Raw genomic sequence first — 922,746 nt, 5'->3', positions numbered from 1 at the left:
GAATGAACGCGTGGTGGTTGTCGAGGATGTCACGACCAGCGGTGGCTCGGCGATGAAGGCGATCAACGCCCTGCGCGAGGCGGGCTGTCAGGTCGTGCAAGTCCTGACGGTCCTCGACCGAAACGCCGGCGCCACGGAACTCTTCGAAAAGGAGGGGATTGCCTTCCGCTCGTTGCTAACGCTCACGGATCTCGGCCTCGCCCCCTGATGGGCCGCCGGACGATACGATGCGCCCGTGACGAGTGGGTAGAATCGAAGGACTTTGCTGGAATCGATCGCGTTTTGAACGACCTCTCCCGAGCCCTGGTCCGTAGTACTCATGTGGGGATCGTGGATGGGAACGACCCGCTCGCTTGCACTTTGGTCTCCCGCTGGCTACGCTGAAATTCGATGAACAGCGAGTGGGAGGTTCCGAACATCGGCTGCTAGAGCCAGGGAGGATATGCGATGGCGCTCTTCGAGGTGGAAACGGACGCACATATCATGATCGTCTGGGCCGACGACAAGGACCAGGCGAAGGAGTTCTGTCACAGCAACTACCCTGAGGAAGAGGTACTTCGCGTCGGCGTTCGTCCGCGCGATGCCTGGGTGATTTCCAAGCGTTTGCTGGGGATCGAGGACAACGTCGACCCGTGCGCGACCGCTCGCGAGTGCCTCGCCAAGGCCCGCGGCGACAAACTTCACGCGATTCGCCTCTACATGCACGAGACGGGAACCGATCTCGAGCAGGCACGTAAAGCGATCGAGTCGAACATGGCGATCGGCTGGTAAGCACGCATCGCTACCAGTCCGACATCTTCACTTCCTCAAGCCGCCCCGAACTCTTTCGGGGCGGCACCGTTGGATCTCCAACATCGTCGTCGGCGTCTTCTCCGGGAACCATGCCCCAGAGTTCTGGGTTCCGGGTGCCATGCCCTCGTTTTCGTGGGCATGCCGGGACGATGTCGTTCTCGGGAGGATGATCGCTCTCAAGGACACGTGGCGGAACTCATCTGTCCGCCCTCGGTCGCGTCGCCGGAGACTTCTTGCGGCTGCGCCGCCCCGGTAGCACAGCAACCGGGGCTACCCAGGTAACTGGGTGCCATGCCCTCGTTTTCGTGGGCATGCCGGGACGATGTCGTTCTCGGGAGGATGATCGCTCTCAAGGACACGTGGCGGAACTCATCTGTCCGCCCTCGGTCGCGTCCCCGGAGACTTCTTGCGGCTGCGCCGCCCCGGTAGCACAGCAACCGGGGCTACCCAGGGAACTGGGTGCCATGCCCTCGTTTTCGTGGGCATGCCGGGACGATGTCGTTCTCGGGAGGATGATCGCTCTCAAGGACACGTGGCGGAACTCATTTGTCCGCCCTCGGTCGCGTCGCCGGAGACGCCCTTACGGAGCGGGAGCGGCCTCCTTGGCCGGCTCCGCCTTGGCTTCGTTTCCATCCTTCTCCGCAATCGAGCCGAGGAACGATTTCAGCGCGGCCTCGTCGAACTTCTCCTCGGGACCGAACGCGGCCATGATCACCCCCGCCCGTAGCGGGAAGAAGTACTGCACCATTGGCTTGCCGTCGCCCTTGCCCTGGCTCACGGCTCGTTCGCCGCGGAACGTCTCGCCGCCCGCCTCGATCTCGACGGGAGCTTCGTCTTTCACCTGGACGTTCTCTCCGTCCCCGATCCCTTGCTGCTTGAGTTGGACCTGCAATTGTTCCTTAGTCGCGCCGGGGAAATGAGCGACGAAGAAGACGGTGAAGTCGAAGGCCTTCTCGTCACTGCCGGCGAACGCGACTCCCTTGGGAGCGATGACGACGAAGCTTCCGTCGACAATCGGGATCCTCATGGCCATCCGCGGCTCATAGCCTTCGGGAACTCTACAGGGGACGATCTCCTGAAGCATCTTGCCGGCCTGAACGGGATCCTCGACAAACAGGCTCTTCATGTACCAAACGAGGATGATGGCCGCGATGACGAAGACGACGAGCACGCCGCCGCAGCCAATCAGGGACCAGCCGAGACAGCCGAGCCCTTGCCCCTTCGGGCGGCTCGGACGCTTTTCCTCGGAGTCGAACGTTTCGGAACTCGTGAATCCCTCGGACATGGATACCTCTCGTGTTGTTTCGATCGGTCGGTTGCGCTTCGATGGGGACGCCGTCTCTTGTTCATGTTCGCCGCCCGGAGTCATTTCTCGACCGCGAGGGACGATGCCGGGGCTGTCGTACTCGACGGTCTCCCCTCGGCGACGGTGACCGTGATGATTGGTTCTAACGACCCCAGCGATGGTACGCAAGGGGCTGTCCCTCCGGGTTCCTTCCCGCGACGATCTCCACGCCCTATACTGACCTGTTCGATCGCGTTGGATCCAGAGCGACGCGGTGGCACCGACGCGCGATCGGAGCGAATCAATGGGCAGCTCGAAGTGGTCGTCCTCGGCCTGAGTGCCCAGGCGAATCGAGCGAGAACAAGGCGGGAAGACGGTCATGCGGTTCACGAAGATGCACGGGGCGGGGAACGACTATGTCTACGTCAATTGTTTTGACGAGCCGGTCCCGAAAGATCCCGCGGCGGTGAGCCGGCTGGTCGCCGATCGACACTTCGGCATCGGTGGCGACGGACTGATTCTCATCTGCCCGCCGACCGACTCCGGCAACGACGCCCGCATGCGCATGTTCAACGCCGATGGCAGCGAGTCGGAGATGTGCGGCAACGGCATCCGGTGCGTGGCGAAGTATCTCTACGATCACGCCGTTGTCCCGAAGACTGACTTGCTCATCGAAACAGGTCGAGGCACGCTGCGTCTGGAGCTTGAAACGTCCGGCGGTTTGACCGAGCGCGTTCGCGTCAACATGGAGTCGCCGGTGCTCAAGGCCGCGGAGATTCCGACAACCCTCCCTGGCGATCCGCCGATCGAGGTTCCCCTCGAGGTCGATGGCAGAACCTTCAAGATCACGGCGGTCTCGATGGGAAATCCGCACGCGATCACCTTCGTCGACTCGCTCGAGGACGAGTTGGTCTTCGGCTTCGGCCCAAAGATCGAGAACCATCCCGCCTTTCCCAAGCGTGTCAACGTCGAGTTCGTGAAGGTGCTCTCGCCGACGGAGATGAGGATGCGGGTCTGGGAACGAGGCTCGGGCGAGACGCTTGCTTGCGGAACGGGAGCCTGCGCCGTCGCCGTCGCGGGCGTCCTGACGGACCGGACCGAACGCCGGGCGCTGATTCATCTCTTGGGGGGGGACTTGGAACTGGAGTGGTCGGAGGCCGACGACGTCGTCACCATGACCGGTCCCGCCGCCGAGGTCTTCAGCGGCGAGATCGCGATCCCGCAGTAACATCTCTTCAAGCGGGCCGCTTGTCAGCGCGGGGGCAGTTTGCCGCCGGGAAGACGAAGGGCGGTTCCGATCGGCACGTCGAACTCGTTGGGAAGTTGGTCGCGGTTGAGGTCGTAGATCTCGCGCCAGCGGTCTCCGTCACCAAGCGTGCGACGGGCGATCGCGTAGAGGGTCTCGCGGTCCTTCTCCACGACGTAGACGTTCTTGTTTTCTTTCGCCGTTGGCTCTTCCGGCTCGCCGGGCATGGTGGTCGGTAGCGCCGGCGACGCTTCCTTCCGCGTCGTCTGAGCGAGACGGGCGGGCTCGGCTTGCAGCGTCGGTTCCTTCTCCGCAGGTTCCCCAGCCGCCTCGAGATCGCTATCGGCACGCGCGATGACGGGCGTCCCCGACTGAACGACCTTCTGGAACGACTCCTTGTTCCGCTTGTTGACTTCCTGATACTCGCGTCTGAGGATCGCGGCGGGTGGCACCAGGACGCGCGATCCGGTCGTCAAACTGTCGTCGTTGCGCAGTCGCGAGCGGTTGTAGCGGGCGAGAGCGGACCCGTAGTCCGCGCTGCCATACATCGACTTCGCGACGGTGTCGAACGTGTCGCCTTGGAGGACGACGTAGGTTTCGACGTCGTAGGAGAGCAAGTCGACTTGTTTCTTCCCATCGCGGCCGCCGCCGGTGAGTTGAACGCCTCCGTCGGATCCGGGTTCCTGCTTGCCGGGACGAACGTATTCGACGCCGCTGGCGGGCACCACGCGCCGCTTGACCGGGACGAAGACTTCGCGAGGCGGCGTGGCCGCCAACTCCGTCGTCTGGGCTTGCTGTTCCTCTTCCGTCATCGCGACCGACGGCTGGAGGTCGAGCGTTCGCGGCTCCGGCTTTTCTGCCTCTTCCGCTTTCGCGGTGATGGGAACGGCCTTGGCGATCACCTTGCGATCGGGAAGCTGCGTCCCCGCGGCGGTGGTCGCGACGGTATTCTTCGGTTCCGCTTGAACCTTGGCCGACGCCTCGTTGGGGATTCGCTTGAGCGTCTTGCGCGGGATCGACAGGCGTTGGGGAGTCGGTGGTGACGCGACCGGTTCCTTGGCGGAAATAGTGACGGCGGGACGATCTTCGGTCGGTGGAATCGTGGCCGGCGCGACCAACGTTTCGGCACGCTCCGGCTCGGTCCGTCGATCGGCGACCAGTCGTGTTTGGGGACCGACTTGCTCGATGGCGGAAATCGACACCGCTGGGACCGTGTCCACCGTCGGTTTGGGCTCGGGCCGTGAATTCGCCGAGAAGACCCGCGTTCCCGGAATCGTCTCCATTGCCGGCGGCTTCGACGGGTCATAGTCGAAGATGACCGACGGGACGTTGCGAACCGGGGTTCGTCGCTTCGTGATCATGGAATTGCCCGGCGGACGGTTCAGCGGAGCGGGCACGGTCCGTTGGGTGACGATCGGTTCGCTCGAGGAGGGAATCGACTCCATCGCTTTCGGAGAGGCCGCGGGCGCGTTGGAAGTCACCTCGGAGACCAAGGGCTTGTCGCTATTGATGACCGCCTTCGGTTGCGAAATAATGTCGCTGGCCTTTGGCGCCGAGCTGACTTTTGCCGGGGTCGGCATCGCGGCCAACTCGCTCGGCGCGGGAGGGGCACTCGGCACGGACGGTTCGCTTTTCACGGACATCGCGGGCGCCGGCGGGATCGCCGCGGGAGAAGCGGGCGCGGGGACCGACTCTTGGGCGGCTACGAACCCCTCATCCTTCTCCTTGGCCAGTTCGGACGTCGCTGTCTCCCGTTGCTTGACCGAAGGGATCGAACTCTCACGTTCCACGATATCGATCGGCAATGGCGCCGGGGCGCTCGGTTCGGACCGGATCGCGGATGCTTCGGGCGGCGCGGCTGGCATCTCCTCGACGGTCACGTTTGGTATTTCCTTCTGACTTGCGTCGGCGCCGGGTAATGTCGACCAGAGGTCGGCGATCGCCGGGCCCACGGCCGAGATCGTCTCCTTCAGCGCGCTGGATTTCTTGCTGGGTGTCGGCTTCGGCTCCTCGGCGACCACGTTGGTCGCGGCCGGGGGAACGCTGGGAAGCGGCGGCGGGGCGGGCACGTCGAGGCGTTCGGTGCGAACCTCGGTTGGCTCGGTCGCGGCACTCTCGGAGGAATCGCCTGCGCCGGATTCCGAGGCGTCGATGAATCCCGGCTGGATCCGCGGACCGTTCCCCGGTCCCTGATTCCCGGTGACCGCGGGGCCGGTTCCCAACGCGTGGTCGACTTTAGCCAAGATCCGTCCGGCATCGAGTTGACCCTTGTAGGCCAACACGCCTCCGACGACGGTCACGAAGATGGCCGCGGTTGCCGCGACGATTTTCAGATCGCGCGTCATGGAATCCGGTCCTCCCTCAAACCGGTCGGGCCAAACAGCAATTTGCGACGACATCCGATGTTCCTCGTTCTGGCACCACAAGCGTCCTTGCTCGCGGCGTCGGATTCGATGGTTGTTACCGGCGCTGCGCCGCCCGCAACTTCGCACTGCGGGCACGCGGGTTGGAGTCGGTCTCTTCGTCGGTCGGGCGAAGCGGCTTCTTCGTCAGCACGTCCCAAACCTCCCGCTCGCGGAAGGCCACCTTCACTTGGCGATCCTCCAGCGAGTGAAAGCTGATCACCACGGCCCGACCGCCAGCTCTTAGGACGCTCGGCAGCGATTTCAGCAGCCGCCCGAGCGTTCCCATCTCGTCATTGACCGCGATCCGCAATGCCTGAAAGACGCGCGTGGCCGGGTCGATCTCCGGCGTCCGCCGCTTCCAATGCGGTTGGGGCCGGGGACGCGGCACTGTCCTGCGGATCATCTCGGCCAACTGGCCGGTCGTCGCAAAGGGCCGCTTGCGTCGATCCTCCGCGATCCGCTGGGCGATCCTCCGACTGAAGCGTTCCTCGCCGTATTCGCGAAAGATTTTCGTCAACTCCTCGACCGAAAGCCGGGCGACGAGCTGGCTCGCCGGTTCCCCGCTTGTCGGATCCATCCTCATGTCGAGGGGGCCATCGTGCCGAAAACTAAAACCCCGTTCCGCGATATCCAACTGGGGCGACGCGACGCCAAGATCGGCGATCACCCCATCAATGCTCTCGATCTTGAGCTTCGACAGGACCCACTGTAGGTCCGCGAAGTTCGCGTGAATCATCTCGATCGGGCAGCCGTACTCGCGCCGTTCGGCCGCCTCGAGGCTCGCCGGGTCCTGGTCGAGAGCGATCAGCCGGCCGTTTGGCCCCAGGATCTCCGAAATCGCCTGCGAATGACCGCCCAGTCCGAGCGTCGCGTCGACGATCGTCTGCCCCGGCTCAAGAGCGAGGTGCTCGATCACCTCTCTCGGCATGACCGAGAGATGCCGCGAGCCCGCTTCATTCTCGCCGTCATCGACTGTCTCATCTGTCGGACGATCCTGCTCGTCGTCCGCTGGGTTCGATTCGTTCATGATGTTCCATCGGGGCACGTTCGACTCGCGGAAAAGGCGCCGTCAATCGGCGTCCGGGTCCACGTTCGTGCCAAGGTCTGGGGTGTCGCGTCAAAAGGAGAATGCGAGCGCACCATACCCGGCGATTGGATCAGGTCAAGGTGAAACGCGAAGGGAGGTGCGAAAATGGGGGAAACGATGGGTTCTGGGTGCTCACGTTTCTTCCTTGGCTACCCCCGGTTGAATCAACCGGGGGTAGCCATGCAAGGATGCGATGATCACGCTCTTGGGTAGCCCCGGTTGCTGTGCTACCGGGGCGGCGCAGCCGCAGGAAGTCGCGGGTGGAGGTTGAATGCCGGGGACGGACGATTTGTCGGCGGTAGAGGGTCTTGCTTTGAGACTTCTAGCCGACTTCGTCGGCCCCGGTTGATTCAACCGGGGGTAGCCTTGCGATGATGCGATTGTCACACTCTTGGCTAGCCCCGGTTGCTGTGCTACCGGGGCGGAGTCAGGATCGCCATGCTCCTTTCGGGCATGGCTCGCCCGCAAGGAAGTCGCGGGTGGAGGTTGAATGCCGGGGACGGACGATTTGTCGGCGGTAGAGGGTCTTGCTTTGAGACTTCTAGCCGACTTCGTCGGCCCCGGTTGAATCAACCGGGGGTAGCCTTGCGATGATGCGATTGTCACACTCTTGGCTAGCCCCGGTTGCTGTGCTACCGGGGCGGAGTCAGGATCGCCATGCTCCTTTCGGGCATGGCTCGCCCGCAAGGAAGTCGCGGGTGGAGGTTGAATGCCGGGGACGGACGATTTGTCGGCGGTAGAGGGTCTTGCTTTGAGACTTCTAGCCGACTTCGTCGGCCCCGGTTGAATCAACCGGGGGTAGCCTTGCGATGATGCGACTGTCACACTCTTGGCTAGCCCCGGTTGCTGTGCTACCGGGGCGGCGCAGCCGCAAGAGGTCGCGGGTGGAGGTTGAATGCCGGGGACGGACGGTTTGTCGGCGGTTGAGGGTCTTGCTTTGAGACTTCTAGCCGACTCCGTCGGCCCCGGTTGAATCAACCGGGGGTAGCCTTGCGATGATGCGATTGTCACACTCTTGGCTAGCCCCGGTTGCTGTGCTACCGGGGCGGCGCAGCCGCAGGAAGTCGCGGGTGGAGGTTGAACGCCGGGGACGGACAGTTTGTCGGCGGTTGAGGGTCTCGTTTTGAGACTTCTAGCCGACTTCGTCGGCCCCGGTTGAATCAACCGGGGGTAGCCTTGCGATGATGCGATTGTCACACTCTTGGCTAGCCCCGGTTGCTGTGCTACCGGGGCGGAGTCAGGATCGCCATGCTCCTTTCGGGCATGGCTCGCCCGCAGGAGGTCGCGGGTGGAGGTCCAGTTTGGCGAAGTGAGTGTGTCGAGAGAGGGTGCGTCGTTCGAGACTTCGTGCCGACTCTGTCGTGCGAGAATGGGGGACAATCGGGAGTCTGGTATGCTGGAAAGATGCGGATGTTGAGCGAGTGTTCGTCTAGGAGAATTTAACATGACGCAATATGAGCTTCGTTGGGATCCCGAGGATCGCCGCAAGGACTTCGACCAAGACGGTCTTCCACTCGATTCAGAGACGGTGCGATACGAACTTGAACAGCTAGTTGGCTTGACGATTGAGCATGCAAAGCGAAACGGTGATTTCGGAAGTGACGATGTGAACAATGCGTGTGTTGAAGCGTTCGCAATCCACTACCGAGCCTTGTTTGACTTCTTCTTTGGGCATTTGCGTAAGAGAACGAGTTCTCCAACACCAGACAATTCACGGAAGACAGACGTTTTCGCGTGGGACTTCGCCAACGATTGGGAAGAACGATACCTCTCTCCACGTCCAGAATTCTTGGTTGCATACAAGGAGGAAGCAAACAAGAAGGTTGCGCACATCACGACGGATCGTCGGGGCGTGAATCAGCTTGACAGCGACAAGATATCTGAATGGCCGATGGTCGACATCACGAGAGAAATCTGCGACGTGATGGGCAAGTTTTTGAGTCTCGTGCCGGCCGACAAGTTCGCTGACGCGGAACTTGATCGGATGAAAGCCATCATTGACGAGTTCAGGCAAGCAGATCCAGCAACCGAATCCGTCAATACATCATCGGACACCGGTCAACCCAACACCGCCAAGCTTCATCCACCTAGCGGAGTCACTTCCAGTGACAACTCCGACACTACTCAGCTGCGTTCAAGTCTTCACGGCAAAACCAAAGGCAGCTCAGAAGGGTAGTTCCGATTCTGAGCTGCCTCATTGTACGTGAATGATACTGCGCATCGCGCGATCGTGACCGCCCTACGCCAAGTTGACGGTGACGGTCTTGTCCTCGAGGTAGCTATCGAGCGCCTTTTCGCCCAGTTCGCGGCCTTGCCCAGACATCTTGAAGCCGCCGAACGAAGCACCGGCGTCGAAGACGTCGTAGCAGTTGACCCAGACGGTGCCGGCACGGACGCGATTGGCGATCGCGTGGGCCTTGCCGATGTCGCGGGTCCAGACCGCCGCGGCCAAGCCGAAGGCCGACTTGTTGGCCCGCTGAACGACCTCGTCCATGTCCTTGAACTTGATGACCGAGAGGACCGGGCCGAAGATCTCGTCGGTCGCGATCGCCATGTCGTCGTTGACGTTGGTGAAGACAGTCGGTTCGATGTAGTAGCCCTTGTCGCCGACGCGATTGCCGCCCGCGACGCACTCGGCCCCTTCCGACTTGCCCTTGTCGATGTAGCTCATGATCTTGTCGAACTGAGCCTGGTCGATCTGCGGGCCTTGCTCGGTGCTGGGATCGAAGGGATCGCCGACCTTGCGGGCCTTGGTGCGCGACGCCATCTTGTCGATGAAGGCGTCGTAAGCCTTCTCCTCGACGAAGAGCCGGCTACCCGCACAGCAGCACTGTCCCTGGTTGAGGAAGATGCCGACGTAGGAGCCCTCGACCGCCGCGTCCATGTCGGCGTCGGCGAAGACGATGTTGGGGCTCTTACCACCCAGTTCGAACGTCAGCCGCTTCAGGGTCTCGGCGGCGTTGCGCATGATGATCTGAGCGGTCTTGTATTCGCCGGTGAAGGCGATCTTGTCGACGCCGGGATGATCGACGAGAGCGGCGCCCGTCTCACCGAAGCCGGTGACGATGTTGAGGACACCATCGGGGATGCCAGCCTCTTGACACAGCTCGCCGAGCCGCAGCGCCGAAAGGGGAGTTTGCTCGGCGGGCTTCAGGACGCTGGTGCAGCCCGCGGCGAGGGCCGGAGCCCACTTCCACGCGACCATGCAGAGTGGGAAGTTCCACGGGATGATCTGGCCGGCGACGCCGACCGGCTCCCGCTTGGTGTAGCAGAAGTGGTTGCCGCGAATCGGCACCGTGTTGCCGTGAATCTTGTCGGCCCAGCCCGCGAAGTAGCGGAAGACGTCGATGACAAAGGGGAGGTCGCCGTGGCGGCTCTCGGCGATCGGCTTTCCGTTGTCGAGGGTTTCGAGGGCGGCGAGCTCGTCGATGTTCTCTTCGATCAAGTCGGCGATCTTGTACATGATGCGGCCGCGGTCGCGGGCATCCATCTTCGGCCAGTCGCCGGTCTCGAAGGCGCGACGCGCCGCTTCGACGGCGAGATCGACGTCTTCCTTGCCGGCGAGAGGAACTTCGGCGATCGGCTCTTCGTTGGTGGGGTTGAGCGTTTCGAACGTCTTGCCGCTGCAACTGTCGAGCCATTTGCCGTCGATGAACATCTTCGTCTGCTTGACCTTCGGCGGTCGCGTCGCGGTCGTCATGGTGGCCATCGGTATCGGTCCCTTTACAAGGTGGGTGATCTCTGTTCGAAGCTCTTCCCGGCGTCGCTCAAAGGAGGCAACGTGATGGTTGATCCGGTGGCGACTCGGGGTGCTTCGTCTGCGCTTGCCCTCACGGTAACGTGCCGTCTTGGGAGAATGCAACCGCTACCTTCGATTCTACGAACCGATTGGTCCTCAATTGAGGGAGAGCAGCGCCAGAGTTCCTATTCGCCCAGCATCGACCACTGGGTTTCTTCCGATGGTCGACTCGGTTTGACGGGAAAATCCGCGAGCGGGGCCTCTTGGCGATCTTGTTCGACGACCCTCCCAGGAGAGAGGTTCACGCCGCCGACCGAGAGGAGGAGCGAACGGCCCGCGAGTTTCGCGTTCGCCAGGGTCGCGGCGGTGGTGGGAACGGGCGTCTTCGGGACCGGATAGCCGGAAGGATCGAGGATCCACCGGAGATCCCACTCGGCTTTTTCGTGCAATCGGTCGGTTCCGATCAGCGCGGCGAGAACGCCGAGGTCGGTGACATTGCGAAGGTCCGCCAAGACGGGGATCGCGGCCTCCATCTCGGGAAAGTGTTCGGTGAACTGTTTGGCGAACGCCTCGGCGCTCGGCCCGGAGCTGTTGGAACGTCCGGTGGGCGAATCGCTCGCGAGGACCCGCAAGCCTTGACCACGCAGCTCGTACGCATCCCCCTCGGGCGCGACGATGAGCGAGTCGTAATCGGGCGTGAACCAGACGCGACTGTAGAGGCTCTCGCCACGACGGAGCAGGGCGAAGCGGCTCTTCACTTTGGAGACCGGCGAACGCATGAGCCCGAGGTTGAGTTGCTTGAGGATGTAGTCGGCCTCGATCATGGTGAAAGCGGTAGGGGTATCGGCGTCGATGCCGAAGAAGCGAACTTCCTGCGGGCCACAGGCTTGGGCGATCGCTTGCATCACCCGCCCGTAGCCACGGCCTCGGCGCACGGCTCCGATCCGGCCGGCGGCCTGTTGGATACGCGGGATGGCGTTGGGCGGCAGGTCGAGCGAGCAGCCGTAGTTGGTGTTCTCCTTCCCAGGGCCGACGGTGCGAAGGGCGGTGACAAGATCGTCGAGCCGGAGGGTGGGACGGCCCGACTGCTCGCCGATGGCTCGTCCGCTCTCGGGCGAATCGAGGGGCTCGCGCGGGCCGGCGATGACGAGGTCTTTTTCCTCAGGGAAGACGAAGACGTATTGGAGCCGCGTCATGCCATCGAGGAACGCCATCTCCTCGGGAATCGCTTCGCCGGCATCGACGCGGCCTTTTACTTCGCGAAAGAGTCTGGGAAGGGAGACAAAGGCAATCACCTCCGCATCGCGTCCCCGGCGTTTGCGGAGGGCGGCCAGCTTGCGGCTGCGCGCCTTGTCGGCGGTCTGGCGAGCCCGCAGCACCCCTTGGGCATCGACAAAGACGCCCCCGGCGCCCGTCGTCGCCACTTGGGCCATCGTGGGTTCGCTGAAGAGGCTAAGGAGGGCCAAGACAATGGCGCCTGCCCAAGTCCATTTGGAGAACCGAGAAGCCATGAAAATGATCTCCCCTCACACGTGCGGACGCTTCCCCAAGCCTCTCTAGCCTACTCGTTGCGGCGGGGCGGCGGAAGAACGGGCGGTGTGGCCTTGTCAATTTGGGCGTGGGTTGCACGCAAGAGGCCGTTGGAAGTTCATCACGTTTCGGGCGTTTGAACGCGTCATCCGAGACTTCTTTCGGCTGCGCCGCCCCGGTAGCGAAGCAACCGGGGCTAGCCATAAGGATTGGTAGCGAAGCAACCGGGGCTAGCCATAAGGATTGGTAGCGAAGCAACCGGGGCTAGCCGGAAGGTTTGGTGGCGAAGCAAGCGGGGCTAGCCGGAAGAGGAGGTTGTTGAGTTATGGGGTCTTGAGCCGCGGAGCGGCAGCGGTTAGTAGCCAGGGGTGGCAACCCCTGGAAACCGTCATCCCCGATTTCAAAGCCCCGCAAGGGGCGGCGGAAGAACGGGCGGTGTGGCCTTGTCAATTTGGGCGTGGGTTGCACGCAAGAGGCCGTTGAAAGTTCATCACGATTCGGGCGTTTGAACGCGTCATCCGAGACTTCTTTCGGCTGCGCCGCCCCGGTAGCGAAGCAACCGGGGCTGGCCGGAAGGATTGGTGGCGAAGCAAGCGGGGCTAGCCGGAAGAGGAGGTTGTTGAGTTATGGGGTCTTGAGCCGCGGAGCGGCAGCGGTTAGTAGCCAGGGGTGGCAACCCCTGGAAACCGTCATCCCCGATCTCAAAGCCCCGCAAGGGGCGGCGGAAGAACGGGCGGTGTGGCCTTGTCAATTTGGGCGTGGGTTGCACGCAAGAGGCCGTTGAAAGTTCATCACGTTTCGGGCGTTTGAACGCGTCATCCGAGACTTCTTTCGGCTGCGCCGCCCCGGTAGCGAAGCAACCGGGGCTAGCCATAAGGATTGGTAGCGAAGCAACCGGGGCTAGCCGGAAGGTTTGGTAGCGAAGCAACCGGGGCTGGCCGGGATTTCTGGGGACATGCCCACGCTTCGTGGGCATGGCACCCCTGAGATTGTTTGGCAACGAACATGCCAATCGGGAGGACGATCGGTCCGACTACCCCAGACGGCTGGCGATGATCTTGGCGGCCTTCTGCTGAGGCTTGAGCGCCCTCTTGTCGGCGGTGATCGCTTGGCAGACCTTCTTGGCTGCTTCCTTGTTGCCGGCGTCGGCGAGCGTGCCGGCGAGGCGGACGCGATACATCTGCAGCGCGAGCAGATCGCGACCCTGGGCCTTGGCGATCGCTTGGGCGAAGGCCTGATCGGCGGAGGGGTCGGTCTGGTTCGCGAGCGAGTTGAACGCCGCTTGGCGAACGCCCGCGTTCTTGTCGTTGGTCAGCGACGTGAGGGCGCCGACGACCTCTTTGCCCTGGCGGAAGCCGAGGGCGTTGATGCAGCCGATCCGGAAGTCCGGGCCGAGTCCGTTCTTGGCGAACTCGATCAGGCTGGCCGTTGACTTCTCGTCGGTCATCCGGTCGAGCGCGAACCGCTCGGCCTCGCGAGCGTCGATCTCGTTCATCGCCTTGCTGATCGCCTCGACGTTCTGCTGGCCGCCGATCAAGCTGACCAAGCGGGCGAGTTCGCCACGAACCTTCTCGTTGTAGCGAGGTACCTGCTTCTCCCCGCGACGTTCCTTGACCGTCTTGGTCGCGTTGAGGGCGCCCGCCAGAACCTTGGCAAGACGCTCGCGCTCGGCCTCTTTCCCCGGATCACCGGCGGAGGTCACTTTTTCGGTCAGAGCATGGTAGGCCTGGTAGGCCTTGCCCGGATCGCTGTTGGCGAGTTGGTCGATCAGTTTCTGCTCTTGGCTCGGAGGAGCTTCTTTCTCTTTGGTTTCCGGCATCGTGAGTCATTCCTTCGTGTCTTGATGATGTTCGGTTCTTGTTTTTGGCTCCGCGTCGGACTACATGGTCCAGGGAGAACGCATCGGCCGACGCAGCAGGAGGTTAGCCTGGGCGTCGTTCTCGAACTCTTCCTTCTCGGGATTCCACGTCAGTTCGCGGCCAAGGATCATCGCGATGTTGCCGAGATGGCAGACGGTGCAGGAGCGATGACCGACCTCCACGTCGCAGATCGCGCGTTCGCGCGAGGCGATGCAGTCGAGCCAGTTATTGTGATGGTGGTTGGAGAGGTAGAGGCGTTCGTCGCCACTGCTGAACTCGGTCTTGAGCAGCTCGGGGTTCGAGGCCTCGATCTTGCCGCGTTTGACGAAGACCCAGCCGTCGCTGCCGGTGAACATGACGCCATTGTCGATCTTGACGCCGTTGAGTTCGATCGGGCCGGAGTGACAGAACATCTTCACGCCGTCAGGATAGTCGTACTCGACGTCGAAGTTGAAGAAGACGTCGTGCGGACCGTTGGGATGACGCTCGCCCTTGCCCTTGACCTTGAGCGGGCCGGAGCCGTCGGCGCCGATTCCCCACTGGGCGATGTCGTTGTGATGGGCCCCCCAGTCGGTCATCTTGCCGCCCGAGTAGGAGCTGAACCAGCGGAACTGGTAGTGAACGCGGTTGGGGGCATAGTCGACGTAGGGTGCCGGGCCGAGCCAGAAGTCCCAGTTGAGTGCCGAAGGGGGCGTCGCCGGTTTCTGCCAGGAGCCGGGATTGATGCCGCCGATGATGGTGTCGACTTGCTTGAGCTTGCCGATCTTGCCGTTGCGGACCAGTTCGCACGCGAGGCGGAACCGCTTGTCGGAGCGCTGTTGGCTACCGGTCTGGAAGACCGAGCCGTAGCGGCGCGCGGTTTGGACGAGCTTTTTGCCCTCGTCGATGGTGTAGGTGAGTGGTTTCTCGCAGAAGACGTCCTTGCCGCACTGCATCGCGTAGTTGGCGATCAGGGCGTGCCAGTGGTCGGGCGTCGCGATCAGGACCGCATCGATGTCGTCTCGCTCGCAGACCTCGCGAAAGTCCTCGTAGACGCCGACCTTTTTCTTTTTCGTTTCCCAGACGTCGCGAGCGGCGAGGTCGCGGTGATCGCGATCGACGTCGCAGACGGCCGCGACTTCGATGCGCGGGTTCTTGAGCAGCATGTTCTTGAGGTGGTGGCGACGTCCCAAGTCGCCGACGCCGATCGACCCGACAATGACCTTGTCACTGGGAGCGGGCTGACCTTCCTTGGAAAAGACGCTTGAGGGAACGATGGCCGGCGCGGCCATCAATGCTGCCGACGACTTGATGAAACGCCGTCTGGTCTGATTCTTCACCGGTGACTCCTCGCATAGTGTGATTCGGCGGGCGCGAAGAATGGCGCGCGATCCATCGGCCTCGTCGAATGAACCACGACGAACCTCCCCATCGCTAGCCTCGGCCCCGCCCTATGATCGAGCAGAGCGATCGGCGGATGCAAGATTTTTTTCAGTCCCCGAGGGCGAGGCGGCGGCACGTTGCGGGAGCTTGGGGACGGGCGAGGCCGCGAATCGCCCATTTTGCCAAGATGACCAGGCTGTGGTCGTGTCCCCAATTACGATTGCAGCGAGCGGCGTGCTAGGAGATAGTGCGGCACGAGAGAGTTGAGGAGTGCCTCCGCTTCGCGGGTGATTCCCGTTGGACATCACCCTAGTGCACGAAGCCGTCCATGTTTCAGGGTGCCACTGGCTGCTTGTCAGCCGGTGAGAATGGGTTGTGTAGTCATCAACCCGAATTTGGACGTTTGGCAGTGCAGTCGTGTCCTGCTTGGCAAGTTGGCTACCTGAAGGCTCGTTCATCGTTCGTGCGGGAACTTGCCGAATCAAAGGCGATTCCCGCATGCCCACGGCGAGCGTGGGCATGGCACCCAAGAGTTCTTGGGCGAAAGAGTGACCCATCAACACCCTCGCTTCCCGGGTGTCGCGGGCGCCACGACGGCGGAACATTCGAAGGATCGAACGACATGGAACCTGTACCCGTTCTCGACAAACGCCGTGCTGAACGCCTTGGGCCCGAAGAGAGGGCGGTCTTCGATCGCGTTCTGGTCGAGGAGATGGCTCGTCGGCAGTGGTACCACATCATCGACTTCGGCAACGGCGTCTTGTCGCCAGGCCGCGACGTGTTGAAGCCGACTTGGGAGATGATTCGGCAAGTCCGCCGAGACATGAGTTATCTCGGGAAGAGCGTGGTCGACATCGGAAGCTGGGACGGGATGTGGTGTTTCGAGGCTGAGGCGCTCGGGGCATCGCTGGTCGTCGCGACCGACTGCATGCACCACTGTCATGGACTCTTCTCGCGGGGGTTCGACAACTTCCTGCTGGCGCGCGAGCATCTCTTCAGCGCGGTGATTCCCTTCTGGAACGTCGCTCCCAGCAATCTGCGCGAACGGCTCAACGCGCTTCTCTTCGCCGATCCGCGACTGACCCAGGGCTTCGACATCGTGCAGCATCTCGGGGTGCTTTATCACCTTCGTGATCCGATGCTGAGTCTCGCCCAGGCACGTTCCGTGCTGCGGACCGGGGGGACGCTTCTGCTCGAGACCGCGTTTCATCAGACCGAGGACCGGGCCTCAATGTGGTTCAACGCGGGGCGCAGCGAGATCTATCCCGACTACTCGACCTGGTGGGCGCCGAGTTTGCGGTGTTTGAAGGAGATGCTCGAGACCTCGCTCTTCGAGGTCGACGATTCGTCGATTCGGTTTGTCGATGTCGATGGGCCGGCCGGTCGCGTCGCCCTTCGTGCGAAAGCCCGGGCGCCAGAGCGTTCCGTCGCGGAACATTACACGATCGATCCGGCGTTCAATCATGGCTTTGGCGACGAGGTGGCTCGTTTGATCCCACCGCCGACCAAGGAGATGTACCGAAAGAACAACGAGGAACTCTTCGGGAAGGAAGAGTGAGGCAAGAAAAAGCCCAGGTCGGCTCCTGGTGATCACGGTACCAAGAGCCGACCTGTATTTTGGCTATCGAAATCTTATGCGCTCACTTTAGTTACCGACTGGCGCCTCTGGCATGGTTGAGGGTAACCGCCGGACCTCCGTGAGGCTGAACGACCCAATGAAGGTGAACGTTCAAACTTGACATCACCATCGTTGCCGATTTGCGGACAGAATGCCCGTCATTTCTCCCCTTTTTTCCGATAATTCGGCGTAATCGGTAACCTTTTCGACCATTTGCTGCGCGATTCCGACGACTTCTGCCCCGAAACGTTCACGATGCGACACGACACTCCCTCCCGCTCGTCGATCAGGGCAAGTCCCTCCTCCTCTCCCAAGACGCTCACCGCGGACGCCAGCGCGTCGGCTTCGGTACCACTCGGGGCGATCACGGTGACCTGTAGTCGGCTAGTGAGGGCATGTCCCGTCCGCGGGTCGATGATGTGCGAGTAGCGTTTGCCCTCGAGTTCCACGAATCGGGAGGTATCCCCCGAGGTGGCGATCGCGAGGTTGTGGCAAACGATACTCTCGCTGGGCTCGCCGGGAACCTCTTGCAGGGCGATGGTCCATCCGGGGCGTCCGGGGGGCGGGTCGCCAACGACGATATCGCCGCCGGCATCGATCATGGCCTTGGTGATTCCCTTCTCCCGGAGGACCTTGAGGACTTCATCGCCGGTGTAGCCCTTGGCGATCCCTCCGACGTCGAGTCGCATCCCTTCCATGGGTAGCCGAATGGCTCGCCGCACCTGGTCGAGCTGGATCTTCGCGCACCCGACGAGGCGTTGGGCTTCCTGGAGTCGCCGGGGATCGGGCAACCGGTGGCGCGTTCGGGCACGGCGCCATTCTCGGATCAGCGGGGCCGCGCTGATGTCGAACGCACCGTCGGAAAGGCGGGCGAAGTCGTTGGATCGCTGGACGACGGCGAAGAGGTCGGCGGAGACTTTGCGCGGAGGGCCGCCGGCCGCGCGGTTGAGTTGGCTGATGTCGCTCTCGAGTTCATAGTCGCTCAGCAGCGCATTGAGTTCGGTGACCCGGGCGAACGCGGCGGAAGCGGCGTCGTCGGCCTCCCGCTCGGTCTTGGCGTAGAGGACGAGGCGAAACTCGGTCCCCATGTGGGGCTCTTGGTAGGCGAACCGCTTCAAAAGAGGAGCTTGCTGATCGTGCCGGTGATCGTTTGGCGAGCTTCCAAGAAGGAGCGCTCCCGCGAGGAGCAGGAGGGAGGGGCTGATCATCGAGTGATTTCCGAGTTGGGGACGTTCGAGCGCGGATCGTAGCTGCTTTGGCAACTCCATTGTACGCCGTTGGTCGCCATGACGTCACCTCGTCGGGGGGGCGAGACGGCAACTCGCGCAAGGTGGGGCGACGTTGACGCAAGTATTTGGCTCTTCGGGGACTATCGCGGCGGACGAAGGTTGCGATTCCGAAAATGGTCGTTTACCATTCCGGTTGGTTCCGGCTCGGCCGGTGTTGGTTCGTTTCCGTCGTCGGCGCTGCAATGGCGTCGAGTTCTCGGGATGAGCAATCGCCGGCCAACATGCCGCCTGGGGACTTCTGCTAGGAACGGAAGTCGTCTCGAAGACTGTTCAAAGGTTTGTTTTCCATGCCAACGATGGGTCGGCGGTGGGCCAACCGCGCTCGCCTCCTCGCTTTTGTCTCTCCTCTGCTGATTGCAATCGGTTTCGTGTCGTATTCCCATGCCGGGCTCCCTTCCGACGTGAAGAAGTGGGAGAAGTCGGAAAAGGATCTCGACGAACGTTCACCCCGGGTTCCCGACGCGGACCCCTCACTGCGCCGGGTCGCTGACTCTCCGGAGAAGCCGATCACGCCCGGACCCGACTTCAAGACCTACGTCCAGAAGATCCCTGGGACGGAGTTCACCATCAAGATGATCCCGGTGAAGGGGGGACGCTTCACCATGGGAGCCCGCCCGGAGCTGATCGAAGAGCTGGGCGTCGACAACGAAGGTCCGATGACCGAGGTCGAGGTGAGTCCCTTCTGGATTCAAGAGACCGAGATGTCATGGGAGATCTACGACGTCTTCTCGTTCGCCTACGACGTCAAAGCGGGGGAAGAGTTGAAGAAGAAGGGTGGCAAGCTCACCCCGGCCGATCTCGCCGCCGATGCGGTTTCCCGGCCGACGCCACCTTATGAAGACATGACTTTTGGTTACGGTCACGACGGCAATCCCGCGCTCTGCATGACGCACTTCGCCGCGATGCAGTTCTGCGAGTGGCTCTCCGCGAAGACGGGCAAGCATTACCGGCTGCCGACCGAGGCGGAATGGGAGTTGGCCGCCCGAGGGGGAACCAAGACCGACTTCCACTTCGGCAATGATGCGAAGATGCTCGGGGAGTACGATTGGTACTTCGAGAACGCCAACGACAAGCCGCAGAAGCTGAAGCTGAAGAAGCCGAACCCGCTCGGGCTCTTCGACATGCACGGCAACGTCTCGGAGTGGTGCTTGGACAAGTACGTCGATGACTACTTCGCGCGATTCCCCAAGGACAAGGTCATTCGCGATCCGCTGATTATCACCGATGAGAACGAATACCACACCGCTCGCGGTGGTTCCTGGATCGACGATGCCGAGCTGTCGCGTTCCTCCTCGCGCCAAGGGGCGACCGAGGATTGGAGCTCACAGGATCCCCAAATTCCCAAGAGCGTCTGGTACCATACCGATGCGACGAATATTGGCTTTCGAGTAGTGCGACCTTATCGACCTGGAGAGGAGACGAAGTAATGGATCATGCGAACACGCCGAAAAGCGCGTCGGAGAGCCGGCGCGACTTCATGAAGGCCACGACGTCCGCGGCGGCGATCGCCGGGATGGGACTGGCCGGAAGGGCTCACGCCGAGGGCAAGGACGTCATCAACGTCGGCTTGGTCGGCTGTGGTGGACGTGGCACGGGCGCCGCTTTCAACTCGCTCCAGGCGGATCCGGCCACGAAGATCGTCGCGATGGCTGACGTCTTCGAGGACCGCATGGACAGTTCCTTGAAGCGTCTGCAAAAGAAGTGGGGCGATCGCATCGCCGTCAGCGACGACAGCAAGCATCTCGGCTTCGACTCCTACAAGAAGGTGGTCGACGCCGGCTGCGACTACGTTATCTTCGCGACGCCTCCCTATTTCCGTCCCGAGCACATCGCTTACGCGGTCGAGAAGGGGATCAACATCTTCAGCGAGAAGCCCGTCGCGGTCGATCCGGTCGGAGCTCGCTCGGTGATGAACTCCGGTGAGGTCGCCAAACAGAAGGGATTGTCGTTCGTCGCGGGAACGCAGCGTCGTCACCAGAAAGAGTACCTCGACGTCTACGGCAAGGTCCAGGACGGTTCGATCGGCAAGGTCTTGGCCGCTCGCTGCTACTGGATGATGAATCAGCTCTGGTTCCGCAAGCGCGATCCGAAGTGGAACGACATGGAGTGGATGATCCGCGACTGGGTCAACTGGGCTTGGCTCTCGGGCGACCACATCGTCGAGCAGCACGTCCACAACCTCGACGTCTGCAACTGGTACCTCAGCAAGGACGGTACCGTCATCAACCCGGTCAAGGCGGTCGGCATGGGTGGTCGGGCTCGTCGTGTCACCGGCGACCAGTACGACTTCTTCGCCGTCGACTACACCTACCCGGGTGATGTTCACGTCGCGAGCTACTGCCGTCAGATCAACGGTTGTGCCCGCAACGTCGGCGAGGAAGTGGTCGGCGAGAAGGGCATGGCCCGCCGCGAGGGGATCGTCGGTCCGAACCCGTTCAGCACGCGGACCAAACGCGGTCAGAAGAACACCAACCCCTACGATCAGGAGCACATCGACCTGATCGATTCGATTCGCAACAACAAGGGGCTCAACGAGGCTCACAACGTCGCGACCTCGACGCTCACCGCGATTATGGGACGTCAGGCCGCATACACCGGCCTCGAGGTCACTTGGGAAGACATGATGAGCTCCGACCTGAAGCTCGGCCCGGAGAAGATCGACTGGGACGTCAAGCTTCCCACGACCGGCGTTCCGGTTCCCGGCAAGGCGTAAGCCCTCCTCATGGCCGATCGGTCATGCGGACAGTTTGAAAAACGCGAAAGAGCAGGTCCCCAATGGGCCTGCTCTTTTTGCGTTGGACGGTGCGGTCTCGCAACGAGTCGGGGCGCGGACGCACACTGGCGATGTCGCTAACGATCGGTCGTCTCTTTCACCTCAGCGGTCGTTTTTTCGACCGATTTCTCCTCTTTTTGAACCGTTTTGGACGATTTCTTCGCCGTATTGGCTCGCCAAGAGTCCGATTTCGTCTCGTCCTTCTCCGTCCGGTCGCTCTTCGCGATCGCCACGGGAATGGCCCGATGACGCGTCGGCTGCGGGAAGAGGTGGCTGACGGCCGTTCCGGAGTCGTTGAGCCGATGCTCGTGGCCGATCAACTCCATCTGCCGCAAGAGCGAGGAGGCCCATTGGCCTTCCCCGGTGCTGGCTCCGTAGTCGATGACGACGCGATTGAGCTTCTCGACGAGCTGCTGACATTCGCGGAAGGTGACGCCGCTCGCCCCCAAGAGGAGTTCGCCCTGGACGACGGCGAGATTGGCTTGGGCACACGGTTCTTTCGACGCCGCGGCGGCCTGCCAGTCGGCCATCGCCTCGACCCGATTGCCGGCGGCCCAATGGATCCTGCCGCGGTTGAAGCGGAACCGGGGGTTGGGAGATAGGGCGACGACCTGATCGGCGTACGCGAGCGCGGCCTGGTGCTCGCCGAACTCGCTGCTGACGACCGCCAGGTCGTTAAGCACTTCCGAAACGTTCGGCTCAAGCATCAGCGAGGCGAGCAGGTAGACGCGAGCGAGCCGCTTGTCGGCATCGCTCATCTCCGCGTCGCCGAGGTGGCACTTCGCCAGTCCGTAGAGGGCCGACGAAGCTTCCCTGCGAAGTCCGCACGAGGCGGCGATCATCCGAGCGGCGTTCTCCGGGGAGATGGTCCCCTTCTCGAGAGCGACTCGACCCTTCTCGGTGCCAACGAGGATCTCCTTGGCGGTCACCGGCTGAGAGCTACCGAGGATGGACGGCCCTTGCCATCCGCCGAAGGCGAGCCCGTCACTCCACTGCGTCAGACTCGAAAGAAACTCCTTCCGAGCTTCGCCCGTCTTGTTTCGCATCAGGAGGGTCCAACCCTGGTTGGTGCGTCGATCGAGCTGCGAGAGCTTTGACCGCAGCGCGAACCCCTCCTTCGGTCGCTGCGAAACCTCGTGACACAAGGTGAAGGTCACGGGCGTCGACGTGTCGGCGGCGCGGCGGACGGGAAGATCGCGAATCAACGCCGGCGTGGTGCCATAGGCGACGAGGATCGAGCGATGAGGGCGCTTCTTGCCGGTCTTGACGAGATCGGGCCAATCGGGCGTTCCGTCCTCGTTCCACGCGATCGGTTCGCGGAGATAGTAGACGTTGTAGCGGCCTTCCGGGAGTTCGTGGAACGCGGTCGACGCCTTCTCGACTTCACGCCAGCGGACCAAGCCTCGCTTCGGTTCGTCCATTTTCCAGATCAGCACCGACTTGACCCAGGTCTTGGGCTTCTCGGCGCTTCGCTCGACGATCGGACCTCCGCGGCGGTCGCTTGGGCGATAGGCCTTGGTCTTGGTGGGGACCGCGATCACGACGTCGGAGCTCTCGTGGATGATCGTCGGAAAGTCGACCGCACGCGCCTCGTCGAGGCGAGCCGACAGGACTGCCGACTCCACGGCCGATCCCTCGATCGTCGCCACGGGCTGGTCGAAGGAGACGAGCTTGACCGGGGAGGGCGTCTGGCTGCTCGGCTTCTTCGCTTCGCGGATCGTGGTCGATTTCCGGCTCGACGCGAGGTGGCGGAAGGGGCCCGCATTGTTGTTCGAGACCATCGACGACGTCGACGAACAACCGACCGTGAGGAAACCGGCAGCGACCACGAGGCAAAGGGCCAGCGAACGCTTCATCGGGACGAGCAGCCGCGAGGCAAGGTGGCGAACGACGTGATCCATGCTCTCGACGCCGGTCGGTTCGATGGTCATTCCGTCATTCATGCTATTCGTGTCACTTTCCATCACTTGCCCTTCTCCTGGCCGACGAACTGGCGGACCACGGGCGTTGTTCCCGGCGCACGGCAACGGAAACATCGCCATCTGAAGGTGGGATCGGATCGGTTGTGTCGGCTACTCCAGCGGGAACGGCACGAAGATTGAGGGATGGTGGGAGTCTGGGAAGGAAGTGACGGTTAGGAGTTCCGCGAATGTCGTGAGAGGTGTTGGAGCCTGGTCGCCGTTGGGCAGGTTGGATGACCGAGGACGGCACGGTACCAGCATGTCCACGCGAGCGTGGGCATGGCATCCAGGTCGTCACCCAGGTCGTTTCTGACTCCCGAGGGAGATTGGCCGAGGGCGACGCGGTACCAGCATGCCCACGGCGAGCGTGGGCATGGCACCCAAGATCTGGGTATGCAACACCAAGTGCGCAACACATGACAGGCCACTCATGGGGATGTGGGAGCAAATGCACGAGCAGTCTACGACGATGACGGTCGCGTCTTGCGGAGATAGGTGGCGGTTTCGTTCGCGATCAGCTCGGCGTTGTGGGTGCAATCGTTGAGGGCGACGCCGCGGTAGCAGTTCCCGGTAAGAAAGAGCCCCGGATGCTCCGCACGACGGGCCTCGATGCGCTCCAGCCGTTCGAGATGGCCGAGCGGGTACTGGGGAATCGCTTGGGGCCAGCGATGGATCCACGAGAAGGTCGGTTCCCCGCGCAGTCCCACGCTCTCCTTGAGCTCCGCGGCGACCGTTTCGATGATCGCTTGGTCGTTCCAGCCGACGACATCGCGCCGGTGAGCCCCTCCCAGGATCGCTCGGAATTGAAACATGCGATCGGGAGCCTGGTTGTTGAAGATCGAGCTGATCCACTGGACGCCGAGGACCGGGCGCCCCTGACCCTGGGGGGAGAGATAGCCGAAACCGCTGAGCCCTGGCGGAAGAGCCTCGACGGAATAGCCGAGCGAGGCGACGACGCAGGCGGCGTAGGGGATCTCCGAAATCTCGCGGGAGAGCTCTTCGTCGACGAGTTGAAGAAGCGTCGCTTGGTGAAACGCGGGACACGCGAGGACGACCGCGTCGGCATCCCACTGGCGTCCGTCCTGGGCGTGTACTCGCCACGATCCTTCGGCGGTCCGTTCGACTGAGTTAACGGCGACGTCACCGAGGAGCGACTCGCCCAATTCCTCCGCGAGCCGCTGCGAGAGCCTGCCCATGCCGGCCTTGGGCGCCACGAGCTGGCTTCCGCGGCTTCCTTTGGGCTTGGGGGGCAAGCCTTGGAGCTGACGTTCGGCCCGTTTCTTTCGAGCGATCTGAATTTGGGCGGAGAGGAGGCTGCCGTACTCTCGCTCCATCTCGGCAAGCCTGGGGAAACAGGCGGGAAGGCTAAGTTGTTCGGTGTCGCCCGCCATGATGCCGGTGACGAAGGCGTCAAGGAAGACGTCGGTCGCTTGCTTGCCAAGTCGTCGTCGTCCGAAGCTCGCGATCGACTCGTCGGCCCCCACCTGGCCCTTGGGCATGAAGGGTTCGAGAAGAAGTCGTGTTTTGCCGAGCAAGCTCAAGAGGGGCGTGCTCAAGAGGCCACTCAGCGACGCGGGAACTTTCTGAAGCTTGCCGTTGAGAAAGAGGAAGCGATCGGCCGCGGCCGAGCTTGCCGTCGTCAATTCGTCGCTCAACCCGAGCGATTCACAGAGTGCCAGCGTGCTCGGTTTGTTGTCAAGGAAACCATTGGGGCCGAGTTCGAGCCGGTAGCCGTCGACCTCCTGGGTCCAGCATGTCCCTCCCGGATGATGCTTTCGCTCCAGCACGACCAAGGCCGCGTCGGGAGCAATACTCTTGAGGTGCCAGGCGGTGGTCAATCCGGAGATCCCACCCCCCACGACGACGATGGACTGTTGCACGTGTCATCCGGCCTGAGTACGGCTTTGGGCGTCAATGGTGTTCGAGCGTGCCTCGCCGAGATCCGGCATTGACTTGCCGATCGGAAGAGGGGAGGTGTCGAAACACTCTCCTTAGTGGTATCTTGCCCACTCTCATGCTAGCGAGATGACGGCGATCGGCACGGAAATCGCATGGAGATGGCGAAGGATTTCGTTTGATGGGCAGCAACTCTGATGCCATTGTGGAAAAACCCACTTGCTGAGTTCCCCGATCGTATCTATCAAGAGAGGGGGGGCCCGAATTGGATGATCATCGGGACGCAACCCATCGGACGAGGGATCGTGTGTGAGTCTGACGCCTAGTGTCGAACGACTGACGGAAGAGTTGACCCGATTGCCGGGGATCGGGCCCAAGTCGGCCGAGAGAATCACCCACTACCTGATGCAAGCTCGGGCTGAGGACGCGCTGAAGCTCGCCCGCGCGATCGAGGACGTCAAAACCAACGTTCGCCTCTGTCGGGAGTGTTTTAACCTGTCGGAGGGAACGGACATTTGCCAGGTGTGCCAGGATGCGCGCCGCGACCAGAGTCTGCTCTGTGTGGTCGAGCAGCCCCGAGACTTGATGTCCCTCGAGAAGACCGGCAGCTTCCAAGGCGTCTATCACGTGCTCCATGGGCGGATCGCCCCCTTGGAGGGAATCACCCCGGACAAGCTGACGATCGGGCCTCTCGTCGACCGCGTACGACGGGGGACGATCAAAGAGGTGATCATGGCGACCAATCCCACCCTTGAAGGGGATGGAACGGCGCTTTATCTGTCGAATGTCTTGGCCGACTACGACGTCAACGTGACGCGGCTGGCTCGCGGGTTGGCCAGCGGTACGGTTCTGGAGTTCGCCAATCGCGAGATGCTCGCGGACGCGCTCTCGGGACGGCAGAAGTTCTGAGCGACGGTGGAACGACCGATGACCATCGGAACGTTCCGACCACATGGATGGACGCCGGCATGTGACCGGTGAAGTAGTCACCCTTTTGGGTAGCGGAAGATGCGGCTCGACGTTTCTCAACAGATGCGAATGCTCCAGCAAATGAAGCTGGCGCCGCGCATGATCCAGTCGATGGAGATCCTCCAACTCCCGATCATGGCGCTCGAGGAGCGAATTCAGCAAGAGTTCGAGCAGAACATCACCTTGGAGCTGGGAACTTCCGCCAACGAGACACCGACAACCGACTTCGAAGCCGAACATGGGGCGACGACCGACGGCAGCCTGAGCGATCAAGAGAAGAGCGACGGGCCCTCCGACCAGGAGATCGACGCTTTCGAGCAACTGGTGGATGAGTGGAACGAGAACTTCACCCCGACGCACCAGCCCTCGCGACTTGCCGGCATCGAGCTCTCCGACAAGAAACAGGACGCGATGCAGAACATGGTCGGCCGGCCTTCGTCGCTGGAGGACCATCTGCTCGATCAGATCAACTTGGCCGACGCGGAACCACACATCATCGAGTTCGCCCGGCACATCGTCGCGAATCTCGATCACCGCGGATTTCTCACTTCGCCATTGAGCGAGATCCGGCTAACCTTCACCCATCCGATCAGTGACGAGGACTCCGAGGAAGCGCTCTTCCTGGTTCAGCAACTCGAACCGGCGGGCGTCGGCGCTCGCGATTTGCGGGAATGCTTGCTCCTCCAGTTGGAGAACCCGGAACTCGACATCGAGCACGCCGACGTCTTGCGGACGCTCGTCGCCAATCACCTCGAGGATTTGGAGCACAACCGGCTCCCGCAGGTCGAACGCAAGACCGGTTATTCCCTCGAACTGATTCGCGAAGCGATGGAGCAACTCCGCCACCTCGACTTGAATCCGGGCGGATCGTACGTCCCGACCTCGGTCCAGTACGTCGTCCCCGACGTGGTGATCGAACCCGACAGCAATGGCGACTTCGTCATCAAGATGAATGACGACAACACGCCGCGCGTCCGTATCAGCAAACAGTACGCCAACATGCTGCGTGAGAAGCGCGGCGACCCCAAGACGCTTGAGTATGTCAAGCGCAAGCTCACCGCCGCCCGTTGGTTGCTCGATTCGATCGAACAGCGGCGCAACACGCTCGAGAAGGTGACGCGCGCCATCGTCGAGCATCAAAAGTCATTCTTGGAGAAGGGCCCCGACGCGATCGAACCGCTGAAGATGCAGCAAATCGCGGACAAAGTCGGGGTTCACGTCACGACCGTCAGTCGGGCCGTCGACGACAAGTGGGTGCAGACCCCTCGCGGAATCTTCCCCCTCAAGCGCTTCTTCGGCGGCGGGACGACCACCGCCGATGGGCAAGAGGTTGCTTGGGATACCATCAAACGCAAGCTGACCGAGATCATCGATCAAGAGGACAAACGCAGTCCCTACAGCGACGACGAACTCGTCAATCGCTTGAAGGATCTCGGGTATCCTCTCGCCAGGCGAACCGTCACGAAGTACCGCAAGATGCTGGCAATCCCTTCGTCACGCCAACGCAAACAGCACGTCTAAGTTCGTCGGCTGCCTCTTGTTCCCCTCTCCCATGGGGAGAGTGAGCCTCTTGTTCCCCTCTCCCATGGGGAGAGTGGTTAGGGGTGAGGGGGCTTCCGTTCGACGAGGCGCTTTTGCCGTTTCGGGGCCTTCAATCCTTTCATCCGTCTCGCGTTGCTCGCCGACCTCTCCCCGTTGGAGAGGTGAAGTCCCTTCGCACTCGTTCTCGCGCAGTTAGTAGACGTACTGATAGACCGGCGGGTTGAAGGAGTAGATGAACCCGTTCGGACCCACGTAGTACGGGTAGACCGGCGCGACGCCGTAGGGATAGGGCTGCGTCCAGTAGATGTACGACGGGGGAGCGACGATCGGCGGCGTGTAGTAGCCGACGACCGGAGCGGCGCCGTAGGGGTAGGTCGGAACGTAGAACGAACGGCGCTTGTTGCCCCAAGCTTGCGCTTCGCTCGTGGCGAACGTGATGCTCAGAAGCAGCGCGGCGGCCATCAAAACACATCGGCGCATGATGATTCTCCCATCGTGACCCATTCGGGAAGTTGCCGCGTTCCTACGACAATGCCCAGGACGTCAAGCGAGCGGAGTCGTTCCCGCTCCGGCTCTGCCATTCTGCAAGAGGCGACGATCTGGGGCAATGGGTTAAATGGGATGTTTGCGTTGAGGGGGGCGAGCCATTTGTCGCCGTAGCACCCCACGTCGCGGGAAGACGGGCCGGGTGAGTGCCCGGCGATGTCTTCCCACGAACAGTCTCTTACTGGCTAGTTGGCCGCGAACGGAGCGACGCGAAGCAAGCGTCCCCCTTGCTCGATGTTCGCCAACGGCGGACGGGCGACCACGTTGATGTCGCCGACGTTGCCGGCTTCGTCGCGAGCCTCGATCCGGAAATGTTGTGAACCGTTCTTCGTGTTCGATTCGGGCAACTCCCAGACGAATCGGCCAGTTCCTTCCAAGGATTCGCCGATCTGTTTCCAGGGCCCTTCGGGATTCGTCGCGTAGAAGATGTTCGTCGATTCCGACGAAAGGTTCTGATCGGCGGCGGACCAAGTCAGCTCCACCATGCCGTCGCTGATCACCGGGTTCTTCGCGAGCACCACGGGGCTGGTCGTGTCGATCTCGACATACAATTCCGGCGTCGATCCGGGCGTCGGACGCGACATCGGGAGATCGGCATCAACGACAATGCGCAGCCCCCAGGTTCCATCGTGACCCAGTTCGGCCTCAATGGGAGAGGTCTTGTCGGTGTCGCGCGAGAGGACCGTCCAGTTCTCCCCGCCATCGGTACTGCCCCAGAGTTCGACGGGGCCGACTTCCTTGCCGCTCTTATCGACTTCGTAGTGGACGACCAGTCGCCGCGAGGCGCAGAAGCTGCGACCCTCGGGACGCAACTGCGCGTCGGCCGTTGCGCTCGGCATCTTCGGCGGCTCGGGAGCCTTTGCGGGTTCGGGCATTTTCGAAGGAGCCATCGGCGCGGCCGACTTCTCGGTGACCGCCGCGCTCGCCATTGCCGGCTTCGGCTCGGGCGTGTGGCTCGCCTGTTGGACGGGAGGCGACTTCTTCGCGAAGGCCCGAGGAATCCGGGTCGCGACGGTCTTCTCCTCCGCCTGATCGAGCGCGAAGGTGTCGACCTGACGCTTGGCGAACTGATTCTCCTCGATCATCACTTCCATGACGGTCGCGCGACCGGCCCGGTCGGTGATCTGGGCCTGGATCTTCTGGAACGACTCGTCCTGCTTGAACCAAACGAGATTCTTCTCGGGCGTCTCGATCGGGTAGGACTTCCACGCCGAGGTCTTGTCATCCCACACCGCGAGCCGCAACGCGTTGGCCTTGGGGTTGGCGTCGGTGACTTCCCAGCGGACTCCTCGGTGGCCACTTCGGCTTCGGATCGGCCGAAGCACGAGGTCGGGATCCTGGGAATCGACGAGTACCTTGAGTCCCGGTTCGACGGCACTGATGTCGCCAGGCGTTTGCCGCCCATCGCGATCGATCAGGGCGACGCTGAACCAGTATTCGCCGTCTCTCTTGGCCTGGAAGGTCACCGTCTTGGTATCGGGCTTACCATCCTCGAGACGTGTCCAGGAGTTTCCGTGGCTCCCCGAAACGAAGACGCGCACGAGCTTGATCCGCTCGCGCTCGGCTTCGTTGAGGTCCAACGGGATACGAAAGACCCGCTCGGGGCTGTAAATGAGATCACTTTCCGTGTCGCCGGCACCGAAGGCTAGAGTCGCCATCGCCGCCGCCATGGGCATCAATCCAAACATGGCTTCATCCTTTCTGGTCCTCGGTCGCCCGAATACTCCGTTGGGCGATCGTCGACGCCGGGGCAATCGAAAAGGCCAGCGTCCGCTCTCCCATCGAGTCGGTTTTCAGATCCTTCACTTTCAGCCGAAGCAAGTAGTTCCCAGCGGGAAGGTGGCTGGGAAGGATGAACGTGTAGTGACAATAGAAGTCGTGTCGCTTGGTTTGGCATCGGTCGTGGATGTTGTCGAACTCCATCGGATGCAAGACGGTGCCGTCGGCTGTTTCAATCGTGATCTTGCTCGCCAGGGAAGTCTCAAAGCCGCTCCCCGCGGGAGACGACGCGAAATTCTTGACCTCCGTGTAGACGAGAAGCTGTTGGCCCGGACGGAGCTGGTCGCTCGTCGTCGGGACCACGCTGCCAAAGCCCTTGATTTGCTTGCAGAGCTTGGTGTTGTCGAGCACCAGGTCCGCGTCGTCGGATCCATCTTTCGGGGACGCGGGCATCTCGCCCGGCGAGTTCATCGTCAACCCCGGAGAGGGCTCGGTCGGAGCGGTGAGCGGTCGGGTCTCGTCAGCGAGGCAAGCGGGCGGAGGCGGCACCATCCGCTTCATCGCGATCACTTCCTCGGGTCCTTCCTCCTTGGCAGGCGCGGCGGGAACCACACTCGTGGGTGGCAGCTTCGGCACGAGCGACGCCGAGAGATCGGCGATCACCGGCTCTTCGGTGTCGGTCGGATCGGCGACGTTCGCCAGTTTGTCGAGGTTCGGTCCCTCGACATCGGCGGTTGGCTCGGTCGCGGGAGTCGTTGCATCGGAAGTTTCCTCGGGAAGAGCGGCGACCACCGTCGCGGGCATCTTGGGATCGCTGGGCGTCGGTGCCTCGGCGGTCGTCTCGTCGGCATCGCTAGTCGGTTTGGATTCGTTCCCGTCGGTCTCCGAGAGGAGCGGAGCCGGCGGTGGAGGCATCAGCGTTCCGCTCGCACTCGCGGCGTCTAGCTTCGGAGGTTCCACTTCCTTGGCAAGCTTCGCGGAAGCCGAGCCAAAGAGCGGAGCGGGTGGCGGAGGAGCGACGTCCGCTGAGTCCGAATCGTCGGCAACCCCGTCCATCGCCGCCACGGCTCTTCCGAGGGAAACCTCCAGTTGGTCGTCGGTGGCTTCCGTTTCCGGGACGGTTGTGGTCGATGCCTTCTTTGCCGGGTCGGCCGCCACTGTCATCAACGCGGAAGCGGGACGGACCGAGGCCTTGAGTTCGGGAATGGTCGGTTCGCTCGCCGTCGCCTTCTTGGTCGGTCGATTCGGGCGCAGGGAGACTGTCAGCAGAGTCGGTTCCGAGACCGTCTGGGATGGGGCGCTGGTCGGCTTCGGCTGACGGATCTGTTGGGGAACTTCCCTCGGCGGGCTCGGTTTCTGGGCGAGCGCTTCGGAAGGAACCTTCTTGGGAGGCAACGTCGCCGGACGATTCGCTTCGGCGCTTTGCTCGGCGGTGTCCTTGGGCGACCAACGGTTCATCGTGTCTTCGGAAACTTCCCGATTGGCGCCGAGGCTCTGACAGCCGGCGAGCAGGGCGATGCCCACCAAGCAGCATCGACCCCAGCGGCGCTGGGAGCTCCGCGAGCCAAGCGATGGTCCGTTCAAAGAGTCGCGTTGAGCCAACATGCCTCGTCTCATTGGTCGTGGGCCCCTCGGTACGCGAAACAATCTCGGCTTCCAAAGGAAGTCGAAGCGAATCCTCAACGACGTTTTGTCAGACGACCGGTTGGCGGGAAACGTCTTCCCGACGGGAAGGCGTCTTCGCCAAGTTGTCTCTTCTTGCATGGCCGTCGACACCGCAATGTGTCACCATTGGGGCAGCCGGTCGTCGCTACGCCCGCCGATGACGATCCCTATGAATGTTCATTGGGTCGACGGATGGTCCATTCGTCGGTGCTGGTGTCAAGGAAGTTGGATTTCGCGGCAGGATATAGACCCGACTCGGGGACGAATCAAGAGGAACTCGGAAGACCCGATTACCAAGCCCGTTGTCGATTGGCGAGACGTCAAGGATTGGACATGCCCGAGGAAGCGCTGATTACCTCAACTCAAGAGTTCAAAAAGCTTTGTGACGCCCTGCGCACGGAGCCCATCATCGGCCTCGATACCGAGTTCGTTCCGGAATACACCTACTCGCCGCAGCTCTGTCTGATTCAAGTCTCCACCAAGGACGAGCAACGCGCGATCGATCCCCTGGCGGTCAAGGATGTCTCGGAGTTTTGGGAGATCCTCGTCGAGCCGGGGCACGAGGTGATCGCTCACGCCGCCAAGGAAGAGATGAACTTTTGCCGGGCGAGCTCTGGAGCGACCCCCGAAAAACTCTTCGACGTTCAGCTCGCGGCCGGATTGGTCGGCTTCGGCTTTCCCCTCTCCTACGCCAATCTCCTCTACCGGAGCCTCGGGGTCGAAATTGCCTCGACCGAGGCGCGAACCGATTGGCGGGCACGCCCTCTCTCTTCAAGACAGGTCGATTACGCCCTCGGGGATGTGAAGCACCTTCACCGTCTCCGGGAGGCGATTCTCGAACGGCTCGATCGGATGGGACGGCAGCACTGGCTCGAGGAAGAGAATGCGGAGGTGCTCCGGCAGCAGGAGAAGCCGCCGGTGGCGAACTATCGGCGCGTCAACGGTTCCGGCTCGATGACCTCGCGGAACCTCGCGATCTTGAGGGAATTGGCGGAGCTGCGCGACAAACGAGCCCGGCATCTCGACAAGCCTCCACGCTGGGTAATGCGGGACGATTTGCTCGTCGAACTGGCCAAGCGCAAGCCGAAGAGCCTCGCCGATCTGAAGAAGACGCGCGGGTTGGGGAACATCAAGGATGGTCGCTGGGCCGACGAACTCCTGGAAGGGATTCGCCGAGCATTGGCGTTGCCGGACAAGGATCTTCCCAAGCGGCCGCCGCGTCGCGCCGCGACCGATGATCAGATGCCGCTAAAGATTCTCTCGGCAGCGATGTACCACATCGCTCACCGCGAGCAGGTGGCGCCGAGTCTGCTGGGGACCAACGACGATCTGCAGAAATTGATCGACTGGCATCTCAAGCGTCCGGGAGCAACCGAGCTTCCCCGGCTGGCGCGCGGATGGCGCAAGGAGGTCTGCGGCGAGGAACTGACCGACATGCTGGAAGGCAAAGTGTCGATGCATCTGGTGACGAAGGATCGCGAAGTCAGCCTCGTCTTCGACTCCGCCCGTGGCGCCACCAGCGAAACCGCATCGAATTGAGGAATGTGTTGTGACCGAGGAATCATTGCCACTGGGGTATCAGTTCGCCGGCGTCGCTTGCGGCATCAAGGACGATCCGACGACGAAGGATCTCGCTCTGATCGTCTCCGATCGCGACAGCGCCGCCGTCGGCGTCTTCACCACCAATCGCGTCAAGGCGGCGCCTGTCCTCTGGTGCCAGGATCGACTCCCCGCGACCGACGTTCGTGGCATCGTCGTCAACAGTGGCAACGCGAACGCCTGTACCGGTGAACGCGGACGGCGCGACGCCCAGCGGATGGCTCAGCGGTTGGCCACGGCGCTAGGTGCCAACGATTCCCAGGTACTCGTCGGCTCCACCGGCGTCATCGGTCATCCGCTCCCGATCGAGATCATCGAGTCCGGAATCGATTCCGCGGCCAAGCGGCTCGAACGGAGTTCGGCCTCGCTCGAGTTGGCCGCTCGGGCGATCATGACGACCGACACGCGCCCGAAGCTCTCCCGACGGACACTCACGTTGGCCGGGGGAGCGGTGACGGTCCTCGGCATCGCCAAGGGTGCCGCGATGATCGGCCCGAACATGGCGACGATGCTGTCGTACATCATGACCGATGCCGTCGCCGGCCCGGACCTGTTGGAGCCGGTCCTGCGGCAAGCGGTCGATCGGAGCTTTCACTGCATCAGTGTTGAAGGGCATACCTCGACCAACGACACGGTTCTCTTATTGGCCAACGGCGCCACCGGGGTCGCGGTCGACAATGAGGAGCAAGGCCTCTTCGAAGCGGCGGTGACCGAGGTCGCTTGCGAACTCTCTCGGGCGATCATCGACGACGCCGAGGGAGCCAGTCATGTCATTACCCTCGACGTGAGAGGCTGTCGAACCGAAGCCGAGGCGCGAACGATCGCCAAGGAGATCGCCGACAGTGCGTTGGTGAAGACGGCGGTCTTCGGCAACGACCCGAACTGGGGACGGATCGTCAGCGCCGCTGGCTATGCCGGGGTCGCGTTCGAAGAGACGGAAGTCTCCCTACGAGTCAATGGGACGCTCCTCTACGATCACGGCGTCCCGACACCCTTCGACGCCGACGCCGAGTCGAAGCGAATGAAGGACTCGCGCGAGACGCACCTGGAACTCGATCTCGAGTCGGGCGACGCTCGCTGCCGTTTTTGGACCTCCGATCTCACGCACGACTATGTGCATCTCAACGCCGACTACACCACGTGAGCGAATCTCTGTGGCAACTCGGCGTTCGTAGTTGACGACTAGACATTCCTTGAGTAGGATCTGACCTGGCATCTGGGGCTTACGATGTCATCAATTTGAACTAGTTACATGCGCGGCCGAGCAGAGAAGAGATGGCGGTTGGCCGTCCGTTGATCTAAGCGGGCCAAGTCGAGAACGAGCCTTGGTGGCCAAGATCAAGGAGGAGAAACGCAGGCGAATCCGTCGATTCGTCGCGTTTCTTGGACGCCGAGATTGGTCAAGAGGGCCGCTCGTAGCCGGCAGCGAATAGGTCAACGGGCTGTTAGACGTTGTCTTTGTCGCTGACGGATCGAATTCGTCGCTTCTCCACTTGGCATGAACCTCTCTTCCGGAGGCGGTCCTGGCACGCTTCACGACGCGTCGTCTCTTCTTCGCGCTGGAGTGAATCGGGGTTCGCTTGCGCAGGGCATCAGGTGGTACTGAGCATGATGCGAGAACGGTCCCCCTACATCATCGCTTTCTTCGTCATGCACGCCCTGGGTTGCGGGGGAAGCCATGATGGTCCCAGGCGCTATGAGCTTTCCGGAAGTGTTACCTACGAGGGAATGTCCGTCTCGATCGGTGAGATCCATTTTGAGCCCGATGCCAGCAAGGGAAGCATGGGACCTGGGACCGTCGCGCAGATCCGCGAAGGAAAGTACGTGACGCCACGCGGCAAGGGGACGGTGGGTGGTCCTTACATCGCGCGACTCTTCGTCTACGATGGTCGTCCCAAAGATGAGTCGCACGCGCCGCTTGGGAATCTCGTCGCAGGTCCTTTTAATGTCACGCTCGATGTTCCCGATCGAGATGCCACGCACGACTTCGAGCTTCCGCCCAACTGATCAGTTGCTTGAGTGTCCTGGGATCAACCCATTGAGTGCCGGAGCCATGGAGAAATTGGGGAGACAACAATGAGATCGCTAACGCGTCGCGGGTTCACACTCGTCGAACTGTTGGTCGTCATCGCGATCATCGGTGTACTGGTCGGCCTTCTCTTGCCGGCGGTTCAGCGCGCTCGAGAAGCGGCTCGGCGCGTTCAGTGCCAGAATCAGTTGCGCCAGATCGGGTTGGCGCTGCACAATTATCACGATGGCCACGGAGTCTTTCCTCCGGCGGGGGTCGCGAGGCGACCGACCAATGCGAACGACTGTCACGGAGGTGGCGCCGTGGTCGGAGACGCCGGCGCTCCGTGGACCGTGCTGATCCTTCCATACCTGGATGAGCAAGCGCGTTACGACCGTTTCAATTTCAACGCGCCGTTCGATTGGGGCTTCACGGACTCGTACGCCGCGAGCGGAAACTCGGCCAATTCTCCCAACCAATCCGAGCAGATTCAGCGTCTGGAGAAGTACGTCTGTCCTTCGAACCCGGTCGCGGCCAACTACCCCACGTTGAGCTACTTCGCCGTGATGGGTGGAGGGACGCTACCAAGTGGTGGCACCCAGTATCCTTGCGAACATGGCGGCGGGCGCGTCTACTTCAACAACGGCATGATGTGGCGCAACTCCTCCGTCCGCGAGGCCGCCGTCACCGACGGTCTTTCCAAGACCTTCCTCATTGGCGAGACCATCTTTTCCTACATTCCTCCTTGGTGTTGTGAAACCCTCACCTGGGCGTCGGCCCTGCGCCTCAACGGCGGCGATTCGCTGATGACCAACGCGGCCGCTTGCGTGCATCAGCCCAACTCGGGGGACGATCCGGCGGCCGGCATCAACATGTGGGGCGAACTCACGACCACCTTCCGCAGCTTCCACGATGGAGGCGTTCACTTCCTGATGGGGGACGGATCGGTGGAATTTGTCGGCGAGAGTATTGATCTGAATACCTACCGGTCGCTCGGAATTCGCGATGACGGCCAGCCACTTGGCGGCTTCTAGACTCTGGCCAGTGCAATTTTTCAGCTAAACTCTAGGGTGCCACTGGCTGTTTGTCAGCCAGTGCCAAAGGGCTGCACCAACACTACCTTCAGGTTGGATCAGATCGCTCGTTGCGTGAGCTACCATCACCCGGACGACTCATGTCGGTTATCTTGTTGTTCTCGCCTTGCCCTGCGATGAGAACCGTATCCACCACGTTGCCCCCAGTTCGAATGGACCCGCCATGTTCTTCCCAAACTCTCAGCAGGGCCGACTTCGCCGTCGGCGACTTCCGTCGCTAGGACGACTCTTTCTCGTCGTGCTGACTTTCGTCGGGGCCGCCGTTGCCGACTCCGTGGCTCGAGCCGATGAGGCCAACGAGCGTCCCAACTTCGTCGTCTTTCTCGCGGACGATCTTGGCTGGGGGGATCTCGGCTGCTACGGGCACGAGAAGATCCAGACGCCGAACCTTGACAAGTTCGCCAAGCAAGGCCTGCGGATGACGCAGTGCTACTCGGCGTGCTCAGTCTGCTCGCCTTCACGCTCGTCGATCCTGACTGGTCGGACGCCTTATCGCAACGGGGTCTGGCGCTGGATCCCCGATGGCTCGAAATACCACCTCCGCCCCAGCGAGATCACCGTCGCCAAACTGCTCAAGGATCAAGGCTACGCGACCTGTCACGTCGGGAAGTGGCATCTCAACGGCAAGTTCAACTCCTCCGAGCAACCGCAGCCGGGCGATCATGGCTATGACTGGTGGATGGCGACGCAGAACAACGCCGCGCCGACCCACAAGAATCCGACCAACTTCGTTCGCAATGGCGAGCCGGTTGGTCCCCTGGAGGGCTTCAGCGCCGAGTTGGTAGCCGACGAGGCGATCGACTGGCTCCAGCATCACCGCGACAAGGAGAAGCCCTTCTTCTTGACGGTCTGGACGCACGAACCTCACCTGCCGATCGAATCGAATCCGAAGTTCATGGAACTCTACAAGGACGCTGACGATCCCGGCATCAGGCAACACCACGGCAACGTCACCCAACTCGATCACGCCTTCGGCAAACTGATGAAGGAGCTCGAGGAGCAGGGCCTCGACGAGAGCACCTTCGTCATCTTCACCTCGGACAACGGCCCCGAGGGTAGCGGCGAGCCTTTTCCCAAGAACCCCCAATCGCAACGCAACCGTACCCGCGGCTCGACCGGCGGACTACGCGGCCGCAAGCGCAGTACCTTCGATGGGGGAATTCGCGTTCCGGGCATCGTTCGCTGGCCGGGCAAGGTCAAACCGGGGACCGAGACCAAGGAACCGGTCATCGGATCGGACATCTTCACGACGATCTGCGACATCGTCGGCGTTCCGGTTCCGAGCGACCGAACGATCGATGGGGCGAGCATGCTCCCGCTCTTCGAGGGAAACCAGATCGAACGCGAGCAACCGCTCTACTGGCGCAACCATCTCTCGGATGACAAACACATGGTCGCTCTTCGCGACGGCGACTGGAAGGTCATCGGCTCCAGCGACATGACGCACTTCGAGCTTTACAACCTCGCCGACGACTGGCAGGAGACGGCCGACGTTGCGAAGAAGTTTCCCGTCAAGTTCGCCGAAATGAAGCGGAAGCTCATCGACCACGATGCCGCCGTTCTCGCCGACGGCCCCGACTGGTGGAAGAACGATCCCCACGCCCGCAAGAGAAAGCAGCCGAAGCCGAAAAAGAAAGCTAAGCCGACGACGTGAGACGCAAGCTTTGGCAACGGGACGAAGCGTGCCTACTTCGTCTCGCGGACCTGCTGGACTAATCGACCAACGGTCGTTCCGATTCGATCCTCGATGTTGCCGGACCAGCGGAAGGCGGGACGGCCGTACTCGTAGAGAAACGATCCGCCCTCGTAGCCGCCTTCTTCCCAAACACGCCGCGAGGGAATGTAGGCGATCATGTCGTCTGAATAGCCGCAGACCCATGTACCGGGACCGAACTCGCGCTTGAAACGCAGAGCGTAGTCGACGACCGTTTCGGCTCCCATCCCGATGAGCAGCATCTCGCCGCCGAGTTGCCAGACGTGGATCGGGTAGGGATAAGCGGCCTCGAACTCTTCCCCCGCTTCCCGTTTCGCAAGCATCCGGTCGGCCCAGCGGGCTCGGATCGGGCTGTTGTCGCGCAGAAGTCCAACGAGCTCTTCCCGCGACACGACCTTCTGATAGGGAAGCTCCACCATCGCGAAGGCGGTCCGCAATCCAGGAGAGACCTGCTTGAGGGACGATCGCCGTGCCAAGACCTCCTCGACGGCGCTGGCGAGCATGTGGCCGTACTTTTCGCATAGCTCGACCCGTCGTCGGGGGAGCGGATTCTGATCGCCGCCGCACGTGTTGACGAACATCGCGGTCGCGCCGGGATGACGTTTCTCCAACTCAAGCTGGGCGAAGCCGGGATAGTCGCCGCACCACTTGCGAAAACTGAGCGTGGTCGGATGGCACGCGTAGCCGAAGAGAATCGCTTCCAACTTTCCGTTCGGTCGGGTCACCGTCAGGACGGGGACGGCGTGGTCGACGGGGCCTTTGAGGGGAACGCTTCCGGCGAGGAGCCGGGGGATTTCCGCTTCGGGGTTGTTGCGTCGGTTGACCGCGAAGGTGGCCTTGCCTTCACCCATCCCCAGCGTGGCGGGCTCGAGTCGTTCGAACGCCTCGCCGACCATTCTGACGCAAGCATCGACCATCCGGTCGGTGTACTCCTTGACGAGTTTGACCTGGTCGACCTCGACGGGATAGTAGTCGACGAGGTCATCGCCGAGTCGCGGCCCGCAGTGGTTGTGGGAGAAGGTGAAAAGGACGTCCTGGCGCTCGAGGCCCAACTCAGTCTGTAGTCGTTCGAAGACGCGATCGCTCATCGACTTGGGAACGCCCTGGAAGTCGCTGGTGATCAGGACCGCGCGATGACCGCCGGTGTCCTGAAGGGCGAGTGCCTTCATCCAGAGATCGTGGAGCTTGCCTTCGGGTGGGCGTTTGGTGCCGTACCCCGCGAGCCAAACCGGCGTCTTGGGCGTGATGTTCGCCCTGGCGACGCCGGCCTTCCACGTCGGCTTGTCGGCGTAACTTTCGGGCGCGAATAGCGAGATCGACCCGAGTAGCGCCAGCGACCAGAGAAGGCTTCGTCGAACCATTCAAGACTACCTTTCAGGATCGCGGTCAGCGAATAGCGTTGCGCCGATGAATGTGAGTCATCGTTCGGATGGCGTGTCGGAGAAGCCCCGACTCGTTGGCACTGGTTGGCGAGCAGCCAGTGGCGCCCGATGGCTTGAGAGGACCGAGGCATCGGCGTCGATGGAGGACACGACGAACCGATCGCTACGAGAGCATCGACTGACAGCCACCAGACATCATCTCGTCGATGGTTGGCTCGCAGAAGGCGACGCTGACCTCGTAGCCACCGAGGGGGTACTCGGCCGCGATCGGCAAGTACCAGGGGCCGCCGTCACCGTAAGCCGCCGTGGCGAGGAACTGGTCCTTGGCCATCTCCTGGGCCTTGAGTTGGTACTCGATGAAGGACTCCGCCGGCAGGTGCAGGAGCGTCGTCTTGCCCAGCGAGAGCGAACTTAAGACGAGCGGCTCCTGACGCTCGCAGCGCCGCAGCCATTCGAGTCGATAGGCGGCGATGTTCCGTCGCGAGGTCGGACGTTTGGTGTCCTTCATCATTTCATCGAGGACCTCGGCCGTGAACTCCTTCTTTGGCGTCGGTAGCAGGTCGGCCGTCTTCCAGGTAACGGTTTCGATCGGTTGTTCCTTCAGGTTCTTTTCGGAGTCGACCATCGCTCGATAGATGCGATCGCGAAGGATCGGACGCATCTCCTTGGAACCGTCGTTGTACTTGCCGGCGGCGACGTTGCCCGAGGCGCCGGTGAAGTAGAGGTGCAGTGTGTCGGGCTCTTCCTTTTGCCGCATCTTGCGGGCCAGCCCTGGGAAGTCGCTGCTGACGCGACCGTCGCCGTAGTAGCTCATCGGGTGCGTGGCGTAGTAGTGGCACGCGGCGAGCTTCGTCGGACCATCGTAGAAAGCGACCGTCTTGAGCCACGGGTCGATGGTGCCTTCGGGGAGGGCACGGAGTTCCTTGTCGGCGCAGCGGCTGCCTCGCATCTTGACAATATTCCCGTCCGCGTCACGCATCACGCGGCGGTTGGCGGCGACCTTGTCGACCTTCGCTTGGCCGACGGCGATGTGCGTTAGGGGACGAGCGTTGGCCACCGCTTCGGTCACCGCTTTGTGTCCTCGGTCGAGGCACTGGTTGTAGAAGCCGACGTCGACCATGCTCGGCAGATCGGCATGCTTCTCGACGAGCTTCTGGCTCTCGAGGCATACGAATGGGGCATTGTGTTGATGGACGCACTGCACCGCGACGCGATCGGGCGTCGTTCCGGCCGCATCGGCCAAGGCCTCGCGCCACTTGGTGTTGGCACTGTTGAGAAGACCAGTCCAGTCGACCGCGCACAGGACGACCGGCTTGCCGGCTCCCGATATGACCAAGCCAACGGCCTCGAGCGGATCATCATAGCCGACGACCGGCTTGATCCAGCCGCCACAGCAACCATGCCCGAGGGGAGGGGTGACGTCGAAGCGGAAGGTCGACAATTGAAGGTCGCCGGGCGAAGCGTTGGCGGCGGTCGCTAGCCCCGACGCGAGCAGGGTCGAGAGAGCCCCGCCCATGGACTGATGCAGGAAACGTCGGCGATTGAGGAGGAGCGCATCGGATGACATAGAGAGTCTCCTTGATCTGGAAGGGAGGACGGCTGCGGGGCTACTGGGTGGCGGCTTGCTGCAAGTACGCGATGAGGTCGGCCATCGCCTGATGATCGATCTCCTTCTCGAGCCCTTCGGGCATCAAAGACATGCCGGTGCCTCGGAATTCATCGATGTCGATTCGCAGGACGGTGTCGGACTCGCCCTTGCCACGTTGGAGCGTGACGCTGGTGGCGGTTTCCCCGCCGATCATGCCGGTGATTACTTCGCCGTCCTCGGTCGAGAGGACGTAGCTGAGGAACTGCGGGTTCACCTCTCGATTCGGATCGAGGACGTTCATGAGAATCGCCTCGGGACCGCGCGAGACCATTGCCGCAAGGCTCGGGCCGACGACGTGACCCTTGCCGGCGACACGATGACACGATTGGCAATGCTTGGTGAAGACCGCTTCGCCCTTCGTGGCGTCACCCTGAAGGTTGAGCGTGGCGCGATAGGCATCGACGACCTCCTTGCGTTTGTGGGAGACCCCTTCCAGCAGCTTGCTTGCCTGTTCGCGGACGTCGGCGTCGGTGTGCTGAGCGAGGATTCGCAGATGGGCGGTCGGGAGATTGCCGCGACCGATGTCGCCGTTGGTGACCGCCGCGAGAAGCTGCTTGACCCAAGTGGTGCGCGAGACGAGCACGTTGGCGGCGCTGGCGCGAAGGCTCGGGCTCAAGCTCGACCAGCGTTCGACCAAGAGGGAGCCGACGTCGGGATCATTGAACGTCGCGAGCGTCTCGAGTGCCGCTTGTTGGATCGCGCCGGGTTGACGCGGATCGAGCAGTTCGAGCAACAAGTCCCGCGTCTCGGCGAGGGAGCCGAGGGACAACTCGTGAATCGCGGCAACTCGCGCCTTCAAGCCGAGTGAGGTGTCCCTGGCCGCCTTGGTCGCCTTGGCGAGCACGTCCCGTCGCCACGCCTCGGCATTGCCGCCGGTGACGCTGGCGATCCGGCTGGCGAAGGGGCTGTTGGGTTTGAGGGAGAGACTCCGCACCAGGTGGCGAGCCGTCTCGGTGTCGCCTTGCTTGCTCAGGTCTCCGAGCAACGTGAGGACCGCGGCGACATCCTCCGGCCGCTGTTGACGACCGATCTGGGAGGCGAGGGCCTTGATCCAATACTTCGTGTTCGGCGAGTCGTCGCGGCGTGCCAGGATCGCCAGGACGGGCCCGGCGCCGCGCGTCAACGAACTCGCCAGAGCGATACGCATCCAGCGTTCCTCGCCGTCGTTGGCGATGAGCTTGGCCAGGGCGGCGTCGCGCCGAGGTCCGCCGAGGTCCCCCAGCGTGTAGGCGAGCTGATAGCGAACGTGGGGATCGGAGTCCTCGATCATCGAGTAGAGCTTCTGGGCGATCGCGGGATCGTCGAGTAGCGGCGTGCGCCGCGGGCTGTCGGAAACGCTTTGGCCGAGGCGTTTCGACTTCGGCTCGCAAAGTCGGATGGCGTGCTGCCGCACACGGGGATGCTCGTCGTCGAGGCCTTTGAGGATCTGGTCGGGGGTGAGGGCGTTGAGTTGATCGAGGGCATAAAGGGCGTGGAGACGACCTTGGGGACTACCCTTGGCGAGCAGTTCGCGAAGCTGCGGGATCGCCTTCGCGTCGGCGCGTTCGAAGAGCAGCCGCGAGGCGGTGTCGCGGGTCCAGCCGTTGGGATCGTCGAGCGCGGCGACGAGCTGCGTGGTCGAGGAAGCCGACATCTTGGGAACGTCCAATCGCTTGTAGTCTTCGTCGACCAAGCGATAGATCCGGCCCCGATCGCGTCCACTGGTCAAGTCGAGGTGCTTTTTGAGCATGCTCGGAATCGACTTTGGGTGTTCGATCGTTTCGCGGTGCATGTCGGCGATGTAGAGGGCGCCGTCGGGGCCGTTGGCGAACTGCACCGGGCGGAACCAGATGTCGTTCGAGGCGAATAGCTCGGACTTCTCGTCGACGCGCTGCCCGTGGAAGAGGAGTCCGTCGGGGACGAGCTTCTTGCGATGGACGAGGTTGCCCCCCGCGTCGCCGACGATCGCCATCGACCGCGAGTTGCCTAGCGCGTCGCCGCGATAGATGGTGGAACCGGTGGCGCCGGTGAAGTAACCCGCCGCCTTGCCGCCACGTTCGACTGCGCCGGGAACCGCTCCCGAGACGCGAAGCCGCGTCCGCACGATGCGCCATGGTTCGACGGGACTGGCGCGGAAGACGTCGGCTTGCGGGCCATCGGCAGCGATACTGACGCGCGGGGAGGAGACCGCCAAGTACGGATTGCGGGCGATGTAGCGTTCCTCGAACATCGTCATTTGCAGGTGGTCACTGTTGGAGCAGACGAACTTGTCTCCCCAATCGTTGAAGCTCATGCCGTGTTGGGCACCGCCACTCTCGGCGGTCATCTCGAGGGTCTTCGGGTCGAAGGCGAAGTCGCGGCCACGAAGGTTCAGGGGAGGGGACTTGTCGTCGCCCACCCGCTTGATGGTGCCCCCGCTGGAACTGGTCGCCCCGTGGATGCGATTGTCGAGCCCCCAGTTGAACGAGTTGAGAAGGCCCTGAACGTTGGTCTTACCGAAGCCGGTGAAGATTTTGTCCTTGTCGTCGGCCTGGCCGTCGCCGTCGGTGTCCTTGAAGTACCAGATGTCGGGGGCGGCGCCGACAAAGACCCCGCCGTCGTAATAGATGATCGCGGTCGGCCAGGAGAGACCATCGGCGTAGACGGTGCTCGTTTCGTAGACGCCGTCGCCGTCGGTATCGACCAGACGGCGGACGCGGCCGAGCATATCGCCGGCTTGTTCGGAATACCCCCTCATCTCGATGACGAAGAGATTGCCATCCTCGTCGAAGGCCATCGCGACGGGGTCGACGACGGTCGGCTCATGGGCGGCGAGTTCGGCGTGAACGCCAGGGGCGATGCTGAAGGTGTCGAGCGCTTTGTCCAGGGGGACCGGCTTGATGCGAGGCAATTCCTTGCTGTAGTCCTTCGTCGTGACGTCCTCGGCCTCGGCGGTCGTGGCGTATTGGACGCAGGGGGTCGCGACGACGATCGCCGCCAAGAGCAAGAGCCGCGTCATACGGGGCAATCGAGAGTTGGTCATTGCCGAGGTTCCGTGTCGTCGGGGGTGGTGGGGCAGGCCGTGGATTGGGGGAAGATCGTCGCGTCGAGCCAAGTGGAGAGTCCTTAACGTGGGGCGCGGGCGGGAGTTTTGTTCTTGATTCCACGAGACATCATAGGCTAATCTTCTGAGGTCCGTTGGTCAAGAGAATCCCGCCGTCATCCTGTCCCTCGACCCCTGTGGGAGTGGTCCGATGTCCCTCGCTCGTCCTCGAATTCCTTGCTCGCCCGCCACTTCCGTACGATTCGCTCCGCGGTGCTCAAACCTCGCGATCGCGGCCCTTGTCGCGATCTGGGCCGTCGCGGCTCTCGCCCATGCGGAGGAAAGGAGGCCTCCGCGCCTCGATCGAGATAACCTCCTCGTCTATCGCGATGACGCCGGGGAGGTTCAGCCGGTCGAGGAGACCAAGGACTGGCTCGAGCGGCGCTCGGCGGTTGTTGACGGCATGAGGGAACTCATGGGGCCGCTGCCGGGCGACGAGAAACGCTGTCCCCTGCACGTCAAGGTGCTTGAGGAGAAGGACGTTGGTCCCTACGTCCGTCGGTTGATCACCTACGCCTCGGAACCGGGCGGACGCGTGCCGGCATACTTGCTCGTTCCGAAGAAAGTGCTCGAGGGGAAGGTGAAAGCGCCCGCCGTGCTCTGTTTGCATCCGACCGATCACACCAACGGACATAAAGTCGTGGTCGGATTGGGCGGACGGGCCAATCGGCAATACGCGCAGGAGTTGGCCCAGCGCGGTTACGTCACGCTGTCGCCCTCCTATCCCATTCTCGCGAACTATGAGCCCGACATCGACGCCCTGGGCTACGAGAGCGGAACGATGAAGGCGATCTGGGACAACGTTCGCGGGATCGACTTGCTCGAGTCCTTGTCTTACGTCAAGCCGGGCGGGGTCGGCGTGATCGGCCACTCGCTGGGAGGCCACAACGCGGTCTACACCGCCGTTTTTGATGACCGGATCAAGGCGGTTGTCAGTAGTTGCGGGCTCGACTCCTACCTCGACTACTATGGCGGCAAGGAGGACCACTGGAAGGCCGGACGCGGCTGGACCCAGAAGCGGTACATTCCGAAACTCGCCGACTACCGCGGACGTCTCGAGGAGATTCCGTTCGATTTCCACGAAATGATAGGCGCTCTGGCCCCGAGACCATGCTTGATCAGCGCGCCGCTGCACGATTCCAACTTCCGAGCCGAGAGTGTCGATCGCATCGCGGACGCCGCGCGGCCGGTCTATGCTCTCTATGGAGCCTCCGAGTCCCTTCGGGTCATGCACCCCGACTGCGACCACGACTTTCCCCCCGAGACGCGCGAAGAAGCGTATCGCCTCTTCGACGATGTCCTGCGCTAGAACGTTTCCGAGGACGAAGAGCAACGAAGGCCAATGGAGAGAGCAACGATGCTGCGCCGTGATTGGATGATGACTTGCGCGCTTGCGCTGATGACCGCGCTGGGGTCCGCCCAGGCGGACGAGGAAAAGGGACTGCGGATCGCGACGTTCGAGGCCGACGCGACTCCTCCGCTGGGGGCGCCGTTGAGTGGTGGGGCCCGCAAGCCGGCGGTCGACATCACGACACCGCTCGCGGCCAAGGGGAACGTCCTTCTCGGCGCCGGCGAACCGATCGTCCTGTGCGCCGTCGACTGGATCGGGATTGGCAACGAGAGCTACGACCAGATGCGAAAGGCGATCGCCGAGGCGGTTGGTACGTCTCCGGACCGGGTGGCACTGCACACGCTGCATCAGCACGATGCTCCCGGGAGCGACTTCGCGGCCGAACGGCTTCTCGAGGAGCGGGGACTGGGGGGCAAGTACTCGCATCCCGAGTTCGACACGATCCTCATGAAACGGCTGGCGTCCGCCGCGAAGGGGGCGCTCGCAAGAGCCAAGCCGGTGACACACATGGGCTTGGGCAAGGGGAAAGTCGAGAAGGTCGCGTCGAATCGGCGCGTTCTCGGCCCCGATGGGAAGGTCGCGATCGTTCGCTGGAGCGCCTCGAAGAGCCCCGCGGCTCAGTCGGCTCCCGAGGGTTTGATCGACCCCTACGTCCACTTGATTTCGTTTTGGAATGACGAGGAACCGCTGGCGGTGCTCACCTACTACGCGACGCATCCGCAGAGTTACTATGGGCAGGGGAACGTCAACTGGGACTTCGTCGGCATCGCTCGCGAGCAGCGCGAAGAGGCGCTCGGTGGGCTCCCCCATCTCCACTTCGACGGGGCGGGTGGCAACGTGACCGCGGGCAAGTACAACGACGGCTCGCCCGAGCGACGGCCCATTCTCGCCGATCGGCTCGCCAAAGGGATGAAGGCGGCGTGGGATTCTCAGAAGAAACAGCCGCTAAAGGCGTCGGAGGTCGGTTGGAAGGTCGAGCCCGTCCGGCTACCACCGCGGGCGACGTTGAGTGAGGAATCCCTCCTTGAGAGTTTGGATGATCCCAAGATGGCGCTCAGTCGGCGGATACGCGCGGCCCGCGACCTGTCCTTTCTCCGTCGGATGCAAGGCGGTCATCGCATTCCGATCCAGTGCCTGCGGCTGGATGACGCGTATGTTCTACACCTTCCGGGAGAACTCTTCGTCGAGTATCAACTCGCCGCCCAACAGCGGCGCCCCGATGACTTTGTCGCGATGGCCGCATACGGTGACTACGGGCCGGGCTATATCGGAACCGAAGTTGCCTATACCCAAGGCGGATACGAGACCGGCATCGTCTCGCGCGTCGACCCCGGTGTCGAGGCGGTCTTGATGAAGGCCATCAAGAGCCTGCTCGATTCGAAGGGCGGCGACAAGATGAAGGACTGATCAACGGCTACTTGTCGGTCAGTTCAAAGTCGAAAACGTTCGTACCTTCCACCACGGTGGCGCTCAGGCCCGACGTCGACTCGCTCGAGTAGCGCGATGGGATCTTTGGGCCGGTCGCTTTCGCGGGCTTACCTGCCAAGTCCTCCGGCAAGAGATCGGCCGGTAGTTCGTCCGAGGCTTCGGTGATCATGATCCGGTGCTTGCCCAGCACGGCGCCGCTACCGAGAGACTGAGTCGTGAGGAAGTAGGTTCCCTCTGCGTTGGTTTCGGCGCTGGCGAAGGGTCCACCGTCCTCGGGAAGAAAGACGACGCTCGCGTTGGGAACGGGAGCGCCCTTGTAGACGATGCGTCCCTGGGTCTTGGCGATTTCCGGTCCGCTGCTGCCACAGCCGCTTGCGACGAGAACCATCGAAAGAGACGAGAGCGTGGTGGCGAGATAACGTTTCATCACATCCTCTGATTGCTTGAAACTCACTTGGTGCCTTGAAAGGCATGACGACCGCTGGGTAGGCGTCTTGTTCTCCCTGGCTGACAAGCAGCCAGTGGCACCCCTAAACTTAGTTGGACCAGTACATTAGTACCCTCCGGTGATCTCGTTGTTGGCCCGCGTCGCCATTCCCTTGAGAACCGTCAGGTCGGTGGAACTGCTGAGGTAGATGACCGAGCCGTCGCCCATGACGAACTGAGCTCCGTTGGAGTGCGGGCTACGGAAGGGTGTATTGTTGTACTCGAAGTTGCCGGTGTAACCGATGGGGAACTGGATGTACTTGTGATCAATCTGAAGCCATTCGGTTGGCGAGTAGTAGTAGCTGCCCCAGGTCCACGGCTGGATCCCGCCCCAACTCGTTCGGTCGGTGTTATTCCATCCCTCGTCGTTCGAGACTTCGCCAACCATCAGCGTCTTGGTCAAGCCGTCGGTGACGTCGCTTGCCCCGACATTGCCGATGGGAATCATGATCCCGGAGGTGGAGTGGTGTCGGGTCGCGTTGGACGAGCTTGAGTCGAAGCCGACATCGTTGGTGCCGGCAACGCCTCGGTAGTGCAAGACCGAGTGCTGATTGGCGTAGGTTGGACTGGTCAGCTTGGTGTTAATCGGTCCGACGGACGAGCTTGGGCAAATGTAGGGGGCGATGGGCCTGCTCCAAGTTTCGGTCGACCCGACCGCGGTGCGAATGGGGCCCAGTTGGGTGAAGGGGCTGGGAGAGAGTTCGTGAAGTTCATCGAAGAGGGCGCCGCGATCGAGGTAGGCGAGGACACGGCCTGGCCAACCAATGAGGTAGCTGGTGGAGACGGGGACGCCACCGGGGCCGCCGAGGGGGAACATGTTGTTGGCGTCATGGTAGTTGTGGAACGCGAGCCCGATCTGCTTGAGGTTGTTGGAGCACTGCATCCGGCGGGCCGCTTCCCGGGCCTGTTGCACGGCGGGGAGAAGCAGGCCGACCAAGACGCCAATGATGGCGATGACGACCAGAAGTTCGACGAGGGTGAAGGCTCGCGAGCGGCGACGTGCGGAAACGAACATTTCGGGCTCCTGAGGAAATTGGACGCGGAACGGAGAAAGCGAACAACGTGCCAAAGAGGGGCGACGGCGTCGATGTGTGCGCAAGTCCAATCGCGACACAGGCGCCAGCCCAAAATCATGTCACGTGACATCGTTCTGGGCGAGAAAAGGCGTGCGCGATTACTGGGCATCTCTGCTCGTCCTGGCGGATGCGGAAGCGATTCGTGGAACGATGAAGCCGCCGCGATGCCGTCTCGCTCGCGCTAGGTCATCCCTAGTAGGAATTGACGATCTCATTGTTGGCACGTGTTGCCATCGCCTTGAGCGTCGTTAGGTCGGTCGAGCTGCTCAGGTAGACCACCGAACCATCCCCCATCACAAACTGAGCGCCGTTGGCGTGCGAGCTTCGGAACGGTGTGTTGTTGGTCTCGAAGTTCCCCGTGTATCCGATCGGGAACTGGACGTACTTGTGGTCGACCTGGAGCCAGCCGTCGGAGTAGTAGTAGTGCCCCCAGGTCCAGGGCTCAATGCCACCCCAGCCGGTTTGGTCGGTCGAGTTCCATCCCTCGTCAGTCGACGTCTCTCCCAGCATCAGTGTTTTCGTGAGTCCGTCGGCGACGTCGCTGGCGCGAACGTTGCCCGTGGGGATCAGCATGCCCGCCGTCGAGTAGGAACGACTCGCTCCGCCAGTGCTGACGAAGTCAACGTCGTTGGTGCCGGCAACCCCGCGATAATGGAGCGTCGCGTGGAGATCGGCGTTCTGCAGCGTCAACTTCGAATTGACCGGCGAAATGGTCGAGCTGGGGCAGATGAATGTCGAAATCGGCCGGCTCCACATGCTGTCGGTGCCGTGGTGAGGCGCGGTGTCCAGGCGGATCGGATTGAGTTCCATGAAGGGGTTCGCCGAGAGTTCGTGCAATTGGTCGAACAGGGCGCCGCGATCGATCTCGGGGAGGATGCGGCCGGGCCAGCCGATGAGGTAGTGGCCGCTGGGAGGGTCGCCGCCAGGGCCACCCAGGGGGAACATTGTGTGCATGTCGTGATAGTTGTGAAATGCGAGTCCCAACTGTTTGAGGTTGTTGGAGCACTGGGCTCGTCGGGCGGCTTCGCGCGCTTGTTGTACCGCGGGCAGGAGCAAGCTGACCAGGACGCCGATGATGGCGATCACGACCAGGAGTTCGACGAGCGTGAAGGCCCGCGAGCGCGGGGAAGTCGAAACGACCATGGGAGGCTCCTCGGAAGAAAGACATGCGACAGAGCGCGTTTGGATGCGAACCATCTGTCGGAGAAGGGCCGTCGCGAGTGGCATGTGGTTGAATCCCATCGCGACACCGACGACTCTCGAAATGATGTCACGTGACATCGGTTTGTGCAAGAAGATTTCGCGCGATCGTTGATTTCGCCCGGCGATCGAACCCTCGCTCACCATCAGTAGCCCTCGACGATCTCGTTGTTGGCTCGCGTCGCCATCGCCTTGAGCGTCGCCAGGTCGGTTGAACTGCTCAAGTAGACCACCGAGCCGTCCCCCATCACGAACTGCGCGCCATTGGAGTGGGGGCTTCGGAAGGGGGTGTTGCTGTAGGCGAAGTCGCCCGTGTAGCCGATGGGGTACTGGATGTACTTGTGGTCGACTTGCAGCCAGCCAGTGGAGTAGTAGTAGCTTCCCCAGGTCCAGGGCTGGATGCCGCCCCAGCCATTCTGGTCGCCACTGTTCCACCCCTCGTCGGTCGAGGTCTCTCCCAGCATCAGGGTCTTGGTCAAGCCGTCGGAGACGTCGCTGGAGCGAACGCTGCCTTCGGGGATCATGATTCCGGCGGTGGAGAAGGCCCGCGTCGAGCCGCCGGCATCGTCGAAATCGACGTCGTTGGTGCCCGCGACACCTCGATAGTGGAGCGAGGAGTGTTGGTTGGCGTACGTGGGCGAGGTCAGCTTGGTGTTGATCGGAGCGATGGTGGAACTCGGACAGAGGAAGGTGGCGATGGGCCGGCTCCACATGCTGTCGGTCCCATTGCTGGGCGAGGTGTCATAGCGGATCGGGTTGATCTCGTTGAATGGATTGGGCGTCAGCTTGTGGAGCTCGTCGTAGAGGGCGCCGCGATCGATTTCGGGGAGGATGCGACCGGTCCAGCCGATGACGTAGTGGTTGGGGGCACCGGGAGGGGGGCCGCCGGGGCCTCCCAAGGGAAACATCGTGTGCATGTCGTGATAGTTGTGGAACGCCAATCCCAACTGCTTGAGATTGTTGGAGCACTGGGTACGTCGGGCGGCTTCGCGTGCTTGTTGCACCGCGGGCAGAAGCAAGCTGACCAGGACGCCGATAATGGCGATGACGACCAGGAGTTCGACGAGGGTGAAGGCTCGAACTGCGGGGCGTGACGAGGTGGCCATGTTGGGGACTCCTAGAAGATCGACGTGCGACGAAATCGAGAGGGTGCGAATCGCGTGCCAGAGTCGAGGGCCGATGTCCGGTCGTGGACGTAAGTCCAATAGGGGTACTGGCGAGCAATCAAGTGATTTCACGTGACATCATGTCGGTTGAGGGAAATGTGCGCCCCTGTTGTGCAGGCTTGCACGTTCCCGGACACGATCGCCGACGCCCCGTAGCGTGCGCTCCGGCGCCGAGCGTTCGGCCGGTTCGGCATGCGGCGCCGGGCGGATCGCGTTCGCTCATTCGCAGCGTCGGCGCGACCCCGTTCGGCTCGCGCCGCCCCGAACAATCGTTTGTGGACGCACGGAAGCCGGCGTTCGGTCGATAGACTCTTGTCCTAGGAACGAAAGCACTTGTGTCGGCGCGCCGCGAAGGGTAGCCTGTGGTCCTGCGTAATCGATCCCACATGAACCGATGTTTACCGAGAGCGAAGAGAACGCCGATGACTAGCGGAGCCGACCCGGCTGCGACGGACAACACCCCCGTATCGAACCTGGAATTGGAGCGCGCGTATCTGCGCGACTTGGAAGGCAAGCCGACGGGCCAACGGCTCTGGGGCTACGTCAAGCTTTCCGGCCCCGGGTGGCTCCAGAGCGCCCTGACCCTGGGTGGTGGTTCGCTCGCCTCGGGCCTCTATCTGGGAGTCATCGGCGGGACGTCGCTTCTTTGGGTTCAGCCAGTCGCGATGATTCTCGGCATCATCATGCTCTGCGCGATCGGCTACGTGACGCTCTCGACCGGCGAGCGCCCCTTCCGCGCGATCTGCCATCACATCAATCCGGTGCTCGGTTGGGGATGGCTCCTCGCGTCCTTGGCCGCCAACATGGTTTGGTGCTTGCCCCAGTATTCCTTGGCCACCGGCGTTTTGCAGCAGAACCTCTTCCCCGGCTTGCTCGGGGACGATGGCCCGCTGTCGCCCGTCGGCAGCAAGCTCGTCATCGTTTTCTGCGTTTTCATCATCACGACGGTGATCACCTGGAGCTACGGCAGCGGCCACTGGGGCGTGCGACTCTACGAATTGCTCCTAAAAATCCTCGTGGCGATGATCGTCGCGTGCTTCATCGGGGTCGTGGTGACGCTCGCGGTCTACAGCAGCGAGTTCAGTTGGGGGGCGGTCTTCGCCGGGTTCATTCCGAACCTCGGGTTGATCTCGAAGCCATCGCCCGAACTGGCCGCGATGCTCCAGTCGCTCTCGCCGCCGTCGCAGGCTTACTGGACCGGTCAGATCGTCAGCGCGCAGCGAGACATCATGATCTCGGCCGCCGCGACCGCCGTCGGCATCAACATGACCTTCCTGCTTCCCTACTCGATGCTCAGTCGGGGTTGGGGCCGCGAGCACCGCGGGCTGCAGATCTTCGACCTGAGCACCGGGATGTTCATCCCCTACATGCTGGCGACGAGCTGCGTGGTGATCGCCGCGGCGTCGAGTTTCCACAACCAGCCGCACGCGAGCGTCGCGGAGCTGATCGATAAGGCTCCTTCCGAGTGGCCCAAGTCCTACCTCTCGATGATGGAGAGCCGGGTCTACAGCGAGATGGGCGTGACCCCTTCCGCGATTCCCGAGGGAGAGGCGGAGAAGGTGCAAGCCGAGGTGGCTCAGCGCTTGGAGGCGATGCCTCTGGAGGAAAAGCAGTTGGCGGCGGCGCTGATGAAGCGCGACGCGGGCAATCTCTCGAAGTCGCTCGAACCCCTGATGGGCAAGTTTTGGGCCGACATCGTCTTTGGCGTCGGCGTGCTTGGGATGAGTCTCTCGACGATCTCGCTGCTGATGCTCATCTCCGGATTCGTCGTCTGTGAGGTACTCAATATTCCCTCGAGTGGATGGCCCTTCCGATTGGGGACACTGCTCGCGACGACCGGGGCGCTGGGACCGTTCGTCTGGGGAGACGCCAAGTTCTGGCTCGCGGTGCCGACGTCGGTCTTCGGCATGGTCCTGTTGCCGATCGCGTACATCACGTTCGTCTTGATGATGAACCAGCCTAGCTTGCTGGGCGATCAGATGCCGCGTGGGATGAAGCGGCTTTGGATCAACGCCGCGCTCTTCATTGCCGCGGGAATCGCGACCGCGACGAGCATCCCGACGATCTACGGCAAAGCGGGTTGGGTTGGCATCGGTGGGCTAGGGCTCTTCGTCTTGGCGATGATCGTGACGCATGTCATGCGAAAGCCGGTCGATTCCCCTCCGCAATCGGCGTGATTGGGGTCGAATGTAGGGCGATTTTAGCCTGATTTGAGTCCAAACGGGGGCGAATTCACTTGCTGGTGCCCCCGCGCGCATTGACAATAAATGTACGGGAGCGGGTCGACCGCTAATCGTCCAAGGCCGACCTGGCCTCCCTGGGGCGGAGCCTCCAGACAGACTAATCTTGCTCCTAGTTGGTGCTCCGCTCCGAAGTCTCTTGCTTCGAGGGGAGGGCACCACCATGTCACGTCAACCACACCAACCCATCGAAGTCGTGCAGAACGTCATCCAATTGCGGGAGAGACGTCAGCACGATGCCGAACGGCAACCAAGGCCGACCATCGCCATCAGCCGTGAATGCTACGCGCTCGGGGGCACGACGGGACGGCTCTTGGCCAACCAACTCGACTGGCCGATGTACGGCTACGAGATCATCGACGAAGTCGCCCGCGACATGGACGTCAATCGGCCGCTGGTCGACGGTCTCGACGAGGTCGGCTTCCGATGGGTCCGCTCCATCATGATGAGCCTGATGGGGGCACCCGATCAGACGAGCTTCGCGATCCATCTGCGTCGGGTCATCGCCGCGATCGCCCTGGAAGGCTATGCGGTCTTCCTCGGCCGCGGGGCGGCGGTGCTGTTGCCGCCGGAGCATTGCTTCCGGGTTCGCATTGTCGCCGACAAGCGCGTCCGGGTCCGCCGCTGCATGGAACGACTCGGACTCAGTCGCGGAGACGCCACTCGACATGTCGAGATAACCGACGACCAGCGTCGGGCGTTCGTGCGCGACTTCTTCAATGCCGATGTCACCGATCCTCATCGCTATGATCTGGTGATCAACACCGACAAGGTCGCCCCCGCGTCGGCCGCGGAGATGATCCTGGCGTTGGCGAAGGAACGTTGGCCGGTGATGGCCGAGGTCAAGGAGTTGGTCTCGCACACGTAGCCACGATGGCCGCTGGGGCGGGAATGACCGAACGCGGCACTCCGGCTTGATCGTCAACCCACGCCCATGGGGCTGCTCTGTCGGGGCAGTCCCACGAGGGCGAGGTCCAAGATCGGTCGTCCCTCTCCACCGGGCGGGCCCTCCTTCCTCCGGCCGCCCTCCCAGGAGAGGAGGAGGGCCACCAATTCCCGGTCCTCGCCTCGACGATGTCGTTTCGCGGACCGCGTCGGGCTAGATGTCCGCTGATTTAAAGGGGCCGTTCGTAGCCAGCATCGCATAGATCAACGGGATGCGCTAGTGTCCCGATGGGTCAATTCGTCGCCTAAAAGACTCTTGGGTGCCATGCCCAGGCTCGCCGTGGGCATGCGGAAAACGCCTATGATTGGGCAAACTTCCGCACGATCCGAGGGCCGAGATTCAATGTAGGGAACTTGCCAATCAGGACTCTAGATGTCCTCGTCGATGTAAACCTCGGTCCTGACACGCTTTTCTTTCGCTCCCCACCTGATCAGGTCGGCGGCGCCATTGATTTCCTTGAATCTCTTTTTGATGTAGCCGAGCTGCTTGGTGTTCAAGCCATCGACATCGGTCGCCTTGGCACTAAATCCGACCATTCGAAGCATATGGACGGTGACATTCTCCGAGACGAAGGCTTTAAGCAGTTCCCTTTCGAAGCCCATCGTCAGGGCGTCGGTCGCCAGACGCTTCGTCATGATCGGGAAGTACCTTCCCTCGCGGTAGAGTCCCGCCATCGCGGACTGGTAGAGTCCTGACTCGCCCTTCGCGTAGCGTTCGATGATGTCGCTGAGACGCGCCACGCGTCGCGAAAGAACCAGATCCGCCCCGTTCTGCAACCGCTGACCGATCTTGACGAGCGATGTTCGCAAGTTGGTCGTTCGCTTGGCCCCCGATGACTTCTCCACGCCGGCAACGGCCGATCCCGCCGACTGTCCCGGGCCGGCCATCGACGCCCCCAACAGAACTCGCTCGGCCTTCTTTTGGTTCTTCAGAGCCAGGTTCTTCCAATACGCCGACATTGCCAAGCCGCCGGGCAACGCGGTGAGTGCGAGCATGAACGCCTGCTCGGCCGCCACCTGAAAGAATGTCTTCTCCGCCTTCTCGGTCATCAGGGAAAGGACGCTCGTCCCGGCGGTGTTGGCCGCGAAGGCCATACTGTTTAGCCGATTGACCTCGCCATCGAAAAAACTGTTGATGAGAAGTTTCGCCCGCTCCAGGTCGGCCGTCGCCTGGCGAATCTTCTGTACCTCGGTTCCCACACCCATCTTGCCCTCTCCTCCTCAACGATTGCATTTTGTGAGTTGACTTGCGGGGCAGGCCAACGAACCCCGGTGACAAAAACGAGGTTGCCCTTCCGAGAGCTTCGCCTCGCATGGAGTGCTATCAGGAACGGGAACCCGATACGGACAAATGAACCAATCGCGGGGGCTTCTCGCTTCCCCAAGTTGCGCGATGTCCGAGTCCTATTGTCGCGAACGACCCTTTCTGGTATCTCCCCGCCACTCGCGTACCGATGGACGTTTTTCGGAGAGATCACCAATGCGTGAAATCTTTTGGCGCCTTGTTCGCTTCGGGGAGTTTGGAGTCTCGGTGTGCCTCACCGCTCTGCTCGTCGTGCTCTGCTTCGCGGTGCCTCTGACGTTCTGCGTCGAGCCCAGCGCCGAGTCGCAGATGGCGTCCAACGAGTCGAAAGAGGATCTCGATCCCGCCGAGAAGTTGCATCACGAGCATCGCAAGAAGGCCGAGGAGGCGATCCACTGGGTCGCCAATCTGCTGGCTCCGACCAAACAGACGACTCCCACGACGGATGAGTCCAAGGAGTCACTGGCGTCAACCGAGGAACCGACCGACGCGGGGGAGGACCCGTCGGGCGAGACTCACCCGGTTCACCGACTGGCGACGACGCTGACCGACCTTCTCTCACGCTAACGACGCCGTGCGGAGAGAAGACGGCTATCGGGTGATGAGGGATCGGTACAACGCGTCGTAGCGCTCGATCATCGCTTCGATGCGATAGCGACCTTCGACGACATCGCGGCCCGCTTCCCCAAACCGGATGGCCCGTTCGGGATCGGTGAGCCAATCTTCGATCGCGCGAGCAAGCGCCTCGGACGACTCGGTGGGCACCACCCATCCGGTCCGGCCCGCTTCGACGAGACGACGTATCCCCTCGACAGAGGTCGTGATGATGGGACGCCGGCAAGCCATCGCTTCCAGAACGACGTTCGGCATCCCCTCCCAACGCGACGCGAGCACAAAACAGTCTCCCGCGGCCATCCAATCGAGCGGGTTGGGTTGCCAGCCGACGAAGCGGACATCGTCGCCCAAGTCGTCGGCGTCCGCGACATAGCGTTCGCGATCGGGGCCATCTCCGACGATCACGGTCAGTGGCATCGGGATGGCCGCTCGCAAACGCAGCTTCCGCAACGCGTCGAGCAAGAGGTCGATGCCCTTCTGGTGATCGAGTCGGCCCACCGTGACCAACACGGGACGGCCCGAGGCGCCGAACGGCTCCAGGTCGACCGGCGTACGTCGATCGATCATGTTCAAGTCGACGCCGTTGGGAATGGTGAGCAACCGATTTCGCGGGATGCCGACGACCCGATGGGTGTGCTCGAGCACGTCGTCGCTAACGCAGACATGGGCCGAGGCCAGTCGGTGGGTCAAGCGGTCGAGCCACATGGGGGCCCGCTTGCGTTGTTCGGCGACGCGCACCCCGCTGACGATGACCGGAACCTTGGCCCACGTGCCGGCAAGTCGACCGAGGATGTTGGCGTGGACCAGGAAGGTTTGCAGCAACGCCGGCGGGCGCTCGCGTAGGAGCGTCGTCCAACGGCGAAGGGCGGCGGGAAGATCCCGGGTTCCACCCATTTCCAACGACTCGACCGGGATGTCGTGCCGGATCAGCTTACTGGCAAGCGGTCCGCATGGCTGCAAGGAGACAACCGACGGGGACCAGCGGCGCCGGTCCAATCGCGTCACCAATTCGGCGAGCATGCGTTCGGCGCCGCCGACATCGAGATCCGTGATGCCGAAGGCGATGGGAACAGAATCGGTCATGATGCTGTCCTCTTATACGTAAGAAGAGAGGGGAGGGCTCTCGAAACCTCTGGTCCGTCGGACCATTGCCCGACACGAGCTAGTTCTTCGTAGGTCAGGCCATTGCCTGACACGAGCCGCGGTGGACGTCGCTCATCGCGGCGAAGGAAACAACCATTCGGGCGGCCGGAGCGGTCCCCTCTAGTGAGTCTCCATGAAAGTCAGCGATTTCGACTACCATTTGCCTCCCGGGCTGATCGCGCAAAAGCCCGTCATCCCGCGCGATTCGTCGCGGCTTTTGGTCTTTCATCGAGAAACGGGGAAGATCGAGCATCGCCACTTCCGCGACCTCGGTGACTACCTCGACCCGGGCGATTGCCTGGTCATGAACGATACCCGCGTCGTCCCGGCCCGATTGCTGGGGGAGCGAACGAGCACCTCGGGCAGGTGCGAGGTCTTCTTCCTCCGCGAGGAGGGGGATGACTGGATCGTCCTGACCGGAACACGAGGCCGGTTGCAGCTTGGCGAAACGATCACCATTCCCGGCGAGCCGTCGTTGGTAATCCGCCTTGTCGAACGAGGCGAGGAGAAGACTTGGCGTGCGAAACCCGAGTCGGAGGAACGGACCTTCACGCTCTTGGAGCGATACGGCCACGTGCCCATTCCCCCCTATATCCGGGGTGGAGAGGACGAGCCGAGTGACCGGGAGACCTATCAGACGATCTTCGCCGCCCGCGCGGGTGCGGTCGCGGCCCCGACGGCGGGCTTGCACTTCACGAGCGAATTGGTGGAGGCCCTTCGGGATCGGGGAGTCCAGCAAGCCAACGTGACGCTCCACGTCGGACTGGGGACTTTCCTGCCCGTGAAGGTGGAGGAGACGAGCGAACACCAGATGCACGCGGAGTGGTGCGAACTTTCGTCGGCAACGGTGGAACGGCTTCGGCGAACGCGGGAAGAGGGCCGACGCGTCGTCGCGGTTGGAACAACGTCGGTCCGTGTCTTGGAGTCCTCTTGCCAGGAGGAGGGGACATGGAAATCATTTACGGGGGAGACGCGTCTATTCTTAACGCCGCCCCATGAGTTCGCCGGCGTCGACGCGATGATCACGAACTTTCATCTGCCGAAGAGCACGCTTCTCATGCTCGTGTCGGCGTTTGCGGGAATGGAATCGATCCAGAAAGTGTACCGAGAGGCCGTTCGCGAACGTTATCGATTCTACAGCTACGGCGACGCGATGCTGCTACTCTGAAGAGAGTGCCTCGCGCCTTGGTCGCTGACCAGCCAGGGCGAGCCAATCGCGACATCGTCGGCCGAGTGTTGGGGGATCGACAGCTTTGGGGTGTCGACTGAGCATGGCACTCGTCGAACCCGTTTCCGGGAGTGAAGGATTCGCCCATGAGCGCATCGACGACGCCGAGCGCCGGACCGTCGCCGGCTCCGCCCAAATCACCAGCTCGGCCCAAGTCCGCCGCGCGGAAACCCGCTTCGTCGACCTCGCGGAAGGAGGAGAAGACGTCTCCCTTTCTGGCGTGGCTTGCACGGCAGTTCAGCGAATCGCCCTTGCCGCTCGCCTTCTCAGCGCTGGTTCACGTCGCGATTCTCGCGCTGTTGGTCTGTTTCACGGTCGATATGGGACCGGGACGCAAGGCCGAGGAACGGCGCATGATGGTCCTCGATCCCTTGCTCGAGCTTCACAAGGACGTTGTCGAGGAGACGACTTGGACGATTGAGGAGATGAAGCCGTTGCGCGACGCCGGGGGCGGTCCGCTCAGTGCAACCACCGATCCCGTCGACGATCCGCTCGGAGCCGAGGATGGGGCGCTCGAATCGCTGACCGGATTGACCGCCGCGACCCAGGCCGACAGCGGAAGTCTGCTCGACTCGGCGGCCCAGGGAAAAGCCGACGGCGGTGCGATGTTCGAGGGCCTCGGTGGCGGCGGCAAGGGGAACGGCGCCGCCGACTTCTTCGGCACTCGCGTCAAAGCCAAACGTGTCATCTACGTCATCGATCGCTCCGCGAGCATGGTGACCGGCATGGGCGAAGTGACCGCGATGGATTGGGCCAAGAAGGAGCTCAAGAGCAGTCTCGACGAACTCGATCCCTCGATGGAGTTCCAAGTCATTTTCTACAATCAGGACCCCTCCCGGCTGACGCGCATCAAGCAGCATGGCCTGATCCCCGCGACCGACGTCATGATCGAACGCGCCAAGGAGGAGATCGACCGCGTCCCCGCCGAGGGGGGAACCGATCACGAGAAGGCGTTGCTCGATGCCCTCTCGCTCCGCCCCGACGCCATCTTCTTCCTCACCGACGCGGACCGTTCGGGGACGGGAACGCCGCTGGAGCGAATCATTACCTCCATCACGCGAAAGAACGCCCGCAACACTCGCGGGGGAAAGGTGCAGCCCGCGTCGATCCACGTCATTCAATTCCACGCCGACACCTTCGGCCGCCGGCCGAGCCGCGTGATCGAACGGCTCGCGCAGCGAAACAACGGCAAGTACCGCTTCATCGACCTGACGAAGGGAGTTCCCCATTGAGGTGGTGTCTGCTCCTTGTCCCGCTCGCCTTGTTCACCATCGCCTCTCCCGCCGACGCGCAAGACGTCGATCGAGCCGAGTTGGAGTCTCGCTTCATCGGAGCCCTTCAGCAACGGGGGCTCGACGATCTTCTCGGGGTTCACGCCACCCGGTTGCTCGCGTTGCCTTCGAATGATTCGTCCCTGGTTGGTCTCGAAACCGTTCTCGCCGAGGTCCTGACCCGACAGGGGACCCGGACGACCGATCCCAATCGGCGTAAGAGACTGTGGGAGCGCTCGGACAAGCTCTACGAGCAAGCGATCGGTCGGGACTCGGCGAAAGGGGACCAGGCGCTCAAGCTCTACGAGTGGTCGGGATTGGCTCTGCGCCGATCGGGTCTGATGTGGGATCTCTCGAAGGTCCTCGTTGACGACCCCGCCCCAGTGACCGCGGCGCGGGAGCAGGCCGAGCAAGCATTGAGACTCTTGCAGCAAGCCGGCGAGACGACCGAGTCGAGTTTGCTGGCGGGGGCGAAGGCCAGCGGGGAGCTCGATCGCGGCAAACTCCAAAGTCTCTCGGCGGCGATCCGGTTCCGACGAGGAGCGGCAAATCTCGCGCTCGCTCGCGCCACCGACGACGTGGCGGCGAAGCGGGCTGCCCTCGATGAGGTCGACAAGCAGCTCACGCCCTACGCGAAAGCTTTTGGGACCGAGCCGATCACGATGGAGAGCTTCCTCACGCTCGCCGAGGCGGCTTGGTTGCGTCATGACGCCGCGAGGGCTCTCGAGCTGCTCAAGCCTTTCGAGGGAAAGGCCGTTCCCGAGCCGATGCAGCAACGGGCGCGGCGCATGCGGGCCAAGCTTCTGCTCGAGGCGAGCCGACCGGCCGAGGCGATCGCGCTGCTGCGATCTTCCTCCGCGTCGAAGCTGGCCGGACCGGAAGAGGGACTCGTCCTCTTCGAGGCGCTTCTGGCCCAAGCGGCCCGAGTGCGAGCGTCCAACCCGAACGTCGCGGCCGAACTTCAGGACGAATCGCTCGCGATCCTCGACGATCTGGAGGTGTCGTACGGTGGATACTGGGCCCGGCGCGGCGAGCAGATCCTCGCGCGGCTCGGTACGCTCGATGAGGACGAGACCAACTTGACCCTCTTGCGACGCGTCGCTCGAATCCTCGAACGCCAGAAAGAGTACGAGAAGGCCCTCGCGACCTACGACCGGGCGGCACGTCAAGCGGCCACCACCGACAATCAAGTCCTCGCGGTGGAGATGGCGCAGCGCGCCGGCGCCCTACGCTTCGAACTGGGTGAGTACGCGGACGCCGCCAAGCGGCTCCGGCGACTGGCCGCGAGTCACCCGAGTCACGCCCAGGCTCCCAAGTCGCTTCTGACGGCGGCCTACTCCTTGGCACGGCTCTACGGCAAGGAAAGTGACGATCGCATCCTCGAGCAATACGAGAGCGTTCTCCGCGAGCATCAGCGGCGCTATCCCAACGACGAGACCGCTTCGGAGGTTCGGTGGTTGCTCGGGGAACTCGCCGAACGTCGGAAGAACTGGCCGGACGCGATCGCGCAGTATCGCGGCGTTTCCGCTTCCCATACACGGTTTCCCAAGGCAGTGACGGCGTTGGCGTCGATCTATCACGATCAACTGCTCGGCGCGAATAGCGATGCGTCCCAAGCCACCGCGAGACGCGAGGCGGCCGCGGTGCTCGAAGGGTTGCTCGATCAGCCCCCGGCGGGAAGTGGCTCCTCGGCGATCGCTCGCTATGTGCTGGCGCGGCTTTGGAGCAGTCCGGGACTCGATCGCGACGCCGATGCCATCGCACTGCTCGGTGTACTGACGCGAGACCCGAAGCTGCCTGACGCGATCAAGGGGCGAACCTGGGACGCGCTCTTGCGGCTCCATCTCCGCCGGGGGGAGACCGAGCAAGCGATCGCGCTGGTGGAGAAGGGCTTTCCCGACGGCGACGCCGTGCTGCTTCGGACGGTCTCGCGGATCGACCCGCTGGAGGTTTCGTTGTCGACGCGAGAACGGGCGGCGCAAGCGGGACTCGTCAAGGCGGTCGCGAAGCGGATGCTGGCTCGGCCGGAGGAGCTCTCGCGGAACAACCTCTTCAACCTGCGGCTTCTGCTCGCCCGGGCCTACGTCGCCGACGGTTCCCAGGAGCAAGCTCGGCGGTTGCTCAAGCGGCTCGCGGCCGACTCGCCCAACGATCCCCGGATCGCGATGACGATGGCTCGCAACGAACTCGCCGCCAGCGACCCCACCGAGGCGCTAAAGCTGCTCTCCGCGCTTCGCGATCGGCTCAAGCGTGGCGGCGACGCTTGGTTCGAAGCGGTCTATTTTACGATCGAGTGCTATCGCGCTCTCGGCCAGACCGAGAAAGCCGCCAAGTGGCTCGCGATCATCCAGCAGCTCTACCCCGGCTTCGGCGGCGGTAAGTGGAAAGAGCCCTACGAACGGCTTATCAAGGAACTCGCCCCGTAGGGTAGCCCGTTGCGTGCCGATCCGTTCTAAGCGTACAGCCGGGCAAGACCCGTGTCAGGCAATGGCCGGACCTACGGGAGAGGGAGCATCTGGACGGGCGAAGACTATGCGTCGCCGGGCAAGGGGGCGTCGGGATGTACCAGGCCCTGGGAGCGAAGCTCTTGCCAGAAGGCGGCCGGGGGTACGGCTTGAAGGGCTTCGAGATCCTCGGCGATCCGGCTCGGCTTGCTGGCACCGGGGATGACCGCGACCACCACCGGACTTGCGAGCACGAAGTGCAGGCCGGCCGACTTCATGCTCACCCCATGACGATCGGCGATCGCTTTGATGTCGGCGACCTTCCGCAAGATCTCCGGCGGGGCGGGAGCGTACTCGAAGTTGGGGCCGCCGACAAGGGCTCCGGAGCTGTAGGCCCCGCCCACGACGACGCTCAAGCCTTGCTTGGTGACCTCGGGCATGACTCGCTGCAGGGCCTTGTCGTGGTCCAGCAGCGTATAGCGACCGGCAAGCAGGAATCCATCGGGACGCGGGGCGTCGAGGTCCAGGATCAGCTCGATCGGTTCGACGCGATTGACCCCCAGTCCCCACGCCTTGATGACCCCTTCGTCGCGCAGGCGATCGAGTGCCTTGAAGGCTCCCTTGCGGGCATTCTCGAAGACGCCGAGCCATTCGTCGCCATAGGCGTCCTGGGCGACATCGTGAACCCAAATGATGTCGATCCGATCGGTTTCGAGCCGCTTGAGGCTCTCCTCGATCGACCGCAGCGTGGCGCTTTCGGAGTAGTCGTTGGCGATCTTGTTGGGGCGGCCATGTTCGTACAAGCCGGTCTTCTCGCCCAGGTCGCGGGTGGTGGGATCCTCGACTTCATCGAGGATGATCTTGCCGACCTTGGTGCTGATGACGAACTCCTCGCGGGGGTACCGCGAGAGGACTTCCCCGAGCCGAATCTCGGCCAAGCCGGCCCCGTAGAGCGGGGCGACATCGAAGTAACGGATCCCGCTCTTCCAAGCCGCTTCGATGGTCGCGACCGCCTCCTCGTCGGGGATATTCCGGTAGAGATTGCCAAGCGGCGCCGATCCAAACCCCAGGTTTCCGGAAAGAACGTCGCCGAGATGCACGGTGCTCTCCTTCGCGTCGGTGGTGTTGAGTTCGTTGGGGTGATTCGTTCTCCAACAATCTTCCTACGGCGCTTCCTCGTACGCTTCCCGTTCAAAGGGGTTGTCGAAGTAGGCGTGGCCGCCGCGGAAGTAGATGATCACCGAGAGCAATAGGTAGACGGGGATGAAGAACGGACCCCAACGTTCGTACTGGCGGACGTGGACGAGTTCGTGTTCGCGGCAGAAATCGAGGGCTTCGGGAGAGCGGCCGATGACGACATGTCCGAGGGTCATCCCGGAAACACCTCCGGGAAGTGGCGTGCAGTGTTTGAGCATCCACGTCACGGCGCCGCCCCAGAACTCGAGGATGATCGACCGACGCCGGCAGCCCCCACCGGTCGCGAGCGCCAACAGCCCGAAGGTCAGCCCGACCAAGGTGCCGGGCAGGACCCAGAGGATCAAGAGACAGCGTCTGAGAGCCGCGGCGATCACGACAGTGCGGAGCTTGCGGCCGAGAGGTACTCGCGAAACTGCTCCTTGAAATCCTTCCTGCCCGACGCGTCCGCCTTCTCGATGCCAAGCTCGGCCAAGTCGTGGGCCGCCTGGTTGGCGCCCCGGCTCAGCAGATGTTCGATCTCGCTGGAGAGACGATCGAAGTTGTCCGGCTCCGCGTCGACGACTTGCTTGAGCAGTTCGCTGGCTTCCTTCTCGTTGTCGTTGGCGACCGCAATCCGGGCCCGCAGGGCGAGGAAATCGACCTTGTTGTTTCCGCCGTGATGCTCCTCGTCGGCCTCCTGCCCCCTAAGGGCGAACGCGGCCGCCTCGTCGGGGCGCGACCGTTCGAGGCGATCGGTGATCAACCGACGAAAGAGAGGGACGGTCTCCGCCTTGGCGGCGAGGCTCTCGCGGGCGACCATCTCCTCGGCGAAGATGAGGGCCATTTGCGGCGAATCGAGCGAGTTGGCGGTGCGGTAGGCGCCCTGGAGATCCTCGTCGGAGAGCTCTGCCGGAACGAGGTCGGCTAGTTGCTTCGCCGAGAGGGCCGAGACATCTTCGGGGTTCTCTTCGTCGAGCGTGATGTCCGACGGGAGCCCCAGCTTGTTGCGAAGCCGGTCGAAGGAGTACCCGACTTCGTAACGTTCGTAGTTGCGTTCGCGGAAGCGGATGACGCCTTCGAGCTTCGCGTGAAGCTTCTCGCTCGCGGCGGCGTCGATGGGGCTGAGCCCGCCGAGCGCCTTGAGCGGACGGTGAATCCAGTCCACTTCGAAGTAGTGCTTCACCGACTCGAAAGCCCGCTTGCGCTGCTCCTCGGGACTCGAACTGGTCTCGTGGAAGATGAGAAACGGCTCGGCGTCGAGGGTTTGCAAACTGCCGGGGCGGGTCAATTCCTCCGCGTAGTGGACCGTGTCGAAAAGGGCTTCCTCGAACTGGTCGCGAACGCGGCGCAGGTTCGACTCGGTGGTGGCGACGATATGGACTTCGCCGGGGATGATGAAGACCTGGGCGAGTTGCTTGGGCGGGCCGCCGACAAGCGGAACATCGGACGGTTCCTGATCGACCTCGCGGTCCATCCAGTGCAGGGAGTGATGCCCCTCGGGGGACTTGACGACCACCGTGCACTTGACCTTCTGGAGCAACTCGAAGAAGGCTTCCGGTTCGGGCACGCGGTAAGTCACCACGTGATGGATGTTGTCGGAGACCTCCTCGGCGCCGGCCCCGACGCGGAGGATTTCGCCCAAGTGCCAGGCATCCGCGGCGAGTTCGCGATCGGTTTCCAGGCTTGCGTAGTGATCGAGAGCTTCAATCGCCTCGAGGTTCCGGCCGAGCCAAGCGCGGACGAGGGCGAGGTTGTACCACGCCGCGCGGTCGAACTTGTCGTCCTCGGCCAAGAACGCGTAGGTCGTCGCCAACTCGTCGAGGTTGGCGTCGCGATCGAGCTTGAGGGCCGCGTCCCACTTTTCGCGCCGCTCCTCGTTGAAGACCGAGAGTTCATCGGGGGAGCGTAACATCAGCCCCGTTCGCGCCGCCTTGGGTAGGAGGTTGTTCGAGCGAATGAACTTCTCGATGAACTCGAGCGCCCCCTCGTTGTCGGGCTGGATCTTCAGGGCTTGCTGCCAACTCGCCCATGCGGCGAGCGGACGGCCTTGGAAGTTGTGACAGGTCCCGATCTTCAAGTGACAACGAAGCAGATGATCGGTCGCTTCCGGCGGATAGTGTCCCAGGGCGTCGCGAAAACCATCCAGCGCTTCGTCGAAGACGTCGCCGGAGAGAAAAATCTCCGCGCGCGTCTCGTAGGGGAGACCATACTCGGGGTAGGTCGCGATCGTCTGGTCGGCGATCTCGATCGCCGGATCGATCTTCTCGAAGCTTGCTTCGACCTGGGAATGAAGGCACGAGGCGTACATGTGGACGCATTCGGGACGCCCGTCGTTATCGCAAGCGAGCTTCTCGACATCGCGTAAGGCTTGGTCTTCCTGGCGTCCGCGCACATGGTTGACCAGGCGTTCGACCTCCTGATCGACTTTCGCGAAACACCATTTGACCTTCTTGCCGGTCCCGCAGGGACACTGGGCATACGGATCGAGCCCCATGGACGTCCTTTCCTTTCGGCGCTGTCGGTCCTCGCGTGCTTCCCGGGCTGGCGGCTAGGGAAGAGTGGAGGAATCGGCCCGAACGAGTCGGGTGAACGTTGCTGACTGTCAGCCGGTGAACAAGCCCCGTGGGTCGCATCCCGCGGGATCGTGACTAGGTGAATTCCTGCTGCCCCGCCCGACAGCGACTTCTCGCTCGAGAGAAACGCTGGTTTCGCTCGTGAATGCCTCTTCATGGTCGCGACGGCAAGTGCCAGGTCGAAAGCCTGGCTCGTTGGACCATCCGCCAAGCGACCACCTTCGCGAGATAGCCTAGTTTAGTCAGCCGAGGGCAGACCGGACAGATGATCGGCAACGTTCATGGTACGAACCTTGAAGCCGTCGCCACGCCATTCGATGACGTTGTAGCCGGCGTTGTTTTGGGTAAGCTTGCGGGCGAAGCGTAGCGGAATCTTCATCCACTCGGCCAGGAGGACGCGATTGACCACGTTGTGGCCGACAACGACGATCGTTTGCTCCGGGTGGGACTGGGCGATGCTGGCGAGCGCCGGCAAGGTGCGATCGCAGACGTTTCGCATGTTCTCCCCACCCAGGTAGCTATTGTTCTCGGCGTCGGCGAGGAACGCCTCGTGCTCCTTGGGCCACCGCTTCGAAATCTCGACCCACGAGAGCCCCTCCCAGTCGCCCAAGTCGGCCTCCCGAAAGTCGGGGATAGGCGTCACCTCGTGCCCGTGCGGTTTCGCGACCGCCTCGGCGGTTTCGCGCGCACGGCGAAGCGGACTCGCGTAGACCGCGGCGATCGACCGGTCCGCGAGGGCGTTGCCGAGGGCTTCGGCCTGGAGGCGTCCCTCGTCGCTGATGGGAGCATCGATGCCGCTGCCCTGGAGCGTGGGCGGTTGCCGCATGTTGTTGTCCGTCGCGGCATGACGGGCGAGAAGAATGACAGTGCGCATCAGCCGAGCGACTCTCCTGTTTCGGACCGTTGGGATCGATGGCGGGCCAGCGAGACGGCGACACTCATCGCTTCGAAGAAACTTGCCGTATCGGGGGCACCGCGCCCGACGAGGTCGTACGCCGTTCCGTGAGCGACACTCGTTCGAACGATGGGCAGACCGACCGTGATATTGACCGCCTCGCGCCAGCCCAACACTTTTAGGGCGATATGGCCCTGGTCGTGGTACATCGCGACGACGCCGTCGTAGTAGCCTTCCGAGGCGGCGGCCATCAAGGTGTCGGCGGGGAGGGGGCCGACGACGTTGATCTCCTCCGCGCGGGCCGCGTCGACCGCGGGCTTGATGATCGTCGTCTCCTCATCGCCGAAGATCCCACCGTCACCGGCGTGGGGATTGAGGGCGACGACACCTAATCGGGGTTGGGCGATGTCGAGGGAGCGCATCATCCGGTCGAGCAACCGGATCTTTTCGAGGACCGCCGGGGTGCTTAGTCGGGCGAAGACGTCCCGCAGCGCGGTATGGAGCGTGACATGAACGACCCCGAGGCCGAGGCGGTAGAGCATCATCGCGAAGTGCTCGGTCCCGGTCCGCTCCGCCAAGATCTCCGTATGGCCCGGGTAGTTCAGCCCCGCCGCGTGGAGCCCTTCCTTGTTGAGCGGCATCGTCAGGATCGCGTCGATCTTCCCGGCGAGCGCCAAGTCGGTGGCGGCGATGAGATAGTCGTGGGCCGCTTGGCCGGCGGCGGCATGGACGCGTCCCCGCTCCAGATCCGCGACCGGGACCGTTTCCGGCTCGAGGCAGGGGATCGTCGTCGCCGAGGCGATCGCGCTTTCGACGTTACCGATCGCCACGACGTTGAGGCCGAAGGGGGCCGCGAGCTGGCGCAGCATTGCCACGCTCCCGACGACGAAGGGACGGCAAGGGCAACGGTCTTGAATTTCGGGCCAGGTCGCGACGATCAAGTCGGGACCGATTCCGGCTGCATCCCCCATGGTGATCGCGATGGTTGGCGTCATGCTGTTCATGCCGAGATTGTACGAATCCCGCCAGGCGTGGAGATCGAGTCGCGGTGGCGTGTGATCGTCTCGTTGGGTGGTCCCGTATAGGTCAGGCTATTGCCTGACGGGAGTTGACTTGACATCGGAGAAGCCTCCCATCGCTTGTCCGGGGGGCCTCGGTTGCTTGTCCACCGAGGTGGCGCCTAAGTTTCCCCTCCCCCCGTGGGATAGACTGCCAACTGTTCCCCTCTCCCACTGGGAGAGACAGCCAACTGTTCCCCCTCTCCCTTTGGGAGAGGGGATAGGGGTGAGGGGGTTCGTCTTCGCGAATCACCCTTAACTGTCCGAGCCGGAATCTCCCTCACCCGGCTCACGACGTTCGCCGACCTCTCCCCAAGGAGAGGTGAGGAGAACCTGGCATCTAGAGATAGACGCACGACTACGGTCCGCCGAGATTTCCCGTAAGGGAATCACCCTGGGCTGGTCAGGAGCGAAAGGCTACAACACGAAGATGCGATTCCGAAAGCTCCACGATTGGGACCTGACACCCAAGGAGGCGGTGGCGTTGCAGCGACAGCTCGTCTCCCAGGTCGTGCTCAATCGCCCCGACAAAAGGCCGCCACAACTGATCGCGGGGGTCGACGCTTCCTACCCTCGGTTCTCGAACCGCATCACCGCCGGCGTCGTCGTTTGCCACCGCGACGACTGGTCGATTGTCGAGTCATCGTACGCGGTGCTCGATTCGCCCTTTCCTTACGTGCCAGGGTTGCTCTCTTTCCGGGAGCTGCCGGGGTTGCTCGAAGCCTTCAAGGGGCTGAAGACGCGTCCCGACGCGATCATCGTCGACGGTCAGGGCAGGGCCCATCCGCGCCGTTTTGGCATCGGCTGCCATCTCGGGCTCTGGCTCGACATCCCGACCATCGGCTGCGGCAAGACCCGACTTTGCGGCGAGTTCGCCGAGCCTTCCAACGAACGCGGCGGGCGTTCCGACCTGATCGACAAGGAGGAAGTGATCGGCGAGGTCCTCCGCACCCGTACCGGCGTCAAGCCGGTCTATGCCTCGATCGGCCACAAGTTCGACCTCGTCTCCGCCGTCGATCTCCTCCTCGACTGTGCCCCCCGCTACCGCCTCCCCGAACCAATTCGGCTCGCGCATCATTTCGTCAACGAATCACGACTTGCTTCGACGGAAGACGCGTAGGGCAGGCCATTGCCTGCCATCTCTCGTCTGAACCGTCCATCCGCGTCGGCTGACCTTCCTCAGTCGCGAAGCGACGACATCACGTAGCCTGGCACGTGAGTGCCAGGTAGGTGGCGTCTCAGCAATTCCGAGCCGCGAAGCGGCGGCAACGTCGTCGAAACGGAATCCAATGCCGTCCCTTAAGGACTCGGCGATGGTTGTTGGGCATCGTACCTGGGACTGCCATCCCAGGCTACGTGCTGCCGCCGCTTTGCGGCTTGGTGGAAAACCTCTCCTCCTCCCCTCACTCCTCCTTCGCCAACCTCATGAACGTCGCTCGGGGATTGGACCAGTCGAGGCCGGACATCGGGGCGATGTTGAGGCCAAAGCCGACCTCGTGGGGCGGTTGGCCGTGGGCGATGTTCCACTTGGCGTTATAGATCAAATCATTCATCGAACCCAAGATCGAACGATTGAGCGACTTGGCGAAACGCACCGGTTCGCTCGAGGCGGCGGCGAACGTCCGATGGGCGGACTCGTGACCATCGGCGAGCATGAACTCACCGATGGTGGCGATGCCCCGTTCGAGGAAGCGACGCTCGTCGGTGACACCCTTGCCGAGCATCACGCAGGAATAGAGCGACCGCGTGTGGGTAAGGATCACGTACTGGACGAGATCCACCCGAAAGAAGTTGGCCGACCAGTCCGCGAACGGACGCTCCTCCAGCGGCAGCGTTTGCAGAGGACCCACTTTGATCTTGGAACGCAGCTTCTCGGTCAGTCGAACGATCATCCAGGGATCCGTGAACCATCAACTCGGTCGGGTTATTCTCCGTCACATGAGTGATCACTCTACCATTCGACCGCTTGTTTGCCGAATCACGTCGGCGTTTCGACATCATCCCAGCCGGCGGGCTCAGGGAAGTTGACGAGCCAATTCAAGGTATGGTGGCGCTGCTCGACGACCCCGACGCCGTGGCACATGCTCACGGGAAGCATTTCGGCGTCTTTTGACCAGTCGAGGTTCGCGGGGATCTCTTGGTCCCGACTCAGATAGGCCTCCCGAATGGCCCAATGGATCCGCACGATCAGATCTTGCGCATCGAGGATCTCCGCCTTGTCGCGTAGCTCGGCCTCGGTGATGAACTCCGCACTCGATTCGCAGACTTCGAGAATGTTGACCAACTTCGGGACATTGCACATGTCGCTCGGCCAGTCCAATTCCTCGAGGTAGCCGAGAGCCCACAACAACACCCAGATGCTTTCGAGACGCCAGACGAGAGCCTGGCATTCGTGAGCTCTGGGTTTCGGGTCTTCGAGAAAACGCTTCTCCTCGGGACTGACGCTGTCCCCCAAGTCGAGGGTGTCGATCAGCTCGATCGCTTCTTCCTGAGGCGTGCCTTCCGCCCGCAATTCGACCGCCCACAAGACGAGCGTCCTACGGGCCACCTCTTGAGCGTCTTGGAGCGTCGCGTCTTTGTCATCGTCGACGACCAATGGGCCGTCGTAGACCGGCACTTTTCGCTTCTTGAGCTGTTTGAACGATCGCTGGGCACGGTTCCGCTGTCGCTTGCTGGCGCCGCGCCAGGTGTCAGGTGATGGATAACGCCGCATACCGGTTCTCCTGGGAATTGACTGAACATGGCCCGCGGCGTGATGAAGTCTCGAACGACAGATCGTCGTCTGACGTCGAATCCGAATCGTCGCAGCCCCAGTATTGGGGGCTGCACGATAGAGTGTAGTCGTCCTCGCTCTCGGTTTCACGTCCTACTCCGCGCGAATTGGCGGTTTGGCTTGATGTTTCCGGGGAGAGCGACGCGTTATGGGTCTGGTGATCGTCTCCCCGCGGCGAAACCGTGTCGACCGGCGGTTCTCTCTGGCGGGAGATGGAGTAGACTTTAGGAGAGACTGACGCGACCGGCGTTCGGTCTCGGAGATCATGCCCGTTCCCGCCCCCGCGTTACTCGAGACGTCGGGGCGGCTCGCGTGGACCGTTCCTCGAGGAGTCGTTGTTGATGAGTTCCGCTCACGATTCGCTGAAGGGACAACTGCTCGTCTCGTCGCCCAAGCTCCTGGACCCGAACTTCGAGAAGACCGTGGTCCTCATGATTCACCACGATGACGAGGGGGCGTTCGGGCTGGTGCTCAATCGTCCGATGATGACCACGATCCGCGAAGTGTGGGCCCAAGTCAGTGAGTCGTTTTGCCTGCGCGAGGACGCGCTGCATCGTGGGGGCCCGGTCGAGGGACCGCTGATGGCGATCCACAACAACGAGGAGTATTCCGAAATGGAGATCCTGCCCGGCGTCTACTTCAGTGCCGGGGCGGACGAGCTTTCAGGACTGGTCGCGGCGCCGGAACATGACACGAAGTTCTTCGTGGGACATTCCGGGTGGGGCCCCGGTCAGCTCGAATCGGAACTCGAAGAGGGGGCGTGGTTGACAACGTCGGCCGAATCGCTGCATGTCTTTCGCGATGGAGAAGAGTTCTGGAGCGACGTGATGGACGAGATCGCCGGGACGACGATTCCTCCCGCCCTCAAGGTCAAGCACGTCCCCAAAGACCCATCCATGAATTGATCCGGGTTGGGTCGGGCATCAGCCCGTAGGGTGGGCCTTGTCCCACCACTATTGGCGGGGGGGCGACGAACCGGTCAGGACGAGACCGCTTCGGCGCCGACGGGTGTTTGCTGCTCCTTGGAGAGCTTGTACTCGACGCTGTCGACGAGGGCCCGCCAACTCGCTTCGATGATGTTCTCGTGAACGCCGACAGTTCCCCAGACATCGTGGGAATCGCTCGACTCGATGGTGACGCGGACACGGGCCGCGGTGCCGGCGCGGGCGTTGACGACCCGCACCTTGTAGTCGACGAGCTTCATCTCCTTGAGGATCGGGTAGGAGGGCTCGAGCGCCTTTCGGATGGCGGCGTCGAGGGCGTTGACCGGCCCATCCCCCTCGGCGACGACATGCTCGATCTGATCGTGGACGCGAATCTTGAGGGTCGCCTCGGTGATCGGCTCGTCCTGATGACAGTCGGTCTCGCTGTTGACGCGGTAGCTGATGCGGTTGAAGAAGGGTTTATACTCGCCGAGCTCGCGTCGGATGAGCAAGTCGAAGGAGGCTTCGGAGGCCTCGAACTGATAACCCTCGTGCTCGAGTTCCTGGACGCGGTTGAGAACCTTGACCGCTTGCTCGCGAGTCAGCTCGAACTTTCCCCCTTCGAAGGCCAGGACATTCGATTGGCCGGAGAGCTCGCTGATCAGGAAGCGGCGTTCGTTGCCGACCAGGGAGGGTTCGATGTGTTCGTAGGAGTTGGCGGCGCGAGCCATCGCGTGGACGTGCATCCCGCCCTTGTGGGCGAAGGCGCTGGCGCCGACGAAGGGCTGACCGGTTCGGAAGTTCATGTTCGCCGATTCGTACACGAAACGGGAGACTTCCGTCAGTTTTCCGAGCGATTCGGGCTCGAGAACCTCGAAACCGGGCATTTTTAGGCCCAAATTGGCCACCACGGCGCACAAATCGGTATTGCCGCAGCGCTCGCCGATGCCGTTGATCGTTCCCTGGATCTGGGTCGCTCCGTGCTCGACGGCGGCGAGACTGTTCGCGGTCGCCAAGTCGCTATCGTTATGACAGTGGATGCCAAGGGGGGCGGAGACGCTCGAGCGGGCCAGATCCATCGCCTCGGCGATCCACTCCGGCAGGCTTCCGCCGTTGGTATCGCAAGCGATGATCACGTTGGCGCCGGCTTCCTCGGCGGCCCGGATCGTCTTGAGCGCGTACTCGCGGTTGTTCTTGAGTCCGTCAAAAAAGTGCTCGGCGTCGTAAAAGACTTCGCGGCCCTGCGATCGGCAGTAAGCCACCGAGTCGCGGATCATCGCAAGGTTTTCTTCCAGGTCGACCCGAAGGACGTCGGTCACGTGCATGTCCCAGGTCTTTCCGACGATCGTCACGACCGGGGCCTCGGACTCGATCAGCGACTTCATGCCGACGTCTTGGTCGGCGGTGATGCCGCGGCGACGCGTCATGCCGAAGGCGCAAACCTTGGCGTGGCGGAGGGTCTCCTTGCGGATTTCGTTGAAGAAGGCACTGTCCTTGGGGTTGGAGAGTGGGTAGCCCCCTTCGATGTAGTCGATGCCCAACTCGTCGAATCGACGAGTAATCAGAAGCTTGTCCTGCAGCGAGAAGTCAACACCTTCACCTTGGCTCCCATCGCGGAGCGTGGTGTCATAGATCGAGATTCTTGTCATCGCGGCATTCTCGTGTTGCTGATTTTGGGCGACGTAAGTTCGCGGCTCGGAAGACGTTCGGCCGCCGCATCCATGAGAGGGAACTTCGCGTCGAGTTCCCCGGGTCGTGGACGGCCTCTGGTCGATTGGGCCAGGTTGGCTTGGCGACCGTCTCCCCGACGAAGGGCGACGAGTCGCTGCCTTCTCCGAAGGAGTCGCTCGAGCCCCGAGAGGTTCGCGCACCTCCAAGTCGGATATGGCTTTGCGACGAGACCGTTGCCTTGGAGTTCACCGTAGGTAAGATCAAAGGAAGCGTCAAACGGAATTCGTTTGTCCACACTCGACCGAGGGCGACCCGCCGTGAGTTCACCAAAAGACTCCTATTCCTGCAGCATCGACGTCACCCCCGCGATGAGCGGCGAATCCCCACTGCTCCCGGCCCCCTCCCAGGAAATGACCGACTTGCTGCGTGAGTTGGTCAGTGGGCAGCGCGAACTGATCAAGCTCAACCGCGAACAGGTCCAGCACGCCCGCCGCACCGAGGAACGCTATCAGCAGCAAGTGAAGTCGCAGCGCCAAGAGTTCGAACGCTGGGTCGGCGACAATCATACCTTGGTCGGACGCTGCCACGAGGCCCGCGATACGGTCTGCCGACTCTTGGGCGACACACTGGGCGAATTGGTCGAGTTCGTCGACGAACACGACGAAAACCTTTTCGATTCCGACTACGTTCGCACCGATCTGGTCGATCGCTTCGGCGCCTTGCTCAATCATCTCTCGTCGATGTACGGCCTGCTCAAGAAGATGGCGGTCGTCGATCAGCCCCCCATCGAAGCCGAAGAACCCCACGAGCGCTCCTAGTGTCCCGATTGGTCAATTCATTGTCTAAATGACTCTAGGGTGCCATGCCCTCGCTCGCCGTGGGCATGCTGGAAACACCTGTCATCGGTCAATTTGCCGCACGAAGACAGGGCCGAGACTTCATGAACGAACTTGCCCATCAGGACGCTAGCTCCTCAGTCCTCCCAGCATTCGGGGGCCACCGCTTGTCAGCCAGTGACGGTGAGACGCTCTCTCGTCACTGAAGTCCGGGCGGGGCCCATTTGCGGCGACGAATACCCTCGTCAAACCATCCCAAATCCAAGTTTTCGCCCTCCGGAGCGAATGCTTCCGTAGAGTGTCCCCGATCGCACTCCAAGAGTCGCCTTGGAGACCTTGGTACTCCGAGGTTGCCTTGATTCTTTCGATTCTCTTTATTCAAATCGCCTGGGTGGCTGGTGCCGACGGCGTGTCGGCCTGGGGTATTGTGGGATGAGTCGCTCGTCGTCGAACCGGTGTCGACCACGAGCATTCCCAACTCGGCAACGTGGTGGAAGGAAGCACGCATGGCGGAACAGCAGGTCATTGAGAAGCTGATCATTCGCCCCTGGCCTAAGATGTTTTTTCTTTGGCCATCGGCGATCTTTGCCCTCTTCATGTCCTTGGCCCAGAAACTGGCGCCGATCAGTTGGCAGGAGGTCTGGGGTTGCAGCTTCTTGGTCGTCTTGGCCATCAACCTGATGGTGCTGACCTTCGAATTCCCCCGTGCGACCTCGCTGACCGTCGCGGTCGCGGTCGTCGCGATCGTGCTGGGGCTCTTGCTGCTCAATCACCAATTCACGATCATCGAACCGCTGAAGCTCTTCATTCAGGCCCGAGACGTCTACGCCTCCTACGAGTTCTACCTCTTCTACTTCTACTTAAACGGGTTACTCTTCGCGGGGATGTTCTGCGTCACCCGCTTCGACTACTGGGAGTTGACGCCCAACTCGCTGGTCCATCACCAAGGCATCCTGGGCGACCAGAAGCGCTATCCCACCACCGGCTTGAAGCTCAACAAGGAGATCTCGGACGTCTTCGAGTATCTGCTCGCGGGTGCCGGTCGCGTGGTGATGGATGTTCCGGGCGAATCCCGTCCGGTCGTGCTCGAGAATGTCTTGAACATCGGACGTGTCGAACGGCTGTCCGACCAGATCCTCGACGCTCGCATGGTCCGCATCGAAGGGACCGGGGGATCGTCCGGATCCAACGATCCGAACGTGCACCACACCGGCGAGTAGGTCGACACTTCACGTCGTTGGGTGGGCCTGTGGCCCACTCTCAAGACGGACGTTCCGCCAATGGCTAGGAGAGGTCGTGTGCACGGCGAGCTGGCGTCGGGGTCTGGCGCGACCAACGGCATGTTGCAAAGAGACTGGCTCGCACGACCATGACGACGACCTTTGATGCCTATGCGCACCTCCTTGGACTGCAAAGCAACTCGGCGCGGATCGCCATCTTCTCTCCTGTCGGGATGATCAAACAAGGCATCCTCTCCGGCCCGACGTGCGCCTACGCCCGGACGCTCCCGGCCGACTTTCGGTTGACGGTCCGCACCGACGACGCCGATGGCACCGCGGTTCATGAGGTCCAGGTTCTCGACCCCAACTTTTGGGAACCCGCCCATCCCTTCCTCTATTCGCTTCGAGAACGGGAGTCGGGTGGGGCAACGTCGGTCGAGTTGACACTCGGGCTCCGCGTGCTCTCGATTCGTGAGAACAAGCTCCTGGTCAACGGCGAACCGACCTTCATTCGTGGCTTTCGGACCGGGACCCTCGACGAGGAGTCACTCAGACGTTGGCACGAGTGGAAGATCACGCTCCTCCTTCCCGAAACGGAATTCGATCACGACTCGATCGCCCAGACCGATCGGCTTGGACCTTTCGTTGCCGGGAGGTTGGGGGAAGAGAAGGAGGGGGCCCTTGCCCAGATGCTCCCGCTGCGAACGTCGGCCCCATCGGTCGGCATTTGGATGGGGGAGCAAGAGTGGTCGAGCGACGATTGGGAGGAGCTGAAACGCTTCGACCGGTCGACGCTTCTGGCTCGCCGCGTCGAGGTCGACCAGCTCCCCGTCGGGACCGAGGCCCATCTGCTCGTCGTCACGGGTGACCAAGCATCGCTGGTCACGGCGGCGAAGTCGGAAAAGATCGGCACGCCCTGGATCGCCGATATGGTAGGGTCTTTTGGTGTCTCTGGGTTCGACGCGGATTCGTATCATTCCCTCGCGAACCGCCTCGATGGCATTTTCGAAGACTTGCCGGGCTGTCTCGGTTGGGTGGTCGGAGGACCCCGCTAGCGATGTCCGTCGTCGAACTTTTACCGCGCCTCGCCGACGGCGAGACTCTCACCCGCGAACAAACGCGCTCTGCCGTGACCGAGATCATGGGGGGCAGCGTCGACGCGGTGATCGTCGCTTCCTTCCTCACCGCACTGCGGGTTCGAGGCGAAACGGTCGAGGAATTGGCCGGCGTCGCCTCGCTGATGCGCGAGGAAGCCGAACAGATCGACCACGGCATCAAGGGGCTGCTGGATACCTGTGGCACGGGAGGCGACGGCTCCAGCACCTTCAATATCAGCACCGCCACCGCCATCGTCGTCTCGGCTTGCGACGTGCCCATCGCCAAGCATGGCAACCGGGCCGTCTCGAGCAGCACCGGCAGCGCCGATGTCCTCCGAGTCCTCGGCGTCAACATCGAAGTCGAACCGAAAATCAACGTCGAGTGCCTCCGCGAGATCGGATTGGCCTTCTTCTTCGCTCCCCGCTGGCACCCGGCGATGGCACGCGTCATGCCGGTACGGCGAACACTGCGGTTCCGCACCATTTTCAACCTGGCCGGTCCTCTCACCAATCCGGCGGGCGCCGACTACCAACTTGTCGGGGTCGGACGTCGCGAGTGGAGCGACAAAGTCGCCCGGGCGTTGGCGGAACTGGGAGTCGAGGCGGCGACGGTCGTCCGCGGCGTCGATGGGCTCGATGAGGTGACGTTGGCCGACAACACCGAGGCGATCTTGATCCGAGGCGGCGAACTCGAATCTCGCGTCTGGTCGCCGGAGTCCTTTGGATTGCCTCAAAACCCCAATCGGGCGCTTCGGGTCGCTTCGCCGGAGGAGAGCGCGGTGGTCATTTCGTCCGTTCTCAAAGGCAACAAGGGGCCCGCCCGCAACGTCGTCTTGGCCAACGCGGCGGCCGCGTTGCTGACGGTTGGACGGACCGACGATTTACGCGAAGGAGTGGCGTTCGCGGAAAAGGCCATTGACGATGGGCGTGCGTTGTCCCAACTTGAAGAGTTGGTACGTCGTACGAATCGCGAGCAATTTTCGGCCCCATGACTCAGACAGCCGCCACCAATCCATTGGCGATCCTATCGACCGAGCAGACCAGACGCCTCGAACCGATCGAGCGGCGTCCGGTCGGCACGCTCATGGTTCACGAGATCTACACCAGCATCCAGGGCGAAGGGCTCGACGCCGGCTTGCCGTGCATTTTCGTGCGGTTGGCGGGCTGTCCGCTGCGTTGCCGATGGTGCGACACGACTCACGCATTCCGCGACGGTCAAGCCATGACGATCGACCAGCTTCTCGACGCGGTCGACGCTCTTCCGACCGATATCGTTGAGCTGACCGGTGGCGAACCGCTCGCCCAGCCGGAGTGCTACGAGCTGCTTGCGGCGCTGGCGGACCGAAAGCGTGTGCTGATTGAGACTTCCGGCGCCATGCCGATTGACCGCGTCGATTCGCGGGTCACGATCATCATGGATATCAAGTGTCCCGGAAGCGGCGAGGTGGCGAGCAACTTGCTGTCGAACTTGGCGTATCTCAAGGCCAACGACCAGCTTAAGTTCGTTCTCGCCGATCGAGCCGACTTCGATTGGGCCGTCGATTTCATCGACCGCCATCACCTTCGCGAGCACGAACTCCTGTTTTCGCCCGTCTTTGGCGAACTCAACCCGGCCGACCTCTCCGCTTGGGTGATCGACGCCGCGTTGCCGGTGCGAGTGCAACTTCAGATCCACAAGTACGTTTGGCATCCCGAGACGCGCGGCGTCTGAGACGACTCCCTCTCGGGATCCCTCGTGCGCTTGTCCATTTAAGTCTTGGAGCCACTGGCTGCTTGTCAGCCAGTGCCAAAGGGTTAGGGTTGCAGTAACACTAACTTCAAGTTGGCACAGAGCACTAGCGTCGCTCGCAGCCCGTGTGGCGAAGCGCCAGACTTTCCCTGGCGGAGCCCTCTTCTCTCACGCCAATGCGTCATCAGGCCCTCATTCGGTTCGACTCGCCTTGAACCGTCACCGGCGACATGAGATAAATCGCGCAACGCCGTCCGAAATGCCCCTCGCCATTCGTCGGCCTGGGCGCTCTCGGCGGAGTGTCCGCTCGACGCCGTGTTCGGCATTGCCTACTTCGCCAACTCGGTCCAACTTGTCGCCATGGAGGGCTTCACTGATGATTCGTCCGACCACCGAAGGTGTCCTTCAGCGGATCCGCAAGTTGTTCGATCGCGACCCCGACCGTTTCCTCGAGTCGTGCAAGGGCGTGATTCACGTCGGCGCCAACGCCGGCCAGGAACGAGAAGCCTACCAGGCCCTCGGTTTGCGGGTCCTCTGGGTGGAGCCGATTCCCTTCGTGTTCGAGCAGCTCACGGCGAACATCGAGACCTTCAGCCGCCAACAAGCCGTCCAAGCGCTGATCACCGATCTTGACGGCGAGAGCTACCAGTTCAATATCGCCAACAACAACGGCGCATCGTCGTCGATCCTCGACTTCAAGGACCACAAGGACATCTGGCCCGAGGTCACGTACACCGACGCGATCACGCTCACGAGCAGAACGCTGCCCACGGTTCTTTCGGAACATCACATCGACCCGTCCGGGTACGACGCGTTGATCATGGACACCCAGGGTTCGGAACTCCTGGTCCTTGAGGGCGCGGCCCCCATTCTCCGAAATTTCAAGTACATCAAGACCGAGGTCGCGGACTTCGAGTCCTACGCGGAATGTTGCCAGCTGACCGACATCGACCGCTTCCTGCGGCAGCACCGATTCAAGCCCTTCTCCCGCCATGAGTTCGCCCGTCATCAGGACGGCGGGATCTACTGGGACGTCACCTACAAGAGACGTTGGTGATCTCAAGTGGATGCCACGGTTCCCCTCTCCCGGTGGAAGAGGGATTCGTGCACTGGTCCATTTAAGTTTTGTGGGACCACCGGCTGCTTGTCAGCCAGTGCTAACAGCCCGTTGATCGCTCTCGCCTTGGCCCTTCACTTAGAGACGTGAAAGGCCCCAAGCGTTCAGCACCTCCTCCCCCGACGCCTGCCTTCTGGTTCATAGGAATGGCTGCGAAAGTCGCCATCTGTTCGAGGAGGGTGTTGGATGCTCGCCGACATCGCGCAACAATCCGGTCCGCTCGAGGCGATCGTATTCGACACGATGCTAGGGCCCATGGGATTGATCGAGAGAGAGGGTGTCCTTGTCGGGGTCCGGGTCGGGTATCCCAGCAAAGAGAATCTGAAGCGGAGTCTTCAGCAGTATTGGCATCCACGGCGCTGGAGCGAGACCTCGGCGATCGCGGAACGTTTGGTCGCCTTCTGCGAGGGCGTGCCCGACGACTTTCGCGATGTCCCCGTGGATGACACCGGCCTGACACCCTTTCGCCAGCGCGTCCTGGCCGAGTGTCGCCAGATCGCTCCCGGTCGGACGATGAGCTATGCGGGACTTGCCCGAGCCGCGGGCAAGCCACGAGCCTACCGGGCCGTCGGCAGCACGATGGCGCTCAACCAGTGGCCGATCGTCGTGCCGTGCCATCGCGTCCTAAGGTCTGACGGCAAGATCGGCGGCTACTCCGTTCCCAACGGCCTCGCCTTCAAGCGAAGTCTTTTGCAGCTTGAAGCTCGGATGACGTGACCCGATCGCGCGATCGGGAGAAATGGGCGTGCCGCTAGTGGTCCTTCGGCATGCCCACGCAAGCGTGGAGTCCTTCGGCATGCCCACGCAAGCGTGGAGCATGGCACCCAGTGCGAAGTCGATGCTCGGTCCGCTAGGATCCGGTGGCGCCCCTCGGTTCGCCTTGGCGAGTCATCTCGAAGAGCTGGGTCGCTTGCGGCCCGAGAAACCCTTCAAATCGTACCGTTTGGCCCGTCGTCGGGTCGGCGACATCACCCCGTTCGGCGATCTCGAAGTAGGCGTATGGCCAGGGCATCGTTCCCTTCTTGCCCCCGACGCGCGCGGGTACTTCGATCGTCACCGCCTCCGTCGCCGTTTGTCGCAGTCGCGAGCCGGGATCGCCCTCGATCTCCGTCTTCATCGGCACGCCCGCTTCCCGCAATGCCTCGACCGTCTTGTCAATCGAGTCGATGGAAGCGACACCGTGCGAGTTGACCAACGCGGTGAAGTGATTGACTTGAAAGCCGTGGACCATCACCCAGGCGGCGAACTGACTCACTTCGTTGACGGCGATCACGTCCTTCTTTCGAGGCGGACTCCAGGGCAACGAGCCGATGTACCGGTGCGTCCGTTTGGCGAGTCGAGTCGGCGACTCTTCCTTGGACTGATCGAGGTCCCACACGCGCGCGAAGAAGCCCGTCGGCAGCGTGTCGGTGGAACGGCCGATCGTCCGCAAGACCAATCGCCGAATGTCCGAGGGCAGTTCCCAAACGCGCAGCTCGGAAATAAATAGCTTCGGCAGGTCTGGGTTGCGGTGTTGGTAGTGGATCGAGCCGAGATGCTTCTCCGGGAATTGGTAGCACCCGGCGGCGCGGTAGCCGGCGGCCTCGAAGATCCGCGCGAGCGACGCGATGCCATCGGCACCGCCGCGCCCGGTGGCGATCGTTCGAAACGCGATGTGGTCGTTGACGAAGCTCGCGCCCGCCAGGCCGATGATCTGTTCGTAGACCTGCACGTAGGGGACGCGTTTGCGGTACTGCTTCCACAGACGATCGAACAGTTCCGCCGCGAAGAGCTCGCGCCGGCCATCAAGGCGCAAGTCGCGATGAGGCGTCTGTTCCTTCGGGGTGGTCTCGCGGCTTTTCTTGGATGGACGCGTCTTCGCCTTGGGCGGCATGGGACCCCCTCGCGGTATGTTGCCCACTCCTTGCTCAACCAGCGGGCCCAGGTTGTCACCTCCATGTCAATCTAGCTGTGATTCAAGACGTTTTCCACATCTCGGAGGCTTCAAATCGGAAACTGAATGACTCGGCCAGATCCGCGTCAGACTCCTTGGTTGGTTGTTTTGGATCACTCGGTTTCGACGCTTGGACACTTTCGTGGCGGTAGAATTTCCTGGGGAATTGCCCCTCCGGGCGACGATGTTGAGGGCCGTTGGCGGCGGCGCCTCGTCCCATTCGCGGCCACTAACGATCCCTTCGCGAACCATTTCCAACGTTCGACCAAGGTCCCACCGAGTCGTCGCCGGGCGCCGCGGATCGCGTTGGCGATCCCGTCTTATTGCCAGGAGAACACGTCCAGACGTCAGCAACCTAGGAGAATCACCGATGCTCAACTCGTTGGAACGGATGCGCCGCCCGGCCCTTCGCACCGAAGTTCCAGGGCCCAAAGCCCAGCGGATCATCGCGGCCGAGGACCCGGTCATCTCTCCTTCCTATACGCGGGACGTTCCCCTGGTGGTTCAACGCGGCCAAGGGCTTTGGCTGGAAGACGTCGACGGCAACGAGTTTCTCGATTTCACCGCGGGCATCGCCGTTTGCGCCGCGGGGCATTGTCATCCACATGTGGTGGCCGCGATTAAGAAACAGTCGTCGGAACTTCTCCACATGTGCGGGGCCGACTATCGCTATCCGGTGATGAGCGAACTCGCCCAGGCTCTCGCCCGAATCGCCCCCGGAGCGACGCCAAAACGGGTCTTTTTCGCCAATTCCGGCGCCGAATCGATCGAAGCAGCGATCAAATTGGCCCGATTTCATACCAAACGCCCCCACATCATCGCCTTTTGGGGCGCCTTTCACGGCCGGACGATGGGGGCGCTTTCCCTCACCGGCAGCAAGGTGCGCCAACGCGAAGGCTTCGGACCAATGCTCGGCGAGGTGAGCCACGTTCCCTATCCATCCGCCTCAACTCCGACGGACAATGTCGATCCCATTCGCTGGATCGAGGAGAACCTCTTCAAGCGAACGCTTCCCGCTGACCGTGTCGCGGCAATTGTGGTGGAACCGATTCAGGGCGAGGGGGGCTACATCGTGCCCCCGGAGGACTTTCACCAGCGCCTTCGCTCCCTTTGCGATCGGCACGGCATCCTGCTGGTGATGGACGAGATTCAAAGTGGCATGGGGCGGACCGGACGGATGTTCGCGATCGAGCATTGGGACGTCGAGCCCGACATCGTCTGTCTGGCCAAGGGGATCGCCTCGGGTATGCCGCTCGGGGCGATCGTCGCGAAGCGCGATGTCATGGACTGGCCGCCGGGCGCCCATGCGAGCACCTTCGGCGGCAACCCCGTCGCGTGCGCCGCGGCTCTCGCCACCATCGAGCTACTCGAGGCGGACCTCGTCGAGCATGCCCGCGAGATGGGCGAGGAGTTGCGGCGATCCCTCGATGGACTCGCGCTTCGTCGATCGCTGATTCGCGAAGTTCGGGGCAAGGGTCTCATGCTCGCGCTCGACCTTTTCGGCGATCCCGAGACAGGCCGAAACGCGGCCGAAGTTCGCGATCAACTCGTGCGGCGGGCCTTCGAACGGGGGCTAGTCATCCTCGGCTGTGGCGAAAGCGCGATCCGCTTTTGCCCGCCGCTGACGGTCTCCCGAGACGAGATCACCGTTGCGATGGCAATTCTCGAAGACGCGATGATCGAGGTGGAGAAGGGAGAATAAGTGAGTCGCGAGTGCTCGCTGTCAAAGGATGCTGAAAACGATCCCAAGAAAGACGAGAGCGGGTCGCGTTCGTTGGCTAGCGGGGGACTAGCTCAACGGACGCGACCCGTGGGGACGGGGAGAACGAGGTGCTGAATGCAGAATCAAGCGGGGGTGCTCACGAGCGTCTCAGGTTTCCGACGAGTTCGGGGGTTCCCATCAGTCCTGCGGGGCGACGCCCGTGTTACGCCAGAATGTAATTGCGAAGAGCGTGCCAGAACCGGATTGGAATAGCCTCTGGGGATGCGTAAGCCTTTTGCGTGTAATGGGTTAAAGGTTTTTGGAAAAGTTTGGATGCTAGCTCCGCCGGCACGATTGATCCAACTCTTACAATCGGACCGGTGTAGATTCTTCCTGTCGACGCCCTGGCGACTTCACCTTGGGCAAGATGCCTGGTTCGGGTCAGCCGTGAAAGCAGACCATGCGCTTGTTCTTCTTCCCTTTGCGGATCTGAAGCACCCGGCGACTCCCCAGCAGCTGGGACGTGATCCGGTAGTCGAAGCTTTCCACGGGCTTGCCATCGATCCGGAAGCCGCTGTTGCTGCCGACTTCCCGGCGAACCTCGCCCTTCGACTTGAACAGGCCGCACGCGATCGCCAGATCGGCCGCGAGCAAGCCCTCGCCCTGTAATTCCGACAGCGGCCGATGAACGACGGGCAAGTCGGTTGACGACTCTTCCGAACCGATGCTCGACGGGTCGAGTAGTCCCAGCGTCTCGGCATGTTTCTCAAACGCCTCGACGTCGTCGTGGTGCATCGCCGGCTCGAGCCCGGCACACGCTTCGGCAGTCTCGGCGCCGTGGACCATCCCGGTCACCTGGCGCGCGAGGGCCTTCTGGGTCGCCCGCAGATGGGGCTCGGTCTCCATACTCGTCGCCAGACCACCGATCTCCTCAAGGGGCACGAACGTGAAGCACTTCAGGAATCGAACGACATCCGCATCGTCGGTGTCGAAGAAGTACTTGTACATGAAGTAGGGGTGTGTCCGCTTGCGATCGAGCCAGATGTTCCCCTTCTCCGACTTGCCGAATTTTTTCCCGCTCGAGGTCGTGATCAGCGGGAAGGTGATTCCTTCGATCTCTTCGCCGTGATGCTTGCGGTGGATCAAGTCGATGCCGGCGGTGATGTTCCCCCACTGGTCGCTACCGCCGACTTGCAGTCGGCAGCCGTGCGTCTCGAAGAGGTGAAGGAAGTCGTACGCCTGGAGCAGCATGTAGCTGAACTCGGTGTAGCTGATGCCGTGGTCGCGGTCCTCGAGGCGGGCGCGGACCGATTCCTTGGCGACCATCATGTTGACGGAGAAGTGCTTGCCGACATCGCGGAGAAAGTCGACGAAGCGAATGTCGCCGAACCAGTCGTAGTTGTTGACCATGAGGAAGTCTTGCCCGGCGGTTCCCTCAAGCAGCGTCTCGAGCTGGCCGCCGATTCCTTTGACGTTCGCATCGAGGGCGTCGGCATCGAGGAGCGTTCGCTCAGTCGTCTTGCCGCTGGGGTCACCAATCATCCCGGTGGCGCCGCCGACGAGGGCGATCGGCTTGAGGCCCGCGTTCTTGAGCCGGCGCAGGCCGACGACGGGGAGCAAGCTACCGATATGCAGACTGTCCGCGGTGGGATCGAAGCCGCAGTAGCAAGTCAGCTCGTCGTTGCTTCCCAGTTGGGAGGCGATCCAGTCGCCCATCGTCTCGTTGGTCGTCTGTTGGACCATGCCCCGGTCGGTCAGGTCGCTCCAAAAGGCCGCTTCGGTCACGCTGCCATACTCCTCGGCTTCGCTATCGCGCTTGGTTTCCCATCGGACAAACCGCCATTCTACGGCGATCCTTTCCTCAAAGGAGTCGGGAGGGGCGGTCTATCTGTGTTCGGGTGGCAGCGCGAACAAGCGCCCCCAGAGCAGGTTTGCCCTCAATCGTCAAACGATCGCGTCATCCGAGGGCTCTTATGGCTTCGCCACCTCGGTTGGCAAGCAACCGAGGGCATCCAGGACAGGGGAAGAAGAGACCTCCACCAACTCCCCCTTGGACAAGGGGGAGCGGTCGGAATCCCCTTGGACAAGGGGGAGCGGTCGGAGAGTTCGACTCAAACGAGAGAGTCGAGAAGGCTGCCGCTGGATGAGGACGCAGTGAGCTGGCTGGCGAGCTGCTGGGTCTGCTGAGCGGACGCGGCCGATGGAGCGTCGGGAGCTTCGTCGGCTTGGATTTCCGAAGCGGATGCCACCTCGCGGGGACTGTCGGCCTCGGAGATTCCCTCGGATTCCGACGTCTCCTCCTCGGATGGCGCTTGCTGCTCTTCAAGAAGGTCCGCGCGAGCTTGCTGCTCCTGGCGCGAAGCGGCCGCCGCGACCGAGCGATCTTGAGCCGAGGGCTCGGCGGGAGCGAGGGCGGCACGTCTGACTTGCTGCATCTTGCGAATCGTCGCGTCGGGCTCACGCTCCGGGGCGGTGTCGATCTGGACTTCACCGCCGACCGCGTAGCGCTGCCCGTCGGGGCCTTGCTGGTAGCTGTAGCTCGGTCCACCCACGACGTATTGGCCACCGGCCGCGACATGGGCTTGTTCGTGCTGCCTGACCTCGCGGTCTCGCTGCTCGAGTTGTTCGACCTCGTCGACTTCCTCGGCGGTCAGTTCCTCTCCCGACACCGACCGCTCCGACGATGATTCGGTGGACTCCGCTTCGGTCGCATCCTCCTCGGTTCCGTTAGTGTCGGTTTCCGTGGTGGTCGCATCGGGGGCTTCGTCCGAGAAGGAGGCGATGACGGCCGGGTCGTCGGTGGGCACATCGGGGGAAGTCGTCTCCTGCGCGGCAGCGACCGACTCCTCTTCCGCGAAGCGGGAGAAGACGAACGGATTCACAGTTGTCCGCGGCGAGATCGTGCCCAACCTTGGCTCCCGATGGACCTCACGCCCTCTTCACGGAGCGAGCGAGAGGACGGCGCACCCGTCCTTCTCTCACTATACCTTCCGATCCCCCCAAGCAACCCGCCAATCGAGGCGATCTCGGACGCGAATGGCTCTCGGGGACCAATCGCGGCATGGAGTGACGCGACTCGACGAGGGATCCGCGCGAGATTGTTGGACGTGGTGTGAAGCCTCGGTCCACGACGACAGTGCACGGGCCCGTATCCCCTCGGCACTGGCTGACGAGCAGCCAGCGGCACCCGAGAGCCTAAATGGATCACGGCTCACGCGTGCCCTGATTGGCAAGTTCGTCGCTTGAACGCTCGTCCATCGTTCGGGCGGGATCTGGTCGAATTCAACGTGCTCCCCGCATGCCCACGACGAGCGTGGGTCTGATTGGCATGCCCACGACGAGCGTGGGTCTGATTGGCATGCCCACGACGAGCGTGGGTCTGATTGGGCGCCCAATTCACCCAGGAGGGCGTTTGGACGCTGAATTCGACCATCGGGACCCACCAGACCGATGACTACGCCGGGGCGTTGGAGGGCTCGAGGTTGTCGCCGGAGGCATCGGCGATGTCGGTCTCCTCGGGAGCATCGGTTTTCTGGGTGGCTCGAGCCGACTTGCTCCGCAGAGCCGCGTAGTAGCAGGCCCCCACGTAGGCGAGGTTGGCACCGACCGCGGTCGAGACGTAGCCAACTCCTCCTTCGCCGAAGGCGTAGGCATGGAGCCCCGCCCCGAGGACGAAGTTGACGCCGTACCACGACATGACGATGAGCATGAACATCAGCACGGAGCCGGCGAGCATGCCAAAGGTTTTGAAGAGGCCGATGAAACGACCGTGCAAGACCACGAGGTAGCCGATCAGCGCGATCAGCGCCCAGACTTCCTTCGGATCCCATCCCCAGAAGCGGCCCCACGAGTCGGCGGCCCAAACACCGCCCAGGATCGTCCCGATCGTCAGCAGCAAGACGCCGACCTGGATCGCGCGGTAGGCGAAGAGCGCCATCGGCTTGGTGTCCTCGGGACGGTCGACGCCCGCGAGGTAGAACCCGAGCCCGATGTTGCCGAGGGCCCAGGCGAGCATGAACGCCCCGTAGCTCGCGACGATCGTGAGCACGTGGACGATGAGCCAATAGTTGCTGCGAAGGACCGGTTCCAGGGGGCTGATCGAGGCGCCGAACTGAATCGGAATCGACTCGGCCAGGAGTGTCGAGAGACAGAAGGTGACCGCCGCCGCGGTGGCGATGATGCGGTGCTTGTAGATCGCGCTGAGCGAGACCGCGAGGACCGCGAGGACAAAGGCCGCCCAGAGGAGCGTTTCGTAGAGGTTGGTCACCGGAGGGCGTCCGGCGATCATGATTCGTAGGTAGACGCCGTAGACCATCGACGCCATCGAAGCGATGAGGGTCGCCATGCCGACGTAGTAGGGGTAGGGGCTCTTGACGCCCAGGCTGATCGCGAGGACCGCCGATGCGAGAAACGCGAGCACCCAGGTGATGCGGAAGGGCTTGCTGCGGTTGTACGTCAGCTCGCGAGCGATCTCGGCCTCGGTCGGATAGATGTGCGACTTCTCGCCGAGTTGTTGCAGCCCATCGGCGAAGCGGCGCGACGCGTCGTTGAACTTGGCGGCGTTGTTACCGAAGAGACCCTCGCGAGCATCCTGGAAGGACTTTCTCAGACTCGCGATGGTCGCGGTGTCGTAACCTTCGTTGGCCAACCCCGTGTCGGAACTGAACATCACCGCGATCGGCTGCCAGTCATTGCTGTCGGTCGATTGATTCGGCAGGATATGCAGCTCGTTGCCGATTCGCTGATGAACGAGACTGGCGTAACCGTTGTGGGCGCCGCTCACTTTTTCCTCGAGCGGCCCGAGCTTGGCGTCGGAGTTGACGCGCTGCTTCATCTCGATCTCGCGTGCCTTCGCGACAAAGGCTTTGTTCTCCCCGATAGTGCGGGGCGAGACCGCCTTGAGCGTCTCCGGTTTGAGCAGGGGCGTCATCGGCTCGAAGCGAGCATTGATCAGCGGGGTCTGGTCCCACGCGTCGGCCTTGTGGGGCTTCCAGTAGACCTCTTCAAAGCTTGAACTGGTCCCGAGCAGATCGCCGAACTGTTCCGGTTGATCCCAACCCTGCCAAGAGAGCAGTAGCGTCATGTAGAGCTCGACGGGATCGTACTTTCGTCCCTCGACGACGACGGGGCCGAACTTGGTTTCGCCGGGGACGTAGGGGGCGATGACCTCGGGGAGGGCCGCGGCGACGAGCGCCCGATTGAGCAAGCCGGTCTCTCGCGGCGAGAGCTCCACGGAAGTCTTTTGGACGAGTGCCTGTGTCGCCTCATCGAGTTCGACATCCTTCCAAGCCGTCGCGTCGTAAAGCTTCTGCCAGCCGACCAAGTCGTTGAGTTCGTGAACGAGTCTGGCCCGGAGGGCGTCGCGATCGTTGAGCTCCGCTTCGACCTTGTCGCGTTGGGCGAACATCTTGGCGACTTCCGGACGATTGGCGATCGCGAACTGACGCAGTTGCTGAAGCGATTGGATCGTCGGCTGGTCATAGGAAACGACGTCGAGTTCGGTCTTGAGCTGGGAATTGAGCGATTTGAGTTCCGCCCGGAGTTTCTCGGTGTCGAGGTCGGCCTTGGCGAGTTTGCCGCGGAGGTCTCCGGAGAGTTCGTTGGCGATGCGGGCGACGGCCGTCGGCTTGCCCGACTCGGCGGCGGCGAGCAGCGCCTTGGACAAGCCGTTCCAATCCTTCACGTCGGCGATACTGATCGCGGCGAAGGCTTCCGGCTTGAAGTTGCTGCGGCCGGTCAAGCGGGTGATGAACTCCCGAGCGTGCGTGTCGAGAGGCTTGTGCCTGCCGCCCGATTGAACGGCGATCGCCCGCCAGGTATCCCAATCGAAGTCTTCGGAGGGCGTCGCCTGTCCCGCTTGCGCGGAGGTGACCAGGAGCAAGGCGAGGAGCCCGGCCGTGAATCCTCGAGTGCGCATGATTTCCATTCCTTTCAAGTTCCCCGGGTCGCGCCTCTTAGGCGAGACTCAGTTCTTCGGCTTCTTGCGTGTACGCGGAGGTGGGCTGGGTGGGCTTCTTCTTGCCCCCCTTGAAGTAGCCGCCCATGTAGAACATCAGAAAGATCCCGCTACAGAGCACGATGGCTCCGATGTATTTGACGATCAGTCCCGGGTCGCTCGCGACGGTGTAGGTGGAGATCCACTCGTCGCCAAAGCGTGAGATCGAGGTCTGGTAGAAGGTGTACGTCGGTCCCGAGATACCCTTGTAGTGCAAGGGGGCGTTCATCGTGATGACCGCGTCCTCTTCCTTGTCCTGGGCCTCGTCGACGACGGTCACCATGCTGGTGTACATCGCCGCTTTGCGCGTTCCCGGATCGCTCGGTTGTTCGAAGTCATCCAAGCGAATCCCGAACGGGAGCGTCTCCTTGAAGTTGTCGTACTGGATGGTGATTTGGTCGTCGCCGACGAGCAAGTTGCGTGGGTTGCCTCGCCGGACCAGGGCGATCTCCTCGGTCTTGCCGTCGGAGGTGACATCGACCACGATGCCGGGGACCGACTGCATGCTCGGCGGCTTGGGCGAGAGACGCAGATCCTGGCGGGCGCTGGGGAGGGCCTTCAGCGCCATGAACTTCTGGCCCGCCCACGACGGGTACTCCTTCCCGAGTTCGACGATCTCGCTGGCGATCAGGCCTTGCGAGCCGAACGCGCGATAGCCGAGTTTGCCCGAGGGAGCGACGATCAACTGGACGACGATCGGCGTGTCCTCCCGGTGGTAGGAGAAGAGCCGTTCGGTCCCCTGACGGCGGGCGAGCATGCCTTGGAACTCGGGGTGAAACGCGAAGGTCAAGTACTCGCGCTCCTCGTCACCCTTCTTCACGGTGATGCGAAGGGCGGGGTTGCCGGCGAAGTCCCCCTTGTCGACGAGTTTGCCGCCGGCTCCGACGGTCGCGTTGGCGAGGTAGTCGGCGCTGAGGGTCTCGCCCGTTTCCGGAACGGTGATTGGTCCGTCGTTGACGAGCTTGTCGACGTCGAAGTATTGATGGGTGCCGTCGTGGGTGTAGGTGAGCGTGCCGAGGTCGCCCTTGGGGCTCTCCTTCGGGAAGCCATTGATGACGTGGTCGAGGACTTTGTCGGAGGAGACTTCCCACAGAACGATGTCGGCGGGGCCGAGTCGTTTCGTCGCCATCCCGAGTCGGGGCTCGACGGCGAGCCATTCCTTCATGTCGGCCCGTTCGGGGTGAAAGAGCCGAAACCAGACCGCGGGCATCCCCTGCTCGGTGGTGGTGTAGCCCGGCGTGTAGTCGGAGTTGGCGTAGTATCGCTTGACGCGCACGGAGGTATCGCCGTCGAGTTCGAAGGTTTCGGTGTGATCGACACCCCACGGCAAGAGGCCGCCCAGGAACCGCTCCCCCCAGCTAAAGGGTCCGAAGTTGACCGGGACGGTGAAGCGTTTCTCCTTTCCTTGGGGCGACTTGATCGTGACGCGCAGCTCTTCGCGGTTGGGATCGAAGATGTTCCGTTCGACCTCCCCCTGGGGGACGATCATGAGGGTATCCTTGTACCACTTCCAACTCACGAGTGTGCCGAAGAGGAGGGTTAAGAGCCCCAGGTGCGTCACGACGAAGCCGGTTTGGTAGCGTTTCCACGGAAAGCGAATGAGGGCCGCGCAGAGGATGTTCAGCGCGAGCAGTCCGAGCAACAAGTAGAAGTGCCACGATTGGTAGACGAAGTACCGCGCCGCCGAGGCGTTGACGCGCGCTTCGAAGACGGTGCCGACGGCGCACTCGATCATCAACCAGACCATCAGGGTGATCGCCAGTTTGATCGACGCCATGAACTCGAAGATCCGCAGAAGACCGCGTTCGAACGGGTTGAGCGCGGCGAGTTGCTCGGCGGAGGTCGGCTTGCGGATAACGGGACTACGCGAATCTTTCTTCGACATCAATCGTGATTCCTGTGGAGCGACGCTAGGGGAGGGACGGCACCCATGCCGGCCGCTGGGCTAACGAGGTAGGGCCGAGAAGCTCGGCTGAATCAGATCCCCCAATGCCGACTGATGGCATGCGACGCATTGACTCAAGTTGGCCGAGGCCGCTTCGGCCAGGGCGGGCGTCCGTTTCGCCGACTGGGCCAACAGCGCGAACATCTGTTCCCGCTGCCGCGGTGTGTACGAACACGCGACTTCCTTCCCTCCGGTCGCGGGAAGCCAACGGTCGCCCTGGGTTGGCGAAACGCCGTGCCCCATCGATTGGCCGATCGCGATTCCTCCGATCAGCAGCGAGGCGGCCACGGCGACGCGGGTCAACCATCGCGGCGGGTTCCAACGTCGCTTGGGGGGAGTCGACGCGGCAGGATCCTCGGCGAGCAACCGATCCCAGGCGGGGACCAGGTTGATGCCGTTGGTCGGGCCCGCCTCGCGAAGGAGCTCGAGCGCCGGTTCCCACTCGGTGGCGAGTTCCCATTCCCGACGATCGCTGGGAAGTGCGTCGCGGTTCGGGTCGGTCAGATGTTCGAAAAAATCGTCGCTCATGGCGTCGACTTCTCCTCGGCTTGACGCAGTAGCGTCGACAAATTGGTCAGGCCGTAGCGGACGCGGCTCTTCACGGTCGCGGTCGGACATCCCATCACCTCGGCGATTTCCTCGAAGGCCAGTTCGCCAAAAAATCGCATTCGGATGGCGTCGGCCTGAGCTTCCGGGATTGCTCCGAGACGCGAGGCGAGCAGTTCACGTTGCTCCGCTCGTTCCAGCTCGGCGGTCGCGTCGGCGGCCGAACCGGCGATGGCTTGGCCTTCGACCAGCGGGATCCGCGTCCGATCGTGGCGTTGGTCGAGTCGGCCCAACCGACGGCAGCTGTTCACCATGATCGTCCAAAGCCAGCCGCGAAAGTTCCCCGCGAGGTCGAACGCATGTCGGCTCGCGTAGGCGGCAAGGAAGGTCTCCTGGACCGCGTCCTCGGCGAGCGATCGTCCCCCGAGTTTGCTCTGCGCGTAGCGAAAGAGCGCGGACTGATGTCGCGCGACGAGGTGCTTGAAGCACTCGCGGTTGCCCCGTTGCACTTGGGCCATGTCGAGAGCGTCTTGATCGGGCAAGACCGATCTCCATCCGAAGGCGAGAACTCTGGGGAGGACACGTTCGCTCGGCAAACTCCTCAATCGTCGTTGGTTCGAGGAAACGCCGCACCGGTGGCGGATAATTCCCCTCTCACCGACTACTAGTCGGAGTTCCAGCCGAAAGATCTATCGCGGCGGGAGGTTTTTCGAAAAAGTCTGATCCCCACTCTCCCTCATTGTACGTGTTTGCCTTCCTTTGTTGCCAGATCGCTTGGCCAACATTCGTCTCTTCCGGAAGCTGAGTCGTTGCCACCACTTGGTTGACGGCCGCCCGACGCCGTGCGATCATCAGTAGTCGAGGTGTCGGGAATCCTCCCGCAGGCAACTCCCTGGCGACGGAACTCGCAAGTCCGCGATGCGAGCTCGACTCGTTCAATTTTTTTCTGGTCTCGATCGACGACTCATTAGGATCGACGACGTGTCTTTTGCCCTATGCTTCCTCTTTCTGTCCACCCCATTCCTAGCCGACGAGCCGGACGGCGGGACGAAAGTTCACACGAGCAAGCATTTTCGGATCAACACCGACTTGCCCGACGAGGATGCCAAGTCGCTGCTGAACGATCTCGAAAAAATGTACGGACAGCTCGTACGCTACTTTGGCCGGGGGGTGATCAAGCCGATTCCCGGCCACGTCGTCGTTCGGCACGGCAATTTCCCGGATCTGACGCCCGATGTTCGCGAACGCGTGGCCAACGGGGGCGGTATCTGCAAGGGGAGCTTCATCGGCGAACGCCGCGGATCGCGATTCATCCCGCGCGACGGCGACGCCACCTTCTACGCCGCGGGGAAGAAGCAAGTCGCGCTGCACGAGGCGGTCCACGCCTTTTGCTACCTCTCCTTCGGCCGGGCCGGGCCCGTTTGGTACGCGGAGGGCATGGCCGAGTTGGGGCAGTATTGGCGAGGGACGACCGACGAGGTCAACGCCGATCCGCACGTCATCAGGTATCTGAAACTGGAGCCACCGCGGACCCTCCTGCAAGTCGCCAACGACGCGGATCCCGATCCGGGAGGCTGGCAAGAGTACGCGTGGCGGTGGTCCCTGTGCCACTTCCTGGCTCATCACCCCGAGTACACGCGCCGCTTCCACCGCTTGGGGCTCGGCTACCTCAACGGCGAGAACGTCTCGTTCGTCCAAGCTTTCGGTAGCGACGCCGACAAGATCACCTTCGAGTGGCGACAATTCATCGCCGACATGGAGCCGGGCTATCGCGTCGACCTGTGCGCTTGGGATTGGGAGTGGGGGACAAAACTCCGGCAAGGGGCCTATCGGCGGGCTCGCATCGAGGCCAAGCGAGGTTGGCAATCGGCGATGGTCCAAGTCGAGGAGGGCGTCACCTACTCCCTGAAGGCGTCCGGCAAGTGGCGGATCGAGAAAAAGGGAGCCTCGCTCGGGCCGGAAGGTCTACCCGAGAGCGACGGTCGCGGCGCCCTTGAAGGAATCGTCATGACCGAGGACTGGGAGCTTTCGGAACCCTTTATCCTTGGCGACACGGAGGACTGGACGGCGCCGTCGTCGGGACACCTCTATCTTCGGTGCCACGAGCCCTGGAGTAAGCTGAACGACAATTTCGGGAAGCTGAACATCGGTATTCGGAGACCAAGAGATCGGTCGTGAGGCCGTGGCGCCTCGTGGGAATCGTCCCGTCTCTTCCCACTTGGTTGGCGGTCAGGAATCCTTGCGGCGCCGGTACGAGCGAATGATCCAACGGACCGCGAGGAAAATGATCGCGACCACGATGTACGCGATCACGAGTCCGGAAGCGAGTTTGAAGAGGAAGAGCAGCAGGAGGGGGAAACTGACAATGAGCAGCGTGAAGATGATCCCGAACTTCCGCTCTTCGTGAAGTCGTTCCTCGTCCCTCCATTCTTCAAGGGTCATCGCGTCATCCCCATCACCCGTGATATTCACCTCAATAGCCCGCTAGCTCAGCCTATCGAGCCAAACGTCCGGGTCAAACCTTACTCAATGCGGCGCCTTGACTTCCCATGGCGGCCCGCTTAGAGATTCGTGAATTGGGATAGACGTTCGTTCGAACCAAAACAAGCGAAGGAGTCGACGGATGATGCGATGGGTCAGCGCGGCGGCACTGTTGGTATTGGGATGTTCGCAGATCTCGGCGGAGCCGCTGGAACTCGGGGCGAAGGCCCCGACCTTCTCGAATCTGCAAACGGCGCAGGGCAAGACGATCTCGTCGAGTGACTTCGACAAGGACGCGCTGGTGGTTTGCATTACCTGCAACCACTGTCCGGTCGCCAAAGCCTACCAGGATCGCCTCAAGCAGTTCGAAGACAAGTACGGGGACAAGGCCGATCTGGTGGCGATCAACGTCAACTTGGGCGAGTCCGACGGTCTCGAGGCGATGAAAAAGCGGGCGAGCGAGGAAGAGTTCAACTTCGACTACGCCATCGATCCCTCGCAGAAGGTCGGCGAGCAGCTCGGCGCGCGGGTCACTCCCGAGTTCTTCGTCTTCGACAAGGACCGAAAGCTCGTCTACACGGGAGCGTTCGACGACAACATGAACGCGGAGAAGGTGAGCAAGGGCTACGTCGAGGAGGCGGTCAATGCCGTGCTTTCCGGCGGCAAAGCCCCCGCGTCGACCAAGCCGGTTGGCTGCGGGATCCGCTACGAAAAGTAGTCCCGGCGGCGCCCGCCGGGCCGCCAAATGAACCCAAGAGATTCGCTGGGAGTCCGTGGCTCCCGGCGTTTCGCTTTTCCGAGTGGGGCTCCGTACCGCCGGCCCATAGATGGTACACTGCCATGGTGGCGCGGAAGTTGTTGGAGGAGGTGTCCATGCCGATCTACGAATACGACTGCGACGACTGCAAGGAGAAGGTCGAAGTCTTGGTCCGTGGGAGTGAGACGCCCGCATGTCCCACGTGCGGAAGCGAATCGTTGACGCGTCGACTGAGTGTCGTGCATGCGGGCAATGCAAGCCCCGATCCGCAACCTGCTCCCTGTCGGCCAGGTTGTTGTCGAATTCCGAGCTGATCCGCCAGGGAAGCCGATTGGACCAAACGCGATGTCGCCCATCCGCATGGGCCTGCCGATGGGGTGTCGCCAAGGCAAGTCATTGGTGATTTGAGGGACCGCTGCCTTTTCCTTTCTTGATACGGCCAAACGAGCCTGAGAGTCGATCCGAGACGTGAGGGACGAGAGAACGATGGCGTGCGCCGTCGCCAGCCTCTCTTCATGTCTTTCACGCGGAAGTGGTCGCGCGGCCGGCACGCGAGGTGCCGGCTGGGATTCTTCGGTACCGATCGTTCGTCGCGGCGACGTGATTATTCGCGAGTTACCAGGGATCGTCCATGTCTTCTCGTCCGCCCGTACCTGACTCACTCGAAGGGGGACGCTCCGTCCCGGTCGACTTCGACCAACTCGACAAGCTGGTCTTGCCGAGCCTTCCCCAGACCGCCGCGGCACTCCTTCATTGCGCTCAAGATCCGACCACGGGTATTGAGGATCTCGGCAAAGCCCTTGAACTCGAGCCCGCCATCGCCACGCGCATCGTGTGGTTGGCCAATAGCGCGATCTTCGGTTCCTCGGGAGAGGTGTCGAGTGTCGAGCAGGCGGTGACACTCCTTGGGGTCAACACCGTGCGTCTGGCGATCCTCGGCGCCACCACGACAATGGTCTTTCCCAAGCGGGCGAAAGATCCACTGATCGGGCGATGTTGGCGGCGAATTTTCCTCACGGCGATCGGCTGTCGACTGCATGCGGGCATTTTTGGAGTCGATTCCCAGAAAGCGTTCCTGGCGGGTTTGACGCAGGACATCGCGATTCTGCTGTTGGCCGACAGGTACGACGAGCAGTACGCGTCGATTCTGGAGGAGGCGCGACGCCCCGAGCAACGTCAGTCGCTGATCGAGCTCGAACGAGCGACGCTCGGGATCGATCATGCGACGATTGGGGCCCGTCTCTTGGAGCACTGGCGGTTTCCCTCCGACCTCGTCGACGCGGTGCGGACACACCACGAAGTCAATGTGCTGTCGGCCCTCGCGGCGGGGGAGCGGACGCTTCCCGTCTTGATGGCATACGCGGAAGAGTTCGCGGAGTGCTTCCTGATGCAGTCCGAGGAGGGGTTGGTTCGGATCGAGAAGTTCGCGATTGTCCTCGAGGAAGCGGACCTGATCAGCCGCGACCAGTTTGACCGGGTCGTTCAGAAACTCGAGGCGCGAGCGTTGGACCTCGCGGATCTTCTCGACGTGGAGATGCCCGTTACCGGTGGGTTTCACGAGATGCTCAGTCGCGCCCGGCTGCTCGCGGCGCCGTTGGCCGATCATTCGCAGTTGGTTGATGCCCAGACGGGACTGCTCCATCGCGATGGCCTCATCCGTCGCATCGAGCAAGAGATGGCCCTCGCCAAACGCAAGCATTGGCCTTTCTCGCTCCTGCTCATTCGGCTCTCGAGTCTCAACGCCTATGACGAAAAGGGACGCATCGACGAATCGCTCGAACTCGTCCAACGCACCGCGCACCACTTGGTTCATCTGCTTCGCACCAGCGACTCGGTCTTTCGCCATAGCGCCGACACGTTCTGCGTCGTCGCGGGCAACACGGGGCTCGAGGGAGCGATGCGGCTGATCGAGCGAATTCGGCCCCCGCTGCGGGAGATCGACAGCGCGGGCATGGGAGCGGCGTTCGGACTGCTCACGGTTTGTCCGACCAGTGCCGTGTCGAATGCCGTGCAACTTCTCCGTCGTACCTTTGAACTGGTCGATGGAGCCCAACAAGGCGACGGGCTCGCCTTCGAGGAGTGCTAGGCTCCGTCTGGACCCAATGTTTGGGGGGCCACTGGCTGCTTGTCAGCCAGTGCCAACGGGTTGGGGCAATACCAACATCAACGTTAGGTTGGAACAGATTACTCGCTAATCCAGACGCGCGCAGTCGACTTCGCCGTTGCCGCTTCCGGCGGGTTATGCGAGACTAAACCCATCTCGCTGCTCTCTCCTCCTGGAGTCTTCTCGGAGCGCACCTCATGTCGTTGTTTCCGCAAAATCTCGCCTCGATTGCTTGTGTTCTCTTCCTCGTGACGGCCGGTCGGCTCTCGGCCGACGCCACCACCGCCGCGGAACTGAGATTGCATCGCGAGCCGACGGGGGAGGCGACGTTTGCCCTTCTGTTGCGAGACCCGTTTGCCGCTTCCGATGAATTGGGGGCGCTCGATCTGGCCGTGTTGCTCGATCTTTCGGCGTCCCGGACCGGGGCCGCGCGAGAGGAGACGGTCGCTCGGGTCCGCTCGCTCGTCGACGGGTTGACGGGCGGAAGCCGGGTGACGCTTTACCTGACGCAGCGCCCCGAGGCTCCTCTCCCCAAGAGACCCGCGGCGGTCGGTTCGCCGGCTCTCGGCGACGCGCTGGCCGGCTTGGAGGAGGTCGCTCCGCTCGGGGCGACGAATCTCTCGGCGGCGCTCGAGGCGGTGACGCGTTGGATCGGCGACCGCGACGGGGAACTACCCAAAGCGATTGCCGTCGTGGGCAACCCCTCCGGGACACTTGGCGAGTTGGATTCCCAGGAGGTAACCCAACTTTGCGGCGTGTTGATTCGGGCTCGTACGCCGCTCTATGTCGTGACGCTCGCGGGTGAGCCGGAGACCTCGATGCTCGCGGCATTGGCGGTGGCGACGGGAGGCAATGTCCTCCCGGCGGGTGAGTCGGTAGCGGACGGCACGCGGACGTTGCTCAGAGCGTTGGCGTGCGCTCCCTTTTATCCGTCAGAACTGACGCTTGCCCCCGAGGTCGCCGGAGTCGTGCCCCAGCAGTTGCCGCCCCTTCGTCGAGACCGGCGGACGCTGTTGATGGGACGCTGGAAGACGAGCGATCGCATGTCGCTGCATCTGAAGGGCTTTCGTGGGAGCAAACCACTGAGCATGGCGCTCGAGGTGACGCCGGTCGAGGAAAAGGATGGTGCTCATCTCAAGGACCTTCACTATCGCTGGCTGTCGCAGTCCAAGAAGCCGGCCCTACGCGATGCCGAGGTCAACCTTGCGATCGCCAAGGCCCAGACCGGCGTCCGCCTGCAAACGGTCCTTGCCGGCGCCAAAGCCGCGCTGGCGACACGCGATTTGGACGTCGCGAAGAAGCTCTACCAGCAAGCGTTGCATTTCGAGCCGGACAACATGGAGGCGGGAGCGGGATTGCGGGCGGTCCAGCGACTCGAGCAAGGCAAGGATCCGCGCGAGACGACGCCTCCCGTCGACTCGCGGACGAGTTCCGATCGCGATTTGATCGAGGAGGCTCGCGCCAAGGAGGCTATCGAAGTTCAACGACTCAATCGCCTCGTGTCGGAGAACATCAGCGAGGCGAACCGAATCGCCGATGAGGAACCCAACCGCGCCATCGAAATCCTCAAGACGACCTTGGCGACCCTCGACGCGAGCCCGATCGACGCGAGTCGCTTGGCCTCGCTCCGGCGCCGCTTGGAACGAAAGCTTCGGACGACGTGGCGACAGAACCAGCGGATGCAAGCCGACGCCGTGGCCCGTGACCGTGCCGCCGCGGTCATCTCCCGAAAAGAGTCTCGCCAGCGGGAGGAACTGGTACGGCAACTGACGACGAAAGAGTTGATGTCCCGCTATCGCGCTCTCTTTTCCGAGGCCAAGTGGGACCAAGCCGTTCGCGTCGCCGACGAGATCGTCGAGCAGAATCCCGACGAGGTCGCCGCCCACGCGGCCAAGTGGCGCGGGGAGCTGGCTGGGCGCTACGCCCGTATCAACGAGGTCGAGGTCCAGAAACAGCGAGGCTACTGGGACGCCCTCTACTCCGTCGAACGCGCGGCGATCCCGATGTCGGACGCCAGCCCGATTCACTTTCCACCCGCCCGCGTCTGGGAGGAACTGAGCGCTCGCCGGAAGAAGTACGAATCAGTCGATCTGACGCCGGTCTCTCCGGCCGAGGCGAAGATCCGCCGGGCGTTGACCCAGCCGGTCTCGGTCGATTTTCAGGACACCCCGCTGCGGGACGTGATCGAGTTTCTCCGCGACCTGACGGGCGCGAACATCGTCATCGACCAGAACGGCCTGGATGAATTGGGACTCGACCCCGATGTGCCGACGACGCTGCATCTGGAGTCGGTCTCGCTCAAGTCGGCGCTACGATTGATCCTGCGGCCGATGGAGCTGACCTACCTCATCGAGGACGAGGTGCTCCTCATCACCAGCGAGCAAGTCGCCGCCGACGAGTTAATCACCAAGGTCTATCCCGTGGCCGACCTGGTCATCCCGATCATCGACTTCAACAGCGGCAACGTCGGCCTCTCCGGAGCCCTCGGGGGCGGCAACGCCGGTCAAGGCGCCCTCGGGAGTGGAGGAGGCAACAACGCCGGCCAGGGGATCGGCAACTTCGGGGCGTTCGGAGTCCAAGGGATCAACAACAACCGGCCGGCGAACAACAATACCGGCGGCGACATCTCGGAAGATCTCATCGAACTGATCAAGCGAGTGATCGCTCCGGAGACCTGGGACTCGGTCGGGGGACGCGGCTCGATTCGGCCCTTCCGGTTGAACGTCGTCGCGACGGCGACCGATCAGGTGCAGGGGCAGCTCAACGCCGCGATGCGGCAACTTCGCGACAATGGTGGTGGCGCCGTGCCCGAGGCGGAGCGTCAGCCGCCCGCTCGCCAGGAAGAGCCGCCGCGTGCCGACGATTGGCAGTCTCACTTCAAATCGCACCGCGAGTCCTCGGCCGCCATCCAGTGGGCGGTTCACCTCCTAACGACGCACGGCTACCACGATCATGCCGCGCGGTTGCTCGAAGGCGTTCTCCAGCAAGGGCCACCCGCGACCTGGATGTACGAGGCGTTGGGCTATTCCCTCTTCCTGGCCGGCGAGGATCCCGAACGGGTCGAGGAGGCTCTCCTCTCCCTCGTCGACTTGCGGCCCGATCAACTTCCGACGCGTCTGCGGGTTGCCAGTCGACTGGCGCAGCTCGGGCGAACGGTCGCCGCGAAGGAGCTGCTACGTGACAGCATGGAGCGGTTTCCCGGAGCGCTCGCCGTTCATGAACTCGCCTTTGAACTAGCGGCCCACACCGATGACTTGGACTTGCTCGCGTCGTCGGCCAATCACGTCCTGGGGAACGAGTGGCCCGGGCATCGCCAGGACGTCCACGAGCGGATGCGGCAGCGGTTGGCTTCCTACCAGGGGCAGCTCCGGCGTCGTCAGGAACGAGGACAAGCCCAGCGGCTGAGCGAGATCGCCCAGCGAGTTCGCGAGCGCGATCTCGAGATCATGCTTCGTTGGGCGGGCGAGGCCGACTTGGATCTGAATGTGGTCGAACCGACGCAGTCACTCTGTTCGCCGCTCTGGCCTCAAGGGGAGGGTGGGGGAGTGCTCGCCGGCGACCATCGTCCCAACGAGGAACGTTACGTCGCGGTCGAAGGCTTTCCGGGCGACTACGACGTTTTCGTCCGACGGGTTTGGGGGAAGCCGACTGGCGGACGGGTCACCCTCGACGTGGTGCGTCATAGAGGCACCGATCGGGAAGTGCGCGAGCGGCACACGATTGCGATGGAGGACCTGGACAAGCCGGTGACGGTGAACCTCGCCGACGGCCGGCGGACGGAGCCCTTGCGGGTCGATCCCCAAGCCGACCACCCGCTCGTGGCCGCCGAGGAGCGTGGTGATGGTATCTCGCCACGGATGCGGCTTCGGCAACTCGTCGAACAAGGGGCGTTCGCCCAGATCGCGCCGATTCGCCCCTCGCCACCGCTGGCGCAAAGCGCGTTTCTCGGTGGCGTGACGAGCAACGTCTCGGCCGGCGCGGTCGCGTTCGATCCGGTGGTGACCGTCGTCAACGATGGAACGACCCTACAAGTTCAATCGGCCGTCTCGGCCGATCGGCGCTTCGTTCGGATGCAACTGTCACCTATCATTCAGTCGATCGAGGGATTTCGGACGACCACGGTCTCGGGCGTCGCTCGGTAGCAGCGTGTCGAACGAAGCCGCCGGTATCGAGTGGTTCAGCGAGTTGTGTGGGATCGCCGCCGCCGGTGGTCGCGAAAGTCAGCCGGGGCTCTTGTGGCGACGGAATCGTCGTTGTGTATAACACCTTCCTTTCGCGGATGCCCCAACCTTACCGCACGGGACGCCATGCTGGAGACCATCGACCTTTCCGCTAAACTGGACGCGGAAACCTATTCGAAGTGCAAAGCCGAGGCGCGTGTCGAGCTCTCCCGCGTCCAACAGCAAGCTCGGGAAGTGGGGCTTCCGGTGGTCGCGGTCTTTGAAGGCTGGGACTTCTCGGGCAAGTCGCGCTGCATCCAGTTCCTTGCCGATCCTCTCGATCCACGGGGGATGAAGGTTCACGCGATGTATCCTCCGACCGCGGAGGAGAAGCACTTCCCGTTCACGCGCCGCTACTTCTTGAGACTGCCGGCACGGGGGCAGATCGTCCTCTTCCTGCGATCCTGGTACTACCACGTCCTCGACGAGCGGGTGCACGGCGGTCCCGACGCCCTCCTGCCGGAGATCGCGTTCGAAGAGATCCGGCAACTCGAGAAGATGCTCGCCGACGACGGCATGCTGATCGTCAAATTCTGGCTCCACATCGATCAGAAGGAGCAGCGGCGCCGGCGCAAACAGTTCAAACGAGGCGACTATCCGCGCTGGCGGGTCGGACCCGATGACCCCAAGCAGCTGAAGTTCCACGAGGAGTACGAGCGGGCGGCGGAGGAGATGCTCGCCTCGACGAGCACCGACTTTGCTCGCTGGTACCCGATCGCGGCCAACGATCTGCGCTACGCCCGGATCGCCATCGCCAATCGGATCATCAACCGCGTCCAGGACGAGATCGTGTTGCGCGAGCGACGCAAGGAGATGCTCGAGGGGCAGCCACCTCTCGAGAACAACCGCCTTCCCGAACTCGACGACATGACCTCGGCCCTGAACCGGGTCGACCTGACGCTCTCGCTGACGGAGAAGGACTACGACCGGCGTTTGCGGCGAGCCCAAGACCGCCTCGTCGATTTGCAGTATCAGTGCGTGGAACAGAAACGAGCGGTCGTGATTTGTTTCGAGGGCTGGGACGCCGCCGGCAAGGGTGGGGTGATTCGCCGGATGACGCGGGTGCTGGATCCGCGTTTCTACAACGTCCATCCAGTCGCCGCTCCGCGTGGGGAAGAGGCCGATCACCACTACCTCTGGCGGTTCTGGCGCTGGATTCCCAAGGCGGGGAATTGGGCGATCTTCGATCGGTCGTGGTACGGACGCGTGCTTGTCGAGCGGATCGAGGGGTTCGCCACCATTCCCGAGTGGCGGCGAGCGTTCCAGGAGATTCGCGACTTTGAAGCCGCCCTCACCGACAGTGGCGCCATCGTCATGAAGTTCTGGCTCCACATCGATCCCGAGACGCAGCTCAAGCGCTTCCAGGAACGCGAGAAGATCGAGTACAAACGCTACAAAATCACCGATGAGGACTGGCGCAACCGCGAGAAGTGGGACCAGTACCATCGCGCCGCCGAGGACATGTTCCGCCGGACCAGCACCACGACCGCTCCCTGGGTCTTGGTCCCTTCCGTCGACAAGCGCTACGCGCGCGTCCACGCCCTGGAGAGGTTGGTCGAGTTCATCGAAGCGGGGCTCTCGCAGCACGAAACCCGACTACGTCCCAACGTCTAACGCCGACAAGTTGTTGACGGGGAGTCGACCGTTTCCCGCGACTCGGGGGCGACCGACTTCCGAAGCATGCACGCGACGAGTTGCACCATCGTGACGACGTCGAGCGCGTTGTGCTTCAGGATGAGCTTCATTTCTCGACGTCGGCCCGTCCGCACGTAGTCGTGGTAGGCCTGGGCGACCTCGCGTCCGCCAATGTCGCCGACACGCCGCCGCCCGCAGACGTAGAGTTCCAACGTCTGAAGGCGATAGTTCGGAAAGCGTCCCTTCCAGAACCGTCTTCCCAAGTGCAGCAAGTCGACGTGCTCCAGTTCCGGCGGATGACGGAGCCGATGCCGCGACATGCGATCGCGAAGGAAGGGCCAGTCGAAGCTTTTCCCATTGAACGTCACCAGCAGCGGGTGGGACTCGATCATCCGGGCGAATTCGCGGAGCACGGCGCCTTCTTCCGCGTAGGTCCGCGCGAGTAGTTGGCGTAGCACCATCCCGCGTTCGCTCGGGTGGGCGACGCCAATGAGAAAGAGAGGCGAACCGCTGAAGCCGCAGGTCTCAATATCGACAAAGAGGGTGTTCTCTGGAAACCGTCCGATGAGCGTTTCGAGATCGCGGTCGCCACTCTCGATCGCTCCATGCGGTCGCAGTCGTCGATCGCAATCAGACCAATAGGCGTGAAGGGGTTCCTCGATCAGCCAGTAGGAACTCCCGTCGATCGTGGCTTCCTCGCCGACGAGTGTCTCCGCAACCGCCGATGTCCTCGACAACGGCCGGCGCAGAGGAGTCTCCAGAGACGGCTTCGAAAGCAATCGGCCCATGATCCTCTCCCTCCAGCGGTCCGTTGACCCACGTGCTACCGACGAAAACAACGGACTGCGTGGCTCCGACATCCTCGCGCCGAGCTTCGTTTGGGTCAAGATTGCCTTGGATTGGTCGCCGTTGGAGTCGCTTACAGCCGGCGCCCCGTTGTCACTGGCTGACAAGCAGCTTGTCGTACTCGAGAAAGCAGGTGATCAATTCAATCGCGATCGTGGTTCTCAGTTGGCAAGGGTCGGCGGCGGGGACGACGAAGGGGAGCGGTCGGGTTGGCTCTCGCCAAGGTGGTCGAGGATGAACTTGCCGATGGCGGTACCGAGGATCTCGGTCCCGGTCTGGTTGAAGTGACAGCAACTGTCGATGTAGATCGTGTCGCCGCGGTCCTCGAAGATCGTCGTCAGGTCGGCGAATGCGATCCCCTCGGCGGCGAGTTCCCGCCCCCTGGTCGCGAGGAGGGGATAGCCCTTGGTGACGGCATCGGCGTAGGCCTTGTCAGTCAGGGCTCGGCGCCGCTCCTGCGTCGTCATTTCCTTCGAGCCATCGACGTACTGGTTGGGCTGAAGGAAGTGAAAATAGGTGGCGTTGTTTGCTTGGCAAAGATGGTGGAGCTGTGTCGAGCATCGCTTCCACAAGTCGGCTTGGTCTTCGAACTGGGCCATCTCGCTCTTGGGGGGATTGCCGGGACCAACAGCGGCGTAGGGGAGCGCTTCCTCGGGTCGGTGGGCGGCGAGTCGCTGTTGCGCCGACACGAGGCTTCGCTCGAGAAAACCGTCGCGAGCACGCCAGAGCAGGTTCAACATGATCGAATGGCGAAAGGAGGCCTTCGAGAAGAGGCGGGCCCAGCTCTTACGTTCCTCCCGCCGATGGGCGATTTCGCAGATGAGCGTTCGACTGATCGGGTCGGGAATCTTCTCGACCATGAGGGCCCAACTGCGTGGATAGATCATGGCGACGTCACGCGACTGGTTCTCGACCCGGTGCAGTGCGATCTCGTTGAAGCCGTCGATGTTGATCAGAAGGTCGATCTTGGCCCCGAGGGCGAGCAAGTAGTTGAGCGTCATCAGTTGCTGGGGCTGTTTGTAGCCTCCCATCGCGGCGCGGACGTAGACGAACTGTTTTTCCGCGAAATGGGGCGACTTTCTCAGTTCGCGTTCCATCGCCGGCAGTCCACCGATCGAGAAGCCCATTGCGACCGAACCTCCGACAACGCCGATGATGACGCGATCGTCACCTCGCTCGTGAAATGGATCCCCCGCGTCGGAGAAGCCAAAGCGATTCACGGCGAAGGGAAAGCGACCATCCTGGGCCGCGAGGTGGGGATCGGTGACGTAGCCGAGATAGGGGTGCAGCGCGACGGTGCGACAGTTGGCCCGCGTCATGACCGGATCGCCGGCATTGTCGACGTCGGTGACTTCAAAGCGCAGCAGGTCTTGGCGACGGTGCAGGCGAGCAAATGAGAACGGGCGAGCGTCGACGACGAGGAAGGCCGTCCACGCGGCAAGTTCGCCGATGCCGTAGAGTCCCAAGAGCACCAGCGTGACGAAGAGGGCTCGCTTGCGGATCGTCAATTGTGCCGGCGCGCGGCCGGGGACAGGATCGGTCATCGGATGGTGATGGTCGTGGTTGTCTCGAGACGCGCCTCACCGCCGAGGGATATCGACCGTGAGGCAGGCAACAGGGGCATGGGCGCAGGCCCGGCGACTGCGCGCTTCGATGCCGATGGGCATGCTTGCTGGAGAGGAGAATTGTGTCAACCGCGATCGTGGGGGGGCCCCGAACCTGGTTGGGTTTCTGATCGTTCATGGGTAGCCCCGGTTGCTGTGCTACCGGGGCGGCGCAGCCGCAAGAGGTCCCGGGCGAAGGTTTTCACTCGACAAGGGAGTGCGTTCTCAGCGGGAGTCCTCCGAGCATGCCCGCGCAAGCGTGGAGCATGGCACCCAAGGTGGAGAGACTCGTGTGTGCGCGTTCACGGGGTTTGATCGGCGACTCGTGTCAACCGTGATCATGGGGGGGGCCCCGAACCTGGTTGGGTTTCTGATCGTTCATGGGTAGCCCCGGTTGCTGTGCTACCGGGGCGGCGCAGCCGCAAGAGGTCACGGGCGGAGGTTTTCACTCGACAAGGGAGTGCGTTCTCAGCGGGAGTCCTCCGAGCATGCCCGCGCAAGCGTGGAGCATGGCACCCAAGATGGAGAGACTCGTGTCAACCGCGATCGTGGGGGTCGTTACGAAAGGGCGCCGGGGAGTCGTTCCTTCTTGTCGACGGCGGAGGTGTTGGGTTCGGATGCTTCCTGGCCACCAGACGACTGAAACGGCAGCACGCCGGAGGTAACCTCGGCTTCCCACTCGTTCAGGAGTGGCCACGAGACCGCGCAGGTTCCGAAGTCGGCGAGGTACTGGTATTCGGTTAGCCGGTCGATCGTCTTCTGGATCAAGGCGTTGTCGCGACGGAAGACTGGACCGTGGCTCGGGAGAAGGAACTCGCTGTCGTCGGCCAGAATCCGCTGGAGCGAGGTGATGAAGTCGGGAATGCTCGACCCGTGATGAGCGTCGATGACGCCCACGCTGCCGTCGCGGTAGATGTTGTCGCCGACAAAGAGGATGTTGCCCATCTTGAAGGCGAGTTGGCCGGCCGTGTGTCCGGGTGTGCTCCAGACGTGGAGTTCGCGCTCGCCGACCTTGATCGTGTCTCCCTCCTCGATCGTCTTGGCGACCTTGACTGGAGGCATCGGCAAGTCGATCCCCTGGGCTTTGATTCTCGAGAAGGTCGTCTCGGCGTCGCCGCTCTCGAGGGCTTCGACCGCGTCGGGATGAGCGACGATGGGGGCCTTGAAGACGTCAGCGGCCCTTTTGAGGCCCTGGGTGTGATCGCAGTCGGCGTGAGTCGCGATCAGCATCTTGCACGAGGAGAGACTGAAATCCATCCGGCGCACTAGATCGATGATTTCGTCGACCGTGTCCTCGTAGCCGATATCGATCAGCACGTACTCGTCGCCATTGGCGATCAAGTAGACGTTGACCCCAAGTCGGTGACCGGCCTGGTAGTTCATCTCGATGACATCGGGAAACAGAAAGCGACGTTTGATCATGAAGGCGTTCCTTGCCTCGAAAAGGCACTGAATGGTGTTGGCGTCGCCCGTCGATGCAACCGTTTGAGGCCCATCTTGCCGATTCTTGCATCGGCGAAATCTGGATGGAGCTGGCTTGTGGATTCGCTCACGCCGATTCCCGCGGTTGCATCCCCTGGCTATCTCATCCGAAGGGAACGGGATTCCGCCCCTTCTACTCCCGTTGTACGATTTCGGGGCGATTCGATCACGTGTTGGCGCGTTTCCCTTCGACAATATGGATTCCCACCCCCGCCGAGTGGACTTGCTCAAGCCGAAGACCGGCTTTCTGGAAGATATCCGCATACTCCTCCACGGTCCGCTCGTACCCACCCGGAATCACCAGCATCTCCAGATCGAGCAGTTTCCCGAACGAGGGCTCGCCGCCCGTCGGCAAGACGTACTCGACCAGGATGACGCGCGAGTCCTCTCTCATCGCCTCTCGGCACGCACGCAGAATGGCGATCGAGTCGTCGTCGTTCCAGTCGTGAATGATGTGACGCATGTGGTAGACGTCGGCCCCCGCGGGAACGCCGTCGAAGAAGCTTCCGCCAACTACCTGGCAGCGATCGAGAAGTCCGCGCTCGGCCAAGAGGACCTTGCCTCGTTCCACCACCGTCGGCAGGTCGAAGAGAATGCCCTTCATGTCGGGATGGCGCGACAAGGTCGCCGCGAGGTTGCTGCCGTTGCCGCCGCCGAGATCGGCGAAAGTGGAGACGCCCGAGAGATCGTAGGCGTCGAGAACCGCCATCGTCTCGCGACCGTGGATCGATTCCATCGCGGCATCAAGGACCGGCGCCAGATGGGGCTCGACTTCGAGCAAGTGTTTCCAGATGTCGACTCCGTGATGCTTGACGAATCCCGACTCGCCGGTTCGGACCGAATGAAGGAGATGGCCCCAGGGATGGTAGCAGATCTCGCCGATCATCATCGACATTGGCGCGAGCGATCGCGGATCGTCCCGGCAGAGGCACTTTCCCAGCGGCGTCAGATGAAAGCGGCGCTCGTCGTCCTCGGTATAGATGCCGAGCGTCGAGGCGGCGCGGAGAAGCCGGTAGAGCGAACGCGCGTGAGTGCCCGTCTCGGCGGCGAGATCGACCGCGGTCTTGCCGCCCGAGTGTAGGCGATCGGAAATCTCCAGCTTGGACAAGACGTAGGTGATCTGTGCCTTCCAGTTGCCGGTGATCAGGTCGCGCATCTGGTCGAAGGGCAGAGGTTCGTCGCTCATGGTTTGGACTCGTCCTTCTCTTGGGATTGATTGCCACTCTTGCGAAAGATCACGATGTGTTGTCGGGGCAGAATGTCAAGGGTGCCGACCCACTCGAGCGGCTGGACCGACATCTCCTTGAGGACCTGTTTTTCACTCATCTTGTGGACCAGCTTGATCGGAACGTCGGGGTCTTCGAGCCGAAACTCGACAAAGACGAGCCGTCCGCCTGGCTTGAGCGCGCGGACCATGGCATTGGCCATCTCCCAAGGCTCGGAGAACTCGTGGTAGACGTCGACCATCAGGATGAGGTCGACCGAGTTGGGCTCGAGCTTCGGGTCGCTGGCGGTTCCCTGCACGAGCTCGATGTTTTCGATCCCGCGGCGTTTCATCCGGCGGCGGATGATCTCGAGCATCTCGGGTTGGATATCGACGGCGAGGACCTTCCCCTTCGGTCCGACCAGGGGGGCGATGCGAAAGGAGTAGAAGCCCGAACCCGCCCCGATGTCGGCGACGACGTCACCGTTTTCTAGTTTGAGGGCGTTGAGCAGTTTCGAGGGGGCTTCCTCCTTGTCGCGTTCGGGCCGATCGAGCCAGCCGGCGCCGCGGTGGCCCATGACGTGGGCGATCTCGCGGCCCATGTAGAACTTGCCGATGCCGTTGGGGTCGTGGCGATCGCGGAACTCGTATCGCGGCGACGTCTCCTTCGTGGTCGGCTCGCTTGCGATCGCAGGCGGGGAGTGCATCGCGAAGAGGATGGCGAGGATGCCACCGGTCAGGATCGCGCGACGGGGATGGCCCATGGAAAGAGTCCTTTCGAGGATCGCGGGAAGTTGTCGATCCGATGGTATCCGACGAGCGGCTCGATCGCGACCAACTCGTCGGACGACTTCGTGGTTGACCGGGGGCGAGTGGTTCTGGCGACAGCCGGAGGTCGTGACTGTCGATCCTATGTCACTCGTTGATGTCTCGTTGGCGAGTGGTTGTCGCGGGCGACGGTTGAGAGGAACGAAGTAGAGAGAAACTGTGAAACTCTCGGGGTGAGGGACTTGCCTTTTTCGCGAGTGGTGTGATATGATTCAGGTAGTGAGAGACATCGACGATCACGTCACTTCTTCAGAGGAGGGGCTGCCTATGCTTGAACCACCGGGCTGTTTGCTGGGTTGGGGGGTAAGTAAGGTACCTTCCAAGCGACTCAAACTGCACCGCTAGCCAAGCCACTCCGACAGAGGTCTTCATGTGAGGACTCAGGTTCGCGCCTAAGTTCTTCGTGTAAGATCCAAGCGGAGGTTCGTTGGCCCGCCAATCTCATCGAGCATTGCTTTGAATCGGGCGGAGCGACGGGTATCTGGTCCTGGCGACCGGCTCCTCAACCCTAGTTGGCAAACACAGGGTCAAGACATTACCCGCACCTTGGGGGAAAAAATGAGGTGCGGGTGTTTTTATGCGCTCTCGGTTTCCCAAGCCGGCGGTGGCCGCGATCGATCAACGGACTGCTACCCGTGGGACTCGTCGCCGCGCCGTTCGCCGTGGACGTGCTTGAGGTACTCCGTCTGTACGTCCGAACGACGAACGATGCCCACGACCCGTTCGACGCCCCGATCGCTCTTCACGATGGGAAGTGCTCTCAACTCATTGCGCCCGAAGAGTTCCATCGCTCGATACAACGTGTCCCCTGGGTAGAGCGGGATCACGTCGGTCCGCATCAGGTCGGCGGCGAGAATCATTTGCTGCGACGCCAGCGAGTGAAGCGCGAGATGGACCTCTTCCAAGCAGACCATCCCGAGAAAAACATCATCTTCATTCACGACCGGCAGGACGAGGGAGTGTGACCCGTCGAGTTCGTGGACGACCGACGAGAGGGGCGAGTGCAACCGAATCGTCAGCGGCTTCTGGTCCGGCTTGAGAAAACGATCGACCGTCACGTTGGCGAGCACCGTCTTGACGTACTCCCCACGGTGGGCCGGGCTGCGCAAGTGACTGGTCACTTGGGCGGCGTAGAGCGAAAGATCCTCCGGACTGAGCAGGTACGCGACCAGACAGACCAAGAGCGCGGGGGGAAGCAATCCGTAGTTCCCCGTCACTTCGCTGACCATGATCAGGGTGGAGAAAGGGGTCTTCGCGGCGGCCGTGAAGAATCCCGCCATGCCGACCACCATGTAGCTTGCCGGTTCGGTGACGAGGCCGGGGAACCAGCGATTCATCAGGATGCCGAAGGCCCCACCCGCACAGCCACCGATTACCATCGCCGGCCCGAAGACACCACCGGAGCCACCGCTGCCGATGGTGAAGGAGGTTGTCAGCACCTTCCCGATCGCGACGGTCAAGAAGAGGGCCGCCAACGTGTAGGCTTCCTGATCGCGAAAGTTCTCCTCGACCAGGAAGTCCTGGAGAATGCCGTACCCGTAGGACATGACCGAAAGGGACTCGAGGGCATGCTCGGGAATGAAGTTCACCGCCAAGGTGTAGATGCCGAGTCCGATGACGCCGGTGATGAAGGCGCCCACCATCGGCTTGGCCAAGGGATGCATCTTGTGCTTGGTGAACGCGTCGTGAACCATGTAGAAAAAGCGGACGTAAAAGGTGGCAAGAAGCGTCATGAAGACCGCGAGCGCCAAGTAGGGAAGGAGCTCGAGCGGATCGAAGAAACCGACGTCGGGAGGATCGAAAAGGGGTCGCAACCCGAAGAAGTAGCCAAAGACCGCGTAGGCGATGGTGCTGCCGACGCCGGCGGGGACGATAACTTCGGCCTCGAACTCCGGATCCCGGTAGAGGACTTCGGCGGCGAAGAGGGCCCCGGCGAGGGGAGCGCGAAAGATCGCCCCGATGCCCGCCCCCATGCCGGCGATCATGAGAACACGGCATTCCTTGCGGGTTAGATGCAGCGTTCGCGCGAAGAGGGAACCGAAGCCGGCACCGATTTGGGCGATCGGCCCTTCGCGTCCGCCGGAGCCTCCCGTCCCCATGGTGATGACGCTGGCGAAGAGTTTGACGATGGGAACCTGCGGGCGGATGTAGCCATCCTTGCGATGATAGGCTTCGATCGCGGCGTCGGTCCCGTGTCCGGCCGCTTCCGGGGCGAAGAGGTAGACGAGCAGTCCACTGAGAAAGCCTCCGGCGACGGGAAGGAGAATCAGCAGCCAAGGATGCAAAACGTTGCTGCCGTGGCGGAAGAGTTCGGTCTCTCCGCCCGGCTTGCTGGGGTGATAGCCGACGAGGAAGTCGAGCACGAAGTGCTTGACCGTTTGGCTCATGATCTCAAAGACGACGGCTCCGAGTCCGGCCACGACGCCGATAAGCCCGGCAAGATAGAGGAGCTTCAGCGTGATGCCGAGCTTGCCGCTGCTAGCTTCCCAGAGGTAGGCGGTCCAGTTCGATCGTGAATTGTTGTTGTTTGACAACTCGCTTGACACCCACGGCTCGCGGTTTGGGTTCTACTCTTGGAGGGCGCTCGATCGACCCTGGACAATGACAAGATGAGGACGGTCCGTGGCTCCAAAGAGGGTTTTATGTCATCCGCCCTCGCTCGCGGCAACTCGACTCTTGTCCAGAATACGGGGTTCGGTGAGGGAGACGCTTCTCCTTGACGCTTGGGAAATCGGAAGACCCCTGGGTATAATCCTGGGACAATGCCATGCACGGGGCCCGTCGCGCTCGTCGCTCGAACGCCTCGGGTTCTTCAAAGGAGTACATAGTTAATGCAACGATTTCGTTGGTTCTTGGTTCTCGTTTCGGCGGCGGTGATTCCGGTCGCGGGAGCCCGCGGCGCGGAAGCCGACAACGCGATGGGGACGATCCACGTCGCTCACATCAATTTGACCAAGGCGATTCCCGAAACGCCCCAGCCGACTGGATTCTTCGGCGAACAGGACGACAACCTCCGCGCCGTCGCCGAGCGCATCGCCAAGGCGGCCAAGGACGATCAAGTTAAAGCCCTCTACTTGAAGGTCGGGGGCATGGGGGTCGGTTTCGGCCAGATCTACGAGTTTCGCGAGTCGATCGCGAACTTCAAAAAGAGCGGCAAGAAGGTCTACGCCGACCTCGGCGACGGGCTTAGCGGCGCCTATCTGCTCGCGTGTTCGGCCGACGAGATCATTGTTCCTCCCGCCGGCGCGGTGCTGCTGACCGGTATCCGCATGCAGGTCCTTTTTCTGAAGGACCTCCTCGGCAAGATCGGCGTCGAAGCCGATTTCGTGCAGGTCGGCGACTACAAGGGCGCGGCCGAACCGCTGACGCGCAGCTCCATGAGCAAGGCCTTCCGCAAGCAGCTCACGTCGGTGCTCGACGACTACTTCGAGCAGATGGTCGGCTTGATCGCCGAGAGCCGTGGTCTCGAGGTGGAGAAGGTTCGCAAGCTGATCGACGAAGGGCCCTTTTCGCCCGAGGACGCCAAGAAGGCGGGTCTCATCGATCGTGTCACGTACATGAGCGACTTGCGAAGCGACCTGGCCAAGGAGTTCAACGCCAAGAAGGTCGTCTTCAAGATGAACTACGGTCGGCGGAACATCGAGAAGGAGTTCGAGGGCATCGCCGGTCTGATGAAACTCCTCTCGTCGATGTCGGGGCAGAACAAGAAGCCGGAAGGGTTCAGCCTCAAGCCGCGCATCGCGTTGATCTACGCGACCGGGCCGATCATGACCGGCGCCAGCGATCAGGGTTTCGGCGACGGTACCACCGGATCGTCGACGCTGATCAAGGCGATTCGCGCAGCTCGCGACGATGGCAAGGTTTCGGCGATCGTGTTGCGCATCGACAGCCCTGGAGGTTCGGCCCTCGCCAGCGACTTGATCTGGCATGAGTTGAAGAAGTCGGGCAAACCGGTGGTCGCCAGCATGGGCAACACCGCGGCGAGCGGCGGCTACTACATCGCCCTGGGGGCCGAGAAGATCTACGCCGAGCCGGGCACGTTGACCGGTTCGATCGGCGTCGTGGGAGGCAAGTTCGCGCTCAAGGGATTGATGGACAAAGTCGGCCTCAATGCCGAGGTGATCAGCCGAGGCAAGAACGCGAACCTCTTCTCGCTCGAGACGAAGTTCAGCGCGTCGGAGCGGACCGCCATCACCGGGTTGATGGAGTCGATCTACGAACGCTTCACGTCGATCACGTCCGAGAGCCGCGACATTCCGAGCAAGGAATTGACCGAGTACGCCGAGGGTCGTGTCTGGACTGGGCGGCAGGCCAAGAAGATCGGGCTCGTCGATGAGCTCGGAACGCTCAATGACGCGATCGATGCCGCCAAGGAGTTGGCGAAACTTTCGAAGGAGACGAAAGTCGACGTAAAGGTCTTCCCCAAGCCGCCGACAGCGCTCGAGGCCATTCTCGGTCCGATCGACGAAGGGCTTCCCCGCGACGCACGGATTTGGCACGGCCTGCTCGCGGAGCTTGGGATTCCGATCGATACGATCGATTGGCTTCGGCCGATGGTCAAGGAGCGGATTCTGCTTCTTCCCCCCGCGATCCTGCGGGTGTGGTAAACCGCCGTTGCGGTGACAACACGACAAACGACGATCGCGTCATCCGTTGGGTGGCGCGATTTTTTTGTGGGAAGCAATAAGTTCCATGGGCGGACATCATTAGCGAGGTGTCTTGAGCCAGCCTCGCTCATCGAGCACTTGCCATGCTTGACGGATGTGATCGGCGGAGAACGCTTGCTTGCGCTTGTTCCAACCATGGACGCTAGCGATAGCATCGTCGGGCGACGAGACGCCTTCTCTCGACTGAACCCAATGGACGGAGGAGAGAACCTCTATCCCATAGGAGGATTCGAATCCCTCGATCAAGTGGACAACTCGATCGAATCGTCGTTGACTTTCCTCGTGACGTGACAGCGATTGCTCGGCGTGAGCGACGGCATTGTCCAAGAGCTGAATCTGACGCGTCGGATCATCCTCGGCATCGCCGTAGCCGGAAATGAAGTGCCCCTCGATCCTGTTCAAGACGTGTCTCAAGTTCTTCGAGTAGGGGCCATAGTGGCCTTTCGAGTAGTTGAGACGAAGCGGTTCTCCCGATTCCTGCATGAAATACATGAGCTTGTGAATTTCCAGCAGGGAGATCCAAGGATCCATGACGGCGGAAAGGTACCGGCGCATCAGCCCGATCAAGCAAGCTCTGCCGTGGGTCATTGATGGCTTCGTGGAGGAGTTCACCATCTCATTCGCTGGCGGGGAACCCACTGGTTCGAAGAGGAGCACGTGAACCCTTGGCAGTGTTTGAAACGCTTGCTCAATTCTTGGACGGACGACACTCCATTCGAGCCCCCCGAGACCACACCCCAAGGGTGGAATCGCGATGCTACTGATTTCTCGTTCTCTCACTTCCGAAACAAGGGCGACGAGTCCGCTGTCAATGTCCTCGAGTTGGCTCTTGCCTCTCCAGTGTCGTTTTGTTGGGAAGTTGATGATGTACTTGGGGGATGAACTCTCGGCAAGGGAGACGACGAGGACTCTGCCGGGATCCAGTTCACGATTTTGACATGCGGTCTTGTAGGCGGCGAAGTTTTCTGGGAACGCCTTCTTGAACTGAAGTGCGATCCCTCGTCCCATGACACCGACACAGTTGACCGTGTTTACGAGAGCCTCCACCCGAGCCTTCAGAATGTCTCCCGATGTGGATTCAATCATCAATGATTCCTTGAAGTCAGTAATACCAACTTCGCTCGACGTCAATTGCTGGCTTGTGCTCGTGGGTCCTCAGGTGACTCTCCACTTGTGAAGCAATCTGCGCGTCGAAGACACCGATCTTCCGGATCAATCTCCAGGGAAGGTACCCGTCGATGAGGAACTCGGCTTGTTTGCCTTCCTTGACCTGACTTTCTCGGAAGTCGGTCGAGACGACGGCCTTCCAATCAATTTTATCGAGTTCCTCCCGACCACGGACGAATCTTGCGAATGTGCTACCGGCATTCCGGTCGCTGAATGCCTAAGGGAATCGGTGTCGACTCGCCCAAGTGATCGTCTTCGAGATCGGGGTGATTGCCCATGTGAAGGATGTAGAGCATGATCGACCGAGGACAGAAGGAGAAGGGTGTATATTCGCCTACCATCGTACCTGGATGGCACGTCACTTCGATGCTCGTCAATCGCCGCTGCTTGATATCCGACATGCCGACGATCCGGCTCTCCAGTGTCAACTCGATTCGCTTCGCGTCCGACCAGAGACATCCTGATGACGCGATGTGAGGAACGTTGCTCAAATGAGTGATGTGGTAGATCTTTGGATGCGACGGTACAGTCATCCCTGAATCTACTTCCCATCATCCCTCAATACATCTGCTTGGCCAACTCGTCGGGAACGGGCTCGTAGGTGAGGGGCTCCATCGAGTAGGTGGCGCGGCCTTGGCTGTGGCTGCGGAGCGTGGTGCTGTAGCCGAACATCTCTCGCAGCGGTGCGTGCGCGACGACGATGCGGAGCGGGCCACGTTGGCCGAGCTCGTGAATCATCACCCGTCGCGAGGCGAAGTCGGCGGTGATGTCGCCGACGTAATCCTCGGGCGTGGAGACTTCGACCTTCATGATCGGTTCGAGGATGTCGACGCCCGCGTCGGAAAGCGCTTGGCGTACTGCCGCCGCGGTCGCGAAACGGTAAGCCTGCTCGTTCGACTCCCCTTCGCGGTAGCCCACCGACAATAGCGTCGCTTGGATCCCGGTGAGCGGATAGCCCGCCAAGCCGCCGGAGAGGCACTCCTCCTTCAACTCCTCCGCCACCACCGCGAGAAGCTCGGGCGGGACGTTCTCGGACCTCGACTGGTCCACGAAGCGGAAGGTCTCGAGCGTTTCGTCCTCCTTGGCCACTCGCGGCAAGGGCGACAACTCGACCTCCACCTCGCCGAACATCGCGCCGGCGGCGGTCTGGCGATCGCAAGTCCCCTTGGCTCTGGCGGTGCCGCGAACGGTCTCGCGGTAGCTCACCCGCGGCTTGCCGGTGCGAAGATTCACCTTGAAGTCCCGACGAATGCGTTCGACGACGACCTCGAGGTGCAGTTCCCCCATGCCGCTGATCAGCGTTTCGCCCGTCTCCTCGCTCGTGCGGGCGCGGAAGGTCGGGTCCTCCTTCTCCATGAGGGCGAGGATGTGCTCGAGCTTCTGCCGATCTCCGGAGGATTCCGGTTCGATCGACATGCTGATGACGGTGTCGGGAAAGACGATGTGCTCGAGGATGACCGGCGAACGTTGATCGGTGAGGGTGTCGCCGGTGATCGAGTCCTTTAGGCCAACAACCCCGACGATGTCGCCGGCGTGGGCGAGATCCACCTTCTGGCGTTCATCGGCGCGAATGCGCCACAGCCGGGTGATATTCTCCTTGCGGTTTCGCGTCGCATTGAGGACGCGGGTCGAGGGCTTGAGCGTTCCGGAGTAGATGCGCAAGAATCCGAGCTCGTCGTGTTGGTCGGCTTGGATCTTGAAGAGCAGGGCACAGAACGGCTCCTCGTCCTTCGGGTGGCGCAGGAGCTTCTTCTCCGTCTTGGGATCGTCTCCCTCGACGGGCGGCACTTCCAGCGGACTGGGTAGGTAGTCGGCGATCGCGTCGAGCAGGGGCTGGACCCCGATGAACTTGAGCGAGCTGCCGCACAGGACAGGCGTCATGCGATGCTCGATGGTCGCGGTCCGCACGCCGGCACGAATCCGCTCCTCGGAGAGTTCCTCGCCTTCGAGGTAGAGCTCGGCGAGTTCGTCGTCGGCCTCGGCGATCGTCTCGAGCATCTTCTCCCGCCAGAGCTCGGCCTCGTCGACCATCTCCTCGGGGATGGGCTCCTTGGTCATCTTTTTGCCGAGTTCGCCCGGCTCGAAGTAGTAGGCTTGCCGGGTGATCAAATCGATTACGCCGATGAAGTCCTTTTCCTTGCCGATCGGGAGTTGAAGCGGGATCGTCTTGGCGCCGAGTCGTTCGACGACCTCGTCGTGGACGCGGAAGAAGTCGGCGCCGATGCGGTCGAGCTTGTTGATGAAGCAGATGCGCGGCACGCGATAGTGGTCGGCTTGGTGCCAAACGGTCTCGCTCTGGGCCTCGACGCCTTCCATCCCGCTGAAGATGACGACCCCGCCGTCGAGCACGCGAAGGCTTCGTTCGACCTCGGCGGTGAAGTCGACGTGACCGGGCGTGTCGATCAGGTTGATCCACATCTCCTTCGGCTTCCACTGAAAGGTGATCGCCGCGGCCCGGATCGTGATGCCCTTCTCTTGCTCCTGCGGGTCGAAGTCGGTGATGGTGGTGCCGTCGTCGACTTCGCCCATCTTGTGGCTCTCGCCGGCGTAGAAGAGGACGCGCTCGGTCGTGGTCGTCTTGCCGGCATCGATGTGGGCGATGATACCGATGTTACGCAGCTTGTTGATGTCCATCGCGGGAGGCATGGCGATCCGTCCTAGTCAATCGTTCGAGGGGAGGGCGTGTTGTCGCGAGCCCTCGGGAACCTATTCGGGGGCACCTCCCGGAGTCGCGGGACGTCGCCGGCGGGGCCAGCGATCGGCACGGTCACGTTCGTCGGGAGGGACGACCTCTTCCATCGGACACTCAATGGAGGGGATTCGTTCAAACCTTCTTTACAAAAAGAAACGGAGGAGATCTCCCAAGAGAGGTCTCCTCCGTCCACGGATATCGTATTGCCCAGGGGTCGAGCCGGGGCGAACCCTGGCCGCGCCGTCCTAGTGGGCGAAGTGGGCGAACGCCTTGTTGGCGTCGGCCATGCGGTGAACGTTCTCCCGCTTGGTCATCGCTTCACCCTCGCGACGGTAGGCGGCGAGCAACTCGTCGGCGAGCTTCAGGTGCATCGGGCGACCCTTCTTGCCGCGGGCGGCCTGGATGATCCAGCGGATCGCCAGAGCCTGCTGACGCTCGGTGGAGACCCGAACCGGAACTTGGTAGGTGGCACCACCAACACGCTTCGATTGGATCTCGACGGCGGGCTTGACGTTGTCGACCGCCTGGAGGAAGACCTCAAGAATGCCCCCCTCGCCGGGGCCGCCGCGAGTGGAGAGTCGACGCTCCATCTCATCCATGGCGCGGTAGAAGATCCGGATCGCGGTGGTCTTCTTCCCGTCCCACATCATGCAGTTGACGAACTTGCTGACCAGCCGGCTGTTGAACCGGGCGTCGGGTCGCAGTTGTGAACGGCTTGCCGTCGGTTTTCTCATCGTCATGACGAACTAATTCCCATGCTTGAAGGCCGTCGGAACTCCCGAGCAACGCTCGTCGCGGGGACGGACCTTGGTCGAGGACCTGTCCCGGAGCCGAACGGATGGTCTTATTTGGGGCGTTTGTTGCCGTACTTCGAGCGGGCCTGCTTCCGATCGCCGACACCTTGGGTGTCGAGCACGCCCCGGACAATGTGGTAGCGAACACCCGGGAGGTCACGAACACGACCGCCGCGAATTAGCACGATCGAGTGTTCTTGGAGGTTATGACCCTCACCGGGAATGTAAGCGGTGACTTCCTTGCCGTTGGAGAGCCGCACACGAGCGATCTTCCGCAACGCGGAGTTCGGCTTCTTGGGGGTCATCGTCTTCACCTGAAGACAGACACCCCGCTTTTGCGGGCAGGCCTCCAGCACGGGAGACTTGGTCCGCTTGACCTGTTTTACGCGGCCTTTACGGCACAATTGGTTGATCGTCGGCATCGAGCTAAGCGCATCCCTTGGGCTATCATCTGCCAGATCGGTCAGTATAAGAGTTGCATGGGGGATCGGCAAGGCGCTGCCGCGAATGTGCTGATCTCGTGATACCTAGGGATGGGCACGGAAGGGGGAAACGATCACGACCGGGGCCGAGGCCCATGGTTCGTTCGCTCCCCGCGACGGCCCCTCTATCCGCACTGGTTCACAGAACCGCACTCCTTGGCGAAGTTCCCCAACATTCGCCGGTCACCGGAGATCGGACTAGTTGCCGTGGCGGCCCCATTCCTTGCAGCCGATACCATCGGAACTAAAATCGAGGCAAGCCGCGTCTGGGCAACCATTTGCAGGTGCAGATGCGTTGACACCCCGTGGGAGACGACCTAATTTGTTTATCACTTGGTCAGGGGAGACGACTTGATCGCTTCCCGAGGTGAAGCCAAGTAGCGGTGGTCCGGTTAGAATCAATTACGGCGTCAGGTCCCGGGAGAGATCGCGGATGCTTGAGCGAGCACCAACCATCTTCGAAGAGGGGGTCTACCACCGTCGACTCGAAGAAGAGAATGACCGTCGCCCTGTGGCGCTCTTCCTTCCTCAAGCCTACGAGCCACGTTATCCCTATCCCCTGGTGGTCTTCCTTCATGGCCACGGCGAGACGGAAACGCAGTGGACCAACTCGATCGCCTCACTGAGTCGGCGAAACTACATCGGCATCAGCCTGCGGGGCCCTCACGCCGTCAACCGGCAGGACGGTCGCCGTGGCTACAGTTGGGGACGTCACCGGCGTTCCGACGGATTGATCGAGGACTACGTTCTCGCCGCGATCCGTCAAACGATGCAGTCGTACAACATCCACTCCGAACGCATCTTCCTCGCGGGATTCTGTGAGGGAGCGACGGTCGCGTACCGTCTCGGCGTCATGTTCCCGGAAAAGTTCGCCGGGATGGTCGCTCTCAATGGCTGGCTCCCCTCGGGACGTCTTCCATTGGGTCGGGTTCGGGCCGCGGGCAATCCGCGCGTCTTTATTGGGCATGCCCAGGAGAACGCGCACGTTCCGGTTCAGCACGCCGCCGACGCCTACCGGCTCCTCTACACCGCCGGGCTCGACGTGACGCTGCGAACCTATGGGGCGGGGCACCGCTTACAGCCCTCGATGCTTCGGGACGTCGATCACTGGCTGATCGAGTCTTGCCACTCCTCCACGCTCTGAGACCATTCGGCTCTTCTCTGCGTGGTAAGATCTTTTGCTGTCTTGGTTTAGGGCTATTCGGCGGGCTGTCCAATGGGCGGCCCACTTCGGATCATGCCGCTCTCTGGCCTCTCCCTCACGGTTCGGCCCTTCTGGCGCGACCATCTCCCTAAAAGCTTCTCGCCGTGAGACGTTCGCGTTGGGGGCCACTGGCTGCTTGTCAGCCAGTGCCAAAAGGTTAAGACGATACCCGCACCAGGCTTCGTCTCAAGATTGGGTCGTCCGCCCGAGAATCAGCCATTCGGCGCAGCCCGACAAAGTCCCGTGCCGATGTAGCGAGTCGAAGCCAGTGCCAAGAATTGAGACGGAGTCTAGTTTCCAGTTGGAACAGAGCACGGTGGCCAATCTTGAGCCGCGAAGCGACAGGGGTGACTCGCCAGGGGGCAACGACTCGGCTGGTCTCGCGCACCATCTGAGCCCCGAAGGGGCGCCGGATTGAGGGACGTCTCCGACCCGGAGGTAGCCTCAGAAGGCTTGACCCATCTCTGGGCGCGTGTTTGAATGACAAGAAGGGCGAGATTTCTCGCCTAGCCATCAAACGATCAGCCTGGAAGTTTGGGAGGCTTCGGAAGAGTGGGTGGCGACGAGGGACTGCTAGACCAGTCGGAGATCGAACAGCTCTTCGGCTCGATGGGAGGCGACGCCCAGCCCGATCAAGGGGCTGCCGGGGCTCCGGCACCTCCGTCGGATGCGGCTCCCGCTCCCAATATTGGGCAACTCGACGTCCAGCCCTTTCAGACTCCCGAACTCGGCTCCGCGGAACAAGCGGGCGGCCTTGATGATGACTTGAGCTTGATCGCCGACGTCGACTTGAACGTCCGCGTCGAACTCGGACGCACCCGGATGTACATCGAGGATGTCCTCAAGCTCCGCGACGGGTCGATCGTGCCACTCGAAAAGCTCGCCGGGGACCCGGTCGACGTCTACGTCAACGGTCAGCTGTTGGCGCGCGGCGAGGTTCTCGTGCTCAACGACAATTTTTGCGTCCGCATTTCCGAGATCATCGGCCGTGACAAGCCGGAAGCGGGCAGCTAGTGCTTTGGTCTACTGAAATGTTAGGGTGCCACGGGCTGCTTGTCAGCTAGTGCCAAAGGGTTAGGGCAAGACCGAAACCAACTTTAAGTTGGACCGGCGCGCTAGGGTTCGGGCAAGCATCGTCGGTCGGACGGTGCTTCGTTCGACATCGCATCTCGCATTCGAGGGCTTTCAGGCCGCCTCTTGCGATGGGATCCATCGAAGGGGGCTGGGAGTCGAACCCGGAACCAAGGATCGGTTTCGGGGCCAGTGACGCGCCCGCGACGGTGCGATCACGCCGTCCCCTCCGTTGGGGAGTAGGCAAGGGAGTGCCGCACCATGACCATCACCTCGGCGTTTGTCGCCCTCCTCATTCTTGGGGCGGGCGAGACCAAAGCCAGCGCCAACGTTCCCACCGCAGTCGCCAACGAGCCGCCCGCACCCTATGCGGTTGACTCGGGCTCGGCGACAAGGCGAATTCCGCGAGCGGATGCCGCTACCCCTCAACCACCCGCGGCCCGCATTGAGCGGGTCGACCCGATGGTCCGCCCAGCGGCCTCCGTCGCGGTCACTCCCGAGGTTCGGAAAGCCGCCGACAACGCAACCGAGCAGGGAACTTCCTTGGCCGTGTCGCCCCGTCGCCAGCCGACGCGCCTGCGACCCCGAGAGAAGGACGCGACGAGTTCTCCTCAAGGCGAGAAGGGTTTCGCCGCTCGGCAGTGGGCCTGGTGGGTCACGACTGGCGCGGGCCTGGTGATTGTCCTTTGCCTGATCTTCGGAAGCAGCCGGGCTCTCAAGCGGATCGTCCCTGGCATGAGTAGCCTTCCGGACGATGGCGGCCCGGTTCACGTACTCCATCGTTCCTTGCTCTCGCCGAAGCACGCCGTCTGTCTCGTCCGCTGTGGCGGACGCATCCTGCTCGTTGGCTATTCGGGCGATCGCATGCAGACGCTCACGGAGATCACCGATCCCGAGGAGATCGACGTCCTCAAGGGCCAGTGCATGCAAGCGCAGCCAAAGTCGACGACCAAGGCCTTTCGCGACATGTTCGCCGGCGGGCGGCAGTCCTTCTCGAGCGACATCGAGCCCGAGAACGATATCGTCGAGCCGCCGAACGCCGAGGAGGCTGGAAAGCCAGCCTCGAGCAGCTTCTCCGAGCAACTTCAGGACGTACGCAAGACCATCCTCGACTGGAAAGCGAGGGCCAATTCCTGATGGCGGGCAACCGGGACCGAACGTCGCGTTGGCTTTCGATCGCCTCGCTGGCTCTCCTTGTGGTGCTCGCGGCGCCGATGCCGGCCTTCGCACAGCAGCAGGGGGCGGCGGTCGCCGATCCGGCGCAGATTCTGGGACAACTCCAGCCCCCGGAACTCGAGGAGTGGTTTGGTCCGCGGCGGCTGACCAACACCATGATCCTCTTCCTGTTGCTGACGGTGCTCACGTTGGCGCCGGCGATCATCATCATGACGACCTCGTTCGTCCGGATCATCATCGTCTTGTCGATCACGCGACAGGCTCTGGGGACGCAGCAACTACCGCCGAGTAGCGTCCTGACCACGATCGCGCTCTTCATGACGTTTCACATCATGATGCCGATCGGCGAGAACATGTACGAGAATGCCGTCGTTCCCTATTCAGAAGGGCGCATCGACGCGGATCAGTTGATGGCGGGACTGATCGACCCGCTACGCGACTTCATGGCCCAGCAGATCGAAAATACCAGCAACCAGGACGATGTCTGGCTCTTCGTCGACTACAACCCGACGATCGACGCCGATTCGATCCAGACTTACGACGACGTACCGCTAAGCGTCCTACTGCCGGCGTACTTGCTGAGCGAACTGCGGACCGCGTTCCTGATCGGCTTTCAGCTCTTTCTCCCGTTCCTGATCATCGACATGGCCATTTCGTCGATCTTGGTCAGCATGGGCATGATGATGTTGCCGCCGGTGCTGATTTCGCTCCCCTTCAAGCTCCTTTTGTTCGTTCTCGTCGATGGTTGGCGGCTGATCGCCGAGACCCTGCTGATTAGCTTCTCGCCGTTGACCGACTACGTGTCGACGACGGGTGGGTGAGGGTGATGACTCGCGCCGACTGGGATGAGACCGACTCAGGGATGGAGATGTTGTCGTGACCATTGAGACCGCGACCGATTTGGGCCGTTCGGCCCTCTACGTGACCCTACTGGTCGCGATGCCGGCGATGGTGACGGGCATGATCGTGGGACTGACAGTGAGTCTCTTTCAGTCGATCACGTCGATTCAGGAACAGACCCTCTCGTTTGTTCCGAAGATCCTCGTGACGCTCGCGGTGGTGATTCTCGCGCTGCCCTGGATCATGACGCACGTGACGGAGTTCACGACCGACCTCTACTTGACGATTCCGAGTCGCTTTTAGCAGTCCGTTGATTTAAGCGGGCCAAGGCGAGAACGAGCCATGTTGGCCAAGATCAAGGAGGAGAATCGCAGGCGAATCCGTAGATTCGTCGAGTTTTTCGAACGCCGAGATTGGTCAATAGAGCCGTTCGCAGCCGGCAGCGAATAGATCAACGGGCTGTTAGCGTTCCGATCGTTCATGTCGTCATCCGGAGTCTCTTGGGTGCCATGCCCACGCTTGCGTGGGCATGCGGGAGTCGCAAGTCATTCGAGAACGGACATCCACGGGTGAATGCGGGGAGCCGGGTGAGGGAGAGATGATTCGGTGAAACAGAGTCAATCGTTGATGATGAACCCCCTCACCCCTAACCCCTCTCCCACGGGGAGAGGGGAACACATGACGACCTCTCCCACGGGGAGAGGGGAACACATGACGACCTCTCCCACGGGGAGAGGGGAACACATGACGACCTCTCCCACGGGGAGAGGGGAACACATGACGACCTCTCCCACGGGGAGAGGGGAACACATGACGACCTCTCCCACGGGGAGAGGGGAACACATGACGACCTCTCCCACGGGGAGAGGGGAACACATGACGACCTCTCCCACGGGGAGAGGGGAACACATGACGACCTCTCCCACGGGGAGAGGGGAACACATGACGACCTCTCCCACGGGGAGAGGGGAACACATGACGACCTCTCCCACGGGGAGAGGGGAACACATGACGACCTCTCCCACGGGGAGAGGGGAACACATGACGACCTCTCCCACGGGGAGAGGGGAACACATGACGACCTCTCCCACGGGGAGAGGTCGGGCAGTGGACCAATACATGGACGAAGAGGCGACGCCTCCCTTTCGCCATCGACCGAATGGGCCATCATGAACGCTCCTCTCTCGTTGATCGACTTTCTTCAACTGGAGATCACGACGTTCGTGCTGGTCATGACCCGGGTCGCGGGGATCGTCCTCTTCGGCCCGCTCATCTCGGGCAACTCCTTTCCCACGTCGCTGCGCATCTACCTCGTGTTGGCGATTTCGTTCATGGTGACCGGCGCGACCCAGGCCCCCTCGTTGACGCCGCAAAACATGGTCGACATCATCTTCATGATGGCCGGGGAACTCCTCGTTGGGTTCACGGTCGGCAACATGCTCCGAATGATGATCCAGGCTTTGCAGTTGGCGGGACAAGTCGTCGGTCAGCAGATGGGTTTGGCGCTAGCGAACATCTTCAATCCGCAACTCGATGAGCAAGCCTCGACGCTCGCGGCGGTCTACGTCACGGTCGCGACCTACATCTTTCTCGGCATGGGGGGGGACCGCGAGATGTTCGCCGCGCTGCTCGACAGCTTTCGGCTCATTCCGGTCGGCGAGGTCACGTTGCACGCGTCGGTGTTCGAGTTGGTGATGAGTTTCTTCCAGCAAACGATGCAGTTCGCCGTCCGCGTCGCCGCTCCGGGGACGATCGCGCTGGTGATGACCGAGATCGCGATGGGATTTGTGGGCCGGACGGTGCCCCAGCTCAACTTCCTCTCGATCGGGTTCGCGGTTCGGATTCTGCTGGGCACCTTCATCGTGATGACGACGATTCGAGCGGCGGGCGTCGTCTTCGCCGATCAAATGGCCGACGCGTTCGGCTCGGCGTACCTGGCGATCGACAACCTGACTTCCGAGTGAGCGGAGAACGATGGCGGAGGACGTAGGCGAGAGGACCGAGTCAGCGACGCCACGGCGGCGGGAGCAAGCCCGCAATCGTGGTCAAGTCGCGACCAGTCGCGATCTCAACGGCGCCGCGATCCTGCTCGCCGCGGTCGTCAGCTTTCACGTCTTCGGGTTGATGATGCTCGGCGAGGCGATTCGCGTGCTCCGCTACTGCCTGGGAACGCCCTGGCTCGACTTGAGCATCGAACGGGTGCGGATCGAGATCGCGAAACTCGCGATCCTCGCGTTTTTGGCACTGCTGCCGATCCTCTCGATCCTGGTGGCAACGGCGTTGGGGGTTAACATCTTCCAAACCCGCGGCTTGTTGCTCGCTTACGACAAAAACTACTTCAACCTCAACGCGATCAATCCGATCAACGGCTTTCAGCGGATCTTCTCGACGCGGACTCTGGTGCGGGTCGCGACCGATTTGGCCAAGGTCGCGGTGGTCGGCACCGTCGCGTATCTCTTCATCTCCGGCGAGCTGTTGCCGCTGAGCGCGCTGCTCGGGATGCCCTTTCCGGTGATGGGGGGCTACGCGTTCAATCGGTTTCTCACGCTCGGCTACTCGCTGGTCGCGGTCCTGTTGACGCTTGGGGCGGCGGACTACGCCTTTCAGATCTACCAGAACGAACGCGACATGAAGATGACGCGCCAGGAGGTGAAGGAGGAGGGCAAGGACGTCGAGGGTGACCCGCAGATCAAGTCGCGTCGGCGGCAGATCCAGGCGGAATTGGCCCGTCAGCGGATGATGCAGGCCGTCCCCGAGGCCGAAGTCGTCATCACCAACCCGACCGAGATCGCCGTCGCCCTCAAGTACAACGTCGACGAGATGGACGCTCCCATGGTCGTGGCGCTTGGCGCGGGAAACATCGCTCAGCGCATCCGCGAACTGGCGAACGAAAACGGCATCCCGATCATCGAAAACAAGCCGTTGGCACGCTACTTGTTCAAGAGCGCGACGCTCGACCGAATGATCCCGGAGGATACCTTCCAGGCGGTCGCCGAAATCCTCGCGTACGTTTACCAGATCTCCGGCCGCCGCTCCTCGGACATGCGTCACGGACGGGGGGACGCCTGAACCTGGGCGGACGGTGGCGTGTCCCTTCTCTCGGGAGATTGTGCCTGGGGTTGCCCGGCGGGGCTGGGTTGTGAAAATGGTAGGATGCGCGACCGCATGGCCCGCCGCGAGTGCGTGCGGCTCGATGATCATGAAGGAACCGACGCGAGATGAGCCCAGAAGCCGTTCGGGAGAAGGCCCCGAAAGTCAAGGACGACCTCTACAAGATCCGCCATTCGCTGGCGCATGTCCTCGCCCAGGCCGTGCTGCAGATGCGCCCCAACGCCAAGCTCGCGTTCGGTCCGCCGATCGACAACGGCTTCTACTACGACTTCGACTTCGGCGACGAGGAAGCCCTCGGCGAGGAGGATCTCCCCGAGATTCAAAAGCGGATGCGGGCGATTCTCAAAGAGAATCAACAGTTCGAGAAACGCGTCCTGCCCGTCGACGAGGCCCTCGAGTACCTGACCGGACGCGGCGAGGTCTACAAGGTCGAGCACTGCCAGCGGCTCAAGGAAGCTGGCAACGCGGAAGTGAGCTTCTACACCAACGGACCCTTCGACGACTTGTGCGAGGGTCCCCACGTTGAGAAGACCCGCGACCTCAAACCCAACATTTTCAAGATTGACCGCACCTCCGGGGCCTACTGGCTCGGCGACTCGAGTCGCCCCTCGCTCACCCGGATCTACGGCGTCGCGTTCGCCACCAAGGAAGAACTCAACGACTATCTCTTCTGGCGTGCCGAGGCCGAAAAACGCGATCACCGCGTCGTCGGCAAGCAGATGGGCCTCTTCAGCTTCCACGACGAAGCCCGCGGCAATCCCTTCTATTTGCCCCACGGCGTCGCGGTCAAAGACGCGTTGCTCGACTTCTGGAAGCGGTTGCACCGGATGCGCGGCTACGTCTTCATCGAGACCCCCACCATCCTCGATCGCAAGCTGTGGGAAACCTCCGGCCACTGGTTCAACTACCGCGAGAACATGTACACCCTCCAGATCGACGAGGAGGACTGCGCGGTCAAGCCGATGAATTGTCCCGGCGGCATGCTCGTTTACAACGAGTCGCCCAAGAGCTTCCGCGAACTCCCTCTGCGCGTCGGCGAACTGGGCCACGTTCATCGTCACGAGATGTCGGGGGCGCTCGACGGACTGCGCCGCGTTCGGGCCTTCACCCAGGACGATGCCCACATCTTCATGACCCCCGAACAGATCACCGACGAGATCGTCGGCGTCATCGACTTGGCCGACACCATCTACTCGGTCTTCGGGCTCGAGTACGAACTTTGTCTTTCGACCAAGCCCGAGGAAAAGACGATCGGCTCGGACGAAATGTGGGAGAAAGCGACCGACGGTCTGCGCGGCGCCCTCGATCGTTGGGGCAAACCCTACGAGGTCGACGAGGGAGCGGGGGCCTTCTACGGGCCGAAGATCGACTTCATGCTCCGCGACGCCCTCAATCGCAAGCACCAGTGCGGCACCATCCAGCTCGACATGGCGCTGCCCGAACGCTTCGACCTCACCTACATCGGCCCCGACAACGCGTCCCATCGAGCGGTCATGGTCCATCGCGCCCTGTACGGGTCGATCGATCGCTTCCTCGGGATTCTCATCGAGCACTTCGCGGGCGCGTTCCCCGTCTGGCTGGCGCCGATCCAAGCCCGAGTGTTGCCAATCACCGACGAGCTCAACGACTACGCCCAGGAGGTTGCGACCAAGCTGCTCGAGGCCGGCTTCCGCGTCGACCTCAACACCAAGAGCGACAAGATCAACCGCAAGATCCGCGATGCGGCTCCCATGCACATTCCCTACTTGCTCGTCGTCGGCAAGCGGGAGGCGGAGGAGGGAAAGGTCGCCCCACGACTTCGCGGCAACGAGCAACTCGACCCGCTCTCGGTCGAGGACCTCATCGAGCGGATGCGTCCCGAGAACGACCCCTTCCACGGCACGACCCCACGCTGGTTCCCGCCGAAGATTGACTAAGGACCCGTCACGTCAACGACCTCGACAAGCGGGCCGTCCGGATCGTCACCCCGGCGGCCCCGGTTCGTGGTACGATCGTTTGACCCAATCTTCTTCCCCTTGCCGCGAACAACATCGTGTGGAGAACCGTTCGGGCGACCGTCCGTCTTGGAGGAATCGATGCTAGAGGAGATCAACGAGCAGCTAGTCAAGGCGAAGGAACGCCGGCTCGCCAAGCTGCGTCTCGTCGATCTGTTGGCGTGCGCTCGCGAGGACATTCGCGAACAACGGGAACGCTGCGACGAGTTGCGAGTAGAACTCGATGACGAGAAGGAGGATGTCGAGATTCTCGAGGGCATGACCCTCACCTCCCTCTTCCAGTACCTCGCCGGCACCCGTGACGAGCAACTCGAGAAGGAACGCCGCGAATACGTCGCCGCGAAAATCAAGCACGAAGAGGCCCTCGAGGCGATCAAGGAATCCGAAGCCGACCGGGCCCGCTACGAGTCGGAGCTCGAGTCCTTCGACGGAGCCGACGAGGAGTACGACGCGGCCCTCGCGGCCAAGGCCGCCACGCTCGACAACGCGAACGGGGCCGCCAACCGCCTTGAGGCAATCGGCCAGCGATCGGAAGAACTCGAAGCCAAGAAGCAGGAACTCGTCGAGGCCGCGCAAGCCGGCCGGGTGGCGCTCCAATCGCTCGAGCAGGTGCGAGAGTCGCTCGACTCGGCTCGCGGCTGGGGCCACTTCGACATGCTCGGCGGCGGCATGCTGGCGACGATGGCCAAGCACTCGCATCTCGATCAGGCCCGCGATCATGTCCGCACCGCTCAACTGCATCTGCGACGCTTTCGTCGGGAACTCGCCCACACCGATCACAGCCTACAAATCTCGATCGAGTTCAGCGGCCTGCTCCAGTTCTCGGACTATTTCTTCGACGGATTGATCGCTGACTGGATGGTGCAGAGCGAGATCAGCAATGCCGCCAGTTCGTGCGAGGACGCGGTGCGGGGCGTTCGCGAATTGCTCGACGAATGCCGGCAGCGATTGAACCAATGCGACCGTGAACTGACCGACCAAGAGATGAAACGCCAGCGATTGATTGAAGAGGCGTGACACCGCAGGTGAATCTACTGGTCCATCGAGCTCTAGGCGTCAGCCTTTCCTAGCCTCTCCAAGCCAGGAGCGCCAAGCTACCCTGGTGGGCTTGGCTCGGGAGAGGTCGGCGAACGCAGTAAGCTGGGTGAGGGGACGAAATGTGTTGTGCAACGAAGCGGTTCGTTGGAAGAGAACCCCCTCACCCCTAACCCCTCTCCCATCGGGAGAGGGGACAAGAGGCTTGCTCTCCCATCGGGAGAGGGGAACGAAGCTTCGCTACGTGGACTCGTCGACGATCGGATCGGTATCCATCGCGCCGTCGCGAAGCTTGAGCGCCCGCACGGGAACCAGTTCGCCCGACAACTCGGGGATCGTCGCGAGCCGCAAGGGAACGTAACGACATGCCGTGCCGCGCATCATCCCTGGCTCGTGCTCGTCGGGCTGCTCGATCAGCATCTCGAGTTGGCGGCCTTCCAGTCGCTTGCAATAGTCGACCTTGAGCTCTTCCTCCACCTCGGCCAGACGTTGACGGCGAGCGTTGATGCGATCCTTCGGGATCATGTCGGTCATCGACGCGGCAACCGTCCCCTCGCGAGCGCTGAAGGGGAAAAGATGCATCTTGACGAACCCGGCCGAACGGCAGGCGGTAATTGTCTCCTCGAACTCCTCCTCCGTTTCCCCGGGAAAGCCGACGATCACGTCGGTTGAAAAAGCGGGTTCGTCGAGACGATCGCGGAGCAAGTCGCAGCGATCGAGAAACCGTTCGATGCGGTAGCGCCGCTTCATGCGTTTGAGGACGCCGTTGGAGCCGCTTTGCATGGAGAGATGCAGGTGCGGACAGATCCGGTCGGAATAGTCGGCAAGCACGCGGGTGAAGTCGTCGGTGACCTCGGTCGCTTCGAGGCTCGAGAGGCGCAAGCGGAACTCGCCGTCGAGATTGGCGAGTCGCTCGAGCAGATGCCAGAGCCGACACCACTGGTCGCGTTTCTGTCCCTGGCTCAGATCGATCCCGTAGTGCCCGAGATGAATCCCCGCGAGGACGATCTCGCGGTAGCCGGCATCGATGAGCCCGCGAACCTCCTCCACGATGTCGTCGGCCGATCGACTGAGGAAGCCGGGGCGAACCTTGGGGATGATGCAGAAGGTGCAATCGAGTAGGCAGCCGTCAGCGACCTTCACGAACGCGCGATGCCGACCGACGAAGCGGCGGATGCCCTTGACCTGTTTGGTGACGCCGAACGGACGTAGCGAGTGGCCGAGATCCTTCTTGTCGGTGATGACCGCGGCCACGCCCGGCATGCGGCGCAGGCGTTCGGGATCGTTGGCCGCGTAGCAGCCCATGACGACGATCTTGGCTTCGGGGTTTCGGCGGGCGAATTGCCGGACGAGTTGGCGCGACTTGCGATCGCTCTCGGCGGTGACGGTGCAGGTGTTGATCACGGCGATGTTGGCGGCTTCTTCCTTGGCCGCCTCGCGATAGCCGTTCTCGAGCAGCAATGCCCGGACGTACTCGGTCTCGTACTGGTTGACTTTGCATCCCAGGGTGGCGAGGCGAAACGACCCCGACACGGGGCCGGTCGGCTCGGTCGGCATTGGCCGCTCCTCGGGGGGAGTCGCGTCGCTGCCGGGCAGGGAGATCTGGACGAGTTCTCCGGCGGGGATGGTGAATGTTTCGCTCACGAAGAATCCTTCTCCAAGGACAGCACGTGGCCCAGTGTCATGCCCCATATCGAGGCGCCAACGTTCCTGGACCCCACAGATTCTGAATTGGGTACCCCCGGTTGCTGTGCTACCGGGGCGGAGTCAGGACCACCCCGCTCCTGACGGGCGTGGGTCGCCGCAAGAGGTCTTGGGCGGAGGTTGGACAACGGGCGCAGCGGCGACGATCAAACGGAGGATCTTCCCGAGATCTCCTGCCGACTACGTCGGCCCCGATTGAAGCAACCGGGGTTACCCGCTAGTGAACAGACACACAACCTCACACCCTGGCCAGACCCGGCGGCCCGGCTCGACGGACGCTCCATCCCCTCTATAATACGGCGCCGCTTGCTGCCCGCCCTCTCAAAGGGCAACCTCTCTCGTAGGGAATTTATCCTCTTCAAGTGGGCGTGATTTCGGGACGAGGTGGCTCGACGATTGACCGAGGGTCCACGATAGGTGGTGTTGTGACCATGTTGAATTGGCGCGAACTTGATCGGCTCATCGAGAAGGCGGAGCGGGTACTACTGACCTGTCACGTTCGCCCCGACGGCGACTCGCTCGGCTCGGAACTGGCCCTTGCGGATCTGCTTGTCCAGCGCGGCAAGGAGGTCGCGATCTACAACCCGAGCCCGACGCCCGACCGCTACCGGTTTCTCGATCCGGATGGCTCGCGCGTCGACTCGCAAGTCGACGGGGTCGGCACGCCGCCGATGGATCCCGATCTCTTCATCGTCCTCGACACCGGCACCTGGTCGCAGTTGGCCGGGCTTGGAACCTACATCCGCCAGCTCGAGGCCGACAAAGTGGTGATCGACCATCATCGCTCCCAAGACGAGGATCTCGAGGCGCTCCGGCTGGTCGACGTCTCCGCTCCAGCTTGCGGAATGCTCATCTACGATGCCTTCGAGCACCTCCATGCCGAGTTCACGCCTCAGTCGGCCCAGGCGCTCTTCGTCGCCATTTCGACCGACACGGGTTGGATGCGTCATCCGACGACCTCTCCCGAGGTCTTTCGCGCGTTGGGAAGCCTAGTCGAGCACGGCGCCGAGCCGCACGTGATCCATCGGGAGCTTTACAGTAGCAACCGCATCGAACGTTTTCGGCTCCTCAGCCGGATGATCGCCTCGCTCCGGGTCGAGCTCGAGGGTCGTCTTGCCGTCGGTTTGGTGCGGCAAAGCGATATTACCGAGGTCTGCGCGCATCCGATGGACACCGAGGATTTCATCGATTACCTGATGAGCATCAAGGGGGTGGAGACGGGGCTGCTCTTCATCGAACAGCAGGGGGGCGGTACCAAGGTGAGTTTCCGGACTCGGGGAGAGCTCGACTGCAGCAAGTTGGCCGAGACCTTCGGCGGAGGCGGCCACCGTCCCGCCGCCGGCGCCACCGTCGCCCTTTCGCTCGACGACGCGGTCTCCCAGATCGTCGCCCGAACAGAGGAACGCATGAAGGCCCTGGCGACGTAGGGGCGCCTTTCGTTGGTGGAGTGGGTCTCGAGCCAGGGCGATTGCCGACGATTAGACAACCCCTGCGGGGTTGGTGTTTCGATCGGTTTGACACCCAGGGTGCGCGAAGCGCGACCCTGGGCTTCATCAGAGAACGGCGTTGCCGTTCGGAATGAGCCAGCGTTGCCGTTCGGAATATGACAGCGTCGTCGTTTGGAATATGAACAGCGTCGTCGTTCGGAATGTGAAGAGCGTTGTCGTTTGGAATGAGCCAGCGCTGTCGTTTGGAATGGGAACAGCGTTGTCGTTTGGAATGTGAACAGCGTCGTCGTTCGGAATGAGCCAGCGTTGCCGTTCGGAATGTGAAGAGCGTTGTCGTTCGGAATGGGAACAGCGTTGTCGTTCGGAATATGAACAGCGTTGTCGACTGGAAATGAATGACGTTGTTGTTCCGACGGCGAGCGTCGTCGCCGTTTGGCATGTGCTGTCGGACGGTCCCTATGCCGAAGGCATTGACTAATGAAGCCCAGGGTCGCGTAGCGCACCCTGGGTGGGGAGATCCCGCGAATCGCCAAAACCCCGGAGGGGTTTTCTAGACTCTGTTGTTCGAACCACGTCGCGGGAATCTGGCTCTGTTGTTCGAACCACGTTGTGGGAATCTGGCTCTGTTGTTCGAACCACGTCGCGGGATTTGTGTCCCTATGCCGAAGGCATTGATTAATGAAGCCCAGGGTCGCGTAGCGCACCCTGGGTGGGGAGATCCCGCGAATTGCCAAAACCCCGGAGGGGTTTTCTAGACTCTGTTGTTCGAACCACGTCGTGGGAATCTGGCATTGTTGTTCGAACAACGTCGTGGGATTTATGTCCCTATGCCGAAGGCATTGATTAATGAAACGCAGGGTCGCGCAGCGCACCCTGGGTGGGGAGATCCCGCGAATCGCCAAAACCCCGGAGGGGTTTTCTAGACTCTGTTGTTCGAACCACGTCGTGGGAATCTGGCATTGTTGTTCGAACAGCGTCGTGGGATTTGTGACCCTATGCCGAAGGCATTGATTAATGAAGCCCAGGGTCGCGTAGCGCACCCTGGGTGGGGAGATCCCGCGAATTGCCAAAACCCCGGAGGGGTTTTCTAGACTCGGTGAGGCGTCATGGTTCGCGTGCTCGTGCTTGGAGCGACCGGCTTCCTGGGACGCCACGTGGTGCGACACGCGAGGCGTTTGGGCTGCGAACTTTCGCTCGCCTCCCGTCGACTCGGTCACGATCTCGCCAACGCCGATGGGTGTTCCCGACTTCTCGACCAGGTTCGCCCCGAGGTGATTGTCAACTGCGCCGCCGACATGGGGGGCGTTGTCGATGCCGCCCGGCGGCCCGCGGCGATGCTGACGACCAACGCCCGGCTGCTCGTGAACCTCTACGAGGCGGTCGGGGCGGTCTGCCCCCAAACGACGATCGTCCAGCCGGTCTCCAACAGTGCCTACCCCGGCGACGCCGCTCTTCAGCGAGAGCCCGACTGGCGCGACGGGCCCGTCCACGATTCGGTCCTTCCCTTCGCGCCGACGCGTCGGCTTCTCTACGCGCTGGCCGCGTGCTACCGCGACCAGTACGGCGTCCGCAGCGTCAACTGGCTCGTTCCCAACGCCTACGGTCCGGGGGATGACATCGATCCGACCCGCGTCCACGCCCTCAACGGCATGATCATTCGGATGCTAAAGACGCGACGTCGAGGGGAGCGGCGCTTCACGATCTGGGGATCCGGTCGGCCGGTGCGCGAGTGGTGCTACGTGGGTGACATCGCGAAGATCCTCCTGACCTCGTGGGATCGCGATGACCAGATCGATCCGGTCAACATCGCCCAACGCCAGGGGCACTCGATCAACGTCATCGCGCGGTTGATCGTGGAGGAACTTGGGGGCGGGGTCGAGTTGAGCCACGACCTTGGCTATCCCGACGGTGCTCCGACCAAGATCCTCGACGACGAGCTCTTTCGCGAGCGGTTTCCCGACTTTAGGTTCACGTCCCTCGCGGACGGGATCCGAAGGACGATTCGTTACTACCGGCAAGTATTGTTTCGGTGAGGTTGGTCGAGGAGTGGACGCGTCGGGAACCGAGTCACGGTGTTGGTCCCGAACGACCGTTGGCAAAGCATGCCCACGCAAGCGTGAGTCTTTGAAGCATGCCCACGCAAGCGTGAGCATGGCGCCCCGGCGACAGATCTTCGTCAAGCAAGGGACCGCAGGATCTCAATGATTCGCTTGAGATGCTCGTCGGGCATCGCGTCGTAGAGAGGCAGAGAGAGGACGTCGTTGGCGGCTCGTTCGGTTTCGGGAAGGCTCCCGGGGCCATCTCCAAAAGACCGGTAAGCGTCCATCAGATGAATTGGGACGGGATAGTGGATCGCCCAGCCGATGCCCGCCGAGTCGAGGGCCTCGATGACCCGCGAGCGATCGTGGCAACGGAGCACGAAGAGGTGGTAGGCGTGCTGGGCGAACTCGGTTTCGAGTGGTAGATCCCAAGGCCCTCCCGCGAGTGCGTCGCGGTAGTGCTTCGCGCGGCGTTCGCGCTGGGACAGTGCCTCTGGGAACGCCCGCAACTTGACGCGAAGCACCGCCGCTTGGAGCTCGTCGAGCCGACTGTTGATACCCTCGCAACGGGCGTGGCGGGTTGCGTCGAGTCCGTACTGTCGTCGTGACCGAATCGACTCCGCGAGGACCGTGTCGTTGGTGACACAGGCGCCGCCATCGCCAAGGGCTCCGAGGTTCTTGGTCGGGTAGAAGGAGAAGCAGCCGACATCGCCGAACGTGCCGACGGGGGTTCCCTTCCAGCGGGCGCCGAAGGCCTGGGCACAGTCTTCGACCACCGCGAGACGATGGCGTCGAGCGATCTGGAGTAGTTCGTCCATCGGTACCGCTTGGCCGTAGAGGTGGACGGGGACGATCGCGCGGGTGTTGGGCGTGATCGCTTCTTCAAGTCGGTTCAAGTCGAGCAAGCAGGTCCTCGGATCGATGTCGAGGAACTTGGGAAGAGCGCCGGCCAAGCGGATCGCGGCGACGGTCGCGACCGCGGTGTGGGCGGTGGTGATCACTTCGGCGTCGGGGCCGAGGTCGAGACTCGTGAGAGCGAGCTGGAGCGCATCGGTCCCCGAATGGACGCCGATTGCGTTTGAAACGCCGACGTTTTGCGCAAATTCGGACTCGAATTGGGTCAATTCCTGACCAAAGAGCAGCGTTTTTGATCCCAAAACGCGCAAAACGGCGCCGTTGATCGCTTGTCGGTGCCGCTCGTGGGAGGGTCGCGGATCAAAGAATGGGATCATCCGCGTCGTCCTACAGGTACTCGTCGGGGAAGCGCCGAAAGTACGCGATCGTATCTTGGAGGCCCTCGTCGAGGTCGTGTCGCGGTTCCCAGCCGGTGGCGGCGTGGAAGCGTTCGTAGGAGCCGTAGTAGTCGCCGATGTCGATCGCCTGTCGCTCGGAGGGGAAGGGGACGAGTTCGAAGTCGACGTTGGTGTACCGCCGCAGCGTTTCGACGAATTCCAGCAAACGGTAGGGGCGAGCATGGCCTAGGTTGAAGCACTCGCCCGAGACCCGCTCGTCGGCGCCCGCGAGGAGCATCGCGTCGACGACGTCGTCGACATGGTTGAAGTCGCGGCGCTGATGCCCGTCGCCGAAGATCTGAATCTTCTCTCCGAGCAGAGCCCGGCGAATGAAGATCCCCGCGAACCCCTTGCTATCACTTCTGAGATCCATGCGCGGTCCGTAGGTGTTGGTCAGTCGCAACCGCACCGAACGAATGCCGTAGGTCTCGTGGTAGAGGCCGTAGTACATCTCCCCCGCGAGTTTGTTGATGCCGTTGACGTCGATCGGCACGAGCGGATGATCTTCATCGACCGGCAAGTATTGCGGACGGCCGTACATCTGCCGGGTGCTGGCGAAGATGATCCGCACGTCGCGGTTACGTCGGCGGCACGCTTCCAAGAGCGAGAGCTGACTGCGACAGTTGATCTCCAGGTCGGGCATCGGGTCGTTCATGCTGTCGAGATGGCTCACCTGGCCGGCGAGACTAAAGAGCACGTCCTGATCGCGAACGAGGTAGTCGAGACTGTACGCGTCGCGGATATCGGAGAAGTTGACCCGAATCCGATCGCGCGCCGGTTCGATGTTGAAGAGATTGCCACCGTAGGCGGGGATCATCGAGTCGACGATCAGCACGTCGGCCCCCAAGTCGACCAAACGCAGGGCGAGCGTGCTGCCGATGAACCCCAGGCCTCCGGTCACGAGGACGCGTTTGCCCTTGTAGAAGTCGTTCATCTCCACTTCCGTGCGGATTCCTTTCGCCCAGGTGCCTCTTCCGGTGTAGCAACTTTCGCCGTCCGAGGGAAAGAGACGTTCGAGGAACGCCGGACTGGCGAAAATTGCCCGATGAGCCCGTTGTGATCGGGATCGGCTTCGGTTAGCTTACAGGGGACCACAGTGTCTTCATACCGCATTGCTCCTTCCACATCTGACAAGGCAATGCTCTTCCGACGGAGTTCGACTTGGGGCTTCATCCTTCGGAAGCGAGGACGCACGTCACTACGTAGCGCAGGGGGAAAACGATGATAGTCCGATTGTTCAGACGCGGAGCGTTCACGCTCGTCGAATTGTTGGTGGTGATCGCGATCATTGGTGTTCTGGTCGCGCTGCTTTTGCCCGCGATTCAGCAGGCGCGCGAGGCCGCTCGGCGGATGCAGTGTTCGAGCAACCTCAAGCAGATGGGGGAAGCTCTCCACAATTACCATGACGCTCACGCGGCGTTTCCTTTCGGACATGGAGTGCGGCACGCCGACCCGGGCAACGAAGGGACGTCCGCGAACTGGGGCTGGGGCTCGCTACTGTTGCCCTACCTCGACAAAGTCGCCCTTTGGGAACGGCTCAACGTCGGTAACCAACCGCTCGACGCGGCCGTCGCCGATACGGATCTCCTGCCGCTGATGCGTCAACCCATCGAGGTCTTCCGCTGTCCGTCGGACAGTGGCCCGGCGACGAACACCTTCCGGCTCATGCCGATGGGAGCGTCGTCCGCTCCCAACGACTGCGACACCACCAACTGCCGGGACGTCGCGATCTCCAACTACGTCGGCGGCAACGACAGTCGAGGACTGGTCCGCACCGACTGGAACGGCTTCATGGGTCGCGTCGATCCGACCGGCGGCTGCACCAACTGCACCGCGCGGGCGACGAGGTTGACCGACATCAGCGATGGGACCAGCAAGACGATCGCGCTCGGCGAACGGACCTGGGAACTCGCCGGCAAACGTCTGGGCGCCGCGGTCATTTTCGGCACCAACGGCGACACCGACAGCAGCGCCAAACAAGGGCAGTCCTACGTGATGGCCGGCGCCGAGTGGCCGATGAACTGCATCGGCACCAACTGCGAGCGAGGGTTTAGTAGCGCTCATCCCGGCGGAGCTCACTTCCTGTTCCTCGACGGGGCGGTGACCTTCGTCAGCGAGAATGTCGACCATGATCCCGACAACACCATCAACAGCACGTATGAGCGTCTGATCGCGATCGCCGATGGTCAACTCATCGACGGATTCTGAGCGAACGGGCTGTCGACAATCCGAGGACCGATCCGTCCCGTGGCGAAGGGAAGGATCGGTCCGTTTCCACTCTTGTCTTCCGGGGCGCACCGATCGAGAGCCAGGCTGCTCGGCTTTCGTTTGACTCACCACTTCCTTTGAACCATGATGGGCCGAGCGGACGGCGGCCTATCGATCGTGGACTACCCACCGATTGCGCGTGTGCTCAGGAGCACCGCTTCGGCCTCCGCGTCCCGCCCGATGAATTCCCGAAAGCAGCAGTGAGGAACCGTACTTCCATGTCGACGTTTCACGGAAAGAGCCCGACGACAATCGCGCTGACGCTGGCGATGCTCGCGTCCCTGGCGTTCGCGCCTAGTGCGAATGCCGATCAGAAGACCGAACGTCCGAATATCCTTTGGATCACCAGCGAGGACAACGGGCCGCACTTGGGATGCTACGGCGACGACTATGCCGACACGCCGAACATCGATGGCTTGGCGTCGGAAGGGTTGATCTATCTCAACTGCTGGTCGACCGCTCCGGTCTGCGCGCCGGCTCGCACGACGCTCATCTCCGGGCTCTATCCGCCGAGCACGGGATCGGAGCACATGCGGAGCATGACCCAACTCCCCAAGAGTTTCAAGATGTACCCCGTCTATCTTCGCGAAGCCGGGTACTACTGCACTAACAACCGCAAGGAAGATTACAACCTCGCCAAAGATGGCAAAGTCTGGGATGAGTCGGGCAAGAACGCCCACTGGAAAAACCGCAAGTCCGGCCAGCCCTTCTTCGCGATCTTCAACTACACCGTCAGCCACGAGAGCCAACTCCGCAAGCGTCCCCACAAGGCCATCCACGACCCGGCCAAGGTTCGCGTTCCCGCCTACCATCCCGACACGCCGGAAGTTCGCCAGGATTGGGCGCAGTACTACGACAAACTGACCGAAATGGACGCCCTAGTCGGCAAAACACTCAACGAACTCGACAAAGACGGGCTCAAGGACGACACGATTGTCTTCTATTACGGCGATCATGGCTCGGGCATGCCGCGGAGCAAACGCTGGCCGTACAACTCCGGATTGCAGGTGCCGCTCGTCGTTCACGTTCCCGAGAAGTTCAAGGATCTCGCACCCAAGGGCTACAAGCCGGGAGGGACGACCGATCAACTGGTCGGCTTTGTCGATTTCGCCCCGACGCTCTTGAGCATCGCCGGGATCAAGCCGCCCAAGCAGTTGCAGGGCCACGCCTTCATGGGCAAGTACCCCGCGCCGGAGCAGGACTTCCTCTTCGGCTTCCGCGGCCGGATGGACGAACGCTACGACTTGGTGCGGACCGCTCGCGACAAACGCTACGTCTATATCCGCAACTACATGCCGCACAAGATCTACGGTCAGCACGTTTCGTACATGTTTCAGACGCCGACGACGCAGGTCTGGAAGAAGCTTCACGACGAAGGGAAACTGAACGCCGCTCAGTCCCATTTCTGGAACACCAAGCCGCCCGAGGAACTCTACGATCTCAAGACCGACCCCGACGAGGTCAACAATCTCGCCTCATCCCCGGAGCATCAACGGATCCTCGCTCGTCTTCGCAAGGCGCAGCGGGACAAGGCGCTTGAAATCCGGGACGTCGGCTTTCTTCCCGAGGGAGAGATTCACGAGCGCTCGCAAGGCTCGACTCCCTACGAGATGGGACACGATAGCGATCAGTATCCGCTCGATCGCATCTTGGCGATGGCCGAGAAAGCCTCGATGCTCAAGGAGGAGTCGACTCCCGACTTGATCGCGGCGCTGGATGACGCCGATAGCGCCGTCCGCTACTGGGGTGCCCTCGGGCTTCTGATGCGGGGTTCGGCAGGCGTGGAGAAGGGGCACGAGCAGCTCGAGGCGTCCCTCAAGGACAAGTCCCCCTACGTGCGGATTGTCGCGGCCGACGCTCTTGGGCAATACGGCGACAAGGCCGACGTGAAGCAAGCAATGACGACGCTGCTGAAGGAGGCCGACCAACGCAACAGCGGCGTCTATGCGGCAATCCTCGCCTTCAACGCGATCGATCAGTTGGGCGACAAGGCGAAGCCCTTCAAGAAGCAGATCGCGGCGCTGCCCGAGAAGATCCCTTCGGTCAAAGGACGCCCCAGCGGCTACGTCGGCCGCCTCAAGGAGAAGACGCTCGCCGACCTGAACTAATCACGGGGTCGACTCCACCGCTCGCTGGAGGTCGGGATACTGCTCGTCGGTATCGCCGACCTCTTTTTTGATGCTCGCCAGTTTCTTCTTTAGCCGCGCGACGACCTCGGCGTATTCGGGAGCGTCGTAGACGTTATTCATCTCGTGCGGGTCTTTCGCTAGGTCATAGAGCTCCCAGTAGGGCTCGGTCACCTCCCGCACGGCGCCCGGAGCGTCCAGCGGCATGCCGTAGAAGAAGATCAGTTTGTGATCCTTCGTCCGGATGCCGTAGTGGGCCGGGTTGTCGTGGTGGGCCATGTGCATCCAGTAGCGATAGTAGGTCGCGTCGCGCCAGTCCTCCGCCTTCTCGCCCTTGAGTTGCCCGACGAAGCTCCTCCCCTGAAAGTCGCTTGGCATCTCCTCCTTGGCGACGCCCGCGAGTTCGAGGAGCGTCGGTGCGAAGTCGACATTGTTGATCAAGTCATCGGATGTCGTTCCCGCCTTGATTGCCTTGGGATAGCGGACGACGAAGGGCATCCGCTGTGATTCCTCGTACATCCAGCGTTTGTCAATGTAGTCGTGCTCGCCGAGCATGAAACCTTGGTCGGCGGTGTAGACGATCACGGTGTTGTCGAGTTCGCCCGTCGCTTCGAGATGATCGAGGAGCCGACCGATGTTGTCGTCGACCCCCTTCACGCAGCGAAGGAATTTCTTCAAGTAGCGCTGATAGGCGGATCGCTTGTACTCCTCCGGCGAGAGGTTCTCGTCGACGAACATGTGATGTCCCATGTTGCGGCGGGTGTTGCGGGGACCGACCGAGGTGCCGAACTGGGGATGACCTTTCGGTCCGTGGTTCTCGCGTTTCCACAGACTCTCCGGCTCGGGAATGTCGACGTCGCCGTAGAGCCAGTCGTAGCGTTCGGCGTTCTCGAAGTTGTCGTGCGGGGCTTTGAAGTGGTGCATCAGGAAGAAGGGTTTGTCCTTCTGTTCGCGGTTCTTCAGCCACTTGAGCGAGAGGTCGGTGATGGCATCGGAAGAGTGGGTGGAATCGTACTTCGAGGCGCGGATGGTGCTGCCGGGCCAGGGGGCTTTGCCACGTACGCGGAAGATCGGGTTGAAGTACGAACCTTGGCCAGGCAGCACGGCATAGTAGTCGAAGGCAGCCGGTTCTTTCTTAAGGTGCCACTTGCCGATCATGGCGGTTTCGTAGCCGGCGCTCTTCATCATCTTCGCGAGGGTTTGTCGTTCGGGAGGAATCGACCCGTTCAAGGTCGTGACCCCATTGCGGTGGCTGTACTGGCCGGTCATGATCGTCGCGCGGCTCGGCGTGCAGATCGAGTTGGTGCAGAAACAGTTCGTCAGTCGCGCCCCTTCCTCCGCGAGCCGATCGATGTTCGGTGTCGGATCGAGCGTGGCGAGTCGTCCGCCGTAGGCGCCGATCGCGTGCGCGGCGTGATCGTCCGACATGATGTACAGGATGTTTGGTTGTTCCGCCGATTTATCGGCCGAGGCGAGTCCCGCCGCAAGCAGGAGAGCGATGATGTTGAGTGTCATGTTGAGTTCCGTTGACTAGCGTTTCGTGGTTTCGGTCGATGGCGATGAGCTGGTGTCTCGTCGATTGCTCAAGTGCCTCCTGTTCCCCTCTCCCCGTGGGAGAGCGAGCCTCTTGTTCCCCTCTCCCTGTGGGAGAGCGAGCCTCTTGTTCCCCTCTCCCCGTGGGAGAGCGAGCCTCTTGTTCCCCTCTCCCCGTGGGAGAGTGAGCCTCTTGTTCCCCTCTCCCTGTGGGAGAGGGGTTAGGGGTGAGGGGGTTCTCTTCGCGTCACGTGTTCCTCTTAGGGCGAGTAGGAACTCTTCCAACAAACCGGATTGGTTGACGGCGCAATCAATCCCCTCACCCGTCTCGCTGCGCTCGCCGACCTCTCCCCATGGGAGAGGTGTCAAAGGCATGGCGCTTGATCGGTGCCATCCCCTCTCCCTGCGGGAGAGTGAGCCTCTTGTTCCCCTCTCCCCGTGGGAGAGCGAGCCTCTTGTTCCCCTCTCCCCGTGGGAGAGCGAGCCTCTTGTTCCCCTCTCCCTGTGGGAGAGCGAGCCTCTTGTTCCCCTCTCCCTGTGGGAGAGCGAGCCTCTTGTTCCCCTCTCCCTGTGGGAGAGCGAGCCTCTTGTTCCCCTCTCCCTGTGGGAGAGGGGTTAGGGGTGAGGGGGTTCTCTTCGCGTCACGTGTTCCTCTTAGGGCGAGTAGGAACTCTTCCAACAAACCGGATTGGTTGACCGCGCAATCAATCCCCTCACCCGTCTCGCTGCGCTCGCCGACCTCTCCCCATGGGAGAGGTGTCAAAGGCATGGCGCTTGATCGGTGCCATCCCCTCTCCCTGCGGGAGAGCGAGCCTCTTGTTCCCCTCTCCCTGTGGGAGAGGGGTTAGGGGTGAGGGGGTTCTCTTCGCGTCACGTGTTCCTCTTAGGGCGAGTAGGAACTCTTCCAGCAAACCGGATTGGTTGACGGCGCAATCAATCCCCTCACCCGTCTCGCTGCGCTCGCCGACCTCTCCCCATGGGAGAGGTGTCAAAGGCATGGCGCTTGATCGGTGCCATCCCCTCTCCCTGTGGGAGAGCGAGCCTCTTGTTCCCCTCTCCCTGTGGGAGAGTGAGCCTCTTGTTCCCCTCTCCCTGCGGGAGAGGGGTTAGGGGTGAGGGGGGTCTCTTCGCGTCACGTGTTCCTCTTAGGGCGAGTAGGAACTCTTCCAACAAACCGGATTGGTTGACGGCGCAATCAATCCCCTCACCCGTCTCGCTGCGCTCGCCGACCTCTCCCCATGGGAGAGGTGTCAAAGGCATGGCGCTTGATCGGTGCCATCCCCTCTCCCCGTGGGAGAGTGAGCCTCTTGTTCCCCTCTCCCTGTGGGAGAGTGAGCCTCTTGTTCCCCTCTCCTCGCGAGAGATGTGTCATGAACATGGCACTTGATCGCGTGCCGCGCCCAAGCTCGCCGCGGGGATGCTGGAAACACTTCTCCGCCGATACCGCTTCCGCGAGCAACGTCGCCTATTCCGAGATGTCGATCCCGTAGAACTCGGCGGCGGTGCGTCCGAGGATTTGTTCCTTCTCGGTGTCGCTCAGGGCGTCGATGGTCTCGGTGAGGGCCGCGTAGACCTCTTCATAAGTGCCCGCGAGTTCGCAGACGGGCCAGTCGGTGCCGAAGAGGCAACGCTCGGGGCCAAAACCCTCCAGCGCGATCTCGATGTACGGCTTGAGGTCGCTCGGCTTCCAATCGGACCGGTCGGCTTCGGTCACCATGCCGGAGAGCTTGCAGTAGATGTTGGGGAACTTCGCGGCTTGCCGAAAGTCCTCCTCCCAGTCGTCGAAGACGCGATCCTTGATCCGAGGCTTCGCGAGGTGATCGATGACCATCGGCAACTCGGGTAGTGTCCGCGCCAAGAGCGAGGTGTGCCGGAGATGCTTCACGTAGAAGAGCAGGTCGAACGGAACGCGATACTTCTCGAGCACCTTGAGTCCCCGCAGGACGTCGGGGCGGATGATGAAGTCATCGTCCGGCTCGTCATGAGTCACGTGGCGAATGCCGACGAACTTGGGGTGATTCTTGAACTCGAGCAGTTGCTCCTCGCAAGTCTCACTCGCCAGATCGACCCAACCGACGACCCCTACCATCCAGTCGAGGTTCTCCGCGAGCCCCAAGACCCAACGGTTCTCCTCGAGGTTGTGCTGGGTCTGGACGAAGATCGTCCGATCGACGCCAGTCCGCTCGAGATGCGGCTCGAGATCGGCCGGCAAGTAGTCGCGGTTGATCGCCGCCAGTTCGGGAGCTTGGAGCCATTCGTAGTTGAACGGCAACGACTGTCGCCAGAAGTGCTGATGCGCATCGATGACAAGACCCATGGATGTGTCCCCCCTCTTTTGTCGAGTTGGTGTCAGTCCATACGGACGCCGATGGAGAGAAGGATGTTCGCGTAACGCTGTTGGTCGGCGGTCTGCACCGTTAGGATATGATCGGGTGTCGCGACCGCGTCGTAGAAGGCCCACTTCTCGATCGGCTCGAGCTTGAGATCGAGTCCGGCGCCCGCGAGCGTCTTGCGATACTCGTCCCAGACCGGAGGATCCTCGCTCAGCGCGTAGGGGCCGGTCGTCTCGTACATCATCGTGTTGATCTCTTCGATCGGGATGGCCGAGAGAATTGCCTCGAGGACTTGATCGCACGTGACCAGTCCCGGCATCAGGTTCAAATGCACGAGTTCCGCGTTTGGCCCCAGCTTCGAAGAGACCGGGTAGTTGCCGTCGGCGATCAGGATCTTGCCGTGATGGCCGGCCCGACCGAGGATTCCGTTGATGGTCGGATGAATCAGTTTGTGCTTGAGCATCGTCGTTCCCCAACGCTTGTGATCAAAGCCCAGCGTTCAACGCTTCCAAGTGCTTGCTGAAGTGAATCGCCAGCACCTCGGTGTAGGTGTCGAGGTGGCTTTCGAGTAGCGACCGCAGCAGCGGGCCGAACTCGGCGTGCGTCAGCACCGAGCCGAAGGTGCAGTGGAGGATCTGCCGGCCGGGGGCGGTGAAGCCCTTGCCCGCGGGGACGTCTTCCCACTTCTCGAGGTAGTGACGCTCCAGTTCGGTGACGTCAGCGACCTCTTTGGTCGTCGGTGCCGAGTCGAGCTTCGCGGAGACATGGTAGGTCGCTTTATCGGTGTCGTAGCGTTCGCGGCTGAAGTCGATGATCGCCCGGAAGAGGGATTCATCGTGTCGCGCGGCGACGCGCAGGGCTTCGAGGTAGCTGGTCCCGGCGGTCTTGACGTGCAAGCGACCCTTGGTGGCCCGCGAGAGGGCGGCGTACATCGAGAGCTTGTCCGAGCCGGAGTGAAGGCTCAGCTTGTAAGGGCCGAGCAATTCCGCGATCGCGGCGTGATCGTGGAGGGACTTTTCGAGCAGCGCCGCGTCTCCCTTGAAGTCGACGCCCTTCTCGAAGTCGCCGATGAACCGCGGGGCGAGACTGACGAGTTTCATCCCGCTGGAGAGGCACTGGTCGGCGATGATGTAGTGCTCGGCGAGCGTCGTCGGTTGGTCGGTTTCGTCGACGCTCAGCTCGATCTCGTAGTCGCTTCCCGAGGCTTCGTGGACCGACTTGATGTGGTCGGCCAGCGCGACGGCGCTGTTGATCGCGAGGCCGTATTTGACGGCGCACCGCAGGCAGGCCTCTTCGTCGAGCGTGACCGTCGTGCCGTTGGGCAGTTCATGCTGGCGGCCCTTGTAGGCATCGACCCAGCCGATGCGATCGCGGATCGAGGCGAACCGGTCGCGAAGGGTGGGCTCGTCGTAGTTGTCGGCCGAGGCGTCGACATCGCCGGAGGGGTCAATGGTGAAGAAGGTGAAGCCGACGGCGGCGGTCCGGTTGACGTCCTCCTCGGTCTTCAGGTGGTCGGCGTCGGCGCCGGTTGGTCCGCTCCAGCCAGCCTGAGTCATCCCCTCGAGGGCGTCCTTCATGACCTGCTCGGGGCCGCGGCTGGTGCGAGCCATCTCCCGGATCGACTGCTGCGGGAAGATCGGCGCGAAGGTTTTGCCCGAGCGCTTCATCGCCTCGACGTGGCCGGGGGTCGCTAGTCCGATGCGATCGCCGAACCCGAAACTTGGGGTCAGGCCGAGGACCGTTGGTTTACTTGCCATGGTGATCTCCAAGAGGTTGTCTTCGTTGAGTTGTCCGGTGCCGAGAGGCGCTTCACGCGCCAAACCATTGGCGGAACGCGTTGATGGTCTGTTGAGCGGCCTCGTCGGACGAGGGGATCGCGAAGGCTTCGGCCGAGGCGTAGCCGTCGTAGCCGATCTCCTTGAGGGCCGCGGCGATCGGTGCGTAGTCCATATGCCCGCGTCCGGCAGCTTGACGGTTGGAGTCGACGAAGTGCAAATGTCCCACGTGCTTCCCGCCCGTCTTGAGGGCCGCGGCGATGTCGGCCTCCTCAATGTTCATGTGGAAGAGATCGGTCAGCAGACGGACGTTGTCAGTCGAGATCGACTCGAGCAGCGTGACGCCGTCGGCGACCGTCGTGATGAGATTGGTCTCGTAGCGATTGAGGGGCTCGTAAATGAGAGGGGTCTCGTACTGGCGGGCGTGGTTGCCGAGTTCGTCGAGAGCCTCGCCGAGCATGCCGAGGGCGGCGTCGCGATCGACCGCCCCGGCGGCGCGACCTTGCATCGAGCCAATGATCGCGGGGGCTCCGAAGGGACCGCCGTAGTCGATCATCGACCGGATGAAGTCGATCGCCTTGGCGCGAGTGGCCTTGTCGGGATCGCAGAGCTGAAGTCGTTGGATCACCCAACCGGCGCCGGTACCGACGGCGGCGAGCTTGAGATCGTGCGTCTCGAGGACGCGCCGGAGTTGCTCAGCGGGGACCGCGTTCGGTTTCGGGGCGAAGAGTTCGACGGCGTCGAAGCCGAGTGCTTTCGCCTTTTGGCAACTCGCCTCGAAGTCGTCCCAATAGACGAAGGGGCCGCCGCGGGCTTCGTTGACCAGGCTGATCGTGACGCTCGAACGAATCATGGTGCTTTCCTGTTTCCATGGCCAAGGTGTTTCGCGTGCGAGAAGTCCGAGCGACGCTCCTTGGTCCTTCGTCGCGGTCGGCAACTCGCCGACGGTCGGGGAGTCTACGAGACGCCGCTGACGTCGATCATCGCTTTGATGACTCCGGTCTCGCGGCGGGTGAACGAGTCGAACGACGCGATCATCTTGTCGATCGGCGTTCGATGGGTGATCCAGGGGTCGGTGTCGATGACGCCCCGCTCGATGAGGTCGATGATGCGCGGAAAGTCGGCCGGCAGCGCGTTGCGCGACCCCTTGACACTGACCTCGCGACGATGCAGCAGCGGATGCGGCAGCGAGATCTCCTGCGTGGTGATGCCGACATAGACGAGGGAGCCGGTCGGCGCGACATAGTTGAGAGCGTTGCTCATTGACTTGACGTTTCCGGTCGCGTCGGTGACGACTGCGTAGAGGTCGCCACCGGTGATTTCCTCGAGACGCGCCAATTCGGAACCGTCCCCTTTGAACTGGACGGTCCGTTCGATCCCGTAGGTCTCGCGGCAGAAGTCGAGTCGTCCCTGATCCATGTCCATGACGGTGATTGTCGCCCCGGTCAGTCGGGTGAACTCGAGCGTCGCCAGCCCGATGGGACCGGCCCCGATGATCAGGGCGTGATCCCCATCGGTCGGGGCGCCGCGATCGGTCGCGTGACATCCGATGGCGAGGGTCTCGACGAGGGCGAGCTGCTCAAACGAGAGTTTTTCCGAAGGATGGAGCTTGTCGGCTCGGACGATGAATCGTTCGCGCAGTCCGCCGTCGACCATGACGCCGATCACTTCGAGGGTCGCGCAGCAGTTGGAGTTCCCCTTGCGGCAGGGGTAGCACGTGCCGCAGTTCATGTAGGGTTCGATGCTGCAACGATCGCCCGCTTTGACGTTCGCGACGCCGGGTCCGACGTCGAGCACCTCGACGCCGAGCTCGTGGCCGGGGATGCGGGGGTAGCGGAAGAAAGGCATATGCCCGAGGTAGCCGCTGATGTCCGATCCGCAGACCCCCATGCGGTGGGTCCGAACGAGCGCTTCGCCGGGGCCGGGACGTTCCGGTTCCGGGATGGCGATCTGGCGGAACTGCTTTGGTTCATCGAGTCGAATCGCAAGCATGCGGATACTCACTGGGGCAAGGCGTTGTTGATCGCGGACTCTCCGCCGCGCGGCGTTCGCGGGTTGACCGAGCACGGTTCTCTTGTCACTGGCTGGCGAGCAGCCTGTGGCACCCGATGTCGGAGGATGGACAGACCGCTAGACATCGCAGGTCTTGACGGCTTGACGAAGGCTCGCGAGGGGATCGCGGGTCGGGATGAACTCTTGGCCGACATAGCCGACGTAACCGATGTCGAGAAGTTTGTGCATGATCGGGGCGTACTGAACTTCCTGGGTGTCGTCGAGTTCGCCCCTTCCGGGACAGCCGGCGGTGTGGACATGGCCGATGATGTCCTTGTTTTCGTCGAGGCGGCGCTGGATGTCGCCGTGCATGACTTGGACGTGGTAGATGTCGAAGAGTAGCTTCAGGTTGGGCGAGTCGACCCGCCGGATGATCTCGGCGACCTCGTCGAGGTTGTCGCCGTGATAGCCGGGATGCCCCTTCATCGGATGAGTGTTGTCGCGCGTGTTGAGATGTTCGAGGCAGACGTTGACGCCTTTTTTCTCCGCGTGGCCGACCACCCGCTTGAGGCCCTCGACGCAGTGATCGGCCGCTTCCTCGCGGGACATGCTGCCGAGGTTGGGGTTGTCGGTGTCGCGGTAGAGGTAACCGGTGAAGGCGATGACGCTGGGGAAGCCCGCCTCGGAGCTGTCGTCGATCGCCTTCTTCGTGAGGGTGACGACTTGGTCGTGATAGCGCGGGTTGTTGAAGGCCTTGATGAACGGCGCGGTCGGCATCCCGTTGGGAGAGAGCGCGCAGACGAGGCCGTATTTCTTGAGCAGGTCCCAGTGCTCCGGGCCGATCAGTTCGACCGAGCGACAACCGAGTTGCTTGGCGACCTGGCAGGTCTTCTCGGCGCTCCACTTGTCGCCGGCGGCGTTGAAGCACCAGAAGGCGACCGACTGGTTGATGTTCCCGTTGGTGGCCCCGGCGGTAATGGCTTGCTCGGCGCTCGCCCGAGAGACGGCAAAGCCGACCCCCGCCGCGGCGGCCGCGGTGTGCTTAAAGAGACGGCGTCGCTCGAGACGTCGTTGTTGGGAGGTATCGCTATCGGCCATGTCGCTCTCCTTGCCAAAGGCTCGGTCTCAGACTCAATTGGTTGTGAGCCTCTTGTTCCCCTCTCCCTGCGGGAGAGGGGTTAGGGGTGAGGGGGCTCTTCCAACAAACCGTTTTGATTCACCAAGTAAGCAATCCCCTCACCCGGCTCGCTTCGCTCGCCGACCTCTCCCCGTGGGAGAGGTGAGAAAGCTTGGCACTTAGGCCTGGACGAACCACTAGGCCATCGTCGTGACGGGCTCGTCGTTGTTCTCGGGTCTTCCCTCAATGTAAAACCAGTTGTGGATCGGCTGAAGGATCTCGTTGACCTCGGCGAGCAGTTCCTCGTCGAGCGGCTCTTCGGCCCAGTCGACCCACTGCGACACCCGGCTGGGGTTGGCCGATCCGGAGATACAAGTCGTGAAGTCGGGATTCGCGATCGAGAACTGCAGCGCCAGCTTCGCGATGTCGACGCCCTTGGACGCGCAGTGCTCCGCGGCTCTCTTCGCGGTCGCGCGAACCTCGGGAGTCGCTTTGTGCCAGGGGGGAAGCGTCGCGTTGGTCAGCAGTCTGGCGGAAAAGGGGGCCGCGTTCATCAGACCGACCCCCTGGGCTTGGCAGATCGGAACCAGTTCCAGCGCCATGTCGTTTTGGAGTGTGTAGTGGTTGTAGGTCAGCATGACGTCGATCGTGGCGTGGCTCAGGATGTACTTGAACATCTTCATCGGGTAGCCGCTGACGCCGATGTAGCGGACCTTCCCCTTGTCGACTTGACGACGCAGGGCGGGGAGGGTCTCCTCGACGATCTGGGACATCTCGACGAACTCCAGATCGTGGCAGAGGACGATGTCGAGGTGATCGACCTTCATCCGTTCGAGCGAGATGTCGACGCTCTCCTCGACGCGACGGGCGCTGAAGTCGAAATGGGCGCCGGCATAGCGCCCGAGCTTCGTGCTCAGGTAGTAGCTCTCTCGGGGAATCTCCGGGAGAACCCGGCCGAGCAGCATTTCGCTCATCCCCCTGCCGTAGAAGGGCGAGGTGTCGATAAAGTTCATGCCCCGCTCAATGGCGACACGAACGCTGCCGAGCGCCTCACCCAGATCGACGGATCGAAACTCCTGACCGAGTGAGGAGGCTCCGAAACCGAGGGTGGTCAGTTCCAGATCGGTCTTGCCGAGACGTCGTCGCTCGAGCATCGATTCTCCCTGGTGTCGACAGTTAGGTCGTTGTGGTCGAAGGTCGGTCGCGGATGGCCCCATCGTGACCGAGTCGGTGGCACACGCTTACTAGGTTCGCGTACGTCCCCTCCGCGAGCAATCCCCGTTCGCGCAAATCGTTCTTCATTTTGCGCAAGCCGAGTGGCGCGACAGAAGGCATTGACGATTCACGACCGTCGTCGCGAGTGGTCCCTCGACCCAAAATCTCCACAACCACGGATCTCACCAGGAAACGTTGGAGATCGCCGGCGTGATCATTTCGCATGACGATGGACTTCCGGTAGGATGAAGGGCCCAACCGCTCGCGAGCAGTAAATCGTCGATCATCTCCTTTGCGCAAGAGGTGACCATGGCGCGGAAGCGCCGACACGTGGCCTTGATCGTGGAAACGTCGATCACCTTCGGGCGTGGTGTGCTGCGCGGGATCGCCAAGTTTCTCAAGGAACAGCGCGGTTGGTCGGTCTTTCTCGAACAGCGCGAACTCGGGGCGGCGCTTCCGGACTGGATCGATCGCTGGGACGGCGACGGCATCATCACCCGCAGCGACGATCCCCGCATCCTGCGACACGACCTACCCATCGTCTGCCTCTTCGATCGCCGGGAGAGCGAACCTGGGTTTCCGATGATCCTCAACGACAGTCGCGAAGTCGGGCGATTGGCCGCCCGGCACCTACTCGAACGGGGCTTCGATCACCTCGGCTACTATGGCGTTTGCGAGGACTATTGGTCGACCGAACGCTGGGCGGGGGTTCGCGAAGTTCTCGACGGGGTCGGGCTCGAGGGCGAGTCCTTCCTCGCGGAGAGCGACGAAGTGCGAACGTCAGGGTGGGAGGCCCATCAGGAACGCCTCGCCGACTGGATCGCCGGACGTCCGCTTCCCTTTGGGCTGGTCGCCGGCAACGACATCCATGGCCTGCGCGCTCTGGACGCGTGTCGTCGGCGTGGGCTCGCGGTTCCCGAGGAAGTGGCGGTGATCGGGGCCGACAACGACGAGGAGCTTTGTGATCTTTCCGAACCGCCGCTTTCAAGCGTCGCGTTTCACCCGGAGCGAGTCGGGTACGAGGCGGCGAAGCTCCTCGACCGGATGATGGCGGGACGTCGGCCTCCGAAACGGCCCCTGTTGATCGAGCCGGTCGGGGTCGTGCCGCGTCTCTCGACCGACATCATCGCGATTGACGATCGTGACGTTGCGCGAGCCCTGCGACTGATTCGGCGGCACGCGTGTGACGGTATCTCGGTCGCCTCGATCCTGCGCGACGTGCCGATCTCGCGCCGATCGCTGGAGATGAAATTCGAACGGCTTTTGGGACGGTCGCCGAAACGAGAGATCTTGCGGGTGCGGATCGAACGGGCTCGGACACTGTTGCTAGAGACCGACTTGTCGATCACCGCGATCAGTCAGCAGACCGGCTTTCACCATCCCTCGCGTTTTGGCGTCGTCTTCCGCGAGCAGACGGGACTGAGTCCGTCGGCGTTCCGAGGAAGCAGGAGGGGCTAGAACTTGGGGGAACGTTGAGTTGGGGGCACCCGCGCATGCCCACGACGAGCGTTGGTATGACACCCGAGAGACTCTTGGGACAGTGAACGAACTAGTCAGGACTGCTCGCGGCGTGCCTCTTCCCTGGTCTCGTAGACCACGGCGCGGAAGATGCGAACGAAGTCGTTGAGAGGGACGGAGAACTTACCTCCCTCGGTGGGGAAGCCATTCTCGATGCCGGGCATTCCTTGAGTGGAGACGCGGTTCCCCCAGGGGTTCCACAGGTGCACCAGGCGGCGTTCGGCGTCGTAGCCGATGATCGCGTAGTCGTGATTGGTCGGCACGTGGTTGGCCCGCCGAGTTCGGTCGGTGCCGGTGCCGACAAGTCGACCCTCGCGCAGGGACTGGGAGATCAGCTCCCCGATTCGTTCCGGTTCGCGGGTCTTCATCAGGTCGACGCGACCGAAGGACCGTCCGGTGAGGAGGCGATAGGTTTCCCGCGCCGATCCGCCGTGGTCGACGGCATCCTCGCCGGACTCGTCGGAGCGTTCGAATCCCGATCGCACCTCGGTGAGACCGACTCCCGTCTCGAGGACCTTGAGCCACATTCCCTGGCTTCCCGCGGAGGAGGTCAGGGCGATTTCCGCGTCGGAGAGTCGCGGGACCCGAACGCGACGCTGGGGGAAGACGAGTTCGCAACCGCCGTCGGGCAAGGGGTGAAACCAGCGCCGAACCTCCTCGGGATTGCGGGCGACCGCCGACCCGATCGGGGCGATGACGAAGCAGTCGCCGACGGCGCCTTGGTGGATGCCGTCGAGACTCGGTGCGTCGCCGACGAAGAGCTGACGAGGCGTTTGTTCGATTTGGTTGAAGTAGTGCCAATAGCGCGTTCGCAGGAAGAGGCGGAGCTTCCGATCGGTCTCCTGGGTGGCGTTCTCGTTGTTGACGCTGAGCAGGAATTGTTCGGAGAAGCGCACGAGGTTCTTGCGATGGATCCGCTCGTAGTGGTGGAGGGTCGCGATGACGGCCGCGGCCGGTCCCGTGACCGAGAGATTTCTGACCAGGTGGTGAACCTCCTCGGCGGTGAGGTAACCTCGACCGGTCTGATCCCAGGTCTTGAAGTGCTCGCGGACGACGTCGCTGAAGGGAGGGGCCTTCTCGGGGCGAGCGTCGGGAAGCCGCATCGGGGCGGGGGCGAGCACCGTCGTGAGGCAGAGCTCGCAAACGATGGACAGGACGGCGTTCATCGGACTCCTCGTGTCAAAGGGGCTGGGGGGAACGAGGTCAGCTCTGGGCTGGACCTTGGATCACCAGGGAGCACCGAGGTAGATGCTTACGAAGGGAGGTCCGCTCGCTCCAGTTGTCGATTACCTTAGTCTTCGGTTCTCCGTAAAAAGAAGGGCGAGCAACATCCGGCGAGCATCAGGTGAAGATTGATGACCAAAAAGGCGCTGATCACGGGCATTACGGGCCAAGACGGATCGTACTTGGCCGAGTTTCTCTTGGAGAAGGGGTACGAGGTTCACGGCGTGATTCGCCGATCGAGCACCGACCGCTTCGATCGCATCGACCACTTTCGCGATCGGATCACGATCCACCAGGCCGACTTGCTCGACCAGTACTCCCTGATCCGCTCGGTCGAGGAGTCGGAACCGGATGAGGTTTACAATCTCGCCGCCCAGAGTTTCGTGCCCGCGAGTTGGTCGCAGCCGATGCTCACCGCCGAGTTCACCGCGGCGGGAGTGACGCGGATGCTCGAGGCGATCCGCTCCGTTGGCGCCGACCGGATTCGCTTCTACCAAGCCTCCTCCAGTGAGATGTTCGGCCGCACGCGCGAGACTCCGCAACGGGAGTCGACGCCCTTCTATCCGCGGAGTCCCTACGGCGTCGCCAAGGTCTACGGGCATTGGATCACGGTGAACTACCGCGAGAGCTACGACATGTTTTGCGTCAGCGGCATTCTCTTCAATCACGAGTCGCCGCGTCGAGGACGCGAGTTCGTGACCCGGAAGATCTCCAACGCCGTCGCTCGGATCAAGCTGGGACTCCAGGATGAACTACGGCTCGGTAACCTCGAGGCCCATCGGGATTGGGGCTTCGCCGGGGACTACGTGCGAGCGATGTGGATGATGCTACAGCGGGACGAGCCGGAGGATTTCGTCATCGGGACGGGGGTGAGCCATTCGGTCAAGGAGTTCGTCGATCTCGCGTTCGCCCGCGCCGAACTCGATCCGGCAAAGCATCTGGTGATCGATCCTGAGTTGCTGCGGCCGGCGGAAGTCGACACCTTGATCGCCGATCCGACGAGGGCTCGCGAGGTGCTTGGCTGGAACGCGGAGGTCGGTTTTCCCGGCCTGGTCAACATGATGGTCGACGCCGATCTGGAACTCTACCGTCGCCAACTCACCAATGCCGTCTCGCCCGGCTGAGGAGGGGAACCATGCGGTCCCCCCGGCTTCAGGTGCTCCCCACGAGTGGTTGTGGTAGGGTAGGGGATCGCACGGCGTCATTCTCATGCTGGGAGCGGATCGTTGGAGACGAGGATCGAACGACACGAAGGCGCGGTGGTGATCGAAGTCCCGGAAGATGGACTCAAGATCGCCGCGTTCGATGAGTTTCGTCTGATTGTCTTCGACGAGATCAAGCGTTGTCCCAATCTTGTCCTCGACATGATGCGGATTTCGTTCTTCGCCAGTTCGGGCATCGGCGGGGTGCTGCTCTTCATGAAGCGATGTCGCGAGTTGGGCGGCGACGTCAAGCTCTGCAACGCGTCCGATAGCATTCGTCTCGTCTTGAAAACCATGCGACTGGATTCGACATTGGAAGTCCTTCCAACGCGGGAAGCGGCGGTACGCGCCTTCCAGACGGCTCCCACGTCCCCCAGCGACGATTCGGGAACGCAAGGTTCCGTCAATTGACGTTCGAGTGCCAATCCCGGTCTAAACTTCCTTGGGACCGTTGGAAGAACGGTCTGTGTGCCGAAAGGCGCATCGGGTTGAGGTTGTCGGCGATTTCCGCTCAAGAAGTGGCGGGAAGTTGACCTAGACACGCGATCGCGATGGTGCTATGGCCCCGCCCGACACTTAGCGACAACTTGGGACGAGAGGACGACCATGTCGGCCGGTTCGCAACTGCGAACGGGATTGATCGGCTTTGTCGAGGCGAATCAGGGACTCGTGTTTCCCCTGACGCTGCTCGGCTCGCTGGCGATTCTGTTCATACCCCTGCCGCCGGCGTTCATGGACGTCCTGCTTTCGATCAGCATCACGGTGTCGGTGTTGATTTTGATGGCGACGGTGACGGTGAAGTCCCCGACGGAGTTCACGGTCTTTCCGACGGTCCTGTTGGCGACGACGCTCTTTCGGCTCGTGCTGAACATCGCGACAACGCGGTTGATCATGAGCAACGCCGCCGCCGATGGAAGTCTCGCGGCCGGGAGCGTGATTCAGGCCTTCGGGAACTTTGTTGCCGGCGGCAACATCATCCTGGGGATTGTCATCTTCACCATCGTGGTGGTGGTGCAGTTCGTCGTCATCAACCGCGGTTCGGTGCGGACTTCGGAAGTGGCGGCGCGATTCGCGCTTGATGGAATGCCCGGTCGCCAGATGGCGATCGACGCCGACCTCAACGCCGGGATCATTGACGAACGGGAGGCGAAACGACGACGCGACGAGATCACGCAGCAGGCGGACTTCTACGGCTCGATGGATGGTGCCGGCAAGTTCGTCCGCGGCGACGCGGTGGCGTCGATCATCATCACGATCATCAACATCATCGGCGGCCTGTTGATCGGAACGCTGCAGTACGGCATGCCGGTCGCCGACGCGGCGCAGATCTTCACGATCTTGACGATCGGTGACGGTCTGGTCAGCCAAGTCCCCGCGACGCTGCTTTCGATCGCGGCGGGCATGCTGGTGACGCGCCAATCGACCGAGGTCGATCTGGGCAAGTTGATTGGCCGGCAGGTCTTGCTGTCGAACAACCTGGCGCTGATCGCCGCGGGGTTGTTCTTGGCGGCGATGGCCGCGTCGGGACCGATTTTGGGAACGGGATTGCCTTGGCTTCCCTTGGGAGCGCTTTCCGCGGCCTGCTTCTTCGCGGCGAACTTTCTCAAGGAGGAAAAACGGCGTGAAGACACCAAAAAGGCCGAAGAGGATGATCGCAAGAAAGAGGCGCCAGCGCCGCGCAAGCAAGAGCGTCCTGAAGACGCCCTCCGCCTAGACATCCTCGAACTCGAGGTCGGCTACGCGTTGATCCCGCTGGCGGACAAACGCAAGGGCGGTGATTTGGAGGAGAGAATCGTGCTCATTCGCAAGCAACTCGCGAGTGAGTTGGGCATCATTCTCCCCGGGGTGCGGCTGCGGGATAACCCGAACTTGCCGCCCAACGACTATCAGGTGAAGCTGAAAGGAAGCGTGATCTCGCGTGCGACCGCCTATCCGGGACACTTCATGGCGATCGACACCGGCATCACCACCGGCAAGCTCCAAGGAATCAAGACGACCGATCCGATCTTCGAGCAGACCGCTTATTGGATCGATCCGAGTCAACGCGAACGGGCCGAGATGCTCGGCTACACGGTGATCGAGGCGTCCAACGTCGTGACGACCCACTTGACCGACACAATCAAGCGCACCGCCGCGGAATTGCTCAACCGTGATCGCGTCGCGTCGCTGGTCGAGGTGGTCAAGGAGACTTCTCCCGCGGTGGTGGCGGAAGTCATCCCCGACATGCTCAAGATGGGCGATGTTCAGCGGGTGCTGCAGAACTTGCTTCGGGAAGGGATCAGCATTCGCGACATGGAGACGATTCTCGAGACGCTCGGCGACTACGCGGCCCGGACGAAGGATCCGGAGATTCTGACCGAATACGTGAGGCATCGGCTCTCGCGATGGATCTGCCAGCAGTATCGCGACCAGGATCGCGTCCTGCGGGTGGTTTCGCTCGAGCCGGCCCTGGAGGACATGATTGCCGCCGGGATCGACCAGACCGACCGCACCACGGTGCGACTCTCGCCGGTGGCGATGGAGGGGATTGGTCGCGCGATCTTCGAGCAGGTGCGCAAGCTGCTCGAACAGAATCGCCCCGCGGTCCTGCTCGTGGTCCCGCAGATCCGAACGGCGCTGAAACAGATGACGTTGCAGATGATCCCGAACTTGATCGTGCTCAGTTACAACGAAGTGACGCGCGATACGAAGATCGAGGTCGTCGGCGTGGCGAGCTACCAAACGGGCAATCGCAAGATGGCGTCCGCCACCGCGGGGGCGGCAAGGTAGCTCCGACGCCTGGCGCGTCAAAGAGGGAACAACGGGTTCCACCGGCCGCTTGTCGGCGGTTGGGAACAGACTGGCCGCTTGTCGGCGGTTGGGAACAGACTGGCCGCTTGTCGGCCGGTGCAATTGGGCTGGATGCCGATCGGGCGAACGCAAGCGTTTGACGAAGCTCCAGTCACTTGAATCATCCACCTTGAGAGAATGCATCCTGGCGACGGGGGAGTCGGTTTCGGCCGACTCACGTCGGGACTGCGCCATCACCTAGGACGAGAACGGATCGTTGAAGGGAGACTCTCGGTCCCCGGTGGGCCGATCGTCACCGAACGACGGGGGTGCGCGCCCAGGGCGTGCGTGGTGTTGACAGGGTTCGCGTATGAGTGGCGCGTCGCCAAAAACGTTTCATGCCGAAACGATGCAGCAAGCACTGGCCAAGGTCCGGCGAGAGCTCGGTCCGGACGCCGTGATCCTGCGGACTCGGCAACTTCCCGGGCAAGGCGTCGTTGGTCGCAAAGGGGGCGCAGTGGAGATCACGGCCGTGATGGAGACGCAGATCGCTCCACGACTGGTGCCCGCCTCCGATCCGCGCGGAGCCGAGCCGCAAGTCGTCTCGTCGCTCCAGGAACGCCTCGACGCGATGACCCAGATGCTCGATCAGCTCCAACGCTTCACGCCGACCGAGTTTCCCAAGCCCTGGTTCTCCCTCGTGTCTCACCTTCGACGGGTCGAGACGCCCGACGACATCATCCGATCCCTGATCACCTTCCTCGACCAAGAACACATCGACCCCGGTCCCATTGACGACATCCTCGTCCGCGAAGCGACGACGCGGTTTTTCACGGACCGGTTCGAGGTCGCTCCGTCGCTCGAGGGGGCGTTCCATTCGCCGGTGGTGGCGCTGGTGGGGCCAACCGGAAGTGGCAAGACGACCTCGATCGCGAAGCTCGCGGCTCGCGCCTGTGTCGGCCAAGGCCGGAGCGCCGCGTTGGTCACGATCGACTCGTATCGCATTGCGGCCACCGAGCAGTTGCGAACCTACGCGGAGATTCTCGGCATCGAGTTTCGTTCCGCCAGTTCGCCCAAGCAACTTCGAACGGTGCTCGAGGAGTTGGTCTCGGTCGACTTGGTGCTGATCGACACGGCGGGGCGAAGCGCTTCGGATCATCAGCGGGCCCACGAACTCGCGACGTACCTCAAGGGGGGGATCGAGACCCACTTGGTGCTTCCCGCGAATACCCGTGACAGCAGCTTGAAAGCGATCGTCGAGAGCTTTTCGGTCCTGAGTTGCGATCGTGTGCTTCTAACCAAGCTCGACGAGTTGCCGGGCAAAGGAGCGCTCGCGGGGATCGCGGGCATCTTACCTTGCCCGATCAGTTACATGACCTCCGGCCAGGATGTCCCCGACGACATCGAGCCCGCCGATGCCGCGCGGCTCGCGGAGTTGGCGATGGGCATCGATGCGATCGGGCGGCCGGGAGAGAAGGGAACGCATCGCCCAGGTGTTGGAGCTGCGAAGACAGTACGACAGGCCATAGCCTGACGGGATCGGTCCGGCTTCGGAGTGTCAGGGATTCATCACCTCTCCCTGGGGGGAGAGGTCGGCGAACGAATTGAGCCGGGTGAGGGGATTGCGGTTCAGAGCATCGAGGGTGATTCGCGAAGACGAACCCCCTCACCCCTAACCCCTCTCCCACGGGGAGAGGGGGACAAGAACGGGGAGATGGGGGCAAGAGGCGGACGCTCGGGCTTGGGACGAAGGGCAAACGCAAGGGGTGGGTCAAGACCCACCCTACGTAGGTCAGGCCATTGCCTGACGAGGGGAGAGTGGCGATCTCCCGTGGTGGGATCGAGATCCACCGCACGACGAGACAAGACACAAGAGGCTCCCACGGGAGCGAAGGAAACTCGAGTCGACGGCACCCGCCGGCGGCTTGGGCAACGAGAGCTGGCAGCAGGAAAATGGCCGCGATCACGTGTGGTCGCGGGTGGGACGGACAGTTGATCGACGAGTCCGCTTCGATGCGTGACACGGGGGTAATGATGTCACGGGTCAGAGGAAGCGATTCGTGGAGAAAGCTGTCGGAAAACGCTGATGGAGTGGGCATCGAGTCGTCGATAATGTCGAAGGACGAGGTGTCTACCCATCAGGGACGGGGGTAGAGGAGTCGAAAGGAGGCGTACGGGTAGCAGTCATCGAAAGGTGCCAACGCAGTGTCGCTACGATTGGCCGCCATTTGGGCGCTGATCGGATTTGCCACGATCTGCTTCCAAGGGATCTACGAGGGACGGGACTTCGCGTCCTGCATGCGTCAGGCTCTTCTGGCGTATGTGATCGCGGGGGGCCTCGGCTTCATCGTCGGCCTTGTGGTTAAGCAGGTGGTGGAAGAGACGTTCGTTCCCCGAACACCGTTGCCCCAACCGGAAGGTGAGGAGCGGGTAGGTGGAGCGGATCAAACGTCCTCTTCCGCGAGCGAAACTGCCGCCTAGGCGGGTACCTGATCGAACCGCCGGCAATCCCTCGGGGGATGGATTGACCGATGGCCCTTGGAACGCGGAACGTCGAGTGTTGACGTTCGCTTTCCGCTGCTGCGACCCGGACGCGACCCTTCGGCTTCGCTGGAATCACGGAGGATCAATGGCAACGAAGCTGGATGCAGAGTCCGTCGAACGACTTTGGCGGGACCACCGCAGTGAACCGACGGTCGAGCTTCGCAACCGACTGATGGAGAACTATCTACCTCTGGTCAAATACAACGCGGAACGGATTTGGTCGCGATTACCCGAAGGGGTCGAGCTCGACGATTTGATGTCGGCGGGAGTCTTTGGACTCATGGACGCGATCGATGCCTTCGACACCGAGCGAGGGGTCAAGTTCGAGACCTACTGCGTGCCGCGAATTCGTGGCGCGATGCTCGACGAGCTGCGTTGCATGGACTGGGTACCGCGTCTGGTCCGCAACCGCGCCAGCAAACTCGAGGCGGTCCGCAAGGAGCTCGAAGTCGCTCTGGGGCGCCCGCCCCACGATCACGAGATGGCGGAGAAGCTCGAGATCTCCATCAAGGAGTACGAGAAGCTCACCGCCGACGCCAACGCGGTCGGTCTGGTCAGTCTCAACAAGAAGTGGTACGAGACCGACGGTTACAAGGATGTTCGTGAAATCGACATCCTCGAGGACAAGAAGGGCGAGGACCCGACCGAACGCATGCAGCGTCGGGACCTCATGCGGTTGGTCACCAAGGGGCTCAATCGCAACGAGCGCCTCATCATCATCCTCTACTACTACGAAGAGATGACGATGAAGGAGATCGGCATCACCCTCGATCTATCCGAGTCGCGCGTCAGCCAGATGCACTCCAGCATCGTTTCCCGGCTAAAGGCGCACCTTCAGAAACGGCGTCGGGAATTCAGCGTCGAGTAACCCGAGAGCAACCGCGGCCTGGGACGTCGTTGTTCCCAGGTCGCTCAAGACAGACAGGACCTGGGCTGGGTCGTCGGACCTCGAGCCAACAAGATTTCGCACCTAGGATGAGATCGCCGAACGGCCCCTCCAGACGGAGGCCGCTCCATGATTCCCCCTCTGCAACGTTGGGCCTGGTGCCTCGTTCCGCCCTCCTCGGGTCGGTCGGCGCGCGGACGGCGCCGCCAACGCGATCGCTATCGCCGCTTCACGCGCGCCTTGGTCAACGTCTGTCTCGGATGTGTCCTCGTCGGCTGCTCGTCAGGCCAGAATCGTGGCATCGTCACGAAGATTCCGAGCTTTTCGTTTAGCCTTCCCAGCTTTCACGAGAAGAAGGAACCGATCGAGGTCCTTCGCGACGGCGACGATCCGCGGGAGCGTCTTGAGGCGATCCGCGATCTCGCGGAGACCAAGGGAATGACCCCGACGCAGCAAGAGCTCTCGATGCTTCTGCTGATCAAGGTCGCCCGGACCGAAACCGCGGCCCTCGCCCGCGCCGAAGCGGTCACCTCTCTCGGCAGCTACGATCATGCCGACGCTCGCGCCGCGATCATGGAGGCGGCGTACGACGTCGACGCGGAAGTTCGTCGCTCCGCCTGCCACGCGCTGGTGAAGAATCACGGGACCGGAACGGTCGACTTGCTCGGTCGGGTCGCCGCCAGCGACGATAATCTCGATGTCCGGATCACCGCCACCGAGTGCCTTACCGAAGTCGAGGAGCCTGGGACCGATCGCTACCTGGTCGAGTGCTTGCGGGATCGCGACATCACGATCACCAAGTGCGCGGCCGAGGCACTGACCGACCGGCACTCGGTCGATCACGGCGTCGACTACGCCGCTTGGAGCGAGCATCTCGCGGGGGCGCCGGAAGCGGAGAGCACCGCGTCGGCGACGACGCAGGTGGCTCAGAAGTCGCGACGAATTCCCTTCGCCGCGCGCACCAAGAAGAGCCCTGCCGCGACAAGTCGCCAGAACGTCGCAGACGCCTCGCCGGGAGCGCCGCCTCCACCGGCGGCCTTCGGGGGCATGCCCCGGTCCGCGCAAGCGGTTCAGCCCGCCGACGGTACCGCGCCCGCGTCCGACGCGTCGGCTGTCTCATCGGGCGAAGAGTCCACGCTCCGCCGCTAGCCCGGTTCACCGTCACCTTCTCTGGGATGATCCTCCCGATGGTCTGACGACGCTGAGCGTCAGGCCATCCGCAGATCAGGCTATCGCCTAATGGCGGCACAGGAGGGGAGCCGCGATTCCCAGCCCATCGACGTCGACGGACCACTCGATCAGATGACGACCTGCCGGCGGCAGACTCGTATTCACCCCTTTCCAACCGCCCAAATGGGCACCTCACCAGGACCAACCGCTACAACCTCTCCAGTCTCCTCAGAATGCCCCTGCCCGCGTTCAACTTCGCTTGCCGGCCTTTCAGGGGTCGGGTATAGTCCCAATGAGGGCAATGGACGGACGCTATGATGGCGCAATTGCGGTCTGTTGCTCGCACCGTTGGCTCACCAAAGAGGTTGTGACCTCACGTGTTCGAGGTGGGCGCCGTCAGGGACGATGGGCATGTTGGAATGGATTCGACCATGAAACAGACGAAATGGGCGCTGGTTGGGGCGTTGCTGTCGGGGGTACTCATCGGCAGCGTCGGTTGGTGGATCGCTCAGCCTGGTGACGCTTACGCACAGGCTTCGAGTGTTCTCCCCGCGGAGCAGAAGGGAATCGTCGCCCTTCTATCGCCGAACCAGTCAGGTTCGCAACTGTTATACCTGATTGATCAGCCGCGGCAGTCCCTTTGCGTCTATTCGTTCGACTCGAAAACCAAGAAGTTGAAATTGGCGGCGGTCCGTCACTTCGGCGCCGATCAGCAGTTAGCTGAATTCAACAACGAACCACCGACTGTTGCCGAGATCGAGAGACTCGTGCGACCGCGCTGACGCGGAGCTGTCGGGGTGGTTCGGTCATCATTGGCCAGTGGAAGGAGAGCCACCCCATGGCGGAATTTCTCACCCTCGAAGAAGCGGCGCGTGCACTCGGCATCTCTGTCAGCGATCTCGAAGGACTCGTGGCCCGAGGCGAGATCGCGAGCGTCAGCGATGAGGGTGGATTGAAGTTCCGTCAATCCGACCTCGATGCCTACTCCGTCTCCCTCGACGCCCATGGCGGTCTTCCCGACGACGCCGACAGCAGCATTTTCGCCGACATCAGCGACGACGGTTCCAGCGGCGACGACTTGCTCTTCGCCACCGACGAAGAACTCGCCGGTGGGAGCAACGGTGGTTTCCTTGCCGGCGAGACCGAGGAGACGCCGCTCGGTGGGGAAGGCCCCGATCAAGTCGACAGCGTCGAACTGGCCGCCGGCGCGATCGACGACGAGGGCGACGTTCTCTCCGGTGACGCCGCCGGTTCCGAGAACCAAGCCGGGGACACCGACGTCGGGTCGGGCTCCAACTCGGGCGATTCCTCGACGGACAATCTCGACTTTACGCTCTCCGACGACGACGAGATGGATCTGCACGATGCCGCGAACAAAGCGGGCGCGCCGATGCCCGGCGACACCGCGGTCGGCTCCACCTCCCGGGGGGGCGACTCCTCCAGCAAGATCGACTTCGCCGTCGACGATGACTTGCACGGCGACGCCGCCCATCCGACCACCGACATCCCGATGGGCGACACGGCCATCGGGATGGACAAGCCCGCCGGTGACTCGTCGGGCAATCTCGACTTCTCGCTCAACGACGAGGTCGACCTTCGCGACGTGAGCGGTTCGGAGCCCCCGATGGATGTCCCCGCCGACACCGCCGTCAGCCAGGGCCCCGGCATTCCCTCCAATGACGACCTCGACTTCGTCGTCGATGCCGACGCGACCGCGGGAGGCGACACCGATAAGCCGCCGGTTGGCGAGACCACGTTCGACACCCCGGGCGACTCGCGCATCGACGTGGGTGGTCCGCTCGACAGCGAAGGCGATTCAAAGATCGACCTGGGCGCCCAGCCCGTCCCCGGCGAGTCGAGCATCGACTTGGCCGGGATGCCGTCGGACCGGCTCGCCGAAATGGAGACGCAGATCACCCGCGGCTCGTCCAAGAAGATGAAGAGGGACGACAGCGCGATCGACCTCGGGGCCGCCGGCGGCACGCTCGACGAGATGCCGACGATGATCGCCAAGAAGGGCGACGAACAGGGTGTCGGCGACGACGATTTCGAGCTCACGGATGTCGATTCGGGCTTCCGGTTGTCCGGCAAGGGCGATTCCGCGACGACCGATCTCTCCGATTCGGACCTCAGCGACCTCTCCGACGACGATCACACGCAAGCGGTCGACGTCAATCCCGACGCCAGTCACACCGACGCTCTCGATCTCGACGAGGATGACGACATCTTCGGGGATGACGACGACGAGATCACCGCCCGCGGCCCGGAAAGCGGGATCAACCTCTCCTCGCCGATCGATAGCGGAGTGGGACTGGGTGACGAGAGTGTCAGCGACAGCGAGTTCGACTTGAACCTCGAGGACTCGGGAGAAGAGTCATTCTCCTCCGACGAATTCGAAGTTGGGTTCAAGGAGGACGATTCCTCCCCCGCGCTGGCCGGCGACAGTGACGTCGACCTCGAGGCGGAGGAAGAAGAGGAAGAGGAGATCGCCGCGGGAGAAGAGGGCGACTTCGAACTTGCCATCGACGAGTCGGCCGACGAGGAGGACGAGGAGTCGGGGAGCGAAGTCGTCGCGATCGACGAGGACGAGGACGACTTCGCGGCGGTCGAGGAAGACGTCGACGAGGACGAGGAAGAGGAGGAGTACGAGGACGAAGAGGACTACGAGGAAGAGGACGAAGTGATGGTCGCTCCGGCGGCCGCGAGTGCTCCCTGGCCTTCGTGGACCGTCTTTCTTCTCGCCTTTACCATCGTTCCCATGTGCATCGCCGGCATAATGTCCTTCGAATTGATGCGGAGCGCCTGGTCTTATCAGGAGCCATACGCTATTGACGGCTCGGTGATCGAGATGGTGGGCAGCGTCTTCGGCAAGTCGTAACGCCGTCGATTATCATGCTGGACGACGGAACGTCCGGTTGTCGTGGGGCGTCCCTTCCGCGGACGCCCTTTCGCTCATGTGTCGCCGAGCGATGTTGGCCAGGCAGAGGGAACGTTCGATGGATCGGATCGTGACCCGGAGAACCGCTCAACCCGAGAAACTGGCGTTCGCGAAGCGGCGTTCTTGGGTTATCCTCCTCGGGGCCGGTCTAGCTCTCTCCACGCTCGGCTGTTCCAGTGCCCAGAAACCCAATCGCTCGACCTTCGCCCACACCGATCTCGAGCGTCGTCTCGATGCCGCTGGCCGGGAAATCGATCGCCTCGAAAGCGAATCGCTCGCCGACGCCCAACTCAAGCAGAAGCTCGAACGCCGACTTGAGGCCCAGCGCGACGTCCAGGACATCCTCGAACGGCGCGTCGCCAACCTCACCGACCAGAACAAGCGCCTACAAAATGAGATGACCGGCGTCGTGATGCGCAGTGCCGGCGACCCGAGTGTCCGTCCGGTCAGCCATTCGCAGGCCGTCCCCTTCGAAATCCCGCCGGAAGTAGAGAACGCGCTCAACAAGTTCGGGAAGAAGTATCGCGACGTGACCTTCGACCCGAAGGAACGGGTCTGCCGAATTCCCAGCCGGGCGGCGTTTCATAAGGAAGGGGATCGGCTCACCAACGAGGCCCAAGCCTCGCTCGGGGAGTTGGTGGCGATCTTGAACCTGCCAGCCGCGAAGGAGTTGACGCTCTTGGTCGTCGCCCACACCGCGACCGAGCAAGATGCCCACGGTGACGTCGCCAGTCAACATCCGACCGACTGGCACTTGGCCGCTCACCAGGCGATTGCGATCCAACAGTACATGGAAGAGGTCGGGATGGCTCCCGATCGGCTCGGCATCGTCAGCTACGGCAGTCAACAACCGCTCGTCGATCGCGAATCGAAAAAGGGAGACGCGACCAACGCCCGCGTCGAGGTCTACATCATGCCCCCCGATCCCCCGGCCGAGAAACGCAAGTAGACGACCGAGCGACTTTCTTCACGCTCCCCGTCGTCCAAGCGATACTCCGATCGCTCCCCCTTGTCCAAGGGGGGACACGAAGATTCAATGACAAGGGGGACAAGAGCGGCGTCCATTGACGAGGAGAGACTCGCCTAGCTCGTCGGCTTCTTCGCGATCTTCAGGTGCTTGATCGGAATGTCGTACCAGGGGCCGTCCCGAAAGTCGACGAGGGCCATTCGGTTCTCATTGACGGTGACGATCCGCCCGACGCGATTGCCGAACCGCGCCAGATCCACGATTGACGTGTCGACCACCACGTACTGATCGGTCAGGTCCTGCTTGAGTTCCTCGGTCGATTTCTCATCCCAAAGCTCTTCATCGAGCAAGTAATCCATGATCCCCCGTCTCCCCTATCCGTGTCCTCACCGATCGACACCGTTGCTTTAGGACTCGTTGAACGCGTCGTCGAACTTTCGCCCCGAGGAGGGGAAGTCGATCCGCGCGACGAACTCGGCCGCGTCGGCGGCGCCATACTCGCGGTCCATGCCGCAATCTTCCCACTCGACCGACAACGGCCCTTCGTAGCCGATGTCGTTGAGCGCCCGAATGATCGCTTCGAAGTCGACGCCGCCGTGCCCGGGACTGCGGAAATCCCAACCGCGCCTGGGGTCGCCGAAGTCGAGATGCGAGGAGAGAATCCCCGAGGCCCCATCGAGCGTGATCGCCGCGTCCTTGATGTGGACGTGGTAGATCCGGTCGGGAAACTCGCGGATGAACCGCACCGGGTCGATGCCCTGCCAATGAAGGTGGCTCGGGTCGAAGTTGAAGCCAAACTCCTCGCGGTGCTCGATCGCGGCCAGGGCGCGGCGGGCGGTCGGAATGTCGAACGCGATCTCCGTCGGATGGACCTCGAGGGCGAAGCGAACTTCGCATTCGCCGAAGACGTCGAGGATCGGGTTCCAGCGCTCCGCGAAGAGGGCGAAGCCCGCGTCGATCATCTCCGGAGTCACCGGGGGAAAAGAATAGAGCAGCGGCCAGATCGACGAGCCGGTGAAGCCGTTGACGACTGGGACGCCAAGTTTCTTCGCCGCCTGCGCGGTTCGCTTCATCTCCTCGATCGCCCAGGCGTTCTTCTTCTCGCTGTCGCCCCGGCAGTCCTCGGGGACCCAGCCGTCGGTTCGCTCGTCATTGCGGTCGAGGACCATTTGGCCGACGAGATGACTGCTGATGGCCTGGCAGTCGAGCCCGTGCTTTTCGAGCAGGTCCAGCTTCTTCTGGCAATACTCCGGTTCGTCGAGCGCTCGGGAGACCTCGAAGTGATCGCCCCAACAAGCGAGTTCGAGCCCGTCGTAGCCCCAGTTGGCCGCTTTCTCCGCCAACTCTTCGAGGGGCATGTCGCCCCACTGTCCCGTAAAGAGGGTCTTCAGTCGTCCCATGGAGTTGTTGGCTTTCGTCCTCGAGAGATGAGTGGAAGTTGGAGTCGACTCGTTCCCTGCCGCCGTGTCCCTTGGGCTGCTAGGTGCCCGGCGTCGCCGGCTCCTTCTTCGGAGCGTCCTTGAGCTTCTTCTGGATGTACCCCGCGACTTGTTTGCCGAGCACCTTCGAGCCGGCGGGCGTGAAGTGGACGTTTACCGGGATCTGAATCTTCTCGAGCTTCGGCTTGGCGAACGAGTAGAGATCGTCGGTTGCGATGTTCTTCTTCTTCATGATCTCGGCGGCGGCCGCGTTGTAGGCCTTCACATCCGAATCGTGACGGATTGGTTTGAGGTTACCCTCGGGAACGGGAGTCGTCGACGCCCAGACCAGGATGGCTCCCGTCTTGCCGAGCCGATCGGTCAGTTCGTTCAGGTTCTTCTTGTAGTCCTCGAGCGAGACCTGCTTCTTGCCGTCATCCATGAACTTGAGGTCGTGAAGGCCCCAGTTGAAGTGGATGAGATCCCAGTCCCCTTTGCCGATCCAGGAGTCAAGTTGCTCGACCCCTCGCGTCGTCGGGCCACCATTGGTCATGATGCGGTGGACGTTGGCCTTCCCCTTGAGCATGTCGCGAACGGGGACCGTGTAGCCAATCGAAATCGAATCCCCGATGAGAAGGACTCGGGGGAGGGAGGGATCATCGACAACTTCGGCGAAGGCGGGATTCTTCTGAAGACGTTTGGAGACGCCGGTGACGCGCGACGTTGCCTTCTTGGCGGGCTTTGTATCCTTGGCGCTGACCAGGGAGACGACAAGGCAACTGGCCACCAAAGAAATCGCGAATCGGTTCATGCTCGGAATCCTCGTTCGGGGGAATTACCACGGGGCCTATCGTAGTGGTTCGGCGCTCAAGTGGCACGCCGGAGGAGGACGACCGGAGCGAGCCGCGGACACCTGGGCCGAGGGTCGGTTCCGCTCTTCGATCGAGAGTGGGGGGGAGTCCCTCGTTGCCGATAGTCACGGCCGACTATTTCTTCCGGGCTTCCTTCAACGTCTTTTCGATGTGGTTGGCCACTTGCTCGCCAAGCACCTTCGATCCCTCCGGCGTGAAGTGGACGTTGGCTTTCCGTTGGATCTTCTCCAACTGCGGTTTGGCGAAGCTGTAGAGGTCGTCGGTCGCGATGTTCTTCTTCATCATGATCTTCGCGGCGGCCGCATTGTAGGCCTGGACATCGGAGTCGAGGATGACGACCGGTTCGACGACGCCGTCGGGAATGGGGGTCGTCGTCGCCCAAACCAGCGTGGCTCCGGTCTCCTTGAGCCGATCGGTCAGCGACTCCAAGTTCTTCGTGTACTCCTTGAGTGGCACGCGGTTGGGGCCGCCCTTTTCGCGTTTGACGACGTCATGGATCCCCCAGTTGAAGTGGATGAGGTCCCAATTCCCGTCGCCGAGCCAGGAGTCGATGCTCGCGACGCCCCGCGTTGTTGGACCACCGTTGGTTTTGATGCGGTGGATGTTGGCTTTGCCCATGAGCTTCTCCCGAACGGGCAGGGTGTAGCCAATCGAAATCGAGTCGCCGATGAGAAGGACTCTCGGGAGCGAGGGATCGTCAACGACCTCGGCGTAGGCGGGATTCTTCCTGGCTTGCTTGGAAGCGGTAGTGGTGTTCGACTTCGCTTTCTTCGCGGGAGCAGCATCGTTGGCACTCACCAACGAAGCCAACAGAAAGCCGGCAAGCAATGACATCGCGAACCGATTCATGGCGGGAATCCTCATTCAGGAGGGAGTGACACGGTGGGAAAGCTCACGCGGAGTATGGTAGTGGTTTCGCGGAAAAATGGCAGTTCGAAGCAGGCCGATGAGATGAAGTGTGCGCCCGGAATTCTGATGGTGAATCTGTTCACCAGTGGGTAGCCCCGGTTGCTGTGCTCCCGGGGCGGCGAAGCCGCAAGAGGTCTCGGGCGGAGGTTGAATCTCGGGAAGGGTGAGTGTTCTTCGAGGGAGTCGGAACCGAGACTTATAGCCGACTCCGTCGTCGAGGGCGAGATCAACGTTCCTCAAGGTGGCGTCGACTCACCAAGAGCGAATCTCTTTGGCCAGTGAGCCGAACCCGATAGGGAAGTCGTTCTCGAGGCGATCAAGGATGGAGGCGACGCGAGTCGCTTCCTCGACACCACGGTCACGCTGGACGTCGCCAGCCGGTCTGTCGGTACCGTAGACGAACTGTTTCAGTTGCTGTCCAGGATAGGGAGCGGAGCGATTGTTCCTCTTCGCCTCGATCCAGGCGCGTTCGGAGACACCGTGGTCTTTTCCGCAAAGCAACCACGCTTCCAAGCAAGGGATGGCGATTCCGAAAGCGACCTTGAGTTCGCCTCCGATACGTCCAGGGTTGAGTTTCTTTCTCGCTGACGCGACTATTTGTCGCATCTGCTCCAGTCGATCGGACACCCCTTGGTTGATATCGGTCCATCTGACTTTTGACGTGTCCGCATCACAAATGACAGCCATTCCATTGCAGTCGGAGCGAAAGTGCACGGATAGAAATATCGCTTCGAGTTGGGCTAGCAGGGAGCCCACTCCACCAGCACGTCGCCGAACCGGTGACTCTTTGAACTCGACGTCGTCCGCAATCAGACCATCTATGATCCGTTTGAGGATAGGTTCGTCTGTCGCTGACTCGCAAACGACGGCGACTCGCTTCATGCGCCAGAGGGGACTCCACCAAGGACGCCGCTGAACCAGACCTCACCAAGAGACCCGACCTCCAAGATCTCTTCGATGTTGCTCATGTCCGAAAGGCGAGCGAAGGTTGTGTTGCTGGTTTGTTTGCGTGCGATCACAACTTCTTCCGGGTGCTCCCGAAATAGGTCTAGGAAATAGGGCGAGTGCGTCGTTGCAATGTGAGCGTAGCAACGGTGGCGTCTTGTCGGTTGCGGTAGGCTTGGGTTGGTTGGCCCTGGTTTGTCGCGAGGCGGAAGATGCGAGATCGTTGTGCGGAGAAGGAAGCGTATTGGCGGGAGGTCGTTCGTCGGCAAGAGGAGAGCGGGCGGGGCGTTCGGAGGTTCTGCCGGGAAGAAGGGATTTCGGAGGCGTCGTTCTACGGCTGGCGGCGTGAGCTACAGCGACGCGATCGAAAAGAGAAACGGTCGACTGCGGTCGATGGCGGTGGGGCGTGTCCGTCGCCGTTCGTCGCGTTGCGGGTGGTTCCCGAATCGACGAGCGTGATCGAGATCGTTCATCCCCGAGGCTACATCGTGCGGGCGCCGGCCCACGTCGACAGCGACGCGTTGCGCAAAGTGCTTGCCGCCCTCGATAGCGTGGAGGAGGGCTGAGCATGTGGTCGATCCCTCACCAGGTGCGGATCTTCCTGGCCCGGGAACCGGTCGATATGCGTAAGAGCTTTCACGGGCTCATCGCCTTGGCGGAATCGGTGCTCGAGCAAGATCCGCTTTCGGGCCATTTGTTCGTCTTCATCAATCGCCGCCGGGATCGCCTCAAGGTGCTCTATTGGGGCGGCGTCGGCTATTGCATTTGGTATCAGCAGCTGGAAGAAGGGAGCTATCAGCTTCCCGACGCCCAGGCGGCCGACGACGAGGCTGGCCTCGAGATCACTGCCGGACAATTGTCACTCATTCTCGAGGGCATCGACCTTTCCTCGGTCCGGCATCGCAAGCGCTTTCAAGTCTCCGATCGGCACCGTGACGCGACGTCATCGTCCCGTCGTTCGTGACTTCCCCTCGCTCTTTCCCGAATGATGCGTGCCGCTCCGCGGAGCCAGGACGCGCCGCTGCTCCTTCGAGACGCCAGTCCCCCGTCGCGGCGGCGAGAGCCTGGAAGCCATGGGACGGCACGCGACCAAAACCGAGTTTTGTCTTCGGTTGTCCTCGGACCCAGGGTTCTTCGCTTGCCAATCTCGTTGGACGATCGACCCTGGCGTTCTCTTCGCGAGCGACAACGATGTCATGGTGATGGCAGCGATGAGGCGGACTCGCAGGTTTTCTCGTCATTCCGACGAAAATGCTGAAACTGCTCTGGCGCCTTCGGCGTCGAGGTGCTAGGGTGTCCCCGCGACAACTGAGATCGGTTTGATGGACGCCTTCGACGTGAACCTCCCTCGCGACATCGACGCCTGCCACGAGTTGATCCTCGAACTCGATCGGGAGCGCCGACGGCAAGCCGCCGTCATCGCCCAGCAGCAAGAGACCATCGCTCAGCAGCAGGAGACGATCGATCGCTTGCAGAGCGACGTCGACTTGCTCAAGCGGACCTTGTACGGCCGGCGGCGGGAACGCTTCGTCGACGATTCCCAGCAGGGGCTTTTGTTCGACTCGACAATCGTCGGGGCGGACGACGATTCAGGCTCCGGCGACGACGACGAGAGCGATGACGACGAACCGTCACCAGAACGCCGCTCGAGCAAGGGACGCGGCCGGCGTCTCTTCCCCGACCTGCTGCCGCGCAAGACGGTCCGTCACGAACTCGACGAGCAAGAGATTCCCGAGGAGCTGAGGAACGACCCGACCGCCCGGCGGTTCTTCAAGAAGACCAGCGAGCAACTGGAGTTCACGCCCGCTTCGATCCATGTGATCGAACATTACCAAGAGGTGATCGTTCGCGACGAAGCATCGGGCGAGACGACGATCGCCACGGCGAAGAAACCGCCGCAGTTGATCGACGCTTACACCGGTCCCGGCTTCTGGGCTCATCTGACCGCCAGTCGCTTCGCCGACCATCTACCCTACTACCGACAAGAGGACATCCTCGCTCGCCACGGCTGCCGCATCGGCCGCGGCACCCAACAGCGTTGGCTCTTCGCCCTGGCCTTGGCGGTCGCGCCGTTGGTCGAACTGATGCGTCGGCTGGCGTTGCAGTCCGAGGTGCTGGGCTGCGATGAAACGCCGGTCAAGATGTTGGCGGGCGAGCCGCCTGGCTGCACCAAGACCTATCTCTGGAGCACCGTCGGCGACAATGCCCATCCCTACGACTGCTTCCACTTCACGCCCGACCGCAGCCGCGATGGTCCCGACGAGTTCCTCGCCGGTTTCCAGGGTTACTTGCAGTCGGACGCCTACACCTGCTACGAGCGAATCGCCGCGGCGGAGGACCGGATCGTCCCCGTCGGTTGCTGGGCTCATGCGCGCCGCAAGTTCGAGGAGATCCACTTCAGCGCGCCGAGCGTTCGGACGCACACCGCCCTCGGCTACTTCCAGCGGCTCTACGACATCGAAGATCGCGCCCGTGACAGTAGTGTGTCACAACGCGGCGCCCTGCGGCAACGCGACGCCAAGCCGATCGTGACCGAGTTCCATCAGTGGCTGCTCGAGCAAAGCGAACGGGAACTTCCGAAATCGAAGCTGCGCGCCGCCATCGCTTACATGACCAACCGGTGGCAGTCCTTCGCGTGCTATCTCGACCATGGGGCGATTCCCATCGACAACAACCGCACCGAAGCGGCGCTGAAGTACGCCGTCCTCGGCCGCAAGGCGTGGCTCTTCTTCGGCAACAGCCAAGGAGGAGAGACCGCCGCCACCTTCTTCACCCTGACCAAGAGTTGCAACCGCCATCACGTCGATCCATTCGCCTACCTCCGCGATGTCTACACCCGCCTGCCGAACACTCCGGCTTCGGATCTCCCTCCGTTGCTACCCGACCGTTGGATCGACGAGCACCCCCAGCATCGTCTCCAAGAGCGCGCCGACGAAGCTCGCCAACGAGCCGACCGCAAACGCGCCCGCCGTGCCCAACGCCGCGCCCATGCAGCCACTCCTCGTTGACCGGTGACCGGTCCCCCATCGTCATCGGCTCCTGCTTCCCCCACACGCCACCGTTGCAACGCTCACGTTGCAATCACTTGGACTGGCTTTCGATCGAGGCCGAGGGCATCCGGGTACGCAAGCCGGTAGAGGGAATCGCGGACGTAGCCCAAGAGTCGCGGATGAATTCCACGATCGGGCTCCTCGAGACCGATGATCTCCGGTGGGTTCGGGAGGTACGAAAGGGTCACGAGGGCGAGCGCGAGAAGTGTTCCCTCCGACAGATCGCGGGCTGGCACGACATGGCCGCCGTTCTTCATCCGCAACTGGAACTCACGGTTTCCCTTCGTTGGCGTCCGAAAAAGGATTCGATCAAACTCCGGAAACAGCCGGGCGACTTCTTGGTTGAGCGCTTCGAACGATTCGGGCCCATCGTCTCGCAACTGGTCCAACACTGTGCTGAAGTGCTGACCGGTTGGCCCGAGTTTCAACAACGGATCGAGTGGCGACGACGTCGAAAGGGAATCCGGAAGAAAGTGGTAGACTTGCACCGCGAGGTGAATGTTCTTCCAAAGCTCTTGGCGAGTCCCAAGCTCCGAAGCGGTGAAGTCTCTCGCCGTCGGCTTGACCGGCCAATCCAGCGTCCGGGGTTCTGTTTCACCCTCAACTTGAAACTCGATGCTGAGTTCCTTCTCCTCGCTCCCAAAGCTCAGGCAAGTCTCGTTGATGAAGGCTCGGCTTTCGGGACTCTTGAGCGCCTTGAGTCCCGCCAATGCCGTGCTCTTGCCGCTGGCGTTGGGGCCGACGATGAGCGTGAAGGGTTCCAGGGGAAGCGTCGCGTCCCGGAGAGACTTGAAGTTCTTGAATTTCAGGTACTTGATCATCGCTTCGCCTTTCCCCTGCATCATACCCCCGAGGGCCGGAAAAGACCAAGAGACGCCCCTCAAGCCGCCGTGTCGATGGTGGTAATCGCTCCGGTCGTGACGGGAAAGCGGGTGGTCACCTGGGTACGAATCCGAGCGTGGCCTTGCCGGAGAGCGTACGATATCCGTAGGAGTACAGCCTGACGCGGTTTGACGGGATGCTAACTCGTCGCGAACACCGCGTTGGAAGTGGTCGTCAGATGGACGCCACGACGACGAACGATCTGGAGAAGGTGTCAGGATGGACGAGACGAAGGCGAAGCGGGTGGTGATCACGGGAGTCACCCGAGGGTTGGGCTTGGCGATGGCGCGCGAGTTCGCCCGTCTCGGTCACACGATTTTCGGTTGTGGCCGCTCCGCCGAACAACTCGCCGATCTCTGGTCGATGCTCGGGCCGCCGCACGTCATCGATCAAGTCGACGTCACTAGCGACACCCGCGTCGGGCAGTGGGCCGAATCGGTCATCTCCGAGCACGGCCCGCCCGATCTCCTGATCAACAACGCGGCGGTGATCAACAACTCCGCGCCCCTCTGGCAGATCCCCAACGCCGAGTTCGACCGCACGATCGACACGAATCTCAAGGGAACCTACTACGTCTTGCGCCATTTTTTGCCCGAGATGGTCAACCAACGACGCGGTATTGTCGTCAATTTCAGCTCCGGCTGGGGGCGGACGACCGGGGCAGGCGTCGCTCCCTACTGCGCCTCGAAGTTCGCGGTGGAGGGACTGACCGCCTCGCTCGCGGAGGAGCTTCCCGAGGGAATGGCCGCGGTCGCGCTCAACCCCGGCATCATCAACACCGAAATGCTCCGTACTAATTTCGGCGACAGCGCCGCGCACTTCCACAAGCCCGAGGAATGGGTACGCGCCGCGGTTCCCTACTTGCTGTCCTTGGGGCCCGACGACAGTGGCAAGCCGCTGACGATCGAGTAATCGAGGGGAGTCGCCCGCGACAGCGAGTTGTCGTGCGTCGAAGAATGGGTCGCGTCGTTCGGTTGGAGTGGGGGAGAGCTTCGGCGTCAAGAAACGCTACCAACCGAAGGAATGGCCAAACCCCTTCGGTTGATGCGCGCAGATGAAGATGACGAGATCGACGGAGGGCATCCCTTGACTCTTTAACGCAAGTTGCGGGGATTGCGAGACGCCGACGGATCAGCTAAGCCGCCGGATGCCACTTCCGCCGTCTCGACCATTGGGCTTCCACACCCACCCCGGTAGCAGAATTCGTTCTTGGAACCGGACACGGTTTTGTCGAAAATTTGTTTTTCGCCGACTGCCGCCGACGAGAAGCGACAGGTGCCCCGACTCGATGTGAAGGTTCACCGCCTTGGTCCACGAGTTTCTGAAATACAGCGACCGCATCGACGTCCTCCCCGTCCTGCACGGCAGCGGCGACGTCGCGGTCCGCGTTCGTGAGGAGCTTTTCCGCGGGGACTACGACTGCCTCGCGGTTCCCCTGCCGGCGACACTCGCTCCGCTGGTGATGGAGGCGATCGACTACCTGCCGGCGGTCACGGCGGTGATCCAGCCCGAGCCCTCGGGAAATGGCGCTTCCTACGTGCCGATCGACCCGTGCCAGCCGGTCATCGCGGGGCTGCGCTTCGCCCAGCGCGAGCGGATGGCCGTCGAGTTCATCGACCTGGAAACCTCGCAGTTCGAGCCCTCGTCGGCCTATCTTCCCGATCCCTATGCCTTGAAAGAGGTTCCCGTCGAGAAATTCTCCGCGGCGATCCTGCCGGCGTTGCCGCGTCCCCCAGCCGACTCCCAGCTCGATCAGCGCGTCCGCCGGATGGCGTTCGAACTGCACCGACTCGAGCTCGACTACGAGCGGATTCTCTTTCTCCCGAGCCTGTTGGACTGGCCGTGGATTCGAGAGGCCTACCAGGAGCGACGCGACTACCCGGACCATGAAACCTTCTTCACGCCCTCGCAGATCGCTACGGTCGCGGAAGAGACGCTCGCTTTTTTCCTCGGCGAGCTCCCCTTCGTCACCGCTCTTTACGAACGAGCGCGCTCCACGCTCGATCCCGACGAGAATCTCTCGATTGACGGGGTCAAGGAGCTGATTTTGGTCGCCCGCGACCGCTGGCAATCCGCTCGAAAAGGGAATCGGAACTGGCTCTCGCCGAAGCTCTTGGGGATCTACTTTCAGTACGTCCGCAACCTGACGCTCCTGGGCAAGCGGATGACGCCCGATTTGTACACGCTGGTCATGGCCGCGAAGCAGGTCGGGGGCGACACCTTCGCCCTGAACGTTCTGGAAACGGCGAGAGACTTTCCGGTCGAGTTCGAGCCCGCTCCCTTCGAGAAGATGAAGATGGGGATCGACCAGGCCGATTTGCCGGGCGAAGGGGTCCTGCCGGTGGTTAGTCGACTCCCGGGGCCGAGTTCATCCTGGCGTCCCCTGGAACTGAAGCCGGAACCGCCTCCGCGGACCTCGCAGCGCTGGGAGCAGATGTGGGATCCCTATCGGCAGTGCTCCTGGCCCGCCGAGGACGCGCGGATCGAGAGCTTCCACACTCACGTCCGCGAACAGGCCCAAGCGCTGCTCGGGGCCGACTTGGCCCGGAGCGAGAAGTTCACCACGTCGGTCAAGGACGGCATCGACATCCGCGAGACGCTGCGCAACTGGCACTCGGGCGATCTGTACGTCAAGGAGATCCCTCCCACCCGAGGCGGGATCGAGGTCGTCGTCTTCCTCTTCGATGTCCCCGCCGACCCGGACAAGTACGCCTGGCGGACGACGTGGCACGCCGAACACGCCGAGGAGTCGACCATCGGTTTGTTCGCGACCGATTTTCGTCACGATTTGGTCGGTCCGGGCATCGGACGGGCCAATTACGGCGGCGTTTTCTTCCTCTATCCGCCAAGAATGATTCCGGACATTTGGTCTGACCCTAGAATTCCCCGGACACAGACATTGGAAGAGCGTTTGCTCGCGGCGGCTCTGCTCCATTCTGGGGAGAGGCACGTGGCGGTGATCGCGCCGTGTCCGCTCAAGGCCTCGTGGCGACGCTTGGCCCGTCGGCTGGGGAAGCGGCTCTTGCATATTCCCCTCTCGCGGTTCTCCGGGCGGATGATCGATCGGCTTCGGATCGTCCATGTCCTTAACGGCAAAGAGGTTCGGTCATACGCGGCGGCGTTCATCCGAGGCGAGTAGGGCGTCCTCTCCGGGAGTGACGATCATTCCGTTCGCAGCGACGCTGGCGCGTGGGTTGACGGCGAGGGACGGCGAGCGAATGGTTTTTCTTGTCGGCCCTCTCGGCGACGTGCTAGCATCGAATGACCACGAGTAGAAAGAAAGGAAGGCGGCGATGAAGCGGCGCGCGGGACGCAAGAAGAAGGCTACTCGACGATACTTCTATCTCGAGCAGATCCTCCCCATGCGACCCTACGTGCAGCGATTGATGGGAGATCTTCGCGCCCAACGGGTTCGCGTCGACCTCTTGCGTCGCCGACTTTCCGGTATCCTTCCCCGGGCCGGAGCCGAGACCTACGAGCACCGTCGCCGACGTCACGAAATGTTGGCGGACATCGAGCGAACGGAGTTGGCCGAGAAGGAACTCTATCGCGAGTTTCGCAGCCTCGGCATTCGTGTCGGAGACGTGATTCGCGGCGAAATGCTCTTTCCTTGCCTCGTGGACGAGCGGGATGCCTACTTCATTTGGTATGATGGGCAACATCGGCCTTCCCATTGGCGGTTCCGAGGCGATGCGAGCCTGCATGGGATTCCTGACCGGTGGTTTGCCAACGGCGCCCTAGACAGCGAGGCCCAAAGTAGCCATGATAAGTCCCTGACGGACGAAGAGTGGGTCTAACAATGTATGAATTAGTCCGCATAGGAGCGGGATCTGATCCTTTTTCACTCCTTTTCCGGCCGAACGGAGTTCATTGCCGTCCGCTTTCGTCCTGATTTTCCGTTTCCGAGTACGTGTAAGTCGATTGAAGTTGTCCTCAGGTTGTATGGCGACACAGGAAACTAGTGTCGTCAGTTAAACTTTGGGGGTATACTTGCCAAGAAGCAGAGGCACCTGGCGAAGAGACAAGTAGGCCATTTGACCTGCTTGCAAGGATGCGAAAACGGTTGGTCTCCCCTGGGAGTTGTTTGAATTGTCGACCCTTTCGGATGAATGCAAATCGCCGGCCAAGAGCCAGGAGACGCCGCAAGAGTTCGCGCGGCGGGTCATCCGTCTACAGCTCCTCGAGTCCCATCAAGTCGAGGATGCTTTCGTCGCGGGTGTCGACTCGACGCCGAAGTTGATTCAGTACCTGACCAACAAGTCGCTGCTCTCGAACTTCCAAGTCGCCAAACTGCTGCGCGGCGACACGACCGGGTTCTTCGCCGGCCGTTTCAAGATTCTCTACTTGCTCGCCTCGGGGACATTCGGCCATGTCTTTCGGGGCGTCGATCCCCAGACCGGGGACGCGGTCGCGATCAAGATCCTGCGCGAGAATCTCGCGGGGGAATCCGAGGCGGTCGAGAGTTTCTACCGCGAAGCGAAACTCCAAGAGAAACTCAAGCACCCCAATATCTGCCAGGTCATCTGCTACGCCCTCGATGAGCGCAGCGGCCAACACTACATCGCGCTCGACTTCATTGAGGGCAGCAGCTTGCGCGATCTGCTCACGATTCGCAAGAAGTTCGATCACGTCGAGGTCGCCCGTTGGGGCGCCCAACTCGTCGACGGCTTGCGCTACGCCTTCGAGGAGCAGCACATCACCCATCGCGACGTCAAGCCGAGCAACGTCTTGATCTCGACGTGTGGGCTCGCCAAGTGGATCGACTTCGGCCTCGGAGGTACCGTCGATCGTGACGGCAGCGACCTGAATTACGACGTCAAACGCCGCACCGTCGAGTACGCGGCTCTCGAGAAAGCGACCAACGCTCCCAAGGGAGATCATTGCTCCGACATCTATTTTCTCGGGATGATCTTCTACGAGATGTTGCGTGGGAAGCGGCCGGTTCCCGAAGCCAAGGATCACGATCCCCGCTTCCGCTTCCGCTTCGATGACGTCGAGCCCCTACGGAGCAAGACGAAGGTCCCGCGCGGGATCGCCGACATCGTCGACCGGATGATGTCGTTCGATCCGTCCGAGCGCTACAGCGACTACTCGCAGATCCTCAAGGACTTCCAAACCTACCAGCTCTCGATCGGCGAGGACCCGACCGGAACCCAAGTGCTCGCGTCGCGCGAAAAGCCGCGATTGATGGTCGTGCATCAGAAACGCCGCACGCGCGAGAAGCTTCGCGACATGCTCAACGATCGTGGCTACCAGGTCGCGGTCTTCGAGGACATGGATCGCGCCGTTTCCATCTTCAAGCTCAAGCCGGTCGACGCGATGATTCTCGACCTGGACACCGTCGGTCGCGGCGGCGTCTCGTCGTTCGCTCGCTTGGTCGATGACGCTCCTTGGCCCGCGTGTGACTGTGCGGGTGTCTTCTTGGCCACCGATTCCCAGAAACTTTGGATCAAAAGGCTCAGGAGTGAACGGGTCAACACGGTTCAGAAGCCGTTGACGTTCGGGCCGCTCTACATCGCCCTCAAAGATCTCGTCCCCGTCGGCTGATCTCGCATCAATCCTCGATTCCGGTTGCCGCGGGCTGACCTTGGGCCGGCGCTTGCAAGACGGGCCCCTGGCTACACCCGCCATATCACGGCGCCCCACCGTGAGAGGGCCGCTTGGCTCTCCTCGCCCCTCCTCGAGTCCTCCACTTCGCGTGAGTTGGTATACATGAGAAGAAGGTCGAGGAGGACGAGTCGCTCGCTCCTCGGGTGCCTGCCACGCTGGTGCTCGCCTTGGCAATCACGCCTGAGACCATGAGGGGGAGAGGTTGACTGACCGACTTCGAGAGATTTTCTCGGCCGAGCAAATCGCGCAGCGGGTTCGCGAACTCGCCGAGCAGATCTCCCGTGACTACCACGACAAACCCCTCGTTATCGTCGGCGTGCTCAAGGGAGCCTTCATCTTCCTGGCGGACTTGGTCCGCGAACTTAGCATCGAACCGACGATCGAGTTCGTGCGCCTCTCGAGCTACGGCCTCAAGAAGGAGTCCAACGGCGAGGTCGAGATGATCCTCGACGTGAAGAACTCCCTCGAGGGCAAGCACGTGCTCGTGGTGGAGGATATCGTCGACACCGGGCTCTCGATCAAGTCGCTCAGTCATCGCTGGGCCGAGGTGGGGCTCGCGTCGCTGCGGGTCTGCACGCTCCTGGACAAGCCGGCCCGGCGAAAGACCGATATCGAGGCCGACTACGTCGGGTTCTCGATCGATGATCTGTTCGTCGTCGGATTCGGCCTCGATTGGGCCGAGAAGTACCGACACCTTCATGGGATTTACGTGGTCGAGTTCGACGCCGATGAGTAGTGAATCGCTCGATGACACGCACGTCGATTTGGAGGTGCGCAAAGCCGCCGTCGAGGGGAAGCGTCTCGACCAGTACGTCGTGTCCCGGCTTCCCGAACTCAGTCGTTCCCTGGTGCAGCGACTGATCGACGACGGCGCTCTCCTGGTCAACGAGGGGCGGGTCAAAGCCAGCCACAAGGTTCGACCCGGCGATCGGATCTCGATCGACCTGCCGCGTCGGTTCAGCAGCAAGCCGGTGCCGCAGGAAATCCCACTGAATATTCTCTACGAGGACGACGACATCGTCTTGCTCGACAAGCAAGCCGACTTCATCGTCCATCCCGGGCGCGGCCGAGAGAATTGGTCGGGCACGCTCACCAACGCGCTGCAGCACCACTTCGACCGTCTTAGCACCATCGGCGGCGAGGCAAGGCCCGGCATCATTCACCGCCTTGATCGCGACACCACCGGCATCATGGTCGTCGCCAAAAATGACGAGGCGCACAAAGAAATCGCGATGCAGTTCGAGCTGCGCAAGGTTCACAAGGAGTACCGTGCTCTCTGCTACGGGGCGCCCGAACTCGACAACGACATCATCGATCGCCCGATTGGCGTTCATCCCCAGGTTCGCGAGAAGATGGCGATTCGCAACGATCCGGCGATCTCCCGATCCGCCGTCACCTTCTACGAGGTGCTCGAGCGCTTTGACGGTTTCAGTTTCGTTCGCTTGGTGCCGAAGACGGGGCGGACGCATCAGCTTCGGGTCCATCTTTCGAGCATCGGGGTCCCGATCATCGCCGACAAGCCTTACGCGGGGCGTAGTCGTCTCTGTCTGTCGGAGCTGAGCGGACAGGACGCCGAGGATCCGGAGGCCGAGACACCCTTGATCGAGCGGCAGGCCCTCCACGCGTTTCGCTTGCGTTTCTGGCATCCGGGCAAGAAGAGTTTCATGGACCTTTCGGTGCCACTTCCGCAAGACATGAGTCAGACACTCGAGATGTTGCGGGAGCACCGATCGCTCGCGAAGTAGGGTGGTCGCGGAAGAGGTTGGCGACGAGTTCCGATCGCTCCCCCTTGTCGAAGGGGGAGAAGGAGGGGGGACATCGAAAGGCTACCCCGTGGCGGCGAGCTCCTGGCGGTTTCGAGCGCCAGTCCCCGTACAATAAGAAGACAAGAGAACCTCAAGGGGAACGATTCGCATGAACAACGGGAAGACTCTATTCCCGATCACACGTGGCCAGCAGAAGCCGATCGATGTCCTCTTGCTACAGTTGGGGACTCCCGACGAGCCGACGGCGAAAGGATTGCGGCCCTATCTTCGCGAGTTTCTTTCCGATCCGCGGGTCGTCGAAGTCTCGCCCTGGCTGCGATGGCTGCTGGTCAACTTGATCATCGTTCCCTTCCGCTCGCCACGCTCCGCCGAGAAATACCGTCGGATTTGGGACGACGAGACCGGCTCGCCACTGCTCGACATCACCCGTCGGCAGACGGCCGCGCTCGGCGAACTCCTGGGCGAGCACTATCGGGTCCAGTTCGGCATGCGCTACGGGAAGCCTTCTATTCGGGAGGCGATTCGAAATATCGCCGAGTGGGGTGGGCAACGAATCATCGTCGTGCCGATGTACCCGCAGTACTCCGCGACGACGACCGCCAGCGGGCTCGATGGGCTCTTCGACGCGCTGCGTGAGGAACGGATCGTGCCCGCGATGCGCATCGTGCAAGACTACTACGAGGATCCCGCTTACATCGACGCCGTGGTGTGGCGGATTCGCAAGACTTGGGAAGAGGCCGAACAACTGGGACAGCGTCCCGAGGTCTCCCTCTTGAGTTTTCACGGCATCCCGCACTCCTATGTCCTCGCGGGAGATCCCTACCAGTGCCAGTCGACCAAGACCGCTCATTTGGTCGCGCGGCGGCTGGGCTGGAGCGACGAGCAGTGGCGGTTGACCTTTCAGTCGCGACTGGGGCCTTCGGAATGGTTGCAGCCCTACACCGACAAGACGCTCATCGCGTTGGGAGAGCAGGGGGTCAAGACGGTCCTCGTGGCTCAACCCGGATTCACGGCGGACTGCCTCGAGACGATCGACGAGATCGGCTACGAAGGGCTCGAGGAGTTTCGGAGCGGCGGCGGGGAAACGCTGGTGCGGGTCCCCTGCGTCAATGACGATCCGCCCTTCATCGAGGCACTCAAGGGAATCGTCGAACGGGAGGCCCAAGGATGGCTGTAGAGTCAGGCGATCGCGAACACCTGCTGACGCGGGCCCTTCGTGGCGAGAAGGTCGAGCGAACTCCCGTGTGGGCGATGCGGCAAGCGGGACGTTGGGATCCCGAATTTCGCCGTCTTCGCGGGGATCTCTCCTTCTACGAGTTCAACGATAACGTCGAACTCTCGGCTCAAGCGACGCTCTGTCCGCGCCGCTTCGGGGTCGATGGGATCATTCTCTTCTACGACATCACCACCCTGGCGATCGCGATGGGACAGCGATTCAAACTCGTGCCCAAACGCGGCCCGGTGCCGGACCACCCCATTCGTTCGATGGCCGATGTCCAGAAACTCGACCCAACGCCCGACCCTTCGCGTTACGCCAACGTGCTGGAGATCCTGCGAACGGTAAAGCGGGAACTCGACGGTGAGCTACCGATCCTCAGTTTCGCGGGAGCCCCCTTCACGCTGGCGACGTACATGATCGGAACCGGGAAGGATCTCGTGGCGACGAGGCGGTTCATCGCGGAGCAGGGGGCGACGTGGCGCGAGCTGCTCGAACGGATTTCGCGGGCGACTTCTCACTTTCTTGGCGACGTGTTGGGGGAGGGAGCGGTCGCGTATCAGCTTTTCGACTCTTGGGCCGGCGGATTGGCGCGCGAGGAGTATCTCGAGCACGCCCAGCGCTATCACCAACGTGTCTTCTCGGAGGTGGCGGGGACTTCGATCTTGTTTGTGAAGGATCTTCCCTACGTCGACTTGGCGGTGGAATCTGGGGTAAAGGTGCTGAGTTTAGGCAAAAATCACGATTTGGCGGCGATCAAGCAGCGGCATCCGGACCTCGTCGTTCAAGGAAATGTCGACCACGAACTCTTGATCGACGGGAGTCAGGAGGAGGTTCGCGAGGCGACGCGAACGTGCCTGGAGCACGGCGGCGGAGAGCGTCACGTTCTCAACCTCGACCATGGAATGGACCGACTGGCGAAGCCGGAGAATTTCGAGGCGTTTGTCGGAGTGGCACGAGAGCGATAATATGGCCTAGACAGATCGGTGAGACGTATCTGAATAAGCGATGCTCATTCGTGGTCACTCCACTCGCCGATAGGGGTCTCCCGGAAGGCGCCTGGCTGTCGACTGGGGGAGGCCGTATAACCCCTCAGCCGGCGAGAGCCGAATCGTTGGCGTCTAGAATGCCTCCCGTCGAGGAAACGATCAACGGGAACAAGCTCCATGTCGCCAACGCGGCGATGCCGACGCTCTCAGGAGAAGGATGACAGCACCGACCATGTCCCGAACGCGTACCCGAACCATGGATGGAGCATCGCGGCGCATCGGGCGAACAACCTCGCTCACCGGATTTCAGATCATCGGGACAGGGAGCTACGTCCCCGATCAAGTCGTGACCAACGAGGAACTGGAGCAGCGGCTCGGGTTCGATTCGGACTGGATCGTCCAGCGTACCGGGATTCGCGAACGCCGCCACGCGCCGGAGGGAATCGCGACCAGCGACCTCTGTTACGAGGCCTCGCGACGCTGCATCGAGTCCGCGGGCGTCGATCCGGGCGACATCGATCTGCTCGTCGTCGGCACCTTCACGCCCGACATGAGCTTTCCCTCGACAGGCTGCTTGCTGCAGGATCGGCTCGGGCTCTACTGCGGAGCGTTCGATGTCCAGGCCGCGTGCGCGGGTTTCCTCTACGCGCTGGTCGTCGGGGCGCAGTTCGTCAAATCGGGCAATTCGAAGCTGTGTCTGGTCGTCGGCGGGGACACCAACAGTCGGGTGATCAACCCGGACGACATGAAGACCTATCCGCTCTTCGGGGACGGTGCCGGAGCGGTGTTGCTTTCGGCCGGGGGCGATGATCAGGGTTTTCTTTCGTACCACATCGCCGCCGATGGATCGGGAAGCGACTTGTTGAGTCGTCCGGCATGTGGCAGCAGGATGCCGCCGACGCCCGAAGCGTTGGAACAGGCGAAGCATTTCTTGCAGATGGATGGTCGGGCCGTCTTCAAATGGGCGTGCAACACCGTCACCGAGTCGACGCAAGAGGTGCTCGAACATGCTGGGCTGACGGCGGACGACGTCAATCTCTTCGTACCCCATCAGGCCAATGTCCGCATCATCAACGCGGTCGGCGACGTCATTGGGTTCCCACGGGAGCGGGTCTTCAACAACCTCTGGCGTTACGGCAACACCTCCGCGGGTTCGATTCCCATCGCGCTCGACGAGGCGCGTCGCCAAGCGTTGATCAGCCACGGCGACTCAATTCTCGTCAGCGGTTTCGGGGCGGGCCTGACGTGGGCCAGCGCCGTGATTCGCTGGTGAATTCCCGCCTATCGGCGAGCGTTCTTCCTCCGATTGACGAGCACCGCGAAGCGGCCCGTTCCGACGTGCCTGTTGGCTTGACGCGTTTGGCCGGACACGTCGTGGCCGGTGGTTTCGCTAAGAGCGAAATGCGATCGGTGAATTGCGAACATGCTCTAAAAAACTCTTCGCATTGATTTGACAACGATGAACCCTGAACTACTTTTCTGTTGTGCGGATGAACAGTCACATGTTCTTCCCACGAAAGGGCAAACCAGCCGTGAGGCTGGGGCGCAAAGCCATGGGCCACGAACTGGATTTGAGGGGGTTCGGTTTGTGGTCGCCAGGCTGCCGAAGGGATGGACGGGACCCTGAGGGTCGCTTGGGCCCGGGCTAGTCGCAAGACTGCCCGGGCGTGGCGTTTCTTGACATCCTTTTTCGCTTCATCCCTTTCTCGCTCCTCTTCCTCCCCACCTGGGATTCCTCCCCAAGTCACGACGGTTCCCTTAAACGACCTTCGCCTCACTCCCCAAACTCGACACGATGTTGCGGAATATCTTCCGAGCACTCTTCCCCTCGACCGCGAGTCTCTATACTCACCCGCGACAGGCAACGAGACATTCCTCGCGAGGTGAACGTGGAGAGGCACCGTGTAGTCGTGGTCGGAGGAGGTTTCGGAGGGCTCTACGCGACGACATCGTTGCGCCACGCTCCTGTCCAAGTCACTCTTCTGGATCGTCGCAACTTCCATCTCTTCCAGCCGCTGCTCTATCAAGTCGCCACCGGGGCACTCTCCCCCGCCAACATCGCCGCGCCGCTGCGCTCGATTCTTCGATCGCAACAGAACGCTCGCGTCTTGCTGGGAAATGTCGATACCGTCGATGTCGAGGCCAAGGAGGTTCGGCTCGCCGAGGGACGTGCGATCCCCTACGACTCGTTGATCGTCGCCGCGGGAGCACGGCATAGCTACTTCGGCCACGACGAATGGGAAGGCGTCGCTCCGGGGCTCAAGACGATCGAGGACGCGACCGAGATTCGCCGACGGATCTTGCTCGCGTTCGAGACCGCCGAGCGACTCACCGACCCCGCCCCACGCGCCGCGTGGCTGACCTTCGTGGTCGTGGGAGCCGGGCCGACCGGGCTGGAGATGGCTGGCGCGATCGCCGAGATCGCTTTTCATACCTTGCGCCACGATTTTCGTTCGATCGACTCATCGAAGGCTCGGGTGGTTCTTCTCGATGGTAGTGATCGGGTCTTGCCGCCCTACCCGGAGGATTTGTCCGGCCATGCCCTACGCCTCCTCGAGGATCTCGGCATTGAGATCCGAACCAAGACGCTCGTCACGGACATCACCCCTGATCGAGTCGTCATGCGGACTCCGGCCGGGACCGAGGAACTGGCGACGCACACCGTCATCTGGGCGGCGGGGGTGCAGGCTTCGTCGCTGGCGAGCCGGATCGCCAAGGCGACCGGGGCCCCGCGGGACCGCGCGGGCAGGTTGCATGTCGACCCGTTTCTCTGTCTGCCTGAGCATCCGGAGATCTTCGTGATTGGTGACATGGCCCACTGCGTCGACGATGAGGGCAAGCCCCTTCCGGGGATCGCGCCGGTCGCGATGCAGCAGGGAAGTTACGTGGCGGACCTGATCAAGGCGCGTCTCGACGACGATCCGCGGGAGCCATTCGAATACCACGATCGCGGTAGCATGGCGACGATCGGTCGCCGGGCGGCCGTCGCCAACTTGGGGTGGGCCCACGTCCATGGCAGTCTCGCCTGGATGCTCTGGCTCTTCGTGCACCTAATGTACATCGTTCAGTTTCAGAGCCGGATGCTCGTGCTGGTGCAATGGGCCTGGAACTATGTCACCCGCAATCGTTCCGCGCGATTGATCACCGGAACGTCGAAGACCCCTCTCCAACCCAACGAGCCCGACGTCCCCGAGGACGCCGCGGCCTCCTTGAACTGACCCGTGTCCTGATGGGTAAGTTCGCTCCATGAAGTCTCGTCCATCGTTCGTGCGAGATCTTGCCGAATCGAAGGCGTGCTCCGCATGCCGACAGCCAGCGTGGGCATGGCACCCAAGCTGGTGTTGGGGGCCACTGGCTTCTTGTCAGCCAGTGAGAACGAGCTACACAACCGGCACGAAATTAGACGTTTGACCGTTCATTAGGGGAAGATGCCGCGAAGGGAGTAGACGCTGCCGATGTACTCGAGCGCTGAGCAGTAGGCGGCGGTTCGCATGTCGCACCCGAGTTCCTCGGCCATTTGCTTGACCCGCCGAGCGGTCTCGACCATCAGCTTCTGCAGTTGGTGATCGACCACTTCCAGTTCCCAGGTCTCGGCTTGACGGTTCTGTTTCCACTCAAAGTAGCTGACGGTGACGCCGCCCGAATTGCACAAGATCGCGGGTAGGACCTCAACGCCCTGTTCCGTGAGGTGGCGATCGGCCGCCGGCGTGACGGGAGCGTTGGCCGCCTCGATCAGCACCTTGCACTTGAGTAATCTCGCCACCCGGGCATCGATCATCTGCTCAAGCGCCGCGGGGATGAAGAGGTCGACCTCGGTCTGGTAGAACTCGTCGGGGCTCAGCGCCGAGGTACCGGCGAAGCCGGCGACGCCTCCGGTCTCCTCGACGTGCATGGCGAGGGCGACCGGATCGATGCCCTCGGGATTACCGATGGCGCCGGTGTGATCGAGGACCGCTCGCATCGTCGCGCCGCGTTCGGCGAGAAGTCGGCCGGTCCAGGAGCCGACATTGCCGTAGCCGACCAGGCTGAAGCTGCTTTCGCTCAGGCGGTAGCCCATCTCCGGAAGCAGTTCCGCGACGACGAAGACCAGGCCCTGGCCCGTCGCCTTGCCGCGCCCGTGCGAGCCGCCAAAGGCGAGTGGCTTGCCGGTGACGACACTCCCTCCCAAGCGGAAGGCCGGTTCCTTCAGATTGATGTAGGTGTCGGCCATCCACGCCATCGTCTGGGCGTCGGTGCCGACGTCGGGGGCGGGGATATCGTAGTCGGGACCGATGTTCGCGCGCAGCTCGCTGGTGAAGCGCCGCGTGACCCGCATCAATTCCGTGCGGGTGTGCTTGCGTGGAGTGATTTTGACACCCCCCTTGGCGCCACCGAAGGGGAGTCGAACCAAGGCGCACTTCATCGTCATCAGGGCCGCCAGCGCCTTGATGTGATCGAGGCTCACCTCGGAGTGATAGCGAATACCGCCCTTATAGGGTCCCACGACGTTGTTGTGCTGAACGCGGTATCCCTTGAAGAGCTCATAGCGGCCATCTTCCATCTGTACCGGGAAGTGGACCATGACCTCCTTCTTCGGTTGCGCGAGGATCAATTGAAGCCGGCGAGGCACCTTTACCCGGTCGGCGGCGAGCAGGATCTCGGACATCGTTTGGATGTAGATGTTGTCCGATTGGGGGCTCATGTCCAGCTCCTGGAAAATACGCTCGGCGTTGGTCATTCACGGGCCCTCGTTCACGCCTGGTTCGGCTTGGGTGTCAATGAATGCGATAGGTTCTCGTCGCGGCCGCGGTCGGCCGATGGAGGGGTCATGCACGTCGACTACGACGACGCACAACGCTTGATGATGATCGCGGTCAAGTCGTCGCGCTGCTCGGTCCCGCCCGTGAAGGCCAGGACCCGTTCGTAGAGTCGCTCGATGAGCTTCGACGAGGGCTCCTCGGCGTGGTCGCGAAGACAGTCCTCGATGCGTTCAGTGCCGAAGGGGTTGCCCTCGGCGTCGGACCACTCGTCGAAGCCGTCGGTGGCGATGAGAAGCATGTCGCCCTCCTCCATCGCGAACTCCTCGGGCGGATCGTAGGGAAGGTCGGCCAGGACCGAGAGCGGCAGTCCGCTGGCCTTGCAGATCCGGCACTCCTTGGTCGCGGCGCGGTAGAGGATGATCGGCCCGTGGCCCGCCGAGACGAACGCGATCTTGTCGCTGTCGGGGGAGAGGGTCGCGACGAACGCGGTCAGAAAGCGGTCGTCGGGGAGATCCTCTTCGAGGATACGATTGACGCCGTTGAGCGCCTGGTCGATGTCGCTGCCGGCGAGGAAGGTCGCTCGCAGGAGCGAACGGCACTCCGACGCGACCAGCGCCGCCCCGATACCGTGACCGGTGGCGTCGGCCAGCATCACCACGACCCGGCCGTCATCGAGCGGTTGGTAGTCGAAGAAGTCGCCTCCGGTTTCGTCGGCGGGCTTGTTCCAGCCGGCGAGGTCGAAGCCGGGAATGGTCGGGGCCGCTTCGGGAAGGAGGGCTTGTTGGACCTCGCGCGCGACTTGCAGGTCCCGTTCGATCTTCTGTTTCTGGGCGAATTCGTCGAGCAGTCGTTGTCGCTGGACCGCGACCCCGGCCTGGGCGCCGTAGGCGCGACCGAGTTCTTCGTCCCATTCGGTGAAGGTCCCCTCGCGTTTGTTGAGGACTTGCAGCACGCCGACCGCGCCTCCGTCGAAACCGCGAAGCGGGAAGGTGAGGATGCTGCGAGTGCGGTAGCCGGTCTTGCGGTCGATCTCGGGATTGAACCGCTTGTCGGCGTACGCGTCGGGCACGCGAACGACGGCGGCGGAGCGGAACGCCTCGCCGGCGATCCCGAGGCTGGCGCCAAAGCGGATCTCGCCGACGCCGGTGGCGACTTCACTGTAGAGTTCGTCGGTCGCGGCGTCGTGGAGGAAGATCGTGGCCCGTTCGCAATCGAGCACCTGCAGCGCCGACTCCTCAATCGCCTTGAGGAGCGTGTCCAATTCGGTCGACGCGGCCAACTTGCGCGTGACGTCGAGGACCGCCATCAAGTCACTTACCTGCTGCTCGCGTGGCTGCTCGGTCCACGACGTTGTCTCGGTCATGCCTCTACGCTCCGGTTGATGCTGCGACGGAAATTCGTTCTCAGGAGTCATACTGTAGCCCGACCGGTCGGGGAACAATGATCCAAAAGAAGTTGTTTCCCCCCCCCAACGCGAAAATGATTCCGGGGACTAGGCTCCGTCTCAAAAGTCGGCTCTGGCTTCGGCTGGCTACGTTGCCGCGGGACTTTGTCGGTCTGCATCGACGAATCCAACGGATTCGCCTGTTTCGACCTCCTCGTCCCCCACCAACTCGCTGTGCCTCGGGCCGACGATCAACTTTTGAGACGAAGCCTAGTGCTCGGTCAAACGCTCGATTCCCGGTTGTGAACCCACGATCGCTTCTCACTGGCTGTTGGTCAGCCAGTGGCAAACGGTTGGGGGGCACAAACACCAAATTCGAATTGGAACAGAGCACGCGTCCGACGGGGGCGCTTCCAGCGTACCCCGAATCTGACCCGAGGCACGAGATGAAGCCTGGTGGAATCCGCGAGACGAGATTCCTACTGATCAACGGGTGGAGAGACGCCGAGGCGGAGAGGCGCCGACGAGAGGCGTGCCGTCGAGGTGTCACTTGATCGTTTGGTGGTTTGGGCGCGGTCGCGTTCCCCAACGGCGAACCGGAGTGGTCCGAGGCCGGGGGAAGCCTTGTTTCGCGGTGGAATGCACTACCTCCCGAGGCGGCCATTGTGGCGTCCGGCCAAAAACCGTAAGCTAGGCGAGTGTTCGCCGTCAAGGAGCCGAAGTCTTGCGGGTCCGAATAGTCCCGTCCGTTGCGGAAGGATCGAGGGAATTCCAGTACCTCGCGTCCTATGTCATCAACGACTCGATCGCGATCGATGCGGGAAGTCTTGGATTCCACGGTACGCCGGAATCGCAAGAGCGCGTCAAGCACATCTTTATTTCCCACACCCATTGTGACCATGTCGCGTCGTTGCCGACCTTCCTGGAGAACGTCTTCGCGCCCGACGTCCGCAACGTGTCACTCTATGCCAGCGAGGTGACGCTCGATGGTCTGCGCCGTCACCTTTTCAACAATTCGATCTGGCCGGACTTTTTCGCGTTCGAGACGTGCGACGGCACGCCTCTGGTCGAGACCAACGTCGTCGAGTCGGAGACGCCCGTCACCATCGATGGCGTCCGCATCACACCCATCGATCTCGATCACCCCGTCCCGACCCATGGATACATCCTGGAGGATGAGACCGGCGCGGTGTTGCTCTGTTCCGACACGGCGCCGACCGAGCGGATCTGGGAGGTTGCCAATCAAACGCCGAACCTCCAAGCGGTGTTGCTCGAGGCCTCGTTCCCCAACGAATTGACGTGGCTGGCGGAGCAGTCGATGCACCTGACGCCGGCGATGTTCGCGCGGGAACTGGAGAAGCTCGATCGTCAGATTCCGGTGGTCGCGATCCACATCAAGGCTCGTTTTCACCGCCAAGTCGTCGACGAGCTGCGAGCCCTCGGGGTGCCCCATTTACGGATTGGAGTGCCGGGCGAGGAGCTGCGATTCTCGTAGTCCGACGCGGTTGGCGTTCGGCGGGCGACGTCCCCTCCCCTTTTTCGCACAATAGATGCCATGACCCTTGGTCCCCTGATCCTCCCTCGTCCTCAGCGGAGTCCCAAGGTGGTGGCGTCGAGCCGAAGCGGTCTCCCGTCCGGTTTCACCCTTCGGACGCGGCGTCGCCAAATGGTACATGGTGACCAGCGACGGTCTCCATAGAAATGGAGAACGTCGATGGCGCTCTCGTCCCCGGTGGACTGTTGAAGGAAGCGGGGCCAAGGCGAGCATCGTTCACGCTCGGCTTCGAATCGTTCAACGGACCGCGAGACCGATGCGTCCGGCCCGACTCGAGATGAGGACCCTGTCGATGGACTCCGGTGCTTCGACCCCGCCCGACTTGTTGACGACCGAGAAGCCCGCGGCGAGGCTCGCGTCATCGCTCACTCGCTCGGTGGAGTGATTTGATGACCAAGATTCTTCTCGTGGAAGACAACGAAATGAACCGCGACATGCTTTCGCGGCGTCTGATGCGGCGGGGTTACGAGGTCGACATCGCCCTCGACGGCGAGCAGGGAGTCTCGATGGCCAAGTCGACGGCGCCCGATCTCGTGCTGATGGACATGAGTCTGCCTATCATCGATGGTTGGGAGGCGACGCGACTGCTGAAGGCCGACGAGGCGACGCGCGCGATTCCCATCATCGCCCTGACCGCCCACGCGATGGCGGGCGACCGGGAGCGGGCGATGGAGTCGGGATGCGACGACTACGACACCAAGCCGGTCGACTTCAAACGACTTCTCGTGAAGATTGAGCAGCTAGCCGGTGGGCAAGAGCCATCATGAACGATGAAACGTCCCATCCTGAGTCCAGCGATCCGGTCGATCGAGTTCCGCTCGACGACGCGGGAACGACGTCGGTTCCCCAAGCCGGTCTGGTGCGGGAGAACGGCGCGCGCGACGATCTGGAAGTCGATCGTTGCCGTAGCGCCGTGCTCGCCAATCTCCGTCATGAGCTCCGTACGCCGATCAACGCGATCATTGGCTACAGCGAGATGCTGATCGAGGACGCCGAGAGTGCCTCGGACGAGAGTTTCTCCGGCGATGTGCGGAAAATTCACAACTCGGGCCTCATGCTGCTCGACATGGTCAACGCCCTACTCGATCCAAAGCGATTGGAGGAGGGACGCCTTGATGCCGAAGCGTTTGGCGCCCGCGTCCGACACGAACTGCGCACGCCGCTGAATCACATTATCGGCTACGCGGAGATGTTGATCGAGGATGCTCGAGGGGCGGTCAACACGGGAGTCGTCTCGGATCTCGAGCGGATTCATCTATCGGGGATTCGCCTCTTAAGCCTCATCGACCAGATCGTTGGCTTGACGCGTGCCCCGCGCGAGGCCGAGGAGATCGCCCTGGAGGACTCGGCGGTCTCCGGGATGCTTCGCGACGTTCTCGAGACGATTCATACCATCGAGTCGCCGGCCGCCTACCCGCACGACAGCGACCGCGGCCGCCTCCTGCTCGTCGACGACAACGAGATCAATCGCGAGATGCTCTCGCGGCAACTGCGTCGCCAGGGGCACCAGGTCGAAGTGGTCGGCAACGGCCGCGAAGCCCTCGGCATGATCGAGAAGGAAGCCTTCGATCTGGTTCTGCTCGACATCATGATGCCGGAGATCAACGGCATTCAGGTGCTCGAGCACATCAAGCGCGACCCGCAGCATCGTGACTTGCCGGTGATCATGATTTCCGCGCTCGACGAGATCGACAGCGTGGTGCGCTGTATCGAGGCGGGGGCAGAGGACTATCTTCCCAAGCCCTTCAATCCGACCGTCCTACGGGCGCGCATCGGCGCGTGTCTGGAAAAGAAGCGTCTGCGCGATCGCGAGGTGGTCTACCTCAAGCAGATCGAGACCGAGAAGAAGCGTGCCGACGATCTGCTGCATGTGATCTTGCCGGCGGAGATCGTCGACGAGCTGATCGCGACCGACGACGTCAAGCCGCGCCGCTACGAGAATGTCGCGGTCCTCTTCTCCGACATCGTCGGCTTCACGCCCTACTGCGAGGATCGCGATCCCGAGGAGATTGTCTCGAATTTGCAGGAACTGGTGATCGCGTTCGAGGAACACGCCATCCAGTACAACATGCAGAAGATCAAGACGATCGGCGATTCGTTCATGGCGGCGGCGGGGCTCTTCAAGCCGGTGGCCAACCCGGTTCTCGACGCGGTTCACTGCGGGCTGAAGATCATTCGGTCGGCGCACGCGGTTCGTCCCCACTGGGACGTGCGGGTCGGCATTCATGTCGGGCCGGTGGTGGGGGGGCTGCTCGGTCGCCGGCAGTATCTCTTCGATTTGTGGGGGGATACCGTGAACACCGCCGCGCGGATGGAGAGTAACGGCCGTCCCGGTCACCTCGCGCTGAGCGTGCCCGCTTGGCGGCAAGTCGAGCAACACTTCGACTGCGACTCGTGCGCGACGATCCCCGTCAAGGGCAAGGGGAACCTGCAATTCAAGTTCATTGACGCCACCAAACGGACCTGCGTCGATTAGTGCATTGGTCCATCTAAGATTCGGGTGCCATTGTCTGCTTGTCAGCCAGTGCCAAAGGGCTAGGGTTGCACCAACACAAACTTCAAGTTGGAACAGAGCGCTAGCCGTCGGCATCGAACGCAGTCGGCATCGAATAGATCAACGGGCTGCTAGGCGCTACTCCTACCTGTTCTCGGGGGGCGCGGAGGGCCAACGTCGGCCTTCCCGATCAGACGCTATCTCCCCCACTGCTCGATGATCGTCGGCAAGAGCGGCGCGAGGATCGTCACCGCGATCAGCGCGATCGGATAGACCGTCGCGTACGCGAGCGCCGGACTTTCCGAGTCGGCGGCCTCGCAGACCGCGCCGAGGCCGGGGGTGCTCGTCATCGCGCCGCAGATGCCGCCCAACGCCGTCAGAATGTCGAGCCGAAACACGTAGTGGGCTAGCGGAAACGCGATCAGCAGTGGCACGACGGTCATGACCGCGCCCGCGAGAAAGAGGGTGATCCCCTCCCGAGCCACGACCGAGACAAAGTCCTGACCCGCGCTGGTGCCGGCGCCGGCAAGGAACATCATCAGACCCGCCTCGCGGATGAAAAACTTCGCGGCGAAGGGAACGCGAAACGACATCGAGCCGAGGTGCCCCAGATGACCGAGCACCAACCCCGCGAAGAGAGGCCCCCCCGCCATGCCGAGCTTGGCGGTCGTGCCACCGGGAAGTGTCATGGGGATGGCACCGATGATCACTCCCAGGACGATGCCGAGGGAGAAGGGCAGGAAGCGCGTCTCCTGGATGCGCCGCTCGGAGTGTCCGACCAGGGGACCGATGCGCTCGCAATCGTGGACGTCGCCGACGATGCGGATGATGTCGCCGTACTCGAGCCGGGTGTTCTTGTCGGGAACGACTTCGAACTCGTCCCGCCACAGCCGCGAGATGTTGACGCCGTAGCGTTGGTTGAAGCGCATCTCGTGGAGGGTTTGGCCGGTCACCGCTTGTTCGGTGACGACGAGGTCGCGTGAGGTGATCGTCGAGCGTGGCTCCTCGTAGTCGTCGGAGCGCGGGCCGAGGAGGAACTCGAGTCGCCGCAACTGGTCGACGGTTCCCGTCGCCCGCACGAGTGTGTTGGAGTCGAGATTGACGTCGTGCAGGGCGGCGCGAATCGTTCCCTCGTTCGAGATACGGCAAAGGACCACGCCCTGGGGAAGGGCGTCGCCGATCTCGCGGACGGTCAGACCCGCGAGCTGGGCGTTGATCACCCGAAACCAGGCGCTGGTCACGCGGGGCGGCTTCTGCGAGGCCTCCAGCTCCGCGGCCGAGGCCTTGAGGTCGAGGTCGAGCCAACGAGGAAGGAGTTGGGCGAAGACGACGATCCCGAGTATTCCGAAGGGGTACGCGATGCCGTAGCCGACCGAGACGTCCGGCGTCTGCAGGGTCTCGAGACTCGCGGCGAGCCCCGGCGTGCTCGTCAAGGCTCCGGCGAAAAGTCCGGAGACGAGAGCCGGTTTGATGCCCAGTGGGTAGGCGACCAGGACCGCCGCCAGCGCGGTTCCGATCAGCGTGATCAGGGTGATCGACGCGAGGGTAATCCCCCGGCGGCGAAACGCCGAGACGAAGCGGGGGCCCGCTTGCAGCCCGACGGCATAGACGAACAGGACCGTTCCCAAGCCCGTGAGCACCTGCGGCAAGATGATCTGAAAGTGCCCAAATGCCAGGGCGACGAAGAGAACCCCCGATGGGCCCAACGAGAAGCCGGCCAACTTGATGTGGCCAACGAGTAGCCCAACCGCCATGATCACGAAGAGGGTCACGGCGGGCTGGGACGCCAAGTACTGCTGAATGCTGTCCAAGTCTCTTCCTTCGACCGGTGGGGACGGACGATGAAGCGTCGGGTGTCGTTGCGAATCGCGATCGCCCACTTTTCGCGCCGTGATTCCTTCCGCGCGTCGATATGCCTACTCATTGAAAAAGCCGAGGCGAGCGTTCGTGGGAGAGATTCTAGGCGAACCGAGGCTCGATCGGACGTCTCTGTGACTCCGTTGACGGATGGGATTTGGTGGGAGGCTGTTTCATGCGATGGATTTGCGTCTACTGTGGTTCCAAGGAGGGCGTGAAGCCCGAGTACCGACAAGCGGCTCAGCAGCTTGGGAAAACCATGGTCGAGCAGGGGCTTGGGTTGGTCTACGGAGGGGGAAGCGTCGGGCTGATGGGCGCGGTCAGCGATGCCGTGCTCGAGGCCGGGGGGAAGGTTCGCGGCGTCATCCCACGAGGGCTCGCGACCAAGGAAGCGATGCACCCGGGGGTCGAGGACATGCACGTCGTGACCGATATGCACGCGCGCAAGGCGTTGCTACAAGACCTCGCCGACGTCTTCGTCACGCTGCCGGGCGGTTTCGGAACATTGGAGGAGATCGCCGAAGTCCTCTCCTGGTCCCAACTGGGGCTCCACGGCAAGCCGATCGGGTTGCTCAACATCGCTGGCTATTTCGACGCCCTCGTCACCTTCATCGGTCACGCGGTCGGTGAGGGATTCATCAAGAGCCAATACGCCGAACTTCTGCTCGTCAACGACCGTCCGGAGAAGCTGCTCACGGATCTGCTGAACTACGAACTCCCTGCCCACCACAAGTTTCACGCAAACTCTCCCGCGTAGCACGCGAGTTTCGCGAGCGGTGGTCGCCGAGCCGTCAATTCGGCGCGGACTCGCTCGGTAGCAGTCCGTTGATTCAAGCGGACGGGACAAGGCGAGAACGAGCCATGTTGGCCAAGATCAAGGAGGAAAAGCGCGGGCAAATCCGTAGATTCGTCGAGGTTTTTCAACGCCGAGATTGGTCAACAGAGCCGTTCGTAGCCGGCAGCGAATAGATCAACGGGCTGCTAGGACGACATGCTTGGCCGGTTGGGGGAGATCGGCCAAGCCTCGGCGAATGCGGGCGAGCACCTCCGGATGACTCGACGCGACGCTCTTCGTCTCGCCGATCCCACCTCCACCGCCGGTCCCCGCGACGAGCTCAAAGAGCAGGGGGGCGCGGCCCGGATCCTTGAAGATGACCGCTTTCCACCTTCCCATCCGCACGAAATGGGTGACGTCTTCGTCGGTCGGCAGCGCCGCTTGGAGTCGACTCTTCACCGACTGTTGGATCGGGTCGCTGGCGACGTTGGTCCACTCGTTGGGGTCGACCCGGAGATCGTACAACTCCTCGGAACCGTCGAAGTAGCGGACATAGCGATGCGTCTGATCGCGAACGCTGTAGGTTCCCCGGCCAACGGTCGTGACCACCGGATGATTCCATGCTCGCTGGGGATCCTCGAGCAACGGCAGCAGCGAACGACCATCGAGGTCGTGTGGCTCGGGAAGGTCGCACAACGCAAGGAGCGTCGGGTATAGATCGACGAGGCTGACCGGGCGATCGCACGTCGCTCCCCGCGCGAAGCCGGTTCCCCCGTCCTCCTTCGGCGGCACGATGATCAACGGCACGCGCGTCGACTCGCGCCACGGCGTGTACTTGCCCCAATGCCGCTTCTGCCCCAGATGGTAGCCATGGTCCGACCAGAGGACGATCGCGGTGTCGGACGCGTCGGGGGATGCGTCGAGCGCATCGACGACCCGGCCGACGAGTTCGTCGACGAAACGGACGCTCGCCAGATAGCTCGACACGGCCGCGGGCCATTGGCCGTACTTGACGACGGTATCGTGCCGTCCCGCTGTCAGCGGCAGGACCGCGAGCCGACGCGCGTAGGGCGAGAGGTCGTCGAGGTCATCCGTTCGGAAAGGGGGAAGCGTCATCTCGGCCGGGGGAAACATCTCGTGATAGCGGCGCGGAGCGAAGAGCGGTTGGTGCGGACGGTAGAAGCCGACGCCCAGGAAGAAGGGTCGCTCGTGCCGGCGCTCGAGTTGCTTGACTCCCCAGGCGGCGACTTGGCCATCGGGCATCTCGTCGTCGCTCACGTCGACTGGCCCCCAGTCGAAGGTGTTGTTGCGGGACTTGCCGGTCCGGCGATCATCGGGCATCCCGTTGAGAGGGAGGGTCGCCTTGAGATTGCCCGGGCCGCGATCGACCTGATGGACGGGGTCTTGTTTGAGGGTATCGAGCTCCGCGCGGGTGAAGGGGCCTCCCTGGTTGCCGGACGCCGGCCCGTAGGACTCGAAGAACTTGGCGTAGAGGCCGGCGCTGTGAAAGAGTTTGCCCGCCCCGAGGGTTTCGTAGCCGTTGGCCGCGAACTGTTCGGGTAGGGTCGTGTACTTGCCCTTGAGTTGAAAGAGCGTGTCGCCGTTGGTGTGGACGCCGGTGCGGTAGGGCTGCATCCCCGTCATGAGGCTCGTCCGCGAGGGCGAGCAGACCGGGACGTTGCAATGGGCGTTGGTGAAGAGGACGCCGCGTTTGGCCAAGCGGTCGATGTTGGGCGTCAGCGCCTCGGGATGGCCTTCCAAGCAGCCGAGCCAGTCGTTCAGATCGTCGATCGAGATGAACAGGACGTTCGGATGTCGCTCCGAGTCAGGCTTTTCGGCGGCTTGGCCCGTCGTGGACCAAAAGCTCGAGCCGTCCACGAGCGCGGCAAGAACGAACGGGAGGAGTTTGGTTGACATCGATATCGGTTCCTTGGGGCGAGTCGTCGTGACCAGGGTTCGTCACTCGGGGGTGCCCGGTGCGCGTTCCTTGAGGTAACGCACGATCGCGCGACCGAGCTGTTGGCCGACACGCTGGTAGCCCTCGGTCGTGCTCCCTGGTGTGTTCCAAGCCGTCTCCAGGGTGACCGGGACGACACGATCGCCTCCGTGGGTCGCGACCCAGTTCTTGCTGATCGCTTGCCACTTCGGATCGTACTTGCTGCCCGAGGGAATCGTTCGTCCCTCGAAGGGAATCGGCCCGCTGATCTCTTGACGGGCGGCGGCGAGAAATCGCGCCAAGTTCTTCGCGGCCGCTTCCGATAGGAGCTCCGGCGGCGGCAGGTAGAAGTACGCGTCTTTGTCTTGGGGGCCGGGATTGTGCAAGTCGATGAAGAAGTCGAGGTTGCCCCGCGCTTTGATCTCCATCAGCCCCTCTTGAGCCGCGGCGACCGCGTTCCAATGTGGCTCGTCGGTCCAGTCGCGATTGTGATCCTGCGGTTTCTGGTTCTTTCCGCCCGCGCCGCGCTGGGTGTTGTCGATGTCCATGATCGGGATGAAGGTGATATCGGCGTGCCGCCTGAGCCACGTCGCGCCGGGATCGTCGGAGGTCAACCAGTCGAGCAGGCCCTTGGCGACCCAGCTTGATCCGCTTTCCCAGGCATGCTGGCGAGCCTGAATCCAGAGGCCGAAACGGGGCGTCGCCTCGGCGGAGGCGGTGAGGCGCAGGGCCGGCGTCTCGCGTCCCTCGCGGGTCGTGGCGAGGTTGAAGACTTCGGCCTCGGGGAGTCGCGCCGCCGCTTCGCGCACCATGCGGGCGGCGTCATCGGGAACCAGGGGCGGTCCCCACGCGAACCAAGCCTCGGGTCCATCGACCTGCTGGCGATAGACGATGCGTTTCCCCTCGCGCTTGCCGGGAGCGGTCTGTTGCCAGGTTTTGTGGTCGAGGCTGAAGGTCGCGCGATCGGGCGTCGCCCAGGGAGCGGGGCCGACATCGAGGGTCAGGATTTCGCCGGGACGTAGTCCCTTGATGTGGACGTACCACCAACAGATCCAGCCGCGGTCGCGATGTGGCGAGGGGGAGAGCCGGATGAGCCGACGTTCCTGGTCGATGGTCTCGACCTTCGCCGACCCCCCCGGGAAGTTGGTGTCAATGGTGAGGGGTTGCGAATCAGCCGCACCATTGGGAAGGAGGAGCATAAGAGTGACGAAAGCGGCGGCGTGTTGCATGCTGGAACCAACGATAGTGGGAGCGATCTCCGGAGGGCGGCGTTAACCAATGGCGCCGCGCGAGCGTCAATCGTGACTCTCGAGATTGAAGTCAAACGTTTGCGAACCGTTGGTGGCGACGTCAACGGTCAGGCGGCTTTCGCTGTTGAACTGCGCAGGGATGAATTCCTCTTCCGCAGCCCTTTTCTTGCCTGGATTGGCACCATCTTCAACGAGTTTCCCGGGAATCTCACGGATCGCGCGGATTTCGACTCGTTTGGCGCCCGCGGTCGCTTCGAGATGATAAGTACCGCCCCGGATCGACCCCGCGTCGGTGGCGGCGTCGGCATCTTCCGGGACGAAGAGGATATCCCCCATCTCGATGGGTTCACCATCGAACGTCACCTCCCCGGAAATTGGAAATCGCTTCGGGCCATGGTCTCCCGAACCGCATCCGAGGGAGGTTGTTGCCACGACGACGGCAAGGAGAAACAGTGGGTTTCGCGGGTTGAACATAGCGGTCCTTCAGGGTGAAAGCGCCAATGGTGATCGCCGTGCCGCAGCAGGGGACGCCGCGGCGCGGGAGACCTCGGCGAAGTATTCGCGTTGGCTAGCGCCGACACTCGAGCAGCCGGACGTTCCGCCCGCGCGGTGAGTCGAGTTCCAACCGATCGCCCTAAAATTCGTGAACGATCTCGTTCCCCGCTCGCGAGCCGAGGCCACGAAAAAGGAGCGTCGAGATGTTCTCGGAGACGAAACGAGCGTTGCCATCGGCAAGCAAGATGTTGACCCCGCCAGGATGTTGGCTGCGCGCGTACATGACAAAGTCCCCGGTGATCGTGCAGGGGGTGGCGGGAGCGGCGATGCAAAAACTCTGTCGATCACCCACGGAGGTGTTGGGTGGGTTGTAGGTGCTCACGAGCGTGTTGCCCTCGTAGGAGTTGAAGTAGCGGCCGCGGAGGTCGTGAGCGGTCGTGTCGGGGACGACCAAGTTCTCGCTTCCCATCATGGTTTTCGAGGTGCCATCGACAACGTCGCGTAGGCGCGTGCTGGAGAGAACATAGAACATGCCGTCGAGCGGATTGGCGGAACCGGAGGCGCCGAAGGGGGTTGAACCGACACTCAACGCGTAGTTTCCGTGAAAGCCCTGTGTTTGAGACGCGGCGCCGGCGGTGGTGTTCTTTCCCCCATTCGGATCGGTCGGGCAAATCAGTGTGGGCACGCGCGTTTCCCTACCTGGGTACGAGAACGCGCCCAGACTGACGTCGAGCGTGCCATCCATCGCCGGGGCGAACTGCTCGAAGAGAGCCGATTGGTCCAGATAGGGAAGCAACTGCTGCATCCAGCATGATCGATTCGTTTGATGGTCCGCCAGGACAAAGGGACTATCGGAGCCGATGCTGTTGAACTGCCCAGGAGGAAACACCAAGTGCGACTCGTGATACTCGTGTAGCGCGATCCCGACTTGGCGGAGGTTGTTGACGCATTGCGTACGCCGGGCGGCCTCTCGCGCTTGTTGAACGGCGGGCAGCAGGAGTGAGACGAGGATACCGATGATCGCAACGACCACCAGTAGCTCGACCAGGGTGAAGGCGTTGACTCCGCGGGGACGTCTGAACATGACACGCTCCTCTTGCAGGGAAGTGTAATGATGAGCGAACAACCGTGGCGCGCATCGAGCGCCGCGCAATGATCTTCACCCCGCCCCAAGAGAACGCCATCCTAGACCGACAGGGGCGCGGGTTGCAACTTCATTCAGAGAGGGGGCACAAGTCGTCCACGTCGGGACAAGGCGCCGTCGCCAGAGATCTACCAAACTCCACGTCACGGGTGCGATGGCCTCTCGCTGGTCGGAAACGGGCCTGCCCGACACTCGACTTGACCGACGTGGACGCGCGGACGACTCGTTGTGGCCGGGAGGGAAGCCCGTCGCCATCATGGCGGCCGAGTGCTCAAATGGGAGGTTCCGATGAAGCGGCGAAAAGAAGAGTGTCCTCGGCACGTCGCGTCGCGGAGGCCGATTCAAAACGGTACGTGCTACTGGCGTTCTTCTTCGATAGAACGGAGAACGAGATAACTTCGAACGGAGCGACCGATGGAACGTTTTTGGATCGTGGCGGGGGCCCTGTTGGGTGGTTTTGGGGTGATGGCCGGCGCGTTCGGTGCCCACTTGCTCAAGGACCAGTTGACGCCGGAACGGCTCGACGTCTTCGAAGTGGCGGTGCGTTACCAGATGTATCACGCGTTGGCTCTGGTCGGCGTCGGGATCGCGACGGCGATCTGGTCCTCGTCGGCGCTGCAAGTCGCTGGGTGGTCGTTTCTCGGGGGGACGGTGATTTTTTCGGGAACGCTCTATCTGTTGGTGCTCAGCGGGATGAAGTGGCTCGGCGCGATCACGCCCCTCGGAGGCCTCGGCCTCATGGTGGGTTGGGGAGCGTTGGTGGTCGCGGCCCTGACGATGACCGCGCGAACACCTTGACGTTCTAGCGGGTGGTTCCTCGAGCACGCCTCTGTTCCAACACCCCGTCTTGTTTTACCGAGTATGGAATCCCCTCACCCGTCTCGCTGCGCTCGCCGACCTCTCCCCGCGGGAGAGGTCAGTAATTCCCCTCTTCCCGGTGGGAGAGGGGTTAGGGGTGAGGGGGTTCTCTTCCAGCCAGCCGTCTTGTTTGACCGAGCATTGAATCCCCTCACCCGTCTCGCTGCGCTCGCCGACCTCTCCCCGCGGGAGAGGTCAGTAATTCCCCTCTCCCCGTGGGAGAGTGAGTCCCTTGTTCCCCTCTCCCTGTCGGAGAGTGAGCCTCTTGTTCCCCTCTCCCTGTGGGAGAGTGAGTCTCTTGTTCCCCTCTCCCTGTGGGAGAGGGGTTAGGGGTGAGGGGATTCTCGATTGCCGAAACGCCCTGTTCCAAAGTGACTCAACTCCGAGTGAGGCATCCTCTCGGTATGCCCGCGCAGGCGTGAGCAGGGGGCACCAAGCATGGCACCCAGAACAGGGGACCGCTAGGTGCGCATCTTCTTCGTGTCGGTGAGGTCGTCGAAGGAGCGGGGGGTGAGTTGCAGGATCCGATCGACCGTCGCGTCCCAAAGCTCTCGGCGAGCCGCCACCGCGCGACACGCGGCGACCATCGTGCGGGTCTTCATCGACGGATCGGACTCGCAAAGCCGCTCAAGTAAGCGATTGGCGAGGGGACCATGCTTGTCCGAATCAATCGCGACGTGCCTTTCAAGATACTGCACCAACGTATCGCAAGGCAGATGCTTGTCGGCGAGTCGTTTGACGATCGAGGGAAACATCCGGGGAATCAAGTCTTCCCGCGAGTGATAGAAGACCGCCGCGCGCACCGGAAGCGGCTCGCTCAAAAACGACCAGGTCGCCTGGGTGAACCGAATCGCCTCGTGGGGCAACGAGGAGTTCTCGATCGCCGCCTCGAACGGAGCTCCCACCGAGAGACTCGCCAGGAGCCGGTCGATCGGGTTCGTGTCGGCGCGGACCTCGAGCATCGCCTCGCGGTACCATTCGAAGTGGCTCGTCGGACGGCCGCCGGGACCGCGATCGGATTCCTCGGCGAGAACGATCTCGTTGACGAAGCGGGCGGCTTCCGAGTCGGCGGGCGGTATCCAAGGGATCCGAGTACTGGCAATGTCGTTCTGAATGCTCTTCAAGAGATTCATGAAGTCCCAAACACAGACGACATGGCGCTCCATGAAGATGCGCAGAGCCACGGGGGTGGTTACCATTCGGTAGAGACGGTGTTCCCGTAGCTCATCCTTGAGTTGTGTCACTCGGTCAATCACTCTGGTGGCGCTCCTCCCGCGTGCGGAACGAATTTGGATTGATGTCGGCCATTCTATGCCAAAAGGCGGGGCGATGTTACACACAAAGTGGGAGTGATTCCGCTGTTTCGGCGCATCGCTTGCGTGATCTGACCGATCGGCGCGGTTGGGAGTCGGCTGCCATGGAGTGCGGCGACGATCACGGTTCCTGTTGAGCGAACATGAGGGCACCGGCGCTCCGTCGGAGGCCGGGGCAACGGCTCTTGACGCGTCGGTGAGATCGGTTCGAGGTCTGGAGCGGCTCATTCCAGCGTTGAACGAACCGATGTGTCCGCCAGGACGGCGGCGGTGGCAATGAGTGGTGGCGGGTCGTAACAACCACGCCGGGACGCGCCCCGTTCCTCCCCTTTTAGACGGTTCACGCCCCAGCGCGGATTCGGACGCGTCGTCGTTAGTGCGGCATCATGACCGAATCGACGACGTGGATGATCCCATTGCTGGCGTGGATGTCGGCCTTGATCACCTTGGCACCACCGACCGCCACGCGCTGGATGGTCCCTTGACAGTCCTTGCTCACCTGGACCGGAGCCGACTCGCCGAGCAGGGTGGCGACGGCGTGTTTGGTGACGAGCTCCGCCGAGGAGACATCGCCGGGCACGACGTGGTAGGTCAAGACCCGCGTCAGCGCTTCCTTATCCTTGAGCAGCGAGTCGAGCGTCCCCGCCGGCAACTTCGCGAACGCATCGTCGGTGGGCGCGAAGACAGTGATCGGACCATCGGCTCGCAATGCCTCGACGATCCCCGCCTCTTTGGCGGCCGTCAGGAGCGTGTTGAACGAGCCAGCACTCTGCGCAACGCCGACGATGTCGTCGGACGAGTTCGCGGGAACTTTCGCGGCGCCCTTCTTTTCCGCCGTGGGAAGCAGCACCTCGTCGATCACGTGGATGACGCCATTGGAGCACTCGATGTCGGCTTTGGCCACCTTCGCGTTGTCGATAGTCACCCCATCGCCACTGACCTTGACGGTGAGCGGTTGGCCGAGGGCCGATTCGAGTTGCTTCTCCTTGACAACGGCGCTCGCGGGAAAGTCGCCGGCGACGACGTGATAGAGCAGGATGCTCTTGAGCTTCTCCTTGTCCTTGAGGAGTTTCTCAACGGTCCCTTCGGGGAGCTTGGCGAACGCCGCGTCCGTGGGAGCGAAGACGGTGAAGGGGCCGTCGCTCTTGAGAGTCTCGACCAGTCCGGCCGTCTTGACGGCGGTCACGAGTGTTTGGAAATCACCCGCGCCGACGGCGGTGTCGACGATGTCTTTCTTCTCCGCGTTCGCGCTCGCTAGAGCGCACGTCGTCGCGACGAGCGTGGCCGCGATCGCTCGGTTCAGTGGCGAAACCAACATACTTCCTCCGCATCCCTTGAGTCTCGTCTCGGTGACAGTTCGGCCGAACCACTCGGCGTCCGCGTTTCCCGATCCGAAAACACCATAGCGCGGCGCGGTCGGCTCGCAATCGAGAAAAACGTTCAAAACGGCCATATTTGGTGGCGCGGTGCAAGTCCGTTTTTCCAAGGTTTTCTGTGGGGTTGGAGCGATTCGGCGTCGAGACACGTGCGGCGACGGTTGTTTTTGGGTCCGGAGGAAAACGCCCGGCATCTATCATTTGATATCGTTTGCGATCGCGTGCCTCTCGCGGGAATACGGTCGCGTAACTCTCGGAAAGGTGATGGCGGTGTCCCTCGCGGAGAGGCTCATCGCGTTACCACACATCGTTGTTGGGAGAGATTGACATGGCGGAGCAGCATGTTCCAAAGACGTGGCCGGAGCTGGCGGAAGGTCTGTACGAGAAACTCACCGGTCGAGGAGCGGAGATCGTCTACGAGTTTCGCGATCTGCACGTCGGAGTTCCCAGTCATGTCGGTGCCGATGCCGAGCAAGCGCGTTGGGAGCTCAACGGGACGCTGGCGATTCGCACTCGCGACGAAGCCAGTTGACGACACGTGTCGCGATCGTGCCTCGGTCGAGGAGGAAATTCGATGCCTAGGGTCATGGAAGTCGACGGGCTGGTCACGCTCGTGGGACCAGCGGGCAAGATCCTCGTCCGGGGCGAACGGGAACGCTTGATCCTCGAGTTCGATGGGGTGGCCTCCCTTCTCGCGGGTGGGCGACTGTTTTGGCCCAAGCGATCGTGGCTTCGGAGGGGGCTGACGTCGATGCTGAATCGCCAAGGCATGGCCCTGCGGATCCTCGTCGCCGGCAGACGCGTCGCCGAACTGGGCCCGGGAGTGCGGTCAAACCTGCTCGGTCGGTTGCTCCTAGGGAGGTCAGCGTACCTGGCTCTCTCGTCGGTGAGGTTGCTGGGAGGGGCTCTGTTTCGTGGCGGAGGGTGAGCGAGCGGTGGCCGCGGTCGGCGGTCAGCTCGTCACGCTCCCCCGCATCGTGCCTTGAAACCCATCACCGCCCGCGGAGGTAGTTCAGGGCGTACGTGAGGGGTCTCTTGGGGGGAAAGCCGATGATGCGACGCGGGGTGGTGGCACTCTTGCTGGTTGGTCTACTCGTGCCAGGGGCGCTTACCTTCGCAGCGGGTGACGAGGGCCATGCGAAGGCCCGGCAAGAGATTCCGCTCGACCGGAGCAAGCGTGCCATTCATCTCTGGGGACGGACCTATCAGGACCAAGGCACGCTGGTGATTGTCTGGGCGCCCTGGCTGGTGCCGGTGCCAAACCGTGGGATGATCTCGCTGAAAGACGCCGCGATCAATCCCAAGCGAAGCACCATCAAGGGCTTCGATGGGACGTCGAAGGAGTTCTGTCGGGTCAACCGCCAGGGCAACGCGATCCAGTTCCATACCTCCGGCTACAGTTCGCTCGAACTGCACCTCGACGTCAAAGGGAGCGCCGAAGTCCTCATCGCCGTCGAGTCGACGGTCGGCAAGGGAATCTATCGCTACAAGATCACCGAGCACGGACTCGTCGCCGTCTCGAGTCGCGAGGACGATAAACGCCGCCGCTCGCGTCGCTAGTGTCCCGATTGGTGAATTCATTGGCTAAACGTCTCTTGGGTGCCATGCCCACTCCGGCCGTGGGCATGCGGAGAACGCCTTTGATTCGGCGAGATACCGCATAAACGATGGACAAGAGTTCGTGCAAGGATGTTGCCGACCAGGACGCTAAGCCAATCGCGCGGTCCATGCCACGCAGTGGTAGGGGACGTCGATCGTCTCCCGCGCGGCCGTATCTTTTCGTACCCAGTCGGACAATTCCCGCATGCGCTCCGGTCCCGCGATGACCGTGAGCATGTTCTGACTGCGCCACAGCTCGAGGAACGATTCGCGAGTCATTCGGATCACGTGCCGGGCTTCGTGGAAGACCACGTCGCGAAAGAGCCCGCCAGCGGTGAGGATCGTTTCCCAATCCTTCGTGCGGTAGTCGAAGTCGAACTCGGGGACGAGCCGTTCGATCTGCCCACGCAGTCGGGCGAGATGCGGATCGTTTTCCTCGTCGCGGTTGTTCCAAATAACGGTGAGTCCTCCCCCCGGCCGTAGGACGCGGGCCAGCTCGGGAAGGGCGCGGGCGGGCTCGGCCCAGTGAAAGGACTGGGCCGCGCAGATCCAGTCGGTGCTCGCGTTGTCGAGTCCCGTTTCCTCGAACGTCCCCTTGGTCCAGCGGACGCCTGAGACTTCTTCGGCTTGGCGCCGCATCGCATCATTGGGCTCGACCGCGACCACGCGCAGTCCGGCGTCGATCAGTTGCCTGGAAAAGATCCCCGTGCCCGCGCCGAGATCGACGACCTCGTCACCGCGCGCGACGCCGAGGTGATCGCGGATCGTTTCGATCAGTTCGGGCGGATAGGTCGGCCGCGCCTTCGAGTAGGCCGCCGCCTGCGCGGTGAAGTTGCCTAGCTGTCGTTCCGATCCGGTCTCGCTCATCGTCAATTCGATCCTCGGGAGAACTCGCGGCCGCCCCGCCGACCCGCTTTTGTAGAATGCCCATCCTGGGTCGTTTCGCCAAGAGATCTTGAGGTGGTTGGGTGCGAACGCACGATTTAGGCTTCGTCTCGAAAGTCGGGTCAGCACGTCCCCGCGCGGGGATCGTGGGCTGGATCGCGCTGGGGTGGCTCGTGGCCGCTTCCCCGCTCGCGACCTTCGCCCAGGAACACTCAGGCGACGGCGGGGAAGTGATCGACGATGTCACCCAGTGGGAGTATCGTTGGGGCGACTCCCCCATGGACGCGGATGGCCGGCCGCTTTGGGCCCTCGCTGGGAACGACGCCAGCGAGTGGAAACCGATCGCCCAGCCCTACAACCCGCCCGATCGTGGGTTCGAGAATGTCGTCTGGTTCCGCGCCCGCTTGCCCAAGGGCGATTGGATTCACCCGGAACTCTGTCTCGGGCGCGTCTACGACGGGGGCAGCGCCTTTATCGACGGGCGACTGGTCCAGGAGTTCGAGGACCTCTCTCCTCGCGGCGCGAACGTCGCGATCGGCGTGATGGCCTTCATCCCCATCCAGTCGGACTGGCTGGGCGGCTGGATCTACTTTCGCGTCTTCTCCACCCACCAGAACATCGGCATTCGCGACGAGGTGACGATCGGCAACGGCGTGGGGCAAGTGCGCCGGGTCGTCGCCAGCGGGCTGCACGACGTCGTCGTTGGCAGCGTCTTTCTCGCGGTCGGGCTTCTCTTTCTTCCCATCGCGATCCACCAACGGGCGACGCGCATCTACCAGGCCTTCGCCGTCTTCGCCTTCTCCACGGGCCTGCTCAATCTCGGCCTCTCCCCGATCACGTGGCTCCTGACCGAACGTCCGCGTTTGACGTTTTTCATGTGGTATCCCTTCGTCTGGACGGCCGTCTTCGCGATGTGCATTGTCTTGGGCGAGATCGTCCGCGGTCGTATGGGGCGCCTCTGCGAACGGATCGGCTTCGTCCACTTGTTCGCCGCGGTCCTGACGACGATCCTGGTCTCGCTGCACCTGATCAACGCGATCTGGGCGGTCGATGTCCTCTTCGCGGCGGTGATGCCGACCCTGGTGATGCTGCTGGTCATCGCCCTTCGCGCGGCGGCCCGTGGGTCGCGCGAGGCCCGCATCATCGCGATCGGGTTCTTCGCGCTGACGCTCACCACCCTGGTCGAGATCGTGTTGCTGATTTTCTCCATCGGAGGCTGGCTCCGCTTCACGCCCTTCGGCGACTTGATCTTCGGATTGACGATCGGCATCGTCCTGGCCAACCGGCTTCGCGAGTCCGAACGCGCCCTGGCTCGCTCCGAGTCGATCAGCCTCAGTAAGAGCGCCTTTCTCGCGAACATGAGCCACGAACTGCGAACCCCGCTCACCGCGATCCTGGGCTACGCCGAACTGCTCGGCGAGCGCGAGGGGGAGACGAGCGAGGAACGCCAATGGGCCGAGACCATCACCCGCAACGGCCAACACTTGCTCCGCGTCATCAACGACATCCTCGATCTCTCGAAGATCGAGGCGGGGCGATTGACGATCGAGTACCGGCCGACCGATCCCGTGCGGATCGTGCGCGAGGTCGTCTCGCTACTCCGACTGCGCGCCCACGAAAAGACGATCACGCTCGAAGCGCAGTTCGCCGAACCGCTGCCCCAAAGCATCGCCAGCGATCCGACGCGGTTGCGGCAAGTCCTTCTCAATCTCGTCGGCAATGCGATCAAGTTCACCGACGCCGGGGGCGTTCGCATCGACGTTCGGCTCGAGGACTCGGACGCCGCCAATCTCGTGCTCCTGTTCGAGGTCGTGGATACCGGCATCGGCATCCCCCCCGAGCAGCGCAAGGGCCTGTTCACGCCCTTTGTCCAGGGCGACTCGTGGACGGAGGTTCGCTACGGCGGGACGGGGCTCGGCCTGGCGATCAGCGCCAACCTGGTGCGGATGCTCGGCGGAACCATCGACGTCGCCAGCGAGCCGTCCAAAGGGAGCACCTTCACCGTGCGGCTCCCGATCGGACCGGCCGGGAAGCTGGTGCTCCTCGCGTCGGGCGAGCAGCCTCATGAGGGGAAGGAGGAGGTGTGGACGTCGTCGGAGACTCCTCATCTCGCTGGTCGCGTGTTGCTCGTCGACGACAGCGCCGACAACCGGCGGTTGATCGAGTACTTGCTGACAAAAGCCGGTCTCGAGGTCGAAACCGCCGAGGATGGGCTTCTCGCCATGGAACGGATTCGCGACTCCGAGCGGGAGAAACGGCCCTTCGACGTGGTGCTGATGGATCTTCGCATGCCGCAGTTGGGAGGGTTCGACGCGCTCGCGAGGCTTCGTCACGAGGGGTACACGCGTCCGATCGTCGCGCTCACCGCCCACGCGATGCAAGGCGTCCGCGAGGAATGTCTCCGTCTCGGGTTCGACGATTACGTCGTCAAGCCCGTCGATCGCCAGGACCTCATGACGACCGTCAGTCGATTTGTCGCCGGCGGATAGGCTCTTGTTCCCCTCTCCCCGTGGGAGAGGTCAGTAATTCCCCTCACCCTGTGGGAGAGTGAGTCTCTTGTTCCCCTCTCCCTGTGGGAGAGGGGTCAGGGGTGAGGGGGTTCTCTTCCAGCCAGCCATCTTGTTTGACCGAGCATTGAATCCCCTCACCCGTCTCGCTGCGCTCGCCGACCTCTCCCCGCGGGAGAGGTCAGTAATTCCCCTCTCCCTGTGGGAGAGTGAGTCTCTTGTTCCCCTCTCCCTGTGGGAGAGGCCGGCTCTTGTTCCCCTCTCCCTGTGGGAGAGGGGTTAGGGGTGAGGGGGTTCTCTTCGCGGAACCGGGTCGCCCCATCTCTTGGCAAGCACCGGTTGCTTCGCTACCAGTGCGGCGGCGCCGTGGGAATTCTTGGGAAGGCGATCGTCGGCCGATCATTTGCCGATCTTCCCGAGTCTATTTGGTGGGTCCAAACCCACCCTACTTGACTACGCGAAGAGTTCGCGGATCGGCTTGCCGTTGCGAACGATCATGACGGGACGGCCGGTGGAGGTGTGATACTCCTTCTCGATGTCGATCCCGAGCGTCTTGTAGAAGGTCGCGGCCAAATCGTCGGGTGTGATCGGTTCGCCCTTGGGGCCCTTGCCCTCGGCATCCGATTCCCCCACCGTGAGACCACCCTTCAAGCCGCCGCCGGCCATGAGGGCGAACATCGCTCGCGGGTAGTGATCGCGACCGCCACGCTCGTTGATCTTCGGCGTCCGGCCGAACTCGCCGACCATGAAGACCGTCGTCGTTTCGAGCAGTCCCTTCAGGTCGAGCGCTTTGAGCAACCCGGCGACGCCGTCGTCGAGCATGGGAAGTTGCCTGTCCTTGAGTCTGCCGAAGTTGTCCTGGTGCGTGTCCCAGCCGCCGGTGCTGAGCGTGACGAAGCGGACCCCCGACTCGACCAGCCGAGAGGCTAAGAGGCAGCTCTGCGAGAAGCTCGACCGGTCGAACATTCTGGTGATCGCCGGCGACTCCTTGGCGATGTCGAACGCTTCCCGAGCCCGCGAGGAGCTGATAATCGAGTAGGCGCGGTCGCTGAAACCGCCGAGTCCCTGAAGCAGATCGCTGTGGGCCTCGTGCGATGCCATCGCGGTGTCGACCTCCTTGAGGAGATTGCGACGCCGTTCGAGGTCGGTGAGCGTCAGTCCCTTGTTGAGGCTGATCCCCCGCACGTTGAACGTGCGGCCCGACTGCGGGGCGGCGTTGGTTTGAAACGGGGCGTGGCGGATGCCGAGGTACCCGGACGTTTCGGGCGTTCGCGGCACCGCGACGAAGTCGGGCAGATCGACCGGGCCGGGCATCTCCTTGCTGACCACCGCGCCGTAGCCGGGGAACTGTAGCGAGGGCAAGGGACGATTGCCGGTCGAGAGATACTCGACGCCAAAGCGATGGGCGCCGAGGTTGTGCGAGACGCCTCGCATGACCGCGAACTTATCGGCGCACGTGGCGAGCTTGGGCAAGTGTTCGCTGATCTCGACGCCGGGAACGTTGGTTTGAATCGGCGAGAACTCCCCGCGTAGTTCCGAGGAGGCGTTCGGCTTGAGGTCGAAGGTGTCCATGTGCGAGGGACCACCTTGGAGGAAGATGAAGATCGCCGAGCGGGCGCGGGGATTCTTCAGTTCGCCCGCCTCGGCCATGCGGAGATAGCTCGAGAGGGAGAGCCCCGTTGTCCCGAGGAGTCCGACCCGCAGAAAATCACGTCGACGGACCCCGTCGCAAAAAAGATGGCTCGCCATGGATTCCCTATCTCCTGATCGTTTCGTTCAACTTCGACACGGGGTTCAACAACATCGCTCAAGTGGTTTGCCGTAGTTCGGATCGTCTCGTTCCGACAACCTCTGGTTGGGGAGAGGTCAGTAATTCCCCTCACCCCGCGGGAGAGTGAGTCCCTTGTTCCCCTCTCCCTGTGGGAGAGTGAGCCTCTTTTTCCCCTCTCCCTGTGGGAGAGGGGTTAGGGGTGAGGGGGTTCTCTTCCAGCCAGCCGTCTTGTTTGACCGAGCATTGAATCCCCTCACCCGTCTCGCTGCGCTCGCCGACCTCTCCCCGCGGGAGAGGTCAGTAATTCCCCTCACCCCGCGGGAGAGTGAGCCTCTTGTTCCCCTCTCCCTGTGGGAGAGGGGTTAGGGGTGAGGGGGTTCTCTTCCAGCCAGCCGACTTGTTTGACCGAGCAATGAATCCCCTCACCCGTCTCGCTGCGCTCGCCGACCTCTCCCCGCGGGAGAGGTCAGTAATTCCCCTCTCCCCGCGGGAGAGTGAGTCCCTTGTTCCCCTCTCCCTTTGGGAGAGTGAGCCTCTTGTTCCCCTCTCCCTGTGGGAGAGGGGTTAGGGGAGAGGGGGTTCTCTTCCAGCCAGCCGTCTTGTTTGACCGAGCATTGAATCCCCTCACCCGTCTCGCTGCGCTCGCCGACCTCTCCCCGCGGGAGAGGTCAGTAATTCCCCTCTCCCTGTGGGAGAGTGAGTCCCTTGTTCCCCTCTCCCTGTGGGAGAGTGAGCCTCTTGTTCCCCTCTCCCTGTGGGAGAGGGGTTAGGGGTGAGGGGGTTCTCTTCCAGCCAGCCGTCTTGTTTGACCGAGCATTGAATCCCCTCACCCGTCTCGCTGCGCTCGCCGACCTCTCCCCGCGGGAGAGGTCAGTAATTCCCCTCACCCCGCGGGAGAGTGAGTCCCTTGTTCCCCTCTCCCTGTGGGAGAGTGAGTCCCTTGTTCCCCTCTCCCTGTGGGAGAGGGGTTAGGGGTGAGGGGGTTCTCTTCCAGCCAGCCGTCTTGTTTGACCGAGCATTGAATCCCCTCACCCGTCTCGCTGCGCTCGCCGACCTCTCCCCGCGGGAGAGGTCAGTAATTCCCCTCTCCCCACGGGGAGAGGGGCATAAAAGCCTCACTCTCTCAATGGTTCACGATGAACTCTTTCGTGTTGAGCATCGCCCATAGCAAGTCGCGAAGCCCCTCGCCGGGATCGGCGGAGGTCTGGACGTGGGCGCGGGCCCGGCTCGCTTCCTCCATCGTGGGCGGACGACTCACCGTTCGCAGGTAGACGTCGCGGATCAGGGCGTCGAGGTTCGCAAGCGCCGACTTGCCATTGGTCGCGGCGACTCGATTCGGAGAACTCGGACGCTTGGACTCCTTGTCCAACTGGGCGAGACGCTCGTTGGCTTGCTTGAGGCGCTGGCGAAGCTTGTCGGCCTTGCCACGCAAGCGTTCGGCTTCCTTCTTGTCGCCTTGCTTGACGCGCTGGGTGACGAGCCTGTTGATCGTCTTGAGGTTCTCGCGAGCCTTGCGAAGCCGGGCCTCGAGCGCGTCCCGGTCCTTCGCGCTCTCCACGGAAGCGTTCTTCCGGGAGATGCCGGCGACATCGTCGAGCCACCCCCCCGAGCGGGTCATCAGAGTTTCGATGTCGTCGTCGTTGAACATGTAAAGGGCCTGCGTCAGGTTCGGCTCGACCGACCGTTCGCAGTCGCAATTAGTCTCCCGCGCCGGGATGCCGAAGGTGGTCAACGCGTAGTCACCCTGTCCACGACGGTTGCGGCCCACCCGCCCGGAGATCGCGCGGTTCTCAATCGTCTCGTGCCACGAGGCCAGCTCCCGATCGGAGGCGGTCGCTTGCTTGATCGCGTCGACGACCACCTCGGCGGGAAGTCGTCTCACGACCGCCCGGCTGAAATTCCGCTCGTCGCCGACGTTGGTCGCGTTCGGCTTGGAGCTGAGCTGGTAGGTGCGGCTGTTGGCGATCTCGCGGTGAAGCCACTTCATGTCGTAGCCGCTTTCGACGAACCGCTTGGTCAGGTCGTCGAGCAGTGCCGGGTTGCTCGGCGGATTGGCGAGATTCAAGTCGTCCGGCGGATCGACGATGCCGACGTTGAAGTAGTTCGCCCAGACGCGATTGACGAAGGCTCGGGCGAAGTAGGGATTGTTCTGGCCCCGCATCCACTCCATCAGGGCCGAGCGGGGATCGGCGAACTCCTGGAGAATGACTTCCTCGCCGCCGAGCAGCTTCGGCGTGATGACGCGTGAAGAGCTGGTCTTGTTGTTCTTCTTGGAGCGGCGTCCCTTCGCGGCCCGATCGTTGACGAAGACCTCGCTGAAGGGAACGACCTTTCCCTCGCGGACCAAGCGTCGGTAGTCGTTCATGCGGAGCTTCTTCTCGCCACCGGAAAGCTCCTTGATCATCGCGGTCCGTTCACCGCGGGCGTCCTTGGCGTAGCCGTAGGAGACGCCGTTGAAGAAGGCCGTGAACTGATTGAAGTCGTCCTGGGTCCACTGGTCGAACGGATGTTTGTGGCACTGGGCGCACTGGAGCCGAACCCCGAGAAAGGCATAGCTGAACGCGAGGGCCTTCTCCTCCGGCTTGCGGAGACTGCGGCGGAACCAGAAATAGGGCATCGAGTCGTGCTCGACGATCGCCTCGGGATCGTCCTCCTTGATCCGCTTGGACATCTCCGCGCAGTAGTCTTGATAGCTCTGGCCCGGACGGCGGCTGACCGCCTCGACCATGCCGGCGATCAATTCGTCATAGGGCTCGTTCTTCTCGATCCGCTCCTCGACCCAACGCTGCCACTGCTTGGACATCGTTGGTCCGAAGGTCTGCATGTCGCGCGGGTTGTTGCCGGTCAAGTCGCTCAGTTTCGTCGCCCACCAGGAGGAATAGCTGGGGCGCTCGAGCAACTCGTCGATCTTGCGCGCCCGCTTGTCGGACGACTGGTCCGCGACAAAGGCCTCGATCTCCTGGGGCGTGGGGAGCGTTCCGGTCATGTCGATGCTGACCCGACGAAGGAACTCGGTGTCGGAGCAGAGTTCCGATGGCACCAGCCCCAGCTTGCGAAGCTTCTCGACCACCAGGCGGTCGACCTTGGTTGGGGTCGGCACGTCGGGATAGTGATCGCCGACGCGATCGGAGACCGCCATCATCGTCGGAACGGTAAAGACGCCGTTGTCGTAGAACGCGACGACCGCGGTGTCGCCCTTGCCGATCGACTTGACGATCCCCTCTTCGGAGACGTCGGTGATCGACTCGTCATTGGTTCGGAAGCGGCTCAGGCAAGTGACGTCCTCAACGGTTCCATCCGACCAGTGGGCGATGACGCGTAGCGGTTCGGTCTGCCCCTTCTGATTGAAGACGATCTCGTCGGGAATGACCTCGAGGCGGTCGAAGGCGATGTCGCTCGAAGCGGCCTTGGCGCCGTTCTTGATCCAGTTGGTCAGCAGTCGGTACTGCCAGGTTCCCTCTTCGAGCCGCTGGCCCCCTTCGTGGGGTTCTTCCATTGTTGGCTTGAGCAGCATCAGGCTCGCGTCGGGGAACTCGAGGTCGATCCGTGGATCGTCTCCCTTGGTCAGGGCGTCGTGGTCCATCGTGAAGTCGTAACCGAAGAGCGAGAGCCGCAAGCCGCCGCGTCCCTGGAACGATCCATGGCAGGCGCGGCCGTTGCAGCCTTGCCGTCCCAAGAGGGGAAGGACATGCCGCTGGAAGTCGGGCGTCTCGTCCCAGGACCTTTCGGCGAATCGCTCGCTCGCCGGCCGGAGCATCTCGGCTCCCTCGCTCGAGGGGACGCCGCAAATCAGTCCCGCGACCGCCAGGATCAGAAAAGATCGCTTCATCGGTTCTCGTTGTCCTTCTTGTTCTTCGTGGAGGACGCTTTTCTCAAGCCCTTGGTCGGCTCGCTCGCCTTCGGATTCTTCGACGGTTTCTTCTCCGTGGCGAACGCGCGGCGGACCTCTTCCTCGGCCCGCTTGTCCCGGTCACGTCGGAGTCGCTCGACCCGTTGACGCATCAGCTCCGCCCGGCGACGGAGACGATCGCTCTCGTACTCGAGGATCGCGATCTCCAAGTCGATGCGTCGTCGCGCCAGTTCCTCGAGTTCCTTCCGTTGGTCCTCGTCGGGGGTGACCATGATGCGGGCGCGGAGCAGTTCGATGCGCGACTTCACTTTCCAGGTGTCGAGTTCCAGCTGGTAGCGAGTCTCGTCGGAGGAGCGGCGTTTTTCGAGTCGGCGAAATTGCTTGTTGAGGCTTCGCAGCGCCTTGCGGTACTGATCGTCGCTGTGCTGGCGGAGTCGTTTAAGCAACAGGGCGAGTTCGGCGTGATGCTCGTCGACGAAGGCGATGACCGCCTTCTCGTCGATCTCGGAGGCGCTGTCGCGCTGCCTGGCCACGGGCCGCTTGGCGGCGTCCTTCCGAGTGGCGTCTTCCTCGGCGAAGAGGCCGGAATTCCCGCAGAGAGCCAACGCCAACACCGCGAGGAGCAGTCCTCGGGTGGCGCCGCCTTTCGTCACCATTCGAGTCAGTCCGATCACGGCAACCCTCGCGCCGAAGACTCGTTGGAATGAATCGAGATCGCTACCACCAGCCAGTCGGGGGGCAGTTCGTTGTCAAGGTCGGTGCTCGCACCGGGGTCGAGGCCGTCGACCTCGCTATCGGGATCCGCGAAGACGTCCGCGTCGGCCAAGTCGCTGCCCCCGGCCGCATGCACCTCGTTCCACGCCAGTGCCAACGCGTCGCCACCAGGGAGTCCCTGCGAGACGAAGGTTCCGTCCCCAGTCTTGGAAGGCGCAGGCTCACTGGTTCGGTCGACGAGCGAAATCATGACCACGAGCGAGGCGGCGATCGCCGCGATTCCCGCGCCGGTCCAACCGAGTCGGCCGGTGCGCCCGGTGCGGAGACCTCCTTCGCGCGGGGTCGCCGGTGACGCGTCTTGCCGGGAGGCTCCGTCCAGCTCGAAGCCGGCGACAACCAGATCGGAGAGTTCGACCGCTTCGGCGACCGCATCGCGTGCCGCTTGGTCGATATCGAGTCGTTTTTCGAAGGCGTCGATCTCCTCCGCGGAGAGTTCCCCGGAGATGTAGCGGAAGGCTAGCCATCCCAGTTCGGGGCTGGGGGCCTCGCTCATCTCATCGTCGAGGCCTTGGTTCGACTTTTCGTCGAGGCCTTGGTTCGACTCATCGTCGAACGGTGGATTCAACTTGTTGTTGAAGTCGGCGTTCATGGGACTCTACTCTTCGGTCCTCGAGATGGGGGCTAGTTGTTGTCTTGGAGCATCTCTCGCAGCTTGTTCATCGCGAGCCTCATGCGGGTCAACACGGTACCCAAGGGAAGCTGGTCCGCCTCGGCGATCTCGGCGAAGGTCTTGCCCTCGTAGAGCCGGGCATGGACCACGCGTCGCTGCTCCTCGGGCAGTCGGTCGAGGGCGTCGCGAACTTGGACGACTCGCTCGGCCCGCAGGAAGTTCTCCTCGGGCGTCTCGCTCTCCTGATGCGAAACATGGTGCAGGAGTTGCTCGTGATGACGCTCGCGTGTCTTGTTCTTGCGTCGCCACGCGAGGGCCTCGTGGTAGGCGACTCGAAAGAGCCAGGCCCGAACCGAATCGAGTTCCGCGAGGTCGACGCTGCTGATGGCTTTGACGAACGCTGCTTGGACAATGTCCTCGGCCACGCTCCCATCGCGGAGGACACCCGTGATGAAGCGTCTCAGAGCGGGAGCGTGTTCCGTGAAAACATCTTCGAGTTCGGCGGTGGGAGAACCGGCCTTTTTTGACGCCGCCAATGCGTTCGCGTCCGTTGCCTACTAGCTACGTAAGGGAGATGCCTCGCAACGCGCGATTATTTCTTGGAAACGGCGCCCTTGCCAAGGAAATGTCGCGAAAGCGGCTCCCGATTGGCCCCAAACGGGTGGTTTCTCGACCGAATGGAGCCGTTTCCCAACCAAAACGGGCCGCTTTTCGACCAAAACGGGCCGAAATCGAACCAAAGTCATTCAATTTCGCGCCCAAATGACACCGATCAGCGCCGCAAGTGCTCCGAAATCCATCCGAGCAAGTCGTCCACGAACCGATCCGGATCGGGTTCGAACTCCAGCGTGTGATGCGCCTCGGGGTAGTGGATCACTTGCTTGTCGCGCGACGCGAAGGCTTCAAAGAACGTCCGCGTGCGTTCGTTCTTGATGATCCGGTCCTCGCCGCCGAGCATCAAGAGCGCCGGGATCGTGATCGCCGAGCCCGCGTCGCGAATTTCCCCGTCCCAGAACCAGCTCGTCATCAGGAACTTGGCGCTCGCGAGCCGAAGGCTCAGCGGGTCCTCGCGGATGAACCGCTGCCATTGGTCGCTGCCGGTGAATAGCGCGGGGTCGCCGAGCGGAATCGGCAGACGTCGATGCGGCCAGAAAAGGTACGACCAGCCGATCGCGAGCTTTTCCCGCATTGACGGCCAAACCTTCGCGAACCAGCCGGGACAGAGAAACATCACCCCATCGACGAGGTCGGGGTTCTTCTTGAGCGTCATCAGCGCCAGTTTTCCGCCCCAGGAGATACTGAGCAGAAAGACCGGAACGTCGCCGACCTCACGTCGCACGTGCTTGACGGCGCGGACGACATCGTCGATCAGTTGGTTGCCGCCTGGACAGTGGCCGCGATCGACCTGATTGAGCCCGCTGCCGCGCCGATCGAAGAAGTAGACGTCGTGGCCTGCCTGCGCCAGTCGTTCGCAGCTCCGACCGTACCAACCGGCATGGCTCTGGGCGCCGTGGATCGCCACGATGGCCGAGCGTCTTCGGTTCGCGGCGGGCAGGTGCGTGTAGTGGAGTTCGTATCCGTCGGCCGCTTCGATGGAGAGTTCCGCCGCCGCGGCAGCCAACTGATCGACCTCACCCATGCAGTTGCTCCTTTGCGATCGTGACGCGCGAAAGACTCTCCGGATCGATGGTGACGCCGAGGCCCGGTTTTTTCAAGCGGTACCCGACACCTCCTAGCCCGAAGGTGAGATCTTCTCGCGTCAGTCGCTCCTTGACCAAGTGTTTGTCGTACGATCCTTCCAGGTAGCGGATCTTGTCGACGGTGCAGCCGAAGTGTCTGCCCGCCGCCGAGAGAATGCCCGTTTCGCCGACTTGGCACCCCAACTGGTACCCGAGCCCGTGTCGCTGGGCCAACGCCGCCAACTCCAACGACGGGATCAACCCGCCACATTTGGAGAGTCTGATATTGAATAGGTCGCACGTCCTGTCGGCAATCGCCCGTTCCGCGTCGATCGCGCCACAGAGCGATTCGTCGAGCATGATCGGAACGTCGACTTGTTGCCGAACCTCGCGCAGACAGTCGACTTGCTCATGGGCGACCGGCTGTTCCACCGACGTGATCTTGAACGGCTCGAGTTCCTTGATCCGTTCGACGACCTCTTCGGGCGTCCACGCTTCGTTCGCGTCGATGCGGATGTTCATCCAGGGCCCGAGGAATCGGCGCAACCGGCGTAACCGCGCCACATCGTCCTGGCCGCGCGTCCCGACCTTGATCTTGCATTGAAAGAACCACCCCGCGCGGAATTTCAGCGCCGTCAGCACTTCCCGCTTCGGCGATTTCGAGGTGATCGCCCCACTGTAACGGCAGCGGCGACGCTTCTTGAGGATCGACTGGCAGCCGGGCAGGAGCGAGCAGAGTTCGTACAGCGACGTGCCGAAGGCCTGACCGTAGGCGTCCAAGAGCGCGATTTCCGCGGCGCACCGGGCGGCATTGCCCACGCAACCGCGATCGTCACCCTCGACGGGCGGAAGCGAAAAGGAGCGGATCATCTCGATCGCCTCTCCGAACGATCCGACGGGGGAAAGCTGTCCCGACCAGTCGGCCCGTCGCAGCAAATCGAGACTGGTCTCGATCGTCTCGCCGGTCACGTAGTCGCGAGGAAGTCCCTCGCCGTAGCCGATGGTGCCATCGCTGAGCGTGCAGCGCACCACGGCGTTCTCACTGGAATCGCGCGCGTGCGATGCATGGCGGACGGTCCGCTTGAAGGGAATCCGAACGTGATAAAGCTCGACATTGGCGACCTGAAGTGCGGGCTTCCCGGTCGTGGCATGGTGTAAAGTGGTCATGGACACTATTATCTGTCTTGTCCGGTCATCCGCCACCCCCATCGGCCAGGTCTGGCCACGGTCCAGGTCGCGAAGCTTCCTGTTCTCGGGGTAAACGCGACGGCACCGGAAGGAGGGACACTCCAAGGTCATGGCCATTACTTGCAGCGTGAATTGGCTTTCCACGAGCGAATCGCAGATCGTCTCCAAGACGCCCGTCGAGTTGGGCGCTGTCGGGCGAACGGTGACCACGATCGCCGCCCATCCCATGACCGATGCCCTCTTGCTCGGGACCGTCGACGGGGAGATCGTCGTTTGGGATCCGACTCACGGCTGCCAAACCAACCTCATGCAAGCCCATGCCGGCGATGTCTCCTGCGTCTCGATCACCCTTGATGGCAAGTACATCCTCTCCGGCTCGATCGATGGCTCGATCGTGCTTTGGAACCGCCAATTGACCCAAGTCGTCCGCTTCGAGACCGAGTCGCGCATCAAGGGCGTGAGCCTTTCGCCCGACCGGGGCTACATCGCGGCGGGCGGAAGCGATGGCTCCCTGCGGGTCTGGCACACCGATTCGGGTGAGGAGATCTGCAACCTCAAGGCCTACGACGACGAGATCACCGGCTGCGCCTGGGTCGCGAGCAATCAAGTCGTCACCGTTGACGTCAAGGGCCACCTCGTCGCGTGGGACATCGAGAACAAACGAACGATCCGCAAGCTCAGCGCCCACGAGGGCACGATCTCCCAGATCCTCGTCGCTCCCAAGTCCGGCTGGTACGTCACCGCGTCGAGCGACTCGACCATCCGCTTTTGGAGTACCTTCCATCGCGAACGCTTCTCGCTGCCCGAGTCGCGGCAACCGATCACCGGGATTGACCTAACCCCGGACGAAAAACTGCTCGCGGCCGCCTACCGAGACGGCATGATTCGTCTCTACGACGTCGACCGCGGCAAGCTCTACGACGAGTTCGCCGCCCACGAAAGTCGCCTCGTCGGCTGCGCGCTGCTGACCGGTTCGCGAGATCTCATCACCGTCGACCAAGAGGGGTGCCTACGCGGATGGGACCTCGGCGAGATGGGGATGACTCGCTTCGTCAACCAGCATGGCGGCGAGGTGTATCGCGTGCAGTACACGCCCGATAACATTCATCTGCTCTCCGTCGGCGAAGACGGCCACTTAAAACTGTGGGACCGCAACGAACTCGTCGAAACCGGCTACATCGATAGTCACGACCAACCGATCACCTCGTGCGCCGTCTCGCCCGATAATCGCCTCTGGGCGCTCGGCACCGCCGACGGCGTGATCAAGATCTGGGACGTCGAACTCGAATCGTTCGAGGTCACGATCCGGGCCCACGAGGAAATGGTGTCGGACCTGAAGTTTCTCCCGGACGGCGATTGGCTCATCTCCTCGTCTTGGGACATGAAGCTGAAGCTCTGGAACCTCCAGACGAAGCAGAAACACTGCGTCTACTCGGGCCACACCAAGGCGGTTGCGGCCTGTGATATCTCGCTCGACGCCCGGCACTTGGTGTCGGTTGCCTGGGATGGTCAGCTTCGCGTTTGGGACTTGAACGAACGGTTGCGCGAGACCCTCAACGAGCGTTTGTTGCTCGAGGGACACGACGATCGCGTCCTCTGTTGCACGATCAGTCCCGATGGCTCGATCGTGGCGACCGGCTCCGCGGATCGCACGATTCGTCTCTGGCGCACCGATCGCGTCACCGAGCCGAGCGTCCTGGTCGGCCACACCGATCAAGTGACGTGTTGTCGCTTCACCCCGGACGGTCAGCTCCTGATCAGCGCCGACCGCGACGGGGTCGTCTACGTCTGGGAGCCGACGATGAAGCAGGCGATCGGCTCGATCTCGCACACGTCGGCGATCCTGACGCTCGACGTCGCTCCCGATGGCGCCCAAGTGGCGGTCGGTGACGAGGAGGGCTTGGTTCACTTCATCGAGTTGAGCTACGAGTTCGGGCCGAACTGGATCGCCGGCCGCACGCAGTTCAAGGCACAGAAGATGTGGCGTCGCGGTTCGGCCCCCGAGGAGGTGATCGAGGTCATCTGTCTCTACTGCGGTCACGCCGAGGTGATCAAGAAGAAGGGGCTCGGTCTACCCTGGAAGTGCGGCAAGTGTTCGCTCACGATGATGGTCTGTCCCAATCCCTTACCCCCGTTGCCCAAAGAGTGACCGGTGGGACTTCGAGGTGGGATGGGGATGAAAAGTTGGCCTTGAGTGAGAGATATTCCTGTAGCGGAAGAGCCGCCCATTCACGTTCCCCGTTTGGGCAAACGGAAGAGCCCCCTTGAAGCGGAAGAGACCCCCCTGTAGTCCCCCCTTGGACAAGTGGGGACGTTGAGATGCTTCCCTTCTTCTGCTCCCCCTTGTCCAAGGGGGAAGTTAGAGGGGGTCTCCCAGAGGGGGGCTCCTTTCCGACAGGAACCTACTTGTCGCCCGCACTTGAGGGAGCTTGCCCAATCACATGCTTGTCCCGCATGCCCAGGGCAAGCGTCGGCATGGCACCCAAAAACGACTTGGCAAATCGCGAATCGCTAAAGCCGTAGCGCCTTGATCCGTTTGAGCAACAGCCGTTGGCGGTCGTAGTGCTCGCGGTAGTCGCGTAGCATCTCCTCGAGATCGATGGTGACCGGGCCGCGATGGAGGGTCTTGCCGTTGGCGACGATCCGAAAACCGGGGTCGTCGAGCTGGGTGAGGTTAGGGTAGAGAAGGACGTGCAGTGCCCGCAGGCCGGTGGCGGAAATCTGCATCGCGTTGCCGTCGGTGATGCGGGCGCGGACCTTGGCGGGCCGGCCGCGCGAACGTTGGTAGAGTTCTGGAGGGATCAGGGCCTTGGGAATGAAGGCCTCCATCTCGATCCAGTGAAAACGCCGATCCGACTGGCGGGCCGAGACCGCGGTGAATTCGCTCGGCGGCGGACCGCGACGCTTGCGGCTCATCCACTCGAAGGCGTCGGGCAGGGCGTCGGAAACGACGCCTCCCAGTCGGCCGCGGTAGAACCGAAGCAGCACGTCATAGCCGTTCTGAAAGAAACGCCGCAGCGCGTGATTGAGCTCTCCCGCGTTGCCGCCGTTGTGGGTTCCCTCGATCGCCAGCACGGGGAGCGTTTCCAGGTTCGGCCAGTAGTGCTCGGCGTAGAACTTCGGAATGCCCGAAAAGGTGATCAGCCCGGCCAGCTCGCTCGGGTGGCTGATCGCCAAATCCCACGCCGCGTATCCCCCCAAGTCGTGCCCCGCCAGGAAGACCCGGTCGGGATCGGCCGCGAACTGACGGCGAACGTCCGCCAACCGCTTCAGGAACGATACGTGCTCGGCGACGCTGTAGGCGTAGGCCTGGGTCGGGTCGTCGCGGAACGGAGCGATCAGGATGGTCCCGTGCTTGGCCGCCAGTTCACGCCAGTAATCGAGCGCCTTTTCGGGGGTCTCGTCGACGCCGTGCATGACGAAGAGGACCGGGTACCGACGAAAGCGGTCGTATTCCGGAGGGAGGACGACCAGGTACGGCAGGTCCCCGAGTTGGTCGACGGTGAGCGCGACCTCGGTCGGCGTCGCCGGGACGATGTCGGTTTCGGGGGCGGGAAGGTGCTGGATGATCCGCGGCACCAGATCGGTGGCGGTCTTCGCCTTGAGGAGCTCGAGAAACTGTTCCTGGAACGCGACCTCATCGGGGGCGGCCAGCGAATCGCGAAGTGTCTCGTACATCGTCCACTCGGCGCGGGCCTGATCGAGGTCTTCGTGTGCGAGCAATGGCCCGAGGACCCAGCCGGAGAGGGCAAGCGCGAGCTGTTTGTCGGGCGTGGAGCCCGGTTGGTTGGCGAGTTGCCGCACCGGTTCGAGTCGGGAGAGCGTGGCGGGCGAGAGGGCGGCGCTGATCGCCTCGCGGGCGCGATCGTCGTCGGGCGTCACGGTCGAAGGGGACTTCGTCGCCGCCAGCAATTGCTTGGTCGTCTCCATTTGCTCGTCGAGGCGCTCGAGTTCCCTCGCGACGAGATCGACGCTTGGCTCGACGTCGCGCGGGATCGAATGATCCTTCAGGGTCGCGAAGAGTCGGTTGGCCTCTTGCCGTTGACCCGACCCGAGGGCGAGCCGGACGTCGCGGAGAACGTCGTTGACCCAGCGGGCCTCGAGTGTGTCGGAGAGGCTTCGCAGTTCGCTTTCTCGCTCGGGGAAGTCGATTCGCGCTTGAGCGATCTCCGCCTGGGCTTCGGGGTAGAGACCGGCTTGGAGTAGGAAGACGATCATCTTGAGACGGCCGGGGGCGTTCGACTCATCGCCAGCACGGCGCAGAAGTGTTCGGAGCGTCGGGTAGGGGAGTTGCGACAGGGAGAGAGCGCCCCACCAGAGCCGATTGATCCCTTCGATGCGGACGTGGGTCGGGGTCAACTCGGTGATGGCCTGATGGATGGAAAGCTCGCGGTTGGCGCTGTCGCGCAGCCGGACGGTTCGCCGCCCGAACTCGTCGAAGGGAGTCGCTTCGATGATGTCCTTAATGCGTTCGAGGGGACGGCCGCGGTCGGACGCGACCGGCTGGTCGAGGGAATAGCGTTCCAAGACCGACTTGCCGTCGACCTCCTCGGGGCGGAGGAGTTGCTGGGCGCTGACAATGTGCAGGCAGCGACCATCGTCGACTTGGATCTTCTGCTCTTCGGTGCGGATGTCGCCCGTGAGGGTGGTCCCGTCCTTGAGGATCACCCGGCCAACGGCGTGGGCCTCTCGCGGGGAAGCCGCCAGGAGACCAACGGCCAAGGTGAGGGCGAGGACCGATTTCAGCGGTAAGTGGCGGAAGATGGCATCCATGCCGCCATTGTATCGGATGAGTCGGGCCCACGCGCGGTCAGGCCGCGCGCGGGAGGAAACGCGACTGTTGCGTACCGACGTCCGCGTCCGTTAGGAGACCCAGGTCGCCTCGCCGCCGGAGAGGTAGGCGCGGTTGCCCAAGTGGGGGGCGAGGACGGCGTAGACGCCGGCTTCGACTGGGGCGATCGGTTGGGAGCGGCTCCGCATGCACTCGACCCAGTTCTCCAAGTGGGGCAGGGCGCCGTTGTTGTCCTTGTAGAAATCGCCGCCGCGGGTGCCGGAGCCGAGGACGAGTTCGTCGGTCTTCTCGTTGTCCTGCTTCATGAAGACCTCCATGCGACCGCGATCCATGTAGATCGTTCCCTCGGTGCCCATCAGTTCGATCATCGAGCGATTGCGGGCGTTGGCGAAAGTCCCCTCGAAGTAGACTTGCAGCTCGCGGTCGGGATAGTCGACGAGCGTCTGGATGGTGTCGGGAGTCTGCCAAACGTCCTTGGTCTCGTAGTTGCCGCCGATGGTGACCGCTTTCGTCGGTTCGCCGAGGTCGAGGCACCAGTTGACGATGTCCATGTGGTGGGTCATCAGGTCGGTGAGGATGCCGCCGCCGAAGTCCCAGAACCAGCGAAAGTTCTGACAGCGAAACGCGTTGAAGGGTTGTCGCGGCGCCGGACCGAGCCACTGATTCCAATCGACTTGGTTCTCCTGCAAGTTCGAGGTGAGTCGCGGCTTGCGATTGCGATTCCAAGTGAGATGGGCCTTGTGGATTTTCCCGAGCTTTCCCGAGCGGATGATCGCGCGGGCCTTTTGGATCTGCTCCATGCTTCGCTGCTGCATGCCGACTTGGACGATCTGGCCGGTGCGGTGTTGCGCGGCAATGAGCCCCGGGCCCTCGGAACGATCGTGCGTCAGCGGTTTTTCGACATAGACGTCCTTGCCCGCTTCGCACGCGTCGACGGTCATTCGCGCGTGCCAGTGATCGGGAGTGGCGATGATGACGCCGTCGATCTCCTTGTCGTCGAGAACCTTGCGGTAGTCGTCGACGGTCTTGGCCTTTTCGACCATCTTCTTGGCGCGGTCGAGGTTCGGCTCCATCACGTCGCAGAGGGTGGTGATCCGCAGGGCGGGGATCTTCATCGCCTCGTTCATGAGGAAGCGGCCGCGTCCGCCGAGTCCGATGCAGCCGATATTGATCGTGTCGGAGGCCGCGTGGGCGACGGTCGATCCGAGGAGCTGGGTGGCGAGCCCCGCAGTGGAGGCGGCGAGGAAGGTACGTCTTGGCAAACCGATTGGCATCGAGAAACTCCTGTGCTGGCGGAAGGTCGTCCGGGCCGAGGGTGGCTGGTCTTCGTTGGTGGGAATCGTCGCGGTCATCCTTCGCGGTGACGCACGCCGGCTAGGCCCCGATGGACCACGGCTCGTCGCGTCGACCGACATCGGGCGAAACGTATGGAATCCCAATTATTGCTCACGTGCGTGGCTGACCGGAGCGCGTCGCGATGAGCGCTGCGATGTAGCCGCCGCAAAACCCCGCGTCGATGTTAACGACCGCCACGTTGGCGACACAACTATTAATCATCGAGAGCAGTGCGGCGACCCCTCCGAGGTTCGCCCCGTAGCCCCGGCTAGTCGGAACCGCAATGACTGGACAGGGAACGAGCCCTCCGACGACGCTCGGCAACGCCCCCTCCATGCCGGCGACGACAACGACCGCGTCGGCCTCGGCGACGTAGGGCTCGATCGCGCGCAGTCGGTGAATCCCCGCCACGCCGACATCGGCGACGAGGTCGACCTTGGCCCCCATCACACGGGCGGTCGTTTCGGCTTCCCGAGCGATGGGCAAGTCGCTGGTCCCGGCGGTGACGACCAAGACGTGCCCCGTCGTCATCTCCGGCACAAGACCGAGGTAGGCGGTTCCGGCAAGCGGATCGACCTCGGCCGAGGGGAACGTTCGCCGGACGAGGCTCCTCTGTTCGTCGTCCAACCGCGTGATCAGGCAGCGGCCGGAGCGCTGCTCGAGGCGACCGGCGATCGCGACAACTTGTTCGGGAGTCTTGCCCTCGGCGAGTATCACTTCAGGGAAGCCGCAGCGCTCTTCGCGATTGGTGTCGATGCGCGCGAAGCCGAGATCGTCGAAGCCGTCGCGTTGGAGCTGCCCGGCGGCGTCGTCCACCGAGAGCTTCTCGTCGCGGACCGCTTGGAGCAGTTCGTGGAGTTGCTGGTCATTCATGTCGGCATTCTATCACTTGGACGCTTCGCGGTGCCGTGAACTCATCCGCCACGCTCCTATGTTGGGGGATGAACGGAGAGAGGCGAGTCTTGCCGAACGAGGAGTTCATCTTGGAGAGTCAAGGAGACATCGGGTCCGCGCGCGCCTGGCTGGTCTGGGGCGTTGCGGCGTCGATGAACGTGACGTGGTATCTCGCTCAGTTCGAACTCGACGCGATCGGAGACGATGTCGTCGCGTCTCTCTCCCTCTCCGTCGCCGAGTTGGGGGCCATCGGGGGAGCGATCTTTCTCGTCTACGGGAGCTTGCAACTCGTCGTCGGCGTCTTGCTCGATCGGCTCAGCACGCGTTGGCTACTGACGACAGCGGCGGGATTGGCCGCGATCGGCAATCTCCTATTCGCGATGGCACCCTCGTTCGAGGTCGCGCTCGCGGGACGGGTCTTGATGGGGGCGGGCAACGCCTTCGCCTTTCTCGGGCCCTGCGTCCTTGCGGTTCGCTGGTTTCCCGCCTCGCGTTTCGCCTTTCTCGCGGGGATGACCAGCAGCGTCGCGGCCATCGTGGGCAGCGTGGGCACCATCGTGATGCAGGAGATCCTCGCGTTCACCTCGTGGCGGGGGCTCGTTCTCGGGATGGGAGCGATCAATCTGCTTCAGGCCTTGCTGATCGGGATCATCGTTCGCGATTTTCCCCGCGGTCGTCGTGAGGAGACGACGGGCGGAAGTTCGCTCAAGGCGAGTCTCGCGGCGATCGGGGCCAACCCGCAGGTCTGGTTGGCGGCGGTGTGCGCGGCGAGTCTCGTTGGCAATTTCGTCGCGTGGTCCTCCCTTTGGAACGAACAGTGGCAGCGGGCGCTAGGGTTTACCCAGGGGGAGGCCGCGACGATGACCGCGGTGCTGATCGTCGGGGTCGGTTTGGGGAATGTCGGGTCGGGCTGGATTTCGGATCGGCTCCGCCGTCGTCGTCTCCCAATGCTCGTAGGGATCGTGGTCTCACTAGGGTTGATGATCAATCTTCTCTTCGGTCCGGAGCCCTCGTTCGCGATCGGTACGGCTCTGTTGTTCGTGCTCGGGCTCTTCTTGGGCACGTTGACGCTCACGTACGCCGTCGTTCGCGACAGCGTTCCCGGTCGGGCCAGCGGGACGGCTCTTGGGCTGATGAATATCTTCGCGTACGCGAGCGGGGCGGTGCTTCAGTTCATCCCGTCGCTGATGCTGCCGAGCAAAGGCCCCTATAGTCCCGCCGAACTCGTCGGGCCGTTGTCGATTCTTCCCGCCATCCAGGGGATCGCGCTTCTGGTCGCGTTGTTCTGGCTCCGCGAGTCGTATCCAATCGAAACGTCGACTTTGGCGGGACGGAATCGTGATGCCAGCGAGTAACGGACGACCGGCGCGTCCGGTACTCGTGGCGAGAGTTGATGAGAGGCCGTAACCTGGCTCGCAATCAGTCACGTCCCTTCGTCGTCTTGGCTGACTCTCCTTGCAGAGCGGGTTCGGCCAACCGCGTGGCATGATCGCGGAGATCGGACGGCCACGACGCCGTCTGAGCACGAAAGCCGGGCTCGTTGCCGGCGAACAGTGCCCGCGTCGCTTCTTCGAAGCCCGGGAGATCGCCCGCCATCGCCGACATGAACCGATACGCCGACTCCCGCGAACTTCGTACCCGGTCGGCGCCGGCATTCGCTTTCTTCGCCGCTTCGACGAGTTTGCGAAGCGCCACCGAGGCCCCGCCTGGTTGCCGGCTTAGCCAATCCCAGTGTCGCGGCAGCAGCGTCACCTCGCGTCCGACCACGCCGAGTTTGGGACGACCCGGCCCTTGTCGTGGCGGCGGTTCGTCCGGTGCTTTCGGCAACCGATCGAGGACCTCCGCGAGCGTACCGCGAAAGTCGATCTCGAGCACCTCGCTGTTCGCATCATCGAAGATCAGGATGGACGCTTGCTCGCCCCGATCGATGAGTTGTTTAACCTCTTGGGCCACCTGTTCGAGGGTTCCTGTCGCGACGCGGGTCGATCCGCGAAACGCCGTACAGGAAACCGGTCGGGGCTGGACCATCGATTCCTCCTTCTATTCGCTAGACTCCTGGCTGATATTATCCGGGTATAAATGGATCGGCAATATTACCAAGGTAAAATAAGGCGAAGTTTCGCGAAATCTTGGGGAGTCGGGAGTAGGGAGTTCGGGTTGAGACGGAGCCGAGCGATTGCGATCGTTCGCCTCCAACCCGATGTCGTGAACTTCCCTGGCGACTTTTGCTGTTGTGTGCAATGACGAATGCAGCTGTTACGATACAAGAGGTGGGAGCGAAAGTGAGTCTTCTCATGGGAACGACCGACAGTGCGTAGGTTTCATGCCGGCCGAATGTTTGCCAAAGGAATGGGGTCGATCATTGATGTCGGTCCAACCATGGCACGCATTTCTCGGTCAGGGAAGAGGGCTCGTATCGGCAAGGGCGAGCGTTCGGCGTACGCGGGCAATGTGGTGGGGCTGCTGCGAGATCGCCGTAAGCTCGAACTAGATCTTGGTATCGCTGTAGAGAAGACACCTCTGTCGCGTGGTGAAGAGTCATTGCGGAGACCCCATGTCCGACGATCAGGCAATTCCTGACGAGAATCCGGCCGACGCTCATCCATCAACTAGGGACACTCCTCCTTCGGTTGATCCGACTCCTCTCAACGACCTCGGTCACGTCGAACATCTAATCAGGGACTACGTCGAAGAGAGTCTTCGCGTCGTCGTTCGCCAGTCGATTGTCCGCACCGGTCCACTACCATCGCCTGATGAGTTGAAAGAGTACGAGAAGATTTGTCCGGGATTCACCGACCGCATCCTCACCACCTACGAAAAGGAGATGGAGCATCGACATTCCATCGAGAACAGGGTTGAGGATCGCGAAGATCTGCTTGTTCAGAATGACAAGTGGGCACATCGCTATGGGCAGATCTTTGGTCTTGTGGTCACGCTAGTATTTGGTTGGGGGCATCGCAGCGATCGTCATCCTCTACGGACACGATTGGGCTGGTGTGACGTTGGTTGGCACCGTGCTATTGGCGATTGTCATCGCCTTCCTCACCGACCACTGGACCAATTCCGCTCCATCGGACGTTGGCGAAGACGAAGCGAGTGCTGAACAAGAACTGCCCGAGACCGATGGCTCTGGTGAGAACCGATCGTCCTAACTAGCAGATCTGGCACAGTCGTCGAACGGCAGAAGGATGTTTGAGTACCGCACGACTGTTGTCCACCGATGGTCCTCGACTGATTCCCTATCCCAGCATTGACAGTGGATGCTTGCGGTTCTTTAGCGGAAGATCCACCGGGCGGCCTCGGCGCTGGGACTCGAAGACGGCGACGATCATCTCGGTCGCGCCGCGTGCCTCTTCCATGCCGCCGATCGGCTCGCGTTCCTCCTCGATTGCCGCGAGCAAGTCGCGGATCGCCAAGCCGTGCCGCGAGCGGTAGAGCGGGTCGGTGAGTGGTTCCTCCTCGCCGATCCCAGCCGACGAGACATTCTGCCACTCTGCTCCGCTGCGGCCCGGCGACCAACTCGGATCGCCGAGATATTTGACCGGCGGCAGCGGCCCTTCCAAGAGTTCGAGAATTCCCTTCGAACCCACGATTTGCAGGCCGTAGCGACTCGGGTTCCCGCCCGCCTTGCGATGGGTGGCGAAGTAGGCGGTGGAGCCGTCGGGCATGCCGTACATCGCTTGGATGGCGTCGCCCGCCAGCGGTCCGAGTCCCTCGTTGCCATCGACGACGTTCTTGGCGGTGACCGGGTCGCCCTCTTCGGAGACGATGGCGAAGCACCACTGGGGATGGCCGCCGATCGCCCGGATCATGTCCATGACGTGCGTGCCGAGCACCCAGAGGTCCTCGCCGCCGCCGCGATGATCTTCCTTGCCCCGGCCGCGATATTCGAGCACCTCGCCGATCGCGCCATCGGCGATCAGTTTCTTGATCGTGGCGATCTTCGGGCTGTAGCGGGTCGGATGAGCGATGGCGAGTTTCGCGTGGGTCTGCTGGCAGGCCGCGACGATCTCGTCGGCTTGGTCGAGCGACGGGCAGAAGGGCTTCTCCATGTAGATGTGAATGCCGCGTTCGGCGGCGGCCAACGCCATGTCGCGATGTTGGTCGACCCATCGAGGACAGATCGCGACGATGTCCGGGTTCGTCTCCTCGATCATCTTGCGGTAGTCGGTATAGCCCCGGTCGACGCCGAGCCGCTTTGTCGCATGGGCGAGGCCCGCCTTGTTGTCATCCGCGACGGCGACGATCTCGGTTCGGGGTTCGGCGAGCCAACAGTCATCGAGTCGGTGGCCGTAGCCTCCGCGACCGGTGCTACCGATGACGCCAACGCGATAGGGACGAGTCATGAGGGAAGTCTCCGGAGGGATGTTTTGGGTGGTCGCGTCGCACGCTGGCGTCGTTGTCGGAAAGAGGCATCGAAAAAGGCCAATCTTAGCCTCCCCGCTGGAGTACCTCGGGTCAACCAAAACCCGAGGCGGGAAAGGGGCTAGACAACCCCTGCGGGGTTGATTTGTTCATTCGATCGGCACCCAGGGTGCGCGAAGCGCGACCCTGGGCTTCGCCAGAGAACGGCGTTGCCGTTCGGACATCGGAGATCGGCGTTGCGGTTCGGACATCGAGAAGCGGTGTTGCGGTTCGGACATCGAGAAGCGGTGTTGCGGTTCGGACATCGAGAAGCGGTGTTGCGGTTCGGACATCGAGAAGCGGTGTTGCGGTTCGGACATCGAGAAGCGGTGTTGCGGTTCGGACATCGAGAAGCGGTGTTGCGGTTCGGACATCGAGAAGCGGTGTTGCGGTTCGGACATCGAGAAGCGGTGTTGCGGTTCGGACATCGAGAAGCGGTGTTGCGGTTCGGACATCGAGAAGCGGCGTTGCGGTTCGGACATCGAGAAGCGGCGTTGCGGTTCGGACATCGGAGATCGGCGTTGCGGTTCGGACATCGAGAAGCGGTGTTGCGGTTCGGACATCGGAGATCGGCGTTGCGGTTCGGACATTGGGAATCTTCCAATGCAACCTTCGCTCGAGTCAGAGATTGAAAGGTATGGTCGGTGAAGCGCCGCAGTGTCGACAACGTCATCGCCACGCGACCTATCGAGGGGTAGCTCTCGCATGGTGAGTCAAGACTCATCCCGCTGCCTTGCACGTGTCATCGACGGACAGATAGACGCCTAGCTCGACGGTTGGGCGGAGGCGTCGCCGATACAGAAGAGTTGGCCGTGCGTGCGAAGAAAAAGCTGGCCCTTCGACGCGACCGGCGTGGCGTAGCAGTCTTCGCCCAACTCGTTGGTCGTGATGATCTCCAAGCTGGGGTCGGCCTTGACGACGTAGACGGTTCCCTTCTCGTTGGGCACATAGAGCCGATCGCCGATCAGCGTTGGGGAGGCGGTGAAGGCTCCGGGGAGTCGCCGCTTGCCGAGTTCCTCGCCCGTCGTCGCGTCGAGGCAACTGGCGACACCGCGATCGTTGACAAGGAAGAGCTTGCCTTCGAGGTGGATGGGAGAAGGGACGTAGGTGATGTTCTTGGTTGTCTTCCATTTGACGTGGGTGTCGGTTACGTCACCGCTGCCATCGGCGCCGATCGCGAGCAGGTTCTTCTCGGGATAGCCACCACTGGCGAAGACGGTATCGTCGTTGAACGCGACCGAGCAAGCGGCGACCTCCGCGGGGCCGTCGCAGCGCCAGAGAAGTTTGCCGGTAGTGGGGTCGTAACTGCTGGTTTGCCCCATGCCCATCAGGACGACCTGCGGTTTGCCGGCCAGTTCGGCGACAATCGGCGTGGCGTAGCCGCCGTGGTTTCCGGTCGTCGGCCGCTTGGTGCGCCAGACGATCTTGCCGGTCTCGCGATCGACCGCGGCGATGAAGCAGTCGTTGAGGTTGTCGCCATTGACGATGATCAACGATTCGTGCAGGACCGGGGAGGGGCCGTAGCCGTGCTCGGAGCGGAAGGGACCGACGTCGCTTTGCCAGAGAACCTTCCCCTCGGTGTCGACCGCGCTAACCCAAACCCGGCCGTCGTTGACCATCGCGGTGTAGATCGTCTCGCCGTCGGAGGCGGGCGTTTCCGACGCGTGGGAGTTCTTGTGGTGTTTCTTGGGCAGGGCGCCTTTGTGGAGGACGCGTCGCCAGCGTTCGGTGCCGGTTTTGCGGTCGAGGGCGATGAGGGACTGTTGGCTCGAGTCCTCCTCGGCGGTCGTCAGGTAAAGGTTGTCGCCAAGGACGATGGGCGAGGACCAACCCTGGCCGGGGAGGTCGATGCGCCACTGGACGTTCTCGGACTCGCTCCACGAGTCGGGGATCTTTTGGCCGGGAGCATGGTTGTCGCGGGATTGGCCACGCCACCAGGGCCAGTCCTGCTCCGCGAGGGAGACGGGAGCTTTCGTGACGGGAGAGTCGGAAGTCTTCGCGCGGATTTCCTCGACCGGTTCTCGCCGAGCGCATCCCGCGAGCGTGAGGAGGGTGGTGATTAGGAACAGCCGATGGATGGTCGCTTGGTTCATGGGGTTGGCGATGCCTCTCGAGAAGGCGATCGCGCCTGGTCGCCGTCATCCCAAAACGACACAAGAGACAGACGTGGCGCGGTCGCGTACCACCCCTATCGTGTCCGATTCGCGGGCAATTTCCTACTCCGCTTCGGAAAGTTCGTAGGCTTCGGAAAGGGTGATGCCGTCGGCATCTCGATCCTGGAAGAGCTTGGAGAGCTGCTCGACGCCCATGTCGATCTTTTGCATCAGAGGACCGTAGGGGATGTCCGGGGCGATCTCCTTGACTTGGGCGAATGCCCGTCGCCAGATCCGCACGTCGCGGACTCTCGCCGAAGGGATCAACGCCGTGACCTTGGTCCAAAAGGCGATGATCGCATCGTCATCGGAGGTGGAGGGTTTACCCACTTTGTCATGGTGCCCACAGATGGCGCCGACAATGCTTGGGGGAAACTGCCACTTGTCGGCGATCCAGCCACCGAGCTGGGCGTGATTCCACCCGTACTGTTCCGTCTCCAGGAAGTAGAGCGGCGTGCCTTCGTCTCGGTGACGTTCGAGAAGTCGGCAATAGTCCGCTCCTCGTACATGTAGCAGGAGTGGAATGGCCATGTTCTGAAGCATGGCGGAGCTGAAGACTTCATCGGAGACGTAGGTCTTTGCCAAATGAGCCATTCCCTTGCCGAAGAGTGCCCGGGTGATGTTGTCCCTCCAGAAGAGGTCTCCATCGAAGGGTTCGATTGAGGGTTTGGGGAGTGAACCCGCGACAGCAAGTCCCAATGCGAGGCAGCGAAACGTTTTCTGGCCAAGCATCTGGGCGGCTCGATCGACCGAGGAGATACTCCGCCGCAAGCCGTAATAGGAAGAATTGACCAATTTGAGCAGCTTCGCGGAGAGTCCGGCATCGCTCGCGAAGAGCTTGATGCACCCATCCCAGTCGAACGGCTCGCGGCTGGTGTACTGGATGATCTGACTCGCCACCCCCGATAGGGCTGGAAGCTCACGAATCTCCGGCCAATTCTGAAAGTGGTCGGGCAGTTCGGCGACGTCCGTTTGACTGTTCATTTCGAGCGATCCGCTCATCCGTTGTCTCTTTAATGAGGGCTTCCCGATCCTGTCGCAAGAAGAGTTCCTCTCCCTAAGCATAGGGTGTGATTCCGCTCTTGGTGTAAACAACTCGCGATGAAATTGGTTCTTTGCTAAATCTCCGCAAATCTCGGTATGGAGCGTATGGACAACAAAAAACTCTCGTGACAATGGCTTTGCCCACAAGGAGTTGCACCAAAAGGGGACGACTGTTTGGGCCTCCGCGCATGTTTTTCTTGCCAATCGTGATTCCTCGGGTAAACTCCGTGTCTTGAGCCGCATGGACGCGGTGATGGCAGCCAACTTGGCTCATGGTACAGGGAGGTACGCATGGCCCCCGTTCTCAATCTCGCCCAGGAGCTTCTCGACCTGGGGCGCTCGCACCTCGATGACTTTCGCACCACGGAAGGCCTTCGCATGCTCCGGCGTTTGGTCGGACTGCCTGCTGTCGATCCCGACCTCTTGGCCCACGCCCATTTGCTGATCGGGGAGACCTACTTTCAGCGTGCCGACTACGACCTGGCCCGCGAGGCTCTTCGCGAGGTCCTGGCCCACGATCCGGATAACGCCGATGGGCACTACCTCTTCGCTCGTTGCAATGAACTCGACGAGGAGGAGGGCTCCGATCACGACGCGTTCGACCACTACGAGCACGCCTCGCGTCTCGATCCGAGCGACGCCCGCAAGTCGAGCGCCTACGCCCTGCAACTGGCTCGAGCCGGCGATGTTGCCTCGGGGCTGGTTCTCTTGCAGAAGGCTTATGCCCAGAAGGTCGACGATCCGATCGTCGTGCAAAACTTCGTCGAGGGGCTCTTGCTCGATCGTCGCTTCGACGATGTGGAGCTCGTGCTGGCCCAAATCAAGTACCGCTGCGGGGACGATGAGGCGTTTGTCACCCTGAGGCGTCGTATTCGCGATCGGCTCAAGGAGGCCAAGCTCTTCGATCGGGAGATCGAGGAGGATGAGCCGGCCGTCCTACCGTTCCGAAACTTCGCGACCGTTGTCGCTGACGAGGAGGCCGTCGAACTGTCAGATCACGAGCGATTCATGGACGAGATGGATGCCATCACGATCGAGCCGATGGCGACGCTGTCGATGGTCATCGACGAGGAAATGACCCTGGCGCAGATCCTGAAACGCGCCGGCGGCAAGTACACACATCGGCTCTACGACGAGCTCGGCTTGTTGGGCAAGACCCGCGCGGACTACCAGCGGGCGGAGATCGCTCGGGTGCTCCTGCAGAAGTCCTTCCTCAGCCGGCTTCTGAAGAGCCTGACACCGACATGCGTTCGTCTGCTCAAGACCATCATCCAGTGTGGTGGCTACGTGCCGGCTTCGGTCCTCTCCCAGAACGTCGGCCCCAAGGCCCCGACGTCGGAGACGGTTCAGGAGCTACTTCGAGCCGGTGTCATGTATCTCGGTCGCCAGAAGGACGACGAGGTCGCCGCCGACGATGCGGCGCTGGTCGCGGTCGTGCCGGCCGACGTCCATCACCGCCTCGCCAGCCTCTTCAAGGTGAAGCCCTAGCGGACGGCCCCTCGATCTCGGGTGCCATTGGTCGCCGGTCGTCCGTGAACATCCGAGTAAGCAATCGTCGAGGCTGGCAGTGCTTCGCCAGCTTCGCTTTCTCGCGTCGCTTCCCCAGGACCGCTCGTTTGATCTGCTCGCCACGGACGACACGGTGACCGACGTCGCCGGCCGCGCCTGTTCTCTCTCTCCACCATTGGTCGACCGGAAGCTCCTTTGCGACCGGTGACCCACGTCCCTTGTGAAATCCGGGTTTACAGGGTTCTCGAATTCGCATACGTGGCGTTGCAAGTCTCTCGAGGGACTCGCGGCGAACGATCAGGGCGTCCTCCATTGGGGGCGCGGGACCAAGCGTTGGAAGCAGGAATGGGCGAATCGAAGCCACTCTGGGCGCGCGAACAGGAGACCTTGCTCTCTCTTTCGCGCCGACTGATCGTGCGTGGTCTGCTCGCCGTCGTCCCGGTGTTGGGGCTTCTCGTCTATCTCTTTCCCGGGATCGTCGCTCGGTCGGGTGCGGTCGGAACCTTCGTGCGATCGCACGCACCCGACGGCTACCAGATGACTCTCGGCTCGGCGTCGCTCGGTTGGAGTACGCCGACCACCCTCCACGATCTCACGCTCAAGAGCGCTGACGGCGAGTTGACACTCAACGTCGCCGCGATCAATCTCAACGCCAACTTCATCGATCTCCTCTCCGGTTCACTGGGCGACCGTCTGCTCGTTGACGACCCCAAGCTGGTTCTCGACGACCCGAAGGTGGCCGATCGGATGAAGCAGCTACTCGCGTCGTTCGAACCGGGTGGCGAGTCCTCGCCGCGCTGGAAGACCATCCGCTGCACGGGCGCGAGTGTCGTCGTCGAAACCGGCGACGACCATTGGGAACTGTCCGACGGCGAGTTCCTGCTCCATCACGATGTCGATCCGGTCGCGACTCTTCACCTCGAGGGCAAGGCGACGTGCCGCCATGGCGATCAGCAAGGCTCGCTGAGCCTGACGGCGCTGCGGCGACAGGCCGCCGAAGGAAGGGCCGACAAGTTCTCTTGGACCGTGGAGGCACGCACGCTCCCTTGGGACGCGTTTGACGCCTTGCTCGCGTCGAGCGGGTCGACGATCCGGCTCGACGGCGGTTGGGACGGAACGTTCGAGGGAAGCTGGCAGTCCGAGCCGCCGACGCTGGAGCTCAAGTCGAATCTCGAATCGGCCAAGATGACGGTCTCCGGCATCCGGGGGACCAAGAGCATCACGCTGCGAAAGGTCGAGGTTCCCGTCGAGATCTCGCTGGAGAAAGGACAACTTCGCGTTGTTCCCAATACCATCTCGTCGACCGTGGGCAGCGCGACCCTGTGGGGGGACATCGCCGCGTCGGGTCCGATCCGTTCGTGGCGCCCGCTCGATGTCTCGCTTCGCGTCGCGTGTGATCTTCCGAAGCTGAAAGCGGCGGCGCCGTGGTCTCTTCCCGACGGCGCCGCCTATTTGAGTACCGGGCAGTTGCTCGCCGAGGGCCAATCGCGGCACACCGGGGAGAAGGCGGTTTGGACCGCGTCGGTCAAGACGAGTCATCTCGTCGGTGTCGTCAACGGCATGACCAAGGTCTGGCCCGATCTCTTCGCCGCCGACGTCGCGTTTTCCGAACGTCCCGGTCAGGAACTCATGGTCGACTCGCTTTCGATCAAGTCGCTCATCGGTGACATGACGGCGTCAGGGCCGTTTTCCGCGCTCAAGGGAACGATCAACGCCAACATCGGCCGCATCGCGGGACTGATGCAGGAGAAGTATGGTCGCCCGATGCCGGTGACCGGATTCGCTCAAGGCACGTTCCAGCTCAATGGGCTACCGCGTCCGCCCGCCTACGGGCAAACGACGCTCAAGATGTCCGGAACGTCATTGCAGCGGCCGCTATTCAACCACACGGCTCCGCAAGATCGAGTTTGGAACGGCGACGTGAACCTGACGGGCAGGTGGGACGAGAAGGGACGGGTCTGGGTCGACTCGGGGACGATCGACCTAACCTACAAGGGGCAGCCTCTGGCGATCCGGGTGTTGCATCCGGAGATCGTCGCCGGTCCGGGGCGGGTCTCGGCGGTGCCCGTGATGTTTTCCGGCGACGTGATTCAGTGGCACCGCCGCCTGGCGGTCCTGCGAAAGATCATCCCGAATCCGAACCACCCGAAGGTCTCTCTCTTCGACGTCATCTTCCGCTTACCGACCTCGACCGAAGGAGTGATCCGCATCGCCGGCCAGAGAGACTCGGCCCAAGTACGGTAGCCATGGTGCCTTGTCCAACAGCCCGTTGATTTAAGCGGGCAACGAATAGATCGACGGTCTGCTAACGCTCCAGCGTCGGGTTCCCGGCGACGCAACTCGTTCTCACTGGCTAACAAGCAGCTAGTGGCACCCCAATCCTGCAACGGGCCAGCACGCCCGTTTGCTCAATTTCACCAGCGCCGGGTGCCTTTTTCTCGCTCGGGTGGGCATGCGGGAAAGATCCGCTCCCAGGCATCGTGCCGCTTCCATGTCCCAACGGGCCAGCCCGACATCACTTCCGCGTGAGCTTCTTCTCTTCGGACCGTTCCCGTTTCAGTTCGTCGACGACCGGCTGGAGCTTGGTGCGAGCGGCGGTCGATTCCGGGGTCGCTTTCTTGATCGGATGACGTTCGAAGTAGTCGTTGGCGACGTCGTAGAGACGGCCGCTGTCGTAGAGCTTCCAACGCTGATCCCGGACAAAGAAGGGACGCTTGCCGCGCGTCTTGGCCGCGTAGGCCCACTTGCGGGGACCGGCTCCATTGCCCTCGAGGCGATTGGCGAAACTGACACCGTCGAGCACTTCCTGGTCGCCAACCGGATGGCCGGCCAACTCGGCGAAGGTCGGTAGGAAGTCGCTCACATCAACGAGGTCGTCGACGACGGATCCCGGGGGGACCTTGCCGGGCCAGCGGGCGATCATGGGAACGTTCGTCCCGGTGTTGAGCAGCGACCCCTTGCCTCCGGGGATCTCCTTCCCGTCGCGCATCGACGATACCGGGATGCGGATGTACTTGCCATCCTTCGCGTCGGCCAGATAGCGGGTCGGCGTGCCGTTGTCGGTCGTGAAGAAGACGAGCGTTCGCTCGCGCAACCCAAGTTTGTCGAGCGCGGCCATCAGTCGTCCCACCTGGTCGTCCATGCTTTCGGCCATCTCGACGTAGTTCTGCCAACGGCCGTTGGGTCCGTAGGGGACCGGCTTCTCGAGATCGTCGGTCACGTCGTGGCAAAGGGCCATCGGATAGTACGCGAAGAAGGGACAATCCTTGTTCTTCGCCATGAAGTCGATGAGGAAATCGCTGTAGACCTCCGGTCCGTAGCGATCGGCGACGTCGTCGCGGATCGATCCATTCTGCCAGATGAGGGGCTGGTAGTAACGCGGTCCCTCATGCCAGCCGAAGAGACACGACTCGTCGAAGCCACAACGTTTCGGCTGTTCGGGGTCGTCCTTGAGTAGGGTCATCTGCCACTTGCCCGCGACGGCGGTGGCGTAGCCTGCCTTCTTGAGCCGCTGCGCGATCGCGTGGGGTTCTTCCGCTTTGGGAAAGGAGCCCCACTTGGGGTAGTCCATGCGGAAGGGATACTTCGCGGTCATCACCGAGAGTCGCGTGGGGTGACAGACCGGCATGCTGAAGCCGTAGCGAAACCGCATCCCCTCCTTGGCGAGGTTGTCGAGGTGGGGCGTCTTGTACGACTCGCCGCCGTAGCATCCGAGCGTCTCGCAGCCGACGTCGTCCGCGAGGATGAAGAGGATGTTGGGGCGATCGGGATTGTCGGCGAGGGTCCGCCCGGCGAGGGAGAAGGATCCGACAGCCGAGAGCAGGCACGCGAGAGCGAATGTTGATGGACGCATCGTCATTTCCAAGGAGGGTAGTTGGGACCGCGAACGAGTGATCGCCGGAAAGATCGAACTCGGAGAGAGTCGCGGGAAAGCCGACGACGGCCCTTGAGTCTACGTGGCGTGTGGGGCAATTGCAACGGTTCGCGGTGGGAAGATCGCGCCGCGCCCCATCAAAGACGAGCGAGATCGGTAACATCCTCGGCGGCGAACACGGCGTCGTCGGCGTCGTGGTCGAGATCCTGCGAGCGGACCCAGACATTCCAACCCAGACGCGGGCCGACATCGTCGCTCTCGCTGAGTTGGCTCTCGGGGACAGCGTCTCCCTTAAGTACCAGTTGAACATCGACATCGAGTTCCAGTCCGGCGTAGAGCCGAATCATCTTCACGAGCAAGAAGAAGTTCTTGCGTTCGCTCGAGGAGGAGCGATCGGGAAGGTAGTCGTTGAAGGTGTTGAAGTCGAGCGGGCCGACCCTCACCCGGATCTTCGCCTCGACGTTCCAGACCTTCTCGCCCGCGACGGCATTGTGCCCGAGTTGATTGTTGCCCCGGCGGACCCCGAGCCGCGTCTGGTGGGGGCGTTCGATCGCGAGCCACTGCCCCTCGAACTGATGGACCGAGACGGGCAACTGAAAGTAGTCGCTCAAGAGGGACTCGAGCCCCAGGGCGCTGGGCGGTCGTTGGGAGAGCAAACCGGCATAGCGTACCAGGCCGACGTCGAAGATCTCCGCGAGGATGCCCTGTTGATTGTCGTTGGTCGCCGCTTGTTCGTCGCGAACGTGCAAGCGACTGCGCAGCGATCCCGTTCCCAAACCGATGACGCTGTAGACGCCGCGGGTGAAGGGGTCGGGCTCCGGGCGAAGGAACTCACGCCGTTCGTAGGGGATGTAGAAGCGGTACTTTTCCCAGGACCAGTAGAAGACCGCGATCAGGCGGTTGTTGAAGAGATCGAACCAGTCTCGCAGCGCGTGGCGCTCGCTGATCTCGGCTTCGCGCTCGACCGCGAGCATCAGCTCGGTGTAGTGGCTGGGGAGGACGCCACCTTGCCCCGTCAGGCCGAGGAAACTCGACTCAATCATCGGGACCTTGCGGCGACCCGAGGGTGGGGCGATCGACTGGATGGTGTTCGAGGGGAACGCCAGGGCGTTGGAATTCCGGAAACGAACGGCTTCGGCGTTGGGCGGCCCCCCGCGGCCGACCAAATAGACGCCTGGGTAGAGTCGCTCGAACAGCCGGACGGCTTGGAAGAAGTCGAAGCGGTGCGAACGGTCGTAGAGCAATTGTTCGACCGACGGCCCCGCATAGAGTTCGGCGGTCGCGGGCGATGGCGTGGTCCCACCATTGGCGTGGCGGGCCGTCGTTGATGTCGAGACGATCGGGGTCAGAGCAGCGGCCGATCGCCGGCCCTCGGTTTCCATTGTTTCAGTGCCCCTTCGCCCTGCTTGGTTCGCGCGACGGTTTGCACGAAGGAATTCAGCGACGCGTATAGTCCGAGGAAGCGTTCGAGCACGCTCGCGAAGAGGAAAACGCCCGTGCCGACGTACTTCTCCTCGTCGAACTCCAACGTGACTTCCATGCCCCGACAGAACCCGCTCGAGGTCGGCGAACCGATCTGAGCGACGACCCGACGGCTGCTCACCGAGTTGATCCCTTCGATCATCTGATGAGTGACGGCGCCGAGCTGTTGTCCAATCTCGGGGTCGGAGAAGTCATACAGACGCAAGATCTCTCGCAGTGCCTCGCAACCTTCCTCCGAGTTGTGAAGCGACAAGTGATTCATCGACAAGTGCGAAATCAACCGCCAATGGGCCCCACGTCGCAGCGGCGGGCGCAGCGGCGTCGTCGTCGGCTTCAGGCAACGAATGTGCGACAACGGCGCCGAGGCCTCCAGCGTGAACCGGAGACGCTCGCCGGCGAGTTGAAGCTGGATCGGCAAGTCGCGGTTGGTGCAGGTCGTCTTGACGGTGAGGACCGACTTGGCCGGCACGCGCGGACTGAAGTTCAGATCGACCAAGTGCAGGAAGACGTCGGTGCCGCGATCGTCCTGAAGTGGCGAGGGGCGACGCGACGCGTACCAGAAGGCGTCGGGGCGATCGGCTCCCTGCTCGTGACGGAATGAGTAGAAGGGGTGATAGTCGACGACGCGGTCGATGGCCGGATCGGTACTGACGACCGAGTCGATCGAGTAGACCTCCATCCCCCTGGAGTGAGCGATATTCGGGACGACTTGATACTCGTGGTGCGCCTGGTCGAGCAAGATCGGTTCGGTGACTTGCTCGAAGAGATTGACGATCGGCGTGCAGCCGAGGCGGAAGTTGTGGGCGTCGATCGCGTGTTCGAGACTCTCGCGATACTGGTTGAGGAAGAAGACGACCTCAAGTCCCCGCTGGTAGCCGGCTTCGCGGATCTTGTCGAACCCCTTCAATTCAAAGAAGAGGAACTTGTTGGGGAAGGTGAAGAACTCGGTCAGAAGGCGATAACCGAGGAAGGACTGGTTGCTGTAAGGAAGCATTCCCTCGTCGAGTTCGAAGCCGACCGGCGCGAGCACGTCCTCCGGCTCGGCGACGATCAACTTCTCGTTGGTGCTGGCGCCGCGTGGACGGAAGACGACTTGGAGCGTTTGGTTGAGGATCTGTTCGTAGAGCCGGGTGATGAGTTGGTTGTCGCCGTGAAGGTAGAAGCGGAGCGAGTCGAGCGACATGTCCGAGAAGTTCAGGTCGGCCAGCGCCGAGAGCTGGAGGCGAAGTGCCGCGGCGGTCTGATGGGGCGCCCGCAGTCCCGAGGGGAACGGGGGCGCCATGTAGCTGGCTTCCGACACCGAAATCGGCCAGAGCATCACCGGGTAGCAGGTGCGGAAGGTACAGGGAAGTTCCCCGACCGGCTGACTGTGCAGTCGACTCTTCGCGGCGATCTGGAATCCGTCGGGCATTTGGGCGCCAGCGGAATCGAGTACGAACTCGATGATCGACATCGAGGGGACCGGCGCCAAATAGTGTGGGTAGAGAATGTTCAGCAGCGCGTCGGTCAGCTCGGGGAACTCGTCATCGAGCTTCCGCCGTACGCGGCCGACGAGCAGGGCGACCGATTCGATCAGCCGCTCGACATGGGGATCGGGGCTTCGGTTCGAATCGAGCATCAACCGTGAGGCGGTCGCGGGGTACTGACGGGCGAACTCCCGAGCGTACTTGCGCAAGTCCCGCAGTTCGCGTTCGTAGTACGGGTAGAGTTCCTTGGTCATGATATTCCGTCATTCGCGGAGATGAGTGTGTGGCCGGTGTCGAGCTCCAAGACGGTCGCGAAGGGCATCTCGGGACTCGGATCGACGTTGAGCCGCGCGGTGATCTGAAACCGGACGATCTCGACATCGGGGTCCTCGCTGTCGGCGAGGGTCGCACGCACGTCTCGCAGACGCGGTTCGAACTGTCGAATGACTTCCTCGATCACGCGCCCGATATCCTGGCGATCCTCCTCGGTGCTGGCTGGATGCGGCGTGAGGTCGGGGATGCCGTAGTTGGCGATCGACTTGCGGACCTCGACGAAGTCCTCCGGGATCTCCTCGTATGGTTTGCGGGTGTTGAGCAGATCCTCCAGGTCGCGGCGGACCGATTGGAAGATCTGTTGAAGATTGAAGCCTTTGCGCTGCGGCGTTCCCATCGACGAACTGTCAATCAGACGATCGATGACCGAAGGGACGAGACCTTGCTGGGCGTCGGGACGTGCCATGCTTCGGAAACCCTCTCGTCAAACGATCGGCCAACACTCGCGTCGGCTCGGGAGGCATCGCTAGTCCATTTCACCGAGCGTCGTCCGGGCATCGCGTCGGCTCACGGCGAGTCTCCTCCCACGGCTACCGTACCGCTTCACCCAAAGACGGGCAAGCGTTGCGCGATCGAGTTCGGCCGGATCACGCGTTGAGGGGCGGTCAGAACCGGACCGGCCGACGACCCGTCGCCGGGAACTTGGTTGGGCACGTTGCCTCATGGACTGGTTGTTCCCGGAATGCTCGTCGTGATTCCGGTCGGATCATTGGGCCGGCGCGGGTCGAGGGCTCTCGTCTTTGTGGCCGACGAACGGGAGCCGCTTGAAGAACCGCTTGAGTCGCGATGGCTCTCTCTTGACGGGCTGCTGGTAGCTGACTTGGACCACGGCCGGTTGGGGGGCCTGTGGGTTGGGGCTCCGTTTGGCGACTTCGGCGAGAATCCCGAAGACGCTCCAACCCTTCGCGTCCGTCGGAGCGGCCGGCTCGCGCACCGCCTCGCGGAGGGCTCGTTCGGCCTCGCGGTCATGGTCTAAGCGGGCGGGGCTGCCGGGGATACGAGGCGCCAAGCGGGCGAACATCGTCTCCGGGCGTTTGGGCGGCATCGCGGGAACGGTTTCGATCGCCTGGCGCGCCTCGGCGAGAGACTCCTCGAGAGACTTTTCGTTGAGTCCGTCGTAGTAGCTACCGGCGCTGGCCGTCTCTCCCGATGCCCCAGGCGTGGGAACTGGCGAGGGGGGCTCGGCGCCCGAGGGTTTCTCGGGAGGCTCTTGGGGAGCGAGGATGCCGTAGAACCGCGTGCAGTTGTTCATCGCTTGAAGGGCGGCGGCGCGAACGCGGGGAGAGGCTTCCGCGGGGTTTCCGTCGGAGTCGCCACCGGTCGCGGTGAGTTTGAGCGCCTTGACCGTCTTCTCCGTGCAGCAACAGCCGTTACCTAGAGCGATCGCGGCGTAGAGCCGGACGCACTCGTTGCGATCGGCACGAAGCGATTCGATGAAGGCTTTCTCGATCTCGGGCCAGTAGTTGCAGTCGGCCGACGCCATGCAGCGGATCGACTCGATCCGTTCGGCGGCATCAATGCTGTCCTTGGTGATCTGGGCGCAGGTGCCCGCCGCTCCCGGCTGAGCTAGCTGCTGCTTGTTCGGCGGCTTGTTGCAGCAGTTGATACAGCCACCGGTGGCCATGTTGATCGGGGCGAGCATCGCATCGATCATTTGACCAAGGCAGGAGGCACACAGGGCGGCCTTGGCTTTCGCCAGACAGGAGGGAAGCTTCTTTAGCAGGCCCGCCAAAGAGGTGACCTGATCGGAGCTTCCACCCGCGGCACTCGCCGCCGAGGCTGTCTGAGCGAGCGCAGGTTGAGCCAACACGCCGCACAAGATGGCGGCGGCAAGCATCAGGCAGGGCTGTCGAATGTGACGCATGCTCCGTCTCCGCTGGACCGCGCATCGGTCCTTGCCATCAACGTCGGCATTGCGGATGTCAAGCCTTGAGGAATACGCGGCATCTGGGCCAGGGATGCCCACGTTTTTTCTGACAAACTCTGAAATCGGACTCAAGGTCGCCAAGATGGCCCCCAGCGGCGAACGCCGATCTCCTCTCGACACTCGTCGCCAAACACCGTCCTTGGGCCCCTCTCTTTAGGGGGTGTTCTGGTGGCGGGCGTTTCAGGGCGACCGGAAGAACCCGGGCAATCGCCAAATCCGTTCGAATGCTTAAGGTTTGCCTACTTTTCAGTCGATACGAAGGGCAATGAGACGCGGACCGCCCTCGTGGTCGGGTGCGTCGTGTTTGTCAAGGAAGGGACGTCCCAGTGAGCCGATGCCCTCGCATGCCGAATCTCCTTCGCGAGCCATCGCCCGAGGTCCGACGAAGGTCCTGCATGGTGTTGATGACGACGTTGCTCTTCGTCAGCCTTCCGCCATGCGGGGCCATCAATGTCACCTCGGCGGCCGAGCCCACAAGGGCCGGTGACGCGCAGGTTGCCGGAGCCGAGAAGAAGACGAGACGGTTCGGTTTCGGATTCCTCGGCAGGAGGTCGACTCCGAAGTTCAAGACTCCGTCCCACGCGGGCCTCCGCGAGTCCTTCTCCAAACGCGTCTTTGGCGACAAGGAGAACGAGAAGACGCCCCCGACGATCCGCACTGTCGGGAAGCTCTCCGTCGCTCCTGGGTATTCCTCCACCGTCCCCACGTCAAGCGAACGCCCGACGACCGCTCCGGTCGAGCCGACGGGACGAGATGCGGTTCGGCCCGCTCTTTCGAGTTCCTCCCTGAAGGAGCAAATTGAGGTCGTCGACCTCGAACCGATGACCGCGGCGCCGCGCGCGATGTCGCCGTTCGAGCCCGACACCGTCGGTCTCCGTGGAGCCGAACCCTACATCACGGTTCCGGCCCAAATGACCAAACCCCTACCCGGTGTCGCCGAAACCAACAGTCCGCTGAGCGACCCCGTGGCGCCGGAGACTACCGAACGGCTCGACTCGGAAGAGCCTTTGGCGTCTGAAGAGGAAAGCACGAACGAGTCGGTTCCCACGTGGACGATCGAGAAGAATCAGCCCGATTGGGTGGCCTTCGAAGAGACCGAAGTCGCTCCCAAGGGGCCGGTGCGCGCGTTGCCCTCCATCGCGGGCAATTTGCCACCGACAACTTCGGGCAATGCCCCCTCGACGAAGGAGGAGGTCGAGCTTCCGAGTCACGTCGCGGCAATGCCTCTCGAGCAGGTCCAACAGAGCGACGAACCAACGGTCGAAGCGACCGAAACGGCGCAGTCGGCTTCCGGTACCCCCGAGCCAGCACCCCTCGCGACACAGGCGGCCAAGGAGACGGCCAAGAAGCCGGACACCAAGCCAGACGCGAACACCGCTTCTGTCACGGAAGCGATGACCGAGGTGGAGGACCAGAGTTCCGACGCGCCGGTTAGCGTGTCGGCAACTCCTTCGGCCTCGAAGAGCGACGATGATGTGGTGCCTCAGGAGACCGTGGCAACGCCGACGAACGTGGTCGCTCCCCAGGGCACCAAGAAGACCGCGGGGGAGGCGACAGAGCAAGACGTCGCCGCCGCGTCACGTTTCGTCGAGCAGTGTTTCGCCGCCTTCGGGGCGACACTCGAAGCGGCCGAGAACAAGATGGAGGATGTGGACGCGCCGAAGGAGGCGAGTTCCTCGCTGGCTGGCGCGACGCCGGAGGCGACGACCAGCGACAGGGTGAGTTCCGAGCGGCCGGAAGCATCCAAGAAGGCCGACACTCAGACGACCAACGTCGTCACGTTGAAACCGACGAATGATGCGTCGATGGTGAACGCGGCTGTCGCTCCCGTCGCGGCGCCTGTCGCCCAACCCACTCGTCGGACCCCGCGCCAATGGCTCAAGAATCTGATCTTCGCCAAGGAAGAAGTAGCGACGACGGCCGCTCCCGTCAGCAAGAGCGCCGAAGCGACAGCCGACGCGGGGGCACAGCCGATCCCGACGACGGTCGCATCCAGCGAGACGACGGGAGCCGTCGTCGCCGCGGGATGTCCCAGTTGCGGCGGTGGGTTCTCGTCCAATTCGACCGTCGGGTCGGGTCTTGCGGGTGTTCCGACTCCGGTCGGGGCCGCTGGTGGCGATGCGGGAGCGCCGGTCGGCGATTGTCCCTATTGCACGGGAATCAACCCGTGTGGACAATGCGTCAGTTGCTGTGCCGCCGGTCATCGTAAGTGCTACCCCGCGTGTGACACGACCAACCCGGTCCATCGCGCGGTGCAGCTCATGTACGAGTGCATCGTCTGCCCCGATCCTTGCTACGAGCTGTCGGGGCCGCACTACAACCCGATCGGCAACGCCGCCCTGTTCGTCGATCACGCGCGTCCTCGTAGTCAGACTCGCCTTCGGTGGGACGCGGGACAGAACCTGCAGACGCCGGACCGGTCCAACTTCTTCTGGAACCCGGCCGCGACCGCCACGAACATCCGTACCGTCAACGGGGTGACGACCGCCCCTAGTTCGGTCGACTACGACCGTCTCTCGATGTATGTCGAGACCGCGACGAAGAGCCGGAAGTTCAGTGCGTATGTCGACACGACGTATCTGTCCGTCGATCCGAACGTCGGCGACCGTCACGCCGCCTTCAGCGACATGCTGATCGGGACCAAGTCGCTCTTGTTCGACTGCGAACTCTTTCAAATTGCGTTCCAGCTCGAGAATACCGTCCCGATCGGCAACCTGGCCTTCGGAACGTCGAAGGGCATCTACGCGATCGAGCCGTCGATTCTCTACTCCGTCAAGCTCTTGGAAGACCTCTTCTATGAGGGACAGCTTTCGGAGTGGATCGGGTTCGGCAGCGCCACCGCCGGCGGCGTCTTCCATCACCACCACAGCTTCAACAAGGTCATCTGGAAGCTCAATCCCGACGTCCTGCTGATCAACACGTATGAACTGGAAGGGTGGGCGTTCCAGAGTGGTCAGTTCACCACGGCTGACAACACGCTCCAGTCGGCCAGTGGCGGTCGTTACTACTCGATCGGCACCGGCCTGCGAATGTGGATCGGTGACATCGTCGACTGCGGCGTCGGCGTCCAGTTCGGGCTCACCGATCCCAGCTGGGCCGCCCAACTCTATCGCTTCGAGGGGCGTTTGACCTACTAAGTCCTCAGTGGTCGGACTGATCATGGGGCGCTTGGTGATAATCGGCGATTGGACCTGTCAGACCAGTAGCCAGGTGCTTCTGGCTGCTCTTCAGCCAGCGAAGAGGGGAAGACGAAAACCCTTGATGTCCAGAGCTTGGGCATCGCTGAACTGCCCGACCTTTCCCTTGCTTTTCTCCTAGCCGCCCGTTGATCTATTCGATGCCGACTACGAACGGCCCTTTTGACCAATCTCGGCGTCCACGAAACTCGACGAATCTACAGAATCGCCTCCGTTTCTTCTCCTTGATCTTGGCCAGCATGGCTCGTTCTCGTCTTGGCCCGCTTAGATCAACGGACTGCCAATGTCCTGATAGGCAAGTTCGCGACATTGAATCTCGGCCCTCAGATCGTGCGGAATATTGCCCATTCATAGGCTTGTTCCGCATTCCCACGGCCAGCGTGGGCATGGCACCCAAGAGTCTTTCAGTCAATCAATTAACCAATCAGGACCCTAGGAAACGTTGCTCTTCTCCCGCGTTTCTTGATGTGGAACCATATGGTCAATTTTGCCGTGGATATGCGTCTCTTCAATCACTAGTGTAGGCGGTGCCGCGGAATCTGGAGTCGATCAGAACGTCTGAGGATCGGGAACGAATCTTGGAGCGTCGCTTTCCTTTTGCGCTCGCGGCCTCCTTCCTCATTTTCCCTCCAGCGAGATTCTCCCCCCAAGGAGACTCTCCGGACAGTCATCACCCGCATCAAATGAAGGAGCACTGGCGATGTCGACAACCTCTACTCAAGTTTGGACCGCATCTACCCGGTTGGGGAATAACTTAATCTCGGCGAGTCCCGCGGGAATCTTCATCGGCAGCGTGTCCGGGGAGATGGCCGAACCGGTGTCCGAGGCACTCCGACGCGACGAGGTGCCGAGCGTTCAGGGGCTTGAGTTGGTCGAGTGGACAACGGTCAATCGGGTACGCGGTGATATCAAGAGTTCGAGCAATAGCGTCTCGGTGAGTTGGAAATCTACCAAGGGGAGTAAGACGGAGACGAAGAGCGAGAGTTTCTCGTTCGCCTCGCCGACCGATCGTGACGATTTCTTCGTCCATCTGCGAGAGGTGATGCCGAGTTCGTTCGCCTATTCCGAGGACGAGTTGACCTTGGTTCGAGCCGCGATTGGCCCGGGACTGTGGACCATCGGTCTGTCGGCCTTCACATGGATCGCTTATCTCGGCGCGCGCGACTTGGCGTCGGGAACGGCCGAGGCCGAGATCAAGGGACGCCGCCAAGCGGTGAAGCGGCTCTTTCTGTGGTTGATGGAGACGCTCGGACCGACTGGCATTTTGGTGTTGGGTTCCGTCCTCGTGTTGATCGCGCTGGCGGTGCTGGTCTCCCGTGTCAAGAATCCGCCGCATTACCGTATCGTCAAGCCGGCGTGAGTGGGCTCACGCCGAAGTCTTTCTTGTCGGCCGGTGGGAGAAACCGAGAGGATCTCTCGCACGCTCGCCCCAGCGGCATGCGCTACTCGGCCGAGCGGGTCGACTCGGGATCTCGCGGCTTCTTCACTGGCCATACTTGCTGCAACAGGATCAGCGGGATCAGAAGCATGGCGGCGAACGCCATCACGCGGAACGCCTCCATGAACGCGAACTGGGTCGCTTGAGACTCGAGAGCGGCGTCGATCAAGTCGTTCGCTTGCATCGACGCCTGGTCCAAGGTCGCACCCGCCTCCCGAGCCCGATCCGCCAAGTGCCGATGGACTTCCTGAACCTCCGCGTCGGCTTGGTCAATGTTCCCGACCAGTCGCTCGCGATGAAAGACCGTCCGTCGAACCAGAAAGATGCCGACCAGCGAGACGCCGAGACTGGCGGCGACCATGCGAATGAGATTGAAGAAGGCCGACGCGTTGCCAAGCGAGTGAGCCGGCAACGTTTGGAACGGCGTGGCGAAGAGGACACCGAGCATCACCATGACGCCCAGTTGCTGAATCGCCCGCGGGAGGATGAAGAAGAGTGGGCTGACATCGCCATACGCCCGGGAGAGCCACCAGAGTCCCGAAATGAGCAGCGTCGTTCCCCCAAATAGAAGGAATTCGTGACGAACGCCCCGGTCCTTGAGCCAGCCGGCCAACGGGGGAAAGGGAAGGACCAAGAGACCCGCCATCGCCACGAGCCAACCGATGTTGGTTGAGGGATAGTGAATGACATCGTCGAGCATCGCGGGCAAGAGCGTCAAGCTGCCGTAGGCGATCGCGTAGATGAATCCGATCAGGACGCAGCCAATCGCGAAGTTTCGGTCGAGCAGGAGTCGAAAGTCGAGCACCGGGCGGGGATGTCGTAACTCCCACGCGATTCCGACGCCAAGCGTCACGACCGATACCGCGGCGAGCCAAACGATCGTCGGTGAGTGAAACCAGTCGAGTAGTTGTCCCCGATCGAAGGTGATCTGAAGACAGGCCATCCCGACCGCGATCAGCAGGAACGCCGCGTGGTTGAGTCGGGGAAATTCGCGCCGGCATCGCTCGCGTTCCGCCCGTTCCGACGGCGAGTCCTTCACGACCAAAAGGGTCAATGCGACAATCGTCAGGCCCGTCGGCACATTGATCAGGTAGATCAGTCGCCAGTCGCCGATGTCGGCGAGCATTCCCCCTCCGAGTGCGCCGAGGACGAGGCCGAGCACGTAGGACGACGCGTAAATCGCCATCGGCGTTCCGCGCTGTTTCGCGGGATAGGAATGATACAGCAGCGACTCGCCCACCGGCGTCATCGCGCCTCCGCCCAGCCCCTGAAAAAAACGATAGACGAGGAGTAGCTCCAGCGACGGCGCGGTGCCCGCAAGGAAGGCCCCGAGCGTGAAGAGACTCACGGAGTAGATGAAGAACCACTTGCGCCCGAAGACGCCTGAGAGCCAACCGGTCAGTGGCATCGCGATCGCCGTGGCGACGAGGTAGGTCGTCAGGATCCAGAGCGCTTCGGAAGGCGAGGCGGAGAGGCCGCCGGCGATATGCCGGACCGCGACGTTGGTGGCGTTGATGTCCCAGAGCTCCATTGCTCCCTCGAGCGACACGATCGCGAGGGTGGCCCACGCGGCTCCTTGGCCACGTCCGAAGAGGGCGTCGAGACGACGGGTCGCGGAGTTGAGCATGGCGGAGCCTCGTCGCGTCAGAGGGATGGCTCGGGGCGGGGTGTCAATACCGCAGTCGGCGGCCGGCGTCGGGGCCGACCGGCTCGGCATGGAGATCGACCGTCGCCATGACCGAAAGCCCGACGAACAGGGGCGTGTCGACGGGAACGTTGTCGACCAGTTCGATGCGAACCGGGACCCGTTGGACGACTTTGACAAAGTTGCCCGTCGCGTTCTGCGGCGGGAGGATCGACAGCGTCGCGCCGGTGCCGGCACTGAAACCGGCGACACGTCCCACGAACTTTTGTCCCGGGTACGCGTCGACTTCCAACTCGACCCGTTGGCCTAGTCGAAGGTGCCGAAGCTTGGTCTCGCGAAAGTTGGCGTCGACCCAAACGTCCTTGAGCGAGCGAATGTTCATGAGGACCTGACAGGGTTCGATGACGTTGCCGATGCTGACCTTGCGATTGACGACGTAGCCTTCAAGCGGGGAGCGAACTTCGGTGTGGATTAAGTCGAGCCTCGCGGCCTCGAGTTCGTGCTCGGCTCGCCGGACTTCGGGGCATTCATAGCGGTGACGCGGGTCGAACGCCTCGCCGCCAAGCGTCGACAGGATCTTTCGGGCACGCAGGTCCGCGGTGCGGACGTCGGGCGCCTCCTCCACCGCCACGTCGATGTCGATTGCCCGGAAGGCGCTGTAAATGTCGTCCGGCGTCGCGCCGACCGGCGACATGGGACGCCCGAGCTGATTGAATAGGCCGACGCAACGCGAGACCGCTTCACGCGTGAGCGGATGAGCGTTGATGGTGTTCTTGGGGATGAATTCGGGATTCTCGGCCGATGGGTTCAGGCCAAGTCGCCCGCGGAGTCGCCGGATCGCCTCGGTCACGAGGATCCGACCGCGTTTGACCTGCTCGTACTCGCGTTCGGTCTGTTCATACGACGCGTCGCTGACGCTCCGCGCTTTGCGGAGCCGCTGTTGTCTTCCCAGCTCCCGTTCGATGAGGCTGACGCTGCGTTGAGCGGAGTGGTACTCGTCCAGGTGGGTCAGCAGCAGGGATTCTTCCGTTTGGAGATCCTGACGTTGGGCTTCCAACTGATGGATCATTTCGGAGAGTTCGGCGAACGCCTGGCGGGTGCGCGAGCGAGCCAGCACCGCCTCGGCGGTGGCCTCCCGCCACGCGGCGACGCGTTCGTCGATTTCCCATCGCGTTCGCTCGAGCTCTTCCTCGGCGCGTTCGACGGCCAACAAGTAGGGCCGATCGTCCAAGCGGAGAAGAAGCTGCCCCTCCTCGACGTGGTCGTTGTCATCGACGAGGACCTCGACGACTTGGCCGTCGATGCGGGGACTGACGAGGGTGACGTGACTGGCCACGTAGGCGTTGTTGGTCGACACGGTTCGCAACATCGAGAGGACCATTGGCTCGAGCCAAGCGATGCCGAGCACCAAGACGCCGACGGCTCCGAAGGAGAGACGCAGCGTTGGCCAATGCGTGTTCAGTCCATGCTGAAAGAACTGAACGATGCGATGCCATCGCCTCGTCGTCACGCCATCCCGGTAGATGCGAAAGCTTGTCGTGTTCATGGTTGGCTTGACGCCTCGCTATTCCTGGAGCCGCCTCGAGAGGCGGAGCGATTTCCTTGGGCCGACATACCTCTCGGCAGTGATCCGTCACCACTACGTTCGGGAGGACTGGCCGATCCGAATTCGGTATCGACCATGGAGGTTGTCGAATCGCCGCGGCGCGCGGAGCATCCAATGACGAGGCCACAACGGCTCCCGCGCATGCGAGTTCGACAAGGTAATGACCTTGGGAAGTTAACTGACGACGTTATGTGCGAGCGACCGTCGTTGGCCCCGACGTCGCCCACCATTCCGCGCCTCAGCCCGATGGGGCACGTGGCGAAGAGGGCGAACGGCGACAGTCACCCGGTTCCAGCGCAGGAAATTTAGCAATCCCATGGTCGGTGGGTCAAATGAAGATTGATCGGTAATTGTTCCCGTCAACGCCCCCATGACCGTGGCGTCGAGGTAAGTCGTTGGCGAGCGGGGGTTGCGTCGATCGAAGGCCCCAACGTGAAGTGAACGATCCTGGGCCAAAAGTTTCTCCACCCCGGCGTTCTTCTCCACCCCGGCGCGGCCGACCTCACAGCGGGAGTTCCGGAGACCGTGGCGTGCTCTTGTCATCGGCGAGTGGTTGTTGGGCTCCGGTCTCCGCGAGCGCCGACTTCATCGCTGTTAGTAGTTCGTGAAGTTTCCGCGGGTTCTTGGTCGCCAAGTTCTCCGGCTCGTATGGGGCGTTGGCGAGACTGAAGAGTTCGTAGCGCAGTCCGTTGAAGCCCCGGTAGTGATCGATGAGCTTCCAATTCCCTTGACGGTAGACCGTGAATTAGCTGCGTCGGTGCTTGTGAGGAAAGTGCATCAGGAAGGTCGGCTCTCGATCGGGAACCGACTCCCCCGCGAGCAGGTTCCTGTGGGAATAGGGAGCCGCTGCTGGTTTGTTTTGTCGGGATCGGCTTTGGCCCAAGCCGCGATGAAGGGAACCCGCGTCTCCTTGTCGGCAAACCGCTTCATGTTCGGCGTGCGGTAGAAGTCGTTGAGCGGATGGCCTCTCGGCTTGACGTCATGATCGGTCGGGAAGGGAACCGGGGTGTCCATCACTCCCATGTCGTCGACCAGGAACACCACGACGGTGGGTGGCTCCTGGTTCGTCGCCGCCGGCGCCGGTCCCGCGATCAGGCTGCCGAGGGCGAAAGCGGTCACGAGGAGAGACTGGAGCGGTCGGTTCGCCCGTTACATGGTCGCGAGTCGTCCTTTTGATGGCCGGATCTGGTCCAAGTCGTCGATCTTCCGGCAAGGAATCTCGATGGTCAAGTCTCGCGTCAGGTCTTCCCGCCAGAGCCTGTCGTGGTGACGGCGTCGGCGCGGACGAGCTTTCCATTTGGCCGACGACGGTCGTCGCTACGAGCTGGTCGACGGAGAGGTACGAATGACGTCGCTGGCCGGGGGCCGACATGGGCGCATCGTGCTGAAAGTGGCCTGGAGACTTGGCGATCACGTCGAGAAACGCCGAGCGAGTCGGCGACTATGCGGACGAACCTGGCTACGCACCTCTCGCTCCCGACCTTGTCGCGGAAGTTGTCTCGCGGAACGACAGGCGTCTCAGCATGCCCACGGCAAGCGTGAGTCTGATCAGCATGCCCACGGCAAGCGTGAGTCTGATCTGCATGCCCACGGCAAGCGTGAGTCTGATCTGCATGCCCACGGCAAGCGTGAGTCTGATCTGCATGTCCACGGCAAGCGTGAGTCTGATCTGCATGTCCACGGCAAGCGTGTACATGGCACTCCCAAGAGTCTCCTGGGCAGTGGGTTAACCGACCAGGGCACTAGGCGAGGAGGCATAGCGCGGTCTTGACCACTCCGCGGATCGTCTGCTTGTCGGCGCCGGAGCGAGCCATGACCGAGAGCCCTTGTGCGGTGTTGATGAGAAAGTCGGCGAGTTCTTTCGGGTCGGCCGACGAACGAAGCTCCCCACGCTCCTGGGCGAGTTGGAGCTTGCGCTGAAACTCGTCCCGAACCCGATCGAGCAGGGCACGGGCACGTTCGGTCGCGCTCGGCTCCTTGCCGAACTCGATCAGCGTGTTGGTGACCAGACAACCCTTGCGCTCGGGGTTGGAGGCCGACTCGGCCCACCGCTCAATCAAGGAGCGGACATTCTCCAGCGGGGTCCCTGGGCCATCGAGGATCGCCATCCCCTTGGCGAAGACCGTCTCGGCGTAGAGATCGAACGCGCGATCGAACAGGGCGCGTTTGTCCCCGAACGCGGCGTACATGCTACCGCAATTGATCTTCATCGCCTCGAGCAGATCCTCGCAGGAGGCGCCGTCATAGCCCTTCTGCCAGAAGACGTCCATCGCCGCCTGAAGGGCTTCGTTCTCGTCGAATTGTCGGGGGCGCCCGCGTCGCATCGTTTAGAGGTCGCTTTCGATCGTGTGCAATGGCAACGGTCTTGACGAGTTGGACCCGCCGCGAGAAGTCCGAACCGTTCCCTCATCCTTTGAGATTCGTCTGCTCCGCGTCCGGAAGCCAGCGGAATCTTCGCTCGATCATCGCCAACGCCATCTCTTCGGGAGGCGCCGCGAAGCGGTCCACATCTCGCAGAGGCCCGCGTAGACATGAATAGCCGCCGCGATCGTGCTGGTCATGGAGTTCTTTGACAATCTCGAAAATGGTCTTCCTGCCGTCCGCGCGGAAGTGGCGTTCGACTGCTTCGATCGGCAGACGGTAGTCGTGCGTCCCCTCCAGCAAGTCGACGAGCAAGAGTCGCAAATACTCCCTCGCCTCCTCCACGCTGATGGCGGGCCAATCGTCGATCCCCGCGTCGTGTTTGCGGCTACCCGCGGGGATGACGAACGAGCGATAGCCGGCGCCGCCTCGCATCCCGGATAAGGTGAAGAGGATCTGGTCAAGATGGCCGCGCAGCGAGTGTTTGAGCGAGCCGGTCGACTCACTGGCGAGCAGGATCAGGGACTCTCCGGTGTCCGGATTCGCTAGTTCCGAGCGGCCGTGCAGCTCCACCGTCACGCCCACGAGGGCATCACCGACCCGAACCTCCAGGGGGAACGTGAGGGGAGGAAGGACTTCGTCGACCTCCGCCCCCGCCTCGGCTCGTCCAAATCGGAAGATGCGAAAGGGGCGATGCTTGTCGAGTTCGAGCGCCGCCACATTCGCTTTCCAGTGCTGGAGGTCGCTCAGAAAACTCGCTCGCTCGGTCGCGAGGAAGGGCCCCGTCGGCAAGCGCCCGGCCAATTCGTCGTGTTCCAGCAAGGGAGCCAGCAGTTCGGCCGAAGTCGGATCCTCGGGCATGGGCCGTGACAGCCGACCGCGAAAGGCTCGCCGCAGCAAGCTCGTGCGCTGGAGGATCGTGGTCTCCAATGGCTCGTCATCTCCCGAGTCCGATGCTGACTCGTCATCCGCCGAGAGTCTCAAGATCAAGCGGGCGTAAGTCTGTAGGGGGGACTCGAGAAACCGACGCAGCGTCGTCAAGGAGACCGCGAGGGTCGGTCGCTCCTCACGTTGCTCGGAAACCCACCGCACCAGCGCCGAGGGAGACGGTTCGGGAGTCGCCGAGGAGGAGCTTGCCGCGAGGGGTAGTAGGCCGAGCCATTCCTGGACCGTTCGCGGCAATGTTCGCTGCATCGCCCCATCGATGTCCCATCCTGGGCCGAGGTGGGCGACGAGTTCCTTTCGCAGCAGGGTGGCTTGGTACTCTTGCCGTGCCGCGGGCGAATGGGAGGGAAGAGGACCTCTGTCGGGAGACGTTTCGAAGTAGCTCGCGTCGTATCGCCTGAGCGGATGCGCGACGGTGAGACGGTCGAGATCGACTTCGGACAGGGAGCCTTCGCCCAAGAGGGACAGGAAGTCCTCAACCATCGGCGACGGGGCCAGCTCCTCTCCCGTCTGGCTGTCGCGAGCGATGTACGAAAGGACCAACCGGTCGGAGGTCGCCATCAATCGTTTCCAGAAGGTGAATCGGTCGCGCTGCCGCGCATCGAGCTCCCCCTCCACGGGCAGCCATTCGGTCAGATCGAGGGGATCGCGCCGAGCCCGCACGGGAAAGGTTCCTTCGCCCAGGCCCGCGATGAAGACGACTCGGAAGGGAATATCGCTGGCCGAGCGCAGGGGAGCCACCACCACGCCGTCGGTCAGGGGGCGACCGCGAAACCCGCGCCGAGCCCCTAATTGACCGAGGAAGATCCGTTTGGCGATCTCGTAGGGGACCGGACGACGATCGATGTCGATCTCGGCGAGACTCGTCGCCGAACGCCGCGCGAGGCCGAGCGCGAACTCGTCCCGATCGTCCTCGGGCTTCAAGTACGACCCGATCATCCCTTCGAAAAAGATCGACCACTCCGTCAGGGGCAGGTGTTGCTCGTTGGCGAAGTGGGCGTCGGCGAGCAAGGACCGCGCCAGCGCGATCAGTTGCCCGAGCGAGGTTAGTTCGTCCTCGTGGCTATCGACGGGAAGAGAAACGGCGTCGCCGCCCCGATAGGCCCGCTGCTCGCCACTCTCTTCTCCCAGCATCCACGCGCCCAGGCCGAGTCGCCGAAGCCCCTGATCCCAGTGAAACAGGTCGAGCTCGACATAGGCATCGATGGGCGAATCGCCGTCGGCTCCCCGGTAAATACCCGCGAACTCACACCAATGTCTCCACCGGTGCGGATCGGCCTCGGGTGCATGTCCGAGGACGCAGGGATGAGTGAGCACCGCGAGAAGGTCCGATCGCGTGAGCCGACCCTGGGGTAGCTCCACGATCAGCTTGAGCGCGTCAAGCAACCGAAGGTGTTCGGCGATCGGCAGGTCGGCCACGCTAAGTGGGATGTCGTGGAGTTCCCGAAACGCCGATTCGAAGTGGGCGACGTAGCTTGAAAAAGAGCCGGAATCGGCGACCAGGATCGCGATGTCGTCAAACCGCAGCGGCGGTCGATTCGCGGTGGGCTCCGCGGAAAGGAGTTCCCAGATCTCGTTGCCGAGGATTTCCGCCTCCCGGCGCAAGTCGGGGCATCGTAGGATTCGCACCGAGGCATCACCCGCCAATGATTGGCTCTCTGACTTCTCGACGCCTGAAACGATGTCCCGTTGGATCTGGCCCAGCAAGCTCGTTGGCGATGCGGGCCGAACGGCGACTCGTTCGATGCGCGCGGTCGGGCAAGTGGGGTGGAGGAGCTCGAACGCTCGCTGGGGTGGCTCGGCCCAGCGACGCGTCCAAGACGCAACCCCAGGGGGACGCAGGGAGGGAATGACGGCGAAGGCGTCAACATCGGTCAGTTCGGCGAGTCTCGCCAAGGAGTCGCGTTCACCGGGCGAGGTGATGTCGGCGCCGAACCAAAGGAGCTTTCGTGGCAGGGAGGTCGACGAGAGACGATCGACGATGTCGGCCGGATGGCTCCAGTGGATCCCCGTTTCCGACTCGATCGTGGGCAAAAGGCCCTCGGGCCCCAAGAGCCGACGCCACAGTTCCCGTTGCCAAGCTTCGGTGGAGTGAGCCGGTTCCCGCGTGAAGACCGCCTTGCCCTCCGCCCACTGTTCGGTCAACCTGGGACGCTGGGTCATGTACGTGTCGAGGAGTCCCGCGACCTTCTCGGCGAGCTGCTGGCGTCGTTGTTCGCGGGCGGGCGAGCCGGGCTCTCCAAGATAGTCGCGGACCGGGCCGGGGAGCGACGCGTAGGACTCGTCCGCCTCGTCAAAGAGACGCCACAAGCCACGCTCGAGCTGAGTCGCGGTGAGCGGACGGCGCGAGCGATCTTCTCGACGGAGCAGCGACGCGAGGAAGGACAGGGGGCGAACGAAGCGAAGGTTGCACGCGATCCCGCGACGACGAGCGACTTCGTGGGTGACGTAGGTCTCGACCAACCGGCTTGGCACCAGCACCGTCACCATCCGAAAGGCGCGATCGAGCGGGTTGGGGCCGGGCTGATCGAGTCGTTCGATCAGTGTTGGTACCAAACTGCCCAGATTCTCGGCGTGAAACAAGTGAAGCATGGACCGAATCTGTCCTTCTTGTCCGTAACATGACTGGTACAGCCTACGGTGTTGGCCGGCAGGTTGTCGATGGGGTTCTGGGAAGGAAGTGGACGACCGGCTCGACGGGAGGCGCCGTCGGTCGATCGGATCGAGTGAGGCAGGGATGTTTCAGTTCCTCCATGCGGCGGACATTCACCTCGATAGCCCGTTATTGGGGCTCGAACGCTACGAGGGAGCGCCGGTAGAGCGAATCCGCGGGGCGACGCGGCGAGCGCTCGAACGGCTGGTGGCGCTGGCCCTTGAGGAGAAGGTCGCCTTTGTGCTGATCGCGGGCGATCTCTACGACGGCGACTGGCGCGACGTCAACACGGGTCTCTTCTTCGTCGATCAGATGAGGAAGCTTCGCGAAGCCGAGATTCCCGTCTACGTCATCGCGGGCAACCACGATGCCGCCAACCGCATGACCAAGACCTTACGACTTCCCGAGAACGTCCACTTCTTCCTGAGTGACCGCCCCGAGACGAAGCATCTTCCCGACGTCGACGTGGCGATCCATGGGCAGAGTTTTGCCAAAGCGGCGATCACCGAGGACCTCTCGAGCAGCTACCCGGCCGCGGAACCGAACTGTTTCAACATCGGCATGCTGCACACGTGCGCCACCGGGTCCGACGCCCACGCTCGTTATGCTCCCTGCACCGTCGAAGGGCTCGAGTCGCGCGGCTACGACTATTGGGCCCTCGGACATATTCACAAGCGTGAGATCCTGTGCCGCCACCCGCACATCCTGTTTCCCGGGAATGTGCAGGGACGCCATATCCGCGAGTCGGGCCCGAAAGGGTGTACCCTGGTGACTGTCGACCAGCGGGAAGTCACCCACTGGAAGCATCGCAGCGTCGACGTCATGCGCTGGGAGACGTGCTCGGTCGACATCGCCGACTGGACCGATCCCCATGAATTGCTCGAGGAGACAAGCGAGCGGTTTCGACAACTTCTCGATGCTGCCGAGGGGCGGGCGCTAGCCGTTCGCATTCGTGTCGTCGGCGCGGGACCTGTTCACGCGAAGCTTATCTCGCGTCCTGGTTACTGGACCGACCAGATCCGATCGACGGCACTCGACGTCTCGGGCGGAGAGGTCTGGATCGAGAAAATCGCCTTCCGCACGAGTGCCGCTCGCACGGCCGATGCCGAACGATCGCGGGAGGGCCCGTTGGGGGAACTCGCGACCATCATCGTCGCACTTAAGCAGGAGGATGGCCAACTTGAAAACCTCGCCGGATCACTCGAGCCACTGCTGACACAGTTGAAGAAGGATGTCCGCGAACAGGGGAGTCTGCCTTTGGACAATCCCTCGGAGCTTCTGCGCGACCTGTTGCCGAGCGTGGAGACGACCTTGTGGGACCGGCTGCTCAACGAGGGTGAGGCCGAATGAAGATCTTGCGTCTGGACCTGCTTGCCTTCGGTCCCTTTACCCAGCGCCGCGTCGATCTTTCCGCTGGCCGGGAGGGGCTCCATCTCATTCATGGGCCGAACGAGGCGGGGAAGAGTTCCGCACTGCGGGCGATCGGCCGCCTTCTGTACGGATTTCCCCCGAAACCGAAGAACCACAACGACTCGTTCCTTCACCCACTTCGCGAACTTCGTGTCGGAGCCCTTCTGGGAAATGGCACCGGAGCGTCGCTCGAGGTGGTCCGACGACGAGGCAACAAGAACACGTTGCGCGCCGACGACGATCAGGGCGTCGTCGAGGAAGAAGAATTGCGACCTCTCCTGGGAGGGGTCGACGAAGCTCGCTTCCGGGCGATGTTCGGTTTCGATCACGACGAACTCGTCGAAGGTGGAAAGCGCATCCTCGAGGGAGGTGGCGAACTTGGCGACATTCTCTTCGCGGCTGGGTCGGGACTCGCCAACCTTCGGGACGTGGAGGCGAAGCTACAGGCGGAACAGGACGCCCTCTACCTTCGCCGTGGCCGCAACCAGTCGATCAACGCGGCGCTCACCACGCTTCGGGAGAACCGAAAGAAGGTCCGCGAGTTGCAAAAGTCCGCCGATGAGTACGAACGCCATGCTCAGCAACTCGACGCCAGCGAGCAGGAGCGGGGCCGACTCGATACCGAACTCGAACAGTTGCGGGCCCGGAGGCGTCGTCTGGAGAGAATCGCCGAAGCCTTTCCGCTCCTCGCCCCGCGCGAGCAACTCGCCGAGGAACGGGAAACGCTCGCTGGCGTACCTCGGTTGCGGTCGAGCTTCACCGCCGACCGAGTCGCCGCGACAACCGCGTTGGGGGCGAAACAGCGGCAAGTGGTGAGTCTTGCCGATGAAATCGACGGGGTGGCGCGAGAGCTCGGAGAACGGGAGCTTCCCGGTGAGTTGTTGGCCCAGGGCGAGGAGATTCAGCGGCTTCGCGACAAGATGGCCGAGGTTCGCAAAGCGGTTGACGATCGCCGCGACCTCGTGACCAAGGCGAAGAGTTGCGAAGCGTCGATTGCCGCGTTGCTTGAGGAGTTGCCCGCCGACGTGGGGGCGAATGGTCCTGATGCGCGTCCGTTGACGGAAGCGGAGTGCGTCGAGATCCAGGAGTTGGCCCGGGCTCACGAAGCCCGTGTCCGCGCATCGCGGGATGCCGAGAAGGCAGCCTCATCGACGGCGAGAGAGCGGGAACAGCTCGCGACGGCGTTGGAAGAGATCGGTTTCGTTGCGGATCCGTCACCGATTGGGCCCGTGACCCGGCGGATTGCGCGTTTTGGCGACCTCGAAGGCGAGTTGGCCGACAAACTTGAGGAACTTCGTCAATGTCGAAGGCGAGCGGATGCCGCCCTTTCGCGACTACCACTCTGGAAAGGGGAACTCGAGGAACTGTCCCGTGTCAGCGTCCCCGGTTCGGAAACGGTCTCCGAGTTCGAGGAACGTTGGCAATCGGCCCACGAGAACGTTCGCCGGGCGAACGAACTATTGGAACAGGAGCGAGGCACGCTGCGGCGTCTCGAGGAAGATCTGGAACGGATGCGGCGCGAGCACGACCTTCCCACCCAGGAGAGTCTGACGCAAGCACGTGAGGAGCGCGACGCTCGTTGGCGGGAGATTCTCGACCGTTGGCGAACCAGGTCCGCCGAGCCGTTCGATGAGGCGGATGAGGTCGGCGGCCGCGACTTTGAGAAGGCGATGCGTCAGGCCGACGATATCGCCGATCGGCTGCGGCGCGAGGCCGATCGCGTCGCGCGTCACGAGCGATTGGTGGCGGATCTTCAACTCGCGGGGCAGCGCTGCGACGATCTCGCGAAGAAACTTGAGGAAGCGCACGGCGGACTCGCCCGTGAGGAGGAGGCTTGGCGGGAGGTATGGCGCGAGGCTTCGCTCGTTCCTCGTTCGCCTCGGGAAATGCGCGAGTGGCTTGGCCAGCAGGGCCAGTTGGTCCAGCTCGCCGAAGAGATCGCCGCGCGTGCGTCGGCGGTCGAATCACTGCAAACGAGGATCGACGATTGTCGCGACGAGTTGATTCAGCTACTGCACTCATTTGAGGCGAAGCCGTCGGAGACGGCGCCGCTGGCGATCTTGCTCGAGAAGGCTGAGGCACTTGCCGAGTCGCTGCGGGAGAAGGCGGACCGTCGCGAGCGTCTTCAGGAGCGGATGACGACGATCGAGGAGGAGCTTCCTCGTGCCGAGACTGCGTGCGAGCGGGCGAAGCGCGATCTGAACGACTGGAGGTTGCGCTGGGTCAAGGCGATGCGGCCGATCGGGCTCGAGGGGACGGCGACTCCTTCGCAGGCCGATCTGGTGATGCGCCAGCGGAACAAACTCGAGGAGATTCGCAGGGAGCGGGCGGGCTACACAACGCGGATCGAGGATATCAAGGCGGACGAGGAGGAGTTCAAACGTGAGGCGGCGTCGCTTCGCGAGCGAATCGCCGAAGACCTCTCCCAGCAGCCAATTTTCGAGGCGGTTGGGGTGATCCACGATCGGCTGATCGAAGCCAGGCGAGCCCGTGATCGCCAGGAGGAGCAACGCAAACGTCATGAGGAGTTGCTCGAGAAACAACGCCGCAACCGGGACGAGGTCGCCCGGCTCACTTCGCAGATTGAGGAGCTTTGCCGGGAAGCGGGGTGTTCGGCCGCCGAGGAACTTCCCGAGATCGAAGGGCGATCGCAGCGCCTGATCGAGGTCGAGGCGGAGTTGCGCTCGCTCGAAGAGCAACTCGGAAGACTCGCCCAGGGGCAGTCTCTGGAGTTGTTTGTCGCGGAGGTCGTTTCGGAGGTCGAAGATCCCGACGTCTTGCCCGGACAGATCGAGGCTCTCCGAGCGGAGATCAACGCGAAGGAAGGTGAGAAATCACAGCTCGACCAACGCATCGGTGAAGAGCGCCGCACCCTCGCACTGGTCGACGGCAATGCCGAGGCCGCGGAAGCGAGCGAACATATCCAGCATCTGGTCGCGAAGATCGAACGCGATGCCGTCGAATACGCCCGTTTGAACCTTTCGTTGGCGATCCTTCGCAAGGCGGTCGAGGAATACCGTTCGAAGAACGAAGGGCCAATTCTCAAAGAGGCGGGGCGGCTCTTTCAAACGCTCACGCTCGGTCGGTTCGCCGATCTCCTGCTCGATTGGAATGAACAGGGCGAAGCCATCCTCCTGGGCTTGAGGGAGGATCGTTCGACGCGCGTCGGCGTCGAAGGAATGAGCGAGGGGACGCGCGACCAACTCTATCTCGCGTTGCGGGTCGCGAGTCTTCGGGCCTACCTCGAACGACAACCGCCGTTGCCGTTCATTGTCGACGATATTTTGATTCAGTTCGATGACGCCCGTGCCGGAGCGGCTCTCGAGGTCCTTGGCGAGTTATCGCGAACGACCCAGGTCATCATGTTCACCCACCACCGTCATCTCGTCGAACTGGCGGAGCATCGCTTGGACGCCGAGACCTTGTTCATACATGAACTGGCCGAAGGGACTGTCGATGTCGACGCGACGGCCGTTGGATGAGCCCTTATCCCGCCGATCAGCATGAGGTCAACGCGCCGAGCATCAACTCGTGAACCGCCGTTTGCGGGATCGAATCCCCAGCGTCGGGCGCGGGGCCATCGCCAATGAGCAGAGGCCGGTCGCGAGGGTCTTCCGCGGGGAGTCCATGGCTACCGCGCACCAGCGTCGCGTCGAGCGGAACGACATCGAAGAGGGTTCGAAAGCCGAGCTTCTTCTGAAGGAGGCGGCGAGCCGCTCGGGCCTTGGGCCATCGGAGTTCGGGATCGAAGAACATTTCGCAGGGATCGAAGCCGATCTTGCGGTGGATGTCGACGGTCCGCGCGAAGTCGGGGGCGAGACGATCGTCGTTCCAGTAGGGGTATGCGAACCATGCGTCGGGCTCGGAAAGGAGCACGACCTCGCCCGATCGTTCGTGGTCGAGGTGAAGATCCGCCCGTTCGTCTCCGGTGACGATGCGGCCGAGGCCAGCTCGGGTGCCGATCGTCTCAACCACGCGGCCGATGTCGTTGGGACTGTTGACGTAGAGATGGCAAAGCTGGTGATCGCACACCGCGACGGCTCGCGATTCGAAGAGATCGATCGTTTCGCCGAATGGGCCTTGGCGAACGGTGAGGAGGCCGGCCTCCCGAAGCCAGCGATTGGGGAAGAGTGGCCGGGAGACATCGCGGTGGCCGTACTCGTTGAGGATCCAAAGTCGGGCTCCCGACGACTGGGCGGCGTTGAGGAGGGGAACCATCGCATCGTCGAGTTCGCCCACGACGCGGGCCATGTCGGTGCCCGAAGGCCCGTGGCGCTGCGGGTCGTAGTCCAGATGCGGGAGGTAGACGAGGGTCAAATCGGGGCGCTCGCGCTGGACGACTTCGGCCGCCGCGCGTGCGATCCACGCCGTCGCGGGAAGTCCCGCCATCGGCCCCCAAAAGGTGGCGAAGGGGAAGGGACCGAGGTCCTCTTCGAGCTTTCGAGGCAATGCCGACGGGGCTCCGGAGATGCCGAAGACCTTGTTGCCGTCGGCACCGTAATAGGGCTTGGGAGTCACGCTCAGGGCGACGTCGGCACCTTGATTGAACCACCAGAAGAGCTTGGCGCAGCGAAAGTCCTTCCCGCGCTCGTGGGCCTGGCGCCGAAGGGTCGTGTAGAGCGGTTCGGCTTGCAGGAGACGGTTGGACTGTTGCCAGAACCGCACTTCCATGGTGTCGCGAAAGAGCCAGCCGTTGGCGACGATGCCGTGTTCGTCGGGATGACGGCCGGTGAGGAAGGTGGCTTGGCAGGTCGAGGTGACCGCGGGCAGGACTTCGGTGAGCGACCGTTTCCAGCCACGTTCGGTGAGGGCCTTGAGTCGGGGAGCGTGATCGAGCCATCGGCCGGTCAGGCCGACCGTGTTCGCGACGATGAGCGGGGGCGTCTGGTTTGATGACATGAAACGGTGCGGGAGCCTTCATTGCTTGGCGGTTTCAGGGGCGATCGCGAACTTTCTGCGGGTGGTCACCCTCTCGATTGTTGCTGTGTCATCCCCAGCGAAAGCGTGTTCGGTCGGGGCGTCCGGTTGTCCTCGTTTCGGCGACTTTATAGGCTGATCGATCGGGGTGCCAATCCGAATTCCCACGTGGTCGTCAGCGAGTCACGGGGTCCAGTCGCGGCCGTTGAGCACTCACGGGGTCGGTCGCGCTCCACTGGTGGAAGTTCCGTGAGTTAGGTCGTCCATCCATGCAGCCTTCCTCTTTCGCGCAACGGATCGCTCCTTCCGCGACCATGGCCGCCGGCGCCAAAGCCCGCGAGCTCAAGTCCGCGGGCATCGAGGTCTTCGACTTTAGTCTCGGCGAGCCCGATTTCACCACGCCCGCGCACATTTGCGACGCGGCGACCAAGGCGATGGCCGATGGCCAGACGCACTACACGCCCGCTTCCGGCACCGCCGAGGTAAAGAAGGCGATCGCCGACTACCACCGCCAGTGGCACCAACTTGACTACAAACCGGAGAACATCTGCGTCTCCAGCGGCGCCAAGCACACGATCTACAGCGCCCTTTGTGCCACGCTCGAACCGGGCGACGAAGTCCTCATTCCCGCCCCGTTTTGGGTGTCGTACGCGGAACTCGTCAAGATGACGGGCGCCGTCCCGGTCATCATCGAGACGACCGCCGCGGCTCGCTTCAAGGCGAGTGTCGACCAACTGCGGGCGGCCTGTACGCCCAAGAGCAAGATGCTGATGCTCAACTCGCCGTCGAACCCGACCGGGATGGCTTACGCCCCGGCGGAGCTTGAAAGCATCGCCGAACTCGCGAACGAGAAGGATCTCATCGTCCTGAGCGACGAGATCTACGAACGACTCCTCTACGGCGACGCCGAATTCAAGGCCTTTGCGTCGCTCGGTCCGGATGTCCTTGAGCGGACGCTTACCGTCAACGGCGTTAGCAAGACCTACGCGATGACCGGCTGGCGAATCGGCTGGACGGCGGGGCCCGCGGCAGTCATCAAGGCGATGGGGACAATTCAGAGCCAACAGACGAGCAATCCCTGTAGCATCAGCCAGTGTGCCGCGATCGCGGCCCTGAGCGGCGATCAAGCTCCCGTCGAGGCGATGAAGAAGGAGTTCGCCAAGCGGCGCGACTTCGTCTGCAAGCGACTCGGTGAGATCGAGGGCCTTGGCATCGTCGAACCCGATGGGGCCTTCTACGCGTTCATCGACGTGAGCGCCCATTTCGGCAAGACCTTCGGCGGTTCGACGGTCAAGGACTCGTCCAGCTTCTGCCTGGCGGCGCTCGAGCAGGCACATGTCAATCTTGTGCAAGGGGATGCCTTCGGAGCCGAAGGGTTCGCTCGGCTCTCGTTCGCGACGTCGATGGAGATCATCGCCAAGGGACTCGACGCCCTCGAGGCTTGGCTGAAGACCGGCTCGTAGAACCCGCGGACGAGGCAACGACTATGCGCCGATCGCTCTTCGCGTCGATTCCGACCGAGGAATGTCGTGAAGCGTCGATCCGATTCCCTTCCCCAACGCGAGGAACAAGAAGTTGTCCGATTTGAGCAACGAACTCTCCGTCACGCTCGAGACGATTCGCGAGGCGGGCCGCAAGGTGATGGAGCTTTATGCGTCGTTCGAACGCATCGAAGACGCTCCCGCCGACATCAGTACCGACGCCGATCGTGCCTCCCAAGAGCTGATCTTGCAGCGTCTTCATGCCGCGTTTCCCGGCGATCAACTATGCGGAGAGGAGTCGACGCCCACTCTTGAACAAGCGTCGGCGGATGGCTCGCGGCTCTGGATCGTCGACCCGATCGATGGCACGAGAGGCTTCGCCCGCAAGAACGACGAGTTTTCAATCATGATCGGCTTGGTCGACGAGGGAGCGGTCGTCCTGGGGGCGGTCTACGAACCCGCAATCGACCGGGTGACGTACGCGGCGAAGGGGAAGGGCTGTTGGACGGCCCAGCCCTTTGACGGTGAGCCGGTCGCCTGCCGAGTTCGCCCCACCGCGTCCCTCGACGAAGCGGTCCTTTCGATGAGCCGGTCCCAGGGGACCTTGGGGGAGAAGGAGATGCTTCGCGTCTTCGGCGCCTCCTCCGCGATCCAGACCTACTCGGCGGGTATCAAGTTCGCCCAAGTCGCTCGCGGCGAATCGGACATCTATGTCGGGGACTATCTCACCCTCAAGGACTGGGACATTTGCGCGGGGCATGTGCTCGTCGAGGAAGCGGGTGGCCTCGTGACGACGCTCGGCGGCGAACCGGTCCGCTATGACGGTGGCGGCAAGTCGCTGCAAGGGCGTGGGATTGTCGGCACGAACGGACGCCTGCACGGGTCGACCCTCGCGGTCCTCGCGACCGGCGACGTTCCCGTTCGCTGACGTCGTCATCCGATGGCACCGGCCCCGGACGATCGAATGGACCACGCCGTCTTGGCGTGGACCGACCACCTGGCCAGGCTCGCCGAGGAGCAAGCTGGTCGTGAAGGCGCGTCGGATACCCTCACTCCCGAGCGAATCGCTCGAGAATCTCTTGCCTCCGCTTACGACGTCGTTGTCGGTTTGGTTGACGACCTACCGGCGGAACGCCTCGGCGCGATCGCGACGCTCCAGCAACGTCATCCACTCACGCCACGCCTCTTAATCGAGAGCTACGAGCATCTTCTCGATCGGCGACCGATCATCGAGGCGGGCCGATTTCGACTCCTTCCGCCGACCGAGCGAGAAACGTTGGACCGTCCCCGTCGGAAGGCGTCGGGGAGCTACTTTACCCCCGAGGCGTTGGTTGCCGAACTGATCGATGCCGCGTTGGCGCCGGTCGTGCGCGGTCGGGTTGCCCAGGTCCTCGGAACGAAGGATGGCGAGCTACTCCCGGCTGTTGACCGCTGGACGTCGTCGGATCGGCAACGCGCGGCGGACGCGTTGCTGAGGACGAGCGTTCTCGACCCGGCTTGCGGGTCGGGAGCATTTCTTTTGGCCGCGGGGGAGTTTCTCGCCGGTCAACTGGTGTTGATTCGTGGCGATGTGAGCACGGAAGCCCATCGGGAAGCCCGCCGAGAGGTCGCTTGTCGCTGCCTGGCGGGAATCGACCTCGATGCGCTGGCCCTCCATGTCGCACGCCGGGCACTTTGGATCTGGGTGGAAAAGCCCGACGGTACGCCCGAGGAACTCGCGCCGCATCTTGTCGCGGGGGACGCCTTGGCGTTGGCCGACCCCTCAGGGGACGATGCTGAGGAGAGGGAACTCCATCATTGGTTCGAAACCCGGGGATCGTTGTTCGACGTCGTCCTCGGTAATCCACCCTTCGCCAACGCGATCGAGGAGAGTGGTTTCGCCAAGGAGTCCAAGGAACGCCTTGGGGCGAATTTCCCCGAGCTGACCGGGACCGCTGACTTGGCGTTCTACTTTCTCGCGTTGGCCCATCGATTGACCGCCGCCGACGGGGCAATCGGTCTGGTCTTGCCGCGCGGGGTGTTGACTAGCCGTGCGTCGCGGGCCTTGCGCGAGCGTCTGTTGGAGGAGCGACCGCCGGTGCTCGTTCACGCGCCGCAGGATCAGTCGCTCTTTCGCGGTGCCAACGTCTTTGTCGTCTTGCTGGCCCTACGCCGGAACGGGGGACCATGCCTCGGTAGTCGCGACACGCTTCATCCTCGGCTGGAATGCGTCGTGATCACCAGCGTCAATTGGTGGGCGCCCCTGGTCGACGCGGAGACCGAAGCGCACTCGTCCAAGCCTCGTGTCGGCGACCTCTTCGAGGTGTTCGCCAGCATGACGACCGGCATGGCCTACGACGTGTTACCCTTCGTTCGCGACGAACCGCGCGACGGCGCCCTTCGGCTGGTGACGACGGGGCTCATCGATCCGGGCGTTTGCCACTGGGGAGAGAGGGTCTGCCGCTACTTGAAGCATCGCTTCGAGTGCCCGGTGATCCACGAGGACGAAGGATTTCCGGCGACGGTTGCCGCGCGACTTGCGAAAGTGCGTCGTCCCAAGGTGCTGGTCGCGGGACTGTCCCTGCGGGTGGAGGCGTTCTTTGATCGCAAGGGGAGCCATGCGGGGGCGGTGTCGACCTTCACGATCCTTGATCCGGAGGACGATCGCGGGAAGTTGGCGGCTCTGGTGGCGATGCTCAACGAGGACGAAGCGACCCGACGACTCGTGAGCGAACTAGGCGCCCACGCCATGGGGGGAGGTCGGATGACGCTCAACAAGGACTTCTTGCGGTACTTGCCCTTCGGGCCGTCCTGAGCCGAGCGATCGCGCCGGGCGCAACAAAAAAGGAGGGCGAAAAGGCCCTCCTCGATTGTTGCTCGGCGACAGCGTTTGACGGATCAGCGACTGTCGTTGGCGTTGAAACGCACATCCAGAAGTGACTTACTGTCCCTGGCCGGAAATCTTCGCCAGCGCCATCGTGGCGGCTTGAGCGATCGCCGGGTTGGGATCCTGCATCATCGCTTCGAGCTTGCTCTTGGCGGCCGCCGCGGCGGGACCATAGCTAGCCAAGGCCTTGGCCGCCATGATGCGAATCGGCGGGAAGTTGTTGTCGAGTGCCTTGATCAAGACTGGGATGTAATCTTCGTTGCGTTCTCCCTGGCTGACCAGAGACCAAGCGGCGAGCGTTTTGACGAGCTCGTCCTTGTCCTCGAGGCTCTTGTGGAGCAGGGCGGTGCACTGGTCCGACTTCTCCCCAATCGCGCCCAGGGCGTAGCAGGAGGCGGCACGCACCTGAAAGTCGTCATCCTCCAAGGCTTTCATCAAAGCGGGAGCGGCGGACTTGGCGTCGGGCCCGATCGCCGCGATCGCGAGAATCACCTCGCGGCGCGTTTGAGGCTCCTCGTCCTTGTTGTTGACATGCTTGATCAGGGCCGGAATCGCGTCCTTCGCTCCGGGGCCCATTTGGGAAAGAATCACCGCAGCCCAGTGAGGATCATCCTCGTCGAGCGACTTCACCAGTTCGGGAATGGCCGTGGGGCCGATCTTCGCGAGTGCCTCGGCGGCGCGAATGACGACCGGAGGACTCTTGTCCTCGAGAGCATCGACCAACTCGGGAACGGCGGGGCTAGCTCCCTCACCCATCACGCCGAGCGCCTTCGCGGCGGCCCGCCGGACGAGCGGGCTTTCATCCTCGAGAGCTTCCTCGAGGACAGGCAGGGCGGTTTGCGGGTCGGCTCCGACCAACTCCATGGCGTAGACCGCATGGGCCTTGATGTACGGGTTGGGGCTCTTCGCCGCTCCGAGTAGCTGCGGAAGTGCCGACTTGGCGTTCGGACCGATCAAGCCGATGGCGTGAATGGCATGCCAGCGGACCTTCTCGTCCTCGTCGCCCATCAGCGTGACCAGATCGGGAACGGCGTCCTTGGCGGCCGGACCGATCTCGCCGAGGGCTTCGGCCATCTTCCAGCGAATCACTGGGCTTTCGTTCTTGAGCTCCCGACGCAATGCCGGCACCGCGGCCGGGCCAATCTCCTCCAACTCGTTGACCGCCGTGATGTGCGTCAACGGGTCGTTGCTCTTGAGGTGTTCGATGACAGCACTGACAGCGGGATGATCCTGATTGGCATCCGCCGCCACCGTAAGTAGGACAATCGACAAAATACTCGTCATTGACAAGGCTCCACGCGATCGGAACTCGTTGATGCGCCGCGGGCCGACAACGGCGATGCCCCTCTTGCTGTCGGCGCTGCCACGGGGTAGAACATATGGTACGGGCTCGATCAATTGAAAGAAAGTCTCAAGACCGCACCCGAGACACGGAGTTTTCCATGCGACGCCGACTAACCCTCCTGGCGCTGAGTTTCCTCACGTTCGGTTCTCTTGCTTACGCTCAGGTCGGCGTCGACGGCGCCGGTCGCTATGGCGGCGGCGGTGGCTGGGGCTACTACCCCTGGGGAGGACAGTTCCAGGGGACGGGAGCCGAAGGAAACATGCGCGGGGCGGCCGACGTCATTCGCGCTCGCGGTCAATCCTCGGTCGATTATTCCCAGGCTCGCTTGATCAACGCCAAGGCTTCCTCCGCCGAATCCCAGGCTCGTGAAGATCATGTGAAGTCGTTCTTCGAGAGTCGCCGCATCAACCAGGATTACAAAGCCTACGAGAACTCGCTGAAGTACCATCCGACCCAGGCCGACCTCACCCGTCACGCCGAACAAGCGTTGCCCGATCAGATGACCGCCAGCCAACTCGACCCGCTGACCGGGAAGATCAACTGGCCGCAAATTCTGACGACCGAGGATTACACCGAGCCGCGCGACGAGCTCGACAAGCTCTTCAAGGAGCGTGCCGAAACCGGTGGCGGACTCGGGACGTTCAACTACCAGAAGATCATCTCGGCGACCAAGCAGATGACCGACACGCTCAAGGAGCACATTCGGGCGATGGACACGAGCGATTATCTGCTGGCTCGCAACTTCCTCAACAGCCTCAGTTGGACCGCTCGCACGCCCGCTCACTAAACCACGGCGTCGACGGTCTCCATGCAATCCCACGCCCCATGCCCACCGTCGGTTGGGCATGGGGTTGCTGCCGCACGGGATCGCGCCTTCTTTCGTGAACCTTTGTTTCGCGAAAACTCTCCAGTTGTCATGTCGCTTGAACGAGTATAATGAGATAGGCCGAGACACATTTCCCCTCGGGGCAAACCGCTCTTTGGGAAATCCGACTGGGGGCGTACTGGTATCGACCGGGTGTGTTGTGTTGATGGTGGCGTGTCGAGGATGTCAGTTGGCCTCGTTAATCATCTGGCGCAACTTTAGGTGCCGAACCGCACTTTGCTCTGGCTGCGTAATTAAGCCGTAGCCCCGGTGCTGGGAGCTTGTTCACGGTTCTCAACCACTGGTCACCTTAGTGAACTCGCCGTGGCGGAGTGTTCGCCGCTGTCACGGCTAAATACAGGGCGGGCTGTTTTCGACGGGACCCTGCCGCTCGGGGCACGTTGAACGAGGATTCCGAGAGTTGTCTGCTGGCAACAGCGGAGGTTCACGGCTCTCAAAAAAGAGATGGCTACACACGTAGAGGCTATCATCAAGCCGCGACGGGACGCGGGTTCGATTCCCGCCGCCTCCAAATTGAAGCCACTTGCGAGAAATTGCAAGTGGCTTTTTTCATTGGGTTTGCAACGATTTCACTGTCCCGTTTCAGGGCCAAAAATGGCCTTTGGATCGGATAAATAGCCTGTTTTGGATCGGATAAACGGGCCATTTGGATCGGATCGGCATACAATTCTGCCGTTATCCGATTCCCGAATCCACTTGGAGGCAGGAGAGTGGGCCAGCGAAAACGGAAGCTCAGAAACCCCGACAAACGAGGTCGCATTCCCGCCGATGTGGGGTGGAAACTCAACGACAAGGGCAAGTGGGTTCAGCACACGTTCTATCTCGGAGACGACGAGAAGGAGGCCGAACGTTGTCTGATGCGTCTGGACGAGTTCTGGGATCGCATCGAATACAACCACAACACCCTCCAGTACCCCGCCGAACTTCCCAAGCCCGAAAAGCCGACGTGGACGAAATTCACTCTCGGGGTTGCTCTCCAGCTTGCGGCTGGGGCGCTTCAAATCCCCGTCGAACGTGGGACGGCTGACCCGGACGGCTATGCCACAAAAATCCACGCTCTCTCTCGGACGTACCCGTCAATCAACTTCGTTCCTGCCGACGAGGAAGCCTACACCGAGGGTTCAGCCTCGGCCCGTGGGCGTGCCCACGAGCGAATGGAGACGGCTCGCTGGATTGCCCAGTCTCAGGGCGAACTTCCTCCCCGAGAAATCGCCTCCCTCGATCCCCACAACCTGTTCGATGCACTGGACGCCTACTGCGTCCACGTCACGCAGAAATACCATCTGGCAGAAGGCAATACGGTCACGCCGTATGGTGCGGGGAAACTGGCCATCGTGGAGCGCTTCAAGGAACGGCATGACAACATTCCCTTGTCGGCCCTCACCTACGAAGGTTGCCAGTCCTTGATTCGGCTGTGGCAGAGCCGCCCGAAAGTCAAAAGGCAAAACAAGCCCATCACACGGAAGACCGCCTCGAATCACATCGCCGAGTGGATGTGCTTCTTTCGCTGGCTGAACAAGACCGACCAATTCGATTGGCGCAAGCCGCTCGATTTTGATGAACTTGAAACACGAGTCCCAGAAACGCCAGAGGATCGCCGCAAGAAGGTTCGCCCCAATCAGGTCGATACTTACGGGATCGATGAACTCAAATTGCTCAACGAGTACGCCACACCTCTGGAACGAGTCCTGTTTCTCTTGGGGCTGAATTGTGGATTTGGAGGTGCCGAACAAGGCACGATCCATCTTCAAGAAGTCGCCCTGTTTCAGCCGCACCCGTTCGCAGATGTCCTTCGCTACCACACATCACCGGAGGATTCATTCATCAAGCGTGTTCGCCTGAAAACCGGCGTCTACGGCGAGCATCTCTTGTGGCCGCAAACGGTCGAAGCCATCAAGTGGGCCATCGACCGGCGACAAAAGCAGGGTGCCGCCACTCCCGATGCTCTTCTGCTGCTGACCGACGAAGGGAATTCGTTTTTTCGTCGAACAGAGGGGAACAATCCGGGCAGAACCTTTCAAAACAAGTGGAGTGGGCTGACGACACGGATTCAAGCGGATTACCCCGAGTTCCCGTGGCTGTCTTTCGGCAAGATGAGAAAGACGGCTGGAAATCTGGTGCGCCGTGAGGCTGATGGGGAAGTTGCGGGCATTTTTCTCTGTCATGGTAAACCCGTCTCATCAGACGAACTGCTGGATATCTATACCAACCGACCGTTCGGCAAGGTGTTTGACGCTCTGAGATCGCTCCAGCAGCAGTTACAGCCCGTTTTCGATGCCGCTCCGAAAGACTTGTGGAAGCAGCCAAAACAGCAGTACACCGGACTGAAGAAGGTCAAGCAAATTCTGAAGCTCAAAAATGAAGGCAAGAGCATTCGAGAGATCGCCGAAGCTGTCGGCCTCTCGAAAACGACGATAGGCAGGCATCTTGAGGCAATGAAGAACAGCGAAGTCAATTAACCGAGGCACCTGCGTCTTGCTCCAGTTTTCAATCTCAAAACTGGAGCCAACCCATGCCCCGTCGCACCTCACCTATCGAAGTCCTTTTCCGTTTCTGGGCGGTCGCCTTCGTCTTTGCCCTGTGCCCTTACGGCTTTCTCTTCCTGCTCGTCGGGGCAGTCTCACTGCCGTTCTTGGCGCTGATTGCCCTCTTGGTGACGATCCTGTTCAACGGCATCCAGTGGATCGGCCACCAGTTCGTCTTTCGCACGATGTTCTCGGACGATGAACAGGTTCAGAAGTTTCTCCGTGACGGCGGCGATCCTTGGTTTCACCTGTCGTGTCCGTGGCCGTTCAATCCCGACTCTGACGAGGTTCGCATGACTGTCGAGCCGGAAGTCTGGCATTGTTCCGAGTGCGGTGGGCCGAACACGGATATCGAGCAACCATGCCAGCATTGTGGTTTTGGTCGCTGGCACTGCGGTCGCTGTGACGCTCTGCTCGACGATCAGTTCTCGCCGTGTCAGGCTTGTGGGAATGATCCATTTGGAGAGCGAGGCACCTGCGAGTGAGACGGACCAAACACTCTCAAACCGCAGGAGGCCCCAAATGAAACTTGATGTGACTGACTGCCAGATTCTCTCGCTGGATACCGGCATCATCGACTGTCCGATCACAGCCGCCCAAGTGCCGGTGGTTTTCATGACCATCCGCATCACCGGACGGGCCGAGCCGGTCAATCTCGCCATCCGCAACCCACATCGTCTGGCTGAAGACCTGCCAACTGTCATGCAGCGATCCACCGTCTTGAACGGCGGCGAATTCATCCCCGAACATGCAGAGGAAGATCAATGAACGACAATCCAACGCCACCGATCCTGTCGCTGATTCAGAAGGGATGCGACAGGTTTCCTCGATACATCATCGTCAAGGGCGATCACGTTCGGAACCCGGTCTTCTGGAATGCCGTGTCGGAGGAATGGCATGCAGACGAACACATGGCCACAGTCTTTGCCGACGTAAACCAAATCTTGTGGGAGCATCACGGGCTGATGATGAAAGCCATCGGCGACCGTCCGTGCCACAAGTACGTCATGCCGATGTCCGTCGAACTGTACGGGGAGAAGCCGAGCCTCGAAGCGTTTCAGGAATGGCTGGAGAAGGCGCTGCGGCTGGTCGTCAACACCCCTGACTACGGTTACGGCCCTGACGGCGCAGTTGGCGTGGTGATGGCTCATTTCGACAAGCTACGGGAGAAGAAACGCTGAGGTGACGTTCCGGTTGCCGTTCGAGATCAGCGTTCTGGGCCATCAGAAGGCCCAAATGGTTTTCAGAACAAGAGTTTCGTTGGTAAAGTGAGGGCGTGGCGTCAGGTTGATGCCACGCCCTCAAGTGTTTTCAGGAGATGACGATTTCGTGGCCGAGATTGGCCACCTATGACACATTATTGACGTTGCGAAAGTCGGTTCTGCTTCCTCACAAACCGCCAACCTGAGCCGTAAGGCTCTTGTCACAAGAAGCAGTGCTTGGACTGACGCTCCCCGTATGGGGGGCGTCGGCCATGCGCTGTTCTTGTGGCCCCTTGGCGGGGGTGTGAGGAGCGGTCGTGGTTCGGCGCTCCTCTTTCTTTTTGCGCCTGCTGCAACCCTGACTCCTCCTGCGTCGGATTTTCGTGAGCCGCTTTTGGCTCAGGTCTCGCTCAGTCCCTCGGATGCCTCAAGGCACCTGCTACGGACCAGCCAGATCACTATCCCCGAACCCCAAACGCAGGAGTCCACAGAATGAAGCATGTCACTCTCGTTTTTTCACTCGCTCTGATTTCTCTCGTCTTCCCGGTTTCAAGCGTCATCGGGGACGACACCACAACCTTTACTTCTGTCCGTCTCACTGTCGGTGAAGATGGCGTAGGGGTGCTGACGGTCGATAGCCGTCCAGCGGAAGAAGCAAAGCAGCCCGCACCGTCGTCCTCGGAGCCGGTCAGTTTGAAGGCATTCGGCAAAGCCACTGTCTCGAAGCTCAAGGATGGGCGGTTCGATGTGGTCTACGATTTCTCGAAAGTCACGGACATCGCCGACATCATCCCGGCGTTTGTTCCACTACCGGCTCGCACGGCTTTGGAGAAGCAACTGAGCATCGACAGTGACGAAGGTGTTCTCGTACTGATTCCCGATGAGACTAAGCGGATTCATCTTCCCTTCCCACGAATGGTCCGACCGCCATTCGAGATGCAGGTGGACCTGATCGGTCATTCGGATGGCTTACTGCAACTGACTGCCGCACCAGGCGGCTATCTGATTGGGGTTTCGCTTCACGGAGAGAACACGCCAGAGAAGGACGTTGAACCAAGCACTATCGCTGTCTTCGAGCGGCCCGGCCCCAAGGCTGTTGACGGCGGTTGAAAATGGCGGCGCTGGGGGTGTGTCGCGGCGGTTGAAAATGGTGGCGCTCATTCACGTCTTGTTGCGACTTGGGAAGATGGGGGCTTTGGTCCCGATCGTTCCGGAGTTCGCAAGGAGGCGGAGGAGTGCGAACCGACATGGAGTGGTGGACGGAAGTGCGCCGGCGGGTCTTGACCGGCGAGTTGAGTAAGCGAGGAGCGTGCCGCGAGTACGACCTCGGTTGGCATACGTTGACGAAGATTCTGGCTCACCCCGAGCCGCCTGGCTATCGGTTGTCGCGGCCTCGCAAGAGGCCCAAGCTCGAATCATTCTTGCCGATCATCCATCAGATCCTGGAGGAGGACGGCAAGCAGCCACCGAAGCAACGTCACACCGTCAAGCGAATCGTCGAGCGGCTACGCGACGAGCACGGCTACGACGGTGGGGAGACGATCGTCAAGGACGCCGTGCGTGCCTGGAGGCAATCGCGGCGGGAAGTCTTTGTGCCGCTTTCGCATCCGCCGGGCGAGGCCCAAGTCGACTTCGGCGAAGCGACGGTCCGTTTGGCGGGCGAACCGACGAAGGTCGCGCTGTTCGTCATGACGCTGCCTTACTCGGGGGCGATTTTCATCCAGGTCTTCCCGCGCGAATGCACCGAGACGTTCCACGAAGGTCATGCCCGGGCGTTCTCCTTCTTCGGCGGCGTGCCCAAGCGGATCAGCTACGACAACTCGGCGATCGCGGTGACGAAGGTTTTGCGTGGTCGCGAGCGGATGCTGACCAAGGAGTTTCTTCGGCTTCGTAGTCACTATCTCTTCCAAGAGCATTTCTGACTGGTCAGACGCGCGAACGAGAAGGGGCACGTCGAGCGACTGCTCGGCTTCGCCCGGCGGAACTTCCTGGTCCCGGTCCCCGATGTCATCTCATTGGCAGTACTCAACGAACGGCTACTGGTCTCTTGCGAGAAAGACCTGGAGCGCCGCACGCGCGGCAAGTCCTCCTGCAAGCGCGACCTGCTCCTCGATGATCGTGCCGCTTTCCTGCCCCTGCCGAAGCAACGCTTCGAAGCGAGACGGCTGCTCCAGGCCAGTGCCAGCAGTGAGTCACTCGTTCGTTTCGATCGCAACGACTACTCGGTGCCGGTGGCCTACGCCCACCGTCGCTTGACGATCGTCGCCACCGTCCTGGAGGTACGACTGATCTTCGAGGACCGCTTGGTGGCCCGGCACGCGCGCTGCTGGGAGCGGGAAAAGACTTGCTATGACCCGGTCCACTACCTCGCCTTGCTCGAAAGCAAGCCGGGCGGGTTCGATGTCGCCCGCCCCTTGGAGGAGTGGTCGTTGCCCGACTGCTTTGGCTTGTTGCGACGCCGTTTGGAGGCCGAGGACGACCGACATGGAACTAGGTCTTACATCCGCGTGCTTCGCCTACTAGAGAAGTTTCCGCTCAAGGAACTGACGGCCGCGGTCGAGCAGGCGCTCGCGATTGACGTCACCGATGCCGAGAGCATCCGCACGATCCTCGAACATCGTGCCGACGAGCCGGTCACCGTCTTCTCGTTGGATGGCCGACCGCACCTTGCGCGAGTGCATGTCCCGACGACCGACGTCGCTTCCTACGGCGTCTTGCTGGGAGGGCAGGCCTCGTGAACAAGACGACGACCAAGAGCACCGTGCTGCTCAAGCATCATCTCAAGGCGCTCAAGCTGCCGACCGTTCACGACGAGTGTGAGCGGATCGCCCGGCGCTGCGCCGCCGACAACGCCGACCACTTGGCGTTCCTCTTGCAGCTTTGCGAACTGGAGCTGATCGAACGCGAACGTCGGGCCGCCGCGAGGCGCCTCAAGGCCGCTCGCTTCCCCACCACCAAGACGCTCGAGGAGTTCGACTTCGCCGCCCGCGCGAGCCTCAACAAGCCGTTGGTCCTGGAACTTCTCAAGGGGGACTATCTCGAGCGCCGAGAGAACATCCTGTTGATCGGACCTTCGGGGACGGGAAAAACGCATCTGGCCACCGCGCTGGGCATGGCCGCCTGCGCCCAGGGACGCAAGGTGCGGTTCGTGCGCGTGACCGAGCTGCTCACCCTCCTGCTCGAAGCCCGCGACGAACGTCAACTCTTGCGGTTACGGCAACAACTTGCCAAGCTGGACCTACTGATCCTGGACGAGTTGGGCTACGTGCCGGCAAGCAAGGCCGGGGCCGAACTCCTCTTCGACGTCATCGCCACCGCCTACGAGAGGTACAGTCTTCTTGTGACCACCAATCTGCCCTTCGAGCACTGGACCGAGGTCCTCGGCAGCGAACGGCTCACCGGAGCCGCTCTCGATCGGCTGACCCATCGCTGCCACATCCTCGAAACCACCGGCGAAAGCTATCGGCTAAAGGACGCCAAACGCCGCCGACAGCGAACCGGCTGAACCAAGGAATCACCCGCGACACGATCTCGGCATACGGAGACCTTTTCCCAACCAGGCGCCACCATTTTCGACCGCCCAGCGCCACCATTTTCAACCGCCGTCAACACTCGGCTTCGCGCGGCGGAACTTCCTGGTCCCGGTTCCCGATGTCACCTCGCTGGCAGTACTCAACGAACGGCTCGTGGTCTCTTGCGAGAAAGACCTGGAGCGCCGCACGCGCGGCAAGTCCTCCTGCAAGCGCGACCTGCTCCTCGATGATCGTGCCGCTTTCCTGCCCCTGCCGAAGCAACGCTTCGAAGCGAGACGGCTGCTCCAGGCCAGTGCCAGCAGTGAGTCACTCGTTCGTTTCGATCGCAACGACTACTCGGTGCCGGTGGCCTACGCCCACCGTCGCTTGACGATCGTCGCCACCGTCCTGGAGGTACGACTGATCTTCGAGGACCGCTTGGTGGCCCGGCACGCGCGCTGCTGGGAGCGGGAAAAGACTTGCTATGACCCGGTCCACTACCTCGCCTTGCTCGAAAGCAAGCCGGGCGGGTTCGATGTCGCCCGCCCCTTGGAGGAGTGGTCGTTGCCCGACTGCTTTGGCTTGTTGCGACGCCGTTTGGAGGCCGAGGACGACCGACATGGAACTAGGTCTTACATCCGCGTGCTTCGCCTACTAGAGAAGTTTCCGCTCGAGGAACTGACGGCCGCGGTCGAGCAGGCGCTCGCGATTGACGTCACCGATGCCGAGAGCATCCGCACGATCCTCGAACATCGTGCCGACGAGCCGATCACCGTCTTCTCGTTGGATGGCCGACCGCACCTTGCGCGAGTGCATGTCCCGACGACCGACGTCGCTTCCTACGGCGTCTTGCTGGGAGGGCAGGCCTCGTGAACAAGACGACCACCAAGAGCACCGTGCTGCTCAAGCATCATCTCAAGGCGCTCAAGCTGCCGACCGTTCACGACGAGTGTGAGCGGATCGCCCGACGCTGCGCCGCCGACAACGCCGACCACTTGGCGTTCCTCTTGCAGCTTTGCGAACTGGAGCTGATCGAACGCGAACGTCGGGCCGCCGCGAGGCGCCTCAAGGCGGCTCGCTTCCCCACCACCAAGACGCTCGAGGAGTTCGACTTCGCCGCCCGCGCGAGCCTCAACAAGCCATTGGTCCTGGAACTGCTCAAGGGGGACTATCTCGAGCGCCGAGAGAACATCCTGTTGGTCGGACCTTCGGGGACGGGAAAAACGCATCTGGCCACCGCGATGGGCATGGCCGCCTGCGCCCAGGGGCGCAAGGTGCGGTTCGTCCGCGTGACCGAGCTGCTCACCCTTTTGCTCGAAGCCCGCGACGAACGTCAACTCTTGCGGTACCGGCAACAACTTGCCAAGCTGGACCTACTGATCCTGGACGAGTTGGGCTACGTGCCGGCAAGCAAGGCCGGGGCCGAACTCCTCTTCGATGTCATCGCCACGGCCTACGAGAGGTACAGTCTTCTTGTGACCACCAATCTGCCCTTCGAGCACTGGACCGAGGTCCTCGGCAGCGAACGGATCACCGGAGCCGCTCTCGATCGGCTGACCCATCGCTGCCACATCCTCGAAACCACCGGCGAAAGCTATCGGCTAAAGGACGCCAAACGCCGCCGACAGCGAACCGGCTGAACCAAGGAATCACCCGCGACACGATCTCGGCATACGGAGACCTTTTCCCAACCAGGCGCCACCATTTTCGACCGCCCAGCGCCACCATTTTCAACCGCCGTCAACAAGCGTGGATCTCCCAAGTCTTCAAAGTGGGTGATGACATCCTCAAGCGTTACCCGAACGTCCTTGCTCATCAGAAACTCTCCTTGCATGCTCACCATCCCTCGGGCCCATGCAAGACGTTCTACTCATCGCTCACCACTGGCGCAACCCTTCCTCGATTGCCCAATCCCCCGAAACTGCGCGCTGGCCCTGCACCTCCACAGACCCAAAATCCCTACATCCCTAATTCGGCAACGAATGCGACCACAATTTGAACCGGGACACCTAAGAAGCCGCCACCGGTAAAGGACGCCTACGAAAATGGCCGGCATGTCTCGACGCACAACGCGATCAACGCCCACCGTGGCAAGAGACAGTGACAGCTATATGCCACCTCAACAGGGCTGCCCCAAGATCCCTACCGCCCTAGAGCGGGAACAAATGCGACCAGCGATTGACCGGGGGGCAGTTGCGCGTCACGGATGCATGCTTCATCGGTCGACTACGGATCATTCAGGTTACGATTGGGTATTCGATACCCGTGCCGGTGTCTTAGGGTGACTTCCAGATCAGGGGGAGTGTTCGGATTGAGTATGATCGCGTCGTCATACACTGGATTCTCAAGCATTGCTATCTCGCGGAGGATGTCCGGTGGCGTGTTCCTATTCACTACCAAGAGCCGTCGGATATTGCTCCGAACTTCAGGCAGAAGATCCCTACGATTGCGCACTGCGTAGATAGACCGCAAAGACATGGGTGAAGAACGCGGGTTCCGACCAATCGCGTGGATATAGGCGAAGTACCGGAAGCTCTTGCTCTCGAATACATTATAAACGAGAAGACTGAAGAGCAGCCCGCCGAGAAGCAAGTAAAGAGGCCAATAATCTCTGGGAGTTACGAGTAACAACATGGCAAACGCCGAAGCGATGGGAATCGACACCATGCACCAGCGAATCGCCATCACGCCTCCAGTCGTATCGCGTGCGACGCCATCCCAGTAAAAGAGGAAGGGCCACACATAGGGGCTTGTTGCGAGGACGCCGATAGAGATCGCGAGAAGAATCCTCCTTGATACCGACTTTGCAAGACCGAGCGACTCCTTGGTGTTCATCTTTTGTCCTTTGCAGCATGTACTTGTGCTCAGGCACTAGGCTTTGTCTCAAAACTGGTATTGTGGTTCGGTCCACAGGTATTGCTGGATGAACGCCTATTTGATCATGCCGCCGAAGTTCTTAGCCGTCTTCTCAAACCGTGAGAAGACGCGGCGGCTTTCTTTGAGCCAGCCGATAAGTCGTTCGACGATGTTACGTCGTCTGTATGCGGAGCAGGGCCAGCGCATACTAAGTGGCTTTTCCTGTAAGGACTTCCATCAAGAAGTCATCGCTCCAGCCGCAGCTTCGGCGTTTCATGGCGATGCTGTCCTTGCTTGGATGTTGCTTCAGGAGAGAGAGCGTGAAACGATCGAGCCAGGCGAAATTCTCGCGGGCGCGTTGATCGCGGATGCGTGAATCGTCCTCGCGATAGACGACGTCGAGAATCCAATGGCAGGAATTCTCGACCCCCCAGTGGCCGCGGACGGCACGGGCGAAACGTCGGACGCCCATCCCAAGACTACTGATGTACCGCCGAATCTCGACCGTCTCTTTCCCGTCACGTAGGCAGACCGCGATGACCATGCCAATCGTCCGAAGTCCCGCCCACGCGGCCGAGTCGACCAGGCTTCGCGGAGCCGGCATTTGATAGTAAGTCCGCGTCGTCGTGCGACCGTGGGCGGTTTCGGTCGTCTCATGTTTGCGAACCTTGCCACTGGCGAAGTCATCTTCGGTCTCGGCCAGAAAGGTGTCGGCGATCGCTGTCTCGAGGCTCTCTTGGTTACCCTTGACTGCCAAGACGTAGTCAGCTCCGCCCTCGACGATCTGCTGGGCGATCGCCTTCTGCGTTCCCATCGCGTCGATGGTGATGATCGCTCCTTGGAGATCGACCAACCGTAAAAGCTCGGGAATCGCCGTGATTTCGTTCGATTTCTCCTCGCAGGCGACTTGTCCTAGCGACAGGCCCAACTCGCTGGCCCACAGGCTGACCGCGTGCAACGCTCCCAGCCCGCGTTTGCGGTCGTGGCTGCGGCGATTGGTCTTGCCATCGACGGCAAAGACCGGTTGACTAACAGCACCCTCTTCACAAGCCGCCTGCCGTAGTGACTCTAGCCAACTGACAAAACAGGACTGAAAGGCATCCGGTCGCAACGCCGCCAAGACCCGTCGGAAGACGTCCTTGGCCGGAATGCCGTTGGGAAGCTCGAGCGTCTCGAGCAGCAACTCTTTTTTCATGCGTGCCCACTTGGCGATGCCGGTCGGGCCGCTCGCCCCCGCGAGAACGCCCATCACCGCAATCACCACCACGCTCACCAACGGATGACGCTGATTGATCGTCGAGCGTGGATCTTCCAAGTCTTCAAAGTGGGTGATGACATCCTCAAGCGTTACCCGAACGTCCTTGCTCATCAGAACCTCTCCTTGCATGCTCACCATCCCTCGGGCCCATGCAAGACGTTCTACTCATCGCTCACCACTGGCGCAACCCTTCCTCGATTGCCCAATCCCCCCGAAACTGCGCGCTGGCCCTGGGCTGAACGATGGATGACGTTGAAGACGCATTCAGCGGTGTTGCAAAGGTCGATAGTCCCGGCTTGAAATATCAAGGCCGGATGTATCCCCCTCGCCCAGACTTTACAACCAGACTCCCCAATGGCGGATTGGAAGCGATAACCAAGGGAAACATCATTCGGATTGATCCGAATGGAGCTATCCGTATCTACACACGGAATGCTGACGGTTCTATTGGCAAACTGCTTCTGGAGAAACTTGGGGGAGGCTAACGGTGGAATTGCTGGAATTTGAAAACGAAGCCAAACTCAGACATTCAAACTGGACATTGAACAAGAGCCAGTCCGGTGTTGCGACGTGGATAGATATTGGCCTCGTCTTCAGAATTTGTGGGTCGATGGTGGCTCGGGGAGGTTGCCGAGATTGTGATAGAGAGCGTATTTGAGGGTGCTGGGGTCGCGAAAGCCGTAGGAGCGGCGGGTCGTCAATTTGACCTTCAGATTCATTCCCTCGACGGCGCCCGCGGAAATCTCTCCTTTTGCCTCGAACCAATTGAAGATCTGCTCGGCGTGACGCTCGAGGGTTCGTGCCAGGTTGCGCATCGGTTCGATCCGTGTGCTCAAGGCCCGATCGAGCCACTCCTGGAAGAAGGATCCGATCCGCCAGGGAGCCTTGTAGTCCCAAAGCCGCTGGAAGTCTTCCTTCATCAGGTAGCACTTGACCGTCCTGAGGTTGTGCGTCAACAACTCGTTGAGACGAAGGACCTCCTTGCGTTTGAGGTTGCCGCGACGCTTGAGCAGCAGCCAACGCGTCCGCTTGAGCACCTCGAAGCCCTTGCGTTTGAGTTCGCGTGCCTCCTGGGCCCGCACCTTGTCGATCGCCTTGTTGAACAACTGCATGATGTGGAAGCGGTCGAGAATGTGCAGGGCCCCATTGGCCTCGCGAGCGATGACCGACAGGTAGGCTTTCCACATGTCGCTGCAGATGTACTTCAGCCGCTCGGTTCGCCGCCTGCCGAAGAAGCGAAAGAAACGACCGAGCGTCTCCTTGGTCCGGTCTTGCCCGACCCAAAGCAGACGACGCGATCCGCGGTCGATCTGATAGACCAGGGTGAAGTACTGATGCCCCTTGCGGTAGGCGACCTCGTCGATGCCGATCGCCTCGATCCCTTCCAGCTCGCGATGGCGGATTCCCCAGCAAACCGCCATTTTCACCGCACGAAAGACGGTGTGCCAACTCGTGCCGAAGATCTCGGCGGTCTCACGCCAGCTCAAGCGTTTGGCCCAACGGGCCAGGAACCATTGGAAGCTCGACGTCGTTCGCTCCTTGCCCGACGCCCAGGGAATGCGTTCCACCTTCACCCCGCAAGCAGGGCATGCGACCCGCCGCGCCGCGTAGACGAACCAGACCGCCAGGCCCCACAACGGCACGTGCTGAAAACGGCGTTCCGGCAAGTGGTCGTACGTGCCGCCACGATTCCCGCAACCCGAACAGATCGGCCGGCTGCGACGCCGTGGGCGAACCCGAACCAGCAGTCCCTCTTTCGACGAATCGGCCCAAGCCGCCGATTCGTAGACGAAACTCCCGTGACGCTCCAAGGCGTTGAGGATAACCTGAAGTCGCATCCCGTCTCTCGCGGCTGGCGTTTGAAGAAGTCCTTGCAAACTCCATCATGCGCCCCTCGAGAGCGGGATGCTCTTTTTTGGCCTCCTGCCGACTTCTCTCCTTTCCGCTTGACCAGTGGAACATCCTCCCCGCCAACGGCCAAGGAGGAGTCTTTGCCGGGCGACCGAAGCCGAGCCACGATGGCGAGGATGCAGGGCGAGCGAAGCGAGAAGACCAGGCAAAGCAGCAGCCGGACGCGGCCCTTGGCATACGGCGGTAACCTCCACTACCAAGCGGAACGGAGAAGACACTCACCACCCACAGATTTGGCAATAGAGCCAGATATTGTTGTCGGCACAAACAGGGGTTTCACGATCCAAGTGACCCCTGCCGATGGAATAGGCGTTTCGAGGCGTTCTTCTGGTGAGGGGCTTGACTTCGACGGTCACGAAGAAGTGTTTGATGACCTTGGCGACGTATTGAAATATCTCGAATCTCAAGTGTCATGACTTCGGCTTCTGCATCACGATCTTCGCAGGCTGTGCCGGTTTGAACAGTGGCAGCTTGGCCGGTTGAGCAGGCTTCCACGGCTTGAACACCGGCACGGCTGCTGGCAATGGCTTGGGCTTCTGCTTTAAGCCCTTGTTGAAGGCAGTGGATTCGCTGGCGTGAGCGTTGCAACGGTGGCGTGGGGGGGAAGCAGGAGCCGATGACGATGGGGGACCGGTCACCGATCAACGGGGGGTGGCGGCAGGGACGCGGCGTTGGGCTCGGCGGGCGCGTTTGCGGTCGGCTCGTTGGCGAGCTTCGTCGGCGCGCTCTTGGAGACGATGCTGGGGATGCTCGTCGATCCAACGGTCCGGTAGCAACGAAGGGAGATCCGAAGCCGGGGTGGTCGGCAGCCGGGTGTAGACATCGCGGAGGTAGGCGAAGGGATCGACGTGATGGCGGTTGCAACTCTTGGTCAGCGTGAAGAAGGTGGCGGCGGTCTCGCCTCCTTGGCTGTTGCCGAAGAAGAGCCACGCCTTGCGGCCGAGGACGGCGTACTTCAGCGCCGCTTCGGTGCGGTTGTTGTCGATGGGAATCGCCCCATGGTCGAGATAGCGTGTGAAGGACTGCCACCGGTTGGTCATGTAAGCGATGGCGGCGCGCCACTTCGATTTCGGAAGCTCCCGCTCGTGCTGCTCGAGCAGCCACTGGTGGAACTCGGTCACGATCGGCTTGGCGTCGCGTTGCCGCAGGGCGCCGCGTTGTGACACACTACTGTCACGGGCGCGATCTTCGATGTCGTAGAGCCGCTGGAAGTAGCCGAGGGCGGTGTGCGTCCGCACGCTCGGCGCGCTGAAGTGGATTTCCTCGAACTTACGGCGCGCATGAGCCCAGCAGCCGACGGGGACGATCCGGTCGTCCGCCGCGGCGATTCGCTCGTAGCAGGTGTAGGCGTCCGACTGCAAGTAACCCTGGAAGCCGGCGAGGAACTCGTCGGGACCATCGCGGCTGCGGTCGGGCGTGAAGTGGAAGCAGTCGTAGGGATGGGCATTGTCGCCGACGGTGCTCCAGAGATAGGTCTTGGTGCAGCCAGGCGGCTCGCCCGCCAACATCTTGACCGGCGTTTCATCGCAGCCCAGCACCTCGGACTGCAACGCCAGCCGACGCATCAGTTCGACCAACGGCGCGACCGCCAAGGCCAGGGCGAAGAGCCAACGCTGTTGGGTGCCGCGGCCGATGCGGCAGCCGTGGCGAGCGAGGATGTCCTCTTGTCGGTAGTAGGGCAGATGGTCGGCGAAGCGACTGGCGGTCAGATGAGCCCAGAAGCCGGGGCCGGTGTAAGCGTCGATCAACTGCGGCGGTTTCTTCGCCGTGGCGATCGTCGTCTCGCCCGATGCTTCGTCGCGAACGATCACCTCTTGGTAATGTTCGATCACATGGATCGAAGCGGGCGTGAACTCCAGTTGCTCGCTGGTCTTCTTGAAGAACCGCCGGGCGGTCGGGTCGTTCCTCAACTCCTCGGGAACCTCTTGCTCGTCGAGTTCGTGACGGACCGTCTTGCGCGGCAGCAGGTCGGGGAAGAGACGCCGGCCGCGTCCCTTGCTGGTGCGGCGTTCTGGTGACGGTTCGTCGTCATCGCTCTCTTCGTCGTCGCCGGAGCCTGAATCGTCGTCCGCCCCGACGATTGTCGAGTCGAACAAAAGCCCCTGCTGGGCATCGTCGACGAAGCGTTCCCGCCGCCGGCCGTACAAGGTCCGCTTGAGCAAGTCGACGTCGCTCTGCAAGCGATCGATCGTCTCCTGCTGCTGAGCGATGATTGCTTGTTGTTGGGCGATGGTCTCCTGCTGCTGGGCGATGGTCTCTTGTTGCTGGGCGATGACGGCGGCTTGCCGTCGGCGCTCCCGATCGAGTTCGATGATCAACTCGTGGCAGGCGTCGATATCGTGGGGGAGGTTCACGTCGAAGGCGTCCATCAAACCGATCTCAGTTGTCGCGGGGACACCCTAGCACGTCGGCGTCGGAGGCGCCAGAGCAGTTTCAGCGATTTCGACGGAATGACGAGAAAACCTGCGAGTCCTCCTCGTCGCTGCCATCACCATGACATCGTTGTCGCTCGCGAAGAGAACGCCAGAGTCGATCGTCCAACGAGATTGGCAAGCGAAGAACCCTGGGCCCGAGGACAACCGAAGACAAAACTCGGTTTTGGGCCTCGTCTTCAGAATTTGTGGGTCGATGGTGGCTCGGGGAGGTTGCCGAGATTGTGATAGAGAGCGTATTTGAGGGTGCTGGGGTCGCGAAAGCCGTAGGAGCGGCGGGTCGTCAATTTGACCTTCAGATTCATTCCCTCGACGGCGCCCGCGGAAATCTCTCCTTTTGCCTCGAACCAATTGAAGATCTGCTCGGCGTGACGCTCGAGGGTTCGTGCCAGGTTGCGCATCGGTTCGATCCGTGTGCTCAAGGCCCGATCGAGCCACTCCTGGAAGAAGGATCCGATCCGCCAGGGAGCCTTGTAGTCCCAAAGCCGCTGGAAGTCTTCCTTCATCAGGTAGCACTTGACCGTCCTGAGGTTGTGCGTCAACAACTCGTTGAGACGAAGGACCTCCTTGCGTTTGAGGTTGCCGCGACGCTTGAGCAGCAGCCAACGCGTCCGCTTGAGCACCTCGAAGCCCTTGCGTTTGAGTTCGCGTGCCTCCTGGGCCCGCACCTTGTCGATCGCCTTGTTGAACAACTGCATGATGTGGAAGCGGTCGAGAATGTGCAGGGCCCCATTGGCCTCGCGAGCGATGACCGACAGGTAGGCTTTCCACATGTCGCTGCAGATGTACTTCAGCCGCTCGGTTCGCCGCCTGCCGAAGAAGCGAAAGAAACGACCGAGCGTCTCCTTGGTCCGGTCTTGCCCGACCCAAAGCAGACGACGCGATCCGCGGTCGATCTGATAGACCAGGGTGAAGTACTGATGCCCCTTGCGGTAGGCGACCTCGTCGATGCCGATCGCCTCGATCCCTTCCAGCTCGCGATGGCGGATTCCCCAGCAAACCGCCATTTTCACCGCACGAAAGACGGTGTGCCAACTCGTGCCGAAGATCTCGGCGGTCTCACGCCAGCTCAAGCGTTTGGCCCAACGGGCCAGGAACCATTGGAAGCTCGACGTCGTTCGCTCCTTGCCCGACGCCCAGGGAATGCGTTCCACCTTCACCCCGCAAGCAGGGCATGCGACCCGCCGCGCCGCGTAGACGAACCAGACCGCCAGGCCCCACAACGGCACGTGCTGAAAACGGCGTTCCGGCAAGTGGTCGTACGTGCCGCCACGATTCCCGCAACCCGAACAGATCGGCCGGCTGCGACGCCGTGGGCGAACCCGAACCAGCAGTCCCTCTTTCGACGAATCGGCCCAAGCCGCCGATTCGTAGACGAAACTCCCGTGACGCTCCAAGGCGTTGAGGATAACCTGAAGTCGCATCCCGTCTCTCGCGGCTGGCGTTTGAAGAAGTCCTTGCAAACTCCATCATGCGCCCCTCGAGAGCGGGATGCTCTTTTTTGGCCTCCTGCCGACTTCTCTCCTTTCCGCTTGACCAGTGGAACATCCTCCCCGCCAACGGCCAAGGAGGAGTCTTTGCCGGGCGACCGAAGCCGAGCCACGATGGCGAGGATGCAGGGCGAGCGAAGCGAGAAGACCAGGCAAAGCAGCAGCCGGACGCGGCCCTTGGCATACGGCGGTAACCTCCACTACCAAGCGGAACGGAGAAGACACTCACCACCCACAGATTTGGCAATAGAGCCGGTTTTGGTCGCGTGGCGTCCCATGGCTTCCAGGCTCTCGCCGCCGTGACGGGGAACTGGCGTCACGAAGGAGCAGCGGCACGTCCTGGCTCCGCGGAGCGGCGAGCATCATTCGGGAAAGAGTGAAGGGAAGTCACGAACGACGGGACGACGGCGTGTCACGGTGCCGATCGGAGACTTGAAAGCGTTTGCGATGCCGGACCGAGGAGAGGTCGATGCCCTCGAGAATGAGTGACAATTGTCCGGCAGTGATCTCGAGGCCAGCCTCATCGTCGGCCGCCTGGACGTCGGGAAGCTGATAGCTCCCTTCCTCCAACTGCTGATACCAAATGCAATAGCCGACGCCGCCCCAATAGAGCACCTTGAGGCGATCCCGGCGGCGATTGATGAAGACGAACAAATGGCCCGAAAGCGGATCTTGCTCGAGCACCGATTCCGCCAAGGCGATGAGCCCGTGAAAGCTCTTACGCATATCGACCGGTTCCCGGGCCAGAAAGATCCGCACCTGATGAGGGATCGACCACATGCTCACTCCTCCTCGACGCTCTCGAGGGCGGCAAGCACTTGACGCAAGGCGTCGCTGTCGACTTGGGCCGGCGCCCGCACGATGTAGCCTCGGGGATGAACGATCTCGATCACGCTCGTCGATTCGGAGACCACCCGCAACGTCACGAACGGCGACGGACACGCCCCACCGCCATCGACCGCAGTCGACCGTTTCTCTTTTCGATCGCGTCGCTGTAGCTCACGCCGCCAGCCGTAGAACGACGCCTCCGAAATCCCTTCTTCCCGGCAGAACCTCCGAACGCCCCGCCCGCTCTCCTCTTGCCGACGAACGACCTTCCGCCAATAGGCTTCCTTCTCCGCACAACGAACTCGCATCTTCCGCCTCGCGACAAACCAGGGCCAACCAACCCAAGCCTACCGCAACCCACAAGACGCCACCGTTGCAACGCTCACACCAATACTTCACCTTGGTCTATCAGATCGACCGCGGATCGCGTCGTCTGCTTTGGGTCGGGCAAGACCGGACCAAGGAGACGCTCGGTCGTTTCTTTCGTTTCTTTGGCAGGCGGCGAACCGAGCGGCTGAAGTACATCTGCAGCGACATGTGGAAGGCCTACCTGTCGGTCATCGCTCGCGAGGCCAATGGGGCCCTGCACATCCTCGACCGCTTCCACATCATGCAGTTGTTCAACAAGGCGATCGACAAGGTGCGGGCCCAGGAGGCACGCGAACTCAAACGCAAGGGCTTCGAGGTGCTCAAGCGGACGCGTTGGCTGCTGCTCAAGCGTCGCGGCAACCTCAAACGCAAGGAGGTCCTTCGTCTCAACGAGTTGTTGACGCACAACCTCAGGACGGTCAAGTGCTACCTGATGAAGGAAGACTTCCAGCGGCTTTGGGACTACAAGGCTCCCTGGCGGATCGGATCCTTCTTCCAGGAGTGGCTCGACCGGGCCTTGAGCACACGGATCGAACCGATGCGCAACCTGGCACGAACCCTCGAGCGTCACGCCGAGCAGATCTTCAATTGGTTCGAGGCAAAAGGAGAGATTTCCGCGGGCGCCGTCGAGGGAATGAATCTGAAGGTCAAATTGACGACCCGCCGATCCTACGGCTTTCGCGACCCCAGCACCCTCAAATACGCTCTCTATCACAATCTCGGCAACCTCCCCGAGCCACCATCGACCCACAAATTCTGAAGACGAGGCAAAAAAAATGGCGGACACACAAGCCGTTGGAAGCGAAGTCTCCCCTGGAGACGCGGCCTAGTGCATCATCCATTCTTAATTTTGGGGTAGAGTCGGGCCAGTTTGGTGCGTGCTTCGTCGATTTGTAGTTGCCAGTCGACGCCGCGCTGCTTCTGGTTGGTCTGGTCGGACCAAGCCCCGATTTCGTCTCGTAATTCGTCGAGTTCGCCGACGCGTCGACCGGTCAGACACTGTCGTGTCATCGCGCTCAGTTCGCATTCGGCGACGTTTAGCCAGCTCCCATGCTTCGGAGTGTAGACGAACGTGATTCGCTTGACATAGGCACGTGCCACGGCAGGCTCAAACAACTCGTAGAACGCTCCCTTGGTGTGGGTGTTTAGGTTGTCGAGAACCAGCGTCACTTGCTGGCAATCGGCGTAGCGAGTGTCGAGCAGTTGCGCGACCTCTTGCGCCCAATCAACCTTGGTGCGTTGCGACCTGGCCGTCGCTTGGCGAAAACCTGAAAGCGGCTCGCTGAACATGAAGATGCTCGCCGTTCCGTTTCGTTCATACTCGTAATCGACTCGCTTGGGATGGTCCTTGGCAGCTTCAATCGGCTGCCTTGTTTCTTTGATCAGCTGGACCGGTTGCTCGTCCATGCAAATGACCGGATGGTCTGCATCGTAGGGTCTTTCATAGGTTTCGAGGACTTCCTCCATGCAAGCGACGAACTCAGCGTCGTTCTCGGGGGGGATCACCCAATAGTCGATCATACGCTTGGTCATGCGATTTTTTTTAGCGTCTTGCGAACGGTCTCGGGACAAATGGATTCCACTACCTCTAGCTTAACCAATTGATCGGCAAGCAGTTGCAGCGTCCACTTGCCGTATCCCTTGGGCGGCTCTCCCAGACGCATGGCGATTAGTCTTGCTTCGGCCTGCCCGTCGAGCTTCGGCGGAGTCGGTGGCTTCTCGCGTCTCATTCCATCCAATGCCAACGCAAAACTCTCGGTGACTAGTGGTTCATCTATCCTAGGATTTCGGGTTGGTTGATTGCTTCTGTTCGAGGAAACTTGCTGCTTCCTGGAAAGCACGGAGGTTTCCCAATGAACAAGAAGTACATCGTTCGCCTCACGGAAGAGGAACGCGCAACTTGTCACGCGGTCATCAAGAAGCTCAAAGGCTCCTCCCAGAAGGTTCGACGGGCACAAATGCTCTTGAAGACAGACGCCAACGGTCCGGCGTGGACGGATGAGAGAATTGCCGAGGCTTTTGGTTGTCGTGTCCAGACCGTTGAGAATCTACGCAAACGCCTAGTCACCGAGAGTTTTGCGTTGGCATTGGATGGAATGAGACGCGAGAAGCCACCGACTCCGCCGAAGCTCGACGGGCAGGCCGAAGCAAGACTAATCGCCATGCGTCTGGGAGAGCCGCCCAAGGGATACGGCAAGTGGACGCTGCAACTGCTTGCCGATCAATTGGTTAAACTAGAGGTAGTGGAATCCATTTGTCCCGAGACCGTTCGCAAGACGCTAAAAAAAATCGCATGACCAAGCGTATGATCGACTATTGGGTGATCCCCCCCGAGAACGACGCTGAGTTCGTCGCTTGCATGGAGGAAGTCCTCGAAACCTATGAAAGACCCTACGATGCAGACCATCCGGTCATTTGCATGGACGAGCAACCGGTCCAGCTGATCAAAGAAACAAGGCAGCCGATTGAAGCTGCCAAGGACCATCCCAAGCGAGTCGATTACGAGTATGAACGAAACGGAACGGCGAGCATCTTCATGTTCAGCGAGCCGCTTTCAGGTTTTCGCCAAGCGACGGCCAGGTCGCAACGCACCAAGGTTGATTGGGCGCAAGAGGTCGCGCAACTGCTCGACACTCGCTACGCCGATTGCCAGCAAGTGACGCTGGTTCTCGACAACCTAAACACCCACACCAAGGGAGCGTTCTACGAGTTGTTTGAGCCTGCCGTGGCACGTGCCTATGTCAAGCGAATCACGTTCGTCTACACTCCGAAGCATGGGAGCTGGCTAAACGTCGCCGAATGCGAACTGAGCGCGATGACACGACAGTGTCTGACCGGTCGACGCGTCGGCGAACTCGACGAATTACGAGACGAAATCGGGGCTTGGTCCGATCAGACCAACCAGAAGCAGCGCGGCGTCGACTGGCAACTACAAATCGACGAAGCACGCACCAAACTGGCCCGACTCTACCCAAAAATTAAGAATGGATGATGCACTAGGCGTTTGCGTAGATTCTCAACGGTCTGGACACGACAACCAAAAGCCTCGGCAATTCTCTCATCCGTCCACGCCGGACCGTTGGCGTCTGTCTTCAAGAGCATTTGTGCCCGTCGAACCTTCTGGGAGGAGCCTTTGAGCTTCTTGATGACCGCGTGACAAGTTGCGCGTTCCTCTTCCGTGAGGCGAACGATGTACTTCTTGTTCATTGGGAAACCTCCGTGCTTTCCAGGAAGCAGCAAGTTTCCTCGAACAGAAGCAATCAACCAACCCGAAATCCTAGGATAGATGAACCACTAGATCCATCCTACTTGCCCACGTGGTCTGATCTTCACTGGTTGGAGGAAGAACAATGCCCGAGGTAGCCACCCTGCGGTACGACGGCGACGCGTCCCATGCGCTCGCCGAGATGACGAAGATGATTCAGAAAGAGAAGCTGCTCTCGAAAGAGCTACTCAACACGGCCAAGACCGCCACCGCCGGCGGTAAAGCAGCCCAAGCGGCATTGAAGGCCCAAGCGGCCGAAGTCGTTCGAGTCCGCGGCCGGATCGAGGAATTGAAACTCGCCTACAAGAACCTTTCCAAGGGCGGGAATCAGGCGAACAAGACACTCGGTCTCGACAAGATGCAGGTAACAGCGCTTTCCCAGGGACTCGATGACTTCGCGGTGGTCGCGTCGATGCAAGGTGGCTGGCAAGGCATCATCTCGGGCGCGCGGGCGGCGTCGAACAACCTGTCGATGCTGCTCGGCGGCATCAGTCCGCTCTTGTTCGCGGTCCCCGGTCTGGCGTCCGCGGCGCTGACGCTCGGTTACAACTTCCTGAAATCGTCGAACGACGTCGAGAAGGGAGAGAAGGCCCTGGAGCGGTTCGGCAAGACGGCCGACAGCGTCCGCCAAAAGCTGCGCGAGCTTCAGATGGGGCAAGAGGCGGTCGCGAGGCAGAACGAGGCGAACGAGATCAATACCGCCATCTCGGACATCGACAAGAAAATCCTCGAGCAACAAAACGTTGTGTCCGGTCACAAGCATGGCATCCGCCGCAACATCCTTGGCAACATTCCCGGTTTGGGTGGGTTCGCCAACGAACCACTGTTCGACGCCGAGCAACAGTTGGCGCGTCTCCAAGGGCAACGGTCCGACCTTCTCGCGCGACAGCGGGAAGTGGCACGGTTCCAGGCCGAAGCCGACAAGAAGGCGGAGCGCGAACGCAAGCAACAGGATACCAGGGACGCGATCGGCAAGACGGCTTCCGCCCTAAGCGGTCCGCTCAATCAGGTCCTTGACAAGAGCAAGTTAGGCGCTGGGCTCGACGCGGGGGCTCAAGCGTTCCAGTTCGCGAACCAGTTCCTTCCCGCCAATCAACAGCGATTCGCACCCCAGGCCATCAACCAAGTCCTCGCCCAGCGCCAACAACGGCTCAATCAAGATGAGGTCGTGCAGGGATTCCTTCCCGCCGAACTCCAGGAACGTCAGCAGGCGAGAGCGGCGAGACAACGGGCGTCGGATCTATCGTTCCAGGCCCGCGACCTGAAGGATCAATTGTCCGCCGATGGGAGCTACTCCCGCCGCGACAAAGCCCAAGTTCAAGAGCTTCAACAAGCTGCGGAGAAACAGTCCCTCGCGGCGGAGCGATTGGAACGAGCGGCGGAAGCCATCGAGAGAGCGACCGACAAACAGGCGAAGATGCAACAGAATAGACGACCCATCAACCCGTTGCCGAACTAGTGACGCGTGAGCGATCGCGCTTCGCTCTGGGTTCAAAGCTAAGCCGTGAGTGCTGTAGGAATTGTTCTACACCCGTTACTATATCCGGTAACGCCTTGTTGGGAGCGTCACTAACGCCGTAAACCAATAGGTTAACGCACCCCCCCAAGCCCCCGATCCAATAGCAGTAGAACGACCCAAATCAAAGGCTTTAAAGTATACTTTAGGGCGGGTGGAATCTCGTGTATCTCGTTGACGCCATGACAGCCAATTCGATAGATTTGAAGCGGGCTCGCCGGGTGTTGAGACCACCCGGCAGCCCTGACCACGAATCGACCTACAGGAAGGTCGGAGCCCATGGCTGTCATCTATCCTATCGCCAGCCCTCCGTCTGTCATTTGCTCTTCGCAATGGTTCCGGTCGATCGTGCGCGCGCTCGGCGCGTCGTCGAGCGGCACCAGGTGACCCGCTGCGCGTTCGGGCCACGCCGGCCCGGAGCGCGAGTCGGACGGAGCGTCGGAATGCCGATGAAAACTCGGATGGGGCGAGAGTCCAGTGAGAGTGAAGTGAGGCAGGGCGGGGGTGTAGCCAAAAAGCTACATACGCTCGTTAGGAGAATTCCTAACCCCCATTGCCGGATTCAGTCCGGTCGGACGCGAGTCTCAGCGGTCAAGCCCCTTGATCCGATCAACGAGACCGCGTCATTCACTCGCGTGATCAACTATTTCCGAGACCGGTACGCGCCGGAAAGGCTGGTCGGGACTGCCCCCGAAACGACGAATGGGTACGAGGTCGCGATTCGGCATCTCGAGCGAATCGTGGGTCGGATTGTCAGAATCAGCGACTTCTCCGATCGGATGATGGCGGAGTTGGCGAAGGGACGCCTCGAAAGCGACGAAGTGAGGCCCCAGACCATCAACCGCGACTTGCGGCACATCCAAGCTGTTTGGAGATTTGCCTTCCACGCCGGCGACGTCGACAAGCTACCGCGGTTTCGGAAACTCAAAGAAACGAAGAAGATCCCGAACGCTTGGACTGTTGAGGAGATAGGGCGACTGCTACGGGCAGCCGAGAGCGCGTCCGGTTGGGTTCAGTGCGAGAGCTTCTCTATCCCGGCGTCGAAGTGGTGGCCGGCGGCGATCCTTTTCGCCTACGACACGGGTATCAGACGATCCGCGCTGACGAAAGTCAGGACGGCCGATGTCGACATCAGGTTAAGGACCGCCCTGATACGAGGAGAGACGCGCAAGGATGCCGAAGACTTGCTCGTCGGGTTCTCCGTGCAGACGGCCGTCGAGCTCGAGAAAATCTGGGACGTCCACCGAGAGCTGCTTCTGCCCTGGCCCTACACGTGGCCCCATCTGACGCGGAAGTTCCGACGGCTTCTTGACCGTGCCGGTCTCTACGATCCGAGCATTCGCGGGCAGTGGCACCGCATCAGACGTTCGCGAGCCAGCTATGGCGAGGCCGTCTGTCCGGGAAGCGCGACGGCCGACCTTGGACACAGCGTCCGTTGGCTCACCGAGAGAAGCTACATCGACCCGAGGATCGCGGGGCGAGCCTCGATCGTTGACAAACTGCCACGACCATTGTGATGGTGTCGAAGTGTTTTATCGAGGATCTGGCCCGGTCGCGTTAGTGGCCGGGCCGTGGAGAGGGGAGCCATGGATTCACGCCAAGTTCACGCGAAGGTCAACGATATTGCACGTGTGGTTAGAAACGGTGGCAAGCAAGAGGACTCCTTCTCGGAACTGAAGCTTTCGTTGCCAGACTCAGGCAAACACCGAATTGCCAGACAAATCGCCGGCGCAGCCAATGCAGCGATGGACCAAGAGATTCTCTTTATCGTTGGCATTGATGAGTCGGCAGAGAAGAAAGTCGAGCAACACCAGGAAGATGAGATCAGCAGCATCCTGCCTTCAATCATGAAATACCTGGGCGAGCCGAAACCAAGACTGAAGTTCGCGCAGAATGTCATTCTCGAAGACGGTGGCGAGAGTGTGGTTGCTCTCGTGTTCCACACAGACGAATCACCGTATCGTGTTCAGTTCGAGAAGGACCCAAACAAGTACGAAGTGCCGTGGCGAGACGGCACAATTACTCGATCCGCATACCACTCTGACCTATTGAGAATCTTGAACAAGCGAGTTAAGACTCCAGAGCTCATCGCAAGAGATGCTACATTCTCCAAGATGACTTACACCGTATCGGGCACGTCCATCGAGACCTTGTGTTATAAGGGCATCATAGAAGTGCTCATCGAGTACCAGGGAGCCTCATCCGTACTGGTCGACACGGGACGATTGTCTTGCAAGGTTGACGGACAGACTTCAATAGTACAGATCTTCAACGTCAAGGACTCGACGGCGCCAAGAGTGGTAGCGTCGAAGGGCGGCATCATCATCCACTCTTCCGGGTTTGCCGAGATCGAACTTGTATTCTCGGAGCCAGTGAATCTTGCTGGAAAGAGCGAGAAAGGCTTGGTGCTGGACCTGGGCTTTCACATCTCAGAGATAAGAGACGTCGTACCTCTGAGAGTACCTTTGGCATTCAAAGGCATGTCGTCAGATCCTTATTATATATTGGATCTTAGAGGCCGAAACGACCTTGACTCCTTCATCTTCGGCGACGGCTAGCTGTGATCATGGACACGGGCAGATGGTCTTCTCGAGACATCGCTCGGACCGTCGATCCAGGAGCGATTGAGTCTCATCAGCGATGGGCGCGGCTTCCGGATACAACGGACGTACCAAGCTAAGAGGCCACCCCGATGGCAACGCTCTACCGAAAGACGATCACCGACCCCAAGTCCCCTTGATCTTCTCCCCTGCCTCGTCGGCCACCGGGTCCGGCGGGGTGGGGGCTCTTTCACCCGGCAACCCGGTACTGGAGGCATCATGCCTGAACGCACAAGAGTCTGGATTCAGCAGCGCAAGGGGCGTACCCTCGCGCTGGAGTGGCACGATCCGACGACCGGCAAGCGCCGGACGAAGTCGACGGGAACCAACGACTGGAGGGCCGCCGAGCAGCAGCGAGCGGAACTCGAGGTCGACTTGAACCGCGGCGTCGATGTCGATAGCGGACGAATGAAATGGTCGCGTTTGCGGGAGTTGTACGAGTCCGAGAAACTCATCGAGACGTCGGCGACCAACCAGCAGCGAGCCCGCGACGTGTTTGATGTATTCGAGAGACACGTCAAGCTGACGACGATCAACAGTATCACAGAGAGGACGATCGCGGCGTTTGTCGCCAAGCTGAGAGAGCGGGAGCTAAGCCCCTTCACGGTCCAGCTTCATCTCCGGTACCTCCGCGTGATTCTCCGATGGGCGTTCAAGCGGCAATACATCGAGCGCGTACCGACAATCGAGATGCCGCCAGCCCCGAAGGCAATCAGCCGGAGGAAGATCCGGGGGGCCGCGAACATTACGGGGGAAGTCTTCGACCGATTGATTGCGGCTTGTCCCAACGACGGATGGCGACTGTTCCTCGCGTTCTGTTGGCATGCCGGACTTCGGTCCAGCGAGGCCCGCAACGTTCGGGGCGAGGACATCGACCTCGAGGGGCATCGTATCCTCATCCCGACCCCGAAGAGGGGTAGCAGCGACGAACACGCGATCGTCTCGCCGGAACTGGACGCGATCTTGCGGGAGCGGTTTCCCGGAGGGCTTCCGATTGATCGACTCATCCCCAGCGATGAAGTGAACGAGCTCGCCAAGGATCGTTCGGGACGCTTCCAAGCAATCGCCAAGCGGGCCGGCATCAGCGGCGGTTCGAAATCGGGGCTCATCACGTTGCACGATCTGCGGCGAAGCGTTGGGAGCCGATGGGCCGGAAAGGTTCCCGCCCAAGTTCTCCAGAAACTGATGAGGCACGCCAGCTTGGCGACCACGATGGGTTTCTACGCCGACACCGAGGCAGCGGCGGTCGACGCTCTCTGGAGAGACCAGGCGAAACACAACGTGGCGCAGACGTGGCGCGAGCACGAAAGAGCAACCGAGGCGGACCCGGTCGACTGATCGGCGGTCGTCGTAACCAAAGGAAGGTAATTGGGTTGAGATCGTTCCGTCGGAATCATGGCGCTCAAGAAAAGCCAAAGGCCGACGGACTTGTGATCCGGTCGGCCGATGGCGTTCGGTTTGTCGGACAAGAGAGGCGCTAGGGGCTCACGTGTCCATGCGAAGGGAAGCGTTACGAACCGCAGCCACAGCTGGTGCAGGTGCTCTCGCAACCGCAATCGGGCATGCAGCAAGGATCGCACTTCTTCTTGAAGAGCTTCTTGAGGAAGCACTCCTTCTTGCAGCAGGGATCGCATCCGCAATCGCAGCCACAATCAACTTCGCAGGGCGTGCAACCGCAGTCGCAGCCGCAATCGTCGCACTTGGGGCAGCGGGTGACGAGTCGCTCGATCAGACCACGCTTGTAGCCACAAGCGCAGGGATCGCAAGGCTCTTCGCAAGCTTCCTCGCAGCCACAGTCGGCTTCGCAGCCACACTCGGCTTCGCACTCGCAGCAATCGCAAGCCTTCTTGCACTTCATCTTGTTCATGATCTTCTTGAGCAAGCCGGGCTCCTCGCAGCAAGGATCGCAGCAAGAGTCGCAGCAGCTATCACACGCCGGGGCGCAATCGCAGACCGGAGCGGATTCGCAGCAAGGATCGCAGCAAGAGTGCTTCTTGGCGAACAAGCGAGCGAGAAGGCCAGTCTTGGCACAGGGATCACCACAAGGATCGCAACAGCTTTCACAGGTCGCACATGTGTCACATGCGCTACAACCGCCCGCTTGCGCGTGCGAGAGGGCGAACCCACTCACAAGCACAGCCAGGGCGGCGTAAACGAAGGTTCGGCTCATTGAGAAACATCTCCTTTCAGAGAAGACGGCAGGCAGAACGGGTTCCAAGCTGCTATGTGATTACCACCGGGGAGCCACGCTCTGGGCACCGGTTCTCCCCGCCCGTATGCTGTCGGGCCTCAGATCGGGCCCAGCAACCGCCGAACGGGTTACCATCACAAGCTCGTCTCTTTCATCGGTAGGTTGGGGATACTGGAATAGTTTCGGAGCGGAATCCGAAACCGTTTTGTCTCCCTCTCCCTCCCCAGCCGGTACAATCGGTCTTCCCGATACCCCGGCGGCCGAATGAAGCGATTATGTCACCAAACGGGTGTACTTCAGTGGTGGTTCGAAGCGACAGGGCGAGCGAGTGATCACCGCAGGGTGCTCTGTTGTAACACGTGTTCGCGTAATTGGTTACGATTCCGGAGGCGTTTGTTGGGTCATCCGGCGTATCGGTGTTTCGCCACCGGTTTTCCGACGGCGTGACCGCATGCGGAGTCGAATAGTCGTTCTTGGTGTTTCATGAGGTAGGGACCACGCGTCGCGCCGAGGGGAGCGCTTCCGTCGGTCTGTCACAGGACACTCGTCATGAACTGGTTGGTCGCTCGCTCGGTCGTCGTGTTGGCCGTCCTGGGAGCGGTCGTCCTCGCCGCCGAGTCGAAGCGCACGCGAACGCTGTTTGATCGATTTGACAAGGATGGGGACGGCAAGCTCAGCGAGAGTGAACTGACGGCGCCCCGGCTCTTCAAACGGTTTGACGCCGATGCGGACGGCGTGTTGACGGCCAAGGAACTTTCCACACTTGGCGAGAGAAGAGCCCTCCGTGGACGATCCGAGTCGGCGCTTGTGAATCAGGTCGTCGAACACCAGATGACACTCGATGGCCGGGAGAGGAGCTACTTCGTCTTCACGCCCTCGACGCTTTCCGAGAGGAGTCCCGTCGTCTTCGTCTTCCACGGCGGTGGTGGCAAGGCTCGGGGCTTCGCGCGACGACGCGGCTTGAATGAATTCGCGGAAAAAGAAGGATTCCTGGTCGTCTATCCCCAGGGGTATGGCGGCAACTGGAACGATGGTCGCGAAGCACCGGCGATCAACGCCCAGCGTGAGAAGGTCGACGACGTCAAGTTCGTGCGTTCGATCGTCGCGGAATTGGCGAAGAGTCACCCCATCGACCGCTCGAGGATCTACGCCACCGGCATCTCCAACGGTGGGATCTTCTCCCACTACCTCGCCGCCAACGCCTCGGATCTCTTCGCGGCCATCGCCCCCATCATCGGCGGCCTCGCGGAACCGGTCGCCGACGACTTTTCGCCGTCGCACCCGATTTCGGTGCTCATCATTCAGGGAGATTCGGACGGATTGGTACCGATTGACGGCGGCGCTGTTGGTGGCAGGCTCCTGGCGCGACGCGGGCGGGTCATTTCCACGGATGAGACCATCAAGAAGTACCTCGAGGCAAACGACATCGACGGGGAGCCGACGGTCACGACGATCGAGGAGAGTCAGCCGGACGACGGCACGACGACCGAAGTGCGCCGCTATCCACTGGGCAATGACGATGTTCGTGTCGAGGTCTACGTCGTCAAGAATGGTGGTCACACGATACCGGGAACGGATCCGCCAGCCCTTCTCGGGCGGATCGTCGGCAAGACCAGTCGCGACTTCGACGCCTGGGAAGTCGTCTGGGACTTCTTCAAGAAAGTGCCGCCACGAAAACAGGCCGACTGAGGCTACGCGAGGATCTCTTGGCAGACGCGGGGATCGTTGGCCGGCCCGATGAGCCGTTGCTCGAGCCCCTGGTAAGGGAACTTGAGCTGGTGCGGGTCGAACCCGAGCAGGTGAAGGATTGTCGCTTGCAGATCGTGCACGGACGTCTCGTTCTCGGTGATGAAGTAGCCCAGCTCGTCACTGGCGCCGTGGGTGTGTCCCCGTTTGACGCCGCCGCCGGCCATCCACATCGTGAAACAGTACGGGTGATGGTCACGGCCCAAGTAGGTCGAGCCATTGCGAGCTTCGTTCATGGAAGTCCGGCCGAATTCGCCACTCCAGATGACGAGCGTGTCGTCCAAGAGTCCGCGCTGCTTTAGATCGGTCAAGAGTGCGGCGATCGGCTGGTCGACATCGCGGCACTTCTGGGGAAGCTTGTTCATGATGTCGTCGTGCTTGCCGGTCCCGTGGATGTCCCAGCCCCAGTCGAAGAGCTGGACGTAGCGAACTCCCTGCTCGACAAGCCGGCGGGCGAGCAGACAGTTGTTCGCGAAGGAGGACTCACCCGGTTCGGCGCCATACATTTCGCGGACCTTGGTCGGTTCGCGGCGGATGTCCATGACTTCCGGCACCGCCATCTGCATCCGGAAGGCGAGTTCGTATTGGCTGATGCGCGTGAGCGTCTCGGGATCGCCCAACCGTTTCCATTCCGCCTCGTTGAGATTCTTGAGGGCGTCGAGACTCCGCCTTCGAACGTCTCGGCTCATGCCCTTGGGATTGCTGGCGTAGAGGATCGGGTCTCCCTTGGTGCGGCACTGAACGCCCTGGAAGACGGAAGGGAGAAAGCCGCTTCCCCAGAGACTCTTGCCGCCACTGGGATCGGTGCCGCCGCTGACGAGGACCACGAAGCCGGGCAGATCTTGATTCTCCGACCCGAGGCCCCACGTCACCCACGATCCCATCGAGGCGCCGCCGAAGCGGGGAGAGCCGGTGTAGAGATAGAGCTGGGCCGGCGCGTGGTTGAACTGGTCGGTCTTCATCGACTTGATGAAGGTGACGTCGTCGACGAGCTTGCTGAAGTTCGGCATCAGCTCGCTGACCCAGGCTCCGCTGTCGCCGTGCTGGCTGAATTTGTAGGGACAGCCGAGTAGCTTCGGGTGCCCCTTGATGAAGGCGAAGCGGACGTTCTTCATCAGCTCGTCGGGGCAGGGCTGGAGATGGTGCTGCTTGAGCTTCGGCTTGTAGTCGAACAGCTCGTGCTGTGGAGGCGAACCCGCCATGTGCAGGTAGATGACCCGTTTGGCTTTCGGCTGAAGAGGTGGCGTCTTCACCGCCAGCGGGTTGTCGGTCGCGGTTGCTCCGTGGGCTTTCGCGCCGGCCATTCCCGCGAGCGCGATCGAACCGAGGCCCACGTGGCATCGTTCGAGGAAATGCCGGCGGGTGATCGAGTGGGCAAGGTCAAGTCGCGAGGGCATGGTCATCCTCTGGTCAATACGGCGTCAAGGTTGAGTAAGACGTTGGCGACGACGGTCCAGGCCGCCATCTCCTCGGGGGCGGTTCCCTCGGGCAACGGTCCCAAGGGCTCGGTCGCCATGGTCTTGGCTTCGTCGGGGTGAGCTTTGTAGTGCGATTGTTCCGAAGCCAGCAGCGTGAGCAAGGTGTCGACCTGGCTTTGCTCGGGAGGACGCGTGAGGCAAAGCCGCAGCCCATAGCGAATCCGCTCCTCGGGCGTGGCGCCACCCTCGCGCACCAGGCGGCGAGCAAGGGCTTGGGCAGCCTCGATGTAGACCGGATCGTTGAGGGTGACGAAGGCTTGCAAGGGTGTATTGGTGCGGATCCGCCGAACCGCGCAGACCTCGCGACTGGGGGCGTCGAAGGTCGCCATCGAGGGATAGGGAACCGATCGGCGCCAAAAGGTATAGAGGCCTCGGCGGAAGCGGTCCTCGTCGCCGCTCGTGGCCCATTTGCGATCGCGCCCGTTGAAGGCGGCCCGCCAAAGTCCTGGCGGCTGTGGCGGAAAGACCGAGGCGCCCCGCATCTTGGTCGAGAGGAGTCCGCTCAGGGCGAGGGCCTGGTCGCGGACGGTCTCGGCCGCCAGTCGGTAGCGAGCTCCGCGGGCGAGGAGGCGATTGCGGGGATCCCGCTTGAGCTTCTCGGGCGTGGTCGTCGAGGCCTGCCGGTAGGTCGCCGACGTGACGATCGTCCGCAGCAGCTGCTTGAGATCCCAGTCGTTCTCGACAAGATCGACCGCGAGCCAGTCGAGCAACTCGGGGTGGCTCGGGAGTTCTCCCTGGCTGCCGAAGTCCTCTTCGGTCTCGACGATTCCAATGCCCATAAGCTGCGACCAGATCCGGTTGGCATTGACGCGGGCGGTGAGCGGGTTGCGCGGGCTGACGAGCCAGCGGGCGACCCCGAGACGATTGGTTGGCGCGGAGGTCTCCATCGCGTGGAAGGCGGCCGGCACCGCGGGCGAAACGGTCGCTCCCTTCGTGAGGAAGTTCCCCTTCACCATGACGTACGTCTCTCGCTGCCGATCGGAGGGAAGGGCCTTCATGATGGGGAGCGTGGGGGCCTTCGGACGCGACTTCTCCAATGCCGCGATGCGGTCGCGCACCGGTTGCAGGGCCGGGGTGATCGTGCGGAAGTAGCGATCGACGCGGCGCGACTGCTCGTCGGTGCGGTCCTCCAGCGGGGTATCCACGAGAGCGAGAACATCGGCCGGGACGCTTAGCCACTCATTGACGGCCGGATCGTTGGTGACCGAGAGCCGAAAGCGTCCGAGGGCGTAGCCCGGGTCCTTGAAGCGATGATCGAGCCGAACGCTCAGGACGGAGTCCTTGCCATCGCCGAAGGGCTTGGTTGGCAAGAAGATCGCGGTTTGAGCCTTCTGCTGATGCGGGGCGACGGCCCAGCCGTTCTGCGTGAGGCTCTTGGGCTTGATGACATCCATCACCGAAAAGCCCGACTGGGCGAAGCTCGCGACACCCTTCTTAAGTTCGACCGGCTGCTTGCCCGAGATCACCAGGTCGACCTTAGGATTGGGAGGCTCAGTGACCGTTCGTTGCCAAACCGGTTGGCGCCGCTCGTCGAGGATCGAGACGCGGCAGCCGCGAAGCCGATCTTGGTTGTTGTTGTCGGTCCGGTTCCAGAGTGTGACGCTGTCGATCGCTTCCGCACGGCCGAGGTCGACTTCCCACCAAGGATCGTCTTCCTTCGCGGTATGCGTCGTCGAACGGCCCTTCGTGTAGTCGCCGTTGGTCCTGCCGTCGATGGCCCATTCCGCCGGCCCGCTGAAGTCGGTGCTCGATTGGGTGGCCTTGCCGAAGCGGGCGAGGTTGGTGCCGTCGCCAAAGACCTGCACTTCGGCGAGCGACAAGAGGCGATCGTTGCCGGGGAGCTCGACGCGGAGGTAGCGTCCCTCGACCGGCTGACCGGCCACCGCGGGATCGGCCGTCGCCACTCCTAGCGACGAGAGGACGAAGTTGCCATCGGCGCCCCGTCCCGCGCCGCCACGCGGAAGGGAGGGATCGGGGATCGCTTCGAGGCGGATCGCGGTGATGCCGTGGAGATTGCGCACGCCTTCGACGGTGTAGGTTTCCGTCGCCGGGATCTTCCCCTTGGCCAAGAGCGAGCCGTCGTCGAGACGTTCGAGGGCCGCGCCGCTTTGGGCTCGGAAGGTTTGCGGGGTCAGTGGCGTCCAGGTGGCACGGCTTCGAAGCTTCTCCTCCCAAGTCTGCTGCAGGACGGCCAACTCCGCCGTCGGTTGATCGAGTTGATGACGGAGCTCGGCGACCTCTCTGTCGATCGCGCGGTTGGCTTCGCGGATCGCGTCGGTTGGCGCGGGGATCGTGGGAGCCTCGTCGGGGCGATCGTTGTCCTCGGTCTGATTGAAGAAGGCGTAGAAGCGGTAGTACTCGGTCTGGGTCACCGGATCGTACTTGTGCGTGTGGCACTTCGCGCAACCCATCGTCAGTCCCATCCAGACCTGGATCGTGGTGTCGACCCGATCGCGGACGGCTTCGACGCGGAACTCCTCGTCATCGGTGCCGCCTTCAGTGTTGGTCATCGTGTTGCGATGAAAGGCCGTCGCCATCAGTTGATCGAGGGACGGCTTGGGGAGCAGATCGCCCGCGAGTTGCTCGATGGTGAACTCGTCGAAGGGCTTGTTCGCGTTGAAGGCGTCGATGACCCAGTCGCGGTAGCGCCAAATTTCCCGTAGGGGGTCGGATCCGTAGCCTTTTGAATCGGCGTAGCGGGCTAGATCGAGCCACATCCGCGCCCAGCGTTCGCCGTAGGCGGGGTCATTCAGGAAGCGATCGACAAGGCGTTCATAGGCGCCGGGGCGACGATCGTTCACGAAGACGTCGACCTCTTCGGGCGTCGGCGGCAATCCCCGAAGATCGAGGCTCAGTCGGCGGATCAGCGTCGGACGATCGGCTTGGGGAGCGGGCGAGAGACCTTCCCGCTCGAGTCGCGCCAAGATGAAGTGATCGACCTCGTTTTGGGGCCAATCCTTGCGGATGACCTTCGGAAGTCGACGCTTCTTTGGGACGGCGAACGACCAGTGCTTGGCGTAGGGCGCTCCTTGTTCGATCCAGCGGCGGAGCAAATCGATCTGCTGGACAGAGAGTGCGTTTCCGGTCTCCTCGGGTGGCATCTTGATCGAGTCATCGTCGGTGGCGACGCGGGCGAGGAGTTCGCTGCGATCGGCATGGCCGGGCACGATCGCCCGTTCCCCGCTGTCGAGTTCGACCATCGCGCCGGCTCGCTCGTCCAACCGAAGCCCCGCCGAACGATGCCCTTCGTCGAGCCCGTGGCAGGAGAAGCAGTTCTTCGAGAGGATTGGTCGAATGTCGCGGTTGAAGTCGATGGCGTGGGCATCGGCGGCCGCGCAACGGTGTCCCGAAGCGAGGATGACGACGAGCGAGACGAAAGCGGAACTCAACCTGGAGTGCATCGAGAACCTCGCATGGGAAGCTGGGTCCGGTGGGCGGATGGAGGCTCCGTTATCCTAACGCATAGTGACGAATCGGGAAAGAGAAGGGTTGGTTAGTCCGCAATTCGAGAAATCTTGGGGAACGTCGCGACCTCCCCACAGGTAGGTGGAAGGAAACCGAACACAAGGGAGAGGGGGCCATGGCGAGCATCAACGATCTACGGGCGGCGAAGCGTGTGATTCGATCACAAGTCCTTCAACTGGGTTTGGGAGGCCAGGTCATTGGTCGTCGCCCGACGCTATCGGTCCATGCCGCGGTGGGAAACGCTGGACGCAACGTCCACGCCGTCGGGATCGGTCGAAAGAGAACGGCGGAGAACACGGGGAACGACCTCGCGGTGAGACTCTACGTGGTCCAGAAACTTCCCGAGTCGCTTCTCTCCCCGAGGGACCGTCTGCCGACGGAAATCAATGGAATCCCGACCGACGTGGTCGAAGCCGACCCGGCGTACCTTCTCGTGAAACGGCGCTCGAAGAAGCCGGCGCCGGCTGGTGGTCCCAAGGCCGCGGCCGCGAGTTGTTCGACGCGTCGCAGGGAGAAGCAGCGGCCGGTCGTCGCCGGTATTAGCGCGGGGCATCGCGACATCACCGCGGGAACGCTCGGAACGTTCTGCCGTTCCATGCGCTTGACCGACGATCCCTCGGCGACCTACGTGCTGAGCAACAATCACGTGTTCGCGAACGTCAACGCCGCGTTGATCGGCGATCCTCTCTATCAGCAAGGGCCCGCCGATGGCGGGACGTACCTCGAGCACTTCGCGAATCTTCACCGCTTCGTGGAGATCCAAATGGGTGGGGTCACTCCCAATCGGGTTGACGCGGCCTTGGGCATCTTGTTGGGTGGTGTCGGCCACGTCCCGGAGATCTGTTCCATCGGCGAAATCGTGGGAACCAAGGAGCCCGAGGCGGAGATGTTGGTACGCAAGCACGGCCGGACGACGGGCTACTCGGAAGGCAAAATCGACGACATCGAGTATGACGCTCTCGTCGGGATGGATCATAATGATCCCAGTGTGGTGGCGCTCTTTGAGGACCAACTCCGGATTGTGACCACGACGTCGGAGCCGTTCGGTTTGGGCGGGGACAGCGGGTCGGCGGTCGTGGATCGCACCGAAGCCGCCATTGTTGGTCTCTATTTCGCCGGCCCCGCGAGCGGAACCTACGGCGTCGCCAACAAGATCGATCACGTTCTTACCGAGCTTGAAATTGGCATTCCATGACGATGGGACCGTCGGACATGTCCGAGGATGAATGCAAGGAAACGCTTCGCCAGTTGAAGGCCTCGCTTCGTGGGGAGTTCCTGGGGAAGCATGGTATCCATGGGATGGGAATGCGTTCCGCCGAGGACGCGATTTGTATCTACCTCCAGCCCGGGGTCGAGCGAACCGAGTCCGAAGCGATCGCTCGACTGAGAGAGCGGGTGGCCCCTCACAAACTGATCATTGTCGAGGATGACGCCGCGAGCATTGGCGACGGTTGATGCGACAAGGCCCTTTGATCAGGGCCGGTTCTCCGCGATGCTTCCCGTACCGCCCCCTCGCCGCTGAATCGGTTCGGTTCCCTCGGCCCCGCCGCCGCGCGAGAGAAGGGAGCCCCCGGTGCTTGACAGCGATTCCTAGAGTGAGGCGTCATCTCCACCTCATGAACCAGGAGCTGTCACCATGGGATGGACTCAGATTCACCGGTTGACCTTCGGGGTGTTCGTCGGGGTCGCTGGTCTGTTTGTCCTCGGACTATCGGGATTGAGCACTTCTCAAGCGGGGCAGGAGGCGACTCGAGATGGTTCGCCGGCTTCGGCTGAGTCGGGGGGCGGTTCGCAAGCCGTCAACCTTCCCGAAGGCTACATCGCCGAAGCGCCGCTGCCCGAGGGCTTTCCACCACCGAGCGAAGTCGGAAAGGTGGTCGAAAAGCAATACCCCCTCGCTCGGACGTACTCGGCGACGGGCAATGGCGCGTTCTGGATCTGTTTCGCCTACCTTAAGACGCACAAGCACGAAATGACCGCCCCGGTGATCATGAACGAACCGAAGGACTTTCCGACGCCGGCGAAGGGGTTCCCCTATGGGATGGAGCGAATGCACTTCGTCATGGAGAAGCCGACCATGGGCGAGGTGAAAAAAGATCGGTTCATCAAGGTGGCCGACATGCCGGCGATGACGGTACTGAGCATAGCCTACCAGGGTGATCTCACCGGGGAGAAGATGAACCAGCTCGAGAAAGAGCTGCGGAAGACGCTCGCCGAGCGACCCGACTTGGTGGCCGCCGGCCCGATTCGCTACTTGGGCTACAACAGTCCGGGGATCCCAGCGAGCAAGCGTTACTCAGAGATCCAGTTGCCGGTGAAACGGGCGCCCGAATCAACTCGATAACGATCGGCCACCGTGGCGGTGGCCCATACAACACCCTCCTTGGCACGCAAAAGGAGGGGGTGATGGCCGGTTTGCTCTTGGCGGTGGCGATTGTGTTGGAAGTCTGCGGCACGGTGTGCATGAAGCTCTCCGAGGGGTTCACCAAGGTCGTGCCCTCGATCGCGATCTTCCCCTTCTACGGCTTGGCCTTCGTGACGCTCGTCTTCGTCATGCAGCGGATCCCGCTGTCGCTGACCTACGCGATCTGGTCAGGGGTCGGGACCGCGATCGCGGCGTTGATCGGCTTCACGTACTTTCGGGAAGAGTTCGACGTCCTCAAGCTCATTGGCATCGTGCTGATCATTGTCGGGGTCGTCGTGATCAACCTCCGCGGTCACTGAGAGGCGGTTGTTGGATCGACGGTCTTTCGAGCATGCCCACGCAAGCGTGAGTCTTTCGAGCATGCCCACGCAAGCGTGAGTCTTTTGAGCATGCCCACGCAAGCGTGAGTCTTTTGAGCATGCCCACGCAAGCGTGAGCATGGCACCCGAGACTCGCCATCCGGCGTTTTGGTACGCGGGAAGTTGGCGAGGGTTAGGGGTTCTCGAAGGCGGTCTTGAATCGGGGAAGGGCCTTCTCGATGACTTCGGGCTTGACGGCGTAAGAGATGCGCATGTGCCCGGGGGCCGCGAAGCCGCTGCCGGGAACCGCGAGGACGCGCTCGTTCATCAACCGCTTGCAGAAAACCCGGTCATCCTCGAGCGGCGTCTTGGGAAAGAGATAGAACGCCCCCTCCGGCTTCACGACCTCGTAACCGATCTCCGTGAGTCCCTCATAGAAGAGGTCGCGGTTGTGCTTGTAGGCCGGGAGGTCGACCGAGGCATCCATCACTTCCGCGATGACCCGCTGCATCAGCCCCGGCGCGTTGACGAACCCAAGCGTTCGAAGACAGAAGGAGATTCCCTCGATCAACTCCGTTGGGAATGAGGGATGAGCCGCGACGTAGCCGATTCGCTCGCCGGCCAGCCCAAGATCCTTCGAGAAGGAGGCGACGAGAATGGTTGACTCGTAGCGAGGTAGCACTGGGGCGACCTCAACGCCGTCGTAGACCAGCCGCCGGTAGGGCTCGTCGGCGATGAGCACGATCGGACGGCCCAACTCGTCGCTCTTTTCCTTGAGAAGCTTCGTGAGCCCGTCGATGCTCTCCTCGGGGTAGACACGACCGGTCGGATTGTGGGGCGAGTTGATGATGATCGCGCGCGTCTTCTCGCTGATCGCTTCGGCGAGGGCCTCGAGGTCGATATCGAAGTCGGGCTTGGACGGGACGATCCGGCACTCGCCGCCGGAGTGAAAGATGTAGAAGCGATATTCGGGGAAGATCGGCGCGAGGATGATCACCTCTTCGCCCGGATTGAGCAGCGCGTGCAGGACGATGTTCAGTCCGCAAGCCGCTCCCGTCGCCATCACCACGTGACTCGACGGCACCTCGACCCCCTCGCGCTGGCTGACCGAGCACGCTACCGCCTCACGGGCGTGGGGATAGCCGGAGGTGTGCATGTAGCGATGGGCGCCGGGGGCCGGATCGGTGGCGAGTTCCCGCAACTGGTCCTTGAACTCGCTGGGCGGCTCCAGGTGGGGATTGCCGAGGGAGAAATCACAGACGTCATCGGCGCCGAATTCGGCTCGGAGCCGGGCTCCCTCCTCGAACATCTTGCGGACCAGCGAGGCCGAGTCGAGGCAACCGGCGATACGATCGGATAGGACGCTCACGAAACTCCCTCGGGATTGACGGTCGCCCGTCCGATGCTGTGGTAGGTGAAGCCGAGCTCGCGCATCTGGTCGAGTTCGTAGAGGTTCCGCCCATCGACGATCACCGGGCGTTCGAGCAGCGCCTTCATGACGTCGAAGTTCGGATTGCGGAACTCGTTCCACTCGGTGACGATCGCCAGCGCGTCGGCCCCTTCGAGGGTTCCGTAGGCGCGGTCGCAGTAGGTGAGCCTCGACCCGTAGATTTCCTTGACGTTCTCACGAGCTTCCGGGTCGTGGACGCGGACCTTCGCGCCGGCCTTGAGAAGATGGTCGATGAGTACGAGCGAGGGTGCCTCGCGAATGTCGTCGGTTCGTGGCTTGAACGCGAGACCCCAGATCGCGATCGTTCGCCCGCTCATCTCCTTGCCGAAAATCTCGGTCAGCTTGTGGAAAAGGACATGCTTTTGGTCCTCGTTGATCTGATCGACGCCGCGCAGCATCTGGGCGGGTAGGCCCTTTTGCTCGGCCAGGGCGATCATTGCGCGGACGTCCTTGGGGAAACAGGAGCCGCCGTAGCCGACGCCGGGATGGAGGAACTGGAACCCGATGCGGCGATCGTGCCCGATTCCCATGCGGACATCGTTGATATCGGCTTGAAGGGCTTCGCAGAGGTTGGCCATCTCGTTGATGAAGGAGATCTTCGTGGCGAGCATGCAGTTGGCCACGTACTTGGTCATTTCCGAGCTTTCGGGTGTCATGCTCAGGAAAGGATGATTGGTTCGTAGGAAGGGCCGGTGGAGTTCCTCCAGGACCTTGGCGACTTCCGGCTCCCGCACGCCGACGACGACGCGATCGGGCTTCATGAAGTCCTCGATGGCGTAGCCTTCCTTGAGGAACTCCGGATTGCTCGCCGCGCGATGAACGTGCTTGCTCTCCTTGTTGAGGCGAGCGAGGACCTTCGCGTTGGTGCCGACGGGGACGGTGCTCTTGACGACGACGATCTTCGGTTCGGTCGCAGTCTCGCGGATCTGATCGGTGACGGCCCAGAGGGCGTTGAGATTGGCCGCCCCGTCGTCGCCCTGCGGGGTGCCGACCGCGATGAAGACCAACGCCGAGTCGGTCATGCCCTCGGTGAGGTCGGTGGTGAACTGCAGGCGTCCTTCCTTGATGTTGCGGACGAGCAACTCACTCAGTCCCGGCTCGTAGATGGGGGAGATTCCCTCCCGGAGTCGGGCGACCTTCTCGGCGTCGATGTCGACGCAGATGACGTCGTTTCCTGATTCAGCGAAACAAGTTCCGGTCACCAGGCCGACGTAGCCGGTGCCGATCACGGTGATGCGCATGCGAGAATCCTTCGTCCGAACGCAGCCCAAACCCGCACTGTTAAACGATCATCACAAAAAAGGCAAGACGGGTCGGACGGGAAGGAGGACCGAGGACGGCGTTTCGTTCCCGATGGAGGCCGACTTGGGAATCACCAGAGCCGCTCGCCGCCGTCGAAGACGGGGAGGGTCGAAAGCCAAAACACCAGCGGAGTCGCCACTGCCCAGACCAACCCGATCACGAGTAGTGTCGGGACCGTTCCCCAGTGAAACTCCATGCCACCCATTCGCTGACCGCCCCAGTAGCTCACGGGGCCACCCAGAAGCCCGAGCAAGGACGCCCAGGCCCGATGGTGCCGCAGCCACGCCAGGCATCCTTCGACCGTGGTGGCGAAGTTTACCCACATCGCCGAGATCCACAGCGGGCAGAGCCATGGGATCGGCGAAGGGTTTCGAAATCCATAGGCACCGATCGAGACCATTGTCGACTCGATGGCGGTTCCCAGAAGTCCGACCAGCATTAGGAACGCCAAGTGGCGGGCGCGGCGGGTCACCAAAGCCGTCTCGAGGACGACAACCACGCCAACCGCGGCGACGCCGAGCCAGCCCACGCCCAGCTTCGCGTCGAGAATGCACGCGAACCATGCCGTTTGGAACGCGATGAAATTGACCAGGGATGCCATCAAACGGTTCGTCCCGCTAGCGGCTCAACGGCGCTCGGCTCGAACGAGGTCGAGTTGCCTGGTTCCCGCTTGTTGGAGTTGATGGCGAATCGACTGCAGCAAGCGTTCGCGTTGAATCGGCTTGGTCGCATAGTCGTCGCAGCCGGCGTCGAGGCACTTGCGGCGGTCTCCTTCCATGGCGTGGGCCGTCAACGCGATGATGGGCGTCACGATGCCGCGAGCACGAAGACACTCGGTGGCGGAGTAGCCATCCATCATCGGCATCTGCATGTCCATCAGGATGATGTCGTACGGATCGTCCTTCTCGACGGCGCTGAGGACACAGCCGACCGCTTCGGCGCCGTTGGGGGCGATGGTCACCCGCGCACCCAACTTGTGGAGATGGAAGGAGATCAGACGCTGGTTGTCGGGTCCATCCTCGGCCAGCAGGACGTTGCAATCGAGCGTCGCCACCGTCGGGGCCTCCTCGACGCTTGGACTCGACGGCAGTTCCGTCTTTGGGCTGAGCGAGGAGAGCCACTCGACATCGTCGAGTTTTCCAGTGTCGACCGTGAGGCTGAAAGTACTGCCGACATCGATCTGGCTTTCGACGGTGATGTCTCCCCCAAGCATTTCCGCCAGCCGTTTGGAGACCGCCAAGCCGAGTCCGGTCCCGCCGTACTTGCGGGTGGTGGAGGAATCGGCCTGGGAGAAGGGGCGAAAGATCCTCGAGAGTTGCTCGTCGGTCATGCCGATGCCGGTGTCGTCGACGTCGAAACGGATCGTGCCCGAGAGGGTGCCGGGGAAGCAGGAAATGCCGAGGGTGATTTGCCCCTCGCTGGTGAACTTGACCGCGTTGCCGAGAAGGTTGATCAGGATTTGTCGCAAGCGGAGTGGATCGGACCAAATCGTCTCCGGGATTCGCGTGTTGGGGACGACTCGGAGGGTGAGCCCCTTGTCGAGGGTGCGCACCCGGATGAGTTGAATGATCTCGCTGATCAATTCGGGCAAGTCGATGTCGATGCGTTCGACGTCCATGCGACCGGCCTCGATCTTCGAGAGGTCGAGAAGGTCGTTGATGATATGCATGAGGTACTGGCCGTTGCGCTTGATGGCGGCCAGGTCGCGCAGGCGCTCGTCGGGGGCCGCGCGAATCGCGTCATCCTCGAGCAGCACGTCGGCGAATCCGAGAATCGCGGTCATCGGGGTGCGAATCTCATGGCTCATGTTGGCGAGGAACTCGCTCTTGCTTCGCGTGGCCGCCTCGGCCGTCTCCTTCGCTTGGCGCAGTTCCTCGATCGCCAGCTCTCGATCGGTCACGTCGATGATGATCGAAAAGAAGAGCTGTCGTCCCTTGAACTCGAGCGAACTGGGAAAGACCTCGACGTAGCGGACTTCTCCGGTCGCGAGCCGATGGGGAAAGAGGAACGACTCCTTGGGGGAGCGACGCGCCCGTTTCATCTCCTTCTCGATCGCTTCCTCGCTGAGCATGTTGATGTCGGGGATGCGCATCCGCTGCAATTGCTCACGGGAATAGCCGTAGAAGTCGCAAGCGGCTGGGTTGGCTTCGACGATCTGCTTGGTCTCGGCATCGAAAAGCAGCTTGATGGCGCGGTTGTCCTGGAACGTGACCCGGTAGAGCAATTCGCTGTCGCGAACCGACTGTTCCGCGAGATAGCGTTGGGTCGTCATCGCCGCGATCAGCAGGCCGGTGGTCGACTCCACGATCAAGAAGAGCCAGAGCAGGGAAATGCTCTTGGGAATCGCTTCCAGATGATAGGGGCCGAGTCCGATGCTCGTCGAAAAGACCGCGCCCATCGCGAAAAGAAAGGAGGTCGTCGAGGCGCCGCGAAGCCCGAACCGCATCCCCGCCCACAGGAGCGTGGGGAAGGTCAGGTACGCAAGCGGATGCTCCACTTCGGAGACGAAGAGCCAGGGGCCGAAGGTGATCATCATCACCGTGGGAATCGTCGCCGCGATGGCGATCAACTCCTCAGTCCGTTTCGGCCATTCGAAGCTGGGCGGGGTGCACCACGTCAGGAGCAGAGGCGTGATCACGAAGATCCCCGCGGCGTCGCCCAGCCACCACGCCCACCAAGTCTCCGGGATGTTCTCGGGGAAGACCTGCCCGTTGAGATAGAGCGCCGTGACGCCGATGGTCGCGGAGATCATGGTGCTTAGCACCGCCGCGACGGAGATCAGGCTGAGCACGTCGACCGGACGTTCGAGCGAGTTGCGGAAGTCGCACACGCGTTTGAGAAGGTAAGCCGCCACGACCGGTTCGAGGACGTTGCCGACCGCCGTCGCCAGGGAGAAGAAGAGGCCCGCGTGGGTGGAGAGATTGACGAGAAACGCCCCGGCCGAGAGGGCCGGCCAGACGCGGATCCCGAGTAGGAGCACGGCAGCGAGCCCGACGCCGGCCGCGGGCCAGACGGGGCTGACGTTGCTGTGGTGGATCGAGGAGATGTAGAGCCCTAGTCTTCCCGCGAGGAAGTAGGCGATCGCGACTCCCAAGAGTTCAATGACATACCGTCCACGAGGACGCATCAATGAGTGCTCACTTCAAGAGAAACGGGACGAGTTCACTTGACGTTGCCTTGGAGAACGCCCGATGGCTCCTCGGCGTCCTTTTCGAGTTTTGCGAAGACTGGAAGGCGACCCCCCGGCCCGTTTACTGCCATGTGATCATCGCGTTCGACTCGAACGCGTCTAAAGTGCAACTACAATTCGACTCCAATTATAGAGGTAAGGGTGAGGACAACACCAACAGCCCTTGTGTCTTTCCCCGAAAACACATTGAAAATCGGTGTCTTTGGCGAGATCCCCCGTGCTGCCGGTGGGTCATCTGGATAGGGGACGATGAGACCACTTCGGGGCGGGAACTGACAGATAGAGCCCAATTTCGGCTGATTGTGCGAATCTGAGGGCACCACCGCGAGGGTGTCGATGACGACGTGAGGATTCGGGTTCCACCTCATTGAAACTGGGGCGATTCGCCTCGCGCGTGGGTTCTTTGGGTCAACTCTGGGCAGGGGAGCGGCCGGTCTTTCCCGCGCGTTGCCCTGCCTTTTGTTTCGTGTCGATCCAGTGGAGTTGATACTCCCGGTCGTGAATGGTGGGAGTCGCCGTTGGCGGCTTGGCATCTACTTGCACCATCGGCCCGATCGGCTGAACGCGGGGTGGGAGGAGGACCGCGACCAGTTGACGTTTGACCTTTGGTCTCGGAGTGGCGGATGGCTCGTGATGATCGCTTTTGGGTTGAAGACTGTCCGGGGGCGACGTCTGGGGGAGACTGTTGGCGTCCATCGCGGGAGCAGAAGGGGCCGGTGTTTGTTGAAAAGTATCTCGGAGCGGCTCTGTTGACCGAACAGTAACTAACGTCATAGGGGCGGGTTAGCTTGACCCAATTCCCGAGGCGCCCTACGATTACAAGGCTAGAGTTGATGCTGGTCTACAGTGTTGCGCTGGCCGTCAGGGCTGATGGCACGTGACGCTGGAAACGTCCGGCTCGCACAGGATGTGCATCGAGGCAGCGCTTCCCATAGGGTGAAGACTTGGATGAAACCGTAGCTGCCGTCAAGCAGGCCGCTGACATCGTCGACATCATCGGCGGATACGTCCAGCTCGAACGCTGCGGGAACATCTTTCGCGGCCTATGCCCATTCCACGAAGACACCAAGCCTTCGCTTCAGGTTTCTCCCGAGCATCAGAACTACCGCTGTTGGGCGTGTGGCGCCAAGGGAGATGTTTTCAAATTCATCGAAGACAGTGAACGTATCACTTTCCGCGAGGCGCTGGAGCGTCTCGCGGAAAAGACGGGCATTGCGCTTCGCCAAAAGAGTGACGGTCGTGCCAGTCGTGTCGAAGCGATGGTTCGCGTGCTCGCCTGGTCCGCAAAAGAGTTCGAAAACTGCTTATGGAACTCCGACGTCGGGGCCGAGGCGCGGCAATATTTAGAACAGCGAGGACTCAGTGAGTCGGTCGCGAAGGAGCATGGCCTCGGGTTCGCTCCGGAACGCTTCGATTGGTTGATCGGTCGGATGAAGTCCGCGAATGTCGACGTCAAGCTCGCGCTGAGTGCGGGATTGATTAAGGAAGGCCAGCGAGGCGGGCACTACGACACGTTTCGCGGGCGACTCCTTTTTCCGATCCGCGACGAGCGCGGACGAGTCGTCAGCTTCGGCGGACGCCTCCTCCCCGGTCGGGAAGAGGCCGATCGAGGACCCAAGTATCTCAACACCGCCGCCACGGAGGTCTACAACAAGAGCCAAATTCTCTACGGACTCGACTACGCGTCCAAATCGCTGCGCGGCCCCAAGGGAACGCCGCGTCGGCTGATCGTGATGGAGGGCTATACCGACTGCCTGATGGCCTACCAAGAGGGGGTGTCCAACGCGGTTGCGACTTGCGGCACGGCATTGACGGCCCAACACGTGGCCCGGCTGAAGACGTACGCCGATCAAGTGGTCCTGATGTTCGATGGGGATGTGGCCGGACAGAACGCCGCCCGGAAAGCGACCTCGCTTTTCCTGGCGGGCGAACTTGATTTGAACATTTGCGTACTGCCCGACAGCTTGGATCCGTGCGACTTTCTTCGCCAGCAAGGTCGCCAAGCGCTCGAAGCCGAGGTTGACCGGTCGGGCAATGCGCTCGACTATCAATTGGCGATCGCCCGGAGTCGTTTCGACACGACGACGCTGGGAGGGCGGCGCTTGGCGATGGAAGAGGTTTTGCCGATCCTGGCCGAAGTGCCCACAATGACTATGGGCGATCGGACGGTGAGCTTCGACTTGGCGTTGAGCCAGTTGGCGTCTTCCTTCGGCATCAACGAGAAGGAACTTCGCAGTCGCCTCACCGAGATTCGTCGCCGTGGGGGGCGGTTCGGACAGGAACCGGCGAAATTACACGAGGAATCATCCGAGCGGCCGATTCGTGTCGTCGGCGATGATTTTCAGCAGATTCAATGGCTCGCGACCAGGCCGTGGCGGTCGCTGGAGCTGAAGGAACTGATCTCCGCGGAGAACTTCGAGGATCCGCGCGTCCGGCGGCTCGTCCAAGCCGTCTACGACCTCGCGAGCGACCTCGAGGAAGAAGCGACACACGATCGACTTCGTGAACGAATGGGCGATGACCCGTTCATGAATGATTTTTTGGATTTGGTCTCGATGAACGGCATCGGGGACGAACAGTACGAGCAAGGGTTGGAGAACATCAAACTCCGATTGACGGAGAAACGCCGGATTGAGTCAGCCAGGGCTGAAGGCCAGCGACTCGGCGGCAACCCCGTCCACGAGCAGGTGAACGACCATCTAGCGGTCTTGGGCCGGCTTGCCGGCCGAGTCGTCGAGAATCAAGGGAGCAACTGATGGACAAAGGCGTGGACGAGGCTCTCAAGCGACTGGTCGAGACAGGTCGCCGCAAAGGGTTTCTGACCTACACCCAGGTCAACGAGACCTTGCCCGAGGACCTCAACAATCCGGAGAAACTCGATCAACTCCTCTCGCAGCTCGAGGAGGAAGGGGTCGAGGTCATCGACGAAGCCGACGCCGAGGACCGCGAGACCGACCTGCAAGTCACCGTCGAGGATACGTCCACCCCGGCCAGGAACATCGATGCCGAGGAGGAGTACACTCCCACCGAGGAGGAAGATTCCTCGCGTCACATCGACGACCCGGTTCGCATGTACCTCACCCAGATGGGCGAGATTCCCCTTCTCAAGCGGGAAGAGGAAATCGCGCTGGCCAAGAAGATCGAAGTCACCCGCCGAGCCTTCCGCCGAAAAGTCCTCGAGTGCGACTACGCTCTTCGCCTGGCGGTCAACGTCCTCCATCAGGTCCACCGCGGCGAGCTTCCCTTCGACCGCACCGTCAAAGTCTCGGTCACCGAGAACCTCGAGAAGGACCAAGTCCTCGGGCGGATGCCGCTCAACCTCGCGACGCTCGATTTTCTCCTCACCCAGAACGCCGACAGCTTCCGCAAGCTGATCTCCAAGCGGACGCCGCGACCGGAGAAGGAAAAGCAGCATCGTCATCTGAAATTCCGCCGCCGCAAGTGCGTCACGCTCGTCGAGGAACTCAGCGTCCGCACCCAGCGCATCCAGCCGATGATGAAGAAGCTTCGCCAGATCGCTATTCGCATGGGCGAATTGAAAGAAGAGCTTCGTCGGCTCAAGGAGTGTCGGGCCTCGAAGGAGGAACGAGCCAACGCGGAGAAGGAACTTCGCGACTTGATGCTCATGACGCTCGAGACGCCCAAGACACTCGCTAAGCGATGTGCCGAGATGCAGCGTCGCTTCGTCGACTACGAGCAAGCCAAACGGGAACTCTCCGGCGGCAACCTCCGCCTGGTCGTCTCGATCGCCAAGAAGTACCGCAATCGCGGTTTGAGCTTCCTCGACTTGATCCAGGAAGGCAACACCGGCCTGATGCGGGCGGTCGACAAGTACGAGTATCGTCGCGGTTACAAGTTCAGCACCTACGCCACGTGGTGGATTCGCCAAGCGATCACGCGAGCGATCGCCGACCAGGCTCGGACGATTCGTATCCCCGTCCACATGATCGAGACGATGAGCAAGCTGCGAAACGTCTCCAAGAAGCTGCTCCAGGAGATGGGCCGCGAGCCGACGATCGAGGAGGTCGCCACGACCGCCGGGATCAGCGTCGAGGAGACGCGTCGGGTGCTCAAGATCTCCCGCCACCCGATCAGCCTCGACCGACCCGTCGGCGAGAGTGAGGACAGCTACTTCGGCGACTTCATCGAGGATGGCCGCGTCGAATCGCCGGTCAACGCCGCGACGCAGGAAATGCTCAAGGTGAAGATCGACAACGTCCTCAAGACGCTGACCTACCGCGAGCGGGAGATTATCAAGCTCCGCTACGGGCTCGGCGACGGCTACACCTACACCCTTGAGGAAGTTGGGCGAATCTTCAAAGTGACCCGCGAACGCGTTCGCCAAATCGAAGCCAAGGCGGTGCGGAAGCTGCAGCATCCCGTTCGTAGCCGACAGCTCGAAGGCTTCCTCGACCTCGCCGCCCGCAAGTAGCCCGGACCGGCGATACGCCTATCACCACTGACGCTCTTCGGGGGACGTGAGTACCGCTTGCGTTCCCCGATCTCGTTCTTGCCGCAGCGCTTCCCTGATGAACTCGATCGCCAGCCGAGACTTCCACCCGTGAAACGCCGCGAGGAGGACGAAGTTTGGCGGCCTGCTTGAATGTCCCGCAAAAAACCGGAGAATCTCAGCATGAACCGGGGCAGGCCACGAGAGTTCGACCGTGAGGAAGCACTCGAGAAGGCGATGCAAGTCTTCTGGCGCAACGGGTACGAAGCGACCGGACTCTCCGAGTTGCTCTCGGCCATGAATATTGCCCGTCAAAGTCTCTACTGCGCCTTCGGCGACAAGCGTTCGCTCTTTCTCGAGGCCGTTCGTCACTATGTCGAGACCCAATCACCACATCGTTTGATCGTCATGCTCGGAGCGGCCGACTCGCCCTTGGCGGGGATTCGTCAGACGCTCGAAGCGCTCGTCGACGTACCCAGCGACCAGCAAGTCCTCGGCTGTCTTCTCTGCAATGCCTCGGCGGAGTTCGGCATGCGGGATCCGGAGATCGCCCAGATCGTTCGCGACGGACTCGCTTCCATTGAGGAAGCCTTCGCGCAAGCTCTCCGGCGCGCCGTCGACCGAGGAGAGGTGACGCAAGACCTTGACGTGACGTCACTTGCCCGCACGTTGACGACCACCATCGTCGGTCTCTCGCTTCTCGCGCGACTTCAGGTCGACCGCGAACATCGACGGGACGTCGTCAAGTCGACGCTTCGTCTGCTCGGCTAGCGGTCGCCAGTCATTATTGATCAGTCGGTCTGGAATATATACGCTACCTGATATCTCAGGAGGTGACGATGACCGCTACCCGTCGTGGCCAGAGCTTGGACCCCAGAGGAAGACGTGTCGTGGTGACCGGGCTCGGCTGCGTGACGCCCGTTGGCAACGATGTCTCCTCGACCTGGCTGTCGCTCTGCCAGGGGCGAAGTGGCATCGGACCGATCTCGCTCTTCGACGCCCAAAGCTTTCCCACCCGTATCGCCGGGGAAGTCAGCGGTTTCTCCCTTGAGGACTACTCCTTGGAACTCGCCCGGCGTTTCGCGACGCTTGGACGCAACGCACAGTTCTGTCTTGCCGCCTCCCTTCAAGCGGTCTGCGATTCGGGCTTTCAGGAGTCGCCCCGGCAACCGGAACGGACCGGCGTCTATCTTGGGTCGGGGGAAGGGCGAACCGATCTTCCCCTCTTGGCGTCGTTGATCCACCGAAGCTGTGACCAAGAGGGGGGGCGAGTCGATCGCTCGCAGTTTCTCCGGCTCGGGATTCGCGAGATCGATCCATACAGCGAGAGCGAGCAGGAGCCGGAGGACGCGGCCGCGCAGATTGCCGAGCTCTTCGATGCCCAAGGGCCCAACTCCAACTGCGTCACTGCGTGCGCGGCGGCCGCTCAAGCCATTGGCGAGGCCGCGGAGGTGATCCGACGCGGCGAAGCCGACCTGATGATCGCTGGCGGAAGCCACAGCATGATCCATCCCCTCGCGGTCACCGGGTTCTGCCTCCTGCACGCGATGTCGACGAGCAACGATCATCCCCAAGAGGCTTCGAGGCCCTTCGATCGCGATCGCAACGGGTTCGTGCTCAGCGAAGGAGCGGGTGTCCTGGTTCTCGAGGAGTACGAACACGCGCGTCGGCGCGGGGCCCGGATTCATGGCGAATTGCTCGGCTACGGCGCGACGGCGGATGCCTACCGCGTCACCGACATGCACCCGGCTGGACGGGGAGCGGCGGCCGCAATGCGCTCGGCCCTGCGAAGCGCTCGGCTCGATCCGTCGGAGATCAACTACCTGAGCGCCCACGGAACCAGTACCGAGGTCAACGATCGCACCGAAACGCTCGCCATTAAGAGTGTCTTCGGAGAGGAGCACGCCAAGAGACTCCCCATCTCCAGCATCAAGAGCATGCTCGGCCATCTGGTCGCCGCCGGCGGTGCGGTTGAGGCGATCGCCACGCTCCGCGCGATCAACGACAGCACCCTGCCGCCGACAATCAACTACCAGACCCCCGATCCCGAATGCGACCTCGACTACGTTCCCAACACCGCTCGCGATACGAGGATCGAGAACGCCCTCTCGAACAGTTTTGGCTTCGGTGGTCAAAACGTGGCGCTCGTCTTCGGCCGATGCTAGGCTCCGTCCGGACCTGGTATTCCGGTGCCGCTGGCTGCTTGCCAGCCAGTGAGAAGGAGTCGCGTCACTGGCAACCCGAAGTCAGACGTTTGACTGTGGACTCGTGCTCCGTCTCGAAAGTCGGCTCTGGCTTGGGCTGGCTACGTTGGCGCGGGACGTGGCTGATCGAAGGGTACTGTGCGGAGGAGTGCATTGCGAGTGGGGAGCGCACGGAGGGGGAAATGCTCCTCGCCAGCCTCGATCGGAAGTGGAATCAGGTGGGGCGAGGGCGCTTCCAACGCTTACGAGTAGAACGCGATCTGGCTTTCCGCCATGTCGAGAAGGTCGTTCTTCGCCTTCGGCTCGGGACGCGAAAGGTAGATCGTGAGATGCTGATCGCGGAGCTGCATGTCGCAGCGCTCGGGATTGACGATCACCGGCAGCATGACGCGATGATTGAAGCGGTGCGACACCCGAATGCGAAGGTGTTCCTCGCTGACGTCGACGCGGACGTCGCTGGGAGTCGCATCGCCGACCTCCACCTTGGCGATGACCATCGTTCCCGTCTTGGTGAACTGGATTGGGGGCGACGTGTGGGTTTCGGAGAACCCATCTTGTTGGGATCTCGCCCCCGTGCGGCGACGGTTTCCGTCGAGCCGGAACCATTGGCCGAGCCTTTCCAATATGTTCATGACAACCTCCGATTGCGAGGCGGCGTCTTCTTCGCAAGGCCGCGGCGTCCGCGTCGGGACGCCGACCGCTCAGAAGTAGTCGCGGCCAAGGGACGAGAGTTCGTTGCGTAAGGGCTGCAATTCCTCCTGTTCGTACTGCCGAATCATGTCATGGCCCATGGTGGTCAGAGCATACTCGTCCCCGAATCGCTCCACGGTTCCTTCGATGGCGTAGTTTTCCAGGAGTTGTCGTGTGGTCCGCAACTCAACGTCGGTCGCGAACGAAAGGTTTTCGGGACTGGCTTGCCCAGCGACTTGTAACGCCGATAAAAGCAGGTGTTGTTTCGCGGACAAGTGCAAAGAAGTACTGGCAAGCCCTCGCTCCCAAGCGTGGTGGACCGCCTGATTGAGGCGATCGATCCGTGCGGAGCGACGTCGTCGTTTCTTCGTGTTCGGTATCATGGCGTTGTTCCCCTCGTTCTCAGTTTATCTCATTGTTTCTAATAGTTGCTACGAGTAACCGGAGAGATTCGTGAAGAAGCGAGAGTGGGTTTCTCTGGGAATCCAGATTTTGCTAGACAATGGCATCTTTAGGCTCACACCGAATGCACTAGCGGAGGCTGGTGGAGTCCGAAGACAGGCGTTTTGGAAACATTTTTCGGATATCGACGACCTGTGGGAAGCGATCGCCGAGCGGTGGTCACGGGCGATGAATGAGATTCCCGCGATCTGGATGTTGCACCATCATGATGCTCCACAAGCACTTACGCAGCTTTGCGAGTACCTCTTCACCTCGCGGACCGGCGAGCTGGGAGCCAAGCTGATCTTCCTGGCGACCCAGAAGGAGCGGTTGGCGGGCCCGGTCGATCATGCCGCGAAAGTCTTCCAGGGCGTACTCCGGGGGATCTACGGGGTTTGCAAAAATCCCAAAAGTGGTGACGATGTCGCCATTTTCTTTCTTAATCAGGGCATCTGGGTCACGATGCTTCAGCAAACCAGTCTCGAGCACAAATGGAAGTTGATCCGCTGGTGGATTCTCCAGGAAACCGACATCGACATCGGCGAGAAGACCAGCGAGTGGTTCGAAGAGGTAAAAAGTCGGCCCCTCAAGTTCGATTGACCTCCCTTCCGCTGCTTTGTCCCCTTTCCTTCCGCCGTCGCGAAACCGGGGAGACCCGACTTGGGTACACTCTTCAATCGCTAGAATGGTTTCCTAGAGCAATACGATGCGCCGACGTGATCGTGGCTCGAGCAGGACGACTTCAATTGACGAGGACGGCGATGACGCAGTCGAGTATGGAGAAGACCCACTGGACCAGTCACCCCAAGGGATGGATCCGTTCCGTGACGGCCGTGGCGATTGCCGCCTTCGCGTTGCTCGGATCGAGCGTCCGGGCGGACGATCTTTCGTCGATCGAACTCCAGCGTCCGCTCGGCGGGACGACCACGCTCGGGGAGTACCAGAAAGAGAAGGCCCGGCCGGTGGTCCTCTGCTTTCTCGGTGTCGAGTGTCCGCTTGCCAAACTCTATGCTCCCGAACTCTCGAAACTCGCCAATGAGTACCAAAAGCGAGGCGTCACGCTCCTCGGGATCGACTCCAACGTTCAAGATTCTCTCTTGGACATCGCCGGCTACTCGCGCGAGCATTCGCTAACGTTTCCTCTCCTTAAGGATCCCGGCCACCGGCTGGCCGATGCCCTTAACGCCAAGCGGACGCCTGAAGTCGTCGTGCTCGACGGGGATCGCACGGTGCGTTACCGTGGCCGAGTCGATGATCGCTACGGGATCGGGTACATCCGGGACGAGCCGAAGCGGCGTGACTTGAAGGTCGCCTTGGAGGAACTGCTCGCCGGCAAGGAAGTGTCGACTCCGGAGACCGAGGCGATCGGCTGCTTCATCGGTCGGCGCCGCGAGCCGAAACCTGACAGCGACGTCACTTTCCATCACCAGATCACGCGGATCTTCCAGCGGCGCTGCGTCGAATGCCACCGCGACGGCGACATCGCCCCCTTCGAGTTGACGAACTACGAGGAAGTCGCGGGTTGGGCCGAGACGATCGCCGAGGTTGTCAACGAGCAGCGGATGCCGCCGTGGCACGCGAACCCGCAGCATGGTTCGTTCGCCAACGCTCGATTGATGACCGCCAAGGAGAAAGAGCTTGTCAATCGCTGGGTCGAGAACGGAGCCCCCGAGGGCGATCCCAAGAAGGCCCCCTCGCCGCGAGACTTCGTCGATGGCTGGAAGCTCCCGCGCGAGCCGGACCTGGTGCTGGCGATGCGCGACAAGCCCTTCGTCGTACCGGCCGAGGGCGTGGTTGACTACCAGTACTACGCAATCGATCCCGGCTTCACCGAAGACAAGTGGGTCTGTGCCGCCGACATCGTTCCGGGCAACCGCGCGGTCGTTCACCATGCGATCATCTTCATCAGTCCCCCGGAGGAGAATCGCAAGCGCGGTCTCGGTTTCCTCGCGGGCTACGTTCCCGGCCAAGGACAATGGCGTCTCGAGCCGGGCCAAGCTCGATTCGTCCCCGCCGGTTCGAAGCTCATCTTCCAGATGCACTACACGCCGGTTGGGAGTGTGCAGGAGGACTTGACCAAAATCGGTCTCTGCTTCGTCGACGATGACCAGGTGAGCGAGGAATTGATCACGCTCTTCGCCGCGGAGTCGAAGTTCGAGATCCCGCCCCATGCCGGCGACCACGAGGTGACGAAGGTCTACACGCGCTTTCCGAAAGAAGGGCGACTCTTGGCGATGAGTCCCCACATGCACCTTCGCGGCAAGTCGTTCCGCTTCATCGCCCACCACCCGGACGGCTCGTCGGAGATCATGCTCGACATCCCCAACTACGACTTCAATTGGCAGAACAATTACGTTCTTTCCCAACCGATCGACACGGACGAGGGATTTCAGGTCGAATGCGTCGCGACCTTCGACAATTCCGTCGAGAATCCCAATAATCCCGACCCGGCCGCCCCGGTCCGTTGGGGCGAGCAGACCTGGGAAGAGATGATGATCGGCTTCTTCGAGGTCGCGGTTCCCAAGGGGACCGTGGAGAAGATGTGGGCGAAGCGCAAGCGAACCAAGAAGCCCGAGGATCTCGCCAAGGTCGAACAGATCGCCGAGCAACTGATGAAGCGACACGACCACAACGGCGACGGTGTGATCCGTCGTCACGAGGTCCCCGAGGCCTTCGCCCTCTTCGCCTTCAAACGGTTCGACCGCGATCGCGACGGATCGATCACCCTCGAGGAAGCTCGCGCCCTCGCCAAACGCAAACTCAACTAGTGTGCTGTCAAGTGTCTCATTTCGGGTTGCCGGTGATGTAGCTCGTTCGCACTGGCTGACAAGCGGCCGGTGGCACCCGAACATCAGGTCTTGACGATGCACTCGTGCCCTGATTGGCTAGTTCATTGCCCAAAAGACTCTTGGGTGCCTTGCCCACGCTCGCGTGGCATGCGGGAAACGCCTCTGATGCAGCACACTCCCGCACGAATCGGGAACGAGGTGTCATGGAACGAACCCGCCAATCAGGACACTGGTCCACCCATACCTGCCACGATTTACCTTGGGGGCGAACGGAAGCGACGTGAGGCTACCCACCGCATATCTCGCTGAATTGCTCGCGCGTCACCGACCGTGGATCGCATTGGGCATGGTCTTGGTCAGCGCCGTCGCCTTGACCGGCTATCTCCCCGAGACCGTCTCGAAACCGACCAAGGCCCGTGTCGGCGACCGAGAGATCCAACGGCCGACGCAGTCGGAGCGGGTTACCAACTCGTTTGACCTGAGCCGAAGCGAAGCCTTCCTGGTCGTCGATGGGGACGACCTGTTCAATCCCGCGACGATGGCCGCCATTCGTTCGATGGTCGACGCGGTCGAGGGAATGGAAATCGTCGATACCGTCTTCTGGGTCGATCGCATCCCGATGCTCAACGTCTTCGGCATCGCCGACCCGCTCATTCCACCAAACGGCTCCTCGCCCGAGGCCTTCCTCGAGGCTCGCGAGGAACTCCTCGAACATCCGCTGATCGTCGGCCAGCTCCTCTCGCCTGACGGCCGAACCCTGATGATGCCGATCGTCTACGACTGGTTCTTCGTCGACGATGACGCAAGTTGTACCGAGGGCGTACTGGAAACGGCTCGGCAAGCGCTCGAGGCCTCCGCCTCGAAGAGCGGACTCGTCGACATTCCCCGCGTTCAGATCACCGGGAACGTCCCGCTCTACCTCGCGACCCGGACGGCGTTCAAACGCAACCAGTGGTTCTACCGCATCGCCGGGTACGGCATGATCTTGCTGTTGTCGATTGTTCTCTTCCGAGGGCTGACCGCCGTGCTGGTCGTGGCGAGCGGGCCGGCGATTGGGATCTTCTGGGCGTTTGGGTTGATCGAACTTTCGGGGGTCTACATCAACGAACTGGCCAACGTGGTCTTGCCGGTCTTGCTCTCGCTGGTCGGGCTCGCCGACAGCGTCCACCTCGTCGTCCATGTCCGTCAACGCCGGGCGCTCGGGGACACGCCGCTCGAGGCCGCCGCCTCGGCGATTCGCGATGTCGGTCCAGCCTGTCTGCTCACCTCGCTGACCACGGCGATCGGCTTTCTCTCGCTGCTGACCGCGAGTTCGGAATTCGTCCAGGACTTCGGTCGCGTCTGCGCGATGGGGGTCGGGATTTCGTTCACGGCCGTCGTCACGCTGGTGCCGTTGCTGACCAGCTTCCAATGGATCGGCGGAACGATCGAACGCGGCCAAGAGCGCGATCTCATTGGGTGGGCCTTGCGACGCTGTGGTAGTGCCATCGATTGGATACTGCGGCACCACCGCTTCGTCAGCACGATGGCGATTCTCTCGACGATCGGCTTGCTGCTGGTTTCCTCGACGCTGCGTCCGGACAACCGGCTGGAAGACGCGATGCCGGCCTCCACCAACGCCTACAAGGCGTTGGCCTATTGCGATGAGGCCTTCGGCGGCATCGAATTCGCGCGCATCGAGGTAACGTGGCCCAAGTCGCTCCAGGAGGACGATGGCGAGATCCTCCAAGCGATCATCGACGTCGAAGAACTCGTCGGGACCGAACCGCTGGTTCAGCATCCCCTCTCGATCCGCGGATTGCTCGCCTTCTTCCCCGGCGACAAGGACGACCATGACACGCAGATGACCTTCCTCTCGCTGTTGCCGAAGAGACTCAAGGGGTTCTTCCTTCGAGACAAGGATCGGACCGCGTGGGTGGTGGTGCGGGTTCAAGATCGGGGGACCGCGGCCTACGAGCCGGTCTTCCAACGCATCGAGCAGGGCCTCGCCGACCTTGGCACGCGTCATCCCGGATTCACGTTCGACCTCGACGGCGGTCCCGTCCGACGGACGCGCGAACTCTACTTGATCGTCGTTGACCTGACGGCCAGTCTCGGGACGGCGACGCTGATCATTCTCGCGGTGATGGCGGTGGTGTACCGTTCGCTGCGCATCGGATTGATCACGATCATCCCGAACATATTCCCCTTGGCGGCGACCGGGGCGCTGCTGGTTCTGCTTGGGCAGCCGCTGACGATGGCGAGCGTTTGCGCCTTCACGGTCTGTCTGGGCATCGCCGTCGACGACACGATTCACTTCATGACGCGGTTTCAGCGCGAGCTACGCGAGGGGCATCATTGGGAGGAGGCGATTCGTCGCACCTTCCTGACGGTGGGAACCGCGCTGGTGATGACGACGATCATTCTGGTGGCGGGCTTTTCCATTGTCTTGATGAGCGACATGCCCGGCCACCAAACCTTCGGTTCCATGGCGAGCGCCACCATCAGCTCGGCGCTGCTGGGCGATCTTCTTTTCCTTCCCGCGATGCTCGCGACCTTCCTGGGGCGGGGGCACAGCAAGAAAGAGAACGACGGCGATACCTCGAACGATCGCGAAGCCGAGTCCCTCTCTTAAACGAGGGGGCCATCGGTGCTCGTTCAGGCTCGCCGTGTCGATTGACGCGTGGGAAACGCCACGTTCACCAACGTGATGTGAACGCGACGCCGTCGTATCGCGGCGTTGTCTGCTCGCTTAGTTCGCGTTCGGGCTGGCCGCCTTGGGCTTGGTGACGCCGTTGACGACCGCGTTGGCGTCGAAGTCGGCCGTCAGGTAGTTGTTGACGATGGCCGCTTCGCGCTGCGACTCGAAGAAGGTCGCGATCTCACGGCGAAGCTTCCGGTCGTTAAGTCCCTTCGTCAGGTAGTCGCGAACCGTGTCGTCGGAGTCCTTGGTCGCCTTCGAGTCGAGCGTCACGTCGGTCCGCTCCTCGACCCGGCGAACGCAGAGCAGCATCATGTTGCCGTTGGGCACTTGAACGATCTTGCTCAGCTCGCCCGGCTCCAAACCGAACGCGAGATCCTCGATCTCGGGATAGCCGGAGTGACGGCTGATCGGCTGGGTCTTGCCGCCGTAGGGACGCGAGGCCTGGTCGACCGAGTAGGTCTTGCAGAGATCCTCGAAGCGTTGCAGTCGCTCCTTGGTCCCCTTGACCTTGTTGACCTCTTCCCACAGTTCGTGGGCACGACGCAATTCGTGAACGATCAGCATGCGGACCTCGACCTTTTCGCCGTAGGTCGCTTGGAACGCCTTCTGCAGATCCTCGTCGGTCACCTCGATCTTGTCCTCGCAGAGGGCCTTGAGGGCCAGGGCGGGGGCGATCGTGTCGCGAATGTATTGGCCCATCGAGATGCCACGCGAGGCGAGGACGCGCTGAACGAACTCTCGCCGCGTCAGGTTGAGCTGCTTGGTTCGCTTGGCGATCTCTTCCTCGATCATCTCGCGCGTGATGTCGATGTTGTTCTCGCGGCAGGCCTGGGCGATGATGAGTCGGTTGATCATCGCGTCGAGCTGCTGTTCGCCGTGGTTGTCGATTAGCTCATCGGCGAGCATGTCCCGCGTGATCTTCTCGCCATTGACCTCGGCGACGATCTGTTCCGGGCGCTCGGCCGGCGTTTCCTTGGTGGTCGTTACCTTCGTCGTCTTCTTCTTCGAGAAGATCGGGATCAGGTCGGCAGCCTCGGCATGAGGAGCCAGCGCGGAGGTGATGCCCACGACGACGAGAATCGCGTATCGAGTTGCCCATCGAGCCATCGGAATTCCTTTGTCTATCCAGTCTTCCCTCGTCCCCAGGTCGCGCTCCAGATGAGTCGGACCCACGATCGCCTTGGTCGGCGGAAGCGGGCCGCTTATAACCAGACTTCGAGATCCTGGTCAACGCGATCTAGCTCTACGCGTGCTGGAGTAGCCAAAAGTCGCTGGCCGACCGGCGGACGGTCGTTCGATGGAGCGGGAACTCGCTTCGTCACCGCGTTCGTCTTCCGCCTTCGTTGAGGTTTCCGCGATGAATATCGTCGGCATCGGTACCGACATCGCCGAGTGTTCCCGAATTGCCAAGATGGTCGAGCGCCACGGCGAGCTCTTCCTCGAACGGGTCTTTACCTCCCGCGAGATCGACTACTGCCAAACCCACAAGAATGCCGTCGAGCGCTTCGCCGGACGCTGGGCCGCCAAGGAGGCGATCCTCAAGTCGCTCGGCACCGGCTGGCAAAAGGGGATCAGTTGGCTCGACATGGAAGTGGTCAACGACGTCGCCGGCAAACCGATCGTTCACCTGGGCGGAGCGGCGGCTCAACACGCCGTTCGCCAGAATATTGACGACATCTTGATCAGCATTTCCCACTGCCGCACCTATGCGGTCGGCTTCGCGATCGCGACCGGCCGGCCGGTCGAGTCGACCCCGCCGCCGCCCGAAACCTCCTAACCGTCTCAAGCCAACCCAATCGCTCCCGCTTTGCCCGCGTCTCCCGCTTTAGCCGTTTTCGGGGCTACGCGAAATTCGCCAAAGATCCTATCATGGCGGGCGTCGGCAACTTCGTGGCGGCGCGGTTCATTCGAGCCGGGCCATGAGCCGACCCTTTCCGATCCAAAGCGCAGGACGGATTCATGAATCGGCCCGGAATCAGACGGGACCGTTGGTGGTTGCTCGCGGGGATGTCCCTGGCGATGGGGTGTTCCATGGGAGGTCAAGCTCCCTGGAAAACCGCACTCGACAAGAAGGACGTGATCCTCGTCGACGGTAGCCGCGGACGCCCCAGCCCCTACACCGAGGACTCGCCGCGGCGCGAGCGACTTCGCGGTCTCGCCGGTGGAACGACTCCCACCACCGACCACTCGAAGGCCCCGGCTGTCGCGGCCACCGACTCCTCCGGGCCGAAGGTCCCTCAAGAGATCGTTCGGCTCTACCCGCCAATGGCCGGCCCCCGCCTGGAGCCGCCCAAGGGGATGGAACCGGCCCCCGCCGCCAAGGCCCTGGTCGCCGCCGCCAAGGAACGACTCGCCTCGGCCAACGGCTACTCCGCGGAGTTGGTCCGTCGGTGGCGCGGCCCCGATGGACGTTCCGATGTCGAGCTGATCGAGATCGAAGCCGACGGCGACACCGGTGAGGTCGTGCTCCAGTGGCGCGACGAAGCTCGGCTCGGCCGAAGGGTCGTGCTAAACACCAAGTCCTCCGAGATTCCCGGCAAAGTTCGCCTTGGCAGCGACGAACCGGGTTTGCCGAGTGCCGAAGTGACGATCGATGCCCTCGAGCCCGGTACGGCGCCCGGTCCCCATCCGATTCTCAAGTTCCTCCCCGAAACGTGGCTCTCCGAACTCGACGAGAGTTATGGCGACTCGGAGCTAAAGATCGAGACCTACGCGGTGGTTGACGGCAATCCGGCCTACCACCTCTGGCGCGACATCGAGGAGACTTCGTCGTCACTTCCCAAGCGGCAACGTCACTGGTACATCGACATCCGCACCCTCACGCCCACCGCGGTGATTACCCATTCCGCCGACGGCGAGGTGGTCGAGTCGCTCAAGATCGAGGAAATGACCCTTCGCTCGGGCGACGAATAGTCCGTTCCCCCGTAGATCAGGCTATCTGCCTGACACCGGAAGGTCGGGCGTGTGGCTCACCAACGTGAACTTCATCGTTCGCGTCGACTACTCTTTCCTCTCTGTGCCTCTTGTGCCTCCGGCACCCCAATGGGCGAGCAATAGGGGCCACCCTGAAAAGGGTCCGAGAAAGATGGCCTGTGGCCCACCAACGGGAATGCCCCTCGCTCCGCGACCCAGCCCTTTGCGTCTTCGGTGACGTCTTGCTCCAACTTCGGTACTATTGGGCCGAAGGAGGGAGATTCATGCGCATCACCATGTTCACGAACGTCTATCGTCCCAAGATCGGCGGGATCACCCGCAGCATCGATGCGTTCGCCAGTCAATTCCGAAGCAACGGCCATGTCGTCCAGATCGTCGCGCCGACCTTCGAGGGGAGCACTGCCCAGGACGAGGAACCGGACGTCTTTCGCATCCCCTCGCTTCACGACATCGTTGACGGCTACTCCTTGCCAATCCCCTTGAGCGCGCGTTTGCAAGACGCCGTGACCGAGTTCGCTCCCGAGGTCATCCACGCCCATCATCCGTTCCTGCTCGGTTCGACGGCGCACAAGATCGCGGCGCTGCTCAATGTTCCCATCGTCTACACCCACCACACTCGCTTCGATGCCTACCAGGCGCTCTTCGAGGAGGAGGGGAGCTTTCTGCAACATTTCGCCGTCGCCCTCTCGACCAACTTCGCGGCGCTCTGTGACGCGGTCGTCGCTCCGGGAGAGTTCGTCCGGCATTGCCTCCAAGAGGCCGGCGTCCAAACACGGATCGAAGTGATCCCCACCGGGGTCGACACCGAGCGATTCTCCAAGGGGGACGGTGCCGCCGCTCGTCGACAACTCGACCTCGCCCCGGATGTACCCGTCGCGGGAACGATCTCGCGTCTCTCGCCGGAGAAGAATCTCGGGTTCCTGACCCAGGCCGCCTCGCGTCTCTTGCAGCAAGATCCCCGCGTCCACTTCCTGCTCGTCGGCACCGGACCCGAACAGGTGGCGATCCTCGACCACTTCGGCGAAGCGGGGATCATCGACCGCGTTCGGGCTCCAGGCTTGCTCGAGGGTCAAGACCTCGTCGATGCCTACGCGGTGCTCGATGTCTTCATGTTCAGTTCCAAGAGCGAAACGCAAGGCATGGTCGTCACCGAGGCGATGGCCTCCGGCGTCCCGGTCGTGGCGCTGCGGGCCTCGGGCGTCGAGGATGTCCTCGAGCACGGCAAGCAGGGAACGCTCCTCGACGACGAGGACGACAAGTGCTTCGCCAACGCGACCGCCGATCTTCTCTTCTGCGGCGCCGAGCGAAAAGAGGCGATGAAACGGGCCTGCCGGGAGACGGCCGAGCAATGGTCGATCCAGCGCTGCGCCCAGCGGATGCTGTCGCTCTACGAGGAGCTCGCCGAGAAACGTTCGGCGGAGATTGAGCCGACCACCGACGTCGCGGAAGCTTGGAACGCCTTCGGCCGCCGGCTCCACGACGAGTTCGTCATGTTCTCCAACGTGTCGCAATCGGTCCGCGACGCCTTTGTCGAGTCGGTCTTCGAGTGAGTCCGTCGCTCGTCAGATGTTTTCTCTCAGGGTAAATTTGTTCTATTAGCCAAAATCGGTTGACGGACTTCCAATTGCCGCGTAAGCTTCGCGCATGGGGTGATTGATCCATCGCTTGTGTCCGCTGAAAGCGGCCGGGATCCAAGAAGGGAAGCCGGTTCGTTGGCGCTCAGTGTACGCGCGGAGGGTGTCGTCATGGGCGAATCGAAGCGTGGGTTGCGCTGGATCGATGTCGTGGTCTTGTTCGGGATCGGGCTCGTGGCACTCACGATGCTGATGACTACGTTGGGGTATGACCGAACGGCGGAGCGTCGTACGCTGAGCAAGATCAACCTCAAGCTGATCGGCTTGGCGATGCTCAACTATCACGATGCCCACAAGACCTTTCCGCCGGGGCTCGTGAGTCAGCCCGATGGCTTCTACGTCGCGGCCAACAACGCGGGACGAGGCGACGTCAGCAGTACCAGCGGCTGGACCCTGATCCTCCCCTTCCTGGAAGAGAAGCACATCTGGAAGGCCTACAACTTCGAACTCGGCTGCGCCCACCCGGCCAACAAGACGGCGGTCGAGACGGTCATCACACGCTATGTCTGCCCCTCATCGATGAAGGGGGCCACCCGGTTCGAGGATCCTTACACGCACGGATCAATGGGGCCGACCGACTACGTACTCAACATGGGGGCGCATCAGTTCCTCACCCCGGCAAGTCCCTTCCGCGAGGATAGCGGTTTCCCTCCGTGGCTTCGCCGAGCGGTCGGGCCGTTCAACATCAATAGCCATTGCCCGATTGCCCGCATGCGCGACGGCACCAGCAACACCTTTCTCGTCGGCGAGGGCGTCCACGGACTCCAGAGTGCAACGCCGGAGGGTAAGGGCACCATTGTCTTGAACCAAGGATGGGCCCAAGGTTATATCAGCAGTCCCGGCAACGGCCCCGCTGGGTCGATCTTCGCGGCGACGGCGCGCGAAACCCGCTACGACGAGGAGGGGAACGAACTCTCCTGCGAGCCGCTTCCGCACGTCACTCCGCCGACATCGACCGCATTCAGCCTCTGGGCGCCGAAACGCCGAGCGATCTCCCCGACCTGGTATCCGACCTCCTACGTCGACGGCCTGCCGGCGGATGCGACGTCGTTGCCGGCGGAGATCTCCGTCAGCCCCTTCCGCAGCGTTTACCCAGGCGTCGTTCACTTCCTCTACGCCGACGGATCGGTCAAGTCGGTCAGCGACCACATCAATCCCAGGTTGTATCGCGGGTTGAGTACAGTCGCGGGGAATGAGGTGTGGGAGCCGTGACAAGGTTCCGTCAGTTGAGGCTCGGTCTAACCCAACGGCCGGGCCTCACGCTTGTCGAGGTAATCGTCGTCGTCATGATCCTGCTGGTCATGATCGTACTCCTCTTGCCCTCGTTGCCGTCGAGGTACCACGACGATTGGCCGGCAAGACCGTGAGTCTTCTGGGCCTATGCCGAAGGCATTGACTAGTGAAGCCCAGGGTCGCGCTTCGCGCACCCTGGGTGGAGGTGATCGACGATCCCAAAACCCTGGAAGGGTTTTCCAACCGGTTTGCCTGGAAGGGTTTTCCAACCTCCGATCGATTCCACGGTCGTTGCCGGTAGTTCGCGTTTAGACAACCCCCGCGGGGTTGATTCTTCGTGCTTCGGTACCCAGGGTGCGCGAGGCGCGACCCTGGGCTTCATCAGAGAACGGCGTTGCCGTTCGGAGGGGAAAGGCGTTGCCGTTCGGAGAGGGAGCCGTTGCCGTTCGGAGGGGGAGGCGTTGCCGTTCGGAGGGGGAGGCGTTGCCGTTCGGAGGGGGGAGGCGTTGCCATTTGCAGAGCAGAAAGGCATTGCTGAGTGTCAACGAGCAGTGCTCGACACAAAACCACATCGGAAGTTGTTGATCGCCGCAAAGACGGAAGTCGTGGTGGATCCACATCCACCCTCAGACCGTATTCCCGCGAAGTCCCAGTGGATCGGATCGTCCTTTCGGAGTTGTTTATAGATAGGATAGGGGGGCTCGAACATCTCGAGTCCGAAGAGCCGGCCGCTGGTGGGTCGCGTCGTCATGGTCGTTCTCCCACGCGTGCGACGGAAACGCCCGTCGGGCGGCCAGTTCGTGCAAGACTCCCCTTGCCGCGAAGCGTTGGCTCTCCCAAAGTGCTCCTAAAGGATTATTCAGGCCCACATTGCGACGGACGGACTCTTGGCGGCGACACTGATCACGGGCGCGACCGGCTTTATCGGAAGTCATCTAGCCGAGTCCCTGTGCGCGCGCGGAGAGGAACTCGTCGGCTGGTCGCGTCGGTCCTCGTGGCCGGAGGAACTCACCTTTCTGAACGAGTCGGTCGCCCTTTCACCCGTCGACCTGGCCGATCGCGAGTCTGTTCGCGGGGCCATCGCCGATCTCGCTCCCGAGCGGATCTACCATCTCGCCGGCCAAGCTCACGTCGCCAAGGGAGAGGTGCAGCCCGAACTCACCTGGAAGAGCAACGTCGACACGACCCGGCATTTGCTGGAAGCGGCCGCTGAGTTGCCCCAACCGCCGCGGGTCCTGCTTATCGGGTCGGGCTATGTTTACGGTGCTCCCGAGTCGGGGCGGATCACCGACGCGTCCGCTCTTCATCCGCGTGGCGCCTATGCGATCAGCAAGGCGGCGAGCGATCTGCTCGCCCTCCACTACTTCCAGACGCACGGACTTCCGACGATGGTGGTTCGTCTCTTCAACAACATCGGGCCGAGGCAACAGCCGAGCTTCGCGATCGCGAGCTTCGCCCAGCAGATCGCGCGGATCGAGGCCGGCCTTGAGGAACCCGTGCTCTTTACCGGGTCGCTGTCGGCGTTGCGGGACTTCACCGACGTTCGCGATTCGGCCCGAGCCGTCGCCGCGATGATGGCCTCCGGCGAGCCAGGGGATGTCGGCATCGTCGCGCAGGGCCGAAGCCGGCCGGTGTCGGCGTTGCTCGAGGGACTGCTTTCGCTCAGCACCGCCACAATCGAGGTGAGGCAGGATCCGTCGCGGGTTCGCTCTCACGAGGAACCCCATCTCGCGATTGAACCGGAACTCGTCGCCCGTCGCACGGGCTGGATGCCGACGATCCCGCTGGAACAGTCGCTTCGCGACACGCTCGACTATTGGCGGGCACGAGTCGCGGCAACAGGATGAGTTGGTGGAAGTCATCTCACGCGAAGAAGTCACGTGCCGCGACATGAAACTCGGGATCGAGTTCCGGTAGCGTCAGTTCCTGCTCGCCTTCGAGAATCTGGCCCACGTCCTCTTGCCGATAGACGTGAACTCGCTCGGTCTCGGTGTCGATGACACAGACGACGAGGACGCCGGCGTCGAGGTACTCGGCGACCTTCGCGAGCAGATAGCCCGAACGATCGCTCGGCGAGCGGACCTCGAAGACGACTTCTGGTTTCGCGGTGGGATAGCCCTTGGGTGACTCACTCTTCGGCACGCGTTGGTAGCTGTAGTACGCGATGTCCGCTCCGCGCACGGTATCGGGGCCGCGATTGGTGGTGATGCCGGCGTCATTGCTCAACACCCTTCCAATCTGTCGTTCAGCAACAAAATTGCCTACGATTCGTCCGGTCAGGAGACACGTCTCGCCGTGTCGAAATCCTGGTACGTTCATCATGACGACTTCACCCCTAACCAGTTCGGTGGGATAGCCGGGGTCGGGGAGCTTTTCGTACTCCTCGGCGGTGATGAATTTGTCCGCGATGGCCATGGACGTCGTCCTGGGAACGAGAGAATGAGACTCCAGGATCGATTCTAACACATCGGTTCGAGACTTCGCACTACGCTGGGGGGCATGTCGCGAGCCTGCGAAACTCCTACCGCTTCCCCGTGGCCCCGCCGCCGAACGCTCGTTTGAGCGGATCCGTCGTGAGTTGACGTTGAACGGGGCGTTCATCGCTCGATTGAGCTCTGATATGTCGTTCAAGTGATGCGCTCCCCTCTGTCTTGTGCGATGTGAGCGCGGATGCCGACGCGACTTGCCCCCTCCTTGCGGGGCAGGGAGTTCCCTCTTACCATGATCCGATCGAACGGGATCGATCGGACCGAGGTGTGAAGGGCACGAACTAGATGGCAAGGAAGCTCGACGAGCAGACCAAACGAGCGCGGGCGATCGCCCGTGGGCTTGACAAACTCTATCCCGACGCCAAATGCAGTCTGCACTACGCCTCGCCGCTGCAACTGCTCGTGGCCACCATCCTCTCGGCCCAGTGCACCGACGACCGCGTCAACATGGTGACGCCACCCCTCTTCGAACGCTACCCGGACGCGGCGGCCTTCGCGACCGCGACGATCGGCGATCTTGAGAAAGCGATCCAGAGCACCGGATTCTTCCGCAACAAAGCCAAGAATATCCAAGCCGCTTGCCAGCGCATCCTCGACGTCCACAACGGCGACGTCCCGACCACGATGGAGGAGCTGATTCTCCTTCCCGGCGTGGCGCGCAAGACCGCCAACGTCGTGCTGGGCAACGCGTTCGGCATCCCCGGGTTGCCGGTCGATACCCATGTCGGGCGGCTCTCGCGGCGGATGGGCCTCACCGAGCATAAGGATCCGGTCAAGGTCGAGAAAGACCTCTGTGATCGGCTTCCTCCCAAGGAATGGACGATCTTTGGTCACCGGATGATCTATCATGGGCGGAAGGTTTGTCAGGCCCGCAAGCCCGACTGCTCCGCGTGCGCCATCGAAAAGCTCTGTCCTAGGGTGGGAGTGGCACCATGATTCTCTCCGGCAAGGAGATCGAAAAGAACATCGAGAAGGGCAAGATCGTCATCGAGCCCTACGACAAGAGCGACCTCAATCCCAACAGCTACAACCTGCATCTGCACGATGAACTGCTGGTCTACGAGGAGGTCGTCCTCGACATGAAGAAGAAGAACCGGACCCGGCGGGTGGCGATCCCCGAGGAAGGGCTCGTGCTCGGGACCAACCAACTCTACCTCGGGCGGACGGTCGAACGGACCGAGACGCACGGCTTCGTGCCGATGATCGAGGGACGCTCTTCGGTCGGCCGTCTCGGCCTGTGCGTCCACATCACCGCGGGTTTCGGCGACGTCGGCTTTTGCGGCTACTGGACGCTCGAGATGTTCTGCCTGCATCCGATCCGGGTTTATCCGGGCATTTCGATCTGCCAGATCTTCTACGAGACGGTCTCCGAGGACCACGCGGAGTACTCGAGCAACAAGTACCAGAATGCCGACGACATCCAGCCAAGCCTGCTCTACAAGGAGTTCGCCGAAGGTCCCGAAGAGGACAAGACCTACTTCGACGAGTAGTTCGCGGGATCGGAGACCGTAGGGCGGGTCAGGACCGACCATGTCTTCGGCAGAAAGCGGACATCGGAAAGAAGAATGGAACCACAGAGGCCGCAGAGAGCACAGAGGAGGTTGTCGCGATCGCTGGCCGACACCCTCTCCCGGTGGGAGAGGGAAGCTCACGCAGCGAGCAGGCCGCTCTCTTCGGAAGATCGGACTCGATCAACTCCCGTAGGGTGGGTCTCGACCCACCATGTCTTCTGCAGGAAGCCAAGTAGGGTGGGCCTTGACCCACCATGCTTTCGTTCCCTGGAGATATACCCGAATGTTGTGTGGTGGTTGAATGAAAAAAGCGGCGTATCCTGCTGGTGAAGTAGTTGAGATTTCATCAGCGGCCCGACGAGGGCAACGAAGGATACGCCACAGACAAGAGTACGCGGGAAGGACTCGGGAATCCAGCGGAGAGTCGGGAATCGGAAGCTCTTTCGCTTCCCGCTGCTGGTGAGGAAAAGAGCCCGCTGGATCAGATCGTCCGCGAGGGGGCCCAGCGGATGCTGCGGACGGCGATCGAAACGGAGGTGCATGAGTTCATCCTGGCTCACGAGGATCGCCGCGACGAGCGGGGACAGCGGTTGGTGGTTCGCAATGGCTACAAGCCGACCCGGGAGATCCTGACCGGAGCGGGACCTCTCGAAGTGCGTCAGCCACGGGTCCGCGACAACTCGGCCGACAAGGAGCAACGGGTGACCTTCTCGTCGTCGATCTTGCCTCCTTACCTTCGTCGCAGCAGCAAAACGACTCGACGAAGGCACGCACCTGCGGCGTCATCTGGGCCGCGAGTTCAGGAGGTATCTTCGACTTCCCTTTCGTGAAGAGACCAACTCACAGGGTGTGAACGGCTCAACAACAGTCTTGGCATCACGTGTCTGATTTTTGCCAGCCCTCGGAAGATCGTCGCGTAGGCTGATTCGGTAAGGTGTTTGCAGGAAAAAGGTTACGGGCACCGACCTTGGTCAAGATTGCTGCCCGCCGCCTCTACTTCATGGCCACCTTTCGAGTTTTCGGAAGGTGGCCTTTCTTTTGGCGTCGCGATCCCACGCTTCGCAAACCAGTCCGGGAGAATCATCCCATCGCGACCTCAGGACTTCTTGGAGATGCTCTCGATCTTCCTTGCCAACCGGTGGATCCGGGGGGAGGATCGTGTGGTTTTCCCATCTTTTTCATCACTTGGGGTAACCTCGTGTTGGGATCTGCCATTACTTGGTGATGAGGGGCCGACCAGCTATTGACGATTCCTGCCTGGAAGACGCGATTCGCCGAACCCGCGAAGGGGAACCGTCCGCCTTCGAGATCGTGGTCCGTCGTTTCGAGACGCCGCTGCGCACGTGGTTGGCGGGACACGTGCCGCCGGGAATCGACGTCGATGAGATCGCGCAGCGAACCTTCCTCGCGGCCTACACGCGTTTGAACGAATACACGCCAGGGACGCGATTGGGAGCGTGGCTCTTCACGATCGCTCGGTATCAGCTTCAGACTGAAATGACCCGCTTGCGACGAGTGGCCGACTACCACGCCCGTTACGCGCCCGACTTGCTCCGGCGCGAGCTTGAGAAGCGCAACACCGAGCCGCCGGAATTGTTCGTCGATCGCTTGGAGCATCTTCATGCGTGCCTCGAGTCCCTCGCCGAGCATTTGCGTCGATTCGTCACGTGGCGCTACGAGGAGGAGGCACCGCTGGAAGTAATGGCCGAACGAAGCGGCCGCTCCGTGGCTGCCGTGAAGAAACAATTGTGGCTGATCAGACAGAAACTTCAGCAATGCGTGGACGAGCGAATGGCCGTCGCTGAAGGGAGTTTGTCATGAGTGCTGAACAGCGATTCGCCGAACTGTGGACCGACTACCTCGAAGGCGAACTTGACGAATCGGCGATCGTGGAGCTGCGCGAACTCCTGGCGGCGGACGAGAGCCTCCTGCAACGCGCGGCGGACATGTATCAGGTGCACCGCTTGCTGGGCGTGGCCTCACGGGACGTGCCCAAGCGGCAAGAGGAGTTCGTTCGCGACGTCATGGCCCGGTTGCCCGAGAAATCGGACGACTTTATCGACGTCGTGATGAAGAACGTCAAGCAATTGGCGAATGCCGGCGAGAACGAGATCGATGCCCCCGCGATCCGCTCGAGGTCCACTCGGCCGGCCAAGAGAAAGGTCTCGCGAAGGATCGCAAGCGCCGCGCTAGCTGTCGCCGCGTTGGCGCTCGTCCTTCTGGCCGGCGTCTCCTTCTGGCCGGCGGGAACGGCGCCGATCGCCTCGCATGACTCCGGTTCAGGTGGCGGAATGTCCGGACTCGACGACGTGCGATTCGCGAGCCTGGCGGGTGCGAGATTCTTCGGGGAACTGCCGCCGCCGCTGCATTCGACGCTCGCCCCGCGTCGCGACTATGTGTTGACCAACGGAATGGCGGAGATCGCGTTTCCCTCGGGAGCCTCAGCGATCGTCGAGGGGCCGGCCGTTTTTCGGCTCCTGTCGGACGATGCCCTCGCTTTGGACGTCGGCCGCTGCAGCGTCCATGCGCCAAAGGGAGTCGAGGCGTTCCGGGTCGAGACGCCGGTGACGCAGGTTGTCGATCGCGGGACGCGGTTCACGGTTTGTGTCTCGGAAACGAGTCAGTCGGAAGTTCAAGTGATCGAAGGGGCGGCCGACATCTACGAGCGGTCGAAGGCGCAAGGAGCCGCGGACCTTTCCGGCGACAGCATCCGCCTGACCGAAGGCGAAGCGAAGGAGTTCATCAAGGGCAGGCGGTTCGTCGACAAGGACATTCCCTTCAACCCAAGCGTCTACCAACGCGGTCTGCCCGATCGGGTCATCTCCTACGAAGCGACTCCGACCTCGGGCGATGCCGTCGAGAATCTGGTCAGCGTGACCGTGCAACGCGGCGGGCTCGTCGAAACAATTCCTGTTGAAGAACTGATCCCCATCCGCGTGACCGCTTTTCGGAATCCGGCGGCGGGCGCCTTTTTTTGCGGTGGCGAGATCTTGCCCGAGGAACGCATCGCGACCTCGTCGGACCGCAGCCTCGTCACGGGCGTGATCAACCCGGGCGGCAGTGCGGAACCCTTGACGTCCGATCCGGTGCTGTCGGGCGAGTCGGCGACACCCGGCCTGGCGATCCGGTTCGACCGCCCGGTGACGAACGGTCCCGGCCCGGATGTCGTTTTCTTCGAGTTGCAGACATTCTCGAATCCTTCCGATGGCGACGCGTTCCACGTCAGTCCCTTGCGGTTTCGCGATGGTCTGAAGTCGCACACAATCCGTCTCTACGACCTGACGATGGAATCGCCCAACGCTCTGGATTTGCCCGACTTCTACACCCACATGTTTTCCGGAGCGGTCGATTCCCTGGTGGAGTTGGAGTCGTTTGACACGTCTCCGCACACGCAGGGCGTCAAGTTTCGCGGCTTGGCGGTCGGAATCGATCTCTCCGACTTGGGGTACGACGATTGCGAAACCGTCGAGGGCTTGTTCATTCAAGATGCGCTCGACGATCGACACGTCGTCGACCCGGTTTTCATCGGTGGCTTGCCGACAACGAGATGTGCGTCGGCCGGGATCGAGAATCCGGCCGGCATGGAAGAGGGCAACCAATGATTTCGAGAATCATCGCGACCTTCGGCCTCTTGTCGCTGTCGACGGTGGCGATGGCCGGAGAAGCGGTCGACAACGAGAGCCTGAAGTTCTTCGAGTCGAAGGTGCGGCCGCTGCTCGCGTCCAAATGCGTTGGGTGCCACGGCGCCGAGAAGCAGAAGGGCGAGTTGCGACTCGACTCGTTGGCGGCGATGCTCAAAGGGGGCGAGAACGGAGTGGCGGTGGTTCCGCACAAGCCGGGCGAGAGTCTGCTCGTCGAAGCGATCAACTACGAATCGTTCGAGATGCCGCCGGAAGCTCAACTGAGCGAGAAATCGATCGCCATCCTGACCCGCTGGGTCGAGATGGGAGCCCCGTGGCCTCAGGCCGATTCGAACCTCATTCGTTCCTCGGAGAAGACCTTCACCGATGAGGATCGCGATTGGTGGGCGATCCAGCCGCTGAGCGAGCCGGGCGTCCCCGACGCGGGTGGCGATTGGGCTCGCAACGACATCGATCGATTCGTCACGAAGCGGCTGAAGAAAGCCGGTTTGGAACCGGCGCGGGAGGCCGATCGCCACGAACTCTTGCGGCGTGCGTACTTCGATCTGCACGGGCTCCCGCCGACGCCGGAACAGATCGACGCGTTCGTCAACGACGACCGGCCCGATGCCTGGCAACGATTGATTCGCGAACTGCTCGAGAGTCCCCGCTACGGCGAACGCTGGGCTCAGCACTGGCTCGACGTCGTGCGCTACGCCGAGAGCGACGGCTACAACGAGGACGCGTTCCGGCCCAGCGCCAGCGCTTTTCGCGACTACGTCATCCGTTCGTTCAACGACGACAAGCCCTACGACCAATTCGTTCGCGAACATCTCGCCGGCGATGAGATCGACCCCGACGATCCCAACGTCTTCATCGGCACCGCGTACCTGCGTCACGGCATCTACGAGTGGAACCAGCGGAACGCGCGAATGCACTGGGGGCTGATCATGGACGAGATGACTCGCGTCACCGGCGAGGCGTTTCTCGGGATCGGCATCGGCTGTGCCCAGTGCCACGATCACAAGTTCGATCCGATTCTGCAGAAGGACTACTACGGGCTTCAGGCCTTCATGTCGTCGGTCGCATGGCCGATGGACAGGATCCTGGCGACACCTGAAGAGATTGCCGCCTACCAGAAGAAGCAGCACGCGTGGGAGGAGAAGACCAAGGCGATTCGGGAGGAGATGCAGGGACTCGCGAAGGCCGCCTTCGACAGCAAGCAGAAGTATGTCGTCAAGCAGTTTCCCGAGGACATTCAGAAGATATACCACAAGCCGGAGTCGGAGAAGACGACCTACGAGAAGCAGCTTTCCTATCTCGTTTTCCGGCAGGCCCATCGCGCCGCGACACGTTTCGACTACGCCAAGGCGCTGAAAAAGAAGCCGGAGAAACTCAAACGCTATCGCGAGTTGGAAGCGGAGCTGAAGAAGTTCGACAAGATGAAGCCCAAACCGCTACCCAAGGCGTTCGTCGCCACGGACATCGGCTCGGTGCCCGCACCCACCTATCTCTTAACGCGAACGACCAAGGAAGCCGTCGAGCCATCCTTCTTGGCCCTCCTTGGCGAGGACGCGCCGAAGATCGACCCGACCGAGACCACGACGGGACGCCGCATGGCGCTAGCGAACTGGATCGCCCGGGACGACAACCCCCTCTCGACGCGCGTGATCGTCAATCGCGTCTGGCAACGGCACTTCGGCCAAGGGATTGTCCCAACGCCCAACGACTTCGGAACGCTCGGTGAGTCCCCGAGTCATCCCGAGTTGCTCGACTGGCTGACGAGACGATTTCTCGAAAACGGCTGGAGGATGAAGCCGCTCCACGAGCTGATCATGAACAGCGCCACCTACCGGATGACCGCACGGCGCGAGCCCTCCTCGACGGAGAACACCATCGATCCAACCGATCGGTTGTTGTGGCGATTCCCTCCGCAACGTTTGGACGCGGAACAGGTTCGCGATGCCATGCTCGCGGTGTCAGGGGAACTGAAACATCGCGACGGCGGAGCATCCGTATCGGGCGGCAATCCCTACCGTAGCGTCTTCGTGATCAAAAAGAGGAACCGGCCCGACGAGATGCTGGGCGGGTTCGATGCGCCCCTCGGCTTCGAGTCGGCTCCCAGCCGGATCGCGACCACGACACCGACCCAGTCACTGCTGTTGGTCAACGGCAATTGGAGCCTCGATCGGTCGCGTGCGTTCGCCAAGCGGTTGCTCGGGGGAAAACAAGAGTTCCAGGCCGACGATGTCCGCAAGGCTTACCGACTCGTCTTCGGACGCGAGGCGACCGATGCCGAAGTCGACGATGCGCTGGCGTTCGTCAACGAGCAAGAGTCCGCGATTCCCAAGACGGTCAAGACCGACAAGTTCCCCAACGAGACAGGCATGCGTCCCGTCGCCCAACACTTCGGCGTGGTGAAGGATGTCAAACTGGGACGCAAGACGCTGTGGCTCCAACCCGAGAGCCGTTTCGAGCGACTGCACGTCCAGAGGGACGACGGCTTTGACGATCAGTTCACCGTCGAGGCGATTGTGAATCTCGATCGGATGTACTCCGACGCCAGCGTCAGCACGCTGCTATCTCGTTGGAATGGTAGTTCGAAGTCCCCTGGCTGGAACATCGGCGTCACCAGCGCCAAGTCGGCCTACCAACCGAAGAACTTCATCGTTCAGTTGATCGGGCGAACGTTCCAAGACGAGCCGGCCTACGAGGTGGTTGCTTCCGGGCTGCGAGTCCCGCTCGGCAAGCCGGTCTACCTGGCCGTTTCGATTGCCGCCAACACGTCGAAAGAGAACCCGACCAGCGGTGTGGTCACGTTCTTCATGAAGGACCTCTCGGACCGGAAAGCGAAGCTGCAAACGGCGACGGTCGAGACATCCGTGGTCAGCAAGATTCAGAATCCCGCCGCGAAGGTCATCGTCGGTGGTCGCGACGCCAAAGGCCACCAATGGGATGGCCAACTCGCGCGGCTGACCATCAGCGAGGGAGCCCTTCCTCGGGAGCAACTGCTTCTCGGCAAGGACTCGGCGAAAGCGTCGCGGATCCTGGATTGGACATTCGGCGGCGACCACGGCGAGCAGCCGGCGCCCGAGACCGCTTGGTTGCGTCAAGCGTCGCCAACAACGGACGACGCCTCCAACAAAATGCTCGGCGCCGTCACCGACTTCTGCCATGCCCTGTTTAACTCCAACGAGTTTCTTTACCTGCATTGAGTTTGAGCGATGAGGTGCCGCGACGTCCGTTTCCAGCGGCCCACATGGTCCACGCGACCGACGGGAGAATCCCATGAAGTGCAATCGGATTGACTATCCTCACTCGCGCCGCGACTTTCTCACGAGTGCCGGCGGTGGTTTCGGCGCCTTGGCGTTCGCCGCGATGAGTGGTCAGTCGCTGTTCGCCGCCGTGCCGGAGAATCCGGTTGCCAAGAAGATTCCCGACCGGCTCGGCAAGGCCAAGAACATCATCTGGTTGTTCATGGAGGGTGGCCCCAGCCATCTCGATCTCTTCGACCACAAGCCCATGCTCAACAAGCTGGCCGGCGAGACGCTACCCGAGAGTTTCGACCGGCCGGTCACGGCGATGGGCGAGGTCAACTCGCCGATCCTCGAGTGCAAGCGCAAGTGGGAACGCTGTGGCGAGAGTGGGCTTTGGGTCTCCGACTGGTTGCCGCACCATCACGCCATCGCCGACGAACTGTGTGTCGTTCACTCGTGTGTCTCCGACGGCATCAACCATGCCGGTGGCGTCTGTCAAATGAACACGGGGGCCGTGTTCGGTGGCCGGCCATCGCTCGGCGCATGGGTTTCCTACGGGCTGGGAGATTCCAGGGAGAGCCTTCCGACCTTCGTCGTGATGAAAGACAGCAACTCGATGGTCGTCAACGGCGCACGAGCCTGGGGCTCCGGGTTCATGCCCTCGAGCCATCAAGGGGTGCTGTTCGAAACGGGTGCCGAGCCGCTACGTCATCTCAACAATCCCAAGGGGGTGACACCAACCCGACAGCAGCGCAAGCTCGACTTTATCAACCGCCTCAACTCCCGGCACTACGACGGTCGTCAATCCAACACCGAACTCGATGCGCGCATCCAAAGCTACGAACTCGCCGCCCGAATGCAGGCCGACGCGCCGGAAGCCATCGACTTGGCTCAAGAGCCCCAGCACATCAAGGAGATGTACGGTCTCAACCAGAAGGAGACCGAAGTCTACGGACGTCAGTGCCTGCTCGCCCGTCGTCTCGTCGAACGGGGCGTCCGCTTTGTCCAGCTCTATTCCGGTGCCGGCAGCAAGTGGGACAGCCACAGCAACATCGAGTCGAACCATGCTCGTCTATGTAAAGGCGTCGACAAGCCGATCGCCGGTCTGATCGCCGACTTGAAGCAGCGCGGCCTACTCGATGAGACACTTGTGATCTGGGGTGGTGAATTCGGACGCACGCCCATGAGTGAAAAGGGGACTGGGCGCGATCACAACCCCACGGGTTTCACGATGTGGATGGCTGGCGGCGGCGTGAAAGCGGGCCAGACGATCGGGGCGACCGACGATCTCGGTCTCTACGCGGTCGAGGACAAGCTGCACGTCCACGATATCCATGCCACGGTGTTGGGCTTGCTCGGCATGGACCACACCAAAGTCGTCTACATGCACAAGGGCCGTCCCGAACGCGTCGACCTGAACGAAGGTCACTTCTTCGAGGGAATCCTTTCGACCTAGAGCCGAACTCCGTCCCACCTTTCCGAGACCCTGCCGAGGAACCTATGCCTGCGATCAATGTTCTCTTTGTTGTCTCCGCTCTGTTGCTTCCCTCCGTCGCCGGGGCCGACCCGGTGGCTCGCTGGGACTTTGGTACTGAGGAGTCGACGCCTCTTACGCCGAGGGGCAATGTCCAAAGAGATCAAGCCGGACCGCGACCACCCGAGTTTCCCAACATGGCGTCCAGCAACACCGCGGTGCGTCTGGATGCCGGGGCCTACCTTTCCGTTCCCGATACCGGGCCAGATAGCGACCTCGACTTCACCAACGGCGATGCGATCACGATCGAAGCGTGGGTGAATCCCACGAGCATCCGCGAGGGCCAACCGCGATACATCATCGGCAAGGGGCGAACGGGTTCCCCTAAGTTCGCCCGCGACAATCAGAACTGGGCCCTGCGAATCGTCGGTTCCGGCGGCGAGGCCACCTTGAGCTTCCTGTTCGCGACCAAACTGACCAGCAACGGCAAGCACTGGCATCGTTGGGACACGAAGAAGGGATTCCCGGTCAACACGGGTTGGCACCACATCGCGGTGTCGTATCGCTTCGGCGACCCCAAGTCGATTCGCGGCTGGATCAACGGCAAGCCGATGGCGGGAACGTGGAGCTACGCCGGTCCGACCAAGGAAGCCCCGGTGGTCGACGACGACGAGGTTCGCATCGGCAACGGTTTCGAGGGGCTCCTCGACGCGGTCGCGATTCATCGCAATGTGTTCGACGATAAAAAGGCGGCGTCTCGTTTCCAGCGCGTCGGCAAGCCACGGGTGCTCAAACCGCAGCCGGAAGTCATGCCGGAACTGTCCAGCATTCCCGAGGGCCGTGTCTTGGTGCAGTTGTGTGCCGGCCTGCCCGCGCACAAGCGTTGGCTCAACGAAGGAGAACGGTGGCCGAAAGAGTCCGCCCGCGTGCTGCTGGATTCCTTTCTGCTCCCTCGCATCCCGCTTCAGTTCGACTCGTGGGGAATCCGAGCCGCGTGGAGTGCTCCGGTGCTGCTACGCATCGCCGGCGATGTGGAGCTTTCGCCCGGAAAGCATCGTTTCATGATGCGAGCTCGGGAGATGGGACGCTTGTGGGTCGACGGCCAACTCGTCGCTCGGACGAAACCGATGACCAAGCGGCCGCCCGATGGCGAGGAGCCCATCATTCCGGTCGCCGAGCCGCCGCTGCCTGGACTGAGGGCCCACGGCTACAACCAGCAAGAGACGTTCGGTGAGGTGACGATCGAACCCGCCGAAGGTGGCGGGCCGCGTCGTTGCCGCGTCGTGTTGGAGCTCGTGGTGGGAGGCAATAGCCATCGCACCGAAACGGGCGAAATCTGCGTCGCGCTCCAGACCCCCGACGGGAAGTCGTACGACGTGCTTGGTTCGGGCTCGACGCGGTTGCCGTTGACCGACTCGGTCGTCGAACCTGCCCTGGAGGAGATCGAAAAGAAGCTGGTCGCGTTCGACGATCAACGACGGCGCCAATTGGCGGCCTCTGAGGACGGTTTTTGGCGAAATCGGCACGATCTCGCGCGGAAATGGTCCCAAAAGAGACCAATGTCGGCCGAAAGTGAACCAAAACAGAGCCAAATTGACGCGCTTGTCGCCTCGAAGATCGAGCAAGCGATCGCCGCCTCGACGAGTTCCGACGTGGCTGAGACCAAGTTCTTCCACGGCGAGATTCTCCCGATTCTGCGCGAGCAATGCTTCCGCTGTCATGGCGAGAAGGACAAGGGTGGCTTGAAGCTCGATTCGCGTGAGGCCGCTCTCAAGGCGGGGGATTCCGAGGTCCCCGCGGTCGTTCCGGGTGACCTCGACGCCAGCGAACTCATCGTCCGCGTTCAAGCCGGTGACATGCCACCGACAGAGGAGGGACTGCCGGCGGATCAGATCAAGCTCTTGGAGGAGTGGGTGACGAAGGGGGCTCCGTGGCCCGCCCCGCCGCTCGTGGAGTCCGAGGTCGCTCTCGCTCCGGTCATTGGCGACGAGGCCTTTGTCAGACGAATCTATCTCGATTTGGTCGGCGTTCCGCCAACGGCGGAGCAGACACGAGCCTTTCTGGCCGACACCGCTTCCGACAAGCGCGACCGGCTCATCGACACCCTGCTCGACGACGATCGCTTCGCGGATCGTTGGATGAGCTTCTGGCTCGATCTGCTCGCGGAGAACCCCTCGCTGCTCAATGCGTCGCTCAACAGCACGGGGCCCTTCCGCTGGTTTCTGTACGATTCGCTCCGCGACAACAAGTCGCTCGATCGCATGGTGACCGAGCTGATTATGATGCGTGGTGGCGCCGCGGAAGGTGGCAGCGCCGGGTTCGGCTTGGCCGGCGAGAACGATGCGCCGCTGGCGGCCAAGGGACACATCGTCGCGTCGGCGTTTCTGGGCATTGAGTTGGAGTGTGCCCGCTGCCACGATTCGCCGTACCACAGCACGACCCAAGAGGATCTCTATTCGCTGGCCGCGATGTTCAACCGCCGCGCCGTGACGGTGCCGAAGACGAGTCGGGTCCCGGCTTCGTTCTTCGAGAACCAAAGGGTGCGGGAGTCGCTCATCCAAGTGACGCTCAAGCCCGATCAGCCGGTGACGCCCCAGTGGCCTTTCGCGGCGGCGACGGGGGTTGCCGACGACAAAGAGATCGACCGACTGATGCGAAAACCCTCGGACACGCGCGAGCGGCTCGCCGCCCTGATCACCGCGCCGCGGAACAAACGCTTCTCGCGAGTCATCGTGAACCGCGTTTGGAAGGCGCTCATCGGTGCGGGGCTCGTCGAACCGGTGCACGACTGGGAAGGCAACGCCGCGAGCCATCCCGAATTGCTCCGTTGGTTGGCCGAGGAATTGGTCACGCACGACTACGACTTTCGCCACTTGGTGCGATTGATCGTCTCGTCCGATCTCTATCAACGCGAAGCGAACGGGAAGAACCTCGCGGCATCGGCGCAGATGCGGTTTTTCAACGCTCCCGAACGCCGGCGGCTCTCGGCCGAGCAAATCGTCGACTCGCTCCACGAAGTCACCGGCAATCCCATCGACGCGGAGGAACTCACGTTCGTTCACGATGGTCGTCGTCCCTTGGGCAGCCGCCAGACGCTTGGACGCCCGACACGCGCGTGGATGTTTGGTGACTTGAAGAACGAACGCGATCGCCCCAGCCTGTCGTTGCCGAAGGCCCGCGCGGTCGTCGATGTTCTCGAGGCGTTCGGATGGACCGGAGCTCGGCAGATGCCGATTCACCAGCGCGAGGCCGATCCCAACGTGCTACAGCCGGGAGTGCTCGCCAATGGGACGCTTTCGGTCGCCCTGACGCGCGCCTCGCACCAGAGCGAATTGGCGGAACTCGCCGTCAACGCCCAGTCATCGGAGACGCTGGTGCAGACGCTGTTTCTGCGTATCCTCAACCGCTTGCCGAAGCCGGACGAACGAGAGGTCTTCGTGGCCTCCCTCAAGGAAGGGTTCGACGAGCGGTTGGTTCCCGCCGACGAGATCGCGTCGATTCAACCGCCGCCCAAGCTTCCTCAAGTGACGTGGTTCAATCACTTGAGGTCCAAGGCGAACGAGATCCAGCTCGAGATCGAACGTCGTGTTCAGGATGGTCCTCCGGCCGATCCTCGACTTCAGCCGAGTTGGCGCTCGGCCTACGAAGACGCCGTCTGGAGCTTGATCAATCACCGTGAGTTCGTCTGGATGCCCTAGTCCCACTGGCTGACAAGCAGCCAGTCCATTTACCGCTGGCTGACAAGCAGCCAGTCCATTTACCGCTGGCTGACAAGCAGCCAGTGGCACCCGAATCGTCGGAAGGATTGATGCCCTAACATCGTGGAGTGGGTTTCCCTTCGTCCAATCAACATAGAAACGAGCGTTGCCATGAATCCTGACACCAAGTCGACCAACAAGCTTTCTCCCACGCGGCGCGAGTTCCTCGCGACCGGCGCGGCGCTTGCCGGCGGACTCGCCCTGCCAAGCCTCGGCTTCGGCAACCAACCGAGTGAGATCGTTCGAGGCAAGGCCGAGCACGTGATCTCCATTTGGCTCGGCGGCGGCATGGGACAGATCGATACCTTCGATCCCAAGAGGAAAGGCGATCCGAAAAAGAAGGTCGCGGGATCCTACTACGACTCGGTCGAGACGGCCGTTCCCGGCGTGCGGCTGTGCGAACACCTGTCCAAGCTCGCCCCGCTGATGGACCGCGTGACGGCCGTGCGCAGCGTGCATCACGAAATGATCGACGAACATGCCGCGGCGACGAACCGAATGCACACCGGTCGTCCGATCAGCGGCACGATCACCTATCCGTCGCTAGGATCGATCATCGCGCACGAACGGGGCGCCGCGGGCGACGTCGCTCCGCCCTACGTGCTGATCGGCTATCCGAACGTGACGCGCGGCCCGGGCTTTCTCGGCACCAAGGACGGCTATCTCTACTTGACCGACACCAGCCAGGGACCAGCCGGGTTGACGCGTCCCGACGGGATCACGCCAAGGCGGCAGTCCCGCCGCGAGAAACTCCTCGGCGCTCTCAAGCGAAGCGCCGATCCCACGAAGGATCAGCGGCTGCTCGACTACGACGAAGCGATCGCCCAAAGCTTGAAGCTGAGTGGACCGGAGTTCAATCGGGTGTTCGAGTTGGATCGCGAACCCTCTGAACTGCGCAATCAGTATGGCGGCGAGTTCGGCCAACGTTGCCTTCTCAGTCGGCGACTCATCGAACGCGGCGTGCGTTTCATCGAAGTCGCCCACAACCTGAACTTCCTCAACGGGGCCGGTTGGGATGTCCACAACGCGGGAATCCTCAACCAACACAAGTTGATTCAGGAGATGGACACCGCGGTCGCGGCACTCCTAGCGGATCTCCAAGAGAAGAATCTCTTGGACAAGACGTTGGTGGTCATCACCACCGAGTTCGGTCGCCCGCCGGAATTCGATAGCGGCGGAGGACGCGGTCATCAAGGGACGGCGTTTAGCTGTGTGCTCGCCGGCGGCGGACTTGCGCACCGTGGCGCGTGGGGCGAGACGGACGAAATTTCAAAGAAGATCGTTTCCGATCCCGTCAGCGTTCCCGATTTCTTCGCCACCATCTGCGCGACCGTCGGCGTCGACTATTCGAAGAACCTCTACGATGGCGACCGTCCGGTGCCGATCACCGACATGGGCAAACCGATCGCCAAGCTGTTCTCGTGACGCGAGCCCCTTCCTCCCGCGACCGTTTGAAGGCCGATTCGGCGGTGGGGACGGGACAGTAACCAAGGGAATCCGTGTTGGTCAAGTTCGCCACCTCCACTTCACGGCCACCTTCCGAGTTCTCGGAAGGTGGCTTCTTTCGTTGAACGCTGAGCCCTCCCTGGCTCACCCTTGGACTACTCTCAATACCGAACGACCAGAGTCTCGTCGCGCTTGCCGTTGACGGGATCACCACCCCGTCTTGAATGTAACCGTTGCTGGAGTTGAATAATCTGTTGTATTTGATGATCATTTGTGTGGTGGCCTGGTGTGTCGCGTGCGGCTTGCGCAAGCGATCGCGACCGCGCTTGGCAGTCCGTTGATTCGAACGGGCCAAGGCGAGAACGAGCCAAGAGGGCCGTTCGGAGCCGGCAGCGAATAGATCAACGGGCTGTCAGCCACCACGTCGGTTGTTCCGTGGGAGGAGTGGAGGACGTTCAGCCGTGGTGGACCTTGGGATGATCGCGATGAGTTCGAAGGGTGACGTGACGCGATGAGCAGCCACGACGCCGACTGGTCGACCCCCTCACTTTCGATCTTGATGGAGCAGTTGCACGAAGGGATCGAAGGACGGCCTGAGTATTGCCTGGAAGCTCTTCTGCGACGGTATCCGCGATTGGCGGGCCGCTCGGCCGATGCGGTCGACTTGATTTACGCAGACTTCGTCCTCCGGGAGGACCGGGGGGATCGGCCAAGTCCCTCGGAGTATCTCGAACGGTTCGAGGCCTATCGCGGTGAACTTGCCAAGCAATTCGAGATGCATTCGGCGCTTGGCGATCTCAAACGGTATTCCTCCGAGTTGCCATCGTCACGACGGAGCACCAGCCGGGAGGATCTCGTTTCCCTGGCCGATGAACGATTCCTTGTACGCCGTCGACTTGGGGCCGGGTCGATGGGAACGGTCTATTTGGCCGAGGATCGACTCTGGAGCCAGGACGTCGCCGTGAAAGTGGTGGGCAACGACTCGTCACTGCTGTCGGAACGACTTCGTTCGGAATTCCGCATTCTCGCCTCGATCAGCCATCCAAACTTGGTCACCTACTACGAACTGATCCGATCGGGTGATATCGACCTGTTGACGATGGAGTTCGTTTCCGGAAAGAGCTTCCGGGAGTTCGTCCGCGGTGACGCTCCTCCGGGCGAGCGACTGGTCGACGAGGATGGGTGGGCACGTCTGACGCGACTGCTCGCGGGCTTGCTCTCGGGGCTCAGCCACCTCCATGCCGCCGGGATCGTCCATCGGGACCTCAAGCCGTCGAATGTGTTGGTCGACGATCGAGGGCGACCCGTCTTGCTCGACTTCGGCCTGGCCACCTCCACAAGTGAGGAGATCAAGCTGGACCGCTTCGCCGGAACCATTGCCTATATGGCCCCGGAACTGCTCCGGTGTCGTCCTCCGACTCCCGAAAGCGATCTCTACGCTGTTGGCGTCATGCTTCACGAGGTCATCACGGGAGTGCCTGCCCAGCGTCAGGGGTTCGGCAAGTTCGCGGATCCGGCGATGGGCGAGCTCGAAATGCACGAGGGAGTTTCCGAATCTCGGCGCATCCTCGCGACGATGACGAGGTCGCTGCTACAGTTCGATCCGGCGGAAAGACCGACCCTGCCGTGGTTGCTGGAGCAATTGGGGGCGGCTCGAGAGACTAGCTATCCTGCGACGAGACCTTCTCTGTTGATTGGACGTGAGCGGGAACTGGACTCGCTTCGCGCCGCCTACGCGGAGATGCGAGACGGACGATCCGCTCTAATCGCGATCACCGGAACCTCGGGCATTGGCAAGACCGCTCTCGTCGACCATTTCCTTCGGAGCCTCGACGGCGCCGACGATCCGGTGATCCTTCGCGGGCGATGCTACGAGACCGAGGACCAGCCCCACAAGGCCTGGGACGCGATCGCGTCGCAAATGGCCGCCCGCCTGGACGCCAGAAAGGACAACTCGCCCCCAGAGCACCGCTTTCTCACGAGGGTCTTCCCCGTTTTCCAGAGCTCTCATGGCTCGGGGGGCGACACGGCCGGTTTCGAAGAGCCGCCACCGGTCGAAGCACGCTTGATTGCCTATCGAGAGTTTCGCGACGTGATCTCGCGACTTTCGGCATCCCCGCTGGTGATCTACATCGACGATGTGCAGTGGGCCGACCATGACAGTCTCGAACTCCTCCACCATCTGCTCGATGATCTTGACGATCCTGTCCTAATCGTCCTCTGTTCCCGGCCGGACGGCGAACGCTTCGATGAGCTATGCGCGGAGGTTCGCGAGTCGCGCGTGTCGCTGACGCAGTTAACGTTGACGGAACTCGGCATTGAGGACTCGCGACAACTGTTGGCGAACCGCCTCTCCGACCGCGAGGTCTCCACGGTGGTCGATGAGATGGTGAAGGCGTCGGGCGGTCATCCCTATCTCTTGACCCTGCTCGCCAACGAGGCCGGCAGGGGTAACGAGGAGGTGGCCACCAGTTTGGACTCATGCCTTTCCCATGCCATGGGGCGCTTGCCCGCGTCGTCGCGCTATTTGCTCGAACTGATTGCCGTCGCGGGACAGCCCGTTCTTCTTCGGGAACTTCGCGATGCCTCCGCGCATCTGGTCGATTGGCAGGACTCGATCGCTCAACTTCGCAAGTCCTCGTTGGTCTCGTCGACAGGGCACGCGGCGACGTCGTTCGCCATGCCCTACCACGACAAGATTCGCGAGACGATCGAGGCCAAGTTGCCGAAGAGCCATCTGACGCGGCGGCATCTGGCTCTTGCCAAGGCAATTGAAGCGTCGAGTCATGCCGATCCGGTGCGACTGCTTCGGCACTACTACCGAGCGGACGACTCCGTCAAAGCCGCGCGCTACGCGGAGCGAAGCGGTGTCAAGGCTCGCGATGCCCTCGCGTTCGCCAGTGCGGCCGATCACTTCAGACTCGCGATCGAGCTAGCCCCGGATCCCGCTTCTACGCCCGCGACACTGCTCGAGGCTCACGCGGAGTGCGCGGCCAACGCCGGGCGAGCGCTCGAGTCGGCGCATTCCTACGTCGAGCTCATGGGCAAACACGGCGAGGCTCGGACGAGTGACTACGCGGATCTCGCGGCGTTGCAGTTCGTGCTGGCGGGAGAGAGTAAGCAGGCCATCCGGCACGCCTCGTTGTCGCTGCGGAGTCATGGGTACGCCTTGCCGAGAACGATGGTCGGAGGTTTGCTCACATCCTTCTTTCACAAACGTCGCGCATCGCGTCGCGCGGCGGCGTTCTGTCAGTGGATCGATGAAAGTGAGGGAGAGCCGAGTTTCGCTCCCGCGACCGATCGGCAGCGAGCCGTCTTCACCGGATGGTTCGTCATCACCGTCGCCGAGATCACCTATTCGCACACCGTCGCCCATCGGTTGATCACGGCACTCCTGGAGAAGCCCTACTCGCCGTTCGCGCTGGTCGCGACGACTTCCATCGCAATGCTCGACAGCATTCGCCTTGCGTCATCGTCGGTGACCTCTCTTTGCGACAAACAAGTGGAGCGTGTCTTGGGTGTCGCGGATGCAGTCCCCGACCAGGATGTCGCGACCCTCGCTCGACTGATCGCCCGGAACTACTACGTCTTCACGGGCCATTGGGAGAACGCGTATCGCATGGGCGAGTACCTTCATCCCCGCAATCAGGGAGCCTCGTGGTTGGCGATGGTCCGTTCGGACGACTCGGTGATTCTCAACTACTCCCTGTACTACCTTGGTAGGCTCAGGGAACTTCGTGAGCTTGTCGAGGGACGCGGCCGCTATGAGCACAGCCGGGACGATCCCTACACCGCTCGCCAGGTTCGGACCCTCTTCGGGAACGCAGTGTACTTGTGCAACGACGATGCCGACGCGTCACTGGATAGCTTGGCGATGATCGAAGCGAACTCGCAACTTCACGAACTTGCGTCCGGTCAACTTGGACCTCCCCTATACCTGGCGCGAGCGGAAACGTACCTCTACATGCGACGGGGAGATCTTGCCGCCGCGCTCATTCGCCGCCACTGGTACCGAATCTTCGCTCTCCTGAGTGGGCTGGTCTTTCTGGTTCGATTCTGGGTCAACGATTCGCTTGGCCGAAGCGATCTTGCTCGCACCGTCGTCGACGGGCGATTCTCGCGTCTGAAGCGTGTCGAGCGAAGTGCCAAGCGGCTCGTGGGAGAAAGAAATCTCGTGACCGATGCGATGGCGTCGGCCCTACAGGCGGGATGCGCGAGTCTCCGTGGCGATCGGGAGGTCGCCATTGACGCGTACGAACGAGCACGAGAGCTCTTCGAGAGTCGCTCGATGGACCTACACGCCCACGTGATGAAACGACGCGTCGGCGAACTCCGCGGAGGAGACGCGGGTCAACACCTCGTCGACGAGGCCGATGCGTGGATGCGAGGCGAGTCGATCGTTCGGCCCGATCGATTCGCCTTCATGATCGCCCCCGCATGTTCCGCGGACGACGTTGAAGGGTGACCACGTTCATCGCTCCAACCCGGGGCCATCGACGATGGAGAAGGCGAGATCATGCGATCGGAAAGAGAAAAGATGTTGGCGGGCGAACTCTACGACGCGTTTGACCCTGAACTCGTCGACGCGCGACATCGAGCCGGCGACCTCTGCTTCGATCTCAACGCATCCCGACCGGGAGACGAAGAGATCCGACGTCGCGTGCTCAGCGAATTGCTTGGAGCCGGCGGCGCCACGGCATTGATCGAACCTCGTTTCCACTGTGACTACGGCAGCAATATCTACTTGGGCGAGCGGGTCTACTTCAACGTCAACTGCGTGGTGCTCGACGTGTGCGAGGTCCGCGTCGGAGACTTCACGCTCTTCGGACCGGCCGTGCAGATCTACACCGCGAGCCATCCCCTGGAGGCCGAACGTCGCCGGACCCTGGAGTTCGGCGAGCCCGTCACGATCGGTTCGGACGTCTGGATCGGTGGCGGGGCGATCATCTGTCCGGGCGTCACGATTGGATCGCGAACCGTCGTCGGAGCGGGAAGCGTGGTCACCCGCGATCTACCGGAGGGGGTGCTCGCCGTCGGGAATCCTTGCCGAGTCGTTCGCAACATCGACGAGCCGCGAACGGGAGACTCAACTTGATCTTCAGTCCGTCGCTCGGCGGAGCAGGAGAAGAAAGAAGAACGGTCCCCCCAGTAGCGAGGTCAAGATCCCGAGCCGCAACTCGCCGGAGGTGACGGTTCGGGCGATCAGATCGGCGATCAGCAACAGCGCCGCGCCGCCGAGAAAACTCCCTGGGAGGAGCCAACGATGGGCGGGCCCGAAGAGAAGTCGGATGATGTGAGGAACGATCAACCCGACGAAGGCGAGGACGCCGCTGACCGCCACCGTCGCCGCGGTGACCGCGGAAGCGACCATGAGTAGGTTCCGCCTCACGATCGGCACGTCGATGCCAAGGGAGCTGGCGACCTCTTCACCCCCGGCGAGGGCATCGAGGTCGTTGGCGAAGCAGTGGAGATAGAGGTAGCCGCCCACGACCAGTGGTCCCACGAGTACCACGTCGGTCCACGATCGACCGTTGAGTCCCCCCAGAAGCCACGCGATCATTTCTCGGGCGACATCCCATCGCGAAAGAGAGAAGGACAAGAGTGCCGCCGTCCCCGCCGAAGCGATCGCCGTCATCGCGATCCCCGCGAGCAGCAGCGTCGCGGTCGACGGATGCCCCCGCATCGTCGCGACGACGTAGACGGTAAGTCCGGTGGCGATGGCGAAGCAAAGGGCCAGGATCGGCACCGCGAGGGCGAAGTAGGCCGCCAACCCCGTGTAGACCGCGAGCACGGCTCCAAAGGCTCCGCCACTGGAGACGCCGAGCAAGCCTGGATCGGCCAGCGGGTTGCGGAAGAGCCCCTGCATCACCGCCCCGGCGAGCCCCAATCCTCCGCCCACCAGGATCGCGATCACCGTCCGCGGCAGGCGGATCTCCCACACGATGGTCGCTTGCCAAGGCTCCCACGAACCGACGTTCCATCTGGTCAGCGCGTGAATCACGATCGCGCTGATGCTCTCCACGCTGATCGTCGCCCGACCGACGGCGCACGAGAGGAACGCCAATCCGGCGACGAGCGCGCCCAACATACCGAGACGCCATGCGCGACTCACCGGCTCCCTCGCGTGCTGGAGGAAGGACGCGACGGGTGGGGGGCGACGTCGATGCTCTCGGCCACTTCCGGATGAAGCACCTTGGCGAGATCGACCACGGCGAGCACCGCGTACGGCGACCGCGTCGAAAGATGTTCGTTGGGTAGCAGGTGGACTCGCCCTTCCCGGATCGCGGTCACGTTTCGCCAGGCGCTCTTCGCGAGGATGGCCCCTCGTGGGTCGGCGAAGTCGCCTTTCGAGCGGAGCGACACCGTGAGCACGATCACCGTCGGATCGAGAGCGACGACCAACTCGTCGCTGATCGGCGCGTAGCCCTCGATCCCGGCGAGCGACGCGAGATTGATCCCGCCGGCGAGGTCGATCTGGGCATCGGTCAATGTCTCCTGACCGGCCGTGAAGTGCCCGTTGAAGAAGAGGACCCGTTCGGCCGATTGATCCTTGCCCGCCACCGCTTCGCGGACCGCTCGCAGCGTGTCTCGCATCCAGTCGACGATCCGCTTGGCCTGCTCCTGGGCCTCGATGGTGCGGCCGAGTTGACGGACATTCCGCTCAATCTGGCGAAAGCTCTCATGGTCGGTGAAACGGAGCACGGGCAAGCCGCAGCGCCGCAGTTGCGAGATGGCCGCCGGCTCGGTGTAGCGCGATGCCAGGATCAGATCGGGATGGCGCTTGAGCAACTCCTCGGTGTTCACGCCACGAATGCTCGGTACGCCCGCGAGGAGCGAGGCGACATTCGAGACTCCCTCCTTCGTCGCGAGGTAGGAGACAGCCTGAATCCGGTTCGTGGGCACCAGGTCGGCGATCAGTTCGGCGGTTCCGAGGGTGAGCGCCACGATGCGGGTTGGGGGCGCACTCGGCTCCCGAGGCACCGTCGTTAGAGCCTCGATCAGTGGGAGAGAGATGCCCGAAAGGCCCAGCGGCAGAAGGATCGTCAGCAGGGGCGTTGTCAAACCGCGCATGGTCGGTCCGTCCCTGACTCGATAGACTGAGCGTTCCGCGGAAAGGTGTGTTCGCGTCTCAACGCCGATCGATTCTGATCGGTATCCCGTGGGGATGAGCGTGGACCTGAAAAGGGAAGACGGTGTGAATCCGTCGCGGGGCCGCCGCCGTGATCGGCGAGGGCGCTTTCCAATGAGCCACTGCTCGCGTGCGAGTGGGAAGGCCGAAAGCGACCGCTCGAGCCGAAAGCCGGAAGACCTGCCTGCCGCTTGGATTGAGTCAGACTGCGGTACCCAGTCGTGGAGGAAGGGATGTCATCGATCCGCGTTCGTCCGCTGCGCTTGCGCGCGGCGTCCACCCGCTGGGCGTTCTCACTGATCGAATTACTTGTTGCCCTCGCCATTCTCGGCATCCTGGTCGCACTCTTGCTGCCCGCCGTCATCCAAGCCCGCGAAGCCGCCCGGCGTATGCAGTGTCGGAGCAATCTCAAGCAACTTGGGATCGCCGTTCATCAATATCTGGAAACGCACGGGGTTTTTCCAGCCGCCGCTCTCGGGGGTGGCAACTCGAGTTTCAGCTTCAACTTCACCGGCTACGCCGCCCTGATGCCTTTCCTCGATGCCCAAGCGGCCTACGACCGCATCAACTTCGAGGTCTCCCGGTCGTGCGCTTTTGGCTGCAATCACGGTTGGTCGCGGGTGGAGAATCAGGAGGCGTTCGACACGCCGTTGCCGATCTTCGTCTGTCCCTCCAATCGCCGAGGGGCCGAGGTTGCCTTTCTCTTTGGTCCCGATGCCGACGGAGTCAGGTGGCGATCGAGCCATGGGGCCATCACCGACTATCTCTTTAACGGCGGCGGTTTCTTCTGGCCCAACGCTCGACGCAACGAGTCAATTGGGTCTCGACATTTGCTCGGTCCGAGCCCCCTTCAGGGAAACACCCGCGCGGCGCAAGTCGAGGATGGGCTCGGCATGACCTTCCTAGCGGGGGAATCGTGGGGTGGTGACGGCGCCAATCAACGTTGGGCCAGGGGTTGGGGAGGGAGCCGTGTCTGCGAGCGGCTCGACAACGGCTACACCAATCCCGCCGGCACGCTCTATCGGCCAGCGCACTACGAGAACTTTCTCCACGCCGCCTACACCAATACCCACATCCAGACCGATGGCAGTGCCGTCGTTGGCGGCATCGTCGCGGTGACCGTCGACTTCCAGGGCAATCCCTATCCGCCCAATGACTGTGCCTACCCGACCTACAGCGGATCGGCGGCCCGCAACTTTCCGAACTTTCATGCCGGCCACGGTCCGACCGTTCAGTTCGTGATGGCGGATGGGAGCGTTCAGTCGCTCGTCGACAGCATCGATCTCGATGTCTATGTCGCCCTTTCGACCATCGCCGGTGGAGAGACAAATCATGAGTTTTGAGACAACGCGCCGTGATCGTCGGTCCTGGATGGTGGCGCTGGGAACCGGTCTCTTTGCCGGTTGCTGGTCGCATCAGCCTCCGGGGCGTTCTCCGGCCGCCGAGGACGATCCGCGACGCGCCGATCGTGCCCGAGCCCAGGAGGCCGCGGTGGAGCAAGCCGGCAAGCGAACGTCCGAGAAGGAGTAGCCGTTGAAGGTCGAACGTGCGCGTCTGACTCGTGCGGATGGCAAGCAAATCTACTTGTTGCCCAAGCGCGGCCACATCGAGGTTTGTGCCAAGGGATGTTGTTGCGGTCGGACCGATCGCAACTTCGCGGAGGTTCCCATCGACTTCTACAAGGAGGAGTACAAGCGTCGCCGGCTCCGTCCGCAGATCCAACTCACCATGAGTGGCTGCTTGGGGCCTTGCCCGATGGCGAATGTCGTGTTGCTTACCATCGACGGCAACCCGATTTGGCTCCAGTCGATCAATCGCCGCGAACAGATCGTCAAAGTCTTCGACTTTGTCGAGATGTTGCTCGAGGCGGAGGAACCGGTGGCGCCGCCTCCCGAGTTGGCGGACTTGCTCTTCGACTACTACGCCTGGGCCGATACCGCCGCCCGTCTGCAAGATGGGCCGGACGTCCTCCTACCGATCCCGCCCCGTGCCCCCGCGGCGCGCGGCATCCTCTACCTGAGTCACGCCGAGACCGATCTGCTGACGCTTCGCCAAGTCATGACACGATTGCCCGAGGGGTTTCCCGATGTTCGCGCGGTCGGCCTGACCCGTCTGGCGGGCTCCTCCGGGAGGAGCGCCTCGGGACTGCGCGCCGCGATCCGCCCTCACCTGTCGGCATGCGCCACCGTCATCGCTCGCTTGCATGGCAGCATCGCGGGAACGGCTGGCTTGGCGGACTTGGTGGAGGAGATCAAGGAGACCGGACGCGACCTTCTGCTCATCAGTGGGGTCGGCGCTCCCGAGCCGGAGTTCGCGGCGGCATCTTCCGTCGCTCCCGAGTTGCTCCACGAGGCCGCCGCCTACCTCTCGGAAGGAGGGACGAGTAACCTCGAGCATTGCTTCCGCTACCTCGCCGATCGTCTCACGTTGACCACCTACGGCTACGAGGGCCCTCGACCCGAGCCGCCCCACGGCATCTATCATCCGCGACTCGATGGGGTGACGACCTTCTCCCGCTGGGCGGAACGCGCCGACGAGCGTCGTCCCACCGTGGGCCTGCTTTTTTACCGCGCCCATTGGATGAGTGGGAACTTGGCCTTTGTCGATGATCTGGTGGCTGGCCTCGAACACGCGGGTGTCAACGTGCTGCCCATCTTCACCAGTTCGCTCCGGGCTCTCGCGGCCGATCCTAACCCCGAGTCGACGGCGCTCTTCGGTGATGAAGCGGGCCGGTTCAGGCTCGACGCACTCGTCTCGACGCTCTCCTTCGCGATGGCCGAACGTCGCGACGCGTTGGCGACAGACCCCGAGGCGCCCTCGCTCTTTGAACGACTCGACGTTCCCGTCCTGCAAGCGATCTGTGCCGGGCAGTCCCATTGGCAGTGGGAGGCCAGCCCGCGCGGACTGGTGCCGCTCGACGTCGCGATGAATGTCGCCCTACCCGAATACGACGGTCGGCTCATCACTGTCCCCATCTCCTTCAAGGAACAGTTCCCGGACGAACGTCCGGCCACCTGCGAGGGCTGCACGGAAGAGGCATGCTTGATAGAGACGGCCGACTCCTTCGCCGCGAACCGTTTGGAAGCGTTGTATTACGAACCGCGAAGGGACCGCATTGATCGGGTCGCGGGCCTGGCGGCGCGACACGCTCGCTTGCGGCACTTGCCCAACGCCGAGAAGCGCATCGCGATCGTCCTGACCAACGCGCCGGGCCGCAATGCCCGCCTTGGTGGCGCGGTTGGCCTCGACACGCCGGCCTCGCTGGTCTCGCTCTTGGACGCTCTCTCCCGGCATGGTTACCAGGTCGACTCGTACCCCAATGACAGTGATCGCCTCTTTCACGAGATTGTCGATCGCGGGACCTACGATGACGATTGGGCGTCGTTCGATCCGGCACGAACGGTGGGCAGAGTCCCGTGGGAGATCTATCGCACTTGGTTCGACGAGTTGCCCGAGGAATTGAGATCCGAGGTGAGCGGGCGGTGGGGAGAGCCGCCGGGAGCGTTCGGTCTCGACGCGGATGATCTGTGCTTCGCCGGCCTGGAGTTGGGGAATATACTAATCGCGCCGCAGCCGCCACGTGGCTACGGCATGGATCCGACCGCGATCTATCATCAACCCGACCTGCCGCCGACGCATCACTATGTCGCCTTCTATCGTTGGCTTCGGGATCTCTGGCGGGCGGACGCGATCATCCATCTCGGCAAACATGGGACACTCGAGTGGCTTCCCGGCAAGGGCGTCGGACTTTCCTCGGCGTGCGCGCCCGATCAGTTGCTCGCCGAGATGCCTCTCTTCTATCCCTTCATCATCAACGATCCGGGTGAAGGTTCCCAAGCGAAGCGGCGCGCCCACGCGGCGATCGTCGATCACTTGACGCCGCCGATGACGCAGGGTGGTCACTACGGTAGGCTCGAACGTCTCGCCCAACTCGTCGACGAGTACTATCAGGTCGAAATGCTCGACCCGTCGAAGCTCCCTCTTTTGCAGCAACAGATCTGGACGCTCGTTCGCGAAGCGAATCTCGAGGAAGACCTCAAGTTCGTCATGGTCCAGGATCACGGCGACCACAAGCACGAGTGGGACGAGGGCTTCACCCCCGACGGGACGCCCATCTCGCTCGCCTCGATGCAAGGGCGTGACGTCGCCCATCTGATCGAGGATCTCGACGGCTATCTCTGCGAACTGGCCGGGGCTCAGATCCGCGACGGCTTGCACATCCTGGGAGTCCTGCCGCAAGGCGATCAACTCGTCGGGCTGCTGCACGCGTTGATGCGTCTACCCAACCTCGAGGCGCCGAGCCTGCGTCTCGCGTTGGCCCAATCGCTTGGCCTCTCGCTTCGCGAACTCGAGGAGCATCCCGGTCGTCGCCTCGCGGATATCCCCGAAATCCTGGAACGGACGATGGAGCGACAACTCTACTCCGCGGCGGATGTTATCGAAGCGATCGACGCACGCTGCCAGACGCTGCTCTACCGACTGATCGAGGAGGACTTCGAGGAATCGTCGGTCGAGCGGATCGTCGCCGAAGAGCTGGCGGCGGGCGAGGTCGCTGGGGTGGAAGAGGCTCTTCGGTTCATCTGTCGAGACTTGATCGCGCGCCTTCACCGGACGTCGGATGAGATCGACTACCTGCTCCGTGGTTTGGAAGGACGTTTCATCCCGCCAGGTCCAAGTGGAGCTCCGACGCGGGGGATGGCTCACGTCCTACCGACCGGACGCAACTTCTTCGCCGTCGATCCACGCGCGGTGCCGTCGCCTGCCGCGTGGAGTGTCGGACAAGCTCTCGCGGACGAGATGCTCAAACGCTACCGCCGCGAGGCGTCGGAAGAGAACGATGGCGATTATCCCGAGACGGTCGGAATCAGCATGTGGGGGACCAGCGCGATGCGCACCGGCGGGGACGATGTCGCCCAGGTCCTCGCGTTGCTAGGCGTTCGCCCGCAATGGCAAGCTCAGAATCGTCGGCTTCTCGGGATCGAGGTGATCCCGTTGGAGGAACTCGGTCGACCACGGATCGACGTGTTGGTGCGCATCAGCGGTTTCTTCCGCGACGCCTTTCCGCACCTGATTCAACTCTTGGACGAAGCGGTCGAAACCGTCGCTCGGCTCGACGAATCGCTCGAACAGAACTTCGTCCGCAAGCACTTCCTGCGTGACTACGAACAAGCTCGCGATGATGGGGAGTGCGAGAACGATGCGCAGCGGAACGCCAGCTACCGCATCTTCGGGTCGCCGCCGAATGCCTATGGGGCGGGGATCTTGCCGCTGATCGAACGGCAGAACTGGCAGTCGAGCGACGACTTCGCCGAGGCCTACGTCAACTGGGGTGGGTACGCTTACACGGGGGAAGAGCAGGGCGTCGATCGCCGCGAGGTCTTCAAGCAACGGCTCGCGACCGTCCAAGTGGCGCTGCACAATCAAGACAACCGCGAGCACGACATCTTCGACAGCGACGACTACCTACAGTTTCACGGAGGGATGATCGCCACCATCCGGGCGCTGACCGGCAAGAAGCCGAAGCACTTCTTCGGCGACAGCTCCGACCCCTCGCGGCCCGTCGTTCGCGATCTCAAGCAGGAAGCCCTCCGCGTCTTTCGCTCCCGAGTCGTCAATCCGAAGTGGATCGAGAGTCTCGAGCGGCACGGCTACAAGGGGGGCCTCGAACTGAACGCGACCGTCGACTACCTCTTTGGCTTCGACGCGACGGCCGACGTCGTCGACGACTGGATGTACGAAGAGGTCGCCCAACAGTACGTCTTCAACGAAAAGGTGCGAGCCTTTCTCGAACGGAGCAATCCTTGGGCGCTACGGGCGATGGCCGAACGACTCCTCGAGGCCGATCAGCGTGATCTCTGGAGCGAGCCGAAGCCCGAAACCAGGGAGAAGCTCAAGGCGACACTCATGGAAAGCGAGGCGTGGTTGGAGCAACGCGGCGAGGGACTTCCCCAAGCCGAGGAGGTCTCGCGATGAGTCCAACGCGACCGCGGACCTATCCCTTCGTCGCGCTGGTGGGCCAGGATCGGCTTCGGACCGCGCTGCTGCTCAATCTCGTCTCGCCCGAGATTGGTGGTGTCCTTATCGTCGGCGAACGGGGCACCGCGAAGAGCACCGCCGCTCGCGGCCTGACCGAACTGGCGCCGGCGATCACAACCATGCTTGGCTGTCCCTTCCGTTGTGAGCCCGGACATGCCCAGGACTGCTGCGAGGCTTGTCAGGGGGCGAGCGAGCAAGAGATCGTCGAGATGGCCTCGCCCTTCGTGCATCTTCCGATCGGGGCGACCGAGGACCGTTTGCTCGGTTCGCTCGATCTCGACCGCGTGCTGCAGAAGGGAGAACGGGCGTTGCAGCCGGGACTGCTCGCCAGCGCCCATCGGGGCGTGCTCTACATCGATGAAGTCAACCTGCTGGCGGATCACCTCGTCGACGCGTTGCTCGATGCGTCGGCGAGTGGACAGGTGACGATCGAGCGTGATGGAGTGACCGCGAGCCACGCGTCTCGGTTCGTGCTGGTCGGTTCGATGAACCCGGACGAGGGCCGTCTTCGGCCCCAATTGCTCGACCGATTTGGGCTGACCGTCGAGGTGGCCGCGCCGCGCGAACCTGGCCCCCGCTCGGAAATCGTTCGGCGCCGGTTGGCGTTCGACGCCGATCCGGTCGGATTCTGCCGGCAATGGGAGCAAGAGCAGTACGCCCTGCGCGATCGGATCGTGACGGCGAGGCAGCGACGTTCCGCCATCGCGACCGATGACGCGATCCTCGGGGTGATCGCCGGGATCTGTGCGGAAGCTGGCGTCGAAGGGTTGAGGGCCGACATCACCATGCTTCGCGCCGCGCAGGCGTTCGCCGCCTGGAGTGGCGACGAGAGCGTCACGGAAGCCCATGTCGACGCGGTCAAGGAGATGGTGCTCGAGCATCGGCGTCGCGAGCCGCCGAACCGACGCCCCTCTTCCTCGAACCCTCCTCCGAATCACGAGCAACCACCATCGGACCGGGAGCGATCGCCAACGAGTCCCCCACCGCCTCCGGGAGACGAGTCGTCGTCGGAGTCATCCTCAACGCCGAACGCCACGGCGCCGCGCGAGCAGGTCTTCGCGCCTCGGCAGGCGAGCGCGAAGCTGCCGGAGGTGCCGCCAGTCGCTTCCGTACGCTCGGCCTCCGCGGATGCCCGCGGTGACCGCCAACCGAAGCACGGCCGAGGCGAGGTGGTTCGCTCCGTGCCGGATCCGAAGCCGCGCGAACTCGATCTCCAGGCGAGCGTCCGGAACGCGCTAGAGCGTGGAGCCGTTCAGAGCGGGTTGCCCCAGCTCGACCGATCGGACCTGAAGAGCCGCGAGCGGGATCGTCGTACCCAACGATTGATCGTCTTTGTCGTCGATGCCTCCGGATCGATGGGGGCTCGTCGCCGGATGGAACTCGTCAAGGGAGCCGTGCTCGCGTTGCTCGATCAGACCCGAACGGCACGCGACGAGGTGGCCCTGATCGCGTTTCGAGGGACCGAGGCGGAACTCGTGCTAGCTCCCTGTCGCGATGCCCGAGAAGCGGAGCGGCAAATGCGCTCCCTGACGACCGGCGGTCGAACGCCCTTGGCCCACGCGCTTGCCGAGGCGTCTTCGCTGATCGAGCGGCACCTCGGGGAAGGAGGGCGAAGCGCCAGTCTCTTGGTACTCAGTGATGGGCGGGCGAACGTCGCGCTCGGCGACCCGGCGGGTGATCCCTGGCGGCAGTCGCTCGAGCAAGCCAAGCGGCTCGCCGAACAACTCGCGGGCATCGGCGGCGTCGCACGTGTTTATGACACCGAGGAAGGATTCGTCAAGCTCGGACGGACTCAGGAACTGGCGAGCACGCTCGGTGCCGACCTCGAACCAATCGCTCGCTTGACCGAGCTTGCACCGGTCGCGACCTGAGAAGGGAGAAGCCGACACGTGGCACGATCCTTGATGGTGGTCGGAACTAGTTCGTCCGTGGGGAAGAGCCTTCTCGTCGCAGGTCTCTGCCGGGTCTTGTCGCGGCGTGGGATTCGGGTCGCTCCGTTCAAGGCCCAGAACATGTCGAACAACGCGGCCGTCTGTGATGACGGCGGTGAGATCGGCCGTGCCCAAGAGCTTCAGGCCCGCGCGGCGGGCATCCGACCCACCGTCGCGATGAACCCCGTCTTGCTCAAGCCGCAGGCCGACGCGACGTCCCAAGTGATCGTGCGCGGCAGACCGTGGACGACGCTTCGCGCTCGCGACTTCTACCGCCGCAAACGGGAACTTTGGAGCATCGTCATCGAGTCACTCGAGTCCCTTCAAGCCGCGTACGACCTGATCCTGATCGAAGGGGCGGGAAGTCCGGTGGAGCTCAACCTGAAGTCGTCCGACATCGTCAACATGGCGGTCGCCAAGCATCTGGGCTGCTCCGTGCTACTGGTCGGGGACATTGACCGAGGCGGGATCTTCGCCCAGCTCTTGGGGACGTTGTCGCTGCTCGAGGAAGATGAACGCCGCCTCGTCCGGGGCTTGATCGTCAACCGGTTTCGGGGTGATCCCAGGCTCTTTGACGACGGTGTCCAGATCTTGCGGGAGCGGGGGGAATGCCCCGTCGTGGGTGTCGTTCCTTTCGTTCCCGATCTGCGACTCCCCGAGGAGGATGCGGTCGCGATCGAGCATCGAGCGCCGCGCGGGACCGCGACCATCCGCATTGTCGTGATCCGGCTGCCTCGCATTTCCAACTTCGATGATTTCGACAGTCTCGAGCGATGCGACGACGTCGCGGTGACCTACGCGACGCGTCCCGAAGAGCTTCGCGACGCCGACGCGGTCATTCTGCCCGGAACGAAGAGTACCGCGGACGACTTGCGCTGGCTTCGGGAGCGAGAGCTTGATCTAGCGATTCTCGACCATGCTCGTCGGGGGGGAGCGGTGGTCGGCATCTGCGGGGGCTACCAGATGCTAGGGACCGCCATTCACGATCCGGCGAGGGTCGAGAGTTCGGCCAAGACGATCCGTGGACTCGGACTACTCCCGGTGGAGACCACGTTTCGCCCCGAGAAGGCGACGGCCAACGTTCGCGCGGCGGTGGTGGGCAATCAATGGCCCGGTTGGCTCGCGGCCGGTTTCGAAGAGCTCGACGCCTACGAGATCCACGCGGGAGAGACCTCCTCGTCCCAGCCCTGGCTCCGCATCGATCGAGGGAGCGAGCGAGAGACGATCCTCGACGGTTGCGTCGGTCCCGACGGTCGCGTCTGGGGCTGTTATCTCCACGGGCTGTTTCAGAACGCCGGCTTCTGCGAGGCGTGGCTGCGGAGCCTTGCGCCTTCGTGGCAGGGCGAGAACTTGGGAGCGACCGACGCCATCGACGAGTCGCTTGACCGCCTCGCCGACGTCTTGCTCGCAACCTTCGACTGGGAACTCCTCGACGATTTGATCAAGGGTTCCCAGCGAGCGTAGACCCGTTCATCGAACCATCCTCCACTTGTTCTCACTGAAGGAAACGAATCCATGGCGACGGAAGAGACCGACGAACACAAGGCCCGCATGAAGCGAAAGCAAGAGGCCTACCGGCAGCGACTGGCGAAAGCGACCGAGAGCAAGGGGCTGCTCGTCGTCTATACCGGGGCCGGAAAGGGGAAGACGACCGCGGCGCTCGGGCTCGCGTTTCGCGCGATGGGGCAAGGCGTGCGTGTGGGCGTGATCCAGTTCGTCAAGGGAGCGATCGCCACCGGCGAGGCGGCGCTGGCCCAACTCGAATCACTGCCGATCGACCTTCATCCCATGGGGGAGGGGTTCACGTGGGAGACGCAAGACCGCCAGCGCGACGTCGAGATCGCCGAGAAGGCGTGGCAACGCGCCGTCGAGATGCTGCGAGACCCCTCCTACGGCATGGTGATTCTCGACGAACTCAACATCGTCTTGCGCTACGACTACCTCGAACTGGAGACAGTCCTCGAGGAGTTGGGTCAGCGTCGCGAGGGCCTTCACGTCGTGGTGACCGGTCGCAACGCGAAGCCCGCTCTCGTGGAGATGGCCGACCTGGCTACGGAGATGACCTACCTGAAGCACCCGTTCAAGGCGGGGATCAAGCCGCAGCCTGGCATCGAATACTGAGACCCTCGTCGTGCCCGGACGGCGATGCCGACTCGCTAGCGGAGGTCGTCCATGGCGGCGAGGAAACGGTCGTTCTCCTTGGGGCGCCGCGGACTGATCCGAATCCAACTCGGCAGCCCGAACGAGGTCGCGTCGCGCACGAGGATTCCCTTGCCGAGAAGCTCGCGACGGAAACCGGTCGCGTCGCCGACACGAACGAGAAAGTAGGGCGTGTCGGTCGCGAGGATGGGCCATCCGCCCGTCGCGAGCGTGTCGCTCATACGGCCTCCTTCTCGCCGGAGTCGGTCCACCGTCGCGCGAAGATGAGCGGTGTCCGAGAGCGCCGCCACCGCGGCCGCTTGTGCCATGGAGTTGACACTCCAGGGAGGTTGGTGTTCGCGCATCGCGCCGATCAGTCCCGACGGGCCAATCGCGTAACCGACCCGAAGCGCCGCCAGAGCGTGGGCTTTTGTCAGCGATCGAACAACCAGGATGTTCGGCGCCTCCAAGCAGATCATCGAGGACTCCGACGCGAGGTAGTCTTGATACGCTTCGTCGACGATCCAGGTCTGGTCGGGTCGCTGCGAAGAGATGTCGGCGAGCGCATCGCGAGGGATGAGCCGCCCGGTCGGGTTGTTGGGGTTGCAGAGGAACACGGCGCTCGCGCGGTCCTCCGCGACCGAAGCCAAGTCGGGCCGAAAGCGATCGCTCTCGCTCGCTCGGAGTTCGACGGGCTCGGCTTCGGCGATGCGGCAGGCCCGGACATATTCCCCATAGGTCGGCCCGAGGACCAGCGCCCGATCGCCAGGCCTCAAGATTGTCAGCGCCGCGAGCCAGAGCAGTTCGCTGGCCCCGTTGCCAACCAGCACGTTCTCGATCGCGACGCCGTGCTGCTCGGCGACTTTCCGCGTCAACGCCTCGCAATGCCGATCGGGGTAGCGGTTGAGGGTCACGTTTCGCAGCGCCTCGTGGACCGAGGGACTCGGACCGAACGGGTTGACGCTGGCACTGAAGTCGGTGACGTCGTCCGCGGAGAGCCCGAGGGAACGAAGTTCGATCTCGTCGACCGCCCCGTGAACGGCGAAGGGAATCGACGGCGACGGGAGACCTCTTGACATGGTGATACCTTTCAAGGGGCAAGCCAAGGCCCAAACGATAGGGCGGCCACGCCCAGGAGTACGAGTGACGCGACGCCAAGCGTGAGAATCGTCGCGTGCTCGATCAAGCGAAGGGCGCGGGGGATGTCCTCACGCCGGCATTCGGCGAACTCGGCACCGAGGACGTAGTGCCCCACCTTGTCGAGACGGCGACCAAGGACGCCGGCGGCCGCGCTCATCGGTTGACCCGCGTTGGGACTGTCGGTCTTGGCGGCATCGCGCCACCAGACGCGGAGCCCCCGACCGGCGTCCCCTCCCGAGAAGCGGGCGACGACGAGGATCGCCAGCGCGCTGAGCCGGGCCGGGATCCCGTTGAGCACATCGTCGAGCCGGGCGGGGATCTTTCCCAACCACTCGCGTTCTGGGTCGCGATAACCGAGCATCGCGTCGGCGGTGTTGACGAAACGGTACGCGAGAGCCCCGCCGAGACCCGCGACCAAGTACCAAAAGATCGGCGCCACCACGCTGTCGCTGACGTTTTCCGCGAGCGATTCGATCGTGGCCGCCGACGTCTGCGAAGCGGTGAGCGTGTCGGTCGGTCGGCTCACGAGATGGTAGCCCAGAAGCCGGCGCGCCTCCGGGAGATCGTCGTCGCTTAGGGCCTCGTCAACCTGCCGTCCAGCGTCGAACAACGCGTGTGCCGCGAAGGTCGTCTTGAGCAGGAAGGCCCCAAGAGGGATCGCCAGCCAGACCGAGAAGGAACCGTCGAGGGATTCGAGCCACCGGCCAACGCAGAAGCTGGCGGCGACGCCGACCACGATGAGGGCCCCACCAACGAGCAGTTTCCACCACGCTGGCATCCGTCGGGCGAGCCGGCGTCCCCAGCCGATCACCGTCCCCATCGCGACCACGGGATGGCACCACGCGGGCGGTTCGCCCAAGAAGCGATCGGCCAACATCGCGAGGAGAAAGACCACTCCGTTCCACCACGCGGCATCCGCGACAAGCATCGTCTCACTCCCCCATCCAACGGGTGGGGATGACAAGGACGATCTCGTTCGCGGCACTTATCACGAGGTCTCTCAACGAGGGAGTCTGTCCGGCGTTCTTCGGGCGGTGGCGTCGATCCCAAGACGACGGTCGTTTCTTGGGGGCGTTCTTCTTTAGGTACCGCGAGCGGGGCATGGTGGCCACGTCGTCCGCGAAGGTCGGTTTCGCAACCAGGCGGTGACGATGTCTCCCGCGAGGGATCGACGGGCCCGGGCTGCTCGCGACGATACAATGCCAGCCGGAGCCATGGATTCCTCCTGAACGTCCGCGAGATGGTCAAGGGGCAACCGTGCGGGACGAAAGGGCCTCCAATCAGATGACACCTCCCCGGCTGAAAGTCTGCTGCATCCAGACCGTCGAGGAAGCGCGATTGGCCGTCGCGCACGGAGCGGCCGCGGTCGGACTCGTCTCGAAGATGCCGAGTGGGCCGGGGATGATTTCCGAGTCGCGAATTTCGTCGATTGCGCGGACGATCCCACCGTCGGTCGGATCGTTTCTGTTGACCAGCGCGCGGCGGGTGGTCGAGATCATCGCCCAGCAGCGGCGCTGCCGGGTCAACACGCTTCAACTTGTCGATCGTCTCGACGAAGGGACATACGACGATTTTCGGGAGGCCTTGCCCGGTATCTCCATCGTTCAAGCGATCCACGTCGTGGGTGAGGAATCGCTCGACGAAGCGTGCGACGTCGCGAGGCGGGGTGTTGATGGGTTGCTGCTCGATTCGGGGAACGTGCGACTTCCGGTCAAGGAGTTGGGTGGCACCGGCCGGGTTCACGATTGGCGGATCAGCCGCCAGATCGTCGAGGCGGTGGGAATCCCGGTCTTTCTCGCGGGGGGACTGCGACCCGACAACGTCGCGGAGGCGATCCGTCAAGTTCGCCCATTTGGGGTTGATGTCTGTTCCGGCCTGCGCACCGACGGGAAGCTCGACGAGTCCAAGCTGTCCGCGTTCATTCGATCACTCCGATCGGTCGACGATCGCGCGTGAGAGGCGACAACTGGCGGAAACGCCGTCCATGTCCGCCGACCGTTTCTTCTCTTAGCGCGTCTCGTGTCCTGGTTGGTTCACTCATTGCCAGAAAGACTCTTGGGTGCATGCTCACGCTCGCGTGGGCATGCGGAAAAGATTCACGCTCGCGTGGGCATGCGGAAAAGATTCACGCTCGCGTGGGCATGCGGAATACGCCAGTGATTGGGCAATCTCCCGTCGAATCGGAGGACCGAGATTTCATGGAACGAACTTGCCCATCAGGACACTGGCGTACGCGGGTTGCGCCGGTCACCATTGTTCTTGATGCTCTGGAAGCCTACATGAGTAGGGGACGAGCGTTGCGGTGAACGTGAGACGACGAGCATGAAGCGAGCCCTAACAGCCCGTTGACCGATTCGCTGCCGGCTGCGAACGGCCCTTTTGTCCAAACTCGGCGTTGGAAAACTCGACGAATCGACGGATTCGCCTGCGTTTTTCCTCCTTGATCTTGGCCAAGTTGTCTCGTTCTCGCCTTGGCCCGCTTCGATCAACGGACTGCTGTGGGTCTTCGTCGACAAGATGGCGGACGAACAAGAAGTTGGAGGAGGACAACCATGTGCGGATTCGCCTGTCTTTGGAAGGTCGACGACGAGGCCTTGGCCCGCCGGATGATCGAGAAAATCGAACACCGCGGTCCGGACGCAACCCAGGTCTATCGGGCCGCCAATGTTCCGGCGATCATGGCGCACTGCCGGCTCTCCATCATTGGGCCCTCCGACGGTTCGCAACCGATCTATTCCAACGACAACATCCTCGTCGCCAACGGCGAGATCTACAACTACGCCGATCTCCGCGCCATCTTGGGCGAGAGCGCCTTCGAGACCCGAAGCGACAGCGAGACGATCCTGCATCTCTTCCGATCGAACCAACTGCGGTGGCTAAGCAAGCTCGACGGCATGTTCGCGTTTGTTCTCGCGACCCCCGATCGGATCATCGCGGCTCGCGATCCGCTCGGGATCAAGCCGCTCTACGTCGCCCGGCTGGGCGACGGCTTCGCGTTCTCCTCGGAACTGAAGGCCTTTGACGGCCTCGGACTATCGCATGTCGAAGCGGTGGGCCCCGGTGAGATGTTCGACAGCCTCGAAGGGAATCGTCGCTGGTTTCGGATCTCTCATGGAGCCGCCAGCGAGGAGGCGGGTTTCCAGCTCGACGCGGTTTGTCGGGAGCTGCGGTTGACGCTCGAGGACGCGGTCCGCAAATGGATGGTGGCCGATGTCGAGGTCGGGTCCTTCTTGTCGGGGGGACTCGATTCCTCGCTGATCGCCGCGCTGGCGGCTCGGTCGATCGATCGACCGCTGAAGACCTTTTCGGTCGGGCTCGAGGGAAGTCCCGACTTGCTCGCCGCCCAGCGAGTCGCCGATCACATCGGCTCGGAACACGACACGCTCGCGTTCAGCGCCGCCGACGTGGCGAAGGTCTTGCCACACGTGATCTATCATCTCGAGAGCGCCGATATCGACCTGGTGCGTAGCGCGATTCCGACTCACTTCGCCACCACCCTGGCGCGTCGACACGTGAAAGCGGTGCTCACGGGCGAGGGGGCGGACGAGCTGTTCGCCGGTTACACCTATCACCACCAGTATGCCAACTCTCCCCGGGAGCTTGCCGACGAACTGACGCGATCGCTCACCAGCATGCACAACATCAACCTGCAGCGAGTCGATCGGATCACGATGGCCCAGGGGTTGGAGGCGCGGACGCCGTTCCTCGACCGCGACCTGATCGAGTTCGCTCAATCGATTCCCGCGTCATTGAAGATGCGCATCGTCGACGAGTCGAGTGGAAAGACGGTCGAGAAGTGGATTCTTCGGGAAGCGTGCCGCGACTTGCTCCCCGCGGATCTCGTCTGGCGGGAGAAGGCCCAGTTCGACGAGGGGACCGGGACGGTCGACGTCATCGACGAGGCCCTGGCGATCGCGACGGGGACTTCCTCTCCGGTCGATCGGGAGACGGAGGCTCGACTTTACCGCGATCTCTTGTGCGAGCAGTTCGAGAACCCGGAGATGATCCTAGCCAATGCCGGCGCCTGGGTCCAGGACCGCGTCACCGTCCCGAGCTAGCGCGTGACCGCTGCTTGCCTCAGGAGTAAGGATCGGCGACTCGCGTCTGAAACGGTGACGGAACGGTCGCCTCACCGAGCTTCGTCCGATCGACCCGTTTCCCCAAAAAAGACCCGTTCCCAAGATTCGCTTTCCCTGCTATGGAACCTCGCGAGCGTCACTCTCCATCCTCGCTCTCGTGTCGCCCACGCGACCGGAGCACCCGGGCTCTTTCGCGTCGTCGCCGCGACGGAGTTCGACCATGACATGCACATGTTGAGGTAGTCCGGCCGGTCGTCGTTTCGCGACGGCGATTCGCCGAGCGGTCGACGTCTGTTGAACTGGTCCCGACTGTTGCCTAGGCGAGCCGAAGCCATGACCGTTGATGGAAATAATTTTCGCTCCTCCGTGCTCCGCGTCGCGTGCGCTCAGATCGATCCGACGGAAGCGGATATCGAACAGAACCTGGGCAAGCACTTCGAGTACATCGACCGCGCGAAAGCCGAGGACGTCGACCTGTTGGTCTTCCCCGAGCTCTCCTTGACCGGCTATCAGGTTCGTTCGCGCACGCCCGATTTGGCGATCACTCGCGAGGACCGACGACTGATCGCGGTGGCCGAGCGGGCTGGTGACATGACGGTGGTCGCCGGTTTTGTCGAAGAGGGGTACGCCGCGCAGTTTCACAACTCCGCCGCCGCGATGCGCCGAGGGAAGGTCACGTTCATTCACCGCAAGCTAAATCTGGCGACGTACGGGAACTTGGAAGAAGCGAAGTACTTCGCTCGCGGACGCTACGTCGATGTCTGCCACTTGGAAGCGCCCTGGACGGCCGGGATCTTCATTTGTGCCGACTCCTGGAATCCGGGACTGATTCACTTGGCGGCTCTCTACGGCGCCACCATCCTGGTCGTTCCCATCGCCTCCTCGCGCGAAGCGGTGGGACTCGACTTCTCCAATCCCGATGGCTGGAACGCCGCGCTGACGTTCTACAGCATGATGTACGGGATGCCGATCGTGATGGTCAATCACTGCGGCGCCCGCGATGGGGAGACCTATTGGGGGGGCAGCCGCGTTCTCGATCCGCGCGGCAAGACGATCACCATCGCCGGCGAGGGCGAGGAATTGGTGATCGCCGACGTCGACTACGACTCGGTCCGCCAAGCTCGGTTTCAGCTACCGACGGTTCGCGACTCGAACCTCGATTTGATCCATCGCGAGATCGAACGACTGAACAACCGCATCGGCGTTCCTCGCGGCATTCGCTCGGCGTGAGCATCCCGCTGCGGGGTCTACTTCATCGATGCGACGCAGCTCTTCGGAGCGCTCGCGTTCGCCCGGACCGCGGAAGATGCCCTACGCCAGCAATTCGTCGATGACCTTGCCGCCGAACTGGCTGAGCTGCTTGTAGCGGCCGCCGTGGAAGTAGGTCAGTTTGTTGTCGTCCAGCCCAAGCAGGTGCAGCAAGGTGACGTGGACGTCGCGAATGGGATGAACGCAGTCGACGGCGGTCGCCCCGATTGCGTCAGTCGCTCCCACCACCGCGCCGGGCTTGACGCCACCACCGGCCAACAGCATCGTCATCGCGTCGGCGTTGTGACCGCGACCAATGGCGTAGACGCCGCCACGCTTGTTGTTGTCGGGGGTGCGCCCAAATTCACCCGTCCAAACCACGAGCGTCTCGTCGAGCATCCCGCGCCGCTTGAGGTCCTTGATCAACGCCGCCATCGGCTTGTCGACGCTCTTGATCCGTGCCGAGTGACCACGCTCCAAATAGTCGTGGCTGTCCCATCCCCCCGAGAAGATCTGGACGAAGCGAACGCCTTTCTCCACCAGTCGCCGAGCCATCAAGCATTGGCGTCCGAACGCGGCGGTCTCGTCATCGTGCAAGCCGTACATCTCCTGGATGTGGTCCGGCTCTCCGGCAAGATCGATCACGCCCGGTACTTCGGTCTGCATGCGGTAGGCCAGCTCATAGCTTTCCATGCGGGCGGCGAGGTCGCGATGCTGGGGGTGGCGTGCCTGATGCTGTTCATTCAGGAACGCGAGTTGGTCGAGAAACTGTCTTTGATGCCGACGCGACTTGTGCCTAGGCGACGTCAAGTCGAGGATCGGACTCCCCTCGGGGCGAAGGCGCGTCCCTTGGTAGTGAGCGGGTAGGAAGCCGTTGTTCCAGTTCGTCGACCCACCTTGGGGGAGCGCCAACTCCGTCATGACGACGTAGCCGGGAAGGTTCTGGTTTTCCGAACCGAGTCCGTAGGTGACCCAGGAACCGATGGCGGGATCGCCCCCCAGCCGACTTCCGGTGTTCATGTGGAACAGGGCTTCCGGATGGTTGAGTGATTCCGCGGTGCAGCCACGGTAGTTGCACAGTTCGTCGGCGACCTCCGGATCGGCCAGATAGTGCCACTGATCGCACATGTCGAGGCCGGCTTGGCCCACCTTGCGAAACTTGAAGGGGCTGCCGACATGGAACTTGAAACCCGAGGCGAGACTGCGCGTCGACTTCGATTCGGTCTTGTGAAGCCGCGTCAGGGTCGGCTTGGGGTCGAAGGTGTCCATGTGGGCCGGACCACCCTCCATGAAGAGCATGATCACCGCCTTGGCGCGGGCGGGGTGCATCGGCTTCCTCGGTTCGAGCGGGCCGGTCGAACGAGGGGAGTCGGCCGCCAGCAGATCGGTCAAGGCGACCGATCCGAGCGAGGCGCCCAGGCCGTAGAGGAACTGGCGCCGGGATGCTGTGGTTGACAGGGGACGCGAGCAGAGTTTGTGAGTCATGAAGGACCTCAGTAGACGTAGAGGAATTCGTTGCTGTTGAAGAGGGCCAGGCACAGGTCCGCCAGGGCCCGAGTCCCCGGACCGACGTCCGCCGGCTTCGCATCGGGAACGTACTGTTCGAAGACAGGGAGGATCTCGTCGTACTCGAAACTCTTGCCCGAGAGTTCCTCGACCAACGACCGCGTGATCCGAGTCGGGTGGGTGACGATGTCCGGCCTCGCGCCGCGATGCTCCTGTTCCATCCGCCGGACGTAGTCGATCATCCGCGTTCGCTCGAGCCGTGACGGGGAGCGGCCGAACGCCAGCAGGAAAGCTCGCTCGACACGCTTCTCGAGGGTCGGGACCTCTCGCTCGAGTCGTTGCGCGAAGGCGATCGAGCGGTCGCTCATCACGTCGCTGTTCATCAGCGTGAAGGCCTGGGGCGATACCGCGGCGGCATCGCGGGCTTCGCACGACTCGTTCGGGTTCGGCTGGTTGAACACTTCGAAGAACGGGTTGGCTTGCCCGCGCACGCGGTAGGCGTAGATGCTGCGACGATGCCGCTGGGCCGGCGTTCGCGAAGGTTGGTAAGCCGGCGCCAAGGAGAACTGGATCATGCGAGGCTGAAGCGCGACCTCCATGTTGATCTCGGGCATGACCGGAAGGCCGCCGAGCGTCGGGTTGAGTTCCCCGGTCACGTGCAGCATGGCGTCACGCAACTCTTCGGCGCTGAGCCGTCGCGTCGGAAAATAGGCGAGCAGGTCGTTGCCGGGATCGACGCTGCCAAGCGAGTCGATCTGTGGATGGTGGCTCGACTGCTTGTAGGCCCGCGAGGTCATGATCAGTTTGTGAAGCCGCTTCATCCGCCAGCCGCGATCGACGAACTGCGTGCTCAACCAGTCGAGCAATTCGGGGTGCGTCGGCTTGGCTCCCTTGACGCCGAAGTTGTTCGGGTTGCCCGCGAGTGGCTTGCCGAAGTGGTGCTGCCAGATCCGATTGACGATCGCACGCGTGGTGAGCGGGTTGTTCTCGTGGGCGATCCAACGGGCGACGCCGAGCCGGCGGCCACGTAGCTCGCTCTCGACGAGGTAGGGATCCTCGGCCGACGGATCGACCGGATGGCCGAGCCCACTCAAGACGCCCGGCTGAACGATGTCGCCGGGCGCCTCGAGGGCTCCCCCCGTCAGGATATGGTTGACGAACTCGGTATTTGTTCTCCGCTTTCCGGGAACGCGGAGCTTGCGCGCGTTGAGAAACTTCGGATCGGGTCCGCTGTAGACACTCTGGGCCATTGGCTGATAGCGTTCCAAGCGGCGGGTCCAGATCCATTGATCCTGTTCCCGCACCTTGAGACGTCCGATCTCGTGATGATCGAGACCGACATGACGCGGCGGCTTTGACTCGTCGGGAAGGTTCTTGCGTTCCTCGTGCGGAACATAGTTGCTCCCGTGTTCCTGGTACCAGCGTCGCGCCGCCGCTTCCCGTTTCCGTCTGAGTGCTTCGGTTCGCTCGCTGGCGAAGGCGAGTAGTCGCTCGACATGAGTACGCCCCTCGTCAAACCCCTCGCGGTTCTCCTCGGGGAGAAACGACGCGGGTCGCTCGGCCAACTGCGTCGTCGCGAAGGCGGCGTACATGCGGTAGTAGTCGCGTGTCGGGATCGGGTCGAACTTGTGATCGTGGCATTTCACGCAACGCATCGTCGTCGCCAGAAAGGTCTGACCCACCGCGTTGACCACGTCGTCGATGTAGATCTGCCGCGCTTGCGGCTTCTTCACCATCGCCGGGTCCCAGGGGCCGAGCCGGAGAAATCCGGTTGCGACCAGGAGTTCCGGGTCGCGGCGACCAGGGGGCCGCTCCTCCCAGATCTCGTCGCCCGCGAGTTGTTCGACGATGAACTCATCGTAGGGCTTGTCGTCGTTGAAGCTGCGGATCACGTAGTCGCGATAGCGCCACATGTTCGAGCGTTCATAGTCGTTCGAATAGCCTCCCGTGTCGGCATAGCGAGCGACGTCGAGCCAGTGCTGGCCCCAACGCTCGCCGTAGTGGGGGCTCGCGAGCAGGCGGTCGATGAGTTGTTCCCACGCGTTATCGGGATTCGCCGACCACTCCTCGCGAAACGCGCTGATCTGTTCTGGGGTCGGGGGCAGGCCCGTCAGGTCGAAGGTCGCTCGTCGAATGAGCGTGACCGGATCGGCTTGAGCGGCGGGTTCGATGCTGGTCGGGGCCAGTCGCTTGGAGATAAAGTAGTCGACCGGATGCGTTCCCGTCGAGACCGGCGGGCGCTTCACGGGGCGAAACGCCCAAAGGTCCTCCGGCCGATAGCGCCGCAAGGTCCACTCGTCGGAGAGTCCCCCACTCGTGCGAACGAGAACACCCTCGTCGGTCGACTCGATCGCGGCCGCCTCCGCGCGGTGACGGCGCTGGGTCGCTTCGTCGGGCCAGGGGGCGCCGGCCACGATCCATGACTTCACCATCGCGATCTGGGCTTCGGTGAGCCGGTCATTCTCCTTGGGAGGCATCTCGAGGCCGTCCCAGCGAATCGCCTGGTAGAGCGGGCTCGCCTCGGGATCGCCGGGCACGAGCGCCGGTTCCTCGGATTCGCCTCCCTTGATCAACGCGGCCCGGCTGCGAACGTCCAGTCCGCCCTGGACGTCCTCGGTGTCGCCACCATGACAGCCAAGGCATTTCGCTTTGAGCAGGGGCAAGACCTTCAGGGTGAAGTTTCGTTCTGTGACGTGGTCGTCGGCCGATGCCGTCACGCCGAGCAGAAGGGCCGCGAGGATTGAGCGTAGCCTAAGGTTTGCCATGGTCGTAAAGGTCCTTGATCTCCTCGGGTGACAGCGCGGCGTCATAGAGGGCGAACTCGTCGAGACTGCCGTTGAGATTGCGGACGGCGAAACGGGGTTCGTCGCGCTTGGGCAAGTCCCAGTTACAAATCGAGGCGTTGCCGATGCGCACCGTCTCGACCAGGTATTCCTCGGGAATCGCCTCCTCGCTCAGCACCTCGCCGTTGAGGTAGTGGGTGACTTGGCGCCGATCGACGTCGTAGACGGTGGCGATCATCAGCCATTGGCCGCTGAGTTCGCTCGTCCAGAATGGGGGCGAGAAGTAGACATGCTTGTCCCGTTCGCCCTTGGAGCGATCGAACTTGTCCCGCTTCTTCACCGAGAAGAAGAGTCGGCCGTCGTCCATGATCTGCCAGTGGGGCTCTCCCTGCTCGTGCCCATCGGTGAGGAAGAGGGAGTTGTACCAGCGGTCGAGACTGTTGATCTTCACCCAGCAGAGCAGGGTCATTGAGCGATGTTCGCCGGGGACCGACAATCGCACGCGACTACCGGTGGGACTGAAGTCGAGGGCGCCGTTGGGCCGTCCAAAGCGATCCGGGGCGAGGGCGGCCGCGACGACCGCGCCTTCTCCGCTCTCACGTTCGCTGTTGGTCACCCGGTTGGCCAGTCGTCTGTCCGAGAGGTCACTCGCGCCGACCTGGTAGAAGGCCGAGAGCCGGGGATCGGCACGTCGCTCCTCGCTATGCTCGCGCCAGCGCCGCAGGCGTGACTCCTTGGTGGCTTGGAGCCGCTCGCGCAGTTCGTTGGGTCCGACAAAGTCGTCCGAGGTCGATCGGATCGTGCGCTCGTCGCCCGCGACGGAGGTGGCGGCCGATTGACCCTGATGCATGACTCTCTTGTCGTGGCCACGCGCTTGCCATTCGATCTCGCCGTCGAGGACATGGACATCCGAGCCCTCGTCGGTGACGTTGACTGCGAATTCCGTCCCGAGATCGACCACTTCGCCAGCCTCGGTCCTCAGGCGAAAGCCGCGCGCCGGTTCCGGGACGCGTGCCCGAACCTTTCCGCGGATGACCACCACCTCCATCGGCGAGCGGATCGCGAAACGGGCATCTCCCTCGACGACGAGCTGGACGCCGCTGAAGAGTTCGAGTTGAACCAAGCCGGCGCGAAGCCGAAGCTCCCCGGCCGGCACGAGACTCCCGTTGGCGAGTGTCCGGTCCTCGTCCCAGACCGCGTCCGACTGTCCGGAGACGATCGCGAACCCTTCGATGGTTCGTTCGTGGCTCTCCCCATGGTCGCTGGCCAAGCTCGGCGTCTGCCGCTGGGGGGCGTCGGGACCAGGCACCCCGGTCGACAGCCAGAGCATCACCAGCAGCGAAGCCGCGATCGCCGCCATGCCGACGAAGGCCCTCCGCCAGGTCCACCCGGCACGGGAAGAGTCGGTTGGCTTGGGGACATCGTTCGTCGAGGAAGGGGGAATCGCCGCCGCCTCGTTCTCCAGGAGAAGCGACAGAGAGACCCGCGCGAGGTAGTCACGACGCGCTTCGGGATCGACCGAAAGCTCGGCCTCGAGGCGGAGAAAGTCCGCTTCGGAGATCTCGTGCTCCAACAGAGCGTCGATGAGTCGTTGTCGTTCGGAGGGTGTCATCTCGCCGTCTCCCCAGCGTGAAGCTGGCGTTCCATGCACTCGAGCAACGCGGACCGCAGTCGATGAAGGGTTACTTTCAATCCCCCGACCGAGCGACCGATCATCGACGCGTAGTCCGCGAGTCGTTCCGTGGAGGCGTAGCGATGCAGCAGCAGTTCGCGATCGCGCGATCGGAGCTTGCCGAGGCACCGCTTCAAGGCCTCATGGCGTTCCTGAATGTCGTCGTGGGTGTCGGCCATCTCGGTGGCGATCACCTCTTGCAAATCGTCACTGAAGTACAGCTTGGCGTCGCGCGCCTGTTGTTTGCGATAGTTCAGGACCTCGAACCGCGCGATGCTAAAGGCCCACGCCCGAAAGTTCGTGCCGAGTTCGAACTCGGATCGCTTCTCCCAGATCTTCGCGTTGGTCTGTTGCGCGACGTCGCGCGCCGACGGGTCGCCCGGCAGGAGCGATCGGACGTAGAGCAAGATCGGCAGTTGGTGCGCGGTGAGCTCACTGACGAAAGTCGCGTCGTGATCGTCGTGCATGGGCTCTTCCATGCTTGGAAATGGAGGATCCAACGATAAGGTTAACAGAAATCCGAAAGAATCCGTCGAATGTCGGGGTGGAACGCCTCGCGCGTGGACCGCTTGGGTGACGTCCAGCGTCGGCGCTCGGGCGCGGGACGTTCGACCAGGCTTGGGCGTCGGATGAGAAGCCATCGACCTTGGAGGTCTTGGGGGCCCCAAGGGATTACATCGTTCGGACCGAAGGTGACCAAGGAAGCCTCTCATGCGAATTTGGATCGATGCCGATGCTTGCCCGCGCGAGATCAAGGAGATGCTCTTTCGGGCGGCGGAGCGGACCAAGACCCGGCTGACGCTCGTCGCCAATCAGCCGATGTGGACGCCGCGCACGGAACTGATCGACAGCATCCTGGTTCCCGGCGGCTTTGATGTTGCGGATCGTGAGATTGTCGATCAGGTCGATCCCGCCGATCTGGTCATCACCGCCGACATCCCGCTCGCGGCCGACGTCGTCGCCAAGGGGGCGACCGCCCTGAATCCTCGCGGCGAACTCTACACCGACGCAAACGTGGGGGACCGGCTCGCGACGCGCGACTTGATGCACGATCTTCGCGACGCCGGCGTCGTCTCGGGCGGGCCCTCGGGATTCAACGCCAAGCATCGTCAGGCCTTCGCGAATCAGCTCGATCGTTGGCTTACTCGAGCCAGGAAGTGACGGGGATGTTCCGGGGATGTTCCGGGGATGTTCCGGGGATCGACCGCTTGCGATTTCCCTAGGGGAATCGCAAGCGAGGGGCTATTCCGCCCATCGTATGCTTTGCGGTATGGTGGGGTGCCCGAAGATGGCTGACCATTCTCTCCTCGGAGCGTGCCGAAGAACGTGACCCCACCGAAACCGCCGAGCCTCGCCGAGGCACTGCTTGGCTTCATGGACCAATTTCGTCCTTTCCGTCCCGGGGCCTCCGGGCCGGGAGTCGATCGCCAGCGGCCCAACCCGATGCTCGACGGAGCCTTCGATCCCCGGACGGGTTGGCCGTTCGTCTTGCTGGATCACTTTCGTCCGCGTCCCGGGCGGGTGGCGAAACTGTGGTTCGTGCGGACGCGCAAGACGCCGCAAGTGATGGGCTCCGACCCGTGGCCCGACCTGGAGGTCATGCGCTTCGGCGCCGAGGGCGAACTCGTCGAACGCGGCGTCGATGAACTCTTGGCCGCGGTGGCGGGGCGGCCGGTCTACGTTCAGGTCCTCGGACTTGACGACCGAACATCTGGCGCTCGGCGGGTTGCTCTGGAGCCATGCCTGGCTCGATCATTACGGTGCGTTGCCGGAAAATGCGGTCCTGGTCGCGTTCGACTGGCCGAGCCATCGCATCCATTCCTTCGAACCGTCCGACTCCGAGGAAAAATGGCGCCGCTCACTCATCGCCGGGTACCACCTCGCGCTTCTCTTGACGGCGTTGCCCGAGGAGGCCCGCGTCTGTCTCCTGGGACAGAGCTACGGCGGCACCGTCGTGACGACAACTTGCCACCTCCTTGCCGGGGGGACGATCGCGGCTCGGCGAAAGGGGCCGGTCGGCGCGATCGAGGATCGTCGACCCGACCTCCGGGTCCGGGTGATTTCGGTCGCCGCGGCGTTCTGCCGTCATTGGCTCGTCCCCGGGAGAAGCTCGGGCGGGCACTCGAGGGGTGTGAGGCGTATCTCAACTACTTCAAACTCGCGCGATCGCGTCCTGCGGTTCCGCACCTTCTTCCCATGACCGGCTTCCGGTTGGTGCTCGGCTATCGGACGCTCAGTCCCCGGCAACGCGTCGCGCTTGGCGATCTCGAGCGGCGCTACCGCGACGTCGACCTCGCTCCGCACATCGGGCTGGCGGCATTCGCTGCTCTATCCGCTCTGCCTCCCCGAAATCGGCCGCTCAGATCGCTCCCTACACGTGGGCCAGCCAGGAGCCGCCCGTTCTCGAGCCGTAAGCCGGGCGGGCGGTCGTCCGTGTTGGGCGCGAACCCGAGCGGCGTGACGGCGTCTTACTTTGGGTAGTCGCGTTGTCGTGGTGGCAACGTCCATCGATTCCCGAGGAGGAACGACCCGACCGTCGAGCGAGGCATTCGAGAGCGATTCGGTCCCGTGCGCACGACGGCGCGGGAACGCTCTCTCTTTCCGGAGGACTCCGATCATGGCAACGACTTGCACCGAACGCCTCGCGCCCGCACTCGCGGCTAGTGTCTCCGGCGAAGACATCGCTCGCGGCGACTATGTCGCGATCATGGAAACCACGTTGCAGTGGCCGTCGTTCCTCTGGGATGGTGGTGGGGTGACGTTGTCGCCCAACGAGTTGGTGAGGACGCCGTACATCCCCCGCGATTCGGGGCAACCGTACAAGGTGATGGCGGTCTGTCTTCCCTTCGTCTACACGACCCGTCCTTGCGGCTCCACCAGGACGATCGACCTTCGCGAAACCCGCATCGTCCGCCTCGACGGCGACTGCGCCGAACTTGTTTGGAAGGCCCAACGTCCCGAGCGAAGGAAGAAGAAGTGAGCGGGGAGGCCGCTCGTCGTTGGCCAAGGGAGAGCCACATTCACGCTCCCTTGGCCAAGGGCAGCTTTTTCTTGCGCCTTCTTGAACCAGGGGGAAGTTGAGAACCGCGATCTCTCCCCCAGGCGAACGTCGTTGCCGTCACCAACCTCCCGCCCAACTGCTGGTACAATCCCGGAGAGCCAACAGTCGTTCCAGGGAGCACATCACGTGGCCGATAAGATCCCGCAGAAGTGTCCGGAGTGTGGCGGCTCGTTCACCGCGAAGAAGCTGACGACGACTTGCCCACATTGCGGCACCAAGACCGAACTCGGCATCGATGGCAATGCCCGCTACGCCTACGTCGCGCCCAAGCCCAACCAGGGCAAGACGTTCACCGCGACCGATCTGCTGAACGAGTTCTCGGCGAAGCACGTCAGCGGGCCGGGCATGCCCGACTTGATGGGGGTGAACAAGATCCTCAAGACGGTTTCGATCAATGACGTCTGCCCAGAATCGGGGATGACGCCGCTGCACTGGGCGATTGTCAACCGCAACAGGGCGGTCTTCTCCCTCTGCCTCGCCCGCGGTGCCGACGCCTCCAAACGGGGCACGGGAGAATACGAGATCGCCCCCATCGAACTGGCTCACCGCGAGGGGCTGACCGACTTCGTCGATCGCTTGGTCAGTCACGGGGCGAGTGCCGATGACGACATGCTTCGTCCCATCAAGGAGCAACGTCAAGTGGCCGCGGCGGCGACTCGCGAACGGGCTGCTGTTGTCAAGGAGACGATCGCTCGGCTGACGAAGGAGGGCAAGAGGGCGTGGTATCAAGAACAGGTCAAGCACTTCGAGGAGATTCTTGGCATCAAGTCGAGCGTCGCGCGCGGCCGTGGGATTCGGGCGTTCGAGAAGGTGCCCGTCAAGTCGCTCGCCGAGAAGAACCTCGGCATGGAGGAGTGGCTGATCAAACTTCACGACCTCGCCTTTGAAGGAGGAGCAACCCTCTTCTGCGAGAAGGGGCTCACCGTTTCCTCGAAGATTCGCCTTTTACTCGCGCCGACGAAGAGCGTGCTCGACGTCGTCGCGGTGTCGAACCTTCTGTCGCCCGACGAACCGGGCTGCGAGCGCGTCGATATCGGTCGGCAGCTTGAGAAGCTCTACGTGGAGTTGCCCTATCGGATTCTCGAATGCGGCCGCGATGGGGTCCTTGGCGACATTCGCGCGATGCCGGACGACCTTGAGGGACTCGCGAAGCGGCTCCTCGACATTTGCCCGCATTACGGCCAGACGCTGCAAGCCGGGAACGGCAAGCCGTGGGAGAAGGTCGACGATGTGACCGCGGTGAAGAACGATCTCACCGAGTCGCGCGGGTTTTTCCTGACGTGGGACTGAGGCGGTGGAGCCGACCTTCCGGTCGCGACGCGGTGGCCGACTATAGTGGTTTCCATTCGAGCGGCTTGGGCGGCGCGGGAGCGACTTCGATGACGAAGTGGTTTTCGCTGGGGGCGACGGTGCGCTCAAGGCCGGAGGTGCCGTACTGACGGAAACGCGGGTCGATCGTCTGATGGGCGTGCGTGGGACGGTGCTTGGCGAGCCGGTCGTCGATCATGTGCTGCATGACGATGATCCCATGAGGGCCTTCGCGTGCCCCCGCGCGATCGCCGGTGGTGAGGGTGAAGGTTCCATCGGTCGCGATCTTGCCGCGAGCGTTCTGTCCTTTGTCCCTCGGCGAGAATTCGATGATTCCCCCCGCGACCGGTTCGCCGTCGGGGAAGACGACCTTGCCGGTGACGGGCCAGGTCGTGGGACCGGCGGGACCGCACGCCGGGACCGCGAGCAAGGCGGCCGCGAGGATCACGAGGCGCGGCGGGACGGACGAATGTCGGGGCATCGGTGCTCCTCGATCAGTGCTACTCGGTGATCTCGCCGTCGGCGCGGTTGGTGTAGCGTCCCAGGAGTTCGGTGTTGACGAGATTGCCCACCGACTCGACATGGCCATCGGCGAACGCGAAATGGCAGACGCCGGGATGCCAACTGCCGAAGGCGAAGAGGCCGAGACCGAGGACATCGTCGTCGGGGCCTTGGGCGAGGGGCAGGCCAGGGCCCCCGGCACGGCTCGAGTTGTAGAAGCGACTGCCGTCGTACATCGGGCCGTTCTCGGGTGTCGTCGCGAGCTTGCCGCGTGGGACGTGCATTTCGCCGACGAGGAAGGTGTTGCTGGTGCCGTCGTCGATATCGCGATAGGCGACGCGGTCGTACCAACTGCGTGGAGTGGAGCCGTCGCAGATGCCGCGACTGGAGATGATGACGCCGGTGCCGCGACCGCCGAAGTAGAAGTCTTCGGGCCCGCCGGTCGAACCGGGGGAGAGATCGCCGTGATTGCCGGCATAGTCGCTGACGGCGCCGCCGACGATCGTCTCGCCGGGAAAGGAGCAACCGCACGGCAGCATCAACGGGGGCGTCGTGCCGCCGGGAACCTTCGCTTGACTGGCCGCTCGGCGTGTCGGGCAGACGAAACTCGCCACGATGTGCTCGCGCGCGGCCGCCGAGTTGTCTTCGTAGCGAGCGGTCAAGTCCCACTGGTCGGCGGCGGCCTGTTGGTCGAGAAAGGGGAGCAGTTGGGCGATCCACGAGGGGTGCTCGCCGCCACAATCGAGTTCCGGAGGGTCGACGCCGGTGGGGAGGTTGACGATCCGCGCGGGCGGGAAGGCTCCGTGCATGTCGCAGAAGGAGGCGGTGGCGTGGGCGATCTGCTTGAGGTTGTTGGCGCACTGGGCGGCTCGAGCCGACTCGCGCGCTTGTTGGACCGCGGGGAGCGTCATCGACACCAGGACCCCGACGATCGCGATCACGACCAAGAGTTCGACAAGGGTCATCGCGCGCCGGACCGGAAGACGCGGTCGGCGCCGATCGCGTCGGGCGATGATAGCGGCACGATTCATGAAGATTCCTCTAACCTCTATTCTCCAATACGGAACTCGACCTGTCCAGGTTGGAACAAATCGCGTAGGGACGTTGCCACCGTCGTCGATGGAGTGGTCGTGACATTCGTTGCGAGCAGACGTTGGCGGACACGACGGGGGAGATCATTCGGAGGCGATGTCGCCCCAGGCACGCTTATCGATATCGGTGAGATGACGGTTCAAAACGGAGACGCAGGCTGCGAGTCGCGTTCACATCAGTCTAAGAAGGGTTTCGTAGTTTCCGTGCTCGCACTTCCAATCGGCGTAGCAACCGACCAAGCCACAGGAGGCGCAGCGGCAACCGATGTAAGTCCAGCGGACTTCCTCCGCGAGGGAATCGTCGTCCCGGCGATAGCGATGGACGCCGGCGGTCAGTTGGAAGTGGCTCGAGCCGCAGATGCAGACGTGGGAGGTTAGCTTGGCCTCCTCGGCGAAGCCGGCGCTGTCGGCCATGAAGCGTTCATGTCGGCAGCTCCCGCAGCGCCGTACCGCGACCCCCGCCTCCTCGTCGGAATGGAATTCGAAGCCGTCGCTCCCACAGGCGCAGCGGATGTCGACGAAGCTGTCGATCGGATAACCGGTCGAGAGACCGTAGTTGGCCATCTCGATCCGCAGATCGGCATGGTCGTCGCCGTAGGTGTAGTCGCCGTCATCTCGGAGCATGATGTCATCTCGCAAAAGCATGGTCGGCGCGAAGGGACACATGGAGAGGAACGTCGGATCGTCTTCGCCGGCGCGAATGCCGTCGAGCTCCAACGATCGTGCCCCCTCCCGTTCGGCTACGTTATCACATGTGGGCCGGAGAGAGGAGGGGACACGCGCAAGAGAACGCAGCCAGTTGAGTCCTGATGGGCAAGTTCGTTGTCGGAAACCTCGACCAGTATTCGTGTGGGAGCCTACTGAATCACAGCGGCTTCGCGCCTGCCCACGGCGAGCGTGAGTCTCTTGAACATGCCCACGGCGAGCATGAGCATGGCGCCCAAGAGGGTCTTGGCGCCCAAGAGATCTTTTGGCGATGAATTGACCTTTCGCGACACTAGTTTGCTGGTCCATCGGAAGTCTGGGTGCCACTTGCTGCTTGTCAGCCAGTGCCAAGAGATTGGGCCCATTGCAACGCAAACTTTCCGTTGGACCCGAGCACGAGCAGCCCGTTGATCTATTCGCTGCCGGTTACGAACGGCCCTCTTGGCCAATTTCCGCATTGTCGAAACTCGACGAATCTACGGATTCGCCTGCGTTTCTTCTCCTCGATTTTGGCCAACATCGCTCGTTCTCGTCTTGGTCCGCTTAATTCAACGGGCTGCTAGGAGCGATCGTCGTTGTCCGTTTCGCTTGGACCGTCGATCTGTTCGGGGCGAAGTTCACCCGAGTCGGCGAGTGATTCCTTGACGTAGTCCTCGAAGCGCTGCCGACGTTCACGCTCCGTGTCGGCGGGGAGCGTTGATCCCGGCGTCGCGTCTCCCGTCACTGACTTGGGCCCTAAAAAGTCGGAGAAGTCGCTGGCGGCGAGCCACTGGGAGGAACGAAGCGGATCGTCGCCCTCGGAGGACTGGTCGGAGTCGCCGGTCTCTCGGAAGGGGACGTTGACGACCTTGTTGCCGTCGCCGCCGGCACGGCTTTCCTCGTTGCGGGACGGAAATCCTGATGCGTCGTTTCTGGAGTCGCGATTGGGAAAGACCCAGCCCTCGAGGGAGTTGCTTCGTCGCGGTTCGGCCATGTCGGTCGCGGTTAGCTCCCGATCGGTGACCGAGTCGTCGGTGGCCGGAGGAGAGACCAGACTCGAGGGAGTCCCTCCATCGTTGGGTCGTTCGAGCGCGGAGCCCGAATCGTAGACCCAGTCCCGGAGCGATCCCGGGGTCGCGGGCACGTCGGCGGGGGACTTCCCACATTGGCCAAGGAATCGCGAGGCGAGCCGATCGATCGGCTCGGTGGAGGACGCCGAGATTCTGCAGACGGTTTCGACGCAGCGGGCAAGAACCTCTTCGACCTGGACGAGCGGCCAAGGGTGTACTCGCGACGTCGGCGTGAGGACCAGTCCGATCGAGGGGGCCGCGTCGAGCCGGGCGGTGCTCGACTCCTCGCTGATCCAGTTGGCGTAGCCACGTTCGGGCAGTTTCGGTTTCGTGTGGTCGTCGAGGGCGAGTTCGCCCTGGCCCATCATCACGGCGAGGTCGACCGCCGACTGATAGTTGGAGAGGTGGGTTGGACCGAGTCCCTTGCGGATGGCATTGCTGACGACTTGTGCCGCGAGCGAGTGGGGGGACCGTTGAGAGAGACGCCGCATCTTCCGATGGCTGACCACGAGCGAACAGAGGAGAAGCTTCGCGGTCGCCGACCTCACGTCACCGATGAGGGTGCTGCCGAGAGCGGTTCGTTCGGTCTGGTCGGGAGCGGCGACCCAGAGGGCGGCCATGGCGGTGGCGATCTCGGTCTCTCGGTCGAACGTGATGACGTCGCCGGCCTCGAGCGCGCAAAGAGAGACGACCGTCCACCAGATCGCGCCGCTCTCTTCGAGTTCGGCGACGGCCTCGCGAAGTCGCTGCTGCCAAGAGTCGATGTCCGAGAGGATGGGATGCTCGTGGGCGGTCCTGGCTTCGCGGTGCTTGGCGAGGGCCTGCTCGAGTTCCTTGTAGCGGCGGACGCCCTCCTCGTGCATGCGCCGGGCGTCGGCGTGCATGGTCCGCGACTCGTCGGCCCGCTTTTCGATCTCGGGTAGGTGGGTGGCGAAGACCTCGCGCAATTGAGACCGCAAATTCTCGAAGAGGGAGCCATCGCCGGCGGAAAGCTCGGGGCGACTTTCCTCGAGGTGGTCGGCCGCCTCCGCGAGGGCTTGCCTCAGCTTCGCCAGTTTCTGTTCCAGTTCGTCGAACATCGGGTCCTCACCGGTCTGGGCGAATCTTCCCTGTAGTATGGGAACGAGGGCGGCGATCGCCAGTTACTATAGCCACGCCATCTCCGAAATGATGCTCGCGATACCGGCCGCCTCGGTGGCCAGATCGTCGATCTCCTCGTTTCCGGCTTGCTCGATCGAGCTGGCGATGACCTGTCCGGCGGCCGCCAAATTGGCCGCTTCCAGGCCGCTGACGATCGGCGCGTCGAAGCTGATCTCCTCGGCGGCGGAGATCGTCAACGTGCCGAGGGACTCGATGTTGATGGCGGTTCCCGTGAGCGTCAGCGTGCCGTTGTTGAGACTGACGACGCAGGTGGGGGGGATCGGAAGGCACTTGTTGCGAGATTGCAAGGTAAGGACCTTCGAGGCGACCATCGTGGTTCCGGCCGCGGTGGCGTTGAGATTGAAGAACGTCCCGGAATTGGCGATGCCCGTATTCTTGGACGTGAGATCGAACTGGTTCTTGGCCATCAAGAGCGTGTGGCCGTAGTCGCCGTAGCTGTCCTTGTTGATCCTGATCTCACCCTCGGCGGTGGTGGTCAGCTCCGCGCCGGTGATCGATTGCGGAATCGCCGACGGATTGCCCAAGGTGAGCGTCGCTTCCTCGGTGCCGATCATGGAGTAGCCATCTTCGACGACGAGCGTTTGCTGGGTGTTCAGTTTGCGAACGGTGTAGGTGTCGGTCTGTCCCAGGTTGATCGAGTGACTAGCGCCCGTGACGCGGAGGGCTTGCGAGTTGCCGTTGGACAAGCCGAAATCGAGGAGCAATTCGGTCGAGTTTTCCAGTTGGCTTCCCGCCTGGCCAAAGTAGCTCATCGCGGTTTGGAAGTTCCCATTACCGGCGTTGGTCGCGCCGCTCTTGATGCAGCCCAGTAGCGACAGGGTCGCGTCGTAGGCATAAGTGGCTTGCGCCGTCAGACGCATGATGAGGATCATCACTTCCTTGACGAGTTCGGAGATCGCCGCGGCGGTCAGGCCGGTGTAGTTCGGGTTGCCCATCGTTAGGAAGAACTGCAAGCCGTTGATGATCGCGTAAATCGCCATGAAGGGATTCAGGAGCGTACGGTTGTAGTAGTTGAACGTCGGACCGCCGTGACAGGTGTACCGCGTGCCGTAGTGAAGGAAATTCTCGTGCCCGAGCGTCGTGTAAGTCGAACCCGCCAGCGAGGCGAAGGGGGCTGCGGCCGCGAAGGGGGTGAGTAGGAACGAGAGGGTCGGGTCGATCGTCATCCGGCTGAAGTTGCCGACGGTGACGTCTTGGGACAGGCCGAGCACACCGTCGAGCGCGGCACCGGTGGTCAACTGGGTTCGCACCGTCGGATGGGTCGCGGTCGTCTTCAAATCCGACCAGGAGTTGAAGGCCCAGTTCTCCTTGGGAACGTCGCTGACCTGGATCTTTTGGTACGTTGAGGAATCGCCGCCCGATCCCGCGCCGCTGCCGGAGTCACTGATCAGGGCGTTGCTGGGTGGATGAATGAAGGGCAACCCACCGACCAGCGAGACACGCGCGTCGCGGTGGGTCTCGACGAACTTGCCACCGTAGTCGTGACCGGCGTTGTCCTTCGCCTGGAGATGGTAGGTGCCATCGGAGCGGACTTGCACCGCCGGTTGGGAGGACTGATCGTCGAACATCAAGCCGTGGAAGTCGGTGCCTTGATGCGTCTTCGACTTGATCATGAACCGGGTCCGTTCCTCCGGCAAGCTCGCGGGGGCAGGCTGGGACGAGTTGTAGACCGAACCAGCGACGAAGGGCTGATCGGGGTCGCCGTCGTGAAAGTCGACGATGACCTCTTGCCCGACGCGCGGCAGGGCGAGCATGCCCCACTGGCCGCCGGCCCATGACTGCGAGACGCGCATCCAGCACGAGGTCTGTTCGCCATCCTCGGGCAGGGACCAGGGGAAGGTCACCTTGATGCGGCCATACTTGTCGGTGTGAATCTCCTCCCCCTCGGGGCCGACGACGCGGGCGCTGTGCGGGCCGTTCATCCGCGGGATCGGTGTCTTCTTCGGCGGGCGAAAGTGCCACTCGGCGTCGATGGCGCGGAACTGGGTCTGGTAGACGTCCCCGTCGAGGTCGTGCTCGACCTCGGTCAGCAGATAGCGGCCGTCATCCTCCCCCTCGGCGGGGGTGTCGGTCAGCGTGAAGCTGCTGCCGGCGCTGAAGTGGGGGATGTTGGCCGTCCCGACGAGCTGGTCGGTATCGGCCCGAGCCCGTTCGGCCTCCATCTCCGCCGCTCGCCCTAGGAGCATGTCGATCCAGCCAAGCTGCTCGGGTTGCTCTTGCCGCTGGGGGCCGACGCTGTCGAGTCGATGGGCCGCACCCGCGAGGGGACGGCGGACCTCGAGGTGCTTGGGCCAACCTTCGGTCACGTCACCGGGGAGGGAATGGACCGCGCTGGGCGCTTGGTTGGCGATCTCGTGGGCGTAGTCCTCGTGCGTGAACGACGTGCTGCGCAGTTGCAGCACGCGCTCGACACGCGAGACACAGGGACGCCGATGTTGCTCCTCGATCGCGATCGCGTCGAAACCGACCGTTCCCGACTCCGGGGAGTTCGGCCAGGAGACCGTCGGGGCTTCCAGCGACGTGTCGGCGAGAATGAGCCGTTCCGTTGAATCGCCCTGCTCGAAGCGGTAGAAGATCCCCTCTTCCTCCATCAGCCGGGAGAGGAACGCCCAGTCGGACTCCTGGTACTGAGCGCAGTAGTTGTGGGGGAAGTAGTCGCGGCGGAGCTGCGGCTTGACGTCAACGTCGGCCAGCGCGGCTTCGAGGATCTCGGGGGCCGTCTTCTGCTGAAAGATCCGGCTGCGCAGACGAAGGGTCAGGGCCCGGATCCGTGGTGCCAGTGTGATGACATAGCGTCGCCGGTGGCCGACCGGATCGGGTTCTCGACGCACGTCCCAGCAGATGCCGTGGACTCGTCGGCCGCTCTCGCGCGGCGGCTGGGAGGGGTCGCCGGCGGCAGCCTCTTCGGTGACGATCCAATCGGGGAAGAGCCGCAGCGACAGCGGCCGTCCGAGAAGGCCGCGGACATCGAGCCGCTGCTCGGGCGGGAGCGTCAAGACGATGGTGAACTCGTAGAGTTCGGAGATCGCCTCGCGTCCCCGGAGTTGATGAACCCAGTAGGTCTTTCCCTCGAGTGGGACTTCGAGCGCCGCGCTAGCACCGCGCTGACTGAGAGAGGACATGATGGACCCCTTCGAATGGGATGACTTCATCCCGCGAACGCCATCTCGCGGCGAAGCTCTCTTCCCCGTGAACAATCGAGGAGGGTCGGTTCCGATTGGGCCGGCGCATGCCCCGCGATCGACCTCGGTACTCTCCAGAACCTTATACGTTCAATGAATGCGAATTGATGCGTCAAGCCGGGACGAATCCCCCGCGCAAGGGTGGCGAAAGAGAGCCGACGGCGTAGGGAGGGGAAGGGGCTCTTGGTTGATTGGTTCGGTCGGTGCGACATCGCGCATCGAGCCGCGCCGGCTTCGGAAGACTTCGGTCGTCACCCCTCCCTCGGAGAGAGGGGCATCAGGTTATCTCGTGTTCCGATGGGTTCATTCATTGCCAAGAGATCTCTTGGCTGCAATGCCCACGCTTGCCGTGGGCATGCGGAAAACGCCTGAGATTGGGCCATCCTCCGCACGGCCTGCGTGCCGAGATTTCATGAACGAATGTGCCAATCGGGACACTAGGCTCATTTCAAAAGTAGGTCGTCGGCCCGAAGCTCAGCCAATCGGTGCGGGTCGAGGAGGGCGAAGCAGCTGGATTCGTCGATGCAGCCCGACAAAGTCCCGCGCCGATGCAGCGAGTCGAAGCCAGAGCCGAGTCTTGAGACGGAGCCTAGTGCTCTGTTCCAACTTGAAGATGGTGTCGGTGCGACCCGAACCCTTGGGCACGGGCTGACAAGCAGCCAGTGGCCCCCCAAGAGTTGGATGGACCAGAGCGCTAGCCGTTCTCCGCCTCTTGCAGCGACTCGAGGATCGCCTCGTCGAGATCCTTGAGCTTGCGGGCGACGACGGCGACGTAAAAGAGCGGCTCGCCGGTGACCGAGACGCGGTGTTGATAGCGGCGGTAGCAGAGCATCTGGATGAAGCCGTCGTGGCTGAGGCGGCGGATGAGCCGGCTGAATCCGCTGGTGTCGCGCTCACGGAGGAAGTCCTCCTTGATGTTGAACGCGAGCCAACCGGGCGTCGAAATCAGGTCGAGTCCCTTCGCGAAGGCGAGGGGCGGGATGTCGCCGAAGCCGCACGCCGCGACCGTCGTCAGGCAATTGGCGTCGGCTTGGCGGAGCGTGTGCTCCTCCGGTTCGGGGCAATCGGTCAAGTCCGCGACGCGATAGTCCTCGTAGACCTCGGGGCGATCGCGTTCGGTCGCCTCTTTCGCTTCGGGAATGATGTCGACGCCGACGATCGAGTCGATGCCGCGATCGTGCAACTCGTCGCCGACCATGCCGTTGCCGGCGCCGAGGTCGAGGACGCGCAGATCACCCAGGTTCTCGCCGTACTCTTGAACGACACTCTGGAGCAGGTTGGCGATGTAGCTGGGCGAGCAACACTCGAGCTCTTCGTAAAAGATCTGTTCGTAGAGACCGGGAACTTCGAAAACCCGTCCATAGTCGTGAAAACGGATACGTCGTCTCTTGCCGTTGATCTCGACTTCGCACCATTCCTTGTCTTGGCCGAGATCGTCAGCTTTGTTCGGCAGTCGAATCTCCGAGACATCCGACTCGATGTCCTCGAGGCGTTTTCGCCAAACGGTATCGGTAGCCAATTGAGGTTGGGGCATGGGCATGGGACCTTTCGTGTCACGTTGATAGCGGACCATCGTTGTGGTCGCTTCGAGGTGTCGATTCGCGAGCCAAGCCAATGCGAACATCACACAGACTGGGGAAGCGGCGAGCGCGTGAAGTCGTCGCCACCGACTTTTTTCTATCGATTCTCGGTTCCCCTCCAAACCGGTAGCATGCGTCTCCACGGGTGGCGTCGTCGGTTCATCGTGCAAGGATGGTGTCTCTTCTGACCTTACGGCTTTTGAGGAGTCTCTCGATCCGCCCGCCGCGAGGACGTAGCTGAGGGGCTCTAGGGAAAACATGGGGGCTGGCAGTCCGTTGATCTATCCGCTGCCGGCTACGAATGGCCCTTTTGTGCAATCTCCGCGTCTGAAAAACTCGACGAATCGACGGCGTTGCTTGCGTTTGTTCTCCTTGATCTTGGCCAATATCGCTCGTTCTCGCCTTGGCCCGCTTGTCTCAAGGGACTGCTAGTGCACTGGTCCGTCTACGTTTCAGGGTGCCACCCGAACTCTTGGATCCGACCAAGCGGTAGGGACGGTCGACGACCTCGCCGAACGCTCTCGAACGACGCGGTGACTTCACGCAATCTTCAAGGCTTTCGAACCGATTCGGGTCTTCGGCAAACGCCGTCGTTGGCCAACGCGATGTCACGGATGGTCGTGGGGAAGGCCTCAATACATCAGCGAGCGGAGGAACTTCCAGACTAAGAACGAGGCGAGCAGAATCATTATCAGTCCGCACAACATCGCCCCGATGAGCGGGCCGAGAACGATCTCGGTCGCGTGGGTTTGACTGATGTCGACGACGGTGATCAAGACGATTCGGTCGCTCTCGCCCCCAAAGACGAAGGGGATCCGCTCGGCGCGGATGATGAACTTGCCGAAGTAGTCCCAGGTAGTGTGTTCGCCCTTTCCCTGTTCCTGGAGGATGCGAAAGAGAGTCGGAAAATCCTCCAATGCCTTGGCGGCGGCGTCGGCCGAGACACGATCACCGTCCTGCCAGAACATGATGTGCCCCTTGAGGTCGCTCATCGCGATCGCGGCGAAGGGATGGATGCCGAGCGCGCGGGAGAACATCCCCCTGAGGTCGAGCTTCATGACGATGTAGCCCAAGTGAACCCCGTCGCGCCGGACGGATGCGATGGCGTAGACGTCGAGTCGGCCCGGCTCTCGATCGTCGTGGTTGGGAGCGATCATGCAAAGGATCGGATGGGGCTTGACTTGGTGGACGAAACGCTTCAGACAGGTCGTCCAGGGTTGTTCGAGATTCATCGACTCGACGCGTTCGGGAGGGAGAGCCCCGTCCCGTTGCGTGAAGGCCCATATCGGCGCGAGCTTCCCCTTCGCGTCCCGTTCCAGCAGGTAAGCGGCATCGTAACGCGGTCGATCGCGCAGGAACGGGATCAGCGTCTCGTCGCCCTCGTGGCCGATCGGCCTGCCCCGACCCTGAAAGAGCTCCGAGACTCGGTCGAGTTGGCCGATGAACGCGAGGTCGCGTTCCAGACGGGTCATATTCTCTTGGATCGTTCGCTCCTGGATCCCCGAACGCTCGTCGAGGATGCGCGCCGAAAAGGAACGCAGTTGCAGGAAGATCACGACGTAGACGGTCACGATCGTGACGAAACAGACAAAGAGCGCCTGAACCAGACCGCCGAGAATCGCCGAGGGGGTCGGATGCGCGATCGCATAGCGGGCCAGACGGCGCACCCAGGGCTCGGGCAATGCCGAGACCGGTTCGTGGGTGAGCCAATGTTCCAAGTCGGAGACCAATTCCTTGGCCGACGGATAGCGTTCGTCGGGATCCTTGCTCAACGCCTTGGCGCAGATCGCCTCGAGCGCCTTGGGCGTGTCGGCGGCGTAGTCGGATGCCCGAGGAGTCGGTTCGAGCTGAATCGCCTCCAAGACCTGGGGAAGCATCAGGCTACGTCCCAGGGTGTGGGGGGACTTGCCCGTCAGGATCGTGAAGAGGGTCGCTCCGAGGCCGTAGATATCGGAACGCTCATCGACGTTGGCGTTGTCGCCACGTGCCTGTTCGGGGGCCATCCATAGTGGCGAGCCGATGCGGGTGCCCTGCATCGTCCCCTGCGAGGAGGGCTCCGCGACGACTTCCGCTTCCGAGGGAGGTTCGGTGGTCGTGTCGAGAACCTTCGCCAACCCCCAATCGAGCAAGTGAGTCTCGCCGTAGTCCCCGATGATGACATTCGAGGGCTTGATATCGCGATGAACGATCCGACGCGAATGGGCGAACGCGACCGCCTCGCAGATGTTGACCAGTCGCTGCACGAGATTCCTCAGCCGAAGCCGGCGGTCGGAAAGCGTCATCTCGGCTTGGTGGAAGGCGGTGATCTCGTCCTCGAGCGTCGTTCCCTGAATCCAGCGCATCACGTAGTAGGGCGGAATGCCATGGGCGTGCTGGGCAACACGGTAGACTGGCACGATGTTGGGGTGTTCGAGTTGGGCGGTGATACGGCCTTCGGTGATGAAACGCTCGAAGAGTGCTTCGTTCTCGATCAGTTCCGGGAGCATCTGCTTGACGAGCACGGTTCGCCCGGTTGGGTCTTCGCGCACTTTCCAGATCTGGCCCAACCCACCCTTTGCGAAGGGCTCCTCGTCGCGCAGGCCCCCGAACTCCGAATCGGCGCCGACGTGCCAGGGGAGGGTCGGCAGCCGTTGCCAAAGGTCCTTTCGCAGCGATTTGGGCAGGGCCCCGATCCATTCGGAGATGGCGTGGCTTTCGTTCCACTGGTGATCGTTGAGGAACTCGGCGATCCGTTTGAGGGAATCGCGCAGTTCCTGAGAGGAGATCACCTTCTGGCGAACCAGTTCGCGGCCGAGACGGCGCGTTCCGCCGTCGGCCTCCTCCGAGAGGGCCGACGCGACTGTCAGGATCTCCTGGGAGTCATCCTCGCGTTCCTGCAGTAGGAACAGGAGCAACAAGATGTCGAAGTCGTCCATGCGGTGACCACATTTCGTCGGTGTGATTTCGCTTCCCTGTAGCCTATCGAGTGCGGTGTCTGGTGCAATTCGAACGTTGAATCGTGTCGTTCTCGGAGGGACAGGCGATCGTCGGCGTCGGGCGACGATACACAACCGCCGCCGCATGCGTACGATGAGAGGATGCGAGGAACGACATGAGTCTGAACGACCCGTGCCCGAAGCGCACGAGTCCAATTGACCCGTGCCCGAAGCGCACGAGTCCAGTTGACCCGTGCCCGAAATACACGAGTCCACTCCACCGATACTCTGCTAGGAACCGACAAGCCGATGAGCTTCCTTCACGTCCACCCCGACGATGACATGTTGGTCGCGTTGGAGACGCATCCGCGTGGCGAGCGGGTGAGCCACCACGATCTCACCTTCGAACTTCTCGACGAGATCCCCGCCAAGCACAAGGTCTGTCTGCGCGACGTCCCCACCGGCGGTCTGCTCAAGATGTACGGCATCGTCGTCGCCCGCGCCAACCAGCCGCTGCGCCAGGGGCAACTGTTGACGATCGACAACGTCGATCACGCCACCGCCGAACGTGAAGAGGGAACCTCCGCCGCCGCGTGGAAGGCGCCCGACGTCTCGAAGTGGGCCGATCGCACCTTCATGGGCTACCGCCGGCACGATGGCCGCGTCGGCACGCGCAACCACTGGCTCGTGATCCCGATGGTCTTCTGCGAGAACCGCAACGTGAACGTTCTCCGCGAGGCGATGCTCGAGGAACTCGGGTTCGCCACCCACTCGCGCTATCAGAAGATCACCCGGACGCTCGTCGAACGCTATCGCCAGGGAGCCTCCGCCGCGGCGATCCTCGAGACCGCGATCGTCGCCGAGGAGGTCGACCGCCCGGCGACCCCCATCTTCGAACGGGTCGACGGCATCAAGTTCCTCGCCCACGACGAGGGTTGCGGCGGCGCGCTGCAGGACTCGATCAATCTCTGCGGGCTGCTCGCGGGCTATATCAATCATCCGAACGTCGCGGGGGCCACGGTCCTGAGTCTCGGTTGTCAGAAGGCTCAGCTCACGACTCTCCAGGACGAGCTTCATCGCCGTAACCCCGATTTCAAGAAGCCGCTCTACATCTTCGAACAGCAGCGGGTCGGCTCCGAGGAGACGCTTCTTACCGAGGCGATTCGACATACCCTCGCCGGCCTCGTCGACGCGAACCAAGCCGAACGCGAACCGGCCCCCTTGTCGGAACTGGTCGTCGGGCTCGAGTGCGGCGGCTCCGACGGCTTCTCCGGCATCAGCGCCAATCCCGCGATCGGTCACTGCAGTGACCTGCTCGTGGCACTGGGCGGATCGGTGATCCTCTCGGAGTTTCCCGAACTGGCCGGCTGCGAGAACGATCTGGCCAGCCGCTGCGCGACGCCGGAGGTCTCCAAGCGGTTCCTCGACTTGATGAGTTCCTACGAGGAGCGGTGCCGGCTCGACGGGCTCGGGTTCGAGGGGAACCCCTCGCCGGGCAACATCCGCGACGGGCTGATCACCGACGCGATCAAGTCGGCGGGGGCGGCGAAGAAGGGGGGGACCTCGCCGGTGACCGACGTGCTCGACTACCCCGAGTGGGTCACGAAACGGGGGCTCAACCTGTTGCGGACGCCGGGCAACGACGTCGAGTCGACGACGGCGATGGCCGGTGCGGGGGCGACCGCGATGTTCTTCTCCACGGGGCTCGGCACCCCGACGGGCAACCCGATCAGCCCGGTGATCAAGGTCTCGACCAACACCGAGATGGCCGAGAAGATGGCCGACATCATCGACGTCGACGCCGGCGGGGTGATCCCCGGTGATCACCGCGTTGAGGAGATCGGCGAGCGGTTGCTCGACCAGCTCATCCTCTCCGCCAGCGGCGCCGCGCCGACCAAAGCGGAGATCCTCGGTCAAGACGACTTCATCCCCTGGCGCCAACGCTTGACGATGTGATGACCGTTTCGGTGTCGCTGTCATGATGATGGCATCCGGCTCACTCCGGGTGCCCCACGCCGGCGCAGGGTGGGCCTTGACCCGCCAACTGGTGTCATGTGGATGACAGCCGATTCGGGTGGGACGCCTCGGGACGTCGACCAACCCGCGCGGTGATCGCCGATTCCCGGCGAGATGTTGCTCGGCCGGTCCGACCCCCTCTATCTCCCCCTTGGACAAGGGGGAGCATCAGAAAGTCTCCCCTTGGACGAGGGGGAGCATCAGAAGTTTGCTCGGCGGCGACCACTCCCTCGCAAACGCATCCAAAACGGCCTCAAACCGCACGCTTTTGGACCGTTCTTCGTCCGTTTTCATCAAAAGTGCCCCGATTTCGCGCAAAAACGATGGACAAATCTGCCAAAACGACAGTCCGGCGCTTCGCCGCGTGGTCGACTCATCCGTGATGGCCACGACTGCGAACAACTCGCGTGGGGGGTAGCCGTTCCTTCTTGAGTGGCGATCGGATACGATCCTCTCCGAGGATCGGTCTCCCTTAGGAAGAGACCACTTTGGAGAAGGTGTCGAAGAAGGCCCAGCCGCCGGCGATGAGTAGACCGACAAACGAAAGCCACAGCATCACGTCCCACGCGATGCTGGGCGTGAGGAGCTTGTCGCTCCGGCGATATCGGAAGTAGAGTGCCCCGGCCCCAAGCATCGGCAACATGATCGCTTGCATCAGCCCGCTCACCAGGACGAGCTGCTTCGGAGCCCGGATGAAGGCGTATGTCGCGAGGCAAATCAGCGGAAATACCACGCAAAAGACTCGGACCCAGTAGCGCCGCGCCTCCTCGCTCCCCGAGGAGAGCCCGAAGACGTAAACCGCGTCGGCGCAGACCCGGGCATGACTGGCATTGGCGACGAAGAAGGTCGAGTAGAGGACCGCGAAAGCTCCCAGCAGGAAGATCGACTGCGCGAAGGAACCGAAGACCGGCACGTACATCTCGGCCAGGGTGCGGACCATTTGTTGGCCCTCCGGGTTGAGCCCGACTCGTCCCAGCACCGCGGCGCCGAGCAGATAAAACGCGACCGTCGCGAAGGTGTAAACGATCATCGAGCACCACGCGTCCCACTGCAAGACCCGCAGCCAGCCGCGAGCTCGCGCAGCCCATTCGGGGGAACCATCGTTCTCGCCGGTCCAGCGGGCGTAGCCCTTTTCGAGGCACCAGTAGGGGTACTGGATCAGTTCGGTCGCACCGACGCCGATGATGCCGAACGCCATCAGCGCGGTCGCGAGTCCCGATTCGCGCCCGTTGCTGGCGGAGGGGACTTGGAAGCTAAGCCCGCTCAGCAAATCGGCCCACGTGACGCGCCATTCGGGTAGCGTCTGCAAATGGACCAGATTGCCAATCGTCAGGAAGGTGAATCCCGCGACCAGAATCGTCGAGACCGCTTGCACGATACCGTAGCGTCCCAGGACCAAGAGCACGATGGTCACCGCGGTGATCAGCGTCGCCCAGATCAGGTCGTCGTGCGAAACGACGTTGAGATCCTTCTCGGAGAGGGCCGCCAGTTCGGTCTCGATCACCTGGCTCTGGGCTCGCAACTCCGCGACGCGCTCTTCCTCATGGGGAATCGCGGTCGGATCGTCGGGGTCGTAGCGCCCGAGGAGGCCGGCGGTCACCTTCTGGCGGACCTGGAGATCCTGGTAGTGGTTGGCGATCTTGCCCGATTCGGTGATCGGCCGGTGGATCGTCAGGGCTTGGCCGACGCCGCCGACGATGCCGCCCAGTTGGGCCAGGGACGCGACGAACATGATCAGCCAATACCAGATGATCCAATTGACGTGCCAGCGTGGTCCGGGGACTTCGTCGAGTCCCTTGAGGGTCCCCTTGCCGTTGATGATCGAGTAGCGGCCGAACTCGACTTGGGCGAAGACCTTGATCACGCAGCCGATAATGATGAGCCAAAGGAGCAGAAAGCCCGCTTCGGCCCCGACCGCGGTGGTCGCGATCAGCTCGCCCGATCCGACGATCGTGGCCGCGATGATCAGCCCGGGGCCAAGATACTTCACGATGCCGCCCATCGTATGAGGCGGCTCCTTGATCAACGATTCGTTGCTCTCGGCGGGCGTGCTCATGGTCGAGGGGGAAGGCTCCCTATTGTTGGATCAACAGTGCGGAATCGTCGCTCTCCCTGAGGGGAGAGAAGACCGTTTGCTCCCCTCCCCCCTGAGGGGAGAGAAGACCGTTTGTTCCCCTCCCCCCTGAGGGGAGAGAAGACCGTTTGTTGCCCTCCCCCCTGAGGGGGGAGGGTTGGGGCAAGTCAGGTGATTCCTGACGGGTGGAGTTACTTGAGCTCCTTGATCTCGACCTTGCGGAACTCGATCGGATGGCTCTCCGACTGAAGCGAGATGGTGCCGCCGTCGAGGAGGAGGTGGTCGCTCTTGATCAGCTTCTGGGCGTCCTTGTCCTTCGGGTCGAGTTGCGGTTGTTCGTACTGCATGACCTCCTCGCCATTGACGCGATGGATGATCTTGCCGTCGCCGTGGACTTCGATCTCGGCGGTGACCCACTCTTCGCCGTGGAAGGTCTTCGACTTCGAATCGGTGCAGTGCCGCGTCAGCAGTTTGCCGTCCATGACGACATTGGTGCCTGGCGTGCAGAGATTGGCGGTCGGCCGGCTGCCCGAGCCCTTGCCCCCGAGGAGTTGCACCTCGATCGAGACGGGAAAGGCCTGGTTCTTCGTCATCGTCTCGGGCGTCTGTCCATGGACCATGACGCCGCTGTTCTTGAAGGCCCAGCCCTCGCCGCCGGGGGCCTGGTCGCCCACGAAGCGGTACTCGACGCGGAGGATGTAGTCGGAGTAGGGGTGCTCGTAAAAGAGGTGCCCGAAGCGACGATCGAACTTGTCGTAGCCGTCGTAGGAGACCTTGAGGACGCCATCCTCGACGCGGAAGGTGTCGGCGAAGTTCTCGCCGGCGTCATAGCCCTTGATCTTCGGGGTCCATCCACTCAAATCCTTGCCATTGAAGAGGGGCTTCCATTCGCCCTGGGGGGCGCCGTCGGCGAGCAGGAAAGAGAAGGCAAGAACGATCCATTGGCCAGCCAATGCCATTGAGGTCTCCGGTGATTTCGTTCGAATTGGGTACCCACCGCCACGGCCCCGTGACGGTGCTGGTGCATTCTGGCCACAAACCGGGCCGCAATCGAGCCGAAAGAGGAGAATTCTGGCGAAGTGGGGGAAACGATCGCGGTGGTGCCCGTCGCTCGGACGCTGGTTCGCGGGAGGCGGGCTCCTCGCGGCGGGAAAGTCGGCGCGAAGTGGGTCCGCGGCACAGGAGCCCTTCCCGAAGAGTGGGCACTCGTGCCAACAAGGCTTGCAACGCCGTCGCGGCGACGCTACGATGTCACGTGACATCCTTCTCTAATCTCATTGGGGAAGGCCGCTTGCGCGAAACGGGCTCGTTCGCCCGCGTTCGGAACGCCAATCGCTCTCTCCCGACGCATCGTTTTCACCAACCGAGAAAGGAGTCCCTTCATGGCACGGTCCTCCGCCGATCGACGCGCCTTCACGCTCGTCGAGCTTCTGGTGGTGATCGCCATCATCGGCATCCTGGTGAGCCTCCTCCTCCCCGCGGTGCAGCAGGCGCGCGAATCGGCCCGCCGCTCCATGTGTTCCAACAATCTCAAGCAGGTCGCCCTTGGGCTGCTCAACTACCACGACGCCCACAACGTCTTTCCCTACGGAGCCCGTCTCGGCGACCCCCTCAATGGCGACACCCTGGTGCGCGACACCTGGATGCATCGCATCTTGCCGTTCATCGATCAGACGAACCTCTTTGACGACTACGAGGCATGGAACGGCGACAATTGCTGGCTCGCCCCCGACGCGATTCGTTCGCGGGCGATTCCAATGTTGATGTGCCCCTCCGACCCCGCCGGCCCCGCCTTCGGTGGAGCATCGACCACGCCCGGCTTCCAGGGCAACTACGTCTTGCTCAACGGCAACGGCTTCGTCGAACGCTATGACGCCAATGGACTCTTCTGGGTTTCCTCTGACACGAAACTCGGCGATGTCGCCGACGGGACGTCCAAGACGCTGCTGGCCAGCGAGGTCATCATCCGCGGCTCGCAGCCGATGAGCGGCGCGTGGGGCGCCGGCGGCGGTTACTGGGGAGGGGCTTCCGGTGGAGGCTACGGCTTCACCACGGCCGAACCCCCCAATCCGCTCCTGCCCGACGTCCTCTACGGCTGCAAGTCGACCGACTTTCCCGGCTCACCCTGTTTCGTGAGAGGTTCCTACGGCGACCCGGAGATCTACGCCCGCAGCTATCATCCCGGCGGCGTGAACACCGCGCTCTCGGATGGGACGGTACAGTTCTTTGGTAACTCGACCAGCAGAGACGTTTTCCGAGCGATGGGGACGCGTGCCCAGGGCGAACTCACGCAGTAACCGGATCGCTCCCGTCGATCAACGGAGACAAGCGTTGGTTGTCGATCAACGGAGACAAGCGTTGGTTGTCGATCAATAGAGACAAGCGTTGGTTGTCGATCAACGGAGACAAGCGTTGGTTGTCGATCAATAGACACAAGGTTCGCGTCGAGGATGCGAACCAGTTGAATCTCTCTCCAGGGGGGAGGCAAGCGTCGGCGTTCGGCGCTCCTCCCCCTTTTTTATTCGCCTCGTCTTCAGAATTTGTGGGTCGATGGTGGCTCGGGGAGGTTGCCGAGATTGTGATAGAGAGCGTATTTGAGGGTGCTGGGGTCGCGAAAGCCGTAGGAGCGGCGGGTCGTCAATTTGACCTTCAGATTCATTCCCTCGACGGCGCCCGCGGAAATCTCTCCTTTTGCCTCGAACCAATTGAAGATCTGCTCGGCGTGACGCTCGAGGGTTCGTGCCAGGTTGCGCATCGGTTCGATCCGTGTGCTCAAGGCCCGGTCGAGCCACTCCTGGAAGAAGGATCCGATCCGCCAGGGAGCCTTGTAGTCCCAAAGCCGCTGGAAGTCTTCCTTCATCAGGTAGCACTTGACCGTCCTGAGGTTGTGCGTCAACAACTCGTTGAGACGAAGGACCTCCTTGCGTTTGAGGTTGCCGCGACGCTTGAGCAGCAGCCAACGCGTCCGCTTGAGCACCTCGAAGCCCTTGCGTTTGAGTTCGCGTGCCTCCTGGGCCCGCACCTTGTCGATCGCCTTGTTGAACAACTGCATGATGTGGAAGCGGTCGAGAATGTGCAGGGCCCCATTGGCCTCGCGAGCGATGACCGACAGGTAGGCCTTCCACATGTCGCTGCAGATGTACTTCAGCCGCTCGGTTCGCCGCCTGCCGAAGAAACGAAAGAAACGACCGAGCGTCTCCTTGGTCCGGTCTTGCCCGACCCAAAGCAGACGACGCGATCCGCGGTCGATCTGATAGACCAAGGTGAAGTATTGGTGGCCCTTGCGGTAGGCGACCTCGTCGATGCCGATCGCCTCGATCCCTTCCAGGTCGCGATGGCGGATTCCCCAGCAAACCGCCATTTTCACCGCACGAAAGACGGTGTGCCAACTCGTGCCGAAGATCGCGGCGGTCTCACGCCAACTCAAGCGTTTGGCCCAACGGGACAGGAACCATTGGAAACTCGTGGTCGTTCGCTCCTTGCCCGACGCCCAGGGAAGGCGTTCCACCTTCACCCCGCAAACAGGGCATGCGACCCGCCGTGCCGCGTAGACGAACCAGACCGCCAGGCCCCACAGCGGCACATGCTGGAAACGGCGTTCCGGCAAGTGGTCGTACGTGCCGCCACGATTCCCGCAACCCGAACAGATCGGCCGGCTGCGACGCCGTGGGCGAACCCGAACCAGCAGTCCCTCTTTCGACGAATCGGCCCAAGCCGCCGATTCGTAGACGAAACTCCCGTGACGCTCCAAGGCGTTGAGGATAACCTGAAGTCGCATCCCGTCTCTCGCGGCTGGCGTTTGAAGAAGTCCTCGCAAACTCCATCATGCGCCACTCGAGAGCGGGATGCTCTTTTTTGGCCTCCTGCCGACTTCTCTCCTTTCCGCTTGACCAGTGGAACATCCTCCCCGCCAACGGCCAAGGAGGAGTCTTTGCCGGGCGACCGAAGCCGAGCCACGATGGCGAGGCTGCAGGGCGAGCGAAGCGAGAAGACCAGGCAAAGCAGCAGCCGGACGCGGCCCTTGGCATACGGCGGTAACCTCCACTACCAAGCGGAACGGAGAAGACACTCACCACCCACAGATTTGGCAATAGAGCCTTTTATTCTTGTCCCACGTCCCGTAGGGCAGGCCATTGCCTGCCATCAAAGCGATGAGACAACCCCGCTGGGGTTGGGGCTTTCCGCGATCTCGTACCCAGGGTGCGCGAAGCGCGACCCTGGGCTTCGTCAGAGAACGGCGTTGCCGTTCGGGCAGGTGAAACGAGAGGTGCTGACGAGATTCCCCGTAGTGCAGTCCCGTAGGGCAGGCCATTGCCTGCCATCAAAGCGATGAGACAACCCCGCTGGGGTTGGGGCTTTCCGCGATCTCGTACCCAGGGTGCGCGAAGCGCGACCCTGGGCTTCGTCAGAGAACGGCGTTGCCGTTCGGGCAGGCGAAACGAGAGGTGCTGACGAGATTCCCCGTAGTGCAGTCCCGTAGGGCAGGCCATTGCCTGCCATCAAAGCGATGAGACAACCCCGCTGGGGTTGGGGCTTTCCGCGATCTCGTACCCAGGGTGCGCGAAGCGCGACCCTGGGCTTCGTCAGAGAACGGCGTTGCCGTTCAGGCAGGTGATTGCCTGCCGGTCTTCACTGTTTCGACGTGTTCTCGGCAGCCTATTGTAAGGACCATGGTGGGCTACAGGACCACCCTGTCTTTCGGTCACCTTTCTCTACGGCAACTCCCTGATGCGTAGGTCGCGGAATTCGATCGGCGAGCCCTCCGACTCGAGGCAGAGATAGCCGGTGCTGGGCTTGCAGTCGGTGCCACCGGAGACCTCTTCGCCGTTGACCCAGAGACGCACTTCGCCGTTGATCGCGCGGATGTAATAGTGGTTCCACTGGCCGACGCCCTTGGAAAGATTCTTCGAGGGGAAGCTCCGCTCGCCGTTGGGGGCGACGGGGGGGAAGGGCTTCATGGTCGAGGTGCCGACGGGAAAGACGTCGCCGTGCGAAGTGAACCAGTCGGGTTTCTTGCCGGTGCGTTTGACGTACTTGTCGGCGTAACCGAGGTCGAGGACCTGGACCTCGATGCCGTGGGGGAGCTTGCCGGGCTTGAGTCCCTCGAGCGACTCGGGCGGCACCCAGACGAAGACGCCGGAGTTACCCGCCTCCTTCAAATGACGCCACGTCACGACGAGCTCGAAGTTGGTGATCTGTTTCTTCGAACGAATCACACCAACGGGCTGGCCGGTGCAATAGATGGTGCCGTCGCTCTTCCAACTCCACGTCGCCGGCTCGCCGTTGACGTTCACGAAATCTTCTTCTCCCAGCGTTCTCCATCCTGGTCCATTACCATTGAGGTAGGCCTTGGGCAGCGTGGCCGACTCATCGGCGTGAGTCGGGTGGGCCGCGAAGAGAAGCGAGCCGAGGAGAAGCAGCGAGCGTCGGGTCGTCGGGAGCATGGTGATCCGTCCAGTCTACGGGGAGTGAAGCGGTCGCGAGTCGATCGCTTCGGGTCAGGGTGACCGCCGCCAACGTAGTGGATGAGGCATCGCAATGCGAGGGGATTGCGGCCCTGCATCGTCACGACCCGACGCGAGGTCATGGGCTCGGGCGCGAATCGCGCGAACGATCGCGAGATATTTTGAGTCTTATCGTGGAGAACGATCGAGCAATCGATTACGTAGGGTGAAGAAAACTGGCCCGTTTGGGCCGTGTTTGTTTCGATTCCCTAGGGCAGTAGAGGAGAAGAGGTGCGATGGCAGCTAACGTCCTTCAGCGGCCGACGCTCGTGCTCAACCGACACTGGCAGCCGGTCAACGTCGCGACGGTGGCTCGGGCCGTCGTGCTCGTTTGGTCCGACTCGGCCCGCGTGGTCGACACCGAGAACTATCAAACCTACTCTTGGTCCGATTGGGCCAAGCTTCGGGCGGAGGAGTCCGAGCCGGTGATCCGCACGGTGACCGCCTGTTTTCGGGTGCCGGAGGTGATCACGCTGACCGAGTACAGTGGCTTCCCGTCGGCGAAGGTGACCTTCAGTCGTCGCAACGTCTTCAAGCGGGACCACTACACGTGCCAGTACTGCGGGATTCAACCCGGCAGCGAGGAGCTGACGATCGACCACGTCGTTCCGCGGGCCCAGGGAGGTGTCTCCAGTTGGGAGAACTGCGTGCTGGCGTGCGTCGAGTGCAACAAGCTCAAGGCGGACCGCACGCCCGATCAGGCACGGATGAAGCTCCGTCATCTGCCCAAGCGGCCGGCGTGGAAGCCGATCTACTCCGCGACGCGGATCCGCATCCACAGTTGGTCGAACTTCCTCAACGAGGCCTACTGGAACATCCCGCTCGAGGAGTGAGGCCCCCGGCCATGGTGAACGCCGCTCCCCGACGCGAACTGACCTCGTGTTCGGGGAGTGGCATCGTTTCTTGAGTCTCTTACACGTCTCACGGCTTTCCTCTTCTCCGCCGGGTGTCATGCCACGCTTGCGTGGGCATGCGGGAAACTCCAGTCATTTGGAAACCCGCCCATACATGCGTGGGCAGGGCACCCAAGAGTTTCCTGGGCAACGAATTGATCAATCAGGAAGCTAGGTTTCCCGACTTGGGTGGGTGGAAGGAGCAACTTCGAGCAATGGGAGGAGGTCGTGACGCCGTGAGGGAACCATGCATCCCTGGCGTCGTCGGAGACGATGGATCGCGGCGACTCTCCGACAACCCTTCCTACTGGTTCCATGGCTGGACCTACCCACTTCACGTCGGCAGCGTCCTGGGCATCCGGAGCAAGATCGTCTGGCTTCTCGCTTGCCTTGTGTTGGCGGCTCTCCCGGTGACGGGGCTTTGGATGTGGTGGTCGCGGCGACCCGCCGGGCGTAGCGGGTTTCCGCGGCGAACGGGTTATCGGTTGTCGTGGTGGCAGTGGGGATCGGTGATCCTCTGTTTGCGTGTCCTACCGCTGGCGGGTGTCAGTGTCGTGATCGTCAGCGGCATCGACTGGTTGGTGTCGTGGTTCCGGCGCCCTCGGGCGACGACGGCAAGCTCCTCGTAGACATTCCTCGCAAGTCCCTCGTTCGCAGGGCTTCCGCGGCTTGGTGGGTGGTGGACGCTTGGGAATGACCGATTGGCCGTCGTGGTGAGCGCGGGAGGCGACTAGGGGGAGGTCGTCGCGAATTCGCGGTGAAGGTAGTGGCGGGGGAGCAGCTCTCGTTCCTTCGTCGGCGCGAACGTCATGGCGAATTCCCGATGGAGGTCGTCATGATCGAGATCGGCCAGGGAGTCGATGATCTTGTCGGGGCGGTAGGCGAACTGCGAGAGTTGCTCCAGTCGCGTCCCACCACTGAGGGCCAGGATCGTCTTGTAGCCGAGCTGGACGCCGCCGAGGATATCGGTCTCCATCGTGTCGCCGATCACGACGGTTTGTGCCGTCGAGAGACCAAGCTCTTTCCGCGCCGAACGGAGCATGACCGGACTCGGCTTGCCGACGCTGAAGGCCTTGATCCCCGCCGCCGCTTCCAGCATCGCGACGATCGCGCCGCAGCCCGGTCGCGTTCCCGTCTGCGTCGGGCAGTTGGGATCGAGGTTGGTCGCGATCAGCTTGGCGCCCCCCAGGATCATCTCGAGAGCGGCTTCCACCATCTCGAAACTCAAGGTTCTTCCTTCGCCGACGACGACATAGTCGGGATCCTTGTCGACGATCGAGTAACCGTTGCGATGAAGGGCCGTCATGAGGCCCCCTTCGCCGATCACGAAGGCCGTCCCATTCGGCTTCTGCCGAGCGAGAAACCGCGCCGTCGCCATGGCGCAGGTGAAGACGTGGTCCTCTTCAACCTCCATCCCGAGTCGACTCAGCTTCGTCGCGACGTCGCGCCGGGTCCGCTGGCTGTTGTTGGTGAGAAAGAGAAACGGAACATCCCGTTCCCGTAGTTCGTGAATGAACCGATCCGCGCCGGGAATCAGTTGGTTGCCACGATAGATCACGCCATCCATGTCGATGAGGTAACCGCACATGAGCTCTCCTCTCGAGCTTCATTGATGAACATCCACTCGCGCAATTGCGAGAGACCGTACGGCAAAGCAAGTGGTGTGCCAATAACTCCACGCCCCGGCTTGCGCGGGCTTCGATGCCCTAATCGCTACTACATGGATCTTTCGCGTCTTCGGAAGTCCCTCGTGCGGCCGGAGCCATCGCCCAAAACTGCCTAGGAAGTGGGCGGGAACGCTTCAGACTTCCGGCCCTAACAGATACGAGATATGCCGCTATCCCCGCCGCTTTCGAGCGACGGCGTCCTTCTTCCGGAAGTGGAGAAAGTCGCCGACTGGATCGCGTGAGGTGTCAAGCGGTCGTCAGCTCCGCCGACGCCTTCAAGATCCGGGTCTTATGTCAAATGAGGCGAGAAGGCGCTCCGCGAGACTTAGGCCGCTCAGGTAGGCCCCCTCGACGCGCGGCCCGTCGCACCAGTCGCCACACGCCCCAAGCCGCTCGTCGTCGTCCCAGAGATAGGGCTCGGCCAGCGGCTCGGCGGGAAGGGCGTAGCGCCAGCGGTGGGCGGTAACGAAACTTGGTGGGGTGTTCGCGGGAACCTTCACCGCGTCGGCGAAGATCGGGAGAAGTCGTTCAACGATCTCCTCTTTCTCCAGTTCCAGATGGCGCTGGCTCCACTCCGGCGAGCCGTGCGCGATCCAGCGTTCGCTCGATCGGTCGCGGCCCGGCTTGCTGCTATCGCGGGCGATCCAGGAGAGGGGCGAGCCGTGGACGAACGCTCCGTCGAAGTCGACCGGGAGTCGCTCGGCGTACGCGAGCATCAGGGCCCAGCACCCGTTCATGCGGACCCGGGTCGCTTGCCGCGCCAGGTCGGGGCAGGGGGCCAGCAACGTCGCGGCCTGCGGGGCGGGAGCGCTGACCATGACCGCGTCCATGTCGCGCAGCTCGCGTCCATCCTTGGCGACCAGACGCCACCGACCCGCGTCGCGTTCGATGGCCGCGACCTCGAAGCGGGAGTGGACCTTCAGGCCCTCACCCAGAAGTTTGCATAGGCTATTCATCGTCGGGGTGGCGACGTAGCGATCCAGAGGCTGTTCGGGGAGCCGCGCCGTCCCCTCCTCGAGGACGCGGATCGTTCCCTCCCACGTCGCGGCCCTGCCGGCGGCGATCGCCTCGTCGACGACGCGTCGGAAGCGCTCCCCCTTGACGGTGAAATATTGGGCCCCGTGATCGAACGCGAGCGGCGTCTCCCCCGGCCACTGGGCGAGTTCGGCCCGCCTGGTCGCCATCCGTCCCCCGATTCCCCGGCTCTTCTCGACGATGGTGACCTCCACGCCCGCCCGGCTCAAGCACCTCGCCCCCGCCACTCCCGAGAGCCCCGCCCCCACGATCGCGACCGCTGGTGATTTGGTCATCGCCCCCACCTCCCGCTCCCCACGCTCTTCCCCGTTTCCGTTCCGCCCGACGAGGCATTGTAGTCAGGAGAGTTCTGCGGGCCGAATCCTGGCTGGCCGCGAGACTTAAATTCTCGTTCATTCAGTGCTCAACGGCTTCCTAGCGATGAAGTAGTAGTTCTGGCAGATCGGAGAGAGCAGTCTCGACCCGACGCTATCAAGAGCATTGAATGCCTTTGCAGCCGAGGTGCTGTTGCCAATAAAGCTCGGGACGAAACGAAACATCAGCCGGGGAAGGAGACCGTATCGTTTCGCCTCAACGAGATCGAGGTTCGCATTGCGGGTTAGCTGCTCAATATCGGTTCGTGTGTACTTGTACGTATGGTTGTGCTTTCCTTCAATGTGTTTTGTGATTGCTTCGATCCATGAATACTTGTTGGGGAAGTGGTAACAGAGGAAGATGCCACCTGGTTTGAGGACTCGTTGGATTTCGCGAAGAGAGTCAGCCTCTTCTCCTCCCGTCTCACGAACGTGCTCGAGCACTCCGATAGATGTGACCATGTCGAAGGCCGAGTCGTCAAAGGGAAGACCTTTCACGCACTCCGGGTCGGACACCAGTCGATAACGCTCTGGGTATTCATTCTCGAAGTGGGGAGACAGCTTGCAACTGTCTTCAACAGTAAATGCGGTAACTTCAAGTCCTGACCGCAGAAGGTACATTGAAAAATGTCCTTCTCCAGTTCCCCAGTCCAGGACCGACGAGCCATTCTGATACTTGGATACCAAGTCGTATGCTCGAATGTACTGTGAACCAGAAATGTAGCTCTTGAATTGGTTTGCACCGAGAGTATTCAAGTCGTCGAAGGTCGATCGTAGTCTGTTCGCAACTTTCATCGCTAGATCCTCAACCAAGTTAGACTTTAGCGCTTTTGGATAAGTGAAGTTCGATCTATTCAATCTATCTCGAACGCACGCACTACTGACTCGTATACCTCAGAGGCAAAACGATCCCATCTAAACATCCGCGACCGTTCAATTCCGTTCTGACGCAACTGTTCGCGCAATTTGCTGTCGGACAGAACGCGAAGCATCGCCGACGAGATGCTCTCGCTGCTGAAGGGATCGCAGAAGCACCCTGCATCCCCAACGATCTCCGGTAGCGCCCCGGTATTGGAGCAGACAGTAGGGCAACCAGAAGCCATTGCTTCGACGGCGGGTAATCCAAATCCTTCATTCAGCGATGGTATGGCGAGAAGAAGCGCACCTCGGTACAGTGCCGCAAGACCCTCGTCGGACACGTGCCCAAGAAACCCGACGCTGTTCGTCAACCTTAGCCTGTCGATCTGGCATCGGATTGGACGTGTTGGCTTCCCCGTGAGCAGCAACTTTGGGCGCCCGTCCGAAGGAAGATGACAGTAAGCGTCAATCAGTGCTGGCACGTTCTTATGTGGCTTCTGATTGCCGACATAGAGTATGTAGTCACCCTCACCTGAAGCCCTCTCGCCCTCAGGAGTGAACTCCGAAGACACTCCATTGTAGGCAACCACTACTCGTTCCTCGTCAATACCAGTCCACGCCAGGATCTCGGACTTGCTGTGGTTGGATACTGTGACGATGGATGCCGCGGAACGAGCCCTTGGCTTGATAAGCAGTTCGTAGAACGCTCGTCTCCCTCGGCTACTCTCGTCAATCATGCTTACATGGTGCAGATCGTGAAGCATGAACACGAAAGGGATCTGGCAGAATGCCGGAGGCATGAAGCCGGGTGAGAAAAAAACTCCAGAACGGTATGGGAAGAGTGAGGCCGCAAGCCAGAATGGTCTCAATGGGCTCGGACCTGTTGGCCCGGAGTCAATGTCTTGAACATGTGGCCACCGACTGCGCAACTCTTCGGAAACACGAGAGATTCCTCCACCGCATCGAACCCAAGTCGTGTCGAAGAGGACGCGTGGAGTGTTCCCTATATCTTGTGGGGGTCTCTTAGAGTCTTGTAGTTGTGCCTCTGTCCTGGCGACCTGACTGCTGGGTGATACCGCATCTGTGTTGTCACGCAAAGAGTGGTCAGGAACTGATGTCGTTTCCGGCATATCGGTGACCTTTGCGGATAGGGTACTAGGTTGGGTGTGTTGTCCGAAGCCTCAAGACGCTGTTGACTACCCAGGAACTCACTAAGAGAGCGAACGCGCATCCAGTGAACTGAAGTATAAAGTTACCGTTGTTAAAATGAAAGTTTCGCCAGAGCTCGGCGAAATGGTACACGATGACAAAGTGGACAACTATTCGTGAGTCGTCCCTTGCGACTACTCCGGCAATCCCGGTCCAGACAAATGACACTGCGAAGATAAAAGGAATAGTCCAGTACCGGATGTCTCCGTAGAGTTCCACAAAGCTTGAGTTGGTGGTGAGTCTGGGATCAAAATCGACTAGGCCGAGATACCATTGAGCCCAAACCCCGCCCGAATTGTCAGTCTTCCGTGAAGAGTCGTGGAGAAAGGTTGGCAAGAGGGGGTACTTCCATCCCGGCAAACTAAAGGCGGCTCGGTCTTTCGTTGCGTAACTCGACACTCCAAGAGATACCTGTACGGGTGTCGATAGGTAACGCCGAATTTGGAGAAAGAGCATTTCGATGGGGGAGGTAATGCCAAACTCACGCTCGTATGAATTGGCATTTCGTACGTACGTCATGGCTGTAAGCAGAATTGCCATCACCAAGAGTGCGACGATAATATGCTTCGACTTGAGTTGCGGGGGGTGAGATCCAACAATAGATGCGCCGGCAAAGTAGTAAATGGCTTGAACGAGCGCCATTCTGGAAGAGATAAATGCCGTTGACAATAGTACGAATGCATTGAGGTAGTGAAGAGGTGTCCATCTTCGGAACCGCCCTCCAAGAAGGAAGAGGAAGGCCATTGCACCAGAGACAGGTGCCATGTATCTCAATGAGAATAGATATGAATACTGGCTGTAGAGCGCCGATTTGAACTCGTTGCCCTCGCGTGCCGCGAATACGGCCTTCAGAGAGAGTCCGCTTGATAGGATCGAGTCCCAACTGGCGAGGGCGCCGATCGTTGACGCCGCTGACACCGTGAAATAGAACGCGAGTTCAAGGCGGGGCCTTGGTGTAAAGCGATACTCCTCAGGGAGGCGAAATAGACGCCTTGCGATCCGGGAACCAGAATAGATTGCCAAGTAGAAAGAACAGAGGACCAAAAGCCCTGGAACTGTTAGCGGAGCTCGCTCGATGTAGCCCGCCGTCCCAGAATGTAAGGGAAGCAGCCAGAAGGCGATCCCTAGAAAGAGGGGTGCTACAAACGCCGTGCTTGGCCGGAAGAGAATGCGAAGGGAGGCCATTGACGGTATGTCGTTGCTGGGAGGGCCGTTCATTTGTTGCGACCCACGTGGGTGATTGATGGGCCCCGGAACTGTCGTCCCGTTACAGCCGAGAGTATTTTGGTGTCTTGAGCAAACGCGTTTTCGAGAGTGTTGATGAACGCCGACGAGAGCTTCTCCCGCTGGCGCTGAGGGCGTAGGGCTCCGTCAATTAAGCGCCTAGTGAATGGCGGGAGATGTTGAAAAGCGCGGCGTGCGGCGCGTGTTGCCGGAAGGAGTGTCTTTGGGGGGGAGAAGAGTAGTCGGGATACGAATGAGAATCGCATTTCTCGAGAGGCGTTGCATGGTTGGAAATTTGTCCGGCCATCATCTGGAATGTTCAAGAAGGCGAGCGTCTTGATATACTCGGCTCGTGTGTCATTGGCGAAATCGTCGAACCAAATGACATGAACGCGATCTTGCGAGACTGTCGCATAAAGGCGCTCCAGTTGTTCGCCGATGCATCCCATACGGGCATACTGTAGGAACGCAGGAACTGGGCACGCGGCAGGGACGCAAGCCCCTTGTGCTCTCTGTTCTTGTAGATGCCAGGCTTCCTCTAGGCTTTGACGGTCCTCGTATCCGTTGTAGAGGAGTTCGCTGTGCCAAGCATGGACTAGGTCGATGGGGTGTCGTAGCATCACGATGAATTTGGCGTTGGGATTGAATTCAAGGATTCGTGCAACCGCCACATTTGAGTAAAGGTATGTTACAGTGGCTTCTGCTCTGACTGTGTGTGCATCGGTGGCAGAATTGAAGAGAGCCAAATAGTCGCTTATCGAATCGATTCTATAGTAGCTTGATTCGATAGCACGTGGGAAGTCTGCGGCCCAGAACTGGGGCTCCTTGGGTGTCGAGAAAAACACGTTCGGATGAGTCCGAAGATACTCGTAGAGTGATGTGGTGCCTGACTTCGGTGCTCCGATTAGGAAAGTGTTGGGCAGCGTTGCGTCGGCACGCGGATATGTGGATACATTCGAATCACTGCGCGTGTGCGTGGAGTCATGCATGGCTCCTCCTTGGCGTGCAGGGCTGGGTAAAGAATGTGTAGACAGTTGGGTCAAGTCGAAGTAGTTCAACGCTAACGTGTCGAGACCAGAGATTCCAGACGGAGAATCCTAAGAGTGTTCCAAGAGAAGCGCCGATCATACCGAACAACGGAATTGCAACAAGTTGGAACGCGATTGTGCCAAGATATGTACTGGCCATGATTCGCAAGTATGTCCATTCTTGTCCAGCCATTTGAAGTAGATATCCTGTGGGGCCGCATAGAGCGTTCACCGTGAATCCAGCGGACAAGAGGAGTAATGGTATGTAAGCGTGAGCGTACCCCGATCCGAAGAGTTCGAGAAGCTGATCGCCAAAAGCGACGAATGCGAAGAAGAGTGACGTGGTTGGTATAGCAATTGCGGCGACAATATAGCGGAGGGAACGTCGTAGTGACACGTGATCGCCCGAATGGAAGTAACGCGAGATCGTTGGTGCGCTAATCATGTTTGACGCCATCAGGACGAGGTTCAGGAGCGTTGCGAGCCGCGCCGCGGCGAAATAGGGGCCAGTGTCAGAGGGAGATAGAAAGAGGCCTAATAGGACTACGTCTAGATACTGGGTTGCGGCGGCAATTACGCCTGCGCCCCACATTGGTAAGGCATTGGTCCAGTGGTGTTTGTAGCGGAGGGATGAGGTGCTGGTGGAATAGAGAAAGTGTATATATGGACGTAGCAAAGGAGATAGCTGCAGGGACAAGAGGAGCACAAGTAGGATCGCTAATATACTGAGAGTGGATGGCGCGTCAAGGGTTGTTCCATTGATGAGGGTGAATCCGGCTGCTACGGATATTCCGAGACGCCAGAACAAATCACGGGGGGCGAGAGCGAAGAATACACGACCTTGTGCGCGAAAGGCGCAGGCGACGTATTCTGCCACGGCAAGCGGTGGAATTAGTAGGGCAGCTGACGAGCAGTACCATGGAAAAGCATGTACGGTTGTAGAGAGAAGTGAGGTAAGGAGAAGTATCAGTGCCACCCCGATGCTTGCCGCCGCTGTTATTTTGATGCCCCAACAGAGAATGGCGTTCGCTTCATCTAATTCGCCTTTGCTCTCATGCTCGGGCCACCAGCGGAGAATGCCGGTTTGCATTCCGCAGCTTGCGACGATGCTGAGAAACGTTGCCAGCGAGAAGCCGAAGGCGAACTTTCCGTACTCCTCGATGCTCATCGCACGCGCGAGGAGGACGAACATCAGGAAGGAGAGGCCGGCGGAGGCGATCTTGATGATCAGGGCGGTGAGGCCGCCGCGAAAGAGTTTTTGGACCAACTCGTCGCCGGCGAGCGCCCCAAGGCGAACCCGCGCCTTGAGCAAGGCGTCTGCAATCATCCCAGCGACTCCGCGGCGAGCGGGGTGGGCTTGAGACGAGAACGCTGGGAGGAGCGGCGGCGCTGGGATGAGTGGCGCTGATGAAAACGCTCGGTCGCTTGGTCGATGAATCGCAAGAAGGCCCGGCGGAAACGCTCGATCGAGAATCGCTCGGCGTGCTTGCGGATCAGGTCGGGCTCGAAGTGGGCTTCGAGAGACTCGAAACGCTCGATCGCCGAGGTGATCGAGGAAACGTCCTGCCGCTCGAAGTGGATGCCGGTGCGGCCGTCGACGACGGTCTCGAGGGAGCCGCCGGCGCCGTAGGCGATGACCGGGGTGCCGCAGGCTTGGGCCTCGACCGGGAGGATGCCGAAGTCCTCGCACGCGGGGAAGACCAGGGCCCGGGCCTCGCGGAGGTAGCGCGAGAGCTCTTCGGGGGGCTGGTGCCCGAGGACCTCGACATTCGGGCCGGCGAGTTCGGCGACTTGATGCTGTTGCGGGCCGTCACCGATGACGACGAGCTTCCGCTCGGGCATCGTGTTGAAGGCCTCGACCACCAGCGGGAGTCGCTTGTAAGGGACCATTCGCGACGCGGCGAGGTAGTAGTCCTCGCGCCGTTCCCCAGGGAGGAAGCGTTCGACGTCGACCGGCGGGTGGATGACGCGGGCCTTGCGGCGGTAACAGCGCCGGATCCGTTGGGCGATGAAGGCTGAGTTGGCGGCGAAGTAGTCGACGCGATCGGCGGCGAGGCGGTCCCACTGGCGAATGTAGTGGAGCAGGGCCCGGGCGTAGAGGCTCTTGACGCCGCGACGCAGGTTGGCTTGCGCGAGGTATTCGTGCTGGAGATCCCAGGCGTAGCGAACCGGGGAGTGAACATACGACAGGTGGAGCTGGTCGGGCGAGGTCAAGACGCCGTGCGCGACGCAGTGTTGCGAGGAGATGACGAGGTCGTAACCTCGCAAGTCGAGTTGCTCGACGGCCAGCGGCATGAGCGGGAGCAGGTTCCGGTAGAAGCGGCTGGCGAAGGGAACGCGCTGGAGGAACGAGGTGGTCACCTCGACATCGCGGAGGAACTCGGGGCGATCGTCCTTGAGGAAATCGACAAGGACGTGCAGTTTCGCCGGGGTGACCGCGAGCATCTGTTCGACGACTCGTTCGGAGCCGGCATAAGTCGTCAGCCACTCGTGGACCAACGCGATGTTGGAGTTCATGATCGTTCGTTGCCTCTTCCAGGCGGTCAGCTCTAGTGCATGGTTTCGGCAAGAGCTGCGATGAGCTTGCGATTATCCCTCGAATTGAGGGTCCGCATCAAGAGTTCAGAAGGCACCTTCGCGGAGGAGGACGGTTTTAAAGGTGCAGACGAGGATGTAGAAGTCGAACCAGGGCGACCAGTTACGAATGTAGAAGGTGTCGAGGTTCAGACGACGCGAGTAGGTCGTGTTGTTGCGGCCGGAGATCTGCCAGAGGCCGGTGATGCCGGGACGGACGGCTTGGTAGAGATAGTAGGTGCTGCCGTATTTGGGGATCTCGGCGCTGACGATCGGTCGGGGGCCGACGAGACTCATGTCGCCGATGAGGACGTTCCAGAGCTGGGGGAGTTCGTCGAGACTGAGCTTGCGGAGCAAATGGCCGATGACCGGAAGAATGCGGGGGTCACGGCGGAGCTTGTGGTCGCGCTGCCACTCGTCGCGTAGCTCGGGGTGGCGATCGAGGTAGCCCTTTAAAAGGTCGGCGGCGTTTGGCACCATGGTGCGGAATTTCCACATGCGGAACCGCTTGCCGTGGCGTCCGATGCGTTCCTGCGAATAGAAGATCGGGCCCGGCGAGACGATCAGGATCGCGACGCTGATCACCGCCAACAGCGGCAGGATGAAGATTCCGATCAGCGAGGCGCAGAGGATGTCGGCGATCCGCTTGGAGAACTGCGGCAACGGGAGCAGGAGGCGTTCCTGAATGTGAAGGCCGAGCCCATCGCCCATGTCGTGCAGACGCGCCCAGAGGGTCGGTCCGGCGAAGTCGGAGATGACGACGACGTTGGGCAGGAGCTTCGAGCACATGTTGATGGAACGTTGGATTTCGGCTTGCGGGCTGCCTGCCATGGCGATGATGGCCCAGGAGGTCTTGCGGCCGGCGACAACCGCGGGACCGTGTTGGGTGAGCGAGCCGATGTAATCGGCGGTGTTTCGTAGCGGTTCGGGCATCGACCCGTCAATGTCGAGGATGCCGAGGGGGCGAAGTCCGGAGGAGGGCCGCTCGCGCAGGGAGTGAAGGACCGAGCGAGCGTGAGCTCCGGTTCCGACGACCAGGGCGGGTCGTCCCCACCACGAGAGTCGGCCGAGTTGCGAGCGAACGACACTTCGCAGAGGCAAGGCGCCTGCCACGGCGATGATCCAGCCGCCGGCAAGCATCCAGAGTTCACTCGGATTGACTTGGGTTCCGAAGAGCGAGTTGGCGAACAGGAGCCAGGCGAAGGCCACGGTCGAGGCGATGACCCATTGGCGGAGTTCCTGGATCGGGTTGATGCCGCAGGCGGAATAGAGGCCCATGCAGGGGAAGACGAGGACGATCGTCACCGCGAGAGCGAGGAACTGGCGAACGAGGTGCGTCTCGCTCATCAATGGGAAGACGGTACCGACGATGCAGGCGGAAGCGAGCAGGGCGGTGACACCGAAGCAGACGTCGGCCAGGAGGAGTGGCGCGACGGTGCGCACGTCTTGCCAAAGTTGGTCGCGCAGGCGGTGTGATTTGGTGGCGAGTGGGCGCCAGGCGTCGATGGTAGGGGCGTACTCGACGTGTCCCGCATCGTTGTCGACTGGTTGCCGTAGGGCGACGGGGGGGCGTTGCTCGATGCCGGCGGGATCGAGGTTGAGCTCCGCTGCCAAAGGAGTCTTTCCGATCATGAGACAAGCACCTGAGTAGAGAGGGATGGCGCGGCGTACCGCGAGTCAAACACAAACGATCACGTTCGATGGCGCGTCGGACGGCGTCGGCCGACGTGACATCGCTGCCGTTTCTCACTCAAAGCGCATGCGGAAACTGACGGTCGGTTGGTGCGACATCGTGGTTCTCCCATGTGAAGACTCACTGGAATATGCCCTGGCGATCACGACTTAGGGTTGGATCGCACAAGCCATCAGAGCATAGCCCCAGAATGAGTCGGCTTTCGGGAACGGAAGCACTTTTCCCTTCCCGCTCGTCGTTCTAATCGGTGATGGTTCCGTCAGGTAATCGATTATCCCCAAAACAACGCGAAGATTTGGTTAACCCTCCCAGTCACTCAAGTTTCCCTGATTACTTGAGCGGAACGGGCTCGGCTCGTCCAGAAATTCAGGGACGCGTCCTACTCGGGGACTTCAATACTGTTGGAACCATCAAAGACGGCACTCTCGGGTGATTGCTTCCTCCGGCTAGAAAGAGTGTAGGTCACGGTTGGGTAGGTTGTCGGGTTTGTTCTTGTTTGAATGAAGTGTCGGGTTGTTGTTCTCGTTCCAACATGTGGTGTGCATGGTTGGTGGGTGATGTTTGGGTGTGGTGAAGATGGCCTCGGTCAACTGTTGAAGATTGAATGAAGGGACGGGTGGCAAGACGCCTCGTCGGGTCATTGAGGGGGGCTCGCTCGGGGCGCGAACCCGGTGGGCCGGGATGAGGCGTCTCACCGACAGAGCGACGGTCAGGAGACCCTGGAACGACCGGGCCTTTGGGCGGAGGATGGTTGATTGGCGTCAACAACAAGCCTATGCTTGACAGGCGTTAGCGGCAGGGTCGCTCCCCCATGTTGCCGGTAGCCACGACGGGCCAACGACTTCTGCTGGAATCTGCGCATGCCGGGAAAAAGGATCACGGTAGTTCTCGCTCAATCTCAGAGCAAGAACCCTCACCACCGACATCTCGAGGAGGCGATCGCAACCGAGTTGATCATGGATCCCCAGGTCGACTTCTCCATTGTGCCCCATCTGTACGATCTCGACGGGAAGCACTCGGGGACGATGCTCCTGCGGTCGATCCCTGGAAGCCTCGTGGTCCTGTCCTGGCTTTACCCGCGAGCGGCGCACTGGACGTTGGATCGCCAGGGAATCAAGGGGCACGAAGGGCTGACCCTCCTGAAACCGGACGAGGAGGAAGACGCGGCCGACGAGCACGAGGCCCCTCAGGGCATCGGCGCCGGGGAAATCCCCGATCGAAAGATCTATTGCCTCGACTTGCGACTCAAGTCCGATCCTCAAGCCTACATCGAAGAGATCAAACGTATCGCCGCGGAGCACGAGGTCCAGACCGTCGATTTGATGAGCTGGATCCAAGGGAAGCCCAAGGCCGAGGCGCTTTCGCGTTACCTTCAGAGCCCCGAGGAGGGTTTCGCGCGGCCGGGTGACGACGCCATGGCGGTCAAACGCCGATGGTATCCGGTGATTGACTACAGCCGTTGCACTAACTGTATGGAGTGCCTCGACTTCTGCCTCTTTGGCGTTTACGGCGTGGATGACATCGAGCGAATTTCAGTTGAGCAACAGGACAACTGCAAGAAGGGCTGTCCGGCGTGCAGTCGCGTCTGCCCGGAGAATGCGATCATTTTCCCGCAGCACAAGACCGCGGCGATCGCCGGTGCCGCTGGAGAGGTCGGTAGTGTCAAGATTGACCTCTCGAAGCTCTTTGGAGGGGGCGACTCGCTCGAGTTGGCGGTGGAGGAGCGCGATCGCGAATTGGTCGCCGATGGGCGCGACGCCGTCGGCATGGCGGTCGGGATTCCGAAACGTCAAGCAGTGGTCGCCGATCGGCCTAGGGACGAGTTAGACGACCTGATGGACGACCTCGACAACCTGGATCTTTAGGCTCTGGCCGGCGACATGTACGATTCACAGATCATCTCGCGGCTGCGGCAATGCGCTAACAGGGCGCGTACGTCGCTCTTGAGCGAGCAGCACCCCAATGGCTCGTTCAGTGGGGAACTCGCCAGCTCCTCCCTTTCCACGGCGACGGCCGTCACCGCTCTGCACCTTGTCATCCAGAACCAGCCCGAGGAGGCGTCCCGCCTGGTTCCTTTGGTCGATGCGGGATTGGCGTATCTTGCCACCAATCAGAACCAAAATGGTGGGTGGGGTGACACAAATCGAAGCTTTTCGAACATTTCGACCTCATTTCTCGCCGTTGCGGCCTTTCATGTCGCGGACGCGGTAGACCGTTTCTCCAGCGTCGTCGAGGCCGGGAGCGACTATGTCGACCGGATGGGGGAAGTGGAAGGGGTCCGAAAACGGTACGGCAAGGATCGCACCTTCTCCGTTCCGATCCTAACCCAGGCGGCGCTCGCGGGGCTCGTCGACTGGAACGAGGTGGCGGCGCTGCCCTTCGAGTTGGCGGTATTGCCGGCCCAGTTGTACAAGACGGTGAAGCTTCCCGTCGTCAGCTACGCTCTTCCCGCCTTGATCGCGGTCGGACAGGCTCGCTTTCACCACGCGCCGCCGCGCGGGCCGCTTCGTTGGATTCGCCAACGGAGCATCGAGCCTTCCCTCCGAGTCCTGGAGTCGATTCAGCCGCCGAATGGCGGTTTCCTGGAAGCGACGCCATTGACGAGCTTTGTGACGATGAGTTTGGTCAGCGTTGGACTCGTCGATCACCCGGTGGTACGTCGAGGAGTGGAATTCCTCGTCGAGTCTGCTCGCGAGGATGGAAGCTGGGCGATTGACACGAACCTCGCCACGTGGGTGACGACACTTGCGGTTAATTCACTGGGGGATCAATTCCCGGCCGAGCGTGCGGAAGCGGTTCGCGATTGGTTGCTCGATCAGCAGTATCGAACGGTGCATCCCTACACGAACGCCGATCCGGGGGGATGGGCGTGGACGGATCTACCCGGCGGTGTGCCGGATGCGGACGACACGCCGGGCGCTCTGTTGGCCCTTCGAAAGCTGCCCTGGTGCGAACGTACCGGCCAGGCGGTATCCCTCGGACTCGGGTGGTTGCTCGATCTGCAGAATCGCGACGGTGGTTGGCCGACGTTCTGTCGCGGTTGGGGATATCTCCCTTTCGACCGCAGCGCCCCCGATTTGACCGCCCACGCGCTTCGAGCGATGCAGGTCTGGCGAGGCGTCGAGTTTTTGCCCGCTCGGACGACACGCCGGATCGAGCGTTCGATGGAGAAGGGGCTTACGTATCTCGCCCGCAAGCAGCGGAAGGATGGCTCTTGGCTGCCCCTGTGGTTCGGCAACCAGCACTGTCCCGATGACGAAAACCCAACTTACGGAACCAGCCGGGTCCTCGCTGCGTACCGAGATCTAGACCTGCTCGATCGGGAAGAGGCTCGCCTCGGGTTCGACTGGCTGATTCGAAATCAGCACGAGTCGGGTGGTTGGGGAGGTGGCGAAGGGCCGCCGAGTGTGGAAGAGACCACCTTGGCGCTTGAGGTCCTGCTCGATGTTCCCGATAACGTGGTTGAGGAATCGAGGAAGGGGCAGGCGATCAGCCGTGGATTGGAATGGGTGTGTCGGCGCGTCGAGGAGGATTCGTTCGACGAGCCGTCTCCGATCGGATTTTACTTTGCGAAGCTGTGGTATTTCGAGAAACTCTATTCCATAATCTTCTGCGTTGGTCTGCTGGAACGTGCCTGCCGAGAAAGTCGCGGGAGTGACGATCGCCCATCTTCCCATTCCCGTTGCCTGCCCGAAACGATGAACGTGTCCTAGGAGAGTGCCTGTGTCGTCAACCGTCGCGAATGTGGACCAGTTCGAGGACGAAGTCGCACCCCGCAAGCCGCGCCGACAAAGCACGAGTCATCTCAAGGACGTCCCTCCCGAGCGGAGCGTGCGCGAAACGCTCAAGCAGGCGTCGAAAGACTTCGTCAAGACCGTCGACCGCCGCCGCGCCTTCACCAAGGATGAGCTCGAGCGCTTTGGGCGGACCTTGCTCGAGCAGCACGATCTCGAGGAGAAGTACCTCGGGTTCGCGATGGTGCTCATCGGCAACGAATTTTGGAAGGAGCAGTTTCTCGCGGTACCGTTCGAGAAACGGATGCTCTTGCTGCCGCACTGTCTCAAGCACGTCGACGGCTGTCCCGCCGACTACGACGAGTTCGGCCTTCAGTGCGAAACATGTGGTGCGTGCAGCATCGCGGACTTCAAAGGCAAGGCCGAGAAGCTTGGCTACAAGGTGCTCGTCGCCGAAGGGACGCCGATCATCCTCAAGCTGATCGTCTCGGGGTATATCGACGGGATTCTCGGCGTCGCGTGCCTCAACGTGCTCGAGAAGGCGATTGACAAGGTCCTGATCGCCGGGGTTCCCTCCTACGCGGTGCCGCTGCACTCTGGTGATTGCAAGAACACGTCGTTCGATCTCGAGTGGTTGATGGAGATCATCGACCAGTACGAGCCGGAGCCGACCATCACGACGCTGGGTTACGTCCCGCTCCTGCGCGCCTCAAGCAACCTTTTTGAGCGCGACTTCGATGACCTCGTGCCCGCGACGCGAACCGCGGCCGCGAAGAAGGGCTTTGCGCCGCTCGCGGAGACCGAACGCATCGGGCGCGAGTACCTCTCCAAAGGGGGAAAACGCTTTCGCCCCTTCGTCACCCTAGCCGCCTACGACGCGATGATGCGCTCACGAGAGGAGGATGAGACGCCCGCCGATCAAACGGTGGAACTGCCGACGGCGGTGAAGCAGACCGCGATGGCGATCGAGGCGTTCCACAAGGCCTCGCTGATCCACGACGACATCGAGGACGACGACCTCTACCGCTACGGGGAGCCGACGCTCCATCGACGATTCGACACGTCCACCGCGATCAACGTGGGCGACTACTTGCTCGGACTCGGCTATCGCTTGGTCAGTCAGCAAGCCAAGTCGCTCGATCCGGTCAAAGTCTCCGATATCCTCGACCGCTTCGCCGACGCCCACGTCAAGCTCAGCGAGGGGCAGGGAGCGGAGTTGGCCTGGCGTACAGCCTCCGACAAGACGCTGGCGCCGATGGATGCCCTCAAGATCTACGCGCTCAAGACCGCCCCCGCGTTCGAGGCGGCGCTCTATGGCGGCCTTCGGCTTGCGGGAGACGTGGGCGAACTCGAGGAGGTCGTCACCGGTTTCTCGCGGCAGATGGGCGTCGGATTCCAGATCCTCAACGACCTCAAGGACTGGAAAGGGGACGGCGACAACAAGTTGCTCGTCGGTCAAGACGCGATGGCGATGCGGCCAACGCTCTTGCTTGCTCTGGCCCTCGAGGCCGGGAGCGATGAGGATCGAGACCAACTCCAGTCACTCTTGAACAAAACGGAGCGGACGCCCGAGGACGCGCAACTGATCCGAAGCATCTACTCGCGGACCAACGTCTTCGGGCGGGCGGGAAAACTGGTCGACAAGGCACGCTCTCGCTGTGAGGCCTACGCGGACGACGTCGAGCCGCTCGAACTGCGCCAACTTCTCTACTACCTGGTCGACACGGTTCTCGCGGAAGAGACTGGACCGACTCCTCTCGAATTGATGAACGCCAGTGCCGGCACCCTCTCGCTGCCAATCGTTTCGGTGTGACGAATCGTCACTCATTGTTCCCGTCACTGCGTGAGACGACTTTCCTCGGCGAGCGGCCCTGGGACCGCTTGCCCCGGGGCCGGAAGCAATCGCGGCCACCTCCGATCCATTCCCGTATGCTTGCTGACGAGTGGGAAATCGGTTCCGGGGACGCCGACTCGGGACTCGGGGCTTCGCGCGGAAGCGTCCGCGGGTAGCTTCGTCGAGACTCGAGGGCGAGGCGCGGCTGCAACCGGTGGGAACGATACAGAACGGAGCGTGGGAAAATGCCCAAGTATGTTTGTCTACTGACCTTCGCGGAGCAAGGAGAGGAGGAGCTCAAGAACACGCCTGGACGAGTCGAGGACCTGTGCAACATCGCGTCCGATTTGGGAGCGAAAGTCGACCAGATCTACTGGTGCATGGGTGCCTACGACGGCGTGATCCTCTTCGAGGCGGCCAATGACGCGACCGCCTCGGCCTTGATCTTGCGACTCGATGCCATCGGCAACGTTCGTGGCGAAACCCTACGGGCTTTTGATACCGACGAAATGGTCAAGATCGTCGACATGGCCTTCCGCTAGTGGTCGGTGGCCCAGCGTGGTAGCTCGCTGCCAAGATGCTCTTGGGGGCCGCGCCCACGCTCGCGTGGGCATGCGTCTAATCACGCTCGCGTGGGCATGCGTCAAACCATTCTCGCTCGGCCGAACGTCTCCGCGGGAGTTGGCCAACGCTTCCGACGACTAGTGCTGCGTCAGCCGCTAGATGTCGGGTTGTGAACCCACGATCACATCTCACTGGTTGACAAGCAGCCAGTGGCACCCAAAACTTAGATGGACCAGTGCATCAGCGTTTGGCTTTGGCGGAGGCGGCCGAGGCGGGGACTTCGAAGTCCCTGGTTGTCGATTCCATGGGGGCCTCGAACTCGACTTCGAAGCTCTCGAAGATGGGCATCCCCTGTTCGCTCATCTCGTTGGCGACGCCGTCAAACCCGATCACCCGCGCCACGTACGCCCCACCGACGAGCCCCTTACCCGAGGTTGTCTGGTACTTGCCGTCCTTGATGATGGCTAGGCTTCCCGGACCTTTGTTGCCCTTCTGCGAGTTCGGGGAAAAGGAGATTTCGCCGGCGGGAATCGGCTTCCCGTTGAAGGTGGCGTTTCCCGAAATCTCATAGCGATCGGGTCCCGGTTTCTTCCCACAGCCAACGGCAAGGGCCGTTACCATGGCCATCGCCACGAGTCCTGAACGAGTGCTAAGCACGTTTCTTCCCCTCTAGATTTTCTCTTGTGGGGACCGCCCGCATCCCTTCGACGTCCCAACGGGCCAACGCGAGGCAGGTACCAACGAAACGACGCACGCGGGCGACGTCCCGGGCCCTTGAGGTTGGTTGGTCGGTTTGGATGGAACGGCCCCGAACTCACGAGCGTGAGTTCTCGTTGCCCCAGTTCAAACTACTGACTCAAGCCACCAAGTGGCTGACCATCGTTCCGAATGGCCAACTGATGATAGACCAAACGGTCGATCGATTCGTTGACAAAGTGGGTCGATCCATCCGCCATCAGGAAGAAGCAACCTCCCGGATGGTAGCTGCCGAAGACCCGGCTTTGATTCGAGTGAGAATCGCCTTCGATCGAATTGATCGGTTCCATCGCCGTCGCCGCCACGCCCGGTTGGCACCAGCCGCCGGTCCAATTGTCGGACGATGCCCAACTGAAGTTCTTGCCATCGGTTCGGCTGAAGGTTTGATAGCGGGTCTCGCCGAGGAGGAAGACTTGAGACAGGCCATCGCTCACGTCGGCGGGACGAACGCTGCCGTTGTGGACGATGGTCCCATCGAAGCGGTAGCCACGTCGCGTCGGATCGCTACCGGCCTGACAGGTGAATGTGGCTCCACCGCCTTGAACCCCGAAGTAGTTCGAGCGGTTGCCTTGACCGGTGTTGCCATTGGGATCGCTCGGACACTTGAACTTGGCGACTCTGGTATCCCAAACGGCTTGGTTCGCGTTGTTGAGTTGCCATCCACCGCCGTTCTGTTGAGTCACCTCGAGATCGAAGTCGTAGCGATCCCACAACGCCTGTTCATCGAGTTGAGGAAGGAGCTGCACTGTCCACGGGGCGCCCGTTCGCTGATCGGTGCCGTTTGCCCCGGAAGTGCCGGCGCACGAGGTGGGATTCGAGAAGTTGAGACTGTAGCCGCTGACACCGCTGGGCGGGAAGACGCCCTGGCTCTCCTCATAGGACCGAATTGCGATCCCGAGCTGTCGCATGTTGTTGGCGCATTGGGAGCGCCGAGCCGCCTCACGAGCCTGCTGAACCGCAGGTAGCAGAAGCGCCACCAAGATCCCGATGATGGCGATGACGACCAGCAACTCGACGAGTGTGAACCCACGCGACGTGCGTTTCATAATCCCCGTTCCCCTCCTACACCATTTCTTCCTTCGTCCGAGGGGCACGGCCCCCCGCCCATCGGACGATCGCCCCCACGAACTTGAATTGGCCGGAATCCATCGACTACTGGGATAGTCCACCCAGCGGACTACCATCGTTGCGGATCGCCAGTTGCCGATAGGTGTTCAAGTCGATTGACTCGTTGATGAAGTGCGTCGATCCGTCGGCGAGGAGAAAGTAACAGCCGCCCGGATGAAAACTTCCGAACATTCGTGTTTGGTAGATCGTTTGGTCAGGCTCGGGATAGCCGTTGATTTGTTCGATCGCGGTAGCCAACACGCCGGGGGCGGACCAGTTCCTGTCGACGCGTCCGCCCGACGCCCAACCGATGTGCCCCTGGGATGGGTGGGTGCTTCGTTGGTACTTGCTCTCGCCGACCATGAAGACCTTCGAGGTGCCGTCGGAGATGCTCGCTTCGTTGATGTTTCCATTGACCGTGAGCACGCCGTTGATGCTGTAGCCGCGATTGTCGGCGCTGTTGGGTCGGCACCAGAAACCCGATGGATCGGTGGCGTTGTCGAACCCGCCTTGCACGCCCATGTAACTAGTGTTGCCCGGATGACGCAGCGACGCCGGATGCGACGGGCAGCGGTATTGGGCCACCGGTCGGCCGTAGACGAGATCGAAGTTGTGCCCCTGCGGCCCGAATGTGTCCTGGTAGTCGAACGGCAGGTCGAAGTTCAGCCGATCGTAGAGGGCTTGTTCGTCGAGAAAGGGAAGGATCAATACCGTCCACGGGGCCGATCCCCAGTTGATGCGCGAGTTGCTGTTGTTGCCGTGGCAGGGATTGCCCGCGGAGAGGTTCGCGCCGAAAATCGATCCGGGAGGGAACTGACCGTGGGAACTGGAATAGGTCGACAGGGCGATTCCCTGTTGTCGGAGATTCGATTGGCACTGTGAACGCCGAGCCGCCTCGCGCGCCTGTTGCACGGCGGGCAATAGCAACGCGACCAAAATGCCGATAATCGCGATGACGACAAGCAGTTCCACCAGGGTGAACGCACTGCGCACTCTGACCATGGTCGAGTTCCCCTTTCCCTACGACTCACCGGTGTGGGAAGCGCCCCATTCGAACTTCCCGAGAGATTGGATTCCGGTGACGTAAGACGCAGCTTACCACAATCTTCTCTATGGCGAGACAATTCCTCCAGTTGCTTGTGGCTTCATTGGTCCATTCATCGCGCAAGAGGATCTTGGGGCCATCCCCACCCTGGCCGCGGGCGAGCGGGAAGTGCCTGTGATTTGGCATATCCTTGCACGGAAAGTGGACGTGGGTTCATGGAACGAACGTGCCCATCGGGACACTCGCGGCCTGTTGACCTGTTCGCCGTGCGAGGGCTTCGCTACTTGGCGCTCTTGCGCGATTCTTCGCCGATCGACCACAACCCTTCGTGAGTACGAATGAAGAGACTTCCGTCCGAGGCGACGACCGTCGAGTTGGTGACTTCCTCCAAGGGGTTGGTGGCGACCAAGCGATACTCCGGCGAGGCCTCCAGCACGAAGGTCGTTCCCGCTTGGTTCAGTGCGTAGACGAGCCCGTCGGCCATGAGGAACGAGGACCAGGAGTCACCCTTCTGGCTCTTTGGATCGCGCAGGCGTTTGGTCCATATCTCGTCGCCGGTCTCGAGGTCGATGCACTGGGCGATCCCCTTCATGTCGTTGATGTAGATGTGCCCGTCGCGGATGACGCCCGTGCCCAACCGTAGCTTGCTCTTCGGCTTGTGCCAAAGGCGATGCGTTTGCGTGACGTCGCCGGAACCCCCGGGGCGAACCGCAAGGGAAGGACCAAAGTAGCCGCCCCACGCGACGAGGACGCCATTGCCCCACATCGGAGAGGCGTAAGCGAGTGGTCCAATGCCATCGCAGGTCCATAGCTCCTTGCCCGTCGACGGATCGAGCGCGACGACCTTCTCCGGGAAGTGGACGATCAACTCCTTGCGCCCCCCGGCGTCGATCACCAGGGGGGTGACCCAAGATCCACGCAGCACATCGCGATCACGCCGCTGTTTGTCGGAGAGCTCTTGATCGTTGGAGGCGGGCGCTTCCGCTGGGATGTCGACCTTCCAGACGGTCTCGCCCGTCTTCTTGTCGAGAGCGACGACGAACGCGTTCTTGCCGGGGCCGAAGTTGAGAATGCAAAGATCCTCGAAGAGAACCGGCGAGGAGCCGGTGCCCCAGACGTGATCCTGATCGCCGAGATCCCGACGCCACAACTCTTTGCCGTTCATGTCATAACAGACAACTCCCGCGGAGCCGAACCAAACGATGACGCGTTCCCCATCGGTGACGGGCGAAGGAGAACAATGGGGATTGGTCTGGTGAGTCTTGTCGGGCTTGGTGTGGACGACCCCCTCATTCCAGAGGAGCTTGCCAGTGCTCTTGTCGAAACACATCAGGGTTCGTCGATTGTCGGCGGAGATCGGTTGTGTGAGGAAGATGCAATCGCCCCAAATGACTGGGGTCGAGTTTCCCCGCTCGGGCAGCTTGGTGAACCAGTTGACGTTCGTCTTCCGATCCCACTCGGTGGGCAGCCCCTTCTCCTTGGAGATGCCGCTGCCGTCGCCGCGCCAACTCGGCCAGTTCTCCGCTTGGGCCAAGGGGACGATGGTCGACAGCAGGGCCACGGCCGTGATGGCTCGTGAAAGCAAATTCCTCATCATGGACTCCTGGGGAAGGTGTTGGCGGGTCTCTTCCGGGATCCTGCCGGCGTGTGAGCCTAGGATAACCGGCTTTGGGATGGTCGGACATGCCGATTTCGAATCAATGGCCCGCTAATGTCCGGATAGGTCAACTCATCGACGAAAGGACGCTTGGGTGCCTTGCCCACGCTCGCCGTGGGCATGCGGAGAACGCCTGTGATTCGGCAATCTTTCGCACGATCTGAGGGAAGAGACTCAATGTGACGAGCTTGACAATCTGGACACGAGCAGTCCGTTGAATTGAGCGGGCAGCAAATAGGTCAATGGTCCGCTAACGACGGACGAGCACCGACCTCATCAGGGCGTCGGTCGTCTTCTTGGTCAGTCGCTCGGAATCCTTGATCAGGGTGATGGCCGGTAGACGGGTCTTCACGATGCCGGGCGCGTCGATCGTTTCGGCTTTGGTGATGCGGTCCTTGGTGGCGGCGTGCGCGTCGAGATGGCGTGACTCGGTCTTGAGGACGCGTTTGCGAACGCTCTTGCGAACCTCGGGTGGGAGTTTTCCGAGTTCCTCCAGCACCTCCCCGGAGAAATCACGCAGCGCGACGTAGTGCCTCGCTCCCCCCGCGACTTCCTTGTAGACACGTTGTTGGGCTTCTCTCAGGAACTCCAATTCCCAAAGTGTGTCGACGAACGCTCGACTACCGACCAGGCGAATCGCGTCGCGATCGGCGTCGAGTTCGAGCTGCCGACTCAAACCGCCGACGAGCGCCCCGGAGAGAAAGGAGAGTCCCCAGAAGAAGAGCTGGGCGATCCCGACGGCGATCCGGGCGAAGAAAGCGATCATCATGAATCCGGCGCGAAAGAACGCGAGCGCGAACGGAGTGCGGCCGTCGAGGAGCCCATCGAAGTATTCGTCCCACGCGTCTCCACCCTGCGACGCCGAGACGAAGAGCTGATGAATCGACAGGGAAAAGTACTGTGTTCGCATCCCGCTCCCTTGGCGAAAGCGGGCGAGCTGGTTGGACAACTCGACGACAAGTTGCCGTACGCGAAGGTGAAAAAGGAGCGGTAGGGCAATCGTGAGCGTAAAGTCGTCACCGCGAACCATGCTCCACCAGCCGTGACGGTAGCCCGCTTCGACACGGCTGCCGCAGTCGACCTCGATCCTCTTGGGAATGGGGGCATCCATCGCCCGCGCCAGGTGATCGACCAAGGCAAAGAGCATCGGAGCATCCTGAGGGCGAAGACGGACCTTGGTCCTGTCTCGTCGCGATCGCGCGAAGAGTGGCTTGATCATGGCGAGGGCCACCGCCCCCGCGGAGACAATCAGCACCACATGAAAGAAGAACCCGACAAGGATCATCGCGATGCTGTGCGCGTTGCCGACCAACCGATTCAACTGGACGGGGAAGCGGCCGGGAAGCGAGAGAACCTCCGATCCGAAGAGGAAATAGACCGCCGCGAAGAGACACAACACGATCCCCAAGAGGTAGCCGACGAAGAGGAGGAACATCAACGTCGCCACTCCCGTGGTTGAGGAGCGTTTGGCTTCCGTCGCTTTACGGTGGCGGATCCCTTTGACGATCTCGGCGAGTAGTTCCTTCTCGGGGTCGTTGGCCTTGAGGTCAGCCGGGGAGGTGCTTTCGCAGGCCGCTCGGGCGACGTTCTCCTGGGAGACTTCGATGGGCGCCGCGCACGCGGGGCAGTCGAACGCCTTGCCAGGGACGATTCCCTTGCCGCGGATCACCGCCTTGCATGTTGGGCAGATGATGCGTTGTTTGACTGCCTTGCCCATAAGTGGTCACCCGATGTCCCGACAATCGACGTTGCAAGAGATAGCCGGCGCGGTTCCGAGTCGATGCGCGGGCGCGTCATTTGGGCCACACTTGACGTCCTTTGAGTATGCCTGAGAGGAGTTCGGGTGTCATGGCAAATGATTGGGTTAGATGATTCAAACGAATCCAAGGAGCAACTCGCGCATCATCTTGTCGGTGGCTCTCTTGGAGAGTTTGTCGAAGTTCTTGACGAGCACGCTGGCGGGCAGTGTCGACCGGAGTATCCCGGGGGCTTCCTCCGCCATCGCGCGAGCAATGCGGTGCTTGGGGGAGGGATGTAGGTCGAACCAGCCGTGGTTGTCGCCCGCCATGTAAGCGTGGACGCGTTTGATTTCGTGGGCAGGCAGGTCCTTCGCCTCATTGACGATGCGGACGGGGAGGTCACGCAAGGCCGCGAACTCATGCTCCGAGGATCGGAGTTGTCGGGCGACGAGTTCGAGGGCCAATTCGAGTTCGTGTAACTTTCGACAAGTGCGCCCGAAGGTCTTGCTGCCCGAGACATGAATCTCGTATTGATCGGCGTCGTACTCCATTTGCCGAGCCATTCCGGAAATGACGAGCGTCGAAAAGAATGCGAGCATGCGGAAAAAGACCCTCACCAGCGCGATGCACGGCCATGTCAGGATCACGAAGATCTCGGCGAACCAGTTGCCGTCCTCACGGTGCTCGGCGAGGGTTTCGTCCCAAGAGTCTCGGTGATAACCCGCCATCAAGAGCCACCAGTGGATGGATAGGGCGAAGTATCGGACGCGCGTTCCCGTGCCCTGTCGGAAGTGCCCGAGTTCGTGGGCGACGATTCCCGCGAGTTGTCGAAGCGTCAAGCCTCCAATCAAGGGAAGGCCGACCTTGAGGGTGAAATCGCCACCGCGAACCATGTTCCACCAGCCGGTCGCGTAGCTCGCCGAGGCGTTCACGTTGCAATCGACTTCGATCCGCGTCGGCAGCGGGGCGTCGATGCACCGCGCGAGGTGATCGACGAGGGCGAAGAGCATCGGCGCGTCCTGTGGCTTCAATTTCACGCCGGAGGACGAACTCGCCGGCCGCGCCAACATCGGCTTGACCAGGGCGACGATCACGCCGAACGCCGCGATCAGCGGCGCCCCGTAGAGAAAGATGCCGCCGAGCCGAATGTACCGAAACGGAATGAAGAGCAGGCCGTAGTGATGGGTCGCGTGGTAGTAACCGAAGTAGCCCACCGCGGCGATCGTCGCCAAGTAGATGCCGAGGATCAGTAGCGCCAATCCCGCGACCAGGAGCAGCATCAACCGGTAGGTGAACGAGACACGCACCCCTTCGAAGGGGCGCCGAAAGGCTCCGAGGATCTCCGCGAGGAGTTCCTTGTCGCTCTTGCCTGATGGCGGCGCCTCGGAGGCGTTGGCCGCTTGAGGACATTCCTCACCAGTTGCCTCTTTGGGGACCAGTAGCCTGGTGTCGCACATGGGGCACTTGACTCGACGGCCGGCCAATTCCGCCTTGACGCGAAAGGGCTTCGTGCATTTGGAGCAGACGATCCGTTGTCGTTGGACTTGGGTCATGTCGGTTTTCGTCGTCCATTTCCGCCGTGCAGCCCGTTGTTCTATTCGCTGTCGGCTGCGAACGGCTCTTTTGACCAATCTCGGCGTTGGAAAACCTCGACGAATCCACCGATTCGCCTGCGCTTCTCCTCCTTGATCTTGGCCAACATGGCTCGTTCTCGCCTTGGCCCGCCTAGATCAACGGACTGCCAGGGATCGATTCGCTCCACGTGCCGATGTTGGGCGAATTCTGAGCGAATCGAGCGCTCCTGTCATTAGGGAAAACCCTAACGCTGGCAATCTTTCTCCGCGCGCGGGTACGGTTTCTCCGACCATCGCGACAATCAAGTGCCCAAACGGCGGGACGTTTCCGTCAGCATCACACGCAACACGACATCGGGAATGGGCGATCGCGGCCGAGCTACTTGCTGGTGTCGGGGTGACTGACGAGGTTGTCCACGATCATGTTGCCCGCACCTCCGACGACCTTGATCGAGATGGCGTCGTTCTCCGCTTCGTCGTCGCGGATGAGACAGTCGGAGACGCGACTTGTTCGGACGTCGTCGAGCAACAAGCCGCACTTGCCGAAACCGACGATCGTGCAACCGACGATGTTGAGAAGGCGGCATCGGCGAGCGACCATCGCGGCTTCGATGTCGCCGACGCCCGCGATATGATTGCCGATGATCGTCGCGTTGGAGCAGTTCTCGAAGACGACCCCGTGCTTGGCTCCCGAACCGTCGGCGTAGTGGTAGCGGGGATTGCGGTCGAAGACGTTGTTGCCAACCACCAAGTTGGAACAGTGGCGCGCGATGAGGTCGCGTTCGTAGCCCTTCCACATCGTGTTGCCGGTGATCGTCACCGCGCGGCAACGCTCAATGTCGATGTTGATCTGGACGTCGGAGAGGATGTTGTCGGCGATGGTGATGTTGCCGTGACGGCGTTCGTCGGTGTGGCGGACGGGGTTGGACTTGCCGTTGATGCGAATATTGGCGGAGTTGGGAGCATCGTGGGTGTGTTGGATCGTGCAACCGACGATCGCGACTTCGCCAATGGAGCTGTCGGTGGAATCGAGCTCGATGTTGGCCGAAGGGATGGAGTCGCGACCTCCCATGTTACCTTCGATGTCACACGTACCAATGTGGAGGTTTCGGATCTCGCTCTTCTTCGCGACGATTCCCCCACGTTGGTTGTAGCTGACGTGCGAGCCGGTGATGTTGATCTGGTGGAGGTTGAGCCGGTCCATGAAGACGCCGACGCCTCGATTCTCGTAGAGGTGGCAATCGGCGATGATGACATTGCGGTTGCGACCGGTTAGACGAATCGCGTCGACGACCTTCCGGACGAGGCAGCGGGTGATCGTGATCTGCATCGTGCCATCGGCTTCAATTCCGTTCGCTTCGGCGTGATCGCCGACGATTTCCAGTCCCTCGACAAGCGGCATCCGCTGCCGCTCCCAGACGTTCGCCTTGACGGTGCTCGGAGCGGCGGTCCCGCCGTGGGTTCCCTGAAAGCGAAGGGCGGGGCCGGGGCCCGCCATTGTGATGGTCGCGGTTGCATCCGAAGTGATCGAGGTCGGACCGACGCGATCGAGATCGACGACGATCGGTTGGGTGAGTCGATAATTGCCTTTCGGGAGATGGATCTGGCCCAGGCCGGCGTCGACCGCTCGCTGCATGGCGTTGGTATCGTCGGTCTTGCCATCGCCGACGAGTCCGAATTGCTGAAGTGTGGTCGGTTTCGAGGGGGTGTTCGCGTCGTGCGACGGGGCGATTCCCGCACCGATTCCCAGGACAATGGCGACAGTCAGAAACGAGGCAATCCTCAAACGCATGGCGATCTCACTTGGTTGGAGCAACGGTTCGCGACACCATCGGGGAAGTAGTTTGGGCGAGGCGGCATTTCACGATCGAGGTGCTTGACCTGCCGATCGTGAACAAAGTAGCATGATGGCACCTGCCATCTTAGCAAAAAGTGACCCGCCCGCTCACCGAGCACCCCAGGAGTCCTCGAACATGCCACGACTCACCGCGACGTTGCTAGCTTGTTCTCTCGCGACGATGACCGCCGCGACCATTGGTCGAGCCGAAGCGCCCGCGTGGACGGCTGGGGCGGCGGTCGCCGACATCACGCCGAAGCACTGGCCGATCCCCTTGGTCGGGTCGTTCAGTTTCCGGTTGGCCGACAAGGCGCACGATCCGCTGAGCGTGCGGGCGCTGGTCATGAGCGACGGAACGCATCGAATGGCGATCGCCGTCGTCGATAGCTGCTTGATTGGCCGTGAAGTCCTCGATCGAGCTAAGGCGATCGCATCCAAGGAGTCGGGCATTCCCACCAGTTGGATGTTGGTTTCCGCCACGCACACCCATAGCGCCCCACCGGCGAACGCGGCGTATCGTGTCGACGATCATTCCAAGGGAGGGAAGGGAGAGAAGAGCCTCGACAGCCAGCGGTCGTATGTCGACGATCTCGTCGAGGGGATCGCCGCCGCGATCGTCAATGCGGACAAGAATCGGCAACCGGCTCAAGTCGGCTGGAGCTCCTCCGCTGTCCCCGACGAAGTCTTCAACCGCCGCTGGTTCATGAAGCACGGCACGATCCCGACCGACCCCTTCGGGGGAACGACCGATCTCGTGAAGATGAATCCCCCGCGCGGCAGTAAGAACCTCATCAATCCCGCGGGGCCGACCGATCCGGAAGTATCGGTCTTGGCGGTTCGTGATAAGAAGGGCCGACCGATCGCGGTCTTGGCGAACTACTCGTTGCACTATGTGGGAGGGATCCCCGGTGGTATGGTCTCCGCCGACTACTTCGGGGAGTTCGCTCGGTTGATGGAGAATCGACTGCGGGGGCAGCGCCCGACCAAGGGCTTCGTCGCGATACTTTCCAATGGAACCAGCGGCGACATCAACAACATCAATTTCCGGAACCCGCGACCGCCGAGAGAGCCGTTCGAACAAGTGAAGATCGTCGCCGCCAAAGTCGCGGACGCGACCTTTCAAGCCTACCGCGACACGGCCTTCCACGATTGGGTGTCGCTGGGTATGACCGAGCGGGAGCTGACGCTCCAGCGACGAGAAGTCACCAAGGAGCAAGTGGAGGCTGCGAAGAAGACGCTTGCGACCGAGGATGAAAAGCAGCTTCCGCGACTCGCCAAAGCCTACGCTCGGCGGGCGATCTCCCTGGCTGGTCGAGCCGAAACCTCGGACATCAAGCTGCAAGCACTGCGCATCGGCGAGCTGGGAATTGTCGCGATCCCGTTCGAGACCTTCGTCGAGATCGGTCTCGAGATCAAGGAACGCAGCCCGCTGCATCCCACCTTCACGATTGAACTGGCCAACGGCGCCGACGGTTACTTGCCCACCCCGGAACAACACAAGCTCGGTGGCTACGAGACATGGTTGGGGACCAACAAGGTGGAGTACAACGCTTCCCGAAAGATTACCGAGACACTCCTCGACATGCTCGAATCCCTCGCCGCGCAGAAGAAGTCCGCATCCGGAGTCGCCACGAGAGCGCGATAGCGAGAGTTGATTGCCGACGCTCTTCTCCCATTCCCTAGTTGGAGTCCACAATGTTTCGACGATACCCCATGGTGATCCTTGCTGCGCTAGCGTCATTGGCATTCACCATTCCCTCGTTCGGCGGTCCACGGGAATTCACCGCAGGTACCGCCGTGGCCGACATCACGCCGAAGCAGTGGCCGATACCTCTTGTCGGCTCCTATAGTTTCCGCCAAGCCGACAGAGCCCACGATCCGCTCAATGTTCGAGCCATCGTCCTCAGCGACGGCACCAACCGGATGGCGATCGCGGTGGTCGACAGTTGCTACATCCCGCGAGAACTGCTCGATCGGGCCAAAGGCAAAGCCTCGAAAGCGTCTGGGATTCCGACCAACTGGATGTTGGTTTCGGCAACACACACGCATTCGGCTCCTCCATCCACCGGTTACTACCGCATTCGGCACGAAGGTTCGAACGAAGCCGTCAAGAGGAGTGTTTCATCTCAGGAGTCCTATGCCAATGTTCTCGTCGATGGTATTGCCGAAGCGATTGTCACCGCGGACAAGCGGCGCCAACCGGCGGAGATCGGTTGGGGAAGTGATTCGTTGCCGGAGGAAGTTTTCAACCGTCGTTGGTTCATGAAGCCGGGCGCGATTCCGCCGGATCCGTTCGGGGGGACCACCGATCGAGTCAAGTTCTATCCACCGGGGGGCAGCAAGGACCTCATCAATCCCGCCGGTCCCACCGACCCAGAGATCTCGGTGCTGGCGATTCGAGATGCGAAGCGTCGACCGCTGGCAGTGCTTGCGAACTACTCGCTTCACTACGTCGGGGGCACACCTCGAGGCGAGATCTCGGCTGACTACTTCGGTGAGTTCGCCCGGTTGATGCCGACTCGCTTGCGAGGTCTAAGGCCGTCGAAGGACTTCTTGGCCATTCTCTCCAATGGCACGAGTGGTGACATCAACAACCTCAACTACCGCAATCCGCGGCCGCCTCGAGAAGACTTCGAGCAAATTCAGATCGTGGCGGGCAAGGTCGCCGATGCCGTGTACCGCGCCTATCGGGGTGCCAAGTTCCACCAATGGGTGTCCCTCGGGATGGCGGAACGTGAGTTGACCCTCAAACGGCGGGCGATCACCCCGGAGCAAATTGCTGCCTTCAAGAAGACACTCGACGTGACGGACAAGAGAAAGCTTCCGTATCTGGCCAAAGAATATGCGCGGCAGGCGCTGGCGCTAGCGGAGCAACCGGAGACGAGCGACATCAAGCTTCAAGCCTTGCGCATCGGTGATCTTGGGATCGTGGCGATCCCCTTCGAGGTCTTCGTCGAGATCGGTCTGGAGATCAAGGAACGGAGTCCGCTACAGCCGACCTTCACGATCGAATTGGCCAACGGGGCCGATGGTTACTTACCGACACCCGAACAGCACGAACTCGGGGGGTACGAGACGTGGCTCTCGACCAATCGCGTTGAGAAGAACGCTTCCCGAAAGATCACCGAGACGCTTCTCGATATGCTCTCGTCGTTGGCGGCTCAGCGGAAAGCGAGCATCGCGCAAAAGTAGATCGGCGCCCGAAGTTCTCGAACGCCGATTGGTGGGATGTTGTGGCGGGCCAGCACTGGTCACGGTGTTGCTCTGGCACGCCACCCGTTGGGTTGCTCAATGGCAACCACTACGTCGTCGGGGCGCTGATGAGCTGGTCGGCGACGTAGGCGGTGATGTTGTTGGGATCATCGGGATCGCGGACGTCACCATCGGCCTCCCAGAACATGATGCCTCCCAGGTCATACTCGAAGACGTAGTCGATCTTGTACTGGACCGTCTCGATGTCCTCGAAGGTGATGAACGTCCCTCCATTGAGTGGTGAGTAGATGTACGCCGCCTTGGAGGTGTCGTCCCAGTAGCGGGTGTAGTTCTCCGGCTGGGTTTCGAGCAACTCGATGAGATGATAGTAGTCGTACACATCGTCCTGATCCGAGTAGGTGCCCGGACCAGGGCCAGTCCCGGTCTGGAAGAGACCATTGTCCACGCTCGAGACACCGACCCACGAGCGAGAGTAGAGCGGAACGCCCAGCACGATCTGATCGGGATCGATCCCGGTGGCGAGGTAGGTCTGGATCGTCCAGTCGACATTGTACCTGTCGTCGACCTCGTGCGGGCTGTCGGGATTCTCGTAGAGCGGTGCCAAGTGACCGGTGGTCGTCTCCCACCCGCCGCCGTGATAGTCGTAGGTCAGGATGTTGAACCAGTCGACGTACTCGGCCATGCCGGCGATGTCGATGTTTTCGATCTTGTCGAAACCCTGAGGAGTCGCGGCCGTCAGGATGTACTCGTTGCCGGTCTGCGCCGACAGCACGTCGAGTTGCTCGCGAATCTCCTGCACCAACAAGACGTAGTTGGCACCATCCTCGGCGCGGACGGCGTTGCCAGGCAATCCACCACCACCGGGGAATTCCCAGTCGAGGTCGATGCCGTCGAATCCATACGTGAGCATGAACTCGATCGCCGAGGCCGCGAACTTCTCGCGGGCGGCGTCAGTCGCCGCGATGTCGGAGAAGTTGTCCGAGAGCGTCCAGCCGCCAATCGCGATCAGCGTCTTCAGGTGCGGATACTGCTCCTTGAGTTGGAAGAGCTGACCGAAGTTGCCCTTGATCGGCGTGTCGTAGGTGTCGCCCGGATAGGGCCTATCGACCGCCGCCCACTGATCGAAGAGGATGACTTCGCCCGAGTCGGAGATATCCGCGAACGCGTAGATCAGGTGCGTCAGGTCCTCGGCCTGCACGTCCATGACGTGGTAGTCGCGACCATAGATGCCCCACTCCGCGAAGTAGGAGACGACTCGCTTGCCATCACCGTCGGGGTCATCGGGGAGATCGTTGTCGTCGATGGAGCCGACGCCGCTACTGTCGACGAGGGTCGCTCCTGTGACTCCCGCGAGTCCGACGAGAAAGGTCTCGCGCGGTTCCCGATCGAGGTCTCCGATGACGTCAACGACAATCGTCTTGGTCGTCTCGCCCGGTTGGAAGGTGAGCGTGCCACTGGTCGCGATGTAGTCGACGCCGGCCGTCGCCGAGACGTCGGAGGTCGCGAAATTAACGCTGACGACTTCGTCGCTCACCTCGGAGAGCGTGACGGTGAAGCTCGCGGCGCTCGTGCCGCTGTCGCCTTCCGAAATCAGGACGTTGTCGATACTGAGTCCCGGTGACCCGTTCGGGTTGCCGTTGTCGCCACCATTGTCTCCGCCATCGACGGGAGTGCCGTTGAGCACGAAGTTCGTCGGCTCGATGCTGTCGTTGGCGCGGGTGCCGTTGAACCCGAACGTCGCCGAAGCGCCGGGTTCGATCGTCGCGTTCCAAGCGGCCGGCCCAACGACATAGTGGTTTCCGACCTGGCTGAGGACTTGCCCGCTCCAGTGATCGCCGATCGTGCCCTCGAAGTCGAACTCAAGCGTCCAATTCTGGAGCGTCGTCGAGCTGGAGTTGGTGATGACGATTTGGCCGCCGAATCCGCTTCCCCAGTCGGTGGTGACGTTGAAGACGACGTCGCCGGTCGGCTCTGGATCTGGGTCGACATCATCATTGACGATCGTTCCCTGGCCGATTCCATCGGCGATCGTGGCGTTGGAGGGGCTCTCCAGAATGAGCGCGAAAGTCTCGTCGTTCTCGACATCCGTGTCGCCGAGGATGTCGACCGAGACGCTTTTGCTGGTTTCGCCCGGAAGGAACGTGATGGTCCCCGACGCGCCGGTATAGTCGACGCCCATCGTCGCGGTCGATCCGGAGGTCGAGTAGGCGACGGTGACTGTTTCGCTCGAGGCCCTATCGAGGGTCACGGTGAAGACCGCGGCGGAGGTGCCGGAATCACCCTCGGTCACGGTGACGTCCCCGACGGAAATCACCGGGTCCGGATCGGGCACCACGATCTCGTCGTCGTTGGTGATCGTTCCTTGCCCCGTGCCATCGGCGATGGTCGCGTTGGTGGGACTCTGGAGGACGAGCGAGAAGGTCTCGTCGTCTTCGACATCGGTATCTCCGACGACATCGATCGAGATGGTCTTGCTGGTTTCGCCCGGTTGGAAGGTGAGTGTGCCGGAAGCGGACGTGAAGTCGCTGCCATCGGTCGCGGTTCCGCCGGTCGTCGAGTAGGTGACGGTGATCGTATCACTCGAAGCCCTATCAAGGGTCACGGTAAAGACCGCGGCGGAGGTACCGGAGTCGCCTTCGGCCACGGAGACATCGTCCACCGAGATCACGGGATCGGGCACCACGACTTCATCGTCGTTGGTGATCGTTCCCAGCCCGATTCCATCGGCGATGGTGCCATTGGTGGGGTTGGAGAGTTCGAGCGTGAAGGTCTCGTTCGGTTCGACGAGGTCGTCCCCGGTGATGGGAACGAGCACCGTTTGCGACGTCTGGCCGACTTGAAAGACGATCGTCCCGCTGACGGCGCTGAAGTCGGCGCCGGCGGTGGCGGTACCGGAGGTCGCCGAGTAGTCGACCGACACGGCTTGATTGCTCGCTTCGGCGAGCGAGACGGTGAAGACCGCGTTGGTCGTTCCACTGTCGCCTTCGGTCGTGGCGACGTCGTCGACGGAGATGACGCCGGGAATCGGGTCGATGATGACGTCATCGTCCACGGGAACCCCGTTGAGGATGAAGTTCGTCGGTTCGATGTCGGCACTCGCCCGGCTGCCGTTGAAGCCGAAGCTGGCCGTGCCGCCGGGAGCGATGGTCGCGTTCCAGGCCGCCGGGCCGACGACGTAGTGATCGCCCACATGGCTGATCACTTCGCCGTTCCAGTGAGCACCGATCGTCCCCTCGAAGTCGAATTCGAGAACCCAGTCCTCGAGCGGAGTCGATCCGGAGTTGGTGATGGTGATCTTTCCACCGAAGCCCGAGTTCCAGTCGGAGGTGACTTCGAAGACGACATCACCGGTCGGATTTGGCTCGACGACGACATCGTCGTTGAGGATCGTCGCTTGACCGGTGCCATCGCCGATCGTGGCGTTAGTGGGGCCTTGCAGGATCAGGGAGAAGGTCTCGTCCGCCTCGACGTCGCCATCGCCGGAGATGTCGATGGTGACGGTCTTGCTCGTCTCCCCAGGCTGGAAGGTGAGCGTTCCGCTCGCCGCGACGAAGTCGGAGCCCGGGGTCGCGGTTCCGCCCGAAGTCACGTAGTTGACGGTGACGGTTTCGGTTGAAGCTCGATCGAGCGAGACGACGAAGTTGGCGGATGTCGTGCCGGCGTCCCCTTCATCGATCGAGACGTCGCCCACGGAGAGGACCGGATCCGGTTGGGTGGTCGCGTCGTCATCGATGATGGTGGCGATGCCCCGCGTATCGGCAATCGCCGCATTGGCCGCGTTGGAGAGATCGAGAGCGAAGGTCTCGTTGGCCTCGTCGATCGAATCGCTGAGAATCGTCACCGCGAGGGTGAGGCTCGTCTGCCCCGGTTGGAACGTGAGTGTTCCCGAGGTCGCGGCGTAGTCCTGTCCGGCGGTCGCGGTTAGCGACGTCGTCGTGTAGTCGACGCTCACCGCGGAGTCGCTGGCGCTGGAGAGACTGACGGAAAAGATCGCATTGTGCGTCCCGTTGTCGCCTTCGACCACCGTGATGTCGTTGACGAAGAGGGAGGGCTCAACCGGAACGACGATGGTCTCATCGAGGGGAACGGGGTCGAGGTAGTATTCCTGGGCCTTGGTGATCCACCAGTAGTCGTCGGTCGGATCGGAGCCGACCGAGTCGGTGCTGATGCCGACCCCGGCCCCGAAGAGAATCGAAGTGATGCCGGCATCGCGGGCCGCCTCGATGTGCGAAGCCCACGTGATGGTCGAGTCGGTGGTCGTCAGGCCGGTGTCGCCGGACTCATTGGTGGCGAAGTACTCGTAGCGGTCTCCGCTTGCCGAGAAGGTATCGCCGAAGAAGAAGGTCGGGGCGGAATCCTCGTAGCGACGCGTGGTGTTGTCGAGGTCGGGGAAGAGGCCGCTCTCGTCGTAGGGATTGTACGCCAGGCTCGAGTTGATGTGCCCGACGGGAAGTTGCCAGAGCGTTACCGGTAGTCCGGTCTCTTCGTGCAAGGTCTGACTGAAGAGCAAGTAATTGTGCCAGTGGTCGCTGTTCCAGAACCAAGTCGAACTGGCGGGATCGTCGGCCGCGGTGCTCTGGTAGCCGACCGCATCGAGGCCGTACTTGTCGATCGAGACGAAGTCGGCGCCGTAACTCAAGATGCCGGCGTTGATGTAGTAGTCGGCGATGTGGCGGGTCTCGGTCGCGATTGCCTCGCGGCCGGCGTCGATCCCCAACGTGTCGGTCAGGTGAATGATGCCGTTGGAGGGAATGCCGGTGGAGATGCCAGGCGAAGCCCAGAGGTTGAACTGCCACCCGAACTCGACGTTGGGAGCGTACTTCGAAATAGTATAGTTGATTGCCTGAATGAGGCCCTGCACGTTGTCGGCGAATTGAGGATCCTCGCCGGCGTTGAGGACACCCGTGCTATAGGCGGCATTGGTCATCGCGGTGATTTGGTCCGCGGGGACTTGGCCGATCTGCATGAGGTAGCCGATGAAGTCGGGCTCGAGGATGAAGCTGACGGTCTCGTCGGGAACCATCTCTTGAATCGTATCGAGGGCGTACTTGAGGTCCTCGAAGTAGCCCTGCATGTACTCGACGCTGTTGAGGTGCTGGTTGTTGATGTAGTAGCTTTCGCCACCGTCGGGGATGTTGTAGTAGACGAAACTCGGGATCATGCCAAGCTTGAGGCTCTCGCGAATGAAGCTCTCGAGCCGCTGGCCATCTTGCCAAGTCCGCCAACCGTTGACCGGGCCGCCATTGAGGTAGATGTAGCGCACATCGACGCGCTTGTTGGTCAGGTCGTCGCCCTCGCCGAAGTCTTGCCAGAACTGCAGGTCGGCGGGGATGTCCTCGCTGACCGAGCCGACCGCGACGTGGTCGGGCATCCCGGGGAGCGAACCATCCTCGTTCCTGACGCGGAGTCCGACGAAGCGGACGTCGCCGGTGGTGGTGTCCTCGATCCGAATCGACCCGCGCCCGGCATCGAAGGCGTCAATACGAAGCGTGCTGCCGTCGACGATCTCGGGAGTGGCGATGGTGCTGTTGTTCGTGGCGACGGAGTAGGTCGAGGACTCGCTTCCCAACGTCGACAGGTCGAACTCGCTGACCCCTTGGTCGACGGTGAGCTGGAGAGCCTGCTCGTCGCCGTCGACATCAAGGACGATCTTGCTCGCCTCGCCGGCGATGTAGATGACCTCGTCGCTGGCGGTCGAGCCGAACTCGTTGGAGACGACGACTTGATAGACGTAGGCACCGTATTCGTGGTCGAGGTGGACCGTGGCCGATTGGGGAATGGAGCCGGTCGAGAGATTCTCGGAGTGGATGATCTCGCCGTTTTCGAGCAGTTCCCAGTGGGTCGCGGTGTTGCCGGCGTAGAGGGTGAATGTGGCGTCGTAGCCGCCATTGGTGAAGTCGCGCAGCACACTGAGCGCGGGGGTGTTGGGCACGCCGTCGTTCGGCGTTCCGGGATCGGGATTCGGATCCGGGTTGGGATCGGGATTCGGGTTGCCGGTTGACTCTCCGGCGGTTCCCGCGAAGACGAAGTTGTCCGTCTGGTTGGCGATGGTCCCGTTGTCACCGACGAACCCGAAGGAGATCGTTCCACCGGCGGCAACGGACTCGTTCCAGCCCACATCGGAGATCACGTAGTGGCCGTTGTCCTCGCTGACGATGGTTGCGTTCCAGATCGAGCTGATGTCGTAGGGAGCATCGAACTCGATGGTCCAGTCGCTGACCGACTCGGGCTCCTCGTTGACGATCGAGACGTTGGCGGTGAAGCCGGAGCCCCAGTTGTCGCCAACGGAGAAGTCGACCATCGGATCGATGTCGATGAAGTCGCCGGCGAGGACGACGCGGTCCTCGAGTGTTTCGAGCAAGTGGCGGAGGTTGTTTTGAGCGAGCTGACGATCGGGACGGCGATGCCCGGTTTCCGAAGGGAACTTACGAAAAGACTTCGTCGGAAAGAACGTGAACATGGTGGCGGTTTCCCCCAGAGAATGGAGACATCGGCAATGGCGACATGGGACGTCTGACGCGAAGTCTCCGTGATCAACCCTGATCGGAGCAGAGCGTCCATGCCAAAGAGATGCGGAAGTGGTGCGGCGGACCGTCAACGAAATGGGAAATGGTGCATCGCGGTCAGGAGGGGAACGTGCACGAGTGTCATCGGGAATGAACCGTCGGAATGAGCGCATTTGGCGTAGAGCCGAGGGTTCGGGGCCGGATGGAGAACGTCAGCGTTGCGGGCAGAAAGGCGAAATGGCACTGGCGACGTCGTCGGGTCGCTGATAGCGCTCCTCGGGATCGCGCTGGAGCATCTGGTTCACGATCGCTTCGAGTTCGGGGGGAGCATCGGCTCGAACCGTGCGAAGGGCAGGGGCATCCTCCTGGAGACGTTTTAGCATCGTCTCGAGCATGTTCTTGCCTTGAAAGGGGGGCTTGCCGGTCAGGAGTTCAAAGAAAGTGCACCCGAGGCTGTAGATTTCCGATCGTTCGTCCGCCGCCTTGGCGTTTCGCGTCGCTTCAGGGGCGATGTAGTCGGGAGTTCCGAGAATCTGGCCCGATTGCGTGAGTCGTTCCATGCCCGAGTCGCTCATGATCAGCGAGAGGCCGAGATCGAGAATCTTGACGAGCGGTCGTCCCGTCTGACCCGACCAGGTGACGAAGAGGTTGGCCGGTTTGATGTCGCGGTGAAGCAGGCCCGCATCGTGAGCGAACTGAAGGCCGATGCTCGCTTGTCGTAGGCACTCGCAGGCGAGCGGAATCGCGAGCGGTCCCTTCTCCGTGAGCCAACTGGCGAGGTCTTGGCCATCGAGGTACTCCATCGCCAAATAAAACCGCTTGCCGACGCAGTCACCATCGTAGGCGGCAATGATATTGGGATGATGCAGCGACGTGACGATCTCAATCTCTCGACGAAATCTCCCGACAGCCTCGGCGTTGTCGTAGAGCCTGGGCGAAAGGAGCTTGAGCGCGACTTGGCGTTTGCGCACCAGGTCCCTGGCGAGGTAGACGGTTCCCATCGAACCGGAGCCGAGACAGGAGAGGTAGCGGTAGCGTTCAAAAGTGAACGCGGTGTTTCCCTTGAGCAGTTCCTGGGCCTGCCAGCGCGTCAGGAGCTGGCGCTCGACGAGGACGTCGGCCAAGCCCTCGCCCATGGTGCTTTCCGAGGAGAGCTTGCGCACCTTTTGAATCTGGTCGGGAGGGACGAGGTTGCTCTTTTCAAGCGTGGCGAGAAACTCATCCTTGGTGACGCGAGGGGCGTCCATGATAAACGATCCTGTAAGTCCTTCAGGGAACGGCACTTCCTGCATTGTGGTCAATTCTGTCAGGATCGCGCATTTGATTCAACCGCGGCGTTCCCCAAGGGGCGTGCTCACTAGGTGGAGACTTTGAAACGAGCCACCGTCCCGCGCAAGCTTTCGACCGCCGCTTGCACGTGTCTTCCCGCCTTTTGGACTTCGGCAAGGGAGGCGGCCGACTGCTTGGCCCCGTCGGTGAGCTGATGCATCGCGTCGCGAATATCCGTCGCCCCGCGCGACTGGGCACTCATCCCCTCGTTGACGCTTTCGATTCGACCGCTGACGTCGTGCACCTGGGAGATGATCTGTTCGAGTTGGTGACTGATCCGTTCGATTTCGTCGACTCCCTCGCGAACGGTGACGGTGAACTTGTCCATTTCCATCACGCCGGCGGAGACGGCCGCACGCATCTCCTGAACCATCCGTTCGATATCGAGAGTGGCGACGGCGGTTTGGTCGGCCATGCGGCGAATCTCTCGGGAGACGACCAGGAATCCGGTGCCGTGAACGCCCGCTTTCTCGGCTTCGATGGCGGCGTTGACCGAGAGCATGTTGGTCTGTTCGGAGACTTTGGAGATGGTGGTGACGACGACGTCGATCCGCTCGGCCTTGTCGCGGATCACACCCAACTTGCTGGAGACTGAACGCGTTGCTTCGACGAGCTGTCCCATCGCGGTGCCCATGCGTTCGATGCCGACCCGCCCCTCGTCGGCAAGTCCCGCGGTGCCGTTGGCGGCGTCGGTCACTTGACTGACGGTGTGGAAGAGTTCCTGACTCGTGGCGGTAATCTCGTTGACGGCGGCGGAGATGCGCGAGGTCGATTCGCCAAACGACGAGATCGTTCGGTCCTGCTCGCGCGAGGCCGCGGAGAGTTCGGTCGCGGTCGAGGTGAGGCGAACCGTCGCCTCCTTGACCTTCCCGACCACCGCGGCGAGGCTCTTGGCCATCTCACCGACGGTCGTGAGCAGGAGTCCGGTTTCGTCATCCGTCGTTCTCTCGGGCAGTCTGACCGCGAGGTCTCCGGTGGCGACTTGCATGGAAGCGGCGACGGCGTCGTTGATGCCACGGGTGACGGAATTGGCCACGTAGACCAGAAGAGCGATCGTCACCGCTCCCCCAATGACTGAGAGAAGGATCGCGTTGGTGAGCGAACGCCAGATCGGAGTCATCACTTTCGATTGGGGGACTTGGAGGATGATCTTCCAATCGCCGGTCGGGACGCGTGTTCCGGCCAGAAAGAGAGCTTCTCCGGTGACCGGATCGGTCCAAGCAACGGGCCGTCCATCTTGTCGCATTACGTCGTCGACGATGTCCGCATAGACTGTTTCGCCGACCGGGCGGGTCTTCAAGCCCGCATCGGAGGTCGCGGAGATGATCTTGCCGAGCCGGCTAATCGCGAGGATCTCGGCGTCCCATCGTGACTTGAGGTCGTCAAAGAACGTGTCCAAATCTCCGAGCGCGACATCGACGCCGGCGATGCCGACGAATTTGCCGCCCTTGGTGATCGGAAACGTCTGCTCGACGATCATCTTCCCCTCGTAGACGTACGGTTCGGTGACCATGTATTTTTCTTCCGAGCCGGAGAGGAACTTCTTGCGCACCCCGTCGTAGTAGAGGCTCGTTTCCATGTCCTCGAGCGGATTGATCCGGATGGTCGTGTTGTCCTTGTGGTCGCGGAACCAGTAGGGGATGAAACGGCCGGACGGGCCAAGTCCCTCGACGCGGTTGCCGACCGACGAGAGGTACTGTTGGTCATCTTGATCGGCGTTGGGTTCGTAGCCGAAGTAGGCGCCGGTGAACTGCGGGAATTCGTCGAGTACCTGGCGCGCGAACGCCTTCGACTCCTCGCGTTTGCCGAAGAGTCCGTTCTCCTCGGCAAGGGCCATCACTTTGACCGTCGTGATCGCCTCGAGATTCTCCTTCTCCACTTCGTCGGCGATGTTCTTGACGCGCATCGCGAGCAGTTCCTCGTTGTCGGCGCGGAGGACGGAGAAGAGCTTCGACAGCGTCAAGCCGTTGATGGTAATCAGCAGGATGCTGATGGGCAGGATGGTATAGAGCAACATCTTGCCGCGCAATCCCTTGTGAAAGGGAATCCGTTGATGCTCCATCTCCGCCACTCCTCCTCCCGTAGGCAAGTTCGTCATCGCGACGGCGAAACCCGTGGCGAGGTCGTGCTCGGACATCCAACGATCGCGAGAGTTCGTCCGCGTGATGGAGGGAGCCGTACCGTCTTCTCGAAGGTATACTCCCGACGACCGGCAAGGTCTTCCCAATGTCCTCGAAGTGGCTGGTCGGATCAAAGGTTCCCCCGCCGGTATCTTGAGGGTTGGGCGGAACGAGCCGTCAAAGTCGCTCTCTTCAGCACGGGCGGAGTGCTTGTGTCAATTCACCTGGCGATGGGGACATGGTGAAGGACCGAGCCCGGTTCAAAGTGGTCGCCTCGACGGCGGGTCGAGAGGACGACCGCCTCGTTTTCGTTCATGCGGACCAGCAGTGGCTTGGACATCGGGTGAAAACTGCCGGTGTTGACGAGGGTGAAGTCGTGATGTTGCCAAACTCCCGGTCGATGGGTGTGACCGATGAGCATCAACTTCGAGTCGGGGCGGAAGCGTCGCTGGGTGACGGTCGCGTAGTGGGAAACGTTGGCCCAGTAGATGAGAGCCATGGGAACGCGCCACGGTTGTAGTGCGAATCGGCCGACGAACATGAACCGCGCCCACCACCCGGCTTTCGCGCGGACCTCGTCGTCGTAGATCGAGCCGACCAGCGCGGAGCGTTTGGTCAAGCGTAGCGCTTCGTCGAGATCGTCGGGTTCCGGTCCGCCGCCAAGGAGTCGGTGGTGCTCCGCGAGCAACACGCGCGCGTCGCTCGACCAGGGAGCGATCGCCGGATGCAGCATATCCCCGTGCGTGAGGAAGACCCTTCCGCCAAACAGGTCGAGGTGATGAAGCGATGACGCTTGGGGATCGTGGTTGCCGGTGATCAGGACCGTGGAGATCCCTTGCTCGGCGCACTGTTCCAGGAGCTGTTTTCCCTTGTCGAGTGCCTCGGAACGACGCGCCAGATTGAGCTGTTCGAAGGTGTCGCCGTTGAGGATCAAGGTGCGCGCGCCGTCGAGAAGTGGACGCAGAAACTCGGGATTCTTCAAGTAGGTTGCGGGATGGGCGAGGTGCAGATCCGAGAGGACCACGATTGGTGTCTCGAGGGAACGCGAGTCCTTCGGCGTCACGGGAACGTCTTGCTGGATCATCTTGGTTCCCGTCCTAGCGAGGGGGCAAAAAAACGGCCGGTCTCACGGGGAGGCCGGCCGTACTGAGTCACAATTTGGAGTCTTGCCCTTAGCCCGCGGGCATCTCTCCCTTTTCGATCCGCTCGCCGTAGGTGCCCCCGCTGGGAGCCTCCTCGCCGCCGGCCTTCTTCATGGCGCCGTCGATTTCGCCGACGTCCTTGACCTTCTTGGCTCCGAGAGCCTTGCCGACGGCCATGCCGTAGGCGTTCTTTTCCTTCTTATTCTTACCGGGATGGCAAACGGCACAGGTCAACTTGTCCGTATACTTCTCGCCATACATCGCCTTGAACTGCTTCAAGTAGTTGGGGCGAGCTTGAACCTGTTCGGGCACCGCCACGAACATCGCAGCCACCGCGACGGCACTCACCGCCAGCGTGAAACCTGCCTTGGGCAGTCTACGCATTCTTTCCTCCCACGAATGTGTGAACCTTGCGTTCACTTTCCCAATCGACAAATCGGCAGCAACTTGGCATGGGATACCACGTTGCCGATCCCTACCGCACGTACTTGCTTAATCGACGCCCTATGGGCTGTCAAGCGACTGAACTCCGGTTTCGCCAAGAGTTTGTTTCATGTGGGTTGCGCACTTAGTACGGGCGTCAGCGCCCGTCGGAATGCGGGCTCTATGGCCCGATTGGTGGGACGTTCACATCGTCAAAAACGAACTCGATCCTGCGGGGACTTCGTAGCGTGGCGATCTGGTAGCGGATTCCCGTCGGACGGCCGAGGCTCTTGCGAACGAGGATCCAATACCTCGCTTGGAGGTCGTCTCCCTGAACTTGTCGTTCGGAGTGAGGGATCACCGTGCCATCCGGTCCGATCACTTGTAGGAACTCATCGGCGATCATCGTCGAGTTCGGGCGATCGTAGGGTATTGGACGCGTCAATCGAATCCCCAACTCCCAATGCTTGGAGGTCTCCTCCATGCCCAGGAATTCTAGCTGGTAGCCCTTCTCCGAAACACTCTTGCTCGCGGAGACGAAGGGCAACTCGTCGATGTTCAAGGTGACAAATTCGTCACAGCCTACCAAGTCCAACCCGAGTTTGAGCGATCGGATCGAGGTGCAGGGCTGCTTCGGAGGATTGAGCGGTACCACGTATTCCAGCGATTGTTGCCGCCGTGTCAAATGCAGCCAGCCCTTGGGGCCACTGCGAATGGGACGGAGGTCCTCGCCAGTGTCGGATGTCGCTTCGAGTATCTCCGCGTTCGGCTGGTACCGGCAGAGCTGAAAACGCTGTTCCCACGTCAGCAACAGCGAGAAGTTGAAACGCTCATGCCGCTCCATGTTCTGGTCGCCCAGATTGACGGTCTGGTCGACGTCGCGTTCGAGCATCCGCATCTGCAGACGGAGCGGTCCTTGGTAGGAGGTCGGGAAGTCGCCCGGGTAGCCGGGAGAGAGCACCAGCCCTTGACGTTCGATCCCATCGAAGACGCGCGGGGTGATCTCCGCTTGGCGGCTCAACTGGTCGATCGCTTTCCAATAGGGGACATCGACGACGTCGACGCTGATGGGACGGTCGAGGGCCGAGGAGGAGGAACTCTCGAAGTTGATCGGGCATCCGGTCTGCTGAACGATTCGTTCGAAGACCTCCCGCAGCGGCGTGTCCTCGAGCGTGAGACTGACGGTGCGGGGTTTCCAAATCTCGCGCCAACGAATCTCACGCAAGATCTCATGGGCCCGCAGACGCTGTTCGGTGTCCGAACTTCCGCTGATCGCTTGGAGCTTCGCTTGGACGCTGGCGCCCAATTCGATCAGTCGTCGTTGAGCTTGGTTGCGAACGGAAAAGTCGGGGTCGCCCAGCCATTTGATGAGACGATCGACGTTCGGCGTCGTCAAGGGAAGCCCGTCGGCGGGCATCTCCGACACCGTCGTGGAAGGTTCAGGAGTTGATTCGCTGTCCGCCTTGACGGCTTCGCCGGCGACCACCAACCCCGTGAGGAGTGAGGTGGTGCACCAGACAGCAAAAAGTTTCCACTTCATGAATCTGGATCGTGTAGACTCTGCTGGTCTTCGTTGGTTGACACGATGACTCGCTCGTGACGGTCGCACGCGACCGCTCCCGCGAGGACGTGCCGATGGCGCATGAGCTAGCCTAATCGAGCCGGCCTCATTCTACAATCGTGACTTCTACCGACGAAGTGAAGATTTTCGATATTTCCTCAATGCCGTCGCCGACCTTAACGAATAGGTAACCACTCACCCGACTTTGTGAACCTTGGAGAGAGGTAGTCCCATGAGCCAAGCCGTCGATGTCGTTTGTGCGGGCATCGTCGTTGTCGATCACGTCACGGCCCCCATTGATCAGCTTCCCGATCCTGGAGTTCTGCTGCTCACCGATGGCTGCTATCTAACGTTGGGCGGTTGTGCGAGCAATGTCTCGGTCGGCCTTGCGAGGATGGGCGTGGCGACCGACGTCTCCGGCTGCATCGGCGACGATGCGCCAGGGCGCTTCGCCAGCGAGTTTCTTCGCGAGGCCGGCGTCGGGGTCGACGATTTAATCTGTGTCGAGAATGTCCTGACAAGTCAGTCGCTCGTCATCAGCGTCAAGGGGCGGGATCGATCGTTTATCCATCACCGTGGGGCAAGCGACTGCTTCACGGCCGCGCGCATGCCGATCGAGAAAATCTGTCGTTCGAAGATCCTCTACGTTGGCGGGTTTTTCCTGAGCAGCTCCCTCCTGGCGGGCGAGCTAGCCAAGGTCTTCGAGACCGCCCGCAACGCCGGCGCCGTGACGGTACTAGATGTCGTTACCCCAGGGCCGGGAGACTACTTCGGTGCTCTCAAGGAACTGCTTCCGTCGACCGATGTCTTTCTTCCCAATCACGATGAGGGGAAGTTCATCACCGGGATCGAGGACCCGCTCGAGCAAGCCCATGCCTTTCGCGAAGCGGGCGCCGGCTGCGTCGTCATCACCCAGGGCTCCGAGGGTTCGATCCTCCTGACCGACAACGGCCGTTGGCGTAGCGACTGCTTCTCGTTCGATGTGGTCGATGGCGTCGGCAGCGGCGATGCCTTCGACGCCGGCTTCATCTACGGATTGCTTCAAGGGGGTGGGCCGGAGGAATGTCTCCGCTATGGCACCGCCCTAGGGGGCAGCGCCGTTCGCGCCGCCGGAGCGACCGACGGCGTCTTCACTCGCGAGGAAGCAATCAAGTTTCTCGAAGCCAACCCCCTCAAGATCGAACAGTTCTGATCGGCGCCGACTTGGTTGTCGGCGGTTGAGAGAGCTACTTCTTCTCGTCGAGGGTCGGTTTCGCGGCGAGATCGAAGCAGATGACCTCCTTCTCGTTTCGCAGGTAGAGCTTGCCGTCGACAATCGTGGGCGGCGTCCAACAGGGATACTGCATCAACCCGCGCGAGGCCGCGACCGGTTCGACGGGACCGGTCGGCGTGATCGGGACGGTGACGAGATTCCCCCGCTCCCCCCAGAGCAAAAACCGATCGCCCAGCCGGACCGACGATCCGCGGCCCAGCACCGTCGGCCACTTCCAATGAACGTCACCCGTCTTGAGGTCGACGCAGCGGAAGTCGCAGCTTCCCTCGTGGCGGCCGGAGAAGCCATAGAGCTTGCCGTCGACCGCCTGGATGTTGGAGAAATGACTCTCCATCGCTCGCCGATCGCGCCACACTTCCTCGAAGGTGCGATCCTCCTTGACGCGCACGCAAAGCGCTCCGGTGTTGTAGCTCGCCGAGATGAAGACGTAGTCATCGACCACCACCGGTGTGGAGGCGTTGACCGATTCGTAGACCTTCGCCCGAAAGGGAATGCTCCAGAAGACCTTGCCGTCGGCCGGGTCGAGAGCCACCAGTCCCGCCTCGGTGAAGGCGAAGACGTAGCGTTGACCGTGAATCGTCGCGGCGATCGGCGTGGCGTAGCTGGCGCCTTGATCGGTCGCGGTCCACAGCGTCTTTCCGGTCTTCGCGTCGAGGGCCACCACGCCCGCTCCGGTCTCCTTGCCGCCGGCGTTGATGATGAGCTTGTCCCCCTCGAGCAGCGGCGAGGCGCCGACGCCGAAGAAGAGTTGCGGCACGTCGAAGTCATCGTTGATGTCGCGGAACCAGATCTTCCTTCCCGTCTCGAGATCAAGGCAGTGGAGTTTGCCTTCCGGATTGAGGGTGACGACTCGGCCGTCGCTGATGATGGGGGTCGAACGCGGGCCATTGTTGTAGCCGTACTGGTCGACGTACTTGGTCGGGTGGGAGAACTTCCAGCGTTCCTTGCCGGTCTTCGGGTCGCGACACTCGACAATGTCTTCGTCGCCGACACGGTGGTAGATGATGAGCTTGCCTTCGCCGATCACGGGCGAACTGTAGCCCGATCCGAGTTCGCTCTTCCAGACGACTGGCGGTCCAGACACCGACCACCGAAGGGGGAGATCGGTTTCGGGCGAGATCGACTCGTGCGTCGGTCCGTAGAGGTTTGGCCACTCCTTCTTCTCCGCCGCCTGGGTCGACAGGTTTGGTCCGAGAAGGAGTGGGGTGATCGCCACCGCGAGGAAGAGACGTCGTGTCATGGCACCTGGTCCGCTGAAGGCTTCGTGTCGGTAGGTCAGAGCATTCTAGCGGTTCGCGGGCGTCAGGGTCGAGAGCGAAGAGCACGCCTTGCCCACGAGGACGTCTATCTGAGATACGATCAAATCCTCCGTGGGCGACCTACTCGTAGGTCAACATCACCGTCGCCTCGCAGGGCTTGTCGGTGGTGAAGCGAATCCAGTACGCTCCGAAAGCCTCGGGAAACGCATGTTCGAGCCTTTGCCCGGGCTGAACCGTGAACGTCTCGTACGTCGTCCAACCGTCGTGGGCGACGTTGACCTCGGCGGTGAAAGTGACGGGCTTGTCTTGATCGTGCGAGAGTTCCAGTCGCTTGCGATCGTACCCATTCATCAGGTAGGTATCGGAGGCATCCCCCGCGTCGACCTTGGTCGCCTTCCACGGGCCGCCGTGACCGACCGGTTTTCCGAGTTTCCACAGATCGTCGATGTGCCCGAACCAAAGGCCGGCGTCGGTGGAGCCGAAATAGTTCCCATCGGGCATCGCGTCGGTCTTCGTGCCACTCATCACGAGCAGGCCGCGCCACGTGCAGTAATCCTGGATCTTCTTGTTGTGGCTCGCCACCGGTTTGATCTTCGGAATCCCTCCCTCACGCGGGATCTCGTAGAAGGTCCCGTGCCAGTTCGCCAGGTACCGTTCGGAGACACACTCCCGCTGGCCCCTTGGCCAGCCGGCGGGGAAGGACTTGTCGTAGGCCGCGTTGCCCTTGGGCAGGCGATAACGTTTTCCTTTCCACTCGACGATCACCGAGGCTTCATCGACCTTGAAGTCCTTCTCGAGGGCGGCGATTCTCTCGACTTGCTTCGAACGATCATCACTTGGTCGAAGGAATGTCAGGGCTTCATCGACCGCGTCGTAGGTGTTCTTGCCGTCGGCTCCGAACTGGACGTACTGCAAGTTCTTTGTGGTACCGCCGGGCCGAATGATGCCCGCGTTGAACGGAGCACTCTCGTCGACATCGGCGAGCGAGGCGAAGAGTGAGGGATCAGTCTTCTTGCCCGGCTCGCTCAACTGAAAGAAGACCGTCGCGTTGGCGTTCTTGTCGGCACTCACGCGGATCCATTCGGCATCGAGATCTTCCGGGAAGGTGTGGAACCGATACCCGCCAGCGGGAACCTCGACGCTCTCGAACTCGTCCCAGGTTCCGTTGCCCTTGCGGTCGACCGCGAAGCGAAAGCGAACCGGCGACTCGGCGTCGTGCTTGAGATGCGCCGCACGGCGAGTATAGCCACCGATGAGGAAGGGATCGGACGCCTCACCGGCCTTGACCACATCGTTGATCCAGGGGCCACCCTGGCCGATACGGGGACCGAAGTTGCTCAGGTCTTCCCACGTGCCAAACCAGAGGTTCGATTGCGACTTGCCGGCCATCGGGTTTTGCAGCATGGACGTGTCGTCGGCGGCGAGGACGACTTGGCCGTTCCAGCCGCAGAAGTCCGGGACGTAACGAAGGTGGCTCGACAGCGGACGAATCCCGGCGGAGTTCGTCGCGGAGAAGGTCTTGGGGAAGTCGTAGTAGACGCCGTGCATGTCCATCAGCATCTTGCCGGGCAGGACTTCGCGAATTCGCGGCCACTCGGTGTACCAGCCACCGCGATGGTCGTAGGTGTAGGTCCCTTTGGGAAGGCGGTAGGTGAGCCACTTGCCCTTGTCGAGTAGTTTGAGGATGACCGAGCGTTTGTCCCAGCCGATCGACCAGAGCGGGCTTTCGTCGTCGGGGTTGCCCTCAATGCCGCCGGGACCGGTCACGTCGGTGAACTGCTTGCGTTCGACGATCTTCCAGTTCTTGCCGTCCCACTCGGCCAGGACGCCCATCTCTTCGGGGGACTTGGGGGAGCCGCCGACGAGGAGGGTCTTGTAGGAATGGCCGCCGGCGTGCATCTCGCCGTTGTTGGCGACGACGAATCGGCCCTGGGCGGTGTAGGCCCCCTTGCCGTGCCAACCGGGGACGGGTTTGTCGAAGAGTTTCTTCACGTCGAGCGAGTTGACGTCCGCCTCGTAGAGCATCCCCTCCATGTCGTAGTAGTAGACCTTGTTGGCGGGATCGCTCAGATGCCGCGCCATCGCGGTGATGCGGCCGGGCATGACTGACGGGTCGATGACGCGGACGTCTCCCTTCTTGTCGACAAGGTACGGCCCGATGAGCAATTGCTCGGTCTCACGATGGATCATTCGCCCGGCGGGCGTTCCGCCGACGCTTTCGGGACGAGTCTCGAGTGCGAGATCCTCGTCGATCGTGAAGAGCTTGTCGGCGCTGCCGTTTGGGCAATGAGGCGAGTAGGTGATGAGCCACAGTTTGCCTGCCCAGGGAACGACGGCGCCGATGCCGCACTCTCCACCGCTTCCCTTGCAGCGCCCCTTGGCGTCCGGCCCGTTGTAGACCGTCAGGTGCGGATAGATGCCGCTCACCTGGAGGGGTTCCTCCCCGGTCGCGGCGGATGATCCGGTCAGAAGCCCAAAAAGGCACAGGAACGAAAGGATGCGCATCGGTAGCTCGATCACCTGCTGAAGAGTCGACAAACGGGTTGATTCCGCGCGTGGCCCCAAGCCTGGATCGCGGGATGTCCTTCTAAAGAGCCGAGCGCGAGGGGTTTGGACACATCCTTTCGGCGTGCCTCGTGTCTCCGGATCGCGTTCCTCGGGGAGGTTGGGGGCCACCGCGCCCCATACAACAACTCCATCAACAACCGAGCATCCATGGAAAGGCGCCTTCGTTGAACGATCGCACAACGGCGAGGATCGGCATCGTCACCATCTCCGACCGAGCAAGTCGCGGCGAGTACGAGGACCGGGGCGGTCCCGCAATCAAGGAATACATGGGCGAGGTACTCTCCTCGCCCTGGGAGCCGGAGGCGGTGGTCATCGCCGACGAGCGGGGTCTCATCGAAGAGACGCTGCGCGAGTTCGCGGACGACAAGGGATGTTGCTTGATCGTGACCACCGGCGGCACCGGGCCGGCGCAGCGCGATGTCACGCCGGAGGCGACGGAAGCCGTGTCCGAGAAGATGATGCCGGGCTTCGGCGAGTTGATGCGAAAGGTCTCGCTCGAGAAGGTGCCGACGGCGATCCTCTCCCGGCAGACCGCCGGCATTCGCGGTCGTTCGCTGATCGTCAACTTGCCGGGACAGCCGAAAGCGATCCGGGAGTGCCTCGACGCGGTCTTTCCCGCGATTCCCTACTGCGTCGAGCTGATTGGTGGTCCCTACCTCACCACGAACGAGGAGCGACTCGTCGCCTTCCGACCGAAGAAGAAGTAGGGCGGAGAGCCTCAGGACGCCAAGCACGGCGGGGTTGTTGCCCACCAATGTGAATCAAGGGAGAAACGCCAGGGCTCGCTGCGTCAGGCAATGGCCTGACCTATCGGCTACGGTTGTTTGTCTTTCAGCCGGTTCCAGCGTCCTGATTGGGAGGGCTCCTCGATGGTGACGTCTCCACGCACTGGCCAGAGGAGTAGCGAGAGCGTCACCAGCAGGGCGACCAGGGTGAGCCAACGGCCGAGAAGGTAGGAGGTCGGGCGGTAGCGGAGCCGGATCTTGTGCTCGCCGGGGCCGAGCCGCAACATCTGGAAGATGCCGTTGCCCCGTTCGATCGGGATCACCTCGCCGCTGTCGTAGGCCTGCCAGCCCGGATACCAGATCTCGTTGATCACGAGATAGCCCCCCGTGCCCGCGTCGACGTCGAGCAGGATCTCGTCGCGATGGTGTTCGAGTGGGACCTCTTGGAAGTCGCCCGCGAACGAGTCGGTCTCGGTCCCTTCATCCACCACGACCGTCTGGCGCGGGTCGATCGTCCGCAGGGCCTCGATCGGGTCTTCGGCAACCATGGCCTCACGGACCAAATAGGCTCGCGGCAACGCCTCGGTGTTCTCGTAGAGGTAGGTCTTGGGCATGAGCGACTTCCCCTTCGTTCGGAAGGAGAAGTGATAGATCTCCAGATCGTCCCACTCGTCGCGCAGGGTCAGCCCCGGAATGTCCAAGGGTTGGTTACTCACGATGTAGCGAACGTTGAAGAGATCGAGGAAGCGACGATCGTTCAGCTCGACCATGCCGAGCCCCGTACCGTAGCTCCAGCGTTCGTCGTTGCGGTAGAGTCCCCGATTGACGAAATCGAAGGTGCCACGCGGAATAAGGGGATTGAATCCGACGATACTTTCGATGCCGGCGGGACTCGAGTAGGTGATCGGCAGCGAGGTGAAGCGGCCCTTTTGCTCCGAGTTCATCGGAAGGACACGCTGCTCGCCCAGAGGAACTTCGAGCCGATTCACGACCGGGTTCTCGCCGAGGATCTCCTCGAGCGGACGGGAGTCGACCATCGGAAGCGTGTACCGGGTAACATCCGAAACCATCGCCGCGAGCAGGATGCATTCAATGACTAGTCGCGCCCGGCTCGGCCACGGAAGCGTGATGCAAGTAGGCAGAGCGAGCAGGGCTAGCGCGATCGTTGATTCCTTGGTCGGCGCGAGATTGTATACCCAGACCCCCAAGCCCAATAGGAGCCATGCGAGGATGCGTTTCGTCCATCGGTAGGACGAGTCCGCGGTGAGGGCGGCGAATCCGGTCGCGGCGAGGTAGCCCAGCGGAATGCCAAGGACGAGGACCATCCGCGTCGGGATGCGAAAGAGCTTGAAGCCGGGAGCGTACGCGTAGAGGAAGTGGTGCAAGCCGCCGTTGGAACCTAGGGCGTACCAGAACCCGAAGAGTAGCCAGCAGAGAAAGAAGATCGAGTTCCGTCGGCGCCGTGGCCAAAGGATGCCGAAGGGGGCCAAGGAGAGCGCGACGACACCGAGGTAGACGGACTCTTCCCAGGTCTTGCGTGTCTTGCTGGGAAGGACCAGGTTCTGCGCGTCCTCGAAGTGGGCCGAGCGTCGGGCGGCGTAGTCGTAGGGAAGTCCTCCGCTACGGACCGCGGCGTTGCTGACGACGAGATCCAAGGCGGGAATGATTTGTACCGCGCCGAGCAGCAATCCCAGCGCCGCGGCGAGAACCAAATGGCCGAACGAACGCCGAAGCTCTTCCCACGATCCCCACAAACGAGACAACGCCAAGAGAGAATAGGTAGCGACGATCAACTGCGAATAGAAGAGGATCTGCGGGTGAGCCCCGAGTAGAACCATTCCCGTCGCGATCGCGAGCAGTGCCGACCAGCGCCGGGTCGGCCAACCAGATGGCCGGCAGCAGACGTGGTCGATCAGGCCACATTGCCACGGTACCCAGACGAAGGGAAGGAAGATGACGTGGCCGGGGACGACGACGTGGTAGAACCACTTGCCGCAAAAGACGAACGCGAGCGCTCCGGCGAGCCGCGCGAAGCGTGGGATCTGGTGACCTTTCAGCCAGAAGAGCATCCCCCAGCCGCCGATCACAAGATGAAGCATCATGATCGGGCCGAAGAGGGAGGCCCCGTGCTCCGGCGGTAGGAGTGCGTGCAGCCAGTTGGGCGGATAGAAGAGCCCCGCTTGGGGATCGCCGACGAGGGGCATTCCGCCAAAGGAGGTCGGGTTCCACAAGGGCAGCCGTTGATGTTCGCGCACCGACGCGCTCAGCAGGTGCCGAAAAGGTAAGTGCTGCGAAAGGATGTCCGAATAGGGGCTATAGAGGGCCTCGGATGGCTGCGTCACGATCGGCCAGAAGACGATGCCGACGACGACCACCACCGCGAGGTAGAGGCACGCTTCGATCATCCACGACGTTCGGGCGTCAGATCCGGTTGAGGGCCGACCAGCCGCGCGGGCTGACGGCGCTGCCTCGGAACGGGCGTTCATACGTACCTTTCGCGTGGATCTCGACGTGATCCCCGGCAACCGTCTCCACTCATGGGGACTTCGGAGCCGGAGCCTCGATGGGCGCGGAGACGGAGCTTGGCGAGGGGCCCGGTGTGGGAATGGCCTGCGCTTGATTCTTGTTCGGCAGCGCCTCGAGTTGGCTGACGATGATGGGCGTCATGTCCTGGGCGACGAGCTTTTCTGGCGGCGTGAACTGAAATTCCTCATCGGGAATCTCCTCTCCGATGACCACGTGCTGGTACTCGAGTTCGTAGAGGGGTTTGAATTCCCCCCGATCGTCACGCCGGAAGAGTTCGACCCGTAGCGGCCAGCTCGTCTTGGCGTCCAGGAAGAGCCGGACGTGCTGGGGGATGGTTCCCTTGATGTCCTCGATCGCCTTGGCGTTGGGATTTTGGGTGACCGCGGAGATGGCCTCGCGCCGCCATTGGCCTTCGACGACCTTCACGTCGCGTGGCGGATCGCCGCCGAACGACTCTTCCTTGAGTTCATCGAACTTGATCGTGTCGAGATAGCCCCGCAGCATGTCTCCCGGATGGACCGAGGGAATGCGCAAATCGAACTGGCGACGGATCATCGGGGGAATCTGTTTTTGTTCGAGCAGGGGGAGGATTTTCCCCATCTGGAACTCCTCGAGGGTCTCGTTCTCGAAGATCTTGCTGTAGCGATAGCCGATCTTGCCGTTGCTGATCGTCAGGCGTGTTCCGACCTGATCGTCGATCGGGACGCGCATTTCGGTGAGGGCGCGTCCGTCGGGCCCGATCTTGTAGGTTCCTTCGGCGATGATGGCTTGATCACCGACGTGAACAATCTGCTTCATCGTTGCCGATACGTAGTCAATCGCATCGATTTTCTCCGCCGCCTCTTGGACGAGACGATCGAAGCGCCCCGCCTTCGGTTCTTGTGGCGGCGCCGCTTGGGGAGTTGCGGGCTCCTGGGCGAGAAGATGGGTGGTTTGCCCAATTAAGAGGGCCCAGAGACCGAGGGTCCGAAAGTATCGCATCTACAGCTTTTCCTCATTTTGCCAGAAGGGCGAACACCTTCCAAACCGACTATAGCTAAGACGGCGCATCCGAAAAAGGTGAGAAAACCCGCATCGGACGCGGGGCGACGAACCGTGGTTATCCGTGCAAACACCGCGGACCTGGACGGACTTGTTCGGAGCCGAGGGGAAAAAAGTGAAACGAATCATTTGCGCTCTTGGATCGACGCTGTGCCTGATCGGCTGCCAGTCTCCGTTCGGAACAGGCTCGGCTCAGAAGTACAGTGACTACGGATACGGCGCCTACTCGGCGGAGAAGAAAGCCTCCAGCTCGAGCAGACATGGCGTCGCGGTTCCTGTTGGCCAACAAGCCAAGAGTGAGCCGATGGACGACCCGGCCGTCCAGCAGGCCGGATACAACGCGGGGGCGGGATTCCGAAGGAACAACTCCTTCGGCCACCAGAAGGTCGCCAAGGCTCTGCCGAGCCAGGGCGGGCAACTTCCCGGCGGCATGCCGATGCAGTTCGCGGGCGGACCGGGCGCAGGCCCGATGGGCCCCGGCGCCGGCATGATGGGGGCCCCCGGTATGATGGGGGGCGGAATGCCTCCGGGAATGATGGGCGGCATGCCCGGCATGGGCGGTGGAATGCCTCCTGGCATGGGCCCCGGATGTCCTCCCGGCGGTCCTGGAATGGGTGGCCCCGGAATGGGAGCTCCGGGCAATCTCGGACCCCGTTTTGTGATCGGCCGCAGCCAAGTTCGTTTCGTCAACCCCAAGGGGATGATGATCGGCTGGCAGGAAGCTCCCGGCCAATTCACGCCGCCTCAGCTCATCGCTCCGGCTCGCTACAACTTCATGCAGGCGCAGATCTATCGTCTAAAGCTGACGAACATTCCGGGACGTACGAATCTCAAGCTCTACCCGACGCTCGAGATCTACCCTGGAAACATGAAGATCAATGCGTTTCTGGCGCACAACGCGATTCCGATCGAGTTTAGCGATGACGACCTCGATCAGGTCCAGGCCGGCAACTTCGTGACGAAGGTCATCTACCTCCCCGATCCCAAGTTCCAGGAACTGGCGATGGCCGGGGTCGAAACCCTTGTCTCGACGCGGCTCGATCCGGGGGTCGATCCGATTCAGGAAGCCCACAAACGGGGAGCGATCCTCGCGGTCATCCGACTCGGTGGTGTTGACCTCGAAATGCAGCACAGCCCGAGCCTCTTCCGAGCTGGGCCGATGGCGACCGGCGTGATGCCCGGTGACGGTTCCTTCAACGGCATGCAGGAGATCCAAGGGGATTGCACCGATTGTGCTCCCGGAACTCAAAAGGGCGCCTCGAAGAACGTCAGCCTCGCCGTCGCCAAGCGGCAGGGAGTGAAGGATTCGGCCGGACCGAACTTCCCGACCGATGGGAACGTGACCGGTTCGCCGGCCGCTCCCGCCCCGACGACCAAGGGCCGGGCGAAGATCGCCTCGGGTAGCCCCAAGCTCGTCAAGTAAGGGGAAGGACAAGTCGATCGGCATGAGGGCGTCCGCCGACTCCAGCACGGAGAGCCGGTCGGGACGCCCTTTGTCTTTCCGCTCAGTAGTTGGGGCGGGTCTTGACCCACCACGAAGGCTCTTCCTGACCTCTCCCTGTGGGAGAGGTCGGCGAGCGAAGCGAGCCGTGTGAGGGGACGAAACGTGTTCGGTGATCGAGCGGTTTGTTGGAAGAGAACCCCCTCACCCCTAGCCCCTCTCCCACGGGGAGAGGGGAACAAGAGCAAGTCGGGCGGGTCTTGACCCACCACGAAGGCTCTTCCTGACCTCTCCCTGTGGGAGAGGTCGGCGAGCGAAGCGAGCCGTGTGAGGGGACGAAACGTGTTCGGTGATCGAGCGGTTTATTGGAAGAGAACCCCCTCACCCCTAGCCCCTCTCCCACGGGGAGAGGGGAACAAGAGCAAGTCGGGCGGGTCTTGACCCACCACGAAGGCTCTTCCTGACCTCTCCCTGTGGGAGAGGTCGGCGAGCGAAGCGAGCCGGGTGAGGGGACGAAACGTGTTCGGTGATCGAGCGGTTTGTTGGAAGAGAACCCCCTCACCCCTAGCCCCTCTCCCACGGGGAGAGGGGAACAAGAGCAAGTAGGGCGGGTCTTGACCCACCACGAAGGCTCTGTTCGGCGTCGTATGAGATGAGGAGTCGATGGCCATGGCAAGTTCTCGTCGCATCAAGAGAAGGTCGATCAAGGGCGGAACATCGGTCTCGTCGTGGGGGCTTCGCCTCGCGCTGACGATGGTGACCTCGTTGACCGCCTCGTCGCTCCAAGCCGCTGGGCCTCAGATCAGGTTGCCGTCGAACCAGCCGATCGTCCGCGGATCGGCTCCCGGCGATTGTCCCTCTTGTCGCGGTGGACTTCCGCCGATGGCGGGCCCGAGGGCCTACGCGCCGCCACCCGCGGTTCCTGATTGGGCACGTCAAGGGCTTCCCAAGCCCGTCCCCGGCGAGGGACCACTCGGCATCGAGGTCATCGGGCCCAAGGGTTCGCAAGTCCTCTTCTTTGGTGGCGGCCAACGCTACTCATTCGCCTCGCCGGCGCAGGTTCATTTGCCGTTTCAGCCGTTGACCCGCTTCGCGATCGCGAAGCTCGACCTCGCGGAGAACCGCACCTTCTACGGTACCATCAAACTGGTCCGCGAGACCTGGCGGCCCGTCGGCGTTCCCGCCGACAAGATCAGCATCCCGATCCTTATCGACGACGACGATATTCGTGGTTTGATGCTTGGACAACTCGTCACCAAGTACGTCGTGCTCGAAAGCGTCGAGACCGCGGCGCCGGAGGCGACCGAAGCCAATCGGCCGCTCCGCTACAACACGATGGCGGGCGATCAAGCGATCGAACTGGCCAAGTCGCTCGGAAAGATCATCATGGTCGTGCGACTAGGCAACCGCGTTCCGACCGAGCGGGAACTCGCTCTTGGGGCTCCATTGCCCGAAGGGACGACGCCGGCTTCGGTCCAGCAAGTCAACTACCAAACCGTCGCCCAAGGAGCGGGGCTCGACTGTCCCGCGTGCGGGGCGGGAAACTGCCCGCCGGGCGGGTGTGCTCCGGGAGTCTGTCCTCCCGGAGGGCCCGTGATTCCCGGTGTTCGCTATCAGCTCTTGCCCGACGTCGATTCGTTCCTGTGTGACGGTGGCGACGTCGGCACGCGAGCGGCGCTCAAGAAGGGGTGTGAGTTCTTCAAGGTCGATGCGACCGACACGCTCGCTCACTACGAGGACGCAATTGGTTGCCAGAAGGTCTGCTCCAATCGAGTCTGTGTCTTCGCGCCGCGGTTCGTCGAGGTCCGCACGCTTCGGGGACTCGAGCAGTATGACGTTCCGGTCACCACCGCTCCCGTCGAACGGGTCCAACCGATCGACGCGATGGTTCAGTACTGGACCGATAACGCCGAGCGTGGGGTGACGCCGCCTTGGTTCCTCAAGATGCGGGTCCGCCCGAGCGAGTTGGCGTCCGAGCAGGCTCCCGATGCCTTCATCGACGTGATCATGCTCGAACAGTACGAGCACTTGATGGTTTGGGAACAGGAGCGCGGACTCCTCAGCGTTCGCGAACTGATCGGCTTGGTCCAGCCTAATGTTCTCAAGGAGACGGTTGGTCCGCTGGTGGAGAAGGGGGTTCAGTTCCCCCAGGCGATCGGCATACTCCAGGGGCCGAACCAGATCGTGTCGACGTCGCATCTTGAGGAGTACGTCGTCGACGAGCCCAACCCGCAGCCCTCGCCGTTGTGCCTCCAGAAGATGGTCTCGGCGAAGTACGCCAAGGTGGGGGACACCCTGACCTTCAAGATCCGCTACACGAACAAGGGGCATGATCCGATCGACAATATCGTGATCGTCGACAGCCTCACCGGCCGTCTGGAGTTCGTTCCCGACAGCAACAAGTCCGAACGCGACGCCAACTTCACCACCGAGGACAACGACGTCGGCTCGCTCCTCTTGCGCTGGGAGATCAAGGGCTCGCTCGAACCCGGCGCCACCGGCGAGGTGAGCTTCGAGGCCAAGGTGCGGTAGCGGCAACCACGTCGCTGATCGCTCGCTCCGTCGAGTCGCTTCACCCCTTCCACGCCGTGCTTCACTCTTCCACCCTGTCGGGTGCCACTGGCCTCTTGCCAGCCAGTGCGACGGGGGCAGGTTCCACCAACACGTCAACGTGCCACTTCTCAACACCGTCGCTTCGGAGCGTTGTCGCGCTGCCGCCGTATGATCGCGGCAACTCTCCTCTCGTTCTGCCAACAACTCGGACGCAGCGTGTCGTTGCCTGCACCGAGAGCGTCTTAATTCACCATTTCTCACCCGTCCCTGACAGATGGCAGCCAGACGGTGGCCACGAACGGGTCACATTTCCGATTGCGCAATTTGAGAACTTGGCGCTGAGGGCTTGGCGATCAGGCGAATCGATATAACAAAGTATAAAGTTGTTTTTACGTCGTCATACTTAGTGATGGATCGTGGTGGCACTTATCAACCACTTCTGCGCCCGCTCCGGACATTGCGCCATGGAGAGGTGTCGATTTGATCGTCGACAGTCAGGGGGACGCCGCTGCACCCGCCTGCCGGGCGGCGATCGTCGGGGCTTCACCCTCGTCGAAGTCCTGGTTGTCATCGCGATCATGGGGATCCTGATGGCGCTGCTCTTGCCCGCGGTCTTCTCCGCGCGGCGAGCCTCCGATCGCATGATCTGCGCCAACAACTTGCGGCAGATCGGCATTGGCTTGCAGATGTTCGTCGACGACCACGACAGCTACTTCCCCGCCTCGGGTCATACCGCCTCCCGAACGAACGAGTTGTGGCTGCTGCGGCTTGAACCCTACATTGCCAACGTCCGAAAGATCATGATCTGTCCCGCGGACCCGAAGGGCCGCGACCGGCTCGAGTACGGCGGAGCAAGCTACGTCCTCAACTCGTACATCTGTGTTGCGGGCGAGGACCAGGCACTCCGTTTCGACGACATTCAAACGACTTCCCGCACGATCACCGTTTTCACGATCTCCGACAAGCAAGGGGTGAGTGTGTGGAACGATCACACGCATTCGCGTCTCTGGTTCGACGGCGCCGCCACGCCCGATGCCCGCTGGCTTCTGGTCAATGAAGACATCGCCCCTGATCGCTTCGAGTGGGGCAAGAGCGACTCCCACCTCTACGGAACCGCCAACTACCTGTACGCCGACGGCCATGTTGGCTCGATCGAGGCCTCCGACGTCCGTGGCTTCGTGGACCGCGACGAAAACTTCGCCAAGCCGCACTAAGAACGAAGGCGTTCCCGTTTCCGGAGGAGAACGACAATGACACGCTATCGAGAGACGACGGGAAAACGACGTGGCTTCGGGTTCGAGGACTTGGAGTCGCGCGTCGTTCCCGCGATCACTCCCGCGGATCTGCTCGACATGACCGAGATCCCCCTCGGCCACGTCGATCTCGGACTCAATGGCGGTGGGGGCTCGTTCTCCACCGGCTACCACGTCTCGGGCTCGTCGGGCGTCTTGCCCTTGGAGACCACTTACGTCTCCACCGACGACCGCGCCCTCAGGACGGTACCGTCCGGGTTCGACTTTCTTGGGGCCACCGCCGGTAGCGACATCTATTTGCTGCCGCAACAGTTCACGACGGAGACCGTCTGGCTTGGGTGGAGCGCGGAGGACTCGTCCCCTGGAGGATTCGACGAATGGACTCCCAATGGTGAAGTCGAGGGCCGCTGGATCGAGGCGATCCTCAGCGAGGTGAGAGGACCGGGCGAGTTTTCCCTGTGGCGCGATGGCGGTACACCTGTCGTCTTCTTGACCACTGCCGACGGGATCGACCCGAACAACGACGTCTTCCCGTTCCCCGTCGGCGGCCATCAGCACACCAACTGGGCCTTTACCGAAGCGGGGATCTACGAGATCGACCTTCATCTAAGGACCGACTTCGTGGGAGGTCCGGACGGACAACTAACTCAGACCGTCGAGCCGGTCACGCTGATTTTCGCCATCGACGTCGACGAGGCTTCCGACCCCGATCCGGATCCCGGTCCCACGCCGACTCCCGATACGGACCCAACGCCCGATCCCACGCCAACACCGACACCGTCGCCCACGCCGACACCAACTCCGAGTCCGACCCCGACGCCCACGCCGAGTCCACCTCCCACGTCGACGCCGGGTGTCACCGATCCGGACCTGGTCATCGAGGGGGATGGCGTCGGACTCTATGTCGATGGCTACTTCCACCTGCGAACCAACGACTTGCGGGACCAGGATCGTTCCATTCGCAAGGTCTTTGAGTTCGGCGCGTCAGGCGACGTCGGTTTCGTCTTCGATGCCGACCAGAACGGCACGCCCAATCTCGCGGTCTTTCGGCCCAGCACCGCCGAATGGATCGTCAACGTCAGCGAACTGAGCGATTTCAATCCAGAGCTGTTCCGAAGCTATGCCTTCGGCAACCCCGGTGGCGGCGATCGTCCCATCGTCGGCGATTGGGATGGCGACGGCTTCAAGGAGATCGGCGTCCATCGGCCCGCCAGCGCGAGCTTCAGCCTCGATCTCGACGGCAATCTGCGCTACACCGACGCCGACGTCAGCGTGACTTTTGGCAATCCCTTCGACGAAGCGACGATCGGTCATTTTCTCGAAGGGGTCACCTTCGAGCAGCTCGCGATTCGCCGCGGCGCCGAATGGGTGATCGCCGACACGTCGGTCCAATCCTTCGTTCCCACGAGTTATGAGCAGCGCTACTTCGGACTGACGGACGATGTCGCCTTGCCTGGTGATTGGAACAACGACGGCTACGACGAACTCGGCGTGCGTCGCGACATCACCTTCTACCTCGACTACGACAGCGACGATCTCTTCACCCTCGGCGCCGACATCGCCTTCTCCCGAAGTATCGCCAACGGCGATCAGGCGTTGGTCTGGACCTGGGATGATAGCGCCCAGCTCGACGCCATCCTAGCGGCCGCAGCATCCGATGAGGATGCCGAAGACGCCGACGAATCTCCCTGACATCGAATCTTGACAGCCGACTCGTCGTTGGGGCGACGAGACGCGCGTACCATCACTCACCCCTGAAGGAGCTATCTGCATGCTTGGTCGCGAGAACGTACGTCCTTTCCCTTTCCGTCAACCCTCCAACGCGGTTTCGATCCTTGGCCTTGAGACGCTTGAGGAGCGAGCCGTTCCGGCCGTCTTGGCGGCCGACGCGATTCCGCTTCGCGCGGAGCACGTCGACCTCCTGACCGACGTCGTCGTCGAGAACGGTGTTCCCACCTTCAGCAATGGCCTTCGCGCTGAGTTTGATGCCTCTGTGGAAGACGAACACGACCACGAGGAAGATGAACACGACCACGAGGAAGATGAACACGACCACGAAGAAGCCGTCGTCTTTGGCCCGGACGAAGCGTTTGTTCTCGCTGGAGCCAATACGCGGACGGTAATGGATCTCCCGGAGGTCTTCCAGCAGCACGTTGGCGTGGGCGAGGGCGGAACCTACTACCTACTCGGGGATGAGCCTCAGCCCAATCAAGTCTTCCTCGGCATCGTCCCGGAAGATACCGACCCTTCACTCATCGCCGAATGGCAACCGAGTGAGACGCTTGAGGAGGGGCATTGGATTGGCCTGCAATTGGTGGGCTACGATGGACCCGGCGAGTTCTCGCTCTTCAACTTCGGCGCCTTCGGTGAAGAGCCGAGTCTCTGGATGAGCACCGTCGACGGGCTCGACGCGTCCGAGGACCGCTACTTCGCGGAAGCCGGCTCCCACAACCACGTCAATTGGACCTTTACCGCCCCCGGCATCTACCGTCTCGACTTGCAGTCCTTCACCGAGCTCGCCGATGGCAGCCCGTTGGTCGGAGACGTCTTCTCCGTCCACTTTGGTGTTGAGCAGAACGCCCGGCCCTCGAACTTCGACACGCTCGTCCGGTCGATGTACTTGGAGACGCTTGGCCGACTCCCGGAAGCTCAAGTGCAGCAGAACCTCGTGGCTCAGCTCAATGCCGGCCTCGATCCCGCGCTCGTGGCCAGCGGACTCCTCAATTCCTCGGAGTTCCTCGGTGTTCGCGTCGACGAGGCCTTCGAGACCCACCTGGGACGCGAAGCTTCCGAGAGTGACATCGCTTCCGCGGTCGCGGCACTGCGGGGTGGTGTTCCCTTCGAGGACTTCATCGCGGGAATTCTCAACTCCCCCGAGTATCAGCAACTGCACCCGACGAGTGAGCTGTTTGTTGGCTCGCTCTTCACCCACGTTCTCGGTCGCGACGGCGGCCCCGCCGAGATCGCCAACTTGGCGACCCAGATCGATGCGGGACTCGTTTCCCGTGCCGATATCGTTCAAGGGGTCCTCTTCAGCGCCGAGGCGATGGAGGATGAGGTCGATGGGGTTTACGAGTCGCTGCTCGGCCGCGAGCCGGGTGAGAGCGACTTCGCCGCGTGGGTTCCCGGCCTCACGGCTCGCCAAGTCGGCCTCCGCGATCTCGCGCTGCTCGTTCTGACGTCGGACGAGTTCTTCGCTCGTTCCTAACGTCGGCGTGCGACTCGCCAGTTCTTCAATTCGCGTCGCCAACCGGGAGAGGCCTTCTCGGTTGGCCGTTCGATCGCGCTAGGGTGGCTGTCCTACCTAGTGACGACGTGTTGTCGAACGACCGTCGGTCAGGCTATTGTCTGGCAATTGGGTGATCCTTGACCAATCATCAAGGGATGCCGGAGTCGCGCCTCTCGCACCCTGGGATAAGGTGATACCCGGTCTCCCAATCCCTGGACGGGCCTTCCAAGCCGACTTCCCGGAAGGGGCTCTCAAACGGCATTTCGTTGGAGATCGAACCGGCCGATCGTAGCCGGCAGTGAATAGATCAACAGGCTGCTAGACAACCCCTGCGGGGTTGGCATTTTCAATCATCCGGTACCCAGGGTGCGCTGGCGCGACCCTGGGCTTCAATAGATAACGGCGTTGCCGTTGTAGAAGGTGAATCGGTTGGGCCACCGATTCACCGCTGACGTCACCACGTCACCACGTCACCACGTCACCACGTCACCACGTCACCACGTCACCACGTCACCACGTCACCACGTCACCACGTCACCACGTCACCACGTCACCACGTCACCACGTCACCACGTCACCACGTCACCACGTCACCACGTCACCACGTCACCACGTCACCACGTCACCACGTCACCACGTCACCACGTCACCACGTCACCACGTCACCACGTCACCACGTCACCACGTCACCACGTCACCACGTCACCACGTCACCACGTCACCACGTCACCACGTCACCACGTCACCACGTCACCACGTCACCACGTCACCACGTCACCACGTCACCACGTCACCACGTCACCACGTCACCACGTCACCACGTCACCACGTCACCACGTCACCACGTCACCACGTCACCACGTCACCACGTCACCACATCACCACATCACCACATCACCACATCACCACGTCAGAACCTGCGATCGAGCAGGTAGTGTCATCCTGACAACGCGTAGGTGTCGCAACACATGTCGGCCAGGCCGTTCTCCTAACTTGTTGGTCCCCGCTGATGAGTCAGGCCAAAACTCGGCTTCCAATGTCCAGGATCGCTCTCACGCAACTTGGATATCTCTTCTTACCGGCAAACCAATTCAATCGGACCGGCAACACAGCTGAATTCACGCGGCAACGCTAATCACTCCGGCCGGCAACACTGATCACTTCGACCGGCAACGGTGTTCGCTCTGATCGGCAACGGTGTTCGCTCTGATCGGCAACGGTGTTCGCTCTGATCGGCAACGGTGTTCGCTCTGATCGGCAACGCTAATCACTCCGAACGGCAACGCTAATCACTCCGAACGGCAACGCTAATCACTCCGAACGGCAACGCTAATCACTCCGAACGGCAACGCCGTTCATTAATGAAGCCCAGGGTCGCGCTTCGCGCACCCTGGGTTGCGAGTCAATGAAACAAACAACCCCGGAGGGGTTGTCTAGACTCACGCGAACATCTTGTCGAAACGTCGCTGCATCTCTTCCGGTGAAACGTCTTCGATGTGGGAACCGAGCATCCATTCGTGACCGAAGGGATCGAGTAATTTGGCGGCACGCTCGCCGTAGAACTGATCCTGCGGTTCCATGGTGAGTGTCGCCCCCGCGGCGACCGCTTGTTTAACCATCGCGTCGACGTCGTCGACGTGCAGATGGACGCACGAACCGGTCGGCACCGACTCCTTCGGTCCGTGGATGCCGTACTCCGGATACTCGTCGGAGACCATGATCGTCGCGTCGCCGAACTCCAGCTCCGCGTGCCCGATGCGACCGCCCGGCTCGGTGAGGCGAAAATCCTCGACGGCCCCGAACGCCTTCGTGTAGAACGCGATCGCCGCCTTCGCGTCGCGGGTCCGCAGATAGGGGAAAACCTCTCGAATCGTGTTCATGGATGGACGTCCTTTCGACGATGGAACGCTTGGCCGACAACGTAACCTAGAAAGCTGGACGCGAGCCCCACGAGAGCGGCTGGGATCGCGACCAACCGCGATACTATTCCAGTCTCTTGGTCCGAGTCCAACATCTCCGGCGCCGCGATCAGGTCTTGCCCCAGCGACCAGCCGAACCATACGACCGCCCCGAAGAGCATGGCGAGAATCGCCGAGAGCTCTCCACGCGGCTTGCCGTAGACCCCCATCACCAGCGGGACGACCAGCGCCACCAGCAAGAGCGAAAGCGTTTGTTCAAGAAGCTCGAAGATCGATCGGCCGGAGAAGGCGAGCGAGATCGCCGCGATCACGACCGCGCAGACCACCAACCGGTCGATGGTCACCATCCGGAGCTTGGAGGATTCGATCGCTTCGCGATTTAGCCAACGGGGCAGTAGGTTGTTGGAGATGATCGACACGAGCGACAGAAGGAAGATGACGGCCACGAACGGAGACAGGAACTGGTCGGCGAGAATCGGCAAGATGCTCCCCTCGACGTTGTCCGGAAAGCGAAGGTGGGCCGCGAGCCCCAGGCTGACCGGGATGAAACCGACGCTGATGTACGCGACCCCGGCGAGGACGCAGGCCGCCGCCGCGCCCCGGCCACTTCGTGCCGAGAAGACACGCTGCATGAGATCTTGTCCCGGCAGGCACCCGAGGATCCCACTCGTCCAGATCGCGACCCAACCGAGGATCTCTTCCGTCCCGGGTTTGGGCAGGAGTGTTAGCCGTTCCGGGGGCGTGCTCGCGAGGACGTTGCCAAGTCCCGCGACGGGGTTGCCGTCGCCGAATTCGGCGAAGGTGACGACACCGAGGATGATCAAACCGCCGATGACGAAGAGGACTTGCACCGCGTCGGTGACGGTGACCGACCACATCCCGCCGATGACGGTGTAGGTCAAGACGATGCACCCGGCGAGGAGGATGCCCCACGGCTTGTCGATGCCGAAGAAGGTCGTTTGCAGTTCCGCGAGAGCGGCGCGGGTGGACATCGCTTCAAGCTCGTAGAGAGTGCCTTGGCCCACGATCAAGGAAACTCGTTCTCTGCTCTTGTAGGTCAGGCCATTGCCTGACGATTTGCTGGGCCTATGCCGGAGGCATTGACTAATGAAGCCCAGGGTCGCGCTTCGCGCACCCTGGGATAGGATGATACCCGTTCTCCGAAACCGTGGAAGGGTTTTCCAGACGGCTAGACAACCCAGGGCCAGCGCATACTAAGTGGCTTTTCCTGTAAGGACTTCCATCAAGAAGTCATCGCTCCAGCCGCAGCTTCGGCGTTTCATCGCGATGCTGTCCTTGCTTGGATGTTGCTTAAGTAGAGAGAGCGTGAAACGATCGAGCCAGGCGAAATTCTCACGGGCGAAACGATCGCGGATGCGTGAATCGTCCTCGCGATAGACGACGTCGAGAATCCAATGGCAGGAATTCTCGATCCCCCAATGGCTGCGGACGGCGCGGGCGAACCGTTGGACGCCCATCCCAAGACTACTGATGTAACGACGAATCTCGACCGTCTCTTTCCCGTCACGTAGGCAGACCGCGATGACCATGCCTATCGTCCGAAGTCCCGCCCACGCGGCCGAGTCCACCAGGCTTCGCGGAGCCGGCATTTGATAATAGGTTCGTGTCGTCGTGCGGCCGTGGGCGGTTTCGGTCGTCTCATGTTTGCGAACCTTGCCACTGGCGAAGTCGTCTTCGGTCTCGGCCAGAAAGGTATCGGCGATCGCTGTCTCGAGGCTCTCTTGGTTACCCTTGACTGCCAAGACGTAGTCAGCTCCGCCCTCGACGATCTGCTTCGCGATCGCCTTCTGCGTTCCCATCGCGTCGATGGTGATGATCGCTCCCTGGAGATCGACCAACCGTAAAAGCTCGGGAATCGCCGTGATTTCGTTCGATTTCTCCTCGCAGGCGACTTGTCCCAGCGACAGGCCCAACTCGCTGGCCCACAGGCTGACCGCGTGCAACGCTCCCAGCCCGCGTTTGCGGTCGTGGCTGCGGCGATTCGTCTTGCCATCGATGGCGAAGACCGGTTGGCTAACGGCACCCTCTTCACAAGCCGCCTGCCGCAAGGACTCAAGCCAACTGACAAAACAGGACTGAAAGGCATCCGGTCGCAACGCCGCCAAGACCCGTCGGAAGACGTCCTTGGCCGGAATGCCGTTGGGAAGCTCGAGCGTCTCGAGCAGCAACTCTTTTTTCATGCGTGCCCACTTGGCGATGCCGGTCGGGCCGCTCGCCCCCGCGAGAACGCCCATCACCGCAATCACCACCACGCTCACCAACGGATGACGCTGATTGATCGTCGAGCGTGGATCTTCCAAGTCTTCAAAGTGGGTGATGACATCCTCAAGCGTTACCCGAACGTCCTTGCTCATCAGAACCTCTCCTTGCATGCTCACCATCCCTCGGGCCCTTGCAAGACGTTCTACTCATCGCTCACCACTGGCGCAACCCTTCCTCAATTGCCCAATCCCCCGAAACTGCGCGCTGGCCCTGGGGCCGTGTCCCACTGTAGCCTTGTCGTTGCCTTTCGCGTGACTCGCCCGGCAGATTCACCATAAGGGTTCGGCCTCGATCGCTCGGCACCACCCTCGACGTTGTTACCGGTAGGCACTATGGTCGACCCAAAACCAATTGACACCACAACCAACATACCGGGCAATCCGTAGCCATCGAGGCTTCAGGCACCTTCCGATGACGCACTCCCCCCCCAGCCAATCGAGTTCCGTTTGACGTCGCCAGTGAATAATCGATGGCGTACTCGCGGCACGCTCCTCGCTTACTCAACTCGCCGGTCAAGACCCGCCGGCGTACTTCCGTCCACCACTCCATGTCGGTTCGCACTCCTCCGCCTCCTTGCGAACTCCGGAACGATCGGGACCAAAGCCCCCATCTCCCCAAATCGCAACAAGACGTGAATGAGCGCCGCCATTTTCGACCGCCGTCAACAAGCGCCGTCGTTCACGAGGCCGGAGTCGACTCCAGCCTCACTTGTGGCGGCGACTTCAAAGCGACCGGCAGCATCGACAAACCGTTCGTTACAGACAGACCCGAGCCAGAACCTGGGTGCTATTGCTACGGTTGCTGTACTTGTCGTCGTTACATCCACGGCCTGGCGGGTCTCGACATCCCCGATTCCACGGCAGGATCGCGGAAAGCATCCTGAGCGTCTACAGCCGGGGCGATGCGGATCATCTCGCAGGGTAGGACCAATCACTCTGCCTGTGGAACTCGTCGGCGCCCGGCTGAGCCGTGCCGCTGGCCTGGCCCACCCGAGCAGGTTTGCCAACCTGTTCGATCCGGTAGCGCGGGAGTTGCTCCAACTACTTGAGCAGTCGCCGGGCGACCATGCCGAAGAGACCGGTTGACGGATCGACAGCAAGAACTCTGGTGTTGGCTATTCATCAGTCGGACGATCACGGTCTTCCTGATCGACCACCACGACGTCGTCGAGCGAACGCTGGGATCGTCGATGCCGGGAGTTCCGGTCACTGACTTCTATGCTGCCTACCAAACACGTATCCAGGGTCGACTCCGGCGCCATAAGGTGGATCCGCCGACCTTCCTCGGTGGTCCCGCCATACCCGACGAGAACGACCTGGCCGAATGCGAGGTCCGAAGAGTCGCCTCCTCCACCTCCAAACGTCAAGCCAAGCTCCCTCCGCTCCCGACCACTGAATCCGCCCAACGTCTCCTTCTGGCGAACAATGTGCTTTCTCGAGAAACGATTCCGTTGTGTCACATCATATTGGTTGACCACCGTCGACTGTCCGAGAGAAATGCGACCAGTACTGCTTGCAGCGCAGGGGTGCCTGGCAATCTGAGAGGAGTGTCGAATTCTCCCGTGCAAGCGACATCCGTTTCTCCCAAAGCGTTTCAACGGCATCCACTGGATCTCCGATTGGCACCAAGGCTTGATCGGGATAGCTAAAAGAAAAGAGTCGCCCGGCCGTCCCAGGAGGACGACCGGGCGCCTGGGGACTCGTAACCGAGTCACGCCGGTTTTACTCAATCCTTGACATCCTCGCGATCAACGAAAGGCGAATGGTTTACCGCTGCTGCCTGCTGAGGCGCCGGCGGCGTTGTTGCCGTCGACTCCATGATCCGGACCGGTGACGTCGTCGTCCCATTCGCTGGCACCCGCGACACTGCCACTTCAGGAAGTGGTCACGGTTCAACGCATGGAGGGCCTGCTTCGAGGTTAGCAGCCAGCGATCAACAACTCCTTTCCTAGCCAGCGATCCGAGCATCGAGTGGCCTCCTTTCATTGTTCGCGTGACGCAGGGCGTTCAACTCGTCCCAGTCGATGACTTGAGGGCCAGGTTCCTCGGCTTCGGGGGTGAGACCATCGCCCGAGTCGATCAGGAAGAAACCCAATCGCTTGATGGTCGACACGCTCTCGCCTGTCGCTCGAGCGACGGCGCGATCAAGTGCGGATTGCTCCACGGACGTTCCTCCTAGTGGGGTAAAAAACGAGAAGAGCCCCGACCGCGTAGACGGGTGTCTCCGCGACCGAGGCCGAACAGGTCTGACTTCAACTTGTTGGCCGCTCAACTAGGCAGCCATCGGATGGTTCACGGCGAGGATTGCTGGAGGCGATGGATCCTGTCGTGGGCGCAACTGGGCCTGGAGCCCAATCATGAAGAGGCAAGTGGATTGAGGATCGCCTCATGGCCTGATGAAGGGAGACGCACTGGCGATCGCCCGGCTGCTAGCCAGCTTCAGTCAGATTGCTGATGACGCGCATCCAAGAGACGATCTCGCGGTCGGGATCGCTCTCGCTCAGTAACTCGACGGTCATGTGGTCAGCCACGGTGGTATTGAGCCAGCGTTTGGCTCGGTGAGCAGCACGGTTGCGGGCACGTCGGGTACGCTGCTCCCAAGGTTCCTCGGTCGGCGTTCGTTCGAGAAGTCGACGGCCGACAATCTCCGCGACGGGATCAAAATCGTCGAACATCACCTCGACGTCCCCGGCGCCCTGAATCGCACTCGGGTGAAGGTAGTTCTCGAGGCTCCGCTTTCTCGTCAGCACGGCCCGACAGCGTTCTCGTCGATTGATGAGCTCGGCGGCCTCACGCCGATAGTCGGTCTCCGGCGGCAGCTCATGATCGAAGAGATGAAACTCGGGCTTCCCAAGAGGTGCCAATCGATTCGTCCAGGCTTCCACGTTGCCGCCACCGAACGGGACGAAGATCGCTTCCCCTTTCTTCTCCATATCGTGAAGGTTGGGAAGCGACTCGTCGTGCCGATGAAGCATCTGGGAGATTCGCCGAAGGAACTCGGTATCGTTGGTGCCCTCGACGACGATGAGTATTCGAACGAGGTTGTTGTCGTTCACAAGAGCTGGGTCTGTCGTGATGTCCTCCTTTCTCACGTCGAACGCAGTGTTCAGTTGATTGTTGTTGCCGTAGGTCGCTTGTCGCCGTTTCGGCCTATCGAGAACGGTCTTGTTTGCGAGGCCGAATCGACCACATGACCAACTTCCGGACAGCCGAGTAGAGGAGGAACGGGAAGATGATTGGGATGACAGCAGATACGCAACCGCAGCACTCCGCTCCCCAGAAACTCCTCCGAGTGAGCTCTGTCTCCTCCATCGGAAGTGGAGGTGGCTTGAGATCAATGTCGGCTGGACCCGTTGTTGACTCCGACTTAACCGGCGTCTCATTGCTCGCATGGTGCTCGCGATTCCCGAGCAGTCCTGGCACGTTTCCGGCCCGAATCCATTGACGGGAGGTCGCGTTGCCGATCTTGGTCCGTTCGGAGATCACTCCTGACTCCGCAAGTCGGCGCAGTTCTTCAAAGGTACATGGCCCCTCCTTCTTTCCTTCGCGTTCGTAGTACCACCGAGAAGATTGTTGCTTGTCGGACATTCGAGTCGGTCGCTCACTCTTCGAGAAACTTGGTTGCATCAGATGAGGCTCGGGAGAACCCGTCTCGGTCGGCATCGACGAGATGCGTTCAGGATGCGAGACGAAGAAAGGGTCGTCGCTCGCACGAGTCTCACTCCGTCTCCAGCGGAAGCTCCTGCTCGTGTCGGTGAATCCAAACGAGCGCGAATAACTCGAATACGAATGCCATCACGTAGACCGGCAAGAGGAGTTCAGAGACCGTGTCTCCCACTGTTGCGAATTCGCTTACCGGAGCGAAATGGTGCTCTCCGTTGAGTCCAGCGAAGAATCCAAGGGTCCCGAACAACAAGGTGCCGCCGATGTTGAGAATGATGTTCGCCCAAATGCACCAACGAGTGAGGAAGGCGCCGGATCGCTGAATGTTCTTCAGGCGAATGCCTCCAACGAAAAGGAAGACGGCAACGATCAGGTACGCTAGATCGAGCGTGAGGTGGGAAATGAACTCCATGCCTCGAAACCACGAGTCGTCCGCAAAGAGTGGTGACGTACCGAGGCCGACGATCCACCACAAACAATAGAGGACAGGCGAGACGACGATCGCGTAGATGCAGATCCAGTTCGCCATGGTAGGAAGCCGAGGGTTGACCAGAGGATGGTCCCAAAGGGTGCTCCGGTCGACGGGACCACTGGCACCAGTTCCTCCGCCATGGCTGTGAGACGGTAGCGGTGGAGGGACGAGACGAGCGAATTCGGTCACTTGACGAATGGACAGCCATGAGTCCGAGCCGACGAGGCAGATCAGCGCATCGGAGGGCACCTTTCGGGAAGACAATATCGACTCAACGCTGTCGCGAGAGAGCGGTTCGGTCGTCTGGCCGCTGTAGTGAAGCCACCATCGTTTCTCGCCACTCCCGTTGGAATCGTCGTTCACCCCTTCCAATTCAACTGGTGCGAACTCCGGGAACGACGAGATCGGCTTCCATTCCTTTTCGCCCAACAGACAAGCGAGCAGGTCCACCTTTCCCGTCGTTTCACCGATTCGAGCGAGGATCGCCTCCCTCGTAAAGGGGCCGTCAGGCTCACCATTGAGCGAGAGCCACCACTGGGGCTTCTCTTTCGGATTGGGCGAAGAGCCATCATTGGACGACTCGGAATCGTTCTGTTGACTCTTGAAGAGGCCACGTACGGCGCCGGCCGGCTTCCACCGGACGCGATCTCTGCTGATCTCTGTCTCTGGAACAATCCTCCCTTCTTGCTGCTTGGTCCGAAGTTGGTCGAGAGAGAAGGGACCGTCCACTTCTGCTCCGTTCTTGACGTAGAACTCTTGCGTACTCACACGGTTCTCCTGTTGAATGAACTCATTTGCAAGGCACGGGCAGTCGTTCACGCTCACGGCGGAATTGCCCGTCAGTCGTAGGTCACGAGGATTGTTGGGTCGCGGTAGGACATCTCTCCCGATCCGAGTCGAATGGCCGCCCCGATGTCCATCCGCGCCGAGTAGGCCACCACGCCTTCGACCTGATCGTTCGGCTGTAGGATGGTTGGGCGGAGAAAGAGTTGGTGGGGGAACGTATAGACTTCGGTCGTCTCGCCGCCGAAATGGATGAGGATGTTTTGGGGAAAGATGCGAAGCGGCACGTTGCCCGTATTGGTCAGCTGGACACGTGCCCCGTAGATGTCGACCCCGGTAGCCAACGCTCCCAGGCCGACGGCGAGCCGATCTTCCGGTGGCAGCCTCTGGACGATCGCGATCAGTTCGGAGGTTGCGTCGCCCCAGCGGAAATTCAGCCGAGCGAGTGCGGGAGCTTCCTGCTGCGGCTGGCTGAGAGGGAATGTGCTCGGCGGATCAACGTCGGTATTTCTTGGGGCAGGTTGTGTCTGCTTCCCACAGCCGCCGACAGCGAGCAGCGACATGATGATGACGTGAGGTAGGCAAAGTATCGTTGCGCCAAATCGGCATCGTGAACGAGAACGATCGAGAGAGAAGCAGCTTCTATTGAAGAGAGCGTTCATGGGATCCCCTTAAAGCGAGAGCGTCGAACCAAGACACTGCTCTCAGGAACCCCGGCCAAGGGGCACTCACGAACAGACCTCGGCCGACGCTCCCGTACGGGGAGCGCGGTCCAAGTGTCTGCCTCGTGAGATAAAGGACCCGTGGGGGCCCAGTTTGGCCGTTTTCCTGAGAAGCAGAAACCGGACGCTTGCGCGTCGCTCGAATTGTCGATGTGGCCGCGACCGAGCCACCATGATCGAGTCGCTTGTGTCTCCTTGTTGTTGGCGGTCAGGCGCCGGTCATCCCGGTACTCGCCGAACGTCTACATCCTTTCGTATACACCATGCGGAAGCCGCGATCCACTCGTTGGCGTGCAGTTGCCTTCTTCGGACGTCAAGCTTCTCGGTAGCTCTCCGCCGGCAATGCACGGCAATCAACTCAGCGGCTTCCATCCGCGACATCGACGCCGTTCCAAGGAATGGGAGTTCTGCATCCATTCCGTGACACTATCCCCTCGCCCAGGAATAGGCATTGGGGATTTCCCTATTGCGTCTTGAAATCCTTTGGCTAGCCAGACCCGCATGATTGCGTCCCGAGACGCGGTTCACTTGCCGAAGGAACTCTACCGATTGCCGTCGCTCAATTCTTCTGGACGTCGGCAAGACCGGTTTCCTGTCTCTTCTGGTGACTCGAACTGATGCACCGACTCGTTGATCGATGCGACGTCGCAAGGCTCTTTGCTCCCGATTGCTCGACCTGCCAAGAGGCCAAGGAGTTTCCGGAGAGCAACCCGAACATCCTCGCAACGAACTTCGCCTTCCAAGGGCGGTCCAGTACTTCTCATGGTCGATTCCTCGTGCTGTCGGTCAGATTGTGTCGAAACAAGCACCACACAAAGGATGGCAACAGCAACATCACCTCCTCTCCGATCATCTCGCTACGAGTCCGCGGACTGATCGTACGGTCCTGGTGTGACTGAAACGGTTTCTGGCCTCCTTTCATCTCGGCCACGGTTTGCCGTCGTCATGGCCACGTCGCCGCGGCCGATCGCCGACGCGCAAAAGCAATCGCCCCACGCTTCTTGTCAAAGCATGGGGCGAGAAGGGTAGCCGAATTCTTGCGGACGCGAGAACGATCACTCGATGAGCGGATCGAACCGGTAGCGTGGGTGAAGATGCCGACGGTACTTGCTACCCAATCCTGAGGCATCCAAGACGCGGCCGTAGGGATCGTCGAGACTCATCTCTTGCAGCAAACGGGCAAGTCTTTTAGCTCGCTGGACGACGGGCTGAGTGATCCCGAGCTGTGCAGCGATCTCCCGTTCCGTGAGCTTCCCCTCATGCCACAATCGCATGACCTCCGTCATGAAGGAGATTCTCTGCGGCGGATCGAAGAGATCGACGGCCATTGGTATCCGGAGCAACTCTGGACATTGGACGCCATGGCAATCGAGAAGCACGCTAGACAGATGCAAGGTGAATTCTGCTCTCACGACCGTCCTGCCTCCGTCGATTGAGCGGACGGGATAGACTCGAAGGTCTGGGATCAGCGTTCTCATCACCCTCGCGAACTCCGGGCTGTCACGTGCCAATTCGACGCACCACCGTGTCGCGTTCGCCAAGATCAATTCTCGGGAAGGGAGCACGGCGGAATCTCGCTCCTTGCCGTTCATGGCGAAGAGTTCGTCCTTGATCAGGCTCTCCTCGTCTTCGAGGCGGCGCAATTCCTCTCGGGGCGACCGCAGTGGTCCTCCTTCCCGGACAAGTGACATGACATTGTCGATCTGCCTCCTCAGTTGTCGAAGCTCTTGTTCAAGTCGACGACGAGAGTCATCTCGAGTGCGGTGATGCTCCTCAAGCTGTCGTCGCAGCTCGATCGTCTGAGCTTCGTCGTAATCGGGCAATTTGTACACCTCTTTGAGAATCGCATCGCAGATCTTGGACGCGGCCATTGGTCCGGAGAACGATACTCCGTTCCAGCAGCAATACTCTTTGGAGCCAATGCAGATCAGATGGTCGCTCTGTCCGTTGCCACCGTAGTGAAAACCGCGGCCGCAAATCCCGCACGTGATGCTCTGCCCTGGCCAAACAGTCCGCTTCTTGGGTACGTTCTTCCGGCTGTCGACTCCTTCCTTGAGCCCTCGGCAGTACTTCTGATTGCGTCTCTTGAGCATGCGGATGGTGCGGTCATACCGCTCCGGCTCGATGAAAGCGAGATGGGCACAGCTTCTCTCAAGCAACTCGTCAATCGGCGCATGCACCGACCTCGATCTTCCCGTTTTGTTGAGCCTCTTCGAGATCTTCTTGTTCCGTTGCCGAACACCTTTTAGGATCGGGTTGTTCGTGACTCGAGAGACCATCTGCGGAGTCCACTTGGAGAGACGACACCATTGGCCAGTCGGGATCTCGTTTTCGTTGAGCCAATCGGCAATCTCCGAGTACGTAGCCCCATCCTCAAGTTTGTCGAACCAAGTCGAGTAGACCGATTCGGCCTCGGGTCGCTTTCTCACATCGGTATCGAGGCTGCTGCCATTTGATTTCTCGTACCCGTAAGGAAGTGTTTGAACTACCCCACCGTGTTGAAACCGATTCCGCAAGGTACGGCGGATCCGCTTGCTGGTGTTGCGATTGTCGCCCTCATGGCGAAACACGGAGAAGACGGCGGCAAGACGCCACTCTTCGACGGCGGTATCAACATTGTCGTTGACGGCGATCAAACGGGCATCCGCGTCCTCTGCCAGCTCGCAGAACTCGAACGCTCGCGTGCGTCGGCAGATTCGGCCGAGATCCTCCGCCATGACCAGATCGTATCGGCGACTCTCGATCGTCTCTTCCAACTCGTTTAGTTCCACTCGATCGAGGTGCTCACCGCTGCCGCGGCTTGCGATCTTGCGGAACTCCACCTCTCCGTCGTACCGATCGTGGACCCAACGGCGTAGCAGCGCCGCTTGATCCTCAAGACTGCGAGCGTCCTGATGCACGGTGCTGATGCGTACAACCAACACGACTCGTAGCACATTATCCGACCGCGGCTGGAGCGGCGGTTCCAATTGAATACTGGCCATGGATAGGCCTCCTTGCATGGAGGCACCCTGGCAACATCGCTACATTGACACAGTGTGACAATGATTGATCCGACGGATGAGAATCCTTGACCACTCTTGACCACGTTTGAATCGCCGCAACATCAATGAGGCAAAGAAGATCGAGACGAAGAGCTCTGTCTTGGAACGACTTAGATCGTCCTGAAGAAAGCCCCCCTCCTTCTCCCCCTTGGGACAAGGTTGAGCGGTCGGGATGCCCCTTGGGAAGAGGGGGAGCAGTCGGAGGAGCGGATGGGTGGCCCAGATTGCTTGCCAATCTGGGTTCGCGAAGCGAACAAGAGGCCGCTTTTGAAGAGGGTTCGCCCCTCCGTCCGATGATCATTGGGTTCTGGGGCTCTTGTGGCTGCGCCACCTCGGTTGGCAAGCAACCGAGGCCACCCGGGGACGTTGTTGGCTCACTGAAGAGCCCCTCCTTCTCCCCCTTGGACAAGGGGGAGCGGTTGGAATGCCCGTCAGTCGAGGGACTCGGTGTCGGCCTTGGGGGCTTGCCAAGGAATGTGCTCGGCGTCGGCCCAGAGGTGTTCGAGCTGGTAGTACTCCCGCTTCTCCTCGTTGAAGACGTGGACGACGATGTCGCCGTAGTCGAGGATGATCCAGTTGCCGAGTTCGTAGCCCTCAATGCCCCGGCGAACATCGCCGACTTCCTTGAGAGCCTCCTCAATGCGGTCGGCGATCGTGATGATCTGACGGCGACTGTTGCCTGTCGCGATCACGAGGTAGTCGACCCAGTCGACAAGACCCTTCATTTCGAGGATGGTGATATCACGAGCCCGGTTGTCGTGGGCCGTTCTCGCACTGAGAATGGCACGCTCCCGAGCCTCGACGAACGTCTGCGAACGAGGATGGGTTTCCGTACTGATGATGGTTCCTCCGGTGGCGTTCATGGATCGCACTCCATCCCTATTTTTCCAACTCGCCCGCCCGACGGAAAGGGCAATCGGGGGGAAAGTGGCTCCCCACCCGAGAATGAGACAGCCGATGGGATGGGTCGGTTCGGGTTTGCCGACGACCATTTCTACGAGATTTGAGGGGCGATCGTTGGGAAGCAACGTCGTAACGTCTTTTGATGACGATGGATAGGGTTGAGGCGGTCAGTCGCTCGCGGCACCGGGGCGAATCAGCGTCGCTTCACCCGCTGGAGGGCCTCTTCGACCTCGTCAAGGTTGGTGCCGTCGTAGCGAATGACACTCGGGTGGGAGAAGGCGGCGTTGTAGGACGCGACCGGCATGATCCCTAGCCCACGCGGACGCCAACGCAGCCAGCGGAGCATGAAGTCCGGCGTGTCGTCGACAAGGACGGTCCCGTAGACCATTCCTTTATCTTGCGTGATGTGGACATTGGTGTCCGGGCCGAGATGGCGGGAGCACCACTCGACCTTTTCCTTCCACGCCAGCGAATGATTGCGTGGGGCCTTGGTGAGGATGTGGATGTCGAAGCCGACGTTCTCGGCGACGCGGAGGATGTCGAAGCCACTCTTGAGCGGCTCAAGGCCGTACCACCACCCGGGACGAGCTTTGATCAAGTCCATCCGGGCCCGGAGGTAGTCGGGGGGACTATTCTGGTCGAGATCGATGACCGGTTCGGTGGGGCAGCTCAGTCGCGCCAGTTCGCGCACCATTGAATCGTGGTAGTCGGCGAGCGTTCCATCCATGTCGAAGAGCGCGATGTTGATCGCTTGGTCGTCGCTTTGAATATCGCTTTGGTTGTCACTCTGGGAGCTCATGGCTCGTTCGCCTCTCGAGCTGGTTAGCTGGCGGCCGGGACCAACCGGGCATCCAGGGCCAAAGAGAGCTTATCGATCGAGCCACGCGGGTGTAGGCAAAAGGGAAATTCTCGCGAACGGAGTGCTTCATCCCCCTGGCGACGCTCGCTCAACTGGTCGAGTCGTTCCTTGAGGTCGTCGATCTCCGATTGGATGAAGGGACGGAGCTGGTCATTGAGCTGTCGAAACTCCCGATAGCGAGCACGCCGTTCGTGTCGCGTCCCGTCGCTTTGCTCCATCAGTTCGTACTTGCGCTCGATCCAACTCGAGATGGGTTCTCGCTCGAGGAAGAGATCGTCAAGAAAACGATCGGGATTCCAGGTCATGTCACGCAGTCTGGCAGAGAGTTCTTGGCGCGGATCGGGGCCGAGTTGCGATGCCGCCGGCAAGAGGTTCGTTCCCGAGAGGATGCCGAAGTGGGGAGGCTCGACGCCCCAAAACTCCTCCAGAAAGGCGTCGGTCAGTTCGTCGTATTTGCCGCCTCCGATGCCGTGGATGAAAAAGTCCGCCAGGCCCAGCCGCAGGAAGAGCGTGGTGAGGATTGCTCGTGGGCGGAGCTTGATGCCCTTGAGTTTCGCGATCGCCTCGGCGAGTTCCCCGATGTCGCCCGCCTTGGGGAGCGTTGCGACGACCTCACTCTCGGCGAGAAGCTCGATCGCGTCCTCGGTGGTGCGGACCACGAGATGCTTCCGCTGCGGCCGTTTGCCGCTCCAGCACCAGAGCGGAACCTCGACTCGGTCCTTCTCGATCGCTAGATCCGGGAAAGGATGGTGACGGCTCTTGATGTGGTTGAGTCGACGGTATTCGAGCAAGAGGCGGTTGTGAGTTCGCGCGACCTCGGGAGCCCTGAGGATCATCTCGGCTGCCAAGCGACCAAAGGAATTGGTCCGGCAGAGTCGACTGAGTGGCACCTCGAGGTTTGCGCAATCCATCGTTCGTTCGAGATCGCGTCTTCCGGCGGCGAAACGCTCGCCGATGCGGTCGGTCCGCTTGCCATGGTGGACGACGCGTCGCCAGAACTCTTGGATGAGTGGCTTTTCGACCAGCGATCCCAACTGCTTGGCGACCGTCTCTCCGAATCGGGAGAAGGTCTTCTCGTCGAGGACGGTGCGTTCCTCGTATGGGACTTCGGGGCCGGAAGCGTCGAAGGGAGTGAAGGAGAGCAGGGTGGCTCCCACCGTTCCCGTCGGGATGGGGACCACCGTCGAGGAGAGTAAGTCGGTGTCGATCAGGACGTTGAGCGAACAGCCTTCAAGCCGTTGGGCGAGGCGGCTGGCTCCGAACGCCTTGATCCATACGCCGTTGTGAAAGAGTTCCGGCTGGTGACTTGTCACCACCAACGGGCCCTCGGACGGAGTGGGAGTGTTCTGACCAAATTCGCCCAGGTAGCGCGCCGCCGCGTCGAGCGCTTCGGCACGCGCCAGCCGACGGTAGGACGCGAGGGACAAGCCCGCGATCATCCTCGCGGACTGGTTCAAGAGTTGCTGATTCGATCGGGTCTGCTCGGGCCACCCCTCGAAGGGAGCGACACAGAACAAGGAGCCATCCTCGCGGGGAACCCGAAGCCTAAGCCGACGCATGCTAACGATTCGCTTCTTGCAGACGGGGACGAAGTTCAAGGCCGCAGCCGACCCGTCGGCGAGCCACGGCGATCGCGCGATCGAGCGTTCGCTGATAGTACTCCATCCGCGCATCGGAGTCGTCAAGGGTTTCCCCGAATGAGCGGCTCGGGTCGAGATAGACCCTGGGGACGGCGACCTCGACGATCGTCAGTTTGTGACAGGCGGCCTGCACCCAAAGCTCCAGTGGCATCGAATAACCATCCTCGGTGAGGTGCAGCTTTTCGAGCGCCGAGCGCGTGTAGGCCTTGAAGCCGCAAAAGGTGTCGGTCAGTTGGAGTCCGAGACAGGCGTTGAGCTGATCGGTGATCAAGAGATTGATGCGGCGTCGATCCTTGGGAGCCGGCGTGTCCTCGTCGAACGTGGCGAGGTAGCGCGATCCGGAGACGATGTCGGCATCCTTCGACGCTTTGACCAGACGCGGAATCAGGTCGGGCTCGTGCTGTCCATCGCTGTCCATGGTGACAACGACGTCGTAGCCGTGCTCGCATCCGTACGCGAATGCCGATCGAAGCGCGGCGCCGTATCCCCGGTTCTGGGCATGCTGGTGGAGCTTGACCGAGGGGAAATCCTTGAGGATGTCGAGGGTTCCGTCGGTCGAACCGTCATCGACCACGAGGATGTCCTCGGCGTAGGGCAAGGAACGCTCCAGGACGTGGCCGAGTTGGCCCTCTTCGTTGTAGACAGGGATCGTCAAAAGAGTTCGCATCGAGGAGTGGCTCCCGCTCGAGGTCGTTTCGATTGGCTGTCTTTTTTGAATGCTTATACCTGTAATTCGCAAACGGAGCAATTCTAAACCGGTCAGTCTACTTGTCAACAGACACAATCGCGAGAGCGATGGATTCCCAAGAGCCGCCAGAGTCGCTCGTCGCGGAGATCCTCCGCGACCAAGTCGACCCACTCGTAGTCCGCGTCGCGACTGAACTCGTTGGGAATCGCCACCGTCTTGCACCCTGCCCGCGCCGCCGCGGTCGATCCGTTGATGCTGTCTTCCAAGACGGCGATGCGTTCGGGCGCGAAGCCAAAGGTCGCGGCCGCTTTCAGGTAGATTTCCGGATCGGGCTTGCCATGTGTTACGTCGTCTCCGGTCAAAACGAAAGCGAAACGATCCCGAAGGCCGATCTTCGCGAGGAACACCTCGGTCATGGGCCGATTGGTCGAGGTGGCGACCGCCTTGGGGATCTCGCACTCTTCCAGGCGGGCGAGAATCTCCTCGAGCCCCGGGAGGGTCCGCAGATCGGTCTCGGCACGGTGCTGCACCAAGGAGCGCAGTTCTTGCAGGAGGTCCTCGGGAGTGTCTTCCAAATCATAGAGAGACCGCATTCGCTCCATCGCGAGCCGTCCGGGCAACCCCATGATTTGGTTCACGTTGTCGAAGTCGAGTTCGCGTCCTCGTTTCTCGAGCATCTCCCGTTCGGAGTCGACGTAGAGTCGTTCCGTATCGATCATCAAGCCGTCCATGTCGAAGACGACCGCGTCTGGTGACAAAATCTCCGTCAATGAATCAATCCTGCTACAGGGAGGACTACCAGCCCGTTGGTCTATTCGCTGCCCGCATCGCTTCAAGGAACGGACTGCTTCGGGACAGGTTCTCGTCGCGGCGCTGAAACCGCGCCCACCGTGAGACGCGGCGCCGTGCCCGTGAGGCTCCGACGGCGACGTCGCTGAAGAAGCCATCATAGGCTATCTACTCGGAGGGGCGTCGTACATCGCGGGAAGAGAGCCCGTTGGTTGGTCGGGAAAAGTGTGAGCCATTCGGAGGAGAGACGGAACTTCCTTCCATGCACTCGGTGTGTCCGGGGTCGAAACGTCGCTCGGCGGGAGCGGGGGCGTCATCGATCGAGTCTTCGTCGAGACGTACCCGATACTTGAAGGCTCCCACCGCGAGGACATCGTTGTGCAGCAGGCAGGATTCGGTGAGGCGTTGGCCGTTGACGCGACATCCGTTGGTGCTGCCCAAGTCGCGGAGCACCAAGTCGACCTCGCGGAGCACGAGGATGCAGTGGACGCGCGAAACGGTCTTGTGTTCGAGCATCAGGTCACAAGAGGCCTGACGTCCGATCAACAGAATCGGCTTGCCCAGTTCGATGGGGTTGCCGCCGTCAAGTGGGACCAGCTTCGCTTTCATGCCTGTGTCACGACGCGATTCCAAAGGCGCGCATGGTATTGGCCTCCGTCCTTGGAGTTGCCGTGTGCAAACGTTCAAGGTTCAACAACCCGTTGAGCAGGTAACGAGAAATCCGCGTCGTCTGGCGACCAGCAATTCCCCTCTTCGGGACAAACGACATGTCTCGCGCTTCGTTGCCGAAACACTCCCCAGCAATTTCCTGAGAGAGTCGCATCCATGCCGGGAAGAATGCTTCATCCGGCGGCACTCTAACAGTTTACACTAAGAGGATAGCTTTCCCTTCCGACCCCGGTCAAGCCTCGGATCGTGGGGAACGGGTGAACCTTGGAGATTCGAGGTGTCACCATTGGATCGTCGTCTTGTGCCATCTCCCTTCAATTGTTCGAGCGCCATGGGTCAATTTGAGTTCTTTGATCACACGGCGGACATCGGATTGCGGGTCCGTGCGGCGACGCTTAGCGACTTGCTCGCGACCGCGATCCTTGGATTGATGGAACTGGTCTACCCCGAACGATCGAGGTCGAGTCCGACCGATCGGCACGAATTTCGTCTCGAGGCCGACTCCGCCGAGTTTCTTTTGGTGGACCTGCTGACCGAGGCGCTATTCCTGACGGAAACCGAGGGGCTCGTGATCGCCGAGGTCGAAGTCATCCTCGACGTCGGCGGTGTGGTGCGGGGAGAATTCCGAACTTTTGCCTTCGATCCTCGTCGGGATTCGGTCGGAGCGGAGGCCAAAGCGATCACGTATCACGGGCTTCGCTGCGACCACGGCCCAAGTGGCTGGATCGCCGAAGTGATCATCGACATCTAGAACTCGACGAAAGCATTTGGAAAGGACTCGCGATCGATGGGCTACGAAGGTCCTCTCGAACAGATTGACGCCAATTCCTGGCGAATTCCCAAGAGCTACAAGTCGGGGATGCGCGTCGATGGGGTCATCTTCGCCGATGACGCGATGATGAAGAAGCTCCGCCACGACCAGGCTCCCGACCAGGTCGCCAATGTGGCGACGCTCCCCGGCATTCAGCGGGCAAGCTTCGCCATGCCCGACATTCACTGGGGATACGGATTCTGTATCGGCGGTGTTTGCGCCACCGATCCCGACGACGGAGGAGTGATCTCGCCGGGAGGCGTCGGGTACGACATCAACTGCGGGGTGCGGCTCATTCGCAGCCACCTCACCGAAAAGAAGCTGGGCAAACGACTCCGGCCCCTGGTGGACGCCCTCTTCGAGGCGATTCCGACCGGGGTCGGCCGCGGGAGTCGCTTTCGGTTCTCCGAAAAGGAAATCGACCAACTGCTCGCGAAGGGGCCCGGATACCTCGTGCGCGATCGGGGCATCGGCTGTGAGCGCGATCTCCTCTTCACCGAGGCGAACGGTTGTCTCGAGGGGGCTCGGCCCGACTTTGTCAGCCAGCGGGCCAAGCAGCGAGGTGCCTCCCAGTGCGGATCACTTGGATCGGGGAATCACTTCGCCGAGGTCCAAGTGGTCGACCACGTCTTCGACGAAAAGGTTGCGGCGACCCTCGGGCTCTTCCAGGGCCAAGTCTGCGTCATGATCCATAGCGGCTCGCGCGGGCTTGGCTACCAGGTCTGCGATGACACGCTTCGCGTCTTTCGAGATATCCCGGCAAAGTACGGGATCGACTTGCCGGATCGGCAGCTTGCTTGCGCGCCGATCGTCAGCGAGGAGGGAGAGCGGTACTTGGGTGCGATGCGGGCCGCGGCGAATTATGCGTGGGGGAACCGCCATCTCTTGATGCACCAAGTTCGCGAGGTGTTCGAGGAGCAGTTCGACCGAACTTGGGAAGACCTCGGGATGGATCTGGTTTACGACATCGCCCACAACATCGCGAAGTTCGAGGAGCACGATGTCGCTCCTGGGACCAAGCGGCGCGTCTGCGTTCACCGAAAGGGAGCGACCCGCGCCTTCCCGCCCGGTCATCCGGAACTCCCCGACGAGTACCAGTCGGTGGGGCAGCCGGTCATGATCCCCGGGGATATGGGAACGGCCAGCTACGTCCTGGTCGGCGCTCCCGGCAGCATGGAACGCACCTTCGGTACGACGTGCCACGGGGCGGGACGACAGATGAGCCGTACCGCGAGCGTCAAGGCGGCGCGCGGGCGAAACATCGCGAAGGAACTCGCCGGGCGCGGCGTGATCGCGCGGGCGCACAGCCGCAAGGGGCTCGAGGAGGAACAGCCCGACGCCTACAAGGATGTCTCGATGGTGGTGGAGGTTGTGGCTCGCGCCGGGCTTTCCAACAAGGTCGCCCGGATGCGGCCGATTGGTGTGATCAAGGGGTGAGCCCAAGCGACTCTTCCCCAAGTCATAAGCTGGGCCGCTCGACACCACGATGACGTTCGGGCGAGTGGCGACGGGGCTAGTCGGCTAGCAGTCCGTTGATTGAAGAGGGCCGTTGGTCGTCGGAAGCGAATAGGTCAACGGATCGCTAGTGGACTGGTCCATCGAAATCTCGGGTGCCGCTGGCCGCTTATCAGCCAGTGCCAATAGGTTTGGTCCACACCAACTTCAGGTTGGAACAGAGCACTATTGCACTGTCAAACGTCCAAGCTCGGATTGACGGTGGCACAACTCGTTCTCATTGGCTGGCAAGCAGCCAGTGGCACCCAACGTTGGGTCTTGACAAAGCCTAGGAGTCGCTCTCGTCGGGATCGAGCGCCTCGCTGGCCGGACGGGAGCCGACCCGTTCAATGAACTCGTCCGACTCCATCGTCTCCTTCTCGAGGAGGAACTGGCTTACCTTCTCGAGCTGCTCGCGATGCTCGGAGAGGATGTGGACGGCGTCGTGGTACGACTGATCGAGGAGTCTCTTGATCTCTTCATCGATTTCGCGTGAGGTCTCTGGGCTGCACTGGCGTTGATAGGCGCCGTCGCCGAGGAATTCCGCTCCCTGCTTTTGGGCGACATGGTTGAGTCCGACCGACTCGCTCATGCCGTACATGCAGACCATCTGCTGGGCCATCGCGGTGGCCCGTTCGAGGTCGTTTTGGGCGCCGGTGGAAACCTCGCCGAAGACGACCTGTTCGGCCGCGCGACCACCGAGCAGTCCCTTGATCCGATCGACTAGCGCCGAGCGGGTCATGAGGAACTGATCGTCCGCGGCCACATGCATGGTGTAGCCGAGAGCCGCCTTGCCGCGCGGGACGATCGAGATTTTGTGTAGCGGGTCGGAGTGAGGAAGGAAATGGGCGACGAGGGCATGACCCGCTTCGTGGTAGGCGACGCGTTTGCGCTCTTCCTCGAGGAGCCGACGGCTGCGGCGTTCGGGGCCCGCGAGCACCTTTTCGACCGCTTCGAGCAAGTCGCCTTGCGTGATCGCCTCGTGGTTGAATCGAGCGGCGAGCAGCGCGGCCTCGTTCATCACGTTCGCCAGATCGGCACCGGAATAGCGCGGCGTGGCCTGCGCGACGCGGCGCAGATCGACATCCTCGGCGATCTTCTTGTTTCGGCTATGGACCTTGAGGATCGCTTCGCGACCATCGATATCGGGAGCATCGACGAGTACCTGGCGATCAAAGCGTCCGGGCCGCAAGAGGGCCGCATCGAGGACTTCCGGACGGTTGGTGGCCGCGAGAATGATCACCCCGACGTTGGCGTCGAAACCGTCCATCTCGACGAGTAACTGGTTGAGGGTCTGTTCCCGTTCGTCGTTGACGGCGCCGACATGCACACCACGCTGGCGGCCGATGGCGTCGAGCTCGTCAATAAAGATGATGCACGGGGCGTGGCGTTTGCCTTGCTGGAAGAGGTCGCGAACGCGGGCGGCGCCGACGCCGACGAACATCTCAACGAAGTCGCTACCGCTGAGTTGGAAGAAGGGAACGTTCGCCTCTCCCGCCACGGCGCGAGCGAGCAGCGTCTTGCCCGTGCCCGGCGGGCCGACCAGGAGCACGCCCTTGGGAATCTTCGCTCCCAGCAGTTCATAGCGTTCGGGATTGCTCAGGAAGTCGACCACTTCGGTCAGTTCGGCCTTGGCCTCGTCACAACCGGCGACATCCCCAAAGGTGACGCCCGTCTGCTGGTCGACCACCATGCGGGCTTTGCTCTGGGTGACGTTGAGCAACGATTGACCGGCCATCCCCATGCGGCGGATGAGAAAGGACCAGATGAGCAGCATCACGACGATGGGAAGGAGCCAGTACCAAAGGAAGTAGGTCAGGAAGCCGGTTCGCTCTCCCTCGAAGTCGACGCCCTGTTTCTCCAATTCCTCGACGAGCTGAGGATCGTCGACGCGGACGGTGACGAACTCGAACTCTCCCGGGACGACTTTCTTCCCGTCGAAGGTCTCTGATTGGGGGCTGATGCCGAAGATGCTGTCGGTCGATTTCTCCTTCGGCTTGGCGGCTGACTTGGTTTTGTCATCGGTCTTGGAGGCTGGTTTCTCGGATGCCTCTTTGGACGCTTCCTTGTCGGTGACGGATGACGTCTTCTCGGTCTTTTCCTTGGCGGTGGCCGGTAGATCGCGTGGTGGCTGCGGTTTTGTCGTGTTCTTGGCGGTCGACTTCGCTTCGTCGGCTTTGTTGGCTTCGTCGCCCTTGGCGGTCTTGTCGTCCTTGTTCTTCGTGGTGTCGCCGTCCGTCGATTTGTCGGCCGTCTTGGGGATGACGAGACCGAAGATCGTTTCGGGACGAATCTCCACCTTCGTCACTTCGCCCTTGGCGAGGTAGGCTTTGAACTGGCTGTAGGGGATTTCCTTGACTTGCATCTGGTGGAACGACTCTTGCCACCACCAAAGAAGCAGCAGGGTCGCGACCGCGTACCAGATCCAGAACCGCCAGTTGGGCGGAGTCTGATCGCCGCCAGCGTAGGGATTGGCGTCGCGTTTGGCATCCCCCTTGGAGTCCTTGGGCTTGGGTGGGCGGTTGTTGGTGCTACTTCGATTCGGGTCTGCCACGCTCTCGATCCCCTTGGCTGTCCGTTTGCCAGCGTTGGCTTATGAGTTTTTGCAACGCCGCCAATCGCCACTTGACGCAAGTTGCTGTCACCGCGACCGAAACGTCGTTTGAAGTGGACGCGGCTCGGCCCCGATCTGCCTCTTCATGGTGGCAATTCCCCGTCGTGAACGCGCTCTGGAACGTACAATGAGAACAGACGTCGCATTGGCGTCGCGCCACTCCGGGAGGTGGGTTGGGGCCCGTTTCTCATCGACACATCGAACGCCTCTCCGAGGGCCATGTCCATCCCAATGCCTGTCGGCGCTCTGATCCAGGGCCGGCTGTCCTAAAGAATGGGGGAATCCATGACCTCCGCGTTTCACGTCAGTCACGCCGCCGATGACACGCTGCTCGTCGAATTCGACGTTCCCGGCAGCAAGGTCAACACCTTGTCACGCGCCGTGCTCGCCGAACTCGCCCAACATCTTTCGCAACTGCGGGACCGCGACGATCTCGAGGGGTTGATCTTTCGGAGTCGCAAGCCGGGCCAGTTCATCGCCGGCGCCGACCTCCGCGAACTTGCGCAGCTTCCCCTCGCGACCCCCAAAGAGATCAAGGAGCTTACCTCCCTGGGGCAGTCGCTCTTCGACCAAATCAGCAAGCTCCCGTTCCCGACGATCGCGTTGATCGACGGCGCCTGCATGGGCGGCGGGACGGAACTCGTCCTCGCGTTTGACGAACGGATCGCCAGCAGCGACGGTGGAACGTCGATCGGACTGCCCGAGACAAAGCTGGGAATCCTCCCCGGGTGGGGAGGGACGCAGCGTCTGCCGCGGCTGATCGGTCCGCCCAAGGCGATCGAGATGATCTGCTCCGGCGACCCTGTCGACGCGGCGACCGCCGCCGAGTTGGGGATCGTTTTCGATGCGGTCCCTTCGGAGAGATTGCTCGACGAAGGACTTCGCGTCCTCGAGATGCTCCGGTCGAGTGACGAGTGGAAACAACGGCGGGAGGAAAGGCGTGGGCCGATTCGTCTCTGCCCCGACGCCGCCGCCTTCATGTTCGCCACCGCCGAAGGGGGAGTACTTCAGAAGACCAAGGGACAATTCCCGGCTCCCCTCGCGGCTCTGGGAGCGATCCGGGAAGGTGCTCAGGGCGATCTCGACCAAGGGTTCGCTGTCGAACGCGACGCCTTTCTCGGGCTGATCGAATCGCCCATCGCGGCCAATTTGATGGCGATCTTCTTCATGGACAAGCGGCTTCAACGAGACATCGGCGTGGATGCGGAAGGGGTCATTCCGGAGAAGGTTTCACGAGTCGGTGTCGTGGGGGCGGGGCTCATGGGCTCGGGGATCGCCGCCGCCTGTGCCCGCCGCGGATTGCCGACGACGATGGTCGATGTCGAGGAGAAAGCTCTCGGAGCTGGACTCGGCCGGATTCAGGAAGTGATCGCCAGTCGCATCCGCATTGGTCGGGCAACACCCGAGGACATGGCATCGGCCCTCGCGCTCCTGTCGACCTCGACCACCCCGGCCAATGTCGCCGGCAGTGATGTCGTGATCGAGGCCGTGGTGGAGCGGGAAGAGGTCAAACGCGAACTCTACCAACGGATGAAGCAGCACCTGGGGCCGAACACCATCCTCGCGAGCAATACCTCGACGATCGCGATCTCGACGCTGGCCGAATCGGCCCCGAGCCCCGAGCGGTTCGTCGGCATGCACTTTTTCAATCCGGTCGACCGGATGGCCTTGGTCGAAGTCATTCGCGGAAAGGAGACCTCGGACCAGACGGTCGCGACCATTGTCGCGTTGGCCAAGCGGATTAAGAAGACGCCGATCGTGGTCCGCGACTGTGCCGGCTTCCTCGTCAATCGTGTCCTGTTCCCCTATTTGAGCGAGGCGGTCTTGCTCTGGCTCGAAGGGGCGGCGATGGACGACGTCGACCGCTGCGCGACCTCCTTCGGGATGCCGATGGGGCCGTTCCTGTTGCACGATGTCGTGGGACTCGATACCGCGTTCTACGCGTCGGGCGTGATGAACCAGGCCTACCCCGACCGTTCGGTGAAGCTCGACGTCTTGGCCGACTTGGTCAAGGCGGGCCATCTTGGCCAGAAGACGGGACGCGGCTTCCGCAAGCATGAGGGAAGAAAACGAAAGCCCTCGGCCGATGCCGGTGTCGAAGCCATTCGCGAGCGGCACCAACTCGCTCAGAAGAGCTTCGCGCCCGAGGAAATGACCGATCGGCTCTTCCTCCCCATGTTGCTCGAGGCGACGCGGGCCCTGGAGGAGGAGATCGTTCGCGAACCGGGCGACGTCGACATGGGGCTCATTCTGGGAACCGGTTTCCCGCCGACCAAGGGGGGCATTCTCCGCTGGTGCGACACCGTCGGTGCCGGGGAGATCCTCGCTCGCGTGGAGCGTCTCGAAGGGCTTGGCAAGCGATTCGAGCCGACCGATACCCTACGCGAATTGGCACGGACGGGTGGCCGCTTTTACCCCTTGCCCAAGCGGAGCGGGTGATGGCCCCTCCGGGCACGATCCAAAGAGAGGAGCAGCGAAATGCGACATGCCGTCATCATCGACGCGATCCGGACGCCGATGGCTCGAGCGTCGGCGGAGAAGGGCTACTTCCGCGATGTGCGGGCTGATGAACTCTCCGCGGGGCTCGTTCGGCAACTCATGCGTCGGACTGGCGTCGATCCCAAGCTGGTCGAGGACATCCGTTGGGGATGCGTTCAGCAGCAAGGGGAGCAAGGCTTCGACATCGCCCGAGTGATCGGACTGATGGCCGACTTGCCGGTGGAAACGGGCGGCGTCACGATCAACCGCAACTGCGCTTCGAGTCTGCAAGCGATCAACGATGCCGCCATGAGCATCGCCGCCGGCTGTGAGGACGTGCAGATCTGCGGTGGCGTCGAGCACATGCAGCATATCCCGATGACCAAGGACTACGATCCGAGTCCGTTGCTCTTTCGTGGGCATGGAGAAGGGATCATGCACATGGGGCTGACGGCGGAGTATCTCGCCCGCAAGTATCGCATCGGCCGCGAACAACAGGACGCGTTCTCGTTGCGAAGTCATCAACTCGCCGGGGAGGCGACCGACAAGGGGGACTTCGAGAGCGAGATCGTTCCGACCTGGGGACGGGACGAAGATGGCCGCAAGGTCGAACTCCTCGTCGATCAGGGGATTCGCCGCGAAACGAGCATGGAGGCGCTCGGAGCGTTGCCGCCCGCGTTCGATCCGGCGTCGGGAACCGTGACTGCGGGGAGCAGTTCTCAGCTCAGCGTCGGTGCCGCGGCGCTGTTGGTCATGTCCGAGGATCGGGCGAAGGAACTGGGACTCAAGCCAATGGCTCGGATTCGGGCCATGGCGGTCGCGGGGGTCGCTCCCGAGGAGATGGGGATCGGCCCGGTGCCGGCGGTGACCAAGGCACTCAAGCGGGCGGGACTCACGCTCGACGACATGCAGGCGATCGAAATCAACGAGGCCTTCGCGGCTCAAGTCCTTTCGGTGCTCAAGCTCTTGGGCATCGACGAGGAACGCGTCAATCGTCGAGGAGGGGCGATCGCCCTGGGGCATCCCTTGGGGGCGACCGGGGCCCGGATCACGACGACGCTCTTGCACCGGTTGAAGGCCGAGGAGGCTCGATACGGCTTGGTCACGCTCTGCGTCGGCCAAGGGCAGGGCGTGGCCACCATCCTGGAAGCCTGCTAGTGCTCCGCTCCAACTTGAAGTTGGCGTTGGTGCAACTCCAACCCTTTGGCACTGGCTGACAAGCAGTTAGGGACGCCCCCAAAAGTCAGATGGACCAGTGCACTAGCAGTCCGTTGATCCAAGCGGGCAGCGAATAGATCAACGGGCTGCTAGGAGAGATCGAGCATCCGTTGCAAGGCGAGAAGGCCCTTTTCGGTCGTCTCCCCATCGACCTTGATGCGATTGACCACGACTCCGTCGACGAGGTTCTCCATCGCCCAACACAGATGGGGAAGATCGATCCGATACATCGTCGCGCACATGCACACCATGGGCGAGAGAAAGTGGATCGTCTGCTCGGGATGCTCCTGCTTGAGACGATTGACGAGATGAAGCTCGGTGCCAATCGCCCACTTCGAGCCGGCGGGGGCGGCAGCGACCGTGTTGATGATCCTCTCGGTACTGCCGATGATGTCCGCCCGGTCGACGACCTCCATCGGACATTCGGGATGAACCAGGATCTTCATCTCCGGATCACGGCCTCGAAAGAGATCGATGTGCTCCGGCTTGAACATCTGGTGAACGCTACACCAACCCTTCCACAAATAGACCGTCGTCTCGGCGAGTTCCCCTTCGTTGTTTCCGCCTAGGGGAAGCGCGGGGTCCCACACCTTCATCCGCGAGAGCGGGACGCCCATCGCTTTGGCGGTGTTGCGGCCGAGGTGTTGATCGGGGAAGAAGAGGACGCGCTTGCGTTGCCCGAACGCCCAACGGAGAACCCTCTCGGCATTGCCGCTGGTGCAGACGACACCGCCGTGACGTCCACAAAAGGCCTTGAGGGCGGCGGTGGAGTTGATGTACGTGACCGGCGTGATCTCGCTGGTGTCGACGACCTCGCCAAGCTCTTCCCAGCAGGCCTCGACTTGGTCGATGTCCGCCATGTCCGCCATCGAGCAACCGGCCGCCATGTCGGGAAGGATGACCTCGACGTCGTCGGCGGTCAGCATGTCGGCCGTTTCGGCCATGAAATGGACGCCGCAGAAGATGACGTGACGGCACGCCCGGCTCTCCGCCGCCAACTGGCTCAGCTTGAGGCTGTCGCCACGCAAATCGGCGAACTCAATCACCTCATCCTTTTGGTAGTGATGGCCGAGAACCAGCAGCGAGTCGCCGAGCCGCTCGCGAGCCGCGCCGATGCGCTCCCGCAAGTCCCCCTCGGGGACGCGGTGGTAAGGTTCCAATTGCCGCACGGCGGCGCCGTCGGGTTGAGCTAGGAGGTCGATCACCATGGTCGGTTGTCGTCTTCCGTGTTGTTGGGGGAGAAGGCCACGAACGCGCCCAGTCGCATGCTCTCGCTACCAAACACGCGCCCGTCAGCGGCAGGAAAGGAGGATTGGCCCGTCGCGCGGCCAATTTCGTCAGAGTCGAGAAAGCCGGTTTGCAGACCCCATTTCCTTGCACTCATAATAGGCACCATGGGGAATAGCTCCAAGGGGCCACTCCCGCGATGCTTGTGGAGCGAACCCGTGGGATTCTCCCTGCGGGTGAACGTCGCGCGGAGGCCATCCTGAGGCAACTCTCCCCGCCGTCAGCATCGTTCGTTCGCCGCTAGTTAGGATAGGACCAACACCATGAGTCATGCTCTCCTCTGCTGCTTGATGCTCGTCGCGACACTCCAGGCGGAGGAGGGGCCCCTGAGCGGTCGGGCTCGCGATGAGGCCTTGCGCCAGCGCATGACGGTCGACTGGAGCGAGCAGCCCGTTGAACGAGCGCTTCGCGGGTTGGCCAAGCAGCAAGGCCTCAATTTGGTGATCGATCGCCGCATCGATCGCGCCTGTCCGATCTACGGCAAACTCGAGAACCATCCGCTCGAGAAGGTTTTCGACATGGCGGCCCAGATCGCCGGTGGAAACGCCGTGCTCATTGGTGATGTCGTCTACATCGCTCCCGAACAAACCGCCGATCGAGCCGCGACCGCCGCCGCGTTGCTCGAGGAGGAGTTGCCCCGAAAGCTCGGCAACCTTCCCCGGGTCGATGTCCGTTGGGAACAAGGAGCGACGGTTGGTTCGAGAATCGAGCAGATCGTCAAGGATTCGGAGTTGCCCCTGACCGTGCCGTCGGGGCTCGAGGAGAAACTCGAGGGGGATGAAGTGAAAGACATCCTTCCTCTCGACGCATTGTTGGTCCTTCTCGCCCAGAACGATCGGACCCTCGAAGTGAGCAAGCAGAAGCTCGACATCGTCGATCTGCCGGAATCGCCCAACCTCGAGCGGCGGATCCGGTTGCCTCGAGGGCAGGCACGAGCACTGACGAAGCGCTATTCCCAGATGTTCCCAGGAGTCTTGTTGGAAGCGAAAGGCTCCACGCTGGTGGCGACGGGGTCATGGTTGCCGCTGCGTCAGCTTGAGACCCAAGTCGCAATCGACCGGGGGCCGGCACCTCGGAGCCGGGGAAGAAGGACGACACCCAGCGCAAGCGAGCGCATTCGGGTCTCGATGCGAAACACCACCCTGGAGAATTTCGCCCGGCAGTTGTCGAAAGTCGCGGAACGCGAGGTCGAACTGGACGAGAAGTCACTCGAGGCGGCGGGCATGAGTTCGCGGGACCGCATCTCCTACGTGGGAGAGGCGAACTCGGTCGAGGATCTCTTGCGGCTGGCGATTGGGAAGAAGTATGGGTACCAGGTGACGGACGAGAAGATCACGATCACAGCCCCCGCGAGGGGCCAATAGGGACAGCGGAGGCGGGTCGGAACGCTGGCAAAAACGCGAAACGCCCTCGGCTCACCACCGAGGGCGCGTTCGAACGTTTGGTTTCGCCACCGAGCACTAGGCTCCGTCTCAAAAGTCGGCTCTGGCTTCGGCTGGCTACGTTGCCGCGGGACTTTGTCGGTCTGCATCGACGAATCCAACGGATTCGCCTGTTTCGACCTCCTCGTCCCCCACCAACTCGCTGTGCCTCGGGCCGACGATCAACTTTTGAGACGAAGCCTAGTGGTCCGTTGATTCAAGCGGGCCAAGGCGAGAACGAGCCATGTTGGCCAAGATCAGGGAGGAAAAACGCAGGCGAATCGGTAGATTCGTCGAGGTTTTTCAACGCCGAGATTGGTCAAGAGAGCCGTTCGCAGCCGGCAGCGAATCGATCAACGGGCTGCTAGAAGTCTTGACCGTCGTTGGTCATCGGCTCGAGTTCCTTGGTGTTGCGTTCGACGGCCAAAATGATCGTCCGTTCCTCGGCGCCGTCGGCGGTTTGGGCGACCGCGGGGATGATCTGGCGTCCTTCGGGCAGCGCGAACCGCAGCGTGAAGGTACCGTCCTCCCGCAACTGGATCGGTTGGCCCTGCAGGGTGACCTTGGCGTTGTGAGCGCTGCGGCCGTAGACGATCAACTCGGCGTCCATGGAGAACTGGAACGACTCGCGTTCCTCGTAGGCCAACGCCCCGGAGCTGTAGTTGACCAAGCTGCCCGAACTCATGGGACGACGGAGACGCTCCTCGAAAAGATCCTTGAGGGCCGAACTCTGGGAGTCGGGGTTGTAACCACCCGACATCGCGTAGATGCGTTCGGCGTGCTCCTGAACGGAGGACCAATTCGCGTCGAGCTCATCGCTGACGGCGGCCTCGGGTGTCGTGACGACGTTCGAACGCGCCAGGGCCAGGAATCGACCGTTGCGCGTCAGGTAGCCGATGTCGATCCGGTAGGAATTGGGCGGATCTTGGACGTCGATGTACCAGTTGCTCACGCCGCCGTGAATGTCGATGTCACGAACATGTCGCTCGGCCGTGCCGGTGGTGTCTTCACTGCTGACATCGAGCAGTCGCAAGATCGGCTTGGCGCCGTACCAGTCCTTGCCGAGGGCCCGTTCGGTGCGAGCGACCGCCTGACGGGTCAGTTCCCAGTAGACGTGCAGCCAATAGGGATCGCGGACCATCGCGACGATGCGGTCGCGGCCGTATCCCTGGGGCATGTCCTTGGGGGCGTTGCGAGCCAAGTCGCGGGTCGGGACGCCGGCACAGTATTTCGAGCGACCGACTTGTTGCTCGAGGGAAGTGCTGGCACCGTTGGTCCGGCGGGCGGCCGCGGTGACGACGTCACTTGACTTCTTGCGACGTTTGGCCGTCCGTTTGCCGGGCTCCTTGGCCGCGGCGGCCGGCTTTTTGGCCGGTGGTGGCGACTTTCGCTGCCGCTTCGCCAAGCTCTCGGCGAGTTCTTCCTTCGACATGGCGCTCGCTCCCGAGAGACCTTGCTGACGGGCGAGTGACAGTAGCTCCTTCTTCGTCCGACCCGATAGGTCGGTCGTCGAGGAGTTGGTCGCTCGCTCCGCGGCGGGCCGGGCGCCTTTCGATGGAGTCGACGGCTTCGACGAAGAGGCAGCCGAGTTCGACCGTCGTCGCGACTTGCTAACAACCGCGGTTAGCGCCTCGACAAGCTGCTTCTTCGTTTGTTTATGAATGCCATGTAACTCGTGAGTCTTGGCGAGCTCAACGAGCTCAGCCTTGGATTTGTTCTCGAGCTCATCATAGGTCATTGCGGGGCTCCGACCGGCAATGTAACTGTTTCGGAGGGCGACACATGGGTGCTCGTGCTCAAGCGACCGACCCCACGGCGCGCTCGAAGGTCACCAGCAGCTTGCTGAACGTCTTCCTTGACCGTTACTGAGATCAAAAAGGTGGAGGCCCAACCCTGACATCCATGACATTACGGGTTGGATGCTGTCCGGTTGCCCTGATGTGTCTCTTCTACTGGTCGCGGCGACCCACCGGCGAATGATCCATTCACCGTAAGAAGGTTGGTCGCGGAACCTCTTGAAGGGAGTTTGATTCGTGACCGCCAGACTGTTCGAAATAGTAACAACTGGGTGTCCAAACTGTCAACGCGAAATTGTCACTTCGGCCTTGCATTCGTCGCCAGCGTTGCATTGGGAATAGACACGATCCCTTCGCCTTGCCACGACATCTCAGCTTGCCACCGGCCAAGAGGTGTTCGCGTGTCCACCTTCTGGGCAAGCTCGGCGAGCGTGGTCGAGTTTGCGGGCCCTTCCGGAGTTTGAGAAAAAATTCACAAGACCCATTTGACATCCCTTCCTGGGAGGCATAGCAAGTCCATGGGTTCCGTGGGCCTAGTGACGGAGAGGTGGCACGGCCGGAAAAACGGATGGGGATAACGAGCGAGCCGAGTCGGTCCGCAAACAAGGCGGCATGGCTTACCTCGCCCACGCCTCGCAGTTCACCGGCGAGTTGGTCGCCTACATCTTGCTCGGGCTCTGGATCGACCATGTCGCCGGGACGAGTCCCTGGGTCTTGGTCGGAGGGTGTGTCGTTGGCGGCGCAGCCTCGCTCTATCACTTGATTCGCAACGTCACCGTCTCTCCTCGCCAGGGAGACCTACCACCAAAGCAACAACGGGATGATTCCTGACGGAAGACTGCCAACCGATTGTTCGTTCACGCGGTGGAGCCTTGCGCTGCCAGCGCTAGGCGTGATCGCGCTGGTGGTCTGGGTTCTGGGTGGGGGCTCGGAACTCGTTCGTTTGCTCGCCGCGGTGTTTGTTTGCCTTCCGATGCTCCTTGTGACGATGGTGCTGACCTACATCGCGGCGCCGCGAGGTCCGCTGTGGCAGATGGCGGCTTCCTTGGGAGCGATGTTCGCTCGCATGGTTTTCGCGCTGTCGGCGACGATCTTTCTCTTGTTTCTCGCTCCCGAGGAGTTTCGTTCTCTTAGTTTTGTCGCCTGGTTGGTCGTGACTTATATGCTGACTCTGGCCGTGGAAGTTGCTTGGATGCTCTATCTCTTCCGCGACGCACGGGGCCAGTTGGCTCTCTCAACAGTGGACGAGCGGTAACCGAAGGAACTGCGATGGCCGGTGAAGGCTCACAGGTAAATCCGATGGAACACTCGCTGGATAGCGATGAGTTCCATTTTCCTGGAAACAGCGCGTTCAACGTCCACGAGTGGACGTCCGAGAAGGTCTTCGGCGGTCCCGATGTCGATCTCTACTTCCCCGGTCTGACCAAGTTCATGTTCATCGAACTGGTCGTCGCCGGTCTGATGCTCTTGCTCATGTTCGTGGTGGGATGGAATCTTCGCCGCAACGGCTATGCCAAGGGATGGCTCGCCAACTTGATCGAAGCGATGATGGGGTACGTTCGCGACAATATCGCGCGGGTCACCATCGGGCACGACGCCGATAAGCACGTTCCCTACCTCTGGTCCCTCTTCTTCTTTATCTTGGGCATGAATCTCTTCGGGATGATCCCTTGGATGGGTTCCCCGACCGGAGCGCTCGGCTGTACTTTCGGCTTGGCGGCGTGCACGTTCATTTACATTCACACCAGTGGCATCATCGCCAAGGGTCCGGTCGGCTACGTGGCGGGAATCGTCCCGAAAGTGCCGTGGCCGGTCTACTTTATCCTCGGTCCGGTCGAAGCCATTGGTCACACCGTCAAGCCGATCATGCTTGCCTTTCGTCTCTTCGTCAACATGATGGCGGGGCACACCGTGTTGTTCGTGATTCTCGGGTTCATCGAGATGACGGGCGCGAGCCTGATGAATCTGTTGGTGACGCCCGCGTCGGTGTTGGGTACGGTGGCGATCAGTTTGCTGGAACTGTTCGTCGCTTTTCTTCAAGCGTACATCTTTACCTTCCTGTCGAGTCTGTTCATCGGTGACGCGGTGAGTCATCACCACTAAGCCGAGCGTCGAAGGGACTCTTGTCGGGAAGTGTTGGTTTCTTCAGGGTAAAGAATTTTTCCCGGTCGTCAGTGTCGACGATCGGACGTCCGTTAAGGAGCGGTCAGAATGTCGAGAGCATGGGGAATCTTTCTCGTTGTCGCGGTCGTCGTCTTGGCGATGGCTACCCCCGCGATGGCCCAGGAATCAGTTGAGGAAGGCGGCTTCGCCGGCTTGGTCAAGAGCACCGCGTTCGGTGCCGGCATCGGTGCCGCCCTCACGATCGTGGGAGCCGCTTACGGCATCTCGACGATCGGCGCTCGCGCGGTCGAGAGCATGGCGCGCCAGCCGGAAGTGGCGGCGCAGATCTCGACGGCGATGATCATCGCGGCGGCTCTGATCGAAGGTGTTACCTTCTTCGCCTTGATCGTCTGTATCTTGATCGCCCTCTCCTAAGGCGTTGGGTAGTTCTGGCACGATGGTGGCCAACATGTTTCTTTCCGACACTTTGCCGAACCGCGGGTCGCTCGGTCGACTCTCGATCCGCGGGATCGTGATGGCGCTCCTGCTGTTCGGGGCCTCGCCCGCCCTGGCCGCGGAGACGGAGCACCCTCCCGAAGAGGGAGTTGCCGCCGAGCATGGCGGCGCTGCCGAGGAAAGTGGCGAGGGCCACGGTTCGGCCGGACACCAGCGGACGTTGCACGGCAAGCCCCATCTGCCCATGCTCGGGGAGATGACGGAGTTTCTCGATCCCAGCCCGTACCTCTTCGTGTGGACGGTGCTGATCTTCATCGTGCTCAACCTCATCCTGGGGCCACTGGTCTGGAAGCCGGTGCTCCGCACGATGAACGAGCGCGAGCAAAAGATCGCCGACGCGGCGTCGTCGGCGGAACGGGTCCGGGCCGAAGCGCAGCGGTTGCTGGACGAGCAAGAGGACATACTTGGAAAGGCGCACGAGCAAGCACGCGAGCTCTTGGAGCAAGCCCGTGAAAAGGCGGCTCACGAGAGCGATGCGTTGCTCGCCGAAGCTCGGGCATCGACCGAGAAGGCTCAGCAAGAGGCCCGCGAGGAGATCGAATCCCAGAAAACGACCGCCCTTGGCGAGATTCGGGATTCTGCCTCGCGATTGGCCGCGGGAATGGCTGGGAAGCTGATCGGTCAGGACATCAATCCCGATGAGTATCAGCACTTGGTCGGGGAGGGCGACTCTTGATGCTCTTCGCAAGTAGCGGCGGTGGCGACTACCTCCTGGCGCTCGACTTGGCCCTGTGGTCAGGTGTCGTCTTCGTGATCCTCGCCTGTCTGCTCGGCTCGACGGCCGTCAATCCCATCCTCGACGCTCTCAAGCGACGTCAAACGCAAACCGAGGCGAGTCTCCACCAAGCGGAATTGGCGGAGGCGGAAACCAAGCGGCTCATGGCGGAACTCCGACGTCGACAGGCGTTGGCCCGCGACGAGGCGGCGGAACTTCTCGCTGAAGCGCAGCTTGACGCCGAACAAATGCACAAGGAGTTCCTCGAACGTGCCCAAGCGGAAGCCGATCGGATGAGCAATCGTTCGCAGCGGGAAATCCGTTTGGCCGAGCAGGCCGCGATCGCCGAATTGTGGGGAACGACCGCGAGCTTGGCAACCGAGACGGCGGAGAAGATCTTGCAAGCCAAGCTCTCTCACGATGACCAACGGCGTCTGATCGCCGAGGCGATCACCGACATTGGACAGTCCGAAGGGAGGGTGGCGTGAGCGACTTCGCTTCCAAGCAGCCCAGTCCCGAGGAGTTGCAACTCGCTAAGGTCTACGCCAAGGCGGTCTGGGAACTCGCGGTCAAGGATGGCATCGCCCAGGACTTCCACGAGGAGTTTCAATCCCTCGTTCATGACGTCCTGGACAAGCATCCCAACCTCGACATCTTTTTTCAAACCACCTCGATCAGTCGTCAACGACGCTGGGAGTTGGTGGAAAAGGTCTTCGCCGAGCAGGCCAGTCCACTGCTGCTCAACTTTCTGCGCACCCTCAACGAGAATGATCGCTTGGGGATCGTCCGGGCGATCTTGATTCGCCTGGAGGAGTTGTGGAACGAAAGTCAGGGGCGCGTTCCGGTCGAGGTTCGCTCGGCGGTCCCGCTCGACGACGATCAAGAGCAAGAGCTGAGGCAGATGGTTCAGGCCAAGTTCGGCTTTGAACCCGATCTCAAGGTGGAAGTCGATCCCGAACTTCTGGGTGGGCTCGTCTTCCGCGTCGGCGATACGGTCTACGACCGTTCCGTCCGCACGAACATGAAAGAGTTACGCGAACGAATCCTGACGAGACACGCACATGAGATTCAAGGCGGATGAGATCTCCTCGATCGTCCAACGGGAGATCGAGCAGTACAAAACGCATCTCGACGTCGCCGAAGTCGGCACCGTGATGGAAGTCGGTGACGGCATCGCTCGGGTCTTTGGGCTCAACAGCGCCATGGCCGGGGAGATGGTCGAGTTCGACGACGGGCACGCGACCCGCGGACTTTGCTTCAACCTCGAAGAGAACTCCGTGAGCATCATCGTCCTCGGTGAGGACTCCCACATTCGGGAAGGGATGACGGTCAAGGCTCTCGGAGCTCTCCTCGAAGTCCCGGTCGGCGAGGCGATGGTCGGTCGCGTCGTCAACGCGATCGGCGAGCCGCTCGACGGCAAGGGGCCGATCTCGACCCCGCATCGCCGCGCCCTGGAGTCGAACGCTCCCGGCGTCGCCGAACGGCAACCGGTTAAGGTCCCGTTGCAAACCGGTATCAAGGCTATCGACGCCATGACGCCGATCGGTCGCGGTCAACGTGAGTTGATCATTGGTGACCGAAAAACGGGCAAGACGACGATCGCGATTGACACGATCATCAACCAAAAGGGTAAGGACTGCATCTGCGTCTACGTCGCGGTCGGTCAGAAGGAGTCCTCGGTCGCCCAGGTGATCGAGGTGCTTCAGAGCCACGGCGCGATGGACTACACGATCGTGGTTGTCGCCGGATCGTCCGACCCCGCTCCACTACAGTACTTCGCTCCCTACGCCGGGGCGGCGATGGCCGAGTACTTCATGTACGAAAAGGGTCAGGATACCCTCTGTGTCTATGACGACCTCTCGAAGCAGGCGGCCGCCTACCGGCAAATGTCGCTACTCGTGCGTCGTCCGCCGGGACGTGAAGCCTATCCGGGTGACATCTTCTATTGCCACTCGCGCCTTCTTGAGCGGGCGGCGAAGCTCTCCGCCGAACTCGGCGGCGGTTCGATGACCGCGCTTCCCATCGTCGAAACGCTCGAAGGTGAGGTCTCCGCGTACATCCCGACCAACGTGATCTCGATCACCGACGGTCAGATCTACCTGGTGCCGGACCTCTTCTTCGCCGGTGTTCGTCCGGCGATCGACGTCGGTATCTCGGTTTCGCGCGTCGGCGGCAACGCCCAGATTGGGGCGATGAAGAAGGTCTCCGGTAGTTTGCGACTCGACATGGCGGCCTTCCGCTCGCTCGAAGCGTTCGCCCAATTGGGTACCGACCTCGACAAAGCGACGCAGAGCCAACTCGATCGTGGCTACCGCATGGTCGAGTTGCTCAAGCAGCCGCAGTATCAGCCGCTCGACATCTTTGATCAGGTCATGGTCATCTTCGCCGGTACGCGTGGCTACCTCGACACCGTTGATCGCAACGAAGTCCACCGTTGGGAAGAAGAGTTCATCAAGTTCATGCGTGATGAAGAAGTCGAGGCACGCAAACTGCTTGAGAACCAGAAGAAGATCACCGACGAGGTCGAAACGGCCCTGAAGGCCTCTTGCGAGAAGTTCTCCAAGCGATGGGTGCATGCCCACACTTCGGAGACGCAGACCGTGGGTTCGTAGCGCGAGCGAATAAAGAGACATGGCAAAGACTCGGGCGATTGTCAAACGCCGTAAGGCGATCCGCAACATCCGCAAGATCACGCGGACGATGGAACTGATCGCGACCGCTCGCTTCAAGAAGGCGATGGATCGCGCCAGCCAGGCGGAAGCTTACACGCGCAAGATCGGTGAGCTTGTCGCCGACCTCAGTCGTTCGGGGGCCGCCGCCGATCACCCGCTGCTTGAGGAGCATCCCAAGACCGAGAAATCGGTCCTGTTAACGCTCACCTCCAATCGGGGCCTTTGCGGTGGGTACAACGCTAATGTTCTGCGTTCGGCGACGGCTGAGTACCGCCAGTTGACCGAGTCGCATTCGGTCGACTTGGAGGTCGCGGGCAAGCGGGGAATCGGCTACTTCACGCATCAGCAGATTCCGATGACGCAGCGCTACCTCCAGTTCGACGACAAGCCGGCCTTCGACGAAGTCGAGCCGATCGCCGAACGCTTGATGGCCGACTACATCGAGCATCGCATCGACCGGCTCGATGTCGCGTACACGCGTTTTATTAGTGCGGGACGCCAGCAAGCGGAAGTCGTCACGCTCTTGCCGATGTCCGCGATTGACGAGGAAGAGGAACCGTCGGAGCTTGAGAAGGTGGTGGCTGGCAAGGGCGCCGTCGAGTACGAGTTCCTTCCCTCGGCGGAAGACATTCTCGCGGAGTTGGTGCCGGCGTCGTTCAAGGCCCAACTCTTCAAGTGTTTTCTCGATGCGGCCGTCAGCGAGCAGATCTCGCGGATGGTGGCGATGAAGGGAGCGACCGAAAACGCCGACTCCCTGATCAAACGACTGACGATGAGATACAACCGGGCCAGACAGTCGCAGATTACCAGCGAGTTGTCCGAGATTATCGGCACGGCCGAGGCCCTTAAGTAGCGCCGCCGCGCGACGAGGACAAGTGCCACGGGCCTCGAGAGAGGCGACGCGTCAATAACGCAACCCAACGACCAGCGAGCGAGAACGAGATGGCAACGGCAGTTCAACACGGCAAGGTAGTTCAGGTGATCGGCTCGACCTTCGACGCCGAGTTCGAGGAAGGTCACCTCCCGCAGATCTACAACGCCGTCAAAGTCGACACCGACACGAAGAATGGTCACCTCTCCCTCGTCGGCGAGGTTCACCAGCATCTCGGTGGCAACCGCGTCCGCTGCATCGCTCTCGGTTCGACCGATGGCTTGGCACGCGGCATGGAGGTCGTCGACACCGGGGCCGCGGTTCACGTCCCGGTGGGTCACGAAACGCTCGGCCGAGTCTTCAACATGCTCGGCGAGACGATCGACGGTGGCGAGCCCATCAAGGCCGACGAGTACCGCAACATCCACGCGGAACCCCCGGCTCTCGTCGACCTCGCCTCCTCGACTGAACTCTTCGAAACCGGCATCAAGATTGTCGACCTCCTCGTTCCGTTCGTTCGGGGTGGTAAGGCGGGTCTCTTCGGCGGTGCCGGTCTCGGCAAGACGGTCATCCTGACCGAGCTTATCTCCCGCATCGCGAAGCAGCACGGTGGTTTCTCCGTCTTCGCGGGCGTCGGCGAGCGGACTCGTGAAGGCAACGACCTCTGGCTCGAAATGCAAGAGGCGATGTTCAAGGACGACTCGGGCGAGGAGCGGAGCGTCATCTCCAAGACCGCCATGGTCTTCGGTCAGATGAACGAGCCGCCGGGAGCCCGTCTGCGTGCCGCGCTCACTGGGCTGACGATGGCCGAGTGGTTCCGCGATAGCACCGGGGCCGACACGCTCCTCTTCATCGACAACATTTTCCGCTTCTCGCAAGCCGGCTCGGAAGTCTCCGCCCTTTTGGGCCGGATGCCGAGTGCGGTCGGTTACCAACCGACTCTGGCGACCGAAATGGGCCATCTTCAAGAGCGAATCACGTCGACGTCGAAGGGTGCCATCACCTCGGTCCAGGCGGTCTACGTGCCGGCCGACGACCCGACCGACCCGGCTCCGGCCAACACCTTCACCCACCTCGACGCGTTCATTTACCTCGAGCGGTCGATCTCGGAAAAGGGTATCTACCCGGCCATCGACCCGCTCGCTTCGAGCAGCCGCGTCTTGGCTCCCGATATCGTCGGCGAGGAACACTACAACGTCGCCTTCGCGGTGCAGAAGATCCTGCAACGTTACCGCGAACTTCAGGACATCATCGCGATTCTGGGTGTCGACGAGTTGAACGAAGAGGACAAGCAGATCGTTCACCGCGCCCGCCGCATCGAACGCTTCCTGTCGCAGCCCTTCTTCGTCGCGGAAGTCTTCACTGGCTTCCCCGGCAAGTACACCCCGCTGGCCGACACGATCCGAAGCTTCAAGGAGATCTGCGAGGGCAAGTGGGATCATCTGCCCGAAGCGGCCTTCATGTACGTCGGCTCCGTTGAGGAAGCGGAAGAGAAGGCCAAGAAGATCCACGGAGACTAAGCGGCATGGCTCGCGTTCAGTGCGTGGTTGTCACGCCCGAAAAGATTGTCCTCGAGCGCGAAGCGGCGTTCGTCGCGTTTCCCGCCTTCGATGGTGAAGTCGGCGTCTATCCCAATCGCGCTCCGTTGGTCGCTCGGCTTGGTCCGGGAGAGCTACGGATCCGCGACAAGGACGGCACGACCGATCGCTACTACGTCGACGGCGGGTTCGGTCAGGTCCGCTCCAACGTCGTGACCATCCTCACGTCCCGGGCGATCAAGGTCGAGGATCTCGACGCCGAAGACGTCAACAAGCACTTGGCCGAAGTCAACGCCGAAGTCGCCACCACCGAGGAGGCGATGACCATGAAGGCCAAGGAGCTCACGCGAGCTCGCAGCCAGCTTCGCCTCATCAAGCGGGTCAACTGATTCCCGCTTGAGTTCTCCTTCCCCGCGCCCGCGAGTCCGGGCGCGTTTCCTCCCTGTCGATCGTTGCTTGCGTGAGCGCTCGAGACTACACTCGGGCCCTTGGGGGCAATCTTCCATCCTCTCAACCCAAGCGTCGATGATCGTTCGATGGCAAGGGCACAAGGGGAGTAGATGTATCGAGGGAATCCGTGATGCGATTGATCGGGACCGGCGCGATGGGCGTGCTCTTTGTCTTGGCGGGACTCCTCCTTGGGGTGCGAGTCGCCTTCGCCGCGCCAGAGCATCCGAACGTCATCATCATCTTCTGCGACGATCTGGGCTACAACGACATCGGTCCGTTCGGATCGACCAAACACCGCACGCCGAATCTCGATCGCATGGCGAAGCAGGGACGTCGCTTCACCGACTTCTACGTCAGTAGTGGTGTCTGTTCGCCGTCACGCTCGTCGCTGATGACCGGCTGCTACCCGAGACGAGTCGGACTGCACCTCAATGATGAGGGGAAGTGGGTCCTCTTTCCCGGCAACAAACGGGGCCTGAACCCCGAAGAGATCACGATCGCCGACCTCCTCAAGCCGCTCGGTTACGCCACCGCGTGCGTCGGCAAGTGGCACCTCGGCGACCAACCGGAGTTCCTACCGACCCGGCAAGGCTTCGACACCTATTTCGGCATTCCCTTCTCGAATGACATGGGACTCTGGAAGCCGGAACGGGGCTATCCGCCGCTGCCGTTGATGCGGCAAGAGAAGGTGATCGAGACCGAACCCGATCAGGGGGAACTCACCAAACGCTACACCGAGGAAGCGGTTCGCTTCATCGGTGAGCGCAAGGACGGGCCCTTCTTTCTCTACTTTCCGCACACGATGCCCCACGCGCCGCAGGCCGCGTCGAAGGACTTTCTCGGCAAGTCCGCCAATGGTCGTTGGGGCGACGCGGTCGAGGAGATCGATTGGTCGACCGGCGTCCTCTTGGACACGCTCGAGAAGCTCGACATCGCCGATCGGACGCTGGTGATCTTCACCTCCGACAATGGGGGAGCGGTCCGTTGGGGAGCGAGCAACAAGCCGCTGCGTGGCGGGAAGGGGGGAACCTGGGAAGGGGGCCATCGGGTGCCGATGATCGCGTGGTGGCCGGGGGAGATTCCCGCCGGGACGACGTGCTCGGAGATGGCCACGACGATGGACCTGCTGCCGACGATCGCCGACCTCACCGGGGCGATGATGCCGTCGGACCGAATCATCGATGGCAAGGACATCTGGCCACTCTTGGCGGGCAAGCCGGGCGCGAAGACGCCGCACGAGGCCTACTTCTACTACTACCGCGACCAGCTCGACGCGGTTCGCAGCGGTGACTGGAAGCTCTTCGTCAACCGGGGAAATAAGATGCGTGCGAAGCCGATGCCGGCCGAACTCTACCACCTGCGCGACGACATCGGCGAGACCACCAACGTCGCGGCCAAGCATCCCGACGTTGTCGCTCAACTGAAGTCGTTGCTCGACCAGTGCCGCCAAGACCTCGGTGACGGCGCGCGTGAGGGAGAGGGCACGCGAAAGCCGGGTCATGTCGAGGACGCCAAGACGTTGACGTCGCACTGAACCGATGAACTGGCGAGTGGCCGGACTCGCTCATCGACGAACCGCTCCGCGACCAACTGTTTCGCCCTCGATCGTCTACTTCTTCGCCTTGTCCTTCGCCGGCGCCGGCTTGCGGACGCTCACCGCGAGACTCTTTCCGTCGGGGGCGAAGGCGAAATCGGTGAGATGGGCCTCGGGGTCTTGGCCTTTCAGTCGCTCCGGCGCCGATGGCTTGTCGGCGTCGAGCGAGTAGAGTTGCGTCACCTTCCGCTCCGGATCACGGCGACTCACGAGGACGCGCTTCCCGTCGGGGCTCCAGCCCATGCCGCTGGCGGCCTTCCCCTTGAGCAGCGTGACATAGTCCTGACTCGGTGACTCCGCGTTGACAACGCCGATCTCCTGCTGGCCGTCTTGGCCAATCGCCCGGTAGACAATCCGCTTGCTGTCGGGTGACCAGCAGATGTTCCAGTAGATTCCCCGGTAGGGCGACTGGGCTTCGTCGAAGAGAAAGCGGCGGTCCCCCTCGACGAGATCGAAGACGATGATGTTCGCCCCGCTGCTGCCGTATTTCGTGTACGCGATGCTCTTGCCGTCGGGTGACCAGTCGGCGCTCCAGCCCGATTCGTCCAAGAGAACGAGTTCCTTCTCAGGATCCTCGGCGTTCATGACCCAGACGCCCCGGTTGGGCGAATATCGCGAAAAGGCGATCCGCTTGCCACGCGGCGAAAAGCTGGGCATCGCCCCGTCGATCAGGACACGCGGGTTCTTCCCATTGGCATCGACGATGACGATTTGCGAGTCGCTGTTGGTTTCGCCGTACTGCGGCTGCCAGGCGTCGAACGCGACGCGCGTGCCGTCCCGTGACCACGCGGGCGAGCCCTGAAAGCGGAACTCCGGCAGGTCGGCGAGCGGTTTCGGATCGGAGCCATCCGGATCGGTGAGATGGATGAGGGTCGTGGGAGTCTCTCTCTTCTCTTGGGCAAGAGGGCTTCCCGTCACGACGAGCGCCATCCCGACGGCCAGCAGCGGCAGCCAGCCACCAGGCGAGCAATGACCATCTCGTGTCACCATGATGCTCCTTCCAAGGTTGGACATCGAATCGTTTCCCTACTAGCTAATTGACGAACAGGCTGTTGAAGAGATCGTTGAGGGTGGTGAGCGGGTCGGGGGCCGCGTCGGGTTCGGCGGTCGCTTCTTCCCCGTTGAGAAGGTTGTCTCCATCGCGGTCGAGTCGGCGAAAGTCCTCTTCGCCGCCAAGGAACTCTCGGCGCGAGACATCGCCGTCGCCGTTGCGGTCCATCTTGCGAAACCAGGTGGGGCCGGACGCCGCCGATTGCGGCCGACTCATGCCGCCCACGGTCACCCCCCGGACGGCATTGGCTGGGACGGATGGACCAGTGTGGACCAGACCGATGGTCGCTTGGAATTGTTTCGGAATCTCGTCGGCCGAGACCTGTCCGTCGTTGTTGCGATCCCAACGCGATGCTCGACTGGCCACGGCACCCAGCTCACGCCTCGTGATGCGCGAGTCGGCCGTCGTGTCGAGGAGCCGGAAGAAGTCGAGCCCACCCCCGGAGATCGTCAAGACGAGGTTGTGCGCTGCGATCGACATCGCGGGCGTCGCTCCCGCGAGGAACTCCTCGGCGAACAGCTTGCGATCGCGATCGGTGTCGAGTTCGCGAAAGAGCGGTCCGAACTTGCCCAGGCCGCGGGCCTCTCGGACGTCGATGTAGCCGTTGCTGTCGTTGTCGGCTTGCTTGAAGGTGCTTTCGAGCTCCAACTTGATGCGGGTCGCTTTCGACTCGGGAGAGGATTCGAGCATGCCGAGCGATTGAAGTTCCACCACGATCTCGACGCTGCCGATGTTGAACGTTCCGCGCGTCTCGGTCTCCGAGACGTCAACGGACCGCGCCAACTCGTCCTCCGAGTGAAATCCCATTAGGGGCACCTCGTCGGGACGTTTTCCCAATCGGATCGAGACTTCGAGGTCGGGCGGGGCGTTCTCGAGAAACGCCGTCACTTCCCGTCGATTGAGATGTCCATCGCGATCCTTGTCGAGCGCTTGGAACCTTTCGTCGCTGAGCCCAAGCTCCTTCTGGTCGAGGACATAGTCGATCGTGCCATTCTGACTTCCATCGAACCTGTCCATCATCTGCGTCACGAGACTGCGCGAGGAGATGCCAGTTGCCAGGCTCGCGAAGGGGGGAAGAGAGGCCGATCGGTTCCGCCGGCGAATCCGAGCCGGTTGTTGAACTTGGGATTGCGGTGCCATTTCCGAGATGGCGATCGTCTCGTCGCGGTCGAGATCGAACTTGCGCAGGGAGTGGGCGATTCCTTGAAGTTCCTCTTCCGATAACTTCCGATTGCCGTCGACGTCGACCAGACGGAAGAACGCTTCCCCCACGCCGGGGAGGTTGAATTGCCCGTTGATGACAGTCGGCTGGGCGGGCTGCGTCGGCTCGACCGATTCGATCGCCACGCGGAAGGGGCGAAATTCCAGTCTCTCGAAGTAACGGCCGAGTTGAGCCCGCGTCAGTGTCTTGGGCATCGATGGCCGCTGCATCAACAGCGAGGCCGAACGTTGAGAGCCGCCGGGAATCACACCGACCGCTTGGAGCAGGCGGCGCGAAGGGAGGAAATCACTTTCCTTGCCCGTCAGGGTTCCGTCCTTGTTGGCGTCGTGCTCTTCGAAAAGCTCGTCGAGATAGGTCTCCCATCGCTTCTGATAGGGTTGGCCATTGTCGGTGATGACGAAGCGAATCGTCAGCAGGCGATCCGACGCGATGTAGAAGACGTTCGTCCCCGGCTCGGGTTCGGACGACGCCCCGGGAATGGCAAGCAGGAACAAGGGAACGAGGATGGGACTCACGACAGGATCTCCTCGATCGGTTTGGCGTCGGGATCGGCGATGCGGATGGGGCGACCGACGTTGGACATGTTCTGGTCCATCGGATCGATGCCGAGAGCGTGGCAGATGGTGGCGATGAGGTCGGCTTCGCTGACGGGGTTCTCGACGACGCCGCCACCATCCTTGCTCGTCTTGCCGTAGGCCTGTCCGCCGCGAACGCCACCACCGGCGAGCACCGTCGTCCATGCCGCGGGAAAGTGGTCGCGTCCCTTGCCGTTGTTGATGATCGGCGTCCGTCCGAACTCGCCCATCCAGACGACGAGCGTCGAGTCGAGGAGGTCGTGCGTCTTCAGATCGTTGATGAGCGTGGCCCATGCCGGATCGAGCACGCCGCACAGGTTCTTGACGATGTCGAAGTTGTTGCGATGGGTATCCCACCCGAAGGCTTGCGACCCGTTGATACCATTGAGCGCCACTTCCACGAAGGGGACGCCGCGTTCGACGAGCCGTCGGGCGAGCAGGCAACTTTGCCCGAAGATGTTCCGCCCGTAGCGGTCGCGGAGTTGGTCCGTCTCGTTGCCGAGGTCGAACGCTTCGATCGCCGAGGACCGCATCATGCGCACCGCTTGTTCGTAGGCGGTGCGGTGACTGTTGGTCGGGATGCCGGGGCGAACCGAGGCGAAATCTTCCTCGAGGTGATCGAGCAGTCCGAGCCGAGCGTTCGCTCGAACCAAGTCGACGCCACGAGGAGCGTCGAGATTCTGCACCTTGAGCATCGCGTCGTTGAACTGATTTTGCACCATCGGCACGCCGTTGCCGACGACGAGGGGCGCATGCTTGGGGCCGAGGAATCCCGGGCTGTTGGCCGTCGATCCCAAGAACTGATTGGGGGCGATGCTGACAAAGCTCGGCAGGTCGACCTCGGGCGAGGCGAGTTCCTTACTCAGCAGCGAGCCCATCGTCGGGTAGGAGATCGGCCCCTGCGCGGGATAGCCGGTCTTCATCACCTGGCTCGCCCGCAGGTGATCGCCCTCCTTGGTCTTCATCGAGCGAATCGGGACGAGGTGCTCGGCCATCTTGGCCAGATGCGGCAAGTGCTCGCTGAACCGCAATCCTGTGGCGGAGGTGGCGACCTCCTTGAAAGGCCCACCGTTGGCATGCCCCGGTTTCATGTCAAACGTGTCGGTCTGACTGGCGCCGCCCGACATCCACAACAAGATGCACGCCCGCTTGCGATCGGGATGGTGCGAGCCGTCGGCCGCGAGCGCCGGAAGCCAGCCAGACATCGATGCCCCCAGCGTCCCCGCGGCGCAAAAACTCAGCCACTCGCGCCGGGTGAGGTCCCCTCGTCGGGTCCGTCGTGCGAGACTTCTTGACATCGTGGTGCTCTCCAACGTGATCGCGGTCCGAGGGTGTCTCCCGGCCGGCGCGGTCTTAGTGATTGAGTAGAAACTCGCTGCTATTGAGCAGGGCCCAGAAGATGTCCGCCAATGCCGCTTGTCGATTGGTTCCCGGTCCCGCTTGGTCGACGTAGGTGACCAGTCGGCTTAGCTCGTCGGGACGGGGCTCGCGCGAGAGGGCTGCGAGGTAGAGCGTCTCGATCCGCTCCTTGGTCGTGAAGAAGGGGGACTGAATCACGGCCGTCAACGTCTGGCTATTGCGGAGATCGGTGGCGAGTGTGGTGAACGGCCCGTTCATGAGGGCGAGGGCTTGCAGGATCGTCGACTCCCGCTCGGTCTTGGCGTCGCTGGCATTGGCGAAGGCCGCGCGAAACGACGTGCGCCTGCCGTCGACTCCGCCAAAGAAGACGACGTTTCGGGGAAGAACAGCTTGCCGCATCCCGGTGGCTTGAGAGAGGCTGTCATAAATCTGATCGGCGGTGAGCCCTTGGATCGGCATCCGAGCCAGGATACGTAGATCGTCCTGTGACGGATCGGTACGGCGGCTGGAGAGCTGATAAGTCTTGCTCGAGGTGATGGCCCGGATCAGAAACTTCAGATCGTAGTCGTGGGCGACGAATTCCTCGGCGAGCCGATCGAGTATCTCCGGATGACTGGGCGGATGCAGGTCGGAGAAGTCGTCGACGGGATCGACGATGCCGACGCCAAAGAAGTGCCCCCAGAGCCGGTTGACGGCGGCGCGGGCGAAGTAGGGGTTCTCGTGGGAGGTGACCCAGTCGGCCAACGTCAGTCGTGGATCGGTCTGCTCGCTCCACTCGGGTGCACTGCCGTCGAGATAGAGGGCGACCACTTCGCGTTTGGTCTCGGGAATCGCGATCTTGCGCTCGCCGTCCTTGGTCGACGAACCGCCGAAGAAGGCGGCGAGGGACCAGAACTGATCCTGTTTCCAGTTGTCGAAGGGATGATGGTGGCACTGGGCGCACTCAATGCGAACGCCGAGAAAGGTGCGTGCGGTGGCCGCGGCGAGGTTCTCGGGTTTGCCCTGCTTGACCTGATAGAAGGCACGCGGAGAACTCACGGGAAGAAAGGAACCCTGGGCCCGTTGGTTGGGTAAAGCCGATCCGGAGGAAAGGATTCGTCGGACGAGCACGTCGTAGGAGGTATTCTCGCGAAGCTGTTCTTGAAGCCACAACTCGAAGCCCAACCGGAATCGTTGAAACTGAAAGTCGGAGTCGATCTCGGGAAGCATCACTTCCCGCCAGAAGAGCGAGAAGTTGGCGACGTAGCCGGGACCGTCGAGCAGTTCCTCGACGACGCGCGCTCGCTTGCCTGGGCTCCGGTCGGCGAGAAACGTGCGGACCTCGGAGATCGACGGGATGCAACCGCCCACGTGTAGGTGGACGCGGCGCAGGAACTCGGCGTCGTCGGCCGGCTCGGAAGGAACGGCCTTCGTCTCTTCCCAAAGGGAGGCGATATGCTCGTCGATTTCTTCGCTTAGCCGCTGCGCGTCCGCGGCATCGGAACGAACCTTCTGGACCTCGGCGAACGCGGGAAGGGCCGAAGTGAGCATCAGGGCCGTCAGTGCCAACGACCGTTGAAGGAGGTGTCGTCTTGCCGACATGGGTGTCTCCCCATGAGCTAATGCTGAACGAGAACACGAAAGCGCTCGACCAACGCGAGTGGCTTCAACAGAAGGCCTCGGATCCCGACGTCGCCCTCGTTCAACGAAATGGACATGGTCGCTTGTTTGGACGTGTCCGCGGGAAGAGAAGTTCCCTCCGAACGCATCCGCAAGTATTGTCGATGGGCCTGTCGGTTCGTGTAGTCTAACAGGCCCACTTCGTGACGCAATCATCCATTCTTTCAGAAGGCCATCGAACGGAATCATCGCTCGGCGAGTTTCGCCCGACGCGCGAGCCAGTGGGCGAGCCGCGAACCGTGCCGCTGCCAGGTGATTGCTCGTCCCTCTCTTGACTGGGGGAACGAACCGCTAAAACGTTCCCCAGGCATGTAACTCTTCGCCGACCATTTCCCGATCTTGGGGCTGACGGAGCGAACGATTTCGAAGCGTGGGATGTTTGACCCTCGCCGATGGAGGTTCGCCCCCATCCCAACTGACGAACGAGGTACCGACGTGAACGCACGCGTTCGACTGGCTCTCTGGCTGTTGATGATGATTGGACTTAACCTTCCGGGCCTCCAGGCGGCGGAAGAGACCAAGGAGAAGAAGTCTCCCAAACCGAAGAAACCGGAGACGACCCAGAAGGAGGACCTCTCGGTCACCAAGCATCGCGCGACGATCGCGGGCCGGGAGATCGCTTACACCGTCACCGCCGGTTCGTTGCCCATCAAGGGAGGGGACGACAAGAAGAAGGCGTCGATCTTCTTCATCGCCTACACCAAGGATGCGAAGAAAGGGGCGGGCGAGGACCGGCAACGGCCGTTGACCTTCTGTTTCAACGGGGGGCCGGGCTCCTCGTCGGTTTGGCTGCATCTGGGCATGCTGGCGCCGGTGCGGGTGAAGCTGAACGCCGAACCGCGGCCGACGGCGCCTCCCTACGAACTGGTCGAGAATCCCTACTCGCTGCTGGACAAGTCCGACCTCGTCTTCGTCGATCCGGTCAGCACGGGGTTCAGCCGGCCCGAGGAAGGGGAGAAGCGGCAACAGTTTCACGGCTACCGCGAAGACTTGCAGTCGGTCGGCGAGTTCATCCGGCTCTACACGACCCGGAACAACCGTTGGCTATCGCCGAAGTTCCTCCTCGGAGAGAGTTACGGCGGACTGCGCGTGGCGGGCCTCGCCGAGTACCTGCAAGATCGCTTTCACATGGAGATGAACGGCATCGTCCTGATCTCGGCGGTGCTCGACTTCCAGACGATCCTCTTTGGGGCGACGAACGATCTTCCCTACGTCACCTTCTTTCCGTCGTACACCGCGACGGCTTGGTTTCATGGCCAACTCGATGACAAATTGCAAGCGAGTCTTCCCAAGGCCGTCGCCGAAGCCGAGGAGTTCGCGCTCAATGACTACGCGTTGGCACTACTGAAGGGGGATGCGCTCTCGGAGAAGGATCGCGAGTCGATCATCGCGAAGATGTCCCGGCTGACGGGCATCGACTCCGAGACGATCGACGAGGCGAATCTTCGCTTGCCGATGTACCAGTTCGGTCGAGAGCTCCTGCGGGAGAAGGGAAAGACGGTCGGTCGATTCGACAGCCGCTTTGTCGGCACGCGCGGCAGCGGTTCGCTTGGGCACTACGACCCGAGCGCCTCGGCGATCTTCGGAGCCTTTTCGTCGACGATCAAGGACTACCTTCGTTCCCAACTCAAGGTCGACCAGGAGATTCCCTACGAAGTCATCAAGCCGTTGGCGTGGAACTACGACGACTTCCGCAACCGCTACGTCGCCGCGACCGACGCGCTGGCGACCGCGATCGCGAAGAACCCGTCGCTCAAGGTCTTCGCCGCGTGCGGCTACTTCGATCTGGCGACTCCGGTCCTGGGGATGAAGCACTCCCTGGGCCATCTCGGTCTCCCGAAGGAGCTTCGCGAGAACTTCGTGATCGAGACCTACGAGGCCGGGCACATGATGTACGTTCATGAACCGTCGCTGAAGAAGCTCAAGAAGGACCTCGCTCGCTTCTACGACGAGTCGGTCGGCGCCGGCAAACCCGCATCGGAGACGAAGCGAGCGAAGTAAGCATCCTCAGCGGAGCGCATCGAAGAACTCGCCGGACTACTTCCGCGGCGTCGCCTTCTTCGCCGATGTTCCCACGACGACATTGTTCTCGAAGAGGATGCCTTCGGACTTGGTCGCGCCCTCGGTGACCGGCTGGGTGACGAGACCCGCGAAGAGATTTCCGACGATCGCGATATCGTGGACGCCGTCGAGGAGGATGCCGGCGGCCTCGTTCATGTCCGATTCGTTCTTGTTGCTTCCCGTCCGCTTGAGCTTGCCGCCGACATAGGTGTCGGAGAAGTTGTTGCCCGTGACGGTGAGTCGGCCGCTTCCCGGTCCGATCGAGAGGCCGAAGCCTTTGTCGATGGTGAAGGTGTTGGCGCTGACGGCACAGCCGTGGGCGTCGCGGAGGTCGATGCCTCCGCCGAAGTTGTGGGCGACGACGTTGGCCGAGAGGGTGATTCCGTAGCAGTCGCGATCGAGGACGACGCCCGTGCCCTTGCACTCCTCGATCATGTTCCCTGAGACAACCGAGCCGTAAGTGTCCTCGATAACGATCCCGTCGCCGAGGTGATCGTCGATGTTGTTGCCGGTCATGCAGAGGTTGAAGCCGTCGACGCAGCGGGTCGCGGTGCCATTCTCCTCGAAGTGGTTCCCCGAAACGACGATGTCGTGGTTGCCGTGGAGGTAGAGGCCGTGATCCTTGTTGTAGGTGATCAGGCTATCGCTCACCCGGGGATCCTCGTAGCAGTCGTAGAGATGGATGCCGTCCCTACCGTGATGACTGACGGTGATGCCGTGAAGAAAGATTTCCTCGATGTAGTAGGCTTCGATGCCGTGGCCGCTCTTGGGATTGCCGGTGATTCGCAGGTCGCTGAGTTGCACGCGCCAGAGTCGATCCTTCGATGGGGTCTTGCTGGTGGCGGACGCTCCCGGGAAAGCGATCCGAATCGCGGGGAGTCCCTCCTCGTTGACGTTCTTCAGGTGCGTCGAGGCGCCCGAGCCGGCGAGCCAGGTGTCGCCGGTTTTGATCTCGAGCGGCTTGTCGAGCAAGATCGTTCCGGGGGGGAGCCGGACGATCCCGCCACTGCGCGGAACCGCGTCGAGGGCATCCTGTACGCTCGCGAACTTGGCGGCGTCCAGCGCCACCGGTGGGGCGGAGTCGGCTGAGTCCTCAGCGGACGCCCAAGCCGAGAGGGTCATCGGGACGAGGAGGGCGATGAGGAAAAAGTCGCGATGATGTCTCATGAAATCACTCTCGTTTTGGAGGGTAGGTCACCGGAGGCGGGTCAATGACGTGATGCTAGTCGACAAAGCTCCCTCGGTCAATCTCCGGTTCTTCCGGACGGTGGCGGAATCTCGCGTAGCCTACCCGATTGGGGAGCCAGATCCTTGGGCTACCTCGAGAAACGTTCATGATGTGAGGCGAAAATCGTACGCCAAGACCGGAACGCGGCGACAACCAAATGGGCTCAGTGAGAGGAATGATCATGGGGTCGATTTCGTGTGACGACAATCTGTTCACGGTGATGGTGCGGGTCCGCATGCCGCCGGAGGATCAGCAGCCCTTCCTCGAGTTGAGCTATCGCACGATCGGCATCTTCTCGAAGTTCCCCGGGTTCATCTCCTGCCATCAGCACCGAAGCCACGATGGAACCGAGGTTCTTTCGTACATTCAGTGGCAGAACCTCGCCGCTCACGAGGCGTGCCAAGCGAGCCCTCTCTGGCAAACGGAAGGGGCGGAGATGATTCAGTACATCACCTCCGGACGCGCCGAGGTCGACGTGCAAAGTTACGAAGTCGTCGCCTCGCTCGAGGAACGCAAGGATGCCGACGACGCGCCGAGCGAGGAGTCTACCGACGAGCGAAAAGAGACTCCCAAAGCATGACTCTGGGTGCCGAAATGCCCACGCTTGCGTGGGCATTCAAAAGGAAGCATCGCTTGCGTGGGCATTCAAAAGGAAACATCGCTTGCGTGGGCATGCGGAATGGATGGCTACTAGCAGAACGATCCGGCATTCGTGTCAGGCAATAGCCTGACCTACGGGAAGGCATCCCACGTCGAAGGACAGGCCGATCGCTAGGAAGTGAGTTTTTCTCGTAGGGTCTTGGTGACCATGTCGGGCGGGAACTTGCCTTGCGAGCGGCGCATGACTTGGCCCATCAGCGCTCCGAAGGCCTTCTCCTTGCCCCCCTTGAAGTCGTCGACTGACTTGGCCATCTTCGGATCGTTGATCACCTCGTCGCAGACCGCGTCAATCGCGCCGGTGTCGAGGACGACCTCGAGTCCCAACTCCTTGGAAATCTCCGGCGCCGACTTGCCCGACTCGACCATCGCGGGCAGCACCTTCTCGCGGGCGTCGTTGAGGTTGAGCTTCTTCCCCTTCACCATGCCGATCAACTCGGCGAGTTCCTTCGGGGCGGGGTTGAGGTCGTCGATCGTCTTGACCCGACCGACGGCGTGCGAGAGGACGTCGTTGATCGTCCAGTTCGCGGCGGCCTTCGGCTCGACCTTCTGCGCGAGCAGTTCTTCGAAGTAGTCCGACACCGCCCGTCCCTTGGTCACGAGGACATCGGCGTTGTAGTCCGAGAGCCCGTACTCGCTCTTGTAGCGTTCGATGCGATCGCCCGACGTCTCGCCCATCTCCGCCTTGATGCGCTCGATCCAAGCGTCGTCAATGACGATCGGCACCAGGTCAGGCTCGGGGAAGTAGCGGTAGTCGGAGGCTTCCTCCTTCTCACGCTGCGGGATGGTCACGCCACGGGCATCGTCCCATCCACGCGTCTGCTTCGGGGCCTCGCCCATGACCTTACCATCCTGCTGCCACAGTTCGTACTGGCGATCGGCCTCGTAGTAGAGGGCCCGCTCGACGGCGCGGATCGAGTTCATGTTCTTGATCTCGACGATCGGCGTCTTGGCGATCGTGCCGTCGGGCTTGGTGATGTGGAGGTTGACGTTCGCGTCGCAGCGGAGACTTCCCTCCTGCATCTCGCAGTCGGAGACCTCCAGGTCGCGAAGTAGCGTCCGCACCGTTTCGAGGTAGGCCTTGGCTTCCTCGGGAGTCTCCATGTCGGGCTCGGAGACGATCTCGATCAGCGGCACACCGGCGCGGTTGAGGTCGACGAGCGAATCGCCCCCCTTCTTGTCCGAGTGGGTGTTCTTGCCGGCGTCTTCCTCGAGGTGGACGCGGATGAGCCGGACGCGTTTGGTCCCTTCCTCGATGGTGATGTCGACCGCGCCCCCCTCGGCGAAGGGGAGGTCGTACTGGCTGATCTGATAGCCCTTGGGCAGGTCGGGGTAGTAGTACTGCTTGCGATCCCACTTGGTGAATCGCGAGAGGGTGCAGTCGAACGCGAGTCCCGCCTTCATCGCCAGTTCGAACGCCCGCTTATTCATCACCGGCAGCGTTCCGGGCATGCCGATGCACAGCGGGCTGGTCTGCGAGTTCGGCCGCATGCCGAAGGTGGTCGGCATCCCCGAGAAGAGCTTCGTGTTGGTCTGAAGCTGAGCGTGAACTTCCAGGCCGATCAGGATCTTGTACGGTTTGCTCATGGCGATGTTTCTGTCTCAAGTAGGGTGGGTCTTGACCCACCATTTGCCTGCTCTGGACCCTTCACCCGACTTGCGTCGCTCGTCACCTTCTCCCTCGCGGAGAGGGTTTCCGCGGTCGAACGCTCTCAACTGTCTCTGTGTTCTCCGCGACCTCGGTGGTTTCTTTCTTCCTGGTCGACCTTGATGGTGGGTCGAGACCCACCCTACGGGCCTACAGACTCGGCGTCTTGGTGTGCCAGTCGGTCGCTTGCTGATAAGCCCGGCCGACGCGCATCGCGACGGTCTCGCCGAAGGGGGGCGACTGGATCTGCAGGCCGATCGGCAAGCCCGCCTTCGAGAAACCACACGGAACGTTCAAGCCGCAGATCCCCGCGAGATTCGTGCTGACGGTGTAGATGTCGCTCAAGTACATCGACAGCGGATCGTCGGTCTTTTCGCCAATCTTGAACGCGGGCGTCGGCGCCGTCGGGGCGCAGATCACATCGACGGTCGCGAACGCGGCGTCGAAGTCGTTCTTGATCAGCCGGCGAACCTGGAGAGCCTTGATGTAGTAGGCGTCGCGATACCCGGCCGAAAGAGCGAAGGTCCCGAGCATGATCCGGCGTTTGACCTCATCGCCGAAGCCCTGACCGCGGGTCTTGCAGTACATGTCGATCAGGCCGTCGAAGTTCTCCGCCCGGAAGCCGTAGTGGACGCCGTCGTAGCGAGCCAGGTTGCTTGAGGCCTCGGCGGTCGCGACCAAGTAGTAGGCCGCGATTCCGTACTTCTTGTGGGGTAGGTCGATCTCGACGAGTTCGGCACCCTGATCCTTGAGGACATCGAGCGAGGCACGGACGGCGGATTCGACCTCCGGATCGAGCCCTTCGCCGAAGTGATCCGGAACGATGCCAACCTTGAGGCCCTTGATCGGCGCGGTGATCTCCTTGGTGTACTCCGGGACCGGCTCGTTGGCCGACGTGGCGTCGTGACGGTCGTGGCCCGCGATGCATTCGAGCAGGAGCGCGGCATCATCGACGGTTCGGGCCATCGGGCCGATCTGATCGAGCGAGCTGGCGAAGGCGATCAATCCATAGCGCGAGACGCGGCCATAGGTCGGCTTGAGCCCGACGATGCCGCAGTAGCTGGCCGGTTGGCGGATGCTGCCGCCGGTGTCGGTGCCAAGCGAGATCGGGGCTTCGCACGCCGCCACAGCCGCCGCGGAGCCGCCACTGGAACCGCCGGGCACGCAGTCGGTGTTCCAGGGATTGCGTGTCGAGGCGACCGCGCTGTTTTCGGTGGAAGAGCCCATCGCGAACTCGTCCATATTGACGCGTCCGAGGAAGACGGCATCTTCTTCACGCAGCCGGCCGATCACGTGGGCGTCGTAGGGCGGGACGAATGTTTCGAGCATCTTGCTCGCGCACGTCGTCGGCATCCCCTTGGCGCAGAGGATGTCCTTGACGGCGATCGGCAGGCCGGCGAGTCTCCCGACACTGGCGCCGCTCTGACGCTTCTTGTCGATGGCCCGGGCTTGGTCGAGCGCGGCGTCGCGATCGTAGTGAAGAAAGGCCTTGACCTTGTCGTCGACCGCCTCAATGCGGTCGCAGAAAGCCCTGGTAACAGCCTCGGCGCTGACATCGCCCGCGCGGAGCTGGTCGACCAGGCGCGTGGCGGATTCCTGAATGAGGGTCATCGTTTCCTTCCGCGGCGCGACTTACTTTTCGATGGGGGGCGGGACGGCGAAGAACTCGTCGCGACGCTTGGGCGCGTTGCCTAGCGCTTCGTCGATCGAAAGACTCTCCTCGACGACGTCCTCGCGAAAGACGTTCTGGATCGGCAGGCAGTGAGCCAATGGCTCGACGCCCTCGGTGTCAAGTTCGCCGAGTTGTTCGATGTAGTCGAGGATTGAGCCGAGTTGTTGGCTGATCCGATCTTTCTCCTCGTCGGTCAATTCGAGTCGGCTGAGGAGGGCGACTTTGTCGACTTGTTCGCGTGAGAAACTCATGCTGGTACTCGTCAGATCGCACCCGCTGGATGCTGGTGGTTCTCGTTCCTGCCCGAAGAGGCAAGTATACATGCGGGGTCCAAGGGGGCAACCAGAGGCGTTGAGTGAGTCGAGAGAAGAGTGTGGAACCAGCGCCAGCGGTCTCCTTGCTCGGCTCATCCGATGCCGCGTGTGGTTTTACGATACCGGTTAGCGGAGCAACCGGTGCTTGCCGAAAGGTCAGTCGGCACGAGGCCCTCGGGAGGAGTCTCATCGATCGGCCAATGGTGGCGTCATTTGAGACTTCTTGCGGCCGCTTCCCGTTCCGGGCTAGCCCAGGTTGATTCAACCTGGGCCGACGGAGTCGGCAAGAGGCCCTCGGGAAGAGTCTCATCGATCGGCCAATGGTGGCGTCATCCGAGACTTCTTGCGGCGTTGCCGCACCGGTAGCGGAGCAACCGGTGCTTGCCGAGAGGTCAGTCGGCACGAGGGCCTCGGGAAGAGTCTCATCGATCGGCCAATGGCGGCGTCATCCGAGACTTCTTGCGTCCGCTTCCCATTCCGGGCTAGCCCAGGTTGATTCAACCTGGGCCGACGGAGTCGGCAAGAGGCCTCGGGAGGAGTCTCATCGATCGGCCAATGGCGGCGTCATCCGAGACTTCTTGCGGCGTTGCCGCACCGGTAGCGGAGCAACCGGTGCTGGCCGAGAGGTCAGTAGCGGAGCAACCGGTGCTGGCCGAGAGGTCAGTAGCGGAGCAACCGGTGCTGGCCGAGAGGTCGGTGGCGGAGCAACCGGTGCTTGCCGAGAGGTCGGTGGCGGAGCAACCGGTGCTGGCCGAGAGGTCGGTAGCGGAGCAACCGGTGCTTGCCGAGAGGTCAGTCGCGGAGCAACCGGTACTGGCCCGAACTCGGTGGCGGAGCTATCCAGAAGGGGAAGGAGCCGTCGACGACCTCGGAATCGGCTCGCCTCATTTCAGCACCAGGTGTACGATATCGGATTCGGAGTGACCGAATCGCCCAGAAGGGTTCAGGAGACGACCTTGAACGATACGGATCTCGGCGCCGACGACATGCGGGCCGCCGAGCAACTGACCAGCGCCTACGCCAAGCTGCGCGAGCAGATTAATCGCGTCATCGTCGGCCAGGAAGAGGTGATCGAACTGCTGCTCATCTCCCTTTTCTGCCGCGGCCACTGCATCCTCGAAGGGGTGCCTGGGCTCGCGAAGACCCTCATCATCAGCACGCTCTCGCGTTCCCTCTCGCTGTCGTTCAGCCGGATCCAGTTCACCCCCGACCTGATGCCGGCGGATATCACCGGAACCGAAGTGATTGAGGAAAACCGCAGCACCGGGATGCGGGAGTTTCGCTTTCTCCAGGGGCCGATCTTCGCCAACGCGGTCCTCGCCGACGAAATCAACCGCACCCCGCCGAAGACCCAAGCGGCCTTGCTCGAGGCGATGCAGGAACACCAAGTGACGGTCGGGCGGGTGCAGCACAAGTTGCCGAACCCCTTCTTCGTCCTCGCGACGCAGAACCCGATCGAGCAGGAAGGAACCTATCCGCTGCCTGAAGCGCAGCAGGACCGCTTCATGTTCAAAATCGCGGTCCGCTACCCCAGCTTCGGCGAGGAATTCGACATCGCCCGGCGAACGACGACCACCACCCTCAGCGAGGTCGACCCGGTTCTCTCCTGCGAGGAGATCCTCGAACTGCAAGAGATCGTCCGCCGTGTCCCGGTGACCGATCACGTCATCAAGTTCACCCTCGCCCTGGTCCGACAGACGCGAGTTGGCGAGGTCGGTGTTCCCGACTTCGTCGACGAGTGGCTCACTTGGGGCGCGGGACCGCGAAGCGTGCAGTTCCTCATCCTCGGGGCCAAGGCAAGGGCGCTGCTCAAGGGACGGCGCCATGTCTCCACGGAGGACATCGCCGCCCTCGCCGCTCCGGTCCTTCGCCACCGGCTGGTGACGAGCTTCGCGGCCAACTCGGAAGGGATCACGCCCGATCGCGTCGTTCAGCGGTTGATTGACGAAACGCCGGCTCAAGAAGCGGACCTCGAAAGTGACCAACGATTCGCGGCGCTACTTGGATCCTGAGGTCGCCTCGCGCGTCAGTTCCCTCGAACTGCGTGCCCGGCAGATCGTCGAAGGACTCATGAGCGGTCGACATCGCAGCGCCCTGAAAGGGCAGAGCGTCGAGTTCGCGCAGCACCGCGAATACACCCCCGGTGACGACTTGCGGCACCTCGACTGGAAGGTCTGGGCGAAACAGGACCGACTCTACATCAAGGAGTTCGTCGAGGAGACCAACCTCCGGGCGACGATCTTGCTCGACGCCAGCGCCTCGATGGACTACGGCACAGGCGAGACCCACAAGCACTCGTACGCCTCGCTGCTGGCGGCCGCGGTGTCGTATCTGCTGCTGCGGCAGTCGGACTCGGTCGGGCTGGTGACGTTCGATCAAGAGATTCGCGCCGAGGTCCCCCATCGCAATCCGACGACGCACCTGCAGACGATTCTCCACGCCCTGCACGTCGAGTCGCCGAAGAAGAAGACCGATCTCGAAGCGATCATGCGCCGGGTCTCCGAGTCGCAGTCGCGGCCCGGTATGGTCGTGCTCATCTCCGATCTCCTGGCCGACCGGGAAAGCGTGCTCAAGAGCCTGCGGATGCTGCGTCAGCGTCGGCACGACGTCATCGTCTTCCACCTTCTGCACGAGGACGAGATGGAGTTCACCTTCAAGGGGATGACCCGTTTCGTCGGCCTCGAGGAAGCGGCACAACTGACGTGCGATCCCAGGGCCCTGCGCGAGGACTACTTGGAGTCGCTCGAACGCTACCTTGGCGACTTGAGGCGGCTCGCCGGCCAGACGGGGGTCGATTACCGTCTCACGAGGACGAGTGAGCCGATCGACGCCGTGCTCGCCCGATTGCTCCACGAGAGGATCCGTGCCTGATGCTCTCGTCCTGGTTCGTCAATCCCGCCTTCATGGCCGGGGCCGCCCTGATCGCGGCGCCGATCATCATCCACTTGCTACACCGGCTCAACTTCCGCCGGGTCTCCTGGGCGGCGATGGAGTTCTTGCTTGACAGCCAACGCCGCAATCGGCGCCGCATCTTCTTCGAACAGTTTCTGCTCTTGCTCTTGCGATGCCTGCTGATCCTTGGCGTCGTCGTCTTGCTGGCGCGTCCGCTGGCCGGTGAACGACTCTGGTCCCTGATCGCGGCGGGGCAGCGGTCCGAGCATGTGATCGTGATCGATGACTCCTTCAGCATGGGCCAGCGGCTCGGCACAACGACCGGTTTCGGGGAAGGGCTCCGCATGACCCGGCTGCTCCTCACCGGACTCGCCGATCAGCCCGGCAAGCAGTTCGTGACCATCCTGCGGACGTCGCAACGGAACGAACCGGAGATCGCCGGAGCGCCGCTTGATCGTCCGTTGGTCGATCGCTTCGGGCAGTTGTCCGAGTCCTGGGAGCCGAGCGATTTGGCGACGCCTCCCGGTGACGGGGTGGCGCAAGCGGCCTCGCTCTTGGCGGCCAATGATGCCTCGCAGCGCAGCGTCTACCTCGTGTCGGACTACCGGGCCAAGGACTGGGGCGAGGAGGGAGATCTGGTCAAGTCGCTTCGGAAGCTGAGCGAGAATCAGACGGAACTCTACTTGCTCGATGTCGCGTCCCAAGCGAGTCCCAACCTGACGGTCGAACGGCTCTCGGCGAGCCTCGGATCGGCTGCCGCCGAGCTCCCCTTCGACGTCGCGGTCGAGGTTCACAACGACGGTCCCGATGCCGTCGAGCGTGTCCGGGTTCATCCGCGCCTTAACGACTCGCCGCTACCCGCCCAGACCATCGAGCGGATCGAATCGGGACAGTCGGCGCGGGTGACGTTTCCGGTCCGGGCCAACGAGATCGGACGTCATCGGTTGCAGGTCTCGCTCGAAGAGGATGCGCTCGCGACGGACAACAAGCGTTGGCTCGCCTTCGACCTCGAACCGTCGATTCCCGTCCTGATCGTCGCTGGCGACGCCCGGCGACTTGGTGCTCGCTTCCTCTCGTTTGCGTTGGCTCCCGGCGGCGGAGTGAACACGGGCCTTGTCGCGACGATCCATGGGCCGGAGTTCCCAACCGGCGTCGACCTCGCGGAATTTCGGGCCGTTTACCTGGTGAATGTTCCGCAACTTGACGGCAAGGCATCCGAGGCGATCGTCGACTTCGTCAAGGATGGTGGTGGTTTGGGGATCTTTCTCGGAGAGCAAATCTCCGTCGACAGCTACAACGCTCAACTTGCTGCCGAGGGAGGGTTCCTTCCCGCCGCGCTGGGGCCGGTGCGCGATGTTTCGGATGAGAACGAGCTAGGTGTCGGCCTCGCGTGGCAGTCGCATCCGGTCTTCAGGGTCTTCGAGGGGGAACGCAATCCGTTCCTCGACGCTGTCCGCTTTCAGCGATACTTCACGCTGAGCGATGAAGAGGCCGCCCGCGATGAGGAGAGCATCGTCGCCTCGACGAGCGAGGGCGATCCGCTGGTCGTTGAATCGACGCTTGGACGTGGCCGGGTGATGCTCTTTCTAAGCACGGTCGAGCCGTCGTGGAACACGTGGGCCCGCAACCCAAGCTTTGTGGTCGCGATGCTGGAGCTTCAGCGTCATCTCGCGACCCCGGCGATCGAGGGGCCCGAGGCCCGCGTCGGAGTCCCTTGGCAGGTCGATCTTGACACGGCGCTCTATCGGCCCGCCGCGACGTTTACGATTCCCTCCCGAGGTGATGGGGCCGCGCGAACGCTCGAGGTCGACGCGGAGCGCACCGGGTTGGCGGCGACGGTGACGCTCGATCAGACCGAGGTGGCGGGGATCTACCGACTGACCCGCACCCGTACCGATGGTTCCGAGGAGATTGTGGCCAAGGCGATCAACGTCGACCCGGCCGAGGGGAAACTCGCCAAGTTGACGGCGGAGGCTCGCCGGGAGTTGCTCCAAGGGATCGAACACCACTACTTTCTGCCGAGCGATTTTCGGGCCGATGCCGACGAAGGAGCGTTCGAGCCGCGCGACGTGATCTTGTTGATTCTGGTGTTGATGCTCTTCTTCGAACAATGGCTCGCCTACCGGCTGAGCTACCATTTGAAGTGACGGAGGTGGGTGATAGGTGGACCATCGCCCAACGAATGGCGACGAGGACGTGGGAGGGGAGGAGTTGGCGTTCGCGACTGTATATCAGGTCTTCCTCACCTCTACGCGCCGGGAGCACCAAGCGACCCTGGCGGGCTTCACCTCTCCCATGGGGAGAGGTCGGCGAGCGAAGCGAGGCGGGCGAGGCGGGTGAGGCGGGTGAGGGGACGAAACGCTTTGAAGAACGAGGCGGTTAGTTGGAACAGAGCCCCCTCACCCCTAACCCCTCTCCCCGTGGGAGAGGGGAACAAGAGGCTTTGTCTCCCCGTGGGAGAGGGGAACAAGAGGCTTTGTCTCCCCGTGGGAGAGGGGAACAAGAGGCTTTGTCTCCCCGTGGGAGAGGGGAACAAGAGGCTTTGTCTCCCCGTGGGAGAGGGGAACAAGAGGCTTTGTCTCCCCGTGGGAGAGGGGAACAAGAGGCTTTGTCTCCCCGTGGGAGAGGGGAACAAGAGGCTTTGTCTCCCCGTGGGAGAGGGGAACAAGAGGCTTTGTCTCCCCGTGGGAGAGGGGAACAAGAGGCTTTGTCTCCCCGTGGGAGAGGGGAACAAGAGGCTTTGTCTCCCCGTGGGAGAGGGGAACAAGAGGCTTTGTCTCCCCGTGGGAGAGGGGAAAAAGAGGCTTTCTCTCCCCGTGGGAGAGGGGAACTTAAGAGTTCGACACGTAGACGAAAACGCACCACGACGAGTGTGGACCATGACTGATGACCCCAGCCGCGAGATGAATCGCTCGTGACTCAAGACGACATCATCTTTGAATTCGGACGCATCCAGAATCCCTTGGATTGGTTCCTCGTGGGGTGCTTGATCGTTGGGCTCTGCGCGGCGGCTTGGTTCTTCTATCGGCGCGACACGAGGGAGCTTTCCCGGCCACTGCGGGTGATCCTTCCACTGCTGCGCTGCGCGACGCTGGTGCTCTTGGGGTGGATCTTTCTCGATCCGCGGGTGCGGACGGAGACCTCGCTCGAGCGGCCCTCGCGCGTCGTACTTCTCGCCGATACTTCGTTGAGCATGACGATCGAGGATGTCGACGAATCGTCCCTCGCCCAGCGTCCCTCGCGCGCCGATCGCTTGGTCGCGGCGCTCTCGGAGAGTTCGCTCCTCGCCGACCTGCGCCGACAGCACGATGTCGGCCTCCATACCTTCGGGGCGACGCTCGAACCATCGTCCGAGTTCCCCCGCCAGCGCGAGGACGACAGCGCCGAGCCCACGACAAAGGTCGCTTGGAAGGACCTCCTCGTTCCGACCAGCGACGCGACGCGGCTGGGCGACTCGCTCACGGAACTCTTCCGCCGAGAGATCACCAAGCCGCTCGCCGGGGTGGTGGTTCTCTCCGATGGGCGGAACAATGCCGGGGGCACGATCGAGCCGGCGATCGAATTGGCCAAGCAGTGGAAGGTTCCGATTGCCTCGGTGCCGGTTGGAAGCGAACAGGCCCCGATCAACATCCGGATCGCCGAACTACGTCTGCCGGCGAGGGCCTTTCGGGGCGACGAGATCAAGGTCGATGCCTTCGTCCAGGGAACGGGGCTCGAGGGGCAGACCCTCCCGGTTCGCTTCGAGCTGGCGTCGACCGCCGAGAACGCCAAGCCGACCGTCGTCGATCGCCGCGATGTTCGGCTGCCCGAGGATGGCTCGCCCGCGAACGTCCGCTTCACGTATCTTCCCGAGGAGACCGGCAACTGGCGTCTGACGGTGCGAACCGACATCGACCCCCGGGAGCCGAGGACCGACGACAATGCCGCCAGCGCGACGCTCGAAGTCCTCAGTCGCAAGACCAAGGTCCTCCTCCTGGCGAGCGGCCCGTCGCGGGAGTATCGCTTCCTACGCAACCTCCTTTATCGCGACAAGACCATCGAGCTGACGGTCCTGCTTCAGAGCGCCATGCCCGGGGCGGCGCAGGAGGCCGACGAAATGCTCGCGAGCTTCCCCAGCGATCGCGAGAACCTCTTCGGGCAGGATGTCATCATCGCTCTCGATCCCGATTGGGAGGCGATGGGCGCCGGCGGACGCCGCGTCCTGGAGGAGTGGGTCTCGCGGCAGGCCGGAGGGCTGATTGTCGTCGCGGGGTTGATTCACATGCCGAGCGTCGTCCGCGATCGGGAGCTTGCCGACGTCCGCCAACTCTTGCCCGTCGTGCTCAAGGAAGTCCTCACGAGCAACGTGCTGGGGTCGGCGGTCCGTGAACCGTGGCCGATCAGCCCGACCTCCGAAGGGGTGCAGAGCCCGATGATCCGGCTCGCCGACGACCCGGAGAAGGATCAGGAACTGTGGAAGGAATCGCCAGGCGTCTACTGGAGCTACCCGACGATTAGCGTCAAGGCGGGGGCGACGGTCCTCGCCGAACACGCCAACCCCGAGTTGCAGTCGGGATCGCTCATCCCGGCCTTCTTCGTCCACCAGTTCTACGGGGCGGGAAGGGTCTTCTTCATCGGCAGCGGCGAAACCTGGCGCGTGCGGAGTCTCAGCCAGGACGCTTACGACCACTTCTGGATCCAGCTCGTTCGCCAGACCAGCCAGGGGAGGCTCTTGCGCGGGACGGGGCGGGTCTCCTTTCTCTTGGATGCCGACCGCTATCGTCTTGGCGAGCCGATCGAAGTGCGGGTCCATTTGCTCGACAGCGACTACTCGCCGCTCGCCCTCGAACAGGTGCCACTCTCGATCGTCGGGCCGGGCGGCAACGTCACCGAGATGTCCCTCAAGGCCGACCCCGATCATCCGGGACAATACGCGGGGCTCTTCAGTCCGCAAGGGGTGGGGGAGCACCGGCTCGAGATCCTCGTTCCAGGCTCCGATGAGGCGGCAAGTCAGCGGATCGAAGTCGTCCTCCCCGAGCGGGAGTTCGCGGATCTGCGCGCCGATCGGACGCTGATGGCGTCGTTGGCGAGCGAGACCGGAGGACGGCTCTACGAACTCCAGCAGCTTGGAGCGATTCCCGAACTCTTCGAGGATCGCACGGAGACCGTCATCTCCACCAGTCCGCCTCGACCGCTCTGGGATCGCGTTTGGGTGATGCTCGCGTTGGCCCTGACGCTTTCGCTCGAATGGCTGCTCCGCAAGACGAATTTCCTGGCGTAGAGCGTCGTGTGCTGGTCGTGACGGCAACGAGGACCGACCCTTGCGCCGGCATGTGGGAACCGTTCGTCAATCGAAGTCATCCCCACACAAACCGAGTATCGCACCCTTGAGTTGACGTGATAACGAAATCGTCGCCTGGACGCTACGACGCGGGGAGTTCCTCGATCGCGACGCCGAGCGGGAACTTGACCGGCTTGGGGCCGAACAGATCGGGCCCGAACGAGCGGATCTGATCGCGCTTGAGCTCGGCGACTTCGAGGGCCCCCGACCAGATGAGCGACCGGCCCGAATTGTGGGCCTCGAGCGTCAATTGGTAGGCCTTCGTGGCCGAATGACCGCAGATCTGCTGCAAGATACGCGTCACGTAGTCGAACGAGTGATGATCGTCGTTCTCCAAGATCAGGGCGTAGAGAGGGGCTTTGCGAGGTTTATTCACAATCTCGGTGTCAACAGCGGCCCCGGCGGAGCTTTCGGCTGCGTCCCGATTTACATCGACCATGGTTGGCAATCTCCTTGCGCTAGTTTCTAGCCTAACGCGTCGAGAGATCGCTCGCTAGCCCGCCCCCCCGGGAAGTTTGACGTCGGTCCGTCGCGAGGGGCAACGCCGAGGTAGGTTGGGTCTTGACCCAACACGATTGCCGAATGGTGGCCGCGTCAGGCAATGGTCTGGCCTATCTGGTCCGTCTACCTCGAAGTGTCAGGAATTCCTCACCTCTCCTTGGGCAGAGGTCGGCGAGCGAAGCGAGTCGGGTGAGGGAGACTCCGGCTTGGAAAATCAAGGCTCGTTCGCGGACGGCCCACCCCTCGCCCCAACGGTTCTCCCGCGGGGAGAGGGGCACCCTGAAGAGCCCGACACTTGGCAGTCCGTTGATTTAAGCGTAGCCGACAGCGAATAGATCAACGGGCAGCTAGGCCTCGATGGACCACGACGGTCTTCCGGGGAGCGCTGCCGATCGTGTCTTGCTACGCCGCCATGCGGTTGACGAAGGCGCGATAGTCGTCGACGGTGTCGATTCCCTTGCCGGCCCAACTGGCGGGGACCTGGCCGACGCGAATCCGGCGGCCCGCATTGAGCGCTCGCAATTGCTCAAGCCCCTCGATCCGTTCCAACGGACAGACGGGAAGGGCGGCGAACTCCTTCAAGAACGAGTAGCGGTACGCATAGATCCCCAGGTGGTGGTGCCAAAGAGCTTCCCCCTCGAGGGGAGCGTTGCGCCGATAGGGGATGGGAGCCCGCGAGAAATAGACCGCTCGTCCCTGCGTGTCGAGCGCGACCTTGACCGCGTTGGGATTGTTCATCCCTTCCTCGGTGCCCGGCGGCATCGGGATTGCCAATGTCGCCATGTCGGCCCAGCGATCGCGCACCAACTCCTCGGCGACGCAGCGAAGGGCTTCCGGCTCAATTTCGGGCTCGTCCGCTTGCAGGTTGACGACAACGTCGACCCGGCGGTCACGGCTCAATTCTTCCACCGCCTCGGCGATGCGCGTGGTTCCGCATTCGTGCCGGTCGCTGGTCCGGATCGAGCGGACACCGGCGCCGCGAGCGATCTCGCCGAGTTCCTCGTCGTCGTACGCGACCACGATATCGGCGAAGAGTCCCCCCGACTGTTCGACCGCCTCGCGGGCGCGGTCGATCGCGTGATGCAGGAGCGGTTTGCCGGTGTCGCGAAGCAGAAGCTTTTCGGGCAAACGGGTCGACGCCCGCCGTGCCGGAATGACGATGATGCCGGTCATCCCCTTGGTTCGCCGATTGGCGTAAGGGGCCTGTTCCTCGCGTTGGGCGCGCTGCTGGTCCTCGGGCGCGCCATCAAGCCTGTCCATGGCCATCCGTTTCTCCCCTCCCTGGGATCATGCGGTTTCGCTCTTCTTGATGCGATCTCGGGCCTTCCGACTGATGCGATTCCAGATGCCTGCAAGCCCCATGGCTTTCTTCATTTCCTTGAGCGTCTCGTTGGCGATCTCCTGGGTCTTGAGCGTTCCCTCGTAGAGGATCTGCTCGACGAGCCCGCTGTCGCGCTCGTATTCGGCGCGGCGCTTGCGGACCGGATCGAGGAACCCATTGACCGCGGCGATGCACTTCTCCTTGACCTCGACGTCGCCGACCGCTCCCCGGCGGTAGCGATCCTTCAGGTCGTTGACCTCGCTCTTATCGGTGTTGAAGGCGTCGTGGTAGGCGAAGATCGGATTGCCCTCGACGTTGCCGGGAACATCGGCGCTGATCCGGTTGGGGTCGGTGTAGGCGGTCTTGATCTTCTTCGCGACGGTGGCGTCGTCGTCGGAGAGGAAGATCGCGTTGTTCAAGCTCTTGCTCATCTTCGACTTGCCGTCGGTACCCGGCAGCGTCGGAATATCGCCGATGATCGACTCGGGCTCGGGGAAGGTCTCGCCGTAGAGGAAGTTGAAGCGTCGGGCGATCTCCCGGGTGATCTCGATATGGGCTTCGTTGTCCTTGCCGACCGGGACGATGTGGGCCCGGGGCATGAGGATGTCGGCCGCCTGCAGGACGGGATAGCCGATCAGCCCGAACGGCACGGCTTCCTCGTCGAACTTCGCCGCCCGCGCCATGTCTTTGATGCTGGGCAGGCGTGCGAGTCTGGGCAGGGTGACCAGCATTTCGAAGACGAGGTTCATTTCGTAGACGGCGTGGATCGCCGACTGGAGGTAGAAGGTCGCTTTCGTGGGATCGATGCCGACGGCGAGGTAGTCGAGGACGATCTCACGGATGTTGTCGCGGAGCTCGTCGATCGCCTCTTTTTGAGGCTTGGTGGTGAGCATGTGCAGATCGGCGAGCAGGATGTAGCAATCGTACTCGTCTTGGAGCTTCACTCGGTTGGCGAGGCTGCCGACGTAGTGCCCAAGGTGCAGTTTTCCCGTAGGCCGATCGCCGGTCAGCAGTCTTTTTTTCGGAGAATCCTCGTTCGCCACCAATGCCACTCCCAATGCTCAGGGGGCTCCCATCGAGCCGGTGTTGCCTCGCGATGCGCGGACCGGGTCCGCCGGCGCGGTGCCGACTCTAGCGGAGTCACGGAAACAGAACAAGACAGGGGCGGACGGGGCACTCTTATTGCTCCCGCTTGGACAAGGGGATCGTCTCTTCCGTCCCCCCTTGTCCAAGGGGGAGCAATTGGAGGCTACCCTCGCGTTGATGCACCTGTCTTGTATTCGTGCGACACGCTCCGTTGCGGGTCGCCACGGAGTTCTTGATAATCAGCCGGGGAGGGGAGACCCACCCAATTCCCGACAACCGCCACCGCGCCTAGGGCCGAGAACGGCCAAGGAGAGTCTTGTGCATCCCCCGGAAGCCATCGACCAAATGCTACTCGACGTGCTGCAATGCCCCGTCTGCAAGGGGAAGCTCGAACGCGTCGAGGCGGGTCTTCGCTGCGGCTGCGGGCTCCTCTTTCCCATCAGAGACGGGATTCCGATCATGGTTCGCGACGAAGCGGTCCGCGAGGAGGCGGAACCGCCGGCTGCGGAGTAGGTCGTTGAGATGTGATCGGTCTTGGGTGCCATGCCCACGGGTTTCCGTGGGCATGCAGGAGTGGATCGACGGATTTGCGTGGGCATGCGGGGTGAGCGACGTTTTCCGGACTCCGGGTGGCCCCGATTGCTTGCCAATCGGGGGGGCGCAGCCACAAGAGTCCCCATTGGTAGGTCAGGCCATTGCCTGACGAGGGTGGACTTTCGCTGTTCGTTACTGGTTGTCGACGATGATCAGTCGCGAAGCGACGGCAGCACGTAGCCTGCGGCGTGAGCCGCAGGACTCGTGCGTCGAAAAGAGGCCGAGCCCTGAAGGGGCGACAGCGGGGAAGGGCCAGTCAAAGAGTGTCGCCCCTTCAGGGCTCGGGATTAGGACGGCGACATGGTCCTGGCACTAACGTACCAGGCTACGTGCTGCCGCCGCGTTCGCGGCTCAAGAGGTTGGCACGATCCATCGCTCGGGAGACTCGGAATTGATTGCCCATTGGGGTGGTGCAGCCACAAGAGTCCCCATTGGTAGGTCAGGCCATTGCCTGACGAGGGTGGACTTTCGCTGTTCGTTACTGGTTGTCGACGATGATCAGTCGCGAAGCGACGGCAGCACGTAGCCTGCGGCGTGAGCCGCAGGACTCGTGCGTCGAAAAGAGGCCGAGCCCTGAAGGGGCGACAGCGGGGAAGGGCCAGTCAAAGAGTGTCGCCCCTTCAGGGCTCGGGATTAGGACGGCGACATGGTCCTGGCACTAACGTACCAGGCTACGTGCTGCCGCCGCGTTCGCGGCTCAAGAGGTTGGCACGATCCATCGCTCGGGAGACTCGGAATTGATTGCCCATTGGGGTGGTGCAGCCACAAGAGTCCCCATTGGTAGGTCAGGCCATTGCCTGACGAGGGTGGACTTTCGCTGTTCGTTACTGGTTGTCGACGATGATCAGTCGCGAAGCGACGGCAGCACGTAGCCTGCGGCGTGAGCCGCAGGACTCGTGCGTCGAAAAGAGGCCGAGCCCTGAAGGGGCGACAGCGGGGAAGGGCCAGTCAAAGAGTGTCGCCCCTTCAGGGCTCGGGATTAGGACGGCGACATGGTCCTGGCACTAACGTACCAGGCTACGTGCTGCCGCCGCGTTCGCGGCTCAAGAGGTTGGCACGATCCATCGCTCGGGAGACTCGGAATTGATTGCCCATTGGGGTGGTGCAGCCACAAGAGTCCCCATTGGTAGGTCAGGCCATTGCCTGACGAGGGTGGACTTTCGCTGTTCGTTACTGGTTGTCGACGATGATCAGTCGCGAAGCGATGGCAGCACGTAGCCTGCGGCGTGAGCCGCAGGAATCGTGCGTCGAAAAGATGCCGAGCCCTGAAGGGGCGACAGCGGGGAAGGGCCAGTCAAAGAGTGTCGCCCCTTCAGGGCTCGGGATTAGGACGGTGACATGGTCCTGGCACTAACGTACCAGGCTACGTGCTGCCGCCGCGTTCGCGGCTAAAAGACACGCCATTCCTTGGTCGACAAGGAGGGATGATTGGAGCTCCTTGCGTGCGGCGCACGCCCCGGTAGCGGAGCAACCGGGGCTAGCCAAAAGATTGGACAACGGAGCGCCTTGAGCGGTTCGCGAACGGGTTGGCGATGCCTCCCTGTTGTCGATGGGACAATCCTAATTTCTCCCCCTTGTCCAAGGGGGAGTTAGTGGGGGCTCTTCCGACGTTTGACCGCCGTCTCGATTCGGGCATCGAAAGACAAAGCCGACCCCCCTCTTTCCCCCCTTGGACAAGGGGGGACCGTAGAGGCTTCCCCTTGGACAAGGGGGGACGGTAGAGGCCCATCCTACCCAATAATGTTCGGAATCGCACCGAACGACGTCGTTACACCGTCGGGAGCTTGTAGGGCGAACGGTACTCGTATTCGAGGAGTTCGTTGGCCTCGGGGCTGTTGGTGAAACGCTCGTTCTCGGCGTCCCAGTCGAGCTTCTGGCCGGTGGCCAACGCGATGTTCGCCAAGTGGGCGAAGATCGTCGAGCGGTGTCCTTCCTCAAGCGGGCAGTGGGTCTCGTCGCGCGTCTTAATGCAGTCGAGGAAGTTGCGGGCGTGAGCGCTAGTCGCCTCGTGATTGGGTAGCTTCGCCTGCACCCGGCTGGCTTTGCCGCGACGTCCCTTCGCTTGGAACTGGCCGGGGCGCTCGGTCAGGATCTCGTAGCCGTTGCCGGAGGCGTAGACCGTGCCCTGGGTACCGCGCAGTTCCATTTCGCCGGTGGGGAAGATCGGGTTTCCGCTCGCCTCGTACTGGCCGAAGATCAGCAAGCTGCCGCCGGGGAGTTCGAAGACTGCCTCGGCGGTGTCGGGAATGGTGCGATCGTCGTCAACGGCGTAGCGGCCACCGAGGGCGACGACCGACTTCGGGGCGGCTTCGCCGAGCATCCAGCGGAGGGCGTCGAAGTAATGGACGCCCCAGTTGCCCATTTGCGAGGAGTAACCGAGCCACCAGCGGAACTTGTAGGGGGCGATGTTGTCCTGGTAGGCCTGCTCGGCGCGGGGGCCGACCCAAGCGTCCCAGTTCAAATCGGCCGGGGCGTTCTCCTTCTTGGCGTGCCCGATGCCGTTGGGGGCCATGTTGCTAATGCGGTAGGCCCGGGTAACGGTGACTTTGCCGACGCGGCCGTCCTGGATCTCCTTGGCGAGTTGGTGGAAGGAGGGGATCGAGCGGCGATGCAGTCCGACTTGGCCGACCCGCTTCTTCTTGTTGACCGCGTCGACCATTTTGCGGCCCTCGACGATGGTCGAGGAGAGGGGCTTTTCGACGTAGATATCCTTGCCGGCGTCGGCCGCCTCGATGGTTTGCAGGGCGTGCCAGTGGTCGGGGGTCGCGACGATGACCGCGTCGATGTCCTTGCGGTCGAGGATCTTGCGATAGTCCTCGTACTGATCGACCTTGCCCCCGAGCTTCTCGGCAGTCTTGGCGAGGTAGGGCTTGTAGACGTCGGAGATCGCGACGAATTCGCAGTCGTCGTGGGGGAGGAAGGCGTCGATGAGCTGGCCGCCACGATTGCCGACACCGATGATGCCGAGCCGGACACGATCGTTGGCGGCGGCGCGGGCGGTGTTCACCGTCGACGTGGCCAAGCCGATCGCGGCGGCGGTTCCCAGTTTGGTGAAGTCTCTGCGGACGATCTCATCGCTCACGGTCATGTCTCCTGAAGACTCGAGCCTGTCTCGACGTCGTGGTTACCTTGGTGGGACCAACAGCGCTCGTCGCCCGAGCAATGGACGACGGCCGGGGAGATGCCGCGACGAACCGGCGCGGCCCGGAGGAGGACTCTTGGGGAGTCGGGGCCGAACGGGGGATCGCGGAATCCCGCTTGAGTTCCCAAGTGTACCAGGTTCGCGATCGGGCCGAAAGAGGTGATGTCACGAGCAATCAGTCGCGGGGCGACGAGGCGACGGGAGGGACCTGGCCACGTTGCGCTAAGGAACCGCACGCAAGATCCTGGGCGCCACGTTGCGTTGAGGAACAGGCCGCAAGATCCTGGGCGGTCCCTTGGCCGGACGCGAGGAGGTGTCCTCCCCGAAAAGGGGGCCCTCGAGCCGATCCGAACCGCAGCGGCGGCAACGGGATAGGGTAAGCGATGTATGCCCCGATTGACATGGAATGCCTTTGGGCATATAGAAAAACGAGAGGTGACCCGACGCGTGGCCGCGGTCTGAGGTCATCCCTTGTAGCGACGAGGAGAGCTGGGTGGCGTCCAAGAAAGAGAAGAAAAAGAAGGATAAAAAGCGCCGGGACGTCGATCCGGCGTCCCTGTCCGGGCAACTCTTGAACGCGATCGAGAGTGCCGAAGCTTCGGGCATGACGCAGTACGCCATCGCCAAGGCTGCCGGCATCAAGCCGGAACTCCTCTACCGCTTCGTGAGCGGCGAACGCGACCTCAAGTTGGCGACCGCCGCCAAGATCACGGAAGTGCTGCGACTTCAACTGACGCCCGTCGTCGAGGCGGTCGTCCTTGAGGACCGGCCCTTGAAGGAGGCTCAGGGATGAACGTGGACCCCGTCCAAGTCCTGCGGCGATTGCCTGTCGGAACGGCGCTCTACGATCGGACGCACCACGCCGACGGATCCTGGGAAGTCCATTGGATGATCCGGGAAGAATGCGGGACGATCGAACGTTACGGAAAGCACCCCGATTTCGAGGTCCGCGCCGGCCTCTTTCGCGTCAGACCCACCCCGTCCGGTGGCGTGGTCGCGCTGGTCCCGGTTCTCTTTCGGATCGGTCCGCGGGCGCTCTACGAAACGTGGATCAACGAGTACGCCGACGACGAACCGACGCTGTGGACCTTGGCCGGTCAGCCGCGACTTCGCATCTCAATCTACGGCGACGGCGACAAGCCGGTGCAGAGCTTTCAGGCCGAGAACCTCCTCGCCCGCTTCTCCCGCGACGCTTGGGAGCGGATCCACAAGCTCGCGGCTTGGTCGATGGACGACTTCGAGCAAGCTCGCGACATGCTCTACCGCAAGTTCCCTGGCTCAATCGATCTCTGGAGGCAGCTCGAGGGCCAGCAGGCCGGCGGGTGCTCCGACGAGTCGCGCCAAATCTTTCTCGATGCCAACGCCAACGCCAGCTCGACCAATCGCATCAGCCCCTACCTTCATCGAAGGTGGTGATCGGATCGATTTCGGGTCGATGCTCATCCGATTAGCCGCCAAACTCGTCAGAATCGGTTCATTTTGAATCGATTTTGGTTCGATTTCGCGCCGATAACGCTCCGTAGCCGTCCAATTCGGTCCCCTGAGGCGCGCGATGCGCTTCCTGAGGATGTTGGTCGGCGGCGCGGGCGCGTGTCTTCGCTGGTGGCTGGGGCTCAGGGGCAATCCGGATGAGTCGGACAACGCATCCTGAGGACTGGCAAGGAGTTCCGCCGACGGTTCTTCGCATCCGCCAGATGCCTCGCACCCATCGCCGAGCGGGCCGGGTTCTCCGGGCGTGGGGGCGAGCCCTCTTTCTCCCGGTGGCGGGCATGATCGCCGCGGCCCCGCTGATTTCCTTGGCGGCGATGGTCGTTTGGCATGTTATTTCGCCACCCATGTCGTTCTCGGTACCTCTCAATGCGCGGGCGTCGGAGTTGACCCTCCCGACGCGGCTATCGCGATCGCATCCAGCGATCATCTCGCAAGTCGTTTCTCTGGAAGAGGTTGAGACGATCAATCCTCCCGTGAATCTCGACCCTGTCTACACGCTCCCGGTCCCCCTCGCAGGGGCTCCGGCGCGGCCTGGACGCTAGCGCGGAGGACGGCGTGTCAGTCATTACTTCTTCGACAGAAACACCTTCCGACGATTGGCGTCAGCGGCTCGACCAGTTGCGCGACTATGCTTGGCCTCACGCCAAGCCCCATTGGGAGCCGATTCACGCGGGGAAGACTCCGGAAACGCCGGAAGTCCCTTCCCATGACCCTGAAACGGCTGAAATCACTCTGGCGATCACGCCACCCTCGAGGCCGGAACCGGCGGTGGTTGTCGAGCCGATCTTGCGTCCCGCCACGAGCAACCCGCTTGGGTCGATGGTCGCGACCGAGTCGCGGGTGAGGCCGTCGACGATGCTGCGTTCCGCCATGGTACCACCGATCGTCCGGCGAATCTTGCGGGAGTACGCCCCTCAGTGGCGCTCGCTCACCAGATGCTTGGAACGGGGTTGCGCGGCCGACGCGGTACGGACGCTGATCGTGTCGGGAACCCGCCGGCGAACGGGCAGCACCAGTGTCGCGATCGCGCTGTCTTGGGCTTTGGTCCATCACACGGGGCGAAATGTCCTCTTGATGGATGCCGACTTTTCGCAGCCTTCTCTCGCGGATCGACTTCAACTTCCTCGGCGGGCGGGCTTGGAGCGACTGGTCGAGTCATCGTGCCCTCTTCGGGACGCTCTGATCGGACTCGACGACCCGCCGATCACCCTGCTGACGTTGGGTAAGAGGCTGGAGTCTCCATCGCAATTGATCGGTGAGCCACGCTGGTGGAACACGATGGCGCAACTGCGCCAGCAGTTCGATCTGGTCGTGATGGACGTGGGGGCGTTGCTGGACGAGCCCAACCCCGCGCTCAGCGTCCCGAGCATCGATGCGGCGCTCTTGGTCAGCCGCCCGTCGAAGCAGTCCGGCTCCTGCCTTTCCGAATCGCTGCAATCGCTCAAGCGACGACGTGTTCGCTGCCTCGGCGTGATCGAGAACGGCATCAGCATGTAGTCGCATCGTCCCTTTCCTTACCCCGTCGCCCGAATCGGGATCCTCTCGCCTAGGATTCCGGTGTTCCAGGGGGTGATGATTCATAGAACATCCCGGATGGTCGCGGCGCCCGCAACGCTTTCACCAACTTGGATGGTCGCCCGCGTCGGGAGGGACGTTCGTTCGCGATGGCGGTAGCAAAGCTCGCGCTTGAAGACGGAACTGTGCTCACGGGAGAGTCCTTCGGTGCCGAGGGCGAAACTCTCGGAGAAGCCGTCTTCAACACTTCGATGACTGGTTATCAGGAAATCCTGACCGATCCCTCCTATCACGGTCAGATCGTCACTATGACCTATCCGCAGATCGGCAACTACGGCGTCAATCGTGACGACGTGGAGTCGCCGAGGCCTTTTCTCAGCGGATTCGTGGTCCGAGAGCTCGCGAAGCGTCCGAGTAACTATCGGCACGATCAGCGGCTTGAGGACTACCTCGCCGAACATGGGGTGATTGGCGTGCAGGGAATCGACACGAGAACGCTCGTGTTGCGGATCCGCCGCCAGGGCGCCATGAAGTCCATCCTCTCGACGGTCGATCTGGATGACGCCAGCCTCGTGGCCAAAGCCCGCGAGAGCCGAGGCCTCGTCGGTCGCGATTTGGCCCGCGAGGTGATGACCGAGGGCGTCTCGCAGTGGACGACCCAGAGTGGCGAGTGGCAATTCATCAAGCCAAGCGGCTCGACGGCCGAGTCGGGAGCTCCCTACCGGGTCGTCGCCCTCGACTTCGGGATGAAGTGGAACATCGCTCGATGCCTCAGCGAGTCGGGCTGCGCCGTGACCGTGGTTCCCGGCACCACGCCGGTCGACGAGATTCTCGCGCTTGAACCCGATGGCATCTTCGTCTCCAACGGCCCGGGCGATCCCGAACCAGTGACCTACGGTGTCGAAACGCTTCAGAAGCTCATGGGCGAGGTGCCGATCTTCGGCATCTGCCTGGGCCACCAGTTGCTCGCGCTGTCGCTCGGCGCCAAGACCTTCAAGCTGAAGTTCGGGCACCGCGGGGCGAACCAGCCGGTGCTGAACCAGCGGTCGGGCCGGGTGGAGATCACGACACAGAATCATGGATTCGCGGTCGACGCCGCCACGCTCCCCTCGGAGGTGGAGGCGACCCACATCAATCTCAACGATCAAACTCTCGAGGGGCTCCGTCACAAGACCCTTCCGGTCTTTTCGGTCCAGTACCATCCGGAAGCGAGTTCGGGACCTCACGATAGTGCGTACTTGTTCGGCGAATTCATCGAGATGATGGATGCGGCGCGCAAGCGGGACATGACTTGCCGAGGAAACGCGAGATAGCCAGATGGCCACGACATGCGTCGTAGGACTGCAATGGGGCGATGAGGCCAAGGGCAAGGTCGTCGACCTCTTGACCGCCAAGCACGACATGGTGGTCCGCTTCAACGGAGGGGCCAACGCCGGGCACACGGTGGTGGTCGGCGAGAAGACCTACAAGCTGTCGCTGGTTCCCTCCGGCATGATCGAGCCGGGCAAGGAATGTGTCATCGGCAATGGGGTCGCGATTCACCCCCCGTCGCTGGTCAGCGAGATCACCCAACTCCAAGAGAAAGACGTCGAGATTGACGGTCGGCTGCAGATCAGCGACCGGGCCCACGTCATTCTTCCCTATCACACCGCGTACGAACGACTGCTCGAGGTCGAGGCGGGCAAGTCGGCGATCGGCACCACCGGTCGCGGCATCGGCCCGTGCTACGCCGACAAGGCGCTACGGATTCACAGCGTACGGATGGGCGATTTCGTTTCTTCCGATCGCTTGCGCGAACGCCTCGTGGACATCGTTCCGTACAAGAACAAGTTGCTGCGAGCGCACACGAGCGACATCGAACCGCTCGAAGTCGACAAGATCGTCGAGGACTATAGCGAAGCGGCTCGCTTTCTCGAGCCCTACGTCACTGATACGTTCTGGTCGCTGCAACGGTCGCTCGACGCGGGCAAGAGTATCCTCTTCGAGGGTGCCCAGGGGACGCTGCTGGACATCGATCACGGAAGCTATCCCTATGTCACCAGCTCGAACAGTTCGGTCTGCGGACTGTCGAGCGGCTGCGGTGTCCCGGTTCGCCGGGTCGATCGTATCATTGGGATCGTCAAGGCCTACACGACGCGGGTGGGAGGTGGGCCTTTCCCGACGGAACTGCTCGACGAGAAGGGCGAGCACATCCGGGTCGAGGGCCGCGAGTTCGGAACCGTGACCGGCCGTCCGCGCCGCTGCGGATGGTTCGACGCGGTCGCCGCCCGCTACACGGCGTTGCTCAACGGCTGCGATGTTCTCGCGGTCATGTTGCTGGACGTGCTGAGCAAAATGGATGAGATCTCCATCTGTGAGGCGTACGAGATCGATGGCGAACGGACGCGCGAATTCGCGGTGCCGCTCGATCGCTTGGCTCGCTGCCGGCCGATCTTCCGGACGCTACCCGGCTGGAAGAAAGACATCCGCGAGTGCCGCGAGCTCAGCGACCTGCCGAAAGAGGCCCGAGCCTACCTCGACGCGATTTCCGAGGAAGTCGGCGTTCCGATCGCCCTCTGCTCGGTCGGCCCCGCCCGTCGCGAGACGATCCACATCGACTAACATTCTAATGGGTAAATTCGCCGACCAAGCGCCGAGGTGTTTTCACCTCGATGTCTTCCGGGTGTCATGCCCCCTCTTGCGTGGGCATGCGGGGAGTGTTTGCTCCTCCGATCAGACGTTCGCACCGGGATCGCGTAGGTCAGGCATTCCTCACCTCTCCCGCGGGGAGAGGTCGGCGAGCGAAGCAAGCCGGGTGAGGGGACGGAACGCACGGGATTGCCGGGTGATTGGTTTAAGTGAAGCCCCCTCACCCCTAACCCCTCTCCCACGGGGAGAGGGGAACAAGAGGCTGACTCTCCCACGGGGAGAGGGGAACAAGAGGCTGGGTGCCATGCCCCCTCTTGCGTGGGCATGCGGGGAGTGTTTGCTCCTCCGATCAGACGTTCGCACCAGGATCGCGTAGGTCAGGCATTCCTTACCTCTCCCGCGGGGAGAGGTCGGCGAGCGAAGCAAGCCGGGTGAGGGGATGGAACGCACGGGATTGCCGGGTGATTGGTTTAAGAGAAGCCCCCTCACCCCTAACCCCTCTCCCACGGGGAGAGGGGAACAAGAGGCTGACTCTCCCACGGGGAGAGAGGGGAACAAGAGGCTGACTCTCCCACAGGGAGAGGGGAACAAGAGGCTGGGTGCCATGCCCCCTCTTGCGTGGGCATGCGGGGAGTGTTTGCTCCTCCGATCAGACGTTCGCACCGGGATCGCGTAGGTCAGGCATTCCTTACCTCTCCCGCGGGGAGAGGTCGGCGAGCGAAGCAAGCCGGGTGAGGGGATGGAACGCACGGGATTGCCGGGTGATTGGTTTAAGAGAAGCCCCCTCACCCCTAACCCCTCTCCCACGGGGAGAGGGGAACAAGAGGCTGACTCTCCCACGGGGAGAGGGGAACAAGAGGCTGACTCTCCCACGGGGAGAGGGGAACAAGAGGCTGACTCTCCCACAGGGGGAGAGGGGAACCTTAGTGCCTGACACGTAGGCCTAGATGGACGACGACGGCTGATCGGCGATCGTCAACGATGACCGTGGGACGAGATGGAATCCCGAAGGAGATTTGGGTGCCTGCAACGGAGTCGGAATCCCAGGAACAAACACTCGAGCGTTTGGGCTTGGAGCCGGAGAGCCTGCCGCGACACATCGCGGTGATCATGGATGGAAATGGTCGATGGGCCCAACAGCGCGGCTTGCCCCGGATCGAGGGGCATCGGCGAGGCGTCGGTAGTGTCCGCCGGACGGTGGAGGAGTGCTGCCGATTGGGGATCGGCCAATTGACGCTTTACTGCCTGTCGCAAGAGAACTGGAAACGGCCGCGGCTCGAACTCGACCTTCTGATGGAACTGCTTCGTCGCTACCTGATCGACGAACGCGACACCATCATGAAGAACAACGTCCGGTTGCAAGTGATCGGTCGCCGGGAGGGCCTTCCTCCCGAGGTGATCGACGAGATGAACCGCACGCTGGAGATGAGCCGCGACAACGACGGCATGGTGCTCTGCCTGGCGATCAACTACGGCGGCCGAGCGGAGATCGTCGACGCCGTCCGCGAATTGAGCCGACGTGCCCGCGACGGGCAGCTCGATCCCGAGGATGTTGACGAGACGATCATCGCGGAAGCGCTCTACACGCGGGACATGCCCGATCCGGACCTGTTGATTCGGACCGCGGGGGAGCAGCGGGTGAGTAACTTTCTGCTCTGGCAGATCTCCTACGCCGAAATTTGGGTCGCGAGTGTCTGTTGGCCGGAGTTCGCCGAGGAGCACTTGCAGCAGTCACTTGTCGACTTCGCCCGTCGGGAACGCCGCTACGGTGGCCTCAACGGGTGACGCGTCGTCGGCGTCGCGACTTGGGGCAACGGTCGACTTTCGAGTCGATGCCTTGTGCGAACGGTTATTCGAATGAGAATGAGAAGCGTCCCCGGCATGCCCACGACTAGTGACATCCGGCACGAGGCGCTCGGCGTGTGATCGTTCGTATCATGCTGATGCCAGCCTCGGTCATTTCCCTTTCTTCGCTAGAGTGAATCCAGGAGAGTTGACGTCCCTCTTGTCGGTGTCGTTCCCAATGGCGAGAAAGAGACTTCTGGCGTCGATTCTCGCGTGAGGGCATCGAGGTGGGATTTCCATTTTCCCCGGCAAGCGTCGCGAGGAAATGGAGAAGGGCTCGCCTTGCCGACGGGTTGCCGTAGAACTGGCTGCACTCATTTGATGGTATCAATGGTCGGCCGGCGTGGTGATCGGCCGACGGACGGATCTCAAAAGCAGCGCCTGCGCATGCGTCGGGCCTGGGCACGTTGACGGATGTTGAATCACCGCTTGCTCTTCGGGCTGTTGATGACGTGTGGCGTCTTGGCGATGCTGGCGGTCGACAACCTCCTTGCCCCGTACTACCCGCTGCTCGGCGTCGTGGCGCTGCTGGCGACGTGGTTCGCCGCCCGTGAACTGGCGCAGATGATGCAATGTGTGCCGGTGGCGGTCAAGCCCTGGTTCGTGATCACCGGCTGCTTGCTGATCATCGGCTCGGCCTGGCTCACCCCTTGGCTGGGACCGGGGGGGACATCCACCATCGTGGTCGCGGCGTTCCTCTTCGTCTTCTTGTCGATGGCGGCGCTGTTGATCTCGGCGTGGGAGTATCGCGAACCCGGCAACTCGCTGATCGTCATCGCGGGGCATGTCTTCTCGCTTTTCTACATCGGATTCCTTGGCGTTTTCATCGCGGAGCTTCGCTGGCATCCGGGAGGCCCGATCGCGGGGGCGCTCGCGGTCACGCTGGCGGTGTTCACCCCAAAGTGTTGTGACATCGGTGCTTACTTCACGGGTCGCTACTTGGGGCGGACGAAATTGTCGCCTCGGTTGAGCCCTGCGAAGACCTGGGAAGGAGCGGCGGGAGGCGTGGTGGCCGCCGTCGCTATTGCATTTGTCGTGGCTGCCGTGGGAAAATGGATCATGGGCGTGGAGGTGCTCGATCCCTTCTCCGCCCTGGGGTTCGGCTTGGCCCTTGGCGCTGCCGCCCCCGTGGGAGATCTCATGGAGTCGCTGATCAAACGCGAATGCCAACACAAGGATGCGTCGTCGCACATTCCCGGGTTCGGAGGAGTGCTCGACGTGATTGATTCGGTTCTCTTTACCGGCCCGCTGGCCTACCTTTTCCTGATCGGGATTCAGTAGTCCCGTCGCGGAGGTCCACACCCAACGAGAGCATGGCACAACTAACACTCGACAACATCGAACGTGACGAGGCGCTGGCGCTCTTGGGCAACGGCGATGCCCATTTGCGGCTGCTGCGAGAAGCGCTCGGGGTCAAGGTCGTCGCCCGCGGCGAGACGATCAGTTTGCACGGGACCGAGGAGCAAGTAGATCTGGCTCGAAAGATCTTCGACCAGATGCGCTCCCGCTACAAGCGGACTCGACATCTCTCCGTCGACGATCTGCGGTTCTATTTGAGCAGCGCGGTCTATGCCGAAGGGGCTTCCGGGAGCAACCGCAAGCCGGCGGCGCGCGAGATCGTCGGCCCGATGCGACGCCTTTGGGCCCGTACCGCGGGGCAGAGTCAGTTCATCGAGGCGATGCGCGAACACGATCTGACCTTCTGCATCGGCCCGGCCGGAACGGGAAAGTCGTTCCTCGCGGTCGCGGCGGCCCTCGAGGCGCTGCACCAAGGGCAGATCAAGCGGATCATCCTGGCGCGACCGGCAGTGGAGGCGGGCGAGAAGCTCGGGTTTCTCCCCGGCGACATGGAGGCGAAGGTCCATCCCTACTTGCGGCCGCTACTCGATGCGCTGCGGGATATGCTGGACTTCCACCAGGTGCGTTCCTACCTCGATAATGAGGTGGTCGAGGTCGTGCCACTAGCATTCATGAGGGGACGAACGCTCAACGAGTCGTTCGTGATTCTCGACGAGGCCCAGAACTCGACGATTCCCCAGATGAAAATGTTCCTCACGCGGCTCGGCAACGAGTCCAAAGCGGTCGTCACGGGGGACGTGACCCAAGTTGACCTGCCGATGGGGACGACCAACGGTCTCTCCGACGCGGTGCATCGTCTAGGAACGCTCGATGGGGTCGCGCTGGTGCGAATGGACAAGGGGGACATCGTCCGTCACCCCTTGGTCCAGGCAATCGTGAACGCCTATGAGTTGACGGAAGGGGATTCGGAAGGTTCCGAGTCGCCCGGGCCGGAGCCTCAAGGCCAATAGGAGCCATTGGGTCCAGGGAGCGCGTCGCGCTCGGGACCCGAGTGATGTTAGGTCGCCTTTTCTCCTTCGGACGCAAGCGTCGCCCGACCAGTCGCGGGGAGTCATCGCGTCTCAAGAAGACGAATTCACGTCCCGAGCGTGGCTTGAGCAAGTATTTGCTCCAGCTACTCATCGGCGCGCTGACCGTCGTTGGGACGTCGGTGTTGGTGAGCTACGGCGGAATCCCATTCCCCTTCCGCGCCGGCGATCGCGCCGAACGCGAGATCCGCCTCAAGACCGGTCTGAAGATCGCCAACGAGACGAAGACCCGCAACGAACGCGAGGCGGCCGCCAGCGAGACGGCGCTCGAGTTCATTCTCAACCCGACCCCCTACATCGACCTGAAGGAAGAGCTCTTCGAGTTGCTCGATGCGGTCGCGTCGCAGTCGGACTACGAGAAGCTCGGGGCGGAGCGGTCGGAATGGAACCTCGGCCTCGATCAGTTCAAGAGCCTCCGCACCCTCGTGCCCGATCGGCACGCGCTGTTCAACGTCGAGATGAAGCTCGACAAGGTCTTCGAGCCTTTCCTGAGTGAAGGGGTGCTCGACGAGACGACACTTCCCCCCGAGGGCAAACGCAACGCGACGGTGATCTCCGTGCATCGGTTCAGCGTCGACAACTCCGAGCGTACCTCTTTCATCAATCGCAAGGATGTGCTCAAGCAGGAGTGGATCAAGCCCGACGGCCGACTGCACAAGCTGCTCGAAGAGGAGTGGCCCAGCGACAACGGCGACATCGCCGACACGCTGTTCAACCTTATCGTCCCGACGCTCAACGCGAACTTGGTCTACGACGCGGCCCGCACCGATGATGCCGCCAAGCGTGCCCGCGAGGGCGTGCCGGAGGTGCTCGACGAGTATCCCAAGGGCTACCTGGTGGTGCCGCAGGGAGCGACGATCAACGACGTGCAGCTTCGGTTCCTGCGGGCCGAGCATGTCGAGTTCATGCGGACGACGTCGATCTACCGCAAGGCGTTGCACTTCCTCGGCCAGATACTCATTGTCCTGGCGCTGGTGGTGACGACCGCGTTCTACCTTTGGAGCTACGAAGAGCGGATCATCCGCGAGCCGAGTCGGTTGGCGCTCTTGTGCGGGCTCTTCATGTCGACGGTCCTCTTCGCCAGACTCCTAAGCACCGCCCCGTACGAAGGAGAGATCCTACCGATCGCGGTGACGTCACTCTTGCTCGCGATCGCGTACAACCGGGGGCTGGCGCTCGTCGTCGGATTCTCGCTGTCGCTGCTGGTTTCGGTGACGGTCAGTCATCCGATGACGCAGTTCGTCGTCATGGTCGGCGGGACCTCGGCGGGTATTCTCGCCCTCGACTCGGTCCGTTCGCGGACGAAGCTGATCAAGGTCGGCTTCATCGCGGGGATCTCCTACGCGCTACTCTCGGTGTCGATGGACTTGCTGGTCAACCAGCCCTGGCCGTTGATGCTCGAAGACGCGGCGCGGCGGTTCGGTTGCGGACTGATCGCCGGGTTCTTGATGACGGGCAGTCTGCCCTTCATCGAGTCGGTCTTCGGCATCGTCACCGACATCAGTTTGATCGAACTGGCCGACACGAGCCATCCGCTCTTGCAGCAACTCGTGCAGCGGGCTCCCGGCACCTACAATCACAGCGTGACGGTCTCGATCATCGCCGAGACCGCCGCGAAGAAGATCGGGTGCAACTCGCTGTTGGTCCGCGTCGGGGCGATGTTCCACGATGTCGGCAAGATGCTCAAGCCGCAGTACTTCATCGAGAACAAACAGGCCGACGAACGCAACCGCCACGATCAGCTCGCGCCCGCGATGAGCACGCTGATCATCATCGGCCACGTCAAGGACGGCGCCGACCTCGGTCGGCAGCACCATTTGCCGCAGCCCATTCTTGACATGATCGAGCAACATCACGGCACCACGCTCGTCGATTACTTCTATCATGAAGCGACTCGGGAGATGCAGGCGTCCGACACCGCCGACGAGACCGTCGAGGAGTCCTCGTTCCGCTATCCGGGGCCGAAGCCGCAGCACAAAGAGGCAGCGGTGCTCATGCTTTCGGACTGCGTCGAGAGCGCGAGCCGGGCCCTGAGCGAACCGACCCCCGCGCGGATCGAGAAGCTGGTCCACAGTTTGGCCCTCAAACGGTTGCTCGATGGGCAACTCAGCGAGTCGGGGTTGACGCTCGAAGAAGTGAAAATGATTGAGGACAGTCTCACCAAGTCCCTCATCGCGGTGTACCATGGACGGATCAAGTATCCCGATCGCGATCGGAATGCGAGTTAACCTTCCGGCAAGGAAGGGCATTGAGTAGCACAGAGGGGCGAACGTGTCGATTCGATCGCCGCGCCGACACGAGAGAGGCGGATGATCAACGTCGATATCGCCGATCGTCAAGATTCGCTTGGCGTCGATGACCAGTGGTTTGTCGGACTGGCTCAGCACGTCTTGGAGGCCCAGGAGGTCTCGGCGGCGGAAATCAGCATCGCGCTGGTGGGAGACCAAGAGAGTTGGGATCTCAACCGGCGCTACCTTGAGCACGATTTTCCGACCGACGTGATCACCTTTCCGCTCTCGGAGCCGGGCGAGCCGCTTCACGGCGAACTGGTCGTCAACACCGACTACGCCCGTCGCTCGTCGGAGGACTACGATTGGTCCGCGTTCATGGAACTGGGCCTCTACGTCGTCCACGGTATCTTGCACTTGTGCGGCTACGACGATCACGAGGAATCGGACGCGGCGGCCATGAGCGAACGGCAACAGTCGTTGCTCCACGCCTATCATGAAAAGACCGGTCGCGACGGGTCTCGCTCGTCGTCGCTGCCGACGAACAACAAGGGACATCATTCCCTCCCGGAATAAGGACGCATGGCCAACCTGATCTTGCTTGTCGTACTCATCATTGCCATCGTCGCCTTGCGACTCTCGGCGTTCGCCCTTCATCATTTTTCGAGAGCTCGCTTGGAGCGATACTGTGCCGATCGCAACCTCGAGCGGTTCAGCACCATTCTCGCGCTCGACGACGAAACGGTCATGGCGATCTATTCCTGGACCTGGCTCTTCCTCGCGGGAGGCGCCTTGCTCTTGGTCGACATGTCCTTGGAAGGCGATATCCAAGCCGGTTGGTTATTGATCGTCGGTATGTTCGGTCTTTGGCTCGCCTTCGTCACGTTCGACCTTCTGTTGGCGCGGCCGCTGGGGGAGCTCTACGCGGAACGCATCGTCTACCACGCCTGGCCCGCGCTGACGGCGTGTCGCTTGATGATGTGGCCGATCGTCGTGACGGGGCGGCTGTGCGATCGCTTGTGCCGCTGGTTCGGCGGCGTCAACGATGAAACGATCACGCCGCTGCACGAGGAGATCCTCACCGTCGTCAACGAGGGGGAACGCGACGGGATGGTACTCGCCGAGAACGCCGCGGACATGATCGAGGGTTTGATCGAGCTGCACGAGTTGGCGGTCTCGGAAGTCATGACGCCGCGGACGTCGATGGTGATGCTGCCACAGTCGGGGACGATCGAGGAGGCGCGGCAGCTCATCTCGGAGAAGGGGCACTCCCGAATTCCAGTCTTTGGGGCCAGTCGCGACGACATCGTCGGGATCATCCACGCCAAGGACCTCCTGCCGCATCTCTCCGATGAAGGGGCCAAGTCGCAGCGGATCGACTCGCTCGAGTTGCGTCAGCCCGCTTACGTCCAGGAGACCAAGCAAGTCGATCTGCTCTTGCGAGAGTTCCAGCGCGAGCGGCTGCATCTGGCGATCGTGCACGATGAGTATGGTGGCGTCGCCGGCTTGGTGACGATCGAGGACATCCTCGAGGAGATCGTGGGCGAGATCGCCGACGAGTACGATCCCGCCGAGATTCCCAGCGTCCACCGAATCAGCGACGACGTGCTCGAGATCGACGCGAGTTTGCATGTCGACGAGGTCAACGAGATCCTCGAAGTGAACATCCCCGAGGACCAGGACTTCGACACCCTCGGTGGTTACGTGCTCGAGTTGCTGGGCCACGTTCCCATCAAGGGGGAATCGGTTCGCAACACGCAGGCGGTCTTCACCGTCCTGGAAATCCGCCGCCGAATGATCCGGCGCGTCCGCGTCGAACGCATCACCGAGGACGGCAAGGTCAAACGCTCCCAACCGACCGGCTAGTGCACTGGTCCATCGAAGTGTTAGGGTGCCAATGGCTGCTGGTCAGCCAGTGCCGAAGGGTTGGGGGCACACCAACACCACTTCGAGTTGGAACAGACCACTAGGCAGTGAGTGAACCAACGGGGACACTCGTGTTCGGTTTCCTTCTCCCTCGGGGACAACGCCCCGAGGCATGCATCCACTTCTTTCCCGGTTGACACGCCATGATCAGCGATCAGACCGATGCGTTCGTGATCCGTTCGGTCGACTTTAGCGAAACCAGCAAGGTCGTGACCCTCTTTTCCCGCGATCTCGGCAAGCTGAGCGTGATGGCGAAGGGGGCTCGTCGTCTCAAGAGCAGTTTCGAGGTTGCTCTTGACCTACTTTCCGTCTGTCGTATATGCGTTCGACGCAAAACCACCGCTGAGTTGGATCTCTTGACCGAAGCGAAGCTCTTGGAGCGTTTCGACGGACTCCGTCGGAACCTCGGGGCACTTTACGCGGGTTACTTCATCGCGGAAGTGCTCAATGGGCTGACGGGGCGCCACGACGCGCACCCGGTCTTGTACGACTCGAGCGTGGAAACCTTGCGGCGGCTCGGGCAGGGGGAGGATCGGCAACTCACGCTGATCCGGTTCCAGCTCAAGCTGCTGAAGGAACTGGGATACGCTCCGATTCTGACTCACTGCTCGATCTCGGGCGCGGAAGTGGGACTGTCGGAACGCATGGCTTACAGCGTGGCCGCGGGAGGACTCGTCCATCCCGACGAGGCGAGGAATCGAAGCGGCTGCATGACGATTCAAGGGGCGACGGTTCAGGCGTTGCGGGTGTATTCGGGGGAGACGGAAGCCGCCGAGCGTCTGGTACCGAGTCAACGCGGTCGGGACGAGATGTGGCGTCTGCTCCTCGCGACGGTCGCCACGCACTTGGGACGGATGCCGAAGATGGTCGCGATGCTCGACGCCTCATGAAGGTGGGGGCATTCGGCCGATCGAGAAGAGACCAGAGCGGTTCTCGCGGGGGATCCCGAGAGGACTTTCGGGGCGAAGGAACGCCCTCCGACGAGTCGGACGCAGGGCACGGGGAGTTTCAATCGTGAAGTTGGCCGTCGTACTGTTGCGCCGTGGTGGGCATGTGGATTCTTCTTCCTCCGCGAGGAGGTGGGGACTGTGCCTGTTGGTCGCATCGTTGATCGTGACGCCCTCGTTGGCGTTGGCGGGCAAAACGGGTCGAGACCGCCAACAAGGGGCGGGAAAGACCGACATCGAGCGGGAGGACCGCCTGTTCGGTTTCGTCAGCCGCATGATGGGCAAGGGCGATGCCGACGAGAAGGAGGTCGATGATCCCGGCGCCGAGCCGAGCATCTCCGACGAATCCGAGGAGAAGCTCGCCCAGGAATCGATCGACGAAGTCGCCGGCGAAGCGGTCGAGATCGAGCAAGAGCCCGTCTTCGACGCGGAGGATGTCCCCGGCGCCGAGCGTGCCTTCAACAGCCACCGACGTCGTCACGGTGCTTCGGTCCGGGAGAACGACAACCGGGTCGCCAAAGGCGTCGGACGCTACCTCGGCTGGATTCCGGGACGCTCCTCGAAGAGCAAGTCGAACGTGCAGACCATCGAACGCGACTCCGGCGGCAAGTACTGGTTCTTCGGCGGCGATGATGACGACAACCCTCGCGCCGAGTATGCCGAGGCCGAACAACTCTTCCGCGACAAGAAGTTCTCCAGCGCCGCGGGCAAGTTCAAGGCGATCGCCAAGAAGTACAAGGATACGCCGATCGAGGAGGACGCCCTCTTCATGCGGGCCGAGTCCGAGTACGCTCGCAAGCGGTTGCCCAAGGCCCAGGACACCTACGTCGCGCTTCTGACCAAGTTCCCGACGACCCGCCACTTGCCGTTGGCGGTCCAGCGTCTCTCGGACATCTCGTACACCTGGCTCGAGGACTCGCGACTGGTCGCGCAGGGAAAGAAGCCCGCCCGCAACAAGTTCTCCCGAACGGTCAACTTCTTCGATCGCAGCCGGCCCTTCCTCGATACCGAGGGACGGGCGCTCGAGGCGATCGAGGCGGTACAGCAGTACGATCCGTTCGGTCCCCAGACCGACGACGCGGTCATGTGGGCGGCGAATCACTCGTTCGTTAACGAGGACTACTTCATCGCGGCGACCTACTACGAGCAGGTGCTGACCGACCAACCCAAGAGCGAGCACGCCGTTCGCGCGGCGGCCCTCGGGGCCAAGTCGTACATGCTCAACTATGCCGGTCCGGACTACGACGGGGCCGACCTCAAGGACGCCCACCGGTTGACGAAAGCGGCCCTGACGCGGTCGCTCGAGCTGACCGCCGAACAACGCGATCGCTTGGAACGTGACCTACGCGCCATCGAACTGGAACTGGCCAAACGCGAGTTCGTGACCGCTCAGCAGTACGAGCGGATGGGCAAGCCGGTCTCGGCCCTTTACTACTACCACCTCGTCAACGACAAGTACCGCACCACCGACTGGGGGGAGCGGGCCCGAACCGAGATCGCCCGGATCGAGGGCGAAGCGAGCCAACCGGGACCGAGCATGATGGGACGCTTGGCGTCCATCCTTCCGGGTGGTTCCTCCAAGGAGGAGGTCGCGGAGGCCCGTCGGGCGGATCAGGAACCGGGCAGCATCGCCGAGGCCGCGGCCGAGGAAGTGCTCGAGAACGCCGCCGACGAGAAGAAGGCGGAGCCGGCCAAACCCTCGCGGGGACTGTCGGTGCCGAATCTCTTCGACGGATTCTGAGCAGAGAGTGCAGGAAGGAATCGCTTGCCGATGGGCATGATGACGGCTCGCACGGATCGAACGATGAACCACTGCTGGCGAGGGGCGCCCCTGGTGTCGCTGTTGCTCGCCGGCACGTTCCTGGTGTGCTCGGGTTGCGGCTACACGACCCGGGGACTCTATCCGCAGAACGTCCGCACCGTCGCGGTGCCGATCTTCACGTCGGATGGGCTGCGGCGTGACTTGGAGTTCCCGCTCACCGAGCGCGTCATGCAGTCGATCGAGAGTCAAACGCCGTTCAAGGTTGTCGACTCCGGGGATGCCGACACGCTCCTGCGGGGTCGCATCACCTCCTTCTTTAAGAGCCCCTACGGTGAGGATGCGTTCGACAATCCTCGTGGTGGCGTGATGAACGTGACGGTCCAGGTGACGTGGATCGACAACACGACCGGCAACGTCATCGCCGAGGGAACGATCAACGCGCCGCAGTCGTTGACGCTCCAGGCGATCGGGGCCTTCGCCATCGACACCGCCCAATCGAACGCGACCGCCGATCAAATCGCGATCGAGAACATCGCCGACCAGATCGTGACCTTGATGCAGAACCCGTGGTGACGGCGAAGGCATTGGCGTCGAGGCGGGTTCGCCTTCGTTGACTCGTCGCTCGCCCTTCTTCCCGACTGCCTCAAGGGTGCCACTGGCTCCTTGTCAGCCAGTATCTGAAGGGTCGACGATGATGTTGCCGAGCGTGTACCACATGCCCACGCGACGCGTGATCCCTTCGAACATGCCCACGCGACGCGTGAGCATGGCACCCAAGAGGCACCCAATACTTACTCAAGACGGATCTTGATGAATCGAAGGCGATCACGACGAGCCGCGACCGCCTAGTTGCTGGCGGGAGACGATCTCTCGCGGACAGTCCGGCAAGGCGTCGAGAAAGAGCCCCCCGTACTGCTTGGTCAAGATCCGCGAGTCGAGCACGACCACTTCGCCGCTGTCGCTCTTGGTGCGGATCAGCCGACCAAATCCCTGCTTGAACTTGATCACCGCTTCCGGAAGGGAATACTCCCGAAACGGATTGCCGCCCCGTTCGCGGATCGCGTCGAGTCGAGCTTCGATGATCGGTCGGTCGGGAACGGAGAAGGGGAGGCGCGTGATGATCACGCTACGCAGTGCGTCGCCGGGAACGTCGACCCCTTGCCAGAAGCTGTCGGTCCCGAAGAGGACCGCTCCCGGCGTCCGGCGAAATTCCTCGAGCATCCGGCCACGCGGCATCCCGTCGGACTGCGAAAAGAGGGGCAAACGCCGATGGGCGAACCAAGCACGAAGCTGCTCGGCGGCGCTTCGCAATGCGCGGTGACTCGTGAAAAGGACGAACGCGTTGCCCTCGGATCGTTCGGTGAAGTAGCGGATCAGCCGTAGCGACTCTTCCTCGAAACGGGCCGATTCGCTCGAGGGATCGGGCATCTGCGAGACGAGGACGAGCCGGGCTTGGTGCTCGTAGTCGAATGGGCTGCCGAGTTCGAGCTCGTTGCCGTCGAGAAAGCCGAGCCGATCGCGCATGAATGCGAGTCCCTGACTGCCGCCGGCGCCCAAGGTCGCGCTGGTGACGATCGGGGTCGGGACGCTCGTCCAGATCTGCTGGTGCAGTCGCGAGCCGACATCGACCGGGGCGCACACCATCGCGATATTGCCGCGCGACCGAGACTCCAGCCAGTAGACGAAGCCGTCGAGCTCTTGTTCGAGCCACGACTGGATCGACTGGCCGAGCGCCTTGCAGCGATTGGAGAGTGCGACGAACTCGATCCGTTCGGTCTCGCGGACGATACTGTCGGCCTGCATCGCGAGCCCACGCCCGAGTTCGAGCAACTGTTCGGTCAGTTGGTTGGCGACGATTCCCTTGGTGCGGACGCGACCGTTCTGCGAACCGTAGCGCAGCAGCCACTCGGCGATCGCGCTGAAGAAGTCCTCGGTCACGTAGCGGACGCGTTGGGAGAGCTCGCGGATCGCGGGGAAGTCGTAGTGGACCGCGACCCCCTTTTGGGTCCGTTCGTTGTAGATGCGATTGAGCGTGTAGGCGATCGAGCGATTGGTGATGGTGAGGCCCATGTGCCCCGCGGCGGACTCCTCGAGCGTGTGACCTTCGTCGAAGATCGCGATCTTGTAGTCGGGGAGGATCGAGACGCCTTGCTCACGCAGGGCCAGGTCGCTGAAGAAGAGGCTGTGGTTGACGACGAGGATATTGGCCCCCCAGACGCGTCGCCGGGCGGAGTAGTAGAAGCACCGCTCGTGTTCGGGGCAAGAGCGTCCCAGGCAGTTGCCGTGATCGCTTTGCACTTCGTCCCAGACGGTCGGCAGGGGCTGAAAGCCGAGGTCGCTGAGGCTTCCGTCGCGCGAGTCCTCGGCCCACTGGCCAATCTGACGAAGCTGCAAGTGGGCTTCTTCCTCGAAGAGCAGTCCGCTCGCTCGTTCCTTGGCGATCTGAAGCCGCCTGAGCGAGATGTAGTTGGAACGGCCCTTGACCAACACGGCGGAGAACTCGTCGGGCCAAAGGCTGCGAAGGAACGGAATGTCCTTCTTGATGAGCTGCTCTTGAAGGCTGATGGTGTTGGTGGAGATAACGACGCGTTTGGAATCTTTGGCCGTCGCGGCGGCGAGGGCGGGGACGAGATAGGCGAAGCTCTTGCCGACCCCGGTGCCGGCTTCGACCATCAGCGGACGCTCGTCGGCGATCGCCTTCTCCACGGCGGTAGCCATCGCCAACTGCTCGGAGCGGGGCTCGTAGCTCTCCAGACGACGCGCGATGCGTCCACCTGGTCCCAGCATCTCCTCGGCCGTTATCATTCGCTTCGCGATCCCATCACGTCCGGCTGCGGATTCCTCGCCAAATCGTTGTTTTAAGAATGAATCGCGTGGAAGACTCGGGGATTCCGTGGCGAATCCCCACCGGCGGGAAGAGATGGGAGCCTTTGCTCCTCGGTCAATCGAAGAGTGACGAGGCCTTTGCTCCTCGGTCAATCGAAGAGTGACGAGGCCTTTGCTCCTCGGTCAATCGAAGAGTGACGAGGCCTTTGGTTTCACGGGGGCGGCTTTGGCGGGAGGACTCGTCGCGGCCGGCGCCGACGGCTTCGCTCGGGGCTTTTTCGGAGAACCCGCGCTCGCGGCGGCCTTCGCGTCGAACTCACCACCGAGGTCCTTGATTCGACTGGTCGCGTCGACCGACCGATTGACCAGATTCTCCTCGAAGGCGGAGTCGGCCAAGTCGACGTCGGAGAAGTTCAGCACGTTCAGTCCGCTGGCGCCGTTCCCCGCGATCTGACAGTTGTCGAGAACGACCGAGGCGTCGTTGCGAACCGTGAGTCCCGAGTCGGCGTTGTCGAGGAACTTGCAGTCCTTGAAGATGACCGCCTCGGCGGGTCCGTAGACCTGGGCGCCGTCAAAGCCGAATCCGTCAAAGGCGAAGTTGCGAACGGTGACGTGCGACGCGTGGATGATCGCCATGCCCGCGCCGCGACGGCACTCGTCGATATCGAGCTTGGAGATGTCGGTCTCGGGCTCGAGGCGGAGGTAGTACCGCCCGAACCAGAAGGCGTGCTCTCCCGGATTGATCGCGGGTTTCGCGCCGTTGATCGGATTGGGAACCGGTTCCTGGAGCTTGCCGTCGATGATGAGCGTTCCGGAGCTATCGCGCGACCCGTGGCGGACGAAGGAGCCGGGGGCGATGCGATCCCACGAGTCGGGGTGAAAGGAGCGTCGGCCGGAAATCGTCGCGCCGCCCCCGTCGATGACGAGCGGTTGCGAGGAGAATCCATGCAGCCTAGCTCCGTGGACGACGACCTGCTCGTCGTAGGGGGAGTCGGTCGGCACGACGACGATGCGGCCGCCGTGCGACGATTGGCGAATCGCGGCGTTGATCGACTTGAGCGGGCCGCTGCCATTGGGCTGACGCTCGGGAGACCGTCCGTTGAACCGGTCGTCGCCGGAGCGATTGTTGACGTAGATCACCTGGGTCGTCGTCCCGTGGGTCTCGTCCGAGGCCGCGAGCAAAAGTAGCCCAATCAACGCAATTGTCATGATTCGTCCCAATTCACACAGATTGGTTCCCATTTCCGGTTAAACCGGCGTTGGCAAGTGAACCTTCACGCTTGTTCGGCGATTTCGCCCGAAGCCGGAGGCCCAAAGAGGCCGAACCTAGGTACGACGGGCAGGCTCGTCCGATCGTCGCCGAATGCGACCTTCCGGAAAGCCCGCTCGTGGTGGAACTGCCCTGTTGGGTTCGTCGTTTCTCCCACGGCTCGGCAACCGTCGTTTTCGCTCGGCGGGCTCGTTGTCGGACGCAGCGTGATTGGCAAGCAACGATCGTATGTTCAGTACCGTTGTCATTTACCGAGATGCCCCGGAACTGTTGCGACGGGCATTACGCAGCGTACAGCGCCAATTGTATCCCCCGAAAGAAGTCATTGTCATCGAATGCGCCCGCCACGGCGACGCTCCCTTCGCGGACTTGACCAAGGGTTGCGATAGCGGCATCGAGATCGTTTGTCTCGAGGCTCTCGGCGCCGATGACGCGGAAGCGCGATGGTTGGGCATTCAGCGAGCCCGGGGCGAACTGATCACGTTCCTGGATGCCCGCGACGAGTTGCTTCCCTCGGCCTACGTGAACATGCTCAACCTCTTCGAGCATCGCCCCAACCTCGAAGTCGCCTACGGCCGATCGGTCGTCCGCCACGAGGGAGGCTGCTTCACGCCCTCCGAAGGGATGTGTCAGCCGCATGGGGATGTGCTCGAGTCGATCGTGAAACGCGATCTGGTGATCTCCCCGTCCACCTTCGTGACGCGCCGTCGCACGCTCATGGAGCGGACGTTCGCCGGCGACGATCCCGTTCGCGACGACTGGCAGGAGTTCCTCGTCCGAACGGCGATGGAAACCTCCTTCGGCTGCGTGCACGAGGATGTCGCTATCGTCGCTCACGACACGCTCTCCTCTCACGGCGACAATCCAGTCGATCACGCTCGATTGCTGGGACGACTCGACGAGATCTTGCGTCGTCAACTCGGCGATCGCGTGGTCGACGAGGCTCGCGCGATCTGCGAGTTCCAAGTCGGAAAGGAATGTTGGCGCAACGGCAACACCGGACGATCCCTCGAACACCTCCGCCGCGCCACAACGCTCGACCAGCACCGTCTTCGCTACTGGCTACTTCGCGGCGTCGTCGGTTCCCGCCACTTGCTTGATCGCCATCTCAAACGAGCTTCGTGACCACTCCCCAAGCGACTCTCAGAGACGCGACGTCAACCCACTCTTGATGTGCGCCCCCATGTTCTTGGGGCCGAGATAGATGTCCCAGATCGTCTTGGAGAACTTCTCGTTGGGAATGAGCGTTCGCCCGCTCTTGCCCATGCTGATCTCCAAGCCGATGCCCGGGCGATGGATGATCCAAACGTTGTCCCCTTGCTTGACCGAACGCGAGGTCATGAAGTCGACCAACTGCTTGACCTCCCGATCGAACCCGCGGGGGTAGTTGGCCCGGATGGATCTCTTCACCGCCTGGGCCATCGTCGATCCGGCGACGTTGCGTTCCAGGACCAAGTGCAGCGCCTTGGGCTCGTTGATCGAGGCCAACTCGTCGGCGGAACGGACCTGCGAGTCCTTGGTGACGTAGCTTCCCATCGCATAGACGTTGAAGACGAGCTTCGTCCGGGTGGCGGTTCCGGTCAGGTCGAGCGGCATCGGTTGATCGCCGATGTTGAGCGAGACCTGGGCCGGAAAGGAGACTTGACTTCCCGGAGCCGGCACACGTTGTTGCGCCATCGCGATGGTAGCCGTCATTCCCAAAAGCATCAATGCGGTCGTTCGCACGCGTCACCTCCCCTTGGAATTGAAATGTTGCTCGGTCGGCTCCCAATATGAGCACGTTTCGTACCACGTATCGCTGCCGTGGGAAAACGGTACAACCTCGATTCGGCGGGATTGCGTACTTCGGCGCTCTTGTGACCATTGGGAGACTGGGGGGAATGCCCGGCCCGCTGGTCGCGAAAGGAGCCGGGGCGGCGATGAGAGGCAGAAAGAAGGGGCGACGTGACCTAGCCGGCCGCGACGATGCGGGCTTCGCGTGGAACTCCCCAACGGTTCACCTGCCAAACCTCCCCACTGACGACATCCATGGCGCTGAGCCAGCCGTGTCCGTGGCAGAAGGTATCGAGACAGATCACGTGTCCAAGGTCCAGAATATCCCCACGGCGCTGTTCGGTATGTCCACACAACGCCGTCTTCCCGGACATGTGCGGTCCGGGATAGGGTTCTTCCAGCAGCGACCATCGCAGGGCGTATGCCGGCTGCTCGGCGAGCGGCAAATCGGGTTCGTAGCGGGCGTGGACGAAGAAGTGACGATCGCTCTCGGCGAAGTCCTGACAACGGCGGACAAACGCGATGTGTTCGTCGGGAACCGTCGAGATTCGGGCCCCAAAACGGTAGGAAATAAGCGTCGCGGCTCCGCCGGCTTCCTCCCAGACGCGCAGCGCACGCTCACTCTCGAGGGCCGCGAGAAACATCTCTTCGTGGTTGCCCATCAGGCACGTCAGGTTCGTCGTCGCTTCGAGCGCGATCAAGCGATCGATCACTGCGGCGCTGTCGCGTCCCTGGTCGATGAAATCGCCGAGGACGATGATCTGGTCGTCGTGTGTCGGCGCGATCAACTCCAGGAGCGTCTCGAGGGCGTGGATGCAACCGTGGATGTCGCCGATCGCGATGATGCGACGCGGACCTTTGTCACCGTCGCGGGCGACCTTCTGGGGAGACAGGACTCCGCTCGACATGGATCGTCGTCTCCTATGAGTGAATGATACGGTACCCCAACGGGAGATCGACACGCGATCGGTCCATCCCTCGGGAACGGCGTCGAATTGCTTGGCAAGAGTCTCGGCGGGTACGTTCCTGATCGCGTGGAACACGCGCGACGTACCACCAGGCCCTCATTCAGTCTATACCAGTACGTCAAACAGCGTGTGGGTAGTTGGGCCCACTTGTTGAGGCGGGATCGAGAAGTGACAGGAAAAAATTACAAACGGTTCTCCCCGGCGGGCGAGTTTTCCAGCGGCGCCAGGGATCCTGGGAGAGGGGCGTTTCGTCTTCTGACTGGTTGAGTCATGGCCAGGAGAAACATGGGGAAAGTCCCACGCTCGGCGTGGGCATGCGGGAAACGATAATGAATTGGAAAGCTCCCCCGCAACAGGGGCGAGCGTGGGTTTGTGTCGCGAGCTTGCCGATCGGGAACACTAGGCTCCGTCTCAAAACTCGGCTCTGGCTTCGACTCGCTGCATCGGCACGGGACTTTGTCGGGCTGCATCGACGAAATCCAGCGGATTCGCCTGCTTCGCCCTCCTCGACCCGCACCGATTGGCTGAGTCTCGGGCCGACGACCTACTTTTTGAAACGAAGCCTAGTGGTTCATCTATCCTAGGATTTCGGGTTGGTTGATTGCTTCTGTTCGAGGAAACTTGCTGCTTCCTGGAAAGCACGGAGGTTTCCCAATGAACAAGAAGTACATCGTTCGCCTCACGGAAGAGGAACGCGCAACTTGTCACGCGGTCATCAAGAAGCTCAAAGGCTCCTCCCAGAAGGTTCGACGGGCACAAATGCTCTTGAAGACAGACGCCAACGGTCCGGCGTGGACGGATGAGAGAATTGCCGAGGCTTTTGGTTGTCGTGTCCAGACCGTTGAGAATCTACGCAAACGCCTAGTCACCGAGAGTTTTGCGTTGGCATTGGATGGAATGAGACGCGAGAAGCCACCGACTCCGCCGAAGCTCGACGGGCAGGCCGAAGCAAGACTAATCGCCATGCGTCTGGGAGAGCCGCCCAAGGGATACGGCAAGTGGACGCTGCAACTGCTTGCCGATCAATTGGTTAAACTAGAGGTAGTGGAATCCATTTGTCCCGAGACCGTTCGCAAGACGCTAAAAAAAATCGCATGACCAAGCGTATGATCGACTATTGGGTGATCCCCCCCGAGAACGACGCTGAGTTCGTCGCTTGCATGGAGGAAGTCCTCGAAACCTATGAAAGACCCTACGATGCAGACCATCCGGTCATTTGCATGGACGAGCAACCGGTCCAGCTGATCAAAGAAACAAGGCAGCCGATTGAAGCTGCCAAGGACCATCCCAAGCGAGTCGATTACGAGTATGAACGAAACGGAACGGCGAGCATCTTCATGTTCAGCGAGCCGCTTTCAGGTTTTCGCCAAGCGACGGCCAGGTCGCAACGCACCAAGGTTGATTGGGCGCAAGAGGTCGCGCAACTGCTCGACACTCGCTACGCCGATTGCCAGCAAGTGACGCTGGTTCTCGACAACCTAAACACCCACACCAAGGGAGCGTTCTACGAGTTGTTTGAGCCTGCCGTGGCACGTGCCTATGTCAAGCGAATCACGTTCGTCTACACTCCGAAGCATGGGAGCTGGCTAAACGTCGCCGAATGCGAACTGAGCGCGATGACACGACAGTGTCTGACCGGTCGACGCGTCGGCGAACTCGACGAATTACGAGACGAAATCGGGGCTTGGTCCGATCAGACCAACCAGAAGCAGCGCGGCGTCGACTGGCAACTACAAATCGACGAAGCACGCACCAAACTGGCCCGACTCTACCCAAAAATTAAATTAAGAATGGATGATGCACTAGTGCACGGGTCCATCGAAGTCTTGGGGGGCCACTGGCTGCTTATCAGCCAGTGACAAAGCGTTTGGGTTGCACGAACGCCAATCTCAAGTGGGATCAGAACACTAGGGAAGAGGGGCCCGGCGACGCCAAACGGGAACTTCATACAGCGACCGGCACGCCAACCCCGCCAGCGCGGTCAATCCGAGGGTTCCGAGCATGATGAGCAGCAGAAGGGCAATCGGGTGCATCGCTCCGGCTCCGTCCTTGATGTTGTTGGCGGTTGGTTGAACCACCTCTATCCGTTGATCGTGATTTCGAGCTCGCGAGCGGACATGCAGCTCTGGCGCGAGCCTGATCGGTTGGCCGAGCATTCCCCGGCCCCATCCCTCATCGGCCAAGTGCGCCGCGCTCATTTAGCGTCCTTCGCAAGGACTGGCACTCTTCCGGCAAACTCGAGGTGAGGCCGTGACGGCCATGGAAGCTGGTCGAGGGGTGCAAGCAGGGCGAACTGTCGGCGGCGGGGCGACCGTGGAAAACCCTGCGGGAAGATCACGCGCCGGCCGGAGAATCGTTCGAATCGCTACCGCCACGCCAGCGTCGCCAAGGCCCCCAAGGAAACAAGGAGCCGATTCGATAGCATCACCCCGAGGACGCAAATCGTGAGGAGGCCGACGACGCCCATGCCGGAACGATTCGACGCCAACGACGAGAAGCCCCCCGCCACGTCGAGCGAGCGCTGGATGCTCGTTGTCTTCTCGCTGATCCTCCTCGGTTTCTTCGTCGCCGACATCGCGGTCAATTTTCAACCGATCAAGCTGACCGCTCTGCTCTTTCTCCTTTTCTGGATGCCGCTGGTGGCGCTTCACGAGGCCGCCCACGCCGTCGTCGCGCACGCGCTCGGGTGGCGTGTCCTCAAAACGGTCGTCGGCATGGGAAGTGTCCTTGGGCAATGGACCATTGGAGGGACCTCGGTCGAACTGCGCATGATCCCGCTGGTCGGGTTCGTCCGCACCGTGCCAACCCGCATTCGCCAGCCCAACGTCGAGAACGCGTTGATCTACTTCGCGGGCCCGGGCGTCGAGTTGCTGCTAGTGGCGGTGATCTACGCGATCCTGGGCGCGGACCTGTTGCGATCGTCGACGGACGCATGGGTCATCACGCTCCAGAGTTTGGCGTTGGCGGCGACGGTGGGGGGAGTGCTCAACCTCATCCCGATGCCCGTCCGCGAAGGGGATCGTTCGATTCCCAACGACGGTTTGGGCATCATCCTGAGCTTGCTGACGCCTCGCGAGCAGTTTGAAGAGATGATGAAGCACCGCGACGAGGAAGCGATCTCCGAGGGACGTCGCTCTTGCCGGGTCGGTCGCTTCCCGTAAATAATGACCGAAGAGTCAATAAATCGGGGTCGATTTCGCGAAGGAGTGAGCCGATGCGATCGTTTCTCATGACGTCTCTCTTGGGTGTTGGACTGGTGGCGGTCGGTGGTGGAGTGCCCGCGGCGGCGCAGGAGGCTTCCTCGGGCGATGCGTCGCTCCAGCAGCAGCTCCAGACGCTGAAGCAGCAAGCTGGCAAGCGCATGCCCCCGGAAGTCCTCAAGGCCTTCAAGGATGGCGTCGACAAGGTTCGCGCCACCGGCATCGAGAAAAATGCCAAGAGAGCGGGTGATGCCGCTCCCGACTTCGAGCTGACCAACGCCGCCGGCGAGAAGGTCCGGCTCTCCGAACAGCTCAAGAAGGGCCCGGTCGTGTTGCAGTGGTACCGCGGCGGTTGGTGCCCATACTGCAACTTGCAACTGCGTGCGATGCAGAAGGCGCTGCCCGAATTCGAAGAGCAAGGCGCGACGCTGATCGCGATCTCGCCGCAACTGCCTGACAAGTCGCTCTCGACCAAGGAGAAGCAGGAACTCCAGTTCGACGTCGTCAGCGATTTGGGCAACAAAGTCGCCGAGGACTACGGCATCGTCTTCAAGCTGCCCGAGGACGTCGCGACGATTTACGACAAGTTCGTCAAGCTCCAGGAGCAGAACGGCGACGACTCCAACGAACTGCCACTCCCGGCGACCTACGTGATCGGTCAAGATGGGAAGATCCATCACGCCTATCTGAACGCCGACTACAGCGCGCGGGCCGAGCCGGCCGACGTCGTGGATGCGGTCAAGGAACTCAAAAAGGGTTCGAGCAAGTAGTGCTTTGCCAGATCCAAGAGTTCGGGTGGTACTGGCTGCTGGTCAGCCAGTGAGAAGTGATCGTTGGTTCACAACCCGAAATCGAGCGTTTGACGCGGCACGAGGCATCGTTTCCAAAGTAGATCGCTTGCCCGAGGCTCAGCGAGTTGGTGCGGGAAGAGAAGGGCGAAGCAGGCGAGTCCGCTGGATTCGTCGATGCAGACCGACAAAGTCCCGCGCCGACGTAGCCAGCCGAAGCTAGAGCCGACTTTTGAGACGATGCCTAGTCGGGGAGCAGGGTGGGGCTTGACCCACCACAACCACCTTGAGGTAGGGAAACGGCGGCATGGCCAACTACGTCGAGCGGCACTCCCTCATCGGAAAACGGGCGCTCGTCACGGGAGCCTCTCGTGGCTTGGGCGCCCAGATCGCGACCCTCTTCGCCGAGGCCGGCGCCGATGTCGCCCTCGTCGCCCGTGATGAAGAAGGCCTCCACCAGACCAAAGCGACGGTGGAGGCTGGGGGCCGCCAGGCATTGGTGATCGCCGCCGATCTCGGCACGACGGAAGGTCCGCGCGAAGCGGCGTCCACGGCGCTCGAGCACTTCGGCGCGATCGACATCCTCGTCAACAACGCGGGCATCGTTCACCTCGAATCGCTACGCGAGGCGACGATCGACCATTGGGACGAGACGATGGCGATCAACCTGAGGGCTCCCTTTCTTCTCGCACGCGAGTTGGCTCCGAGGATGATCGAACAAGGGAGTGGCAAGATTGTCAGCATCTCGTCGGTCGCGGGTGTTCGTGGGTTGCCGAACCATGGCGCCTATTGCGCCTCCAAGGGTGGACTACAGATGCTCAACGCGGTGATGGTCGCCGAGTGGTCCCGTCACAACATCCAAGCCAACGTCATCGCCCCGACGGTTGTGATGACCGACATGGGCAAGCAGGTCTGGAGCGACCCCGCGAAGAGTGGTCCAATGCTCGATCGGATTCCGATGGGGCGTTTCGGCGAGCCGGTCGAGATCGCCGACTTGGCACTCTTTCTCGCGTCGCCCGCTTCGGACTTCGTTTGCGGTCAAGTCATCGAGATCGACGGCGGCATCACCCAGACGCTCGGCAACGCCACGTAGGGGAACGGCTCCAACCAAGGTTGGCCGTTTGCAATTGGAGGCTTGCCCTTCTTTGCCAGCGTCCGGCCTTGCCGAACGAGAGCAACAACGACATCTCCCTTGTCCAAGGGGAGTCACCAACGACATCCCCCCTTGTCCAAGGGGTGAGCCTCATTTTCCCCCCCTTGTCCAAGGGGTGAGCCTCATTTTCCCCCCCTTGTCCAAGGGGTGAGCCTCATTTTTCCCCCCTTGTCCAAGGGGGGAAAGAGGGGGGGTCGGTCTCGTCGGTAGGTTCATCTCTCGATGGGCGACGCAGGGAGTGAGATGGTGAATCCCCTTCCACCGATAAGCCAAGCTCGGCAAATTCGTTCCGTAGGTCAATCTGGGTTCGTGAAGGGAGCAAGATTCCCGAACCGATGGTCGAGAGCGACTGCCAGATGATCGCAACTTCCGCAGTGTCTGAGTTCAGCCGCGAAGCGGCGCCGGTCACTAGCCAGGGGTGAAACCCCTGGAATGGAGAGGATTCGGATCGAGCCCCGAAGGGGCGACGGTAGTCTCGTCAATCTGGGTTCGTGAAGGGAGCAAGATTCCCGAACCGATGGTCGAGAGCGACTGCCAGATGATCGCAACTTCCGCAGTGTCTGAGTTCAGCCGCGAAGCGGCGCCGGTCACTAGCCAGGGGTGAAACCCCTGGAATGGAGAGGATTCGGATCGAGCCCCGAAGGGGCGACGGTAGTCCTATCTCCCCGGCCGAACCCACCAGGGTTGGCGCCCTTGGTTTGACAACGGGGGAGCGAGAAGACCCCCTCTATCTCCCCCTTGGACAAGGGGGAGCAGAAGTGCGTCTACCTCAAGAGCGAGGCGGGTTCGGCGTGCTTGAGTGAGCGCAGCGCGATCAACCCGGAGAAGAGCGACATCGTCAGCGTCACGACGATGGTGCTCGTGATCAGCCAAGTCGGCAGCGTGGCGTGCGTTCCCAAACGACGAGCCAGTTGAGCCAACGCGTACGCGACCGGCCCGGAGGTCACCAGGCCGAGAATCCCGACGATGATCGCCTGCTGTAGTACGTAGACCGAGATCCGCCAACCGGGGATGCCGAGGGCTCGAAGCACCGCGAGTTCCCGGATCGAAGCGACGGTCGCCGCGTAGAGCGTCTGGCTCGTCACCGACGCGCCGACGGCGAGTCCCAAGAGAGCGACGAAGCCGATCGCGATCCCCGCCTTGGTCTTCGTCAACCAGTGCATCTTCGACCGGGTGGAAAACCGCTCGGCCTCGAAGGCGGTGAAGTCGGGAAAGGCGGCGTTGAGTTCATCGATCACTTGATCGACTTTGGTCGGATCCTTGACGGTCGCGAGCAAGTACGTCGTCTTGTCCTCGGGCATCCGCAGGATCATGCGGGCGGTGCTGAGCGAACAGAGCAGGTAGGGGCCGGAGATGCTCCCCATGTCGGGGACGAAGCCGACGATGCGAAGCCGGCGTCCGAACGACTCGCCGGTCGAACCGAGTTCGCTCGCCTCGAGCCGGTCGGCGTCGTTTCGGTCGACGACGATCGAGCCCGGTTCGGTCAAGTAGACGAGTTCCTCCGGATCGAGCTGGTCGACCGGGCCGATGCTCTCGGGTGAGACGTTCGTTCCCATCACGATCGCCAGTTCGTTCTGTCCGCTGGTGGTCGTCCAAAAGGTGAAGGACTGAACGTACTCGTTGACGGTTTCGATGTTGGGGTTGGCCCAGACGTACTCGGCGTAGCGCGTCGGGATGGGCCGGCCAAGGTCGACCGAGAGGGTGTCCTTGTAGCCAATCCAGATCTGGGCTTTGGAATTGACGATCGGAACGCTGACCACGCCAATGAGTCCCAGGAGGATGCCGGTCTGCAGTGCGATCAAGACCGCACTGAAGGCGACGGCGACGATGCCCGGGATGAAGCGTTTACGTTCGAACCAAATCGTGCGCAGCGCGTACTGCATGACACTCCACGTCGAAGCGAGGGGTTATTTCTTCGTGCTCGTTCCGCCGCGAGGGCTGCTTCCGGCCAGCGTTTCGGCATCAGGCGTCCAGAGTTCGACCCGCATCTTCATGCCGATACGGACCTCGGGCTGGTTGTCGTCGAGCGTGACGATGCACTCGAGCGTTCGTGCGTCGTCGGTTTGGAACAGATCGGGTAGGATCGTCCGTTTCGGCCCGATCCAGTCAGAGACGCGGGTGAGGGTCCCGGTCCAACTCGCGTTGCGATTGTCGTCGTCGAAGACTTCCGCCTTCATGCCAGTGTGAACGCGGTTGGCGAACTCTTGATTGACTTGCACCCGAACGATCCGCTTGCCGTCGGGGCAGAACCAGATGTTCGGTTGCGTTTGATTCTTCCCGAGGATCTGGCCGACGGAGACTTGCACCCGGAGGATCGCTCCGTCCTCGGGAGCGGTCAGTGTCTGGTTGTCCAAGTTGACTTGGGCGAGGGTCACGTTCGCGTCGGCGGCCGAGAGAGCGGCCTCGGCCAGGGAGACCTTGTCCTCGGGGTTGAGGAGCCGGAGCTGCTTGAGCTTCAGTTCCTCGGCGCGGGTGGCCGACTCGAGCTGGCGAAGCTGCGACTTGGCCCCGTTGTAGTTCTCCTGGCTGAAGGCTTCGTCCTTGACGAGGTTCTTAAGCTTCTCGACTTGGCTTGCTTGCGCGTCCTGCTGGGCTTGCGCGGCGATGATCGCTTGTTGCTGCAATTCGACAAGCAGTCCGTGATTCGCGGGGGCCTGCTTGGCCTCGGAGAGTTGAACCTTCGCTTCGGTCACGGCGGCTTTGGCCCGGAGCAGGGTCGCTTTGGCGGCGTCAATATTGAGCTGGACCAGCGGATCGCCTTTTTTGACCTGCTGGCCTTCCCTGACAAAGATTTTCTCGACTTGGCCGATCGAGGGGACGTTCAGCGGAGTCGTTCCCGCGAGCACGTCGACGTTTCCAAAGGCGACGACGCGGATGTTCTTGGCCGAGGGAGGACCCGGCGCGTTGGAATCGGGATTGTTGGGAGCGTAGCGACCACCCGATTGGTTGTCGGCGCGAGCGGTTTGGGCGACGAAGGAGCGAATGTCCTCGGAGCGTGAGAGGCCGAAGGAGATGGCCGCGACGCCGGCAATTCCGGCGACGAGAAAGAGTTTCGAGGCGTTGCGCATGCGCCATGCATCCTTCATGCTGAGCGTTGTTCCGTTGTCGGAGGCGAACGAGATTCGTCGTCCGAGTCCGTTGCCGACCCTTGCGGCGTCGGTCGTTGCCGACCCTTGCGGCGTCGGTTCGTTGCCGACCCTTGCGGCGTCGGCGCTAGGTCCCGACGCTCGGAGCATCGGGGGGATCCGACGTGTTCGCGTCAGATCGCGGGTGTGGGTTCGTCGCCGTCCCAGAGTTTGCCGTCTTCGAGATTCAGCACTCGATCGGCAAGAGGTATCAACCGCGGATCGTGAGAAACGACCAGAATCGTCGCGTCGCGTTTGTGAGCCGCTTCGTGGAGCAGGTCGACCACTTGGCGACCATGCTCCCAGTCCAGGGCCGAGGTCGGCTCGTCGGCGAAGACCAACGAGGGTTCCTTGACCAATGCTCGAGCGACCGCCACGCGCTGCTTTTCTCCTCCAGAAAGCTCCGCGGGCCGCAAATGTGCCTTATCACGAAGGTCGAGTGAAGCAAGCGTTTGAAGCGCCATCGAGGCTGCCTGCTTCTTTGGGACATTGCCGCCCCATTGTAACACGATCTCTAATTGCTGCTGCGCCGTTAGGGCCGGAAAGAGGTTGTATCCCTGGAAGATGAACCCGCAATACCGGCGCCGAAAGGCTTCGCGCTGGTAATCGGACATCTTCCAAATATCGGCATCAAGCGCAGAGACACGACCCTCGTCTGGGTGAAGAAGCCCCGAGAGAATCGCCAAGAGGGTCGACTTGCCCGAACCGGAAGGGCCCATGAGCAACGTCATTTGGCCCGCTTCGAGGGTGATCGAAACGCCTCGAACCGCGATGGTTCGCAGGTCCCCCGTTCCGAATCCCCGAATGATGTTATCCGCCTCGATCGTTACCGGCACCAATGGTTCCTTTCGCGATCCCTCTCGAGGGAGAAGGCTTGGGGGGACAAGGTTGCGTCGAACTTCCGTTCCGCGGGCGCCCAACGTCATGGACCGAAAGACGTTAGTAGGATTCTCCGGCCCAGGAACAGCCGTCACGATTGATTCACACGTACCAGTGTCGGACAAGGACTCCAGGGCGGAACTCCAGCGTCGGCTAAACGCCGATCGGCTGGACCGACCTGGTCGCTTGCGGGTCCCATGTCGGCAGTCCGCAGAGCCCCCCGCCTAAATAAGTATGATGCCAGAGCTGGGTTGCCATCACTGCCGTGAGTCCCATCTCAAGAGAGAGCCGAGTTCCCCGTCGTATTCGGTAACTTCGGTAGGTCTTGCGGTAACGCAACACCTTTTCTACATCGAATAGTCCCGTTCGTTTGAGCGATTCCTCGCTAAGCAGCTCGTCGACGTAGCTAGGCGGATCGAGCAGGAAGGTATCGGCCAGCGGAGCCCGGAACATCGCTTTGCGACGATGGACCACCGAGTCGGGCAAGATCCCCTCGCCCATGCGGCGCAAGAGATACTTGTCCCGGGTTAGGCCGCGAAGCTTCCATCGCGGATGGACCTTCGCCAGGAACTCGACGACCTTCTCGTCGAGGAACGGATAGCGAGTCTCGACCGAGTTGGCCATCGCGACGCGGTCGCCCTTGTGATTGATCAGGAGCCCGGGCAGGATCGTCTTGTAGCCGAGGTAGAGCGACTGGTTCAGCGGATGCCAACGCTTCATCCGTTCGCGGTTGATCTCGAGATCCTCGAACGCCAGATGGCCGTCGAGTCGTTCGATCATCTCCCGGGAGTAGAAAAAGTGACGACCCTGGCCGATGAGCATGTAGAAGTCGGCCTGGGCTTGGGGGCCGCCGAGGAGTCGTTTGAACTCCTTGAACTCTCTCCACGAGCCGTCGCCGTTGATCCACTTCATGACGCTGTAGCGAATCGCGTCACTGGGGCAGGTGCAGCCGACGTCGAGCAAGCGAATGAGTCGGTTGACCTTGAACCACGGGTAGCCGGCAAGGGCCTCGTCGGCCCCCTCGCCGGTGAGGGCGACTTTGTAGCCCTGTTTTCGGACTTCGCCCGCCAAGCGGTAGAGGGTCGCGCACGCGGTGTCGACGACGGGGGAGTCGGCGGCCTGCACCAGAAGAGGGTAGGTATCGTAGATCGCCTGGCTATCGCAACGCGCGATCGTCGGGTTGCAGCCGATCGCCTTGGCGTTGAGCAGAGCGGCTTTCGTCTCGTCGAAGCGCGGATCGGCAATCTGAACGGTGAAGCTCGGGATCGGCGAGCCGAGGATCTTGGAACTCATCGACGCGACGGTCGCCGAGTCGATGCCGCCACTTAAATAGCTGACGACGGGGACATCGGCTCGCAGCCGGATCTCGGTCGCTTCGCGAAACTTGTCGCGGAACTCCTCGACGAGATTGGGCGATTCGTACTCGTCTCCCTGGTCGGGGAAGTCGAGATCCCAGTAGATGTGCTCGCTGATGTCGGCCGGCTGATCGTTTTCCCGGAACTGAATCTTGACGAAACTGCCGGGAAGTAGCGCGCTGATGTCCTTGAAGACGGTGCGTCGGGTCGGGATGCCGAACATCGTCATGATGTGGTCGATGCCGCGAGGGTCGACCTCGGGCGCGACCTCGCCGGAGGCTAGGATCGCCTTGACCTCGGAACCGAAGTAGAGCCGGTCGCCGCGTTTGGCCCAGTGCAGCGGGCAGATCCCGACGCGATCGCGGGCGAGCACGAGCAGTCGCCGCTTCATGTCGTAGATCGCAATGCCGTATTGGCCCCGGAGGGTCGCGAACATCTCCTCGCCGAGTTCCTCCCAGAGATGGACCAGGATTTCGGTGTCGCAGGAGGTGCGGAAGGTGTGGCCGCGTTTGATCAGTTCCTCGCGGCGCTCGACGTAGTCGAACAGTTCGCCGTTGAAGACGACGACGACGCTCTTATCCTCGTTGAAGATTGGTTGCTGACCGTCGGCGAGACCGACGATGCTGAGGCGGCGATTGGTCAGCGCCATGCCGTGGTCGATGTAGTAACCGTCCTCATCGGGACCGCGGTGGAAGATCGCTTGAGCCATCCGTTCGATGATGCTTCGCTCGACGGGCTGCTGCCCCTTGAGTTCGACGACGCCAGCGATTCCACACATCGATGATCAACTCCCAATGAAACGACGCTGAGTCCGAGAGGAACCGATGCGCCTTCGGGCCGACTCGCGGGCGAGGGCATCGCGTTCGCCCAAAGTATTCCCAGCGTTTGGGGATTCGGCAAGGAAACGGGACGCGTTGGGAGCGATTCGTGACACATTCCGTCGATTCAGACGACGTTTCTTTCCAAAAAGGCGCCGAAACGCTCCCTTTTCCGGTTCTAACGGCCAAATCCCATCAAGAATGTGGTTGCCTAGATTGCCTAGCTTTCGGCCGGGCACTCCGGCCTTGGCCTCGCGACGCCACTAGTCAATCGTCGACGTCTGGCTCGCGCGGCTTCATACGAACCATTGCCCCTCTTCGGGAACGCGTCGTGAGCGGCTCTTCTCAGCGTCGGATAGCTTGTACCCGCAGACTCTGGGCCGCTTGGGGCGTTGGGGGACTCGCGGGAATCGCGGCCCAATTGCTCTCGCGCGGGCTGCTCGCGCACTTCCCGTTCGACGGCTCCGCGGCGGAATCGCCGATAGTGGGCGGCTCGCTAGTGATCCTGAGTCACCTGGGCAGTTCGATGCTGATTCGTCGCTATCTTGGCGGCAGGACGCTCGTCGGCGAAGCGATCGCTTGCGGCGTTCGTCTACTTTCGCGGGCGAACATCTCGTGCCGCGTCAGCGTTTGTCGCTCGAGCTGTTGATTCTCCAACGTTTTGCCGCTGGCGGATTGACGGCCAGATCCGCCGGTTTTGACCGAGTCTAGTGGGCCATCGATGCGGCGGGAGTTGGTGCGGTCCATGTCGGCAAATCGCACAGCCCGCCCCCGAGGAAGAGGTGGTGCCAGAGCTGAATGCCCATCACGCCGGTGAGTCCCATCTCGAGCGTGAGCCGCCTGCCCGATCCCCAGCCGTAGGTCTGGTAGCTGTTGCGGTACTCCAGGACACTTTTGGGGTCGAAGTAGCCGGTCCGACGAAGTGACTCCTCGCTGAGCAGTTGATTGGCGAACGCGGGCGGATTCTCGAAGAACGTGTTGGCGAAGGGGGCTCGGAACATCGCTTTGGGGCGATCGGCGATCTCCGGGGGAAGCATCCGCGAGGCGAAGAGTCGCAGCAAGTGCTTGTCGCGCCGCAGTCCTTTCAGTTTGTAGCGAGGATGAAGCCGTGAACAGAAGGAGATGACCTCTTCGTCCAGGAAGGGAAACCGTGCCTCGATCGAGTTGTGCATCGCCGGCCGGTCGCCCTTGTGGTTCATCAGCAGCCCAGGGAGCATGACCTTGTAGCCGAGATAGAGCGACTGGTTGAGCGGATGCCAACGCTTGATGCGTCCCAGGTTCATCGGGATATCTTCGTAAGCGATATGCCCATTGAGTTGCTCGAACATGTCGCTGGAGTAGAAGCGACTGCGCGAGAGACTGACCAAGCCGTAAAGGTCGAGCGCCGCGTGGGGGCCTCCGACGATCGATTGGATCCGTTGGGCGTTGGCCCAGGGGATGTGCTTGGCGGTGAGCCGGAGATAGGCGCGTCGGACCAGATTGCTCGGCTTGATGCGCTGACCATCAAGGAAGTTGAGCAAGCGGTTGGTCTTGAACCAGGGATAGCCCGCGAAGGCTTCGTCGGCTCCCTCGCCGGTGATCGTCGCTTTGTAGCCCTGACGGCGGACTTCGCCCGCGAGGCAATAAAGCGCGGCGCAGGAAGTGTCCATCACCGGGCTTTCCGAGGCGAGGACGAGTTTCGGGTAGGCCGCGGCGATCTCTTCGCTGCCGCAGGTAAGGATTGTCGGGTCGGCGCCGATCGTGCGAGCCGCGAGCAGGGCGCGGTCGGTTTCGTCGAGACCGGGCGTCGGAATGCGGATGGTGAACGCGGGGACCGCGGCACCACGGATCTTCGCGGCGGTCGCCATCACCGTGGTCGAGTCGACCCCGCCACTGAGATAGCCCACGACCGGAACGTCGGCTCGCAGTCGTTGGTCGACCGCTCGGAAGAAGATTTCGCTAAACTCGTCCACCAAGCGGTTGTCGTCGCGCGGGTCGTATTCCTCGCCGCGATCGGGGAAGTCGAGTTCCCAGTGAATGTGCTCGCGGATCTCGGCGGGTCCATCGCCGGCGAGCGAGATCTTCAAATAACTTCCCGGCAAAACCGCACTGATCTCCTTGAAGGCGGTACGCCGGGTTCCCATCGCGAAAAAGGTCATGATGTGATCGAGGCCGCGGGGATCGGCTTCGGGCGTGACCTCGCCGGAGGCGAGAATCGACTTGATCTCCGAACCGAAGTAGAGCCGGTTGCCGCGCTTGGCCCAGTGGAGCGGGCAGATGCCGATGCGGTCGCGACCGAGGATCAGGATCTTCTGACGCCGGTCGTAGAGGGCGAACGCGTACTGACCGCGGAGGTGGTCGAAGAGTCCTTCGCCGAACTCCTCCCAGAGATGCACGAGTAGTTCGGTGTCGCAGTTGGTGCGGAACACGTGACCGCGGTCTTCGAGCCAGGCTCGTTTCTCGGGGTAGTCAAAGAACTCGCCGTTGAAGACGACCCCGATCGATTCGTCCTCGTTGAAGATCGGTTGGCGGCCGTCGGCGAGACCGACGATGCTCAAGCGTCGATTGGCGAGGGCGAGGTTCGGTTCGACGAGAAAGCCGTCTTCGTCGGGGCCGCGATGCTCGATCGCCTCGGCCATGCGTTCGATCATGTCGACCTCGATGGGCCGATCACCTTCCAAATTGACAAAGCCGGCAATTCCACACACGATTCGTCATCCTTTCCACGCGTGGGCCGCGAATTATCGCTTCACCCAGGCTTCCTATCTTACCTAGTATTGGCGATAGAGAGACCCCAGTGAGTCGCTTCCGCGACGAAGCAGGTCAATCGGTGCCCGCCAGAGCGGAGTATCCATTACGACCGGTTCACGGGGCCGATCTTCTGCTTGGCACGGTGATTGCGTCGAGTGTCGACCAGGGAGTCTGGGGACGACGATCGCGGGATCAACGCGATCGCCCGCCGGGAGACTTGGCTCGAGGCCAAGGGCGGCGAAGAATTTCCAGGAGCCACCGTCGTTCGGCAGTATCTTGGGCCCTCGCACCGGAAGTCGCGGGGAACACGAGTTAACCCACGGGGATGATGGAAGACGGTCCGCCGCGTGGTTTCTTTCGACACAAGTGACCTCATGGGAACCGCTCGGTCAGGATTGAAGCTGAAAAGTCGCGAGTTGCATCGGCGGATCGCTCCGCTGCGCGAGCCGGACAACATCACCAACTTCGGCTACTTACTCGTCGACTATTTGACGCTCGCCGCGATTGTGCTCTTCACGATCGCGTTTCACGAGAACCGGATCGTTCACGGGATGCACTGGCTATGGGACGTCCCGGTGGTCCTCTTGGCGATCGTGGCGATCGGCGGCGTTCAACATCGATTCGCGGGTCTCGGTCATGAAGCCTCGCACTACGTGCTCTTTAGGAACCGTTGGCTCAACGAACTCGCGTCCGACTTCCTCTGCATGTTTCCCATACTCGCGACAACGCATCAATATCGCTTGGTGCACCTCGCCCACCACCAATTCACCAACGATTGGGAGCGGGATCCCGATCTGGCGAACATCGGCCGTTCGAAGATGATGGATCGGTTCCCGATGTCGCGGAGCGATTTTGTCTTCAACTACTACTTCCGCTTCTTTCTGCCGACGTTTCTGCTCGTGTACCTGTGGGATGTGCTCCAACTCTCCGTTCTTGGCGGCGGGCGCAATCCCTACGCCGACCGGGGCAAGGCGAAGCAGGAAGTCGTGGTCAATATCCGGCTGACATCGGTCCTCGGCGTGCTCTACGTCGTCAGTCTGATCGTTGTCCTGGGGATTATCAATGCCTACTCCCCATCTTCCTGGCTCCTGGCGCTGGTGCCGGCCGTTTTCTTGCTCGTGGGGACGGGCGCCGCTTGGCTCTTTCCCGAGCGGGCCTTTTTCGTCGCGCCGATCAAGTCGGTCTCTTCGAGCAAGGTGACCGCGTGCATGCGGCTCGCTTATATGACGGGGCTGGTGTCCGCGTTCGCGTGGCTCGGCTATCTCACGGGTAGGAATTGGGGTGGGTGGCTCGTCCTGTTGTGGTACGTGCCTTTGGTGACCTCGTTCGCGTACTTCATGTTGCTGCGCGATGTCTACCAGCACGCCAACGCCGATCGGGGACGCCTGACCAACTCGCGTGTCTTTTTCTGCGACCCGCTCACGCGCTGGGCGGTCTTCGTCTACGGGCAGGACATCCACCTGACCCATCACCTTTTCCCCGCGGTGCCGCACTACCGCTTGCGGGAGTTGCACGAGACGTTGCGTCGTTACTGCCCGGAGTACGCGGAGAAGGTCGTCGAGTGCGAGGGGACCTTCGCGAACGAATCGGGTCGGCCGAGCATTCTCGACGTGGTGACGCCCGGGCCGCGTTCGGGATCGCGGGGAGGTGTCCGCGTGAGTTCCTCGAACCGAGGGCTCTCGGAGCGGTCACTTCGGAACTCGACACTGGTCCGCTAGTGTCCTAGCTGGTTCATTCATTGCCAAAGAGACCTTTGGGTGCCATGCCCGCGCGCCGTGGCCATGCGGGAACCGCTTGTGATGGGGCAATCTTCCGCACGGGATGAAGATTTAGCTTTCATGAAGCGAACCTACCAATCAGCACATTGGGTCGCGATGGCGCAAGTCCGAGTTGTTCCTCCCGGTTTCCCATCGTGAGGGAGCGTGCCGAATCAATGGACGCTCGCGCGAGCGTCATCCTTCCAAGCATGCCCACGACGAGCGTCATCCTTCCAAGCATGCCCACGCAAGCGTCATCCCTCCAAGCATGCCCACGCAAGCGTGGGCATGGCACCCAAGGAAGTCCAACGGCGGCCGAGCTTGGCGCGACTCTCTTGCGGATTCGTGGCGATTCAGGGCAAGTTGGCTCACCTTTCTCGACCAAAGCTATATCATTCGTATAGCGAAGGTACTGTCTTTGGTTCGACACCTGGGCCGTGGGAGGACGGGGTCGTCGAACGTACGGGCGGGTACCGGACGAGCAAGGCCTACCGCTTGAGTTCCCATTGGCTTGCCATGGCAAGCGGTTCACTGTCCCTGTTGCCTGGAAGATCTCCGACGATCTCCCGCGGGTCCGCCCAGCCTATAGCGTAAGGGGTCACTAAAGGATGCTGGCGACGACATCGGTCGGCCGGAAGCTGGTGATGGCTGTCACCGGCATCGGTCTTTTTCTTTTTGTGGTCGGCCACTTAGCGGGAAACTTGCTGATCTACGCCGGTCCGGACGCGCTGAACGCGTACGCGCTGAAACTCAAGGAGATGCCGTACGTCGTTTGGCCGGCACGCCTGGTCATCCTGTCGATCTTCCTGGTGCACATCTACCTCGGACTGGAGCTGTACCGCCAGAACCGAGAGGCACGGCCCGACAAGTACTTTCAGGAGGAGACGCTCCGGGCCGACTTCGCTTCGCGGCACATGCTCTTTACCGGCCTGATGATCCTTCTCTTCGTCGTCTATCACTTGCTCCAATTCACCTTCCACGCCGTTCCGCCCCCCGAGCACATTTACACGACCGACCTCAAGGGCAAGGAGGTCACCGACGTCTACACGATGGTCGTGCAAGGCTTCCAAACCGGCGGCGTCTCCGCGATCTACATTCTCGCGCAGGTCTTTCTGGCCCTGCACTTGTCGCACGCGATGACTAGTGTTTTTGAAACGTTCGGATGGACCGCCACTCGCTTTCGCGGATACATCGAGAAGGTCGGGCCCATCGTCGCGACGGTGATCTGCTTCGGCTACATCACCATCCCGCTGGCGGTCCTGACCGGCAATCTTCGACTCCCCGATTCGGTGATCGAGCAACAGGCTCTCGAGGAGATGGAAACGAACATGATCGATGTGATGCCCGATCCAGCCGGGCGGAGGGGAGACCAGTCATGAAGCTCGACTCCAAAGTTCCCTCCGGGCCACTGGAAACCAAGTGGCGTGACTACAAGCGGGACATGAAACTCGTCAGTCCCAACAACAAACGCAAGTACCACATCATCGTCGTCGGGACCGGGTTGGCCGGCGCGTCGGCGGCCGCGAGTCTCGCCGAGCTGGGCTACAGCATCACGGCCTTCTGCTACAACGACAGCCCGCGCCGCGCCCATAGCATCGCGGCTCAAGGTGGTATCAACGCCGCCAAGAACTATCAGAACGACAACGACTCGGTCTATCGGCTCTTCTACGACACCATCAAGGGTGGCGACTTCCGCTCGCGCGAGGCGAACGTCTATCGCTTGGCGGAAGTGAGCACCAGTATCATCGACCAGTGCGTCGCTCAGGGCGTTCCCTTCGCTCGCGAATATGGCGGCTGGCTCGACAACCGCTCCTTTGGCGGTGCCCAGGTCTCGCGAACCTTCTACGCTCGTGGCCAGACCGGTCAGCAACTTCTGCTCGGGGCCTACCAGGCGCTCGCTCGGCAGATCCACGCCGGCAAAGTCAAGATGCACTCGCGCACCGAGATGCTCGATCTGGTCGTCGTCGACGGCCAGGCCCGCGGCATCGTGACCCGCAACTTGGTTACGGGCAAGATCGAATCGTGGGCCGCCGACGCCGTGCTTTTGTGTACGGGGGGCTACGCCAACGTCTTCTATCTTTCGACCAACGCGAAGGGCTGCAACGTCACCGCGGCCTACCGGGCGCACAAGCGAGGTGCGTTCTTCGCCGGACCCTGCTTCACGCAGATCCATCCGACGTGCATTCCGGTCTCGGGCGAGCATCAGTCGAAGCTCACCCTCATGTCCGAGTCGCTCCGTAACGACGGTCGCGTCTGGGTGCCCAAGTCGACCGAGGACAAGCGGCCGGCCAACGAGATCCCCGACGACGAACGCGATTACTACCTCGAACGCAAGTATCCGAGCTACGGGAACCTCGCACCGCGCGACATCTCCTCGCGTAGCGCCAAGGAGGTCTGCGACGAGGGACGGGGCGTCGGGCCGACCGGCTTGGGGGTCTATCTCGACTTCCGCGACGCGATCGCCCGCGATGGCCAAGATGTCATCTCGCGAAAGTACGGCAACCTCTTCGACATGTATCAGCGCATCACCGGCGAGGATCCCTATCAGTCGCCGATGCGGATCTTCCCCGCGCTGCACTACACGATGGGTGGCGTCTGGGTCGACTACAACCTCATGAGCACGATCCCGGGACTCTTCGTGTTGGGAGAAGCCAACTTCTCCGACCACGGCGCCAACCGGCTTGGGGCCAGTGCCCTCATGCAGGGGCTCGCGGACGGTTACTTCGTCATTCCCTACACGCTCGGTAATTTTCTCGCCAAGCAGCCGAAGACGAGTGTCGACACCGACCAGGCCGAGTTCAAGGAGACCGAACGAGCCGCGCGCGAGCGGGTGACGCGACTCCTGAGCGTTAACGGGTCGCGGACGGTCGACTCCTTCCACCGCGAACTCGGCAAGATCATGTGGGAATACTGTGGCATGGCGCGGAACGAGGCGGGGCTGAAGAAGGCCCTCGAACTCATTCCTCCCTTGCGGCAGGAGTTCTGGGAGAACGTTCGCGTCCTCGGCGGCGCCGACGACTACAACGTCTCGCTCGAGAAGGCGGGTCGGGTCGCGGACTTCCTGGAGTTCGCCGAGTTGCTCTGCCACGACGCTCTCGATCGCAAGGAGTCGTGCGGCGCTCACTTCCGTGAGGAGTTCCAAACCCAGGAAGGCGAGGCGAAGCGAAACGACGACGATTTCTGCTACGTGAGCTGCTGGGAGCACAAGGGAGAGAACAAGTCTCCCCACCTCCACAAGGAACCCCTCAGCTTCGAGTCGGTCAAGTTGGCTACCAGGAGTTACAAGTAATGAACTTCACCGTGATGGTCTGGCGCCAAGAGGGACCCAAGAAGCAGGGGCGCATGGAGACCCACAAGGTCTCCGGCATCACCGAAGACACCTCGTTCCTCGAAATGCTCGACATCCTCAACGAGGAGTTGATCGAGAAGGGCGAGGAGCCGATCGCGTTCGATCACGACTGCCGCGAGGGCATCTGCGGAGCGTGTTCGCTCCACATCAACGGCGTGGCCCATGGACCGGAGAACACGACGACGTGCCAACTGCACATGCGCAGTTTTGACGACGGCGACACGATCGTCATTGAACCGTTCCGCGCCCGCGCCTTTCCGGTCATCAAGGACCTGGTCGTCGATCGTTCGGGCTTCGAACGCATCATCGAGGCGGGCGGGTACGTTTCGGTGGGCACGGGAGGCGCTCCCGACGCCAACGCCCTTCCCATCGCCAAGGACGAGGCGGAAGAGGCATTCGACGCGGCGGCGTGCATCGGCTGTGGGGCGTGCGTCGCGGCCTGCAAGAATGCCTCCGCGATGCTCTTCACCTCGGCCAAGGTCTCGCAGTTCACCCACTTGCCCCAGGGCGAGCCGGAACGCCATCAGCGCGTCGTCAACATGGTCAAGGCGATGGATGACGCCGGATTCGGCAACTGCACGAACTATCAGGAGTGCGAAGCGGTCTGCCCCAAGCAGATCAGCATCATGAACATCCACACGATGAATCGCGAGTACGTCAAGGCGAAGCTCGCCGGGACTTCCGCGACCGCTTGATCGTCATCGCCACTACTTCAAACAACGAAACGGGAGCAGCCCCTCTTGGCGGTTGCTCCCGTTTCCCTTTTCTTGATCGTCGCTTCAAGCGACGACAAGTTAGATGTAACGTTCGAACAGGGTGATCTCGGGAACCGGAATCGGTTCGGCGAGATTCAAGTTTAGCAGCATCGCGAAGCGCCCGACCTCGTCCCCTTCAAAACGAGCGGGGACCGTGATCGCGATCACGTCGTTGGCGACCAATTCGATGTGGCGGAGGTTCATTCGCTCCAGCGCGGATCCCAGCCGAGTCTCGATTTCAGCATCCAACAGTGCGAAGACTTGATCGAGGTTGGCGGTCTCCGCGGCGGTCAGGGGCGTGCCGTTAGGTTGGTACGCCAGCGGCATGCTCGAGAGCGGATCGGTCTCGTCACTGAGGAAGACCTGAACCAGATCGTTGACGCCATCGCGGTTGGGATCGCTGACGTAGGTATCGGTGAGCAGGAGCGGTGCGTCGAGTTCCGCGAGCCAGCGGTTGGTCACGACTCCCTCGGTGATCTCCACCGAGTCGGTGTAGAGGGTGACGAATGCTCCATCGACGTCTTCGGTGACATCGGCGGTGACCCAGAGGGGAGCCGCTTCGCCGGTCGGCTCGACTTGTTCGACCGCCGTGAGTCGGACGATTCCCTGATAGTCGCCGAAGGGATTGGTGCTGAGGAGTTCCAAGGGAACGCCGCCCTGGAACGAGAAGACTTTCAGGTGTCGCACGACGCCCGCATTGCCGGCGACGACCGCGATCTCCTCGGTCCCATCGCCGTCAAAGTCGAAGAGTTCAAAGCCGACGACGCCGCCACGATAGCCCTCGTAGAGAACGAAGGAGGCTTCCGGATCGGCGGAGCCGGCGGCAAGGCTCTCGTAGTCGTAGATCCACGCGCGGGCGTCGTCCTGGCCGACGAACTCCTCGTGGTGGGTCGACAGCGGAACGACGACGACTTCGAGTCTGCCGTCGCCATCGATGTCCGCGACATCGGGGATCGGAATGGTGTGATCCCCGTAGGGCAGGACTTGACGCAGGCCGTTAAGTGTCGCCGCATTGACATCGACGACCTCGACGGTGCCTTGATCGCCGGGGGCGAAGTAGTGCTCGAAGTCGACGAAGCCCTCTTGGGCCGCGACCGGCGGCTCGATGTCAATGCCGATGTCGGTGGCCGGCACGTAGCGATCTTCGAGGTGTTCGAGGGACAAGGACGAACTCTTGGTTCGGTTCGAACGCCGAACGTGTAGCTCTTGGACCACGCTAGTCGTCTCCATGCATTGAGGGTGAACGAGAGCTTGTCGGCTCGTCGGGACGGAAGGAAAGTTACTCGAAACTACAGTACTGGCGGATTGGCCAGCGGAGTTGAAGTTCTCGTGAATTCGCCGGGGAGGTTGAACTGCTCAGAGGAAACGTTCGAAGAGCGTCACCTCCGGAATGGGAGCCGCTTCGGCGAGGTTGAGATCGAACAGCATCGCATAGCGGGCGAACGTCGAGTCCCCGAGGCGGACGGCGACCGTCGCCGCGATCACGTCGTCGGAGAGACGCTGAATCCGGCGAAGCGACCCCGAGCGCCGTTCCGGGGGAAGGCGCTCCTCGATCTCCGCGTCGAGTTGAGCGAAGACCCGATCGATGTTGTCAGACGTCGGGGCGTCCAAGGCGGTGCCGTCGGGTTGGAAGGCCAGCGGAAAGCTTCTTTGCGGCGAGGTCTCGTCGACGAAGACCTGAATCAAGTCGAGTTGACCGTCGCGATCGGGATCACTCACGTACGCGTCGTTGAGGCGGACCGGATCGGTCAAGAGGCTGTTGACGGGAGTGATCCAGTTCTGGGTCATGGCTCCCTGAACAAACTGTTGCGAGTGAGAATAGAGCACGCCCTCGCCGGATGGATCCAAGACTTCCGCCATGGCCCAAAGCGGGGCGGGGTGGTCGGTAGGCTCGGTTGGAACTCCTGGATGGCCCACGAGTCGAACGAGTCCCTCGAAGCCGGGAAAGAGGATCTGGCTGAACTGTTCCTCGGGCCCTTCGGGAAAGAGTTTGACGATTTTCAGGTGACGTTGCGTGTCGCGGCCACCCGCGACGAACGCGATCTCTTCCGTGCCGTCGCCGTCGACGTCGAGTACTTCCAAGCCGGACGCGCCACCACGGTAGCCGGAGAACATGACGAACGACAACTCGGGGTCGGTCTGGCCAGCGAGGAGGCGTTCGTAGTCGTACACCCACACGCGCGATTCGGCTTGGCCAACGAACTCGCGCTCGAAGTGGAACATCGGGGCGACGACGAGTTCCAGATCGCCATCGCCATCGATATCGGCCTCTTCGGTCAGTGGCCGGGTCCGGTCACCATAGGGGAGTACCTGTCTCAGTCCTTTCAGATTCGTTTCGACGACATCGACGACCTCAATGGTCCCTTCCCGTCCCGCCGCCAGGTAGTGGTCGACGTCGATGAAAGTCTCTTCACTCGTGCTCGGCGGCTCCACCCCCAGGTCGGTCGCCGGTACGTAGCGATCCTCGAGCTGTTCGAGTGATAACGGGGATGCGATGGCTCGGTTCGAAGGGCGCATGTCTGGTTTTTGGACCACGCTAGCTGTCTCCATGCATGAGGGTTGATAATCGCCCTGGGGCGCGCGGGAGCGGTAGGAGGTTCGTTCGGTACTACCGTAGAAGTGGCGTGGATGAGCGAGTTGAAGATCTAGTGAATTCGTCGAAGTGATCGGGCATCACCGGGTGATTCCGGCGAAGGAGACCGACAGGAATCCATGCCCTTGTCGGTCTCCGAGGTTGGCGACAGTCGTTCGATTAGCCGACGGCGGTTTGAACGAGTTGGAGGACCTCCGGCGCCGAGGGATCCAAGGGGTTTAGCGCGAAGACGGTGAGATACCGATCGGGGTTGGTCGCTCCCTCCTGAAGCATGGCGACTTCGCCTGCGAAGAGGGTCGGATCCTCGGTGTCGATCGAACGGATTCGCAAGTAGGCGACCATCTCGCCGATCGTGCCCGTCGCTCCCAACGCGTCCTCGAGCGCGGCATTGACCGGCGTCGAATCGAGTAAGGGGAACGTCGTTTCGGTGCCGTCGGGTTCAAAGGCCCGCGCGAAGGGGGTCGAGCCATCGGTTGGGGCGAAGTAGGTGATGAGGACGGGCGTACCCGTTCCGGTCAAATCGTAGACGCCGGTCCCCGTCAAATTGTTGGCGCCGGTGTCGGCAACCCAGTTCTGGACTACCGCTCCCTGTTCGATGACCTGCGTGTGAATGTAGTGGTCACCGTCGAGCTGCTCGGCATCGGCGGTCACGAAGAGTTCTTGCGGGAGGGTCGATCCGTCGGGAGCGATCAGTTCCGGACCCGTCGCGAGCAGAACCCGACCGCGAAAACCGGGAAACGGAATGTCGCTATATTCGGGAGTGAGTTCGCCGTCGTCACTGAGTTCCGCGATCAGCAAGTGGCGCTCGACGGTCGGATCGCCGGCGACGAAAGCGAGTTCCAACTCTTCGTCGGTATCGTACTGAAGGATCGTGAAGTCGGAGAAGCCGCCTTGGTAGCCTTCGAAGACAGGAATGCTCGCCAACTCTTCGGGGATGCCGCCAAGGACCGACTGATAGTCGTAGATGTGAACGCTCGAGACGTCCGCATAGGGACCCGGATCGTCCACGGCCCCCGCCACCACGAACAGATCGAGGTCGCCATCGCCCTCGTAGTCCGCGACCCGATTGAACGGAAAGTTTCCTTGCCCGTCGGGAAGGACTTGCCGTCCATCGATGAAGAAACCCGATTCGGCCTCCAGGAAGGCAGAGAACCCGAAGTTGACCGTCCCCGGGATGAAGTCGAGTTCGTTGACTTCGGTGCTCGACGCAAGGAAAGCCTCCGGAGCGACCGGCAGATCCGCATTCGGCACGGCACGCTCTTCGAGTCGTTCCACTTCAAATGAACGGCGACGTTGTTCGCGCACTTTTCTCATGTGCAGTTCCCCTTGGGATGCTGGGATTGAATCGTGCAGTTGGCCCGCTGGGATGACTAGGGGGATCGGGTAAGTATTTCATGAAGATTTGGTGAATATTGTGGAGGGCGAGCCGCTCCGTTCGACGCGTCATTCTCTCGGCGCCATGCTGACCGGGGACTTCACGAAGACTTCACTCCTACCGCTTCACAACTCAGTATCCTCGCCAGGACAGGTTGATTCCTCCACGCCACTGACCGAGAGCGTTTCTCCTTGGCGATGGCGGTCGAGAGTTGTCGTAACACTCTATCCCCCCGAAGAAGGTGACAAGGCATGGCGACTTCAAGACGGGCGTTTCTTCAGTGGTCGGCGACGGCGAGTGTCGTCGGAGCGAGTGCCACCGGCACGGCGTTGGCCCAAGAGCAGCAGGATGGGCAGTCCGCGAACACGATCGCTCACGGAAGCCAAGCCAGCGGCAAGACGCCCTTGGTCCACTTGTCCCGCGCGTTTCCCGAGCAGGGGCCGCAAGTCCTGGCCAAGATGGAGACGATGAACCCGACCGGCAGTCACAAGGACCGGATCGCCCGGTCGATGATCGACTCGGCCCGCAAGGGAGGAAAGCTCTCGTCCGATCCCCGTGTCGTCGCCGCGTCGGCGGGTCCCTTCGGCATCGCGCTGGCGTCGGTCTGCGCCGCGGAGTCGATCCCGACGACGATCGTGATTCCGGACAACGTCTCGCCGAAAGTGGTTGCGACACTACAGCAGCTTGGCGCCGATGTCGTCGCCACGCCGGCCGCCGAAGGCATGAAGGGTGCCCACGAGAAGGCGGCGGCGATTGCCGAGAAGACGCCCAACTCGTGGTTCGCCGACCAGTTCTCCGATCCGGTCAGCATGCAGGCCTACCACGACACCTTGGGCCCGGAGCTCTGGGAAGACGCCAACGGCAAGGTCGACGTCCTCGTGCTTGGCGTCGGATCGGGCGGATCGCTCTCCGGAGTGGGCAAGTATCTGAAAGAGAAGAATCCCAACATCGAGGTGATCGCCGTCGAGCCCGAGGCTTCCGCGGCGCTCTCCGGCGGCGAGCATTCCCCGCATCAGATGCACGGCATCGGTGTGGGATTCGTCGCGAAGAACGTCGATCGCGATCTGCTCGATCGCACCATGAAGGTCTCCAACGACGATGCCGCCGCCTGGCAGAGCAAAGTTGGTCGCCTCGAGGGGATTCCGACGGGATTGACCTCGGCGGCGAACCTGGCGGCGATTGCCAAGCTCGCGAATGACCCGGCCTACAAGGGCAAGCGGATCTGCACCTGTATCTGCGACAACGGCAGCCGCGAATCGGGCTAGGTGGCTCCGAGGGCAATCGGTCAACTCAAGATAGCTAGGAGGGCCGGTCGACGTTGGTCGTGCCGGCCCTTTTGCGTTCCTTCTTGTTCTCGAAAGCGTGCGTCTCCGCGAGCGTGGAATTTCAAGCATGACCACGCAGGCGTGAGACTCTTCAGCATGCCCACGCAGGCGTGATCTTTTCAAGCATGCCCACGCAGGCGTGAGACTCTTCAGCATGCCCACGCAGGCGTGAGACTCTTCAGCATGCCCACGCAGGCGTGGGCATGGCACCCAAACCAGTGGCACCCAAACCAGTGGCACTCGGATCGGTCACGCATTGCGTTGTGAGATGATTCGCGAGTTTCCCGGATCGGAGGACTAGGAACCGGCCTTGCCGGCCTGAAGCGCTCCTTGGACGGCCATCGGGATGGCGTAGAGTCCCTTACGGGCGGTGATGAAGAGCGTCTTACCGTCGGGGCCGCCGAAGGTCACGTTGGCCGGGTGCTCGGGAACGACGATCTCGCCGATGCGCTTGCCGGCGGGATTGTAGATCGAAACGACCTTGGTCGTCAGGTAGAGATTGCCTTTCTCGTCCAACGTCATGCCGTCGGCCCCTTCCGGACAGAACTCTTTCTTGTCGCCCAGCGTTCCGTCGGCGTTGATCGAGTAGCGATAGGTCTTTTTGCCGCCGTTGTCGGTGATGTAGAGCGTCTTTCCATCGGGGGTTCCGACGATGCCGTTGGGACGAACATGATCGTCGACGACGCGCTTCACCTCCTTCGCTCCCGGAGCGATGTAGTAGACGTGTTCCCCATCTTGTTGCAGGTCCTCGCGATCGCCGTAGCGTGGATCGGTGAAGTAGATGCCCCCCTTGGGATCGATCCACAGATCGTTGGGGCTGTTGAGCCTCTTGCCGGCGTACTCGTCGACAATGCTGACGTCGTCGGCGGAGGAGCCGTACTTCGCGACCCGTCGCTTGCCTCCCGGAGCGGCGCCCTGGCACGCGATCAAGTTACCCTGCTTGTCGAAGTAGAGACCGTTGGCTCGTCCGGACTGATCGGTGAAGGTGGAGAGTTTGCCGTCGGTGCTCCAGAGGTGAATCCGCTGATTCGGGATGTCGGTGAAGTAGACATTGCCTTGAACGTCGGCCGCGGGCCCCTCGGTGAAGAGGAAGCCATCGGCGAGTTTCTTGACTTCCCCGCCCGGCGCCACGAGCCCCGGCGGGGGCCCCGCTTGCAGCATGGACGCGGAGGAGACGATCGACAGGGCGATCAGGGTGATCGACGGCAGGTGTTTCATGGTGATGTCCTTTGGTGATGTCCGCCGAGGTGAGGTCGACCACGGGTCGCCTCGGTCGCGTCTTGTCCGGCGGGCTCGACTCGGCGAGCTGGGTGGGTGATGCTCGTCGGCCATGCTACGCCCTCGAGCGAGGACATGCCACCACAACGAACGAATAGTTCGACGGTCTGTCTAAGGGCTGTTGGAAGCGATCGGACTGGGCATCGAGGTGGTTTGGCGATGGAGCTGCTCGATCAGCCGCTTGCGGTCGATCGGTTTCGAGGCGAAGTCGTCGCAACCGGCTTCAAGGCACTTCTCGCGATCGCCGGTCATGGCGTGGGCGGTCAGGGCGATGATGGGATGTTCGTAGCCCTGGGAACGTAGTTCGCGAGTCGCTTGGTAACCGTCCATCATCGGCATCTGCATGTCCATGATCACGACGTCGTAGGGTCGGCCGACGCGCTTGGCCTCGAGCGCGAAGTCGACGGCCGCTTTGCCGTTGTCGACCAGGTCGATCTCCGCGCCGGCACGCACGAGATGGAACTTGATCAGTCGCTGATTGTCGACGCCATCCTCGGCGACCAGGATTCGGCGACTCTTGAGCTTGGCCTGCGGTGCGTTGGTATTGCCCGCCACCTGTTTCCGGTCGGCGACGTCGCAGAGGGAACCGAGATCGATCATGCCGACACCATCGAGCGGACCGGTGGCGACACTGACCATGAAGGTGCTGCCCCGCCCGGGAGTCGACACGACGCTGATGTCGCCACCGAGCCCCTGAGCCAGTCGACGGCTGATGGTCAATCCGAGCCCCGTTCCCCCGAAACGCCTTGTTGTCGACGTATCGGCTTGCGAGAAGGGGCGGAAGAGTCGCTGGACTTGCTTCGCGGTCATGCCGATGCCGGTGTCCTTGACGGTGAACCTCAGCATCGGCTCGTTCGCGGCGGGCGCGTCGAGCTCAACGGAGCAGTGAATCGTTCCGGCTTCGGTGAACTTGACCGCGTTGCCGATCAGATTGATGAGAATCTGACGCAGCCGCGTCGGGTCGGTGCAAATGATATCGGGGATCTTGCCGATGTAGGCGATTCTAAGCAGGAGGCCCTTCATTTCCGCTCGGACGCGCATCAGCGACCCGATCTCGGCGACGATCTGCGCGGGATGGCAGGAGATCCGCTCGATGTTGAGCTGGCCCGCTTCGATCTTGGAGAGGTCGAGGATGTCGTTGACGATCTCGAGCAGGTATTCGGCGTTTCGCTTGATCGTCCGCAAATCGTGAAGGCGCTCCGAGGGGGCTTCCTGGATATAGGGATCCTCGAGCAAGACGTCGGTGAACCCCAAGACCGACGTCATCGGCGTTCGGATCTCGTGGCTCATGTTTGCGAGGAACTCGCTCTTGGAGCGGTTGGCATCTTCGGCCGTCTCGCGAGCCGCCCTGAGTTGCTCCTCGATTCGCTGGCGTTCTCGGACCTCGATCTCTAGTTCCTGGTTGGCCCGTTCGAGGGCTTGGTTGGCGACTTCCAATTGCAGGGCGTGCTTGCGAAGCTCCTTGGTCCGGTTCTGGACCTCCTGCTCGAGCCGTTCGAGATAGGACTGTTGTTCCTTGAGCCGGGCGTCGCGCTCGCGGAGGTTCGCCAAGACGATGCGTTCGTGATCGGCCCGAAACGCCTCATGTTCTCGGGTGAATTGGTCGATCCGCGTCCGTTCCTCGCGGAGTTCGGCTTGTCGGGTTAGCGTTTGGTAGACGTAGTTGCTGGCGAGGCGAAGCCAAGGAAGATCCTCCCGGAGCTTCGCGAGTCCTGACGTGCCCGTTCCCTCGACGAGCTGGCCAATCAAGAGGCCGCTCTTGCCGGTCTCCTTGGCAAGTCGGAGCTGAAAGAGGGCGCCGTCGTCCGGGAGATCCGTTGCCGCGAAGGTGTCCTTCACGTCCAACCATTCGGGAACGGGCGGCGTTGATTTGTCGACGTGTTGATTTGCGAGGACACTACCGGTGTGGTCGACCACCCAGATGTCGGCGACACCGAATCCGCGGAGCTTGACGAAGAGAGGTCGTAGCAGGGTGTCGGCTTCGCACTCGGTCGAGCCGGAACCGAAGATGTCCGAAAGTAGCGTGCTTAGGGTTTCCAAGCTCCGGCTCCGTCAAATCTCCATCAGCATCCGATGCCGTTCCAGTTCGGGCTCGATGTCTTGCCAGACGACGGTAACATCCTCGCGTCCCAGTCCGATCGCGGAAAAGACTTCACCACTCGGGGCGATGCGCGCGCCGTCGGGAATTGAGGCGATCTCTTTCTTGTGACAGAGAAAGTCGGCCACTTGAACACAGAAGACGACCTTCTGGTGTTCCTTGGGTGCCTTTTCCGATTCGTGGTGGAAGCGAATGACCGCGACGGTGCTCGGTGGAAGCTTCCAACTCTCGGCGACCAGAGCGCCGAACTGCATGTGATCGAATCCCAACATTTCCCGTTCGACGAGGTAGTGAACGTCATCGTCTTTCACCTCGGTGACAACGTTGACAAACTCCTCGTGGAGATGTTGGTCAAGTAGAATGATACCCAAGTCGTGTAGCAGCCCGCCCATGAAGACTTCATCAAAATTGGGAAGGCCGCAACGCAGTGCAACCATGCGCCCGACGACGGCGGTGCTGATCAGGTGTTTCCAGAGTCCGCGGCGATGGTAGCGGCCGATCACCATCTCCTCGCGGAAAATCTCCGCGACCGACCCGGTGACCGCGAGATTGCGAACCTCGCGAAAGCCGAGAAAACCGATCGCTTGGTGAATGCTCTCCACGCGATTTCGCAGACCGTAAGCCGCCGAGTTGACGGTCCGAAGCACCCGGCTGGTGAGGGAGGGATCTCCCTCGACCACGTCCTTCAGGTCGGCCACCGACGCGGAATCGTCGTTCACGACGCCCAGGATTCGGGTCATCACTTCAGGCAGGCTGGAGACCGTGTCGATCTTCGACACGAGCTGGGATAGTGAGGGGGCGGCGCTTTGCTTCGGACGGCGATACCGTGACTCCGATTGCTCCGCCAAGGAGATCTGTCCAGAGGATGATCTTGTCATGGTTGCTCAAGGATCCGTAGGGGACTACTCATCTGATGAGCCAGTGTCGTTGAAACCCCAGGGACGCGGCGGAGTAATGGCGGGTGGTCCACCGCGATCGATCACCTCCCTGCGCCACGACTCGCGATCATCTGTTTCCAGTATGAGGGGTACTGGATCAGGCAGCCGAATGCTTTGCACAACTATAGCAGCAAATAGCGGAGAATCCAAGCTATTGGCCAGTTTGGGCGCGACGCGACCGCTCCGACTAGCGGTAGGGGTCCATTTGGCTGAGGTACCGTTTGACGTAGTCCGCGACACCATCTTCGAGACTCAGGAACGCCCGGTCGTATCCCGCCTGCGTCAATCGGCTCATTTCAGCTTGCGTGTAGTACTGATACCGATCCCGTAGGTTCTCGGGCATATCGATGTACTCGATTTGAGGCTCGCGGCCCAGGGCCGAGAAGACCGCGCGGACCAGATCGGCGAAACTACGCGCCTTTCCCGTGCCGAGGTTGAAGATTCCGTTGACGTCGGAATGCTCCCGCAGCCACGACATCACGTTCACGCAGTCGTTGACCGAGACGAAATCGCGCAATTGCCCTCCGTCGGCGAACTCGGGATGGTGCGATTTGAAGAGCCGGACCGTCTCCCCCTTCGCCGCGACAGGGTACGACTTGGCGACGACGCTCTTCATGTCCCCCTTGTGGTATTCGTTGGGTCCGTAGACATTGAAGAACTTCAACCCGGCCCACTGGGGAGGCTTGGTCCCCTCGCTCGCGAGACGGATGATTCGGCGATCGAAGAGGTGCTTGCTCCAACCGTAGGCGTTCAGAGGACGCAGTTGGGCCAGCGCGTCGGGAGTCTGATCGTCGCGAAATCCTCGAGAGCCATCGCCGTACGTCGCCGCCGAGGAGGCGTAGACGAAGCGGACCTGGTTGCGGGCACACCAGTGCCAAAGGGCGAGGCTGAAGGTGAAGTTGTTGGCGATGATCAAATCGACGTCTTGCTCGGTCGTCGACGAGATGGCGCCCATGTGGAAGATCATCTCGACCTTCTGCTTATTGGCGTTCAGGTAGTCGATGCAGGCGCTGGGAGCGACGACGGCGGCCAACTCGCGCTTCGCGAGATTCTTCCAGCGATCGCCGACCCCGAAACTGTCGACGACCGCGATCTCGCCGACCTCCTGTTCCTCAAGGGCGGCGACGAGGTTCGACCCGATAAAGCCCGTTCCTCCGGTGACGACAATCATGGATCGGTTCCTTCCGTGGTGCCGGTGGATGAATTGTCGAGGCGCGCGGGAGCTTCGCCTGGGGGCCCGTCGTGGGGAGAAGTCGCGCTCGTCGCCTCGATACTCTTGTTGGTCGCGCTGAACCAAAAGAAGATGATCGCCATCGTCACGTAGCCAATCGCGACGTCGTAGGCGCGGTAGGTGAGCGCCCCGTCGGCGGCCGACGTTCCGAGCAGCAGGTAGTCGATCACGTTCCCGGAGAGCTGGTAGGCGTGCATCATGCCCGTGAGGGTCAGAACCGCGGCGATGACCGACCAGATCGCGGCTTGCCGGAAGGCGCGATCGACAAGGCAGGCGGAGATGGCCGCGATGATCATGCAGGTGAAGATGTAGCCACGCTCGGTGACCAGCAGACCTTGAAGGAGATAGCCGTTGAGCTCGCCCGTCGGCGAGGCGGTGAGAAACTCCTGGAGCGTCTTGCCTCCCGCACTCATAAACGCCCCGTAGGTGACGGTGGCTCCCCAAGCGGCGATCGCCGGGAAGAGTCCCAACGCCACGGCGGGAGCGTGGTTGTAGGGCGTCGATTGGAACGCTTGCGCCGTGATGACGATGCCGATCCAAAGAACGATCGCCACCGCCGCCTCCATGGGCACGATCGACTGAACCAGAGCGACGGTTCCGGTGAAACAGATCAGCGTGATCGCCAATCCATTGAGGGTCGAATAACCCGCCCGGGCGCCCAGTCCCTTCCAGCCCGGATGCCCGATATAGATGGTGGTCGGAAAACAACTTCCGAAGAGGGCGGCGATGATCGTCCCGATGCCGTTGACCGCGAGAGAGGATCGGGTGTCGTAAGGGTCGCCGGCCGCCTCGGCCGATTCGATGTTCTGGAGACTGCCGATGACGTTGAAGATGCCCATCGGCACGATCACGGTGAGGTAGCCAAGCCATTCGGCGGGCGACTTGAGCAGGTCCATGACCTCATTGCCCCACCAGTGCGGCCAGGTCCAGGCCCGTTGTTCCCAGGCGTGGGCGACCGCTTCGGGGGAGAGGGCCGCGCTGGGGACAATCGAGAGCGGCGTCGCGTCCGGGAAGAGCCAGCCCAGAGCGGTGACGCCCCAGCCGATCGCGGTTCCGACCACGATCGCCAGAAAGCCGCCGGGAAGACCGAGTGGCAGACGAACGTTGCTGAAGTAGGTGACCAAGACGATCGCCAGAGGGGCCAACGCGACGATGGGACGCGTCCAGATCTGCAGGGCGAAACTCATCGCAATGAAGCCGATCGCGATTCCCGCCAGCGTCGAGAGCAGCGCGGCGCGAGGCGTCGATTTTCGGATCCGTTCCGCGAAGAACGAGCCGACAAACTCGATCAGCCCGCTCCCCAGGCACGCGATCAGTCCCGCTCGCCAAGCGGCCTCGGCGCTCTTGGTCTCCTGATAGACCGGAACCATGACGAAGAAGACGAAGATCAGCAGCGAGACGGTGTTGATGCCGTAGGGCAGGGCGGTCACATCCTTGCGGCCGGTTCGACCCGCGAGCCGATGGGCCTGCCAAGCATAGAAAATGTTGCCCAGGAGGATGGAGACCGCCGCGCCGGGGAGAATACGCTGATAGACGAAGTGACTCTGATCGCCCGACATGCCGCACAGGATCGTGGTTAGCTGAACGATGAGCAGCAACTGGACCAAGTTGTCGACGAAGAGACCAAAGAACCCATCAATATCGCGCGGGACGAGCAGTCGCATCGGCTTGCTATTCCTCCTCGGCACCGAACGTTCGCGGTCGCGACCTGGAGCGGCGAAACGGTCGGAACGACCCGAATGTCTCGTTGACGAGGATCAAGAGGGTATCCATTCCTGTAAGGGGCGGGATGACGTCGGTCGGTGGAGACCGTCGCCGGAGGACCGCCAAGGGACCAGACGACCCGTATCGTTGGTTCAAGGGCGAATTCGTTGCAAGAGCAAACGGAGCCTTCGCGGGCTTCAATCGGAGGAATCGAGTGATTCGGACCATGTTGTTCGATCTTGGCAATGTGATGATTCGGTTCTCGCACGAGAAGATGTTTGACCAGGTCGGTGCTCTTTGCGGCGCGAGTGGTGACGAGGCGAGTCGCTGGTTTCTCGAATCCCCCTTGCCGGGACAATTCGAACGTGGCCAAGTCGGCGGGGGAGAAATTCACCGCTGGATCGAAGGCATGGCCGATCGTCGTCTCAAACGGGAAGAGGTCAAACTCGCGATCTCCGACATCTTCTGGGCCGTTTCCCGCATGGAAGCGATCGCGGGTCATATCAAGCAAGCGGGCCTTCGACTCGTACTCCTTTCCAATACTTGCGCCTGGCATGTCGACTTCATCCGCGAGCGGTTCGACGTTCTTGCCCCGTTCGACGATCTCGTGCTCTCCTACGAGGTCGGAGCCGCCAAACCCGAATCGCGCATCTACGAAGTGGCTCTCGAGCGAATCGGCTGTGTTCCGGGGGAGTGCTTCTTCGTTGATGACAAGCAGGAGAACATCGACGCGGCCTGTCGCCACGGGCTTGACGCCGAGCTATTCACGGACGCTGACGCGTTTCTTCAGCACCTCGCTGCTCGTGGCCTCTCCGTCGGATCGGCTCCCGATTGAGATCACGGTCTTCGTGGGAGGAGAGTTTTGCGGGGATTGGGTGATTCGAGGGGGATGGCGGGCTGGCAGTTATGGGGAGGAGTGCAGGGGATGGGCAGGGCGCGATCACGCCATCAGGCCGACGTGCTGGACCAATTGGCGATGCAAACAAGTGCTTGCTCGGCCGGGGACGCTGGGTAGAATTGAGGCTGGGAAAGATCCGCCCTCGTGATGTGTTCGGATTGAGCTGCACTTCTTCGCCAGGAGTTGGCTCACGGTCGTTTGGTCAACGGGCTGCTAGCCAGCGGCTGCCGAGTGCTCGTCGCGGGACGGATCAATTCATTCTCAGCCAGTCAACTTCTAGCAAGAGGTAAGCACGTGCGGCTCGCGTTCGACACGCATGCCTACATCGACGTGCAGGACTTTCCCATCGTCGCCTGTCTCGAGCGAATCGCCAAGGCAGGTTACGGGGGCATTGACGTCGCCGGTACGCCTGACGCCACGAGCAATCCGCGGGCCTTCACGCCGGAGCGCCGCCGGCTGATTCGCGGGACGGTCGAGCGTCTGCGGATGCATGTCGCCGCGGTCAACGCGCAGGGCGACGAGCCCGCTCCCACCCCGGACAACAAGATTCCCAACTTGAAGGACGCGGTCGATCTCGCTTCAGATCTCGGCGCGGAGATCGTCTCGTTTTCGGTCCCGGTAGAGGTTCCCGCCGGGAAGGACGCTTGGCAAGTCGTCGTCAACAGCATCACCGAAGCGACCCGCGTCGGCTCATCGCGTCACGTCGCGCTGGCGGTCGATGGGAAGTCGACGCACTGGCTCAACAAACGGCCTGATGATCTCGAGGAGTTCTTCGGAGCGGTCGCGTCCGAGGACTTCGGCGTGAACTTCGATCCCTCGCTCTTGGCGATCGAGGGGGGCGATCCCGTGGCGTTCGTCAAACGCTTTGGGAAGCGAATCCGCCACGTGGTGCTTCGCGACTTTGTTTTGCTTCCCGTCGAACCGCCCAAGGAGGGCAAGACGGGAGAGGCCGGCGCGACCAAGAGCGAGCAGCCGCCAACCACGGCGAGCGAGCCGACCAAACCGGTCGTCGAGTACCGCATCCCCGGCACCGGCTCGATGAAGTACACCCCGATCTTTCAAGCTCTCCACGATGTCGGCTACAAGGGAGCCCTGACCGTCGTGGCCAACCCCGGCGTCAAGTTCGACGACGCCGTCGACCTCGCCTACGAGAAAATGAGCCTCGCGATGGGACAGGTCAACAATGAGCCAGGCAAGTGACCTTCTCCGAGCTCACTCCGGACCGGTTTCTCGGAGTCTTGGCGGCGTTCGGAGTGCTCTTGCTTCTTCTTCGCCCCTGGACAGCATCTCTCGCGACGACTCCAGAAGCACTGATGGCAACGCGCGGCGAGTCCCTCCGGTCGGGATTGCTCCTCTTTTCGGTGATGATGCTCCTCGTTTCTCTGCTGGGGCCACGCTGGGGTGTCGAGAGGCGAACCGCCTTTCGAACGCAGGGAAGGGTCTGGCTCGTTCTCGACGTGAGCCGGAGCATGCTCACCCCTGATGTCGCGCCGAACCGACTCGAACGCGGCAAGGTGATCCTCGAGCGAGTCGCCCAGTCCTTGCCGGGGCTTCCCGTTGGACTGTTGGCGGTCCGTGGAGGTGTCGTACTGACCTCGCCGCCGACGACCGATCGCGACGCTCTGCGAACGAAGATCGAAGAACTCTCGATCGACTCGGCGCCGCCGAGCGGGTCCCGCTGGCAAGGGGCACTCAATTGGCTCGCGCGTCACAAGAGCGGGCGGCCCCAAACGCCCGAGGCGGTGGTGATTGTTTCCGATGGGGGGGAGCCCTCGATCGACGCCGCCTATCTCCGCGCGGCACGCGAGGCGGGATTGGTGGCGATGACGATTGGCGTCGGCGATGAGAAGCTCCAACAGACTTCGGATCCCGCGCGTCACCCCCTTCGACGGGCGGCCCTCCACGCCGCCGCCCGTGAAACCGGCGGCTTGTACGTCCCCGCGGGGCAGCACGAGATCGACCTCGGCGCGATCGTCGCCGAGCGTCTCATGCCGAAGATGGAACTCGTCGAAACAGCGCTCGCCAGCGATCGACGGATCGACCGCGGGGGCTGGTTCGTCTGGCCGGCACTCTTGGCGGCGTTGACGGCGACGGCGCTTCGCGGCATCAATGTCGATTGGGCCTTGAAGCGTTCGACGGTTCCGGTGACGGTCGATGGGGACGCGATCTCATGACGACGATCCTACTTTGCTGCGTCGTGTCGCTTCCCGCGGACGAGCCGGGTTGGGGATGGCGGAAACGCTACGAAGCCGCGCGCGTCGCCTACCTTTCGGGTGACATCGCAATGGCAGCCGAACTCTTTCGCGCTCTCGCTCAAGCGGATCATCAGGGGACGGCGCTCGCGTGGTTCGGGCTCGGCAACGCTTCGGTTCAGTTGGCTCTCGAACACCGCGAGTCGCCGCCCATCGCGGATCGGCACGCGCGGTTCGCCGTCGAGGCCTACCGCAACGCCCTCGACCGAGCACCGACGAAGCTGCTGTCGGTCGGCGCCATTCGCCACAATCTCGAAGTTGCGAAACAGTTGCGGGAGCGAAGCGAGCAAGGAGAGGAGAGTGACGACCTTTCCGCGGGCGAACGCTCCTCCCGGCTTCCGCCTCCCCCGAGCCTCGTGAAAACGGAGCCTTCGAGTGATTCGCCCGACGAATCTTCTAGTGAAGTCGAAAGCAAGCCGTCCAAGATCATTCGCGCGAACGTCGGTCTACCGTTTGACGACCCGGGCGCGATCGATCCTGCCGATGCTCGGCGGGCGCTCCAGGAGGTTCTTCGACGGTTGCGGGACTCGCAACCGCGCGAGCCCCCTCGGTCGGTGGCGATTCCCGGAGATTACTAGCACATGCTCCATCGTTCCTTTAGAGAGCCACCGGCTTTTTTTCAGCCAGTGACAAAGGACCCGGGGGCTGGCGACGAGCCAATGGAACGGTGACGGAGCGGACTCGCTGAGTCTTTGCCCAACCGGGATGCTGAAAACTCGAGAGAGACTGGATGAAGATCAACAACACGACGATTGTCGACGAGTTCGCCGAGGCGTTCCCGATGACGGCGAGTCGTCTCCTCGTCACCGCCGCCGATGCGTATTGGGTCGAGGTCGCCGCCCGCGAGTCGACGGGCTACGCCACCTCGGTCATCGGTTGCGACGCGGAGGCCGGGATCGAACGTTGGCTGACGCCCGAGGAGACCCCCGACGGACGTTGCGGTGTATCGCTGCTCTTCTTCGGCTTCAGTCGCGACGGCGTTCAGAAGGCGGTGGTCAATCGCGTGGGGCAAACGCTGATGACATGCCCCTCCACCGCGTGCTTCGACGGGATGCCTGCCGCGGAGAAACGAATCGAGGTCGGCGGTGCCCTTCGCTACTTCGGCGACGGCTACCAGATCAGCAAGCTCTTGGAGGGACGCCGCTACTGGCGAGTGCCCGTCATGGATGGCGAGTTCCTCTGCGAGGAGACACTCGGAACGAGCAAGGGAGTCGGCGGGGGCAACTTCCTGATCCTTGGACGCACCCAGCGTCAGACACTTGGCGCCGCGCGCCAAGCCGTCGAGGCGATCGCCACGCTCCCCGACGTCATCTGTCCCTTTCCAGGCGGGGTGGTCCGCTCCGGCAGCAAGGTCGGCAGCAAGTACAAGAAGTTGCGTGCGAGCACCAACGATGCCTATTGCCCAACCCTTCGGGCGACTGTCGCGAGCGCCCTTCCGGACGACGTTCACGCCGTGTACGAAGTGGTGATCGACGGGCTGAGCGAGGAGGCGGTGGTGGAGGCGACGCGGGTGGGGGTCAAGGCCGCGTGCGTCGAGGGTGTCGTCGCGATCTCGGCCGGCAACTATGGCGGAAACCTCGGCCCCGTCCACATCGCCCTGCGAGAGATCCTGGCGAACGATTGACCGGGTGGGGCCGCGGTTATGATAATGCGGTCTCGGGAGAGATCCCGTCGCGGGGGATCCTCTCTTCGAACTCGATCGTGTTGGCGTCGCGCGCGGTGGCTGCTCCCCGCGACGGACAGACTCTGGGGCGAGAACCAAGATTAGGCGGAAGCGATGCGGATTCTCATCGCCGAGGACGATCCCGCGACACGGGCGCTCTTGCGGCACTTTCTCGCGGGTTGGGGGCATGACGTGCTCGAGGCCGAGGATGGCCAGCGCGCCCTCGACTGCCTCGAGGCGGACGCGATCCCTTGCGTCATCACCGATTGGATGATGCCCGAGGTCGATGGACTCGAACTGATTCGGCGGATTCGCGATCGGCAATCGATCTTCTACACCTTCATCCTGCTACTGACCGCGAAATCGGACCGGGACGCATTGATCACCGGCCTGGAGGCGGGCGCCGACGACTACCTCAGCAAACCCTTCGACCAGGAAGAACTGCGGGTGCGTCTGCGGGTCGCCGAGCGCATCTTGCAGCTCGAGCACAACCTCGCGCATCGTACCGAGCAACTCGAGTCGCTCAACTCGGAGATCTCGGTCGCGAATCGGAAAATGAAAGCCGATCTCGAGGCCGGGGCCAGAGCCCAGCAGGCGTTGCTGCCCAAGATCCTTCCCAATGTCATGGGCCTGTCATTCGCCTACTCGTTTCTCCCGTGCGATGAATTGGCGGGGGACATTCTCAACATCTTTCCGCTCGACGAGGAGCACGTCGGACTCTACGTGCTCGACGTTAGTGGCCACGGCGTTCCCGCCGCGCTGTTGTCGGTCACCTTGAGCCGAATCATGTCCCCGATTCAGAATCCCGGATCGGTCCTGCTGCGGCAAAAATACGACGCCTTCGCCAAGAGCTTTCTCGAGCCTTCGGAAGTGGCGGTCGCCTTGAATCAACGCTTCGCCTGGGATCCGATGACGAAGCACTACTTCACGATGGTCTACGGCGTGATCAGTTGGCGCACGCGCCGCTTCCGATTCGTCACGACCGGGCATCCGGGGCCGGCGCTTATTCCACGATCGGGGAAATGTCGAGTTCTCGAACATCCCTCCTTTCCGGTCGGCATGATCACCGAAGCGAAGTATCAGGATCATGAGATCGAATTCGAGCCGGGCGATCGCCTCTACCTCTATTCCGACGGCGTGACCGAGGCGATGACTCCCGACAGGGAGATGTTCGCGACGGCTCGTTTGCTCGAAACGCTTGAGGAATGTCGTGAAGTCCCCTTGGCCGAGAGCCTGAACGTCCTCGAACGCCGGATCAAGGAGTGGACCCAATGCGAGGAGCTGAGCGACGACGTGACACTCATCGGGGTTGAAATTGGCGAGCCGGAGGCCAGTTCGGACGAACCGGGGACACGCCCCATCGAACGGGAGACACGATCATGACGGCGATGCTCGTCTACATGACGACGGGAGAGCGCGAGGAAGCACGCACCATCGGCCAGGCCCTCGTGCAAGAGCGGCTCGCCGCGTGCGTCAACATGATCGAGCCGATGACGTCGATCTACCGTTGGGAGGGCAAGATCCAGGAGGACAAGGAGGTCGTCCTCTTGGCGAAGACGACCAGCGAGCAACTCGCGGACCTCATCGAGAAGGTCAAGTCGCTTCACTCCTATGCCTGTCCTTGCATCGTGGCGGTTCCCATCCAAGGGGGAAACCCCGCCTTTCTGCAGTGGATCGCGGTAGAGACCGCCCCGGACGGCTGAGCCTCAATCCTCTTTCGTCAACGCTCCATAGAGGTCGGGGCGCCGATCGTTAAAGAGGTGCAACTCGTAGGTGCCGGGCCGTCGCACCAGGTTCTTCTCGCGAGCCTTGGCGGGATCGACCTCGGCGATGAGGATCTCCTCGCGGTCCTCTTCGGCCCGGGCCAGCGTGTTTCCCCAGGGATCGCAAAAGATGCTTCGGCCGGGAAAGTGGGTTCCCCGCTCGTGACCGATCCGGTTGACCGCCAGAAAGTAGACCTTGTTTTCGAACGAACGAGCCGCGGGCAAGACGCCCGAGGTGTTGACCGACTCGGCGGGCCAGTTCGTCGGCAGGACGACCAAGTCCGACCCCGAAAGGGCCAGCGCCCGGCAGACTTCGGGGAAACGCGCATCGTAGCAGATGTGCATGCCGACCTTGATGTCGCGGATCTCGTGACATTCGAAGGGGCCTTCTCCCGGCGTGGTGAACCGATCGATGCCCAGGTGGGGGAGGTGGGTCTTGCGATAGGTCGCGACCACTCCTTGGGGGCCGAGAAGGCAGCAACTGTTGTAGACCTCGTCGCCCTGACGCTCCAAGAGGCCGACGATCGCATGCGAGCCATGCTTCGCGCACGCGGCGACGAGACGCTCGGTCGATGGCCCGCCGATGGGCTCGGCGACCTCTTTGGCTTCGTCGAGATCCTCGAAGCAGTAGCCGGAAATGGAGCACTCGGGGAAGACCGTCAGGCTGACGTCCTCGACGGCGGTTTCGGCGAGAAAGGCCTCGATGCGTTCGCAGTTTGCTCTCGGTTGACCGATCTCCACATCCATTTGCACGCCGGCGACACGAAATGGTTCCGTCATGAAGTGCCTCTCCGCTGAAGTGGGCCGCTCGCGATCCTATCGAGTTCATCTTGCGCCGTGAGCCGGACGAAGCAACCGCCGCCTCTCCACTCTTGTACGGCAATCCGGTGCGACAAGGAGAGTCATTGTTCAATTCTCGTGGCCGTTATTTTCACGTCGGGGGCATCAGGCTTGATGCTCGTCGGACGCGAGGGCCAACCATTCCTCCTTCTCGAAGAGGACCGCCCGGACGGGAGAGCCGTCGGCGCCGGGAAGGCGAAGGGGGAGGCAGGCGTAGAGGTAGTCCCCGCTCGGTACCCGCTGAAGATCGAGACAGACAACGACCGGAACCCCTCGTTCCGCAAGCGTTCGGTGAGCGGGAAACGTCGTCGAGTCGGCCGGGTCGAGACTATAGGTGTCGATACCGATCGAGAGCGGCTCGAGTTCCAGCAAGTACTTCGCCGCGGCGGGAGCCATGCAGACGTAGTCGGCGCGAAACGCCGGTTGATGGAGCATGTGCCCCGACGGAGTTCGGAAGAGCAAGTGCGTCCGGCGCGGCAACCCGAGCGGTTCGAGATGGTGACGAGCGATTGCCTCTTCGGCGGCGATGTCGACAACGCGAGCCTTGCCGATGAGACGGTCGGCCGCGAGCGACGCCACATCCTCCCCACTCGCGAGAAAGTGCAGCGGGACATCCAAGTGGGTTCCGACATGGCAGCCGGTGGAGAGGCTCGACAGATTGAGATGATCCCCTCGGTCAATCGAGGTGACGCGCTCCAAACGTGGGGCGGGATCGCCCGGGTAGATTGGGAGTCGGTCATCGATGGGAAGGGTGAGGTCGTACATCGGCCACTAGCGCCCGCGAAGGAATGTCTCGATCCCAAGCAGATCCTTCAGTTCGGCGAAACTGAGCATTTCGTCGGTAAGCCCATCGATGCGGCCCTCCCTGAGGAGCGTTTTGACCATGCGGTCGATCGCCCAAGCCGAAACCATGAGGCTCTCCACCGGATAGGCCGCGATGCGAAAACCGAGCTGCTCGAGTTCATCCGCGGCGAGGATCGGTGTTTGGCCACCGGTGAGCATGTTAGCCAACTGCGGCCGATCGATCTCGCTGGCGACGCGGCGAAGTTCTTCGGCCGTTTTGGGAGCCTCGACGAAGACCATGTCGGCCCCCGCCTCGGCGAACCGCTGCCCGCGCATGATCGCCAGGTCAAGACCATCGACCGCACGGGCGTCGGTGCGCGCGATGATCACGAAGTCATCGTCGCCGCGAGCTTGCAGGGCGGCATCGAGCCGCTCGAGCATTTCCTCGATGGAAACGATCTGCTTGCCGGGAAAGTGACCACATCGCTTGGGGAAGACTTGGTCCTCGATCAGCAGTCCCGCGGCTCCGGCCCGTTCGAACTCGCGAACGGTGCGGGCGATCTGATGGCGATCTCCGTAGCCGGTATCGGCGTCGCCAATCAGGGGAACGTCGATCGCGCCACAGGCCCGACGAATCGCTTCGGCCATCTCCGTCATCGTCAACAGACTCAGATCGGGCATGCCGAGGGTGCTCGCCGTCGCTCCGAAGCCACCGAGGAAAAGGCACTCGGCCCCGGCTTGGACCGCGACGCGAGCGCTGAAGGCATCATGAACTCCCGGAGCGCGGATCAACGCGGGCTGGGCCAGAAGTTGTCTCAATCGTTTCGTGGGTTTCATCCCGTCATCTTATGCGCCGAGAATGGCGGCGTGCACCGGTTCATCCGGCGTTGCTGAAGAGATGTTCACGAGCCTGGGCCCAGTCCTCAGGGGAGTAGAGGACCTCGCGAGCTTGCGATCCGTTGTATTCCCCGACGATGCCATCTTCGGCCATGAAGTCGATGAGTCGAGCGCCGCGGCCGTAGCCGATTCCCAGCGCCCGTTGGAGCAGACTCACGCTTCCCCGCTGGGCGTTGATGATGACGTCAACCGCCTGCTCGTAGAGCGGGTCGCGATCGGAGAGATTCTGAACTTCGCCGGTGTCGATCGGTTCGTCGGTGCGGGCGTCGAGATCGATCGGGCCTTCGCCATTCTCGGGCGTCGGCTGCTGTTTGAGGAACTCGACCACGCGGGTCACTTCGTCGTCGCTGACGAACGTTCCCTGAGCTCGCATGAGGTTGCTGGTGCCGGGAACGAGGAAGAGCATGTCGCCGTTGCCCAGCAGTTTGTCGGCCCCCATCTCGTCGAGGACGACCCGGCTGTCGCTGCGGGAAGCGACTTGGAATGCGATTCGCGCGGGGAGGTTCGACTTGATGAGGCCGGTGATGACGTCGACCGTCGGCTTTTGCGTCGCGAGGATGAGGTGGATGCCGACCGCACGCGATTTTTGGGCGAGCCGGATGATGTGCGACTCGACCTCTTTCGGCGCCGTCATCATCAGGTCGGCCATCTCGTCCGCGAAGATGAGAATGTACGGCAGATGATCCGGCAGCCGTGTCGGCGAGTCGTCGTCGAGGGGCCCGACGCGCTGGAGTCGTTCCTCCGGCGTCAGCTTGTTGTAGCCATCGATGTGACGGACGCCGACGCTCGAGAGGAGCGTGTAGCGCTCTTCCATCTTGTCGACCGCCCACCCGAGAAGGGCTTCGGCCTTCTTCATGTCGGTGACAACCGGGTGCATCAGATGCGGAATGTCCTTGTAGAGCGACAACTCGACCATCTTCGGATCGATCATGAGCAAGCGGACTTGCTCGGGCGTGCGCGTCAGGAGGATGCTCAAAATCAACGCGTTGAGACAGACCGACTTACCCGTGCCGGTTCGGCCGGCGATCAACAGGTGAGGCATCTTCGCGAGGTCATAGACCAGTGCGTCGCCCTTGACGTCCTCGCCGATGAAGAGAGGCAGTCGCATCTTGTTGCTTGCGGCCGTCGTCTCTTCGATCAACGCCCGGATGCGAACGGTGACGCGGTCCTCGTTGGGGACCTCGACGCCGACGGTGTTCTTCCCAGGGATCGGCGCGACGATGCGGACGGTGGTCGCTTTCATCGCTCGCGCGACGTCGTCGGAGAGCCCCTTCACCTTGCTGGTGCGAAGTCCCGGCGGTAGCGCGATCTCGAACTGCGTGATGACCGGGCCGGTATGCCACTCGACGACCTCAATCTCCATGTTGAACTCGGCAAAGACACTCTTGAGCATCTCGCCCTGGGCGAGGACGGTTTCGTCGCGTTTGGACTCGTCGACCGATTCGGGTTCGTCGAGGATCGCCAGGTCGGGGAGCGAGTTCTCCGCCGTCGAGAAGCTCAGCAGACTCGCCAACGTCGAGGTGACCGGTTTGGACTCCTTGGGCTTCATCCAAGTCGAGGGAGTCTTCGCGACGGTCCCCTCTTGCGGCGCCGCGTTGGTTGGGGCGGCGACGGCCGGGGTGAAGGCCGCTTGGCCCGTGCTCGCCGACTTGGGCGTTCCCAGCGATGGGCGAAGTCGGGCGAGCCGATCCAAGAGGAGCATGACCAAGCCACGCGCGATCAAGAGGAACCGGAACGCGATGCCCGCGAGCAGCCGTTGGCCGAGCTGAAGCAGGCCCAAGCCCGTCGTGCGCAGCCAGTGGCCGCCCATCATGACGAGCTGATCACACGCGAGCATCAAGCCGCACAAGAGGGCGATGCCGAGAATCATCAGCGAGCCGACGAGCGAAACGTTCTCCTCCAGCATCCGTCCGAGCAACAGCCCGACCATGCCTCCGTTGCCCGCGACCGAGAGCCAGGGTGGCGTTGAGCCGGTCCGGGAAAGGAACGCGGCGACGACAATCATGCAGAGAATGACGCCCGAGGCACGCCGGGCGAGGTCGACGATCGAATGACGCCGGAAACAACCGACCGCGAAGAGGGTCGTCAAGAGGCACAACCCGAAGGCGGCGGGGCCGAACCAGTCGACCGAGTGCCACGCCAAGGAGGCTCCCAGCGGACCGCACCAGTTCTCCACCGATTCGTTGAGTGGATAGACGATCGTCGACGGCGGGTCGGCCGGATCGTAACTGGTGAGGCTGGCACCGATGAAGAGCGTCGCCAGGGAGAAGAGAACCCCGAGAAGGTCCCGTTTCAGATCGCGCGTCGATTCCATGCGTGCGTCTTCCGAGCCGTGGTTTCGATCGGGAGGGAGTCATCGCCGAACGGCAGGCTCTCATAGGAATGGTGCGAGAGGTGTCGCGGGGCGACCGGCGCACGCTCTCCTGGGGGAGCCTACCATCTGATCGGCATCAGTGAGTTCCCCGTCGGAAGGAAACTCGCGATTCTCGGGGCGACGAACGATCGTTTGGGCAGATGATGGCGAATTTTCATGTCGTACTGATTGAACCGGAGATCCCCGCGAACACGGGGGCGATCACCAGGCTCTGCGCCGCGACCGGCTCGTCGCTTCATCTGGTGGGGAGGCTCGGGTTTCGTCTCGACGATCGTCGGCTCAAGCGCGCGGGGCTCGACTATAGCCCGCTGGTCGAAGTCCAAACACACGTCGATTGGCCGAGCTGCCAAGAGGTGTTGCCGGCGGCCCCGGTCTATTTCTTCTCCGCCCGAGCGGAACGTCTTTACACCGAGGCGAGTTACCTCCCCGAGTCGATCCTGGTGTTCGGCTGCGAGACCCGTGGCCTGCCGCCGAGTCTCCTGCGCCAGACCGAGCGATGCTGGCGGATTCCCATCCTCGATGAGCGCGTTCGTAGTCTAAACCTAGCGACGTCGGTCGGGATCGCTCTGTATGAGGGACTGAGACAGTGCACCTGACTCACTCGAGCACAGTCCTATCCCAAATCGGGGTGCCATGCCCACACCATAGAGGTGGGCAAGCGGGTTGTGACACCATAGAGGTGGGCTTGCTGGTTGACGCCGCAGCAAGGGCATCAGGAAATCGCCGGTGATTGACATGGACCAAGGGATCGACAACACGACACAAGCATCGCGACCACCCGCCGCTGACTCTCGGGATGCCGCGACCGGAGCAACTCACTTTGTCCCCAAGGCGGCCTACCTGCACGTGCCGTTCTGCGCCCATCAGTGCGGCTACTGTGACTTCGCCAGTGTCACCGGTCGAGATGACCGCCGCGACGATTACCTCGATGCCCTCGCGGCCGAGATGGCAGCGATCCTCGACGGCCCCAAGAGCCTGCGGACGATCTTCATCGGGGGGGGCACGCCAACCTACTTGGAACCCGACCAACTCGACCGGCTTCTCGAATTGACCAATCGCTGGTTTCCCGTCCAGTCACTTGCGGAGTTCACGGTGGAGGCCAACCCCAACACGCTGACCGAGGCCAAGGTCGACGTGCTCGCCCGCCACGGCGTCAACCGCGTCAGCTTGGGGGCCCAGTCGTTCGAGCCGCGCATGCTCCGGGCACTCGAACGCGATCACGACCCGGAATCGGTCGGGCGGGCGGTTGGCTTGCTCGGCGATGTCGGCATCACCAACGTGTCGATCGACCTCATCTTCGGCGTCCCGGGCCAAACGCTGGAGAACTGGAAGTCGGACCTCGAGCGAGCCTTCACGCTGCCGCTAAGGCATCTTTCGGCGTATGGGTTGACCTACGAGAAGGGGACCAAGCTCTGGAAGGAGCGGCGTCTGGGGATCGTCCAACCGGTGGATGAGGAACTCGAACGCCAAATGTTCGACCATGTCATCGACCGAACGACCGCCGCGGGTTGGGATCACTACGAAGTCTCCAACTTCGCGATGCCGGCGCCCGCCGAGGGCGAAGAAGCCTGGCGTTGCGAGCACAACCTGATTTACTGGGCCAACGCGGCCTACTACGGCTTCGGCACGGGGGCGGCCGCGTACGTCGACGGGGAACGCACTCTCAACACACGCGAACTCGACGCGTATATCGATCGCTGTTCCCAAGGCCGCTCGCCGATCTCGCAGCGAGAGCGACTCGAGCCGGAGCCCAAGGCACGCGAGACCCTCATTGTGAACTTGCGGCGGCTCGACGGGGTCGAGCGAACCGTCTTCGAGCGGCAGACCGGGTACTCGCTCGACGAACTGACGGGGGAGCGATTGCCCGAGTTCGTCTCGATGGGCCTCCTCGCCGACGACGGGGAACGGCTCCGGTTGACGCGCGAGGGGCTTCCCTTGGCGGACGGAATTTTGCAGACATTCCTTTAGTGTCCTTGTCCATCGAAGTCCCAGTGTCCTGATTGGCAAGTTCGTGCCATGAAACCACGTTCCCAGATCGTGCGGGAGGGTATCGAATCAGAGGCGTCTCCCGCCTGCCCACGGCGGGCGTGGTTTTCCCAAGCATGCCCACGGCGGGCGTGGTTTTCCCAAGCATGCCCACGGCGGGCGTGGGCATGGCACCCAAGCGTCTTTTGGGCAATGAATTGACCAAGCAGGATATTTGCGGATCATCGCGGCGAGATCTTCCGATGGTGGGTCGGGAGGGAGGTGCCGCAAGAGCATGGCGAGATAGAAACGAGTCGGAGTGGTATTGATGGCGAGCTACGCGGTCTTTCTCTTGGCGGCAGGCAAGTCGAGTCGGTTCAAGGGCAAGGAGAAGAAGACCTTCGCCGACCTCAATGGGCGGGCGGTGTGGCTGCACAGTCTCGAGCGGTTCTCGATTCGCGAGGAATTCGCGCAGATCCTGATCGCGATCTCGCCGGATGACCGCGAAGTCTTCGACCGACGCTATCGCGCCAATGTCGCCTTTCTGCCCAACGCCAAGGTCATCGAAGGTGGGGAGGAACGCTACGACACCGTCGAGAAGTGCCTGCTCGCCTGCAAGCCCGACGTCGACTACATCCTGATTCACGATGCCGCGCGTCCTTGCCTGGAGGACGAGATGGTCGAGCGGCTGATGGAGGCGGTGGAAGAGACCGGCGCGGCGTCGCTGGGGGTGCCGCTCGCCGACACGCTCAAACGCGTCGACAACGACCGGGTGGTCACCGAAACGCTGCCGCGCGAGGGGCTTTGGCTGACCCAGACGCCGCAGGCCTTCAAGCGGCAAACGCTGCTGGATGCCTACGCCCATCGGGACAAGGTGACCGTTCCCGTGACCGACGACGCGATGCTGGTCGAGGCCTTGGGCACGCCGGTGACGATGGTCGAGGGAGGCGCGACCAACATCAAGATCACGACCGGCCGCGATCTCGGTTTGGCGACGTCGATCATCAAGAGTCGTCCCAAGCCGAAGGACAAGGGAGGCTTTCACCCCTTCGCCGACGAAGGGATGTGGAAGTGATCGGCGGGATATTGACTTCGGCCACGGTGCCCGCATGATGGCTCGCGGAATGACTCGCCCCTCGCAGGAGCCACCGCGATGTCCGCCGAACCCTTTTCCCAGAACACGCTTCGAGCCGGTGACGTGATCTCCACCTCTTGGGAGATCTACAACAAACGTCTCTCGATCTGCTTGGGCGCGGGCCTCTTAACTCTCCTGATCGGGATGTTGCTCGGCGTGCCCGCCGCCGCGCCTCCGCTTCGCCAATTCGCTGTCGGACGCGGCGTTTGGGGCTTGATTCAAACGCTGATCATGCTCTTTTTCTACCTGGGGTTGGACTTGATGCTGCTCAAGGTCGTTCGCGGAGAACGCACCGACATCGGCGAGTTGTTCTCCGGTGGAAAGTACTACCTCACCGCGCTCGTCAACATGATCGTGATCTACATCGCCTTCGGGATTCTGGGAATCGTGATCGCCCTCTGTTCGTTCGTTCCGATCTTGCTGATCCCACTGGCGCTGGCGGCAATGTTCTTCTCCTTCATGGTGACCCTCGTCTTCTGGCCCTTTCTCTACATCGTGATCGACGAAAAGCCGCAGGGGATCGAGGCGCTCAAACGCGCCAACGAACTGACCAAGGGCAACTACGGCGCGATGGTCATCATCTTTCTCTACATGCTCGGATTGGGATTCGTCGGAGCGCTCGCGTGCGGGGTCGGCCTCTTCTACACCTTGCCCCTCTGTTTCACCACGCTGACCACCGCCTACGTCAAGCTCCGTGGCGAAGCGACCGTCATGGAGACGGCTCCCTCGAGCATGCCCGAGATCGAGTAGCCAACAGCACCCCGGATGCCCTATGCTGGGGCTCGAAGCGGCCTTCATCCATGGTCGCCACCAGTTTCAACGTCTGAATGGGGGACTCGATCATCAGCCACGTCATGCTCGCGCTGCTCGCCACGACGGTCATGCAGCAACAAACCGACAACTCCGCGACCAACCAAGACGAGCCCAACGTCGTCATCATCTTCACCGACGATCTCGGCTACGGGGATCTGGGCTGCTACGGCCATCCGACCATCGCGACACCCAACCTCGACCAGATGGCGGCGCAAGGGATGAAGTTCACCGACTTCTACAGCGCCTGTTCGGTCTGCACGCCGAGCCGCGCGGCGCTGATGACCGGCCGACTTCCCATCCGCAACGGCATGTGGGGCAACCGCCGGGTCCTCTTTCCCAACTCACCCGGAGGATTGCAGCAGAGCGAAGTGACGATCGCCCGTGCCCTCAAGCAAGTCGGTTACGAAACGCTCTGCGTCGGCAAGTGGCATCTCGGGCATCACCCCGAGTACCTCCCGACGAGCCATGGCTTCGATCAGTACTTCGGCATTCCCTACAGCAACGACATGGAGGTCGAAAAGCGGGGCGATCCGCCGCTGCCCCTGATGGAAAACGAAACGGTTCTCGAAGCGCCCGTCGATCAGACGACGCTGACCAAGCGGTATACCGAGAAGGTCGTCTCCTACATCAAGGAGAAGAAGGACGATTCCTTCTTCATCTACTATGCCCAGACCTTCCCGCATGTTCCCCTCTACGCCTCGAAGGACTTCAAGGGAAAGAGTCGTCGCGGTCTCTACGGCGACGTCGTCGAGGAGATCGATTGGTCGGTCGGAAAGATTCTCGACACGCTCAGGCAGGAGGGGCTTGCGGAGAAGACGCTCGTCTTCTTCACCAGTGACAACGGTCCGTGGTTGATCAAGATGCTCGAAGGGGGCTCGGCGGGGCTCTTGCGTGAGGGAAAGGGTTGCACCTACGAAGGGGGCATGCGGGTGCCTGCTCTGGCGTGGTGGCCCGGAACGGTCAAGGCGGGAAGCGTCAATCATGAGCTCGCCTCGACGCTCGATCTCTTGCCGACGGTGGCGGAACTGACGGGAGCCAAGCTTCCCCAGGACCGGAGCTACGACGGGTTCAGCATGGTCCCGATGCTGGAAGGAACGGGGCCGAGCAAGCGCGATCACATGTTCTTCTACCGGCGCAACGAACTTTACGCGGTTCGCCTTGGCGATCACAAGGCTCACTACATCACGCAGGGAGCCTACGGCAAGACCGCCCGCAAACTCGAACGCCACGATCCACCGCAGCTCTATCACTTGGGGCATGACCCGTCCGAGCAGCACGATATCTCGGCGAAGAATCCCGAGATTCTCTCGCGCATCGACCAACTCGTGAAGGATCACCAAGCGAGCTTGGATCCACCCCCCTCGCAACTCGACCGCAAGGCCGAGAAGCCGAAGAGCTAGCCCTTCGGCCTCTTCGCGTCTCAATCCTTCCTCTTGTTCACTGGGTGCCACTGGCTGCTTGTCAGCCAGTGAGAGGAATCGGGCATTGCCAACGTGCCCATCTCTCTGACACTGGGTGCCGCAGGCTGCTTGTCAGTCAGTGCCCGAAAAATTGGATTCTATCGTCACGCTCGTCCTTTTTGCGTCGCTCGGTCGAAGTGCCGCACATCCGCAGGGGGCCGGCATCGCGGCACTTTCAACCCGCGTCGTGACCGGGCTTGCGTGGCGCCAGTTGCTCGGCTTCGAGGGCCCCAACGGCGAGAGGGCTCACGGGCCTTCGTCGGTCTCTTGCCGCTCGCGCATCTCCTTGGACCAGCCCTTTAGAAACCCTGCGCCGAGTCCGAATAGCCCACCCACCAAGACGTAGGACGACAGGAAGCGGCGTCGGCTCTTCGCTTTCGACTTCGGTTTCTCGTCCAGCACCTTTTCGAGAATGGCGCCGACGAACGCGAAGACCAAGCAGTAGAAGATCGCGGAGAAGACCACACCAATGCCTTTCGTGGGAAGCGACACCGTCGTACGCCGTGCGACGCGTCGTTGGGGCTCATCCTAGTGGCGCGGGCACCGAACGCCAGTATCGACGGGAGCCATCCCAAACGGCGCCCGGCCGCTACTGGGAGTTGTCGATGTTGATGATCCCCCCGCGAATCGAATAGATGATGATGTCATCGAGTGGAGCGAACTCGAAGGGGACATCTTCCTCCGGCCCGGTGGAGACCAACGGGATCTGCCACGGCAGGGCGTAGGTGTCGATGGCGTAGTAGTTGACCGCCGGGAAGAGAGTGCGCAGTGGCCAGTGGAGTTGCAAAGGCCGATGTTCGACCACCTCAAGAGCGGGGAAGTCGTCCGAGGGAGGAAAGATCGACCACGTGATCAGCCGCGGATGAACGACGACATCGCCGGGCGCAGGCCGACCAAGGCCGTACTCTTCGGGGTGGGCGAAGAGAGGATTGGCCCCCTCGCGAACACTGTAGTACAGGAATCCCCAGTTGCCGGTCGCCCACGTCTTGATCCCGGCCATCGTCCTGGGACGGACCGTGTCGATGGCGGTCCGACGATAGGCCCCGGCGATCTCGGCATCCCCGATCGCGATCGCCAACGCGAGCAGGGCCGAACCACTCAGGAGGGCGAGGCGCCAACGCCCCTCAGCCCACATTCCCTCGAGTAGTCGCGCGAGGAGGAAGACCAGCGGCACGAAGAAGAGCAGCAGATGACGTACGGCGTTGAACGGGACCGAGGTAATGTTGAAGAGGAGCATCATCAAGATCCAAAGGGAGAGAAACGCCTCCTCGTCGAACCTCCAGGGCCGATCCTTCCCCAGCCGCGAACCGAGGAAGACGACCGCGATGCCAAGGAGACTCAACACCCCGTGGAAGGTGAAGAGCACCACGTGCACCGACTTGACGAAGTCGATCTGGAAGAGCGCCTCGCGAGCGGTTTCGCGACTGACGTAGAGAAGGTCCCCCCACGCAGCCGCCCCCGCGGCCAGCAGGCATCCCACCAGTGCCAACCACCCCCAGCGTCCTCGCTGCACAAGAACGATGGCGACCACGGGACCGAAGACGGTGACGGCGCCCGTTGAACGGAGAATCACCAAGAGCCTCGGCCCCCACAACTCGGGACGGAAGACCATGCCGTGGGAACTGAGGTGAGGCTCGCCGTGAAAGAGGATGTTGTGCAGCGACCACGCCGACAGCATGAGCACTGGAGGAATGAGCGCCACGAGCGCCCGCGGTCGACGAAAGCCCAGGGCCCCGATGACGAGCAGTGGCCAAAGCAGGCCGGCGGTGTACTTCGTCATCAACGCCAACCCGGCGAAGAGGCCCGCGAGCCAGGCCGGTCCCAGTCGATCCGTGTCCCACGACTTCCAAGCGAAGACCAACGACCAACTCCAGAAGCAGAGCAGGGGGCCTTCGAGCATTAGGTTCTGCCCTGGCAGGAAGAAGGGACCGAAGAGGATCATCGCCGTTGCCCATAAGGGGTGGGACGTCAGTCGTCGCGAAAGATGATAGAGGCCAAACCCGGCGAAACAGACCGCGACGCTTTGCGCCAGGTGAAGCTTCCACTCCTCGATCCCAAAGAGGCCGATGATCGTCGCGAGGACATATTTCCAAAGCGGCGGGTTGTAGTCGATCTCGAAGAGCGTCGCGGGCTGGCCGTCCTTGGCATCCCAGAGAACCCTGTTGTCGTGGCTCCGTCCGCCGAAGGGATCGAGAGGATCCTTGACGATCTGCCCGGCGACCCTCAGGTAGAGGACGTCGTCGATATGGAATGCCTTGTTGAGGAAGGGAAGCGTCGAGGCGAACGCTAGGCACAGGACGATCAAGTAATCACGGCGAGGAATGGCTGCTGAAGGTATGCTCACGCTTCGATCACGGTTAGGAGAAGAACATCGACCCTGGACGCGCCCGACGGCCGTCATGACCACCCTCCCGTCGGGTGACGTGGGGGCAGGCGGCGCGTCCAAGACGATCCTATCACATCCGAGGTGTTGGTGGGGCTCGGGATCCAATTCCGGTCAGTTGGACCGACGTGCCGGAGGGGGGAGCATTTGCCGGACTTTGGCCAACCCGCTAGAGAAAGAGGGACCACGATCGATGCCGATCCCACAAGGAGCATGATTCTCGATGAACACGATTAGCCGTCGCCACCTCATGGCGAACACTCTGGGAGCTATCGGAACAGCGTCACTCTTGCGGCCGGAGGACGCCTTGGGCATCGAGCCGATCAAACGCGTCGGCAAGTCGGTCGTCAAGCTGAGCCTGGCCGCTTACTCCTTCCGCAACCAGCTCGCTCCCAAGGGTGGAACGCCGTCGCTCGATTTGCTCGGGTTCATCGACTATTGCTCGAGTCTCCGCCTCGACGGCACCGAACTGACCTCCTACTACTTCGCCAAGGAGATCACCAACGATTACCTGGGATCGCTCAAGCGGCGCGCGTTCGTCAATGGCCTAGGCGTCTCCGGCGGCGCGATCCGCAACGACTTTTGCCAGCCCGACGGCGAAAAACGCAAGCAGGACATCGCCCACACCAAGCAATGGGTCGATCACTACGCGATGCTCGGCTGTCCGGCAATTCGGATCTTCGCGGGCAATGTGCCCAAGGGGAGCTCCAAGGACGAGGCGATCGGACGCTGCGTCGAGGGGATCGAGGAGTGCTGCGAACATGCCGCGAAGAAGGGCGTCTTCCTCGCGCTGGAGAACCACGGCGGCATCACCGCCACCTCGGAAGACATGCTCAAGATCGTCAAGCAGGTAAAGTCACCCTGGTTCGGCGTGAACCTCGACACTGGCAACTTCGCCCGCAATCCTGCCCCGTACGACGACTTGGCGGCGATCGCTCCCTATGCCGTCAACGTTCAGTTCAAAGTCAGCCGGCACACCCAGAAGCACATGGGGGGCGAGGCCGAATACCTCTCCAAGTGCATGCGGATCATTCAGGATGCCAACTACAGTGGCTGGCTCGCCCTCGAGTACGAGGCGTCGGAGGATCCCTACCGCGCGATCCCGCCGCTGATCAACAAGCTCCGCGCCTCGATCGGCTGACTCGACCGCGCTCCCGTCGGGTGGGCCGTGACCCACCTCTCTGGGAAGACAACCGTGGCTCACGCCTGGAGCGGAACGACGTATTGCATCAGGGCGAGATAGTGCGTCACGCTCCCGGCGATCACGAAGAGATGCCACACCGAGTGAAAGAACGGGACGCGGTGGTCGAGGACGAGAAAGAACGTTCCCGCCGTGTAGAAGACGCCCCCCACGAGCACCATTTGAAAGCTCTCGGGGGGTAGCTGGCTGAGGATCGGACCGATCTCGATCAGCGGCAGCCACCCCAGCATCACGTAGCTCCAGACGTGGACCGACTCGAGGCGATGATGTGCCCCGAGTTTCGTCACGAACCCGAAAAGCGCGATTGCCCAAAGCGTCCCGAAGAGCAGCCACCACCAGCCGAAGCAGAGGTACGCCAACGCGAATGGCGTGTACGTCCCGACGACGAGCAGGTAGATCACCGCTTGGTCGATCCGGCGCCACGTGTCCTTAAATCCTGGTTCCTGCGCGAGGTGCGAGACGGTCGAGGCGAGGTAGACCGCGATCAGGGCTCCGACGTAGATGCCGCAGCCGACGATCTTCCAGGGAGTTCCCTCGCTCAGCACGACGCGGAGCATCGCGGTTCCGCCGACCAGGCTCAGTAGCAGCCCCAAGCCGTGGGTCAGCCCGTTGGCGATCTCCTCGGGATGATGCCAAGGCAGCATCGCCCACCCTCGGGAGAGAGTCCTTCCGTACCAGCCTACGCGAACGGGGGAATACGACATCGAACGGGTTCCCTCGGGAAAGCGAGAACGTCGGGGCATCGATCCACGCAGCGGGACGTTCACCCCACATGAGGTGGACCACTGACGATCGCGCGAAACCATGCTCCCGAACTTATGGAGGGCGGATAACCGACCGGCAAGAATTGTCCAGTCGAATTCGCGGTGGGGCCTCGTGCCGAGCATTGCCTCGCTGGATTCATTCTAGCGTTCCCCGCCGTCGCGTCTCCTGGTCGCTTCTCGATCCGAGCCCCTGAATCGAGGGGCAACCAATGGCGAATCCGGTTTGAGCGGGCAGGGAGCCGCCGCGAGCGGGTGGCATTTGACGGCCTCTTCCCACACTCCTGACAAGAATGTTCGTGATGTCTCGTGGCATCATCCGTAGACTAGGGACGAGCCACGCGGAGACCGCGTCGCTACCTACCCGAGCGTTCCCCCCCTGGCCGCGTCGCGTGGCGCCGCCGGCGGACCCACCGACTCGAAGACTCAAGGAGACGTCCCCCAATGTCCTCGCTCTTGCTCGCGGCACTGCTCGCCGCTCCCCCCGTGGCCGATTCCTCCGAGCCGATCCAGCTCTTCAATCGCAAAAACCTCGATGGCTGGGGGACTTACACCGTTCAGACAGGCCACGAGAATCCCGGCATCTTCGCCGTCGAGGACGGCATCCTCAAGATCGCCGGCGGCAAGGAGGGCCTCGCGTACTACGGCGGCATGTACACCGACAAGGAGTACGACAACTACCGCCTCGTCGTCGAGTACAAGTTCACTGGCCCGACCTTCGGCAAACGCAAGGGCAAATCGCGCGACAACGGCATCCTGCTGCACTGCGTCGGACCGCACGGTCCGGGCCCGTGGATGACCTCGGTCGAGTGCCAGATCATCGAAGGGGGGACCGGCGACTTCATCCTGGTCCCCGGCCTCGACGACGAGGGCAAGCCGTTCAAGCATCACGGCGACTTCGAGGTCGAGAAACGCGGCGGGCAGTGGTATTACACGCCCGGGGCTCCCGAGCAGCGGATCACCACCGGCCGCATCAACTGGTACGGCCGCGACCCCGAATGGAAGGATGTCGTCGGCTTTCGCGGCTCGCAGGACGTCGAGAGTCCGCTCGGCGAGTGGACCCGCGTCGAAGTGATCTGCGACGGCAATTCGGTGACCAACATCGTCAACGGCAAGGTCGTCAACAAGGGCACCAACTTCGCCCTGTCGAAGGGCCGTATCCTCATCCAAACCGAAGGCGCCGAGATGCTCGTCCGCAAGATCGAACTGACTCCGCTAGAGAAGAAGGGGACGTAAGTCAGCAACGAATCCGGCCCCATACCGACACTCTTTGGTTAGCCTCGGTTGCTTGTCAACCGAGGTGGCGCAGCCACAAGAGACCTTCGGATGACGCGGCCAATTGACGATTGATGATGAACCCTGCCAAGGGCCTCTTGTACGCTACGCGTACCCAGATTGGCGAGCAATCTGGGCCACCTGCCAAGGGCCTCTTGCATGCTTCGCGTACCCAGATTGGCGAGCAATCTGGGCCACCCGCCAAGCTTTCCAGGCGGGCTTGGCGTGTGAGTAGGATGGTGTGCTTCTTCCTTTGTCCGGGGTGGCCTCGGTTGCTTGTCAACCGAGGTGGCGCAGCCACAAGAGGCCTTCGGATGACGCGGCCAATTGACGATTGATGATGAACCCTGCCAAGGGCCTCTTGTACGCTACGCGTACCCAGATTGGCGAGCAATCTGGGCCACCCGCCAAGCTTTCCAGGCGGGCTTGGCGTGTGAGTAGGATGGTGTGCTTCTTCCTTCGTCCGGGGTGGCCTCGGTTGCTTGTCAACCGAGGTGGCGCAGCCACAAGAGACCTTCGGATGACGCGGCCAATTGACGATTGATGTTGAACCTTGTTTGGGGCCTCTTGTACGCTACGCGTACCCAGATTGGCGAGCAATCTGGGCCACCCACCTCTTGTACGCTACGCGTACCCAGATTGGCGAGCAATCTGGGCCACCCGCCTCTTGTACGCTGCGCGTACCCAGATTGGCGAGCAATCTGGGCCACCCGCCAAGCTTTCCAGGCGGGCTTGGCGTGTGAGTAGGATGGTGTGCTTCTTCCTTTGTCCGGGGTGGCCTCGGTTGCTTGTCAACCGAGGTGGCGCAGCCACAAGAGTCCTTCGGATGACGCGGCCAATTGACGATTGATGTTGAACCTTGTTTGGGGCCTCTTGTACGCTACGCGTACCCAGATTGGCGAGCAATCTGGGCCACCTGCCAAGGGCCTCTTGCATGCTTCGCATGCCCAGATTGACGAGCAATCTGGGCCACCCGCGCAATGCATTCGACGTTTGGCCATCTCCACAACGTCGATCTTCCCCAAGAAACGTCTACCCGCCGATCTTCAAATCGAACAACCCGAAAACATCCTCGCGCGAAAGCCCGGTATCCCCGACGGGTTCGTGGTCGTCGATGAGGAAGGAGAAGAGTTCTCGCTTCTTCTCGAGGACCATCGCGATGCGCGATTCGATCGTGTCGGGGGTGATGAAGCGGGAAACGAAGACCGGGGCTTTCTGGCCGACGCGGTGGGCGCGGTTGATCGCTTGGTCCTCGATGGCGGGGTTCCACCAACGGTCAAAGAGAAAGACGTAGTTGGTGAATTGCAAGTTCAGCCCGACCGCCCCGGTGCCGTAGCTGAGCATCAGCAGCGGGCGGTCGTCGCTCTCCTTGAACTCGGTCAGGACGCCGTCGCGCTGGCTGCTGGGGATCTTGCCGTGATAGACCATCGGGTTGTAGGCGGCGAGTTCCTCCTCGAGCCAGTCGATCGTCTCGACCCATTGCGAAAAGAGAATCGCCTTGCGGCCTGACGCGGCGATCTCCTCCATGTCGGCTTTGACGGTCTGCGCCTTGGCGCTGTCGCGGGTGACCGGGTCGTAGTTACAGATCTGCTTGAGCCGGCGGATCAGGTCGAAGACGTGCTCGATCGTCACCTCCTCGCCGAGATCGTTGAGCTTGAAGACTCCCTCCTTTTCGGCTTCCTCGTACCGGCTGCGCTGCGCGGGTGTCAGGTCGACGTAGGTATCGCGGACGAGGCATTTGGGCATGTCCTCGTGCACCATCTCCTTGGTGCGGCGCAGGAGAACCGCCCCGACCGCGTCGCGCAGGAGGTCGTTACGATCGAGCATGCAAGGCCGCTGGTGGACAAAGTCGAGCAGGCTCGCCAGGTCGCTGGCCTGATTCTCGACCGGAGTCCCGGTGAGGGCCCAGCTACGCTTGCGGCGAATCGAGCGGACGATGCGCGAGGTCTTCGAGTCGATGTTCTTGATCCGCTGCGCCTCGTCGAGAACCACGACGTCGAACTGTGCGTAACCCTCACGGAAGAGATCCTCGTCGCGCGTCAAGCTCTCGTAGTTGGTGATCTTGATCGGGGTGCGGTCGTGAATCCAGGCGTTGCGGCGTTTGGCGGTGCTGCCGGAGACCGTCAGGATCGGCAGTTCCTCGGCCCAGAGGGCGAACTCGCGCAGCCAGTTGGTCACGAGCGGCTTGGGGCAGACGAGCAGGACGGAGGTGACCGAGCCACTGCGAAGGAGAAGTCTCATTGCGAGAATGGTCTGCATCGTTTTGCCCAGTCCCATCTCGTCCGCGAGGATCGCCGACCAGGCTTGGGAGAGGAAGTTGATCCCCTCGTACTGGTAGGGGAAGGGCTCAAACGGAAGCCAGAGCCGGTTGTCCGAGAGCAAGACGTTCAGCGGCGGCTGCAACACCGATTGCAGCCTGTCCCGCAGTGGCAGGCCGTCCGGCGGCGCCGAGCGCGGCAGTTTGGGGCTCGGCTTCGAGGGCCGCTTGGGGCGATCCTCGTCCTTCGTGGCCGCGTGCTTTTGGACCATGCCCTGGGCGAAGCGAAGGGTTGAGACGTTGACCGGAGGCCGCGCCAGCCGCTGCCGGTGCAAGAGGACACTCGGCATGGAAAGGGTCGAGATGTCCGGCGGAGCGATCTCGCCGGGAGAGTTCGGTCGCGGGAGCGTCGGGTTGGCGGTCGCGGGGTCAAGGGCCGTGTCGTCATCGAACGAGCGGACGTGGAGTTCGATCGCGGTAGGGGGCTGCTGTGGGGAGCGTTCCGGAGCGATCTCGCGAGTCTCTTCGTGGCGAATCTGATCGTGCACTCTACCCTCAATGGTCGTGCCTGGGAGGCCGTGTCCATGGCCTCCGCTGTTGAAAACCAGCGCGGGGGAGGAAATCGCTTGGGAAATCGCCTCCGCGCGGAGCCTCCTCGGGCTTATCGGTCGAGAGGCCCGCGCAGCTTCGGTAAAGACGTCGATCTGGGCGAATCGCGCCGGGTGGAGCGACGAGAGCGGACAGGATGGAGAAACTTTTCCGCGCGGAAGGGCATCGCACGTTGGCAAAAGGGCTTAGGGATACAAGGTGGCGGGACGGCCGGCAGTCTAACGGTCGTATCGGTTGCATAGAATAGGAGGGGAGAGGGTCAGTCAAAGGAGTCACAGGACCGCTCGAAGTCGATGCGGAAGAAAGGATTGCGATTGTCGCCCAGAGTTCAAGCCGTAAAAATAGGGTCGCTTTGCCCCACCTCGGCACAGTAACTTCATGGTCGCGTCGGCGAGTGGTGGACTTGTCGGTGCACTTCGGAGGGCATTGGTCTCTCTGAACCACTTCGACGAGCGTTGGGCTCGGCGAACCATCGGCCATGGGTTGCTCCCCGACAGGGAACCGCCCGCCGGGCTTGGCTCATCGAGATGAAGACATGAAAGTGGCGACAGACTCACTTGCCGACTTGATGCGTTCTTGGAGCGAGCGGGTCGACCACGCGCTTGATCGGTACCTGGGGGAGGACTACCAGGCGCCGGGATTGCTTCGCGAGGCGATGCGATATAGCCTTTTCGCGGGCGGGAAGCGGCTACGACCGCTGCTGGTGCTGTTGGCCGCCGATGCTTGCATGGGGGCGCTGGACAAGGCGATGCCGGCCGCTTGCGCGGTCGAAATGATTCACACGTATTCACTGATTCACGACGATCTGCCCGCGATGGACGACGACGACCTGCGTCGCGGGCGTCCGACATGCCATCGTCAGTTCGACGAAGCGACCGCGATCTTGGCGGGTGACGCCTTGTTGACGCAGGCCTTCGGGTTGCTGGCGACGATCGAGCCGCCGGTGGTCGCCGGCAAGTGCGTGGCGGAGCTGGCCCACGCGGCCGGGGCGCCGGGCATGGTCGGGGGGCAAGTGGACGATCTGCATCCGCCCGAGGGGGAGGGGACGCTCGACTGGCTCGAGTCGCTGCATTCGAGAAAAACCGGTGCGTTGCTGACGGTTTGCCTACGTTTGGGGGGACTGGTCTCCGGAACCGATCAAGAGCGATTGGATGGACTGACGGCCTACGGACAGCGCATCGGGTTGGCGTTCCAGATCGCCGACGATTTGCTCGATGTCGAGGGAAGTGCCGAGGCGGTCGGCAAAGAGGTCGGGAAGGACTCCGCGGCCGGAAAACGAACATATCCCTCCCTGTTGGGGGTGGACGAAAGTCGAGATCGAGCCAGAGTACTCGTTCGCGAAGCGCGGGAGCACCTCGCACCCTTGGGGCCGGCCGGGCATCGGCTCGCCTCGCTGGCTGATTTCATTGTGGAAAGGGATCATTGATGGGTTCATTGCTCTCAAGGATTGAGTCACCGGCGGATCTTCGAACGCTCACGGATGACGAGCTGTGCTCTCTCGCACAGGAGATTCGCGAAACCCTCTGCCAGCCGCTCGAATCTCGATCGGTCCACTTCGCGAGCAACCTCGGCGTCGTCGAGTTGACGCTCGCGCTGCACTTGACCTTCGACTTCGCCCGCGATCGCTTGATCTGGGACACCGGTCACCAGATCTATCCCCACAAACTGATCACCGGCCGTCACGAGCAGTTCGCCTCGATCCGTACTCGAGGCGGCCTCATGGGTTACCCCAATCCCGACGAGAGTCCCTACGACCTCTTCATGACCGGCCACGCCGGCTGCAGCGTCTCGACCGCGCTGGGATTGAAGATGGGCGATGAGTTGATGGGACGCCCCGAACGCAAGTCGGTCGCGGTCATCGGCGACGGCGCCTTCCCCTCGGGGATCGTCTACGAGGCGATGAACAACGCCGCGGAACTCAACCGCGAGTTGGTCGTGGTCCTCAATGACAACCAGATGTCGATTTGCCCGCGCGTCGGGGGGGTCGCCAAGTCGCTCGACAAGGCCCGCATGGCCCCGATGTTTCACGACGTCAAGTGTCAACTCGACGAGGCGCTGCACAAGTTGCCGCTCGTCGGCCATTCCTTCGAACGGGCTTGGACCTCGCTCAAGGACATGGTCAAGGCGGGCGTCTACGGCGGTATGCTCTTCGAGCAGCTTGGCTTCCAGTACGTCGGTCCGGTCGACGGCCACGACATCAAGACGCTCCGCGAATACCTACAGATGGTTAAGGAGCAGCCCGGCCCGACGCTGCTGCACGTGCTGACCGAAAAGGGGCACGGCATCGCCTCGGCCAGCGAGGATCCGGTGACGTTCCACACGCCGCCGGTCTTCGAGAAGGTCGAGAACGGGGTCATCTCGCTCCGCAAGTCGAAGTCGGTCAACTTCACCAACCTCGTCAGCGACGCAATCCGCGAGCAACTCGCGTCCGACAAGAAGGTCTGCGTGATGACCGCGGCGATGTGCCAGGGCAACAAGCTCGAACGCTCGCGCGAGGAGTTCCCCGACCAGTTCTTCGACACCGGCATCTGCGAATCGCACGCCGTGGCGTTCGCCGCCGGCATGGCGAAGGTCGGCGCCCGGCCGATCGTGGCGATCTACTCGACCTTCCTGCAGCGGTCCTTCGACCAGATCTTCCAAGAGGTCGCGCTGCAGAATCTCCCGGTCACCTTCTGTCTCGACCGCGCGGGCTTCACCGGTCCCGACGGGCCGACGCACCACGGTACCTTCGACATCCCCTACATGCGGATCTTCCCGAACATGGTCGTCATGGCCCCCGGGGACGCGTCCGACGTTCAGCCGATGCTCGAATTCGCCCTGAAACAGGATTGCCCGGTATCGCTGCGGTATCCCAAGGCCGCCCCGGCGCAGATCGAGCGAGCCGCGTGCCCGATCGAAATGGGCCAGGCAGAGGTCTACGAGTGGGGAACCGATGGCTGCATCATCGCCATCGGCTCGATGTTCGGCGAGGCGGTCGAGGCGGCGGAGATCCTTCGCGAGGAGGGCTTCGACGTCGGTGTCATCAACGCCCGCTTCATCAAGCCACTCGATAAGCGGACCATTCTCAAGGCGGTTTCCGAGTTGCCGTTCGTCATGACGGTCGAGGAAGGGACCGTTGTCGGCGGCTTCGGCAGCGCGGTGCTCGAGGCGGCCTGCGAAGAGGGAATCGCCGCGAACCACGTCTATCGCTGCGGCATCCCCGATGATTGGATTCTCCATGCCGAACGCAAGGAGCAGCTTGCCGAAGTCGGCATCGACGCGCCGAGTCTTGCCGCGAAGGCCCGCGAGTTGGCCGCCCTATTCGGCCCTAAGGAAAACTCGCTCGAAGAGGTCAATAGCTGCAAGCAAGTCGGCTAGGCCGGATCTCGTTGCCCGCCGTTCGGAATCCCGTCCAACCCGCGATCGTAGCAACTCGCGGTGAGATTCCGAATGGCTACTCGCCACTTCTTGGTCGGCGGCGCCGGATTCGATGTGGAGGGAGCCGTTTGGGGACAAGCGGACTCCCCGATTTGGGATCGAAATCGACAAGAGAACGCATCTTTCGAGCGAATAAGGTCCGATTCCTCTCCGAAATTCCTCCAAACAGAACAATTTCTCGACACGTCGGATCGTCTTTGTTCCACGGAGCGTCGCGGCTAGATCGACGTCTTCGAGGACTCGTCCTTTTTCTTCATTCCATTGCGGGCGTGAAGCGTGGCCAAGCCGGCGACGCACAGCGCGAGCGTGCCGCTGGGAGAAAGGCCTTCAGAGTCATCTTCGCCCATGACGATGTCGGTGAGCGCGGTCGAGAGTTCCTCGTCGAAGTCGAACGCGTTGAGTTCCGGCCATCGCAGTGACAAATCGGTGTCATCTGAAGTTGGACTCTCTTGCTCGTTGGTCGGCTCGCCCGTCGAGTCGATGGTCTCCTGAGGATCGCTCGCATCCTGGGGAGTGTCCTCGTTGGAGGGCTTCTCGCCCGACTCGCTCTTGGACGACCCTTCGCCTTCCTCGGCGGCCTCGGTGGTCGGCTCCGTGCCGACGCCCTGCATGCGGAAGTTGACGTCCGAAGCGTTCACGAACCGATCGGGTTCGAACTCCCCGAAGTTGTTGTACTGCCCGTGTTGGCCTTGACGCAGGCTGATGTCGAGCAGGGTATCGCCGCCATCGTCCTTACCCCCTTGATCACCGATGCGGTCCTTTCCGTCGACGTAGCCACTCGGCTGAAGTTCCCGAAGGCGGAAATCGCCGGCGGGCAAGTCCTGGAACGTGAAGCGGCCGTCCTGATCGGTGACCGCGGTGCGGATCGCGCTGCCGTTGAGGACGAGTTGCACGCCCGCGATGCCCGGCTCGTCGGCGTCGCGTTGTCCATCCTTATTCAGATCGACGTAGACATATCCCGAGAGCTTGGCCGTCCCGCGAAGGTCGTCCGCGGAGCGGAAACGATCGCGACGCGCCACGAATGTCTCCGTTCGCGCCACCGTGGGCGGCGTCGCCACAATCCCCACCGGAAGGTCGGGCGTGCCCGTTGGGAAGACCGGCGTCGGCGTCGACGGATTGCCCGGAACCAGCGGCGTGGGCGGGATGATTGGCGTCGGAGTTCCCGGAACCACTGGCGTCGGATTCTCGGGAGCGACAGGTGTTGGAAGGCCTGGCTCAAGCGGCGTTGGCGTGGGAAGCTCGACGATCTCCTCGGCGAAGCCAAAGTCGACGACGAGGTTGCTCTCGCCGTTTTGGAGCGTGATCTGAGCTTCGCCGTCGACCGGCCCGGTGAGATCGTAGGTCGCCGACATCGTCGCTGGGACCGTCTCGAGGTCGACGACGATGCTGTAGACGCCCGGAGCGAGGTTGTCGAACTGATACGCGCCCTGGGCGTCGGTCGTGGTGGTTAAGATCGTGTCATCATCGGTCCCCAGAACGTTGTCGAAGCCACTCCATCGCAGGGTGATGTCGACGCCACCCAGTCCGGTCTCGTTCGCCGAGACGATGCCGTCGGCGTTGGTGTCGACCCAGACGAGATCGCCGATGGATCCGCCGCCGGTGTAGCCAAAGTCCTGGTCCAAGTCGCTTTGGCCGACCCGCAGCGTGAGTCGCGACTCGTGGGTAACCCCGCCGTCGGGATCGGCCGTCGGGTCGCTGATGCCGGTCGGCAAGCTCTGAGCGTCAACGCGAACAACATAGTCACCTTCGACCAAGCCATCAAAGACGTATTGCCCATCGGCGTCGGTCGTGGTTTCAAAGACGAAGGTCGACCCGTCCGACATCGTCCACTCCAGCGTGACCGGGACATCGGCCAAGCCGGGTTCGCCCGCATCCTGGATTCCATCGCCATCGACGTCGAACCAGATGACGTCGCCCACGATCCCTTGGCCTTGGTAGCCGAAGTCGACGTCGCGATTGATCGTCCCGGCGGGAAGCGTCAGTTCCGTCGGGTCGTTGGCGGTCGTCAGCGTCACCCCGGCTGGCAGAGTGGTCGCGTCGATCGCGACGCGGTAGTCACCCTCGGGCAGGCCGGTGAAGGTGTACTCGCCGCCGGGACCGGTCGATAGCTCGAACGTGGCGTCGTCCCCACTGCCGGCGATCCCGTCGGCGCCGAACCAGACCAGTTCGACGACCACGCCGGGCAGGCCCGGTTCCTGGGGATCTTGGATCCCGTCTCCGTTCCGATCGAGCCAGACGAAGTCGCCGATCGCGCCCTCGCCCTGAAAGCCGAAATCGGCCGCGAGGTAGTCCTCTCCCGCCTCGAGGTCGACGCGGAGGGGTTCGTTGTTCGTCGTGAGTGTGACACCATCGGGAAGACTCGAGCTGACGACCTCGACGCGGAAGTCTCCAGCGGCGAGTTGGTCGAAGAGGTAGCTCCCTTCCTGGTCGGTCGTCGTCCGGTAGGAGACGTCATCGGCCGTGCCGAAAGTACCGTCCTGGCCGACGAAGACGAGATCGACCGACACGCCGGAGATGCCCGGTTCCCCGTCGTCTTGGTTGCCGTCGCCGTTGATGTCGAGCCAGACGAAGTCGCCAATGCTGCGGGTGCCGGTGAAGCCGAAATCGATGTCGGTGCGATCGGTCGCGAGGGTGATGTTGGCGATGCCGTCGAGAGCGACTGCCGAGTCGTCGGTGTCGGCGGTGACTTCCACGCCAAGGGGAAGATCGGCCGTCTGAACGATGATCTGGTACTTGCCCGAGGTAAGCCCTTCAAAGAGGTAGTTGCCCTCGGAATCGGTCGTGGTCGACAGCGTCAGGTCGTCGTCGTTGCCGAGGATGCCGTCGAAGCCGGCGTAGACGAGTTCGATGCCAATGCCCGCGAGTCCCGGCTCATCAGCATCCTGGACGCCATCGCCGTTGACGTCGAACCAGACGGAGTCACCCAGGGTATAGGGGCCGAGGTAGCCAAAGTCCTGGTCGAGGTTCTCCTCTTGCGAGCCGATCGAGAGTGACGATTGGTTGTCGTCGCCGCCGTCGGGATCGAAGCTGGGCACCTGCAAGTCGGCGGGCAGTGTCGTGGTGTCGATGGTGACGGTGTAGTCGCCTTCGACAAGGTTGTCGACCAGGTAGCCGCCGTCGGCGTCGGTGGTCGTTTCGAAGGTGAAGGTCGAGCCGTCGCTCTTGGTCCACTCGATCGAGACAGCGACGTTCGGGATGCCCGGCTCTCCGGCGTCTTGGATGCCGTCGGCGTTGAAGTCGAACCAGAGGAAGTCGCCGATGGAGGCGGCACCCTGGTAACCGAAGTCGACGTCAAGGTCGTCGCCGCCGGCTGAGAGGGAGAGGAGGCTCGGGTCGTTGCTGGTCGTGAGCGCGAGGTCGGCCGGGAGCGAGGAGGCGTCGACGGAGACTTGGAAGTCGCCCTCGGGGAGTCCGTCGAAGAGGTAGTTGCCATCGGCGTCGGTGATCCGCTCGTAGGTGGTGTCGTCGCCACCGCCCAGAACGCCGTCGGCGCCGAACCAGGTGAGACTCACGGTGACGCCGGGCAGTCCGGTCTCGTCGGCGTCCTCGATACCGTCGCCATCGCGGTCGTGCCAGACGCGATCGCCGATGGTGACGTCACCGATGTAGCCGAAGTCGGCGTCGGTGTAGCCCTCGCCGGGGGTGAGATCGATGGTCACCGGATCGCTGGCGGTGGTGAGTCCAAGGTTGCCGGGGAGGGTCGCCTCGTCGACATCGACGACGTAGTTGCCCTCGGGCAGGTTGGTGAATGTGTAGTTGCCGTTCTGGTCGGTCGTGGTTTGGAAGACGACATCGTCATCATTGCCCTGGATGCCGTCTTGGCCGGCCCAACTCAGGTCGATGGTGACGCCGGGTAGTCCCGGTTCACCGCTGTCTTGGATGCCGTCGCCATTGACGTCGTTCCAGAGGAAGTCGCCAATGCTGCCGGTGCCGGTGAAGCCGAAGTCGATGTCGGTGCGATCGGTCGCGAGGGTGATGTTGGCGATGCCGTCGATCACCGCGGCGGCGTCGTCGGTGTCGGCGGTCGGAGTCATGCCGCCAGGCAGGTCGCTGGCGTCGACCGTGATCTCGTAGTCGCCTTCGGGCAGGTTCTCAAAGGAATAGTTACCGTTGGCGTCGGTGGTCGTCGTGATGAGGACGTCGTCGGCGTTACCGAGGATGCCGTCGAAGCCGGTGAAGACGAGGTCGACGGTAATGCCCGCGAGTCCCGGTTCGCCCGTGTCTTGAATGCCGTCCCCGTTGAGGTCGTACCAGACGAAGTCGCCGATCGAGAGGGTGCCGGAATAGCCGAAGTCCTGATCGAGGTTGTCTACGTTGGAGGCCAACGTCAGCGCCGAGACACTGTCGTCACCACCATTGGGATCGGCGGTGATGACGCTCAGCCCGGAGGGCAGTGTCGTGGTGTCGATGGTGACGGTGTAGTCGCCTTCGACAAGGTTGTCGACCAGGTAGCCGCCGTCGGCGTCGGTGGTCGTTTCGAAGGTGAAGGTCGAGCCGTCGCTCTTGGTCCACTCGATCGAGACAGCGACGTTCGGGATGCCCGGCTCTCCGGCGTCTTGGATGCCGTCGGCGTTGAAGTCGAACCAGAGGAAGTCGCCGATGGAGGCGGCACCCTGGTAACCGAAGTCGACGTCAAGGTCGGAGCCGCCGGCTGAGAGGGAGAGGAGGCTCGGGTCGTTGCTGGTCGTGAGCGCGAGGTCGGCCGGGAGCGAGGAGGCGTCGACGGAGACTTGGAAGTCGCCCTCGGGGAGTCCGTCGAAGAGGTAGTTGCCATCGGCGTCGGTGATCCGCTCGTAGGTGGTGTCGTCGCCACCGCCCAGAACGCCGTCGGCGCCGAACCAGGTGAGACTCACGGTGACGCCGGGCAGTCCGGTCTCGTCGGCGTCCTCGATACCGTCGCCATCGCGGTCGTGCCAGACGCGATCGCCGATGGTGACGTCACCGATGTAGCCGAAGTCGGCGTCGGTGTAGCCCTCGCCGGGGGTGAGATCGACGGTCACCGGATCGCTGGCGGTGGTGAGTCCAAGGTTGCCGGGGAGGGTCGCCTCGTCGACATCGACGACGTAGTTGCCCTCGGGCAGGTTGGTGAATGTGTAGTTGCCGTTCTGGTCGGTCGTGGTTTGGAAGACGACATCGTCATCATTGCCCTGGATGCCGTCTTGGCCGGCCCAACTCAGGTCGATGGTGACGCCGGGTAGTCCCGGTTCACCGCTGTCTTGGATGCCGTCGCCATTGACGTCGTTCCAGAGGAAGTCGCCAATGCTGCCGGTGCCGGTGAAGCCGAAGTCGATGTCGGTGCGATCGGTCGCGAGGGTGATGTTGGCGATGCCGTCGATCACCGCGGCGGCGTCGTCGGTGTCGGCGGTCGGAGTCATGCCGCCAGGCAGGTCGCTGGCGTCGATCTCGATGACGTAGTCTCCGGGGACGAGGTCGATGAACTCGTAGGAGCCGTCGGGGAGTGTCGTGGTTGAACGGACGAGGTCGTCGGCGGTGTTGAGGATTCCATCGAGGCCCGCGAACCGCACCTCGACGTCGATGCCCGCGAGTCCCGGTTCGCCCGCGTCTTGAATGCCGTCCCCATTGAGGTCGTTCCAGACAAAGTCGCCGAGGGTGAAAGGACCGACATAGCCAAAGTCCTGGTCGAGGTTCTCCTCGTCGGCGGCGAGGACGAAGGACGCTTCATGGTCATCGCCGCCATCGGGGTCGGCACTGGGAACGTCGAGGTCGGCGGGAAGCGTGGTCGGAGCGACCCGCACGGTGTACTGTCCCGCGGGGAGGTTGTCGAAAAGGTAGCCGCCGTCTGCATCGGTGGTCGTTTCGAAGGTGAAGGTCGAACCGTCCGACTGGGTCCAAACCAACTCGACCACGACATTCGCGAGTCCGGGTTCGTCGCCGTCTTGGACGCCGTCGCCATCAAAGTCGAACCAAACGTAGTCGCCGACGGAGGCGGCTCCCTGGTAACCGAAGTCGACATCGCCTCGGATAGTGTCGGCGGCGAAGGTGATCTCCGAGGTGCCGTCGAGATTCGCGGGACCGGGATCGTCAATCTCAAAGGTCTGGGTCAGTCCGGCCGGAAGACCGCTCGGCGTGACGCGGTAGTCGCCGGCGGGCAGACCGACGAAGGAGTATTCCCCGTTCGCGTCGGTCGTGGTGACGACGGAGATGTCGTCGCCGTCGCCGAAGGTTCCGTTGGGGCCGGGGTCGACGAGGGTGACGGTGACCCCCGCGATGCCGGGCTCGTCGGCATCCTGGACCTGGTCGCCGTCGCGATCGAGGAAAATGGTGTCGCCGATCGCGGCGACGGCGACATCGTCGGCGGTGTTGTATTCGCGTTCGTTGGCTTCGGCACCGGAGAGATTGGAGTAGACCAAGTTGGCGTTGTTGACGGGAACGGTGCCGTTGGCGACGGTCGTGGTGAAGTCGATCGTGACCATCCCGTTGAGCGGCACCTCGGCGATGGCGACGGTGAACTGACTCGGGTCGGCGTTGACGTCGGGCGTGGTGACGCCGCCCTGGGTGGAGACGGTGACGCTTGCTGGATCGAGGGTGAGTCCGGCCGGCATCAAGTCGGTGAGCAAGACGTCGTAAGCCGCCATCTCCCCAGTGTTGACGAAGGTGATCTGGTAGTCGATGACACCATCGCCGGTGGTGCTGGTGACGATCTTCTCGAGGTCGAGGTTGGGTTCGACGATCTCGACGTCGGCGGTGGCGCTGTCGGAGGTCCCGGCGAACTCGACGGTTGCTTCGTTGGTTTTGAGGTCACCGTCGGCGTTGGCGACGACGTCGAGGACCAACGCGTCGATCTCGAAGACGATCTGGTCATCGTCGATGGGACGTCCGGGGGTGAGGGCGTCGACCGAGTCGACCTGGATGGTGGCGATGAAGGAATCGGTGAAGCCGTCGATGTTGGTGTCGTCGCCGACGATGTCGATCGGTGCCGACAGCGTGATGGCGTCGCCGACGCTGACGACCCGGACGTCGCTCGCGACATCGACGATCGAGAAGAGACTTGGCAAGAGATCGGCGATGATCACCGGATTGGCGTAAGTGCCGTGTGGCAACGTGGTGGTCACGCGGTAGGTGACGACTTCACCGATCGTGACGTCGGGGATGGCCGGGTCGAACCGGCTCGAGTCGGTTTCCGTCGCGGAGGTGGAGAAGACGGCTTTGGCGATCTGGACCGTGGTCTGGGGGATGCTGATCGTGTGGTTGTCGTCGGAGTTGTCGGTTCGACCGTTGGCGTCGGGAGTGCTGGCGTAACCGACTTCGGCGGTGTTGACCACCGTGTCCCCGGCGGGGTTGACCGAGTTGTTCAGTTGAGCCTGGTAGGTGATGACGATCGGGGCGTCGCCAAGTTCGTAGACGGGCACGGCGATTTCGATGGTCCCGTCGCCGACACCGTTGCCGGTTTGGATGGTGCCTTGCGAGGTGGTGACCGAGCCGGCGACGAGGTTGAGCTTGTCGGTCCCTTGCGAGGCGAGCAAGTCGTCGATGATGGTCAAGTCGTAGGCGGCGGAGCTCGACGCTGCCGTATGGCTGATCGTCACTTCATAGGTCACGATGTCGCCGGCATCGGCGAGGGTGACGGTCGACGTCTTGTCGATGTGCAGTTTCGGTTCGACCACTTCGACGTCGGCGGTGTCGACCGCGCTGGTCAGCGCGTCGGCGTAGGTGGCGGTGTTGGTCAGTTGGTCGCCGTCGGCGTTGGACGGATCATTGGCGACGAGGGCGGTGACGTGCAGGACGATCTGGTCCTCGGGATCACTGACGTTGTCGGGCGTGTTGACGAGGTCGCCGAAGTCCCAAGTGATGGTGTCGTCGGTGCGATTGGTCGTCGAGAGCACGAAGGCGGTGCCGCTGACATCGGGGCCGAGCTGGCTGCCGACGCGGACGACACTCGCGGAGACGAACTCGAGCACGCCGGGAGCCGAAGGCAAGAGATCGGTGATGGTGACATCGTCGATCATTCCCTCGGGGAGCGTCACGACGAGTTCAAAGGTGACCTCTTCGCCGACGGCGACATCCTCGATACTCGGGTCGTGTTGGCCCTGGCCCGTTTCGGTCAGCGATGTGGAGAAGACCGATTTGGTGAACTCGACGCCAGCCGCGTCGACACTGTGGCTGTCGGTCGCGTCTCCTTGACGTCCGCCACCGGAGATGGAGAACCAGGCGACGTCGGCGTCATTGGTGATCGTTTGACCGGGCTGGACGGAATTGGCGACGACCGCCTCGTAGGTGATGGTGACTGTTTCTCCAAGAAGGAGTTCGTCGACGAGGACCTTGATCGCGGTATCGCCGCCGTTGTTTCCTTGGTTGATCGTTCCGGCGGACGTCGTGACCGAACCGGCCACGAGCGTGAGTCCCGGATCGGAAAGCAGGTCGGTGATGCGGACGTCGAAGGCGTCCTGCGTCGACGCGTCGGCGTGGTCGAGCGTCAAGGTGTAGGTGACGACGTCGCCGGCATCGGTCTCGGTCCGGTCGCCCGTCTTGGCCAGGTTGAGGAGCGGCGCGACGATCTCGACCTCGGCGGAGGCGTCGATGGTGGCAAAGTCGTTGGTGTAGGACGCCGTGTTGACGAGGACGACACCACCCTGGTTGGCGGCGTCGTCGACGACGATCGCGGTCACCTCGAGGATGATGCGGTCATCGTCGGTGACTTGTTGGTCCGGATTGTTGATGATGTTTCCGAAGGACCAACGGACGGTGTCGTCGGCCCGATTGGTTGTCGACAGCGTTGGCGTCGGGTTCGGGTTGTCGGCCACCAGGTTCGCACCGATCGAGACGATCGTCACCGAAAGAGGACTGAGCGAGGCGAACTCGAGCAGGCCGGCGGAACTCGGCAGAACGTCCTGGATGGTGACGTTGCTGTCGGTTCCCTCGGGGATCGTCGCGACGATCCGGTAGGTGACGGTCTCGCCGATCGCGAGGTCTTCGATGCTCGGATCGTTCTCACCTTGAGCGGTGTTGGAGACGGACGTGGCGACGACGGTCTTCTCTAGCTCGGGCGTGGCGCCGCTGACCTCCTCGGTGTTCTGCGAATTCCCCGAGCGACCGCCTGGTCCGGAGAGGTTGTCCCAGTCGAGCGTCGCGGTGTTCTCGAGGATGACGCCCGGCTGGGCTCCGGGGCCGACGGTCACTTCATAGGTGATCTGGATGGTGTCGCCGAGGTCGAGTTGGGGCACGTCAACTTGAATCGTCGTGTCCGAAGGGCCGTTGCCGATGACGATCACGCCACGGTCGGTGGTGACCGAACCCGAGACGAGGATGAGGTTCGGATCGTCGATCAAGTCCTCGACCACCAGGTCGTAGGCATCGAGCGTCGAGCCACTGTGGTGATGGATGTCCAGGGTATAGGTGATGGTGTCGCCGGCGTCGGCACTGGAGACGTCGGCGGTTTTGGTGATTTGCAGCTCCGGCTCGACCACGTCGATGCTGGCGGTCGCGGTGGTCGTGCCATTGCCGTAGTCGAGCGTTCCCTCGTTGACGAGCACGTCGCCGTCGCTGTTCTGCGAGACGTCGACGAGCAGGGCGGTGACGTGGATGACGATCTGGTCGTTGGCGTCGGCGACATTGTCGAAGGTGTTGACCGTGCTGCCGAAGTCGAACTCGATCGTGTCGATCAAGCCGTCGGAGCTCGCGTCACTCAGCACGGCGACGGGGTTTGGATTGGTCGCGGCGATGTTGGCACCGACCGAGACGACACTCGCGGAGACGTACTCGAGCACCCCTTCGTCGCCGGGTGTGAAGGGGAGTTGGTCCGTGACGACCAGGCTGGGACTCGTCCCTTCGGGCAGCGTGACGACCAACTCGTAGGTCACTTCCTCGCCGACCGCGACATCCCCGAGTGACGGATCGTGCTGCGAGGCGTCGGTCTCGGTCCGGTTGGTGGCGATCACCGTCTTGGTGAGTTCTGGAGAAGTGGTGTCGGCGGTCGCGTCGTCACTGCGTCCATCGGGGACGTGGTTGGGGCCGCTCTCGACGCCCGCGTAGTTCGCCAAAGTGGCGGTGTTGGTCAGGACCGACTCGACCTCGGCGACATCGGCGACCCGAAGGTCGTAGGTGATCACCGCGATGTTCCGACCACTGGTCGGATCGGCGCCGGCAAGGCTGCCGGCGGAGCCGTCGTCGAGCCGGATGCCGCTGCCAAAGAGGTCGAGCCCCTGACCGCTGCCGCCATCGAGTTCGGTGAACGCGAGCGGATTGCCGGCACCGTCGACGACGGAGAAGTTGAGTCCGCCCGGGGGAACTTCGAAGCCGGTGGGCAAGGTGTCGGCGATCGTGACGTCGAAGGCGCCGTTGGTGGAGGAACCTTGGTTCTCGACGACGATGGCGAAGCGAACCAAGTCGCCGGCATCGAGATCGCTGATGTCGCTGTCGACGGGCGCCGCGGCGAGTCCGTCGGAGTGGACGGTGTTGGTGAACGGCGTGCCGCTGGTTCCGGGATCGGCCCAGGTCACCCCGCTGGGGCCGACTTGCGGCAAGCTGTACTCGGCCGACGCCTTCGACGAGGAGACGATGCCCTTGGTGATCTCGACGTCCGGTTCGGACAACGTCACCTGGATGATGTCGGTCGAGGTGAGCGTCTCCTCCTGGGTGGTTTGCTCGCTGCGCTGTACCTGGTTGGTGAGGGCGAGGTTGTCGGCGAAGGGATCCTCGCTCACCCTCACGGTGAAGAGGATGTCGACGACGCGGGGCTCGAGATCGTCGGTGTTGAAGTCGCCGAAGACGAACGACACGCTGTTGGCCAGGGGATCGATGACGATCTCCGGGGTATTGATGACCCCGGCGCCCGGGTCGCGGTCGTAGATCTCACTGAACGTGTCGAGTGGACCATACTTGGCTTGGCCTTCGCCGGGAACGATGGCGTCGACGGAAGCATCGAACGTAGTCGAGATGCTCGTGGCGTCGAAAATCGGCAGCGGCAGGAAGTCCTCGAGTGTCAATTGCTCGACATCGGTGATCGACATCGTCGCGGTCAGACGGTAGGTGAGCAGATCGCCCGGTTTGACGACGTAGAGCGTCGACGGATCGGCCTCCTCCGGATCGGAGTAGCCGGCGGGCAGGATCACCGGCGAAGCCGCGTTGGAGTCCTGGTGAGCGTAGATCTTCTTGGTGAGCGCGCCATCGACGATCGTCAACTCGACGCTACTGGTATCGACCGCGGTGCCTCCGGTCGGGGTGGTCGCGTCCTCGTTGTCGAGGACATCCCCCTCGATGGTGACGTCGTTGCCGATCCGGTCGCCGGAGTCGAGCGGCGCGTCGCCGGACGGGAAGTCGATGCGGTAGGCCTCGTTGACGATGGAGCGGAAGGTCAGCACGCCGGTGGTGGCGCCAGCGTCGAAGTCGGCATCGTCCGGCTCGTTGCCGGCGCCGACGCCCGTGGTCGGAATCAAGCCGCCCAGAAGCCGACTGTCGTGCGTGGCGAACGCGCCGGATCCGAGAAGGCCGGCGACGTCGAAGGTGATCTCCGTCGCGCCATCGGAGCCGGGGTTCGATCCAAATCGCTCGTTGACGACGTAGTTGGCGTAGGTCGTCTCGATGTCGCCGTTGGTATTGACGACGGTCGGGTCCGATTGATCGAAGGCCTGGGTGTCGCTGTCACCATGTTCGATGTAGGTGAGCACGGGAGCGAAGCTCATGTCGAGGGTTTGCCCATCGGTGAGCGTGTCGATGATCTGAACATCGTCGAACGCGAAGTAGTCGGAGACCTGAAAGCGGATCGTGTACTCGAGGACATCGGTCGGGCTCAGGCCCTCGACCCCGTTGTCGACCACGATGCTGGAGGTCTTTTGAATAGCGATGGAGCGATCGACCAACGTATCGGTGTCGGTCGCGGTCGCGACCTCGGGGGCGTCGTCGGTGTCAATCGGGGTCCAAAGGCCCTCGGCTTCGGCCTCGTTCTCGGAGATGTTGCTCGCGCCGGTCGTCGGCGACAAGACCCGATCGCCATTGGCGTCCTCGAGTGGCACGTAGAACTCGAACTCGACGAAGACGTCCGAGTTGATGCTGTCCCAGGAGACGATCAACTCGTTGTCGGGGGCGGACGACGGTCCGGTCAGGGAAGGTTCCTGGTCGACCGAGTAGCCGGGCGAACCGTCGACCACTCGCAAGTACTGGATGTTATTGGGCAGATAGTCGGTCAGGACGAAGTCGTTGCTGGGATCGCCCGCGACGCCGAGGGTTTGTCCGTCGGCGATATCGACGTCCAGACGGAAACGACGCGGAAAGTTCGGTCCGGTCGCCGTTTCGCTTTCGGGCGCGTCGTTCGACTTGGTGAGGGTGATGATGGTCGGGTTGACGGTCGACGTGGCGAGGGTGTCGGCGGCGATGGTCGAATCGGTCGCCGGGTTGTCGAGCGGATCGAGTCCGAACTGAAAACCGCCGCGCGTCCCGACTTCCAAGGGAGTGTTCAAGTTCGCGAGTTCACTCAGTTGAGCCGAGACGACGATCGGCGCCGGCGGTTGATCGCCAGTGAAGCTGCCGAAGGGGAGTTGGAGGACCACGAACTGGTCCCCCTCCTGGTAGCCGAACGAGCTCGGATCGATCTCGAGCGGTGATCCATCCGGGTTCGTGGCGAGTGGGTGTTCGATCCGATTGACACCGTCGTAGGTGAACGTGAACGTCGTGATGTCGGTTCCTAGGTAGGTCGCCGTGTCGAAGGAGAGCCCGTCGCCGTCCCCATCGCCACCCGAAGTTGGAAGAAAGATGTCGACAAAGGGGCCGTAGCCGACGTCGGAGCCCGGATCAGCGTTGGGCTGGTTGTCGAACGTGACGCTGAACTCGACGGCATCTCCAATGAAGGTATCACCGATCGCGGAAATGCTGGTGATCGGGTCGGCCGCCGGAGCGAGACGGTCCTCGAGACAATCGAACGAAGGGAACTGCCGCCGAGCGGGCGAAGGGAAGAAGGCCCTCTTGGTTGAAGCAATGCGATGCTGAGGGCGACGCTTCGAGGTGAAGGAGCTAAGCATTGGTTTGTTCATCCAAGTGGTAATGGAATTAGCGGCTGTGAGGAGTGGACGCAAACGCTATGCCAGAAAGGGCATTTGAATAGCTATTGAGATGCAAGAAGAGCATTGTTGGGACCATGCTTTTGGAGCTTGGTGGTGAGCAGAGCCTTCTCGCTCTTTGCCACGGAGCAGGACTTCCTTCGGAGTCGAGTCGTATGGGGTGAACCCTGGACTTCGCCCAGGGCCTCTTGGGTTACTTGTTCGTAAGATGAATGCTGATAATATGATAGGTTGTTGGTGGGTGGTTGGGGCGTTGTGTCAGGGTAGGAGTTGCCGACGAGTGGGTTCGCTCAGCGAGTGTCCCTGGAGTTCATCGGCGATGTCAGCCAAGGGAAGTCGGATCGCCGTGCCGAACTGATTGCCGGAATAGGGAATCTGTCGCAATCGGAGAGTCGGTATTTAACCTGTACTGAAATGAGAGAATTGTGTCGCCCGTCAAAGGACTCCCGGAAAGAGTATCGAAATGATAATTCCCAGAGTGGACTGGTGCGAACGAAGCGCGTCGTTTGCCAACGGCCAGCAGGTACGCGGTGTCGGTTGACTCGGCACGGAGTCCGCGACTTCTTGCCGGACCTGAGTGAGAGGAAGAAGGAAGACCCCCCCTGTTGTAGTCACCCCTTGTCCAAGGGGCACTCTTGTTGCTCACCCATGTCCAAGGGGGAGTTAGGCCTTGTCCAAGGGGGAGTAAGAGGGGGCTTCTTCTTCCGATTTCTAGCTTCTGGCAAGCCCCGGTTGCTTCGCGACCGATCCAGACGAGATCCATCGGCTCTCAACATCATCGTTCCCGAGACGTCTTGCCGACGGCGTCGGCCCAGGTTGAATCAACCTGGGCTGGCCTGAGTGGTGATATGACGGCCAGATCCCAACAGAGGCTTGTGGTGGCCTCGCCTATTTCTCCGCCTTCTCTTCCTTCGGCGGCACGGCGACGAACTTGAGCGTCTCCTTGGCGGTGCTGGCGTCCCAGAGGCGAACCTCTCCCTTCGCGTCGCCGGAGGCGAGAGTCTTGCCGTCACGACTCACCGCGACGGAGTAGACCGGGGTCGCGTGACCTTTGAACGTCTTCTGCGCCTTGCCGCTGGCGGTATCCCAAGACTTGACCAAGCGGTCGCTCCCGGAGGTGAAGACGAGCTTGCCGTCGGCCGTGGTCGCCAGGGAATAGATCTCCCCGCCCGCCGACTCGGCCCGAACCTGCTTGCCCCCCTTGGTCGCGTCCCAGGTGTGCAAGCGGCGGTTGATCCCCGTCGAGAAGGCTTGCTTGCCATCGCCGCTGAAGCCGACGCCGAAAACGCCTTCCCCCTGATCGGAGTAGACCGAGAGCAGCTCGCCTTTCTTGGCGTCCCAGAGTTGGGCGGTCTTGTCGCGAGCCCCGGTGAGCAGGAACTTGCCGTCGGGCGAGTAGGCGACGTCGAGGATCCAGTCGTTGTGCGGTTTCACTTCACGGAGCTGCTTGCCGTCGGCCGTGCGGAAGAGTCGCAGTTTTCCGGTCGTCTCTCCGACCGCCACTTCTTTGCCGTCAGGGCGGAGTGCCGTCGCGAAGATGACGTCATCGCCGTCGTGCAGCCGTTTGATGAGCTTTCGCTTGGCGACGTCCCAAAGGATCACTTCGCCGACGCGTCCTGGGGTGCCTCCCGAGTGGAGTAACTGCTTGCCGTCGGCGCTGTACTCCAGCGAGAAGATCCGTTCGCCGTCGGTCGGGAACCGGCCGAGATACTTTCCCGAGGGGACTTCCCAAAGGGTGATGCCGTGCAAGCCGCCAACGGCGAGCTGTTTGCCATCCGGTCGCAGGGCCAGGGCGGTGGTCGCCACCGGCTTCGAGAGATCGAGATTGGCGAGATCGTCGCTTGGCTCAAGCAGTCGGCTGAGCGACATCGTCGGATCGGGGCCGTCGAAGGCAGCACCTTGCTTGACCCAACGGTCGACCTTGGCGACGACCTTCTCGGGAAGGAGGTCGGCTTCCTGAGGCATTTCGGGCGTCTCGTCGCCGTACATCATGAGGACGAGTCGGCTTTCGTAAGGCTCGCCCGGGAGGACCTCCTTGCCCTTCTTGCCGCCCTTCATGATCGCGGCGAAGGTGCTCATGTCGTAGCCTCCCTCGGCCTTGTCGGGATTGTGGCAGCCGACGCAGTGCTTCGCGAAGATCGGGGCGATGTCGCGTTTAAAGCTGACCTTCGCGTCGCTTGGCTTCTTGGCTCCGTCAGCCACGAGGCCTCCGGTGAAGGAGAGCAGGGTGGCGATCGCGATGATCAGGGGCTGTCTCATGATGCGGCTCCGCGGCGTGTTCACGCCGAACGTCGATTTCATGGGGTGGGTCGAGATCCACCCGACGAGTTTTTTCCGTAGGTCAGGCCATTGCCTGACGGGGTTGGCGAAGTCTTGGCGGATGGTCGAATTCCGGCCTGGTGTCGTTACCTTGGATCCGGTCGTGGGCCCATGTCAGGCAATGGCCTGACCTACGGGAGCAAGCGATGTCACTTGTCTCACGCCGTGGGTCACCGGTCCGACTTACTTAGTGGTTGAAGAGGAACTCGCGGCTGTTGAGCAGGGCCCAGAGGACATCCTCAAGGCCGAGACGTCGATCCGGGGCGTTGGTGATGACCTTCTTGCAACGGGACAACTCCTCCTTCGTTGAATGACGGGAGAGTGTCACGAGATACATCGTGTCGATTGCTTGGTCATCGTCGACTTTAAGGAGTTCGGCGATGCGGCCCTTCTTGTCGCCGAGCTTGCGATTGACGACGTCGCCGTTGGCGATGTGAAGCACTTGGGCGAGGTTCGGCTCGCCGGTTCGCTCGCACTCGCACGCGACCGCTCGCTTGGGCCGGCCCATTGTGTCGAGGAAATAGGAGGCGAAGTTCGGATCGGGTAGCTCGATCGCCCGGACGTTTCGTGGCACGCCTCGGAAAGTCTCCTTCGTCCCGCAGGCGAAGTCGACCGCGTCAAAGAGGGCCTCCGCGGGGAGCCTCTTCACGTTGTAGTGGGTGTAGTAGCGATCCTGATTGACATTCTCGGGCCGCGGCGTCGAGTCGAGCTGGTAGGCCTTCGAGACCATGATGGCCCGCATCAGCTCCTTCAGATTGAAGTCGCTCTCAACGAAGTGATCGGCCAGGGCGTCAAGCAACGCGGGGTTCGACGCGGGGTTCGTCTCTCGCATGTCGTCGATCGGCTCGACCAACCCGCTGCCCATCAGGTAGCCCCAGATCCGGTTGACGACGTTGCGGGCGAAGAGGCGGTTCTCCTTCGAGGTGATCCAATTCGCGAGCGGCCGGCGCGGATCGACGGAAGGATCGATCGTCATCGATTCGCCTTTGAGCGGCGTCGGGGACATCGTCTCACGGGTTCGCGGATGACGAATCGAGCCCTTGTCACGAAGCATCACGACGATGTCGCCGTCACGAGCGCCGAAGGCGACACTGTTTTTCGTCCGGACTCGGGTGAAGAAGGCGGCGAGCCCGTAGTAGTCGGCTTGGCTGTACTCCTCGAAGGGGTGGTGGTGGCAGCGAGCGCACTGCAGCCGTACGCCGAGGAAGACTTGGACCGTCGTCTCGGCGAGATCTTCCGGTTTGGTGGCGATCTTGAAGTAGTTGGCCGGTCCATTGTCGAAGATCGACCCTTGGGCCGAGATGATCTCGCGGACGAACTGGTCGACCGGCATGTTTTGCCGCAGGGCGTCACGAATCCAGTGGTGAAAGGCCCACATGCCGCCATCACCGATCGAGTTGCGGTTGACGCGAAGCAGATCGCCCCACTTGAGCGCCCAGTAGGCACTCCACTCCTCGACGTAGGGGCTGCCCGCGGTGGCGAAGTCGCCGGTGCCGAGAAGTTCGTCGACGAGATGTTCGCGCTTCTTCGGGTCGGTCGAGGCGAGGAAGCTCGCGACTTTCTCGGTGGAGGGAAGGGTTCCGGTCGCGTCGAGAAACGCCCGGCGGAGGAAGACTTCGTCACTACAGAGGCCCGAGGGGGAGAGGCCCAACTGCTTCCAGCGGTCGACGACTTTCTCGTCGACGAAGTTGTTCGGCTCGAAGCCGGCCAAGTCGATGGAGTCGGCATGGGGACAAAGGACGTGGGTGACCTTCGCCTGTCCCTGGTAACGAACCATGACGGGGGCGAGGCCCTTGCCGACGCAAGTGATCAGCCCGCTCGAGTCGACCGTCGCGACCCCTTCGCCCATGCTGTCGTACTTGGCGCGATGGGTCACGTCGCGGACCGAGCCGTCGCTGTAATGGGCAACGACGCGGAGCTGCTGGGTCTGGTTCTCCCGGTAGGGGCGCTCCTTCGGAAGAAGCTCGAGGTCGATCACGTTGGCTTCCTTGGTTGGGCCGGGCGTTCCCTGGTCGATCCAGGCGAGGAGCGTTTGGTAGTCGAGCGAACCGACCTCGAAGCGGGGACCACCCTTATGCGGTACGGTGGCGGTTGCCTTGAGCAGGACGAGACTCTGGTCGGGTCGAGCGCGCGAGACTCGGCGTCCGAACCATTCTTCGACAAGCTGGCGATGGTCTTGCTTGGGGGCGTAGCCGAAGAGCGACAGGATCAAGCCTCCCTGGCCGAACTGCGACGCGTGGCAGGCCCCTTGGTTACAGCCCGCCTTGGTGAGGATTGGCTGAATGTCCTCGGCAAAGCTGATGGGGGTGCCTTCCTTGGGATCGACGACGGTGAAGGGGACTTCCTTGGTCTTGCTACCGTGAGCGACCCGAACCCGACCGTTTCCCGGGCCGAGAAAGCGGACGCGGCCGAGCGAATCGACCGAGAGGATCTTGGGCGTCAGGCTCTCGTAGGAGCAGTTGCGCGTCAGGTCGGTGGGGCCCGTCGAGTCGGTCACTTGGATCTGGACCTGGTCGAAGGGGGTGGCTCGATCGACTTCCGCGGGACTGACGGTGAAGTCCTTCGCGGAGGCCGCTTGGATGACCGACATTGGCGCCAGCACGAGGGCGAGCAAGGGAATCGGCGCGACGAAGCGGACACGTCGGATCATGCTTCTCTCCGGTTCGCAAGGCGGGGCCAACCATGGCGGTTGGCGGGGCTTCTGGGGAGTCTGGTTGTGCCGTCAAGTCGTTGGGCGCGAGGATGTTGGGTAGGTGGCGCGAGCGACTTCGTTCCCGTGGCACACTAAGAGACTATCCGGGCTTCGGGTCGGCGTCAAACCTTTCCGGGGCCTCTTAGTCCAGAATGATGTCACGAGAAAGCAAGTGGTCGCTTGCGAGCATCTCCGACGAGCGAGCCGCCGTGGCTGCTGTGAGCCATGTCCTCCATCTTGCGTATGCTGCCGTGGATTCCTGCAATGGCTGGGTTGTCTATTTTGATGGCGAGCGGGGTGAACGAGTGCTCGATTGGCGCCGTTTTGGTGCGTTTTGGCGCCAAATCGGTCCAAAACGGACGAAAAGGCGCCCCTTTCGGCGACGGATCGGCCCAACTTTAGTCATTTTTTGAAGCCGCAAATGTCAATTGTGTTAGACCTTGGGGCCGCTATAGTGCGCGCCGGCGGGCAGGAATCCACATTAGACCAAGGATGGTTGACGGTGATGAATACACTCGCGTGCATGGCACTTGGGTTGGTGATCGCGGCTGGCGGCGAACAATGGACCATCCGGGCTCGATGGCTCGTCGGTCAAGAGGTCTCCTATAAGGGCTCGATTGTCGAATCGGGATTCGGCACGGCTGGGGCGACTTACCAACAGCCGGTTCAGCTCGAAACTTCGCTTTTGGTCCTCGATCTGAACGCCTCGGGCATCGCCCAGGCCGCGAGCTACACCGTCACGAAGATGCCCGATCAGATCCTCTCCTCGCCCAGAGCCGGCGAAACACAACAGTTCCGAAGCGTCCACTTCGACATGGTCAAGATCGATCTCAACGGGCTGGCGACGTGGGCGACCAACGACGCCAACGTCCTGCTCCCTTCCGAGGGCATGGCCCCCTGGGAGCTCGGATTTCTCGTCGAAATGCCCAAACGCCCCATCAAAAAGGGCGAACGTTGGGTCACCCGCCGTCCCGGACAGCCGCTGATTCGCTACCAGGTCCATGGCCAGGAAAGCGTTCGCGGCATCCCCTGCGTCAAAGTCAAAATGCGTCAGGAGTCGGGAAACTGGAGCAAACGTGACGTCGGCTTGACCGCTTGGCGTAGCAAGACCACCGCGTGGATCGACCCCAAGACCGGGTTCACCGAGCGGATCGAACGGCTCTTCGAGGTTCGCAAGCCCGCCGACCGCGAACCGTCGCGCCGCATCGAGGTCCACTACGACGCAATCAGCAAACTACGCTATCACGGCCCGATTTTCCAGGACCGCCAAGCCGACCTCGTCGCCGGCTTCGAGGCTCAACGCGAACTCGATCGAAACATCGCCGCCGCCGGTCCCGCTTCCCGCCGCAAAATCGAGACCGTCCGTTCGAAGCTCGAAAGTGTCATGAACAACGTCAACAAAACCCCGTATCGACCCGCGATCGCGGCCCTGAAGCAGCGGGCGACGATGGCCCTCGAGGAGACCGACCCGGTCACCCTTTCGGTCCGCTCACGCCGCCGCAGTGTCGCGAAGATCGGATCCAAGGCCAAGAGCCTCGTCGTTCGCAACGCGGAAACCGACGAGTCGCTCTCGGTTCGCAAGATGAAGGGAACCCCGCTGGTCCTGGTCTTCGTCGATCCCGATTCGGACCTCTCGCTCGGAGCCCTCTCGCTGGCGGTCGAGTCGGTCAAGGCTCAGGGGGATCAGGGGATTCTTCTGGTCGCGATCGCCAATGAGGTCAACGCCACGACGGTCAAGGCGATGCACGAGAACGTGCCCGGCGACTACGTCGTCGCCTCCGGTCCGGTGATCGACTCCTCCTACGGCGTCGACGCTCGTCCGCACACGATCATCATCGACGCCGCCGGCTATCTCCGCGGCAACTACGTGGGCTTCGGCCCCGAGCTTCCCTCGGAGCTGATGAGCACGCTCTACCGTTACGTCACGGTCGAGAACTTGAGCCGCAGCGCCCGCAAGAGCGAGACGTTTCTCCGCTAAACCGCCGCCGCGAGTTTCGCGCTCGCACGATACCGGACATCGTCAACATCCTTCATGCCCACGCGACTTCGTGTGGGCATGTTGCGTTTCTTGAAGGGCATCGATCGTCGATTCTTCGTAGGGCAGGCCATTGCCTGCCATGGGTGCGGTGGACTCACCACCATCGGGAATGTACCCGTTTCACCGAGCGAGGTTGTCCAGGATCATCAGCCGCGAATGCGGCGGCAGCACGTAGCCTGTGGCGTGAGCCATAGGTAAATGAGTACCAATGGGCTCGGAGTCCCGAAGGGACGGCATCGTCCGAGAACACGGGCGAAGTGTCGCCCCTTCAGGGCTCGGGATGGTCGTGGTGACGTATTCCTGGCACTGACGTACCAGGCTACGCGATGGCGCCGCGATGCGGCTAGGAAGCGATGGCGGGAAGTGGCGATCGGTTCGTCGGGGGGGCGTTGCATTTGCCATTGATGGTTGGTCAAGAACCACCCTACGCCACTTCGCTTGGCAAGCAGCCTGTGCGACCCGGCGGTTCTTCGCGGAAAAGCCCCCTCACCCCTAACCCCTCTCCCATGGGGAGAGGGACACCCGATTGGCGAATGTCAGGCAGATAGCCTGACCTACGAGGGGCCGTGTCACCCGAGAGGCGGTGTCAGGCAGATCGCCTGACCTACGAGGGGCCGTGTCACCCGAGAGGCGAATGTCAGGCAGATCGCCTGACCTACGAGGGGCCGAGTCACCCGAGAGGCGGTGTCAGGCAGATCGCCTGACCTCTCGGATACTACACCTCGATCTCGTAGCCCTTGCGGTAGGGGCGGGAGAGGAAGCTGTTGGCTTGCTCGTCGCCGACGATCACTTCCTGGGCGTCGTCCCACTGTAGCGGACGATTGTTGAGCCGGGCGGAGATGCCGGCGAGATGGCAGACGTTGAGCATCTGCATGTGGCTGTGAACGTCGGAGATCGGCATCTGCCGCTCGCGGACACAGTGCAGGAAGTTGGCCCAGTGCGCCTTGCGACCATCCCCCTCCATCGGCATCCCGCGGTAGACCTTGGCGATCGCGTCCTCGGGCAGCGGGTTGTCCTTGAGCTCGTCGACCGGTTTGCCGACGAGCTTGCGTCGACTGACGAAGATCTCGCCCTTGTCGCCGACGAGCTTGACGCCGTTCTCGGTGTCGTCGCGGATGATCATCTCCGCTCCGCTGGGGTAACTCACGGTGAAGAGGAACTTGGTCGCGGTGTTGTAACGGTCCTTCTCGACGGGATAGCCGTCTTTGAACTCGACGGGGTGCGTCGCGGTCCCCTCGATGCGCGTGGGGCCGTCGCTCTGGTCGTTGAGCTTCAGGGCCCAGTTGCAGATGTCGACGTGGTGGGCGCCCCAGTCGGTGAGCCGGCCGCCGGAGAAGGCGTACCACCAGCGGAAGTTGTAGTGGCCGTTGGTGTCGGGTCTTGGTTTGGCTTCCTTGAGGAGGAAGTCGACTTCCAGCGTCGGGCCAACCCAACGATCCCAGTTGAATCCGTCGGGAACTTCGGCCACGGGCAGAGCATCACAGGTCGGGCCACCGCCGATCGCCGCCTGGACCTGCTTGAGTTGACCGAGACGACCGTCGGCGACCATCGCCATCGCCTTGGTGAAGAGGTTGAATTGGCTGCGTTGTTGGGTGCCGACTTGAACGACGCGGCCGGTCTGCTTTTGGATCTTCCGGATGATCTTGCCCTCGTCGATGGTGAGCGTGAGGGGCTTTTCGCAGTAGACGTCCTTGCCGGCGAGCATCGCTTCGACGACCGGCTTGGTGTGCCAGTGATCGGGGGTGGCGACGTGAATGACGTCGACATCGTCACGTTCGATGACGTCGCGGTAGTCTTCGGTGAGTGCGGCCTTACCACCGGCGAACTTCTTGTTGAAGGCCTCGCGGTGACTCTTGTCGACGTCGGCGATGGCGACGATATCGAGCCAGTCCTTCGCGGCGTTCATGTTGGCGTGAGCGATGCCGCCCGAACCGATCAGGCCGACGTTCATGCGGTCGTTCTTCGACTTGATCTCGTCGGCGAGCGAACGGGGTTGCGAGAAGAAGTACGGGGAGAAGGCTGCCGTGGTGCCGGCGGCGGCCGTCTTGAGAAAGTCGCGACGCGTCGGTGAACGCTTTGTCATGGGGGAAACTCTCCAACTTTGGGGTGAATGATTGAGCGCTTTCCCTACGCTCGCGCGGTGGGTGGGATCGGACAGGCCGTCATTCCGTGACGAGCCGTCGCGGGGATCCCGCGCAAAGACCGATGATAGCGTAGAATCGCTCCGGTTTCCCGGTGGTATTGCCGTTCCTGGTCAAATAAGTTCCGAGAGGGCGGGCGACCGAACAGCGGGCGTCACTGGCGGGCTACGATGGGACCACTTCGCATGTGCATGACCTGTCGATCTGATCGCAAGCGGGTCTGGGGACCGCGGACGGACATCCCCGAATTGCCCGAGGTCTGGGTGGGCAGGTGGATTCGCCTGCTGCGGTGTCTCGAGTGCGAAACCCTCTGGGTCGCGTCCCCGTTCGAACCCTACGCGTCGTTTCCCTACCTGGTGGTCTGGGATCGCACCATCGAGGAGTTCGCGTCGGTCCACGCCGTTGACGATGGAGCGTTGTGCCATGAGTGGCTCCAGGCGGAGATTCGCGTCCGGATGAAGACCGCCGAGTTGGCCGACATCGATGCGTCCCGGAGACACGACACGCGCAGCGGCGGCCACTACGGGTTCGATCACTTCGAGGAGGAGAACCCCGTCGATCTTTCGGCGTATCTGAAACCAAGTCCTTAGCCTGCATCATCTCGTCGGGCGGCCAATGCCTGCCGATGAAGACGGTCGTGGTCGCTCGTTGGCATGCCCACCCGAAGACGCGTGGGCATGGCACCCGATTCACCGTTGGAATCGAACGATCGTTGGCACGACGTGTTGTCCCTAGGTGATGCGGGCTCGTTGAGCGGCGAGCCAATCGAGCTGGCGCATGGTGAAGGGGACCGGCGTGTGGGGTGGGGGGATCTCGGGGATGAGAGACGCGACGATCGCGGGGGTGAGTTGGGCGAGCCCTTCACCGGTCACGGCGGAACAAGGGATAAGTCGCGTTTCCCCGCGACTCCACGAAGTGGCGAACGCGGAACGATGCTCGCTCTCGGTCGTGAGGTCGACTTTGTTGCCGATGAGCAGTGGCGGTTGGTGACGATCGGCGAGGACCACGTCGTTGGGATCGACGGGCTTTGAGAGATCGACGACTTGGATCGCGAGGTCGGCTTCGTCGAGTAGGGCGGTCAGGCGCCGTTGTCCTTCGCGTTCGATCTCGCCGGCGTCGTCCCGGAGGCCCGCTCCGTCGATCAGTTCAACCGACCAGCCATCGAGAGCGATCGTGGCGTGAAGGAGGTCGCGAGTCGTCCCCTCGATGACGGTGACAATGGCTCGATCAAAACCCGCCAGCGCGTTGAGCAAGCTGCTCTTCCCGACGTTCGGTTGGCCGAAGAGGACGACGCGCCAAGGATCGACGAGGTGTCTGCCCAGGGGAGCCCAGCGCGTGAGGGCGTCGATCGCGTCTCGCGTGGGGTTCTCTTCGATGCCGCGAAAAGCCTCGTCGAGCAGACCCCGCGACTGGTCGAGCAGGATCGCGGTGGACCGCCACGAGATGGTCCGGCTCATCGCTTCGGCCGCCTCGATCTGGATGGCCGACTTCCCCTGATGGGCGAGATAGGCTCGCCAGTCGACGAGGTGAGCGCCTTGCTTTTCGATGTCGACGAGTAGCGACCGCACCATCGCGGGCCCGCCATGACAGTGCACGACGAACTCGGGGATGGGGGCACGCGCGACGAGGTGGAGGACGACGTCATCGACGATGCGGTCGCCGAAGTCGCCGTAGAGGGGCTGGTCGAGAGGGGTGTCGTTCCAGTCGACACGGCGTCGGAAGAGACGTTGGGCGATGGCGAGAGCGCCGGGGCCGAGAACGCCGATCGTCGCCAACGCGGCGTGTGTCGGGGAGGTCAATCGAGCGGTGATCGTCGCGTCGGGTTCGCTCATGACGTGGCCGGCCAATGTGACGCGACGTGACGCAAGCCTTCGAGGACGAGGTGTGGGGCCAGCATGTGCTCGGTTCGCAATCCTTGGGAAAGGAGCTTCGCGTTGCCGCCCGTGACGAGGACGGGGGGAGTGGCTCCGAGCGAACGGGTCTCGCGCAGCTCCTCGAGGAGGCGATCGACGGCACCGACGGCCGCGTAGTAGATGCCCGAACGCATGGCGCTGATCGTCGAGTCGCCGAGGCAGTCGGGACGGCTTTCGAGGTCGATCTCGGGAAGGGCCGCGGTCCCCTCGGTGAGCGTTCGGCTCATGAGCCCGAAGCCGGGAATGATCGCTCCGCCAAGGAAGGTTTGCTCAGCGTCAATGGCGTTGACGGTCATCGCCGTTCCCGCGTCGACGACAAGACTGGCCTCGTTTGGGAAACGCTTCGTCGCCGCGAGCACGGCAAGCGCGCGGTCGACGCCGGTGGTCTCCGGCGTTCGGAGTCGGTGCTTTACCAAGCCCGCGTCAAAGAGTGCTTGTCCGAGGCGCAAGTCGATGCTCGCCGAGAGGCCGTGAGCGTGGAGTTGCGCGAGGAGGCGGTCGGCCTTGGCCGGATCGGTGCTGGCGAGGGCGACGCGGCCGGGGCGACGATGCTCGATGAGGGAACGCAGCGCGGATCGGAGTTCGTCGGCGGAGTCGAGCGGAAAGCCAGGGCAGGGGGCAAGCTCGTCGTCGCTCAGCCAGGCGGCTTTGATGCGTGAGTTGCCGAGGTCGAAGCCGAGAGTCGTTGGCTGGTTCATGGCAAAGAGGGAACCGTTGGGAGAGGCTAGCGACGGCCCTTGCGACCGTTGCGCCGTTCGCTGGCCCACTGTTCGGTCATGGAGATGAAGACTTCGGGCGTCTCGTAGCGGACGATCGTCTTCCCTTCCGACATGGGACCGACCAAGCCGTCGAGGATCGGCTCACCATGCAGGCGCATCGTGTAACTCTCCTCCTCCACGCCGACTTGCTCGTAGACGTCGAGGAGTTCCTTGAGCGTCTTGAAGTCCGCCATGACGATGTCGCCGATTGTGTCGCGGGAATAGACGCGATAGGTCGACATACAGAACCTTTGTCGATTTGAACGATATCACGCGGCCCGAAGAGCATCGACGAGGTTGGCTCTTCTCCGCGACCTAACAACTGGCCGAGACGTCTTGGATCGACATTGCCCATCCAAAAGGAGGACACTCGAGTTCAACCCTTGCCGATCGCCACGTCGCTCCATCTCGGCGGACGTCGACAGCCTGCTAACTTGTGTATCTAGGCGACGTTGTGTCGCTTGCCCATTTACTATACCGAAACGCGCTGAGAAACGGCGCGGGGAACTCGACGACATCGTGATCAACGGTCCGCGATCCAGCCGCCTCCGACGAGCCGATCGCCCTGATAAAAGACGGCCGCCTGTCCCGGCGTGATCGCCGACTGTGGTTCGTCGTAACAAACCGAAGCACAGCCATCGGGCAGAGCCCGGATCGTCGCCGTCGCCGGACGGTGTAGGTAACGGATCTTCACGTCGCAGACAAGAGGGGCTTGCGGAACTTCGGAAATGAGCCAGTTTACCCGTTCGACCTGAAACTCCCGTCTTTGCAAGAGCTGTTCCGGTCCGATGACCAATTGGTTCTGTTGGGGATCGATTTCGAGCACATAGCGCGGCTCGCCGACCGCGATGCCGAGCCCCTTGCGTTGACCGATCGTGTAGCGACTGAGGCCCTGATGGGTGCCGAGCGACTGGCCGTCCTGGTCCACGATCTCCCCTGGGGTGCCAAGAGCGTCGGGACGATGGCCGGCGATAAATTCCTTGTAGTCGCCGCTGGGGACGAAACAGATCTCTTGGCTCTCCGGCTTGGTGTGGACGCCCAACTCGAGCTTGCGGGCGATCTCCCGCACTTCGGGCTTGGTCAAGTCGCCGAGCGGAAAGCGGACCCCTCGCAGGATCTCCTGCCTCAGGCCGAAGAGGAAGTACGACTGATCCTTGCTCGTGTCGACGGCGCGGTGCAGCTCGGGTCCGTTCTCCCCTGGAACGACTCGCGCGTAGTGCCCCGTGGCGATCTGATTGGCTCCGACCGCCTCGGCGTACTCCCAGAGCTTGCCGAACTTGAGCCAAGAGTTGCAAACGACGCAGGGATTGGGAGTGCGGCCCTGGGAATACTCGTCAACAAAGTAGTCCTTGATGCGGTCGAAGTCGTCCTTGAAATTGAGCGCGTAGAAGGGGACGTCGAGTCGATCGGCGACACGTTGGGCGTCGCCGGCGTCGATTGCGCTACAGCATCCGCGGATCTTCTTTGGTTGGTCGTCGCAGGAAGGGGCAGCGGTTTCTTCGTCCGAGGCCCCGGTGCGCATGAAGAGGCCGATCACCTCGTAGCCTTGCTCGACCAGGAGGGCGGCGGCGACGGAGCTGTCCACTCCGCCGCTCATGGCCACGACCACACGATCCTTCGCCATTAACTATTGTCCTGATTGGCAAGTTCGTTGCATGAAATCTCTTCCCCCGATGGCGAGGCGGTTCGATGAATCACTGACGTGACCCGCATGCCCAAGGGGGAGCGTGACTTTATCGAGTATGCCCACGGCAAGCGTGCTTCTTTCGGTCGTGCCCACGGCAAGCGTGCTTCTTTCGGTCGTGCCCACGGCAAGCGTGCTTCTGTCGGTCGTGCCCACGGCAAGCGTGCTTCTTTCGGTCGTGCCCACGGCAAGCGTGCTTCTTTCGGTCGTGCCCACGGCAAGCGTGGGCAGGGCACCCAAGAGGCTCTTGGTTTGTTGACTCTCCAAGTAGGTCACGAGTGCTCTGTTCCGACTTGACGTTCGTGCGGGAGTAGCCTTACCCCCCTTGGCACTGGCTGACAAGCAGCCAGTGGCACCGAACCATCAGAACTTGAGGGAGCACTCGCGGCCCGTTGATTGATTCGACGCCGACTCCCTCGGCCGCACCCTTTCATTGTAAGGAGTAGGGACACGGGAGAAAGAAGGGGTTCGCGTCCTAGTCTCGGATTGTGGTGGATCGATCCGTTGGCCGAGTTCTCTACGAGGGTTGGGGCTCGCTGGCGGCCTTCGGAGTCGACTCGACGTGGCCCTCTTGACGGAGCCAGTCGATGGTCCGGCGCATCCCCTCCTGGAACTCGGTCGACGGGGTGTAGCCGAGCTCTTCGCGAGCCTTCTGGATGCTGTAGTCGAGGTTCAGTCCCATGAACTTCAGCCGGGCGCTGTTGAGGACTGGGGCGAATCCGAAGACTCGGCCCGCTCCCTCGAAGGCGCCGGTGACCCCTTTGGCGAACCAGAGCGGATAGGTCGCGGATGGCTTCGGCAGCCCGGCCATCTCGGCGATCGTCTCGAAGAAGACCTGCTTGGTGACGCACTTGTCGTCGGTGACGTTGTAGACTTGCCCGACCGCTTCGGGTTTGTCGAGGGCCAGGAGAATCGCCTCGACGACGTTGCCGACGTAGACGTTGTTGAGGACCTTCTCCTTGCTGCCGAAGTAGCTGACGAGCTTGCGTTTGAGGTTCTTGAGGATTCGCGGCATCACGGTTCGGTCGCGCGGGCCGTAGATGAATCCGGGCCGAATGACGGTCAGCGGCGTCCCATCCTTGGTGGCCCGTTCGCGAGCCAACGTCTCGGACTCGGCCTTGGTCTGGGTGTAGGCATCGATGTGTTTCTCGGCCATCGGCGCGGTTTCGTCGGTCCCCTGATGGTCGCGGGCTTCGTAGACGCCGAGCGAGCTGACCAGAACGAAACGCTTGAGTTCGCGTCCGGCGACCGCGTCGAAGAGCCGGTCGACTCCTTCGACGTTAACGCGTCGGTACTCGTCGAGAGGGCCCCAGTCGCCGACCTTGGCGGCGCAGTGGATGACCGCGTCGACGCCGTCGCATGCCTTGGCGAGGACGTCGGGATCGGTCATGTCGCCCTCGACGACTTCGACGTTCCACTGGTTCAGAAGGGAGGTGTCGCTGGTGGAGCGGGCGATGGTTCGCACTTGGTCGCCGCGCTGACTGAGCGTCTCGGCAACGTGTCCCCCCAGGAATCCGGTGGCGCCGGTGACAAGGCAACGCATCGTCTCTGTCCGTCCTCTCTGGCGGTGCTCGCCAACAACTCCATCTCGCGAAAATGCGTCTCGACGTTGGTTCCAACCAGCCGGACTTCCGCCCTGGCTCGTGCCGTCGTGATCGCGAATTTCCTTTCACGAGAGGAGAAACGTCACGTGATGAATATTCTGCACATGGATACGGAAATGCCCGGCGATTGGCACGGGTGGGGGCTTTGGGGGAGGTGCCGATCAGGTCGGCATGCCGTCCTCGTCGAGCGGAATCGGCTCGTCCGGAGAGTCGAGATCGGAGGGGAGTTCCTCCTCCATCTCGAGCATGTGGTCGAGATCCCAAAAGTCGGGCTCCGCTTCGGGGATGCCGGCTTCTCCCTCGGTTTGGCCCCGTTCGAGAGCGTCAATCCACTCGAGCAGGACCGCCCGCACTTCTCCGGCGCTGCCAAAGCGATCGGAGGGATCCTTGGCGAGCATACAGGAGATGTCGCGATCGAGTCCGCCGGGGACTTCGCTGCGTTGATGCGTGAGCGGTTCGGCGTGGATGCGGCGATGGTGGGCGATCTTGGCTTTGCGTTCCTTGACGTGATGGAAAGGGGGCTTGCCCGAGAGGGAAAAGTAGAGCAAGCACCCCAGCCCGTAGACATCGCTGCGGGCGTCGGCCATCGAGGAGTCGGCCGCCTGCTCGGGGGCGATATAGTCGAAGGAGCCAACGATGCGTCGGACGCCGACGACGCGATCCTCGTTCTCGTCGTCCTTGATCCAGCGGGCCAGGCCGAGGTCGAGCAACTTCGTGCGTCCCTTCGGCCCGATGATGACGTTCGACGGCTTCAAGTCGCGATGAATCACACCCATCTGGTGGGCGTAGTGAAGAGCTCCGGCGACCTGACTGATCCAGCGGCACGCCTCGATCGGACTCGCGGGACCGGTCCGGCGGATCAAGCGATAGAGCGTGTCGCCGCGCGCGTACTCCATCGCGAGATAGTGGACGTGCTTGGTCTCGCCCGCTTCATAGGCGGCCGCGATGCCCGGATGACTGAGGAATTGGCTCAGGGCAATCTCGCGACGGAAGCGCAGGATCGTTCGTTCGCTGGTCTGCTTGCTGATGGGGAGGACTTTCAGGGCCTGGAGATCGCCCTTGGGAGATCGCGCGAGGTAGACCACCCCCGTCCCGCCCTTGCCGAGGTAGTCGAGGATGATGTAGCCGTCGATGACCAAACCGCGAACGTTGCGTTGGCGAATCGTCTTGATCTGAAAGGGAGTCAGGAATCGCTTCGAAATGAGCCAGCGAGCGACTTGCTCGAGCGTGCCGCCGACCACTTCGGGAGCCGCCAGCAGGGCATCCTCAAGGACTTTCTCATCGACGACGTGACTCTTGACGACGAGGTCGAGGAACTCGTGAACGTGCATCAGGCGTTTGTTGTTGCTGCTCACCGCAAAAGCGATCCACGAATCGTCGTCAGTCGTTCGAGCGCTGGTTTCGGTTGGCCCTCTCGGTCGATCAGTCCGCCGTGGGGCCAATCCATCGCGTGCGCATCATGATACATGCCCCAGGTGATTCCATCGACAAAGGGCTTGGCGAGACCGACAAGTGTGACCTTTTCCGCCCATTCCGCCTGAATGGCCTCGGAGAACTCTCCACGCCAACGCCCCGCCGACGTCGTGACGGGGCCGTCCTTGATTGCTTGAGAAGGAAAGACGAGACGCACTCGCAGTCGACCACACACTTCGTGAAGCGAATCCATCAACTGGGAGACATCGAGCAGGGAGCGGCAGAAGCTTCCGTCGGGAGCGTAGCCCATCGCGATCTCGAACGTCAGCGTGCTCAGCGGAAGTTTCAGCCGGTAAAGGCTGTCCGCGAAGTAGCCAGGGCTGAAACGCTGATCCTGCCGGACAAAATACTCGCCCCATGGCTGGCAGATCGTCGCGGTCAACGCCGCGTCGGGATCGATCGACTTACCGACCTCGGACAAGCGGCGCGTGATCCAAAGCATCTGATCTTCATTGAGACGCAACGTGCCGGCGATGTTGGTGCGAGCGGTCGTTTCCCAGCACGCGATTCGCCCTTTGTAGCGAGCCATGCAGGTCTCGACCAAATCGAGCATCAGGGTCGCCATCAGCTCGACGTTCTGTTCGTAGTTCGACAGCCAGCCGGGAAGTCGACTCTCGTGAAAGTCGATCAGGGGGCCGAGCGTGATCTCGAGACCATGTTCCTCGCACCAGCCGATTTGCCGGTCGAGCGTCGACCAATCGAATTGACCGTGCTCGGGCTCGCACTCGGCCCAGCGAAGAGGGATCTGGACGTGGTTGAAGGCGGAGCGGAAGGGCCCGGGATCGACATCGAAGAGTCCGTCGTCGAACATGCACGCCAGGGTGGCCTTGATTGGTCCGCGATCGCGGACTCGGGTCCGGGTCGCCCGACGGGCATAACCCTCGGTCATGCCCTCCGCGGCCCAAATCGCCCCGGAAAGCGCATCGGTGGCCGCGGCCTCGCGTTCCTCCTCGCTCTTCGCTTGGAAGGCGTTGCGAAAGGACTGGCTCGAGCGCTGCATCGAGTCCTGGACGGCGTCGGAGACCTTTAGTCCGTGCCCGGCCCAATCGACATGCTGGTTGCGCATCTTGTTGAGCTGGCCGCGGGCCAGTTCCAGCGAGAGACGGTAGGGCTCCTCACGCTCCATTAGGCTTGTCGATTGAACGACGATTTCGCCGAAGCGATCGATTTCCCAGGGAAGGTGGAGGCTGCCGCTCTCGCTGGTCGCTCGATAGACCGAGGCGATGCCGTTGACCATCTCGACGTGGAGCGACATCGGAGATCGATCCAGACCGGTGACGTAGCCGTGCTGGAATCGCTCCGGCTCGATCCCAGCGTTTGGAGGGAGCGTGAAGTGGAGTCCCTTCATCCTGGGCCTTCTGACGGGATGGAACGTGAACGGGGGACGCGACGCCGTCACCTGGGCACCGCGACGGAACGCCTAGGCCTCGCGGCGTTGGACGCGCCATTGCCTGATGGTCGAAGCGCGTCGATACCTGGCGATCACCAAGACCTCATTCTAGGTTCTGTTGGGAATCGGTCCAAACGCGATCTCTTTCCTGGCCTCGGTCGTGCGATCGAGATGACGAAGGTCGATCACCGAGGCGGGGCGCGAGCCGGCGCGGCGCGAGAGTTGCTCGTGGAGCTGCACCAACTTCTGCCGCGCTTCGAGGGAGCCTTGTTGGGTCGCGTTGAACTCACCCCAGAGAATCTGCCGGCCATCATAGGTCACCAGGGAGCACTGGAACTCCTCACCCGGTCCCGAAAGGGGGACGATGCGAGCGAGGTTGAGCTCTTCCTGGTGCGGGCGGAGCATCTCGGCGAGCCCCGCCGCCTGGGCGACGCGCGGGTCGGAGAACTTCTCGCCATGCTTGGGGATGAAGCCGACGACTTGGCCGACGTAGGAGAAGGAGCGCCGCAGGTAGCCTTCGGAGGCCTCTTGCGGGGGAAGGTGCGTGCCGGTCGCGTCGACATAGACGCCGCGAATCTCGCCGCGCTCGTTCTTCTTCCACGGCACGAAAAGGATTGGACGACGGTAGCCGACCTCGACGAGAACCTTGCGCTCCTCGATGCGAACCGAGACCGTCTCGACCCACGGCGACTCGCGGAACGCGTCCCCGATGCGCGGGATCAGTGTCGGGTCGGTCAGCGATACCGGCTTGTTCCAGTCGAGCCCGGCTTCCTTTAGGCGATCGGTAGCGACGTCGGGAATGATCCACGCGGCCGTCGGGGTGACGTCGATGTCGTTCCAGCCGAGCGAGGCCTGACTGCTCGCGGCGAGTTGTCGCTTGAGGAATTGATCGACTTTGCCGAGCCCGAAGTAGAGGAGGGTGGCCGGGATGATCAAGAGAGCCGTCGAGAGAACGGCGCGGCCTCGCTGTTTCCACTTTTCAAAAGTGGAGAGCGGCGCGTCGAGGTTCTCCTCGGCGGTGTCGGACGTGGATGCTTGTTCTTTTGAGGCGCCCATGCAGTTCCTTCCTCTCTAAATTTCGTGTCTTGGAGACGAAGAGTAAAGGGGAGGAACCGCGAAATCGCCGCTCGCGGCCCGCCGAAAGGAGGATCGTGGGATTCGTTGGCGATTTGCGGATTGCGCCGGCTTTGCCGATTGCGGTCACGCGTCGGATTGAGGCGGTCGTCGCCACCCGCCAGGAACCGGGCTTCGCCCCAAGACCGCATTTGACTGAGGTTGGAACGCCGCGCGTCAGTGGGACAGTCCTCCCCCACGGCAGACGAATACTCGCCACGATGTCGGAGGATCTCCCCGTAGGGCAGGCCATTGCCTGCCACGACGTTGGGGCAATTTTCATGGAGCGGAACGCGACGTATTGTCTTGGTGGGTCAAGCCCCACCCTAGGCTTCTGGTTGGTAGGGTCGTTGCCGAAAAGCTCTTGGGTGCCATGCCCCCGCTCGCCGTGGGCATGCGGGAAACGCCTCTCATTGGGCAGTCTGTCCGATATTTCGTGCCACGAACTTGCCAATGAGGACACTAGTGGTCCGCCTGAAAACGTTGATCTGTCTTCGACGGGCTGCGTTCGTCCCCCGACTTTGTCGAGCTGCATCGACGAATCCAGCGGATTGGCCTGCTTCGCTCTTCGCGTCGGACGCCGACTCGCTTCGTTTCGGGACAACGATTCCGTTTTCAGACAGGGTCTAGCAGTCATTTACGTCTGAGGAACCGGCTTCTTTTGAGCCCGCTTCCGGCGTTTCTTCTGGGGCATGTCCTGTGGGGTCTCCGCGTTGACCTCGGTGAGGTATTCCTTCAGGATGCCTTCGAGTTCGGTGGCACGCTTGGCATTGTCGGCGGTTACCTCGTGGCCCTCCTCGCGAGGATCGGCGCCGACGCGGTAGAGTTCCCGCGAGGTCACCTTGCCATTGCGGTTCCAAGTGACCATCAACTTGTCGTCGCCCTGACGCACCGCCGACGAGAGTCGCCCGGGTCGGTGGAAGAAGAGGGCGCCTTGCGGACGATCGAGCTTGGTCTTCGGGTTGTCGAGCAAGGGGGCGATGCTGACGCCGTCGACTTCATCCGAGACCTTACCCTTACCGCCGGCGAGTTCGCGGAAGGTCGGCAGGAAGTCGTAACCGACGACCGGCGTGTCACAGACCGAGCCCGGCGCGATGCCCGGACCCACGACGAGGAAGGGAACGCGGATCCCTCCTTCGTTCAGGCTGTGCTTGGAGCCCGTCAGCGGGAAATTGGTCGCTTGCCTGCCCTTGTCGCCCCCGGGAACGGTCCCACGCCCACCGTTGTCGGCGGTGAAGAAGACGTAGGTGTTGTCCTCGATGCCGAGTTTGTCGATCGCGGTGAGAATCCGTCCGACGCCGTCGTCCATCTCTTCCATCATCGCGGCCCACGCGGCGGTGTAGCCTCGATCGGGCGTCCCCTTGTCCTCGTACTTCTTGATGTTCTTCTCGCTGGCGACGACCGAGAGATGCACGGCGTAGTAGCTGACCTGCACGTAGAAGGGATGCTTCTCGGCGACCTCCTTCTTCATGAAGGCGATGGCGCGGTCGGTGACGCTGTTGGTCCGCTTCGCGTCCTCGTTGTCGATGAAGTGCGGCGGGCCGTCGTTATGGCCACCCTTGACGCCCAGCGAGTTGGGCATGCCCCCGGTAACGTTGCCGGTTTCGCCATCGCTGACGTCGTAGCCACACTGTTCGGGCGTCGAGATCATTCGCTCGCCCCATTTGCCGAAGTGGGCGCAGCGATAGTTCGGATTGGCCGCCTTGAGGGCGTTCGGAATGGTCAAGTGATCGGCGGGAACCCACTTGCTGACGAACTCCGATCCGCTGCGTGCCGCGCTGGTTCCGCAGAGAATGCAGCGCCGCGTCGGCGTGCAAAGCGGCGCCGGCGAATAGCCGCTGGTGAATCGCATGCCGTTGTTAATGAGCTTCGCCATGTTCGGCGTTTCGAGGTACTTCGACGCGGCCTCGGGTCGGCGCGGATCCATCGTGGTCGAGAGCTGGCTCCACCCCTGATCATCGGTCAGGATCAGCACGATGTTCGGCGACTTCTCCTCCGCCGCCTGGGCGAAGGTCGTCGGCATTCCCAGCGCCAAGTACGCCGCGAGCACGGCGATTTGACCGATTCCCCAAAGACGTTTTCTTTCCACCTGTTGTTCCCCTCAACAGCGGCCCCGGTAGGGCAGGCCATTGCCTGCCAGCTTTGTCTTGGACATGGTAACGCGGGCAAGTCTGGGACGCATCACCCATCTTCCGTCTCGGGAGCGAATCCACGGCGCAGCGTGTTTTCGGTGATCGTGCGGGGCATGAGGAATTGCTTGAGGTAGTCGGGGCCGCCGGCTTTGGCGCCGATGCCGGAGAGCTTGAAGCCGCCGAAGGGCTGGAGATCGACGAAGGCCCCGGAGATCTTGCGGTTGATGTAGAGATTGCCGACCTCCAGCTCCTCACGAACGCGGGCGATTGTCCGCGGATTGCGTGAATAGACGCCCCCGGTGAGGGCGTAGCGCGTTGCGTTGGCGAGTCGAAGGGCGTGGTCCAAGTCGTCGGCACGGTAGATCGCGAGAACGGGGCCGAAGAGTTCCGTCTGGCCGAGCAGGGAGGTCGCCGCTTGGTCGGGCTCCTCTTCGAAGAGATGCGGGCCGACGAAGAAGCCGCGATCCTTGAGCGCGCCGGGGTCGACGTTGGCCAAGAGAGTCGCCTCGTGGGTGGCTTGCTCGATCTGTTGCTGGAGCCGCACGAAGGCCTCTTGGTCGATGACCGGACCGACGGCGTAGCCCGGATCCTCCGGCGGCCCGAGGGTGAGACTTCCGACTGCGTCGGTGAGTCTCGATTTGAAGGCTTCATAGATCCCGCCGAGCACGATGACTCGCGAGCATGCCGAGCACTTTTGGCCCTGAAAGCCGAACGCGCTTTCGACCACTCCGCGGATCGCTTCGTCGGGATCGGCGTCGTTGTCGACGATGATGGCGTTCTTGCCCCCCATCTCCGCGACGACGTGCTTGACGTGACGTTGCTCGGGAGGGACCTCCGCCGCGGCTTGGTTGATGTCGAGACCGACGGGGACCGATCCGGTGAAGGTGATGATCGAGACGTCGGGATGACGCACCAGGTGCCTGCCGACCTCTTCGCCCAGTCCGGGTACGAAGTTGACCACGCCCGGCGGCAGATCGAGGCCGCGAAGGATCTCGACGAGACGGGCGGCGATGACCGACGACTGCTCGGCTGGCTTGAGGATCACCGGGTTGCCGCAGACCAGCGGGGCCATCGTCATCCCGCAAAGAATCGCCAGCGGGAAATTCCACGGCGAGATCACGGCGGTGACGCCGCGTGCGGTGTAAAAGTAGTCGTTGCGTTCGCCCGGCAGGTTCCGTTCGCGGACGCCGCTCAGTTCGAGCATTGAGCGGGCATAGAACTCGCAAAAGTCGATCGCCTCGGCGACATCGGCATCGGCCTCACGCCATTGCTTTCCACTCTCGTAGACCATCCACGCGGCGAGTTCGAAGCGGCGCTCGCGCATCCGCTTGGCCGCTTGGAAGAGGACGTCGACCCTTCGCCAGACGGAGGTTCTTCGCCATAGGGGAAAGGCTTCCTTCGCGGCGGCGACGGCTCGGTCGGCGTGGTCGGTCGTCGCCTTGGGAACGCGGCCGACGATGAGGACCGGATCGGACGGGTTGACCGACTCGAGCCATTCTTCCGTCAAGACGTCCTCGCCGCCGATCCAGAGAGGATCCTTGCGCCCGAATTGCTGGCGGACGTCGCTCAGGGCTATCTCCATCGACTCGCGAGCGGCGGGTTGGCTGAAGTCGGAGAGAGCCTCGTTGGTGAAGGGGGCGAGAGTTTCTCTGGGAGCCGTGTGCATGATGGTTCGATCCTCTCGACTGAGGGGCTTGGGACCGGGTTTCATGAGAAGCTGTTCGACGGCGGCGTGCTCGGTGAAGGTCGCGCGCAGAAACGAGGTGTTGGAGGTGTTTTCGAGTAGCCGGCGAACGAGGTACGCCATCCCGGGCAGGAGTTTGCCGAAGGGAGTGTAGATCCGCAGCCGCAAATCGCGCTCGAGGATCGCCTCCTTTAGTTCATCCCCCATCCCGTAGAGCATCTGAAGTTCAAAGCTGCCGGGCGGAAGCTCTTCGTGCTCGGCCAGGGCCAACGCATGGGCGAGCGAGCGAACGTTGTGGCTGGCGATCGCGGGGCGAAGCCGTTCGTAGCGGGAGAGGAGAAACGACGTGCAGCGCTCGAAGCAGGCATCGCTCTCCCACTTGTTCGTATAGACCGGGATCGGCCAGCGGTTCTGGCGAGCCGAGACGGTTTCGTAGTCCCAATAGGCCCCTTTCACGAGCCGGATTCCAATGGGGGTTCCTCGCTTCCGCACCCACTCATCGAGATCGCGAAGATCCTGCTCGGTGTCGCGAAGGTAGGCCTGGATCGCGATGCCGCAGTCGGGCCAGTCGCGGAATTCCGGCTCGTCGAGGAGTTCGCGAACGATGCGAAGCGTCAGGTCCTTGGTCGCGTACTGCTCCATGTCGACGTTGATGGCCGCGTGGTGGCGCCGCGCGGCGCGGAAGATCTCGCGAAGGCGAGCCGCGACATGCTTCGTCGTGCCCGCCGGGTCAATGGGATCGAACTGGCTGTAAAGGCCGGTCACTTTGACGGAGAGGTTGATCTTCGGGATCGGCCCTTGATGATCGCGATCGAGCCGCGGGACTTCCGGCCACAGAGCGGCTTTCGGCCCGAGGGTGGCGAGCAGCTCGAGGTATTGTTCGAGATAAGCATCCGCCTCTTGTTCGGTGACGGTTGCCTCGCCGAGAAGGTCCATGGTGAAGGCCATGCCGTCTTGCCGCAGAAGCTCGACCGCGGTTAGCACCTCTTGAGGCGTGGTGCCGGCGATGAACCGCTTGGCCAACCGGGTCGCGTTCTGGCGAATGACCCGGGCGAGGACGGCGCCGTGCATGGTTCCGGGATCGGAGATCTGAGCCCCGAGTCGGACGAGGAAGGGATAGGTGCCGGCCGGATCGTCGAAATACGCTTGCACGTGCTCGGCGACCGAGTCGCAGGAGTCGAGCATGGGAAGAACGTCGATGAAGCGAAACATCTGCACTTTGACCGCTTCGTCGGCCATCGACCACTGCATGATCCAGTCATCCCACCACTTCGGGCTGAGAAAGGTGGGTCCGGCGGTGTTGACGTGGTTGAAGATGTCGCGACCGATCGACATGACGCGGTCATCGATGGACGTTCGTGGATGCTTTCGAATCATCGTCCGACCTTTCCGTAGCAGGTCGAGAGGCGGCCATTCGTGGGCGGAGATCGAGGCCGGGACAACCAGTCCTTGCGAACTTTTTCCGACCGCGAGGCGTCGTTGGTCCCCGGATCGCTCTCGAGCGGAGGGGCCGATTCGCCGTTGCTCCAACGGTTGTTCTGCGACTTCGTGAAATAAAGCACGATCTCACGGCCGTTTTACCGAGGTTATTCTAGGCTTGCCGGGCCTTGTGGTGGTCTTAAGTGCCTGCTACACTCGGTAACCTAAGGAGTTACGTCCCACCGGTACAAACCTGCCTAACGCGACAGAAAGTGAGGAGTGAACGTCCATGGGAATGAATCGTCGAGACTTTGTCAAATCGTCCGCGCTGGCGACGGCAGCCATTGGCTTCCCGAATATTCTCCGGGCCGGAAGCCCGAATGAAGAAATTCGGATCGCGTGCGTCGGCATCAAGGGCCGGGGTACTTCTCACATCGCCGGCCACCAAGGACAGGACAATGTCCGCGTCGTCGCCCTGTGCGATGTCGATGAGGACGTCCTCAACGGTCGCGCCAAGTCGTTCGAGAAGAAGTACGATCTCAAGGTCGATCGGGTCAAGGATCTTCGCAAACTGCTCGAACGCGACGACATTGATGCCGTTTCTCTGGCGACCCCGAATCACCAGCACGCCATTCAGAGCATCTGGGCCGCTCAGGCGGGCAAGGACGTCTACGTCGAGAAGCCGGTCTCCCACAACGTGTGGGAAGGTCGCCAACTCGTCAACGCCGCTCGCAAGTACGATCGCATCATCCAGACCGGCACGCAGTCACGTTCGAGCCCCAGCTTGAAGGAAGCCGCCGAGTTCGTTCAAGCGGGCAAGCTCGGAAAGATCCAGTACGCGGTCGGCACCTGCTACAAGCCGCGCAAGAGCATCGGCAAGCTCGACAAGCCGCTCGACATCTCGGACTCCATCGACTACGACCTCTGGTGCGGACCGGCGGCGAAGGTCGATCTCTACCGTCCGAAGCTCCACTACGATTGGCACTGGGACTTCAACACCGGCAACGGCGACATGGGCAACCAGGGCATCCACCAGATGGACATCGCCCGCTGGTTCCTCGGAGAGGATGAACTCTCGCCGGTCATCTTCAGTCTCGGCGGTCGCCTTGGCTACGAGGATGCCGGCAATACGCCGAACACCCAGACGGTATATCACGGTTACAAGAACGCTCCGCTGATCTTCGAGACGCGCGGCTTGCCGACGTCGAAGGAAGCTCAGAAGAGCGGCTGGAAGCCGATGGACAACTACCGCGGTTCCCGCGTCGGCGTCATCGTCCAGTGCGAGGACGGCTACGTCGTCATTCCTTCCTACACCAGCGTGAAGGCCTACGACAACAACGGCAAGGAAATCGAGAAGTGGAGTGGTGGTGGCAATCACTTCAAGAACTTCATCAGCGCCGTTCGCTCGCGCAAGAAGTCGGACCTGAACGCCGAAATCCTCGACGGCCACCTTTCGAGCGCCCTGTGCCATACGGGTGCCATCTCGCACCAGATGGGTTCGAAGATGTCGGCCGATCAGATCGCCGCTCAGATCAAGGACAACGCCCTCTTCGCGGAGTCGTTCGATCGGATGGCCAAGCACCTCGAAGCCAACGGCGTCGATGTCGAGACCGCGTCGATCACCGCGGGCCCGATGCTTGAGATGGATCCGAAGACCGAACGCTTCACCAACAACGATGAAGCCAACGAGTTGCTGACCCGCAACTACCGCAAGCCGTTCGTCGTGCCGGAGATCAACTCCTAACGACGGTTCGACTTCGCAGGTCGATTCAGCCATGTTGAGCAACACGAGCGAGCACGTTCCCACGCGGGACGTGCTCGTTTTCTATTTCTTGAACAGGGAAATGGGATCGCGGCAGGCTGTGTCGCGGATGACGTCGACACGTTTCGTGGGTGGGGGTGTCGTCCACCCCGAGTGCGTTGTGATGTGACGTGTCGATTCAAGAGAGGTGGCTGGGGTTCAAGATGACCCCAGCCCGAGAGAGAATGTCGCGTTTGTTAGGACTTGGTCGGGGGGAGTGGCTTGAGGAAGATGTTCTTCCACTGCATTTCGCCGCCGTGAGTCTGGAGCTGGATCGGGCCGGTCTCATAGAGGGGCGTCTTGCGGTCCTTGTCCCAGTAGTTCTCCATCGTCGCGTCGTCGACGACCAACTTGTCGTTGAGCCAAACCGAGACTTTGTCGTCAACGATCTTGATGCGGAAGTTGTTCCACTCGCCGATCGGCTTGTCGGCGTGGACGAGCGGATCGCTCGGAGCGGTCTTGTTGTTGAAGAGGCCGCCGGAGCCCTTGTCGGCCTTGATCTTCCACTTGCCCCCTTCCTGGGTAGTGTCCCAGATCTGCACTTGGGGTGAGCCGCGAAGATAGACGCCGCTATCTCCCTTGGGCACCATCTTCCAGTCGATGAGCAGTTCGTAGTTGCCGTAGTCCTTGTCGGTCGTCAGGTAGACGCCCTTGCCGTCATTGATCAACACGCCATTCTCGACGCGCCAATGCTTCTTCATGTCCTCGTCGAATTCCTTTTGCTTGGCGGCGCGCTCGTCCTCGCTCAGCGCGGCCCATTTGGCCGGATCGAAGTGGGGACGGCCCTGCCAGCCGGAAAGATCCTTGCCGTTGAAGAGGGCGCTGTAGCCCTTGGGGGGGACGTTCTGCTTCGCGTCGGCGAGGCAGACGGATGTTGACATCGCCATGAGCGCGGCGAGCACGAGCGGACGGTGCATGGTGGTGGTCTCCATGACGAGCTATCTCCATTTCGTGAACAATCGTTGGGGCTGGTCGTGGCCAAGCCCGTTCCGGCGCGGTGCCGGTCTTGGGGTCGAGACACTTGCTCGATCACTAGGCGGGAGTGGTTGATGGTCTCCGGTGGGAACCCGCGTCTTGGCCGCAAGCATAATCCTTCCATCGCGGGAATCAAAACGGTTTCGGGAAAAGATGTCGCGCGAGATGTGTGAAGCGAGCCCCTTGGATGGAGTGGCGGCCGCCTACTCAATCGTCGGTGCTTTCACGAGACATCGTTTCGGGGCGGGGTTGGAGATAGCCTCCGAACCGCTCGGGAAGGAGATAGCCGGGGTAGGTGAGGACGCGCCGGACGTCTTGGGGGCGGGTTGCGAGGATTCGGGTCGCCTCGTCGAGGGCCCAGGGGGCGTGATCGAGGATTCGCGTGACATTGGGATGGAGCGTTCCGCCAACGATCACCCGCTTGACCAACGAACGGGTGGCGGCCGACTCGTCGTCAAGGTGCTCGATCGCTTGCTCGCGGTGTTGATTGATGAGATCGGCGGCTCGGGCGAGCGATTCGCCATCCCCCGAGAAGGCCGCCTCATTGAGAATGAGTTGACCTCCCTTGGTCGCGCGGTCCTCGTCGACGGCAAAGACGTGAATCGCCCAAGCGAGCGCCAACGCGTTCGGGTCGACGACCGAGAAGAGTCGCACGCCGCTCGGACCCGACTCGTACCAAGGTTCGCAGGCGTAGAGCAAACGGGTAAATGCCGTCGCTTTGGACGAGTGGGTCAGCAGCCACGCCCACGCGAAGCCCTCAATCGGGTTGGGATTGAGTTGGATGTCGCCCCGCAGCCGACCAAGGGACTGGAGTTCGAAGAAGACCTCCGGGTTGATGAGCGGGTCGAGATGGACGAGCACCGTCGCGTTCTCGGGCAGGTCGTGATTGACGTCGTCGAGGATTGCGGGCGTGACCGCGTCGTACCAGTACGTCGGCTCAAGTCCCCAGTCCATCGCACCCCGAAGCCCGACGTTGTAGTAGCTCAGTTCATAGGGGTGAATGCGAACCCAGTCGACGGCGGCCCAGCCCGGTCCGATCAGCAAGAGGAGCATCCACGCGATGTGGCGACGGGCGACGCGATCGGCGAGCCACGTCGCGCCCAGTCCCGCAAAGGCCGCGAAAAAGAAGAAGGTCGGCAAGAAGAGACGAACGCCATCATGGGCCGGCGTCGGCAACATGCGGAAGAGGGGAAGGGTCATCATTTGCAGGAAAAAATAGATCGGCAGCAAGTCGACTCGCGCATGGAGGAATCCTCTGACGACTCCCGCCAGGCCTAGGGCGAGCGTCCCGAACGGAATCGTCACCGCCATCAACACGAAGGCGTTGTGCCAAGGCAGCGAATAGTTGTACTGCTCGCCGAGGTAGAAGATCGCGATTGGCGGGAGATGATCCTGCCGGTGGAGGTTCAGGTCGACGTAGGAAGCGAACTTGGGGATGGTGTCGTGCCACCAGGTCGGGTTCAGCGCGATCACGACCAGCGGCGTCACCGCCATCGTCATCCATGGGAGTTCCAGAGCGATGTTCCAAGCCTTGCGCGATCGACGTTGGCTCGACCAGAAGAACACGAGGGCCATGAGCGGGCCGAGGAGGAAGCCGCGCTGCCACGACGGCGGGATTCCTAGACGATCGGGACCGGCGAGAAGACTGTACCCGAGAGGAACCAAGGGAGCGGCGATCAGCGAAGTCCAGAGGAGCCAACGTCCCAGCATGCGCCACGGCGAGCGCGCTACGACCGTGATCCCGAACCAAAGAATGACCGGCACCAGCACGACGACACCGCTGGCCTTCACCAGAAAGAGGCACGCGAGGCTGGTGGCGAAGAGCCACTGGAGCGATCGTCGGGCGAGAGCTCCGAGAAAGAGCCAGGCGGTCGTGATCCAGAAGAGAAGCAACGCCATGTCGGTGCCGATGACGTGGGCATGCCCCAGCAGTCGTGGCAGCGTCGCCAGGGAAAGCGCGGCGAAGAGCCCCGCCGGCCAGCCGTAGGTGCGGCCCACCCAGTGCCCAAGCATCGCGACGACGAGGGCGAATTCGATCGCGCCCGCGAGGCGCCGGGAGGAGATGTCGTCCCAGATGTTGTGCATGGGCCAGTAGGTGAGCAGATGGAGGTAGCTCGCCATGGGTGGGTGGAAGTTGCTGCCAAATCGGTTGAAGACCCAGTAGTGGTCGATCGACTCCGAGGAAAAAGAGGTTGCCAGCGAGACGTCGCCTTGGACCATTTCGCCGAACCAATTCTGGAGTCCGATCTGGCTATCGCGGTAGGCGGGTTCGTCCCAGGAGATGCCGGGGCCGGCGACCGTCGCGCCCGCAACCAGCGCGGTGAGCAGAAAGAGTGCCAGTGTCATCCACCACGGGTAGGTAGGCTTCCCGGGTTCCTCGGTCATCTCGTTGCCTTGCGTGAGGGAAATCCACGTCAAACTCGGACGGCGGGGCGGAGCGTCCGCGGTCGCTGTCATGGTCGTGTTTTCTACTATGCCAGTTCGATTCGGTGGGGGGAAGGGAGGTTGTCGTGACATCATTGGGGAGATTTCGCCGCTGGCGGCATTTCCGTATCCTGACGCCAGCAACTTGGGAATCGCGTGCTCGAAGGCCCCCGAGGGAATGATTCGGCGAGCGACCAAGATTGCGGTTTCGAGGGCGAACTGTGTCAAAGGAGGCGCGTGATGTTGACAGCGGAAGGGTGTCGTCAACGGCGGCAGCGGTTGTGGGACCAGCTTGAGGAGAAACCCGATTGGATCCTCGTCAGTGATCCGCGTCATTTGAACTACCTCACGGGATTCTACGCGTCTCCCTTCTCCTTTCGTTCCAATGGCGCCGGCGCGGTGCTGATCCTGGGTCGGGAGGGCGAGTCGATTCTCGTCACCGACAACGTTCTCGACGTCTACGCCGACGCCGCGCACGTCGATGAAGTCGTGGCGCACACTTGGTACGACTGTAGCACCACCGCGCCGCACCGACAGGCGCTGCTCTTCGAGAACGCCCTCGAACGGCTCAAGCAGTGCAGCGGTTCGGTCTTTGGTTTCGAAGCGACTGTCACCCCGACCGCGGTGGTCCACGGCGTCTCGTCGGAACGGCAGGGAATCCGCTGGTACGACATCGATCCCGTTCTCCATCGGCTCAAACGACAGAAAGATCCCGATGAGTTGGTCCTCATCCAGCGAGCCATGGATGCGGGGACGGCGGGGTTCGCCGCGGCCCGGGAGAATGTGCGTGCGGGGATGACCGAGCAGGACTTCTACCAGGTCGTGCTCAACGCGGCCATCAAGGAGGCGGGGGAGCCCGTCATCCTCTACGGCGACTTTGTCAGCGGACCGCGAACCGCGGAAGTCGGGGGACCACCGACTCACCGGGTGATCGAGAAGGGGGACATGCTCCTGCTCGACTGCTCGGTTGTCGTTGACGGCTATCGCGGTGACTTCGCCAACGCATGGATCTGCGAGGGAACGCCGACCACCGAGCAACAGCGCCGCTGCGATGCCTGTCTTGAAGCGATGCGTCTCGCCGAGGCGATGCTCAAGCCGGGAACCTCCTGCCAGGAGATTCACCGGGCCGTCGAAGCGAGCTTCGAGGAGAAGGGCCTTTTGGAGCTCTTCCCCCACCACACGGGGCACGGGCTGGGCCTGGGGCACCCCGACGCACCCTTCCTGGTCGGCGGTAGCTTGGACACCCTGCTGGAAGGGGATATCGTGACCCTCGAGCCGGGGCTCTATTCCGAGGAGGTCGGCGGAATGCGTTTCGAGCACAACTACTTGATCACCGCGGAGGGGCCGCAGCAATTGTCCGGTCACCATCTCGGACTCTGATGAGCAATCGGATGCGGTCGTTGGCGTACAGGGAGGGATATCGCGACGATGTGGAGGTTTCTGCGGCTCGTCGGCTTCGTGTTGTGTCTGGTACTTGGACTTGTCATCTCCGCGGCCGGGTTCGGCAACATCCAGAAAATCCGTGAATGGGAACGACTGCCGCGGACCGTCGTCATGGCAGTGATGCCGGGCGAGGTCGATCTCGGGGGAAAGTTGGTCCTCAACGGCGAGCCGCTTTCGTCGCCGCGCTCGAGCACCGCTTGCCTCTACTATCACTACACCGTCGAACGCCGGACCGAGGACAGCGACGGTGACGAGAGTTGGGAGACGATCGAGAGTCGCAAACGAGCGGTTGGGTCGTTTTTTCTGGTCGACGCGACCGGCCGAATCCTCGTCAAGCCCTCTTCGGGTGTCGACTGGGATACCAACAAGACCAAGGTCGAACGCGTCGGCGACTTGCGCTACACCGAGGCGATGCTGCTTCCGGACTCCGAGGCCTACGTCGTTGGCTATGCCTTTCGTCCCAACGGTCAGCCGCAGTGCCAAGTCGGGTTCCTACAAAAGGGACAGTACACTCCCAAGATTGGCGTCGGCACCGAGGAAACCGCTCGACGCTGGTTGGCAACGGAGAGCTTCTACGAGAGCTGGATCGGGCTCTGTTTCCTCTCGTTCGCGGTCTACTTCTTCCTCACCTTTCTCAACTGCCATCAGATCTTCCTTTACCTGACGTTGACGGCGGTGACGGTCTCGAGCGTCCTCGTCTACCAAGGGACGACGATGATGGTCGCCGATCTTCGGGGTGCGAGAAAGCGGGTCGAACGCATGCTCGAGACGGCGCATGAGGAATTCAAGCTGTCGTTGACGCAGGCCCAGCTTCCTTGGAACGGTTCCTGGGACAAGGTGGTCGATCTCGACGAGCCGCGGTTTCAATCGCTTCCGGCGCGGCTACGCCAACGGCTCAATCGCATCCGGATCGACGTCAATCGTGCGATCGACCGTTCCCATGCGATGTCCCAGCGTTTTCCCGACTGGATGTTGGCGTCCTACAACGGCATTCACTTTCCGCCCCCGCTGGTGGTCTCGGCACGAAGCCAGGAGGAACTGCGGAAGCTCGAAAGCACGTTCCACACCGTCCGCTTCGGCATCACGGTGGTGGTGGTCGTGTTGATCGTCGTCGGGTTTGTTGGATCGGTGGTCTTGACCTACCTCGGGTTCCGACTGCTGAAGACGAAGCGCCTGATCGAGAACGTGCCGACCTCGAAGTCGGCGGGGGTGACCTTCGGGCTGGCCGAAGTGACGGGCGTTGCCGACTTGGACCTGCCGGTGCCGCTCGTCCATGGACCGCTGTCGGAGCTTCCCTGCTATTGGTACCACTACACCGTCAAGGAGAAGGTGAAGAGCGGAAAGAACTCCAGTTGGAAGACGATCGAGGATCGCAAGGACTGGGCAACTCTTTACTGTCGCGACCAGGACGGTGTCTTTCCGATCGAACCCGAAGGCGCGGAGGTCTTCCATCGCACCACGCTGACGCGTCGTCAGGGAAAACTCCATTATACCGAGCATCGGATCGAGCCGGGCGAACCGGTCTACGCCCTCGGGAGCGCGGAGGTCGATCCGGAGACGGGCGATCGCTTGCACATGGTTCGCGGACCCAGCGACCTCCCCTTTATCCTGTCGACGTTGAGCGAACATGAGGTGATGATCCGCAAGTCCCGCTGGGGCTTGATGTACATGACCTTCGGGCTCGATCTGGTGCTCTTCGCGGCGATGCAGTTCTTCTGTTCGGTCGGCGTTTTCGGACCGATCGACTATCTTTGGTCGGCCCTGGCGGCGATGATGTATCTCTTCCTTCTCCTGGCCGTCTTTTTGTTCAACGATCTGGTCTTTCTCCGGCAGCGAGTCGATCGTGCCTGGAGCAATATCGACGTCGCGCTGAAGAAGCGTTTTGATCTGGTGCCGAACCTCGAGCGCGTGGCGAAGGAGTACTCGCAGTATGAGCGAGGACTTCAGGAACTAGTCGCGAAGCTGCGGACCGAGAAGGGGGCGGGCGCCGAGGTGGGGCATGACTTTCACGAGCAGGTCGCCGAGGCCGGTAATGCCGTGGCTGACCGGCTGATCGCGCTGCGGGAGGCATACCCGGACCTCAAGGCCAACACGCTCATGCGAAAGCTGATGGCGTCGCTGGTGACCATGGAAAACGAAATCGCCCTGATGCGCGACGGCCACAACGACGCCGTCGAACGCTACAACTCCAGGATCGCTCAAATTCCCGAGGTCGTGATCGCCCGAATGGCGGGCTACAAGAGAGCGAGCTTCTTTCGGGCGGACGTCGAGGTGCGTGAAGTCGTCGACGTGTCGTTGGCTCCCGATTCGGAGGAACGTCCCGACGACTGACGGGGCCGGCCCGCTACTCCGCGACGGCGTAGGCGACGTCGTCTTTCGAGCCGTGCTTGACGGTGTACATCACCTTGTCGGCGGTTCGGGTCATCGCCGTGCATGACTCCGGCGGCGTGGGAAAGGTCACCACGCCGATGCTGAAGGTGATGGGCCAGTCGTTGTCTTTCATCATCTCCAAGAGCTGCTCTCTCAGCCTCTCCACGACCGAACGGGCATTCGCCGCGTTGGTTTCCGGAAGGAGAACGGCAAACTCGTCGCCTCCCAACCGGGCGGGGACGTCGGACTCACGTACCGTCGCGAGCATGGTCTTGCCAATCGTTTGGAGCACCGTGTCGCCGGCGGCGTGTCCCATGGTGTCGTTGACAACCTTGAAGTGATCGCAATCGATGTACGCCAATGTCATCGGTCGCTTGTGACGCCGCGAGAGGACCAATTCCCGGTTGGTTTGCTCAACGAAGGACTTGTGATTGGCCAGTCCCGTCAGGGAGTCGGTCCGAGAGAGGGCGCGATTGAGTTCCATCGCTCCTCGAAGCCGCGCCGTCATGAAGGCGAAGATGGCGAAGTAGATGAGTCGGACGGAGACGTTCCAGAAGAGCAGTAACTCCGACAGGGGAGCCGGGCGATCGAACCAGTTATTCAACGCCCAAGTCCCGGCACTGGAGACCGCGGCGACGAGCCCCGCGATGAACCCGCCATACCAGCTCGCCCATAGGACGACGGGCAAATAGAAGATCTCGAACGCCAAGCGTTCGTCGGTCTTGTGGTCGAGGTAGCCGACCCCCACGACGAGGATGGCACCCACCACCACCGCGAGCATCGTTTGCGGAGCGGAATGAACGCGGGGGTCGGCTGGCGGGAACTCGTGTTCGTCCTTGGGGCTGGCCAAGACCATGCTCTGTTCCCAACTAGCGACGTCGTCTTCCCGCAATCAGGCTGAGCACGGCCACGAAAAGGCTCGCTCCGATGATGGACCAAACTACCGGGAACCCGCCAATTTCGGCGATCTCGGGGAGATTGAGCGCATCGGCTAGCCACCGACCTAACACCGCGCCGACAAAACCAAGGGCGATCGCGACCAGGCAGCCTCCTCGGCTCACGCCGACAAGCGCTTGGGCAATGCTACCACAAACCCCGGCGATCACCAGGAGGAGCAGCAGGTCCAGGATAGGTGGCATGACAGTGGATACCTTGTTTGCAAGACGCGAGACGACTTGCCGAAGATGATACGTCCGACCCGACGATATGGATTCCATCCTAGGACGTCCGAATGGACATGACGACTCCGCTTTAAGGCTTCCGGTGTGGAAAGGGCGGCTCCAAGACGCTACATCCAGAAGGATACGTCCCGAAAAGAGGTTCCATTCGATCGTAGCGAGGGCCACGCCGATGAGAGTCAATCCGGTCAAACAACGTCTTCGTGAGGGGAAAGAGTCGATCGGAACCTGGCTCTCGCTCGCCAGTCCCATCGCGGCCCGGGCGCTTGTCCGGCTCGACTTCGACTGGCTGACCCTCGACATCGAGCATTCGCCCGTCGACTGGGAGACGGCCTCGACGATTTTTGGCTCGATCGCCGACGCCGGGGGAATCCCCCTGGCGCGCGTCCCTGCGGGACGTCACGACCACATCAAGCGGGTGCTCGATGGTGGCGGATTCGGGGTGGTGTCGCCGATGACGATGTCTCGCGAGGAGGCCGAGGCGTGCGTGGCGGCCATGAAGTACCCGCCGGTGGGCAACCGTAGTCTTGGCGGGGTCATGCACGCGATGAACTTCGCGGCGCCTCCGGCGGAGTACTACAAGCGAGCGAACGACGAGATTTTGGTCGTCCTTCAGTGCGAGCACATCGACGCTGTGGAAAAGGCCGACGAGATCTTCTCGGTCGAGGGGATCGACGCGATGTTCGTCGGCCCGAACGATCTGCGAGCCAGCATGCGTGACGCGTCGGGCGCCGATCCGACTCCCGACGCGTTCGAAGAGGCCTTGAGCCGAATTCTCGCCGCGTGTCAGCGACACGGGATCGCGGCGGGGATCCACTGTTTCGACGCGTCCGCGGTGGAAATGCGTCTGGAACAGGGCTGGCGGTTCTTGGCGTTGGGAAGCGATATTTCGCTATTAATGGGGGGGGCGAAGTCGGGTCTCGAGGCTTTGGGACGCAGCGGCAACTCGCGCGTCGCGAATTACTGAGGGGCCTTCCCTGGCGATCGACCTCCACATTGTGAAAAATTGCACGAATGGGAGTGAATTCAGCGCCAGGTTCGTTATCATCTCGGTAGGCGGTAGTAGTAGAACGCGGGGTCTGCCTACTTTTCCTCTGGCAGCGATAGTGCAACGGCTCGTTGAGCCGTTCGTGCATGTCCGCGTTTCTCCAAATACAAATTGACGGCAGCGTACTTTATGAGCGACGAAGCCCATTCCAATACCAGTCCCGGTTCGGCATCCGAACAGCCCAAGCCGGCTGATGCGCCCAAGGACTCCCCCACGGCCCCCGAGAAGAAGGTCGCCGCGGAGAAGACCGATAAGCCCGCGCCCGCGGTGAAGAAGAAGGCGCCGGTGAAAAAGAAGGCCGCGCCCAAGCGGGCGCCCGCCAAGAAAAAGAAGAAGGACGAACGCCGCTTCTTCCTCTTTACCGCGATCGGCATGGCGTGGACGCTCTTCACGCTTTCGCTGACCGGCATGGTTTTGGGGACGACCCGGTTTCTCTTTCCCAACGTCTTGGCCGAGCCGCCTTCCCAATTTCGGACCGAGCCGCCGTACGCGTTCGAGCCCGGAAAAGTCAACACGCAGTGGAAGGAAGAGTTTCAGGTCTGGCTCGTCTATCTCGACGACGAGGCTCCCCAGAAACTCATCGCGCTCTCGACGGTTTGCACCCACCTGGGTTGCACGCCGAGTTGGCTCGAGGCGGACCAGAAATTCAAATGCCCCTGCCACGGTAGTGGTTTCTACAAGACGGGCATCAACTTCGAGGGCCCCGCGCCGCGTCCACTGGAACGTTTTGCCATCTCCGAGGTCGACGGGATCGTCGTCGTCGATAAGAGCAAAAAATTTCAGTACGAACTCGGCCAATGGGGCGATTCCGAGTCCTTCATTCGGATGGGGTAACGGAGAGTCGGTGCCGACCAGTCGGACGCAGGCTAAGGGTGGGGCATGTCGCTAGCGGACGATATCAAGAATTCACAGATTTGGCGCAGCATCTTTCGCCATGCGGCTCCCGTCGATCGACGTAACCGCATCGTGGTGATGTTGACGAACTTCTTCCTTCACTTGCATCCAGTGTCGGTACGCAAGAGCGGGATCGCTCTGAGCTACACCTGGTGCATGGGGGGAATTACGTTCTTTCTGTTCCTCGTCGAGACGGTCACCGGCGTTTTGCTGATGTTCTACTACCGTCCGACCCTCGAACACGCCTTTCTCGACATCCTGAGCTTGCGTGACGTCACCACGCTCGGGATTCTTCGGGAACTCCATCGCTGGGGTGCTCACGCGATGGTGATATGTATCTGGCTGCATATGTATCGCGTCTTCCTTACAGGCAGTTACAAGCCCCCCCGCGAGTTCAACTGGGTGATCGGGACGATCCTGCTGGTGTTGACGCTGCTGCTGAGCTTCACGGGGTACCTGCTGCCGTGGGACCAACTCGCGATCTGGGCGATCACCGTCGGCAGCAACATGGCCCGAGCGACGCCATTTGTCGGCTACGAGGGCCCCGGTGCGAAACTCTTAACGATCGGTGACGTACCGCTCATTCACTCCGGCGGCGATGCTCGTTTCCTGCTGCTCGCGGGACGGAGCGTCGGCGAGGGGACACTGTTGCGGTTCTACGTCCTACATTGTGTCGCCATTCCGATCGTGGTCGCGACCCTGATCGCGATTCACTTCTGGCGAATCCGCAAGGATGGAAATATCAGCGGCCCGCTGTAACGAGGGGCATTCTCCGACGGATGGGCGGTCATCGTAGGCCGCCGCGGTGCTTCTGGTAGGAAAGGGATCGAGCGTGGGTCACGGAACCGAGCTGAGCCCGGATATCTCTAGGGGGCTTGGCCTCTACTTCCTGGTGCTTGGCCTCCTCAACGCCTACTACTGCGTTCGTCTGTGGACGGACAAGGGCTTCCAAGAGAAGTGGAAAGGTGCCAACGAGCCGGTTTCCAAGGTTCGTTTGGCCGCTTTTCCCTTGGTTTGGTCGCTGCTGACGACCTACATGCTCGGCACGTCGATTGAGTTCTTCAACGGCGTCGGTCCGGTCTTGAGCGAGGCGTTCCGCGATTGGATGGACCGTCTCATGGGACCGGTCAACTACTTCGTCATCTCGACCGCGGCCTTCATCGCTCTGATCGTTTTTCGGCGGATCTTCGCCAAGAACGTCACGGGCTGGGTCCTCCTCAACGGATCGCTTCTCTTCATCGGGATCAGCATGACCGATCCCGACTTTCGCGGGATCGTGGCCAAGCCCGACAACGTGCCGATCACGATGCTGATTTACTCCGTCGGTTTCACGACGTGGCTCGCCCTCCGCCAAGCGGTCATCAACGACGATCGCATCAAGGAAGGCAAGAAGCCGCTCGAGGCCGAAGGGGCCGAGAAGGTGCTAACCTGGCCGGATCTCGTCTACACCGAAATGCTGGCGATGGTTCTTTGCACCGTCTTTCTGTTGGTCTGGTCGATTTGCCTGAAGGCTCCGCTCGAGCCGCCGGCGTCGACGACGAAGATCCCCAACCCCTCGAAGGCCCCGTGGTACTTCCTCGGACTCCAAGAGATGTTGGTCTACTTCGATCCGTGGCTCGCGGGCGTCGTCTTGCCGACCTACATCATCATCGGTCTCTGTGCGATGCCGTACATCGACTACAACAAGAAGGGGAACGGCTACTACACCTTCGCCGAGCGACCCTTCGCGATCATCACGTTCCTGTTCGGGTTTCTGGTCCTGTGGGTCGTGCTGATCGTGCTCGGGACGTTCCTGCGGGGGCCGAATTGGAACTTCTTCGGCTTCTATGAAGTGTGGGACCCGGATAAGACCGTCGCGCTCAACAACATCGACTTGTCGGACTTACTGTATCTCGACCTGTTGAACACGGGCAAGCCGTCGAACATCCTCGCTCGCGAGTGGCTCGGCATCTTGCTGGTCTTGAGCTACTTCCTGATTACTCCCTTCATCATGGCCAAGACGTTCATGAAGGAGATGTTCATCCGCATGGGGCTGATTCGGTTCCTGGTGATGACGAACATCTTCCTGATGATGGCCTTCCTCCCCATCAAGATGGTTCTTCGTTGGGCGTTCAACCTCAAGTACATCATCGCGATTCCAGAGATGTTCCTCAACGTCTGAGTTGGACCCAAGGGTTTACGTTCACCAGCGAGCGAAAGGCGCTCCATGCCAGCGGATGAAAAGTTCTATCGCGACCAGAAGAAGCTCCATCTGGTCTTCTTCTACTCGGCGATCGCTCTCTTCGGGGCGACGCTCTGGATGATGGGAGCGGACCATTTCCGGTCCTGGAAGACCCACCAACGCGAGTTCGCCAACGTCAAGCAAGAAAAGCTTGCCGCCGACTTGGTGAAGATGCAGGTCCAACTCGATCAGCAGAAGCTCGAGGATCTCCAACTCAAGCTCAAGAAGGCTCAAGCCGAACGGGCCAAGCAGCAGCCGATCGTCGACAGCCTCAAGTCAGAGATCTTGGCTCTCGAGTTGGAGAAGACGAAGCTCAATCGTCGGGCCCAGTTCAAGAAGGCCGAGGTCGCCGAACTCGCCAGTAGCTACGACTTGGTCGTCAAGAAGATCGCCGAAGCGGGGCAGGGACCGCGACTGGCCAAGCTCGAAGAGAAGAAGGAGGAGGTCTCCGAGAAGCTCGCCGCTTCCCGCCAACAGTTCGAGGTAGTCAACAAGCTCGTCGGCGCCAAGGATCTCGAAGTCAAGAAGAAGCAGGCTTCGCTCAGCGCCATCGAGTCGGGCGTGGTCGAAGTGCAGGGCGAGGTCGAGAAGCTCACTGGCGACATCGCCAAGCTCGAACGCGTCAAGGATGCGACGAAGTTGAGCGTCTACGACGAAATTCGCGCCGCTCCGGTCCTCGATGGCTTCGCGTCTCCCCTCCAGATTAAGCAGGTCGCGCTCGAGGATCTACCGGTCGACTTCAACTTCAAGAAGGTGACTCGTTTCGATCGCTGCCAGACGTGCCACTTGGCGATCGACCAAGCGGGATACACCGAGCAGGCGGGTATCAAGCCGCCCTATCTCTCGCATCCGAATCTCGACCTCTTCGTCGGTGCCAACAGCCCCCACCCGGTGGAGAAGTTCGGCTGTACCATCTGCCATCAGGGGCAGGGAACCGCGACCTCGTTCGAGTGGGCGTCGCATAGTCCCGACAACGAAGCCGAGCGGGAACGCTGGACGAAGGAATACGGTTGGTTCTTCAACCACTTCCACGAGTATCCGATGTTCCCGACGCGCTTCTCGCAGTCGAGCTGCCTGAAGTGCCACCACGATCCCTACCAGGTTCCCGAGGCCGACAAGCTCCTTTCGGGTTACCAGACGATCCGCACCTACGGTTGCTTCGGCTGCCATGAGATCAATGGTTTCATGGAGGATGGCACCCAGTTCGGCCCGCATCTTCGCTTGGCCCAGTGGAACGATTCCGAGGAAGAGAAGCTCAAGGCCAACCGCAAAGTCGGCCCGACGCTCGCGCACGTTACCTCGAAGCTGACGCCCGAGTTCATCGCGAAGTGGGTTCGCGACCCGCAGGCCTTCCGGCCGTCGACGCGGATGCCGCAGTACTACCACCAGATCGACATGGAGGTTCCGTTCTACAACAGCCACGGGCCGGTCACCGAGTTCGACAACCCCCACGACTTGCCGACGCTGGCGATCACCGAAGTTCACGCGATCACCAAGTACCTCGAGACCAAGAGCAAGAAGGTCGAGGTTCCCAGTTTCGACGTCAAGGGGAACGCCGAAGCGGGTAAGGGACTCTTCCTGACCAAGGGGTGTGTCGCGTGTCACTCCCATAAGGAGATTCCCGAGCAGTTCGCGAAGAAGCCAAATCAATTCGGCCCCGATCTTTCCGAGATCGCCGCCAAGTTCACGACCGACGAGCAGAAGAAGTGGCTTGTCGCCTGGATTCACGATCCGACCTTCTACAACCCCGAAACCTATATGCCGAACTTGCAGCTCTCGCCGCAAGACTCGGCGGACATCGCGGCCTATCTACTGTCGGTGCCCGGAACGTGGGCCAAGGAGATCTCGGTTCCTTCGCTCGACGAACAGGCGCTCACCGATCTGCTCCTCTCCCTTGAGAAGAAGGGGAATCCCGAGCAAGTCGTCCGGGCCCGCATCGACGGCATGTCCACCGACGACAAGCTGATGGCGCTGGGCGAGAAGACCATCGGCCGGCTCGGTTGCTTCGGCTGTCACAACATCGACGGCTTCGACAAGGCCAAGCCGATTGGCGTCGCGCTTTCGGACTGGGGGAAGAAGGATCCCCACATGCTCGCGTTCGAAAACGTCCTCGAGTACGTCGAGGAAGAGGTCCACAAGGAAGGCGACGAGCACTTCTACTCGAAGAACGACTTTTACCAATGGGCGCTGGGGCATCACCAGCGGGAAGGCTTCCTGATGCAGAAGTTGCGCGAGCCGCGCAGCTACGACTTCAAGAAGATTCGCCGCTGGGAGGATCGCTCCCGGATGCCGCGATTCAACTTTACCGACGAGCAGCGGGAGGCGGTCGCGACCTTCGTCCTGGGCCTCGTCGCCGAGGAAGTGAACGCCAAGTACGTCTACAACCCTTCTCCCGAGAAGATGGCGGAGGTGCACGGACGCAACTTACTCGACAAGTACAACTGCTCCAGTTGCCATGTCATTGAACCGGGCGAATGGACCTTCGAGCTTGATCAAGAGGGAGGGGAAACCCTTGCGAGTATCGGCAAGAAGGAACTGGCCGCCGGCTACGACTTCCCGGGGCATTCGGCTTGGAGTGTTTCAAAGAGCAACCCCAGTCTGGAGATCACCGCGCGAGGACTTCCCTACGGCCTCGAAAGTCCTGACGATGCCGAGGATCCGGACAACCTGAAGGTGACGATTCAGCTTTGGGAGGCGCTTTCGGTCCTCGATCAAACGGTTCCCGCCGGCGTTCGTGTCCGGGTTGGGTCCAACGCCCTGGACGCCAAGGGAGCGGTCGTCGAACCGCCTTCATCGGGGACGTACGCGATGGCGTTGGTCGACTACTTCGTCAAGGACGCCACGCAGGATGTCGCCCTTCGCGATAAATCGTGGCAGAAGGCTCCGCCCCCGCTCATCCGGGAGGGAGAGAAAGTTCAGACCCCGTGGCTCTACCGCTTCCTTCGAGATCCGGTGACGATTCGGCCATCGGTGGCGCTACGGATGCCTCGGTTCAACTTCCGTGGAGGCGATGTCGAGGCGCTGGCGAACTACTTCGCGGCGGCGGATGAAACGCCCTATCCATACATCCAGATTCCCGAGCGGGACAGTAGCTATCTGGCGAAGATGGCCAGCGCCCACCCTGACTATTTGGTCGATGCTTATAAACTAATCACGCACAAGGACTTGTGCATCAAGTGTCACCCCGTCGGTGGGATCAAGCCCTCCGGTAAGCCCGAAGAACTTGGGCCTGCGTTAGTGCGAGCTCCCGAGCGTCTTCGTCCCGATTGGATGATTCGCTGGATCTCGAATCCGAAACGACTGGTGCCCTACACGGGGATGCCGGTCAACTTCCCGAAGGATAAGCCGCAGTTCCAAGATCTTTTTAAAGGTAGCAGTGCCGAGCAGATCAAAGCGGTTCGCGATGCACTGATCAACTACTCGGAGGTCGTCGACCGTCTCCTAACGGAGCAACGGGCCGACGCCGGAAAGAAGACCGCAGCTGCTGGAAATGGAGATGTTCAATGAGAATGCGTGTTCCGGGGAATCTTCTTCTTGGATTGGGTGTTTGCGCGTTGGTCGTCGGATGTGGCGGTGAGGAAACGCCGCGCCGCCGCGTGGTCGCCCAACAGGGCTCGCCCGCGGGTGGGGCTCCGGGCGCCGCGCCGACCACTGCCGCTCCGGCCGCCGCTCCCGCGGGAGATGCCGCGGGAGATGCCGCCGCCGGATGGGGAACCATCAAGGGACGGCTCGTCTGGGGTAAGCCGGAGCTTCCCAAGATGCCCGATCTGGACGTCAACAAGGACAAAGAGTGGTGCCTGAAAGAAGGCGCGCTCAAGGCCGAGACGGTTGTCGTCGATCCCGAGACCAAGGGAATCAAGAACGTCTTCGTCTACGTCCGCAAGCCGTCGGGCGTTCACCCGGACATGCCGAAAGATGCCGCGGCGGTCAAGGCTGCGTACGAAGCGGCGTTCAAGGAAAAGAACGGCATTCCGATCAGCGAGTTGGCCAAAGCCGTCGCGGAGAAGAAGGTCAAGCTCGCCGACGTCAAGGCTCCGGGCATGATCGACCAGGTTCACTGCCAGTACTATCCGCACGCCGTCGCGGTGCGGGAGGGGCAACCGACGCTGGTCCTCAATCCCGAGCCGATTGCCCACAACGTCAAGGTCTCGAGCGTGTCGGGCAAGAACGAAGCCAACCCGAACATGCCGCCGAACACGTTCCAGGTCTTCGAGTGGCAGGAGGAGAGTCAGCCCCTCAAGATCGAATGCAGCATCCATGGCTGGATGAACATGTACGGCATGGTCTTCGACCATCCCTACTTCATCGTCACCGACAAGGATGGCTCCTTCGAGATCAAGAACGTTCCGGCCGGTGAAGTCGCCCTGGTGATGCGAAATCCGAAGTACATCGACGCGAAGACGGGCGGCAAGGGAAGTTCGCGTGGAGCGAAGATCGCCGTCAAACCTGGCGAGACAGTCGATCTCGGCGAGATCGAGGTCACGGGACTCTGAGCAAGAGTTCGTGATGGTTCGAACGATCGAGTTCGAACGCCTCGCTCCGGCCCGATCGATCGCTGGAGCGACTACACGGTAACGATGAACATCGGGGACAGCTTGTTCCCGATGGTGAGGGTTTCTTCGAGCGGTCTGCTCGGAGTCGGGGTAGCGGTAGCCCATTCCGCTTCTGGAGGCGATCGAGGATGAGCCGACGGTTGACGTGGCTGACAGGTCTAAGCGTGCTTCTGCTGGGAGGTTGCGGTATCAACCTTCCGGGGCAGTACCCGCTGGCGTCGTACACGCGAGCGGAACTGATCGGGGAGAAGTCGGACGAACGAGTTGACCTTCCTCCGGCGATTCGCGAGGAGTTGGGGAATCTGCTCGTGGACTACTTCGGCACGCCGAAGCAGCCGGGGCTTCTCTCCATTTCCGACGAACAGTGGCAGAACTTGATCCACGGTCAGGCGCTCTATCAGAAGCATTGCATCCATTGCCACGGCCTCAATGGTGGCGGCAATGGTCCGACCGCTCCCTTCCTCTTTCCCCGTCCACGCGATTACCGCCGGGGAGTCTTCAAGTGGAAGTCGACGACGCGGACGGCCAAGCCGACACGCGAGGATCTTCTTCTCATCCTCAAGGAAGGGGCGATCGGAACGTCGATGCCTCCCTTCCGGCTCATGCCTGAGAAGCAACTCAACGAACTGGTCGACTACGTGATCTTCCTGTCGATGCGGGGTGAGTTCGAGCGGAAGCTGTTGCAGTACTACGCGACGGAAGGCCCCAACGTGCGTCAGATGTACGCCGAGGGCGTTTCGGGCGCGGAAGTGCAACAGTCGGTCGCTCAGTTCAACAAGGAACTGGCGGAAATGGCTCCGGAGGTCCTCGCGGAAGTCCAGGAATCCTGGCGGCAGGCCGGGGACGACATCATCGAACCCAATGAAACGATGCCCAGCTACAACGTCGAGTCCGAAGAGTACGAAGCCTCGCTCCAGCGTGGCAAGGAACTCTATCTCGGCGACAAGGCGGCTTGCTACAAGTGCCACAACCGCGATGGTCGAGCCAACGTCGCGGACATGGATCCGTCGATGCGGGAGAAGAACGTCGACGATTGGGGGCAGCCGAACTACCCGCGCAATCTCTTGCTGGGGATGTATCGCGGGGGGCGTCGGCCGGTCGACTTGTTCCGACGTATTCACCAAGGGATCGCGGGAGCTCAGATGCCCGCCGGCGGCAGCAACCTCAAGCCTCGGGAGATCTGGGACATCGTCAATTTCGTACGTGCGCTTCCCTACCGACCGAGCCTACTTCCGCAAGAGAAGCCAAAGAGCGCGGGACATGGTCACGGTCACGGTGCTGAAGAGAGTCACGCCGCAGAGGACGACGCCAAGGCGGAAGACCACTAGTCGGTCGACGTCGGATCCTTCGCTTGCATAGGGAATTTTTCAAGGGAGACATCCCGTGTCGAAGTGGGCCTACTTCTTCTTGGCGGTCCCGATCCTGGTCGTGGCGATCTTTGGAGCGAGCCTCCTCTTCCCGAGCCTCGGCTGGGGACTGCCCGAGAACGTTTCGACGATCGGTAAGAGTATCGACTTTCTGTACTACGCGATCCTGGCGATCACCGGGGTCGTCTTCGTCGGCACCCAACTCGCTCTCTGCTGGCTCCTCTTCATCGAGAAGGGCCAAGCGAGCAAGGACGGTCGCGGCAAGTACACGCACGGCAACCACCGCGCGGAAGTCATTTGGACTGTTGTGCCGGCGTTTGTCCTTGGCATCATCGCGTTCGCCCAGATGCCCGCGTGGTACCAGGCTCGATTCAACGGTCCACGGGTCGATCCGATCGCGCGGGTCGTGGCGCGGCAGTTCGAGTGGCGGATCGTCTATCCTGGGCCCGATGGCCAGTACGACACCTCCGACGATATTCACGTTCCCAACGAGTTGCACGTTCCGGTCAATCGGCGGGTGCGGATCGAGTTGCGGACGATGGATGTGCTGCACAGCTTCTTTCTGCCGCACCTTCGGGTCAAGCACGACGCCGTTCCGGGGCTGAGTGTTCCGGTTTGGTTCGATGCCACCAAGACGACGCGGGAATATCAGAACGAGAACGCCGAGCTTTCCAACGCCGATTTCCGGGCGGTCGATGGCACGACGCGATTGGGACGTATCTGCGTCGCGATCGACGAGGCGAAGACACCACTGACGTCATTCCTCAAGGATCACCTTTCCGCGGAGACGCGGGCAATGCTCGCGAGCTATTTGGTGACGTGGAACGCGACGTTGGGAGCGGAGTTCGAGCCGGCGGTTCCGAGCGGACTTCGTTCCGCGATGATTGGGGAACTCAATGGAATCCTGGCGACGGAGGACTTGAGCGATCCCAAACTGACCGAGGGAATCAATCTCACCGCGTCGACGACGAGTCACCTGGCGTCGCCCCTGGGCGGTCGCAAGTCGACCCTGCTCAACCGCGAGATCCTACAGGACGCGTTTCCCGGCGAGATCAAGCCATTGGAGCGACACTTCGATCTGGCGTGTGCCGAGCTCTGCGGCTGGGGACACTACAAGATGAAGGGTCGGCTCATCGTCCACGAAACACAGGAAGAACTTGACGCTTGGTTGGCCGAGCGGCATGCCGAACAGGAGGCGAGCAGATGAGTGTGGCGGGTTCCATCGACGCGTCCGGTGCTCATGACGATCACCACCACGCGCACGAATTGAGCTTCATCCAGAAGTACGTCTTCTCGACGGATCACAAGATTATCGGCATTCAGTTCATGTTCAGCGGCCTCTTCTGGCTGATGATCGGTGGACTGCTCGCCCTCGGGGTCCGTTGGCAGTTGGCGTATCCCTTTCAGACGATGCCGATCGTCGGGCCGTTGCTGTTTGGCACCGAGGGAGGCGCGATTTCGCCCGAGTTCTACAACATGCTCTTCACCATGCACGCGTCGGTGATGATCTTCCTGGTCATCATCCCGTTCATGGTCGGGGCGTTCGCCAACTACTTGATTCCGCTCCAAATCGGCGCGGACGACATGGCGTTTCCCAAACTCAACATGCTCTCTTACTGGTTCATGTGGCCGGCGTTCTTCTGCTTCGCCCTGAGTTTCTTCGTCGAGGGTGGTGCCGCTCAAGCCGGTTGGACCTCGTACCCGCCGCTCAGTTCGCTGACCTGGATCGATCCGGTGACCAAGGCCGGTTCGTCCGCTCCGGGGGCCGGACCGGGCCAGACGCTTTGGCTTCTGGGCGTGACCTTCGCGGGCGTCTCGTCGATGATGGGATCGGTCAATTACATGACCACCGTCATCAACATGCGGGCTCCCGGCATGACGATGTTCCGCCTTCCCTTGTCGGTCTGGGCGATCCTGATCACGGCGACGCTGCAAGCGTTCGCGCTTCCCGTGCTCACGGCGGCCGGCTTCCTGTTGCTCTTTGATCGTACGATCGGCACGCAGTTCTTCATCCCCGAGAACCTGTGGGTCAATGGCACGTTGATCACCGGGAGCGGAGCCTCGCCGCTGTTGTGGCAGCACCTCTTCTGGTTCTACTCCCACCCGGCGGTCTACATCATGATCCTTCCGGGCATGGGAATCGTGTCGGAGATCATCGCATGCTTCGCGCGGAAGCCAATCTTTGGCTATCGTCCGATGGTCTACTCGATCGCGGGTATCGCCGGCCTCGGTTTCGTCGTTTGGGGCCATCACATGTTCATTAGTGGCATGAACCCCGCGCTGGGGCTGACCTTCATGGTCACCACGATCTTCATCGCGCTGCCTTCGGCCATCAAAGTCTTCAACTGGCTGGGTACTCTTTGGGGTGGCAACCTCCATGTCTCGACGCCGATGTTGCACGCGGTCGGCTTCGTGTCGCTCTTCATCATCGGTGGCTTGAGTGGAATCTTCATGGCGGCCACACCGGTCGACATCTACATTCACGACACCTACTTCATCGTCGCTCACTTCCACTACGTGCTCGCGGGCGGCAGTCTCTTCTCGATCTTCGCGGGGATCACCTACTGGTTCCCCAAAATGTTCGGGCGGATGCTCAACGATTTCTGGGGCAAGGTTCACTTCGCGGCGTCGTTCATCTTCATGAACGGCACGTTCTTCACGATGCACCAGCTCGGTGCCGCGGGGATGCCGCGACGCTTGGCCAACCCGTACGACTACGACTACCTGGCGCACTTGTTGCCGATGAACCAGTTCATGACCTGGTCGGCGATCGGCATGGGCCTGGCGCAGTTCATCTTCCTCGCGAACATCTTCTACAGTCTCTTCTACGGGCCGAAGGCGTCGCGAAACCCGTGGCACGCCAATAGCCTCGAGTGGCTTGCGCCGTCGCCCCCCGGACACGGCAACTTCGAAAGCGTGCCGGTCGTCTACCGTGGCCCGCACGAGTACAGTTCGCCGCTCGTCAAGGACATCGACTATCTGCCGCAGTGGGTGGCTCCCGCGGACATCGCCGCGTTCGAGGCGCAGGCGAAGCTCGATCAGCCTGCCACGGAACCGGCTCCGCCCGAGCAACCCAGCGGCAATGACGAGCACCAAGCGTAAGTCAACGGGGAGAGTTGTTCGTTGACCGAGGTCTCCACTGACTCCTGGACCTTCTCGAGGCGCGCGAGCCACTACTTGGCGATCGCGACGCTGCTGGCGACGGTACCGCTGCTCTTTTCGGGCGGGCAGGTCACCAGCTACGGGGTTGGGATGGCGGTGCCCGATTGGCCGACGACTTTCGGTCAGAACATGTGGCTTTACAATTGGCTACGTGAGTCGCCAGGAGTTCAGAAAGAGCACACCCACCGCTTGCTCGGGACGCTGGTGGGGTCGCTGACGCTCGCGTTGACGGTGCTGGTCTTCGCCACGGAGAAGCGCCGTTGGCTTCGCCGTTACACGTTGGTGGTCCTCGCCGGGGTGCTCCTCCAAGGGATCATTGGGGGGCAACGCGTGGTGCTCAACGCGATGTTCGGTCAGGGCCTAGCCCTCATTCATGGCGGGTTCGCGCAGGCCTTCTTCGGGCTGTTGTGCGGCCTGGTGGTGTTGACGTCGCGACGCTGGCTCGTCGGAAATCAGATTCCGCACGAAGAGGCGACTCGCTGGCGCTGGAGTACGCTCGTGTTGTGCGTGGGCGTCTTTGGGCAGATCTTGCTTGGGGCGACACTTCGTCATCTAGGGATCGGGTTCATTCCTCATCTGGTGCTGGGTGGAGTGATCCTGATGGGGACTCTTTGGATGGGAATGTCGTTTCTGCTCGACGGTGACCTGCGGAGAGTTGGCGGGCTGCACGCATCGCTACTACTTGCTTTTGTCGGCATCCAGGTTCTGTTGGGGTTCGCCGCGATGTCGTTGACTGGGTTGCACGCTCCGGGAGTCGGCCCCGCGCCGACCGTCGAAGAGGCACTGGTCACGACGCTGCACTTATTGTGCGGTTCGGCAATCTTCGGGTTGGCGCTCGCGTTGACGCTTCGGACTTGGTCGGAACTACAACCACTCGAGGCAACGGCCGACGCTGGGGCGCCCTCGGGAGTCTTGGAGGCTGTGGGATGAGCATTGATCCAGCCATGGTGGCGGATCGGTCCGCTCTCGGCCTTCGTCTGGCCGATTACGCGTCGATGACCAAGCCACGCATCGCGGTGATGGTGTTGGTGACGGTCGCGGTTGGCGGCTTTCTCGCGACGGGAGGTGCTCCCGACTCCGCGACGCTGCTCAGCGCGATCATTGGGACGGGATTGGTCGCCGCCGGCGCCAGCGTGATGAATCAATGGCTCGAGCGCGAATCCGATGCCTTGATGCGTCGGACCGCGCTGCGGCCTATTCCGGCCGGTCGGGTTTCTCCCGCGGAAGCGTTCGCGCTGGGGACCGGACTCGGCTTGTTCGGAACGTTGTTCCTCGCCACCACGGTCAACTGGCTCACGGCTCTCCTGGCGGTGGTTTGCTACTTGCTGTATGTGGTGGCGTACACGCCGTTGAAGCGGTATTCGTCGCTGAATACGGCCGTCGGAGCGATTCCGGGAGCTCTGCCGGCGGTGATTGGCTGGACGGCGATGACCGGTCAGCTCGATCCGCGGGCTTGGATTCTATTTCTGATCCTGTTTCTGTGGCAGTTTCCGCACTTTTTCGCGATCGCTTGGCTGTACCGAAGCGACTATGCCGGTGCGGGCTTGAAGATGCTTCCGACGACCGAGGCGGGACAACGGGTCACGGGCGTTCAGGCGGTGGCGTATGCGTTGGCACTGCTGCCGATCAGCCTCGCGCCGACGCTTTTCGGTCTCACGGGGACGCTCTACTTCTGGGCGGCCCTGGCGTGTGGCATTCACTATCTTGCTTATTCCGTCGCGTTCATGATGAGGCAATGTGATCAGCGGGCCCGTCAGCTCATGTGGGCGTCGCTTGTCTATCTGCCGTCGGTGATGGCGCTGTTGATGTTGGACTTGGTGCAGGGAGCGTAGGAGTCGACCATGGCCGAATCGATCGCGATCGAGAAGCCCAAGCACATGGGGTTGCCCATTGGCAACGGCAAGCTCGCGATGTGGCTCTTTCTGGGCACCGAGGTGATGTTCTTCGCCGGCCTTCTGGGGGCGTACATCGTCATCCGGTTGGCGTCGGGGTCCGCGTGGCCTCACCACAATCAGGTCTTGCTCGAGCCCTTGGGCGCGATCAACACGTTCATCCTGTTGTGGTCCAGTGCCCACGTCGTCTTCGCCCATAACGCGATCGCCAATGGGAAGATCGCCACGGCGCTGCGGAACATGTGGATCACGTTCGGGCTCGGGTTCGTCTTCCTCGGCATCAAAATGTTCGAGTACTACCAGAAGTACGATCACGGCTTTCTGCCCTGGAACGCTTGGGAACACGAAGGCTCGATTCCCGGCATCGGGATGTGGTCGGCGACCTACTTCTCGCTTACCGGATTCCACGCTCTTCACGTGATCGCGGGACTGGTCCTGTTCGCGGCGCTGATCTGGACCGGGATGAGGGGCAATCTTTCGATCAAGCATGCCGATCACGTCGAGATTGCCGGTCTTTATTGGCACTTCGTCGACTTGGTCTGGATCTTTCTCTTCCCGATGCTTTATCTGGTATAACGGACGCGGTGGAGTCCCGAGTCAACGAACTCGGTCGAACGCCGGCTCGACGGAGCTGGGTTGAACGCCCCGAGTGAACGGTTGCTGGGATGCGGAGACGAAACGATGAGTGATGAGCAAACGGTTGCCGAGGTCGCGGAAGCCCACCACGCGGGCGCCGGGGAGCACTTCAGTGTCTGGGAGGTCTTCGGCTACCTCTGCATTCTAACGCTGGCCAGCTTCGTGACCCTCTTCATGGAGGGATCGTGGGGCCCGGTGACGAACATGCTCTTTGTCTTGCTCGTGGCCGTGTGCAAAGCCGCTCTGGTGCTCGGGTTCTTCATGCACCTACGCTACGAGGGGATGTGGCGTTGGTTCGTGACGCTTCCGGCATCGGCGCTCGCGATCATTCTCGTCTTCGCGTTGCTGCCCGATATCGCCTACCAGATCAACACGCAAATCGCATGGCCCTACAGCCTCATGACCGTGGTGAAGTAGATTTGTCGCACTCGTCGGCGCAGGAGGCGCAGACCCCGGTCCGCACCCCCTCGTCCGGTGCCGGTGATGCGGCTGTCCTCGTCCAAGGGCTTTGTCATCGCTACGACGAGCGGCTAGCCCTCGACCATCTCGATCTCGACGTCCGACGAGGCGAGTCCTTCGCCCTACTCGGTCCCAACGGCGGTGGCAAGACCACGCTATTTCGCATCCTCACGACGTACTTTCCCGTCCAACAGGGCCGCGTCCGCGTTCTCGCGTACGATTTGCCCAACGATCGCGATCGACTGCGCCATGAGATCGGAGTCGTCTTTCAGCATCCTAGCCTCGATGGCAAACTGACCGTCGAGGAGAACCTCGCGTACCATGGCCGACTCCACGGTCTCGATCGCAAGACGATCCGTCGACGCTCCGAGGAGATGCTCGATCGGCTCGGACTGCTCGATCGCCGGCGAGAGCGAGTGGAGAAGCTCTCCGGCGGTTTGGCACGTCGTGTCGAACTGGCCAAGGGGATGCTTCACGAACCGAAGCTCCTCATCCTCGACGAGCCGAGTACCGGACTCGATCCGGGAGCGCGGCGCGATCTGTGGGTCTACCTGACCTATCTTCGAAACGAAGGCGTGACGCTGCTGACGACGACCCATCTCCTCGACGAAGCCGAGCGTTGCGATCGGGTGGGGATCATCCACCAGGGACGTTTGATCGCGAAGGGGAGCCCCAACGAGCTACGCTCGGAAATTGGCGGAGACGTGGTGACGCTCCGCGGCGCCGATCCCGCGGGGCTCGCGGCAAAACTCCATCGCGAACTGAAAGTCGACGCGAGCGTGGTCAACGACACCGTTCGGATTGAGAGCGATTCGGGCTTCGCGCTGCTCGGACAGATCGGGCAATGCGCCGCGAGCGAAATCGAATCGATGGCGGTGTCCAAGCCGACGCTCGAGGACGTTTTCATTCATCGGACCGGCCATCGTTTTTGGGGGGAGCCAGATGAGTAGCGTCTTCCCCGGAGCGAAGGATTTGTCGGGCCTCGTCTTCGGATTTGGGGCGGCTTGGGCGTTGGCCCAGCGGGAGTTGGTTCGCTTTTTCCGCCAACGCGGTCGCGTGATGGGAGCGGTGGGCCAGCCGTTGATCTTTTGGATCTTGTTCGGGGCAGGCTTTCAGTCCTCCTTTCGGCCGCCAAGCGCGGGTGAGGGCGCGGTTTCCTTCGGCCAGTATTTCTATCCGGGCATCATCACGCTTGTCGTCCTCTTCACGGCGATTTTCGCCACTATCTCGGTCATTCAGGACCGAAGAGAGGGTTTCATGCAGGGAGTGCTGATCGCTCCGGTTCCGCGCTCGATGATCGCGTTGGGCAATGTGCTTGGCGGCACGCTGATCGCACTCTTTCAGGCGTGGATCTTTCTCCTCTTGGCTCCGCTGACGGGCATCTCGCTCTCGCTGGTGATGATCGTCGCGGCGTCCCTCTACATCGTCGTGCTGGGCATCGCGCTGACGAGCTTGGGGCTCTGTCTGGCTTGGCGGAGCGACTCGGTGCAGGGCTTTCACGCGATGATGACGCTCCTGCTTTTCCCGCTTTGGCTGCTCTCGGGAGCCTTCTTCCCGGCCGAGGGGGCGCCCCTCTGGCTCGCTTGGGTGATTCGATTGAACCCCGTCAGCTACGGGGTCGCGGGACTGCGGCGCATCCTGGACTGGGGCCGCCCCGCGTCGGACACGTTGGCCACTCTGCCGTCGCTGGGCCTATGTGTCCTGGTGAGCGTTTGCTTCGCCGCGATCATGTTTTGGCTGGCGACGTGGACCGTCAGTCGCGTCGCGTCCAAGGGGGCCTGATGGCCGTCTGACGCCGCCGAAGCGCTTCTCGCCGCCTCTTGTTGACCGGGATCTTGTCATGTCGTCACGTACGTTCGCCATCATCCGCTACGCTCTGTTCGCGATGGTGGCGGGTGGCTTGATCGTGCTGATCGTCAACGCTCCCAAACCGTCGTCGTTGCCGGCGGCGGCGAATCTTCCCAAGGAGTTCGGAACGGTTCCGCCCTTCGCGCTGACCGAACGCGACGGGAGGACGATCACGGAGAAGGACCTGGCCGGACGTGTCGCGGTGGTGGGATTCATCTTCACCCGCTGCCATGAGAGTTGTCCCATGGTGACCGGCGTCATGGCCCAGCTTCGGCAGGAGTTGCCGAGCGACGTCCAGTTCATCTCGATTTCGGTCGATCCACGCTACGACAAACCGGAGGTCCTTCGGCAGTACGCGAGCAACTTCAAGGCGGACCCCGAGCGTTGGTGGTTCTTGACCGGCGAGCGCGATCCGGTTTACTCCCTCATCCGAGACGGATTCAAGGTGGGCGTGGCGGAGAATCCCGATCCGAAACGTTTGCCCGGCGAACTGGTCAGTCACACAACCCGCTTGGCGGTCGTCGACGGGCAAGGGCACCTACGAGGCTATTTTGATACGCGCGATCCCGCCGCGATCGACCTTCTCAAACGCAAGGTTGGCGCGTTGCGGGACGAGGAGAATCCATGATCGAGTCATTGCCCGCCGTCAACGCGACGCTTAACGCCATCGCGGCCGTCTTGCTGGCTGTCGGGTGGGTGTTGATCAAGCAGAAGCGGATCATCGCCCATCGCAACTGCATGATCGCGGCGCTCGTCGTTTCGGCGTTGTTCCTGTCGTGCTACCTCGTGTACCACGTCAATCATTTGTCGACGTCCTTCCCGGGGACCGGGGTTTGGCGGACGATCTACTTCGCTGTTCTGGTGCCCCATATCATCCTCGCGATCGTCATGCTCCCGATGATTTTCCTGACGTTTCTCTGGGCGTTCCGTGGGCAAATTGACCGACATCGTGGGCTGGCTCGGTGGACCCTTCCGATCTGGCTGTACGTTTCGGTGACCGGTGTTGTCGTCTATGTGATGCTCTACCGGATCCCCTGGAGCTAGGACCCCGAGCGAGTGGTGGTTGGCGTCTTAAGTTGCTTTCTGGTAATAGGATGAGTTGTTTGGTTCCTTGTGGGGAATGTGAGGAAACCACGAACGTCCTTGGCGGGCAACCTTGTCGCTTGAAGGTGGAATGGTTAGAACTCCGGCGATTGGATTGGCTTTTCGGGAACTCACCCGGCCGCCGCCGATCCATCGAACGTTTGCCGATGTCCACCAGCCCGCGAGGTGCCCATGTCGCCTGATCGTAAAGTCCTCGGAATTCTCGTCGGAGGCGGTCCCGCCCCAGGCATCAATGGGGTGATCGCGGCCGCGACCATCGAAGCCCGCAACAACGGCCTCGAGGTCATGGGGATTCTCGAGGGTTACGAACACTTGATGGCGGGACGTACGGACCGCGTTCGTCGTCTGACCATCGACGACGTCTCTCGCATCCATTTTCAGGGAGGATCGATCCTCCGCACGAGCCGGGCGAACCCCACGAAGAACCCCGAAACGATGGGAAGCGTCCTGAAGGCCCTCGAGGAGCTGAACGTCAGCTACCTGCTCACCATCGGTGGTGATGACACCGCGTACTCCGCGAGTAAGGTTTGCGAGGCTGCTCAGGGCAAGATCGCCATGGCCCACGTTCCCAAGACGATCGACAATGACTTGCCGCTGCCGCCGTCGATTCCGACCTTTGGCTTCGAAACCGCTCGCCATCTCGGCGCGGAAGTGGTTAGGAACCTGACCGTCGACGCGAAGACCGCTTGCCGCTGGTACGTGGTGGTCGCGATGGGGCGGACCGCCGGACACCTGGCCCTCGGGATCGGAAAGGCCGCCGCCGCGCCGCTCACCGTCATTCCCGAAGAGTTTGGCGATCGGGACGTGACCCTCGGTGAGGTCTGCGACATCATCGAAGGCTCCATGATCAAGCGACTGCATTTGGGCCGCGACCACGGCGTGGCGGTCCTCGCGGAAGGCCTCGTCGAGAGAATGTCTCCCGAGCACCGCGACGAGGTCTTCGATGCCGATGACGTCGAACGCGATGCCCACGGTCATATCAAGCTCGCCGACATCGACTTCGGCGCCGCGGTTCGCGACGAGATCCGCCGCCGATTCAGGGCTCGCGGCGGAAGCGTGACGATCGTTTCCAAGAATCTCGGCTATGAGCTACGCTGTGCCGATCCGATTCCGTTCGACCGGGAATACACCCGCGACTTGGGCTACGGTGCGGTCCGCTTTCTACTCGACGGCGGGTCGGGGGCCTTGGTCACCTTCCAGGGTGGACTCATGGTCCCGATCAAGTTCGAGGATCTCGCCGATCCGGAAACCGGCCGTCCTCGCCCGCGATTGGTCGACGTCAACGGCGAATCCTACCACGTCGCCCGCAAGTACATGATCCGGCTTGAGAAGAGCGACCTGACCGTTCCGGGTCGAATTGATGCCTTTGCCCAGATCGCCAAAACGACTCCCGAAGAGTTCGTCGAGCGGTACAAGAGATTGATGAGCTAGGTTCCGGCTGTCGGCGTCGACCACGCGACTCGGCCGAAAGTCGGTGGAGCAATTCGAGCTGTAAAGCCTCTTCTAGCCGTTGGTTAGGGGAGGCTTGTTCATGCGCCGAGCGTCGATCGTAGCGAATACCCGGCTTGGTCGGACCGCTCGCGCCATCCCCGGCACCCCGACCGCGTCCTTCGGGTTGTCCCATGGGGTATACTCTCTAAGAGGAACGCGCCGTCGGTATGCGCCATTGGCGCGACGAGCCGACCGTCAGGAAATGGCCAAAGGATCGCGATGGCACGGGAAGTCGCCAAACTCGAGGATGTCCACAAGGTCTACGACCTAGGTGACGTGAAGGTCTCCGCCCTCCGCGGAATCGATCTGACGTTCTGCGCTGGTGACTATGTCGCCATCATGGGAGCGTCCGGCTCGGGCAAGTCGACCATGCTCAACTTGCTCGGCTGTCTCGATCGCCCCACGTCGGGACGTTACTTGCTCGACGGGCAGGACGTCGCTCAACTGGACGATAACGAGCTTTCCGAGATTCGTAGCCGTGCCATCGGCTTCATTTTCCAGTCGTACAACCTGATTCCTCAATTGACGGTCGTCGAGAACATCGAGGTTCCTCTCTACTATCAGGGCCGTGTCGGCGCCGAGACACGCGAGCACGTGGTCGAGTTGATTGAGATGGTGGGACTAGGGCATCGCCTGGATCACCGTCCGTTTCAACTCTCCGGTGGTCAGCAACAGCGCGTCGGGATCGCCCGAGCGCTCGCATGCGACCCGGCCTTCATTCTTGCCGACGAACCGACGGGAAACCTCGATAGTGCGACCAGCGAAGAAATTATGGAACTGCTCGCCCGGCTCAATCAAATGGGCAAGACGATCGTGCTCGTCACTCACGAAGACGAAGTGGCGTTTCGCGCCAAACGAATCGTTCGCATGCGCGATGGCCAAGTGATGGATGATGTGATGGTCCCCGAGCCCGAGACGAAGTCGGCGTTCGACGGCTAGTCATTTGCGAGCCTTGGAGTGTTCGGGTGCCACTGACTGCTCGACAGCCGGTGAGAAACAATGGAGGCAGTGGACAGCATGAGACACATCATGACGCGAGCCAACGAATTCGGTTACCGCGGAATCTTGGCAGCCTGCATGTCCCTCCTCTTGTTGCCCTCGTTGGCGATGGCTCAGCAGGAAGACCTCTACTCCCAGGAGGGTGGCAACAACGCCTATTCCAAGGGGGCGCGCCGAGCCAATCCCTACGCCCACCGCACTCGGGGCAGCAACCCCTACAACCTGCGGGCCGCCGACCGGAACTTTGTCGACAAGGATCAAATCGAAACCTTCGTCAAGCAGATCGCCGGCTTCGGTGACAAGACGATCGCCGAGAGCGAACTCGAACTGATCGTCGAGGAGTTTCAGAACACCTACGGCGTCACCGTTCCCAATCGCGATGTCTTGGTGACGTCGAAGCTTAGTGGCAAGTCGCTGGTCAACGCGCTGACCAAGGCGGTCAACGACACCGTTGGTGGGGAACCGCTTCAGTCGGAGTTCAGGGTTCGCGACTTCGGCAACAAGGCCTTCGACGCCAGCAAGTACATCGACGTCGCCGAACGCGACAAGTTCAGCTTCGAGCCAGGGCCGAACAACGGCCGCGACTTCTTTATCATTCGCAACACCAAGACGGGGATGATCGAGACGACGGTGAAGACCGATTCCCTTCGTCAACTTCTGCCGGGACTACAGCGCGGCGTTCCCCAATACGGGCCCGGTCGTCCCGCTCAGTTGGCGACCGGCGGGGTCCAATTGCCCGGCAACCGGCGGGGGGCCAATCCGTGGCAACTCGACAAGTATCACTCCAGCGGAGCTCTCAAGAACTACGGCACGTCGAAGAATGGTACCAATCGTTACTCGCGGTCGTACGCGGGAAGCCAGGGAGGAAACCCCTACTCGGGAACGGCCGGCTCCACCTACGGCAAGTCGCGCGCGAAGTACGACTCCTTCGCGAACCCAAACGCCGGCCCGCGCACCGGCGCCTATCTGGGGACGGGGCACTTGGCTCCCAAGGGCAAGGGCCTCACTCTCGATGAAGTCCTGCGTGACATCGAGGAGCAGGAGTCCGAGTTCTACTCCAACGGCAGCCCACGCGTCGACGACAAGGGACGCGAAGTCTATCCGAACGGCTCTCCCAAGTTCTCCACGACCGGCGTTCCGCTCTACTCCAACGGACGACCGCGGGTCGATGCCGTCGGCAACCGTCTCCATTCGAACGGCCGCCGGATGTTCGCCGACTCGGGGCAACCTCTCTACGCCAATGGGAGCGCTCGCGCCGCCAACTCGGGAGCGGCCCTCTTTCGCGATGGCCGAAAGAAGCTCTCCGGAGGGGGAGTCGCGCCGGTGGGAACGGACGTCGACGCCAACGCGTCGCTGCCGGTCAACGCCGATGGTGAGCTTGTCGTCGGTTCGGGAACGAAGAACTTCTCCGGTGCCAGAGCCCTTTACGACAATGGGCAGGCTCGCATCGATCAAGAGGGCGCCAAGCTTCACCCCAATGCCACCAAGCGATACTCGGGCGATGGGATCGGCAACACCAAGAACGCGGCGGGCTTCGTCGAACGCCTCTACAAGAATGGAGAATCAGAGTACACCCGTTCGGGCAAGCGGCTCTTCTCCGACGGGGGGCGTCGCTCCGATGACCAGGACCAATTCCTCTACCGCAACGGGCAGCGGATGGTCAATCAACTCGGGGGCAAGGCCCTTTCGCCGACTGGTGATGCGATCGCGGCCACCTATGGCAATCAGGGCCGTCCCCAAGGTTTCTATCGTCTCTACGATGTCGTGACCGCGACCATCGTTCGCGCTGAGGATGCCAACACGCTCGTCGTCAAGCCGCGCGGGTCGACCTCGGAAGTGACGTGGGATGTCGGCAACGCGAGTGTCATCCGGGAAGCCGGATCGAAGCGTATCCTGGGGAGCATTGACCAACTCCGTCCGCGATACACCATCACCGCGGTGGTCCAAGCCAACGTCCAGTTCGTCGATGGCGACGAAGTCGATCGAAACAACCTTCGCGCCTTGTCGATCTTCTCCAACAACTCGCGAGTCGGTCTGAAGGAAGTCCCCGACGGTCCGCATCTCTTCACGTGGGTCGAGGAGGGACGACTCTCCAATCTCACCCGTCAGGTGCTCTCGCTCGGGGAGGACCAGACCTTCTCCCTCCAGGGAGCGGTGGTCCAGCATCGTCGTCGTGGTGGGATGTGGCCCTCGTCGGCCGGAACGCTGCGGGGAAACCGCAACCTCGAGGTGATTGTTCAGCAGCGGCGGTTCTACAAGGACGGCAAAGTCGTTCGCGAAGAGCCCGCCAAGGCGATCGCGGTCATCTACTGAGAGCGGACGCGCCTCCGTCGCTCTCGATCCACCCGATCCGTTTAGCCATCCGCCGCGGGTTTGCCTTCGAGGATCTCAAACCTACCCGCGGAGATGATCCGCTCCAGCGCCAACCCCGCCTTCTCGAAGAGTTGCCGATACTCCTGTTCGGTACGTTCTTGCCCGTTGACGTAGACCAGCATATCGACATCGAGCCATTTGACCGGGTGCGGCGTGTTGCCATCGGGCACGACTTGCTCGACGACGAGAACCTTTCCCTCGGGGGCGACGGCCTCTCGGCAATTTCGAAGGATCTGGATGCTCGGCTCATCTGTCCAATCGTGAATGATCTGCCGCATGATCATCGCGTCGGGCGAACCGGGAATGGGGTCGAAGAAACTACCCGGCTGGTAGGCAACGCGTTGCCCGACCGGCGATGCGGTTAGCGTCGGACGCGCTCGCTCAACGACATGCGGAAGGTCGAACAAGATCCCTTGTAGATGCGGATGGGTTTCAAGGATGACCTTCAGCATCGTTCCGTTGCCACCACCAACATCCATGAGCGACGTCGTCGCCGAAAAGTCGTAGGCCGACGCGATCGCCGGCGACTCTTGGCCGTGAACGGCGGTCATCGCTTGGTCGAAAATGTCCGCTTCCTCGGGATGCTCCGCGAGGTAGTCGAAGAGCCCCTTGCCGTGGATCTCGTTGAAGGCGGTTTTGCCGGTCTTGATCGAGTCCAAGAGGTGGACCCACGTCGGATACTCGAGACGCCGGACCATCATGCCGAGCGCCCGCACCGATTGCGGGTGATCGCTGCGAAGGACTTCGGAATCATCCGTGTTGCGAAACGCACCCGACTCGGTCTCCTCGAAGAAGCCGTCGCTGGCCAGTGCCCGGAGGAGTCGGTAGAGAGCCCCCGCGTCGCACGCGCACTTCTCGGCGAGTAGGGAGACCGTCGCGGGGCCGTCGGCGAGGTGGTCGGCGATTCCGAGTTCGGCGGCGACCATCAATCCTTGCGCCTTCCAGAACCCATGACTGATCATGGTGTGTGCTCGATGTGCCGTCGACATACAGCGTTCCCCACTTGCGAACTGGTGCGACCGATCGGAAATGACACGAGCGACAAACCCCGCGATCACCCTCTCAGGTTAATCAAATGGATCGCCGCTCGCCCTAGATTGGTACGTTTCTCCCATCGGGCATGTTGGGTTGTCGCTCGCGAACGCATAGCCTAGTCTTTGCCGCGGGCTTCTTTCTGGAGGATGCGACGATCCACCATGGCCCTTGCCAAATTGAGAACCTTCACACTCGTCGGGATCGAAGCCCTCCCGGTCGAGGCCGAGATCGATGTGGCTTCCACGGGACTGCCGGCGACGATCCTTGTCGGGCTCGCCGAGGCGTCGGTCCGCGAGAGTATTCATCGCATCGAGCGGGCGACGCTCAACAGTGGCTACCGCAAGCCGAAGAACCGCGTCGTGATCAACCTCGCGCCGGCCGATCTTCGCAAGGACGCCGCCGCGCTCGATCTGCCGATCGCTCTGGGTCTCCTGGCCGCGACGGGGCAGGTGACGCCTGACGTCTTTGCCGACACGGCGGTCGCTGGCGAGTTGGCCCTCGACGGCGCGACCCGGCCGATCAAGGGAGCGCTGAGCATCGCGATGGCGGCCCGTCGCCAGGGATGTCGCCGCTTGCTGCTTCCCTCGGCCAACGGCCATGAGGCCGCGGTTGTCGAGGGGATCGACGTCTATCCGGTCGGTAGTTTGTCCGAGGCCGTCAATCTGCTCGCGGGGGAACTCGACTTCGAGCCGGCGGTCGTCGATGTCGAGAGGTTCTTTCGCGAACAGAGCCAGCACTCGATCGACTTCTCGGACGTCAAAGGGCAGGAGGCTGGCAAACGCGCCCTGCTCATCGCCGCCGCGGGAAAGCACAACTGCCTGCTCATCGGTCCACCGGGCACGGGCAAGACGATGCTCGCGAAGCGACTTCCCACGATCCTGCCGCCGTTGACGTTGACCGAGAGTCTGGAAACGACTCGGATCTACAGCGCGGTTGGAGCGACCGCCGACCAACCGCTGCGGACGACGCGTCCCTTTCGCGAACCGCATCATACCTCCAGTGAAGCCGGCATGATCGGTGGTGGGAGCAACCCGACGCCGGGAGAGATCAGTCTCGCCCACCACGGCGTCCTCTTCCTGGACGAGTTTCCCGAGTTCTCGCGGCGAACGCTCGAGGTCTTGCGTCAGCCGCTCGAGGCTGGGTCGGTGACAATCACCCGGGCCACCGCGAAGGTCGAGTTTCCGGCCGACTTTCTCCTCGTCGCCGCGATGAACCCCTGTCCCTGCGGCTACATGACGGACCCGAAGCGGGAGTGCCGTTGCACGCCCATTGCGGTGGACCGTTACCTCGGCAAGATCAGCGGACCGCTCCTGGACCGGATCGACATTCATCTCGAGATTCCGGTCATCGAACTCGAGGAACTGCGTGGCGACGGCAGCGGAACGCCCAGCACGCCGCTGCGCGAACAGGCTCTTCAGGCCCGCGAACGCCAACACGAGCGGTTCGACGGGGATCCGCTGATGCTCAACGGCCGCATGTCGGGAAAGCAAATTCGGAGCTTCTGTTCCCTCGACGCGACGGGCGAGAAGTTATTGCGACGCGCCGTCGAGGAACTGGGGCTTTCGATTCGAGCCCACGACCGCGTCTTACGTGTCGCGCGGACGATCGCCGATCTGGAAGGAAGCAACGCGATCGCCGAGTACCACTTGGCCGAGGCGATCCAACTCCGCCGACTCGATCGCCGGTTGTGGGCGTAGGGATGGGAGAGTTACCAGCCATCGTCAAGCGACGGGGCGGATCCTGAGGCCGCCTTACTCACGACGGGAAGTTTCCTCGGCCTCGAGAACTTCTCAGCATGCCACGCGACCGTGGGCATGGCACCCCGCGCGAGGCTACGTCAACGTCGTGAGCCGGGACCGCGTTCACATGAGTTGGGAATTGCGAAGAGGCAACTTCTCACTCCTCGGTCGTGCGCAGGAGGAAGTCGAACCACTGGCCGTACCGTTTGCCGTCGAGTGTGATGTCGAAGGGAACGATCTGGAGACCGGGAGCGGCTTGGTCGCGATCGACCGTAAGCTCGATGTCGTAGGTCCGACGACGCTCGGGGCCGACCAATCCGTCAAGGATCGCGGGCTTGGCGGTGATCCCCTTGGGGAGTTGTAGCTCCACCCGGTGTCGCTGAGGCATCGAGCGAAAGTTGCGGACCGTGATCTGGACGGTCTGAGTCTCCTCGTTGGCGAGGTCGACCCGATAGGGATACGCCGAGACCCAATAGGGATCGTAGAGGTACTCATAGTCCTCCTCGGGTAGAAGTTCCTTATAGATCTCGACGATTTCCTTCGACCAGTCATGATAGCGCTCGAGGAACTTCGCCGGATCGGGCATCGCATAGGAGTGACTTCCCATCACGATGTCGGGCTCGAGTTCCTTGAGGTAGCGGCTGCCGTAGATGTAGCCTTCCTCGAAGATCGAGCTGTTGCGGGCGACGATGCACTCGTGCCCGTTCTGCTTGGGGTCGGCGGGGCTGCCAAAGAGATTGTCGCCGGTGAACGCGATGCGCTTGCCGTCGATGTCGAGCCAGAGGCAACAGCCGAACTCGGTTTGGCCGGGCATCCAATCGACATGGATCGTGTAGCCCTCCCACTCGATCGTCTCGCCGTCCTTGAATCCCTTGTCGATCTTCATGCCGTCAAATCCGTTGCCGTACGCGGAGACGAGGGCGGCGTAGTCGTAACGTCGCGGGTGCTCGCACTTGTCGACGATCGTGTCGAGCGTCCACGCTTGCGAATTGAACATCCGCTTGAGCGCGGGCCCGAGGAGGAAGTGGTCGCCGTGCATGTGGGAGATCCAGAAGGCGTCGACGTGTTTGAGGCCCATGTGGGCACGCATGCCGACGATGATCTCCTCGAGCTTCGATTCCGGAATGAGACCGCAGTCGAGGACCAAGGCATGGCCGCTGTCGGCGACGATGATGGCGAAGTTGCGGCTCTTCGTCAGGTGGCTGAGTTTGTAGAGGTGCGGCGTGACCTGATTGATCATCGGCACTTTGGTTGGTTTGGAGATCGGGTCACGCTCTTGCTCGGTCGCGTCGAAGACCGGGTAACCTCGGAGGTAGCTCTTGCGAAAGGTCCAAAGCTTGTCGTGGTAGGCTTTCAGTTCCTGCTTCGATTCGACAATCGGGGGACCGTGCGAAGGTAGGAGCAGATCGGGCTCCCTCTTCGACACGAGCGTGACCGATTCGATCAGTTTGTTGATGCCGTCCGCGAAGCCGTAGTCCCATTCGGTGTCGAACCAAGTGACCATGCGGGAACCCTGGTGAATTAGATCTCCGGAGAAGGCCGCGAGCTTGTCACCCTGGCGAAGCAGGTAGGTCATCGAGCCCGGCGAATGGCCTGGCGTGGAGAGGCAGTCGATCTGGTAGCCGCGCCACGTGAAGGTCTCGTCCTCCTTCAACACGCGATCGAGCGAGATCGGTTCGCGGTGGGGGCGGACATAGCTGGCGCCGTAGACGGAGAACTTGTCGTTGAGCGTCGGGTACCACTTTCGAAACGACGTCGGGTTCTCGAAGATCTCTTGTTCCAGGAAGGGGGCGGCGATCTTCGTCTCCGAGCGATCGACCGCGCCGATTCCCTGGCACTGTTCCCGGTGGTGATGCGTGAATAGGATCCACTCGACTCTCTTGACACCAATCTCGGAGAGATGCTCGAGGACGCTACCGTCGCCCAAGTCGACAAGCAGCGCCGCATTGCCGTCGCGGAGGACGTAGGTGTTGCAGGTGTCGGTCCAGACGAAGAGGTTCGGAAAGGCCTTCGCGTCGGGTTGGCGAAAAGTCACTTGCGCCGACTCCGCAAGGGAACTGGCCGAGAGGAGTGAGGAAAGAACGAACGCTAACGTCGTGAGCCGGAGCATGGGATCGCCTCGAATGGGGTCGGCATGGTGTACGGAAGGTGGGACCATCTCTTGCGGTTGCGGGAACTTCCCTCGAATGATGGTCGTACCGGCTCAGGGGTGCAAGTCGAAACGTGGGTCGACACAGGCAGATCTTCGGACCTTTCCCCAAATGACGCCGTCATCGCGTGATCTTGCCGTTGTTGCGATCGGCTTCATTCTGGTAGCATCGAAATTTGGGAAGCTCCAGGGGAAGAGTCTTCCCAGGGGCAAACGCCCGAGCCCGCAACTGGCTCGCTGACGAGATGTCGACGCGCGAGTGGCTTGGACGATGGGGCCAGGGCGACGAACACCCCGCTTTCCGGACTGGGCACGCGAACGGCTCCATGGCCCGCCTCGATTTCGATCGAAGAACCATGCCTCGCGATGCCTCGTTTCTCACTTGAATGACGCACCAACCTTCGAGAGAACTTTCGCATGTCTCCTCTACTTCGCCAACCGTCCAGTCGACGACTTCGCCCTTTCCAGTTTGAGACACTCGAGGATCGGATCGTTCCTTTCACCTACCCGAACGTCGGAGCCTTCCCGATCCCGCAGAACACGCAATCCTCGTGGGGAAGTGTTCCGTTCACTTACGACACCTTCTACCAGGGCTTTGATACCCAGGGGAATCGAACCCTCAACGCGGACGGGACACTGATCGACAATCCGGTGATTTCGACCGGATCGCAGAAAACCTCTGGTGACGTCACCTACGATCTCTACACGCTCACGTCGAACCCAACGATCGATTTCGGTAGCACGACCTACACCGTCTACAGTGCGGTGCCCGAGAACATGTCGATCGACTACGCGTACCAAAACACCAGCGAGTACTATCCCGCGACGATCAACACCGCCCAGTACGACTTTCCCGCGACACCGCCCGCGACGATCAACGGCGGTAACGCCTCGTCCCTCGGAACGGCGGCGGCCCCTAGTCCCTACACCAACGAGCAAGTCGTCCTCTCGACCAATCCGAACAACGGCAGCGACGGCCGACTCGCGTACTACATCCCGAACCTTCCCGACGCGTCGGGAGCGCATGGCGGGTTAACCAGCAACGTCTACTGGAACCTCGATCAATACCCCGACACCCAGTTCGCACTGCCCGAACCGCCGATCAGTCTGCCGGCACGCCATCTGGAACCGTACGGCTGGGCGTCGGATCCCCGATTCGCGAACCAGTCGATCATCTACCAGAACCTCAACGAGACCGGCGGCCAAGTGAGCAACACGACCACGTTGGTTCAAGAGGGCGATCCGGTCAATTACTGGTACAACCTCCTCACTGGGCAGCACGGATTCAACCAGAACGATCCGCCCGCGGATCCGACCAATCCCACGAACCCGGGACTGCACCACTACCTCTTCAACGAGATTCCGGATTCGTACCCGTTTCCCTCGCCGACATGGTTGGAGAATGGCATCTACATGCCGTTCAATCCGAAGCCCGGATTTCAGAGCAACCTCGTGCGCTACTACACGGCTTGGGGCGCTTGGAACCTTCTCAACAATACGTCCGGACTCTATGTCCGTTCCGATGGTTCGGTGGAGATTCCCTACAACACGACCGCGGATGCCGCCTATCCGCTCGTGACCCAGACGTGGGACGGTAGTCAACGCTTCACGGTGCTCAATCTCACGGGCGAAGTGATCCCGTCGGTGGCGACCAACTTTCCCTTCGGGGAGGCATACTACGCACAGAACGCCTACCTTCCCGGAGAAGCGGGTGTTTGGCAGTCGTTCGACAACTACACGGTCTGGGACAACTCCTATGCCCAGAACCTGCGTCCAAGGCCGAACGATGGCTGGTTGGGACTTCTCGGTGACACGACCGCTACCGCGATGGTCTGGAGCGACGCCAACAACGGGCAAGGACCGTTGGGCCTCCAGGGAAGCACCGAGCCGGGCGGTCAGGCCAACAAGCCCTACATGTTCAACGCGGCGACCTTCAATGATACCGACACGGGCAACCTGACCTATCGGGCGGAACTGAAGTCGGCCAACAGCTTTCCCATCGCCGAGCAGAGTTCCGACATCGTCGACGTGCTCTACAACGCGTCGCTCTACGTCGACGAGGGAACGGGCAACGGCTACGAGTGGGCCGCGACCCTTTCCTATGATTGGCAGCCGTGGACCATCACCAATCAGAATGGCAGTCCGGTCTGGTCGTCGCTCGGCAACGGTTTCGGGTCGGCAATTCCCAGTATCAAGGTCGCCGACAAGTTCCAGACGTTCGTGACGTCCAACGTGGGCAGCAACTGGAACGCCGATGCCCGCACCCTCGGGATTGCCGGACGGCCCTATCAGCAGGGTGACGCCAATGCCCTCGGCAGTGCCCCGATTCAGTTCGACGTCGCTCCCTTCTATCAAGCGAGCACCAATCCCAATGCGAAATTCCTCATCGTCCTGCAGCCCCTGACCGCCGACGGCGATCCAGCGATCCCTCGACCGGCCTTCGCCACGGGGACGGACGCCGGCGCCGGCCCACACGTGAACGTCTACGACTCCAACGGCACGTCGATCAGTCAGTTCTACGCGTTCGATCCCAGCTTCCAGGGTGGCGTGCGCGTCGCGGTGGGAGACGTCAACGGCGATGGGGTCGACGATATCATCGCTTCCGCCGGGGCGGGCGCCGGTCCGCACGTTGTCGTTGTCGATGGGACGAAGCTCGACCAGGTCAGTGAGAGCGGCCGGATCGACGAATCCGCCTTGTTGGCCAGTTGGTTTGCGTATGACGAGACCTTCCAAGGAGGCGTCTTCGTCGCGGCGGGAGATGTCGACGGCGACGGGCTCGAGGAAGTCATCACCGGTTCTGGGAACAGCGCCCGTCCGCATGTGCGGGTCTTCGACGCGGAGCAGGGGGCGAGTCAGATCCCCGGCGACGTGGGGAGCTTCTTCGCGTACGACGCGAGTTTTCTCGGTGGCGTGCGCGTCGCGGCCGGCGACCTCGATGGCGATGGTACCGAAGAGATCATCACCGCGCCAGGCGAAGGAGCTGCCCCCCATGTGCGGGCTTTCGAGCGGGATCTCAGCCTGGCGGCCAATTTCTTCGCCTACGACGAGAGCTTTCGCGGCGGCGTCTTTGTCTCCGCGGGGGACGTCAACGGGGATGGACGCGCCGACATCGTCACCGGGCCGGGAACCTTGGCCGCCCCTCATCTGCGTGCGTTCGATGGGAGCAACGTTGAGAACCAACTCGCGTCGTTCTTGGCTTTCGATGACGGCGGGATCGGCGGCGCTCGCGTCGCCCTCTTCGATTTCACCGGCGACGGCCGGCTCGACTACCTCGCGACGCAAGGCCCGGGAGAAGAAGCCCAGGCCGTTCTGGTCGACAGCCTTACGCTGGAGACGGTCGATGACTTCTTCGCCTACGGGTTCTTCGAAGGCGGAACTTTCGTCGGCGCGAACTGACGCCACTCGTGCCGCGGGCCGGCGGGAGTTCTGGTTCATTCAGGCGACTTTAGGTGTTGATTTCTTCGTCGGTCTATCGCATTCTCTGTAATGGGGATAAGGGGGACTGCATATCTGATTGGGGAAGCCGTGAAGAATTCACGTCGAGGTTTCACCCTCGTTGAACTGTTGGTGGTGATCGCGATTATCGGAGTCTTGGTGGCGCTGTTGTTGCCCGCGGTTCAGCAGGCTCGCGAGGCGGCACGAAGGGCGCAGTGCAAGAACAACCTCAACCAGCTCGGACGGGCGCTGCACAACTACCATCAGACCTTCGGTATGTTCCCGATCGGCTATCTCTCCGGCAACGGGTCGACGTCGAATACCTCGCAGTACCTCGGCTGGGGTTGGTCGAGTCTCCTGCTGCCGTACGTCGACAAGCAAGAGATCTACGATCGCTTGAACGTGGGCAATGTCCGCTTCGATCCTTGCTCCAACTCCGATCATCGTCAGTTCGGCAAGACGCAGCTCTCGGTCTTTCGGTGCCCTTCCGACACGGGAGCCAACCTGAATACCCGACTTCCCAACCAGAAGTTCGGAGGCTCTTGCAGCGACCAGGACGTACAAATGGCGACCTCCAATTATATCGGTTGCATCGGAACGAAATGGGTGGGCTACAACAGCAAGCCGGTTCCCAGCGATACGGGTAACGGTATTTTCCGCCGGGTCAGTTCGACACGCATCGCCGATATCTCGGACGGAAGTAGTTTTACCATCGCCCTGGGCGAACGCGAGTCGGGACGCACCGTCAACAATGTCGTTCCCTTCCATCATGGAGCCGTCTGGGTCGGCAAGTCAGCGTTTGACGGTTCACAGAACCCCGACATCGATCGCGCCAACATGTTGATGACGACCGAGCATGCCAACGGCGCGGACTCCCGGCGGATCAACGGCGGCGATCCGTTCGCCTTCAGCAGCTTGCACGAGGGAGGGGCGCAGTTCGTCTTCGCCGACGGTTCGGTCCGCTACCTCAGTGAGAACGTCAACTCGCGACCTCACTCGGCGAGTTCCCCCCCGACCGCGTTCGGTGTCTGGCAGAAGCTGGGCAGCATCAACGACGGTCAGATCGTCGGGGACTTCTAGCAGCCTGTTGATTCAAGTCACTAGCGAAATCAACGGGCTGCCAAGATCAAGGGCCGCCCTTTGACGACTCCGCGATCCTTAGAGGAATCTCCGTGAACCGCCAGTTCGTTCGAACCGCCGTCGCCTTGTGCGGCCTGGGTCTGCTCTCGGCCTGTTCCAGTGAGCCCGAGGGGCCCAAGTTGGGAGACGTTGCGGGAATCGTGACGCTCGATGGCCGACCGCTCCACAACGCCTGGGTCATCTTCACGCCCGAGAGTGGCCTCTCCTCCTACGGCCAAACCGACATGGAGGGGCGCTACGAACTCCAATTCACGGCTCGACGCAGCGGGGCCGTCGTTGGCGATCATCAAGTCCAGATCGGAACCAAAACGACGGCTTCCGAAGGCCAGGGCGTCGATCGGCCGGAGACCGTTCCCGCGACCTACAACGAGCAGTCGAATCTCGTCGAGACGGTCTCCATGGGCCAGAACACAATCGACTTCGAACTCACCTCCAGCAAGTAGCGAGCCACGCCTCCACTCGGCCGGGATCCTCCCTCGATCGAAAACCGGTGCTCACCTCCCTATCGTTTCCGTTGCCGGCGAACGTGCCGGGCTTCTCATTTGGATTGAAGCTGGCGATGGGGATGAGACACGATGAAGTTGGAGCAGGTGAGCCCGAACTGTTTCGCCGTCATCAACGAGAGCAACCGGCTTTGTGACTCCAACTCCGGTCTAATCAATGCCGGCGGAGTTGTCGTGGTCGACACGCAGTCCGATCTCGGCCACGCGCGGCGGATGATCGAGCTCTTCAGCGACATTTGGCGCGGCGAGCCCGAAAAGGTCGTCAATACTCACGAGGATTGCGATCACGTCTGGGGCAATCAACTCTTCGAAGGCGCGGAGATCATCGGTCATCGCTCGCTCCCGGAGCGCATGAAGGAGGTCGCCGACCCGGCGCTGCTGGTGCGGTTGCAGCGAGCCGTCAAGGGCGGACTGTCGCGTTGGCTTCTCAAGAGACTTCGACCCTCGTTGCTGGCATTGGGCGACCAGTTGCGGGAGGACTACGACTTCGAGGGAGTCCACGTCGTTCCGCCGACGACGTTGTTCGACGAGCGGCTCGATCTCAACCTGGATGGGCTCGAGGTCCATCTCTATCATGTCGGGCCAGCGCACCAACGTGGCGATGTCATCGTTCACGTTCCCTCGGAGAACGTCGTGTTCGCGGGTGACGTCCTCTTTCGCGGGTGCACGCCGGCCGGCTGGTTTGGGACTCACGCAAACTGGCTAAGGGCGCTCGATTTGTTGATCGACCTGCGGCCCGACGTCATCGTTCCCGGCCATGGACCCCTCTGCGGACTGGAAGGACCGAGAGAGCTCAAGGACTACCTCGTCTACGTTCAGGAGGAGGCTCGGCCGCACTTCGAGGCGGGTCGCTCGACCCTCGAGGCCGCCAAGCGGATCGACTTCGGTCCCTCGGCGGGGTGGAAGTGTCCCGCGCGGCTTTACTTCAATGTTGAGCGTGCCTACCGCGAGTTCCGCGGCGACCCGCCGGAAAAGCCCTGGGACGTGGCCGGCGTCTTCGACAGTGTCTATCGCCTCGCCAAGGCGAAAGGGATCGCGGTGGAGTTCTAGGCTCCGTCTGAGTCTCGGTTCGCCTCGCTCCCGCTGGAGGAAGAAGTTGCCGTCAGCGGCGGAATTGGGTCGCATCGGAGAGTCCAATGTCGGTACGATCATCGGCATGGACGCTTCCGACCCATCGGCCCAAGAGCCCGATATCGATCCGGAGAGCTTCGAGGTGAGCCCCGAGCTATGGCTCGCGGTGCGCGAGGCCGCGGCGACGTCCCATATCTCGATTTCCCAGTTCATCGCGAAGGCATTTCAAGCGGAGAGTCGCCGGATCAACCTTGGAGTCGAGGAACCGTTGCCGATCGAACGCCCCGATCCGAACGCTCCGGAAGCCGATCGTCAGACCTTCGTCAATGCTCTCGCCGAGCGTGCCCTGCGTCATGCCGTGGAGGCGGTTCGCGACGGCTACGGTCTCGAATAGTGTCAAGCGGCGGTATGCTCAGAGGGGTAGTGGGAAACCATGCCCACGGCGAGCGTAGGCATGGCACCCAAGAGTGTATGTCCAACGGACGGAACAATCAGGACGTTAGCGCTGTGAATCGGCCAATGTCGGACGAATGATGCGCACGCGATGGTTGTCGCTATCGCCGATGTAGATCGTCCCGTCGGCTCCCACGAAGATCCCATGCGGATTGTTGAGCTTCGCCTCTCGCGGATCGATCCCGTCACCGTTGTAGCCGCGCGACTTCTTGCGTTTGGGATCGCCCTTTTGCGGGGGAAGACCCGCGACGCGGTGAATCGTCTCCGCGTCGGGATTGATCACGCGAATCATGTCGTTGCTACTGTCGGCGAGGTAGATCTTGCCGTTGGGGCCGATCGCGATGCCCTTGGGAGCGGCGACTTGCGACTTGAGAGCCGGTCCGTCATCACCGCCGTGTCCCCCCTTGCCGGTGCCGGCGACATGGTGAATCGTCTTGTCGTCGAGGTCGTACTTGTAGACGCGATTGCCCTCCCGCAGGGCGAGCCACAAGTTCTTGCCGCCGACTTCCACCGCTCGCGGGCCGTTGATCGGTTGACCCTTGGCCGGCGCGCCATCCTTGGGGAATTTACGCTTGCCCGTGCCGAGAATGGTTTCGATCTTTCCCGTCTTCGCGTCGACGCGCCGCACCAAATGGTTGCCCGTGTCGGCGATGTAGAGGTTGCCCTCGGAATCAAACGCCATGCTGTGGGGTTGCTTAAGCTGGGCCTCGTTGGCGGGGCCGCCGTCACCCTTGGTGCCAGGTGTTCCATTGCCCGCGAAGGTGCTGATCACGCCGGTCCGATGGTCGATCCGTCGGATGACGTGGCTCTGGCGTTCGGAGATGTAGAGGTTACCGTCGCTGTCGAAGCGAATCTCGTGCGGATCGGAGAGTTTGGCCCTCACCGCGGGCCCGCCGTCTCCCTCGTAGCCATTCTCTCCCGTTCCCGCGATGCAGCGGACTTTTCCGGTCTCGCGATTGATGCGCAGAATGCGGTGGTCGCCCCGCTCGACGACGTAGAGGTCACCATCGGGGCCCGGCAGGACGCCGAACGGCTGATGGATGTTGATCTCGAGGGCCTGGCCTTCGGAACTGTCAGGGGCTTTCTTTCCCGTGCCGGCGATCGTTTCGATGGTGCCGGCGCTGGCCCAGCCGGATGGGAGTGAGAACAGACTGACGGCCAACCAGGCCCAGATCGTGTGTTTCATCTCTCGGTGCTCTTTCCAGTTCGAGTTGCGGGTGCCCTCGCGACCGACCTCGGTTGGTTCCCATGTCGTCCCGTCGCGATAGCGTCAAGAAACTGGAAGCGCGGCGCGTCGTCAAGGGCCCGCGTATGGAAGATGGTCCCTTGCTTCCTCATAATCACGACACCGGGAGTTCACGGGAGCGAACAACGTCAGGGCGCGACGACCGTGAACGTTCCGGCGCGTAGGGATCGACAAGTGGGAACTGCCAGAGGTGCCCTGACCGGAAGGGGACTTGACGTGAGACTCTTGTACTCGTGTGCGCTGCTGTGCTTCGTGGGTGTTGGCGTATCGCTGGCCGGTCCGAAGGCCGAGGACAAGCCCGACCTCGCGGCGATGCAGAAGGCGTTTCAGGAGAAACTGTCGGGAGCGACCTTGGTGGGGCACTACACGATGGAGGGCCCCGGAGGCGAGGTGAAGAAATCCGCCGCCCCGGAAAAGTACACCATCACCAAGGTGGACCGCGGTGAGGGCGACCGTTTCATCTTCATCGCCCGGATCCAGTACGGCGACAAGGACATCGCGGTCCCGCTCACGCTGCGCGTGCTTTGGGCGGGCAACACGCCGGTGATCACGCTCGACGAATTGAACGTGCCCGGGCTGGGGACCTACTCGGCGCGGGTGATGATCTTCGAGGATCGCTACGCGGGGGTCTGGTCGCACGGCGACGTCGGCGGCAGCCTCTGGGGAAAGATCGAGAAGGCCGACAAGTAGAGCGTCGCGGGCTGGGTGATCGCTACGCGATCTCGACGGTGATCGCGCCAGGGCCGACGATGTCCCCGCCGTGATCGGTCAAACTCAACCCGACGACGGCGGCGGGACGACCTTCGAAAAGGACCGTCGGTTCCCCTTCGGCGATCGTCGCGGGGGGGCCGACGCAGATGGCCATGTCCGCCATGGTCGAGGCGCAGAGCCCGCAAACGAGGATCGTGGGAGCTCCCGGACCGACCACCGCGCCACCCACGTGTGGGACGACCCCGGTCACCATGGGGCAGACGTTCATGCTGGTGAGTTGGCCGGCTGGTGGCATTGGTCTGTCCGTCTCCCGCGTGTCGCTTGGCCGATCGGAGGGGCAATTCTGTCCCTCTCCTTCTTAATTCGTTTTCCGAAGCCTTCAAGTCAGTAGAAAGCTTGAAAATCTGCTTCTCCCGGATGCTGAAGCCGCGTCCGGGAATGTGAAGAAATGGTAAACCCCCGCAGCGGTTCTTGACCCCGCTAGGGCTCCCAAGCAGATTAGGACTGCCAACCGCCACCGCGGGAGTTTTTAATGGCCTCTTCGCTCGAATCCGCCGACGTTGACGTTTCCAACCTCGAAGACCATCCTTCCCACTCGCAGCATTCCAGCCATCAACGCTACATGCTGCTCTCCTGGGTCGTCTTCGCGTTCGCGGTCACCTTCTACAGCTACGAGTACTTCCTGCGCGTCTCTCCCAGCGTGATGGTCGAACAACTCGAGACCACCTTCAACGTCAAAGCGGCCGAGCTTGGCAATCTGTCCGCGTACTACTTCTACGCGTACGCGGCGATGCAGATCCCCGTCGGACTGATGATGGACCGCTTCGGCGCCCGTCGACTGCTCACGATGGCGACCCTGATCTGTGCCCTCGGTTCCCTCGTCTTCGGCTATACCAGCAGCGTCGGCGTCGCCGAGTTCTCACGCGTCATGATGGGCTTCGGGTCCGCGTTCGCCTTCGTGGGAACGATCTTCTTAGCTTCCAACTGGTTCCCTCCCAAGCGCATCGCGCTGCTCTCGGGCATGACGACGATGGTCGGAATGTTCGGGGCGATCAGTGGCGAGGCGGCGTTGGCCGAGCTCGTTGGCGAGATCGGTTGGCGTGCGTCGATGTACAGTTGGGCCGCGCTTGGCCTGCTGCTCGGGTTTCTCGTCTTCTGCTTCGTCCGGGACTCTCCTCCGAAGGGACATCCGGCTCGCAAGCCGCATCACGATCATGCCCGCAGCGCCATGAAGCTTGGCGACTTGATGAAGAACTTGGGGACCGTCCTCACGGTGCCCCAGAACTGGCTCGCGGCCGCGTACGGCGGATTCAAGCTCATGCCGACGCTCGCGTTCGCCGGACTTTGGGCGGTTCCATTTTTTCAGGCGACGTTCGGGGTCGAGAAGACGGCCGCGGCCGAGGCGACGTCGATGGTCTACGTCGGCTGGGCGGTCGGCGGCCCCTCGCTCGGCCTCCTGTCGGACTACATCCAGCGTCGTCGGATGCTGATGATCGTCACCTCGTTCCTGGCGACCATCGACATCCTCGTCGTCCTCTACGTTCCCGGCATCCCCTTCGTGGCGATGTACCTGCTGATGTTCCTCTTCGGGGTCTTTTCGGCGGGTCAGGTGCTCGTCTTCGCGGTCATCTGCGACATCAATCCCGGAAAGCGAGCCGGAGCGGCGATCGGGTTCGCCAACATGGTGTCGAACCTCGGCGGAGCCTTTTTCCAGCCCATCATCGGGATCTTGCTCGAGATGAACGGAACCGCGATCGACGAAGGTGGGGGCGCGGTCTACGCGCCGTCGGACTTCCAGTTCGCCCTGTCGGTGCTGCCGATCGCGATGGGTTTGGCCTTCCTGGTTTCCCTACTCATTCGCGAAAGCTACGGGAATCGGGCCCCCGATGCCCAAACCGTCGCGCACTAGCGCCCTGGTTCATGAGCACATTCGGGTGCCACTAGCGCACTGGTCCATCTAGGTTTTGGGGTGCCACTGGCTGCTTGTCAGCCAGTGCCAAAGGGATAGGGTTGCACGAACACCAACTTCAAGTGGGAGCAGGGCACCAGTGCTGCGTCAAACGCTAGATGTTGGGTTGTGAACCCACGACCACTTCTCACTGGCCGACCAGCAGCCAGAGCCGAGTTTTGAGACGGAGCCTAGCAGACCGTTGATCGATTCGGCGCCGCCTGCGAACGGTTCTCTCGACCAATCTCCGTGTCGAAGAAATCTCGACGAATCTACGGATTCGCCTGCGTTTCTTCCTTGTTCTCGGCCGAGATGCTTCGTCCTCGACTTGGCCCGCTTGTCTTAACGGCCTGCTAGTGTCCTGATTGGCAAGTTCGTTCATGAAAGCTCGGCCCTGCGATCGCGCGGGAAATTGCCCCGATCACAGGCGTCTCCCGCATCCTCACGACGAGCGTGGGTCACTTGAGCATGCCCACGACGAGCGTGGGTCACTTGAGCATGCCCACGACGAGCGTGGGTCACTTGAGCATGCCCACGACGAGCGTGGGCATGGCACCAGCGACCCGCGTGTGATTCATCGAGATCGGATGGCAACGACGACCGAGGGCCGAAACGCTACTCGGTGCCCGACTCGCTCGCGGGGGATGGAGTGGAAGCCGGGGGATTGCGGACGGGCACGAACCCCGCCGCTTCGATCGTCTCTTGTTCGCGATTCATGACGAAGGACGTGAAGGCTTCGACCGCGGGGGCGACGGGTTTCTTCGTGACCAGATAGAGCGGTTGCAAGAGTGGGTACTTCCCATTGGCGACATCGTTGTTGGTGGGGGCGATTCCATCAATGGCGAAGGCACTGACCTTGGGAGAAAGCCCCGCCTCGCGGAGCGTCGTGCAGCCCATCGCGTAGCGATCCGTGGCCAACTCTTGAACCAACGCCCCCTCGCTCTCCATGACGCTCGCGCAGGCCTCGATCTGTTTGTCCTGGAGAACCAGCGACTCCACCAACCCCGTTGTCCCGGCTCCCTCGTCGCGGCAGACAATCTTGATGGGCTTGTCGGGAAGCGCGGGGTTCATCTCTCGGTAGGTCTTCCACTTTCCCAACAGAAGCCCACGAAGCTGCTCCAGCGTGACGTCCGCGTTGCTGGCGAACAGGGGGTTGTCTTCTCGAGCCGCCAGGACCACCGCGTCGATGCCAACCAGTTGGATGTCGCACTCCTTCAACTCGCGACGATCGGCCTCGGTGAGTGGACGGGCGACCATGCCGATCTGGACCAGGCCGCTCTTGACCGAACTGATCCCAAACCCCGAACCCCCTCCGACGGTCTCGATGAGGGTCGGTTGGTTGGTGAGTTTGGGAGAGACGTCGTGCCAGGTCGGAAACTCCTTGCGGAAGTCGCCGATGCAAGCTTCGATCAGCGGCAGAATACTCGTTGAGCCGGCGATCGTGACCGGTCCGGTTTGGGAATCGCGTTTCTCGGTGACCGGTGGCGTCGACTTTCCGCATCCAAGGATCATCATGGAAACGAACAGTAGCAGGCTCATACCGGCCCGTTGGCTCAGCGCGCTCAAGTGCGGTCCCTTTCTTCTGACGAGGTGGATCGTCGGCGAGCCGATCGCGGGAGAAATCGCGAGAAGCGGCCAAATCCTTCTAGAGTGAGTCATAGCAGGTGGTCACGAGCAAAGGATGAAGAGATGGTGAAGGTCTCCGTTGGCGATCACGCTCCCGACTTCTCGATGACGTCTCACGCCGGGGAGCAAGTCGCACTCGCCGACTACGCCGGTGAGAAGATTGTCGTGCTCTTCTTTTACCCCAAGGATGATACTCCGGTTTGCACGCGGGAGGCATGTGCGTTTCGCGATGCCTTCGAGTCGTTCCTCGAAGAGGGGGCGGTGGTGATCGGCGTCAGTTCCGATGGCGACGAGAGTCACCGAAGCTTCGCCCAACGTCATCGGCTCCCCTTCGTGCTCTTGGCGGACAGGGATGGGGCGCTGCGAAAGCTCTTCGGAGTTCCGAGGACGATGGGGCTATTGCCGGGACGCGTCACTTACGTCATTGACCCCGCGGGCGTCGTGCGCCACCTCTTCGTCTCCCAGTTCTCCGCGACCAAGCACGTCGAGGAAGCGATGCGTCTGGTCCGTCAACTGTCCAAAGAGTTTGGGCTCGGTGCCGCCGAACGATCATAGTTCCACCACAGCCCCTGGGGGATGGAGGGCGATCGTCCCCAGGGGAATGGGTGGAAATGAGCTGGAAGCCCCGAGGCTCTCGCTTGCGTGGGCATGGTGCCCAGGTGTCACGCGAGGGCGAGCAAGGGCACAATCAGGACACGAACAGAAAGAACAATTCCCTACTTGCCCGAGGAGATGGGGCGGATCTTGATGTTGCGAAACTCGACCGGATTGCCGTGATCCTGCAGGCAGATGTAGCCGGACGTCGCCTTGCCGAATTTGGGGAACTGGTTGAACTTGCTCTTGGCGACGCGCTGGTCCCAGTCGTCACTTCCCTTGACGTACTCGTAGTACTTGACGCCATTCATGTAGGTCGCGCACTTCTCGGGCGTGATCAGGACGCGCAAGTTGTTCCACTCTCCCGGCGGCTTGGTCGCGTCAACCTCGGAGGAATAGAGCTGGTAGAGCCATCCCGCCTTCTGGGGATCGTAGCCGTCGTTGTCCTGGATCTGAATCTCCGGGCCGGTGCGCCAGGGCGTCGCTTCCTCCTTGGTGACGTGGTACATCAGTCCGCTGTTGCCCTTGGGCGAGATCTTGTAGTCGAGCGAGAGCTCGAAACTGGCGTAGGGCTCTGCCGTCATGATGTCACCGGCTCCCTTCTCGACACGGGCGATGGTGCCGTCGACGACCTTCCAGCCCTTGCCCGGCTTGTCGGCGCGAAAGCCCGTCCATCCCTCGAGCGTCTTGCCGTCGAAGAGAAGCTTCCAGCCCTCTTGCTTCTCCTTCTCGGAGAGCGTGTTGGGCGCCGAGGTCTTCTCGGCCCAGCTCGGGCCCGCCATCATTAGTCCCAGTCCGGCCAGGACGCACGCCTTCGTCACGATCGATCGCATGTTTCGGTTCCCCCTCGACATTGCTGTTCTCCCTTGGACAACATCGCTAGTTCGGTGCCAACGATGAATCGACGCCCGATCGTTCGGGCGGACTCATCCAGCGGTTATAGAGACGGCTTTCGATCTTGGCTTGCGACGTTTGTCGGGATCCCGGACGGATTGCTTGAATTCGGGGCGTCGATTTAGCATCGTCATCGAAGGAAGCCGGTAGGCTGTCACCGGGACAGTCCGGCTCGACGTTCCCGCCCGAGGAAGGAAAGGCTCCGCGTGCTCTTCTCGATCGAGAGGCTGCTGAGCGTCCGTGCCGAAGAGCAGAAGAGGTTCTTTCAGCTCTTCTTCTTGTACATGTGCGTGGTGGGAGCGACGGTCACGACGACCCGAACAGTCGCGTTCACACTCTTCTTGAAGAACCTCGACGCCCGCTATCTTCCCTACATGTACATCACCCTCGCGGTCTTCGAGTCCTTCAACACGCTCGTCTACGCCAACGCGGCCTCGCGGGTAAGACTTGATCGGCTGATCGTCGTCTCCTTTTCGCTCTTTCTTCTCGCGACCGCGGGTTTTTGGGTCATCTTCGAGATTCACGAGGCGAACTTTTGGGTCCTGGCGGCGCTGTACGTCTTCGCGGAAGTGGCGGTGACGATCAGCGTGTTGCAATTCTGGACCTTCGCGGGGGAGATGTTCACGTCCCGGCAGGGGCGACGACTCTACGCCATGGTCGGCGCGGGAGGGGCGTGTGGCCAAGTCCTCTTCGGCGCCATCATGGGCGCGACCGTCACCACGCTCGGGATTCAGAACTTCCTCTTGGTGGCGTCCGGGCTCTTCGTCATCTGCATCCTTTTGGTCTCTTCGCTGCGACAGGCCTATGTCCAGGGACTGGATGACTCCAACGATCCGACAAAACGGGAGCGTCGCAGCTCTTCTCATATCCAACAGCAACGGAGCGGACACAACATTCACAGTCGTCGACTCGGGATCGCGATCGCGGCGATGATCGGTTTCACGACCGCCGCGGTGGCGATTGTCGACTACCAATGGAAGATCAGCGCCGCGAACACCTTTGAAGGGCAAGCCGATCACTTGGCTCGCTACTTCAGCCTGTTGCTGATCGTGATGGGGCTTCTGGAGATCTTCCTGCAGTTCTTCGTGACGAGTCGCTTGGTGTCACGGCTGGGGATCCAGGCCTCATTGACGATCGAGCCGCTCTATCTCATCGGCTGTTCGCTCACGATTCTGCTGGCGGCGCCCCATCGCATCGTTCTTTGGGCCGCGACACTTCAGCGGATGGAGAACACCCTGCGCTTCGCGATCACGTCGATGTGCAAACAGATGCTCTATCAACCGATCGGCGAGGCGATGCGCCGTCGCATCAAAGCGATCGTCGACGGGATCGTCAACCCGTTGGCCGTCGGCTGTTCGGGCGTCGCGCTGTTGTTGATCGAGGGGAAGATACCCGCGCGCGATCTCTCGTACGCGACGATCGGCTTGGCGGCCGCTTGGACCTTGGCGGCCCTGGTCAGTCATCGTCGCTACGTCAAGACTCTCGAGGCCCGGCTCTCGGTCATGCCCTCGGACGAGGAGCGCGAACGTCCCATCCTGGGCGATGCGGCTGCTCTGAACGTCTACGAGGAGATCCTCAAAGGCGAGGACGAGTACGCCGCCGCGGCGGCTCTCGAGTTCATTGATGAAGTCGCTCCCGGACCGCGCCGCGACGCGCTCGTGCTCCACCTCCTTAAGAAGAAGAGCACCTGGCTGCGTCGCAAGGCGCTCGTCTATCTTGGACGCACCGGCGATCCGCGCTTCGCGCCGACCGTGCGCCTGTCGCTCGAGGACGAGGAGCCGAGCGTTCGCGCCGCGGCGATCTCCGCCTACTGCGAGATCAACCAGTCCTCCGACTCGGACATGGCATTCGTTCACGACTACCAGTTCGATCCCAATCCCGAGGTGAAAGGGGCCGCGATCGCGAGCCTGATTCGCTGCGGAGGACTCGACGGAATTCTCGCCGCCGCCGAGGAACTCAAGCGGATGTTTCGCGATTCGGATCCGCTGGTCCGCAAGTCGGCCGCCGAGGTGCTCGGCCGGTTGAAGGTCCGCCACTTTCACGGTTCGCTACGCATTCTGCTGGAGGATGAGGACCGCGACGTCGTCCTCGAGGCGATTCGGGCCTCGCGTCAAATGCGTAGCCATCACTTGATCGCTCCCTTGGTCACCAACCTCGATCGCTCCCACGTGTCGCGCAGCGCCGCCGACGCTCTGGCCGAGTACGATGCCGAGGTCATCACGCCGCTGGGACACTTTCTCGATCAGTCGGAGGAGTTTCCCAAGCGACGACTCGCTCTCCCTCGAATCATCGGGACGATCGGTGCCCGGTCCGCACCGGAACTGGCCGCCGAGATTTTGATGAAGCACTTCGACGATGCCGACGACCTCGTCCGCGCCTCGGTCTACGCCGGACTCGAGAAGATCGTCCATGCCCATCCCGACTTCGAACTGGACCACGACCGCATCGAAACTCGGTGCCAACAGCAACTGCGGTGCTACTTCCAACAGACAACGATTGTTCTGGAATTGCGGGAGTTACTCGAGGAGTCGCTGCTTCAGGACTCACTTCTGGAGGAACGAGCTCGGATCACGTCGCGAATCCTGACGCTCATCGGTATTCTCTATCCGCAGCTCGATCTGGCCTCGATTCGGCATAGCCTCGGTGGCATCAACCCCAAGGATCGCGAGTACGCTCTCGAACTACTCGACAATACAATCGGCAAGGCGGAACGGACCGCGTTGCTAGGCATCCTCGATCCCGTAAGCGATGAGAAGAAGGTCGCGATCGGCAAGCAGCTCTACGCTCTCGAACATCACGACGCGGAGACTTGGCTCCGCATCCTGATGCAGCACGAAAACGCGTGGGTTCGCGCGACGGCCTGCTTGCAAGTAGGACGCAAGCATCTCTCGGAGTTGCGGGACGATGTCGAGCGCCTGCGGCACGACGACGACGAACTGGTCCGCAGCGCGGCCGACTTCACGTTGGTCATGCTGACGTGCCTGACCGAATCGAGTCCCTCGTGGTTGGAAGTGGCTCAACTCTTCGTCGGCGAACACTGTTCCCCGACGAGTCCTTTGACGGAGGAACGCATGCTCTCGACCATCGAGAAAGTGATTCTGCTCAAGGCCAACGAGGTCTTTCGCGAATTGGATGGCAAACTGCTCGTCTACATCGCCGAGATCGCTCTTGAGGGAAGTTATCCCGCGGGGACGGTCATTCTTCGCGAGGGGGAGAGTCGCGAGGAGCTCTATTTGATTACCTCGGGGAGCGTCGTGCTCACCATGTCCGATCGCGAGATCTCCGTGCGGGGCAAGGGAGACATCTTCGGGCTCTCGATTCTTCGCATCGAGACGACGCAGCACTCGGCCATCGCGCAGACCGACGTCTCCTACCTAAAGATCAACCGCGATGACTTCATCGATTTGATCCAGGAACGCTCGGAGGTGGCGTTGGGGCTCATCCGGCTATTGACCTCGGCGCTCGCGAAAGCCCAGCGAACGATCGCTGACCGCGAGGATGAACTCGATCCCCAGGATCCCGACCGCAATTCGATGTGGGCGACCACTCGCCAAAAGCTCTCCTAGTATTTAGTCATTGCTCAAGAGACTCTCGCCGTGGGCATGCGGAAAAGACCCACGCTCGCCGTGGGCATGCGGAAAAGACCCACGCTCGCCGTGGGCATGCGGAAAAGACCCACGCTCGCCGTGGGCATGCGGAAAAGACCCACGCTCGCCGTGGGCATGCGGAAAAGACCCACGCTCGCCGTGGGCATGCGGAAAAGACCCACGCTCGCCGTGGGCATGCGGAAAAGACCCACGCTCGCCGTGGGCATGCGGAAAAGACCCACGCTCGCCGTGGGCATGCGGAAAAGACCCACGCTCGCCGTGGGCATGCGGAAAAGACCCACGCTCGCCGTGGGCATGCGGAAAAGACCCACGCTCGCCGTGGGCATGCGGAAAAGACCGTTGATTCGGCTCGCTTCCGCACGGTGGTCCGTTGGAGCGTCTTGCCGCCGCGCCGGCTCGATGCCTTTCTACAAGCTCTCGAGCGGTTCGCCGTCATTGCGGATGGCGGTCTTGCGGAAGGTCTGAAAATCGACCGCGTCGCCAACGAAGCGAACCGAGCCATCGCCCATCATGAAATGCGCTCCGCCTGGGTGATGGCTGCCGAACCCGCGTGATTGGTTGCTGTGCCCATCCGCGGGGAGAGCGTTGTTCGAAGTCCGCGTGGAAGCGAGATTGGTCGGGAATGCCCATTCCTCCGTGAGGTTGCTTGAGGACGCCCACCCAAAGTTCTTGTTGTCCGTGCGTGACCAGGTTTGGTAGATCGTCTCTCCCACCGCGAAGACTTTCGACGCTCCGTCTTGCACGTCCGCTAGCGAGATGCTGCCGTTGATGATCATGATGCCGTTGAGATCAAAGCCGCGCAGGGAATCGTTGGAGGCCCGGCAGAAGAAGTTGCCCGCGGTGTTGATGCCTCCTCCTTGAACGCCGAAGTAGTGCGACGAGTAGGGCTTGGAGAGACTGAGCGGCACCGAGGGGCAACGAAGCTTCTCCATGGGAATCGCCCATAGGGCGTGGTTGGTCGTGCTGCCGGTGTCAGCCTCCGAGAGGCTGAATCGCTGGGAGTAGTTGAACTTCTCGAAACGGGCTTGCTCATCGAGGAAGGGAAGAATCAGCACCGTCCACGGCGCAAAGGCTGTCTTGTTGGCCGTTCCGCTGCCGGGAAAGCAGGGGTTGCCCGATCTCGGGTGGACTTGTCCGATCTGTCCCGGCGGAAACTGCCCGTGGGAGTCGTGATAGTTGTGCAGCGCGACGCCAATCTGCTTGAGTCGCGATCGGCATTGCGTGGCTCGTGCCGCTTCGCGGGCTTGCTGCACCGCGGGCAAGAGAAGGGCGACGAGAATGCCGATGATCGCGATGACCACCAGCAGTTCGACCAACGTGAATCCCATACGTTCGACGTTCGAGCGGCGCATGCTGTTCCCCTCTGCGACGGGTTGGCGGGGCGCGCGGAAGTGGCCTCGCCGGTGAATGGATGGAAGGGCAGGGTCGGAAGAAAAGGCGGTATCCCCAACACTCCTCGGACGAGGAGTTCAACTGCCCAGGCCCTCCGGAGTGTATCCGTTGCCCAAGGAATTGTCACGCTCTACTAACGACGAATCCGCGATGCGCCGCTGGCCGCCTATTTGAAGGGCGTTTCGGCCTCCTGGCCAATCGACGCTTGCGTCCCGCGAAACTTCGCGGTAGGGATAGTGACTTCTCATCCACACCATTGGTCCGGTATTGGCGAGGAACAGGTGACGCTCCAAGCGTTCTTGGCGGTCTTTCCCATCCTTTTGGGAGGCGTGTTGCTGGTAGGCTTTCGGGTTCCCGCTCGCTGGGCGATGCCGCTGGTCTATGTCGCGGCCGCGCTGGTGGCGGGGCTCTTCTGGCACGTCGACGAAGTCCGGATCGCGGCGGCGTCGATCAAGGGCCTCTTTGTCACCTTCAACATCCTCTTTATCGTCTTTGGCGCCATCTTTTTGGTCAATACACTCGAGGAATCGGGCGCCATTAGCACGATTCGGCGCGGTTTTCATCAAATTAGCGACGATCGGCGCGTCCAAGTCGTCATTGTCGCGTGGCTTTTTGGTTCGTTCATCGAGGGCGCCGCCGGCTTCGGCACTCCCGCGGCGATCGCCGCCCCTCTACTCGTCGCGCTCGGGTTTCCCGCGGCCGCCGCCGTCATGATCGGCTTGATGGTTCAGTCAACCGCGGTCACCTTTGGAGCCGCCGGCACGCCCATCCTCGTCGGCATCGGGCAGAACATGAACTGGGAGGCCCTCTCGAGCTACTTCGCCGCCAATAGCCTCGACCAGGCCTCCTACCTCCGGCAAGTCACCATCAAAGCCGCTTGCATCCACGCGATCGTCGGCAGCTTTATGCCCTTTCTGATGGTCGTGATGCTCACTCGCTTCTTCGGCCCGCGCCGCTCTTGGACCGAAGGGCTCTCGATCTGGAAGTTCGCGCTCTTCGGCGGCGTTTCCTTCACCGTCCCCTACGTCTTGGCCGCCTACTTCCTTGGACCGGAATTCCCCTCGCTCCTAGGCGCGATGGTCGGGCTTTTTGTCGTCACCCGCGCCGCGCGAGCTCGATTCCTTCTGCCCGCGGAGGTCTGGGATTTCGAGCCTTCCGAGCAGTGGCCCAAGGAATGGTTCGGCACGATCGACTTGAAGGCCCTGGAAGCTCCCGCCGAGAAGACGATGTCGCTGCGTTTGGCCTGGCTTCCCTATGTTCTGGTTGCGGTCGTTCTGGTCCTAACCCGGCTACCGCAACTTGGCGTTGGCGCCTGGCTCAAGTCCTTCGGCATCACGTGGAAGCATGTCCTAGGTACCGATATCGACGCCGGCACCGCGCCGCTCTATCTGCCTGGAGCGATCTTGCTCTTCGTCGCGGGGATCACGTTCTTTCTGCACCGCATGCGGGTTGCGGACATCGCTCGCGCCACCGGAGCCGCTGCCAAGACCCTCCTCGCCGCTGGGTTTGTCCTCGTCTTCACGGTGCCGATGGTCCAGATCTACCTTCTCTCCAACATCAACGGAGCCGGCTTGCCGAGCATGCCTCTGGTCATGGCCCAGTGGGTGGCCGATCACGTCGGCGCGATCTGGCCTTTCTTCGCGTCGTGGATCGGAGCCCTCGGAGCCTTCATCGCCGGCAGCAACACCGTCAGCAACGCGATGTTCGCCCAGTTCCAACAAGGGGTTGCCGAAGGACTCGGCCGTTCCGGCAGCACCATCGTCGCTCTTCAAGCCGTCGGCGCCGCCGCGGGCAACATGATCGCGATTCACAACGTCGTCGCGGCCAGCGCCACCGTCGGGCTTTTGGGGCAGGAAGGAGTTACCCTCCGCAAGACCATCTTGCCGACGATCTACTATGTCGTGGCAACCGGGATTCTGGGGCTGATCCTCACGCGATAGGCCCTCTCGCGAGCGATGAAGGTGTGCCGAATTACCGCGGCTATTCCATTACTCCTGGAATGGTGGTCGCCGAGCGGTTCGGGAAACCGTCGAGCGACGCGCCACCTGCCGGTTTGGAAGGTATAGTTCTCCGGTTCAGCACGCGCCGTCCTCCTCCGCGGATACCTTTCACTCCATGCGACCATCGGAACGAATGCTCGCGCTCGACGTCCTGCGCGCCGTCGCTGTCCTGCTCGTGATCGGGCGACACGTCTACGTGAAGGACGGGATGACGGTGCTCTCCAGCGCGTGGCAGCGAGGTGGTTGGATCGGCGTCGATCTTTTCTTCGTGCTGAGCGGCTTTCTGGTCTCGGGGCTCCTCTTTCGCGAATTCGAACGCGAAGGGTGCGTCAATATCCCCCGCTTTCTCATCCGTCGTGGGCTGAAAATCTACCCCGCGTTCTTCTTCTTCCTCGCCATCACTGGACCGCTGCTGGTGGCGCAAAACCCCGCGATTGGCTGGAGCGAGATCACCGGCGAGGTCTTCTTCCTGCAAAACTACATGGGCGGGCTCTGGCACCACACCTGGTCGCTGGCGGTGGAGGAACACTTCTATCTCGGGCTCGCGTTGCTCGTCGGGGTGCTGCTCTCGCAGCAAACGCCCTCGCCCTTAATGGCCCTTCCGCGCATCTTGTTCACGCTCGCGGGTCTCATCTTGCTGCTTCGCCTGGCGAACTGGAGCGTCTACTGGAAGCACAATAGTTCGCTGACCCACTTGCGGGTCGATGCCCTCGGGTTTGGCGTTTTGCTTTCTTATTTTTGGCAGTTCCATCGCGAACGGATCGAGGCGATCTTTGTTGGGCGACGCTCCCAGCTCGTCCTGCTTGGCGCGGTCCTCTTGACGCCCGCGTTCCTCTGGCCGATCGAGTCGACACCGGCGATTCACACCGTGGGCCTAACCGTCTTCTATTTGGCCTGCGGTCTCATCCTGATGGCGCTGGTCACGAACGGCATCTCGTCCATGCTGCCGATGCGCTCGCTCGGGTATGTCGGCAAGCACTCCTACTCGATCTATCTTTGGCACCTGCCGGTGATCGAATGGATCGTTCGTCCCTCCCGGCTCCTTTGGGAAATGCCTCCGCTGGAGACGATGCTCTTCGTGACCGTCGTGAGCATCGCGATCGGCATCCTCGCCTCCCATCTGGTCGAGACGCCCGTTCTGCGCCTTCGCGACAAGTTCATCCCCTCCGGCACCATCAGGCTCAAGCCACTCACCGTGACCCTCACCCCCGCCATGCTTCCGACGACGCGTCAAACCTAGTCCGCTGGGAACCACAGAGGTCACTCTCCCCGTAGGTCAGGCTATTGCCTGACTCTCGGCGCACTCTTGGGCGGCCCAGGTTGCTTGTCACCCTTGGCGTGCAACGCGAGCAAGAGTCCTCCAGAGAGATGGTCTTCCGCCAGAGAGAACGATAGCGTCCAAAGGGCCTCTTGTGGCTGCGCCACCCCGATTGGCAAGCAATCGGGGCCACCCCAACACTCTCCCCGTAGGTCAGGCTATTGCCTGACTCTCGGCGCACTCTTGGGCGGCCCAGGTTGCTTGTCACCCTTGGCGTGCAACGCGAGCAAGAGTCCTCCAGAGAGATGGTCTTCCGCCAGAGAGAACAATAACGTCCAAAGGGCCTCTTGTGGCTGCGCCACCCCGATTGGCAAGCAATCGGGGCCACCCCAACACTCTCCCCGTAGGTCAGGCTATTGCCTGACTCTAGGCGCGCTCTTGGGTGGCCCAGGTTAGTCGTCACCCTTGGCGTGCAACGCGAGCAAGAGTCCTCCAGAGAGAGGGTCTTCCGCCAGAGAGAACGATAGCGTCCAAAGGGCCTCTTGTGGCTGCGCCACCCCGATTGGCAAGCAATCGGGGCCACCCCAACACTCTCCCCGTAGGTCAGGCTATTGCCTGACTCTTGAAGACGGAAAGCCGTTCGCGTCAGGCAATGGCAAGACCTACGAAGAGACTCATCCCGGCAGATATCCCTTGGCCAGCTCGCCGTAGCTCGTCACTTGCTCGTCGATCCAGTCCTGATCGCGACCGAGCTCTTCCGCCAAGAGCGCCGCCGCACGGGGAGCGGCGTCGATCGAGGCCCGGGCGTCGAGCAGAAGACTTCGCGTCCGCCGCGCGAGGACATCCTCGAGCGTCCGCGCCAACTCGTGCCGAGCTGCCCACGTCACTTGCCCCTCCGCGTACGGCAAGCGCGGATGCAGAAGCTCCTTCCGTGTCCCCTCCTCGAGAAACGTCATCACCTCGGCGGCCTCGGCCCCGTACATCTGCAAATGACCCGCTCGGGGCAGGGCGGTGTCGTCGCGACTCATCCAGCCGTGCAACTTGAGATCCTTCGTCTTGCTCGGACGATCGGGCAGGCCGGCTACCGTGATCGCGTGATTGATCGTGTCTTCGGCCATCCGGCGGTAGGTCGTCCACTTCCCGCCCATGATCGACACCAGCCCCGACGGCGAAATCTCCACCAGATGCTCGCGTGAGATCTTCGCGGTCGCCGACTTGGCCCCGCCCGGATGAACCAGCGGCCGTTGCCCGGCAAAAATGCTCAGGATGTCCGACTCGCTCGGGTCTCGTTGCAAGTACCGTGCGGCGTTGCGAAGGATGAACTCGACCTCCTGCTTCGTCGCGGTCGGTTCGAGTTCGGGGGTCTCCATCGCGGTGTCGGTCGTGCCGACCAGCACGCGTTCGTGCCACGGAATGACAAAGAGGACGCGGCCGTCATCGGTCTGCGGCACCATGATCGCGGTGTCGGTCGGCTGAAACGACTTGTCGAGGACGATATGGACGCCCTGGCTCGGGGAGATCACCGGCTCGGCGACGGTGTCGTCCATCGCCCGCACCCGGTCGGCGAAGATCCCGGTCGCGTTGATGACGACTTTGCTTCGCAGTTCGTAGCTGGTGTCGGTCTCGGTGTCGATCGCCCGCACGCCGGCGACCATGCCGTTGTCCTTGATCAACTCGTCGACGCGGACGTAGTTGAGCACCGTCGCGCCGAGATCGGCCGCGGTCCGGGCGAGCGTGGTCGATAGCCGGGCATCATCGAACTGGGCATCGTGATACATGATGCCCCCTTGAAGGTGTTTCTGTTCGATGTTGGGGATTCGCCGCAGGGTCTCCTCGTGGCCGAGATGCCGCGAGTGGGCGATGTTGAGTTTCCCCGCGAGCATGTCGTAGAGCTTCAGGCCGATCCCATAGAAGGGGCCTTGCCACCAGTGGTAGATCGGGACAACGAACGCGAGATCGTGGACCAAGTGCGCGGCGTTGTGGCAGAGCAGGCCGCGTTCGTAGAGGGCCTCGTTGACGAGCGAGATGTCTCCCTGCTTGAGGTAGCGGACGCCGCCGTGGACGAGTTTGGTGCTCCGGCTCGAGGTCCCCTTGGCGAAGTCGGCCTGTTCGAGCAGCAGCGTGCGAAACCCGCGTGCTTGGGCATCGACCGCCGCCCCAAGTCCCGACGCACCGCCGCCGATGACGATCACGTCCCACGACCCGTTGGTCAATTCCCCGATCATCCGCTCACGGTCCATGGTCGTTCTCCCGGCCCTTCCCCCACGACGTTGCATCACGCCGCTCCCACCTTGAGCATAGCAACTCAGGAGTAGGGTGGGGCTGAGTCCAAGGTCCCATATGATGGCCCTCAGTCAAAATGCGTTGGGTGCCGACAGCCATTCGTGTCAGGCAATGGCCTGACCTACGGTCTTCCGAGTCGGCTGGGGCATCGTTCCCATTGCGGGAGTAAGTTCGTAGGGCGGGTCTTGACCTACCATGTCTTGACCGTGTCGTAGCCTGGGGCATCTCCCCGGCTCTGGGACGAAGACGTTTTCAAGGACACAGGACACAGATCACCACGCCGGGGGGCATCCCATGAAATCGACGACGCGTCATCTCACGTTCACCATCCCCGAGCGGATGGACTTTCTCAACATCACGCCGCAGGTCCGCGAGATCGTTGCCGAGAGCGGCGTGCAGGAGGGCCTTTGCCTCGTCAACGCGATGCACATCACCGCGAGCGTCTTCATCAACGACGACGAGCCGGGGCTGCACCGCGACTACAAGAAGTGGCTCGAGGAACTCGCCCCCTTCGACCCGTCGCCCGACAAGTACCACCACAACCGCACCGGCGAGGACAACGCCGACGCCCACCACAAACGTCAGATCATGGGCCGCGAGGTCGTCGTCGCGATCACCGCTGGCAAGCTCGACTTCGGCCCCTGGGAACAGATCTTCTACGGCGAGTTCGACGGCAAACGCCCGAAACGGGTGCTGGTAAAGGTGCTTGGAGAGTGAGGGGACCATGGGCAACATCTTCCGCTATATCGCCGATGACGCTCTCGTCGCTCTGGATGATGCGGAGTGTCAGTATTGTGGCACCGAGAGTGAGCCGGTCCAGCAGCCCGTTGATCCAATCGCCGCCAGCTGCGAACGGTCCTATTGACCAATCTCGGCGTCGGAAAACCTCGACGAATCGACGGATTCGCCTGCGCTATTACTCTTTGATCTTGGCCACGATTCCTTGTTCTCGCCTTGGCCCGATTAGATCAACGGCCTCCCAACTCAACCTGCCCGTTGGGTGATTCCGGCAGCGAATCGCATAACGCCTGTTAGGGGGGGCGACTCGCCGAGGACGTTCGGGAGGTCTCTTGCCATGGTCGGTGGCGAACATGACGACGCGGGAACCAATCGCATCGTCCCTTCTCCCCTTTGCTTCGCGGGTTAGTATCAAGGCGACTGATCGAGTCGACGAACGAAACAGCGTCAACGTGAGGACGAACGATGAACTGCAACGTGTTGCCTATCGCCGCCGGGCTCCTGACTCTGGGGATAGGCGCGTCGATGTCTCGGGGCGAGTCGAGTGAGGAGTCGATCCAATTCACTCCCGTGGCGATGAAGGTGATGAAGCCGCCGATCGCGGTGAAGGGGTCCGATGGTCGATTCCATGTCGTCTACGAACTGAAACTGGCCAACGCGAGTCCGATCACGTGCAACCTCGAACGGTTGGCGGTGTTGACGGGAGACGGGAAAGAGATCGCGACCTACGTCGGCGAGAAGCTTGCCGCCATCACGTCGCTGCTCGGTGGTCGCGATCCCGTATCGGTGATCGGAGCTCATCAGATGGCGGTGGTATGGATGCACTTGTCATTCGCTCCCGGCAGTGTTCCCAAGCAGATCGAGCACGAGTTGACCATTGGATCGGAGAAGGGAACGATCACGGAGAAGGGGGGCGAGAGCGAGGTTTCCGATGACGTGATCACGCTCGGGCCTCCGCTCGAAGGGGAACGTTGGGTCGCGGTCGATAGTTGTTGCGAATCACTGACTCATCGTCGGGCGTTGATGGGGCTCAATGGACACCTCTATCTCGCTCAACGGTTCGCGATCGACTGGGAACAGCTCAACGATCAGCACCGGACATCGAGTGGCGACCTCCAGAAGGTCGAGAGCTATTCCTGCTATGGCAAGCGAGTCTTCGCCGTCGCCGACGCGGAAGTGGTGGCCGCGGTCGACGAGTTCCAGAACCAGGTTCCGGGTGGGCTACCTGGCAAACTGCCTCCCGAGGAGATCGACGGCAACCACATCATTCTCAAGCTTGCCAACGGTCCGTTCGCTCTCTACGCTCACCTCAAGCCCGGGAGCTTGAGGGTCAAGTCGGGCCAGCGGGTCAAGCGTGGCGAGGTGATCGCCCAGGTAGGCAACACCGGAAACACGAGCGCGCCGCACCTTCACTTTCACGTCATGTCGAGGCCGTCCGCGTTGGGATCCAACGGGATTCCCTACGTGATCGACGCCTTCGAGGTGACGGGGATCGTTCCCAGTATCGACACTTACAACAAGATGGAAGACGAGGGCGGCGTGGTTCCGGTTAACGCACTCCCCGAGCCGAGAGCGTGCGTCGACGAACTGCCGATGCAGCTCTCGGTCGTCCACTTTCCCACGATCGGCGAGTGACCACGCGTCGACGGACGCCAGGCGACCGAAGATCCTCGAAGGCTGCCGTGATCAGGTGACGTTCTTGGTGATCCACCAACTTCGGTGGGGGCGTTTTCGCTGGAAGTCGGGCGGGACGGTTTGGCCGGTGATTTCGCGAATGCCCGTCGCCTGGATGCTGGCTTCATCGAGCTGGAATTTGCGGCAGTTGGTCGAGAAGAAGACCGCTCCGGAAGACTGGAGCCGCTCGAGCGCCAAGTTCAGCAGTTCTGGATGATCGCGGCGGATGTCGAAGTCGGTCCGCGCCCTCTTGCTGTTGGAGAAGGTGGGCGGGTCGACGACGATCAGGTCGTAGATCTGTCGCTCGCGCCGAGCGAGTCCCCCTAGGAATCCCATCGCGTCGTCGCGCACAAACTGGTGCCGATCCCCTTCGAGCCCATTGGCGACGAGGTTCTCTTTCGCCCAGCGGAGGTAGGTTTCCGAAAGGTCGACCGTCGTCGTGGTTCGCGCTCCGCCGGCGGCCGCGTAGACCGTGAACGAGCCGGTGTAGCCGAAGAGGTTGAGCACCCGGCAGTCGCTTGATCGCTCACGGATCATCTTCCGTGCCTCGCGGTGATCGAGAAAGAGCCCCGTGTCGAGATAGTCGGTGAGATTGACGCGAAAGCGGAGGTCGTTCTCCGTGACGATGAAGGTGTTGCCCGTTTCGGCCTGACGACGGTACTGACTGCTGCCGCGTTGGCGTTGACGCTCCTTGACGAAGATCTTGTCGCTGGCGACGTCGAAGACCGAGGCGATCAGTTCGAGGATCTGGTCGAGCCAACGATCCTGCTCGAAGTCAGAGCGGTCGTGGGGACGTTCGAACTCCGAGACGTGGACGCGACCATCGTAGAGGTCGATCGCGAGCGGTGTCTCCGGAAGATCGCGGTCGTAGACGCGGTAGCACGTGATGCCCTGTCGGCGAGCCCACTTTCCCCAGTGTTTCGCCATCTTCCGCAGACGGTTGGCGAACATCTCGAGCTGCGGCTGCCAGCGATCGATCACGCGAGGAGGCTTCGGCGCGTCGCCGGCGTCGTCGGTCGCTTGGATCGGCTCGGGCGGCTCCTTTCTCTTCGGGGCTCGCAATTCATAGCGGAGAAGCCGGCACTCGATCGGCCCGTTGTAGAGGACGACTCGTTTGGAAGTTCGCAGGCCGACGTGCTTGGCGGCTTCGAGATTCCCGGTCAGGAGGAACGCGACATCACCTCCGAAGCCCTGTTTAAGCACGTCGCCGATCCGGCGGTAGAGGGCCGATGCCCGGGCGATTTTGAGCCGCTCGTCGTAGGGTGGGTTCATCACGACGATCCCCGGGGGGCCGTCGGGACGCGAACGGGGGGCGCTGGCGTCGTGAAGATCCGCGACTTCGAAACGGATGTCGTCGTCGACCCCGGCCCGAAGGGCGTTGCTCCGAGCCCGCTGGATCATCTCTGCGTCGCGGTCGCGCCCGAGGAGCATGGCGTCGCAGGAGGGCCGAATCGCGTCGCGAGCCTCCTCCTTGATCCGCTTCCAAAGCGCGACGTCGTGGTTGGGCCAGCGTTCAAATCCGAAGGAGGACCGTGAAAGCCCCGGCGCGATGTTGCGTGCCTGGAGCGCGGCCTCGATCAGGAAGGTTCCCGATCCGCACATGAGGTCGACGAAGTTGGCGGGAGGTTGCCATTCGGACAGCGCGACGATGCCGGCGGCGAGGACCTCGTTGAGCGGGGCTTCGGAGGTCGCCAGTCGGTAGCCACGCTTGTGGAGCGATTCGCCCGACGCATCGAGGTAGATGGTCGCTTCGTTGTTGACCAGATAGAGCCCGATGCGGAGGGTCGGGTTCTTGAGATCGACGCTCGGTCTGTTCCCCGAACGATCGCGGAATTGGTCGACGATCGCGTCCTTGGCGAGCTGGGCGGCGTAGAGCGAGTGGGTGCAGAAACTGTTGTGGACAATCGCGTCGACAGCGAGTGTCGCTTCCTCGACGAGGTGGTCCCGCCAGTCGACCTCGCGGAATCCATCGTAGAGGGAGCTCTCGTCGGTGGTGCGAAAGGTGTGAATCGGTTGCAGAACCCGGATCGCGGTACGGCACCAAAGGTTCGCCTGGTAAAGGATTTCCCGGTCCCCGGTGCAACGGACGAGCCGGTTGTGGACCGAGAGATCGCGGGCGCCGACGGTGGCGAGTTCCTTCGCGAGGACCGGCTCCAGACCGGTGAGCGTTCGAACGTGAATGGGTAGCGACGCTCGAGTGGTTTCCATGGAACTTGATCGTGAGCTGATGGTGGGACTCCATTCTCGCGTTGAAGGGCTCACTTCAGCGTCGTGAGATTTGCGTCGAGAATTGCATTGGTCGAATGTTGATCGATGCTTTATCTTTCTAAGGTACGGGGAAGTTGATGGGCCGGCTTCCCTTCTTCTCGAACGACTCAATGACCGACAGCCAGAGCACTTCCGTGCGGATGGTCTGGATTGGCGATGGCGAAGCGTCGACGGGTGCCGTCGTTGGCGATGAATCGTTTGTCGGCCGACGTGGGGGGCACGTCGGCCGAGTCCGTTTGGAGCCGATTGAACTGGGGGGAATCGACGATGAGGATGCGGCGAACGACGAACGGACTGGGGTTCACTTTGGTGGAACTCTTGGTGGTGATCGCGATCATTGGAGTTCTCGTCGCGCTCCTCTTGCCCGCGGTGCAGCAGGCGCGCGAATCGGCTCGGCGCACCCAGTGCTCCAGTCGGATGCGCCAGCTCGGCATCGCGATGCAGAACTACGTCGAGAGTCACGGCGTCTATCCGTTTACCAGCACGTGGGCGACCGGAAGCTCCAACGCGACTTGTCCCGCGTCGGCAGTCCCCATTCCGAACAATCGAGCGCACAATTGGGTCGAATTCATCCTTCCCTACGTCGAAAAACAGCAAGTTTTCGACCGAATTGACTTCGATCAGAACAATTCCCAGACAGGGAACGCCCAACTGCTCACCAGCCAGAAGTTCTCCTTCATCACCTGCCCGAGCAATCCCTACGCCGACTCGACGACAACGGTGGACAATGCGGTCTACTGCTGCGGTCCAACGGAGCAGCAGGGGCTTCACTACGTCGTTTCGGCGGGAACCTCGCGGCCGGACAATACGACGCCCGACTGCCCTTCGCTCAACTCGTTTTGCAGCACGACCGCGAACATTTGGCAGTGCTCGCACGAGTACAACAGCGACCAACCCGGTATCTTCGCGCTGCGGGGAATCTCGCGGATTCGAAACGCCGACGTGAGCGATGGACTCAGCAAGACGTTTCTCCTTGGGGAACGCAACGCCGAGCTGACCCGGCACGGAGGGGCCTTCTCGACGATCTTCCCCGCGGCGTACATGGCGCAGCGACTCAATTCCCCTTCCGCGGACCCAGGGAACACCTCTCTCTATCGCCAGAACGCTGGTTTCTCGAGCCACCACCCCGGCGGGGGGCACTTCGTCATGGCCGATTCCTCGGTGAAGTTCATCTCCGATGCGATCGACTTCAATGTCTACTGTTTGCTCGGTGACAGGAACGACGGGAATATCGTCGAGGCGCCGTAGCACTTTCCTTGGAAGAGGATGAGCGAGTGAACCACCATTTCTCGCGCCTTGGGCGCTCTGGTCGACCCGGTGTCCTGGCGGTTCTTCCGCTTCTTTGCGCTGGATTCCTTGGATGTTCGAGCCGTCCCACGGTCGATATCGAGCTGGCCCCCGTTCGAGGAACCGTTACCTACAAGGGGGAGCCGCTCACTTCCGGCATCATCAGTTTCATGCCGACGGCAGCCAGCGGTAGTGGCAACGTGGCGACGGGCAAAATCGGTTCTAGCGGGCGGTTCACTCTTCAGGTCTTCAAGGGCGTCGACGGAGTTCCCCCGGGCGAGTATGTCGTCGCGATTCAGTCATGGGCCGAGCCACCAGGGATGACCGACGACGGCGGCGTCATTCCTGGGAAGTCCATGATTCCCGAACGATACGGCAACGCCGAGGAGTCGCAGTTAACGGCGACCGTCGTTCCGGGAGAGACCAACGAGCTCACCTTCGCCCTGGTCGACTAATCATCCCCGATCGCGCGTGTTGTCCTCTCGACACCTCTTCCCCTAAAACATGGATCGTCTTCGCGGTTCCGCCATCACCTTCAGCGACAGGGAGGTCTTGCCATCGCTGCCTTGTTCTCGTTCGCCGTCACCATGTTTCTCGTTGGCCAGCCGAATGCGACGCAGACCGCGAAGGAGGCGAAGCAGGATCGTTGGGAGCCGGCGATCCAGAAGTTCGAAAAGGCGGACCGCGCGGAGCCGCCTCCCAAGGGAGCCAATCTCTTCGTCGGTAGTTCCAGTATCGTTCGCTGGCCCTTGGACGAGTCGTTTCCGGGGTACAAGGTGATCAATCGCGGCTTTGGTGGTTCGCAAGTCAGCGACTCGCTGCGCTATGCCGATCGCGTCATCCTGCCGTATGAGCCGAGCGTGGTGGTGATCTACGCGGGTGACAACGATGTCGCGGCCGGCGTGACCCCGGAGAAGATCGCGGAGAACGTGGAGACGCTGGTCGAGAAGGTTCACGCCGCGCTGCCGAAGACGACGATCGTCTTCGTCGCGATCAAGCCCTCCATCAAACGGTGGAACTTGGTCGACAAGGTGAGCGCCGCCAACAAGCTGGTGATGCGGCAGGCCAACGGCAAGGACTACTTCGAGTACCTCGACATCTTCAAGCCGATGCTCGACAAGGAGGGGCACCCCCGTCCGGAACTCTTCGCAAAGGATGGGCTGCACCTGAGTCCCACGGGCTATGATCTCTGGGACGAACTCGTTGAGCCCTATTTGACGAAGAGCCCCGCCGTGGCAAGCGACGCGAACTGATGGCGACGGTTGCCGCATCGGCACCACGTCGCCGCGCTTTCTTGGGCCCCTCGCGTTCGGCCCTGGACTCTCCATGTGATTGCGAGCCAGCCGGCCCAATCGAGACGATTGGAATTCACGGCCACTCGGCGACCTCTGTCGCGATCTTGATCACCGAGAACGATTCGTTGTCGGTCGAACCATCACGAACCACCAAACATTGGAGCCGCAGTGAGTCATTCAATCCGTTCGCTTCCGGGCATCGATCTCTTCAAGTTGACCGACCGAGTCGCCCTGGTCACGGGGGGCTCGAAAGGGTTGGGGCAGGCGATGGCCGATGGGCTCGCGTCCGCGGGAGCCAAGGTCGCGCTAATCAGCCGTCATCTGGACGAAGCCGAAGCGGCGGCCAAGGAGATTGCCCAACGCCACGGGGTGGACACGATGGGCCTCCGTGCGGACGTTTCTAGTCCCGAGGAAGTGGAGCAACTCGTCCAGCGCGTCGACGAGCGATTCGGGCGGCTGGATATCCTGATCAACAACGCGGGGATCAACATCCGTGGGCCGATCGACGAGCTATCCCTCGACGAGTTTCGTCAGGTCCAACAGATCAACGTCGACGGCATCTGGCTGACGTGCCGAGCGGCGTTACCACATCTGAAGAAGTCCGGGCACGGCAGGATCATCAACCTCGCGAGCACCTTGGGGTTGGTGGGGCTCGCCAATCGAACGCCTTACGCGACGAGCAAGGGTGCTGTCGTCCAACTGACCCGCGCGCTCGCGCTCGAGTTGGCCGAGGACGGCATCGTGGTCAATGCCATTTGCCCCGGACCTTTTCTCACGCCGATGAACGAGCCGATCGCCGATTCCGAGGAGGCGAAGAAGTTTATCGTCGGGGCCGTCGCGCTCAATCGCTGGGGGCGGTTGGAGGAGATTCAGGGAGCGGCGATCTACTTGGCCAGCGACGCCGCCAGCTATACGACGGGGAGCATGCTCGTCGTCGATGGTGGTTGGACGGCACGCTAGAGCACTGATTGGTTCGCTCATTGCGCAAGAGCTTCTGGGTGCCATTCCCATATTGGCCGTGGGCACCCGGAGAACACCGTTGATACGGCAAGATCCCGCACCAACGAGGAAAAACACGTGACAAGAGACCGAATTGGCGTCGCCGTGGTGGGAACGGGCTTCATGGGCTGGGTCCATGTGGAGGCCCTACGGCGTATCGGTGTCACGATCGTCGGCGTGTGCGGATCGAGTCCGGCCAAGTCGAAAGCCGCGGCGGAGGAGTTCGGTCTATCTCGCGCGTACGATTCGTACGAGGACGTGCTCGCCGACGAAGAGGTCCACAGCGTCCACATCGGTACGCCAAACCGTTGGCATTTCCCGATGGCCAAGAGTGCCCTGCTCGCCGGCAAGCACGTGATGTGCGAGAAGCCGCTGGCCATGACGTCGGCCGAATCCGCAGAACTGGTTCGTGTTGCCAGCGAGCATTCCCAACTCGCCGCGGGCGTCAATTACAACCTCCGCTTCTACCCGCTTTGTCTTGAGGTTGGTCAGCGAATTCGTCGCGGCACGCTCGGTGACGTCGTTCACGTTACCGGTAGCTATGTGCAAGAGTGGCTGACGCTCGCGACCGACTACAACTGGCGCGTGCTGGCGCGGGAAAACGGGGAATTGCGAGCGATCGCCGACATTGGGACCCACTGGCTCGATCTGGTCCAGTCGATGACCGGCCTGGAGGTCGAAGCGGTCCTCGCGGACCTGAAGACGGTTCATCCGGTGAGGTACCGTCCGAGCGGGGAGGTCGAGTCCTTCAGCGGCGGGGCCAAGCAAGAGGCGACCGAACCGGTGTCGGTCACGACCGAGGACTATGGAGCGGTTCTGCTTCGCTTCCGAGGCGGCGCGCGAGGTTGCATGCACGTCTCGCAAGTCGCTCCAGGGCGCAAGAACTGCCTGCGTTTTGAGATCGCCGGTTCCCACGAAACGCTCGCGTGGAATAGCGAACGACCGAACCAGCTCTGGATCGGACATTGCGATCGACCCAACGAGGAGCTCCTTCGCGATCCGGCACTTCTGACGGGACCCGCCCAAGCGGCCGCGGCTTACCCGGGAGGTCACAACGAGGGATACGCCGACTCGTTCAAGCAGTGTTTTCGAGCCTTCTACGACACCATCGCCGAGGGGGGCGTCGACGAGCCTGCGACGTATCCGACCTTTGCCGATGGACACCGAGAGGTGCAGTTGTGTGAAGCGATTCTGGCGAGCCACCGCGCCCAACAGTGGACCGCGGTCGGCGAACCTGGCTGAGCCCCGATCCCCCGCCAAGAGAGAACTCCCCTTGGGATCAGTGATAGAGCTCGACCGGATCGACCACCAAGACTCGGCGGACCGCGGCCACCGATGCGAGCAGGCACATCGCGATCGTCAGGATCGAAACCAGAAGGACTCGCTCTGGAGTCACCTGGATCGAAAGGCGAGACGTTTCTTCGAGCGTTTGGAACAGAAGCGATCCCAGTAGGGCTCCCGGAATGAGTCCGGCGACGCCGAAGAACAATGCTTGCGTCAGGACGACGCTGGCGATGTAGAGATTGGAGTAGCCGATCGCTCTGAGCATGGCGAACTGCTTGATGTTGTCCTTCACCTCGTTGTGGATGACTTGGTAGCTCAGGAGTATCCCGACCACGAACGCCACGAAGAGGCTCACCAGAAAGATTTGCCCGGCGGAGGTGTTCTTCATCCAGTGACGGTGCTCGGCGTGAGCTAACTCCTCCTTGGTGAGAACATCGATGTCTCCGGGAAGCGACTTGATGATGCGTTCTTTGACTTGCGACGGCGACGCGCCCTCGCGGAGGTCAATCGCCCCGAGATGAACGCGTTGCGGACTCTGTTCGGGGAAGTAGCGAAAGAAGTTGCTTTCGTGCATGACGAGATTGCCGTCGAACTGAAAGTCGGGTCCGAGGGTGAAGTTGCCGACCACCTCGACGCGTTGACCATTGAGTTCCGCCATCGTTCCTGGTGATACGTCTCCGAAGAAGTGACGCGATAGCTTGTCGAAGCTTGCCGTGTTGCTCTTTCGAAGTTGACTCGCGGCGGCCTCCAAACCGGGAAGCTCGATCGCACCTTCGTTGACGTTGGCGCCAATCACTCGGATTGTTCGATTGAGTTTCGTCCCGACGCTCCGCCAGGTTCCCCACGATTCAAGTTGAATCGGATGCACCGCGCTGACTTCGGGAAGCATGAGCGCTTGTTGTAGTCGCGCGCGGGGGAAGGTGATCCCGACGCCCAAGTTGTGCCGAGCCTTACTCCGAACGACCAGATCACCGGAGAAGGAGACGATTAACCGCGACATCGAGTCGAACAAGCCCAGCATGAACCCGAGCTGACTGAACATCAGCAGTGAACAGAATGCGATCACGGAGATCGAGACGGCCACGCGCCGGGGATGCGCGAGCAACATCAGCACGCTGACGGGCGTGCGACACCCTCCTAGACCGGGGTGTCCATCGGGGCGCGAGCGCGTCGACTCGGACTTCGGACTTGTAGCGACGGGTTTCACAACGATTTCCCAGTGCCAATGTGACCGTCGAGAGGTCGGTTCCTGTCGATTGAGCCGGCGGGCGCGGTCACCGTGTCGCGACGTCCCGGTCCCCAAGGTTCCCTTACAACGGCGTGCCGGGATGAAGCCGGCCGTCGTCCATCGCGATGATCCGATCGGCGACGTCCATCGTTCGAGGGTCGTGGGTGACCGCGATCATCGAGCAGCCCTCGGCGTCGACCAGATCGCGAAACATCGCCAGCATCCGTTCGGTCGACTTGTTGTCGAGCGCCGCGGTCGGCTCATCGGCGAGTAGCAATCGCGGGCGGTTCACGATCGCCCGCGCGATCGAGACCCGTTGGCATTCGCCGATTGACATGGCGTTGGGGCGATGACCGAGGCGGTGCCCAAGGCCAACCTTCGTGAGAGCGTCGGCCGCTTTGTCGCGATTCTCCCGGCAAACGCTCTTGAGCTCGAGAGCCAGGGAGACGTTCTGCGAGGCGGTGAGCGCGTCGAGCAGGTTGTGCGTCTGAAAGACAAATCCGATCTCGCGCCGGAGAGTCAAACGATCGGCGCCGCTCGCGCATGCCAACTCTTTCCCCAGGACTTCGAGCGATCCGCGCTGGATCGTTCTCAGGGCTCCGATCAGGGTGAGCAACGTCGTTTTGCCAGAACCCGATGGGCCCGTGAGCATCACGATTTCGCTCTCGGCGATGTCGAGTGAGAGACCGTTGAGCACGGGTAGGGAGCCGCCTCCGGAGACGTAGTCGTAGTGGATTTCGCGAGCGCGAACGACCTGGCTCCCGGCAGGTCGTTCGCCGGCATCCTCGTTCGCCTCCGTCGTCCGCTCGGCGGTTGAGTCGAGCGTGACGGCATCGTCTTTGGAGGCAAGCACCTCGGAAGTCCGCATGGTCAACCCTCAGAAAAGCTCCGCCGGCTCGAGACGCCGCAGACGTGTCGTCGCCGCCAGGGCGGCCAGGAACGACGTACCGGCCAACAATGATGCCACGAATAGTAGGCGCTCCGCGGTCATCACGATCGGCATCCTCGACATCTCTTCGAGGACTTTGTAGAGGAGGACCGACACGGTGACCGCGGGAATGAACGAGACGACAAGGATGAACGCCGTCTGTCTCAAGACGACGCCGCGCACGAATCCCAGGGAATAGCCCAGGGCGTGAATCGTGGCGAACTCGCGAAGTCGGTTGGAGACCTCGGTGCAAAGGACTTGATAGATCACGATGACGGCGAGCGCGAGCGCGATCACCACGTTGCTGCCGAAGATCACGCCCACCGGGCGGACAAAGAGTAGGTGGTGACGTTCGCGATGCTCCAAGTCGGTACGGGTAAGGACTCGAACGTCCTTGGGAAGGTCGGCGTTCATCAACGCGGCGACTCGTTCGGGGTCCGCCCTGTCGGCCAGCCGGATCAAGCCGAGCGTCGCCGTGCCGACGTTCTCGCGGCCGAAGAGTTGATCGTACGTTTGGTGGCTGACCACCGCGAGACCTGGCGCGACGATTCCCGGACCGATCTCCAAGTCGCCCACGATCCGGCAGCGTTGTCCGATGACTTCGGGGCGGCTACCGACTCCCCAGTCGCCGTAGACGTTCATCGACAGCGAGTCCATGAGCAGCGACCGGTCATCGCGGACGAGTGAGGCTCGCTCGTTGAGTTCCGCTTCGCGAAACGTGTCCGCGTTCGGATCGATCCCGACGATAAGGGTGAAGTGGCTCGTCCCTTCCTGAATGTTGCGAAAGAGACCCGACCGAACCCGCACCGGCTCGACCGAGTCGATCGCGTCGTAGCGACGCAGGTAGTGAAGGCGTCGGACGGAGAATCGGTCGGGTTCGAGTTGCCAACTGTATCGCGACGAGACCAACGCCAGGTCGAAGTCGAGCGCGGAGTAGAGACGAACCGCGTTGTGAGTCATGCCGTGGAAGATGCCAAGATGCACGAAGAGCAGTGTGGTCGCCAAGCTGAGCCCGAGAGCCGTGACGGCCAGTCGCGCCTTGTGTTGTTGCAGGTTCAGCCAGGTGAGCGGCGTCCGCATTCAGGCATCTCGTTCAATCGTGACGTCGACTTGTAGGTGGATCAGCTTCAGGGCGGTCGTGGGATCTTCGAGTCGAATCCACGCTTCGATCACCCGCGAGTCGGTTGGCGCGGTCGGATCGATGTCGAGCACGTCGTTTTTGTGAATGAGCGACGAGATCCGTTCGATGCGACCGGTCAACTCTTCCGAAAGTGCGTCGCTGACGATTCGTGCTTTCTGCCCAATATTCAAGTGCTTGGCATCGGTTTCGTAGACCTCGGCGACGACATAGGCCCGATCGACCTCTCCGATCTGTAGGAGAGGGCGACCATCGACCGACTCACCGCCGAAGCAGTTGATGCGGAGCACGCAACCCGCCGTAGGGGACCGGACGATCGTCCGTTCGAGTCGGGCCTCGGCGAGTTTCACTCTTGCCTCGAGCGCCGCCAGATTGACCGACGCGCGCGCTTCCGCGAGTTTCGCTCGACGGGACTCCAGCACCGACATCGCCTCGGTCCGCTGAACTTCTTGGTCCTTCTCGACGAGAGTCAGCGAGTGCTCGCTGATGAGGAGCTCCTGCGCTTTGACCGCTCGAGCTAGTTCGGACTTTTCGAACTCCTCCTTGGACATCGTGCGCGAACGATGCAGCGACATGGCCCGTTGAAAGCTGAGGTCGGCATCCTTGTGCTCGACCTGCTTGAGATCACGCTGCTCCCTGGCGATGCGAATCTCGAGGGGAACGACCGTTTCGATGCGTTCGAGTGACACGGTACTCGACGCGAGCTCCGACTCGGCGACCGCGATGCGAGCGGCAAGCAATTCCTTCGCGCCCTCATACTCGGCTCGGGCATTGGCGACGGCCGCGAGAGCTTCCTCGTGTCGTTCCAGGAAAGCTAGGACGTCATCCTGAGCGACGATGCTTCCCTCCTGGACGACCAGCTTGTCGACGATGGCCGGGGGGATCGCTCCCACGTCGATGATCCCATCACCCGGAACAATTCTCCCCAAGCAGGTGATTGCCGTCGGTGTCGAGACGAGAGCATCGATCGAGGACTCTCCACGGACCTCCGCGGTCGGAGGCATCGCGAATCGAACACCAACTCCGGCGAGAAGGATCCCGACGGTCGTGGCGAACACCAGTCGGCTCCTCCCGTTGGTGGACCCGACACGCGTTCTCGTGGGGAACGTGGAATTCATGGGAGCTCCAGAAGAGCGAGGGGGCGCTTGCTTGGAACGTTCCGTTGCCAATAGGAGTCGTCATGACTCCGTCGACCCGAGTCGTGTTCAAGTCATCCGTGGTCGCGAGGATCCTTTCGGCCTCGACGGGCGGTTCGAAACGCTTCAGCGTTCGGAGGGGTCTTCGGCGAAGCGAGGTCGATTCGCCGCACGCCTTGCGACGATTCGTCAGGACTCTGTTGTGGATTCTCCCCGTGTCATCGCCCACCTTGCTCCCTGAACGCCGATATGGGACGTCCAAATGGTGGTGAAACGTACGGTGAATCGGCTCTTGGTGATTCTCCACGAGCAGTACGTGGGCCGAGCGGATCGACGGAGAAGATCGTCTCGGTTAGCAACGATCAAACTGCTGGCAATAACGATCCGTTCGCTGGAGCTGCGAACAGTTACTCCGATCTCATGGAGGTCAATTGAATCGTGGCCTTGTCGGAACGACAATGTCGTCAGCGATATTCGGAGGCGAATTCACCGAATGTTCACACCATCGTCGTATCGATGCAGGGGCGTCTTCATCCTTCGTTGGCGAACTGGACGAATTTGTCTACGTCGATTCGGTCAGAGGGCGAGATGATGGTGGTCAGACTCGAGATGACCCAGTCGATGATCGCTAGGGAAGTGTGCCAAGAGTTTGCCGGTGGGCAAATTGTCGTGGAGAAGTCTTAGCAAAAGAACTCCCGTGTGGAAAGGCGATGAACACCGGGCGGCCAACCGTGAGACGTGGTAGCGTTCTCCGCTTTCCCAAGTCGATCGTCCCCGCCGGTCGCTTCTCGACTCGCGTTCGGACGGATCTCTGGTCAAGTCACTGAAACCCAGGTCGATCCGCTTGGGAAGCTACTCGTCGTGCCCCTGGTCAACCGACCCGGTGCTCATTGCCAAACCGCTTGAGGGCACGTACACTGAACTCCCTGACCGACAATGGCTTCGGGCCATTTCCCATCTTGGACGGGTGGCAGAGTCTGGCTGATTGCACCGGTCTTGAAAACCGGCGTCCCGCAAGGGACCGGGGGTTCGAATCCCTCCCCGTCCGCTCGACTTATGTCAAATCGCCGTCTCTGAACTACCTGGTGTGTCACGGCAGACCAACTCCTCCATGGCGTCATAGAACCCGTCATCGACATTCGGGTAGTCGTCCATCGTGATCTGTATCGTCGTCTGCATCGACTTGTGACGCATGAGCCGATGAAGGACGGGGATGCCGATCGCTCGGGACCAAACCGACGAGGTTCGGTTGCAGCGTCGCGAGAAGGCGCACGCGTTCGCGCCGACCATCGCCTACATGCTGGTGATTCCGACCTTCTTCTGTTTCATTCCTGGGGTACTGGTTCCGCTGATGGGGCCATTCTTGTACGAGATCCCGCACGCGCCCATCTTCAGTCGACCGCGACGATCTATTTGCCGGTGAGCGTCCAGACGGGGTCGTAGGGTTGTCCCGACGATTCCTCGATGGCCCGAGCGCATCGGGAGAGGAGCACCCCCGCGGGACCGTCCTCGGGAATGTCCGCCAGGATGCGCGCGAGCTTGGCGATCGCCGCGATCGGTCGTTGCTCTTCGAAGTCGGTCAGCGCGGCTTCGTAGTCGGTCGCGTGGACCAACCAGGGTTCGCTTTCGTCCCCGGAGAGCTCAAAGAGATTGATTGGTTGAGAGATGTTGACGACCCGAACGGCGCCGAGACGTCGCCAATAGAGAGCCGGAGACTTTTCCTCTCCCGGAAGCGCGGTGCGGGAGTCGCCAAGAAGGCCGGCGCTGCGCAGCGTCGCGTCGGTCACCAGGAGCGGAACATCCCAAAACTTGGTGGCTCCCTGAACCCGGCTCGCCCGATTGACGGAGTCACCGACTGGTCCGTACTGAACCTTCCGGCGGGAACCGATGTTGCCAACCCGGGCTCGTCCGGTGTTCAGACCAATGCCGACGCGGAGCTCTTCCTTGACCAGGTCGTACCAATCGCGATTGAGTCCCTTGAGACTGAGCAGGATTTCGGTCGCGGCCAGGCAGGCCCGACGAGCGTCGTCGTCTCGTCCCTTGGGGGCACCCCACATCGCGAGGACCTCGTCGCCGCGAAAATCGGCCACGACGCCGCCGTAACCCATGATGATGTTGGAGAACGCCGTCATGATGTCGCGGATCCAGTCGATCGTTCCCTTGGCGTCGTCGAGTCTTTCGCAGATGCGACTCGATCCGCGGATGTCGCAAAAGAGAAATGTCACCTCGTCGAGATCCTGTCCATCGAGGATCTCCGGATTGTTGTCGAGTTCGACGGCCAAGTCCTTGGTGAAGAACTGCTCGAAGCGAGCGCGATTCTCCGCCGAACGCTCCTTGGTGCGAATGACTTCGAGCGCCGTGGAGACGATACTGGCGATGCCCGTCACGTAGCTACAGGTTCCCTCGTCGATCCCCTCGCCGGAGCGTCGTCGATCCGAGTAGAGCACGCCGATGACCGTCCCCTTGGAGTCCAAGAGGGGAGCGACCAGAAACCAGTCCATCGCGGCCATGCTCTGTTGGGAGCCGACAGCCGAGGGAACGGATTCGCTGATGAGCCGGCCACTCTCGCGGGCTCGGTTGAGCACGGTCTGGCTCGGCGTGGGAAGGTCCTCTTCCGTTCTGGTGAATTCCCAGTCGCTTCGATCGGCATGCCAAAGCACGACCTGGGCGAAGTCGACGTCGACTTCCTCTTCCACCGCCTTGGCGGCCGATGCGAAGAGTTGCGGCGGATCCGCGAAGTTCTCGACCATGTCCAAAATGCGATTGAGTTGCCGACGGAGGTCTTCTTCCCGGCCAATTGGCTCGAGCGTCCTGGCGTGGTTGCTGAGCAACTTTCCGACCGATTGGCCCAGCGTGGCGCCGGGACTGAACGGGATTCGCGTCGCTTCCGGCCGAAAACTCGACGTTTCCGATTCGTCGTCTTCGGTTTCCGCTTCGACGGTGATGTGGGAATCGAGCAACTGCAGCCGGGCCGGAAGGGCGATGTCGATCTGCCGACCCGACTCGATCTCTCGATGGGTGGGACGCCCTCCCTCCTCGCGGATCAGGACGGCGAGGACGCCAGCGTTGAGCAGCGTTGCCCGACCAGGGTCGCGAAAGCGTAGAACCAAATGCGTCCGTGAAATCTCGGTTCGATTCGAGATGATGACCCGGGCTTCTTTCCCCTCTCGGACGAAGGTCCGCGCGAGCGGAGGAACCGGGTCCTTGGCTCGGCGCCGTCCGAGAACGATCGGGCCGGCATGCTGGACCGACACTTCTCCCGGGATGCTGTCGCTGGTCACCTTCACAATGAGCATCGGAAGTGATTCCACCCACGGATCTCAGAAACCTTCGCCGTCATGCTCCTTGTCTATCCAAGGTCGCGGCGTTGTCATCATCTTGGTGGCCTTCATTGGCGCTCGCGCGAAATCGAGGCCATGGGCCGAGCCTTCTCCCGGCGAAACTTCATGGTTCCGTCGTTCCAATGGCGGCTTCCGCCGACTTGGGACCGTCGAGGCGCGATTTGACGATCGTCGAGATCGCGTCGGCAACGCCCGGCACGTGGGCGAGTAGATTCTCGAACGCGGCTCGCGAGACGGTGACGCAGTCCAGGGGGGTGGCGGCACGGACGGCCGCTCGTCGCGGTTGATCTTGGTAGAGGGCGATCTCGCCGAACGTCTGGCCGGTCTCGAGCGTGTCGATCACCTTTCCGTCGATGATAATTTCGGCCTTGCCGTCGACGATGAAGTAGACTTTGTCTCCGAAATCGCCCTGGTCGAAGACGAATTGGCCCCGTTCGAAGTGCTCTCGGATGACCGAGTCGGGTTGAAAGATCCGCAGCTCGGCGATGTCCCGAGGCAACATCCAGTCGAGCAGCCAATCGAAGAGGACGCGAATCTTGCGGTCGAGTCCGGGCATCTTCGACACGTAGATGGCGCGCCAGAGGATCCACGCCAGGACTCCCGACACCTTCACGCCCATCACACTGGCGACCGCGCTCATGCGCCCAAGGGACCCGAGTTTTCCCAACCCCGCGAAGGAGAACGTCTTCAGTTCCTTCCCCTGGAGGGACGCGGCGATGTTCTGGGCGCATGTCTTCGCCTGACGAAGGGCGTGTTGGGCCGTTGGAGGAGAACCGGGATCGGACTCGTCATCGTAGCGATCGGTGGTCGGAATAAAGGCGCAATCCCCAACCGCCCACACTCCCTCCCGATGGAGTAGGCGGAGTTGGCGATCGACCGCGATTCGTCCACGCCGCTTTTCACAATCGAGTTCCGCGAGAAGAGGATGCGGTCCCGATGGCACGGTCGCGACCACGGTCCTGGTTGGAATCGCCTCGGTCTGGTCGCTATCCTTGGCTCGACTGAGAGCGCTGGTCGCGGTGACGGCGGTCATTCGGGTGCGGAGTCTGATCTCCACGCCACGGTTTTGGAGAATCCGATGGGCGAAGCCCGCCAGATCCTCTTCCATTTCCGGTAGGATACGGTCACCGCTTTGGAGAAGAATGAACGTGAGATCGTCCTCTTGAATGTTGCGGTAGGCCTTGATCGCGGAGCGGAGCAGATCGTTCATTTCCGCGATACATTCGACGCCGGAGAATCCGCCTCCCGCGACCACGAAGGTCAGCAGTTCCCGACGGTTTTCTGGATCGGTCTCGTTGTCGGCTTCCTCAAGTGTATTGACGAGATGGTTCCGTAGTCGCAGTGCATCCCCCAAGTAGCGAAAGGGGATGGAGTGTTCACGCATCCCCGGAACTCTCGAGTAGTCGAGTTGAGTTCCCAAACCGATCACGAGGTGGTCGTAGCGGATCGTCGCGGTCTGTGGGCGACAGCCGGGAAAGAGGTGGATGGTCTTCTCGTCGAGGTCGATGTTTTGGATCTCACGGCTGTAGAGCCGAGTCTGACGGACGAGTCGTCGAATGGGCGAGATGGCGTGGAGCAGCTCGATGGAGCCGGAAACGACCTCGGGCAGAAGGGGTTGGAAGACGATGTAGTTCTCCCTGCTGACCAGGGAGATCTCGACTTGATCCCGCATCGATTTGGGGAGCGCCCTTTCCAAGTACATGGCGGTGTAGACGCCCGCGAAGCCGCCACCCAGGATGACGACGCGTTTTTGCGGTGATGCCATATTCTTGACGCTTCCTATGTTGCGAAGATGAATGCCGGACCGTAGCTTAATCGGGAATGGCTCCCGCTCACAAGCTCGAGCTTTTTGTGGAGCGATCAGGGCGCCTTTGAGCACCACACTCGTTGCTGGGAGCGTGGAGCGGCGAGAGCTCCGGGTTTGATCCGCGAACCCCGGGAATTGAGTTCGTCACGAGGAGGTACCAAACCGTGGCAGTCGTCATGCCTGTCGCCGAACTCGATCCCAAGGAGGGAGACGAGCACCCAGACGCATCGGTGCTTCCATTCTTCTCGCTCTTCCAAATGCTTAAGAAGGTGCCGAGCTTCGACAAGTATCCGGGAACATGGGTGCTTCGGCGCTATCGCCCGGGGGATGTCGTTTGCGAACAGGGGGAAACCGGTTCGACGGCCTTCTACATCCTGTCGACGGAAGACCTCCATGCCTTTCGAAATGCCCAACTCGAGTCGAATCCCGACGACGCGGAACTGCGCGCCGAGGTCGACGCGCTGGCGAAACGAATCGAGATGCTCGCCGGCCTCGACGGGGAGATCGCCCGCGATGAACGCCACAGCGCGTTCGCGCATCTCGACACCGGGAACTTGAGGCCGGAGCCGCGACCGGAGGGCATTTGGGATCGCATCGGAGCCGCGCTCTTTGGCTCGCGCCGCGCGGCCGAGCGGCCGATCCCGGAATTTATTCCCAATGACGGCCCCACCGACATCAATGCCATCACCGGCATCGCCCCGATGTACGAAGGGGAGATTTTCGGCGAGTCGAGCTGTCTGGGCCGCGTTCCGCGATCGGCCACGGTGATCGCGTCACGCGACTGCTACATGCTCGAGATGGTCCGAAGCATCATGGACAAGATTGTCTCCGATCGAAACTATCAGGACAAAGCCGAGCAAAAGTACAAGGACCGCGTCTTCGAGATCCACCTCCGACGCGAACCGCTCTTTTCCAAACTTTCGAGCGATCAGTACAAGATGGTTCAGTCGGTCGCGGAACTCATCTTCATCGAACCGGGTGACGTCCTCTTCGACGAGTTCGAGAAAGCCGACTCGGTCTACGTGATTCGTCGTGGCACGGTGGCCGTGATCAAGGGCATCCTGCTCGATCGTGAGTCGATCGCTCCGGACCGCTGGAAACTGCTCTTTCAACGGGTGCACCGAGCCAGTGCTGAGCCCGATGATCCACGCTCGCTCCTTTGGGCATGGCTTTCGGACTCGACGCGGCAAGCGATCGAGGAGGGCAAAGCCAGCGACGTGGCCGTCAAGTCGGACATGGTCGGGGCGCTCAACCGCCTCATGACGAACGTCACGTATTTTGGATGGAGTTTTCTCTCCGAAGCCGGTCGTGCCGATCTGCTCAAGGGAGAAGAGTCGAGGACGCTTACCAAGGAGGCGAACACGGCCCTCCATCAGTTCCTGCAGGAGCGAGGGACCTACTTCCATCGGCTCATCGACGAGACCATCACCGGCGAGTTCCCGAGGGCCGACAACGGTGTCATCAAGGTCGCGTCGATGTCGCCTCTCCAGCACCGCCTCTTGGGGCGACACCTGGTGGCGAGCCTCTTTCCCGAAGCGGTGCCGCAGCCGACGGTGCCGGTCACGCTGGCTTACCGCTCGCGTGGAGAGTGCATCGGGGAACTTGGGGTGATCGACGACGCTCCGCGTACCGCCAGTTGCGTCGCTTACGATCACCCGGCGGACTTCGATCGCAAGATCGCCGAGTACAAGAAGTATCTCGCCAGCCGCGTCGAGTTGGTGCGGATCCGTCGAGACGACTTTCAGCGAATTCTCAGCCATTCGCCCGCGGTGCGGGCGGAGGTGGAGAAGATCGCCGAGGGGCGGCGCTCCAACACCGAGACCACGGCGATGCGTGGTTGGCAAGCGGAGATGCCGAGCGCGTCGCCCCGCTATCATGAGCTTGGGTTCTTTCAGGGCCAGCAGCTCATGTTGATCGATCTCGATCGCTGTGTCCGCTGCGGGGACTGTGTTTCCGCCTGCAAGAACACCCACGATGACGGCCGGACGCGTCTTTTTTTGGACGGCCCTCGTTTCGAGAACCGCTACCTCAGCCCGGCGACTTGCCGGAGCTGCCGCGATCCGGTCTGCATGATCGGCTGCCCGGTTGGTTCGATCACGCGCGGGGGCAATGGCGAGATCATCATCGAGAATTGGTGTATCGGCTGCAAACTTTGCGCGGAGCAATGTCCCTACGACTCCATACAAATGCATGAGATTCTCCCCTCGGAGCGCAGGCAACAGCAGGAAGCGACGTCCGTTTCCCGCGAGGTCAAGGAAGTGAGCCATCGGGCGGTGGTCTGCGACTTGTGCTCCACGCTGCCGACTGGCCCGGCGTGCGTTAGCATGTGTCCTCACGACGCGGCGCGACGTCTCGATGGAGTGACTCGGTTCTGAGCCGGTCGCCACCGCGGACGGAGAAGATGCACCGTCGCCAGAAGGCGGAACCTCGCATGAATCGATACCGCCGCTGGCGAATGACGTCGCGGCCTTGGACGTGAGAGCATGCTCCTCGACTCGACCCATCGAAACTGGATCATCACGGTTGTCGTCCTGACGGCACTCGCGACCGCGACCTACGTCCCCTATGCCTTGCTGGCCGTCAACGGTCCGACGGGCGGCTCCGGACCGGGCATGGTTTACGGCGTGCTGGCGACCGCGCTGATGGTCTTTCTCGGCCTCTTGAACCTTCGCAAGAGGTTTCCCCGTTTGGCACTGGGCCGGGCCCAGACTTGGCTCCGAGCCCACATTTGGCTTGGCCTGTTGACCTTTCCCTTGCTGCTCTTTCATGCCGGGTTCGGTCTGGGAGGACCGCTGGAGATCGCGCTTTGGATCTGCTACGGCATCGTCATGCTCAGTGGCATCTTCGGTGTTCTGGTACAGCACGCTCTGCCGCGTGGCATGACCGATCGCGTCGCCCGCGAAACGATCTACGAACAGATCCCGCACGTGTGCGCGGTCATCCAAGCCGAGGCCGATGTCCAGGTCTCGGCTCTCTGCGGTCCCATCGAATGCGAACCGTCACCGCTGCTCGAGCGACGGTGGACGAAACTACGTGGCCCGCGGCCGAAGAAGGGCGAACCCATCCCCAAAGCGAAGATGGCCACCGATGTCTTGGTCGTCGGGAAAACCGAGTTCGATGACTTGAAGCAGCGCGTCTACGTGAGCGAAGCGATTCCGCCCGAGACCGACGCGGAAGAGTATGTCGAACCGGACGTCATCGAGGGAGCTCCCGGAAGCGACTCGGTGCGGTCGTTTTACACGGAAGAACTGCGACGCTTCCTCGGTCCCGAGAAAATGTCGCGCAGTCCGCGGCGCTGCCTGACGGTGATCAACGCGTTCGGTCGCCTTCACGCACAAGTCGCCGCGACCGGTCCGCTTCATCATCTCGTGGAGAAACTCGAAGACTTTGCCGATCTGCGGCGCCAGTTGGCCGAACAGGCGCGGTTGCAATCGTGGATGCAGCAGTGGTTGCTCCTCCATGTGCCGCTTTCGGTCGGCTTGTATGTGTTGATTGTCGCTCACGTGATCACGGCCGGGTACTACTGAGACTCGCGTCGGCTCTCAGATCGTTGGTGTCGGAGTAATCGATGACCATTGAACGCGGGACGAAACCGATCCTGCAGCGAATCGACATCACGTATGTCCGGGAGACTCCTCCCTGGCGGCAACTGCGTTTCCGGTTGGGCATGCTCCTACTCGTCGTCACCTGCGCCTTGATGGTCGCCTTGATGGCGGTGGGGGACTACTCCGCGTTCGAAGCCGGTCCGGTCACCGAGCCTCACGCGATGTTCGAGAACGACTGCCAAGCTTGCCACGATCGCTCCTTCATGCCGTTCGCACGCTTGCTGACGATGCAACTCGACTCGTCCACCAGTCCCTCGACCTCTGATGCGCGATGTCGCCACTGTCACGATGTTGGCGATCACTTCGCCGGCCAACGTTCGACGGATGTGCGCTTGAACCCGCACTGCGCGACGTGCCATCAGGAACACGAGGGCATGGCGGCCCTGATCGACGTCTCCGACAACCACTGCACCGGATGCCACGCCAATCTCAGCGCGATCCATCCCGAGACGACGCTCGCCAACAGCGTCGTCGATTTCGAGACGCATCCTCCCTTCGCGATCCATCGCGACGGCGATCAGGCGACCGATCCGGGCGCTCTCTTCTTCAGCCACTCCGCCCACATGCCGAAGGATCCGGAGAAGCTCGCGCTCTTTCTCGGGGCGTCGGGATTGCAAGAGGGGCTCACGTGCCGTTCCTGCCACGTGCCGGAGGAATCGGGTAAGGGCTTTCTCCCGATCAGCTACGAACGCGACTGCGCCGCGTGTCATCGCAACGCCCTCGAGTTCGATCGAGCGCGGTTTCCGGGAGAGACGGTTCCTCACGGCTCGCCGGACCTCGTCGTGGGCTTCTTGCAAGCGAAGTATGCCGACTCCATCGAGGACGAGTGGAGCGCGACCGACGATGGGCCTCGGTTCGACCGTTCCGCCAGCCGTCGTCGAGTCGATGATGTCGTCGCGGACGCTCTCGGCCGACTTTCCGGTTCGGACTCGTCGCCCGCCCCATCCACGCCGACGACGTCTCTCGATCAGGCCAAACGCATGCTCGCCGGTCGAGGGGGAGGCTGCCGCTACTGCCACGTCGTCGTCGAGACATCGGAGGAACTGGCGGAACTGCCCGCGCGGTGGCGGCGGAACAGCTTCGACTTCACACCGCCCCTGGATGAAGACGTCGAGATGGTGGGCGGGAAGAGCGAGGAACCCTCGGACGGGGCCTCCACGGAGCAATCTCCGACGAAGCCATGGCCGATTTGGCGGGTGGTCGACGTCAACATCCCCGATACCTGGCTCCCCAAGAGCGACTTCGATCACGACAGCCATCGTTTCCTGCGCTGCCAGGACTGTCATCAGTCGGTGGGGGAGAGTCATTCGGCCGCCGACGTCTTGATGCCGGCGATCGACAACTGCCGGACGTGTCACGGCGAGTCGGGTTTCGCGCGTCGGGTGCGCGATTCGTGCGTGTCGTGTCATGGCTATCACGTTCACGCCGAGAGCAAGTCGATGCGGTCCGATGGACGGATGCTGATTGAGGCGATCATGGATGGCCGCTACGATAGCGACAACGTCGAACCAACGCGAGTCCCCACATCAACGTCGGATCAGCCGTGAACTCTTCCCATCCTCGCCAATGGCGAACCTTCGAGCAGCGCCGAACGATCCGATGGTCCGTCGTCGGCGTGTCGATCGCCATCGCGCTCACGGTGGGAGTGGTGCGAAGCGCCGATGTGGAGTCCACGCCCTCCAGCCCACACGACGGCTCGGTGGCCAAGGCGGGGCCCCTCTACCTAGGGGTGTCGAGCTGTTCGGCCCAGCCGTGTCACGGAGACGTCGGCGACATTGGAGAACCGGGTTGCGAGTACACGACCTGGGCACATGCCGATCCACACTCGCGAGCATACGACGTCCTCAAGAGCAAGCTCTCGCGACAGATTGTCCAGCGGTTGGGCTTCACCAAGCCGGCCACTCGCGTCGGGCTCTGTCTCGAGTGCCACGCGACCTACGTTCCCAAGAGTCAGCGCGGCGAGCGGTTTCTCCTCAGCGACGGGGTCGGCTGTGAGTCGTGCCACGGGCCGGCGGAGAAGTGGGTGAAGTCCCACGTCGGCTGGTCATCGCGGTACGACACTGAAGAGATTCAGAAAAAGAAGGCCGAACTCGGCATGATCGACACCGACAATTTGACGGTTCGGCTCCAGCTTTGCGCGAGTTGCCACGTCTCGCTGGGTAATCGAGAGGTCAATCACGACCTCATCGCCGCGGGCCACCCTAGGCTCCTGTTCGAAGCGGCGTCCTACCACGAGTCGTTGGCGCGGCACTGGCCGGCGGAGAAGGGAGCCGATCTTGCCGATCTTTGGCTGACCGGCCAAGTGGTCGTTCCGGAGGCGGCGCTCGAGATGCTCGCCCAACGCGCCGAGGACGAGTCGCGGCCTTGGCCGGAACTCGCCGAATACGACTGCTACGCTTGCCATCATGACCTTCAGGATCAACGTTGGCGTCGGCAGCGATCGTCGGCGGGAATGATGCCTTGGAACGACTTCTACACGGGGCAGCTTTCGAGGCTCGCCAAGTCCGCGGCATTGCCGCCAAAACGCTCGATCGCCAACTCGCTCGCCGACTTGTCACGGAAGATGTCCACCCCGGTCGCCGAGCGTCATGCGATCGCGACCACGGCACGCTCGGTGGCGGAGGCGTTGCCCGATTGGCTCGATCGCATCCAGCGGAGCCATGACGAATCGTTGACGCGCGACGATGTCGAGGCGTTGCTCGAAGCCGTGCTGGAGGATGACTCCGACGGGAGTTGGGATGCCGCGTTGCAACGTTTCCTGAGCGGAGCCATTCTCTATCAGGCGCTGCGAGAGATGGGCGGAAGCGATCCGGCGCTCGCCGAACGGTTGCGGAAGTTGGGGAAACGGCTCGTCGTCCCCGATGGATTCGACAGCCCGCGAACGTTCGAACCGCCGAAGACATCGAACGACTGATTACTTCGACGGTTGGTCCGGCTTGGCCGAAACGACGATCGCTTCTAGTGTCCTGATTGGCTAATTCATTGCCCAAGAAACGTTGGGTGCCATGCCCACGCTGGACGTGGGGGCATGCCGAAAACGCCCCTGATTCAGCACACTCCCGCACGAGTGGGCAGCGAATAGATCAACGGGCTGCTAGGCGGGCGAAGAGCTTCTGAACTCGCTCGGGGTCGTAGTCCATTCTGGCCTGGAGACGAGTGGCGTAGTCGGTCGCCCACTCTTTCGCCTCGATGGCGGTTTGCTTGCGTTCCCGACCGGGAGCAAGTCCCAAGTAGAGTTCCTTGTTGAGTTGCGCGAGGATCGAACTCTCTGCCGAGGTCGGCTCCATGCGGCTTCGCTGAGCCATTTCCTCGGATGTCACTCGATAGGCCCACGCCAACTGCCGTGCCGAGTCGAAGTCGAGAATTTCCTTGCCGCCAAGGAGGCAGATCTCGCTCAAGAGCCGTTCGGCGGCAGCGTCGTCGAGTTTCTTCGCGTTGATTTCCTTGAGCAACTGGTCGGCCCAAGCCAGGACGGTGTCCGCGGCGGCGGCGATCCGTTCGGGTCGGCCGAAGGGCTGCTGGTCGAGTGCCTCTCGCAGGGGTTTGAGTCCCTTGGCGATCTCCTCATCGGCCTCGTCCGGAGTCCGGCCGAGGTGAACGATGGCGAGTTTGGTAAGCGCCGTCGGCCACTGTCGGATGCCCGGGCGTCCCGGCTTGCCGGTGAAGCCGCGACGGATGCGCCAACTCGGCTGGCGTAGGTCGTGGTGGCAGGCCGCGCAGTCGAACTGGGCGAGTCGGGGCCAGGCGGGCATGTCGCTCGACACGCCATCTTTCTTCGGACGATGCAGCGCCTCGTCGGCGAGATGGGCTTGAGTTCCCAAGAGCATCACGGTCTGACGCAGCCCGATCACTCCCCCAACGAGAACCGTCGTCGCTCGTTCGTAGTCGGCGAAGTCCTTGTTCCGAGCCTTGATCACCTTCTCGATCTGCTCGCGTTCCTTCTCGTCGTCGGCGCCCAGTTCGAGTAGCTTCTGGTGAAGCGTTCTCCAGTGGGGCGGCTCGAGATCGCTGTAGGTCTCCACTTCAAACCCGGGCAGAATGGGGTGCCCGGCCGCGTACATCTCGTGAGTGACGACCTTGCCCTCAGCCGTATTGCCGAGGTGACAAGAGAGGCAGAGCTTCGTCTTCACCGCCGGGTTCTGAAGCGGAATCATGCCGAGACTCTGCTTCTTCTCTTCCGATTCGGTGCGCCAGTTGGTGCGGTGGTGTTGAATCAACCAACGCTCCGACGGACCATGGCACGCGCCGCAGCCAATGCCGTTGCTGATCTCGAAACGCTCCCCGCGGAGTTCCACCGGACAGTTGAGGGCGTGACAATTCAGGCAGCGATCTTGCTGGTAGGCCGGCTTGTCCGACCAGCCTCGATCCGAGCGACGAAGGATCTCGATCATCGTCGCCGAACGTTCCGACTCGAGCGTCTTGTAGGCTTGGGAATGCCGGTCCATCGACTCCCAACGATGAACTTCGTCGAGGCGAACCCACGCATTGTCTTCCGCCCCGCGGCGATGACAAAGGTGGCACTCCTTGACGCCGAGGAACTTGTCCTCGGGATGGTAGGCGGGCGCGGTGAGTTCCAGACGCGCCGGTGGGTCGCTTCCCAGGAGTTGGTTTTCGAAGACGACTCCCGCCGAGCAGAGCAGGGCCGCAAGGAGCATCAGTCGCAGTCGGAAGAGAGAGGCTTGTTTCATGGCTCGTTCGCGTCGTTGGCTATTAGTCGGCTCTCGATCTTCTCGAGCAGTTGCTGGACATCTCGAGGTTCGAACGTTGCTGGACTATCGTAATCAATCGTTCGTCGTTTTTGGTCGATAGACTCGCGAACCGTCGGAAAAGTGAGCAATTTCCGCAGCTTTCGCAGATCCTCATACACGGGATCCGACAATGGGACGCGCGCTCCATCGGCCAAGGCGACGAGGGCGAGATAACGTTGCGTCATCGCGTCCCAAGTTCCGAGATCGCTCGTCGGTCCCGACTCGCCCACCGCGGCGATCAACTCGCCGGTGACGACTGGGGCCGCCGCTTCGGACGCGATCCAATCCTGAAGACGGTTGAGTGCCTCGCGCGAAGTGTCGGCAACTTGCTGGGCCGACGGCGTGGGATAGTCCCCCTTGGTCATCGCGTTTCGCAGCTTCTTCAGGGAGTTCAGCGCCGCGTGAGCTTGTGGAGAAGCCGTCCCGGTCGCAAGCGACGGGAGCATGGCCGTGTACCATTCGTTCCAGGGGAGCCCACCGGTCAGGCCTTCGGACTCGTAGCGTCGCTTTCGCCAGGCTTGGTCCGCCAAACTGTGATGACAGGCGTAACAGTCGTACTCCGCCAGTTCGGGCCAGGTTCCGCCATCAGCGGCATGCTGGGCACGCTGGTGCAGCAGCTCCGTCGCGGCGACGGCCGACTGTTGCTGGCCGATCTTCCAGAGTTGGGTCGGCAAGCCCGGGTCGGCGAGTCGCTGCTCCGCGTAATCCCAGTGCTTTGGCCACAGCGCGTGGTATGCGGCCGCTTCGAACGTCAAGCGAGGATGGCCCGCGGCGATGAGGTCGTGGTTGACGTCCATGCCGCTGGCGCCCACGTGGCACTTGGTGCATGTTCGCACGCGAAGCGGCAAGTTGGCCATGTCGACCATCCCCAATCGCGACTTTTCGGCGGGGCCGCGGTCGCTCCAATGAGGATCCTGAAAATGTGGGAGCAGCCATTGCCGTGCGGGACCGTGACACATTTCGCATCCGACGCCCTGGCTGACGATCGCCTCGTCGGGCTCGACGCCACCATCGCTTGGAGTCGCGGTGCCGTGGCAATAGAGGCACCGTTGTTCACGCAATGCCTGGAAGTACGCGGGCGATGCGGTGTCGTCGACGGCGATGCCCAATCGCGAGAGCATCTGTTGAGAGCGTTCGTTGAACAGCACCTGATAGGCTCGCGCGTGCGGATCGTTGCTGGCCCACGTGGTGTAGGCGCAGGAGCTGTCGGCCGCGGAACCGACATCACCGTGGCAGGACGCCGAGGCACAAGAGTCGACGCCGATGAACTGGGGAATGGGCGTGGACTCAACGGCCGGGACTTCCGATCGGGCGACGCGATGGCCACCGACCACGACGGCGATACCCGTGCCCAAGACGGCCAAGGCGGCCAGCAGGCGCCAGAGCGACCCTTGGGCGGGGGAGGCAAGTCGTTCGATACTCGCGCGATCTTGGTACATGGAAGTTGATTCGTCCATTGCCATGGCCTGGCATGAAACAAGATCGGTCTCGCCGCATTGGATTTGGAGACGCTAGCTAAAGCATACCAATTCTGATGGATGTCCCGGCACCTTTCCCAGCCGGGATCGGATCGTGTTCTCGCAAGACCGCTTCGGTTCGCAAGTCTTCCCCGCTTCCCATGGCGGATGTCGACACCCGTCGAAGGGAGGCGTCGTCTCGTCTCCCGCCGAGAGAGGGACAAGTTCCCCGTCAAGACCTAGTGTTCGGGTGCCACTGGCTGCTTGTCAGCCAGTGAGAACGAGTTACGTCACCGGCAACCCGAAGTTAGACGTTTGACGGTGTACTAGGCTCCGTCCCAAACGTTGGCTCTGGCTACGTTGGCGCGGGACTCTGTCGGGATGCCTCGACTCGCTGAGCCTCGGGCCAACGATCTACTCTTGAGACGACGCCTAGTGACGCCACCGCCCCTCGAGTCCTGAGTTGAGGTTGATTCATCGGTCGGATGCTGCTATCCGGCGCACTTCCAAGAAAACACGCACAGGGCGAGGAGGGGGGACGAACCCTCCTTCTCGACGTCGGTGGCGTCCCTGTTTGGGGGTGGACGTCGATAGCCAAGCCAGGCCCGGTGTCGAGACACCGCTACGGTTCTCCGTGGGGAAAGGTCCATGAGAATGCGACGACAGATCGGTCGATGGTTGGGAGCCTTCGCGCTGTTCACTTGCTTTGCGAGCGACGCGAGCGCCCAGGTCCAGGTGCCCGCGACGCCGGCGGACGCCGAATACATTTCCACGGAGTTCACGGACCAAACGGTTCACGTGGTCGATTCGCACGACGCGACGTTGATCGACCGTTGCCCGGGTGGGAGACCGTCGTGGTTCGTGGAGGCCGACTACCTCTTTCTGAAACCGCGGCGTCTAAACCTGGACTATGCGATCCTCGATCAGAACATTGCCATCAATGCTCCGAATGGTGAGTTGATCGACCTCTCGCTTCCGGCCAACAGCGGCTTGCGTATCGGCGGTGGCCTGACGAGTGGAAGTCGTGCGAGTCGGTTGGGAGTCTTCTACACGTATCTTCACTCGTCGGCGAAGGGGAGCGTCAGCGCCCAGCCGGGAGAACGGGTGATCGCGACGTTGGCTCACCCGACGAGTACTCCCTTCGCCAATTTCGCCAGTTCCACCGCTAGTCTCGACTACGACGTGATCGATCTCGAGTGGTCGCGTGCCTTCGCCACCATTCAGGACACGTTGCAGACCAGGCTCATTGCCGGCGGTCGCGTGGGGATCATCGATCAGCGTTTCGACACGCTCTACGATGGGCAGAACTTCAACCGGACCCAGGTCTCGGTACCCAGTCGTTTTCGCGGCGGCGGACTTCGTTTGGCTGGCGAGGGAGATTTTCGCCCATTCGAAGGAGCGGCTCTCTCCTTGTTTGGAAGGGCGGGGGCTTCGCTTCTCGTCGGCGATACCAAGACTCAGTGGAATGAGACCGCCAACGACGGTCAGATGACCGTGGTGACTTTCGAACAGGACTACGACCAAGTCGTTCCGATCGGCGAACTAGCGGTCGGCATCGCCTGGACGTGGAAGCACGCCCAGGTGCGGCTCGGCTACGAGATCGTCAATTGGTTCGGTCTCAATCGACAGCCGTCCTTCACGGACGACATCAACGTCGGCAAAGTCGTCGAGGAATCGAGCGACCTGACGATCGACGGGTTGTTTCTTCGCGTGATGTTCCAGCGATAGCGGCTTCGGCCGTCGACTAGAATTCGCCTCAAGAGTCGACTCTGGCTTTGGCTGGCTACGTCGGCGCGGGACTTTGTCGGGCTAGATCAAGCCAAGCGCTACAAGGTAGCTTGGCGCCCTGGTCCGATCCCGCGGATTCGCCTTGAGTCATGGGCGCCAAGACCTTGACGGTCTTGGCTTCGCCTTTCTCGTCCCGCACCCACTCGCTGAGTGATCCTCGTGCCGACGATCAATTCTTGAGTCGAAGCCTAGAACTCCTTGAGAACGGGTGGCATCGGGACGTGAGGGCCACCTTCGGACTCGTAGGAGCCGAGACCTGCCTGGTAGTGCGGTTTGCAGAACCAGCCGAGGAAGATGCTCCGCTTGCGGCAAATCCCGTTGTAGTCCTGTCCCCACGTTCCTTCACAGGGACTCGCGGGACGGCGACGACAGAACCGAGGGGCTCCGCCGCCGACCCAACCTCCCCGATAACCGTATCGATAGGGGATCTTCGCATAGCATGCGACGTTCTGCGGGCAACCCGCACGGCGTTGCGTGTGGGCGCAGGCTTGCTTGGCCTGTCGTTTCGGGAGCGTCTTCTGTTTGTGCTTCTCGTGCTGAGAACCGAGTGCCGACCCCGCGAGCAGGAGCGTGAGGGACAGACAGTATGTCAATGGACGTCTCATAAGGGAGCCTTTCGCCGCCAAGTTCGTCCTTGCGGGGTTGCCTATCTTTACAATCGGTTCGGATTCCGGTTGAACTTGAGGTAGGGCAGGCGAACGTCCTGGAAGAATGACTCGTCCGGCCGTTGATTCGTCGGGGGCATGAAGCCCTGGGCGCCCACGAACGTGACGACATCGTCCTGCTCCACGCCGTCACCGCTGACCCCCAACCCGCCGACGAGTTGGCCATTCTTGAAGATGGCCGTGCTTCCCGGAAAGAAGACGATCCCGTTCTGGTTGGCGATGTTGTCCGGGTCGCGGAAGTTCGTGTTCGGGAAGAAGGCGTCATGGCCCATCACCGACGTGAAGTCGTCGGCGGACATGGGCGGCCCGATCGAGGCTCCGGTCTCCGGATCGACGCCCCCATCGGTGAGAATCGAGAAGGGGGGCGGGTTGCCGTCGATCCCCGAGGGGAACTGGGGTTCGGCCAAGAAGCGAATCGTCCTGTTGGAGAAGGCCACGCCCGGTGCGACTCCCGGAATCTGGTCGATGGGCTGAAGCGCGGCCGGATCGGCGTAATAGGCCGTGTTGCGCGACTTGGCGACTGCGACATCGATCGAGAAGATCGTGGCGTCGGGCATGCGGAAGAGCCCAAGGACGTTGCCGTCGGTGTCGGAAACGGAAAGGACCATCGCCGCCGTCGAGCCAAGTGGTAGCCGAATGCCGGCCCTGGTCAGAGTCGCTTGGTTGATTCCCTGTTCGATGATCGCTTGGACTTCGGCCGCGGAGATCGAGCCATCGGGCGCGTCGCGCGGACCGATCAGCCACCCGACCGGAGCGAGCTGGCCATCGGCGGCGGCGAGGGTGACGCCGTTGACGCTACCGGTGCCAAGCGACAGTCCAAAGTCGACGAGTTGTTGAACGCCTTCGAACGGATTCCCCGGTCCGTAGACCGGCAGGGTGATGCCGTCGAGGTCGATGCGGCCGAAGGGAAGATCGAAGTTCGGCAGCGCCGGCGCGTTGCCGACCGGTCCCGAGAAGGAGGCGTTTCCACCGCTGCTGCCCCCCGCGGCGACAAACGCGATGTACTCGGCCTCGAGGGAGCGGTCGGGTTTGGAGGGATCGAAGTCGGTGCTCAGCGCCGAGTTTTCCTCGCTCGCGAACCCGGTCTCTCCCGGGAAGAAGACGCCGATACCGCCGACGAGATCGAGTCTACCCGAGCCGTCCTGGCGCTCCTTGAAGAGCGGGATGCCGCCAGGCAGGGTCGCGATGCCGCGCGAGACATACCCCGGTCCGCCGAACGACTCGGGGAAGGGAAGCACCGCCGGACTCAAGCCACCGGGAAGTGATTCGGAGTTAAAGACACCGTCGAGGATCGCGTCATCCGCCGTGCCGATGATGCCATCGACACCCGATTGGATCGCGCTGTCGCGATTGGTATGTTCGATGGCGAAGAGGGCCGCGTGAGGGGTGAAATCGATGTCGGGCGGGAAGTGGCCCCCGATACCCTGGGGAGCGACGAAGCCCGGTCCGCGGCTCAGCGGATCGGCAACGCTCGGGTTGCTCTCGATTTCACGCTGCGTGATCGTGGTTTGGCTGATGAATTCGACAGTTCGCGATGTCAGCGGCGCTCCGTTGTTGGCGAAGAAGGCGCCAGTTCGGGCTTTCGCGACCGCCCCATCCACGGCGAAGACTTGGGCATCGCCCGTGACTTGGAACTGGGGCGCGACGCCGTCCTCGATCTGGACACCGAGGATACGACCGACCCGATCGACGACGACGATGATGGCGTCATTGCTGGATGTCGCCGCCGATGCACGCTGAAGGAGCGTCTCAACTTCCGCGGCGGTGAGCGTCTCGACCGATTCCTCGTTGGCTCCGAGCGCGAGATTGCCCAGGACGGGCATCTCGTCTTCGATCACGATCCCTTGATCGACGTCGAAGTCCTCCCCAATGCCGCCGACGATCGCGTCGTTGCCTCCTCCACGCAAGAAGGAGTCATCACCGGCGTCCCCATACAAGGCGTCGTTGTTGGCGCCGCCATCGAGGACGTCATTGCCCAGTCCTCCGAAGAGCTGATCGACCCCTTCGTTGCCGAAGAGTTGGTCGTCGCCGGCGTTGCCTTCGACGCGATCGGTGCCAAAACCGCCTTGGACGATGTCATTGCCGTCGCCGCCGCGAAGGATGTCCTTGCCGGCGCCGCCGTCAATCGAGTCGTCCCCGGCGCCACCGAAGATGGCATCGGCGGCCTCCCCACCCATGAGGGTGTCGTCTCCATCTCCGCCATGGATTTGGGAGGTTCCGCCGTCGTTGATGATGACGTCGCTGCCCGATCCTCCGAAGAGGACGGTTGGTTGCTCGACGCCCAACCCGACGACGATGAGGTCGTCCCCTCCACCCGCGTCGACGCGAATCTGCTCGACGGGGAGGCTGGCGACCCGTCCGACTTCGACGACCCGGTCGAGAATGACGATCTCGGCCCCGACGCGTCCGACGGTGATCTCGTCGGCGTTCTCGGATCCGGTGATGTGGAGGATGCCCGCGTCGAAGGCGAAGGAGGCATCCATCACCGTTCGATCCTCGAGCGCCTCGAGACGGAGGTCTCTTCTGGACGGTCCTTTCCTCGCGGGGGAGGGCAAGGGGCGCGATTGTGACATCGTTGACCTCGAATCAGATCGTCAGCATGGATACCAACGGGCGCGACGCGTGACTTCCTAGAGACATCGACCATCACGGGGGGGCACCATGGAGTGAATCGCTTGAGATGGACGCTAACTCTTTGGACATTCGGTTACCAAAGGGTTGGCAATTGAGGAATTCTTAGGATGAACGGCACAAACTGCGAAGTCTACGAAGGCCGGTCGACCTTTGGAATCCAAACAGCCGTCACAAACGGAAAAAACCTCACGATCTGTCGAGTCCTGACCGATCTACAGTCTAGTGCGTGAAGTCGGTGAACAGTTTGGGTCACGTTTCTGCCGTCGGATGGAGTTTCGTTGGAGTCGCATGAAAGCCGACGGATGACCCGGTCTTCGCGAGTCGTCGCAAACTAAACTAGCTGGAACAAGCCAGTGAAGTTCCGAATCACGAAGCTCGGACCACTCGCGTTCGGGGCCGCTGTTGCGCTTCTGTTCTCGATGGAGCCCGTTGCCGCGAGCGGCGACCAGGTCCAGAAGGAAGAGTCGCGCCAACGTCTCGAGGGTCGGATCGATTCAACCCTCGCGGAGATGCCCCCCGCCGCGCCGCCACCAGAGACGTTCGCCCGCGATGCGCAGGGATGGACGAACGGGGTCAATCCTGACGTGGCCCCTGGCCCCGTCTTGCCCGTCGCGGAACTACCCCTTCCCACGGAAGTGGGCATCGACCTGCTCGAAGTTTCGCCAGAGGTCACGCTCGGCGCCAGCGACCAAGAGACCTCCGCGGAAACGATTCAGCACTTCGTCGCCCCAGGAATGCAGACGGCGTTCCCACCGCTGACGAGTGTCGCCGACACCGAAGTCGCCCAGGAATCGGCATCGACCGACGCGATCCGACCCGAAGTCCTGCGCCGACCCTTCCGCGAATCGACACCTTCCCGGCCGCCGGCCGATCCCTACGAGGATGGATCGGTGCTGCTGCGAACGCCGATGGACCCGCCCCTCGGATTCACGGGGCCCAGTGGTATCATTCCCGGCGAGTTTCAGGAGAACAGCCACTTCGTGCCGGTGACCGACCGTTGGCGCGAGGGCTTTCCGGCGTGGGATCGGTACGACCGAGCCCATCCGTTCGACGAAGACTACCCCTACACGCTCGGGCACTGGTGGGATCCGTTCAACCAAAACGTGCTCAAGGGCGACTACCCGATCATCGGTGAACAGACCTTCCTCAATATCACCGCGGCGACGCTCGCGATCGCCGAGGGACGCGGGCTGCCCAACCCGACGACCCCCTTCGAGAGCACCGCGCGACCCTTCGAGGAAGAGTTCTTCGGCCGACCCGAGCAGTTCTTCTACACGCAGTTCTTCCGCCTCCAGTTCGATCTCTTTCACGGCGACACCGCGGTCTTCAAGCCGATCGACTGGGCGGTCCGCATCGCGCCGGTCTTCAACGTCAACCATCTCGACCTCGAAGAACTCGCCATCGTCAATCCGAACGTCCTCAACGGCACCACCCGCTCGCGGACCTGGACGTCGCTCGAGGAATGGTTCTTCGAGATGAAGATCTCCGACCTCAGCCCGCACTACGACTTCATGTCGGTTCGCGCCGGGTCGCAGTTCTTCAACTCCGACTTTCGCGGCTTCATGTTCGTCGACGTCAATCGCGGCGTGCGACTCTTCGGGACCGGGAAGGCATCGCGTACCCAGTTCAACATCCTTTGGTTCGACCAGACCGACAAGGACATCAACAGCGAGCTCAATACCTTCCACGACCGCAACAAGAACACCGTCATCATGAACTACTATCGTGAGGACACCTTCGTTCCCGGCTATACGACGCAGTTCAGCTTTCTCTACGACAAGGACCAGCCGAGCTTCGTCTTCGACAACAACCAGCGGCTTGCGCGTCCCGACCCCGTCGGCGTCTTCACGCCCCACCAGGTCGAGTCGTACTACCTCGGATGGAATGGGGATGGCCACATCGGCCGCTACAACCTCAGCCACTCCTTCTACTGGGCTCTCGGTCGCGACAGTCTCAATCCGCTCGGCGGACAGCCGCAGTCGATCAACGCCCAGATGTTCGCGTTGGAAGCTTCTTACGACCGGGACTGGTTCCGGTTCCGATCGTCGTTTCTTTGGTACTCCGGCGATCACGACATCAACGACCAAGAGGCGACCGGCTTCGACTCGATCAACGACAATCCCGCCTTCGCGGGTGGCGAGTTCAGCTACTGGAATCGCCAGGGGATTCCACTGCAGGGCGTGAATCTCGTGCAGCGTTTCAGCCTTGTTCCCGACTTGCGTTCGAGCAAGGTTCAAGGACAACCGAACTTCGTCAACCCGGGCCTGTTCCTCTACAACGTCGGCTTCGACGTCGAGGCGACCCCGAAGCTCCGCTTTATCCAGAATACCAACTGCCTCTGGTTTGACTCGACGGAGGTACTTCGCCAGTTTCTCTTCCAAGACCAAATTGCCAACGGTATCGGCGTCGATGTCAGTCTGGGTGCCGAGTACCGGCCGCTGCTCAACAACAACGTCATCTTGGTCGCCGGGATCGCGGGGCTCTTCCCGTGGGACGGCTTCCGGGACATCTACGAAAATTTCGATGGCTCGATCAGCACCTTCATGCAAGGCTTCATGCAACTCGAACTCTTGTACTAACTTCCCTTCGCCTCTTCGGAGGCTCGCCTCCCTGCTTGCCTAGGTTTTCTCTCTCTCCAATGTGGCCATGGTCAACTTCCGACATGTCTCTTGACACTGTTGGGGGAAACTGTTTGAGTGTGACGCGCGGAGTGGGGGGGAATGCCCTCTTCCTAGCCGTTTGGTCGTGCTTTGACCGTTTCGCTGAAGTTTGACGCGACCGCGCGATCGCTTCTCGAGGTTGCCCGCAACCTCGTCGTGACCGTCGGTCTTCGTCTCGCGCCCTGCTGATTCGCCTCAACGTGATGGTGAACAAGCGAGCCAACCTTTGTGCCTTCCGGGAGGTAAGCTGGCGTGACCCGCCCTGCCATTCGTCGTCGATTGTATCTCTGCTACGCAATCGCGCTCGCCTCCGTCATCATGGTCACCGTGATGCTGGCCGTCGACACGGTCACCGATCGCCAAGCGGTCGCGGAGGAAGTCGAGGAGGTCGAGGAGGTCGTCTCGACGCCGACGTTTCCGGACGAGCCGCCCGTTTCCGAAGAGCCACCGCTTGCGGGGAATCCCTATCCGCCAGCTCACGCCGAGATCGACTTGATGCGGCAGACCGCGGAGGTTGCCCAGACCAAAAGTGTCGGCTGTCTGCACTGCCACAAGGGGATCGAGGAACCTCACAGCAAGACAACGGTCAACCTGGGTTGTACCGACTGCCATGGTGGCGACGCGTCGACCACGGACTATGTGCAAGCTCACGTCCATCCGCGATTTCCCGAAGCGTGGCGTACCTCGGCGAACCCCCAACGCTCGTACACCTTGCTCAACAACGAGTCGCCCGACTTTATCCGTTTCGTGAACCCCGGTGACTTGCGCGTCGCTCACGTGGCATGCGGTACGCTCAACTGCCATCCCAAGGAGACGCTGCAGGTCCGCAAGAGCATGATGACCAACGGTTGCATGCTTTGGGGAGCGGCTCTCTACAACAACGGTGCTTACCCGAACAAACGAGCCCGTTTCGGGGAGGCCTACAGCACTCACGGCGAAGCTCTCCGGATCCAGACCGTTCCTCCCCCGACCGACGAGGAGATCGTCAAAAAGGGGGTGGTTCCCTTTCTCGATCCGTTGGCGCACTTCGAAGTCTCCCAACCGGGCAACATCCTGCGCATCTTCGAGCGTGGGGGACGTTTTCAACCCGAAGTCGGGATTCCCGAACGACGGGAAGAGACCGGCCGACCGCGAACCCGCTTGAGTACGCGCGGTCTCGGAACCCTCAACCGCACCGATCCGGTCTGGGTGAGTCTCAACAAGACGCGTTTGCTCGATCCGACGCTCAACTTCCTGGGAACCAACGACCATCCCGGTGACTATCGTTCCAGTGGTTGCACCGCGTGCCACGTCATCTATGCGAACGATCGCTCGCCGGTGAACTCCGGTCCCTACGCGTGGGCCGGTCACCTCGGGCACTCCTACTCGCCCGATCCGACGATTCCCAAGAACCAGTCGGGACACCCGATCCGCCACAAGTTCACGCTCTCGATTCCGAGCAGCCAATGTATCGTCTGCCACATGCACCCGGGAACAACGGTCCTCAATAGCTACCTCGGCTTCATGTGGTGGGACTTGGAGACCAACGGCGAGTTCATGTATCCCGAGAAGCAGCGCTATCCCACGGCGGAAGAGGCGGCGCGGATGCGGATGTCGAATCCCAACGAATGCTCCATGCAGGGGCTCTGGTCCGATCCGGAGTTCCTCGAACGGGTTTACGAACTCAATCCGAAGCTCGACAAGACGCAGTTCGCCGACTTCCACGGGCACGGTTGGGTCTATCGAGCGGTCTTCAAGAAACGCCGCGACGGCGTCCTGCTCGACTACGAGAACAATCCGATCGAAGACGTCACGCCGGAGGTTCTTCAGGCCGCGATGGCCCCCGCGACCCCCGAGGAGAGAGTCCACGGCAAGCAGCGTTCCGGCATCCCGGTCCACTTCATGGACGTCCATCTCGAGAAGGGCATGCACTGCATCGACTGTCACTTCTCCCAGGACGTTCACGGTGACACGAAGCTCTACGGCGAGGTCCGCGCCGCCATCGAGATCACCTGTAGGGACTGTCACGGCACTGTCTCCAAGCGACCGACGCTGCTGACGAGTGGACCGGCCGCGGCCGAGGGAGGTCGGAATCTCGCCGCCCTGCGCACGCCTTTCGGCAAACCTCGCTTCGAATGGCGTGGAAAGAAACTCATCCAGCACTCGATGGTCGAGAAGGGAACCTCCTGGGAGATCTCCCAGGTCAAGGACACCGTCGATCCGAAGAGCGAGAACTACAACGAACGCGCTCACTTGGCCAAGACCGTCCGCATGAACGGGCAAGGGCAGATGGTTTGGGGCAAGCTGGGGGCGAACGAGGCCGAATGTGCCCACTCGAATGACATGGTTAGTTGTGCCTCGTGCCATTCGTCCTGGAACCCGAGCTGCTTCGGGTGCCATTTGCCGCAGAAGGCGAATCTCAAGATGCCGCATCTGCACAACAAAGGCGACGTCACCCGCAACTACACCGCCTACAACTTCCAGACGCTGCGCGACGATGTCTACATGCTGGCCAAGGATGGGACCGCGACCGGAAACCGGGTCTCGCCGGCTCGGTCGGCCTGTGCGATCTTCGTCTCCTCCTACAACGCGAAGCGGGAAGGCATCTACAACCAGCAGCAGACGATCTCCGCCGACGGCATGAGCGGCATCGCCTTCAGCACCAATTCGCCGCACACCGTTCGCGGCAAGGATGGCACCAAACGCTGCACCGATTGCCATCTCTCCGAGAACGATGACAACAACGCCATCATGGCGCAGCTCCTGATGCACGGCACCGGCTGGGTCAACTTCATCGGCAAGTATTGCTGGGTCGGCTGCGGCGATCATGGACTCTTCGCGGTCCAAGTCACCGAGCAAAAAGAACCGCAGGCCGTCATCGGAAGTCGACTGCAAAGCCTCGCGTTCCCGGACTACTACAAGAAGCATCTCGAGCATCATGGCGAGTTGCAGTACTACCACGAGCATCCCGGCAAGGATATCGCGCAGAACATCACCAACCCCTTCCGCAAGGTCGAGGTCAAGCAGGTCCAGCAGCGCGGCGAGTACGTCTACGCCGCCTGCGGGAAGGGTGGTTTCCGCGTCTTCGACATCGCCTTCATCGAGGACAAGGCCTTCTCGGAGCGAATCACCTCGGCGCCGGTCTCGCCGCTGGGGCAGCGTCTCTACGTGAAGACTAAGTACTGCACCGGGTTCGCGACACCCGCGACGCTCGCTCCCGATCCGACCCGGAAGCAGAATCCCGACAACGAGGAGTCGCCGGTCGCGGCGCTCTACGCCTACCTCTACGTCATCGACAAGTACGAAGGGTTGATCATGGTAGGCGCCGGTACGTTGCTCGACGGCAACCCGGTCAACAACTTCCTCAAGCGGGCGTGCACCTTCAATCCGGACGGAATCCTCAACGGTGCTCGGACGATCTCAATCATCGGTACTTACGCCTACATCGGCTGCGATGCCGGACTGGTCGTCGTCGATCTTCAGGATCCCCTGAAGCCCTGCGTGACCGCGGTCTTGGGCGAGGGGCTCGTGAAGCCTCGCGCGATCAAGGCCCAGTTCCGCTACGCCTACGTCTGCGACGAGGAAGGGGTCAAGGTGCTCGACATCACCGAGCCCGCCCACCCGTTCCTCGTCAACGCGTTGGAGATGCACGATGCTCGCAACATCTACCTGGCGCGAACCTACGCTTACGTCGCGGCCGGACATGAGGGAATTGTCATCCTCAACATCGAGCGGGCCGACGTGCCGGTGATCGACCAGGTCTACAACGCCGACGGGTACCTCTGTGACGTCAACGACATCCAGCTCGGATCGACATACGTGAGCCTCTACGCGTACGTGGCCGATGGGAAGAAGGGGCTCGCCGTGCTCGAGCTCGTCGGCGCCGAGTCGAAGGGGCACTACGGCTTCAGCCCTCGCCCCGAGCCGAAACTGATCGCGAAGTTCAAGATCCCCGGTGGCGGCCATGCCTACAGCATCAGCCGCGGGGTCGATCGCGACCGGGCCGTCGACGAGAGTGGCAACCAGATCGCGGTCTTCGGCCGCGTCGGTGCCAGGCCGTTCAATCTTGAGGAGCAGCGAAAGCTCTACATGTGGAAGGGCGTGCCGTGGCGAGTCAGCGACGAGCCGGGAAGCCCGCTCTATCAGTTCCTCGAGGATGAGCCGGAGCCAGGCGACTTAGAAGAGTGATCTCGCTTGCGACCCGGACAAGCTCCGATTCGCTCAGTCACGGCGATCGGTTCTGGCGAAGAGTGCCACCGGGCCCTTGCCGATATCGATCCCAAAGGTGTGCCACCGGCTGCTTGCCAGCCAGTGACAACTGGGGCCACTCGAACGGCGTGGCGCGGCGAGACGCTCGTTGGCCCACCGCGTGGGCGTCTTGTCGAGTCGCTGACACTCGTCATGACTCTTCGGTGAAGGTCTTCAAATAGCCATTGAGTAGTTGAAAGAGGGGAATGCCTCACCGATAATCCTGTGCGTACGCACGGAGGACGAGGCGTTGAGCGAACTCCATCTTCTCGGGACCGGCGGGTATCACCCGAGCGACACACGACATACTGCCTGCTTCATGCTCCCCGAGGATGGAGTCATTCTCGACGCGGGGACATCGTTCTTTCGTGTTCGCGATCGAATCGCGACGTCGTCGATCAACATCTTCCTTACGCACGTCCATCTCGATCACTGCCAAGGGTTGACGTACATCAACGACGTCCTCCGTGGGAAGGGGATCGAAAGGATCACCGTCCACGGGAAGCAGACTCACTTGAATGCCGTGGGCGAAAAGCTCTTTGATCAGTATCTCTTTCCGGTCCCGTTCGAGCACGAGCTACGGCCCATTGCCCAGGAGACGACGGTCGGGGACTGGACGATTCGTTGGATGTTGCAGCCCGATCATCCGGGGACGTCCCTCGCCTACCGCTTCGATGGCCCCGCGACTTCCTTCGCGTACGTCTCCGATACCAACGCCGATCCGGACAACGAGGAGAAGGTCGCGTTCGTTCGGGGCGTGAAACTCATGCTGCACGAATGTTACTTCACCGATGGCTTCGAGGAGGCGGCGACGACGACGGGGCATTCCTGCTCCAGCGCCGTCGGCGCCTTCGCCCGCAACGCGGGCATCGACCATCTTCTCTTAATCCATCCCAGTCCCGTCGTCGGGCAGGACATCCTCACGACGATCGAGCGGCAAGTCTCCGCGTTCGTCCCCGACACCCGCTACGCGAACGACCTTGAGGTGGTGGAGTTCTAGTAAACTGTCGAATGTTTCACTTCGGGTTGCCGTTGAGGTAATTCGTTCTCACTGGCTGACGAGGAGTCAGTGTCGCTTCGATGTCAACTTAGCCTTCGCCGGGATTGACGTGGTGGACGGGCCAGCCGAGAGCCCATTGGAGCGTGAACTGGGCCCGGTTGTAGTCGATCACCGCGTTCAAATACGCACGGCGAGCGCTTTCCAACGCTTGAACCGACTGCAACACCTCCAGCGGAAGCCCCTGACCATCGCGAATACGCGCCAGGTTTCGCTCAAAGGAGGCCTCGGCCGACGTGATCGCTTGCTTGGTGATCTCGATCTGCCGCTTGCGATGGACGACTTGCGTGCGGGCCGTTCGAATCTGCCGGGCGACTTGGTCCATCACCCCGACGACTTCGTATCGGGCCTGTTGCACGCGCGCCTTGGACTCGCGCCGGGCGAACTTCTCGCCAAGCCCGAGTTGCCGCACCTGCCAAAAAGCGACGGCGTCGAAGTCGGCGCGGTTGTCGATGTTGGCGAGCGTGCCGCTACGGCCACCCCCGAAGACTCCGGGGCTGAAGCCAAGAAGAAGACTCGGCACGAAGGGGGCCGCTTTCTGCCGTCGAAACTCCTCGCATGCCGCCGCGACGAGCGCTTGCGACTCCTTGAGCTCCGGTCGGTTGGAAAGCCCCTCGCTGATGAGGCTCGCTTCGTCGAGTTCACCCGGCACCAAGTCGAGCGGAACGATCGTCGGCTCCATTAGCAGCAGTCGGCGGTTGTTGTCGAGGCTGATCGCTTCGGCCAGATCGGCGGCGGCGACTTCGGTTTGTTCGCTCGCCCCGACCAGTCGGCTCTTCACGAGCGTCAACTCGGTTTGCAGTCGATCGGCATCGGCCCGTAGCCCCTGGCCGGCGGCCGCGAAGTCGTGGGTCAGCTTCGAGAGCGTCGCGGTGTGGTCGTGGGTCTCCTCAACAATCCGTCGATCTTGTTCGGCTCGCTGTAGTTGAAGATACGCCAGCGCGACACCAAGGAGGTGTTCGTTGACCGTCGCATCGGCCCCGTGCTCCAGGGCGCACGCGTTGCGGGCCGCGATACGGGGGAGGAAGATCGCGTCGGCGACGTGGAACTCCGACAGCAAGCCGGGGAAGGTCGTCGTTCCGGCCCCGGTCGCCCCCGATCCCAAGCCGGCTTGGAACGCGTCGCGATTGACGTCGATGATCTCGCCTTCGCTCGTTTGCAGATTGCCGTCGTGGACGTTGAAGCTGAACCCGGGTTGGATCGTCGGCAACCAGAGGACGCGGGCCTGGGCGAGTCGAGCGTAGGCTTCCCGAACCTGCCACTGCGTCGTGCCGACGATGGGGTGTCCGCCGCTCACGTGGGCCATTGCCGTCGGAAGGTTGATCGCGAACGGCTCCCCTGGGATCGTTCCCGCGCCGGGGACCGTGGGGCCGAAGTCCAACTCCGAGTCGAATGGTTGCGGGGTGGCTTCTTCAACCATCGGTACTTCCGCCTGGATGGGCAGCAGGTGGGGGGGCGTTGCCGGTTCGTCGACCTTTGGAGTGGTGGTTGCAACGGTGCTTTCGTCGAGGGAGGGCCGATCTGGGCTCGAAGGGGTGTACCGGACGGGATGCACTTGGGCGTCGAGGCGTTCGTCGGTGGCAAGCGACTCAATCGGGGCTGTCACTTGTCGCTCATCCTGGTGCCAGGCGGCGACGTGGGGCTTCGCGCAGCCGGCCGCTCCAATCAAGCCGATGAGGAACCATTTGTCGAGCGCAGCCTTTCGCATCACCCCTCCTCGATCTCGCGGTGGTCGCACTTCCCCTCTCATCGGCGAAGGGTGGCAAGGGCGATGCCGAAAGTAGCGGTCTTGCAGGGAGGAGGGCCATCCCGCGGCCGGCAGATTCGCTGACGGTTGCCTAGTTTCTCTATCTTCTCGGCCGTCGCGGCGTGAGGGAGCGAGCACCGTTCCTACGAATGGTTCGGTTGCGGTGCCGTCCTTTCGCTTGTAGACTAGCGATCCTCACAACAACCTCTTTCCGCGGATACGACTCCCTATGAACATCGCTGGTCTCTCCCGGCCGGTTGGATGCCCGCTCGCGATCTTGCTCCTCGCCAGCGTCTCCGGCTGTGCCGCCCAATCGTCTCCCACGGCGTCGACGAAGACCGAACCGAAGCCGATCCCGGTCAGAACCGTCTCCGTCACCGAACGCGCGATTCCTCGCACGACGACCCAACCGGCGACGGTCTATCCCTACTTTCGCGCCGAGATCCGGCCGCGCGTCTCCGGCTATGTCGCCGATCTCGAGGCCGATATCGGAGATGTCGTGGGTGCGGGGGACGTGCTCGCGATCGTCGATGTTCCGGAGATGCTTGAGCAGCGCAACATCATCGATGCTCGGATCGCCCGCAACCAGGCTCGCGAGCAACAAGCGACCGCCGGGGTGACCTTGGCACAGGCCAACGTGAAGTCGGCCGAGTCGCGCCTCGGGCAAGCCGAGTCAGAGGTTCACCGGGCGAAAGCCCATCTCGCGGCGGCGGACGCGGAGTTCACCCGCATCGACGACCTCGTCAAACGGCAGTCGCTCGAAAGCCGTATGCTCGACGAGTCGCGAAAGAAGCGCGACGGTGATCGAGCGAGTCTCAAGGCGGTGACCTCCGCGATCGAAGCCGCGCGGGCCGACGTCGGCGTCGCCAAGGCGAACGAACTCTCCGCGCAAGCCGACCTGCAAGCCGCTCGGTCGGAAACGGCGATCTCCGAGAGCCAGCGCAAGGAAATCGACGTCCTGATCGGCTATGCGACCATCCGTGCACCTTTCGACGGTATCGTCACCGAGCGAACCATCGATCCCGGCGACTTGGTGACGGTCAACCAGGACGATCGCAAGGGCAAGCCGCTCTTCGTCATCAGCCAAGTCGACCGCGTTCGGGTCCACGTCCCCGTCCCCGAGGCGGAGGCGGCGTTCGTCAATCCGGGCGACCCGGTGACACTGACCTTTCCCTCGTTCTCCGGCGAGAAGGCGATCGACGCCAGCGTCACCCGCTTGGCACACGCGCTCGACCCGAGTACCCGGACGATGTTGGTTGAAGTGGAGGTTCCCAACCCGAGGCGCAAACTCATTCCCGGCCTCTTCGGCCAGGCGACGATCACCCTCGAGTCCCGAGCCTCGGCCAACGTGCTTCCGGCCCGGGCGGTCCGCTTCAGCGAGCAGGGGCAAGCCTACGTCTACGTCGTCGGTGACGACGAGACGGTCAGCATCGCCGAGGTGACGACGGGCCACGACGATGGTCAGACGATTCAAATTGTCTCGGGTGTTGAGAAGGACGCCCAGGTCATCGATGCCCACCTGAAGCGATTCACCGACGGGCAACGAGTGAGACGCCTCGAGAACTGATCCCGCGACGCCTCCAGCCTCTCATCCAGCCACGAAAGCTCACGCCATGGGCCTGATTAACTTTTCGCTCAACAATCGCTATGCGATCCTCGCGGTGGCGCTGGCCCTTTGCCTTCTGGGGGCGGCGGTCATCCCTGGGATCACGGTCGACTTGCTGCCGGACTTCAAGGAGCCGGTGGTGGTGAGTTTCTTCTCCTATCCCGGCTTGCCGACGCTCGACATGGAGAAGTCGGTCACCTCGCGCGTCGAGCGGGCGTTGACCCTCGCGGGCAAGATCGAGCACCAAGAGTCGCGCACCGTCCCTGGGGCCTCGGTCATCAAGGTCTTCTTTCAACCCGGCACCGACCCGAGTTCGGCGATGAACGACATCGTCAACCTCGAGGCCAGTGACATGTTTCACTTGCCCCCCGGCATCGAGTGGCCCTTCACCCTGCGCAGCGAGCCAGCCAACCTTCCGGTCGCCCTCGCGGCGATCTCGGGCGAGGGGCTCAGCGAGCAGAAACTCTACACCATCGGCTACTACGCCGTGCGAAACAAGATGGGCGGCCTCAAGGGAGTGCAGATCCCGCATCCCTTCGGCGGCAAGTTCCGTCAGATGATGATCTACGTCGATCCGCAGAAGCTGCAGGCGCTCCATCTCAGCACGACCGACGTCGTCGAGGCGCTGCGCAAGTCGAACCTCGTCCTCGCTGCCGGCACCGCGCGGATGGGAGGGACCGACTACCAGATCCATCCTCGCAACACGCTGCCGACGACCGAGGAGATCGACTCGATTCCGATCGCGGTCCGAGACGGTCGGCCAATTTTCATTCGCGACGTGGGCGAGGCGGTCGATGACTCGGCGCTGCAGTACAACGTCGTTCGCGTCAATGGTCGACGAAGCGTCTATTGCCCGCTGCTGCGCGAACCGGGCGAAAACACGATCGCGGTCGTCGATCGCATCCGCGCGGGCTTGGCGGACGAGATTCCCAAGATGAAGGCGCGGGGCGACATTCCCGAGGCGACGGAGGTCACGCTCGTCTCGGATCAATCGCGCTACATCCGCAACGCGTTGGACAATCTCTTCTCCCAGGTCGGACTCGGCGCGGTGCTGGTCGCCGCGGTCGTCGTCGTCTTTCTGCGGCGTTTTCTGCCGGCCCTGGTCATCGTCGCCTCGATCGTCCTGTCGATCCTGATCGGAACGCTTGGCTTCTCCTTCACCGGACAGACGATCAACGTCATGACCCTGGGCGGAATCGCCTTGGCGATGGGGACGGTCGTCGACGCCGCGATCGTGGTGACCGAGAACATCATTCGCCATCAACGGTTGGGGAAGCCCGCCGCCCAAGCGGCACTCGAGGGGACGCGCGAGGTCTCCGGAGCGATCCTTGCCGGAACCATCACCACGCTCGCGGTCTTTCTGCCCGCGGTCTTTCTCACGGGGATGATCAAGTATCTCTTCGAGCCGCTGGCGCTCGCGGCCTGTTTCACCATTGGAGCCTCCTATTTTCTCGCGTTGACGGTCGTCCCCGCATTCTGCGCTTCCTTCATTCGGCTTCGCAAGGGCGAGGAACATACCGACGAGAGTGAGTCACTCACCGTTGGCGAAACGGTACCCAAGGGACTCTATGGCCGACTACTCAACGGAACGCTCGCCGCGCCGATCCTGACGGTCCTGATCATCGTCGGCGGCGTGGGGGCATCGTTTTTGCTCTGGCCCCTGATCGGATCGGAGCTCTTTCCCAACGTCGATTCGGGAACCTTCGAGATCCGCGTCAAGACGCTCCCGGGAACCGACCTGCTCGAGACCGAACGCCTGGTCGAGCGGATCGAGGAAACGATCAAGGAGGTCATTCCCGAAGAGGAGATCGACACGCTCATCGCCAACATTGGGTTGCCGGTGGGGAAGGGGGCCGGGTTCTCGACGATTCTCAGTTCCAACTCCGGTCCGGACACCGCGTACATCATCGTGAACCTCAAGCAAGAGGGGCGGTCGACCGGAACCGATCACTACATCGAGAGGCTTCGGCCGCTGCTCGCGGAGCGCTATCCCCTCGAGGAGTTTCTCTTCGCGTCCGGCGGGATCGTGAACATGGCGCTCAACCGCGGGGTGCCGACGCCGATCAGTGTTCAGATCGCCGCGGGAACGCTCGAGCAGTGCCGTCGCGCCGCGGAGGAAGTGGCCGAGGTCGTCAAGCGGATCCCCGGCACCGCCGATGTGCAGATCGCTCAGTCGCTCGACTATCCGCAGTTGGACGTGCAGGTCGATCGGACGCGAGCGAAGTACCTCGGGTTGGATCAGGAGGAGATTGCCCAAGCGATCCTGACCGCTCTCGGTTCGAGCGTCGGCTATTCCCCGACAATCTGGATCGACCCGAAGTCGGGTGTCGACTTCTTCATGGGCGTGCAGTACGCCTCGAACGAGTTCGATTCGTTGGACGAGATTCGGAACATCCCGCTGTCGCTCAGTACGTCCGATGGGCCGATCACGATCCCGCTCTCGAATATCGCGACGGTGAACCGGGTGACAATTCCCGGGGAGATCGCCCACTACAACATCTCTCGCGTTAACGATGTCCTGGTCAATATCTCCGGCCGCGACATGGGGGCGGTGGCACGCGATGTCGAGCGGGAGCTGGCCAACCTCGAGTTCGAGAACGGCGTGACCGCGACGCTTCGTGGGCCGATCGAGACGATGCGCGGCGGGATGCGGTTGCTCGGATGGGGACTGGTAATCGCCGGCGTGTTGGTCTACTTGGTGTTGATGGCACAGTTCCGGTCGTTTGTCGATCCCTTGATCATCATCCTCGCGGTCCCCTTGGGGCTCGGCGGCGTGATCTTGGTCCTGTTTTTGACCGGCACGACCTTGAACATCCAGTCGTTGATCGGAACGTTGATGATGATCGGGGTGGTGGTCAACAACTCGATCCTGTTGGTCGAGTTCGCCAACCTGCATCGTTCCCACGGCGGGTCCGCTCGCGAAGCGGCGTTGGCCGCGGCCCAAGTGCGGCTCCGGCCGATCTTGATGACGTCGCTCACGCTGGTCGCGTCACTGTTGCCGTTCACGTTTCCTTGGGCTCCTGGGAACGAGGCGATGATTCCACTCGCCCGCGCCCTCTCCGGCGGGATCATTGTCTCGACGGCGTTGACGCTTTTTCTCGTGCCCTGCGTCTATCTGCTCGTTCATCGGCGCAGCGAGCCCGCGTGAGGATGGCGAGCACGGGAAGCGCAAGGAGAGATCGTCACTCGTGCACAGTCAAACGTCCAACTTCGGGTTGCCGGTGACGTCACTCGTTCTCACTGGCTGACAAGCAGCCAGCGGCGCCCAAGCTCTTGGATCTGACAGAGCACGGAGCGGAAACGCGTTCCTTCGGAAAGCTTGCGTCAGCGTCCATGCCAACCAAGTGCGGGTGCTATTGGGCGAGTGGCTTCGCGAGCCATCTGGCTTAATCGTCTTGGGCGCGTTGGACTCTTCGCGAGCGATACCAGCATGCCACGCGAGCGTGAGCAGGCACCCGAGCGCTCAACGGTGATCGATCGTGTCACCTTGCTGATGGTTCCGCGATTTCTTCCACCCGATCCCCGTGCAACCCCATCAACGAGAACATCCCCGAAGCCAACAAGGGCTCCGGGGATGCGCTGGGTCAGTTGTGCCGTGCGATCGCTCCAGGAACGAGCGATCGGCCGATCACGGGCTCTGGACATTCGGAAGGCTCGAGAAGATCGAGTCGATCACGTTCTCGTGCACCGAGCCGAACCGATCACCGGGGTTGCCGAACTGGTTGGTGATCACGCCCCCGCCATTGGCCTCGGTCGCGATTGAGTGGTCCATGCCTCGCGAGACGACGACGTTGTTGAGCAATCCATCCTCCGTGGCGTTGACCACCGAGAAGTGATCGGTGTCGCCAAGCCCATACTGGAAGGTCGCGTCGGGAGAGTCGGTCGTGAAACCGGTTACGAACGGCTGAGCGAACAGATGGACGAAGCCACCCGCGTAGACCGCGACGCCACCGACATCCGCCGAGAACTGATAGCTCGCCACTTGGCCGCCCGGCGGGAGATTGACGGTGTAGTCCCCGCTGTTGAGGTCGATCTGCATGTCGCCGTTGTCGTCGACATGAGTCACGCCCGTGGTGCGATCGACAAGAGCGATCGTCTTGGAACCGTCGAGGTCCCAGTCACCAAACACGAGTTGCTTGCCGGTGAGGCCCGTGTCGATCACCGTGAAGAGGCGAGGATCGAACGACGCTCCGAGGGCGGTCTGGGAGATGATGATCTGCCCAGTCGATTCGCGGTAGAGCAGGACGCGGCCGTCGTCGAGGATCTGAGCTTGGTCGCCGGTGGTGCCGAAGCCGAAGATGGCGAAGTGCTGGTTGTCGAAGCCCTCGCCCAACGCTCCGGAGAGGATGACCTGGCCGTTGCGGTAGATGAACGCGTGTTGAGCGATGCTCTCGGACCGGAGATCGGTCATGTACGAGGCGATCACCTTGACGCCGAAATCGTTGCCGTCGCCCATCGTGTAGCTGGCCTGGAGGATTCCGCCTTCGACGTGGATCAACTGGCCCTCGGCGATGCCGGCGAATTGGCCGACGATCGCGTCGGCGCCATCGTTGTCGATGAGGACCCACTCGGTCATGATTTCGAACTGGCGACCGGTGAGGTTGGTGAAGTCGATGGTTGCCCCCTCGGTGATGAGGACTTGGCCATCGACGGTCACTTGTTGGATGTCGAGTAGCCCGTACTCGAAGACGTAGGGACTCTCGGCATCGAAGGTGACCAGATTCGCGCTGAAGGCGATGTCGCCGAACTCCTGGCTTCGCGGCGCCAAGCCGTTGAGGACGTCGAGCGGGTTGGAGATCCCATCGACCGCGTCACCACCGAGCACGATGATCGTATTGTTGCCAGTGCCGCCGTCGGCCACGTCGCCGGCGCTGTCGACATAGATGGTGTCGTCGCCGACGCCACCGATCAGCGTGTCGGAACCGCCGTGTCCGGCGAGGGTGTCGTTGCCGGGACCACCGTCGATGAGGTTGTCCTGGGCGTTGCCGCCGATCACATCGTCGCCGCTGTTGCCGTTGATCGGGGCTCCACCGATGTCGTCGACATTGGCCAAGTCGATCAGGTCACCGTTGGCGGTACCCTCGATGCTGTCGGCGTCGATTTCCTCGATGCTGGTGACGTTGCCGTCGGTGGTATCGAAGTGATGGAGTTCGAGGGCGCCGCTACCACTTTCGGTCGTGACCGTGTCGGTGCCGCTCCCCCCGTTGATGGAGTCGTTCTGGTTGAAGTAACCGTTGATGCGGAAGGAGTCGTCACCGGACCCTCCGACCGCGGTGTCCTTTCCGTCGCCGACGTAGAAGCGGTCGTCGCCGGAGTTGCCACGAAGGCTGTCGTCGCCGGCGCCACCATTGATGGTGTCGTCGCCGGAGTTGCCGACGATCGAGTCGTTGCCGTCGCCCCCGTGGATGTTGTTACCCTGGCCATTGCCGTGGAGGACGTCGTTGCCGTCACGGCCGTGGATCGGAGCGCCGTTGAGGTTGAAGACGTTGCTGACGTCGATCAGGTCGTCTTCGTCGGTGCCGTCGATGTTGTCGGCGACGATCTGCTCGATGCTGGTGACGTTGCCCTCCGTGGTGTCGAAGTGATGCAGCGTCAAGGTTCCGTCACCGTTCGGGGTGGTCACGGTGTCGACGTCGTCGCCGCCGTCAATGACGTCGGCCGCGTCGATCACGCCCGTGGCGACGAAGGTGTCGTCCCCGGCATTGCCGAAGACGGTATCGTTCCCTTCGCCGACCGCGATGCGATCGTTGCCGTCTCCGCCCGTGGCGGTGTCGTTGCCTAGGCCGCCGTCGAGGGTATCGCTACCGTCGCCGCCGGTCAGGGTGTCGTTGCCCTCGCCGCCGGTGATCGAGTCATCGCCGAGCCCGCCATCGAGGGTGTCGTTGCCATCCTTGCCCTTGATGGTGTCGTCGCCGTCGCCGCCGTTGATGACGTTCTTCTGGGCGTTGCCGGCAAGGAAGTCGTCGCCGTCCAGTCCGTTGATCGAGCTGGCCGTGATATTGTCGACGTTGCACAGGTCGATGTGATCGTCGCCGGCGGTGCCGTTGATGATCGTGGCCTTGACGGTCTCGATGCCCGAGACGTTGCCGCTGGTGGTGTCGAAGACGTTGAAGGTCAGGACGCCGTCGTCGAAGGATTTGACGGTATCGCTGTCGGAACCGCCGTCGATGAGGTCGGCCCCGTCGACGATCGCGCCGTCCTCGATGATGAAGGTGTCGTTACCGGACCCACCCTTGACTGTTTCGTTGTCGTCGCCGACGTAGATGGTGTCCTTGCCGTCGCCACCCTCGACACTGTCGTCGCCCTCGCCACCATTCAAGGTATCGTTGCCATCCTTGCCCTTGATGGTGTCGTCGCCGTCGCCGCCGTTGATGACGTTCTTCTGGGCGTTGCCAATGAGCTCGTCATTGCCCTCCAGGCCGTTGATCGAGCTGGCGGTAACGTTGTCGACATTGGAGACGTCGATGAGATCGTCGCCGGTGGTGCCGTTGATGATCGTGGCCTTGACGGTCTCGATGCCGGTGACGTTGCCGCTGGTGGTGTCGAAGACGTTGAAGGTCAGGACGCCGTCGTCGAAGGATTTGACGGTATCGCTGTCGGAACCGCCGTCGATGAGGTCGGCCCCGTCGACGATCGCGCCGTCCTCGATGATGAAGGTGTCGTTACCGGACCCACCCTTGACTGTTTCGTTGTCGTCGCCGACGTAGATGGTGTCCTTGCCGTCGCCACCCTCGACACTGTCGTCGCCCTCGCCACCATTCAAGGTATCGTTGCCTTCCTTGCCCTTGATGGTGTCGTCGCCGTCGCCGCTGTTGATGGAGTCGTTGCCATCGCCGCCGTCGATGACGTCACTGCCGGCACCGCCGTCGACAGTGTCCTTGCCGTCGCCGGCGCTGATGGTGTCGTCGCCGTCACCACCGTTGATGGAGTCGTTGCCATCGCCGCCGTCGATGTCGTCACCGCCGATGCCGCCGAGGATGGTGTCGTTGCCACCCTTGCCCTTGAGGGTGTCGTTTCCGTCGCCACCGTCGATGTAGTTGGCTTGGTCGTTGCCGACGATGGAGTCGTCGCCGCCAAGTCCCATGATGGCCGAGGTGCTGACGTTGGCGACCTCCGAGAGGTCGATGACATCGGCGCCGCCGGTGCCGTTGATGGTGGTGGCTTGGACCGTCTCGATGCCCTTGACGTTGCCGCCGGTGGTGTCGAAGACGTTGAAGATCAGTTCGCCGGAGCCGAAGCCCGACTTGACGACATCGTTGTCCGCCCCACCGTCGATCGAGTCGTTGGCGTCGATCGTGGCGCCGTCGTCGACGATGAAGGTGTCGTTGCCATCGCCACCCTTGACGGTCTCGTCGCCGTCGCCGACGTGGATGGTGTCGTTGCCGTCGCCGCCGCGAACGCTGTCGTTGCCCGCGCTCCCGTCGAGGGTGTCGTTACCGTCGGCACCGGAGATGGTGTCGTCGCCGGTGCCGCCGTCGATGGAGTCGTTGCCGTCGCCGCCGTCGATGTCATCGTTGCCGGCGCCGCCGGTGACAGTGTCCTTGCCGTCGCCCGCGGTGATGGTGTCGTGGCCATCGCCACCGCTGATCGAGTCGTTGCCGTCGCCGCCGTCGATGTCATCGTTGCCGGACCCACCCGCGAGGGTGTCGTCGCCGCCGTTGCCCTTGATGGTGTCGTTTCCGTCGCCGCCGTCGATGTTGTTGGCCTGGTCGTTGCCGGCGAGATAGTCGTTGCCGCCATGGCCGAGGATGGCCGAGACCGCGACCGAGGCGACCGCGGAGAGGTCGATGACATCGGCGCCACCGGTGCCGTTGATGGTGGTGGCTTGGACCGTCTCGATGCCCTTGACGTTGCCGCCGGTGGTGTCGAAGACGTTGAAGATCAACTCGCCGGAGCCGGAGCCCGACTTGACGACGTCGTTGTCGGCGCCGCCGTCGATGGAGTCGTTGCCGTTGATGGTGACGCCGTCGTCGACGATGAAGGTGTCGTTGCCGGCACCGCCCTTGACGGTCTCGTTGCCGTCACCGATGGCGATGGTGTCCTTGCCCGAGCCGCCGTCGACGCTGTCGTTGCCGCCGGCGCCGTCGAGAGTGTCGTTGCCGTCACCTCCCTTGATGATGTCGTCGCTAAGCCCGCCATCGATCGAGTCGTTGCCGAGGCCGCCGTCGATGGAGTCCTTGCCCGAGCCGCCGTCGATCGAGTCGTTGCCGTCACCACCCTTGATGGTGTCGTTGCCCGCGTTGCCGGTGACGGTGTCGTTGCCCGCGCCGGCGTCGATGTCATCGTTGCCGTCGCCACCGGTGAGGGTGTCGTTGCCGCCGTTGCCCTTGATGGTGTCGTTGCCGGCGCCGCCGTCGATGTTGTTAGCCTGGTCGTTGCCGGCGAGATAGTCGCTGCCACCGAGTCCCAGGATCGCGGCGGTGTCGACGTTGTTGACCCCGGAGAGGTCGATGGTGTCGGCGCCGCTGGTGCCGTTGATGGTGGTGGCCTCGACGGTCTCGATGCCCTTGACGTTGCCGCCGGTGGTGTCGAAGACCTTAAAGATCAGCTCGCCGGAGCCCGAACCCGATTCGACCACGTCATTGTCCGAACCGCCGTCGATCGAATCGTTGGCGTCGATGGTGACGCCGTCATCGACGATGAAGGTGTCGTTGCCGGCGCCACCCTTGACGGTCTCGTTGCCGTCGCCGATCGCGATGGTGTCCTTTCCGTTGCCGCCGTCGACGCTGTCATTGCCGTCGCCGCCGTCGAGGTGGTCATCGCCGTCGCCACCGACAATGACGTCGTTGCCGGTGCCGCCATCGACAGAATCCTTGCCGTCGCCGGCCTTGATGGTGTCGTTGCCGCTCCCACCGTCGACGCTGTCGTTGCCGTCGCCGGCATCGATGTCGTCACTGCCGTCGCCACCGGCGATGGTGTCGTGGCCGCCGCCGGCCTTGATGGTGTCGTTGCCAGTTCCACCGTCGATGTTGTTGGCTTGATCGTTGCCGATGATGGTGTCGCTGCCACCAAGGCCGTTGATCGCGTCGACATCGACGTCGTTGACTCCGGAGAGGTCGATGGTGTCGGCGCCGCTGGTGCCGTTGATGGTGGTGGCCTCGACGGTCTCGATGCCCTTGACGTTGCCGCCGGTGGTGTCGAAGACCTTGAAGATCAGCTCGCCGGAGCCCGAACCCGATTCGACGGCATCGCTGTCGGCGCCACCGTCAATGAAGTCGTTGGCGTCGATGGTGACGCCATCGTCGACGATGAAGGTGTCGTTGCCGTCACCACCCTTGACGGTCTCGTTGCCGTCGCCGATGGCGATGGTGTCCTTGCCGTCACCGGCGAGGACGCTGTCGTTGCCCGCATTGCCGTCGAGGGTGTCGTTGCCGTCGCCCCCATCGAGGGTGTCGTTGCCCTCGCCGCCGAGGATCGAGTCGTTACCGTCGCCGCCGTCGATCAGGTCGTTGCCGGTCCCGCCATCGATGGTGTCGTGGCCGCCGTTGCCGTCGATGGTGTCGTTGCCGTCGCCCCCGAGGATGTCGTTGGCTTGATCGTTGCCGGCGATGAAGTCGCTACCCGCCTTGCCGTCGATGGTCGCGACGTCGAGGTTGGAGATGCCGGAGAGATCGATGGTGTCGCCGGCGCTGGTGCCAAGGATGTTGGCCGCGTTGACGGTCTCGATGCCCTTGACGTTGCCGCCGGTGGTGTCGAAGACCTTGAAGGTCAGGTCCTTGGTGTCGCTGGTCGACGTGACGGTATCGCTGTCGGCGCCGCCGTCGATGTTGTCGTTACCGTCGATGGTGACGCCATCGTCGACGACGAAGGTGTCGTTGCCCGCGCCACCCTCGACGGTCTCCTTGCCGTCGCCGATCGCGATGGTGTCGTTGCCGGCGCCACCGTCGACGCTGTCGTTGCCGGCATCGCCATCGATGGTGTCGTTGCCGTCGCCGCCGTCGATCGCGTCGTTGCCGATGCCGCCGCTGATGGAGTCGTTGCCACCGTTGCCCTCGATAGTGTCGTTGCCGTCCCCACCGCGAATGTCGTTGGCTTGGTCGTTGCCGGCGAGGAAGTCGTTGCCGCCGAGACCTTCCATGAGATTGACCTTGAGGCTGGCAACGCCCGAAAGATCGATGGTGTCGGATCCGGCGGTGCCGTGAATCGTGGGCGCCTTGATCGTCTCGATGTTCTTGACGTTGCCGCTGGTGGTGTCGAAGACGTTGAATGTCAGGTCGCCGTCGTCGAAGGACTTGACGGTGTCGCTATCGGCGCCGCCGTCGATCGAGTCCTTGCTGTCAATGGTGACGCCATCGCCGACGATGAAGGTGTCGTTGCCGGCGCCGCCCTTGGCGGTTTCGTTGTCGTCGCCGACGTGGATGGTGTCGCTACCGTCGCCGCCGTCGACGCTGTCGTTGTTCTCGCCACCGTCGAGCAGGTCGTTGCCGTCGCCGCCAGCGATCGAGTCGTTGCCGTCGCCACCGTCGACGGTGTCGTTGCCGTCGCCGCCGGAGAGGTTGTCGTTACCGTCGCCGCCGTCGATGTCGTCGTTGCCATCGCCACCATCGATGTCGTCGTTGCCCGTGCCGCCGGTGAGGGTGTCGTTGCCACCCTTGCCGTCGATGGTGTCGTTGCCGTCGCCGCCATCGATGTCGTTGGCTTGGTCGTTGCCGACGATGATGTCGCTGCCCCCGAGGCCGAGGATGGCCCCGACGTTGACGTTGGCGATGCCCGAGACGTCGATGGTGTCTCCGGCGCTAGTGCCGGTGATGTTGGCCGCGTTGACGGTCTCGATGCCCTTGACGTTGCCGCCGGTGGAGTCGAAGGTGTTGACGACCAGATCGCCGCCACTGGCCTGGTTGACGACATCGGTCCCGGAACCACCATCGATCACGTCGTTGGCGTTGATGGTGACGCCATCCTCGACGGTGAGGGTGTCGTTGCCGTTGCCGCCCTTGACGGTCTCGTTGCCGTCGCCGACATAGAGGGTGTCGTTGTCGTTACCACCATCGATGGAGTCGTTGCCGTCGCCGCCGGCGATGGTGTCGTTGCCGTCGCCACCCTTGATGGAGTCGTTGCCGTCGCCACCCTCGACGGTGTCCTTGCCGTCACCGGCATCGATGGTGTCGTTCTGGGTGCCGCCGGTGATGGTATCGTTGCCGTCACCACCCTTGATGGTGTCGTTGCCGGCCCCACCGTCGATGTCGTCGTTGCCGTCGCCGGCGTCGATGGTGTCGTTGCCGGCGCCACCGGTGATGGTGTCGTTGCCGCCGTTGCCCTTGATGGTGTCGTTGCCGTCGCCGCCATCGATGTCGTTGGCTTGGTCGTTGCCGGCGATGTAGTCACTGCCGCCATCACCGTTGATCTCGTCGACGTCGAGGTTGTTGATCCCCGAGAGGTCGATGGTGTCGCCACCGCTGGTGCCGAGGATGTTGGCCGCCTTGACGGTCTCGATGCCCTTGACGTTGCCGCCGGTGGTGTCGAAGACCTTGAAGGTCAAGTCCTTGGTGTCGCTGGTCGACTGGAAGACGTCGTTGTCGGCGCCGCCGTCGATCGAGTCGTTGACGTCGATGATGGCTCCGTCATCGACGATGAAGGTGTCGTTGCCGGCGCCGCCCTTGACGGTCTCGTTGCCGTCGCCGACGTGGATGGTGTCCTTGCCGTTGCCGCCGTCGACGCTGTCGTTGCCGTCGCCACCGTCGATGGTGTCGTTGCCTTCACCACCCTTGATCGAGTCGTTATTGCCTCCGCCGTCGACGCTGTCGTTGCCGTCGCCGGCGTCGATGGTGTCGTTGCCGGCGCCACCGGTGATGGTGTCGTTGCCGCCGTTGCCCTTGATGGTGTCATTGCCGTCGCCGCCATCGATGTCGTTGGCTTGGTCGTTGCCGGCGATGTAGTCACTGCCGCCATCACCGTTGATCTCGTCGACGTCGAGGTTGTTGATCCCCGAGAGGTCGATGGTGTCGCCACCGCTGGTGCCGAGGATGTTGGCCGCCTTGACGGTCTCGATGCCCTTGACGTTGCCGCCGGTGGTGTCGAAGACCTTGAAGGTCAAGTCCTTGGTGTCGCTGGTCGACTGGAAGACGTCGTTGTCGGCGCCGCCGTCGATCGAGTCGTTGGCGTCGATGATGGCTCCGTCATCGACGATGAAGGTGTCGTTGCCGGCGCCGCCCTTGACGGTCTCGTTGCCGTCGCCGACGTGGATGGTGTCCTTGCCGTTGCCGCCGTCGACGCTGTCGTTGCCGTCGCCACCGTCGATGGTGTCGTTGCCTTCACCACCCTTGATCGAGTCGTTATTGCCTCCGCCGTCGACGCTGTCGTTGCCGTCGCCGGCGTCGATGGTGTCGTTGCCGGCGCCACCGGTGATGGTGTCGTTGCCGCCGTTGCCCTTGATGGTGTCGTTGCCGTCGCCGCCATCGATGTCGTTGGCTTGGTCGTTGCCGGCGATGTAGTCACTGCCGCCATCACCGTTGATCTCGTCGACGTCGAGGTTGTTGATCCCCGAGAGGTCGATGGTGTCGCCACCGCTGGTGCCGAGGATGTTGGCCGCCTTGACGGTCTCGATGCCCTTGACGTTGCCGCCGGTGGTGTCGAAGACCTTGAAGGTCAGGTCCTTGGTGTCGCTGGTCGACTGGAAGACGTCGTTGTCGGCGCCGCCGTCGATCGAGTCGTTGGCGTCGATGATGGCTCCGTCATCGACGATGAAGGTGTCGTTGCCGGCGCCGCCCTTGACGGTCTCGTTGCCGTCGCCGACGTGGATGGTGTCCTTGCCGTTGCCGCCGTCGACGCTGTCGTTGCCGTCGCCACCGTCGATGGTGTCGTTGCCCTCGCCGCCATCGATGTTGTCGTTGCCGGCGTCGCCGTTGATGACGTTGGCTTGGTCGTTGCCGACGATCTCGTCGTTGCCGGCATCACCGCTGATCGCGTCGACGGTCAGCTTGTCGATGTTCTTGAGATCGATGATGTCGGCACCCTTGGTCCCGACGATGTTGTCCGCGACGATGTCCTCGAGGTTCTTGACGTTGCCGCCAGTGGTGTCGAAGTGCTTGAAGACGAGATCGCCGGAGCCGTCGAAGGTGGTGAAGGTGTCCTTGTCGGCACCACCATCGATGAAGTCCTTGTCGTTGATGACGTCGTCGGCGATGAAGGTGTCCCGACCGGCGCCGCCGTCGACGGTGTCGTTGCCGAGCCCGACGTAGATGGTGTCCTTGCCTTCGCCGCCGTCGACGCTGTCGTGGCCGTCCCCGCCGAGGATGAGGTCGTTGCCGTCGCCGCCGACGATGGTGTCGTTGCCGTCGCCGCCGATGATGACGTCGTTGCCGCCGCCACCATCGATGACGTCGTTGCCACCGAAGGCGATGATCAAGTCGTTCTGCGGCGAGTTGTCCATCACCGTGCCGTCGACGCGCTTGTAGTCGCCGACGCCAAGCTCGTCCTTGCCGCTGGTGCCGACGATGATGTTGTCGATGCCTTCGATGAAGAGATTCACCTCCTCGAAGTTCTTGGCCTTGAGGCCGATCGAATCATCGAGGTCGAGGACCGCGTCGCCGGGAGTCGGATCGAAGACGTAGTTGAGGAACTCGTCGAGCTCGCCACCCTGGGCGATCTTGACGATGTCGTCGATGGTGAGGTGCAGATTCAAGACGTCGTCGCCGCCGCCACCGTTGACGTCGTCGCCGGCGTCGGCGTAGACGACGTCGTTGCCGCCGTTGCCGCGAATAAGGTCGTTGCCGGCACCGCCGTCGAGGGTGTCGTCGCCGTCCCTACCGCGGAGGGTGTCGTCGCCGTCGTTGCCGTCGATGTCGTTGGCCTCATCGTTGCCGATGAGCATGTCGTCGCTACCGAGACCATCGATGGTGGTGATCGTGGTCTTGGCGATCTTGGAGATGTCGATGTGGTCGGCGTCGTCCGTCCCGACGATGTTGTCGGCTTCGATGACCTCGACGTCCGAGACGTTGCCGTTGGTGGTGTCGAAGACGTTGACCTCGAGATCACCGGTACCGTCCTCGGTGGTCACGGTGTCCTTGCCCTTGCCACCATCGATGAGGTCGTCGCCGTCGACCGGATCGGTGATGTAGAAGGTATCGTCGTCGCCGCCACCAAAGACGGAGTCGTCCCCGTCACCGGCGACGATCGAGTCATCTCCGTCGCCGCCCAAGACGAGGTCGTCGCCGCTGCCGCCGTCGAGGGAGTCATTGCCGTCGTCGCCGTTGACGATGTCGTTGTCGTCGCCACCGAGCACGAGGTCGTCGCCGTCCCCACCGCCAACGGCGTCCTCGCCGGTGCCACCCTCGACGGTGTCGTTGCCGTCGCCGCCGCCGACGATGTCGTTGCCGCTGCCGCCGACGACCGAGTCGTTGTCATCACCTCCGCCAATGGCGTCGTTGCCGGCCCCACCGTCGATGACGTCATCGCCCTCGCCACCGGCGAGAGCGTCGTTGCCGTCACCGCCGTCGATGGTGTCGTTGCCGCCAAGGCCGAAGACCAGATCGTTGCCGTCACCGGCATCGATCGTGTTGTCGTCGCCGATGATGATGAACTCGCCGATCGAGTCGGGAATGACGTCGTCGCCCGGGGTGCCCGGAATGTCGGCGGCGAGTAGGAGTCGTGCCTCAAGACTCATGATCTGAGGCTTGAAACCCTTGCTCTTCTTGGTGAGACGCTTCTTTTGGGGGGCCATGGACAACTCTCCTCCTTGTGGTCGACGGGCGTCGCGTTTCTCCGAAGCACGGAGCTGATGCTTGATGCGGGTCTAAAGGGTGTAGTGGCGCTGAGACTCGAAAACGGTTGCGATATTCTCATCTTCGGCGTTGGGGCGAGACGGCGATCGCGTGCGCGATGCGGATCTCGCCAGGTGGGCCGATCACTCGCGAGCGAACATCGATGCGAGTCTCAAGTAGGGAGAATGGGATGCAAATGCCCCGCTGACGAGGAGATAGAGCGAGCGCGGCTTGCGCGAACGGATGGCGCGAAGAGTGAATGGGTGAGGGGCCATTTCTTCCTTGAGTTCTGCATTTGGTCAGTCCACGCACTCGTGACGGAAGCGAGATTGGACCGAGGGCTACCAGTTGATCACACGGGACGCTTGACGACGCCGGCCAACCCTGCCGCATGGTTGGTTCAGCGAAGATTCAAGAATGGCTCAGCGTAGGGATCGTCATTCCTACTTGAGTCGAATGAGTCTTTTCTTCCGGGATCCGGAAATAGCGTGTGGAAGCTTGGATACAGACGGTGTGTGCTCATCTTTGAGGCACGGGTACAAAGACTCCTCGAAAAGTCATCTCCTCCCCGCTGCGATAATTGTTAGAGTTTGGTTAATCGTTAGACAATGGCTGTAACTGTTTGCCACCGCTTCAACAAGACCAGTTTTGTTGGTGTTGTCGTAAGTCATTTCATATGAGGGTGTTTGGCGGTCATTTTTCCACTGAGACCGGAATGGTCCACGTGATGCGCGTCATCCCCATTCCTTTCAAGCTGTTGGCTCAAACGAATCACTTTCGGGTTCCCCGTGTTTCGATCTCGCGTTGGACGGTTGTGGTCGCCATGGTCGACGTAGCGACCTCGACGCGGCGATAACCTGGTCCTAATTCCAACTCTGGACGAGCACTCTTTGACCCAGACTCGCTGATTTTCCGCGCGCTTTTGGTCGCTTTCTCGACCGATCTGGGACCGTTTTCGTCAAATCTGGCCCCGATTCGCGCCGTTTTGGGTCCTTGTGGTGCCGCAAAGTCAGCACGGCGTTACGCAAAAGCGGCATGCGAACGGACCGGTTTGGACCTTATCGTCATGATCGACGCGTGGATGCCTTTTGCCGCTCCACGTTCGTTGAGCCGGCTGTGGGGAGCCGGGCTTTCTCCCTCTCCAAAGGAATCGATCATGAATCTCAAACGTCGCGACTTTCTCGGGCGAACCGGAACGGGTCTCGTTTCGGCGGGGCTCCTTCCCACCGTCTTCAGTTCGAGTTCCGATGCGGCTTCCGCCGACGGAGCCGCGAAGGGGGCCAATGAACGCGCCCGCATCGGGTCGATTGGCCTGCGCTATCAAGGCTCGGTCATCTCGGAGAAGGCCCTTCCCTACGGCGACTTGGTCGCGCTGTGCGATGTCGATCGCCATGTTCGGGAACAGGCGCGGGCCTGTTTCGGCAGCCGGGCCAAAATTTATGAGGACTACCGCGATCTGCTCGATCGGGACGACATCGACGTCGTGCTGATCGGGACTCCCGACCACTGGCACACGAAGATGGTCATCGACGCGTGCCGCGCCGGGAAGGACGTCTACTGCGAGAAGCCGCTGACGTTGACGATCGACGAGGGCAAGCATCTCACCAAAGCCGTCGAGGAGACCGGACGCGTCGTCCAAGTCGGAACCTGGCAGCGCAGCGATGTCCGCTTTCGCCAAGCGGTCGAAATGGTCCGAGCCGGCCGACTCGGCAAACTGGAAAAGGTCATCGTTACCATCAGCGACAATCCCACCGGCGGCCCGTTCGCCAATGTCCCCAAGCCGGAACACATCAACTGGGATCTCTGGCTGGGACAGGCCCCGGAAGTCCCCTACTGCGAGCAGCGCGGTCACTACACCTTTCGCTGGTGGGAGGAGTACTCAGGCGGAAGGATGACCGATTGGGGTGCCCACCACATCGATATCGCCCAATGGGGCATCGGGGCCGATCGGTCGGGACCCAAACGCATTGAGGCCAAGGCGACCTACCCGAACGTCGAGAATGGCTACAACGTCCCGACGAACTACAGCGCCCTGCTCACCTTTCCCAACGACGTCACGATGGAGATCCGGAGCAAGGGAACGATCGGCGTTCGCTTCATCGGGGAGCGCGGCGAACTTTTCGTCACCCGCGGCAGCATCAAGAGCAACCCCGCCGAGCTACTCGAAGTAGACCCGATCCCGAGGGAGAATTACAAGCTCTACTCCCACGATCTTTCGTTCCAGCCGAAGATCGGCAAGCTCGAGTCGATCGAGAACCACATGCGCAACTTCTTCGACTCGATTCGCAGTCGCCAGCAGCCCATTTCCGACGTTGTCAGCCAGCACCGCAGCGTGAGCAGTTGCCACTTGGCGAACATCGCGATGAAGCTCGGCCGTCCGCTCGACTGGGATCCCGAGAACGAGCGATTTGTCGACGACAGTCAGGCCAACGCGATGCTCTCGCGCGAGCAGCGCAAGGGTTTCGAGATCGGTTGACGTGCTGTGTGCGGCTCGGCCTATCCACCGGGTCGACAGATGCACTGGCTGACCAGCAGCCAGGGGCACCCTAGAAGCGTGAGTCCTGTCAGCATGCCCACGCAAGCGTGAGTTCTTTTGGCATGCCCACGCAAGCGTGAGTTCTTTTGGCATGCCCACGCAAGCGTGAGTTCTTTTGGCATGCCCACGCAAGCGTGAGCATGGCACCCAGCCACATCTTGATGCCGGGGGGGCTTTCAATTGCTCGGCATCTCGATGCGAGCGGAGCGACGGAGACATGATGATGATTTCCGAACAGCAGCGACAACAGTACCGCGACGAGGGTTACTTCATCCTCGAATCGGTCATTTCGGAGGAGATGCTCACCATCCTGCGGGAGGCGTGTGACTACCTCATCGACGCGATGCACGAGGAGATGGATCGGCTGGGGACGGACCACCTCCACATCAGCCATCGGGGCAAACGCTACCATATCGCCAAGAAGTACGACCGCGCCCCGCGGCTGGCGGACTATGTCTTCTCCGAACTGATGGCCGAGGTGTGCCGGGCGACGATCGGGGATCGCGCGTTTCTCTTCTACGATCAGTACGTCGTCAAGATGGCCGAGCGGGGCATCGCGTTCTCGTGGCACCAGGACGGAGGCTATCTTGGGTTTCCGCACCGACCCTACGTCACGGTCTGGGCGGCGGTGGATGAAATGACCGTCGACAACGGGACCGCGTATGTACTTCCCTACTCGACGGTTGGAATCCGGTCGTTGGTCGAGCACGTTCGCGATCCCCAGACCGGGGACAAGGTTGGCTACTTTGGCAAGGAACAAGGCGTGCCCGCGATCGTGCCGGAGGGAAGCCTCATCGTCTTCAGCTCGCTGGTGTTTCATCGCAGCGGCCCCAACGCCACCGACAAGCCACGCCGGGCCTACGTGACGCAGTACTCGCCCGAGCCGATTCTCAGACCCGGGGCCGAGGAGCCGATGCACCTGGCGGTCCCATTCCTGGAAGAGGGCCGACCCACCACTTCGCTCACCACCAAAGGAGTCCCACGATGACCACGCCAACGACGACTCGACGCGCCTTTTGCCAAGGTGCCCTCGCGGGAGCCGTCGGGATGGCCTCGACGGCGTTGGGGGACGCCGATCGGCCCAACGCGACGTTCCGGCTCCGCTACATCCTCGCCTCGGCAATGTACGGCGACATGCCGCTGTCAGCGATACTTCCCGAAGTTCACAAGACCGGTGCCGACGCCATCGATCTGTGGCCGAGAGTTCATGGCACCCAGCGCGAGGAAGTCGACACGCTCGGAGTCGAGCAGTTTCGGAAGATGCTCGAGGCGCACGAGGTCCGGCTCGGCGGGATCGCTTGCTATCGCTTGGGGCCGCTGGGGTTGCGGAAGGAGATGCGGTTCGCGTCGTCACTCGGCGAAAACGTCGTGTTGGTCTGTGGAGCTCGCGGACCGCGCGGGCTCGAGGGTGGCGAACTCAAGCGGGCGGTGCGCGCCTTCGTCGATCAGTTGAAGCCGCACGTGGCGGAAGCGGAAGAGCGGGGCTGCACCATCGCGGTCGAGAACCACGCGAACAGTCTCATCGAGTCGCCCGATTCGATTCGTTGGTTCGCCGAGATGGTTTCGTCGCCGGCGCTTGGCATCGCGTTCGCCCCCCACCATCTCTCGCAGGAGAGCGAGCTGATCGCGAATCTCGTGAGGGAGTCGGGGCCGGCGGTGAAGTTCTTCTACGCCCAACAGCATGGGATGGGGTCGAAGAAGAAGTTACCCAAGGAACGTGAACTGTTGCAGATGCCTGGCCGGGGACCGCTCGACTTCAAGCCGATCCTCGAAGCGTTGCGAGCGATCGACTACGGGGGATACACGGAGATCTTCATGCACCCGGTTCCGCGCGGGGTGCCGATCCTCGAGTCGGCCTCCGCCATCACCGCGGAGATCAACCGCTCGCGTGACTACCTCGACGCATGCCTGAGGAAGTCGTGATGGTCATTTGGAGGGGAGGGGGAGGGTTCGCGCAAAAGAAGTAGAGTGGGTTCATGTATGGGTGGAGTCGTGGCTCGTGGGATAACGGAATTGGGGCTTTGAGGTCCGTTTCATGTGGATTCGATGAGAGCGGGCGATTCTTGCTTTTCCTCACGAAAGGCGGGAGTAGACTACCATTGGTGCGGGATGACTAGTTCTCCTCTGCCACGCGGAACGCCCCGCGTTCACTTCCCAAGGAGTTGCGACCATGCTCCGTCGCCTTCCTTTAACCCGTCCCAAGTGTCCTTACCATCCGGACGGTTTCTGTTGTCACGCCATGATGGACGAATCCGGCCAGTGCCCGTGTCAGGATGATGATGAAGTGGTTCACCCGATTGAGTGCACGTACCTCGTGAAACCTGAGGACTGGCTCCCATTCGACAGATCCGCTCGGGACGAGAGGCCGCCGGCGACCGAGTAGACTAGGCTCCGTCTCAAAAGTCGGCTCTGGCTTCGGCTGGCTGCGTCGGCGCGGGACTTTGTCGGGCTGCATCGACGAATCCAGTGGATTCGCCTGCTTCGCCCTCCTCGTCCCGCACCAACTCGCTGAGCCTCGGACCAACGATCAACTTTTGAGACGAAGCCTAGGTTACCATTCCCCTCCCATGTCGCCGGACATCTCATCCCTTTGTCCCCCATCTTCGAAGTGACAACCCAGAAGGTTGTTCGACCAAAGCAAGTGGGCGCGTGATCGCTCGTGGGTCGACGAGTCAGGGATGATCCCTTTCGCCGATTGCCGCATGTGCGACGACCTTGCCTTCTGTCTGAAGGTAGGGGAGGTGGTATCGTCGACCGAAGTGTCCTGGTTCTTGGGACGATGTAGTGAAGTCAAGATGTGCAGCACGAATTAGCTCATGGGATCCATTTTGTGTTAAATGGTCGGAATCAAGTATTCGGTGCTCCTCGTTGGCGGGTAGAGGGATAGACTGAGTTGCGGCCAAGTCTTCGAGCGTCACTCGGTCGCGTAGCTCACCCACATTCTGTCTGACCAGGAGATGCAGCCATGCCCCGTTGTCTTCCATTGATCCGTCCCCAGTGTCCCCTCAACCCGACTGGGAACTGTTGTCACGGCATGATGGAGGACGCGGGCCAGTGTCCGCTTCAGGAGAGTGCGGAGCTGTTTCAGCCGGCGAACTGCTTGTACTTTGTGGAACTCAACCATCGCGAGTTGTCGGAGATGTCGTGCATGGTGGAACCGGGACCGGCGATCGAGTCCACTACTCCTCGGGAGCTGATTCAAGCGTGACGCCTCGGGCCTCGAGCAACGAGCCGAACGCGATCAAGATCAGGGCGACTCCGCAGAGGACGAGAAACGAGACCGCCATGTCCTTGGCGGGCGACTCGTTGAGCACGCTCACGCCAAAGGTGCCCAGGGAAGGGATCCCCATCTCCAGGAATCCCAGCATCGCCGAGGCCGAACCGGCGACATCGCGAAAGGGCGCCATCGCTTGAGCCGCGGCCAAGGGAAGGACGAACGCGATTCCGGTGAAGACCACCATGATCGGCACCATCATGTGCCAGAAAGTGACGAACCCACCAAACGCCACCACCACCATCCAGATCGTGCCCGCCATCATGATCAAATAGCCGATCAGGATGCGTGACTCGACGCGAAGCCTTCGTTCGAGAAGACCGCACGCAAGCGTCCCCACCATGAACGACACCACGAGCGTCGCGGCGACGACGGCGAACCAACTCGACGGGAGTCCCAAGGTGTCCATGACGAGGGAGGGGGCCTCGACCAGGCAGCAGTACATCACCGCGACGGCGATGCCCAGGAGGGTGCCGTGGTAGAGAAAGCGGCCGTTCTCGATCACGATCAGGTAATTGCCCGCGATGCGACTGGGCGTAATCGCGGACATGTTCTTGTTGTGGTTGGTCTCCGGAAAGAAAAGGGCCGTCGCCAATAGGAGGATCGCCCCCATGAGCGCGAGCAACATGAAGTTCGCTTGCCACCCGAAGTAGTTGTCGATGAACGCTCCCGCGACCGGTCCGAGCCCGGGGGCCAAAGCGAAGACGACATCGACCTTCATCAGCATGCGCGCCCGCTCGGCCGGCGCGAAGGCGTCGCGCACCGCGGCATTGACGATGACTCCTCCCGCGCAGGCTCCAATCGATTGGACGAAGCGGCCCCCGATCAGCATGCGAATCGTCGGGCTCATCGCGCAAATGATCGAGCCGATCAGAAACATGACGGCTCCGAAAAGCATGATCGGCTTACGTCCGAACCGGTCCGAAAAGGGGCCGTAGAGCAGTTGGCTAAGAGCGTAGCCGAGTAGGTAGGAACTCATCGTCAACTGGGCGGTGCCGTAGGTGACGTGAAGCTCGCGAGCGATTCTTGGTAGGGAGGGGGTGTATTCGGTGTCACCGAAAGGACCGACGGCGGACATGTACGCGAGAATCAACAGCGAGGGAACCGCGGCACGAGTCGCGACCGAGGTGGGCGAAGAGGTCACGTTGTTGCTCCTCGGCAAGAGACGTTCGCGGCCGCTGTTCCCGGCATGCCCGAGCGTGCGTGTTTCAAGCATGCCCACGCGAGAGCGGTGGATGGCGCCCCGACCGGGGAGCCTGGTACTTGGTGAAGGTCGCCATCACCGCCATTGCTGATCTGGCCCACGACGCACCGTCGCGTTCATCGTAGAACAGCCTGACGTTGGAGCAACAGCCGGTGCTGAATTCGATGACCCGCGAGGATCATTGGAGCGCGCGTTGCATTCGTGCCAGGTGAGCAAGAGGAGACGAAGCGACATGGTGGATGTCGGCGCCACGAGCGAACAAGCACCGAGCAATACGGCGCTGGTGAGGCGCATTCCCTGGGACAAGATCCTCTTGTGGGCTCCCTTCTTCGCGGCGCTGTATGTGCTGCGCAGCTTGATCCTGTTGATCTTCATGACGGTGCTGCTCAGCTACTTTGTCCGGCGGCTCGTCGAGGCGATGCAGGGACGCTTGCCACGCGACGTTCATGGCGTCTGGATCGATCGGCTGCTGACGCTCGCCGCGTTCGCGATCATCACGCTGGTCCTGTTCATGATCGGCAGTCTGCTGGGGCCGAAGCTCTATCAACAGGGACAGACGTTGCTCATTCGGATGCAGCAGCTTCGTCCCGAGCAGGCATTTGATAGCTTGCTGAGCAACACGGTTGGGTCGCTCAGTTTCTGGGAGCACTACGGAAAGCCTGGGGAGAAACGCTACGAGGAGGCGCTTGCCGAGTTCCAGAAGGATGATCAACTCGGGCTCGGCGCTTATCGTTCCTTCGGCAGTCAGCTCTCGGCGGTGCAGGCGGACTTCGAAACCACCTATCACGACGCGACGCTCAAGTCGCTAAGGACGGAGATGGCTTCCGGCGGGAAGAGCTCCGCCTCGTTCGATCAGTGGCTCGCCAACACGGTCGCGCCCAAGCTCTTGGCGGCGAAGCGCGACGACTACCTCGCTCGCTGGAGCGACAAGCATCCCGAACGATCCTCTTCTCCCCGGGTTAGCCCGACGACGCGCGACGCCCAGATCGAAGAGGCGATCGCCCAGGAGATCAAGTCGAAGCCGGACCAACTCGCGCGCTGGAAGCAGGAATGGGAGCAACAGACGATTTCGAGGCGAATGCGAGCGCTACGGTCGTCGCCCGCGTATCGCAAGGACTTCGAAACCGTCTACGAGGCCGAGCGTCGTCAGAACCCGAGGGAGTTTCCCTACTCGTTCGCCGACTTCGAGAAACTCGAGGAAGCCTATGGGAAGGGACGGGCGGCGTTTCAGAAGACCTTCCAGGAGACGATCGCCGACAGTCCCGACGCCCGGCCGCTGATCGAAGCCGATTTTCGCCAGGAGACCGAGAGCCGCTTGGCGCAGCAGTGGTGGAAGAGCAACCCGTTGGCAATCTCGATTCAGCGCTACCTCCGCCTCGATGGGTCGAAGCTGTTGGGGAGTCTCGGTGGGTGGTCGCAAGAGGCGCTGCAGGCGGCGGTCGTCCTTCCGATCGAACTGTTGACCGCGATCATGCTCGCCTTCTTCGTGACCCTCGATTGGAAGAACCTCGTGAAGAGTGTCCGCTGTCTCTCCGACAGCTCGCTGCGCGACTTCTACCGCGAGTACGCTCCGGCGCTGTCGATCTTCTGTCGTCTGCTCGGGCGGACGTTCGAGGTGCAGGCGCTGGTGGCGCTGGCCAACTCACTCTTGTCGCTTGTCACCCTTTGGCTGTTGGGGGTGAGCAATCTCTTCTTTCTCGTGTCGCTGATCTTCGTGTGCAGTCTGATCCCGGTGGTCGGGATCTTGTTGGCGAGCATCCCGGTCACGTTGTCGGCGACGCTGCAAACAGACGGCTCGCTCCTACTGGGCGCCGAGGCGTTCATCGCGATCGCGGCGGTGCAGTTCTTCGAGGGGTGTTTTCTCAATCCCAGAATCGTGGGGAACCTCTTGCACCTTCATCCGGTGACGAGTGTTTCGGTGTTGACGATCGGCGGCTTTCTGTTCGGGGTCTGGGGGATTTTGCTCGCGACGCCGGTGACGGTCTTCGTGATCGACGTGGTGGTGCTGCGGCGGTCGATTCCCGGGATCACCGACGGGGCCGGGCTCGAGCCGACGGCAACCGACGAGTGATCGCGCCATGGTGGGGCGACCGGTCATCCGGGTGAGCCGGTGGAAGGACGCTCGAGAAGAAAGAGAGCCAGGCCGCTCAACGCGAGCATCACGAACTCGAAGAGGGCGATCCCGATCGCGAGGGAACTCGGTCGACCTTCGAGCGCGAGGTTGATGCCGCGCCCGAGAAGGAGTCCCAACAGCGACACCGCCAGCAGGACAAGCGCGAACAAGCGTGCGTGGGACGACCCCATTCCCCAGAAGATGATCGCCGCGAACGAGAACATCAGCCCGCCGTACATCGCCCGAATCTCTTGGCGTGCGGTGGTCGTTCGCGCAGGCAAGTCGAACGGTTCGAGGAGGTGTTCGGGTCGCCAAAGGCCCAAGACGCCAAGGACGACAAACGAGAGGGCCGCGATGAGAAGGACGATCCAAGCGAGCCAGTCCGAGGTCGGCGAGGGCATGACGTGGTCTCTCCAGGGATGGTCATCGGTCATGCCACTCTAGGAGAGCCGTCAATCGCGACGCGGACGCTTGCACTCACATCCGCGTCACGAAGACGAAGAAGCGTCGTCGTCCTCGTCGGGAAGTGTCTCTTGGATCCAGCTCTCGAAGCGTTTCCTTCCCTCCTGCTCATCGTCGCGTTCGTCGCTGGAGGGGGAGCCCTTTCCCTTGAAGGTTGCTGAGTCGTTCGTGTCCCCGGCGTTCGAGGGAAGGGGAGTCACGCTCGACAGGGAGGAAACGACGACGGAATTCCACAGGGAGCTATCGCTGGCGACGCCTTTGTCCTGGGCCGCGACGACGTCATCGAAGTTGCTCGGGCCGAACGCCGAATCGGTGAGCCAGCTCTCCATGCGAGTGAAGCCACTGTCGTTTGGCGCGGTGGTCGTTTGATCCGGGGGATCTACTGGCTCTTCCGGTTTCGGCTCACCGGACGCCAGTCCCGGAGTGACCGCCGACCACGCCCAATCGGCGAACGAGGCGTTGCCGCTCATCGAGGCGCGAAACCCTTTGATGATCGGGTGGGGGCCAAAATACTCGAGAAAGCTCGTCCGAAGCGGTTCCCCGAGGCGCGGTAGACTGGGAGTCTCGGCCCGCTTCTGCTCGGGAAGGGGTTCCTTGATCTTCCGCTTCAGCTCATCCGCGCGAGCGTGAGCTTCCTCGAGACGCTGCTTGAGGCTGTCGACTCGTTGCGACTTCTCCTTGTTCTTGGAGTCCTGGTACTCGAAGAACTGACGCGTCAGCCCCGGTAGCTTCTCGCGTGCTTCGGCGATCTGGGCCGCGCAGGCATCGACCTTCGCCTTGGTGGCCGCGTCGGTGATCTTCTCCTGCATCACGCCATAGGCCCGTGAAACATGCTCGAGGTTGTCGAGCAGTTGTTGCACCGCGGCCTTGGGATCCTTGATGAATTCCGAGACGGACTGCGGATTGTCGAGCATCTTCTTGAGTTGCTGGGGATCGAACGCGGTCATGGATCATGGATCCTATTCGGTAGTCGATGGTGATTCCGGGAGTTCCCACGAAAGCTTTCCGTCGCGAACGTCGAGTCCGACATCGAGAAACTGCCGAAGGACGACATGGCGATTCTTGGCTTGGGCCGTGGCGAATGCGAGAAAGACCGTGGCGGCGCAGAGCGTCGCGGCTCGCTTGCCGTCTCGGGGAACGATCGGTTGGTCCGGTCCTTTGGCCGAGCCCGCCATGGCGATCGCCCGACCACAGCGATGACACGCCGCCTCACGCGAGAGATCGGCGAGCGACAGGCCGACCTCTTGTCGAGCGCCCTCGCCGGGAGTCCTTAGCCAATGGAACGCCGCCGCGAACAGTCGATGCTCCGCTTCGGTCGGCTTTCTCTCCACGCTTTCCCAACAGCAGAGGACCGCCCACCAGACGGCTTGGCGAACGGGAAGCAGCATCGCCAGCGCCCGAATCGCGTCACCGATGAGATTGTTGGCGACGAGTTCCTCGAGCAACACGTCGGCATCGGGACACCGTTCGAGGATAGGCTTCGCGGTGATCGTCAACGATGGCTCGTCGCGGAGGTCGCCAAGTTCCGTGACCGCGGAGGGACCATCGAGAGAGTTCGACACGTCGGTGCTCATGGGGTTCCCGTTCGTTGTTCCAAATCGTCGTGATCGCCGCCTACTCGAGTCCGTTGATCAGCGGCGACAAGTTCGTGAGGCTCGCCGCGGACAGCGTGACGGCGGTGCCTCCCACCGTCAAGACGATCCCCGCCTCCGTGATCGCGATGGTATTCTCTCCCGCTCGCAACAAGACCGTCGGCTCGGAGATGGTGATGCCCGAGATCGGCGGTGTGAGCCCATCGGCGGCGAACCCCAACGAGGTTGCGAGTGGGTTCATCGTCATGACCGAACAGGGGAACGAGCCGACCTGGCACTTGTACGATAGCGGGCTGATCGTGATCACGCCCACTTCGTCGTCGAGAATGCTCGCGGTCGTCAGTGAGAACGCTCCCCCGGCGGGACTCGAGTCCAAGGACATCGAGGCGCCTTCCCCCGCTCCAAAGGTGACGCTTCCGTCCGCGGAATCGACTTGGACGGTGAACGCTCCGATCGGCGAAGGGTCCTCGTCGACGACATCGTCGAGCACGAGGGGAACGCTCGCTCCGAGGTACATGTTGGCCATGCTGGTTCGGAAGTTGAGCGAGGCGCCCGCGGTGAGCGAAATCGTGCCATTCGCGGAGTTGGACCCGGCTTCGAGTTCGATGTTCCCGGTGCCGGTCAGGTCCGCGTCGACGTCGACCTCGGGAACTTCGTCGATCACCGGGATCTCCGGCTCGTCGCCGAGGACGAAGATCGGCATCATCGGTAGTTGTGGCCAAGCGGAGTTGCTGGCGCTGAGATAGATGTTGCCGTTGGAGGTGCTCATGCTGTAGTTGCCCTCCTCGATACGCTGCCCGTGGGTGGCGATGTCCGCCAAACGAGCCAGTCCGTTGACGCACGCACCCTGAATGATGTCGAGTTGCCTGACATCCGATTCGATGGTGTTGAGCGTGCTGCTGATGGGACCGGTCGCGGCGGTGACCGCCGCGGCGACTTGAATGTGGCTCGCACAATAGTTGATGACGTCCCCCAGGCCATCAAGCCGTCGTTCGATCCCCTCGAGGATCTCAAAATCGTTATTGAGCTCGCAGAAGGTCGCCTCGACAAGCGTCGTCAGCCATTGTCCGAGGATCTTGGCGAGCCACAACGCGTAGCAGATGGTCTTCTCATCCTCGCTCGACCAGGGCAGGTCGTGCTGGTCGATGGTCGGCAGGATCGACAGCGCCAGCATACTCCCCGCCGCGACTAGCGAACTCATCGCGATCAGGATCACCTTCCAGTCGGAACTCATGCCGAACTTGTTGTCGGGATGGAACTCGAACAACGGGCCGCGGTGGATTTCGACCTTGGTTCCGTAGGTGATGTTGCACTCGCCCCCCATGTTCCACTCGGAGTGCCCGAGCAGACCGCCGATGCTGAGCTTGAGCGGATTGGCCGAGGGCGAGCAACTGAGCATCAGTTGCACCGGATCGAGCCAGATCTCGTTGTGGCGGCCGGTGACCCCTTCCTCGTGGATGCCGATGATACCGTCGTAGAGCCCGCCGATGACGTTCTGGAGCAGGACCGCGGCGACCGACTGATCACGCAGTCGGGGCCAATCGGAGACGACGCCGCTCCCGTCGCCGGAACCATCGCTCGAGTCGCTGGACGACGGGGGAGAGGACAATCCACCGCCGCCAACGATGTGCTTGGAGTAACCGCCAAGTCTCGTGATCTGTTGGTTGGGGACGGTGAGCGAGTGATTGTGCCTCACCTCGGTGATCATGTCACGCTGCGAGCGAAACTGGATGAGCTCATGCCCCTGGGTGTCGTCGAACGCGAGTCCGTGAAAGTCGTTCTGGGAACCGGATCGCGAGCGGGTCTTGATGCCGCTGACGTTCTTGTCCTCGGGAAGGTCGAAGGGGGGCATCTGGTCGGCGTTGTAGACGTTGCCCACGACGATGGGAGCGTCCGGATCCCCTTCGAGGAAGGCGATGAGGACTTCCTGGCCGATGCGCGGAATGTGGACTTGACCGAACCGTCCGCCCGCCCAGTTGTACCCGACGCGGACCCAGCACGAGCTTCGCTCGTCGGACTGGCCGTAGCGATCCCAACGGAACTGGACTTTGATGCGTCCATAGCGGTCCGTGAAGATCTCTTCCCCCTTGGGGCCGACGACGGTCGCGGACTGGGTGCCGGAGATTCGCGGTCTCGGTGTTTGACGAGGCGCCCGGAAAGGGAGGTTGTGCGGCAAGCATTCGAACGTGTTCTCGTAGGCGATGCTCGAGTCGTCACCGGAGGCGAAGTCGGGAACCCGCATGCGGTGCAGCACGCGTTTGACCAAGTAGGTTCCGTTCCCGCGTTGATGGTGAGTCAGTTCGAACTGAAGACCGGGGTTGAGTCGCCGACAGACGCTCGCGCCCTCGATGAGCAGGCTCGAGGCGACCTGTTCCTCCATCCGAATCTGGGCGGTCTGCTGGTTCTGCTGAAAGACCTTCTGGAGATCGTCCCACTGCGCGGACCCTTCCGGGCCGATGCCGTCGAAGCGGTGACCGAAGGCGCCGGGGAAGTCGAAGACGCTCAGATGGTGCTGCGAGCCCATTTGGAGGGGATGGGGCGTCTTTCCCGCGAGGACCGACGCGGGCGGTGTCGCGTTCGCCTCGAGGTGGTGGCTGGGCAACTCGAAGTTGTGATCCCAGACTTCATACTGCGAGGAGGCGACCTCTTGCGTCACTTGCCACGAGAAGATGGGCTCATCCTCGCGAACCCCGCCACGGTTGGCATCGAACCGAACCCTCTTGTCAAACGGCACACTGGGGTTGGTCGGCGACGAGTCGGCGATATGCAGGAGGTGGCGATCGGCCTCGTGCGTGAAGTAGTAGAAGATCCCCTCTTCCTCCATCAAGCGGCTGATGAAGGCGAAGTCGGTTTCGCCGTACTGAACGCAGTAGTTGTGCTGGTGATAGTTCCGCTGCAAGTCAAAGCGGGTCGGGATGTCGTCCAGAAACTCCTGAAGAATCTCGACGACGGACTTCTGCTGGAAGACGCGGCAGTTGGTTCGCTTGGTGAGAAACCAGAGCGAGGGAGAGACCCGCATCCGGTAATGGGACCATCGCGAATCGCTGTTGAGCTGCGTGAAACGCGAGACGATTCCGTGAAAGTGCCGCGGTGGCTTGGAAGCGGCCCCCTGGCTAACGTCGGACTCGAGGGAGATCGAGACCGGTTTCGCGAGGAGCTGATCGAAGGGGATCTTGGCTTCCAGGTCCGCTTCGAGGTCGAGTTCGATCGCGAAGAGTTCGGAAAGGGCCTCGCTCGCCCGCAACTCGCGAACGCGAAGGAGGTCGGGGGCGAGGGCCGACCTCAGCTGGATCTGGTCGAGAATGGTGTCTCTCATGGTGATCGCTTCCGATGGTCCGGGTGCGGGGACAGGGCTCTCCTTGTGATAACCAAGTTCCGAAGCAGAGTGAAGCCGAGCGCCACGGTGGTCCGTTGTTGGCGACGGGGACGACATTCGTTCGCGAAGCCAACTCTCAAGCGTCGTCTCACATCCGTACTATCTGTAGACTTGTACGTGATTCGCGACCGATCTCCGAGCTTGGTTCGCGGAGGAACGAGTCACGAGAAACAAGAGTCGCGACGACGACAGGAGCATCGTCGCCGCCTGGAAACGAGAGAGGAACGCAACGATGGGCGAACCCATTGTCGTCGAAACCGCCGTGTGCGCGTGCACGATGGGCACCGTACCAACTCCGTTGACAGTGACCAGCCAGGAGTTCAAGACCATCAACGCGATGCCGGTCGCCACGATCGCCGATTGCGCTCCGGACGTGAACATCACTCCCTTCGGAACGTGCAACGAATTGACCGCGGCAGCCTCGGGCGTTCCCCAACCGTGCGTGCCGGCGCCGGTGGGTACGTGGATGCCGGGGTCGCTGATGTGGACGGCCAATGAGCTTCCCATCCTGGTCCAGACCGACAAGTTGGTGTGCGGCGTTGGAGGCGAGATCAGCGTGATCGAGAACCCGGCCAACGAAACCATGACCAGTTTCTAGTCGCGAGGGGATCGCGTCGACATCGGGCTGTTGGGCGCGTCGGACGTAGGGGCTTTCCCTCACTTCGAAGGAGATCCGCATGGGCAAGCCCATCGTCGTCGAGGGCGCCAAGTGCGCCTGCAATCAAGAGGAAAAGTCTACGCAGAAGCCGCTGAAGGTAACCAGCCAGAACGTCGAGACGATCAACGACAAGACGGTCGCGACGATCATGGACTGCATCCCGATCGCGAACGTGCCTTCCTTCGGGACCTGCAAGATTCTGACGCTGCAAGCCAACGGCGCGAAGATACCCTGTGTCCCGGTTGCCGCCGGCACGTGGAGCAAGGGCTCGAAGATGTACGCCATCAACGGCCAGCCCGCGCTGCTCGAGTCGGACAAGCTGAGGTGCGCGATCGGGGGGACGATCACCGTCAAGATGAACCCGGACAACAAGAACGTCGTCAGCGACTAGTGCACCAACTGATCGGCTCGCCACTGTAGAAGATCCCTCGGGTGCCCATGCCCACGCTTGCCGTGGGCATGCTGGAATCACGCTTGCCGTGGGCATGCTGGAATCACGCTTGCCGTGGGCATGCTGGAATCACGCTTGCCGTGGGCATGCTGGAATCACGCTTGCCGTGGGCATGCTGGAATCACGCTTGCCGTGGGCATGCTGGAATCACGCTTGCCGTGGGCATGCTGGAATCACGCTTGCCGTGGGCATGTTTTCACGCGATGGGCTTGCCAATGGAGATGCTAGCTGTTCACTTTTTCTAGCGTGCCAAGGCCTGGCCTCGACCATCACGGATCGGAGGCCGTCCCTCGCCTCGGATTCCCACGGTTTCACCCCCGGCGCGATATTTGTCGGCGACTGGGTGACGACACCAAGCGGACGACGTGATACAACAGGCCGCATGGAAAGTCATCCGGCACCCGATCCGCGAACGACCGACGACACCTCCGGAGAAAGTGCCACCCGATCCGGGACGGATGGTCCGGCCACGCGGAGTTTGGGCTGGATCGTCTTTCTCGCGGCGATCGTGATCGGCATCCTTGCCGGCTCCCCCATCGTCGGGGGCCTCCAGGCCCTCTTGCCGGCGCCACGGGATCGCGAGATTCTCTACTGGACTTCCCCATCGAATCCTCAAGAGCGTTCGGACAAGCCGGGTAAGAATGCGATGGGGATGCCGCTCGTTCCCGTGTACAAGGGAATCCCCGGCCCCACCGGACCGCATCGCATCGATCCCGTGCTGCAAGAGCGAAGTTTCTGGACGGTACCCGTGACCAAGGGACCGCTGGTACGGACGATCAAGGCTCCGGCGACCATTCATCCCGCGGAGCCGCTTATCCAAGAGTACAGCTTGAAGGTCGGTGCTTGGCTCGAGCAAGTCCCTGTCGACTACACGGGCCAGCAAGTCAAAAAGGGCGAGCCGCTCTTCAGCGCCTACTCTCCCGATCTGGTCGCGGGGCAACGAGAACTGCTCCTCAGCGCCAAAGCCGCCGGCGGGGAGAACACGCGGGTCGACGACGTCGTCGCCGCCCAGATGAAGCAGAACTTGAGCAACTCCAAACAGCGGCTCCGCTACTGGGACATCACCCAGGACCAGATCGACGCAATCCTCCAGGAGGGCAAGCCGCGAAAGGCGATCGCGTTCGTTTCCCCCACGAACGGTTACGTCCTCGACCAGTCGACCAAGGAAGGGGACTACCACGAGGCGGGCGAGCGGCTCTATCGCTTCGCCGATCTGTCGACGGTTTGGGTCGACATCTACATCAGCGCCCAGGATCTCGACCACGTGAAGGTCGGCCAGGAAGCGACGCTCGCGACCCCTTCCTTTCCCGACCGGACGTGGAAGGGAAAGGTGACCTACCGCTACCCGGAGCTCGAACCCGTCAGCCGCACCCTCCGCGTCCGGCTCGAGTTCGCCAATCCGGACAATGTCCTCAAGCCTGGACTCTTCGTCACCGTCGTCCTCGCTCCGGACCGATTCGGAGAGGGACTCTCGATTCCCCTCAACGGGTTCATTGACACCGGCACCCGCAGGATCGCCTATGTTTCTCCGGGAGGGGGAATGATCGAGCCCCGGGAGATCCAAACCGGTTCCTTGCTCGACGAAGAGCGCGTCGTCGTTCGAAGCGGGCTCTCCGAGGGGGAGGCGATCATCGTCGATCCGACCTACCTACTGGACGCCGAGGTCAGGTTACGCGCGGTCAACCGAAACTTCGTCCCCTCGCCCCTCTGGCGCGAACTCGATGAAATGACGAACGATCCGAAAGGGACGATGGGGGGAAAGTCGGGCTCGATGCCGGCGATGCGGAAAGGGGCGGCGAAGTGAAACGTGTCGTCCTGATGACGCTGCGCGGCGTCGGCTTGGCGATCCTCGCGATCCTTGGACTCTCTCTGGGGAGCGTGGTCCGTCTCTACGTCATCCCGAAGGTGATCGCCGACTTTTCCGAGGAGCCCGCGGCGGCGACGGAGGATGCCTCGGGCAAGAAGGTCGCCTACTGGACCTCGCCGATGAATCCCGGTGTCGTGTCACTGTCACCTGGGAAGGGCCCCATGGGCATGAAGCTCGTCCCGGTCTACGCCGATCAAATGGGGTCGGGCAACAGCGTCCATCTCGGCGCGCCGCAGATCCAAAACTTGGGGCTCCGACTCGCGAAGGCCGAGAAGGTCGTCTCGACGGAGAGTCTTCGCTCGACGGGAATCGTCGCCTACGCCGAGCCGACGATCACCGACGTGACGCTCAAGATCTCCGGTTGGATCGAGTCGCAAGCGGTCAACTACGTGGGCCAACGGGTCAGCAAGGGGGAGACGCTCTTCACGTTCTACTCGCCGGAGTTGGTCTCGACGCAGGAAGCCTTCCTCCTAGGGGAGAAGCAGCAAGAGCAGGGGGGCGACAGTCTGCTTGGCGCCGCGTCGCCGAGCGGCGACGTGCTGCCCGCGGGAGAACGGCTCGAGTACTGGGATGTGCCCCAGAAGGAGATCGAGGCGATCCGCGAACTCGGTGAACCGAAAAAGGTCGTCGCGTTCGAGTCGCCCGCCGATGGCTGGATTGTCGAGAAGCCGAGCTTCGCGGGTAGCTACGTTCCGATGGGCCAGCGTCTCTACCGCATCGCCGATCTCTCGAAGGTTTGGGTCTACGTCCCGCTCTATCAGTCGCAGCTCTCGATGGTGAGCGTCGGCGACGAGGCGACGCTCACGCTCGCGTACCATCCCAACCGGAGTTGGAAGGGGCCCGTCACCTACATCTATCCCGAGATCGATGAGACGACCCGCCAGGTCCAGGTCCGTTTGGAGTTCGACAACCCCGAGTTGCTCCTGCGGCCGGGAATGGATGCCGACGTGACGTTCGGGGCTCGTCCGTCCGACGATCGCGTGCTGGTGCCGCGTGATGCGGTCCTGGTGACGGGCGAGACGCGCGATGGCCCGGATGGACAAGTCAAGCTCGGCACCGCGTTCGTGCGAGTCGGCCCAACGTCGTTCGAGGGCCGAACCGTCACCTGGGGCGCGGACACGGACGATCAACGGCTCGAGATCACCAGTGGCGTCAAACCCGGGGAGCAAGTCGTCGTCACTGGCGTCTTCGGCCTCAACTCGGAGATGAGGCGGCGGCAGGCGAGTTTGCAACTGGTCGAGCAGATGTTGAAGCAGAAGGGCGAGGAGCCCGAGAAGAAGAACTCCGCCGAGTGAGGGACCTAGCCACGTCCTCGGCCGGCGATCGTGTCTCGTGGCTCCACGAACCATGCTGGGTTGATCCGCTTTGATCACTGCGATTATCGACTACTCACTGCGCAATCGAATCATGGTCATCCTGGCGACCATCGCGCTGATCGCCGCGGGCATCTATTCGATCTTCCACATCAGGCTCAACGCCATTCCGAATCTCGGTGACGTCCAGGTCATCGTCTTCACCGAGTACCCAGGTCAGTCGCCTCAGGTCGTCGAGGATCAGGTGACTTATCCGCTCACGACGACGATGTTGTCGGTCCCCAAAGCGAGCGAGGTGCGCGGCAGCTCGTTCTTCGGGCGTTCGTTCGTGACGATCAACTTCGAGGATGGAACCGATCTCTACTGGGCGCGGAGCCGAGTGCTGGAGTACCTCAACTTCGCCGCCGATCAGATCCCGCCGGGACTGAGCCCCCGACTGGGCCCCGACGCGACCGGCAACGGCTGGGTCTACGAGTACGTCGTCACCAGTGGCTACTACTGCGAGGATCATCCCAGGGGGATGTACCACGATCCCAAGGGGGACAAGTGGTACGCCTTGCCGAACGAGGCGCCGGTCGATGCTCGGTCTCGGCTGGAGCTGGTGAAGATCTTCGACGAGCCGGGAGCGAGCCCGCTGACGGGTAAGCCACTCGTCGCCCCGAAGACCGATCTGGGTATGCTTCGCACGGTTCAAGATTGGTACTTGCGGTACCCGCTTTCGGCGACGCCCGGCGTCTCCCAAGTCGCGAGTCTGGGGGGCTACGTCAAGGAGTACCAAGTCGAGATCGATCCCGATCGCCTCTTGGCGTTCGATCTCTCGCTCCGGAAGGTGCGCACCGCGATCGAGGAGTCGAACCTGGACGAAGGGGGGAGCGTCGTCGAGTTCTCCGAGAGTCAGTACTTCGTGGTGGGACGCGGCTATCTCGGAGGCGGTCGCAGCACGCCGGGAACCTCGCAACAAGTGCTCGCGGATCTCGGCGCGATCGCGATCGGAACGCAGCAGGACGGGTCGCCGATCTTCCTACGCGACATCGCTCGCATCCAGATCGGCCCCGCCCTTCGTCGCGGAATCGCCGAATGGAACGGCAAGGGGCAAGTCGTCGCCGCGGTCGTGCTGATGCGTTATCAAGAGAACGCCTACGCCGTCATTCAGAGCGTTAAGGAGAAGCTCGATCAGCTTCGCGTCGGCCTACCTCCAGGCGTCGACGTCAAGACCTCCTACGATCGCTCCGCGCTCATCGAACGCGCCGTCGCGACCCTTCAACGAAAGCTGATCGAGGAAGTGACGGTCGTCGCGATCATCATCATGATCTTCCTCCTGCACTTTCGCAGTTCGGTCGTCGCGATCTTCGTCCTGCCGATGGGAGTCTTGGGTAGTCTGCTCATCATGCAGATCATCGGCGTCGACGCCAACATCATGAGCCTGGGAGGATTGGCGCTCGCGATCGGTGTCATGGTCGACTCCGCGATCGTCATGATCGAGAACTCGCACAAACGCCTCGAAGAGGACACGGGCCGGCTTTCGCATGACGAGTCGATCGCGCTCGCGGCCAAGGAGGTTGGGCCGCAGATCTTCTTCTCGCTCTTGGTGATCGCGGTCGCCTTTCTGCCGATCTTCTTCCTGCCGGGAGAGTCGGGAAAACTCTTCCGTCCGTTGGCCTACACGAAGACTTTCGCGATGGCCTCCGCGGCGATCTTGTCGATCACTATCGTGCCCATTCTGATGGTCTACCTGGTTCGCGGCCGGATCCCGAAGGAAGAGACCAACCCGATCAACCGATTCCTCATCCGGGTCTACGAGCCGGTCTTTTGGTTCTGCATGCGTTGGCGCTGGCTGACGGTCGCGTTGGCGCTCTTGATGGTCGCTTCGATCGTCTACCCCTATCGGAAGTTGGGCTCGGAGTTCATGCCGCCGCTGAACGAGGGAACGCTCCTCTACATGCCGACGACCGACCCGTCGATCTCGATCGACAAGCTCCGGGAGTATTTGCAGCAGACCGACAAACTCTTTGCTCAGTTTCCGGAGATCGCCTGGGTCTTCGGCAAGGGCGGGCGTTTCGACACCGCGACCGACAACGCGCCGATCTCGATGATCGGCACGACGCTCGAACTCGAAGTGGATGAATCGAAGTGGCGCAAACGCTACATCGATCGTTGGTTCTCGGGGCTTCCCGACGTGCTAAAGACGCCGCTTGCCTACTTCTGGCCGGAAGAACGGCCGATCACCGTCAAGGAGCTGATCTACGGTTGGGAGGATCTCAGTGGGGCGCGCATTCAAGGTCTCAATGACGTCGCCAATCTTCCCGGCCTAAGCAATGCTTGGACGATGCCGATCAAGGCTCGCGTCGAGATGCTGGCGACCGGGATCAAAACGCCCGTTGGCATCAAGGTCCTTGGCAGCGACCTGCGGGTGATCGGCGACGTCGCCGAGAAGATTGCCTCGCAGCTTCGGACGCTGCCTGAAGTGAAGAGCGTCTACGCCGAGAAGACGCAGGGAGGATACTTCCTCGATTTCCTCATCGATCGCGAGGCCGCCGCGAGGTATGGACTCACGATCCAGGAGATTCAGGAGATCATCCAGGTCGCGATGGGGGGCCTGCCGATCACGACGACGGTCGAAGGGCTCGAACGCTACCCGGTCAATCTTCGCTATCCGCGCGAGCTCCGCGACAACATGCCGGCGCTGAAGGCGTCGCTCGTGACACTTCCCAGCGGGGCCCAGATCCCGATCGAGGAACTCGCCGAGATTCGCTACACGACCGGTCCACCGGTCGTCCGCAGCGAGCAGTCCGAGCCGACGGCGTGGATCTACGTCGACATGACGTCCAGCGACATGGGAGGCTTCGTCGCGAAGGCCAAGGCCCTGGTACAGCGCAACGTTATCGACCAGCCCGACTTCCCGGCGGGCTACCGGCTGATCTGGACCGGTGAGTACAAGAATCTCGAGGAAGCCAATCAGCGGATGGTGACGATCATCCCCGTGACGCTGCTGATCATTTTCATGCTTCTGTACATCAGCAATGGAAGTATCTTCCGCACCGTGACGGTGTTGGCGGCGATTCCCTTCAGTCTCGTCGGCGCCTTCTGGCTGCTCTACTTCCTCGAGTTTCAGATGAGCGTTGCGGTTTGGGTCGGCATGATCGCGTTGGCGGGACTCGACGCCGAAACCGGTTCGCTCATGTTGCTCTATCTCGATCGTTCTTTCGATACCTATCGGGAGCGGGGGATGTTCAAGAGCCTCAAGGACCTCGAGCGGTGCATTCACGAAGGCGCGGTGCGCCGAATCCGTCCCGAGACCATGACGGTGGTCGCGGCGTTTATCGGCTTGATGCCACTCATGTACGGGACGGAGGTCGGGTCCGAGGCGATGAAGCGGCTCGCGGCCCCGATGGTCGGTGGGCTCGTGACCAGCTTCCTCATGGAGTTGATGGTCTACCCGGTCATTTTCTTCCTCTACAAGTCGTTCGAGGTTCGCCGCATCATCCGCAAGCAGCGCGAAGCCGAAGAGGCGTAGATGACGCCTCCTATCTTTCCTACACTCGATACACTCCGGTTTTTCGGCGTCATCCGCATTTCGCTTAAACTCACCCACTTGCTCGCGTCGACAACACTCAGAGCGTCAAAAATTCTGGTGGTGTTGCCCTTCCGTCCAGACGGGTGCCACTGGCTGCTTGTCCGCCAGTGATCAACGCGGGGCTCCATCGGAGCGCCGTCCTCGCGTTTGCCGCCACGCTAGAGATCGTCGTCGGGCGTCTGCACAACGTCGGGACGAGCACGGTCGGTTCTCACTGGCTGTCGAGCAGCCTGTGGCACTCCCGAACCTGGGGATTGACGATGCACTCGTGGGAGAGGTTCACCGTGAAGATCAAGTGGGCGCTTTGCCTATCGTTTGTCGCGGCCCTGGAAAGCGGGTGTGCCCGACAGGCTCCCTTTGACGCGTGTTGCCTGCCCGCGGTCATCCCGCCGGCGACGGCTTGCTGTCACGAGTCGTACGACCTCGGACCCGAGGTCGGTGGTCCTCATCCCGTCGACTTCTACGTGGGGATGGCGGTCGAACGCAACCCCGACATCCAGGCGGCCCGCAGCGCCGCGCTGGCACTCTCCGACGTCGTTCCCCAAGTGACCGCTCTTGACGATCCGATCCTTTCCAGTGTCGCCTACACCGGTTCGGAATTGAGTCCCCAGACGCTGACCGGACGTGTCGCCAACAGTCTCGCCCTGACGCAGAGCCTTCCGTGGCTGGGCAAGCTGCGACTCGACGGCGACATCGCGACCGAGGATGCCCGGATCGCGCTGGCCTCGCTCGTCGCGACGGAACTGCGCGTGATCGAACGGGTGCGGCTCTCTTACTACGACCTCTACTTCAACCAGCAGGCAGTCGCGATCAGCCGCGAAAGCGAGAAGCTGCTCAAGGACATCACCGACTACGCGGAGATTCGCTATCGCACGGGACAGACAAGTCAGCAGGATGTGCTTCTGGCCCAAGTCGAGCTAAGCCAGCTTCAAGACGAGATCGTCGTCTTCGAACAGAACATCGGGATCGCCCAGGCGGACATCTCCCAACTCCTGGAGCTATCGCCTGACTCGACGATGGAGGCGCTCGATCGTGTCCTCCTGCCGAACGTTCCCAAGCACCTCGACGCGCTCTACGACGCGGCGATCGCCCAACGGCCGGAGCTTCGCGAGCGGCTTCTGGCGATCTTCCGCGATCGCCAATCGGTGGAACGCGCCAAGCTCGACTACTTTCCCGACTTCGATGTCGGGCTGACGTGGAACAATGTCACCGAGGATGGTTCCCTCTCGCCTTTCGCCAACGGTGACGACAATCTCGGCATCGTGGTCGCGATGAACCTGCCGGTCCGCTATCGCAAGCTGAGCGCGGGCGTTCGTGAGGCTCGGCATCGCGTCGCCCAGAGTGTCCGATCCTACGACTCGGCGCGTGACGCGACCCTCGCGAGCGTCCGGCGCCAAATCGTTCAGGCTCGGGCCCTCGAGAAGCAAATCGCGATCTTCGAGAATCGGATCATCCCCGAGGCGAAGCAGACGCTCGAGGTCTCGGCGGCGGACTATCGGGTGGGCAAAGTGGTCTTCGTGCAGCTCATCGACAATTGGACCGATCTGCTCGAATTTCGGGTCCAACTCGCCCGTCTGAAGGCGAATCTGGGGCAAACGCTCGCGACCTTGGAACGTGTGGTGGGTGGGACGATCGCCGATGAGCAAATCTTGGCGGCGACCCTTCCGGCCCCGGAAGATCCAACGGCCAAGCCGAGCAAGTAGCCACTCAAGACTTGATGTTCGGGTGACACTGGCTGCTGGTCGGCCAGTGAGAATTGATGATGGGTTCACAACCCGTGATCTAGCGTTTGGCGCTGCACGAGTCACTCCAGTCATCTCCATCCCCGGCGATGAGAGGGATGGAGATCACCTCGGAGGATGCCCGTACGATCGCACGATCGGATCGTGCGTCGTGCGAACTCCGCTAGTTCTTCGTGACGGTGGCCTTCTTGATCTTCACCGGATTAAGGGGACGATCACCAGGCGCCGTCGGTTGGCCGACGATCTGATCGACCACGTCCATGCCATTCTTGACCTGACCGAAGACGGTGTACTTGCCGTCGAGGAAACGTGGGTCGCCGTGGCAGACGAAGAACTGGCTGCCGGCCGAGTCGGTCGGAGCGGCGCGCGCCATCGAGAGGGCTCCGCGGGTGTGGGGCCGCTGGTTGAATTCCGGCTTCAGGCAGTACCCTGGCCCACCACTTCCATCCCCTTTGGGGCAACCACCCTGGATGACGAAGTTCGGAATCGTGCGATGGAAGTTCAGTCCATCGAAGAAACCGGCGTCGGCGAGGGCGATGAAGCTGCGGACGTGATTGGGCGCGTCCTGCGGGAAGAACTCGATCTCGATGTCGCCCTTGTCGGTTTCGAGCGTCACGAGATAGGTGACCGGCTTCCCGTCTTTATTGAAAACGATCCCGTCCCACTCTTTCTCCACCTTGGCCTTCATGTCCGCGAGCGCCTTGCCGTTGGTCGACTTGACCGGAGGCGTGACGTACGGGGGGCGAGTGGCTTCACTAAAGGAAGTCGGTTCGGCGGCGAGAAGCGGGCTGGCGCACAGAAGCAAGCCCAAGAGTCCAAGCATTGGTCGTTTCACAATCGGTTCCTCGAATTTGTGCAGGCCACGTGAAGTTCGCTCATTGGAGGCGTCGCCGTATGGTAAAGAGGGGGGTAGGCGACGTCAATCCCGCCGACCGGCCCGGGAACGGACAGGAATCGTTCAGAGGATGCTCTCGATGTTAATTGGCGTCACCGGCGGAACCGGGTTCATCGGCCGCTATCTCGTCGAGCGTTTGATCAGCAAGGGACACCGGCTTCGCTGCTGGCGACGGCCCCAAAGTGATCTCAAACCATTCCGCAAGCACGAAGACTCGATCGAGTGGATCGAAGGAGACCTCAGTGACGAGGTGTCGATCGATCAACTGGTCGAGGGGGTCGACGCGGTGGTGCACTCGGCACTCGAGCGCCCCGGAGACAGTTCCTTTCGTCAGGCCAGTCAGGTCGATGTCCTCGCCTTTACCGAGATGAATTTCCTCGGCAGTTTGCGTTTGATGGAGAAGGCGCGACGCCAAAATGTCGACCGGTTCGTGCACGTCTCCACCTGTGCGGTCCACGAGATCATCTTGGAAGACCGCCCGCTCGACGAGGCTCATCCGGTCTGGCCGAAAACTCACTACGGCGCTCACAAAGCTGCTCTGGAAGCCTATGTCGCTTCCTACGGCTACGGCCAGGACTGGCCGATTTGCGCGGTGCGACCCTGTGGCGTCTATGGCGTCGCACGCCCCGTCAAAAACAGCAAGTGGTATGGATTGGTCGGCCGCGTCATGGCTGGCGAGAAGATCTCCACAAAAGAGGGCGGCAAGGAAGTTCACGCCGCCGATGTCGCCAAAGCGATCGAGATTCTTCTGCTCGCGGACAAGGAGGCGGTCACGGGACGGTGTTTCAACTGCTGCGATCAGTACGTCTCCAAGCAACACGTCGCCGAGATCGTCAAACGCCTGACCGATAGCCCTTCGGAGATCGACGATCTCGCCAAGGGCCCGAAGCATCAGATCGTCACGACTCGGCTCGAGGAACTTGGCATGAAGTTCGGAGGGGAGGCCCTCCTTGAAGAGACGATTGGGCGCCTGATCAAGGCGCACGAGAAGAAGGACAAGTCGGAATAGGGGCTCCCCAACCGCTTCGAGTCGAAGTGGACAGGGTAGCGAGGGTGACACGACGTGATGGCATCCCGTTCGACAGACCGGTCTGATCGCGACGAGTCGCCCCTAGCGCTCGGTGACGCGAGTGTCGATTGGCGGATTCGGGCGTTCTCTTGGGGGACGTCCGGGATGTTGCACCTGCTCGCGCTCGTCGTGGTCGCTCCCATGGCCCTGCCCGCGAGCTCTGCCGAGCCCTTGGAGACCGTTCGTCACGTCGGTCTCGTCCGGCTCGAATCGAATCCCGCCGGCGTGTTGAGCGAGTCCAAGGGGAAGAACGCGAGTGACGTCGCGACGCTCGACCCGGCCGATCTGTCCCTTCCCGACGACGACTCGACCAGCGACGCGAGTGCCGCGACGGGCGTACCCAGGACGCTACACCTGGCGCTCAACGCCGATGTCTTGCGGACCGCGCCTAGCGCGAGGGGAACGAGTCGGCTCACGATGCCTTTTCCCGGAAGGGGACGCAAGGGCGCCCCCACGAAGACGAGCTTCTTCGACGTCCAGGCGAGCGGGTCGACCTTCGTCTACGTCATCGATCGCTCCGCGAGCATGATGCGCCGCGATGCGCTCGAGCGGGCAAAACGGGAGCTGATCGCAAGTCTCGGTCTGCTCGATCGCGACGATCGCTTTCAGATCGTGCCCTACAACTCGGAGTTCGAATGGATGCCCGCGGAGAGCGGACGGTGGACGCGCTCGTCCGGCGACGCGATCAAGGGGGCCAAGGAGTATCTGTCGACCGTCGATCCGGATGGAGGGACGGAACATCGCGAGCCGTTGCTCGCGGCGCTGCGTTTGCGACCCGAAGTCGTCTACTTCCTGACCGACGCCGACTTGATGTCCGAGGCGGACGTCGACCGAGTGACGCGGGCCAATCGCAAGAACAAGAGGCCCGCCGTCATTCACGCGATCAGCTTCGGGGAAGGGGAGAGGCCGAGTGACGATCCACCGCTGCGGCGTTTGGCCGCCGAGAACAATGGGACCTACCGCTATGTCGATCTCCTCACGTTCAAGTAGCCTTCCAGGCGTTCTTGGGAGTCTGGCCCTCATCGCGTTGTTGGGGGGGGCCGGGATGACGAGGGCGCAAGCCGAGGAGAGCGTTCGGCGCAGCAACGGCATTCTCTATCAAGGGACCGTCGTTCGTTTCGACGACCGCGGGGTGGTCATCCGCGACAAGAACGGCAAGGAGGAGGAGATTCCCACCGAGGAGATCGTCGAGTTGAACCTCGGTCTGAGCGTGGCCCAGGGACGCGCCGACGTCGCTCTTGCCAACGGCGACTTCACCCAGGCGGCGGAACTCTTCCTGCAGGCGGCACAGGGCGAGTCGCGACCTTGGGCGCTGCGTCGGATCGAGATTGGATTGCTCGACGCGCTGCGCCTCTCGGGGCAACATCTGGAGGCGGCGGAGCTCTTCCTCGAAATCGCCGCGGAACGCGATGATCCGGCATTCATGGCGCGCGCTCCGCTCGTTTGGATTGACGGGACCACCATTGACGAGAAGGCCCTCGAACAAGCTCGGCAATGGCTCGCACCGACCGCCTCGCCGATGCAGCGGCTCTTAGGGGCGAGTTGGCTAGTCGACGGCGCTCGGTCCGCGTCCGCTCGAGAGGCGTTGGACAAGCTTCGCACGCAGCCCGATCGGCGCATCGGTTCGATGGCCCGCGCCCAGTATCTTCGTGCGAGCGCCAATCCGCCGAGCGATGAGGAGTTACGGCAGTTCCACGACTTGATCGAGACCTTGCCGACCGCCGCTCGAAAAGGTCCGCAGTTCGTCTACGCGCAAGCGCTGGAGGCGAACGGCAAACCGGTCGACGCGGCGCTCGCGTATCTTTGGGTGCCGATGGTCTATGACCAAGAGCGGTCGGAGTTGGCGGCGGCTTCGCTCTACCACGCCGCGCGAAACAGCAAGAAGGCGGGACTCAACGCCGACGCGACAAGGCTTCTGGACGAACTCGCGAAGAAGTATCCCGAGAGCCCCTGGGCGGCGAGAGCCGAGAGGGCTAACCATGGGAGCGACGATCCTCGTGACATCGACGGGGACGGCTCGTCGTCGGGCGGGTAGGAAGTTGTTCCGGTTCGCGTGCGACCTTCATTTCACAACGTAGACTGAAAGCACTGGACCATGAATCACTGCGCGGCCTTGGTCCGACGACATCGGGCCGAGGGGCATCAACCAAGGGCACGTTTGATCGTGAGACTCTCCGTGGCGATGGCCCTCATCGCGATCATCGCGCTGCCGGGTGAACTGACGGCCCAGTCCGAACGTAACACCAATAGGCCGTCATCGACGGCTGCGCCGGACGCGGAGAAGGGCGACGGTGACATGCAGCGTGTCGTCAGCACGCCCGAAAACGGGACGTCGGCGACGGTCGGCCTCGACACCGCGGAGACGAGAGAGCGGCCATCGCGTCAGATCTGGGATCTGGTGAAGGCCAGTGGCGGTATCGGTGTGCTCATCTTCCTGCTCAGCATCGCGTTGGTGGCCCTGATCATCGAGAACCTATTTCGGCTTCGTCGCGGCCTCCTTGTGCCATTGGACCTAGTCGAAGAGTTGGAGTCCTGCGTGGAGCGGAATCACTTTGACAAGGCGGAGGAACGTTGTCGCTCGCGTCGTTGTCTGCTCTCGTCGGTCGTTTTGACAGGTTTGCGCGAGATTCCGTTCGGATATCCTGCCGTGGAAAAGTCTCTGGAGGATGCCGCGTCGGAGCAATCGGCGAGCTTGATGCGAAAAGTGGAATACTTTTCGTTGATCGGAAATGTGGCGCCGATGTTGGGACTGCTCGGAACGGTCTACGGCTTGGTGCTCGCGTTCCGCCGGGTGGCGGAGAGCCAGGGCTCCGCGGTGGCCGCCGACTTGGCCGATGGCATCTACTTGGCGTTGATGACGACGGTGATGGGATTGATCGTTTCTATTCCCGCCCTCAGTGCTTACGCTATCTTCCGCGGTCGAATCGAAAAGCTGTCCGCCGAGGCGGCTCTAGCAGCAGAACGCGTTTTTCTACCGTATAAGAGAGCATGGATGCCAAGAGTCATGGAGGAAACAGTTCGCTCGCACGACTCGTAGCAAGTGGCCTCGTTTCGAGGATGGGTGACATTCATCTTGTTTGCAATGAAGTCATCGGCTACAGAGGAAGTTGGACGCGAAACTCTCGGATCGAGCGAACCGTTTGGCATGCTTGTTGCGTCTACTATTGTTGAATGTCTTAATTCCGCCAATCTGAACTTAAGGGACCAATCATGCCCGAAGCCCTTGTTCCCAAGCCGCCAACCGAAACCGTTGCCGATCCGGAAGCTCAGGTGCGTACTCGCGTTCTCGATCAACTCGGGACGCCCCGGGATCTTCATCGCGTTGATGTCCGGCGCTTGTGGGACGATCACTACCGCGTTAACGTTTATCGTGCCTTGGAAGCTGGTCCCTTGTTCGACAAACTGGCGATCACCGACAGTTTTCACGTCGTGGTGACCGGCAGCGACATCCACAGCGAACCGCTGATCCAGCGCCGCTACGGCAACTAGTGATTGGTCAATCGCTAGATCTCGGGGAGCGAGCATCCAACCTGTTCTCACTGGCCGACCAGCGGCCAGTGGCGTCCGGAGGGTTCGGTGGACCGACGAGGCCGCTTGCCCAATTCAACGCCGATGACTCGTGTCGATTCCAGACATGATTGACTTGTCGCCGTGACATTGGTGGAGCGTGCATCTTCTTTTCGCGTTTGAGGCACGTTCCGCGAGTCGACTCATCAACCTCTCTCGCCTGCGGCTGCCCGCATGATCTTCTCTTGCAGATCCCCCGTCTTCTCTGCTTTTCCTGAAAGCTTCCGCCGACCAGTTCGCGTGCCTTTTCCATCTTGGGCACGTTCTTTCTCAGATTGGCAAGAGGTCCCGCGGTTCTCTTTCCGCACACTCACCCGCTTGCTGCTCAATTTTCATGCATTTATGACCCTGATTTACCAGTTCGCCGGGTGTCTTCGCGCCGTTTCCGTCAGTTTTTCGACGCCAGCGAGCGGTGGAGCATTCGATGGCGAGCAAGGTGACCGAACGGGTGGTCCGTGCGCCAAACGCTCCGACGATGATTGTTAAGGATTTGTGAATTCTTCGCTGTCATCCCGCCCCCCCTTTCCATACGGTTTCCTGCGAACGACAATACGCACACGCAAGAGCATGCCTGCGGTTTCGTTTGGGCCGATCACAACGATTTGCGGCGCGCCGTGGCAACGATCAACAACCTCATACGTTCGCTTGGAGATGTGTATCCCATGGCCGTCGATGAAGCACTAAAGGCATCGTGGCTCTCGGCTTACGAGGACCGAGACATCAGTTGGCTTCAGTTTTGCTGGCGGGTGCTTCACGAAGCTTCCGACGACCGCACGCCTTTGCTCGAGAAAGTGAAATACCTCGCGATCATGACCTCGCTGGTCGACGAGTTCTTCATGAAGCGGATCGGGGTGCTCAAGAGGCGTAGTCGCGCCGGATTAGCAGCTCGAATCAACAACGGAGTCACCATCCAGCAGCATCTCAATCACCTGCGCGAACTCGTGATTCCGATTCTCGATCGGCAAGCGGAGGTCTTCGAGCAAGACGTCCGCCCGGAGTTGGCTCGTCATGGCATCCTCGTTCATCGATGCTGGAACGACTTGACCGACGATCAGCGGCGCGAAGCGAGCGAGTTCTTTCACCGCTCCGTCTTCCCGATGCTGACGCCGCTCGCCGTCGATCCGGGGCACCCGTTCCCGTTCCTGGCGAACCTCTCGACGTCGTTGGGCGTGGTGCTCAAGGCGCCCAACTCCCCCGAGGAGATGTTCGCTCGGGTCAAGGTGCCCGACTCGATTTCCAACTGGATCAGCCTTTCCAGCGACACCAACGAGGGCCAGTTCTGCTTCATCAGCCTGCACGAAATCATCCGGCACAATCTGCAGAGCCTTTTTCCGGGCATGGAGGTTGTGGACGCGGTGCTCTTTCGGGTCTCACGCAACGCCGACGTCGAGGTCGACGAGGATGAAGCGGACAGCCTCCGCGATGCGATCGCCGAGGAAGTTCAGCAGCGCCGCTTCGAGCCGATCATTCGCCTACAGCATCAGCCGAGCGCCAACAAGTGGGTGCTCGAGTTCCTCATTCGGCAGTTCGGGCTCTCCGAGTCGGACGTCTACGAGTCGCCGAGCGAGCTCGATTTCCAGGGACTCTTCGCGGTGGCTGGATTGGGCGTGCCCGAACTAAGCGATGAGCCGTGGGTGCCGGTCACGTCCCCCTCGTTCGCCGACGACGAAGTCGACATGTTCAGCGTGATTCGCAACGGCGACGTGCTCGTTCACCACCCCTACGAGAGTTTTGACACCAGCGTCGAGCGGTTTATTCGGACCGCTTCCGAGGATCCGGATGTCCGCGCGATCAAAATGACAATCTACCGCGTCGGGGACGACACGCCCTTTGTGCGATCCCTGATTCGGGCGGCCGAAGCGGGCAAGCAAGTCGCGTGTCTCGTCGAAGTGAAGGCGCGTTTCGACGAGGAGACGAATCTCCGCTGGGCGCAGGCCCTCGAGAAGGTCGGCGTTCACGTCGTCTACGGCATCGTCGGTCTCAAGACCCACACCAAGCTCGCTCTGGTCGTCCGCGAGGACCCCGACGGGCTCCGCTGCTACGCTCACATCGGGACGGGCAACTACCACGTGAAGACCGCGAAGCTCTATGTCGACCTCGGGCTCTTCACCGCGGATCCCGAGATCACCGACGATGTCGTCAACGTCTTCCACTACCTCACGGGGCGCTCGCTCAAGGACGACTACAACCAACTTCTGGTCGCTCCCTCGACGATGCGGACTCGCTTCCTCGAGATGATCGATCGCGAGATCGAGCATGCCGAGCAAGGCCGACCCGCGCGGTTCATCGCGAAGATGAATCAACTGGAAGATCCCGACATGTGCCAAGCGATCGTCAAGGGGTCGCAAGCGGGTGTCCAGATCGACCTGTTCGTCCGTGGCTTCTGCTGCTTGCGTCCCGGCGTCGAGGGAGCGACCGAAAACGTCCGGATCACCTCGATTATCGGGCGATTCCTGGAGCATTCGCGCATCTTTTGGTTCCAAAACGGTGCCGAAGATCCCCTAGAAGGGGACTTTTTCATCGGATCGGCCGACTGGATGAACCGCAATTTGAGCGGTCGCGTCGAAGCGGTGACGCCCGTCAAGGTCCGCCAGCTTCGCGAGCGGCTCTGGAGCATCCTCGACATCATGTTGAACGATCACCGGCAGGCTTGGGAGATGCGGTCCGATGGGAGCTACGTCCAACGCGCGCCCTCGCCCGATGCCGAAGGCCCTTACCTGCTGGGCACTCACAAGTCACTGATGGACCTGGCACGTTCCAAGCACTAGTCGTCCGTCCGATTCGCCCCCGTTGAACAACGGGGGCGATCGACCACTTCGTGAAGTTATCAATCAAAGGTCGAGGGTACTTCGCACGCTCTCGACCAGTCTCTCGATCCCGCCGGTTTGCCGATTTCATGGTCTAAGGCATTCATTTTCAGGAAGTTGCGTCCTGTATCGCGTTATTTTGGTTAATCAAAATCATTGTCTTGGCCGTATTGAATTGTGAAGACGCCAAGGAACAAGCACGATGAGTGCTCGGCGCCGGCTCGCTCTCGCGAGGAGGTGTACCATGAACTGGACAGAATTTTTCACGATCATCACGTCGGAGCAACAGGAACGAATCAATCGCCGTGGCGCGAACGACAAGGGGTTCGCCGACAGTCGGTTGGAGTGGACGGCTCGCGACGGCCAACAACAGGGCAAGGACAAAAGAAATCCCGTTCCCTTCTCCGGTCTCGGCGGGGATGGAGGATTTCTCTGGATGAACGAAGACGATCCCACGAACCCAGGCTCGATGCTCTCATCGTGGGAATCGCATTCGCGCGTCCAATGACATGCCTCTTGCCGGCCCGATGGCGTGACCGCGCGCAAGTTTCCCTCTTGGGACGCGGTCACGCCATCCTTTTCTTTGAACCTACGTCGAGCAAGCCACCGACGCGGAGCGAACCGGTCAACGACTGCTTGGAACTGGATCACCCATCCGCCTCGGGTGTCGCCTCGCCCCAGTGTGTTCGATTGTGGATCTCCGATTCCCCCGGACCGCGCGGAATCGTGAGGACGTTCCACTCCTCGCCCGTGAGGACGCGAGCCAACAAGACGATCTGACCGATGTGAAAGCTCGTGTGGGCCAGACTCCGAAGCACGGCATGCTCGAGCGTCAGCTTCTCGCCTCGAATCACCACCGAGCGATCCAGATCGTCGATGGACAGCGACGAGAGCGTGGCGACCACCAACTCGAAGGCACCGTTCCAGCGCCGCGTCAACTCCGACCGCTCCCAACTCTGATCGACGAACTCGTCATCGCGGCGACGGTTGGGCTTTTCCCCATCGGTCGTGAGTGGGTCGGTCCAACGACTCGCCAAATTCCCCGCGATGTGTTGCACGATGACCGCGAGGGAATTGGTGTGTTCGTCCAATGGTTGATGAAGCTTCTGTTCGTCGACCTGCGCGAGTGCTCGTTCGGCGAGGTCCTTCTGGTGGACGAACTCACCAAGGGCGCTGGTCAGCCAAGGGGCGGCGGCGGTAGGCAGAGGTTGCATGAGCGTGCTCCGGAGTGGGATGGGCGAGCTTCTTCACAAGAGACTTGGTTTCGCTTGTGTCGTCTCGCACGACGTATCATACAGCAGTAGGAAGCTGGACGGAGACGCTGGATAAAGCCCGAGGTTCAAGCAGACCGTGGAACGATTCGAAGCCGGCTGCGAACGGGCCTCTCGACCAAACGCTGCGTCGAAGATATTTCGACAACATGAAGGGTTCGCCTTCGTTTCTTCGCCTTCATCTTGGCCGACAAAGCTGGTTCTCGCCTTGGCCCGTCTATGTCAACAGCCTGCTACCCCAGGCGATTTCGGAGTTCGCGACGATGCTGCTGGCCATTCTCTTGCGAGTCATCCAGAACCTTCTGGGCTACTTGTCGATCGTGATCGGCTTGATCTTGTTGGTGACCCCCGGGCCGGGGATCGTCTTTCTGCTTCTTGGGATGGCGCTCGCCGATTGGCCGGCAAAGAAGCGGTTCTTCACGTGGTTGCAACGTTTTGCTTGGTTTCGAACCGCGGACGAGTGGGTTCATCGCAAGTGGGGCTTTCACTTGCCCGGAAACCTTCCCGAAGAGTCTCGCCAAGGGAAGGGGGGCGAGTCCGCCTCCGTCGAGCCGGTTTCGGCGATGGACGAAAGATAGCCAACTTCCGAGCAATGGTGTCAGGCGGCCGCTTTCCAACCGCGATCGGGCCAGCGTTCGTGGAGGACTTTCAGTTCTTCTTGGGCGATTCCGTGGCGACAGCGAGGCCCCGACGGGCCGGAAGCGAGATCGATGAGCAGCGAGCGACAGAAACGATCGGGGTGAGTGACCAAGCGATGGGGGTCGAGTCGAAAGGGGGCGAGATGATCGGCCTCTCCCGAAGTCACCACCTCTTGTAGCCAAACGATCCTGGCTCGAGTGACTGGATCGAACGACTCCATGCCGATGTCCTCCCCGCGCGGAGTAGTGCGGGGGAAGCTTTGCTCGATTGGACTTTCGTGTCAACCACGAACGTCGGAAGTCCGGCTTCCGTCGAGTCGACGCTCTCCATCGCTTTCCATTCTCCAACAATTTTCCGATCGCCAAGGCCTCGTCCGACTGACAAAGGGCAATCCGATTGCCAAGGGGCCGTCCGATCGCTCCCCCTTGTCCAAGGGGGAGAAGGGGGGTCTCTTCCTTCCGTCCTCTCCCGCAATCGGACGGCTCTAGTTGTTGGCCAACCGAGGTGGAGTGGCCCCAAGAGGCTTGGAAGACGCGGGCACCAGACGCAGGTAAGGGCGCTCTCGTTGGTGGCTCTTGTTCGCTGTGCGAACCCAGATTGGCGAGCAATCTGGGGCACCCCATGAGGCGACGACCGACCCCCCTCTTTCCCCCCTTGGACAAGGGGGGACGGAAGAGGTTTCCCTTGGACAAAGGGGGGACGGAAGAGATCTTCTCTTGGACAAACACGGAGAAGGAGGGGATCTCTTCCTTCCGTCATCTCCCGCAATCGGACGGCTCCCGTTGTTGGCCAACCGAGGTGGAGTGGCCCCAAGAGGCTTGGAAGACGCGGGCACCAGACGCAGGTAAGGGCGCTCTCGTTGGTGGCTCTTGTTCGCTGCGCGAACCCAGATTGGCGAGCAATCTGGGGCACCCCATGAGGCGACGACCGACCCCCCTCTTTCCCCCCTTGGACAAGGGGGGACGGAAGAGGTTTCCCTTGGACAAAGGGGGGACGGAAGAGATCTTCTCTTGGACAAACACGGAGAAGGAGGGGATCTCTTCCTTCCGTCATCTCCCGCAATCGGACGGCTCTAGTTGTTGGCCAACCGAGGTGGAGTGGCCCCAAGAGGCTTGGAAGACGCGGGCACCAGACGCAGGTAAGGGCGCTCTCGTTGGTGGCTCTTGTTCGCTGCGCGAACCCAGATTGGCGAGCAATCTGGGGCACCCCATGAGGCGACGACCGACCCCCCTCTTTCCCCCCTTGGACAAGGGGGGACGGAAGAGATCTTTCCTTGGAAGAGGGGGATGGAAGAAGATTCGCTTGGACGAGTGGGAAGCTCGGCGGGCTGCGTCGAACGAAGCGACAAGCGGCTAGATTCCCTCGGGGCCGCGCTCGCCGGTTCGGATGCGAATGCAGTCGTCGATCGGAAGGACGAAGATCTTGCCGTCGCCCACCTGTCCCTTCTCGCCGGCGCGGCTTCCGGAAAGGATCGCCTCGATTGTCCGCTCGACGTAGTCGTCGTTGACCGCGATCTGGAGTTCGACCTTGCGGAGGAGGTTGGACGTAAAGTCCTTCCCTCGAAAGACCTGGGTTCTCCCTTTCTGGCGTCCGAATCCCTGCACGTCGACGACGGTCAGACGAAAGACCTCGACCTTGGTGAGGGCGTCCTTGACCGCTTCGAGACGGGTCGGCTGGATGATCGCGATGATCAGCTTCACGTCGATTCCTAAGTCGATGGTTGGATGACAGATAGGTTCGCACGACCGAGATCGTGTCGACCCTGAGTAGTTGTTCTAGGCGTCCGCGCCCGTTTCCGGCAAGAGATCCCCGGGGTGCGGTGGTCCGTCCGCCGATGCCCAAGAGTGGGATTGATGCGGGTTCCCGGAGAAGCTATCTCTCCGTTCGCTCGATTTCGGGCCCTCGTCGCCAGTCGACGACGCCCACTCCACCGGCAACTTGGCAGGAACCACCATGACGGCGATTCTGGGAATCTCGGCGTTTTACCACGACTCCGCGGCCGCGCTGTTGGTCGATGGAGAACTCGTCGCCGCCGCCCAAGAGGAACGCTTCACGCGCAAGAAACACGACGAGAGCTTTCCGCGTCACGCGATCGACTATTGCCTTCAGACGGCCGGGATTACTCCCGAGGAACTCGACTGGGTCGCCTTCTACGAGAAGCCGCTGTGCAAGTTCGAGCGACTTCTCGAGACGTACTTGGCGTACGCTCCGGCCGGATTTCGATCCTTTCGCAAAGCCATCCCGCTTTGGTTGACCAAGAAGCTCCATCTGCGCCGGGAACTGCGCGAGGGGCTCGATGGCCGGTACGACGGTCGGTTTGTCTTCACCGATCACCACGAGTCGCATGCGGCGAGCGCGTACTTTCCTTCGCCCTTCAAGGAGGCCGCGCTTGTCACCATCGATGGCGTTGGCGAATGGTCGACGACTTGTCTCGGCGTCGGAAAGGGCAACAAGATTGAACTGCGCGAGGAGATCCGCTTCCCGCACTCGCTCGGCTTGCTCTACTCCGCGTTCACCTACTACACCGGCTTCAAGGTCAACAGCGGCGAGTACAAGCTAATGGGGTTGGCTCCCTACGGACGCCCCATCTACCGTGACTTGATCCTCGATCACTTGATCGACCTCAAGGAGGATGGCTCCTTTCGCTTGGACATGGACTACTTCAACTACTGCCAAGGTCTGACGATGACCTCGGCGAAGTTCCATCAACTCTTCGGCGGCGAGCCCCGCAAGCCCGAGTCACGCGTCACCGAGCGGGAGATGGATCTCGCGGCCTCGGTCCAGGCGGTGACCGAAGAAGTGATTCTACGGCTCTCGCGCTATGCCCATTCGCGGACGGGCCAGAAGAACCTCGTGCTCGCTGGTGGCGTCGCTCTCAATTGCGTCGCCAACGGCCGGCTCTTGCGCGAGGGGCCCTTCGAGAAGATCTGGATCCAGCCCGCCGCGGGCGATGCGGGAGGGGCGTTGGGCGCCGCGCTCTTCACTTGGCATCAACTCCTCGAGAAGCCACGAGCGAAAGGTCCGTTCGAGGGGATGGACACGCAGCGCGGTTCCTTTCTCGGTCCCGACTTCTCCGATGACGAGATCGTGCACACCCTCGACGAGCGGGGTGCGGTCTACACCACCGCGGCCTCGGAAGAGCATCTTTGCGATGAGGTCTCCTCGCTGCTGGCCGGAGGCAATGTCGTCGGATGGTTCCAGGGGCGAATGGAGTTTGGACCGCGAGCCCTCGGTTCGCGAAGCATCCTTGGCGATGCCCGCGACGAAGCGATGCAAAGTGTCATGAATCTCAAGATCAAGTTTCGCGAGTCGTTTCGACCCTTCGCGCCGATCGTGCTTCGGGAGCACGTCGACGAGTTCTTCGAATGGTCTCCCGAACACGAGAGCCCCTACATGCTCTTGGTCGGGCACGTTCGCGAACGCCTGCGTCACGAGTTGACGCCCGAGCAGGAAGCCGCGTTCGGGATCGAGAAGCTGAAAGCCGCCCGCTCGACCATTCCCGCGGTGACACACGTCGACTACTCGGCACGTGTTCAGACCGTCGACCGGGTTCGGCATCCGCTGCTGCATCAACTGATGACGCGGTTTCACGAACGGACCGGCTGTCCCGTGTTGATCAACACGAGCTTCAACGTTCGCAGTGAACCAATCGTCTGCACGCCGGAGGACGCCTACCGCTGTTTCATGGCAACCGACATGGACGTGTTGATTCTCGGGCGGCACGTGTTGCGCAAGAGCGACCAGAACGAGACGATGTCCTCGCACGATCGCGAGGCGCACCTGGCTCGCTTTGAACTCGACTGACTCGCGAACGACGGCTAGGAGAAGCGTGGTGAAGCTTATCGGAATGAATTGGAGCCCGAACGATCGCCAACTGAGACAGTTTGGTCTGATCGCGGCGGTTGCCCTTCCGCTGATCGCCTGGCTCTGGGGTGGCGGAAGTGGATGGATCGTCGCTGGCGGCGCTGTCGGAACCGCGTTGGCGGCCATCGGTTGGTTGGCGCCGCGCGCGCTCAAGCCTCTCTTTCTTGGTCTCTCGCTGGTGACGCTTCCGATCGGACTGGTCGTGGGCGAACTGGTCCTCGCGGCGATCTACTTCGGGCTCTTCATGCCGATCGCGATTCTCTTTCGTCTTGTCGGCCGGGACGCCTTGGAGCGGAGAATCGACCGGTCGGCGACGACTTACTGGCAACCGAAGAAGCGGCCCGCCGGCCCCGCAAGTTACTTCAATCAGTGGTGATCGGGTTGCCATCACTCGCGACCGAAGCCATTTACGATCGACATGAAGGAGCCATTCGGCATGGACGTCGAACAGACCGATTTTGAGCAGGCCGCCCAAGCTCAGCAACCGTCCCTCGCGGCCGAATTCGTCTACTTTCTTCGCGACAACAAGAAGTGGTGGCTCTTACCCATTCTTGTCGTTTTCGGCATGGTCGGCTTGCTGGCCCTCTTCGCCGGAACGGGCGCCGCTCCCTTCATCTACACGCTCTTTTGAGCCGATCCTCGGAGCGTCGTTCACTTGGCGAATCGCGGCGGGTCGGGATTTCTTCCCACGAACTGGGCCTGATCTTCGTATCTTCTTGTGCCGGCGGCGGTTGTTGATCGCCGGAACGCAAGGGGACTCAGTGGCATGTCGGACGAGTCTGTTCGGACTCGTGAGATCCGCTATTGGATCGACCGAATGCGGGACGGAGACGATTCCGCACGCGAGCAACTTCTTCACGTCGCCTGCGACCGACTTGAGCAGTTAAGTCGGCGTCTGCTCTCTCGTTTTGCGCGAGTTCGCCGTTGGGAAGAGACCGCGGACGTGCGGCAGAGCGCGTCGCTGCGCCTCTACCGCACCCTCAAGGAGATCACTCCCGAGTCTCCTCAAGAGTTCTACCGCCTCGCCGCGCTGAACATTCGTCGCGAACTGCTCGACTTGGCGAAGAAACACTACGGTCCTCTCGGCCAAGGTGCCCATCACGAAACGTGGTCCGAAGACTCGGGTGCCGCCAACGCGGCTCCGGCCCTCCGCTCGGCGCCGGCTCGCGAGGATGTCGGCAACATCGTCGACTGGGGCGAGTTCCACGAGCAAGTGCAACTTCTACCCGACGACGAGCGCGAGGTATTCGATCTTCTCTGGTACGGCGGGTTGGGACAGAGCGAGGCGGCACGGATCCTGGACGTCTCGGAGCGGACGGTGAAACGACGTTGGCAGTCGGCGCGGATCCGTCTCTACGATTCGCTTCACGGCGAATTGCCCGAACCTTAGCTGTCCGTTGATCGAACAGTCCGTTGATTTAAGCGGGCTGCTGGATCGCTCGGTGAGAGCCGACTTGGACGGATTGGTGTCGGCGGTAGCGTCGGCACGGTTCGGAGTGCCAGAGTTTGCCCGCATGGCCACTTGACCATACGCGTGAAGCCCCTGGCAGACTGTTAGAGGTGGTCGTTCTTCAATGATTGGAGGCGGTCGATCGGCGTCGCGTTTCGACCTCAGGTCACTCCTGAACGTCCGAAACGTCGGCCCGGTGCGAGTCTCCGTTCACGCAACGAGGGTTGGGGCATGTCATGAACGCCGAACGTCCGACAACGGACCACGACGCATTGCTCGATAGTCTCCTTTTCAAGTGGGAGGAAGCCGAGCAAGCCGGCCATCCGACGTCTCTCGAGGAACTCTGCGATGGCGATGAAGGGCTCGTCGTCGAACTACGGCGACGGCTCGAAGTCCTCCGAAAGATGGACGCCCTTCTCGAAGTGACGACCACCAACCACAGAGGGGACTCGGGTTGGCACGACCTCCGCCAACCGTCGGCCCCACCTCCGGACATTCCCGGCTTCGTCATGGAGCGGGAACTGGGGCGAGGCGGCATGGGGGTCGTCTACGCCGCGCGCCAGACCGACCTCAACCGGACCGTGGCGCTCAAGATCATCGTCGCGGGTGTCTACGCGAGTGCTCGCGAACGGTTCCGTTTCCGCGCGGAAGCGGAGGCGGTCGCCCGACTCAACCATCCCGGCATCGTGCAAATCTTCTCGATCGGTGATCACGAGGGCATTCCCTACATCTGCCTAGAGTACATCCCGGGCGGTAGTCTCGGCACGTGGATGACGGGGCAACCGCTGCCGGTGAGGGTTGCGATTCGTTTCGGCCAATTGCTCGCGACCGCGATCGGTCATGCTCATCGTCGCGGCATCGTCCATCGCGACCTGAAGCCAGCCAACGTGCTGCTCGCCTTGGAAGAGGATGGCAGCCTCGAGACATGTCACCCCAAGATCACCGATTTCTCGATCGCGCGCAAGCTCGATGGGTCGCAGAACCTGACCGGGTCGGGTCACCTCGTTGGCAGTCCCGCCTACATGGCTCCCGAGCAAGCAATCGGAAAACAGGGGCAGATCGGCCCCGCGACCGACATCCATGGTCTCGGTTTGATTCTCTTTGAAATGCTCACCGCGCGGACGCCCTTCGTCGCCGACAGCGAGTACGAACTCCTCAAGCAACTCGTCGATGAGCCCGCGCCGTCGCCGTCGCGCTACCGGCCGGAGGTTCCACGTTGGCTCGACGAGATTTGCCAGCGCTGTCTCGCCAAGGACCCGTCCGATCGATTCGCCAGCGCGGCGGATCTCGCGAACGCCCTCTCGAGTGGAGGGTGGGAAGAGTCCCTTCTCGAGCGGCGTTCGCCCGCGCGTCGTTCCCGCATGTCGCGCCGGGCCGCGATCGGCATGGGGATCGCCGGAACCTTTGGGCTGGCGACGATGGCCTACCGCCAGTCTGAGGGCTTTCCGAGTCGAGCGAATATGGCCGTCACCGCGGAGGTCGAGCCGATTCGGGTCGGCGTTCTCCACTCCCTCACCGGCCCGATGGCCGTTAGCGAACAGACCGCGATCGACGGGACCCTGCTCGCGATCGACGAGATCAACCAAGCTGGGGGGATTCTCGGCAGAGAGCTCGAGCCGGTGGTCGAAGATGGTCGCTCCCAACCCGAGGTCTTCGCGACGAAGGCGCGCAAACTCATCGCGGAGGATCGAGTCGACGTCGTCTTTGGGGGGTGGACCTCCGCGAGCCGCAAGGCGATGATCCCCGTCATTGACGAGTCGGATCACCTGTTGGTTTATCCCGTCGGGTTCGAGGGGCTGGAGCACTCGCCCCGAGTCCTCTACACCGGAACGGCGCCGAACCAGGAGATCATCCCCGCCGTGGAGTGGTGCTACGCGAACTTGCGGAAGAAACGCTTCTTCCTCGTCGGGTCCGACCAAGTCTATTCCCACGTCTGCAATGAGATCATCAAGGAGGAGATCGTGGATCTGGGAGGGACGATCGTCGGGGAGGAGTATCTACCCTACGAGAGCACGGACGTGACGGAGATCGTCGAGAAGATCAAGTCATCGGGCGCGGACGTCATCCTCAACACGATGAACACGAACGCCAACGTTCCTTTCTTCAAGGCTCTGCGCGCGGCGGGCGTGAATTCCGACGACGTGCCGACCCTATCGTTCAGCTCGTCGCCGCAGGATTTGTTGCGGCTCGACCCCGACCTCTTGTCGGGAGACTACGTGGCTGCCTCGTACATCCAGTCGATCGATAGCGAACGGAACCGGGAGTTTCTCAACCGGTTGCACAAGAGATTGGGCAATCACCGAATCGCGACCGACGTGCTTGAATCGGCATACGTTGGAGTCCATCTTTGGGCGCTGGCGGCGAAGGAGGCCGCGAGTGTGGAACCGTCGCGGGTCCGCGGGAAACTTGCCCATCAGGAGTTCGATGCTCCTGGAGGTCGGGTGACGATCGCCGACACGGAGCTGAACACCAGCAAGCACGCGCGGGTGGCCCAGTTCAATGATCAGGGAGGGCTCGATCTGGTCTGGAGTTCGGTCAACCCGATCGACCCGGCCGACTTTCCAGCGACCCGGACCCAAGCCCAATGGGAAGCCTTCATCGGCGAACTCTATCGCAAGTGGGGAAACCGTTGGGTCAACGCTCCGAGGTAGACGTGGTGTCCGCCACGGAGCCCCGCTTGATCCGGTCACCGGAGGACCTCGAGCCCTCGGTTCAGACGCGAATCCAACGCTCCAAGACATGATTGCTTCCTCTCGGGCTCGCGAGTTCCAGTGGACGAACGGCAATGCCGACGGGGACGTAACAGAGGGCAAGCCGGTCCCTGGTGATCTCGGCGACGCCGTGGAACTGTCCCACCACCGTGTTCTCTCGAGTCGCGGTGAAGTCGATCAGCGCGGGTAACTGCATCGCGTTTAGCGAGAAGTCGGCTTGCAGGTACTCGTCGCCAAGGGTGCGAATCATTCGCGTTCCGGAGACCATGAGCAAGTTGCCGCCGATCTGATCGTCGTCGACCGGCTCGCCGTCCACGAGGGAGGATGAGAGCCTCCACGTTCCACGAAGGGTGGCGAGCGCTCGATGGCGAAGCCAGTGCGAGTAGTGAGTTTGAGCAGGCTGAAGCTGCGTCATGGGGAGTCCTCCATCAAGGGGAACCAACTTGCTGAACACGCTGGCGGGCGTTGTCGCCGCCTCTTCAATGGGTTCAGCGAGCGAGGTCTCCCGGAGGGGCCACGATTTCCCGCGATTTTGTCGGACAGGCATGGGAGCGAGCTATATTCACGCAACGAGAGGCATTCGGGTTCCGCTTGGGCGAGCCCTTGTCGTTCCCTTGCATGGGGCGGCTTTTGGGTCGAGCCAGCGCCTTTGTCGCAAAGATCCCGATCACGTCGTGAAGGGGTGAGATGTTGGATTCGGATAACAACGTCGTTGACCATCTGAAGAATTTGAAGGCGGGGAGCGACGACGCGGCCCGCGCCCTGTGGGAGCGTTACGCCGGCCGGCTACAACGGTTGGCCGATCGCCGCCTGGGGGCCATTCCGCGCCGCGCTTCCGACGAGGAAGACGTGGTGGTCAGCGCGTTCAACAGTTTCTGCCGCCGCGCGGTGGGGGGGAAGTTTCCACAGCTTGAGACGCCTGAGGATCTTTGGAAGCTTCTCGCGACGATCACCGCCAGAAAGGCGGCGTCGCATCGGGAACGAGAGCAGGCGCGCAAGAGAGGAGGGGGAGTGGTGCGTTCGGAGTCCGCATTCGATCACGCCCGCCCGGATTCGGATCGCTCGCGCGGGATTGAGAATGTTTCCGATCGGCAACTGCCGCCGGATCGCCGGGTCGAGCTTGCCGAGCAGTTCGATACCTTGTTGGATCGACTCCAGGATCCGGTCCTGCGGCGGATCGCCCTCTTCAAGCTGGCGGGCTATCGCAACGACGAGATCGCCAGCGAACTCGACGTCTCCCTCTCCAGCGTCGAACGCAAGCTTCGTTGCATCCGTCTGGTCTGGTCGAACGACTTCCTTCTCGACTGACCTCTTCATGTCACTCCGCCAGCCGATCGACGTTCCCCGGAGTGGGGACGCGTTTCCGCTACGTCGCCGCGGGCTGATGGATCGTCAGCATCGCGGAGAGGTAGAGGATGCCCAAGAGATGCAACAGCACCACGAGCACGCCGACGCCGATTAGGGTCTGATGGGAACTCTCAAGCTGCTTCATCGGCCGACAGGTGGCGCGCGCGATCATCTTCATCGCAACCCCACAGACCCAACTCCAATGCAACATCACGTGAATCAAGACCATCACGCCGAAGGCGAAAAGAATGCGAAAGTGAAGCGCCGCCCAGGCGGGCTTGTCGAATCCCCATAGGGTCCAGCCGATCGCCCTCGAGCCTGAGGGGAAGAGGAACTCGAGAACCGCCGCTGTCCACAAGACGACGAGAAAAACGATCGCGAGGAGAATGTCGAGGACAAAATTGATGGTGGTCTTGGACATCCGAGGAGCCTTGGTTACACTACGTCTTCTGATAGTCACTTAAGTCCGCTTGGTCCAACGCCCATGGAATCCACGGATAGAGTGAGCGAGGTTTCCGCGAGCGCGGGTGGAAAACCACCTTGGGCTCCGCGGGGATACTACGCCGCCTACGATCTACTTGCCGGTTCGGTCCTCGGTCTCTTCGGGGCCGCGACTAGTCTCGTCTTCAATATCATCGGCGCTCTGCTCGTCGCTCCTCCGGCTGGGCTTGGACCGGATCCACTCAATCTTATTAGGGTGTACCTCACGTTTCCTCTCGGGGAACCGGCGTTGGCGACCACCAACGGCGTCGCCCTCGCGATCGGGTGTTGCCTCTATCTCGCCACGGGGACCTTGTTGGGCATTCCGTTTCAGATCGCCCAGTCTAAGTGTGTTCCCGATGGCGATTTCGTGAAGCGATTCAAGCTGGTGACCGGTTTGGCCGTCGGACTTTGGATCGTCAACTTCTACCTCATTCTCTCCTGGCTTCAGCCTCTTCTCTTCGGCGGGCGATGGATCGTCGACTTGATTCCGTGGTGGGTAGGTCTAACGACTCACCTCGTCTTCGGTTGGACGATGCTCTTGGTGTATCCGCTCGGTGTCTTTAAGCCCTACAGGCAGTTCGAGAGCAAGACATGACCCAAGCCACGGCTCAGCCTCTGCCCACGCAGAGCCGACCCCTTGTTTGCGAGACGCTCGTCACCCTCTACTTCGTCATGGCGCTCGTCTTCTTCACCGTCGCGTTGACGGCGGGGTTCGTCATGGCGCTGCAACTGGTCTATCACAACCCGCTTCAGGGCATCGAGTTGTTCTCCCCTGGCCGTTGGCGGATGGTTCACACCAACGCCATCGCGTACGGCTTTCTCTCCAACGCGTTTCTCGGCGTGCTTCACTGGTCGATTCCCCGACTGACGATGAAGCCGGTCCTGAGCGTGGCTCTCTCCTGGTTCATTTTCGTCGCGTGGCAGGGGATCGTCCTCGCGACCGCGATCGGCATCCTCTATGGGCAGGCGCAAGCGGTCGAGTGGGGCGAAACGCCGGTCTGGATCGACCCGGTGGCTCAACTTGGGCTCTTGCTCGTCTGCTTCAACTTCGGAGCTCCGATCGTCGCGATGCGGGGACCGATGTATGTCTCGCTGTGGTACTTCGGAGCTGCCTTCGTTTGGACGTTTCTCAACTACGCGATGGGGAACTTTCTGCCTCAGTACTTCATTCCCGGCACCGGAGCCGGCGCCATCATGGGGCTCTTCATCCACGACCTCGTCGGGTTGTGGGTGACGCCGATCGGCTGGGGGATGATGTACTACTTCGTTCCCATCCTCCTGAAGCGACCCATCTGGAGTCACGGTCTGTCGCTGGTTGGATTCTGGGGACTGGCGTTCTTCTATCCGCTCACTGGTGTGCATCACTTTCTCTACACCCCAATACCGATGTTTCTGCAGTACGGAGCGGTCATTTCGACCATCGCGGTCGAGTTCGTCGTGACGACGGTCGTCATCAATTTCTTTGGCACGATCTGGGGCGTGGCGCGGAAGAATCTACGAGAGAACATTCCGATTCGATGGTTCTACACCGGGATGGTTCTCTACTTCGTCACCTGCTTCCAATGCGCGTTCCAGACGACGCTGACTTTTCAAAAGATCATCCACTTTTCCGACTGGGTCGTCGGCCATGCCCACTTGGTCATGCTCGGCGTGTTCGGGTTCTGGGTGATTGGCGTGATGGTCTACCTCTTCCCGCGTCTGCTCGGAACCGAGTGGTGGAGTCGGTCGCTGCTCGAGTGGCAGTTCTGGCTCATGGTCAGCGGCAAGATTCTCATGTTCATCACGCTGACGATCGGTGGGCTTGTCGAGGGGTTCGCGTGGTACAACCTCACCCCTTGGATCGAGACGGTGACGATGGCGGTCCCCTTTTGGGCCTTCCGCGCCTTTACCGGGGTGCTGATCTACGTCGGCAATCTGCTCTTTCTGATCAATATCGTGATGACGTGGTTGAAACGCGAACCAAAGCAACCATCGCTGCAAGCGGCGTGAGGATCGATGATTCATGTTTGAAACGAAGTCGGGTGTTTTCCTGATCGCCGGGCTCTTCTTCTTCGCGATCGCGTTCCTCGGCAACGCGCTGGTGCCGATGATGATGTACCGCGATCTGCCGGAACTGACGGCCGAGCAACTCGTCAATCCCCACGTGATGGAGCACTTTCGCGATCTGAGCGAACGCTACCCGGAATCGTTCGAGGAGCACTTCGTCCTTGGGCCGACAGAAGAGAACTGCGCCGAGGCCCTTCGCCTTGGCCGCAGCGTCTACGTCGGCGAGGCTTGTTGGCACTGTCATAGCCAGTTCGTCCGTCCCGTCGGTAACGAGACCGTCCGTTGGGGGCCCGTCGCCGAGACGTGGGAGTATCAGAACGAACTCCAACGCCCGGTCCTCTTCGGAACCCGCCGGGTCGGTCCCGATCTCAGTCGTGAGGCGGCACGGCGCTCGAACGATTGGCACGCGGCACACTTCTACCGGCCAGTCGATACTTCGCCCGGCTCCGTCATGCCCGAGTATCCCTGGCTCTTCGATGGCGCCGTCTACCGACCGAACAAGCGAGGCCTCGCGCTGATCACCTATATGCAGTTCCTCGGCACCCAGTTGCCCACCTATCCCTACTACGAACGCTGGGAATCCGACCTGGATGGCCTCCATCCGGGAGTAGGCATTCCGAAGGAGCGTTGGGAACAGATGCAAAGGGCCTACCGGGGAGCGGAAGAGGCGAGTACATCCGCTTCCATCGAAGAGGACGACAACACGGACTCCCCCGCGACCGAAGGGGACGAGAAGAAGGAGGACGCTTCATGAGCGGCCGCTTATCTAACGGCCATCGCCAGCGCTTATCCAACGGCCATCGCCAGCGCTGGCTCGGCCGCGTCACCGCGATCCTCGCGGTGGTGATCTTGGCTCCCTGCCTCTACGGATTCAGCGCCAAGTTCGCGGAGTTTGTCGCGACCGCGCAGCACGACGAACTCGGCGTCTTCGCGATTCTCCCCGTGTTCAACTACACGCTCGCGAGTCTCGGCTTCGTGATGCTGATGATCTGGGCGATGTTCCAAGGGATGTTTCGCGACATCGAGCAACCGAAGTACACCATGCTCGAGCAGGAAGCGATGCTCGACGGGGAGTTGCCGGATCGGGATGACGAGGACGACCGCGGGTCGGACGATGGCCCGGATGCTCCTCCTTTCGACGATCCCGATGCAGGCGGATCGACGAGGTCGGAGCCGACGTACGAAGGCGAACGTTCCAGGGAATTGGTCGGAGCGGGACAGCATGACTGACGTGAACGATGAAGGCTCACCGGTGGCGGAGCACGCCTACCATACCTATAGAAGCCATGTGATCCCTCCCTACGTGCGTCTGCTGTGGGTTGGTTTCTACGTCTTCGCGATCTTCTACGTCCTGTGGTTTCTCTTTCCGAGCATCCAACGGGAGTTTCGCGAGGATCTCACCCCGACGTCAGCGGCTCCCGCCCACGTCGAGAGTGCGGAGGAAACGTCTCAACCGTGATGCCGAAGGGGCAGGCTCTTGGACGAACCCGCTAGAGCAGCTTGCCACTATTGCGGCCTGCCGGTCGCTTCCTACTGGTCGCGCAGTCTCCCTCCCGCCGACGAACCCCTCTATTGCTGCTACGGATGTGAACTGGCCGAGGAGATTACCGGGGCCCAAGGCGGCCGAGGGGCGGTCAGCGCCACCCTCGCGAAGCTCTGTCTCGCGATCTTCCTGACCATGAACGTCATGGTCCTGAGCCTGTCTCTTTGGAGCCAGGAGTTCGTCCCGGCGGGATCTCCCGGCGCGTACGGACCGACCTTGCTGAGCCTCTTTCGCTACCTTTGTCTTCTCTTCGCGACCCCGGTCCTCTTGCTGCTCGGCATGCCGCTGGCCGACTCCGCGTTCCGGTCGGCTCTCTCGGGGAGGCCCAGCACCGATCTGTTGCTCGCGGCGGGTGTCCTCGCGGCCTTTGGCTATTCCGTTATCACGACCATCGCGGAGTCGGGTCACGTCTACTTCGACGTCGCGTGCATGGTCCTCGTGATGGTGACCCTCGGTCGTTGGCTCGAGGCTCGCGGCAGGCTCCGCACCACCGAGGCCGTCGAATCGCTAGCCGATCTCCTACCCGAGACTGCCTTGGTCGTTGATGCGGACAACGAGCGATCGCTGCCCCTCGACCAGATCGCGGTGGGAGATCACGTGCGGGTTCTTCCCGGAGAGACAATACCGCTCGACGGCCGAATTCAATCGTCGGAGGCGACCGTCAACGAACAACTCCTGACCGGCGAGAGCATGCCCATCGTCAAACGTCTTGGGGACCGACTTCACGCGGGGAGCGTCGCGATCGACGGGGAAATCCACCTTTGCGTAACCGCGTCGCACTCCGAGGGAACGATCGCCCGGCTCCGGCAAACGCTCCGCGAAGCGTGCGAGTCGCGCGGGCTTTACCAACGCATCGCTGATCGCGTCAGCGCTTGGTTCATCCCTCTGGTAGCGCTGCTGGCCGCCGGGACGTTCGCGTTTCACACCTGGGACCAAGGGCTTGGCTGGGGGATTCGCAGCAGTCTGGCGGTAGTCCTGATCGCGTGCCCCTGTGCCTTGGGGCTCGCAACGCCGCTGGCGATCTGGTCGGCGATGGGACGCGCGGCTCGTCAGGGTGTCCTGTTTCGATCGGGGGAGAGTCTCGAACGTCTCGCGGGCATCAAGGCGATGCGGTTCGACAAGACGGGAACGATCACAACCGGCAAGGCCAGCGTTGCCGATGATTGGATCGCCGATGGGGAACGCTCGCAGGAAACGCTCGGACTCGCGTCGGTGCTCGCGCGGCGATCGAAACACCCTCTCGCCAGCGCGATCGCACGCCACCTCGAACGGGAGACTGGCGAAGCTCCTGGTGGGGAACTGACACAAGTCACGCACGTGCTCGGCCTCGGGATGACGGGGACCCTCGCCGCGACGGGAGAGAGGCTCCTGTTGGGCAGCGGCCGCTTCGTCGCCGAGCGTCTCGAACAAGGGGAGCCGTCGAATCCCTTCGGAGAGGAAGCCTCCGACGAGGCGACGGTCGTCTATTTCGCCGATCGAAGAGGCGTCCGAGCCGCATTCTTGCTGGTGGAAGAAGTCAGGCCCGGTGCGCGGGAGACGCTCGCCCATCTGGTGAGCGATGGCATCGACGTCGCCATCCTCACCGGGGACGAGCGGCGACGTGCCGAGGCGATGGGACGGCAGCTCGGGGTTCCGGTCGAGGGACGGCTCTTGCCGGAAATGAAGCTCCAGGCGATCGAGCGGACGCGCGAACGATATGGGCCGACCGCGATGGTGGGGGATGGTATCAACGACGCCGCGGCGCTGATCGCGAGCGATGTCGGCATCGCGATGGGGGGCGGAGCGGATCTCTTGCGGGCCAATGGCGATGTTTGTTTGCTCACCGAGGACCTCTCGCGGCTCCCATGGGCGATCGGCTTGGCGCGAGCGACGGTGCGGACGATTCGGCGCAACCTCGTCTGGGCGTTCGCCTATAACATCGTGGCGTTGGGCTTCGCGGTCACAGGCCGACTCAATCCGATCATCGCCGCAGTCGCGATGGTCCTCAGTAGTGCGATGGTGGTTGCCAGTTCCCTCCGACTGCGAAGTGCTCGTCTGGTCGGAGAACGCGACCAAGGGGGACGTCCCGGCGGAACCGGCGGAGAGTCCTCTGGCCACGCGGTCGGCGATCGGCCCAGCGGTCGGTCTCGAAAAGTGAAGCGAGTATCATGGTCGAGTGGTTGATGATCTTTGTCAGCGGCGTGCTCGGCTCGTCTCACTGCCTCGGCATGTGCGGCGGGTTCGTGGTGTCGATCGGCAGTAGCGCCCCGACGCCGACCTCGAACCTGGCCCGCCAACTCGTCTACAGTGCCGGACGTCTCTTCACGTACACGTTCCTGGGAGCGGTCGGCGGATTCGTCGGGCTAAGCCTCATCCGCGCGGTGCCGACGCTTGTCCATGGTCAAGCGGTGCTCGCGCTCGTGGCCGGTCTACTCCTCGTGCTCGAGGGAGCGGCCTCGGCAAAGTTGCTGCCCTTTCGGTCCGCCACGGGGAGCACGCGCGGGTGCTTGGCCGGGACGCTGCTATCGGATCTCTTGACGTCGCCACAACTGATGAACTCGTTCCTCGCGGGGGTGTTGACGGGGCTATTGCCTTGCGGGCTCGTTTACGCCTTTCTCGCCCTCGCGGTCAGTTCGGGGAGCATGGTGATTGGCGGGTTGATGATGGCACTGTTCGGGCTCGGGACGGTCCCCACGATGCTGATCGCCGGTTGTGGCAGTTCACTCCTTTCGTTGCGGTTGCGTCGGCACGCGTTCACGATCGCCGCCTACAGCGTCATGGCGACGGGGGCGGTCTCGGTGCTTCGCGGCGTTGCCCTGTTTACCAGCGCGAGCGATCAGCTCGTTGGCTGGCCGCTCTGTGGGTGAGGGCTCCGGGAGGAACTCCCGAGTGCGGCGATCGGGGTCTCTTTCCGCGGGTTCGATGTCGGGGACCAAGCCCGCGACGGTCGGCCTCGGCGTTTGCCTACTCGCGGTCATTCCGACAATTTCGAAGTGTCGAGTCACCTTCCGGCCAGGAACGACTTGAGAATCGTCGCTCGTTCGGTAGGGCTATTATTAGACCGTCCCAAATCCGCTTGGAATGCGCCCCGGCTTTCGGACACTCGGGAAGCCATTTTGGATATAATTCCTCGCGAGACGTTGGCGGGTGACGGAACGGCCGCCAGATGCGACGAAAACTACCGACTGATGCCCTCCCGCGGAGCTCTCCCAGAATCCGATGAGTCAACAAGACCATGGTCCCCTTGGAAACAGCCTGAGTCTCGCGTTCGTCGAGTCGCTCTACGCTGACTACGTTCGCGATCCGAGCTCGGTCTCGTCCGACTGGCAGACCTATTTCCGCCAGTTGACCGCCTCGGCCGGACGCAATGGCTACGCCCAGCTCGGACCGTCCTTTCGGCCCTCGGGCCTCTTCAACCCGCCCTCGGCCGGCGGGCAGAACCGAACCCACGCTCCCGCGGTAGGGCTCTCCGACGCGGTCCTGCAGCACCGAACCGACCAGCTCATTCGGAATTTTCGCGTTCGTGGGCACATCATCGCCGCGATCAATCCTCTCGGTTTTCGGAGGACCGAGCCCCCGCCCGAGATTCTCCCGGAGTTCTACGGGCTTCGGGACGCGGACCTCGATCGCCAAGTCTCCACCGAACGCATCGAGGGCATCGGGGAGGAAATCACCCTTCGCAAACTCCTCGACCTGCTACGCGACACCTACTGCCGAAACATCGGCGTCCAATTCATGCACATCGACGACCTCGCAGTGCGTGAGTGGCTCCAAGAGCGGATGGAAGGGACGCAGAACCGACTCGCCCTGACCCGCGAAGAACAATTCCGCATCCTGACCCGCCTGACCGATGCCGTCATTTTTGAAGAGTTCATCCAGAAGAAATTCGTCGGGGCCAAGAGCTTCTCCCTTGAGGGAGCCGAGAGCCTTATCCCGCTACTCGACTTGGCGATCGAACGAGCCGGCCAACAGGGCATCGACGAGATTGTCCTCGGCATGGCTCACCGGGGTCGACTGAACGTCCTCGCCAACATCCTCGGAAAGAGCCCACGGCAGATCTTTCGCGAATTCGAGGACAACGATCCCGAGTTCCAGCTCGGCGGCGGCGACGTCAAGTACCACCTCGGCTACAGCAGCGACTGGATCACGACCAACTTCCGCACCGTCCACCTTTCGCTCTGCTTCAACCCGAGCCATCTCGAGTTCGTCAACCCCGTGGTGCTCGGCCGGCTCCGCGCCAAGCAGGACCGGACCCGTGACACCGACCGCGAGCACGGTCTGGCGATCCTGATCCACGGCGACGCGGCCTTCGCCGGCGAAGGCGTCGTTCAGGAGACGCTCAATCTCAGCGAGCTGATGGGTTACCACGTCGGTGGCGCGATTCACGTCGTCGTCAACAACCAGATCGGTTTCACGACGCCGCCCGAGGAAGGACGCTCGAGCGTCTACGCGACCGACGTCGCCAAGATGCTCCAGATTCCGATCTTCCACGTCAACGGCGAAGAGCCCGAGGCGGTCGCCCAGGTGGTCTCGCTGGCGCTCGATTTCCGCCGCGAGTTCAAACGTGACGTCGTGATCGACATGTACTGCTTCCGCCGTCGCGGTCACAACGAGGGAGACGAGCCCTCGTTCACGCAGCCGAAGCTCTATCGGCTCATCGCCAACAAGCCGCCGGTGCGCGAGGACTATCTCGAACATCTGCTCGGGTTGGGCGAGGTGACCAAGGAGGAAGCCGAGCAGATCGCGATTGAGCGACGCAAGCAGCTCGAGTCGGAGCTTTCGGTCGCGCGCAGCGACCCGAAGATGCGCCGCGAGGGCGACATTCACGGCATCTGGAAGGGCTATGTTGGCGGTTTGGAAGACTCCGTCCCCGACGTCGACACCGGGATCGAGCCCGAGCGGCTCAAATCGCTCTTGCTCAAGCAAACGGAACTGCCGGAGGGCTTTCGCCCGCACCGAAACATCCAGCGGCTGATGAAAGTACGCAAGGAGATGGCCGAGGGGCACCGCTCGCTCGACTGGTCGACCGCCGAGGCGGCCGCGTTCGCCTCGATCGCGACCGCCGGTTTCCGTATTCGGTTCTCGGGGCAGGACTCCGGACGCGGCACGTTCAGCCAACGTCACGCCTGGCTCCACGACAACAACGACGGACGCGCCTATTGTCCGCTCCAGCACCTTGACCCGGAACAGGCTCCGGTCGAGATTATCAACAGCCCGCTCTCGGAGAACGGCGTCCTCGGTTTCGAGTACGGCTACAGTCTCGACTGCCCCGATGGGCTCATTCTCTGGGAGGCCCAGTTCGGCGACTTCGCCAACGCCGCGCAGGTGATCATCGACCAATTCATCGCCAGTGCCGAGGACAAATGGCACCGGCTGAGCGGTCTGGTTCTCCTCTTGCCGCACAGCTTCGAGGGCATGGGGCCCGAGCATTCCAGTGCCCGGCTCGAGCGGTTCCTACAACTGGCGGCGCGGCACAACATCCAGGTCGTCAATTGCACGACGCCGGCCCAGTACTTCCATCTGCTGCGACGACAGGTCTTGCGACGGTGGCGCAAGCCGCTGGTCATCATGACGCCGAAGAGTCTGTTGCGCAATCCCCGGGCGGTTTCGACGCTCGAGGAGTGTGCCGAGGGACGATTCGGACGCATCCTGACCGACTCCCCCGAGGAGATCGATCCAAAGGATGTCCGGAGTGTCTTGCTCTGTTCGGGCAAGGTCTACTACGACCTCAAGGAACGTCGCGAGCACCTCGAGCGAAAGGATGTCGCGATCATCCGCATCGAGCAGCTTTATCCGCTGAACAACAAGGAACTGAGCGCCGCGCTTTCCGCCTACCCGAAAGAGGCTCCGGCCCTCTGGGTCCAGGAGGAGCCCGCCAACATGGGGGCTTGGCGTTACATGCGGGTCAAACTCGGCAAGTCGCTCTTCGGGCGACGTTTCAGCGGCGTGACGCGACCCAAATCTTCCAGCCCCGCCACCGGCTCGGCGAGCAGTCACCGACTCGAGCAAGAGAAGCTGATGAACGAAGCGTTCGCCGAGAAGTGATTCCCGTATTTCCCGGTCGATTAGGCTTGGGGACGTCTGGCGATTCCCGTAAGTCAAGATCGAAGCGGTAGGAGAGAGTGTCGCGACAGCGCGTCGCAACGCCGAGTGAATTCGCCGAACTAGCCGCGAGACGACAGAAAGCATCATGGTCACTGAACTGCAAGTCCCCGAGGCGGGAGAATCGATCACCGAAGTCGAGATTGGCAACTGGCTCTTCGCCGAAGGGGACGTCGTCGAGAAGGACGAAACCCTCGTCGAGATCGACACCGCCAAGGCCGTCCTTGAAGTTCCTTCGCCGATTCGTGGTCGCTTGGTCAAGATCCTCAAAAAGGAGGGGGATCCGGCCGCCGTGGGTGACATCATCGCCCATCTTGAGGAAGTGAGCGCCTCGGAGGCGTCGACCAAATCGAAAGAGAAACCCTCCGGCGACTCGGCCGGCAAAAGCGCGCCGACCGATTCCGAGAAGGCCGCCCCCGCAACTCCGCCAGCGTCCTCCTCCGCTTCCGGCGAAACCGCTCACGTCATGCCGGCCGCGGCCCACGCTCTCGCCGAGCGGGGTCTCAAGGCCAGCGACGTCACCGCGACCGGTCCGGGCGGGCGACTGCTGAAGGAAGACGTTCTGCGTCACGATGGTGGTTCCAAGGCCGCCTCCGCCGCCGCTCCCAGTCCGTCGAGCGACACCGCCGCGTCGCGGCAAGAGGAAGTCGTCCCGATGACGCTGCTTCGCAAACGCGTCGCCAGCCGTCTGGTCGAAGCCCAGCAAACCGCCGCTCTGCTGACGACCTTCAACGAGGTCGACATGAGCGGCATCATGGCTCTTCGCAAGCAGTATCAAGAGTCGTTCGTCGCCAAGCACGGGATCAAACTCGGCTTCATGTCCTTCTTCGTCAAGGCCGTGATCGAAGCCCTCAAGGATTGCCCCGCGCTCAACGCGGAGATTCGCGGCACCGACATCGTCTATCGCAACTTCTACGACATCGGGATCGCCGTCGGCGGCGGCAAGGGCTTGGTCGTTCCGATCATTCGCAGCGCCGAACGCTTGGGTTTCGCCGAGATTGAGAAGACGATCGCCGATTTCGGCAAGCGAGCCAAGAGTGGTGCCCTTAAAGTCGACGAACTCGAGGGGGGCACCTTCACGATCAGCAACGGCGGCGTCTTCGGTTCGATGCTCTCGACGCCGATCATCAATCCGCCGCAAAGCGGCATTCTCGGGATGCACGCCATCCAAGAGCGCCCCGTCGCCCGCGATGGCCAAGTGGTCATTCGGCCGATGATGTACACGGCGCTCACCTATGACCATCGCATCGTCGATGGTCGCGAAGCGGTCACGTTCCTGGTTCGTATCAAGGAAGTGATTGAGAATCCGGCGCGGATCCTTCTCGAGGTTTAGCAGCCAGCGACAACTCACTTGAAGGTCCGCAACGCGGACTCGGTCGATCGGGGACAGAACGGGAAGCGGGAGTTCGATGGCGGAAGAGCACGATCTGGTTGTCGTCGGTGGTGGACCGGGAGGGTACGTCGCCGCGATCCGCGCCGCCCAACTTGGCATGAACGTCGGCTGTGTCGACGAGAACGAGGTGCTCGGAGGCACCTGCCTGCGTGTCGGCTGCATCCCCAGCAAGGCGATGCTCGAATCGAGCGATCTGTTTCATCTCGCGAAGAAGAAATTCAGCGGTCACGGCATCAAAACCGGCTCCGTCGAACTCGACCTGCCGACGATGCTGGCCCGCAAGGAACGCATTGTCCAGATCATCACCCAGGGCGTGGCGGGGCTCTTCAAAAAGAACGGCGTGACCCACTACAAGGGACGCGGCAAACTCGTCGCCCCCGGCAAGGTGGCGGTCTCCAGCGACCGAGGTGAGGCCGAGCTGACCGCCAAGCACATTATCCTCGCGACCGGGAGTGTGCCGACCTCGCTGCCGGGCATCGAGTTTGACGGCGATCGCATTGGCGGTTCGACCGAAGCGCTCGCCTTCGCCGAAGTCCCGAAACATCTCATCGTGATCGGCGCCGGCTACATCGGCTTGGAACTCGGCTCGGTTTGGAGCCGGCTCGGTGCCGAGGTGACGGTCCTCGAGTACCTCGACCGCATCCTTCCCGGCATGGACTCCGAGATCGCCAAGGAAGCCAAGGCGATCTTCCAGCGGCAGGGACTTCGGTTCGAACTCGGTTCACGCGTCACCGGTGCGAAGGCCGAGGGCGACCAAGTCACTGTCACGCGAGACGGCGCCGACGCCATCGTGGGGGATCGCGTCCTCGTCTCCGTCGGGCGCAAGCCGAACACCGCAGGACTTGGGCTCGAGGAAGTTGGCGTCAAGCTGGCCAAGCGAGGTCAAGTCGAGGTCGACGACGCGTTCCGTACTTCCGTCGAGGGTGTTTACGCGATCGGCGACTTGATCCGCGGGCCGATGCTCGCCCACAAGGCGGAAGAGGAGGGGATCGCTTGTGTCGAGATGATCGGCACCGGTTACGGGCACGTGAACTACGATGCCATCCCTGGCGTTTGCTACACCGAACCGGAGATCGCCTCGGTCGGCAAGACCGAAGATGAACTCAAGGAGTCGGGGGTTCCCTACCGTGTCGGAAGCTTCCCTTTCGCCGCCAACGCTCGGGCGCGCGTCCTGACTCACACCGAGGGTCGGGTCAAGATCCTCGCTCACCAAGAGACCGATCGCATCCTCGGCGTTCATATTCTCGGTCCCCGCGCCGGTGACTTGATCGCCGAGGCCGCGGTCGCGATCGAGTTCGGGGCAAGCGCCGAAGACATCGCGCGTTCCTCGCATGCTCATCCCACGCTCGCCGAAGTCGTCAAGGAGGCCGCCTTCGCGGTCGACAATCGCGCGATTCACTTCTGAGCGTTTGCGCGTCCATACCGTCAGATTCGCGCAAAACGTGACTTCAGCAATGCTGCACCGCACAGTATTTTTTGGCTCGTTATGTTGGCGATGTGGCCCGCAAGGCGCGGCTTCTGAGGAACCGAATGCCATGAAGATTGAGAAACTCACGCTCGATCGGTTCGGGCCATTCGAGAAGACGGTCTTTCCTTTGCTTCCTCCTCGGAATTTGTGGGGCATCTCTTGGCTGTTTTGATGTCGAGGGGGCCCATTCTTCGGGAAAAACCGATGCTCTTGACTTCGGAGGCCAACTGCCCGTTCGACCGCCCCTTTGGGACCCAAAGATTCGTGAATAGAGCCAAAGAATTTTGGGTGGGTCTTGCCAAACGGGGAGAAAAGAACGTAGTCCCGGGAACTCCCAATAGTCGAGTGCCGAAGACAAAAGGGTCCGGTAGAAAGAAGAAGCACGCGGCAAAGAAATGTCGTCGCAAATCCACGTCGTGATACCAACGATTTGGAACGATAGATCGCTAGTGCTCAGTAGTCGACAGCACGATCATGTCGTAGATCTGCTTGTCCCAAGGAATCGACGCCGCCTTGCTCAGGCCGCCATCGTCGCCGACTTCGTAGGCGGTCAAGGTCCCTGCCTTGGTCGCGGAGACCAGCAGATGGCGCTCGTCTGGCGTCAGTTGGAGACACCAGGGAATGGTGTCCGCTTCGGTCATTCCGAGAAACTCAAGCGAACCGTCACCGCCGACCTTGTAGCGACAGATCGCGTTCGGCTGGCCCGGTTTTCCCCCACGCAGACCGGTGAAAAGGTAGTTCCCGCCGCGCGTCAGCGCGATGTCCGACGCCGTCTGCCCAGCTTGTGGTGGTCCGTCCTGGACCGCCGCCGACTCCACGAACGTTAGCGAGCCATCCTTTTCCAGGCGAAAGGAAGAGGCGCCGAGCCCCTGTTCGTTGCTGAAGAAAACGTAGGGCCTGGTCGGATGAAACGCCACATGACGCGGGCCGATTCCGTTCGGCGGCGTGATCATTCCTTTGGGATGTGGTGTCAGTTCGCCCGTCTTCTTGTTGAAGCGGTACTGGTGCAGGGCGTTTTGATCCTTCACGTAGGGGACGTACGCAAAGCGGTTGTCGGGGGTGGTGAGGATCGCGTGAGCCTTGTCCCGGCCCTCGAAGCGATTTGAGACCACCTTCCCCGGAATGCCCTGGTCGCCGAGGGCGAAGACGTCGCTGTGGCCTTCGCTGTACGAACCACCGAGAAGAAACCGGCGCGAGCGGTCGAGACCGAGGTACGAGTAGCCGTGAGCGGTCTCGAACGGAACCTTCTCGGCGACCGCTCCGTCGTCGTTCAACTTGATGACATAGCCCCGGCCGCCTCCTTTCGCCTTTGGCCGTGAGTCAACCGCGTAGATCACGCGATGTTCGGGATGATACGCCACTGGACCGGCAGCGAGCCCAAGGGGCTCACGGTGGATCACCTCGAGTGTGGGAGTCCCCGTCGCGGTCGACATCCTGGCCGTGAGCAACTCCTTGGTCGCCCGACTGGGACCGTAGATGAGCGTCTCGCCCGTCGACGCGGGCAGCCAAGCGCGGACGTCGTCGATGAGGAGTCCATCCCCAACGACGGTGAAGCCGAAGTCGGTCTTGGTGAGATGTCCGATTCCCGGCGTCTTGAGCGTCCCCAAGGTGTTCCCGTCGAGGGCGACGCTCAAGGTCTCGCCGATCATGGAGACCTTGAGGCGGTACCACTTGCCGCTCTCGAGCTTGACGGGGATCTGTTTCTGCTTGTCGGCGAGCTTTGTGAGCGTCGGGGCTCGTTTGGCCTTGTCACGCAAGAGCTTGAAGTTCGCGTTTTCCATGAATCCGGTCTTGTCGTCCCGCAAGAGGATCTGGGACTTCGACACCGAGACCCGGCAAAGATGGCCGGCATGCGCGCCGCGGTAGTAGCGATCATCGATCACGACGTTGAACGACTTGCTGCCTTGGAACTGAAAGCGAAACTCGAGGATGAGGTCGGCAAAGTCGAGATAGGTTTGCGTCACCGCGCCGTGACCGTCCTTGGGATCTTCCGCTCCCCGCAGGGCTCCCTCCTCGATTCGGAACGACCCGATCGGCGAATGCCACGCGTTCCCCACCTCGTTTCGCGAGAAATCGTCCTCGAAGACGAGCCTGGGCTCGGCGGCGAGGAGGGGCGTGGCGAATACGGCGCTGACGACAATCGAACGGAGAAAGGTCTTCATCGTAGGTTCTTTCGAGATCCTAGGACTCGGGGGAGTGAACGGAGAGATGACTACTTGTTCAAATCCGGCGGTGGGTTGAAGAACTCGTTGGGGAAGAGGCCTTGCTTGGCGCGGTCGCGGAGACGCCAGGGATACCACTTGCCGCGATCCCTGAGCAGCGGAAGCTGGTCGCCGCTGGTCTCGCGGAGCATGGCGAAGAGCTGATCGTTGAACTGCTCGGCGAGCTTCCTGTGCTTCGGATCGTTGATGAGATTGGTCGTCTCGTGTGGATCGGCCTTGAGATCGTAGAGCTCGTTGGTGTCCCACAGGCCGTGGTAGCGAATGTACTTGTAGCGGTCGGTTCGCAAGGCGTGCAGCGTCGGCGTGTGCGGGTAGTTCCACTCCCAGAAGTACTCGTAGAGCAGGGCGTCGCGCCAGGGGATCTCCTTGCTCTGAGCCAAGGGGAGGAAGCTCGTTCCGTCCATCTGCTTCGGTGTTTCGACGCCGGCGACCGCGAGGAGTGTCGGGCCGATGTCGATGTTGGCGACGATCTCGTCGACCTCGGTTCCCTTCGGCAGCCCCTTCGGCCAACGAGCCAAGAGCGGCACTCGCATGGAGGCTTCGTACGCGGCGCGCTTGTCGATGAGACCGTGCTCGCCGAACTGAAAGCCGTTGTCGCCCATGTAAACGACGAGGGTCGAGTCGAGCTCGCCGCGCTTCTCAAGGAAGTCGAGGATCCGACCCAAGCTGTCGTCGACCGCGAGCAGCGTCTCGCAGTAGCGCTGGTAGTAGGCGTTGAGGTCGAAGTCCTTGAGGTTATAGGCGTAGTCGACGCCGTGACGGCTGTTGCGTTGGTTCTTAAGCCACATCGGCTTGTCGTCATAGTTTTCCGGCGTGTTGGCGTAGGTTACCGGCAGCTTCATCTTGGTCTTCGCGTAGCGACCCTTGTGACGGTCGGCGGCGACGAAGTCGGAGTGAACCGCCTTGTGCGAGAGATAGACGAAGTAGGGTTTGTCGCTCTTGCGACCCTTGATCCAGTCGATCGTGTAGTCGGTCAGCTCGTCGGTGATGTAGCCCTTTTGTGGAACTCGCTTGCCGTTGATGTTGTAGCCGCCGTAGTGCGTCTGCGGAACGACGCGGGTGGTGCCGTGGCCGTCGGGCCAATAGGTGCCCTGGCCGCGAAAGCTGACCCAGTGGTCGAAGCCGCGCTGGGGATCATCGACATCCCCCATGTGCCACTTGCCGATGCAGGCCGTCTCATAGCCGACTTCCTGGAGGTACTCGGGGAAGAACCGCAGCGAGGGATCGACCGGGTTGTAGTTGTCGACGACGCGGTGATTGTGGGCGTACTGGCCGGTCAGGATCGACGCGCGGCTCGGCGAGCAGAGCGACGTCGTCACGAACGCGTTCGCGAAGGTGACGCCCTCGTCGTGCAGCCGATCCATGTTGGGCGTTTCGAGAAAGGGATGATCCATGAACCCGACCGCGTCCCAGCGCTGATCGTCGGTGAGGATGAAAATGATGTTGGGCAACTCGGCCGGCTTGGAAGGATCCTCCGCCAACGCGACGCCCGCGGTCAGCGCGACGATCACGCTCGCGAGCCACTTCGAATTTCCGGTGAAGGTACGTACTTGTCGATCCATTCCGGTTCCCTGATCAGTCGATTCCACTGGTTGTCGGCGCGCCGAAGAGGCTCTACCCTCTCGCACAAACTCCCGTCGGTCAACGAGGAAGTCGCGATCGCGGCAATCGGTCGCTTCATAGGAGAGATCCGAGGCGAACGAGCAGAATCCCCACGCAAGCGGCGCAGCCCGAAAGAGGGAGCCAACGGGGATACGATGGGACTCGGCCACCAGGATGAGGCGTCGTTCCCTTGAGTCGCCATAGAGCCGCGTTGATGAGGGCGAAGATGATCAACAGGATGGTGCTGGTCATCTTCGCGAGGGGGACCAGCGGAAACCAAAGAGCCAAAATGAGGACGGTGACGGTGATGGCGAACGTGCTCTCGAGGGGGGTGCGTGTCCAGGGATGGACACGGCCGAAGATGCGCGGGGCGCAATGTTTTTGGGAAAGGCCAAAGACGACGCGCGACGCCATGACGATCTGGACGAGGGCTCCATTGACGCCCGCCAGCATGCCGATGATCGTGATGGAGTCCGCGCCGAGTCGCCAATCGCCAAAGACGAGCGCCAATGGCGAAGGGCTTTCCGCGAGTTCCGCGGTCGTGGCGCTGAGCACGACGACGAGGGAGATCAGCACGTAGAGCAGTGAGGTCGCGAGCACGGAAATCAGGATCGCCGACGGGAGATTGTGCTCCGGTTCCTTCACTTCTTCGGCGACGTTGACCATGTCCTCGAAGCCGATGAACGAGTAGAAGGCGAGATAGGCGCCGAATAGAACGCCCAGCGAGCCAACCGTGACGTCGGCCGGGATGAACTCCCGCCATCGGGTCGGAAGCTCGCCCAATCGTGGACTGCCGAGGAGTAGTACGAGCAATAGCCCCCCTATTTCGATCAGCGTGATCACCAAGGCGAGCGAGGCCGATGCCTTGATGCCCCAGGCGGTGATCAAACCCAAGGCCACGACGCTGACCGCGATGATGGGCCACTTCGGCACGATGGCGAACTCTTGCATGAACTCGGCGAGGGCATTGGCGAGCGTCGCCGCCGAGACGACCCCGGTGGCGATCACCATCCATCCCACGAGAGCGGAGAGCCACTGAAGCCCAAAGGCCTCGCGGACGTAGTGGGCCTCCCCCGCGCTGTAGGGGAATCGCGCCGAGAGTTCGGCGAAGGAGAAGGCACTCAATAGGGCGATGACCGCCGCGACCAGAAAAGCGAGCGGCGTGAGCATTCCCGCCGTGGCCGCCACCTTGCCCGTCAACGCGTAGAAACCTCCTCCGACAATAGTGCCGAGGCCGTAGATGGTGACCATCGGTAAGCCGAGGGTGCGGTTGAGCGTTGTCGACTCGTCGCGAGTTGCCGTCATTGCTCGAGCCTCGCGCGCTCCGGTGAGAAAGTCAATGGCCTCGAAACGCGAGCCGTCGGTCGACTGCTCACGGTTCCTCCCGCGAGACTCTCGTAGATCAGGCGATTGCCAGACACTGTCTTCGTCGGGTGGGCCTGTTGCCTACCATCGCCCGACAACCAGCGTTCCCGTCGGGCAGATAGCCTGACCTACGGGGTGTTGTTTCCCGCCTTCATCTCCGGTCCCAACTCTTGAAACAGCTCGAGCCACTGAAGCGTCAGGGCGGCGGGAATGGTCTTCACGGGGCGAAGCTCGTCGGGCATTTTGCCCCAATAGAAGCCGATCCAGCCGGTGGCGTAGGGGCGCGACTTCTCGAAGAACTGTCGAAGCTCATCCGCGCCGCACTTGAGCGTGAAGGTCTCCTCGATGACGACCGGCTTGCCCACGGCGGCGAATCCCTTGAGCGTCTCGATCGCCTCGTCGACCTTTTCCTTCTCCGGGTAGAGATGCACCGCGATGAAGTCGAGCTCATCGGCGACTTTGGTCGGAACGAAGCCGGAGGTTAGTCCGGGTCGATCGAGACTCCACGGGACAAGGCCGACGGTGATGAGGTGGCGCTGGTCGCGTTTGCGGATGGCACCCACCAGTTGATGGATCCACGCGCGGGCGATGTCGGGACGCTCCCGCCCCTTGCGGTCGAGGCCGATGCGCTGGACGAAATGCTTGCCACCGAATCCCGGACCGAGCCAGTCGTCACTCTTACGTTTGCCGGCGGGTGCGACCGGCTCGTTCATCAGGTCGTAGCAGAAGATCGCGGGACTTGCCGAACATGTCTTGGCGACCGCCTCCCAGAAGACCGCTTGCGCGGCCCAACGCTCCTCCTCGCTGAGTTGGTCGTACCAGGTGGGGACATCCTGTTTGTGGTAGCATCCAAGCCCCGTCACATCGAGGTAAAGCCCCGTTCGTTCGGCGAGTCGGGTGAGCTTCTTCAGTTGGTCGAGCGACGACCGGTTCGGTTCCGATGGGCTCCGCATGAACTTGCCGAACTGTAGATGGATTCGCACGACGTTGGCGCCGAGCGACTTCATCTCGCGAAACGCTTCCGCGACCTTCGGCCATTGGTCGACCCAGTAGTCCTCGAGGAGCCGGCCGTCCCCCTCGTGATCGTAGTTGAAGCCCCATGGGATGAAGGGGCGACCCGAGGGGACCTGTTGAAAACCCTTGCCATCGGCGGAGAGCTCGACCCAAGGAAGGGGTTCGCCGGCGTCGGCCACCAGGGACGGGGAGAGAAGTGCGGAGAAGAGAAGGACTCGGGGTAACACGGCCGACCTCCGATCGAGATAGGTTCCAGGCGTCGAGCCCCGACGAGCGGCCCACTGGCCACGGAGAGTTCAACGCGGACGAGCAGCGCAGCCTTGATCCTCGGCGTCGTCGAAAGGGGTGTCAAGGGCCTCCCGGGGCAGCACCGCCACTCCTCGACGCTGACGGATCGAAAAGCCGTCGTTGGCGCGGAAGCATAAAATGGACAGTCCGGCCGCCGTCCGACCGGCGGTGCTGGTTCGCTTCCCCCTGGGCAATGAGGTTCGGGGGCATGTCCGTACAAGGAGGTCGAGGTGTCGACGCCAATCCTGATGCTCATCTTGTTGACGCTTCCATGGTTCGTGACCATGGTGGCGACACGTCGGCCCGAGTGGCGACGTTGGGGAGGCGTTGTCGGCGTCGCGCTGGTTTTCGCGTTCACGGGGATCGGGCACTTCGTCAAGACCGAGCCGATGGCCCGGATGATGCCCGAGGCGATTCCCTGGCGGCATGAGATCGTCCTCGTCTCGGGCGTGTTGGAGCTCGCGTTGGCCGTGCTCGTCCTGGTTCCAGGGCCGCGACGGGAAGTGGGGCTCGGCATCGCGGTGCTTCTGGTGCTGCTCTTGCCGATCAACGTTCACGCCGCCATCAGCCGAATTCCGATGGGAGGCCATGCGTGGGGACCGGTCTACTTGCTGATTCGCGTTCCGCTGCAATTGATCCTGATCGCGTGGACGTACGTGTTTCTGGTGAGGGCCCATGCCCGGGATCGCGCGTGAAGCTCCCTTCGAGGCCATCAACTCGTCACCGGAGGACCGGTGAGTTCACGAACGTCGGAAGGTAATCAACGAGTATGCTAGAGAACGACGAGCGACTCACGGAACCCGAGGCAAGACGGCCTCCGATCGAGATCGGGTGGGTCGTCGTCGGCAAGCTCGACAAGGAGGACCAGGAAGCGCTCACGCGCGTTCGCGAGGAGGTGCTCGCCTACTTGCAACGCGTCCTACCGGGGTTCGCGTGGAGCATGCCGGTCGTCTATCACGAGGATTTTGCCGTCGAGGCCCGCCAGGAGCCGATCGAACTTCTCGATCATGGCCTCGCCGAGCGGGACCAACAGCGTTGGGATTTCGTCTTCGTCGTCGCCTCCACGGCGCTGGTGACCCGTTATAAGCCGCAGGCCTTCGGAGCTCTCTCGCGTGCCTACGGCGTGGCGATTCTCTCGACAATGTCGATCGACCCAAAGGCCAGGCGCAAGACAGTGGAGCGGTCGGTGCGCGTCGATCGCATGGCCGCTCGCCTCCAAACCCTCTTCTTTCACTCCCTCGGTCACTTCGGGGGATTGGACAACCGCGAGCAAGGCCGCAACGTCATGCTCGACTACTCGAGCGTGCTCGATCTCGATCGGGCGGAGCGCTACTCGGAACAGCAGCTCGAGTGCTTGCGGACGCGCTTTCAGACGGTCGCCGATCGCCGTTTAGAGGAATCGCTGCAAGGACGGCAACGACAGACCGCGGTCTTCTACGCCCACGCGGCGCTGCTCAATCATCGCGAAATCCGTTCCGCGATCTGGGAGGCCAAACCGTGGGAGTTCCCCTTCCGCTATAGTCGCCAGACCGCCGCGGCGTTCTCGACCCTGATGATTCTCCTGCTGACCGCCGAAGTCTGGGATCTGGGGATGGGGCAACACCCCGTCGCGTTGGGAGTCATCACGACGTCGATCGTCCTGGGGACCACCTTCTACACTTTTCTGCGTCGTCGTCTCTACGTGCCCAATCCGCACGGGAGGAGACGGGAGCAGATCGTGGTGACGAACGTCGCCGCGTTCGCGATCGTCCTGACCGGCATGCTGACAACCTTCCTGCTCCTCGCGGGCCTCTCGTTGTTGCTCGAAATGACCTTCTTCCAAGGAACGATCGTCCACGATTGGACCGAGTCCCCCGAGGGAACGATCACGCTGAGGCACTATTTCCGGCTCTCCGCCTTCATCGCGTCGGTCGGCTTGGTGATCGGTGTCCTGGGCGGCAACTTCGAGGGGGAACATCACTACCGCCACATCACCTTCGTCGACGAGGAGATCTGAGCTTCCCGTCTCCGGTCGCTGGCGTGAATCGATCGGCGATGGCTCGTGACATCTCGGGGAGGGTCGGGTAGGATGCGCGTCGGAACGACCTCCGTATCGCGGCCTGCGTCCGTGCTTGCCGCGCCACCCTCCTCCCGGTCCCAAGGAGCCACCATGACCGATCTCGCCAGACGGAGCCGACGTCGCTGGTTGCGGATGGCGACCCTCGGAGGAGCGTCGCTCGTCGTGGCAAACGCCGTCTCGGAGGAAGTCGACTGGCTCCGCGAAGTCACCCGTTTCCAGGGCAACAGAAGCGGCCAACCGTCATTGCGGCCACTTCTCAAGACCTCCGACGGCAAGCCGATCGACTCCCTAGCCGCGTGGCTCCCCGAGAGAGAGCGTCTCCAGAAGGCGTGGCTCGAATTCCTCGGGCCGATGCCGACGAACCGCCCGCCGGTCGATCTCGAGATCCTCTCCGAGGAGACCTTGCCCGGCTGCACCCGGCAACTCGTCCGCTACACCGGGGAACCGGGCCAACGGGTCGAGGGCTACCTAATTCGTCCTGGCGGCAGGGGCCCGCATCCGGGGGTCGTTGTCCTGCACTCGACGACCGCCGACACCATCAAGCAACCCGCCGGCCTCGCGGGACCGCCGGAGAAGCATCTTGGCCTCCTGCTCGCTCGCCGGGGCATGGTGACCTTCTCTCCCCGCTGCTTTCTGTGGGAAGGGGGGACCGACCTCCCCCGCGCGGTCAAGCGATTTCACCAGCGGCACCCGAAGACCCTCGGCATGCACAAGATGCTCTACGATGCCCAGCGCGGGGTTGATGTTCTCGCGAGTCTCGACGATGTCGACTCCCGGCGGCTCGGCGCGACCGGGCATTCGCTTGGGGCGAAGGAAACGCTCTACCTGGCCGCGTTGGACGATCGGATCAAGGCGGCGGTCGCCAGCGAGGGGGGCGTCGGTCTCGGGGCGACGAACTGGGACGCGCCGTGGTATCTCGGGGACGCCATCCACCAGCCAGGCTTTCCCCGCGATCATCACGAACTGCTCGCCCTCGTCGCACCGCGAGCGTTGCTGATCGTGGGTGGCGAGAAGGGCCGCGGCGCCGCCGATGGCGATCGGTCTTGGCCTTACGTCGAGGCGGCCCTGCCGGTCTACGCCCTCTACGGCAAACCCGCGCGCATCGGGCTCTACAATCACCGCCAAGGTCACGCCCTTCCTCCCGAGGCCGTCCGGCGTCTCACCCAATGGCTCGAGGTTTACCTTGATCCGTCGAACACGACGTAGTGGTCCAATCCATCTGGCAGTAGATCGGGTGGGCTTGTTGCGCGCCATCGACTCACCCCGGTGATTCGTGAGACTTCCAACCCCAAGGGTCAGGCGCTGAATGTCCTCTCCCCGTGGGAGAGGGTCTTGGAAGTGTGGGCTGTCCTTCGACCAAATCGCCATGCTCCTTTCCGTCACGGCCTCCTCACTTCGGCATCGCGATCGTTTCCAGGATCGCCTTGGAGTGCGTGACCGTGGCGAGACCGAGACGCTTGCGAAGCTTGCCCTCGGCGTAGACGAGCTTGTACTTTTCGTCAATGAAATGCTGGCCGTGCACTAGGCCGATTATCTTTAGTTGCGAGATGCCGCCCGAGACGAGTTCCGCGGTGATCGGCCCGCCGCTGTCGCCTTCGAAACTGTTGTAGTCGACGAGGAAGGTCCGGTGGTCCTCGGGAGGGTGCAGCGGGTAGCTGGCGATGCACCCCAGTCGCGTCAACGGAAAGGCCGCCTTGCTCGGCTTAAAGAGCGAGGCGTGTGGGAAGCCGATGCTCCAGACCAGACTGCCCGGTTCGAGCTGGCTTTCCTCCCAATCCGACTCCGTCGCCAACATCGACACGGGAAGCGACTCGACCGCGACCTCCTCCGGCAGCGACAGCGGCAAAGCCGCGACGTCGACCTTCGGATGCCTTCGCCATCGCTTCTTCATCCCCTGGCGGATCGGGATCTCCGTCGGCGCCGCGTCCCAGCCTCCTTCCTCGTTCCGCGTGCGAAGGACGAGTGTCGCCCGATCGGTATTCATCTTCTCGAACGCATGGGCGGCGGTCACCAACAGCAGCGACGGCTCCTTCGACCCTGGTGGGGTCGCGCGTTGGAGGAGGAACCCCGTCCCGCTCGTCTTGGGATGCTCCAGTCGATAGGTCGCCCGAACGACCCGCACCCGCGGCGAGAACTCGCCCTGGTCATCGGACGTGGGAAGGAGAAGGCTCGCGAAGAGAAGAAGCGACGGCATCGTGCGTGTCACCTCCGAGGGGAGAGTCCGAACTACCGGCCACTCGGCGACCGCGCCAGCCCGGCATGCACTTCATTTCACGCAAATGGTCGGGGAAGGGGAAGCCGATTTTTCGAACGCCACCTACGTCGACGCGTGAGGATCCGTCGACCCCGTCGCGCCGTCCGCTTCCCAACGTCCCCATCGTGAGATTCGCATGAAGGGGATGATCGACCCGTCGGGGAGTCGTTCGAGCATCGCCCGCTGGCGACGTTCGAAGAGAGATCCGCATGCCGGACAGACTCGGGAGAAGGCGGATGAACCACGGAGGAGGGAAGAAGAAGGCATTGGAACCACAGAGGTCGCGGAGGAACACAGAGGGGGAAGAGGGCGACACTTTCCCTGGGTTGGCCCAAGTTGCTCGTCCATCGGGGTGACGACGACATGCCCATTCCAAACCCCGAAGCGGGTTTGACTCTTGGGTGGCCCAGATTGCTTGTCAATCTGGGTGGCGCAGCCACAAGAGCCCCTTGACTTGGACGACTCCCGCAATGCCTCTTGGGGCCGTCGGGAACGCTTGGCAAGGCCGCGGTTCTCCCGAGACTTCCTGCGTGCTGCGCACGCCCAGGTAGCGGAGCAACCTGGGCTAGCCGGCAGACGAAGTGGGCGATAACCAGAAAAGGATCGCGAAACTCCAGTGACGACTCTTGGGTGGCCCAGATTGCTTGTCAATCTGGGTGGCGCAGCCACAAGAGCCCCTTGACTTGGACGACTCCCGCAATGCCTCTTGGGGCCGTCGGGAACGCTTGGCAAGGCCGCGGTTCTCCCGAGACCTCCTGCGTGCTGCGCACGCCCAGGTAGCGGAGCAACCTGGGCTAGCCGGCAGACGAAGTGGGCGATAACCAGAAAAGGATCGCGAAACTCCAGTGACGACTCTTGGGTGGTCTAGATTGCTTGTCAATCTGGGTGGCGCAGCCAGAAGGGACCCTTGCTTTGAGGACTCCCGCAATGCCTCTTGGGGCCGTCGGGAACGCTTGGCAAGGCCGCCGTTCTCCCGAGACCTCCTGCGTGCTGCGCACGCCCAGGTAGCGGAGCAACCTGGGCTAGCCGGCAGAAGAAGTGGGCGATAGCCAGAAAAGGATCGCGAAACGCCAGTGACGACTCTTGGGTGGCCCAGATTGCTTGTCAATCTGGGTGGCGCAGCCACAAGAGCCCCTTGACTTGGACGACTCCCGCAATGCCTCTTGGGGCCGTCGGGAACGCTTGGCAAGACGGCGGTTCTCCCGAGACCTCCTGCGTGCTGCGCACGCCCAGGTAGCGGAGCAACCTGGGCTAGTCGGCAGACGAAGTGGGCGATAACCAGAAAAGGATCGCGAAACTCCAGTGACGACTCTTGGGTGGCCCAGATTGCTTGTCAATCTGGGTGGCGCAGCCACAAGAGCCCCTTGACTTGGACGACTCCCGCAATGCCTCTTGGGGCCGTCGGGAACGCTTGGCAAGACCGCCGTTCTCCCGAGACCTCCTGCGTGCTGCGCACGCCCAGGTAGCGGAGCAACCTGGGCTAGTCGGCAGACGAAGTGGGCGATAACCAGAAAAGGATCGCGAAACTCCAGTGACGACTCTTGGGTGGCCCAGATTGCTTGTCAATCTGGGTGGCGCAGCCACAAGAGCCCCTTGACTTGGACGACTCCCGCAATGCCTCTTGGGGCCGTCGGGAACGCTTGGCAAGGCCGCCGTTCTCCCGAGACCTCCTGCGTGCTGCGCACGCCCAGGTAGCGGAGCAACCTGGGCTAGCCGGCAGACGAAGTGGGCGATAACCAGAAAAGGATCGCGAAACTCCAGTGACGACTCTTGGGTGGCCCAGATTGCTTGTCAATCTGGGTGGCGTAGCCACAAGAGCCCCTTGACTTGGACGACTCCCGGAATGCCTCTTGGGGCCGTCGGGAACGCTTGGCAAGACCGCCATTCTCCCGAGACCTCCTGCGTGCTGCGCACGCCCAGGTAGCGGAGCAACCTGGGCTAGCCGGCAGACGAAGTGGGCGATAACCAGAAAAGGATCGCGAAACTCCAGTGACGACTCTTGGGTGGCCCAGATTGCTTGTCAATCTGGGTGGCGCAGCCACAAGAGCCCCTTGACTTGGACGACTCCCGCAATGCCTCTTGGGGCCGTCGGGAACTCTTGGCAAGGCCGCCGTTCTCCCGAGACCTCCTGCGTGCTGCGCACGCCCAGGTAGCGGAGCAACCTGGGCTAGCCGGCAGACGAAGTGGGCGATAACCAGAAAAGGATCGCGAAACTCCAGTGACGACTCTTGGGTGGCCCAGATTGCTTGTCAATCTGGGTGGCGCAGCCACAAGAGCCCCTTGACTTGGACGACTCCCGCAATGCCTCTTGGGGCCGTCGGGAACGCTTGGCAAGACGGCGGTTCTCCCGAGACCTCCTGCGTGCTGCGCACGCCCAGGTAGCGAAGCAACCTGGGCTAGCCGGAAGACGGAGTGGGCGAGATAACTAGATAAGGAACGTGCAACGCCCGGCAGACGGAGTGGGCGATACCCAGAAGAGGGAACGTGCAACGCCGGCAACACGGATCGCGAAACGCCCGTAACTCGGAACTCGCAACGCCCGGAGCGAAGAACTCCTACCGACGTACCATCTCTTTGACCCACGCACTTGGTTCGGACACAATGGTCCCTCTGGGATCACGCGATGGGGTGCCTATCTGTTTCTCCTGCCGATGGAACTACTGACGATGTCTTTACCGATGATCGCACTTGTCTTGGGATCGTTTCTGGGGCTCGCGGCCGATGGCGGCAAGCCGGAGCGAAAACCGAACGTCTTGCTCATCTTCACCGACGATCAGGGGTCGGTCGATGTCAACTGCTACGGGGCGAAAGACCTGATCACGCCGAACATGGATGGGCTCGCCGAGAAGGGCGTGCGGTTCACGCAGTTCTACGCGGCGGCGCCGGTCTGCTCTCCCTCGCGGGCGGCCCTCCTGACGGGCCGCTGTCCGCAACGGGCGGGGCTGCCGCACAACGCCGGCCGGGATCACGGTGGGCTGCCGGGCGAGCAAGTGACCCTCGCGGAGATGTTCAAGAAGGCGGGCTACGCGACCGGGCTGGTGGGCAAGTGGCACCTCGGGCACCCCGAGGAGTTGCAGCCGAATGCCCAAGGTTTCGACTCCGCCTTCGGCCATCTCGGGGGCTGTATCGACAACTACTCGCACTTCTTCTATTGGCGTGGGCCGAACGAGCACGATCTCTTTCGTGACGGAAAGGAGGTCTTTGCCGACGGCGAGTTCTTCGGCGACTTGATGGTCGAGGAAGTGGATGCCTTTCTTGAGAAGAACCGGGATCGGCCCTTCTTTCTCTACTGGGCGATCAACATGCCGCACTACCCGTTGCAGCCGACGAAGAAGTGGCGCGATCGCTACACCGACTTGGAGATGCCGCGGCGCGACTACGCGGCCTTCGTCTCGACGACCGACGAGATGATCGGCCAAGTGCTGGCAAAGCTCGACGAATTAGGCCTGCGGGAGGACACGATCGTCGTCTTCCAGTCGGACCATGGGCATTCGACGGAGGAACGAACCTTTGGCGGCGGGGGAAGCGCGGGGCCCTACCGCGGGGCGAAGTTCTGTCTATTCGAAGGGGGGATTCGGGTTCCGGCGATGATCTCTTGGACGGGGACGTTGCCCGAGGGAGAGGTCCGCGATCAGCTTGGCACCGGCACTGACTGGATGGCGACACTCGCGGAACTGACCGGAGTGGCGTTGCCCGAGCGAAAGCTCGACAGCCAGTCGCTGGTTCCGGTGATTAAGAGTGCCAAGGCCCATTCGCCGCACAAGGTCTACCATTGGCAGACCGGAGGTCGTAAGAAGCCGCAGTGGGCGGTACGGGAGGGAGATTGGAAACTGATCGGCAACCCCCGCGACACGAGCAACAAAGGGCCGTTGACCAAGAAGGATCAGCTCTTTCTGGTCAACCTCGCCGACGATGTCTCGGAGATGACCAACGTCGCCGCCGAGCATCCGGAGATCGTGGCTCGGCTGCATGGGTTGCACGACACGTGGATTGACGAGGTCTCTCCTCCGACGGTGACCGCCGCGCGTCCCTGAGCGAAGGAAACGTCATGCGTCGCCGTTTTGGTGACTTGAGCGCCGAGGAGATCCTCGCGCTGGCCATCTCGTTGGAAGAGGAGGATGCTCGGCTCTTGCAGGAGTACGCGCGGGTCCTGCGGCCGAACTTTCCCAAGGCGGCGGCCGACATCGACGAGATCCGGTCCGATGAGAACGGTCATCGGCATCGACTCGTCGGGCTCTTTCAAGCGAAGTACGGCGAAGAGATACCGCTGTTGCGGCGGCAGGATGTCAAAGGTTTTCTGCAACGCGGATCGTTGCCGCTCGCCGGTGCCATGGATGTGGCAAAGGTCCGCAACCAGATGGAGCTGATGGAGGCCGAGTCGCAGCGATTCTACCAGCAGGCCGCCGCGAGAGCGACCGATCCGGAGATCCGCCAGCTCTTGGGGGACTTGGCCGACGAGGAGCGCAAGCACGAGAACCGCGCCGCCGAGATGACCCCCGATCAGCAGCCGGTCGACGAACGAGAGGATGAAGCCCGGGCCTCGCGGCAGTTGTTCGTCCTTCAGGTGGTTCAGCCGGGCTTGGCGGGATTGATGGACGGCTCGGTGTCGTCCCTGGCGCCGGTCTTCGCGGCGGCGTTCGCGACGCGGGATTCGTGGCAGACCTTTCTGGTCGGGATGGCGGCGGCGGTTGGAGCGGGCATCAGCATGGGATTCGCCGAGGCGATCTCCGATGACGGCAGCCTCTCCGGACGAGGTCGGCCGCTGATTCGAGGGCTCGTTTGTGGTGGGATGACCTTCCTGGGCGGCGTTGGGCATACCTTGCCGTACTTGATTCCCGACTTCTGGATCGCGACGATCGTCGCGACGGTGGTGGTGGCAGTGGAATTGCTCGCGATCGCCGGCATCCGCAACCGCTACATGGACACCCCCTTCCTCAGCGCCATGTTCGAGGTCGTCGTCGGCGGCGTCTTGGTCTTTCTCGCGGGGATTTTGATCGGAAACAGCTAAAAAACGCCGATTCGAGGGCGGCTTGCCAACGAGCTGGGAGTAGCCCTTCGGAGTCGCCGATCATCCTGTTATGATTCAGGGAGCAATCTCGGGGAGAGTCGACGATGAGCGTTCCCGAACGCCCTCGGCTGGTGGGGGCGGAAGCGATCCCATTTCAGTGGCAGGGGCAGGACTACCTGCGGATCTCCAGCCGGGATGGCCTCACGCGGGAGGCTCTGGTCCTCCCGAAGACGGCGACCCTCCTTCTTCAACTCCTCGACGGCACCCGCACGACGGAAGAGATCAAGCGAGCCTTCGAACAGACCTACTTCGCTCCCTTGGTCGAGGGGCAACTCGAGGAGGTTCTCACCCGGCTCGACAATCTCTACCTTCTTCATAACACGAGAAGAGAGAATAAGTTACGTGATACCATCGACGAGTTCCGCCAAGCGACGATCCGCGAGCCCTCCCATGCGGGAGGCTCCTATCCCTCCGACCCCGACCAGCTCCGATCGTTGATCGACGGGATGTTCGCCAGCCCCGGCGGACCGGGACTTCCTCGCTCGTCGCCCAAGCCGAACGGACGGGTGGGCGGCATCCTGTCGCCACACATCGATTTTCAGCGAGGCGGGAATTCGTTCGCGTGGGGTTTCCGGGAATTGGTCGACCATGCCGACGCCGACACCTTCGTGATCCTGGGGACGGGGCACTACACCTCGGAGCGTTTCACCCTGACACGAAAGGACTTCCGGACGCCGCTGGGCATCCTGCGCAACGACCGCGAGCTCACCGACCTCATCGCGCGGCACTACGGCGACGGGGTTTTTGAGGAGGAAATCGCTCATCGACCGGAACACTCGATCGAATTTCAGGTCCTGTTCCTCCAGCATCTCGTGGCGGCCAGACGCGAAATCGGCTTCGTGCCCATTCTTGTGGGATCATTTCATGACACGGTTGAAGCCAGCCGGGAGCCTGTCTCCCAAGGCGAGATCCGCCGGATGATTGAAGCGATCAGGGAATCCGTAAGTTCCTTGGGGAGAAAGGTTTGCTACATCTCTTCGGGGGACTTGGCCCACATCGGGATGAAGTTCGGTGACCCCTGGACGATCGACGAGTCACGGCGAGCGCAGTGCGAACGGGCCGATCGGGAACTCCTAAGTGGACTCGAAAGCGGCCAAGGGAACGACCTCTTCCGCAACATCAATCAAGAGAACGACATACGCCGAGTTTGCGGTTTCCCGCCGACCTACACCATGCTCGAGGTGCTCCGGCCCGAGTCGGGGCGATTGCTGCAGTACGATCAGTATGTGGACGAGCGTGGTTTCGAGATCGTGAGCTTCGCGAGCATGGCGTTCTACACTTCATGAACCAAGGTGCGCCCTGGTTTCGTGCGCAAAATTGACGAGAATGAGTCCAAAATTGATGAAAACGGACGCAAATCGGGTCGAAACGGCTCCGAATCGGTTCGCTTTGGACCGGTTCTGAGCGGGAAACGACCGCTCGGATAGGCGCGACGAGGTGGCTCGTCGGGTGGCCGACGGCGAAGCGACGAAGGTGGGAGAGGGCGGGATGGCGACTTTGTTTCGGCTCCACGAGGTGATTCTCTACGTCGAGTCGATGGAGCGGCAGGTCGAATTCTACCGCGATGTCATGGGGTTGACACTCCTCGATCCGCGAGGCTCGGACGACTGGGAGAACGAGGCGTGGGTCGCGCTCGACGCGGGGGGCTGCAAGCTCTGTCTGCACGCCGGCGGCGCGGGAGATATCGGCGGCGACGCCCCGAAGATCGTCTTCCTCGTCGATGACATCGCGATGGCACGCACCCGGCTGCTCGGCCACAACGTCTCGATGGAGCCGATCTTCTCCCCCGCGCCCGGCGTCATCGTCAGCAACGGCTTCGACCCGGAGGGCAATCCTTTCTCCATCGAGGCGAAGGCGTCGTGAACGACGCGGGGTGATCCTTCGTCAGTGAGGGCGATTCCTGACAAGGCATTGTCACCACGGAAGTCGCGGCCACTCGGTGGTCGATCTCCTTTCCCCCGATGCCGTCAGTCAATCGCCCGACGGGCGGCGCCTAGGAATAGCCGAAGGTCTTCGGATCGGGGCCGGTGCGTTGATCCTGGTCCAGGGCGTTGATCGCCCCCATCTCCTCCTCGGTGAGCTCGAAGTCGAAGATCGCGGCGTTGCTCGCCAAGCGATCCTGGTTGACCGTCTTGGGGATAGTGACGATGCCGCGCTGGATCTGCCAACGCAAGGTCACTTGGGCGGCCGACTTGCCGTGCTTTTCGCCGATTTGCACGAGTTCGGGGATCGTCAGCACTTCGCCCCGCATCAACGGGCTCCACGCCTCGACCACGATTCGCCGGCCCTCGCAGAATTCGATCAGCCCCGGCTGCTGCAGGCGCGGGTGAAACTCGATCTGATTGACCATCGGCGTGATGCCACTCCCGTTGAGCAGTTCGGTCAGATGCTCTTCGAGGAAGTTGCTCACGCCGATCGCCTTGGCGCGACCCGAGCGGTGAATCGCATTCATCGCCTGCCAAGTTTCCTGGATCTTGTCGCGCACCGGCCAATGCACCAGGTACAGATCGACGTACGCGGTCCCGAGACGTTCGAGGCTCGCGTCGAACGCGCGCATGGTCGCGTCGTACCCCTGATCGTCGTTCCAGAGCTTGGTGGTGAGAAAGATCTCGTCGCGGGGGACGCCGCTCTCGGCGAGCGCCTTGCCGACGCCGGCTTCGTTGCCGTAAATCGAGGCGGTGTCGATACTTCGGTAGCCCATCTCGAGCGCCCACTTGATCGCCTGTTCGACTTGTCCCCCTTCCTCGGCCTTGAAGGTCCCGAGTCCCAAGAGGGGCATCCACGTCCCGTTGCGGAGCTCGACTGTTTCCATCAGACTACTCGCCATCATCGCGTCCTTTCCTTGCGGTGTTTCCAATCGTGGTTCTGTTTAGCCTATGGGCACGCGGCCGGATTCGTAGGTCAGGCCGGTGCTTGACCGCATCGAGGGAAGGCAGATGAACCATGGAGGACCGTCGGTCAGGCTATTGCCTGACGGCATCTGGAAGAAGATAGGTGAACCACAGAGGCCGCGGAGGGACACAGAGGGGGGAAGCCAAAAGTTTCTGGATGCCAAGGATGGGCGAGCCGGCGTTCCGCTCAAGCGGCCCAGATTGCTCGTCCACCTGGATGGCGCCGAATTCTTCAACGGCAACGCCGTTGGACAACACAGCCCAGGGTCGCGCAGCGCACCCTGGGTGACGAAGATATGACAATCGCAAACCCCGAAGCGGGTTTGACCGGTGCCGGTTGGGAGGAGGCAAGGGAACCGCCGAAGCGAGAAGAAGGGGATGGAACCGCAGAGGTCGCAATCCCGTAGGTCAGGCCATTGCCTGACGGCATCTGGAAGAAGATAGATGAACCACAGAGGCCGCGGAGGGACACAGAGGGGGAAAGCGAAAGGGTTCTGGATGCCAAGGATGGGCGAGCCGGCGTTCCGCTCAAGCGGCCCAGATTGCTCGTCCACCTGGATGGCGCCGAATTCTTCAACGGCAACGCCGTTGGACAACACAGCCCAGGGTCGCGCAGCGCACCCTGGGTGACGAAGATATGACAATCGCAAACCCCGAAGCGGGTTTGACCGGTGCCGGTTGGGAGGAGGCAAGGGAACCGCCGAAGCGAGAAGAAGGGGATGGAACCACAGAGGTCGCAATCCCGTAGGTCAGGCTATTGCCTGACGGCATCTGGAAGAAGATAGATGAACCACAGAGGCCGCGGAGGGACACAGAGGGGGAAAGCGAAAGGGTTCTGGATGCCAAGGATGGGCGAGCCGGCGTTCCGCTCAAGCGGCCCAGATTGCTCGTCCACCTGGATGGCGCCGAATTCTTCAACGGCAACGCCGTTGGACAACACAGCCCAGGGTCGCGCAGCGCACCCTGGGTGTCGAAGATATGACAATCGCAAACCCCGAAGCGGGTTTGACCGGTGCCGGTTGGGAGGAGGCAAGGGAACCGCAGTAGCGAGAAGAAGGGGATGGAACCGCAGAGGTCGCGATCCCGTAGGTCAGGCTATTGCCTGACGGCATCTGGAAGAAGATAGGTGAACCACAGAGGCCGCGGAGGGACACAGAGGGTGAAGATCCTTTGTCAGGTCCTCTGTGAACCTCTGTGTTCTCCGCGGTTGATATTCTCTCTTGGGAGCGTCAGGCAATAGCCTGACCTACGTGGCGAGGAAATAAACGGGGCTAAGTTGGTGGACCGAAGGCTCACCGTACCAAGGATTGTCAGGCAATGGCCTGACCTACGGAAGAGAAGAAGGATGGATCAACGGTGAACGTGCTGGTGACGGGATTTGAGGCGTTTGGAGCGGTGACGGCGAACCCGTCGGCGGCGATGGTCGCGGCGCTGGCGGCGCGGGACTTCGGGGCAACGGTCCAGGTGCGTGGGGTGACGCTCAAGACGGAGTATGACTGGGCGGGGCGGCGGATCAGGGAGCTGATGGATGACGTTTTGCCTGAACTGGTGCTGTGCCTGGGGGTGGCGCGGCGGTCGCCGGAAATCAAGCTCGAACGGGTGGCGCTGAACCTCAACGACTGTGCCGATGCCGACAACGCGGGAGTCGTGCGACGTGGGATGCGGATCGCTTCCGACGGGCCGGAGGCGTATTTTAGCCGGTTGCCGCTCGAACGGCTCGAGGATCGGCTCAAGGACATCGACGAGCGGGTCATCATCTCCAACCACGCCGGGGCGTACGTCTGCAACCACGTCTTCTACACCGCGTCGCACCATGCCGCGAGCATGGCCTCGCCACCCGTGTGTGGGTTCATCCATGTGCCGCTTCCGGGGGAGGAGGGGATCAAGGTCAACGGCGCGGAGCATGTCGAGACGTTGAGCGATGTGGTGGCCGAGGTCGTGAGGTTCGTGGCGGGGGATGGGGAAGGGAGTTGAACCATCAAGGGGAAGAATGGCGGGAAGAAGAGGCGGCGGAAGAGAATGAGGGGAAGAGAGGCGGAGAAAAGAGTGTCAACCACAGAGGACACCGAGGATCACCGAGGGGAAGAGGTGAGAAAGCAGTCGTTCGATGGCGGACATCGAATCGATCGAAGGGCTTGCGTTGAGCGCGGAAGAGGTGATCTTGCAAGGCCTCTGTGGTGAGGTTGGCGTTTGCTCATGATGTCAGGCAATGGCCTGACCAACGGGAGGAGGGCGATGGTGAGACCGCTTGAGAGAGACCTCCTCTGAGAGAGACCCCCTCTCACTCCCCCTTGGACAAGGGGGAGCAAAAAGGCTTGTCCCTTGGACAAGGGGGAGCAAAAAGGCTTGTCCCTTGGACAAGGGGGAGCAATGTTGAATCGTGAACCATCGTCAGGCGACGACCCGACTGGGGGATTCGTCGTGGACGATGTGGCCGTTGGCGAGTCGGAGCGTCCGCTTGGCGCGGGCGGCGGCACGTGGGTCGTGGGTGACCATGACGATCGTTCGTCCCTCGGCGTGGAACTGCTCGAAGAAGCGGATGATCTGCTCGGCGGTCTCGGGGTCGAGGTTGCCGGTCGGCTCGTCGGCGAGGATCAGCGCCGGATCGTTCGCCAAGGTTCGGGCCAACGCCACTCGCTGCTGTTGGCCGACACTCAACTCCGTCGGCTTGTGATCGAGGCGATCGCCAAGCCCCATGCGTTCGAGTAGCGCGACCGCCCGCTCGGTCTGCTCCTCGGCTCCCACCCCATTCAGGCACATCGGCACCTGCACATTCTCTTGGGCGGTGAGATACGGGATGAGGTTGAAGGTCTGGAAGACGAAGCCAATTTTGGCTTTGCGCAGCCGTGCCCGTTCGTTGGCGCCGAGGTCATAGATCGACTGGCCGTCGAGTAGGACGTGGCCGGAGGTCGGCGAGAGCATGCCGCCGAGCATCACCAGCAGGGTGCTCTTGCCACTACCGCTGGGACCGACCAGGGAGATGAATTCACCCGAGTCGATGGTCAGGTCGGCTCCGTCGAGGGCGGTGACTTGGCCGCGGCGGTGCCGATAGGACTTGGTGACGTTTTCGAGCTGCAACATGTTCAGACCTCCTGGAACGTGGCACAAGGATCGAGACGAGCGGCCGAACGGGCGGGGAAGTAGCTCGACGCCAGCGCGATGCCGACCGAGAGCACGACGGCCCAGAGCGCGAGGGTCGGCATCGGGAAAACGGGGACGCCCGCCAGTTTTGGTCCGACGGTGACGGCGAGGATGGTTCCGATACCGAAGCCGGCGACGCCGCCGAACGCGCCGAGTAGGCAAGCTTTTGACAGAAAGAGGGGCAGGATGAAGGAGGACTCGGCCCCGAGCGCCATCAGCGTGCCGATTTCGCGGCGCCGCTGGGAGACGTTGGCGTACATGTAGTTCGCGATGCCCGCCCCCCCGACAACGACGATGATCGCCAGGAAGATCAACGAGAGCCGTTCCATCAGTTGGTTGATCTTGGCCTGGGTGGCGACGACCTGGGCGACGGTGACGACCTTGGCTTCGGGGAGCAAATCGTCGATCTTGTCGACGAGTCCCGCCGAGATCTCCTTGCAACAGCCGACGATCTCGATGCAATTGACGACTTGGCCGTGCTCGGAGAGTTCCTGCACGGTATGCAGGTGGGCGAAGATCCGCGAGTCGTCGACGGTGCCGGTGGTTGGCAGGACGGCGACGACGGAAAAGGGCTGGCCGAGCAATTCGACCGAGTCGCCGTCGGCGAGCCCGAGGGCCTGGGCGGCGTCGGCTCCGATCAGGGTTTCGTGGCGCTCGAGGGTTTCGATGACGCGGTTACGGACCAGGGATCGTTTGTCGTCGTGCTCCGGGGAGTCTCCGACGTCGATGGCGCCGCAGCCGATGGGACGGGTGAAGATCCCCGCGCCGGCCCAGGCGGCTTTGGCCGAGAATTCGCTCTTGGGCAGGATACCGGTGAGGGTGTAGCGGCGGCCGTCGAGTTCGACCGGAACGCAAAGCTTCGGTGACAGGTTGTCGACGCCATGGAGGTTGGACATCGTCAGTCGAAGGACGTACTCCTCGGGGATGTACTGCTCATGCATGTCAGCGGCGTAGTAGTCCTGTAGGCTCACTGACTTGGGCAACACCAGGACGTTGGCGCCGAGGGTGTCGAGTTCGCGGGCGACCGCTTTCTCGGAATAGTGGGTGATCGTCTTGATCGCCACCACGGTGGTGATGCCGAGGAGGATGCCGACAAAGACCGTCACCATCTGGCTCTTTCGCTCAAAGAGCTCACGCCAGACAAGCGTTCTCAGGTTCATGGGGAACTCCGGATACGAGACAACGTTGGACCGATCGCCGCGTCACTTGGCCGGCTGGCAGCCTTCGGGACCGCACTTGCCGCCGGGGCAGCAGCCGCCGGGACCACATTTGCCTCCGGGGCAGCAACTGTTCCGAGCGGCGGTCACCTTCTCGACGATTTGCTCGCGGGAGACCGCTCCGGTGAAGGTCGCGATCGGGGTTCCCGGCGGGGCAAGCACGATCGTGACCGCGTCGCGGGTCTGGGGAGCGACCTTCAGTCGGCGAAGAAAGCCGGCTTCCGCGGGATCGTCCGGATCGATGGTGACGAGTTCGGTGCTGGTGGCGAAACGGATATCGCGCTGGAACTCGGAAGCGCCGTGGTAGGCGGCCTGGCGGTCGGTGGTCGAGGCGTTCTGGATCGCCAGCAGCACCAATTTGCGGTGCTGGAGAGCGTTCATGCAGGCCTGGGTCGCGGGGCTGACTTTGGCTTGGGCGAGTTGTTCGGTGGTGAAGCGAACGGGGAAAGCCCCGGTGACGGCGCCGTTGGGAGCGACCGCGAGGGCTAGGGGCATCGGGGCCCGACTGACGCCGAAGTGATCGACGATCTCCTCTTCGCGGGCGTCGGCGATGTTGACGTCGATGGCGTGGACCGAATCGCCGAGCTGGCGCACCGCCTTGTGGAAGACCTGACGCATGGTTTGGGTTTGTTGGTCGTCGCGCGACCAGAAAAAGAGGTAGGTGTACGCGTTCTCGCGGGCGGAGGCTCGCATCAGCGCCGCGGCGGTGGTCGCAGTCACGGGCTGGCTGGTTTGGGCGAGGGCGCCGGTCGCGAGAGAACCGACGAGGGTGACCGAGAGGCAACACAGCGTTCGGAGGGTTGGATGAGGCTTCATCACGAGTGCCTTCCTGAGCATGGTTGATCGACAGGCGACACGCGCCGCCACTTCATCCGCTCTAGCGGATATATTTGTATTCGTCTAGGCGTATATTGTGGCTTGAAGCAATTGCCCAAAGGAGGCGATGTCGCCGCGAGGGGATCGGTCGGCACGCCGTCAGACGCGATCTGGGGCGACGCGACGGCGAGGGCAAAACGCCCTTTCTTGTCGCGCTTGTTTCCGTCAAGATGGGGAATGTCGCCTCGGTGTGGCCGTGGGGCAGGGCATACGGCCTGTCGCCTCGACGTGATGACAGGCCCCGTCTAGGGAACAGGAATGATCGCCGCCGTTCTTCTCGCCGTCTTATGGGGCGCCGAGCCGTTGGACATCCCCGCTTCCGTCGATCCGCAGCTCCTCGTCGATGCCAAGGGATTCACGGGAGCGAGTATCCAATCGATCGCCTTCAGTCCCGACGCCAGGCAGTTGGCCGTCGCCGGGGGGAAGCTCGTGCGGATCTACGACGTCGCCTCGGGTCGACTGCTTCACACCATTCGCGGATACCAGGAGCCGGCGGGCTATGTCATCGGGAAGGTCAACGCGGTCGTGTTCTCGCCGACGGGGCGCTTCCTGATCACGGGGGTGTCGGACAACTCCGAGTACGGGTCGACCAGGGTCTTCGATCTCCGCGATGGCGGCAGACTCCACAAATTGCTTCCCGGCAATCTCGGCTGCACGACCGGCATTTTCCTGAGCAACAACGGCCGCTACCTCACGACCAACTCCTGTAACGGCGAGTACATTTTCTACGCTTGGGATGAAACCAAGGGCGACGCGTCGATCGTCGCTCGGCTCCACTACACCGAAATTCCGACCTACCCAGGGCAGGGCTGGGATCTCGAGTCGGCGATCGACGAGGAGCTGTTCTTCGTTCAAGCCAACCTGCCGCCGGAGAACGGGGAGCCGAAGTTCTTGGCGGGCGTTTACCAGATGAGTACCGGACGGCCCATCGGGGCGCCCCAGGAGTTGCGCCGCACCGGCGAGTGCCTCGAGACGGCGCTCCAGCGCTATCAGGGCAACTTCGCGTGGACCGTCAAACCGGAGATCTCCGATCCTCGGTTCATCGTGATGGCGGGGAGCATCGCGACCCCCGCGGGGGTCGACGACTACCTCGTGCAGCTTTGGGACAGCCAGACCATGCAACTCGTGGCGAGTCACGAGCACCGTTTCTACCCGGTCGCGGTCGCCTACAACGCGCGACGGCACTTGGTGGCGAGTGCCGACGCGCTCAGCCAGATCCACGTCTGGGATGCGCGGACGGGACGAACGATCTTTTCGACGTCGCCGCAGACGCTTGAACTCTACTCGGTCGATTGGAGTCGCGACCAGGGCGCCCTGCTCTATGGGACGACTCCCTATCCGCAGGACGAGTTCGATTTCAACCATCAGGGGCCGCTTGACAAGGCCTTCGATCTCCGGCTCCGGCGGATTAGTCAGCTCCGCGACCCGATCGCCCCTCCGGCATTCGCTGGGGAGAATCAGTTCTCGGTCTCGCGTCCAACGCCGGCCACGCCTCTCTCCTTGTATTGGCGGGCTCCGGGGAGCACGTCCGAGAGCTTGATCGTCGATGGCATTCGAACCGGCGACGTCTCGACGTTTCTTCCGCTTCCCCCCCGGGTAGAGACCCCGCGCGGAAGTATCGCCGTCGGGACCTCGAGCGGAAGGCTCTACGAACTCGAACCGAGCGACGACGGCGGTCCGTGGCGGATCATTCGTCGCTGTCTGGGCCACGAGGCCGAGATCACGAAGATCGCTCTCTCTCCCGATCAGACCATGCTGGCGACCTCGTCGCTCGATGGTTCGATCCGACTTTGGACGCTGTCGGGGCTTCGCCGCGGGTTGGGAGATGTCGACTTCGACACGAATGGGAGCAAGGTCACGATCGTTCCCCCCGGGTCGGAAGCGGAACGGCTCGGGTTTCGCGAGGACGACGTCATCGTCACGTTCGACGGTCATCCCTTCTACGAACGGATCGACGCTCTCGTCGATGGGAACTACACCGCCGGTCAGGCCGTCGACATCCAGCTTGCGCGGAGGGATTCCGATCAGCCGGCGCCGGTGGGCGGTCAAGCCGGGGCCTGGAGGCGGATGAACCGGCGGTTCACGCTCCAACCCGCTCCCGACTATGACGAGCCGCTGCTGACGATCGGGCTTTTTCATTCCGGGGACTGGATCGTTTGGGCGAAGTCGGGTCACTACGACACCTCGCCAGGGGGAGAGGATCAGATCGGTTGGCACGTGAACGGAAAACGCTGGGAACGCGCGACGTTCCACACCGTCGATCAATTTCGCAACCTTCTCTATCGCCCGGATGTCATCGATGAAATCCTGGCGGTGAAGAATCTCCCGGCGGCGATCGCGCGGATTAAGCAGAAGGACGCCGAGCAACGAAAGCCGCGGCCGTCGGTCGCGCTCGACTCCGACCTGACCAAGTTCGAAACGTTCGAGAACGTCGAGCCACCCGAGGTGCGGATTCTGTCTCCCAAGGATGGCGAAGTGGTGGTAGCCAACGAAGCGCTCGTCGAGATCGAGATCAATACTCGAAGCGGACTGCCCATGCGGAAGCTCGAGGTGCGCGTCAATGGAAAGCCACCGGGACGCGGCTTCTCGACGCGTGGCGTCGCGCGCAAGGGCAAGCGTGGCGTCACCGTCGCGACCCAGCGCGTGGAACTCGACGAAGGGGTCAACCTGATCTCGGCGCGGGCCTTCAATGGCCGTTCCTGGAGCTCGGTCGACACCGTGGAAATCGACCAACCGGCCCCGGTCACACCCGAGCGGAAGAGCGGCAAGAAGCTCTACATTCTGGCGGTCGGGGTGTCGCAGTACGAGGACGACGGGGTGAACGACCTCCAGTTCGCCAACCGGGACGCGGAGAAGTTCAGCGAGCTGCTGACCGCCAACGCTCGCGGGGTCTACGACGAGGTGACGACCTTCACCCTGACCGATGATGACGCGACCGGCGACCAGATCAAGGACCACATGGACAAGATCCAGAAGGAGTGCTCCCAAGCGGAATCGGACGTCACCATCATTCTCTTGTTGGCCGGCCACGGCTGTTTCGATCAGTCGGACAACTGGTACTTCGCGCCTCACGACTTCAAGCCGGACAACATGTTGCGAAGTGGTCTCTCGCATGCCGAGTTGACGATGTGGATGAATGGTATTCGAGCCACCACGTTGTTGGTGCTCGACACCTGCCACGCCGCGGGCGTCCTCAAGCGGTCGGGGCAACCTGGAATGGGGGTGCGTGGGGCGCATTCGGCCGGCGCGTCGATCTGGCAGGGGAGCCCATTTCTGGTAATCGCCTCCTGTCTGCCCAAGGAGCAGAGCATGGAACTCAACTCCATTCGGCATGGGGCGTTGACCGCCTCGTTCGTCGAGTCGCTTCAGCTCTGCCAGCCTGATGTCAACAAGGACGGCGTCCTGACCATCGACGAGTTGTGGCTCCGGGTGAAGGATGGGGTCAAGAAGATCACTGGGGACCGACAGCATCCGCAGTTCCATCGACCGTTGCATTCGGTGGACATCCACATGGGGCGTTGTCGCTGACAGGCCGACCAAGGTGGGTCGGTATCCGCAACCTCGATCCTGTTCGCGATGCGACAAATCGCTCACGGAATGCTGGCGTGGGCGAATTGGCTCTGGTATGCTCGCCGCACCAATTCAAGTCTGTCGGATGATGGTCATTCGCCATCGCACCATGGGAACGGTGGCTGGCTGACATCGGGAAACGGGGGCGTTCCCGACATTGACCGACAATTCGACTCGCACCGTAAAGGGGGGGACCGGTGAATCTCTACTCGCTTCGTCGACGAGCCTTCACGCTCGTGGAGCTACTGGTGGTCATCGCGATCATTGGCGTCTTGGTGGCCTTGCTGTTGCCGGCCATTCAACAAGCGCGCGAAGCCGCTCGGCGTTCGCAGTGCACGAACAACCTGAAGCAGATCGGGGTGGCGCTGGCGAACTATTACAACGCCCACAATGTTCTTCCCTTCGGCGCGGCGCGCAACGTCGTCGACATCCTGGCCAACGACAATCTCCAAGCGGGATGGGGTTGGCATTCGCTCTTGTTGCCGCATATGGATCAGCAGGGGCTCTACGATCGGCTCAACGTCGGCAACGCCCGCTTGGGGGACATGCTCACCGATCCGCTCTTGCAGACTCGTCTCCCGGAGTTTCGTTGCCCGACCGACAATGGGCCGGCGACGAACGACCTGACCCACTTCGGGACCGGGACGCGGTTGGGAACCTCCAACTACGTCGGATCCCACGACCACCACAAGACACGCTACACCGACAACAACTGGACCGGCGTCTTTAGCATCGAGAGTTCGATTCGCCTACAGGACATTTCCGACGGGACGAGCAAGACGATCGCGGTGGGGGAGCGGGCCTACAAACTGCGGAACGCCAACATGCGGGCGGGCGTCTGGCCCGGATGTCGTCGCTCGGGCGACAACGACTGCATGGACGGTCTAATGGTGAGTGGCCGATCGCAGATCAACGACGCCGAGACCAGCGACAACGATCGCCGTGAGAGCCATTCGAGCAACCACGACGCGGGGACTCATGTCCTCTTTTGCGATGGTTCGGTCGTCTTCCTCTCGGAGAACATCGATCACGACACCCCCGACAATAGCGACACCGATCCGGTCAGCAGCACCTTTGAGCGGTTGATTTCCCGCAACGATGGTCAAGTGGTCGAGGGCTACTGAGGTTGGCGGAAGGTCTTCCAATGCCGATGCGACGAATGGGCGCGGTGATTCGTCACCACCTGGTGGGGATCTTGTCGCTGACAATACTGTCGGCGTGCATGGGTTCGGGCGATGGGCCGACCTTGGGGAAGGTCACCGGCGTGGTGACGCTCGACGGTCGGCCGCTCCCGTCGGCGTCGGTCTTCTTCGCGCCGGAGGAGGGACGACCCTCACGTGGGGTGACCGACATGAACGGCCGCTACGAGCTGTCGTACGCGGGGCGTCCGGGGGCGAAAGTCGGCTCGCACCTGGTGCGGATCTCGACGGCGATCGCGCCGATGTCGGAGGATGAATCCAATGCGATTCAGCCGCGAGAGAACGTCCCCGCGATCTATAACTCCGAAACGACACTACACGTCGAGGTCAAACCGGGGAGTAACGACTTGGACTTCGAGCTGGTGACGAAGTAAGCTCTCGCGGCGACCGACCTCGGTGGGCAGATCGTCTCTTGTGTTGGAGAATGGGGTCTTTCGACATCATGTCGTCTCGAGTCTCGAGTCTCGAGTCTCGAGGCGCGGGGCGCGGGGCGCGGGGCGCGAGTCGAAAATATCGCGAAGTGTGTATGGTTCGCCTTGCGGCGGCCTGGTAGGCTCGCACCATTGAGCATCTCTGCGCAATGATGGCATTCTGCCGTCAAGTCAACTCTGGGGTAAGGTTGACGCCACTGGGGCACGAAGAAGGGGAATCTCCATGGAACTTCGACGGTATCGTCGTCGAGCGTTCACGCTCGTCGAGTTGTTGGTCGTGATCGCGATCATTGGCGTGTTGGTGGGGCTCTTGCTGCCCGCCGTCCAGCAGGCGCGCGAAGCGGCCAGACGCAGCTTCTGCCAGAACAACATGCGTCAAGTCGGCTTGGCGCTGCACAACTACCACGACTCGTTCAACGTGCTTCCTCCGGGGACGATCAGCTCCAGCCACGTGGCGTGGAGCAGCCTGATCTTGCCCCATATCGATCAAACGTCCCTCTTCGATCGGCTTGATGCCGCCGGCGCGTTCGATGCCAGCGCGGCCGCCAACTCCCCGGCTTGGGACGCGATTCCCGAACTGACGACGACCGGTGACACGCCGCTGGCGAGCACCGTCGTGTCGACGTTCGTCTGTCCGTCCGAGCCGGGCAGCGGTGTCAACCAACGGCTCAAGGCGACGATTTCCGGAACGAACTACAATTTCGGCAAGTCCAACTACATGGGATCGTTCAGCGCCCACTATCACCCGAGCAACCCGACCGCGACCAACGGTGGCAGCGATCGCCCGACGGTCTTCTACAGCAATTCGTCGGTCAGCTTCCGCGCCTTCACCGACGGGTTGGCGTCGAGTTTCATGGTCGCCGAACGCAGCGAACGCCCCACGTCTGGTCCGGCGGGATCGCTGTGGATGGGCTACCACAGCAACGGAGGTCCGGCGATCGGGGGTACCATCTCCCAGTTCCAGGTGCAGATCCGCATCGACCGTTCGTCGAACGACACCGACTACGTCATCAACGGGACGTCGAACTACAACGCGAGTAGCTTCCACGATGGTGGGGCCCACTTCTTGATGGGCGACGGGACGGTTCGTTTCGTCAGCGAAAGCATCGACTTGCGTCAATATGCCGCGTTCGGCACGATCGACGGTGGCGAAATCACCGAGAACCCGAACCTCTAACGTCCCGCTAAGAGCTGACTTTCGGGTGCCACTGGCAACTTGTCAGTCAATGCGGAATGGCTGGGGCACCATCGACACATACTTCAAGTTGGGACAAAGCACTGGTCTCCTGATTGGTCAGCTCGCTTGCTAGATATCTCTCTTGGGTGCCATGCCCACGTCGGTCGTGGGCATGCGAAGTCAATCTCGATATCCAGGAGATGGGCGGCGAACCGCGCATTGGTTCAGGAAACGTCAAATGTCGACAGGAGATGTCCCTCAGGACGATCGAACGGTCGAATCCGCTTCACGCGGTGGAGTCGTCGGTCGCGATGGCAGTGGGTAAGATAGCGGCCTGTCATGTTCGCGGATTCCCCTTCGCGCGGGCACGAAGGTCTGAAGCGACTTCAAGCCGTCGTGGCTCGACCCAGAGTGCCACGGCGGTGCGCGAGCTTGTTGACAGGGTGTGGTGTCCAGACTCGCCGCCTGCCGAGTGCTGTTCTCCGTCCAGGACATTCCGGTAGCAGAGGAATACTCGTGAAACGTCGATTGTCGTACGTGCTTGGGCTGGCTCTCTTGCTTGGTGGTGTCGGCTGTGGAGCAAAGTCCGACGTCAAGTTGGGGCAAGTGCACGGCAAGGTGACGCTTGACGGCATGCCGCTCTCGGGCGCGCTGGTGAGCTTCTATCCCGAAAAGGGCAGGCCCTCGACCGCCACGTCCGACGCGGAAGGTTTCTACGAGCTTCAGTACACGCCCAAGCAACCCGGAGCGCTCCTCGGCCCCCATACCGTTCGGATCACCACCGCCCAGGTCCAGGGAGAAGGGGCCGGTCCCGCCGGCATGGAAATCGTCCCCGCGAAGTACAACGAACAGTCCGAGCTCCACGTCGAGGTCGTTCCCGGCAGCAACGAACACGACTTCAAGTTGCAGTGAGGGTCGGTCAGGGCATCGGGGAAACGTCCACTCTCCGAGAGTGGCGCACGCCCAGGTGTCGACCAAGGGACACACCGTCGTCTCACACCTCCCAGGAGGCGCGCAACAAGTCTCTACCGGCAAGCGCCTTCGCCACGAGGAATCGCGCGCATTTCGACATCGGCTACCAGCGCGCCCTCACCATCTCTTCCTCCCCAACCGCGGTTGTTCCAACCGCCCGCGGCTGGTAGCGTCACACGCTGGCCTTTGCGAGCACACGGACTTCGTCGACCATCAGGTTCTCACTAGCATGCCCAAGACTCATCTCGCCTCGGGACTCGACATCGAATACGAGACGTTGGGACGTCCCGAGGACCCGCCGCTACTCCTGGTCATGGGGTTGGGGGCTCAACTGGTCTCCTGGCCGACGGGGCTTTGTCAACGGTTGGCCGAGGCGGGACGGTACGTGATTCGGTTCGACAACCGCGACTGCGGGCTATCGACGAAGTTCGACGACAAGCCCGCGAACCTCGACCAAGTCATCGCGAACGTGAGGGAGGGCGACGTCGCGTCGGCCCGGGCACTGGCTCCCTACACGCTCGCCGACATGGCCGGCGATGCCTTCGAGTTGCTCGACGCACTCGGTCTGCCCAAGGCCCATGTCGTCGGTTCGTCGATGGGAGGAGCGATTGCTCAATTGATGGCGATCGAGCGTCCCGAGCGTGTCCTGTCGCTCACCTCGATCATGGCCTCGACGGGGGAACCGGAATACGGGCAAGCGACGCCGGAGGCGCTCGGCGTGCTGTTCGCCCCATCGCCACCCGATCGAGAGGGCTACCTCCACGCCGCGACCCGATCGAAGGTCTGGCGTTCGAAGCGGTACTTCGATGCCGAAGAAGTGAGACGCTCGGCCGCCGAGCGCTACGATCGGTCGTACTACCCTCAAGGAACCGCCCGTCAAACCGCCGCGCTCGTCACGGCCGGTCCTCGGGCCGAGGCCCTTCGGCGGCTTTCCGTGCCGACGCTGGTCGTTCATGGTCTGGACGATACCTTGGTCGCCCCCAGTGGTGGCGAACGGACCGCCGAGCTCGTCCCCGCCGCCCGTCTCTTGTTGGTCGAGGACATGGGCCACGACCGCCCCGAACCTCTTTGGCCCCTCCTCGCCGACGCCATCATCGACCACACCTCCTCCCCGTAGGTCAGGCTATCGCCTGACATGACCGGTGAAGACAACCTAACCACGGAGGACGCGGAGGAACACAGAGGGGAAAGAAAGATTGTTCTGGATGCCAAGGAAGGGCAAGTCAGTGTTCCGTCCGCGTGGCCCAGGTTACTCGTCCATCTGGGTAGCGCCTCCGCCTTTTTCAACGGTAGCGCCGTTGAAGGACAAAGCCCAGTGTCGCGCAGCGCACGCTGGGTGACAAAGACATGACCTTTCCAAACCCCGAAGCGGATTTAACAGCCCGTTGATCTATTCGCTGCCGGCAGCGAACGGCTCTTCTGGCCAATCTCGGCGTTGGAAAACATCGACGAATCTACGGATTCGCCTGCGCTTGTCCTCCTTGATCTTGGCCAAGATGGCTCGTTCTCGCCTTGGCCCGCTTAAATCAACGGACTGTTAACCCGTGCCGCTTGGGTGCAAACAAGGGAATCACGGAGCAGCAAAGTTGAAGGGGGAATGAACCACAAAGGTCGCCGCGGAACACAGGGGGGAAAACCGGAGATAGGCTCCTTCGACAGCGGATAGCGTTCCGGATGGGAGGGTGCGAAGTTTGTGGCTTTGCGTCGAGCGCGTACGAAAAGATCTTGCAAAGCCTCTGTGTTCCTCCGCGTCCTCTGTGGTGGAACTTCCTGCTCTTCCATTTCCTCTTCTTCGTTCTCCTTCTCCACCCTCGCCGGGGCGCCTTGCGGAAATCGTGCATCTTGTGGGGAATTCGTGTATGATGGCTGCCGACTTGAACTTACCGACCGAGCGGGGGACTGGGAACACCGCTCACACCGTGCGTCGATCCACGACATCACCGACAAGGAGCCGCGTATGCCAGGGAGATTCTGTGCCTCGATCGTGCTGGCCATGGGAGGGCTCGTGCTCGCGTCCTCCGTCGAAGCGAAAGAACAGGGCTCGAGGCCCAACATTCTCTTCTGCATCGCCGACGATTGGGGCTGGCCCCATGCGGGCGTCTACGCCGATCCGGTGGTCAAGACCCCGACGTTCGACCGCCTCGCACGCGAGGGTGTCCTCTTCGAGCATGCCTACGTCTCCTCTCCTTCCTGCACGCCGTCGCGCGGCGCGATCCTGACCGGCCAGTGGCATTGGCGACTGGGCACCGGGGCGAACCTCTTCGGTGATTTCAAGGACCGCTTCGCGACCTATCCCGAGATGCTTGCCAAGGCTGGCTACGCGATCGGCTCGACCGGGAAGACCTGGGGGCCGGGCAAACCCGAGACGCTCGGGCGGGAGCTAGCGGGCAAGAAATACAAAACCTTCGCCCAGTTCCTCGACGGCAAACCAAAGGACAAGCCCTTCTGTTTCTGGCTCGGTTCGAGTGATCCGCACCGGCCGTACAAGCGGGACTCCGGGGCCGAGAGCGGGATGGATCTCAGCCAGATCAAGCTCCCCGCGGCGTTTCCCGACTCGCCCGAGGTTCGCGGCGATGTCGCCGACTACTACTTCGAGGTCCAGCGTTTCGACCGGTTGGTCGGCGATGCGCTCGACGCGATCGAGAAAGCGGGGATGACCGAGAATACGATCGTGGTGATGACCGGCGATCACGGCATGCCCTTTCCCCGCTGCAAGAGCAACCTCTACGACTGCGGCACGCGCGTTCCGCTCGCGATCACGTGGCCGGCGAAGGTGTCCGGCGATCGGGTCGTGACCGACTTCGTGAGCCTGACCGACCTGGCGCCGACCTTTCTCGCGGCCGCGGGAATCACGCCTCCCTCGGACATGACCGGCAAGAGTCTCCTGCCGATCCTCGAGGAGAAGAAATCGGGCCGAGTCGAGATGGCCAACAACCACATCATCTTCGGCAAGGAACGCCACGTACCGTCGCAGGAGAAGCCCGACATGGGCGGCTACCCGAGTCGGGCGATCCGGACCGACGACTTTCTTTACATCGTCAACTACGAGCCAAAGCGATGGCCCAATGGCACGCCCGACTACAAGAACGCGGCGATTCCCGGCAACTGGTATGCGGATACGGACAACGGGCCGACGAAGACCTACATGATCGACAACAAGGACAAGGACGCCGAGCACGCGCGGCTCTATGAACTCTCCTTCGGCAAGCGACCCACCGAGGAACTGTACGACGTCCGCAAGGACCCCGATCAGCTCGAGAACGTGGCGTCGCAGCCGCGGTACGCGGTCACGAAAGCGAAGTTGGCGCAGCAATTAAAGGAGGAATTGAAGGTGTCGGGCGACCCACGGGAAGTGGGCGGTGGGGAGCGTTTCGACGAGATTCCCTACACCGGCGGCGGCCCCAAGCACCCGTCGTGGCCCAAGCCGAAGAAGAAACGCAAGGCGCCCAAGGCCAAAGCGACGCCGCGAACATAGCGGCGTCAGCGACCGTCCGGGGAACCCCAACTGATGTCCCCGGTTGGGGTAGCGGCGTTTGCACGAGGAGCGTATCGTTGCCAAGTGGGGGAGCGGTCCCGAACGCCAAGCCGCCAAAGTGCCGTCATCATGAACACCGCGTTGCTTCTGAGTAGTCTGTTTCTCTTGGCGCCGATTCAGGGGCGGCGTGACGCCCCCAAGGCGTACAAGGAGAAAGTCTCGCTACTGGCGGTGATGCCGAGCGATCTGGGCGACGATTGGAAGCAGACCCATGGCCTCGTTGTCGACGACATGGAGGATCTCTCGGGGCTGACGATCGCGGAGAAGCGGACGTTGCGGCCGGCCATCGCTCAGTTCCGGCGGATGGGCGTCGTCGGCATGGCCGACTTCAGCTATGACCAGAAAGCCGACATCAACATGGTGTCCCTCCAGGTACTCCAGTTCCAAAGTGTCGAGACGGCGCGGCGCTACTGGAGCCTCAACTACCAATCGCCCGGCTGGCAGCGTTTCTACGTCCCCGTCGACGGGCTCGGCGATCGGGCCTTTCACAGTACCCGTAGTGACGAACGAGTCGTCTTGGTCGGTAATTGTGTGCTGACCGCGACCCAGTTCCCCAAGGGGACGCACAACGAACGTCTCATGCAGCTTTGTCTCAAAAAGCTCACGAACCCGCCTTCGACCTCGTCTCCGTAGTCTCCCGCCCTCGGGACCGCTCGCGCGGTGGAAGTTCGCTCGCCCCTCCGGTCGCGCGTTGGTCCTCGCGGCATTCACCATAAAATGAGCCGGACGCGTCACGAGCGCGGATTGTCCGCGGGGGATGTCCCCGCTGATCGTCCCTTGGACAACGGGCGATCATCGGATAGATCGGAATAGTTCACCGTGGTCCCCGGACCTGGACGTTTTGGGCCTTTGTCGCAGGAGCAAGGAGTAGCGATGCCGGAGAAAGTCATCATCATTGGATCGGGGCCGTCGGGATGGACCGCCGCGTTGTATGCCGCTCGAGCGAACCTCGAACCGCTCGTCTTCGCCGGTCGTCCGTCGAACCTGATGCTGCCCGGTGGCCAGCTCATGTTCACGACCGAGGTCGAGAACTTTCCCGGCTACGTCGATGGCGTGACCGGTCCGCAGATGATGACCGACATGCGCGACCAAGCCCTTCGTTTCGGCACGCGGGTCATGACCGACAACGGTCCCGAGAGCGAAGTGAAGAAGGTCGGCGGCGAGGATAACCTCCTGCACTGGCAAAACGTCAAGTCGGTCGACTTCTCCAGCGGCGGAGTTCACAAAGTCATCGCCGACGATGACAGGGTGCACGAGGCCCACGCGGTGATCATCGCGACCGGGGCCCGCGCGAACTACCTCGGGCTCGACTCCGAACAAAAGTACCTCAACCGCGGCGTCAGCGCTTGTGCGGTCTGTGACGGGGCATTGCCTCGTTTCCGCAAGAACCCGCTGGTGGTGGTTGGTGGTGGGGACTCCGCAGTCGAGGAAGCGACCTACCTGACCAAGTTCGCCAGCACCGTCCACATGGTCATTCGCCGGGACGAGATGCGCGCCTCGAAGATCATGCAGGATCGCGCCTTTGGCAGCGACAAGATCTCCCTCGAATGGAACACCGTGGTCGACGAAGTGCTCGGCGACGACGAGAAGGGAGTCACCACCGTTCGCGTTCGCAGCACCAAGGACGATTCGACGAGGGAGCTTGAGGCCGCGGGAATGTTCCTCGCCATCGGCCACACGCCCAACACCGAGTTCCTCGGCGGGCAGCTCGAGATGAACGACAAGGGCTACCTCAAGCTGACAACGGCGCAGCGGACCTACACCTCCGTCGAGGGAGTCTTCGCCGCGGGAGACGTCGCCGACGACTACTACCGTCAAGCCATCACCGCCGCGGGCACCGGCTGCGCCTCCGCGCTCGACGCCGAACGCTATCTTGCCGGCAAGGGAATCGACTAAAGAGGTCGTTCGGGTGGCGAACGATTGCGGGGAACGGACGGGAATCTCATGACCACGCTCACACTGACGCGCCTCGACCGTGGTCGTCGGCGCGGGAGTTCTCGCCGGTGGTCGTCGCCGTTTCTCGCGCTGGGGGCGGTTCTCCTCGCATGGTCTGCTTCGGGTGCCGACGAACCGGCCCAGAAGGAGGAACCGACGAGCGATCCGCCAGTTCACGAACTTCAACTCCCGGCCGAGGGAGCAACCGACTTTCTGCGGCGATCCGAAGCGTGGATCAGGCCGTCGAAGCCGGAAGAGCTTCTTTCGCTGGGACGGGAACTCGAGGCGCGTGGGCAAGAGGAGGCCGCTCGTCAGGTCTACGACTCACTCGAGACGACCCCCGACGACTACCAGCGACTTGTCGAGAGCTTACTTCGCGCCAACCAACTCGACGCGGCCGAGACCGTCTTGCGCGCCTGGCGCCGGCAGAGTCCCGACAGCGCCGAGGCCGCGATGCTGCAAGCGGCTCTCTTTCATGGACGCGGTCAGGCGGAGTTGGCCTTGAGGGAGCTCCGGTCGGTTCGATCGACGCTCACCGATGAGCAACGCCGCTTGGCGGGGCTCTACGAGCTTCTCTTGGCGATGGAAACACAAGGCGTCGCGCCGGGGCCGGACGCCAACCCGTGGGGAGCGCGGTTCGCGGACGCCGACGGGAACTACGTGGCCGCCTCGATCTCGGCCGAGCAACTCGCGAAGGTTCCTCCGGACGTTCTTCCTCTCATGATTACGTTGGTGAGTCGGTTGCCGACGCGCGGCGACTACTGGGCGTTGCTCGGGGAACTCTTCAACGCGGCCGGTGATCCGGAGACGGCGCTGCAGTGTTTTCACCGCGCCGAGCGGACGCTCCTCTATTCGACGCCGACGCTACGAGCTCATCGGCGCATCTTGGAAGACCACGCCCAAGAGGTTGCCCAAGCGACGCAGCGCGCCCTCGACGAGGCGATCGCCGCCAAGTCGAAGTCGGCGTCCAAGTCCGACTCCGCCATGACGGAGGAAGTGGATGGGGGAGCGACCGTCGAACCGAGCGCCTCGCGGACCGGGGTCATCGTGATCCTGACGCTTGGCGGCCTGTTGGTCGTCGTCGTGGGAGCACTTCAGGTCAGGGAATGGGTCAGGTCGGCCCAGGGACGAAATCGCTCCGACGGATCGTCGGAGCCCAAGGCAAAGGATTCGCCATGAGCGAAACACAACCCTCGTACAACCTCTACAGTGACGGGGCATGTAGCGGCAACCCGGGACCAGGCGGCTGGGCCTACATCCTCCGTTCCGAATCGGGTGAGGAGGTCGCCGACTCCGGCGCCGAGGGAAAGACCACCAACAACCGCATGGAGATGATGGCGGTGATCGAGGGCTTGCGCAAACTCTCGGGGAAGAGCCGCGTCGTCCTGATCACCGACAGCCAGTATGTCTCCAAAGGGATCTCCGAGTGGATGCCCGGCTGGAAGTCGCGCGGTTGGAAGCGGAAGGTCGGTCGCAAGCTCGAACCGGTCAAGAATGTCGAGCTATGGCAAGAACTCGATCAACTGCTCGCCGATCACGACGTGACCTGCAAGTGGATTCGTGGTCACGCCGGTCATGCCGAGAACGAGGAGTGCGACCGGATGGCGGTCGAGGCCTATCGCGCGATCATGTGATCGCTCGCCAGGTGAGCTACTTCATCCTTCCGGGGACGTTGATGTCGATGACGATGTCCTCGTCGGGGACATCGACGCTCGTGGTGTAGGGGCGAAAGAGCGGCTGGCCCTCGGAGACATCCTCGAAGGCGACGCCATCGAATCCATAGATGGTGGCGAGGTGGGGACCGGGGACGAGCCCCAGTCCCATCGTGAAGGCCCCGTCCTGGATTTTAGCGACCGAACCGGGACCGCTGCCTCCCTTTTCGGTGTCGGGTCGGAACCGGATTTCGCCGACGGGAATGACGTTGCCGTCAAAGGTCGCCTTTCCCGTGACCTTGAAGCGATGGGGGCCGCTCTCGGAACACCCCAACGCCAATCCCACCAAGGCCGTCAGCAAGATCGCTCTCGCTCGAAGCATTTCCATTCCCTCTCCTAGAGGCTTTCCAGCGGCTGACTATCGTTTCGGATCGCTGACTGTTGATAGATGAGCAAGTCGACACTGTCCGAAACGAACCGAACCGCGCCGTCGCCGAAGACGAAATGGCAGCCACCGGGATGATGACTCCCGAAGAGCCGGCTCTGTTCGTTGAAGGTGTCGTGGTCGGCCCCATCGCCGGGGATCGAATTGATTCCCTCTTGGGCCGAGGCGGTGGTGGCGGAAAGCGAACTGCTCGCGACGAACTTGTCGCTCGAGGCCCAGCCGTTGTGGTAGGTGTCGCCTCGGGCCAGACGCGTCACTTGATAGCGCGTCTCCCCGACGAGAAAGACTTTCGACAAGCCGTCGGCGACCTTGCTCGCGGAGATCGACGAGTTGGGATAGATCATCCCGTTGACATTGAAGACGCGAAGGGTCGAGGTGTTGGTGCAGTTGGGGGTCTCCCCGCCACCTTGGACCCCGAAGTAGTTCGACATGTTCGGCGACGCCGACGTGTTCGGATCGCTGGGGCAATGGTAGACCGGGTTGCCCTTGAGGAACTCGCTGTGATTGTTCGTGCTGCCCGGTGTGTTGGACGACGCGGTGAAGGTCTCGTCGAAATTGAAGCGATCGTAGCGCGCTTGCTGCTCGAGGAAGGGAAGGATGAGCACCGACCACGGCGCGTGGGACGGTTGTTCGGTCTGTTGGCACCAGTTCGCTTGATCGTTGCGTCGTGAGGAGACCGACGACGGGGGAAAGACCCCGTGCGATTCCTGGTAGTTGTGCAGCGCGACCCCGATCTGTTTCATTTTCGAGGTGCACTGCATGCGCCGGGCCGATTCGCGAGCCTGCTGGACGGCCGGGAGCAGAAGAGCGACCAAGACGCCGATGATCGCGATGACGACGAGCAATTCGACGAGCGTGAAGGCCCTCGCCACACGTTGCCCGACCCGATGCGAAACGCTTCGCGAGAATAAATGTACCATTGACCCCTATCCCCCTGTGATCGAACGCGTTGGCGCTGATGTGTCGCTGACGACCGGGTTCCCGTACGGACGTCGCTCGTGCCGAACGATCGATCGAGTGCTGCATGGACATGATGTCGGTAGTCCCACCTACCGACGTCCCTCGATGATACTAAAGAAACTTAAGTATCTCTAGCCCCTACTCGGCGCTCTCCGATCAATTCCCTCCGAAGAGCGAACCGCGCGACGGATTGCGTTGTCGGAGTTCGTAGACGACTCCCCAGTGCCGAGATCGTTCCCGCGCCAAGAATAACCGGAACAGCGTACAATGACAACTAATGCCGCCCCTCCCGAGACGAAGGATGGTCATACCGACTCATCCGACCGAGTGGGGACGGCTGTCTCCATCGACTGCAAGTCTCTTTTCGAGGATCCGACGTTCGTGCATCAACCGACGAGTCGACCCGCCGTTTCGTTCAGCGACCGCGTTCGCCGCTCGGAGAAGCCGCCCATCAGCTACCTCATGGAGCAGGGGCTCGCGAACCCGAACGTGATTTCGCTCGCGGCCGGCTTCGTCGACAACGCCTCGCTTCCGGTCGACGAGGTTCGCCAAGCGGCGACCACCATCCTCGCTGATCGCGATACGGCCCTCGCCGCGCTGCAATACGGCACGACCGACGGCTATCCCGAGCTTCGCCGGCAGATCGTCGAGCAGATCGCCCGGCTCGATGAACGAACTCCGAGCGATCTCGGCCTCGATCCCCAGCGCGTCATCGTTGGGACCGGTTCGCAACAACTTCTCTACCTGGTCGGTGAAGTCCTGCTCGATCCGGGGGATATCGTGCTGCTCGGCGTGCCGGGGTACTTCGTCTACATGGGGGCGCTCGAGAGTTTCGGGGCGCGCATCGTGCCGATCCGCACCGATGAGGAGGGACTCGATCCCGAGGCGGTCGAGGCGGCGCTCGAGGCGATCGACGCGGAAGGGAATCTCGAACGGGTCAAGTTCATCTACGACGTGAGCTATTTCAACAACCCGACCGGATTGACGCTCTCCGAACCGCGCAAGCGAGCACTCGTCGAGATCGCCCAGCGATGGTCCAAGCGGCACCGCATTGTCGTGGTCGAGGACGCGGCCTATCGCGAGCTGCGCTATCGGGGCAGCGATCTACCGAGCATGCTTCGCTTCGATCCCGACGGTCAGACCGTGCTCTACGCGGGGACTTTCTCCAAGCCCTTCTCGCCGGGGATGAAGACGGGTTATGTCATTGTCCCCACGGAGTTTCGCGAGCCCCTGATCAACCAGAAGGGACACGAGGACTTCGGGACGTCGAACTTGAATCAACATCTTCTCGCGGAGCTGATGCGCAGCGGCGCGTATCAATCGCACTTGAAAACCCTTCGCGATGTCTACCGCGAGAAGATGCGCGTGACCATCGAAACGCTGGAAGCCGAACTGCGGCCGGTTCGCGAACGCGTCTCGTGGACCTCGCCGGAAGGGGGCCTCTACGTTTGGCTGACGCTCCCCGAGGAGATTCTCACATCGCGCGGCAGCCCCTTCTTCGAGGACTGCCTGAAAGAAGGGATGCTCTATGTTCCCGCGGAGTTTTTCTATCCCCGTTCGGCGACCGACGTGCCTCACCACTGCCTACGGCTGAGCTTCGGGGTGCCCCCACTCGATCGCGTCCGCGAGGGTGTCCGGCGGCTCGCGCGAGTCGTGCTTCGTCATCTCGGCTGAGCGGTCGCCCCGACGTGGGCATCGCAAGACGTGGCGATGCTGGATCCGCGCGGTACAACGACTCGAACGCCGTCGGCGAGAAGCTCATCCTTCAGTGGGGAGTCACTCATGTCGTTTGGGATCCGTTGCGAGACCTTGCTCACGTGCTTGGCTATCGTCCTATGCTCCGTTACCGTTTGGGCTCAGCCGCCCCTTCCGGGGGTTCCGAGAGTGACTCCGCCGGGGCCTCCGGGACAGTTCGACCCGTCAACGATCCTCATCACCATCCTCGGGCCGGAGAAGGGGGCGGAACTCGATGAGGCGGTTCGAGGAATCGCCCTTTTCCCCGAGGCGACGCGCAACGCCATCCTCGAGGTGGCGAGCTATTCGACCAAGTATCCCAAGCTCATCGACGAACTGAACGGCGTTTGGCATCGACCGGCGAGAGAGATCGACCGCTATCTCACGACCCACGACTATCCGACCGAGTTGCAGAACGCCGCGGCGACCGTTCTGGTCAGCGCTCCGCGGGCCCTTGAGGAGATGAAGGCCCATCCCGACCTGGTGGAGATCGTCGGAACCGCCTATGCCCAACCGCCCTTGAAGAAGGCAATTCAACTGATTCTCGCGCAGGCCCACGCGATGCAATCGCAAACGCAGCAGACCGCGACGGACGCTTGGGCCCAGCGGCTTTCGGAAGATCAACAGCTCTTTCGGCAGTACTTGCAGATGCTTCAAGACATGGCCGCGAGCAACCAGAATTCGTCCGACCAGGACTCCAGCAATTCCGACGACTCGGAGAGCGACGACGGAACTGGCTATGCCGCCGGTGGAGTCTACGACAGCGGGAATGGCAGCGGTGACGGGGAGGGCGATGGCTACGGCGTCTACGATGTGCCCAGCGAGGCGGCCGTCGACTATGGACTCGCCAACGGGTACCGCTATGGGGACGTCGCCAATGCGATGGTCGATCAGTACATGAACGAGGATAACCTTCAGGACTACAGTCAAGCCGTCGGCGATTGGTGGAACCGCTACGGCGACCAAGTCCCCGAGAATCTCCAGAACCAGTACGGCGACTACTTCAAATCGCTCGAGGAGCTCTCCAAGTTCAACGACGCCGCGCGGGCCCAAGGCGACAACACGGCCCAGGCGCGGCAGGAACTCTTGCGTCAACAAGTCGACCAGTACCCCAAACTAGCGGAGCGTCTCGGCGACTCGTTGGGACAAGCCGCCAAGGGTTCGCCCTACTCGGATCGGCTTCGCGAATCCCGGCAGCCGGGAGGACCGCTGGGTTCCGGTTCTCCCTTCTCCGATCGGATGAAGGCCGCGAAACAACAACCGCGACCGGGGAAGAGTCCCTTTGGTGGCGGTCGACCTGGGTCGGGACTTCCGGGGGGCAATCCGTTTTCGTCACGGATGCGTCCCGGCTCGTCGTCGCCGTTTTCGGATCTGATGAAGGCGACGCCGATGGGGAATCGCGCCACGCCGATGCCGAGGTTGGGGGGCAATCCCTTCAGTTCCCTGATGAAGCCGGGGGGCGGACCGTCCGGATCGCCGCTTGCCGCCTTGGGCCGAGTGGGGAACTTGCCGCCGCGGGCGATGCGCATGCAACCGCCGATCGGGAACCAACTGGGTAGGGCCCAGAGTTTGATGCGCTCCTCTTGGGGACCACCGCGCGGGATGGGGGGACCGCCCCGCATGGGAGGTGGCCCACGACCTGGCGGTGGCCCGCGGCCTGGTGGTGGCCCGCGACCGGGACCTCCGGGACCGTGAATGTCGAGGTTGGGTAGCGTAAGTGGCGCTCGTCATCTCACCATGTAGAGGAAGATGGCGACTCCCGACATTAGTCCCCCGATGATCAGCGTGAAGAGAAACCAGAGGGCGGCGATTCGTCTTAGCCAGATCACGCCCATCTTGTGCTTGTCCCGTCGCCGCGCGATGATGCGTTCGACCGCTTGAATTTCTTCCTTCGAGGCCTTCCTCGCTCGCATCAGTTCGAGTTCATCCTCCCAATCCTCGATGGTGCGGTTCCTCGTCGTGCTCGCCAGGGCGACGACGAGCCCCATGACCCCGCCAAAAATCGCCATGCCGAACACGTTCATGAGGAATGCCTCTCGTCACTCGATGGTGACTCTCCCACCGCCTCGCCGGATGAAGCATACCAAGAGTTCACGGCGAAATCACACGTAAGGGCACGCAGCCTCTTGGCCCGACTCCTTGGGTTCCAACGGAGGAACCTTGATCGAACAGTCGGGCTCGGCGATGGGGCAGCGGGTGTGGAAGACGCACCCGGAGGGTTTGTTGAGCGGCGAGGGAATCTCGCCCTCGAGAAGTTGCCGCTTGGCGCGACTTCGGTTGGGATCGGGTTGCGGCACCGCCGAGAGCAACGCCTTCGAGTAGGGATGCTTCGGGTGATGGTAGACCGCGTCGGCCTCGCCGATCTCGACAAGCTTGCCGAGATACATCACCGCGATCCGGTCGGCGATGTGGTGAACCACCGACAAATCGTGGGCGACGAAGAGGTAGGTCAGCCCGAACTCGTCCTGGAGATCCTGCATCAGGTTGATGACTTGAGCCTGGACCGAGACGTCAAGCGCCGAGACCGGCTCGTCGGCGACGATGAGCTTCGGATTGACCGCGAGGGCCCGGGCGATGCCGATGCGCTGACGCTGGCCGCCGGAGAACTCGTGCGGATAGCGACCGATGTAGCTCCCTTGCAGACCGCATCGTTCGAGGAGCCAGCGGATGCGCTCACGCCGCTCCTTGGCCGTTTGGTTGGTGTGGATGCGCAGCGGCGCGTCGACGATCTGGCCGACGGTTTGCCGCGGGTTCAGCGACGCGAAGGGGTCTTGAAAGATCATTTGGATCTCGCGCCGGAAGGGGCGCATCGCCCGCTGTCGCAGCTCGAGCAGATTGACGGCTCCGCGTTCGCGGTGGTAGCGGATCTCGCCGCCGAGTTCGACGCCGGGGGCCATCTCACGCACGACGTTGAGGATCGTCTTGGCGACGGTCGACTTGCCGCAGCCCGACTCGCCGACCAGTCCCAGTGTTTCGCCGGACCGGAGTGTCAATGAGATGTCATCGACGGCGCGGATTTCGCCGACCTTGTGCCGAAAGACCCCACCCCAAACGGCGTAACTGACCACGAGGTTGCGGAGTTCGAGCAGCGGTTGATCAGACATCGGCCTTCTCCTTGTCGACTTGGCCGAGGGCTTCCTCCTCGACAAGATGACAACGCGAGAAGCGCTCTCCGGGAAGCTGGTGCAGGACCGGCTCCTCGACGCTGCAGCGATCGATCGCTTCCGGGCAGCGGTTGGAGAAGCGGCAACCGGGGGCCGGGTTCATGATCGACGGGACGTTGCCGGGGATGGTCGAGAGCCGAGACTTTCGCTCGGTCGAGGCCGTCGGCAGCGACGCGAGAAGACCCCTCGTGTAGGGATGCTTGGGTTCCTCGAAGATCTGGTGGACGGTGCCGACCTCCTGGATCTTGCCGCCGTACATCACCACGACGCGGTCGCAGGTCTCGGCGACGACCGCCAAATCGTGGGTGATGAGGATGATCGACGAGCCCGCCTTTTTCTCCTTCATCGCGAGCATCAGCTCGAGGATCTGTGCCTGGATGGTGACGTCGAGGGCGGTCGTCGGTTCGTCGGCGATCAGGATCGAGGGGTTGCAGATCAGCGCCATCGCGATCATGACGCGCTGCCGCATGCCGCCGGAGAACTGGTGCGGATAGTCCTTCAGTCGCTCGGCGGGATCGGGAATGCCGACTTGCCGCATCGCCTCGATGGCGCGATCGCGAGCCTCGGCCCGGCTGACCTTTTCGTGGACGCGGACCGCTTCGGTCAGTTGCATGCCGATGGTGAAGACCGGATTCAGGGCGGTCATCGGCTCCTGGAAGATCATGCCGATCTCTCCGCCGCGGACCTTGCGCATCTTCTCGTAGGGGATCTTCAGCAGGTCGCGACCCCGAAGCAGAATCTCGCCCTTGGCGATCAGGCCCGGCGGATCGGGGACTAGCCGCATGATGGAAAGGGACGCGACGCTCTTGCCCGATCCCGATTCCCCGACGATGCCGAGGACTTCACCCGGAAAGAGATCGAAAGAGACTCCCTCGACCGCCTTGGCGATGCCACCTTCCACCCGAAAGTGGGTGTGAAGGTCGCGCACGCTCAGGACGGGCTCGGTGGCCGTCTTCGGTTCGTCGGTGGCTTCAGGTGAGATCGCGTCGGTCAAGCGTGAACGGTCCTTGTTGATGTCGTGCTTTTCAGAAGGTGGGTCGAGACCCACCCTACTTGTGCTTGGCCCTCGTAGGTCAGGCCATTGCCTGACACGCGTCTTGAGGACATCGCGATTGCGAACCTATTCTCTTTCGGGCACTGGCTGACAAGCAGCCAGTGGCACCCATCGAATTGTCGATCGAGCCGTGACTCATCGGAGCCGGCTGTAGGTCTTGGGGTCGAGGGCCTCGCGCACCGCCTCGCCGATGAAGACGATCAGTTGGAGCGTGAGGAACATCGCCACTAGGGGAAAGACGACCAAGTGCCAGTCGCGGATATTCTCTTTTCCTTGGCCGATGAGCTCTCCCCAACTCGGCGTTGGTGGAGGAAGGCCGTAGCCGAGGAAGTCGAGAGCGACCAGCGAGGTGATGTTCGCGACGATCGCGAAGGGAGCGAACGAAATCACGGGCGTCAGCGAGTTGGGAAGAATGTGGCGGAAGATGATCGAGGTATGACCCTCGCCGACCGCGATTGCCGCGGCGACATAGTCCTTGGAGCGTTCCCGGTAGACCTCGCCGCGAATGTAGTAGGTGATGCCCATCCAGCCAAAGGTCGCCAGGATCCCCGCCAGGAGTCCGAACGTTCGTGGCAGGAGCGAGGCGAGAATAATGACGGTGTAGAGAAACGGGATCGATCCCCAGATCTCGACGAAGCGCAGACCCAGCATGTCGACCCAACGGCCGTAGTAGCCGAGCGTCGCGCCGACGGCGATGCCGACCATGTACGAGATCCCCGTCACGACGAGGGCGAAGCTGATCGAGATGCGAAATCCGTAAGCGAGTCTGACGAGGATGTCGCGCCCGCGATCATCGGTCCCGAGCCAATGTTGCCACGAAGGTGGATAGGGCGGGTTCCCCTTCTGGTCGAGGGACTGCTGATTGGGGCCGAAGGGGATCAAGGGCATGAGGACGAAGTTGCCATTGTCCTGTTTGGCGAACTGTTTCTTCAGCGCGGCGTAGTCGGCTTGGCCGAGGACTCGCTTGCCCTCGGCGTCGGTCTGCTCAAAGGTCTTGGCGAGGTAGAGCCCCCGGTTCCCAATACCGAAGGTGTTGTAAAAGTACGAGCGGAAGGCCGGAAAATACCACTGGCTGTCGTAGTGCACCACGAGCGCCTGTCGTCCCATGACGAAGGGAAGCCCGAACGAAAGGAGATAGGCGGTCACCAAAATCAGAAAGCTGTAATAGCCGCGCCGCAGCCCACGAAAACGCCGCAGACGGCGTTTGAGGAGTGACTCGGACGGTTCGCTGGGAGCATCTGACAACGTCTTCACGTTTCCCTTGTCGAATGAAGCCTGGCTTTTCCCACTACTGGAAGCGGATCCGAGGATCGATCATCGCGTAGAGCACGTCGGAGATGATATTGCCCACCAGCGTCAAGATCGTATTGATCGCGAGGATCCCCATCACGACGGTATAGTCGCGGCCGAGAATCGAGGTGTAACCGAGATAGCCGATCCCGTCGATGTTGAAGACCCACTCAATGAGGTAGGAACCCGCCATGAGTAGGCTAAGCGCGTGTCCCAAGCCGGTCGCCAGAGGGATCAGCGAGTTGCGCAGCGTGTGCAAGTAGATGACACGGGTCGGCGAGAGCCCCTTCGCGAACGCAGTGCGCACGTAGTCGTGGCCGAGGTTTTCCAGGAGAGAGTTCTTCATCAAGATCGTGAGGGTGGCGAACGATCCCATCATGTAGCAGAAGACCGGCAGCGCCATATGGTTGCCGACGTCGATCACTTTGTCGATGAAGGGGAGCTTCTCCCAGTCGAGCTCATCGAAGTCGTCCATGACCGCATCCCGATCGACGTTGTCGCGAACGATCGCGGGAAGCTCGTCGAACGAGTGGCTGTGAATGCCGCCGAGGGGGAACCAGTCGAGGAACTGCCCGCTGGCGAAGACGACGAGCAGGAGCGTTCCCATCGCCCAGGCGGGGATCGAGTATCCGACGAAGACGATGAAGGAACTCACGAAGTCGAAGGGATGGCCGTGACGGAGAGCCTTGGCGATGCCGAGGGGAACGCAGACCAGATACCCTAGCAGAAACCCGGTCAGGCCGAACATCAAACTGATCGGGAACCGCTCGCTGATCAGGCTCCAGACCGGTTCGCGGTAGTTGTAGGAAGTGCCGAAGTCGAGCGTGCAGACACGCCCGAGCCAAAGGAAGTAGGCGACCACAAAGGGTTTATCGAGGCCGAACTCCTTCTCGAGCTGCTTTCGTGCCTCCTCGGGGATTTCGACGCCGCCACCGAAAGCACCGCCTACGGCCTCCCCGCCGGCGCCCGCGGCACCCATCTGAATCTGCATCAGCTCTCGCTCGAGCGGACCGCCAGGAACGAGTCGTGTGATCAGGAAGGCGATGAGGGTCACCCCAATGAAGGTCGGGATGACCAGGAGTAGTCGCCGCAGGAAATAAGCCGTCATCAATCGGCTCTCAACCGGAGAAGGATCTTCCGCCCATCATCCGCCGGGCGGCCCCAAGGTTCAGGTTCGCGAATGTCGTCGTTCCTCACGTGAGGATCGGCATCATTCCCTCGAGAGGAAAACGTGTCAATTGGCTTGTGCGGTCGAGGAGGCGCGCTTTTCGAGCCAGTACTCGTTGTTGACGGGGGGAATCGGCAGCGACTCGCCGCTCTTCTCGGCGGCGCGGAGCTTTTTCTGCTTGTCGCGATCGATCCACCAGTAGGTGAAGGCGGCCTCCCACTCGGCCGTGCGTGGGATGCCGAACTTCGGCATGCCGAACTTGTTCCAGTAGATCACCCGTTGGCACGGCTGGTACCACGAGAGTACATAGGGGTGCTGCTCGTAGACGAGGTGATCGACCTCTTGGATGATCTTGCGCCGTTCGTTCTGGTCGAACGCGACGTCATACTTCTTCAGAAGTGCGTCGACCTTGTCGCTCTTGTAGCCGGTGATGTTGTTGTTGTCGTTCTTGTCGGCGAGGCTGCTCTTGAAGGAGGTCTCCGGGTTGGGGAAGACGAGCGCGCCCCACTGGATCATCACCATCTGGAAGTTGCGATCCATGAGGTTCTTCCACATCGTCTCGGGGTCGATCTGATCGAGCTCGAGACGAATGCCGACTTTGTCGCAGTCTTCCTTGTACGCGGTGAGGTACTTCTCCATCGCCGGGTTGTAGTAGGTGAGCTTGAGCGAGAGCGCTTTGCCGTCCTTGGTCAGGATGCCGTCGGCGTTGCGTTTGTTCCAACCGGCTTCGGCCAAGAGCTTGACCGCTTTTTCGGGATCGAAGGCGAACTTCTCGTTCTCGGGGTTCTCGTACTCGCCGCCGGCGTAGTAGGAGTGCAGCGGGGTGTACTCGTCGTAGGCGAACTTCTTGATGAAGGTTTCGCGGTTGTAGAGGTATTGGAGCGCCTTGCGGACCCGGACGTCGTTGAGCGGCTCGCGGCGCGTGTTGAGGGCGAAGCCGCCGGTGCCGTTGGGAGCGTCGTTGAAGAACTTGCGGCGGATGAGCCAACCCTTTTTGATCGGCTCCATCTCCGGAAGGTCCTTGGCCCACCACTCCGCCTTGGAAACGAAAAAGTAGTCGAGTTCGCCTTTCACGGCTTTCTGAAACGAGAGCTCGGGATCGCGAACCACGACGAAGCGAATCTTGTCGAAGTTGTAGCGGCCTTTGTTCCAGGTCGCGTCCTTCGCCCAGAAGTCATCGCGGCGGGTGACGGTGATCGACTTGCCCTTGTCGAGATCCTCGGGCAGGAGTTCGTACGGACCGCTCACCGCCGTCAGGGCGTAGTTGAACTTGTCGAGGTACTCCTTGCCGGTGATGTTTCCAATTTGATGGGCCGGAAGGATGGTTTGGCCGGCGAAATAGAGGAAGTTACGCCAATTCTTGTCCTTGGCTTTCACCTCGACGATGTACTTCGACTTGGCGATAGGTGGATTGAGTTTGCCGAAGACCAACTGGTAGGAGGGATCGAGTGTCGTGTCGTCCATCCCCAGCTTGTAAGTGGCGACGACATCTTCGGCGGTGACGGGCGTGCCGTCGGACCAACGGGCGCGCGGATCGATCCGGAATCGGTAGGTCATCTTGTCTTCGGAGATCCACCAGTGGCTGGCGAGCCCTGGGAAGAACTCGAGCGTGTCGGGATCGAGTTCGAGCAGGCTCATGTAGCAAATGTCGGCGAGGAGGTAGTTGAGCCAGGTGTTGTGACCCGTTCCCATCATGCGGAGGTTGCCGGGCCAAGCGCGGATACTTGTGCGGATGCCGCCTCCCTTGACGGCGTTGGGATCGCCGAGGTAGCCGGGATCGCTGGTGAGCCAACCCTCGCCGGTGAAGCCGGGGCCGCCATCCTCGGCGGAGACGGAGGGATCACCTTCGGGGGGAATCGCGGAGGCGGAAGAAGTCGTGTCCGCCGACGAGGAACCACCCGCGTCGGAGTCGGCCGACTTGGATCCGCAGCCGGCGGCGAAACCGATCGCCATCATTGCCAGCAGCGTTTTGCACACGCGCCATTCCATCCCCGGGCGAAGTTTCATCCGGTCGTTCCCTCGTGGCTACTCGTTGACTCGTCCTCGGGGAGCGAGCCGACCGACGGCGGGACATGATCCACCACCGGGTTGTTCTCATCCCGAGAACTCACATTCCTTGGTACGTTCGCGATCCGCCTGGCGTTCGCCGACAACTCGCCGTGTCGGCGCGCATGATAGTCGATGGAAAATAAGGCCGCCAGACTGATCTGGGGATCGTGGAGGGAGGAAGAACGGTCCGCGGCCGTTTTGCGAGGCGGTTTTATTTCCCGTCAGCGACACACGGATTGGACGCGGATGGTCCAATCCGTGGCGTGAATCAGAGTTGTCGGGAGCTGGAACTAGGAGCCAGCCGGAGCGCCGCCACCAGCCGGAGGCTGCTTGACGCGCTTGTTGACGTCGGTCTCGAGCGGGCCGAAGGTCTGCTCGTGGCGCTGGACGGCGACCGACAACGCCATGAGAAGGCGCTTGGCGGTGTAGAAGTTGCAGACCATCCGCTGGCCGAGACGAATGGGACCACTCGACTTGCCGAACGGCTCGGTGTTCAAGCCGAAGTCGAGGATGATTTCTTCCGGAGTCCCAGTGACCCGACAGAAGTTGGTGTACATGGGCTGAAGCCCAGCGTCATCGACGTTGACTTGGGGGTGTGTTTGTTCGGGGGTGCCTTCTGCCACCGCTGGCTCCTTTACACTGATTGAATTCGATTGGCTCGCCCTCTCGAGCACACTTAAGAAACGCTCGCGGGCAAGATGTGTCCACTGACCCCGACTCGAATGACGCCGGACGTCCGACGCCAAGGCTCGAGTCTCCAACACTCTTCGTGGTACCTAGGCCCCACGAGAGTCACAAAACCGAGCTTACGATACGGAGCGTTCTCCGTGAATCCAGGGATTTCTTCCGGTTGTCGTTGACCGTCCCTCCCACGTGGTCGCGAGCCTGAATTGGCACAAGCGTGCTCGTCGGCGTGAGTTAGACGAACGGATTGTTGGAGGGAGTCATCACGATCATCGGGACCGTCGCGCGCGGGTGAAGGGTCGCGGCGAAGAGAACGGCCGATGCCACATCCTCGGGCTGGAGCATGACGGCGCGGAGCTCCTCCGGGACGGGGGCCGGACGTTTGTCGAGGATGCCGGTATTGACCTCGCCCGGACAGATGACGGTGCTGCGAATGCCGTGCTCGGCCTCTTCGAGCTGGAGTCCCTGTCCGAAGAACGTCGCTCCCGACTTGCTGGCGCAATAGCCCATGCCCGCCAAGACGCTCGGTCGCAGCCCGGCGATCGACGAAATGGTGACGATCGTCCCTTTCTTTCGCGGCCGCATCCGTTCCAGTGCCGGAGCGGTCATCAGAAAGAGGCCGACGAGATTGGTCTCGACCATCGCGCGGAAGTCCTGGGCGGAGACCTCCTCGAGACGGCGTTTGGCGACATTGATGCCGGCGTTGTTGACGAGCAAATCGACGACGCCTCCCTCCCGGTCGACGAGGTCATAGAGGCTTTTGGCGTCCTCGTCCTTGCCGACATCGGCCGTGTGCGCGATGAGCTTGCCGCTGGTCGCGTAGTCGGTGGTCTCGAGCAGGCTCTTTTCGGTGCGGCTAACGGCAAGGACCTTCATGCCGGCGTCCGCGAGAGCGCGGGCCGTCGCCCGGCCGATACCGCTTCCCGCGCCAGTGACGATGGCCGTCTTTCCTTCGAGGCTCGCCATGTTGCTTCCTTCATTGTTGCCGAGAACCCGCAGCTCCGCAGGCGCGCGGGAGTCGTGGGTTTCGTCTGGTTTCCGGTCAAAATCTATTGAGATAGGGAGCGAACCACGTCGTACCAACCTTGTCACGGGGCTGGCTGGCGCTCTGTCTTCGCTCGACGACGGTGGTGCTGTGGTCCTCACCCTTCGGCACCGGTTGACCAGCAGCCAGTGGCACCCTAGATTTTGGATGGACCAGACCACTAGGCCCTAACCGTGCGCGTTCACGGGGTTTGATCGGCGGGCGTGTTGGTTTGGTTGGGTAGGATGTTAGTGCTCGCGTGATGGTACCAGCGAAGGCGGTTCGAGTTGATGCAGTTTGGCCTGCAGGCATTCCGTGAGATATTCCAGGACGTCGCGGCCTTGTTGTCGGCAAGTGGCGACGACCGAGAGGACGCGCTCGACAAATCGACTTCCCGCCTCGCTGTCGGTTCCCCCGCTCATTTTACGGTAACGCACCGCGACATTGATCGCTCGCTCGCCGGTGTTGTTGGTCGGTTCGATCCCTTCGAGGCGTGCGAACGTCCAAAGATGCGCTTCTTCTTTGAGCAATCGTTTACAGATCCGCGCGGTCTTCGCGCAGCCGCATTGCATTCCCGCTTCGAGAGCGTCGGTTAGTTCGCCACGGAGGATGCTGACATAGGTGCGAAAGCTGCTGCGGGCCAGATCGCCGTCACGAACCCGATGCCACCAGATAAAGAGGGCATCGGACATCGATAGCAAACGCTCGCCAATGGGCTGACCGGCTCCGCCGCGATCGACCATGGCTTGAAAGTCGCGCCGCAGATGCGACCAGCAAAGTTGGCGATGCTTGATCCAGTTGTAGGCGCCGTGACGATCCGAAGTGGCTACTTGATCATACGCTTCGCCGAGCAGCGACTTGGCCACTTGGCCAGTTCGACGGTCAGCGATGTGAAAGAAGGTGGCCAAGGGAGCGACCACCACCCACAACCAACTCTTGCTCTTATGCTCACGCCAGGAGGTTTCGTCGATGTTGACCGGCTGGGTTCGCACGTACTCGCCAAGATGGGCGATCGGCTGCTCCAACGCCTCGGCCACCCGGCGTTCCAACTTGCAGATCATGCCCAGCGAGATGGTCAGGCCGAAGAGTTGGTCGGCCAATTGTTGGACGGTCCGCTTCCCCAACCGGCAGCCGCCCGAGAGCAAGGCCAAGATCGCGGTCAACCGGGGACCGAAGCTGCCCGTGGGTACCCCCTTGGGCAAGCCGCCGCGCGTCCGAGCCCCACACCGGTCGCAGACGCACTCATGAAGTCGATACTCGGTGACCACCGGCTCGATGGGAGGGATTTCCGCGACCTGATGCCGGACGGGCGTCGCGTCGTCCCCATGCAGTGGCGCCCCACAATCACCGCACGACCGCGGTTTGCAATCGACCACCGCGGCCACCTTTTCCGGAGGCGTCAACGGCCGAGAGTGTTTCGGATGACCTTGCTGACCGCCTCGCTTACGACCCGTTGGCGCGGAGGGTGGCTTGCGCTTCGCCTTCCCCTTGGACTGGCCACGAGGACCATCACTCGAAGGAGGACGAGAAGAGTTCGTCGAATCCTGACCCGCCTTCGCCCGAAGATCCTCTACCTCTTCTTCAAGCTTACTCAGACGAATCAGGATCTCCTCGATGGCGACCACTCGCTCTTCGAGTGGCGCCGTCGCAATCCTCCATGCTTGCTCCCGATGACCTTCCATGAACGAAGACTGAACAATCCACCGTTTTCGTCAAGGTCAACCCGTGAACGCGCACCATTTCGGACGGATATGGTCTTCAGAAGGAGTCAGCTGTGAGTCTTCAAGGGCGCGAATGGGAATCCGACTGGTCCGAGTTTGTCAATCGTGTAAGCAGAGACTTTGGCGACGGACTGTCAGGTTCTGAAGTCTCCCGCATTTACGGGAATAGTGAAGTTGAATGGACTGGGAAGGTCACCGATACGGAGTTAGACAATGAGTACAATCCAAGTATTCAGATGGAGATGCCATCCACGGCGGTCGAATTGGCGGATGGACGTCAGATCACTGTTGATTTTCTGAATCTCTGTGTCGAAGAAGAGGATGTCGAGTCTTGGCGGAGTGTTGAGCCAGGGAATGTGATTAAGTTCAAGACAACCCTACCAGAAGGAAATGGCCCATTTCCCGGTCTTCGATGGGCGGAGTTGGATTCAAAGAGGGGATACATTGAGATCTTAACTTCGAGGAGCGAACTGGTAGAGATCATCGATCAGGCGAGTCGATAGCTAAGCACTCCCGCAGAGTTGGTGAACGGAGTGAAGGTTCATTCGCAGGTAGGAATCACGGTCAAGGCCAGCGCATACTAAGTGGCTTTTCCTGTAAGGACTTCCATCAAGAAGTCATCGCTCCAGCCGCAGCTTCGGCGTTTCATCGCGATGCTGTCCTTGCTTGGATGTTGCTTAAGTAGAGAGAGCGTGAAACGATCGAGCCAGGCGAAATTCTCACGGGCGAAACGATCGCGGATGCGTGAATCGTCCTCGCGATAGACGACGTCGAGAATCCAATGGCAGGAATTCTCGATCCCCCAATGGCTGCGGACGGCGCGGGCGAACCGTTGGACGCCCATCCCAAGACTACTGATGTAACGACGAATCTCGACCGTCTCTTTCCCGTCACGTAGGCAGACCGCGATGACCATGCCTATCGTCCGAAGTCCCGCCCACGCGGCCGAGTCCACCAGGCTTCGCGGAGCCGGCATTTGATAATAGGTTCGTGTCGTCGTGCGGCCGTGGGCGGTTTCGGTCGTCTCATGTTTGCGAACCTTGCCACTGGCGAAGTCGTCTTCGGTCTCGGCCAGAAAGGTATCGGCGATCGCTGTCTCGAGGCTCTCTTGGTTACCCTTGACTGCCAAGACGTAGTCAGCTCCGCCCTCGACGATCTGCTTCGCGATCGCCTTCTGCGTTCCCATCGCGTCGATGGTGATGATCGCTCCCTGGAGATCGACCAACCGTAAAAGCTCGGGAATCGCCGTGATTTCGTTCGATTTCTCCTCGCAGGCGACTTGTCCCAGCGACAGGCCCAACTCGCTGGCCCACAGGCTGACCGCGTGCAACGCTCCCAGCCCGCGTTTGCGGTCGTGGCTGCGGCGATTCGTCTTGCCATCGATGGCGAAGACCGGTTGGCTAACGGCACCCTCTTCACAAGCCGCCTGCCGCAAGGACTCAAGCCAACTGACAAAACAGGACTGAAAGGCATCCGGTCGCAACGCCGCCAAGACCCGTCGGAAGACGTCCTTGGCCGGAATGCCGTTGGGAAGCTCGAGCGTCTCGAGCAGCAACTCTTTTTTCATGCGCGCCCATTCCGCGATGCCGGTCGGGCGTGAGCGTTGCAACGGTGGCGTCTTGTGGATTGCGGTAGGCTTGGGTTGGTTGGCCCTGGTTTGTCGCGAGGCGGAAGATGCGAGTTCGTTGTGCGGAGAAGGAAGCGTATTGGCGGAAGGTCGTTCGTCGGCAAGAGGAGAGCGGGCGGGGCGTTCGGAGGTTCTGCCGGGAAGAAGGGATTTCGGAGGCGTCGTTCTACGGCTGGCGGCGTGAGCTACAGCGACGCGATCGACAAGAGAAACGGTCGACTGCGGTCGATGGCGGTGGAACGTGTCCGTCGCCGTTCGTGACGTTGCGGGTGGCCCCGCCGTCGATGAGCGTGATCGAGATCGTTCACCCCCGAGGCTACATCGTGCGGGCGCCGGCCCAAGTCGACTGCGACGCCTTGCGTCAAGTGCTTGCCGCCCTCGAGAGCGTCGAGGAGGAGTGAGCATGTGGTCGGTCCCTCATCAGGTGCGGATCTTTCTGGCCCGGGAACCGGTCGATATGCGTAAGAGCTTTCACGGGCTCATCGCCTTGACGGAGTCGGTGCTCGAGCAAGATCCGCTTTCGGGCCATTTGTTCGTCTTCATCAATCGCCGCCGGGATCGCCTCAAGGTGCTCTATTGGGGCGGCGTCGGCTATTGCATTTGGTATCAGCAGTTGGAGGAAGGAAGCTATCAGCTTCCCGACGCCCAGGCGGCCGACGACGAGGCCGGCCTCGAGATCACTGCCGGACAATTGTCACTCATTCTCGAGGGCATCGACCTCTCCTCGGTCCGGCATCGCAAACGCTTTCAAGTCTCCGATCAGCACCGTGACGCGACGTCGTCCCGTCGTTCGTGACTTCCCCTCGCTCTTTCCCGAATGATGCGTGCCGCTCCGCGGAGCCAGGACGCGCCGCTGCTCCTTCGAGACGCCAGTTCCCCGTCGCGGCGGCGAGAGCCTGGAAGCCATGGGACGGCACGCGACCAAAACCGAGTCTTGTCTTCGGTTGTCCTCGGACCCAGGGTTCTTCGCTTGCCAATCTCGTTGGACGATCGACCCTGGCGTTCTCTTCGCGAGCGACAACGATGTCATGGTGATGGCAGCGACGAGGCGGACTCGCAGGCTTTCTCGTCATTCCGTCGAAATTGCTGAAACTGCTCTGGCGCCTTCGGCGTCGAGGTGCTAGGGTGTCCCCGCGACAACTGAGATCGGTTTGATGGACGCCTTCGACGTGAACCTCCCCCACGATATCGACGCCTGCCACGAGTTGATCATCGAACTCGATCGGGAGCGCCGACGGCAAGCCGCCGTCATCGCCCAGCAACAAGAGACCATCGCTCAGCAGCAGGAGACCATCGCCCAACAACAAGCAATCATCGCTCAGCAGCAGGAGACGATCGATCGCTTGCAGAGCGACGTCGACTTGCTCAAGCGGACCTTGTACGGCCGGCGGCGGGAACGCTTCGTCGACGATTCCCAGCAGGGGCTTTTGTTCGACTCGACAATCGTCGGGGCGGACGACGATTCAGGCTCCGGCGACGACGAAGAGAGCGATGACGACGAACCGTCACCGGAACGCCGCACGAGCAAGGGACGCGGCCGGCGTCTCTTCCCCGAGTTGCTGCCGCGCAAGACGGTCCGTCACGAACTCGACGAGCAAGAGATTCCCGAGGAGCTGAGAAGCGACCCGACCGCCCGGCGGTTCTTCAAGAAGACCAGCGAGCAACTGGAGTTCACGCCCGCTTCGATCCATGTGATCGAACATTACCAAGAGGTGATCGTTCGCGACGAAGCATCGGGCGAGACGACGATCGCCACGGCGAAGAAACCGCCGCAGCTGATCGACGCTTACGCCGGCCCCGGCTTCTGGGCTCATCTGACCGCCAGTCGCTTCGCCGACCATCTGCCCTACTACCGACAAGAGGACATCCTCGCTCGCCACGGCTGCCGCATCGGCCGCGGCACCCAACAGCGTTGGCTCTTCGCCCTGGCCTTGGCGGTCGCGCCGTTGGTCGAACTGATGCGTCGGCTGGCGTTGCAGTCCGAGGTGCTGGGCTGCGATGAAACGCCGGTCAAGATGTTGGCGGGCGAGCCGCCTGGCTGCACCAAGACCTATCTCTGGAGCACCGTCGGCGACAATGCCCATCCCTACGACTGCTTCCACTTCACGCCCGACCGCAGCCGCGATGGTCCCGACGAGTTCCTCGCCGGTTTCCAGGGTTACTTGCAGTCGGACGCCTACACCTGCTACGAGCGAATCGCCGCGGCGGAGGACCGGATCGTCCCCGTCGGTTGCTGGGCTCATGCGCGCCGCAAGTTCGAGGAAATCCACTTCAGCGCGCCGAGCGTGCGGACGCACACCGCCCTCGGCTACTTCCAGCGGCTCTACGACATCGAAGATCGCGCCCGTGACAGTAGTGTGTCACAACGCGGCGCCCTGCGGCAACGCGACGCCAAGCCGATCGTGACCGAGTTCCATCAGTGGCTGCTCGAGCAAAGCGAACGGGAGCTTCCGAAATCGAAGTGGCGCGCCGCCATCGCTTACATGACCAACCGGTGGCAGTCCTTCGCGTGCTATCTCGACCATGGGGCGATTCCCATCGACAACAACCGCACCGAAGCGGCGCTGAAGTACGCCGTCCTCGGCCGCAAGGCGTGGCTCTTCTTCGGCAACAGCCAAGGAGGCGAGACCGCCGCCACCTTCTTCACCCTGACCAAGAGTTGCAACCGCCATCACGTCGATCCCTTCGCGTATCTCCGCGACGTCTACACCCGCCTGCCGACCACCCCGGCTTCGGATCTCCCTTCGTTGCTACCGGACCGTTGGATCGACGAGCATCCCCAGCATCGTCTCCAAGAGCGCGCCGACGAAGCCCGCCAACGAGCCGACCGCAAACGCGCCCGCCGAGCCCAACGCCGCGCCCCTGCCGCCACTCCCCGTTGATCGGTGACCGGTCCCCCATCGTCATCGGCTCCTGCTTCCCCCACACGCCACCGTTGCAACGCTCACCACGTCGTGTGCCCAAGCGTTTGTTTCCTTTCGCAAGGTTTCGAGGTCGCCAATCCTGCGGTTGGCCACGCATTGACGTGTCATGCTGCTTAGTTCGTTTTCCGCGATGTTGAGCCAGCTGCCGTGTTTTGGGGAGTAGTGGAACTCCACCCGCGACGCCAACGCAAAGGCGCGTTCCGGTTCATACGCCTCGTAGAACGCGCCTTTGGTGTGCGTATTGAGGTTGTCGCAAACGACGATCACTCGGTCGCACTTGGCGTAGCGTCCCTCCAACAGTTCGGCCATCTCCTGGGCCCAGTCGACTTTGGTCTTGGTGGGACGGATCGAGACCTTTCGCCAACCAGCCAACGGTTCAGCAAACATAAACACGTTCGCGACTCCGGCCCGTTCATACTCGTAGTCGATGCGTTTGGGGTGGGATGGAGTCGCCGCGATCGGAGCTTTCACCTCCTTGACCAACTGCACCGGCTGCTCGTCCATGCAAAGCACCGGAATCGCTGAATCGTACGGCTTTTCGTAGACGTGCAGCACGTCCTCCATATTCGCGACGAACTCGGCGTCGCACTCAGGCGGGATCACCCAGTACTGGAGTTTTCGTTTCGTCATTCCGTTTTCTTGAGCGTTCGCATGACCGTTTGATGGCTGACCGATTCGACGATCTCAAGCTCCACCACCTTACGCGCCAGCAGCCGAAGGGTCCAGTTCGCGTAGCCGCTCGGCGGCGGTCCCAAGCGGGTCGCGATCACCTTCGCCTCCTGCTTTCCGTCGAGGACTTTCTGGCGAGGTGCCGCTTCACGCCTCTTGCCGTCGAGAGTTTCGCGAAACCCTCGCTCCACGAGCCGCTGCCGAACATTCTCCACGGTTTTGCTACGACAGTGATAGGCTTGTGCGATTTGCTTATCCGTCCACGCCGGCCCATCCGCATCGGCCTGTAACAAGATGTTGGCCCGGCGGACCTTTTGACTCGATCCGGAGAGCCTCCTAACGATCCCACGCAGTTCTTCGCGCTCTTGCTCGCTCAAGCGAACGACATATTTCTTTGGCTCTATTGCCAAATCTGTGGGTGGTGAGTGTCTTCTCCGTTCCGCTTGGTAGTGGAGGTTACCGCCGCATGCCAAGGGCCGCGTCCGGCTGCTGCTTTGCCTTGTCTTCTCGCTTCGCTCGCCCTGCAGCCTCGCCATCGTGGCTCGGCTTCGGTCGCCCGGCAAAGACTCCTCCTTGGCCGTTGGCGGGGAGGATGTTCCACTGGTCAAGCGGAAAGGAGAGGAGTCGGCAGCAGGCCAAAAAAGAGCATCCCGCTCTCGAGTGGCGCATGATGGAGTTTGCAAGGACTTCTTCAAACGCCGGCCGCGAGAGACGGGATGCGACTTCAGGTTATCCTCAACGCCTTGGAGCGTCACGGGAGTTTCGTCTACGAATCGGCGGCTTGGGCCGATTCGTCGAAAGAGGGACTGCTGGTTCGGGTTCGCCCACGGCGTCGCAGCCGGCCGATCTGTTCGGGTTGCGGGAATCGTGGCGGCACGTACGACCACTTGCCGGAACGCCGTTTTCAGCACGTGCCGTTGTGGGGCCTGGCGGTTTGGCTGGTCTACGCGGCGCGGCGGGTCGCATGCCCTGCTTGCGGGGTGAAGGTGGAACGCCTTCCCTGGGCCTCGGGCAAGGAGCGAACGACGTCGAGCTTCCAATGGTTCCTGGCCCGTTGGGCCAAACGCTTGAGCTGGCGTGAGACCGCCGAGATCTTCGGCACGAGTTGGCACACCGTCTTTCGTGCGGTGAAAATGGCGGTTTGCTGGGGAATCCGCCATCGCGACCTGGAAGGGATCGAGGCGGTCGGCATCGACGAGGTCGCCTACCGCAAGGGCCATCAGTACTTCACCCTGGTCTATCAGATCGACCGCGGATCGCGTCGTCTGCTTTGGGTCGGGCAAGACCGGACCAAGGAGACGCTCGGTCGTTTCTTTCGTTTCTTCGGCAGGCGGCGAACCGAGCGGCTGAAGTACATCTGCAGCGACATGTGGAAGGCCTACCTGTCGGTCATCGCTCGCGAGGCCAATGGGGCCCTGCACATCCTCGACCGCTTCCACATCATGCAGTTGTTCAACAAGGCGATCGACAAGGTGCGGGCCCAGGAGGCACGCGAACTCAAACGCAAGGGCTTCGAGGTGCTCAAGCGGACGCGTTGGCTGCTGCTCAAGCGTCGCGGCAACCTCAAACGCAAGGAGGTCCTTCGTCTCAACGAGTTGTTGACGCACAACCTCAGGACGGTCAAGTGCTACCTGATGAAGGAAGACTTCCAGCGGCTTTGGGACTACAAGGCTCCCTGGCGGATCGGATCCTTCTTCCAGGAGTGGCTCGACCGGGCCTTGAGCACACGGATCGAACCGATGCGCAACCTGGCACGAACCCTCGAGCGTCACGCCGAGCAGATCTTCAATTGGTTCGAGGCAAAAGGAGAGATTTCCGCGGGCGCCGTCGAGGGAATGAATCTGAAGGTCAAATTGACGACCCGCCGCTCCTACGGCTTTCGCGACCCCAGCACCCTCAAATACGCTCTCTATCACAATCTCGGCAACCTCCCCGAGCCACCATCGACCCACAAATTCTGAAGACGAGGCCGATTTGCTAGATGAGATCGATGATTTTATTACTTGGATCGCCAACAACCTCTAGTGTAGTGTTTCATTCAGATGCGTATCTATTGGGTTTCGCAGATTCACAAAGCAAACAGCACGGAGTCGGAGCTATGCGGTTCTCACGGTGCGATATCGTGACCAGCATAAACTCGCTCAACTTGTAAACAGTACACTAGCTTCTTTTCAGGTTAGGCAAGATTGTATGCGACGAATTAGGCTGCGACACCTGCCGACATACCTGTGCAAGAGAAGGCCGTTACTGCTTCTTGCTGCTGTCACACTTTCATTGCTGTTGCCCTGGGTGCTTGTCTTTAGCATGGCGCACTTGCAAGTACTATCACAGCGATCTCGGCTGGTTAATCTGCTGCAGGCCGTTCGGGAGAAAGGTCGCTTAGCAGACCCAAAAGAGGAACTGGATCGGGTAACTGCAGAGTTGATCAAGTTGTCCAGGCAGCTTCGAATTAGCTCGGCTACGCTTACCAGTTACGAACATTATTCTCCACTTTCAGATAAGAAGATCTTCTGCCTTAGTATGGACGCTGAGGCGAACCAAATCTTATTGAGTCGTCTGAAAGAGGTGATTCGTTCGATCCGACAAGATCAGCAAAGCGAACTTGATTGGCGAGAGATGCAAGTACTACGATCTCTTGCTTGCTTTCTCAGCAGGATCGCCATTGTCGATGCTATAAGCGGTGACCACGCGGATTCTGTAGAGTTGATTCTCGACGTGATCGCTGTCGCGAACCTGATCGATCACAGGAGCAGCTTTGCTCATCATTCCGCAAAAACGAGTATCATGATGGAAGCGGTGGAGAGCATCCAGCACCTGCTTTCCTGGAGTTCGCTGTCTCCAGAGTCGCGAGCTACGCTTGATAACAAGTTAGCTTCGTTTGCGGATGACTTTTGGTTGGACGCGTTGTGGCTGGAGCAATGCAAAAGAGCTGATGCATTATACTCCAGCAATACCCTTCGTTTCATCGACCTATCAGGAATTAAGAAAAAGCAGTCAATATGGAATGTGTTTCCGGGTACGATGAAAATGTCTCGATCTCTACCAGATGTATTCTTGCAGCGAAGATCGATTCTGCTTCGCCCCTATGTAGTGCGAATTCATTCAAAACGCCTGAGGATTATGTTAGATCTGGCGAAAATAGCGGACATGAGAGAAAGCGAATTTGGTGACGCAATTCGCGAACTCAAGAGCCGCTTAATCCAGGAATCGGATACAGATGATGAGTTCAACATGTACTTGCCTCTACTTCTAGCTCAACGGCGAGAACACAGAAAAGCTATCCAGCTTTCTGAGCTTGCAAGGATTGCCGCCTCGTCTTCAGAATTTGTGGGTCGATGGTGGCTCGGGGAGGTTGCCGAGATTGTGATAGAGAGCGTATTTGAGGGTGTTGGGGTCGCGAAAGCCGTAGGATCGGCGGGTCGTCAATTTGACCTTCAGATTCATTCCCTCGACGGCGCCCGCGGAAATCTCTCCTTTTGCCTCGAACCAATTGAAGATCTGCTCGGCGTGACGCTCGAGGGTTCGTGCCAGGTTGCGCATCGGTTCGATCCGTGTGCTCAAGGCCCGATCGAGCCACTCCTGGAAGAAGGATCCGATCCGCCAGGGAGCCTTGTAGTCCCAAAGCCGCTGGAAGTCTTCCTTCATCAGGTAGCACTTGACCGTCCTGAGGTTGTGCGTCAACAACTCGTTGAGACGAAGGACCTCCTTGCGTTTGAGGTGTGAGCGTTGCAACGGTGGCGTCTTGTGGGTTGCGGTAGGCTTGGGTTGGTTGGCCCTGGTTTGTCGCGAGGCGGAAGATGCGAGTTCGTTGTGCGGAGAAGGAAGCCTATTGGCGGCAGGTCGTTCGTCGGCAAGAGGAGAGCGGGCGGGGCGTTCGGAGGTTCTGCCGGGAAGAAGGGATTTCGGAGGCGTCGTTCTACGGCTGGCGGCGTGAGCTACAGCGACGCGATCGAAAAGAGAAACGGTCGACTGCGGTCGATGGCGGTGGAACGTGTCCGTCGCCGTTCGTGGCGTTGCGGGTGGTCCCCGAACCGACGAGCGTGATCGAGATCGTTCATCCCCGAGGCTACATCGTGCGGGCGCCGGCCCACGTCGACAGCGACGCGTTGCGCAAAGTGCTTGCCGCCCTCGATAGCGTGGAGGAGGGCTGAGCATGTGGTCGATCCCTCACCAGGTGCGGATCTTCCTGGCCCGGGAACCGGTCGATATGCGTAAGAGCTTTCACGGGCTCATCGCCTTGGCGGAATCGGTGCTCGAGCAAGATCCTCTCTCGGGCCATTTGTTCGTCTTCATCAATCGCCGCCGGGATCGCCTCAAGGTGCTCTATTGGGGCGGCGTCGGCTATTGCATTTGGTATCAGCAGCTGGAAGAAGGGAGCTATCAGCTTCCTGACGCCCAGGCGGCTGACGACGAGGCCGGCCTCGAGATCACTGCCGGACAATTGTCACTCATTCTCGAGGGCATCGACCTCTCCTCGGTCCGGCATCGCAAGCGCTTTCAAGTCTCCGATCAGCACCGTGACACGCCGTCGTCCCGTCGTTCGTGACTTCCCTTCACTCTTTCCCGAATGATGCGTGCCGCTCCGCGGAGCCAGGACGTGCCGCTGCTCCTTCGTGACGCCAGTTCCCCGTCACGGCGGCGAGAGCCTGGAAGCCATGGGACGCCACGCGACCAAAACCGAGTTTTGTCTTCGGTTGTCCTCGGGCCCAGGGTTCTTCGCTTGCCAATCTCGTTGGACGATCGACTCTGGCGTTCTCTTCGCGAGCGACAACGATGTCATGGTGATGGCAGCGACGAGGCGGACTCGCAGGCTTTCTCGTCATTCCGTCGAAATCGCTGAAACTGCTCTGGCGCCTCCGACGCCGACGTGCTAGGGTGTCCCCGCGACAACTGAGATCGGTCTGATGGACGCCTTCGACGTGAACCTCCCTCGCGACATCGACGCCTGCCACGAGTTGATCCTCGAACTCGATCGGGAGCGCCGACGGCAAGCCGCCGTCATCGCCCAGCAGCAAGAGACCATCGCCCAACAACAAGCAATCATCGCTCAGCAGCAGGAGACGATCGATCGCTTGCAGAGCGACGTCGACTTGCTCAAGCGGACCTTGTACGGCCGGCGGCGGGAACGCTTCGTCGACGATGCCCAGCAGGGGCTTTTGTTCGACTCGACAATCGTCGGGGCGGACGACGATTCAGGCTCCGGCGACGACGAAGAGAGCGATGACGACGAACCGTCACCGGAACGCCGCACGAGCAAGGGACGCGGCCGGCGTCTCTTCCCCGAGTTGCTGCCGCGCAAGACGGTCCGTCACGAACTCGACGAGCAAGAGATTCCCGAGGAACTGAGGAGCGACCCGACCGCCCGGCGGTTCTTCAAGAAGACCAGCGAGCAACTGGAGTTCACGCCCGCTTCGATCCATGTGATCGAACATTACCAAGAGGTGATCGTTCGCGACGAAGCATCGGGCGAGACGACGATCGCCACGGCGAAGAAACCGCCGCAGTTGATCGACGCTTACGCCGGCCCCGGCTTCTGGGCTCATCTGACCGCCAGTCGCTTCGCCGACCATCTGCCCTACTACCGACAAGAGGACATCCTCGCTCGCCACGGCTGCCGCATCGGCCGCGGCACCCAACAGCGTTGGCTCTTCGCCCTGGCCTTGGCGGTCGCGCCGTTGGTCGAACTGATGCGTCGGCTGGCGTTGCAGTCCGAGGTGCTGGGCTGCGATGAAACGCCGGTCAAGATGTTGGCGGGCGAGCCGCCTGGCTGCACCAAGACCTATCTCTGGAGCACCGTCGGCGACAATGCCCATCCCTACGACTGCTTCCACTTCACGCCCGACCGCAGCCGCGATGGACCGGAACAGTTCCTCGCCGGCTTCCAGGGTTACTTGCAGTCGGACGCCTACACCTGCTACGAGCGAATCGCCGCGGCGGACGACCGGATCGTCCCCGTCGGCTGCTGGGCTCATGCGCGCCGTAAGTTCGAGGAAATCCACTTCAGCGCGCCGAGCGTGCGGACGCACACCGCCCTCGGCTACTTCCAGCGGCTCTACGACATCGAAGATCGCGCCCGTGACAGTAGTGTGTCACAACGCGGCGCCCTGCGGCAACGCGACGCCAAGCCGATCGTGACCGAGTTCCACCAGTGGCTGCTCGAGCAAAGCGAACGGGAACTTCCCAAGTCGAAGCTGCGCGCCGCCATCGCTTACATGACCAACCGCTGGCAGTCCTTCGCGTGCTATCTCGACCATGGGGCGATTCCCATCGACAACAACCGCACCGAAGCGGCGCTGAAGTACGCCGTCCTCGGCCGCAAGGCGTGGCTCTTCTTCGGCAACAGCCAAGGAGGCGAGGCCGCCGCCACCTTCTTCACGCTGACCAAGAGTTGCAACCGCCATCACGTCGATCCCTTCGCCTACCTCCGCGATGTCTACACCCGCCTGCCGACCACCCCGGCTTCGGATCTCCCTTCGTTGCTACCGGACCGTTGGATCGACGAGCACCCTCAGCATCGACTCCAAGAGCGCGCCGACGAAGCTCGTCAACGAGCCGACCGCAAACGCGCCCGCCGAGCCCAACGCCGCGCCCATGCAGCCACTCCTCGTTGATCGGTGACCGGTCCCCCATCGTCATCGGCTCCTGCTTCTCCCACACGCCACCGTTGCAACGCTCACGCGCAAGACGGTCCGTCACGAACTCGACGAGCAAGAGATTCCCGAGGAGCTGAGGAACGACCCGACCGCCCGGCGGTTCTTCAAGAAGACCAGCGAGCAACTGGAGTTCACGCCCGCTTCGATCCATGTGATCGAACATTACCAAGAGGTGATCGTTCGCGACGAAGCATCGGGCGAGACGACGATCGCCACGGCGAAGAAACCGCCGCAGTTGATCGACGCTTACGCCGGCCCCGGCTTCTGGGCTCATCTGACCGCCAGTCGCTTCGCCGACCATCTGCCCTACTACCGACAAGAGGACATCCTCGCTCGCCACGGCTGCCGCATCGGCCGCGGCACCCAACAGCGTTGGCTCTTCGCCCTGGCCTTGGCGGTCGCGCCGTTGGTCGAACTGATGCGTCGGCTGGCGTTGCAGTCCGAGGTGCTGGGCTGCGATGAAACGCCGGTCAAGATGTTGGCGGGCGAGCCGCCTGGCTGCACCAAGACCTATCTCTGGAGCACCGTCGGCGACAATGCCCATCCCTACGACTGCTTCCACTTCACGCCCGACCGCAGCCGCGATGGTCCCGACGAGTTCCTCGCCGGCTTCCAGGGTTACTTGCAGTCGGACGCCTACACCTGCTACGAGCGAATCGCCGCGGCGGACGACCGGATCGTCCCCGTCGGCTGCTGGGCTCATGCGCGCCGTAAGTTCGAGGAAATCCACTTCAGCGCGCCGAGCGTGCGGACGCACACCGCCCTCGGCTACTTCCAGCGGCTCTACGACATCGAAGATCGCGCCCGTGACAGTAGTGTGTCACAACGCGGCGCCCTGCGGCAACGCGACGCCAAGCCGATCGTGACCGAGTTCCACCAGTGGCTGCTCGAGCAGTACGAGCGGGAGCTTCCGAAATCGAAGTGGCGCGCCGCCATCGCTTACATGACCAACCGGTGGCAGTCCTTCACACGCTATCTCGACCATGGGGCGATTCCCATCGACAACAACCGCACCGAAGCGGCGCTGAAGTACGCCGTCCTCGGCCGCAAGGCGTGGCTCTTCTTCGGCAACAGCCAAGGAGGCGAGACCGCCGCCACCTTCTTCACCCTGACCAAGAGTTGCAACCGCCATCACGTCGATCCCTTCGCGTATCTCCGCGACGTCTACACCCGCCTGCCGACCACCCCGGCTTCGGATCTCCCTTCGTTGCTACCCGACCGTTGGATCGACGAGCACCCCCAGCATCGACTCCAAGAGCGCGCCGACGAAGCCCGCCAACGAGCCGACCGCAAACGCGCCCGCCGAGCCCAACGCCGCGCCCCTGCCGCCACTCCCCGTTGATCGGTGACCGGTCCCCCATCGTCATCGGCTCCTGCTTCCCCCACACGCCACCGTTGCAACGCTCACTTTGAGGTTGCCGCGACGCTTGAGCAGCAGCCAACGCGTCCGCTTGAGCACCTCGAAGCCCTTGCGTTTGAGTTCGCGTGCCTCCTGGGCCCGCACCTTGTCGATCGCCTTGTTGAACAACTGCATGATGTGGAAGCGGTCGAGAATGTGCAGGGCCCCATTGGCCTCGCGAGCGATGACCGACAGGTAGGCTTTCCACATGTCGCTGCAGATGTACTTCAGCCGCTCGGTTCGCCGCCTGCCGAAGAAGCGAAAGAAACGACCGAGCGTCTCCTTGGTCCGGTCTTGCCCGACCCAAAGCAGACGACGCGATCCGCGGTCGATCTGATAGACCAGGGTGAAGTACTGATGCCCCTTGCGGTAGGCGACCTCGTCGATGCCGATCGCCTCGATCCCTTCCAGCTCGCGATGGCGGATTCCCCAGCAAACCGCCATTTTCACCGCACGAAAGACGGTGTGCCAACTCGTGCCGAAGATCTCGGCGGTCTCACGCCAGCTCAAGCGTTTGGCCCAACGGGACAGGAACCATTGGAAGCTCGACGTCGTCCGCTCCTTGCCCGAGGCCCAGGGAAGGCGTTCCACCTTCACCCCGCAAACAGGGCATGCGACCCGCCGTGCCGCGTAGACGAACCAGACCGCCAGGCCCCACAGCGGCACATGCTGAAAACGACGCTCCGGCAAGTGGTCGTACGTGCCGCCACGATTCCCGCAACCCGAACAGATCGGCCGGCTGCGACGCCGTGGGCGAACCCGAACCAGCAGTCCCTCTTTCGACGAATCGGCCCAAGCCGCCGATTCGTAGACGAAACTCCCGTGACGCTCCAAGGCGTTGAGGATAACCTGAAGTCGCATCCCGTCTCTCGCGGCCGGCGTTTGAAGAAGTCCTTGCAAACTCCATCATGCGCCCCTCGAGAGCGGGATGCTCTTTTTTGGCCTGCTGCCGACTTCTCTCCTTTCCGCTTGACCAGTGGAACATCCTCCCCGCCAACGGCCAAGGAGGAGTCTTTGCCGGGCGACCGAAGCCGAGCCACGATGGCGAGGCTGCAGGGCGAGCGAAGCGAGAAGACAAGGCAAAGCAGCAGCCGGACGCGGCCCTTGGCATGCGGCGGTAACCTCCACTACCAAGCGGAACGGAGAAGACACTCACCACCCACAGATTTGGCAATAGAGCCGGATTGCCTTACGAGTCGATCATCGCTTCCGGCGCACGAACAGGTCGGGCACTAGTGTCTTTGCTGAGTACGATAAACGGTTTCGGATAGATGGTTTATCAGATCGCGATGAGTTGATAGTGACGTCGTCTGGGTTTATTTTGAAGCGTAGAACTGATAAAAGAGATCCGCTAAACCCCCAGCGAGAGGAAAAAATCGCTTTTCAGGTATCATACGATTATCTCAATGAGGGGCAGTGAGCTTTGCGTCCGAAGTAGGTGTTCTCGTAAAACAGCCTCGTCTTCAGAATCTGTGGGTCGATGGTGACTTGTCCCGGTTCAAATTCTGGTCGCATGCGTTGCCGAATTAGGGCTGTAGGGATTTTAACTCCGTGGAGGCGGTGTTGCCGAATTGTCGGGAATTCTGGAGGAGGATGGGCGCGATGGGATTGGCCAGGGCCAGCGCGCAGTTTCGGGGGATTGGGCAATCGAGGAAGGGTTGCGCCAGTGTTGAGCGATGAGTAGAACGTCTTGCATGGGCCCGAGGGATGGTGAGCATGCAAGGAGAGGTTCTGATGAGCAAGGACATTCGGGTAACGCTTGAGGATGTCATTACCCACTTTGAAGACTTGGAAGATCCACGCTCGACGATCAATCAGCGTCATCCGCTTATCAGCGTGGTGGTGATCGCGGTGATGGGCGTGCTCGCGGGGGCGAGCGGCCCGACCGTGAGCGTTGCAACGGTGGCGTGTGGGGGAAGCAGGAGCCGATGACGATGGGGGACCGGTCACCGATCAACGGGGAGTGGCGGCAGGGGCGCGGCGTTGGGCTCGGCGGGCGCGTTTGCGGTCGGCTCGTTGGCGGGCTTCGTCGGCGCGCTCTTGGAGACGATGCTGGGGATGCTCGTCGATCCAACGGTCCGGTAGCAACGAAGGGAGATCCGAAGCCGGGGTGGTCGGCAGGCGGGTGTAGACGTCGCGGAGATACGCGAAGGGATCGACGTGATGGCGGTTGCAACTCTTGGTCAGGGTGAAGAAGGTGGCGGCGGTCTCGCCTCCTTGGCTGTTGCCGAAGAAGAGCCACGCCTTGCGGCCGAGGACGGCGTACTTCAGCGCCGCTTCGGTGCGGTTGTTGTCGATGGGAATCGCCCCATGGTCGAGATAGCACGCGAAGGACTGCCACCGGTTGGTCATGTAAGCGATGGCGGCGCGCCACTTCGATTTCGGAAGCTCCCGTTCGCTTTGCTCGAGCAGCCACTGATGGAACTCGGTCACGATCGGCTTGGCGTCGCGTTGCCGCAGGGCGCCGCGTTGTGACACACTACTGTCACGGGCGCGATCTTCGATGTCGTAGAGCCGCTGGAAGTAGCCGAGGGCGGTGTGCGTCCGCACGCTCGGCGCGCTGAAGTGGATTTCCTCGAACTTGCGGCGCGCATGAGCCCAGCAACCGACGGGGACGATCCGGTCCTCCGCCGCGGCGATTCGCTCGTAGCAGGTGTAGGCGTCCGACTGCAAGTAACCCTGGAAACCGGCGAGGAACTCGTCGGGACCATCGCGGCTGCGGTCGGGCGTGAAGTGGAAGCAGTCGTAGGGATGGGCATTGTCGCCGACGGTGCTCCAGAGATAGGTCTTGGTGCAGCCAGGCGGCTCGCCCGCCAACATCTTGACCGGCGTTTCATCGCAGCCCAGCACCTCGGACTGCAACGCCAGCCGACGCATCAGTTCGACCAACGGCGCGACCGCCAAGGCCAGGGCGAAGAGCCAACGCTGTTGGGTGCCGCGGCCGATGCGGCAGCCGTGGCGAGCGAGGATGTCCTCTTGTCGGTAGTAGGGCAGATGGTCGGCGAAGCGACTGGCGGTCAGATGAGCCCAGAAGCCGGGGCCGGCGTAAGCGTCGATCAACTGCGGCGGCTTCGTTGCCGAGACGATCGTCGTCTCGCCCGATGCTTCGTCGCGAACGATCACCTCTTGGTAATGTTCGATCACATGGATCGAAGCGGGCGTGAACTCCAGTTGCTCGCTGGTCTTCTTGAAGAACCGCCGGGCGGCCGGATCGCTCCTCAGCTCCTCGGGAGCCTCGTGCTCGTCGAGTTCGTGGCGGACCGTCTTGCGCGGCAGCAACTCGGGGAAGAGACGCCGGCCGCGTCCCTTGCTGGTGCGGCGTTCCGGTGACGGTTCGTCGTCATCGCTCTCGTCGTCGCCGGAGCCTGAATCGTCGTCCGCCCCGACGATTGTCGAGTCGAACAAAAGCCCCTGCTGGGAATCGTCGACGAAGCGTTCCCGCCGCCGGCCGTACAAGGTCCGCTTGAGCAAGTCGACGTCGCTCTGCAAGCGATCGATCGTCTCCTGCTGCTGAGCGATGATTGCTTGTTGTTGGGCGATGGTCTCCTGCTGCTGAGCGATGGTCTCTTGTTGCTGGGCGATGACGGCGGCTTGCCGTCGGCGCTCCCGATCGAGTTCGATGATCAACTCGTGGCAGGCGTCGATATCGTGGGGGAGGTTCACGTCGAAGGCGTCCATCAAACCGATCTCAGTTGTCGCGGGGACACCCTAGCACCTCGACGCCGAAGGCGCCAGAGCAGTTTCAGCAATTTCGACGGAATGACGAGAAAGCCTGCGAGTCCGCCTCGTCGCTGCCATCACCATGACATCGTTGTCGCTCGCGAAGAGAACGCCAGGGTCGATCGTCCAACGAGATTGGCAAGCGAAGAACCCTGGGTCCGAGGACAACCGAAGACAAGACTCGGTTTTGGTCGCGTGCCGTCCCATGGCTTCCAGTCTCTCGCCGCCGCGACGGGGAACTGGCGTCTCGAAGGAGCAGCGGCGCGTCCTGGCTCCGCGGAGCGGCGCGCATCATTCGGGAAAGAGCGAGGGGAAGTCACGAACGACGGGACGATGACGGCGTGTCACGGTGCTGATCGGAGACTTGAAAGCGCTTGCGATGCCGGACCGAGGAGAGGTCGATGCCCTCGAGAATGAGTGACAATTGTCCGGCAGTGATCTCGAGGCCGGCCTCATCGTCGGCCGCCTGGGCGTCGGGAAGCTGATAGCTCCCTTCCTCCAACTGCTGATACCAAATGCAATAGCCGACGCCGCCCCAATAGAGCACCTTGAGGCGATCCCGGCGGCGATTGATGAAGACGAACAGGTGGCCCGAAAGCGGATCTTGCACGAGCACCGACTCCGTCAAGGCGATGAGCCCGTGTGGAGATGATCATCGAAAAGTTGACCACCTGGGGAGGGGAAAGGGCGCGGAAAAGCTGACCAGGCGTTTTGAACTTCGCATGCTTGCTCGGAGAGAGGGCTGGCGGCGGAGGCAGGATGCTGAACGTGGACGAGTACGCGAGGATTCGGATCGCGCATCGCGATGGGATGAGCATTCGGGAGATCGCGAGGCGTTTTGGACGCTCTCGCCAGGCGGTGCGAAAGGCGCTGCTTCGGGCCGAGCCGCAGCCCTATTCGCTGGCGAAGCCCCGAACGGCACCGGTGCTGGGGCCGTTCATGGGGCTCATCGAGCAGATCCTCGAGGAGGATGAACGGCAACCTCCCAAGCAGCGGCACACGGCGGTGCGGATCTTCGAGCGGCTTTGCGACGAACACGGCTACCGGGGAAGCTACGGTCAAGTCCGGCGCCACGTCCGCAAATGCCGCGAGCGGCAGCGGGAGACGTTCGTTCCTCTCGAGCACGAACCGGGCCAGCGGGTCGAGTGCGACTTCGGTTGGCCTGCTCCCCGGAAATTGCTCCAGTAGAAATGGGAGTTTCTGGGCCGAAGAAGGAGCAGGAGACTTTTGATGGCAAGGAAGGGTGGCAAGCGTCATAGCCCGGAACAGATCGTGCGGAAGCTTCGTGATGCCGAAGCGATGCAAAACGCGGGCAAGACGATCGGCGAGGTTTGTCAGGTGCTTGGCGTCTCGGAACAGACATTCCATCGTTGGCGTCAGCAATACGGCGGGATGAAGGCGGACGAAGCGCGTCGTCTGAAGGAGCTTGAGCAAGAGAACGCGAAGCTCAAGAGGCTACTTGCGGAGGCGGAGCTGGACAAGGCGATGCTCAAGGAGTTGTCCAAGGGAAACTTCTGAGCCCTTCGCGTCGACGAGCGGCGGTCGATCGTCTGGAGAAGTCGTTCGGGGTGAGCGAGCGTCGCGCTTGCGAGGTGGCCGAGCAGCCCCGGGGGACGCAACGTTACCAGCCACGCTTGTCGAGTGACGAAGGGCCCTTGGTGTCTCGGATGCTGGAGTTGGTTCGGAAGCATCCCCGTTACGGCTACCGCCGGATCTGGTTCCTGCTTCGTCGGGAGGGCTTCCGGGTCAACCGCAAGCGGATCTATCGGCTCTGGCGATCCCAAGGCCTGAAAGTGCCGAAAAAGCAGCGAAAGAAGCGTCGCCTGGGAAGCAGTGCCAACGGTGTGACACGTCGTCGCGCGGAGTACAAGAATCACGTGTGGTCGTGGGACTTCATTCACGACCGGACGTCCTCGGGAGTGCCGGTCAAGATTCTCTCGATCGTGGACGAGTACACGCGTGAGTGCTTGTCGCTACGTGTGGGCCGGCATTGCCGGGCGGAGGATGTGTTGGATGTCCTGGCGGGGTTGTTCGCCGAGCGTGGATCGCCGGGGCACATTCGCAGCGACAACGGCCCTGAGTTCATCGCGAAGGCGATGCGGCAATGGCTACACCGGATGGAGGTCGGGACCCTTTACATCGCCCCGGGAGCGCCCTGGGAGAATGCCTATGGCGAGAGTTTTCACAGTCGCTTGCGGGACGAATTTTTGAACGTGGAGGAGTTCGCAAGCATCGGGGAGGCCCAAGGGTTGACGGCGCAGTGGAAGGAAGATTACAACGAGCGTCGTCCTCACAGCAGTCTGGGGTACCAGACCCCGGCCGAGTTCGCGCGGACGTGTGCTGCTTCCGCTCGGGCTACGCCCTCTCTCCAGCTGCACACGTCGGACCAGGTCCCGATACTCTCATAACAACTGGTACAAACCAAAGGGGCAGGCCAGTGTTCCAGGAGTGCCGGTCGATCCAGCGCGTGATGTGAAACGGCTTGACGTCAACGACGTGCATCCGGCCGAGGAACTCGGCGAGGTCCTGAAGGGAGTGGCGGTACCACTCATAGGTCTTGGGACGCCGCCGTTTCGAGCACCAGTCGAGGAAGGTATCGCACACGGCCGCGACCGAGGCGCTACTTCCCTGGTCAGCTCGCGCTGTCGCGGAAAGCGTCATCAACTCGTGAAACTTCTGATGGGCGGCGGCTTTGTTTGCCTTCCCCTTGGCGAGAAGGATCTGTCTGCCGTCGAGGCAAACATACCAGGCGTTTTTGGATTTGCGGAACCACGGGTGTGGCGTGCGAGACATCTGAATACCCTCCGGAAAAATCACCACGAAGTACCGTGTGGCGAACCAGAGGGTTTGCCGGTCCTGCCGCCCGTTGCCGCGGGCGGTGGGACCATTTTACCGTGCCCCAAACCGTGCCTGGGGTGATGTAGACTTGTCGTAAGTCTAGTCGGGGCGACAGGATTCGAACCTGCGACCTCTTGAACCCCATTCAAGCGCGCTAGCCAAACTGCGCTACGCCCCGAGGACGGGACGAGCCCGTCCAGATTCACGAGCCTGCCGGTTGGCCAACTCGCGAACCCTGAATCGTTCATTGTTACGCCTGACTCATTCTGTTTCAAGGTTGGTTGGGAGAGTCTCTGGCGGACTTGCGCTTGCGAACTTGAGGGACGACACGAGCGCGACGCGTTCGAGGGAATTCGCAAGGAGGTGGACGGCTCCTTCGGCGTCGGCGTGGCGCTTCGTCGCTGTTCGACGAGTGGGGTGGTGGAGCCCTAACTCCTTACCACAAGTTGACAAGCGGCCCGGGGCGGGCCGAGCGTTTCCAGGAACGCGGGGCTTGCTTCGGTCGTGGACCATCTGGAGGCGGGAAACAGGTTGCTCCACGCCCAAGCGACGTCTATTCTCAATCAATGGTTGGCCGATCTCCGTCTCTTGACCGTTTGCTCCGTTGGGTCAATCGCCGTGCGTGGCATGTGTGGAGCTGGGGCCGATGGGCATCGGGGTGTCGCTCGATGTCTTGGGAAAGTCCCGTTTCCCGTTCGGATGCGAAGCGTGGTCGCCGGAATAGTTGGCCTGATTTGATTCGGAGATGACACTCCCATGAACGATCCCTCGGCTTCGGGACCGGACGAGCGCCCCGCGACAGGTCAGAACCCGGGGCATGGTGCCAACCCGGGGATCAAGATAGGTTCGGGGCCGATTTGTCCTCGGTGTGGGGCCACGATCAACAATCTTTGGTGCGTGGCGTGTGGATGGTACGGGGAGATCCGGCCGAGCAAGGAGTCGCCAAAGGTTGAGCGTCCCAAGCCGACGATCGCCGACTTTCTGCTACTCGCACTGGGCGTGGTTGTCGTGGGATTGCTCGCCTTTGTCGGACGGGCGACGACGCCGGAGTTGACGGTGAGCCCGATGCGCACCTTCTGGATGTGGGGCATGATCGCGGGGGGGGTGTCTATCTTCGCGGCGGTCCACGTGCGAGCGTTCCTGAATCTGAAAGAGCATAACGATCAGTTCCACTGGATCGACATGGTCTTTCGCCCGATGTCGATTTGGTGGCCGATCATCGAGTGGTTTCCGAAGACGAGAGCTCAGGTCAGCTTCGCGTTGTGGGGGCTTTCCGCGGTCGTGATCGCTCCACTGACCGTTGGCGGGGAGCTTCTGCCTTTCGTCGATGTTCGCTACCACGATCGCAGCAGCAACCTCGAAGAGGCGATGCGGCGGTCGCAGGGTGGCGACGGTCCGGGTTCGGCCAGCGGGAAGGGCGGTCCGGGTGGTGGCCGGTCCGGGGGATCGGCGAAGGCCAAGGCGATTTTCCGAGTCGATATCGACGACGAGGCGACCGAGTCAGGTGGGCCCGGCGGCGCGGGCGGGCCTCAAGGTGGTCCGCTGGGGGAGATCGAGAAGGATCCTCAGCTTCAGCGGGCGATGGCGGAACTCAACGAGCGAGCTCACGCGAACAAGGTCACCGGAGCTGGTGGAGGTACAGGGCCCGGAGGATTCGGTCAGAAGGTTAGCGATGGTCCGGCCGACGGGCTGCCGCCCTACGCGGTCGATTGTGTCGTTCTCGGCTACGTCCCCGACGACCAAGGTTCTGTCGGGCTGGTCTTGGCGGCCTCGGTGGATGGAAAACTCCACTATGTCGGAACAGTCAGAAAGGGTCTCGACGAGAAACTGCTCGACCAGATCCGATCTCGTTTTCGCGAGTTGAGTCGGTCGCGCCCGTATCTCGGGGTTCCGGGATTACAGGCAAAGTGGCTGGTGCCCAAGATCACGTGCCGGGTCCGATACGAGAAGATCACCGGTTCGGATACACTGGAGAAGCCGGTGATCGAGAAATTCACCAAGGATCTCTGATGGGGACGGAACGCCAGGCCAAGGCTGGGCTTGTCGAGGAAGGCATGCTGGCGTAGACATAGTTGTTTGGGCTCGAAAAACCGCGAAACACCTTAACTCAGAGTGTAGCCATGAAGAAGGAAGGCCATCCAGCCTACGTCGAATGCAATGTTCGATGTGCCTGCGGAAACAGCTTCACGACCCGCGCGACGGTCGAGGAGATGAAGCTTGACATTTGCTCTGCTTGCCATCCTTTCTTTACCGGCAAGCAAAAGTACGTCGATACCGCCGGTCGCGTTGATCGCTTCCGCAAGAAGTTCAACTGGGACAAGCGCAAGGAAGAGAAGTCGGCGGCCAAGGGCTAGCCGGGCGCCGCTGGCGTCGATTGCCAGACTCTGAGACCACGAGGATCCGCCCTGCGCGGGTCTCGTGGTTTCGTCATTTCTTGGAGTGAGTGATGTCGGTCTGGAAGAAGCTCGACGAGAAGCTCGAACGCTACGAGGAACTGGAGCGGCTCATGGCCGATCCGGAGGTCGCGGGCAACGCGGAGCGTTACGGCGAAGTCGCGAAGGAGCACGGCAAGCTCAGTCCGATCGCGATGCGCTACCGCAATTACAAGCAGCTCCAAAGTGAACTCGCCGACGCCGAGGAAATGCTCGCCGACCCCGACATGAAGGAGATGGCGGAAGAGGAACTCTCCCGCTTGCGTCCGGCCCACAAGGAGTTGGGCGACGAGTTGACCGACATGCTCCTCGCCGGGCCCGAGTCGGATCACGGAAGCCTGATCATCGAAGTCCGAGCCGGCACGGGTGGAGACGAGGCGACACTCTTCGCACGCGACCTCTATGAGATGTACCGACGCCACGCCGAGACGAAGGGCTGGAAGGTCGACGTCCTCGAGTTCTCGACGTCGGATACCCGGGGTTTCAAAGAAGTCATCTTCAGCATCACCGGCGAAGGGGCCTATCGCGCGTTCCGCTACGAGGCCGGGGGACACCGCGTGCAACGCGTTCCCGAGACCGAAGCGCAGGGACGAATTCATACTTCGGCCGCCACGGTCGCCGTCCTCGCCGAACCCGAGGAAGTCGACGTCGACATGAAGCCCGAGGACATCGAGATGGAGGCCATCCGCTCGAGTGGTCCAGGAGGGCAGCACGTTAACAAGACCTCCAGCGCCGTCCGGCTCCGGCACGTGCCCAGCGGTCTGGTCGTCTTGTGCCAAGACGAGCGTAGCCAACACAAGAATCGTTCCAAGGCGATGCGGCTGTTGCGAAGCCGCCTCTACGACAAGATTCAGATGGAGCAGCAGTCCGCACGTGACGCGGCTCGCAAGGGCATGGTTGGTTCCGGCGATCGCTCCGAACGCATCCGGACGTACAACTTTCCGCAGAACCGCTGTACCGATCATCGCTTGGGCGAAAGCTTCAATCTCGAGACGATCGCGGCAGGGAATCTCGACAAGCTGATCAAGAGCTTGCAGGCCTTCGCGCGGCAACAGCGTCTCGACGACATGGCGGACGAAATGTAACCCACCGCTTGGTGAAGGGAGTCACCGTGGAGGAATCGCCTGGGCGGGAGGACGTATGGACGATCGGGCGTTTGCTCGGTTGGACCACGTCCTATTTCCAGCAGAAGGGGTTCGAGTCGCCACGGCTCGATGCCGAGTGCTTGCTCAGTCACGTCCTCGACTGCCCACGCATCTCCCTCTACACGCTCTTCGCCGAGGAAGTCAACGAACACGATCGCGGTCGGTTTCGCGAACTAGTTCGCCGCCGCGCCGAACGCTGTCCCACCGCCTACCTGACGGGCGTCAAGGAGTTCTTCTCGCTCTCCTTCGTCGTCAACGAACACGTCCTCATCCCGAGGCCGGCCACCGAGTACTTGGTGATCGAGGCGCTCGCGTTCGCGGCGAAACGGCCGGTGTCGCGTTTTCTCGATCTCGGGACCGGGTCGGGCGTCCTGGCGATCACACTGGCTCGCGAGCTGGGCGAAGCGCGAGGCTGGGCCGTCGATCTTTCGTCCGAGGCTCTCGCGGTAGCGCGTGGCAACGCCGAACGGCTCGAGGTGGCCGAGCGAGTCACCTTCGTTGAATCGGATCTACTCGCGGCTCTCGATCCCAACGATCGCTTTGACTTGATCGTCTCGAATCCGCCCTACGTCAGCGACGCCGAGTGGGAACGGCTCGAGGAGGGAGTGCGCCGCTTCGAACCCGAATTGGCTCTCAAGGGGGGACCGGACGGACTACGGGTGATCGAGCGAATCATGACGTGCGCGCCGTCGTGGTTGCATGCGTCCGGCAGGCTCATGTTGGAGGTCGGCGCGGGTCAGGACCAAGCGGTTGTGCGGCTGGCGACGTCGATCGATGGCTTGAGCCACGTCGCGACCGTCAAGGATCACGAAGGGCATTCGCGGGTCATTGTCCTCGAATGCACGCGAGCGTCGGTGACATAGGTATGGCAGTTGGCGGGCGATCGCGCGCGGAGGCCGTAAAGGTGACGCGATAGGCTATTGCCAAGGTCGCCCCAGTCGGTTATATTCTCCGACCGATGCCACCTTGTGTGGTACGCGAGGTAGCGGCTGGGCAGGGCCTGTGTTGGGATCTTGCCCCGCGCTGGGAGCCGCTACCTCGTCTTTCACCTCATCCGCATTTCTTCCACCATCAGTCCTTCCGATTGCGGGTGGCTCTTCGGCCGCCAGGGTACAACACAACTCCTTCTCCAGTCGATGTGTTGACGACAGCGGTCGTGTATGCTTCCTACGTGGCGCTCTCTTCGGTGGTTCGCTCGCGAGGGAAGAGTTTGCCGATTGATTCGGTTCGATCAATCACGTCGGAGCGGCAAGACGGACATGACGCTGCCGGCTGGATGGAGTTGGTCGGTCACGGGGCCCACCAACAGACCATTGGCGTTGGTGACCGCGCACAGGTCGGGGGAGCCGAACCAAGGGAGCGGCGTGACCTCCCAGGCCGACGACGTCATCCTCATGCGGGCGGGGTGGTACGTTTCGCGTCGCGTGGGGTAGTGCCAGTCGGCGGTGAGCGTCGCCGGGACGAGTTCGGGCAAGGCGTCGGCTCGCGATTGCCGCGCCCGCAGCGCGGTCCGCACGAAGAGCTCGAAACAGACCAGGACGCTCACGGGGTTGCCGGGCAGGCCAAAGACCAAGCCGTCGGCATGGCGTCCAAACCAGACCGGTTTTCCGGGCTTGAGGGCGACGTGGTGAAAGACCTTCGCGACGCCCAAGCGTTCGAGCACCTCTGGTACGAAGTCCTTCTTCCCCGCCGAGACGCCACCGGTGAGCACCAGCACGTCGGCTTGTAGGCCTTCCCTGATCAGTTCTTCAAGCTTTCTCGTGTCATCACCGACGATTCCGAGGCTCGCAACGTCAACGCCGGCACGCTGGGCCAACGCGAGGACGGTCGATTCGTTTGAGTTGCGGATTTGCCCGGAGGCGGGTTGCTGGTCGGGAGGGACGATCTCATCCCCCGTCGCGAGAACGGCAAGTCGGGGGCGCCGGTGGACGAGGGGAGTGACTCGGCCAAGAGTCGCTAGCAGCCCGCACTCGGGACCGCCAAGAAGCCAACCCGGTTCGAGAACCCGTTGCCCCGACGTCAGTTCGCGGCCGCGTGGCATGATGTTTTGGTTCGGTAGAAATGAAGCATCATCGAGGTGAACCTGGTCGCCCTCGCGATTGCTGCGTTCGACCATCACGACCGCATCGGCACCGGTCGGGATTGGAGCGCCCGTCATGATCTGAATGGCGGTCCCAGGGCCGAGCGACAGCGTCGACTCCCTGCCGGCCGCCAACTCGCCAATCACCTCGAGCGTCGCCTTGCCCTCGACCAGGTCCGCACCGCGGACGGCGTAGCCATCCATCAGCGACTTGGCGAAGGGAGGCGAATCGATGTCGCTGACGATCTCTTCCGCGAGGACGAGTCCGCCGACATCGGCGAGCGGTGCCCGCTCGGTCGGCTGACGACCCGCATGGCTGAGGATCTGCTTGAGGGCTTCGTCAACGGTCAGCATGGATGCTTCACGAAATTGCGTAGGAGATCGTGGCCGGCGGAGGTGAGAAAGCTCTCCGGGTGGAACTGAACCCCTTCGAGGGCGAGGCTTTCATGCCGCAGGCCCATGATCTCGTCTTCGTCGGTCCAGGCGGAGACGACGAAGCCCTCCGGGACGGTCTCTCGTCGCACGATGAGGCTGTGGTAGCGGGTGGCTTCGAACGGATTGGGCAGCCCATCGTAGACGCCTTTGCCGTCATGATGAATCATCGACGTCTTGCCATGCATGATGCGATCAGCACGGACGACGTCCGCGCCGTAGACCGCTCCCATGCATTGATGGCCCAGGCAGACGCCGAGGACGGGAACCTGGCCAGCGAACCATTTGATGACGTCCTTGGAAATCCCCGCCTCGTTGGGCGTGCAGGGCCCGGGGGAGATGATGATCTTCGACGGACGCAGCGATGAGAGCTCATCAACAGTCGCTTCGTCGTTGCGGATCACCCTCATGTCCAACGAAGCGTCGATCTCGCCTAGTCGTTGCACCAGGTTGTAGGTGAAGGAGTCGTAGTTATCGATCAGTAGAATCATGATGCCTCGCCAACGAGAGCTGCTCCCGTCCATTCCAAGCGGCGTCGAGGACTCTCGGGTTTCCCGAGCGAGCGGGCTCGAGGTCGCGGAGTCTCACGGTCACTTATGTGGAGACTGCTCGCCAACGCGTGGTTCTATCAAAACTTCCATTTTCCGCCCAGGATCCGAACTCGTTGGGCCGGAGGAACGATTTGGGTGATCTTCAGTCCGAAATGGTCCCCGATCTTGACCGGTTCGCCGAATCCGATGGGTAGATTGTTCGCGGAGAACTGAAGGGGCTTCTCGCAGCTCTGCTCGAACTCGATGATGGCACCCGGTCCCAGGTCGAGCAGTTTGTCCGCGGCGACATCCTGGGAGGCGAGCGTCACGATCAAGGGAACCTGCGTTTTCAGGACGCGCGCGATTCGGTCCATGTCGACCGACGAGTGTTGCGGGAGCGGCAGCGGCGTAGCCGCGGAAGCCGGAATCGCTGGCGCGGGTGTGGCGGCCACGGGCGGGGATGCTGCTTGGGGCGTGGCGGCGGCCGACGGGGCTTCCTTCGTCCGAGCTTCGAGCACCTCGGTCGGCAGGAACATCCGTTCCAGAACACACCACGGATAGCTGAGATAGATCGTGTGGGCGTCGTCGAGTCCGGTCATTTCGAACTTCAGCCACATCGTCTCGGGAGGGAGTTCGCCGCCCAAATAGTCGCCGAAGAGATCCTGCGAGGCCGTCCCGGTCGACTCCTCGAGGGTGTACTTGTCGGTCGCGATCACGTCGGCCAGTTCGCCGGCGAGCGAGGTGAGCTTCTCGCCCAAGGCTTCGTCACTACCGGCCTGTGTCTTGATGATTTCGGTGGTCGTGTTGGCCAAAAACCAACCGAAGCGGAAGGTCTCCTGGCAGGGAGGGGTTAGCTTGCCGCGATGGACGAGCAGAGCTCCTGTCTTCGGTAGGTCCGCGGGCGTCTTACCCGGCTCCGCTTTCTCGACCCCCTGGACGGCGAACTCCAGGTCGTCTTTGCCGACGTGGTCGCCAAAAGGGAAGCCGAGACTGAACGCCAGAGCGTTTCCCGTCTCGGTGAGCGCGGCTTCAAAATTTGGGTCGTTGCCTTCAGCCATGCCTCGATGCTAGCAGGACTTACGCGGAGCGGCAATGGCGGCTGGTTCGTCAATCGGCGCGAACCAGCGCGGTGAGTCGGACGTCGGCTTGATCGGTTGGTCTCGTCGTCAACCTTCGCTTCATCATCGCCCTCGATCTCCCCCGGGGGCCGCGACCCACGCTTGAGTGGACATGCTGGGAGGAAGTCGATCGGCGAGAGGGTCGAGGGGAAAAACGCCCGCAAAGCCGAGAGTTTCGTCGACCAAAGGCACTCTCGCCCACGAGGAGAGGGGAACTCCGAAGACTGACACTCGGTGGGAGATGGAGGCTATTCGGGACTCGCGTCGTCTTTGGGTTGACGCACCAGAAGGGCGATTGAGAGAAGCATCATGCCTGCGGCGAGCCAGTAGGGCAGGGAACGGGATTGATCCATGAGGATTATCCCGCAGAAGGGGCCGAGGATCCGCGCGATCGCCGAACCGGATTGGTTGACGCCCAGGATGCCACCATGTTCGGCGCTGTTGGCTCGAAGCGAGACCATCGCGGGGATCGAACTCGTCAGCATCGCGAACCCGGCGATGATCGGCAAGGTCGCGACGACGAAGAACCACAGCGAGCCGGTCGCTCCCGCGAGGACGACCCCGAACATCCCGG

678 protein-coding genes, 2 tRNA genes, 1 other RNA gene, 4 pseudogenes and 2 riboswitches (2 of these 687 running past the window's edge) are annotated in these 922,746 nt (G+C 62.0%); of the genes and pseudogenes, 373 read left to right on the top strand and 312 right to left on the bottom strand.

Annotation, left to right across the window (positions count from 1 at the left end):
* Positions 1 to 208 carry the final stretch of an orotate phosphoribosyltransferase gene (gene pyrE, locus Pan216_RS21400; RefSeq protein ID WP_145261199.1) on the top strand. It extends 338 nt beyond the left edge of the window, so the window shows 208 of its 546 coding nt (coding positions 339–546); its start codon lies off the left edge, out of view; the stop codon is at positions 206 to 208.
* Positions 209 to 447: 239 nt separating this feature from the next.
* Positions 448 to 771, top strand: a complete 324-nt coding sequence (locus Pan216_RS21395; protein ID WP_145261197.1) for a DUF6793 family protein — start codon at positions 448 to 450, stop codon at positions 769 to 771.
* A 601-nt stretch (positions 772 to 1,372) separates the two neighbouring features.
* Here the strand turns inward: Pan216_RS21395 and Pan216_RS21390 are convergent.
* The gene (locus tag Pan216_RS21390) at positions 1,373 to 2,077 is read right to left on the bottom strand and encodes a hypothetical protein (RefSeq protein WP_145261196.1); all 705 of its coding nucleotides are present in this window, start codon (positions 2,075 to 2,077) and stop codon (positions 1,373 to 1,375) included.
* Between the two features lie 379 nt (positions 2,078 to 2,456).
* Here Pan216_RS21390 and dapF point away from each other — a divergent pair, with 379 nt between their 5' ends.
* The gene (gene dapF, locus Pan216_RS21385) at positions 2,457 to 3,305 is read left to right on the top strand and encodes a diaminopimelate epimerase (RefSeq protein ID WP_145261194.1); all 849 of its coding nucleotides are present in this window, start codon (positions 2,457 to 2,459) and stop codon (positions 3,303 to 3,305) included.
* A gap of 23 nt (positions 3,306 to 3,328) precedes the next feature.
* Here dapF and Pan216_RS21380 read toward each other — a convergent pair whose 3' ends face one another.
* Entirely contained in the window at positions 3,329 to 5,668 is a 2,340-nt protein-coding gene (locus Pan216_RS21380) for a LysM peptidoglycan-binding domain-containing protein (protein WP_145261193.1), read from the bottom strand.
* 115 nt (positions 5,669 to 5,783) lie between these two features.
* Entirely contained in the window at positions 5,784 to 6,755 is a 972-nt protein-coding gene (rsmH, locus tag Pan216_RS21375; protein WP_145261191.1) for a 16S rRNA (cytosine(1402)-N(4))-methyltransferase RsmH, read from the bottom strand.
* Positions 6,756 to 8,259: 1,504 nt separating this feature from the next.
* Here rsmH and Pan216_RS21370 point away from each other — a divergent pair.
* A complete protein-coding gene (locus Pan216_RS21370) occupies positions 8,260 to 8,991 on the top strand; it encodes a hypothetical protein (protein ID WP_145261189.1) in 732 nt (243 codons plus the stop codon).
* Positions 8,992 to 9,054: 63 nt separating this feature from the next.
* Here Pan216_RS21370 and Pan216_RS21365 read toward each other — a convergent pair whose 3' ends face one another.
* The 4 genes from Pan216_RS21365 to Pan216_RS21350 all read right to left on the bottom strand — a co-directional run bounded on the left by Pan216_RS21365 (position 9,055) and on the right by Pan216_RS21350 (position 15,262).
* Positions 9,055 to 10,524 (bottom strand): aldehyde dehydrogenase family protein, encoded by a 1,470-nt coding sequence (locus Pan216_RS21365; protein WP_145261187.1) that lies wholly within the window; start codon positions 10,522 to 10,524, stop codon positions 9,055 to 9,057.
* A gap of 215 nt (positions 10,525 to 10,739) precedes the next feature.
* Positions 10,740 to 12,065: a DUF1598 domain-containing protein gene (locus Pan216_RS21360; protein ID WP_145261185.1), complete on the bottom strand. Its 1,326-nt coding sequence runs from the start codon at positions 12,063 to 12,065 to the stop codon at positions 10,740 to 10,742.
* 1,052 nt (positions 12,066 to 13,117) lie between these two features.
* A complete protein-coding gene (locus tag Pan216_RS21355; RefSeq protein WP_145261183.1) occupies positions 13,118 to 13,903 on the bottom strand; it encodes a HEAT repeat domain-containing protein in 786 nt (261 codons plus the stop codon).
* A 60-nt stretch (positions 13,904 to 13,963) separates the two neighbouring features.
* Positions 13,964 to 15,262, bottom strand: a complete 1,299-nt coding sequence (locus tag Pan216_RS21350) for a Gfo/Idh/MocA family protein (protein WP_419192817.1) — start codon at positions 15,260 to 15,262, stop codon at positions 13,964 to 13,966.
* 665 nt (positions 15,263 to 15,927) lie between these two features.
* Between Pan216_RS21350 and Pan216_RS21345 the strand changes: the two genes are divergently transcribed.
* Positions 15,928 to 16,863, top strand: a complete 936-nt coding sequence (locus Pan216_RS21345) for a DUF1698 domain-containing protein (protein WP_419192816.1) — start codon at positions 15,928 to 15,930, stop codon at positions 16,861 to 16,863.
* A gap of 218 nt (positions 16,864 to 17,081) precedes the next feature.
* Here the strand turns inward: Pan216_RS21345 and Pan216_RS21340 are convergent, their stop codons facing one another.
* A complete protein-coding gene (locus Pan216_RS21340; RefSeq protein WP_419192815.1) occupies positions 17,082 to 18,131 on the bottom strand; it encodes an FAD:protein FMN transferase in 1,050 nt (349 codons plus the stop codon).
* Between the two features lie 368 nt (positions 18,132 to 18,499).
* Between Pan216_RS21340 and Pan216_RS21335 the strand changes: the two genes are divergently transcribed.
* Positions 18,500 to 19,639, top strand: a complete 1,140-nt coding sequence (locus Pan216_RS21335; protein WP_145261177.1) for a formylglycine-generating enzyme family protein — start codon at positions 18,500 to 18,502, stop codon at positions 19,637 to 19,639.
* Positions 19,639 to 20,925, top strand: coding sequence for a Gfo/Idh/MocA family oxidoreductase (locus Pan216_RS21330; protein ID WP_145261175.1), 1,287 nt, complete (start codon positions 19,639 to 19,641; stop codon positions 20,923 to 20,925). Before Pan216_RS21335 ends, Pan216_RS21330 begins: the two co-directional genes overlap by 1 nt.
* A 137-nt stretch (positions 20,926 to 21,062) precedes the next feature.
* Here Pan216_RS21330 and Pan216_RS21325 read toward each other — a convergent pair whose 3' ends face one another.
* Together Pan216_RS21325 and hemG are read right to left on the bottom strand one after the other, a co-directional pair.
* Positions 21,063 to 22,928: a tetratricopeptide repeat protein gene (locus tag Pan216_RS21325; RefSeq protein WP_419192814.1), complete on the bottom strand. Its 1,866-nt coding sequence runs from the start codon at positions 22,926 to 22,928 to the stop codon at positions 21,063 to 21,065.
* Positions 22,929 to 23,407: 479 nt separating this feature from the next.
* A complete protein-coding gene (gene hemG, locus Pan216_RS21320) occupies positions 23,408 to 24,826 on the bottom strand; it encodes a protoporphyrinogen oxidase (RefSeq protein ID WP_145261171.1) in 1,419 nt (472 codons plus the stop codon).
* Positions 24,827 to 25,151: 325 nt separating this feature from the next.
* On the opposite strand from hemG, the gene recR reads away from it, so the two are divergent.
* Both recR and rpoN read left to right on the top strand, forming a co-directional pair.
* On the top strand, positions 25,152 to 25,751 hold the full coding sequence (recR, locus tag Pan216_RS21315; RefSeq protein WP_145261169.1) for a recombination mediator RecR: 600 nt from the start codon (positions 25,152 to 25,154) through the stop codon (positions 25,749 to 25,751).
* Between the two features lie 99 nt (positions 25,752 to 25,850).
* Positions 25,851 to 27,332 (top strand): RNA polymerase factor sigma-54, encoded by a 1,482-nt coding sequence (rpoN, locus tag Pan216_RS21310; protein ID WP_145261167.1) that lies wholly within the window; start codon positions 25,851 to 25,853, stop codon positions 27,330 to 27,332.
* A 213-nt stretch (positions 27,333 to 27,545) separates the two neighbouring features.
* Here the strand turns inward: rpoN and Pan216_RS21305 are convergent, their stop codons facing one another.
* From Pan216_RS21305 to Pan216_RS21295, 3 genes are all read right to left on the bottom strand, one after another.
* Positions 27,546 to 27,833, bottom strand: coding sequence for a hypothetical protein (locus Pan216_RS21305; RefSeq protein WP_145261165.1), 288 nt, complete (start codon positions 27,831 to 27,833; stop codon positions 27,546 to 27,548).
* A gap of 251 nt (positions 27,834 to 28,084) precedes the next feature.
* Positions 28,085 to 29,587, bottom strand: a complete 1,503-nt coding sequence (locus Pan216_RS21300; RefSeq protein ID WP_145261163.1) for a fibronectin type III domain-containing protein — start codon at positions 29,585 to 29,587, stop codon at positions 28,085 to 28,087.
* A gap of 4 nt (positions 29,588 to 29,591) precedes the next feature.
* The gene (locus tag Pan216_RS21295) at positions 29,592 to 31,142 is read right to left on the bottom strand and encodes a hypothetical protein (protein WP_145261161.1); all 1,551 of its coding nucleotides are present in this window, start codon (positions 31,140 to 31,142) and stop codon (positions 29,592 to 29,594) included.
* A 474-nt stretch (positions 31,143 to 31,616) separates the two neighbouring features.
* On the opposite strand from Pan216_RS21295, the gene Pan216_RS21290 reads away from it, so the two are divergent.
* From Pan216_RS21290 to Pan216_RS21270, 5 genes are all read left to right on the top strand, one after another.
* Entirely contained in the window at positions 31,617 to 32,822 is a 1,206-nt protein-coding gene (locus Pan216_RS21290) for a ribonuclease D (protein WP_419192813.1), read from the top strand.
* Between the two features lie 10 nt (positions 32,823 to 32,832).
* Positions 32,833 to 34,026 carry a bifunctional glutamate N-acetyltransferase/amino-acid acetyltransferase ArgJ gene (gene argJ, locus Pan216_RS21285; protein WP_145261158.1) on the top strand — a complete coding sequence of 398 codons (1,194 nt, stop codon included), beginning with the start codon at positions 32,833 to 32,835 and terminating at the stop codon, positions 34,024 to 34,026.
* Positions 34,027 to 34,490: 464 nt separating this feature from the next.
* Complete coding sequence (locus Pan216_RS21280) at positions 34,491 to 34,889, top strand: hypothetical protein (RefSeq protein ID WP_145261156.1); 399 nt, start codon at positions 34,491 to 34,493, stop codon at positions 34,887 to 34,889.
* A gap of 69 nt (positions 34,890 to 34,958) precedes the next feature.
* The gene (locus Pan216_RS21275) at positions 34,959 to 35,924 is read left to right on the top strand and encodes a DUF1559 domain-containing protein (protein WP_145261154.1); all 966 of its coding nucleotides are present in this window, start codon (positions 34,959 to 34,961) and stop codon (positions 35,922 to 35,924) included.
* A 223-nt stretch (positions 35,925 to 36,147) separates the two neighbouring features.
* Positions 36,148 to 37,638: a sulfatase family protein gene (locus Pan216_RS21270; RefSeq protein ID WP_145261153.1), complete on the top strand. Its 1,491-nt coding sequence runs from the start codon at positions 36,148 to 36,150 to the stop codon at positions 37,636 to 37,638.
* Between the two features lie 32 nt (positions 37,639 to 37,670).
* Here Pan216_RS21270 and Pan216_RS21265 read toward each other — a convergent pair whose 3' ends face one another.
* From Pan216_RS21265 to Pan216_RS21255, 3 genes are all read right to left on the bottom strand, one after another.
* Complete coding sequence (locus Pan216_RS21265) at positions 37,671 to 39,059, bottom strand: neutral/alkaline non-lysosomal ceramidase N-terminal domain-containing protein (RefSeq protein WP_145261150.1); 1,389 nt, start codon at positions 39,057 to 39,059, stop codon at positions 37,671 to 37,673.
* 184 nt (positions 39,060 to 39,243) lie between these two features.
* On the bottom strand, positions 39,244 to 40,647 hold the full coding sequence (locus tag Pan216_RS21260; protein ID WP_145261148.1) for a hypothetical protein: 1,404 nt from the start codon (positions 40,645 to 40,647) through the stop codon (positions 39,244 to 39,246).
* A gap of 40 nt (positions 40,648 to 40,687) precedes the next feature.
* A complete protein-coding gene (locus Pan216_RS21255; protein ID WP_145261146.1) occupies positions 40,688 to 43,729 on the bottom strand; it encodes a PVC-type heme-binding CxxCH protein in 3,042 nt (1,013 codons plus the stop codon).
* Positions 43,730 to 43,940: 211 nt separating this feature from the next.
* Between Pan216_RS21255 and Pan216_RS21250 the strand changes: the two genes are divergently transcribed.
* Together Pan216_RS21250 and Pan216_RS21245 are read left to right on the top strand one after the other, a co-directional pair.
* Complete coding sequence (locus Pan216_RS21250) at positions 43,941 to 45,098, top strand: alpha/beta hydrolase family protein (protein WP_145261144.1); 1,158 nt, start codon at positions 43,941 to 43,943, stop codon at positions 45,096 to 45,098.
* Between the two features lie 48 nt (positions 45,099 to 45,146).
* Positions 45,147 to 46,547, top strand: coding sequence for a hypothetical protein (locus tag Pan216_RS21245; protein ID WP_419192812.1), 1,401 nt, complete (start codon positions 45,147 to 45,149; stop codon positions 46,545 to 46,547).
* 7 nt (positions 46,548 to 46,554) lie between these two features.
* Here the strand turns inward: Pan216_RS21245 and Pan216_RS21240 are convergent, their stop codons facing one another.
* The 4 genes from Pan216_RS21240 to Pan216_RS21225 form a co-directional block, all read right to left on the bottom strand.
* A complete protein-coding gene (locus tag Pan216_RS21240) occupies positions 46,555 to 46,995 on the bottom strand; it encodes a carboxypeptidase-like regulatory domain-containing protein (protein ID WP_145261142.1) in 441 nt (146 codons plus the stop codon).
* Positions 46,996 to 47,121: 126 nt separating this feature from the next.
* A complete protein-coding gene (locus tag Pan216_RS21235; protein WP_145264234.1) occupies positions 47,122 to 48,069 on the bottom strand; it encodes a DUF1559 domain-containing protein in 948 nt (315 codons plus the stop codon).
* A gap of 253 nt (positions 48,070 to 48,322) precedes the next feature.
* Positions 48,323 to 49,273, bottom strand: coding sequence for a DUF1559 domain-containing protein (locus Pan216_RS21230; protein WP_419192811.1), 951 nt, complete (start codon positions 49,271 to 49,273; stop codon positions 48,323 to 48,325).
* Positions 49,274 to 49,476: 203 nt separating this feature from the next.
* A complete protein-coding gene (locus Pan216_RS21225; RefSeq protein WP_145264231.1) occupies positions 49,477 to 50,436 on the bottom strand; it encodes a DUF1559 domain-containing protein in 960 nt (319 codons plus the stop codon).
* A 482-nt stretch (positions 50,437 to 50,918) separates the two neighbouring features.
* Between Pan216_RS21225 and Pan216_RS21220 the strand changes: the two genes are divergently transcribed.
* Together Pan216_RS21220 and Pan216_RS21215 are read left to right on the top strand one after the other, a co-directional pair.
* Positions 50,919 to 52,673 (top strand): divalent metal cation transporter, encoded by a 1,755-nt coding sequence (locus Pan216_RS21220; protein ID WP_145261139.1) that lies wholly within the window; start codon positions 50,919 to 50,921, stop codon positions 52,671 to 52,673.
* Between the two features lie 226 nt (positions 52,674 to 52,899).
* Positions 52,900 to 53,604 carry a cytidylate kinase-like family protein gene (locus tag Pan216_RS21215; protein WP_145261137.1) on the top strand — a complete coding sequence of 235 codons (705 nt, stop codon included), beginning with the start codon at positions 52,900 to 52,902 and terminating at the stop codon, positions 53,602 to 53,604.
* Between the two features lie 446 nt (positions 53,605 to 54,050).
* On the opposite strand, the gene Pan216_RS21210 is transcribed toward Pan216_RS21215, so the two are convergent.
* Positions 54,051 to 54,887 (bottom strand): hypothetical protein, encoded by an 837-nt coding sequence (locus Pan216_RS21210; protein WP_145261135.1) that lies wholly within the window; start codon positions 54,885 to 54,887, stop codon positions 54,051 to 54,053.
* Between the two features lie 274 nt (positions 54,888 to 55,161).
* On the opposite strand from Pan216_RS21210, the gene Pan216_RS21205 reads away from it, so the two are divergent.
* Positions 55,162 to 55,551 (top strand): hypothetical protein, encoded by a 390-nt coding sequence (locus Pan216_RS21205; protein ID WP_145261133.1) that lies wholly within the window; start codon positions 55,162 to 55,164, stop codon positions 55,549 to 55,551.
* Positions 55,552 to 55,575: 24 nt separating this feature from the next.
* Here the strand turns inward: Pan216_RS21205 and Pan216_RS21200 are convergent, their stop codons facing one another.
* Positions 55,576 to 56,682 carry a glycosyltransferase gene (locus Pan216_RS21200; RefSeq protein ID WP_145261131.1) on the bottom strand — a complete coding sequence of 369 codons (1,107 nt, stop codon included), beginning with the start codon at positions 56,680 to 56,682 and terminating at the stop codon, positions 55,576 to 55,578.
* Between the two features lie 193 nt (positions 56,683 to 56,875).
* Here Pan216_RS21200 and queA point away from each other — a divergent pair, with 193 nt between their 5' ends.
* The 3 genes from queA to Pan216_RS21185 all read left to right on the top strand — a co-directional run bounded on the left by queA (position 56,876) and on the right by Pan216_RS21185 (position 61,667).
* Positions 56,876 to 57,910, top strand: coding sequence for a tRNA preQ1(34) S-adenosylmethionine ribosyltransferase-isomerase QueA (queA, locus tag Pan216_RS21195; RefSeq protein WP_145261129.1), 1,035 nt, complete (start codon positions 56,876 to 56,878; stop codon positions 57,908 to 57,910).
* A 146-nt stretch (positions 57,911 to 58,056) separates the two neighbouring features.
* A complete protein-coding gene (locus Pan216_RS21190; protein WP_145261127.1) occupies positions 58,057 to 59,202 on the top strand; it encodes a vWA domain-containing protein in 1,146 nt (381 codons plus the stop codon).
* Positions 59,199 to 61,667: a tetratricopeptide repeat protein gene (locus tag Pan216_RS21185; protein ID WP_145261125.1), complete on the top strand. Its 2,469-nt coding sequence runs from the start codon at positions 59,199 to 59,201 to the stop codon at positions 61,665 to 61,667. Before Pan216_RS21190 ends, Pan216_RS21185 begins: the two co-directional genes overlap by 4 nt.
* Positions 61,668 to 61,771: 104 nt before the next feature.
* Here the strand turns inward: Pan216_RS21185 and Pan216_RS21180 are convergent, their stop codons facing one another.
* The 5 genes from Pan216_RS21180 to pdxA all read right to left on the bottom strand — a co-directional run bounded on the left by Pan216_RS21180 (position 61,772) and on the right by pdxA (position 67,333).
* Complete coding sequence (locus tag Pan216_RS21180; protein ID WP_145261123.1) at positions 61,772 to 62,785, bottom strand: aldo/keto reductase; 1,014 nt, start codon at positions 62,783 to 62,785, stop codon at positions 61,772 to 61,774.
* Between the two features lie 63 nt (positions 62,786 to 62,848).
* Positions 62,849 to 63,256: a hypothetical protein gene (locus Pan216_RS21175; protein WP_419192810.1), complete on the bottom strand. Its 408-nt coding sequence runs from the start codon at positions 63,254 to 63,256 to the stop codon at positions 62,849 to 62,851.
* Complete coding sequence (locus Pan216_RS21170; RefSeq protein ID WP_145261121.1) at positions 63,253 to 65,355, bottom strand: tetratricopeptide repeat protein; 2,103 nt, start codon at positions 65,353 to 65,355, stop codon at positions 63,253 to 63,255. Before Pan216_RS21170 ends, Pan216_RS21175 begins: the two co-directional genes overlap by 4 nt.
* Positions 65,356 to 65,672: 317 nt before the next feature.
* Positions 65,673 to 66,308: a histidine phosphatase family protein gene (locus Pan216_RS21165; protein WP_145261119.1), complete on the bottom strand. Its 636-nt coding sequence runs from the start codon at positions 66,306 to 66,308 to the stop codon at positions 65,673 to 65,675.
* The gene (gene pdxA, locus Pan216_RS21160) at positions 66,308 to 67,333 is read right to left on the bottom strand and encodes a 4-hydroxythreonine-4-phosphate dehydrogenase PdxA (protein WP_145261118.1); all 1,026 of its coding nucleotides are present in this window, start codon (positions 67,331 to 67,333) and stop codon (positions 66,308 to 66,310) included. Before pdxA ends, Pan216_RS21165 begins: the two co-directional genes overlap by 1 nt.
* Positions 67,334 to 67,817: 484 nt before the next feature.
* On the opposite strand from pdxA, the gene nfi reads away from it, so the two are divergent.
* Positions 67,818 to 68,507 (top strand): deoxyribonuclease V, encoded by a 690-nt coding sequence (nfi, locus tag Pan216_RS21155; protein WP_145261116.1) that lies wholly within the window; start codon positions 67,818 to 67,820, stop codon positions 68,505 to 68,507.
* Positions 68,508 to 68,790: 283 nt separating this feature from the next.
* Here nfi and Pan216_RS21150 read toward each other — a convergent pair whose 3' ends face one another.
* Positions 68,791 to 69,279 carry a DUF6933 domain-containing protein gene (locus Pan216_RS21150; RefSeq protein WP_145261115.1) on the bottom strand — a complete coding sequence of 163 codons (489 nt, stop codon included), beginning with the start codon at positions 69,277 to 69,279 and terminating at the stop codon, positions 68,791 to 68,793.
* Positions 69,280 to 69,365: 86 nt separating this feature from the next.
* Positions 69,366 to 70,100 (bottom strand): DUF4272 domain-containing protein, encoded by a 735-nt coding sequence (locus Pan216_RS21145; protein ID WP_145261113.1) that lies wholly within the window; start codon positions 70,098 to 70,100, stop codon positions 69,366 to 69,368.
* Positions 70,101 to 70,501: 401 nt separating this feature from the next.
* Here Pan216_RS21145 and Pan216_RS21140 point away from each other — a divergent pair, with 401 nt between their 5' ends.
* Positions 70,502 to 71,065 (top strand): YqgE/AlgH family protein, encoded by a 564-nt coding sequence (locus tag Pan216_RS21140; RefSeq protein ID WP_145261111.1) that lies wholly within the window; start codon positions 70,502 to 70,504, stop codon positions 71,063 to 71,065.
* A 74-nt stretch (positions 71,066 to 71,139) separates the two neighbouring features.
* Here Pan216_RS21140 and cimA read toward each other — a convergent pair whose 3' ends face one another.
* Positions 71,140 to 72,732 carry a citramalate synthase gene (gene cimA, locus Pan216_RS21135; protein WP_145261109.1) on the bottom strand — a complete coding sequence of 531 codons (1,593 nt, stop codon included), beginning with the start codon at positions 72,730 to 72,732 and terminating at the stop codon, positions 71,140 to 71,142.
* A gap of 339 nt (positions 72,733 to 73,071) precedes the next feature.
* Between cimA and Pan216_RS21130 the strand changes: the two genes are divergently transcribed.
* From Pan216_RS21130 to Pan216_RS21100, 7 genes are all read left to right on the top strand, one after another.
* Positions 73,072 to 73,572, top strand: coding sequence for a hypothetical protein (locus Pan216_RS21130; RefSeq protein WP_145261107.1), 501 nt, complete (start codon positions 73,072 to 73,074; stop codon positions 73,570 to 73,572).
* Positions 73,573 to 74,096: 524 nt separating this feature from the next.
* Entirely contained in the window at positions 74,097 to 74,810 is a 714-nt protein-coding gene (locus Pan216_RS21125) for a hypothetical protein (RefSeq protein WP_145261106.1), read from the top strand.
* 149 nt (positions 74,811 to 74,959) lie between these two features.
* Positions 74,960 to 75,865 (top strand): hypothetical protein, encoded by a 906-nt coding sequence (locus Pan216_RS21120; RefSeq protein ID WP_145261104.1) that lies wholly within the window; start codon positions 74,960 to 74,962, stop codon positions 75,863 to 75,865.
* A 2-nt stretch (positions 75,866 to 75,867) separates the two neighbouring features.
* On the top strand, positions 75,868 to 76,899 hold the full coding sequence (gene trpD / locus Pan216_RS21115) for an anthranilate phosphoribosyltransferase (RefSeq protein WP_145261102.1): 1,032 nt from the start codon (positions 75,868 to 75,870) through the stop codon (positions 76,897 to 76,899).
* A complete protein-coding gene (locus Pan216_RS21110; protein WP_145261100.1) occupies positions 76,896 to 77,618 on the top strand; it encodes a radical SAM protein in 723 nt (240 codons plus the stop codon). Before trpD ends, Pan216_RS21110 begins: the two co-directional genes overlap by 4 nt.
* Before the next feature lie 394 nt (positions 77,619 to 78,012).
* Complete coding sequence (locus Pan216_RS21105; protein WP_419192809.1) at positions 78,013 to 78,693, top strand: FkbM family methyltransferase; 681 nt, start codon at positions 78,013 to 78,015, stop codon at positions 78,691 to 78,693.
* Positions 78,694 to 78,939: 246 nt separating this feature from the next.
* Positions 78,940 to 79,470 (top strand): methylated-DNA--[protein]-cysteine S-methyltransferase, encoded by a 531-nt coding sequence (locus Pan216_RS21100; protein WP_145261096.1) that lies wholly within the window; start codon positions 78,940 to 78,942, stop codon positions 79,468 to 79,470.
* A gap of 133 nt (positions 79,471 to 79,603) precedes the next feature.
* Here Pan216_RS21100 and Pan216_RS21095 read toward each other — a convergent pair whose 3' ends face one another.
* Complete coding sequence (locus Pan216_RS21095) at positions 79,604 to 80,626, bottom strand: DUF1338 domain-containing protein (protein ID WP_145261094.1); 1,023 nt, start codon at positions 80,624 to 80,626, stop codon at positions 79,604 to 79,606.
* A gap of 430 nt (positions 80,627 to 81,056) precedes the next feature.
* Between Pan216_RS21095 and Pan216_RS21090 the strand changes: the two genes are divergently transcribed.
* Positions 81,057 to 82,388 (top strand): acetyl ornithine aminotransferase family protein, encoded by a 1,332-nt coding sequence (locus Pan216_RS21090; RefSeq protein WP_145261092.1) that lies wholly within the window; start codon positions 81,057 to 81,059, stop codon positions 82,386 to 82,388.
* 441 nt (positions 82,389 to 82,829) lie between these two features.
* Here the strand turns inward: Pan216_RS21090 and tyrS are convergent, their stop codons facing one another.
* The 6 genes from tyrS to Pan216_RS21060 all read right to left on the bottom strand — a co-directional run bounded on the left by tyrS (position 82,830) and on the right by Pan216_RS21060 (position 91,416).
* Positions 82,830 to 84,173, bottom strand: a complete 1,344-nt coding sequence (gene tyrS, locus Pan216_RS21085) for a tyrosine--tRNA ligase (protein ID WP_145261090.1) — start codon at positions 84,171 to 84,173, stop codon at positions 82,830 to 82,832.
* 326 nt (positions 84,174 to 84,499) lie between these two features.
* Entirely contained in the window at positions 84,500 to 85,297 is a 798-nt protein-coding gene (locus tag Pan216_RS21080; RefSeq protein ID WP_419192808.1) for a putative metalloprotease CJM1_0395 family protein, read from the bottom strand.
* A 545-nt stretch (positions 85,298 to 85,842) separates the two neighbouring features.
* The gene (ccsA, locus tag Pan216_RS21075; protein ID WP_419192807.1) at positions 85,843 to 88,305 is read right to left on the bottom strand and encodes a cytochrome c biogenesis protein CcsA; all 2,463 of its coding nucleotides are present in this window, start codon (positions 88,303 to 88,305) and stop codon (positions 85,843 to 85,845) included.
* A 37-nt stretch (positions 88,306 to 88,342) separates the two neighbouring features.
* Positions 88,343 to 90,268, bottom strand: a complete 1,926-nt coding sequence (locus tag Pan216_RS21070; protein WP_145261086.1) for a cytochrome c biogenesis ResB family protein — start codon at positions 90,266 to 90,268, stop codon at positions 88,343 to 88,345.
* Between the two features lie 60 nt (positions 90,269 to 90,328).
* Complete coding sequence (locus tag Pan216_RS21065; protein WP_145261084.1) at positions 90,329 to 90,856, bottom strand: hypothetical protein; 528 nt, start codon at positions 90,854 to 90,856, stop codon at positions 90,329 to 90,331.
* Positions 90,853 to 91,416, bottom strand: coding sequence for an RNA polymerase sigma factor (locus tag Pan216_RS21060; RefSeq protein ID WP_145261083.1), 564 nt, complete (start codon positions 91,414 to 91,416; stop codon positions 90,853 to 90,855). The genes Pan216_RS21065 and Pan216_RS21060 overlap by 4 nt, the downstream gene beginning before the upstream one ends.
* Positions 91,417 to 91,855: 439 nt before the next feature.
* On the opposite strand from Pan216_RS21060, the gene Pan216_RS21055 reads away from it, so the two are divergent.
* A complete protein-coding gene (locus Pan216_RS21055) occupies positions 91,856 to 93,052 on the top strand; it encodes a hypothetical protein (RefSeq protein ID WP_145261081.1) in 1,197 nt (398 codons plus the stop codon).
* Between the two features lie 51 nt (positions 93,053 to 93,103).
* Here Pan216_RS21055 and Pan216_RS21050 read toward each other — a convergent pair whose 3' ends face one another.
* Positions 93,104 to 93,316: a hypothetical protein gene (locus tag Pan216_RS21050; protein WP_145261079.1), complete on the bottom strand. Its 213-nt coding sequence runs from the start codon at positions 93,314 to 93,316 to the stop codon at positions 93,104 to 93,106.
* Between the two features lie 181 nt (positions 93,317 to 93,497).
* Here Pan216_RS21050 and Pan216_RS21045 point away from each other — a divergent pair, with 181 nt between their 5' ends.
* From Pan216_RS21045 to pap, 5 genes are all read left to right on the top strand, one after another.
* On the top strand, positions 93,498 to 94,073 hold the full coding sequence (locus Pan216_RS21045; protein ID WP_145261077.1) for a thioredoxin family protein: 576 nt from the start codon (positions 93,498 to 93,500) through the stop codon (positions 94,071 to 94,073).
* 122 nt (positions 94,074 to 94,195) lie between these two features.
* Positions 94,196 to 94,426 carry an FmdB family zinc ribbon protein gene (locus tag Pan216_RS21040; RefSeq protein ID WP_419192806.1) on the top strand — a complete coding sequence of 77 codons (231 nt, stop codon included), beginning with the start codon at positions 94,196 to 94,198 and terminating at the stop codon, positions 94,424 to 94,426.
* Between the two features lie 317 nt (positions 94,427 to 94,743).
* Positions 94,744 to 96,198 (top strand): HDOD domain-containing protein, encoded by a 1,455-nt coding sequence (locus Pan216_RS21035; RefSeq protein ID WP_145261073.1) that lies wholly within the window; start codon positions 94,744 to 94,746, stop codon positions 96,196 to 96,198.
* 215 nt (positions 96,199 to 96,413) lie between these two features.
* The gene (locus tag Pan216_RS21030) at positions 96,414 to 100,358 is read left to right on the top strand and encodes a hypothetical protein (RefSeq protein ID WP_145261072.1); all 3,945 of its coding nucleotides are present in this window, start codon (positions 96,414 to 96,416) and stop codon (positions 100,356 to 100,358) included.
* A 165-nt stretch (positions 100,359 to 100,523) separates the two neighbouring features.
* The gene (gene pap / locus Pan216_RS21025; RefSeq protein WP_145261069.1) at positions 100,524 to 102,050 is read left to right on the top strand and encodes a polyphosphate:AMP phosphotransferase; all 1,527 of its coding nucleotides are present in this window, start codon (positions 100,524 to 100,526) and stop codon (positions 102,048 to 102,050) included.
* On the opposite strand, the gene Pan216_RS21020 is transcribed toward pap, so the two are convergent.
* The 6 genes from Pan216_RS21020 to Pan216_RS20995 all read right to left on the bottom strand — a co-directional run bounded on the left by Pan216_RS21020 (position 102,047) and on the right by Pan216_RS20995 (position 110,581).
* Positions 102,047 to 102,859 (bottom strand): ribonuclease H-like domain-containing protein, encoded by an 813-nt coding sequence (locus Pan216_RS21020; protein ID WP_419192805.1) that lies wholly within the window; start codon positions 102,857 to 102,859, stop codon positions 102,047 to 102,049. The genes pap and Pan216_RS21020 overlap by 4 nt on opposite strands.
* Positions 102,860 to 103,078: 219 nt before the next feature.
* The gene (locus Pan216_RS21015) at positions 103,079 to 104,461 is read right to left on the bottom strand and encodes a hypothetical protein (protein ID WP_145261065.1); all 1,383 of its coding nucleotides are present in this window, start codon (positions 104,459 to 104,461) and stop codon (positions 103,079 to 103,081) included.
* A 618-nt stretch (positions 104,462 to 105,079) separates the two neighbouring features.
* Complete coding sequence (locus tag Pan216_RS21010; protein ID WP_145261063.1) at positions 105,080 to 105,943, bottom strand: MBL fold metallo-hydrolase; 864 nt, start codon at positions 105,941 to 105,943, stop codon at positions 105,080 to 105,082.
* 226 nt (positions 105,944 to 106,169) lie between these two features.
* Entirely contained in the window at positions 106,170 to 107,189 is a 1,020-nt protein-coding gene (locus Pan216_RS21005) for a methyltransferase (protein WP_145261061.1), read from the bottom strand.
* On the bottom strand, positions 107,186 to 107,971 hold the full coding sequence (locus tag Pan216_RS21000) for a class I SAM-dependent methyltransferase (protein ID WP_419192804.1): 786 nt from the start codon (positions 107,969 to 107,971) through the stop codon (positions 107,186 to 107,188). Before Pan216_RS21000 ends, Pan216_RS21005 begins: the two co-directional genes overlap by 4 nt.
* Positions 107,972 to 108,664: 693 nt before the next feature.
* Complete coding sequence (locus Pan216_RS20995) at positions 108,665 to 110,581, bottom strand: chloride channel protein (RefSeq protein ID WP_145261059.1); 1,917 nt, start codon at positions 110,579 to 110,581, stop codon at positions 108,665 to 108,667.
* Positions 110,582 to 110,866: 285 nt separating this feature from the next.
* Here Pan216_RS20995 and sppA point away from each other — a divergent pair, with 285 nt between their 5' ends.
* The gene (sppA, locus tag Pan216_RS20990) at positions 110,867 to 112,642 is read left to right on the top strand and encodes a signal peptide peptidase SppA (RefSeq protein WP_145261057.1); all 1,776 of its coding nucleotides are present in this window, start codon (positions 110,867 to 110,869) and stop codon (positions 112,640 to 112,642) included.
* Positions 112,643 to 112,741: 99 nt separating this feature from the next.
* Here sppA and darG read toward each other — a convergent pair whose 3' ends face one another.
* The 6 genes and pseudogenes from darG to rpsL all read right to left on the bottom strand — a co-directional run bounded on the left by darG (position 112,742) and on the right by rpsL (position 117,777).
* The gene (darG, locus tag Pan216_RS28705; RefSeq protein WP_145261055.1) at positions 112,742 to 113,788 is read right to left on the bottom strand and encodes a type II toxin-antitoxin system antitoxin DNA ADP-ribosyl glycohydrolase DarG; all 1,047 of its coding nucleotides are present in this window, start codon (positions 113,786 to 113,788) and stop codon (positions 112,742 to 112,744) included.
* Positions 113,789 to 113,804: 16 nt separating this feature from the next.
* A pseudogene (locus tag Pan216_RS28545) lies at positions 113,805 to 114,026 on the bottom strand (DarT ssDNA thymidine ADP-ribosyltransferase family protein); the annotation flags it as partial.
* A gap of 34 nt (positions 114,027 to 114,060) precedes the next feature.
* Complete coding sequence (locus tag Pan216_RS28540) at positions 114,061 to 114,402, bottom strand: DUF4433 domain-containing protein (protein ID WP_419192803.1); 342 nt, start codon at positions 114,400 to 114,402, stop codon at positions 114,061 to 114,063.
* A 25-nt stretch (positions 114,403 to 114,427) separates the two neighbouring features.
* A complete protein-coding gene (fusA, locus tag Pan216_RS20975; protein ID WP_145261053.1) occupies positions 114,428 to 116,515 on the bottom strand; it encodes an elongation factor G in 2,088 nt (695 codons plus the stop codon).
* Positions 116,516 to 116,806: 291 nt separating this feature from the next.
* The gene (gene rpsG, locus Pan216_RS20970; RefSeq protein WP_145264220.1) at positions 116,807 to 117,295 is read right to left on the bottom strand and encodes a 30S ribosomal protein S7; all 489 of its coding nucleotides are present in this window, start codon (positions 117,293 to 117,295) and stop codon (positions 116,807 to 116,809) included.
* A 110-nt stretch (positions 117,296 to 117,405) separates the two neighbouring features.
* Entirely contained in the window at positions 117,406 to 117,777 is a 372-nt protein-coding gene (rpsL, locus tag Pan216_RS20965; RefSeq protein WP_145261051.1) for a 30S ribosomal protein S12, read from the bottom strand.
* Positions 117,778 to 118,270: 493 nt separating this feature from the next.
* On the opposite strand from rpsL, the gene Pan216_RS20960 reads away from it, so the two are divergent.
* The 9 genes from Pan216_RS20960 (at position 118,271) to Pan216_RS20920 (ending at position 128,250) form a co-directional block, all read left to right on the top strand.
* A complete protein-coding gene (locus tag Pan216_RS20960) occupies positions 118,271 to 118,981 on the top strand; it encodes an alpha/beta hydrolase (protein WP_145261049.1) in 711 nt (236 codons plus the stop codon).
* Between the two features lie 612 nt (positions 118,982 to 119,593).
* Positions 119,594 to 120,055, top strand: a complete 462-nt coding sequence (fliN, locus tag Pan216_RS20955; protein WP_419192802.1) for a flagellar motor switch protein FliN — start codon at positions 119,594 to 119,596, stop codon at positions 120,053 to 120,055.
* A gap of 318 nt (positions 120,056 to 120,373) precedes the next feature.
* Positions 120,374 to 121,249, top strand: a complete 876-nt coding sequence (locus Pan216_RS20950) for a FliO/MopB family protein (protein WP_145261048.1) — start codon at positions 120,374 to 120,376, stop codon at positions 121,247 to 121,249.
* Complete coding sequence (fliP, locus tag Pan216_RS20945) at positions 121,249 to 122,109, top strand: flagellar type III secretion system pore protein FliP (protein ID WP_145261046.1); 861 nt, start codon at positions 121,249 to 121,251, stop codon at positions 122,107 to 122,109. Before Pan216_RS20950 ends, fliP begins: the two co-directional genes overlap by 1 nt.
* Before the next feature lie 55 nt (positions 122,110 to 122,164).
* Complete coding sequence (gene fliQ / locus Pan216_RS20940) at positions 122,165 to 122,431, top strand: flagellar biosynthesis protein FliQ (protein WP_419192801.1); 267 nt, start codon at positions 122,165 to 122,167, stop codon at positions 122,429 to 122,431.
* Between the two features lie 866 nt (positions 122,432 to 123,297).
* The gene (locus Pan216_RS20935) at positions 123,298 to 124,092 is read left to right on the top strand and encodes a flagellar biosynthetic protein FliR (protein WP_145261044.1); all 795 of its coding nucleotides are present in this window, start codon (positions 123,298 to 123,300) and stop codon (positions 124,090 to 124,092) included.
* A gap of 10 nt (positions 124,093 to 124,102) precedes the next feature.
* Positions 124,103 to 125,197 carry a flagellar biosynthesis protein FlhB gene (flhB, locus tag Pan216_RS20930; RefSeq protein WP_145261042.1) on the top strand — a complete coding sequence of 365 codons (1,095 nt, stop codon included), beginning with the start codon at positions 124,103 to 124,105 and terminating at the stop codon, positions 125,195 to 125,197.
* Between the two features lie 149 nt (positions 125,198 to 125,346).
* On the top strand, positions 125,347 to 127,155 hold the full coding sequence (gene thrS, locus Pan216_RS20925) for a threonine--tRNA ligase (protein ID WP_145261041.1): 1,809 nt from the start codon (positions 125,347 to 125,349) through the stop codon (positions 127,153 to 127,155).
* A gap of 159 nt (positions 127,156 to 127,314) precedes the next feature.
* Entirely contained in the window at positions 127,315 to 128,250 is a 936-nt protein-coding gene (locus Pan216_RS20920; RefSeq protein ID WP_145261039.1) for a hypothetical protein, read from the top strand.
* A 258-nt stretch (positions 128,251 to 128,508) separates the two neighbouring features.
* On the opposite strand, the gene mtaB is transcribed toward Pan216_RS20920, so the two are convergent.
* The gene (mtaB, locus tag Pan216_RS20915) at positions 128,509 to 129,912 is read right to left on the bottom strand and encodes a tRNA (N(6)-L-threonylcarbamoyladenosine(37)-C(2))-methylthiotransferase MtaB (protein ID WP_419192800.1); all 1,404 of its coding nucleotides are present in this window, start codon (positions 129,910 to 129,912) and stop codon (positions 128,509 to 128,511) included.
* 491 nt (positions 129,913 to 130,403) lie between these two features.
* Between mtaB and Pan216_RS20910 the strand changes: the two genes are divergently transcribed.
* Together Pan216_RS20910 and Pan216_RS20905 are read left to right on the top strand one after the other, a co-directional pair.
* Positions 130,404 to 131,399, top strand: a complete 996-nt coding sequence (locus Pan216_RS20910) for a DHH family phosphoesterase (RefSeq protein WP_145261035.1) — start codon at positions 130,404 to 130,406, stop codon at positions 131,397 to 131,399.
* 1,127 nt (positions 131,400 to 132,526) lie between these two features.
* A complete protein-coding gene (locus tag Pan216_RS20905) occupies positions 132,527 to 133,453 on the top strand; it encodes an NAD-dependent epimerase/dehydratase family protein (protein WP_145261033.1) in 927 nt (308 codons plus the stop codon).
* A 143-nt stretch (positions 133,454 to 133,596) separates the two neighbouring features.
* Here Pan216_RS20905 and Pan216_RS20900 read toward each other — a convergent pair whose 3' ends face one another.
* Positions 133,597 to 134,691: a DegT/DnrJ/EryC1/StrS family aminotransferase gene (locus tag Pan216_RS20900; protein WP_145261031.1), complete on the bottom strand. Its 1,095-nt coding sequence runs from the start codon at positions 134,689 to 134,691 to the stop codon at positions 133,597 to 133,599.
* Positions 134,692 to 134,701: 10 nt separating this feature from the next.
* A complete protein-coding gene (locus tag Pan216_RS20895) occupies positions 134,702 to 135,685 on the bottom strand; it encodes an NAD-dependent epimerase/dehydratase family protein (protein ID WP_145261029.1) in 984 nt (327 codons plus the stop codon).
* A 287-nt stretch (positions 135,686 to 135,972) separates the two neighbouring features.
* Between Pan216_RS20895 and Pan216_RS20890 the strand changes: the two genes are divergently transcribed.
* Both Pan216_RS20890 and Pan216_RS20885 read left to right on the top strand, forming a co-directional pair.
* A complete protein-coding gene (locus Pan216_RS20890; RefSeq protein ID WP_145261027.1) occupies positions 135,973 to 136,959 on the top strand; it encodes a DUF1559 domain-containing protein in 987 nt (328 codons plus the stop codon).
* Between the two features lie 278 nt (positions 136,960 to 137,237).
* Positions 137,238 to 139,127 carry a sulfatase-like hydrolase/transferase gene (locus Pan216_RS20885; protein ID WP_419192799.1) on the top strand — a complete coding sequence of 630 codons (1,890 nt, stop codon included), beginning with the start codon at positions 137,238 to 137,240 and terminating at the stop codon, positions 139,125 to 139,127.
* Here Pan216_RS20885 and Pan216_RS20880 read toward each other — a convergent pair whose 3' ends face one another.
* From Pan216_RS20880 to Pan216_RS20840, 9 genes are all read right to left on the bottom strand, one after another.
* Positions 139,128 to 140,660: a sulfatase family protein gene (locus Pan216_RS20880; protein ID WP_145261025.1), complete on the bottom strand. Its 1,533-nt coding sequence runs from the start codon at positions 140,658 to 140,660 to the stop codon at positions 139,128 to 139,130.
* A gap of 337 nt (positions 140,661 to 140,997) precedes the next feature.
* On the bottom strand, positions 140,998 to 141,447 hold the full coding sequence (locus Pan216_RS20875) for a hypothetical protein (RefSeq protein WP_145261023.1): 450 nt from the start codon (positions 141,445 to 141,447) through the stop codon (positions 140,998 to 141,000).
* A 696-nt stretch (positions 141,448 to 142,143) separates the two neighbouring features.
* Positions 142,144 to 142,995, bottom strand: a complete 852-nt coding sequence (locus tag Pan216_RS20870) for an amidohydrolase family protein (RefSeq protein WP_145261021.1) — start codon at positions 142,993 to 142,995, stop codon at positions 142,144 to 142,146.
* A gap of 32 nt (positions 142,996 to 143,027) precedes the next feature.
* The gene (locus Pan216_RS20865) at positions 143,028 to 143,474 is read right to left on the bottom strand and encodes an RbsD/FucU family protein (RefSeq protein ID WP_145261019.1); all 447 of its coding nucleotides are present in this window, start codon (positions 143,472 to 143,474) and stop codon (positions 143,028 to 143,030) included.
* 22 nt (positions 143,475 to 143,496) lie between these two features.
* Positions 143,497 to 144,831, bottom strand: a complete 1,335-nt coding sequence (locus Pan216_RS20860) for a tagaturonate epimerase family protein (RefSeq protein WP_419192798.1) — start codon at positions 144,829 to 144,831, stop codon at positions 143,497 to 143,499.
* Positions 144,821 to 145,639: a sugar phosphate isomerase/epimerase family protein gene (locus tag Pan216_RS20855; protein ID WP_145261017.1), complete on the bottom strand. Its 819-nt coding sequence runs from the start codon at positions 145,637 to 145,639 to the stop codon at positions 144,821 to 144,823. Before Pan216_RS20855 ends, Pan216_RS20860 begins: the two co-directional genes overlap by 11 nt.
* A gap of 104 nt (positions 145,640 to 145,743) precedes the next feature.
* Positions 145,744 to 146,778, bottom strand: a complete 1,035-nt coding sequence (locus Pan216_RS20850) for a zinc-binding alcohol dehydrogenase family protein (protein ID WP_145261015.1) — start codon at positions 146,776 to 146,778, stop codon at positions 145,744 to 145,746.
* A 138-nt stretch (positions 146,779 to 146,916) separates the two neighbouring features.
* A complete protein-coding gene (locus Pan216_RS20845) occupies positions 146,917 to 147,876 on the bottom strand; it encodes a hydroxypyruvate isomerase family protein (protein WP_145261013.1) in 960 nt (319 codons plus the stop codon).
* A 216-nt stretch (positions 147,877 to 148,092) separates the two neighbouring features.
* The gene (locus Pan216_RS20840) at positions 148,093 to 149,049 is read right to left on the bottom strand and encodes an aldo/keto reductase (protein WP_145261011.1); all 957 of its coding nucleotides are present in this window, start codon (positions 149,047 to 149,049) and stop codon (positions 148,093 to 148,095) included.
* A 370-nt stretch (positions 149,050 to 149,419) separates the two neighbouring features.
* Here Pan216_RS20840 and Pan216_RS20835 point away from each other — a divergent pair, with 370 nt between their 5' ends.
* On the top strand, positions 149,420 to 150,568 hold the full coding sequence (locus tag Pan216_RS20835) for an AraC family transcriptional regulator (protein WP_145261009.1): 1,149 nt from the start codon (positions 149,420 to 149,422) through the stop codon (positions 150,566 to 150,568).
* Positions 150,569 to 150,663: 95 nt separating this feature from the next.
* Here Pan216_RS20835 and Pan216_RS20830 read toward each other — a convergent pair whose 3' ends face one another.
* Positions 150,664 to 151,794, bottom strand: coding sequence for a C2 family cysteine protease (locus Pan216_RS20830; RefSeq protein ID WP_145261007.1), 1,131 nt, complete (start codon positions 151,792 to 151,794; stop codon positions 150,664 to 150,666).
* Positions 151,795 to 151,983: 189 nt separating this feature from the next.
* Between Pan216_RS20830 and gmd the strand changes: the two genes are divergently transcribed.
* The 10 genes from gmd to Pan216_RS20780 all read left to right on the top strand — a co-directional run bounded on the left by gmd (position 151,984) and on the right by Pan216_RS20780 (position 164,310).
* The gene (gene gmd, locus Pan216_RS20825; protein ID WP_419192797.1) at positions 151,984 to 152,976 is read left to right on the top strand and encodes a GDP-mannose 4,6-dehydratase; all 993 of its coding nucleotides are present in this window, start codon (positions 151,984 to 151,986) and stop codon (positions 152,974 to 152,976) included.
* 102 nt (positions 152,977 to 153,078) lie between these two features.
* A complete protein-coding gene (locus Pan216_RS20820) occupies positions 153,079 to 153,465 on the top strand; it encodes an STAS domain-containing protein (protein ID WP_419192796.1) in 387 nt (128 codons plus the stop codon).
* A gap of 195 nt (positions 153,466 to 153,660) precedes the next feature.
* The gene (flhA, locus tag Pan216_RS20815) at positions 153,661 to 155,823 is read left to right on the top strand and encodes a flagellar biosynthesis protein FlhA (RefSeq protein ID WP_145261001.1); all 2,163 of its coding nucleotides are present in this window, start codon (positions 153,661 to 153,663) and stop codon (positions 155,821 to 155,823) included.
* A gap of 370 nt (positions 155,824 to 156,193) precedes the next feature.
* A complete protein-coding gene (locus tag Pan216_RS20810; protein ID WP_145260999.1) occupies positions 156,194 to 157,357 on the top strand; it encodes a flagellar biosynthesis protein FlhF in 1,164 nt (387 codons plus the stop codon).
* 671 nt (positions 157,358 to 158,028) lie between these two features.
* Positions 158,029 to 158,304: a hypothetical protein gene (locus Pan216_RS20805; RefSeq protein WP_145260997.1), complete on the top strand. Its 276-nt coding sequence runs from the start codon at positions 158,029 to 158,031 to the stop codon at positions 158,302 to 158,304.
* Positions 158,305 to 158,452: 148 nt separating this feature from the next.
* Positions 158,453 to 159,235: a FliA/WhiG family RNA polymerase sigma factor gene (locus Pan216_RS20800; RefSeq protein WP_145260995.1), complete on the top strand. Its 783-nt coding sequence runs from the start codon at positions 158,453 to 158,455 to the stop codon at positions 159,233 to 159,235.
* Positions 159,236 to 159,382: 147 nt separating this feature from the next.
* Entirely contained in the window at positions 159,383 to 160,402 is a 1,020-nt protein-coding gene (locus Pan216_RS20795) for a HEAT repeat domain-containing protein (protein ID WP_145260993.1), read from the top strand.
* A gap of 452 nt (positions 160,403 to 160,854) precedes the next feature.
* The gene (locus Pan216_RS20790; RefSeq protein WP_145260992.1) at positions 160,855 to 161,205 is read left to right on the top strand and encodes a hypothetical protein; all 351 of its coding nucleotides are present in this window, start codon (positions 160,855 to 160,857) and stop codon (positions 161,203 to 161,205) included.
* A 56-nt stretch (positions 161,206 to 161,261) separates the two neighbouring features.
* Entirely contained in the window at positions 161,262 to 163,301 is a 2,040-nt protein-coding gene (locus Pan216_RS20785; RefSeq protein ID WP_145260990.1) for a helix-turn-helix domain-containing protein, read from the top strand.
* Between the two features lie 118 nt (positions 163,302 to 163,419).
* Positions 163,420 to 164,310 carry an OmpA family protein gene (locus tag Pan216_RS20780; protein WP_419192795.1) on the top strand — a complete coding sequence of 297 codons (891 nt, stop codon included), beginning with the start codon at positions 163,420 to 163,422 and terminating at the stop codon, positions 164,308 to 164,310.
* A gap of 134 nt (positions 164,311 to 164,444) precedes the next feature.
* Here the strand turns inward: Pan216_RS20780 and Pan216_RS20775 are convergent, their stop codons facing one another.
* The 5 genes from Pan216_RS20775 to Pan216_RS20755 all read right to left on the bottom strand — a co-directional run bounded on the left by Pan216_RS20775 (position 164,445) and on the right by Pan216_RS20755 (position 168,133).
* Entirely contained in the window at positions 164,445 to 164,687 is a 243-nt protein-coding gene (locus Pan216_RS20775) for a hypothetical protein (protein ID WP_145260986.1), read from the bottom strand.
* 48 nt (positions 164,688 to 164,735) lie between these two features.
* Complete coding sequence (locus Pan216_RS20770) at positions 164,736 to 165,728, bottom strand: sugar phosphate isomerase/epimerase family protein (RefSeq protein WP_145260984.1); 993 nt, start codon at positions 165,726 to 165,728, stop codon at positions 164,736 to 164,738.
* A 79-nt stretch (positions 165,729 to 165,807) separates the two neighbouring features.
* A complete protein-coding gene (locus tag Pan216_RS20765) occupies positions 165,808 to 166,557 on the bottom strand; it encodes an SGNH/GDSL hydrolase family protein (protein ID WP_419192794.1) in 750 nt (249 codons plus the stop codon).
* Between the two features lie 175 nt (positions 166,558 to 166,732).
* Positions 166,733 to 167,467 (bottom strand): SGNH/GDSL hydrolase family protein, encoded by a 735-nt coding sequence (locus Pan216_RS20760; protein ID WP_419192793.1) that lies wholly within the window; start codon positions 167,465 to 167,467, stop codon positions 166,733 to 166,735.
* 312 nt (positions 167,468 to 167,779) lie between these two features.
* Entirely contained in the window at positions 167,780 to 168,133 is a 354-nt protein-coding gene (locus tag Pan216_RS20755) for a hypothetical protein (RefSeq protein ID WP_145260980.1), read from the bottom strand.
* 551 nt (positions 168,134 to 168,684) lie between these two features.
* Here Pan216_RS20755 and tnpA (Pan216_RS20750) point away from each other — a divergent pair.
* From tnpA (Pan216_RS20750) to tnpC (Pan216_RS20740), 3 genes are all read left to right on the top strand, one after another.
* Positions 168,685 to 169,038, top strand: a complete 354-nt coding sequence (tnpA, locus tag Pan216_RS20750) for an IS66 family insertion sequence element accessory protein TnpA (protein ID WP_145255004.1) — start codon at positions 168,685 to 168,687, stop codon at positions 169,036 to 169,038.
* Positions 169,039 to 169,040: 2 nt separating this feature from the next.
* Positions 169,041 to 169,436, top strand: coding sequence for an IS66 family insertion sequence element accessory protein TnpB (gene tnpB, locus Pan216_RS20745; RefSeq protein WP_145255007.1), 396 nt, complete (start codon positions 169,041 to 169,043; stop codon positions 169,434 to 169,436).
* A 358-nt stretch (positions 169,437 to 169,794) separates the two neighbouring features.
* On the top strand, positions 169,795 to 171,480 hold the full coding sequence (tnpC, locus tag Pan216_RS20740) for an IS66 family transposase (RefSeq protein ID WP_145255010.1): 1,686 nt from the start codon (positions 169,795 to 169,797) through the stop codon (positions 171,478 to 171,480).
* 62 nt (positions 171,481 to 171,542) lie between these two features.
* Here tnpC (Pan216_RS20740) and Pan216_RS20735 read toward each other — a convergent pair whose 3' ends face one another.
* Positions 171,543 to 172,343, bottom strand: a complete 801-nt coding sequence (locus Pan216_RS20735) for an AAA family ATPase (RefSeq protein WP_419192792.1) — start codon at positions 172,341 to 172,343, stop codon at positions 171,543 to 171,545.
* A gap of 280 nt (positions 172,344 to 172,623) precedes the next feature.
* Here Pan216_RS20735 and Pan216_RS20730 point away from each other — a divergent pair, with 280 nt between their 5' ends.
* From Pan216_RS20730 to Pan216_RS20685, 10 genes are all read left to right on the top strand, one after another.
* On the top strand, positions 172,624 to 173,316 hold the full coding sequence (locus Pan216_RS20730) for an SDR family oxidoreductase (protein WP_145260976.1): 693 nt from the start codon (positions 172,624 to 172,626) through the stop codon (positions 173,314 to 173,316).
* 394 nt (positions 173,317 to 173,710) lie between these two features.
* Complete coding sequence (locus tag Pan216_RS20725; RefSeq protein ID WP_145260974.1) at positions 173,711 to 175,543, top strand: hypothetical protein; 1,833 nt, start codon at positions 173,711 to 173,713, stop codon at positions 175,541 to 175,543.
* A gap of 154 nt (positions 175,544 to 175,697) precedes the next feature.
* Positions 175,698 to 176,201 carry a DUF2203 family protein gene (locus Pan216_RS20720; RefSeq protein WP_145260972.1) on the top strand — a complete coding sequence of 168 codons (504 nt, stop codon included), beginning with the start codon at positions 175,698 to 175,700 and terminating at the stop codon, positions 176,199 to 176,201.
* A gap of 292 nt (positions 176,202 to 176,493) precedes the next feature.
* Entirely contained in the window at positions 176,494 to 177,951 is a 1,458-nt protein-coding gene (locus Pan216_RS20715; RefSeq protein ID WP_419192791.1) for a serine/threonine-protein kinase, read from the top strand.
* A gap of 265 nt (positions 177,952 to 178,216) precedes the next feature.
* Complete coding sequence (hpt, locus tag Pan216_RS20710) at positions 178,217 to 178,750, top strand: hypoxanthine phosphoribosyltransferase (protein ID WP_145260969.1); 534 nt, start codon at positions 178,217 to 178,219, stop codon at positions 178,748 to 178,750.
* The gene (locus Pan216_RS20705; protein WP_145260967.1) at positions 178,743 to 179,759 is read left to right on the top strand and encodes an RluA family pseudouridine synthase; all 1,017 of its coding nucleotides are present in this window, start codon (positions 178,743 to 178,745) and stop codon (positions 179,757 to 179,759) included. The genes hpt and Pan216_RS20705 overlap by 8 nt, the downstream gene beginning before the upstream one ends.
* Positions 179,760 to 179,928: 169 nt before the next feature.
* Positions 179,929 to 180,957, top strand: a complete 1,029-nt coding sequence (hemH, locus tag Pan216_RS20700) for a ferrochelatase (RefSeq protein WP_145260966.1) — start codon at positions 179,929 to 179,931, stop codon at positions 180,955 to 180,957.
* Positions 180,948 to 181,964, top strand: coding sequence for a uroporphyrinogen decarboxylase family protein (locus tag Pan216_RS20695; protein ID WP_145260964.1), 1,017 nt, complete (start codon positions 180,948 to 180,950; stop codon positions 181,962 to 181,964). Before hemH ends, Pan216_RS20695 begins: the two co-directional genes overlap by 10 nt.
* A 253-nt stretch (positions 181,965 to 182,217) precedes the next feature.
* On the top strand, positions 182,218 to 183,258 hold the full coding sequence (locus Pan216_RS20690; protein ID WP_145260962.1) for a beta-ketoacyl-ACP synthase III: 1,041 nt from the start codon (positions 182,218 to 182,220) through the stop codon (positions 183,256 to 183,258).
* Between the two features lie 237 nt (positions 183,259 to 183,495).
* Positions 183,496 to 183,593, top strand: a riboswitch (cyclic di-GMP riboswitch).
* A 281-nt stretch (positions 183,594 to 183,874) separates the two neighbouring features.
* Entirely contained in the window at positions 183,875 to 185,203 is a 1,329-nt protein-coding gene (locus Pan216_RS20685; protein ID WP_419192790.1) for an NAD(P)/FAD-dependent oxidoreductase, read from the top strand.
* Between the two features lie 200 nt (positions 185,204 to 185,403).
* On the opposite strand, the gene Pan216_RS20680 is transcribed toward Pan216_RS20685, so the two are convergent.
* Together Pan216_RS20680 and Pan216_RS20675 are read right to left on the bottom strand one after the other, a co-directional pair.
* A complete protein-coding gene (locus Pan216_RS20680; protein ID WP_145260961.1) occupies positions 185,404 to 186,702 on the bottom strand; it encodes a Glu/Leu/Phe/Val family dehydrogenase in 1,299 nt (432 codons plus the stop codon).
* Between the two features lie 101 nt (positions 186,703 to 186,803).
* On the bottom strand, positions 186,804 to 188,087 hold the full coding sequence (locus Pan216_RS20675; RefSeq protein WP_419192789.1) for a PP2C family protein-serine/threonine phosphatase: 1,284 nt from the start codon (positions 188,085 to 188,087) through the stop codon (positions 186,804 to 186,806).
* A gap of 745 nt (positions 188,088 to 188,832) precedes the next feature.
* Here Pan216_RS20675 and Pan216_RS20670 point away from each other — a divergent pair.
* From Pan216_RS20670 to Pan216_RS20660, 3 genes are all read left to right on the top strand, one after another.
* Positions 188,833 to 189,603 (top strand): 3',5'-cyclic-nucleotide phosphodiesterase, encoded by a 771-nt coding sequence (locus Pan216_RS20670; RefSeq protein ID WP_145260957.1) that lies wholly within the window; start codon positions 188,833 to 188,835, stop codon positions 189,601 to 189,603.
* Between the two features lie 449 nt (positions 189,604 to 190,052).
* Positions 190,053 to 190,430 carry a response regulator gene (locus Pan216_RS20665; RefSeq protein ID WP_145260955.1) on the top strand — a complete coding sequence of 126 codons (378 nt, stop codon included), beginning with the start codon at positions 190,053 to 190,055 and terminating at the stop codon, positions 190,428 to 190,430.
* On the top strand, positions 190,427 to 192,139 hold the full coding sequence (locus Pan216_RS20660) for an adenylate/guanylate cyclase domain-containing protein (protein WP_145260953.1): 1,713 nt from the start codon (positions 190,427 to 190,429) through the stop codon (positions 192,137 to 192,139). Before Pan216_RS20665 ends, Pan216_RS20660 begins: the two co-directional genes overlap by 4 nt.
* 215 nt (positions 192,140 to 192,354) lie before the next feature.
* On the opposite strand, the gene Pan216_RS20655 is transcribed toward Pan216_RS20660, so the two are convergent.
* Positions 192,355 to 193,968, bottom strand: a complete 1,614-nt coding sequence (locus Pan216_RS20655; RefSeq protein WP_145260952.1) for an aspartate:alanine exchanger family transporter — start codon at positions 193,966 to 193,968, stop codon at positions 192,355 to 192,357.
* A gap of 221 nt (positions 193,969 to 194,189) precedes the next feature.
* Here Pan216_RS20655 and Pan216_RS20650 point away from each other — a divergent pair, with 221 nt between their 5' ends.
* On the top strand, positions 194,190 to 194,771 hold the full coding sequence (locus Pan216_RS20650; RefSeq protein ID WP_145260950.1) for an LOG family protein: 582 nt from the start codon (positions 194,190 to 194,192) through the stop codon (positions 194,769 to 194,771).
* A 213-nt stretch (positions 194,772 to 194,984) separates the two neighbouring features.
* Here Pan216_RS20650 and Pan216_RS20645 read toward each other — a convergent pair whose 3' ends face one another.
* The 4 genes from Pan216_RS20645 to Pan216_RS20630 all read right to left on the bottom strand — a co-directional run bounded on the left by Pan216_RS20645 (position 194,985) and on the right by Pan216_RS20630 (position 199,554).
* Entirely contained in the window at positions 194,985 to 196,706 is a 1,722-nt protein-coding gene (locus tag Pan216_RS20645) for a sulfatase (protein WP_145260948.1), read from the bottom strand.
* Between the two features lie 42 nt (positions 196,707 to 196,748).
* On the bottom strand, positions 196,749 to 197,954 hold the full coding sequence (locus Pan216_RS20640; RefSeq protein ID WP_145260946.1) for a M14 family zinc carboxypeptidase: 1,206 nt from the start codon (positions 197,952 to 197,954) through the stop codon (positions 196,749 to 196,751).
* Between the two features lie 66 nt (positions 197,955 to 198,020).
* A complete protein-coding gene (locus Pan216_RS20635) occupies positions 198,021 to 198,338 on the bottom strand; it encodes a hypothetical protein (RefSeq protein WP_145260944.1) in 318 nt (105 codons plus the stop codon).
* 271 nt (positions 198,339 to 198,609) lie between these two features.
* On the bottom strand, positions 198,610 to 199,554 hold the full coding sequence (locus Pan216_RS20630) for a DUF1559 family PulG-like putative transporter (protein WP_145264200.1): 945 nt from the start codon (positions 199,552 to 199,554) through the stop codon (positions 198,610 to 198,612).
* 474 nt (positions 199,555 to 200,028) lie between these two features.
* Here Pan216_RS20630 and Pan216_RS20625 point away from each other — a divergent pair, with 474 nt between their 5' ends.
* Entirely contained in the window at positions 200,029 to 200,412 is a 384-nt protein-coding gene (locus tag Pan216_RS20625) for a DUF423 domain-containing protein (RefSeq protein WP_145260942.1), read from the top strand.
* A 521-nt stretch (positions 200,413 to 200,933) separates the two neighbouring features.
* On the opposite strand, the gene Pan216_RS20620 is transcribed toward Pan216_RS20625, so the two are convergent.
* Both Pan216_RS20620 and Pan216_RS20615 read right to left on the bottom strand, forming a co-directional pair.
* On the bottom strand, positions 200,934 to 201,728 hold the full coding sequence (locus tag Pan216_RS20620; protein ID WP_419192788.1) for a DUF3050 domain-containing protein: 795 nt from the start codon (positions 201,726 to 201,728) through the stop codon (positions 200,934 to 200,936).
* Positions 201,729 to 202,158: 430 nt separating this feature from the next.
* The gene (locus Pan216_RS20615; protein ID WP_419192787.1) at positions 202,159 to 203,103 is read right to left on the bottom strand and encodes a fasciclin domain-containing protein; all 945 of its coding nucleotides are present in this window, start codon (positions 203,101 to 203,103) and stop codon (positions 202,159 to 202,161) included.
* Positions 203,104 to 203,489: 386 nt separating this feature from the next.
* On the opposite strand from Pan216_RS20615, the gene Pan216_RS20610 reads away from it, so the two are divergent.
* From Pan216_RS20610 to Pan216_RS20600, 3 genes are all read left to right on the top strand, one after another.
* Entirely contained in the window at positions 203,490 to 203,693 is a 204-nt protein-coding gene (locus tag Pan216_RS20610) for a hypothetical protein (RefSeq protein ID WP_145260936.1), read from the top strand.
* Between the two features lie 42 nt (positions 203,694 to 203,735).
* Positions 203,736 to 204,089, top strand: a complete 354-nt coding sequence (locus Pan216_RS20605; protein ID WP_145260934.1) for a hypothetical protein — start codon at positions 203,736 to 203,738, stop codon at positions 204,087 to 204,089.
* 122 nt (positions 204,090 to 204,211) lie between these two features.
* Complete coding sequence (locus Pan216_RS20600) at positions 204,212 to 204,721, top strand: hypothetical protein (RefSeq protein ID WP_145260932.1); 510 nt, start codon at positions 204,212 to 204,214, stop codon at positions 204,719 to 204,721.
* Between the two features lie 147 nt (positions 204,722 to 204,868).
* Here the strand turns inward: Pan216_RS20600 and Pan216_RS20595 are convergent, their stop codons facing one another.
* Complete coding sequence (locus Pan216_RS20595; protein WP_145260930.1) at positions 204,869 to 205,627, bottom strand: class I SAM-dependent methyltransferase; 759 nt, start codon at positions 205,625 to 205,627, stop codon at positions 204,869 to 204,871.
* Between the two features lie 101 nt (positions 205,628 to 205,728).
* Here Pan216_RS20595 and Pan216_RS20590 point away from each other — a divergent pair, with 101 nt between their 5' ends.
* Complete coding sequence (locus tag Pan216_RS20590) at positions 205,729 to 208,134, top strand: ATP-binding protein (protein WP_145260928.1); 2,406 nt, start codon at positions 205,729 to 205,731, stop codon at positions 208,132 to 208,134.
* Between the two features lie 471 nt (positions 208,135 to 208,605).
* On the opposite strand, the gene Pan216_RS20580 is transcribed toward Pan216_RS20590, so the two are convergent.
* From Pan216_RS20580 to Pan216_RS20550, 7 genes are all read right to left on the bottom strand, one after another.
* A complete protein-coding gene (locus tag Pan216_RS20580) occupies positions 208,606 to 209,901 on the bottom strand; it encodes a DUF1501 domain-containing protein (protein WP_145260925.1) in 1,296 nt (431 codons plus the stop codon).
* Positions 209,902 to 211,046: 1,145 nt separating this feature from the next.
* Positions 211,047 to 213,752 carry a DUF1549 and DUF1553 domain-containing protein gene (locus Pan216_RS20575; protein WP_145260923.1) on the bottom strand — a complete coding sequence of 902 codons (2,706 nt, stop codon included), beginning with the start codon at positions 213,750 to 213,752 and terminating at the stop codon, positions 211,047 to 211,049.
* Positions 213,749 to 214,429 (bottom strand): hypothetical protein, encoded by a 681-nt coding sequence (locus tag Pan216_RS20570; protein ID WP_145260921.1) that lies wholly within the window; start codon positions 214,427 to 214,429, stop codon positions 213,749 to 213,751. The genes Pan216_RS20575 and Pan216_RS20570 overlap by 4 nt, the downstream gene beginning before the upstream one ends.
* A gap of 14 nt (positions 214,430 to 214,443) precedes the next feature.
* Entirely contained in the window at positions 214,444 to 215,136 is a 693-nt protein-coding gene (locus tag Pan216_RS20565; protein ID WP_145260919.1) for a hypothetical protein, read from the bottom strand.
* Positions 215,137 to 215,168: 32 nt separating this feature from the next.
* The gene (locus Pan216_RS20560; protein ID WP_145260917.1) at positions 215,169 to 215,693 is read right to left on the bottom strand and encodes an RNA polymerase sigma factor; all 525 of its coding nucleotides are present in this window, start codon (positions 215,691 to 215,693) and stop codon (positions 215,169 to 215,171) included.
* A 236-nt stretch (positions 215,694 to 215,929) separates the two neighbouring features.
* Entirely contained in the window at positions 215,930 to 216,796 is an 867-nt protein-coding gene (locus tag Pan216_RS20555) for an alpha/beta fold hydrolase (RefSeq protein WP_145260915.1), read from the bottom strand.
* The gene (locus tag Pan216_RS20550; protein WP_145260913.1) at positions 216,789 to 218,003 is read right to left on the bottom strand and encodes a dipeptide epimerase; all 1,215 of its coding nucleotides are present in this window, start codon (positions 218,001 to 218,003) and stop codon (positions 216,789 to 216,791) included. The genes Pan216_RS20555 and Pan216_RS20550 overlap by 8 nt, the downstream gene beginning before the upstream one ends.
* Positions 218,004 to 218,133: 130 nt before the next feature.
* Here Pan216_RS20550 and Pan216_RS20545 point away from each other — a divergent pair, with 130 nt between their 5' ends.
* A complete protein-coding gene (locus Pan216_RS20545; RefSeq protein WP_145260911.1) occupies positions 218,134 to 220,173 on the top strand; it encodes a WD40 repeat domain-containing protein in 2,040 nt (679 codons plus the stop codon).
* A 362-nt stretch (positions 220,174 to 220,535) separates the two neighbouring features.
* Here the strand turns inward: Pan216_RS20545 and Pan216_RS20540 are convergent, their stop codons facing one another.
* The 3 genes from Pan216_RS20540 to larB form a co-directional block, all read right to left on the bottom strand.
* A complete protein-coding gene (locus Pan216_RS20540) occupies positions 220,536 to 222,797 on the bottom strand; it encodes an alpha/beta hydrolase (RefSeq protein ID WP_145260909.1) in 2,262 nt (753 codons plus the stop codon).
* 90 nt (positions 222,798 to 222,887) lie between these two features.
* Positions 222,888 to 224,090 carry a Gfo/Idh/MocA family protein gene (locus Pan216_RS20535; protein WP_145260907.1) on the bottom strand — a complete coding sequence of 401 codons (1,203 nt, stop codon included), beginning with the start codon at positions 224,088 to 224,090 and terminating at the stop codon, positions 222,888 to 222,890.
* Between the two features lie 172 nt (positions 224,091 to 224,262).
* Positions 224,263 to 225,024: a nickel pincer cofactor biosynthesis protein LarB gene (gene larB, locus Pan216_RS20530; protein ID WP_145260905.1), complete on the bottom strand. Its 762-nt coding sequence runs from the start codon at positions 225,022 to 225,024 to the stop codon at positions 224,263 to 224,265.
* Positions 225,025 to 225,134: 110 nt separating this feature from the next.
* Here larB and Pan216_RS20525 point away from each other — a divergent pair, with 110 nt between their 5' ends.
* Positions 225,135 to 226,400 carry an MFS transporter gene (locus Pan216_RS20525; protein WP_419192786.1) on the top strand — a complete coding sequence of 422 codons (1,266 nt, stop codon included), beginning with the start codon at positions 225,135 to 225,137 and terminating at the stop codon, positions 226,398 to 226,400.
* 64 nt (positions 226,401 to 226,464) lie between these two features.
* Here the strand turns inward: Pan216_RS20525 and Pan216_RS20520 are convergent, their stop codons facing one another.
* Positions 226,465 to 227,073, bottom strand: coding sequence for a DUF2239 family protein (locus Pan216_RS20520; RefSeq protein WP_145260901.1), 609 nt, complete (start codon positions 227,071 to 227,073; stop codon positions 226,465 to 226,467).
* Positions 227,074 to 227,599: 526 nt separating this feature from the next.
* Between Pan216_RS20520 and Pan216_RS20515 the strand changes: the two genes are divergently transcribed.
* A complete protein-coding gene (locus tag Pan216_RS20515) occupies positions 227,600 to 228,148 on the top strand; it encodes a DUF2335 domain-containing protein (RefSeq protein WP_145260899.1) in 549 nt (182 codons plus the stop codon).
* 136 nt (positions 228,149 to 228,284) lie between these two features.
* On the opposite strand, the gene Pan216_RS20510 is transcribed toward Pan216_RS20515, so the two are convergent.
* From Pan216_RS20510 to Pan216_RS20495, 4 genes are all read right to left on the bottom strand, one after another.
* A complete protein-coding gene (locus Pan216_RS20510) occupies positions 228,285 to 229,391 on the bottom strand; it encodes a Gfo/Idh/MocA family protein (RefSeq protein ID WP_145260897.1) in 1,107 nt (368 codons plus the stop codon).
* Between the two features lie 168 nt (positions 229,392 to 229,559).
* Positions 229,560 to 230,012 (bottom strand): hypothetical protein, encoded by a 453-nt coding sequence (locus tag Pan216_RS20505; protein WP_145260895.1) that lies wholly within the window; start codon positions 230,010 to 230,012, stop codon positions 229,560 to 229,562.
* Positions 230,013 to 230,213: 201 nt separating this feature from the next.
* On the bottom strand, positions 230,214 to 231,542 hold the full coding sequence (locus Pan216_RS20500; protein WP_145260893.1) for an outer membrane protein assembly factor BamB family protein: 1,329 nt from the start codon (positions 231,540 to 231,542) through the stop codon (positions 230,214 to 230,216).
* Positions 231,543 to 231,665: 123 nt separating this feature from the next.
* Entirely contained in the window at positions 231,666 to 232,604 is a 939-nt protein-coding gene (locus Pan216_RS20495) for an HDOD domain-containing protein (protein WP_419192785.1), read from the bottom strand.
* A 333-nt stretch (positions 232,605 to 232,937) separates the two neighbouring features.
* Between Pan216_RS20495 and Pan216_RS20490 the strand changes: the two genes are divergently transcribed.
* From Pan216_RS20490 to Pan216_RS20485, 3 genes are all read left to right on the top strand, one after another.
* Positions 232,938 to 234,134, top strand: coding sequence for a tetratricopeptide repeat protein (locus Pan216_RS20490; RefSeq protein WP_145260890.1), 1,197 nt, complete (start codon positions 232,938 to 232,940; stop codon positions 234,132 to 234,134).
* A 79-nt stretch (positions 234,135 to 234,213) separates the two neighbouring features.
* A complete protein-coding gene (locus Pan216_RS28535; RefSeq protein ID WP_419192784.1) occupies positions 234,214 to 234,363 on the top strand; it encodes a hypothetical protein in 150 nt (49 codons plus the stop codon).
* Positions 234,364 to 234,500: 137 nt separating this feature from the next.
* Positions 234,501 to 236,399 carry a translocation/assembly module TamB domain-containing protein gene (locus tag Pan216_RS20485; protein ID WP_145260888.1) on the top strand — a complete coding sequence of 633 codons (1,899 nt, stop codon included), beginning with the start codon at positions 234,501 to 234,503 and terminating at the stop codon, positions 236,397 to 236,399.
* 271 nt (positions 236,400 to 236,670) lie between these two features.
* On the opposite strand, the gene Pan216_RS20480 is transcribed toward Pan216_RS20485, so the two are convergent.
* From Pan216_RS20480 to Pan216_RS20460, 5 genes are all read right to left on the bottom strand, one after another.
* Positions 236,671 to 238,008 carry a sulfatase family protein gene (locus tag Pan216_RS20480; protein WP_419192783.1) on the bottom strand — a complete coding sequence of 446 codons (1,338 nt, stop codon included), beginning with the start codon at positions 238,006 to 238,008 and terminating at the stop codon, positions 236,671 to 236,673.
* A gap of 158 nt (positions 238,009 to 238,166) precedes the next feature.
* On the bottom strand, positions 238,167 to 239,411 hold the full coding sequence (gene tssG / locus Pan216_RS20475) for a type VI secretion system baseplate subunit TssG (RefSeq protein WP_145260884.1): 1,245 nt from the start codon (positions 239,409 to 239,411) through the stop codon (positions 238,167 to 238,169).
* Positions 239,375 to 241,231, bottom strand: coding sequence for a type VI secretion system baseplate subunit TssF (tssF, locus tag Pan216_RS20470; protein ID WP_145260882.1), 1,857 nt, complete (start codon positions 241,229 to 241,231; stop codon positions 239,375 to 239,377). Before tssF ends, tssG begins: the two co-directional genes overlap by 37 nt.
* Positions 241,228 to 241,716, bottom strand: coding sequence for a type VI secretion system baseplate subunit TssE (tssE, locus tag Pan216_RS20465; protein WP_145260880.1), 489 nt, complete (start codon positions 241,714 to 241,716; stop codon positions 241,228 to 241,230). The genes tssF and tssE overlap by 4 nt, the downstream gene beginning before the upstream one ends.
* 300 nt (positions 241,717 to 242,016) lie before the next feature.
* Complete coding sequence (locus Pan216_RS20460) at positions 242,017 to 243,174, bottom strand: hypothetical protein (protein ID WP_145260878.1); 1,158 nt, start codon at positions 243,172 to 243,174, stop codon at positions 242,017 to 242,019.
* Between the two features lie 458 nt (positions 243,175 to 243,632).
* Between Pan216_RS20460 and Pan216_RS20455 the strand changes: the two genes are divergently transcribed.
* Together Pan216_RS20455 and Pan216_RS20450 are read left to right on the top strand one after the other, a co-directional pair.
* Entirely contained in the window at positions 243,633 to 246,374 is a 2,742-nt protein-coding gene (locus tag Pan216_RS20455; protein WP_145260876.1) for a hypothetical protein, read from the top strand.
* A gap of 760 nt (positions 246,375 to 247,134) precedes the next feature.
* Entirely contained in the window at positions 247,135 to 247,794 is a 660-nt protein-coding gene (locus tag Pan216_RS20450; RefSeq protein ID WP_145260874.1) for a hypothetical protein, read from the top strand.
* 82 nt (positions 247,795 to 247,876) lie between these two features.
* On the opposite strand, the gene Pan216_RS20445 is transcribed toward Pan216_RS20450, so the two are convergent.
* From Pan216_RS20445 to Pan216_RS20420, 6 genes are all read right to left on the bottom strand, one after another.
* The gene (locus tag Pan216_RS20445) at positions 247,877 to 249,499 is read right to left on the bottom strand and encodes a DHA2 family efflux MFS transporter permease subunit (RefSeq protein WP_419192782.1); all 1,623 of its coding nucleotides are present in this window, start codon (positions 249,497 to 249,499) and stop codon (positions 247,877 to 247,879) included.
* 43 nt (positions 249,500 to 249,542) lie between these two features.
* The gene (locus Pan216_RS20440; protein WP_145260870.1) at positions 249,543 to 251,063 is read right to left on the bottom strand and encodes an HlyD family secretion protein; all 1,521 of its coding nucleotides are present in this window, start codon (positions 251,061 to 251,063) and stop codon (positions 249,543 to 249,545) included.
* A gap of 837 nt (positions 251,064 to 251,900) precedes the next feature.
* On the bottom strand, positions 251,901 to 252,242 hold the full coding sequence (locus Pan216_RS20435; protein ID WP_145260868.1) for a hypothetical protein: 342 nt from the start codon (positions 252,240 to 252,242) through the stop codon (positions 251,901 to 251,903).
* 340 nt (positions 252,243 to 252,582) lie between these two features.
* Complete coding sequence (locus Pan216_RS28530) at positions 252,583 to 252,819, bottom strand: hypothetical protein (protein WP_419192781.1); 237 nt, start codon at positions 252,817 to 252,819, stop codon at positions 252,583 to 252,585.
* A 46-nt stretch (positions 252,820 to 252,865) separates the two neighbouring features.
* The gene (locus tag Pan216_RS20425) at positions 252,866 to 253,447 is read right to left on the bottom strand and encodes a TetR/AcrR family transcriptional regulator (RefSeq protein ID WP_145260864.1); all 582 of its coding nucleotides are present in this window, start codon (positions 253,445 to 253,447) and stop codon (positions 252,866 to 252,868) included.
* 82 nt (positions 253,448 to 253,529) lie between these two features.
* The gene (locus Pan216_RS20420) at positions 253,530 to 257,021 is read right to left on the bottom strand and encodes an exodeoxyribonuclease V subunit gamma (protein WP_145260862.1); all 3,492 of its coding nucleotides are present in this window, start codon (positions 257,019 to 257,021) and stop codon (positions 253,530 to 253,532) included.
* A 145-nt stretch (positions 257,022 to 257,166) separates the two neighbouring features.
* Here Pan216_RS20420 and Pan216_RS20415 point away from each other — a divergent pair, with 145 nt between their 5' ends.
* Both Pan216_RS20415 and Pan216_RS20410 read left to right on the top strand, forming a co-directional pair.
* A complete protein-coding gene (locus Pan216_RS20415; protein ID WP_145260860.1) occupies positions 257,167 to 258,432 on the top strand; it encodes a metallophosphoesterase family protein in 1,266 nt (421 codons plus the stop codon).
* Positions 258,429 to 261,974 carry a YhaN family protein gene (locus Pan216_RS20410; protein ID WP_145260858.1) on the top strand — a complete coding sequence of 1,182 codons (3,546 nt, stop codon included), beginning with the start codon at positions 258,429 to 258,431 and terminating at the stop codon, positions 261,972 to 261,974. The genes Pan216_RS20415 and Pan216_RS20410 overlap by 4 nt, the downstream gene beginning before the upstream one ends.
* Before the next feature lie 16 nt (positions 261,975 to 261,990).
* Here Pan216_RS20410 and Pan216_RS20405 read toward each other — a convergent pair whose 3' ends face one another.
* Positions 261,991 to 263,391, bottom strand: a complete 1,401-nt coding sequence (locus Pan216_RS20405) for an alkaline phosphatase family protein (RefSeq protein WP_145260856.1) — start codon at positions 263,389 to 263,391, stop codon at positions 261,991 to 261,993.
* A gap of 287 nt (positions 263,392 to 263,678) precedes the next feature.
* Here Pan216_RS20405 and Pan216_RS20400 point away from each other — a divergent pair, with 287 nt between their 5' ends.
* The 3 genes from Pan216_RS20400 to Pan216_RS20390 all read left to right on the top strand — a co-directional run bounded on the left by Pan216_RS20400 (position 263,679) and on the right by Pan216_RS20390 (position 267,684).
* Positions 263,679 to 264,872, top strand: a complete 1,194-nt coding sequence (locus Pan216_RS20400; RefSeq protein WP_145260854.1) for a pyridoxal phosphate-dependent aminotransferase — start codon at positions 263,679 to 263,681, stop codon at positions 264,870 to 264,872.
* A gap of 112 nt (positions 264,873 to 264,984) precedes the next feature.
* Positions 264,985 to 265,818, top strand: coding sequence for a 3'(2'),5'-bisphosphate nucleotidase CysQ family protein (locus Pan216_RS20395; RefSeq protein ID WP_419192780.1), 834 nt, complete (start codon positions 264,985 to 264,987; stop codon positions 265,816 to 265,818).
* A gap of 36 nt (positions 265,819 to 265,854) precedes the next feature.
* The gene (locus Pan216_RS20390) at positions 265,855 to 267,684 is read left to right on the top strand and encodes an HsdM family class I SAM-dependent methyltransferase (protein WP_419192779.1); all 1,830 of its coding nucleotides are present in this window, start codon (positions 265,855 to 265,857) and stop codon (positions 267,682 to 267,684) included.
* Positions 267,685 to 267,810: 126 nt separating this feature from the next.
* Here Pan216_RS20390 and Pan216_RS20385 read toward each other — a convergent pair whose 3' ends face one another.
* Complete coding sequence (locus tag Pan216_RS20385; protein WP_145260848.1) at positions 267,811 to 269,040, bottom strand: HEAT repeat domain-containing protein; 1,230 nt, start codon at positions 269,038 to 269,040, stop codon at positions 267,811 to 267,813.
* Between the two features lie 158 nt (positions 269,041 to 269,198).
* Between Pan216_RS20385 and Pan216_RS20380 the strand changes: the two genes are divergently transcribed.
* From Pan216_RS20380 to istB (Pan216_RS20330), 12 genes are all read left to right on the top strand, one after another.
* Positions 269,199 to 269,888, top strand: coding sequence for a hypothetical protein (locus tag Pan216_RS20380; protein WP_145260846.1), 690 nt, complete (start codon positions 269,199 to 269,201; stop codon positions 269,886 to 269,888).
* Between the two features lie 208 nt (positions 269,889 to 270,096).
* Positions 270,097 to 270,499: a transfer-messenger RNA gene (gene ssrA / locus Pan216_RS20375) on the top strand.
* A 198-nt stretch (positions 270,500 to 270,697) separates the two neighbouring features.
* Positions 270,698 to 272,446 carry a helix-turn-helix domain-containing protein gene (locus Pan216_RS20370; RefSeq protein WP_145260844.1) on the top strand — a complete coding sequence of 583 codons (1,749 nt, stop codon included), beginning with the start codon at positions 270,698 to 270,700 and terminating at the stop codon, positions 272,444 to 272,446.
* A gap of 53 nt (positions 272,447 to 272,499) precedes the next feature.
* The gene (locus tag Pan216_RS20365) at positions 272,500 to 272,997 is read left to right on the top strand and encodes a hypothetical protein (protein ID WP_145260842.1); all 498 of its coding nucleotides are present in this window, start codon (positions 272,500 to 272,502) and stop codon (positions 272,995 to 272,997) included.
* A 37-nt stretch (positions 272,998 to 273,034) separates the two neighbouring features.
* The gene (locus Pan216_RS20360) at positions 273,035 to 273,280 is read left to right on the top strand and encodes a hypothetical protein (protein WP_145260840.1); all 246 of its coding nucleotides are present in this window, start codon (positions 273,035 to 273,037) and stop codon (positions 273,278 to 273,280) included.
* On the top strand, positions 273,277 to 273,693 hold the full coding sequence (locus tag Pan216_RS20355) for a hypothetical protein (protein ID WP_145260838.1): 417 nt from the start codon (positions 273,277 to 273,279) through the stop codon (positions 273,691 to 273,693). The genes Pan216_RS20360 and Pan216_RS20355 overlap by 4 nt, the downstream gene beginning before the upstream one ends.
* 513 nt (positions 273,694 to 274,206) lie before the next feature.
* Entirely contained in the window at positions 274,207 to 274,824 is a 618-nt protein-coding gene (locus Pan216_RS20350) for a hypothetical protein (protein WP_145260836.1), read from the top strand.
* Between the two features lie 125 nt (positions 274,825 to 274,949).
* Complete coding sequence (gene istA / locus Pan216_RS28525; RefSeq protein WP_419192778.1) at positions 274,950 to 275,636, top strand: IS21 family transposase; 687 nt, start codon at positions 274,950 to 274,952, stop codon at positions 275,634 to 275,636.
* A 93-nt stretch (positions 275,637 to 275,729) separates the two neighbouring features.
* On the top strand, positions 275,730 to 276,452 hold the full coding sequence (locus tag Pan216_RS28520) for a Mu transposase domain-containing protein (RefSeq protein WP_419192777.1): 723 nt from the start codon (positions 275,730 to 275,732) through the stop codon (positions 276,450 to 276,452).
* On the top strand, positions 276,449 to 277,219 hold the full coding sequence (gene istB / locus Pan216_RS20340; protein ID WP_145260834.1) for an IS21-like element helper ATPase IstB: 771 nt from the start codon (positions 276,449 to 276,451) through the stop codon (positions 277,217 to 277,219). The genes Pan216_RS28520 and istB (Pan216_RS20340) overlap by 4 nt, the downstream gene beginning before the upstream one ends.
* Before the next feature lie 181 nt (positions 277,220 to 277,400).
* Positions 277,401 to 278,099: a Mu transposase domain-containing protein gene (locus tag Pan216_RS20335; protein WP_145260832.1), complete on the top strand. Its 699-nt coding sequence runs from the start codon at positions 277,401 to 277,403 to the stop codon at positions 278,097 to 278,099.
* Positions 278,096 to 278,866, top strand: a complete 771-nt coding sequence (gene istB, locus Pan216_RS20330; RefSeq protein WP_145260830.1) for an IS21-like element helper ATPase IstB — start codon at positions 278,096 to 278,098, stop codon at positions 278,864 to 278,866. The genes Pan216_RS20335 and istB (Pan216_RS20330) overlap by 4 nt, the downstream gene beginning before the upstream one ends.
* 586 nt (positions 278,867 to 279,452) lie before the next feature.
* Here the strand turns inward: istB (Pan216_RS20330) and Pan216_RS20325 are convergent.
* The 7 genes from Pan216_RS20325 to tnpA (Pan216_RS20290) form a co-directional block, all read right to left on the bottom strand.
* Entirely contained in the window at positions 279,453 to 280,061 is a 609-nt protein-coding gene (locus Pan216_RS20325; protein ID WP_145260828.1) for a hypothetical protein, read from the bottom strand.
* 229 nt (positions 280,062 to 280,290) lie between these two features.
* On the bottom strand, positions 280,291 to 281,451 hold the full coding sequence (locus tag Pan216_RS20315) for an ISAs1 family transposase (protein ID WP_145260824.1): 1,161 nt from the start codon (positions 281,449 to 281,451) through the stop codon (positions 280,291 to 280,293).
* A gap of 482 nt (positions 281,452 to 281,933) precedes the next feature.
* Positions 281,934 to 283,178 (bottom strand): ISL3 family transposase, encoded by a 1,245-nt coding sequence (locus Pan216_RS20310; protein WP_145254871.1) that lies wholly within the window; start codon positions 283,176 to 283,178, stop codon positions 281,934 to 281,936.
* A gap of 714 nt (positions 283,179 to 283,892) precedes the next feature.
* Positions 283,893 to 285,620 (bottom strand): IS66 family transposase, encoded by a 1,728-nt coding sequence (tnpC, locus tag Pan216_RS20305; RefSeq protein ID WP_145260822.1) that lies wholly within the window; start codon positions 285,618 to 285,620, stop codon positions 283,893 to 283,895.
* A 242-nt stretch (positions 285,621 to 285,862) separates the two neighbouring features.
* The gene (locus tag Pan216_RS20300; RefSeq protein ID WP_145254871.1) at positions 285,863 to 287,107 is read right to left on the bottom strand and encodes an ISL3 family transposase; all 1,245 of its coding nucleotides are present in this window, start codon (positions 287,105 to 287,107) and stop codon (positions 285,863 to 285,865) included.
* Between the two features lie 453 nt (positions 287,108 to 287,560).
* Positions 287,561 to 287,953 (bottom strand): IS66 family insertion sequence element accessory protein TnpB, encoded by a 393-nt coding sequence (gene tnpB, locus Pan216_RS20295; RefSeq protein WP_145260820.1) that lies wholly within the window; start codon positions 287,951 to 287,953, stop codon positions 287,561 to 287,563.
* Positions 287,954 to 287,955: 2 nt separating this feature from the next.
* Positions 287,956 to 288,309 carry an IS66 family insertion sequence element accessory protein TnpA gene (gene tnpA / locus Pan216_RS20290; protein ID WP_145260818.1) on the bottom strand — a complete coding sequence of 118 codons (354 nt, stop codon included), beginning with the start codon at positions 288,307 to 288,309 and terminating at the stop codon, positions 287,956 to 287,958.
* Positions 288,310 to 288,374: 65 nt separating this feature from the next.
* Here tnpA (Pan216_RS20290) and Pan216_RS20285 point away from each other — a divergent pair, with 65 nt between their 5' ends.
* Positions 288,375 to 289,130, top strand: a complete 756-nt coding sequence (locus tag Pan216_RS20285; protein WP_145260816.1) for an ISL3 family transposase — start codon at positions 288,375 to 288,377, stop codon at positions 289,128 to 289,130.
* A 74-nt stretch (positions 289,131 to 289,204) separates the two neighbouring features.
* Here the strand turns inward: Pan216_RS20285 and Pan216_RS20280 are convergent, their stop codons facing one another.
* Both Pan216_RS20280 and Pan216_RS20275 read right to left on the bottom strand, forming a co-directional pair.
* Complete coding sequence (locus Pan216_RS20280) at positions 289,205 to 289,903, bottom strand: IS630 family transposase (protein ID WP_145254028.1); 699 nt, start codon at positions 289,901 to 289,903, stop codon at positions 289,205 to 289,207.
* Complete coding sequence (locus Pan216_RS20275; RefSeq protein ID WP_145260815.1) at positions 289,900 to 290,100, bottom strand: helix-turn-helix domain-containing protein; 201 nt, start codon at positions 290,098 to 290,100, stop codon at positions 289,900 to 289,902. The genes Pan216_RS20280 and Pan216_RS20275 overlap by 4 nt, the downstream gene beginning before the upstream one ends.
* 123 nt (positions 290,101 to 290,223) lie before the next feature.
* On the opposite strand from Pan216_RS20275, the gene Pan216_RS20270 reads away from it, so the two are divergent.
* The 6 genes from Pan216_RS20270 (at position 290,224) to Pan216_RS20240 (ending at position 297,089) form a co-directional block, all read left to right on the top strand.
* Positions 290,224 to 290,667: a helix-turn-helix domain-containing protein gene (locus tag Pan216_RS20270; protein ID WP_145254025.1), complete on the top strand. Its 444-nt coding sequence runs from the start codon at positions 290,224 to 290,226 to the stop codon at positions 290,665 to 290,667.
* The gene (locus Pan216_RS20265; protein WP_145254028.1) at positions 290,664 to 291,362 is read left to right on the top strand and encodes an IS630 family transposase; all 699 of its coding nucleotides are present in this window, start codon (positions 290,664 to 290,666) and stop codon (positions 291,360 to 291,362) included. Before Pan216_RS20270 ends, Pan216_RS20265 begins: the two co-directional genes overlap by 4 nt.
* A gap of 358 nt (positions 291,363 to 291,720) precedes the next feature.
* Positions 291,721 to 293,094 carry a hypothetical protein gene (locus tag Pan216_RS20255; RefSeq protein ID WP_145260811.1) on the top strand — a complete coding sequence of 458 codons (1,374 nt, stop codon included), beginning with the start codon at positions 291,721 to 291,723 and terminating at the stop codon, positions 293,092 to 293,094.
* Positions 293,095 to 293,891: 797 nt separating this feature from the next.
* Positions 293,892 to 294,668, top strand: coding sequence for a tyrosine-type recombinase/integrase (locus Pan216_RS28515; RefSeq protein ID WP_419192776.1), 777 nt, complete (start codon positions 293,892 to 293,894; stop codon positions 294,666 to 294,668).
* 69 nt (positions 294,669 to 294,737) lie between these two features.
* Entirely contained in the window at positions 294,738 to 295,709 is a 972-nt protein-coding gene (locus tag Pan216_RS20245) for a hypothetical protein (RefSeq protein ID WP_145260808.1), read from the top strand.
* 261 nt (positions 295,710 to 295,970) lie between these two features.
* Positions 295,971 to 297,089 carry a tyrosine-type recombinase/integrase gene (locus tag Pan216_RS20240; protein WP_145260806.1) on the top strand — a complete coding sequence of 373 codons (1,119 nt, stop codon included), beginning with the start codon at positions 295,971 to 295,973 and terminating at the stop codon, positions 297,087 to 297,089.
* Between the two features lie 172 nt (positions 297,090 to 297,261).
* On the opposite strand, the gene Pan216_RS20235 is transcribed toward Pan216_RS20240, so the two are convergent.
* Positions 297,262 to 297,633: a hypothetical protein gene (locus Pan216_RS20235; protein ID WP_145260805.1), complete on the bottom strand. Its 372-nt coding sequence runs from the start codon at positions 297,631 to 297,633 to the stop codon at positions 297,262 to 297,264.
* Between the two features lie 858 nt (positions 297,634 to 298,491).
* Between Pan216_RS20235 and Pan216_RS20230 the strand changes: the two genes are divergently transcribed.
* Positions 298,492 to 299,631, top strand: coding sequence for an extracellular catalytic domain type 1 short-chain-length polyhydroxyalkanoate depolymerase (locus Pan216_RS20230; protein ID WP_145260803.1), 1,140 nt, complete (start codon positions 298,492 to 298,494; stop codon positions 299,629 to 299,631).
* A 2-nt stretch (positions 299,632 to 299,633) separates the two neighbouring features.
* Here Pan216_RS20230 and Pan216_RS20225 read toward each other — a convergent pair whose 3' ends face one another.
* Together Pan216_RS20225 and Pan216_RS20220 are read right to left on the bottom strand one after the other, a co-directional pair.
* A complete protein-coding gene (locus Pan216_RS20225; RefSeq protein WP_145260801.1) occupies positions 299,634 to 301,085 on the bottom strand; it encodes a DUF1501 domain-containing protein in 1,452 nt (483 codons plus the stop codon).
* A gap of 2 nt (positions 301,086 to 301,087) precedes the next feature.
* Positions 301,088 to 304,567: a DUF1553 domain-containing protein gene (locus Pan216_RS20220; RefSeq protein WP_145260799.1), complete on the bottom strand. Its 3,480-nt coding sequence runs from the start codon at positions 304,565 to 304,567 to the stop codon at positions 301,088 to 301,090.
* Positions 304,568 to 304,746: 179 nt separating this feature from the next.
* On the opposite strand from Pan216_RS20220, the gene Pan216_RS20215 reads away from it, so the two are divergent.
* The 4 genes from Pan216_RS20215 (at position 304,747) to Pan216_RS20200 (ending at position 307,355) form a co-directional block, all read left to right on the top strand.
* Positions 304,747 to 305,826: a hypothetical protein gene (locus Pan216_RS20215; RefSeq protein ID WP_145260797.1), complete on the top strand. Its 1,080-nt coding sequence runs from the start codon at positions 304,747 to 304,749 to the stop codon at positions 305,824 to 305,826.
* A gap of 17 nt (positions 305,827 to 305,843) precedes the next feature.
* Positions 305,844 to 306,086, top strand: a complete 243-nt coding sequence (locus tag Pan216_RS20210) for a hypothetical protein (protein ID WP_145260795.1) — start codon at positions 305,844 to 305,846, stop codon at positions 306,084 to 306,086.
* 181 nt (positions 306,087 to 306,267) lie between these two features.
* Positions 306,268 to 306,975: a heme-binding protein gene (locus Pan216_RS20205; RefSeq protein WP_145260793.1), complete on the top strand. Its 708-nt coding sequence runs from the start codon at positions 306,268 to 306,270 to the stop codon at positions 306,973 to 306,975.
* Positions 306,976 to 307,037: 62 nt separating this feature from the next.
* Positions 307,038 to 307,355 carry a DMT family transporter gene (locus Pan216_RS20200; RefSeq protein ID WP_145260791.1) on the top strand — a complete coding sequence of 106 codons (318 nt, stop codon included), beginning with the start codon at positions 307,038 to 307,040 and terminating at the stop codon, positions 307,353 to 307,355.
* A 193-nt stretch (positions 307,356 to 307,548) separates the two neighbouring features.
* On the opposite strand, the gene Pan216_RS20195 is transcribed toward Pan216_RS20200, so the two are convergent.
* From Pan216_RS20195 to Pan216_RS20180, 4 genes are all read right to left on the bottom strand, one after another.
* Entirely contained in the window at positions 307,549 to 308,724 is a 1,176-nt protein-coding gene (locus tag Pan216_RS20195) for a pyridoxal phosphate-dependent aminotransferase (protein WP_145260789.1), read from the bottom strand.
* Positions 308,721 to 310,046 (bottom strand): UDP-glucose dehydrogenase family protein, encoded by a 1,326-nt coding sequence (locus Pan216_RS20190; protein WP_145260788.1) that lies wholly within the window; start codon positions 310,044 to 310,046, stop codon positions 308,721 to 308,723. The genes Pan216_RS20195 and Pan216_RS20190 overlap by 4 nt, the downstream gene beginning before the upstream one ends.
* A 131-nt stretch (positions 310,047 to 310,177) precedes the next feature.
* Positions 310,178 to 310,708, bottom strand: coding sequence for a DUF2878 domain-containing protein (locus Pan216_RS20185; protein ID WP_145260785.1), 531 nt, complete (start codon positions 310,706 to 310,708; stop codon positions 310,178 to 310,180).
* 24 nt (positions 310,709 to 310,732) lie between these two features.
* Positions 310,733 to 313,234: an MASE1 domain-containing protein gene (locus tag Pan216_RS20180; RefSeq protein ID WP_145260783.1), complete on the bottom strand. Its 2,502-nt coding sequence runs from the start codon at positions 313,232 to 313,234 to the stop codon at positions 310,733 to 310,735.
* Between the two features lie 1,007 nt (positions 313,235 to 314,241).
* Here Pan216_RS20180 and dnaG point away from each other — a divergent pair.
* The 4 genes from dnaG (at position 314,242) to Pan216_RS20160 (ending at position 319,912) form a co-directional block, all read left to right on the top strand.
* Positions 314,242 to 316,053, top strand: coding sequence for a DNA primase (dnaG, locus tag Pan216_RS20175; RefSeq protein WP_145260781.1), 1,812 nt, complete (start codon positions 314,242 to 314,244; stop codon positions 316,051 to 316,053).
* The gene (gene rpoD / locus Pan216_RS20170; protein ID WP_145260779.1) at positions 316,053 to 317,729 is read left to right on the top strand and encodes an RNA polymerase sigma factor RpoD; all 1,677 of its coding nucleotides are present in this window, start codon (positions 316,053 to 316,055) and stop codon (positions 317,727 to 317,729) included. The genes dnaG and rpoD overlap by 1 nt, the downstream gene beginning before the upstream one ends.
* A 201-nt stretch (positions 317,730 to 317,930) precedes the next feature.
* Complete coding sequence (locus tag Pan216_RS20165) at positions 317,931 to 318,518, top strand: TetR/AcrR family transcriptional regulator (protein ID WP_419192775.1); 588 nt, start codon at positions 317,931 to 317,933, stop codon at positions 318,516 to 318,518.
* 119 nt (positions 318,519 to 318,637) lie between these two features.
* A complete protein-coding gene (locus Pan216_RS20160; protein ID WP_419192774.1) occupies positions 318,638 to 319,912 on the top strand; it encodes a beta-ketoacyl-[acyl-carrier-protein] synthase family protein in 1,275 nt (424 codons plus the stop codon).
* Positions 319,913 to 320,193: 281 nt separating this feature from the next.
* Here the strand turns inward: Pan216_RS20160 and Pan216_RS20155 are convergent, their stop codons facing one another.
* Positions 320,194 to 320,583: an Hsp20/alpha crystallin family protein gene (locus tag Pan216_RS20155; RefSeq protein ID WP_145260774.1), complete on the bottom strand. Its 390-nt coding sequence runs from the start codon at positions 320,581 to 320,583 to the stop codon at positions 320,194 to 320,196.
* Between the two features lie 69 nt (positions 320,584 to 320,652).
* The gene (locus Pan216_RS20150) at positions 320,653 to 321,024 is read right to left on the bottom strand and encodes a hypothetical protein (protein ID WP_145260772.1); all 372 of its coding nucleotides are present in this window, start codon (positions 321,022 to 321,024) and stop codon (positions 320,653 to 320,655) included.
* Between the two features lie 247 nt (positions 321,025 to 321,271).
* On the opposite strand from Pan216_RS20150, the gene Pan216_RS20145 reads away from it, so the two are divergent.
* The 3 genes from Pan216_RS20145 (at position 321,272) to Pan216_RS20135 (ending at position 326,485) form a co-directional block, all read left to right on the top strand.
* The gene (locus tag Pan216_RS20145; protein ID WP_145260770.1) at positions 321,272 to 321,682 is read left to right on the top strand and encodes a hypothetical protein; all 411 of its coding nucleotides are present in this window, start codon (positions 321,272 to 321,274) and stop codon (positions 321,680 to 321,682) included.
* A gap of 161 nt (positions 321,683 to 321,843) precedes the next feature.
* On the top strand, positions 321,844 to 323,850 hold the full coding sequence (locus Pan216_RS20140) for a redoxin domain-containing protein (RefSeq protein WP_419192773.1): 2,007 nt from the start codon (positions 321,844 to 321,846) through the stop codon (positions 323,848 to 323,850).
* Positions 323,851 to 324,151: 301 nt separating this feature from the next.
* On the top strand, positions 324,152 to 326,485 hold the full coding sequence (locus Pan216_RS20135; RefSeq protein WP_145260768.1) for an efflux RND transporter permease subunit: 2,334 nt from the start codon (positions 324,152 to 324,154) through the stop codon (positions 326,483 to 326,485).
* 117 nt (positions 326,486 to 326,602) lie between these two features.
* On the opposite strand, the gene Pan216_RS20130 is transcribed toward Pan216_RS20135, so the two are convergent.
* Positions 326,603 to 327,661 (bottom strand): peptidylprolyl isomerase, encoded by a 1,059-nt coding sequence (locus tag Pan216_RS20130; RefSeq protein ID WP_145260766.1) that lies wholly within the window; start codon positions 327,659 to 327,661, stop codon positions 326,603 to 326,605.
* Positions 327,662 to 327,911: 250 nt separating this feature from the next.
* Between Pan216_RS20130 and acpS the strand changes: the two genes are divergently transcribed.
* The 6 genes from acpS to Pan216_RS20100 all read left to right on the top strand — a co-directional run bounded on the left by acpS (position 327,912) and on the right by Pan216_RS20100 (position 334,202).
* Complete coding sequence (gene acpS, locus Pan216_RS20125; RefSeq protein WP_145260764.1) at positions 327,912 to 328,331, top strand: holo-ACP synthase; 420 nt, start codon at positions 327,912 to 327,914, stop codon at positions 328,329 to 328,331.
* Positions 328,332 to 328,513: 182 nt separating this feature from the next.
* Positions 328,514 to 329,467 carry a hypothetical protein gene (locus tag Pan216_RS20120; protein ID WP_145260762.1) on the top strand — a complete coding sequence of 318 codons (954 nt, stop codon included), beginning with the start codon at positions 328,514 to 328,516 and terminating at the stop codon, positions 329,465 to 329,467.
* A gap of 284 nt (positions 329,468 to 329,751) precedes the next feature.
* Positions 329,752 to 331,038, top strand: coding sequence for a glycosyltransferase (locus Pan216_RS20115; protein WP_145260760.1), 1,287 nt, complete (start codon positions 329,752 to 329,754; stop codon positions 331,036 to 331,038).
* A gap of 195 nt (positions 331,039 to 331,233) precedes the next feature.
* On the top strand, positions 331,234 to 332,334 hold the full coding sequence (locus Pan216_RS20110) for a DUF1559 family PulG-like putative transporter (protein ID WP_145260758.1): 1,101 nt from the start codon (positions 331,234 to 331,236) through the stop codon (positions 332,332 to 332,334).
* Entirely contained in the window at positions 332,322 to 332,489 is a 168-nt protein-coding gene (locus Pan216_RS20105; protein ID WP_145260756.1) for a prepilin-type N-terminal cleavage/methylation domain-containing protein, read from the top strand. Before Pan216_RS20110 ends, Pan216_RS20105 begins: the two co-directional genes overlap by 13 nt.
* A gap of 753 nt (positions 332,490 to 333,242) precedes the next feature.
* The gene (locus Pan216_RS20100; RefSeq protein WP_419192772.1) at positions 333,243 to 334,202 is read left to right on the top strand and encodes a GDP-mannose 4,6-dehydratase; all 960 of its coding nucleotides are present in this window, start codon (positions 333,243 to 333,245) and stop codon (positions 334,200 to 334,202) included.
* Between the two features lie 16 nt (positions 334,203 to 334,218).
* Here Pan216_RS20100 and Pan216_RS20095 read toward each other — a convergent pair whose 3' ends face one another.
* A complete protein-coding gene (locus Pan216_RS20095; protein WP_419192771.1) occupies positions 334,219 to 334,770 on the bottom strand; it encodes a Uma2 family endonuclease in 552 nt (183 codons plus the stop codon).
* 359 nt (positions 334,771 to 335,129) lie between these two features.
* On the opposite strand from Pan216_RS20095, the gene nth reads away from it, so the two are divergent.
* From nth to Pan216_RS20040, 11 genes and pseudogenes are all read left to right on the top strand, one after another.
* On the top strand, positions 335,130 to 335,780 hold the full coding sequence (gene nth, locus Pan216_RS20090) for an endonuclease III (protein ID WP_145260750.1): 651 nt from the start codon (positions 335,130 to 335,132) through the stop codon (positions 335,778 to 335,780).
* Positions 335,777 to 336,334 carry a dCTP deaminase gene (gene dcd, locus Pan216_RS20085; RefSeq protein WP_145260748.1) on the top strand — a complete coding sequence of 186 codons (558 nt, stop codon included), beginning with the start codon at positions 335,777 to 335,779 and terminating at the stop codon, positions 336,332 to 336,334. The genes nth and dcd overlap by 4 nt, the downstream gene beginning before the upstream one ends.
* Positions 336,335 to 336,816: 482 nt before the next feature.
* A pseudogene (locus Pan216_RS28510) lies at positions 336,817 to 337,101 on the top strand (transposase); the annotation flags it as partial.
* Between the two features lie 478 nt (positions 337,102 to 337,579).
* Positions 337,580 to 338,176, top strand: a complete 597-nt coding sequence (locus tag Pan216_RS20075; RefSeq protein ID WP_419193692.1) for a sigma-70 family RNA polymerase sigma factor — start codon at positions 337,580 to 337,582, stop codon at positions 338,174 to 338,176.
* Entirely contained in the window at positions 338,173 to 339,957 is a 1,785-nt protein-coding gene (locus Pan216_RS20070) for a FecR domain-containing protein (protein ID WP_145260742.1), read from the top strand. Before Pan216_RS20075 ends, Pan216_RS20070 begins: the two co-directional genes overlap by 4 nt.
* Positions 339,954 to 343,190 carry a PSD1 and planctomycete cytochrome C domain-containing protein gene (locus Pan216_RS20065; RefSeq protein ID WP_419192770.1) on the top strand — a complete coding sequence of 1,079 codons (3,237 nt, stop codon included), beginning with the start codon at positions 339,954 to 339,956 and terminating at the stop codon, positions 343,188 to 343,190. Before Pan216_RS20070 ends, Pan216_RS20065 begins: the two co-directional genes overlap by 4 nt.
* A 73-nt stretch (positions 343,191 to 343,263) precedes the next feature.
* Entirely contained in the window at positions 343,264 to 344,688 is a 1,425-nt protein-coding gene (locus tag Pan216_RS20060; protein ID WP_145260738.1) for a DUF1501 domain-containing protein, read from the top strand.
* A 44-nt stretch (positions 344,689 to 344,732) separates the two neighbouring features.
* Positions 344,733 to 348,404 carry a DUF1553 domain-containing protein gene (locus Pan216_RS20055; RefSeq protein WP_145260736.1) on the top strand — a complete coding sequence of 1,224 codons (3,672 nt, stop codon included), beginning with the start codon at positions 344,733 to 344,735 and terminating at the stop codon, positions 348,402 to 348,404.
* 171 nt (positions 348,405 to 348,575) lie between these two features.
* Complete coding sequence (locus tag Pan216_RS20050) at positions 348,576 to 349,889, top strand: DUF1501 domain-containing protein (RefSeq protein ID WP_145260734.1); 1,314 nt, start codon at positions 348,576 to 348,578, stop codon at positions 349,887 to 349,889.
* Between the two features lie 532 nt (positions 349,890 to 350,421).
* Positions 350,422 to 354,375 carry a serine/threonine-protein kinase gene (locus Pan216_RS20045; protein WP_145260733.1) on the top strand — a complete coding sequence of 1,318 codons (3,954 nt, stop codon included), beginning with the start codon at positions 350,422 to 350,424 and terminating at the stop codon, positions 354,373 to 354,375.
* 51 nt (positions 354,376 to 354,426) lie between these two features.
* Positions 354,427 to 355,005 carry a sugar O-acetyltransferase gene (locus Pan216_RS20040; protein ID WP_145260731.1) on the top strand — a complete coding sequence of 193 codons (579 nt, stop codon included), beginning with the start codon at positions 354,427 to 354,429 and terminating at the stop codon, positions 355,003 to 355,005.
* Positions 355,006 to 355,008: 3 nt separating this feature from the next.
* Here the strand turns inward: Pan216_RS20040 and Pan216_RS20035 are convergent, their stop codons facing one another.
* Together Pan216_RS20035 and Pan216_RS20030 are read right to left on the bottom strand one after the other, a co-directional pair.
* The gene (locus Pan216_RS20035) at positions 355,009 to 356,022 is read right to left on the bottom strand and encodes a FecCD family ABC transporter permease (RefSeq protein WP_145260729.1); all 1,014 of its coding nucleotides are present in this window, start codon (positions 356,020 to 356,022) and stop codon (positions 355,009 to 355,011) included.
* A complete protein-coding gene (locus Pan216_RS20030; protein ID WP_145260728.1) occupies positions 356,019 to 356,981 on the bottom strand; it encodes an ABC transporter substrate-binding protein in 963 nt (320 codons plus the stop codon). Before Pan216_RS20030 ends, Pan216_RS20035 begins: the two co-directional genes overlap by 4 nt.
* 66 nt (positions 356,982 to 357,047) lie before the next feature.
* A riboswitch (cobalamin riboswitch) is annotated at positions 357,048 to 357,241 on the top strand.
* A 31-nt stretch (positions 357,242 to 357,272) separates the two neighbouring features.
* On the opposite strand from Pan216_RS20030, the gene Pan216_RS20025 reads away from it, so the two are divergent.
* The 6 genes from Pan216_RS20025 to cobO are packed head-to-tail and all read left to right on the top strand — an operon-like array spanning position 357,273 to position 367,127.
* The gene (locus Pan216_RS20025) at positions 357,273 to 358,382 is read left to right on the top strand and encodes a DUF1559 family PulG-like putative transporter (protein ID WP_145260726.1); all 1,110 of its coding nucleotides are present in this window, start codon (positions 357,273 to 357,275) and stop codon (positions 358,380 to 358,382) included.
* Entirely contained in the window at positions 358,372 to 358,569 is a 198-nt protein-coding gene (locus Pan216_RS20020) for a hypothetical protein (RefSeq protein ID WP_145260724.1), read from the top strand. Before Pan216_RS20025 ends, Pan216_RS20020 begins: the two co-directional genes overlap by 11 nt.
* 3 nt (positions 358,570 to 358,572) lie before the next feature.
* Positions 358,573 to 363,012 (top strand): cobaltochelatase subunit CobN, encoded by a 4,440-nt coding sequence (locus tag Pan216_RS20015; protein ID WP_145260722.1) that lies wholly within the window; start codon positions 358,573 to 358,575, stop codon positions 363,010 to 363,012.
* Positions 363,009 to 364,946 (top strand): VWA domain-containing protein, encoded by a 1,938-nt coding sequence (locus Pan216_RS20010; protein WP_145260720.1) that lies wholly within the window; start codon positions 363,009 to 363,011, stop codon positions 364,944 to 364,946. The genes Pan216_RS20015 and Pan216_RS20010 overlap by 4 nt, the downstream gene beginning before the upstream one ends.
* A gap of 33 nt (positions 364,947 to 364,979) precedes the next feature.
* The gene (locus Pan216_RS20005; RefSeq protein ID WP_145264194.1) at positions 364,980 to 366,470 is read left to right on the top strand and encodes a cobyric acid synthase; all 1,491 of its coding nucleotides are present in this window, start codon (positions 364,980 to 364,982) and stop codon (positions 366,468 to 366,470) included.
* A gap of 51 nt (positions 366,471 to 366,521) precedes the next feature.
* Entirely contained in the window at positions 366,522 to 367,127 is a 606-nt protein-coding gene (cobO, locus tag Pan216_RS20000) for a cob(I)yrinic acid a,c-diamide adenosyltransferase (RefSeq protein WP_145260718.1), read from the top strand.
* Positions 367,128 to 367,162: 35 nt separating this feature from the next.
* Here the strand turns inward: cobO and Pan216_RS19995 are convergent, their stop codons facing one another.
* Together Pan216_RS19995 and cbiB are read right to left on the bottom strand one after the other, a co-directional pair.
* A complete protein-coding gene (locus Pan216_RS19995; RefSeq protein WP_145260716.1) occupies positions 367,163 to 368,224 on the bottom strand; it encodes a pyridoxal phosphate-dependent aminotransferase in 1,062 nt (353 codons plus the stop codon).
* 11 nt (positions 368,225 to 368,235) lie between these two features.
* Positions 368,236 to 369,213, bottom strand: a complete 978-nt coding sequence (cbiB, locus tag Pan216_RS19990; protein WP_145260714.1) for an adenosylcobinamide-phosphate synthase CbiB — start codon at positions 369,211 to 369,213, stop codon at positions 368,236 to 368,238.
* Between the two features lie 329 nt (positions 369,214 to 369,542).
* Between cbiB and Pan216_RS19985 the strand changes: the two genes are divergently transcribed.
* The 3 genes from Pan216_RS19985 (at position 369,543) to Pan216_RS19975 (ending at position 373,594) form a co-directional block, all read left to right on the top strand.
* Entirely contained in the window at positions 369,543 to 370,241 is a 699-nt protein-coding gene (locus Pan216_RS19985) for a phosphoribosylanthranilate isomerase (RefSeq protein ID WP_419192769.1), read from the top strand.
* A gap of 596 nt (positions 370,242 to 370,837) precedes the next feature.
* Complete coding sequence (gene asnB / locus Pan216_RS19980; RefSeq protein ID WP_145260712.1) at positions 370,838 to 372,343, top strand: asparagine synthase (glutamine-hydrolyzing); 1,506 nt, start codon at positions 370,838 to 370,840, stop codon at positions 372,341 to 372,343.
* 354 nt (positions 372,344 to 372,697) lie between these two features.
* On the top strand, positions 372,698 to 373,594 hold the full coding sequence (locus Pan216_RS19975; protein ID WP_145260710.1) for a nitrilase-related carbon-nitrogen hydrolase: 897 nt from the start codon (positions 372,698 to 372,700) through the stop codon (positions 373,592 to 373,594).
* A gap of 81 nt (positions 373,595 to 373,675) precedes the next feature.
* Here Pan216_RS19975 and Pan216_RS19970 read toward each other — a convergent pair whose 3' ends face one another.
* From Pan216_RS19970 to Pan216_RS19955, 4 genes are read right to left on the bottom strand one after another with little or no spacing between them, the layout of a single operon-like run.
* On the bottom strand, positions 373,676 to 375,097 hold the full coding sequence (locus tag Pan216_RS19970) for a DUF1501 domain-containing protein (RefSeq protein WP_145260708.1): 1,422 nt from the start codon (positions 375,095 to 375,097) through the stop codon (positions 373,676 to 373,678).
* Positions 375,098 to 375,105: 8 nt separating this feature from the next.
* Positions 375,106 to 377,883, bottom strand: coding sequence for a PSD1 and planctomycete cytochrome C domain-containing protein (locus tag Pan216_RS19965; RefSeq protein WP_145260706.1), 2,778 nt, complete (start codon positions 377,881 to 377,883; stop codon positions 375,106 to 375,108).
* The gene (locus Pan216_RS19960; RefSeq protein WP_145260704.1) at positions 377,870 to 379,513 is read right to left on the bottom strand and encodes a LamG-like jellyroll fold domain-containing protein; all 1,644 of its coding nucleotides are present in this window, start codon (positions 379,511 to 379,513) and stop codon (positions 377,870 to 377,872) included. Before Pan216_RS19960 ends, Pan216_RS19965 begins: the two co-directional genes overlap by 14 nt.
* Positions 379,510 to 380,040, bottom strand: a complete 531-nt coding sequence (locus Pan216_RS19955) for a sigma-70 family RNA polymerase sigma factor (protein ID WP_419192768.1) — start codon at positions 380,038 to 380,040, stop codon at positions 379,510 to 379,512. Before Pan216_RS19955 ends, Pan216_RS19960 begins: the two co-directional genes overlap by 4 nt.
* 244 nt (positions 380,041 to 380,284) lie before the next feature.
* Here Pan216_RS19955 and Pan216_RS19950 point away from each other — a divergent pair, with 244 nt between their 5' ends.
* From Pan216_RS19950 to Pan216_RS19935, 4 genes are all read left to right on the top strand, one after another.
* Complete coding sequence (locus tag Pan216_RS19950) at positions 380,285 to 380,734, top strand: YaiI/YqxD family protein (protein ID WP_145260701.1); 450 nt, start codon at positions 380,285 to 380,287, stop codon at positions 380,732 to 380,734.
* Between the two features lie 535 nt (positions 380,735 to 381,269).
* Positions 381,270 to 381,773 (top strand): hypothetical protein, encoded by a 504-nt coding sequence (locus Pan216_RS19945; RefSeq protein WP_145260700.1) that lies wholly within the window; start codon positions 381,270 to 381,272, stop codon positions 381,771 to 381,773.
* A 417-nt stretch (positions 381,774 to 382,190) separates the two neighbouring features.
* Positions 382,191 to 382,553: a hypothetical protein gene (locus Pan216_RS19940; protein WP_145260699.1), complete on the top strand. Its 363-nt coding sequence runs from the start codon at positions 382,191 to 382,193 to the stop codon at positions 382,551 to 382,553.
* A 207-nt stretch (positions 382,554 to 382,760) separates the two neighbouring features.
* Positions 382,761 to 383,924, top strand: a complete 1,164-nt coding sequence (locus Pan216_RS19935) for a hypothetical protein (RefSeq protein WP_145260698.1) — start codon at positions 382,761 to 382,763, stop codon at positions 383,922 to 383,924.
* Positions 383,925 to 383,964: 40 nt separating this feature from the next.
* Here Pan216_RS19935 and Pan216_RS19930 read toward each other — a convergent pair whose 3' ends face one another.
* From Pan216_RS19930 to Pan216_RS19900, 7 genes are all read right to left on the bottom strand, one after another.
* Positions 383,965 to 384,423, bottom strand: coding sequence for a carboxypeptidase regulatory-like domain-containing protein (locus Pan216_RS19930; RefSeq protein ID WP_145260697.1), 459 nt, complete (start codon positions 384,421 to 384,423; stop codon positions 383,965 to 383,967).
* 19 nt (positions 384,424 to 384,442) lie between these two features.
* Positions 384,443 to 385,474, bottom strand: coding sequence for a DUF1559 family PulG-like putative transporter (locus Pan216_RS19925; RefSeq protein WP_145260696.1), 1,032 nt, complete (start codon positions 385,472 to 385,474; stop codon positions 384,443 to 384,445).
* A 231-nt stretch (positions 385,475 to 385,705) separates the two neighbouring features.
* On the bottom strand, positions 385,706 to 386,158 hold the full coding sequence (locus Pan216_RS19920) for a hypothetical protein (protein WP_145260695.1): 453 nt from the start codon (positions 386,156 to 386,158) through the stop codon (positions 385,706 to 385,708).
* 640 nt (positions 386,159 to 386,798) lie between these two features.
* Positions 386,799 to 388,367 (bottom strand): coiled-coil domain-containing protein, encoded by a 1,569-nt coding sequence (locus Pan216_RS19915; protein ID WP_145260694.1) that lies wholly within the window; start codon positions 388,365 to 388,367, stop codon positions 386,799 to 386,801.
* Positions 388,368 to 388,433: 66 nt separating this feature from the next.
* Entirely contained in the window at positions 388,434 to 391,571 is a 3,138-nt protein-coding gene (locus Pan216_RS19910; RefSeq protein WP_419192767.1) for a type VI secretion system Vgr family protein, read from the bottom strand.
* A 754-nt stretch (positions 391,572 to 392,325) separates the two neighbouring features.
* A complete protein-coding gene (locus Pan216_RS19905; protein ID WP_145260692.1) occupies positions 392,326 to 393,165 on the bottom strand; it encodes a class I SAM-dependent DNA methyltransferase in 840 nt (279 codons plus the stop codon).
* 678 nt (positions 393,166 to 393,843) lie between these two features.
* A complete protein-coding gene (locus Pan216_RS19900; protein WP_419192766.1) occupies positions 393,844 to 396,126 on the bottom strand; it encodes a serine/threonine-protein kinase in 2,283 nt (760 codons plus the stop codon).
* 309 nt (positions 396,127 to 396,435) lie between these two features.
* On the opposite strand from Pan216_RS19900, the gene Pan216_RS19895 reads away from it, so the two are divergent.
* Positions 396,436 to 398,082, top strand: coding sequence for a UxaA family hydrolase (locus Pan216_RS19895; RefSeq protein ID WP_145260688.1), 1,647 nt, complete (start codon positions 396,436 to 396,438; stop codon positions 398,080 to 398,082).
* Between the two features lie 532 nt (positions 398,083 to 398,614).
* On the opposite strand, the gene Pan216_RS19890 is transcribed toward Pan216_RS19895, so the two are convergent.
* Positions 398,615 to 400,144: an Nramp family divalent metal transporter gene (locus Pan216_RS19890; RefSeq protein WP_419192765.1), complete on the bottom strand. Its 1,530-nt coding sequence runs from the start codon at positions 400,142 to 400,144 to the stop codon at positions 398,615 to 398,617.
* A 263-nt stretch (positions 400,145 to 400,407) separates the two neighbouring features.
* Positions 400,408 to 401,175, bottom strand: a complete 768-nt coding sequence (locus tag Pan216_RS19885; protein WP_145260686.1) for a 3-keto-disaccharide hydrolase — start codon at positions 401,173 to 401,175, stop codon at positions 400,408 to 400,410.
* A gap of 423 nt (positions 401,176 to 401,598) precedes the next feature.
* Here Pan216_RS19885 and Pan216_RS19880 point away from each other — a divergent pair, with 423 nt between their 5' ends.
* Complete coding sequence (locus Pan216_RS19880) at positions 401,599 to 402,513, top strand: DUF1559 domain-containing protein (RefSeq protein ID WP_145260684.1); 915 nt, start codon at positions 401,599 to 401,601, stop codon at positions 402,511 to 402,513.
* 236 nt (positions 402,514 to 402,749) lie between these two features.
* On the opposite strand, the gene Pan216_RS19875 is transcribed toward Pan216_RS19880, so the two are convergent.
* Positions 402,750 to 403,994, bottom strand: a complete 1,245-nt coding sequence (locus Pan216_RS19875) for an ISL3 family transposase (protein ID WP_145260682.1) — start codon at positions 403,992 to 403,994, stop codon at positions 402,750 to 402,752.
* Positions 403,995 to 404,928: 934 nt separating this feature from the next.
* The gene (locus Pan216_RS19870) at positions 404,929 to 405,660 is read right to left on the bottom strand and encodes a 3-keto-disaccharide hydrolase (RefSeq protein ID WP_145260680.1); all 732 of its coding nucleotides are present in this window, start codon (positions 405,658 to 405,660) and stop codon (positions 404,929 to 404,931) included.
* 296 nt (positions 405,661 to 405,956) lie between these two features.
* On the opposite strand from Pan216_RS19870, the gene Pan216_RS19865 reads away from it, so the two are divergent.
* Both Pan216_RS19865 and Pan216_RS19860 read left to right on the top strand, forming a co-directional pair.
* Positions 405,957 to 406,553, top strand: coding sequence for an HNH endonuclease (locus Pan216_RS19865; protein WP_145260678.1), 597 nt, complete (start codon positions 405,957 to 405,959; stop codon positions 406,551 to 406,553).
* A 296-nt stretch (positions 406,554 to 406,849) separates the two neighbouring features.
* Positions 406,850 to 407,242 carry a PepSY domain-containing protein gene (locus tag Pan216_RS19860; RefSeq protein ID WP_419192764.1) on the top strand — a complete coding sequence of 131 codons (393 nt, stop codon included), beginning with the start codon at positions 406,850 to 406,852 and terminating at the stop codon, positions 407,240 to 407,242.
* A 101-nt stretch (positions 407,243 to 407,343) separates the two neighbouring features.
* Here Pan216_RS19860 and Pan216_RS19855 read toward each other — a convergent pair whose 3' ends face one another.
* From Pan216_RS19855 to wbaP, 8 genes and pseudogenes are all read right to left on the bottom strand, one after another.
* A complete protein-coding gene (locus Pan216_RS19855) occupies positions 407,344 to 408,201 on the bottom strand; it encodes an HAD-IIA family hydrolase (RefSeq protein ID WP_145260674.1) in 858 nt (285 codons plus the stop codon).
* A gap of 354 nt (positions 408,202 to 408,555) precedes the next feature.
* Complete coding sequence (locus Pan216_RS19850; protein WP_145260672.1) at positions 408,556 to 409,590, bottom strand: NAD(P)/FAD-dependent oxidoreductase; 1,035 nt, start codon at positions 409,588 to 409,590, stop codon at positions 408,556 to 408,558.
* Positions 409,591 to 409,707: 117 nt separating this feature from the next.
* Positions 409,708 to 410,463 carry a class I SAM-dependent methyltransferase gene (locus Pan216_RS19845; RefSeq protein WP_145260670.1) on the bottom strand — a complete coding sequence of 252 codons (756 nt, stop codon included), beginning with the start codon at positions 410,461 to 410,463 and terminating at the stop codon, positions 409,708 to 409,710.
* A 59-nt stretch (positions 410,464 to 410,522) separates the two neighbouring features.
* Positions 410,523 to 411,326: a glycosyltransferase family 4 protein gene (locus Pan216_RS19840; RefSeq protein ID WP_419193691.1), complete on the bottom strand. Its 804-nt coding sequence runs from the start codon at positions 411,324 to 411,326 to the stop codon at positions 410,523 to 410,525.
* Between the two features lie 1,623 nt (positions 411,327 to 412,949).
* Positions 412,950 to 413,948 carry a sulfotransferase family protein gene (locus Pan216_RS19835; protein WP_145260666.1) on the bottom strand — a complete coding sequence of 333 codons (999 nt, stop codon included), beginning with the start codon at positions 413,946 to 413,948 and terminating at the stop codon, positions 412,950 to 412,952.
* Complete coding sequence (locus Pan216_RS19830; protein ID WP_145260664.1) at positions 413,941 to 415,314, bottom strand: lipopolysaccharide biosynthesis protein; 1,374 nt, start codon at positions 415,312 to 415,314, stop codon at positions 413,941 to 413,943. Before Pan216_RS19830 ends, Pan216_RS19835 begins: the two co-directional genes overlap by 8 nt.
* 95 nt (positions 415,315 to 415,409) lie before the next feature.
* Positions 415,410 to 416,492, bottom strand: a pseudogene (locus tag Pan216_RS19825) (glycosyltransferase family 4 protein); the annotation flags it as partial.
* Between the two features lie 117 nt (positions 416,493 to 416,609).
* On the bottom strand, positions 416,610 to 418,193 hold the full coding sequence (wbaP, locus tag Pan216_RS19820) for an undecaprenyl-phosphate galactose phosphotransferase WbaP (protein WP_145260660.1): 1,584 nt from the start codon (positions 418,191 to 418,193) through the stop codon (positions 416,610 to 416,612).
* A gap of 1,017 nt (positions 418,194 to 419,210) precedes the next feature.
* Here wbaP and Pan216_RS19815 point away from each other — a divergent pair.
* The 4 genes from Pan216_RS19815 to Pan216_RS19800 all read left to right on the top strand — a co-directional run bounded on the left by Pan216_RS19815 (position 419,211) and on the right by Pan216_RS19800 (position 424,364).
* Positions 419,211 to 420,119 carry an ATP-binding protein gene (locus Pan216_RS19815; RefSeq protein ID WP_419192763.1) on the top strand — a complete coding sequence of 303 codons (909 nt, stop codon included), beginning with the start codon at positions 419,211 to 419,213 and terminating at the stop codon, positions 420,117 to 420,119.
* A gap of 15 nt (positions 420,120 to 420,134) precedes the next feature.
* Entirely contained in the window at positions 420,135 to 421,967 is a 1,833-nt protein-coding gene (locus Pan216_RS19810) for a prenyltransferase/squalene oxidase repeat-containing protein (RefSeq protein ID WP_145260656.1), read from the top strand.
* Between the two features lie 10 nt (positions 421,968 to 421,977).
* The gene (locus tag Pan216_RS19805) at positions 421,978 to 423,801 is read left to right on the top strand and encodes a polyprenyl synthetase family protein (protein WP_145260654.1); all 1,824 of its coding nucleotides are present in this window, start codon (positions 421,978 to 421,980) and stop codon (positions 423,799 to 423,801) included.
* Between the two features lie 266 nt (positions 423,802 to 424,067).
* A complete protein-coding gene (locus Pan216_RS19800; RefSeq protein ID WP_145260651.1) occupies positions 424,068 to 424,364 on the top strand; it encodes a GYD domain-containing protein in 297 nt (98 codons plus the stop codon).
* Between the two features lie 262 nt (positions 424,365 to 424,626).
* Here Pan216_RS19800 and Pan216_RS19795 read toward each other — a convergent pair whose 3' ends face one another.
* The 7 genes from Pan216_RS19795 to Pan216_RS19765 all read right to left on the bottom strand — a co-directional run bounded on the left by Pan216_RS19795 (position 424,627) and on the right by Pan216_RS19765 (position 434,056).
* Positions 424,627 to 425,013, bottom strand: a complete 387-nt coding sequence (locus Pan216_RS19795; RefSeq protein WP_145260649.1) for a hypothetical protein — start codon at positions 425,011 to 425,013, stop codon at positions 424,627 to 424,629.
* Positions 425,014 to 425,234: 221 nt separating this feature from the next.
* Positions 425,235 to 426,188, bottom strand: coding sequence for a DUF1559 family PulG-like putative transporter (locus Pan216_RS19790; protein WP_145260647.1), 954 nt, complete (start codon positions 426,186 to 426,188; stop codon positions 425,235 to 425,237).
* Between the two features lie 106 nt (positions 426,189 to 426,294).
* Complete coding sequence (locus Pan216_RS19785; protein WP_145260645.1) at positions 426,295 to 427,251, bottom strand: DUF1559 domain-containing protein; 957 nt, start codon at positions 427,249 to 427,251, stop codon at positions 426,295 to 426,297.
* 323 nt (positions 427,252 to 427,574) lie between these two features.
* Positions 427,575 to 428,891, bottom strand: coding sequence for an outer membrane protein assembly factor BamB family protein (locus Pan216_RS19780; protein ID WP_145260642.1), 1,317 nt, complete (start codon positions 428,889 to 428,891; stop codon positions 427,575 to 427,577).
* A 310-nt stretch (positions 428,892 to 429,201) separates the two neighbouring features.
* Positions 429,202 to 430,668, bottom strand: a complete 1,467-nt coding sequence (locus Pan216_RS19775; RefSeq protein WP_145260640.1) for a M48 family metallopeptidase — start codon at positions 430,666 to 430,668, stop codon at positions 429,202 to 429,204.
* 156 nt (positions 430,669 to 430,824) lie between these two features.
* Positions 430,825 to 432,243 carry a M48 family metalloprotease gene (locus Pan216_RS19770; protein WP_145260638.1) on the bottom strand — a complete coding sequence of 473 codons (1,419 nt, stop codon included), beginning with the start codon at positions 432,241 to 432,243 and terminating at the stop codon, positions 430,825 to 430,827.
* Positions 432,244 to 432,643: 400 nt separating this feature from the next.
* Positions 432,644 to 434,056, bottom strand: a complete 1,413-nt coding sequence (locus Pan216_RS19765) for a right-handed parallel beta-helix repeat-containing protein (RefSeq protein ID WP_145260636.1) — start codon at positions 434,054 to 434,056, stop codon at positions 432,644 to 432,646.
* A 181-nt stretch (positions 434,057 to 434,237) separates the two neighbouring features.
* Here Pan216_RS19765 and Pan216_RS19760 point away from each other — a divergent pair, with 181 nt between their 5' ends.
* Complete coding sequence (locus tag Pan216_RS19760) at positions 434,238 to 435,746, top strand: neutral/alkaline non-lysosomal ceramidase N-terminal domain-containing protein (protein ID WP_145260634.1); 1,509 nt, start codon at positions 434,238 to 434,240, stop codon at positions 435,744 to 435,746.
* A gap of 68 nt (positions 435,747 to 435,814) precedes the next feature.
* Positions 435,815 to 437,293 carry a neutral/alkaline non-lysosomal ceramidase N-terminal domain-containing protein gene (locus Pan216_RS19755; protein WP_419192762.1) on the top strand — a complete coding sequence of 493 codons (1,479 nt, stop codon included), beginning with the start codon at positions 435,815 to 435,817 and terminating at the stop codon, positions 437,291 to 437,293.
* A gap of 109 nt (positions 437,294 to 437,402) precedes the next feature.
* On the opposite strand, the gene Pan216_RS19750 is transcribed toward Pan216_RS19755, so the two are convergent.
* The 6 genes from Pan216_RS19750 to Pan216_RS19725 all read right to left on the bottom strand — a co-directional run bounded on the left by Pan216_RS19750 (position 437,403) and on the right by Pan216_RS19725 (position 450,374).
* Positions 437,403 to 443,774, bottom strand: coding sequence for a Calx-beta domain-containing protein (locus Pan216_RS19750; protein ID WP_419192761.1), 6,372 nt, complete (start codon positions 443,772 to 443,774; stop codon positions 437,403 to 437,405).
* A gap of 258 nt (positions 443,775 to 444,032) precedes the next feature.
* Positions 444,033 to 445,067 (bottom strand): serine/threonine protein kinase, encoded by a 1,035-nt coding sequence (locus tag Pan216_RS19745; RefSeq protein ID WP_419192760.1) that lies wholly within the window; start codon positions 445,065 to 445,067, stop codon positions 444,033 to 444,035.
* 110 nt (positions 445,068 to 445,177) lie between these two features.
* The gene (locus Pan216_RS19740) at positions 445,178 to 447,286 is read right to left on the bottom strand and encodes a methyl-accepting chemotaxis protein (protein WP_145260624.1); all 2,109 of its coding nucleotides are present in this window, start codon (positions 447,284 to 447,286) and stop codon (positions 445,178 to 445,180) included.
* Between the two features lie 203 nt (positions 447,287 to 447,489).
* The gene (locus tag Pan216_RS19735) at positions 447,490 to 448,353 is read right to left on the bottom strand and encodes a metallophosphoesterase family protein (protein ID WP_145260621.1); all 864 of its coding nucleotides are present in this window, start codon (positions 448,351 to 448,353) and stop codon (positions 447,490 to 447,492) included.
* A gap of 88 nt (positions 448,354 to 448,441) precedes the next feature.
* Entirely contained in the window at positions 448,442 to 448,795 is a 354-nt protein-coding gene (locus tag Pan216_RS19730; RefSeq protein WP_145260618.1) for a hypothetical protein, read from the bottom strand.
* Positions 448,796 to 449,015: 220 nt separating this feature from the next.
* Entirely contained in the window at positions 449,016 to 450,374 is a 1,359-nt protein-coding gene (locus Pan216_RS19725) for a hypothetical protein (RefSeq protein ID WP_145260615.1), read from the bottom strand.
* Positions 450,375 to 450,627: 253 nt separating this feature from the next.
* Here Pan216_RS19725 and Pan216_RS19720 point away from each other — a divergent pair, with 253 nt between their 5' ends.
* Positions 450,628 to 451,587, top strand: a complete 960-nt coding sequence (locus tag Pan216_RS19720) for a carbohydrate kinase family protein (protein ID WP_145260613.1) — start codon at positions 450,628 to 450,630, stop codon at positions 451,585 to 451,587.
* Between the two features lie 34 nt (positions 451,588 to 451,621).
* Here the strand turns inward: Pan216_RS19720 and Pan216_RS19715 are convergent, their stop codons facing one another.
* Together Pan216_RS19715 and Pan216_RS19710 are read right to left on the bottom strand one after the other, a co-directional pair.
* Positions 451,622 to 452,908: a PQQ-binding-like beta-propeller repeat protein gene (locus Pan216_RS19715; protein WP_145260610.1), complete on the bottom strand. Its 1,287-nt coding sequence runs from the start codon at positions 452,906 to 452,908 to the stop codon at positions 451,622 to 451,624.
* 139 nt (positions 452,909 to 453,047) lie between these two features.
* Positions 453,048 to 455,465, bottom strand: a complete 2,418-nt coding sequence (locus Pan216_RS19710; protein ID WP_419192759.1) for a hypothetical protein — start codon at positions 455,463 to 455,465, stop codon at positions 453,048 to 453,050.
* 194 nt (positions 455,466 to 455,659) lie between these two features.
* Here Pan216_RS19710 and mog point away from each other — a divergent pair, with 194 nt between their 5' ends.
* The gene (gene mog, locus Pan216_RS19705; protein ID WP_145260608.1) at positions 455,660 to 456,202 is read left to right on the top strand and encodes a molybdopterin adenylyltransferase; all 543 of its coding nucleotides are present in this window, start codon (positions 455,660 to 455,662) and stop codon (positions 456,200 to 456,202) included.
* Positions 456,203 to 456,309: 107 nt separating this feature from the next.
* Here the strand turns inward: mog and Pan216_RS19700 are convergent, their stop codons facing one another.
* A complete protein-coding gene (locus tag Pan216_RS19700; RefSeq protein WP_145260605.1) occupies positions 456,310 to 458,625 on the bottom strand; it encodes a YfhO family protein in 2,316 nt (771 codons plus the stop codon).
* Between the two features lie 130 nt (positions 458,626 to 458,755).
* Complete coding sequence (locus tag Pan216_RS19695; RefSeq protein ID WP_145260601.1) at positions 458,756 to 459,727, bottom strand: LolA family protein; 972 nt, start codon at positions 459,725 to 459,727, stop codon at positions 458,756 to 458,758.
* A gap of 175 nt (positions 459,728 to 459,902) precedes the next feature.
* On the opposite strand from Pan216_RS19695, the gene Pan216_RS19690 reads away from it, so the two are divergent.
* The 5 genes from Pan216_RS19690 to Pan216_RS19665 all read left to right on the top strand — a co-directional run bounded on the left by Pan216_RS19690 (position 459,903) and on the right by Pan216_RS19665 (position 468,242).
* On the top strand, positions 459,903 to 461,210 hold the full coding sequence (locus tag Pan216_RS19690; RefSeq protein ID WP_145260598.1) for a hypothetical protein: 1,308 nt from the start codon (positions 459,903 to 459,905) through the stop codon (positions 461,208 to 461,210).
* Positions 461,211 to 461,897: 687 nt separating this feature from the next.
* The gene (locus Pan216_RS19685; protein WP_419192758.1) at positions 461,898 to 463,760 is read left to right on the top strand and encodes a hypothetical protein; all 1,863 of its coding nucleotides are present in this window, start codon (positions 461,898 to 461,900) and stop codon (positions 463,758 to 463,760) included.
* Positions 463,761 to 464,245: 485 nt separating this feature from the next.
* On the top strand, positions 464,246 to 464,995 hold the full coding sequence (locus Pan216_RS19680) for a type II secretion system protein (protein ID WP_145264182.1): 750 nt from the start codon (positions 464,246 to 464,248) through the stop codon (positions 464,993 to 464,995).
* 36 nt (positions 464,996 to 465,031) lie between these two features.
* A complete protein-coding gene (locus Pan216_RS28505; protein WP_419192757.1) occupies positions 465,032 to 466,726 on the top strand; it encodes a choice-of-anchor M domain-containing protein in 1,695 nt (564 codons plus the stop codon).
* A gap of 79 nt (positions 466,727 to 466,805) precedes the next feature.
* Complete coding sequence (locus tag Pan216_RS19665; RefSeq protein WP_145260586.1) at positions 466,806 to 468,242, top strand: DUF4214 domain-containing protein; 1,437 nt, start codon at positions 466,806 to 466,808, stop codon at positions 468,240 to 468,242.
* Positions 468,243 to 469,702: 1,460 nt separating this feature from the next.
* Here the strand turns inward: Pan216_RS19665 and Pan216_RS19660 are convergent.
* The 15 genes from Pan216_RS19660 to Pan216_RS19590 form a co-directional block, all read right to left on the bottom strand.
* Positions 469,703 to 470,143, bottom strand: coding sequence for a VOC family protein (locus tag Pan216_RS19660; RefSeq protein ID WP_145260584.1), 441 nt, complete (start codon positions 470,141 to 470,143; stop codon positions 469,703 to 469,705).
* A complete protein-coding gene (locus Pan216_RS19655) occupies positions 470,140 to 471,207 on the bottom strand; it encodes a sodium:solute symporter family transporter (protein ID WP_145260581.1) in 1,068 nt (355 codons plus the stop codon). The genes Pan216_RS19660 and Pan216_RS19655 overlap by 4 nt, the downstream gene beginning before the upstream one ends.
* Before the next feature lie 189 nt (positions 471,208 to 471,396).
* A complete protein-coding gene (locus tag Pan216_RS19650) occupies positions 471,397 to 472,557 on the bottom strand; it encodes an ISAs1 family transposase (RefSeq protein ID WP_145260579.1) in 1,161 nt (386 codons plus the stop codon).
* Between the two features lie 1,855 nt (positions 472,558 to 474,412).
* A complete protein-coding gene (locus tag Pan216_RS19645) occupies positions 474,413 to 474,628 on the bottom strand; it encodes a hypothetical protein (protein ID WP_145259122.1) in 216 nt (71 codons plus the stop codon).
* Between the two features lie 265 nt (positions 474,629 to 474,893).
* Positions 474,894 to 475,520, bottom strand: coding sequence for an ATP-dependent endonuclease (locus tag Pan216_RS19640; protein ID WP_419192756.1), 627 nt, complete (start codon positions 475,518 to 475,520; stop codon positions 474,894 to 474,896).
* Between the two features lie 94 nt (positions 475,521 to 475,614).
* On the bottom strand, positions 475,615 to 476,052 hold the full coding sequence (locus tag Pan216_RS19635) for a DUF4339 domain-containing protein (protein WP_419192755.1): 438 nt from the start codon (positions 476,050 to 476,052) through the stop codon (positions 475,615 to 475,617).
* Positions 476,053 to 476,182: 130 nt separating this feature from the next.
* Positions 476,183 to 477,367, bottom strand: a complete 1,185-nt coding sequence (locus tag Pan216_RS19630; protein ID WP_145260573.1) for a DUF4339 domain-containing protein — start codon at positions 477,365 to 477,367, stop codon at positions 476,183 to 476,185.
* 71 nt (positions 477,368 to 477,438) lie between these two features.
* A complete protein-coding gene (locus tag Pan216_RS19625; protein WP_145260570.1) occupies positions 477,439 to 477,945 on the bottom strand; it encodes a hypothetical protein in 507 nt (168 codons plus the stop codon).
* A gap of 1,214 nt (positions 477,946 to 479,159) precedes the next feature.
* Positions 479,160 to 481,088 carry a recombinase family protein gene (locus Pan216_RS19620; protein ID WP_419192754.1) on the bottom strand — a complete coding sequence of 643 codons (1,929 nt, stop codon included), beginning with the start codon at positions 481,086 to 481,088 and terminating at the stop codon, positions 479,160 to 479,162.
* A gap of 491 nt (positions 481,089 to 481,579) precedes the next feature.
* A complete protein-coding gene (gene rsfS / locus Pan216_RS19615; RefSeq protein ID WP_145260563.1) occupies positions 481,580 to 482,011 on the bottom strand; it encodes a ribosome silencing factor in 432 nt (143 codons plus the stop codon).
* A gap of 233 nt (positions 482,012 to 482,244) precedes the next feature.
* Positions 482,245 to 482,850, bottom strand: a complete 606-nt coding sequence (locus Pan216_RS19610) for a 5' nucleotidase, NT5C type (RefSeq protein WP_145260561.1) — start codon at positions 482,848 to 482,850, stop codon at positions 482,245 to 482,247.
* A 23-nt stretch (positions 482,851 to 482,873) separates the two neighbouring features.
* Positions 482,874 to 484,469, bottom strand: coding sequence for a hypothetical protein (locus Pan216_RS19605; RefSeq protein ID WP_145260558.1), 1,596 nt, complete (start codon positions 484,467 to 484,469; stop codon positions 482,874 to 482,876).
* 1 nt (position 484,470) lies between these two features.
* Entirely contained in the window at positions 484,471 to 485,217 is a 747-nt protein-coding gene (locus Pan216_RS19600; protein WP_145260556.1) for a glycosyltransferase family 2 protein, read from the bottom strand.
* A gap of 104 nt (positions 485,218 to 485,321) precedes the next feature.
* On the bottom strand, positions 485,322 to 486,008 hold the full coding sequence (locus Pan216_RS19595) for an HAD family hydrolase (protein ID WP_419192753.1): 687 nt from the start codon (positions 486,006 to 486,008) through the stop codon (positions 485,322 to 485,324).
* A 187-nt stretch (positions 486,009 to 486,195) separates the two neighbouring features.
* Positions 486,196 to 486,636, bottom strand: a complete 441-nt coding sequence (locus Pan216_RS19590) for an FHA domain-containing protein (RefSeq protein WP_145260550.1) — start codon at positions 486,634 to 486,636, stop codon at positions 486,196 to 486,198.
* Positions 486,637 to 487,027: 391 nt separating this feature from the next.
* Here Pan216_RS19590 and Pan216_RS19585 point away from each other — a divergent pair, with 391 nt between their 5' ends.
* Both Pan216_RS19585 and Pan216_RS19580 read left to right on the top strand, forming a co-directional pair.
* Positions 487,028 to 487,447, top strand: coding sequence for an archease (locus Pan216_RS19585; protein WP_145260548.1), 420 nt, complete (start codon positions 487,028 to 487,030; stop codon positions 487,445 to 487,447).
* Between the two features lie 36 nt (positions 487,448 to 487,483).
* Positions 487,484 to 488,944, top strand: coding sequence for an RtcB family protein (locus Pan216_RS19580; RefSeq protein ID WP_419192752.1), 1,461 nt, complete (start codon positions 487,484 to 487,486; stop codon positions 488,942 to 488,944).
* 346 nt (positions 488,945 to 489,290) lie between these two features.
* Here Pan216_RS19580 and ftsH read toward each other — a convergent pair whose 3' ends face one another.
* A complete protein-coding gene (gene ftsH, locus Pan216_RS19575) occupies positions 489,291 to 491,555 on the bottom strand; it encodes an ATP-dependent zinc metalloprotease FtsH (protein ID WP_145260545.1) in 2,265 nt (754 codons plus the stop codon).
* A gap of 345 nt (positions 491,556 to 491,900) precedes the next feature.
* On the opposite strand from ftsH, the gene Pan216_RS19570 reads away from it, so the two are divergent.
* Together Pan216_RS19570 and Pan216_RS19565 are read left to right on the top strand one after the other, a co-directional pair.
* Positions 491,901 to 494,054 carry a 3-hydroxyacyl-CoA dehydrogenase NAD-binding domain-containing protein gene (locus Pan216_RS19570; protein ID WP_145260543.1) on the top strand — a complete coding sequence of 718 codons (2,154 nt, stop codon included), beginning with the start codon at positions 491,901 to 491,903 and terminating at the stop codon, positions 494,052 to 494,054.
* A 39-nt stretch (positions 494,055 to 494,093) separates the two neighbouring features.
* Entirely contained in the window at positions 494,094 to 495,251 is a 1,158-nt protein-coding gene (locus Pan216_RS19565; RefSeq protein WP_145260540.1) for an acetyl-CoA C-acyltransferase, read from the top strand.
* 149 nt (positions 495,252 to 495,400) lie between these two features.
* On the opposite strand, the gene nadA is transcribed toward Pan216_RS19565, so the two are convergent.
* Positions 495,401 to 496,519, bottom strand: a complete 1,119-nt coding sequence (gene nadA, locus Pan216_RS19560; RefSeq protein ID WP_145260538.1) for a quinolinate synthase NadA — start codon at positions 496,517 to 496,519, stop codon at positions 495,401 to 495,403.
* Between the two features lie 342 nt (positions 496,520 to 496,861).
* Here nadA and Pan216_RS19555 point away from each other — a divergent pair, with 342 nt between their 5' ends.
* On the top strand, positions 496,862 to 497,962 hold the full coding sequence (locus Pan216_RS19555) for a hypothetical protein (protein ID WP_145260536.1): 1,101 nt from the start codon (positions 496,862 to 496,864) through the stop codon (positions 497,960 to 497,962).
* 421 nt (positions 497,963 to 498,383) lie between these two features.
* Here the strand turns inward: Pan216_RS19555 and Pan216_RS19550 are convergent, their stop codons facing one another.
* Complete coding sequence (locus Pan216_RS19550; protein ID WP_419192751.1) at positions 498,384 to 499,757, bottom strand: DUF4912 domain-containing protein; 1,374 nt, start codon at positions 499,755 to 499,757, stop codon at positions 498,384 to 498,386.
* Positions 499,758 to 500,427: 670 nt separating this feature from the next.
* Here Pan216_RS19550 and Pan216_RS19545 point away from each other — a divergent pair.
* From Pan216_RS19545 to Pan216_RS19490, 12 genes are all read left to right on the top strand, one after another.
* A complete protein-coding gene (locus Pan216_RS19545) occupies positions 500,428 to 500,646 on the top strand; it encodes an AtpZ/AtpI family protein (protein ID WP_145260534.1) in 219 nt (72 codons plus the stop codon).
* A gap of 73 nt (positions 500,647 to 500,719) precedes the next feature.
* Complete coding sequence (locus Pan216_RS19540; protein ID WP_145260532.1) at positions 500,720 to 501,070, top strand: hypothetical protein; 351 nt, start codon at positions 500,720 to 500,722, stop codon at positions 501,068 to 501,070.
* A 44-nt stretch (positions 501,071 to 501,114) separates the two neighbouring features.
* Positions 501,115 to 501,918 (top strand): F0F1 ATP synthase subunit A, encoded by an 804-nt coding sequence (atpB, locus tag Pan216_RS19535; protein ID WP_419192750.1) that lies wholly within the window; start codon positions 501,115 to 501,117, stop codon positions 501,916 to 501,918.
* A 108-nt stretch (positions 501,919 to 502,026) separates the two neighbouring features.
* Positions 502,027 to 502,353: an ATP synthase F0 subunit C gene (gene atpE, locus Pan216_RS19530; RefSeq protein WP_145260523.1), complete on the top strand. Its 327-nt coding sequence runs from the start codon at positions 502,027 to 502,029 to the stop codon at positions 502,351 to 502,353.
* 34 nt (positions 502,354 to 502,387) lie between these two features.
* Positions 502,388 to 503,110, top strand: a complete 723-nt coding sequence (gene atpF / locus Pan216_RS19525) for a F0F1 ATP synthase subunit B (RefSeq protein WP_145260521.1) — start codon at positions 502,388 to 502,390, stop codon at positions 503,108 to 503,110.
* Complete coding sequence (gene atpF / locus Pan216_RS19520) at positions 503,110 to 503,637, top strand: F0F1 ATP synthase subunit B (protein ID WP_419193690.1); 528 nt, start codon at positions 503,110 to 503,112, stop codon at positions 503,635 to 503,637. The genes atpF (Pan216_RS19525) and atpF (Pan216_RS19520) overlap by 1 nt, the downstream gene beginning before the upstream one ends.
* On the top strand, positions 503,634 to 504,230 hold the full coding sequence (atpH, locus tag Pan216_RS19515; protein WP_145260517.1) for an ATP synthase F1 subunit delta: 597 nt from the start codon (positions 503,634 to 503,636) through the stop codon (positions 504,228 to 504,230). Before atpF (Pan216_RS19520) ends, atpH begins: the two co-directional genes overlap by 4 nt.
* Positions 504,211 to 505,761, top strand: a complete 1,551-nt coding sequence (atpA, locus tag Pan216_RS19510; protein ID WP_145260515.1) for a F0F1 ATP synthase subunit alpha — start codon at positions 504,211 to 504,213, stop codon at positions 505,759 to 505,761. Before atpH ends, atpA begins: the two co-directional genes overlap by 20 nt.
* 19 nt (positions 505,762 to 505,780) lie before the next feature.
* Positions 505,781 to 506,674, top strand: a complete 894-nt coding sequence (atpG, locus tag Pan216_RS19505; RefSeq protein WP_145260514.1) for an ATP synthase F1 subunit gamma — start codon at positions 505,781 to 505,783, stop codon at positions 506,672 to 506,674.
* Between the two features lie 89 nt (positions 506,675 to 506,763).
* Entirely contained in the window at positions 506,764 to 508,212 is a 1,449-nt protein-coding gene (gene atpD / locus Pan216_RS19500; RefSeq protein WP_145260512.1) for a F0F1 ATP synthase subunit beta, read from the top strand.
* A gap of 5 nt (positions 508,213 to 508,217) precedes the next feature.
* Positions 508,218 to 508,619: an ATP synthase F1 subunit epsilon gene (atpC, locus tag Pan216_RS19495; protein ID WP_145260510.1), complete on the top strand. Its 402-nt coding sequence runs from the start codon at positions 508,218 to 508,220 to the stop codon at positions 508,617 to 508,619.
* A 191-nt stretch (positions 508,620 to 508,810) separates the two neighbouring features.
* The gene (locus tag Pan216_RS19490; protein WP_419192749.1) at positions 508,811 to 510,214 is read left to right on the top strand and encodes a sulfatase family protein; all 1,404 of its coding nucleotides are present in this window, start codon (positions 508,811 to 508,813) and stop codon (positions 510,212 to 510,214) included.
* Positions 510,215 to 510,289: 75 nt separating this feature from the next.
* Here the strand turns inward: Pan216_RS19490 and Pan216_RS19485 are convergent, their stop codons facing one another.
* From Pan216_RS19485 to Pan216_RS19470, 4 genes are all read right to left on the bottom strand, one after another.
* A complete protein-coding gene (locus Pan216_RS19485) occupies positions 510,290 to 511,264 on the bottom strand; it encodes a TolB family protein (protein ID WP_419192748.1) in 975 nt (324 codons plus the stop codon).
* Positions 511,265 to 511,307: 43 nt separating this feature from the next.
* Complete coding sequence (locus tag Pan216_RS19480) at positions 511,308 to 513,062, bottom strand: EF-hand domain-containing protein (RefSeq protein WP_145260506.1); 1,755 nt, start codon at positions 513,060 to 513,062, stop codon at positions 511,308 to 511,310.
* Complete coding sequence (locus Pan216_RS19475; protein WP_419192747.1) at positions 513,059 to 514,327, bottom strand: DUF1501 domain-containing protein; 1,269 nt, start codon at positions 514,325 to 514,327, stop codon at positions 513,059 to 513,061. The genes Pan216_RS19480 and Pan216_RS19475 overlap by 4 nt, the downstream gene beginning before the upstream one ends.
* A gap of 148 nt (positions 514,328 to 514,475) precedes the next feature.
* Positions 514,476 to 516,062 (bottom strand): DUF1553 domain-containing protein, encoded by a 1,587-nt coding sequence (locus tag Pan216_RS19470; RefSeq protein ID WP_419192746.1) that lies wholly within the window; start codon positions 516,060 to 516,062, stop codon positions 514,476 to 514,478.
* A 513-nt stretch (positions 516,063 to 516,575) separates the two neighbouring features.
* On the opposite strand from Pan216_RS19470, the gene Pan216_RS19465 reads away from it, so the two are divergent.
* Complete coding sequence (locus Pan216_RS19465; RefSeq protein WP_419192745.1) at positions 516,576 to 518,141, top strand: S10 family peptidase; 1,566 nt, start codon at positions 516,576 to 516,578, stop codon at positions 518,139 to 518,141.
* 36 nt (positions 518,142 to 518,177) lie between these two features.
* Here the strand turns inward: Pan216_RS19465 and Pan216_RS19460 are convergent, their stop codons facing one another.
* A complete protein-coding gene (locus tag Pan216_RS19460) occupies positions 518,178 to 519,368 on the bottom strand; it encodes a right-handed parallel beta-helix repeat-containing protein (RefSeq protein ID WP_145260500.1) in 1,191 nt (396 codons plus the stop codon).
* A gap of 242 nt (positions 519,369 to 519,610) precedes the next feature.
* Between Pan216_RS19460 and Pan216_RS19455 the strand changes: the two genes are divergently transcribed.
* On the top strand, positions 519,611 to 520,009 hold the full coding sequence (locus Pan216_RS19455; protein WP_419192744.1) for an antibiotic biosynthesis monooxygenase family protein: 399 nt from the start codon (positions 519,611 to 519,613) through the stop codon (positions 520,007 to 520,009).
* A gap of 191 nt (positions 520,010 to 520,200) precedes the next feature.
* Here Pan216_RS19455 and gatB read toward each other — a convergent pair whose 3' ends face one another.
* The 3 genes from gatB to gatC all read right to left on the bottom strand — a co-directional run bounded on the left by gatB (position 520,201) and on the right by gatC (position 523,657).
* A complete protein-coding gene (gene gatB, locus Pan216_RS19450) occupies positions 520,201 to 521,673 on the bottom strand; it encodes an Asp-tRNA(Asn)/Glu-tRNA(Gln) amidotransferase subunit GatB (protein WP_145260496.1) in 1,473 nt (490 codons plus the stop codon).
* 211 nt (positions 521,674 to 521,884) lie between these two features.
* Positions 521,885 to 523,345: an Asp-tRNA(Asn)/Glu-tRNA(Gln) amidotransferase subunit GatA gene (gene gatA, locus Pan216_RS19445; protein WP_145260494.1), complete on the bottom strand. Its 1,461-nt coding sequence runs from the start codon at positions 523,343 to 523,345 to the stop codon at positions 521,885 to 521,887.
* A 21-nt stretch (positions 523,346 to 523,366) separates the two neighbouring features.
* Positions 523,367 to 523,657, bottom strand: a complete 291-nt coding sequence (gatC, locus tag Pan216_RS19440) for an Asp-tRNA(Asn)/Glu-tRNA(Gln) amidotransferase subunit GatC (RefSeq protein WP_145260492.1) — start codon at positions 523,655 to 523,657, stop codon at positions 523,367 to 523,369.
* Between the two features lie 1,049 nt (positions 523,658 to 524,706).
* Here gatC and Pan216_RS19430 point away from each other — a divergent pair.
* The 5 genes from Pan216_RS19430 to Pan216_RS19410 all read left to right on the top strand — a co-directional run bounded on the left by Pan216_RS19430 (position 524,707) and on the right by Pan216_RS19410 (position 531,872).
* Entirely contained in the window at positions 524,707 to 525,732 is a 1,026-nt protein-coding gene (locus Pan216_RS19430) for an AAA family ATPase (RefSeq protein WP_145264165.1), read from the top strand.
* The gene (locus Pan216_RS19425) at positions 525,698 to 526,591 is read left to right on the top strand and encodes a DUF58 domain-containing protein (RefSeq protein WP_419192743.1); all 894 of its coding nucleotides are present in this window, start codon (positions 525,698 to 525,700) and stop codon (positions 526,589 to 526,591) included. Before Pan216_RS19430 ends, Pan216_RS19425 begins: the two co-directional genes overlap by 35 nt.
* The gene (locus tag Pan216_RS19420) at positions 526,591 to 528,759 is read left to right on the top strand and encodes a BatA domain-containing protein (RefSeq protein ID WP_145260490.1); all 2,169 of its coding nucleotides are present in this window, start codon (positions 526,591 to 526,593) and stop codon (positions 528,757 to 528,759) included. Before Pan216_RS19425 ends, Pan216_RS19420 begins: the two co-directional genes overlap by 1 nt.
* Before the next feature lie 216 nt (positions 528,760 to 528,975).
* Complete coding sequence (locus Pan216_RS19415) at positions 528,976 to 529,530, top strand: hypothetical protein (protein ID WP_145260488.1); 555 nt, start codon at positions 528,976 to 528,978, stop codon at positions 529,528 to 529,530.
* Positions 529,527 to 531,872 (top strand): vWA domain-containing protein, encoded by a 2,346-nt coding sequence (locus tag Pan216_RS19410; RefSeq protein ID WP_145260486.1) that lies wholly within the window; start codon positions 529,527 to 529,529, stop codon positions 531,870 to 531,872. The genes Pan216_RS19415 and Pan216_RS19410 overlap by 4 nt, the downstream gene beginning before the upstream one ends.
* Positions 531,873 to 532,014: 142 nt before the next feature.
* Here the strand turns inward: Pan216_RS19410 and Pan216_RS19405 are convergent, their stop codons facing one another.
* The 3 genes from Pan216_RS19405 to trpS form a co-directional block, all read right to left on the bottom strand.
* Positions 532,015 to 532,371: an ATP-dependent Clp protease adaptor ClpS gene (locus Pan216_RS19405; protein ID WP_145260484.1), complete on the bottom strand. Its 357-nt coding sequence runs from the start codon at positions 532,369 to 532,371 to the stop codon at positions 532,015 to 532,017.
* 464 nt (positions 532,372 to 532,835) lie between these two features.
* Positions 532,836 to 533,699, bottom strand: coding sequence for a 3-deoxy-manno-octulosonate cytidylyltransferase (gene kdsB / locus Pan216_RS19400; protein ID WP_419192742.1), 864 nt, complete (start codon positions 533,697 to 533,699; stop codon positions 532,836 to 532,838).
* Between the two features lie 21 nt (positions 533,700 to 533,720).
* The gene (trpS, locus tag Pan216_RS19395; protein ID WP_419192741.1) at positions 533,721 to 534,797 is read right to left on the bottom strand and encodes a tryptophan--tRNA ligase; all 1,077 of its coding nucleotides are present in this window, start codon (positions 534,795 to 534,797) and stop codon (positions 533,721 to 533,723) included.
* 361 nt (positions 534,798 to 535,158) lie between these two features.
* Here trpS and Pan216_RS19390 point away from each other — a divergent pair, with 361 nt between their 5' ends.
* Complete coding sequence (locus Pan216_RS19390; RefSeq protein WP_419192740.1) at positions 535,159 to 535,353, top strand: Trm112 family protein; 195 nt, start codon at positions 535,159 to 535,161, stop codon at positions 535,351 to 535,353.
* A gap of 1,849 nt (positions 535,354 to 537,202) precedes the next feature.
* Here Pan216_RS19390 and Pan216_RS19385 read toward each other — a convergent pair.
* On the bottom strand, positions 537,203 to 538,522 hold the full coding sequence (locus tag Pan216_RS19385) for a Gfo/Idh/MocA family protein (protein ID WP_145260480.1): 1,320 nt from the start codon (positions 538,520 to 538,522) through the stop codon (positions 537,203 to 537,205).
* 547 nt (positions 538,523 to 539,069) lie between these two features.
* Here Pan216_RS19385 and Pan216_RS19380 point away from each other — a divergent pair.
* The 15 genes from Pan216_RS19380 to lptE all read left to right on the top strand — a co-directional run bounded on the left by Pan216_RS19380 (position 539,070) and on the right by lptE (position 555,878).
* The gene (locus Pan216_RS19380) at positions 539,070 to 539,369 is read left to right on the top strand and encodes a helix-turn-helix domain-containing protein (RefSeq protein ID WP_145260478.1); all 300 of its coding nucleotides are present in this window, start codon (positions 539,070 to 539,072) and stop codon (positions 539,367 to 539,369) included.
* On the top strand, positions 539,366 to 539,992 hold the full coding sequence (locus Pan216_RS19375) for a hypothetical protein (protein ID WP_145260476.1): 627 nt from the start codon (positions 539,366 to 539,368) through the stop codon (positions 539,990 to 539,992). Before Pan216_RS19380 ends, Pan216_RS19375 begins: the two co-directional genes overlap by 4 nt.
* A 212-nt stretch (positions 539,993 to 540,204) precedes the next feature.
* Positions 540,205 to 540,609, top strand: a complete 405-nt coding sequence (locus tag Pan216_RS19370; RefSeq protein ID WP_145260474.1) for a hypothetical protein — start codon at positions 540,205 to 540,207, stop codon at positions 540,607 to 540,609.
* 13 nt (positions 540,610 to 540,622) lie between these two features.
* A complete protein-coding gene (locus Pan216_RS19365; RefSeq protein WP_145260472.1) occupies positions 540,623 to 541,564 on the top strand; it encodes a tyrosine-protein kinase family protein in 942 nt (313 codons plus the stop codon).
* 167 nt (positions 541,565 to 541,731) lie between these two features.
* Positions 541,732 to 542,895 carry a glutamine-hydrolyzing carbamoyl-phosphate synthase small subunit gene (gene carA / locus Pan216_RS19360; RefSeq protein ID WP_145260470.1) on the top strand — a complete coding sequence of 388 codons (1,164 nt, stop codon included), beginning with the start codon at positions 541,732 to 541,734 and terminating at the stop codon, positions 542,893 to 542,895.
* A gap of 4 nt (positions 542,896 to 542,899) precedes the next feature.
* Positions 542,900 to 544,183: an adenylosuccinate synthase gene (locus Pan216_RS19355; RefSeq protein ID WP_145260468.1), complete on the top strand. Its 1,284-nt coding sequence runs from the start codon at positions 542,900 to 542,902 to the stop codon at positions 544,181 to 544,183.
* A 1,047-nt stretch (positions 544,184 to 545,230) separates the two neighbouring features.
* Positions 545,231 to 545,995, top strand: coding sequence for an isoprenyl transferase (locus Pan216_RS19350; RefSeq protein WP_419192739.1), 765 nt, complete (start codon positions 545,231 to 545,233; stop codon positions 545,993 to 545,995).
* A gap of 474 nt (positions 545,996 to 546,469) precedes the next feature.
* Positions 546,470 to 547,336, top strand: a complete 867-nt coding sequence (locus Pan216_RS19345; protein WP_145260464.1) for a phosphatidate cytidylyltransferase — start codon at positions 546,470 to 546,472, stop codon at positions 547,334 to 547,336.
* A gap of 32 nt (positions 547,337 to 547,368) precedes the next feature.
* On the top strand, positions 547,369 to 548,364 hold the full coding sequence (locus tag Pan216_RS19340; protein ID WP_145260462.1) for a PhoH family protein: 996 nt from the start codon (positions 547,369 to 547,371) through the stop codon (positions 548,362 to 548,364).
* A gap of 44 nt (positions 548,365 to 548,408) precedes the next feature.
* On the top strand, positions 548,409 to 550,670 hold the full coding sequence (locus Pan216_RS19335; protein ID WP_145260460.1) for an HD family phosphohydrolase: 2,262 nt from the start codon (positions 548,409 to 548,411) through the stop codon (positions 550,668 to 550,670).
* 81 nt (positions 550,671 to 550,751) lie between these two features.
* A complete protein-coding gene (gene ybeY, locus Pan216_RS19330; RefSeq protein ID WP_145260458.1) occupies positions 550,752 to 551,246 on the top strand; it encodes an rRNA maturation RNase YbeY in 495 nt (164 codons plus the stop codon).
* A gap of 6 nt (positions 551,247 to 551,252) precedes the next feature.
* Positions 551,253 to 552,536, top strand: coding sequence for a hemolysin family protein (locus tag Pan216_RS19325; protein WP_145260456.1), 1,284 nt, complete (start codon positions 551,253 to 551,255; stop codon positions 552,534 to 552,536).
* Between the two features lie 203 nt (positions 552,537 to 552,739).
* The gene (gene recO, locus Pan216_RS19320) at positions 552,740 to 553,486 is read left to right on the top strand and encodes a DNA repair protein RecO (RefSeq protein WP_145260454.1); all 747 of its coding nucleotides are present in this window, start codon (positions 552,740 to 552,742) and stop codon (positions 553,484 to 553,486) included.
* A 205-nt stretch (positions 553,487 to 553,691) separates the two neighbouring features.
* Positions 553,692 to 555,284: a hypothetical protein gene (locus Pan216_RS19315; protein ID WP_145260452.1), complete on the top strand. Its 1,593-nt coding sequence runs from the start codon at positions 553,692 to 553,694 to the stop codon at positions 555,282 to 555,284.
* A gap of 30 nt (positions 555,285 to 555,314) precedes the next feature.
* Positions 555,315 to 555,878 (top strand): LPS assembly lipoprotein LptE, encoded by a 564-nt coding sequence (gene lptE / locus Pan216_RS19310; RefSeq protein ID WP_145260450.1) that lies wholly within the window; start codon positions 555,315 to 555,317, stop codon positions 555,876 to 555,878.
* A gap of 252 nt (positions 555,879 to 556,130) precedes the next feature.
* On the opposite strand, the gene Pan216_RS19305 is transcribed toward lptE, so the two are convergent.
* On the bottom strand, positions 556,131 to 558,110 hold the full coding sequence (locus Pan216_RS19305; RefSeq protein WP_419192738.1) for an ATP-dependent DNA helicase: 1,980 nt from the start codon (positions 558,108 to 558,110) through the stop codon (positions 556,131 to 556,133).
* A gap of 204 nt (positions 558,111 to 558,314) precedes the next feature.
* Positions 558,315 to 559,340, bottom strand: a complete 1,026-nt coding sequence (locus Pan216_RS19300; protein WP_419192737.1) for a right-handed parallel beta-helix repeat-containing protein — start codon at positions 559,338 to 559,340, stop codon at positions 558,315 to 558,317.
* 289 nt (positions 559,341 to 559,629) lie between these two features.
* On the opposite strand from Pan216_RS19300, the gene Pan216_RS19295 reads away from it, so the two are divergent.
* Complete coding sequence (locus Pan216_RS19295) at positions 559,630 to 560,526, top strand: glycosyltransferase family A protein (protein WP_145260446.1); 897 nt, start codon at positions 559,630 to 559,632, stop codon at positions 560,524 to 560,526.
* 18 nt (positions 560,527 to 560,544) lie between these two features.
* On the opposite strand, the gene Pan216_RS19290 is transcribed toward Pan216_RS19295, so the two are convergent.
* Both Pan216_RS19290 and Pan216_RS19285 read right to left on the bottom strand, forming a co-directional pair.
* The gene (locus Pan216_RS19290; RefSeq protein WP_145260444.1) at positions 560,545 to 561,126 is read right to left on the bottom strand and encodes a chalcone isomerase family protein; all 582 of its coding nucleotides are present in this window, start codon (positions 561,124 to 561,126) and stop codon (positions 560,545 to 560,547) included.
* Positions 561,127 to 561,350: 224 nt separating this feature from the next.
* Positions 561,351 to 562,082 carry a metallophosphoesterase family protein gene (locus tag Pan216_RS19285; RefSeq protein WP_145260442.1) on the bottom strand — a complete coding sequence of 244 codons (732 nt, stop codon included), beginning with the start codon at positions 562,080 to 562,082 and terminating at the stop codon, positions 561,351 to 561,353.
* Between the two features lie 714 nt (positions 562,083 to 562,796).
* Between Pan216_RS19285 and Pan216_RS19280 the strand changes: the two genes are divergently transcribed.
* Together Pan216_RS19280 and Pan216_RS19275 are read left to right on the top strand one after the other, a co-directional pair.
* Positions 562,797 to 563,240 (top strand): helix-turn-helix domain-containing protein, encoded by a 444-nt coding sequence (locus Pan216_RS19280; protein ID WP_145254025.1) that lies wholly within the window; start codon positions 562,797 to 562,799, stop codon positions 563,238 to 563,240.
* On the top strand, positions 563,237 to 564,001 hold the full coding sequence (locus Pan216_RS19275; RefSeq protein ID WP_145260441.1) for an IS630 family transposase: 765 nt from the start codon (positions 563,237 to 563,239) through the stop codon (positions 563,999 to 564,001). The genes Pan216_RS19280 and Pan216_RS19275 overlap by 4 nt, the downstream gene beginning before the upstream one ends.
* A gap of 48 nt (positions 564,002 to 564,049) precedes the next feature.
* Here Pan216_RS19275 and Pan216_RS19270 read toward each other — a convergent pair whose 3' ends face one another.
* Entirely contained in the window at positions 564,050 to 564,340 is a 291-nt protein-coding gene (locus Pan216_RS19270) for a hypothetical protein (RefSeq protein ID WP_145260439.1), read from the bottom strand.
* A gap of 267 nt (positions 564,341 to 564,607) precedes the next feature.
* On the opposite strand from Pan216_RS19270, the gene Pan216_RS19265 reads away from it, so the two are divergent.
* From Pan216_RS19265 to Pan216_RS19255, 3 genes are all read left to right on the top strand, one after another.
* Entirely contained in the window at positions 564,608 to 565,303 is a 696-nt protein-coding gene (locus tag Pan216_RS19265; RefSeq protein WP_145260437.1) for a site-2 protease family protein, read from the top strand.
* 53 nt (positions 565,304 to 565,356) lie between these two features.
* Positions 565,357 to 566,112 carry a peroxiredoxin-like family protein gene (locus tag Pan216_RS19260; RefSeq protein ID WP_419192736.1) on the top strand — a complete coding sequence of 252 codons (756 nt, stop codon included), beginning with the start codon at positions 565,357 to 565,359 and terminating at the stop codon, positions 566,110 to 566,112.
* 325 nt (positions 566,113 to 566,437) lie between these two features.
* A complete protein-coding gene (locus Pan216_RS19255) occupies positions 566,438 to 567,223 on the top strand; it encodes an SDR family NAD(P)-dependent oxidoreductase (protein WP_145260435.1) in 786 nt (261 codons plus the stop codon).
* Between the two features lie 824 nt (positions 567,224 to 568,047).
* Here the strand turns inward: Pan216_RS19255 and Pan216_RS19250 are convergent.
* The 4 genes from Pan216_RS19250 to asnB (Pan216_RS19235) all read right to left on the bottom strand — a co-directional run bounded on the left by Pan216_RS19250 (position 568,048) and on the right by asnB (Pan216_RS19235) (position 573,420).
* Positions 568,048 to 569,166, bottom strand: a complete 1,119-nt coding sequence (locus tag Pan216_RS19250) for an ABC transporter permease (RefSeq protein ID WP_145260433.1) — start codon at positions 569,164 to 569,166, stop codon at positions 568,048 to 568,050.
* A 24-nt stretch (positions 569,167 to 569,190) separates the two neighbouring features.
* A complete protein-coding gene (locus tag Pan216_RS19245) occupies positions 569,191 to 570,351 on the bottom strand; it encodes an HlyD family secretion protein (RefSeq protein WP_419192735.1) in 1,161 nt (386 codons plus the stop codon).
* Between the two features lie 191 nt (positions 570,352 to 570,542).
* A complete protein-coding gene (locus Pan216_RS19240; RefSeq protein ID WP_419192734.1) occupies positions 570,543 to 571,244 on the bottom strand; it encodes an ABC transporter ATP-binding protein in 702 nt (233 codons plus the stop codon).
* 196 nt (positions 571,245 to 571,440) lie between these two features.
* Positions 571,441 to 573,420: an asparagine synthase (glutamine-hydrolyzing) gene (asnB, locus tag Pan216_RS19235; RefSeq protein ID WP_145260428.1), complete on the bottom strand. Its 1,980-nt coding sequence runs from the start codon at positions 573,418 to 573,420 to the stop codon at positions 571,441 to 571,443.
* Between the two features lie 371 nt (positions 573,421 to 573,791).
* Between asnB (Pan216_RS19235) and Pan216_RS19230 the strand changes: the two genes are divergently transcribed.
* Entirely contained in the window at positions 573,792 to 574,109 is a 318-nt protein-coding gene (locus Pan216_RS19230; RefSeq protein ID WP_145260426.1) for a hypothetical protein, read from the top strand.
* 58 nt (positions 574,110 to 574,167) lie between these two features.
* Here the strand turns inward: Pan216_RS19230 and asnB (Pan216_RS19225) are convergent, their stop codons facing one another.
* The gene (gene asnB / locus Pan216_RS19225) at positions 574,168 to 576,147 is read right to left on the bottom strand and encodes an asparagine synthase (glutamine-hydrolyzing) (protein ID WP_145260424.1); all 1,980 of its coding nucleotides are present in this window, start codon (positions 576,145 to 576,147) and stop codon (positions 574,168 to 574,170) included.
* Positions 576,148 to 576,585: 438 nt separating this feature from the next.
* Here asnB (Pan216_RS19225) and Pan216_RS19220 point away from each other — a divergent pair, with 438 nt between their 5' ends.
* From Pan216_RS19220 to Pan216_RS19205, 4 genes are all read left to right on the top strand, one after another.
* On the top strand, positions 576,586 to 577,908 hold the full coding sequence (locus tag Pan216_RS19220) for a fatty acid desaturase family protein (RefSeq protein WP_419192733.1): 1,323 nt from the start codon (positions 576,586 to 576,588) through the stop codon (positions 577,906 to 577,908).
* Between the two features lie 647 nt (positions 577,909 to 578,555).
* Positions 578,556 to 579,326, top strand: a complete 771-nt coding sequence (locus Pan216_RS19215; protein WP_145260421.1) for a succinate dehydrogenase cytochrome b subunit — start codon at positions 578,556 to 578,558, stop codon at positions 579,324 to 579,326.
* The gene (locus tag Pan216_RS19210) at positions 579,323 to 581,236 is read left to right on the top strand and encodes a fumarate reductase/succinate dehydrogenase flavoprotein subunit (protein ID WP_145260419.1); all 1,914 of its coding nucleotides are present in this window, start codon (positions 579,323 to 579,325) and stop codon (positions 581,234 to 581,236) included. Before Pan216_RS19215 ends, Pan216_RS19210 begins: the two co-directional genes overlap by 4 nt.
* Entirely contained in the window at positions 581,236 to 581,991 is a 756-nt protein-coding gene (locus tag Pan216_RS19205; RefSeq protein WP_145260417.1) for a succinate dehydrogenase/fumarate reductase iron-sulfur subunit, read from the top strand. Before Pan216_RS19210 ends, Pan216_RS19205 begins: the two co-directional genes overlap by 1 nt.
* 99 nt (positions 581,992 to 582,090) lie before the next feature.
* On the opposite strand, the gene Pan216_RS19200 is transcribed toward Pan216_RS19205, so the two are convergent.
* From Pan216_RS19200 to Pan216_RS19190, 3 genes are all read right to left on the bottom strand, one after another.
* Positions 582,091 to 583,215: an FG-GAP repeat domain-containing protein gene (locus Pan216_RS19200; protein ID WP_145260415.1), complete on the bottom strand. Its 1,125-nt coding sequence runs from the start codon at positions 583,213 to 583,215 to the stop codon at positions 582,091 to 582,093.
* A 192-nt stretch (positions 583,216 to 583,407) separates the two neighbouring features.
* Positions 583,408 to 584,586, bottom strand: a complete 1,179-nt coding sequence (locus Pan216_RS19195) for an FG-GAP repeat domain-containing protein (RefSeq protein ID WP_419192732.1) — start codon at positions 584,584 to 584,586, stop codon at positions 583,408 to 583,410.
* Positions 584,587 to 584,803: 217 nt separating this feature from the next.
* Positions 584,804 to 585,958, bottom strand: a complete 1,155-nt coding sequence (locus Pan216_RS19190) for a hypothetical protein (protein WP_145260412.1) — start codon at positions 585,956 to 585,958, stop codon at positions 584,804 to 584,806.
* Between the two features lie 312 nt (positions 585,959 to 586,270).
* Here Pan216_RS19190 and Pan216_RS19185 point away from each other — a divergent pair, with 312 nt between their 5' ends.
* Positions 586,271 to 587,284: a PLP-dependent cysteine synthase family protein gene (locus tag Pan216_RS19185; protein WP_145260410.1), complete on the top strand. Its 1,014-nt coding sequence runs from the start codon at positions 586,271 to 586,273 to the stop codon at positions 587,282 to 587,284.
* 357 nt (positions 587,285 to 587,641) lie between these two features.
* Here Pan216_RS19185 and Pan216_RS19180 read toward each other — a convergent pair whose 3' ends face one another.
* The 5 genes from Pan216_RS19180 to Pan216_RS19160 form a co-directional block, all read right to left on the bottom strand.
* Positions 587,642 to 588,562: an SMP-30/gluconolactonase/LRE family protein gene (locus Pan216_RS19180; protein WP_419192731.1), complete on the bottom strand. Its 921-nt coding sequence runs from the start codon at positions 588,560 to 588,562 to the stop codon at positions 587,642 to 587,644.
* Positions 588,563 to 588,733: 171 nt separating this feature from the next.
* On the bottom strand, positions 588,734 to 590,662 hold the full coding sequence (locus tag Pan216_RS19175; protein ID WP_145260406.1) for an ATP-binding protein: 1,929 nt from the start codon (positions 590,660 to 590,662) through the stop codon (positions 588,734 to 588,736).
* A gap of 12 nt (positions 590,663 to 590,674) precedes the next feature.
* Positions 590,675 to 591,598: an HDOD domain-containing protein gene (locus Pan216_RS19170; RefSeq protein ID WP_145260404.1), complete on the bottom strand. Its 924-nt coding sequence runs from the start codon at positions 591,596 to 591,598 to the stop codon at positions 590,675 to 590,677.
* Between the two features lie 247 nt (positions 591,599 to 591,845).
* Positions 591,846 to 592,829, bottom strand: coding sequence for an ADP-glyceromanno-heptose 6-epimerase (gene rfaD / locus Pan216_RS19165; protein WP_145260402.1), 984 nt, complete (start codon positions 592,827 to 592,829; stop codon positions 591,846 to 591,848).
* The gene (locus Pan216_RS19160) at positions 592,826 to 594,553 is read right to left on the bottom strand and encodes an NCS2 family permease (RefSeq protein WP_419192730.1); all 1,728 of its coding nucleotides are present in this window, start codon (positions 594,551 to 594,553) and stop codon (positions 592,826 to 592,828) included. Before Pan216_RS19160 ends, rfaD begins: the two co-directional genes overlap by 4 nt.
* A gap of 266 nt (positions 594,554 to 594,819) precedes the next feature.
* Here Pan216_RS19160 and Pan216_RS19155 point away from each other — a divergent pair, with 266 nt between their 5' ends.
* The 7 genes from Pan216_RS19155 to cutA all read left to right on the top strand — a co-directional run bounded on the left by Pan216_RS19155 (position 594,820) and on the right by cutA (position 601,109).
* The gene (locus Pan216_RS19155) at positions 594,820 to 595,428 is read left to right on the top strand and encodes an HAD family hydrolase (protein WP_419192729.1); all 609 of its coding nucleotides are present in this window, start codon (positions 594,820 to 594,822) and stop codon (positions 595,426 to 595,428) included.
* 357 nt (positions 595,429 to 595,785) lie between these two features.
* On the top strand, positions 595,786 to 596,691 hold the full coding sequence (locus tag Pan216_RS19150) for a sugar phosphate isomerase/epimerase family protein (protein WP_419192728.1): 906 nt from the start codon (positions 595,786 to 595,788) through the stop codon (positions 596,689 to 596,691).
* A gap of 113 nt (positions 596,692 to 596,804) precedes the next feature.
* Positions 596,805 to 597,665: a vWA domain-containing protein gene (locus Pan216_RS19145; protein WP_145260397.1), complete on the top strand. Its 861-nt coding sequence runs from the start codon at positions 596,805 to 596,807 to the stop codon at positions 597,663 to 597,665.
* Positions 597,662 to 598,321, top strand: coding sequence for a hypothetical protein (locus tag Pan216_RS19140; RefSeq protein ID WP_145260396.1), 660 nt, complete (start codon positions 597,662 to 597,664; stop codon positions 598,319 to 598,321). The genes Pan216_RS19145 and Pan216_RS19140 overlap by 4 nt, the downstream gene beginning before the upstream one ends.
* A 152-nt stretch (positions 598,322 to 598,473) precedes the next feature.
* Complete coding sequence (gene fhcD, locus Pan216_RS19135) at positions 598,474 to 599,367, top strand: formylmethanofuran--tetrahydromethanopterin N-formyltransferase (RefSeq protein WP_145260394.1); 894 nt, start codon at positions 598,474 to 598,476, stop codon at positions 599,365 to 599,367.
* A gap of 153 nt (positions 599,368 to 599,520) precedes the next feature.
* Positions 599,521 to 600,789, top strand: a complete 1,269-nt coding sequence (locus tag Pan216_RS19130) for a PP2C family protein-serine/threonine phosphatase (RefSeq protein WP_145260392.1) — start codon at positions 599,521 to 599,523, stop codon at positions 600,787 to 600,789.
* On the top strand, positions 600,786 to 601,109 hold the full coding sequence (gene cutA, locus Pan216_RS19125; protein WP_145260390.1) for a divalent-cation tolerance protein CutA: 324 nt from the start codon (positions 600,786 to 600,788) through the stop codon (positions 601,107 to 601,109). The genes Pan216_RS19130 and cutA overlap by 4 nt, the downstream gene beginning before the upstream one ends.
* A gap of 3 nt (positions 601,110 to 601,112) precedes the next feature.
* On the opposite strand, the gene Pan216_RS19120 is transcribed toward cutA, so the two are convergent.
* The 4 genes from Pan216_RS19120 to Pan216_RS19105 all read right to left on the bottom strand — a co-directional run bounded on the left by Pan216_RS19120 (position 601,113) and on the right by Pan216_RS19105 (position 606,003).
* Complete coding sequence (locus Pan216_RS19120) at positions 601,113 to 601,949, bottom strand: carbon-nitrogen hydrolase family protein (protein ID WP_145260387.1); 837 nt, start codon at positions 601,947 to 601,949, stop codon at positions 601,113 to 601,115.
* Between the two features lie 165 nt (positions 601,950 to 602,114).
* On the bottom strand, positions 602,115 to 602,774 hold the full coding sequence (locus Pan216_RS19115; RefSeq protein ID WP_145260385.1) for a cyclase family protein: 660 nt from the start codon (positions 602,772 to 602,774) through the stop codon (positions 602,115 to 602,117).
* A gap of 6 nt (positions 602,775 to 602,780) precedes the next feature.
* A complete protein-coding gene (locus Pan216_RS19110; RefSeq protein WP_145260383.1) occupies positions 602,781 to 603,629 on the bottom strand; it encodes an isocitrate lyase/PEP mutase family protein in 849 nt (282 codons plus the stop codon).
* A gap of 40 nt (positions 603,630 to 603,669) precedes the next feature.
* The gene (locus tag Pan216_RS19105) at positions 603,670 to 606,003 is read right to left on the bottom strand and encodes a DNA translocase FtsK (RefSeq protein WP_145260381.1); all 2,334 of its coding nucleotides are present in this window, start codon (positions 606,001 to 606,003) and stop codon (positions 603,670 to 603,672) included.
* Positions 606,004 to 606,203: 200 nt separating this feature from the next.
* Between Pan216_RS19105 and Pan216_RS19100 the strand changes: the two genes are divergently transcribed.
* From Pan216_RS19100 to Pan216_RS19080, 5 genes are all read left to right on the top strand, one after another.
* On the top strand, positions 606,204 to 606,659 hold the full coding sequence (locus Pan216_RS19100; protein ID WP_419192727.1) for a tRNA (cytidine(34)-2'-O)-methyltransferase: 456 nt from the start codon (positions 606,204 to 606,206) through the stop codon (positions 606,657 to 606,659).
* Between the two features lie 139 nt (positions 606,660 to 606,798).
* Positions 606,799 to 608,031 carry a radical SAM family heme chaperone HemW gene (gene hemW, locus Pan216_RS19095; RefSeq protein ID WP_145264144.1) on the top strand — a complete coding sequence of 411 codons (1,233 nt, stop codon included), beginning with the start codon at positions 606,799 to 606,801 and terminating at the stop codon, positions 608,029 to 608,031.
* Positions 608,032 to 608,356: 325 nt separating this feature from the next.
* Entirely contained in the window at positions 608,357 to 609,103 is a 747-nt protein-coding gene (ispD, locus tag Pan216_RS19090; protein WP_145260379.1) for a 2-C-methyl-D-erythritol 4-phosphate cytidylyltransferase, read from the top strand.
* Positions 609,104 to 609,181: 78 nt separating this feature from the next.
* Complete coding sequence (locus tag Pan216_RS19085) at positions 609,182 to 609,913, top strand: hypothetical protein (RefSeq protein ID WP_145260377.1); 732 nt, start codon at positions 609,182 to 609,184, stop codon at positions 609,911 to 609,913.
* A 77-nt stretch (positions 609,914 to 609,990) separates the two neighbouring features.
* A complete protein-coding gene (locus Pan216_RS19080) occupies positions 609,991 to 611,376 on the top strand; it encodes a sulfatase family protein (protein WP_419192726.1) in 1,386 nt (461 codons plus the stop codon).
* A 306-nt stretch (positions 611,377 to 611,682) separates the two neighbouring features.
* Here Pan216_RS19080 and Pan216_RS19075 read toward each other — a convergent pair whose 3' ends face one another.
* Together Pan216_RS19075 and Pan216_RS19070 are read right to left on the bottom strand one after the other, a co-directional pair.
* Positions 611,683 to 611,928, bottom strand: a complete 246-nt coding sequence (locus tag Pan216_RS19075) for a hypothetical protein (protein WP_145260375.1) — start codon at positions 611,926 to 611,928, stop codon at positions 611,683 to 611,685.
* 97 nt (positions 611,929 to 612,025) lie between these two features.
* The gene (locus Pan216_RS19070) at positions 612,026 to 613,780 is read right to left on the bottom strand and encodes an ArnT family glycosyltransferase (protein ID WP_419192725.1); all 1,755 of its coding nucleotides are present in this window, start codon (positions 613,778 to 613,780) and stop codon (positions 612,026 to 612,028) included.
* A gap of 262 nt (positions 613,781 to 614,042) precedes the next feature.
* Here Pan216_RS19070 and Pan216_RS19065 point away from each other — a divergent pair, with 262 nt between their 5' ends.
* Positions 614,043 to 614,960, top strand: coding sequence for a sugar phosphate isomerase/epimerase family protein (locus Pan216_RS19065; protein ID WP_145260371.1), 918 nt, complete (start codon positions 614,043 to 614,045; stop codon positions 614,958 to 614,960).
* 59 nt (positions 614,961 to 615,019) lie between these two features.
* Here the strand turns inward: Pan216_RS19065 and trhA are convergent, their stop codons facing one another.
* A complete protein-coding gene (gene trhA / locus Pan216_RS19060; RefSeq protein ID WP_419192724.1) occupies positions 615,020 to 615,664 on the bottom strand; it encodes a PAQR family membrane homeostasis protein TrhA in 645 nt (214 codons plus the stop codon).
* A gap of 561 nt (positions 615,665 to 616,225) precedes the next feature.
* On the opposite strand from trhA, the gene Pan216_RS19055 reads away from it, so the two are divergent.
* Positions 616,226 to 617,017, top strand: coding sequence for a 3-keto-disaccharide hydrolase (locus tag Pan216_RS19055; RefSeq protein ID WP_145260368.1), 792 nt, complete (start codon positions 616,226 to 616,228; stop codon positions 617,015 to 617,017).
* A 1,071-nt stretch (positions 617,018 to 618,088) separates the two neighbouring features.
* Here the strand turns inward: Pan216_RS19055 and Pan216_RS19050 are convergent.
* A complete protein-coding gene (locus Pan216_RS19050) occupies positions 618,089 to 619,861 on the bottom strand; it encodes a DEAD/DEAH box helicase (protein WP_145260366.1) in 1,773 nt (590 codons plus the stop codon).
* A 596-nt stretch (positions 619,862 to 620,457) separates the two neighbouring features.
* On the opposite strand from Pan216_RS19050, the gene Pan216_RS19045 reads away from it, so the two are divergent.
* Both Pan216_RS19045 and dxs read left to right on the top strand, forming a co-directional pair.
* Positions 620,458 to 621,348: a polyprenyl synthetase family protein gene (locus Pan216_RS19045; protein ID WP_145260365.1), complete on the top strand. Its 891-nt coding sequence runs from the start codon at positions 620,458 to 620,460 to the stop codon at positions 621,346 to 621,348.
* Positions 621,348 to 623,279, top strand: coding sequence for a 1-deoxy-D-xylulose-5-phosphate synthase (gene dxs / locus Pan216_RS19040; RefSeq protein ID WP_419192723.1), 1,932 nt, complete (start codon positions 621,348 to 621,350; stop codon positions 623,277 to 623,279). Before Pan216_RS19045 ends, dxs begins: the two co-directional genes overlap by 1 nt.
* Positions 623,280 to 623,557: 278 nt before the next feature.
* Here the strand turns inward: dxs and Pan216_RS19035 are convergent, their stop codons facing one another.
* The 3 genes from Pan216_RS19035 to Pan216_RS19025 form a co-directional block, all read right to left on the bottom strand.
* Entirely contained in the window at positions 623,558 to 636,310 is a 12,753-nt protein-coding gene (locus Pan216_RS19035; protein ID WP_145260361.1) for an SdrD B-like domain-containing protein, read from the bottom strand.
* Positions 636,311 to 637,237: 927 nt separating this feature from the next.
* On the bottom strand, positions 637,238 to 638,608 hold the full coding sequence (locus Pan216_RS19030) for a WD40 domain-containing protein (protein WP_419192722.1): 1,371 nt from the start codon (positions 638,606 to 638,608) through the stop codon (positions 637,238 to 637,240).
* Positions 638,609 to 638,855: 247 nt separating this feature from the next.
* On the bottom strand, positions 638,856 to 641,318 hold the full coding sequence (locus Pan216_RS19025) for a DUF1549 and DUF1553 domain-containing protein (protein ID WP_145260358.1): 2,463 nt from the start codon (positions 641,316 to 641,318) through the stop codon (positions 638,856 to 638,858).
* A gap of 544 nt (positions 641,319 to 641,862) precedes the next feature.
* Here Pan216_RS19025 and Pan216_RS19020 point away from each other — a divergent pair.
* Positions 641,863 to 643,338 carry a hypothetical protein gene (locus Pan216_RS19020; protein WP_145260356.1) on the top strand — a complete coding sequence of 492 codons (1,476 nt, stop codon included), beginning with the start codon at positions 641,863 to 641,865 and terminating at the stop codon, positions 643,336 to 643,338.
* Positions 643,339 to 644,113: 775 nt separating this feature from the next.
* Here the strand turns inward: Pan216_RS19020 and Pan216_RS19015 are convergent.
* On the bottom strand, positions 644,114 to 645,481 hold the full coding sequence (locus Pan216_RS19015; RefSeq protein ID WP_145260354.1) for a Gfo/Idh/MocA family protein: 1,368 nt from the start codon (positions 645,479 to 645,481) through the stop codon (positions 644,114 to 644,116).
* Positions 645,482 to 645,730: 249 nt separating this feature from the next.
* Between Pan216_RS19015 and Pan216_RS19010 the strand changes: the two genes are divergently transcribed.
* Positions 645,731 to 646,129, top strand: a complete 399-nt coding sequence (locus Pan216_RS19010) for a hypothetical protein (RefSeq protein WP_145260352.1) — start codon at positions 645,731 to 645,733, stop codon at positions 646,127 to 646,129.
* A gap of 141 nt (positions 646,130 to 646,270) precedes the next feature.
* On the opposite strand, the gene Pan216_RS19005 is transcribed toward Pan216_RS19010, so the two are convergent.
* The 10 genes from Pan216_RS19005 to Pan216_RS18960 all read right to left on the bottom strand — a co-directional run bounded on the left by Pan216_RS19005 (position 646,271) and on the right by Pan216_RS18960 (position 660,667).
* Complete coding sequence (locus Pan216_RS19005; protein WP_145260350.1) at positions 646,271 to 647,371, bottom strand: GTP-binding protein; 1,101 nt, start codon at positions 647,369 to 647,371, stop codon at positions 646,271 to 646,273.
* Entirely contained in the window at positions 647,368 to 648,150 is a 783-nt protein-coding gene (locus Pan216_RS19000; RefSeq protein ID WP_145260348.1) for a type III pantothenate kinase, read from the bottom strand. Before Pan216_RS19000 ends, Pan216_RS19005 begins: the two co-directional genes overlap by 4 nt.
* A gap of 26 nt (positions 648,151 to 648,176) precedes the next feature.
* The gene (locus Pan216_RS18995; RefSeq protein WP_145260346.1) at positions 648,177 to 648,452 is read right to left on the bottom strand and encodes a hypothetical protein; all 276 of its coding nucleotides are present in this window, start codon (positions 648,450 to 648,452) and stop codon (positions 648,177 to 648,179) included.
* A 281-nt stretch (positions 648,453 to 648,733) separates the two neighbouring features.
* Complete coding sequence (mnmA, locus tag Pan216_RS18990; RefSeq protein WP_145260344.1) at positions 648,734 to 649,834, bottom strand: tRNA 2-thiouridine(34) synthase MnmA; 1,101 nt, start codon at positions 649,832 to 649,834, stop codon at positions 648,734 to 648,736.
* 577 nt (positions 649,835 to 650,411) lie between these two features.
* On the bottom strand, positions 650,412 to 651,437 hold the full coding sequence (locus Pan216_RS18985; RefSeq protein ID WP_145260342.1) for an NAD-dependent epimerase/dehydratase family protein: 1,026 nt from the start codon (positions 651,435 to 651,437) through the stop codon (positions 650,412 to 650,414).
* 222 nt (positions 651,438 to 651,659) lie between these two features.
* Positions 651,660 to 652,853, bottom strand: coding sequence for a serine/threonine protein kinase (locus Pan216_RS18980; protein WP_145260340.1), 1,194 nt, complete (start codon positions 652,851 to 652,853; stop codon positions 651,660 to 651,662).
* Entirely contained in the window at positions 652,850 to 654,319 is a 1,470-nt protein-coding gene (locus Pan216_RS18975; RefSeq protein WP_145260338.1) for an endo-1,4-beta-xylanase, read from the bottom strand. Before Pan216_RS18975 ends, Pan216_RS18980 begins: the two co-directional genes overlap by 4 nt.
* A gap of 150 nt (positions 654,320 to 654,469) precedes the next feature.
* Positions 654,470 to 655,417 carry a cell division protein FtsQ/DivIB gene (locus tag Pan216_RS18970; protein ID WP_145260336.1) on the bottom strand — a complete coding sequence of 316 codons (948 nt, stop codon included), beginning with the start codon at positions 655,415 to 655,417 and terminating at the stop codon, positions 654,470 to 654,472.
* Between the two features lie 694 nt (positions 655,418 to 656,111).
* Positions 656,112 to 657,563, bottom strand: a complete 1,452-nt coding sequence (locus Pan216_RS18965) for a sulfatase (RefSeq protein WP_419192721.1) — start codon at positions 657,561 to 657,563, stop codon at positions 656,112 to 656,114.
* Between the two features lie 92 nt (positions 657,564 to 657,655).
* Positions 657,656 to 660,667: a proline dehydrogenase family protein gene (locus Pan216_RS18960; protein ID WP_419192720.1), complete on the bottom strand. Its 3,012-nt coding sequence runs from the start codon at positions 660,665 to 660,667 to the stop codon at positions 657,656 to 657,658.
* A gap of 331 nt (positions 660,668 to 660,998) precedes the next feature.
* On the opposite strand from Pan216_RS18960, the gene Pan216_RS18955 reads away from it, so the two are divergent.
* Positions 660,999 to 662,453, top strand: a complete 1,455-nt coding sequence (locus tag Pan216_RS18955) for a Gfo/Idh/MocA family oxidoreductase (RefSeq protein WP_145260334.1) — start codon at positions 660,999 to 661,001, stop codon at positions 662,451 to 662,453.
* 254 nt (positions 662,454 to 662,707) lie between these two features.
* Here Pan216_RS18955 and Pan216_RS18950 read toward each other — a convergent pair whose 3' ends face one another.
* Positions 662,708 to 663,442, bottom strand: coding sequence for a 3-keto-disaccharide hydrolase (locus Pan216_RS18950; protein WP_145260333.1), 735 nt, complete (start codon positions 663,440 to 663,442; stop codon positions 662,708 to 662,710).
* Between the two features lie 250 nt (positions 663,443 to 663,692).
* A complete protein-coding gene (locus Pan216_RS18945) occupies positions 663,693 to 665,942 on the bottom strand; it encodes an ArnT family glycosyltransferase (RefSeq protein ID WP_419192719.1) in 2,250 nt (749 codons plus the stop codon).
* Between the two features lie 207 nt (positions 665,943 to 666,149).
* Here Pan216_RS18945 and Pan216_RS18940 point away from each other — a divergent pair, with 207 nt between their 5' ends.
* On the top strand, positions 666,150 to 667,289 hold the full coding sequence (locus Pan216_RS18940) for a M24 family metallopeptidase (RefSeq protein WP_145260329.1): 1,140 nt from the start codon (positions 666,150 to 666,152) through the stop codon (positions 667,287 to 667,289).
* 48 nt (positions 667,290 to 667,337) lie between these two features.
* Entirely contained in the window at positions 667,338 to 669,683 is a 2,346-nt protein-coding gene (locus tag Pan216_RS18935) for a LemA family protein (protein WP_145260327.1), read from the top strand.
* A 13-nt stretch (positions 669,684 to 669,696) separates the two neighbouring features.
* Here Pan216_RS18935 and Pan216_RS18930 read toward each other — a convergent pair whose 3' ends face one another.
* Complete coding sequence (locus Pan216_RS18930; protein ID WP_145260325.1) at positions 669,697 to 670,578, bottom strand: GGDEF domain-containing protein; 882 nt, start codon at positions 670,576 to 670,578, stop codon at positions 669,697 to 669,699.
* A 13-nt stretch (positions 670,579 to 670,591) separates the two neighbouring features.
* On the bottom strand, positions 670,592 to 670,861 hold the full coding sequence (locus Pan216_RS18925) for a GlsB/YeaQ/YmgE family stress response membrane protein (protein WP_145260323.1): 270 nt from the start codon (positions 670,859 to 670,861) through the stop codon (positions 670,592 to 670,594).
* Between the two features lie 211 nt (positions 670,862 to 671,072).
* On the opposite strand from Pan216_RS18925, the gene Pan216_RS18920 reads away from it, so the two are divergent.
* The 20 genes from Pan216_RS18920 (at position 671,073) to Pan216_RS18825 (ending at position 694,887) form a co-directional block, all read left to right on the top strand.
* The gene (locus tag Pan216_RS18920; protein WP_145260321.1) at positions 671,073 to 671,867 is read left to right on the top strand and encodes an HpcH/HpaI aldolase family protein; all 795 of its coding nucleotides are present in this window, start codon (positions 671,073 to 671,075) and stop codon (positions 671,865 to 671,867) included.
* Between the two features lie 210 nt (positions 671,868 to 672,077).
* Entirely contained in the window at positions 672,078 to 672,782 is a 705-nt protein-coding gene (locus tag Pan216_RS18915) for a QcrA and Rieske domain-containing protein (RefSeq protein ID WP_419192718.1), read from the top strand.
* Between the two features lie 45 nt (positions 672,783 to 672,827).
* Positions 672,828 to 673,601 carry a cytochrome b N-terminal domain-containing protein gene (locus Pan216_RS18910; protein ID WP_145260319.1) on the top strand — a complete coding sequence of 258 codons (774 nt, stop codon included), beginning with the start codon at positions 672,828 to 672,830 and terminating at the stop codon, positions 673,599 to 673,601.
* A 73-nt stretch (positions 673,602 to 673,674) separates the two neighbouring features.
* Positions 673,675 to 675,003, top strand: a complete 1,329-nt coding sequence (locus Pan216_RS18905) for a hypothetical protein (protein WP_145260317.1) — start codon at positions 673,675 to 673,677, stop codon at positions 675,001 to 675,003.
* 45 nt (positions 675,004 to 675,048) lie between these two features.
* The gene (locus Pan216_RS18900; RefSeq protein ID WP_145260315.1) at positions 675,049 to 678,570 is read left to right on the top strand and encodes a c-type cytochrome; all 3,522 of its coding nucleotides are present in this window, start codon (positions 675,049 to 675,051) and stop codon (positions 678,568 to 678,570) included.
* Positions 678,567 to 679,556, top strand: coding sequence for a hypothetical protein (locus Pan216_RS18895; RefSeq protein ID WP_145260313.1), 990 nt, complete (start codon positions 678,567 to 678,569; stop codon positions 679,554 to 679,556). The genes Pan216_RS18900 and Pan216_RS18895 overlap by 4 nt, the downstream gene beginning before the upstream one ends.
* 188 nt (positions 679,557 to 679,744) lie before the next feature.
* A complete protein-coding gene (locus Pan216_RS18890) occupies positions 679,745 to 680,944 on the top strand; it encodes a c-type cytochrome (protein WP_145260311.1) in 1,200 nt (399 codons plus the stop codon).
* A gap of 55 nt (positions 680,945 to 680,999) precedes the next feature.
* Entirely contained in the window at positions 681,000 to 682,190 is a 1,191-nt protein-coding gene (locus tag Pan216_RS18885) for a cytochrome c oxidase subunit II transmembrane domain-containing protein (protein ID WP_145260309.1), read from the top strand.
* Positions 682,187 to 684,085: a cytochrome c oxidase subunit I gene (locus Pan216_RS18880; RefSeq protein WP_145260307.1), complete on the top strand. Its 1,899-nt coding sequence runs from the start codon at positions 682,187 to 682,189 to the stop codon at positions 684,083 to 684,085. Before Pan216_RS18885 ends, Pan216_RS18880 begins: the two co-directional genes overlap by 4 nt.
* A gap of 21 nt (positions 684,086 to 684,106) precedes the next feature.
* Positions 684,107 to 685,075, top strand: coding sequence for a COX15/CtaA family protein (locus Pan216_RS18875; RefSeq protein WP_145260305.1), 969 nt, complete (start codon positions 684,107 to 684,109; stop codon positions 685,073 to 685,075).
* The gene (cyoE, locus tag Pan216_RS18870) at positions 685,072 to 685,977 is read left to right on the top strand and encodes a heme o synthase (protein ID WP_145260303.1); all 906 of its coding nucleotides are present in this window, start codon (positions 685,072 to 685,074) and stop codon (positions 685,975 to 685,977) included. The genes Pan216_RS18875 and cyoE overlap by 4 nt, the downstream gene beginning before the upstream one ends.
* A gap of 9 nt (positions 685,978 to 685,986) precedes the next feature.
* Complete coding sequence (locus Pan216_RS18865) at positions 685,987 to 686,613, top strand: cytochrome c oxidase subunit 3 (protein ID WP_145260301.1); 627 nt, start codon at positions 685,987 to 685,989, stop codon at positions 686,611 to 686,613.
* Positions 686,614 to 686,718: 105 nt separating this feature from the next.
* Complete coding sequence (locus Pan216_RS18860; protein WP_145260299.1) at positions 686,719 to 687,090, top strand: cytochrome C oxidase subunit IV family protein; 372 nt, start codon at positions 686,719 to 686,721, stop codon at positions 687,088 to 687,090.
* A gap of 2 nt (positions 687,091 to 687,092) precedes the next feature.
* Positions 687,093 to 688,082: an ABC transporter ATP-binding protein gene (locus Pan216_RS18855; protein ID WP_419192717.1), complete on the top strand. Its 990-nt coding sequence runs from the start codon at positions 687,093 to 687,095 to the stop codon at positions 688,080 to 688,082.
* Positions 688,075 to 688,914 carry an ABC transporter permease gene (locus Pan216_RS18850; RefSeq protein ID WP_145260295.1) on the top strand — a complete coding sequence of 280 codons (840 nt, stop codon included), beginning with the start codon at positions 688,075 to 688,077 and terminating at the stop codon, positions 688,912 to 688,914. The genes Pan216_RS18855 and Pan216_RS18850 overlap by 8 nt, the downstream gene beginning before the upstream one ends.
* A 58-nt stretch (positions 688,915 to 688,972) precedes the next feature.
* Entirely contained in the window at positions 688,973 to 689,608 is a 636-nt protein-coding gene (locus Pan216_RS18845; protein ID WP_145260293.1) for an SCO family protein, read from the top strand.
* Complete coding sequence (locus tag Pan216_RS18840) at positions 689,605 to 690,024, top strand: DUF420 domain-containing protein (RefSeq protein WP_145260291.1); 420 nt, start codon at positions 689,605 to 689,607, stop codon at positions 690,022 to 690,024. The genes Pan216_RS18845 and Pan216_RS18840 overlap by 4 nt, the downstream gene beginning before the upstream one ends.
* Positions 690,025 to 690,255: 231 nt before the next feature.
* Entirely contained in the window at positions 690,256 to 691,515 is a 1,260-nt protein-coding gene (pfp, locus tag Pan216_RS18835) for a diphosphate--fructose-6-phosphate 1-phosphotransferase (RefSeq protein WP_145260289.1), read from the top strand.
* Positions 691,516 to 691,794: 279 nt separating this feature from the next.
* The gene (locus Pan216_RS18830) at positions 691,795 to 692,514 is read left to right on the top strand and encodes an ABC transporter ATP-binding protein (protein WP_145260286.1); all 720 of its coding nucleotides are present in this window, start codon (positions 691,795 to 691,797) and stop codon (positions 692,512 to 692,514) included.
* A gap of 78 nt (positions 692,515 to 692,592) precedes the next feature.
* The gene (locus Pan216_RS18825; protein WP_145260285.1) at positions 692,593 to 694,887 is read left to right on the top strand and encodes a hypothetical protein; all 2,295 of its coding nucleotides are present in this window, start codon (positions 692,593 to 692,595) and stop codon (positions 694,885 to 694,887) included.
* Positions 694,888 to 694,928: 41 nt separating this feature from the next.
* On the opposite strand, the gene Pan216_RS18820 is transcribed toward Pan216_RS18825, so the two are convergent.
* The gene (locus Pan216_RS18820) at positions 694,929 to 695,909 is read right to left on the bottom strand and encodes a methyltransferase (protein WP_473092136.1); all 981 of its coding nucleotides are present in this window, start codon (positions 695,907 to 695,909) and stop codon (positions 694,929 to 694,931) included.
* 234 nt (positions 695,910 to 696,143) lie between these two features.
* Here Pan216_RS18820 and Pan216_RS18815 point away from each other — a divergent pair, with 234 nt between their 5' ends.
* Complete coding sequence (locus Pan216_RS18815; RefSeq protein ID WP_145260280.1) at positions 696,144 to 697,679, top strand: YifB family Mg chelatase-like AAA ATPase; 1,536 nt, start codon at positions 696,144 to 696,146, stop codon at positions 697,677 to 697,679.
* A gap of 199 nt (positions 697,680 to 697,878) precedes the next feature.
* Here the strand turns inward: Pan216_RS18815 and Pan216_RS18810 are convergent, their stop codons facing one another.
* Entirely contained in the window at positions 697,879 to 699,831 is a 1,953-nt protein-coding gene (locus tag Pan216_RS18810; protein WP_419192716.1) for an MBL fold metallo-hydrolase, read from the bottom strand.
* Positions 699,832 to 700,287: 456 nt separating this feature from the next.
* Between Pan216_RS18810 and Pan216_RS18805 the strand changes: the two genes are divergently transcribed.
* The 5 genes from Pan216_RS18805 to Pan216_RS18785 all read left to right on the top strand — a co-directional run bounded on the left by Pan216_RS18805 (position 700,288) and on the right by Pan216_RS18785 (position 706,413).
* A complete protein-coding gene (locus Pan216_RS18805; protein ID WP_145260276.1) occupies positions 700,288 to 703,266 on the top strand; it encodes an FG-GAP repeat domain-containing protein in 2,979 nt (992 codons plus the stop codon).
* Between the two features lie 129 nt (positions 703,267 to 703,395).
* Positions 703,396 to 704,385, top strand: coding sequence for a DUF1559 family PulG-like putative transporter (locus Pan216_RS18800; protein ID WP_419192715.1), 990 nt, complete (start codon positions 703,396 to 703,398; stop codon positions 704,383 to 704,385).
* 92 nt (positions 704,386 to 704,477) lie between these two features.
* Positions 704,478 to 704,888, top strand: a complete 411-nt coding sequence (locus Pan216_RS18795) for a hypothetical protein (RefSeq protein WP_145260273.1) — start codon at positions 704,478 to 704,480, stop codon at positions 704,886 to 704,888.
* Between the two features lie 132 nt (positions 704,889 to 705,020).
* Positions 705,021 to 705,998, top strand: a complete 978-nt coding sequence (locus tag Pan216_RS18790) for an MBL fold metallo-hydrolase (protein ID WP_145260271.1) — start codon at positions 705,021 to 705,023, stop codon at positions 705,996 to 705,998.
* Between the two features lie 106 nt (positions 705,999 to 706,104).
* Positions 706,105 to 706,413, top strand: coding sequence for a hypothetical protein (locus Pan216_RS18785; RefSeq protein WP_145260269.1), 309 nt, complete (start codon positions 706,105 to 706,107; stop codon positions 706,411 to 706,413).
* 105 nt (positions 706,414 to 706,518) lie between these two features.
* Here Pan216_RS18785 and Pan216_RS18780 read toward each other — a convergent pair whose 3' ends face one another.
* On the bottom strand, positions 706,519 to 707,658 hold the full coding sequence (locus Pan216_RS18780; protein WP_145260268.1) for an NHL repeat-containing protein: 1,140 nt from the start codon (positions 707,656 to 707,658) through the stop codon (positions 706,519 to 706,521).
* A gap of 276 nt (positions 707,659 to 707,934) precedes the next feature.
* Between Pan216_RS18780 and Pan216_RS18775 the strand changes: the two genes are divergently transcribed.
* Positions 707,935 to 708,408, top strand: coding sequence for a hypothetical protein (locus Pan216_RS18775; protein ID WP_419192714.1), 474 nt, complete (start codon positions 707,935 to 707,937; stop codon positions 708,406 to 708,408).
* A 22-nt stretch (positions 708,409 to 708,430) separates the two neighbouring features.
* Here the strand turns inward: Pan216_RS18775 and Pan216_RS18770 are convergent, their stop codons facing one another.
* The gene (locus Pan216_RS18770) at positions 708,431 to 708,724 is read right to left on the bottom strand and encodes a PAAR domain-containing protein (RefSeq protein ID WP_145260266.1); all 294 of its coding nucleotides are present in this window, start codon (positions 708,722 to 708,724) and stop codon (positions 708,431 to 708,433) included.
* Positions 708,725 to 708,961: 237 nt separating this feature from the next.
* On the opposite strand from Pan216_RS18770, the gene Pan216_RS18765 reads away from it, so the two are divergent.
* Positions 708,962 to 710,338: an MFS transporter gene (locus tag Pan216_RS18765; RefSeq protein ID WP_145260264.1), complete on the top strand. Its 1,377-nt coding sequence runs from the start codon at positions 708,962 to 708,964 to the stop codon at positions 710,336 to 710,338.
* Positions 710,339 to 710,992: 654 nt separating this feature from the next.
* Here the strand turns inward: Pan216_RS18765 and Pan216_RS18760 are convergent.
* Positions 710,993 to 711,916, bottom strand: coding sequence for a PstS family phosphate ABC transporter substrate-binding protein (locus Pan216_RS18760; protein ID WP_419192713.1), 924 nt, complete (start codon positions 711,914 to 711,916; stop codon positions 710,993 to 710,995).
* Positions 711,917 to 712,066: 150 nt separating this feature from the next.
* Between Pan216_RS18760 and Pan216_RS18755 the strand changes: the two genes are divergently transcribed.
* Positions 712,067 to 712,558 (top strand): peroxiredoxin, encoded by a 492-nt coding sequence (locus Pan216_RS18755; protein ID WP_419192712.1) that lies wholly within the window; start codon positions 712,067 to 712,069, stop codon positions 712,556 to 712,558.
* Between the two features lie 161 nt (positions 712,559 to 712,719).
* Here the strand turns inward: Pan216_RS18755 and Pan216_RS18750 are convergent, their stop codons facing one another.
* The gene (locus Pan216_RS18750) at positions 712,720 to 713,430 is read right to left on the bottom strand and encodes a 3-keto-disaccharide hydrolase (protein ID WP_145260260.1); all 711 of its coding nucleotides are present in this window, start codon (positions 713,428 to 713,430) and stop codon (positions 712,720 to 712,722) included.
* Positions 713,431 to 713,697: 267 nt separating this feature from the next.
* On the opposite strand from Pan216_RS18750, the gene Pan216_RS18745 reads away from it, so the two are divergent.
* On the top strand, positions 713,698 to 717,057 hold the full coding sequence (locus tag Pan216_RS18745) for an Npt1/Npt2 family nucleotide transporter (protein ID WP_145260258.1): 3,360 nt from the start codon (positions 713,698 to 713,700) through the stop codon (positions 717,055 to 717,057).
* Positions 717,027 to 717,428, top strand: a pseudogene (locus tag Pan216_RS28500) (histone H1-like repetitive region-containing protein); the annotation flags it as partial. The gene Pan216_RS18745 and the pseudogene Pan216_RS28500, both read left to right, overlap by 31 nt.
* 78 nt (positions 717,429 to 717,506) lie before the next feature.
* Here Pan216_RS28500 and Pan216_RS18735 read toward each other — a convergent pair.
* Positions 717,507 to 718,451: a DUF1559 domain-containing protein gene (locus tag Pan216_RS18735; RefSeq protein WP_145260254.1), complete on the bottom strand. Its 945-nt coding sequence runs from the start codon at positions 718,449 to 718,451 to the stop codon at positions 717,507 to 717,509.
* A 321-nt stretch (positions 718,452 to 718,772) separates the two neighbouring features.
* Here Pan216_RS18735 and Pan216_RS18730 point away from each other — a divergent pair, with 321 nt between their 5' ends.
* Together Pan216_RS18730 and Pan216_RS18725 are read left to right on the top strand one after the other, a co-directional pair.
* A complete protein-coding gene (locus tag Pan216_RS18730; protein WP_145260252.1) occupies positions 718,773 to 720,431 on the top strand; it encodes an L-lactate permease in 1,659 nt (552 codons plus the stop codon).
* Positions 720,432 to 720,606: 175 nt separating this feature from the next.
* Positions 720,607 to 721,731: an acyltransferase family protein gene (locus tag Pan216_RS18725; RefSeq protein WP_145260250.1), complete on the top strand. Its 1,125-nt coding sequence runs from the start codon at positions 720,607 to 720,609 to the stop codon at positions 721,729 to 721,731.
* 692 nt (positions 721,732 to 722,423) lie between these two features.
* Here Pan216_RS18725 and Pan216_RS18720 read toward each other — a convergent pair.
* Positions 722,424 to 723,989, bottom strand: coding sequence for a glycerol-3-phosphate dehydrogenase/oxidase (locus Pan216_RS18720; RefSeq protein WP_145260248.1), 1,566 nt, complete (start codon positions 723,987 to 723,989; stop codon positions 722,424 to 722,426).
* A 337-nt stretch (positions 723,990 to 724,326) separates the two neighbouring features.
* Here Pan216_RS18720 and Pan216_RS18715 point away from each other — a divergent pair, with 337 nt between their 5' ends.
* The gene (locus Pan216_RS18715) at positions 724,327 to 724,749 is read left to right on the top strand and encodes a secondary thiamine-phosphate synthase enzyme YjbQ (protein WP_145260246.1); all 423 of its coding nucleotides are present in this window, start codon (positions 724,327 to 724,329) and stop codon (positions 724,747 to 724,749) included.
* Positions 724,750 to 725,235: 486 nt separating this feature from the next.
* Positions 725,236 to 726,405: a M23 family metallopeptidase gene (locus Pan216_RS18710; RefSeq protein WP_145260244.1), complete on the top strand. Its 1,170-nt coding sequence runs from the start codon at positions 725,236 to 725,238 to the stop codon at positions 726,403 to 726,405.
* Between the two features lie 51 nt (positions 726,406 to 726,456).
* On the opposite strand, the gene rlmKL is transcribed toward Pan216_RS18710, so the two are convergent.
* Positions 726,457 to 728,652 (bottom strand): bifunctional 23S rRNA (guanine(2069)-N(7))-methyltransferase RlmK/23S rRNA (guanine(2445)-N(2))-methyltransferase RlmL, encoded by a 2,196-nt coding sequence (gene rlmKL / locus Pan216_RS18705; protein WP_145260243.1) that lies wholly within the window; start codon positions 728,650 to 728,652, stop codon positions 726,457 to 726,459.
* 167 nt (positions 728,653 to 728,819) lie between these two features.
* Positions 728,820 to 729,050, bottom strand: coding sequence for a hypothetical protein (locus tag Pan216_RS28495; protein ID WP_419192711.1), 231 nt, complete (start codon positions 729,048 to 729,050; stop codon positions 728,820 to 728,822).
* Here Pan216_RS28495 and Pan216_RS18700 point away from each other — a divergent pair.
* From Pan216_RS18700 to Pan216_RS18680, 5 genes are all read left to right on the top strand, one after another.
* Positions 729,037 to 729,960: a DUF1559 domain-containing protein gene (locus tag Pan216_RS18700; protein WP_419192710.1), complete on the top strand. Its 924-nt coding sequence runs from the start codon at positions 729,037 to 729,039 to the stop codon at positions 729,958 to 729,960. The two genes, Pan216_RS28495 and Pan216_RS18700, sit on opposite strands and share 14 nt — an antisense overlap.
* 26 nt (positions 729,961 to 729,986) lie before the next feature.
* Positions 729,987 to 730,454 (top strand): hypothetical protein, encoded by a 468-nt coding sequence (locus tag Pan216_RS18695; RefSeq protein ID WP_145260239.1) that lies wholly within the window; start codon positions 729,987 to 729,989, stop codon positions 730,452 to 730,454.
* A 132-nt stretch (positions 730,455 to 730,586) separates the two neighbouring features.
* The gene (locus Pan216_RS18690; protein WP_145260237.1) at positions 730,587 to 731,252 is read left to right on the top strand and encodes a GDSL-type esterase/lipase family protein; all 666 of its coding nucleotides are present in this window, start codon (positions 730,587 to 730,589) and stop codon (positions 731,250 to 731,252) included.
* 222 nt (positions 731,253 to 731,474) lie between these two features.
* Positions 731,475 to 732,254 (top strand): SDR family NAD(P)-dependent oxidoreductase, encoded by a 780-nt coding sequence (locus Pan216_RS18685; protein ID WP_145264124.1) that lies wholly within the window; start codon positions 731,475 to 731,477, stop codon positions 732,252 to 732,254.
* A 117-nt stretch (positions 732,255 to 732,371) separates the two neighbouring features.
* Positions 732,372 to 733,535, top strand: coding sequence for a Gfo/Idh/MocA family protein (locus Pan216_RS18680; protein ID WP_419192709.1), 1,164 nt, complete (start codon positions 732,372 to 732,374; stop codon positions 733,533 to 733,535).
* A gap of 37 nt (positions 733,536 to 733,572) precedes the next feature.
* Here the strand turns inward: Pan216_RS18680 and Pan216_RS18675 are convergent, their stop codons facing one another.
* The 4 genes from Pan216_RS18675 to Pan216_RS18660 form a co-directional block, all read right to left on the bottom strand.
* Positions 733,573 to 734,784 (bottom strand): ABC transporter permease, encoded by a 1,212-nt coding sequence (locus Pan216_RS18675; protein WP_145260235.1) that lies wholly within the window; start codon positions 734,782 to 734,784, stop codon positions 733,573 to 733,575.
* Between the two features lie 103 nt (positions 734,785 to 734,887).
* Positions 734,888 to 735,658, bottom strand: a complete 771-nt coding sequence (locus Pan216_RS18670) for an ABC transporter ATP-binding protein (RefSeq protein ID WP_419192708.1) — start codon at positions 735,656 to 735,658, stop codon at positions 734,888 to 734,890.
* 24 nt (positions 735,659 to 735,682) lie between these two features.
* On the bottom strand, positions 735,683 to 736,813 hold the full coding sequence (locus Pan216_RS18665) for an ABC transporter permease (protein ID WP_145260231.1): 1,131 nt from the start codon (positions 736,811 to 736,813) through the stop codon (positions 735,683 to 735,685).
* Complete coding sequence (locus Pan216_RS18660) at positions 736,814 to 737,929, bottom strand: efflux RND transporter periplasmic adaptor subunit (RefSeq protein WP_419192707.1); 1,116 nt, start codon at positions 737,927 to 737,929, stop codon at positions 736,814 to 736,816. It abuts the gene before it with no gap.
* Between the two features lie 1,039 nt (positions 737,930 to 738,968).
* Between Pan216_RS18660 and Pan216_RS18655 the strand changes: the two genes are divergently transcribed.
* Both Pan216_RS18655 and Pan216_RS18650 read left to right on the top strand, forming a co-directional pair.
* Positions 738,969 to 739,055 (top strand) — tRNA-Ser (locus Pan216_RS18655).
* Between the two features lie 165 nt (positions 739,056 to 739,220).
* Positions 739,221 to 739,430 (top strand): hypothetical protein, encoded by a 210-nt coding sequence (locus Pan216_RS18650; protein ID WP_145260226.1) that lies wholly within the window; start codon positions 739,221 to 739,223, stop codon positions 739,428 to 739,430.
* Here Pan216_RS18650 and Pan216_RS18645 read toward each other — a convergent pair.
* Entirely contained in the window at positions 739,417 to 741,303 is a 1,887-nt protein-coding gene (locus Pan216_RS18645) for an adenylate/guanylate cyclase domain-containing protein (RefSeq protein WP_145260224.1), read from the bottom strand. The genes Pan216_RS18650 and Pan216_RS18645 overlap by 14 nt on opposite strands.
* Positions 741,304 to 741,451: 148 nt before the next feature.
* Positions 741,452 to 743,113 (bottom strand): FAD-dependent oxidoreductase, encoded by a 1,662-nt coding sequence (locus Pan216_RS18640; RefSeq protein WP_145260222.1) that lies wholly within the window; start codon positions 743,111 to 743,113, stop codon positions 741,452 to 741,454.
* Positions 743,114 to 743,319: 206 nt separating this feature from the next.
* On the opposite strand from Pan216_RS18640, the gene Pan216_RS18635 reads away from it, so the two are divergent.
* The 4 genes from Pan216_RS18635 (at position 743,320) to Pan216_RS18620 (ending at position 749,674) form a co-directional block, all read left to right on the top strand.
* Positions 743,320 to 745,530 carry a 4Fe-4S binding protein gene (locus Pan216_RS18635; protein WP_419192706.1) on the top strand — a complete coding sequence of 737 codons (2,211 nt, stop codon included), beginning with the start codon at positions 743,320 to 743,322 and terminating at the stop codon, positions 745,528 to 745,530.
* 108 nt (positions 745,531 to 745,638) lie between these two features.
* On the top strand, positions 745,639 to 746,682 hold the full coding sequence (locus tag Pan216_RS18630; protein WP_145260220.1) for a hypothetical protein: 1,044 nt from the start codon (positions 745,639 to 745,641) through the stop codon (positions 746,680 to 746,682).
* A gap of 41 nt (positions 746,683 to 746,723) precedes the next feature.
* Entirely contained in the window at positions 746,724 to 748,307 is a 1,584-nt protein-coding gene (locus Pan216_RS18625; protein ID WP_145260202.1) for a cytochrome c3 family protein, read from the top strand.
* Positions 748,304 to 749,674 carry a multiheme c-type cytochrome gene (locus Pan216_RS18620; RefSeq protein ID WP_419192705.1) on the top strand — a complete coding sequence of 457 codons (1,371 nt, stop codon included), beginning with the start codon at positions 748,304 to 748,306 and terminating at the stop codon, positions 749,672 to 749,674. Before Pan216_RS18625 ends, Pan216_RS18620 begins: the two co-directional genes overlap by 4 nt.
* 169 nt (positions 749,675 to 749,843) lie before the next feature.
* Here the strand turns inward: Pan216_RS18620 and Pan216_RS18615 are convergent, their stop codons facing one another.
* Complete coding sequence (locus tag Pan216_RS18615; protein ID WP_145260198.1) at positions 749,844 to 751,448, bottom strand: multiheme c-type cytochrome; 1,605 nt, start codon at positions 751,446 to 751,448, stop codon at positions 749,844 to 749,846.
* Positions 751,445 to 752,947, bottom strand: coding sequence for a multiheme c-type cytochrome (locus Pan216_RS18610; protein WP_419192704.1), 1,503 nt, complete (start codon positions 752,945 to 752,947; stop codon positions 751,445 to 751,447). The genes Pan216_RS18615 and Pan216_RS18610 overlap by 4 nt, the downstream gene beginning before the upstream one ends.
* Before the next feature lie 666 nt (positions 752,948 to 753,613).
* Here Pan216_RS18610 and Pan216_RS18605 point away from each other — a divergent pair.
* Positions 753,614 to 754,693, top strand: coding sequence for an Lpg1974 family pore-forming outer membrane protein (locus tag Pan216_RS18605; protein WP_145260194.1), 1,080 nt, complete (start codon positions 753,614 to 753,616; stop codon positions 754,691 to 754,693).
* A gap of 248 nt (positions 754,694 to 754,941) precedes the next feature.
* Here Pan216_RS18605 and Pan216_RS18600 read toward each other — a convergent pair whose 3' ends face one another.
* Both Pan216_RS18600 and Pan216_RS18595 read right to left on the bottom strand, forming a co-directional pair.
* Positions 754,942 to 755,358, bottom strand: coding sequence for a hypothetical protein (locus tag Pan216_RS18600; RefSeq protein ID WP_145260192.1), 417 nt, complete (start codon positions 755,356 to 755,358; stop codon positions 754,942 to 754,944).
* A 47-nt stretch (positions 755,359 to 755,405) separates the two neighbouring features.
* A complete protein-coding gene (locus tag Pan216_RS18595) occupies positions 755,406 to 757,901 on the bottom strand; it encodes a heme-binding protein (RefSeq protein ID WP_419192703.1) in 2,496 nt (831 codons plus the stop codon).
* Between the two features lie 504 nt (positions 757,902 to 758,405).
* Here Pan216_RS18595 and Pan216_RS18590 point away from each other — a divergent pair.
* From Pan216_RS18590 to Pan216_RS18580, 3 genes are all read left to right on the top strand, one after another.
* The gene (locus Pan216_RS18590) at positions 758,406 to 760,631 is read left to right on the top strand and encodes a hypothetical protein (protein WP_145260189.1); all 2,226 of its coding nucleotides are present in this window, start codon (positions 758,406 to 758,408) and stop codon (positions 760,629 to 760,631) included.
* A 333-nt stretch (positions 760,632 to 760,964) separates the two neighbouring features.
* Positions 760,965 to 764,879 carry an LVIVD repeat-containing protein gene (locus Pan216_RS18585; RefSeq protein WP_419192702.1) on the top strand — a complete coding sequence of 1,305 codons (3,915 nt, stop codon included), beginning with the start codon at positions 760,965 to 760,967 and terminating at the stop codon, positions 764,877 to 764,879.
* Between the two features lie 310 nt (positions 764,880 to 765,189).
* Positions 765,190 to 765,939 (top strand): MBL fold metallo-hydrolase, encoded by a 750-nt coding sequence (locus tag Pan216_RS18580; RefSeq protein ID WP_145260187.1) that lies wholly within the window; start codon positions 765,190 to 765,192, stop codon positions 765,937 to 765,939.
* Between the two features lie 88 nt (positions 765,940 to 766,027).
* Here the strand turns inward: Pan216_RS18580 and Pan216_RS18575 are convergent, their stop codons facing one another.
* Positions 766,028 to 767,704 (bottom strand): TolC family protein, encoded by a 1,677-nt coding sequence (locus Pan216_RS18575; RefSeq protein ID WP_145260185.1) that lies wholly within the window; start codon positions 767,702 to 767,704, stop codon positions 766,028 to 766,030.
* Positions 767,705 to 767,972: 268 nt separating this feature from the next.
* Here Pan216_RS18575 and Pan216_RS18570 point away from each other — a divergent pair, with 268 nt between their 5' ends.
* Positions 767,973 to 769,310, top strand: coding sequence for an efflux RND transporter periplasmic adaptor subunit (locus Pan216_RS18570; RefSeq protein ID WP_145260183.1), 1,338 nt, complete (start codon positions 767,973 to 767,975; stop codon positions 769,308 to 769,310).
* Positions 769,311 to 769,356: 46 nt separating this feature from the next.
* Positions 769,357 to 772,497: an efflux RND transporter permease subunit gene (locus Pan216_RS18565; RefSeq protein ID WP_145260181.1), complete on the top strand. Its 3,141-nt coding sequence runs from the start codon at positions 769,357 to 769,359 to the stop codon at positions 772,495 to 772,497.
* A gap of 480 nt (positions 772,498 to 772,977) precedes the next feature.
* On the opposite strand, the gene Pan216_RS18560 is transcribed toward Pan216_RS18565, so the two are convergent.
* Positions 772,978 to 784,008: a calcium-binding protein gene (locus tag Pan216_RS18560; protein WP_145260179.1), complete on the bottom strand. Its 11,031-nt coding sequence runs from the start codon at positions 784,006 to 784,008 to the stop codon at positions 772,978 to 772,980.
* Positions 784,009 to 785,204: 1,196 nt separating this feature from the next.
* On the opposite strand from Pan216_RS18560, the gene Pan216_RS18555 reads away from it, so the two are divergent.
* The 4 genes from Pan216_RS18555 (at position 785,205) to Pan216_RS18540 (ending at position 789,792) form a co-directional block, all read left to right on the top strand.
* Complete coding sequence (locus Pan216_RS18555) at positions 785,205 to 786,524, top strand: Gfo/Idh/MocA family protein (RefSeq protein ID WP_145260177.1); 1,320 nt, start codon at positions 785,205 to 785,207, stop codon at positions 786,522 to 786,524.
* Positions 786,525 to 786,801: 277 nt separating this feature from the next.
* Positions 786,802 to 787,572 carry a phytanoyl-CoA dioxygenase family protein gene (locus Pan216_RS18550; RefSeq protein ID WP_145260175.1) on the top strand — a complete coding sequence of 257 codons (771 nt, stop codon included), beginning with the start codon at positions 786,802 to 786,804 and terminating at the stop codon, positions 787,570 to 787,572.
* Positions 787,569 to 788,507, top strand: a complete 939-nt coding sequence (locus tag Pan216_RS18545) for a sugar phosphate isomerase/epimerase family protein (protein WP_145260173.1) — start codon at positions 787,569 to 787,571, stop codon at positions 788,505 to 788,507. The genes Pan216_RS18550 and Pan216_RS18545 overlap by 4 nt, the downstream gene beginning before the upstream one ends.
* A 1,042-nt stretch (positions 788,508 to 789,549) precedes the next feature.
* Positions 789,550 to 789,792: a hypothetical protein gene (locus tag Pan216_RS18540; protein ID WP_145260171.1), complete on the top strand. Its 243-nt coding sequence runs from the start codon at positions 789,550 to 789,552 to the stop codon at positions 789,790 to 789,792.
* Here the strand turns inward: Pan216_RS18540 and Pan216_RS18535 are convergent.
* A complete protein-coding gene (locus tag Pan216_RS18535; RefSeq protein ID WP_419192701.1) occupies positions 789,764 to 791,002 on the bottom strand; it encodes a multidrug effflux MFS transporter in 1,239 nt (412 codons plus the stop codon). The two genes, Pan216_RS18540 and Pan216_RS18535, sit on opposite strands and share 29 nt — an antisense overlap.
* A gap of 292 nt (positions 791,003 to 791,294) precedes the next feature.
* Here Pan216_RS18535 and Pan216_RS18530 point away from each other — a divergent pair, with 292 nt between their 5' ends.
* Positions 791,295 to 793,133, top strand: a complete 1,839-nt coding sequence (locus Pan216_RS18530; RefSeq protein WP_145260167.1) for an AI-2E family transporter — start codon at positions 791,295 to 791,297, stop codon at positions 793,131 to 793,133.
* A gap of 23 nt (positions 793,134 to 793,156) precedes the next feature.
* Here the strand turns inward: Pan216_RS18530 and Pan216_RS18525 are convergent, their stop codons facing one another.
* From Pan216_RS18525 to Pan216_RS18510, 4 genes are all read right to left on the bottom strand, one after another.
* On the bottom strand, positions 793,157 to 793,576 hold the full coding sequence (locus Pan216_RS18525) for a DUF4345 family protein (RefSeq protein ID WP_419192700.1): 420 nt from the start codon (positions 793,574 to 793,576) through the stop codon (positions 793,157 to 793,159).
* Positions 793,577 to 793,663: 87 nt separating this feature from the next.
* Positions 793,664 to 794,584, bottom strand: a complete 921-nt coding sequence (locus Pan216_RS18520) for a hypothetical protein (protein ID WP_145260163.1) — start codon at positions 794,582 to 794,584, stop codon at positions 793,664 to 793,666.
* 12 nt (positions 794,585 to 794,596) lie between these two features.
* Positions 794,597 to 795,211: a DUF6931 family protein gene (locus Pan216_RS18515; RefSeq protein ID WP_145260162.1), complete on the bottom strand. Its 615-nt coding sequence runs from the start codon at positions 795,209 to 795,211 to the stop codon at positions 794,597 to 794,599.
* Between the two features lie 40 nt (positions 795,212 to 795,251).
* Positions 795,252 to 798,545, bottom strand: a complete 3,294-nt coding sequence (locus tag Pan216_RS18510) for a type VI secretion system Vgr family protein (RefSeq protein ID WP_419192699.1) — start codon at positions 798,543 to 798,545, stop codon at positions 795,252 to 795,254.
* Positions 798,546 to 798,837: 292 nt separating this feature from the next.
* On the opposite strand from Pan216_RS18510, the gene Pan216_RS18505 reads away from it, so the two are divergent.
* From Pan216_RS18505 to Pan216_RS18480, 6 genes are all read left to right on the top strand, one after another.
* Complete coding sequence (locus tag Pan216_RS18505; RefSeq protein ID WP_145260158.1) at positions 798,838 to 799,203, top strand: DUF4280 domain-containing protein; 366 nt, start codon at positions 798,838 to 798,840, stop codon at positions 799,201 to 799,203.
* A gap of 79 nt (positions 799,204 to 799,282) precedes the next feature.
* Positions 799,283 to 799,654 (top strand): DUF4280 domain-containing protein, encoded by a 372-nt coding sequence (locus Pan216_RS18500; protein WP_145260156.1) that lies wholly within the window; start codon positions 799,283 to 799,285, stop codon positions 799,652 to 799,654.
* 442 nt (positions 799,655 to 800,096) lie between these two features.
* Positions 800,097 to 801,518: an efflux RND transporter periplasmic adaptor subunit gene (locus Pan216_RS18495; protein ID WP_419192698.1), complete on the top strand. Its 1,422-nt coding sequence runs from the start codon at positions 800,097 to 800,099 to the stop codon at positions 801,516 to 801,518.
* Positions 801,515 to 802,876 (top strand): efflux RND transporter periplasmic adaptor subunit, encoded by a 1,362-nt coding sequence (locus Pan216_RS18490; RefSeq protein ID WP_145260152.1) that lies wholly within the window; start codon positions 801,515 to 801,517, stop codon positions 802,874 to 802,876. Before Pan216_RS18495 ends, Pan216_RS18490 begins: the two co-directional genes overlap by 4 nt.
* 70 nt (positions 802,877 to 802,946) lie before the next feature.
* The gene (locus tag Pan216_RS18485; protein ID WP_145260150.1) at positions 802,947 to 806,408 is read left to right on the top strand and encodes an efflux RND transporter permease subunit; all 3,462 of its coding nucleotides are present in this window, start codon (positions 802,947 to 802,949) and stop codon (positions 806,406 to 806,408) included.
* 344 nt (positions 806,409 to 806,752) lie between these two features.
* Positions 806,753 to 808,171 carry a TolC family protein gene (locus tag Pan216_RS18480; protein WP_419192697.1) on the top strand — a complete coding sequence of 473 codons (1,419 nt, stop codon included), beginning with the start codon at positions 806,753 to 806,755 and terminating at the stop codon, positions 808,169 to 808,171.
* A 202-nt stretch (positions 808,172 to 808,373) separates the two neighbouring features.
* Here the strand turns inward: Pan216_RS18480 and Pan216_RS18475 are convergent, their stop codons facing one another.
* The gene (locus Pan216_RS18475; protein ID WP_419192696.1) at positions 808,374 to 809,045 is read right to left on the bottom strand and encodes a peptidylprolyl isomerase; all 672 of its coding nucleotides are present in this window, start codon (positions 809,043 to 809,045) and stop codon (positions 808,374 to 808,376) included.
* A gap of 139 nt (positions 809,046 to 809,184) precedes the next feature.
* Here Pan216_RS18475 and Pan216_RS18470 point away from each other — a divergent pair, with 139 nt between their 5' ends.
* The 7 genes from Pan216_RS18470 (at position 809,185) to Pan216_RS18440 (ending at position 817,056) form a co-directional block, all read left to right on the top strand.
* On the top strand, positions 809,185 to 810,114 hold the full coding sequence (locus Pan216_RS18470; protein WP_145260146.1) for an NAD-dependent epimerase/dehydratase family protein: 930 nt from the start codon (positions 809,185 to 809,187) through the stop codon (positions 810,112 to 810,114).
* Between the two features lie 165 nt (positions 810,115 to 810,279).
* Positions 810,280 to 811,164 carry a vWA domain-containing protein gene (locus Pan216_RS18465; protein WP_419192695.1) on the top strand — a complete coding sequence of 295 codons (885 nt, stop codon included), beginning with the start codon at positions 810,280 to 810,282 and terminating at the stop codon, positions 811,162 to 811,164.
* 55 nt (positions 811,165 to 811,219) lie between these two features.
* Entirely contained in the window at positions 811,220 to 812,209 is a 990-nt protein-coding gene (locus Pan216_RS18460) for a tetratricopeptide repeat protein (RefSeq protein WP_145260142.1), read from the top strand.
* 129 nt (positions 812,210 to 812,338) lie between these two features.
* Positions 812,339 to 813,211, top strand: a complete 873-nt coding sequence (locus tag Pan216_RS18455; protein WP_419192694.1) for a MotA/TolQ/ExbB proton channel family protein — start codon at positions 812,339 to 812,341, stop codon at positions 813,209 to 813,211.
* 173 nt (positions 813,212 to 813,384) lie between these two features.
* The gene (locus Pan216_RS18450; protein WP_145260138.1) at positions 813,385 to 813,663 is read left to right on the top strand and encodes a hypothetical protein; all 279 of its coding nucleotides are present in this window, start codon (positions 813,385 to 813,387) and stop codon (positions 813,661 to 813,663) included.
* A gap of 740 nt (positions 813,664 to 814,403) precedes the next feature.
* Positions 814,404 to 816,509, top strand: coding sequence for a polyphosphate kinase 1 (gene ppk1 / locus Pan216_RS18445; protein WP_145260137.1), 2,106 nt, complete (start codon positions 814,404 to 814,406; stop codon positions 816,507 to 816,509).
* A 283-nt stretch (positions 816,510 to 816,792) separates the two neighbouring features.
* On the top strand, positions 816,793 to 817,056 hold the full coding sequence (locus Pan216_RS18440) for a hypothetical protein (protein WP_145260135.1): 264 nt from the start codon (positions 816,793 to 816,795) through the stop codon (positions 817,054 to 817,056).
* Between the two features lie 139 nt (positions 817,057 to 817,195).
* Here Pan216_RS18440 and Pan216_RS18435 read toward each other — a convergent pair whose 3' ends face one another.
* A complete protein-coding gene (locus tag Pan216_RS18435) occupies positions 817,196 to 817,762 on the bottom strand; it encodes a DUF1572 family protein (protein ID WP_145260133.1) in 567 nt (188 codons plus the stop codon).
* Between the two features lie 206 nt (positions 817,763 to 817,968).
* On the opposite strand from Pan216_RS18435, the gene Pan216_RS18430 reads away from it, so the two are divergent.
* Positions 817,969 to 818,397, top strand: coding sequence for a PGPGW domain-containing protein (locus tag Pan216_RS18430; RefSeq protein WP_145260131.1), 429 nt, complete (start codon positions 817,969 to 817,971; stop codon positions 818,395 to 818,397).
* A 20-nt stretch (positions 818,398 to 818,417) separates the two neighbouring features.
* Here the strand turns inward: Pan216_RS18430 and Pan216_RS18425 are convergent, their stop codons facing one another.
* Positions 818,418 to 818,678 (bottom strand): hypothetical protein, encoded by a 261-nt coding sequence (locus Pan216_RS18425; protein WP_145260130.1) that lies wholly within the window; start codon positions 818,676 to 818,678, stop codon positions 818,418 to 818,420.
* Between the two features lie 1,132 nt (positions 818,679 to 819,810).
* Positions 819,811 to 820,158, bottom strand: coding sequence for a P-II family nitrogen regulator (locus Pan216_RS18420; protein ID WP_145260128.1), 348 nt, complete (start codon positions 820,156 to 820,158; stop codon positions 819,811 to 819,813).
* Positions 820,159 to 820,411: 253 nt separating this feature from the next.
* Between Pan216_RS18420 and Pan216_RS18415 the strand changes: the two genes are divergently transcribed.
* The 5 genes from Pan216_RS18415 to Pan216_RS18395 all read left to right on the top strand — a co-directional run bounded on the left by Pan216_RS18415 (position 820,412) and on the right by Pan216_RS18395 (position 826,423).
* Positions 820,412 to 822,262, top strand: a complete 1,851-nt coding sequence (locus Pan216_RS18415) for a carbamoyltransferase family protein (RefSeq protein WP_145260126.1) — start codon at positions 820,412 to 820,414, stop codon at positions 822,260 to 822,262.
* 25 nt (positions 822,263 to 822,287) lie between these two features.
* On the top strand, positions 822,288 to 822,698 hold the full coding sequence (locus Pan216_RS18410; RefSeq protein WP_145260125.1) for an SxtJ family membrane protein: 411 nt from the start codon (positions 822,288 to 822,290) through the stop codon (positions 822,696 to 822,698).
* 60 nt (positions 822,699 to 822,758) lie between these two features.
* Complete coding sequence (locus tag Pan216_RS18405; RefSeq protein ID WP_419192693.1) at positions 822,759 to 822,953, top strand: DUF5989 family protein; 195 nt, start codon at positions 822,759 to 822,761, stop codon at positions 822,951 to 822,953.
* Positions 822,954 to 823,088: 135 nt separating this feature from the next.
* Positions 823,089 to 823,712 carry a sigma-70 family RNA polymerase sigma factor gene (locus tag Pan216_RS18400; protein ID WP_145260121.1) on the top strand — a complete coding sequence of 208 codons (624 nt, stop codon included), beginning with the start codon at positions 823,089 to 823,091 and terminating at the stop codon, positions 823,710 to 823,712.
* Between the two features lie 296 nt (positions 823,713 to 824,008).
* On the top strand, positions 824,009 to 826,423 hold the full coding sequence (locus Pan216_RS18395; RefSeq protein ID WP_145260119.1) for a transporter substrate-binding protein: 2,415 nt from the start codon (positions 824,009 to 824,011) through the stop codon (positions 826,421 to 826,423).
* Between the two features lie 61 nt (positions 826,424 to 826,484).
* On the opposite strand, the gene Pan216_RS18390 is transcribed toward Pan216_RS18395, so the two are convergent.
* Positions 826,485 to 826,898, bottom strand: coding sequence for a hypothetical protein (locus Pan216_RS18390; protein ID WP_145260117.1), 414 nt, complete (start codon positions 826,896 to 826,898; stop codon positions 826,485 to 826,487).
* Positions 826,899 to 827,170: 272 nt separating this feature from the next.
* Between Pan216_RS18390 and Pan216_RS18385 the strand changes: the two genes are divergently transcribed.
* Positions 827,171 to 827,791, top strand: a complete 621-nt coding sequence (locus Pan216_RS18385; RefSeq protein ID WP_145260115.1) for an ECF-type sigma factor — start codon at positions 827,171 to 827,173, stop codon at positions 827,789 to 827,791.
* Positions 827,792 to 827,849: 58 nt separating this feature from the next.
* On the opposite strand, the gene Pan216_RS18380 is transcribed toward Pan216_RS18385, so the two are convergent.
* Positions 827,850 to 828,251 carry a DUF4405 domain-containing protein gene (locus Pan216_RS18380; RefSeq protein ID WP_145260113.1) on the bottom strand — a complete coding sequence of 134 codons (402 nt, stop codon included), beginning with the start codon at positions 828,249 to 828,251 and terminating at the stop codon, positions 827,850 to 827,852.
* A gap of 81 nt (positions 828,252 to 828,332) precedes the next feature.
* Between Pan216_RS18380 and Pan216_RS18375 the strand changes: the two genes are divergently transcribed.
* From Pan216_RS18375 to lpdA, 10 genes are all read left to right on the top strand, one after another.
* Positions 828,333 to 828,908: a hypothetical protein gene (locus Pan216_RS18375; protein ID WP_145260111.1), complete on the top strand. Its 576-nt coding sequence runs from the start codon at positions 828,333 to 828,335 to the stop codon at positions 828,906 to 828,908.
* Positions 828,905 to 830,302, top strand: a complete 1,398-nt coding sequence (locus Pan216_RS18370; protein ID WP_145260109.1) for a cbb3-type cytochrome c oxidase subunit I — start codon at positions 828,905 to 828,907, stop codon at positions 830,300 to 830,302. The genes Pan216_RS18375 and Pan216_RS18370 overlap by 4 nt, the downstream gene beginning before the upstream one ends.
* Before the next feature lie 13 nt (positions 830,303 to 830,315).
* A complete protein-coding gene (locus Pan216_RS18365; protein ID WP_145260107.1) occupies positions 830,316 to 831,113 on the top strand; it encodes a cbb3-type cytochrome c oxidase subunit II in 798 nt (265 codons plus the stop codon).
* Complete coding sequence (locus Pan216_RS18360) at positions 831,110 to 831,589, top strand: hypothetical protein (RefSeq protein WP_145260105.1); 480 nt, start codon at positions 831,110 to 831,112, stop codon at positions 831,587 to 831,589. The genes Pan216_RS18365 and Pan216_RS18360 overlap by 4 nt, the downstream gene beginning before the upstream one ends.
* On the top strand, positions 831,582 to 831,818 hold the full coding sequence (locus Pan216_RS18355) for a hypothetical protein (RefSeq protein ID WP_145260103.1): 237 nt from the start codon (positions 831,582 to 831,584) through the stop codon (positions 831,816 to 831,818). The genes Pan216_RS18360 and Pan216_RS18355 overlap by 8 nt, the downstream gene beginning before the upstream one ends.
* Positions 831,819 to 831,836: 18 nt before the next feature.
* A complete protein-coding gene (locus Pan216_RS18350) occupies positions 831,837 to 834,065 on the top strand; it encodes a heavy metal translocating P-type ATPase (RefSeq protein WP_145260101.1) in 2,229 nt (742 codons plus the stop codon).
* Positions 834,050 to 834,748 carry a sulfite exporter TauE/SafE family protein gene (locus Pan216_RS18345; protein ID WP_145260099.1) on the top strand — a complete coding sequence of 233 codons (699 nt, stop codon included), beginning with the start codon at positions 834,050 to 834,052 and terminating at the stop codon, positions 834,746 to 834,748. The genes Pan216_RS18350 and Pan216_RS18345 overlap by 16 nt, the downstream gene beginning before the upstream one ends.
* A gap of 352 nt (positions 834,749 to 835,100) precedes the next feature.
* Positions 835,101 to 837,926: a 2-oxoglutarate dehydrogenase E1 component gene (locus tag Pan216_RS18340; RefSeq protein WP_145260097.1), complete on the top strand. Its 2,826-nt coding sequence runs from the start codon at positions 835,101 to 835,103 to the stop codon at positions 837,924 to 837,926.
* Between the two features lie 145 nt (positions 837,927 to 838,071).
* On the top strand, positions 838,072 to 839,316 hold the full coding sequence (gene odhB / locus Pan216_RS18335; protein ID WP_145260095.1) for a 2-oxoglutarate dehydrogenase complex dihydrolipoyllysine-residue succinyltransferase: 1,245 nt from the start codon (positions 838,072 to 838,074) through the stop codon (positions 839,314 to 839,316).
* A 76-nt stretch (positions 839,317 to 839,392) separates the two neighbouring features.
* On the top strand, positions 839,393 to 840,781 hold the full coding sequence (gene lpdA / locus Pan216_RS18330) for a dihydrolipoyl dehydrogenase (protein ID WP_145260093.1): 1,389 nt from the start codon (positions 839,393 to 839,395) through the stop codon (positions 840,779 to 840,781).
* Between the two features lie 509 nt (positions 840,782 to 841,290).
* Here the strand turns inward: lpdA and Pan216_RS18325 are convergent.
* The 4 genes from Pan216_RS18325 to Pan216_RS18310 form a co-directional block, all read right to left on the bottom strand.
* On the bottom strand, positions 841,291 to 843,006 hold the full coding sequence (locus tag Pan216_RS18325) for a lactonase family protein (RefSeq protein WP_145260091.1): 1,716 nt from the start codon (positions 843,004 to 843,006) through the stop codon (positions 841,291 to 841,293).
* 50 nt (positions 843,007 to 843,056) lie between these two features.
* Entirely contained in the window at positions 843,057 to 844,628 is a 1,572-nt protein-coding gene (locus Pan216_RS18320) for a sulfatase family protein (RefSeq protein ID WP_145260089.1), read from the bottom strand.
* Between the two features lie 115 nt (positions 844,629 to 844,743).
* Entirely contained in the window at positions 844,744 to 845,973 is a 1,230-nt protein-coding gene (locus Pan216_RS18315; RefSeq protein WP_145260087.1) for an APC family permease, read from the bottom strand.
* Positions 845,974 to 846,161: 188 nt separating this feature from the next.
* Entirely contained in the window at positions 846,162 to 847,274 is a 1,113-nt protein-coding gene (locus tag Pan216_RS18310; RefSeq protein ID WP_419192692.1) for a cellulase family glycosylhydrolase, read from the bottom strand.
* Positions 847,275 to 847,565: 291 nt separating this feature from the next.
* On the opposite strand from Pan216_RS18310, the gene Pan216_RS18305 reads away from it, so the two are divergent.
* From Pan216_RS18305 to Pan216_RS18295, 3 genes are all read left to right on the top strand, one after another.
* Positions 847,566 to 848,030, top strand: coding sequence for a DoxX family protein (locus Pan216_RS18305; protein WP_145260085.1), 465 nt, complete (start codon positions 847,566 to 847,568; stop codon positions 848,028 to 848,030).
* Positions 848,031 to 848,104: 74 nt separating this feature from the next.
* Positions 848,105 to 849,331 (top strand): hypothetical protein, encoded by a 1,227-nt coding sequence (locus Pan216_RS18300; protein WP_145260083.1) that lies wholly within the window; start codon positions 848,105 to 848,107, stop codon positions 849,329 to 849,331.
* 153 nt (positions 849,332 to 849,484) lie between these two features.
* Complete coding sequence (locus Pan216_RS18295) at positions 849,485 to 850,600, top strand: alpha/beta hydrolase family protein (protein WP_419192691.1); 1,116 nt, start codon at positions 849,485 to 849,487, stop codon at positions 850,598 to 850,600.
* Between the two features lie 184 nt (positions 850,601 to 850,784).
* Here Pan216_RS18295 and Pan216_RS18290 read toward each other — a convergent pair whose 3' ends face one another.
* Complete coding sequence (locus Pan216_RS18290) at positions 850,785 to 851,588, bottom strand: S1 family peptidase (RefSeq protein ID WP_145260080.1); 804 nt, start codon at positions 851,586 to 851,588, stop codon at positions 850,785 to 850,787.
* Positions 851,589 to 854,314: 2,726 nt separating this feature from the next.
* Here Pan216_RS18290 and Pan216_RS18285 point away from each other — a divergent pair.
* The 4 genes from Pan216_RS18285 to Pan216_RS18270 all read left to right on the top strand — a co-directional run bounded on the left by Pan216_RS18285 (position 854,315) and on the right by Pan216_RS18270 (position 858,579).
* Complete coding sequence (locus Pan216_RS18285) at positions 854,315 to 855,682, top strand: sulfatase family protein (protein ID WP_145260078.1); 1,368 nt, start codon at positions 854,315 to 854,317, stop codon at positions 855,680 to 855,682.
* A gap of 14 nt (positions 855,683 to 855,696) precedes the next feature.
* Complete coding sequence (gene mbfA, locus Pan216_RS18280) at positions 855,697 to 856,656, top strand: iron exporter MbfA (protein ID WP_145260076.1); 960 nt, start codon at positions 855,697 to 855,699, stop codon at positions 856,654 to 856,656.
* 104 nt (positions 856,657 to 856,760) lie between these two features.
* Positions 856,761 to 858,002: an AmmeMemoRadiSam system protein B gene (gene amrB, locus Pan216_RS18275; RefSeq protein ID WP_145260074.1), complete on the top strand. Its 1,242-nt coding sequence runs from the start codon at positions 856,761 to 856,763 to the stop codon at positions 858,000 to 858,002.
* Positions 858,003 to 858,204: 202 nt separating this feature from the next.
* Entirely contained in the window at positions 858,205 to 858,579 is a 375-nt protein-coding gene (locus Pan216_RS18270; RefSeq protein ID WP_145260072.1) for a VOC family protein, read from the top strand.
* Between the two features lie 130 nt (positions 858,580 to 858,709).
* Here the strand turns inward: Pan216_RS18270 and Pan216_RS18265 are convergent, their stop codons facing one another.
* On the bottom strand, positions 858,710 to 859,543 hold the full coding sequence (locus Pan216_RS18265; protein ID WP_145264106.1) for an aldo/keto reductase: 834 nt from the start codon (positions 859,541 to 859,543) through the stop codon (positions 858,710 to 858,712).
* A gap of 1,420 nt (positions 859,544 to 860,963) precedes the next feature.
* On the opposite strand from Pan216_RS18265, the gene Pan216_RS18260 reads away from it, so the two are divergent.
* Complete coding sequence (locus tag Pan216_RS18260) at positions 860,964 to 861,581, top strand: pyroglutamyl-peptidase I (protein WP_145260071.1); 618 nt, start codon at positions 860,964 to 860,966, stop codon at positions 861,579 to 861,581.
* Positions 861,582 to 861,998: 417 nt separating this feature from the next.
* Here Pan216_RS18260 and Pan216_RS18255 read toward each other — a convergent pair whose 3' ends face one another.
* The 3 genes from Pan216_RS18255 to Pan216_RS18245 are packed head-to-tail and all read right to left on the bottom strand — an operon-like array spanning position 861,999 to position 864,781.
* Positions 861,999 to 862,688 carry an ABC transporter ATP-binding protein gene (locus Pan216_RS18255; protein WP_145260069.1) on the bottom strand — a complete coding sequence of 230 codons (690 nt, stop codon included), beginning with the start codon at positions 862,686 to 862,688 and terminating at the stop codon, positions 861,999 to 862,001.
* A 2-nt stretch (positions 862,689 to 862,690) separates the two neighbouring features.
* A complete protein-coding gene (locus tag Pan216_RS18250; protein WP_145260067.1) occupies positions 862,691 to 863,908 on the bottom strand; it encodes an ABC transporter permease in 1,218 nt (405 codons plus the stop codon).
* Positions 863,909 to 863,950: 42 nt separating this feature from the next.
* The gene (locus Pan216_RS18245) at positions 863,951 to 864,781 is read right to left on the bottom strand and encodes a hypothetical protein (RefSeq protein WP_145260066.1); all 831 of its coding nucleotides are present in this window, start codon (positions 864,779 to 864,781) and stop codon (positions 863,951 to 863,953) included.
* Positions 864,782 to 865,099: 318 nt separating this feature from the next.
* Between Pan216_RS18245 and Pan216_RS18240 the strand changes: the two genes are divergently transcribed.
* From Pan216_RS18240 to rnhA, 11 genes are all read left to right on the top strand, one after another.
* Positions 865,100 to 868,369: a caspase family protein gene (locus Pan216_RS18240; RefSeq protein WP_145260064.1), complete on the top strand. Its 3,270-nt coding sequence runs from the start codon at positions 865,100 to 865,102 to the stop codon at positions 868,367 to 868,369.
* A 239-nt stretch (positions 868,370 to 868,608) separates the two neighbouring features.
* Positions 868,609 to 869,535, top strand: coding sequence for a DUF1559 domain-containing protein (locus Pan216_RS18235; protein ID WP_145260062.1), 927 nt, complete (start codon positions 868,609 to 868,611; stop codon positions 869,533 to 869,535).
* 20 nt (positions 869,536 to 869,555) lie between these two features.
* Positions 869,556 to 869,984 (top strand): transthyretin-like family protein, encoded by a 429-nt coding sequence (locus tag Pan216_RS18230; RefSeq protein ID WP_419192690.1) that lies wholly within the window; start codon positions 869,556 to 869,558, stop codon positions 869,982 to 869,984.
* A 280-nt stretch (positions 869,985 to 870,264) separates the two neighbouring features.
* Positions 870,265 to 871,218: a DUF1559 domain-containing protein gene (locus Pan216_RS18225; protein ID WP_145260060.1), complete on the top strand. Its 954-nt coding sequence runs from the start codon at positions 870,265 to 870,267 to the stop codon at positions 871,216 to 871,218.
* Between the two features lie 516 nt (positions 871,219 to 871,734).
* Positions 871,735 to 872,130 carry a transthyretin-like family protein gene (locus tag Pan216_RS18220; RefSeq protein ID WP_145260058.1) on the top strand — a complete coding sequence of 132 codons (396 nt, stop codon included), beginning with the start codon at positions 871,735 to 871,737 and terminating at the stop codon, positions 872,128 to 872,130.
* Between the two features lie 289 nt (positions 872,131 to 872,419).
* On the top strand, positions 872,420 to 873,307 hold the full coding sequence (locus Pan216_RS18215; RefSeq protein ID WP_145260056.1) for an alpha/beta fold hydrolase: 888 nt from the start codon (positions 872,420 to 872,422) through the stop codon (positions 873,305 to 873,307).
* A gap of 840 nt (positions 873,308 to 874,147) precedes the next feature.
* Complete coding sequence (locus tag Pan216_RS18210) at positions 874,148 to 875,665, top strand: sulfatase family protein (protein WP_145260054.1); 1,518 nt, start codon at positions 874,148 to 874,150, stop codon at positions 875,663 to 875,665.
* A 129-nt stretch (positions 875,666 to 875,794) separates the two neighbouring features.
* The gene (locus Pan216_RS18205) at positions 875,795 to 876,358 is read left to right on the top strand and encodes a hypothetical protein (protein ID WP_145260052.1); all 564 of its coding nucleotides are present in this window, start codon (positions 875,795 to 875,797) and stop codon (positions 876,356 to 876,358) included.
* Between the two features lie 240 nt (positions 876,359 to 876,598).
* Positions 876,599 to 877,621, top strand: a complete 1,023-nt coding sequence (locus tag Pan216_RS18200) for an NAD(P)/FAD-dependent oxidoreductase (protein ID WP_145260051.1) — start codon at positions 876,599 to 876,601, stop codon at positions 877,619 to 877,621.
* Positions 877,622 to 877,669: 48 nt separating this feature from the next.
* Positions 877,670 to 878,839: a tetratricopeptide repeat protein gene (locus Pan216_RS18195; protein WP_145260049.1), complete on the top strand. Its 1,170-nt coding sequence runs from the start codon at positions 877,670 to 877,672 to the stop codon at positions 878,837 to 878,839.
* Positions 878,836 to 879,294 (top strand): ribonuclease HI, encoded by a 459-nt coding sequence (gene rnhA, locus Pan216_RS18190; protein WP_145260047.1) that lies wholly within the window; start codon positions 878,836 to 878,838, stop codon positions 879,292 to 879,294. Before Pan216_RS18195 ends, rnhA begins: the two co-directional genes overlap by 4 nt.
* A 16-nt stretch (positions 879,295 to 879,310) precedes the next feature.
* On the opposite strand, the gene Pan216_RS18185 is transcribed toward rnhA, so the two are convergent.
* The gene (locus Pan216_RS18185; protein ID WP_145260045.1) at positions 879,311 to 879,694 is read right to left on the bottom strand and encodes a hypothetical protein; all 384 of its coding nucleotides are present in this window, start codon (positions 879,692 to 879,694) and stop codon (positions 879,311 to 879,313) included.
* 14 nt (positions 879,695 to 879,708) lie between these two features.
* The gene (locus Pan216_RS18180) at positions 879,709 to 880,677 is read right to left on the bottom strand and encodes a DUF1559 domain-containing protein (RefSeq protein WP_145260044.1); all 969 of its coding nucleotides are present in this window, start codon (positions 880,675 to 880,677) and stop codon (positions 879,709 to 879,711) included.
* A gap of 421 nt (positions 880,678 to 881,098) precedes the next feature.
* Here Pan216_RS18180 and Pan216_RS18175 point away from each other — a divergent pair, with 421 nt between their 5' ends.
* Entirely contained in the window at positions 881,099 to 882,391 is a 1,293-nt protein-coding gene (locus Pan216_RS18175) for an aminotransferase-like domain-containing protein (RefSeq protein ID WP_419192689.1), read from the top strand.
* Positions 882,392 to 882,499: 108 nt separating this feature from the next.
* Positions 882,500 to 884,146, top strand: coding sequence for a hypothetical protein (locus Pan216_RS18170; protein ID WP_145260040.1), 1,647 nt, complete (start codon positions 882,500 to 882,502; stop codon positions 884,144 to 884,146).
* Between the two features lie 32 nt (positions 884,147 to 884,178).
* On the opposite strand, the gene Pan216_RS18165 is transcribed toward Pan216_RS18170, so the two are convergent.
* The 9 genes from Pan216_RS18165 to tnpC (Pan216_RS18125) all read right to left on the bottom strand — a co-directional run bounded on the left by Pan216_RS18165 (position 884,179) and on the right by tnpC (Pan216_RS18125) (position 894,566).
* A complete protein-coding gene (locus tag Pan216_RS18165) occupies positions 884,179 to 884,475 on the bottom strand; it encodes a hypothetical protein (protein ID WP_145260038.1) in 297 nt (98 codons plus the stop codon).
* Between the two features lie 78 nt (positions 884,476 to 884,553).
* Positions 884,554 to 885,555: an ABC transporter ATP-binding protein gene (locus tag Pan216_RS18160; RefSeq protein WP_145260036.1), complete on the bottom strand. Its 1,002-nt coding sequence runs from the start codon at positions 885,553 to 885,555 to the stop codon at positions 884,554 to 884,556.
* A complete protein-coding gene (locus tag Pan216_RS18155) occupies positions 885,548 to 886,609 on the bottom strand; it encodes an ABC transporter ATP-binding protein (RefSeq protein ID WP_419192688.1) in 1,062 nt (353 codons plus the stop codon). Before Pan216_RS18155 ends, Pan216_RS18160 begins: the two co-directional genes overlap by 8 nt.
* 195 nt (positions 886,610 to 886,804) lie before the next feature.
* The gene (locus Pan216_RS18150) at positions 886,805 to 887,923 is read right to left on the bottom strand and encodes an ABC transporter permease subunit (RefSeq protein ID WP_145260034.1); all 1,119 of its coding nucleotides are present in this window, start codon (positions 887,921 to 887,923) and stop codon (positions 886,805 to 886,807) included.
* A 34-nt stretch (positions 887,924 to 887,957) separates the two neighbouring features.
* A complete protein-coding gene (locus Pan216_RS18145; protein ID WP_145260032.1) occupies positions 887,958 to 889,067 on the bottom strand; it encodes an ABC transporter permease subunit in 1,110 nt (369 codons plus the stop codon).
* A 126-nt stretch (positions 889,068 to 889,193) separates the two neighbouring features.
* Positions 889,194 to 891,134 carry an extracellular solute-binding protein gene (locus Pan216_RS18140; protein WP_145260030.1) on the bottom strand — a complete coding sequence of 647 codons (1,941 nt, stop codon included), beginning with the start codon at positions 891,132 to 891,134 and terminating at the stop codon, positions 889,194 to 889,196.
* Between the two features lie 332 nt (positions 891,135 to 891,466).
* Positions 891,467 to 891,799, bottom strand: a complete 333-nt coding sequence (locus Pan216_RS18135) for a DUF3467 domain-containing protein (RefSeq protein ID WP_419192687.1) — start codon at positions 891,797 to 891,799, stop codon at positions 891,467 to 891,469.
* Positions 891,800 to 892,094: 295 nt separating this feature from the next.
* On the bottom strand, positions 892,095 to 892,826 hold the full coding sequence (locus tag Pan216_RS18130) for an SDR family oxidoreductase (RefSeq protein ID WP_145260028.1): 732 nt from the start codon (positions 892,824 to 892,826) through the stop codon (positions 892,095 to 892,097).
* A gap of 306 nt (positions 892,827 to 893,132) precedes the next feature.
* Positions 893,133 to 894,566: an IS66 family transposase gene (gene tnpC / locus Pan216_RS18125; protein ID WP_419192686.1), complete on the bottom strand. Its 1,434-nt coding sequence runs from the start codon at positions 894,564 to 894,566 to the stop codon at positions 893,133 to 893,135.
* 92 nt (positions 894,567 to 894,658) lie between these two features.
* Here tnpC (Pan216_RS18125) and Pan216_RS18120 point away from each other — a divergent pair, with 92 nt between their 5' ends.
* Positions 894,659 to 895,108, top strand: coding sequence for a hypothetical protein (locus Pan216_RS18120; protein ID WP_145260026.1), 450 nt, complete (start codon positions 894,659 to 894,661; stop codon positions 895,106 to 895,108).
* A gap of 77 nt (positions 895,109 to 895,185) precedes the next feature.
* Here Pan216_RS18120 and Pan216_RS18115 read toward each other — a convergent pair whose 3' ends face one another.
* Positions 895,186 to 896,214, bottom strand: coding sequence for an ISAs1 family transposase (locus Pan216_RS18115; RefSeq protein ID WP_419192685.1), 1,029 nt, complete (start codon positions 896,212 to 896,214; stop codon positions 895,186 to 895,188).
* A gap of 65 nt (positions 896,215 to 896,279) precedes the next feature.
* On the opposite strand from Pan216_RS18115, the gene tnpA (Pan216_RS18110) reads away from it, so the two are divergent.
* The 3 genes from tnpA (Pan216_RS18110) to tnpC (Pan216_RS18100) all read left to right on the top strand — a co-directional run bounded on the left by tnpA (Pan216_RS18110) (position 896,280) and on the right by tnpC (Pan216_RS18100) (position 899,114).
* The gene (gene tnpA, locus Pan216_RS18110) at positions 896,280 to 896,633 is read left to right on the top strand and encodes an IS66 family insertion sequence element accessory protein TnpA (RefSeq protein WP_145258235.1); all 354 of its coding nucleotides are present in this window, start codon (positions 896,280 to 896,282) and stop codon (positions 896,631 to 896,633) included.
* A 2-nt stretch (positions 896,634 to 896,635) separates the two neighbouring features.
* Positions 896,636 to 897,028 carry an IS66 family insertion sequence element accessory protein TnpB gene (gene tnpB, locus Pan216_RS18105; protein WP_145258236.1) on the top strand — a complete coding sequence of 131 codons (393 nt, stop codon included), beginning with the start codon at positions 896,636 to 896,638 and terminating at the stop codon, positions 897,026 to 897,028.
* 358 nt (positions 897,029 to 897,386) lie between these two features.
* Positions 897,387 to 899,114, top strand: coding sequence for an IS66 family transposase (gene tnpC, locus Pan216_RS18100; protein WP_145260022.1), 1,728 nt, complete (start codon positions 897,387 to 897,389; stop codon positions 899,112 to 899,114).
* Between the two features lie 21 nt (positions 899,115 to 899,135).
* Here tnpC (Pan216_RS18100) and Pan216_RS18095 read toward each other — a convergent pair whose 3' ends face one another.
* Both Pan216_RS18095 and Pan216_RS18090 read right to left on the bottom strand, forming a co-directional pair.
* The gene (locus tag Pan216_RS18095) at positions 899,136 to 899,786 is read right to left on the bottom strand and encodes an IS630 family transposase (RefSeq protein ID WP_145260020.1); all 651 of its coding nucleotides are present in this window, start codon (positions 899,784 to 899,786) and stop codon (positions 899,136 to 899,138) included.
* On the bottom strand, positions 899,783 to 900,202 hold the full coding sequence (locus Pan216_RS18090; protein ID WP_419192684.1) for a helix-turn-helix domain-containing protein: 420 nt from the start codon (positions 900,200 to 900,202) through the stop codon (positions 899,783 to 899,785). The genes Pan216_RS18095 and Pan216_RS18090 overlap by 4 nt, the downstream gene beginning before the upstream one ends.
* A gap of 339 nt (positions 900,203 to 900,541) precedes the next feature.
* On the opposite strand from Pan216_RS18090, the gene Pan216_RS18085 reads away from it, so the two are divergent.
* Complete coding sequence (locus Pan216_RS18085) at positions 900,542 to 901,786, top strand: ISL3 family transposase (RefSeq protein WP_145260016.1); 1,245 nt, start codon at positions 900,542 to 900,544, stop codon at positions 901,784 to 901,786.
* A 664-nt stretch (positions 901,787 to 902,450) separates the two neighbouring features.
* On the opposite strand, the gene Pan216_RS18080 is transcribed toward Pan216_RS18085, so the two are convergent.
* Together Pan216_RS18080 and Pan216_RS18075 are read right to left on the bottom strand one after the other, a co-directional pair.
* On the bottom strand, positions 902,451 to 902,639 hold the full coding sequence (locus Pan216_RS18080; RefSeq protein ID WP_145260014.1) for a hypothetical protein: 189 nt from the start codon (positions 902,637 to 902,639) through the stop codon (positions 902,451 to 902,453).
* A 504-nt stretch (positions 902,640 to 903,143) separates the two neighbouring features.
* Entirely contained in the window at positions 903,144 to 903,557 is a 414-nt protein-coding gene (locus Pan216_RS18075) for a transposase (protein ID WP_145260012.1), read from the bottom strand.
* Between the two features lie 65 nt (positions 903,558 to 903,622).
* Here Pan216_RS18075 and tnpA (Pan216_RS18070) point away from each other — a divergent pair, with 65 nt between their 5' ends.
* From tnpA (Pan216_RS18070) to tnpC (Pan216_RS18055), 4 genes are all read left to right on the top strand, one after another.
* The gene (tnpA, locus tag Pan216_RS18070) at positions 903,623 to 903,976 is read left to right on the top strand and encodes an IS66 family insertion sequence element accessory protein TnpA (RefSeq protein ID WP_145260010.1); all 354 of its coding nucleotides are present in this window, start codon (positions 903,623 to 903,625) and stop codon (positions 903,974 to 903,976) included.
* 2 nt (positions 903,977 to 903,978) lie between these two features.
* Positions 903,979 to 904,371 carry an IS66 family insertion sequence element accessory protein TnpB gene (tnpB, locus tag Pan216_RS18065; RefSeq protein ID WP_145259639.1) on the top strand — a complete coding sequence of 131 codons (393 nt, stop codon included), beginning with the start codon at positions 903,979 to 903,981 and terminating at the stop codon, positions 904,369 to 904,371.
* A gap of 358 nt (positions 904,372 to 904,729) precedes the next feature.
* Positions 904,730 to 906,436, top strand: coding sequence for an IS66 family transposase (gene tnpC, locus Pan216_RS18060; RefSeq protein WP_145260007.1), 1,707 nt, complete (start codon positions 904,730 to 904,732; stop codon positions 906,434 to 906,436).
* Positions 906,437 to 906,467: 31 nt separating this feature from the next.
* Positions 906,468 to 907,820: an IS66 family transposase gene (gene tnpC, locus Pan216_RS18055; RefSeq protein WP_145259650.1), complete on the top strand. Its 1,353-nt coding sequence runs from the start codon at positions 906,468 to 906,470 to the stop codon at positions 907,818 to 907,820.
* A 21-nt stretch (positions 907,821 to 907,841) separates the two neighbouring features.
* Here tnpC (Pan216_RS18055) and Pan216_RS18050 read toward each other — a convergent pair whose 3' ends face one another.
* A complete protein-coding gene (locus Pan216_RS18050; protein ID WP_145260005.1) occupies positions 907,842 to 908,738 on the bottom strand; it encodes an ISL3 family transposase in 897 nt (298 codons plus the stop codon).
* 873 nt (positions 908,739 to 909,611) lie between these two features.
* Between Pan216_RS18050 and Pan216_RS18045 the strand changes: the two genes are divergently transcribed.
* The gene (locus tag Pan216_RS18045) at positions 909,612 to 909,809 is read left to right on the top strand and encodes a transposase family protein (RefSeq protein WP_419192683.1); all 198 of its coding nucleotides are present in this window, start codon (positions 909,612 to 909,614) and stop codon (positions 909,807 to 909,809) included.
* Between the two features lie 21 nt (positions 909,810 to 909,830).
* Here the strand turns inward: Pan216_RS18045 and tnpC (Pan216_RS18040) are convergent, their stop codons facing one another.
* Together tnpC (Pan216_RS18040) and tnpB (Pan216_RS18035) are read right to left on the bottom strand one after the other, a co-directional pair.
* On the bottom strand, positions 909,831 to 911,555 hold the full coding sequence (gene tnpC, locus Pan216_RS18040; RefSeq protein ID WP_145260002.1) for an IS66 family transposase: 1,725 nt from the start codon (positions 911,553 to 911,555) through the stop codon (positions 909,831 to 909,833).
* Positions 911,556 to 911,913: 358 nt separating this feature from the next.
* Positions 911,914 to 912,231, bottom strand: a complete 318-nt coding sequence (tnpB, locus tag Pan216_RS18035; RefSeq protein WP_145260000.1) for an IS66 family insertion sequence element accessory protein TnpB — start codon at positions 912,229 to 912,231, stop codon at positions 911,914 to 911,916.
* A gap of 125 nt (positions 912,232 to 912,356) precedes the next feature.
* Between tnpB (Pan216_RS18035) and Pan216_RS18030 the strand changes: the two genes are divergently transcribed.
* Positions 912,357 to 912,785: a helix-turn-helix domain-containing protein gene (locus tag Pan216_RS18030; protein ID WP_145259998.1), complete on the top strand. Its 429-nt coding sequence runs from the start codon at positions 912,357 to 912,359 to the stop codon at positions 912,783 to 912,785.
* A gap of 42 nt (positions 912,786 to 912,827) precedes the next feature.
* Positions 912,828 to 914,005 (top strand): IS3 family transposase gene (locus Pan216_RS18025; protein ID WP_419192682.1). Its coding sequence is split into 2 segments (ribosomal slippage): positions 912,828 to 913,098 and positions 913,098 to 914,005, totalling 1,179 coding nucleotides; the frame shifts between segments, so codons are not numbered across the junction.
* On the opposite strand, the gene Pan216_RS28700 is transcribed toward Pan216_RS18025, so the two are convergent.
* Complete coding sequence (locus Pan216_RS28700; protein WP_473092396.1) at positions 913,953 to 914,258, bottom strand: tyrosine-type recombinase/integrase; 306 nt, start codon at positions 914,256 to 914,258, stop codon at positions 913,953 to 913,955. The genes Pan216_RS18025 and Pan216_RS28700 overlap by 53 nt on opposite strands.
* 280 nt (positions 914,259 to 914,538) lie before the next feature.
* Positions 914,539 to 914,613 (bottom strand) — tRNA-Pro (locus Pan216_RS18020).
* 719 nt (positions 914,614 to 915,332) lie between these two features.
* Here Pan216_RS18020 and Pan216_RS18015 point away from each other — a divergent pair.
* The 4 genes from Pan216_RS18015 to prmC all read left to right on the top strand — a co-directional run bounded on the left by Pan216_RS18015 (position 915,333) and on the right by prmC (position 918,875).
* Positions 915,333 to 916,445 (top strand): ATP dependent DNA ligase, encoded by a 1,113-nt coding sequence (locus Pan216_RS18015; protein ID WP_145259996.1) that lies wholly within the window; start codon positions 915,333 to 915,335, stop codon positions 916,443 to 916,445.
* Positions 916,446 to 916,555: 110 nt separating this feature from the next.
* Entirely contained in the window at positions 916,556 to 916,789 is a 234-nt protein-coding gene (gene rpmE, locus Pan216_RS18010; protein WP_145259994.1) for a 50S ribosomal protein L31, read from the top strand.
* Between the two features lie 92 nt (positions 916,790 to 916,881).
* Positions 916,882 to 917,952 carry a peptide chain release factor 1 gene (prfA, locus tag Pan216_RS18005; protein ID WP_145259992.1) on the top strand — a complete coding sequence of 357 codons (1,071 nt, stop codon included), beginning with the start codon at positions 916,882 to 916,884 and terminating at the stop codon, positions 917,950 to 917,952.
* A 26-nt stretch (positions 917,953 to 917,978) separates the two neighbouring features.
* Positions 917,979 to 918,875 carry a peptide chain release factor N(5)-glutamine methyltransferase gene (gene prmC, locus Pan216_RS18000; protein ID WP_419192681.1) on the top strand — a complete coding sequence of 299 codons (897 nt, stop codon included), beginning with the start codon at positions 917,979 to 917,981 and terminating at the stop codon, positions 918,873 to 918,875.
* Positions 918,876 to 919,243: 368 nt separating this feature from the next.
* On the opposite strand, the gene Pan216_RS17995 is transcribed toward prmC, so the two are convergent.
* From Pan216_RS17995 to Pan216_RS17980, 4 genes are all read right to left on the bottom strand, one after another.
* Complete coding sequence (locus tag Pan216_RS17995; protein ID WP_145259988.1) at positions 919,244 to 920,446, bottom strand: molybdopterin molybdotransferase MoeA; 1,203 nt, start codon at positions 920,444 to 920,446, stop codon at positions 919,244 to 919,246.
* Positions 920,440 to 921,015, bottom strand: a complete 576-nt coding sequence (locus Pan216_RS17990) for an anthranilate synthase component II (RefSeq protein ID WP_145259986.1) — start codon at positions 921,013 to 921,015, stop codon at positions 920,440 to 920,442. Before Pan216_RS17990 ends, Pan216_RS17995 begins: the two co-directional genes overlap by 7 nt.
* A 137-nt stretch (positions 921,016 to 921,152) precedes the next feature.
* Entirely contained in the window at positions 921,153 to 922,112 is a 960-nt protein-coding gene (locus Pan216_RS17985) for a FliM/FliN family flagellar motor C-terminal domain-containing protein (RefSeq protein ID WP_145259984.1), read from the bottom strand.
* 308 nt (positions 922,113 to 922,420) lie between these two features.
* Positions 922,421 to 922,746: the final stretch of an MFS transporter gene (locus Pan216_RS17980; RefSeq protein ID WP_419192680.1), read on the bottom strand. It continues 961 nt past the right edge of the window; only the last 326 of its 1,287 coding nucleotides appear in the window; its start codon lies beyond the right edge, outside the window — the gene reads right to left on this strand; it ends in the stop codon at positions 922,421 to 922,423.

The sequence above is a fragment of the Kolteria novifilia genome, from assembly GCA_007748055.1.
Classification (GTDB): domain Bacteria; phylum Planctomycetota; class Planctomycetia; order Kolteriales; family Kolteriaceae; genus Kolteria; species Kolteria novifilia.
Note: the sequence above shows the minus strand (reverse complement) of the source record. Positions and strands in the feature narration are given on the sequence as shown.

Bases quoted from the DNA above. Each gene is read 5' to 3' on its own strand.
- Pan216_RS19030 (WP_419192722.1), bottom strand. From the start codon at position 638,608: ATGAGACAGCCCCTGATCATCGCGATCGCCACCCTGCTCTCCTTCACC.
- Pan216_RS20310 (WP_145254871.1), bottom strand. From the start codon at position 283,178: ATGCGACTTCAGGTTATCCTCAACGCCTTGGAGCGTCACGGGAGTTTC.
- Pan216_RS20660 (WP_145260953.1), top strand. From the start codon at position 190,427: ATGAACGATGAAACGTCCCATCCTGAGTCCAGCGATCCGGTCGATCGA.
- Pan216_RS19700 (WP_145260605.1), bottom strand. From the start codon at position 458,625: ATGATCGAAGCGTGCCTCTACCTCGCGGTGGTGGTCGTCGTCGGCATC.
- Pan216_RS18560 (WP_145260179.1), bottom strand. From the start codon at position 784,008: ATGGCCCCCCAAAAGAAGCGTCTCACCAAGAAGAGCAAGGGTTTCAAG.
- Pan216_RS21335 (WP_145261177.1), top strand. From the start codon at position 18,500: ATGCCAACGATGGGTCGGCGGTGGGCCAACCGCGCTCGCCTCCTCGCT.
- Pan216_RS18940 (WP_145260329.1), top strand. From the start codon at position 666,150: ATGTTGACAGCGGAAGGGTGTCGTCAACGGCGGCAGCGGTTGTGGGAC.
- Pan216_RS18185 (WP_145260045.1), bottom strand. From the start codon at position 879,694: ATGCTTCGAGCGAGAGCGATCTTGCTGACGGCCTTGGTGGGATTGGCG.
- Pan216_RS21265 (WP_145261150.1), bottom strand. From the start codon at position 39,059: ATGGTTCGACGAAGCCTTCTCTGGTCGCTGGCGCTACTCGGGTCGATC.
- Pan216_RS21340 (WP_419192815.1), bottom strand. From the start codon at position 18,131: ATGATCAGCCCCTCCCTCCTGCTCCTCGCGGGAGCGCTCCTTCTTGGA.
- Pan216_RS19740 (WP_145260624.1), bottom strand. From the start codon at position 447,286: ATGTCCGAGCACGACCTCGCCACGGGTTTCGCCGTCGCGATGACGAAC.
- Pan216_RS18320 (WP_145260089.1), bottom strand. From the start codon at position 844,628: ATGGATCGACAAGTACGTACCTTCACCGGAAATTCGAAGTGGCTCGCG.
- Pan216_RS18815 (WP_145260280.1), top strand. From the start codon at position 696,144: ATGGCCCTTGCCAAATTGAGAACCTTCACACTCGTCGGGATCGAAGCC.
- Pan216_RS19775 (WP_145260640.1), bottom strand. From the start codon at position 430,668: ATGGGCAAGGCAGTCAAACAACGCATCATCTGCCCAACATGCAAGGCG.
- Pan216_RS20790 (WP_145260992.1), top strand. From the start codon at position 160,855: ATGAAACAGACGAAATGGGCGCTGGTTGGGGCGTTGCTGTCGGGGGTA.
- Pan216_RS19790 (WP_145260647.1), bottom strand. From the start codon at position 426,188: ATGAAACGCACGTCGCGTGGGTTCACACTCGTCGAGTTGCTGGTCGTC.
- Pan216_RS18555 (WP_145260177.1), top strand. From the start codon at position 785,205: ATGAATCTCAAACGTCGCGACTTTCTCGGGCGAACCGGAACGGGTCTC.
- Pan216_RS18765 (WP_145260264.1), top strand. From the start codon at position 708,962: ATGGCCTCTTCGCTCGAATCCGCCGACGTTGACGTTTCCAACCTCGAA.
- Pan216_RS20005 (WP_145264194.1), top strand. From the start codon at position 364,980: ATGGTGGTCGGAACTAGTTCGTCCGTGGGGAAGAGCCTTCTCGTCGCA.
- Pan216_RS19005 (WP_145260350.1), bottom strand. From the start codon at position 647,371: ATGAGCGAACCCGACGCGACGATCACCGCTCGATTGACCTCCCCGACA.
- Pan216_RS20495 (WP_419192785.1), bottom strand. From the start codon at position 232,604: ATGAGCGGATCGCTCGAAATGAACAGTCAAACGGACGTCGCCGAACTG.
- Pan216_RS18365 (WP_145260107.1), top strand. From the start codon at position 830,316: ATGTTTGAAACGAAGTCGGGTGTTTTCCTGATCGCCGGGCTCTTCTTC.
- Pan216_RS20180 (WP_145260783.1), bottom strand. From the start codon at position 313,234: ATGCGTCCTCGTGGACGGTATGTCATTGAACTCTTGGGAGTCGCGATC.
- Pan216_RS18095 (WP_145260020.1), bottom strand. From the start codon at position 899,786: ATGACGAAACGAAAACTCCAGTACTGGGTGATCCCGCCTGAGTGCGAC.
- Pan216_RS20555 (WP_145260915.1), bottom strand. From the start codon at position 216,796: ATGGGTGAGGTCGATCAGTTGGCTGCCGCGGCGGCGGAACTCTCCATC.
- Pan216_RS20830 (WP_145261007.1), bottom strand. From the start codon at position 151,794: ATGAACGCCGTCCTGTCCATCGTTTGCGAGCTCTGCCTCACGACGGTG.
- Pan216_RS20510 (WP_145260897.1), bottom strand. From the start codon at position 229,391: ATGACTCGTCCCTATCGCGTTGGCGTCATCGGTAGCACCGGTCGCGGA.
- Pan216_RS18430 (WP_145260131.1), top strand. From the start codon at position 817,969: ATGAAGGGTTCGCCTTCGTTTCTTCGCCTTCATCTTGGCCGACAAAGC.
- Pan216_RS18195 (WP_145260049.1), top strand. From the start codon at position 877,670: ATGACCACGCTCACACTGACGCGCCTCGACCGTGGTCGTCGGCGCGGG.
- Pan216_RS18360 (WP_145260105.1), top strand. From the start codon at position 831,110: ATGAGCGGCCGCTTATCTAACGGCCATCGCCAGCGCTTATCCAACGGC.
- Pan216_RS18720 (WP_145260248.1), bottom strand. From the start codon at position 723,989: ATGGACCGTGAGCGGATGATCGGGGAATTGACCAACGGGTCGTGGGAC.
- Pan216_RS18750 (WP_145260260.1), bottom strand. From the start codon at position 713,430: ATGCGATCGATCGTGACGAAGGCGTGCGTCCTGGCCGGACTGGGACTA.
- Pan216_RS20165 (WP_419192775.1), top strand. From the start codon at position 317,931: ATGAACCGGGGCAGGCCACGAGAGTTCGACCGTGAGGAAGCACTCGAG.
- Pan216_RS18895 (WP_145260313.1), top strand. From the start codon at position 678,567: ATGAGAATGCGTGTTCCGGGGAATCTTCTTCTTGGATTGGGTGTTTGC.
- Pan216_RS21380 (WP_145261193.1), bottom strand. From the start codon at position 5,668: ATGACGCGCGATCTGAAAATCGTCGCGGCAACCGCGGCCATCTTCGTG.
- Pan216_RS21365 (WP_145261187.1), bottom strand. From the start codon at position 10,524: ATGGCCACCATGACGACCGCGACGCGACCGCCGAAGGTCAAGCAGACG.
- Pan216_RS19160 (WP_419192730.1), bottom strand. From the start codon at position 594,553: ATGCGACTGCTCGTCCCGCGCGATATTGATGGGTTCTTTGGTCTCTTC.
- Pan216_RS19755 (WP_419192762.1), top strand. From the start codon at position 435,815: ATGGTGATCCTTGCTGCGCTAGCGTCATTGGCATTCACCATTCCCTCG.
- Pan216_RS18810 (WP_419192716.1), bottom strand. From the start codon at position 699,831: ATGCTCCGGCTCACGACGTTAGCGTTCGTTCTTTCCTCACTCCTCTCG.
- Pan216_RS20185 (WP_145260785.1), bottom strand. From the start codon at position 310,708: ATGGCATCCCTGGTCAATTTCATCGCGTTCCAAACGGCATGGTTCGCG.
- Pan216_RS18465 (WP_419192695.1), top strand. From the start codon at position 810,280: ATGTTGCACCTGCTCGCGCTCGTCGTGGTCGCTCCCATGGCCCTGCCC.
- Pan216_RS20410 (WP_145260858.1), top strand. From the start codon at position 258,429: ATGAAGATCTTGCGTCTGGACCTGCTTGCCTTCGGTCCCTTTACCCAG.
- trhA (WP_419192724.1), bottom strand. From the start codon at position 615,664: ATGCTGCCTTGGCATCATCCCGAGGAGATCGCCAACGGGCTGACCCAC.
- Pan216_RS19910 (WP_419192767.1), bottom strand. From the start codon at position 391,571: ATGTCCTCTCTCAGTCAGCGCGGTGCTAGCGCGGCGCTCGAAGTCCCA.
- Pan216_RS18595 (WP_419192703.1), bottom strand. From the start codon at position 757,901: ATGGATGCCTCCTTCGCCTTCGACGCGGGCATCCTCCACATCACCGGA.
- Pan216_RS20440 (WP_145260870.1), bottom strand. From the start codon at position 251,063: ATGAACACGACAAGCTTTCGCATCTACCGGGATGGCGTGACGACGAGG.
- ispD (WP_145260379.1), top strand. From the start codon at position 608,357: ATGGCGAGCTACGCGGTCTTTCTCTTGGCGGCAGGCAAGTCGAGTCGG.
- Pan216_RS21200 (WP_145261131.1), bottom strand. From the start codon at position 56,682: ATGACCGATTCTGTTCCCATCGCCTTCGGCATCACGGATCTCGATGTC.
- Pan216_RS19385 (WP_145260480.1), bottom strand. From the start codon at position 538,522: ATGACCGTGAGCGATGAGATCGTCCGCAGAGACTTCACCAAACTGGGA.
- Pan216_RS20230 (WP_145260803.1), top strand. From the start codon at position 298,492: ATGAACTGGTTGGTCGCTCGCTCGGTCGTCGTGTTGGCCGTCCTGGGA.
- atpA (WP_145260515.1), top strand. From the start codon at position 504,211: ATGAGATTCAAGGCGGATGAGATCTCCTCGATCGTCCAACGGGAGATC.
- Pan216_RS20640 (WP_145260946.1), bottom strand. From the start codon at position 197,954: ATGCAACACGCCGCCGCTTTCGTCACTCTTATGCTCCTCCTTCCCAAT.
- Pan216_RS21215 (WP_145261137.1), top strand. From the start codon at position 52,900: ATGTCACGTCAACCACACCAACCCATCGAAGTCGTGCAGAACGTCATC.
- tnpB (WP_145259639.1), top strand. From the start codon at position 903,979: ATGTGGTCGATCCCTCACCAGGTGCGGATCTTCCTGGCCCGGGAACCG.
- Pan216_RS21150 (WP_145261115.1), bottom strand. From the start codon at position 69,279: ATGATCGTTCGACTGACCGAGAAGCTGCGTTCCAAGATCAAAGTGGGT.
- Pan216_RS18760 (WP_419192713.1), bottom strand. From the start codon at position 711,916: ATGAGCCTGCTACTGTTCGTTTCCATGATGATCCTTGGATGCGGAAAG.
- Pan216_RS21050 (WP_145261079.1), bottom strand. From the start codon at position 93,316: ATGACCCTTGAAGAATGGAGGGACGAGGAACGACTTCACGAAGAGCGG.
- fliP (WP_145261046.1), top strand. From the start codon at position 121,249: ATGGCGGGCAACCGGGACCGAACGTCGCGTTGGCTTTCGATCGCCTCG.
- cutA (WP_145260390.1), top strand. From the start codon at position 600,786: ATGACGGCGATGCTCGTCTACATGACGACGGGAGAGCGCGAGGAAGCA.
- Pan216_RS19715 (WP_145260610.1), bottom strand. From the start codon at position 452,908: ATGACACGACGTCTCTTCCTCGCGGTGGCGATCACCCCACTCCTTCTC.
- Pan216_RS19720 (WP_145260613.1), top strand. From the start codon at position 450,628: ATGAGCCAAGCCGTCGATGTCGTTTGTGCGGGCATCGTCGTTGTCGAT.
- Pan216_RS19760 (WP_145260634.1), top strand. From the start codon at position 434,238: ATGCCACGACTCACCGCGACGTTGCTAGCTTGTTCTCTCGCGACGATG.
- Pan216_RS20505 (WP_145260895.1), bottom strand. From the start codon at position 230,012: ATGTCCGAACCGCAACACCGCTTCTCGATGTCCGAACCGCAACGCCGA.
- Pan216_RS20770 (WP_145260984.1), bottom strand. From the start codon at position 165,728: ATGGGACGACTGAAGACCCTCTTTACGGGACAGTGGGGCGACATGCCC.
- Pan216_RS19460 (WP_145260500.1), bottom strand. From the start codon at position 519,368: ATGAGACATCATCGCGACTTTTTCCTCATCGCCCTCCTCGTCCCGATG.
- Pan216_RS18735 (WP_145260254.1), bottom strand. From the start codon at position 718,451: ATGCGCCGCTCGAACGTCGAACGTATGGGATTCACGTTGGTCGAACTG.
- gatA (WP_145260494.1), bottom strand. From the start codon at position 523,345: ATGACCCTCATTCAGGAATCCGCCACGCGCCTGGTCGACCAGCTCCGC.
- Pan216_RS20870 (WP_145261021.1), bottom strand. From the start codon at position 142,995: ATGGGTCTTGTCATCGATGCGCATCAGCACTTCTGGCGACAGTCGTTG.
- Pan216_RS18405 (WP_419192693.1), top strand. From the start codon at position 822,759: ATGGACGTCGAACAGACCGATTTTGAGCAGGCCGCCCAAGCTCAGCAA.
- Pan216_RS21040 (WP_419192806.1), top strand. From the start codon at position 94,196: ATGGTGGCGCGGAAGTTGTTGGAGGAGGTGTCCATGCCGATCTACGAA.
- tssE (WP_145260880.1), bottom strand. From the start codon at position 241,716: ATGGCACGTCCCGACGCCCAGCAAGGTCTCGTCCCTTCGGTCATCGAT.
- Pan216_RS17985 (WP_145259984.1), bottom strand. From the start codon at position 922,112: ATGGCTGAAGGCAACGACCCAAATTTTGAAGCCGCGCTCACCGAGACG.
- asnB (WP_145260428.1), bottom strand. From the start codon at position 573,420: ATGTGTGGAATCGCTGGCGTCGTCGAACTCAAGGGGCAGCAGCCCGTC.
- Pan216_RS20900 (WP_145261031.1), bottom strand. From the start codon at position 134,691: ATGATCCCATTCTTTGATCCGCGACCCTCCCACGAGCGGCACCGACAA.
- Pan216_RS19555 (WP_145260536.1), top strand. From the start codon at position 496,862: ATGAGTCATGCTCTCCTCTGCTGCTTGATGCTCGTCGCGACACTCCAG.
- tnpC (WP_145260022.1), top strand. From the start codon at position 897,387: ATGGACGCCTTCGACGTGAACCTCCCCCACGATATCGACGCCTGCCAC.
- Pan216_RS18785 (WP_145260269.1), top strand. From the start codon at position 706,105: ATGGACGCTTCCGACCCATCGGCCCAAGAGCCCGATATCGATCCGGAG.
- Pan216_RS20325 (WP_145260828.1), bottom strand. From the start codon at position 280,061: ATGAACACCAAGGAGTCGCTCGGTCTTGCAAAGTCGGTATCAAGGAGG.
- Pan216_RS20265 (WP_145254028.1), top strand. From the start codon at position 290,664: ATGACCAAGCGTATGATCGACTATTGGGTGATCCCCCCCGAGAACGAC.
- Pan216_RS20350 (WP_145260836.1), top strand. From the start codon at position 274,207: ATGAAGCATGTCACTCTCGTTTTTTCACTCGCTCTGATTTCTCTCGTC.
- Pan216_RS19065 (WP_145260371.1), top strand. From the start codon at position 614,043: ATGAACACGATTAGCCGTCGCCACCTCATGGCGAACACTCTGGGAGCT.
- rsfS (WP_145260563.1), bottom strand. From the start codon at position 482,011: ATGAACGCCACCGGAGGAACCATCATCAGTACGGAAACCCATCCTCGT.
- Pan216_RS19620 (WP_419192754.1), bottom strand. From the start codon at position 481,088: ATGGCCAGTATTCAATTGGAACCGCCGCTCCAGCCGCGGTCGGATAAT.
- Pan216_RS18140 (WP_145260030.1), bottom strand. From the start codon at position 891,134: ATGAAACTTCGCCCGGGGATGGAATGGCGCGTGTGCAAAACGCTGCTG.
- Pan216_RS19960 (WP_145260704.1), bottom strand. From the start codon at position 379,513: ATGACACCCTCCGAACGACAACGACTCATCGACGCTCTGTTGGAGCAC.
- Pan216_RS19600 (WP_145260556.1), bottom strand. From the start codon at position 485,217: ATGCGAACTCTTTTGACGATCCCTGTCTACAACGAAGAGGGCCAACTC.
- Pan216_RS20850 (WP_145261015.1), bottom strand. From the start codon at position 146,778: ATGCTTGCGATTCGACTCGATGAACCAAAGCAGTTCCGCCAGATCGCC.
- prfA (WP_145259992.1), top strand. From the start codon at position 916,882: ATGTCGGTCTGGAAGAAGCTCGACGAGAAGCTCGAACGCTACGAGGAA.
- Pan216_RS18630 (WP_145260220.1), top strand. From the start codon at position 745,639: ATGCTCCTCGACTCGACCCATCGAAACTGGATCATCACGGTTGTCGTC.
- Pan216_RS18415 (WP_145260126.1), top strand. From the start codon at position 820,412: ATGACGGCGATTCTGGGAATCTCGGCGTTTTACCACGACTCCGCGGCC.
- Pan216_RS19105 (WP_145260381.1), bottom strand. From the start codon at position 606,003: ATGGAATCGACGCGCGATCTGAAACGGGACCTTCTCGGGGTTCTCTTC.
- Pan216_RS18805 (WP_145260276.1), top strand. From the start codon at position 700,288: ATGTCTCCTCTACTTCGCCAACCGTCCAGTCGACGACTTCGCCCTTTC.
- Pan216_RS20460 (WP_145260878.1), bottom strand. From the start codon at position 243,174: ATGCGTCACATTCGACAGCCCTGCCTGATGCTTGCCGCCGCCATCTTG.
- Pan216_RS21290 (WP_419192813.1), top strand. From the start codon at position 31,617: ATGCCCGAGGAAGCGCTGATTACCTCAACTCAAGAGTTCAAAAAGCTT.
- wbaP (WP_145260660.1), bottom strand. From the start codon at position 418,193: ATGATCGGAAAGACTCCTTTGGCAGCGGAGCTCAACCTCGATCCCGCC.
- tssF (WP_145260882.1), bottom strand. From the start codon at position 241,231: ATGACCAAGGAACTCTACCCGTACTACGAACGCGAACTGCGGGACTTG.
- Pan216_RS19835 (WP_145260666.1), bottom strand. From the start codon at position 413,948: ATGCATGACTCCACGCACACGCGCAGTGATTCGAATGTATCCACATAT.
- Pan216_RS18770 (WP_145260266.1), bottom strand. From the start codon at position 708,724: ATGCCACCAGCCGGCCAACTCACCAGCATGAACGTCTGCCCCATGGTG.
- tnpB (WP_145258236.1), top strand. From the start codon at position 896,636: ATGTGGTCGGTCCCTCATCAGGTGCGGATCTTTCTGGCCCGGGAACCG.
- Pan216_RS20045 (WP_145260733.1), top strand. From the start codon at position 350,422: ATGAGCAGCCACGACGCCGACTGGTCGACCCCCTCACTTTCGATCTTG.
- Pan216_RS20565 (WP_145260919.1), bottom strand. From the start codon at position 215,136: ATGAACGCCGACTTCAACAACAAGTTGAATCCACCGTTCGACGATGAG.
- Pan216_RS20855 (WP_145261017.1), bottom strand. From the start codon at position 145,639: ATGATTCGTTCGAGCGTCACGATCAGCCTGGTCAACGAAGCCCGCGGC.
- Pan216_RS19930 (WP_145260697.1), bottom strand. From the start codon at position 384,423: ATGCCCCGACATTCGTCCGTCCCGCCGCGCCTCGTGATCCTCGCGGCC.
- tnpC (WP_145260007.1), top strand. From the start codon at position 904,730: ATGGACGCCTTCGACGTGAACCTCCCTCGCGACATCGACGCCTGCCAC.
- Pan216_RS20485 (WP_145260888.1), top strand. From the start codon at position 234,501: ATGGGCGAATCGAAGCCACTCTGGGCGCGCGAACAGGAGACCTTGCTC.
- Pan216_RS18450 (WP_145260138.1), top strand. From the start codon at position 813,385: ATGCCCGAAGCCCTTGTTCCCAAGCCGCCAACCGAAACCGTTGCCGAT.
- atpC (WP_145260510.1), top strand. From the start codon at position 508,218: ATGGCTCGCGTTCAGTGCGTGGTTGTCACGCCCGAAAAGATTGTCCTC.
- Pan216_RS19850 (WP_145260672.1), bottom strand. From the start codon at position 409,590: ATGACCAAATCACCAGCGGTCGCGATCGTGGGGGCGGGGCTCTCGGGA.
- Pan216_RS18830 (WP_145260286.1), top strand. From the start codon at position 691,795: ATGGCACGGGAAGTCGCCAAACTCGAGGATGTCCACAAGGTCTACGAC.
- Pan216_RS19840 (WP_419193691.1), bottom strand. From the start codon at position 411,326: ATGCCTCCGGCATTCTGCCAGATCCCTTTCGTGTTCATGCTTCACGAT.
- tssG (WP_145260884.1), bottom strand. From the start codon at position 239,411: ATGGAAACCGAGGGCCGGCGATCGGCCGCTGCTCTGACCCCGATCGTC.
- Pan216_RS21045 (WP_145261077.1), top strand. From the start codon at position 93,498: ATGATGCGATGGGTCAGCGCGGCGGCACTGTTGGTATTGGGATGTTCG.
- trpD (WP_145261102.1), top strand. From the start codon at position 75,868: ATGTCCGTCGTCGAACTTTTACCGCGCCTCGCCGACGGCGAGACTCTC.
- Pan216_RS18540 (WP_145260171.1), top strand. From the start codon at position 789,550: ATGCCCCGTTGTCTTCCATTGATCCGTCCCCAGTGTCCCCTCAACCCG.
- Pan216_RS19925 (WP_145260696.1), bottom strand. From the start codon at position 385,474: ATGAATCGTGCCGCTATCATCGCCCGACGCGATCGGCGCCGACCGCGT.
- Pan216_RS18230 (WP_419192690.1), top strand. From the start codon at position 869,556: ATGCCGATGCGACGAATGGGCGCGGTGATTCGTCACCACCTGGTGGGG.
- Pan216_RS19025 (WP_145260358.1), bottom strand. From the start codon at position 641,318: ATGATCCGACGTGTCCGCTTCGTCGCGCCGATTCCCTTGCTCGCCCTC.
- Pan216_RS18505 (WP_145260158.1), top strand. From the start codon at position 798,838: ATGGGCGAACCCATTGTCGTCGAAACCGCCGTGTGCGCGTGCACGATG.
- Pan216_RS19920 (WP_145260695.1), bottom strand. From the start codon at position 386,158: ATGCTCCGAGATGACGGCGACTACACCTACGGCGACGACCATGCCGAT.
- tnpB (WP_145260820.1), bottom strand. From the start codon at position 287,953: ATGTGGTCGATCCCTCATCAGGTGCGGATCTTTCTGGCCCGGGAACCG.
- Pan216_RS19185 (WP_145260410.1), top strand. From the start codon at position 586,271: ATGGCGACTTCAAGACGGGCGTTTCTTCAGTGGTCGGCGACGGCGAGT.
- Pan216_RS20050 (WP_145260734.1), top strand. From the start codon at position 348,576: ATGAATCCTGACACCAAGTCGACCAACAAGCTTTCTCCCACGCGGCGC.
- Pan216_RS19905 (WP_145260692.1), bottom strand. From the start codon at position 393,165: ATGCCCCAACCTCAATTGGCTACCGATACCGTTTGGCGAAAACGCCTC.
- Pan216_RS20225 (WP_145260801.1), bottom strand. From the start codon at position 301,085: ATGCCCTCGCGACTTGACCTTGCCCACTCGATCACCCGCCGGCATTTC.
- thrS (WP_145261041.1), top strand. From the start codon at position 125,347: ATGAGCCCAGAAGCCGTTCGGGAGAAGGCCCCGAAAGTCAAGGACGAC.
- Pan216_RS20405 (WP_145260856.1), bottom strand. From the start codon at position 263,391: ATGTCATCAAACCAGACGCCCCCGCTCATCGTCGCGAACACGGTCGGC.
- Pan216_RS19375 (WP_145260476.1), top strand. From the start codon at position 539,366: ATGAACGTGGACCCCGTCCAAGTCCTGCGGCGATTGCCTGTCGGAACG.
- Pan216_RS21190 (WP_145261127.1), top strand. From the start codon at position 58,057: ATGAGCGCATCGACGACGCCGAGCGCCGGACCGTCGCCGGCTCCGCCC.
- Pan216_RS19810 (WP_145260656.1), top strand. From the start codon at position 420,135: ATGTACGATTCACAGATCATCTCGCGGCTGCGGCAATGCGCTAACAGG.
- Pan216_RS18500 (WP_145260156.1), top strand. From the start codon at position 799,283: ATGGGCAAGCCCATCGTCGTCGAGGGCGCCAAGTGCGCCTGCAATCAA.
- Pan216_RS20600 (WP_145260932.1), top strand. From the start codon at position 204,212: ATGATGCGACGCGGGGTGGTGGCACTCTTGCTGGTTGGTCTACTCGTG.
- Pan216_RS20550 (WP_145260913.1), bottom strand. From the start codon at position 218,003: ATGACCACTTTACACCATGCCACGACCGGGAAGCCCGCACTTCAGGTC.
- Pan216_RS20205 (WP_145260793.1), top strand. From the start codon at position 306,268: ATGGGATGGACTCAGATTCACCGGTTGACCTTCGGGGTGTTCGTCGGG.
- Pan216_RS18315 (WP_145260087.1), bottom strand. From the start codon at position 845,973: ATGACGGCAACTCGCGACGAGTCGACAACGCTCAACCGCACCCTCGGC.
- Pan216_RS20605 (WP_145260934.1), top strand. From the start codon at position 203,736: ATGCCTAGGGTCATGGAAGTCGACGGGCTGGTCACGCTCGTGGGACCA.
- rlmKL (WP_145260243.1), bottom strand. From the start codon at position 728,652: ATGGAAACCACTCGAGCGTCGCTACCCATTCACGTTCGAACGCTCACC.
- ppk1 (WP_145260137.1), top strand. From the start codon at position 814,404: ATGGCCGTCGATGAAGCACTAAAGGCATCGTGGCTCTCGGCTTACGAG.
- Pan216_RS19285 (WP_145260442.1), bottom strand. From the start codon at position 562,082: ATGTCGAGCGGAGTCCTGTCTCCCCAGAAGGTCGCCCGCGACGGTGAC.
- Pan216_RS20040 (WP_145260731.1), top strand. From the start codon at position 354,427: ATGCGATCGGAAAGAGAAAAGATGTTGGCGGGCGAACTCTACGACGCG.
- Pan216_RS21035 (WP_145261073.1), top strand. From the start codon at position 94,744: ATGTCTTCTCGTCCGCCCGTACCTGACTCACTCGAAGGGGGACGCTCC.
- Pan216_RS19865 (WP_145260678.1), top strand. From the start codon at position 405,957: ATGGCAGCTAACGTCCTTCAGCGGCCGACGCTCGTGCTCAACCGACAC.
- Pan216_RS20875 (WP_145261023.1), bottom strand. From the start codon at position 141,447: ATGCCTTTGACACCTCTCCCATGGGGAGAGGTCGGCGAGCGCAGCGAG.
- Pan216_RS18265 (WP_145264106.1), bottom strand. From the start codon at position 859,543: ATGGCGAGTAGTCTGATGGAAACAGTCGAGCTCCGCAACGGGACGTGG.
- Pan216_RS18755 (WP_419192712.1), top strand. From the start codon at position 712,067: ATGGTGAAGGTCTCCGTTGGCGATCACGCTCCCGACTTCTCGATGACG.
- Pan216_RS20910 (WP_145261035.1), top strand. From the start codon at position 130,404: ATGTTGAATTGGCGCGAACTTGATCGGCTCATCGAGAAGGCGGAGCGG.
- Pan216_RS18550 (WP_145260175.1), top strand. From the start codon at position 786,802: ATGATGATGATTTCCGAACAGCAGCGACAACAGTACCGCGACGAGGGT.
- Pan216_RS19735 (WP_145260621.1), bottom strand. From the start codon at position 448,353: ATGATCCAGCAAGACGTTCCCGTGACGCCGAAGGACTCGCGTTCCCTC.
- gatC (WP_145260492.1), bottom strand. From the start codon at position 523,657: ATGAGTTTCTCACGCGAACAAGTCGACAAAGTCGCCCTCCTCAGCCGA.
- Pan216_RS21095 (WP_145261094.1), bottom strand. From the start codon at position 80,626: ATGCCGCCCAAGGCGAAGACGCGTCCATCCAAGAAAAGCCGCGAGACC.
- Pan216_RS18385 (WP_145260115.1), top strand. From the start codon at position 827,171: ATGTTGGATTCGGATAACAACGTCGTTGACCATCTGAAGAATTTGAAG.
- Pan216_RS18205 (WP_145260052.1), top strand. From the start codon at position 875,795: ATGAACACCGCGTTGCTTCTGAGTAGTCTGTTTCTCTTGGCGCCGATT.
- rpoD (WP_145260779.1), top strand. From the start codon at position 316,053: ATGGACAAAGGCGTGGACGAGGCTCTCAAGCGACTGGTCGAGACAGGT.
- Pan216_RS18050 (WP_145260005.1), bottom strand. From the start codon at position 908,738: ATGCGACTTCAGGTTATCCTCAACGCCTTGGAGCGTCACGGGAGTTTC.
- Pan216_RS21280 (WP_145261156.1), top strand. From the start codon at position 34,491: ATGATGCGAGAACGGTCCCCCTACATCATCGCTTTCTTCGTCATGCAC.
- Pan216_RS20695 (WP_145260964.1), top strand. From the start codon at position 180,948: ATGGCTGTAGAGTCAGGCGATCGCGAACACCTGCTGACGCGGGCCCTT.
- Pan216_RS19695 (WP_145260601.1), bottom strand. From the start codon at position 459,727: ATGCGATACTTTCGGACCCTCGGTCTCTGGGCCCTCTTAATTGGGCAA.
- Pan216_RS20835 (WP_145261009.1), top strand. From the start codon at position 149,420: ATGGCGCGGAAGCGCCGACACGTGGCCTTGATCGTGGAAACGTCGATC.
- Pan216_RS19155 (WP_419192729.1), top strand. From the start codon at position 594,820: ATGTTGTTCGATCTTGGCAATGTGATGATTCGGTTCTCGCACGAGAAG.
- Pan216_RS18845 (WP_145260293.1), top strand. From the start codon at position 688,973: ATGTCGTCACGTACGTTCGCCATCATCCGCTACGCTCTGTTCGCGATG.
- Pan216_RS21225 (WP_145264231.1), bottom strand. From the start codon at position 50,436: ATGGCCACCTCGTCACGCCCCGCAGTTCGAGCCTTCACCCTCGTCGAA.
- Pan216_RS19145 (WP_145260397.1), top strand. From the start codon at position 596,805: ATGGCAACGCGCGGCGAGTCCCTCCGGTCGGGATTGCTCCTCTTTTCG.
- Pan216_RS21105 (WP_419192809.1), top strand. From the start codon at position 78,013: ATGATTCGTCCGACCACCGAAGGTGTCCTTCAGCGGATCCGCAAGTTG.
- Pan216_RS19870 (WP_145260680.1), bottom strand. From the start codon at position 405,660: ATGCTCCCGACGACCCGACGCTCGCTGCTTCTCCTCGGCTCGCTTCTC.
- Pan216_RS20455 (WP_145260876.1), top strand. From the start codon at position 243,633: ATGGTGTTGATGACGACGTTGCTCTTCGTCAGCCTTCCGCCATGCGGG.
- tnpC (WP_145255010.1), top strand. From the start codon at position 169,795: ATGGACGCCTTCGACGTGAACCTCCCTCGCGACATCGACGCCTGCCAC.
- rnhA (WP_145260047.1), top strand. From the start codon at position 878,836: ATGAGCGAAACACAACCCTCGTACAACCTCTACAGTGACGGGGCATGT.
- Pan216_RS19570 (WP_145260543.1), top strand. From the start codon at position 491,901: ATGACCTCCGCGTTTCACGTCAGTCACGCCGCCGATGACACGCTGCTC.
- Pan216_RS19405 (WP_145260484.1), bottom strand. From the start codon at position 532,371: ATGGTCGATGTAAATCGGGACGCAGCCGAAAGCTCCGCCGGGGCCGCT.
- Pan216_RS20450 (WP_145260874.1), top strand. From the start codon at position 247,135: ATGTCGACAACCTCTACTCAAGTTTGGACCGCATCTACCCGGTTGGGG.
- ccsA (WP_419192807.1), bottom strand. From the start codon at position 88,305: ATGCGCACTCGAGGATTCACGGCCGGGCTCCTCGCCTTGCTCCTGGTC.
- cyoE (WP_145260303.1), top strand. From the start codon at position 685,072: ATGAGCATTGATCCAGCCATGGTGGCGGATCGGTCCGCTCTCGGCCTT.
- atpB (WP_419192750.1), top strand. From the start codon at position 501,115: ATGGAACACTCGCTGGATAGCGATGAGTTCCATTTTCCTGGAAACAGC.
- Pan216_RS18300 (WP_145260083.1), top strand. From the start codon at position 848,105: ATGCTAGAGAACGACGAGCGACTCACGGAACCCGAGGCAAGACGGCCT.
- Pan216_RS19470 (WP_419192746.1), bottom strand. From the start codon at position 516,062: ATGTCGGCAAGACGACACCTCCTTCAACGGTCGTTGGCACTGACGGCC.
- Pan216_RS20300 (WP_145254871.1), bottom strand. From the start codon at position 287,107: ATGCGACTTCAGGTTATCCTCAACGCCTTGGAGCGTCACGGGAGTTTC.
- Pan216_RS20190 (WP_145260788.1), bottom strand. From the start codon at position 310,046: ATGCGCATCACCGTGATCGGCACCGGCTACGTCGGCCTGGTGACCGGA.
- Pan216_RS18780 (WP_145260268.1), bottom strand. From the start codon at position 707,658: ATGAAACACACGATCTGGGCCTGGTTGGCCGTCAGTCTGTTCTCACTC.
- Pan216_RS19490 (WP_419192749.1), top strand. From the start codon at position 508,811: ATGCGATTGATCGGGACCGGCGCGATGGGCGTGCTCTTTGTCTTGGCG.
- Pan216_RS20445 (WP_419192782.1), bottom strand. From the start codon at position 249,499: ATGCTCAACTCCGCGACCCGTCGTCTCGACGCCCTCTTCGGACGTGGC.
- Pan216_RS19965 (WP_145260706.1), bottom strand. From the start codon at position 377,883: ATGGCAAACCTTAGGCTACGCTCAATCCTCGCGGCCCTTCTGCTCGGC.
- Pan216_RS18790 (WP_145260271.1), top strand. From the start codon at position 705,021: ATGAAGTTGGAGCAGGTGAGCCCGAACTGTTTCGCCGTCATCAACGAG.
- Pan216_RS18665 (WP_145260231.1), bottom strand. From the start codon at position 736,813: ATGCGGACGCCGCTCACCTGGCTGAACCTGCAACAACACAAGGCGCGA.
- Pan216_RS21270 (WP_145261153.1), top strand. From the start codon at position 36,148: ATGTTCTTCCCAAACTCTCAGCAGGGCCGACTTCGCCGTCGGCGACTT.
- Pan216_RS19845 (WP_145260670.1), bottom strand. From the start codon at position 410,463: ATGAAAGTTGCGAACAGACTACGATCGACCTTCGACGACTTGAATACT.
- Pan216_RS18955 (WP_145260334.1), top strand. From the start codon at position 660,999: ATGGGAATGAATCGTCGAGACTTTGTCAAATCGTCCGCGCTGGCGACG.
- Pan216_RS18900 (WP_145260315.1), top strand. From the start codon at position 675,049: ATGCCAGCGGATGAAAAGTTCTATCGCGACCAGAAGAAGCTCCATCTG.
- Pan216_RS19685 (WP_419192758.1), top strand. From the start codon at position 461,898: ATGGCAAGTTCTCGTCGCATCAAGAGAAGGTCGATCAAGGGCGGAACA.
- pdxA (WP_145261118.1), bottom strand. From the start codon at position 67,333: ATGAACAGCATGACGCCAACCATCGCGATCACCATGGGGGATGCAGCC.
- Pan216_RS20065 (WP_419192770.1), top strand. From the start codon at position 339,954: ATGATTTCGAGAATCATCGCGACCTTCGGCCTCTTGTCGCTGTCGACG.
- Pan216_RS20630 (WP_145264200.1), bottom strand. From the start codon at position 199,554: ATGTTCAGACGTCCCCGCGGAGTCAACGCCTTCACCCTGGTCGAGCTA.
- Pan216_RS21140 (WP_145261111.1), top strand. From the start codon at position 70,502: ATGAGTTCCGCTCACGATTCGCTGAAGGGACAACTGCTCGTCTCGTCG.
- Pan216_RS20380 (WP_145260846.1), top strand. From the start codon at position 269,199: ATGCGACGCCGACTAACCCTCCTGGCGCTGAGTTTCCTCACGTTCGGT.
- Pan216_RS21245 (WP_419192812.1), top strand. From the start codon at position 45,147: ATGCTGCGCCGTGATTGGATGATGACTTGCGCGCTTGCGCTGATGACC.
- Pan216_RS18605 (WP_145260194.1), top strand. From the start codon at position 753,614: ATGAGAATGCGACGACAGATCGGTCGATGGTTGGGAGCCTTCGCGCTG.
- Pan216_RS19730 (WP_145260618.1), bottom strand. From the start codon at position 448,795: ATGCGTAGACTGCCCAAGGCAGGTTTCACGCTGGCGGTGAGTGCCGTC.
- Pan216_RS20010 (WP_145260720.1), top strand. From the start codon at position 363,009: ATGAGTCCAACGCGACCGCGGACCTATCCCTTCGTCGCGCTGGTGGGC.
- Pan216_RS20095 (WP_419192771.1), bottom strand. From the start codon at position 334,770: ATGGCCATCGCGGACAAATTCATCACCGCCGAGGAGTACGAAAAGCTC.
- Pan216_RS18295 (WP_419192691.1), top strand. From the start codon at position 849,485: ATGACCGATCTCGCCAGACGGAGCCGACGTCGCTGGTTGCGGATGGCG.
- Pan216_RS20885 (WP_419192799.1), top strand. From the start codon at position 137,238: ATGTCGACGTTTCACGGAAAGAGCCCGACGACAATCGCGCTGACGCTG.
- Pan216_RS19875 (WP_145260682.1), bottom strand. From the start codon at position 403,994: ATGCGACTTCAGGTTATCCTCAACGCCTTGGAGCGTCACGGGAGTTTC.
- Pan216_RS21260 (WP_145261148.1), bottom strand. From the start codon at position 40,647: ATGTCATCCGATGCGCTCCTCCTCAATCGCCGACGTTTCCTGCATCAG.
- Pan216_RS20865 (WP_145261019.1), bottom strand. From the start codon at position 143,474: ATGCTCAAGCACAAACTGATTCATCCGACCATCAACGGAATCCTCGGT.
- Pan216_RS20500 (WP_145260893.1), bottom strand. From the start codon at position 231,542: ATGAACCAAGCGACCATCCATCGGCTGTTCCTAATCACCACCCTCCTC.
- Pan216_RS19565 (WP_145260540.1), top strand. From the start codon at position 494,094: ATGCGACATGCCGTCATCATCGACGCGATCCGGACGCCGATGGCTCGA.
- Pan216_RS20935 (WP_145261044.1), top strand. From the start codon at position 123,298: ATGAACGCTCCTCTCTCGTTGATCGACTTTCTTCAACTGGAGATCACG.
- Pan216_RS19270 (WP_145260439.1), bottom strand. From the start codon at position 564,340: ATGAGCGCGGCGCACTTGGCCGATGAGGGATGGGGCCGGGGAATGCTC.
- Pan216_RS18525 (WP_419192700.1), bottom strand. From the start codon at position 793,576: ATGCCCTCGCCGACCTCGGACTGGCTCGCTTGGATCGTCCTTCTCATC.
- Pan216_RS19765 (WP_145260636.1), bottom strand. From the start codon at position 434,056: ATGCGTTTGAGGATTGCCTCGTTTCTGACTGTCGCCATTGTCCTGGGA.
- Pan216_RS18985 (WP_145260342.1), bottom strand. From the start codon at position 651,437: ATGCGTTGCCTTGTCACCGGCGCCACCGGATTCCTGGGGGGACACGTT.
- Pan216_RS19800 (WP_145260651.1), top strand. From the start codon at position 424,068: ATGCCCAAGTATGTTTGTCTACTGACCTTCGCGGAGCAAGGAGAGGAG.
- Pan216_RS18085 (WP_145260016.1), top strand. From the start codon at position 900,542: ATGCGACTTCAGGTTATCCTCAACGCCTTGGAGCGTCACGGGAGTTTC.
- Pan216_RS20705 (WP_145260967.1), top strand. From the start codon at position 178,743: ATGAGTAGTGAATCGCTCGATGACACGCACGTCGATTTGGAGGTGCGC.
- carA (WP_145260470.1), top strand. From the start codon at position 541,732: ATGGCGGTAGCAAAGCTCGCGCTTGAAGACGGAACTGTGCTCACGGGA.
- Pan216_RS21005 (WP_145261061.1), bottom strand. From the start codon at position 107,189: ATGAGCGACGAACCTCTGCCCTTCGACCAGATGCGCGACCTGATCACC.
- Pan216_RS18400 (WP_145260121.1), top strand. From the start codon at position 823,089: ATGTCGGACGAGTCTGTTCGGACTCGTGAGATCCGCTATTGGATCGAC.
- Pan216_RS18625 (WP_145260202.1), top strand. From the start codon at position 746,724: ATGACCATTGAACGCGGGACGAAACCGATCCTGCAGCGAATCGACATC.
- Pan216_RS19955 (WP_419192768.1), bottom strand. From the start codon at position 380,040: ATGCACGACGATCACGACGCGACTTTCGTCAGTGAGCTCACCGCGCAC.
- Pan216_RS18520 (WP_145260163.1), bottom strand. From the start codon at position 794,584: ATGACCGCGTTCGATCCCCAGCAACTCAAGAAGATGCTCGACAATCCG.
- Pan216_RS28700 (WP_473092396.1), bottom strand. From the start codon at position 914,258: ATGACGCTTTCCGCGACAGCGCGAGCTGACCAGGGAAGTAGCGCCTCG.
- Pan216_RS18340 (WP_145260097.1), top strand. From the start codon at position 835,101: ATGAGTCAACAAGACCATGGTCCCCTTGGAAACAGCCTGAGTCTCGCG.
- Pan216_RS19995 (WP_145260716.1), bottom strand. From the start codon at position 368,224: ATGTCAAGAGGTCTCCCGTCGCCGTCGATTCCCTTCGCCGTTCACGGG.
- Pan216_RS20055 (WP_145260736.1), top strand. From the start codon at position 344,733: ATGCCTGCGATCAATGTTCTCTTTGTTGTCTCCGCTCTGTTGCTTCCC.
- Pan216_RS20145 (WP_145260770.1), top strand. From the start codon at position 321,272: ATGAATGAGATTCCCGCGATCTGGATGTTGCACCATCATGATGCTCCA.
- Pan216_RS18355 (WP_145260103.1), top strand. From the start codon at position 831,582: ATGACTGACGTGAACGATGAAGGCTCACCGGTGGCGGAGCACGCCTAC.
- hemW (WP_145264144.1), top strand. From the start codon at position 606,799: ATGGACCAAGGGATCGACAACACGACACAAGCATCGCGACCACCCGCC.
- Pan216_RS19895 (WP_145260688.1), top strand. From the start codon at position 396,436: ATGAGCTTCCTTCACGTCCACCCCGACGATGACATGTTGGTCGCGTTG.
- Pan216_RS20960 (WP_145261049.1), top strand. From the start codon at position 118,271: ATGCTTGAGCGAGCACCAACCATCTTCGAAGAGGGGGTCTACCACCGT.
- Pan216_RS21255 (WP_145261146.1), bottom strand. From the start codon at position 43,729: ATGACCAACTCTCGATTGCCCCGTATGACGCGGCTCTTGCTCTTGGCG.
- Pan216_RS21235 (WP_145264234.1), bottom strand. From the start codon at position 48,069: ATGTTCGTTTCCGCACGTCGCCGCTCGCGAGCCTTCACCCTCGTCGAA.
- Pan216_RS19300 (WP_419192737.1), bottom strand. From the start codon at position 559,340: ATGACAATTGCGTTGATTGGGCTACTTTTGCTCGCGGCCTCGGACGAG.
- Pan216_RS20680 (WP_145260961.1), bottom strand. From the start codon at position 186,702: ATGACCAACGCCGAGCGTATTTTCCAGGAGCTGGACATGAGCCCCCAA.
- Pan216_RS18045 (WP_419192683.1), top strand. From the start codon at position 909,612: ATGAGCAAGGACATTCGGGTAACGCTTGAGGATGTCATTACCCACTTT.
- amrB (WP_145260074.1), top strand. From the start codon at position 856,761: ATGAGCGTTCCCGAACGCCCTCGGCTGGTGGGGGCGGAAGCGATCCCA.
- Pan216_RS20645 (WP_145260948.1), bottom strand. From the start codon at position 196,706: ATGTCAACCAAACTCCTCCCGTTCGTTCTTGCCGCGCTCGTGGACGGC.
- Pan216_RS20690 (WP_145260962.1), top strand. From the start codon at position 182,218: ATGTCCCGAACGCGTACCCGAACCATGGATGGAGCATCGCGGCGCATC.
- rsmH (WP_145261191.1), bottom strand. From the start codon at position 6,755: ATGAACGAATCGAACCCAGCGGACGACGAGCAGGATCGTCCGACAGAT.
- Pan216_RS19890 (WP_419192765.1), bottom strand. From the start codon at position 400,144: ATGGGCGGCATCGTGAAGTATCTTGGCCCCGGGCTGATCATCGCGGCC.
- pfp (WP_145260289.1), top strand. From the start codon at position 690,256: ATGTCGCCTGATCGTAAAGTCCTCGGAATTCTCGTCGGAGGCGGTCCC.
- rpmE (WP_145259994.1), top strand. From the start codon at position 916,556: ATGAAGAAGGAAGGCCATCCAGCCTACGTCGAATGCAATGTTCGATGT.
- Pan216_RS18825 (WP_145260285.1), top strand. From the start codon at position 692,593: ATGAGACACATCATGACGCGAGCCAACGAATTCGGTTACCGCGGAATC.
- Pan216_RS21030 (WP_145261072.1), top strand. From the start codon at position 96,414: ATGTCGTTGTTTCCGCAAAATCTCGCCTCGATTGCTTGTGTTCTCTTC.
- Pan216_RS21090 (WP_145261092.1), top strand. From the start codon at position 81,057: ATGCTCAACTCGTTGGAACGGATGCGCCGCCCGGCCCTTCGCACCGAA.
- Pan216_RS18245 (WP_145260066.1), bottom strand. From the start codon at position 864,781: ATGAAGCCTCATCCAACCCTCCGAACGCTGTGTTGCCTCTCGGTCACC.
- Pan216_RS21065 (WP_145261084.1), bottom strand. From the start codon at position 90,856: ATGAGCGACGATTTTTTCGAACATCTGACCGACCCGAACCGCGACGCA.
- Pan216_RS21205 (WP_145261133.1), top strand. From the start codon at position 55,162: ATGCGTGAAATCTTTTGGCGCCTTGTTCGCTTCGGGGAGTTTGGAGTC.
- tnpC (WP_145260822.1), bottom strand. From the start codon at position 285,620: ATGGACGCCTTCGACGTGAACCTCCCCCACGATATCGACGCCTGCCAC.
- Pan216_RS21070 (WP_145261086.1), bottom strand. From the start codon at position 90,268: ATGTCGAAGAAAGATTCGCGTAGTCCCGTTATCCGCAAGCCGACCTCC.
- Pan216_RS19080 (WP_419192726.1), top strand. From the start codon at position 609,991: ATGGGGGACTCGATCATCAGCCACGTCATGCTCGCGCTGCTCGCCACG.
- Pan216_RS19625 (WP_145260570.1), bottom strand. From the start codon at position 477,945: ATGTCGCTGCTCGCTGTCGGCGGCTGTGGGAAGCAGACACAACCTGCC.
- Pan216_RS19275 (WP_145260441.1), top strand. From the start codon at position 563,237: ATGACCAAGCGTATGATCGACTATTGGGTGATCCCCCCCGAGAACGAC.
- fhcD (WP_145260394.1), top strand. From the start codon at position 598,474: ATGAAGATCAACAACACGACGATTGTCGACGAGTTCGCCGAGGCGTTC.
- Pan216_RS20480 (WP_419192783.1), bottom strand. From the start codon at position 238,008: ATGCGTCCATCAACATTCGCTCTCGCGTGCCTGCTCTCGGCTGTCGGA.
- Pan216_RS19035 (WP_145260361.1), bottom strand. From the start codon at position 636,310: ATGCTTAGCTCCTTCACCTCGAAGCGTCGCCCTCAGCATCGCATTGCT.
- Pan216_RS20270 (WP_145254025.1), top strand. From the start codon at position 290,224: ATGAACAAGAAGTACATCGTTCGCCTCACGGAAGAGGAACGCGCAACT.
- larB (WP_145260905.1), bottom strand. From the start codon at position 225,024: ATGAATGACCAGCAACTCCACGAACTGCTCCAAGCGGTCCGCGACGAG.
- Pan216_RS19255 (WP_145260435.1), top strand. From the start codon at position 566,438: ATGGCCAACTACGTCGAGCGGCACTCCCTCATCGGAAAACGGGCGCTC.
- dxs (WP_419192723.1), top strand. From the start codon at position 621,348: ATGGGTTCATTGCTCTCAAGGATTGAGTCACCGGCGGATCTTCGAACG.
- Pan216_RS21020 (WP_419192805.1), bottom strand. From the start codon at position 102,859: ATGGGCCGATTGCTTTCGAAGCCGTCTCTGGAGACTCCTCTGCGCCGG.
- Pan216_RS21250 (WP_145261144.1), top strand. From the start codon at position 43,941: ATGTCCCTCGCTCGTCCTCGAATTCCTTGCTCGCCCGCCACTTCCGTA.
- Pan216_RS18850 (WP_145260295.1), top strand. From the start codon at position 688,075: ATGAGTAGCGTCTTCCCCGGAGCGAAGGATTTGTCGGGCCTCGTCTTC.
- sppA (WP_145261057.1), top strand. From the start codon at position 110,867: ATGCAACGATTTCGTTGGTTCTTGGTTCTCGTTTCGGCGGCGGTGATT.
- Pan216_RS20760 (WP_419192793.1), bottom strand. From the start codon at position 167,467: ATGAATCGGTTCGCGATGTCATTGCTTGCCGGCTTTCTGTTGGCTTCG.
- Pan216_RS19000 (WP_145260348.1), bottom strand. From the start codon at position 648,150: ATGAACCAGCCAACGACTCTCGGCTTCGACCTCGGCAACTCACGCATC.
- Pan216_RS19795 (WP_145260649.1), bottom strand. From the start codon at position 425,013: ATGGCCATGGTAACGGCCCTTGCCGTTGGCTGTGGGAAGAAACCGGGA.
- Pan216_RS18995 (WP_145260346.1), bottom strand. From the start codon at position 648,452: ATGTCGACCTATCGCGTCTATTCCCGCGACACAATCGGCGACATCGTC.
- Pan216_RS18725 (WP_145260250.1), top strand. From the start codon at position 720,607: ATGCGACCATCGGAACGAATGCTCGCGCTCGACGTCCTGCGCGCCGTC.
- recO (WP_145260454.1), top strand. From the start codon at position 552,740: ATGATCAGCGATCAGACCGATGCGTTCGTGATCCGTTCGGTCGACTTT.
- Pan216_RS18640 (WP_145260222.1), bottom strand. From the start codon at position 743,113: ATGGCATCACCGCAAAAACGCGTCGTCATCCTGGGTGGCGGCTTCGCG.
- lpdA (WP_145260093.1), top strand. From the start codon at position 839,393: ATGGCGGAAGAGCACGATCTGGTTGTCGTCGGTGGTGGACCGGGAGGG.
- Pan216_RS18435 (WP_145260133.1), bottom strand. From the start codon at position 817,762: ATGCAACCTCTGCCTACCGCCGCCGCCCCTTGGCTGACCAGCGCCCTT.
- Pan216_RS20540 (WP_145260909.1), bottom strand. From the start codon at position 222,797: ATGGATGCCATCTTCCGCCACTTACCGCTGAAATCGGTCCTCGCCCTC.
- Pan216_RS18225 (WP_145260060.1), top strand. From the start codon at position 870,265: ATGGAACTTCGACGGTATCGTCGTCGAGCGTTCACGCTCGTCGAGTTG.
- Pan216_RS18510 (WP_419192699.1), bottom strand. From the start codon at position 798,545: ATGAGAGACACCATTCTCGACCAGATCCAGCTGAGGTCGGCCCTCGCC.
- Pan216_RS18575 (WP_145260185.1), bottom strand. From the start codon at position 767,704: ATGCGAAAGGCTGCGCTCGACAAATGGTTCCTCATCGGCTTGATTGGA.
- mnmA (WP_145260344.1), bottom strand. From the start codon at position 649,834: ATGGCGAAGGATCGTGTGGTCGTGGCCATGAGCGGCGGAGTGGACAGC.
- Pan216_RS18130 (WP_145260028.1), bottom strand. From the start codon at position 892,826: ATGGCGAGCCTCGAAGGAAAGACGGCCATCGTCACTGGCGCGGGAAGC.
- Pan216_RS18600 (WP_145260192.1), bottom strand. From the start codon at position 755,358: ATGAGACGTCCATTGACATACTGTCTGTCCCTCACGCTCCTGCTCGCG.
- Pan216_RS20535 (WP_145260907.1), bottom strand. From the start codon at position 224,090: ATGCCAATCGGTTTGCCAAGACGTACCTTCCTCGCCGCCTCCACTGCG.
- tnpA (WP_145260818.1), bottom strand. From the start codon at position 288,309: ATGCGAGTTCGTTGTGCGGAGAAGGAAGCCTATTGGCGGAAGGTCGTT.
- Pan216_RS21010 (WP_145261063.1), bottom strand. From the start codon at position 105,943: ATGATCAAACGTCGCTTTCTGTTTCCCGATGTCATCGAGATGAACTAC.
- Pan216_RS18840 (WP_145260291.1), top strand. From the start codon at position 689,605: ATGATCGAGTCATTGCCCGCCGTCAACGCGACGCTTAACGCCATCGCG.
- Pan216_RS18565 (WP_145260181.1), top strand. From the start codon at position 769,357: ATGGGCCTGATTAACTTTTCGCTCAACAATCGCTATGCGATCCTCGCG.
- Pan216_RS20120 (WP_145260762.1), top strand. From the start codon at position 328,514: ATGAATCGGCCCGGAATCAGACGGGACCGTTGGTGGTTGCTCGCGGGG.
- Pan216_RS20765 (WP_419192794.1), bottom strand. From the start codon at position 166,557: ATGAACCGATTCGCGATTTCTTTGGTGGCCAGTTGCCTTGTCGTCTCC.
- Pan216_RS19295 (WP_145260446.1), top strand. From the start codon at position 559,630: ATGTTCAGTACCGTTGTCATTTACCGAGATGCCCCGGAACTGTTGCGA.
- Pan216_RS18645 (WP_145260224.1), bottom strand. From the start codon at position 741,303: ATGCTCATTGTGAAGGTGACCAGCGACAGCATCCCGGGAGAAGTGTCG.
- Pan216_RS18545 (WP_145260173.1), top strand. From the start codon at position 787,569: ATGACCACGCCAACGACGACTCGACGCGCCTTTTGCCAAGGTGCCCTC.
- Pan216_RS19370 (WP_145260474.1), top strand. From the start codon at position 540,205: ATGAGTCGGACAACGCATCCTGAGGACTGGCAAGGAGTTCCGCCGACG.
- dcd (WP_145260748.1), top strand. From the start codon at position 335,777: ATGATTCTCTCCGGCAAGGAGATCGAAAAGAACATCGAGAAGGGCAAG.
- Pan216_RS20650 (WP_145260950.1), top strand. From the start codon at position 194,190: ATGCGATGGATTTGCGTCTACTGTGGTTCCAAGGAGGGCGTGAAGCCC.
- Pan216_RS20795 (WP_145260993.1), top strand. From the start codon at position 159,383: ATGATTCCCCCTCTGCAACGTTGGGCCTGGTGCCTCGTTCCGCCCTCC.
- tnpA (WP_145255004.1), top strand. From the start codon at position 168,685: ATGCGAGATCGTTGTGCGGAGAAGGAAGCGTATTGGCGGGAGGTCGTT.
- Pan216_RS20215 (WP_145260797.1), top strand. From the start codon at position 304,747: ATGGCGAGCATCAACGATCTACGGGCGGCGAAGCGTGTGATTCGATCA.
- Pan216_RS20060 (WP_145260738.1), top strand. From the start codon at position 343,264: ATGAAGTGCAATCGGATTGACTATCCTCACTCGCGCCGCGACTTTCTC.
- Pan216_RS20360 (WP_145260840.1), top strand. From the start codon at position 273,035: ATGAAACTTGATGTGACTGACTGCCAGATTCTCTCGCTGGATACCGGC.
- Pan216_RS19205 (WP_145260417.1), top strand. From the start codon at position 581,236: ATGAACTTCACCGTGATGGTCTGGCGCCAAGAGGGACCCAAGAAGCAG.
- atpD (WP_145260512.1), top strand. From the start codon at position 506,764: ATGGCAACGGCAGTTCAACACGGCAAGGTAGTTCAGGTGATCGGCTCG.
- queA (WP_145261129.1), top strand. From the start codon at position 56,876: ATGAAAGTCAGCGATTTCGACTACCATTTGCCTCCCGGGCTGATCGCG.
- rpsL (WP_145261051.1), bottom strand. From the start codon at position 117,777: ATGCCGACGATCAACCAATTGTGCCGTAAAGGCCGCGTAAAACAGGTC.
- Pan216_RS21015 (WP_145261065.1), bottom strand. From the start codon at position 104,461: ATGACCGATCCTGTCCCCGGCCGCGCGCCGGCACAATTGACGATCCGC.
- Pan216_RS19265 (WP_145260437.1), top strand. From the start codon at position 564,608: ATGCCGGAACGATTCGACGCCAACGACGAGAAGCCCCCCGCCACGTCG.
- Pan216_RS18935 (WP_145260327.1), top strand. From the start codon at position 667,338: ATGTGGAGGTTTCTGCGGCTCGTCGGCTTCGTGTTGTGTCTGGTACTT.
- nadA (WP_145260538.1), bottom strand. From the start codon at position 496,519: ATGGTGATCGACCTCCTAGCTCAACCCGACGGCGCCGCCGTGCGGCAA.
- Pan216_RS21170 (WP_145261121.1), bottom strand. From the start codon at position 65,355: ATGGGGCTCGATCCGTATGCCCAGTGTCCCTGCGGGACCGGCAAGAAG.
- Pan216_RS28540 (WP_419192803.1), bottom strand. From the start codon at position 114,402: ATGACTGTACCGTCGCATCCAAAGATCTACCACATCACTCATTTGAGC.
- Pan216_RS20785 (WP_145260990.1), top strand. From the start codon at position 161,262: ATGGCGGAATTTCTCACCCTCGAAGAAGCGGCGCGTGCACTCGGCATC.
- Pan216_RS21305 (WP_145261165.1), bottom strand. From the start codon at position 27,833: ATGCGCCGATGTGTTTTGATGGCCGCCGCGCTGCTTCTGAGCATCACG.
- Pan216_RS20800 (WP_145260995.1), top strand. From the start codon at position 158,453: ATGGCAACGAAGCTGGATGCAGAGTCCGTCGAACGACTTTGGCGGGAC.
- Pan216_RS18950 (WP_145260333.1), bottom strand. From the start codon at position 663,442: ATGGAGACCACCACCATGCACCGTCCGCTCGTGCTCGCCGCGCTCATG.
- Pan216_RS18170 (WP_145260040.1), top strand. From the start codon at position 882,500: ATGTCGTTTGGGATCCGTTGCGAGACCTTGCTCACGTGCTTGGCTATC.
- Pan216_RS20030 (WP_145260728.1), bottom strand. From the start codon at position 356,981: ATGCGCGGTTTGACAACGCCCCTGCTGACGATCCTTCTGCCGCTGGGC.
- Pan216_RS20240 (WP_145260806.1), top strand. From the start codon at position 295,971: ATGCCTGAACGCACAAGAGTCTGGATTCAGCAGCGCAAGGGGCGTACC.
- Pan216_RS20020 (WP_145260724.1), top strand. From the start codon at position 358,372: ATGAGTTTTGAGACAACGCGCCGTGATCGTCGGTCCTGGATGGTGGCG.
- Pan216_RS21100 (WP_145261096.1), top strand. From the start codon at position 78,940: ATGCTCGCCGACATCGCGCAACAATCCGGTCCGCTCGAGGCGATCGTA.
- Pan216_RS18925 (WP_145260323.1), bottom strand. From the start codon at position 670,861: ATGCCACCTATCCTGGACCTGCTGCTCCTCCTGGTGATCGCCGGGGTT.
- Pan216_RS18515 (WP_145260162.1), bottom strand. From the start codon at position 795,211: ATGAGCACCGACGTGTCGAACTCTCTCGATGGTCCCTCCGCGGTCACG.
- Pan216_RS18960 (WP_419192720.1), bottom strand. From the start codon at position 660,667: ATGATTCGAAAGCATCCACGAACGTCCATCGATGACCGCGTCATGTCG.
- Pan216_RS18200 (WP_145260051.1), top strand. From the start codon at position 876,599: ATGCCGGAGAAAGTCATCATCATTGGATCGGGGCCGTCGGGATGGACC.
- Pan216_RS20025 (WP_145260726.1), top strand. From the start codon at position 357,273: ATGTCATCGATCCGCGTTCGTCCGCTGCGCTTGCGCGCGGCGTCCACC.
- Pan216_RS21325 (WP_419192814.1), bottom strand. From the start codon at position 22,928: ATGAATGACGGAATGACCATCGAACCGACCGGCGTCGAGAGCATGGAT.
- rpoN (WP_145261167.1), top strand. From the start codon at position 25,851: ATGCGGCTCGACGTTTCTCAACAGATGCGAATGCTCCAGCAAATGAAG.
- flhA (WP_145261001.1), top strand. From the start codon at position 153,661: ATGTCGGCCGGTTCGCAACTGCGAACGGGATTGATCGGCTTTGTCGAG.
- Pan216_RS21345 (WP_419192816.1), top strand. From the start codon at position 15,928: ATGGAACCTGTACCCGTTCTCGACAAACGCCGTGCTGAACGCCTTGGG.
- Pan216_RS20755 (WP_145260980.1), bottom strand. From the start codon at position 168,133: ATGCGACAAATAGTCGCGTCAGCGAGAAAGAAACTCAACCCTGGACGT.
- Pan216_RS20315 (WP_145260824.1), bottom strand. From the start codon at position 281,451: ATGAGCAAGGACGTTCGGGTAACGCTTGAGGATGTCATCACCCACTTT.
- Pan216_RS18610 (WP_419192704.1), bottom strand. From the start codon at position 752,947: ATGTACCAAGATCGCGCGAGTATCGAACGACTTGCCTCCCCCGCCCAA.
- Pan216_RS20255 (WP_145260811.1), top strand. From the start codon at position 291,721: ATGCCCGAGGTAGCCACCCTGCGGTACGACGGCGACGCGTCCCATGCG.
- Pan216_RS18890 (WP_145260311.1), top strand. From the start codon at position 679,745: ATGAGCCGACGGTTGACGTGGCTGACAGGTCTAAGCGTGCTTCTGCTG.
- Pan216_RS18325 (WP_145260091.1), bottom strand. From the start codon at position 843,006: ATGAAGACCTTTCTCCGTTCGATTGTCGTCAGCGCCGTATTCGCCACG.
- Pan216_RS19885 (WP_145260686.1), bottom strand. From the start codon at position 401,175: ATGGCATTGGCTGGCCAATGGATCGTTCTTGCCTTCTCTTTCCTGCTC.
- Pan216_RS18440 (WP_145260135.1), top strand. From the start codon at position 816,793: ATGAACTGGACAGAATTTTTCACGATCATCACGTCGGAGCAACAGGAA.
- Pan216_RS20490 (WP_145260890.1), top strand. From the start codon at position 232,938: ATGGCCCCCGTTCTCAATCTCGCCCAGGAGCTTCTCGACCTGGGGCGC.
- Pan216_RS18180 (WP_145260044.1), bottom strand. From the start codon at position 880,677: ATGGTACATTTATTCTCGCGAAGCGTTTCGCATCGGGTCGGGCAACGT.
- Pan216_RS18970 (WP_145260336.1), bottom strand. From the start codon at position 655,417: ATGGGCGCCTCAAAAGAACAAGCATCCACGTCCGACACCGCCGAGGAG.
- Pan216_RS19055 (WP_145260368.1), top strand. From the start codon at position 616,226: ATGTCCTCGCTCTTGCTCGCGGCACTGCTCGCCGCTCCCCCCGTGGCC.
- Pan216_RS18285 (WP_145260078.1), top strand. From the start codon at position 854,315: ATGTCTTTACCGATGATCGCACTTGTCTTGGGATCGTTTCTGGGGCTC.
- Pan216_RS20385 (WP_145260848.1), bottom strand. From the start codon at position 269,040: ATGACGAGTATTTTGTCGATTGTCCTACTTACGGTGGCGGCGGATGCC.
- Pan216_RS20780 (WP_419192795.1), top strand. From the start codon at position 163,420: ATGGATCGGATCGTGACCCGGAGAACCGCTCAACCCGAGAAACTGGCG.
- Pan216_RS20140 (WP_419192773.1), top strand. From the start codon at position 321,844: ATGACGCAGTCGAGTATGGAGAAGACCCACTGGACCAGTCACCCCAAG.
- Pan216_RS21145 (WP_145261113.1), bottom strand. From the start codon at position 70,100: ATGCGGCGTTATCCATCACCTGACACCTGGCGCGGCGCCAGCAAGCGA.
- atpF (WP_145260521.1), top strand. From the start codon at position 502,388: ATGTTTCTTTCCGACACTTTGCCGAACCGCGGGTCGCTCGGTCGACTC.
- Pan216_RS19475 (WP_419192747.1), bottom strand. From the start codon at position 514,327: ATGTCTGGCTGGCTTCCGGCGCTCGCGGCCGACGGCTCGCACCATCCC.
- Pan216_RS20210 (WP_145260795.1), top strand. From the start codon at position 305,844: ATGTCCGAGGATGAATGCAAGGAAACGCTTCGCCAGTTGAAGGCCTCG.
- Pan216_RS18380 (WP_145260113.1), bottom strand. From the start codon at position 828,251: ATGTCCAAGACCACCATCAATTTTGTCCTCGACATTCTCCTCGCGATC.
- Pan216_RS21370 (WP_145261189.1), top strand. From the start codon at position 8,260: ATGACGCAATATGAGCTTCGTTGGGATCCCGAGGATCGCCGCAAGGAC.
- Pan216_RS19750 (WP_419192761.1), bottom strand. From the start codon at position 443,774: ATGTTCACGTTCTTTCCGACGAAGTCTTTTCGTAAGTTCCCTTCGGAA.
- Pan216_RS18370 (WP_145260109.1), top strand. From the start codon at position 828,905: ATGACCCAAGCCACGGCTCAGCCTCTGCCCACGCAGAGCCGACCCCTT.
- Pan216_RS19635 (WP_419192755.1), bottom strand. From the start codon at position 476,052: ATGTCCGACAAGCAACAATCTTCTCGGTGGTACTACGAACGCGAAGGA.
- Pan216_RS20070 (WP_145260742.1), top strand. From the start codon at position 338,173: ATGAGTGCTGAACAGCGATTCGCCGAACTGTGGACCGACTACCTCGAA.
- hemH (WP_145260966.1), top strand. From the start codon at position 179,929: ATGAACAACGGGAAGACTCTATTCCCGATCACACGTGGCCAGCAGAAG.
- Pan216_RS18255 (WP_145260069.1), bottom strand. From the start codon at position 862,688: ATGTTGCAGCTCGAAAACGTCACCAAGTCCTATCGGCACCGCCGCGGC.
- Pan216_RS21395 (WP_145261197.1), top strand. From the start codon at position 448: ATGGCGCTCTTCGAGGTGGAAACGGACGCACATATCATGATCGTCTGG.
- Pan216_RS21275 (WP_145261154.1), top strand. From the start codon at position 34,959: ATGAGATCGCTAACGCGTCGCGGGTTCACACTCGTCGAACTGTTGGTC.
- Pan216_RS18650 (WP_145260226.1), top strand. From the start codon at position 739,221: ATGCCGATCGCTCGGGACCAAACCGACGAGGTTCGGTTGCAGCGTCGC.
- Pan216_RS19100 (WP_419192727.1), top strand. From the start codon at position 606,204: ATGATGGCGAATTTTCATGTCGTACTGATTGAACCGGAGATCCCCGCG.
- Pan216_RS20950 (WP_145261048.1), top strand. From the start codon at position 120,374: ATGACCATCACCTCGGCGTTTGTCGCCCTCCTCATTCTTGGGGCGGGC.
- gatB (WP_145260496.1), bottom strand. From the start codon at position 521,673: ATGAGCAAACCGTACAAGATCCTGATCGGCCTGGAAGTTCACGCTCAG.
- Pan216_RS20580 (WP_145260925.1), bottom strand. From the start codon at position 209,901: ATGGCGAGCCATCTTTTTTGCGACGGGGTCCGTCGACGTGATTTTCTG.
- Pan216_RS19975 (WP_145260710.1), top strand. From the start codon at position 372,698: ATGACCGTTGATGGAAATAATTTTCGCTCCTCCGTGCTCCGCGTCGCG.
- Pan216_RS21390 (WP_145261196.1), bottom strand. From the start codon at position 2,077: ATGTCCGAGGGATTCACGAGTTCCGAAACGTTCGACTCCGAGGAAAAG.
- Pan216_RS18395 (WP_145260119.1), top strand. From the start codon at position 824,009: ATGAACGCCGAACGTCCGACAACGGACCACGACGCATTGCTCGATAGT.
- pap (WP_145261069.1), top strand. From the start codon at position 100,524: ATGCTGGAGACCATCGACCTTTCCGCTAAACTGGACGCGGAAACCTAT.
- Pan216_RS19280 (WP_145254025.1), top strand. From the start codon at position 562,797: ATGAACAAGAAGTACATCGTTCGCCTCACGGAAGAGGAACGCGCAACT.
- Pan216_RS18920 (WP_145260321.1), top strand. From the start codon at position 671,073: ATGAGAGTCAATCCGGTCAAACAACGTCTTCGTGAGGGGAAAGAGTCG.
- Pan216_RS20520 (WP_145260901.1), bottom strand. From the start codon at position 227,073: ATGGTCCAGCCCCGACCGGTTTCCTGTACGGCGTTTCGCGGATCGACC.
- tnpA (WP_145258235.1), top strand. From the start codon at position 896,280: ATGCGAGTTCGTTGTGCGGAGAAGGAAGCGTATTGGCGGAAGGTCGTT.
- Pan216_RS18945 (WP_419192719.1), bottom strand. From the start codon at position 665,942: ATGACAGCGACCGCGGACGCTCCGCCCCGCCGTCCGAGTTTGACGTGG.
- Pan216_RS20110 (WP_145260758.1), top strand. From the start codon at position 331,234: ATGGGCGAATCGAAGCGTGGGTTGCGCTGGATCGATGTCGTGGTCTTG.
- darG (WP_145261055.1), bottom strand. From the start codon at position 113,788: ATGATTGAATCCACATCGGGAGACATTCTGAAGGCTCGGGTGGAGGCT.
- Pan216_RS19010 (WP_145260352.1), top strand. From the start codon at position 645,731: ATGACCTGTCGATCTGATCGCAAGCGGGTCTGGGGACCGCGGACGGAC.
- Pan216_RS20425 (WP_145260864.1), bottom strand. From the start codon at position 253,447: ATGCGACGCGGGCGCCCCCGACAATTCGACGAGAACGAAGCCCTTCAG.
- Pan216_RS19305 (WP_419192738.1), bottom strand. From the start codon at position 558,110: ATGATAACGGCCGAGGAGATGCTGGGACCAGGTGGACGCATCGCGCGT.
- rpsG (WP_145264220.1), bottom strand. From the start codon at position 117,295: ATGAGAAAACCGACGGCAAGCCGTTCACAACTGCGACCCGACGCCCGG.
- Pan216_RS20735 (WP_419192792.1), bottom strand. From the start codon at position 172,343: ATGATCAAGTACCTGAAATTCAAGAACTTCAAGTCTCTCCGGGACGCG.
- Pan216_RS17995 (WP_145259988.1), bottom strand. From the start codon at position 920,446: ATGCTGACCGTTGACGAAGCCCTCAAGCAGATCCTCAGCCATGCGGGT.
- nth (WP_145260750.1), top strand. From the start codon at position 335,130: ATGGCAAGGAAGCTCGACGAGCAGACCAAACGAGCGCGGGCGATCGCC.
- Pan216_RS19130 (WP_145260392.1), top strand. From the start codon at position 599,521: ATGCGGATTCTCATCGCCGAGGACGATCCCGCGACACGGGCGCTCTTG.
- acpS (WP_145260764.1), top strand. From the start codon at position 327,912: ATGAATATCGTCGGCATCGGTACCGACATCGCCGAGTGTTCCCGAATT.
- Pan216_RS18860 (WP_145260299.1), top strand. From the start codon at position 686,719: ATGAGTGATGAGCAAACGGTTGCCGAGGTCGCGGAAGCCCACCACGCG.
- cbiB (WP_145260714.1), bottom strand. From the start codon at position 369,213: ATGCTTGTCGCGGATGCCGCGTGGTGGAACGGAGTGGTCTTTCTCCTC.
- Pan216_RS20845 (WP_145261013.1), bottom strand. From the start codon at position 147,876: ATGGCCGATAGCGATACCTCCCAACAACGACGTCTCGAGCGACGCCGT.
- Pan216_RS18240 (WP_145260064.1), top strand. From the start codon at position 865,100: ATGATCGCCGCCGTTCTTCTCGCCGTCTTATGGGGCGCCGAGCCGTTG.
- Pan216_RS18250 (WP_145260067.1), bottom strand. From the start codon at position 863,908: ATGAACCTGAGAACGCTTGTCTGGCGTGAGCTCTTTGAGCGAAAGAGC.
- Pan216_RS19915 (WP_145260694.1), bottom strand. From the start codon at position 388,367: ATGTTCGACGAACTGGAACAGAAACTGGCGAAGCTGAGGCAAGCCCTC.
- nfi (WP_145261116.1), top strand. From the start codon at position 67,818: ATGCGATTCCGAAAGCTCCACGATTGGGACCTGACACCCAAGGAGGCG.
- flhB (WP_145261042.1), top strand. From the start codon at position 124,103: ATGGCGGAGGACGTAGGCGAGAGGACCGAGTCAGCGACGCCACGGCGG.
- Pan216_RS18345 (WP_145260099.1), top strand. From the start codon at position 834,050: ATGGTCGAGTGGTTGATGATCTTTGTCAGCGGCGTGCTCGGCTCGTCT.
- Pan216_RS18160 (WP_145260036.1), bottom strand. From the start codon at position 885,555: ATGTCTGATCAACCGCTGCTCGAACTCCGCAACCTCGTGGTCAGTTAC.
- Pan216_RS19590 (WP_145260550.1), bottom strand. From the start codon at position 486,636: ATGAAAGCGAAGCTGGTCCCACTTGACGGCGGCAACCCCATCGAACTG.
- Pan216_RS18910 (WP_145260319.1), top strand. From the start codon at position 672,828: ATGTCGCTAGCGGACGATATCAAGAATTCACAGATTTGGCGCAGCATC.
- Pan216_RS20920 (WP_145261039.1), top strand. From the start codon at position 127,315: ATGCTAGAGGAGATCAACGAGCAGCTAGTCAAGGCGAAGGAACGCCGG.
- Pan216_RS21240 (WP_145261142.1), bottom strand. From the start codon at position 46,995: ATGAAACGTTATCTCGCCACCACGCTCTCGTCTCTTTCGATGGTTCTC.
- Pan216_RS20275 (WP_145260815.1), bottom strand. From the start codon at position 290,100: ATGAGACGCGAGAAGCCACCGACTCCGCCGAAGCTCGACGGGCAGGCC.
- Pan216_RS20675 (WP_419192789.1), bottom strand. From the start codon at position 188,087: ATGACCGAGACAACGTCGTGGACCGAGCAGCCACGCGAGCAGCAGGTA.
- atpG (WP_145260514.1), top strand. From the start codon at position 505,781: ATGGCAAAGACTCGGGCGATTGTCAAACGCCGTAAGGCGATCCGCAAC.
- cimA (WP_145261109.1), bottom strand. From the start codon at position 72,732: ATGACAAGAATCTCGATCTATGACACCACGCTCCGCGATGGGAGCCAA.
- atpF (WP_419193690.1), top strand. From the start codon at position 503,110: ATGCTCTTCGCAAGTAGCGGCGGTGGCGACTACCTCCTGGCGCTCGAC.
- Pan216_RS21220 (WP_145261139.1), top strand. From the start codon at position 50,919: ATGACTAGCGGAGCCGACCCGGCTGCGACGGACAACACCCCCGTATCG.
- Pan216_RS19245 (WP_419192735.1), bottom strand. From the start codon at position 570,351: ATGCGCAACGCCTCGAAACTCTTTCTCGTCGCCGGAATTGCCGGCGTC.
- Pan216_RS18030 (WP_145259998.1), top strand. From the start codon at position 912,357: ATGCTGAACGTGGACGAGTACGCGAGGATTCGGATCGCGCATCGCGAT.
- Pan216_RS18615 (WP_145260198.1), bottom strand. From the start codon at position 751,448: ATGAAACAAGCCTCTCTCTTCCGACTGCGACTGATGCTCCTTGCGGCC.
- Pan216_RS18915 (WP_419192718.1), top strand. From the start codon at position 672,078: ATGAGCGACGAAGCCCATTCCAATACCAGTCCCGGTTCGGCATCCGAA.
- Pan216_RS17990 (WP_145259986.1), bottom strand. From the start codon at position 921,015: ATGATTCTACTGATCGATAACTACGACTCCTTCACCTACAACCTGGTG.
- Pan216_RS18470 (WP_145260146.1), top strand. From the start codon at position 809,185: ATGTTAATTGGCGTCACCGGCGGAACCGGGTTCATCGGCCGCTATCTC.
- Pan216_RS28530 (WP_419192781.1), bottom strand. From the start codon at position 252,819: ATGTACACGCTTGCCGTGGACATGCAGATCAGACTCACGCTTGCCGTG.
- Pan216_RS20545 (WP_145260911.1), top strand. From the start codon at position 218,134: ATGGCCATTACTTGCAGCGTGAATTGGCTTTCCACGAGCGAATCGCAG.
- Pan216_RS19585 (WP_145260548.1), top strand. From the start codon at position 487,028: ATGGGTCAATTTGAGTTCTTTGATCACACGGCGGACATCGGATTGCGG.
- Pan216_RS18710 (WP_145260244.1), top strand. From the start codon at position 725,236: ATGAACTGCAACGTGTTGCCTATCGCCGCCGGGCTCCTGACTCTGGGG.
- Pan216_RS19940 (WP_145260699.1), top strand. From the start codon at position 382,191: ATGGCAACGACTTGCACCGAACGCCTCGCGCCCGCACTCGCGGCTAGT.
- gmd (WP_419192797.1), top strand. From the start codon at position 151,984: ATGACCAAAAAGGCGCTGATCACGGGCATTACGGGCCAAGACGGATCG.
- Pan216_RS20365 (WP_145260842.1), top strand. From the start codon at position 272,500: ATGCCCCGTCGCACCTCACCTATCGAAGTCCTTTTCCGTTTCTGGGCG.
- Pan216_RS20420 (WP_145260862.1), bottom strand. From the start codon at position 257,021: ATGCTTCACTTGTTTCACGCCGAGAATCTGGGCAGTTTGGTACCAACA.
- Pan216_RS19455 (WP_419192744.1), top strand. From the start codon at position 519,611: ATGGGGTCGATTTCGTGTGACGACAATCTGTTCACGGTGATGGTGCGG.
- Pan216_RS21300 (WP_145261163.1), bottom strand. From the start codon at position 29,587: ATGTTTGGATTGATGCCCATGGCGGCGGCGATGGCGACTCTAGCCTTC.
- Pan216_RS20390 (WP_419192779.1), top strand. From the start codon at position 265,855: ATGGACCACGCCGTCTTGGCGTGGACCGACCACCTGGCCAGGCTCGCC.
- Pan216_RS19815 (WP_419192763.1), top strand. From the start codon at position 419,211: ATGGATCCCCAGGTCGACTTCTCCATTGTGCCCCATCTGTACGATCTC.
- tnpA (WP_145260010.1), top strand. From the start codon at position 903,623: ATGCGAGTTCGTTGTGCGGAGAAGGAAGCCTATTGGCGGCAGGTCGTT.
- Pan216_RS18715 (WP_145260246.1), top strand. From the start codon at position 724,327: ATGAAATCGACGACGCGTCATCTCACGTTCACCATCCCCGAGCGGATG.
- fusA (WP_145261053.1), bottom strand. From the start codon at position 116,515: ATGCCTCCCGCGATGGACATCAACAAGCTGCGTAACATCGGTATCATC.
- rfaD (WP_145260402.1), bottom strand. From the start codon at position 592,829: ATGATTGTCGTCACCGGAGGAACGGGCTTTATCGGGTCGAACCTCGTC.
- Pan216_RS18165 (WP_145260038.1), bottom strand. From the start codon at position 884,475: ATGAACGTGTTCGGCATGGCGATTTTTGGCGGGGTCATGGGGCTCGTC.
- Pan216_RS28505 (WP_419192757.1), top strand. From the start codon at position 465,032: ATGACACGCTATCGAGAGACGACGGGAAAACGACGTGGCTTCGGGTTC.
- Pan216_RS19605 (WP_145260558.1), bottom strand. From the start codon at position 484,469: ATGCGTCGGCTTAGGCTTCGGGTTCCCCGCGAGGATGGCTCCTTGTTC.
- Pan216_RS19170 (WP_145260404.1), bottom strand. From the start codon at position 591,598: ATGACAAGATCATCCTCTGGACAGATCTCCTTGGCGGAGCAATCGGAG.
- Pan216_RS20615 (WP_419192787.1), bottom strand. From the start codon at position 203,103: ATGTTGGTTTCGCCACTGAACCGAGCGATCGCGGCCACGCTCGTCGCG.
- Pan216_RS20200 (WP_145260791.1), top strand. From the start codon at position 307,038: ATGGCCGGTTTGCTCTTGGCGGTGGCGATTGTGTTGGAAGTCTGCGGC.
- Pan216_RS19190 (WP_145260412.1), bottom strand. From the start codon at position 585,958: ATGAGAAAAGTGCGCGAACAACGTCGCCGTTCATTTGAAGTGGAACGA.
- odhB (WP_145260095.1), top strand. From the start codon at position 838,072: ATGGTCACTGAACTGCAAGTCCCCGAGGCGGGAGAATCGATCACCGAA.
- Pan216_RS18865 (WP_145260301.1), top strand. From the start codon at position 685,987: ATGGCCGAATCGATCGCGATCGAGAAGCCCAAGCACATGGGGTTGCCC.
- Pan216_RS18530 (WP_145260167.1), top strand. From the start codon at position 791,295: ATGGTGGATGTCGGCGCCACGAGCGAACAAGCACCGAGCAATACGGCG.
- Pan216_RS19345 (WP_145260464.1), top strand. From the start codon at position 546,470: ATGTTGAATCACCGCTTGCTCTTCGGGCTGTTGATGACGTGTGGCGTC.
- Pan216_RS20905 (WP_145261033.1), top strand. From the start codon at position 132,527: ATGGTTCGCGTGCTCGTGCTTGGAGCGACCGGCTTCCTGGGACGCCAC.
- Pan216_RS21230 (WP_419192811.1), bottom strand. From the start codon at position 49,273: ATGGTCGTTTCGACTTCCCCGCGCTCGCGGGCCTTCACGCTCGTCGAA.
- Pan216_RS18390 (WP_145260117.1), bottom strand. From the start codon at position 826,898: ATGACGCAGCTTCAGCCTGCTCAAACTCACTACTCGCACTGGCTTCGC.
- Pan216_RS20730 (WP_145260976.1), top strand. From the start codon at position 172,624: ATGGACGAGACGAAGGCGAAGCGGGTGGTGATCACGGGAGTCACCCGA.
- Pan216_RS19355 (WP_145260468.1), top strand. From the start codon at position 542,900: ATGGCCACGACATGCGTCGTAGGACTGCAATGGGGCGATGAGGCCAAG.
- kdsB (WP_419192742.1), bottom strand. From the start codon at position 533,699: ATGGCCATGGACAGGCTTGATGGCGCGCCCGAGGACCAGCAGCGCGCC.
- Pan216_RS18820 (WP_473092136.1), bottom strand. From the start codon at position 695,909: ATGATCAGTCATGGGTTCTGGAAGGCGCAAGGATTGATGGTCGCCGCC.
- Pan216_RS20155 (WP_145260774.1), bottom strand. From the start codon at position 320,583: ATGAACATATTGGAAAGGCTCGGCCAATGGTTCCGGCTCGACGGAAAC.
- Pan216_RS19210 (WP_145260419.1), top strand. From the start codon at position 579,323: ATGAAGCTCGACTCCAAAGTTCCCTCCGGGCCACTGGAAACCAAGTGG.
- Pan216_RS19665 (WP_145260586.1), top strand. From the start codon at position 466,806: ATGCTTGGTCGCGAGAACGTACGTCCTTTCCCTTTCCGTCAACCCTCC.
- Pan216_RS18210 (WP_145260054.1), top strand. From the start codon at position 874,148: ATGCCAGGGAGATTCTGTGCCTCGATCGTGCTGGCCATGGGAGGGCTC.
- Pan216_RS19610 (WP_145260561.1), bottom strand. From the start codon at position 482,850: ATGAGCTCCCAGAGTGACAACCAAAGCGATATTCAAAGCGACGACCAA.
- Pan216_RS19015 (WP_145260354.1), bottom strand. From the start codon at position 645,481: ATGACAAAGCGTTCACCGACGCGTCGCGACTTTCTCAAGACGGCCGCC.
- Pan216_RS19485 (WP_419192748.1), bottom strand. From the start codon at position 511,264: ATGGTGACACGAGATGGTCATTGCTCGCCTGGTGGCTGGCTGCCGCTG.
- Pan216_RS18975 (WP_145260338.1), bottom strand. From the start codon at position 654,319: ATGAAGGGACTCCACTTCACGCTCCCTCCAAACGCTGGGATCGAGCCG.
- Pan216_RS19215 (WP_145260421.1), top strand. From the start codon at position 578,556: ATGCTGGCGACGACATCGGTCGGCCGGAAGCTGGTGATGGCTGTCACC.
- Pan216_RS19120 (WP_145260387.1), bottom strand. From the start codon at position 601,949: ATGACGGAACCATTTCGTGTCGCCGGCGTGCAAATGGATGTGGAGATC.
- Pan216_RS20150 (WP_145260772.1), bottom strand. From the start codon at position 321,024: ATGATACCGAACACGAAGAAACGACGACGTCGCTCCGCACGGATCGAT.
- Pan216_RS18145 (WP_145260032.1), bottom strand. From the start codon at position 889,067: ATGACGGCTTATTTCCTGCGGCGACTACTCCTGGTCATCCCGACCTTC.
- Pan216_RS20610 (WP_145260936.1), top strand. From the start codon at position 203,490: ATGGCGGAGCAGCATGTTCCAAAGACGTGGCCGGAGCTGGCGGAAGGT.
- ybeY (WP_145260458.1), top strand. From the start codon at position 550,752: ATGATCAACGTCGATATCGCCGATCGTCAAGATTCGCTTGGCGTCGAT.
- Pan216_RS20890 (WP_145261027.1), top strand. From the start codon at position 135,973: ATGATAGTCCGATTGTTCAGACGCGGAGCGTTCACGCTCGTCGAATTG.
- lptE (WP_145260450.1), top strand. From the start codon at position 555,315: ATGGGCATGATGACGGCTCGCACGGATCGAACGATGAACCACTGCTGG.
- Pan216_RS18215 (WP_145260056.1), top strand. From the start codon at position 872,420: ATGCCCAAGACTCATCTCGCCTCGGGACTCGACATCGAATACGAGACG.
- Pan216_RS20245 (WP_145260808.1), top strand. From the start codon at position 294,738: ATGGATTCACGCCAAGTTCACGCGAAGGTCAACGATATTGCACGTGTG.
- Pan216_RS20810 (WP_145260999.1), top strand. From the start codon at position 156,194: ATGAGTGGCGCGTCGCCAAAAACGTTTCATGCCGAAACGATGCAGCAA.
- Pan216_RS19745 (WP_419192760.1), bottom strand. From the start codon at position 445,067: ATGGACGCCCCTCGCGTCACCAAGGATGAGTTTCTCGCCACGCTTGAA.
- Pan216_RS20075 (WP_419193692.1), top strand. From the start codon at position 337,580: ATGAGGGGCCGACCAGCTATTGACGATTCCTGCCTGGAAGACGCGATT.
- Pan216_RS20220 (WP_145260799.1), bottom strand. From the start codon at position 304,567: ATGCACTCCAGGTTGAGTTCCGCTTTCGTCTCGCTCGTCGTCATCCTC.
- Pan216_RS20840 (WP_145261011.1), bottom strand. From the start codon at position 149,049: ATGCTCGAGCGACGACGTCTCGGCAAGACCGATCTGGAACTGACCACC.
- Pan216_RS20355 (WP_145260838.1), top strand. From the start codon at position 273,277: ATGAACGACAATCCAACGCCACCGATCCTGTCGCTGATTCAGAAGGGA.
- Pan216_RS19180 (WP_419192731.1), bottom strand. From the start codon at position 588,562: ATGAAACACCTGCCGTCGATCACCCTGATCGCCCTGTCGATCGTCTCC.
- Pan216_RS18425 (WP_145260130.1), bottom strand. From the start codon at position 818,678: ATGGAGTCGTTCGATCCAGTCACTCGAGCCAGGATCGTTTGGCTACAA.
- dapF (WP_145261194.1), top strand. From the start codon at position 2,457: ATGCGGTTCACGAAGATGCACGGGGCGGGGAACGACTATGTCTACGTC.
- Pan216_RS21125 (WP_145261106.1), top strand. From the start codon at position 74,097: ATGGCGGAACAGCAGGTCATTGAGAAGCTGATCATTCGCCCCTGGCCT.
- Pan216_RS19430 (WP_145264165.1), top strand. From the start codon at position 524,707: ATGCGGGCCGCCGAGCAACTGACCAGCGCCTACGCCAAGCTGCGCGAG.
- Pan216_RS20280 (WP_145254028.1), bottom strand. From the start codon at position 289,903: ATGACCAAGCGTATGATCGACTATTGGGTGATCCCCCCCGAGAACGAC.
- Pan216_RS28495 (WP_419192711.1), bottom strand. From the start codon at position 729,050: ATGATCGCGATCACCACCAAGAGTTCCACCAAAGTGAACCCCAGTCCG.
- mbfA (WP_145260076.1), top strand. From the start codon at position 855,697: ATGCGTCGCCGTTTTGGTGACTTGAGCGCCGAGGAGATCCTCGCGCTG.
- Pan216_RS21110 (WP_145261100.1), top strand. From the start codon at position 76,896: ATGACTCAGACAGCCGCCACCAATCCATTGGCGATCCTATCGACCGAG.
- Pan216_RS20895 (WP_145261029.1), bottom strand. From the start codon at position 135,685: ATGAACGACTTCTACAAGGGCAAACGCGTCCTCGTGACCGGAGGCCTG.
- Pan216_RS20575 (WP_145260923.1), bottom strand. From the start codon at position 213,752: ATGAAGCGATCTTTTCTGATCCTGGCGGTCGCGGGACTGATTTGCGGC.
- Pan216_RS18290 (WP_145260080.1), bottom strand. From the start codon at position 851,588: ATGCCGTCGCTTCTTCTCTTCGCGAGCCTTCTCCTTCCCACGTCCGAT.
- Pan216_RS19340 (WP_145260462.1), top strand. From the start codon at position 547,369: ATGGCACAACTAACACTCGACAACATCGAACGTGACGAGGCGCTGGCG.
- Pan216_RS19335 (WP_145260460.1), top strand. From the start codon at position 548,409: ATGTTAGGTCGCCTTTTCTCCTTCGGACGCAAGCGTCGCCCGACCAGT.
- Pan216_RS20775 (WP_145260986.1), bottom strand. From the start codon at position 164,687: ATGGATTACTTGCTCGATGAAGAGCTTTGGGATGAGAAATCGACCGAG.
- Pan216_RS18495 (WP_419192698.1), top strand. From the start codon at position 800,097: ATGGAAAGTCATCCGGCACCCGATCCGCGAACGACCGACGACACCTCC.
- Pan216_RS19085 (WP_145260377.1), top strand. From the start codon at position 609,182: ATGTCCGCCGAACCCTTTTCCCAGAACACGCTTCGAGCCGGTGACGTG.
- Pan216_RS19650 (WP_145260579.1), bottom strand. From the start codon at position 472,557: ATGAGCAAGGACGTTCGGGTAACGCTTGAGGATGTCATCACCCACTTT.
- cobO (WP_145260718.1), top strand. From the start codon at position 366,522: ATGGCGACGGAAGAGACCGACGAACACAAGGCCCGCATGAAGCGAAAG.
- tnpB (WP_145255007.1), top strand. From the start codon at position 169,041: ATGTGGTCGATCCCTCACCAGGTGCGGATCTTCCTGGCCCGGGAACCG.
- Pan216_RS19110 (WP_145260383.1), bottom strand. From the start codon at position 603,629: ATGAAACCCACGAAACGATTGAGACAACTTCTGGCCCAGCCCGCGTTG.
- Pan216_RS19880 (WP_145260684.1), top strand. From the start codon at position 401,599: ATGGCACGGTCCTCCGCCGATCGACGCGCCTTCACGCTCGTCGAGCTT.
- Pan216_RS19250 (WP_145260433.1), bottom strand. From the start codon at position 569,166: ATGCAGTACGCGCTGCGCACGATTTGGTTCGAACGTAAACGCTTCATC.
- Pan216_RS20570 (WP_145260921.1), bottom strand. From the start codon at position 214,429: ATGGTGACGAAAGGCGGCGCCACCCGAGGACTGCTCCTCGCGGTGTTG.
- tnpC (WP_145260002.1), bottom strand. From the start codon at position 911,555: ATGGACGCCTTCGACGTGAACCTCCCCCACGATATCGACGCCTGCCAC.
- Pan216_RS19780 (WP_145260642.1), bottom strand. From the start codon at position 428,891: ATGATGAGGAATTTGCTTTCACGAGCCATCACGGCCGTGGCCCTGCTG.
- Pan216_RS20665 (WP_145260955.1), top strand. From the start codon at position 190,053: ATGACCAAGATTCTTCTCGTGGAAGACAACGAAATGAACCGCGACATG.
- Pan216_RS19680 (WP_145264182.1), top strand. From the start codon at position 464,246: ATGGAGAGGTGTCGATTTGATCGTCGACAGTCAGGGGGACGCCGCTGC.
- asnB (WP_145260712.1), top strand. From the start codon at position 370,838: ATGTGCGGATTCGCCTGTCTTTGGAAGGTCGACGACGAGGCCTTGGCC.
- Pan216_RS21355 (WP_145261183.1), bottom strand. From the start codon at position 13,903: ATGCCGGAAACCAAAGAGAAAGAAGCTCCTCCGAGCCAAGAGCAGAAA.
- Pan216_RS18570 (WP_145260183.1), top strand. From the start codon at position 767,973: ATGAACATCGCTGGTCTCTCCCGGCCGGTTGGATGCCCGCTCGCGATC.
- atpE (WP_145260523.1), top strand. From the start codon at position 502,027: ATGTCGAGAGCATGGGGAATCTTTCTCGTTGTCGCGGTCGTCGTCTTG.
- Pan216_RS19660 (WP_145260584.1), bottom strand. From the start codon at position 470,143: ATGAACACGATTCGAGAGGTTTTCCCCTATCTGCGGACCCGCGACGCG.
- Pan216_RS20625 (WP_145260942.1), top strand. From the start codon at position 200,029: ATGGAACGTTTTTGGATCGTGGCGGGGGCCCTGTTGGGTGGTTTTGGG.
- Pan216_RS19140 (WP_145260396.1), top strand. From the start codon at position 597,662: ATGACGACGATCCTACTTTGCTGCGTCGTGTCGCTTCCCGCGGACGAG.
- Pan216_RS19260 (WP_419192736.1), top strand. From the start codon at position 565,357: ATGCGATCGTTTCTCATGACGTCTCTCTTGGGTGTTGGACTGGTGGCG.
- Pan216_RS20115 (WP_145260760.1), top strand. From the start codon at position 329,752: ATGCGCATCACCATGTTCACGAACGTCTATCGTCCCAAGATCGGCGGG.
- Pan216_RS19545 (WP_145260534.1), top strand. From the start codon at position 500,428: ATGGCTTACCTCGCCCACGCCTCGCAGTTCACCGGCGAGTTGGTCGCC.
- Pan216_RS19770 (WP_145260638.1), bottom strand. From the start codon at position 432,243: ATGACCCAAGTCCAACGACAACGGATCGTCTGCTCCAAATGCACGAAG.
- Pan216_RS19045 (WP_145260365.1), top strand. From the start codon at position 620,458: ATGAAAGTGGCGACAGACTCACTTGCCGACTTGATGCGTTCTTGGAGC.
- Pan216_RS19580 (WP_419192752.1), top strand. From the start codon at position 487,484: ATGGGCTACGAAGGTCCTCTCGAACAGATTGACGCCAATTCCTGGCGA.
- Pan216_RS19785 (WP_145260645.1), bottom strand. From the start codon at position 427,251: ATGGTCAGAGTGCGCAGTGCGTTCACCCTGGTGGAACTGCTTGTCGTC.
- Pan216_RS20880 (WP_145261025.1), bottom strand. From the start codon at position 140,660: ATGACACTCAACATCATCGCTCTCCTGCTTGCGGCGGGACTCGCCTCG.
- Pan216_RS21120 (WP_145261104.1), top strand. From the start codon at position 74,960: ATGACGACGACCTTTGATGCCTATGCGCACCTCCTTGGACTGCAAAGC.
- Pan216_RS18690 (WP_145260237.1), top strand. From the start codon at position 730,587: ATGTTTCTCGTTGGCCAGCCGAATGCGACGCAGACCGCGAAGGAGGCG.
- Pan216_RS19725 (WP_145260615.1), bottom strand. From the start codon at position 450,374: ATGAAGTGGAAACTTTTTGCTGTCTGGTGCACCACCTCACTCCTCACG.
- tnpC (WP_419192686.1), bottom strand. From the start codon at position 894,566: ATGGAAGGTCATCGGGAGCAAGCATGGAGGATTGCGACGGCGCCACTC.
- Pan216_RS19855 (WP_145260674.1), bottom strand. From the start codon at position 408,201: ATGTGCGGTTACCTCATCGACATGGATGGCGTGATCTATCGTGGCAAC.
- Pan216_RS18460 (WP_145260142.1), top strand. From the start codon at position 811,220: ATGACGAGGGCGCAAGCCGAGGAGAGCGTTCGGCGCAGCAACGGCATT.
- Pan216_RS19420 (WP_145260490.1), top strand. From the start codon at position 526,591: ATGCTCTCGTCCTGGTTCGTCAATCCCGCCTTCATGGCCGGGGCCGCC.
- Pan216_RS21165 (WP_145261119.1), bottom strand. From the start codon at position 66,308: ATGCGCACTGTCATTCTTCTCGCCCGTCATGCCGCGACGGACAACAAC.
- Pan216_RS19970 (WP_145260708.1), bottom strand. From the start codon at position 375,097: ATGACTCACAAACTCTGCTCGCGTCCCCTGTCAACCACAGCATCCCGG.
- Pan216_RS18880 (WP_145260307.1), top strand. From the start codon at position 682,187: ATGAGTGTGGCGGGTTCCATCGACGCGTCCGGTGCTCATGACGATCAC.
- Pan216_RS20130 (WP_145260766.1), bottom strand. From the start codon at position 327,661: ATGGCTCGATGGGCAACTCGATACGCGATTCTCGTCGTCGTGGGCATC.
- Pan216_RS19115 (WP_145260385.1), bottom strand. From the start codon at position 602,774: ATGTACGACCTCACCCTTCCCATCGATGACCGACTCCCAATCTACCCG.
- Pan216_RS18930 (WP_145260325.1), bottom strand. From the start codon at position 670,578: ATGGTCTTGGCCAGCCCCAAGGACGAACACGAGTTCCCGCCAGCCGAC.
- Pan216_RS20515 (WP_145260899.1), top strand. From the start codon at position 227,600: ATGTCCGACGATCAGGCAATTCCTGACGAGAATCCGGCCGACGCTCAT.
- Pan216_RS21000 (WP_419192804.1), bottom strand. From the start codon at position 107,971: ATGGGCCATCCCCGTCGCGCGATCCTGACCGGTGGCATCCTCGCCATC.
- Pan216_RS19325 (WP_145260456.1), top strand. From the start codon at position 551,253: ATGGCCAACCTGATCTTGCTTGTCGTACTCATCATTGCCATCGTCGCC.
- Pan216_RS20400 (WP_145260854.1), top strand. From the start codon at position 263,679: ATGCAGCCTTCCTCTTTCGCGCAACGGATCGCTCCTTCCGCGACCATG.
- Pan216_RS20415 (WP_145260860.1), top strand. From the start codon at position 257,167: ATGTTTCAGTTCCTCCATGCGGCGGACATTCACCTCGATAGCCCGTTA.
- Pan216_RS18270 (WP_145260072.1), top strand. From the start codon at position 858,205: ATGGCGACTTTGTTTCGGCTCCACGAGGTGATTCTCTACGTCGAGTCG.
- Pan216_RS19550 (WP_419192751.1), bottom strand. From the start codon at position 499,757: ATGACCTATGATGAGCTCGAGAACAAATCCAAGGCTGAGCTCGTTGAG.
- Pan216_RS20595 (WP_145260930.1), bottom strand. From the start codon at position 205,627: ATGAGCGAGACCGGATCGGAACGACAGCTAGGCAACTTCACCGCGCAG.
- Pan216_RS21360 (WP_145261185.1), bottom strand. From the start codon at position 12,065: ATGGCTTCTCGGTTCTCCAAATGGACTTGGGCAGGCGCCATTGTCTTG.
- Pan216_RS21330 (WP_145261175.1), top strand. From the start codon at position 19,639: ATGGATCATGCGAACACGCCGAAAAGCGCGTCGGAGAGCCGGCGCGAC.
- Pan216_RS19950 (WP_145260701.1), top strand. From the start codon at position 380,285: ATGCGAATTTGGATCGATGCCGATGCTTGCCCGCGCGAGATCAAGGAG.
- Pan216_RS21210 (WP_145261135.1), bottom strand. From the start codon at position 54,887: ATGGGTGTGGGAACCGAGGTACAGAAGATTCGCCAGGCGACGGCCGAC.
- Pan216_RS20720 (WP_145260972.1), top strand. From the start codon at position 175,698: ATGAAGCGGCGCGCGGGACGCAAGAAGAAGGCTACTCGACGATACTTC.
- Pan216_RS19900 (WP_419192766.1), bottom strand. From the start codon at position 396,126: ATGGACGACTTCGACATCTTGTTGCTCCTGTTCCTACTGCAGGAACGC.
- Pan216_RS19830 (WP_145260664.1), bottom strand. From the start codon at position 415,314: ATGATTGCAGACGCCTTGCTCAAGGCGCGGGTTCGCCTTGGGGCGCTC.